We start from the raw sequence: 922,746 nt of genomic DNA, 5'->3' as shown, positions 1-922,746 counted from the left end.
CGCAGCGGTAGCGGTAATCAGCGGTGTTAACTACGGCTCAGGTCAGACGAGCTAAGCAGTCTGACGAATACGGAGGGCGGGGGTAACCCCGCCATTTTTAATGGCAAGGATCAGATATCTTCAGCGTACTCATGATTCATCACCTGGTGATGAAAAAAATGTAAATGATCAGTGCGCAGTGGTGCTGGTCTTGCTCGGAAAAGCTGAATACATCGCTGAGAAGCGTGTTAGTAGCCGTGGTAAAAAAAATAATGCGGAGAATGGCTGATGTGGAATCCTTTCCGGAAAAAAGAAAAATCTCTTCAACAGCCAGCAACCGGACGTGGTTGGTTCAATATTATTCGTGAACCTTTTGCCGGAGCATGGCAAAGAAACCTCGAGATTAATCAAACCACTGTTTTGTCATACTATGCCGTATTTTCATGCATCACGCTCATTGCCAGCGATATATCAAAAATGCCTTCCCGATTATTGAGACGTGATTCACAAGGCGTGTGGCAAGAGCAAGAAAGTGGGCAGATAGCGAAACTGCTTAAAAAACCAAACGCTTTTCAAAACAGAATTCAGTTCTATGAAAACTGGCTCAATTCAAAACTGTGTTACGGAAATACCTACGTTTTAAAAATCCGTAATAATTCTGGCGAAATTATTGAGCTAAGAATTCTTGACCCGAATAAAGTCGTTCCCCTTGTGGCTGAAGATGGATCTGTATTTTACCAAATTAGCCCCGACAATATTTCCGGGTTAGAGACTCAAGTTACCGTTCCGGCGCGTGAGATAATTCACGATCGCTTCAACTGTTTCTTTCACCCATTAGTTGGATTATCACCAATTTACGCATGTGGGCTTGCTGCTATGCAGGGCCATCATATTCAGGAAGGTTCAGCATTCTTCTTCAAAAACGGCGGAAAACCAAGTGGTGTAATCGAGGTGCCGGGTTCGCTCACACCAGAGAACGCAGCAGCAATAAAGACTAACTGGGATACGGGTTATACCGGAGAAAATGCCGGTAAAACCGGGATCCTGAGTAACGGCGCAAAATATAACCCAGTCTCCATGTCTGCTGTAGATGCCCAACTTGTGGAGCAGCAAAAAATGTCGGCTGCTGTTGTGTGTTCAGCTTTTCACATACCAGCCTATAAGGTGGGCGTTGGTGATCCCCCTTCATCGGATAACATCGAGGCGCTGGAGCAACAGTATTATTCCCAATGTCTGCAGGTCCTGATCGAATCGATTGAACTATTGCTCGATGAAACCTTCGACCTCAATGGAAATACGGGTACGGAGTTCGATGTTGGCGCGCTACTTCGGATGGATACTGAACGCCGCATAAAAACCCTTGGCGAAGCGGTTAAAAACACAATCATGTCGCCGAATGAGGCGCGGAAAAAAGAGAATCTTCCACCGGTACCTGGTGGCAACTCACTATATCTTCAGCAGCAGAACTTTAGCCTCGAAGCTTTATCCCGGCGTGACGCTTCTGAAAACCCATTTGCTACTGGATCCCAGCCTACAGAAAGCAATCCAGCTGACACTGGTGGTAAAGCACTTTCAGAGGCTGAAATCTCAGTTACCAAGACGCTGATCAGAGGGATGATAAAACAATGAATGAACGCGAATTATCTTTGGTGAAAGCCATAGGAGATGAGTTAAATTCTGCGATTTCATCTCTTCGTGACGAGTTTTCTAAATCTCTGGAGTTGCATAAAAAATCCTTTAATGAAGCTTTATTGCAAATTAAAAATTCTGTCGACCAACTCCCAATAGAAGAAAAAACTGACCTTGAACAGATGGTGTCTGCCGCGGTTTCCTCTGCGATTTCAGCTATACCGGCGCCTGAATCCCCCGAATTACCCGATATCTCTTTAATGGTTTCTGAGGCTGTATCGAAGTTGCCGACACCAGAAGACGGGAAAAGCATTACAGCGGATGACGTAAAGCCAATGCTTCAGGAAATGGTTAATGCCGCCGTGGCCACTATCCCCAAACCTGAAAACGGAAAGGACTTCGATCCTGACCTGCTTAACTTGGCTGTTGCGGATGCAGTGAACGCGCTTCCGAAACCGACTGACGGCCGTGACGCACTGAATCTCGAAGTTCAACCTTCTATCGACCCATCTAAAAACTATGACCGCGGTATTTTCGCGACACACAACGGCGGCCTGTGGCGTTCATATGAGAAAACGCATGGTATGCGCGGGTGGGAATGTCTTGTTGACGGTGTCTCGGGTATCGAAATCTCTCAGGGCGATCAGCGTCAGTTCACTTTGACAGTTAATCGCGCGAGCGGGAACGCGGATACCAAATCATTTGATGTCCCGCTGATGCTTTACCGTGGTGTCTTCAAGGCTGAGCAAAGCTATCTTGCCGGCGACACGGTTACTTGGGGCGGTTCGCTGTGGCATTGCGATGAACCAACATCAGACAAGCCTGGCGAGGTTGGTTCTAAAGGGTGGACTCTGGCGGCCAAACGCGGTCGGGACGGGAGGGATAAGACGTGATCGAACTCGTAACGCTCGAACAGGCAAAGTTGCATCTTCGCGTCGATGAGGACTACGGGGACGCCGACCTGACATTAAAGATTCAGGGTGGCAGTGCGGCTATCCTGAGTTATATCCAAGGTAGCCGAGATAAGATCATTGATGCACAGGGTGTACTGCTTGAGGGTGAAGAGCTTCGCCGAGTACAAACGGCCATGTTGGTTTTGCTCGGCTATCTCGATCGTAACCGCGGTGGGGAAGAGGAAGAAAAGCTTCAGCAAGGCGAATTGCCATTTGCGGTAACAATGCTGATCTACGATCTTCGCCGCCCGACAATTATTTAGGATAAAAAATGGCATGTGCAGGTTGTGAACGCCGGAAGGCATGGTTAAAAAAGTGGGTGAAAATTGCATATGAACGAGCAACAGGAAAACCACCAGCAACTGATTCAGGAAATGCGCGCGCTGACAACAGCGATAAACCGGCAGGCTGAGACTAACCAATCGCTGTGTGATCTGCTGGTGAAAATTATCAGCGAAGAAAATGAAGGTCTGGAATTATCAGACCACAGCAGTGAACCAGTCACGTATCTTAGCGGTAAGGCCCGGGGGTAAATATGCAAGCCGGAAAATTACGCCACCGCGTGAAGATTCAAACGTCGGTCAATGTTCAGGATCCGGCAACTGGCGGGATTACGCCGGTCTGGCAAGATACGGCGTCTGTATGGGCTGATGTGTATTTTTTATCCGCGCGGGAGTTTATCGCGGCGCAGGCCGGTCAGTCTGAGGTTACGGCCAGGATCACAATCCGATACCGAACTGATGTTTCTGCTAAGAGCCGCTTAATTTTCCGCGGGAAAATTTTCAATATCGAAGGTGTTCTTCCAGATCCCAATAGTGGTCTGGAATATTTCACGCTTCCTTGCTCACAAGGGGTCAATGATGGCTGATGGTATCGACTTCACGCTCGTAGGCATTGATTCTCTTTTAGCGAAAATGGCAACCGTCAGCAGCGATATGAAAAAGAAGGGCGGTCGGTTTGCTCTCCGTAAAGCGGCAAACATCATTGCTGAAAAGGCTAAGATCAACGCCCGTCGAGTCGATGACATTGCCACCGGGCGAAGTATCGCTGACAACATCGCCATCAGGTGGAATGGACGCGTGTTTAAGCGCACCGGTGATCTTGCGTTTCGTATTGGCGTTCTTCATGGCGCCGTTCTCAAAGACCACCCTGATAAAGCCAAAAATGCCCCAACGCCGCACTGGCGCTTACTCGAGTTCGGCACGGAGAATATGCGCGCACAGCCAATCCTGCGCCCGGCGGCGGAAAACAACGTAGCGGAGGTCATTAATACTTTTGCTCGGGAATACGAGGGGGCGTTAGACCGCGCTATTAAAAGAGCAATGCGCGGAGGTGGCCAATCGTGATAGCACCAATATTTCCGGTGTGCGCGGCCAGCGCCGCAGTGACAGCGCTGATCGGGACATCACCCGTCAGGCTTTATCCATTCGGGGAGCATGATGACAGCGTTGTATATCCTTACGTTGTCTGGCAGAACATCGATGGTTCACCGCCGATGTATCTGGATACTGTTCCCGATTTTGATGAATACAAGTTGCAGGTGGACATTTACGGAAACACGGCCAGCGAAGCAGCTGCTGTTGCGCTGGCGCTGCGCAATGCTATCCAGACGCATGCATACATTACCCGGTGGGGATCTCAGGGCCGTGACCCTGAGACAAAGCGCTATCGCTACTCGTTCGATGTGGACTGGATAGTCAAACGTTAAAAACACCGAATCTATAACCCGCCGGCTTATGCCGGTTTTTTTATGCCCGGAGAAAGCCCATGTCTGTAGTGACACAAGGTACACAGTTTTTTGTACTCGCCAACGGTGTCGTAAGCGAAGTTGAATGTATTACTGCGTTTACGCCCGGCGGAAACCCGGCGGATCAAATTGAAGACACCTGTTTGAGTGAGCGTAATACCCGAACCTATAAAAAAGGTTTGCGTACTCCGGCTCAGGCTACGGTGACGCTCAATGCCGATCCGGCAAACACCAGCCATTTGATGCTGCATAACCTGTCAGAATCCGATGATCAGACTGACCTCACATTCGCGGTTGGCTGGTCTGATGGCACCTCTCTTCCAACAGTGGCAACGCCGTCAGATCCCGATGCAGTAGACGGTTTCATTCTTCCTGAAGACCGCACCTGGTTTGTATTTCAGGGGTATGTTGCCGATTTCCCATTCGACTTTCAGGCTAACACCGTTGTAACCACCTCGGCCACGATCCAGCGCTCAGGCGCGTCAGTCTGGGTACCAAAGGTTTCTGGTTCATAAGCTAAAAAACACCGCGGCGCGCGGCAGGCTGCCGCCGCTCATTTCTTTACTCACTACTGAGATGCAGAATATGAAATTGACCCTTGAGTCTTTAAAAGGTGCTGGCGCATTTACCGGCCGCCCAATCGAGAAGGAAATCACCTGGAAGCAGGGCGAGCAAGAACTGACTGCTACCGTATACGTCCGACCGCTGGGGTATTACACCGCAACGTCTGACATTCTTGCTTCGGTAGGGAAACAGGAGGGGGTGGCGGGCCGAATTGCAGCATCGATCTGCGATGAAGATGGCAAGCCAGTATTCACACCTGCAGATATTACCGGTGAGGCGGATCCTGAGCGCGGCGCGCTGGACGGGGCTCTGACTATTGCGCTTCTGGTTGCCATCTCAGAGGTGAACAACCTGGGAAAGACGACGAGCTCAGCGCCGAAAACGAGCTCTGGTGCGAATTAGTCATTAATGGGATCGGTGGTTGCACCATTGCCGAGGCACAGGAAAGGCTGAGCCTCAATGAGTTTCAGGTCTGGGTGAAATACCGAAATAAGTTCGGGAACCTCAACCCGATGATGCGGACTGAGTGGGCCGCCGCGCTGGTGGCCAGCACGCTGGCGAATATCAATCGCAAGAAAGACAGCCCGGCGTTTTCCATCACAGACTTTGCGCCGCACATCAACGAGGCACCGGTCAGCCTGGATGATGCAATGAAAAACTGGAGCTAAAATGGCAAGTAAATCCCTCGGCACGCTAACGATAGACCTGATCGCAAAAGTCGGCGGTTTTGTTGGCGGGCTTAATGATGCAGAGCGTGCTTCTGAAGAGTGGCGTAAAAAAGTTGAGGCATCAGTCAAAGCTGCCGGGGTCGCCGTAGCAGCACTTGGGACGATTGCAGCCAGCGCGGCATTAGCCATCGGCGCCGCCGGTATCTCATTTCTAAAAACAACCGCAGAGCAGGTCACTGAAGTCGACCGGGTTGCAAAAGCTTTAAAGATTTCCACTCAGGAGTTGTTGGCCTGGCAGTATGCCGCTGAGAACGCCGGTCTTGCTGGCGAGAATATGAATGATATTTTCAAAGATATCAGCGACAAAATCGGCGACGCAATAATCAACAAGTCAGGTGACGCTGTTGATGCGCTGGATGCTCTCGGACTCTCAGCAGAAAAACTTGCAAAGGCATCACCAGATAAACAGCTTCTGGCGATCGGTGAGGCGGTTGGAAAAATTGGTACCAATGCCGGAAAGATTACGATCCTCGAAAGCCTGGGTAACGACCTATCAAAACTCCTTCCATTGTTTGATAACAACAATGAAAAACTGAAAGAATTCATCCAGCAGGCAAAGGATTACGGCATCGCGCCCGACCAGGCATCGATTGATGATCTGGTAAAAGTAAATGACGTATTTGAAGACATGGAAGACCAGGTCAGAGGCCTGAAGCTGGAGATAGCTGGAGGGCTGGCTAAAGTCGATATCTCTGGCCTTCAAGAGTCATTTGGTAAATTGCAGGATGTCCTGACTGACCCCAAAATTCTACAGGGCCTGACATCTCTGGTAAGTGGTGTAGTTGAACTGGCAAGCGGTCTGGCAAAGGTGGCCGCCTCAGCCGGTGACCTGATCGACAATTTCAAAGGCAGTAAAGATATCGGTAACTCTCAAAATGAGTCTGTTATTCAGAACCGATTGAAGTGGCTGCAGGAAGCGCGAAAAACATCTGACAGTATCGAGACGATTGTAGAACGAACCATCGGCACCATGCCGGAATCAGCGGATATCGATAAAGAGATATCTGAGCTCACAAAAAGGTTGGATTCCATTAGAAAGGCTGGTGCCGCACTGCCTACCAACCCGGCAGTCGTTGCCCCAATCAGTTCTCAGTTTGTTCTTCCAAAAGGTGGCACAAACGGCAAGGCTACGCCGGATGCTGGCGCCAAAAAACTGGAAAGCGCCTTCAAGTCCACAGAACTGAGTTATCTCCGCCAGATCGCTCTGATCGATACTACTGGTAAAAAAACCACGGAAGTCACTGAAGCGCAAAAGCTCCAGTTCGATCTCGCCAGCGGAAAACTGGTCGGCATTAATGCGGAGCAGCAAAAACGACTTGAGAGCCTGGCCGCAGAAGTGGACCAGCTCGGAAAGCTTAAAAAAGCAAATGAGGAAAACGCCAAGGCAGCCGCCTATGCCGCCGGACTCACAGCTGAAAACCGTAATGCCAAAGCCGCCAATGATATCGATGCTCAGGGCGCTGGCATGGGAGAAAAGGAGCGCGACCGGCTGAAAGAGCTTTTGAGCCTTCAGCGGGACTTTCTCGAAAAACAGGCGGACCTGCAGAAGCAGTATCAGGGCGGTGATATTTCCAAAGACCTTTATGACCAGGAAACATCAGCTCTGGAAAGCGCACTGCAGGAGAGGCTGGAACTTCAAGAAAAGCATTATGAAGATCTGGACGCGTTGCGCGGTGATTGGGTGTCCGGTATCAGTGATGCCTGGCAAAACTTTGCAGACGAAGCAACCAACTACAGTCAGATCGCCGCTGATAATGTCTCATCCTTGCTGGGAAGCGCGACGAGCTCACTTTCTGATGGTCTTTACGACATTATCACCAGCACAGAGTCAGTAGGAGATGCGTTATCTAATATGGCTGTCAGTTTTGGACAGTCAGTCATCAAAGCACTCACAGACATGGCGGCTCAATGGCTGGTTTATCAGGCCGTTCAATTGGCAGTTGGTAAGGCCACTCAGGCTTCTGCTATCCCTGCCATGATCGCCAATGCCCAGGCCACAGCCTTTCAAGCACAGTTGGCCGCATTTGCCTCAACAGCTGCAATTCCTATTGTAGGTCCCGCGCTGGCGCCGGCGGCGGCGGCAACAGCTGCTGCATATTCACAAACACTGGTAGCTGGCGTTTCTGCATCGGCCCTTTCCGGGATGGCTCATGACGGTATTGATGCTGTACCTGAAACCGGGACTTGGTTACTTCAAAAAGGGGAACGCGTCACCACGGCGTCAACCTCGGCGAAACTTGACGCCACGCTCGATCGGGTAAGCAGCCAGTCGTCGGGTAACGCAGTACCGACCATTAATATTCCTACAACCGTTAACGGTGATCTCGACGCCAGAACTCTTCTTGCGCTGAAAGAGACACAGCGCGCCGCTGTTAAAGAGGCATTAGATCAGAGTGCCTATCAAATCGCGACCGGGCGAGGAAACATTGGTAAAGCCGTTGGCACCGGATGGCAAACGAAACGGAGAACAGGCTAATGAGTATCACCACCGATATAAATTATCCGGATGAATATTTGCCAATGCCTGTTCAGGAGGGATACGGGTTACAGCCGATAAGCCCAATCCTGCGCACAGACTTGACGTCTGGCAGAGCCCGTCAGCGGCGTCGTTATACATCAACGCCAACGCAAGCACAGGTGACGTGGCTGTTTTTCGAGGCACAGGCTCAGCTTTTTGAGGCGTGGTTTCGGGACACCATTACTGATGGAGCAGACTGGTTCAATGCAAAACTCAGAACGCCACTGGGCGTTGAAAGTTATGTGTGTCGGTTTGTCGATATTTACGAGGGCCCTATCATCACAGGTGGGAAGTATTGGCAATTTACTGCAACTTTAGAATTGTGGGAAAGGCCTATCCTGGCGCCGGGGTGGGGAGATTTCCCCGATTATGTTATCAACAGCAACATCATCGATATTGCCATGAACCGGGAGTGGCCTGAAGAATGACTATTCTTAACAGGCTTTATGCCTCATCCGGCTCAGAGGTCATAATAGAGACGCTGGAAATACAAGTTGGATCGTTATCTTACTGGCTGACAAAAGGGTGGGAAGATATCACCGTTACGCTGGAAGATGGCACAACAAAAACCTTCGAGGCGTGCGGAATAGATATCGCACTGCCGGCGAGGAATGCCGATGGGACTCAGGATTTAAAGTTTGCTATCAGTAATATCTCTGGTGTTGTATCAACCGCTATACGGCAGGCCCTCAATGACCTCAGCCAGGCGTCTTTAACCTACCGGTGCTATATATCAACAGACCTCACTGCCCCCACAACCATGCCTTACACCATGGTAGTGAAATCTGGTTACTGGACTGCAGTTGAGGTTCAAATCACAGCAGGGTATATGAACGTTCTTGATACCGCATGGCCCCGTTACAGATACACGCTCCCTGATTTCCCCGGACTGCGATACACAAATTAAGGATATTCCATGCTTAATGCAGATAAATACCGTTCAGTAATTTGGCTGAAGGGTGGACGGTCATACCCAAATCTGGACTGTTTCGGCATTGTGAATGAAATCCGCAGAGACCTGGCACTGCCCGAATGGCCTGAGTTTTCCGGTGTAACTAAAGACGATGGCGGATTAGATCGAGAAGCCAGAAACCTAATGAAAAGCCTGAGGGCATGTGAAGCTGCGGAAGGCGTGGGTGTCGCCTGTTTTTCCGGGAGCGTAGTAACTCACGTTGGCATTGTTGTGAATTTAGATGGAGAGCTTCGCGTTGCCGAGTGCAATCCCAAAACCAATGTGACATTTCTTCCATTGAGCCGGTTTAAAAGTCGCTTTGTTAAAGTGGAGTTTTGGGAATGACGATCAGAATTTATCCTTCCCGTTTACCGGGAGAGCCATTGGAATCTCATCAACACAAGGCTATGACCATACACCGGTGGTTCTTATTGAATGTTAAGGGATATGACGCAGATAAAACACAACCGGTGTGTGTTGAAGTTGATGGGATGGCAGTTGCTTCTGGAGAATGGGGCCAGTGGGAAATAGGGCCAGAAAGTGACGTTAGAATTTATCCGATTCCCTATGCAGTAGGTTTTGCAATTGCCAGCCTGGTGATCGCCGTGGCCGCAGCCGCTTATTCAATTTACATGATGAATAATCTGGACACGGCAAGTTCAAGCCCCGCGGCGGGCGACTCCCTGCAATTGAACTCAGCAAAAGCGAACACGGTAAAGCTGGGTGACCCAATCCGTGAAGTGATGGGTAAATACCGGGTTTTTCCTGACTACGTGGTTCAGCCAGTATCAAGATTTGATTCATCTGATCCCGAGGTATTTCGTACAAGTATGTTGCTTTGCATTGGCGTGGGAAATTTTTCTATTCCACAGTCAGGTATTCGGGTTGGATCTACACCGGTGTCCAGTTTTGGTGATGATGTTAGTTATACAATTTATCAACCGGGCGCCAACCTGCTGGCCGATGCGCGTTCAGAAAATTGGTGGTCATCAACAGAAGTTGGCGGAACGTCAAGCGGGTCAGGATTGGACACGAACTCGACCGCACCGGGCAGTGTATACGTTAACTCTGATGCAATGCTATTTGATGGCAACACAATCACGCTGATTGGTGTTAGCAGTAGTGGTGGTGAAGATGACGAAGATCCAAGCATTCCCAGCTCTTGGGTGGAAGGAACTGTTCTAACTGTTGTTGCACCGGATAGCTATGTCATCAGTACATCTGGGGGGTACAGCGTAATCTATGGAGACTTACTTGAACTTGTACCTGTTGTGGGAATGCCAGTTACGCTGACCTACAACGATAATAATTATTCTTTGTTCATTGCTTCTTATACCGAAGCAGTTCCGCCGGTTCCAGGTGTTGGTGGTAGTGCTGCGAGCATAACTGCCAGTTCCGCACCTTCCACCTACGACTTCACGGTCAGCAGTTATACCTTCAACATAACATGGCAGGGAGTGACGTATACGGTAAATCTTGTCACCAATTACGTGAATATGAGCGGGTTGGTAGAGGCCATTACTGATTCACTTACCGGATCTGGACTGGTGGCAGTCGACAATTCAGGAAAAGTCGTAATTCAAGAAGAATCAAGTCCATTTACCGGTGGGACGATAGTCAATTCGACACTACCTGTTGAAGTATTTGGCAGCTCTCCGATTAATGCAGCTGGCATTGCATCAAGTGGCGGCGCTGCTGGAGTCGAGGCCCACATAACGTTGGCATATACTTCATCAACTGGTTCAGCATTCAGTGGACTACCTGTTGGTACCGAACGCCTTTCAATAATGTATGGCGCCGGGCAATTCATCATTACAGCTATTGATGATTCGACGCTCACTGTCGCACGGCTTTCAGTAACCGAGGATGGGTCAACGGTGACAGATAGTTCTTGGCCGGGCTTCAATAGCCGGACGGTCTTGGATGCTTCGGTATCTGGCGAAAATGACGCAGAAAACTGGCTGGGGCCATTCCTTGCTTGTCCGAACGGAGAAACCACCACAACCATCGAGAATAATTTTATTTTTCCTAACGGGCATATCCAATACAAAAACAATGGAGACTCACAATCTCATAATGTTCATGTTGTGGTTCAGTACCGCAATGCGGCTATTGGAGGGTCTTGGAGCCAGGTGTCATATAGTTTTGTCGGAAGGACTGCAAATGGGCATGGTTACACAAAGAGAATAAGCGGTCTTGCAGCGGCTCAATATGAAATAAGGCTCAGGAGAACGACTAAGATCGGAGGTTCTAAAACGGTAAACAATTTGTATTGGCAAGCGCTTCGCTCGCGCCTTTCAAATCGTCCAGCATCTTATTCTGGTGTAACTACCATTGCACTGACGATTCGGACGGGCAACCGGCTGGCAAGCCAGTCCGATAGGCGTATTAATGTGGAGGCAACCCGGCTTTATGAGGGTTATCCATCACGTTCTATTAGTGGTGCGCTGATGCATGTGATGACAAGTTTGGGTATGTCCAATATTGATCTAAGCACGATTGCAAACCTTGAAAGCACGTACTGGACGCCTAGGGCGGAGACGTTTGATTTTGAGGCAAATGATAGCAGCGCATCAGCACTGGATATTCTTCAGAAGATAACAAACGCAGGTATGGGGTATTTTCTTCTTTCTGAAGGTTTGGCATCTGCCGGCCGTGAGGGAGTGAAAGCCTGGACTGGAGTAATCAGTCCACAAGAGACAACAGAGATGTTGCAGACAGCTTTCTCAGCACCTTCCAAGGATGATTATGATGGGGTTGATGTCACTTATATCAATGGAACTACATGGGCTGAGGAGACGGTCCAGTGCCGAACTGCTGGAAATCCTACGCCAAGAAAGGTTGAAAGCTATACGCTTGACGGAGTAATTACCGCAGACAGGGCCTACCGAATCGGCATGAGGCGCCTGATGAAATATCTGAAACAGCGCCTGACGTTCTCCACCAGCACTGAGATGGATGCACTCTGTTACAACTACATGGATCGGCTGGTGCTAACTGACGATATACCAGGAAGTGATACTATCAGTTGCCTTATTGTTTCGTCTTCATTATCAGGTTCAAAGCTGAAGCTATATGTAAGTGAACCATTAGACTGGTCTTTCAGTAATCCTCGAGTGCTGCTGAGATTGCAGGATGGTTCTGCAACACCCTTAATAATACCAACCCGTATTGATGATTACAGTCTAGAAATAACTATCACTGCTTCATTGAATTATGATGAATGGATAATGGACGATCCGGCAGTAGAACCACCTCGTCTGATTTTCTGTTCCTCAGAACGTGTTGGTTATGATGCTTTAGCTACCGATATAGCACCTGCTTCTGATGGCACATGCCAAGTGACTGCTTCTGAATACAGATCTGAATATTACATTTATGACGATGCCGTATACCCTGGCAACGTTGCTTAAAAAAAATCACTTCAAATAACCCGCTTCTGCGGGTTTTTCGTTTATGAGGCCACCAATGACGACGTATAACACCGGCAACCCGCTGGGGTCTTCTGCTCCAAAAGATCTGTACGACAACGCACAAAATTTAGATTTCGCGATGAATAGTATCACCCAAGCTTTATGGGCAGATCGATTTGGTAGGTCACGTAAGACCTGGCATGGAATAGAAAAATTTGCAAATGATGCTATTTCTGCATTTGGTTATATCACGATTGATTCTTTTGAAGACGGAGCAACAATATCCCTTCCTAATCAAGTTCTTCGTTGGAAAAATAACGGAGAATATTATCGCTGGGATGGTGATTATCCAGCTGGGGGAAAAGTAGTGGCGTCCGGATCTACTCCATTAACTACAGGTGGCGTTGGCCTTGGAGCTTGGATAAGTGTAGGAGATGCAGCGTTAAGAGGGGAGCTTGTTAATGCTAGGAGTAATGATTTATATGCTAACCATCAAAGAAGAATTCTGACTAGTTTGCCACTGTTTATTCCTGATAACGATGCAATTCTTCTACAAAATACAGGCACATCTTATATGTATCCGCAGGGGCTATGTGAATATGGAGGCCTTATCTATATTACCTATCCATTTGCGCCAACTCAGACAAGAAACGTTATAGCTGTATATAATAAAAATGGCGTGTATCAGGGATATTACTATGTTGATGCTGGTGGTCCTGGTTACGCACCTGAAGGTATAGTTGTTACAAAAGATTCAGGTTCCTTAAAAATGTATGTTGGACATGTGTCGGGTGTAATCAGAGAGTTTGATTTATCCTCAGCAGATTATGCGCAGGTACTACCATTACTGCGCGATATTGATGTTGGGCTTTATAACCAATTCAGTTACCGAAAAGGTACATGGCTAGTTGAGCAACAGGTCCCAGAAGTTGGTCAATTAATAACCAGAACAGTACTTGCCGTTTTTGACAAAAACTTTCGTAGAGTAAGCACAATAACATTACCTTTTGCTGACTCCGGTTATATTACGGAAGGTACATCTGATTACTCGCCATATTTCAATAAAAGACAAGGTTTTGCTCTTGGAGATGGATTTATAGTTGCTGGTTATGGTGGCTATTTTTCTAATGGTGCTTCTGATGTTGGGTTTAATGAGTTTCAAGGGAGTAAGGTTTTTAATATTGACGGAAGTAAACGTACGGAATCTATTCTTAATCCACAAAGAATGATGGACTTACTTTCTTCAGAAGGTTTCAATGTTACACGTATTGAAAATGAAGGTATAGCAGTGTCTGAGGATGGGAGATCAATATATTCTCTTTACATCCATCAGGAACGTTTAAGTTCTGAATCATACAATTCAGGGATTATTATTTTTGATGAATATTCAAATAGCCCTGATGCTATAGATTTCTCTCCTGCGTCAGAGTGGTTTCGTGCTTACGACATAGATCATGCTAGCATAGGAGTTTTCCCTAGAAGCAAAGGAGGGATAGTTAATCCAGTTACTGGTGAGTACTTCACTAACCTTACTCAAATACTGCAGTATATGCAGAAGTCTAATCAAAAGATGTTCAGCTTTTATACTGGAACAGTATCAATAGTAGATATTTCCGGCAATGCCATTCCAGCATCAACTTTAGTAGAGATATCAAGTGCGAACAATCAGACGTTTATGGTTGAGTATAAATCACCCGAGAATGGTATCTGCTATATAATTGCTACAGCATCATCTGGAGCATTTACATTTCTTCGCCAGCGCCAAGCAGTATGGGCAGCAAATATAACTGTCCAACAAAATGACTCAGGTAATCAGCTCAACCGATTATTGGGTATGTCATATTCTGGTACAAATAGAATTTTGATGCTGGATCAGCAAAGTACATCTCCGGCAAATGGAATGATAATCGGTGGTGGTTCAGGGGTATATAACTCAGCGACTACAATTGATTTTGCAACGAACCCTGATAATACAGCATTGGGTGGAACAGTTAGATTCCGAATTGCAGAATATGGCATGCGTCCTTTCGCAGATAATGCTTATACATTTGGGCAGGCAAATTTCAGGCTGTCGACAATATATGCTGCAACAGGGACTATAAATACTTCTGATGGAAGAATGAAGACGAAAGTTGTTGAGCTTTCTGTAGCTGAGAAGGCTGTAGCCGTCACCCTAAGGTCATTAATTCGACGATTCAAATTAATAGAGTCCGTACAGGAAAAAGGAGATGACGCTCGGTATCACATAGGTATCATCGCTCAGGATGTAAAGGCTGCATTTGAGGCTCAGGGTTTAGTCGCTGAAGAATATGGCATCCTTTGCCATGATGTTTGGGAGGATGAGTACGCTCCTGTCATGGCAACCAGGGACGTGATAAACGAGTCTGGTGAGACAACTCAGGAAGACTATGACACTGGTGAAATCCAATTAATCACAGCGGCTGGTGACCGATACAGTGTGCGTTATGAAGAGTTGCTCTGTTTCATTATTGGCGCAATGTGAATGAATGCTCTGGCATGAGTATTTAAAAATCACTTAAAAAACAATATGTTACTTGGTTTTTCTGTTAAGATTTAAAAAAATGCCTTTTTTGTATTTTTTCGTTAGGATTAAACATAGGTGGTTGGTATTATTGTAAAAATATATTAACCACCTTCAATTATTTGTTTTTATTAAAATAATTAATAATTCACGAAAGAGGTTTTTGGTGAAAAAGTTAACAAATTTGAGTTCTTATTCTGATGAAAATGGCAATGAGATTTTTTTCTCTGGTGAAATATCCAATGGAATTGATATCACATTTCGAGGGAAAAATAACAAACTATACGTCAGTTCAGATTCAAAGATTTCAGAGTTAACTATCAGTTTCGATTGCGATAATGCTGAGTGTCGTATTGGGAAAACCAATGGAAAATTTAGTCTTCGAATTGGTCAGGATTCCAAGGTATTAATTGGTGATGGCGTTACAACTACAGCTCGTTGCTTTGTATGTGCAGTTGAGGGTTCAACGGTCGATATAGGCAATGACTGCATGTTAGCTGTAGGGGTAAGTATCAGAAGTGATGACTCACATCCGATTTTTGATATCTCTTCAGGTGCAAGAATTAACGCTGCAAAAAGTGTCGTAATTGGTAATCACGTTTGGTTTGGTGAAGGCGCAGCCATTCTATCCGGAACATCTATTGGTGATGGTTGTGTTGTTGGGATGAGGGCTGTGGTCAAGGGGAAATTCCCAAACAACTGCGTAATTGCTGGTATGCCTTCTAAAATTATTAGAAAAAACATAGCATGGGAAAGGCCTCACCTCTCACTGAGTGCACCATTTTACAAGCCTGACGCAAGCTCTGTCGAAAAGTCAGATTACTGGAAAGAAACTGAAGAATTAAATCCAGAATTAAAGATAACGAAGCTTTCTATGAGGAATAGAATTCGTATGGCTGCTTCAATAATCATTCGTGGAAAAATTGCGTAAAGTTTGCGGTCGGAGGTATTGGCCATCGTACATATCAGGGACTAAAATAATGAAAAAACTGTTAATTTTAGGTTTTTTGATCTTTGGGCTGTCAGGGTGTGCCACTGTAGGCAACCAGATTACTGACCAACAAGTTTCACAGATCCAAAAAGGCGTCACTACCGAACAAAACCTCATCAATTATTTTGGTAAGCCCTATGCAGTAATAGTGGATGCTGAAGGAAATAAGTCTTTGGTCTGGACATATGCGCAAGCTACAGCCTTTACAGTAGGGCAAGGAAGATCTCTTTCAGTAAAACTGGATAAATCGGGAATTGTTGAAAATTACATCCTAAGCAGTGTGAACTAATCTAATATTCGATGCCTGGTTCAACGCCAGGCTTTGAAAAATTAGCCGCATAAATTTTCTTCCCTTATCAATCAATGCCCTAAAATTTCCTCAGATCATTCAGCTTCACAATCCAAATGCCTCCCGCCTATACTGTATGAATAAACAGTAATCGTGAGGTGATTTATGGGAGGTAAAGATTTAGGTTTCGATGTAGTGCTGCGCGGGCAGGCTCGAGCTCACATCATTCCGGGAACATACGTGTTCTTCCAGCGTCTCAAAGAACACGGTGGCGGATTCTGGCTGGGGCAGGCATACGATGACTGGTTTGGGTTTACTCTTGAGGAGCCAGTGTCACTGAGGCAGGGAATAGAGTACCTGATGTCATTGCGGAGGAACGACTCGCAGTTGGGCGGGTTCCATGATGATGTGGAAGACTTCTTTCTGCGGAGCCCATGAAAATCAATGGGGCATGTATGGGGCATGGCATTTTCACTGAGGTGCATTGTAGTGCAGAGCATAGCCGTAACCAAAAGCATAACTCATTGAAATAACACGTATGCGCATTGACGTGCATACCTAAAGAAAAAGGCTCAATACCGAATATAAGTATTGAGCCTTTTTCTTGTATTGCCTGAAAAACCTTTCCCCAAAACACAATCTAAGTTCCTGATCTAATTGGTAAGTCAGAGACATACCTAAATGGCTAAAATGCTATGAAAAAACAGCAATAACTATTTGTTTATTATAGTAAATGTTATTCGCGCTGGCGCCTACTGGAAGAGCAGCTGCCGGACGATTTGGAAGATGACGAGGAAGACGATCAGTAATCGTCCTCCTGCAATGCAAAAAGCCCGGCCATGAAGATGTGCCGGGCTTTTTATTTAACAGCGTCTGGCTAAATCAGTCAGTGAAAGGGATCACCAGTTGCCCCGGTTTCACTTCAAGGCCTTTCGCCAGTTTTTTAGCCATCGCTTCGCCTTTACTGTGATCGGCGTTCAGCACGTAGGCAGGACGCTGGTCAAAGTAGGTTTTCAGCGAGTTGTTCAGATACGGCATCAGGCCTTTCATCACGCTGTCCATTTTTTCCGGCTTGATGGTGTAATCCACCACCTGCATGTCTTTGAGGAAAATGGCGCTTTTCTCGCGGTCAAACGAAGGATTGGCCTTGAGCGTTAGATGCATATCGGCTTTCTGCGGGCCGAACAGCGAGGAAATATCCACGCTGGCATCGCCGGTCAGTGTCACCACGCCCGGATCAGCGCGGCCAATCTGGCTGCTGAGGTTGGTCAGAACGATTTTCGCATCTACCAGACCCGGCACCCCGAGCTGCTTCTGGAAATTGTTGTTCTTTTGCAGGTAGTCATTTACCTGCTGCTCGCTGATGGTGTATTGCGTGAGCTGGTTACAACCGGTCAGCAGAGTGGCGCACAGCAAAAATGCGGCACCGAGAATTCGTTTTGTCATTCTTCCCTCATTACATGAACACTATTTTGTCAGCATGACCGCTAAACGGCATGGCTCCAATCAGACAACGCTGATTAGCCTAAGTGCTGAGGGCAAAGAAGAAAAGCAAAATGAGCCGGAAGCGGGCTTCCGGCAGTAAGAAAGGATTAGCGGGCGATGCCGGTGAACAGATTGACCTGGGTTTGTTTCGCCATATTGTCCCGGTACGCCTGCACGCGGGATGGCCAGTCGATGCCCTGAACAATGGAAAGCGAACGCAACAACGGCCACAGATGAATATCATCCTCAGACAGTTCGCCGTTGACCGCGTTAGGCTCGACGATCAGTTTGTCGAGGGCGCGCAAATCCTGACTGATTTTTTTCACCAGACCATCGGAGTGTTTCAGATGCTCCTGAAAATCACCGCTGGCTGCCTGCTTTTTATCAGAAAAATACTTACGCGCTTCCGGTGTGGCGAACTCCTCCAGCGGCGCAGCGGCAAAGCGAGGCAGTAACAGACGGCCGGTATATTCAGAGACGTGGCGCAGCCAGGTCGCAATGGCAGCGTTGGTTGCCCCGGTCAGCAGCGGTTTGCGGTCACTTTTATCGATGAAATTCACGATATCCATACTTTCTGGCATGAAACTGCCATCCTGTTTTTGCAGGATCGGCACCATCTTTTTACCCACCATCGAAATCGGGGTTTTCTCGTCGTCGTTAAGCAGGACTTTGATCTCAACGGGAATGTTCTTCAGACCGAAAATCATGCGTGCTTTAACGCAAAAAGGGCAATGTTCGTAAACGTAAAGTTTCATATTTCATAGCTCCTGTTTTCGCCGGCGTTGACCTGTAGGGTGCGTGAAAATAGCCGGATGTAGGTTCGGATTTTATCGATGTGTTAAAACCAGTATGGGTATAGATGGTAGCGAGATCAAACGGCGATACAGTGACCGCCGTTTTAATAAGCAGACTAATTGCCGCTGAGCATCGCCGGTTCGATGCGGCGAAGATTAAATTGCCAGTACAATCCGGTGAGCGTAATGAAGCCGACAACACCAAGTAAAAACCAGGGTAATTCAGGCAGTTCGAGGGCGCGACCGGTGTCATACATCCAGCCTCCGCCGGTATAACCAATGACGCCGCCGAGTGCCAGCCCCAGACGGCTGAAACCCATATAACTGCCGCGTGCGCGGGCGTCGGCCAGTGATGCGCTCAGCGTCTCACGCGCCGGTTCCGCGATGACGGAGCCGATATAGAAGAAGCCGATGAGCAACAACAGCGGGTTGATAGAGGTCACCAGCCCGACCGGCAGCAGGCTGAGCGTCATGATAAGCAGGCCAAACATCAGGCGCTGCTCGAGGCGGAAACGTTTTTCACTCCAGCGTGCAATCGGATAGAGCAAGGTCAGAGAAAGCACGGCTTCGATGGCATACATCCATTTCACCGCTGACGGACTGCCCGCGACGTCGTTTACCGCAATCGGCAGCATCAGCATGACCTGCACGGTTAGCATGTAATAACCGGTGAGCGTCAGCACGTAAGCCAGAAAACGGCGATCGCGCAGAACCCGCATCATGCCTTCACGCATCGGCGTGCGCATCGTGGAAATCCGGTAGGCGGGCAGCAACCAGGCGTTGCAGGCAGCGGCCAGAACAAAGATGGCGGCACCGGCCCAGCAGACGTAGTGGAAATCATATTGCAGCAGCCAGCTGCCGATCAGCGCCCCAATCACCGCACCGGCGCTGTCCTGCATCATCATTAGCGAGAAAAAGCGGCTGCGTTCATGCGGGCGGGTGAGTTTGATGACAAGCGCAGTGCGTGGCGGGTCGAACAGCGTGCCGCCAAGACCGGAGAGAATGCACGAGCAGATTAAAATCCACGGCTGGTCGGCCATTGCCATGGTGGCGAAACCGGCAGCGCGTAACAGCATGCCGGTGATGATCATGGGCTTGGCGCCGAAGCGGTCGGCAATAGCACCGCCAAATATCCCTAATCCCTGTTGCGTTAACTGCCGGACACCCAGCGCCAGACCGACGATCATCGCGGCCCATCCCAGCTGATCAACAAATCGAATCGAGATCAACGGAAAAACCACGAAAAAGCCTAAAATAACCAGCGCGTTGTCTAATAACAGAAAATACTTACCCAAGCTCCGAGCTTGTGATACCAGAGACATGCTTCACCATGAGCGATTATTTGTATCCCGTCCGGCGGATACAGAAAGGGGAAAAGACCGTTCCAGTCTGAACCGGAAACAGGCATTTAGATAGGGCGCTATAGATAATATTTTTTTATCGTCAAGCCGCGTTCTGACTGGCAGAATTAGGCATGTTTTATGGTTTCCTATAAATTCTATTTATCGACCCATGCGGGATGTGGAGGGAAGGGATGTTTGGCTATAAATCTGCCGTGCCTAAGGTACGGCTTACCACTGACCGGATGGTTCTGCGACTGGTGCACGATCGTGATGCGCACCGGCTGGCGGAGTACTATGCGGAGAACCGGGCATTTCTCAAACCTTGGGAGCCGGTCAGGGACGAAAGCCATTGCTATCCTTCAGGTTGGCAGGCACGTCTGAGCTTAATTACCGAAATGCAGAAACAGGGCAGCGCTTATTATTTTATTTTGCTCGATCCTGATGAAAATCGTGTAATGGGCGTGGCGAATTTCAGCAATGTATTACGCGGCTCATTCCACGCCTGTTTCCTCGGTTATTCGCTGGGTCAGGAGTGGCAGGGGCAGGGGCTGATGCTGGAGGCTTTGCAGTCGCTGATCCGTTATATGCAACGTCAGCAAAAAATGCACCGTATTATGGCCAATTACATGCCGCACAATAAACGCAGTGGTCAGTTGCTGGAGCGTCTCGGTTTCGAGCGTGAAGGGTACGCGAAAGACTATTTACTGATCGACGGTAAATGGCAAGATCACGTACTGACTGCGTTAACCTGGCGAGAATGGACACCCCCGTCCCGATAAGGAGAACAAGATGAAACATGAACTCAGTGCCCGGGAGGCCCGTGTGGTGGGCTGTTTGCTGGAAAAACAGCTCACGACGCCAGAGCAATATCCGATGACTCTCAACGGATTGACCACCGCCTGCAACCAGAAAACCAACCGGGAACCGGTGATGGAGCTCAGCGAAAGCGACGTTCAGCAAACGCTGGATTTGCTGCTGCGCAAACACATCATCCGCACCCTGAGCGGTTCGCGCACCATGAAGTACGAGCATCGTTTCTGTAATTCCGAATTCGGTAATCTCAAATTTTCCCCGCAGGAAGTCGCCGTGGTGACCACGTTGCTGCTGCGTGGCGCGCAAACGCCGGGGGAACTGCGTACCCGCACCAACCGTTTGCATGATTTTGCCGACGTCGCCGACGTTGAACAAACCCTCACAAAACTGACCGTCCGCGAAGACGGCCCGTTCTGCGTGCGGCTGGCGCGTGAGCCAGGTAAACGCGAAAGCCGGTTTATGCATCTGTTCAGCGGCGAAGTGAGCAATGTGGCCAGCGCGACCGAAGAGCCGTCCTATGCCACCGTGGCCGAAGAGTCAGGTCTGGCAGCGCGGGTTGAAACGCTGGAGGCTGAAGTTGCTGAGCTGAAACAGCGTCTGGAAAACCTGCTGCAACATCTGGCCGATTAAAAGGAATCTCTCTTGAGTAAACTTCGTTTAGGCGTTATCGGGCTGGGCGGCATCGCGCAAAAAGCCTATCTGCCGGTGCTGAGCCACGCAGATAAATGGACCCTGGTTGGCGGTTTTTCGCCGAATCAGCAAAAAGCACAGGCCGTTTGCGACAGCTATCGTATGGCCTGTTTCTCGCGCATCGACGAACTGGCCAGCCAGTGTGACGCGGTATTTGTTCACAGCAGCACCGCCAGCCATTTCGACGTGGTCGGCCAGTTGCTGGCGCAGGGTGTGCATGTGTACGTCGATAAACCGCTGGCTGCGGAGCTTGATCAGGCCGAACAGTTGGTAGAGCAGGCACGAAAAGCGGGTAAAGCGCTGATGGTCGGCTTCAACCGCCGCTACGCGCCGCTGTATCGCCAGCTCAAAGCGCAGATGCAAAATCCGGCATCCGTGCGTATGGATAAACACCGTACCGACAGCGTCGGGCCAAACGAGCTGCGTTTTACCCTGTTAGATGATTATCTGCACGTGGTCGATACCGCGCTGTGGCTGGCGGGCGGCAATGCGAGTCTTGAAAGCGGGCTGATTCAGGTGAATGAATCGAATCAGATGATTTACGGCGAGCACCATTTTCTGTGCGGTGAAACACTGGTGACGACCTCGATGCACCGTCGCGGCGGCACGTCCCGTGAGAGCGTGCAGGCCGTGACCGATGGCGCGTTCTATCAGCTCGACGACATGCGCGTCTGGCGGGAAGAGCAGCAGGATGTGCTGACTCAGCCACCGGTGCCGGGCTGGCAAAGTACGCTGACGCAGCGCGGTTTTGTCGGTGCGATTGAGCACTTCGTCGATTGCGTGACTAATCAGACCGCACCTGAAACCAGCGGCGAGCAGGCGATTTATGCGCAGGCATTTATCGAGAAACTGCTGGAAAACTGAGTGTTAGCGACAAAATCACGCCTGTTCTGATCGTTACAATATATAACAACTGCCGGTGGCTATTGCATGGCGGATGCGTAGACTATGCGCATCTTCGGGCCATGCTGGTGACTTCTGATGATTAACGTGTTGATTTACAAGTAACACCGGCAAACAAGAAAAGTGACATGAACCTACTTAAATCTTTGGCAGCCGTCAGTTCCATGACGATGTTTTCACGTGTATTAGGCTTTGCGCGCGACGCCATCGTGGCCCGCGTTTTTGGTGCCGGAATGGTGACCGACGCTTTCTTTGTGGCGTTTAAACTGCCCAATTTGCTGCGCCGGATTTTTGCCGAAGGCGCCTTTTCTCAGGCCTTCGTGCCGATCCTTGCCGAATACAAAACCCAGCAGGGCGAAGAGGCCACGCGGACGTTTATCGCCTATGTCTCCGGTTTGCTGACGCTGGTGCTGGCGGTGGTGACCATTCTCGGCATGTTTGCCGCGCCGTGGGTGATTTACATTACTGCGCCCGGTTTTGTCGATTCTCCGGATAAATTCGCGCTGACCAGTTCGCTGCTGCGCATTACGTTCCCTTATATCCTGCTGATTTCTCTGGCTTCGCTGGCCGGGGCGATCCTTAATACCTGGAACCGTTTCTCGATCCCGGCCTTTGCCCCGACGTTCCTTAACGTCAGCATGATCGGTTTTGCGCTGTTCGCAGCACCTTACTTCCATCCGCCGGTGCTCGCGCTGGCCTGGGCAGTGGTCGCCGGTGGCGTCCTGCAACTGGGTTATCAGCTTCCGCATCTGAAAAAAATTGGCATGCTGGTGCTGCCACGTCTGAATTTGAAAGATGCCGGTGTGTGGCGTGTGATGCGTCAGATGGGGCCGGCGATCCTGGGCGTTTCGGTGAGCCAGATTTCTCTTATCATCAACACTATTTTTGCATCGTTTCTGGTCTCAGGTTCAGTGTCCTGGATGTATTACGCCGACCGTCTGATGGAGTTCCCGTCCGGCGTACTGGGCGTGGCGCTGGGCACCATTTTGCTGCCATCGCTGGCGCGCAGTTTCTCCAGCGGAAATCATGCTGAATACAACCGCCTGATGGACTGGGGCCTGCGCCTGTGTTTCCTGCTGGCGCTGCCAAGCTCCGTCGCGCTGGGTATTCTGGCGAAACCACTGACCGTCGCGTTGTTCCAGTATGGTAAATTCAGCGCCTTTGATGCGTCGATGACGCAACGCGCACTGGTGGCGTACTCCGTCGGGCTGATGGGGCTTATCGTGGTAAAAGTACTGGCACCTGGCTTCTATTCGCGTCAGGACATCAAAACGCCGGTGAAGATCGCCATGATTACGCTGCTGATGACCCAGGTCATGAACCTTGCCTTTATCGGGCCGCTGAAACATGCCGGACTTTCGCTCTCTATCGGTCTGGCCGCCTGTCTCAATGCCTCGCTGCTTTACTGGCAGTTGCGTAAACAGGATATCTTCCAGCCGCAGCCGGGCTGGAGAATCTTCCTGATTAAACTGTTTGTCGCGGTTATCGCGATGTCTGCCGCGCTCATTGGCATGATGTGGCTAATGCCCGCGTGGGACGTCGGCGGTATGGCTTATCGTCTGGCTCGTCTGGCGGCCGTAGTGGCTGCTGGCGTGATAGCGTACTTCGCGGTACTCGGCCTGTTAGGTTTTCGCGTGAAAGAGTTTGCGCGACGACTGGATTAACTGGCTGAGATGACAGAAACAGAAAAGGGCGCTTAGCGCCCTTTTTTATTGTCTCTGTTTAATCGCGATTACATACGTTCTACGGTTTCGATACCCAGCGTATCGAGCCCGGTTTTCAGCGTGCGCTGTGTTAACAGAGCCAGCTTCAGGCGGCTGTTGCGGCTGGTTTCGTCTTCTGCATTGAGGATCGGGCAATGTTCGTAGAAGCTCGAGAATAGACCGGCAACGTCGTAAAGATACGCGCACATGGTGTGTGGCGTGCCTTCACGGGCTACGACGGTCAGCACTTCTTCGAACTGCAACAGGCGGGTCGCCAGTGCTGCTTCACGTTCTTCGCGCAGCACAACCGGCTGAGTCAGGCTGTTCACGTCGATGTCGGCACGCTTGAAGATAGACGCCACGCGGGTGTAGGCATATTGCATGTAAGGCGCAGTATTGCCTTCGAACGCCAGCATGTTATCCCAGTCGAAGATGTAGTCGGTGGTGCGGCTTTTCGAGAGATCGGCATATTTGATAGCGCCGATACCGACCGCGTTCACCAGCTTATCCAGCTCTTCGGCATCTTTCAGTTCAGGGTTTTTCTCAGTGATGAGCTTACGTGCGCGATCAATAGCTTCATCCAGCAGATCGGACAGTTTCACCGTGCCGCCTGAACGGGTTTTGAACGGCTTGCCGTCTTTGCCCAACATCATGCCAAACATGTGGTGCTCGAGCGCCACGGAATCGGGGACATATCCGGCTTTACGCGCGATGGTCCACGCCTGCATCAGGTGCTGATGCTGACGGGAGTCGATGTAATACAACACGCGATCGGCGCCCAGCGTTTCATAGCGGTATTTCGCACAGGCGATATCGGTGGTGGTGTAAAGGTAGCCGCCATCCTTTTTACGGATGATAACACCCATCGGATCGCCATCTTTGTTTTTGTATTCATCAAGATACACGACGACTGCGCCTTCGCTGTCCACTGCCAGACCTTTGGCCTGAAGATCGGAAACGATGCCCGGCAGCATGTCGTTGTAGAGGCTTTCACCCATCACGTCGTCTTCGGTCAGCGTCACGTTCAGACGGTTATAAGTCAGCTGGTTCTGCGCCATGGTGACATCCACCAGTTTGCGCCACATCTGACGGCAGTATTCGTCGCCGCCTTGCAGTTTCACCACGTAACCACGGGCACGCAGGGCGAAATCTTCATCTTCGTCGTAGTTTTTCTTGGCCGCGCGATAGAACTCTTCAAGGTCGGCCAGATTCATGTCACCGGCGTTTTCGTTCTGCACTTTTTCGAGATAGGCGATCAGCATACCGAACTGCGTACCCCAGTCACCCACATGGTTCGCGCGGATCACTTTATGGCCGAGGAATTCGTTAGTACGCACCGCCGCATCACCAATGATGGTGGAACGGATATGGCCGACGTGCATCTCTTTTGCCACATTTGGCGCGGAATAGTCGATGACGATGGTCTGTGGCTCAACCGGCGTGATGCCCAGTTTAGGCGCGGTCAGCGCGCTGTCGACGTGCGCACCGACAAAGGCAGGATCAAGGAAAATATTGATAAAACCCGGCCCGGCGATTTCGACTTTATTTGCGATGCCGCTCAGATCCAACAGTTCAACCACTTTCTCTGCCAGTTGTCGTGGTGGCATACCGAGTTTTTTTGCCACTGACATAACACCGTTAGCCTGATAGTCGCCAAACTGTGCTTTGGCGGACTGACGGACTTGCGCTTCGCTGTCGGCAGATGCGCCAGCTGCGATCAGCGCCTGGCTGACTTTTTCTGAAAGAAGTGACTGAATATTCACCGGATTACCTTATGTTTAATCCCCGTCATCCTACGTGCTGCCTCTGCGTTAACTGCCTTGATGCAATCCGAAAGATTGAGGGGAAGAATGTAGTTGTTTACTGATTATCCGCTTTAAGCGGATTAACCGAAAATGATGCGTGTTTATATCATATCAGCCATAGGGAGTCAGTATCGCCGCGCCTTTCAGAGGGTGGAAAACCCGATTCTGCGGCATGTCTCTGGCAACCGGATGAAAGCCTGTGTAAATTACCCGCCCCGGAAGATTTGCAAATTCAAAAGAGTTAGGATGCCCGTCATGAAACATGTGCCTGAGTTACAGGATTTAGTCGATGATCTGCCACGCTTTGTCAGCGTATTGACGGCATTCGCCGCGAAGTTGCAGGTGACTTTGGAAGATTTCCATGCTGACCATATCTCCGTGCGCTGTCATCAAAATACCACGGCGGATCGCTGGCGTGCAGGGCTGGCAAAATGCGGTTCGTTATTAAATGAAACCCAGATCAACGGGCGTCCGATCTGCCTGTTCACGCTCAACGAACCGCTGAAGGTAGGGCCTCTGCAAATCGACTTGGTTGAATTGCCGTATCCGGGTGAGAAGCGATATCCGCATGAGGGCTGGGAACACATCGAGATTGTGTTGCCGGGTGTGGAAGAAGAGCTGTATACCCGTGCACTGGCGCTGATCGCTGATGAGGCGCTGATCATGCCGGGTATCAAACTCAAACAAAGTTCGCCTAAGGGCGAGAACGAACGCCTGCCTAACCCGACGCTGGCGATCACCGATGGGTCGGTGACCATTAAATTCCACCCGCACAGCCTGCGTGAGATAGTCGCCAGCGAAAGGGAACAGGATTAATCTGCCAGTGCCCGAAGGGCGACGTCCATGCGATCCAGCGCTTTTTCCAGCAGCGCACGCTGGCAGCCAAAGTTGATGCGCACAAACTTTGGCTCGCCAAACTCTGCGCCTGAAGTAAACCCGACACCGGCATCCACAAAGAAGCGGTAAGGGTCTGTGACCGGCAGAGCGCTGGCGTCGATCCAGCCGAGGTAGGTGCCTTCCGGCGCAACCATGTTCAAACCCGGCATGGCGTTGATCCGCCGCGTCACCAGCTCGCGGTTATCACGCAGGTATTCGAGCTGCGCGCTCAGCCATTCGTCGCCATCGCGATAGGCTGCGGTTGCAGCGACGAAGGCCAGAATGTTGACGTGCGGAACGATGCCTTTGCTGGTTTCGAGGAATTTACGGCGTAATTGCGGATTCGGGATAATCGCCATCGATGCGCCCAGACCGGCCAGATTGAAGGTTTTTGAAGGCGCAAGAAGCGTGATCGAACGCTGTGCGGCATCTTCATTAAGCGACGCAAAGGGGATGTGTTTAAGGCCGGGATCCAGAATCAGATCGCAGTGGATTTCGTCTGAGCACACCACCAGATTGTGGCGTTTGGCGAACGCCTGTTGTTCCAGCAACTCTTCGCGGCGGTACACCGTGCCACCCGGATTATAAGGATTGCACAGCATTAACAGGCTTTCTCTGCCGTCGAGCTGGCTTTGTGCAGAAGTAAAATCGGCCACCCAGCGTTGTTGCTGTTGTTTTACCGCAATCGCTTTGTACTGGCGTCCTTCAGATTCTGCGGCCTGAATGAACGGTGGGTACATCGGCAAGGGCATCAGGCTGGTCTGCTCTGGTGTGACGTTTGCACGCACGGCGACGTTCAGGCCACAGACCAGGCCGGGCAACCAGACAATCCAGTCGGGTTGGATTTGCCAGTCGTAGCGTTCAGCCATGCGTGCGACCACTAACTCAGTCAGTTCGGGTGGCGTAAAACCGTAACCGAAAACGCCTTCGGCGACGCGCTGTTGTAATTCTTTAATGACCTGCGGCGGTGCGGTGAAATCGGTATCTGCTACCCAAAGCGGAATGACATCCTGATTATGGTATTTATTCCACTTAACGCTATCACTGTGACTGCGGTCTACCCATAAATCAAAATTGAGTGTCATAGTTAGTTTTCCTAAGTAAGCAGTAAGCAATTGGGCGGGGATGCTCATCTGTAAGAGCCTACGCGACATGGCCGGTTACAAACAAGTGTTGTAGCATAATGCCGTTATCAGGAGGGGTCACATGACTAAGTTAGAAGTGTGTTGTTACAGCGTGGATTGTGCGCTTACGGCAGAGCAGGCCGGAGCCGATCGCGTCGAATTGTGCGCGAGTCAGGCCGACGGGGGGATTACACCAAGCTATGGCACCCTCAAACTGGCCAGGGAAAAAGTGACGATCCCGGTGCATCCTATTGTTCGCCCGCGGGGTGGTGACTTTTGCTATAGCCAGAGTGAATTCGACGTGCTGAAAAGCGACGTCGCCTGTATCCGTGATATGGGGTTCCCCGGCGTGGTGGTCGGAATGCTGGATGCGGAAGGGCATATCGATATGCCGCGCATGTGGGAAGTTATGGCGCTGTGCGGCGATATGGCAGTGACGTTCCATCGAGCCTTTGATATGTGCCTTAATCCAAAGGTTGCGCTGGAGCAGTTGACTCAGTTAGGGGTGGCGCGCATTCTGACTTCTGGCCAGCAGCAGAACGCTGAAGTCGGATTACCGATGCTGCGGGAACTGAATCAGCTGACGCGTGGTCCTATCATTATGGCGGGCGCGGGAGTACGCCTCACCAATCTGCAAAAGTTTGTGGATATCGGGCTGACAGAATTACACAGCTCGGCGGGGCGCCAGGTGAAATCTTCTATGCGCTACCGCAAGGCCGGTGTCACCATGAGTTCTGACACAGATTTTGATGAATTCAGTCGTTATTGCGTGGACGGCGATATTGTTGCCGCAATGAAAAGCACATTGCAGTTCGACGATGAAATATCCCGCACGGCGTAATTAAGCCGATTGAATTAAGCCAACAGTTTTATTGGGTCTCACGACCCTTATTGCGTCGCCCTGCGCAAGTACCAAGCCCCGTCATGTTGGCGGGGCTTCTTTTATTTAAAACAATTAGTTAAGTTATCAAGGGGTGCTGGTGGGGTGCTGGGTTAACCAAAAATACTCTATATATAGCTGACAATCTCAAATAATAATCATAAAAAAGCCGGGTTTCCCCGGCCGTTCACGCCTTGCTCTGCATGCTCTCAAAAAGGTCTTTCCCTTTCTTTCGTTGCTTGTCGAGATGGTCCGCCAAATCCTGAATATGGATCATTCTCGGTGATTTTTGACTGTCGCTGGCGCGGAAGGTTGGGACCGGAAACTGACCGAGAGCTGCCTTATTTTCTGCTGTTGATGGTTTCATTCCGAAATAGCGTTCTGCAACGTCAGAGAGCGCGATGGTTGCAGTCTGAAATTCTGCCATCAGTAAAAACATAGTATTCATATTCATCTCCTCACACTGCACCAATAGCTTTTTGGACTACCCGATAACCCCGTTTCCGGGGCTTTTTAATTGGCTCAATCTTCACTGGCGCTACTCGTGGCCGTGGCGGTTCTGGTTCATAAATTCCGGTGCGCATTCGATACTTTTCCCTCATCTTCCACGCGTTCCAGGCTGTCCAGTCGCAACCGTCATCAATCTTCACAGTGGCTTGAATCAGAGTATCGTTGACATCAACCAGTTTCGATTTTGATAGCCTACGTAGCGTTGGCATCAATTAGGAGCCTCCGATTTCAGAGCCTCCATTCGGAGCTTTGCGCGATGGTCACACGCCATGAATGCTGCGCGCGGGATGTAGCGCTTCATTTCCTCAATCAAAAACTCTCCATGTTTTTCACGGCTTTGCTGATTAGCTTCTTTCTCTCGCTGACGGAGAAGAGCAAGGCGAGCCGTAATGCTCCGACGCGTCCCTTTCCATGACGCCAGCGCATGACTTGCGCGGTTACGCCATCCAGAATCATTATCGATAGAAGCCTTCAGTTGGCGTTCGATATCGATGATCGAATCTTCTGCATTAATCAGCGCAGCGAGATGGTCCGCAATGGTAATTAGTTCTTCAAATTTTACGTGTGGATTTTTCATCGTGCTGCCTCCCGTTGAGCAACCTTATAGGCTCGCATCACAGCTGGCGTTCTGCCGGAAATAACGGAGTACAGCAAAAAGAAACCTGTTCGCTTAGCTCTGACATCAGCAGAGAGCAGGGCGGAATCAACAATTCGGTTGTGCTTGCGAAACTCAAACACAGTGCTGGTGATTGTGAGGCTGGCGAGAACGCCGCTTAACTTGTATTCAAATTTCATTCAGCACCTCGGCGCAAATTTCAAAGGCGTTATCTCGCAGGGGCATAATTACCAATAGCGGGTTGCCATAAATGTGTTCGGTCACTGGATCAAGCAATAAAACACAGGGGCCAGTTTTGCCGTAGGGCTTAAATTTCACCGGGCCGAAGTCGCTACCGAACATCAAATACGGGAGTGCCAGTAATTTTGCCGAGAACATTGGCAGTTCATCGCAAGGCTCGGGTTCGTCTGGCAGAAGCTTGTCGAAGTCGGGATATTTCCCTTCAATAACTTCCAGCTCGTTGTGCCCAGCTGGGCGGCCATCATCAAAGTAGTGAGCGGCGACCCACTGATCATTAATAACCATGAATTCCGTGCCCTCGGCATCAGTAGGGATGTCCCCGTGAACCCGGAATACAGCATCAATAACTGTGACAGCGCCGTGCACCATCTTCACCAATGCGCGACCGTCAGTGGCTTGGATGTGTGTTGGGGTGATGTACACCCCTTTCAGATACTCGCGTGGCTCATCATCGGCAGCGACGCAGTGCAGGGCGGCACGAAGAATATCAGTTGGAAAGAACATTATTTAGTCTCCTTAAAAAGGCTTGTTGCTGAGCAATTCGGCATACTGCTTTTTGATTTCTTCGTGCTTTGCTTTCCACTTAGAGATTTCGCGCAGGCGGCTTCTGAGTTTCAGCAGGCGGTTGTAGGTACGGTTGTAGGCCTTCCAATACTGGTTAGTGAGTTCGCCGCGTTTTTCAGCCTTATGGCCGTTAACAATCACTGGCGTTGATGGCTCGTGGGTTGGGATGCAGGCTTTATCAAACGTGCCAGTAACCATGAAATGCACCAGGTTGTTCATGGCCGCACTTTGGCTCAGGAAACGTCGGCGGCGACCGTGACGTGTCACGACATAGACGGGGGATTGCACCGTTTTGAATGACTCATCAATCGCGCGATGTGTTTTAGGTACCAGTTTCATTTTCTATCCTTCTGGGTGTTGTATTTTTCGTGGCTCATCAACTGCCAGCTCAGGCCTTGGTCTTTTGAAAGCAGGCGCCAGCGGCGATTAACTTTCAGTGATAGGTTTCCGGTACCGATGATCCGCGCCGGATGTAGGCGTTGTTTCCGGAACATGCTGAGTACGGAAATCGCCCGGACGTGAACCCACTCAGGAACGCGAATGGCTGTCAGTGTCATCAGCTCACCATCTGCAGGTCTGAGTGCTTCGGATCCTGAAGCGCCTCGGTGACGGCATCGACCATCATTTCTTTGATGAAGTCGTGGCCGCTGGGCGTCAGCGTCCCGCGCACTGAGTCGAACATCGCGGCGTAGGTATCGATGATTGCTTGTTCCCCATCTTTCAGGCCGCGGACCTCATACACCAGACGCTCGATGTGGTTGATCATGATTTGAGAGAGGCTCAGCTCTGATATCTCAACAACCACGGGAAGCTTTTTAGATGGCAGCCTGACAAACGTCTGACTGCCGCCAAAATGGCGCTGACAATATTCTATGTAGGTAAGGGCGATGCGCTGGCGCTCACGCTCAATTCGTTCTTTATTACTCATCGCAAATACTCCTTACTCGCCTTTTGGATGCAGGTTTCCCCGACCGTTAGGCCGTATTTAATTTTCGAGGTAATCAATGGCTATTAATGATGTTTATTCTGTCTTGCTGTTATTAAACTTATCGACACTGTTTTTTAATTGCATAACTCGCGCAGCTATTATCATTAACATCCCTTCGTGTGCACGTTTGTATTCAGCACGTTCGAACAAGCTAAAGTTATTAACTGCGGTAAGCATTGAGTCTATGACATATAACTCGTCACCCACCTCCAGCATGCCGAAATCAACTGGAGTTTGATTAGTCTTTGCCATCAGAGGTACTCCTGTTCTAATTTATTGAGCATTTGGCGAACAGTTTTGATATTTTCAATCACTAAGTGAGTGATGGAGTATTCATCTTGAAAGCTATCATCTGTCTGCAAGTTAAATCGGACTACACGCAATGCGCCTTCTGAAATGTTAAGGTCCATAATGCAGGATCGAATACCATCGAGAAGGCTATCTTTGGTTTCATTGTTCATTTTTGGTTGCCGACTCAGCAGTGATAGAAATAATGTCAATAATCTCTAAGGACAGTGACTTTTCTTCGTCGCTACCGGTAAGAAATTGTGCGGCATCGGCCAGTGCCTTAATTTTTCTCAAGGCATATTCAATATCTATTGATGTTGAGTTAATCATGTTTCACTCCCCCTGCGATGGCAGCACGTCCCGCCAATTCCTGAGCGAATGCAACCAACTGATTCGCTAATGCTTGGTCGTCATGATTTGAAAGAATAACCATCGAGGTATCTAGGATCATTGCTATATCGCTAAGGATGTCTACAAAGTCGATGCCAATGTCTTTTTTAGCTGTCATGGGGAGCCTCTTTATTTGGTAAACGCGCGGCGAGAGATAAAACGTATCGTGGTGCCAACTCACGACGTGCTTCTCGTTCTGAACACGCCACAATGCGAATCATGACTGGCTTTGCGGTGGTGTCGGAACGTTTAACCGATGCAAACAGAAAAACACTTGTGCTAATATCAGCAACAGCCTTAATAACTAATCCGCTGGCGCAGGTTTGTTTTGAGGTTAGGCTCTGGGGGTTAACGGGCGTTGAACCCAGAGCTGAATTAGAGCAAAAATTCATGTTATCCATTATAGTTCTTCCCCTGATAATACTGACAACTTCTCTCCCAGACCATTAACGACAAACTGTGCCAGCAATAATAAAGAGTCGATTTTTAAGTCTTGGTCTGCTTCTGGGTCAATATTTACTTCATCACGCACGGCCTGCAATAGAGTAAAAAGTGAATATATGTCTTTAGAGTATTTTTGTAATAAGGTTTTTATGATTGCTACGTCATTCATTTTTTCACCTTTAATTTAATGAGTTTTAAGTAAACGGAATGTGCTCTCGATATAATCATGCATGGAGGGATTCTCTGCGAGAATGTCCTTTGTTTCTTTGTTCATTTCATTTAAATTTGAAAAGGCGCAAACCAAAATTGCAAAGCAACCGACTTTTTTATACACCCCAATTACAACGCCGCGTTTCGTATGAAATGCTTCATGAGAATATTTGAAATCCTCGTTGGTCTTTCGGAAGTGAGCAAATAATCCCTTGTTATCAACAAGAGGAAATGAATGATACTCACCGGGTGCTACATGTAGAGAAAATGATTCGCATTCGATTAAATTTAAATTTCTCGTAAATTTATTCATTTCAATAACCCGCTGTTTGTCGTTGAAATGAGTATCACCGCTGGAGATTTATAAGTCAACTCCAGCGGTGATATTAATTTATCTCTAGCGGTTATTATTTGAAATTACAGGAGATTTTTGTTGTATTTAAAGAATTATGGGGGGCGTAAGTACAAAAAAACCGGCTCGATGGCCGGTTGTGGTGGAAAATCTCATTAGTTTATAGGAAATGCAGGTCTGTGTTTTTGTGGAAACTCATCGTTATCAACATAGCGAGTAGCTTTGACTATTGCTGATACAAAATGCATTTTCTCAATTTCACTGGGATCAAGAGTGATGGGTTTATGCTCATTGTTGATACTGGAGAACTGATAACTCCCGTCCCTTGTTTTTGTCATAACTTTAATCATGTTATGGCCATCTAGTGTTCTGACAAACACTTCATCCCCAGAATGAACGTGGGTGTTGGGCTCGATCACGACAAATTCACCTGACTGTATACGCGGGTGCATGCTATCGCCTTTCACCTTGAGGCCATAAGCGTCTTTGTCGGCACTATAAATCTGAAGCCAGCCAGCGCGTATCTCAACCATATCAATCATGCCATCGACTCCCAGGATGGCTTCACCTACGACGGGTACCGCCCCAATGCGCGGTTTACCAGCATATTCAAAATCATCTGATTTGAGTGACTTAGCCATTATGGCGATTTCTTCGGCGATTGATGGGCTAAATTCGCCAACAGGAACCTGAAGGATTTTTGCAAAGGCGGCAGCATTACTTGTATTCAGCGCATTGACCCCATTCAGCAACGAAGCAACGGCGCTTTGCCCAACATTTAATTCGTCAGCAATCGCTCCTTGAGAAAGACCCAAGAGTTTCTTTTTCGCTTCATATAGCGCCTTGAGGCGCTGAGCATCGGCGATTTGCTCGGATGTTAGAGGTTTCTTTTTCATTCCATAAAAATATCACCGCAGGGAATATAAATCAACCACCGCAAGTGTTGACTAAATAATCTCTAGCGGTGATACTTGCTTCAAGCTATCAACGGAGTGCAACGATGGAAAAATTAACTCTATCAGCCTTTGTCGGGAAACACGGCCAAGCAAATACGGCGAATTTACTTGGTGTCCGGCAAAGCGCTATCAACAAAGCCCTTAAATATAAGAGAAATATTTTAATTACCCTGCATGAAAACGGCGATATCGAGGCAGAGGAATGGAGGAAATTCCCAAGCCAATTACCAAGGGGAAAATTGCAAAGTGCCTGACTATCACCGGACGGTTATGCCTTCAGTATTCAGTGAGGCAGATGGTGAATGGATTCAAAGCATGCTGAGTGAGTCAGGCCCGGCGGCAAGAGGAAAAATAGCGACAAGGTACGCAGAAGTTTACCAAGTTGCATGGGACAGCGAGCCGATCAGTTTCAAACAGGAAAACAAAGCGCGTCATGAAGCAAATACGCGTCTCAGGGAGTTTGTCCGGAAGTACTCAGCAGCCAGTTCAGGTTTAACAGCTAAGCCGAAACTAGTTGGTGAGTAAGCCCTCCAAGAAAGCCTTTAGATCCCGTACTAGCTAAGTAGTACAAGTGGGGAAGAGGGGAGAAAACTTTCTAGGGGGGTTTGGGGGGTGATCTTTGAAAGAGGGGTGTTAGGGAAGGCCTAGCCAAAGGAAGGGCTCTTTACTTAAAGATGATCACTGTCTTTAGAAAAAGCGACACAGAAGTTTAGATGGCTAGAAGGTTAGCCGAATAACCGGTCAGGGCTTCGGTTCTGGCTAAGCGAAATAATCACTGAGGGGGAAGTATTCGATGAAATTACATTTGAACTCTGAAGCCTCGAAGGGAAGCAAGAAACCGGCGCGTCACACTTTGGCGAGTTATACCGTGCCGGTCCTTGCTGAGGTACAACATGCTTAACATCACTGCGAATTTAGCACAGCAACGTGCGCTCGACATGTTACGACGCGACTGGAAACAGTACAACTCGTTCATGGTTTACAGCCCTACAGGTAGCGGTAAGACTGGGCTAAGTGCGTTCATCACTGACGGGTTCGTCTCACGCGGTATGCGCGTTCTGATGGTCTGCCCGTACACGGTACTCATCACCCAAACAGCCAAACGTTTTGTCGAATATGGGCTACCAGAAGAAGAAATCGGCTTTATCTGGCGTGACCACCCAAACCGCGATCCAAACCGTTTGATTCAGATTGCTTCAGCTCAAACGCTCATCCGGCGCGATTTCCCTGACAACATTGACCTGTTGATTGTCGATGAGGCTCACCTTCGCCAAAAAAAGATGCTTGAGGTTATCAAGTATCTGATTGAGAAAACCAACGTGAAAGTTATCGGTCTGTCGGGCACGCCCTTCGCGCCATTTCTTGGAAAGTATTACCAGCGGCTAATTAAGCCGACCACGATCAAAGAGCTAATGAAAGTTGGCGTGTTGTGTGGTTATGAGTTTTTCGCCCCAACCAAACCTGATTTGACCGGCGTCAAAACCACTCGTTCAGACGAATACGGCAGCGACTTCAAAGATGACGATGTTGCGGAAATCATGTGCGGTTCACAACTGGTGGGCGACATAGTCCGTAACTGGCTGGAGAACGGTAAGGATCTTCCTACCGTCGCTTTTTGCGTCAACGTGGATCATGCCAACTTCGTCACCATCGGATTTAACCAGGCCGGTGTGAATGCAGAGGTAATGGTCGCTGAAACGCCACACGAAGAACGCCAGATGATTATTCATCGCTTTGAGCAGGGCGCTACAAAGATTCTGGTCAGTGTCGGTACTCTCATCGCCGGTTTTGACAGTGACGTGCGCGCCATCATCTATGCCCGACCTACCAAATCAGAAACCCGCTGGTTGCAGACAATTGGGCGCGGCCTGCGAACAGCTCCGGGCAAAGATGCCTGCCTGGTATTCGATCACTCTGGTTCAGTGATCCGCCTCGGGTTCCCCGACAGCATTGAATATGACGAACTGCCATCAAAAAGCGACGGTATGAAAGACGCTGCCGCACAGAAAGCAGCAGAGAAGCTGGAAAAACTCCCGAAAGAATGCACCCAGTGCCACTTCATGAAACCTGCTGGGGTTTACGTTTGCCCTAAATGCGGATTTAAACCATTGGCCGGTGAAGATGTTGAGACGGATACCACTCGCGGTCTGAAGCAGCTGAGCGGTAATAAAAAAGCGCCCACGCTGAAGGAGAAACAATCTTGGTGGTCGCAGATCATTTTCTATCAGCGCCAGCGCGCCATGCAGGGTAAGCCGGTGAGTGATGGCTGGTGCGCTCACACCTTCAAAGACAAATTCGGTACTTGGCCTAAAGGTCTCAGCAGCCATCCAGTGCAGCTGTCACCTGAGGTCAGCAATTACATTCAACACAAACGCATCGCCTTCGCTAAGGGGACCAAAAAGCAGAATGCTCAAGAGGTTCAGCCGGTACTCAAACTATCATGCGCGCCACCGGCCACAGCTGCAGAGAGAACAGCGCAACTTATTAAAATTCGTCAGCAGTTATTAAATCGAAATGTAGGAGAAAATCTTTGAAAACACGTGACGCAGCAATAGGGCAATGGCCGAAGATTCTCGACTACTACGGTTTACCTCCGATCACCGGTAAGCGGCATTTCAAAGGTAAGTGCCCAATCTGCGGGAGTAAGGGTAAATATCGCTGCGATGATATGGAAGGGCGCGGAACGTTCATTTGCACCTGCACTCGCGGCGATGGCTGGAAGCTACTGACGCTGACTCAAAATAAAGATATCAAAGATTTGATGTCTGAAGTCGATGAGATTATCGGCAACATATACGAGTCAGAACAAAAACAGCTGGCGCCGGTGAAAACGGATGTCACTAAAACTCGTGAGCGGGTGATTAATATGTTTTCCCGGATGACATCACTGGCGCGTACAGACGGTGAGAAGTACCTGAACAGCAGGGGGATATTTGAAATGCCGCCTGAGTCAGTTCGTTACTGCGCCTCTCAGAAGGCTGCAAATGGTTCTGCGCATCAGGCTATCTGGTCACTGGCCACAGATGATAAAGCTAATCTTTGCTACCTGCACCGAACGCTACTTGATGGTGATAAGAAAGCCTCCGTACCGGCCTCAAAAAAGCTTACTTCGCTCCAGGAAGAGAATGTCTTGAAGTATGCCGAATCCGTAGCGATCCGGATGTTCCCGCCAGCAACAACGCTTGGCATTGCTGAAGGCATTGAGACGGCGCTCTCCTGCAAAAAAATCTACGGCGTGAATACCTGGTCAGTTATTAACTCAGGTTTCATGTCTAAATTTCGTGTACCTGCTGGCGTCAAACATCTGATTATTTTCGCGGATATGGATCCTCATTCAGCAACTGGTCACGCCGCCGCTTTCGCATGCGCCCACGCTAATCTGGTAGCAAAAAATGACCTCGAAAAGGTCAGTATTCGCTGGCCGGATCAGGGGGATTTCAACGACATGATGCTTACTGGCTGTGAAGTCAGAGAGCAGCCATTCACCAAGAAGGTAGCCGCCTGATGAAACTGGAAAACGCACTGAAGCAGTTCAACCCTAAAAGCCAGACGTTCACCAACGTGCCGCCCGCTACTGCATCGGATTCACTTTCGGGACCAGACCTCGCTGCCAGTATGGGAATGGCCGAGGCAGAGGCTGAATTCGGTATGGGGGCTTTCCTCGGTAAAAACGGCATCAGTCAGGAAGACGGGCTGCGCACTATTGAGCGCCTTGCTGTTTATGCGATGAAAAACGCCGGTAAACATGTCGGTAAAGCAGCTGGCCGCCGGATGGCGCATTGCATGGTGATCCTCGCGAAGATGGCCTATGCCGAGTATTGCCAGTCAGCGGGAAGCACTAACACCTGCAAAGAATGCGCTGGCGCTGGGTTCCAAATGGTGGAACGCGAAGTAGTGAGGTATGCCGGTTATGTTGGAGCTGATGGAGAAGTGAAGATCCCTGAGGTAACCAAAACCCAGACCGTTAGAGAGCTGTGTCGGCCGTGCAACGGGAAGGGGACTATCTCGCAGCGCTGCCGCTGTAATGGTACCGGCCGCGTGCGTGACCTGGAGAAATCAAACCTTCTCGGCGTTCCGGTCGATAAGACTTGTGATCGGTGTGCGGGCAGAGGATACAAACGGACACCCGGCACAACGGCCTATAAAGCGATTGCGGCGCTGCTGCCAGATCTGCATGAAAGGACATGGAACCGTAACTGGCGACCGCTCTATGAGTTGCTGGTGACCAAATGCGAGCAGGAAGAGAACCACGCGGATGCTGTGTTCCACAGAATCACAAGTAGATAGGATGATCGGGGATCTTATAGGGTGATTTGAATATAAGTCTTGCATTTTGTCCGAACTTGGCGTAATTTCTCTAAATCATGGGCGTTTCTGTAGATGACCCCCACAAAAATATTATAAACCTCGCCCATGCGGGGTTTTTTCTTTATGGGTTCCTAGTATTAGGATGATAATTTACCTTAAGTATTGTAAGGGTAAGTTCAGGTGTATAGAATGCGCCCCTCGGCCCTTTAGCTCAGTTGGTTAGAGCTCACGACTCATAATCGTTCGGTCGCTGGTTCAAGTCCAGCAAGGGCCACCAATCAATGCGGGCATCGTATAATGGCTATTACCTCAGCCTTCCAAGCTGATGATGTGGGTTCGATTCCCACTGCCCGCTCCAAACAATGCTTTTCAGTCTGCGAAGATGGGATTACCCGGAGTGATTGGAAAGCACATTCGCATGAGTGTTGGGAATTTCATTGATACGCACTATCGATCCCCAAGCTCTCAGCGCTCAGCCGAATGAACTTTATAACCCGCCGCTTGTGCGGGTTTTTGCTTTCTGCATAACAGACAAGCTGCCTGACGAATTGAGCCGTATCGCGGAACACTCGTGTTGTGAAACAGGCAGCTTTTCGTTGTGATGAAATACATAACCTTAGTGGGCGGGCGTTAACCGCCTGACAAATTCTTAGGGCTGCCAAATTGGCGGCCTTTTTTTATGCCTCAATGACTACGCACCCAACCGGAAATATCAGCCAATAGGGGGCACCCGAAAAGCGGATTCGTCACCGCCTGTGGCTGATGCCAATTTGACGCAGCCAAGACGAGGCTTTATGCAACACGCATTAAACCAACGTGAATTAAAACGCCTACTTAAATATGACCCTGACACCGGTATATTCACAAGACTGATCTCATGGACGAAATATTACCCAGTAGGCTCTATTGCTGGAAGGACAAGTAAAGATGGCTACTTAAGGATCTCAGTCCATAGGGTTGTATATGCCTCTCATCGGCTCGCTTGGTTTTATGTTCACGGAGTATGGCCACTAGGAAATATTGACCATATCGATATGAACAAGAAAAACAACAGAATTGATAATTTAAGAGAGGCGAACCTATTTGAAAATGCCAGGAATAAAGAAAAAACGATCACAAATAAGAGTGGTTATAAAGGCGTAGCAAAAAATACTAAATGCAATACGTGGCGCTCAACAATTACAGCAAACAGAAAAACAATCTACTTGGGATCCTTTAATAATAAAGAGGATGCAGCTATCGCTTACGACAAGGCGGCCATAAGGCTGCATGGGGAGTTTGCGAGGACTAACTTCCCAGTGGGGTGAGGATTATGAAAATGGACCAAAGCTCAGGAAACATCGTCACGCAGTTCTTTGCGTGGTTCGCTGCGATAGCGGCTGCCTGCGGTTTCACCACTCAAGACATGGTTTACATGCTGTTTGGACTTATCGGTGTGATTATTTCCTTTGCGTCGTATGTCAGTGGTCGCCTGGACGCCCGCAAGGCACGAAAAGAAAATGAGAAACGCACCAAAATTGTCAGTGACTATCTTGACGACGCGCGGGCTAAACCAGCTCACGAAAAGCCAGCAGCCGCGAAGGTGATCAGTGAAGCGCTTTCAAAAGCGGAAGGCTGATATGGCTAATTATAAAACGAAGCTCAGTGCAGCAATGTTGGCACTGATCGCTGCGGGCGCTTCTGCACCGACTCTGATGAGCCAGTTTCAAAATGAGAAAGAGGGCACCAGTCTGATTGCTTATGCGGATAAGGGCGGCATCTTGACTATCTGCGGCGGAGTGACCTATGTGAATGGAAAGCCTGTACTCAAAGGCATGAAGCTAACGCGGTCACAGTGCGATGCTATCGACAAAGCAGAGCAAGCCAAAGCGCTGGCGTGGGTTGATAAAAACATTCACGTTCAACTTACTCCTCCCCAGAAAGTCGGTATCGCTTCCTTCTGCCCTTGGAACATCGGCCCGGGGAAATGCTTCCCTTCGACGTTCTACCGCAAAATTAACGCTGGTGATCGCCTCGGAGCATGTGCAGAGATTAAACGCTGGATCTGGGACGGTGGGAAAGATTGCCGTATTCGGTCCAATAATTGCTTCGGGCAAGTTCAACGCCGGGATCAGGAAAGCGAACTGACGTGCTGGGGGCTCGATAAATGACAGTGAAAGCATGGATTGTTGTTGGCGTGGAACTCTTGCTCTCGGCGATGCTGGTTTACATCCTGCTGGGTGAGGTTAATAAACAAAGCGCCCGGGCTGATAAAGCAGCGTCGCTTGCACAACAGCGGCAAGATACGATTAACGACATGCAGGTGCGTCAGCGCGACGTTGCTGCCCTTGATGCGAAATTCACTGGAGAGCTGGCGGATGCGAAATTCACTATTGAAAAGCTGCACGATGATGTTGCTGCTGGCCGTAAGCGGCTGCAACTCAATGCAAGGTGCCCCTCTTCGGACAAAACCCCCGGCACCCCCGGCGTGGATGATGCTGGCACCGCCCGACTTACTGACGCCGCTCAACGGGATTATTTTACCCTCAGAGAGCGGATCGAAATCAGCAACAAGCAATTGAACGGGCTTCAGCAATATATTCGTGAGCAATGTCAAAATTACTAATGATGTTCTCCATATTCGCTTGAAATATGTCTACCTGCCCACATTTGATATGTACGCCAACGTGATGGCGTAATCAAAAAGACAAATAAGGGTACATTATGAAAGATGGCATTTACAAAGTCACATTCGATAGCAACCAAAATGACTATGGATACGGAATCGTTACAGTAAAATCTGGTTCAATTAACGGCGGTGATGAGACCTGCTACTACCAGGGGGTTTTATTTGGAAATAAAGCTGATTTGCGAGTAGTTACGCATAATAAAAGCAACACGTCTGTCTTTGGTCCTATTGATAAGTTCGATTTGGATCTCAGCTTTAACGATATGCCGGGTGGTGCGATTTTCAATGGCTGTGTTAAAAATCAACCGGATATGAAAATTAAAGGGAGTATGCACTTCCTCGACGACATTGTTTAAATAGACAATAGCCGCCTACGGGCGGTTTTTTTATGCCCATCGCAGTGAGTGTTATGTGCGCTCAGTCCAATGTGCAGCAAAGCCATAAGAGGATCCATGTCAAAGCTCAACCTTGAAATTTTCCCTCCATCTACTGCTGATGTGAACTCTGTATTTTCTGAGATTGAACGTAAATATCGATGGAAAGCGGCAACACCGGAAACGGTCGCTGATATGGAGCGTGAAGCTTCTCGACTCATTCGCCGACTGATCACCACGAAAGTGACGTTCGTTAAATAAACTCCGGAGGGGGTATGACAAATCCCGAGGAAAGCGGCCTTGAACGTGATTACTGCGCCGGACAACTTTCTCTTCGTGATTTGGCTGATATTTACGGCATCAGTGAAGGGGCGATAAGAAAGCGCGCCAAAAAACACGGATGGGTACGCACTGAAAAGAAAGGTACGCAAAAAGGTACGCAGGTACGCAAAAGCGGTACGCAAAAAAAAAGTGTGCGTACCACGGAAAAGAGCGCCACTTCTGACGATTCAGAAAAGAACGCAGCGGGGGAAAGTCGGTCCCCTGAAAATACGAAACCGATACGAGGCTCGCGTACCGACCCACCTGTTAACGCCTTCAAGCCCAATAATCAGCTCTCCCTTAAGCACGGCGGCTATGCGCGCCGCCTGTTGCTGACTGATGACGTGATTGAGGACGCCAAGGCGCTGACGCTCGACGACGAACTCTTTCGCCTGCGCGCCAGCAACCTGGTCGCCTCGGAAAATATCGGGCGCTGGAAAACTGAACTTGAAGACGCCAATCCCGACGAGATTAAAGGGCTGTTGGAAAAAATCAGTTCGGCTGACAAAGCCATGATGCGCAATACCGTTCGAATTGAGTCGATAGAGGGCACCACCGCAACAATCCGCAAGGTATTCGCCGACACAAATTATCGCGTGATAGCGGCGGAGAAAGTGGGGCTCGAAGTCGATCGTCTTAAACTCGAACTCGGTGATCCGAATAATGACGCCTCTGGCGGTCTGGATGATTTCTATGCTGACAACCCAACGCCCGTCCCTAAATCCGGCGCTCAGGCCGTTTTGGACAACCAAGGCGAGGAATAAGGTGCTTTACGGTGGCCGCGCTTCGAGTAAGTCGTGGGATGCTGCCGGAATGGCAATTTTTCTCGCGGATAAATACAAACTGCGTTTTCTCTGCACACGTCAGATCCAGAATAAAATCGATGAGTCTGTTTATGCTCTGCTGAAAATTCAGATTGAGCGCTTCGGGCTCCGGCACCGTTTCCGTATCCTCGACAATAAAATCATCAACCGTTTTACCGGTAGTGAATTTATGTTTTACGGGCTGTGGCGCCACGTCAGCGAGATTAAATCTCTGGAGAGCATTGATGTGCTCTGGAACGAAGAGGCCCATGGTATTACCGAGGCTCAGTGGGAGATTCTGGAGCCAACAATCCGTAAAGAGGGGTCTGAATGCTGGTTCATCTTTAACCCAACACTGGTCACGGATTTTGTCTGGCGAAATTTCGTCATTGATCCTCCGGCTGACACCATCGTCAGGAAAATTAATTACGACGAGAACGGCTTCCTGAGCCAAACCATGCAAAACGTCATTGCGGCGGCAAAGAAGCGTGACCCTGAAGTATTTGAACACGTATACCTCGGCGTTCCTCGCACCGATGATGATCAGGCGATCATCAAGCTTTCATGGGTTGAAGCGGCGATAGACGCACATAAAAAACTAGGATTTGCACCGAGCGGCCGTAAGCGTATCGGGTTCGACGTTGCAGACAGCGGCGCGGATAAATGCGCCAACGTCTACCGCCACGGCTCAGTGGCTTACTGGGCTGATGAGTGGAAGGCTAAAGAGGACGAGCTGATGAAAAGCTGCAAACGCACTTATCAGGCCGCAGTCGAACGCGGTGCTGAGATCGTTTACGACTCAATCGGCGTCGGCGCCTCTTCTGGCTCCAAGTTCGCTGAAATAAACGAGGAGCGACAGAAGGAAGATCCGTACAACACTCAGCCCATATCCTTTTCAAAATTTAATGCCGGAGCTGGCGTGCATGAACCGGACGACGAGTATCAGCCGGATATCACGAATCAAGATTTCTTCGCCAATCTCAAGGCTCAGGCTTGGTGGATGGTGGCCGACAGGCTGCGCAACACATACAACGCAGTGACCCACGGTGAGAAATTCCCCGTGGATGAGTTGTTGAGCATTGATGGTGATTGTCCTCATCTCGACAAACTGAAATATGAGCTTTCAACGCCGAAGCGTGATTTTGATAAAAACGGGCGCGTGATGGTAGAAACCAAAAAAGACCTGGCTAAACGTGATGTGCCTTCACCCAACATTGCGGACGCATTCATTATGGCTTTCGCACCTTTAGACAGTTCTTTGGAAGTGTGGGGAAGGTTGGGTCAGTAAATCTTTGGAAATGGCCAGTTCATCTAATTTTTTTGCTATGCAAATGCACCCCCATTTTATGCACCGTTTATGCAACCCGTTTTGACCCCTTCACTCGGCTAAACAGCGATAAATACGCCTTAAGAGGCGACATTTTAATGTGGCTGGTTCTGCCGGGGCGCTTAACAGTCATTATGTTAAAAACTGTTTAATTTCATGAAAAATAGCGAGTAATACATGGCCCGTAAAAATCGCCGCTCTGGCGTACAGAAACCCGTACGCACGGCTGACGGGTACAATAATTTCACGGCTAAACTCGGCGGGCACACCGCCAATATCCAGACCGGCGGCAGCTATCAGCCCGGTTATATATCCCGTAATCGCGTACAGCTCGAATTTGCCTACCGGTCATCGTTTCTGGTGGGCGCCGGCGTAGATGCTATGGCCGATGATATGACCCGCAAGGGCATCAACATCAGCTCAAAGCTAAAGCCCGGGCAGAAGGGGCGGTTTGAAACGTTCTGGGATGATATCGCCGCTTGGGACGAGGTGAACAACACGCTCAAGTGGTCGCGGCTGTACGGCGGCGCGCTGATGGTGGTTCTCATCGAAGGTCAGGACATGAGTACACCACTCAATCTAGACCGCATCAAGGAGGGCCAGTTTAAAGGGCTGATGGTGTTTGACCGCTGGATGGTCAATCCGAGTTATTACGATCTGATCACCGACTACGGCCCGGACTTTGGAAAGCCAAAATTTTATAAAGTGGTCACCAATCAGCAGGGCATTCCACCCTGGAAGATCCACCACTCCCGACTGGTACGCATGGAGGGCGACTCTCTGCCATTCCAGCAAGCGCAGACAGAGAACGGCTGGGGAATGTCAGTGGTTGAACGCATCTTTGAGCGCATTCAGGCCTTTGACACGGCGACCGTAGGCACTACTCAGCTGATCCACAAGGCGCATCTGCGGACCTACAGCATCGAGGGATTACGAAAAATACTGGCGACTGGTGGTGATTTAGAGGCCGGACTAAAGAAGCACATGGATATGATCCGTGAGTTTCAGACGATTGAAGGCATGACCATAATGGATGCCAAAGATAAGTTTGAGACGCACAGCTATTCGTTTGCGGGTATTGCTGACGTCATCCTGCGCTTCGCAGAGCAGGTCTCAGGGGCGACGGGCATTCCATTGGTGCGCCTGTTTGGTCAATCACCCTCAGGATTTAGCACAGGCGACGGTGATCTTGAGAATTACTACAGCCGTGTGAACTCCCTGCAGGAACGGCGCTTGCGTCGTCCGATTCGCTGGTTACTCGATATCTCCTGGCGCTCTCTGTTTGGCGAACCGTTGCCGGAAGATTTCACCTTCGACTTTAACAAGCTCTGGGAAATGTCTGATACCGACAGGGCCACGATGGCCAGCAACGTCACGACCGCACTTGCTACTGCCGTTCGTGATATCGGCATGTCTCCCGCTGCTGCGCTGAGCGACCTGCGCAACATGTCGGATGTGATCGGCATCGGGGGTTCTATCACTGACAAGGATATTGAAGATGCGAAGTCGCAGTGGGAGGAGCCTGAATCTGAAACCGGCGCTGCGCCGTCGTTCAGAAGTTCAGTATCAGAAAAGCCTACTGGGGATAGTCAGCCAAATAAATCAGATAGTAACTGGTTCCTACGATGGTTCCCAGGCAAGCGCTGACACCATCGCCGGACACCTGATCGACTATTCACAGGTTCTGGGCGATTGGTCTGCTCAAGTGGCGCAGAAAATGTTTCTTCAGGTTGAAAGGGAAGAGTGGACTCAGTGGCGTTCGGTGTCGGAGCAAATATCCGAAGGGTTACGCGACGTCATCGGGAGTTCCCCCGTGGGGCAGGTAACGCAGGACATTGTGTACCGGCAAATTCAGCTCATGAAGTCGTTGCCTCTGGAAGCGGCGGACCGTGTTAAAGACATTCAGGATCGCGCCATACAGGCGGTCATTAACGGTGAACGGCCAGACGCGCTCTACGACATGATCATGCAGTCCGGTGATGTCGCTGCCAGCCGGGCAAAGATGATTGCACGCACAGAGATCGGCAGGGCCACTGGCGCTCTGACTCAGGCACGCGCTTTATCTGTCGGGTCTGAGGGGTACTGGTGGCGTATTGAAGGTGCGGGGACGCGCGCTTCTCACAAGAAAATGAAAGATAAGTTTGTGCGCTGGGATAACCCGCCGACGCTCGACGGTATGACCGGCCATGCCGGATGCCTGCCTAACTGCAAGTGCTGGCCGGAGGTTGATATTCCTGCAGCAGGAAAATAGTAAAAATAAGGGTTATCCAGCCTGGTTTACGCGAACTGTAATATCCGTCAATTGTTAACAAAATGTTGTTGCCGAAATGCAGCCCATTTTGTGGATTTGAGGGTCAGTTTCAAGCCTCAGGTAGCGTTCTACGAACGAGTGCCGATCTCGCAGGGCGGTTAATGACCCTTATGTTAAATAGTCCGTTATTCGGGCAAATATCTGTGAACAGTCTGGCCGCCATTAGGTGGCCTTTTTTATGCCCGCAATTGAGCAGGTGACCAATGAAATATTTCTTCACCACCCGCCTGGGAGAAACGCGGTTTCTGCAGGCTGACGGTTCTCTGCTGTGCAAGGACGTGCCGATAGCGCGCACAGGGACGCAAATTTACTTACCCGAAGAGATCGACCTCGAGGCTGACGCGACTGGAACCGTGACCGTTTACCGCCTTGAAGATGAAGTTTTCTCTCCTGAGACCATGGCGAGCTTCGAAGGGGTGGCCGTCACGCTGGGTCATCCGGAAGACGCTGACGGGAATATTGTCTTCGTCAATCCCGGCAATTACGCCGAACTGGCCCAAGGACACATTCAGAACGTGCGGCGTGGCATCGGTGAGAAATCAAACCTCCTGCTGGCAGACGTTCTGGTCAAGCGGCAAGAGGCAATCGACGCCATTAACGCCGGGCTCAGGGATGTGAGCTGCGGTTACGACGCGCTCTATAAACAGCTGGCACCAGGCAAGGGCAAGCAATACCAAATCACTGGAAACCATCTGGCTGTCGGTATCGACAGAGGCCGGGCGGGTTCTCGTTGTGCAATCGGGGATTCTGCCCCATCCATATCTGCGAAAAAGGAGAAGCCTGCAATGTCATGGCTGAAAAAACTGGCTACGGCCATCAAAACGAAAGATGAGGATGCTTTGCAGAAGCTCATCGACGAAGCACCGAACATGCCATCTGATGGTATGGGCTCTATCCCCGGCGTAACCATCAACATGAACACGCCCGCGCAGGCGACATCGCTGCCAGCGGAAAATAAAACCACGGTGGACGATAAGCCTGAACCGGAAAAAACCGGTGATGAAGAGGTCCCCGCGTGGGCTCAGGCGCTCATTGCCCGACTGGATAAGTTGGAAGGTAAAACAACGGATGAAAATCCTGATTTACCGACCACCGATGAAGATATCGAAGAGGACAAAAAGGTCACGGGTGATGCTGCGTACAAGCGCAACATTATCGCTGACGCTGAAATCCTTTCTCCTGGCTTTTCGCCAGTGGGTGATAAAGGCCTGAAACGCCAGGCGCTGAATCATGCCGTACGCACCGGCGACAGCCTGAAAGGTTTCGGGGTATCTGACTTCACTAAAGCGCCGAAAGCTACGGTAGATGCAGTATTTGCCGCTGCCGTGACGCTGAATAAGGCAAAAAACCATATCGCGCCGCTCAGTCAGGGTAAACGAACCGGCGACGGCGCGCGCGGGCCGGTGACCCCTTCTGAACTGAACAAAATCAACGCCGATTTCTGGAAACGCAACCAATAAGGTAACCCCATGGCTGGAAATGCTTATGTAACCCGGATGCCACTTGGCATTTCCGGTGCAGTAACTCGCCTGCAGGATCTGACCGCCGAGCCGGTCATCCTCGATAACGTCAAAGTCTTCGACCAGTTTGGTCTCGCAGGTAAATGGAGCGGCAATAAGTTCGTTCCCCTGGAAGTGGGCGATGACATAGATGACGTGGCTGGCATCCTGATCCGTCCTTACCCAACGCAGTCACAGGCAGATGTTGCCTATCTCGGCGTGAAGTCTGGTGTAACAGGAGATCGTCTTGCTCGTGGCTATATCTGCGTGAGCGTACCGGTAGGACAGGCAACGGCCGCCGTGAAAGGCGCGAAAGTTTATGTGCGCGTCGCGGCCCCGACAGCATCAAGCCCGCTGGGCTCTCTGGTGTTAACGCCTGATGCTACTGCAACCAATACCCCCGAGCTGACACTGGCGAAAGTCATGGGGCCGGGCGACGGCATCGCTGGCGCTGGCAAAGGTCACGTCGAAATCGCTTACAACATCTAAGGAACGTTGAATGTTTACTATTGATAAAGCCACTAAAGACGCCGCTGGCGCGTTCCTCGTTGGCGAACTTGAGCGCCTTGATCAGACGCTTAATCTGCCGCTTGTTTCCTATAAGTGGTCACGCGATATGCCGCTGCGTAGTGATGTGTCGATCGCTGACGAACTTTCATCTTTCACCAACACTGACCTGGCTGCTGCCGGTGGCGTGAATCCGAACGGTAAGAACTGGATCGGTAAAGACTCAACAGCGCTTCCAACTACCAATCTGCTCATCGAGAGAACTGCTCAGCCACTCCTTCTTTGGGGTATGGAAATTGGTTGGACCCTGCCAGAGCTCGCTTCTGCTCAACAGTTGGGTCGCCCGGTCGATGCGCAGAAATACGACGCCATGCAGCTCAAATGGAATATGGACGTGGATGAGCAGGTTTATATCGGTGATGCTGATTTTGGTGTTACGGGGTTACTGAACCTGTCTCAAATTACCCCCGTCGCTGCTGCCGCTGCATGGACGGCGACAACCGATCCGGACGTCATCGTGCAGGACATCAACCTGCTGCTGAGTTCTGCCTGGTTGTCCTCTGGTTATGCGATGTGCCCGCGAAAGGTGGGTATGGCGCCTGAACTGTTCGGCCTGCTGTCCAGCAAGAAAGTGTCGTCTGCGGGGAATATCTCCGTTCTGGAGTACGTGAAGATTAACTGTATCGCGTTCCAGGAGAACGGTGAGCCGCTGGAAATTGTCTCCATGAAGTGGGCGAGCAAACGTGGTTCAGCTGGCGCACATCGCGTCGTCGCTTACACGCAGGATGAGAAATACATTCGCTTCCCGCTGGTGCCGCTGCTGAACACCCAGTTGGAATACCGCGGAATCTTCCAACTGACCACCTATTACGGTCGTGTTGGTCAGGTCGAAACGCCTTACGGCAACACCATCGCATACCTGGACGTTCCGGTAGCTTGATAAGTGCGCGGGGGAAACCCCGCCACTTCTGGAGAAATCAATGAAATATCTCGTATCCACTGCAGCAACGCTCCGCTTTGTTGACGGTTCTCAGGTTGAACTGGTGCCCGGCATTCACAGCTTTAATAAGCAGGTGGCTGAGCACTGGGCGTTTGGTGCCCATGCCAAAGCCGTCAATGATTCCGAAATTGAAAATCTGAACTCTGACGCTGATCTGACTTTGAAGGTTAATGTGCTGGAGGGCGAAATCACCGACCTGAAAGCACAGGTGGCGACCAAAGACGGCGAAATCACCGACCTGAAAGCACAGGTGGCGACCAAAGACGGCGAAATCACCGACCTGAAAGCACAGGTGGCGCTCCTCACTAATGCGCAGGATAGCGCGCTGACGGACGACGGCAAAACCGACGCGGTGCAACCCGATGCTGAAAAGGAGACTGGCAATGCCAAAAAACAGTCTTCTTCCAACAAGTGATCAGTTTCGCGCCGACTTCCCTGAATTCTCTGACAAAACGCGTTATCCAGACCCTTCGGTAAATTTCTATCTCGCGCAGGCTGACAATCTTCTGGATCAGGATCGCTTCGGCGACCAGTTCGTGTATCTCGCTGAGCTATTTACGGCGCATTACACGGAAGTTCGCGGTCGGCGCAGCGCGCAGGCGGCTCTCGGCGGCGTTAATTCGTCCGGCGGCGGCATCCTGACATCAAAATCCGTGGATAAGGTCAGTGCCAGTTATGACGTGTCGGGGATTATCAATCCTGATGCGGGTTTCTGGAACAACACCGATTATGGCCGCGAGTTTTTCTGGTGGTGGGAAATGTCTGGCGCTGGCGGGAGGCAACTCCTATGAAATCGGGGCTGACGGTCAGGGCTGATAATGCAGCGGCTGTTCTGGAGTCGCTTAAAAAACTCAGTGGTATGGATGTGCTGGTTGGCATTCCTGCTGAGAAAGCGACCCGGGAAGATGGTGAAACGCTCAATAACGCCGAGATTGGTTATTTGCAGTCAACGGGGGCAACCGTCCAGCTCGGCGGAACCACCGTTACTCTGCCGCCACGCCCCTTTCTTGATATGGGGATCGAGAACACAAAACAGCGCACGATTGAATACCTGAAATTTGCGGCAACAGCAGCGCTGGAAGGCAATACAGAATCAGCGATGAGGGAGCTCGAGCGCGCGGGGATTGTTGCCAGCGACGGCGCGAAGGCAGTTATCTCTTCTGGCGATCAGCTGCATCCTCTGTCGGAAAAAACCAAAGAACAACGCCGCGCTGAAGGCATTCCCGGTGATAAGCCGCTCTATGCCCACGGCTATCTCCTGCGTTCAATCACCTATGTGGTAAGGAGCCAATAATGCCGCTTCTCGACGTGTCCGACGTGTTGCTGGATCCGGACTTCGTGGACACCACTCTGGTTTGCCATCGCAACGTCCAGACAACTGACGAAGATAACTTTCCGGTGAACACGCCGACTGATATTCCGTTTACAGGCGTCGTGACGGTCGACCGCGCGCTGGAAGCCAAACGCATGGCCGCCGGGCAGAACATCAACGGGGCAATTCTCATCGTGACGTCCTTTCGACTCACCCAAGGGCAACCCGGTCTTGATGCGGATGGTGTGACGTATCGCGGGAGGGAATATCGCGTGACCTTCGTTGACCCTTACACCGCGTACGGTGCCGGTTTTGTTCAGGCTCACTGCGAGCTAATGGACTTTGACGGAGGAACGCCAATTGAGTAACGACTCCCCAGTCGCGGGGTATCTGACGCCCATTGGTGACGTGCCGGCTTATGACCAGGAACTGGAACGTGAGATCAGCCGTTGGATACGTGGGCTGACCGGTCTGGATAAAAATCTGGTTTATCCGCGCTGGACTGACCCGCAAGTCCAGATACCGAAGAACGGCACCACCTGGTGCGCCTTCGGCGTTACTACCGTGCCCGAAGATGCTAATCCGGCCTATGTACAGTCAGATGAAAGAGCCGAACAGTGGTCGCATGAAACCGTCGATATTCTGACGTGTTTTTACGGCCCGCTGGGTATGGCGACCGCTACCCAGTTCAGGGATGGCCTTTTCGTTTCTCAAAATAATGATGAGTTGAAAAGAGTAGGTCTGACATTTAAGCAGTGTGGCCGGGTGCTGAATCTTCCTGAGCTCATCAATAACCAGTGGGTACGTCGATATGACCTGACCGTTCAGTTGCGCAGGAAAGTCACCCGCACCTACGGCATCAAAACCTTCCTTTCGACCCAAGTACAATTTTTCGGAGACTAACCTATGCCTAACGGCTTATCTGTATCACGCGTTGTACGCGTGCAGGTTTCGCTCGCGCTGAGAGCCGCGCAGGGACGAGACTTTGGGGCGTTGCTGATCCTTGGCCCGTCTAACGTCATTCTTGCGCCGGAGGTGATGCGCCTCTACAACGATATCGAAAGCGTGGGCACAGACTTTGGCACTGTCGCTGAGGAATATAAGGCTGCATTACTATATTTCCAACAGTCTCCGCAACCGCTGGACCTGTATATCGGGAAAATGGAACGCCAGGCGACGGCCGCGACGGCAGGGAAGTTAACGGGCGCTGTACTGACTTCAACCGAACAGACCCTGACTAACTTTACCGCTGTGAGCAATGGTGCGATCAAAATCTCGGTGGACGGAACCGTTAAAACAATCACCGCCATTGACCTCTCTGCGGTGACCAATTTAGCGGGCGTTGCTACAGCACTGCAGGCCAAACTTACCGGAACGGTGGTTGCATGGGTGGCTGGATCAAATCAGTTTACGGTGACCTCAGCGACCACTGGCGCAACGTCCAAAATCGGAATTCCGACAGCAGCAGGTACTGGCACCGATATAGCGTCATTGCTGGGCATCAATGCTGCACATAATCCGACTGCAGTAGACGGCCTGGCAGCATCCTCCTCACCGTTACCATCAGTGAACACTGCTCTGAATTACTCAGCAGACTGGTATGGGCTGGTAATTTCAGACCCTGCCATGACGGACCAGGACCATCTCGACGTCTCTTCGCTAATTGGTGCGGCCAGCGACTCACGGATTTACGGTATCACTACAAACGCGGCCGCGGTCCTCGACGCAACGAGCACTACCGACATCGCCAGCAAAGTTAAATCAGCAGGCTATGGGCGCTCATTCGTCCAGTACAGCCAGGTCAACTATGCAGCTGCATCAGCGTTCGGTCGGGCGTTTACCGTGAACTTCCTCGGAAATAACACCACCATCACGCTGAAGTTTAAGCAGGAGCCAGGCATCACCGCCGAGACGGTTACCGCGCAGCAGGCTGATACCCTGCAAGCCAAAAACTGCAACGTTTTCGTCCGCTATGCCAATGACACCGCGATCATTCAGGAGGGTGTTATGGCGAATGGTGACTTCTTTGATGAACGCCACGGACTCGACTGGTTGCAGAATTATGTCCAAAACAACCTCTGGAACCTGCTTTACACCTCGACCACAAAAATCCCACAAACAGAAGCCGGGGTGACACGCCTGCTGACCAATGTTGAACAGTCAATGGACCAGTCTGTGACAAATGGACTGGTTGCGCCTGGCCTCTGGAATGGTGGTTCAATCGGACAACTTAGCCCGGGCGACACGCTGACAAAAGGCTATTACGTTTATGCTGCGCCGCTCTCTACGCAGGCACAGGCGGATCGTGAAGCCCGTAAGGCGCCCGTCATGCAGGTTGCCTGCAAGCTTGCTGGCGCTGTTCATTTTGCTGACGTTTTAATCGACGTCGTTCGCTAAGGATAACAAATGCCAACTTATTCCTTTATTGATGTTTCAGCATCCATGACCGGCCCGACCGGCGTTATTGACCTGGGCTATGGCGCCGCCAATGCAGAGGAAGGGATCACCGTTGCAATGGCCGAAGCGAAGAACACCATGACGGTGGGTGCAGATGGCGAAGTCATGCACAGCCTTCATGCGGGTAAAGCCGGTACTGTTACCGTTACCTTACTAAAAACGTCGCCGGTGAATAAAAAACTGTCTTTAGCTTATAACGCTCAAAGCCAGTCGTCTGCGCTGTGGGGTAACAACGTATTCGTTGTCCGCAACTCCGCATCCGGTGACCTGGTCACCATCCGTTCCGCAGCCTTCCAGAAACAACCCGATTTCGCTAACGCCAAAGATGGCGGCACGGTGGCGTGGGTGTTTGACGGCGGCAAAGTGGATGAACTGTTAGGGGAGTTTTAATCGATGGAATTCGATATCAAAGGCAATACGTATCAGATCCGCAAACTGAGCGTGTTCGACCAGTTCAAAGTGTCCCGTAAGTTGCTGCCGGTTTTGTCCGGCATGCTCTCGGAATTCCAAGCTATCAAGACTCTGGCAGCGAAGAAAGATGCGGTCAGCATCATGGAGAAGGTGCTGCCGAAGATTGCACAGTCACTTTCAGACCTGAGTGAAGACGACGCCAACGCGGTGATCATCCCCTGTCTGACGGTGACCTACCGTAAGCACGCGAAAGGATGGGCGCCGGTATTTCAGGACGGCGTGCTCGCGTTCGACGATATGGACATGTTGGAAATGCTTCAAATCGTCGGTCGCGTGGTGGGCGACTCGCTGGGAAATTTTTTGCGCGAACTCCCTACAGCGCCGACGGACAAGCCACCGGAGGCATAACGCTCAACTCATTACCGGATAATCTGGATTTCATCATGCGCCCGGCCAAGGCCTTTCAGCTCGATATGAAAGACCTGAAGTCGGGCTCTGTTGATCTGTGGGACATCGCTCTGATGAATGATTACCTCCAGATGGAAAACGATAACGAAGCGCGCATAGCGAAATGGAGAGCGGATAACGATGGATGCTGAAACTATTAAGGACTTCCTGATCAGTCTCGGTTTCCAAATCGATGACGCTGGCGCGAATAAGTTCGATTCGGTGATCGTTGGCGTGACGGCCAACGTCTTCAAAATGGCCGCGGTGGTCGAGGGTGCTGCGCTGTCAGTGGTGGCGTTCACTGCGAAGATTGCCAGCGGTCTGGATAATCTCTACTGGGCTTCCCAACGCACCGGCGCAACGGTGCAGGGTATCCAGCAAATCGGCTATGCCGTTTCACAGATGGGCGGGAGTGTTGACGGTGCGCGTTCTTCACTGGAGAGCCTGTCCCGGTTTATGCGCAACAGCCCCGGCGCGGAGAGTTTTTTAAACCGGCTGGGGATCCAGACGCGTGACGCCAAAGGCAACATGCGCGACATGGCCACCGTATTCACCGGCGTCGGTCAGAAGCTCAGCAGCATGCCGTATTACCGCGCTAATCAGTATGCGCAGATGCTGGGCATTGATGAAAATACCCTGCTGGCGATGCGTCGCGGTCTGGGTAATTTCAGCGCGCAATATTCGCAGATGACCAAAGCCATCGGATATAACGCCGATACCGCGGCTGTCAGCGCCAATAAATTCATGACCTCCCTGCACGCGTTCGGGCAAATGGCGGGCATGGCGCGGGATAAGATTGGTTCTAACCTGGCCGAGGGGCTGGCGGGCTCGATCGATAAGCTTCGCAAACAAATTCTCGATAACTTCCCGAAGATAGAAGAAACCATCACGCGGGGCATCAAAGGCCTGCTCTGGCTGGCCGACGTGATTGGGCGGGTAGTATTCCGCTTAATACAGGCCGCGGGTGATATTCGAGAGTGGTGGGGGACGCTTGATAAGGGAACGCAGCAGCTGATTACCACATTTGGGGCCTTGGTGGTTGCATGGCGCCTGCTCAATAGTGCATTCCTCACTTCACCAATCGGCATCATCACTACGCTGATTGGCTCTCTTGTGCTGCTCTACGACGACTATAAATCTTGGAAAGAGGGCAGCAAAAGCCTTATTGACTGGGAAAAATGGCAACCGGGTATTGAAGCCGCTAAAAAGGGATTGGACTGGTTCACAGACAAGCTGAACGACCTCAATACGGGGACGCTCACCTGGAAAGATACCCTCAAAAGTCTTTCAGACTTCATGAAAGGAGACTGGTCGAAGGCCATTACCGAAGCCATTAACTACGTGAATCTCAAGTTCAATGGTTTCTTCGAAGAGTTCGGACGAAAGCTTGCAAACAGCCCTTTCTGGAGGTTGCTGCGAAAAGCTCACATCATGTCTGACAAAGACACTGAAGACATGCAGAACTTCTTCAGTGGGAATGTTGGTGACCCGGGACCGCCTGATCAAGCCAGTCAGCCAGTGCAGTATGCCCAGTCAGTGCGCCGACCGCATGCAACGGAGTCAGGTTCTAAACTGCTCAACTTGTTGGAACCCACCCTTAATAAGCTTGAAGGGCTTTATCAGCTTCCTGCCGGCCTGCTGAAAAGCGTTGCTATCACCGAGTCAGCTGGCAATCCGCTGGCCCAGTCTGGCGCTGGCGCTAAAGGCCTCTTTCAGTTTATGGACCCGACGGCTCGTGACATGGGGCTCAAGGGCAATGACGTCTTCGACCCGGTTAAGTCCGCACAGGCGGCCGCCAAATATCTCAGTCAGCTGATGAAGATGAATGGCGGCGATCTGGAGAAAACCTTGGCTTCGTACAACTGGGGGATCGGTAACGTCCAGAAGCATGGTATGGCGCTGATGCCTCAGGAAACCCGGAACTACGTTCCGAAGGTGCTCAGCAATATGCCAGGCAACCAGACGGTCAGTCAGGAAACCAACATTCATATTCATGGCGTAAGTGATCCAACCCGCGCCGGTATGGAAGTAGCTGACCGGCAAACCGGTGTTAATTCACGCCTCGCGCAGCAGGTATCGAGAGGGCCGCGTTAATGGACGTCCTATCCGTATTATTCAACCAGCGGTCGCGGAAAATTGGCCTGATCATCCCGGATGTGGTGGTTTCTGAAAAGCATCAGGACGCTTTAGAAATCACCGAGCATCCGGTGGAAATTGGCGCGCCTGTCTCCGATCACGCTTATAAACGCCCGTCAGAAGTCACTATGGAAATCGGCTTTTCCGGCGGCGGCTCGCTTCTGGATTTTGCCGACACCTCAGCTCTCGGTATTTCCTTGGGCACCAGCCCAAAGGAGATTTATCAGCAAATTCTCGACCTGCAGGCCAGTCGGGTACCGTTCGATGTGACAACGGGTAAGCGGCAATACAGCAACATGCTGATCCGCGCCATCGATGTGACGACTGACCGGACCAGCGAGAATGTGCTGATGTGCGTGCTCACGCTCCGCGAGGTCATTATCTCTCAGACTGAGAGCATTACTGTGGCGGATAAAGCCGATATGCAGGAAGGCGTCAGCACCGCGTCAATGCAGAACACCGGCACTAAGTCTGCAAAGACCGCAAATAGCTCTCTGCTTTTGACACTGTTTAGCGGCGCGAAGGGGGCGTTTGGATTATGACGATCAGCATCAGCGAAATCCCACTCTCGCCGGACAATCAGCAATTCAATATCAGCCTGGCAGACACCACCTACAAAATGCGTCTGCTCTGGCGTGATGCAGCTGGCTGGATCATGGATATGCAGGACAGCGGCGGTAACCCGATGGTCAGCGGCATTCCCCTGGTAACCAGTGTCGACCTGCTGGCGCAGTATTCCTTTATGGGATTTGGCTTCTCGCTTTACGTGGGATGCGACGACTCCACGCAGGAATACCCGACGAAAATCGACCTGGGAAACGGCAGCCATCTTTATATCGTGCAAAGTTAAGGAATACCCATGAGCCAGAACTGGCAGCGTCACTTCGAAATACAGTTGCTCGATGATAACGGCAAGGGGATCAGCCTGTCGGACTTCAAAGTTACTTTTGACATTGAGTGGTTCAACATCAAGTTCTCCCGCGTGGCCACCGTCAAAATTTACAACCTATCCCAGAACACCAACAGCCGGATCCTCGGTGCTGAGTTTTCGAAGATAAAAATCATCGCCGGTTATGACGGCATTGCTTCGGCAGTAGATGCCAGTCAGGTTGGTAAGCCAACAACCGTCGATTCTTCGCAGGTCGGCCAGACCAACGGCCAGAACTTTGGCGAAATCTATAACGGTGAAATACGCTTCTCGCTGACGGGCCGGGATAACCCGACTGATACGTTTATCATCATTCAGGCTATCGACGGACACCGCGCGCTGATGGGCGCTGTGATGAACACCACGCTGGCAAAAGGTTACACGGTAAAAGACCTTTACGATCTGACCATGTCGCATTTTGCCCCGTTCGGCGTAACAGCCGGGCAGACACCGGAATTCCCGATGACGGTATACCCTCGGGGCCGCTCGATGTATGCGATGGCGCATGACGTCATGGATAACGTAGCTCAGCAGTGCAAGGCAACCTGGCAGATCGTCGATGGTCAGGTGCAGATGGTTGCGAATGATAAATTCATTCATGAAGCCATTGTGCTGAACAGTCAGACGGGCCTGATCGGCATGCCGCAGCAGACGATGGGCGGTGGGGTAAACGTCCGCTGCCTTATAAATCCGAATATTCGAGTTCACGGCCTGATTGAGTTGGATCAGACGTCAGTTTATCGCGCTTCATTGTCGTCGAATGACATTCAGATGTCCGGCGGCCGCATCACTGAGATTAACGACAACGGCAATCTGGTGGTCACCGGCGTTGCCAGTATTCCGCCAGCCAGTATTGCCACTGATGGTGTGTATATTGTTCAGTCGATATCTTATACTGGGGATACGAGAGGGCAGGCCTGGTACATGGATATGATGTGCGTGGCGCGAGGTTCTGCTGACCTTCAAACCAATTCGGCTCTGAACAGGACGTATTGACTGATGAACAAAATTCTATTGGCTTCGCTGGTTTTTCTGCTGCCTGGTTTGTCTTACGCAGATTCCCAGTGTGGGCCATTTTATTTAGGAACCAGCCCGGCAAATGACGGATGGTCCCGCATCAATGGTGATAAGCCAAAAACACAGAAAGTTACTTTTCTGAAGCAAAAAGACGACTACAACAACATCAAAATGGAATGGGTCGTTGAGTCCTCGAAAGACGGCCAGATGTATGGGCTCGAGTACATCAAGCGTAACGGAAAAGCATTCCTCAATGCGCAGATACTTCAAGCGAGTATGGATGCGCCGCGCACGTATGGGACTTTCGACTGCCACAAGACAAGCTAACGGGCTACTGTTTATAAAATTTCACATTTGGATATAATGCTAGGATTGCAGAGTAATCCTATGGTGAAATTAATGGAGTACGTTCCCTTAGATGTGTATGTGAAGCAAAAAACGCGCCCACTCTTATTCGTCTTTGTTGTGTGCGCGATCGGGGCTTTGATGGGTGGCGTTCACCCGGGACTCGTGGTAATAAGCGCTGTGATTGCAGTCGTAATCTTCTCTCATTTAAAAAACAGACATTACCCAAAAGCCTGGAATGAAACTGTGGGTAAAATGGCGCGAGACGCTAGGGAAAAAGACGAGGAAGATTTTAGAGAAACAATATCTCGACACTTGCCGGTATTGGCGCGAAAACGAAACATGCTCATTACTAAAGATGATTATGGTAACGTTATCGTCGATAAGTGGATTAAAGAAAAAGAATATTACATCAGAAAACTCAACTATTTTCCCTGTATCACACCATATTATTCCGGCATGGATGCATTTGATCAGTCTTTGATTTTAGACGGTATGATAAATGAATTCCTTCAAACAAGTGACATTGAGATTATTGACGTTAGCGATATGACGCCGACCGAATATGAACACTATTGTGCTGATATTCTTAGGGAGCAAGGTTGGGAGGCGCGAGTGACTCAAGGGTCAGGTGATCAGGGGGTTGATGTAATTGCTGAAAAAAATGGCATAAGGATTGCGGTCCAGTGCAAAAAGTATTCTTCACCCGTGGGTAATAAGGCCGTGCAAGAAATTACAGCGGGCAAAGGTTTTTATGGTGCAGACTACGGTATGGTAGTGACAAACAACACATACACGGCGTCAGCAAAACAGTTAGCAAACTCGCAATTGATTTTCTTACTTCATCATGACGATTTATATTCAGTTGATGAACTAATAGATGTAAGTAATCAAGTTGCTTAATACAACCCGCTTCGGCGGGTTTTTTTATGGAGTTTTTCCATGCCAATCCCGTCTCCTGATTTAAGCGGCGACCTGTCACAGACACTGAAAGCAATGGGCGAACAGCTCAGCAGTTCTTTGCGCGTCGCCGTTCCGGGCATCATCCAGTCATTTGATCCAGATACAGTGACCTGCACTGTCCAGCCAGCAGTTAACGGTTCGGTACCGGATGAAACAGGTGCTGAATCCGCTGAGGGTCTGACGCTACTAGTTGACCTGCCTGTAATATTTCCGCGCGGTGGGGGAGTGACGCTGACTTTTCCGGTAAAGGCGGGTGATGAATGCCTGGTGATATTTTCCGATCGCTGCATCGATTTCTGGTACCAAAGCGGCGGTACCGGCGATGCAGTTGATCAACGCCAACACGACACCTCAGATGCATTCGTCATCGTAGGTCCGCAGTCGCAGGCGAATAAAATTAGCGGGATCAGCACCAGCGCCGCGCAGCTGCGTACCGATGATGGCGCCGCGTTCATCGAAGTAGCCGCAGGTCATGACATTACCGTGAACACCCCCGGTAAGCTAACCGCCAGCGCGCAGGGTGGTACCGAAGTTACATCCCCGAGTATCATTTTGAATGGCGCTGTGACGATAAACGGATCGCTGAGTCAGGGGATGGGACCGGGCGGCGGTAATGCAACCATGCTGGGGCCGATGACCGTTACCAATGACGTTACTGCTGGCGGTAAGAGCCTGCAAAATCACGTTCACAGCGGTGTACAGACTGGCGGCGGACAGACGGGGAAACCGGTATGAGATATCGACGCGAAGATTCCGACGGCGATTATACGTTTGGCCGGGGCGATAATACGTTTCTGATTAATTCGCCGGAGACAGTGGCGCAGGCTGTCAAAACGCGCTTTCTGCTCTGGCGCGGGCAATGGTTCCTCGACACAACCGCAGGCACTCCCTACATTCAATCCGTTCTCGGCAAGCAGAATCCTGACGTTTACAACCTGGCTATCCGCCAGCACATTCTGCAGACGCAGGGTGTCAGCTCAATTATCTCCTTTGATACGGCCGTAGATAGCAGAACACGGCGCGTTTCCTTTACGGCGACCATAGACACCATCTACGGGGCGACGACTTTCACAAGCGAGGCATAATGCTCAATCTCGACACGCTGGGCTTATCGGCAACGGTAACCGCCCAAGGGATCAGTGCGCCCGATTATCAGACAATCCTCTCGACGGTGAGGGGATATTTTCAGCAGATTTACGGTACCGACGCCTATCTCGAGCCTGACGGAAAAGATGGTCAGATGATTGCCCTGTATGCGCTGGCAATCCACGATGCGAACAATACGGCAATTGCCGTTTACAACTCATTCTCACCGACGACCGGTTTCGGGAATGGGCTCGCCAGCAACGTGAAAATTAATGGCATTGCCCGTGACCCGGCAAATAACTCAACGGTTGACCTGCTGATCACCGGCACTATCGGACTACAGATAACGAACGGTTCCGCGAAGGATGCCAACAACATCATCTGGACGCTTCCGGCATCGGTGGTGATCGGTACCGGCGGAACGGTGATTGTGACCGCGACGTGTGCGATGGCTGGCGCTGTTGCCGCGCTGGCCGGGACGATTACGGGCATCAACACCCCCACGCGCGGGTGGGTATCAGTCACGAACCCGAATGCGGCCACTGTTGGGGCTGCGGCTGAAACGGATGCGGCGCTGCGCATTCGACAGGCGCAGAGCGTGGCGCTTGCCTCGATAACGCCTTTCGATGCGCTGGATGGTGCTATCGCTAATATCTCAGGCGTGACCCGTCACAAGCTCTACGAGAACGATACTGGCGCGGTGGATGCCAACGGCCTGCCAGCGCACTCGATCACCGCGGTTATTGACGGCGGCGATGCAAATGAAATAGCGACCACAATACAGCTGAAAAAAGGGCAGGGTGTCACTCCGAATGGCACCACGCAAATTACCGTGGCTGATAAATACGGGAATCCTCACGTAATTGGGTTCAACCGCCCGGTTCCAGTACCAGTTTATATTGCTATTTCACTTCAGGCCTTTACGGGCTACACCACGCAGATCGGCGAAGATATTAAAACGGCCATTGCTGCGTATATCAATGCGCTGACCATCGGCGATGACGTTCTCTTGAGCCGGGTATATTCACCGGCAAATCTCGGCGTAGTGAGCGGTGGGGAAAGCCGATACTACGACATAACCAATTTGCAGATTGGCAAAAGCGCCGGGGCGGTTGCTGCCGCTAATATCACTATCGGTTACAGCGAGTCAGCAACCTGCGATGTGAATAACATCAGCGTCACGGTGACGTCATGAGCAAATACACCGACCTCATCACCAATTACCACAGCCAGAAGCCGCTATTTGTTAACCACATTGGCCTGATAACCCGGCCACTAACAGACGCGTCGAATGTAATGACATCGCTCATCACGGAATTTGATATTGATGAAGCTGTCGGTGTCCAGTTGGACATCCTCGGTAAGTGGATTGGCAGAACGCGAGTAGTAAGCCAGCCTATATCTGGCATTTATTTTTCCTTTGACATGGATAGTTTGGGATTCGACCAGGGGGTATGGCAAGGACCCTATGACCCTGACGCTGGATTTACGAACTTGAGCGATGACGTTTACCGAATTGTCCTCAAAGCAAAAATTGCGATTAACCACTGGAATGGCACAAACGAAACTCTACCGGCCATACTCAACACCGCGCTGGCCGGTTCTGGCCTGACGATGCAGATCGTAGACAACCAGGACATGACGATCTCGGTTTGGGTATTCCCTGAAACGGACATTACTGATGTGTCGTTGGAGCTGATTGCTGCAATTAAGCAGGGCTACTTAACAGTGAAAGCTGCCGGGGTTTGGGCTGGTGACATTCAGACGCCATCTGTTGAAACCCCTTCCGAAGGAAGCCGGTTTTTCGGCTTCGATTTAAACAATAAATACATCGCCGGCTTTGATGACGGCGCTTGGGAGATAAAACTCTAATGTCTACAAACGATTTCAAACCGTTTGCAACCGGCGCTGGTGCAAACGTAACTAATCAGGCTGACTGGCAAGCGCTGCCTGCTTTACAGTCAGGTTTTCAGGCGGGCAAGGCATCCAGTAGCCAGGTTAACAAAGCCATCAGGCAAGCAAGCTTTATCGCTGCTGCTCTGGCGCAATACGTCTCCGACAAGGCCGGGGTCGATACACTTGATGACGGTAATCTCAGCGGGTTCGTAACAAAGTTTACATCGGCGATCAATAAGCAATCACAACCTCTTGATGCCACATTAACCGCTCTGGCTGGTCTGGCGACTGGAGCGAATAAGTTGCCGTATTTCTCAGGGTTGGAAGTCGCAGCACAAACCGATTTAACTCAGACCGGTCGAGACCTTATTGGGAAAAGCGCTGTATCTGACGTCTTGAGTTATCTTGGGCTTGGAGATGGCACCGGGCGCTTGATTAAAACTACCGTTATCACGTCTTCTCAGACCTTCACAAAAGATCCAAGTATGAAATTTTGCCGTGTGCGAATCGTCGGAGGAGGAGGTGGGGCTGGTGGCGTGCCGTCAACGACCTCTGGCGGGACAGCTAGCATATCTGGAGGGGCAGGGGCGGGTGCCTATGCTGAGGTTGTGTTACCTACAGGATCTGTACCGTCGAGCTTGTCGGTGGTTATCGGAAGCGGTGGCATCTCACAAGCTACAGCAGGTTCTGACGGAAGTGCCAGCTCATTCGGAAGCATCATAACCTGCCCAGGTGGAAAAAAGTCCGCTACTGGAACATTAATAACAACAGCGAGCTCTTTATCAATGGGCGCACCTGCCAGTGACGCTCCGACAATCAATGCAGGAAGCGTCGTATTTGTGACAATCGGAAGCGGCGGTGGTTACGCGATGTCCACAGCTGCTGGAATTACATCGGGGGAAGGGGGGAGTAGTTTTATGGGATCAGGTGGGCCTGCAAGATATGCGGGTTCCGGCTCTCAGGCAGGCGGCGGTCCCGGTGCTGGCGGTTCTGGTGTTGCCATTGGCTCTGCTTCTTCCGCCTTAAATGGCGGTGCGGGTATTGATGGGCGCTGCATTATTGAGGAGTATGCATAATGATTGAAAATTACGCAGTTATAACTAATGACGTTGTCACCAGTATTATTGTGTGGGATGGCATAACAGACTTTGGTGAGAGTGGTTTGGAACTTGTGCCTTTTCAAGATGGATGCATCGTCGGTTCCACTTATGTAGGTGGTGTTTTCACTCTCCCACCAGCGCCAGAAAAAACTCATGAAGAAATGGTCGCAGAAAGTGATAATCAGAAACAGGCACTAATCGCACAAGCTACAGAAATTATCGCGCCAATGGCCGATGCTCAAGCGGGAGGGTATATTGAAGATGCTGATATTCCTGTGCTGCAAGCCTGGCAGAAATACCGTTACGCATTAACAAAAGTTGATACGGGCAAAGCGCCAGATATCTTATGGCCCGCCACACCTACTACATAATTCTCTTCCCTTGCCGATCGGCGGCATGACAGATGAAAAAAAGCCCGCGACAGGCGGGCAATAAACATCAGTTTTTACATTGGAAATTTGTTCGGGTAGAGCGTGATGAGCATAGCGTGGTAATCATTATCCAATCTATAGGATAACTACTCAAAAGTGGCTGTGTTCGCTCAATGGGGAAGTGTTAGAGCGTAAAAAAGCCCTCGCGAACGAAGGCCAGTGAATTATCACTAAATTTAGTTTCGGAACGGGAGTGTTACTCCTTTGTTAACAATAGCTCATAAGTAAAATTTGGCTTAAGTTAAACTAGTTTCGTAGTTAAAAAAAGAGCCCGTTGTCTAGGCGGGCTTTTGTAAGGGTATGAATGGTTTGCCTTTACAGGCTTGCTGCTCTTGTGTCAGCTGAGTTAAGGGTAGTCTGCGGTGCGCTGATTGCCAGATTTAAATAAAAAAAGCCCGAGTTAACGTCGGGCTATCAGAAGGTAGGGGACTCATGGCCTTGGCAGGCTTGCTGATCTTGTGTCAGCTAATTTTAGAGTAGCTTAAATCTGAAAAACAACATAAAACGTCGATAATTAAATCGAAATATTGAGATAGCGAGCATGATGAATTTCATTCTTTGCGCTGGCAGGAGTTTCGATGGAAAGACTAGATTCGACTTTTGAAGAAGCTTGCAGGATCGTTGGAGAATGTTGCTTGATGTTCGCTGAAAGGAGGGAAGAGATAAGCCTTGAACGCTTGGCTTTGTGGCTACAACGTGCTCAAGAAGAGGCGGTTGACACAAATGGTGAGCAACATGATGCTTTACAACTCGCGATAGAACGCCTCAACGGCTGGTAAATTACAGGCACAAAAAACCCGGCTCGGTGGCCGGGTTATTTCGGAGCTAAACAATTCTGGACCTCCAATTTGTCGAGAAATCTAGTTCTCTAAGCAATCGGTAAACGTCACAACATTGCACCCCAAATTTGTTGCAGACATCAGGTACTTTTCTGTTTGCTCGAGTTTTACTTGGCCTAGGGGTTTCGTTTGTAACGACAACGCGATTTTTAATATCTTTCATTGCGTAAGCAATTAAGAATGGATCCTTACCTATTTTTTCAACCTCAAGATCTGACAAATCCTCTGCATAACCATCACTGACAACTTTGTGAAGAATATCTGCGTCAAAATCTTCAGGAAGAATTAGATGTGGTTTGTTCGATTTATGATGAACCCATTTTGCATGTACATCACTATCCCCACCTTGGATTTCATCAATTATCTCACTTGGAACTTTAAGTCTGCCGCTCGTAGCGTGAAATAAAATCCACTCCCAAAACTCAGGAACTCTCATTTGAGGGTAATAGAAGTTGTGTGCATGAATCAGAATGTTAGCATCTAAAAGATATAATTTTTCCCTTTGGTCTGACATTATAGTTCCACCATTCGTGCAACATTCCCAGGGCTAACACCTAGCACCTTCCCTGCTTTTGTTTCGGTTATTACGCCCTCAAGAATAGAGTTTCTAATAACTCTTATAAGTGCGCTTCCAGTTTTGTGGCGTTTCGTCACATAAAAAGTGCCAGATGATTTTTTTTCATCAGCCTTTTTTGCCTTGCTCTGATGCCACATGTCTTTGAAATGAGAGGATATCCTCTCCCATTCGGTGATATTTATCTTCCCGGAGCGCAATAGCCTATATGCTATGAGAGACTGGCTAACATTATAGAATACTGATTTCTCTTGAAGGATTGATGTAAGCTCTTCAAATGTAGATGTCTCATCCACATTTATAGTGGCGAGATCTTCCGCTGGCAATAGAATATTACTCGCAATATCATTACAATATTTCTCTATTTTATGGCTGACACTGGTGTTGCTTATCCCTGTCTCACCAATTAGGATGTGGGCTAATTCATGAAGAAGAGTAAAACTCCAAGCCAATTTGGAGTCATTGTCATTAATGACCACAAAGGGAGCAATATTATCTGCTATAGCGAACCCGCGAAAGTAACTTGTACTTACGGATGAGTGATGGCTTCCAAGATTGCCTATTAGCAATACAAATACACCTTCATTCTCAACCTGTTTTCTCAGGTAGCCCATTGCATCATGTGCTGTTGCGTAGCGCCGAAATTCGGATGTGTTGATATTGAACCGTGACTGTATATATGAAGATGCAGCTTCAATATTTGGCAAATTCTTAAACCGACCAACAAAATCTTTGCTTTCTGCATCATCAGAATCAATGAGTGCTTCACGCACAATGCTTTGTCTAACAAAAATATCCCTTACAATCGCGTCCACATTGCCATTGGTTTCAATCGGCATCGCATCGGGAGCAGTTCTGTAGTCCTCTCCCTTTTTTTGGATTACAGGAGGCTTTGAAAGATAAAAGGTGAGGAGAGGACGATGGTACAACTTGGAAATTTCACCCAATTTTTTACTTGTTGGTTCTTTTTCGCCTGATTCATAGGCGAGCAAAATTGAAGCTCCTGACTGCTTAGAGCTTTTTAGATTTAGCTTTTTGGCCGCATCCTCTAAACTCAAACCAGAGCTTTCTCTTGCCCATTTTATAATCTCAGGATTTGGCTTAGCCATGCTCTCCACCAAGTAAAAAAATTCAAAAATCCGCAATTTCATTGTTCTGCATGCGAGATTCTACGTCAATTCGGTTCTACCTTTTAATCTCTGCAGCTCTCTTACACAAACACTCTAGGCCGCTGGAAAAATTAATGAAACATCATAGTCCTAATCGGCAATAACACAAATACTGTGGATATATCAGGGAAATACCTACAAAAAAATTGTAGGTAAAAAAGGTTCTTATATCAAAATGGGAATAGTGAACAAGGGAACACTGAAATTAGAAAAATTATGGCTGAAACCAATCGTCCGCGCTTTCCCACGTATCCTGCAGCATCACATCAATCACTTCTTTATCATGAGTCGTCCCGCCCATCACCGACATCCCATCACTGCCAGCTCGGCGAACGGTGAACGTTGCGCCTGGGTAATTCCTTTCAAGCCTTTTCTCAAACTCAACTTTGAAAGCCTCGACCGCGCCGGCGGGCAACTGCTTAGTTTTATCGATCAGCAATTCAACGTGCATAAATTTTCCTCATTCAAATGCTACAGCGCGGTGCGTTTTCAAACCAACGAACCTTAAGATAATTGGCTGTAACTCTGTTTTTCAATCCATTCCACAACATGTTTTCTGACGTAAAATGTCGGGTGAGTTTTAACTGGAGCAGGGAATTCTCTGTCACGTTCATACCGATACAGCGTATCCCTCGACCTAATGTGCAGTAGTTTCATAACTTCATCTTTCGAGATAAGCATGGCAACCTCATATCTTCAAACTGGGCTTCCAGTTGATAAGGTATATCCTGCGAAGTCTGTTACTACTGCCTCAAGTTTTGCTCTAATCAGCCGCCAGCCAGTTACCGGCATCATCAAACATCTCCTCAACTATTCCCGCCAGAACTGCCTTCTGTGCTTTGCTGGCGTCCGTGTTGATGCTGCTGAGCGTCACCATCGGTTTCACTTTCACGTCAGCATCAGGGAAGGTGCCATGCACGCGCTTGGTAAGTTCAGCCAGGATCAGCGCGTTAGCGTTCGGCACACCGGCCATGTTTCTTTTGTCGTAAATCAGCTCAACAAACATAAATCACCTCAGTCAATGAAAGTGGAACCAGCGTCTTCAATACCGGCCTCGATGTACCTTACTCTTTTCTGCAGTTCAAAGATGAGGGCCTTGGCTTCGCTGAGGCGAATCATCACCTGCTGGTCGGGATACATTTCAAATTTGGAATCGACAATACCCGTCAGCGTGTCAACGAAAGAAGATTTAAGAATCACAAACTCACCAAAGGCACTATGCGCGGCTTTAAACTCAGTCAACAACCGCATACCCCTGAAACTATCTTGCTCTTTCATGTGATGATCGCTCATGTGAATTAACTGGTTATTCATACAGTATATTTAAATTTTTAACTGATCAACCGATGACTTCAGTTTAAGCGTTTCAAATTTATCATGGAGTGACTGAGGGTATATTTCGCGATATACCTTCCACAGAATATCTAATGACTTATGTCCAGTAACTTGTGCTACCTCCTCCAGGCTAAACCCAGCCTCAAACAATCGGCTGGCACCTTCTCGGCGCAGGTCATGGTAATGAAGATCTTCAACACCCAGTTCTTTTGTGACTTGTCGGAAGGTCTGAGTCAGAGAACGCTCCCTATACGGGAAAACGCAATCATCTTTCTCAGGTTGTCTTTCCAGTATTTCCCAAGCTTGGCCAAGGAGTGGAACAACCATGTGATTGCCTTCTTTTTTCCGTGGGTCTTTCCTGTCACGAACCAGAACAGCCCTGTTCTTCTTATCGACATCAGACCATTGAATGCGTGTAACTTCGCCTATTCTCATACAAGAAAGTACGGAGAACATTAAAATGTCGGCAAAGGGTGCACCTGAATAGGAGGTCAGCGTTTTTTCCTTTAATCGCTCAATGATCATATCCAGCTCAATACCGGTAGGCCGGCGGCTTCGAGTGTTACCTGTACCAATGATCCCCATCTGGCGCATGGTTTCTCTTGCGGTCACATATGCATCGAAATCTACAGAAATATCAAAAAGTGGTTTGGCTGAGCTAAGCGCCTTGCCAATATAATTGATGTCATGCGCCGCAGTAGAGGGTTGAACTGTTGCTCGTCTCATCACTGCGTGGTCGATGTATGAACTGGTGGTTAATTCATTTAAGGGGATTGTAGAAATGTGTGACCGGAGCACCAGGTTGAGTGTTTCTCGTTTTGAACGTCCAAATTTTACATGGGGGTGATCCATGTATTTCTGAATTAATTCGCCGAGGGTAAGAATCTTTTCAAATGGTTTGGTCGATCGGGGTAATCCGTTTTGCTCGATATCAGCAACACGATTGACTCCCCATGCTTTAGCTAAACTTTGCTTGGTGAAAGTCTTCCTCTCACGATGAAGGTAAGCTCCATCTTCTTTAACGCCGACAGTGCAGCGGTAACGCAATTCACCTGAAGCGGTGAGTCTTTTCTCAATACTGTAATAGGCCATCTCAAACTGCCTCAGGGGGTGCTGTAGGGGGTGCCGAGGAGGATAAAATAGCTTAAAACGTCTGTATAATCGACAATAATATACAGTATAAATATACAGTAATCTTGTTAAGTTCTTGTATTTTATTGAAAATTATTTTATTGATTAGCTGCGCAATCCGTCATGTTGGCGGGGCTTTTTTTGTGCGCAGTCTTTTAGCGCCACTCTTTTAGCCGGGGGACGTCATTAACCCCAGGTCAGTAACGCTACGCCAAACATTCCGGCTTTCACCACCAGACACATAATAAAAAGGCCGAAAACGATAAAGGCTCTGTCTACAAGCAAGCGGATCTTTCTGCGCATGATTTTCCCCGCGAAGCTGAAAGCATCGCGATGCTGATGAATAAGTTTGGCCGAATTTATACACGAAAAAGCCGTCATCAATCCATCAATTACGCGCACAAAGCGGAAGTTTTACAAAGGCCTGTAACGCAGAGCGCATTAATGTTAAAAAAGCGCAGTCATTCCGGCGGGTCTATCGCCACTTATGTTGCGGTACGGGCAATCAGGCTACTTCTCGTAAAAGTTTTTAATACGGATGGCGACGTCAATATTGGCCCAATGCAGCTCATTTTCCTGATGCATGCTGCTGGTGCCGTCTTCCCATGTCACGTAGTACGACACATTTCCCTTTTCTGACTCAAACGCATTCATAACAGCACCTTTGATATCACCGGATCTGTGTTTAACGATACTGCCTTTAGGGAATTTCATATCTCCTCCCAAAACGTTAACAACGATCTCTTGCACAACAAACGGATAGCAATAATAAAAGGTTAGACCTTTTTCACTGAAGATGTTGCTGAGGGTGTTACAGAACGTGTAGTCAAATGTCGGAAGAAAACTCCCGCCAGGAGACGGGAGTAAAAGCAGAATTACGGTTTGCGTGCGATAAGCAGTGCGCGGCGCGGTGCCGGGTAGCCTTCGATTGTTTTTGTCGGATCGTTCGGGTCGAGGAATTCGGCCAGCGATTCGCTGGTCATCCAATCGGTGCGGCGCTGTTCCTCCACCGTGGTGACGCTGACGTCCGCGATGCGTACGTCCACAAAGCCACATTTGATCAGCCAGTCCTTTAGCGCATCGGCAGAAGGAATGAAGTAGATATTGCCCATCTGTGCATAACGGTCGCCCGGCACCAGCACCTGCTGGCTGTCACCTTCGACGACCAGAGTTTCCAGCACCAGTTCTCCACCGCTGACCAGCTGATTTTTCAGCTGGTAGAGATGATCCAGCGGCGAACGGCGGTGATACAACACGCCCATAGAAAAGACGGTGTCGAACGCGTTAAGCTCCGGTAACTGCTCGATGCCCAGCGGCAGTAAATGCGCACGCTGATCGCCACCCAGTAATTTACGCACGGCTTCGAACTGGCAGAGGAAGAGCTGCATCGGGTCGATACCGACCACCAGATGCGCGCCTGCGCCAATCATGCGCCACATGTGATACCCGCTGCCGCAGCCGACGTCCAGAATGGTGCGCCCGGTGAGGGGAGAAATATGCGGCAGAACGCGATCCCATTTCCAGTCAGAACGCCATTCGGTATTGATTTCAACGTCGTACAGCGAGAACGGCCCTTTGCGCCAGGGCATCATATTACGCAGCAGGTTTTCGATCCCTTCGCGCTGACCGGCGGGCAGCGGCGTTTCCATATTGGCGGTAACGCTGTGCAACAAATCCAGGCGTTCCGGCTTAATCAGCGGCAGGCGGTCAACCGAGTTAAACCACAATTTAAATTTGCCGTGCAGGGATTCTTTCTGCCACGCGGTCAGCTGAGACGGCAGGGTGTTTAGCCACGGGCTTAACGGGCCTTTGGCGATGACGCGGTAAAAATCACCAAAATCGATCATGCGGGTTCTCCGGCTTTCAGCGCAATCAGTGAGCCGAAGTTAAAGCACTGGAACCAGACTTCCGTGTGCTGGAAACCGGCCTGACGCAGGCGGGTTTTGTGAGTTTCGACCGAGTCGGTCAGCATGACATTTTCTAACATGCTGCGTTTCTGGCTGATTTCCAGTTCGCTGTAGCCGTTGGCGCGCTTGAAATCATGATGCATGTTGAACAGCAATTCGCCGACATCTTTATCTTCGAAGCTGAATTTTTCCGACAGCACCAGCGCAGCGCCCGGGCGCATTCCCTGATAAACCTGATTGAGCAGGCGCTGACGATCGTCAGGCTCAAGGAATTGCAGCGTGAAGTTCAGCACCACCATCGAGGCGTTTTTCAGCTCGATGTCAAGAATATCGGATTCGATGACCGTAACCGGCGTTTCGGCGCGGAAGGCATCAATATGGCGACGGCAGCGTTCCACCATGGCAGGGGAGTTATCGACAGCAATAATTTCGCAGCCCGGTACCTTGATATTGCGCCGCATCGAAAGCGTGGCGGCACCCAGCGAACAACCGAGATCGTAGACATTGGAATCCGGCTGGACGAAACGTTCGGCGAGCATGCCAATCATCGAAATAATGTTGGAATAACCCGGTACGGAACGTTGGATCATATCGGGGAAAACTTCGGCCACGCGTTCATCGAACGTCCAGTCGCCGAGCTTATCTATAGGTGCAGAAAAAAGCGTATCGTGGTTTGCCATAGTGGTGAGTCAGGCCAGAAAAGAGTGTGGGTAAAAAGTGAGGGCAGATTTTAGCAGATACTGGCGCAGGCAGATACCTGCGCACCGGCGTTCACTGCAAACTGCCCGGAAAAATGGCCGAAGTCAGTTGAAGGCGAGGAACTGCGACCACGGCAGATAGATAATATTGACGACCACCATCAGCACCAGCGAAATGTAGGTTGCGGCCATACCGTTGCGACGCCAGGTAAATTCGCGATTTTTCAGACCATAATAGTGGAATAAACGCCCGACAATCAGGAGCAGCCCGCAGGCGTGAACCATCCAGACGGCGGCACCGTTCATTTCCATAAACAGCAGTAATAAACAGCCAATCGGCAGATATTCGACGGCGTTGCCGTGTACGCGGATGGCGGTCTGCAATTCGTAGGATCCGCCGTCGCCGGTGGCAATACGGTATTCCATGCGCAAACGTACAACATCGAAAGAGAGTTTGATCAACAGTATGGCGGCAAGCACGACGTATAACGCGCTAATCATGATGACTTCCTTGGTTATTCCAGGTAATCCGGCGGAATATTTTTCTTCTCCGCTGCCCGGCTATGATAGCGGTCTGACTAAAACCTGTCGTCATGAAAAAGTGAATTTTTTAGAACAGCGTATCCTGCAACGGCCAGTCGGGCTCCGGCTGCACTGACGGCATCTGCTGGCGCAGTTGCTGCCACAGGCTGCGCGCCTGCTGAGGGGCATCGGTGCAATCGGGCGTATGGATGAATAAATACGGCGTAAGCCCTTCAGTTTCCCACGCCTGAAGTTTGTTGATCCACTGCGCGAACAAAGGGCGGTTTGCTTCCAGCTGGTCGCCGCCGATGAAACGGACGATGGGGCGTGAGGCGGTGGCTAATGCGTGCAGCGGCAGAACAGGTTTTTTGCGTTTGGCTTCGAGTACTGCCTCGGTCACTGAGCTCGAATTGTGCACCGGGCGGCTGTCGAGAATGGCACGGTTAACGCCGCGTTGACGTAAACCTTGATTAAGCCAGCGCTCGGCATCGCCTTTGGCAAAGAAATCCCGGTGCCGCACTTCCACACCGTAATCAAAACCGGCGGGCAGGGCATCAAGGAATTGCCACAAACGCTCAAGATGCTGCGGCGCGAAGGTCGCGGGCAGTTGCAACCACAGCTGTCCGATGCGTTCGCCAAGGGGGGCGAGTGTGCGATAAAACGTATCGACATCTTCCTGACAGTTCGCCAGCGCCGCTTTATGGCTGATGGCCGAGGGGAATTTGAAACAGAAACGGAAAGTTTCCGGCGTCATATCGCGCCAGCGCATCACCACTTCCTGTTTTGGCAGGGCATAAAACGTGGTGTTGCCTTCGACACAGTTGAAATACCGCGCGTAATCCGCCAAATCGCGCAGCCCGATGGATGCCCAGGCGCTGTGATGCCATTGCGGTAAACCAATATACATGCCGGTACTCTCCCGTTCTTCCTTATGAAAACGCCGCCCCGGTGGGCGGCGTCTGGATAACAAAAACAATGCCTTGAGGCAGGGTAACGTTACTGTGGCAGAGCGGCAAGCACTTCGGCGGTGGAGCGCACGCGGCTGATGCGAGGGAAAATAAACTGCACGCTGGACTGATGATGCTCGTTGTTGTGCGCGCTGCAGGCATCTTCGGCAATCACCAGCTCGTAGCCGTGTTCCCACGCGTTACGCGCGGTGGACTCTACGCCGATGTTAGTAGAGATACCCGCCAGCACGATGCTTTTAATGCCACGACGGCGCAGCTGGAGATCCAGATCGGTGCCGTAGAACGCGCCCCACTGGCGTTTCACCACCAGTAAATCTTTGTCGGTCACCGCCAGTTGCTCCGGGAATTCCCACCAGCTGGCAGGCAAACCGCCTTCCGGCGCAGCCGCCGGAATATCAACCGGTTGTTTCAGCGCTTCGTCGAAGGAATCGGACCAGCCCACGCGAACCATGACCACCGGTGCGCCCAGTTCACGAAAGCGGTTTGCCAGTTCTGTCGCGTTATCCAGCACCTGCTGCGCGGTGTGGGGGCCACCTGCGAACGGCAGGATCCCTTTCTGTAAATCGATCAGTACCAGTGCGGTGGTTTTAGGGTCAAGTTTCATGGCGTAAAGCTCCCGGTTATCTCATTAATAGCGAAAGGAATAATGAACAGCGTGTACAAAGGGGATTGCGCGAGTCTATGCTAACGCGTGGGTCAATTTGGGGGTAATTTTGTTAAATTATGTGTAGCAGGCAACATGAGTGAATTTCCGCGCCAGCCTTGACGTGTTCGCACTTATCCTGCGAAGGAAATTCCTTTATAATAGCCGCCTTTTTTAGAAGCTTAGATTTAGAACATAAGCAAACCTATTCCGCGCGCCGCAGCGTTTTGCGGGCGGGCGACCAGAGTGAATAACCGTTTCTGTACCTGTGCGCCATGAGGCCGGGTAGTGGGATCAAAAGGATACCGTTATGCGTACTGTATATTGTGGAAAGCTGAATGCGTCCAATGTGGGCCAGGAAGTGACATTGTGTGGCTGGGTTAACCGTCGACGCGATTTGGGTGGTCTGATTTTCATCGATATGCGTGACCGCGAAGGCATCGTGCAGGTTTTCTTCGATCCGGATCAGGCTGACGCCTACAAACTGGCCTCTGAACTGCGCAATGAATTCTGTATCCAGCTGACCGGCACCGTCCGTGCGCGCCCTGAAAGCCAGTTCAATAAAGACATGGCGACCGGTGAAGTGGAAGTGTTCGCCAGCGGTCTGAACATCATCAACCGTTCAGAATCCCTGCCGCTCGACTCCAATCACGTGAACTCCGAAGAAGCGCGTCTGAAATACCGCTATCTGGATCTGCGCCGCCCTGAGATGGCCAATCGCCTGAAAGCGCGCGCAAAAATCACCAGCTTTGTACGCCGTTTCATGGACAGCCATGACTTCCTCGACATCGAAACTCCGATGCTGACTAAAGCCACACCGGAAGGCGCGCGCGATTATCTGGTGCCAAGCCGTGTCCATAAAGGCAAGTTCTACGCGCTGCCACAATCCCCACAGCTGTTCAAACAGCTGCTGATGATGTCCGGTTTCGATCGTTATTATCAGGTAGTCAAATGCTTCCGTGATGAAGATTTACGTGCTGATCGTCAGCCAGAATTTACTCAGATCGATGTTGAAACCTCTTTCATGAGCGCTGAACAAGTGCGTGAAGTGATGGAGAAACTGGCGCGTGAACTGTGGCAGGAAATCAAAGGCGTGGATCTGGGCGATTTCCCGATCATGACCTATGCGGAAGCGATGCGTCGTTTCGGTTCTGACAAACCGGACCTGCGTAACCCGATGGAAATGGTTGACGTTGCGGACCTGATGAAAGACATCGAGTTCAAAGTGTTTGCCGATCCGGCCAACGATCCGAAAGGCCGCGTGGCCGCGTTGCGTGTCCCTGGCGGCGCATCCCTGAGCCGTAAACAAATCGACGAATATGCGAAATTCATCGAAATTTACGGCGCGAAAGGTCTGGCTTACATCAAAGTGAACGAGGTGGCGAAAGGTCTGGAAGGTATCCAGAGCCCGGTTGCTAAGTTCCTGAACGCTGATTTGCTCTCTGCACTGATCGAGCGCACCGCCGCACAAGACGGCGATATGATCTTCTTCGGCGCAGCCAGCGCGAAAATCGTGACTGATGCCATCGGCGCACTGCGTCTGAAAGTTGGCCGCGACCTAAAAATCACGCAAGACGACGTGTGGGCACCGCTGTGGGTAATCGACTTCCCGATGTTTGAAGACACCGACGAAGGCGGCCTGAGTGCGATGCACCATCCGTTCACCGCACCGAAAGAGATGACTGCTGAAGAGTTGGCAGCCAACCCGGTTTCCGCGATCGCCAACGCCTACGACATGGTGATCAACGGTTACGAAGTCGGCGGCGGTTCCGTGCGTATTCACCGCAGCGAAATGCAGCAGACCGTGTTCAGCATTCTGGGCATTAACGAGCACGAACAGCGCGAGAAATTCGGCTTCCTGCTCGACGCCCTGAAGTACGGTACGCCGCCGCACGCTGGACTGGCCTTTGGTCTGGACCGTCTGGTGATGTTGCTGACCGGCACCGACAACATCCGTGACGTCATTGCCTTCCCGAAAACCACCGCAGCGGCCTGTCTGATGACCGAAGCGCCAAGCTTTGCTAATCCGGCGTCGCTGCTGGAGCTGGGTATTGCGGTAGTGGCGAAAAAAGAAGTGACGCCAGACACAAATACAGAGAATAACTAATGAGCGACAAGCGTCCTGAGTCGATACTGTGCGTCATCTACGCCAGAAACACCGGCAGGGTGCTGATGCTACAACGAAAGGATGACCCGAATTTCTGGCAGTCGGTGACCGGCAGTCTGGAAGACGGGGAATCCCCGAAAGACACCACGCAGCGTGAAGTCATGGAAGAGGTCGGTATCGACATCGCAGGTGAAAACCTGACTCTGCAAGACTGCGATCGCTGTGTGGATTTTGAAATATTTGCGCATTTGCGCCATCGCTATGCTCCCGGCGTGACCCGCAACAAAGAACACTGGTTCTGTCTGGCGTTACCCGAGGAGCGTGATGTGGAACTTACCGAGCATCATGCATACCGTTGGCTCGACAAAACCGCAGCGGCAGCGCTGACGGTGTCCCCGAGCAACCAGCAGGCGATTGAAGAATTTGTAAACTATTCGGTCTGTTAAGACTTTAGACTTTTTGGAGATTTGTTATGGCAGGTCACAGTAAGTGGGCCAACACCAAGCACCGCAAAGCGGCGCAAGATTCTAAGCGTGGCAAAATTTTCACCAAAATCATTCGTGAACTGGTGACGGCAGCAAAACTCGGTGGCGGCGATCCGGCGGCTAACCCGCGTCTTCGCGCAGCTATCGATAAAGCGCTGTCTAACAACATGACCCGCGACACCCTGAACCGCGCCGTCGCGCGTGGCGTGGGCGGCGATGATGATACCAACATGGAAACCATCATTTATGAAGGTTACGGTCCTGGTGGTTCAGCAGTCATGGTGGAATGCCTGAGTGACAACCGCAACCGCACCGTGGCTGAAGTGCGTCACGCCTTCAACAAAACCGGGGGTAATTTGGGCACTGACGGTTCCGTTTCTTACCTCTTCTCCAAAAAAGGCGTGATCTCTTTTGCTCCGGGTCTGGATGAAGATGTGGTGATGGAAGCCGCGCTGGAAGCAGGCGCAGAAGATATCGTCTCTTATGACGATGGCGCGATTGACGTGTTCACGGCCTGGGAAAGTCTGGGCGATGTGAAAGACGCGCTGGAAGCGGCCGGTTTCAAAGCCGACTCCGCAGAAGTCACTATGATCCCATCGACCAAAGCCGACATGGATGCAGACACTGCGCCTAAACTGTTGCGCCTGATCGACATGCTGGAAGATTGTGACGATGTACAAGAGGTTTACCACAACGGTGAAATCTCAGACGAGATTGCAGAAACTCTGTGATTTTCGTGCCGCCGGTGGTTTCCACCGGCTGGCTATCCTGTTATCCCGCAGCAGTTTATACTCTCCCCACTTCCTTATAAAAACGACAATACAAGGCGTTGAGCGGCTATGGCTATTATTCTGGGGATCGACCCCGGTTCGCGTATTACCGGCTATGGCATTATCCGCCAGACAGGGCGTCAGCTGAGCTATCTCGGCAGCGGCTGTATCCGCACCGTGGTGGACGATATGCCTGGACGTTTGAAACTGATTTACGCCGGTGTGTCGGAAATCATTACCCAATTTCAGCCTGACTTTTTTGCCATCGAATCTGTATTTATGGCGAAGAACGCCGATTCCGCATTAAAACTCGGCCAGGCGCGCGGTGCGGCGATTGTGGCCGCAGTGAATCAGGATTTACCTGTGTTTGAATATGCCGCACGGCAGGTCAAACAGACCGTTGTGGGCACGGGTGCCGCTGAGAAATCACAGGTTCAGCATATGGTGCGATCGTTGCTGAAATTACCCGCCAATCCGCAGGCGGATGCTGCCGATGCACTGGCGATTGCTATCACACATTGCCACATGAGCCAGAACGCAATCCGTCTGAGTACGGACAAATTACAGATGGCGCGAGGGCGGATGCGATAGACGCCGCAAGTCCATTAGGCTGGATATCCATCCAGCTTTTTTTATGATATAAACATCGCAGTTTTTGACCCGATAAGGAAAATGAACGTGATAGGCAGACTACGAGGCATCATTCTGGAAAAACAGCCCCCTTTGGTGCTGCTGGAAACCAACGGCGTTGGCTATGAAGTGCAGTTGCCAATGACCTGTTTTTACGAATTGCCGGACCTGGGTCAGGAAGCTATCATCTTCACACAGTTTATCGTCCGCGAAGATGCACAACTGCTTTACGGATTTAATGACAAGCAGGAACGAGCGCTGTTTCGCGAGCTGATTAAAGTCAACGGCGTCGGACCAAAACTGGCGCTGGCTATCTTGTCAGGCATGTCGGCGCAGCAGTTTGTCAGTGCGGTGGAAAAGGAAGAAATCACCGCGTTAATTAAGTTACCGGGTGTAGGTAAGAAAACCGCAGAGCGCCTGGTTGTCGAGATGAAAGACCGGTTTAAAGGATTAAACGGTGATCTATTTAACAATCATACTGATATCACGTTACCTGCATCGGCGTCGAAAACAAAAGAATCTGATGCCGAAGGCGAAGCCGTTGCAGCCCTGATTTCACTGGGTTACAAACCACCGGAAGCCAGCCGAATGATCAGCAAAGTTGCCAAACCGGGTGCTGAATCCGAAACGTTGATTAGAGAGGCGCTGCGCGCTGCGCTGTGAGGTAAGAGATGATCGAAGCTGACCGCCTGATTTCGTCCGAAGTCTTCACTACGGAAGAAGAAGTCATTGACCGTGCGATCCGCCCGAAGCTGCTGTCAGAGTATGTCGGCCAGCCGCACGTCCGTTCGCAAATGGAAATCTTTATTCAGGCGGCTAAGCAACGTAAAGATGCGCTCGATCACTTACTGATTTTCGGGCCGCCGGGGCTGGGTAAAACCACGCTCGCCAATATTGTGGCCAATGAAATGGGCGTGAATTTGCGCACCACGTCTGGGCCGGTGCTGGAAAAAGCCGGCGATCTGGCGGCGATGCTAACGAACCTTGAGCCACACGACGTGCTGTTCATTGATGAAATCCATCGTCTGTCCCCGGTAGTCGAAGAGATTCTGTATCCTGCGATGGAAGACTATCAGCTGGATATCATGATCGGCGAAGGGCCTGCCGCGCGTTCCATCAAGCTCGATTTACCTCCGTTTACCCTGATTGGTGCCACTACCCGCGCCGGTTCGCTGACGTCACCGCTACGTGACCGTTTCGGGATCGTGCAGCGTCTTGAGTTCTATCAGGTGGCGGATTTGCAACACATCGTCGGGCGCAGCGCACTGTGTTTGGGGCTGGAGTTGTCAGAAGAGGGCGCACATCAGATTGCCCGCCGTTCGCGCGGTACGCCGCGTATTGCCAACCGTCTGCTGCGCCGTGTGCGCGACTTCGCGGAGGTCAAAGGTGACGGGACGATCAACGGTGACGTTGCCAACGGTGCGCTGGATATGCTTGACGTCGATGCGGAAGGTTTTGATTACATGGACCGCAAACTATTGCTGGCCATCATTGATAAATTTTCCGGCGGGCCGGTAGGTCTGGATAACTTAGCGGCAGCGATTGGTGAAGAACGGGAAACGATTGAAGATGTCATCGAACCTTTCCTTATCCAGCAGGGCTTTATTCAGCGGACGCCGCGTGGCCGCATGGCGACCAATCATGCCTATAAACACTTTGGGCTTTCGCGCGCGGAAGAATAAAACCGGTCGTCAGACAATAGAATTCCCAACGGGCGCTTTTGCGTCCGTTTTGGTTTTTGTAGTTCACAACAAAGTAATCAACACGACCGGACAAATTGCGGTGAAAGACAGGCTCCCACCGCGTCACGGATTACACTACCGCTTTAGGGGGACGCAACTTCGGCACAACTAACTCACCCTTGGCATTGTAATAACGGCTTGGCCAGATTTCCCAGGCCGGAACGCCAATCATTTGCGCGATGATCATTTCGCCTTTAGGCCATCGTCGTGACAGGGTGTTAGAAAGTGTGGAAGAACCCAGTCCGGACTCACGGGAGAGTGCCGTCAACGTTGAACCTTTCTTGCGGATTGCTGCGATGATATCGGCGGGATGCCAGTCTTCTCTGGTATTTATCATAATACGGCCACCTCCGGAGAACAGGGGCGCAGAATAAACAGGAGAGGGGGGAGTGCCTGCCTTGGCTTGTCTTTCATATCACATTGTCCAGTAGATTAGTTGTGTGGCGACCACTGGAGTTGAGAATCTCGCTGGTGGTAGCCCTGACGGGGTTCTCAACACCGGTTCTACTGGATACCGGCCTGACCTAAGTCAGCCCCGCCTGAGCCACCATTGAGATATTGCTTGTTGTTTGTACAGGCAATAGGTGTGCGCAGACTCAGACGTGAAATGCGAGTGCACATTCCATGTCGCCAGTGAACATTCAGGTTGAGAATCCCGGTCGCGGATTTTGCCGCGACAAGGAATTATAGCGTAACGGGTAAACGGTTACCAAGGCCGTGATATCCGGCTCACTAAATTTGCAACGTTAAATGAGCTATTTAGCGTCCTCAGTCTGTCGCTGCACCTGTCGGACACCGCGCCCCATCACACTTCCACGCAAAACCTGAAGCCGGTCACATTTTCATGTTTTAGCGGCTATTACGGCTTGTTTCTGTTAACGATTCGATTGAGAATCACTATCAGAAAGCAGGATTGTTACTGTCTGACAGGCAAAACCTAAACTTCTTGTCTCTTCGCCTAACGCGGAGAGACCGGACGTTTAGGTTTTTTTTTGGCCTGAATTCAGGGGCCGGCCGCCCCGTTAAAAATACCGGCAATGTCGTGCACGACGCCCTTACTCTGATGAGATAACACCATGGAATATAAAACCTTAGCCGAAGAAATTCTCCGCGGTGTCGGCGGAAAAGAGAACGTTAACAGCGTGGTTCATTGCGCTACCCGTTTACGTTTCAAACTAAAAGATACGAATAAGGCCGATGCAGAAGGCCTGAAAAAAAATCCCGGCGTGATCATGGTCGTGGAAAGCGGCGGTCAGTTTCAGGTCGTGATTGGCAATCATGTTGGCGCAGTGTACGAAGCGTTGGTAAAAAGCAGCCCGCTTTCTGAAGACGGTGGAGAAGATTCGGGTGATAAGGGCAGTTTGTTCGCCAGGGCGATTGATATCATCTCCGGTATCTTCACCCCGTTTATCGGCATTATGGCCGCATCGGGTATTCTCAAAGGTTTTCTGGCGCTGTCGCTGGCCTGTGGCTGGCTGGTGCCGGAGAGCGGGACGTACAAAGTCTGGTTTGCTGCCAGCGATGCCATGTTCTATTTCTTCCCATTAGTGATTGGTTTTACTGCCGGTAAAAAATTCGGTGGTAATCCTTTTGTCACGATGATGATCGGCGGTGCGATGGTCCATCCGCTGATGATTGCCGCCTTCGACGCGCAGCAGGCCAGCGCACATAACGAGCATTTCTTCGGTATTCCGCTGGTCTTCATTAACTATGCCTCATCGGTTATCCCGGTGATCCTCGCGGCCTGGGCTTCCAGCTGGCTGGAAAAACGGGCGATGAAAATCCTGCCCGGCGCACTACGTAATTTTATCACCCCGCTGATTTGTCTGATGGTGATTGTCCCGCTGACCTTCCTGGTGATCGGCCCTGTCGCGACGTGGGCCAGCCAGCAGCTGGCGAACGGCTATCAGTTCGTCTATCACATCAGTCCGCTGGTGGCCGGTGGCTTTATGGGCGCGTTGTGGCAGGTCTGTGTGATCTTCGGCCTGCACTGGGGGCTGGTGCCATTGATGATCAACAACTTCAGTATTCTCGGCCATGACACCATGCTGCCACTTTTACTGCCTGCGGTGATGGGGCAGGTTGGCGCAGTCATCGGCGTGATGCTGCGCGTTAAAGACGCCCGTACTAAAGCACTGGCAGGTTCTGCCATCAGCGCCGGGATTTTCGGTATCACCGAACCGGCGGTGTACGGCATCAACCTGCCGCGTCGTCGCCCGTTTATCTTTGGCTGCGTCGGCGGCGCGCTGGGCGGGGCGATCCTCGGGTATTTCCAGACCACCGCCTACTCCTTTGGTTTTGCCAGTATTTTCACGTTCACCCAGGTGATTCCGCCAACCGGCTTTGACCAGAGCGTGACTGCCGCGATTGTCGGCACCGTTGTTGCGCTTCTCTTTGCCGCTCTGACAACCTATTTCTTCAGCATAAAAGAAGAAGCGGCTGAGAAACCCGCCGATGCGAAAGTGGACGCCGAATCGGTACAGGCACCGCGCGGTAAGACGCTGATGGGCAGCCCGATGACCGGCGCGTGCGTGGCGCTCGAAGAGGTCAATGACCCGACGTTTGCCAGCGGTTTGCTGGGTAAAGGCGTGGCTGTCGTGCCAACCCTCGGGCGTGTCGTTTCACCGGTCAACGGCACCATCGCCTCTTTGTTTAAAACGCATCACGCCATCGGAATTGAATCCGAGGACGGCGCGGAAATCCTGATCCACGTCGGCATTGATACGGTGAAGCTCGACGGCAAATTCTTCACGCCGCACGTCGCAGTGGACGCGGTGGTTAAGCAGGGCGATTTGCTGCTCGAGTTCGATATACAGGGCATTACCGACGCTGGCTATGACCTGACGACGCCGGTGCTGATTACCAACAGCGACGATTATCTCGACGTCATTCCGGCCGGTGTCGGGCAGGACGTCAGCGAACAAACGCCTTTATTAACTTTATTACGTTAACGACCAGAGCCAGGAGGTTCATATGAACAAGCAATTCCCAAACGGTTTTTTATGGGGCGGTGCAGTGGCTGCCAATCAGGTAGAAGGCGCATACCTGACAGACGGTAAAGGATTGTCCACGTCAGATCTGCAACCGCAGGGCGTTTTCGGTCCGGTGCAGGAACGTGTTGAAGGCGATTTCGGTGTCAAAGACGTGGCGATCGATTTCTATCACCGTTATCCACAAGACATGAAACTGTTCGCTGAAATGGGCTTTACGGTTCTGCGTACGTCGATTGCCTGGACGCGAATTTTCCCGCAGGGCGATGAAACGCAGCCGAATGAAGCCGGTCTGGCTTTCTACGACAGACTGTTCGATGAAATGGCGAAATACGGTATTACGCCACTGGTGACGCTTTCCCACTACGAAATGCCCTACGGTCTGGTGAAAAAGCACGGTGGCTGGGGCAGCCGCGATACCATCGGGTTCTTTGAAAATTATGCCCGTACAGTGTTCAGCCGCTATAAAGACAAGGTCAAATACTGGCTGACCTTCAATGAAATCAATATGTCGCTGCACGCACCGTTCACCGGTGTCGGCTTGCCGGAAGACAGCAGCAAACAGGAAATCTATCAGGCGATCCACCATCAGCTGGTGGCCAGCGCTAAAGCGGTAAAAGCCTGCCACGAGATAATTCCCGACGCTAAAATCGGCAACATGTTGCTCGGCGGGATGTTATATCCGCTGACCTGCAAACCGGCTGACATGATGGAAACGCTGCAACAAAACCGTGACTGGTTATTCTTTGGCGATGTGCAGGTGCGCGGTGCGTATCCCGCTTATATGCAGCGCTTCTTTAAAGACCGTGGTATGGAAATAAATATCACTGCTGAAGATAAACAGGCGCTGAAGGAAACGGTCGACTTTATTTCTTTCAGTTATTACATGACAGGTTGTGTGACCACCGACGAAGAATTAAATATTAAAGCGCGCGCCAATATATTAAACATGGTGCCGAATCCGCATCTGAAAAGTTCCGAGTGGGGCTGGCAGATTGATCCCGAAGGTTTGCGCTTCCTGATGAATGAATTATATGACCGCTACCAGAAACCGTTATTTATTGTAGAGAACGGTCTGGGTGCCCGCGATAAAGTGGAAGCCGACGGCAGCATCAATGATGATTACCGCATACAGTACATCAACGATCATCTGGTTCAGGTTCGCGAAGCGATTGAAGACGGCGTTGAAGTCATGGGCTACACCAGCTGGGGGCCGATAGACCTGGTCAGCGCATCGAAAGCGGAGTTCTCAAAACGCTACGGCTACATTTACGTCGACCGTGACGATCAGGGCAACGGTACGCTGGAACGTCGCCGTAAGAAAAGCTTCTTTTGGTATACCGATGTTATTAAATCTAACGGTGCTGCCTTAAAATCATAATCCAGTCTTAGTGAAAAATTGGCGGTCTGAAATAACGCAGACCGCCTGTTCAGTCAGTCAATAATAATGCGAATAAATCGCAGGGCTGTCTGTTTCTGTGAGTTGATAAAAGCCAATAAAAATATAATCGCGTTTAAATAAGTAATTTGATGGGAATATAATGATGAAACCCCTTTTGACCTTTGCTGCACCTACAATCAATCCGTCGCATAATCACGGCCCAGTTAATAAGATTCATGTATTAAGACGCGCCGCTCTGACACTTTGTCTGTTCGGTTCAATTATCAGTCCTGCGCTGGCCGAAAATAACTGGAACGGTACCGTGTTGGGGTTTGAAGCGCCGGGCGAGGGAATGCTCGGCGATATGTTGGGTATTCGCCCGATTCTGGAAAACCACGGTTTTCACTATCAGCTCGGTTATCTCAGCGAATCGGCCTACAACGCCGGTGGCGGTTACAATCATGATAAGAAGCTGGCGTATATCGATCAGTTTTCGCTGACGTTTACTCAGGATCTGGAGATGTACACCGGCATTCCTGATGCGGCTATTGAAGGGAACATCGTCAACCGTAACCATAACGATAACCTGACCTCAGAACGGACACAGGATCCACGTGTGGGTTTCAACGATATCGCGCAGGAAAGCTGGGGCGGACAATCGATTACCCGTCTGGGCTGGCTGACCTTTGGACGCAGCTTTGATGACCGTAAGCTGCACTGGCGCATCGGTATGATGAACAAGAATCAGGATTTCGATCAGATAATCCCGTGCGATTTCCAGTTACTCAGCCAGTGCGGCGGTAAATCGGCCAACTCGATGACCTGGTTCAACTGGAATAAACATTACTGGGGCACCACTTTCCAGTACAAACTGACGCCGGAGCTGACGCTCAAAACCGGTATCATGGAGCAAAACCCGGATGCCTCCGATCGTAAATACGCGTGGAGCGGCTCGCTGAAAGGAGCGCGCGGTATCCTGCTGCCGATGGAAGCGGAGCTGAAAACCAAAGTCAACGGCCTGCCGGGGATTTATAATTTCGGGCTGCTGTACACCAACTCGAAGCAGCAGGATCTCTCGGAAGGTAAATCACAGAGCGTGGGCGCGACGGATCCTCAAGGCTACCGTACGCACAGCGACACCTGGTTTATGTACACCGGTTTCAACCAGCAGGTGACCACGCGAGGCGACGATCCAAACCGCGGCATGAGCGTGTCATACAGTCTGGGTCTTGGCGATCAGCGCAGCAACTACATTCACCATACGCAGGCCGCGTCCATGCGCTATCGCGGTCTGTTTGATGCCCGCCCTGACGACTGGCTGGGTTTTGGTGTGACCTACATTAAAATGAGCGATCATTACCGAAAAAATCAGGAAAACCTGAACGACTATTATCAGGTGGATGATTACGGCAATCCGCTGTATACGCCGCTGGCCGGGCATTCGGTAAACGCTGATTTGTACTATCAGATTAAAGTGCGCTCATGGCTCATCTTGCAACCGGATTTGCAGTACTGGCACCGTCCGGGAGGCGTAGCCGAAACTCAGGATGCCTGGGTTACAGGTCTGAAAGCGATTGTCACTTTCTGATATTTTATCTGCTCTCAGACCGCAGCGATCGTCATCACGCTTTTAAGGTGTTGCCTGCAAGGTGAATGACCTGATCTGATAGAATTATCAGGCAGATACGAACGATTACAACAGAATGAACCTGACCTTCTTCGCGGACGGTTGGGTTTTTCTTTTCAGGGAATAAGCATGAAAATCGCCAAAATACTCAATAATAATGTGGTGGTTGTCATAAACGAGCAACAGCGCGAGCAGGTCGTCATGGGCCGCGGGCTGGCGTTTATGAAGAAAGCGGGGGATGAGCTCGATGACAGTAAAATCGAGAAAATCTTCGCCTTACAAAATGACGAACTGGTCGCGCATCTGACTGAACTGCTGTCGCACATTCCGATGGAAGTGATGACCACCTGTGATCTGATTATTTCGCTGGCGCGCAGTCGTCTGGGGAAATTGCAGGAGAATTTGTACATTGCCCTGACCGATCACTGCAACTTTGCCATTGAGCGTCAGAAGCTGGGCGTGCCAATCAGCAATGCGCTGCTGTGGGAAACCCGCCGCTTGTATCCGAAAGAATATGCGCTGGGACTGGAAGCGCTGGACATCATCGACACGCGTCTTGGCGTGCGGCTGCCGGTGGACGAAGCGGGCTTCATTGCGCTGCATCTGGTCAACGCGCAGCTTAACGGCGAAATGCCGGAAGTGGCGCAAATCACCCGCGTCATGCAGGAAATCCTCAATCTGGTGAAATACCAGCTGCGTCTGGAATACGACGAAGAAGCGCTGAGCTATCAGCGGTTTGTTACCCATCTTAAGTTTTTTGCCCAGCGGATGCTCAACCGCACTGTGGTCGCCGACGACGACATGACGCTGCACGTTGCGGTGAAAGATAACTATCCGCAGGCCTGGGCCTGTGCGGAGAAAATCGGCGAATACCTGACCGCGCAGTATCAGCGAGAGCTGACCACCGAAGAGGTGATGTACCTGTCCATCAACATTGAGCGGGTGCGTAAAGAGAGCCAGCCAAAGGCGCCGTCATGACCGCACGGAAACACAAAATTCGTCCTGCGAAATATGAGTGATAACAATTTTTAATTACGTTTTTTTTGCCTCGGTTAGTGAGAAAAGGTAGCATCCTTCGCCGTTATTGCTTGAAAACAGTTCCGGCTTAAAAAAATACAGTGGATAAACCACGTAAACGTCGAGGCTTGCAATCGGTTGCTTGCAGCCTCAGACGTCAGGCGAAGGTCATTTTTTGGAGAACAAGATCGAATGAAGTCTCATAAAAAGTCGGCAGAGGCAAAACGCGCTGCCAAAAGACGCTGGTTGGATTCGCACGACGACGGGTATCACAAAAGTATGGGCAATCGTCAGGTTCAGATGATTGCTATCGGGGGTTCTATCGGCACCGGCTTGTTCCTCGGTGCAGGTGCACGCTTGCAGATGGCCGGTCCGGCACTGGCCATCGTCTACGCAGTGTGCGGTATTTTCTCATTCTTCATCCTGCGTGCGCTTGGCGAACTGGTGTTACACCGTCCGACCAGCGGCAGCTTTGTTTCCTACGCGCGTGAGTTTCTTGGCGAAAAAGCCTCTTACGTGGCCGGTTGGATGTACTTCCTCAACTGGGCGATGACCGGGATTGTCGATATCACCGCAGTGGCTCTGTATATGCACTATTGGGGAACCTTCGGTGATGTTCCGCAATGGATGTTTGCGCTTGGTGCGCTGGCGATTGTCGCAACCATGAATATGATCGGCGTGAAGTGGTTTGCCGAAATGGAGTTCTGGTTTGCGCTGATTAAAGTCGCGGCGATTGCCATTTTCCTGGTGGTCGGCGTGGTGTTTCTCGGCACCGGCAAAGAGCTTGCGGGCAACGCCACCGGTTTGCATCTGATCACCGATAACGGCGGGATATTCCCGCACGGCCTGTTACCTGCGCTGGTGCTTGTGCAGGGCGTGGTCTTTGCCTTCGCGGCGATCGAACTGGTCGGTACTGCGGCGGGCGAAACTAAAGATCCTGAGAAAGTGCTGCCGAAAGCCATTAACAGCGTGATCTGGCGTATCGCCTTGTTCTACGTTGGTTCCGTGGTGTTGTTGGTTCTGTTGCTGCCGTGGAATGCTTATCAGGCGGGTCAGAGTCCGTTCGTGACCTTCTTCAGTAAGCTGGGCGTGCCGTATATCGGGACAATCATGAACATCGTGGTGCTGACTGCCGCACTGTCGAGCCTGAACTCTGGCCTGTACTCCACCGGTCGTATTCTGCGTTCGTTGTCGATGGGCGGATCTGCGCCGAAATTCATGTCGAAGATGAGTGCGCAGCAGGTGCCTTACGCTGGCATTCTGGTGACCGTCGGGATTTACATCATCGGCGTGGTGCTGAACTACTACGTGCCATCGCAGGTATTTGAAATTGTTCTGAACGTCGCATCATTGGGCATCCTCAGTTCATGGGCATTTATCATTGTCTGCCAGATGAAGCTGCGTACTGCTATCAAAGAAGGCCGTGCCAAAGACGTGTCCTTCAAAATGCCGTGGGCACCCGTGACCTCCTGGCTGACGCTGGCGTTCCTGGCCAGCGTGCTGGTACTGATGGCGTTTGACTACCCGAACGGCACCTATACTATCGCGACCATTCCGGTGCTGATCATTCTGCTGGTGCTGGGTTGGATTGGTCTGCGTAAACGCGCGGCTGAAGTTAAAGAAGCTCAGATTGCCCATGAAGATGCGCATCACGACGGCGCAGAAGTGAAGTAATTCTTCCCGTCATATGACGATGAAGACTCAGGGCTGCCGCAAGGCGGCCCTTTTTTATGTTGCGACGTCAGCGTTGCAAAAGTAAATACTCCGAAACTGCCCGGTCTTTCCCCCATTTCTGTGTGAGTTGGCTAGTCTTAGGTCTTTGCAAAGACAAGAGAGACGCATGTTTAGGATCCTGCTACAAATTTTTTCCAGCCCCGAGCAATTTCTTGGGTTGTTCAGCGCCGCTGATATTGAAAATACGCTGGAAGAAGGCGAACGCATTTTAATTGATGAAAACGGTACCGCTTCAGTAAATCCCGCCAATGAGGACATGCAGAAAGACTTCGCCCGTCACGTCAAACGCATGAGCGTGCTGTAATGGCGACGGCGGTCTTCATGGTGTTAATGGTCTGCGGGTACTGGTACACCACCCGCGACATCTCATCGCGTTTCAAACTTAAACGCACCTTCGGCTGGGACGTCTATTTTCTGGTCGCGCTCTACGGCTGCATCTTCGTGTTACAGGGCGTGCTGGTTATTGCGCTGGTCTACATGGCGTTGTGGGGCATTTCCGGGGTGATCAACTGGCTGCCCGCGTTGCCACATTTGCATCAGGACGTGCATTATCACCGCGATTTCATTAACTGGAGTTTCCTCGGCATTCAGGCTCCGGTGGTCATTATGCTGGCGGTGTCGGTGATGCTTTGTCTGGTTCGCACCACCTGGTCAGCCGGCCTGCGGCTCAACACTGCCGGGCGCAGAAAGCTTTATAAGCAGCTGACGCGCGCCAACGGCGTGGAAGGCATTTTGTATCAGTGCATGGAGCAGGGAGACATGGTGTTTATCACGCTCCAGTCGCGCCGCGTCTACATCGGCATGGTCCATACCGCGCGTTGTGAAACGTCGTCATCAGACAACGTGGTGGTGATCCCGATGGTCAGCGGCTATTGCGACAAAGACACCCTGGAGCTGCGCGTTGAGCATAACTACGCCCGCTATTACCGCGATCACGGCATTACGCCGGTGTCGGAACCGGTGAACGTGTTGAATTTCCGCAAGGTGATTTTACTCAGCCAGATTGAGACGCTGTCACTGTTTGACCCGGCCAGCGCATGCGCGTTTGAAAAACTGATCCCGCTTATCGAAGAAGATATGAAGAAGAAAATCGGAGAGACGGACGCCTGACATCAGGCGTCCGGTAAGACGGTCAGGCCAGCGTAAAGCTGAAATCGCTCAGGCCTTCGATGCCGCCGGTGATCACATCACCGCGCTGCACCGCACCCACGCCCGCAGGCGTGCCGGTGTAAATCAAATCACCGGGCTGCAATTCTACCGCCTGTGACAAATAACTGATGACGTCCGCCACCTGCCAAATCTGATCGCTTAAATCGCCGCGCTGCCGCTGCTCACCATTCACATCCAGCCAGATTTTCCCTGTTGCAGGATGACCGGTCTGACTGACCGGCAGCAGCGGACTGGCGGGTGCGGAGGCATCAAACCCTTTGGCGAAATCCCACGGACGGCCCATTTTTTTTGCCTGTGCCTGCAGGTCGCGGCGGGTCAGGTCAACACCTACGGTATAACCCCAGACATGCGACAGCGCATCGGCGACAGCGATATTTTTACCGCCCTGAGCGATGGCCACGACCAACTCGACTTCGTAATGCAAATCTTCAGTCAGGGTCGGATAAGGCACGCTGCCACTGGCCGGAACCACGGCGTCGGCAGGCTTGGAGAAGAAGAACGGCGGCTCGCGATCGGGGTCGTGGCCCATTTCGCGGGCGTGCTCGGAATAGTTGCGGCCTACGCAGTAAACGCGGCGTAAGGGGAAACGTGCACTCTGGCCTTCAACGGCCAGAGAAGGCGTTTTGGGTACGGCAATTACAAATTCGGTCATCGTATTCACTTCACAAAGTTAACGTATTGTTATATTTGCAAAGCGAACATCGGTTGACCAGCAAATTGTTGTTACTGGTCAATGTGAGACGGTCAGGATTTGTAACGCGGCGCCGCCTGGGATTGTAGGAAGTTCGGCAGCATTGCCCCGCGCAGGGCGTCGAAATCATTCCACTGTTTTTCATCATGCAGCGGCGGGATAGTGATTTTTTCTTTGCGATCAAAGCCCAGCAGCGCCGCATCCACCAGCTCACCGACTTCCATCACGCCCGGTACTTCGTCGATATTCTTACCTGAGCGCGCCCAGATTTCAGTGCGCGTCGCGGCAGGCAACACCGCCTGAACGTACAAACCGCGCTCTGCCATCTCAAATTGCAGCGTCTGACTGAACGTCAGGACAAAGGCTTTGGTGGCGGAATAGACGGCCGATTGCAGCTCGGGCGCCAGTGCCATCACAGAAGCGATGTTAATGATCGCGCCTTCTTTGTGTTTCAGCAAACCCTCGAACGCTACGCGGGAGAGGCGGGCAACCGAGGTGACGTTCAGGGTAATCAGATTCTCAATGGCATCGGCGTCGCTGTTCTCAAAACCGCCCGGCAGCGAGGCACCCGCATTATTCACCAGCAAAGAGATTTGCGGATTGGCGCGGATAAAGGTTTCAACTCGCGCCAGATCTTCGCTGCGGGTCAGATCGGCGGGCAGCACGGTGACGTTGACACCGGTTTCTTGCTGCAGGCGTTGCGCCAGAGAATCCAGACGGGCGGCATCGCGCGCGACCAGCACCAGATCGTAACCGCGTTTTGCCAGACGGTCGGCGTAAGTGGCACCGATACCGCTGGATGCGCCGGTGATGAGAGCAACGGAGGAAGCGGAATTTGAATGAGACATGGGCAGAACCTCAAAGTAAAGGGATAGGCTAAGTGGTTTAATAATGAAACCAGATGATTTTTAGCACCAGTGGTTTTATAATGCAACCAGATTATTTAAGCAGGAGGTGCCCTTGAAACGTACCCGTCTGGAAAATACGCCTTGCCCGACCGCCCGGGCGCTGGATTTGATCGGTGACTGGTGGACGCTGCTGATTGTCCGCGACGCAATGCGCGGCATGACGCGTTTCAGTGAGTTTCAGCGCAGCCTCGGTGCGGCGAAAAACATCCTCAGCACGCGGCTGAAAACGCTGGTGGCAGAAGGCATTTTGAAAGTGGAACCGGCCGCCGATGGTTCGGCGTATCAGGATTATGTGCTGACTGAAAAAGGTCTGGCGCTCCAGCCGATCCTCGTGGCATTAGGGCAGTGGGGCAGCGAATATTTGTTCGAAGAAGGCGAGGCCTGCACGCGTCTGATCGACACCCAAAGCCGTCAGCCGCTGCGCAAAATCGAGTTACAGGCGCAGGATGGCCGTATTCTGCAAAGCCGGGACATTACGGCGATCATTCCTGAGGTGTGAGGGGATGTACGTTCATCTGTTTCGTTGCGCCATCCGGTGACGAAAGATGGCGCAGTTTTTGAGAGAATCTTACCGATCGCCCGGTGAGTTCACCAGGGTACTCTGCTCCTGGTCGAGAACTGCCAGACAGGCTTCGCCGCGCCTGCGAATTTTTAGCAAGGCTTTGCGGGTGGCCTGATAATACTGCATCAGCTCACTTTTACTGGCTTCGGGAAAGGGCATGCCGCACAGGAGATCGGCGTCAACATGACCTTTCGCGACGGTCAGCACATCCCCCGGATTTTGCGATAATGCTTTCGCCAGCGCAGTAAGAAGCATCGAGTGCATCTGTGCATCTTTACTTTCTGCCAGTGAATCGGCGACCAGCAACCACTCACGTTTACCTTGCGCGATAGCCTCGCCAATATTGGCACGCTGTTTTGCCGACAGCTGGCTGATAACATCATCGACGCCATCGCGATCAATGGCTTGCAGAATCAGTTCGGGCGTCAGTTTTTGACGATTCAAACGAGAATGCTGTTGTTGCGTCGAAGTATTCTTAAGCCCGCTGATAGCCTGCTCCAGCTGGTCATTACAGGGTTTTCCTGCGGTGCCCAGTTTTTTCAGCGCCGCGTGACTCTGCTTGTAGTAGCGCGCAAGCCAGTTGTCATCTTTGCCACTGAAAGGCATGGTACACACGGTGTTACGGCCTGGGAAATCCGTGTTTTTCTTCGCTGAGATAGCGTCAATGACCGCCGGGGCATTTTTAGGGAGTGCGTTAGCCAGCGCCTCCGCAACCGTCGTGGCGTTTCCGCCCTCAAGTCCTGGCGCCAGTTTAGGCACTAACGCGATCCACTGCGTATCAGCGTTGAGGATCCCTTCACTGAGAGTATTGATCCCTTTTTCATCAAGGCCGCGAATAGTCTCCGCCGCGCCGATTTTATCTATTGAAGCCTGCAAGCTTTGCGGCGTAACGGAAGGTTGTGAAGCGGTGGCGCTGAACGCCACCCATAACAAGAGTCCGGCAAGTTTTTTCATATCCAGTTCCTTTGGAAGAGTTTGCAATGTGAGCCTCAGCAGGGCGGACGCCACTATACGCGATCGTCATCCGTGGAGCGAAGGGCTTCCTTAGCCAGGAGATGAAAGTTTGATCGAAACAGGCATTTAACGCCTCACTTTCTCATGCCAGTAGCGGCTCACCTCTTCCTCGCCATTCAGACTCACCACCATATCCCCGCTGACGATAAAGTGCGTCAGGTCGCTGCGCATCTCCAGCGTGATGACGGCTTCCATCCACCAGCCTTCGCGGCCCATTTTCATGGTCTGTGTCAGCAGATAGCGCGCAGAAAGCGGATCGTCGTTACTGACCTTCAGTTCGCGGCGCAGGTTATGATCCACCGTGGTGTCGATATCATCGAAACGATAGACACCTTCGCCGAACACGCCGCCGACGCCGTGAGTAACGCTGGTCCAGCTATCGGTGAGGAAATCATAGGTGATGTTGCGATCAACGCGACCCGGCGACAGCAGGGTTTGCGGCGTCGGGACGGCGCTTTGAGGTTCGGCAATCGGCCCGGCGATGCTGACCGGCTGAGCACACACCGGCAGAATAAGCTGCGCGCTGTGCAAGTCAACGGTGAGCGTCGCTGCTTCCGCCATGGGCCAGATCATCGGCCAGAACGTGGTGGCCAGCGAAATCCGCATCCGGTTTCCGGCAGCAAAGCGGTGGGCGATGCCGTCCAGTTGCACCGGAACTTTCACCTTTTGACCGGGGATCAGCGGGACCGATTTATCATGACCCTGAAGATGCGACAGGTTCAGCCAGCCGTGGGTGACGCGGTTGACCGAGCCGTCGGGGGCGACGTCGGAAAGACGAACGTAAAGCATCGCAGCAGGTTTATCGCTGCTCAGCTCGACGGTGAACTGCGGGAAACCGAAAATCGTCAGCGGTTCTGCCAGCGGTTCGCCGTCGAAAAACTCGGCCATGCCGTCATCGACGCGCTGATCCGGCGGCATTTCGCCGGGTACGCCTGCGCCCATCCATTCACCGGCCATCAGGCCGTGGTTCTGCGGTGAACACAGGTTGATGACGCCCGCGTCGGCGTCAGGTTGGGTATTCAGCTGGCCGCGCGTCAGCCAGCGGGGGCTGTGATGCACATTGCTGGCGGTACCGCGATCAAATCCAACCCACTCGCCACGACTGACCGGCCGCATGGCCGACGGCGGTTGGCTGTCCTGCAACCAGGTCTGGATCATCGGGCCGTCCATTGCACCGTTGTCTTCGTCTTTCAGCCAGTGATCCCACCAGCGAACCGCTTCCTGCAGGAATCCGATTGCCGGTTCAGGAGTGCCGTCCTGCGGATAGATATGTGCCCACGGGCCAAGAATGGCGCGACGCGGTACCTGTAAATTATCCATCAGACGGAACACGGCGTTACTGTACGCATCCGCCCAGCCACCGATGGCCATCACGGGACATTGAATGGCTGACCAGTCTTCGCATACCGAACCGTGCTGCCAGTAGGCATCGCGCAGCGGATGCTCCATCCACAATGCGGGGAAGAACGGCATATTTTCCAGACGGTTGATCCAGTCTTTATACCAGCTGTCACCCACCAGCGCCGGGTCTGCCGGACGGCTCTGGTACGCCAGCATAATGCCGCCCCACCAAAGGTTATCGTTGAGCAAACAACCGCCTTTGTAGTGAATATCGTCGGCGTAACGGTCATCGGTGGAACAGACGGTGATGACGGCTTTCAGCGCAGGAGGGCGGCGCGCGGCGACCTGCAAACCGTTAAAGCCGCCCCAGGATTTACCCATCATGCCGATGTTGCCGCTGCACCAGCTTTGCTGCGTGATCCAGTCAATCACTTCCAGTGCGTCGTCCTGTTCCTGCAACAGATATTCGTCGGCCAGCAGGCCGTCGGATTCGCCGCTGCCGCGCATGTCTACGCGCAGTACCGCGTAGCCGTTGCCGGCAAAGAAACCATGCATCGGTTCGTCGCGGGTACGGGTGCCGTCGCGTTTGCGGTAAGGAATGTATTCGAGGATCGCCGGAACCGGCTGGCGTGCGGCGTCATCCGGCAGCCAGAGGCGGGCGGCGAGGCGCGTGCCGTCACCGAGCGGGATCCACAGGTGTTCGGTCACGGTGACGGCGTGAGGGAATTGGGTCACGATGCGTTTGGTGCTCATAAGACTCCTGTCGAAGGCAGGGCTGACGCCGCAAGCGGAACGTTGCGCAGGGCGAGTACGTCGTCCAGCCAGCTTGTGCGCATTTCCGGTACGGAGGTCAGCAGTTTTTCGGTATAGCTGTGCATTGGCGCGCGGAAGACTACGTCGGTATCCCCGCTGGCGACCACTTTGCCCTGATACATCACCGCGACCTGATGGGCGATGCGTTTGACTGTACCCAGATCATGAGTGATGAACAGGTAAGACAGCCCCAGTTGTTGCTGCAGTCGCCGCAGCAGATTCAGCACTTCTTCGGCGACCAGCGGATCGAGCGCCGACGTCGCTTCATCGCAGATAATCAGCTCCGGTTGCGCGGCCAGTGCACGTGCGATACACACGCGCTGCTTCTGCCCGCCGGAGAGTTCGCTGGGGCGACGGTCGACCAGCTTCACCGGCAACTCGGTCAGGCGCAGCAACTCTTCCACGCGTTCACGAACCTGCTTTTTGTTCATGCCAAAATAGAAATTAAGCGGGCGGCCGATGATGTCCAGCAATGTCTGGCGGGGGTTCAGCGCCACGTCGGGAAGCTGATAAATCATTTGCATCCGGCGCAGCGTCTCTTTGTCGCGCTTCTGATAATTGTGCGAAAGCGACATGCCGTCGAAATCCGTCGTGCCCTCGGTGTCCGGCAACAGCCCGACCAGCGCGCGCGCCAGCGTGCTTTTTCCACTGCCGGATTCGCCGATGATCGCCAGCGTTTTTCCGCGCGGCAGTTGCAGACTCACGTCATGCACCACGCGCAGACCGTTGTAACCGGTACTGATTTTTTGCATGGACAGCAGCGGCTGGCCGGAGGACGCATGGCCGTCTGCCAGTGGCGTGAGCGCATGTTCGCGTTCGGCCACCAACCTGCGGGTGTATTCCTGCTGCGGATTTTCCAGGATAGTTTGCGTATCACCGGTTTCCACTTCTTTGCCGTGACGCAACACCATAATACGGTCGGCGAGCTGGGCAACCACGGCCAGATCGTGGGTGATGTACAGCGCAGCGGTGTTGAACTCGCGCACCAGTTTGCGCAGCATCACCAGCACTTCAATCTGCGTGGTGACATCCAGCGCGGTCGTGGGTTCGTCCATGATCAGCAAATCAGGCTTGCAGGACATGGCCATCGCGGCCATCGCCCGTTGCAGTTGTCCGCCGGAAAGCTGATGCGGATAGCGTTTGCCGATGTTTTCCGGATCCGGCAAATCCAGCGAGCGGAACAGAGAAATCGCCCACTGGCGGCTCTCTTCTTTGTTCATCAGGCCGTGACGAATCGGGCCCTCGCAGACCTGTTTTCCGATAGTGAGCGCCGGATTAAACGCGGCGGCTGCGCTTTGCGCGACATATGCCACGCGGCGTCCGCGCCATTCCTGTTTAACGCGGGAAGGTTGCGAAACGATGTCGGTGCCGTCGAGAAACACTTCTCCTCCGGCAATCCGGCAGCCCTGACGCGCATAACCCAGCGCCGCCAGTCCGATAGTCGATTTACCGGCACCGGATTCGCCGATAAGCCCCAGTACTTCGCCCGCCGCCAGTTTCAGCGAAATATCCTGCACCAGCGGGGAGCCGTCGAGGGTTTCGATGCGCAGTCCGCGCATCTCCAAAATTGTACGGGTCATGCTTCATCTCCATGCGGCAGGCTGTTGCGTGCCAGCAGCCAGTCGACCACCAGATTAACGCCAATGGTCAGCAGGGCAATTGCCGCCGCCGGATACAGCGGGGCGAACTGGCCGAAGTTAATCGCCTGCGCGTTGTCGCGCACCATGCTGCCCCAGTCGGCATACGGCGGCTGGATGCCCAACCCTAAGAAACTTAAGCCCGCGATAAACAGGAAGGTAAAGCAGAAACGCATCCCGAATTCTGCCAGCAGTGGCGGCAGGGCGTTGGGCAGGATCTCTTTAAACAGCACCCAGCGCAGGCCTTCACCGCGCAGACGAGCCGCTTCCACATATTCCTGACAGACAATTGCCTGCGCCACCAGCCGCGCCAGACGAAACACGCGGGTGGCGTCGAGCAGGGCGATGGTCAGCACCAGCACCGGGATCGAGGTGCCCATCACCGAAAGGACGATCAGGGCGAAAATCAGCACCGGAATTGACATCACGGTATCGACGATGCGCGACAGCACAACGTCCACCCATTTGCCGTAAATCGCGGCGGTAAAGCCGGTGACGATACCAATGATGAAGGAGCTGAAGGTGATGGTCAGCGCGATGGCAATGGTGGTACGTGCGCCAAACAGGATGCGTGAGAGCATATCTCGACCGAGGCTGTCAGTGCCAAACGGCGTGGCGGCAGAAGGCAGCAGCCAGATATCGCCGACCTGTTCGGTTTCGCTATGCGGCGCAAGCCACGGCGCAAATACTGCCGCCAGCAAATTTACCGCAATAATCACAATGCCAATCCAGGCCGACAGCGGGATATTAATGAAATAACGGTTCATGATGTCCCTCTTTTTAGCGCGCATGGCGCAGGCGTGGATTGCACCAGATCGCCAGTAAATCGGCGGTGGTGTTGAGGAAAATATAGGTGCCACCGAACAGCAGGCCACAGGCCTGAACCACCGGCAGATCGCGCTTGGTCACGGCATCGACCATGTACTGACCGATACCCGGATAGACAAACACCACTTCCACCAGGATCACACCGACCACCAGATACGCGAGGTTGAACGCCACAACGTTAATGATCGGTGCGAGGGCGTTGGGCAAGGCGTGTGAGACCACGATGCGCCAGCGCGGAATGCCCTTGAGTACCGCGCTTTCAATGTACGGGCTGGACATCACCGCCGTGACTGAGGCGCGGGTCATGCGCAACATATGCGCCAGCACCACCAGCGTCAGGGTGAGCATCGGCAGGGTGCAGACATACAGCCGGTCGGCCAGGGTCGAAGAACTGTCAACCATCGCCAGACTGGGAAACCAGGTCAGACGGATGGCGAAGGCAATCACCAGAATGTAACCGACGAAAAACTCCGGCACGGAAATGCTGATGAGCGTCAGGGTATTCGCCAGCCGGTCAAAGACCGAACCGCGCCAGATAGCCGAGGCGATGCCTAAACCTACCGCCAGTGGAATGGCGATCACTGCGGCATAACCCGCCAGAAACAGCGTGTTACCCAGACGCGGCAGCAGCTCGTCGCTGATCTGACGTCCGTTGGCCAGCGAATGCCCTAAATCGCCGTGCATAATGCCCGCCAGCCAGTGCAGATAACGCAGCACTGACGGCTCATCTAGCCCCAGTTGCAGGCGCAGCGCCGCCACGGTTTCTGGCGTGGCGCTCTGGCCTAAAATGGCCGTCGCCACGTCACCGGGCAACATTTCGGTGCCGATAAAAATCAGCACCGACACCAGCCACAGCGTGATAATACCGAGCAGCACACGCTGTAAAATCCTCTTCTTCATCATGCCTCCAGCCAGACGCGCTCGGCCAGACGACCACCCATGAAGTTAAACATCGGGTGCGGTTTGATACCGCCAACTTTTTTACTCGCCGCATCGAGATAATCGCCAAACAGCGGGATCATCGCACCGCCGTTGTCACGCACAATACTTTGCAACTCGCCGTAGATTTCGGCACGTTTGCTTTCATCGAGCAGCGAACGCGCCTGAAGGAGCAGGGCGTCGAACTTCTCATCTTTCCAGTGGGTATCGTTCCATTTTGCGGTGGACTGATAGGCGGTAGAGAACATCTGATCCGCCGTCGGACGGCCACCCCAATAGCCCATGCTGAACGGCGCTTTCATCCACACATCGTCCCAGTAACTGTCGGCGGGCTGTCGTTTGATGTTGACCTGAATCCCGCCTTTTTGCGCTTGTCCCTGGAACAGGGCCGCAGCGTCTAACGCCCCGGCAAAGGCGGCATCGGAGGAGGAAAGCTCTATTTTGAGATCCGTCAGACCGGCTTTTTTCAGATAGAACGCTGATTTGTCTGGATCGTAAGCGCGCTGCTCAAGGTTATGATTGAAGAAGCGGTCGGTTTTCGGGATCGGGTGATCGTTACCCAGCGAGCCGTAGCCGCGCAGCACGGTATCGAGGATTTTCTGCCGGTCGATGCCGTATTTTATCGCCATGCGCACGTCGTTGTTGTTGTACGGTGCGACGCTGCAATCCATCAGGAAGGTAAAGTGCTGGCCGCCGGCAGAACGAATGATATTGAGCGCCGGGCTGCGTTTGAGAAAATCGACGGTTTTGAAATCAACACGGTTAATGGCGTGAACCTGCCCGGAAATCAGGGCGTTGGTGCGCGCCGTCGGGTCGTTGATCACCAGCACTTCCACGGCATCGACAAAGGCGCGATCCGGCTTCCAGTAGTTCGGGTTACGTTTGAACAGCGAGCGTACGCCCGGCTCGTACTGATCAAAAATGAAACCGCCGGTGCCAATCGGGTGGGACCAGTCGGTAAAACCGTTCGGTACCACCACCAGATGGTAATCCGCCAGCAGGTAGGGCAGGTCGGCATTGCCACCGTCGAGAGTGATGAGGATCTGGTTGTCACCCTGTTTGGTCAGGCCGGTAATGGGCGCAAGCTGGGTTTTAATGGCACTTTTGGATTTGTCACCGCGGTGCAGGTTGATGGAGTAAAGAATATCGTCGGCGTCCAGCTTCTTACCGTTGTGAAAAGTGACGCCCTCACGGACGGTAAAAATCCACTCTGCTGCACCCGGTTTGGCTTCCCACTTAGAGAACAGTTCCGGCGTGGCCTGGTTATTTTCATCAATTTCGATCAGGCCGTTCATCAGCATATATGCCTGATTTAAGGGCACCCAGTCGCTGAATAATGTCGGGTCAAGCGTATCGCTGGTATTTCCGCCTGACATACCCAGTTTTAATACGCCGCCTTTTTTAGGCTCGGCTGCAAACGCGGAGAAAGGCGATAATCCCCATGCAGTAGTAATACCCACAGCGGAAGCGCTGGTAATAAAGCCGCGTCGGCTAAGTTGTGCATCCTGCATTAATTTCGTCAAAGGGGAATTATTATCTTTCATTATTTTCTCCATGGTGGCGTGCTGAAATTTTATAGGTGCAAGTGAAATATCCCTGGTGTATCAAATGGGCGCAATGGTTTGCCTGCCTGATTTATATCAAAACACTCTGCGTTACTGGCATGAGAATTTATCATGAGGGTATGCGAAAAATGCGCGGCAGAACACCCTGAAAAGCTTTATTTTTCTGGGTAATGAACGTTCGCAAAGGGAAAGGGCCGGTGGAACTGCATACGGTGGTCGGGTTAATTGGTGTGTTTTGTTATCTTCTGGCTTATGCGTTGGTCCAGATGCGCAGACTAGCGGTTGATGCTAATACTTACGCATATCTTAATATTATCGGCGGTGTGTTCGGGCTGTATTCTTTGAGCCATGATTTTAACCTTGCCTCCTGTATTTCGCAGTCATGCTGGCTGTTGTTCACATTAATTGGCATGAATTCTGCGAGAAAGCGCCGTTATCTGGAGAAAAATAAAATACCGCCGATGGATATTTAATTAACACATCAGAGTTTTATTATTTAACGCCTCACCTGCTAAAGGGGAGGCGCTACATTTCATGGCTTTTTCAGCCAGTTAATCACCTTATGCACCACTGGTTTGAGGAATCTGTCCTGCGGCGTAAGCATGTAGCATTTTCCGGCGGCAGTCAGCTTACCGGGATGCGCGGCGACCAGTTGCCCGCTGTTGACGTAATCCTGCACCAGCCCTTCCCAGCCCAGTAAAATGCCATCCCCCAGCACCGCTGACTGCACCAGAAACGGGTAGTTGTTGGCACGCCAGGTGCGGCGGGGCGAGACGTGGCCGATATCCTGCGAGGCAAACCAGTCCCGCCAGCCGGTCCACTCACGTTGCGGGTCGTCCTGAATCAGCAATGTTTGCTCCAGTAAATCTGCCGCGCTGGCCTGTGGGGGAAGGCGGGTGAGGAATTCCGGTGAGCACATGGGATAGCAGACTTCATCGAACAGTGCCTCGACGTGATAGCCTGCAGGGGGTTCGCGCAGGTAGAAAATCGCCAGATCGAATTCTGAGGATTTCAGGTCGGAAAAACTGTCGGAGATTTTCATGCGAATTTGTAAATCCGGCATCAGCTGGCGCAGCGTGGATAGCCGCGACGAAAGCCACAGCCCGCTCATCGCGCTGGTGCAGGCCAGCGTCACCTGCGGCAGGCCGTTCCAGCCCATGACTTCGGCGGTTGACTGCGAAATGTCGCCAAGCAGTTTACGCACCTGTTGTGCATAGATCTCTCCGCGCGGCGTCAGCGTAGTTTTGCGCTGAGCGCGCTGGAATAGTTTACAGCCGAGCATCTCTTCCAGCTGGATAATCTGGCGGCTGATGGCGCTTTGCGTCAGGTTCAGCTCTTCGGCGGCGCGGGAAAAGCTGCAATAGCGCGCCACGCATTCAAACGCCACCAGCGTGTTCAGGGGCGGTAACGGTTCTATCTGCACGATGACAATTTCTCCGGGTGGCGTTTAGCAACTTTCCAGCATTTGTGACGCTAATATTCCCACACGCTGTACCGCGCGCTCGGTTTTGGCAGTCAGGGTCTGGGCGTAATTCATTCGCAGGCAATTACGGTATTTTCCCGACGCGGAGAATATCGAGCCGATGGCGATCTGCACGCTATGTTCTTCCAGCAAGCGATTTAACCGCAGCGTATCGACGCGTTCATCAAGTTCGATCCACAGCAGAAAACCGCCCTGAGGGCGGCTGACGCGTGTACCGCACGGGAAATACTTCATCACCCAGTCGGTCATGGTACACAGGTTGCGCTGGTACTGATTGCGCATACGGCGTAAATGCACCAGGTAATGCCCCTGCTTGATGAAGTCGGCAATAGCAATTTGCGGCAGCGTGGCGGACGCGCCGGTGGTGATGTATTTCATATGGATCGCGCGGTCGTGATAACGCCCCGGCGCAATCCAGCCGACGCGCAGGCCGGGTGCCAGCGTTTTGGAAAACGAACTGCACAGCAGCACGCGACCGTCCTCATCAAATGAGGTAATGGTGGCCGGGCGGGGATACTGATACGCCAGTTCGCCATAAACATCGTCTTCGATAATGGCAATATCGTAGCGCTGTGCCAGACGCAGCAGACCTTTTTTACGCTCATCCGGCATGTTGTAGCCAAGCGGATTGTTGCAGTTGGGCGTCAGCTGAATAGCTTTGATTGGCCACTGTTCCAGCGCCATTTCCAGTGCTTCCAGACTGATGCCCGTGACCGGATCGGTAGGGATTTCCAGCGCTTTCATGCCGAAGCCTTTCAGAGTTTGCATCGCACCGTGAAAACTCGGCGAATCCACCGCCACAATATCGCCATGCTCGCACACCGACCGGATGGCTATCGACAGCGCTTCGTGACAGCCGGTGGTGATCAGAATATTGCTGGCATCCATGTGGCTGCCGCTGTCGATCAGCAGACGGGCAATTTGTTCCCGTAAATCTTCCGAACCGTAGATGCTGTCGTAATGAAACGCGTTGAGATTCTGATGCTGACCAGCGCGACCCATCAGGCGGCTCAGCGGTTTGAGGGTGGGCGCGGTAACGTCCGGCGAGCCGCGACCCAGCTGCACGACGCCTGGCCGGTGTGGCGAAGTGATGAGATCCAGCACCTGTTCCCACTGGGAGATCTCCACCGGGCGCTGCGCAGGGCGACAGCCGGAGGGCAGGGCGGCCTGGAGGCGTGCACCTTTCACAAAATAACCGGATTTTGGGCGAGCTTCGACCAGTTGTTTTTCCTCCAGCACGCGGTAAGCCTGCTGCACCGTACTCACGCTGACGCCGTGTTCACTGCTCAGTACGCGCACCGACGGCAGGCGGATACCGGCGGGATACAAACCTTGCTCGATGCGGTCGCTCAATACGTTTGCCAGATTTTCATAACGGTTCATTATCTTTTTCTCAACTCCTGCGCAAAGAAAACAGTACAGATGCAATCAATCTAACCCTGTATCTGTCATCTAATCCAGATCTGTATGGTTGAAATACTAAAAATCTGAATCTGTAATGTTTTGGCCGTTTATCCGATCCTGTTGTCAGGTCGTTAACAGGGGCAGAATATGAAAAATATCATTGAAGAACGTCAGTTTGCAGCGTGTGAAATTGTTGTTTGTGAACGAGTTATTGCAACAGATACCGTTGCGCCGTTACATACCGTACAGACGCCGGTCAAAAAAGCGGGGCTAGCCGGGCAAGTGTATGCCGCTATTTACAGCTGGAATGAGCGCCGGGTCAGCCGCAAGATTTTGCATTCGCTGAGTACGGATCAGTTGAAGGATATTGGGCTGGCGAAATCGGATATCGACAGGGAGTATCCACGCAGCGTATGGCCGAACTGGCCTAAATGATTTTGCTTCCTCCCCCTTCGCAGGGGGAGGTGCAGTTATGAGCTTTTACTTCACTTGCATCCCCGGCTGTGCGCCGGAATCCGGGCTGAGCAGGAAGATGTCTTTCCCACCAGGACCCGCTGCCATCACCATCCCTTCGGAGATACCAAAACGCATTTTACGCGGTGCAAGGTTTGCGACCATGATGGTCAGGCGGCCTTCCAGCAGTTTTGGATCAGGATACGCAGAGCGAATGCCGGAGAAAATCTGGCGCGTTTCGCCGCCCAAATCGAGTTGCAGCCGCAGCAGTTTGTCCGAACCTTCCACGAAATCAGCGCTTTTAATCAGCGCGATACGCATGTCGACTTTAGCGAAATCATCGAAGGTGATGGTTTCCTGAATCGGGTCATCCGCCAGCGGACCTGTCACTACGGTCGCGTTCGCCGCCGCAATATCTTCTTTTGAGGCATCGACCATCGCTGCCACTTTATCCAGCTCAATGCGGTTAAACAGTGCTTTGAATGGATTGACCTGATGCGACAGCAACGGCTGAGCAATGGAATCCCAGCTCAGTTCGTTGTTAAGGAATGCTTCGGTCCGTTCGGCCAGCGAGGGCAGAACCGGTTTCAGGTAGGTCATCAGCACACGGAACAGGTTTATGCCCATTGAGCAAATCGCCTGCAAGTCAGCGTCGCGGCCATCCTGTTTTGCCACTACCCACGGTGCCTGCTCATCCACATAACGGTTAGCCAGATCGGCCAGCGCCATGATTTCACGGATGGCGCGACCAGACTCGCGGCTGTCGTAGGCCTGCGCGATGCTTTCCGCCGCATCGGTGAAGGTTTTGTACAGCGCTTCGTCAGCCAGCTTATCTGCCAGTTTGCCGTCAAAGCGTTTGGCGATAAAACCGGCATTACGGGACGCCAGATTCACCACTTTGTTGACGATATCGGCATTCACGCGCTGCACGAAATCTTCCAGATTCAGGTCGATATCGTCGATACGCGAAGACAGTTTGGCGGTGTAGTAATAACGCAGGCAGTCCGCATCCAGATGGTTCAGATAGGTGCTGGCCTTGATAAACGTGCCGCGCGATTTAGACATCTTCGCACCGTTAACCGTGACGTAACCATGAACGAACAGATTGGTCGGTTTACGGAAATTACTGCCCTCAAGCATCGCCGGCCAGAACAGGCTGTGGAAATAAACGATGTCTTTACCGATGAAGTGATACAGCTCTGTGGTGGAATCTTTTTTCCAGAACTCGTCGAAGTTCAGATCGCCGCGACGGTCGCACAGGTTTTTGAATGAACCCATGTAGCCGATTGGCGCATCCAGCCAGACGTAGAAAAATTTGCCCGGCGCATCCGGAATTTCGAAACCGAAGTAAGGCGCATCACGGGAGATATCCCACTGTTGCAAGCCGGATTCAAACCATTCCTGCATTTTATTGGCGACCTGCTCCTGCAATGCACCGGAACGGGTCCACGCCTGCAACATGGCGCTAAATTCTGGAAGGTCGAAGAAGTAGTGCTCGGACTCACGCATGACCGGCGTCGCGCCGGACACCACGGATTTCGGCTCGATCAGTTCAGTCGGGCTGTAAGTCGCGCCGCAAACTTCGCAGTTATCGCCGTACTGATCCGGTGATTTACATTTCGGGCAGGTGCCTTTGACGAAGCGGTCAGGCAGGAACATGCCTTTCTCCGGATCGTACAGCTGAGAAATGGTGCGATTCTTGATGAAGCCATTTTCTTTCAGACGACCATAAATCAGCTCGGACAGCTCACGGTTTTCGTCGCTGTGCGTGGAGTGATAGTTGTCGTAGCTAATGCCAAAGCCGGCGAAATCTTTCTGATGCTCCTGGCTCATTTCGGCAATCATCTCTTCCGGCTTAATACCGAGTTGCTGAGCTTTCAGCATGATCGGCGTGCCGTGCGCATCGTCCGCACAGATGAAGTGCACCTCATGGCCGCGCATTCGCTGGAAACGAACCCAGACGTCAGCCTGGATGTGCTCGAGCATGTGACCGAGATGGATGGATCCGTTGGCGTACGGAAGTGCACAGGTTACCAAAATTTTTTTCGCGACTTGAGCCATAGTAAGAGCTTGCTTTCTGTTGTTGAAATCAGGGGGATTGATGTTAACCGAAAGCGCCGCCCCTCGTAAACAAACGGGGGATCTCTGCATGAACCTTCTGTTATGCTATTTAAAGAATAAGTCGTTTAATAAATAGTCTGATAACCAGTTTCAAGGAGCCGGGATGACATCTCAATCCCCACAGCAGACCACCCCCGCGGGGCTGCGCGCACTAGTGACCGGCGTACTGGCCACCTTTCGTCATTCAACCCTGCAAAAAGATCTCAACGCCATTAAGGCATTGCATCATTGCGTGTTAATGGACGACGTTTTACATATCGACCTGACGCTGCCCTTCGCCTGGAAAAGCGGTTTTGAGATTTTGAAAGAGGAAACCAGCGGCGAACTGCTGCGGGTAACCGGTGCATCGGCAATCCAGTGGACCCTGCATCACGACATCGCCACCCTGAAACGAGCCAATGATCAGCCGGGTATTAAAGGGGTGCGCAATATTCTGGCGGTCAGTTCGGGAAAAGGCGGCGTCGGGAAATCGACCACTGCGGTGAATCTGGCACTGGCGCTGGCGGCTGAGGGCGGCAAAGTCGGGATTCTTGATGCGGATATTTACGGACCGTCGGTGCCAAATATGTTGGGTACTGAAGATGAACGACCGACGTCACCGGATGGCGTACACATGTCGCCGATTATGGCGCATGGTCTGGCGACCAACTCGATTGGTTATTTGGTTACTGATGAAAATGCCATGGTCTGGCGTGGTCCGATGGCCAGTAAGGCACTGATGCAGATGTTGCAGGATACGCTGTGGCCGGATCTGGATTATCTGGTGATCGACCTGCCGCCGGGTACCGGTGATATTCAGCTGACGCTCTCGCAAAACATTCCGGTGACCGGGGCGGTGGTTGTGACCACGCCGCAGGACATCGCGTTGCTCGATGCCATGAAAGGGATCGTGATGTTTGAGAAAGTTCATGTGCCGGTGTTGGGCATTATCGAAAACATGAGCATGCACGTGTGTAGCAACTGTGGCCATCACGAACCGATATTTGGTACAGGTGGCGCCCAGCGTCTGGCAGAGAAATATCGCTGTGAGCTGCTGGCGCAATTACCGCTGCACATCTCACTACGGGAAGATTTAGATCGCGGCGAGCCGACGGTCGTTTCGAATCCTGAGAGCGAATTTACAACGATTTATCGTGAACTGGCATCAAAAGTGGCGTCACAACTGTTCTGGAAGGGCGATGCAATTCCGACAGAAATCGCTTTCCGCGCAGTTTAATCTCTCAACTCAGCGATTTATTGCCCGATGTCAGCGATTACACAGCCTTAACGCTGGCATCAGGCAGTGTCTTGAACTTATAATTGCCGCGTTCAAAGCACATATCTGTGTTTGCCTTCCAACTTCCAAATCAGGTCTTTAATTTTATGTCTGACAAATTCCATCAGTGTGTCATCGTAGGTATCGCTGGCGCATCTGCTTCGGGAAAAAGCCTTATCGCCAGTACGTTATACCGTGAACTTCGTGATCAGGTAGGCGATGAGCACATCGGGGTGATCCCCGAAGATTGCTACTATAAAGACCAAAGCCATATGACCATGGAAGAGCGGGTCAAAACCAACTACGACCATCCGAGTGCGATGGATCACAATTTGCTGTTTCAGCACTTACAGGCGCTGAAATCAGGTCAGGCAATTGAACTGCCGAGCTACAGCTTTATTGAACACACCCGGCTTGCCGAAACGGTGACGCTGAAACCGAAAAAAGTCATCATTCTTGAAGGGATCCTGCTGCTGACCGACGTGCGTCTGCGCCAGGAAATGAACTTCTCTATCTTCGTCGATACACCTCTTGATATCTGCCTGATGCGCCGCATGAAGCGTGATGTCAACGAACGTGGCCGTTCGATGGATTCCGTGATGGCGCAGTATCAGAAGACCGTCCGCCCGATGTTCCTGCAATTTATCGAACCTTCCAAACAATACGCAGACATCATTGTGCCGCGTGGCGGAAAAAACCGGATTGCGATTGATATCTTAAAGGCAAAAATCAGCCAGTTTTTCAATTAATCGCCAAGCTGTAGAAAACATACCGGAGAAACGATGAGACTTTGCGATCGAGATATAGAAGCCTGGTTGGACAGTGGCAAATTAGGGATTTCACCGCGTCCGCCCGTTGAACGTATTAACGGTGCTACAGTAGATGTGCGTCTGGGCAATGGCTTTCGCGTATTTCTCGGGCACAACGCCGGTTTTATCGATCTGAGTGGCCCGAAGGACGAAGTCAGCGCCTCTCTCGATAAAGTGATGAGTGATGAAATTGTTTTGCCGGAAGGTGAAGCGTTCTTCCTGCATCCAGGTGAACTGGCGCTTGCCGTGACGTTTGAAACGGTTTCTATACCCGATGATCTGGTCGGCTGGCTGGACGGGCGCTCATCTCTGGCGCGTCTGGGTTTAATGGTTCACGTCACTGCGCACCGCATCGATCCCGGCTGGCAGGGGCGTATCGTGCTGGAATTCTATAATTCCGGCAAATTACCCTTAGCACTTCGTCCCGGCATGCTGATTGGCGCACTCAGTTTCGAGCCGTTATCTGGCCCGGCAGCGCGTCCTTATAACAGCCGTCAGGATGCGAAATATCGCGACCAGCAAAGTGCGGTTGCCAGCCGTATTGATGAAGACTGATACAGCTTTTTTATCTGCAAGCCGGATAAAAACGTGAGGAAGGCATGAGAAGACTACTGACGACACTGGTGATTTTACTGGTGGTTATCATTGCCGGCATGACTTCGCTGGTGTTTCTGATTAACCCGAACGACTTCCGCCAATATATGGTGGAAAGGGTTGAGATGAAAAGCGGCTATCAGCTGGCGATCAACGGCTCACTGCGCTGGCATGTCTGGCCTCAGCTGAGCATTATCGCCGGACAAACTACGCTGACCGCGCCCGGAGCGAAAGCGCCGGTGGTCAGCGCCGAAAACATGCGGCTGGATGTCAAACTCCTGCCGCTGCTTTCTCATCAGCTCGCGGTGAAGCAGGTCCTGCTAAAAAATGCAGTCGTTCGTCTTACGCCGGATAGCGAAGAGAATCAGCCTGACGCTCCTGTCGCGCCTTCCACACCAACGCCTGTTGCGCCGGTAACGCCGACCCTCGAGGCGGGCTGGAAATTTGATATCGATAAATTAAGCGTTGTCGACAGTCTGCTTATCTGGCAACGCGGCAATGATGATGTCATCAACGTTCGCGATATCAATATGCAGATGGAAAAAGATGCCAACCGACAGGCAACTCTTCAGCTTTCCAGCCGCATCAGTCGTAATCAGCGCGATCTCGCTTTCACGATGAAAGCTGAACTGGATATGCAGCATTATCCGCAGGCCTTTGCGGCGAATATTAGCAAGTTTAGCTATCAGCTAAACGGCGCAGATATTCCGGTTAAGGGCGTACAGGGTAACGGTGCAATGCAGGCCAGCTATCAGCGCGATACCGACACTGTCACGCTGAGCCAGCTGGATTTAACCGCCAACGATAATCAGGTCTCTGGCACTGCCTCAGCCACACTCGGAGACAGCACTAATTATCAGCTGGATTTAACCGCTAACAAACTCGACCTTGATGCGCTCAGCGGATGGCAGCCTAAAACCGATGAACAGACAACGGAAAACGCGCCCTCCGTGACATCCGCGCCGGTGATTGCCCGAGATGTTGACGACCAGCCGAACGGGTTGAGCAGTTTGCAGAACTTTAATGCCAGGCTGACGTTGAAAGTCGCTGATTTAACCTATCGTGGTATGAAGATCCAAAATCTGGCGCTGAATGCAGACAATCAGCAGGGTCAGGTTAAGTTATCTACCTTTAGCGGCATTATGGGCAGCGGGAAATTTTCACTGCCCGGTGATATGGACGTGACCGGTAAACAGATTCAGGTGCACCTGATGCCGGATGTGGACAAAATCGAGCTGGGTGATTTGCTGGCGGCCTATGGTCTGCCGAAAGCGCTGACCGGCAGTTTCTCGATGAAAGGCGATGTTAACGGCAAAGGGCTTTCTGCCGCGGATTTCGCACGACGCTGGCAGGGGGAAGGGCAGCTTTCAATGGAGAATGCTCACCTCAATGGCATTAATATTCAGCAGCTTATTCAGCAGGCCGTTGCACGCAGCAGCGACAAGGTGCAGGGGCTCGAGCGCTACGATCACTATAGCCAGATTGATACGCTCAAAGCTGAAGGCAAGCTTGCCGATGGCACACTGACGCTCACTAATCTTCAAGGTCAGTCGCCGATGGTGAATGCGAAAGGGAACGGTAGCATCGACATGGCCGATCAGCAGGTAGATATGAACTTACTGATCCGCGTCACAGGTGGCTGGAAAGGTGACAGCAATCTGATCAATACGCTCAAAACGACTGACATTCCTTTGCGCGTTTACGGTCCGTGGGCGCAGATGGGTTATCAGTTGCAGGTTGATCAGGTGCTGAGGCGCACGCTGGAACAAAGCGCCCGCAGCGCGATTCAAAACTGGATTGATAAGCGTAAAGACAGTAAAGAAAACGAAGATGTGCAGAAGTTTCTGAATAAGTAACGCGTTACCCACGTCTTTCGAATATAAAAAACGGGTGCCTGAATCAGGCACCCGTTTTTTTTAATTCAGCTTCAGACTTCGTAGTCGTTATCCTCAGCTGTTTTGAGAGGAGTAATTTTCACTTTCAAAATACGATGGCTGCTGACATCCAGCGGTTCGAACAGATAGTCGTGAATGGTAATCTGCGCGCCCACCTGTGGGATGCTCTGCGTATGCTCCATCAGCAGCCCGGCGAGCGTGTGGTATTCACGTTTCTCATCAACCGGCAGGGGAATGTACATCACCAAATCCTCAAGCGGCATGTAGCCGTTAGCAATCCAGGTGCCATCTTCCAACTGCTGTATGTCATGGCGCGCATCCGGCGTTTCATCAGATTCAGGCAGGTTACCGGCGATCGTTTCCATGACATCCGTCAGCGTCACGATCCCTTCAACTGAACCGAACTCATCCACCACAAACGCAAAATGCGTTTTCGCCTGACGGAACTGTTCCAGCGCCATCAACAGGGAAAGCTGCTCCGGGAAAATCAGCGGCTGACGGATCAGCGCTTTAAGATCTAACTCATTTTCCAGCAGTTGCTGTTTGAGCAAGTCCACAACGTGCACCACGCCCAACGGTTCGTCAGTCGAACTGTCTTCAGTCACCAGCATGCGGGTGTGCTGATTATTGGCAATTTGCTGCGTCAGCACGTCAACCGGGTCATTCAGTTCAAGATTATCGACATCATGCCGCGAGGTCATGACACTGCTGACGGTGCGCTGCCCGAGCCCGAGAACACGTTCAATCATATGGCGTTCCTGCTGATTGAAAATCGCATCCTCTTCATTAGCGCTGTCAGCGATCATGCTGGAGGAATGGGCATCCAGCTCGGCTTCTTCATGTTTACCACGAAGAACGCGAAGTACCGTTTCTGCAGTACGTTCACGCAATGAACGGCGTGAAGATAAAAAGCGTCGGCGGTTGAACTGTGCCAGCTGGTTCAGTGCTTCGATAATTACCGAGAAACCAATGGCCGCGTACAGATAACCTTTCGGGATCGCATAACCAAAGGCCTCAGCGACCAGACTGAAGCCGATCATCAGCAGGAAACTGAGACACAAAATCACAATCGTCGGGTGTGCATTCACAAAGCGCGTAAGCGGGCGGCTTGCCAGCAACATCAGGCCGATGGCGATACAAACCGCGACCATCATGACGGCTAAATGATCGACCATCCCGACGGCAGTGATGACGGAGTCCAAGGAGAAGACGGCATCCAGAACCACAATTTGCGCGACTACCGCCCAGAATTTGGCTCCCGTATGCTGTTGCGTTTGTTCCTCATCCTTCCCTTCAAGCCGTTCATTCAATTCCATGGTGGCTTTAAAGAGCAGGAACACCCCGCCGGTTAGCATGATCATATCTCTGGCACTGAACGCATGCCCGAGCACAGTAAGCAGGGGGCGAGTGAGCGTAGATAGCCACGAAATACAGGCCAGCAGCAATAAGCGCATCACTAATGCGAGTAAAAGCCCGGTAACACGGGCCTTGTCACGCTGCTGGCGCGGAAGTTTTTCAGCCAAAATGGCGATAAAAATAAGATTGTCTATGCCCAGAACAATTTCGAGTACTACCAGGGTAGCCAGCCCGGCCCAAATCGACGGATCGGCGATCCATTCCATATTGCGTTTTTCACCTTTAGTTACACGGCGGTTGCCGCACGGTGAATAATGGGCGTCAGGCGCGGAAAATTCAAATCTAAAACAGCAGGGTACCTTAAGAAAAGTGGAGCAAAGTAGGCTTAGGGGGACTCGATAAATATGAGTTATCGATCTGATTTGGAAAGCAGCAATTTGTGATGATAAAATCGTCGAACAGGTTCAACATTCCTAAATTTGAGTCTTTAGCTTACCGTTTGGTGCTGCTTACTGGTATCGTAATCACATAGACAGGCTATGTACTTGATGTTCTGAAGTTCGCAGTATGGTTTTCCTAAACGAAACGACAGGGACTATACTCGGTAAAGAAAAATATCGTGCTGGGCAATAAGTTTGTATTTTCAATTTCAGTCTGGTGAACTCATTGTGATTACTCACGTTAACCGACTGGATTTACACACAATAGGTTTCAAGGAGTATCCTTTACAATGTTAAAAGCTGTTATCCCTGTTGCCGGTCTGGGCACACGTATGTTGCCAGCGACGAAAGCAATTCCGAAAGAAATGCTGCCAATCGTCGATAAGCCTCTGATCCAGTACATCGTTAACGAATGTGCTGCGGCGGGCATCAAAGAAATCATTCTGGTTACGCATTCCTCAAAAAATGCCATCGAAAACCACTTCGATACCTCATTTGAATTGGAAAGCATGTTGGAAACACGCGTTAAGCGCCAGCTGCTTGAAGAAGTTCAGTCCATCTGTCCTAAGGGTGTGACGATAATGAACGTGCGTCAGGGGCAGTCAAAAGGCCTGGGTCACGCAGTTCTTTGCGCTAAGCCATTGATTGGCAATTCACCTTTTGCGGTTATTCTGCCTGACGTCCTGATGGATGATTCCACCAGCGATCTGCGCAAGGATAACCTTGCCGCTATGTTGACCCGTTTCAAAGAAACAGGTAACAGCCAGGTTATGGTTGAAGAAGTGCCGGAAGAAGACGTGTCTAAATACGGCGTTGTCGACTGTAATGGGGTTGAAGGTGAACCTGGTAAAAGTACACCAATGACCGCAATCGTTGAAAAACCTGAGCGTAAAGATGCACCGTCTAACCTGGCGGTAGTAGGGCGCTATGTATTCTCCGAAGATATCTGGCCACTGCTGGCAATTACTCCTTATGGTGCAGGCAACGAAATTCAGCTGACAGATGCTATTGCCCTGTTGATGAAGAAGAAAACCGTTGAAGCATTTACCATGACCGGCCGTTCACACGACTGTGGTGACAAACTCGGTTACATGAAAGCCTTTGTTGAGTACGGCGTACGTCATAACTCACAGGGTGATGCTTTTAAAGCGTGGCTGAAAGAGTTTACAGGCGAGTAATAGCGCTCAAGACCTGTATGGAAAGCACCATCTTGATGGTGCTTTTTTATAGCTGAAATTAGTGGTTATGCAATTAATACACCTGCCCAGAATGCCCCCTAGGCAGCTTTATAAATATCGAATGATGCGCAGGAATAATAAATAACCGGTCACCCAGTTTATAAGTAATTATGTTTATTGCATTTAAATCGAATTCATAAATGCCTTGTACGTTATCTAAGCAATGATGTCGTTAAAACATACATTTACCAACGAAAAGATAGGATTAAGGCTGCGTTCTGCGAAGTATTGAGCTAGGCTATATCAGTAATTTTCATGCCGGGCGATGTGTTTAAAAATTATACTCTTGATTGACAATTTTTAAGCGGCTGATCAAGTAATTGTTGTGGAAAGATACGCAGGCTCTCTGATATTGCTTTGAATCATCTACGATGTTATTTCATATAGGCTATTGAATATCTTATATAAAAGCCTGCTGTTGAAATTTTTGTGTTATCAGGACCAGACATCTTCAACGCTTACCATCGTAAATGACGTGTCAGTATCGACGCGCAGCTGGATTTTTAAGATGATTACATGTTGCTATCAAACATAATTAGGTTAAAAATTGCCAGTTGAGTTTTGTGAGACAGCCTTATCGAGATAGTTGCCTGGTGTTGTACATGGTTTAAGGTTTGTTTCAACTAGGTATGTAGGATAAGTGCATTGGTAGCTTGTGAGCCAAGGGCGGTAGCGTGGTTTTTAACCATTTCCGGCTGTACGCAAGCGACAAAGTGGATATGTTTTCCGAAACTATATGGATAACACATTCAGATAAGTTAAGTACATAACCTAAATAAAAAATTTAAAAATTGATTAAAATACTAAATTCTTAAAAAACACCGCTTAGTTAGCGTTATTAATAAAGCTTGAAGTAATTTAAAACATTAATCGATTGAACATGGTGCGGTCATGCAAGAATATATTATAATATTTTTCAGTGCGTTAGCTTCATTATTTGTTGCCCGTAAAATTGCGCGTCGTGTTGGGTTGGTAGACAAACCTAATGCGAGGAAACATCACAATGGGCATATTCCTCTGGTCGGGGGCGTTTCAATATACATATCTATTTGGGTATTGTTTTTCTTGCAGCCTGATTGGTTCCCAAATTTTAGCTATTACATCATTTGTACCAGCTTACTATTACTTGTCGGCGTCCTGGATGATCGTTACGATTTGCCTGTTACACCCCGTATAGCTTTGCAAGCATTTGTGGCCATAGTCATGATGTTTAGTGGATTACATCTTGCTTCACTCGGTGATATTTTTTTGGGCTACCCGGTTGGTTTAGGTATTTTGGGATATGTAGTGACAATATTCGCCGTTATGTGTGCAATTAATGCCTTCAATATGGTGGATGGAATTGACGGATTGCTTGGTGCTTTATCTTGCGTCAGTTTTGCCTCGTTAGGTGTAGCCTTTTCACTACATAGTAACGTTGAACTGGCGCAGTGGTGTATTTGTCTGACAATTGCCTGTATCCCTTACATCCTGCTGAACTTAGGCATCCCGTGGGGACGTAAATTTAAAGTCTTCATGGGGGATGCCGGAAGTACTTTGATTGGATTTACCGTTATCTGGTTAATTATTCTGGCAACGCAGGGGACTACAGCAATCTTACATCCGGTTACTGCACTATGGATCATCGCCGTGCCATTGATGGATATGATCCGTGTGATGGTTGCGAGAGTACGCAGGGGAGACAGCCCTTTTAAACCGGACCGTGAGCATTTACATCATATTCTTTTGAAATACGGTTTCAGGCATTCTACTGCATTGATAATAGTGTTAGCGATATCTATTTCATTTTCGGTAGTGGGTATTTTTGCCGATTATAAAAACTACAATCAGCTTGCTGTTCTGGTTTTCTTTATTCTCTGTTTTGTAGCGTTCGTACTATTCATTAATAAACTTGCCAGAACAGGCGCGCTCAAAGAGAATAATTGCTAAGCCAAAGCTAACCTATTTAAAATAAAGATGTTATTTGTTAAAGAGAGACTATAAATGAAAATTTTAGTTACTGGTGGTGCCGGTTTTATTGGTTCTGCAGTTGTTCGTCATATCATAAATAATACCAATGACAGCATTATCAACGTTGATAAACTCACATACGCTGGGAATCTTGAATCGGTTGAGAAGGTATCTGATAACGAACGCTACACTTTTGTTCAGGCAGATATTTGCGATAAGGTCGCTCTTGATCAGATTTTTGTAACACATCAACCTGATGCGGTAATGCATCTCGCTGCAGAAAGTCACGTTGATCGATCTATCACCGGCCCAGCTGATTTCATCGAGACTAACATCGTAGGGACTTATACCTTGCTTGAGGCCACTCGCGCATATTGGTCGCAGCTGAATCAGGAAAGAAAAGACGTTTTCCGCTTCCATCATATTTCTACCGATGAAGTCTATGGTGATTTACCCCATCCTGATGAGTGGCAAAGCCAGGAGGCACTGCCTCTGTTCACAGAAAAGACGCCTTACGCGCCAAGTAGCCCTTACTCCGCATCTAAAGCCTCAAGCGACCATCTTGTTCGTGCATGGCAGCGTACCTATGGCCTGCCATGTATTGTGACTAACTGTTCAAACAACTACGGTCCATATCACTTTCCTGAAAAACTCATTCCATTAGTCATCCTTAACGCACTGGAAGGCAAAAATCTGCCGATTTACGGTAAGGGCGATCAGATCCGTGACTGGTTGTACGTTGAGGATCATGCGCGCGCGCTTTATACCGTCGTCACCGAGGGTATAATTGGTGAGACCTATAACATCGGTGGACACAATGAGAAGAAAAATATCGACGTAGTGCTGACCATTTGCGATTTGCTTGATGAAATTGTCCCAAAAGGCGTTTCCTATCGCGAACAAATCACTTACGTCGCCGATCGCCCTGGTCATGACCGTCGTTATGCCATTGATGCAGATAAAATTAATCAGGAATTAAACTGGAAGCCACTTGAAACGTTTGAAAGTGGTATTCGTAAAACAGTTCAATGGTATTTAGATAATAAGAAGTGGGTTGATAACATCAAAAGCGGTGCTTATAAATCTTGGGTTGAGCAGAATTATGGAGATCGCAAATAATGGATATTCTTCTGTTTGGCAAAACAGGCCAGGTAGGTTGGGAATTACAGCGCGCTCTGGCTCCTTTAGGAAATGTGATTGCCCTTGACGTGCATTCAAAAGAATACTGCGGTGATTTCAGCAATCCAGAAGGGATAGCTGAAACCGTTCGCCGGATTAAACCTGATGTTATCGTGAATGCTGCTGCACATACCGCAGTTGATAAAGCAGAATCAGAACCTGATTTCGCCCAATTGCTGAATGCGACGAGTGTTGAGGCGATTGCAAAAGAGGCTGCCTTAATCGGTGCATGGTTAGTCCATTATTCTACTGATTACGTGTTCCCAGGCGACGGTGATAAACCCTGGTCAGAAGATGATGCAACCGGACCATTGAATACCTACGGTGAAACCAAGCTTGCCGGTGAAATTGCTGTTCAGAAGCATTGCACTAAGCACCTGATTTTTCGCACAAGCTGGGTATATGCTGGCAAAGGGAATAACTTTGCAAAAACCATGCTTCGTCTTGCAAAAGACCGGGAAGAGCTTTCAATTATCAATGACCAGTTTGGTGCGCCAACCGGTGCTGAACTTCTCGCCGACTGTACCGCGCATGCTATAACAACCGCAATGCGCAAGCCTGAAGTAGCCGGTCTGTATCATCTTGTTGCCTCTGGCATAACGACCTGGTTTGATTTTGCAAATGTGGTCTTCACTGAAGCGCAAAGTGCGGGTTATGAACTCGCGTTAAAGCAAACTCATCCGGTTGCAACGAGCGCATATCCTACGCCCGCCCGACGCCCAAATAATTCACGTCTTGATAATAGTAAGTTTCAACAGACCTTTGATTTAACACTGCCACGCTGGGATGTCGGGGTTAAACGCATGCTCGCTGAATTGTTCACACCTTCGGGTCTGTAATAGTCACTAGTTAAATAATTATTGCCCGTTAAAGGGCAGCGACAAAATTGAGAGCTTAAAATGACCACACGTAAAGGTATTATTCTCGCTGGCGGATCAGGCACGCGCCTGTACCCGGTGACAATGGCAGTCAGTAAACAACTGTTACCTATTTATGATAAGCCGATGATCTATTACCCGATCAGCACCCTTATGCTGGCCGGTATCCGCGATATTCTCATTATCAGTACACCCCAGGACACACCACGTTTTGAGCAACTGCTGGGCGACGGTAGTCAGTGGGGATTAAACCTGCAGTATAAAATTCAAGAAAGCCCTGATGGTCTTGCTCAGGCTTTTGTTATTGGCGAAGAGTTTATTGGTGATGATGATTGTGCACTGGTACTCGGTGACAACATTTTCTACGGGCATGATTTACAGAAACAGTTAGAGGCTGCTGTAGCCAAAGAGTCTGGTGCTACCGTGTTTGCTTATCATGTCCATGATCCGGAACGTTACGGCGTGGTGGAGTTTGATAAAGAAGGTAAAGCTATCTCTCTCGAAGAGAAGCCATTAGAACCAAAAAGCAATTATGCGGTTACGGGGCTTTACTTCTACGATAACAGTGTTGTCAAAATGGCTAAAGGATTGAAGCCATCACCACGTGGAGAATATGAGATCACTGACATAAACAGATTATATCTCGAAGAGGGGCGTTTATCGGTTGCCATGATGGGACGTGGATACGCATGGCTGGATACCGGCACGCATCAGAGTTTAATCGAAGCGAGTAATTTTATTCAGACTATTGAACTTCGTCAGGGGTTAAAAGTTGCGTGCCCTGAAGAGATCGCCTTCCGCAAAGGTTTTATCGATGTAGAACAGGTTAAGAAATTGGCTGCCCCATTAATTAAAAATGATTACGGCAAATATTTGTTGAAGATGATTAAAGGTTATTAAAACTCATGCAAATTATTAAAACTGAAATCCCAGATGTATTGATTTTAGAGCCTAAAGTATTTGGTGATGATCGTGGTTTTTTCTTTGAAAGTTTTAGTCAAACTAAATTCGAAGAGACGGTAGGGCGTAAAATTGAGTTTGTGCAAGATAACCACTCTAAATCAGTTAAGGGTGTACTACGTGGCCTGCACTATCAGATGGAACCCTATGCTCAGGGTAAGCTAGTCCGCTGCGTGGTTGGTGAAGTATTTGATGTTGCTGTCGATATTCGCCAATCTTCGCCAACGTTCGGTAAATGGGTTGGTGTCTTTCTTTCTGCTGAGAACAAAAGGCAGTTATGGATCCCGGAAGGATTTGCCCACGGTTTCTTAGTTGTAAGTAAAGTGGCTGAGTTTGTCTATAAAACGACAAATTACTATGCACCAGACAAAGAGGGGCATGTGATCTGGAATGATCCATTTTTAGGTATAGAATGGCCGAAGATTGGGTGCGAATATGTTCTTTCAGAAAAGGACAAGCTGGCTCCAATGCTGTCTGAACTCATTGGGGGAAATGTAAAATGCTATTAAAAAGAATCAAAGCTAAAATAATATCATTGATCGGTCTTGAGATGAATGCTATCTGTGATTATCTCAAATTTAAAAAATTTTATACTAAAGCTTCAGGCGCATCGAAAGATCAGAAAAAATTAGAGGCCTGGATATTACAAGATAAGCACCGAATCGAGAAAGCATTTACATTACCAAAACCTAAATTTGGTTTTGGTAAAGAAGTCATACCACGTTTAATTGATCATCTTGCTACATACAAGAAAGAATTTTGTGCTGATCAAGTTTATTATATTGGTTTGGGTTCTTTAAAAGCCTACATTAATTATCATTCCGAAAAAAAACAAGAATTACCAATGTTTTTTGTTGAAAATATAAAGAAAATATCAGCTGAAGATTTTGACCATCATGAATGTGACTTGGCCGGTTATAATCAAATATTACCAGCCTATGAAGAGAATACAAGCAAATTCAGTGATATGATTCGTGGCAGGAGAAGTTGTCGTAATTTCAATATAATTAAAAGCAAGGAGATTACTAACGAGCTATTAAATAATATCATCGATTTATCTATTTTGGCACCATCTGTCTGTAATCGGCAACATTGGAGAGTACATTACTTTTCAGGTGAGTTAAAAAATCAGGTTTTAGATTTCCAAAATGGTAATGCTGGATTTCAAGATAATATACCTTATATTGCCGTTGTGACGAGTGATTTAAGGGCATTTTATTCTCATGATGAAAGGAATCAACCGTATACTGATGGGGGGATATTTGCCATGAACCTCATGTATGCAATGCAAAACTTTGGTTTAGCATCGTGCCCCTTAAACTGGTGCAACTCAGCGAGAACTGAAGCGAGATTTAGAAAATTAAAATTAATACCTGACCATGAAGTTATTGTTCTTGTTCTGGCATTTGGCTTTCCTAACCAAAATGCATTATATGCGAAGTCACCAAGATTACCGGTTGATAACTTCTACACAATACATTAACAATCATAAGACCACCTCAAACGTAAAATTGAGGTGGTCGTGAATTAAATAATGAAAAATCAAATTATAAAAAACATATCTGCTAATTTTCTAAATTTATTAATAAGTATATTTATAGGTTTATTATTAACGCCGGTTTTAGTTAAAAAGTTGGGGATGGAAGTTTATGGTATCCTCCCTATTGCGTTATTTTTGACATTTTACATGGGGGTGATTGCTCAGTCATTGACTGCTTCAGTAAATAGATTTCTTATCGAAAAATTTATTTCAAATGAAATTGATGAAGCTAATGTTATATTTAATACTGCCTTCATTCTTATAATTTCTTATGTGATAATACTTGTCGCTTGCTTATTCTATCCAATAGTACATATTGGTGATTTTTTAACAGTACCCAATGGGCATCAGCCAGAAACGATAAATCTATTTCTGTGCGTATTGTTTTCTTTCATGATAGCAATGTTAAGTTCATCTCTGTCTGTGTCCATGTATGCGAAAAATAGAATAGATCTTATGCAAATAGGTAATATTTTGAGGAATATTACTAAAGTGACATCGATACTTGTATTTCTTAAACTCGATTACATAAGTTTAACGTACATAGGATTCTCCATTTTATTTTCAGAACTGATATATCTAGTATATTCAATAATCACATGGCGATTTTTAACACCAGAATTATTATTGAGTAGAAGGTTTTTTAGAAAAAGTAAAGTTAAGGAAATTACTTCATTTAGTGGTTGGGTTTTGTTTGACCAAGTCGGGACAATATTATTTTTAAAAACAGACCTTGTATTAGTTAATACTTTAATGGGTAGTAAGGAAAATGGAGAATATTCAATTGCCACACAATTTAGTGATTTGTTAAGGTCGATGGCAGGACTTGTGGCAAGTAGTCTTGGACCAATGATGGTTATATTGTATGAAAAAAAACAACTTGAACAACTAATTTCTATGACGACAGCATTTGTTAAATTATTGAGTTTAACAATAGCTGTTCCAATCATTTTGTTGTGTGTATTTTCGAAAGAAATATTGACCCTCTGGTTAGGATCTGGATTTACTCATTTATCTCCCTTAGTTTGTTTGGTAACGTTACCCTTAATAATTAACCTTGGAACATTGCCTATTTTGTCTATTAATATAGCAGTCAAGAAAATACAGGTGCCTGCATTAGTTAATATCATATTAGCATTAGTTGGAATAGCACTATCCTTTATATTATTTAAATTAACGGGACTTGGTTACTATGGGATTGCCATTGCATATACATTAACATTGACACTTAAAAACGCAGTTTTCATCCCATGGTATGCTGCCTCAATTATGAATATTCCAAAAAACACTTTTTTCAAGACGCACTTGAATTCATTATTATTTTTATTAATGTTTTATACGATGATTTATTATATAAAATATCTCTCTGAAAAAATTAGTGTTAATTTATTAGTTGAGTTATTTTCTCTTGGTGTTTTAGGAATGTTTTTGACGCTAGTTTTTTATTCGAAAAACGAAAGAAATGTTGTTTTTAAAATGATTAAGCGGAAATGAGAGGAATAGAAATGGCAACTAAAGTAGGTATTATTAATTTTCAATATTCTGATCATAATTATGGTGCTGTTCTTCAAGCAGCAGCTCTCGAAAATTTTTTAAAAGGAAAGTGTATAAGTGCTGAGCATATTGATTACATATCTACACCCGTAATAAAGGCTGGTAACTCAACAGATTTAGTAAAAAACATCATTAAGAGAATTGGTTTAACTACGATACTGAAGCGTTTATTACGTAAGCCTATTATTATTAAACACGTCGTAAATAATAATGCTGTATTTGAAAATTTTCGGAACAAGTGGATCCAAAGAACAAAACGGTTTGATAATTATAATGAACTAATTAACGAAAATTTAAATTATAGTGCTGTTATCGTTGGTAGTGATCAGGTGTGGCGACCAACTATGTATACACGTTTAACTGATTATAAAGTCTATTTTTTGGGATTTATCTCTAAGCCTACAAAAAAAATATCCTATGCTGCAAGTTTTGGTGTGGACATGTGGGAAATCAATGATAAAAAAGTAACTGAAGAAATTAAAGAATATGTTACTGATTTTACAGCCATTTCCGTTAGGGAGAATTCAGGAGTTACAATTTGCATTAAAAATTTTAATAAAGTCGCAATACATGTGCTTGATCCCACTCTTTTAATCGGGAAGTCGTTTTTTGAAGAAATAATAAATGAAGAGGAAATCCAGTCATCACAGTATAACAATGTTGTTTATTATAAGTTAGATATTGATGAGAGATTCAACTCAAATATAGAACGTTTGGGAGTTACTTTGTCTAAAAAAGTAGTTAATATTTATTACAACAGAATAAATGATAGCTACGAATATTATAGTGTTGGTACCTGGTTGAATAATATTAAGACCAGTGATTTAATCATTACCGATTCATTCCATTGTGTATGTTTTTCAATTCTTTTTAATAAAGAATTTATTTGCTGTATAAATGAATCAAGAGGCTTATCTCGCTTAGAAAGCTTATTTGATGCTTTGGGGATTCAGAACCGAATTGTATCGTCGGCAGAGGATTTGTCAAATAAAATAAATAATATTCAACCAATTGATTATGCAATAGTTAATTCAAAGTTAACTGAATTAAGAAAAATATCTGAAAATTTTCTTCTTGACAGTTTAGGCGATATATAATTGGCGGGAAATAGCACTATGGTTAATTTGGATTCGACATTCCCAATAGTTGTAATGACTAGGAATGAGGGTAAAGATCTTATAAACTGCATAAACTCAATATTTGAAACTACTAAGATTGATATAAAAATTTATTTAGTTGATAATAATTCAGATGATCAAGAGCACCTAGCTATCTTAACCAGTCTGAATTTGAGATTTTCGGATAAATTGGAAATTATCAAAAATAAAAAAAATCGTTGGATTCTTGGGCTCAATGATACGCTAAAAAAAGTTCGTAACCTACACTCAAGTCCTTATTTTTTTATTACTGATGGTGATATAGACTTTTCTAACTGTAAGGCTAAACCTTGTTGGTTGAGCTATTTGATAAGTCAGATGGACAGTAACATCGTTGTCGGAAAATTAGGTTTATCTCTTGATTGGAATTATATATCTACTCAGGATGATTTTTTAGAGATACTTGACCAGGAAAGGTCACTATATAACGAGAATAAAAAAATAAATCAATTATATATTGCGCAGGTTGACACAACAGCAACTATATTCAGATGGGATTGGTCTATGGAGTCTTCTGGATGTCTTTATCCTGACCACATGAGATATTTGCGTCCAGAATTATACTCTTGCAGAACAGATAAAGAATTAGTTGTTGAGCATCTTGGATGGTATAAGTATAAAATAAATACACTTCCTCTAAAAACAATAAACAGTAAAGTTATTTGTTTTACCATTGTTGGTGCTGCACTAAAAAAAGAGATAGTCTCTCAAGCATCGATAATAACGAAAGTTTTTAACTGTTTATTTTCTCGACCATGTCAAATATATTGGATCTTGCGTCGTTACTACTTTTTGTGTTTCTACATTATTAAAAAAGGTAGGCGATTATTTGATGGCCAAAAATAAACTTATAGAATTATTTATTAAATTGATTATTCTAATGACTTTCTGTGTCAGAGGCTATAATGTACCTCTTTTCAAATAGCATTGTTTTTTTGTTTTTCCTCGTCCATATCATTTTGCTTGCACTGGCGCTAGCTATTGCCGTGACCTCAGCTAAAAAGGCCGATGATATTGGTGTTGTTATTATTTTTTGTGCCTATTGTTTATTAAATTTTAGTAGGAATGGATATGGTGTTGATGAACCAGTCTATCTTGATGCATATAAAGATTATTTGAAAGATGGTACCTTATATTTCGAATATTCATTCAATTTTATATATTTAGTTTTTTCAAAACTTGATGTTGAACCCGTTTTTTTTAATCATCTGTTCTCGGTGTTATTTATTTTTTTAGCTGTTCTGATGATTAAGAAAAGTGTTAATAAACCATATCAGTCTCTGGGGCTGGTTTTCTTTTTGTTTTTTTCAATTACGCTCGATTTTGTATTTAATGCCTACAGACAAGGTATGGCTTTTTTGTTTATAGCAATTTCTTTGTGTTATTTTTTCCAAAATCATAAAAAGCGAGCAATACTATTCTTTATTATAGGCTTAGGTTTTCACTGGTCTTCGATTGTAGTTGCATTAGCTGTTATTTTACGCAAGTTTCTTTCTTTTAAGAATGCAGTGAGATTGAATATTTTAATTTTCATAATGACTACTATCGCAATGGTAATTCCATTGCATATTATTCCACTTGTAACTTTTATTTTGTCAAAAGTTAGTTTTGTTTCACCTTATATTTTAAAAATCACTGGTTATCTTGACTCACCTATTGCTTATTTCTATGATCTTAATTTTATGGGCCGGTTACCAATGATCGCATCGGTATTGGCGATGTTATCCATATTCTATATTTACAGAAAAGTGATTCCACAATTTTTCTATAAAATAGTAATGCTTTTGATGCTTTATTGCTTGAGCTTCCTAGAGATGTCTTATAGTTTTAGAAACTATTATTGGGTATTGCCATTCCTGCCAATTATAATGGCCAACATTCCTGAGTATTTAAATTCAGCTAAAGGTAAAAAATCAGCTCTAGTGATTGTTTCAGTTCTTCATATGATGTTAGCAATAACAGGCTATTATACTTCAGGTATTATGCCATTAATATTTTTGTGAACAACAAATGATTAAATACATAGTTTAGTTTAGGTTAAAGGGTTTTAACATGCCTATATCAAATGCTAAAAAGAAAGTTGCAATACTATTATCATCTTATAATGGTGAAAACTATATAGGTGAGCAATTAAACTCCTTGCTTAATATAAAATCCCGTTATGAGTTAAATATACATATTCGGGATGATGGGTCAACGGACGGGACACCTATACTTATCAGGGAATTCAAGAGTAATTATTCTACTGTTTTTATCCATCAATGTGAAAATGTTGGAGTCATAAAAAGTTTTCTATGGTTGGTAAGTCATGTGTCAGAATATGACTATTACGCTTTCTGTGATCAAGATGATGTGTGGCAAAGCTTAAAAATCGAAGCAGCAATCGATAAGTTAGAACAACATAGTGAAGATATTCCACTGCTGTATTGTTCAGCCTACGATTACGTTGATCAAGACCTTAATTTTATAGGTAGATTTACATCACTAAGTGATTTTTCTCTAAATAATCTGATGATTGAAAATTGCGCACCTGGCTGCACAATGGTGTTTAATGCCTCATTAAGACGAAAGTTTTTGAGTTTAGATATTCCTAATATTTCTGAACGTATAGTCATGCATGACTGGTTTTTTCTTCTTTTAGGTTTGCATAACGGAAAAGTGATCTATGACAATAATTCTTACTTGCTATACAGACAGCATGCTAATAATGTTGTCGGTAAGAAAAGCGGTTTTTTTGCAATTTTAAATTCAAAAATAAAACAGTTCATCAAGGAAAGTAAAAGACCAAAGCATTTGCTTTGTCAACAAAATGAATTATTGATGATGTGTAGTTCAGATAATACAAAAAGTGAAATGTATCTCTTAACCAGCAAGTTTGTAAATTCCCAGGGAAGTATAGTTTCAAGGATTAAATATGCTCTGACGGGCAATGTTAAACGCGTTAAAAAACTTGATGATTATGTCTTCAAGATACTTTTTGTCTTTGGTTATTATAAATAAAGCTGGTTATTAAATGTTGAATCATATTATAAAAATTCATATTGTTCTCGTTGCTAATACCTTATGGTCTATCTATAACTTCCGCAAAGGGATAATTAAGGACTTTCTAAACAAAGGCTACAAGGTCACAATCATTGGGCCTGATGATAGATATACAGATAAACTTAAAGCGCTAGGTTGTGAGGTCGAGTGCGTTGCTGTTTCATCCCAAGGAAAAAACCCTCTGATAGATCTACTTTTAATTTTTAGGCTCAGAAATATTTACAAAAGAATCAATCCTGATTTTATATTTCATTATACGATAAAACCAAATATTTATGGGTCAATTGCAGCCGGTTTGTCGGGTAATAAATCAATTGCTATCACAACTGGGCTTGGTTATGCTTTTAATAAAAGCTCGGTGTTTACTAAGATGATTTCTAGTCTGTATTCTTTTGCTTTTAAATTCGCAATGGAAGTATGGTTTTTGAATGAAGATGATAAGTCTATTTTTGTAGATAAGAAAATTATTAATATTGAAAAAGCATTTGTCCTTGATGGTGAAGGTGTTGACACAGACTTCTTTTCACCCGTAAGTTGTGAAGTATCGGATAATAGCAAACCTATCACTTTCTTATTAGTTTCCAGAATGCTATGGGATAAAGGTGTGGGTGTATATGTTGAAGCTGCGCGTAAAATTAAGATCGAGTATCCGAATGTAAAATTTCAGTTACTCGGAGCATGCGATGTAGAAAATCCAAGTGCTATATCGCGAGATATAATCGATTCTTGGCATTCTGAAGGCGTAATCGAATACCTAGGTGTGACAAACGATGTGCGAACTAACGTCAGTGAAACTGATTGCATCGTACTTCCTTCTTATTATCGCGAAGGGATCCCCAGAACCTTAATGGAAGCTGCCGCTATGGGTAAACCAATTATTACAACAGACAATGTAGGATGTAGAAATGTTGTCATTGATTGTAAAACCGGTTTTCTATGTGAGGTAAAGAATGCTGATAGTCTTGCTCAAAGTATGCGTAACATAATTAATATGGAACCGGTTGAGCGCCTGGCTATGGGGCTTAAAGGGCGTGAGTATATGATTAGTCGGTTTGATGAAAAAGTTATTATCGCTGACTATCATAATGTGCTTAAGAAATACCTCACCTTTTGATATATGCCCGCTTGGCTAGGCTTTGTTCAGTGCTGTATCACGAGAGCATCTTCCACTATCCATGTTCATTGAACCTGAGTTAACATCAGGTATACATTCTAAGCCGTGCACATGTCGCGGCGACCAAACCTGACAGGAGTATGTAATGTCCAAACAACAGATCGGCGTTGTCGGTATGGCGGTCATGGGCCGTAACCTCGCGCTTAACATCGAAAGCCGTGGTTATTCCGTTTCCATTTTTAACCGTTCTGGCGACAAGACTGATGAAGTCATCGCAGAAAACCCGGGTAAAAATCTTGTACCGCACTACACCGTCGAAGAGTTTGTTGACTCGCTTGAAAAACCACGTCGTATCTTGCTGATGGTGAAAGCCGGTGAAGCAACTGACCAAACCATCGCATCCCTGACTCCGCACCTGGATAAAGGCGACATCCTCATCGATGGCGGCAATACCTATTATAAAGACACTATTCGCCGTAACCGCGAACTGTCCGAGCAGGGCTTTAACTTCATTGGTACCGGTGTATCCGGCGGTGAAGAGGGCGCACTGAAAGGCCCATCCATTATGCCTGGCGGACAGAAACAAGCGTATGCGCTGGTTGCTCCGATTCTTGAAAAAATCGCAGCCCGTGCTGATGATGGCGATGCTTGTGTTGCTTACATCGGTGCAGATGGTGCAGGTCACTACGTTAAGATGGTTCACAATGGCATCGAATACGGTGACATGCAGCTGATTGCTGAAGCCTATTCATTGCTGAAACAGTCTCTGAACCTGAACAACGAAGAGCTGGCGTCCACCTTCGCAGATTGGAACAAAGGCGAGCTGAACAGCTATCTGATCGACATCACCAAAGATATCTTCACCAAGAAAGATGAAGAAGGTAAATATCTGGTAGATGTGATTCTGGATGAAGCAGCGAACAAAGGTACCGGTAAATGGACTAGCCAGAGCTCTTTGGATCTTGGCGAGCCACTGACGCTTATCACCGAGTCTGTCTTTGCCCGTTACCTGTCTTCTTTGAAAGATCAACGTGTCGCAGCATCTAAGGTGCTTTCTGGCCCGGCTGTTAAACCTTTCGAAGGCGATAAAGCAGAGTTCATCGAGAAAGTACGTCGCGCTCTTTATCTGGGCAAAATCGTTTCCTATGCTCAGGGCTTCTCACAGTTGAAAGCGTCTTCTGACGAGAACAACTGGGATCTGAACTACGGCGAAATCGCGAAGATTTTCCGTGCCGGTTGTATCATCCGCGCTCAGTTCCTGCAGAAAATTACCGATGCTTATGCGGAAAATGCATCTATCGCTAACCTGCTGCTGGCTCCGTATTTCAAAAATATTGCTGACGAATATCAGCAAGCGCTGCGTGACGTGGTGTCTTATGCTGTTCAAAACGGTATTCCTACGCCAACCTTCTCCGCTGCTATCAACTACTATGACAGCTACCGTTCAGCAGTTCTGCCAGCTAACCTGATCCAGGCACAGCGTGATTACTTCGGTGCACATACTTACAAACGCACTGACAAAGAAGGCGTATTCCACACCGAATGGTTGGATTAAGTCACTAGCTCTATAAATTAATGATAAGGCCCCTTCTTGAAGGGGTCTTTTTTTCAGAAAACTTTGTTTTTGCTTCTTAACTCATTGATTTTTATGAGTTGTTCTATGTGCAGCCAAATTCGGTGCATTCCTATGAGTTATTTACTGTTTCATACAGGTATTTTGAAGTGAATCTGACTATAATTTATAAGAGCATGTAATTGATAAATGTGAATAAATTCCATTAAGGTAATCATGAATCAAGATATTAATATGATAAAAAGTCAAGGGTCAAAACGCGGTGAGGAAATCGATCTATTAGACATTATTATGCAGCTATGGCGTGGCAAGTGGACAATCGCTCCTTTTGTTGTAGCAGCGATTGTTTTAGCAGTGATTTACTTGTTTGTGACTAAGGAAAAATGGACCTCCGAAGCCATTGTGACCTACCCCGATTCAGGGCAAATTGCTAACTATAGTAATGCAATGAACGTGCTTTACAGTCAGAATCCTTCTAATGCGCCAACGGTTATCGATGTTCAGCAGCGTTTTTTTGGCAGATTTAACTCGGCAATTGTTGCTTTGTCTGAGCAGTTGGATAGTCAGGAAAATCCCGAACAGCTTGTTATTACTCCCGCTGTTAAATCTCAAAATGTTCCTCTTAGGATTAGTTATATAGGCGAGAGTGCAGGTGAAGCGCGCAAAACGCTGACGACATATATTCAACAGATAAATAAACGAACTGTGACAGAGCTTGAAGATGACTTACAAACCAGCGTTGCTTCTAAAATTAAAGATTTGAATGAGAGCCTGCAAAGTCAGGTTAAAGTTGCACAAGAAAGAAAAGCTAAGCGTTTAGAGATACTTAATCAGGCTTTAGTTATTGCTCAACAGTCGAATATAAAAGATACACGCGTCCAGCAAGCTGAGACTCTTTCAGAGGATACGCTGTTCGTTCTGGGCAGCGATGCACTTTCTGCAACCATCAAAAATGAAGCAACGCGTCCCTTGCCTCTTGATGATAACTATTACAAAACGCGTCAGGCGCTTATTGCCATCAGTGCACTAAAGTCTAATCCTGAGTCGACATATGCATTGCGTTACGAAATGAAACCCAATATGCCGATACGTCGTGATAGCCCTAAAAAAGGTCTGATATTAGTTATTGGTGCCTTAATGGGAGCAGTCCTGGGCGCGGGGTTTGTCTTAGGTAGGAATGCGATTAAGCAATATTCCGTTCAGGAATAATAGTTGTCATTAACACTAAACAAAAAGCCGCCAATGCTTACGCAAAGGCGGCTTTTTTATATCTGTCGGTTAGCGTTACTTCTTATGACGCTGACGCAGATTCTCGATCACTGCGCTCAGGTTCAGATCCTGATCCTGCAGCAGTACCAGCAGATGATATACCAAATCTGAGGCTTCGTTTTTCAGTTCAAAGCGGTCATTGACGGTAGCCGCCAGCGCAACTTCTACACCTTCTTCTCCGACTTTCTGCGCAATACGCTTGGTGCCGCTGGCGTAAAGCTTCGCGGTGTAAGAGCTTTCAGGATCGGCTGTTTTGCGCGAGGCCAGAAGTTCTTCGAGCTGATACAGGAACGCCCAGTCGGTTTCGGCAGGATGGAAGCAACTGTTGTTGCCTTTATGGCAGGTCGGGCCGACAGGATTTACCAGTACCAGCAACGTATCGTTATCGCAATCCGGGGTGATGCTGACTACGTTGAGATAGTTTTCAGAGGTTTCACCCTTAGTCCACAAACGTTCTTTAGTGCGTGACCAAAAGGTTACTTTGCCAGAAGATTGTGTGACGTTTAGCGCTTCCTGGTTCATATATCCGAGCATCAGAACTTCGCCGGAAACAGCATGCTGGATAATCGCTGGCATCAGGTTATCGACTTTTACCCAGTCGAGCTGGCTTATTTGTTCACCGGTCAGCAGACTGGTTTTTGATTCTTGATTACTCACAAGCGGATCTCCACGCCATTTTCGGCTAAGTAGCTTTTCAGCTCGCCAATATTAATAATTTGTTTGTGGAACACCGACGCTGCCAGTGCGCCATCAACGCGTGCTTCTGCGAACGCTTCCAGGAAGTGCGGCATGGTGCCTGCTCCGCCGGAGGCGATAAGCGGTACGTGACACACTTCGCGGATCATTTTCAGTTGTTCAAGATCGTAGCCGTTACGCACGCCGTCCTGATTCATCATGTTCAGCACAATTTCTCCGGCGCCGCGCTCCTGCACTTCCTTCACCCAGTCGATGGTTTGCCAGGTGGTGATTTTGGTGCGCGCTTCGTCGCCGGTGAACTGATGCACTTGATAGGTGCCGGTCGCGGCGTCGTGCCAGGTATCAATACCCACGACGATGCACTGTACACCATATCGGTCTGCAAGACGGCTGATAAGCGTCGGGTCGGCCAGTGCAGGGGAGTTGATGGAAATCTTGTCAGCGCCGAACTGCAAAATGCGACCGGCATCTTCCAGCGTTTTAATGCCACCTGCGACACAAAAAGGAATGTCGATGACTTCCGCCACGCGTGACACCCAGCTTTTATCCACTACGCGGCCATCACTGGAGGCGGTGATATCGTAGAACACCAGTTCGTCAGCGCCTTCCTGCGCATAACGCTGCGCTAATGGCACGATGTCGCCGATGATTTCGTGATTGCGGAACTGCACGCCTTTGACTACCTGACCGTCTTTCACATCAAGGCAGGGGATTATCCGTTTTGCCAGCATGAGATTGCCTCCGTCACATTAAATTTGCCATCGAGCAACGCTCGTCCGACGATTACGCCTTCGACGCCGCTGTCTCGCAGCTGCGCGATGTCGTCCAGAGAACCGATACCGCCGGAAGCCTGGAATGCCACTTGCGGATAGCGCGCTGTCACTTCGCGATAAAGTTCAACGTTGGATCCGGCGAGCGTGCCGTCGCGGGAGATATCCGTGCACAGCACGTGTTTAAGGCCAAACGGCAGGTATTGTTCAACAATCTGCTCGAGTGTGGCATTGGAGTTTTCCTGCCAGCCGCTGATGGCGACATTTTTCATGCCGTTCGCATCAATACGCACGTCCAGCGCCAGCACCAGTGCATCCGCGCCAAAACGGCTGAACCAGCCTTGTACGGTTGCCGGATCTTTTACCGCCGTTGAACCCACCACCACGCGAGTGGCGCCGGCGCTTAATAAAGCTTCGACGTCCTGCTCATTGCGGATGCCGCCACCAACCTGAACCGGCACGGATACTCCGGCTAATAACTTTTTCAGCAAAGGGATCTGGCGTGCTGCCGGATCTTTCGCACCGGTCAAATCCACCAGATGTAAAACCTGCGCGCCTTGCTGCTGGTAATCCTGCAAACGTGGCAGAGGATCGTTACCGTAGTCACGCTGCTGACCGTAATCGCCCTGATGCAAACGCACCACGCTGCCTTCGATCAAATCCAAAGCGGGAATAATCATGCTGTTTACATCTCCAGAAAGTTTTTCAGCAACTGCGCGCCCGCGGCACCGGAACGTTCGGGATGAAACTGCACGCCGAAGAAGTTGTCTTTTTGTACGGCGGCGCTGAACGGCTCGCCGTAAAGGGTTTGGGCAACGGTGTTTTTGCATACCGGCATGGCAAATCCGTGGACGAAATAGAAGTAAGCATTTTCATCAATGCCGCGGAATAAATGGCTGTCGGCGTTGGCGATAACCTGATTCCAGCCCATGTGCGGTAATGGCAGACCATGATCCTGCATCCGCATCACCGGTGTCTCGATGATGCCCAGCGTATCGATACCGCCATTTTCTTCGCTGGAGGATGCCAGCAACTGCATACCCAGACAGATGCCGAGCACTGGCTGAGTACAAGCTTTAATCAGCTCAATCAGCTCGCGTTGCTCAAGCTGTTCCATCGCCGCCTGCGCGGTGCCCACGCCCGGTAAAAACAGCTTATCTGCCTGCAATACAATCTCTGCTTCACGGCTCACCGTCGGCTCGTAGCCCAGACGCTGAACCGCATACTTCACGGAAGAGAGGTTGGCGCAGCCGGTATCAAGGATAACGACATTCATCACAGCACTCCTTTAGAGCTCGGCAGGGTGTTGCCATCAACGCGGATCGCCTGGCGTAACGTGCGGCCAAACGCCTTAAACAGGCTTTCTACACGGTGGTGATCGTTCTTACCTTTGGTGCGCAGGTGCAGGGTACAGGCCATCGCGTAAGACAGGGAGCGGAAGAAGTGCTCGACCATCTCGGTGCTCAGATCCCCGACGCGCTGGTAGTTAAACTCGGCTTTATATTCCAGATGCGGACGCCCGGAAATATCCAGTGCGCATCGCGCCAGACATTCATCCATTGGCAGCACAAAGCCGAAACGGCCGATGCCGCGTTTATCGCCCAGCGCTTTGTTCAGGGCTTCGCCCAGCGCCAGCGCGGTATCTTCAACGGTGTGGTGATCGTCGATATACAAATCACCTTTCACTTCGATGTTCATGCGGAAACCGCCGTGGGTGGCAATCTGATCCAGCATGTGGTCGAAGAAACCCACTCCGGTACGGATTTTGCTGTCGCCTTCGCGATCCAGCCAGACATCCACATCGATAGCCGTTTCGCGTGTAACGCGGTTAACTTTAGCGTGACGATCGCGTTTGGTGAGCTGATCGGCAATCGCCCCCCAGTTCAGGGTATCGCGCTGATAACGCAGACCGGCGATGCCCATGTTGGCGGCCAGCTGAACATCGGTATCACGATCGCCGATGACATAACTGTTGGCTGTATCAAGCACGCCACTTTCCAGATAACCCTGTACCAGTTTAGTTTTCGGTTTACGACAGTCGCAATGATCGGCTGGCAGATGCGGGCAGATGAGCACTTCATCAAATACGATGCCCTGCGAGGTCAGGATCTGCATCATCAGGTTGTGCGGCGGATCGAAGGTTTCCTGCGGGAAACTGTCGGTTCCGAGACCGTCCTGATTGGTGATCATCACCAGCTTAAAGCCCGCATTTTGCAGCGACAGCAGGGCAGGGATCACGCCCGGCTCCAGTGCCAGTTTATCCAGACGATCGACCTGGAAATCCTCCGGCGGCTCTGAAATCAGGGTGCCGTCGCGGTCAATAAAAAGCGTTTTCTGCAATATAGGACTCTGGCTCACATGTGCTCCTTGCGGGGGCTGTTCTGTTCAATAAGGGGGGGATTAGCGCCCGGTAACGGTTGCAGGGCGTCAATCACCCGCTGAAGTTCCTGCCGTGTACCGATGGTAATACGTAAGCAGCCGGAAAGCCCCGGTTGCTTGTTCTGATCACGAAGGATAATGCCCTGATCCCAGAGATTTTTAAACACGGCGCTCGAGGCGGTGAAACGCGCGAGCACGTAGTTGGTTTCACTTTGGAAGACCTGTTCCACACAGTCGCATTGGTTCAGTTCGGCCATCAGCCAGGCGCGGTTTTCACTCACTTCAGCCACACGCTGACGCATAATCGCCAGACCTTCCGGGGCCAGTGCCTGTGCCGCGATATCGGCGACCGGTGTGGATAACGGATAAGGTGCAATGACTTTCATTAACAGAGCGATAAGTTCACTGTTTCCGAGGGTGAATCCGCAACGCAGGCCAGCCAGCGCGAACGCTTTTGACAGCGTGCGCAGCACCGCCAGATGCGGATATTCCTGCAACCAGCCGGTGACCGTCGCCTGCGGACAAAACTCTATATAGGCTTCGTCGATGGCCACGATAGCGCGGCCACGCGTCATCTCTAACACGGCGCGAAGCTCTGCCGGATCGATGAGATTCCCGGTCGGATTGTTCGGGCTGCACACATACACCAGCTTCACGCCGTCCAGCGCGGCCTGGATGGCCGGGAGATCCAGCGACCAGTCGGCTTTCGCGGCGACGGTGCGGGCTTGCACACCAATGGTCTCCGCGCTGACGCTGTACATGCCATACGTAGGCGGGCAATAAAGGATAGCGTCTTTGCCTGGTTCGCAGAAAGCGCGGATCAAGAGTTCGATGCCTTCGTCAGCCCCACGGCTGACCAGCACCTGTTCAGGATCGACACCGGCGTAAGCAGCGTAGCGATTAATGACCAGCGCGGGCTGACATTCGGGGTAACGGTTAAACGTCTGCGCGGTGAGTTCGAACTGCGGCGCAATGGCGTATTCGTTGGCGTTCAGCCACACATCGCCGTTGCCACCCAGACGGCGGGCAGACTGATAAGGCGTCAGCTCGCGCACGTTCTGGCGTGCCAGAGCCTGAATGCTCAGCGTATTTTCATCGCTCATAATCCTTGCTCCTTCAGCGCGTTCACCCGCAGCGTCACGGCATTTTTGTGCGCGGTCAGTTGCTCCGCCTGCGCCAGCGTTTCGATAGTCGTGGCCAGACCCAATAAACCTTCGGGCGTTAACTGCTGAACGGTCATCCGTTTCTGGAAATCTGCCAGACCGAGGCTGGAACAGGTGGCCGTGTAACCGTAAGTCGGCAAAACGTGGTTGGTGCCGGAGGCATAATCGCCCGCCGATTCCGGTGACCAGTCGCCGAGGAACACTGAACCGGCGCTGGTGATGCTGTCCACCAGCTGTTCCGGCTCACGGGTTTGCAGGATTAAATGCTCAGGGCCGTAGGCATTACTGATTTCGATACATTGCGCGATATCTTTTGCGACGATCAGACGGCTACTGGCCAGCGCCTGACGGGCAATTTCGCTGCGCGACAGGGTTTGCAGCTGGCGTTCTACCGCTTCGCCAACGGCCTGCGCCATCTTCATGTCAGGCGTCAGTAAAATCACCTGCGAATCCGGGCCATGTTCGGCCTGAGACAGCAAATCAGAGGCCACGAAATCCGGCGTTGCGCCACTGTCGGCGATCACCAGTACTTCGGACGGACCGGCAGGCATATCGATCGCCGCACCATCCAGACTCTGGCTCACCTGACGTTTCGCTTCCGTCACATAAGCATTGCCCGGACCGAAGATTTTCGCCACACGCGGAACGCTCTCGGTGCCAAATGCCAGCGCGGCAATCGCCTGCGCGCCGCCCAGCTGATACACCTCTTCCACGCCACACAGTTGCGCGGCATACAGAATTTCATCAGCAATCGGCGGCGGAGAACACAGCACGACCTTTTGGCACCCGGCGATCCGCGCCGGGGTCGCTAACATTAATACGGTTGATACCAGCGGTGCAGAACCGCCCGGAATATACAAACCTACCGACTGGATCGGTCGGGTCAGCTGCTGGCAACGCACGCCTGGCTGAGTTTCGATATCCACCACCGCCAGCTTCTGCGCCTGATGGAACGTATTAATGTTGCGAACGGCGTGTGCCATCGCCTGTTTCACGTCATCACCTAAACGCGCCGATGCTGCCTCGATCTGTGCCGCAGTCACGCGCAGGTCTTGCACTTCAGTCTTATCAAAGCGGGCGCAAAACTCGCGCAACGCACTGTCACCTTCGCTGCGCACGCGACGCAGGATCTCGCTGACAGATTCGGTAATACGGTCGGATGCCGAAATCGCCGGACGGGTCAGCAGGCTGCGACGCTGTTGTTCGTCGCATTGCTGCCAGTCAATCGGGGTAGTGAACGCGTTTGGCTGCATGGCATTACTCCATCATTTTTTCGATTGGCAGAACCAGAATCGAACTGGCGCCCAGCGCTTTCAGTTTCTCCATGGTTTCCCAGAACAACGTTTCGCTGCTGACCATGTGCATCGCCACGCGCTGCTGATCGCCGGCCAGCGGCAAAATGGTCGGACGTTCAGCGCCCGGCAGCAGGGCAACGATCTCGTCCAGACGCTCACTTGGCGCGTGCAACATAATGTATTTGGATTCGCGCGCCTGAATCACGCCCTGAATACGGGTCATCATTTTGTCGATCAGTTGCTGTTTAGCTTCCGGCATTTCGCCATCGCGCTGGATCAGGCAGGCTTTCGAGCGGTAAATCACTTCAACTTCGCGCAGGCCGTTGGCTTCGAGCGTTGCGCCGGTGGAGACCAGGTCGCAAATGGCATCAGAAAGACCGGCGCGCGGCGCGACTTCTACGGAGCCGTTCAGCAGGCAGGATTTGAAATCAACGCCTTGTTTGTCGAGATATTGCTTGAGCAGGTGAGGATAAGATGTGGCGATACGGGAATTTTGCAGGCTTTGCGGGCCAGTGTATTCAGCATCGAGCGGAGTGGCCAATGACAGGCGGCAACCGCCGAAATCCAGACGACGCAGAGTGAAGTAACGCGGATCTTCACCCTGTGCGCGGCGGGCCAGCAACTCTTCTTCCAGCACGTTCTCACCGATGATACCCAGATCGACCACGCCATCCATGACCAGTCCCGGAATGTCGTCATCACGTACGCGCAAAATATCGATCGGCATGTTTTCTGCGAAAGCGATCAGGCGTTGTTCCTGCAGATTGATTTTAATCCCACAGCGAGCCAGAAGTTCGCGTGACTCGTCGCTCAGGCGACCAGATTTCTGCATTGCTATCCGTAAACGTGTTTTATCCAGCATGATGACCTCAATTTCTTTATTTTCAGTTTTAATATCGTAAATGTTGTGTGCAGAGTTTTTGTACAAATGCTTTTACTTCAATTCGTTGGGACAAAAAAAAGCCCCCGGAAGTCATCTTCCGGGGGCTTTCTCTGCGTTCTGCTCCACTGGAAGATCTAGACAGTCTTCCAGCACCAATCGCCTGCAAGACTAGTCAGGGTGATGGTGATGATGGTGGTTAATCAGAACGTTTGTCATTTTCGTATCTCGTTAAGTTCATTCAGTGCCGCGATGTTTTAACTAAAAACATTCGCCACACAAATCAAATTCGGTTGCCAATAAAACTAAACTATCGGGCGGCTTGAGCGCAACCTTTTTTTCCGATGATGAGTTTTTCTTATCGGCAGGGTCTCTTTCATCGATAAAATGAATGATCTGTTAACAGTCCCGGAGAAAAGCTTACGCATCTATAAGGATGGAAGGGCTAGTATAAAGGGTAGAGATAAAGAGACCGGCAGATGGCGCCCGGCGACCATCGGTCACAGAGCAAAGGGAGTGAGATATGAAGAAGGTTTCGATTATAGGGTTAGGTTGGCTGGGAATGCCTCTGGCGATGGCGCTGGCGGCCAGAGGCTACGACGTGGTGGGCAGCAAAACTACCCCCGATGGCGTGGACGCGGCCAGAATGGTTGGCATCGACTGCTATCCGTTAGTGTTTACCCCTCATATGGAATGCGAGGCAGAAGATCTGGATAAGCTGCTGAACGTCGATGCTCTGATTATTACGTTACCGGCACGCAGAACTGTCGAAGGCAGCGAACTCTATTTTCAGGCGGTACAGCTGCTGACCGACAGCGCGCTGGCGCATAACGTTCCGCGCATCATTTTTACCAGCTCGACCTCCGTCTATGGTGAAAGAGAAGGTACAGTGCGCGAAGGTTCAGCGCTTGAGCCTGTCACCTCCAGCGGCAAAGTGCTTAAAGAGTTGGAAAACTGGTTACACAGCCTGCCGCATACCTCGGTGGATGTCTTACGTTTGGCCGGGCTGGTGGGGGGCGATCGCCATCCGGGGCGTTTCATGGCCGGCAAGACCGACGTGAAGGGCGGACAAAATGGCGTAAACCTGGTGCATCAGGATGATGTGATCGCCGCGATCACCTTATTGCTGAGTCTGCCGAAAGGCGGCCACACCTATAATCTCTGTGCACCGCATCATCCGGCTAAGTCCGAATTCTATCCGGCCCTGGCGCGTCAGATGGGGCTGGAAGCGCCGACGTTTGCTGAAGAAGCGTCAGCATCGAAAGGTAAAACTGTGGACGGCGAGCGCATCTGCAAAGAGCTGGGTTTCGAATATCAATATCCCGATCCGCGGACGATGCCTTTCTAAGCGATGTCGCAACCATTACTCTGCGAGTAATAATATTAAGTTATGACCTGCCGCAATGAGCGGCAGGTTCATTCAATCAGAATTACGCATTGGGTAATGAACAGACAGCTTTTGAATGAAAGTTTTCTTCCTCCATAATCACATCATCAGAGTTAACTTCACTTTCTTTATTTAAAAAACCCTCTTCAATAACCCTTTATTTCGCTGGTTGATTAACTCACTGCGCTGATGGGGTTGTCAGAGATGTTCCTCATGCGTTTTTTTCTCCTGAAAAGGGGAGAAGGCTGCTGTATAGGTAATAAAAATCCTAATCGACATCTTTTTATTTGTGATTATCCGGTATAAACCACTTTTTTAAGTCTAATCACTAAAGTTATTGTGAAGTTTGCCGATAACGAATGAAGGCACACTGCCCGCGTAACATCACATCTGCTTATCAATCTGGTCTGCTCACCGGATGACTTCCCGTACCCCAACACATTTTCTTACACTCATTGTCTTTTTACTTTTCAAATCGTGTAGTTGTTCACGTTTTCAAAACCTTTCGCATCATTTTTAACCAAAATTCCTTAACGCAAATCCCCCACATCCCGCATGCTGACTGGGTTGAGCACGTTTAGCACAATGATCGCACTATCAGAAATTACCAGCACAATTCACTGTTAGGTCTATGCTTAAGTTAGGATTATTCTTATCATTTGGCTTTAGGCGGTCTTTGTACAAAATGATCTCAAAACCCGTCAAAAAAGCAGTCTGGAGGCAGGTTTTTAGATGCTTTTTTACTTTTGCGTTAAAACTGCGCAAATTTTTACGATAAATTGCGCTTTTTAGGATAAAATAAATTTCAATAGTGTGATGTGCGTCACACTTTATTCAAAATTCGTGATCAGTTAGATTGTATGTATAAAGGAAAGAGGGGTAGAGTTGCGTCGTAGTAAGATTATTCCTAATAATGTATGTAAAAGCGTTTCACTGAACGACACGCCATCACAGCAACGGACCCTGCCAGTACACCAAAACTGATATGTTTGAAGATTACTTAGCATTGCAATTGTCACACTTAATTTAGTTTACATCAGGAACAACCTTGTATTGGCGGTGAAGTAAATACCGCGGGATAAATCCATATTTACGACGTGAGATTTATTAATCAGCCAATGATCTAATTGTTTTGATAGTGAAAAAATACTCCCTGACAAGCCGGGTAAAACTCTTGCTGCATGGAATATGTCTATCAATCAGCCACATTAAAAATGTGGCATCGGTAATGGGGTAGAACAGCATGTCCGAATTGCTTAAGCACATATATGATATCAACCTGTCATATTTACTTTTGGCACAGCGTTTGATTAACGACGAAAAAGCCTCCGCGATGTTCCGTTTAGGGATAGATGACGTGATGGCAGATGCTTTAGGTCAACTTACGTTGCCACAAATGGTGAAATTAGCTGAAACGAATCAGCTTCTTTGCCAGTTCCGCTTTGATGACAGTAAGACCATTGAACGCCTGACTCAGGAATCCCGCGTTGACGATTTGCAACAAATCCATACCGGTATCCTGTTGTCGAGCCACCTGCTTAAAGGTCTGGCGGCGAGAGACAGCGGCGCCATGAAGAAAAGGGCGTAGTCATGTCGATTAAGGGCGCAACATGCTAATCAAAGACACGCCAGTTAAACCGGCGGAAAAAAGCATTGTTCAGGAAGCACGTGATATTCAGCTTGCCATGGAGCTGATTTCACTGGGCGCGAGATTGCAGATGCTGGAAAGCGAAACGCAATTAAGCCGTGGCCGTCTGATAAAACTTTATAAAGAATTACGTGGCAGCCCGCCACCGAAGGGCATGTTGCCGTTCTCAACGGACTGGTTCATGACCTGGGAACAAAACATTCACTCTTCGATGTTTTACAACGCATACTCTTTTCTGATGAAGAGCGGGCATTGTAATGGCGTCGAAGCGGTGATCAGTGCCTATCGTTTGTACCTCGAACAGTGCCCTGAACAGCCGGGTGAAGCGCCGATTTTAGCGCTGACCCGCGCCTGGACACTGGTACGTTTTGTCGACAGCGGCATGTTGCAGCTTTCCGCCTGCAACTGTTGTGACGGCTCATTTATTACCCATGCACACCAGCCCCGCCACGGGTTTGTTTGCAGTCTTTGCCAACCCCCATCCCGCGCAGTAAAAAAACGTAAACTTTCCCCGCAGGTTGCCGATATAACATCTCAAGAGCTGGACGAAAAGGTCAAGCGCGCAGTCTGAGATGTCAGGGTCGCAGTAAGAATGCCTGGGCGGTGGTAACACCGCTCCCTATTTATCCCCTCATCTCTTTGCCTTTGTCTGGCACCGTTTATGCAATCGTTTTGCGTTGCATAGATTTCGGCAGGCTCACGGCGATGCGCTTTTCCTCGCCCTAAAACCACATCGAATTAAGGATTCATCGTGCTAGTGATAATAGGTTACATCGTGGTGCTGGGCTCAGTGTTTGGCGGTTTCATGCTCGTCGGCGGGGAACTGGGCGCGTTATACCAACCAGCAGAATTACTGATCATCGGCGGTGCCGGTATCGGTGCCTTCTTCGTCGGTAACAACGGTAAAGCGATTAAATCCACCATGCGCGCGATGCCGCAGCTGTTCCGCGCGTCCAAATACAACAAAGCGTTGTACATGGATTTAATGGCCTTGCTTTACCGCTTATTAGCCAAATCGCGCCAACAGGGGATGCTGTCGCTGGAAAATGACATCGACAATCCTGCAGAAAGTGACATTTTCGCTAATTATCCGCGCATCCTTGCCGATAAACATTTAGTGGAATATCTGACTGACTATTTACGTCTGATGGTCAGCGGCAACATGAATGCGTTTGAGATTGAAGCGCTGATGGATGAAGAGATCGAAGCCCACGAGCACGAAAGTGAAGTGCCGGCCAACAGCCTGGCGCTGGTGGGGGATTCACTTCCGGCGTTCGGTATCGTCGCCGCTGTCATGGGGATCGTCCACACCCTGGCCGCAGCAGACCGTCCGGCGGCAGAGCTTGGCGCACTGATCGCGCATGCGATGGTCGGTACCTTCCTCGGCATTTTGCTGGCGTACGGATTCGTATCTCCACTTGCCAGCCTGCTGCGCCAGAAGAGTGCTGAAAACACAAAAATGATGCAGTGCATCAAAGTGACATTGCTCTCGAGCCTCAACGGCTATGCACCACAAATCGCCGTCGAGTTTGGCCGTAAGACGCTTTACACCACAGAACGCCCTTCCTTTATCGAACTGGAGGAGCACGTTCGCCAGGTTAAATCACCACAGAAACAAGCTGAAGAAGAAAACGTATGAAGCATCAAAGCCATCCCATCGTTGTTGTACGTAAGAAAAAGAGTAAACACGGCGGCGGGCATCACGGCGGTTCATGGAAGATTGCTTACGCTGACTTTATGACGGCGATGATGGCCTTCTTTCTGGTGATGTGGCTGATTTCGATCTCCAGCCCTAAAGAATTGGTGCAGATTGCCGAATACTTCCGTACGCCGCTGGCGGTGGCCATTACCGGCGGCCCGCGCAGCAGCGATGCGACCAGCCCGATCCCAGGCGGCGGGGAAGATCCGACCGTGCAGGACGGCGAAGTGCATAAGATGATCCAGTCGCAGGGCGATGCCCGCGAAATTCGTGAAACCGGCGACCTGAAGAAGTTGCAGGAAAAACTCGAAGAGATGCTGGCCTCGGATCCGCGCTTAAAAGGACTGCGTCCGCATCTGATGATTAACCTGACCGAACAGGGGTTACGCATTCAGATCATCGACAGCAAGAACCGCCCGATGTTCCAGCTGGGCAGTGCCATCGTTGAGCCGTACATGCGCGACATTCTGCGCGCGATTGGCCCTGTTTTGGATGATTTTCCGAACAAAATCAGTCTGGCCGGTCATACCGATGACATGCCTTATGCGCAGGGCGAACGCGGCTACAGCAACTGGGAATTATCGACCGACCGTGCCAATGCGTCACGTCGCGAAATGATCATCGGTGGGCTGAGCGAAGGAAAAGTGCTGCGGGTGATGGGCATGGGATCGACCATGCAGCTCAAAAATCATCCGGCAGGCGACGCGATCAATCGTCGTATCAGTATTTTGGTCCTCAACAAACACGCTGAGGAAGCTATTGAACGGGAAAACAGCGAGGGCGAAGCGATCACTATCAGTGACGCGGGCGAGCTGCAAAGACAAGTCCCAGGCCGCAGTACCGCGCCTGCGCTGGCTCCGAAAGTTCAGGCAACACAAAGTGAGGTTCCGCAAGCTCAGTCAGCGCCGTCCGTGGCACCGACGATGAGTCCGGCACCTGCCGCTGCTGCCCCCGAACCTTCAGCACCAGCAGTGTCATCAGAATCAGCAACAGCGGTAACCACAGTAACCACAACCAGGATTGAGACGCAGGCGCCAGCCACACCATCGGCAGACGCTCAGGCAGCGACGGCAGCTCCGGCTGTCGCAGCAGGCACGGCACCTGCGACCACATCAACAAGCCGCGATTCACAGCAGAGGTGATCACGTGAGCATGGATATAACTGATTTTTATCAGACGTTTTTTGATGAAGCCGACGAGCTGCTGGCGGACATGGAGCAACATCTGTTGTTACTTGATCCCGATGCGCCCGACGTTGAGCAGCTCAACGCGATTTTCCGCGCGGCGCACTCAATTAAAGGTGGAGCAGCGACCTTTGGATTTACGGTTCTGCAGGAAACCACCCATTTACTGGAAAACCTGCTCGACGGTGCGCGACGCGCAGAAATGAGCCTGAGCACCGACATTATCAACCTGTTTTTGGAAACGAAAGATATTATGCAGGAGCAACTGGACGCCTATAAATCTTCGCGGGATCCCGATGCAGACAGTTTCGAATACATCTGTGCGGCCCTGAGACAACTGGCGCTCGACGTGCAGCAAGCGCGTGAACCGGCTGCCGATCTTCACGTTGTCACCGATGAATCTGCACAAACGGCGGCTGCCCCTGCGGCACCTGTCGCAGGCAAAGGCGGGATGCGCGTGCGCTTGTCCGGCCTTAAGCCGCAGGAAGTACCGGTGATGCTTGAAGAACTGGGCAATCTGGGTGACATCCTCGATCCGGTGCAAACCGAAGACAGCGTGGAAGCTACGCTGGTCACTACGGTCACCGAGGACGACATTATCGCGGTACTGTGTTTCGTGCTCGAACCGGAACAAATCAGCTTCACTCAGGCGACGGCTCCGGCTGCCGCTGAGCCAGTTGCCGCCGCGCCCGTCGCTGTCGCAGCACCTGTCGTACCGGCCGCACCGCGTCCGGCGCCGGTATTGACCGCCGTGCCTGACAGCGAACCGCCAAAACCCCGTGCGCCAAAAGCGCCGGAATCAACCAGCATCCGTGTTGCGGTTGAAAAGGTCGATCAACTGATCAACCTCGTCGGCGAACTGGTGATCACTCAGTCGATGCTGGCACAGCGCTCTGACCTGCTGGATCCGGTGGCGCACAGCGACCTGCTTAACAGCATGGGTCAGCTGGAGCGTAATGCCCGCGACCTGCAGGAATCGGTAATGTCGATTCGTATGATGCCGATGGAATACGTTTTCAGCCGCTTCCCGCGTCTGGTACGTGATCTGGCGAGCAAGCTGAATAAGCAAATCGAACTCACATTGCTCGGCAGTTCCACCGAACTGGATAAAAGTCTTATTGAACGCATTATCGATCCGCTGACGCACCTGGTGCGTAACAGTCTCGATCACGGCGTTGAGACTCCGGACGTGCGTATCGCCAATGGCAAACCGGCAACCGGCAACCTGACGCTGTCAGCGGAACATCAGGGCGGCAACATCTGCATCGAAGTGGTTGATGACGGTGCCGGTCTGAACCGCGAACGTATCATTGCCAAAGCGCTGTCGCAGGGCATGAACGTCAGCGAAAGCATGAGCGACGAAGACGTCGGTATGCTGATTTTCGCACCGGGTTTCTCGACGGCGGAGAAAGTCACCGATGTGTCAGGCCGCGGCGTGGGCATGGACGTGGTGAAACGAAACATTCAGGAAATGGGCGGTCACGTCGAAATCCATTCCCAGCAGGGCAAAGGCACTACGATCCGTATCCTGCTGCCACTGACTCTGGCTATCCTCGATGGCATGTCAGTCAAAGTCGGCAAAGAAGTCTTCATTCTGCCATTGAATGCGGTGATGGAATCGTTGCAACCGCTGGCAGAAGATTTACACCCGCTGGCCGGTGGCGAGCGCGTTCTGCAAGTGCGCGGCGAATATCTGCCGCTGGTCGAGTTGTACAACGTGTTTGAGGTTGAAGCCGCGAAGACCGAGGCCACGCAGGGCATTGTGGTGATACTGCAAAGTGCAGGGCGCCGCTACGCCTTACTGGTCGATCAGCTGATTGGTCAGCATCAGGTGGTGGTGAAGAATCTGGAAAGCAACTATCGCAAAGTGCCGGGTATTTCCGCCGCCACCATTCTCGGTGACGGCAGCGTGGCGCTGATTGTGGACGTGTCGGCATTGCAGGCGCTGAACCGTGACAAACGTGCGACGGGCGCATCTGCCGCGTGATGTGATTAAACAATAAAAGCATGCAAAACCTCCGGTGGCTGTCCCGTCAGGTGACGGCCATCGGGCGTAAAAACTCAGGCTGATTTAAGGGTGAATAACATGGCAGGACTTGCAACTGTGGCAAAAATTGCGGGCGAAACGGTAGGACAGGAATTCCTGATCTTTACCCTGGGCGATGAAGAATACGGTATCGATATCCTGAAAGTGCAGGAAATCCGTGGTTACGATCAGGTAACCCGCATTGCGAATACGCCAGCATTCATTAAAGGCGTCACCAACCTGCGCGGCGTGATCGTGCCTATTCTCGACCTGCGTGTGAAGTTCGCGCAGGAAAACGTGATTTACAATGAAAACACCGTCGTTATCGTCCTCAACTTCGTAAACCGCGTGGTCGGAATAGTGGTTGACGGCGTATCCGATGTGCTGTCGCTGACACAAGATCAGATCCTTCCTGCGCCGGAATTTGCGGTGACCATGTCGACCGAATACCTGACCGGGTTAGGGTCACTGGGAGACAGGATGTTGATTTTGGTGGATATTGAGAAGTTACTGAGCAGTGAAGAAATGGCGTTGATTGACTCTGTGAGTAAAATCTAAGAACTGTTTCAGCTGTAAGGTCAAGGTCGTGGGCATCGGCTCATACCGAACCGCTCCTCCCCCTGTGAAGAGGGAGGATGCCGGGTTGTCCTGTCGTTTAGCTGAGCGGGCGAACCTCAAACCCTTTCCGCCATTTCGTTGGCGTCGTCCCAAGGCGTTGCCGGAAGTGATGGCGCAACGTTTCCGGCGATCCAAATCCAGCCTGTTCGGCCACCCGTTCGATACTGAGTCTTCCGTTTTCCAGCAGGGCGCAGGCTTTCTTCAGCCTCACGCTGAGCATCCATTCGCCCGGCGTTGTGCCCGTTGCATCATGAAAACGACGCAAAAAAGTGCGGCGGCTCATACCGGCCTGGGTCGCAAGCTGCTCGATCACCAGCGGCGTATTCAGATGACTGCGTAAATCGTCGAGCAGCGGGGCGAGGGTTTTTGCCTGACGCCGCGGCACAGGCTGGTGGATCAGCTGCGCCTGATTACCTTCGCGCAGCGGCGGTGTCACCATTCTGCGCGCGGTACGGTTGGCGACTTCGATGCCGTAATCCCGGCGGATCAGATGCAGACATAAATCGACACCGGCTGCGCCTCCCGCAGAGGTGATGATGCTGCCTTCATCGACATAAATCATACCGTGTTCTACCTGCACTTTCGGGAACCTCTGCGCCAGAATCTCTGTGCTGTTCCAGTGGGCGGTGGCGCGTTTGCCGTCGAGCAGACCGGCTTCACCCAGCACAAAACTTCCCGCGCAGATCGAGACGATCCTGGTGCCATTTCTATGTGCTTTTTGCAGCGCAGCGATAAGCTTGTCCGGGGCCGGTTCGTGGACACTTCGCCAGCCGGGGATCACAATCGTGCCCGCATTTTCAAGCAGCTCAAGCCCACCATCGACCACCAGTCGTACGCCGCCCTGTGCGCCGAACGAGCCTTCTTCTACCGACGCGACACACAATTCATATAAAGGTTGGCCGGAGACATCGTCGGCGCGACCAAATGCCTCAACCGCAATCCCGAATTCAAACGTACACAGGAATTCGTACGCCAGCAGCACCAGCCGACGGTTTATCGGCGCGGGCGAACGGGCAGAGAGTGGGGACGTAATGTGCATAAAAGGGTTACCGGTAATGTTGGCATGATCTTGACGATACATGGCATCAGGGTGGATTTCCACCGTCGTGCCAATCCTCCATGCTGGCACTCTCTTAACGTTTTGCAGGGATTGAGTATGAAGAACATGTTGGCACTGATGGCGGTATGTCTCGCCGCGCTGATGTCAGGGCTGGAGATCTCCAGCGTGCCGGTGATTTTGCCGGTGCTCGAGCAAGAGATGCACGCCAGTTTCAGGGAGTTACAGTGGATCATGAATGCCTACACGCTGGCCTGCACAACCGTACTGATGGCGACCGGAACGCTGGCGGACAGATACGGGCGCAAACGGGTTTTCATTATTAGCATCATCGCATTCGGGCTGACGTCGCTGATGTGTGGACTGGCAGAAAGCGCATTGTGGCTGATCGTCGGGCGTTTCCTGCAGGGGCTGAGCGGCGGCGCAATGCTGACGTGCCTGATTGCGATACTGTCGTTCCAGTTCCCGCAGGGTAAAGCGCGCAGTCGTGCGTTTGCGGCATGGGGCATCACGTTCGGTTTCGGGCTGGGTTTTGGCCCGATCATCGGCGGGATGCTCGTCGCCTGGTTCAGCTGGCAATGGGTGTTTCTGGTACACGGTTTTATCGCGCTGCTGACGCTGGTTCTGGCGCTGAAAAACGTGGTTGAATCGCGTGACACACAAGCCAGAAAACTCGATCTCGGCGGGCTGGTAACGCTTTCGGCGGCGGTGATGGGCACTACGTATCTCATCACCCAAGGCAGCAGTCTCGGCTGGAGCAGCGTCACCGCGCGTGTGATCCTGCTGGCAACTTTGCTCAGCGCGGCGCTGTTTGTCTGGATTGAAAAACGCCATCCTCATCCGATGTTTGATTTCTCCGTCTTCCGCATCCGGGCATTTTCCGGTGCCCTGATGGGCTCGATAGGCATGAACTTCAGTTTCTGGCCGCTGATAATCTATCTGCCGGTTTATTATCAGAGCGGGCTGGGCTACAGCAGCATGGCAACCGGACTGGCGCTGCTGGCATACACTTTACCCACTCTTCTGATGCCGCCGCTGGGCGAAAAACTGGTGGTAAGGTTTGGGGCGAGGCGGGTGATCCCGCTGGGGTTATTTACGATTGGTGCGGGCTTTATGCTGATGAAATTCGCTGCCGCATACCACATGAGCCTGCTGCCGGGCGCGCTGCTGGCCGGTGCCGCGCTGGGGCTGACCAACACGCCGGTAACCAACACCACGACCGGCTCCGTACCGGGTAACCGGGCGGGGATGGCGTCCGGAATTGATATCAGTGCGAGGCTGATTACGCTTTCGATCAACATCGCGCTGATGGGCAGCTTACTGGTCGCCGGAATTGAAGCAGGGCTTCGGGAGATGATGCCAGGGGTCGGGGATTTAGGCGCGCTGGCGGAGCGCATCGCCGGTGGCGGTGAAGTATCCGGCGTGGCACGACAGGCGCTGGTTGACGGTTTTTCGGGTGTCTTGCTCTACGGCGCTCTGGGCGTATGGGTGTTGGCACTGGCGAGCTGGTTGTTATTTAACTTCAGGCTCAAAAATAAGGTCCAGACGGTGTGTATCAGCCCACACCGGCCAGAAATAGAATAAAACCTCTCCCTGAAACTATCTGTTTCTGCACTGTTCAGTAGGCTATGAAAACACCCCATCCCATCCTTCCCCTGCGAAGGGGAAGGATGGGATGGGGTACAGCTGACGACTCCGCTGTCAAAACCCTTTTTTCATCACCAAATCTAACTGACTGATTTTAAAAGGTGTAATTAACTGGCAAAAAAAGAGGGTTTTTCTCGTCAAACAGAGATAATCTCTTTTCGTTCAGAGTAGTACCTTCAATCTCTAACAGTTCACTGCCGTACAGGCAGCTTAGAAATACAACGAAACCTTCGCTGAAAGACTGCCTTTGTTCACTGCCGTGCAGGCAGCTTAGAAAACCGTAGCAGTATCGCACCCACGACTTTTGAAGTTCACTGCCGTGCAGGCAGCTTTGAATCGCCACGGATAATCTAGACACTTTCGAGCCGTTGATAATACTGGTTTTCATATTCCGCCGGTGGCATCTGATTACTTGAACCATGTCGACGCCTACAGTTATAAAACATTTCGATGTAATCAAAAACATCGCTGCGGGCTTCTTCCCGCGTTCCGTAGATTTTTTTCTTTATCCGTTCGCGTTTCAGTAGCTGGAAAAAGCTTTCCGCAACCGCGTTGTCGTGGCAGTTACCGCGACGACTCATGCTGCCTTCCAGACCGTTTGATTTCAGGAACGACTGCCATTCATGGCTTGTGTATTGACTGCCCTGATCAGAGTGAACCAGTACCTGTTTATGAGGATTACACCGCCATACCGCCATCAGTAATGCGTTCAGGACAATATCTTTTGTCATCCGGGGTTGCATTGACCAGCCGATAACTTTTCGGGAGAACAGATCAACCACCACGGCCAGATACAGCCAGCCTTCATGGGTCCGGATGTAGGTTATGTCCGTCACCCAACGCTCATTCGGTGCGTCCGGATTGAACTGCCGCTGGAGCCTGTTGGGTGCCACGATGCTGGCCTCACCTTTACGTGCCCGTGGGCTCCGGTACCCGGCCTGAGCCTTTATTCCGGCACGCCTCATCAGCCGCCAGACCCGGTTCACTCCGCGCTGTAGCCCGGTATCACGCAGATCGAGATGGATCTTGCGATAACCATAGACACAGCCTGACTCAAGCCAGAATTGTTTGATCTGCCCGGTCAGCATGTGGTCTGCCTGGTGACGTTGTGAATGTGGCTCCTGAAGCCAGACATAAAATCCACTCGGATGAATATCCAGAACCCGGCAGAGCAGACGAACAGGCCAGCCATGGCTATTGTCACGGCTAAAGGCGTACCTCAGTCGGACAGTTTTGCGAAGTACGCCGCTGTAGATTCAATTGGTCAACGCAACAGTCATGTGAAAACATGGGGTTGCGGAGGATTTTTGAATGAGACGGACATTTACAGCAAAGGAAAAAGCATCTGTTTTTGAACTGTGGAAGAACGGAACAGGCTTTAGTGAAATAGCTAATATCCTGGGTTCGAAACCAGGAACAATCTTTACTATGTTAAGAGATACTGGCGGCATAAAACCCAATGAGCGCAAGCGGGCTGTAGCTCACCTGACGCTGTCTGAGCGCGAGGAAATACGAGCCGGTTTGTCAGCCAAAATGAGCATTCGTGCGATAACTACTGCGCTAAATCGTAGTCCTTCGACGATCTCACGTGAAGTTCAGCGTAACCGAGGCAGGCGTTATTACAAAGCTGTTGATGCTAATAACCGGGCCAACAGGATGGCGAAAAGACCAAAACCGTGCTTACTGGATCAGAATTTACCCTTGCGAGAGCTTGTTCTGGAAAAGCTGGAGATGAAGTGGTCTCCTGAGCAAATATCAGGATGGTTAAGGCGAACGAAGCCGCGTCAAAAAACACTGCGAATATCACCTGAGACAATTTATAAAACGCTGTTCTTTCGTAGCCGTGAAGCGCTACACCACCTGAATGTACAGCATCTGCGCCGGTCGCATAGCCTTCGTCATGGCAGACGCCATACCCGCAAAGGTGAAAGAGGTACGATCAACATAGTGAACGGAACGCCAATTCACGAACGCTCCCGGCATATCGATAACAGACGCTCTCTGGGGCACTGGGAAGGCGATTTAGTATCAGGCACAAAAAACTCGCATATAGCCACACTTGTAGACCGAAAATCACGTTATACGATCATCCTTAGACTCAGGGGCAAAGATTCTTTCTCAGTGAATCAGGCTCTTACCGACAAATTCCTGAGCTTGCCGCCTGAACTCCGGCAATCACTGACATGGGACAGAGGAATGGAGCTGGCCAGGCATCTGGAATTTACTGGCAGCACCGGAGTTAAAGTTTACTTCTGCGATCCTCAGAGTCCCTGGCAGCGGGGAACAAACGAGAACACTAATGGGCTAATTAGACAGTACTTTCCCAAAAAGACATGCCTTGCCCAATATACTGAACATGAGCTGGATCAGGTTGCAGCTCAGCTAAACAACAGACCAAGAAAGACACTGAAGTTCAAAACACCGAAAGAGATAATTGAAAGGGGTGTTGCGTTGACAGATTGAATCTACAGCGGCTTTTTTTAGTATGTCTCTCGTCAGTAACCCGCTTCAGTTCTTTCTGAAGTCGCCGGATCTCAGACTGGGCATCGGACTGCATTTTAGTGGTTGATGAATCAGGGCCATACTTTTTTACCCAGGCATAGAGGCTGTGCGTGGTGATATCAAGACGGGTGGTAACGCTAGCGATGGAATGGCCGCGATCAACAACCTGTTTGACCGCTTCAATTTTGAACTCTTCGGGATAACGTTTACTGCTCATGGGCACCTCTCTTTTAAGTCATCTTAAATGACTTTGAGGTGTCGGTTAAACCCGTGGCGATTCATTACGGGGAGAAGCGAAGGGAGATAATAAAAGCCCCGGCTTCCCGGGGATACATTAATCTCGTCCTGGTCTTTCGCTCAGTTTAACAACAACATGACCATTCACTCTTGCTATTGACCCCTTTGCTGGCCACGATGGCATTCTATCTATTTTATTTTTTATTTCTCTCACTGCTGATGGCGCGGTTGCTTTAAAGTGAGCAATCGCATTTGTGCTGTAGAATGCTCTAATCCTTAAGTTGTTACCTCTGTCCCATGAAAAGAAAGACTGACCAAATACATCAGCGTTTCTCTTCCAATTATTTGTAACGTTGTAACCACCATAGAAATAAACAGTATCTTTTCCTTCAGAGAAATCATCAATATTTGAATATATTGAACTCAAAATTCTATTGGCAAGCATCAAATCAGAATTATAAGATATATAATCTGAGTAAAATAATTGACTTGATGAAGCAGACCCGCAAAGCAGAGCAACAGTCGCCAGGCTTATCTTTAAGTAATTAGTCTTTATGAGGGCGAACAAAACTCCAATCGAACCCGCAAACGCGGCACTCATTGAAGTAAGAGTTCTAGGAGGCATATTACTGCCGAATGCTACGTTCATAACAAATGGAGACAACACAATTGCTGGAATGGCAATTAATAAAACATACGGTAGTTTTCTTTTTACTATCAATATCAACGATACGGCAGAGCAGAATCCTGTGATTATATAAGCGTTAAGACCAAAGAATGCAGTTCCACTGAAATATGATGATAATGATATCCAAATGTTAATTATAGTTGTATGCAAAGACTCTTTATTCCACCTAATATTCTGAGACAGATATGAACCTGAAAGATTACCAGTTTTGTGTTGTACGTAATATGATATGAGCTGATAAATAGTTACAGCAATAACCGAAAGAATTAGGAAAGAGATAAAACCAGAAATGGACTGCTTTGAATTTAATCTTTTGTGTATAAGATCAAAAGTGATTGCTATCAGCACGATAGTTATAGCCATTGGGGCCGTAGATTGATAAATGGAAACAGAAGCCACCATGAGCAATGTACAGAGCGCAGAGCTATATGAAAGTATTTTGTAATTATTTTCTCTGAAAATATAAGCGGCAGTCGTAGATGTGAAAAATGAAAGAGCTACCGTATCGCTCTGATTTGCAAAGTCAAGTTGGTAAGCAAATTGTGGCATAGCTATGTACATCATGCATATCAATATGCCATCATTTTTATTTAATCCTAAACTTCTGGTAAATAATGCAGCAGAGGCAGAGAGAAAAATGATGGATATGAGAGAAGTAAAGAATGGGGCGTATGGCTCAGGTAAAATATACTCTCTTAATAGCGAATGACCCCATCTGCCAAGTCCTATTGTCTGATTGAAATTATCCTGAAACTCCTCATCTATTGATAATGTAAAATGAGTAAGTTCGAATCCATATACAGCTATTGAACATAGCAGTGCTGTAATAAAAAAGACACAAAACTCATTTTTATAAAATGTTGGTGTGTTCATTTTCTTTCCTTCAAAATGTATTTTGGTCTTTTTTTAACTTCTATATAAATCCTTCCAATATATTCACCTAACACGCCAATGCCTATTAGTTGAATCCCTCCAAGAAATAATATTGATACTAACAGTGAAGGGTATCCACGAACTGGATTTCCAAAAGCAATGGTATCTATAATCATCCATGCGCCGTAAATGAATGCAAACCCAGCGACAAACAATCCGATATACGTCCACATGCGAAGCGGGAAGGTGGAGAAACTGGTTATTCCCTCAAGAGCAAGGTTCCAGAGTTTCCACCCATTGAATTTGGTGCTGCCTGCTACGCGTTCCGCGCGCGCGTATTCAACAACATCGGAGCGGCCACCAACCCAGCTCAACACACCTTTCATAAACAAGTTTCGTTCTGGCATAAGTTTAATGTTTTCCACTACAGCGCGAGACATCAGGCGAAAATCACCAACATTCTCCTCGATCTGAGGGGTACTGATTTTGTTGTGTAGCTTGTAGAACCACTCTGCTGTCTTACGCTTCAGACGGCCGTCGGTGGAGCGATCAGTGCGCTTTGCCAGAACCATATCAGCGCCTTCCTTCCACCTTTCTATTAGAAGTGGGATAACTTCGATTGGATCTTGCAAATCGACATCAATAGGGATAATCGCCTCACCCGTTGCTCGGTCTAGTCCGGCAAACAAAGCCGGTTCTTTCCCAAAGTTTCTAGTGAAGGAGAGTGGAACCACAAGATTATCAGAAACGGCTAAGGTGTTAATAATCGCTTCCGTGGAATCTTTGCTGCCATCATTGATGAATATTATTTCAACTTCATAGGAGGTGAGGGCTTCAAGACCACGAACTGCTTTATAAAAAATTGGGATCGCATCTTCTTCATTGAAAACAGGAACGACCAGAGATATTTTCATTATTCCTCCCTAAACACGATGAATGTTGAATACAGGAAGCCAATAAATAGGCTTATTGCCGAGAATGCTATCAGTGTTACGAGCGGGTTCAGGTCGACGGCGTCTGCCGTATACCCGCATAGCAGTGCAAGCGCCCCCATAAATCCTACATACATGAAATATCGAAGCGGGGTGTGTTCAGACTGAAAAGTCCATTTTGCATTCACGAAGAAGCTGAATGTGACGGCAACGCAAAACCCGGCAAAGTTGCTGATCATTTGGTCGTGCTTAATGACGTGGTAAACGATAGCGAATGTTATCCAGTGGATGGCTGTGTTTAGTCCGCCAACCATTGCATATTTAACAAAGACTTTTAACATTATGATCTTCTTGAAAAGAGCGATTGCAGGATCCTAACATCTGTTTCGCGGAAGGCAAGGAAGCGTAAAGAAATGTTATGTATTTTTACATATGCATGTTGTCTGGATTAACCGATAGGCTTTTCCTCCCTTGAAATAGACCCGGCAACCCTCCGCTGCGGGCTGGAGTCACTGGCCGACAAGAACGTCTTCATTGAGTTCGGCGAAGCATTCGCAGATGACGAGCTGGTGGCCGAGGGGGTTGTGACGCATATCATTTATGATGCCAGGAATGATGTGTTCGACGACACGCCGTGCATTTAAGACGAAAAAAAACCTCTGCTGGTGGCAGAGGTTCTCTTAACAGAAGGAGCCGCGTATCTTTTACGTATCCTTTTCTGTCTAGATGGTGTCAGCGCTGGGTCTTAACTCCGCTCATAAGTTACTGGTTTTTATGAGCTTGTCCTGCCACTGTCCTATCTGAATTGGTGGGGCTGGGGGGATTTGAACTCCCGGATATACCCTGTATTACTCGCGGATAAACATCCATACTTCCAAAAAACCTTTCCCCAAAACCATTTTTAACTATATGAAGTAAAAGGGAATTATTTAGCACTCACTGGCATTACTTTTACACGAAAAATTAGCTCTATATAATTGATTTTAAGTAATTAAATGCTGTTTTTACATTGCTGCCGGACAGGCAGCTTAGAAATCTGTAGGTTGCACCATGTCCAGCTTGACGAAGTTCACTGCCGTGCAGGCAGCTTAGAAAATTTGGTCTAATATTTCTTGTGGTAATACAACGTTCACTGCCGCCCAGGCAGCCCTTCCCAACACCAGTCAATCGCGCCCAATGCAACTGACTGCAAACGGTAAAAAATTCCCTGGAAGCAATATCCCATTCTCATTATTTACCCATTTTATCTGTATGGGTATCTGGCTAAAGTGTCCCCGCTGCGGCAAAATCCCCAGCCGGGTGTAGGAACCTGGTTGTACTATTCAGCGCATTGCGGTTTGCATGCGCTATCGCTTTGTATCACTCATTATTGCAGTGGATTTTCAAATACTTCTGTAATATATCAATGGTGACTCAGGTGGGGCAGCTCCAGGGCTGATCGACAATTCCAGTACATCGATTCCTACCCCCGCCTGGGTTACCTCCAAAGTGTAGGATCTTAGGAGGCAGCGTAATAAGCTTTTCTGGAAGCCATTTAAATGAATACCAATGAAACATCCGACACAGTTCACGATTCATGGTCAATCACCGACAGCTGCCGCTTAATCGCGAATGCGATGATCAATCCGCAGAACAGCGGGGCGCAGAATATTCTTTCGCTGATGCTACAGCATCAGCTGGAAAACCTGGAAGCGGCGCTGATGCAGCCGGTTCCCGAGCATCGTAAGCATCCTGAAATGCCCGCCGACGATGGCCTGTTCGATTACACCGAACTGGAACCTTCTGAGCTATGCGATCAGTGCATGGCGCTGAATTACGCACTGATGACGCTGCACGACAGAAAGATAAAAGAGATCCTCGCATTTATTCTCTGGGAGCGTTTCGAGATGCTGCGCAGTTCGCTGTATACGACCTGCGAGGAAGCCGCATGAAACAGGACTGGCATCAGGCAGAGAATGTTGATGCCACTGAAATGAAGCGAACAACCCTCACCAAACGCCGTAGTCACAGAACAGGCCCCTCGTTCCAGCGTCAGCGCGCAGTTTAAAGCCTGGGGGGCAAATCGGGCGGCGGCGACAGGCCGACGCCCACGGTTTTGATTTAAACCCTCCACCTAATCCGCAAAATTTTTCGATCCCCATCACATAAAGTTCCCCCCGATCCTGCCGATAACCCTTCCAGATAATTCTCATTTAAAAAGGTACAACATGTTCAACCGTATGAAAGTGGTCACGGGCATCGTGATCTTACTGGTGGTCTTCGGTGCTTTACAGTTGGTATCCGGTGGCCTGTTCTTCAAATCACTGAAGACGGACAAAGACAATTTCACCACGTCGCAACAGATCCGTTTACAGCAGGCGGAATTTAACGCCAGCTGGATCTACTTGCTGCAAACCCGTAACACGCTTAACCGCGCGGGTATTCGTTTTATGCTCGACGCGAACCAGATGGGCAGCGGCGCGACGGTTAAAGAGCTTGTCGACACGGCGACTCAGGATCTGAAAATCGCCGATCAGCACTTTGCCAACTATCAAAAAATTCCGGTAGATGCCAGCCAGAACCCGGCGTTAGCGGCAGAAGCTAAAAAACAATATCAGGTGCTGCATGACGCTCTGGCGGAACTGATTGAGCTGATTGGTCTCGGGCGCATCAATGATTTCTTCGAACAGCCGACGCAGAAGTATCAGGATAACTTCGAAAAAGCGTTCGTGTCCTATATCGACCAAAACGACCATCTTTATGACGAGGCCGTGAAAGTCAGCGAGAACTCCTTCAGCCACGCGTTGTGGATGCTGGGCACCGTACTGATTGTATTGGCGATTATCATCGTTCTGGCGTGGGTCGGCGTGCAGCGCATTTTGATTCATCCGCTGAAAAATATCGTCATTACCATCCGCAAAATCGCGACCGGTGATCTGACGCACGAAATAGTGGTGAAAAGCCGTAATGAAATCGGCCAGCTTGCCGATAGTCTCAAGTACATGCAGGAAGAATTGATTCGTACGGTATCCGGCGTGCGCCATGGCGCAGACGCGATTTACAGCGGCGCGAGCGAAATCTCTGCCGGTAACAGCGATCTCTCTTCCCGTACTGAAGAACAGGCGTCGGCGTTGGAAGAAACCGCCGCCAGCATGGAGCAGCTGACTGCCACTGTGAAACAGAACGCCGAAAACGCCCGTCAGGCCAGCCAGCTGGCACTGAGCGCGTCGGAAACGGCGCTTAAAGGCGGCAAAGTGGTGGCGAACGTGGTCGAAACCATGAACGACATTGCCAGCAGCTCGAAGAAAATCACCGACATTACCGGTGTGATCGACGGCATCGCCTTCCAGACTAACATTCTGGCACTGAATGCCGCGGTGGAAGCCGCGCGTGCCGGTGAACAGGGTCGCGGATTTGCGGTGGTGGCCGGTGAAGTCCGCAGCCTGGCGCAGCGCAGCGCACAGGCAGCAAAAGAAATTAAAGGTCTGATAGACGACTCCGTCAGCCGCATTAATACCGGTTCGGTACTGGCAGAAAGTGCCGGTGAAACCATGAATGACATGGTGAATGCGGTAACCCGCGTCACTGACATCATGGGCGAAATCACCTCGGCATCGGATGAACAAAGCCGCGGGATTGAGCAGGTCGCACAGGCGATTACCGAAATGGATCGGGTGACCCAGCAGAACGCCTCACTGGTTGAAGAATCCGCGTCCGCCTCGGCGGCGCTGGAAGAGCAGGCGAGCCTGCTGACGCAATCGGTGGCGGTGTTTACCTTGAGTCAGTCCGTAACAAACAGCGTGCGCCCGGTAACTTCGTCTTCGTCAAGATTGCCTTTATTGACGCCAAACCTGTCAGGTTCTAAAGCCGGTACAGGTGGCGCGTCTGAGAGCAATCTGACTGAAAACTGGGAAACTTTTTAAGCCACGTACATCGCAATAATTATAAGAAATACTGTGCCGGTCAGGGCCGGCACATAAAGAGGCTACCCATGTTTAAGCACATCCGTGTGTCCACCTGCATGTTTTTACTGTTGTTAGTGTTTTTTGTGATGCAACTGGTTAACAGCGGTTTATCGCTGTACGCCGCCCACACGGATAAAACAAACTTCGAACAGATTTCAAATACGACTCAGCAACGCGATGCGCTGAGCCAGAGTTGGTCATATCTGCTGCAAACCCGTAATACGCTCAACCGCGCGGCAACGCGTCTGGCACTCAAACAGCCACAGGACAACATCACGCAGCTGATGGCCGATGCCAAAGCCAGCCTGAAAAAAGCCGAAGACGCTTATGCGGCATTTTTGGCGCTACCACGCAGAACCGAGAAAGCAGCGGAACTGACGGCGGTGAACAAAGCCAGCTACCAGCAACTGCACGATATGTTGCAATCGCTGAACGATATGCTTTCAGCGGGCGACATGCAGGGCTTCCTTAACGGCCCGGCACAGAAATATCAGGATCAGTTCCAGAAAGACGTCGGCAATTACACCGAGTATGTCGGCGGACGTTTCCAGCAGGCGCAGCAGCAAACGGTCGAGTCTTATCAGAACGTGATGGTAAATACGTCGGTGATTATTGTTCTGCTGGTGCTGTTAACCGTGCTGGCGTTGATCATCACCCGTCGGATCCTGTTTACGCCGCTGACCGTCATGCGCGGGCATTTTGACCGCATCGGCGCGGGCGATATCTCGGCACCGATCGCTGTTGAAGGCCGCTACGAAATCAAAGTCATGCTCGACAGCCTGCAACAGATGCAACAGTCGCTGGCCAACACCGTGCGCACCGTGCGTCATGGTGCAGACACCATGTTTTCCGGCCTGAAAGGTATCGCTGTCGGTAACACAGATTTATCTGCGCGTACTGAACAGCAGGCTTCCGCACTGGAAGAAACCGCCGCCAGCATGGAGCAACTGACCGCGACCGTGAAACAGAATGCGGAAAACGCCCGTCAGGCAACGCAGCTGGCACGCGATGCGTCAAACACCGCGGAGAAGGGCGGCGAACTGACCGGCAACGTGGTGAAAACCATGAATGACATCGCCGGCAGCTCGAAGAAAATCAGTGCCATCACCAGCGTCATCGACGGCATTGCATTCCAAACCAACATTCTGGCGCTGAATGCCGCCGTAGAAGCCGCCCGTGCGGGTGAACAAGGTCGCGGATTTGCCGTAGTCGCCGGTGAAGTGCGGAGTCTGGCGCAGCGCAGCGCGCAGGCTGCGAAAGAGATTAAAGCGCTGATTGATGAATCCGTCAGCCGTGTCAGTCAGGGGTCGGCACTGGTGGAATCCGCCGGTAACACGATGGATGACATCGTGCGCGCCGTGACCCGCGTCACCGACATCATGGGCGAAATCGCCTCGGCGTCGGACGAGCAGAGTCGCGGTATCGAGCAGGTCTCGATTGCCGTCACGCAGATGGATCAGGTAACCCAGCAGAACGCCACGCTGGTTCAGCAGGCCGCGTCTTCCACCCATGCGCTGGAAGTGGAGTCTGAGAATCTGACCCGTGCGGTCTCGGTGTTCCGCTTAGCGACTTCCGATGGCGTGCTACAACCGCGCAACGGTCAGGCCTCCGGCTTTACACCGCGTCAGGTGACACAACCTGCGTTACTCCCTGCGACCGCGCGTGCGGGATCGGCAGATAACTGGGAAACCTTCTGACAGACCGGGTTGCGATGAAGCGTCACAAAAGGTTTAGAAGTACCACCTGTTCGTTACTGGAGCTGCACCATGAATCAACCAGGCTCGCCAATGAGTACTGATAACACCTCGATCATGGCACAGATGATCCAGCGTTTACCGCTGTCAGATATCCATTTCCGTCGGATAAGCGAACTCATCTACCAGCGCGCGGGTATCGTGCTGGCGGACCACAAACGGGAGATGGTCTACAACCGGCTGGTCCGTCGGTTGCGGATCCTCGGGCTGAACGATTTCGGCAGCTATCTGGCCATGCTGGAAAGTGATACCAGCAGCGCGGAGTGGCAGGCGTTTATTAATGCGCTGACCACCAACCTGACGGCATTTTTCCGTGAAGCGCACCACTTCCCGATCCTGGCCGAGCATGCGCGTTCGCGACCGAATAACTACAGCGTCTGGAGCACGGCCGCCTCAACGGGCGAAGAGCCGTACTCCATCGCCATGACCCTGAGCGAAGCGCTGGGGCCGCGGATGGCCAACTGTCGCATCCAGGCCAGCGACATTGATACTCAGGTGCTGGAAAAAGCCACGGCGGGCGTCTATCGCCAGGAAGAATTACGCACGCTCAGTCCGCAGCAGTTGCAGAAGTTCTTTCTTAAAGGCACCGGCCCGCACAGTGGTCTGGTGCGCGCCCGTCCGGAACTGACGCAGATGGTGGCGTTCCAGCAACTAAATTTACTGGCGAACCAGTGGCAGCTGAACGGGCCATTCGATGCAATTTTCTGCCGTAATGTGATGATTTATTTCGATAAAGAAACACAGGAGAAAATTTTACGCCGATTCGTTCCGTTACTTAAGCCGGGTGGCCTGATGTTCGCCGGACACTCTGAAAACTTCAGCCAGATCAGCCGGGAATTTTATTTGCGCGGCCAGACCGTCTATGGCCTCGCCAAGGAGAGGTAATGAATAAAATCAGAGTATTGAGCGTCGATGACTCGGCGTTAATGCGTCAGCTGATGACAGAAATCATTAACAGCCATCCCGATATGGAAATGGTGGCCACCGCGCCGGATCCGCTGGTCGCACGCGATCTGATCAAGAAATTTAACCCGGATGTGCTGACGCTGGATGTCGAAATGCCGCGCATGGACGGGCTGGATTTTCTGGAAAAACTGATGCGTCTGCGCCCGATGCCGGTAGTTATGGTGTCATCGCTGACCGGTAAAGGCTCGGAAATCACGCTACGGGCGCTGGAGCTGGGAGCGATTGATTTCGTGACCAAACCTCAGCTGGGCATCCGCGAAGGGATGCTGGCGTACAGCGAAATGATTGCCGACAAGATCCGCACCGCGTCGAAAGCGCGACTGAACAAAAGCGTCAATCTCGACCAGCCGCGCATGCTCAGTCATACGCCGCTGCTCAGCAGTGAAAAGCTGATCGCGATCGGATCCTCCACCGGCGGCACCGAGGCGATACGCCACGTGTTGCAGCCGCTGCCGCCGACCTGTCCGGCGCTGATGATCACCCAGCACATGCCGCCGGGGTTCACGCGCTCATTTGCCGAACGCCTGAACAAACTGTGTCAGATAACGGTGAAAGAGGCCGAAGACGGCGAGCGCGTTTTACCGGGACACGCTTACATCGCGCCGGGTGACAGGCATATGGAGCTGACGCGTAGTGGTGCTAACTATCAGGTTAAGTTGAACGACGGCCCGGCGGTGAACCGCCATCGTCCGTCGGTTGACGTGTTATTTCGTTCGGTGGCGCAGTTCGCCGGACGCAATGCTGTCGGGGTGATCCTGACAGGAATGGGCAATGACGGCGCCGCCGGCATGCTGGAGATGCATCGCGCAGGGGCGTATACCCTGGCACAAAATGAAGCCAGTTGTGTGGTTTTCGGTATGCCTCGTGAGGCTATCGCCACCGGTGGCGTCAATGAAGTGGTGGATCTCAGCCAAATCAGTCAGCGAATGCTGGCACAAATATCAGCCGGTCAGGCATTACGTATTTAATTTTTCAGCCTTGCGCTGGGTAGCAAACCTTAGGAGTAGATAAAACATGGCCGATCCAAATCTGAGATTCCTGGTAGTAGACGATTTCTCTACCATGCGTCGTATTGTTCGCAACCTGTTGAAAGAGCTGGGCTTCCAGAACGTGGAAGAAGCAGAAGATGGCGTTGATGCGCTGAACAAACTGCGCGCCGGGGGTTTTGACTTCGTGGTATCCGACTGGAACATGCCTAACATGGACGGTCTGGATTTACTCAAAACGATCCGCGCTGATGCCGCACTGGCAAAACTGCCGGTACTGATGGTCACCGCCGAAGCGAAAAAAGAAAACATCGTGGCCGCCGCGCAGGCCGGTGCCAGTGGTTATGTCGTGAAGCCATTTACCGCCGCCACGCTGGAAGAAAAGCTGGGCAAAATCTTCGAAAAACTGGGCATGTAGGAGTACTTATGGCAGAGATACCAATGCCTGCAAATGATGCAGCAACCGCGGGCGATATCATCGCCCGCATTGGGCAACTGACTCGTATGTTACGTGACAGTATGCGTGAACTTGGCCTGGATCAGGCCATTGCTCAGGCGGCTGAAGCGATTCCTGATGCGCGCGATCGTCTCGATTACGTCGTCACCATGACCGCACAGGCGGCCGAACGTGCGCTCAACTGTGTTGAAGCGGCGCAGCCTGTTCAGAACAAACTGGAATCCGGCGCGAAAAAGCTCGATAAGCGTTGGGATGAATGGTTTGAGAATCCGATCGAACTGTCGGATGCACGCGAACTGGTTTCCGATACCCGCGGCTACCTGAAAGAAGTGCCAGAGCACACCGGTTTCACCAACGCACAGTTGATGGAAATCATGATGGCGCAGGACTTCCAGGATCTGACCGGTCAGGTGATCAAACGCATGATGACCGTGGTGCAGGAAATTGAAAATCAGCTGCTGATGGTGCTGATGGAAAACATTCCTGAACAACAGGCCAGAGCGAAACGTGAAAACGACAGCCTGCTCAACGGCCCGCAGCTCGATACCAACGGTGTCGGCGTCGTGGCATCGCAGGAACAGGTCGATGACCTGCTGGATTCATTAGGTTTCTGATGCGTCTGTTTTTCTCCAAAGAACACCTCTTAGTGCCACACTGAGGGGTGTTTTTCTTATCCGCAATTTTCTATAAATACATTCATCAGTTGAATAACCCACTTTTATCCCCGCTGTTCCATCCATCAGACTTAGCCGCTTTTGTCATGCTATCCCTGCGTCATTGAAGCTGCAGCGGCGTTAGCGTCGCTCAATCACCCGAATCACTGACTTTATGTCAGCTCATCGGGATTCTTTCACTCGCTGCCTTGCTGCAACTCCAATGTCTTTGGGAGTTTTGCAAAATTGTGCCCGTCGCTTTTTAAAGCCGGGTAAACCCTGACAGGAACCGCCGGTGGCTGAAGAAAGCGATCTCGAAAAAAGTGAAGCCCCCACGGCGCACCGGTTAGAAAAAGCCCGTGAAGAAGGCCAGATCCCGCGCTCGCGTGAGCTGACCTCGATGCTGATGCTCGGCGGCGGTCTGACGCTGCTGTGGATGTCCGGCGAATCCATGTCGCGTCAGCTCGGCGTGATGATTGCGCAGGGGCTGAATTTCGATCACAACGTCATCGGTAATGACCGGCAGATGTTGCAGCAAATGGCCTCGCTGCTCGGGCGCGCAGTAATGGCGCTGATACCGGTGATCGGCGGGCTGATTTTGATCGCACTCGCCGCGCCGCTGCTGCTGGGCGGGCTGATGTTCAGCGCGAAATCTTTCGAATTTAAGGCCAGCCGCATGGATCCGATTGCCGGGTTCAAGCGGCTGTTTTCCGGTCAGGTGCTGGCGGAGCTGCTGAAGGCGATATTAAAAGCGTCGCTGGTCGGCAGCGTAGCGGGGATGTACCTGTGGCACAAATGGCCGGAGATGCTGCGGCTTATCGCCCAGCCGACCATTCCGGCGCTCGCTGAAGCGCTGCATATGGTGGTTTTTTGCGGGCTGCTGGTCGTCTTCGGGTTAACGCCGATGGTGGCGTTCGACGTGTTCTGGCAAATCTGGAGCAACCTGAAAAAACTGCGTATGAGCAAGCAGGACATCCGCGACGAACATAAAAGTCAGGAAGGTGATCCGCACGTCAAAGGGCGTATCCGCCAGCAGCAACGTGCAATGGCCCGACGCCGCATGATGGCCGATGTGCCGAAGGCCGACGTGATTGTCACCAACCCGACGCATTACGCCGTGGCGCTGCAATACAGTGAAGACAAAATGAGCGCGCCGAAGGTGCTGGCGAAAGGTGCGGGCAACGTGGCGTTGCGCATTAAAGAGCTGGGTGCCGAACACAAAATTCCGATGCTGGAAGCGCCGCCGCTGGCGCGTGCGCTTTACCGGCACAGCGACATTGGTCAGCAAATCCCTGCCGCGCTTTACGCTGCGGTCGCCGAAGTTCTGGCCTGGGTTTATCAGCTGAAACGCTGGAAGCGTGAAGGCGGACTGATCCCTAAAAAACCTCAACATTTACCGGTGCCTGAAGCATTGGATTTTGCAGGAGAGACTGATACCCATGGCTAATCTGGCCGCGATGCTGCGTTTACCCGCCAACTTTAAGTCCGGACAATGGCAGGTGCTGGCTGGCCCTATCCTGATTCTGATGATCCTGTCGATGATGGTGCTGCCGCTGCCGCCGTTCCTGCTCGACTTGCTGTTTACCTTTAATATCGCGCTGTCCATCATGGTGCTGCTGGTGGCGATGTTCACCCAGCGGACCCTGGATTTTGCCGCATTCCCAACCATTCTGCTGTTCTCCACGTTGCTGCGCTTGTCGCTCAACGTGGCCTCGACCCGTGTGATTTTACTGGAAGGTCACACCGGCGGCGCGGCGGCAGGGCGGGTGATCGAAGCCTTCGGCCACTTTCTGGTCGGCGGTAATTTCGCTATCGGTATCGTGGTCTTTATCATCCTCGTCCTGATTAACTTTATGGTTATCACCAAGGGTGCGGGGCGTATCGCCGAAGTGGGCGCGCGTTTCGTGCTCGACGGCATGCCCGGCAAACAGATGGCGATTGACGCCGATCTCAACGCCGGTCTGATTGGTGAAGACGAAGCCAAACAGCGCCGCAGCGACGTGACGCAGGAAGCCGACTTCTACGGTTCGATGGACGGTGCGAGTAAGTTCGTGCGCGGTGACGCCGTCGCCGGTCTGATGATCATGATCATTAACGTTGTCGGCGGCCTGCTGGTCGGCGTTCTGCAACATGACATGGATTTCGGTCACGCGGCGGAAAGCTACACCTTGCTGACCATCGGTGACGGTCTGGTCGCGCAGATCCCCGCGCTGGTGATCTCCACCGCAGCGGGTGTGATAGTGACCCGCGTCGGCACCAATCAGGACGTCGGCGAGCAGATGGTCACCCAGCTGTTCCGCAATCCGCGCGTCATGATGCTCAGCGCCGGTGTGCTCGGATTACTCGGTATGGTGCCGGGCATGCCGAATCTGGTCTTCCTGCTGTTCACTACCGGGTTGCTGGCGCTGGCCTGGTGGATCCGTGGTCAGGAACAAAAAGAACCGGTGGTGAAAGTCGCCGCGCCGGTCGAAGGCGAAAACAAACAGCTGGTGGAAGCCAGCTGGCAGGACGTTCAGCTGGAGGATCCGCTGGGGATGGAAGTCGGTTACCGACTGATCCCGATGGTGGATTTCGCGCAAAACGGCGAACTGCTGGGGCGTATCCGTAGTATCCGTAAGAAATTCGCGCAGGAAATGGGCTATCTGCCGCCGGTTATCCATATCCGCGATAACCTCGAACTGCCGCCTGCGGGCTACCGTATTCTGATGAAAGGCGTCGAAATTGGCACCGGCACGGCGCATCCGGGCCGCTGGATGGCGATCAATCCTGGCAGCGCGATTGGCGAGCTGCCGGGTGAGCCGACGGTCGATCCGGCCTTTGGTCTGGCCGCCGTGTGGATTGAACCGGCGATGCGCGAACAGGCGCAGATTCAGGGCTACACTGTGGTCGAGGCCAGCACCGTGGTGGCAACACACCTCAATCACCTGATAAGCCTCCACGCCCGTGAGCTGTTTGGCCGTCAGGAAACGCAGGAGCTGATGGATCGCGTCGGCAAAGAAATGCCGAAACTGACCGAAGACTTTATACCGGGCGTGATTTCGCTGACCAACATGCACAAAGTGCTGCAAAACCTGCTGTCCGAGCGCGTCTCGATCCGCGACATGCGCACCATTATTGAAACGCTGGCAGAATACGCGCCGACCCAGCCGGATCCGAACGAGCTGACCTCGGTCGTACGCGTGGCCCTGGGCCGTGCGATTACTCAGCAATGGTTCCCTGGCACCGGCGAAGTGCAGGTTATCGGGCTCGATACCGCGCTGGAGCGCCTGCTGTTGCAGGCATTGCAAAGCGGCGGCGGTCTCGAGCCGGGTCTGGCCGATCGTCTGCTGACGCAGTCCGAAGCGGCATTACAGCGTCAGGATATGCTCGGTGCGCCGCCGGTTCTGCTGGTGAACCACGCGCTGCGTCCGCTGTTGTCACGTTTCCTGCGCCGTTCACTGCCGCAGATTGTGGTGATGTCGAATCTGGAAATGAGCGACAGCCGCCAGATCCGCATGACCGCGACCATCGGTGGGGAATAAGAAGATGAAAAAGGCGGCGTTGTGGCTGCTGCTGTGCGTCAGCGGACAAGGACTGGCGGCGTCCGGCTCCTGGTCGGACACACAGCGCGGCGTAACGCTGCAAAACCGTGGCGTGATGGCCTCTTCGGCGGCGCTGGCGGCGGGCGAGAGTTCCCCCGTACGGCAGCGTGCCTCGGCGACCATCACTACTGTCAGCTGGAAATATGAACTGATGGGGCCACGTCCGGCGGGGCTTCAGGTCCAATTGTGTAACACGATGAACCGCTGCGTGGCGCTCGACGGCGACAGCGGCCAGACACGTTCTTTTTACGGTCAGGCGGCCAGTTCGCCGATGCGGCTTATTTATTTCGTGCCTGGCAAAGGGGCGATGAATCCGCCGTTACGCGTTCTCAGCAATCAGGTGATTGTGAATTATCAGTAGGTTTATCCATCAATCCTGTCGCCGTCTCTCCTTTCCCCATCGCCCGCAGGAATCGCTGCTGGGCAATCAAAATCTCTTTCAATGAAACGCAGTGATAGGTCACGCCGTGGCGCTGCGTGACTTGAGCGATAATGTCCGAAAGAGCCGGATAATGCCGGTGGTTCCAGTTGGGGAAAATGTGGTGGGTCAGGTGACGGTTGAGTTCGCCCATCCAGTATGACAGCCAGCGCGGAGAAGGCACCCAGTCGATGGTGGTCGCGAAAACGTGGCGATAGCGGCCGTGTTGGAAATGCCCGTCTTCAGGGACTTCATAAAACGTCCCCATCGCCCAGTGCGAGCCTAAAATCAGCACAACAAAAATCAGCGAAGAGAGCATCTGTCCGGCTAAATAACACCATAGCAGCGTGTCGCCGCCGATACCCTGCTGGCGCAAAATCCAGTAGGGGAGCGCCAGTGCCAGCAGCAGATGCAGCGTTTTGGCCGTCAGAAACAGCCCCCAGCCGCGCATGCCCTGATGGCGCATTTTTGGCTGCACGCGGGTTTTACCAGCGCGGTCGATCCAGTCAAAAAACCAGATGATGCAAGGAAATGTCAGCGCCGCGACAAACGGCCAGTAATATTGCTGCGCCTGCATAAAGCGTTTAATCCGCTGGAAAGGCGTCTGGCGCAGCACGCCGTTTTCCTCGATATCGAGATCGTAACCCTGCACATTCAGGTGCGCGTGATGACATTCCACATGGCGCACCCGCCAGCAGTCGGCGTCCAGCCCCAGCGGAATACAAATCACAAAGTTCAGCGCGCGGTTCGCCCACGCCTGACGGAAAAACGCGTTGTGCGAGGCATCGTGCACGGCATTGATGGCCAGCAACATGGCAGTAAAAATAAACGCAAAATAACCGCAGGCAAAAATGACGGGTTCACCGCTCAACAGGGCTGTGGTGTAAAACAGCCCGCACAGCGCGATCAGGCACAGCAGTTTGCCGATCATCCAGCCATCGGCAAACCGGTGATCGTGACGTTGCAGCAGATACTGATTTGCCGCTTTGGTCAGGTCGCGATGCAGCGCCAGATCGTCGCGTTGCTGATAGGTCGGCGCGGTCATTTCTGACTCCACGGGCCTGAACTTTCGGCTGTGCGCAAATCTTCACCGTTGCCCATTTTGCGCAGAAAATCCTGCTGTTCGCGCAGCAACTGGCGATAGCCGATACAGCGATAATTCAGCCCGTGTTCAGTGGCAAGCGCGGCAATGATCTTCGCCAGCGCCGGATAATGCCGGTGATGCCAGCCCGGAAACAGATGGTGCGTCAGATGCAGGTTGAGCATCCCGAACCATTTTTCCAGCCACAGCGGCGACGGGTGCCAGTCGCAGGCGGTAGCGAAATTATGCTTATACCAGCCCTGCGGCATTTTGCCTGCGGCGGGCGCTTCATAAAATTCCGCCTGCGCCCAGTGTGTCCCCAGCAGCAGAAATACCACGAAGGTGGAGGCGATCATCTGGCTGACCAGATAGCTGGCAATCACCACGCCTGTGCCGATGCCGTGGGCATGGGCGACGAACAGTGGAACGACCAGCACCAGTAATAAATGCAGAAGCTTAAACCCGGCGAAAATCACCCAGCCGCGTCTGCCGGGCAGCGCATCAGTCAGCTTTAAAGGGGTTTTGCCCATTCGGTCCGACCAGTCAAAAATCCACGCGATGTAAGGCAGGGACAGCGCGGCGATCAGTGGCCAGTAGAGATGCTGAAAGCGCATGTGCGGGCGATGTTGCTGGTACGGGCTCTGGCGGAAGATACCGTTTTCCTGCGTATCCAGATCGTAATGTTCGACGTTGGCGTAGCGGTGGTGGAACTCTACGTGGCGGACCCGCCAGTAATCCGGGTCGACACCCAGCGGCAACGTGACCAGACGGCTGATGATTCGGTTGGCGCGCGTGCTGCGTAAAAAGACATTGTGCGAGGCATCGTGATTGACGTTGACGTTCAGCAGCATACCCATCAGCACGAACAGCAGATATCCGCCGAAGAATCCCCAGCCGGTGTGCTGCGTGAGGCAAATGATGTAGCCCGCCACGCACCACAACGACAGTGCGAGGGCTTTCACCAGGCTGACTCCGTCGGCGTAGCGGTGGTCGCCGTGATCTTTCAGATATGCCTGCGCCTGAATGTTCAGCGCGCGGTGAAACGCCTGTTCTCCATCGGGCATAAACAGCGGCATTGCGGGTAATTTACTCACAAGCGGGCACCTGCGCCTGACGGCGTCCGAACCCAAGCGCCAGACTGATGCCGTGGAGGGTGATGAACGGCATCAGCCAGATCCAAAACGTTTCGTGCCAGCTCAGGCCAATCAGGAAAATCGCGGAGAGCGCTACGGTTATCAGCAGCCACGCCGTTACGCCCCATTTGCGGCCTTCGGCGATACCGCCCAGCGCCAGCGTTCCGGCCATCAGTAACAGGAATAATGTAATCTGCGGCCATGTGGTGCCGTGATAGCCGTAACCATATTGCCAGACGTAGCCGACAACCAGTGAGAACAGCAGCATGGCGCCTGTCAGCAGGCTGGCAGTGGCGCAGCGGAACTGCGGTGGTTTGGGCTGATAGCGGAAAGGTAATTTCAGATACTGAAAGAACGGCTGATTGCTGGCCCAGAAGGGATTCTGCGGATGCGGCTGCTTGCCGGAACCGTAGCTGAAATCTTCCTCCGGCAGTCCCGGCCAGAACGTGCCGAACATCTTGTCCCAGAAAATAAAGGTGCCGCCGCAGTTTTTATCCGCATAGAAACGGTCATTCACGTGATGAACACGGTGGTGCGAAGGCGTAACAAAAATCTTTTCGAGGAACCCGAGATTGCCGGTCAGGGCGTTGTGGTTAAACAGCTGCACAGAGTAATGCAATAGCGATACGGCGATAAAAACCGACAGCGGGACACCGACGATCGCCAGCACCATGAAGAACGGAATTGAGGTCAGCGACGAATACCAGGAATTGCGCACGCCGAGCGACAGGTTAAAGTGCTCCCCCTGATGATGCACCACGTGGACCGCCCATAGCGGGCCGAACTTATGGTGCAGACGGTGCAGCCAGTAGAAGCCGAAATCCCAGGCCAGAAGGGCGAAAATCCACACCAGCGGCGCCGGCCAGCTGCTCACCCAGTTCAGGCTGAAATGGGTGACCACCAGCCCGTAACAAAAAATCTCCAGCCCGCGAAACAGCCAAAGCACCACATGCCCGGAGTTAAGATTAAACATGACGTCCCGCCAGTTCACCGGCTCTTTACGCAAGTACTGCAACAGGCAGGCTTCGCCCAGCACGACCGCCAGCATAAAAACGATCGGAATGATTAAATCAACCATGAGCGCTTTCCTTTTGACCGGAACGGGAGACAAACATTAACCGCCAGAGCAGTGCGCCGACGCTGAGCGCCAGGGCTGTGCCGCTGAGCAAATCGACAAACAGATGACGACGTAGTTGCAAAATGGAGAAGGCGATAGCCAGAGACCACAGCACGTAAGCGCAGGTTTTCCACCGGGTGCTGCTGACGGCCCAGACAGCCAGCACCGTCAGCGCCATATGCAGCGAGGGCAAACAGTTCTGGGTCGAATCCACGTCCGCTAATCGGGTAAGCAGCCGCCCGCTAAGGGTATTCTGCGTAAACGCGGGATAAGCCATTGTCGTCGGCCAGAGCATATAGACAACGCCCGCTAACAGCGCGGTAACCATCATCGAATTACGCAACCAGCGCAGCCGGTGAGCCGGGCAGGTCAGATAGGCCAGAGGAATGATCAGAAAGAATGACAGATACAGCCAGATACCGGCCGTGCTGAATGGGATCGCCCGGTCAATGAAGGAGGGCATCAGTATTATACCGGCTTGCTGAAAAGTGTCGGTCAGCTGATACACCACGCCGACGGTGCCCCAGCCAACCAGCATGTGCCACAAACGGTTAACCATGAGCGGCATCCTCCCGGCGCATGATGCGGCGCTTTTTGTGCATAAAATCCGCAGGAATATCGCCCACCTGCAGTGTCCACCGTAGCTGAGAAACATCCACGGCCTGTAGACTGAAATGCCGCTCCAGCTGCGTTTTGCATTCCTCAAGTTCGGCCTGACTGCATTCGCCCTGCAACAACAGCGAGACGCTACCACGCTGCGTCAGCCGGTAATCTGCGGTCAGCGGCAGGGTATTGGCGATAACCCGGTTGCAGACGTCGGCAAAAATCGTCTTTGGCTTCGCGTCATTGCCGGGCAACGCCAGCCCGTCATCGCAGCGGCCTTCGATGCGTTCAAGCGACATCGTGACGCGACCACATCCGCACGGCTGCCCGCGTTTGACCAGCACATCATCCAGCCGATAACGCACGATGGGTTGAGTATGGCGGGTAAAATCGGTAATCACCGGGATGAAACGATTATCGTCGATCCACTCCGGTTCAATGTGAATAAATTCCTCGTTCAGGTGCAGCGTTCCCTGCTCGCAGGTGGCGGCAAGAAAGCCTTCAGTCGCCTGATACACCTCACCGACCTGCGGGAAAACCTGCTCCAGCAGCTGGCGATCCTGAGCCGTTAACACTTCGGCAACCGAGATGACTTTGCTGACATTGAGCCTGAGTTCCTCATTCAGCACCGCCAGCGCTAACTGTCGCAGGACCTGTGCCGGGGCGACAATAATGGTCGGCGTGAACTTTTCCAGCCGCAGCATTTGCGGATGAAAAGAGGAGAATAAATCGAAGAATTCCAGGCTCAGCCAGCGGTTATTGACGCTGTGATAAAGATTATTGTCCGCGCGTAAAAACATCGCGACGCGCTCACCGCGGCGTAATCCCTGTGGCAACATTTTTGCCAGCATACCACCGGCCCAGACCTGCTGTTCGTGCGGGCTGACGACAAAAATTCCGCGCTGTCCCGACGTCCCCGAAGAGAGCCCGACGCTGAATCCTTCAATTTGCGGCGTAAAATACCGGTCACGTTCCGCCCGCTGTGCGCAGGCGAGTAAAGTGTCTTTCTTCAGACCCGCCGTATTCATCTGATCGAAATTTGCCATCATCAGTGCTTTGTTCATTTGCGGCCACTGACTGAACGGCAGCGTGGCACAGGCTGAGAACCACGGACTCTGTGAGAGCGTTTTACGGGCGAACTGACGCAGTTTCTTTTGTTGCCACGCGAGCAGTTTTTCGCGGCTGTGAAACCTGAGCCTGCGGGTGCGCAGATAGTGCCAGAGGGTTTTCAGCGGGATCATAAATCGCCTTCGTGACACAGGTGGATCTTCACGTTGCCACCGAGATGCAGCTGATGCAGGCGGTTAAGAGTCTGGTAATACGCTGCACTGTTGTCCATCACCAGATGCGCCATGCGCGACGGGCCGCGCAGAGATTCATAACTTTTTGGCGACCACGCGGCGTCACTGGCCAGCAGTTCCCAGCCGGAATCAGTGAGCACAAACGCGCCGATATGTCCGGCGGCGTGGCCTGGCAAAGGCACCAGAATAATTTCATCACCGCTGCCCGGAAGTCGGTAGCCGCGCTCAAAAGGTGCGAGTTCAGCGGGCAGGGCGGTTTCTTCAAAAGCCTCCATCCACTGCAAACCGGTTTCGAAATCGTCCGGGATTAACCCCGGCACGAAGGCGTTTCTCAGGGCAGCAAAACCGCGCAGTTTACGCGAGCGGATCCACCCGTCCATGCTGCTTATTGACGGTACACCGCTGAAATCACGCAGCCCGGCGATGTGGTCGCCGTGGAAATGCGAGATAATCAGCGCCGTGATATCGGCGGGCAAAATCCCCTGACTCGCCAGCTGGCGGAACAGCGCATCCTTTGAGTCGAAATGCACCGGCGTGGTGGCGCGGTACAGGCTGAGAATTCCTTTGGTGTAGTGCTCGAAATGATCGGCATAGCCGGTATCCCATAGCCAGCGCTTACCCCTGGCTTCTAACAACCATGCACGGGCAGGAAATTTACACACCCGCCACCCGGCACCTTTTAGCGCCATGCAGCCGGGGTGAAGGCAGTAGCCGACTTCAAAAGCGGTGAGTTTAGCCAAGGTGCAGTCCCTTATTTTGCCGCATTGCCTGAGCCGTCAGCGCGATGCCCTGTTCCATGGAATACACCGGCCGATAATTCAGTTCATTTATCGCACGGGTCTGGCTGAGTGTCATATCAAAATTTACCGCACCTACGCTGTAGCGGGTCAGTAGCGGTTCAATGTGTCGCACTTTCGCCAGCAGCTCCATCCCTGCCGCCACGCCGTAAAGCAGCGGATAAGACACCGGTTTAATGGTGAAGCGGATATTCAGCTGTTCGCGCAACAGCTGATGCAGCATCTCTTTGAGCTGCTCAGGCTGCTGATTGGTAATGTTATAAGCCGCCGCCAGAGGAAGATTCTCTTGTGTCGTTGCCTGCCACATCGCCTCCACCACATTGAGCGTAAACGTCAGATCCAGCAGCGTTTCACCACCGCGCGGCAGGCGCAGCACACCTTTGTTCATGCGGATTTGCCCAATAACGCGGGGGATGATCACCCGGTCATGAGCGCCAAATAAACCGCGTGGCCGTAAAACAGTAAAGCGGGTGGCAGGGAATTGCTGCTGGCGCTGCGTGATGCAGCCTTCGGCCAGGAACTTACTGCGGGCGTAATGATTGGCGAAGCGTTTGGCGCTATAGCTTTCGTCGATATCCGCGTGATGTTTGAAATCAAAATAGATGGCCGGGGTGGAAATATGCACGAAGCGCGGCACACCGGCTTGTCCGGCGGCGAGCGCCAGCCGGTCGGTGACATCCACATTGGTACGCATAAAGGCTGCCGCATTACCCCACGGCGAAGACTTTGCCGCACAATGCCAAACGGCGTCGCATCCCCGCACCAATGAAGTCAATTCTGCCAGGGTGGCATGGTCGAGATCGAAGAAGCGGAAATTCGCCCCTGCGACGCTCAGCAGTTTACCGGTCACCAGATCGCGACCCGCTGCCACCACCTCATGCCCCTGGCTCAGTAGCCATTCAACGGCATTTCGCCCCAGTCCGCTGGTGGATCCCGTGACTAAAATTTTCATGGGAGTAACACCATACCGCCGAGGGTTAATCCGGCCGCAGTGCCCACCAGCGCCACCGGTTTACCCGGCGTAAAGCGTTGATGGGTGATGGCGTAATGCAAAGCGGTAGGAATGGACGCTGACACCTGATTTCCGTGATGCCGGTAGATATCGACCAGCACGTCTTCAGGCACCTTGAGACGACGGCGCATGTGCTCAAGGGAAACCTGACTGGCCTGGTGCGGGACAATGGTGGCGAGATCAGCCATTTCGCAATTTGCCGCCGTCAATAATCTGGCCCAGTACTCTTCGATAAGGGAGGCTGCCAGCCGGAACAGGCGTTTGCCATCCATGTGGAATAAGAAATCTTTGTCGTCGATCCCCGCACGAGGATTACGACGAGTGCCGCCTGCGCGGATGTGGCAAAGGTCAATTCCGGCGGGGTAGGTTTCCATCAGGCAGGAGAGAATGCCGCTGCGGCCGTCTCCCTTTTCTACGATAGCGCATGCCGCGCCGTCACCGAGAATAATCGACGATTCTTCATGCGCCCAGTTGATACCGCGCGAAGCAAGTTCCGCACTGACAATGGCGATGCGCCGATAGGCACCGGTATTAAGTAAGCCCGCCGCGACCTGTAACGCCGAGATAAAGCTGACGCAGCTGGCGTTGACATCAAAGGTGCTGATGCCCTCGCGAAGTGGCGACGCTTTCAGCACGTGCGCCGCACTGTATGGCAGCGCTTGCACTGGAATGGCCGAGGCGAAAATCAGTAAATCGACCGAGTCCGCCGGGATATTGCCGCGGCGCAGTGCGTCGGTGATGGCTTCCGCCGCAAGCTCAACCTGCGAGGCGCGATCGTCACCGTGGAAACGGTGTTCAACGCCCGAACGCTGTTCCACATAACCGGCGGATTTACCGAGACGTATATCCAGCTCTGCCGAGGTGATTTTCAGCGGTGGTAACGCCGCACCCGAGGAGATAATTTTCAGTGGTACCAGCAATGGTGAAACAGGTGAAGTCCTGACAATATCCACATATATCCTTATGCATTTTTTAATTTTTTGTCCGGGGAAAGGGTGCGTCTCACCGGGCGGATGTATTGGATATATTACCTGTTTTAGCAATGCGGGGGGAGTTGAGGACACTTAAAGAGTTGTTTAAGAAATCAAACTGAAGTTCAGGCAGGGACAAACCATGCTGATTTGATCCCTGGCCCGTGTAAGCGGCAGCTCACGATGAAGGGCGGAAGGGATTTATCCTTCTATTCTGCCCATCACCGATGCACCCACCAACCCGCCTTCCGTGAGGAATTTTCCCGGTATTAACAGCGGTGCAGCGTAACGGTGTAATACCCGCTCGCGCAACGCGAGGTCTAATGCCGCGATCAGTTCTGTCGCTGACGCCAGTCCCCCGCCAGCAACAATCTTTGAAGGGCCGAGAATATTCACCAGCAGGGCCAGCGGTTCTGCGACCAGCTGGAGCCAGGCGCGGACGGTGAGCCCGCATGTGCTATCACCCGCCTGCCAGCCGGTGACGATCTCCAGACTCGATGCTTCGCGCTGGTGAAAATGCTGATGCAGCCGTTCCATACCGCGTGCAGCGCCGAGCTTATCGAGACAGCCGGTCTGACCGCAGGCGCATTTCAGGCGCGGAACGAGGTAGGTTTTCCCTTCAATATTCAGTTCCGTGCGGGTGATGGCACCGTGTCCCCACTCGCCGGTGACGCCGCCGTGGCCGCGGACTAACTGGCCGTTGATGACCAGACCGCCACCGACACCGGTGCCGAGAATAATTGCGACGACGATCGGCTGATGTTGCGCATTTCCGGCGTGCGCTTCCGCCAGAGCAAAACAGTCGGCGTCGTTGGCGGCGGTCACCGGACGGTTCAGCGCCGTACTCAAATCTTTTGCCAGCGAGCGGCCAGTGAACGCCGGAATATTGGTTGCCAGCAGTTCACCGGTTTGCGGAGACACCAGCCCGGCGGTGGAAATCGCCAGCGGGGTAGAGGAAGGTAAATCCGCGCCATACAGGGTAATAAAATTTTGCATGGCGGCAACGAACGCATCCCACGAGGCGACGGGCGTCGGAACTTTGCCGCACTCTTCCACCTCGCCTGAAGCCCGGGAAACACCAAATTTAATAAAAGAACCGCCGATATCGGCACAAAAAACCGCAGAGCTCATGAGCGTGTGTCCAGTAAATCTCGCAGTCCGTCGCCCAGTACGTTAAAACCAAGCACGGTCAGCATAATGGCCAGACCGGGGAACAGCGAAAGGTAAATATTGATGCCGAGAAAGTTTCGGCCATCGCTCATCATGGTACCCCATTCCGGCATCGGCGGTTGCACTCCCAGACCGAGAAACGACAAGCTGGCAGCGGCGAGAATAACGGTGCCGGCGGTCAGCGTCGATTGCACGATAATCGGGCCAATGGCGTTGCGCAAAATGTAATGCACGATGATGCGATAGTTCGATAAACCCAGCGCCTGCGCGGCTTCGACATACTCCATTTGCTTTAAACCGAGCGTCAGATTACGGCTCAGGCGCGCATAAACCGGAATGGCAAACAGGGAAATGGCGATCAGCAGATTCACCAGCCCGCCGCCAAGGATACTGACCACCAGAATGGCCAGCACGATGCCCGGAAACGCGAACAGCATATCCATAAACCACATAATAATCATGTCGGTATAGCGTCCCGCCATTCCGGCAATAATCCCCAGCGGAATACCGACGATCATCGCCAGCCCGACGCTGAGCACCACTTCGATAATCGAGATCCGCGCGCCGTAAATCACGCGGGCGAAAATATCGCGGCCATAATCGTCGGTGCCGAACCAGTGGCTGGCATCCGGGGCGAGCAGGGTATCGATGAGATCCTGCGCGTAGGGATCATGACGGGTTATCAGCGGCGCGAAGAGTCCCGCCAGCACGATCAGGCTGACAATAAGCCCGCCGAGCGTCACCGCAGGATGACGCCAGAACCAGCGGAACAACCGCAGCGTGCGCGGTTTGCGACGGGGTAATTGCGTGATAATGGCTGACATTAATCGAACCTTATTTTTGGATTCAGGAAGGCAATCAGTAATTCGCCCAGCAGGTTCATCACCACCACGCCGCAGACCGCCACCAGTGCGACGCCCTGAATGACCGGGTAATCACGATAGCGCACGGAATCCACCAGCAGGCGGCCAATGCCCGGCCAGTTAAAGACCGATTCGGTAACCACCGCGCCGCCAATCAGGCTGCCGAAATTCAATGCGACGATAGTGACAATCGGGATCAGCGCGTTGCGAAAGGCGTGGCTGCAATAGACGGTGGTGGCAGACAGTCCCTTGGCACGTGCGGTGCGGATGTAATCTTCCGAGAGCACATCGAGCATGCTCGATCGCGTCATGCGCGCCATCACCGCCATCGGTAAAACCGCCAGCGTGACCGAGGGCAGAATGTAACTTTTCCACGACGTCGCGCCGAGCAGTGGCAGCCAGCCAAGATTGACCGAGAAGGTGTTCATCGCCATCAGCCCCAGCCAGAAGTTGGCGATGGATGCACCGGCGATCGCCAGTAACATCACGCCAAAATCCGGCCAGCGGTTACGGTAAACCGCGCCTATCATGCCTGCCGGAACACCCACCGCCACCGCCAGAAAATAGGCCAGCACTGCCAGCATCAGCGTATACGGCAGACGTTCGCCGATTTCCTGTGTGACCGGTTGCTGCGACTGCAACGATACGCCGAGATTGCCGTGCAACACGTCACCGGCAAAGTGCAGGTATTGTGTCACTATCGGCTGGTCCAGCCCGAGGCGGACGCGCATGGCATCGACCGCTTCCTGCGTTGCTTCGGGCCCGGCCATCAGACGTGCCGGATCACCGGGCAGCGCGCGGATGGACACAAAAATCAGCATCGATACCCCGATCAGAATGATCGGGAAGGCGATGAGTTTTTTGGCAAGATAGGCTTTCATGGCGCTTTTCCAGTGTAAATGCCGCTGTTATTTTTTCTGTGCATCTTTCACCACAATCTGACCACCCGGGATCATGGTGACGCCAGAAATATTGGTGCCGGTGGCGTACAAATCGTTCTGGTAATAAAGCAACACTTGCGGTGCCTGCTGGTTAATCTCTTTCTGCGCCTCAACATAAATGGCGTTGCGGGCATTTTCATCCAGCGTCGAAGCCGCTTTGTCTAACATTTCATCCAGCTTCGGATCGCTGAAGAAGCCCAGATTGGCACCGCCCGGTGCAAAGCTTTTGCTGTAATACAGCGGACGCAGCTGGAGATCCGCGCCGTTTGCGCCGGATGACCAGGACGCCAGTACCGCGCCGGTGTTATCCGCTTTTTTCCCGGCCTGATCGGCGAAGGCGGCTTTGGTCCACACGCCACTTTCCATGATGCGCACGTCCAGTTTCACGCCGATTTTCGCCCACATACTTTGCAGTACCTGGCCGATGCGCGCGTCCTGCCCCTGCACGGCAATCGACATCGTAAACCCATCGGCCACACCCGCTTCTTTCAGTAATGCTTTGGCTTTGGCCAGATCCAGCGGATACGGGTTCAGCGTTTTGTCATAGCCTGCGGTGACCGGCGCCAGAGGGGAGTTGGCAGGTTGCGCGAAGCCGGACATGATGGCGCGTACCAGCCCGTCGCGGTCGGTGGCATAGTTCAGCGCCTGACGGACACGGACGTCGCTAAGCGGTTTGAGATCGGCATTCAGCGCCACCCAGAAGACCGAGGCTCCCGGACTTTCATGCAGGGCAAACTTCGGATTGTTTTTCAGCACTTTGGCAAATTGTGGTGGCACCGGGTTGATCACGTCGGTTTCACCGGCCTGAAGCGCCATGTTCATGACCGAAGGTTCGGCGCTCCACGTCCATTTGATGTCATCCGGCCCGGCGGCTTTATCGCCCCAGTAGCCCGGATATTTTTGTTCCAACACGAATTCGCCGGTTTTGTACTGCACCATTTTGTAAGGACCGGTGCCGACCGCCTTGCTGTCGAGCGTGCCGGTTTTATCCGCCGCCGGGCTGACCATCAGACAAGCGCCGGTAGTAAGTAAATTCAGGAAGGCCGGGTACGGTTTTTTTAATTTGAAGACGACGGTCGAGTCGTCGGTTTTGGTGACGCTCTCCAGGAAAGTTCGCAGACGTCCGCTGGCCGCCAGACCACGTTTGGTATCGAGGTGGCGGGCAAAGTTGGCGACCACGGCGTCGGCGTTAAACGGGGTGCCATCATGGAAGGTGACGCCGCTGCGCAATTTGAATGTCCACACCAGACCGCTTTCATCGCTGCTCCATGAGGTCGCCAGCGCCGCTTCCGGTTTCAGCTGCGGCGACATGCGCAGCAGGCCTTCGTACATCGGATCCAATACCGTGCCGGTGAAGGTGGCAGTTTGGTTGCCCGGATCCATGCTGCGCGGCGCTTCGTTTTGCATCACGTTCAGCGTGGCGGCGAAAACCGGCAGCGAAAACGCGGCGAGAAGGGCGCTGCTCAGCAACGATAACTGCACGGGACGCCGGATGTAACGGGTAATCTTCATGTTCTGCCCTCTGCGTGGAAATCGGATTAAGTGGCTCTGGTGATGTCAGCCTGATGAATAAAACAGCGGTATTCATTACATGACATTTTTTAACAAATAGTTCATATAAAATACTTATGTCGCGATATTTAGTTTAATTTGTGAACTAATTGGCATTGATATATCCATTTCTTCCGTTTAATGTCAATGCAGATGAACGAAAACTGAGAGCGCCTGAACGAATATGTTAACAATTTTGCAGCGTCAGATATTAGGTGCGATTAATGCGTCAGGCGGTTTAAGCCGGACGGAACTGGCTCAGTTGGTCGGGATGAGCAAAGCGGCAATCGGCGGTGTGGTGCGCGAAATGCTTGAGGCCGGATTCCTGCACGAGGCGGAAACGGTGCAGGGGAACGGACAGGGGCGACCGTCGGTGCGGCTGGTGGTACATCCGGACGGTGCATGGTTTGCCGGTGTCTCGCTGCTGCAAAATCCGGCGCAGATGGTGCTTATCAACCTGCACGGCGAAATCCTCTCGCGCGTCTCTTTTGCGGCAGACTCTGATCCGCAGCGGCTGGCGGAAAATATCGCCAGAGCATTACCGGCGTTGCTTGAACCGCATCCTGAAGCGGCGAAGAAACTGGTCGGGCTGGGCGTGACGTTGTCCGGCCTGATTGACGAACACCAGTCCACTTGCGTGCAGTCGGCGCTGCTCGGCTGGCGTGACGTGCCGCTGGCGAAGCTGATTTCGCAGGCCACCGGCATGGATGTGGCGATTGAAAACGATGCCAAAGCGCTGGCGGTGAGCGAGAAGAGTTTCGGACAGGCGCGGGATCTGAGCAGCTTTACGCTGGTCAGCCACGGCGCAGGGATCGGCAGCGCACACTTTATCGCCGGGCAGCTGCATCGTGGTTTGCACGGCGGTGCCGGGGAAATCGCCCATTGTACGCTGGAGCTCAATGGTTCTCCGTGCCGCTGCGGTAAGCGCGGCTGTCTGGATACGCTGGCCTCACTGAATGCCATCGCGGAAATGGCCAAAGCCGAAGGGCTGGAGGCGACCACCATCGGCGCGCTGGAGCAACAGGCGATGCAGGGGCAGACAGCGGCGATCCGCATTTTGCATCGCGCCGGTTCTGCACTGGGGCTGGCAGTTTCACTTCTCATTCAAATTAACGACCCGGATCTGATCCTCATTGCGCATCAGGACGCGGATTTTTCCGGGCTATTCGGCACCGTGGTACATCAGTCTATCGAAGCCAACGTGCTGCCGGGCAATGCCGGTAAAACGCCGGTTCGCACTTTTACACTAAACGACGACACCTGGGCGCGCGCGGCGGCAAGTATTGCTGCACATCGCTTTCTTGTCGGTCTGAAGCCAGTCTGAGGAATCATCAACATGCGTATAGCGGTCAGCGGTATCCATATTGAATGCAGTACCTACAATCCGGTACTGAACGAAGAGAAAGATTTCACCGTGGTGCGCGACGGGCAGCTTCTGGCCTCGCCGCGTTTTCGTTTTTTACAAGATTATCCGGCGACGTTTTTACCCACTATCCACGCCCGTGCGATTGCCGGAGGGCCCGTTGCCCGCACAACGTACGATAAATTTAAAGCGGAAATGATCGCCGGGCTGGAGGCGCAAAAACCGTTCGATGGCCTGTATCTGGCGATGCACGGCGCAATGTACGTCGAAGGACTGGAAGATGCGGAAGGTGACTGGATCGCCGCTGCGCGTAAAGTCGTCGGGCCGGATTGTCCGATCAGCGTCAGTTACGATCTGCACGGCAATGTCTCGCAGCGGATCATTGACGCCATAGATATGTTTTCCACTTACCGCACCGCGCCGCATATAGATGTCGAAGAAACTATGCGCCGTTCAGTGGCGATGCTGGTGAAACATCTGCAAACCGGTGTGAAGCCAATGCTGCTATGGGTGCCGGTGCCGGTAGTGCTTCCGGGGGAGCGCACCAGCACCGAGGATGAACCTGCAAAAAGTTTGTACGCCTGTCTGCCGGAAATGGACGAGGTGGAAGGCGTGTGGGACAGCTCGCTGATGGTCGGTTACGTGTGGGCGGACGAACCCCGGGCGACGGCTGCGGTGATCATGACCGGCACCGATCGCCCTGCGCTGGAACAGCAGGCGACGCAGCTGGCCCAGGCCTACTGGGACGCGCGTGAGGATTTCGTCTTCGGCTGTGAGACCGATACCGTGGAAGCCTGCGTGCGCAAGGCGATTCACTCTGAAACCCGGCCTGTGGTGCTGGCAGATTCCGGGGATAATCCGACCGGCGGCGGCGTCGGAGACCGCGCGGACGTGCTGGAAGAACTTATCAAACAGTATGCTGAAAATGTGATTGTGGCAGGCATCACCGATGCAGCGGCGACGGATGCGGCCTTTAACGCCGGTGTCGGTTCTCAACTGACGCTGACGCTCGGTGCGTCGCTGGATCACTCCAGCCCGCAGGTGAAAGGCGAGTTTGAGGTCGTCTTCCTGCTCGATGCGCTGACGGCTGCCGATCGTCAGGCGGTGTTACGCACCGGCGGCATTGACGTGGTGGTCTCGGCGCGCCGTCGTCCGTATCACAACATCAGCGACTTCACCGTGCTGCAACTCGATCCGCTCACCGCCGATATTGTGGTAGTAAAATCCGGTTATCTCTCGCCTGAGCTGGCCCCGATTGCCAGCCCGAATCTGATGGCGCTGTCGAACGGCGTGGTCGATCAGTTCGTCGAACGTCTGCCGCGCAACCGTAAGGCGCGCAAAACCTTCCCGTTTGACCGTGATTTCAGCTATGTGCCGCAGGTGCAGTTGTCGGCAAGGAGCAAATAAGATGAGCGAACCGCAAAACCGTCAGCCGGTGCTGAGCGTAAAACATCTCACCACCTCATTTCGCGGTGAAGACGACTGGCTGCCTGTGGTGCGGGATTTGTCGTTTGATGTCTATCCGGGCGAAACCCTGGCAATCGTCGGGGAATCCGGTTCGGGTAAAAGTGTGACGTCGCTGTCGGTGATGCGTCTGCTGAAAGCGCAAAGCAGCAAAATTGAAGGTGAAATCCGGCTGAACCAGCGCAGTTTACTCGGGCTCTCCGATAAGCAAATGCGCGATATTCGCGGCAATGAAATGGCGATGATTTTTCAGGAGCCGATGACGTCGCTGAACCCGACGTTCAGCATCGGCAGACAAATCGCCGAAAGCCTTAAGCGCCACCGGGGGATGTCGTCCGCCGAAGCGCGGGCAGAAACGCTGAAGCTGCTGGAGAAAGTACGCATTCCCAACGCCAGCGCGCGCTTTGATGAATATCCGCACCAGTTTTCCGGCGGTATGCGTCAGCGGGTGATGATTGCCATGGCGCTGGCGCTGAAACCCAAACTGCTGATCGCTGACGAACCGACAACGGCCCTGGATGTGACCATTCAGGGCCAGATTCTGGATTTGATCAAGACGTTACAGGAAGAGGAGGGGATGGCGGTGCTGTTCATCACCCATGATATGGGTGTGGTGGCAGAAATTGCTGACCGCACGCTGGTGATGTATCGCGGTGAAGCAGTGGAAAGCGGCGCGACGGAAGATATTTTTCATCGCCCGCAGCATCCTTACACGCGCGCACTGCTGGCGGCGGTGCCGAAATTAGGGTCGATGCAGGGGCGCGAATGGCCGCTGCGTTTCCCGCAGATCAATCTGCAAACCGGTGAAGCCAGTACGCCAGCGGAAGTCGCGGGGACGGTGGATAATGGCCTGACGCCGTTGCTTTCAGTGAAGAATCTCAGCGCCCGTTTTCCGGTCTACGGCGGTGTGTTCAGCCGCCAGGTCGGGGCGGTGCATGCAGTGGAAAATATCAGCTTTGATTTATTCCAGGGCGAAACGCTCTCGCTGGTCGGCGAATCCGGCTGTGGTAAATCCACCACAGGCCGCGCGGTGACGCGATTACTGAAACCGCACAGTGGCGCAATCGACTTTGACGGATTTGACGTCATGAATTTGGGTAAGCGCGACATTTTGCAAATGCGTCAGCGCATCCAGATGATATTTCAGGATCCGTTTGCCAGCCTGAATCCGCGTATGCGCATCGGTGACGCGCTGATCGAACCGATGCTGCAACACAAACTGCATAACCGCAGAGATGCTAAAGAGAAAGCCGCGTCGCTGTTGCAAAAAGTCGGGTTGTCGCCGGACATGTTACGCCGTTTCCCGCATGAGTTTTCCGGCGGTCAGCGTCAGCGAATCTGCATCGCCCGCGCACTGACGCTCGATCCGAAAGTCATCGTTGCCGATGAGTCGGTGTCCGCGCTGGATGTGTCGGTGAAAGCGCAGGTGGTGAACCTGCTGCTCGATTTGCAGGAAAGCATGAATTTGTCGTATCTGTTTATTTCGCACGATATGGCAGTGGTCGAGCGGGTGAGTCACCGCGTGGCAGTGATGTATCTGGGGGAAATTGTGGAGATCGGCCCGCGCGCGGCGATATTCGATAATCCGCAGCATCCGTACACTCGAAAACTGATGGCCTCAGTGCCGGTGCCTGATCCGTCACGCAGAATGCTCAAGCGTCAGATGCAGGTCGATGAGCTGAAAAGTCCGGTGCGTGAGAACGGCTTTGTACCGCCAGTCAGGCAGTATCAGGAAGTATCATCAGGACATTTTGTACAGGTTTGATAGCAAACTTGAAGGGGAATTTCTGTAGCAGTGACTCAGCGGAAGAGTCAGGAAGATGGTGGTGGGGGAAGGATTCGAACCTTCGAAGTCGATGACGGCAGATTTACAGTCTGCTCCCTTTGGCCGCTCGGGAACCCCACCACAACTTTTGTGGCATTTACTACATACTTCTTGGCCTTAAATCATCATGCGCTACATGGATGATTTCACGTTACAGCGGTTAACGCTGCGAACGGGGCGCATAATACCAAATGAAACGAATGTGTAAAGCGCTGAAAGCGATAATAAAGTTCGTTTGCGGTTTTTTTGTTCTTAACGATGCTTCTCTGCGCGAAAAGCATCGTCAGAAGAGCCTTTTACAGGATAACCGTGCGGTTTCCGTAAACGAATACGCGCTGTGCCAGAACACGATACAGCGCACGGCTGAGCACGTTTTTCTCGACGTCACGACCGGCACGCATCATATCTTCAGCGGTATAGGTGTGATCGACGTTAATCACGTCCTGCATGATGATCGGGCCTTCGTCTAAACTGTCGTTGACGTAGTGCGCCGTGGCACCAATCAGCTTCACGCCACGTTCGTACGCCTGATGATACGGGCGTGCGCCGATAAAGGCCGGAAGAAACGAGTGGTGAATGTTGATGACCTGGTGCGGATAATGCTGCACGAAGCCCGGCGTCAGAACGCGCATGTATTTGGCCAGAACGACGTAATCCGGCTGATACTGGTCAATCTGGGCAATCATCGCGCTGTCATGCTGTTCGCGGGTCAGGCCTTCGTGGCTGACCAGATGGAACGGGATGTCGAAGCGTTCCACCAGCGTCTGCAGTGTGTCGTGGTTACCGATGACGGCGGCGATTTCCACATCTAAACCGCCGTAGACGGCTTTCATCAGCAGGTCGCCAAGGCAATGTGCTTCTTTGGTCACCAGAATGACGATGCGACGACGGCCTGTGCTGTGCAATTCGCGTACGGAACCGGCAGGCAGCGCGCTGTCCAGATCGGCGAGCAGCGTGGTGTCGTTGAAGATCCCTTCGAGTTCGGTACGCATAAAGAAGCGTCCGGTGCGGTGATCCACGAATTCATTGTTCTGCACGATATTCAGTTCGTGCTTGTAGCAAATATTCGTAATTTTGGCGATCAGACCTTTTGCATCAGGGCAAATGGTACGTAATACCTTGGTTTGTACATTCTGTTGCGACATGAGGGTGTGGATCCTGTCCAAGACTGGTAATAACAAATTAACAATGCGATTGAATTATTTACCGCAGCACTTCTTATATTTTTTACCCGATCCGCACGGGCAGGCATCATTGCGGCCTGTCTGCGGTTTGATTCCGTCTATATAGTACCAGCGTTCTTTCAAACGAAGAAATCGCGAACGCTCGTGGATCAGATGAATTTGCTCCTGACCGGCTTCGGTAAAACGCGCGGCGAATTCCACGAATCCTTCATCCTGGTCGCGACCGTCCTGCTGGGAGATCACCTGCAATCCCTGCCAGTGCGTGGTCGCAAAACCTTCCTGTAAACTTTCGCGCCAGTGCTCGGGTTGACAGTCAGGGTGCCAGGTGCTGATCAGATAACTCGCATTTTTCAATGTATAGGCGGTATAGCGGGACCGCATCAGCGCAGACGGTGTCGGTGCCGGTTTATCTCCGGCGATGTATGGCTGGCAGCACTCGTCGAACAAAATGTTGCTGCCGCAAGGGCAAAGTAGGGACACGTAAACTCCTGAATCAGCCTGTCTTGCATATGTTGCACGCAGGTTGCGCTATTGAATGCATCAAAGTGTTATGTTACCTAACATCCTCGTCGTGTGGCAACGCGCTTCCCGGTTCACTCTTATCTACAGATAGCATTAAGGTTTTACATGAGCAGAAAAGTCACCATCGGTCTGGCCCTTGGCTCGGGAGCAGCAAAAGGCTGGGCGCATATCGGCGTGATTAATGCCCTGAAAGATATGGATATCGAGGTGGATGTGGTCGCCGGATGTTCAGTTGGTGCGCTGGTCGGCGCGGCGTATGTGAGCAATCGGTTGCCGGCGATGGAGAGCTGGGTGCGTTCGTTCAGTTATTGGGACGTGCTGCGCCTGGTGGATTTCTCGTGGAAACGCGGGGGATTGCTGCGCGGTGAGCGGGTGTTCAACGCCGTCGGACAGATTATCCGCATCAACGAGATTGAGGCGTGCTCGAAAAAATTCGGCGCCGTGGCAACGAACCTGAGTACCGGCCGCGAGCTGTGGCTGACCAAAGGGGATTTGCATGAAGCCATTCGCGCCTCCTGCAGCATGCCCGGCCTGCTGGCACCGGTCTGGCATAACGGGTACTGGCTGGTGGATGGTGCGGTGGTGAACCCCGTCCCGGTCTCTCTGACCCGTGCCTTAGGGGCTGATATTGTGATAGCGGTCGATCTTCAGCATGACGCGCACCTGATGCAGCAAGATTTACTGACCGTACAACCGACGGGCGAAGCACTCATTACTGAGAAAGACCTGAGCTGGCGTGACAGAATCCGCCAGCGCTTAACCCGCCCGAACGCCCGCAAGCCGAATGTGAGCCCTTCGGCGATGGAAATCATGTCGACTTCCATCCAGGTTTTGGAGAACCGGCTTAAGCGTAATCGTATGGCGGGCGATCCCCCGGACGTGGTTATCCAGCCTTATTGCCCGCAAATCTCGACGCTCGATTTTCATCGCGCAGCGGAGGCGATTGAAGCGGGGCGTCTCGCCGTCGAAAAGCAAAGAGAACAATTGTTACCCCTGATAAAAAACAAGCAGTTCTGAGTGGCTTAATGTGTGTATTGGCGGAATCTGAAAATTCTGACAAGCAAAAACAGGCTTTATGAGCCACTATTAGAATAAGAAAATCTGGGGGCCGTGATGGATAAACCACTTACAAGTAAGCACATACTTATCGTTGAAGACGAAGCCGTTTTCCGATCTGTGCTCGCTGGCTATGTGAGTTCTCTCGGCGCCACCTTCACAGAAGCAGAAAACGGTCTGCAGGCCTTATCTCTGATCGAAGACTTTCCTCCTGATTTGATCCTCTGCGATTTAGCGATGCCCGAAATGGGCGGTATAGAGTTTGTCGAAAACTTGCGGCTGCAGGGGAACAAAATTCCCGTTCTGGTGATTTCTGCCACAGATAAGATGACGGATGTCGCGACGATGCTGCGCCTTGGTGTCGAGGATGTGCTGCTTAAGCCGATAAGCGATCTCCAGCGGTTACGCGACGCGCTGCTGACCTGCCTCTATCCGAAGCTGTTTTCTTCTCAGGCGATGGAGGAAAGTTCGCTGGTGCAGGACTGGGAGGCGTTGTGCCGTAATCCGAATGAAGCGCAACGGCTGCTCAAGGAATTACAACCACCGGTACAGCAAACGCTGGCTAATTGCCGCATTAACTACCGGCAGCTGACGACGACGGATCATCCGGGACTGGTGCTGGATATTGCGGCGCTGTCATCGAAAGATTTGGGTTTCTATTGTCTGGATGTGACCCGCGCTAATGAAAATGGCGTACTGGCTGCGTTATTGCTGCGCGCCATTTTTAACAGCCTGCTGCACGAGCATTTGAGCGACCAGCATCAGCGGTTACCGCAGATGTCGACGCTGCTTAAGCAGGTGAATCATTTATTCAAACAAGCAAACCTGAAAGGCCAGTTTCCGCTTTTACTCGGTTATTATCATGCCGAGCAAAAAAATCTCATCCTGGTCTCGGCAGGTCTGCACGCCAATCTCAATACCGGCATCAATACCATTCAGCTGAGTAACGGCGTACCTCTGGGCACGACAGGAGCCACCTATTCCAATCAGATAAGCCAGCGCTGCGAGGCGTGGCAATGTCAGGTGTGGGGATCGGGTGGGCGTCTGAGATTAATGTTGTCTACTGAGTGAGCACATTTCTTATCGCGTAGAATAATGCCCTAATAATATTGAGCATTTCTTCCGCACGACTTTTCGTCTTCATGATTCATCACATTATTCTAAGACCTATCTTATGCAAAATATGCCATTGCAGAGGCACTTACGTTTGAAACTGGTATAATGCGCCCAGAATTTTAGGTCTCAATTTCACGTAGTCTAAAAATAATGTTTAAAAATATATAATAGGAATTCGCTGATGAAAGTAACAGTTTTTGGTATCGGTTACGTCGGACTTGTTCAGGCGGCGGTTCTTGCTGAAGTCGGGCATGAAGTACTGTGCATCGATGTGGATGCAAAAAAAGTAGAAAATCTGAAAAATGGACAGATACCCATTTTTGAACCGGGTTTAACCCCGTTAGTTAAGCAGAACTATGAAGCAGGGCGTCTGTTGTTCAGCACCGATGCGGCTGAAGGCGTGGCGCATGCAACCGTCCAGTTTATTGCAGTGGGTACACCGCCGGATGAAGATGGCTCCGCAGATCTGAAATACGTGACTGCCGTGGCCCGTACCATCGCTGAACACATGACTGAACCTAAAGTCGTGATTGATAAGTCTACCGTTCCCGTCGGCACGGCGGATAAAGTCCGTGCAGTGATGACCGAAGTGCTGAAAAAGCGCGGTGTGGATATCGATTTCAATGTGGTTTCAAACCCTGAATTCCTTAAAGAAGGGGCTGCTGTCGCCGACTGTATGCGTCCTGAACGCATCGTCATTGGTACCGACAATCCTGACGCTATCGACCCAATCCGTGAACTGTACGAACCCTTCAACCGTAATCACGACCGCATGATCCTGATGGATATCCGCAGCGCAGAGCTGACCAAATACGCGGCGAACTGCATGCTGGCCACCAAAATCAGCTTTATGAATGAGATGTCTAATCTGGCTGAAATGCTGGGTGCAGATATTGAGAAAGTTCGTCAGGGTATCGGCTCAGACTCCCGTATCGGTTATCACTTTATCTATCCAGGCTGCGGCTACGGCGGTTCGTGCTTCCCGAAAGACGTACAGGCGCTGATCCGTACAGCAGAACATATTGGTTATCAGCCGAAATTATTACAGGCCGTTGAACAGGTGAATTATCAGCAAAAATATAAATTGCCGACATTTATTCAGCGTCATTTCGGTGAAGACCTCAAAGGCAAAACCTTTGCGCTGTGGGGCCTTTCATTCAAACCTAATACCGATGACATGCGTGAAGCCTCCAGCCGTGTATTAATGGAGCAACTCTGGGCCGCAGGTGCGAAAATCAAAGCCTACGATCCTGAAGCGATGAATGAAACTCAGCGGATTTACGGTCATCGCGAAGATCTTGAACTGATGGGTACCAAAGAATCCGCATTACAGAACGCCGATGCGCTGATTATTTGTACCGAATGGCAGAATTTCCGCGCGCCAGATTTCGATGTCATCAAAAATGCATTAAAAGAGCCGGTCATCTTTGATGGTCGTAATTTATTCGATCCTGAACGTTTGGAAAAACGCGGGTTTACTTACTACGGCATTGGCCGTGGTGCATCAGTCAATCCGGTTCTGTAAGGAGTATTCATGAAATATCTGGTTACCGGCGCTGCGGGTTTTATTGGTTTTTACGTATCCCAACGTTTGCTGGCGGCAGGTCATACCGTTGTCGGGATTGATAATCTGAATGATTATTACGACGTCAATCTGAAACTTGCGCGTCTGTCGCAGCTCGAAAATAAAGACGGATTTTCGTTCATTAAGCTGGATTTAGCCGATCGCGAGGGTATGGCCGCATTGTTTGCGGAGCAGCGTTTTGACCGTGTTATTCATTTGGCTGCGCAAGCCGGTGTCCGGTATTCCATCGAAAATCCTTTGGCATATGCAGATTCTAATCTCATAGGATTCGTTAATGTTCTGGAAGGGTGTCGTCATAATAAAGTTGGCCACTTGCTTTATGCTTCTTCCAGTTCGGTTTATGGCCTGAACAAGAAACAACCTTTCTCGACGGATGATTCTGTTGATCATCCTGTTTCACTGTATGCCGCGACCAAAAAAGCCAATGAATTAATGGCTCACACTTATTCACATCTTTATAGCCTCCCTACCACCGGATTGCGTTTCTTTACCGTCTACGGTCCGTGGGGGCGTCCTGATATGGCATTGTTTAAATTTACAAAAGCCATTATCGCGGGCCAGAGTATTGATGTTTATAACCGTGGGGAAATGCGTCGCGACTTTACCTATATTGATGATATTGCGGAAGCCATTGTACGTTTACAGGATGTTATTCCGCAGGCGCAGCCGGACTGGACGGTGGAGAATGGTTCACCTGCCAGCAGCTCTGCACCTTACAGTGTTTATAATATTGGTAATAACAGCCCGGTGAAACTGACGGCCTACATCAGTGCGCTTGAGAAGGCGCTGGGGACTGAGGCCAGCAAGAACCTGCTGCCTATGCAGCCTGGTGACGTGCATGAAACCAGTGCTGATACACAGCCGCTTTATGAGGCCATCAACTTTAAGCCTGAAACGACAGTGGAGCAGGGCGTACAAAACTTCGTGGACTGGTATCGCGATTTCTACCATGTATAAACTGGCGTGGTGAACAAAGGCTGCTCAGGCAGCCTTTTTTGTTTCTGATTATTCAGTTAAATCTTATAGTCGTTTATCCATAAATGAAATTTTCATTTATCGACGCAGACGGTCAAGTTCAATTGAAATACCAAAACAAAAAACCCATCGCGATGGATGGGTTTTATCATGACTCATACTTGTGTCAATAAGGGCAATTACAGCAGGAAATCGTCCAGTGATTTGCCTTGCTCTTCGATTGCTTTTTTGATCACAGCCGGAGTACGACCCTGGCCGGTCCAGGTTTTGTTTTCGCCGTTTTCGTCGATGTATTTGTATTTAGCAGGGCGTGCAGCACGTTTAGCTTTACCAGCAGATTTGGTAGCAGCCATCGTTTGCAGCAATTCGTTAGGATCAATACCGTCAGCAATCAGCATTTCACGGTATTGTTGCAGTTTACGGGTGCGTTCTTCAATTTCAGCAGCCGCCTGAGAATCTTCTTCGCGACGTTCGTTAACAACAACTTCTAATTTTTCCAGCATCTCTTCCAGAGTTTCCAGAGTGCATTCTCTTGCTTGCGCACGCAGAGTACGGATGTTGTTCAGAATCTTTAATGCTTCGCTCATTATACTAGTCTCAATTATATGGTGGGGGGCGTTTGTGTAATAATAGATTGCTCTTCCCTGTTCTGCAATAGACAATTTGTATTACTGACTCTAATTTACGCATTTAAAGCAAATATTGATGACGCTGTTAAAATATAGTTGAGTCTGGCGCCGCTATTTACCGGGCGGTTATAACCCTATTTCCAATACATTCCGCAGGTGTATTCTCATGTTGAACTCTGTGCAGTATAACCGTATGCGCGTCCGGGCAATTAAACCTTTAACCTTAGGATCAATTGTAAGGATATGGCCAGGCAGGGCATTAACGCCACAATAAGCCGCATCATTGCTGCCTTTTTAGGACTCCGCTGATCGGTTCTTTAATGTATAGACAAACCAATATCATCCCTAAAATTACATATAACTGCCCGCCACGTAAGGTAATAAGCCGTAACCATAACTCTTACTCTCACACAGGATTATAATTTCTGATTGTAAGTTTCTGTGATTTTCAAAATGTCCGGAATGGTTATTCCGGGATCATATGGATATCCGTAACGCGTTGTTATCAGTGAGAGGGTTTGTGGTACAATCTCAGCCGAAAAATTCCGCCTTCCAATACGTTACGGGGTCGCCGCTTCATGGCTCAGCTTTATTTTTATTATTCGGCTATGAATGCCGGTAAGTCTACGTCTCTGTTGCAGTCTTCATATAATTATCAAGAACGTGGCATGCGCACGCTGGTGTTAACCGCTGAGTTGGATCACCGGTTTGGTGTCGGGAAAGTCAGCTCACGTATCGGGCTGTCGTCGCCTGCAGAGCTTTATAATAATGAGACTGACCTGTTTACTCTTATTGCTCAGGAGAGCGGCCCACAGCGCCTTAACTGCGTTCTGATTGATGAGTGTCAGTTCCTGACGAAGGCGCAGGTGTCGCAGCTCACAGACGTCGTAGATGACCTTGATGTGCCTGTCCTGTGTTATGGATTGCGTACGGACTTCCGTGGTGAGCTTTTTGAGGGCAGTGAATACCTTCTGGCGTGGGCGGATAAATTGGTGGAGTTGAAAACCATCTGTCACTGCGGTCGTAAAGCCAATCGTAACCTCAGGTTGGATGAGAAAGGGCACGCGCTGCACGATGGCGCACAGGTCGTAATAGGCGGAGACGAGAGCTATGTGTCGGTTTGTCGTAAGCATTACAAAGAAGCGATGGCTGCTATCGATGATAACGACGCAATAAAACCTCAGTAAGCCACGTCAAGGTTAGGAAACGCGCCATCCGCGCATGCGACACCCTCAGATTTTAGCGTAAGAGCCCTCCACGTTTTGTGAGACGCAAATAAAAAAACCCGCCAATTGGCGGGTTTTTTGCTTACAGGAAACTCAGCACGTTATTTTTTGCTGGTTTTCTTATCAGCTTTTGGTGCTGGTGCAGCAACTGCAACTGCAACTTCATCAGCAACGTCTTCGTTATATTCGCGGCCGTAGAAGGTATCCATCAGAATTTGTTTCAGCTCAGCAATCAGTGGGTAACGTGGGTTAGCACCGGTACACTGGTCATCAAACGCATCTTCAGACAGTTTGTCTACTTTAGCCAGGAAGTCTGCTTCCTGAACGCCTGCTTCACGGATAGAAGTTGGGATACCCAGATCCGCTTTGATTTCGTCCAACCAGTTCAACAGTTTCTGGATTTTCTGAGCAGTACGGTCACCAGGAGCACCCAGACCTAAATGGTCCGCGATTTCTGCGTAGCGACGACGCGCCTGTGGGCGGTCATACTGACTGAAAGCAGTTTGTTTAGTTGGGTTATCGTTAGCATTGTAACGGATAACGTTGGAAATCAGCATGGCATTGGCCAGACCGTGAGGAATGTGGAACTCTGAACCCAGTTTGTGGGCCATGGAGTGACAGACACCCAGGAAGGCGTTGGCAAACGCGATACCCGCGATAGTTGCCGCATTGTGAACACGTTCGCGAGCCACCGGGTTTTTAGACCCTTCGTGGTAGCTGGCTGGCAGGTTTTCTTTCAGCAATTTCAGAGCCTGAAGCGCCTGACCATCAGAGTATTCATTCGCCAGAACTGAAACGTAAGCTTCCAGTGCGTGAGTTACCGCATCCAGACCACCGAACGCACAGAGTGATTTCGGCATGTTCATGACCAGGTTGGCATCGACGATAGCCATATCCGGAGTCAGAGCATAGTCAGCCAGTGGATATTTTTGACCTGTTGCATCATCGGTCACCACTGCAAACGGAGTCACTTCAGAACCTGTACCGGAAGTGGTGGTGACGGCGATCATTTTCGCTTTCACGCCCATTTTCGGGAATTTGTAGATACGTTTACGGATATCCATAAAGCGCAGCGCCAAATCTTCGAACTGAGTGTTTGGATGTTCGTACAGCACCCACATGATTTTCGCAGCATCCATCGGTGAACCACCACCCAGTGCGATGATCACATCTGGTTTGAAGGAGTTCATCTGCTCAGCACCTTTACGCACAATGCTCAGCGTTGGATCCGCTTCTACTTCGAAGAATACTTCAGTTTCAATACCGTGGCCTTTCAGAACGCTGGTGATCTGGTCTGCGTAGCCGTTGTTGAACAGGTAACGGTCAGTCACGATGAAGGCGCGTTTTGCTCCGTCAGTCGCCACTTCTTCCAGTGCGATTGGCAGTGAGCCACGACGGAAGTAGATAGATTTTGGAAGTTTATGCCACAACATGTTTTCTGCTCGCTTCGCTACAGTTTTCTTGTTGATCAAGTGTTTAGGACCGACGTTTTCAGAGATGGAGTTACCACCCCATGAACCGCAACCCAGCGTCAGAGAAGGGGCAAGTTTGAAGTTATACAGGTCACCGATACCACCCTGTGAAGCAGGGGTGTTGATCAGAATACGTGCAGTCTTCATTTTGTTGCCAAAATAATTAACACGTTCTGGTTGGTTATCCTGGTCTGTATACAGACAAGAGGTATGGCCGATACCGCCCATTTCTACCAGTTTCTCTGCTTTTGCTACCGCATCTTCAAAATCTTTTGCACGGTACATCGCGAGGGTAGGGGACAGTTTTTCATGTGCAAACGGTTCAGATTCGTCAACAACGCTGACTTCGCCGATTAACACTTTAGTATGAGCAGGAACTTTAATGCCGGCCATTTCAGCGATTTTCGCTGCTGGCTGACCCACGATAGCTGCGTTCAGGCCACCGTTTTTAAGGATGATGTCGGAAACCGCCTTCAACTCTTTACCCTGCAGCATGTAACCGCCGTGGGAAGAGAAACGTTCGCGTACTGCGTTGTAGACAGAATCAACCACAATGATGGACTGTTCTGACGCACAGATTACGCCGTTATCGAAGGTTTTTGACATCAGAACCGAAGCAACAACACGTTTGATATCAGCAGTTTCATCAACAACAACAGGAGTGTTACCTGCACCCACGCCGATAGCTGGTTTACCAGAGCTGTAGGCTGCTTTAACCATACCAGGACCACCGGTCGCCAGGATCAGGTTAATGTCTGGGTGATGCATCAACTGGTTAGACAGTTCAACACTTGGTTCGTCAATCCAGCCAATGATGTCTTTCGGCGCACCCGCAGCGATAGCCGCTTGCAGAACGATATCTGCAGCTTTGTTCGTCGCATTTTTAGCACGTGGGTGTGGGGAGAAGATGATGCCGTTACGGGTTTTCAGGCTAATCAGCGCTTTGAAAATCGCAGTGGACGTTGGGTTAGTGGTGGGTACGATACCGCAGATGATGCCGATTGGTTCCGCGATTGTGATGGTACCGAAGGTATCATCCTGACCGAGGATGCCACAGGTTTTTTCATCTTTATAGGCGTTGTAAATATATTCAGAGGCGAAGTGGTTTTTGATCACTTTGTCTTCAACAATACCCATACCGGATTCTTCAACAGCAAGTTTTGCCAGCAGAATTCGGGCATCGGCAGCAGCCAGGGCGGCAGCAGCGAAAATCTTATCTACTTGTTCTTGACTGAAGTTGGCATATTCACGCTGTGCCTTTTTGACACGGGCAACGAGTGCGTTCAGTTCAGCGACATTTGTTACAGCCATAATGCTCTCCTGATAAAGTTAAACTCTTTTAGTAAATAACCTGCCAGAGATGAGTATAGCCTTGCTATCTCGCACCGTGAGAAAGTAATTAATACTATTATTCTCAAGGTGTTGCCTCTGTCTCTTTATTTGCTCAAAGAGCTTTCAGTCGTGTAGCACCTGTAGTAGATAAAAGTCATTTCGTGCCACCTGTGAACGTTTATAACAAAGTTTGTTCGCAAGTACCGGTGAGTGACTATGCGCAAAGCTTACCTATTTGTAGGCAGGAGGAATTTGATCTGGATCACTAAACACCGATGCTGACACCTTTCAGCTGGCTTTTGTTGAGAATAATTATCAAAAAATCTCAAATCGCCTACAAATTAGCAGCCATTTGAGGCAGTGACATTACACTTTTTTAACAAAAGTGTCATTCACTGCTTTTAATTAGAATTCTAGTGATAAATACCATGGAACGACGTGGCGCCTTCATTGCAATTCCAGTACATTAGCGCCCCATCAAGACCTTCATCTACTGGCATTTTGTGCGGAGTTCTGCGTGAGCCAATCTTTATTAGATTTTTCAGGCTATATCAAATTTTTCGTCGGGCTGTTTGCATTGGTGAACCCTGTCGGGATCCTGCCTGTTTTCATTAGCATGACCAGTTATCAGGCTGCGGCTGGCCGTAATAAAACCAATATGACGGCTAACCTGTCGGTTGCCATTATATTGTCGACGGCGTTATTTCTCGGCGATGCCATTCTTCATCTGTTCGGGATCTCAATTGATTCATTCCGAATTGCCGGCGGCATCCTGGTGGTGACGATTGCGATGTCGATGATAAGCGGCAAGCTCGGTGAAGATAAGCAGAACAAACAAGAGAAGTCGGAAACGGCGATCCGTGAAAACGTCGGTGTTGTTCCTTTAGCCTTACCTCTGATGGCAGGGCCGGGGGCGATCAGCTCGACAATCGTCTGGAGCTCTCGCTACAACGGCTGGCAGAACCTGCTCGGCCTGACGCTGGCAATCATGTTTTTCGCGTTCTGTTGTTGGCTTTTGTTCCGTGCCGCACCTTTGCTGGTACGTCTGTTGGGGCAAACCGGCATCAACGTCATTACCCGAATTATGGGTTTGTTGCTCATGTCTCTGGGGATTGAGTTTATTGTCACTGGGATAAAGGCTATTTTCCCCGGCCTGCTCTAATCAATAAGCAGACAAATTATCGCGTAAACGCTGATGTGTTTCCGCGATAATTATTACTTCCTCTTATAATGCAATGCATTAATATAGTGCAGCTAATGGTGTAAATAAGAGCGTTTGCACCCAAATGTAGCGTAAACTCCCGTCTCATACTTCATTTCCCTCCAAGTCTTCATTTCTTATAATAAACTTAGCTATTTTTTTGCTTAATCCTCTCCTTTCCTGCCCGTTTTGCCGTTAATTTATCCACATCATTCTGTAAGGCTTGTGCAGGCCGTATCGAGATGTTATTAGTGTTAACTCAGCAGTTAACAGGGCATTATCCTTGAAATGCGCAGATTGTTAACTGATTGTGTCAGCCGGGTTATTGAGCAAACTGCAATGTGTTTTCGAATCGAAGAACTTGCTGGATGTTAATAAAAATCAGTGGGTTACATACACTTTTTTAGTATTGTTCTTACCGGGCCCCAAAAGCTCTGCAACGTATAAAAGAGAATTACGTAACAAATTTGCAAAATTAATTGGCGCCGGTATCAGGCTTCTGATAATTTTCAAACCGTCTTCACAAATGGAAAATTGTTTAGAGTCATGCTCTAAGTGAGAACGAATCTTGCAAGGCACAGAAAGATTGAAGCAATTTCATTTGTTTTTGGAGAGCGAAGTGTCGCAATACGTAACGCAAAATTATCCTCAGTCGCTTTCTCTTTTCAGGAAGACGGTCTTTGCGTTGCTGGCATTACATAGCCTTGTGTTGAATCTTCCCGTTATGAAAAACAAATCTTCAGTTCTTCTTCTTAATTGATTCCCGCCGTTTGATGATGCCGGGAGGCTTTTGGCATTACGGTTGAAAGCAAAAAAGTTTTATTGAGTGGGAATAGGAATATCAGTATGCGACGGCCTGGTTTATCCCCGGAGTCAATACCGGCGGTGGGCGGGGCGAGTCAAATGGAGGGGATCATCCTTAACGATCTCTGAAACCGCATGGCGCTTAACAGCCTGACGTTTCAACGGCTTCACGCAGTAAGAGGGGACACCATCTTTGGATGGTGACGAAATGGGGGAGTTTCAGAGCAATTCGTTCCTGCTTGTGAAATCCGTTAACCCGGAAAGGGTTTATCTTGCGGCAGAGTCCGCAAGTTCATAATAAAAACTGGAGTTGAATGACAATGACCAACATCACAAAAAAAAATCTGCTGGCTGCCTGCATCATGGCTGCGGTTGGCGCCATATCCATCAATACTGCCTTCGCGGCTAACGTGCCTGCTGGCGTAACGCTGTCAGACAAGCAAGAATTGGTGCGTAATAACGGTTCTGAAGTACAGTCCCTCGACCCGCATAAAGTTGAAGGTGTTCCGGAATCAAACGTTATCCGTGATTTACTGGAAGGCCTGGTTAATACCGACAGCCAAAACGGCAGCGTCATTCCTGGCGTCGCCACCAGCTGGGAAAACAAAGATTTCAAAGTCTGGACTTTCCACCTGCGTCCGGAAGCAAAATGGTCCAACGGCGACCCTGTGACTGCTCAAGATTTCGTGTTCAGCTGGCAGCGCCTGGCTGATCCAAAAACAGCCTCTCCGTATGAAAGCTACCTGCAATACGGCCACATCGAAAACATCGATGACATCATCAGCGGTAAGAAAAGCCCTGATACCCTGGGTGTGAAGGCGATTGATGACCATACCCTGCAAGTGACTCTGACCGAACCGGTCCCGTATTTTGTTAAAATGCTGTCCCACACCGCGATGAAGCCGGTGAATAAAAGCGTTGTTGAGAAATTTGGCGACAAATGGACTCAGCCAGAAAACTACGTCAGCAACGGCGCATACAAACTGAAAGCATGGACCGTCAACGAACGTATCGTGCTGGAGCGTAGCCCGACTTACTGGGACAACGCCAAAACTGTTATCAATCAGGTCACTTACCTGCCAATTTCTTCTGAAGTTACAGACGTTAACCGCTACCGCAGCGGCGAAATCGACATGACATATAACAACATGCCGATCGAACTGTTCCAGAAACTGAAAAAAGAAATCCCTACCGAAGTTCACGTTGACCCGTACCTGTGTACTTACTACTACGAAATCAACAACCAGAAAGCACCGTTCACTGATTCACGCGTACGTGAAGCGCTGAAACTGGGTCTGGATCGCGACATCATCGTGAACAAAGTGAAAGCGCAGGGCGATCTGCCGGCGTACAGCTACACCCCTCCTTACACCGACGGCGCGAAACTGACGCCTCCGGCCTGGTTCAAAGAAACGCAGGATCAGCGCAACACCGAAGCGAAAAAACTGCTGGCTGAAGCGGGTTACACACCAGCTAAACCACTGACCTTCGAACTGCTGTACAACACGTCTGATCTGCATAAGAAACTGGCGATTGCCGCAGCCGCTATCTGGAAGAAAAACCTGGGCGTGGATGTGAAACTGGTCAACCAGGAATGGAAAACCTTCCTGGACAGCCGTCATCAGGGCAACTTCGATGTGGCGCGCGCCGGCTGGTGCTCTGACTACAACGAACCTTCTTCCTTCCTGAACACCATGCTGTCTGACAGCAGCAACAACACCTCTCACTATAAGAGCGCTGCGTTTGATAAAGCGATCGCGGACACTCTGACGGCGAAAACTGACGACGAACGTGCGGGTCTGTATCAGAAAGCTGAAACTCAGCTGGATAAAGATTCTGTGATTGTACCTGTTTATTACTACGTGAACGCGCGTCTGGTGAAACCATACGTTGGCGGTTACACCGGTAAAGATCCACAGGACAACGTCTACGTGAAAGATCTGTACATCATCAAACACTAAACCGTGAAGAAACAGGGCATCCCCGAGCTGCCCTGTTTTTATTTGATGAAGGTAATGCTTATGGCGCTGGCATTCAGCGTCATAGCAAAGAGCCACTACGATGACCCACACACGCGGGTTATCGTGACCAAGCCAAAAACTATCAAGCTGTAGTGACAGGCTTAGAAACAGGTACGGGCAATGTTAAAGTTTATTTTACGCCGCTGTCTGGAAGCGATTCCGACGCTATTCATTCTGATCACCATTTCGTTTTTTATGATGCGTCTCGCACCGGGCAGCCCTTTTACGGGTGAGCGTAATCTTCCACCAGAAGTGATGGCGAACATTGAGGCGAAATACCACCTCAATGACCCAATCTATAAGCAATATTTCAATTATTTAGAACAGCTGGCCAAAGGCGATTTCGGCCCGTCGTTCAAATATAAGGATTACACCGTTAATGATCTGGTCGCGGCTTCTTTCCCGGTTTCGGCGAAATTAGGCCTGGCGGCATTTATCATGGCGATTGTTTTTGGTGTGACGGCGGGGGTTATTGCCGCGCTGAATCAAAACACCAAGTGGGATTACACCGTGATGGGAGTGGCGATGACCGGGGTAGTTATCCCGAGTTTCGTCGTCGCACCGTTACTGGTGCTGATATTTGCCATTACCCTGAAATGGTTGCCGGGCGGCGGCTGGAACGGCGGTGGTGCCAAATATATGATCTTGCCGATGGTCGCGCTTTCACTGGCTTATATCGCCAGCATTGCGCGTATCACCCGTGGTTCAATGATCGAAATCCTGCACTCCAACTTTATCCGCACAGCACGCGCTAAAGGCTTACCGTTGCACCGCATTATTTTGCGCCATGCACTCAAGCCTGCACTGTTGCCGGTCCTGTCTTACATGGGGCCTGCGTTTGTGGGGATTATCACCGGTTCGATGGTTGTCGAGAGCATTTTCGGATTGCCGGGCATCGGCCAGCTGTTTGTTAACGGCGCTTTAAACCGTGACTACTCGCTGGTACTGAGCCTGACTATTTTAGTGGGCGCATTGACCATTTTGTTCAATGCGATCGTTGACGTGCTGTACGCCGTCATCGACCCGAAAATCCGTTATTAATGCCGGAGTACGTCAATGATGTTAAGTAAAAAAAACAGCGACGTTGTCGAGAACTTCACCGAGAAACTGGAAGTTGAAGGCCGCAGTTTGTGGCAGGACGCGCGTCGTCGCTTTATGCATAACCGCGCGGCAGTCACCAGCCTGATCGTTCTGGCCTTTATTGCCCTGTTCGTGGCTTTCGCTCCGCTTTTATCGCAGTTTGCCTACGATGATACCGACTGGAATATGATGTCGGCCGCGCCTGATATGGCTTCACACCACTTCTTCGGGACTGACTCATCAGGCCGTGATTTGCTGGTACGTGTGGCGATCGGCGGGCGTATCTCGCTGATGGTAGGCGTGGCAGCTGCGCTGGTGGCGGTCATCCTCGGTACGCTGTACGGATCGTTGTCCGGCTATCTGGGCGGTAAGATCGACTCGGCTATGATGCGTTTGCTGGAAATCCTCAACTCTTTCCCGTTCATGTTCTTCGTTATCCTGCTGGTGACCTTCTTCGGACAGAACATCCTGTTGATTTTCGTGGCGATAGGCATGGTGTCGTGGCTGGATATGGCGCGTATCGTGCGTGGTCAGACCCTGAGCCTGAAACGCAAAGAATTCATCGAAGCAGCGTTGGTCAGCGGTGTGAGTACGCGCAATATCGTGTTGCGTCACATTGTTCCCAACGTTTTAGGTGTCGTAGTGGTGTATGCGTCACTGCTGGTGCCAAGCATGATCCTGTTCGAATCCTTCCTGAGCTTCTTAGGTTTGGGTACGCAGGAGCCGCTGAGCAGCTGGGGCGCGTTGTTAAGTGACGGCGCCAACTCGATGGAAGTTTCACCTTGGTTACTGCTGTTCCCGGCAGGCTTCCTGGTTGTAACTCTGTTCTGTTTCAATTTTATCGGCGATGGCCTGCGTGATGCCCTCGACCCGAAAGATCGTTAAGGAGTGCAACCATGAGCACCATTGAACAAATTCAAGCCAACGCGGCACCGGTTTCTGCCCTCAAAGGCGAGATGCTGCTGGACGTGAAAGACCTGCGCGTCACTTTCGAGACGCCTGACGGTGATGTGACTGCGGTCAATGATTTGAACTTCGACCTTCGCGCTGGCGAAACCTTAGGGATCGTCGGCGAATCCGGCTCCGGTAAATCCCAGACTGCGTTTGCATTGATGGGCCTGCTGGCGAGCAATGGCCGCATCGGCGGCTCAGCGAAATTCAACGGGCGCGAAATCCTCAATCTGCCGCAAAAGGAGCTGAACAAGCTGCGCGCTGAGCAGATTTCGATGATTTTCCAGGATCCGATGACCTCGCTGAACCCGTACATGCGTGTCGGTGAGCAGCTGATGGAAGTGCTGATGCTGCATAAACACCTCAGCAAACGTGAAGCCTTTGAAGAATCTGTACGTATGCTGGATGCGGTAAAAATGCCTGAAGCCCGCAAACGTATGAAAATGTTTCCCCACGAATTCTCCGGTGGTATGCGCCAGCGTGTGATGATCGCGATGGCACTGCTGTGTCGTCCGAAACTGTTGATCGCCGACGAACCCACCACTGCGCTGGATGTAACCGTTCAGGCACAGATCATGACGCTGCTGAATGAACTGAAAGCTGAGTTCAACACGGCGATCATCATGATCACGCACGATCTGGGCGTTGTTGCCGGAATCTGTGACAAAGTGCTGGTGATGTACGCAGGCCGTACTATGGAATATGGCCGCGCCCGCGACGTGTTCTACGAACCGTGCCATCCGTACTCTATCGGTCTGCTGAACGCTGTTCCGCGTCTTGATGCAGAAGGCGGCGCGATGATGACCATTCCGGGCAATCCGCCAAACCTGTTGCGTCTGCCAAAAGGCTGTCCGTTCCAGCCGCGTTGTCCGCACTCAATGGACATTTGCGCCACAGCGCCACCGCTTGAGCGTTTCGGTGATGGTCGTTTGCGTGCCTGCTATAAGCCGCTGGAGGAACTTGTATGACTGACAATACAATCATGGACAGCTCCGCGATGAACACTCACGCGCCGGAGAAAAAAGTCCTGTTGGAAGTGGCCGATCTCAAAGTCCATTTCGACATTAAAGACGGTAAGCAGTGGTTCTGGCAGCCATCTAAAACGCTGAAAGCCGTGGACGGCGTCACATTGCGTCTTTACGAAGGTGAAACGCTGGGCGTGGTCGGGGAATCCGGCTGTGGTAAGTCGACGTTCGCCCGTGCACTGATCGGTCTGGTGAAAGCCACTGACGGTCGCGTGGCGTGGCTGGGTAAAGACCTGCTGAACATGTCTGATAACGAGTGGCGTAAAACCCGCAGTGATATTCAGATGATTTTCCAGGATCCGCTGGCGTCCCTGAATCCGCGTATGACTATCGGCGAAATCATCGCCGAACCGCTGAAAACCTATAATCCGAATATGCCTCGTTTAGAGGTGAAAGAGAAAGTGAAGGCGATGATGCTGAAGGTCGGGCTGTTGCCTAACCTGATCAACCGTTACCCGCACGAATTCTCGGGCGGTCAGTGCCAGCGTATTGGTATCGCGCGTGCGCTGATCCTTGAGCCTAAGCTGATTATCTGTGACGAACCAGTGTCCGCACTGGATGTGTCGATTCAGGCGCAGGTGGTGAACCTGCTGCAACAGTTGCAGCGCGAAATGGGCTTGTCACTGATCTTCATCGCGCACGATCTGGCAGTGGTAAAACACATCTCCGACCGTGTTCTGGTGATGTATCTCGGTCATGCAGTCGAGCTGGGGACGTATGACGAGGTGTATAACAATCCTCAGCATCCGTACACCCGCGCGCTGATGTCTGCGGTGCCGGTGCCGGACCCGGACAAAGAGCGCAATAAAGTGATTCAGTTGCTGGAAGGGGAGTTACCTTCGCCAATCAATCCGCCTTCCGGCTGCGTGTTCCGTACACGTTGTCCGATTGCCGGACCAGAATGTGCGATCACCCGTCCGCTGCTCGAAGGCAGTTTCCGCCATGCGGTTTCCTGCCTGAAAGTCGATCCGCTCTGAGTCATTTTTGCCTGTCATGAAACATAAAAAAACCTGCCGCTGGCAGGTTTTTTTTCGTGCTGTGTTCAGGTTACTCTTTCCAGAGGATATGGCAGAGCTTGTGATCTTTTTCACGGCACAACAGCACGCGGGCAAAAATATCATTGATCGGCATGTCTTCCGCATCCGCCAGACCAATCACCACTTCCGCGAAGAAGTCAGGGTTCAAATCGAAATCCACATGTTCTACCCAGTCTTCTGCCGGATCATAAAGCTCGGCGCCGCCGCGTTCTTCAAATTGCAGATTGAAGATCAGGATATCCGCCGGATCCAGGTTATCCCCGGCCAGTTCCAGAAAGATATCGTAGGCTTGCTCAAGGGTTTCGTCTTCGGTCAGGCGATTATTCAGGTCCATAGCATTCTCGTTTACAAATGAGTGTATTCAGGCTTTGTCATAGCCGGTACTGCGCGTATTACACCACGCTCAACGCGGCTTTTACAGCAGCGGGCTGAAAAAGTAGAACAAACGTTCCACCAGGCGATGCCAGAAAGGACGTTTCAGCCAGGCCTCGACATCCAGCAGGTGCGAACGTGCGATGTAGTCGTCCTGAACGCGACCGAGATCGGCACCGAATCCGGCATCGTCGATCACCAGTGTGATTTCAAAATTGAGCCACAGGCTGCGCATATCCAGATTCACCGTCCCGACCAGGCTCAGTTGTCCATCCACCAGAATACTTTTGGTGTGCAGCAGGCCGTCTTCGAACTGGTAAATTTTGACACCGGCTTCCAGCAGCTCGTTGAAGAACGCGCGGCTGGCCCAGCCGACCATCATAGAGTCATTTTTAAGGGGCAAAATAATGCTGACATCCACACCGCGCTGTGCGGCGGTACAAATCGCATGAAGCAAATCGTCGCTCGGCACCAGATAAGGCGTGGTCATGACCAGCTGTTCGCGTGCAGAATACGTGGCGGTTAGCAAAGCCTGATGGATCATGTCTTCCGGGAAACCCGGCCCTGACGCGATAACCTGAATCGTATGGCCGCTTTCCTGTTCGAACGGCATTTGATTGGTATCAGGTTCCGGTGGCAGAATGCGTTTACCGGTTTCGATTTCCCAGTCGCAGGAATAAACGATACCCATGGTGGTCGCAACCGGGCCTTCCATGCGCGCCATCAGATCAACCCACTGACCAACCCCCGCATCCTGTTTAAAGAAGCGCGGATCGACCATGTTCATGCTGCCGGTATAAGCGACATAGTTGTCGATTAATACGACTTTACGGTGCTGACGCAGATCCATCCGGCGCAGGAATACACGGAACAAATTGACCTGCAACGCTTCTACCACTTCGATACCGGCATTGCGCATCATCGCCGGATACGGGCTGCGAAAGAACGTGACGCTGCCCGCTGAGTCGAGCATCAGACGGCAATGGATACCACGTCGGGAAGCCGCCATCAGCGATTCGGCAACCTGATCAACCAGACCGCCGGGCTGCCAGATATAAAACACCATCTCAATGTTGCTGCGCGCGAGTTCAATGTCACGCATCATCGCTTTAAGCACATCGTCGCTGGTAGTCAGCAGCTGAAGCTGGTTGCCTTTTACCCCCGCGATGCCCTGACGGCGTTCGCAGAGCTGGAATAAAGAGGCGGCGATTTCACTGGTTTCGGTGGCAAAAATCCGCTGGCAATCTTTCAGATCGTTGAGCCAGCGCGCTGTAGAAGGCCACATCGCTTTTGCACGTTCGGCGCGACGTTTGCCCAGATGAAGTTCACCAAACGACAGATAGGCGATGATGCCGACCAGGGGAATGATATAGATGATCAGCAGCCACGCCATGGCCGAAGGCACGGCACGGCGTTTCATCAAAATGCGCAGAGTGACGCCGGCTATCAGTAACCAGTAACCAAAAACCAGAAATCCGCTGATTACCGTATAGAATGTTGTCATAAAGGCGAAAAATCCTGTTCGCAAGCCATTGGCGTAAGTGTACGTGTTCGGGGAATTCTTTTAACCAACTTTTTCCCACCAATCAATCAGCTACCTCTGATTCTGTTAAAGATTGATAAAAATCCTCAGGGTGCTGATATCAAGGTTAGCTGATTACGGGGGACAAGGTGAGAAACAAGACTTGGATCACAACGTCATCGGCCTATAATGTCCCGGCTAAATTCTTCCGTTCTTATTCTTTCATTATTGAACAGTGACGGCCACCACGGGACACAGGTGTATGAAACGCAGTAAAAATGAAGTCGGTCGCTGGCGTATGTTACGCCAGACTCAGCGCCGGAGAAGCCGCTGGCTGGAAGGTCAGTCGAGACGCTATCGTCACATCTACCGTATTCGTCAAATCCACCACCAACAACATCAACGCCTGTCATTGTATGCCGTGAACTACGAATGGGGTTCATGATTAGCGGGATTTAGGCTGGAAAAGTGCACCACATTTCTTACAGACCAACGTGGAGTTTTTGCGAACTTTGGTGCTGATCTGTTCAGCAACATAACCGCATTCCGGACAGGTAACCTTCGTGGTTTTACTGGTTAGAAACTTCAGTCCGTCGAAGAATGACATAATGCTTACCTCATGGGCAGGGGTAAACATCCTACCACAAAAGCCATGAAAGCATTGTGACGGCTTTGGGGTTATTGCGCCACGACGGTTCAGGTCGTGACGCAGTTCTGTCTCAGAATACGCGTTTAAAGGGTTTCACGGTGACGGCTTTATACACGCCAGCCTCAACATACGGGTCAGCATCAGCCCAGGCTTTCGCGGCTTCCAGCGTTTCAAACTCTACCACCAACAGTGAACCGGTCATGCCCGCCGCACCGGGATCTTCACTGTCGATTGCCGGCGTCGGCCCGCCGATTAACACCCGGCCCAAAGCCTGCAATTTTTGAAGCCTTTCGATATGCGCAGGGCGGGCAGCCGCACGTTTTTCCAGTGAGTCGGATACATCTTCAGAATAAATAACGTAAAGCATGAGCCACCTTTCTTGTGATTTTAATGAGCAATCTTTCGCGATTTGGCGCGGGCAGACTGATGTGCAGAATTACCATAGCTAAACCTGAAGCCCGAAGAAAGTGCTTTGCGCGGGATCAAGTCAGAGGTTATTTGAGAATAGTTGTCATCTCGGTGTTGAATATGATTGCTATTTACATTTAAACTTGCGGCTTCACGGGGAAAAAGAATCATTATGCCGCTAAAAAAGTTTAGGTTTATTCGCAAGGTTTCTTTGCCGGTGGCGCTTTCCGTCGGCTTACATGCTGTAGTTATTGCCGCCGTGCTGTACGTCACGGTCAGTGACGCACTTAAATTGCCAGTGCAGGAACAGAAGGTCATGAGCGTGACGATGGTCAATCCTGCTGACTTTGCGCCGCCTCCGCCACCACCTCAGGCGGAACCGACACCACCGGAACCTGAGCCAGAACCGGAAGTGGTACCTGAGCCGCCACCGCCACCGGAAGCCGTGGTTATCCCGGAACCTCCGAAACCTAAACCGAAGCCGGTCAAAAAGCCGGTGGTGAAGCCGAAGGTGAAACCCGTTGAGCGTCCGGTAGAAAAACCGACGCAAACGGTGCAGACCGCTCCGGTGACCAGTAATCAGCCGGTGACGAAACCGGCCAGCCAGCCGCCAGCGTCGAGCAACACGCAAAGCACCAGCGGCCCGCGTCCGCTTGAGCGCGGCAAACCGTTCTATCCGGCGCGCGCCTTAGCGCTGCGCATTGATGGCCGCGTCCGCGTGCAGTTTGACGTGGACAGCGACGGTCGCGTAGAAAACGTGCGTATTCTCTCGGCAGAGCCGCGCAACATGTTTGAACGTGAAGTGAAACAGGCAATGCGTAAGTGGCGCTACGAACCCAAAGCGGCCAGTAATCTGGTGGTCAATCTGGTGTTCAAAGTGGAAGGCGGTTCTTCCGTCGAATAATCCCCGCAGTGTCTGCAATAAAAAAGGTCGCCCTCTTCAGGCGACCTTTTTCGTTTTCATGCATCACATCGCACAATTAATCCTGCGATACACCTTCTGAATCGACGCTGAAATTACTGCGTCCATCGGGAAGCTGGCGCGATTTGCCTGCTTCATCCACGGCGACATACGTGAAGACCGCTTCAGTGGCTCTGTAACGCTGCCCTATAGGCTCGGAAGAGACTTTCTTGACCCAGACTTCCACATTGATGGTGATGGAGCTGTTGCCGGTACGGATGCAACGTGCGTAGCAGCACACCACGTCACCGACGGCGACCGGTTTAAGGAACGTCATGCCGTCCACGCGAACCGTGACAACGCGACCTTTGGCGATCTCCTTCGCCTGGATAGCGCCGCCCATATCCATCTGCGACATCAGCCATCCGCCGAAGATATCGCCATTCGCATTGGTGTCCGCAGGCATTGCCAGCGTGCGCAGCACCATTTCACCATTCGGTAAGCTATGTTTTTCGTTCATAGAGAGTTGCTTCACAAAGTTCAATGACTTCAAAAATTAAGGCCTTTCAGAGAAAGGCCCGTGCAGGAGATCGCTTATTTTTTTTCTTCATCCGGCATATGCCGGTAAATATATACGCCGCTCAGCAGGGTAAATACCAGCGTCAGCGCGGTCAGGCCGAAGACTTTAAAGTTAACCCAGATATTTTGCGGTAACCAGAACGCGACATAAATATTTGCCAGTCCGCATACCAGGAAAAAGATTGCCCAGCTAACGTTTAGTTTATTCCACACGTGATCCGGCAGCGTCAGCTCTTTACCCAGCATGCGCTGGATCAGCGGTTTTTTCAGTACCAGCTGGCTAATCAGCAATGCACCAGAGAACAGAACGTAAATCACGGTGACTTTCCATTTAATGAACTCGTCATTATGGAAAACCAGCGTCAGGGTGCCAAAAACGGCCACCATCGCGAAGGTGATCAGCGTCATTTTTTCAATTTTGCGGTACATCACCCAGGTGATAATCAGGGCCAGTGCGGTGGCGGCAATCAATGCGCCCGATGCGACAAAAATGTCGTAAAGCTTATACACCACAAAAAAGACAATCAGGGGAAGAAAATCGAGGAGCTGCTTCATACTTCATTCCATGTTTTATGTATGGGATGACTATACCGGAATCATTTCGCGGACAAAAGAAAAGGGCGCCTGAGCGCCCTTTAAAAAAACATATCAATATTACACGCGTAATTTTGTGTAAAGACGGAACAGATAAATCAGTAATAACGCGGAAACCAGGTTGCTCAGCGCGCTGAGGATCACCGCGGCGACATCCGGGGACATCATCGACAGACGGCTTACCACCAGCAACAGCACCATTTTCGCCGCCAGCCAGAACATGATAGCCGGAACAATGAGACGCAGATTAGCGAAGGCCAGCTTGCTACTGACTTTGACGGATTTGAAAACGCCGAGCTTTTCATTCACGCACAATACCGGCGACAGACATGTCGCTACCGCCAGCACGATGCCCGGTACGACGAACAGCGTCAGACCGAGCTGAACCAGCAGGGTGCACAGAAGCATCAGGCCGAACAAACGCGGCATGACAGGTGCGGCTGCGCCGAGTGCACGAAGAGCGCTGGTGCGCATCCCGCCTGAAACCTGTTGCAGCAGAACCAGCATCCCGCCCACCAGCAGTACATTGCCGATCAGCGCAGAGAACGTCGCCGCCGCAGACACCTGAAGTAGCACTTTCTGCTGCTCCGGGGACATGCTCTGTACCAGCTCCTGAATGCTCATGCCGGTATTACTCAGTAAATCGTCGCTACCGGCGCTGAGCAGGCTCAGCTGATCGCTGCCCGGCATAAAAATCTGGTTCAAGATGACGGTAATTAATGCGGTCATGACAGCCAGCAGCAAAATGCTACCTAACTGATTACGCATAAAATTGAAACTGTCACGGTACAACGTACTGGCCGTGATAGGCATGAACGCTCCTTGGCAAAAAGCAAAAATCAATAAGACGGCGATTGTAACCTTTAAATGGGGATCGCCGATAGGTTTGCGCTGACTTCCTGTCAGTTTGCGTGACGAATCGCTGCCTGAGCGCGTTCGAGTTAACTGAAATTTGGAACCGGTAATTTCATCTCCAGCGCAGGCAACCCGTAATGCGCACGGGCGCGGTCGCAGGCAGAATTGCCGACACCGTTCAGACCGGACTGATCGAATTCGCGACAGGGCGAAGGGCGGTTGAGGTAAATGGAACAGGAAACGGACTGGCCGACTTCTCCTTCAAGGGCGATACAGCGCGGCGATTTGCTGTTGGTGCCTTGCATACAGCTTAAAAAGGGAGTGACTTGCTCTGTCAGCGCCTGCGGAACGTCTCCACCTGCAACCTGAGATTCAGCCCAATAAAAAGATACCCGGAAATACGCACAGCATGCGCCACAGGTCATGCAAGGGTTGTTCGTTTCGCTCATCTTGGGAAGTGACCGACTCCTTAACGGCACCAAACCAAAACCACAAGGAATAAGCAAAGTACGCAGCGGCGTTTTTTTAAGCAACAGATATTCGCGGCATTTGAGAAATAAACAAATCCCCTCGTTTTTGATGTAGATCAATTCCTTTGTTTTTATAGATTTAGATCGGATTGAGAAAGATGCATTTTCCCTAAATTTGTTTTAAAGATGTGATCCCGCAATGATCAAACCATACCAAAGAGTAGGTATCATTCGCGCGGTAAATCAATAATCCATACAAAGGGAAGGGACAATGAAAGCAGCATATTGGGCATTGGTCGCGGCAGCGGCATTTCCGGCAGTCGCGAGCGCACATCAGGCAGGGGATGTGATTTTTCGTGTAGGGACCGCCACTGTCCGGCCAACCGAAGGGTCTGACAACGTTCTGGGGCTGGGTTCGTTTGATATTAATAACAATACGCAGATGGGAATGACCCTCGGCTACATGTTCACCGATAACATCGGGATGGAACTGCTGGCGGCCACGCCTTTCCAGCACAAAGTCGGTCTTAAAAGCACCGGGACCATCGCCGAAGTGAAACAGCTGCCACCGTCATTAATGGCGCAGTACTACTTTGGGGATAAGCAAGACAAGCTGCGTCCGTACCTTGGCGTTGGTATTAACTACACCACATTTTACGATACCAATTTCAACCAGACGGGCCGCGATGCCGGGTTGTCTGATCTGAGTGTGAAAGATTCCTGGGGCGTGGCGACGCAGGCCGGTCTTGATTACAACCTCGATGACAACTGGCTGATTAACATGTCGGTGTGGTGGATGGATATCGATACTGAAGTGAAATTCAAAGCCGGTGGCGAGCAGCAAAACATCAACACCCGGATCGACCCATGGGTCTTTATGTTTGGCGTCGGCTATCGTTTCTGATTGTTGGGACAGGCATAAAAAAAGAGGCGCTCCGGCGCCTCTTCGCATTTCTTCAACCGACAGCCCTTACTTAAGGCGCATGTCGTTTTCAATGGAGCGAACACCGGCCACGCCGCGTGTCACTTCAACCGCACGGTTAGCATCCGCCGTTGACGTTACAAAGCCGCTCAGCTGTACGCGACCTTTAAAGGTTTCGACGCTGATTTCGCGTGATGCGATGGTTTTATCCGCCAGCAGGGCTGATTTTACTTTGGTGGTCACGACGGTGTCATCGATATAACCGCCGGTTCCTTCTGATTTTTTTGTTGGCGCACAGGCGGCAACGGCCATAACCACGACGGCTGCCATACAGAATGCGGACAAGGTTTTGAATAGCTTCATAAATAACTCTCCATGCTTTGTTATAAAACCAAAAGAAACGATCTGTTAAAACCAAACGGTAACTCACGCAAGCAATGCGGTCAGAGCCCGAATAATCATAGGCTTGATGAGTGAATTCAGTTTGGTTTATTGATGGCGTTTATACAAATATTTGGAGGGAGAAAAATCGTAAGAAATTAAAAAGAAACAGAACGTGAGCCATTTGACGTCTCACGTTCTGTTTATTGCACTTACGCGCGGGTGGCGGCTTTCATTTCACTGACGAAACGGGAAAGCTGAGCCAGCATTTCGGAAGGCTGATGCAGATTGTTCTCGATGATGCGCACAGTCGCAGAACCTGAAATTGCCCCGGCTGCGCCTGCCGCCAGCGTTTCTTTCACCTGCGAAGGTTCGGAGATCCCAAAGCCCTGCAACGGTGGCGCGGCGTGGTATTCACGCAGCTTATCGACCAGATGATTCAGCGGCGTGAGCGCGCGTTTCTCCGTACCGGTCACACCGGCGCGGGACAGCAGATACGTGTAACCACGGCCATGAGAGGAGATCTCGCGCAGCAAATCGTCTGAAGCATTCGGCGGGCAGATGAAGATCGGCGCGATGCCGTGGCGCAATGCAGCGGCGCGGAACGGCGCGGATTCTTCAAACGGTACATCGGCAACCAGCACGGAATCGACGCCCACTTCTGCGCAGCGCTGATAGAAGGTTTCGATGCCGTTGTGGAACACCAGATTGGCGTACATCAGCAGGCCAATAGGAATGTCCGGGTGCTTTTCACGAATGCGCGCCAGCATGTTGAAGCACTGTGTCGGAGAAACCCCGGCGGCAAACGCGCGCAGGTTGGCGTTCTGAATGACCGGGCCATCAGCCAGCGGATCGGAGAACGGAATGCCCAGTTCCAGTGCGTCGGCACCGGCTTCGATCAGCGTATCAATAATTGACAGGGACAGCTCAACGCCCGGATCGCCCAGCGTGACGAAAGGAACAAACGCGCCTTCTTTCTTGCTTTCCAGACGCTTAAACAATTGCTGATAACGTTCCATTAAATTTCTCCCCGGGCAGTCAGGATGTCATGTACGGTGAAAATATCTTTGTCGCCGCGGCCAGAAAGGTTCACCACCAGAATTTGTTCTTTCTCCGGCGTTTCCTTAATCATTTTCAGCGCATACGCCAGCGCGTGGGAAGATTCCAGTGCCGGAATAATCCCTTCATGGCGGGATAATTCTTTAAAGGCTTCCAGCGCTTCGTCATCGGTAATCGAGACATATTCCGCACGGCCAATGCTGTTGAGATAGGCGTGCTGCGGGCCGACCGACGGGAAATCCAGACCGGCAGAAATGGAATAGGATTCTTCGATCTGGCCCTCGGAGGTCTGCATCATCGGCGCTTTCATGCCGAAATAGATGCCGACGTGACCGTGTTTCAGCGGCGCGCCGTGCTGGCCGGTTTCGATACCCAGACCGCCCGGTTCAACGCCTATCAGTTTCACGCTGGTGTCTTCAATGAAATCTGCAAACATACCGATCGCATTAGAACCACCGCCGACGCAGGCAATCACTGCATCCGGCAGACAGCCTTCGCGTTCCTGCATCTGCACTTTGGTTTCTTCGCCGATCATGCGCTGGAATTCACGCACAATCGTCGGATACGGATGCGGGCCCGCTGCGGTGCCCAGCATGTAGTGGGCGGTTTCATAGCTGCCGGACCAGTCGCGCAGTGCCTCGTTACAGGCATCTTTCAGCGTGGAAGAACCGCTGTGCACCGGGATCACTTCCGCACCCATCAGACGCATACGGAACACGTTTGGTGACTGGCGCTCGATGTCTTTCGCGCCCATATAAATGCGGCATTTCAGGCCGAGCAGGGCGCAGGCGAGGGCAGAGGCAACGCCGTGCTGCCCGGCACCGGTTTCGGCGATGATTTCGGTTTTACCCATGCGTTTGGCCAGTAAAGCCTGACCGAGCACCTGATTGGTTTTATGCGCGCCGCCGTGCAGCAGGTCTTCACGTTTCAGATACAACCTGGTTTTGGTGCCGGCGGTCAGGTTTTTGCATAACGTCAGCGCCGTCGGGCGGCCTGCGTAGTTCTTCAGCAGATCGATAAATTCAGCCTGAAACTCCGGGTCGCGCTGGGCGCTGACAAAAGCTTCTTCCAACTGCGCCAGCGCAGGCATCAGAATTTGCGGGACGTACTGGCCGCCAAATTCGCCGAAGTAGGGATTAAGTAAAGTCATGATATTCCGTCCTGTCTGTCAATTTTTGCGTCATCGCGAAGGCGTTAATACGCCCGCAATGTCTGGAATACGGCGGTAATTTTTTCGGCATCTTTGATGCCCGGCTCGCTTTCAACACCTGAGTTGAAATCCAGCCCTGCGCAACCGAGTTGCGCCGCCTGCACGCAGTTGTCTGCACCCAGACCACCGGCAAGCAGAACGTTACTGAGATCCTGACCTTCCAGCGTGCTCCAGTCGAAACGATGACCGGTACCACCTTTGCCGTTGTCGAGGACGTAGCGATCCACACGATTGAGGTCACGCGCCGGAATACTGTCTTTCACGCTCAGCGCCTTCCAGATCTGCACGCCCGATGGCAGGGCTTCGCGCAGCGTGTCGATATACGCCTGATCTTCATCACCATGTAGCTGTACGGCAGTCAGATTCAGGGTCTGCGCGGTGTGTGCAATTTCTGCAACCGGCTGGTCACGGAACACGCCGACATATTTCAGCGGTGCGCCTTTCTGGACTTCACTGGCCTGATCCTGAGTCACAAAGCGGGGAGAGGCTTCGACAAAAATCAGCCCGCCGTAAATCGCACCGGCTTCATGTGCTGCTTTAGCGTCTTCGGCGCGGGTCAGGCCGCAGACCTTATTATCGCCAAGCAGAACGCGGCGAACCGCGCTGGAAAGATCGTCTTCTGACATCAGCGCACTGCCTATCAGGAAACCATTGGCGAAGCGGCTGAGTTCACGAATCTGTCCGTACGTGTTGATACCGGATTCGCTGATCACCGTTACCCCGTGTGGCACGCGCGGGGCGAGCTGGCGGGTGCGGTCTAAGTCGATGGACAAATCGCGCAGGTCGCGGTTATTGATACCGACCACTTTGGCTTTTAGCTGCACCGCACGATCCAGCTCTTCTTCATTACTGGCTTCAGTCAGCACGCCCATATTCAGGCTGTGTGCCACGGCGGCCAGCTGAATGTATTGCTCGTCGTTGAGCACCGACAGCATCAGCAGAATGGCATCGGCCTGATAAAAACGGGCCAGATGGATCTGATACGGATCGATGATGAAATCTTTGCACAGCACAGGCTGCGTGACTGTTTTGCTGACCAGCGGCAGAAAATCAAAACTGCCCTGGAAATATTTCTCGTCGGTCAGAACGGAGATGGCTGACGCATAGTCTTTATAAACGCTGGCGATTTCTACCGGATCAAAGTTATCGCGGATGGTGCCTTTTGACGGAGACGCTTTTTTGCACTCCAGAATGAAGGCGGTTCTGGCGCCTTGCAGGGCATGGTAGAAACTGCGCTGGCTCTGAGTGATTTCGTTTTGAAAGCTGGCCAGCGGTTGTTGTTCTTTACGCGCCGCGACCCAAATTTCTTTGTCGCGGACAATCTTGTGGAGCACGGTTTCCTGCTGCATCACTTATCCTCTTGCTGCCAATGCCAACACACGCTGGTAGGGTTCACCGCTGCGCATGGTGGCCAATGCCTGTTGTGCGTTTTGTTTTAAATCTTCCTGACCGAAAAGGCGCAATAACATCGCCACATTGACGGCTACCGCGGCTTCATGGGCCGGATCACCTTTACCTTGTAATAAGCGTGCCAGAATGTCACGGTTTTCTTCCGGTTCGCCGCCCAGCAGTGATTCAATAGGATAATTGTCCAGTCCGAAGTCCTGCGGCGTCACTTCATAGGTGGTGATTTTGCCGTCTTTCAGCTCAGCCACCAGCGTTGGCGCGTGGATCGCCACTTCGTCCATTCCGCCGCCGTGAACCACTGCCGCACGCTCATAGCCGAGCGCCCGTAAGGTTTCCGCGATCGGCAGCACCAGCTCCGGGCTGTAAACGCCAATCAGCGCCAGCGGCGGACGTGCCGGGTTGATCAGCGGGCCAAGCACGTTAAACAGCGTGCGGGTTTTTAGCGCCTTACGTACCGGCATCGCGTGGCGAAAACCGGTGTGATACTGCGGCGCGAACAGAAAACAGACGTTCAAATCGTCAAGGGCTGCGCGCGATTCTTCCGCAGGCATATCCAGTCGAATGCCAAATGCTGCCAGCAAATCCGAGGAGCCCGACCGGCTGGAGACGCTGCGGTTGCCGTGTTTCGCTACGCGGGCTCCACAGGCTGCCGCGACAAAGGCGCTGGCGGTAGAAATATTGATGCTGTTGGTGCCGTCGCCGCCGGTGCCGACGATGTCCGCGAACTGGTAATCCGGACGCGGGAACGGCTCGGCGTGGGCCAGTAACGCTTTCGCCGCCCCGGCGATTTCTTGCGGTTGCTCGCCGCGAACTTTCATACTGATTAAGGCTGCCGCTAACTGCGCAGGCTCCAGTTCGCCATTCACAATGGCGGTAAATAACTGCTGGCTTTCTTCCTGCGTCATCGTTTGTGCGCGATACAGATTCTCAAGAATGCCGGGGATAGTTTGCGTATTCATGTCCTTTCTCCTTACGCCAAAGCCCAGGCCAGTGTCTGTTCAAGCAGACGCGCACCCTGTGAGGTTAAAATGGATTCTGGATGGAACTGGAAACCGCAGACGCGATCTTCATCATGACGCACCGCCATCACCATGTCGCCGAAGCGGGCGTTGACCGTCAGCCCGTCGGGGATCTGGCTGCCGACCAGCGAGTGGTAGCGTGCCACCGGCAGCGGGTTGTTCATTCCGGCAAACATGCCTTCATTGTCATGGGTGATTGAAGAGGCTTTACCGTGCAGGATTTCCCCCGCCTGGCCGACAAATCCGCCATAGGTTTCGACAATCGCCTGATGACCCAGACAGATGCCGATAATCGGCAACTGGCCGCGCAGACGTTTCAACAGTTCCGGCATACAGCCTGCTTCCGACGGCGTACCCGGTCCGGGAGACAGCAACAGCACCGGTTTTTCCAGCTGGCTGAGTTTTTCAATAATAACGTCAGCGGGGATCTGATTACGGTAAATCACCACGTTGTGACCGCTGGCGCGCAGCTGATCGACGAGGTTGTAGGTAAAGGAGTCGACGTTGTCGATGAGTAAAATGTCGGCCATCTTAAAATACCTCTTTTGCATTGTGGGCAGTGGCGATGGCACGCAGCACGGCACGGGCTTTATTTCGGGTTTCATCGGCTTCAGCCTGCGGGACGGAATCGAGCACCACGCCGCCGCCTGCCTGCACGGTGGCAATCCCGTCTTCGACGTACGCAGAGCGGATAACAATGCAGGTATCCAAATCGCCGTGAGCGGTGAAGTATCCGACCGCGCCGCCGTAGCTGCCGCGACGGGTTTGCTCAGAGGCGGAAATCAGCTGCATCGCTCGCACTTTCGGTGCACCGGTCAACGTGCCCATATTCATCACTGCCTGATAGGCGTGCAGAACGTCGAGATCGCCACGCAAGGTACCGACAACGCGGGAAACCAAATGCATGACGAAAGAGTAACGGTCAACTTTGGTCAGGTCGGCGACGTAACGGCTGCCCGGCTCGCAGATACGCGCCAGATCGTTTCGCGCTAAATCCACCAGCATCAGATGCTCGGCCAGCTCTTTATGGTCGGTGCGCATTTCAAGCTCGATGCGGCTGTCCAGATCCAAATCCAGTGAACCGTCCGCGCGGCGGCCACGCGGGCGGGTACCGGCAATCGGATAAATTTCGATCTGGCGGTTGGTCGCATCATATTTCAGTGCGCTTTCCGGGGAAGCTCCGAACAGCGTGAAATCGTTGTCCTGCATGAAGAACATGTACGGACTTGGGTTATTGTTTTTCAGCGTTTCGTAGGCCGCCAGCGGAGAAGGGCATGGCAGCGAGAAGCGGCGTGAAGGTACCACCTGGAAAATTTCACCGGCGCGGATCGCGACTTTCATTTTTTCCACCACGGCGCCAAACACTTCATCACTCTGGTTCACGCTCAGCTGCATTTCCGGCACGCTCTGATGTGGAATCGCGTGCGGCGGCAGTTGCAGCTGATGTTGCAGCTGTTCAAGACGGGCATTCAGACGCTGCTTCTCATCCTTCGATGGCGTAAACAGGCTGGCCTGTAAGCGGCAGGTGCGGTTCTGGTGATCGAGCACCAGCAGCGTTTCCGCCAGATAGAAGCAGAAATCCGGGCAGCGCTGGTCGGCGTCCAGTTTCGGCAAATCTTCGAAACCGGCGACCAGGTCATAAGCAAACAGCCCGCCGAGGAACATCGCTTCACGCTCTTCCGCTGGCGATTCCACCGAGGTCAGAATGCTGCGCAGGGCGTCGAACACGGAACGGGAACGCAGGCGCGCATCTTCGTCCTGCATCTGATCAATGGCCGGGAAGGTCAGTTCGCGACCATTCGGGCGGACATCATTTTGAATTTCAGCGGGCAGCGCAGCATCAATCAGCGGCAGTAAAGACGCGCCGTTTGGCGTTAGCGCCTGCAGCGAAACCTGGGAACCCAGCGCGGTGATACGCAGGGCGCTGTCGACAATCAACAGGCTCTTCAGGTTTTCTTTGCTGGTCACTTCAGAGGATTCGAGCAGCAGCGTGGCAGGTCGTGCGCCACACAGCTGATGAAAAATGGCCGTCGGGTCGCCGCGGTAATTTCCCTGCGCGGTCAGCAATTCTAAACGTGGTTTTTGTTGAGTCATTTTGCTTCCTAAATTATCTCGACGTTTTCAAAAGGTTTTTCAAACAGACGGCCATAAAAAAGCCCGCATTATGCGGGCTTCGGAAATCTTGCAGCGTCTGATGACAGCTATGCGTGATTACTCCGCCCGACAAGGGGAAGTGCGCCACCAGCTGAGAACCGCCATCATTTGAATTTTCATCATCAGACACTCTTATTAGTTTGGGAAAGCTATCGTTTTAAAAAACTAAACTTTCTGAATCAGTTTGTCACGTCGTTGTTTAGCCGTTGCTCCGTGAACTTGCGTACTAGTAAACTAGTTCATGGATGTAAAGTCAACCCTCTTTTTACCCTGATTTCACAACTTTAGTGCATACAGATGTTATCGCACGGTTTCAGTGCGTAACGACCAGGTGAAGGTCTTGGGAAGATAGCCCTAACGTGAGCCGTCCTAACGCGTTATGATATGAACTGTATTCAGAAAAGGTTAAATCCCCGACGTGACGATGACTTCACCAACGACAGTTCAAACAACAGTGGCACCCTCAGCAGACGACCAGACCCTCAGCCCGGCTTTTACGATTTACGATCTCCACAGCCACACCACGGCATCGGACGGCTATTTGACGCCGGAAGCACTGGTGTCCCGCGCGGTTGAGATGCGCGTCGGCGTGCTGGCGATCACCGATCACGACAGCACCGAAGGGCTGGCGCGTGCGGCGCAGGCGATTGCCGAAAAGCAGTTACCGCTGGTGCTCATCAACGGCGTTGAGATTTCCACGCTGTGGGAAAACCACGAGATCCACATTGTCGGTCTGGGCATCGACCCACAGCATCCGGCGATGGTGAATCTGCTCAGCACGCAGGCGGATTTACGTCAGCAACGGGCGCAGGAAATGGGGCATCGTCTGGCCAAAGCCCGCATCGAAGGTGCCTGGGAAGGCGCGCTGCGTCTGGCGCAGGGCGGCGCGGTGACGCGTGCGCATTTCGCCCGCTATCTGGTGGAAGTGGGTGCAGCGGACAACATCGCCCAGGTCTTTAAGAAATTTCTCGCCAAGGGCAAGACCGGCTACGTTCCGCCACAGTGGTGTACAATAGAACAAGCGATTGATGCTATTCATCAGTCAGGCGGACAGGCCGTTGTCGCCCATCCGGGGCGTTACGATCTTTCCACCAAGTGGCTGAAACGCTTACTGGCGTATTTTGCGGAGCAGGGCGGTGATGCGATGGAAGTCGCGCAGTGTCAGCAGGCGCCCAATGAGCGTGCGCAGCTGGCGGCCTTTGCACGTGATTATCAGCTGCTGGCCTCGCAGGGATCTGATTTCCATCAGCCCTGTTCGTGGATTGAGCTTGGCCGCAAACTTTGGCTTCCCGCAGGCGTTGAACCGGTATGGCAACACTGGCCGCTTGCGATGACACAGCCTGAAATTGAGCCGGTCTGATGCCTGACCGGAAAGAATAAAGAGCGAGAGGGAACCATGAGTCAATATTTTTATATTCACCCCGAAAATCCGCAGCCACGTCTGATAAGTCAGGCGGTTGAGCTGCTGCGTAAAGGTCAGGTCATTGTCTATCCGACCGATTCCGGTTACGCGCTGGGCTGTCGTCTCGAAGAGAAAAACGCGATGGAGCGCATTTGTCGCATTCGTCAGTTAGACAGCAACCACAATTTCACGCTGGTGTGTCGCGATTTATCCGAACTGTCGACCTACGCCTACGTGGATAACGGCGCATTCCGCCTGATGAAAAACAATACGCCGGGCAACTACACGTTCATCCTGAAGGCGACCAAAGAAGTGCCGCGCCGCCTGATGAGCGAAAAACGTAAAACCATCGGTCTGCGTGTGCCGTCTAACCCGATTGCGATTGCCTTGCTGGAAGCGTTGGGTGAACCGCTGATGTCCACTACGCTGATGCTGCCGGGCAATGATTTTGCGGAATCCGATCCCGAAGATATCAAAGACCATCTGGGCAAACTGGTGGATCTGGTGATTGACGGGGGGTCTATCGGACAGCAGCCCACTACGGTCATCGACCTGACCGAAGCCGCGCCGGAAGTGGTGCGTGAAGGCGCAGGCGATCCGGCACCGTTTCGCTAAGCGCACATCCGTTTGATATTGTGTAAAATATAATCAGCCCGCAAACTGCTTACAGCAGACAAATTGCAGATAATTGTGTATAATGGCGGGCTGACTTTTTGTAAGTCATTGTATTGATAAGTATTGCTGTCTGGCGATGTGTTTTATCTGTGCATGTGTGGCGTAATCCCCATGCAGAAATAAAGTTTCCGCGACAGTATGTTTATCTCCCAAACTGAATTTTGACGGGCAGGCGATGATCAACATCGTGCTGGCCGCTCCCCCCGACGCCTGTGAAGGCGACAAATGAGGCTGCTCAATGAGCGAGAAGTATAATTCCCAGAAACATTCCAGTGACAGATCCAAACCGGCACGTTCACCAGGTGATAAGCCAAAAAGCGGCAGAAATTCCGGTGCAGCGAAAGCCCGTCCTGAACTGTCACGTGCAGAGAAACGCGGCGAAAAGCCACGTTCAGACAAGCCACGTAGTGATAAACCCAACAGCGACAAGCCGCGCAGTGATAAACCGCGTTCAGACAAACCTCGTTCTGATGCAGGTCGCGGCGATTCACGTACTGATTCCCGCATCGAAAAACCAGGCCGTGGTAAAACGCGTCCTGAAACTCCTCGCGGTGAAAAACCTCGTGCTGCAAAACCACGCGCAACCAAGCCGAAAGCCGACACCCTGTTTGATGAAACCGGTGACGACGAAGAAGTGAAGTACCAGAAGCCGAAGAACGCGCTGGACAGCACCGAAGGGCAAAGCGAAAAACTGCAAAAAGTACTGGCACGTGCAGGCCATGGTTCACGTCGTGAAGTGGAAGCGATGATCCAGGCGGGCCGCGTCAGCGTTGACGGTAAAATCTCCACGCTGGGCGACCGCGTTGAAGTTACCGGCGGCACCAAGATCCGTCTCGATGGCCATGTGCTGTCAGTGATGGAGTCTCAGGACACCGTTTGCCGTGTGCTGGCGTACTACAAGCCGGAAGGCGAGTTGTGTACCCGCAGCGATCCGGAAGGCCGTCCTACTGTGTTTGACCGCTTGCCAAAAATGCGCGGTTCACGCTGGATTGCCGTGGGTCGTCTTGACGTTAACACCTCAGGCCTGCTGCTTTTCACCACCGACGGTGAACTGGCAAACCGCCTGATGCACCCCAGCCGTGAAGTTGAGCGTGAATACGCCGTTCGCGTATTCGGCCAGATTGATGATGAAAAGATCAAACAGCTGAGCCGTGGTGTGCAGCTGGAAGACGGTCCGGCGGCGTTCCGCTCGATCAAATTCCAGGGCGGTGAAGGTCTGAACCAGTGGTACAACGTGACCCTGACCGAAGGCCGTAACCGTGAAGTGCGTCGTCTGTGGGAAGCTGTGGGCGTTCAGGTCAGCCGTCTGATCCGCGTCCGTTACGGTGATCTGAATCTGCCAAAAGGCCTGCCTCGCGGCGGTTATAAAGAGCTGGATCTGCCGGACATCAACTACCTGCGTACGCTGGTCGAAATGAACGAAGAAACGGTCAGCAAAATGCCGGTAGAACGCGATCGTCGCCGTGTGAAAGCCAACCAGATCCGTCGCGCCGTTAAGCGCCACACTCAGGTTGCTCCCGCGCGTCGTAACGCTCCGGCCAAAAGAGGCTAATCGCCAGCCTGGCGATACCGTTTCGAATGAGCTGATGAACCGCAGTCAATGACTGCGGTTTTTTTTTGCTCTCAGAAAACGGCCCTTACCAGTCAATTCCCTGTTGCGCCATGATGCCCGCGTCAAAGGCATGCTTCACCGGACGCAGTTCGCTGACGGTGTCCGCCATTTCCAGTAAATCGCGATGACAGCCGCGACCGGTAATGATGACCGTCTGATGTGCCGGACGCGCTTTCAGCGCATCTGCCACATCCTGTAATTCCAGATAGCCGAAACTGACCATGTACGTCAGCTCATCAAGCACAACGAGATCCAACGACGCATCGGCCAGCATGCGCTTTCCATGCTGCCACACGGCCTGACAGGCCTGTGTATCGGTCTCTTTATTCTGGGTTTCCCAGGTAAAACCGGTCGACATCACCTGAAACTCGACGCCGTGCGGTTCAAGCAAATTTTTTTCACCGTTCGGCCATTCGCCTTTGATGAACTGAATCACCGCCGCGCGCATGCCGTGGCCGACCGAACGTGTCACGGTGCCAAAAGCCGCCGTGGTTTTGCCTTTGCCGTTGCCGGTGAAGACAATCAAAATTCCGCGCTGTTCTTTGGCGGCGTCAATGCGTGCATCGACCTGTTCTTTCAGCTTTTGCTGGCGCTGCTTGTGGCGATCTTCGGTCATGAACGGCTCCGTCTTTGGGGTCAGGGCAATCGGCTAAGACTATTCGGCAGGGCCTGCTTTACGGCCTGGCTGGGCATCAAAACTGATCCCCGTTTTGCGGCGGCTGTCATCACCCATAAGATACAAATACAGCGGCATGATATCGGCCGGCGTCTTGAGTTTGTCTTTGTTTTCATCAGGAAACGCCGAAGCACGCATTCCGGTGCGCGTGCCGCCAGGATTGATGCAGTTAACGCGCAGCCCGGTGTGTTTATGCTCTTCGGCCAGCACCTGCATCATACCTTCTGTGGCAAATTTCGAGACTGCGTACGCGCCCCATCCGCTGCGGCCTTCGCGTCCGACGCTTGAGGTGGTGAACACTAGCGACGAACTGGCAGATTTCTGCAACAGCGGCAATAACGCCTGGGTCAACATAAAAGTGGCATTGACGTTCACCTGCATCACGTTTATCCAGTCCTGCAATTTGATGTCGGCCATCGGCGTAATTTCTGTCAGCAGCCCGGCGTTGTGCAACACGCCGTCAAGATGCGGCACCCATTGCGCAATCTGATCGGCAACGCGCTGGCAATCCTGCTGGCTGGCGGTCAGTAAATCCAGGGAATAAATGAAAGCGGGGCGGAGGTTTCGCGCCGCGATTTCCTGCTGCACGCTCGCCAGTTTACTCTCGGTGCGGCCCAGTAAAATCACCTGTGCGCCAAAGCGCGCGTAGGTGAGGGCGGCTTCGCGGCCTATGCCGTCGCCTGCGCCGGTGATCAGAATAATGCGGTTGTTCAGTAAGTCAGATTTCGGATGATAGTGCACGTTCAGTCCTCGTAAACGGATCGGGATGCGGCGGCAAATGGCCGTCGTCACATCACTGGCTCGATAAAACAAAAGGCCGGAAATGGGAGGTGTTGCGCTCAACCATCGCCCGGCATTTCGGCGGAAATGTGGGGTGTTTCTGGTGTGATCACCGGTTATATGCCTGAAATGAACATGAGTTTCAATGATTAACCCAAAAACAGGCAGCTCTTTTGTAACAAAATTGGAACAGATGCGCACCCGTCTTTACCTCTGACTGACAATGACATATTCAAACAAGACGCGGATGCGGGGATTGTCTAGAATGTTCACCTCTTTCTTACCACAGTGAATAGGCAGGTTTTTGTGGATTTACTTTCTCTTTATGGGCTGTTTTTAGCCAAAGTTGTTACCGTGGTGATCGCCATCGGCGCACTGGTGGTGTTAGTCATTGGGCTTCGTCAGCGTAAAGCTCACAGCAAAGGCGAATTACAGCTGATTGATCTCGGCGAGCAATATCGTGAGATGCAGCGTGAAATGCGCTCTGCACGGCTGAACCCGGCGGAGCAAAAACTGCGCAGCAAAGAGTTAAAGAAAAAGGACAAAGCAGAAGCCAAACAGAAGAAATTGCAGGCGAAAACAGGCGCAAGTAAAAGTAAGCCATGCCTGTATGTCCTGGATTTTAAAGGCAGTATGGATGCCCATGAAGTCACGTCTCTGCGCGAAGAAATTTCAGCGGTGCTGGCCGTTGCCACGCCGGAAGACGAAGTGCTGCTGCGCCTGGAAAGTCCGGGCGGGGTGGTACACGGTTACGGTCTGGCAGCATCGCAACTGGTTCGCCTGCGTCAGGGCGGTATACGCCTGACGGTCGCAGTGGATAAAGTGGCCGCCAGCGGGGGCTATATGATGGCCTGTGTGGCTGACCGAATTGTCGCGGCACCGTTTGCTATCATCGGTTCCATCGGCGTGGTGGCGCAGATCCCTAACTTTAACCGGTTGCTGAAAAAGAACGACATTGATATAGAATTGCACACGGCGGGCGAATTTAAACGCACGCTGACCTTGCTCGGTGAAAACACCGACGAAGGCCGTGAAAAATTCCGTGAAGATCTGAACGAAACGCATGTGTTATTCAAAGAGTTTGTGCATCAGAATCGTCCGTCACTGGACATTGATGCGGTGGCCACCGGTGAACACTGGTTTGGTACGCAGGCGCGTGAAAATGGCCTGATTGATGCTGTCGGTACCAGCGATGATTTGCTGATCGCCGAAATGAAAAATCATGAAGTGATTGCGGTGCGTTATGCGCGTCGCAAACGCATGATGGACAGGTTCACCGGCAGCGCGGCAGAAAGTGCTGACCGCCTGTTCCTGCGCTGGTTGCAGCGTAGTCAGAAACCGCTGCTGTAAACGGTAAATGAAGAAAGAAAAAGGGACGTAAGTCCCTTTTTTAATGCCGCTATTTTATCCCTAATACAGAATATTCGTAGCGATGTATTTATCTCAATTTTCGAGATGGTATTTTTCTGAAAAAAGATGTGCCAGATGTTTAAACATATTAAATACGGCCGTTGTTTTTCGGGTCGGTAAACCGTCGTCATCCATGAAGAATTCTCCGCGGAAAACCAGCACATTCCCTTTCTGTTCAACCTCCGTGGCGATCATCCCTTGCATGTAATCTTCATGCTCACGGATAACCTTATTCGCTTCTATCAGTAAAGCTTCGCGACTAATTGCCGATGTATTTTCGTGCATGATATTTACTCCCCACTATAATTCTGACGATATTGTAATCCTGCCGGTGATAAAACCGCAAATCTGCTGGGGTTAATGGTGTCGTCGCTGGTTGGATTTTGAACACCGAGGTAAAAAGTTTGACCATATTGTCCAAATGAGAGATTCGGTGTTAATTAGGTTGCGTGGCGATTTTTATCAGGTAGAGTGTGGGATTTTGTGGCTTCAGGTGGAATGTTTTGTTTACGCTTGGTCATTATTTGACGCAAAAACAGGCACATTCTGCTGAACCCTGTCTGGTTTATCCCTTGCAGAATCAGTGTTTTGAACCTCTGGAAGTCAGTTCGTTCGTCATTTGAAAGAAATGAGTTGACGTTCTGACTCACTGCCGCAATATAAAAAAAGACATGATATTGTGCCGCGGCATAACTAGACAAAAACTTCTTCAGCTGATGAAGAATCATTCAGGTAAAGGTAATTATGGGCAAAGCTCTCGTAATAGTTGAGTCCCCGGCAAAAGCCAAAACGATTAATAAATATTTAGGAAATGACTACGTGGTTAAGTCCAGCGTCGGTCATATCCGTGATTTACCGACCAGTGGATCCGCCGCGAAAAAAACCGCCGTCTCAACCGAAGAAAAGCCAAAGAAAAAAGTAAAAAAGGATGAGAAAACCGCGCTGGTTAATCGCATGGGCGTCGATCCTTACCATGGCTGGGAAGCACAGTACGAAATACTGCCGGGCAAAGAAAAAGTCGTTGCTGAGTTAAAAGCGTTAGCGGAAAAAGCCGACCACATCTATCTCGCAACCGACCTTGACCGCGAAGGAGAGGCGATTGCCTGGCATTTGCGGGAAGTGATTGGCGGTGATGACAAACGTTTTAGTCGCGTGGTGTTTAACGAAATTACCAAGAACGCGATCCAGAACGCCTTTAAAGAACCGGGCGAACTGAATATTGATCGAGTGAATGCTCAGCAGGCGCGTCGCTTTATGGACCGCGTGGTGGGTTACATGGTTTCCCCGTTGCTGTGGAAGAAAATTGCACGAGGCCTTTCCGCTGGCCGCGTTCAGTCTGTGGCGGTGCGTCTGGTCGTTGAGCGCGAAAAAGAAATCAAAGCGTTCGTACCGGAAGAGTACTGGGAACTGCATGCGGACTTGCTGGCGAAGAAAGATACCGCGCTGCAAATGGAAGTCACGCATCACCTCGACAAACCGTTCAAACCGGTTAATAAAGAACAAACCCACGCTGCCGTGTCGTTGCTTGAGAAAGCGCGCTACACAGTGGTTGATCGCGAAGATAAACCGACCAGCAGCAAGCCGGGCGCACCTTTTATTACCTCCACGTTGCAACAGGCGGCCAGCACGCGTCTGAGCTTTGGCGTGAAGAAAACCATGATGATGGCGCAGCGCTTGTACGAAGCCGGTCACATCACCTATATGCGTACCGACTCCACAAACCTGAGTCAGGATGCTGTGGAAATGGTGCGCGGCTATATCGGTGAAAACTTCGGTGATAAATACCTGCCGAAAGCACCGCTGCAATACAGCAACAAAGAAAATTCACAGGAAGCGCACGAAGCGATTCGTCCTTCTGATGTGGCCGTTGTGTCCGAGCAACTGAAAGACATGGAAGCCGACGCACAGCGTTTGTACCAGCTGATCTGGCGTCAGTTTGTGGCCTGTCAGATGACACCGGCGCAGTACGATTCTTCTACGCTGACGGTGAAAGCGGGCGATTACTCGCTGCGCGCCAAAGGCCGTACTCTGCGTTTCGATGGTTGGACGAAAGTCATGCCAGCGCTGCGCAAAGGCGACGAAGACCGCATTCTGCCTGCTATCGAAGTTGGTACCGACCTCGAACTGCAACAGCTGCTACCGACACAGCACTTCACCAAACCGCCTGCGCGATTTAGCGAAGCGTCACTGGTCAAAGAGCTGGAAAAACGGGGTATTGGCCGTCCATCCACTTATGCGTCGATCATTTCGACCATTCAGGATCGCGGATATGTTCACGTTGAGAACCGCCGTTTCTACGCCGAAAAAATGGGTGAAATCGTTACAGATCGTCTGGAGCAAAACTTCCGCGAACTGATGAACTACGACTTCACCGCGCGCATGGAAGACGGTCTCGACCAGGTCGCCAATAACAAAGCTGAGTGGAAAGCCGTGCTTGACGAATTCTTCACTGAATTTAGCAAGCAGCTGGAAACCGCCGAGAAGGATCCGGAAGAAGGCGGTATGCGCCCGAACCAGATGATCCTCACCAGTATTGAGTGCCCGACCTGTGGCCGCCCGATGGGCATCCGCACCGCCAGCACCGGCGTATTCCTTGGCTGTTCCGGCTACGCATTGCCACCTAAAGAGCGCTGCAAAACCACCATTAACCTGATCGCTGATGCCGAAGTGCTCAACGTTCTGGAAGGTGATGAAGCAGAAGCTAACGCGCTGCGTGCTAAACGTCGCTGTGGCAAATGTGGCACCGCGATGGACAGCTACCTGATCGATAACCAGCGCAAGTTGCATGTCTGCGGTAACAACCCGGAATGTGACGGCTATGAAATCGAGCAGGGCGAGTTCCGCATTAAAGGCTACGACGGCCCGATTGTTGAGTGTGAGAAGTGTGGTTCTGAAATGCACCTGAAAATGGGGCGTTTCGGTAAGTACATGGGCTGTACCAACGACGAGTGCAAAAATACCCGTAAAATTCTGCGTAACGGTGACGTTGCACCGCCGAAAGAAGATCCGGTTCCGCTGCCTGAGCTGCCGTGTGAGAAATCAGACGCCTACTTCGTTCTGCGTGATGGCGCTGCCGGCGTATTCCTGGCGGCCAATACTTTCCCTAAATCGCGCGAAACCCGTGCGCCGCTGGTGGAAGAACTGAAGCGCTTTAAAGATCGTCTGCCGGAAAAACTGAGCTATCTGGCCGATGCGCCAGTCGCTGACCCGGAAGGCAACAAATCGATGGTGCGTTTCAGCCGTAAAACCAAGCAGCAGTACGTCTCATCTGAAAAAGACGGTAAAGCCACCGGCTGGACTGCTTTCTTTGTTGACGGCAAATGGGTCGAAGGTAAGAAATAAAATCGGGTCACTCAGTCAACAGCACTTTGTTATTTGATTGTAAAAAACCAGTCCTCCGGGCTGGTTTTTTTATTGCATTAAGATCTATCATCGACAGGTTCTTGGCGAATCTCTTCTCAGGGCAATGCCTCCTGCTGTAATCCTTATGTTATCTGGCTATACAACGTGTTTATTCTTGATATAATTGTTATATAAAATTTATTTTTATTCACAATAGTAATAAGCTAATGCGTCTGCGGCATAACACGGCGCGTTCACAGACTTCGGGCATTCAATAAAAAATCATTTCCAGTCTGTTCAGCCAGCGTGCGAACAGGGATGGTGACAGGGTTTGAAACCAGGGTGGTATGAGATATGAAATTGCAGCAACTGCGCTACATCGTAGAGGTTGTTAATCACAATCTGAACGTCAGTTCGACGGCAGAGGGCCTGTACACGTCGCAGCCAGGGATCAGTAAACAAGTCCGAATGCTGGAAGATGAGCTGGGGATCCAGATTTTCTCCCGCAGCGGCAAACATCTTACCCAGGTGACCCCGGCCGGGCAGGAAATCATCCGTATTGCCCGTGAAGTGCTGTCCAAAGTCGACGCCATTAAGGCCGTGGCCGGTGAGCATACCTACCCGGACAAGGGATCGCTGTATGTGGCGACCACGCACACCCAGGCACGTTACGCCTTACCAAACGTGATTAAAGGCTTTATCGAGCGTTACCCGCGCGTTTCACTGCATATGCATCAGGGCTCGCCGACCCAAATCGCCGAAGCCGTGTCGAAGGGTAATGCCGATTTCGCGATCGCCACCGAAGCGCTGCATCTCTACGACGACCTGATCATGCTGCCGTGCTACCACTGGAATCGCGCCGTGGTGGTTCAGCCGGATCATCCGCTGGCAGGCAAAGAGAAAGTCACCATCGAAGAGCTGGCGGCGTACCCGATTGTCACGTACACCTTCGGTTTCACCGGTCGTTCCGAGCTGGATACCGCGTTTAACCGCGCGGGTCTGACGCCGAAAATTGTCTTTACCGCCACCGACGCCGACGTGATCAAAACCTATGTCCGACTCGGTCTGGGTGTGGGCGTTATCGCCAGCATGGCGGTTGACCCGGTTCAGGATCCCGATCTGGTGACGGTAGATGCGCGCGATATCTTTACCTACAGCACCACCAAAATCGGCTTTCGCCGCAGCACCTTCTTGCGCAGCTACATGTACGATTTCATCCAGCGTTTCGCACCGCACCTGACGCGTGACGTGGTGGATACCGCGATTGCTTTGCGCTCTAACGAAGACATCGAAGAGATGTTCAAAGACATTAAGCTGCCGACCAAATAAATTTCCGGCCAGTTTCTGATGCTGAAAAATCCCGCGACATCGCCTGATGACGCGGGATTTTTTTTGCGTGATGATCCGTTTGAGCTGTTATGAAAATGTTAATAAAAATATGTGTTATCTTTATATATGCACTTATAAGCCAGCGGGTTATTCGTTTTTTACCCAGCTGGTGCTGTGAAGCATAAGGAGAAGCTATGTCGTCCGATATTCGTAACAGAAGTCTGGATAAGCTGGCAGTCCAGGGTAAGGAGTTCCACTACTACAGTCTGCCTCTTGCCGCCAACACGCTGGGTGATATTCAGCGTCTGCCTAAATCCCTTAAGGTCTTACTCGAAAACCTGCTGCGCCACGTAGACGGTGACACTGTCACGGAAAGCGATTTGCACGAGCTGGTGAACTGGCAAAAAACCGGCCATGCCGATCGTGAGATTGCCTATCGTCCGGCGCGCGTGCTGATGCAGGATTTCACCGGGGTACCCGCCGTGGTGGATCTCGCAGCGATGCGCCAGGCGGTCAAACGTCTCGGCGGCAATGTCGAACAGGTGAACCCGCTGTCGCCTGTCGATCTGGTGATCGACCACTCGGTAACCGTTGATGAGTTCGGTGATGAAGACGCGTTTGATGAAAACGTCCGTCTGGAAATGGAGCGTAACAACGAGCGCTATCAGTTCCTGCGCTGGGGTCAGAAAGCCTTTAACCGTTTCCGCGTCGTGCCGCCGGGCACCGGTATTTGTCATCAGGTCAACCTTGAATATCTCGGTCAGACTGTCTGGCATGAAGAACAGAACGGCAAAACCGTGGCGTACCCTGACACGCTGGTCGGTACTGATTCCCACACCACCATGATCAACGGCCTTGGCATTCTGGGCTGGGGTTGCGGTGGTATCGAAGCCGAAGCGGCGATGCTTGGGCAGCCGGTGTCGATGCTGATCCCGGACGTCGTCGGGTTCCGCCTGACCGGTAAACTGCGCGAAGGTATCACCGCCACCGATCTGGTGTTAACGGTCACCCAGATGCTGCGCAAACACGGCGTGGTCGGAAAGTTTGTCGAATTCTACGGTGACGGTCTGGCCGATCTTCCGCTGGCGGATCGCGCGACGATCGCCAATATGTCCCCGGAATTTGGCGCGACCTGCGGTTTCTTCCCGGTTGACGACGTGACGCTGAGCTACATGAAACTCAGTGGCCGCAGCGACGACCAGATCGAACTGGTAAAAGCCTATTCGCAGGTGCAGGGTCTGTGGCGTAACGCCGGTGACGAACCCGTCTTCACCAGTACGCTGGCGCTGGACATGGGCGATGTCGTGCCAAGCCTTGCCGGGCCGAAACGCCCGCAGGACAGGGTGGCGCTGCCGGATGTGCCGAAAGCGTTCAAAGCCGCGACGGAGCTGGAGCTTGGCAATAACAAACCCGGCCACACTGACAAAGAGAGCTTTACCCTCGACGGTCAGCATTACGCGCTGGAAACCGGTGCGGTGGTCATTGCCGCCATCACGTCTTGTACCAACACATCCAACCCCAGCGTGCTGATGGCCGCCGGGCTGCTGGCGAAGAATGCCGCTGAGAAAGGGCTGACCAGTAAACCCTGGGTGAAAACGTCACTGGCGCCGGGTTCGAAAGTGGTGACCGATTATCTCAATGCCGCCGGGCTGATGCCTTATCTGGAAAAACTGCGTTTCAATCTGGTCGGTTACGGTTGTACGACCTGTATCGGTAACTCAGGTCCGTTGCCGGAACCTATTGAATCGGCAATAAAATCCGGTGATTTAACCGTCGGTGCGGTGCTGTCGGGTAACCGTAACTTTGAAGGGCGCATCCATCCGTTGATCAAAACCAACTGGCTGGCCTCGCCGCCGCTGGTGGTGGCTTACGCGCTGGCCGGGAATATGAACATCGATCTTACTACCGATCCGCTCGGCGAAGATCCCGAGGGCAACCCGGTATATCTGAAAGATATCTGGCCGACGGCGGCGGAAATCGCCAATGCGGTCGGGCAGGTGACCACCGAGATGTTCCACAAAGAGTATGCCGAAGTCTTTAACGGCGACGCCAGCTGGCAGGCCATTCAGGTGGAAGGCACGCCGACGTACACCTGGCAGGAAGACTCCACCTACATCCGCCATCCGCCATTCTTCAGTGACATGAAGGCAGAGCCGGATGCGGTGGAAGACATCAAAGATGCCCGCATTCTGGCGATTCTGGCGGACTCGGTGACCACCGACCACATCTCCCCAGCGGGTAACATCAAAATTGAAAGTCCGGCAGGGCTGTACCTGAAAAATCACGGTGTGGAACCGAAAGCGTTCAACTCTTACGGGTCGCGACGCGGTAATCATGAAGTGATGATGCGCGGAACCTTCGCCAACATCCGTATCCGCAACGAAATGGTGCCGGGCGTGGAGGGCGGTTATACCCGCCACATCCCGTCACAGGATCAGCTGGCCATTTACGACGCTGCGATGCGCTATCAGCATGAAAGCGTGCCGACGGCTGTGATCGCCGGCAAAGAGTACGGTTCCGGCTCCAGCCGTGACTGGGCGGCGAAGGGGCCACGTCTGCTGGGTGTTCGCGTGGTGATTGCCGAGTCATTCGAACGTATCCACCGTTCGAACCTGATTGGTATGGGGATTTTGCCACTGGAATTCCCGCAGGGCGTAACGCGTAAAACGCTGAAACTGACCGGCGACGAGCAGATTAGCGTCAGCGGGCTGCAAACGCTGAAACCGGGGCAGGACGTGCCGGTGCATATCGTGTTCGCCGACGGCCATGCAGAAACGGTCAACGCGCGCTGTCGTATCGACACCGGCAACGAGCTGACTTACTTCCAGAACGGCGGCATCTTGCATTACGTCATCCGCAAAATGCTGTGATCCGTTCTTAAACCGTTTTAAGCCATAAAAAAGGGCACCTTCATAAGGTGCCCTTAATATTTGCCGGTCAAAATACCCGACAGCAGAATTACTTGTGGCGCAGATCGTTATCGAGCAGGTGGCCCATTTTGGCTGCCTTGGTCGAAAGATAACGTTCATTTTCAGGATTACGGCCAACCACCAGCGGGACGCGTTCGACGATGTTGATCCCGGCTTCAGTCAGAATTTCGACTTTTTTCGGATTATTGGTCAGCAGGCGAACGGAATCGACGCCGAGCAGTTTGAACATGTCGGCACACAGCGTGAAGTCGCGTTCATCGGCGGCGAAACCGAGCTGATGATTCGCTTCAACGGTGTCATAGCCTTTATCCTGCAATGCGTAAGCGCGGATTTTATTCAGCAAACCGATGTTACGACCTTCCTGACGGTGATACATCAGAATGCCGCGGCCTTCTTCAGCGATATCGTTAAGTGCTGCTTCGAGCTGGAAACCGCAGTCGCAGCGCAGGCTGAACAGGGCATCGCCAGTCAGGCATTCGGAGTGAACACGTGCCAGAACGGGCGTTTCACCGCTGATATCACCAAAAACTAACGCCAGGTGGTCGTGCCCGGTGGCCAATTCTTCAAAACCCACCATCAGGAAATCGCCCCAAGGTGTTGGCAGATTGGCTTCTGCCACCCGTTTCAGCTGCATTTTACGCTCCAAAAAAAACACAAATAGTCTTCATTTACGGTGAGTATTTTACTTATTGATGCGCATCCTACGTCCGGATGCGGTCTCTGGATAGGGAATCGGTGCCTTTCCATCACAACAGGGCACCATTTTGCCACAGTTTGGCTCACATTTTAGCGGGAATATTTGAACGATTACTTCATAAGTTATGAACTATAACAGTAACCTCAACAACCCTGATTTAAGGAATGTTAAGGAATAACAACATTGCTACACTCCATTTCTTTTAAGCATTTTACAAAAAACAGAAAGGACGACTATGTTTGATATCGCCAAACGCACCGCCCTCGGGGCACTTCTTCTGCTTATCATGCCCGCAGCGGTGTGGGTAAGTGGCTGGTTATGGACGCCCGGCGGCAATCCGGCGATTTTACGCCCGCTGTACTGGGTGACCGAGACAGTCAGCCAGCCGTGGGGAATTATCACCACGGTCATCCTGTGCGCCTGGTTTTTGTGGTGTCTGCGTTTTCGTCTCAAAGCCGCAGTGGGGCTGGTGCTGATCATCTCAGCGGCGCTGCTGGTCGGACAATACGTCAAGGATTACATTAAAGGGGAAGTGCGTGAGCCACGGCCTTACGTAGCCTGGCTCGGTAGCGATCATCAGATGAATGTCGAAGAATTTTACGGCCTCAAACGCAAGGCGCGCAGCCAGCAGGTGAAAGATATTCTCGGCGATAACGTGCAGATCCCTCACTGGCTCAATAAAAGCTGGCAGAACGATACCGGCTACGCGTTCCCTTCGGGGCATACGATGTTTGCCGCGAGCTGGGCATTGTTGGGCATCGGGTTGCTGTGGCGTCGTAAACATTACAAGACCGTGACCGCGCTGATGCTCTGGTCGGTTGTCGTGATGGGGAGCCGCCTTATGCTGGGGATGCACTGGCCGCGTGACCTGATGGCCTCGGTTGGGATCAGCTGGATCCTGGTGACGCTTGCCTGCTGGCTGACAGAGCGTTATATCGGACCGCTGACGCCGCCGCCGGAAGAAAATAAAGAAATCGCTGAACGCGAATAATCGCCTCATCTGCTTTCTGATACTTTCCCGAATCAAAGGGGAATCTTTCGGTTCCCCTTTGATTTTACGCGCAACGTCCCCATATCTCTTACATGTCGTTTTCACCGGTTCACGTCGCCGATCGCAAAAGTTGTGCGATCTTCGGACAGTTACTCTTTTAACCCTCGGCAATGTTTCCCAGCTTTGTGCAGAAATGCTAACTTATTAGGTCGGGACGAGAGTTTTTGGCATAATTCATCCGGTACACCCGGCATTACAGGAATGAATGTGAAATATCTGCTGATTTTTTTATTTTTACTGGTCATCGTGGTGATTTCAATCACGCTAGGCGCCCATAACGATCAGACTGTGACCTTCAACTATTTGCTGGCGCAGGGTGACTATCGCGTCTCTACGCTGCTTGCCGTGCTGTTTGCGACCGGTTTCATTCTGGGCTGGGTCATCTGCGGTTTGTTCTATCTTCGCGTACGCCTGTCTCTTGGCCGCGCTCAGCGAAAAATCAAACGTCTGGAACTGCAAATCGAGCCCGTGGCTGTCGTGACGCCGCCTGCAGCATCTTATGATGTCAGCAAGGAATAACCCTTTATGTTAGAGCTGCTGTTTCTGTTGTTGCCCGTTGCGGCCGCCTATGGCTGGTACATGGGGCGCAGAAGTTCTCAGCAGGACAAACAGGAAAATGCTAACCGCCTGTCGCGTGAGTACGTGGCAGGGGTTAACTTTCTGCTTTCCAATCAGCAGGATAAAGCGGTCGACCTGTTCCTCGAAATGTTGAAAGAGGACAGCAGTACGGTCGAAGCGCACCTGACGCTTGGTAACCTGTTCCGCTCCCGTGGTGAGGTCGATCGCGCGATCCGTATCCATCAGTCATTGATGGAAAGCGCCTCGCTGACTTTCGAACAACGCCTGCTTGCCGTACAGCAGCTGGGACGCGATTACATGACCGCCGGTTTTTATGACCGCGCCGAAGACATGTTTAACCAGTTGGTGAAAGAGCAGGATTTCCAGCTTTTCGCACTGGAACAGCTGTTGATTATTCATCAGGCGACCAGCGACTGGCAGAACGCCATCGACGTGGCCGAACGTCTGGTGAAACTGGGTAAAGAAAACCGTCGCAAAGAGATCGCCCATTTCTGGTGCGAACTGGCGCTGCAGGCGATGGTGTCGGATGACTTTGACAAAGCGACAGGATTGCTGAAGAAAGCCGCATCGGCAGACAAACTCTGTGCCCGCGTCTCTATCATGCAGGGTCGCATTCTGATGGCGCAGGGCGAATACCGTAAAGCTGCCGATGCGTTACAGCGGGTGCTGGAGCAGGATAAAGAGATTGTCAGCGAAGCGCTGCCGATGCTGCAAGAGTGCTATCTCAATCTGAAAGATACGCTGGCCTGGGCGGAGTTTCTCAAACGCTGCGTGGATGAAAATACCGGTGCGACCGCTGAGCTGATGCTGGCGGAGATCATCCATCAGGAAGAAGGCCGCGAAGTCGCGCAGAACTATATTAACCGCCAGCTTCAGCGCCATCCGACCATGCGCGTGTTCCATCACCTGATGGATTACCATCTGGCTGATGCAGAAGAGGGGCGTGCGAAAGAAAGTCTGGGGCTGCTGCGGGATATGGTCGGCGAACAGATCCGCACCAAACCGCGTTACCGTTGCCACAAATGCGGCTTTACCGCGCATTCGCTGTACTGGCATTGCCCTTCATGTCGTGGCTGGGCGACTATCAAGCCCATTCGTGGACTCGACGGCCAATAACGTTTCCCGTCATACTTCAAGCTGCAGGTGCGTTGGCTGTTTTCAGTAACCCGAATCACTTACTTCAGTAAGCTCATCGGGTTTCTTCAATTGCCGCTGACCTGCAAATTGAAGTATTTAGGGAAAAGATCTGTCGGGGAAACGCTTCAATTACTTCTTCTTGCTGCTCGCTTTACGCGCGTTGATCAATGTACGTAGCTTCTTGATTTCTTTGGCAGTCAGCGCAGGTTCTGACTCTTCCGCCAGATGCTGATTATCGATGTCGTGCTCGGTCGCTTTGGCGGCTTTTTTACCTTTGTGTGCGCCCGGAGTAAAACTCTCTTCCAGACGGGCAGCCACTTCCGCGCTTAATGAATGTTCAGCTTCGGCGGCAGCATTCTTTATAAGCTCTTTCAGTTCCACCGAAATTTTTACGGTCAGTGTCGTTATCTCACTCATTTTTCTGCCTTTCCTTCGTGTAAAAGTAACAAGCTAAGCCAGCCTTGTGACATCGTCTAGTGCATAACAAAAATTTAATAAAACTGTCACATTAGGTGTAGCTGTGAATTCGGCGTCTTGCCATGTAAAATGCTGGCGGCAGAAATTATGCTTTCCCTTCCTGATTTGAAAATTAACAAGAGGCTGAAGACATGAAGTCAGAAAATAACATTAACAACAACGACTTAAATTCATCACCTATTGTTGTCGCACTTGATTACGCTGATAAATCCTCCGCGCTGGAATTCGCCGATAAAATCGATCCGCGTGATTGCCGTCTGAAAATTGGCAAAGAAATGTTTACCCACTTCGGTCCGCAGATGGTCAAAGATTTGCAGTCACGTGGCTTCGACGTTTTTCTGGACCTGAAATTCCACGATATTCCTAACACCACGGCGCGCGCGGTGGCCGCCGCTGCCGACCTCGGCGTGTGGATGGTGAATGTGCACGCCAGCGGTGGCGCGCGCATGATGACGGCGGCGAAAGAGGCGCTGGTGCCCTTTGGTAAAGATGCACCGCTCCTTATCGCCGTCACCGTGCTGACCAGCATGGAAAGCAGCGATCTGGCCGATCTGGGTATTACGTTATCTCCGGCAGATTACGCCGGGCGTCTGGCGCGTCTGACCAGGGACTGCGGTCTGGATGGCGTCGTGTGTTCCGCTCAGGAAGCGACAGGTTTCAAATCTGCCCTCGGCAGCGCGTTCCAACTGGTGACTCCCGGTATCCGACCTGCTGGCAGTAAAGCCGACGATCAGCGCCGTGTGATGACGCCGCAGGAAGCACTGGCCGCCGGTGTGGATTACATGGTGATTGGCCGTCCGATCACGCAGTCGGCCGATCCGGCGCAGACCTTGCATGACATCCGCGATTCACTGCGTTAAGAAGAGGCTACGATGAGCAACGATAACAACAGTCGTTTAGTTTATTCGACCGACAGCGGCAGAATAGATAAGCCCAAGGCCGCCGTCGTTCGCCCGAAAGGCGACGGCATTGTGCGCATTCAGCGTCAGACCAGTGGCCGTAAAGGCAAAGGCGTCTGTCTGATAACCGGTGTGGATCTGGATGATGCGGTGCTGGAGAAGCTGGCGGCAGAGTTGAAAAAGAAATGCGGCTGTGGCGGTGCGGTGAAAGAGGGAGTGATTGAGATCCAAGGCGACAAGCGCGATCTGCTCAAACAACTGCTCGAAGCGAAAGGCATGAAAGTGAAGCTGGCTGGCGGGTAAAGAAACAAGATGCTGCGCTATTCACAAGCGCAGCGTCTTTTCTGTTTAGTTTTTTCTTATACTTATTTACTAACCTGATGACCCACAATACCACCGACTGCTGCGCCACCTAACGTACCTAATGTACTGCCGTCAGTCAGAACCGCACCACCAAGTGCACCGGCACCGGCACCAATCGCCGTGTTACGGTCACGTTTAGACCAGTTACCACAAGCGGTAACAGACATTGCTAAAGTCAGAACCAGTGCAATACTGGCAACGCGTTTATTTACGAGCATCATAGTTATCTTCCTCAAAGGATTAACGTTCAGCATCATTCATAAGTATAGGTAACCTGCGGCGTTTTCACCGGATTTCACCTTGTAATCCTTCACGCGACTCACGAATTTCTCAGCTGTTCCGAACCTTTATTCATAATTTGTATCATCCGGACGCACTTTTGCATCCGTTGAATAAAAATAGTGAATTTACTATTCATTCACTAGGTGAATAATCTTAATTCACCAGCAGGCTGCGCCCGTGGAGCACAAAAGACTAAAAACCGGCGTTGTTCTCGCCTCACTTCTGTCCGCACGGGCACTTTTGCGTTTGCAGCAGATCTGTACGCACTCTTTAGCGAATTCCCCCATACCTGCGACCTCCTGCCGCCCAGACAATAGATCATCGACAGACGAGGGAACCAACATGCTGAAACAACTGAAAGAGCAGGTACTGGAGGCCAATCTGGCACTGCCTCGCCATAATCTGGTGACCTTTACCTGGGGAAACGTCAGTGCTGTAGACCGCCAGCAGGGGCTGATTGTTATCAAGCCGTCCGGCGTGGAATACGAGCACATGGGCGTGGAGGATATGGTGGTGGTGGAACTGGAGACCGGCAAAGTCGTTGAGGGCAGTAAAAAACCGTCTTCCGATACCGATACTCACCGCGTGCTGTACCTGAATTTTCCCGAAGCGGGTGGGATCGTGCATACGCATTCGCGCCACGCGACTATCTGGGCGCAGGCGGGCATTGATATTCCGGCGTGGGGTACGACGCATGCGGACTATTTCTACGGCAATATTCCCTGTACGCGTCTTATGACCGAAGCGGAAATTGCCGGACGTTACGAATGGGAAACCGGTGAAGTGATTGTTAAAACCTTTGCTGAACGCCACCTGTCACCTGCCGATGTTCCGGCGGTCCTGGTGCATTCTCACGGGCCGTTTACGTGGGGAAAAGATGCAGATAATGCGGTACACAACGCCGTGGTGCTGGAAGAAATCGCCTATATGGGCATTTTCTCCCGTCAGTTAACGCCGCAGTTGCCGGACATGCAGCCGCAGTTGCTCGATAAACACTATCTGCGTAAACATGGGAAGAACGCTTACTACGGACAGTAAATCCTCGCAGGAACAGAGAAAAAGTCAGCCGACCAGGCTGACTTTAATGCCTGAGCCTGAAAGCTCCCGCTGATATTCTTCTGCTAACATCTCATCCGTAATCACGCGACTGAACGCGCTCACCGGCCCCAGCGAATTAAGGTTGATTTGGCCGAATTTTGACGAATCCGTCAGCACGATATTCTCCGCACCTTTCGCGACCACCGCATTGACGATATCTGCCCGCAGCATATCCCGGCCTGTGAATCCGGTAGAAACGGTAAAGCCGTCGACGCCCATAAAGGCTTTGCTGAAGTTCATCTGTTGCAAACACATTTTAGTCAGCGGCCCGACCACGGTCTGGCTGGTTTTCTGGTACATTCCGCCGAGTAAGACCACCTCGCACGGCATACTTTTCAGTAATGACGCCACGTAGCTGCTGACGGTGATCACCGTCAGGTTCTTCTTATCGGAAAGATATTGTGCCAGCAGGGCAATGCTGCTGCCGCTTTCGAAAAAGACAGTTTCGCCGTCACGGATAAGCGACGCTGCGAATTTCGCCAGTTTCTGTTTCTGCGCGAAGTTCGACAACATGCGCGTATCCACATCGTCGGTCTGAATGGCAACGGCAAAACCGTGCGCACGGCGCAGATAATGACGCTGTTCCAGCTGGGTGAGATCGTGACGGATAGTCACTTCCGATACCTGACAAATTTCCGACAGCTCACTGACGCTGATCCGTTGTTTATCGTTCACCCATTGCAAAATAAGTTGCTGTCTGTCGTTCATAATTGCCCGAAAATACGGACGGCCGCAGCCGCCCCGGTAAAGTTAAAATCTGATCTGAACATTAAAGCGTATGTTCAGTGCGGGCGATAATATCATCCTGAGCCTCAGGGGATAAAGCCGTAAAGAACGCAGAGTAACCGGCCACGCGCACCACCAGTTCGCGGTAGTTTTGCGGCTCTTCCCGCGCGTTGAGCAACGTCTCGCGGGAAACGATATTGTACTGAACGTGCCAGCCACGATGCTCCTCAAAGAATGTCCGCAACATCAGCATCAGCGTCTGACGGTCCGTTTCATTTTCCAGCGATGCCGGATTCAGTTTCTGATTCAGCAGCACGCCCCCGAGTATCGCTTCCGTCGGGAGCTTACCCAGAGAGTTAAACACCGCCGTCGGCCCCAGATGATCGGTGCCGGACGCCGGGCTGGCGCCTTCTGCCAGCGGAGTGTACGCTTTTCTGCCGTCCGGCGTGGCCGTTGTGCCCGCCCCAAACGGCACGTTGGCGGAAATCGATGACGTGCCCGCATAATAGGTGCCGCCAATCGGGCCGCGTCCGAAACGGGTGTTGTGATAATTGGCCAACTCGTCGATATAACACTGATAGGCGCGCACCAGCAGTTGATCGACATCGTCATGATCGTTGCCGTATTTTTCTGCACCGTTAATCAAACGCTGACGCAGACGTTCTCCGTCCAGCCCCGCGTAATCAGACGCCAGTGCATCTGCCAGTTCCTTCTGACCAATCGTACCCTGGTCGAATACCAGTTTTTTGACCGCCGCCAGACTGTTGCCCAGATTAGCGATCCCGACCTGCAAACCTGACACCCAGTCGTACTTCGCACCCCCTTGCTTGATGGTTTTACCGCGCTCGATACAATCATCCACCAGCGCCGAACACAGAATATCCTGCGCGTTTTCCTCCAGCACCGTATCGACCACGCACTCAATTTCGATAGATTTCCGCGTGTAATAGCGGATTTGATCATCCCACTGTGCGAAGACCTGTTCGAAATTCTCGAAATTATTTTGCGATAAACCGCGCCCTTGGGGCAGGAAACAGGTGCGACTTTTCGCATCCTGACCCTGTTCCAGGGCCGCCAGCATCACTCGGGCGAAGTTGATGAAACTCATGCCGGTGCAGCGGTAACCCCATTTGCCACCGACTGCCGTTTCGATACAACCGATGGCGGCGTAATCGTAGGCATCTTCTTTATCGACACCCAGTTTGATGAACTCAGGAATGACGATTTCATCGTTGTTGAACGCAGGCAACCCGAAACCACAGCGGATCACCTGCACACAGGCGTCGAGGAAATCGGCGCTCATTCCTGCGTGATAACGCACGCTCAGATTCGGTTGGGTGGAACGCAGCTGCCCGCAGGATTCCAGCACCGCGTAAGAAAGTGGATTCACTGCATCTGCCGCCACGCCGTGATGCAGAATCTGGCCGCCGATGGTGACATTCTGATACAGCGGGCTGCCCGCCGATGCTTTCGAATGCGTGCCGGAGCGGATCTTGTTCACCTCCAGCAATTTTAGCCAACAGCTTTGCAGCAGCTCGATCGCCTGACAACGCTCCAGCGTTTGCCCAAGCTCGACGTCGCGGCGGTAGAACGGATACAAATATTGGTCCATACGCCCGAAGGAAACGGAGTGGCCGTTGGACTCGATCTGCAAAATCAGCTGGATGAAGTAGCACAGTTGTAACGCCTGCCAGAAATTCTTCGGCGGCTGATGGGCGATGATGTCGCAGTTGGCGGCAATAGTCAGCAGTTCGGCGCGACGGCTTTCCCGCGTTTCCGTCTCCGCCATGACCCGCGCCAGCGCGGCAAAGCGGGCAATGTGTTCGCTCACCGCCGCCAGCGTGATATCAATGGCTTTCAGCAATTGCTCTTTGTGCAAGTCCTCCCAGTCGGTCAGGTTAATACGGCTGCGACGCTCATCGACTTTTTGGCGCAATCCCTCCAGCCCCAGTTCCAGCAGCAGGGGGAAATTCACTGCCAGATGGGCGTCGCCGGAGGTCATATTGCCTTCGGCTTTGACGATGCCGCTGTCGAGCAGCGCTTTCTGTTCGTCGGTAAACATGCCATAGCAGCGGTCCTGCACCGTCTGGCCGCGCCACCATGGGCAGATGTCGTGCAGAATTTTTTTATTGGCTTCGCTGACCGCAAAACCCGCGCCCGGACGGTCGGCCAGCGCATCGATTTCGCTCTCGATCCAGCCGACGGTGTATTCAGGGAAAATCGGCGCGGCGCGCACTTCGCTGGCCTGATTGCCGACAATCAGCTCGTCGTGTTTGATCCAGATAGTGCGCTGGCGCAGATGTTCGGCCAGCGCCAGGGCACGGCGTACTGCCAGCGGTTTATCGGCATGTTGCTGATAAACCTGCGTGTAATGCTGTGCGCGTTCGGTACACACCGGCGGTTTGACGATGTGGATCAGCGCTTCTTTGTGCGCGCGGATACGGCTGGCAAGGGTGTTCAGATTCAGCTGGGTCATTATTTTTATCCTCTTAACTGTACACAAAGCCCTTTTCCGGCGGCGTATTCCTGGGCGAACGTCAGCAGATCGGGGTCATTTAACGGCTGGCGTGGCGCCAGATAAGGTTGTCCGAGCAGGACATATTTGTTAATGCCGAGGGTGTGATAGGGCAAAAAGTGAATCGCTTCGCAGCCCGTTTCGTCAGCGGCGAAGTCAACTATCTGGCGGACTGACGCCCGGTCGGCGTTGAAATCAGGGATCAGCGGGACGCGGACGACGAGCTTTTGCCCGGCTGCAGCCAGCCGACGAAAATTATCCAGCACCCGTTTCGCCGACCCGCCGGTCAGGCGGTTGAACGGCGCATCGTCGACATGTTTTAAATCCGCCAGCAGCAAATCCAGCGCACCGAGCGAAGGCTCAATGTACTTCCACGGCACATGCAGACAGCTTTCCACCGCCGTGTGCAAACCTTCCTGACGACAGCGTTGCAGCAGCGTCAGCGCCGTTTGTGGCTGCATAAAAGGCTCACCGCCGGAGAGCGTTACGCCACCGCCGGTGCGTTGATAAAACGGCTTGTCGCGCAGGATTTGCTTCATCAGGGCATCGATATCGGTTTCTTCACCGCACGCGCTCAGCGCACCGGCCGGGCAAACCTGTTCCAGCTGGCATAAATCACTGACCAGAAAGTGTTCACGATGGATCTGAATGCCTCCGTCTGCCAACGTCACTGCGTGGGGAAACGCCTGCGCACAGTGCTGGCAACCGGCGCTGCAAAGGCGGGAATCGAACAGCACATCGGGTCTGGCCGAGCGGCTTTCAGGGTTCTGACACCACGTACAGCTCAGCGAACAGCCTTTGAGAAACACCACCGTGCGGATCCCCGGACCATAATGGGTGGAATAACGTTGCACGTTGAAAATCATACCGACACTCCCGTTGCTGATTTCTTCATTCACAATTTATTGACTTTCATTCGAAAGTGATTTGATAGTGATCAACAAACCCTGCGCTTGCTGGCGTACAATCTGTGAACTTTGCATTCGCTCACAGGTTTCAAGGAGAGAGTTATGGAGTTGTATCTCGATACTGCCGATGTCATTGCGGTTAAACGTCTTTCACGCATTTTGCCGTTGCAGGGTGTGACCACCAATCCGAGCATCGTGGCGAAAGAAGGGAAATCGTTGTGGGATGTGTTGCCTGCGCTGCGTGATGCCCTTGGCGGCACCGGAAAATTATTTGCTCAGGTGATGGCATCCGACGCCGAACAGATGGTTGCTGAAGCGCTGTTGTTGTCGCAGCGGGTTTCTGGTCTGGTGGTAAAAATTCCGGTGACCAGCGAAGGTTTGGCGGCGATTAAAAAGCTGAAAGGCATGAATATTCCGACCCTCGGCACCGCGGTTTATGGCGCAGGTCAGGGTTTATTGTCGGCGCTGGCCGGTGCGGAATATGTTGCACCGTACGTTAACCGTCTGGACGCGCAGGGCGGCGACGGCATTGCGATGGTGAAGGAATTACAGTCGCTGCTCAGCCTGCACGCGCCGCAGTCAAAAGTGCTGGCGGCGAGTTTCAGAACGCCACGTCAGGCGATCGATTGTCTGCTGGCAGGCTGCCAGTCGATCACCTTGCCGGTAGAGATTGCTGAACAGCTGCTTAACACGCCCGCCGTGCAGTCTGCGGTAGAGAAGTTCGATGCCGACTGGCGTCAGGCATTCGGCACGACCACGCTCAGCTGATCTTTCTTTGCTTCCCTTTTACTTTTACCTCCACCCGCACAGGCGACTGTTGCGGGTTTTTTGTTTCTGAGGGTTAAGAATTTTCGTACTAATAATCCTAAAATGTGATTTCGCGCCGAAATTAATTATTGACGCGATAAATTAATAAAACTCCTGATCTAAAAAATAGAAACATCGTTTCATTTTATGATTGGCGTCACTTTTATAAGCCTGAGGAATGGATAACGTAGCGGCATTCGGTAACACGTTACTTTTACATCAGGTGGAAAATATGCACATTAAACGAGCGATAGAAAAAATCCCTGGCGGGATGATGTTAGTTCCTCTCTTCATCGGTGCGCTGTGCCATACGTTTGCACCGGACTCAGGTAAATATTTCGGTTCATTCACTAACGGTCTGATCACCGGCACCGTGCCGATTCTGGCGGTATGGTTCTTCTGCATGGGTGCGTCGATCAAACTGAGCGCGACCGGGACGGTGCTGCGTAAATCCGGCACGCTGGTGGTGACCAAAATTGCCGTGGCGTGGATTGTGGCGGCGGTGGCATCGCGCTTCATGCCGGAAAACGGCGTCGAGTTCGGCTTCTTTGCCGGGCTGTCAGTTCTGGCGCTGGTCGCGTCGATGGACATGACTAACGGCGGGCTGTACGCCTCGGTGATGCAACAATATGGCACCAAAGAAGAGGCGGGCGCTTTCGTGCTGATGTCTCTGGAATCCGGCCCGCTGATGACCATGATTATCCTCGGCACCGCCGGTATTGCCTCTTTTGAACCGCACGTTTTCGTCGGCGCGGTGCTGCCGTTCCTGATCGGTTTTGGCTTAGGGAATCTGGATCCTGAACTGCGTGAATTCTTCAGCAAAGCGGTACAAACGCTGATCCCGTTCTTCGCCTTTGCGCTCGGCAACACCATCAACCTGACGGTTATCGCACAAACCGGCCTGCTGGGTGTGTTGCTGGGCGTTTCAGTGATTATCCTGACCGGTATTCCGTTAATTCTGGCCGATAAATTCATCGGCGGCGGTGACGGTACGGCGGGTATTGCGGCTTCAAGCTCTGCGGGCGCTGCGGTCGCTACTCCGGTACTGATCGCCGAGATGGTGCCACAGTTTAAAGCGGTGGCTCCGGCAGCGACGGCACTGGTCGCCACATCGGTTATCGTCACCTCGATATTAGTGCCGATACTGACTGCGATGTGGTCACGGAGAGTGAAAAACAAGGCAATCAAAGGGAAAGTCGCGATGGATGTGGTGGCGAATATTAAATGATTGTTTTACAGGGGCTGCTGCGCATTACCTTCACGCAGTGCCGCAGCCCCTGGTCTTAAGGCCGCTGCGCTCAGCAAGATTTTTGGTCGCGCTGTATCACCTTTCTAAAGAAAAAGCCGCCGATGCCCGGTCCCGCATCACAACCCCGGTGCTTTCCACATAGACGTCGTCAGATGCCTGTCCACCAGCCCCAGCTGGTCGGCGTACACCGCCTGCCAGTTAGCCTTCTGCGCAAGATACAGTTCATGGTTTGCCGCCACAGGCTGATACTCCCGCTCCCAGCGCACCAGTGCTTCACCCGTTTCGGCGAGGGACGAATATACGCCCGCTGCGACCCCCGCCGCAATCGCGCAGCCTAACGCCGTGGCTTCTTTCACTACCGGCACGTTGACCGGCACGCCGGTGACGTCACTCAAAATCTGACACCACAACTTGCCTTTCGAACCCCCGCCGGAGAACACCAGCGATTTGGCGCGAACGCCGGAGAAGCTGGCGATCATGTCCAGATTGCAGGCCGAAACGATGGCGGCGTTTTCTTCCAGCGCGCGGAACAGCGTCGGTTTGTTGCATTTTTCAGGGTCGATGGAGAGATTGATGAATGACGGTGCGGCGTGATACCAGTTTTTGAAATGCATGGCGTCGGAGAACACTGGCGTAACGCCCCAGGAACCGACCGGTACGCGCGCGGCCATGTCTTCCAGCAGGCTGTAGGTATCGACGCCAAGTCGCTGAGCGAGGGTTTTCTCCTCGGTGCAGAACGCATCGCGGAACCAGCGCATGGTCAGGCCGGTGAAGAAACTAATGGATTCTGCCTGCGCCATACCGGGGATGACGTGCGGATTGACGCGGATATTCATTTCAGGGTCAGTGATCGGCGCGGGCAGATTGACGATTTGCTGCCAGAAGGTGCCGCCGAGCACCGCCGTCTGTCCGGGGCGTACCAGCCCGAGGCCGAGCGTGCCGAGCTGGGCATCGCCGCCGCCCATGCCGACCGGCGTGCCGGCCCGCAGACCGCAGCCTTCCGCCGCGCTGGCGGTGACGTATCCGAGACGCGTCCCGGTTTCTGCCACCGGCGAAAGCATGTCGGCGCGCAGACCGGCCATGTCCAGCAGCTCTGGCCGCCAGTTGCGCGTGGCCAAATCCAGCATGCCGGTGGTGCCCGCATTGGAAGGATCCACGGCCAGCTCGCCGCTGAGCTTATAGGCCAGCCAGTCACTGATCATCGTGACCGTCGCCGCCTGGCGGTAAATATCCGGGCGATGGTGCGCCAGCCACAGCAGACGAGGCATGGCGCTCAGCGCCAGCGTCTGCCCTGAGCATTCATACACTTCGCGCTCAAACTGAAAATCATGGATTTCTTTCAGTTCAGAAACTTCACGGCTGGCGCGGGCATCGACGTTGGCGCAGGCCCAGATCGGTTCACCGGATTTGTCATAAAGGACGATGCCTTCGCGCATGGAACAGGCGGCCACGGCGCGGATGGCGGAGGCGGGGAGGTGCGCTTCGTGCAGCGCCTGGCGGATGCACTGACAGGCCAGCTGCCAGTTTTTTTGCAGATCGAATTCCATCGAGCCGGGCACATCCGGCACGGCCAGATGGATCCACTCGGCCTGTCCGGCGGCGATTTGCTCGCCTTCGAGATTGAAAATCACCGCGCGGACGCTGCCGGTGCCGGCGTCCAGCGCCATTAAATAGCTACGATCGTCGTCAGAGTTCAGGGTTGAGGTCATCGCCAGTTTCTCTCGTGCCGGTTTATCGGGCACCTGTTACCTGACCGCCACACCCCATAAACCCTGCGGGTCAGCCGAGCAGCGCCAGCATGGCTCTTGCTGTGCTCTCTTCAGTAACCAGTGCGTTAATGCGTTTACCTTTCAGCGCCGCGACAATCGCCTCGGCTTTTTCGACGCCGCCCGCCACGCCGAGTACGGTCGGGATACTGGCCAGTTCATCGGGCGCGACGGCGATGAGCTCATCGTGGATCGCCATATTTTCCGCCAGCTCGCCATTGCGCTGCATAAAGAATCCAAGAATGTCGCCGACCGCGCCCTTGCGGCCAAAGAGCAGTTGCTCACCTTCGCTGATGTAACCGGAGCGTAAAATCGTCGCTTCCTGTTTCTGATTCAGCGAACCGATGCCGACGACTGCGATATCGGCGGCGCAGGCCGCGAGCATCACGTCGTGGACGTTACGCTCTTGTCGAAAAATCGCCGCGACGCTGGCCGAAGACGCACGCAACGGTGCCGGAATAATGCTCACACCACAGGCCGCGTCGAGCTGGCCGATGCCGGTCATGTAAGGCCCGACGCCGCCGGACAACGTGACCATGCGGATCTGCTGTGAAGAGATAAAACCGCTCAGGTGTTGAAGCGTACTCATCGCTGTTTCACCAAAACCTACCGCCAGCAGCTGTTCCGGTTTGAGCAACGTCATCAGCATATGCGCCGCGCCAACGCCCAGACGTGCGCTCAGCGAACCGTCGGCCAGCTGCGGCAGCACGCGGATCTGCTGTAAACCAAAACGTTCCAGCAGGGTGTTTTCCAGCGACAAACATCCCTCAAAACGCGAGTTGATTTGCACGCGGATCACGCCCGACTGACGGCCTTTCTCCAGCAGGCGCGATACTTTCAGCCGCGTCAGCCCGAGCCGTTCACCAATCTCATTCTGGGTCAGGCCGTCGTGGTAATAGAACCACGCGGTGCGCGCCAGCAGTTCCTCTTCACCCATGCTGAATTCCAGATGGTTAGTCAAATCGGACAGGTTCGTTTTCTTGCCGTTCTCAGAAGTCATAGTGAACACTTATCAAAATGTAGATCAATTGTTCGTTAACAAAATGTTGTTAACTGTGATGTGTCTGGCAAATCCTGAATGATTGCCGCCTGAATCATATCGCAGAGTATATGAGTTGAACAAACTGTGATCGATGCAAAAGTTTTCCTGCCCGCCGCAGACTAGGTTTATGAACATTGTTAAACAATAAATACATTTGTTCATTTAATGTATCCGGTCTGAGGGTGATGTATGCAGCAGCCAGAACAGGTCTTAGCCTCAACCACGTTGCTGTTACAGGTGAGCGGCCTCAGCAAAAGCTTTTCCGGCGTGGCGGTGCTGAAAGATATCGGTTTCAGTCTCTACGCCGGGGAAGTTCACGCGCTGCTGGGGGGTAACGGGGCGGGGAAATCCACGCTGATGAAAATCATCGCCGGTGTCGAAACCGCTGACTGCGGCGAAATGCAGCTCGGCGGTGCACCGCTGTCGGGGCTAACACCGGCGAAAGCGCATCAGGCGGGCATTTATCTGGTGCCGCAGGAGCCGATGCTGTTTCCGAGCCTGACCGTACGTGAAAATATTCTGTTCCGTTTACCCGCCCGTCAGGCCAGCGAGAAAAAACTGATCGAAACGCTGACCGGCCTGGGCTGCAATCTTCCGCTCGGCGCGCTGGCCGGAACGCTGGAGGTGGCTGATCAGCAGCTGGTGGAAATCCTGCGCGGTCTGATGCGCGACGCACGTTTGTTGATCCTTGATGAACCGACCGCCTCCCTGACGCCCGCCGAATCCGCCCGCCTGTTCACGCAGGTTCGTCATCTCACTGCGAAAGGCGTCGGCGTGGTGTTTATCTCCCACAAGCTGCCGGAAATCCGCGCGATTGCCGACCGGGTCAGCGTGATGCGCGACGGAAAAATTGCCCTCAGCGGCACGCTGGCCGAACTCGATAACGATGCGCTGATCCGCGCCATCACGCCGCATACGCAGGACTTGGCGCTGCCCGCCGAACAAAAGCTGTGGCTGGATTTGCCTGGTCAACGGCGCAATGTCAAAGGGCGTGAACCGGTCTTGCAGGTAGAAAATCTCACCGGTGAAGGCTTCATCGATATTTCATTTAGCGCCCGCGCCGGGGAAATCGTCGGGCTGGCAGGCGTTGTCGGGGCAGGTCGAACCGAACTGGCAGAAACGCTGTACGGCCTGCGCGAGGCAAAAAGCGGTCAGGTGCGTCTGATGCAGCAGGACATCAGCGGGCTGAATACGTTGCAACGCCTGCAAAAGGGGCTGGTGTATCTGCCGGAGGACCGGCAGGCATCCGGCTTGTATCTTGATGCACCGCTAAGCTGGAATACCACCTCGCTGACCTTTAATCGTCAGACCTGGTGGCTCAACCTTAAACGCGAAGCGGCGGTGCTCGAACGTTATCACCGCGCGCTGGGGATTAAGTACCGCGACGGTTCACAAACCGCCCGCACGCTGTCCGGCGGCAATCAGCAGAAGCTGTTGATCGCCAAATGCCTGGAAGCGCAGCCTGCGGTGCTGATCGTCGATGAGCCGACGCGCGGCGTGGACGTCTCAGCCCGCGCCGATATCTATCAGCTGCTACGCAACGTGGTTGAACAGAACGTCGCGGTGATCCTGATTTCTTCCGATCTGGATGAAATTGAGGCGCTGGCCGATCGCGTATTCGTCATGCATCAGGGCGAAATGAGCGGCGAATTGCAGGGCAGCGAGATAAACGTCAACAACATTATGCACATCGCTTTTGGTAACCATCCCCAGACTGCCGCCACCGGAGGATCCTCATGCTAAAGCGGATACAAAACAACCGTGAACTGACCGCGCTGATGGCCATTATCGCGCTGTTTGCGTTGCTCGGCGTGATGGACCGGCAGTCGTTCAGCTTCCAGACGCTGAGCATGATTTTCGGCAGCGCGCAGATCCTGATGCTGCTGGCGATGGGCGCGACGCTGGTCATGCTGACCCGCAATATTGACGTATCAGTAGGATCGATCACCGGCTTGTGCGCTGTCACGCTTGGCGTGTTGCTTAACGGCGGCATGAATCTGGCGCTGGCCTGCGTCATTACGCTGGGGACCGGGCTGCTGGCCGGATTGTTCAACGGCGTACTGGTCGCGTGGTTACGCATTCCGGCGATAGTCGCGACGCTCGGTACGCTCGGGTTATATCGCGGGCTGATGCTGCTGATGACCGGCGGCAAATGGATTGAAGGTTTACCGGCGGGGCTGAAATCGTTGTCCGAGCCGGTATTCCTCGGCATTTCTGCGCTGGGCTGGGGAGTTATCGTACTGCTGGGCGCGATGTTGTGGATGCTCAGCCGCACCGCGTTTGGCCGCAGTTTCTACGCCGTCGGCGACAACTTACAGGGCGCGCGGCAGCTCGGCGTGGCGGTTAACCGCGTGCGCATTCTGGCATTTGGCATTAACGGCATGATGGCGGCGATCGCCGGTATCGTCTTCGCCGCGCAAATCGGCTTTGTGCCCAATCAGACCGGCAGCGGGCTGGAAATGAAAGCCATCGCCGCCTGCGTGCTGGGCGGGATCAGCCTGCTCGGCGGCACCGGTTCGATTCTCGGTGCGGTCCTCGGCGCGTATTTCCTCACCCAAATCGACAGCGTGCTGGTGCTGCTCAGGCTGCCCGCCTGGTGGAACGATTTTATCGCCGGACTGGTGTTGCTGGCGGTGCTGGTATTCGACGGCAGGCTGCGGCAGGCGTTACAGAAAAACCTGCGCCGCCAGAAATACGCCCGCTTCCTCTCTGCCAGTCAGCCCGAACAGAAAAAGCCTGCTGAGCGTAAACCCGGTCAGCAAAAGCATCTCACACGCCGGTTAAGCACCGGCAAAAAAGGCGGGGTGGCGTGATGAAAATTCTTCAACAGTATGGCTGGGAGGCGGCGCTGCTGGCGTTGCTGATACTGGAGATTCTGCTGTTTGGCTTCGCAAATCCGCGAATGCTCGATGCCAATACGTTGTTGTTCAGCACCAGTGATTTCATCACTATCGGCATTGTGGCACTGCCGCTGACGCTGGTGATTGTCAGCGGTGGGATCGACATTTCCTTCGGCTCAACCATCGGCCTGTGCGCCATAGCACTCGGCGTCTTGTGTCAGGCCGGTGTGCCGCTGGCGCTGGCGATAGCTCTCACGCTGGCACTCGGCGCCGCCTGCGGTTTACTTAACGCGGCGCTGATCCTCTATACCGGCGTCAATCCGCTGGTGATAACGCTCGGCACGTTGTACCTGTTCGGTGGCAGCGCCTTGCTGCTCTCCGGGCTGGCGGGCGCGACCGGCTTTGAAGGCATCGGTAATTTCCCGGATGCCTTCACCAATTTTGCCAATCAGGTGGTGCTCGGCCTGCCGATGCCGCTGCTGATTTTCCTCGCCGCGACGCTGTTTTTCTGGCTGCTGATGCACCGCAGTCGCACGGGGCGCAACGTGTTTCTCATCGGCCAGAACGCCCGTGTGGCGCGCTACGGTGCGCTGCCGGTCAGCCGGACAGTCTTTGCGTTGTACGGCATGACCGGGCTGGCGTCGGCGGTAGCGGCAATCCTGATGACCTCTTATTTCGGCTCGGCGCGTTCCGATCTCGGCAATGCGCTGCTGATGCCTGCGATCACTGCCGTGGTGCTCGGTGGCGCGAATATCTACGGCGGTTCGGGTTCCATTCTCGGCACGGCGCTGGCGACGCTGCTGATCGGCTACTTACAACAGGGCCTGCAGATGGTCGGCGTTTCCAGTCAGGTTTCCAGCGCGCTGTCCGGTGCGCTGCTGATTCTGGTGGTAATTGGCCGCTCTGCCAGCCTTAACCGGGGTCTTATCCGCAGTGTTTTCCAGCGTTACCGCCAGCGCTGGTCTGCGTCTTCTCCTTCTTTATTATCCAAATGAACCGGGGTGCAAGATGAAAACGAAAATGCTGAAAACCATGCTGATCGCCAGTGCCGTCAGCCTCGCCTGCCTGAGTGCGCAGGCTGCTGAACGCATCGCCTTTATTCCAAAACTGGTCGGCGTCGGATACTTCACCAGCGGCGGCAACGGGGCGACGGCGGCGGGCAAAGCGTTGGGCGTCGATGTTACCTACGACGGCCCGACCGAACCGAGCGTGTCCGGTCAGGTGCAGATGATCAATAACTTCGTCAATCAGGGCTACAACGCGATTGTCGTTGCAGCCGTTTCACCGGACGGCCTTTGTCCGGCACTGAAACGGGCCATGCAGCGCGGCGTGAAAGTGCTGACCTGGGATTCCGATACCAAGCCGGAGTGCCGCTCGATTTACATCAATCAGGGCACGCCGCAGCAGCTCGGCTCGATGCTGGTGGATATGACCGCCAGTCAGGTTAAAAAAGAGAAAGCCAAAGTCGCATTCTTCTATTCCAGCCCGACAGTGACGGATCAGAACCAGTGGGTAAAAGAGGCGAAATCTAAAATCGCCAAAGAGCATCCGGGATGGGAAATTGTGACCACGCAGTACGGCTATAACGACGCCACCAAATCCCTGCAAACCGCCGAAGGGATCCTGAAATCTTATGGCGACCTGGATGCGATTATCGCGCCGGACGCCAACGCTTTACCGGCAGCGGCGCAGGCGGCGGAAAACCTCAAACGTAAAGACGTGACCATCGTCGGCTTCAGCACGCCAAACGTGATGCGGCCTTACGTCGAACGCGGCACGGTCAAACAGTTCGGCCTGTGGGACGTCGTCAGTCAGGGCAAAATTTCGGTATACGTCGCCGATCAGTTATTGAAAAAAGGTGACCTGAACGTGGGTGACAAACTGGATGTGCCGGACGTCGGGACGGTTGAAGTGGTACCGAACAGCGTGCAGGGCTACCAGTACGAGGCCAAAGGTAACGGCATTGTTCTGCTGCCGGAACGCGTAGTCTTCACCAAAGACAACATCGGTAAATACGATTTCTGACGATAACGGTTTTCGATAAAGGAGACACAAAATGGCAGATTTGGACGATATCAGAGACGGCAAGAATTTCGGCATCGGCACGCCGCATGAGAACCGGGCCTTTTTCCTCAAGGGCAGCGGCCAGCTGGACTGGGGGATGCAATCGCGTCTGGCAAGGATCTTCAATCCGGAGTCAGGCCGTACGGTGATGCTGGCCTTCGATCACGGCTATTTTCAGGGGCCGACCACCGGCCTTGAGCGCATCGACATCAATATTGCGCCGCTGTTTGCGCACACCGACGTGCTGATGTGTACCCGTGGCGTGCTGCGCAGCGTGGTGCCCGCGGCGGTCAATAAGCCGGTGGTGATGCGTGCCTCAGGCGGCAACTCAATCCTGACTGAGCTTTCCAATGAAACGGTGGCGGTCGCCATTGAAGACGCGCTGCGTCTGAACGTCGCGGCAATGGCGGCGCAGGTGTATATCGGCAGCGAATACGAACACCAGTCGATTAAAAACATTATCCAGCTGGTCGATCAGGGGATGCGCTACGGCATGCCGACCATGGCGGTGACGGGCGTCGGCAAAGACATGGCGCGCGATCAACGGTATTTCTCACTGGCCACGCGCATCGCCGCCGAGATGGGGGCGAACATCATCAAAACGTATTTTGTGGATGAAGGTTTCGAACGCATCGCCGCCGGCTGTCCGGTGCCGATCGTTATCGCCGGGGGCAAAAAACTGCCCGAACGCGAGGCGCTGGAAATGTGTTTTAAAGCGCTCGATCAGGGCGCATCGGGCGTCGATATGGGACGCAACATCTTCCAGTCGGAGTCGCCGGTCGCGATGCTCCATGCGGTTAAAGCCGTGGTGCATGAAAATGCCAGCGTGGCGCATGCCTACGAACTGTTTCTGAGCGAGAAGGGGTAAATCATGGAAGTGACACTGGTTGAAATTAATGTCCAGCCGGACAAAATTGACGCGTTTCTGGACGTCTTTCACGCGAATCATCTCGGCGCGGTTCAGGAACCCGGAAATTTGAGGTTCGACGTGTTGCAGGATGCAGACGTGGCAACGCGGTTTTTTATCTATGAAGCCTATGTGGATGAGGCTGCGGTACTGGCGCACAAAAAAACGCCGCACTATCTGGCGTGCGTGGAAGCGTTAGAAGGGATTATATCGCAGGGGAGGAAGAAAACGGTGTTTAAAGGAATATATCCGTAAGCACGGAGTAACCCCTCAGTACTTTACGATAACCCTAAACCCCACTAACGCCATCCGTAATGCAAGGTACCCGTCTGACAGACCGGGTACCTGTACAACTCATGCAACGTCCATCTTCCGTTACATTCCTGTTTCCAGGCTATCTTCCAGTTCCTTGATAAATATCTTTATTATCATTCATTTCTACACTAATCCCCGTATTCTGTGCGCGTATTTTCATCCTCAGTCTTTTCAGATGTGAGGCCAAAATAATCAGTTGATCACGTACGACAACTGGCGTACATTGGAGGGCGTGTGGGGTTTAAAGACATTAAGCGCAGGGTCATTGAGTGTTTACGGGCGGGGGATATTGAGTTTGCTGTCCGGCGCGATGTGGACCTTAAGAATTTATTAAGTACCGGTGATGTGTCTGTGCCGGAGGTCATCAATGTGATTATGCGGGCAGGTGGGGCCGATCACCGGATGAGCCCTCATCATTATGACAGCAGTGTTGATGTACACATTATTACAGTGACCTGCGCAGGCTTACATTGGTATATCAAATGGTATTTCGATGAACCGGCCAGCGTATTTATCAGCGTTCATCATTAAAGGGAAATTATGAAAATCTACAAAGTGGGTGATGAGAAACGGGCGGCGTGCGAGGTGTGTCAGTCTTTTCAGACGGTCAGCTTCCAGCTGCGCGATGTGCCTTTCAGCGATGGTAGCGGGCTGGTGAAGAACGTGGTGGTGGGGGTTTGTAAAACCTGCGACAGCGTGGCATTGCTGCCGTTCCAGTCGGTTCCTGCGGTGAAGAAGCAGCTGGAAACACAACGTAAGGCCGTGGAAAGCCGCGTGCCTGCGCATATGATCGATATCCTCAACCTGGCAAGCGCCAAACTGGGTGCGACGCCGGAATTTATTCCGCTGCTGATGAAATATTATATCCATATGTTGGCGACCCATCCGGTGGCCGCCGTGCAACTGGTGCAGCTTCTCACTTCTGAGCTGGCAACCGGTCTGGCGAATAAACGCCTCTCGCTGAAAGGGCGTGAAATCCACAATGATATTAACGAGCTGAAATCCCTTTCTCAGATTTCCAACACCACGGAACTGCTCAAGGGCGTGGTGCTGGCCATTAACAACGATGTCCTCATCAACCCCGACAAACAGCGTATCGCGCACCTGAAAAGCCTCGTCGCGACGGTGGCGTAAGGCTTACAACACTTTCTCTAAAAACGCCTTCGTCCTTGCATGAACCGGCCGGTCGAGAACCTGTGAAGCGTCGCCGCTTTCAACGACGCGCCCGTCAACCATAAAGACCACCTGATCCGCCACCTGCCGCGCGAAGCCTATCTCATGCGTGACCACCACCAGCGTCACGCCGGACTCCGCCAGTTTCCTGATAACGTCCAGTACTTCACCAACCAGTTCAGGATCCAGCGCCGAGGTCGGTTCATCAAACAACATCACTTTCGGGTTGAGCGCCAGCGCGCGGGCAATAGCGATGCGTTGCTGCTGACCGCCGGAAAGATGGCGTGGCCAGGCAAGTGCTTTTTCGCGCAGGCCAACGGTGTCGAGCAGTTCATAGGCACGGACGATGGCCTGTTTGCGGCTGAGATAGCCGTGAACCACCGGCGCTTCGATGATGTTGTCCAGCACGGTCATGTGCGGGAACAGATTGAAATTCTGGAACACGTAGCCGACGTGTGTGCGCTGTTTGAGAATGGCGCGCTCTTTCAGCTCATACAGCGTGTCACCTTTACGGCGGTAACCAATGTAATCGCCGTCGATCTGGATAAACCCTTCGTCCACGCGTTCAAGATGATTGATGGTGCGCAGCAGGGTTGATTTACCGGAGCCTGACGGGCCGAGAATCACCGTCACCGTGCCAGGCTCGATGTTCAGGCTGACATTATCCAGCGCCTTATGCGCGCCATAATATTTGCTGAGATTGTTGATCTCGATGCGCCCGACGGTGGCGGTATGAGATTTATGGGGGAACAGCTGCTTAACAGGAGTTTCCGCCGGGCGGTTAACGAACAGATCAAAGGCTTCGGACATGATGATTCTCCAGAAAGTGAGCCGTTATGAACGGGCCAGACGCCACTGACGCAGGCGCTGTAACGGCGTCGGCGCAACCTGACGCACGGTGCCGCGTGAGAAATAACGTTCGACGTAATATTGCAGTACCGACAGCACGGTAGTGATCAGCAGATACCAGACAGTCGCGACCATCAGCAGCGGAATGACCTGCTGGGTGCGGTTGTAAATCACCTGCACGGTGTAAAACAGCTCTGGCATCGACAGCACATACACAATCGACGTGCCTTTCGCGAGGCTGATCACTTCATTAAAACCGGTCGGCAGAATCGAGCGCAACGCCTGCGGCAAAATGATGCGAAACGTGCGGCGATAGGCGGGCAAGCCCAGTGCGGCGGCGGCTTCATGCTGGCCGTGTTCGACGCCTAAAATCCCCCCGCGAATGATTTCAGCGGTGTACGCGGATTGCACCAGAGAAAGGCCGAGCACTGCGACGGAAAACTGATCCAGCAAATCCACCGTTGGCGTACTGAAAAACGACAGCGAAGTAAACGGAATGCCGAGCGAGAGGTTGTCGTACAGATAGGAAAAGTTGTAAAGGATGATCAATACCAGCAGCAAGGGCAGCGAGCGGAACAGCCAGATGTAACCCCACGCCAGTGAATTCAGTAAGTAGGATTTCGACAGCCGGGCGAGCGCCAGTGCGGTGCCAAAGATAATACCAAACAGGGTGCCGAGCAGGGTGAGCAGAAGGGTTTTGCCAAGCCCTGACAAAATGACCGGATCAAAAAACCACTGGCGAAATACGCCCCATTCCCAGCGCGGGTTAGTGGCGATGGATTGCACAATCGCCAGCAGGATGAACACCGAAAATACCGCACCGGCCAGCCGCCACGGATAGCGTGCCGGCACCACTTTCAGCGGGGGATGAGTCACGGTCGGAGAAGTGTTTTCGCTCATAGGTTTTGCCTGTTATCTATTGTGCTTTGCACCTAGCTGACGGGAACGTCAGCGGTCAGCGCTTTTTTGAAGGGCAGACGCCCGTCGTACGGTTCTCTGGAATACACTTCCGGGTCGAGCCGCGTATCAAACTGCGGCTGATACCCGTGTGACAGATACAACCCGACCGCTTCCGGCTGGCGGAATCCGGTGGTCAGAAACACCTGACGGTAACCGTAGGCGGCGGCGCGGCGCTCCAGCTCGTGCAGAATCTTCTGCGCCAGCCCCTGACGGCGCAGCCTGCGATCCGTCCAGATGCGTTTGAATTCTGCGGTGTCTTCGTCGTAGCGTTTGTACGCGCCCATCGCGATGGGCGCTCCGTTTCTCAGCAGAACGATAAAAGTGCCGTCGGGCGCAGAAAAGACGCTGTCATCCTCCGGTGGCTGACTGGAAAAAAAGTCACCATAGCGTTCGCGGTATTCACCAAATAATCCTTCGATGACCGGCGCAATCAGCGGATCTTCCGGCACGGTTTGAATAAAAACGTCGTCGCTCATCTTTCAGTCTCCTGATCAGTCGCCCAGTCCCGGCGGATTGATTTCTGAATGGTCGATTTTCTCAACGCTCTCGCCCCAGCGATCCAGCACCTGCAAATACGCGCCGCTGGCAATGGCGCTGTTCAGCGATGCCTGCACGGCATCCACTAAGCCGTTGCCTTTTTTCAGCGTCACGGCAATGTTGGCGGTTTTCGGCCAGCCGCCCGGCACCGTGCCAACCAGCTGCGTTTTGCCGGTCAGCAGGGCTTTATAGGCACCGGTGACGTTTGGCCCGAAGGTGGCGTCGGCGCGACCTGACTGGATAGCCAGCGTGGCGGCGGCATCATCGGTGACATATTGCGGTTTAAACGCGGGCAGGCCTTTCGCCTGATTCTCTTTGTCCCACGCCAGCAGCACGGCTTCCTGATTAGTGCCGGAGCCGACGATAATGCGTTTACCGGCGATATCCGGTGCGGATTTGATCGAGGTGATTTTGCTGCCGGTTTTCACGTAGAAGCCCAGCGTATCTTCGCGATAGGTGGCGAAATCAAATTTGGTTTTGCGGTCTTTGGTCACGGTGATGTTGTAGATAGCGGCGTCGTATTTCCCGGAGGTTACGCCGAGCGGCCAGTCTTCCCACGAGGCCGGCACCACTTTCAGTTTCAGCCCCAGGCCGTCGGCCACCAGACGGGCGATATCCGCCTCGCTGCCGATCACCGTTTTGTTATCGCGGGCATATAACCCGAATGGCGGGGCGCTGCCGAGTACGGCCAGTGCCACCGTCAGCGTGCCCGGTTCGACAAACTTAAAGTTGGCCGGGATTTTCGCCACGGCTTCCGGGCTTTTCGGCGTATTGATCGGAGTTTCATTAGCAACAAGGTCGATACCCGGTGCAGCATGAGCCAGTGTAGAAAGACTTAACAAAGTGGCAATGGCAGTCAGACTAAAGCTACGTTTCATCATTATTTTTTACCCTGCATTCTTATTATGTGTTTATGACATTGAGGTGACGTTTTCACTATTCCCGAGTGTTACAGGGATGTAAAAGAACAAAATTCAATAATCAAATTGAGAAAAAGCAAATACGGGTGGAGGAATATTCCCCATGCAAAAAGCCCGGCATATCCGGGCATGAATGACAGGCTGAAGAGTAATAGGAATTATTTTACGCTTAATTCATGCAGCGCTTTTTCAGCTAACTGCTGGAAATAGTTCGCTGCCGGGAAGATAGCTGATTCATCCGGATTAAATTGGGGATGATGTAGGCCAAATTCGCTGGCCGAGCCGATGCTGACGAACGCGCCGGGGACGTGATGCAGGTAAAACGCAAAGTCTTCGCCGCCCATCTGCGCGGTGGCCACTTCCGCTTTATAACCAAATTCGGCTGCCGCCTGAAGGCTGAATTCTGCCCAGCGTGGCGTATTCACCACGGCTGGTGGCCCGCCAAACCAATGCAGCTCGGCTTTCGCGCCCAGCGCACCGGCAACACCTGAAATCAGCTGGCGGATCCGCCCCGGAATTTGCTCGCGAATATCATCATTATGCGTGCGCACCGTGCCTTCGAGTTCGACGCTCTGGGGCAGAACGTTCCAGGTATTGCCGCCCTCGATGCGGGTCACGCTGACCACCGCCGACTCCTGCGCGGCGACGTTACGGCTGACCAGTGTTTGCAGCGCCGTCACGATGTGGCTGGCGGTGACGATACTGTCGACCCCTTCCTCCGGATGGGCGGCATGCGCGCCTTTGCCGGTGATGGTTATCTGGAAGCGATCGACATTGGCGTAAAACGCGCCGCCTTTGGTGGAAAAGGTACCGACCGGCAGTTCAGGCGCATTGTGCAGCCCAAAAATCGCATCGACGTTTTCCAGTGCACCGGCCTTAATCAGCTGAGATGCTCCGCCAAAACGCTCTTCGGCAGGCTGGAAAAACAGACGCACGCGGCCTTGTAACTGGTCCTCGCGGGCTTTGAGTAAGTATGCCGCACCAAGAATTACAGAGGTATGGAAATCGTGGCCGCAGGCATGCATCACGCCCGGTTGCTGAGAGCTGAAGGGCACGCCGGAGGTTTCTTCGATCGGCAGGGCGTCGATGTCGCCGCGCAGCGCCACCACCGGGCCGTGCGCCGGGCCAATTTCAGCCACTACACCAGTTTTTAAGCCAAGATCTAAAATGCGGATCCCGGCGGCATTCAGCCAGTCGGTAATTTTTTGCGTGGTCACGAATTCCTGATTGGATAATTCAGGATGTTGATGTAATTCGCGGCGATGGGCGATGAGTTGATTTTCTAACGCAGTGGTAGCGGTGTTCGCCCCGGTGCGGATTTCATCGGCAAGTGAAATGCTCATTATAAATAGCCTTTTATGGGTAGAGATTGCAGTCATTTCATCCTAGTCATGAATTGCCGTCTGACTAAATACCCTGTGGCTATAATTTATATCCGCCATAGAGGCATAAATCCCATAGCTAAATATTCACTATAGAAACGTAATTTTATTATTTAGCTTTGCGCTGACTTCGTGGAACTCTTTTTATCATGATGAATGATTGTTACCAGACTTAAGCAGATAAAAGGAATGCCCGACGTGAATTACCGACTGAGCTTATTAGATCAAAGCCCGATAAATGACGGGCAGAGCGCCGCACAGGCATTGGCGGCGACGCTGACATTTGCGCAGACAGCAGAGAGACTGGGGTATCACCGTTTGTGGGTGTCCGAACATCATGACACCGAAAAGCTGGCGGGCAGTTCGCCGGAAGTCCTGATTGCCTGGCTGCTGGCGCAGACATCCCGACTGCGTATCGGCTCCGGTGGTGTGATGCTGCAACATTACAGCCCGTACAAAGTCGCGGAGAATTTCCATTTGCTTTCAGCGCTGGCGCCGGATCGCGTCGATATCGGCATCGGTAAAGCGCCGGGCGGTTTACCGCTTTCCACCAAAGCGCTGCGCGGACATCATTCAGCCGAGAATGCGCCCGGTTTTCCCGCGCAGTTACAACAGCTGACCCATTATCTTACACATCTCGACGACCATCTGGCCGGTGTTGAAGCACGCGCGTTGCCGCATCCGCCGGTTGCGCCCCAGCGTTTTCTGCTCGGCGCCAGCAAAGAAAGCGCCCGTCTGGCAGCCTCGCTCGGCTGGAATTTTGTGTTCGCCGGTTTCATCAATACTTCAGCGGAAGTGATGACTGAATCGGTGCTGGCATTCCACGAATATTCCGCTGGTAAAGGTCAGGCACTGGTCAGCCTGGCGGTGCTCGCCGCTCAAACCCGTGAAGAAGCCGCAGAGCGGGTGGCCGAACAGCATAATTTCCGCGTCACGATTGGCGATAAACACGTTACGGTCGGCACCCGCGAACAGGCGGAAGCCTTTGTGCGGCAGGCGGGTGCCAGGCAGTTCACCATCGACCAACAACAGCTCAGCGTGCTGCACGGTACGCCCGGCGACATTCACGAGCAGCTGCGCGACATTCAGCGCCGTCTGTGCGTCAACGAATTTGTCCTTCACACCCCACTGACAGAGGCCGCCGTGCGTCTGAAGTCCATTGAATTGCTGGCTGGCCAGCTGTAAGGAGATCTCATGAGCCATTCGAAAAGTATCAAACTGGGCCTGATGTTGCACGGTGCAGGCGGCCACATGAATTCATGGCGGCATGAAAAAGCGCCAGCCGATGCGAGCGTTAATTTTCCCTATTTCCGTGATTTAGCGCTGCGCGCAGAAGCCGCCGGTTTTGATTTCCTGTTTGTCGCTGACGGCCTGCACATCAACGAAAAATCGCTGCCGCATTTCCTCAACCGTTTCGAACCGATTGCCTTGCTTTCGGCGCTGGCATCGGCGACGCACAGCATCGGGCTGGCCGGGACGATTTCGACGTCCTACAGCGATCCGTTTACTGTCGCGCGTCAGCTGGCGACGGTCGATAACATCAGTCAGGGGCGCGCGGGCTGGAACGTGGTGACGTCGCCGCTGGCCGGTTCGGCGAAAAACTTCGGTAAAGATCATCCTGAACATGCGCTGCGCTACCAGATTGCTGAGGAATATATCAGCGTGGTGCAGGGGTTGTGGGATTCATGGGAAGACGACGCTTTTGTGCGCGATCGTGAAAGCGGCGTGTTCTTCGATGCGGCCAAGCTGCATAAACTTAATCATCAGGGGCAGTTCTTCTCGGTGGAAGGACCACTGAATATTCAGCGCTCGCCGCAGGGCCAGCCGGTGATTTTCCAGGCTGGCGCGTCGGATGCGGGGATCGCACTGGCGGGAAAATCTGCCGATGCAGTCTTCACCAACGCCCGCACGCTGGAAGAAGCCAAAGAGTACTCGGCCAAATTGCAGGCGCAGGTAGCGAAAAACGGGCGTCATCCGGTGGGAATTTTCCCCGGTATCAGCCCGATTGTCGGCAAAACCGAAGCGGAAGCCGAAGCCAAATATCAGCATTTGCTCTCGCTGCTGTCACTCGATGACGCACTGGCGTATCTCGGCCGCTTCTTCGATCATCACGATTTCAGCCAGTATCCGCCGGATGGTCCGTTCCCCGAGCTGGGCGATTTAGGCCAGAACACTTTCCGTTCAACCACCGACAGCATCAAAAAGCAGGCCAGAGAAGAAAATCTCACGCTGCGCGATGTGGCGTATCAGGCCACGCTGCCACGCGGTGAGTTCTTCGGCACGCCGGAGCAGGTCGCCGACCGGTTAATCCGCTGGGTGGAAGAGGGCGGCGCGAGCGGCTTTATTATCAGCGGGCCGGTGCTGGTCGAAGCGCTCGACGATATTACGCGTCTGGTGCTGCCGGTGCTGGAGGCGCGAGGTTACTGGCATCCTTCAGAGGCACAAACCCTGCGCGAACGGCTGGATATTCCGTTTAAAAGCAACCGCTACAGCGTGCAGGAAAGGCAGCGGGAAGCCGTGAACGAGAAATAGTTACAACATACTGGTTTTCAACAGCCCGCTCCGGGACACCGAGCGGGCTTTTTGCTTCGCAGGGAAGAACGTCCGGGCTTGCCTCGTGAAAAGATTGGGCGTAGGTTTCGCAAAACCCTTTGAAATCTTAGAACGCTTAAGGAAAACACATGAAAGCTCTGGTTCTGGAACAGCAAGACAAAGCCACGCTGGCTGAGGTGAAAGAGATTGCACTGCCTGATATGGCGCAAGGCGATGTGTTAGTCGATATCAGCTGGTCGGGTCTGAACTATAAAGATGCACTGGCGATCACCGGTAAAGGCAAAATCATCCGCCAGTTCCCGATGGTGCCGGGCATTGATTTTGTCGGCCACGTGAGCCGCAGCAATGATCCGCGCTTCTCCGTCGGGCAATCGGTGATCCTCACCGGATGGGGCGTCGGCGAAACTCACTGGGGCGGTCTGGCTGAGCAGGCGTGCGTGAAAGGTGACTGGCTGGTGCCGTTGCCGGAAGGCATGGCGGCGCGTAATGCGATGATCATCGGTACGGCCGGTTTCACCGCGATGTTGTGCGTGATGGCGCTCGAAGAAGCGGGCGTGACGCCGGACAGTGGCACCGTCGTCGTGACCGGTGCCAGCGGCGGCGTGGGCAGCACTGCGGTCGCGCTGCTGCATACCCTTGGTTATAACGTGGCGGCGGTGACCGGGCGTGAATCTACTCATGATTATCTGCGTAAACTCGGTGCCAGCGAAATTCTTTCGCGTGACGATTTTGCCGAAACGCGTCCGCTGGAAAAACAGCTGTGGGCTGGTGCGGTAGATACCGTCGGCGATAACGTGCTGGCGAAGTTGCTGGCACAAACTAATTACGGCGGGTGTGTCGCCGCCTGCGGTCTGGCGGGCGGTTTTAACCTCCCGACGACCGTCATGCCGTTCATCCTGCGCAACGTGCGTTTGCAGGGGGTGGATTCCGTTTCTGTGCCCGCTGAGCGCCGTGCGGCGGTGTGGGAACGCCTGATGAACACCCTGCCGGAAAGCTTCTACCAGCAGGCTGCAACCGAAATCACCCTTGAGCAAACGCCTGCGGTAGCGGCTGATTTTCTCAACAACAAAATTCAGGGCAGAACGCTGGTGAAAATCACCGGTTAAGCTGCTTTTCCCGGCACCCCTGCGGTGCCGGGATTTCTCCTTCGTTCAATTTTCCTTCTGCACTAAAGAATTCCCCGCGACTGACCGATAAATACAGAACGAGATAAAAGAGAATCTGATCCCTTATTTTCCGAATGGCTCATATCGCTTTGCTGTCGCACAACAAATAATTAAACGCATGGGGAAAGTATGGACAATTTTCAGAAAGACATCGATGAGAGAACCAATCTCACGTCATCTAACCGGTTTGAGTTATTGCTGTTCCGTCTGGGCTCTGCGCCTGACGAAGACCAGTCCGAGCTGTTTGGCATCAACGTCTTTAAACTGCGTGAAATCGTACCCATGCCTGCGCTCACCAAAGCGGCGGGGATGGCATCTCCTATGTTGGGCATGGCGAATATCCGCGGCGAAATTATCCCGGTGATTGATCTTCCGGCGGTCGTCGGCTGTGTGCCGAAAACCGGGCTGAACATTTTGCTGGTCACCGAATACGCGCGCAGTACGCAGGCGTTTGCGGTGGAATCGGTGGATGACATTGTGCGTCTCGAGTGGAGCCAGGTGCTGGCGGCTGAATCCGGCGTCAAGAGCCGTAATATCACCAGTATCGCGCGTCTGGACAACGATAAATCCAGCAACCGTCTGGCACTGGTGCTGGACGTCGAACAGATCCTCTACGACATCGTGCCTTCTACCGGCAATGTGGCTATCGATAAGCAAAAGACCCGGGCGTTCACACTGAAACCGGGCGCCGTGGCGATTGTGGCGGAAGATTCGAAAGTGGCGCGTCAGATGCTGGAGAAAGGGCTGGCGATGATGGAAATCCCGGCGCAGATGCACGTCACCGGTCTGGAAGCCTGGAATAAAATTCGCAAAATGGCGGAAGAGTGCAAAGCTGAAGGGCGGCCAATTTCCGATAAAATTTCCTTCGTGCTTACCGATCTGGAAATGCCGGAAATGGACGGCTTTACCCTGACGCTCAATATTAAGCGCGACGAGTTCCTGAAGAATATTCCGGTGATCATTCACTCCTCGCTTTCAGGCAGTGCCAACGAAGATCACGTGCGTAAAGTTGGTGCTGATGGTTACGTTGCCAAGTTCGAAATTAATGAACTGGAAGCGGCTATTCATAAAGCGCTGGATGCGAAGGCGGCGGCGGTGGCGTAACCACGCTTTTCCAAAAGCCCGTTGATAAAATGAAGTCTGCCCGGTGAACGCTGAAAACAGAGTTTCCCGGCAGACGTCGCAACAGGGATATATTATAGGGCGATAAGTGAAATAGTCTGAATAACTGCGCTGTAATATATTATTGATTTGCCGCTGATATCACATGCATAGCGTAATATTTTCGGGGTTAATTTAAATGCGTCGTATTCCCGTGCAATAAAACAGGCCAATTGTAATTAATGTTTTCCTCCCGGCACTTTGTTTACTTTTCGATAAATGCTAATATTTCAGTAATAAAGCTCGCACAATATCGGAAATCGTGATGATGTTTTTCCTGGAAGAAACGCTGATAAATACGCTTGTTGGCATGTGTATCACCTATACGTGCATTTCTGTTCCTTTTTTATTTGTGAAGTTTACCGAGAAAAACAGCCTGCTGGTAAAATGTGGCCTTGGCGTGCTGGTCGGGCTGGCCAGTGCCTATATTTTCAGGGATGGCATCGCCAATCACGTCGCCCTTTTCAGCGTGATCATCTCACCCATTACCTTCGGTTTTATTTTCTTTGGTTATCCGGTTTTAATTTTTGGTATTATTACCAGCACTCTCTTTATCTTCGGTGATACCAGTTATTACGATGTGTTTTCCGTGGTCTATTTTTTGTGTCTGGTCGGGTTTCATCTCACAAAGCGCAGAGGTATGGCGTATGTGATCATTTCTTACTCCATTGCACAAAGCGTAAATTTGTTTTCCCACGTTTCAGCGCTCAGTGAAAGCGGCTACTGGCAGCTGGCGATTGCCAAAACCTCCCTGAGCTTAGTCTTTCTGATGATGCTGTATTTCGCCTTTGGTAAGCTGCTCGACCTTTCAACCAGCCAACACTATTTCAAGAAGGCCTCCGAAACGGATCCTCTTACCGGCGTCAGTAATCGTCGGAGTATTGATCTCTATTTAAAAAAGGTCGAACAGTCTGAGAATACGCAATTTTGTGTATTTATGCTGGATATCGATAATTTCAAATCGATTAATGATAATTTCGGCCATCCTTTCGGTGACACGATAATCAGCACAGTGGCAAAGCTCATTAAGAAGAATATCCGTAGCCATGATTTCGTGGGTAGATACGGCGGAGAAGAGTTTATTATTATCTTAAATTCCAGTCTGGATAATGCGCTGCCGGTGGCCGAGAAAATGCGGGTCATTATTCAGGAACACGTTAGTGAAACTGATTCTCAGGAAAGTGTTTGCGTCACCGTATCCGTTGGCATTGCCGAACATGCTTCCGGCTCACCGGTCAATATTGCCGTCGCTAACGCCGATAGCGCACTTTATAAAGCCAAGACCGGGGGTAAAAACAGGGTCGAAGTGTATTAGGTGGCAGTAAGCAAAGACTAAGCCTGACAAGATTCAGAAGCCGAAAGAGAGACAGTTCATCAAATAAACTGAATCCTTATGTTAAACAATTGATATTTATTCTCATCCCCGCCCGACGTACAGTGATCTCATAAATGCGCGATTTTCTGCACAAGCTGTCTGGTTAATCCGCTCATGGTCACACGAGGTTTGAGGATAATTTCGCTATGAAAAAAATTGGTTTCTTATCATTTGGTCACTGGACGCCGTCTCCCCAGTCAGGCACGCGCTCGGCATCAGATGCCCTGCTGCAATCCATTGATCTTGCTGTGGCGGCAGAAGAACTCGGTGCCGACGGCGCATATTTCCGAGTGCATCACTTTGCCCGCCAGCTGAGCTCTCCGTTTGCGTTGCTCGCGGCCATTGGGGCGAAGACGCGTAGTATTGAGATTGGTACGGGTGTTATCGACATGCGTTATGAAAATCCGCTGTATATGGCTGAAAATGCCAGCGCGGCGGATCTGATTTCCGGTGGTCGCTTACAGCTTGGGATCAGCCGCGGGTCGCCGGAACAGGTAATTGATGGCTGGCGGTATTTTGGATACCAGCCAGCAGAAGGGGAAACCGAGGCCGATATGGCGCGGCGTCATACCGAAGTGCTGCTGGATGTACTGCGTGGGGAAGGATTTGCTAAACCAAACCCTCAGCCCATGTTCCCAAATCCGCCGGGACTTCTGCGCCCTGAGCCGTATTCAGAAGGTTTGCGTGAGCGCATCTGGTGGGGCGCCAGTTCGAACGCCACCGCAGTCTGGGCCGCTAAACTCGGCATGAATCTGCAAAGCTCTACGCTCAAAGATGATGAGACCGGCGAGCCGTTCCATATCCAGCAGGCGCAGCAAATCCGTGCTTACCGGGCTGCGTGGGCAGAAGCGGGCCATCAGCGTACGCCACGAGTTTCTGTCAGCCGCAGCATTTTTGCGCTGATGGACGACCGTGACCGCGCATATTTTGGCGCCAGCAGTCACGACAGCGATAAGGTCGGTTTCATTGATGAGAAAACACGCGCCATTTTTGGACGCAGTTATGCCGCTGATCCGCAGACGTTGATCAAACAACTCCAACAGGATGAAGCCATTGCCGAGGCGGACACTCTGCTGCTGACTGTGCCCAACCAGCTGGGTGTTGATTACAACGTGCACGTCATTGAATCGATTCTCAAACACGTGGCACCGGCCATGGGCTGGCGCGATTAATGCGCTGATGACATCAGAACCTGAAGCCCGCTTATGGCAACGTAAGCGGGCTTTTCTTATTTTGCGACGCTGACAGAAAATCCGCTGAGACGAAGTGGTTATTCTATAATCAGTCAGGAAATTTTTTCTGATGATAAAACGCGCAAAAAGCATGTAAAAATCCGAAGGGAAGGACTATCAAATACATAGGGTGATTCAGATGTGACTGTCGTTGATCCGCGTATAGAGTAGCAATGAGACTATAAAAAAGGAGTGTGAGCATGAGCAGTTCTATTGATGAAGAAGCGAAAGACGCCAAGCCGATTGTAGAAGCAGACAGAGAAGCCGATGTCAGCAAATGTCCTTTCCATACAGGAAACTCGAATAAAGCCTCCGGTGGCGGTACCAGTAACCGCGACTGGTGGCCTAATCAGCTCAGAGTCGACCTGCTAAACCAGCACTCATCCCGCTCAAACCCGTTGGGCGACACCTTCGATTATCGTAAAGAATTCGCTAAATTAGATTACTCCGCACTCAAAGCTGACCTCAAAGGTCTGCTGACCGAATCCCAACCCTGGTGGCCCGCCGACTGGGGCAGCTACATCGGTCTTTTCATCCGCATGGCATGGCACAGCGCCGGTACCTACCGTTCGGTCGACGGTCGCGGTGGCTCGGGGCGTGGTCAGCAGCGTTTCGCGCCTCTTAACTCCTGGCCGGACAACGTCAGCCTCGATAAAGCACGTCGTCTGTTATGGCCGGTAAAGCAAAAATACGGTCAGAAAATTTCGTGGGCCGATCTCTATATCCTCGCGGGTAACGTCGCGCTGGAAAATTCCGGCTTCCGTACTTTTGGCTTTGGCGCCGGTCGCGAAGACGTGTGGGAGCCGGATCTGGACATCAACTGGGGCGACGAAACCGAATGGCTTGAACATCGTCACCCTGAAGAACTGGCAAAATCACCGCTCGGTGCAACGGAGATGGGGCTGATTTACGTCAACCCGGAAGGCCCGAATCACAGTGGCGATCCGGCTTCCGCCGCGCCTGCAATCCGTGCCACCTTTGGCAATATGGGCATGAACGATGAAGAGATTGTCGCGCTCATCGCGGGCGGACATACGCTGGGCAAAACCCACGGCGCAGGCGATGCCAGTCATGTTGGCGTTGATCCGGAAACGGCTCCGATTGAATCTCAAGGTCTGGGCTGGGCAAGCAGCCACGGCACCGGCGTCGGCGCTGATTCCATTACTTCCGGTCTGGAAGTGATCTGGTCGCAGACGCCAACGCAGTGGAGCAATTATTTCTTCGAGAACCTGTTCAAATATGATTGGGTTCAGACGCGCAGCCCGGCAGGTGCGATTCAGTTCGAAGCCACCAACGCACCGGACATCATTCCTGATCCTTTTGATCCGAATAAAAAACGCAAACCAACTATGCTGGTCACCGACCTGACTCTGCGTTTCGATCCTGAATTTGAAAGAATTTCCCGTCGTTTCCACAGCGATCCGCAGGCCTTTAACGAAGCCTTCGCCCGCGCCTGGTACAAACTGACGCACAGGGATATGGGGCCGAAAGCACGTTACATCGGACCGGAAGTGCCAAAAGAAGACTTGATCTGGCAGGATCCGTTGCCGGTCCCGGTGTATCACCCGACGGTTGCCGATATCGCTCAGCTGAAAGAAAAAATTGCCGCGTCCGGTCTCTCGGTCAGTGAGCTGACGTCGGTAGCATGGGCGTCGGCGTCCACGTTCCGCGGTGGTGATAAACGCGGAGGTGCCAACGGTGCGCGTCTGGCGCTGCAACCACAAAGAGGCTGGGAGGTTAACGCCGTCGCTGCCCGTGTGCTACCGACGCTGGAAGCCATTCAGCAGTCATTCGCGAAAGCCTCGCTGGCGGATGTGATTGTGCTGGCTGGCGTAGTCGGTGTTGAAAAGGCGGCGAAAGCCGTTAACGTTGAAATTGAAGTACCGTTCACGGCAGGGCGCGTGGATGCACGTCAGGATCAGACCGATATCGAATCGTTCGAACTGCTGAAACCGCGCGCGGATGGATTCCGCAATTACCGTGGCGATACCGGCAGCACGTCGACTGAAAATCTTCTGATCGACAAAGCACAACAGCTGACGCTTACCGTGCCGGAGTTAACGGTGTTGGTGGGAGGTTTGCGCTCGCTCGGAGCAAACTTCGACGGCGGCCAGCAGGGCGTTTTCACAGATAAAGTGGGTGAACTGAATACTGACTTCTTCGTGAATCTGCTGGATATGCGCACCGAATGGAAAGCTACCGACGAGTCTGGCGAACGGTTTGAAGGGCGCGACCGCGTCAGCGGCGATGTAAAATTCACCGCCACGCGTGCCGATCTGGTCTTTGGTTCCAACGCCGTTCTGCGCGCCAGCGCAGAGGTCTACGCCAGCGGCGACGCCAAAGAGAAGTTCGTGAAAGACTTCGTTGCAGCCTGGACCAGGGTGATGAATCTGGACAGGTTCGATCTCTGATAATTATTGCTCAGCCTTAAACGTTGATAGTGCAACGTCAAAGCCCGCCCGAGGAGACTTGAGCGGGTTTTTTTTATATGCCTATTATTCTTTCATCACCATGACCTTTAAAGGTTTAATGCTCTGACGTCTGGATAAATATTATGCGGAATGTGATAAACCTTGCCGCTTCTCTTTGGCAGAAAGAACGAAGGCATGGGCTGAAGCAGGCTTTCACTTCCTCCGTTTGCCTCATTCACTCAGACATTAGTCAAAATAAGGTTTCAACACTTCTTCAGTCCAATTCATAAAAGCCCTGACTCGTTGCGACAGATTGCGCCGGTGCGCAACGACGAAAGATGCATTCAGCGGCTCGGGCCGCAGAGTGGGAAGGACTTCAACCAACGCGCCAGATTTTATATGGGGTACGAGCGCGGAATACCCTCCCTGAATTAACCCCAAACCCGCCAGTCCTGCTTCATGGTAAGCGGGCACGCTGTTGACCGTCATCGTGCCGGGTAACATCAGTGAACTGTAGCCATTACCGGACGGATATTCCCATCCGTCAGGTTTCGCGCCAAAATTGCGCATGTAATGAACCATCTTGTGTCCCTGATTAAGAAGATCATCAATCGTCTGCGGCACACCGAAGCGTTTCAGATAGCCTGGACTCGCCGCATTGATCATCCGTAATTTTCCCAGCGGTCGGGCAATCAGGGTCTCATCAACAATGGGTCCCAGACGAATTACGCAATCAAATCCTTCCAGAACCAGATCCACACGGCGGTCAGTACTTGAAAGCTCAAGTTCGAATTCCGGGTGAGCATCCAGTAGTTGTGGTAGTGCGGGAATAATGACGCTTTCTGCCAGAATTGCTGGCATATCAACACGTAAACGCCCTCGCAGAGGCATGCCGCCAGATAAAAACATTGACTGCAGTTCGTCTGCTTCCGCCAGCAGGTCTCGTGCACGTGAATAAAAAATGCGGCCATCTTCGGTCAACTGCACGGTCCGGGTGGTGCGGTGCAAAAGCGTAGCGCCTACGTCGTGTTCGAGCTCGCGCACCACGATTGAAGCACGTCCTTTCTGAATACCAAGGCTTTCAGCTGCCTGGGTAAAGCTCTTCATTTCCGCCACGCGCGCAAAAATGATCAGTGCCTCAAGATTTTTCATTGTTCCTCTTTAAGATAACAGTGCGTTAGTTTTTAGGTTATTTATGCCTACTGTAATACTTAATAGACTGTCTTCACACCGCGTTATCCAGCGCAAACACTTACTGAAGGCAATTATCATGACTCAACCCCTTTCAATGCTTAAATCTGTCGTCGTCTATCGGAAATGAAATATAAGCAACTTGGGCGTACAGGCTTGTTTGTTTCAGAATTGTGTCTCGGCACAATGACGTTGGGCGGCAACAAGGATGCTGGCATGTGGTCCTCCATAGGCGCAGTAGAACAGGACGAAGCAAATCAGATTATTGCGCGAGCGCTCACCGCTGGGATTAACTTTGTCGATACCGCCGACATTTATTCCTTCGGCCAGTCTGAACGTATTACAGGCATCGCACTGAGAGAACTCGGTATTGCACGCAACGACATTGTTCTTGCCACAAAAACGGGTGGGGTGATGGGGCCTGGGCCTAACGCACAGGGAGCCTCTCGCGGGCATATTATGGATTCGGTGCAGAAAAGCCTGGAAAGACTCCAGGTCGATCACATTGATTTGTACCAGATTCATGCGAGCGATCCTGTCACGCCCGTTGAGGAAACGCTGCGTGCGCTTGACGATCTCACTCGGCAGGGGCTGGTTCGTTATGTAGGTGTGTCGAACTGGGCCGCAGGTAAGCTCGGTAAAGCACTTGGCCTGAGTGAGGCACGTCATACAACACGTTTTGAGACACTTCAGGCTTATTACTCTATAGCCGGGCGTGATGTGGAACGGGAATTAGTGCCCCTGATCCGCGAGGAAAAAATGGGTCTCCTTGTCTGGTCGCCACTTGCTGGCGGATTACTTTCAGGAAAATACGAACCCGGTTCATCAGCCGAAGGCGACAGCCGCCGCAGTAAATTCGATTTCCCACCCGTCGATCGCGATCACGCAGGGCAATGCGTTGCCGAAATGCGCGCCATTGCACAGGAACACGGCGTATCAGTCAGTCAGATAGCGCTTGCGTGGCTATTGGCCAGACCCTATGTCACCAGCGTCATTATCGGCGTAAAGCGTATCGGGCAGCTCGACGACAACCTCGGCGCACCCGATATCACTCTGACAACAGAGGAACTGGTTCGACTGGATGAGGTAAGCGCTTTGCCGCCTTATTATCCCGGATGGATGATTGAGCATCAGGACGCCGCTCGCCACCAGGCATCTTCCGGTCCCCAAAACTGAATAAGATTAAAACGTTGTAAAACCCACATCCCGCGGCCTGCATGTTCGCCTGCTGAAGTGCATGCGCTGGGATAAACCACGTCTGACAAAAGAGATAAAAAATGAATAAAGGTTATTTAATCGCACATGTCACTGTATCGAACGCTGTTGCTTACGCCGAATATGCGAAGGCTGCCGGAGAAGCAATGCAGGCGTTCAGTCCAAAGGTTATTGCCTGGTCCGGGCAGTATGAAAACCTTGAGGGAGAATCCCACGAAAGGCATGTTGTCTTCGAGTTTGCTTCTTTTGCTGAGGCCAAACGTTTTTATGAGAGTCCTCAATATCAGGCAGCCAGAGCCATACGTGCAGGGGCTGCGACCGGGACTTTTGTGCTGGTTGAAGGAGCAGCTTAATTTTCGGCGTAATGCTTGATAAAAAAGTTAAAACTGCTTTGGCAAGAAGGTCTGTCTGATGTCAGACCTTCTTGCCAGATATGATGTTCCTTGGGAGCATTCAGATTCGCATGTCTGCTTTGTGCCAGGCGCGGACATTTCACGATTCTGCTTATGTGGCCAAAATCGGTATTCCACTACACTTTATAGAATTTATATCAATAGGTAAGATAAAATGAAGGTTAATTGGAGTTTCATTCGGTTACACAGACTCACCGTTCAGTTCATGATGTACTCAGAAATTATCACTGTCAGAGTTCATGAAAAAAATACAGGTAAGGGATTATCAGATGCCGTCTCTATACACACTCAATGACCTACTCGGGTTGCTTGTTTTTTCCCGGAAATATCACTTTCTCCACAATGATCTGGACCGCCTGTTCATTGCATGGGCTGAAGACCAAATCACCGATGGAAATGATTCAGAGACTCTTTTAATTCTCGCTTCACTGGGGCTTGATAACCAACCTGAGCGGACCGAGGTTGAATTATTTATCTCACGGTACATGGCAGAGCAGCGGATAGATCTGCCACCGCTAAAAACAGCAGCATTGGTCTGGATTAAGCTGTTTGTGCGTCAACTTTCCCAGTGTGCGTCCATCCATGATGCAGAACAGAAAATGTATTTTCTGGTGTGTCATTGGCTTGAACCTGACGTAAAGATTTTCGCTGCGGTCGTCGATACCCTGAAATCGCTATACTGGCATCTCTTTGATGAATGGGAGGGACCAGGCACAAGCGAAGCAGCAAGGATGGAGGAGTCAGAATTCTTTGAGCTGATTAATCGTGCGATACTGCCCTATTCCCGTAAAATTGAGGACCCAGATTGGCTGGATCTGCTTGTTCGGTAATTTTTCCCAGCATCCTGAAAGATGCATTTTCTGTGTGCATAATTCCATCAGATTTGACTTCCCTTTCGCATTTTACTTGAGTATATCCAGCAAGAATATCATCGTTCACCCGAGGAACCTTGGCATAAGATCGAACGTGATTTAATAGCCGCTCTGTGCCAAGAGCGGACGTGGATACTTTATTAATATGCACTGCTCAGAAAAGATTCCCTGTTGCCCGGCAAATTTAATCCTTACGTGCATCCTGACTGAGAAGACGTGTGCGGCACACATCCAGAATCTCATCTGCCAGAGCGGAATCATCAGGGCAGGCACGGGACAGCACTAGGGCACCAACAAGATGTGCAATGGTGTCGATGAGTCCAGCACGCGTTCCGCCTTCCCCATTATTTTCATTTCCTAAAACGGCCAGCTGACGTTCAATCCCGGCCGCAAATGTCGCCTTGATTGACTCAGACTGACGGGCTGTATCCGCGCCCAGTGCCGACATCACACAACCTTTTCCCATATCATCGCGATGTTGTCGGGAGAGGTAGTATTGAATGAATTTTTCCCGGTTCACACCTGCCGTACCTTCTGCGGATCGCGTAAAACCGCAGCTCATTGCCTCCGCCATTAGATCAGCCTTAGAGCCAAAGTGCTTGTAGAACCCGCCGTGGGTTAAACCTGCCGCTGACATCAGTTCCGCGACGCCCACACCATCGTAACCGCGCTCACGAAAAAGTTCTGAGGCCGTTTCAACAATGCGGATTCGGTTTTCCCGAACCTGCTCTTTCGACACTTTCATGTTTTTCAATCCTCTAAAAATATAGGGGCAAGTATACATTGATGATGGTCATAATCAAAAAAATTGACTTTAATGATTATGATCATCATCATTAAGTTAATGACTTCAACCACCATTAAGCAGAGGGAATAAACATGACGAACCGACAACTATTTCAACCCTATGATCTTGGGACAATAACCCTTGCCAACCATATCGTGATGGCACCGCTGACGCGTAACCGTGCCGGAGCAGGTCTGGTTCCCGGCGAACTGGCGGCGACCTATTATGCCCAGCGCGCCACCGCAGGATTACTGATTACCGAAGCCACGCAGATCTCAGAACAGGCGCAGGGCTATCAGGATACGCCAGGGATCTATACGCAGGCTCAGATCGATGGCTGGCGCAAAGTGACTGACGCGGTGCATGCCAAAGGTGGGCGCATATTTGTACAGCTGTGGCACGTAGGACGAATTTCGCATGTCGATTTACAACCTGGTGGCGCTGCGCCGGTTGCTCCGTCCGCCATCCGTGCCGAGACAAAGACCTTTGTGAACAACGGATTTGCTGACGTCTCTGAGCCACGTGCGCTGGAGTTGCAGGAAATACCGGGGATTAGCGACGATTTCAGAAAGGCCTCTGCCAACGCCATTGCCGCCGGGTTTGATGGCGTAGAGATCCACGGCGCGAATGGTTATCTGCTGGAACAGTTCCTTAAAGACGGTGCCAATCAGCGTACCGATGAGTACGGCGGCTCTGTCGAGAATCGGGCGCGCCTGCTGTTAGAAGTCACGGCGGCCGTTAAAGAGGAGATTGGTGCTGACCGCACCGGCGTACGCATTTCACCGGTGTCGCCTGCTAATGCGATTTCGTGCAGTGATCCGCAGCCGCAATATGATTACGTCGCTGACCAACTTAGCGCATTAGGTATCGTGTACCTCCATGTGGTTGAAGGCGCGACGGGCGGTCCGCGTGATATATCACCGTTCGATTACGACTCCCTGCGCCGGCGCTTTAAAAACACCTACATCGGTAACAACGGCTATGACCTGCCGCTGGCGACCGCTCAGCTTGAAGAAGGCAAAGCCGATCTGTTCGCGTTCGGTCGCCCGTTCATCGCCAACCCGGATCTGGTCGAAAGGCTGAAGACGGGCGCGCCTCTGGTCTCACTCAATCCTGAAACGCTTTATGGCGGTGGCGCAGCGGGATATACCGATTACCCGTCGCTGACTGAGGCCAGCAAGTAAAGCAGCAGGTGTCACGGTTCTGCCTGCATCGCACATTGCGAATTCTGTTTACACATTAATAAAGAAGATCAACTTATGACTAAAGCTTCAGTTCTCATTACAGGCGCATCCACGGGTATTGGTGCTGTTTACGCTGAACGGTTCGCCCGTCGTGGCCACGATCTGGTTCTGGTTGCACGCGACAAAGCAAGGTTAGAAGCACTTGCTGATCGTCTGCGACAGGAAAATGGCATTTCTGTCGATGTTCTGCCTGCTGACCTCACACAAGCGAGTGATTTAGCCGCAGTCGAAGCTCGCCTGCGTGAAGACGCACAGATTGGCATTCTTATCAATAATGCGGGTATTGCGCAGTCGGGCAGTTTTACAGAGCAGTCACCTGAATCGATAGAAAGTCTTATCGCGCTCAACGTCACCGCCCTGACCAGACTTGCCAGTGCCGTGGCACTACGCTTTGTGCAGGCGGGTGAGGGATCGATCGTCAACATCAGTTCCATCGTCGGACTCGCCCCGGAATTTGCCATGACGGTTTACGGCGCAACCAAAGCCTTTGTCCTTTTCCTGTCTCAGGGAATGAATGTAGAGCTGTCATCTAAGGGCATTTATATCCAGGCGGTGCTTCCTGCCGGCACTTACACGGAAATCTGGGATCGTGCGGGCATCGATATCAGTAACTCGGCAAAATTCATGGAAGTGGGCGAGTTAGTAGATGCCGCGCTGATGGGTTTTGATCGCCGTGAACTCGTTACTATCCCGCCTTTACATAATGCAGCCCGCTGGGACACCCTCGATGCTTCGCGTCAGGCTCTGCTTTCCGACATCAAACAAGATGAAGCCGCAGAGCGATATAAAGCAATTTAGTCAATAAGTCGCACTCTGCAGAACGGTCTTTTGGCTGTTATGCAGAGTGGTAAATCCGACATAAATCCCTTACAGGGTGTCGTCTCATCTTTGATGAGAAACTTAAAACACATCATGAAGGCCTTGTTCAGCAATGACAAAAAAACGTGTAGCACTGGTTACAGGCGCTTCCTCAGGTATCGGCGAAGCGTCCGCCCGTAAACTTTTAGCGGCGGGATATAGGGTATATGGCACCAGCAGGCGTGGCGCTCAGGCGGGAACGCATCCGTTTTCTTTGTTGACGCTTGATGTGACGGACGACGCTTCTGTCGAGGCCGCCATTGATGAGTTGCTGCGCCTGGAGGGGCGGATCGATATTCTGGTGAACAATGCAGGCTTCGGAGTCGCTCCGGCGGCGGCGGAAGAAAGTTCTATCGAGCAGGCCAGGCATATTTTCGACACCAACTTTCTGGGCATCGTCAGGTTGTCGCGGGCAGTGATCCCTCACATGCGCCGTCAGGGCAGTGGGCGCATCATCAATATCGGTTCGATTCTCGGGATCGTTCCGTTGCCGTATGTGGCACTTTATGCAGCCAGTAAGCATGCGGTCGAAGGGTATACGGGAGCACTGGATCATGAACTGCGCACGCAGGGCATCAGAGTGTCTGTCATCGAACCTGCTTACATGAAAACACAGTTCGAAAACAATAATATAGAGCCGGATGCCAGGCTTGAAGAGTATGACCAGATCCGGGCTAAGCTGACGAAGGTGGTGAGCAAGGCAATGGCCGAAGCGGAAAGCCCGGAGGTGGTGGCTGACGTGGTAGTTAAAGCGGCGCAGACTTCACGTCCAAAGGTGCGCTATACGGCGGGAAAGCTGGCAGGAAAATTGAATTTTCTTCTCAGATTCGCGCCTGCATCATTCCTGGATAAGGTGGTGCGCAAGAGTCTTCAGCTTGATGCGAAAGAATAAAAATGAAATTTTCTCAACTGGCTATTCTGACCTCAGTGTTTTTTTTCATACTGGCCACGGTATGGATGTTTTTCCCGGAACAGCTCTTAACTCAATGGGGAATTGAATCTACGAGTGGTACAGGAGTCGTGAGTCGTCGCTCTGCCGCATTTTTTGCGGGAATAGGGGTGATGTGTTTATTCGCCAGACATGCAGAGCCTTCACTGACTCGCTACGCGCTGGCCGCCGGTATCAGCACGATATCTATTATTTTAGCCGTACTGGGCATCGTTGAATGGCGCGAAGGACATGTTAACGGGCAGATCCTTTTCGCCGTGTTTATCGAGCTGTTCCTGGGGATTGCCTTTTTACTCAGCAACAGATCCGCTAAGAAAAACTTTACTGACAAACGCGACAGGGTAAACGACAAATGAAGACTAAGACGATGAAAGCATTTACATTTAAACACTATGGTAAGTCCCCTGAATCAGGATTCGATGACGTCGGTTATCCTGCAATTAATGCTGATGAAATCCTGGTTAAAGTTTACGCGGCTGGTCTGAACCCGGTAGATAACATGATCCCAACCGGAATATTTAAGCCGGTTTTGCATTTTAAGCTTCCCGCCACATTGGGCAGCGACTTGTCCGGGGTTGTTGTTGCCGTGGGGAGTCGTGTGACGCGTTTCACTCCAGGTGACGAAATCTTTGCCAGTATTTTCGACAGGGGAACGGGATCTCTTGCCGAATTTGCAGTGGTGCCTGACAGCGCCGCAGCAATGAAACCCTCAAATCTTGATTTCGTTCAGGCTGCTTCTTTGCCGATGGTGAGCCTTACATCATGGCAAGTGCTGACAGAGCGGGCTAAGTTGCGGCCTGGTCAAAAGGTTTTCATCCCAGCAGGTTCCGGGGGCATTGGCAGTTTTGCTATCCAACTGGCGAAGCACCTTGGCGCAAAGGTGGGAACGACAACGAGTTCAGGCAACGTCGAGTGGGTGAGTCGTCTTGGCGCAGACGAAGTGGTTGATTATAAGAAACAAGAATTTGAAAAGGTGTTGAGCGGCTACGATATTGTTCTCGGCACTGTAAGAGGCGATTTAATTGAAAAATCCACCCAAATTCTTAAGTCTGGGGGAAAGATTGTTTCTCTCATCGGCCCGTTAGATGCCGCGTTCGCCCAAGCGCGGGGATTAAACTTCCTCCTGCGTTTAGTTTTCGGGCTGATGAGCCGCAAGATTATGCGTCTTACGAAAAAACGGGGTCTGAGCTATTCATTTCTTTTTGTCCGTCCTGATGGCGATCACCTTACCCAAATTGGCAAACTCATAGAAGCTGAACAACTCAAGCCTGTGATCGATAAGGTGTTTCCCTTTGCAGAGGCGAAGGAGGCTCTTGCCTATCTTGCTCAGGGACATGCGAAAGGAAAAGTGGTCGTTAAGATGCAGGAGTGATAGCAACTGAATTTTAAATCTGTGAAAGAGGATAATCACCAAGAATAATCTCCGCAAGTTTAACCATATATCACAGCTATTAAGTAGCTAGATTGATGGCTGTGAATATCCGCTTTTCGCTCTCAGCAGACCTTCAGCGTCACGTGTTTGTCTGCTGTGTGCCAGAAGCGGACGTTGAAAATCAGTAACATTGATAACGTGTTAATTAGTTGATCACTAGATAATTTATTAAAAACCTCATATAACTTGACCATAATACCAGCGTTCTCCAGTAAACCATTCTTCCCGGTCCTCACTCCCATAGTATTCGAATGTGATACCCAACTCTTGCACATTCTCAGGTAGAATGAGCCCCCACTCAGCAGCAAGGCTGCGATCTTTGATCAACGCATAAGCATCATTATCAGAACGCCTTTCTGTTATGAAGCTTTGGTAATAGTCTTCTGAACGATACAGACAGACTTCGCTCGTAAACATATCGGGAAGACAAATAACAGTGGTAATCCGGGGGCTATAGTACATATCCGCAGTTGCGGCAATGAGATTCGAACATGCATTAATTAAAGCTTGCGCGCAAGAAGCTTTGGTTTTAACCGTACTATATTTACCCTGAATAAGATTGATCGCCACAGGAATTTTAAAATTCCAGTAATGTTCATCTTCAGGAAAAATAGCACGTTCCGGGTTGCAAAATGTAACAGCCCAACGGTTAAGAGCATTTATGCGCCTGGGAATATTTCTGACTTTGCTTCGATTATCTCTGTTAAGTCGTCTGCTCATGAGTTTTTTCTAATGATCCTTTCAAACGGTTCGCGTTGTAATGCTCTAAGGGCATCATCTACCATAAGGTGTTCAACCTATCGTTACATCCTCTAATTGGTGCTCCTTTAGCGATTGAGATGCTATATGTCCGCTGCTCGCTCATAGCGGGCCATTCACGCACGTAATTCTGCTGCGTGGGGGAAGCGGACATCGTTCTTTGAATGTGTGCTAACCATCAGGAGACATATCTGCTTAAGTATTCCTCCTTTATTACGACGCTGCGATTGTCAAAGTTTATGCTCAATAATACGCCAAGCGGCAGAGTTAACATAGGATGTGTATGGCAGCAATCAAAGCCGTCCACTATGGGTAAAGACCTGCCGCCCAATACTTCCTGTAGAATATCAAAAGGCTGCCGCTCACTTCCTGCATTATCAAAAAGTTCATGTTTTCCTAAAATAATAGCACTGACCTTGTCAAATATACCGTTTATTTTTAGCATTGAAAATGAGCGCTCAACTGTAGCAATATCTTTTAGGCTATCTTCTAGAAATAATATATCGCCGTGCTTTATTTCAGGCATCCATTTGCTGCCCATAATTCCTGAAAGTGTGTTGAGGTTACCCCCTATTACTCGTCCTTCAACACTCCCGGTTCCCAAAAAACGGCACTTGTTCTCATAAAGTATCTTGTCCCTCACTTTCTCAATGCCGTCCCAATTCAATCGCTCATCCGTCCATTCTTTTGGCAAAGTGTAACAATAGGGGACGTTAAAAGGCTCCATTAGTATTTCGCTAAATGAATGATATGTCTCGTCCACTAATGGAGAGAATTCACCAAAAGAAGCAACGAGTGCCGGCCCATAAAATGTAACCAATCCTGTTCTGGCATAAATTCCTGCTAGTAGAGCAGTAGCGTCAGAGTAACCAATGATTATTTTGGGATCCTGAATAAGGGTGTGGTAATCAATATATGGTAAAAGTGAATTGCTGTTGCTTCCACCAATGGTGGACATAATGCAACGTACTTCAGGGTCGCGAATAAGAGCATTGAGCTCATCAGCACGTTCTTTAATGGTACCTGAACGATAAAAGTCTGACTGGCCTGTCAGGTTACCTGCTTTAAGGTGAAATCCTTTATTCACAAGAAAGGTTTTTGCGCGATTAAACCGGTTGGGTGCCGTCACTGTAACGGGAGAGGACGGGGAAAAAAAACCAATCGTATCACCAGTTTTTAAAGGTGGAGCCAGCAGAGTCTGCTTTATAGACATATATTTTCATCCTTAAATTATGGCTTTTTGATCATTCTAAGATCAGAGAGCCTAAAGAGAAAAATCTTAATAATGTTGACGTAAATTGTTCAGGCCATACTCTGTAACACAGATATTTATTGCAAGACAATCGTTTAAAATAAAATAAAGATATCTTATATGTATGTAAAGAAGGCGGATAAAATCAGCATGTTAGCTTTTGTTGGACATGTTGATAGTTGATTACAATGCAAGGTGGTTAGCAAAGAACAAATGCGAGCTTCCGCTCCTCGCTCATAGCTGACTGTCATAGTTTGTCCCCGCCACTAATCTCTGTCTCGTCGCCACACACAAGACAGTTGCTTGCAATTGATGCCGAATATCATTTAATCGATGATTTTGAATTGCGATGATATACCGCTGTTTTCCCCTGTTTTCTGTATGGTTAAATGCTTCGGGTTTTCGAAGTTAACTCAAATTTAAATAGGGGCGCATGGATGGTCTGGAGCAGAGATGAAGCAATTTCGCAAATCAGATCGCGTGCGGGTTCTCATTCGATCCATCGTTGCGCATTCTATACGCGCGGGCTTTCGAGAGGTTCCGCCGGGGTCGACAGTGATCGCCGGTGATGTGGCTATCATTCAGCCCTATGCCGGCGGTAATCCCAGCGGGCATATGACAATGTAAGACGGTACGACCTGGTATTCAGATTTCAGAGAAAACAGCATGTATCCGGGGGGCGGATATCCTGCGGTGCAACCGGCCTACAAATCTTTAGGAAGAACTGATGCGCGTGTTCATAGTGCTCGCCATGTTTTTGTCACCGCGTGTAGCTCCGTCCCAGACGCTAATCAGCAGGCTATAAACCAGGTGAAGAGCTTTTATAGTTTCTATCTTTGTGCCTTTGTGAGCAATTCACCGCCGCCGCTTCAGTCGCCAGAAATGCGCCGTTACGTTGCAGCGGATACGCTGGCCCAGCTCGAAAGAATTAATCAACTCCCGGAGCCTGATTATTTTAACGCCGATTATTTTACGTATAGCCAGGATTACGATCCTGCGTGGATTCGGGCTTTAAAGGTGGGGCCTTCAACTCGTAATCAAATGCCACTTCAGCCCGCACGGTGGCCAGAATATCCGCCAGGCTCCGTCTTGCGAAGGAAACTCAGTTACGGGCAGCACTTAGGCCAGTTCAAGATCTGATATTACGCGCCTCACCTCATTGAGCTGGTCTGCCCGCAGCGGTAATAACGGACGGGGCAGGCAGTTAACATCAGTCAGGCCAAGAAGACCGGCGGCAGCTGATATGACCCTGAAGCTTCCACCGTGCTGACCAAAAAGCGCCCAGAGTGGGCTGAGGCGTTCGTTTTGTGCCCGGACGGCAGTGTGATCGCCCGCCGCCGCCGCTTCCGTGATCTTTTTTGCCACAGCGGGAAATAAGCCGCCACACACCGAATACCAGACCTCACAGCCAGCGATCAGGCCTGTGGCAGCCGAGCTGTCACCGCTGATGCCGATTGTGACGTCTGCAGGTAGCCGGTTGCGCAGATTTCTTACACGGGCAGATGCCGCCTCAGCATCTGCTGGGACGCCCGGAATTTTGATGGAGTGTACGCCGGGCAGCGCTGCAATTTTACCGTGCAGCTCATCCGAGAAGGTAAAATGGGTTGTGCCCGGATTGTCGTAGACACAAAGCGGCACCGATGCGTGACGGGCGACCGTTTCGAAAAGTCCGTATACTTCGTCATCATGCAGCGCCTGGTATGAAACCGGGGGCAGCAGGAGTGCACCGGCACCGGCTGCCTGTGCGTCATCGGCCAGCCGCAGCACCTCATCTGTGCTTACAGCTCCCACACAGACCATCACCGGAATATTTCCTGCATTCTCTACTGCCAGTCGGGCAATCCGCCCACGTTGTTCACGCGTCATATAAGCGTAGCTGCCCGTCGATCCGAGTACGCCAAGGGAATCGACCTTCGCCTCCGTCAGCCTGCGCAGTATTCTCAGAAATCCTTTCTCATCAGGGGAGCCGTCGATAAACGGGGTAAGCGGAAACGCGCTGAGACCTTTAAACATGACTTATCCTCTTTAGTCCGGCTCAAGGCCGGATGGCTGAGCGGCAGGCCGGATGCTGACAGACGGCCTGGAAAAAATGATGCCGGGTGCGCGCTGTCATACTGTTCTCATCAGCGAGTGGCTCTGTGATAGCCATGATTGATACGACATAACACGACGAGAGAGTGCATATCATGTTCCTTAAAATGTACCAGGTTGATGCAGTCTATACCTTGTAGGACTCTGGTTAGCAATGCGTCGCAAAATGATTATGATGCTAAGAGTGACTGCCAGAATTTAACGAGGAGGAACGCAATGCTTCTGGAAAAGCTGAAAGCGCTCGAATGTACCCTTCACGGTGACAAACGCAACGATCGGAAATGGTTGGAACATATACTGCACCCCGAGTTCATTGAAATCACACGTTCAGGGGTGAAAGTTGATCGTGAGGAGACGATAGATTCTCTTACAGGCGAAGAGTGCGTCCCGGCCATTCGTAGCAATGACTTCCGGCTCATCAGCATTAAAGAAGATTTCGCAATACTGCACTACAGAACCTTTAATCCGGATGGTACTTGGGCAGCCCTTCGTTCTTCATGCTGGGCGTGTTCTGATAGCGGGCAGTGGAAGTTGGTTTTTCATCAGGGAACCCCTGAGGCTGGGAGCGTAGAGTAGTGCAAGAATTATGTCCGCTCGGAAAGCATTGTTGCTGGCAGCTTTGTGCCAGGAGCAGACGTTGCTAGCACCTAGGGTGTTAATAAACAGTGGGCAGGTCAGTGAGGACCTTTACGAAGCGCTTTCTTACCTCCTTATATCCGTTGCTTTCATAAAATTTGTGCGCTCTGACTCTTCTTTCACTGCTTGATAGCTCAATCTGAGAACATCTTTTATCAAGGGCGATTCGCTCAGAGGCGAGGAGAAGTTTCTGACCTATCCCCGCCCCACGTGACGACTCATCTATGACCAGTGCTGAGATTAATGCCCATAAGCCATTTTCATGGACAGGCGTGATAAAGTTCACAACAACAACCCCGCAGATTTCTTTATCTAATTCAGCAACTAAAATACTAAGACTGCTATGTACTTCATTAATGCGTAGTTTTAAACTCTCTGAGCTTGTCTGATAGCCCAATTGCAGAAAAAGCTTTTTTAGAGAGGACATATCTTTTAACTCTGCAGCCCTTATTAAGACCATTGCCATTATCTCCTTCAGTACAGTTCAGCAAAAATATTCGAATCTCACTAATCAATAACATTCGCTTCCCTCTGCTATCAGCGGTGGATGGCCAGAATGTTATGAATAACCCAGCACAGAACTGACAGAATCCCCAAGGATAATCAAAACACTTCCGAGCTGCTGTCACTTGGGATGTGCTTTTAGGTTTAATGTTCGCTCCTTGCACATAGAAGCCTGATGAAATTACACTGTCGGTATATTGTTAGTAACTATATCCATTCTATTCTTTTAGTCGCTGAAACTCTCTTTCAGTGGAGTGTGGCAAGCAATATCCATAGGAATTTGCTATAAACAACTTTCCTTTATCATCAATTATTTCACACATACACCGATAAAACTCACCTAACGAGCTTCGGAATGTCTCAGTGCTCGTGGGCTTTACTGAGCAAAAATGAATAGATATTCTCGCATGACAAACCCACTCTCTTGGTATTTTTTGTGCATCCAAAAGATACATTAGCTTGCATGTTTGTTGATCCCGAATCTGTTTGCATAAGTCATGCTGACATAAAGGAGGATTTGAGAGAAGGTTCAATGTGATTGGGTCAGAATATGTTTTTAAAGATAATCCCTTCAACTTTCCTATTGCCCAATAACCATTAATATCATTATTACGGCTATTAAATGAGTTAATAAGGGCGTTCACTATACCCCTCAGTTCTTTTCTCCGTGCCATTATGAAATTTATCTCAAGCTGTTGATGATTGTTTGTACACTATAGCTTGAAACATGTTTTGACAACCACACAGCCACGCGCGCTCTGAAAATACTATGAACTTCCGCTTCTCGCTCATAGCTGCTGTTATCGGCTAATTGCTAATAGCAAAAATTATCGCTATAGGTGGTTTTAAAAGATGTGTTGTAGAGATCTTTGCTGATAGCTCCACCACTTTGACTTGTCGTTAAGCTATGATAAATCAATACATTTTTCTTAAGGGGCATACATGGACATCACCATCTGCAAACCAAACGAATATGATGATTTGGCTGATATTTTTATCGAAATGGAAACCAACTATAACCAAAGACTTTGCCTGTCGAGGAGTGACATGTCCGCTTATCTGAAGGATAAGGTCTTTGCACCCGACTCCAGTACTGAAGTTCACAAAGTGGTTTGCGATGGCGTCATAGTTGCGTTTTCATGTGTTTCAGTGATGTATCCCTCACCACGTTTCAGTGGACAAATGTTTATCAAAGAGCTTTTTGTTTCTGCACCTTTCAGAAGGGCAGGAATTGGCAGAAAGCTGATGGGTTTTATAGCAAGCCGTGCTCAAGAGCGGGGGTGCTTTCAACTCGATTGGTTATCGGTTGCAGCAGATCCATTGGCTCAGAAGTTTTATGAGTCTCTCGGTGCTCAGGTTATCAAGAGCGTTAATTACCATCGGGTTTTTGGTCAAAGATTAGATGAGCTTGCGCGTGGTACCGACTGAAGTATTCAAGTAAAGCTATTCCCCCTTGAGAAACACACAATAATGATAGGTCCGCTTTTCGCTCACAGTAGATCTTCAGTTCTGTCAGATAACCGCTTCGTGCCAGGAGCGGACGTTACCATCGCCACGATATGTTAATAAATGGGCAATAAATTCGGCGGAGCCTGTGGTAATTTGCTCTAAATATTACAAACAAAAGGAATCCTGATGCTAACTGTATGGGGTCGAAAAACGTCTTCGAATGTTCAGGCTTTGATGTGGTGCATTGGAGAAATGGAATTGCGGTATGTCAGGCACGACATAGGGCATAAGTATAAAGGAACTGAGACTGATTTTTTCTATTCACTTAACCCAAACAGGACCATTCCGGTTCTGCAGGATGGCTCTGCTCCGCCTCTGTGGGAGACGGGAGCAATTCTCCGTTATTTGGCTAATCGCTACGGAGCAGAAAGCTTCTGGCCTTCTGATGACACGAAAAAAGCTAACGTTGATAGATGGGCTGAATGGTCAAAAATTAATGTCGCGACGGCTTTTACCGCTCCAGTGTTCTGGCGTGTTGTCCGGACACCGGAGGAAAATCGAGACGAAAATGCAATCAGAGAAGCGATGGTGAATTTAGAGAGAAATCTTTTAATCGCAGAAGCGCAGCTCGAAAAACACAGCTTTCTGGCTGGCGATAATTTCTCTCTGGCCGACATCCAGTTTGGTCATGTGTTATACCGCTATTACGACATAGACGTAGTCCGAGAACCTTTGCCCAGACTACGATCGTATTATGAAAATATCGCCTTGAGACCTGCTTTCCAAGAGCATGTCATCGTATCCTATGAAGATCTGCGCGCTTAGCCCGTCACGGTTTGAGCAGGCAATTGTGCGCCAAAAGCGGAGATTCCTTGCATCATGATGTGTTAATCACTGGGGGTCAGAAAATCTATGAGTTTCTGTATGTCACTTAAACGCAAACGTGATGGCTGGTAAAAGAGTTACTGACGTAGCGGTGAATCATCAATGCTGGCGGGTCATTTGCAGGAGGAACGTTTACTGCTCCAAACCAGACAGGATTAGCCGGGCAGACGGAGCCAGAAATGTAAGCAGGTACGCCCGCAAACATACCCGCTATGGGTCTGTGGACATGGCCTGTAGAAATGGCGAGTAGTCTGGCCGGGGCGCGTCTAATCAAATCTTCCATTTCTGTTAGACCTCTGCACATCGTTTCATCAAGCGTCGGTATACCAGATGCAAATACGTGATGGTGCATAAACAGCAATGACGGAGGACCGCCTGTGTCGCTAAGTTGATTATCCAACCATTCAAGATGGTCAGTTACACTGCCGTAATCCTTATAATCAATCGTCGAATCTAAGCCAATCAGGCGAAGATCGCTTGTGTTATGGATTAAGTGCAAGGCCTCTCCTTGGGCATGGTGCAACCATCTGTTCTCACCCCAAACCGAACGCATAAGACTGCGGTCGTCTGAGTTACCCGGCAGGATCAATGAAGGGTAATTTTGCTGGTTCAGGCGGTCAGCTATCTGTTTATAACCTTCCTGCCAATGCCCATCCGTTAGATCACCTGTAAGTACCAGTACGTCCGGTTGCAGATGCGTAAGCCAATTTAGTACCTGGTCGAACCGAAACAGATGATCATTTTCGGTTGAGGCGTGAATGTCTGAAACCTGCGCTATCAGCATAAAGACCTCATACGATTACTGTGAGGGGAACAAGACCGTGATTTATGGCCATGAATCCGGTTTCGAATTTCATGTTTTTCACCACGATGGCAACAATGGACAGATTAATTAGGATCAGTAATTCAAAAGTTACGGTGAATCAGGCTGGCTGCAAAGGCAGTAGGGAATTCGTAATGAATCGCAAAGTTCAATTCCCACTGCTCAGAGCCAATGTTAGCAGGGATGCGTGAGGTCCGCTCCTCGCTCAAAGCTTCCCGCAATACTGCCAGTCGGTGCGAAAAGAAGACGTCAGATTTTGGACCAATCCAGACTGCCAATAGGGAACGTTTGTGTTAAAAGATGTTTATAGGCAGTTATGTCTGAAACCTGACGGAGCAGTAATGAGAACGCAGAAGCGATGTATGGGATATGTGGCCATAGTGGTTGATGACTATGATCGGGCAATTGAGTATTACACGGAAAAGTTGGGATTTACCCTCGTTGAGGATACACCGCAGCCGGGGAAACGTTGGGTCGTAGTTACGCCTAACCCGGAAAGCGATTGTAATCTTCTTCTTGCACGGGCTTCAAATGAGAGGCAGGAAGATTCTATCGGCAATCAATGCGGCGGCAGGGTATTCCTTTTTCTTCAGACTGATGATTTCTGGCGCGACTACAAATCTATGAAATCAAAAGGCGTTAAATTTTCCGAAGAGCCTCGTGAAGAGGAGTACGGCACAGTGGTTGTATTTGAAGATTTATACGGCAACCGCTGGGATCTTTACCAGAACAATCAAGGCTAAAACTCTCTGCCAGATACGTCCTCCATATCCGGATACGTCCTCCATATGTAGCTGGGATCCTGCAAAGCGCTGTCGTTTAGTTTTTATCGCGAGCAGCAGCGCCTGGATTACCGGTTGGTTATATAGCTTTTTAGAATCAGCCCGGCAGAAAGAATATGCTCAACGGTATAGTCGCGAGCAGCAGCGGGATCGCCCCGCAGGCAGGCGTTTAAAATATGCTCATGTTCATCCTGAAACGTGAGCGTTTCAGACAGTAACCGATGCTGCAAAAGCTCATACCTTTCTATCTGTGCGCGTAATTCATTTATCATTTTCAGCAGGCGCTGATTTTTACACTTGCGGTATAACAGCTCATGAAATTCCCGGTTATATTGTCCCTGTTGTGTGGGTTCGCTGGCGCTGCCAAGAAGTTTGTGAACAAGCTCTGCCCGCGTAAGCGTTTCAGAATCCATGTTTTGAAGACTCTGAAAAATAGCATCACCTTCCAGTAAAGCCCGGAGTTGATAAATTTCGTCAACATCGTGAGCAGTAAGCGTCCTGACGACGGCTCCGCGGTTTCTGTAAACGTCAACTAAGCCTTCCCTCTCAAGCTTCTGAATCGCCTCTCTCAGCGGGATGCGGCTGACAGAAAACTGGCTGGCGAGGTCTCTTTCCACAAGACGATCTCCGTCCCGCAGTGAGCCGTTATTGATTAGATTTTTTAGCTCACTGGCAAGCATATCCGCGGTCGAAAGAAGAACCGAACTCATAAAACCTACTTTACTTGATGATTAAATGGTATACCATTATGCCATCTGTGTAAGCACTTTGACAATGATTTGCGGTAAAAGCCATTAAGAACTGGAGCGGAAAATTTATGGAACACAGTTATTCGTCACATATATGCTGGACAGGAAATCTGGGGAAAGGGACATCAGGCTATCGTTCATACGACCGGACATGGGATATTTCTGTCGCCGGAAAGGAAATAATACATTGTTCTAATGATCCGATACTGGGGGGTGACGCCGGTAAAATGAATCCGGAAGACCTGCTTATATCCTCTCTTTCTGCATGTCACATGCTGTGGTATTTACATCTGGCGTCAGATGCGGGCATCACTGTAATGGATTATGAAGATTCACCGGTAGCAACAGGTGAGGTGTTAAAAAATGGCGCCGGGCGCTTCCTGTCTGCGGTACTCAGGCCAAAAATTACTGTCGTAGCCGGTACTGATATTGATGCTGCAATGGCTATTCACCATGAGATCCATAAAGTGTGCTTTATTGCCAGATCAGTAAACTTCCCTGTGAGCTATGAGCCTGAGTTTATTATCTCTGACGACGCGCATTCTGCAACGGTGTAAAGCTCAGTGCCGAATAACGCCGGTCAGCGGGGCGATAGCTAACAGTGACTTGATCAGCCAAATCTCTGCTTTCGTTCAACGATGAGATTAAACCTCGGGAAGTTACCCGGGGAAAGAGTCAGACAGAAAGTTCAGAATCCTTAATATTAGCTATGGGTCCGAGGATCGCGTTATCAAACTCCCGAACGCTTTCGCCGTTGGCCACTCGTTCTGGCCAGTCATGATTTGCCAGCGCACCTCGACCTAATGCTATGAAATCAGCGCCCATTTCCATCACCTGCAATGCCCGGCATTCATCATGAAGACTACCATTAGCCATAATGGTGAGGTGGGGGGCATATTTACGTCCCAGTTCAATCAGTGAGAGTGAGTTACCGGGGAATGCCGGCTGCCAGGCTTCATACTCGGTCAGATGAAGATAATCGATACCTGATTCGGCGAGCAGCGTAAACACTATCCGTGCATCGTCTTCACCATTAGCCCATTTATGGAAAAAGTCATTTACTTTCCCCTGAGATATTCTGATACCCACTGGGATGGCCTGACCTACACGTTGTCTGACAGATTTAATGACTTCAAGGCTAAGCTGAAGTCGGCCTGCGATATCACCCCCCCAGCAGTCAGTGCGCAGGTTAGTGTAATCCGTGAAGAATTGATCGAGTAAATATCCATTTGCTCCATGGATTTCTATACCATCAAAGCCAGCCTGGAGAACAGCATGTGACGCGGCATCGGCAAAGCTGCGGATAATGCCCTGAATTTCTTCTTCGCCAAGTTCGCGAGGAACAGGATATTCACCTTCCCCGCGATAAAATGTCATCTGATTGCCAACCGGACGAACGGCACTTGGCGCAACGGTTCCTTCACGGAAATAGTTACCCTGTGATAGCGCCCCTGAATGCTGAATTTGAGCAAAAATATGGCCGCCTTGTTGATGAACTGCATCCGTGACTTCACGCCATCCTGCAACTTGTTGCGGGCTGGTTAATCCCGCCTGAAAGGCATAGGTCTGAGACCATTCCTTATCAATATAAATGCCTTCGGATATAACCAGAGCAAATCCACCACGGGCAAAGCCCTCGTAATAAGCCTTCATACGTACGCTTGCGACCCCCTCTTCAGAGGCGGTGACACGAGTCATAGGTGCCACCACGAGACGATTTTTTAGGGTGACGTTACCGATACTGCCGGAAGTGAAAAGGGACAATGTCTTCATGAGTTTTCCTGAAAAATTAAATCATGAATACAATATAATCATTGTTGAACAGGGCATAAACAGGGCGAAATGATAAGGCCGTATAACGTTTGTCGTTATAATTGTGTTTTCTCCTTTTGCTTAATCAACGACGGTTACAATGATTCATTTATCGGGGTCACCATGAATCTTCATGACGTATCGCTGTTTCTCGTAATAACTGAAACACGAAGCCTTACTCAGGCGGCGAAACGACAGGGTATTTCAGCAATGGCAGTTTCGAGACGCCTCGCGTCGCTTGAGCGCGAGCTGGGAACCCGCCTGTTACAGAGAACCACTCGATCTGTTTCATTAACTCAGGAAGGCATGGAATTCATGCCTTATGCGCAGGCACTTATTGAGGCAGAGACGGGAGCCAGGGCACTTTTTTCTCCGTCAACACAAGGGGCCGCAGGATTACTCAGAATCACTGCGCCATCAGGATTCGGGCGCCGAAATATTTTGCCTCTCATTTCTGAGCTACTGGCAGATAATCCAGAGCTAAGTATCGATCTTCAGCTAAGCGAAGATGTGGTTGATATTGTCGGCAGAGGCATTGATGTGGCAATACGTATCGCCCCGTTAAAAGACTCCACACTGATAGCCCGCAAAATTGCTGACAGCCCTCGTGTAATCTGTGCTTCACCCGATTATTTGAAAGTTAATGGCATGCCTACATCGGTAGAGGATTTGAAGAAGCATCATTGCCTGAGATTAAGCAGCGTACCTCAATGGATTTTTGAACGTGGTGGCGACGTCTTCAGGGTCCGTGTTGAGGGACGTTTCATTTCGGATAACGTTGAAGGCGTAAGAGAACTCTGTGCTCAAGGTCTGGGACTTGCCCAACTTACCCGCTGGGATGTCATGAAAGAAATCCGCAAAGGCACACTTGTTGAGATTGAGTTGTCAGATGCCAGACCTCAGGATTTATCTGTCTGGGCTGTTCTGCCAACAACACGCTACCTGCCTCTGCGGGTCAGCACTTTTATTGATAAATTAAAATCATCGCTGACATTACTCGCTACTTCATGAAATGCGACTTTTGTTTTCAATTGTTTAGCCAGCATAACGTCCAGTGGAGTTAAAGGCTGCTTTTCCCCTGATGTCCGCAGCGGACCCATCATGATGTGTTAATCAATGTCGGGCAGGTCAAAGGTCACCAGTTTGTTGTCCTTTTCGTTCAGTTTTGCAAAGATGTATTGCACACGATTTAATTACGCGTTTAGCGGCAGGATCTACGTGTCACGACCCACACTGTGTGCTCCTGCAGCGCTGCGTGTCGACGTCGAACTCTTTCTGCACTGAGGATTGCGATATGAACACCTTTTATCAACTGACGGCCACCAGCCTGAGTGGCCAAATCATCCCGATGGCCGACTACGCTGGCAAGCTGGTTATGGTGGTGAATACCGCCAGCCATTGTGGCTTTACCCCACAATACGCAGGCCTTGAAGCGCTCTACAAGAAGTACGCCGCCCAGGGGCTGGTGGTGCTTGGTTTCCCGTGCAACCAGTTCGGCAAGCAGGAACCCGGCAGTGCCGACGAAATCTCGCAGACCTGTCACATCAACTACGGTGTGAGCTTCCCGATGTTCGGGAAAGTGGAGGTCAACGGCGCTGCAACACACCCGGTATTTCGTTATCTGAAAGACGAATTACCCGGCGTGCTGGGTGGGCGGATCAAGTGGAACTTCACTAAATTCCTGATCGGGCGCGACGGTAAACCGCTCAAGCGTTTTGCACCGATCTCCACCCCGGAGAAAATGGAAGCCGCAATCCGCACTGCACTTGAAATTTAAGTGTTCCTGTAATTCGAATCCTTCACTTTTAGAGACTTTCCTGTAAACGAATGCGGATGTTTAACAGGCTCAGTGGGCAGCTATTTTTTGGTTTTCATCATTAAAAAATCAATCAGCGCTTTGACTCGTTTCGCCTTGCCGGTGCTTTTTAAGTAATCTCACCCTTGCGAGTCAAATAGGGAGTCGGATGCGTAATAAATCGATTGTGATAATGGCGTGGTTAACGCGCCTTATCAGAAAGAGTGGCACAAACTTTAATGCAGCCGGAGAGAGAGGGTCGTTTATGAAAGCCGGGGTTTCTTTATCACTTTTGTTGGCTCTGAGCTGTTCTGTTGTTGCTCAGGAGCGGAAAGTATCTGTTCCACCCGTAAAGCTTATGAATAAAGGCGGCCTGAAATATGAAATTGAGTGATTAACTTACCCACCCGGCAAGCAGGGCGGAAAAAATTAATTCAATCACGCCTTAAAATTGATGCTTACTTGCAAAAACGTCTGAAAACCAGTCCACAAACGCCCGTACAGTGGGGGGAAGATAACGTCGATCAGGATACAAAATAGAGACAGGCTTAGTGACGGTTGCATACTCGGTGAGTATTTCTGTCAGCCTGCCTGAATCAATGTGCGATTCCACTGTTGTTCTCAGAGCATGGAATATCCCCATTCCCGCCAATCCGCATGACAAAAGCACATCTGAATTGTTCACCAACATGGTGCTTCCCGGACGTTGTGAGACAACGTGCCCATCCACGACAAACTTCCATTCCATAACTTCACGACTATTTTCACTGAAAAAGTTAATGGCTTTATGATGCACCAGATCACCTGGCGTCAGCGGAATACCGTATTTATCCAGATAGGAAGGCGTTGCGCAGGTAGCCATCTGAACCTCACCAATACGGCGAGAGATAAAGCTTGAATCAACAAGTTCTCCCAGGCGAATAACACAGTCAATGCCTTCTGAAATCAAATCTGTCAGGCGATCTGACGCGGTGAGTACGATTTCGATTTGAGGGTAGAGAGCCTGAAATTCACGCAAAGAGGGGATGAGAATAGTGTGGGAGAGTGCCAGCGGCGCGCTAATTCGAAGACGCCCATGAGGAGGCTGGTTTGGGGAAACCGTTGCCATCATATCGCCAACATCATTCAGCAACGCTTTAGCGCGTTGATAAACTTCTTCACCTTCAACAGTGACACTCAGGTTACGCGTGGTGCGGTGGAGTAGTTTTACGCCTAAGTCATCTTCGAGCTGCTTTATAAATTTACTGACAGCAGGACGATGCAATTGCAGGGCATCAGCCGCCTTAGTGAAACTCCGCAGCTCCACGACTTGAACAAATGTACTCATTAACTCAAGCAGATTAGAGCGCATCGATTTTATTCCCCAGGGGTTATCCAACGTTTCATGACTGATATTGTGAATTATACCCCAGCCGGATTGTTTCCCCTGCAATAACACTGAAGTCCTTTTCTGTGGCTTTTTCCCCTGACTTCCAGTCTTTATCATTACCGCATCTTATCCGGACAACGTGGACGCAAAAAATGAAAGCATGGTTACTGAAAGATTTTGGCCTTGAAAATCTGCAACTGGAGGAGGTTGATACTCCGACCCCCGGTGCTGGCGAATTATTAGTTAAAGTGGGCGCCGTATCACTAAATTTCAGGGATAAAGCGATTGTTGAGGGTTTTTACGAGCCTGATTTGGTGCCAAAGCCCCTTATTCCTGTTTCTGATGCAGCGGGAACAGTTGTTGCCGTGGGGGACGGTGTTACACGCTTTAGCACCGGTGACAGGGTTAATTCACACCTCTATTCGCGCTGGTTAGAGGGGGAGCCTGCAGCAGACGAACCTTCCTGGTGTATGGGCATGCCGCTGCCGGGTGGTCTGGCTGAATACATGATTATTCATGAGGACAGTGCTGTTAAAGCCCCGGAAAGTATGACGGATGAAGAAGCATCAACACTGCCTATCGCCGCATTAACGGCATGGTATTCCCTGATGGATATTGGCAATCTGCAACCCGGACAAACTGTTTTAGTACAGGGAACCGGTGGTGTCTCTGTGTTTGCTGCACAGATTGCCCATGCGTATGGTGCACGTGTCATTGCGACATCCAGCAGTGATACCAATCTTGAGCGGATAAAGGCGTTAGGTGCTGATGAGGGGATCAACTATAAAAAACACCCTGACTGGGAAAATAAAGTCCTGGAATTAACCGGGGGCAAGGGAGCCGATGTCACGGTGGAAGTTGCCGGAGGTAACGGCATTAACCAGTCTGTTGCCGCGACAAAAGTTGCCGGGACAATTGCTCAGGTCGGATTTCTGACCGGTCAGACATCTCAGCTCGATCTGATGCCGTTGATTTTCCGTCAAACGACGCTTCGTGGTATTGCTGTCGCACCTCGTTCATCTTTTGACCGTATGAACCCGTTCCTGAATAAACATAATATCAAGCCCGTCATTGAACAGGTTTACAGCTTCAACGATGCCGTTGAAGCGTTTAAACACCTTTCCCGTGGCGCATTCGGTAAAATCGTCATCAAGATTGACAGCTGATCACCAAAGTTCGACCTTTCCAAAAATCTGGCAGCTCATGATTGAATGCCAGATTAATTCATTCGTATGGATACAAACGATTTATGTGCTTTCGGTAAAACACTGTTTAAAATCACTCTGAAATGTCCGCTCTTCACGCATACCTTCCCGAAAATGCCAGCCTGCTTATAATACAGGTTTAACCTGGGATATTTCCGTTCTCCAGGCGGATCCGACGAACGAAGAGGGTGGTCAGCCGTTCACACGAAGGAAGTAAGATGCTTTTGCCAAAGTTGAGCTTTACCAAAACCGTATCTCAATCGTCATTTCAGGAATGAGTCGTCCCTTGTTTATTTCTCTCGATGGGCCCAAGGGCGTCGGCAAAACCACCCTGCTGGAGGCCATCACCAAAGTCCTAAGGGCGGACAACAAGAAGGTGATCCGACTTTGCGAGAAAAAAAGCGATCCCTTCAGAAAGGAAACCATGGCCCACGTGAACAGGCTCGCCAGAAATCCCGCTCAGGATTTGGAACTGGAAGTTTGTGAGCGCTTTGCGGATAGCCGCGCCTGGATTTCCCGGCACGTGCTGACTAAACAGCCACCGGACAGCATTATCCTGATGGATCGTTGGTACCCGTCAGAAGCCGCGTTTCGCCGGATGGTGCCATTTGCCGAGATTTTACAGCTTAACATCGAACGAAACGTGCGAATGCCAGACCTGCATGTTGGGGTGGTTACTGCGCCTGATATTTCATGGGCAAGGGCCGCGGCCCGAACGCGCGGGCTGAGCAGTACTGTGATTCATAAGCTGGAAGATCATGTCGCTTGTACAAGCGCGTTCGAGCGAGAAATTACAGATCACGGCTGGTTTTTATGCCGTAATGAAGGAACGATCGAAGACGCAACGATGCAGGTTATTTCTGAGATCTACAAAGTGCTTTGATGCCCCGCAGGCATCCGTTTTGCGGGCAGAGCTAACGCCGTATGCCGTCAGTCATTACGGCAACACCTGCGATAACGTCCCATCGCCAACGAGTATTCCGTCGGCATAAAAACCTAACAGGTTCTCACCTGCCTTATCAAAGCGTTTTTGCCCGCTCAGCCAGTTTTCATCTAGTGTGCGTAGCAGGTTAAATCCAGCAGAGATGCTCTCCACTTTTAACGCCAAAAAACCTTTGTTCTCCGGGGTAATGTTCACGATGATATTATTCATGAGTAGTGCCAATGTATTGGTAAGCGTAAGTATTTCGCATAACCACACCATTCGCTTTCAGAACTTCGTTGCTGTGTGCGAAGGAGGGGGAACATTGATATTCCATGAGACAGTTTTGGAGTGTGACTACATTACCAAATGGTCACTCGTTGTTAATCAGGGCTCGTTGAGCTAAGCTGGAAAAATGACTAAACACATAAATGTAAGTCCCCCAAGGGGGCCATCGGATCACAGTGTCCGTGATCAGGTCGTTGACGCTGCCACAGAGCATTTCGGGCATTTTGGTTATGAAAAAACCACCGTGTCAGAACTGGCTAAATCAATAGGATTTTCAAAATCTTATATCTATAAATTTTTCGATTCCAAGCAGGCGATCGGTGAGGTGATCTGCACTAACCGGCTGGCGATGATCATGGCGATTGTCAATTCAGCGATTGCAGATGCCCCCTCGGCCTCGGAAAAATTGCGGCGTTTATTCAGGGCACTGACTGAAGCTGGCAGTGATTTGTTTTTTCACGATCGCAAACTTTATGACATTGCAGCGGTGGCGGCGCGGGACAAGTGGCCGTCGGCTGAGGCTCATGAAGAGCGTCTGAGAAAACTGATTGAGCAAATCATTGTTGAAGGCCGGCAGGCGGGAGAGTTTGAACGAAAAACGCCGCTGGATGAGGCTGCGCACGCAATATATCTGGTCATGCGGCCTTACATCAGTCCGGTACAGTTGCAATACAATCTGGAAACGGCACCGGCGGCGGCGGCACTTCTCTCCTCACTGATACTGAGAAGTCTGTCCCCCTGAGTAGTGACTATTGACATTATTGGTCACTAGTCTGAGAATGCGGTTACTGTCCTGCTAATTCAATTAAGGGAACCCATGCTCAGGCTTAATCCTGCCACCTTTGCTGTTTGCCTGTTGCCGATTGCCCTTGTGGCCTGCGGCGACTCTTCCGGCATCGACGATCCCCGTAATCAGCCTCCTCTTGTCAGGTCTGCGACCGTGGTGAGTGCTGCCGATGCCTCCCGCGCATTTACCGGCGTTGTTGTCGCCCGGATTCAAAGCGATCTCGGTTTCAGAGTGCAGGGCAAAATCCTTGAACGCCTGGTCGATACCGGCCAGACCGTTAAACGCGGTCAGCCATTGATGCGTCTGGATCCGGTTGACCTGAGTCTGCAGGCACAGGCTCAGCAACAGGCCGTCGCGGCGGCACGGGCCCGTGCAAAACAAACCACTGGTGACGAAGTGCGTTATCGCGGTCTGGTCGCTACAGGCGCAGTGTCGGCATCGGCCTACGATCAGATAAAGGCCGCCGCCGATACGGCCAAAGCGGAACTCAGTGCGGCTCAGGCACAGGCCAATTTGGCAGAAAACGCCACGGGCTACGCCCTGCTGCTGGCTGACGCCGACGGCGTGGTGATGGATACGCTGGCTGAACCCGGTCAGGTTGTCAGTGCCGGGCAGCCGGTGGTGCGGCTTGCCAGAGCAGGGCAACGCGAGGCCATCGTGCAGTTGCCTGAGACGTTACGCCCGGTGGCCGGAAGTGAGGCCGAAGCAACGTTGTACGGTAGCGGTAAACAGGCTGTCCCTGCGAAGCTGCGGCTCCTTTCCGATGCGGCGGATCCGCTAACCCGCACCTTCGAGGCGAGATATGTGCTTGAGGGAACACTGGCGAATGCCCCGCTCGGATCCACCGTCACGCTGCATATTGCAGACGATGAATTACCGGGTCAGGTGATGCAGGTGCCTTTAGCGGCCATCTATGATCCTGGTAAAGGGCCGGGCGTCTGGAGTATTTCGGGTAAGCCCGCCAAAGTGTCATGGCGGCCCGTGCAGGTGCAGGGATTGGGTGACGATGCGGCGAGGGTGACCGGGAGCTTAAAGCCGGGTGAACAGGTGGTCGCTCTCGGGGCGCATTTGCTGCATGACGGTGAGGCTGTACGCATGGCCGAACAAAGCGCTACCAGCGTCGCCGGGAGCCAGCCATGAGCGGGGGGCGATTCAATCTTTCAGCGCTCGCCGTGCGTGAGCGCTCAATCACACTGTTCCTGATTATTCTGATTACCGTGGCCGGTATTCTTTCATTTTTCGAACTTGGACGGGCTGAAGATCCCCCTTTTACCGTCAAGCAGATGACCATCATTTCTGCCTGGCCGGGTGCCACCGCGCAGGAAATGCAGGATCAGGTGGCTGAACCGCTGGAAAAGCGTATGCAGGAGCTCAAGTGGTATGACCGCAGTGAGACCTACACGCGTCCCGGACTGGCTTTTACCATGCTTTCGCTGAAGGACAGCACGCCGCCTTCACAGGTGCAGGAAGAGTTTTATCAGGCACGTAAGAAGCTGGGAGATGAGACCAAAAACCTGCCAGCAGGCGTCATCGGGCCGATGGTCAATGATGAATTCTCCGACGTGACCTTTGCGCTCTTTGCGCTGAAGGCCAAAGGCGAGCCACAGCGACTGCTGGTGCGCGATGCGGAATCGTTGCGCCAGCAAATTCTGCATGTGCCGGGGGTCAAGAAGGTCAATATCATTGGCGAACAGGCCGAACGCATCTTTGTCTCGTTCTCGCATGACCGGCTGGCCACGCTGGGGATTTCGCCTCAGGATATTTTCTCCGCCCTCAACAGCCAGAACGTCCTGACACCCGCCGGTTCGATCGACACCCAGGGGCCGCAGGTCTTTATCCGCCTGGATGGCGCCTTCGACAAACTGGATAAAATCCGCAAAACGCCCGTTGTCGTGCAGGGCAGAACCCTGCAGCTTTCTGACGTGGCAACCGTTGAACGGGGCTACGAAGATCCTGCGACCTTCATGATCCGCAATCAGGGTGAACCGGCATTGCTGCTGGGCATCATTATGCGCGACGGCTGGAACGGTCTGGATTTAGGTAAAGCGCTGGATGCGGAAACGGCCAAAATCAATGAGGGCATGCCGCTGGGCATGACGCTGACCAAGGTCACCGATCAGTCAGTCAACATCAGTTCCGCCGTCGACGAGTTCATGATCAAATTCTTCGTCGCGCTGCTGGTGGTCATGGTGGTGTGCTTCGTCAGTATGGGCTGGCGGGTAGGTGTAGTGGTTGCGGCGGCGGTGCCGCTGACGCTGGCGATTGTGTTTGTGGTGATGGAGGCTTCCGGCAAAAACTTTGACCGTATTACTCTGGGCTCGCTGATCCTGGCGCTCGGGTTGCTGGTCGATGATGCGATCATCGCCATCGAGATGATGGTTGTGAAGATGGAAGAGGGCTACGACCGCATCAAAGCCTCGGCCTATGCCTGGAGTCACACGGCGGCTCCGATGCTGGCAGGCACGTTAGTCACCGCCGTCGGATTCATGCCCAACGGTTTTGCCCAGTCCACTGCCGGTGAGTACACCAGCAACATGTTCTGGATCGTCGGTATTGCCCTGATTGCTTCCTGGATCGTGGCGGTGGTGTTTACGCCGTATCTGGGCGTAAAAATGCTGCCGAAAATCAAAACGGTGGAGGGCGGGCATGCGGCGATTTACAACACCCGTCATTACAACCGCTTTCGCCGGTTACTGACCCGCGTCATCGCGCGCAAATGGATAGTCGCCGGTACCGTTATTGCGCTCTTTACGGTCGCTATACTCGGCATGGGGCTGGTGAAAAAACAGTTTTTCCCTACCTCCGACCGCCCGGAGGTACTGGTTGAAGTGCAGATGCCTTATGGCACCGCGATTGAGCAGACCAGCGCCGCCACGGCGAAAATCGAAGCCTGGCTGAGAAAGCAGAAAGAGGCAAAAATCGTCACGTCCTACATCGGGCAGGGATCGCCGCGTTTTTATCTGGCCATGGCGCCTGAGCTGCCTGACCCGTCGTTTGCGAAAATTGTCGTGCTGACGGACAGTCAGGAGGCCCGCGAGGCGCTCAAGTTCAGTCTACGCGAAGCGGCGGCCAGCGGCCTGGCACCTGAGGCGCGTGTGCGCGTGACTCAACTGGTGTTCGGTCCGTATTCTCCTTATCCGGTGGCCTACCGGGTGATGGGGCCGGATCCCGCCACACTGCGCGAAATTGCAGACAAGGTCGAAAAGGTGATGCAGGCCAGCCCGATGATGAGGACCGTCAACACCGACTGGGGGCCGCGTGTACCGGCGCTGCATTTCACCCTCAATCAGGATCGCCTGCAGGCGGTGGGGCTGACATCGAATGCGGTCGCGCAGCAGCTTCAGTTCCTGCTTTCAGGGGTTCCGATCACCTCTGTGCGTGAAGATATCCGTTCGGTGCAGGTGATGGGGCGCGCGGCGGGAGATATCCGGCTCGACCCGGCAAAAATAGCGGGCTTTACCTTAGTAGGAGCTTCCGGCCAGCGCATTCCGTTATCTCAGATAGGTGAGGTTGAGGTGCAAATGGAAGATCCTGTTTTGCGCCGTCGCGATCGTACGCCGACCATTACCGTGCGGGGGGACATTGCCGAAAACCTGCAGCCGCCGGATGTCTCCACGGCAATCATCAAAGCCTTGCAGCCGGTCATCGATACGCTGCCAGCCGGATACCGCATCGAGCAGGCGGGTTCTATTGAAGAATCCGGAAAAGCCACCCAGGCGATGGCACCGCTGTTCCCGATCATGATCGCCATGACGCTGTTGATTATTATCCTGCAGGTGCGGTCGATGTCAGCGATGGTGATGGTCTTCCTCACCGCGCCGCTGGGGCTTATTGGGGTGGTGCCCACGCTGCTGCTCTTTAACCAGCCGTTTGGCATCAATGCGCTGGTAGGGCTGATTGCGCTGTCGGGGATCCTGATGCGTAACACCCTGATCCTGATAGGGCAGATCCATCACAACGAACAGGAGGGACTGGCGCCATTCCATGCGGTGGTGGAAGCCACGGTGCAGCGAGCCCGGCCAGTGTTGCTGACGGCGATGGCCGCCATTCTGGCGTTTATTCCGCTGACGCACTCGGTGTTCTGGGGAACGCTGGCCTATACCCTGATTGGTGGGACCTTTGGTGGCACCATCATCACGCTGGTGTTCCTGCCGGCAATGTACGCCATCTGGTTCAGGATACGTCCTGACCATTAGCCGCAGAGTGGAAGTTCGACACCGGCCAGACCTGTTTCCGCCGCGAATCAATGAATCGCTTTTGTCGCATCGTCTCCCCACAGATCATTGTCATTAGGTAATGGTCTGTGGTTTTCCCCTATCGACTGAGAAATTAAGGAATCTGAGGATGACGTATACAGGTCAAAAGCGCAGTTGCAGAACATCTTCCTGTCGGAGTGCTCTTGCTCTAAGGGTTAAGAGAGATGCTTTTTTGTCAGTAATTTTTGGTGAGATTTTACTATGAAGACGCAAAGCTATTCGGGGGGCATTGAGACAGGTGACCAGATCTCTGAAAATCCGCCATTAACACGGAAGATTATCGTTTTGCTGGCGGGGCTTTCGGCTATCGGCACCTTATCCACAAATATCATTCTCCCCGCATTTCCGGAAATCGCCGAGCAGTTAGGGGTATCAGCACGTGAACTGGGTCTTACGCTCTCCAGTTTTTTTATCACTTTCGCGCTGGCTCAATTAGTGGTTGGTCCGCTGGCAGACCGCTATGGCCGCAAAAAACTGATATTGGTGGGGTTGTCAATATTCATCGTAGGGACTGTCGTGGGGGGGCTTGCTGGCTCACTTGAAACGCTTATTATCGGACGCGTCATCCAGGCGTTAGGTGTCTGTGCCGCTGCAGTGCTGGCCCGAGCCATTGCACGTGATTTGTTCGATGGTGAAACACTGGCACGTGCACTGTCTCTGACCGTGATCGCCACAGCGGCCGCCCCCGGTTTTTCACCGCTGGTGGGCAGCGTGCTGACCACCACTTTGGGCTGGCGCGCGATCTTCATCCTCGTTGGCCTTGCGGCCTTTGCTGTAGCCATTTTTTATACCGCTACATTGGGAGAAACGCATCCAAATGAAAGGCGTGCTCCAGTTTCAATTCCGGGCGTGATTGTTGCGTATTTTAGGCTGGCAGTGAATGGGAAATTTATTCTTCCGGCACTGTCGGTGAGCCTGCTGATGAGTGGTTTATTTGCCTCCTTCGGTGCCGCACCCGCAATCCTGATAAAGGGCATAGGGTTATCATCATTACAAGTCGGTTTTTACTTTGCTGCCACCGTGTTTGTGGTCTTCGGCGCGGGTATGGCGGCTCCACCACTGGCGCGCCGCTATGGTGCGCAAATCATTACCTCGGCAGGTATCCTTACTGCGTTACTCGGTGGTGGCATGTTGTTGATTGGGTCTGAGTCTCCGGGATTAGGCTGGTATTCCCTGTCGATGGTGATGTACCTCTGGGGGATGGGGCTGGCTAATCCATTAGGAACAGCAATTACAATGGGTCCCTTCGGGAAACAGGCCGGGCTGGCATCCGCTTTGCTCGGATTTTTGACGATGGGGGCGGCGGCAATAACAACCTGGTTGGGTTCAGTTTTGACGTTCTCCGCAGTGACAACGTTGGGTGGCATACAGACAACGGCCTGTATGATCGCGCTGTTACTGTTCCTGTTGCGAGGAAAATCAATGGCTTCGTTATCGCAAAAATAATGCATTCAAATGTGTGTGGGTTCAAGAGTGAACAGTCAGCATTGGTTTGAACGTGACAGCATCTGCGCAGGATTCTCCAACGTAAGGGTCTCCGAGGTTTTCTCAATCCCTTTTAGCAGGTCTTTGAAATGGCAGGCTTTCAGTTCTGTGGCCGACAGATGTCTCATTACCGGCAATAAATGGTTGTTCATGCTGGCAAGCCGATGGGCGGAGTGGTTCTCTGATCATGTTTTGTTGCTTTTATGCCAGTTCAGTGCCACATATTTGAAGGTTTTTCGGATACCGTCCCCTGATATTCAGTGTCCGGACGCACGTTTCAGCAGAAAAAAGTAGCGATATAGTATTTGGTTATTTAACCTTATATATATTAAGGTTATACGAACACGAGACCAGGGAGGTGTACCGTGGTAGCAGTCGATAATATGACAAGTGATATAGAAGACCTTGCGAACAGAATTTCAGACATCATCATGTCGCCCGCCACAATTTCCGGATTAATCAACGGTGCGCTTAACGTTCCGCTCGATATGGGTTATCTCGCGTGGGGATATATGGATACTGATTCCCGCTTTGCACATCAGACACAACGTTTTCGCATGGCTGAAGCAATTCATAATGACATTCTTAATTATAAACATATAACCAATGCCGTAGAGATCATATTTAAAGAATTCGATAAATACGCCTCCTTATCCCAGCAAAATAATGCGTATCGCGGTGTTGTTTCATCGATGGTCGGGCGCTTCATGTCCGCGAAACTTATTGGGATGATCGGGGGAATGAGCGAACGCTCGATAAGAATGTCTGAAAGCCTCGCCATTGAGGCACCGGAAATCTACTGGCTGCTCCGGCCACACGATTATGAGCTCACCTATTTTCTGTTTGAGCCCGCCGTTAAGCCGTTTATTGATGCTGTCCATGTCGGTGCAACACGCGGCCAGCCTGCGTTTGACAAGATTATCGATGCTGTAGGGCGAAAGCTGCATGTTACACAATAAGCGGCTTCACAGAGTGCTGAAAGGCGCGGTGAAAATGGTGTTATTTGCCGTCGCCAGCGGATGGAATTTTTTTGAATCTGTGTTGTTCGTTGGCGGGTTAATCGGATGTCTTATGCTGCCCGTTGCGTGGCCGATGAAATTCGTTTATGCCGCCGTATGGCTGATATTTTTTTACTCTGTGTCAAAAGGTGTCGCCAAATTAGAAGACTCTCGGGAAAGAAGTCGAAACTCAAAACTAAGGAAATGAAATGTCTAATCCGGCTTATTTAGGGTTAACAGGGCTTTGTTGAATAAATCGAACTTTTGGCCGTAGTCAGGATCAGATCACCACACTCCTGATCCTGCAGCGATATCTCCTGGCAAAACAAAAGTTCAAAATCACCAACTGGGCTACCTGCAACAAGGCGCTCATCCTGCCGCGAAGCCGGGCGGTTTACTGGGCGGCGATGTAACGGGTTAAACAATTGTTCGGTGGACACCTTACGCTGCGTGACTACGATGCGCAGGTCGGTGAGGCTATGGTCATGATCCGTGCCTTAAACATAATGACGTGTGCAGGGATGCCAGAAACTGTGCGGATTGCCTGAGGAAGTCAGTGACGGGATGCGCTTTTATCTAAATCCGATTGGTTCAACAAATCAGCTACCGTGTTGAATTCAAATTATACAAAGTTTCGTTCAGATTATGAAAAGCAAAAAGCCCGCTTAAGTTTCCTTAAGCGGGCTTCTCTAATATGGCTCCTCTGACTGGACTCGAACCAGTGACATACGGATTAACAGTCCGCCGTTCTACCGACTGAACTACAGAGGAATCGTGTGAACGGGGCGCATAATATCCAGAGGGCGCCTGGGTGTCAACGCTAAATTCGATAAAATACTCTGACTGCTCAGCATCTAATCAATACGGCTGAAAATCACCATTTTGAGCCTGAAAAAATGTCTTCTCAGGCCGAATTAACAATCACAGCGCTGTCCACGACGTTGCCGTGCCAGCGGGTCTTGCTGATAAAAACGGGTGAAATGGCCATATACCAGCGGAAACCTGTCGGACAGTAATTCTGGCGCACTAAAGAAATATTCGGAAAGCACCGCAAAACACTCGGCGGCATCGGTTGCGGCGTAGGCGTCCATGCTGGCGGCTTCTTCACCGACGGTGTCGATCTCATCTTGCAGGTTCTGCATCGCGGCCTGCAGGTCATGCTCCCAGGCAACTACTTCCCGCAGCGGGATCGGCGGAATACCGGTGACTTCGCCGCCGTTACGCATATCCAGCTTGTGCGCAGCTTCGTGAATGATGAGATTAAAGCCGGAGTTATCAAACGAATCTTCGATATCCTGCCAGTTCAGCACGATAGGGCCCTGATCCCAGCTCTGTCCCGCGTGGATTTGCATACCGGCGTGGATCAACCCGTTCTCGTCCTGCCACGGCGTATCAACCACGAAAGGTGAAGGATAGAGCAGGATTTCATGAAAGCCATCAAGCCACGCCGCGCCCAGTTCCATTACCGGCAGGGCGAACAGCAGTGCGATGCGCGCCTGCATCTGTTCGGTCAGCACGACGCCCTGCAACGGCACCAGCCTTTTTTGTTGCAGCAGCTGGCTGGCGATTTGGATCAGGCGTTGCTGCTCTTCTGCGTTAAGCGAGGACAACAGCGGGATATTCAGCGCGTCATTCCACGCATCTGATTTCTCGATTTTCAGCTCATTTGCTTTCCACGGCCACTTAATCATCATTTTGCTCGCAAAGTGATTACGTAAACTGTCAGTGCATGAGGCTAAAATATTACTCCAAAACAAGTAACTTCAATAAGTTAGCGTCGTGCTGCACGAATTCTGAGTGGATGTTACACATCCGCTGATTTTAAGCAAAATGTGCAGTCATCTAATAAGACATAGCTCACGTTATTCCTATAACCACTTTTCGACAAAATCATTCGCCGCTACCGGCTTGCCGAAAAAGTATCCTTGCAGGAATTCGATCTGGTAAGGCGTCAGGTAATCGACCTGCGCCTGTGTCTCGACGCCCTCGGCGACAATGACCATTTGCAGGCGCTTTGCCAGATCGATCACGTTGTCGACAATGTGCCCGGCCAGCGCGTCGGTGCCGATACGGCCAATGAAACTTTGGTCAATTTTTAAGATATCAATGTGGAATTTTTGCAAATACGTCAGGCTGGAGTGGCCGGTGCCGAAGTCATCCAGCGCAATCAGGACGCCCATCCGGCGCAGCCCGTTGAACAGACTCTGGGTGGTCTCCGTTTGCTCGATAAGCTCGCGCTCGGTGAGCTCAAGCACCAGTTTAATCGGATTGGCTTTGAAGGCATCGATGAAGGCTTTGCAATCGTCCACCAGCGTCAGATCTTTAAAATGGCTGGCGCAGATGTTGAAGCCAAAATGGAAACCTTTCGGCAACTCAGCGGCCAGCGGGCCAAACTGTTCACGCACCTGTTCCATCATGGCGCGGGTCATCGGCACAATCAGGCCGCTTTCTTCAGCCAGGGGGATAAACTGATAGGGCGGGATCAATCCTGACTGCGGATGCTGCCAACGCATCAGCACTTCGCAACCGGTAATCTGATGGTGGGTGCCATCCACCACCGGTTGCAGGTACGGAATGAACTGCTTCTTCTCCATTGCCGCTCTCAGCGCCGTTACTGGCGTCGCAAACCGGCCAAGCAGCTGGTAGATCATAAAGGCGACAAACAGCCCGACCAGCGGGAACAGCACCAGACTGGCGGTGGCGTAATCGAAGATATAGCGCCAGTGATCGCTTTTGCGGATCACCAGCCGCATCTCATACGGATATTGTTTCGACGCCAGCATCATTCGCTCGCCTGCCGGCCAGCCTTCTTCACGATGAATTTTGCCCTGATTATCCATCCACTGATCGCCGATTTTCAGCACCAGATAGGTATGGGTGCTGAGCAGGTTGAGGATGTTATGCAGGAAATAGCCATCGACGCCAATCAGAACGCCGTTGCCATCAACGTCGCGACGATAAGCGATCAGCGGATGATCCGGCGTGACCGCGTTGCCGCTCATCAGCAGCAGTTGCCCGCCTGCGTAGTCGCCCGTTGAAACGTAATCAATGTTATGGCCAAACAGGGAGGTACAGTAAATGGTATCGCCACGATACAGATTAACGGTGCGCACGTTCGGCACTCTGGCGACCTGCCAGCGTAAGGCCTGAATCGTGTCTTCGGTGCAGGGCGTTCCGACGAGATCGTGAACGGCATCCGCAGCGACAGTGGCATTGCTGAGCGTCATATCCACCAGACGCACGGATTGCGCCAGGCTGGCGGCAGTGTCTTTGCGCAGGCCCTGTGAGGTCTGCCATGAAATGGCCAACGTGCCCAGCGCGGCGACCACCAGAAAAGCCAGTATCGACAGACAAAGTCTGAATCGCGGGCGGTATTGCCAGGGTACGGAGAGAGCCAAAGAAGTATCCACCAGTAAGAATTTGTGAAGGCTGACTCTCTTTAATATAACGCATAACGGGTGGAGTCTGCTGGAAAGGTGACGGGATGAAGCGGGAATTTTTTTCGTTATGTGCCTGAAGCCCAAACCGAAAAATCACTTTGTGCGGTTTCAGTTTGCAGGGTCGCCTAAAGTTTGTAGCATAAGCCTTTACGCCTGTCAGACAACAACACCAGGACGACCCCATGCTTCCCCGCCTTAAACTGCTTTTGTGTGCCGCTGCTTTATCCCTTTGCGCGACCGGCTCTGCGCTGGCCGCCGATGCGCCGTCCTACGGGCCGCAGTTGCAGGGTTTTGATTATCCGTTTCCGCTAAAACAGTTCTCCTTTACCTCCCAGGGTGCGCCGTTGCAGATGGGATATCTGGATGTTTCGCCGGTGGGCCGCAAGAACGGCCAGACGGTGGTGCTGATGCACGGTAAAAATTTCTGTGCCGCCACCTGGGGCGACACCATTTCGGCGCTGGCCGGGAAAGGCTATCGTGTGATTGCTCCCGATCAGGTCGGTTTTTGCTCATCGACTAAACCCAGCCATTATCAGTACAGTTTCCAGCAGCTGGCTATCAACACTCATGAACTGCTCAAAAGCCTGAAGATCACCAAAGCGGTGCTTGTCGGCCATTCGACCGGCGGGATGTTAGCGACGCGCTACAGCCTGATGTTCCCGGCGGAGGTGTCGAAGCTGGTGATGGTGAATCCGATAGGGCTGGAAGACTGGAAAGCCAAGGGTGTGCCGTACCGTACCGTCGATCAGTGGTATGACCGCGAGCTGAAAACCTCGGCAGAAAGTATCAAACAGTACGAGCTGAAAACCTACTACGTGAACAAGTGGAAACCGGAATATGACCGCTGGGTGGATATGCTGGCAGGTCTGAACAACGGGCCGGGGCATAAACTGGTGGCGTGGAACTCGGCACTGATTTACGACATGATCTTCACCCAGCCGGTCGTTTACGAATTCAAGAACCTCAGGGTGCCGACCACGCTGATGATCGGCACCGCTGATACCACGGCGATCGGCAGCGACATTGCACCGGCGGCCGTGAAAGCTAAAATCGGCCATTATAATGTGCTGGGCAAACAGGCAGCGAAGCTGATCCCGCATGCGAAGTTGATTGAATTTAAAGGGCTGGGCCATGCGCCGCAGATGGAAGAACCGGAGAAATTTAACGCCGCATTGCTGAAAACCCTGGCGAAATGAGGTTTGCCACACCATGAAAAAAACCGCAGCTTCTGAGGGCTGCGGTTTTTTTTCATCTGCATTTTGTCGTTATCAGTGATTAACGCAGATTATCCGGGAAATTAGCCGGTAACTCGCTGGCTGCGCAGGCGATCACGGTATCGTTATCTGCACCGCAGTCACGGACGAAAGTGATGGTGGCGAATTCGTCGATCACTTCAGTCGGATACGCCGGGCCTGTGTCGCGATAAGCATTCATCAGCGGAATATGGTCGTTCTGGAAGCAAACGGTTTTTTCCGGATTGTTGATCACCCAGCGCGGGAAGAAGATGGTGCCGTGGAAAACGTTATCGCCCAGATTCACAATCAGGCTGACGTCGGTGCCGGTCGGCTCGGTCCACGAAATTTTATACACATCAGATGCCACGCGGACGATGTAGGCTTTCTGGTCTTTCACCCAACGGTTACCCACCAGGCCGCTGTGAATGCGGTAATCCAGAGTTTCGCCGTTTTTCACATAGATTTCATAGTTCCAGCCATTGTCGTAGGTATACACCACATGTTTGCCAACGAAACCGCTCAGGTCATGTTTATCAAAGTTGCTCATGGTCATTCTCCTCAATGTGTTCGGGATGAAACATTTCGTTTCGATGGGAGAATAATACGCCGCAAAAAGTTGATAAAAAAACGCTGATATCCGATAAAAATAATCGGATAAATAGATGTATTATGCGCTGAGTGAACGGCTTTTAGAAAAGGATAAGAGTATGGCGCTGCCAAGAACCACGCTGGAACAATGGGTTGTGCTGCAAACGGTAATTGAGCAGGGGAGTTTTGCACAGGCGGCGACTGCGCTGAACCGGAGTCAGTCATCGGTAAGCTATGCGTTAAGCGGATTGCAGGAGCGCCTCGGCTTGCCGCTGCTGGAAATCACCGGGCGCAAAGCTTTGCTGACCGAGCAAGGGCGCGCGTTGCTGGCGCAGGCGTCGCCGCTGATCTCTGCATTTTTGCAACTGGAACATCGTGCCGCCGGGCTGCGGGGTGGCGTGCGCACTGAGCTGAGTCTGGTGGTCGACAGCGTGTTCCCGAAAGACCGATTATTCCGCGCGTTAAAAGCATTTCAGCAGCAGTTTCCTGACACGCAGGTGCACCTGACGGAAATCCTGCGCGGCGAAAGCATTGAGCAATTAAATGAACGATCAGCGGATTTGTACATCACTACGCTGGCTCCTGAAAATGCCATTCACGGGCGTTTTCTCCTGGACGTGGATTTCGTACCGGTGGCGAAAAGCGATCACCCGCTGTTTCAGTTGCCCGCGCCACTTTCAGCCGAAGATCTGGCGCGCTTCCCGTTGATTTCTGTGGCTGACCGGCGTTCGCAGCGCACGGAGAATCGCGCCACCGGCCAGGCGGCGAACTGGACATTCACCACGGTGGCCGCGGCGATGGAGGCCATTTCGGTCGGTGTCGGGTACGGCTGGCTGCCGCTGGGAAGTATCGAAAAAGTGCTGGAAAGCGGCGTGCTCAGTCGCCTGATGCTGGCGGCGAGAACCGTGCGGCAAACAGCGCTGTATATGGTGACGGATAAAGAATCGCAAAACTTTGATCAGACGATCGGCGCACTTTCACAGTGCATTCTGGCGGAGTGTGAAGTGCTGCCCTGAATTTCAGGGCAGCCACCGTTCATTTTACGGCTTTTTACAGGCAGCGAGGATATCCAGCTGCGGGTCGCGCTCGCTGGTTTGCACGTTCATCGCGCTCAGTACGGTGTGGAACAGGTTATCCTGCGACACATCATTCTTCGCCGCATTCGCTTTCAGGCAAGACATATCGATCCCCTGCGCCTTTGCATAACCGTCGGACAGCCAGAACAGCATCGGCACGTGCGTCTGCTGCGCCGGAGCGACGCTGTACGGCGTACCGTGCAGATACAGACCGTTTTCGCCCAGCGATTCACCGTGGTCGGAAAGATAAATCACCGCCACATTGTACTTATCCTGATACTGCTTCGCCTTTTCAATCACCTGCGATACCACGTAATCGGTGTAGCGCAGGGTATTGTCGTAGGTATTCACCAGCTGTTCCTGCGTGCAGTTTTCGATGTCACTGCGCGGGCAGTCCGGGGTGAACTGACGGAACTCCGGCGGATAGCGTTTTGAATAGGTCGGGCCGTGGCTGCCGATTAAATGCAGGCCGATCAGCGTATTTTTACCGTCGGACTTAATGTCATCGTCGATATTTTGCAGCAACGCCATGTCGTAGCAGGTATCGCCATCGCAATATTTACCGTCTTTTTTGGTGTCGATGATGACGTTCGGCACGCGGTCGCAGACGCCTTTGCAACCTTCGTCATTGTCTTTCCAGAACACCGACACCCCGGCTTTATGCAAAATATCCAGCAGGCCTTCGCTGTTGCGCGCACGGTTGGCGTCATAATTGGTGCGTTTCATGTTGGAGAACATGCAGGGCACCGAAATCGCCGTTGCAGTGCCACAGGAAGTCATGTGGTTGAAGAACACCACGTCCGGCGTAGCCTGAGTGTATTCGTTGGTCGGTTTAGCGTAACCGTTTGATGACTGGTTCTGTGCGCGGGCGGTTTCGCCGATCACCAGGAATACCAGATTCGGTTTCTCACCGGATTTCTGCACCAGTTTTGCATCGTTACCGATGCTCTGGAACGGCATCTTTTTGGTGAAATAGCGATGATTCATATACTGGAACGCGCTGTAGAGATAGTTGGTCGGCACGATTTCCAGATTCAGGGTGCGGTTGTTGCGCCCGACTGAGGCGTAATCTTTGTAGAACACCCCGGCGAGGGAAGCAACGATCGCCAGTGACACGATCATTGAGACCAGCCGCACGCCCAGGCGGCGCAGAGGTGTTTTTTCGTAACTGACCGGTGTGAGGAACAGCAGGACAGCCGGTAATAAGCCGGTGAAGATAAACCACAGCACCACCTGCAAATTAAGATAAGACGTCGCTTCCGCTGATTGCGTCTCCAAAATGTTTTCGATCATCCCGCGATCGAACACCACCTGATAGGTCATCATCGCGAAGCTGGCGATCGCGCTGACCGGCAAAATAATGATGAAGAAGGGTTTAAGCAACGGACGGAAACTGAAAGGGGTGAACACAAAGTTCAGGGCGAAGAAAAGTACCACCGGAATGGTCAGCGCAAACGCCAGGTTATAGGCAGGCAGCGCATGCAAAATGCGATAAAAATGGAGCAAAATTGGCAGGTTGACGACAAAGGTGAAATACAAACTGAGCAACAAAGTCAGCCTAAAGTAGCTGATCTTCGGACATAAATAGCGCAATGAGAACTCCCAAAAAACTGAAGGTTGCTGGCGTTACCGGCGTGAAACCATAACGCCTGTAAATGAATTGTCGTGAATCATAATATTGCTAGCTTAAGAAAGCCTTAATAGAAGTGTCACAAATGATTCACAGCTCTCATTTTTAAGAAAGGTTCAGAAAATAAATAAAATATAGTTGGCTGGGTTTACGCCCCTGAACCCTTATGCTGGGCGGCATAGCAGGAGAGTTGCGTGAAAAGTAATCCGCCTGTTTATAGCTTTCTGAGTGCACCTCCCGACTCATTCTGATCTTCCCGCTGATTAATCCAGATTCGGTTTAATTTACTACTGACGTTTACGGCGTTCGGCTTTTGCACGCAGAGCGGTTGTCAGAAGGATTTTGCGTTGATTTCATCTTCGGCCACAATTGCGGCCAGCAGTATCATTGAACCCGGTGTCATTATCGGCCCGCACGTTGTTGTCGGGCCTTTCTGCTTTATCTCTGCGGGCGTGCGGATCGGAGAAGGCACCGTCATTGCCTCGCACGTCGTCATTAATGGCAATACCACTCTCGGTCGCGAGAACCGAATTGGCATGGGCTCGTCAGTCGGCGAAATCAGTCAGGATTTGAAGTACGACGGTGAACCGGCTCGCCTCGAAATCGGAGACGGAAATGACATTGGCCGTCACTCAACGTTGCACCGTGGCACGGCGCAGGGCGGCAGCGTCACGCGGATTGGCAATCAGAATATCTTTCAGGCAGGGGTGCACATCGGGCATGACTGTCAGGTGGGGGATCACACCACCATGGGCGATCACAGCGGGCTGGCCGGTCACGTCACGCTGGGAGATTATTCTCAGCTCGGCGCACTGTGCGCGGTGCATCAGTTTTGCATCGTCGGTACCGGGTCACGCCTGCTGGACAACACCTGCGTAGTGCAGGACGTTCCGCCTTATGTGCTGGCGAACGGTAACCGCGCGGTTCCGCTGGGGATTAATGAACGTGCGCAAGCCTTTGCCAGGGCAACTGCCGACGAACAGCGGGTGATCCACCATTTGTATGATTTGCTTTATCACCAGCAGGAGCCGGTAGACGTGGTGAAACTGGAGATTGAACGGCTCAGCGTGGAATATCCGATGCTGCGCCAGTTCAATGATTTCTTTACCCGCTCGACGCGGGGCATTATTCGCGGTTGATTCGAAATACGCCCCGCACCGAAACGTCAGGCTTCCAACGCCAGCAGAGCGAAGGTCGCCAGCCAGTGTTCGCCCATGTAATCGCTGTCGAGATGTTCCAGCGCGCTGTGCAGGTGCGCATGCGCCGCATTGCGCAGGCATGTGGCTCGCGGGTCACCGGCGGGTAACGCCGAGGCCAGCGATCGCTGGCACCAGGCGCGGCTGAGGTTCAGCCCGTCCAGATGACCAATTTTGCCGTCGCTGCGGTCAGTGACGGTGGCAGGCGTGAACAGCGTCGCGGGCTGGTTCTGTGCCAGATCCGGCAGGAAATGCCCGAACCACGTCACAAACTCTTCCCCCGGCAGCACGCGACGCATCAGCTCCGCTTCCATCAGCGAGGGTGATAAAAACTCATCACCGCCCGGTTCCCACGCCTGACAATTTTTGTCATCAAGATGCCAGCGCAGCGCCGTTTCTTTAATCAGCTCACTCAAAGACTCATGCTTCACGCAGCGGGCGTAATCAAGCGTCAGCGCCAGTGCAAACGCGGTGTTGAAGTGGCTGCCGACGCGCAGAGGATAGGTCGCCTTTGGCAGAAAAGCGGTAAAGCTTTCTTCGAAGAAGCGGGTCATCGGCGCGAGATTTCTTGCCCAAACAGCGGCCTGCGGTAGCGCCATTTCATGGAGTTGCTGCGTCAGTGCTAAAAACCATGCCCAGCCGTAAGGCCGCTCGAAGCCTGCGTGTTGCGGCTGTTGCAGATAAGCCATTTCACCTGCAACGTTCTCTGCGGTGAAATGTTCACCAACCATCGCAATAATCTTCTCTGCTTGCGGCAGGTCCGGGAATTTATTCAGCAAGCGCAGCAACAGCCAGTAGCCGTGTACGCAGGAGTGCCAGTCATAGCTACCGTAGAAAATCGGATGCAGCTGTCGCGGCGTTTGAGCGTCGGCGGCGCTGCTCATGGCGTGCATAAGTTTATTTGGAAACTCACGCGTTAAATGATTCAGCGCCAGCGAGGCAAAACGTGACGCCATCTCTGGCGTCAGTTGCGTTGTCGTCATCGTCTTTCCTTATCAGAAGCGGAACACAAAGAAGTACATGAACGCCGTATTCACCAGCAACAGCAGCACGCCGGTTTTCCACTGCGCCTTGATCACGCCGTTTTTATCCTGCAATTCGAGCAGAGCGGCGGGGACGATATTGAAGTTTGCCGCCATCGGCGTCATCAGCGTGCCGCAGAAACCGCACAACATACCGATAGCGCCCATGATTGCCGGGTTACCGCCCAGTTGATTAACGATAAGCGGCAGGCCGATACCGGCAGTCATCACCGGGAACGCGGCAAACCCGTTACCCATGATCATGGTAAAGAGCGCCATACCGAAGGTGTACGCCACCACAATCGCCAGCGGGGAGCCAAGAGGGATAATGTTTTTAACCAAATCTGCCACCACGCCGCCGACGCCAGCCATCGCAAACAGCGCACCCAGCGCGGCAAGCATTTGTGGCAGGATTGCCGCCCAGCCGACAGTATCCATCGTCTGTCCACCGGCTTTAATGGCTTTCACCGGCGAATCGCGCAGCATAATCAGTGCGGCAAAAAAGGCCACCAGCGTGCCGATCACCAGAGAAATCAGCGTAACGTTTTTGGCTTCTACGAAAGGCGTGTATTTCAGGGTCAGCGTGCCAATCAGCGTCACAACCGGGATCAGCAGGGCCGGGATAAACAGCTTGTTGCGAAAACGTCGGGCGCCCGCTTCGCGTTTTTCAATCATTTCTGGCTGTTCGCTGTCGGTTTTGCCTTTACCCAGTTTGCCGGTACCGGCAATCACTGCCAGCAGGATCGCCAGACAGCCGGTCACAAAGTGCGGTAACTCGCCGCCAAACAGGAAGGTCACGCCGTAAACGCCCCAGAACAGCGCGTTCACATAACGGCGGGAATTGCTTTTATCGCGCAGATTGAAGAAGGCATAGGCGCAGAACATCAGGCCTGCGAGGATATACACTGACTGAAGGTTGATCATTTCGCCGCGCTCCCGTGTTGGCTGTCAAAACGTTTAGCCAGCGAGCGGTCAAGCAGCCATAAACGGATAAAGTGAATAATCAGCGCCGCGATTGCGGTTGGGATCGCCCATACCGACAGGTGCAGCGGCTCGACGTCGATACCGTACTGCGCGAGGAAACCTTTGATAAGCAGGATGGACTGCACGGCGATAAAGATGTCTTCGCCAAAGAATACCGCCACGTTGTCCGCTGCGGCCGAGTGGGCGCGGATCTTCTGGCGCACATCATTGGGCAAATCACCGTACTTAGTGGTCGCGGCGGCTTCGGCCATCGGGGCGATCAGCGGACGAACCATCTGCGCATGACCGCCCAGCGAGTTCAGCCCCAGCGCAGCGGTCATCTGGCGCAGGAAGAAATAGAGCATCAGAATTCGGCCTGTCGTCGCAACGTGAATTTTGGAGATCAGGTGTTTCGCCTGTTCTCTCAGGCCGTTGCGCTCGAGTAACGCGATAACCGGTAATGTCAGCCAGATAAGCCCCATGTAGCGGTTTTCGGTAAATGCTTTGCCGAATGCACTGATGATTTCAATGGTCTGCATACCTCCGGCCAGTCCGGTCGAAATCCCGGCCACGGTCACCACCAGCAACGGATTAAACCGCAGTGCAAATCCCAGCACGACGATTGGAATACCAATTAACACCCACATATGACTACCCCTGAACGAATGAATACGATGTTGTGTTTTTTGTTTTAAGTGCGGTTCAATGCGAAATACACCGGAAATAACGGTGGGTTATTTCTTATAGCGATTTCGCATAAATAAAACCGAGAGGCGGAAAGTAACAAGCGTTTTGCACGAACGCAAGATGCAAAGGCAGGGGAACCATAGGAAATTATTCTGCACACGGCCCGTTTTGTTATTGGACAAAATAGTCAGCTGGCTGTGAATTATCAGGCAGCGAAATTGACGGGAGAAATGCGGTATTATCAGAATAATTAACCCGACAACACAGCGCGGGTTAATTAAAAATGAGCAGGAGGAAGAGTATGCGCAGTAAGATTATTCGTCGTCTTCATCGCCGTAATATTTCACGCCGAGTTTGATCAGATCCCGTCCTTGCGATTTACGATGCAAATTGCTGTCACGCAGAGAATAGACGCAGCCGCAGTATTCCTGCTGGTAAAAGCGTTCACGCTTACTTATCTCCACCATCCGCGCTGCGCCGCCTTTTTTACGCCAGTTGTAATCCCAGTACACCATGCCAGGATAGGGCGCAGCGGCACGTTCGCCACAGCCGTTAATCTGCTGCATATCTTTCCAGCGCGAAATACCCAGAGAACTGGAAATAGCACTGAAACCCTGTTCCCACGCATAAAGCGCGGTACGCTCGAAACGCATATCAAAACACATGGTGCAGCGGATACCACGCTCAGGTTCATTTTCCATTCCTCGCGCGCGTTCAAACCAATTATCAGTGTCGTAATCTGCATCAATAAACGGAATGCCATGTTGTTCGGCAAACCGCATATTTTCTTCTTTGCGCAGCACATATTCTTTTTGCGGATGAATATTCGGATTGTAGAAGAATATCGTGTATTCGATCCCGGATGCCTGAATAGCTTCCATCACCTCTCCCGAACAGGGCGCACAGCAGGAATGCAGTAACAGCCGGTCATGCCCTTTTGGCAGGGACAGTTTTTCACGAAGTAATTCAGACATCATATTCACCCGGTTTTCAGATTTTCTTTATTCAATACATTACCCAGGATGATAGAAGACCTCGCCGTTGTGTCAAAATTTTCTTAAGCGTTTCCGAACGCACGCCGTTGCGCTGCAAGGTTAGGTGCTATGATAACTGCCACATTGAGGGCGAGGCCCGGGACACGTTGGTTTAAGGATGCAGGCAATGCAAATTATGAGATCGAATCACATTCGCTGGCTCAGTTTGTTGATTGTGATGGGCGGGCTGTTGTTGATTCTTCCTCTTCATTTACTGGCGTGTTTTATCGCCGGTTTTGTGGTGTACGAGCTGGTGAATGCCCTGACGCCACACTTTCAGAAAATCATCAGCGGCGAACGGGCGCGCTGGGTCGTGGTGGCGTTTATTAGCACCGTGGTGGTCAGCTGCTTGATCATCTTTGTTGCAGGCATCGCGGATTTCCTGATGGAAGACATGAAAAACCCGGTGGCGTTTAACGCGATGGTGTCGCGGCTGCTGACCGATGCGCAGAGCCGGTTATCGCCGGTATTACTGCATTATTTACCGGCTAACATCGAAGAGTTACAGCGCACCTTCCTGCAATGGCTGCGTGAGCACATCGTGATGATTCAGACGTTCGGAAAAAATGCCGCACACGTGTTTGTCACCATGCTGATCGGTATGATTCTGGGTGCGATTATTTCACTTCAGCGCCACACTAAGGGCGAACATCATGCGCCGCTGAAAAAAGAGCTGTTGGATAGGGTGAACTTACTGAGCGCTGCGTTCCGTAATGTGGTGTTCGCACAGTTCCAGATTTCGCTTATCAATACCGTGTTGTCGGGCGTATTCCTGTTTGGCATTCTGCCACTGTTTGGCATCCATCTGCCGCTGGCGAAAACGCTGGTCGCGCTGACCTTTGTCTGTGGTCTGCTGCCGGTGGTGGGTAATCTGATTTCCAATACGCTGATTTTCATCGTCGGGCTTTCGCTGTCGCTGTGGGTGGGTGCGCTGGTGCTGGGTTATCTGATAATCATTCATAAAGTGGAATACTTCCTCAATGCCCGCATCGTGGGCAGCCGCATTAAGGCAAAATCCTGGGAAGTGTTGCTGGCAATGGTGGTGTTCGAGGCGGCGTTTGGGATACCGGGCGTGGTTGCGGCACCTATCTATTACGCTTACCTGAAAAGCGAACTGAAAGACGCCGGTTTGATCTAATCCTTTCCACAGCTCTTCTCAAAAAATGGCGCTGCCAGACGGCGGCGCCAGCGTCTGGCTATCGGATTGTCCTGATTTAAAACTCCTGAAAAAAACAGATTCAGGCAAGTAATGGCGAGGATCGTTATATTTGTTCTTCGCCTGAACGCGTCATACTTCTGCGGTGCCTGCCTTTTGCAGTGCGCAAGTATTCCGTCAGCCCTTCAGGAGAAATAAATGACTCTTAACGTTCGTGGTTTCGCTGCACTTTCAGCGGATGCGCCTCTTGCGCCTCATAATTTTGTTCGCCGTGACCCGCGTGATACCGACGTTGTGATCGACATTTTGTACTGCGGCGTGTGCCACTCAGATATCCACCAGGCGCGCAACGAATGGCACCAAAGTATCTATCCGATGGTGCCGGGACACGAAATTATTGGCCGCGTGAAGCAGGTCGGTGCGAAAGTCAGCAACTTTAAAGTCGGCGAGTTTGTCGGTGTCGGTTGTATGGTCGATTCTTGTCAGCACTGTGAGTCCTGCGCGGAAAGCCTGGAACAGTACTGCGAAGAAGGCGCAACCATGACCTATAACAGCTACGATCGTCATGACAACATGATGACCTACGGCGGTTATTCCGAACAAATCGTGGTCGCAGAAAAATTCGTTCTGCACGTTTCCGAAAAACTGGACATTAAATCCGCCGCACCGCTGCTGTGTGCCGGTATCACGACCTTCTCTCCGCTGAAACACTGGAAGGTCGGCAAAGGCCATAAAGTGGCCGTTGTCGGTCTGGGCGGTCTTGGCCATATGGGTCTGAAATTTGCCAAAGCGCTGGGTGCAGACGTGACATTGTTCACCCGCTCGAAAGGCAAAGAGCAGGAAGCTTACCGTCTTGGCGCTGACCACGTAGTGCTGTCTACCGATGAAGAGCAAATGGCGGCCGTGAAAAGCCACTTTGACTTTATTCTCGACACCGTGCCAAACGCACATGACCTGAACCCGTATCTGGATACCCTGAAACGCGATGGTACCCACATTCTGGTCGGTCTGATCGAACCAATCGAACCTGCGCTGCACAGCGGCAAACTGGTGATGGGCCGCAAAACCGTTGCCGGCTCCCTGATTGGCGGTATCGCTGAGACTCAGGAAATGCTGGATTTCTGCGCTGAGCATGGCATCACCTGTGACGTGGAAATGATCGACATGCAGGACATTAACGGCGCTTACGAACGTATGCTGAAAAGCGACGTGAAATACCGCTTTGTTGTTGACATGGCTTCACTGAAAAACGCTTAACCCCCTGATCTTGGTTAAATAGCGACCTAATGCGCCTGCCAGCTCGCGGAGCAATCCTCACCGGCAGGCGCATTGTGGCGAAATTTGAGCATAACTTCTTTCTGTGGCTTCTCGGCTTGTAACGGCAGTGGTATCCTGCTGCCTTTCGCACGGCGAAGGAAAACCAGTGGCTAAGAGTTTTGATGAACTCATCAGAGATATGGATCTGATGATTGAACATGTGGACAGCCTGAAAAGCCTGCCTCCGCGGGCTGCAGAGCCAAGTTCGAGGGCGGCTGAGAAACCGGCATACGACTCCTTTGGCGAGATTTTTGCGCTGAAGGCGGTGATGCGCGCCTTTATCTCGTCCGTCGATACCATTGTAAAAGTGCAAATTGCGAAGAAAGTTGAGCAGGACATCGGTCATCTGGAAAACACCGTGCGATCTATTGGCGGGGGAAGTGCCAATGCCGAAGACGTTGCGCAAATCACCGCTTATGTGCGCAACGCCGTCTCTGAATTAATGGATTAACCGCGCGCGTCATCGCGTCAGCGAACAAATAAATTCTGCAACTTTCTGCCAATAAACGCCGATCACCTTGAGTGACCGGCGTTTTTTTTGGTTGAAAGGGTGAGGTCGGGCGATAGGCGCACGGGCGAAAAGCGTTTATTCTTCGCCTATTATTCATTGCTGGCGTTTCTTATGGCCCAGGACTATCGCTTTTTCGCGGCAACCCGCCGCCGATGTTTTGCCCTTTTGTTTGAACACCGCACCCGCAGCGGCCGACGGATGGAAACATTCTGGATCGCCGCCTCGTTACTGAGCGTCGTGGTATTGTTTTTCGAATCCAGCGCGAGCGATCTCTTTCCCAATACGCCGGACATCCTCTGGCGCTTCGGTTTGCTCGAGCTCGGCTTCACCGCGCTGTTTAGCGTGGAGTACGTGTTACGGGTGTTGTGTTCCCCCCGTAAAACGCATTATCCGGTGAGCTTCTTCGGCATTATCGATCTCTGCACTGTTTTACCGATGTACATCTTATGGATGATGCCGTCACTGGCCGGTGCTACCGATCTGGTGGTTCTGGTGCGATTGCTGAGGGTTCTGCGCGTACTGCGCGTGCTGAAACTCCTGCGCTATATGAATGATGCCGGTATCCTTTGGCGCAGCCTGATGCGCGCGCGGCGCAAGCTGAGCATCTTCTTCGGGTTTGTGGCGATCATTCTTTGCCTGTTCGGCGGGCTGATGTTTGCGGTGGAAGAGGGCAAGGATGGCTTTACGTCGCTGGGCGCGTCGGTGTACTGGGCAGTGGTCACGCTGACCACGGTGGGTTACGGCGATATCACTCCGCATACGGCGACGGGCAGAATGCTGGCTTCTATTCTCATTTTGTTGGGCTATTCCATCATTGCCGTACCGACCGGAATTTTGACGGCTTATATGTCACAAGAGTTGGAAAAGGGGCGGGCGGCCCGTTCTTGTCAGAATTGTCTGCATTCCGGGCATGAATCTGATGCAAAATTTTGTGCGCACTGCGGCGCAGTTCTTGATTCAGATAGATCTCAACCTGTTGATAAATAGACCTATAGTTGCTCAATGATTGTACTGACTGGTTCATAAAAAGACTATTTTTCGGCTTTCCCTCGACATTGCGTTAAAAAGAGTTGCTATTAAATGGCAGTCATGAGTAAATACGTCTCGGCCTGTGGTACAGACCTATTTATGCACGACATCCTGAGTAAAGTTGTTCCAATTTAAAGCGTTATCCATGATAACCCTGCTCTGACGAATTTCCTTCTTAGTGCCTCCATAAGTAACGACTGAAATCCGGCTATAACATGCCCATGGTGGCGAAATTTATTTTTAAAAGGTAATTCTTATGTCAATGATGAAAGGTCAGGTTAAGTGGTTTAACGAGTCTAAAGGCTTTGGCTTCATCACTCCTGCTGACGGCAGCAAAGATGTGTTCGTACACTTCTCCGCTATCCAGGATCAAGGTTTCAAGACCCTGGCTGAAGGCCAGAACGTACAGTTCACTATCGAGAACGGTGCTAAAGGTCCGTCTGCGGCTAACGTTACCGCTATCTAATTTTGCTTCCTCACTGTTTCAGTGATAAAGCAAGATGACAAAAACCCGCTCATGCGGGTTTTTTTACGTCTGTCGTTTGTGCAAAGGGCAAAAAAATGCCCGCAACGTGGCGGGCAAAAATATTTCTTATGACATTCATTACGTACTCCCTCGGGGGTGAGCACGCTGAGATTATAAAAGAAATAACCGTCAGGATTCTGGCGCTAAATAGTTAAGAAATTGAAAATGAGTTTTCCTGCGTTATCTTCGGGTTTTTTACCCGCTTTCACCTCCCACCGTGCTTTTCTCCGGCAGTCTGTACTACAATAAAGACAATTGAAAACCATGGGATAACCTGATGAAAGTTAATGATCTTGTCACAGTAAAAACAGACGGCGGCCCGCGTCGCGAAGGTAAAGTACTTGCTGTAGAAGAGTTTTACGAAGGTGTGATGTATCTGGTCGCGCTGGAAGATTATCCGGCAGGTATCTGGTTCTTCAATGAAGGCGATACTAAAGACGGAACCTTCGTCGTACCGCGAGACAGCGAAGCCTGAATCTCGCCGTAGTTATCACTTCCATAAAAAAAACACCGGAGCCATCGCTGCCGGTGTTTTTTTGTCTGGTGTTCAGTAAAGCGAATTGCCGTCAAAAATCAGAAGGTTTCCCAGTTCTGCTCGGCGTGGGTGCCTTTGTCTGAACGTGCAGCGCCCGGCAGGACGCGTGCAGCGGGTACACGATGTACCGCCGGACGCTGTGCAGTATCAATCTTAAACACTGCAACCGCCTGCGTCAGGCGTGCTGCCTGCTCTTCCAGAGACGCGGCGGCGGCAGAAGCTTCCTGCACCAGCGAGGCATTTTGCTGCGTGACGCCATCCATTTCAGACACCGCCAGGCTAACCTGACTGATCCCCCGGCTTTGCTCATCGGATGCCGAGGCGATTTCGCCCATAATGTCGGTGACATGGCTGACCGCCGTCACAATTTCAGACATCGTGGTGCCTGCATCGCCGACCAGAATGCTGCCTTCGCCAACAAAATCCACCGATTCTTCGATCAGTGATTCGATCTCTTTGGCTGCCTGTGCGCTGCGTTGTGCCAGATTACGCACTTCGCTGGCGACTACCGCAAATCCACGACCCTGCTCACCGGCGCGGGCGGCTTCTACCGCAGCATTCAGCGCCAGAATGTTGGTCTGGAAGGCAATACTGTTGATAACATTGGTGATTTCGGCAATTTTGGTCGAGCTGCGGGAAATGTTTTCCATGGTGCTGACCACGTTGGCGACGATTTCTCCGCCTTTCTGCGCTTTATTCGACGCTGCCGCCGCCAGTTTGCTGGCGTGATGGGCGTTTTCGGAGTTTTGTTTCACCGTAGCGGTGAGCTGCTCCATGCTGGCGGCGGTTTCTTCCAGCGCGGCAGCCTGCTGCTCGGTACGTGAGGAAAGGTCGGTGTTACCAGAGGCTATTTCGGTCGAGCCCTGATAAATCGACACCGCGCCTTCGCGTACGGTCAGCACGGTGCTGGCCAGCGAATGCTGCATGTGATCGACATTGCTGCTTAGCACGCCGATTTCATTCCGTCCGTTGTTCTGCGCAGGTTGTGTGAGATCGCCTTCGGCTATCTTCTGGATACGCACCACCAGACGGTTCAGCGGATTGATGATCACTTTACGCATCACCAGATAGGTGATGAACGTCAGCACCAGTGCCAGAAGGAAAGCGCCGCCCATCAGGGCATAACCCAGCGTGGCATCATGCTGTGCTTTATCGTTGATTTTATTGGCGGTTTCGGTGCGGTAAGCAATCGCAGCCAACAGCGGAATATTATTGGCCAGATCCAGCTCACGCACGGTTTCTGCTTCCTGAGAAATCACTTCCTCAAAATGCGCCTGCTGCGCGGAAGCCATCATCGGTTCCATACCCTGCGTCATGTACGCGACGTAAGATTTTTTCAACGGTTCATCGAGCGCCAGATCGGTGGCATTTTTGCCCGGACGGTTGATGTAAGTATCAAAAGCCGTCTGCGATTGTTTAAGACGGCTGGCGGCGTCGGTGAGGTTCTTTTTGAAGACGTCCTGATCGCCGACGCGCGCGGCCGCAGCCGCCTGAATCAATAACAAACGCGCTGTGCGCAGGTGATTGGAACTGTTCGACAGCGCCAGACGGATTTGCAACTCCTGCGTGGCATTGGATAACGCCGCGTTACTTTGTTTGAGGAAGAAACTGGAGGTGCCGATGGAAACGGCAAACAGGAACAGGATCCCCACCAAAATCTGGCTGATCAGAGTGATGAGGCGAATATTGCTGATAAAAGAGGTTCTGGTATTTAAATTTAAAGGAGTATCCATTTTTTTCCGCTCTGTTAATCCTGTTCACCGGCGGTAGAAAGTCGGTGAGTGACAGCGATATAGGGTCTGCCTGCGGGCAAGTCCTGTCGTGACGAAAACACGCCATATAAGGACATCGGCAAATCAGCGCGGAGATTGAGTTTATATTTGCGACGCGGATCTCATTTCGCAACTTTGTGTAGCTTTCTACAGGCTATGCAAATGCACAGCCTGTAGGAATAGCTGGAAATGGAAGAAAACTATCGGACATAAATACCGTCTGTAAGCTGATCACATAAACGAACAACGTGGTAAATAATGTGTTTGTTCGGTGATTTTATTTTCCGCTTTATATTTCCTTTATAAGACGACACTGTTTTGGTTTTTATTTGCAGCTTGTCCGAAATTTCAATGGTGCCATCACCCGACATCCACATTCTCAGCATCGCCGATTCAGAACGGCTGAGCATGACGGGGCGGATATCCAGTACACCGCTGCTGGCAGGGTTTTGCGCCTGCGGCAGCCGCGGGTGATTCAGCAACTGTTTGAGGGTTTCAGCCTTAATGGATTTCGAGGTGATAATCACGTTCTTGCGAACGAAAACGTATTCGTCAAAATGAATACGTGTGCTGGACATAAAAATAAAAAATAGTGTGTCGGAATATTCAGTAATCAGCGCTCGCAGGCGAGATTTACTGTCCGCATTGGGTTGCATGCAATCTTCATTAATAAACACCACTGACGGATTCAGATTACTGCAACTTTTTTGCAGTTGGTCGAAGTGGCTGACGTAACTGATGTCATGGTCAACGGCGAGAAATTGCTGCAATCCAATACGGGTAAAACGGCAGGGATCTAAGATTATCGTTTGCATAATGAGTCCTCACAGGACGTCCTTGTTCGGCGTAATGATTGGATTCGAACGTAAGAAATCTCAAAAGCACACAGAATGTGCTGACTCTCTTTTTCGCATGAAAAATACGCAGTTTCAAAGTTTTTTTTAGCGTTTAAAGACAGTTAGCGAATTAGATTAATTTGGTTTATGTCAGGATTTACTTTGTGACTGAACAAAAAAACGTGGGAATTAAGACTAATCCTAAAGGATGTAAGGACATAGCAGGAATACTTATTAACAGATGTGTGATTATAACGTCTGGGAATACTTAGCACTGATATGAAGAGGCGCAAAATGCTTCAAAACAATTCACGCATTGTAAACGGCAAGTTAACAGGACGCGATGCAGGCCACCGCGTCCACAAAATTTACCAGTACGACTGCCAGCATTGCGTCAGGCGCACCAGCGCTTCGACATAAAAATAGTCTCCCCAGCTGCAACATTCATCCACGCCTTTACCGCTCGCCATGTGATACACCGAATGCTTAAGCAATCCGTCACAATCTTCCTCATCGCGCACGAGGTAATTGTCGGTCAGGGAATCCATAATGCGCAGCGCCATTTCTTCATAGCAGGCACGCAAATCGTCGGTAGCGGGCAGGGTGGTGGCCAAATCCAGCAACCCGCAGACCGCAATCGCCGCCGCCGAACTGTCGCGCACGGCATCGGTACCGAGCAGGGCTAAATCCCAGTGACACACGTCGTCTTCGGGTAAACGATTGAGGAAGTAATGCGCCAGCCGACGCGACAGTTCGACCTGACTGTCATCGCCAGTGTAGCGATAGCTGAGCAGGAATCCGTAGATCCCCCACGCCTGTCCGCGCGACCAGCAGGAGTCATCGGCGTACCCCTGATGCGTATTGCCGAAACGCGGTTCGCCGGTCACGGTATCCATGTAATACGTGTGGTACGTCGAGGCGTCCGGGCGAACGATATATTTCGCTGCCTGTTCAGCATGTGCGCGGGCGGCTTCGGCAAAACGCGGTTCGCCGGTTTGTTCACTCGCCCAGTACAGCAGCGGGAGGTTCATATTGCAGTCGATGATCATCCGCCCGGCCTGTTCCGGATCCTGCAAATCGCCCCATGCCTGAATGATTTTTGCTTTAGTGTTGAAGCGTTCCATCAGGGCTTCAGCGGCCAGCAGCGCGAAGCCGCGTGCCTGACGGTTGCCGGTCAGTTTATACGCGCTGACGCAGGATAAACTGTAAAGAAAGCCCAAATCATGCGTCGCAGTATCTATGCGATTGGCGATGCGATTACCAAATGATGTCACCTGTTTTTCCGCTGCGTGACGGTAGCGATCGTCGCCGGTCATCTCCCATGCCAGCCACAGCTGACCGGTCCAGAAGCTGGTGGTCCATTCGACGTTGTCGGTCAGTGGATAGTGGCCGTTTTCGCAGGTTTCCGCCGGAAATTTATCGCCAAACTTTTCCACGTTGCGGGAAATCTTACTCAGTACCGTCCGGCGCGCCCGCTGCATTTTTTCGGCAAAGGCAATCCTGTCTAACTGATTCAGTTCGATCGGCAATAAATTCTCTTTCGCGATGTTCATCGTCATAGGTTCTCCCGTTTTCTTTTCAGTAAGAAATTCAATGTTTCAGTGTTTGGCTGGGGTCAGTTCGGTCAGCTCATCCGGCGATTTCTCCGGGGCGGGCGTGCCATCGCGGCGGCTCTGGCAGGCGGATAACGTGAAGGCTGATACCAGCGTGAAGAACAGCGCGATACCGCCCATAATCAGATAGGTGTGTTCAAATCCGATGCGCTGATACAGGTAACCGGCAGGCGGAGCTATCACAATCGAACCGACGTAAATCATCGCCTGATAACCCAGCAGGTACATGGTGGCGTTGACGCGTTTGCTGAAATGCTCGGCGATATATTTGAAGACCGAAATCAGCAGCAGAGAAATTTCCAGCCCGTAAAAGGGTTTGATGATCGAGATAAGCAGCGGGTCATTGGTCAGTCCGGAGGCAATCAGACGAATACCCACCACCGCTCCGACCATCAGCAGACCCTTTTTGGCGCCAAAATAGTTCACCAGGAACGGGATGGCCATCATCATCAGGAATTCAAAACCGGACTGCACAGTGCTCAGATAGCCGTACCACGCGTTGCCTTGCTCTTTGGTTTCAAAGAAGGTGACGAAGTAGCGAGAGAACTGCTGTTCGGCCACAAACATCATCCAGGCGACACCGGCAACGTACAGCGAGAACATCCAGAATTTGCGGTTTTTCAGCAGCAGGATCACATCGCTGAACACGATCTTTTGTTGTGCGATCACGTCGTTATTTTTCAGCTCTTCACTGCCGATTTTAAGCGACAGCAACACGCCCAGCATGACCAGCGACGTTGCGCTGCTCAGGCCGAAGTTCCACGCCGGAGAGAGGTTAAACAGCACGCCAGAGAACGACGCGGCCAGTGCCCAGCCGAGCGATCCCCACATCCGGACCTGCCCGAACTCCATGTGATACAGACGGCTGAAGCGATCGGCGTAGGATTCCGACGCGGCGACACCGGCGTACCAGCCGAGGCTGAGATACAGCGCGCCGACGATAATGCCAATCATCAGATGGCTTTCAAGCAGCGGCTGATAAACAAAGATAAAGAACGGCGCCATCAGCGCGGACACCAGCACGACAAAATAGAGCAGGGATTTGCTCATGCCGATCTTGTCCATAATGTAGCCGTACACCGGCTTCATGATCACCGCGAAAACACCGTTAATGGCAAAGACGGTCCCGATGCTGATGCTGTCCAGCCCGGCCTTTTGTCCCAGCCACAGGGCGTACAGCCCGAAGCTGGAAGACCATGTGAAGAAATACAGGAATATAAAGCTACTCATTTTATAGTAAGCCGATTTACTGGCTGTTTTTATGGCTTTCATAGTGACTCCTGAAAAGATCTGCCGTTATTGACTAAAGAGTGTCAGACCAGCGAAATCTGGTCGCTCTGCCCCTGATATTGCCAGTGCAACCAGTCGCCCTCGTGGGTGATCTCCGGCACGGCCAGCGTGCTGATGTCCTGACTCGCCGAGGCGCATACTGCGCTTATCAGCCAGTGTGAACCCGCGGGGTAAGCGCTTTTAAGCAACGGAATGACGGCGGTTTCGGCGAACATAATGCTGCTGTTGGGGGGCGTCACGACCGTGGAGGCTTCGCGCAATGTCTTGTCATCTGCGCCGACAATCCGGCTGATGCCGTTGCGCGCCGTCACTGTAATCGCCTGCTGACCCGCAGAAATTTCAGCTTTTGTTGTCGGATCCTGGATCACTGCAAAGCCACCTTCGGCGGTATCAAGCGGACGCTGATTTTCCAGATGATGAATACGCAGATGCCAGTCACCGCAGGGAACCAGCCAGGTGCGCACTGAGACGTCCTGCCACGGCAGCCAGCGCGAATAAATGAATGATTCGGTTATCCGCGTTTCCACACAATCGCGACGCCCGCGAAAATACCCGTCACCTTCGCAAAGCATCAGCATCGAGTCGCAACCGGCGTGATTCAGCCCGTAACGGCCACGATCGAGCGTGAAACCGAACTCACTGGAATAGGCGAATTTGGTGTACTTGGCTTCGGTATTGACGAAGTTATTCAGCTCCAGTTGCCCGGAGGTCAGCATCACCACGTGCTGACTTTCGTCGTCGCGCATCAGGATCTGATTCGCGTGAGGAATGCAGTGCGTACGCGCAAGTTCTGGCAGCGGCGCTTCCTCCGCCTGCCAGAAAGCCTCCTCCTGAGGCAGTGCGAGGATCAGAAACAGTTTGCACGCCCAGTAAGGTGAGCCCGGTGCGTTGTAGTCTTCAGCCATCACCAGATTCGGCGTGTGATAGCCAATACTCAGCACACCGTCGCGGTCAAAAATCGGCTGTTTCAGCCAGTGGCGCAGATGGCGCAGGATCAGCCCTTTGATGACGCCCGGCGTAAACACTTTGAGCTGGCTGTACGCCGCCGCACTCCAGAAAGCCGCTTCGGCAAAGCGATAGGTCAGGCTGCGGCCAAACGGCACGGCCTGACCGCCGGCGGAGAACAGGGTGATAAAGTCTTGTGCAAACAGCTCTGCCCGCTGGCGCAGCATATAAGCGCGGGGGGCATCCACATCTGCCATATTTTGCGCGTACAGTAAGCCGTAATAATGGAACGCCATGGAAATGTAATAATCGCGCGGCCTGCCGGGGCCGTCGGAATACCAGCCATCCCCCAGATAATAGGCTTCCATCAGGTCAAAGCGGGTGGCGACGGCGTTGCTGTCCCATGGCAAACCGGACTTCTTGAAGCCCATCTGCACCATGATCGGGAAGAAATTCCAGTTGTTATTGGGGATCACTGCATCGCGCCCCTGATCCAGCCAGTCGGCCAGATTTTGCTGTTCCTGCGGCGTAAAATGCTGCAACAGACGCTTTTCCAGCAGCGCCAGCCCGACGCCAAACGCCGCCATTTCGACGCAGCGCTGATCGAAATCGCGGATTTTTCCCCAGTACTGCGGATGTTCCGGGTCGGTGCCGTGGCGAATAGCATCAAGATAGAAGGGCAGATCGGCGCATTCGCCGCCGCCGGCCAGCAGCGGGAAAATTCCCCACAACATGCGCGACAGCGCTTCCATTTTGGCAATCTCTTTGCCGTAGTGGGTGGTGGAATTCCCAAGGTCGATGCCGCTTTCGCCTTTTTGGGTATAAGGGGACACCGCCGAGAGCAGGTCATTCAACAGATATTGCACGTCATCGCGAGTACGCAGCGGATTATCAGTCTTCACTTTATTTGGCGTCATAAAAGCTCTCCCGGTGAGGTGTTAAGGGACCGGTAATTAAGGTTTTTATAATTTGAAATATTATTTCAATTCTCTGTGTCGCGATTGAAATATAGAGAAATGGAAAATGCTGATTGTTACGGGGCTCACAGAATCATGCGAATTTTTAAATTGTCATGGCGAATTTGGCGGTAAAACGGCTTAAATTATAAAAAACAGACCGAAAATTGTGTTTTGTTGTCATCCGCACTGTCAATGAAAGGAAAGAACGAATGCCGGTATCCGATTATCTGGAACGTATTGCCCTTAATGAACGTCAGGTTTCTTTTAATCGCATGAGCCGCGGCAGCGCCAATTATTTCCACTGGCACCAGTGTCTGGAATTGCTGTTTGTCAGCCGGGGCTACGGCATCGTGATCGTCGATAATCAGCAATACACGTTAAGGCCGGGCAGGCTGTTTGTATTTCCGCCCTTCAAGCTGCACAAAGTGTTTGTCGAAGCGGACGGCAATAATGCCTACGAGCGCACCACTATTCATCTCGACCACCTGCTGCTCGACGGCTGCCTGCAATCTTTCCCGCAGCGCCGCGCCCGTTTCGCGCGGTTATGGGATGCGGATCGTACTGCACACATTTTTGACCTCAGTGATTTCGCACCGCACATTGAAATCATCCTCGAGCAGTTCAATCAGCTTTCCGAACAGCAGACACATCAGTGGGAAGAGATAGCCATGCTGGTATTACAGCTGATGGCGTTTATGCCTGCGCAGGAGGACACGCCGAAAAACATCAGCCGTACGACGGCGTCAAAAGTGATGCAGTGGATTGAAGAAAATTATGAGCAGAAGTTTGCGATGGCCAGCCTCTCGGCGGCGGTGGGACTTTCAGAAAGCTATATTTCGCGGGTGTTCGGGCAGGAAACCGGCGGATCAATTCAGGATTATCTTGCCACCCGCCGGGTGAAGCGTGCCTGCGAATTGCTGCGGACAACTGACCGCCCGGTGGAAAGTATCGGGTTACAATGCGGATTCGCCGACGCGCCGTACTTCATCACCCGTTTCAAAAAGATGATAGGAAAAACGCCGCTGCAATATCGCAAAGCGGCGTTTTCGTTGTTGCAGTGAGACAACTACGCCTTCTGCCAGCTTGCCGGAGAAGCGCCGAGCGGGGAAGCGGGCAGACTCCAGCGCCACGACGTTTTGGTGAGCGACACAGGGGGAAGTAACCGCCAGCCTGCGCCCCAGACGGTGTGTTCCGGTTGCGGCGAAAAGTCATCTTCACCTGCTGCATCAATCACCGGCTGCTGGGTAGCATTATCCACATCGAACGCCGTCAGTTCACGTGCCGTCCGCGCCAGCGATACCCGTGTTTCACTGCCCCGATGGGTAGTAACGCGCTGCGCCAGCCCCTGAATCACCGCCGCCGCCATCAGGTATCCGGTGACGTGATCCAGCGCCTGAACCGGCAGTGGCACCGGTTGATCACTGCCCGATTGCTGCATACCAAACTCTGCAATTCCGCAGCTCATCTGCACCAGACTGTCGAACCCGCGACGTTCGCGCCATGGCCCGTTCCAGCCGTAGGCGTTCAGACAGACATCGACCAGACCAGGCGACAGCGCACGCCGCTGCTCGCTGCCGTAGCCGAGTTTATGCAATGCTCCCGCGCGATACCCGTGAACAATAACGTCAGCCTCGCGCAGCAACGTTTCGAAGCGATGCCGGTCCTGTGGATTGTGCAGATTCAGCCGGGCGCAGTGTTTACCCAGCGTGACGTCCGCTTCCTGGCCCGGCTCGTCCCAGCCAAAGGGATCGATGCGCAGCACGTCCGCGCCCAGCCCCGCCAGAAAACGCGTGGCGACGGGACCGGCGATAATCCGGGTCAGATCCAGAATGCGCACGCCCGCCAGCGGACGCTCCGCTTCTAACGCCCAATGTGGCGGCGCGGCAGGTGCGCAAAGTGAACGCTGAAACAACGGCTCATTTTCCAGCGATTTTCCCTGCACATGGTGCTGCCAGTCGCTGACACTGAACATCTGAGCGGCACAACCTCCCGCCTGGACCACCGCCTGTTCAAGTTCCGCTTTCTTCCACCGGGCAACCCGCGGCGCCAGTTCCTCGCGGCTGTTGGCCTTACCGAGCACCGTTTCGACCACTTTGCGATGCGCAGGCGCGTTGGTGTGCAAACGGATCCATCCGTCGGCGGTGGCGTAATCGCCCGCCAGACTGTCCCAGGCCGGAGGAAGCGCCCAGCCATCGGGTTTCAGGCTGCTTTTACACCAAAGCGATGCCAGCCGCCGGTCCACGGTTACGGCATCCGCGCTGCCGTGCTGAAGGGACAACAAATGTGACAATGCCTGCGCCGCCACTGCGACAGAAGCGGCGATAAGCGGCGTTACCGGATAGTAAGCTGGCAGATTTCCTTCGCCGGTAACAGAAAGCGCAGCGGGCAAGGATTCGACACCGGTCAGCTGTGCGTAAAGTTCGCGGGTTTTTTCCCGGATGATCTCACTGGACATGCTGGAACTCCTGAGTGCGGGGCAACTGTTTTGAGATATTTGTATTTACAAATTTATAACAATTTGAACAGTGTGCGCCAAATAAGGGAGTGAGTAGTTAAGAATTAAGCGGTTTATCCCGGTGCCCGCAACAGAATGCTCCTAAAACACCCGCAATCTACGCACCAAAACAGCGCACTTTAAACGCTTTAAACCGGCGTTTTTGAAAATACCCTCAGCCCCTGACACACGGGGGGTGAGCGGTGTGTGATGTGCTTACTTTTACAAGCAAAATATTAGCTGAATGCATTCAATTTCTTATACTCGGCATGTGAATTTTACGTTAGCCTTAGGGTCGAAATTTTTGAACACCGCGGGGGCGGCGCCCTGAGGCGATGCCCCCAGATTTTTTGCCCAGTACAGGAAACGATTCTGGCATGGAACGAAGAGCATTTATTCAAGCTTCAATGGCATTCGCCGCCTGGTGCGGTGTGCCGGCTATGTCCACACTGTTCACCCGTTCCGCTGAGGCGGCAGAGGCGAATGTGGCTGACGGTGGCGAACTGCCATTTGATTTCAACGCCCTGCAAAAGATGGCGAAGGACTTAGCAGACAAACCTTACGGCGGTGCGCCGCTTCCTTTACCTAAAACGCTGGCCGAGCTGACGCCGCAGGCCTACAACGCCATTCAGTACGATCACGCCCATTCGCTGTGGAACGGTCTTCAGGACCGGCAGCTGGACGTCGAACTGTTCCATGTCGGCATGGGCTTCAAACGCCGTGTGCGCATGTATTCCGTCGATCCGGTTAAACATCTGTCGCGCGAAATCCATTTTCGCCCTGAACTTTTCAACTATCACGATGCTGGCGTAGATACCAAGCAGCTTGAAGGTTTTTCCAACCTCGGGTTCGCCGGTTTCAAGGTCAACAAAGCGCCGGAACTGACGCGTCGTGACGTGGTGTCTTTCCTGGGGGCGAGTTATTTCCGCGCGGTGGACGATACCTATCAGTACGGTCTTTCGGCGCGCGGTGTGGCGGTGGATACCTTTACCGATCAGCCGGAAGAGTTCCCGGATTTCACTGCCTTCTGGTTCGATACGCCGAAACCGGGCGACACCACATTCACGGTCTATGCACTGCTGGACGGCCCGAGTATCACCGGTGCCTACAGGTTCGTGATCCACTGCGAACCGACCCGAGTGGTAATGGAAATCGAAAACCATCTGCATGCCCGTGAAGACATCAAACAGCTGGGCATCTCGCCGATGACCAGCATGTTCAGCTGCGGCACCAGCGAGCGTGGCCGCTGCGACACCATCCATCCGCAAATCCATGACTCCGATCGCCTGCAAATGTGGACCGGCAACGGTGAATGGGTCTGTCGTCCACTGAATAACCCGAAGCGTCTGCAATTTAACGCCTTTGCCGATAACAGCCCGAAAGGGTTTGGCTTGCTGCAACTCGACCACGAGTTCAACAATTATCAGGACGTGATTGGCTGGTACAACAAGCGGCCAAGCCTTTGGGTGGAACCGGTGGGTGACTGGGGGAAGGGCGCCGTTAACCTGATGGAAATCCCGACGACCGGCGAAACGCTGGATAACGTCGTGTGCTTCTGGCAGCCGGAAACCCCGGTCAAAGCCGGTGCAGAGTTCAGCTTCAGCTATAAATTGTTCTGGAGCGGCACGCCGCCGCACCGCAGCCCGCTGGCGAATGTGCTGGCGACCCGTACCGGTATGGGTGGATTCCCGGAAGGCTGGGCACCAGGGGAAAACTATCCGGCGGTCTGGGCGCGTCGTTTTGCCATCGATTTTGTGGGCGGCGAGCTGAAAGCCTTTGCGGATAAAGGCATTGAACCGGTGATTAACGTCTCTCACGGCAAAATCCAGAATATCGAGATTCTGTATGTGCAGCCGTTCGACGGTTACCGGATCCTGTTTGACTGGTATCCGGACAGCGATTCTGTCGCACCGGTTGAGCTGCGTATGTTCCTGCGCTCCGGCCAGACCGCGCTGTCTGAAACCTGGCTGTATCAGTATTTCCCGCCGGCGCCGGAAAACAGAAAGTATATCGACGATCGCACGATGAGATGATCCCCTTTATCCTCCCTGCAACTCGCAGGGTTGTGGGGATTCATCATTCCAGATAACAGAAAGCCCCGATTCGCTCGGGGCTTTTTGCTTTTCTACTGTCTTGTTTATGCAGAAGAACCGGACACAGGATCTGCATGGGGTAAAACAAGAGCACTGCGCTGACTAAGGCGAAGACGGCAATCAGAACGCCTTGACCAGCATGCCTGTTTGCGGCTGTTGCTGAGGATTTCTCAGCGCCGCGTCGAAAGATTTTTCGACTTCTTTCAACTGTTGCAAGAATTCGTGTGGCGAGAACTCGTGTGGTTTGCTGCTCATATAGGCCAGGGCCAGTTCTTTGGCGTTGTAACGTTGAAAGTTATACATGCTGTTCCTCATTCATTTCAGAAGTTAGTAAAGGTGTGGCTAACAGCAAGCTGGCTGACTTAAAACGACGGACCTTTGCTTACGACGTGCTGCCAATGAGGTGCATTTTACGGGAAAGATTGATAAGTGAAAGCCGGTGGTGTTTATGTATTTGATAGTTGAAACCTAACAAAGGCAGTCATATTGGTTGTGAAGTCGAATAGTCTTTTTTGGTGATTAATTCATCAGTAGACTATATTTTTCGTGGGGATAAATCATCCTGATAACAAATAAAATTTCTTTGCAAGTCATGCTGTTAATGTGAATTAAAAGGGTGGGCGAACCGGGCTGACTGCGTTACCTTTGAATGAGTCATTCACATCAACATTGTCTACGAAAAGAGGTTTTTATCATGAGTAAATTTATCTTTTCTTCGCCAGGAAAATACGTTCAGGGAAGCGGTGTGCTGGATGAGTTAGGGGAATATTTACCGGCGCTTGGCGGCAAATCTTTCCTGATTGCTGATGACGTGGTCTGGGGCATTATCGGTGACCGCGTTAAGGCATCACTGAAAAAGGCGCAGGTCGAATTCCACTACGAGCGTTTTAACGGTGAAGCCTCTGCCAGTGAAATTACCCGTCTGGCGGGCATTGCGCGTGAGGCCGGAACGCAAGTGGTGGTCGGTCTCGGTGGCGGTAAAACCCTTGATACCGTGAAAGCCATTGCCGATGAGCTTAAGCAAAACGTGGTGATCGTCCCGACCGTTGCCTCTACCGATGCGCCATGCAGCGCGCTCTCGGTGATTTACACCGATGAAGGTGTGTTCGAATCCTACCGTTTCTACAATAAAAACCCGGATCTGGTGCTGGTTGATACCCACGTCTGCGCGCAGGCACCGGTACGTTTGTTCGCCTCCGGTATCGCCGACGGCCTGGCGACCTTTGTCGAAGCGCAGGCAGTATTGCGTTCCCATTCACATTCAATGGTGGGCGGTGACCCGACCATTGCCGGCATGGCGATTGCCGAAGCCTGTGAAAAAACGCTGCTGACCTACGGCTACAGCGCTTATACCGCCGTCGAGCAAAAACTGGTCACGCCCGCAGTGGAAGCCGTCGTTGAGGCCAACACGTTGCTGTCGGGTCTGGGCTTCGAAAATGCCGGTCTTGCAGGCGCGCATGCGATCCACAACGGTTTTACGGCGATTTCCGGTGATATTCACCACCTGACGCACGGCGAAAAAGTCGCTTATGGCACGCTCACGCAGATGGTGCTGGAACAGCGTCCGGACGAAGAAATCGCGAAGTACGTGCGTTTCTACCGCGCGATCAAAATGCCGACCACGCTGAAAGAGATGCATCTGGAAAACGAAACTTTCGCCAATCTGGTGAAAGTGGGTGCGCTGGCTGGCGGGGAAGGCGATACGCTCGGCAACCTCAATCCCAACCTGTCGCCGGAAGACGTCGCCAGTGCGATTCTGGCCGTGGATGCGTTCAGTAAGTCTGTGAAGTAAGTTTTTCTGTCCTCCCCCCGTGAAGGGGGAGGACGTCAGGTTCATTAAACCCGTTCCATCACCCAGGGCAACACCACAGGCAGCTGCGAGAGCAGATACAGCACCAGCCCGATAAACGCACCGACCAGCGTGCCGTTGATGCGGATAAACTGCAAATCCTTGCCGATGTTCAGCTCTATCTGGCGGGACATATCACGCGGATCCCAGCCTTTGACCGTATCGCTGATGTGGCGGGTGAGGAATGCGGCGAAGTCCGGGGCGACTTTCCCAGCGATGGTTTCCATTTGCAGATTCAGTGATGACCGCAGTTTTTCATCCTGCGCCAGCGCGTTACCCAGCCACTGGCCGGACTCGGTGACTTTGGCCAATACCCGTGAATCCTCGTTTTCTAAATCTTCCTTCAGCCAGTTGCGCATATCGCCCCACAGTTGCAGCACGTAGGCGTTCAGCTTCTCGTCATCTTTCAGATACTGTTTAATTTCTTCGGCTTTCTGCGCGGTCGCCGGATCGTTTTGCAGTTTCCAGATAAAGCTCTGTACCGAGCGGTCAAACCCTTTGCGGAAGGCGTGGGTTTTGTCGTTACCCATATCGTCGAGCACCGAATTCACCGCATTAGATACCATATCCGCGCCGTTGCGCCCCAGCCAGCCGGTCGGCAGCAGCCTGGCAGTCATCGGGTGTTCGCGCTTCATCCAGCTTACGATCTGCGCAGAAATAAACGTCCGGGTGCTGTCTTTGGCCAGCAAAATCTCCAGCTGATCCATTGCCTGATCCAGCAATTCCTGATGGCGGCCATTTTTGGTCAGACTTTCCAGCAGCGTGGCAATCGAGGCCGACAGGTCGATTTTGTCGATCACACGGTATATTGCGCGGCGAATGAGCTGTGCGATGCGCTGGTCATCGGTGACATCCAGAAAGCCACGGATCAACTTCACCGCATATTTGGCGAAACGCTGCGCGTTGTTCGGCGCATTCAGCCAGTCGGTAAGCATCTGCGCCGGGTCATGCTGGCGGATCAGGTTAATGAGGGTGGCGGGTGCGAGGAATTTCTCCTGCACGAAGACCGCCAGATTGTCGGCGATTTTGTCTTTATTCCGGGGGATGATCGCCGTATGCGCTGAAACAAACGGCACCGGCACACGGCGAAAGAGCGCCACGACGGCGAACCAGTCGGCCATTGCGCCAACCATCGCTGCTTCGGAAATGGCTTTAAGCCCTGAAACCCAAAAGTTCGGCGGCAAAAAGAGGGTGATGACAAACAAGGCCGCAGCAATCAGCAGCAGCCCCAGTGCGTTACGTTTACTTCGGCGAAGCTCTTGTTCTTTATCCATTGCCCCAGTGTAGGAAGCGAAAAGCGGGCTGTCAGCTTTTTTTCCGGATGTTACAGTAAGTTGATAAAATGAGAATTATTCTTGATATGACACAAGGTCTCATTAAACTGCCTGCAATCCGTTTTCAGGCATTCACAATGAGAGCATTTCATGGAGTTGTTACGCGTCGTTTTTAAGCAGTATCGCTGGCCGTTTTTAGGCGTCATGTTGCTGAGCCTGCTCAGCGCCGTACTGGGCATTGGCCTGATCGCTTTTATCAATCTCAAACTGATTGAAACGACGAACGCTTCGCTGATGGTGTTACCGCAGTTTCTCGGATTGCTTCTGTTGCTGATGGCGGTCACGCTCGGCTCGCAGCTGGCGCTGACCATTCTCGGGCACCACTTCATCTACCGCCTGCGCGGGCAATTCATCAAACGTATTTTAGATACCGATATTGAACGCATCGAGCAAATCGGCAATGCGCAACTGCTTGCCAGCCTCGGCAGCGATATCCGTAACATCACATTGGCGTTTGTGCGCCTGCCGGAGCTGGTGCAGGGGATTATCCTGACCATCGGCTGTGCAGCGTATCTCGCGTGGCTGTCGCCGGAAATGCTGCTGGTGACGGTCATCTGGCTGGTGATCACCATTGTCGGCGGCTTCAAACTGGTCTCGCACGTCTACAGCCATCTGGCCAAAGTGCGTGATGCGGAAGACAAACTGCAAACTGATTACCAGAAAGTGATCGAAGGGCGTAAAGAGCTGGCGCTCAACCGCGAGCGCGCGCGTCATCTGTTTGATGATGTCTATCGCAAAGACGCTGAAGAGTACCGCCACCATATTATCCGCGCTGATACCTTCCATCTAAGCGCCGTAAACTGGTCGAATATCATGATGCTGGGCGCGATCGGCCTGGTATTCTTTATGGCTAATACGCTCGGGTGGTCGAATACCGACGTCGCCGCGACCTATTCCCTGACGCTGCTGTTCCTTCGCACGCCGATGTTGCAGGCGGTGGGCGCACTGCCGACGTTACTCAGCGCTCAGGTAGCGTTCGGTAAACTGAAAGCCCTGAAGCTTGCTCAATATGATGAAGCCTTTACGCCGCCGTTAGCGCCTGCGCGCTGGCAGACCCTGGAACTGCGCGATTTGGTCTTCAGCTATGAAGGCAAAGAAGAAAGTGCCGGTTTTGGCGTCGGGCCGCTCAATCTGACCATCACGCGCGGTGAACTGGTGTTCCTGATAGGCGGCAACGGTAGTGGTAAATCGACCATGGCGATGCTGCTGACCGGTCTCTATCAGCCGCGTTCCGGGCAAATTCTTCTCGACGGCGTGCCGGTTACGGCGCAGAACGTCGAACAATATCGCCAGATTTTCTCCGCCGTGTTCACGGATTTCCACCTGTTTAGCCAGCTGATGGGCCCGCAGGGCCAGACGCCGGATCCTTTGCTGGTGGAAGACTGGTTGCAACGCCTGAAAATGAAAGAAAAACTCCAGATAAACGGCAACGAAGTGACCAATCTGCAACTCTCCGCCGGGCAGCGTAAACGTGTCGCGCTGTTGCTGGCCGCAGCAGAAGGGCGTGATTTCCTGTTGCTCGATGAATGGGCAGCCGATCAGGATCCGCAGTTTCGCCGTACGTTCTACCGCGAACTTTTACCGCAGCTGCGCGACATGGGCAAAACCGTGCTGGCAATCAGCCACGATGACCACTATTTTGAACACGCCGATCGTCTTTTGGAAATGCGACAGGGTAAACTTAAAGAGCTGCACGGGCAGGATCGCGCTGACGCCAGCCGTGATGCAGTCGCACAAATCGGCCTTTAAGCGCCGTTTTCTGACATAAAGGAAAAGTCATGAACTGGAATGAAGTGATGGTATGGGGCATCAGCGGCGTGGTGTTGGCCGTGTTGATCAGCTTTTTACGTAAAAAGGGCAAAATCGGTCGCCTGCCCGGTATCATCCTGTTCTTAGTGGTCATTATCGGCGGGAATATTTTATGGAACGCTGTGATCAAACCGCGCGTCATGGGGGAAAGCGAAGAGCAGAAAATCGATCAGGCGCTCGCTGAACTGCCGCTGTATGGCACCATCAAAGCGCAGGAGCCGGCGCTGTACGCACAGATCCGCAGCAATATTCTGAAGATGAAAAAAGACGGCAAACCCCAGCAGGAAGCCATTGATACGGTCAAGCCGATGGTGTCCGAACTGCTGTCGAAACGCATTGTTCATGCGCCAGATGCCGCCGTGAATGCGGCCATGCAGGTCAATCTCGAAGAAATGCAAACTCTGCTGGCGCGCAAAGACGGCACCTGCTTTAAGTTTCTCTATCCGCAGGTCAGCGGCGGGGTGAATACGGCAGAAGTGCTGCCACCGGCGCTGTTTAGCAAAGATCTCAGCACCATGAATGATTTACTGCTGGCGACCGGCCCGCAACAGAGTGAGTTTCCTGCTGCGGTTAGCACAGAAAAAGTCATTCTGATGATGGCACCGGTGCGTCAGGCGCTCGGAAACATGTACGGCGACCAGTTGCAGATGTTCAGCGACCTGACTAAGCCGGACGTTGATCGCGAGAAAGTGTGCGAGATTTCCATCAGCCTGTACTCCGGCATTCTGGCCCTTCAGCCAGCGGACTCTGCGGCGATCCTGCGCCAGATGTTAGGCAAACCCAACTGATCCGCACGGACAGTGCGCGTCCGCGGGCTGTCCGCTTAATGAACCCGGCTGACAAACAGATAATCCCTACTACTTTTCCCATTAAGAACAGGTATTCTTAGCCGCAGAGTCAAAAACAATAATTCCCCGAACTTCCGGAACCCTTTTTCTATGCAAAAATTTTTAAGAATGCCGCTGTTACTGGCATTGTTGTCATGTCTGATGATGACGCCCGCGCTGAGTCAGGCTGATGAAGCTACCGGGCAATCGGCGGCGGCTCAGCCGGTCAAAGTGAACGCCAGCACGGCGTTGCCTGCGCTGCAAAAACGTTTGGACCAGCTGAAACAACAGGTCTCGGCGGCCAAAACCGACAAGAAATTCACCGGCCTGAACGACGGCGCGCAAAAGCTTGCCGAAGACGCCGACAAACTGGCCGTGGCGCTGGCACCGCAGCTCGAAGAGGTGCAGGCGCAGCTGGACGTTCTCGGCCCGGCACCGGCGGCAGGCACGCTGACCGAAACCCCTCAGGTGGTCAGCCAGCGTAACAAGCTCAACAACAGCAAGACGCTCCTGACCACGCAGATCGAACAAACCAAAGGCATCGCCACCGGTGCGCGAAACCTGTCTTCCCAGATTTCTGGCATGCGCCGTGATGCGCTGAAGACCCAAATCGCGCTGAACACCGGCAGCGTTCTTGGCGGCAATTTCTGGTCGCCGCTGATTACGCCTAATGATGACGATGCCGCGCGTTTCGATGATTTTGGTTCACAGGTTCATGACGCCTGGACACAGGCGTGGAGCGAAGACTGGCGGGCAGGCACCGGTATTTATCTGTTGCTGGCGCTCGTGATTGGCCTGTTTGGACGCAAGTTGCTGGACCGTCCGATGAACTGGATCCTGCCGCGCTGGTTGCCTCACGGACGTTTTCGCCGCAGCTTCCTCGCGTGTTTCACCACGCTGAGCACCACTTTTACGCTCGGCATCAGCGTGCAGCTTCTGTGTTACATCTTCACGCGGCTGCCCGACACGTCGCAGTGGGTGAATGAGTTTGCCGAACAGCTGGTCGAGCTGACCTATTTCTCCGCTGTGATCGCCGGTCTGGGTATCGCGCTGCTGTCGAACAGCCATCCGTCATGGCGTTTGCCCGGCATTGCAGATCCGCTGGCGAAAACGCTGGGTTCATTCCCGGTCCTGCTGGCGTCCTTTATTTTCCTGTTCGGTATTATCGAACAGCTGAATAATCTGGTCGGCGCGAGCATTGCCGCCACTTTGTTTGGCAACGGCTTAGCGGCGTTGCTGGTGGCGCTGAACTGTCTGATTGCGCCGGTTCGTGTGAACCGGATGCGCCGCAAAATGCGCGCCGACGGCGAGCAGACGGAAGCGCGTTCAACGATCGCCGGACTTATCCATCTGCTGATAAGCCTCACGGCATTCGTCATTCTTATCGCGTTGCTGATTGGTTACATTCCTCTGGCGCGTTTCGTGACCTTCGAACTGCTGTGGATCGGTCTGGTGGTCAGCAGCCTGTATCTGCTGATCCACTTCTGGGTGGATTTATGTGAAAGCGTATTTTCTGACACCACGCACAGCGGCAAAATCCTTAAAAGCACGCTGAGCGTTAACGATCGCCATCTGTCGCTGGCGGCCACGCTGTTCTCGGCAATAGGTAAAACCGCACTGTTGCTGATGGCCGCCGTCGCGCTGCTCAACGGGACTTTCGGGACGACCACGCCGCTGGAATTGCTCAGTAAAATCGTCGACATGTGGGGCGGTAAAGGCCTCGAAAGCCTGAACATTATTCCTGCTCATGCCGTGAATGCCGTGCTGTGTCTGGTGGTGGGCTGGTACGTCCTGCGCTCTGCCAAACGCTGGCTGGATAATGATTTTCTGCCAAAAACCATGATGGATCGCGGGATGCGCGCCTCGCTGGTGACGCTGTTCACCAACGTCGGTTACGTGCTGATCATCATGCTGACGCTGTCGTCGCTGGGTATCGAATGGAACAAACTGGCGTGGATCGTCAGCGCCTTGTCGGTCGGTATCGGTTTTGGCTTGCAGGAAATTGTGAAGAACTTCATCTCCGGCCTGATCCTGCTGACCGAACGTCCGGTAAAAGTGGGCGATTTGATCAGCATCAGCGGTGTGGAAGGGGATATTCGTCGGATCAACGTCCGCGCCACGGAAATTCAGCTCAGTGATAAATCTACGGTCATTGTACCGAACTCGCAGCTCATCTCGCAGAACGTGCGTAACGCCACCATGGGTAACGCGCAGGGCGTCGCGACCATCGTGCTGACCTTCCCGTTGGACATCGATCCTGAACAGGTCCGCACACTGTTACTGGATGCCTACAACCTGCACGAATCCATTCTGGAAAACCCGCCGCCGTCGGTGAGTTTCAAAGAGCTGGGCCCGACCGGCATTGTGTTGAGCGTCACCGGCTACGTCAACAGCCCGCGTATGGTGGGCGGCACGCGCAGTGACTTGTTGTACGAGATTTTGAAAATGCTGCGTGCCGCGGAGATCAGTTTGAGTCAGACGCAGACCATGGTGCTGGAGCAGCCGTTGGCGAAGATCGCAGCGGCTGAGGATGAATCCTAGTTTAACTCTTAAACTGCTTTGCTCCTCCCCCTGCGAAGGGGGAGGCCGGGAGGGAGTATAGCTGGCAATAAATTTGTTAAAGCACACTTAACTTATTGATTTTGCATTAATACCCCACCCCAATCCTCACCGTTATAGGGAAGGGAGCAGAACGAATCAATTTTAATTTGTCTTTGTTTTTTTGTCTTCATGAACGGTCAGGTTATGACCTGAAAAGCCGCCCGCCGTCGCCCCCCGATGCCTATGCATCAAAAGATACACCGCCGGTACCACCAGCATCGACAACAGTGGTGCGCTGAGCATCCCGCCGATCATTGGCGCGGCGATGCGCTGCATCACTTCCGAACCGGTGCCGCCGCCCCACATAATCGGTAATAAACCGGCCATTATGGTCGCAACGGTCATGGCTTTTGGCCTGACGCGCAGCACCGCCCCGTGGTGAATGGCGTCGCACAGTTCAGCTTCCGTCAGTTCGGTTTTGCCTTTCAGCTGGCGCTGCACCGCCTGATTCAGATACAGCACCATAATCACCCCGAATTCCGCCGCTACGCCAGCCAGCGCGATAAAACCTACGGCGGCAGCGACCGACAGATTGTAACTAAGCAGATACAGCAGCCAGACGCCGCCGGTAAGCGCGAAGGGAAGCGTCGCCATGATCAACAACGCGTCCCGCACGCTGCTGAAAGTGACGTACAACAGCACGAAAATGATTGCCAGCGTAAACGGCAGAACAACCTTCAGCTTAGCCGTCGCGCGCTCCAGATACTCAAATTGCCCCGACCAGCTCACCGTCACCCCCTCCGGCAGTTTCACTTGCCGATTGACCGCCTGCTGCATCTCTTCGACGGCGGATTTCAGATCACGGCCTCGCAGATCGACGTAAATCCAGTCCGACAAACGGGCGTTTTCGCTTTTAAGCATCGGCGGACCGTCGGTGATGTTTACCGTCGCCAGCGCCGAGAGCGGCACCTGTGCGCCGGAGGCGGTCAGCACCGGTAAATCGCGCAGCGCCTGCACGTTGTCGCGCAACTCACGCGGATAGCGAAGATTAATCGGATACCGCTCGCGGCCTTGCAATGTTTCTCCGATATTTTCACCCCCCACCAGAGTGGAAACTAACGATTGCAGCTCAGCCACCGTGACACCGTAACGTGCCGCCTGCCGCCGGTTGATATCAATATCGACATAGCGCCCGCCTTCAAGTCGTTCCGCCAGCGCGGAGGTCACGCCCGGCACGGTTTTGACGATGTGCTCAATCTGCTGCGCCACGGCCTCGATTTGTGCGATGTTATTGCCGTTCACCTTGATGCCGACCGGGCTTTTGATGCCGGTCGCCAGCATATCCAGCCGGTTACGGATCGGCGGCACCCAGACGTTGGCGATGCCCGGCAGCTTCACGGCATTATCCAGCTCACTGATAATTTTGTCCGGCGTCATGCCTGGCCGCCACTGGTCGCGCGGTTTAAAGCGGATAGTGGTTTCAATCATGGTCAGCGGAGCGGGATCGGTGGCGCTGTCAGCGCGTCCGGCTTTGCCAAATACGCTGGCAACTTCGGGCACGGTTTTGATCAGGCGGTCGGTTTGCTGTAGCAAGCGCGCGGCTTCGCGGGCGGAAATACCCGGCAGCGTGGACGGCATATACAGCAGATCCCCTTCGTCGAGCGCAGGCATAAATTCGCTCCCAAGCTTTGCCAACGGATACAGCGACACCAGCAGGAACAGGCCGCTGAAGACCAGTGTGGTTTTCGGGCGTTTCAGCACCGCCGAAAGCACTGGCTGATAGGCCGCAATCAGCCAGCGGTTGATTGGGCTGGCGTTTTCATCGGGAATTTTCCCGCGAATGAAATAGCCCATCAGTACCGGCACCAGCGTGATCCCAAGCCCGGCGGAAACCGCCATCGCGTAGGTTTTGGTGAACGCCAGAGGTGAGAACATCCGGCCTTCCTGCGCTTCGAGAGAAAACACCGGAATAAACGACAGCGTGATGATAAGCAAACTGCAAAACAGCGCCGGACCGACTTCCACGGCTGCGCGCTCCGACACTTGCCAGTAATCGGCAGACGTCGGCTTTTGCCCCGGATGGTCGTGCCGCCATTGCTCGAGCACTTTGTGCATATTCTCTATCATCACAATTGCCGCATCGACCATCGCGCCGATGGCAATGGCGATACCGCCCAGCGACATAATATTGGCGCTGACGCCCTGATAGTGCATGACGATGAAGGCGCCGAGAATGCCGAGCGGCAGAGTGATGATCGCCACCAGCGCCGAGCGGAAGTGGAACAGGAACAGCGCGCAAACCACCGCGACTACCGCAAACTCTTCGAGCAATTTATGTGACAACGTCACAATGGCGTTTTCGATCAGCGGCTGGCGGTCGTAGACCGGCACGATTTCTACCCCGGCTGGAAGAGTGCGCGCCAGTGCGTTTAGCCGCAACTTCACTGCTTTGAGCGTTTTCAGCGCATTCTTGCCCGAGCGCATAACGATCACACCACCCGCCACTTCACCTTCACCGTTCAGCTCCGCCACGCCGCGTCGCAGCTCAGGGCCGGTGCGCACGGTGGCAACGTCAGAAAGCAGTACCGGAATGCCGTTGCTGGCCGTCACCACCACGTTATTGAAATCCTCCAAACTTTTCAGATAGCCGGAGGTGCGCACCATATATTCGGCTTCACCCATCTCCAGCAGCGAGCCGCTGCTTTCCTGATTGGCGCTTTGCAACGCCGCCACCAGCTGCTGATGCGTCACGCCACGGGCGCGCATGCGCTGCGGATCGGCGACTACCTGATACTGGCGTACCATGCCGCCGATGCTGGCGACTTCCGACACGTCAGGCACGGTTTTCAGGTCATAGCGTAGCGTCCAGTCCTGCAACGCGCGCAGCTGTTCCAGACTGTGTTTACCGGTTTTATCGACTAACGCGTATTCGTAAATCCAGCCGACGCCGGTGGCATCCGGCCCGAGCGACGCTTTTGCACCGGACGGCAGCGCAGACTGCACCTGGCTGAGGTATTCCAGCACCCGCGAACGTGCCCAGTAAGGATCGGTGCCGTCGTCGAACAGTACGTAAACATAGGCGTCGCCAAACATCGAAAAGCCGCGCACGGTTTTTGCGCCTGGCACGGAGAGTAGCGTGGTGGTGAGTGGATAAGTCACCTGATCTTCAATGATTTGCGGTGCTTTACCGGGATAGCTGACGCGCACAATGACCTGCACGTCGGACAAATCCGGCAGGGCGTCAAGCGGCGCTTTCTGCAATGACCAGATGCCCCAGACCGCCATCATCAGCGCGGCCAGTAAGACCAGCAGCCGGTTGCGCAGCGACCAGCGGATCACGAAAGCAATCATAAATGACCTCCGTGTACAGGCGTATTGTTCCCGGCGGCGGCGGGCTCAGAAGCGGAAGCCGCGGGCAACGCACTGCGCAGGCTGGCTTCGGAGTCAATCAGGAACTGCCCGGAAGTGACGACCCGCTGGCCTTCTTTGAGGCCGGAAAGTACCTCGGTCCATCCGTCACGCGTCGCGCCGGTGCTGATTTCCTGCGGCGTGAAATGCCCGTTGCCGTCGTCGAGTAACACTTTGTTGCGGCTGCCGGTCTGGATCAGCGCTTCCTGTGGAATAGCCAGCACCGGCGTCTGTTGGTCAGCGGCCAGTGTGAGATTGAGATACATGCCGGGGCGCAATTTTCCCTGCGGATTGTCCATCACCACGCGGGCTTTCAGCGTGCGGCTTACCGCATCGACATCCGGCAGAAGCTCACTGACCGTGCCAAGAAAGCGTTCATCTGGCTGGCTTTCTGTTTCGGCGGTGACGTTACTTCCCGCATGAACCTGACTGGCGGCTGACGGCGGATAATCCATCACGATCCACACCTGTTTCAGGCTGGTCAGCTCAAACAGCTGCTGGTTGGCGGTGACCTGTGCGCCTTCACGTACGCTCAGCAGGCTAAGGTAACCGTCTTCGGGCGCGGTAATGTCGATGCGCGTTTGCGGCTGGCCGGTGCGGTCTACGCTTTTCAATACGTCTTCCGGCATAAACTGTAACGCCAGCCGCTGGCGGGCAGCGGCGCTCAGGGCGTGATCGCCGAGCTGGCGCACGGCCAGATATTCCTGCTGCGCGGCAGTCCAGTCGGGGATCCACAGCGTTGCCAGTTTCTGACCTTTTTTCACCTGCTGTTGGCTGGCGGCGACGTACAGTTTTTCCACCAGGCCGCTGGCGCGGGCGGCAACGGTGCGCAGGCTGCGCTCGTCGGCGGTGACCGTTCCGTAAACGTTCAGCGGCGCGGAGATCACGCGACGCTGCACGGCTTCGCTGCGCATGCCCAGATTTTGCTGCTGGCGGGCGCTGACCGTCACGCCACCGTCGTCCGTCACTTCATCGGCGTAACGCGGCATCAGATCCATATCCATAAAGGGTGATTTACCGGGTTTGTCAAAACGTTGATCCGGCGTCATCGGGTCGTACCAGTACAGCACTTTGCGTTCGGCAGGAACGGCGGCGGTGTGTGTCGCAGCAGGCTGGCTGTGACGCCCGAGCCAATAACCGCCGGCGAGGGCAGCTATCACGGCCACGGCCAGCAGACTGTAAGTTTTAGCGGATGTCATCAGTGATTCTCCTGTGGCGCGAGATAGCGCAGGGCAACCCAATAGCGGGCGACGTCCAGTTCGGCATTGCGTTCCGCCAGCTGGCTGTCGAGCAGGCTGCGGCGGGCATCAAGGACATCATTCAGGCTGCTTTTTCCGGCGCGGTACTGTGCCTGAATCACGCTGATGCGCTGTTGTTGCAAGGGTATGACGTCATTTTTTTGCCGCTGCCAAAGGATGCTGGCGGCCTGATACTGCGCGATAAGCGTGGTCAGCTGCGCCTGATGATCGCGCACCAGCTGCGCCAGCCGGTCATTGCTTTCCATCGCCATCGATTGATCGGCGGCATGATCTTTGTCCTGCCGCGAGGCGGTAAACAGTGGCAAATCGACGGTAAACATCACGCCCGCCATATCGTCATAGTCGTCGGCACGGTGCGCGTAATAGACTTCAACGCCGACGTCCGGCAGTGCGGCAATCGCCGATTCGGAGGACTTCGACTGCGCGACTTCCGCTTCGCGTCGCGCCTGAAGAATTTCCGGATGCTGACCGACGCTGTCTGCCTGTTGAACTTCAGGCGGCAGCGCGCTGACCGGTGGAACAGCGCCGTTGATTTCAGGCTGATCAATGCCCGTCAGTTGGCTCAGGCGGGTACGGGCCAGCTGGACATCGCGTTGCGCCTGGGTGAGTTTGTCCTGCATGCCGATGAGGGTCAGGCGGGCGTCGAGTACCGAGGCAGGCAGGGCGCTGCCGCTGCTGACCCCACCGCGCTGCACGCCAATCTGCCGCTGGCTTTCATCCACCAGCTTCTGGATTTGGGAGATATTTTGTTCGCCGATCGCCAGCTCCATCCAGGCCAGCGCTGCGTCCCTTTGCAGGCGGGCACGGATACTTTGGGTCGACGCCGCGATCTGGCGCGATTCAGCACGGAAGGTGTCAGCTTTACGCTCACGCTTACTGCTGCTGACGTAATCCTGCATGATGCCAATGCGCTGCATGGTCATACCTTCGCGGGTAAACCGGCGGTCGTTATTGCCACTGACTGGCAGGTTTTCGATACCAAATTTCAGCTTCGGATCCGGCAACTGCATGGCCGAATCGGCGCGGTTATCCAGAGCGTTAATCTGATGGCGGCTGGCGGAAAGCTCGGCGGAATAATCCTGCGCGGCGACCAGCGCCTGCGGCAGAGAAACGGGTGTGGCAAAGGCGCCGACCGGCATAAAAGCCAGCAGCCAGTGCCACGTCACCCAGGGGTGACGCGGTAAAATGAACATGGTGGATCTCCCGGTCAGCGTGTCAGCGGCGTCAGCGTCTGTAACTGATAAGCGGACTCAGTTTTGACAAAGGTGAACGCCACCGGCGTACCGGCGGGCAGGGAGTTGGCGCTGATTTCCGGCGGCAGACTGAAATTCATGGTCATCGCCGGCCATTTCAGTGCCGGAATGGCGTGATGAGAAATACCGACGCTGCCGGACTGCCATTGGGTAATCACGCCTTCCGATCCAAACGTCTGGGCATCTGGCATTGTCATTGTGGTGTGATCTATTGGGGCAGTATCGGCAAAGGAATAAGAGGAAATAAAGAAAAGACTAATGAGCAAATATTTAAATAAAACATGCATGGGAAATACTCCAACTGTCATTGGAAACTTTCAATGGAAAAGAATGGCCATTATTCTGGCAAATAAATTTCATTTAATGTCGGATGCGGAAAAACACCCGTGACAGCGGGGGCTATTCTCTAAATCGGCAGAACCGGACTTCAGCAGGAGGGGCGGTGACAGGGGGGCGATCCAGTCGGCGGTGGTGACGGCGGTACGCGCATCCACGGTGGTCAGGGCGAGTGTCTGTACGACGGGTAAAGCCAGCAGCGGTAAGGAACTGCCGTCGGACTGGGTTCTTTCCGGTACGCAATGTTTCTCGCACAGCAGCGTCTGGCTCTGCATATGCTCTGTTGAATCAGGCATTTGCATAAATTCATTATGCTGCATCTGCGTATTTTCCACCGGCGGACGCATGTCACACTGATGGCTGGCGAGCGCCAGTTGGGCGTTCAGCATCAGCCAGCATAATGCGAACAGCAACGCACTGGCCCGCTTGCCGGGCAAGCGCAGCGAATGCATAAACTGTGAAATCGCGAAGCGAACTGACATAGCTGAAATATTTTCCGTCGGGAAAGATGCGGATGAGTATATAAGGAATTAAGGCAGGCTGGGAAGCAAAAATAAAATAAAGACGGGATTACATTGTCAGGAAAATTAAAGACAGCGAATAACAGGGGAATATGTTATTCGCTTGTAAAAGTTATTCGGTGATTATTTATAACCAGCCGGACTTTTTCAACTTCCAGTACAACCACACGCAGCCGACAAAGGTCACGCCGAGCGTCGCCGGATACCCCCACCAGTCATCCAGCTCCGGCATGTTTTTAAAGTTCATGCCGTACAGGCTGAAGATCACGGTCGGGATTGCCAGAATTGCCCCCCAGCCCGCCAGCCGCTGCACCACTTCGTTCTGATGCACCGACACCAGCGCCAGATTTACGTGCATGGCGTTGGAGAGCATTTCGCGCATGTCGTCAGTGGTTTTGATCACCTGATTGGCGTGGTCCTGCACATCACGGATATAGGCGCGCAGGCCTTTTGGCACCAGATCTTCGTAATGATGGCTGAGCTGGTTGCAGATATCTTCCATCGGCACGGCGGAGTTGCGCAGGGAAAGCAAATCACGACGCAGGCGATACACCTGCTGCACAGCCTGCTGGTTAAAGGTGTTCTGGAACATCAGCTGTTCAATAGCATCGAACTGCTCGGTGTACTGATGCAGGATTTCCAGATAGTTATCGACGATGGAGTCCAGGATGCAGTAAAGCGCATACGCCGGGCCTTTCGCCAGCATATCCGGGCGTTCTTCGGCGTGATTGCGTACCTGTAAATAGCTCGATGACGCACCGTGACGGATGGTTATCAGGAAGTTTTTACCCAGAAACATGTGCGTTTCGCCGTACTCGATGGTTTCTTTCACCTTCTGTGCGGTGTGCGCGACGATAAACAGCGACTCGCCGTACTGCTCAATTTTGGGCCGCTGATGGGCGGTCAGCGCATCTTCAATCGCCAGGTCATGCAGGCCGAATTCCTCCTGAACGCTGCGCATGTAGCTGTCTTCCGGCTGCCACAGCCCAAGCCAGACAAAGGTATCCGGCTCTTTCAGCACTTCGCTGATGTCCTCAACGGTCACATCCTGCAACCGCTTGCCGTCGCGATAGGCAACGCTATTGATCACTGAATCACAGCTGGGCTTTTTCTCTTCTGTTGCAATGTCGTTCATTATTTCACCCGATTGTTATTCAGGAAAAAATCCCGCTGATAGCAGGATTTTCAGAGTCTGAACAGAATAGCGCAGTCTGGCGAAAATGCGCTGATCGGGAATCTTAAAACAGTATGTCACCCATCGGTCGAGCGGCTGATTTCTTCCCAGGCGTCGATATCGGCACTCATCTGTTGTAATTTCTCGCGGACATACATGACGGCGTCGCTGCCGAGCAACAGGGATGCGGGAGGAGCAGGACTGTCGATAAGCCGCAGGATCGCGCGGGCTGCCTTTTGCGGATCGCCGGGCTGATGGCCGCTGCGTTTTTCTCGTGTTTCGCGGATCGGTCCGAAAAGCGGATCGTAATCGCTGATGCTGCGCGGCGAGCGCACCATAGAACGTCCCGCCCAGTCAGTGCGAAATGAGCCGGGCTGAATAGCCGTTACCGCGATATTAAAGGGCTTGAGTTCTTTGGTCAGGGTTTCGGAAATACCCTGCAAAGCGAATTTACTGCCGCAGTAATAACTGATGCCGGGCATAGTGATAAATCCTCCCATCGACGTCACATTCAAAATATGACCGGCGCGACGTGCGCGGAACACGGGCAGGAAGGCTTTTATGACAGCCACGGCCCCAAACACGTTAACGTCGAACTGATGCAGTACTTCACTCAGCGGCGACTCCTCCATGATGCCTTCGTGGCCGTAACCGGCGTTGTTCACCAGCACATCGACCGGGCCGGTTTCGCGTTCGACGATGTCTGCGAGCGGGGCGATCGCGTCGAAATCTGTGACATCCAGGATCCAGCCGGTACTTCGGCCAGGCACCAGTGCATCAAATTCCTGTTTCGCCTGCTGATTGCGCACAGTGCCCGCGACGCGGTGGCCTGCCTTCAGCGCTTCTTCTGCCAGCGCGCGGCCAAAACCGCTGCTGACACCGGTGATAAAAAATAATTTTGACGGGTTCATGATTTGCTCCTTTTTAACGGGAGTTCAAGAGTAGAGTGTGCGAAGACAAATCCCCAGACCGGTTCTTCTGAGATGTTTGCCTAATCCTATGCATCATCTGTACGGGGATAAAATACAGTGTCACACTTCACCCACATCCCGGTTTATCCATCAGGCAAACAGCACATGACCCTCGCCAGCCAAATGACCACGCTTCTCGACCAGCTGACACCGCATGAGGGCTACAACCTCACGCCGTTGGCGGATGTGCGTTTTCTGCGTTCTAACCGCCCGCTGCTGCGCACGCCTGTGCTTTACGAGCCGGGCATTGTGATTGTGGTGCAGGGCAGTAAACGGGGATTTCTGGGTAATGATGTCTATTTGTATGATGCACAGCATTATCTGATGGTTTCAGTGCCCGTGCCGTTCACTATGGAAACGGATGCCAGTGACGTCGAGCCGATGCTGGCCATTTACATGCGGCTGGATTTTCGCGTTGCAGCCGAGCTGTTACTGCTGCTGGAGGCACAGGGTATGCCGGAAACGGAATCACCACGCAGTATGGTTTCCAGCCCGATGGATGACGCGATGCGCAGCTCTGTTTTCAGATTTTTGCAGGTGATGTCTTCACCCGCAGATGCCGTAATTTTGGGACCGGCGATGGTGCGTGAGGTGTATTACCGCGTTCTGACCGGCCCTCAGGGGAAAACCTTGCGCAGTGCGCTGACGATGCAAGGGCAATTCGGCAAAGTGGCGAAAGCGTTGCGTAAAATGCATGCGCAATTTAATTCGCATCTGGATGTCGGGGGGCTGGCAAAAGAGGCGGGAATGAGTGTGCCAACGTTTCACGCTCATTTCAAAACGGTGACGCAGACCTCGCCGATGCAGTATCTCAAATCCACACGTCTGCATCAGGCCAGATTACTGATGTTGCGCAATGAGCTGACCGCGTCAGCGGCCAGCGCACAGGTAGGTTATGAAAGTGTGTCGCAGTTCAGCCGCGAGTTTAAACGTCTTTTCGGGTTGACGCCGCTGAATGAAATAGCGCGGATGAGGCAAAATTTTAGTCTTCCTGCCCCGGTTACGCCCTCAGATTTCATTTCATCACACTGAACCGTTACGGTGTCACGCCTGACGTCGTCTGTACTTTCACGTCCGGCGTCGCTGCCGGGCCAAACACGGTGTAGGTCGGTAAATCTACGTTCTGATACGGCTCCCAGCCGCCGCCCAGCGCTTTATACAGCGAGACCAGATCGGTGCTGGTTTTCACTTTCGCCTCGGCGGATTGCTGATGCGCCTGTGCCAGTTGGCGCTGGGCGTCGAGCACGTTGATAAAGGTCGAGAGCCCCTGACGATAGCTGTCGCTCGCCAGATCAAATGCTGTCTGCAAGGCTTCAGTGGTCTGATCCAGACCGCTGACCTGATCCTGATCGGTACGGTAGCTGACCAGCGCGTTATCCACGTCCTGCAAGGCGGTGAGCACCGTCTGGCGATAGTTCAGCGCGGCGTTGGCCTGCTGCGCACGTGAGAGATGCACGCTGGACACCAGACGTCCGCCCTGGAAGATCGGCACGGTGACGGAAGGGCCGACGGAGTAAAAATGGCTGCTCCAGTTATCGAGGTAGCTGGCATCGGTGTTGCGCATCCCGAACTGGCCGGTGAGCGAGATGCTCGGGAACAGCTGCGCAACCGACACGCCGATATTGGCCGTCGCGGCGTGCAGATCGGCTTCGGCTTTGCGTACGTCCGGTCGACGGCGCGCCAGCTGCGAGGGCACGCCAACCGGCACGGCGGCGGGCAGGGTGGGCATCGGTTTCGGTGCGGCAAGTTCGCCATCCAGCGAGCCCGGTGTCTGGCCAAGCAATACTGCCAGCCCGTTCATCGCCTGCCGCTCCTGTGCCTGATACTGGGGCAGTTGTGCGCGCAGGGAACCTAACTGGGCACGGGCGTTTTCCACGTCGAGCTGTGGCGAAAGGCCGTTTTGCTGACGGTTTTGCGTCAGGTCCAGCGTCTGCTGCGCGACGTCGATCTGAGTCTGAATCGACGCGGTAATACTTTGCGCACCGCGCAGTTGCAGGTAAGCGCGGGCAACTTCGGCCTCAAGCGACACTAGCGCATCATTACGCTGCTCGATTGACGACTGAGTCTGCGCATTGGCGGCTTCGACCTGACGACGGGTGCCGCCGAACAAATCCAGCTCCCAGCTGGCGTCGAAGCTTCCCTGATACAAATCCACCGGCCTTGTGGCGGTGTCGATAGCGCCTGAGGCTTCAGGGCTGAGATCGTTAAGCTGCGAAGAAGCACCGCTCGAATCCAGAATGCCTTTCAGGCCGAGCTGCTGCCGGGTGACTTTGGCGTTGCCCTGTACCGATGGCAGCCACGCGCCCTTGGCCTGCGTCACCTGTTCGCGCGCACCGGCGATGCGTAACACCGCCTGCTGCAATGAGATATTCCCGGCAATAGCGCGGGTCACCAGACTGTCGAGTTGCGGATCGTTAAATGCTTTCCACCACAGCGGGTTCGGTTCAGAAGGCAGAGCCACAGACGCGCCATCGGCGTCTTTTGGCTTGCTCATATCGTTAAATGCGCCGGGCGTCGCGGTCTGCGGTTTCTGATAGTCCGGGCCAACGGAACAGGCGGTGAGGGCGATCGCCATCAAGGACAGCGTAAAAAATCGGGTCTTCTCTAACTTCCGGGTCGTATTCAACTTAGTGTGCTCCGGCATTACCTTCGCTCTTAACAGGCGAAAGCAGGAAACAAAATGGGATCAAAATAACGGCGACGATGGCGCAATAACCGAACACGTCGATGTAAGCCAGAATGCGCGACTGCGACACCATCTCCTGGTACATCCGCGCGGTGGCCAGCTGCATCGGATCGCCCAGCACATGGGCGAAATCGCGGATGGCGACGGCACTTTTGCTCACGGCCTGATTAAACTGTTCGTTGAGCGGCGACATGTTGTGCACCATATGCGCGCTGTGCGCCTGCGTTCGCTCGGTCACCCCGGCGGTGGCCAGCGAAATGCCAATCGACCCGGCGACATTACGGAACATGGTGAACAGCGCGGCGGCATCGGCATTCATCCGTTGCGGAATGGTGATGAACGCGATAGTGGTCAGCGGCACAAACAGGAACCCGAGGCCGATTGACTGCGCGCTACGGAACAGCACCAGTGTTTCGAAATCGACGTTTGGCGTCAGCCGTGCCGAATAGACGAACGACGCAGCCAGCAGGAAGAACCCGAAGGCAATGATGTAACGCGTCTGCACAATCGGCATCAGTTTCAATACCAGCGGGATCGACAGCACGATGAGTATCGCGCCGGGTGACATCACCAGCCCCGAGAGCGTCGCAGTATAACCCAGCTGTTGCTGCGCCAGTTGCGGGATCACCACCGAACTGCCGTAGAGGATCATCGCCATACCGGCCATCAGCAATCCGGCTACCGCAAAGTTTTTATCTTTCAGACAGCGCAGATCGACCACCGGCTTTTTGGCGTACAGCAGCCAGTAAATTGCCCCGACAATCCCGGTCGCCGCCAGTACCGCGAAAGTGACGATAAAGCCGGATTTAAACCAGTCGTCATCCTCGCCGCGGTCCATCATTACCTGCAAACAGCCCAGCCCCAGCGCAATCAGCCCGATACCGATGTAATCGATGCTCAGTTTGCCTTTGGCCTTACGTTCCCATGGCGGATCTTCCAGCAGCTGATAAATCGCCAGCAGGGCAATAATCCCCACCGGAATGTTGATCAAAAACACCCAGCGCCAGCTGAAATGGTCGGTAATGTAACCGCCGAGCGTCGGGCCAACCACCGGTGCCACGATGATGGCAATCGAAGAGAGACCAAACGCCTTACCGCGATCGGCTGGTTTGAAGTAATCAAGCAGAACCGATTGCTGGATCGGCTGCAAACCGCCGCCGAAGAAGCCCTGCAAAATGCGAAATAAAATCATCTGCCACAGTTCGGTGGCGATCCCGCACAGGAATGAACAGACGGTGAACATCCCGATACAGATCAGGAAGTAAGTTTTACGGCCCATCACGCGGCTGAGGAATGCGGAAATCGGCAATACGATGCCGTTGGCGACTAAGTAGGAGGTCAGTACCCACGTCGATTCATCGTAGCTGGAAGAGAGCGAACCGGCGACGTGCGGCAGCGCTACGTTGACTATCGTGGTGTCCAGAATTTCCATGAACACCGCGATGGTGACAACGGCAGCAACCGCCCAGGGATTGGCCTTGGGTTTCCAGTAACTGCGGTCTTCGGTCATTCGACGGTCACCGTCGGATCAACAGACAGGCCGAGTGGCAGAGGCTGTTTCGGATCCAAACCACTGTCGATAACGATTTTGACCGGTACGCGCTGAACGATTTTCACGTAGTTACCGGTGGCGTTTTCTGCCGGGAAGGCCGAGAAGCGTGAGCCGGTGCCTTGCTGGACGCTGTCAACGTGGCCCTGCAATTTGATATCGGGATACGCATCCACAGTGATTTCGACTTTGTTGCCCGGACGCATGCGCTCAAGCTGAGATTCTTTGAAGTTAGCCGCCACCCAGATGTCTTTAGAAACCACCGAGAACAGCGACGAACCGGCCTGCACCAGTGTGCCGAGCTGCACGTTACGCTTGGTGACGTAGCCGTCGAACGGTGCGCGTACCTGTGCATAAGACAGATTCAGCGTGGCGCTTTCCAGCTGGGCTTTCGCCTGTTCAACCTGTTGCTGACGGGCTTCGACGTTGGTTTCAGCCTGACGAATTTGCAGCTGAACCTGCGCGGCAACCTGCACCTGCGCTTTGGCATTCTCTAAATCCGCAGCGGCAGACCGCACCTGTGCGTTAGAGGAATCGATATTCTGTTGCGTGGTGGCACGCGGATCGACACCGCGCTGACGGCGGAAATCGGCGGTGGCATTCATCAGGCTGGCTTCGGCGCGCGTCTGCTGCGCTTTAGCCTGCGCGAGCTGTGCGGGATATTGCACTTTTGCCAGATCAAACTGTACCTGCGCCTGATGCAGCTGTGCGACGGCCAGCCCGAGCTGCGCCTGCGCCTGATCGCGCTGCGCGGTGGCGTCACGCGGATCAATTTCCACCAGCAGATCGCCTTTTCTGACGAACTGGTTATCTTTCACCGACAGGCTGGTCACGTACCCGGCAATTTTCGGCGCGATGGTAACGGCATCGCCTTCGATAAAGGCATCATCAGTATTGACCTGATCTTTGGTCATCAGCCACCAGACCAGCGCGACAATCAGCATGACCACCACGACAATCCCCAGAATAATCAGCGGTTTTTTACCGGGACCTTTACCTTTAGCTTCGGACTCATCGCTGTCTTTAGGGTCTTTTTCATTGTCGGCGTCTTTGCTGTGTCCTTCTCCCGATTTAATCTGGCTTGAATCATATTCAGTGTTTGCGTCATCCGACGCGGAAGGTTTTGGCTGGTTATCGTTTGTCATAATGCTCTTCTGATTATCGGCGGGGCTGACCGGAACAAGGAAATCTTGTTTTAACCTAGATTGTATTGATGTAAATGCAAGTAAATATAGGTCAACAAACCTTTGCGAGAGCACGAAGATCCAAACCATAGGGAAGCTCCGAAAACAGCAAAAGGATGTATAATGCAGACCTGGTGTGTGTATTTTTCAAATAAAGTTGATTTCTGCTTCAGGAACTTCCTGTGATGACTTCCCAAACTGCTGTACTTCCGCGGGGCAAACTATGAGCCGTCCTGCACCTTCTTATAAAGGTCTGACGCGTATTGCGTCACTGGTGTCGTTGTGCGTGGCGCTGATTCTGGTCTGCGTAAAAGTCTGGGCCTGGGCAGCGACTGGCTCGATCGCGCTGCTCACGTCGGCGGCCGACGGGCTGGTGGACGTGCTGGCGTCGATGGTGACGCTGATTGGCGTGCGCTACGCGCTGCGCCCGGCGGACAAGGGGCACCGTTATGGTCACGGCAAGGCTGAAGCCGTGGCGGCGTTTGTACAGGCACTGCTGCTGGGCGCAGCGGGGCTGGTGCTCGGCGGCGAATCCATCGGACGCATCATTAACCCGCAACCGCTGGCGCAGCTCGGTTTAGGTATTTGGGTCATTATCGGCAGCTCGATTGCCGCTACCGGCCTGGTGCTGATGCAGACTTACGTCGTGAAACGCACCGGCTCGACGGCCATTGCCGCTGACCGTGCGCACTACGTCACGGATGTCGCGGTGAACATTGCGGTGCTGGTGGCGCTGATCCTCGAGCGTCATCTCGGCTGGACCCGTTCGGACTCCATCGGCGCACTGCTGATTTCCTTCTATATGATCTGGAATGCGCGCGGCATGGCGGCGGATGCCCTCAAGCAGTTGCTCGACCGTGAACTGGATATTGTGGATCGCAAACGGGTGAAAGCGGCGGTGCTGAGCGTTGAAGGCGTGCGCGGCGTGCATGATATCCGCACCCGTAACGGCGGCGACCGCGTATTTGTCGAGTTCCACGTTGAAGTTGACGGTGCGTTGTCGGTCGATATCGGCCATGAAATCGGCGATGCCGCTGAAATGGCGGTCAGCAAACTGTTTAAATCCGCCGACGTTACCGCACATCTCGAGCCTGATGGCATCGACGATGACCGGCTGGATAACGTGCTGCTCTGAGTTCTTTTGATTATTTTCTAAAATAAAACCCTGCCGGAACAATGGCGGGTTTTTTTTCGTTATTAAATCGCTTGCAATAAATTCTCATTCTGGTTTTTATGGGGGTGATTTAAAAGTATAAATTAAATGACTGTAAATTTTTTAATACTCCTGAGTCATTAAGTTGATATGCAGGGTTATTTAGCTAAGCTAAATATATTATTAATATAATCTAATCTTCCGGGAGTAGATGTGATTATATGTTGCTGTTATGATTTTTCGTCGTATCACTAACTTGTTTGTATTGGGTTTATTAACCTGACAAGATCGTTAATTAAAATCTATGGATGAAGATTATGGGCATGGAGAAAAAAGCACTCGCGCTTTGCATCACACTGGCAATCTCTAATAGTAGCTTTGCTGCTGAAGAAAATATTTACCAAAATAAAGAAGAAATGACTGCGCGTTGTGCAGACTCAGCCAATGTAAACCAGGCAAATCGTTGTAATCCTGACGACCAAAACGAAGAGTGGATTGCTGCGGGTATTTCAGCTGTTGCGCTGGCCGCAGGTGTTGCGATATACAATAATCATAACGAAAGTGGCGAGCATCACGCTGCAGATAGCATTACGCCAATACCAGACCCTGTTCCTGCTCCGACACCAGACCCAACACCAGACCCAACACCAGACCCGACTCCAGACCCAACACCAGACCCCGTTCCCGATCCCATTCCGGACCCCATCCCGGATCCGGAACCCACAACCATAATTACCACTATCACTGACGACATTAATGGCATCGGTCAGGGTGCCATTGGCGTGCTGATTGAAGGTACCCCAACGGAAACGACTATCAATGCCAACATCACTGCCAAAGACGGCGGGACGGGCATTCAGATAAATGGCGATGACGCGACAGTCACGAACAGCGGCGACTCATTTATTGATGGCGAGGGTTCAACCGGTATTTTTATAAACGGGGGTAATGCGGATGTTACTGCTTCCGGTGATGCCAGCGTTTCTCATGACGGAATTGGTATACGAATTGATGGCAATGATACACGTATTGATTTACACGATGAGGATGGCAATGTTCCGACTCTGGATATCAACAGCGGAGGCCGCTGGGTGGTGCTTAACGGAGACAGTTCGACATTGTCAATTGATAGCATCAATGCGGTGGTCCAGGACGAGAACTCTGCTCTGATTCAGGTCACAGGCGAGGGGGCTTCGTTGTCGCTGAGTGGCGATGTTCTGGTTGAGAATGCGGCGCATGGCATTGATATTCTAGGTAATGACAGCAGTGTCTTGACCAATTCACTCATTACCGTGAAAGATGAGGGATCGCAAGGCATTAATATTGCCGGCATGAATTCCAGTTTTACTAATACCGGGGATATTAATGTAAGCCTCAATAGTACCGGGGTGAAGATAGCGGGTGAACAAGCTAAAGTGTTTGTTGATGGCAATATCAATGTGACTTCTGTTAAGGATAGCAGCGATATATTGCAAGGTGCTACCGGAATTGATATTAGCAGCAACAATGCGCAGGTGAAATTGAATGGTTCAGTGGCGCTTAGCAATCAGGATATTGATACCACAACGACGGCAGTCGCGAGCAGATCTCTGCAAGGCATGGTCATCACTGGTAATAATAACGACGTACAAATTACTGGGGCTGTAGATCTCAATGCTGCCGGAAAATTTAAGTCTGGCTTAGACTGGCAAGGTGTGTTGGTTAGCGGAAGTGATAATAATATTTCTATTACCGACGGTGTGAATGTCAGCCTTGATACTAAAGGCGTGAATAATTCACCGCACATTGTGGGTATCAACGTCGTGGGAGCGAATACTGCCGAAATCAGCGGTACTTCAACTGTCTCCAATCAAAGTAACCGATCAGGCTATACAGAACTGGCCGACATCAGCGCCGGTGGGCGCTTAGTGCTGACTTCTGACTCTTTGGTCAATGTGAATTATGCATTAGTCGGAGCCGGTGTCGTGCCAGAGGCAGGTGTCCTTCAGGCACATGATGCGGGAACCAATATTAATAATCAGGGTGTCATTGACGCTTCCCATGCAGGCTTTGCTGTCATTATGGCGGCGGATAACGGTGCGTCTGTCATTAACAGTGGGACTGTTCTGGCTACCGGGCTGGGAGTGACAGGCTCTAGTGACAAAGCAGCGACTTTGCTGGCGAGAGGGGAAGGGTCTTCGGCTTTAAATAGCGGGACAATAGAAGTTTTATCAAAAGCGTCACCTTCTACTGCCGGTGGTAGCGCTCCGATTTATCCATTGAATGCCTATTATGGCCTCAACTATGCCTTGCTGGCGAATGATGGGGCGTCAGTCACTAACGTTGACGGTGGTGTGATATCAATGGAGGGACGGGCGCTCTTTGGCGTGGCTGCCAGTAAAAATGGTACTGCGATTAATGAGGGCGAAATCCTTTTAGACGGCTTCTTACCTGTTACCGACAGTGAAGGTAACATTACTAGTGAGACCCCCTATATATTAGATAACAAGGCGGCTTACTTCCGCGGGGCCGGATTAGTTGCAGGCAGTGTGAGCGCGGGGTATGGCGATAATGCTACTGCGCTCAATAGCGGCACGGTCAGTATCAATAACTCAGGCTTCGGTATGCTGGCGCTGAAGGGCGGCACGGTAACCAATCAGGGGAATATCAATCTTACCGCTGATGCTGGTGTTGTTAGTGACTCATCGACCAGCCAGTTGATTGGCCTCGGTGCGATGTATGGCGGAAAAGCAATCAATGACACCACCGGTGTCATCAACATCAACACCGATATTGGCCGCGCATTTTACGTCGATTCCGGACAAGGCAGCAGTATTGTCAATAAAGGCACCATCAACTTTATGGGGGCGCCTGACGACGGTTCGCACACGGGCAGCACGCCTACGTTGCAATCTTTGCAAGGTTACACCGTTGGTACCAGTGCAAACGGCTCAGCGGGGCAGTTTAACGGCAGCAATATCGATGTTTCCGGGGTGACGGTGAATACCGGCTTTACCACTGGCACAGCGGCGAAAACTGAAACCTTCGACAATGTCTTCCAGGGCAGCAACATTGCGGGCGCTGAGAACATCCAGTCTGATTCGGTGGTATGGAATGCACAGGGCACACAAGATGCCACTGGCAACGTGGATGTAACCATGACGAAAAATGACTACCGCGACGTGGCTGACGACAGCGTCAGCAGTGTAGCCGGGGCACTGGAAGCCGGTTATTCCAATACGGCGCTTTATCAGTCTCTCAACCTGAAAAGCGCAGCGGAAGTCACTAATGCGATGCGTCAGATTTCTGGCAGTACGGCTACCCGCGCATTTAATGACGCACGGGTGCTGAGTCACCGTTTTGACATGCTGGCGGAAAAAACCGTTGCTGGGGAGAACGGTTTGGGTTTCAACGTGGTCGCCAAAGGCGATCAGCGTGCGGAACTGAGTGGCAACGCACGCTATGACATGCTGGCGCTCAGTCAAACACTGAACCTGAACAACACCCAGTCGCTGAATATGGAGTACGGTATTGCAAGGCTCGACGGCAATGGCGACGTGACTTCTGCGGGTGATAACAGTCTGACCGGCGGCTACAGCCAGTTCTTTGGCCTGAAACACAGCCTGAAATTGGATGAAAATCTGAGCTGGGAAAATGCCCTGCGCTACGATAATCACCAACTGGACAGCAGCCGTTCAATCCGGTATGGCAGCGTGAATGAAGTGGCCAATGCCAGCAATTCACAGCAATACATCGAGATGAAAACCGCACTGACGAAAGGCTATGAACTGCGTGAATCCCTGAAATTCACACCGTCCATTGGTGCCAAACTGCGTCATACCCGCGATGGTAGCTACGGTGAAACCGGTGCGAATGATTACAACCTGAAAATGGATGCGGCCACTGAAACTGCTGTCGATGCTATTGCCGGAATAGAGTTAACGTATATCGGAAAAGACGGTTGGGCGGCGACGGCGAAAGTGGAGGGCGGGCCAAACCTGTCTTATAGCAAAAGCGCGCGCACCGGTTCGGTTCAGGGAGCATCTGGTCAGCAGTTTAGCGTGAATGACGACCAACACGGCGGCGGTATCAATAGTCTGTCGCAGTTGGGGGTCAACTACCGCAATGGCAATAAAGCGCTGGCCGTGGACGCCTTTAACTGGCAGGAAGATGGCATCACCGATCTGGGCATGATGATGAACGTCAAAGTGGATTTCTGATGTAAACCTGTCATAGATGACGTAATTAAAAAAGCGGCACCCGTTCAGAAGGTGCCGCTTTTTATTTTTACCTTGCTCAGTCAGTGCGTCCGCATGCCCGCTGCTGCCATCAGCAGCTTAAAGACCGAAGCGACAGCAAACAGCGCCAGCACGCTGCCCAGCCAGATCATCGCCATCCAGCCGACGCGTTTCCAGAACGGCTGTTTGATGACGGTATCATCGTCCATTTCTCTGATCAGCTTTTTCATTTATCACCTCGCATTCATCAATGATAGCCCTGGTCCGGCGTCACTTTCCCCCGGAAAACGTAGTAGCTCCAGAAGGTGTAGACCAGAATGATAGGGATGATAAACAGCGCGCCGACCAGCATAAAGCCCTGACTCTGCGGCGGCGATGCGGCTTCCCAAATGGAGATCGACGGCGGGATGATGTTTGGCCAGATACTGATCCCAAGGCCGGTATAACCGAGAAATACCAGCGCCAGCGTCAGCAGAAACGGCGTGTGGTGAGCCTGACGGTTTACTGCGCGCAGCATCCACACTGAAACCAGCACCACCAGCACCGGCACCGGCAGGAACCAGAACAGGTTTGGCCGTGTGAACCAGCGGGCGGCGATGTCGCCATGGGTAAGCGGCGTCCAGATGCTGATAATCGCCAGCACCGCCAGCAGGGTGAACAGTAGCGGTTTAACGCGGCTGTGCATATTTTCCTGCAACGCACCTTCAGTTTTCATAATCAGCCAGGTGCAGCCCAGCAGAGCATAAGCGACCACCAGCCCCAGTCCGCAGAACAGATTGAACGGGGTCAGCCAGTCCAGCGCGCCGCCCGCGTAAGCGCGGTTGACCACCGGAATGCCACTTATCACCGCCCCCAGCACCACGCCCTGACAGAACGTCGCCAGCACCGAGCCGCCGATAAATGATTTATCCCACACATGGCGTTTCTCCGCGCTGGCCTTGAAACGAAATTCAAACGCCACGCCGCGAAAGATAAGCCCGAATAACATCAGTGTCAGCGGGATCGCCAGCGCGTCCAGAATCACCGAATAGGCCAGCGGAAATGCGCCGAACAGTCCTGCGCCGCCGAGCACCAGCCAGGTTTCATTTCCGTCCCAGACCGGGGCGACGGTGTTCATCATTACGTCACGCTCATGTTCTTCTTTGACCAGCGGAAACAGCAGGCCGATCCCCAGATCGAAACCGTCCATCACGACGTACATCATTACGCCAAAGACGATAATCAAAAACCAAATCAGCGGCAGATCGATACCCATATCAGACTCCTTTACCTTCATCGTCGAGCGACTCTTTGATGGCCGAGAGCGGACGCGCCGGTGTGCGATGCTGCCCCGGCCCGCCATGTTCGCTGCTTTGCCCTTCATGCGCCTGCGGGCCTTTGCGGATAAGCTTCATCATGTAGACATACCCCACGCCGAATACTGATGAGTAAATCACCACGAACAGCAGCAGGCTGATGCTCATCTGCATCGCTCCGTGATTCGATACGGCATCTTTGGTGCGCAGCAGGCCGTATACCACCCACGGTTGCCGCCCGATTTCTGTGGTAAACCAGCCTGCCAGCAACGCGATAAGCCCTGAAGGCCCCATCCATAAAGCAAAGCGCAGGAAGGCTTTATTCTCATACAAATTGCCGCGCCAGCGCAGATACAGGCTCCACAGCCCCAGCACGATCATCAGCATTCCCAGCCCGGCCATGATGCGGAAGGTGTAGAAGATGATGGTTGAGTTCGGGCGATCTTCTTTCGGGAAGGATTTCAGCGCCGGAATTTGCTGTGACAGACTGTGCGTCAGGATCAGGCTGCCGAGATAAGGTATCTCGAGGGCATAACGGGTTTCCTGGCGATCCATATCCGGATAACCAAACAGGATCAGCGGCGTCGGTTCGCTGTCTTTATTCTCCCAATGACCTTCAATCGCGGCGATCTTAGCGGGCTGATATTTCAGGGTATTAAGCCCGTGCGCGTCGCCAAGAAACGCCTGGATCGGCGAGACAATCAGTGCCATCCACATCGCCATCGACAACATGGTGCGCATCGCCGGTGTATTGCGGCCTTTCAGCAAATGCCAGGCGGCAGACGCGCCGACAAAAAACGCCGAAGACAGGAACGCGGCGGTGGTCATGTGCAGCAGGCGGTAGGGGAAGGACGGGTTGAAAATTACCTTAAACCAGTCGACCGGGATGACCTGATTGTTAACGATTTCATATCCCTGCGGCGTATGCATCCAGCTGTTCGACGCCAGGATCCAGAAGGTGGACATCAGCGTTCCGAGCGCCACCATACAGGTTGCGAAGAAGTGTAACCCTGGACCGACGCGGTTCCAGCCGAAGAGCATGACGCCGAGAAAACCGGCTTCGAGGAAGAAGGCGGTGAGCACTTCATAAGTCAGCAGCGGGCCGGTAATACTGCCGGCGAACGAGGAGAAAAAGCTCCAGTTAGTTCCGAACTGATAGGCCATCACCAGCCCGGAAACCACGCCCATCCCGAAGTTCACGGCAAAAATTTTCGACCAAAAGTGGTAAAGGTCGCGATATTCCTCTTTCCTGGTTTTCAGCCACATCCCCTCGAGTACGGCCAGAAAACTGGCCAGCCCGATGGTGATAGCGGGAAATATAATGTGGAAGGAAACGGTGAAGGCGAACTGTATGCGTGCCAGCTCAAAGGCATCCAGACCAAACATAAAACCTCTTTTTTTGCAGGTGAGCCCTTTAACCAATCATAGGTGGTAGAACCAGGGTGGTTAAAATTTATTCAAAATATGGAGTTTATCGGGGAGGAAATTGAAACATGGAGAGGGTTTGTATAACAGATACAATATGGTGATGGATGTATATAACAGTTCGGATCTCTCCTTCCCCTGCCAAGGGGAGGGTTGGGGTGCGGTATTAATGTAAAATCAACAAATTAAAGTGTGCTTTACCGAATTTAATGGCAGCCATACCTCTTCCCGGCCTGCCCCTTCGCAGGGGAGGCGCAAAGCGCCATAGTTAAAAATGCTGAGAGGGCGCCGCAGGTCGGTGTGAGCCGACGCCCACGATTTGATATTTGAATTTGAAGGCCACTAGTGCTTCGGCTCAGGCAAGGACAACAGTTCTACTCTCTCTATTGCGCTGCGAATTGCGCCAAATTCAATCTCCCCCGGCATATTCCCCATATCCGGCGTGCTCAGACTCCGGTCTATGATCACCGCCAGATCCTCCTCCGTGATCCCCACGGCAAGCTGAGACAGCTGCGTCGGGACGGCGCTTGCCTGTGCGAGTGCAATAGCGGTTTGCAACTCCTCGTCGCTGCGACCTTCCAGCGCCAGCAGGCATAAATTCCCATAGCCGACCAGCAGACCATGCGCGACATGACGGGTCTTGGCGCAGGCGGTGAAACCTTCGTACAAGGCATGTGCCGCGCCGGTGTGTGCGCCGTTACTCATGATTGAGGTGAGTCCTGCATAGAGGAAAATTGCATCGAGAACCTGCTCAAGCGCGTTGTTGGCTTTGCCTTCCTGCACGGCAAAACAGGCGTCGGCGGCGAAGTGTTCGATGAGGGTGTAGCAAAGTTCGCTGTTGGTGCGGGCAACGCCTGCCAGGCCGGTGAGTTGAGTGAGATCGCTGATGGCGCGATATTCGTACCACTTTGCCAGCGTATCGCCGATGCCCGCTGACAACCAATGCAGCGGGGCGGTGGCGAGAAGATCGGCGTCGATCACCGCAGCCGCCGGGCCGCAGGGGAGAGGGAACATATCGCGAAACTGGCCGTCCTGGTGATAACGAAACGTCAGCGACGTGACGGCGGAACAGGTCCCCGCAATGCTCGGCAAAGTGACCACCGGAATATTGCAGGCAACGCCCGCCGCTTTAGTGGCGTCGATGGCTTTGCCACCGCCGGTGGCGATGATTACTTCCACACCCTGCGTGCGGAAAATGTCGGCCAGCCGGTTGATCTCTTCCTGACAACATTCGCCACTGAAAATTTCGCTGCCAAGATAGCTGACCATCTGCTGCTCCAACTGATCGGCGACTTTCGCCTCAACGCTGGCAATTGCGCGTTTGCCGCCGACCAGCATGGCGCGCTGGCCCAAACGTCCGCACATTGCGCCCAGATGCTTAATCGCCCCGCGCCCGCGCAGAACGCTGGCAGGAAATACCAACCGGTGGGTGAACATAATAGCCCTCAGAAAACGCAGTGTTTTAAAAAGTATAGAAGGCGTATTGGGGAACGTGACAAATTCAGCGGCGACGCTGGCGGACGGCGTCGTGGGTTTTGCGCAGGGCATCGCGCGCGCCCGGTAACCGCTGGGCGATGCCGATATAAAGGCAATCGATGATCAACAACTGGCTGGTGCGGCTGGCCATGGCGGCGGCGCGAAAACCCAGCTCGCGCCCGCTGGTCAGCAGCACGACGTCGGCTTTGCGGGCGAGGGGAGAACGTCCCCCAGCCGTGATCGCCAGTGTGCGGGCACCGGCGGATTTCGCCTGCATAAGCGCATCAAGAACGCCGGTGGTTTCGCCGGAGTGCGAAATCGCCAGTGCGACGTCGGCAGAGGTGAGCTGACAGGCGCTGACCAGGCTTTCATCGGTGCTGCCGTACGTCTGGGCGATGACGCCAACGCGGCGCAGCTTTTGGCAGAAATCCTGGGCGACCAGCGCCGATGCGCCTGCGCCGTACACATCGATGCGTCTGGCCTGCGACAGCACACTCACCGCCTTTTCCAGCGTTTCACCGCTGAGCAACTGCGCCGTGGCACTTGCACCTTCCACTTCAAATGCCAGCAGTTTATGCAGGATCTGTTTCGGCGTGTCGTCCTCGCTGATGTCCGCCACCAGCGGATCACCGGCAGGTGCTTTGCGTGGAAGTTCGGCGGCTAATGCCAGCCGCAGCGCGGGATAACCTTCGAAGCCTAAGCGTCGGCTGGCGCGCACCACGGTGGCGGTGCTGGTCGCAGCGCGTCTGGCCAGTTCCGCCACGCCGAGACGGGAGATAGCCGGCGGGTCGCTGATGATAAGGGTGATCACCCGCTGTTCCGCCTGTGAAAAACTCCCCTGTAACGCCGCTAAGCGCGACTGTAAATTCATCACGCTCATCGGCTATTTTTCCAGTTCGCGCAGATGGTCATCTTTGCGCAGCGTCATCAGTGCAAACAGGCTGACGATACAGGTCGCGACCACGTAATACGCCGGAATATCCAGATTGCCGGTTTCCTTAATAAGACCGGTGATAATAAGACCCGCGCAGCCGGAGAATACCGCGTTGGATAGCGAATAGGATAAACCGAGACCGGTATAACGCACGCGGGTCGGGAACATTTCCGCCAGCATCGCCGGGCCGGGTCCGGCAATCATGCCGATGGTTGCCCCGGCGATCAGTACCGCAACGCCTTTCACCAGCAGGCTGCTGTCGGGGTTTTGTAACAGGTGCAACAGCGGGAAGCTGAGGATAATTACCGCCAGCACCGCCGCCATCATCACTTTTTTACGGCCAATTTTGTCGCTCAGCCAGCCGGAAGGGAGGATGGCTATCGCAAAACCGACATTCGCCAATACCGTCGCGACCAGCGCCTGTAAGAACGTGGCGTGCAGCGAGGTTTGCAGATACGAAGGCATCACGACGAGGAAGGTGTAACCCCCCGCCGACCAGCCCATCATGCGGCCAATCCCCAGCGCGATGGCTTTGGCGGTGGCTACGGCAGAGGCTTTCTCCGCGGCGGTTTTTTGCGCTTTCACTTCCGGCTTTTTACTCGCCACAAAACTCGGCGTTTCATCGAGTTTTAGGCGCAGCCACAGCGCGACCAGCCCCATCGGCAGGGCGAGCAGGAACGGAATTCGCCAGCCCCACTCTTTCATCTGCGCGTCTGGCAACGTCTGAACCAGGATCGCCACCAGCCCGACGCCGGTCAGTAAACCTAATGAAACGGTGAACGACTGCCATGCGCCGTAGATCCCGCGCTTGCCCTTCGGAGCGAACTCGGTCATCAGCGAGACCGCACCGCCGAATTCACCTCCGGCGAACAACCCCTGAAACATTCGCATCAGCGTCAGTAAGAGCGGTGCTGCGACGCCGATCTGGGCATACGTCGGCAGCAGGCCAATGATGGCGGTGGCGACGGTCATCAGTAAGACGACGGCGATCAGTGTTGGTTTGCGGCCAATGCGATCGCCAATGCGGCCAAAAATAATCGCCCCAATCGGACGGCAGAAAAACGCCAGCGCGAAGGAGGCGTAAGTGAGCAGTAAGCCGGTCAGGCCGGTCTGGCCCTCCAGCGTAAAGAAATTACCGGCGATAAGCGTCGCCAGATAACCGTACACACCGAATTCGTACCATTCGATAAAGTTGCCGACGGAACCGGCGACAAGTGCCCGACGGGACTGACTGGCGCTGGCTACAGCAGGGGAAGTCTGGCTGGTCATCAATAACCTCAGGTCAAAAGCAAAAAAGGATATGTAAATAATTTTCTAAATTCAGGTGATCATTATGTCAATAATTTTCATATACCGGACAAAATAAAAGCGAAATCTGTGGGGTTGAACCGAATTTAAAGAGGAATGCGCAGGTGAAACAAAACAGGCGATGCCCGGAAGCATCGCCTGTCTGTGGAATAAAAGGGGGAGTGAAAAGGGTCAGAGCGTGTGGATGTCGATCCCATCGCCGATGTTACTTTTCTGGTAATAAGCGCGTGGCACTTCTACCTGATACTGTTTGTCGGCGTAAGCGACTTCCAGAATGAAACGCTCGTTTTCATACGATTCTACCGGGATAAACCCGAAGAATCCTTCCGCCACGCTGATGGTGCGCGAAGACGGAACGGCATAACGGTGAACAATCCTTGCTCTGAGCGGCTGCTGAGTGCCAGTTAACATATTCCATACGCGGTTAACGGGTTGCGACAGCGTGTCAAGCACGTCTGAGGCCAGCGAGTTGAGAACGGACTTCTTCATAGTCATGATGAATACCTCGTTGGTCTATATAACCTAATTCTGATTGTATAGCATGGCTTTTTAACGATTGCATGCGATTTCAAAAACCAAGAGGCTCGCGGTTATCGTGTGGCCTCTTTTCTTTTTAACGATTGAAAACGATTTCGGAGAGTATCAATTTACCGTCGGTTTTTTTGACGGTATTTATTTTTCAGGGTAGTTTTACTCGTCTAATACCGACACCATTTCGGTAACTTTGACGGTATTTATCCTGAGAAATCTCAATGCTCACTGACACAAAATTAAAAAGCCTGAAACCACAGGCCAAGCTGTACAAGGTTTCTGACCGTGACGGCCTGTATGTTGCGGTATCACCGAGAGGTACCGTCAGCTTCAGGTACGACTATAGGATCAACGGTCGCAGAGAGACGCTCACAATCGGAAAGTACGGTGATAAAGGTATATCACTGGCAGAGGCCAGAGAAAAGCTTAATGCTGCGAAAAAGGCTGTGGATGCGGGAGAGTCGCCAGCGGGTAAGAAGAGGGAAGGTAAGTCCCACGCCCGCAATGCCAGCCGGTTCACTGACTACGCAGACCTCTGGTTTAAGCAGTGGGATATCGCTGATTCTACTATGGCTCTGCGATCGGCAACGATGAAAAAACACATCACACCCGTCTACGGGAAAATGCTGCTCAAAGAGATAACCCCCAATATGCTGAGGGAGCATTGCGAAAAAGTCCGGGATGCAGGCGCACCTTCTACAGCACTGCTTATCCGGGACATCGTTGGTAAAGTTTTCAGGTTTGCAAAGGACCGCGGATTTGAGGGAGAGAACCCTGTCGATCGCATACGTGCAGGCAGCATAGCCAAATTCAAACCGCGTGACAGGTCACTAAGTGAAAGGGAAATAGGCAAATTCTTTAACGGCCTGACCCATACTGGTAGCGCACCATCCATTCGTATGCTGCTAAAACTTCTACTGCTGACCATGCTGAGAAAGAATGAAATCCTCTCTGCCAATTGGAGCATGGTGGACTTTGAAAAAAGAACTCTTACGATACCTGCATCCATCATGAAGATGTCACGGGCGCACGTCGTGTACCTGTCAGATCAGGCTTTCGATATTCTGGTGGGGCTGCATTCCATTTACGGTAATGCTGCGTTCATTCACCCTGGAAGATTCAGCGATAACGATCCGCTTTCTCCAGCCGCTCTGAATGCGCTGATTACTAATGCTATTAAAATGATGGGTAGGCATGGGGTAGAGGTTGAGCATTTCACCGTCCACGACCTGCGCCGGACGGCGTCAACGCTACTGCATGAGGCGGGGTTTAATACTGACTGGATAGAGAAGTGTCTGGCGCATGAGCAGCGCGGCGTCCGCGCAGTCTACAACAAAGCAGAATACGCGGAGCAGCGCCGGGACATGTTGCAGCAGTGGGCGGATATGGTGGATGGGTGGATCGAGAAGGAGAAGTGATTTTTTCAAGTCCGGCTCAACTCGCCGTATTTCTTTTCGTAGGTATACAACTTCCAGCGGTCGAGCTGGTACTGCTTTATCTCGGCGTTGAGCCGGTCAACCTCGGCAGCCAGGCGGGAACGTTCTCGATGAGCGCCGCGCACCAGCTGCTTGGTTTCCTCTGGATCCCCGAACCGCACCAGCGCGTGAGCCAGCATGTCCAGTTCGAAACGCTGGTCTGCCGGATGCTGCCAGAACGGTGCAAGTTCGTGGCCGCGATAGCCGCATGCGAGATAGGCGCAGACGTGACCGGCCTTCAGCTTGATGTGGCCACGCTTGTTCACCCATAACAGCCCCCAGCGTTCTGGAAGGTCGTCGAGGCCGATCAAACCCTCAGGGCAAATGTAATACCGGTAGGTACCCATGCCCACCTTCGCGCCGTTGCGGTGTGGCTTCGCACGATCAGCCAGAAAGTCCGACCGGCTCACCTTTGACTCGACAACCACCGAACCGCCGTCGAACCCCCACCGGTACCCGAAAGCGTCGGCACGCTCGCCACCGTACAGACCGCCGACCTCAGTCAATGCCAGCTGACAGCCTGGCCCGTTCCCGCTCGATGGCCGCTTGAGCCACTTCACTGCCAGCGCGTTCAATTCGTTATGTGTCACGCTACATTCTCCTTATCGCTGGCCCAGTCGATGTGCATTACTCCACCAGGCAAAAGGCCGATGTCACTGCGCGGGCACTCGTTCCCCCAGTGGTGCCAGCCTTCGGCATCACCGCGGCTGAACAGCTCAATGCGTGACACGTCACCATAAAGAAGCTCCAGCCGGTGCCGGGCTTCCCATGGCTTTGCGCTGTGCTCGCCGAGCGGCGAGTGGATAACCTGCTTCACGCTGGCGCTGAGCCTTTCCAGACCGGTACCGCGCACGGCGATCAGCAGGTCCTCACTGTTGGCTCGGGTGTAGTTCCCGCCGTTCATGCGTGTCTGCGTGTTCAGCAGATCCATGAAGTCGTAGAAGTCCTGAACCTCACCGGCAGCCAGCGCTTTATTGATGTGCTGCTCCGCCAGCTGGTTCAGCTTCACCCAGGTGAAACCCTTCATCGTTTTGACTTTGAAACCCCACGCTTCGACCAGTTTTACGGCCTCGGCGTTGTGGGTGCTGGTGTACCACATAGCCAGCACTGCGTTCTCAGCGGCAATTGACCAGACCGGCAGGCGCATCAGGTCGGTGAGCGACATGGTGCCGTAGTGGTTTCCGGCGGCACCGTTGCTGATAACGTTGTCGTAGCGCCACGGTGGGTCTGCGTATATCAGTTGGTAGCTCATTATTCTTCCACCTCTATCTCAACGAAAAGTGAATCAGGAATGAACATCGTTATCACGTCGTCCGTATAAAGCGGCGATAGCGGTACACTCTCTGGTTGCAAAGCAAGAAGCATTTCCCTTCCCTGATATTTGATATAACGGATGAAGTACCAGGCGGAAAAAACCTCAACTTTACTGCCTGGCTTCAAGTCTTTGGCTTTGACTTTCTCGAACAGTCGAATTGGCATTACTTAGCCTCCGGTTTAGGGGCGGCGCGGAGCATTTGGCGATAACCTGCACGCATATTCTCATCGTCATCTTCTCCATTAGGCGCAGAATCCCATGCATCTCGCATCTCAGGCGTTAATTCATTCGGAACCAGCTTGTATCCATCCGGCGTGAAATAGTTTGTGATAACGGTCGCCTCTGAGCCTGCCAAAGCTGGGTCAAAGCCATAGACATCTGGTGCGGATTCAACCATCGCTTTATAGACAGCATCCACCTTATTTATTCCAGAAATATTGTGAGCTTTCTGCCCTGCAGCCCATTGAGAAGGGAGGGCGATAACCGGAACCAGCTTCCAACCATCCGGAATTACATTCTCTGTATGGGCTGGCTGTGGGGTGGTGTAGATAACTCGTCTATGGCTTTCGTTATGTTTTCCATATCTGGCATAATCAACGTCATTCCACGACCAAACCTCTTTATCTTCCTCATCAATTGAGTACGTTTCAATTTGGTAAACCGGCTTAGCCTGCTTTGTTGCTAGGGCGATGCGGGCGAGCTGTCTAACTTCGTACATGAAAATTGTTGAGCTATCCGGTTGCTGAGTAATTTGCATCAGCCTTTCTTCGCTTAACTGCTCTAAATCTTTCACGATTGCTTCCCCTTCATCCCAAGCTTCGCTTTCAGCTCAGCCAACTTAGCCAGGTTGCGGCTTTTACCGGCCGCACGGTTGTAATCGAGTAAAGGCTGTTCGGCCTTAGGTTTATCAGCTGGCTCGCTCATATTGGAAAGCCTCCCCGGCCACTACCTTGGCGCGCTTCTCAGCCTTGCGGCAGAAGTCGGCGCGTTCGTCAGACCAGTAAACGTTTTTGCCATGCGCCAGCGCGTTGGCTGCCGCCCAGAGTTTCGCAGCCTCGGCAAAGTCGCCGCGCTGTTCTGCGGCCACTGCTTGTGCTGACAGGTTGATGTAACCGATCGTCATATGTCACATCCCCGCGTGGGCTTCGGCGCGCCGCTGCGCCTTCAGGTGGTTCGGGTTGCGTGCGTTCTTCGCGGACAGTGACGGGTCACGCTCGATCAGCTCAGGGTTTTGCTTGCGCGCATCCAGCCACGCTTCGACTTCTTCCTGATCCCACGCCACGACGCGACTGGTGAGCGGAAAGCGCTTCGGAAAGTCACCGGCTTTTTCTAACTTGTCGATGGCGTACTCAGACAGAGGCACCATGCTCAAGAGTTTGGTTTTACGTACTGCTGCTTTCATAGGTTGATCCTCAAGAGGGGCGGGGCGACTGCCCCGCATGGTGGTTATTGGAATTCAGGACGGAGATCGTTCAGGGTGATGGTGAAGGCTTCGAACAGCTCAGCGCCGAGCTTTTGTTCCCGCTTTTTCAGTTCTTTCTCTACAGCAGCGAACTGGCCGGCAGGGTCTTCACCGCCGAGGTCAAGGCTGTTGATCGCCGCCTCAATGCAGTGGTGACTATCGATGCGCGCATACTTCACTTTCGCGGCGTAAAGCAGTTCTTCGTAAGCGTTTTTGCTGACCAGTGACTGACTTTCTTTCACCTTTTCACCGGCGGTGGCCGCTTCTTCCAGCGTTGCCGCATCCTGAATCAGCGCGGTTAACTCGGCGATCAGCGCAGTGTTTTCTTCCTGCTTCGTTTCCAAGACGCCGTTGATCACGTTGTTCAGGTCAGCAGCTGAACGTGCTGGAGTGACATCGCGCTCAACGCGCGGCATTTCCGTTAACTCATCCGGGGTGTAAACACCAAGAAGAACATCAGGGGCATGTAGACGTGCCCAGCGCTTGGTGCAGAGGTAGGCGAGTTGCTGCTTTGGATCCTGCTCCCACAATGGAGAGTTGCGGACACCGGCCTGAGCCATGCTGATCGTCAGGATGCGAGGCTCATCCTCTCCTTTAATGGTGGCTGAAACGGTCACGGTCAGACCCGGTGACTTATCTGTTTTTCCGTTAACCTTTGACCAGTCGCCGTCCCACTTGTAGTTAATGCGCGTGGTAAGCAGACTGGATGAGGAAACCACAGCGTTAACCAGTTGAGCTTCGTAACCGAGCGCGCCATTAACAACGTGAGTTTTTTGCGCTACTGCGAATGGGTTCATACCCCACTGCGCGGCCTGCATGGTTACGGCCAGGCAATCAGAAGGCTGACCGGCGAGGTGCTTCGGCACTGTCGCGGTACTCTTTGCCATCATTTCGGCAAACTTAACCAGTTGGTTTAGCGCTTCCGGACTGAAGATGGTCGCCGCGGTTCCAGCAGAGATGTCAGCTGGCGCCGAAAGTGTTGAAAGGTTATTGCTCATTGGAACCCGTCCTGTTTTCTTGCCCACGCAGGGCGTTGGATTTTTTCAATACCGCCCCAGGCATTGCTGGTTCGGCACTCATGGAAAGTATTCAGATCACGCCGGTAGAGCCGGTGACCTTCTGCCACGTCTTCTGTATCCAGTTCGAACACGCGCACCGGATACCGGCCGCAGTCGATCGTTTCGCTGACAGCGATGAAGACGAAGAGGGGATATTCATTGAAGGTCTGGTAGAACCCGTCGCGGTACATGGCGTCCTGAACGTGATAGCGGAACTCCTCGATGTGCCGGGCGAACCGGTCCATGTCGGCAACCTTTTTCACGTCAGCGATAACCGGGCGGGCTTTTAGATATTTGTCAGGGCGGCAACGGCACAGCTCGCCGGTTTCATCGTCCTGCCAGTAGAATGAAGACTCGGTGAATCCGTCTGCTTCGAGCAACCAGCGCGCCGGTGGGTAGGCCATTGCGCTACCCTGCATAAGCGACAGTTTCCGGTGCTGTTCAAAATCCATAACCGTTTTGCCACTGTCCTCACAGTCTTTGAGGAACTGCTTTTCGCGCTCTTTTCCGTCGGTGGTGCGCCGGTTAAACTCTGGCGCTTTGATGAACCGTTTGCTGAATTCATCCGGCTCGAGCAGCAGGCAGTGCAGGGCGGTGCCCATGTCCAACGCCTTCAGCTTTTCATCATCGACCGGCGCTGTTTTCTTCCAAGGGAAGATGGCGGGGTTCACCGCCACATCATCGAGCTGTGACTTACTGACGCCAGCACCGCTGTGATATTCTTCGTTTGAAATATCGTGATAAATTCCCGGTTCCATTAATGTTCTTCCCCCATTAAGAAGCGGTAGTCGTATTCTTCTTCTGCCTGTTCCATGCAGATGGCCCACACCAATTCTTCGTAGGCTTCGGAACAGACCGCTTTCGACATTGCAGAAGAGAAGTGCGACAACTGGAGGAAAGGGCTGAGTGCTGCCGAGAAGGTGGCGGGCAACTCTTTAGCCAGTTCAGCCGCCCGATCTTTCAGCATTTCTTCTTTGCGCTCGTCGGCGTAACTCTGTTCCCAGCGGCGTTCCTCTACCTGCTCATGAATCCCGTGTGAGCTCATTTCATTCACCTGTTAGTAATTAATGTTGGTTGCAAAAACTTTCCCTGATGCGATGCCACGGATGCAGAGGATCGCGAATTCTTCAGGAACTCCGGCAGCGACTAAATCAGCAACAGCCTTTTGATTAATCGCGCGTTTATGCTCAACGTTTGCAGCGCGGGCAGCGGCTTCATCAGCGATACGCTTTTGCTCTGCCAATCGAGCCTGTTCAGCCTGCTGGGCTCTTAACTGCTCGGCGGCGATTGCCTGCTGTTTTTCCTGCTCTGCCTTTTCCAGAGCTTCTTTCTTTTCTCGCTCAGCTCTTTGCTGGGCTGCCAGTGCATCAGCTTCACGCTTTGCTGAGGCTTCACGTTCTACTTGAGCCGCCTGATCCGCTTCTCGCTTTACGCGCTCAGCGATTTCTTTTTCCCGTGCGGCTTCCAGATCTTTCTGGCGCTGTGCTTCCTGCTGAATCCGCAGGTTTTCCAGCTCAGCGGCCTCCGCTTCACGCTTGGTCGCCAACTCAAGGGCCTGTTCCAACTTCGAAACCGCCGCGTCTTTAGCGACGGCTGCTTCAGCTGTTAATTCCAGCCAACTCTCATCTATTGCGATGACCTTCACGTCATTGAGGCGGGCCGCGATTTCAGAGGAGTGGTAAGGGGATCCGAACTCATCAACAACCTGTGATGAATTGCGCAGGCATGTGAGCCGGTTTTGCAGGTCAGCGATTCGCTGCTTTTCCGCATTTTCATACTCAGTCAGCGGTCGGCGTACCTCGTCGCGCAGCGTGTCGCATTCATCGACAAAGCGTTTTAGCTCGCCCTCAGCTGGCTTGACGGCTTCCTTCAGGCGTTTCAGGTACTCACGTCCCGGCTTTTCAATTGCCGTTTTACTGCGGCTGACTGACGCCGCCAGAGAAGCTATACGGTCACGACCTTTCTTTGTGCTCAGGTCGGGAACCTCGTTTACTGCTTCACGGATTTCAGCCAGGTATCCGTCCAACCCCATTGGCACGTAAAGAGTCGGCGCCATGTCTTCCGTGATAACAACGGAAGGTAATTGTTTCTCTTCACTCATTGCTGTGTCCTTAGATTTCGCTCGCAATTTTCATTGCTGTTTTGGTGATGTACGCCCATTCCACGCCGCTGCGGAAACTCTCAAAAGCGCGGGTCTGGCCGTTGATGGTGAAAACGTGTTTACCGTTTTGGATCGTGAAACGCATATCAGGCTCCTAATTAGTTACTGTTTTGGTAACTATTCAAGGCATAAAAAGGGTGAGCCGGTGCATCTGGCTCCTTAATTTCCTCAACTTCAGGTTTGAAGGTGAAGGCCAGAAACTGGCGTTCGTCCATCGTCACTGCGATGCTCGAGTCCGGATAGGACATCTCAAGGCGGTAGTCGCAACCGCGACGACGCACGATGAAGATTTCCCCGGTGAGCGTATTGATCAGCTTCATTTACTGTCTCCGGTTGTGGCCTTACCGAAGCCCACGCACGCATGGGCAGCGGTGAGACTACATTGAAGTTCACATACAATTTCCCTTATGAAAGCCGCGTCTGCGGGGGTGTATGTCATCCTGATTTTTAAAGAGCGGGTTACCATTTCGGTAACCGATGGAGGTAATTTAAATGCATATTCGGGGTGTGTCAATCGTTAGCAAGAAATAAAGTTACCAAAAAGGTAATTATTTAAGGTGCGGGAGTATGCCGGAGCTGGCGCCATGATGGAACACGGCGCTGGGTAAGGAGGGGATTACTTGGTGTTTTCGCTCATCACGAAGTCGATGAAGGATTTGATCTTGGCTTTCTCTTCAGCGGGCAGGGCGGCGTACCTGCTGCGGTCATACTGAATCACCGTTTCGTCGTGCGGAGGGATCAGCAGTTCGTAGGCCCGGCGGTTAAATACCGCAGCAATGGCAGCCAGGTTGTTAATAGAAATGCTGGCCTCGCGGTTCAGCAGGCGGTTAACCGTAGACTGGCCGACCTCTGCCTTTTCTGCGACAGCAGCCTGGGACTTCAGCTCTTTATTAGCCTGCATCCACGAAGTCAGGTTCTGTGCAGCAATAATGCCGATCTCCGTGTTGGCGTCCAATGGCTCAGCTTCAGCCGCCATCGCCATGCCGTGATCGGTATCCAGCCAGAACGCCGGACGGCGCGCAGCGGCTTCTATCTTACGTGCAGATGCGCCACCAATATTTTTAGCACTGGCCATCTCCGGCGATGCCATCCAGCGCGATATCAAATTTGCCTGAAAACCTAAAGCTTCCGCCATGCGGATCTGCCTACCGTCAAAGTCTTTCTGAATGATAGTTCTGAGGTTTTCTCTTCTGATGTCGTGGATGCTTTTCATGGCCTGCTTATCGGTTGCAATAACGTATTGATGTTATTTAAACCAAAGTTACCGAAATGGTAAATGCACCATTTTGGTAATGACGCTTGCAGGGAGGCACCTTTTGGGTAATCATTGACCCGATATAGCGATTTAAACGAGGATAAAATGAACGATTTCGACTTCAAAAAGTTCTGGCTAAGCCTGACTCCCGAAAATCGTCTGCAAGTTGCTACCGATGCGGGTACAACGCCGGGATACATAAAATCCCATCTCATTAATAAAAATAAGGTGCCGCGCACTGAGTTGATGAGCAACCTGCATCAGGCTTGCGTTACGGCTGGGGCTGACGTTTCCAAAGAAAAATTCATTGGTCTTTTTTACGAATGATTCAGATTCAGCCTTCACCAGGTTAAGCAAACCTCCTTCGGGAGGTTTTTTTATGCCTGAAAATCAAGGGCGTCTCGCAGGGTGGTAACATAAATCCAAATACGGTTGAACGTTGAGAAAAATAAAGGCATTCTTACTGCATCAAAGACAGTGATATAGGTGAATCGGATGCAAATAATCTCAAGAACGGAGGCCGCAACCCTCGGGCTTACCCGGTATTACACCGGAAAACCATGCAGGCATGGGCATGAGTGCGAGCGCTTCACCAGCAATGGTGTGTGTGCTGATTGTGCTGCTAAGCATTCCACGGCTTACCGGAAACAGATCCAGAAAATCATTAAAGAGGTCCGAGCTGCGAAGACTCTGGGGAATTATCAGGAGGCTCGCTGATGGCCGATTGGATCAAAGTCGAGGTATCGACAAGCCAAAAGATAGAGGTGTTTCTGATTGCTGAAATCCTTGATCTGGATGCCGACAGCGTCATTGGAAAACTTCTGAAACTCTGGTGCTGGGCTGATGCAAACACGATAGATGGTCACGCACGCAGCGTGACAAAAAAGATACTTGACCGTGTCGTATCGTGTGACGGATTTGCGAATGCACTTCTCGATGAACGTGTGAACTGGCTTAAAGAGATGCCAAACGGGGAATTATTCTTCCCAAATTTCGATAGGCACAACGGTTCAGGAGCAAAGAAAAGGGCGCTTGGAGCGGCTCGCAAGGCCAAGCAGCGCGATAACGAGGAGGAAGTAAATGTGTCACGCACACAGCGTGACAAAATTGTGACCAGAGAAGAGAAGAGAAGAGAAGAGATAAAAGAAACAGATCCCCCTGTAGTCCCCCGAGACAAGAAGGCAATCCAAATGCCAAAAGGTTTTTCTCCAAACGAGAAGCACCAGCAGTTGGCAGATGATTTGGGAACCGACCTGAACAGCGAGTTTTTAGCGTTCACTGATTTCCATGTTTCTAAGGGTAGCGTTTTTAAGAACTGGGATGCCGCACTGAATACCTGGCTACGGAATGCGCGCAAATTCGGGCAGCGACAAACTAACGGAGTTCGCAGCACAGGCGTTGTCACCAGCAAGGGTGATTACAACTCGATACCAGAAGGATTCAGAGGATCATGATCATGACCGAAGAAATCAGCAGTTCATCGTTGTTAAGCCGTATGCGCAGACTTATGCCTGCCGGGATTGAACCACGCTTCAAAAGTGCCGACGAGCTGATGCAGTGGCATGCGGAGCAGGGGAAAATAGAATCTGCCAGAGTGAATCGTGAATCAGCTGCTACCAGGCTGACGAATATTCTCGGCCGCTCCGGGATCTGCGAGCTGCATCAGTCCTGCACGTTCGATAACTACCGCGTCGAGTGCGAAGGGCAGAGCAAGGCTCTGGCGGAGGCCAAAGGCTACGCGTCAGGTTTTGGTGTTGGTTTCACAAGCTTCGTATTCAGCGGCGGATACGGCACCGGTAAAAACCATCTGGCCGCAGCCATGGGGAATTATCTGATCGGTAATGGCAAATCAGTTCTGGTTGTGACAATCCCGGAGCTGATGATGCGCATCCGTGAAACGTACGGCGATTCTGAAACGTCTGAGGCGCGACTGATGAAAGATTTGTGTGATGTCGATTTGCTGATCCTCGATGAAGTCGGGGTGCAGCGCGAAAACAGGCATGAGTTCATCGTGCTGAACCAGATTATCGATCGCCGGCTGTCATCGCTTAAGCCTGTGGGTATGCTGACCAACCTCACGAACCACGAAATGAAAACCGTCGTTGGCGAAAGGATTATGGACAGGCTGACGATGGATAATGGCCTGTGGGTTAATTTCAACTGGGGCAGCTATCGTCGCAACGTTAGCCATCTGCGCGCAGTCAAGTGAACCGAAGTGCTGAAATTCCTCAACCAGCACCCCAGAGAATCGATTTAAGGCATTAAAGCCACATAACGAGATGGATTTGAATCCGTAAACGATTGTGGTGCGTTACAGAGCGCTTTAGCGATGGTGCGTTTTGTGAAAGCAAGCGCGTTTTTTATGTTGAATATAGTTACCAAAATGGTAATGTTTACCTTAAAGGTAATTGGAGCGATTTGATGGAAATTAAATACGAATTGGTGGCGTCCTTCGGCGGCGCAGAGCTGCTCACCTTGGGTGGCAAAGTAACCGGCTATCGCATCGGGTACAACCGCACGCTGGGTACATACCATGTGTCTGGTGGAGGTAAAACCCGCAGTGTTCGTCGTCGCTCTCAGGCCGCCAAGCTGGTCGTGAAGATGTTCGAGAAAGCGGTAAGGGGCAACTGATGACCAAGTTATTCGTAGGGATCGACCCAGGCTGCTCTGGCGCCATCGTCGTTATCAGTGAGTCAGGCGAGTACGTCAGCCACCTGAGCATGCCAACTGTGAAGGTCGGGACTAAATCCCGCGTCAACGGCGCGCAGGTCGCAACGTTCCTGCTTCAGTATCGGGGCCTCATTGCTCACGCATATCTGGAACAGGTCGGCGCAATGCCGGGGCAGGGCGTCAGCTCAATGTTCACGTTCGGCCACGCGGCGGGCAACGTCGAAGGGATCCTGCAGGGTATGTTCCTGCCGTACTCCCTCGTTACCCCGCAGGCGTGGAAGAAATCAGCTGGACTCATCGGCAGCGACAAAGACGCGGCGCGCAGCCGGGCGATTCAGCTTTACCCATCACTGCGCGCTCTCGATGCAAAAGCCAAAGGGCAGGCCATTGCCGACGCACTGCTCATCGCCCGCCACGGATTAGGAGTGAAATCCTGATGGACCACTTAGACCACGTCAGCGAAACAGAACAGCAGATTCTGGACATGCGCCTGAAGGCCGTCACCCAGCATTCAACCAGACCATCAGCCAGGTTCTGTGCCGAATGCGGCAACGATATACCGGAAGAACGCCGCGTTGCGCTGCCAGGTGTGCAGCTCTGCGTAGGCTGCAAAGAAGTGCAGGAAATTAAAAACCGTAATCATCGTTAACATTTTGAATGGGATAAATATTATGGAAAATAATGAGTTAACAGAAGTTAAGTCCTCAATACCTTCGCTTGAAGGGCTGCCGCAAGAGGTCATTCAGTATGTGCATGGGCTGGTGGCTGAGAATGTTCGCATGGACAAATTTGTAGATGAGTGCCTACAGGCGGCGTGGGAAGGCGGCTCTCTGGATGGCGGAGAAATTCAAGATATCGGACTCAAGCATGGATTGCTACGTGAAGAGGTTTATTCAGCAGATCAGCACGAGAGCCTCGTAGAAGACCCAAGTAATTTTGAAGATGGAGACTCTGTTTATTTCCGCACTGAAATGACCAACACAGAAGCCACTATGGCCGAGATTGGCGCGAAGCCGATGGATGTCTTAGCGGGCGTTGCAGAAACAATGCTCGTTAAATTCAGCAATGCTGGTGTTTCTCATTGCCCTGAAGCTGTGGGCTGGCGACTGGTTAAACGTCAGGCTGAATCAGAAGCCGCCAATCTGCGCGCTGGGAGGAAGGGGTGAGTGATTCTATTCAAATAACTCTACAGGAGCCAGGCGATGGAGGCATTAAAACAACATACAGCAACGGTTATGTTGAGGTTTTGCCTTATTCGGTTGACGAAAACGGCGATAAGTATGTCGAATTATTCCCTAAAGATATTGCACTTAATTAAGGCGGCATTAAATGACTGATACAACAGATATCAAGGCGCTGATTGACGATGTATGCCTTGCAGCCGCAGGAATTCATAACCTTGGCAGAAGCGTATCCGACGAAAGAGCTCAAGGGGTTATTGATTTCATTCGTTCGAAGCTGGAATCCGCATTTGAAGCAGAACGCCAGCGGGTTGATGTGGCAGAGATTGCAGCAAAGTCATATAAAAATATTGCCGAGGCGGGGGTTAAAGAAATCGCAGAGCCGAACGCGCCGGTTGAGATTGATGCGACAGCCCTGATTGCAGAGCACCGCATCAGCATCCACTTTGACGAACAAAAGCCTAACCTGAACCAGCCATTCGTCATGCGATATGTAAACTGCATTGCAGAGGGGCGCGATGAAGGTAGCTGCGAGCCGCTTGGGTCTGATCCCAAAAGCGCATTGAGGCGGGCGATTTCCCGCGCAGCCCTGGAGCGCAAATTATGATCACTCGATTGGTTCTCCTGTGTGCCGTGTTCTTCTGGCTTCCGCTGTCCTGGTGGCTTGAATTTTATAGCTGACGGATATAAGCGTTACTGGTTTCACTACTCAGGAACTATCTGGATCACGAATTACAATGACCTTTAAGGCTGCCATATTAATCTGGCGATTAACAAAAGGTGTAAAAGCATGAAACTAAGTATTGAACAATTGAAAGCTATACGTGAATTGCGGATAGAATCTGAGGAATCAATGGTAGTAAGGGCGCTCGATGAACTAATCGCCATCCGTGAGCTGAGAGGCGATCAGGTTCCGGTGGTTAATCCTGTACTGCCTTACGCGGACAGCTACCGAGACATGGCGAGACGAGGGGCTGATTCCGTCCCAATATGGGGCGTCATCACCGACCTCGAAAGAAATATCGCCCCACTATTCACCGTCCCGCAAAAATCGGTCGTGTTGGATTTGAATTATTTCGATGAACATTTTGATAGGCTACTTGACGAAAAAGACGATGATATAGAAATAGGTCAACTAGGTGCCCGTAATTACGAAGCATTGCATATTGCTATTCATCAATCTATAAAAGCCGCAATCGAGGCCGCGGGCGGCATCGTGAAGGATGGTGAGTGATATGGCGAGTAATGCGATTTTGCTGGTTAATAAAATTGGCCGCGCCGATGGCGAATGGGGCTGCTTCTGTCCGCACTGCGGCCTACCCATGTTTTTCTCTGAGGATGACATTGACGATGTGCGTGGCAGCCAGTACCAGCACACGCGGGTCATAAATTTCCTAACTGGTGAGCGCTGCGACGGCTGGCTGGATGTTGATAGCGATGCTGGCTATTCGCGCCGACTTTTCGATCAAGGGGCTGAGTGATATGGCTAAGTCCGCAGCAGAGCGCAAAGCCGCGCAGCGTGCCCGCCAGAGTGACGCCGGTTTGCAAAAGGTCGAGGTGGCGCTCGACCGGCAGGAAGTCGATATGCTCCGTGAAAACTGTGCACTCCGCCGACCGCAGCGCGAGCCATACGACATGGACGAGTACATCACCATGCTGATCCGCAAAGACAATGCAGAGTTGCAGGCGCAGCTCACCGAGCAAGCAGGGCGCAAATGCGGGAAGTGCGGCGACGCGTTACCAGGTGATAAGCAGGGCTGTGCGTTCATCGGTGAAGGTGCATGCTGGCAAACAATGGGATGGCATGAGACAAAATTAACGGTGTGACATGTCACGCAGCCTCAAATAGCCAGAATAACCGCCGCTTGGCGGTTTTCTTTTGCGTGTTATGATTACCGTGGAGGTAACTATTATGGCTGAAAAAGGTAAGCTTAACCCGCAAATGGAAATGTTTGCGCAGGAGATGCTGAAGGATCCCCGCAACCAACGACAGGCTGCGATCAATGCTGGCTACTCGGTGAAGACGGCCACGCAAAAAGCTGCTGGCCTCATGAATCTGCCGAAGGTTGTTGCACGCATCGAAGAGCTGATGGAAGCACGTAATAAGCGCCTGCGCATCAGTGCTGACTACGTGCTGCTGCGGTTGGTTGAAATCGACCAGATGGACGTGCTGGACATTATCGAAGATGACGGCGGGCTCAAGCCGATCAGCCAGTGGCCGAAGATATGGCGCACCACGCTCAGCGGTCTGGACATCAACCGGATCCGCATGGCCGGGAAGAATGAAGAGGACGATATCGAATCCACCCTGCAGAAAATCAAATGGCCGGACAAAGTGAAGAACCTCGAGCTGATCGGGAAGCACGTCGATGTCATGGCGTTCAAAGAGCGCATCGAGGTGAGCGGCACCGTAACTATCGCTGACCGTATGGCGAACGCCCGCCGCCGCGTCAAAGAGCAGAGTGAAGATAAATGACTGATGCCGCCGTACTCTCGCCGGAAGAACAGCTGATCGAAGACATTGCCAGTTTCACGCATGACCCGTTGGGATATGCGCATTACGCGTTTCCGTGGGGTGAGCAGGGCACAGAGCTGGCGCACGCAGCGGGCCCGAGGAAATGGCAGGCTGACGCATTCCGCGAGATACGCGACCATCTGCAAAACCCAGCGACACGGCACCAACCGCTGATGATAGCCAGGGCATCCGGGCACGGTATCGGTAAGTCTGCATTCATCTCCATGCTGATGAACTGGGGCATGTCCACCTGCGAGGACTGCAAGGTGGTGGTGACCGCCAACACCGAGAACCAGCTGCGCACCAAGACGTGGCCGGAAATCATCAAATGGTCGAACCTCGCAATCACCAAGCCGTGGTTCACGACGACCGCTACCGCGATGTACAGCAACGACAGCGGCCACGATAAACGCTGGCGCGCTGACGCCATCCCGTGGAGCGAGCACAACACAGAGGCGTTCGCCGGTCTGCACAACGAGCGCAAGCGCATCATCGTCGTATTCGACGAAGCGTCCAACATTGCCGATCTGGTGTGGGAGGTTGCAGAGGGGGCGCTGACCGATGAGGACACAGAAATCATCTGGGTGGCATTCGGGAACCCGACCCGTAACAGCGGACGTTTCCGCGAATGCTTCCGCAAATACAAACACCGCTGGCACTGCGCACAGATTGACAGCCGCACGGTTGAGGGCACAAACAAAGAGCAGCTGCAAAAGTGGGTAGACGACTACGGCGAAGACAGCGACTTCGTGAAAGTTCGTGTGCGTGGCATCTTCCCGGATGTATCAGAAGCTCAGTTCATACCAACAGGCCTGACTGATGCGGCCATGAAACGCCAGTGGACAGCCGCAGAAGTGTCTCACGCCCCGATCATTATCGGCGTAGACCCTGCATACTCCGGCGCGGATGATTTCGTGATTTATATGCGTCAGGGGCTGCACAGCAAATGCCTCGGCACCTACCCGAAAACCACTGACGAGCTGATATCCGCGAAGCGCATCGCCGACTTTGAAGACCAGTACAAGGCTGACCAGGTGTTTATAGACTTCGGTTATGGCACTGGCATTCATTCCATCGGATCAAGCTGGGGCAGAACTTGGCAACTGGTGCCGTTCGGTGGTGGCTCTACAGATCCACAGATGGCGAACAAGCGCGGTGAGATGTACAACAGCTGTAAGTCTTGGCTGAAGATTGGCGGTTCATTGGACGATCAGGAGACGGCTGACGATCTGAGCGCGCCGGAGTACAAAGTCCGTCTCGACGGCAGGATTGTGCTGGAAAATAAAGAGGACATCAAAAAGCGGATAGGGCGATCACCAGGCAAGGCCGATGCTCTGGTGCTGACGTTTGCATTCCCAGTCACCAAAAGGCAGAACCTGCCGGGTGGGGTGGCTGCTAATCAGGTGGCCACAGAATATGACCCATTCAAATAAAAAAATGCCCCCGGCGAAGGAGGCGAAAGACTACACACAGCAATGGGATGTATCACGGTCACAGGTATTACCGGCTGAGCACTGTGGGCACCGGTGCCATCCCATACGGTGCTTATTGGCTACTTCAATGCTCATGCGGTAACACGCTGGTTTACGTCCAGCAACGCTGAGTTCGGTGATCCGGTTCCAGTACCGGACTGCTCCAGCTATCAGACCTTTGCAGGTAACAGGCACTGCCTGCGTTTGCTATCCGAGTTTTCATGAGTGGAACGGGATGTTGAGCATGTCGGACTCAACGGAGATGGCACTGGTAACCTGTAGCGGGTATTTAGTCGCACCCTGCGTTTACAGAGTGGCCCATTCCAGTATGATCAATGCCATTTCCTGTTGGGTGCCGGTTACGCTCCGGCGTCGTTTTTACGACCGTTCTTTAAACTGTGGTTTCATGCTAACTATCGATAATGACGCCTCAATAGTTACCATAAAGGTAACCACACATCTATTAATTGTCAATAAATATTCTAATATGGTTAAATGGTAATTATTTCCTGCGGATGAAAACCATTATGTGCATCGGTAGCTCTCCAAAAACCTCTACACCTCAGGTGCAATCAGCGCCGCAAGCCCAAGACGAAGCCGTTGTGAATGCCACTGACGAAGAGAAGCGCCGCCGCCGTGCAGCTGCTGGTCAGAAGTCCACGATCCTCACGTCTGCGCAGGGTGATACCAGTACGCCAGCCGCCGCCTCAGGCAAAACCCTGTTGGGGGCTTAATCGATGGCTGAAGAATCGCGCAAGCAGTTTTACAACAAACAACTGAGCTCTCTGGAAACAGAGCGCTCCTCGTTTGATACCCACTGGCGCGACCTGTCAGATTTCATTCTGCCGCGCAGCAGCCGATTCCTCACCAGTGATCGTAACAAATCTACCCGCAACACAAAGATTGTTGACCCGACGGCTACGATGGCGAACCGGACATTGTCCAGCGGCATGCTCTCCGGCATCACCAGCCCTACGCGCCCGTGGTTTTCACTCGGCACGCCTGACCCAGAGATGATGGAGTACGGCCCTGTTAAGTATTGGCTCGAGATGGTTCAGAACCGCATGAACGATGTGATGAACAAATCTAACTGGTACCAGTCATTGCCGATCGTCTACGGGCAGTTGGGTACATTCGGCACAACGGCCATGTCCCTGCTGGAAGACGACGAGGATGTGATCCGCACGCATCCATTCCCGATCGGCAGCTACTACCTGTCGAACAGTGACCGCCTGCAGGTCGATACCGTTTACCGCAAATTCTCTATGACGTGCCGTCAAATCGTTCAGCGCTTCGGCTTGGACAACGTCAGTGACAGCGTTAAATCTGCATGGACCAGCCAGCAGTACGAACAGTGGTTCGAAGTAGTTCACGTCGTTGAGCCAAACATGAACCGCGATACCGGCAAGATGGATTCGAAGAACAAGAAGTTCGCATCTGTCTATTACGAGGCCGGTGGTGCAGACAACAAGCTGCTGAGCGAGAAAGGTTTCGACGACATGCCGATCATGGCGCCGCGCTGGGATATCAACGGCGAGGACGTTTACGGCTCGTCCTGTCCGGGCATGATTGCGCTGGGCAGTGTTAAAGCTCTCCAGCTCGAGCAGCGCCGCAAGGCTCAGGCGATCGACAAACTGGTTAACCCGCCGATGGTGGGGCCATCCAGTTTACGCAACCAGCGCGCCAGCCTGCTGCCCGGTGAAATCACTTACGTTGACCAGGTCAGTGGCAGCACATCTTTCCAACCTGCTTACGCCATCAACCCGCGCATCAATGAGCTGGTGGCCGATATTCAGGACACCCGATCCCTCATCAACTCCAGCTACTTCGTTGACCTCTTCATGATGCTGCAAAACGTCAACACCCGCAGCATGCCGGTGGAAGCCGTGGTCGAGATGAAAGAAGAGAAACTGCTGATGCTGGGACCGGTGCTGGAACGCCTGAATGACGAGTTTCTCGACCCGTCTATCGACCGCATCTTCAACATCATGGCGCGCAAAAACATGCTGCCACCGGCACCGCCGGAACTGGCCGGCCAGTCGCTGCGCGTCGAGTACATCTCTGTAATGGCTCAGGCGCAGAAGGCTGTGGGTATTGGCTCAATTGAGCGGTTCGTCGGCTTTGTCGGCGGTCTGGCTCAGGCCAACCCTGCAGCGCTGGACAAACTCAACATCGATCAGGCCATCGACGACTACGGAAACATGGTCGGCGTTCCGGCAACCATCATCGCGACGAGCGATCAGGTGGCTCAGGTGCGAGAAGAGCGAGCCAAACAGCAGCAACAACAGCAGGCGATGCAGACCAGCATGGCGGCAGTGCAGGGCGCGAAGACCCTCAGTGAGACACAGACCGATCAGCCGAGCGCTCTTAGCGCAGTGACCGGGGCGATGCAGCCATGACAGACCTCGAGCCCGAAGAGGTAGAGCGCCTATCAGAGGAAGCGCACAAGAAGTCCATCGAGCTGAAGAAGCGTGACGATCAGGACATCGAAAACATCATGACTACCGAATCAGGCCGCCGCTTCATTTGGTCGCTGCTTGAAGAAACAAAGGTTTTTGCCTCCAGCTTCACCGGGGACAACAACTCAACGAATTTCAATGAAGGCCAGCGCAACGCCGGTTTACGTGTGTTCAGCCGGGTAATGGCTGTCTGCCCGGACATGTGGCTGGTGATGGCTAAAGAAGCGAAAGAGGAAGACAGCAATGCCTAGAATTCAAACCCAGCGTATCGCCCGCTTTGATGGCGGAAACCAAATCGTAGAAGTGGTCGATGAATCCGGCGCTTCTGTTCCTGCACCAACGGCATCGACTGCTGGCGGTGTGAAGCTGGGTGCCACGATTGCGGCAGCTGCTGCTGCGACGGCAACCGCTGATACGGCATCGGTAGCGACTGATGTTGCTGGCCTGCTCGCTGACCACAACGACCTGGTCACCAAATACAACGCATTACTGGCTGACACCGCATTAATTCGTACAGCCCTGAATGCCGTGCTAGCGCAGTTAAAAGCACAAACCATTCCGATTTGATAACGGGGAAAGATAGATGAACTTATTCGAACGTTTGGTGCTGCGCCGCCTGCAATCTGCTGATGCTGGCGCAGAGGCTGGTGGTGCCGGCGGTGGTGAACAACCTGCCGCTGCTGTTGAAACACCCGCCACTGACAAACCTGCTGGTGAGGCTGGTGCAGAAGCCAGTGATAAACCCGGTGCAGAAGCTGAGAAGCCAGCAGCAGGCGACAAAACCCCAGAGCAACAGGCGCAGGAAAAGGAGTTAGCTGACAAAGCCGCGGCGGATAAAGAAGCCAAAGACAAAGCCGACAAGGTGCCTGAAAAGTACGAATTCAAGTCGCCGATAGAAGGCCAAGAGCTTGACGCTGAAATGACTGCTGCCCTCGAGCCTGTAGCCCGTGAACTCGGCCTGAACAACGAGCAGGCTCAGAAGCTGGTTGATATCTACGGCAAAGACATCCTGCCGAAGATTGAAGCGCGCCAGCAGGAGAACTGGGCGAAGCAAACCGAAGCCTGGGCGAACGAAGTCAAGACTGACAAAGAGATCGGTGGTGATGCCTTTGTTGCCAATGTCGGTCTGGCTCAGAAGGCTCTCGATACGTTTGCCCCTGCCGGTCTGCGTGAATATTTGGAAACCACCGGTCTGGGGAATCATCCCGATCTGGTGCGTTGTTTCGTGAAAGTCGGCAAGGCCATGAGTGAAGACTCCATGATCATGCCAAACACTGGTGGCCAGCGTAGTGCGGCCGATGTTCTGTACGGAAATAACTGAGGAAATGACATATGGCTGTTAAAAGCACCACAGCGCTTACGCTGGCCGACTGGGGTAAACGTGTAGACCCTAACGGTAAGATCGACAAAATTACGGAGCTGCTCTCGCAGACGAACGCAGTGTTGCAGGATATGCCATTCGTAGAAGGCAACCTGCCAACTGGGCACCGCACAACTGTGCGTTCTGGCTTGCCAAGCGCCACCTGGCGCTTGCTGAACTATGGCGTACAGCCAAGCAAATCAACCACCGTTCAGATCACCGATGCATGCGGCATGCTGGAAGCCTATTCCGAAGTAGATAAGTCACTGGCAGACCTGAACGGAAACACCGGTGAATTTCGTCTTTCAGAAGATCGTGCGTTCCTCGAAGCCATGAACCAGTCAATGGCTACCACGCTGTTCTATGGCGATACCAGTGTCAACGCCCAGCAGTTCATGGGGCTGTCCTCTCGTTACTCCAGCCTGTCAGCCGGAAATGCTCAGAACATTATCGATGCAGGCGGTACCGGCACTGATAACGCATCAATCTGGTTGGTTGTCTGGGGCGAAAACACCGTTCACGGCATCTTCCCTAAAGGGCAGAAAGCCGGTCTGAGCCATGAAGATAAAGGGCAACAGACCTTGTTCGATGCCAACGGCGGGAAATATGAAGGCTACCGCTCTCACTATAAGTGGGACAACGGCTTATGCCTGCGTGACTGGCGCTATGTGGTGCGCGTGGCAAACATCGACATCAGCGATCTCGAAGCTACAACGCCTATCGACATCGTGAAGTTGATGATCAAAGCATTGCACCGTATTCCAAACCGCGGCATGGGCAAGCCTGTGTTTTACATGAACCGTACTCTGAGCGAATACCTGGACATTCAGTCACTCAACAAAGCCTCTCTGGCCTTGTCCGTGAAAGAAACCGAGGGCGAGTTCTGGACTACGTTCCGTAACGTGCCGATCCGCGAAACCGATGCGCTTCTGGAAACTGAAGCCCGCGTTGTTTAACCGCCGACCTTAACTGATGGGCTGCTGATGTAGCCCACTCATTGGAGAAAGAAAGATGATCCTCGACAAACTGTTGATGTTCTCCGAAGCGCAGGCGGTTACCGCTACAGCTGCTTCAACCGATGTGATCGACCTTAGCCCGCTGAAAGGCACACGCCGCGATATTGGTGTGGGCGAACCGCTGGAGTTCTGGACTAACGTAAACACCACGGCCACCGCCGCCGGTGCTGCTACCGTCAACGTTCAGCTGCAAACCAGTGCCGATAACTCCACCTGGGTAACGCTGTACGACAGCGGTGCTCTGGCTCTGGCGTCACTGGTGGCAGGTAAGCGCGTTCTGTCAGCCAAGGTTCCGCAGGGTGTGCTGAAGTACCTGCGCGTGAACTACGTGGTCGGCACCGGTCCATTAACTGCTGGTGCTTTCACCTCCGGCATTAACCTCGATGTCGATGCGAATACCTTCTACGCGTCTGGCTTCACCGTTAAATAACAGGGGGCAACATGTCAGAAGTTGCACGCTACAGAATCCTGGCTCCTTCATACATCAACAAACAGCTCTTGTTTGAGGGTGATGAAGTGGATTACGAAGGCAAGCCGGGCAGCGCACTGGAGCCGATCAACGACGCGGCGAAAGAAGCGAAGAAGAAGGCCGACAAGAACTATGTTGAGCCGAAGCCGGAAGGTGAAAATCCACCTGCGCCGAAGCCGGAAGGTGACGGTTCTAATCAGGCTGATGTCGATCTGGCTGCTCTGCGCGATGAGTATGAAGCGCTGTTCAGCTCAGCCCCGCATCCGGCCATGAAGGCTGAAACCATGAAGACCAAAATCGCTGAAAAGCGCGCTGAGTTAGGCGTTTAACAGTCACTTCCTGAAGGGGCGAAAGCCCCTTTACTCTCCGGAGCATCGACATGAAACAACCGCAGATGGTCAATCTAAAGCAGGGAACTGACAGCTTTCAAAACGAAGAGGGCAAGACGGTAGAGCGTGATGACTACCCGTGGGGTCTGCGCATCACCCTCAACGATGAAACCCTGAAGAAACTGGGGATCGCGTTGCCTAAAGTCGGTTCTGAAATGCTGCTGTGCGGCAAGGTAAAAGTGCTGTCTACCAGCATGCGCGAAGATGGCGAAGACTCATACAGCAGTGTCGAAATGCAGATCACCGACATCGGCCTGATGGATGAAGCCGCAGAGCCACAGAAAACCGCCGCTGACACGCTTTACGGGAGCAATGAGTAATGGGTTCAGTTATCCAGATTTGCAACATCGCGCTGATGCGCATCGGCAGCTCACGCACCATCAACAGCCTGAGCGAGCAAAGCAAACAGGCTGATGTTTGCAATGTGTTTTACGAATCTGCCCGCGACGCTGTGCTGAGCGACTTCGACTGGAACTTCGCTTCAAAGCGCGTGGTCCTTGCTGATCTGGATACGCCGTCAACCGACTGGCAGTTTGCATACCGGTACCCGACCGACTGCTCCCGCATTATTGAAATCATGACGCCGGGGATTCGTTTCCCTGCGCCTGGCATGCGCGTTGCGTACGAGGTGGGTTCTGACCCGGACGGCACAGGCAAAATAATTTACACCAACCAGCCAGAAGCACAGCTGCTGTACGTCGGGAAAATAACCGACCCGAATATGTTCGACTCTTTGTTTAGTGATGCGTTGAGTTGGCGTTTGGCTGCGGAACTGGCGATGCCTCTGTCTGCCTCCGGGGATCTGGGCAATAAAGCGTTGCAGATGTACAACGCGGTGATCCTGTCTGCTGGCGCTCGGTCGATGAACGAATCAGAAGAACCGCCTGTTCCTGAGTCGGAGTTCACCATAGCGAGGTTGTCATAATGGCTGTCAGCGCAATGCAGGCATCATTTGCCGGTGGTGAGATTTCACCAAATCTTTATGGCCGTGTGGACCTTGAGCGTTACGCCAGTTCACTGCGTCGGTGCCGCAACTTCATGGTGCGCCAGTTCGGTGGGGTTGATAACCGCGCAGGTTTCAGGTTCCTTGGGGAGGCCAAAAACTCATCGCAGAAATGTCGGTTAATTCCTTTCCAGTTCTCTGTAAGCCAGACCTTTGCTCTGGAATTCGGAGCTGGTTATATGCGCGTCTGGGCTAATGGCGCACCGGTCCTCTACACATCAGGCGCCAGCGTTGGTCAGCCGGTTGAAGTAGTGACGCCTTACGCTGAAGCAGACCTGTTTATGCTGAAGTTCACGCAGTCAGCCGACGTAATGACGATCTGCCATGTTGCTTATCCGCCAATGGAAATACGCCGATATGGCAATGAAGACTGGCGCACGGCACCGGTCAGCACAAATGATGGTCCATTTCAGGATGGCAATATCGATGAATCCGTCACCGTGGAATCTTCCGGGGAAACCGGGACTGTTACGCTGACATGTACCTCCGCTATTTTCAGTGCAGAGCAGGTCGGCACCCTATTTTTTATCGAGCAGCGCACCACTGGTGACGTCGCTAAATGGGAGACGGGGCGTGATGTTACTTTGGGTGAGCAGATCCGTTACTCCACCAACTATTACGAATGCACCCGAGCTGGCAAGACCGGCACCGTAGCGCCGACGCACACCGATGGCACACAGTTAGATGGCTGGTATGGAGATGCAAACAGCGTCGAGTGGCTTTATCTGCACAGCGGGAATGGCATTGCCAGAATCACTGCAGTTGCTGGTGATGGCCTGACGGCCACAGCAACCGTTATCAACCGCCTGCCGAAAAGCCTGACCGTCACTCCGAGCTATAAGTGGGCGAAGTTCGCATGGAACAGCGTTGATGGTTATCCATCGACCGTTGTTTATTTCCAGCAACGTTTGATGTTTGCAGCATCAGCGTCATTTCCGCAAACAGTCTGGACCAGCAAGAGCGGCGACTACAAAGACTTCGGAACGTCCGTTCCTTCTGTGGACGACGATGCTATCAGCTACACCTATGCTGGCCGCCAGCTGAATAAAATCCTGCACCTGATCGACGTGGGATCACTGGTCGCGCTCACGTCCGGTGGCGAGTACAAAGTCAACGGCGACCAGACGGGCACGCTCACACCATCGACATTCAATTTCAGCTCTCAGGGGCAGAACGGCGCAAGCGATGTTCCACCAATCGCCATCAGCAACGTTGCGCTGTTCGTGCAGCAGAAGGGAGGAGCTGTGCGGGATCTGGCCTACTCGTTTGACGTTGACGGCTTTCAGGGTTCTGACCTGACTATTCTGGCAAACCATTTGTTTATCGGTCATCAGATTATCGACTGGGCGTTTGCCATCACACCATTCAGCATTGTCTGGTGTATTCGCGACGATGGTCTGCTCATGGGGCTGACGTATCTGCGCGACCAGCAGGTTGTAGCCTGGCACCCGCACCCGGCGACGAACGGATATTACGAGTCGGTGTGCAGCATCAGCGAAGGCAATGAAGATGCCCTTTATGCTGTTGTCCGCCGCGTCATCAACGGCCAGACCAAACGTTATATAGAGCGCTTAGACTCGCGCATTTTTGCTGACATCAGCGACTCTTTCATTGTTGACAGCGGGCTGACCTATGACGGACGCAACACTGACGCATCGCGCACAGTGGTCCTGACAGGCGGCACCGGCGATTGGGATTACCGTACGGATTACACGCTGACGATCAGCGGTGCCAGTTTCTTCAGCGCCGGTAATGTAGGCGATCAGGTTCTGCTGCCATATATCGAGGATGCAACGGATAAAATCCTGAAGCTCCAGATCGTTGCCATTTCCAGCGGTAATGTCGTCACGGTCAGCGCCAACCGTAATGTTCCGGTGCAGTTCCAATCTGTGGCCACAGCCACGTGGAATCTCGCAAAAGCCAATTTCACCGGTCTTAATCACCTCGAAGGGCAAACGGTAAGCATCCTTTCTGACGGGAACGTTGAGCCACAGAAGGTGGTAAGCGCTGGGGCAATCTCACTGGAAACACCGGGCGCTGTTGTCCATGTCGGCCTGCCAATATCAGCCGTGGTCGAAACTTTGGATATCAACTTTTCCGGACAGGAAACCATTCTCGACAAGAAAAAAATCATCAACAAAGCCGACATCATGGTGCAGGACAGCCGCGGCATCTTCGCCGGAACGCCGGGCGGGAAGATGTACGAGTATCCTCAGCGTGAGTTCGAGTTCTACGATGACCCTGTCAGCAACAGAACCGGACTGATCACCGTTGATCTCGAATCTGAGTGGGATAAGTCAGGCCGAGTAATCATTACTCAGTCAGACCCATTGCCACTATCCATTCTGTCGATCATCCCTAAAGTCTCGGTGGGTGGCTGATATGCGCACCGTTCAAATCATTCCGGCTACCGAAGCACATGCGGCAGAAATGCTGCCGTACATCCGCCAGGCGGATATTGATGAGTTCTATGCTGCTGCGCTGATTGAACCTTCAGAGGTATTGCGCCGCTCTATGGCTGCGTCTTCCATCTGCTGGGCAGGGGTTATCGACGGTGAAGTTGTGGGCATCTTTGGTGTATGCCCTGCATCAATGCTGACAGGCTTCGGCGTTCCTTGGCTGGTCGCTACCGATCGGCTGGAGAAAGTGCAGGTAACCTTTCTGCGCCATTGCCGCCCGGTTCTGGCACAAATGCTGGCGCTTTACCCTCGCCTTGAAAACTTCGTTGATGCCCGCAACGCCGCCGCGAAATCCTGGCTGCACTGGCTTGGCTTCACGCTTAACGAAGCGCAACCGTATGGTGCGCTGCAATTACCTTTCCACCATTTCCATTTGAGGGCTGAATAATGTGTGAGCCGACAACAGCAGTTCTGGCTATTACCGCCATCGCGGCGGCGGCATCAGCTGCCAGCGCAGTGAAGCAAGGCAATGACGCCAAGAAGGTGGCGAATGCCAACGCTGATGCGCAGGAGCAGGCTGGGCGTGATGCAATTAACGCCGGTAACTCACAGGCACTTCAGCAGCGCAATCAGGGGCGTCAGGTAGCTGGCCGGCAGGCGGCCGCATTCGGTGCCAACGGCACTGACATGACATCTGGATCAGCGCTGAACACATTCGGGGATACGGCATCAGGCACTGAGCTGGACTCGCTGACCACTATCAACAACGCACAGCGGCAGGCTGCTGGTCTGGACTTCCAAGCCAGCACCAGCCGAGCGCAGGGGAAGATTGATCAGAACGCCGGTTACTCAAAAGCAGGCTCAACAATTTTAAACGCGACGCTGTCAGGATTCTCTGCCTACCAGACCATGGGCGGATTGGGCGCCACAGCAGGATCATCTTCGAATATGTTCTCCAGCGCCGCTAAGCAACCTTATTCCGCAACTGCCCCATTCTCATTCAGGTAAGGTGACGTCATGCCAACAGTACCAGTACCGCAGTACGAACGTCAGAGCGTAGACCGTCAGGGTCCAGTAAACGTTGCCAACATTCAGCAGCGACCTGGCGGACTGGATGCCATTGCTGAATTCGGCAGTAACCTGTCTGGAGTGATCCAAGAGCAAAAACATAAAACAGATTTGGCCTTTGCCCAGAATGCTCTGCTGGATTTCAACAAACAGGCTGATGACCTGATCAATAACCCTCAGACTGGCTTGGTAACAAAGCAGGGTGCGCAGGCGCTGGGGCAGAGTGAGCAGGTGTCTGGGCAACTTTCACAGCTTGCAGATAAAGCATATTCAGCAATTCCAGACGGTCCCGTTAAAGACCAATTTCGCGGTCAGTTTGAACAGGCTGGACAGCAAGTATCGAGCCGTGCAAAAACCTACGAGATCGGCCAGCGCCAGCAGTTTGAAGCAGGTCAGTTTCAGGGGTTGATCAGCAACCTACAGCAGCAGGCCGAAAACAGCTTTGATGACAATCAGGGTTTTATTGATGCAAACCTCATGGCCAGAGATCAGATCATGGCTTACGGGCAAACGCACGGCCAAAGCCCTGAAGAGATTGAAGCCAACTGGGTTAATTTCCGTGATAAGTCATCCAAGGCTGCTTTAACTGCTCAGCTCACAGCAGGCCGATACGACCAATTCATTCAGAAAAATGGCGAACCATCAGATCTTGGGGGCGCTAGCCGCTTCACATCGCATGGCAATTCCTCTCCTGCGCGCGGGTTGAGAAACAACAACCCCGGAAACATTGAGGCAAGTGACGCAAATCCTTGGGAAGGTCAGACCGGTAGTGATGGACGATTTGCCAAGTTCGAAACACCAGAGCATGGGATCCGTGCATTGGGAAAAAACCTGCTTTCATACCAACGGCAGGGCATTAACACCGTCGCAGATGTGGTAAATCGTTGGGCGCCAGCGGCTGATGGTAATGACACGAACAGCTATATCAGTGCTTTGTGCAAAAATCTCGGAGTTGGTGCTAATGACCAGTTAGATATGACCAACCCAAGCACTCTGGCAGCGCTGTGCGCAGGCATTGTTAACCATGAAAATGGTAACCAACCGTACAGTGAAGAACAAATAAATACCGGCGTCAGCGCCGCGCTGGGCTTGTCTGCACTGAACTCATCGAAGCGTCGTACTGGCAATGCTGCGTTTGATGCTGCGAGCCCAACAGCGCAGGGGCAATATCTCCGTCAGGCTCAGGCCATGCAGAACGAGCAGCGCGCACTCTACGCTCAACAAATTGGCTCATCAGTAAAAGACGCCTACTCTGCTTTGGATGAAGGTTTAAGACCAAGCCAGATGCCTACTCAAAACGATTTCATTCAGGCATATGGTCCGTTGAAGGGAACTAAGCAGTGGCAGGATATGCAGGATCAGGTGAGGTATGGCGCTGTGATTGGCGCAGCCAAAGACATGTCACCGTCTGGCCGTCAGGATGTGCTGGAGCGCCTGCGTCCGAACGACCCGAATGAACCCAACTTTGCAGCTAACCAGCAGCGCTGGGACAAAATGCAGTCTAAATTCAAGCAGCTTGATGCCGAGTGGGAAAAGGGTCAGGGCGTAAATCGTTTTAACTCTTCGCTTCAGAATAATTTCCCTCTGGACCCGAATGACAAAAGCAATCAGGCCGCAGCTGATCATTACTTCGACCAGAGCGTAGCGCCTGACTTCAACATCAAGAGCGACGAAAGCCTTAGCCAGGTTGCGAACATCACCACCAAGTCGGGCATCCTGCCAACTCAGATCAAAACAATGCTCACCGCCGGTGCAACATCCAAGGATCCTGCTGTAGTTGTACCGATGGCTAGAATGTACGGCCAGATTTTTGACAACAACCCTGCCGCCGTGACCAATCTGGATAAAGGAGCGATGGCATTTTACGCCAAGGTTTATGCATATGACCGCGCAGGCGTTCCCGCAGATAAAGCGGTTGATATGTCCTATAGCCAGGTGTACGAGCAGGATGATCGCACCAAACAAATGATCAGCACAAAGCAGCGCGATAAAGATTATCTAAAAGGTCGTGAGTCAGCGGCACAAAGTAATATCAGCGCGCTGACATCAGCGACGTCATTCACTCCATCAGCGAGTGACCCGTCACGATCGAATCTTCAATATCAGCGTGACTACCAGACTATTTATGATGCCAACTTTGCGCAGACTGGCGGTGATGCCGGTCAGGCGGAAGCCATGACAAACGCCATGATCAGGAATACGTGGGGTGTGTCATCAGTAAATGGCAGTCCTGAGATCATGAAGTATGCGCCGGAGGCGGTGTATGGCGTTAATAACGGCTCAGGCAATTGGATTCAGGGGCAATGGGGGAATGAGAAAAGAGAATTACTCGATAAATCTTTCGGTGGCGAGCGCGATGACACGGACCTTGTGTTAGTGCCTGACGCTGTTACTCCTCGAGATCAAAGCTACAGCGTGATGGTGCGTCAGAAAAACGCCGAAGGATATGATGATGTGAGGCCATATTATGGCGAAACTGGGATGCCTGTTCGATTCAAGCCAGACCAAAAAACATCCCCTATGTATAAAGCAACAATGGGCTTCCAGCAGCAACGCGTAGAAGCTGCCAAAGAGCAGCGCCAGCAAAGTGAAACAGTAACATCGTCTGGTTTCACCAATGACACAGGTTATCAGCCACCAGATTTCACTAAACCATTCGGCGCAGGTATCGCTAACCAATTGCCATCTAACATCACAGCCGGGGGGAAATGATGCCAACTTACGAGCAAAAACCGGATGAACTTTTGTCTGCTGATGTCAGCCAGATCCCGCAGCCAGAAGACAATAGTTTTTATCAGCAAACACCGTCACTGCTTTCTGCCCTGAACCCATTCACTGAGGATCAGCAGGTGCAGCGTTCTCGCGACGCCGCATTCCGCTTGGACAACTCTCTGGGCAGTTTTATTGCCAGCGCGCCGTTTAGCCAGTTTGATAAGGTCGATGGATATAATCCATTTGATAATAACGCTGCCGACCTTACAGGCTATGAAGACTATGCTGATTCGTTTATCGATGCCGGTTCTCCAGAAGAAACTTTGGCGATAAAACATCGGATCGATACACAAATGCAGGACCGGGCGTTTTTATCTGAGGCTGGCGGTGCTGGCATCATCTCAAGCATGGCTATGGGACTTGTCGACCCGATTAACGTTGCCTCAGTTTTTGTCCCTCTGGGTGCTGTTGAGCGTGGCGGATCTGCAATCAGCACAGCTGCTCGCTTTGCGGCTGCCAATGCTGGTGCTGGGGTAGCCTCCGAGTTGTCGTTAAACGAAACACAGGAGACTCGCACCCTTGGGCAGAGCGCCATGAATGTGGTTGTTGATGCAATGGTGGGCGGGATCCTCGGTGCTGGCGCTCAGGTGCTTGCTGGCGCTGGCGCGCGCGAAGCGGTGAATGCCTCGGTATCTGCCAACTTACGGGGCACCGACGCGCCGCAGAGTATTGGTGCAGCACAGGTATTTAACACCACTCTCGATCAAGAGCAGCTTGCAGGGCTGGGGCTGTTCAATAAAACCCTGAGCATTAACCCAGGCGGGCGCCTGGCACAGTCACCAGCACGATCATCACGCGCCATAAATCAGCAGTTGGCCGAGAACAACTATTTCTTTGCCAAAAATGACGAGGGTCTTGCGACATTTACCGCGGCTGAGACAAAGATAAAACAGTACGACACCATGCTGTATAAGCAGATGGAAAATACGAAAGACGCATATCAGGCATACAGCAAGAACATCCGCACCACCGGTGGTAAACGCATGAACTTCGTCGATTTTAACGAGGCTGTTGGTGCGGCTATGCGGCGTGGTGATCAGAGTGAAATTCCAGAGGTTGCCCAAGCAGCAGCATCCATCAGGCCAATTTTTGAAGCGACAAAAGTTCGCATGCAGGAGTTGGGTATTTTGCCTGAAGACGTCAGTGTTTCAACCGCTCAAAGTTATCTCCCTCGCGTATACAAGTTCGACAAAATCCTCTCTGACCGCACAGAGTTTCGTGGGCGTATAGCGACATGGCTGCGAGGCATCAGCTATGGCGGGGCTGAAAAGGCTACTGCACGTCTGGAGAAAATAAACGCTGGGCTGAATGATGCCGCAGATGCTGCGCCCAAGGCAAAGGCATTGGCCGATGACATCACCGCCTCTAAAGCATGGGCAGGCAGAGAGGCTGAATTAAAAACTGAAATTGCTGCCCGGGATAAAATCATCAAAGAAAGCGATGATGCAGCAGCGGTGACTGCGGCAAAAGCAGAGCGAGACGCCTTCGCCCGCCACAGCGATATTCTGGAGAACACCAAGAAATACCAGTCTGAGCTGCGCGCGCTGAATAAAAAAGTGAAATCAACCGACAGGCTGAACGCCAGCCGCGAGAGGAATCTGAAAAATTCAGAACCTTTAAGCCGCGAAGAAGCAGAGGATGCTGCTGATGAAATAGTAAATAAAATAATCGGTGCGCCATCTGGATTCGTACCGGCTGATGTCATTCCTGAAAAGATCATTGGGCGCGCTGGATTTACAAAGAGCCGCAGCCTTCTCATTCCTGATGAGCGTATCGAGGACTTTCTAGAGTCGGACATCAATCATGTTATGGAAAGCTACCTGCGCCAGATAGGGCCAGAGATTGAGCTTACTGCCCGGTTCGGCAGCAAAGATATGGGTGAGCAAATCAGGCAGGTTTCTGAGGAGTACACTCAGCTTATCCGTGATGCCAAAACGCCTAAAGAACGCGCTAAGCTGGAGAAACAACGTAGTGCAGACCTGCGTGATATCGAAGGGATGCGCGATCGCCTGATAGGGACCTACGGTGCGCCGAGGGATCCGAGAAGCTTCTTTGTGCGTGCAGGTCGCGTGGCTCGTAATGTGAATTTCCTTCGCCTACTCGGCGGCATGACAATATCGGCACTGCCTGACCTTGCGCGCCCGATGATGCAGCATGGCCTGGCTAAATCTTTGCGACCTCTTGGCGTGATGCTCCGTAATATGTCCGCCATTAAAGTGGCCACGAAAGATCTCCGAGAAATGGCCGTAGGTTTGGATTACGTGCTTTCTACCAGAACAAAAGCCATTGCAGACCTTACCGACCCCTACAGCCGGCGGTCAGCTTTAGAGAAAGGTTTGAACTGGGGGACTCAGAAGTTTGGAAACTGGACATTAATGAATCAGTGGAATACAACGCTGAAGTCGTGGTCTGGCTTGGTAGTGCAGTCCCGCATCCTTGATAATGCCCAATTGCTTTCAGCAGGTAAGGAACTGCCACAGAAGGAGATCCGGAAACTGGCTCAGCTCGGCATCGATCAGAGCATGCTTGGGCGTATCGCTGAGCAATATTCAAAGCATGGCGAAGACATGGACGGCCTCCTTACCGGTCATAGCCATCTATGGGATGATCGCGTTGTGCGTGAAGCGTTTCAGGCTGCCGTGTTAAAGGATGTTGACTCGACTATCGTAACGCCAGGCGCGGGGGATACGCCGCTGATGATGAGCACTGAAGCCGGTAAAATAATCATGCAGTTCAAGACCTTTATTTTCGCTTCTCATAACCGTGTACTGGCGTCAGGAATACAGCAGGGGGATGCATCGTTCTATCTGGGTGCGCTCGGTTCTATCGCGCTGGGTGCCATGGTTTACACGATGAAGCAAAACCTGTCGGGGCGTGAGGTAGATTATCGTCCTAACAACCTGGTCAAAGAGGGGCTCGACAGATCAGGGATGTTGGGCTGGTTGTCTGAGCCGGTGAACACCGTCGAGAACATGAGCGGTGGGCGTTTCGGTTTGGGCGCCATGTTCGGTGCGCCGCCGGTATCGCGATTCCAGAGCCGTAATGCGATCGGTGCCTTAATGGGGCCGACGTTTGATATGGCTGGCGACAGTGCGACGATCGCCAACGGTGTGTTGAATGGAGAATTTGACGACAAACAAGTCCATGCAGTGAGAAAAATGATGCCGTATCAAAACTTGCATGTTATTGCACCGGTTCTCAATAAGATTGAGGAGCAGATTAAGTAGTTTTACATGAACTGACGGCAACTATATTGAATAGATTGCCGTCATTAAATACATACTCATATTGTATGACACCACCAAGATTTATAAATGACATTAAAATTTTGTTCTGACATACCGAGTTTTCCGCATTGTAACTAAGTATTTTTTTTGCTTTATCGATATCACTATCATTGTTTTGATATGCATGTTCAAGCGCGTTTCGATTGTATTTCATCTCTGCCGTAATGATGACTCGGGTGTTATCGGCCTTTACATTCGTAATGTACAGATTATCGCCACTCTTAATTGGCAGTTCCTTTTGCACGTTACCTGCCAGTTTTTTAGCTTGAATGCACATGTCTTCTTTTATCAAGTTTGGAGTGCAGGTGTTGGATTGCTCTTTCAGTCCTTGGATAGGGACGACCAAAGGCTTATATTGTTCAAAAGCTGCATTAGCATGCAGCGGCGAAATAATAATTAGCATGGATATTATTTTACTTTTCAATTTAATTCCTCAGAGGTGACTACATGCAAGCGATAGGTTTTATCATATATATGGGGATAGGGCTTGTACAACTGGCTGCGGTGATGGCGGGCCTTGAAAGTTGGTGGGGGATCAACGCATTTTTCTCTTTCATCCTGGCGGCTATTGTTGCTTACATCCCAATTCTTGGATCAGTGGTTGGTATGGCGGGCGCAATGCAAGCCTGGGATTGGGAGTGGTGGCAGGCTGCGGGCTTGTTCTTCGGTGGGTTATTATTAGTGGTAGCTCTCGGAGGAATAACTGCGTTGGCCGAATGGTTTGGAAATAGAAAAATAGCATAAAAAAAGCCCCATCCGTGGGGCTTTTCATTAACGAATTCCTTTGCCGCCTGGGCGAGAGTCCTCTGAGCGTGCCCCGCAGCGTGAACCATCTGATGCGGTGTCGCCATCATGCTGGCAGTTACCGGCAAAGGCTTGCACGGATGTTCCGAGAGAAAGAGTAACCAGAAGCATTGCGAATATTTTTTTCATGTAAAACCTGTGTGTAGTTATAGCCATAAATGTGGCTACTCAAAGTATTCCCTTAAGTGAAACTTTACCAGTGAATAATTGGGTTCAGTTAGTTATCTACAGATACAAGAAACCTCGCGGTGCTTTTAAATCGACCTTTGCTGAGGTTGCCAGCACGGAAATTCGCAGGTTGATATGTCGTCGATAATTAAAGATAATTTAGATGGGATTCCCTAAATGAAGGGATAAAAAAGTGAGGAAAAACCATGTTGGACAATTTAATATTTGCAGCTTTTTTTATACTTTTTTTGATTTTTGGATGGTGGATTTGCAGCAGCATTTTTAAGAGTGGAAAAGCTATCTATTCCTCATGTGCAATTTGGTTCATCTTTGTAGTTTTTGTAGCGTGGTTGAAGGTTAATCAAGGATAGACACAAAAAAGCCCGCGATCGCGGGCTTTATCTTTATGCTGCTGGCAGCTCAACTTTAGAAATTATGGCTAACCTTGTTTCATGGTGATCCGGATCACCCCACAACCAAGTTTCTTGAACGCCAACATCATCTTCAGAGGAAATCTTTCTAATCTCTCCGCTCATCATGTCGTAGGCGTAAACGTACATGTCGAACGCAATGGCATCATACATCCTTGCTTGCCAGAAGGACATGCCGTCGTGAGTCTGGTTCATATCAGAAACGATCACATCATACCGTTCTAATAGATATCCGAAGAAAATCAGCCCAGCCAGCTCATGCAAAACAGAACGATGGTCGCGTTTTAATGAACGCCAAACAAGAATTTGAGTAACAGGCCTGCAACGTAAAACGGCATCGGGCTGGAAGACTACCCGGTTGTAATACGCAACATCTTCACTCACATCGTTGATTAGAGCCAACTCAAAGTGTTCCTGAGAAATCCTATCAGGCATGCGGTTTTCAACACGCACTAAGCGATAACCAGGAGCCAGCATCATACCTTTAACTTCCGACGTGATATCAACGCCATTTGCTAAGGCTGAGTACAGGGCACGGTTATCCTGGCCTTCGTTCAGATGAGCGAATACCTCATTAACCTTTGCGGCATTTACCAGATTTTTTGGCATATGTGCACCCCATATTTATCAAAAGGTAATGGCTGGTTAGCAAGTTGCTCAACCGACATCCGGTTACCTTATTGGTAATTCTACGTGAGAGCGGTAGATTTGCAAACAAAAAAGATTACTCAGAGAATACTCTACAGGCGCCGGGATCCCGACGCCTGATCAGCTTACTGAATCTTCGTAGCCTGCTGGATGTACGCCGCATGGGTAGCGATGTCCAACAATAACTTCTGCTGCTGCGCCAGCATGTACCGCACGATCTCCAGTTCACGATGCGCACCTGACACGTCATGGCCGTTCTCCGCCAGCTCGCGGAGCAGGGCATGCAGCTGAGTCTTTCCTTTATCTGACAGAACCGCTGGCAGGAACTCCGCCGGACCGACGTTCTCGTTGCTGTAGTGATACTGGTTCTGCACCGCCTTCATGATCATCGGCACACACTCGTCGGCAATCCGCTGCGCTGCTTTGCTGGCAGTGGCGCTCTTACCGCGGCGTCCGTCTCGAATGTTCATGGTGCTGGCAGTGGATGTGCCGACCAGATCGGCGAGAACTTCCGGCTGGCGCTGAGAGTATTGCCCAGTCTGGCGGATGGCCGGCAGCACTTCGCTGGTAACCCATTTGCGGAACCGGTAGGGGATAGTGCCGGGTGTCACCGCATCGCGGCAGCGCAGGATCAGGGTATAGAGGCCGGACTCGGAAATAACGCTTTGCGACTGGAAACCGCCTGGGGTGCGTACTGAATACGTACCCTTTTCGTCGGAATCCAATTTGCGCAGAGCAACATCAACGGCCTGTATCCCTAACGCCTTGCACACGTCTTGAGCCACGAAGTATGGGCGAGTGTCTACAGAAACCATTCTGATTTGGCTGGCTGATTCGAAGCTGAAGATAGTGGGTTCGGTTTGAGCTTTCATGATGAGTTTCCTTTGTAGTTGGAAGTCACCACCGCTGAGACCAATCAGGCTGGTGGTGAGCTGAACAGGGTTGGTCTACCGGCTACAAAGGACCCGGCGCTTCCGAGGAAGCCCCCGCCCAGCCCACCATTGAGATGAGGCTGTGCCGCACGAATAAAAAAACACGCTTAGGCGTGTCGTGCGCCTTTGTAGATTTCAGGAGACCAATCCCGGCACCAGATTTTGCTGGTGCGTAAACACTATGGCGCATTATTTGCGGTGTGTAAACTTACCAAAAAGGTAACTATTACACAATATTAATGCGCAATGTTTACCGTCGCTGGATAAGAACGCCGTCTGCACACGACGCTGGCTCGGTAACGATCACATCTCACTACGCGCCTTTTGCAGCAAATACATGAGGTGCGTCTCAATGTCCCGCAACTTCTCCTGGTTGTCGGTGACGTAGTTGAGCAGGGCCTGCAGTTCTGTCATCGCGCCAGAGATGTCGTAGCCCTCTTCGTAGAGCTGGAGCAGCAACCTCTCAATGTTTGACCCGGTTTTTAACGCAGCTACACCTCTTGGCGTGTGGACTTCCTCTGAGTAGGAATCCGTGCACGGATAGTGATATTCATTTTCTCCTCCTGTTTTCATCACTCACACCTCAATAAGTACTGTATATAAAAACAGTATCAAATCATTTCAGTTTTTGCCAGCCCTTTGTGTTTACCAATAAGGTAATCTAGCGATGCGATATAGGTAATTAAAATTCATATAGGGGTTATTAGACGGTAAGATGAGCGGATTACCAACAACGCGGAGCCGCGCCATGACTGTTTCAACTGAGGTTAATCAAGCCGCATACACGGGGAACGGAGTTACTACTGTCTTCCCATACCCATTTCGCATATTGAGTTCATCTAACCTGAGAGTCACACGGATAGATCTTCAGGAAGTTGAGACGGTTTTGACGCTCGGAACTGACTACACGGTCAGTGGTGCTGGTACGTATAACGGTGGAGCAGTGACATTGAATGCACCGTTGCCAAATGGTTACGGGTTTATCATTGAGAGGGATCTTGATGCTGTGCAGGAAACAGACCTGCGTAATCAGGGAACATTTTTTGCAGAGGTACATGAGAATGCTTTCGATTATCTGACCATGCTTATCCAGCAGGCGTTGGGTTGGATCGGTTTAGCATTAAGGCGGCCTAATAGTCGTTCATCATTTTACGATGCTAAGCAATTCAGAATCGCCAGTCTTGCAGATCCTATTAATGCTCAGGATGCAGTGAACAAACAAACGCTAAACAATGCATTAGCAGCGCTGTCTACTGATGGTTCAGGGCAGTTTGTTCTTCAGGTTCTTGCCGATACGTCGTCATTAACGCAGGGTGATGCGAAAATAGGAGTAAAGCAGCCGTTTGCTGGGGCCGTAGATAAAACACAGCACGATAAAAACAGTGAGATTCTTGATGTTTCAGACTTCGGAGCGTTTCCTTTATTAGATGACAATATTCAAAATTTAAACAAAGCATTTGAAGCGTTGCGCACCAAAGGTGGCGGTACTATTCGCATAACAATCCCGGGCGTTTATAAAATAAGCGGCCAGTTAACAATGTATGCGAATACTAAACTGGAGATGAGCGAAGGGGTTATAATTAGACGCAACTACACCGCAAGTACATCGATGTTTAGCTTTGCGCAAGGTCAAGCTAGCAATTCGAGTGTTATAGGTGGAGCATTTGACGGTAACGCACATAACATGGGTGACGCTGCATTTGATATACTTGGCAGCACAGAAAATAATGATTTATTAATATCTGGCGTCACCTTTATGAATGTTTGTGACTTCCACTGCATAGATATTTCAGCATGGAAGAGAGTCGTTATACGTGACTGCCTATTCACTGGCTTTAAACTTGTAGATCCGTCTCGGAACTATTCCGAAGCGATTCAGTTAGATCCAGGGTTACTGAGTGCTGGTTCTTATGTGCAGAGCAATGATTTGCTGGTTGAGAATTGCATTGTGCAGCCAAATTCTGAATCTGGATTAGGAAGTTTTGGCGCATTGATAGGAAACCACGCCACCTCTTACGGGGTGCAAGACAACAATATTCGTATTATTAATTGCAAAGCCGTGGGTTGTCTATTCGCAGGTGTTCGCGTATTTAACTGGAGTAACTGGTTGGTACAGGGGTGCACCTTTATGGATAGCACATCTCGCGGCATCCACGTAACACCACTGCCAAGCAGTGTAAAACCCCAAGGAAGTCGCCATGGGAAAATCATAGGTAACACATTCCTAAGAGTGCGCGCTCCAGTGTTATTTGCTGCTCCCCCCTTCCCGTTTACAGACATTTCAGACATATGGCATGACTACATAGAGATTAGCGATAATTCTATGGAAGTATCTGAACCTTTAGGTTATGCGATAGACGCTCGATGGTGTCGAAATTTAGTTGTGTCAAACAACGTTGGTCGCGGCGGTTTAGGTTTGTTTGGCGGGAGATTTATACAAAAATGCGTTATTAAGGGCAACGTGTGGTCAGATGCAACAAATAACGGGGTGTGGGTTACTGAGGCAGATTCGACAAGTTTTATCGGTACTGGACTGTCAGGCAATGTAATTATATCTGATAACGTGTTTACAAACATTTCCTATAGTGGCGTGCATATAAACGGTAAGTATGACGGTTTTGTTGTTAAGGGAAATGTTATGTTCGGTGTTAGCACTGCCTCAAACACAAGGAGTGGAGTTAATATAGACTCTGCGTCATCTAACGGAATTATCGAGGGTAACAATATACGTAGTAACGGAGCTGCTATTGGCCCAGACCTTGGCATCCGCGTTACCAGTACATGTTCTAATGTGAAGGTTTACAATAATTCAGTATATGGAAATTCTCCTATAAACAACCAAGCGACAGGAGAAAGTGGTGTTAGCCATTTATTCAGCACTGGGTCGCCGAGCACGATTGGGATGGGGGCCCCTATTGGTAGCATTTACACCAGAAAGGATGGAGGAACAGGTAATACACTCTACATAAAAGAGTCAGGTACCGACTCAAATGGTTGGGTGGCAAAATAGGAAGGTAATTTTTATCCGTATGTGAATATTTGTGTATCATGGGGCAACCTACTTCAAAGGGGTTGTCTCATGAACCAAGTTCAAAACTGGATACACAACGCGTTAAGCACGATCGGCAGTTGGATAACCTACCTATGGGCAACAGTGACCGCCGGTACAGCACTACTATCACTTCAAGATTACACCTTCATTATCGGTACCGTCGTCGGTGCCATCTATACCATCCGCACATACCGCATTAATAAGGCTGCCAAGTTGGCGTCTATTGCTGATGAGAAAAGGCGCACAGATTTGTATGCCGATTTTCTCAGGAACTACGACCCCGCTAAACCTCCCGCCGCAATTGAGATAGTCCATGAAGCCCTGCAACGTGCGAGTAACGACGCATGAGTGCCATCAGAAAAGCCGGTAAAGCCGGTGCCGTTTGCTCCGTCATAACCATCATCGCTCTGGTCGTCGCCAGCGGGCAGGTGAGAACCAGTGAACCGGGTCTGGAACTGATCGGTAATGCTGAGTCTTGCCAGCGTGAGCCGTACCGGTGCCCGGCAGATGTCTGGACGGACGGCGTGGGCAACACGCACGGCGTTAAGCCCGGTGTCCGCAAGACTGATGCGCAGATCGCCGCCGACTGGGAGAAGAACATCATCGATGCGGAGAAGTGCGTAAACCGGTACGCCGACGGTGAGAAGCTGAAACAGGGCGCGTTTGATGCTGCTGTCAGCGTGACGTTTAACATCGGCTGTCCGGCGATGCGGAAGTCCACGATGTTCTGGATGTTCAGGCAGGGACGGATAACCGAAGCGTGTAATGAGTTCCCGCGCTGGGTATACGCAGGTGGCAAAGTTCTTCCCGGCCTGGTGACGCGCCGCGATAAGGAGAAGGCATTATGTCTAACGCCGTAAAGTTGATTGTCTGCATTGTCGTGTTGCTGCTGGCGCTGAGCGCGGTTGTCGGCCTTGGCGCCTGGCTGGCCGGTCGGCATTACCAGCCAACCATCGACAACCTGAACGATAAACTGTCGAAGTGTGGCAGCCTGAAGGATCAGGCCAACGCAACCATTCATTCGCAGAACGCTGCAATCACCGCGCTTCAGCAGGCAGCTGTGGTCAGGGAGAAAGCTGCAAAGGATGCTGTGGCCGCCGCGCGCAAATCAGCGAAGGATGATTACGGCAAAGCCAGTGATGTTCTGGCTGAGCGCGTTGATGGTCCTGACGTTTGCGCTGCTGCATCTTCAGTGTTCGACGCTGAGTTAGCGCGGGAGCGTGCGAAATGAAATGGCTGATGATAATGCTGGCCGTCGGCCTGACCGGTTGCTCTGGGCGCGCCGCTGTTTCGGAGCCTGTTTATGTTGAAGTGAAAGTCCCGGTGCAGGTACCATGTGACCCTGGTGCTATCGCCGCGCCAGCCTTCGCAGTTGACCGGTTGCCGATCGGTTCTTCCATAGACAAACAGATGCAGGCTCTTCGTGCTGAACGCCATCAGCGGATCGGATACGAGAAAGAGCTGAATGCCGCCGTTGATTCTTGTCGTACCACCGCAAAGCCGGGTTAACTTCACCCCGGAACGGTATCAATGACGGTATTAAATGATATTGTCTGTATTAAATTTAACAATATCAAAGTCTTAGCATTCGACTATATAACCTAATTCTTATAATTATCTGCGGTTAAGATCCAATGATTTTTAACGCTAAGCTTAGTCAGGTTTTGTAAGCCTTTGGCGGATTTAGAAATTACTCCGCCATTGTTTTGCGTCTTTTGCCGGATTTACGTTCTGCTAGCAATAACGGACAGGAAGGGCACATCGCGTGATCTGCCAGATCGTAGCGCAGACAGCACTGTTTACGGTATTGCGCGCTGTCGGGATCGGCTGGGTTTTCCGGGCGCAGCGGCTGGAACAGCGGATTTTTACCGCCCCGGCGCAGCTCACGGGATTCCATCAACGCCATGCCGTCAGAGATATCCGCGTTCGCCAGCTCCGCCTGCTTCACGCCCCAGCCGACGCGGATTGCCGCGTTACTCCAGTAAATACCCGGCTTGAGACCGGAGAATTCTGCCAGTGCTTCACACACCGGGCGCAAATGCTGCTCGATCATCACATCAAACCGCGCCATTGGCTCGGCGGAGGTCAGCGCTTCGCCTTCACCGTCGAGATATATCTGCGCGGGCAATCCTTCTTCCTGCATGCACAAATAGACGTTTTGGGCGGCGATAGGCAGCTGCCACCCGTGGCGCAGGGAAACGATGACCCAGCTCGGCAAAAGGGTGGCGAAATACCATTGTGACCACATTGAGATCCGCGCACGGCGTTTGTCGCACTGCGCGGCGTCGGCAGCGTTGGCATCCAGATAGCGTTTGAGCACGCTGGCGCAACCTTCGGCCGTGGTCAGATGCGACATCGGCACGGCGTTGGTCACCAGCGGCGTCAGCGGTTTGAAGGTGTCCGCCACCCAACTGACGGGCGTATCGCGGAAACTGTCGAGGAGTCTTTGCATTGTCGATGTCGAATGGGATTCGGCGCTATAAATCATGGAGGTAGAGTAGCGAATATTGAAGCGGAATAGTAATGATTTCGATTTAGATTGCACAAAACACCACACCGCGCACACGGCGGGGCGCAATGGCTATGCCCCGCCGTAAAGCTGAGGCTTACAGCACGTTACTTTGCAATACCCACACTGCCGCCTCGACACGGGATTTAAGTTTCATCTTTTTCAGCAGATGTTTAACGTGCACTTTCACCGTGCTCTCGGTGATGTTCAGCCGACGGGCGATCATCTTGTTCGGCAGACCTTCGGCAATCAGCTTGATGATGTCACGCTCGCGCGGCGTCAATGACTGAATATCCCGGTCGCCGCTTGGACGGCTTTCGCGAAGGCTGGCGGCCAGCACGGGTGTCAGTGCTTCGCTCAGCACCATCTTACCGGCGGCGGCGTTGTGCAGCGCAGTCAGCAAATCTTCCGGCTCCATATCTTTGAGCAAATAACCGTCAGCACCGCGCTTGAGCGCCGTCACGACGTCATCTTCATGATTGGACACGCTGAACACCACCACGCGGCCTGAAAGCGAGGTCTGGCGCATCTTATCCAGTGTATCCAGCCCGTTCATGCCGGGCATGTTCAGATCCAGCAAGATCAGGTCGGGATCGAGCTGTTTCGCCAGTTCGACGCCTTGCTCGCCGTTGCTGGCTTCGCCGATGACTTGCAGGCTGGTGTCGAGTGCTATCAGCTGTTTGACGCCGTTACGCAGCATAGGATGATCGTCAATCAGCAAAATGGTGGAAGGGGTGATGTCGTTCATACTTGCTCCTGGGGATTGATAGGCAGGGCTTCCGGGCGGAAACGCACCACAACTTCAGTGCCGCCGTCCGGGCGCCGGTCAAACCGGCAACTGCCATGTAGGGTACTGGCGCGATCCTGCATGATGATCAGGCCATAATGATTTTGCCGTTCGGCGTTAAGCGCAATGCCCTGACCGTTGTCGCAGATGCGCATAGTGATCGCTCCATCGTCGCAGTGCAGGGAAAGCGAAACCTGCGTTGCCCTGGCGTGTTTGTGCGCATTGTTCAGCGCCTCGCGGGCGATGTGCAGCAGATGTATGCCCTGATTGGCAGGGACGGAACGCGGCGGGATCTGATAATCAAAACCGACCGTCAGTCCCATGCGGCGCGAGAATTCATCTACGGTATGTTGCAGCGCGGCGCGCAGGCCGGGCGTATTGAGCGTCAGGCGGAAGGTGGTCAGCAGTTCACGCAACTGACGGTATGCGGTGCTCAGCTCATCACGCATTTGCTGTAACAGATTCTTGTCATCGTCGGAAAACGATTCGGCGTGCATCTGCAGGCAGGCGACCTGAATCTTCAGGCAAGAAAGCGACTGTGCCAGCGAGTCGTGTAGCTCACGGGCAATGGCCGATCGTTCTTCCATCAGCATAAGTTGCTGCTGATGTTCAGCCTGACGCGCCAGCATCAGCGTACTGGTCAGCTGTTCGAGCAGGGTTGTCACCAGCTGTTGCTGATCGTCGTCAAGATGCTGACCCGGTGGCAGCTGCGCCAGCAGCACGGCGTAGTTCTCGCGCTCATCGCGCAAACTCCAACTCAATGATTCGCCGTTTTCATCCGCGTGTTCCCCGACCTTCGGGCTGACCGGCTGGCGCGGCGATGCGTTGCTAAATTCGTTAAAGACTTCGGCGCTGTTGTTCTCATACAGACGCAGCTGAACCCCGCTTAACGGGGTCAGAGACTGCAACTCTTTCAGCACCGGCTCCATGCGCACTTCCAGCGGTTCGCTGGTGTGCAGCTGGCGGCTGACGCGGTACAGATAATCCAGTACCTGATTTTTTTGTTGCAGGTCGGCGGTTTTTTCCGCCACGCGCTGCGCCAGATTATCCACCATTTCCGCCAGTGCCAGAGACATGCTGTTGAGCGAATCGCCCAGAATATCCATCTCGTTATGCGCATCACCGTTCGCCACGCGTTTACGCTCATAGCGATGGCTGAAATCCCCGGCAGTGATGGCGCTGGCCTGAGACAACAGCCTGCGCCATGGCGTCAGCAGACGGCGGCGCAGGAACCAGATAGTGACGGCGAGCAGCAGCAGGGTGACGGCCACCAGCGCGCGCTGGATCAGTGAAATCTGCTGTAAATGGTTTTCGGTTTTGTGTTCGAGAGTGGCGACCAGTACGTCAAGCTGGCCGACAAACACTGCGACGTTGGCGGAAATATCCTGCGGACGTTTGGCTGCCAGCACCTGATCGCGCAGTGTGGTTTGCCAGTAATTACGCAGTGCCAGAAACTGCGGTTGCAGGTTTTCACGTTCGACCGCCTGCAACAGATCGGCGCTGTTCTGATCGTCTTCCATCTGACGAATGTAAGCGGTGTTTTTACCGCTGAGCGGCACTTCCGACAGCAGCCGGTAACTTTGCATACGCAACGATCCGGCCTTATTGATCGCGTGTGCGTTGCCTTCGATACTGCCCGCCATCCACGCCGCCATGCTCATACCCCCGATGCCCAGCAGGCCGAGCAGCAGCATCAGCAAAGTGATTTGGCTGACCAGCGACAGAGAAGGCAATGCGCGTTTAAGCATGGATCGGGTTTCCGGTGGTGGTGAAAATCGTTAAGTAATTGGTTATATACCGCTTAGTGCTGAACTCGGCACGGTGTAATGGGGGGCATTTTTTATGATCCGGATGACTTTCCCTATACCCCTTTGTGGTTACTCCTTTATTTCCTCCTGCGGGGGAGTCGGGAAGGGAACGTGAGGATTAAGGCATCAACCTGATGAATTATAGTATTTTTTTGGAAAACGGCCCGCTACTCACAAAGGATCCATGATGATTTTAACGCCTTTTTCCACCTGCCGTTGGGTTGATTTGCATCAACATCCCTAAGCGGTGCTCTACCTAGTGTGTGCGACATAACTCAACCATTACAACAATAACGCGCGTCAACTCGAGGTTCTTATGTCACACACATCCGCTTCACCGACGAAAAAACCGTCCCGCCTGTTGCAGGACTGGCGTCCGGAAGACCCGGCATTCTGGGAAAAAACCGGCCACAAAGTCGCCAGCCGAAATCTCTGGATCTCCGTGCCGTGTCTGTTACTGGGTTTCTGCGTCTGGATGCTGTTCAGCCTGGTTTCCGTTAACCTGAACAAAGTCGGTTTTAACTTCACCACCGATCAGCTGTTCATGCTGACTGCGATCCCATCCGTTTCCGGCGCACTGCTGCGCGTGCCTTACTCCTTTATGATCCCGCTGTTTGGCGGACGCCGCTGGACGGCGCTCAGTACCCTGTTCCTGGTTCTGCCTTGTGCATGGCTGGGCTTTGCGGTGCAAGACACCACCACGTCATACAACACGTTTTTGATCATCGCGTTGCTGTGCGGCTTCGGCGGCGCAAACTTTGCTTCCAGCATGTCTAACATCAGCTTCTTCTTCCCGAAAGCGAAGCAAGGTGGCGCGCTCGGCATAAACGGCGGTCTGGGCAATCTGGGCGTCAGCGTGATGCAACTTGTGGCTCCACTGGTGATTTCCCTTGGTGTTTTTGCTGCGTTCAGCGATACACAAACGCTGGCAAATGGCTCAGATATCTGGCTGCAAAACGCTGCGTGGATTTGGGTGCCGTTCCTGGTGATAGGTACTGTTGCTGCCTGGTTTGGTATGAACGATCTGGCGTCGTCTAAAGCGTCGATCCGCCAGCAGTTACCCGTGCTCAAACGCGGTCACCTGTGGATCATGAGCGTGCTGTATCTGGCGACGTTCGGCTCGTTTATCGGCTTCTCCGCGGGTTTCGCGATGCTGACCAAAACCCAGTTCCCTGATATCAACATCATGCAGTACGCCTTCTTCGGCCCGTTCTTTGGGGCACTGGCGCGTTCTGCCGGTGGGATGCTGTCGGACCGTCTGGGTGGCATCCGTGTGACGCTGGTTAACTACATTCTGATGGCGATTTTCGCCGGTCTGCTGTTCCTGACCTTGCCGGTCAACGGTGTGGGCGGTAACTTCCCGGCCTTCTTCGCCGTGTTCATGGTGCTGTTCCTGACAGCCGGTCTGGGCAGTGGTTCGACTTACCAGATGATTGCCGTGATATTCCGTAAACTGACCACCGATCAGGCGAAAGCCCGTGGTGCGACCGACGAAGAAGCCCTGCGTGAAGCCGTGACTGACACCGCTGCGGCGCTTGGTTTTATCTCTTCCATTGGTGCTATCGGCGGGTTCTTCATCCCTAAAGCCTTCGGGACTTCTCTGGCGATGACCGGTTCGCCGGCTGGCGCGATGAAAGTCTTCCTGGTGTTTTACGTGGTATGTGCATTGATCACCTGGCTGGTGTACTGGCGCAAGCTGAACAAAGGCTTTGCGACCAAACGGGTCAAAAACTGACTCGGTGAAAGTGACAGGAATTAACTAAAGGGGCTTCGGCCCCTTTTTGCTGCGCGGAACTTACTCACGCAGAAATCCAGAAAATTGCAGATTCAGCTACTGTGTGTGTTTTCGTTATCTCAGGGTGCCATGCCTGCTTTTTAATATGCGCGTATCGCGTTATAAATTAAGGCGACGACAGACATTTTTGGAGAATGGCGCCTGATGAAAACAGTACACCTGGTTGACCCTGAATTACGTCCTTTACTGGCACTGATGCCCGAACGGATCCTTGAGGCATCGGTTCTGCCTGCGATGCGTGAGGAACGTCAGCGTGCTGCACTGCAAAATCTGTCACAGGATGATGGCCTGGATGTGGCGATCACCGGACATCTTATTGACGGTGCCGAAGGAACTCCCCCGGTGCGGGTGGCAATTATTTCGCCGCGTAATGCCGGGGCAGGCCGGATGGGCATCCTTCATATTCACGGTGGCGGATATGTATTGGGCAGCCCGGAGCAATCGATGCCGCTGACGCGACCGACTGTGGCAGAACAGGGATGTGTGATTGTCTCAGTAGATTACCGACTGGCACCCGAAACGCCTTTCCCCGGTCCGCTGGAAGATTGTTACACCGCGCTGGTTTGGATGGCCGAACATGCCGGGGCGTTAGGGATCGACCCGCAACATATAGGCGTGATGGGTGACAGTGCGGGTGCAGGATTAGCGGCGGCGCTGGCGCTGTTAGCTCGCGATCGCGGCGGACCAAAACTCGCTTTTCAGAATCTGATGTATCCCATGCTTGATGACCGGACGGTAACCGAGCCGGACCCCAATCCGGTGACCGGCGAGTTTGCCTGGACACGGGCAGACAACCAATTTGGCTGGCACGCCTTTCTCGGTATCGAACCCGGCGGCGAAGATGTCTCCTTTTATGCGGCCGCGGCGCGTGCAGAAAATCTCAACGGATTACCCCCTGCGTGGATTGGTGTGGGTTCGATAGATTTATTTCTTGATGAGAATATCGAGTATGCGCGCCGGCTATTACGGGCGGGTGTCCCGGTGGAGTTAAGTGTTTATCCCGGCGGATTCCACGGTTTCAACGGTGATGCGACCGTTGCGCTCGCACGCCGTGCCCGCGAGCAGCGGCAGAATGCGTTATCGTTTTTCAATCCGTTGCGTCAGTGAGGATTCGGCCAGTGAGTTGTCAGGCCAGCGGGTAGAATTCGCTTTTTCAGAGGGAAAGAGCATGGCGGCATCAGGCTCTTATTTTCAATAAAACCGCATTAAAAAACCGGCTCACTGGCCGGTTTGCATTCGCAAAAACATCAGAACATATTTGCGTTAAATATTTTAACGCTAACTCCAGACTAGACCGATGCGCGCAGATAGATACCTAAAACGCTATTTTATTTGAGTTAAGTGTCATAGGACTGATTCAACGTGGAGCATGTTCACCCTCCCGGCATCGCCGCGCCACTGGCAAAAAACCACACCATAAAACCGACTGCGCCTGCCAGTACGATGACCGGCGGTATAAATTTCAATTTCATTTTTTGTTGTCCATTACTGGTCGATAATCGCTGAGCCCTGATACCACGGCCCGCAAAAACCCACCGAGCCATTTGAGATACTGCAATCGTGATAAGAACCGTCTGAGGTTTTGACGGCAGCCTGCCCCTGATACCAGCCGCCGCAGAAGGTGACGCTGCCATTTGAAACGGTGCATTGGTGATACGCGCCATCTTTCATGACCGGCACGGAATCTGACTGTGCCCAACCGGCGCAAAAGGTGACACTTCCGTTAGAAATCGTACAGTTCTGATAATCTGCCTGACTGGCTGCACTCACGGTGATTAATATCGCAAACAACACCTTTTTCATATTATCTCCCTATAAATATGGGGCTTATTATAAATGAGTTGAATGTGTTCTGCGGCAGGGTTTCTGAGTTATCCGCAAAAACAAATGTCTTCAATGTGCGATATCATACGTTATGCATTATTTGGAAACGGCCAGACGAACAAAAATCCGTTCACACTGCATTCCAGATTACTTACCTAACTCAATGAAATAAAAAACTTTGGACATCAAACAGCTCATCTATTTATGTAATCTCGAACGCGAGCGGCATTTTGGCAGGGCGGCGGAAGCCAGTTTTGTCAGTCAGCCCACGCTGTCGATGCGCTTAAAAAACCTCGAGAAAGAACTCGGGCTGAATCTCATCAACCGTGGGAATAACTTTGAAGGTTTCACCGCCGAAGGGCTACGGGTGCTGAGCTGGGCGCGGGAAATCGTGGCGGTGTATGAAGGGCTCAAGCTGGAAGTGGAATCGCTGAAACAGGGCATGAGTGGCACGTTGCGCATCGGCGTGATGCCGCAGTGCAGCGTCTCGCTGGCGCAGCTTATCAAAGCGGTGAGTCTGGTGCATCCGGGGCTGGATTACCGGGTATCTGAAGTGAGCGCCGATCAGCTGATCGAAGCGCTCAGCAGCCATTCGGTGGACGTCGGCATCGGTTTCTTCGAATTCTCTACCCTCAATGAACTGCGCTTCCAGCTGGTTCCGATCGATGACGGCGGCGTTGACGTGGTTTATCACCCGGATCACTTCCCGGAATTGCAAAAGCTCAGTCTGATCTCCGCCGAACAGGCCGTGGCGTTGCCGCTGTGCCTGTCAGAACCGAGCCGCTATTTCCGTCGTTATCTGGATAATTTCTTCCGTCAGGCCGGGCTGGAACTGCATCCGCGCCTGGAAAGTACCTCGATATTTCAGCTGATGCAGGGCGTCTTTGTTGGCATCGGCTGTGCGTTGGTGCCGCGTGGTCATCTGATCGACGAAATGAATCCGGCACTAAAACGTTGTCCGCTGGATATCACGCCGATGAGCCGCCATGCCGCGCTGGTGGTCGCCGAAGCAGGGCGGTCAACACCGCTGGCGCAACACTTCTTCACCGCCGCCGGGCTGTGGTTAGCGCAGAAGCCTATTGAGAAATAAACGCACACTGTTCAGTGCCGATTTATCTCATGAAATCCTATTGATGTAATGGATGTTTGGGCTCAAGCTTTGCGTTATGACTTAAGTAAAATGGATGGAACGACAATGAAAACTTTAAAAACGGTGATTTTAGCCGTGGCGGCGAGCAGTATTTTACTGGCTGGCAGCGCACAGGCATCGAACAATCTGCTCGGGCAACTTCAGCAGGCGGCTAACGAAGGTCTGAACGGCGCGGGCAAAAACACCAACAGCACCGGCACGACCTCTTCGCTGACCTCACTGCTTAGCGGCGGCGACGGCGCACTGACTTCGACCAGTGCCAACAACGTGGCGGGTGTGTTGCAGTACTGCGTGAAAAACAACGTACTTTCCAAAGCCAGCACCGAGAATGTGAAAGACCAGCTGCTGAGCAAACTGGGTATCCAGACCGCTTCCGGCGCGGAAAGCCAGGATTACCAGCAGGGGCTGGGTGGCTTGTTGAAAACCGGTAAAGACCAGAGCGTGGATCTGAATAATCTGGGCAGCGGGTTAACGCAGGTGAAAGAGAAAGTAAAAACCAAAGCATGTGATGTGGTGCTGAAGCAGGCTAAATCGTTTATTTGATTTGGCTGCCATGCATCCCGGCTATGTTTCAGGTATTTCTGCTATTGCCGCAAAATCCTGTCACGTCATAATTTTTGCATCCGACCATACGCAATGTAAAACAGTACACGGACAGCTCCCTCCCCTGCGAAGGGGAGGGCTGGGGTGGGGTATTGATGCCAAATCAATAATTTGACGTTTTCTCCGACAAATTTATGGCGTGTTATACCCCCTCCCGGCCTCCCCCTTCGCAGGGGGAGGAGCAAAGCAAACCTGCTCAGTGCTTTTTTTTATAATGATGGGATGGCGTGTTTAAAAAAGCGAGGGAGATCAACGAGGGAGGTGCTTTCCTCCCTCGTTGGCGGGGCGTTAAGCGATCACTGCCATTGAGAAACCGAAACTGTCTCGGTCAGATTTTAAGCCATTTCAGCAGCAGCCTCTGCAACTACTCCGCGTAGACCTTCTCTTTACTCTCACACAAATCCTCGATCAAACAACTCCCGCACCGCGGCTTACGCGCAATGCAGGTATATCGCCCGTGCAAGATAAGCCAGTGATGGCAATCGAGCATAAATTCCTTCGGGACGACTTTCAGCAATTTCTCTTCGACGTCCTCGACGGTTTTTCCCGGCGCGAACTTTGTCCGGTTGCAGACGCGGTATATGTGCGTGTCGACGGCGATGGTCGGCCAGCCGAAAGCGGTGTTGAGTACCACGTTGGCGGTTTTGCGGCCAACACCCGGCAGGGCTTCCAGCGCAGCGCGGTCTTCCGGGACTTCACCGTTATGCTTTTCCAGCAAAATGCGGCAGGTTTTGATCACGTTCTCGGCTTTCGAGTTGAACAGACCGATGGTCTTGATGTGTTCCTTCACGCCGTCCACGCCGAGCGCCAGAACGCAAGCTGGTGTGTTGGCGACCGGATACAGCTTCGCGGTCGCTTTATTGACGCTGACATCCGTGGCCTGCGCGGAAAGTAGCACCGAAATCAGCAGCTCGAACGGGGTGGTGTACACCAGTTCAGTGGTCGGATGCGGGTTGTTATCCCGCAAACGGCTGAGGATCGCGATGCGTTTTTCCTTATTCATGCACACTTCCTTTTGGCAACGTTTCTTCGGCCGCGACGTGTTGCACGGCTTTCCGCGCTTTCATGCGCTGATCGATCAGGTATTTCGCCGCCAGCAGCAGGCCGAGGCCGATAAAGGCACCCGGTGGCAGCATCGCCAGCAGGAACGGGTTATCCAGATGAATCACTTCGATGCGCAGGACTTTTGCCCACGGACCGAGCAGCAGATCCGCGCCGTTAAATAACACGCCGCTGCCGAGAATTTCACGCATGGAACCGAGCACGAACATCGCACAGGTCGCGCCGAGTCCGGTCATCGCGCCGTCGAGCGCCGCCAGATGCACCGGACTGTTCGCCGCGCAGGCTTCCGCCCGCCCGACCACAATACAGTTGGTTACGATAAGCGGAATGAAGATCCCCAGCGCCTGATACAGGCCGAACGCGTAGGCGTTGATCAGCATTTCGACAGTACTCACCACCGAAGCGATGATCAGCACGTAAATCGGAATACGGATTTCATCGGGGATCCACTTACGGAACGCCGAAATCATGCCGTTGGTGCAGGTCAGTACCAGCGTGGTCGCCAGCCCCAGGCCTAAGGCGTTAGTCGCGGTGGACGTCACGGCCAGCAGCGGGCAAAGCCCCAGCAGCTGCACCAGAGAGGAGTTATTGGTCCACAGACCCTGAACGATTATCTTTTTGGCTTCACTCATCACGGGCTCCACAAGGGGTGAGGTGGGAAAGCTGAGACGGTACCGTCCCGATAAATAACGCTGTCCGCTTAACGGAACGCACCACGGCGCGCGGGGTAATGGTCGCGCCGGTGAATTGATCAAACATACCGCCGTCTTTCTTCACTGCCCAGCGCGCGTCTGCCGCGCCGTTGACGGTCTGATTGGCGAAATGCTTGATCCAGTCGGAAATACGCACTTCAATTTTGTCGCCCAGCCCCGGTGTTTCATGCTGTTCCAGCACGCGGGAACCGTACACTTTGCCGTTGAAATCCGCGGCAACCAGTAACTGAATAGCACCTGAGTAGCCATCCGGTGCAGTGGTTTCTACCACGGCGGCCACCGGCTTACCCGCCTTGCGCGCCAGATACATCCGGTGTGGGGTGGCAGTGCCCAGTGATTCATCGGTGACGTTGTAACATTCATCCTGCAGGTTGTTATCATACACGCTGGCAGGAATGACCTGATCAAACAGCGTCTTTTGCTGTAACAGTGCCTGATGCTCGATAGTCGGCTTGGTCAACAGGTTGACGATGGCGGTCATCCCGGTCATCAGTGCGCCAAAGAAAGCCAGAATCAGGCCGTGGCGTCGCATTGTAGCTAACATAATTCTTCCTCAGCGATGCCCGTAAACGCGCGGCTGCGTGTAGTGATCAATCAACGGTACGGTGATGTTGGCCAGCAGAACGGCAAAGGCCACGCCGTCAGGATAACCGCCGTAAGTGCGGATGAGCCAAATCAGTAAACCAATCAATGCACCGAATATCAGACGGCCTTTCGGCGTCGTCGATGCTGTTACCGGATCGGTCGCGATAAAGAAAGCGCCCAGCATCGCTGCACCAGAGAACAGGCCGACCAGCGGCGAGGAGTAGCTCTCCGGCGCCAGACCCCAGGCGAGCGCGGCGCAGAATGTCAGCATGCCGAGCATCGCCACCGGAATGTGCCAGCTAATGATTTTACGCCACATCAGGAACAGGCCCCCGGCCAGGAACCCGAGGTTGATCCACTGCCAGCCGAGACCGGCCAGCGAGCCGCCAAACAGCGGGGTGGCGAGGATCTGATCGGCAGAATGGCCTGAGCGTAAACCGGTTTTAAACGCATCCAGCGGCGTCGCCTGCGTCACGCCATCGACGTTCATCTGGAGCTGATACGCGCTCAGATCCTGACTGTTGTGACCGGTGAAAATGGTCAGCAGCGTATCGGTAAAACTGACGTGATGATGCTGCAACGCATCCGGTGGCAGCCAGGTGGTCATCTGCACCGGGAAGGAAATCAGCAGCACGACGTAACCGACCATCGCCGGGTTAAACGGATTCTGGCCCAGACCACCGTACAACTGCTTGGCGATGATAATGGCGAAAATGGTGCCGAGCACCACCATCCACCAGGGGCCGAGCGGCGGCAGGCTGACACCCAGCAGTACCGCAGTCAGCAGGGCGCTGTTATCGCCCAGCCGTTTTTTTACCGGTTGTTTGCGCAGCTGCAATACTGCGCCTTCCGCCAGCAGCGCAATGGTGATTGCCAGCGCGAGCTGAACCAGCGTGCCGTAACCGAAGAACCAGACCTGAGCTATCAGGCCGGGAATACACGCCAGAATCACCATCATCATGATGGTGCTGGTGTTCTGGCGGTTATGCGTAAAAGGTGAACTTGCGATCCTGAAGGCCATTTATTCCTCGTTCGACATGGTCTGAGCGGCTTTACGGGCCTTAACTCGGGCGATCGCAGCAGCGACGGCGGCTTTGCGTGGATCGCTTTCTTGTTGTGATGGTTCTTTTTGTTCTGACTCTTCGCCAGCGGCGGATTCCAGCGCGGCGGCCTTTTTGGCTTTCGCACGGGCAATGGCCGCAGCGACGGCGGCTTTACGTTTATCGTCAGCGGAAGGTTCTGCCGGTGACGTTGTCACTGATTTCTCCACGGCGGCTTCTTCACTGACACCCTGCGCGGCAGCCGCTTTTTTGGCTTTCACACGGGCAATAGCGGCGGCCACGGCGGCTTTGCGGTCATCTGCGGCCTCTTCGGGCGCAGCGATATGCAGCTCGCTGTCCGTCGCTTCCACCACCACGCCGGTTCCGGCTTTTTTTGCCTTCATCCGGGCGATGGCAGCAGCGACGGCGGCTTTACGGTCGTCACCGGCGGTCGGGGCAGTTTGCGGCACCGGTTCAGACGCGACCGGAATTTCCTGCTCAGCGGCGGCCTTTTTAGCTTTCGCGCGGGCAATGGCCGCAGCCAGTGCGGCTTTACGCGGATCGGCATCGGCGGATTCTGTCGCCACGTCAGCAACCGGCGCGTCTTCCACCGGCGTTTCATCGAGCTTCACGGCGGCTTTCTGATGTTTCTCTTCACGCGCTAACTTCTCGCGTTCCATACGCGCCTGTTTGGCTTCGAAGCGGGCTTTGGCTTCGGTCGCACGGGCGGTTTCAGTGTCGATGGCGCGGATTTCGGCCTTTTCCTGCCGGTAATATTGCACCAGCGGAATGTTGCTCGGGCAGACATAGGCGCAGGCACCACATTCGATGCAGTCGAACAAATTATGGTTACGGGCTTTCTCGTGTTCCTGACCTTTACTGAACCAGTACAGTTGCTGTGGCAGCAAACCGGCCGGGCAGGCGTCGGCGCACAGGCTACAACGGATGCAGGCTTCTTCCGGCTCAGGCTGACCGAGTTCGGATTCAGACGGGGCCAGCAGGCAGTTGGAAATTTTAACCACCGGCACGTTAAGCGATGGCAGGGTGAAGCCCATCAGAGGCCCGCCCATGATCACCATCTTTTTGTCGCCCTGCGGCTGCAATGCGCCTTCCTGCATCAGATGCGCCACCGGTGTGCCAAGACGCGCCCAGACGTTGCCCGGTTTCGCCATTGCTTCGCCGGTCAGCGTCACCACGCGTTCGATCAGCGGTTCGCCGTCGATAATCGCGCGTTTGATGGCATACACCGTGCCGACGTTTTGCATCAGCACGCCGATAGACGACGAGTGATGGCCTTTCGGCACTTCGAGTCCGGTCAGAATTTTGGTCAGCTGTTTGGCGCCGCCTGAAGGGTATTTGGTCGGCACCACACGCAGTTGGAAGTGCACGCCAGCGGCGAGATCACGCTCCGCGTTGGCTTTGATGGCAGCGTTAAATGCAGCAATGGCTTCCGGCTTATTGTCTTCGATACCGATAAGCACGCGTTCAGGATGCAGCATATGGCACAGAATGCGGGTGCCTTCGAGGATCTGATCCGCATGCTCCTGCATGAGCCGGTCATCGGCGGTGATGTAAGGTTCGCACTCGGCGGCGTTGAGAATAAGCGTGCGGGTAGAGGTCAGTCCGCCCGAGAGTTTGCTGGCGGTCGGGAAGCCCGCGCCGCCGAGACCGGCAATACCGGCCTGACTGATGCGCTGATTCAGCTCATCGGCGGAAAGCGTGCGGTAGTCGGCGATAAATTCGCGCTCGCACCAGGTGTCCTGGCCATCGGCGTCAATCAGTACGCAAAGCTCTTTAAGCCCGGAAGGGTGAGCAGTGATGTGCGGCTCGATGGCAGTGATCACGCCGGAGGTCGGTGAATGCACCGGTACCGTCCGGCCACGGCCTGTGGTCAGCGGCTGACCTTTCAGTACGCGGTCGCCCGCCTGCACGCACAGTTCGCCCTCAGGCCCAAGATGTTGCTGGAGAGGAATGATAAAGCGCTCAGGCAGCGGCACGTTGCGCAGCGGAACGTGGCTTGACTGAGTCTTCATTTCCGGCGGATGGATCCCGCCATCGAAGTCCCAGACTTTGTCTTTTTTGAGCGCGGCAAACAGATTAAACATGTTACTCCGCATGGATGACCTGAACCGGAATGGATTGCATATCCCACTTCCAGTTTGCTGTGGTGGTTTTGATCGGCAGCATTTCGATGCAGTCCGTCGGGCACGGCGCGACGCACAGATCACAGCCGGTACATAAATCGGTCACAACGGTATGCACGGCGCGGGTGGCACCCACGATGGCATCGACCGGGCAGGCCTGAATGCACTTGGTGCAACCGATGCAGTTGCTCTCATCGATGTAGGCAACGCGGCGTACGGGCGCGGCGGCAGCGGCGTCTTCACCCATCGGTTGCGGCTCGACGTTGAGCAGCGTGGCGAGTTTCAGCATTACCGCTTCACCACCCGGCACGCATTTATTGATGCTGTCGCCATTGGCGACGGCTTCGGCGTAAGGCTTACAGCCGGGATAGCCGCATTGCGCGCACTGGCTTTGCGGCAGGATATCGTCAATCTGATCGACAACCGGGTTGCCTTCGACGGCAAAACGGCGCGAGGCGTAGCCCAGCAGCAGGCCAAAAACCAGCGCCAGAGCGGTCAGTGCGGCAATCGCTACCCATAATTCAAACATCAGAATTTCACCAGACCGGTGAAGCCCATAAAGGCCAGTGACATCAGACCGGCGGTGACCAGCGCAATGGACGACCCTTTGAACGGTGCAGGGACGTCAGCGACCACCAGACGCTCACGGATGGCGGCAAACAGCACCATGACCAGTGAGAAGCCAAGCGAGGCGGCGAAGCCGTACAGCGCAGATTCCATAAAGCCGAACTGCTGATTGATGTTCAAAAGCGCCACGCCGAGTACGGCGCAGTTGGTGGTAATGAGCGGCAGGAAGATACCCAGCAGGCGATACAGTGACGGGCTGGTTTTGCGAACCACCATTTCAGTGAACTGCACCACCACAGCGATGACCAGAATGAACGCCATCGTGCGCAGATAGACCAGCTCCAGCGGCATCAGGATGAAGGTGTTGACCATCCACGAGCAGATATTCGACAGGGTGATAACGAACGTGGTCGCCAGCCCCATGCCAATAGCCGATTCGAGCTTCTTGGAAACGCCCATAAAAGGGCACAGGCCAAGAAACTTCACCAGAACGAAGTTATTCACCAGCATGGTGCCAACAAACAGTAATAAGTATGAGGTCATGACAATAGCCCGGACATAATAAACATTAAAACTTCAGGGTTATTCCGTGAAGGTTTCTTTCACCCGCAGTGAGCGCTTAAAATAAGGCACAAACACCGCTGCGGCTAATAGCGGTAACAATAAGTTACGAACAGCCAGATCGTCGGTAATCGGCGAGAAAGCAAAGGCTTTTACCGCCAGTAATACGGTACACAACAACCAGATAATATACATTTTCGGCAAGGCTTTGGCGCGCTTGCAGAATTGCCACAGTACAGCGACGGTAAATAACCCCATCGCCAACGTGGTCACTACGGAGAAATACCATTGCAGGGTAAATGCCTGCGAATTGGTCAGCAAATAATCCCGCGATTCCGGCATAAATAATGCCATGGAAAACAACGCCAGCATTAATACGACGCTCATCAGTGTCACAATCAGATACGCCATCGGAGCCAGTAACCATCCGCCAATACGTTTGTAGCCCGGAATATTCGACATAAAAAACCTTTATTATGCGGGTTTTTCCACCCGGACAGCACAGGGAGTCTTTCCCCACCTTCAAGGCGCAGTAGCTTAACCTGAGAGATAATTTCTCGTTATCGTATTTATGTGATCAATATCCCCTTCATTTCGGAAGGGGATTTGCAATGAATGGCGGATTAACGCACAGGCACCAAAATTTCCGTCGCGACGATCACCACAATCAGGCCAACCAGAACCGGCACGGAAGTACGTTTGACGACTTCAAACGGGGAGATTTTTGCCATACCGGCGACGGCGACGATCACGCCGGAGACCGGTGAAATCGTACGTCCGAGGTTAGAGGCCTGAAGCATCGGGATCACCAGATACTCCGGGTTAATGCCCATTTTTGCCGCCAGTTTCGGGATAAGTTCAACGAAGGCATAGAAGGAGGCGTTACCGGAACCGGTCGTCATGGCGGCCAGCACGGTGATCACCACCAGAACCAGCATCATAATAATGCTGCCGGAACCGAAGTTCTGCGCCAGTCCGATCAGGCTGCTGATGAAGCCGACGGTGCTCAGCCCTTGCGCGAACACGCCTGCCGCGACCAGTAACATCACCACGTTGGCGAAGGCATCCGCCATGCCGCGATAGGCGACGTCCAGACCGGCGAACACGATTTTCCCGCTGCGGTTGCGCACGGTTTCAATCAGTGCGGTAAGCAGCATACAAATCACCAGAATGGTGATGATGTGCAGATTCGGTCCCCATTTGCCGTCGAAAATCAGCACGCCGATGATGGGAGTGAAAGGAAGAATGGCGTAAAACGCGGGCGCGTTGGTTTCCACAACGTCATCTTTATTCGAATCCACGGCACCCACCAGTTCAGAGGTATCGCGTTTATCCAGATAGCGTTGCCAGAAGAAGTGAGCGACGGCCATCGCCACAATGGCGGCGATAGAAATCGGCAGGGTGACTTTAAATGCGAAATCCACCAGCGGCATGTTCGCCGCCTGCGCCGCCAGCACCACGTCGCCGGAGGTCGGAGAAAGAATGATCGCCGCAGGCGACGCACAAATCGCCGCTGCCGCACCGCGGCTGATGCCGACGTTGACCATGATCGGGAACAACGTTGCCATCAGCAGCACGCCCAGCCCGGTCGCTGAGGAGACGGCCAGTGACATCAGGCACGCCAGAATATAGGCCGCGACCATCAGGATATACGGGGAGTTGATCATCCGCAGCGGGCGGGACGCCAGCCTGACCACCACGTCGTTTGCGCCAATATGCGTCATGTAAGCCGCGAAACCGCACAGCATCATGATCATCATGCCGAGATCGCCACCGCGGCTCATCAGCAGAATTTTGACGTACTCGACGATATCCGTCGTATTCCAGCCGGTGCTCTTCGCGCCCTCCGGCAGTACGCTGTGGCCCATCAGCGCGCTTATCACCAGCAACAACAACCCGCCCACCATCAGCACGCCGGTTGGCGAATACCCTTTGATGATGTATCGCCCGACAAACACGGCGACCATCAGCCCGATCAGCAATTCCCACATACACAGACTCCCCGGAAGTTAAATTTGGACAAAGGCGGGCACTGTGAACAATAAATGCGGTGCGTGTTATGACGCCCATCAATGATTGGGATTGAAAGGGGGTGGGGATTTGGGAAATGTGATGGGGGGCTGGCATCAGTACGCGGGCCGCTCCCTCCCCTTCGCAGGGGGAGGAGCAAAGTGCCATCTTTTGCAAAATCTCAAAGTTTCGGGATTTCCCGATAAAACCCAACGCCTATCAGCCTGCCAAACAAGAACGGAATAAATTTCCGCCCGCGCAGCCACGCCTCCATACGGGATGGGGGTTTAGTTCTTTTCTTCTGCCCCGCACGACTGATCATAATCTGCAATGACTGTGTCGCCCACGTCGGAAACGTCCGGCGGCGCTGAATGCGTTTCAGATGCCGCAACGTCAGCGTTCCGGATTTCAGCGGCTGCGTAATAATATTGGCTGTCGCCACCGCGTCCTGAATCGCCAGATTTACGCCCACGCCGCCAATCGGCGACATCGCGTGCGCCGCATCGCCGATGCACAGCAGGCCAGGTTTTGCCCATTCTTTGAGGCGGTCAATGCGGATCACCAGAAGGCGCACGTCGTCCCAGCTGGCGATATCTTCCTGCAAACGCGCACGCCCGAACGGCGAAACCTCGGCCAGCAGATCGATAAATGGCGGAATGCCCTGCGCCTTGAGGGCGTCGAGGCTGTCCTTTGCGATCGAGTAGCCGCACTGCCAGTAATCGCCGCGGTCGATCATGATGAAGTTTTTCTTCGGCCCGCGATGCCCCATTGACCACTCAGGGTCGTCCGGGCGCTTGTTGATTTTCAGCCACAGCACGTCGCGCGGTGCGCCGAAGCGGCGGATTTCCATGCCAGCCTGTTCACGCACAATGGAATTTCGCCCGTCACAGCCGACCACCAGATCTGCATGAAAAGCCTGTTGTTCGCCATCCACCTCAGCCATCACGCCGGTGACCTTGCCGTTATCTTCCTGCAAGGACAACATCTGCGCGTTGTGGATCAGACGGAAATTGGGCAGCACGGCGGCTTTACCGGCAATGAAGTTTAGGAAATCCCACTGCGGCATAAACGCAATGAATTTGCACTGCGTCGGCAGATGGCTGAAATCCGCCAGCGTGGTTTCCTTGCCGTTGATTTCGCCGTAGAGCTTTTCGGCGCGCTGATGCGGCAGTTTCAGAAATTCATCGAGAAAGCCGAGCTGCCAGATAATGTCCAGCGTCGAAGGGTGAATAGTGTCGCCGCGAAAATCACGCAGGAAATCCCGGTGTTTTTCCAGCACCGTCACGTCAATGCCCTTACGTGCCAGCAAATAGCCCAGCATTAAACCCGCCGGGCCGCCGCCCACAATGCAACATGACGCCGCGGCGGACTCAGTATTCGGTGACATAACAACCTGCCTGTCAAAATGAATTCACATGATAACAATTATCATTTGCGCCGATGCGCGTCAATCGACCTGACCTCTCATTACCATTGGCGGAATGCGCCACGCCGGAACAACGCCTGCACGTTTCACGCCCGTTTCGCCGGCAAATTGCACCACGACGATCTTTTCCTTTCACGTCCGTTTTGAATGTAAAACAAGCAATGTGCTAATAAATCATGCGGTTAAACTCTGCGCGCAAAACTGGCAGACAAATTGCAAAGTGGTCCACAGGTTGAGTTGTTGGGCCAATTTTGGCAGATGCGCGGAGACACAGATGCACGGTGAACTGAATTTATTGCACCCGATCGCGCCACAGCAGAGTGACACGCTGGTGCTGGATGCGCTGACCCGGTATGTGGCGCAGTCCGGCACCCGCGTGGGGGAGAAATTACCGCCGGAGCGCGTACTGGCCGAAGGGCTGGCGGTGAGCCGCAACACGGTGCGTGAGGCACTCAAACGCTGGGAAGCACTGGGAATAATCCTGCGTAAAAAGGGCAGCGGAACTTTCCTGCAATCGGAAGTCACTGCCAACGACAGCTTTCTGTCGCTGCGCTTCAAAAATGATTCCGCGACCATGCTGCACGCGCTGGAAGTGCGCCGGATCATCGAATGCGAAGCCTCGGCGCTGGCGGCGGTGCGCGCGACGGAGAGTGATTTGCTGTTCATCGAACATAAGCTGGATGTGATGGAAAAAGTCCACCTGAGCGTCGGCTCCGCCGGTGCCGAGGACTGGCAGTTTCACGCCGCAATTTACACCGCCGCGCACAATCCGCTGCTGTTGCAGATGGTCGGCGGTATCTACGACCTGCTGCATGCCTTTTTCGAATCGCCGCCGGAACAGGCGCTGTTTAGCGATTCGTTCCCGCTGCACCGCACGTTATTTGAAGCCATCGCGCGCCGTGAGCCGGAAACCGCACGCAGGCTGAGCAACGACATTCTGAACATAACTGAACGCGACATGAAGGAAGTGATCAATGCAGCAAGATGATAAAAGCCACCACGATGAATTGTCGGAAAGTACCCGTTTAGTCCACGACGCGCGTCACGACCGCGGGGCGATCTCGCCGCCGATTTACCAGTCGTCACTTTTCAGTTTCACCGATTATGACAGCATGATCGCCCGTTTTCGCGGCGACAGCGACCACGCGCTCTATTCCCGTGTCGATAACCCGACGGTGGTGGAATTGCAGAAAAAGGTGGCGCAGCTGGAGGGCGGCGAAGCCTGTCTGGCGTTCGGCAGCGGCATGGCGGCGATCAGTAACGCCATTCTCAGCGTGGCCGGTCCCGGCGACAAAGTGGTGTGCGTCAATCACGTTTATCCGGATACCTACCGTTTCCTGCGCGGGTTCTGCACCCGTTTTCAGATTGAATCTCAGTTTGTCGACGGCAGTTCGCTGGCCGTTCTGGAAGACGCGATGCAGGGCGCGAAGCTGCTGTATCTCGAAAGCCCGAACAGCTGGGTGATGGGCGAACAAAATCTGCGGGCGATTGCTGAATTAGCGAAAAAATACGGTGTGGTGACGATGATCGACAACAGCTGGGCGTCGCCGATTTTCCAGAAACCGCTGGCGGCGGGTATCGATCTGGTTATCCACTCTGCGTCCAAATACATCAGCGGACACAGCGATGTGGTGGCCGGACTGGTTATCTCCGGCGCTGAACGCATCAGCGCCATCAGCCGTAATATCAGCCCGTTTTTGGGGGGCAAACTTTCTGCCAATGAAGCCTGGCTGCTGCTGCGCGGCCTGCGCACATTGCCGCTGCGGATGCGTCAGCATCATGAAAGCGCACTCCAGCTGGCGCACCGCCTGCAAGGTTATTCGCGCATCACCAGGGTCAATCATCCCGGTTTAGACCCGCTGCCGACGTCGACCCTGACCGGCTACAGCGGCCTGTTTTCCTTCGAACTTGGCGACGGCATCGACATTCCTGCGTTCTGCAACGCGCTTAAGTTATTCCGCATGGGCGTCAGCTGGGGCGGTTTCGAAAGCCTGGTGATGCCGGCGGTCTCCGTGCTCAATCAGGCGGGTGAATTCAATTCGGCGATTGATTTCGGCGTATCGCCGCGGGTGATCCGCATTTCCATCGGCCTGGAAGATACCGAAGATTTGTGGCGCGACCTGAAAAACGCCATTGAAAGCGCCTGTTTCTGAAGATTTTTCTCAAAGACTGTTCCTGTGATCCGACCCTTAGCTCCGTGGAGAATCAAGATTATGCGACACCCGAAACGTCATGTGCTCAGCCTGCTGGCTTTAAGCGTCAGCCTGTTTTCCTGCGCCAGCTTCGCCGCCACCAAACTGACGCTGGTGGAAGTGATCACCAGCCCGGCGCGTACCGAAATGCTGCAAAAAATGCTCACCGCCTACAAAGCGCAACATCCGGACGTTGAGATTGAAGTGGTGTCGCTGCCGTGGGGGCAGGCGTTTGAAAAACTGGGCACCATGATCCAGAGCGGACAATACCCGGACGTGGTGGAAATGCCGGACACCTGGCAGGGGTTGTACGCCAGTAACGGCATGCTGGCGGATCTTGAACCGCGTCTGAAAAGCTGGAACGGCACGCCAGACTTAACCGACAAAACGCTTACCATGGCGCGCTCTTCCGGCGGCACGGCAACGATGGTTCCGTATGGTTTCTACCTGCGGGCAATGTTCTGGAACAAGAAACTCTTCCAGCAGGCCGGGCTTACCGAAGCGCCGAAAACGATGGATGAGTTTATGGCCGATGCCAGGAAAATCAGCGCCCTCGGCAACGGCATCAGCGGCTACTGTATGCGCGGCGGCGTCGGCGGCACCAACGCGTGGATGATGTTTATGGCGGCGATGAACGGCTCGCCGGAGTTCTTCGACAAAGAGGGCAACAGTACGCTGACGCAGCCGGGCGCGATTAAGGGCGCGCAGTTCCTGGTGGACATGTATCAGAAAGGCTATGCGCCGAAAGACAGCGTCAACTGGGGCTTCAATGAAATCGTCTCCAGCTTCTACTCCGGCAAGTGCGCGATGCTCGATCAGGATCCCGATGCATTAATTGCCATCAAAAACAGCATGAATCCGGACGATTTCTCGGTCGCGCCGATGCCGCTCGGGCCGAACGGCAAAGCCTATCCGACCATCGGTTATACCGGCTGGTCAATGTTCAAACAAAGCAAAAATCAGGATCAGGGATGGGATCTGATCTCATTTCTCAGTAACAAAGAGAACAACCTGACGTGGTCGAAATTTGTTGGCACGTTGCCGATTTATAAAGGCGCGGAGCAGGACGCCTATTACCACGCACCGCAGTTTGCGGGCTGGTTTGCCGAGCTGAACAGCCCGGATTACATTCCGCTGACCATGCCGACGCACCTCAAAGGCTGGGGCTATTTCAACTCGGTCATCGTCAAAGACAGTTCGCAGGAAACGTTGCTCGGCCAGAACGACACCGAAAGCATGGTGAAAGACTGGGCGAAGTACCTGACCAAAGAACAAAAAGCGTGGCTGGCCGCGCAGAAGTAAGGTTCAACGGCTCCGGCAACTGCTGCCGGAGCGCAAATTTCCCTTTGTTGGAGACGCGTCATGATGTTGGAAGTTTCACCACCAGACACCGCTGCCGCGCCGCGCTTTCCCCGTTTGCGGGCGCTGCTGGAACCCTGGGTGTACCTCAGCCCGACGCTGGTGCTGATCGCGCTGTTTATTTTTGTTCCGATGGCGATCGGCATTTCCTATGCGTTCCAGAATATTCAGCTGCTTAACCCTTCCGACACCGGCTGGGTCGGGCTGGATAATTTTCGCACCATGTTTGACGACCGGCATTTCTACGCCGCACTGCGTCACACCTTCAACTGGACGCTGACGTCCTTAGTCCTGCAGTTCGCGCTGGGTCTCGGGCTGGCGTTGCTGCTTAACCGCGAATTCGCCGGACGCGGCTGGGTGCAGGCACTGGTGTTTCTGCCGTGGGCAGTACCGGCATTTCTCTCCGGCCTGACCTGGGCGTGGTTGCTCAACCCGGTGATCGGCGTGTTGCCGTACTGGCTGACCGATCTGCACATTATTTCCGAGCCTTACAACATTCTGTCCGACCCGCAACTGGCGCTGTACGGGCCGGTGGTCGCCAACGTCTGGTTCGGCATTCCGTTCTTTGCGATCACCTTGCTGGCGGCGTTGCAGTCGATCCCGAAAGATTTATACGAAGCCGCGGCGATGGACGGTGCATCCGGCTGGCAGCAATTTTGCAAAGTAACGCTGCCGTTTCTGGCACCGATGATTGCTATCACGGTGATGCTGCGCACCATCTGGATCGCCAATTTCGCTGACCTGATTGTGGTGATGACCGACGGCGGTCCGGCGAATTCAACATCGATTCTCTCGAGTTTCATTTTCACGACAGCCTACCGCAAACTCGACTTTGGCTACGCCTCGGCGATGGCGGTCTTCCTGCTGGTGCTGATGACGCTTTACGCGCTGGTTCTTCTGCGCATCCGCCATCAGTTATTGAAATAAAGGAGCGCCACATGAATGCATTGTCATTAGGACTCTGGCTGCGCAAAGGCGGCCACCGGCTGGGGATCCTGTTCTACCTGATCTTCTCACTGTTCCCGATTTACTGGCTGATCAAAATCTCGATCACGCCGGACAAACTGCTCTACAGCGAAGGCGTCAAGATGTGGCCGGGTGAGATGACGCTGGTGCATTTTCAGCGCGTGTTTACCGAAAGCCAGTTTCCGCTGTATTTCTTTAACAGCCTGATTGTCTCATTCGGCACGGCATTTCTGACCACGGTGATTGCCGCCGGTGCGGGTTTTGCGTTTTCCCGCTTCAGCTTTAAAGGCAAAACGGTGATGGCGGCGCTGCTGCTGTTCACCCAGATGTTCCCGCTGGTGATGATCCTCGCGCCGATTTACAAAGTGATGGCACCGCTCGGGCTGACCAACAGCCTGCTGGGGTTAATTCTGATCTACACCGCGTTTAACGTGCCGTTCGCGACCTTTCTTATGCAGTCATTTTTCGACAGCATTCCGAAAGATCTCGAAGAGTCAGCGATGCTGGAAGGGTGCAGCCGTTTTATGGCATTGCGTAAAGTCATCATCCCGCTGACTTTGCCGGGCATGGCCGCCACGCTGGGATTTGTGTTTACCGCGGCGTGGAGCGAACTGTTGTTCTCGCTGATGTTAATCAACAAAAATGACGTGATGACCTTCCCGGTGGGGTTGCTGAGTTTTGTGTCGAAGTTTGCGGTTTCCTGGGGCGACATGATGGCGGCGGCGGTGCTGGCGCTGATCCCTGCCTGTCTGTTCTTTGCGTTTATTCAGCGTTACCTGGTTCAGGGGCTGACTGCCGGTGCGGTAAAAGGATAATTTTATGGCTCAGATTACGATTTCCGATCTCCAAAAACGTTACGACAATGTCGAAGTGCTGCGGCACATCAACCTGACCATCAAAGACGGCGAGTTTGTGGTGCTGGTTGGCCCGTCCGGCTGCGGTAAATCCACCTTACTGCGCACCATCGCCGGACTGGAGCTGGCGACGGCGGGGGACATTCACATCGGTACGCGGCTGATGAATCAGGTTGCGCCGAAAGACCGGGATATCTCGATGGTGTTCCAGAGTTACGCGCTCTATCCGCACATGACAGTGGCGCGCAACATGGGGTTCAGCCTGGAAGTGCAAAAGCGCCCGAAGGCGGAAATCGACGCCGCCGTGAATAAAGCCGCCGACATTCTCGGGCTGACCGCGTTATTGCATCGCCGCCCGAAAGAGCTTTCCGGCGGGCAGCGCCAGCGCGTGGCGATGGGCAGGGCGATTGTGCGCGAACCGCAGGTGTTCCTGTTCGACGAACCGCTCTCCAACCTCGACGCCCAGCTGCGCGGCCAGATGCGTATTGAAATCAAAAGTCTGCATCAGAGAATGCGTAACACGATTGTTTACGTGACCCACGATCAGGTCGAAGCCATGACGCTTGCCGATCGCATTGTGGTGCTCAACCACGGCCTTATCCAACAGGTCGGCACGCCGCTTGAGCTATACGACACGCCCGCCAATAAATTCGTCGCCAGTTTTATCGGTTCGCCATCGATGAACTTTATCGACGGCACGATAGAGATGGGCGATTCCGCCCCGCAGCTGCGTATCAATCCCACCCTGACGCTGCCGGTAGATCCGTCCATTACCGGCCTGCAAAGCGGCGCGAAAGTCATTTACGGCGTTCGCCCCGAGGCGATTGTGCTCTGCACGCCAGACGCGCCCGGCGCGCTGCCGCTGGATGTGACCTTGATTGAACCGACCGGCCTGAGTGAGCTTATTCACGGGACATTGGGGGGTGAAAAACTGAGCGTTTACAGCATGGTGAGATCGGGGGCTGCGCCGGGGGACCGAGTGTGGGTGACGATTGATACCGGAAGGGTGCAGGTGTTTGAGGGGGGGAGTCAGAGGCGGCTGGCGAAACAAGGGGAAAATTGAATTTTTGCAGAGGCCGCTAAAAACTCAAAGACAATTTGGTTTGCTCCCTCCCCTGCGAAGGGGAGGGTTGGGGTGGGGTATTAACAGAACACTTAAGGGGGTGGCGATAAGCCCCCCTTAAGGCCAGTGTGGGTGGCAACCCACGGTTTTGCATGGAAGTTGATTTTCAACAGCAGGCCACTGGGCAGCCCGCCCAATAAAAATTATGCCGGTTTAGCCTCCGCCAGCCTCATCAACCTAACCCCTACGCCTACACCCACCACCAGCATCAAACTAATAAACACCGTGATCCCATTCCACCCGTACGCATGCCAGAAGAATCCCCCCAGCGTACCGGCCACACTCGAACCGGCGTAATAACAGAACAGATACAGAGAGGAAGCTTGTCCTTTCGCACGGCGTGCGCGCCTGCCTATCCAGCCGCTGGCGACGGAGTGGGCGGCGAAGAAGCCGCCGGTGACCAGGATCATCCCGATGAAAATCAGCCAGACCGGCGAAAAGGCAGTGAGCAGAATACCGGCCAGCATGATGATGATTGCGCCGATCAGTACCGGGCCACGGCCATAGACGCCGGTCAGCACGCCCGCTTTCGGCGAACTGTAGGTGCCCATCAGATACACCACTGACAAAATCCCGACGATGGCCTGACTCATGTTGTAGGGCGTGCCGAGCAGGCGATAGCCGATGTAATTAAACATCGTCACGAAGCTGCCCATCAGCAGAAAACCTTCAACGAACAACAAAGGCAGGCCGCTGTCGCGCCAGTGCAGTTTAAAGTTAATGAGCAACTTGCGCGGTTTCAGCGAGCTGGCGCGGAAATGCCGGGAAGGCGGAAGGATTCGCCAGAACATAATGGCCGCCGCCAGCGCGAAGAGGCCGACTACCGCAATCGCGATGCGCCATGAGAAGAAATCGGTCAGCACGCCGCTGACCAGACGCCCGCTCATGCCGCCAATCGAGTTGCCGCTGATGTATAACCCCATCGAGAAGGCCACCACGCTCGGGTGAATTTCTTCGCTCAGATAGGTCATTGCCACCGCCGCAACGCCGCTGAGCGAAAGGCCAATCAGGGCGCGCATGACGAGAATGGCATCCCAGCTTTGCATAAAAGAACAGACCAGCGTACAGCCTGCCGCGAGAAGCAGCGCTACCACCATCACCGATTTCCGCCCGACCGCATCCGAAACCGGCCCGGTAAACAGCAGACCAATAGCCATCAGTCCGGTAGATAACGACAGCGAGAGGCTGCTGGTCGCCGGTGACACGCCGAAATCATGAGACAACACGGGCAGGATCGGCTGTACGCAGTACAGCAGCGCAAAGGTCGCGAGACCCGCTGAGAACAGGGCGAGTGTTACCCGGATAAACTGCGGTGTACCACGTTTGATAAAGGGCGATTTTGGATGAGTGCGGGCGACGGGGGTGTCAGGATTGAGTTCGTCGTCGTTGATCAGACTTTTGTCAAAGGGCGATCCGGATGGTGCAGCGGTATTCCGCTGGGTGGTTTTCACTGTAAATCCTTAACGAAGGTAATAATAAAAACTATTTGAAAATGTATGAAAATTTTAACAGTGGGCTTTATATTGTCTAATATATTAATTTCATGAAAACGATATTTATAAAATATCAATCGGAGTCACACCCGCGCCATGAGCCACATAGAACTGCGTCATCTGCGTTATTTTATTGCCGTCGCTGACGAGCTGCATTTCGGGCGGGCGGCGGAGCGGCTGCACATCTCTCAGCCGCCGCTGAGCCAACAAATACAGGCGCTGGAGGCGCACGTCGGTGCGGCGTTGTTTTATCGCAGTAACCGCACGGTTCGGCTGACGCAGGCGGGCGTGGCATTTCTGCACGAAGCGCGGCAAATTTTGCAGCGGGTAGAAGAAGCCTCAGAGCAGGCCGCGCGGATCCATCGCGGTGAGTCCGGCAATCTGACGCTCGGGCTGACCTCCTCGGCACCGTTTTTACGCCGGGTTTCGCGCACGCTGCACCGTTTCCGCTTAACCTATCCCGACGTGAATATTCGTATTGAACAGCTCAACAGCAAGCAGCAGATCGACCCGCTGCTGGAAGGCAAACTGGATCTGGGAATTATGCGCAACGGCGACCTTCCGCCGCAGCTGGCGCATCAGCTGATATGGTCGGAGCCGCTGATTGCCGTGGTACATAAAGACAATCCGCTAAATGATTTGGCCGCGGGTGAACTGACGTTCCAGCATCTGGCCGATCAGCCGTTCGTGTTTTTCTCCAAAGATGTCGGCACCTCGTTGTACGACGATATCCTCGACCAGCTGAAAGCACAGGGGATCACGCCGTATATCACACAGGAAGTGGGCGAGCCGCTGACCATTATCGGGCTGGTGGCAGCGGGGCTGGGCGTGTCGATTTTACCGGCGTCCTATCTGCGCATTCAGGTCGACGGCGTGAGGTATTTACGCTTCGGGGAAATGCAAGGCACCACAGAACTCTGGCTGGTGAATCACGCCGAAAGGCCGATGACGGCGGCGACCAGGGCGTTTATGGAACTGATGATGGAAGAGGACGGCGTTTGACATAAGATAAAAGCTGCTGTATTTCCAGTCAATTCCGAACGTGTTTTCGCGCAATGTGTGCACCAAATCACATAACGAATCAAATAGTTGACGACATATAGCAAAAACTCCACCATAAGCCTCTAATCTTTATTTTGAAGCGCGAAAATAACAGGAGTTCCTTGAGTGATCCCCGATGGGCAGCCCGGCCATATTGATCAAATCAAACAAACTAACGTCGGTGCTGTGTATCGCCTGATCGATCAGTTTGGTCCCATTTCGCGCATTGAGCTTTCCAAAAAAGCCCAGCTGGCACCTGCCAGTATCACCAAAATTGTCCGTGAACTGATTCAGGCGCACCTGGTGCTGGAAACGGAGTTTCAGGATCCCGGCAGCCGCGGGCGTCCGGCAATCGGTTTAGCGCTCGACACGCAAGCCTGGCACTATCTTTCTGCCCGCATCAGCCTCGGTTCTATCACGCTGGGGTTACGCGATCTGAGCAGTAAACTGGTGGTGGAAGAAGTGTTGCCACTGCCCGAAGAGGCTCCGCAGTCGCTGATGCAGCGCATCATCGTAGAAATCGATCAGTTCTTTATCCGCCATCAGCGCAAACTTGAACGCCTTACGGCCATCGCCATTACCCTGCCGGGGATGATCGACGCGCGGCGCGGCATCGTTCACCGTATGCCGTTTTATCACGATGTGTTCGATATGCCGCTCGGCGATACTCTTTCCGCCCATACGGGCTTGCCGGTATACGTGCAGCATGACATCAGCGCGTGGACGCTGGCGGAAGCCCTGTACGGCGCATCGCGCGGCTGCAAAAACGTGGTGCAAATTGTTATCGATCACAACGTCGGCGCGGGGGTTATTACCAGCGGACGCGTTTTGCACGCCGGCAGCAGCAGCGTGGTGGAAATCGGCCATACGCAGGTCGATCCTTATGGTAAACGCTGTTATTGCGGCAATCACGGCTGTCTGGAAACCGTCGCCAGTACCGACAGCATTCTGGAACTGGTGCGTCAGCGACTGACCGCTTCAGCCCCCGCGAGTTTATTGCACGGGGTATCGCTGACCATCGAAGCGGTGTGTGATGCGGCTAACCGTGGCGACCAGCTGGCGCGTGACGTCATCATCGGCGTGGGGCAGAGCGTCGGGCGGATGTTGGCGATCATGGTCAATCTGTTCAATCCTGAAAAAGTGCTGATCGGTTCGCCGCTTAATTTATCGCAGGATATTCTTCATCCGGCAATAATGTCTTGTATTCAACAGCAATCCCTTCCCGCATATAGCGAAAATATCAAACTCGAATCCACGCAATTTTATAATCAGGGGACTATGCCTGGCGCGGCATTAGTTAAAGACGCGCTGTACAGCGGGTCATTGCTGATAAAACTCTTACAAGGCTAAGTTTCTTATAACGTTAAAAACTGATTTAAAATAAATCGGAATAAGCTTTCTCGCGCTGGTAAACAAAACATTGCGCTAACGCAAACTGCTCGCATCTCGCATCGCCTAGACTTTCCGTCGTTACTTTGTCTCTGGGCGTGTTTTTCCGGAGACTATCTTTCAATAAAACGGAGAGATCCCGGAGCCTGAATTCCATGTTAACGCACTTTTTCGTCACGGGTACGGACGCTCGTGTAGGTAAAACCATTGTCACACGTGCCTTGCTTCAGGCTTTAGCCGCGCAGGATCGCTGCGTTCTGGGCTATAAACCTATCGCGACTGGCAGCCAGGAGCTGGCCGACGGGGTTCGAAATAAAGATGCGGTAACTCTTCAGCAGTCATCTTCTATTGCTTATCCTTTTAAGAAAATAACGCCGCTGGCATTAACAGATGAAGATATTTATGCCAGTGAAATACCGAAAAACGTGTTTGAAATAATGACAGACGGCCTCAATTTTATGCGTGAAGAGGCTGATTCGGTAGTGGTTGAAGGATGTGACGGCTGGAGAACCTTGATTACTCCACATCTTTTATATTCCGACTGGGTACGCCAGCAAAATATGCCGGTAGTGCTGGTTGTCGGTATTCAGGAAGGCTGTGTCAGCCACGCGTTATTAACCGCGCAGGCCATTATTGCCGACGGATTACCGTTGTTAGGCTGGGTGGCAAACCGAATTAATCCATGCCTTGCTCATTATCAGGAGACTATCGAAGCGCTTACCGCGAATATTTCCGCGCCGCTGCTCGGTGAAATTCCTTATCTGCCACGGGCAGAAAGCCGCGATATGGCGAAGTTTATCGATCTCTCCAGTTTTAATCTGAAAACGCTGACCAAAGCCTGATTGGCTGCGTCGCCACGTTCGACACCGATTAAACGGTTCCGGCTTCTTCGCCAGGAGCCGTTTTTTTTGTCTATAATTCAGGATTAGCTTTAATGCATCAATCTGAAGAAAAAAGAGAACATGGCCGTTACGCACTCATCTGAACACTCACCCGTCGTTAAAAATGCTCACCGCCCGCTGATCCTCATCGCCTGCATGTTGTCGATGTTTATGGCCGCCGTAGAAGTGACGATTGTCGCGACCGCGATGCCGACCATTATTGGCGATCTCGGCGGTTTCTCGCTGCTTGGCTGGGTATTTGCAGTCTATTTACTGACGCAGGCGATCACCGTGCCCGTGTATGGCAGGCTGGCGGATTTGTACGGTTGCCGGAAGATGTTTTTCATCGGCACTACGCTGTTTTTGATTGGCTCGGTGCTGTGTGGTTTTGCGCCTTCGCTCGGCTGGATGATCGGTTTTCGCGCCTTGCAGGGTCTGGGTGCCGGGGCAATCACGCCGATTGCCACCACGCTTATCGCCAATGTTTACGGCCCGCAGGAGCGCGCCAAAGCGCAAGGTTATCTGTCAAGCGTGTGGGGCGTTTCGGCGATCGTCGGCCCGCTGATGGGCGCGTTTATCGTTTCGCATTTTCACTGGGCTGTGGTGTTCTGGGTCAACGTGCCGATCGGGCTGGTGGCGATGGGCATTCTGATCAAATACCTGCCGCCGGACGGCCAGCGTAAACAACATCAGCTGGATCTGGCGGGAACCGGATATCTGACGCTTTCAGTGGCCGCGTTGCTGCTGGCGCTGTTGCAGGCCGAAGTGCTCGGTTACTGGGCGCTGGGGCTGATTGCGCTGGCGGTATGCAGCGCGCTGTTGCTTATCCGGCAGGAACGACGGACGCCGGAGCCGCTGTTCCCGCTGGAGCTGTGGCAAAGCAAGGTGATTATCGCCGGGAATATCGGCGGCCTGATTATCGGCGCGACCATGATGGGAATTAGCGCATTTTTGCCGACCTACGTGCAGGGCGTGCTCGGCGGCACGCCGCTTCAGGCGGGAACCACGCTGGCGCTGATGTCCATCGGCTGGCCGCTGGCAAGTATGCTCAGCAGCCGTCTGATGCAGGCGACCTCTTACCGCGCCACCGCGGTGATCGGCGGGATTTTGCTGGTCGGCGGCAGCCTGGCGTTACTGTTGCTTTCACCGACGTCGGGCCTGTGGGTTGCGCGTCTGGCGGCGTTTTCGATTGGTGCGGGAATGGGGCTGTGTAACACCACGTTTATCGTCTCAGTGCAAAACAGCGTCGGCCCTGCGATCCGCGGGATTGCCACGGCATCCACGCTGTTTACGCGGATGCTCGGCTCCGCCATCGGTACTGCATTACTCGGCGCGACGCTTAACCTCAATCTGCAATACCGTTTACCGGAGATTGCCGATCCGGTGCAGCAACTGATGGAGAAAGCCACCCGCAGCGCGATGGGTAATGACCAGCTCGGCGCGCTCACTAACAGCGTGGCGGCCTCGCTGCACTGGGTGTTTGTGGTGTCGGCGGTGATTTCCGTGCTGGCCGTCGCTGCCGGTTTATTGATCCCGGCAGGTGACCGCCCGCACGCAGAACCTCAGAGCGAAAGTTAATTCATGCCTGGCGTTGCGAAAGCCTGAACGCGGCTAACATCAGCGTCAGGCTCAATAATACGGCGACCGACGCCATCGCCATCCCGTCACCCACCGAGCCCTGTTCAAACTGCCGCCAGACAAACACCGACACCGTCTGCACGCCCGCCGGAGAAAGCAGCAGGGAGGTCACCAGTTCGCGCGACGCGACGGCAAATACCATCATCATGGAGGCCAGCAAACTCGGCAGCACCAGCGGCAGCAGGATCAGCCGCAACGTCTGCGCCGCCGATGCGCCGTGAACGCGGGCGGCGGCATCCAGATTGCCGCCAATCTGTTTCAGCGCCGCACTGACGTAGCGCACCGGATAAGGCAGCAGCAGGCAGCAGTAGGCCAGCAGCAAGATCCCCCAGGTGTTGTAAGGCGTGACCGGCCAGAAACTGCGGTTCCACGCCAGAATCAGCCCGACGCCGACCACAATACCCGGCAGAGCGGCGGGCAACAGTGAAAGCCCGTCGATCATGGCCGCGCCGCGAATTTTCCGCATCACCACCAGCCACGACGCCAGAAATCCGGTTGCGCCAGCAATCAGTGCGGTCGCTGACGCCAGACTGAGGCTGGTAGAAAGCGCACTCAGCGCGTCACCGTGGACGTCAAACAGCGCCGCGAAGTGCCGAAGTGTCAGATTGGAAAACGCCAGTCCGCCTGACAGCGTGCCGGAAAATGCCGTTGCCAGCATAGATGCCAGCGGCAGCGCGACGGCAATCAGCGCCACCAGTGAAAACAGCGCCAGCACCGGAAACGTCCAGCCGGACAGCGGCTTTGGTGTGACGTCCGCCGGTTTGCCGGTCAGACTTTCGACATTTTTCCCCGCCAGCACCGCGCGCTGCACGCTGTAAGCGCATAACGCCATCGCCACCAGCACCAGCGAAAGCACCGCCGCGCCCGGCAAATCTATTGGCCAGTCTGCCAGCCGCTGCTCGATACCGGTCGTCAGCATCAGAATACCGCTGCGCGACCCCAGCGCGCCGGGCACGCCGTATTCCTCAATCGACAGCGTAAATGCCAGCAGTAAACTCGACGCCATCGCCGGTAACGCCATTGGCAGGGTGATGCGGATAAAGGCCTGAACTGCGCCCGCGCCGTGGATCCGCGCGACATCCGCCAGCCGACTGCCGCTGGCAGCCATGCTGCGCGAAACCGCGAAATAGACCACCGGGAAAATATTTAGCGTCATCACCGCAATCATGCCCGGCAGCGAGAATAAAAACGCGTTGAGATGTAACCACGGCAAGAGCTGTTGCACATAACCGTTGGTCTGTAACGCCAGCATCCACGACAGCGCGGCGATATACGGCGGCAGCAAAAACGGTACCAGAAACAGCACGTCCCACAGTGCAGCACCCGGCAGCCGGAACAGCCCGCGCAATGCACCGAGTGGCACGCCGATAAGAGCACTGCACAACGCCACGCCCAGCCCGACTTTTAACGTTGTTGCGACCAGAGCCAGCATCTGCGGTTCGGTGAACACACGGGAAAAGGCAGTGAATGGTGCAGAATAATTGCTGGTGTCCAGATGCGGGAAAATCGCCTGCAACACCACAAAGCTGACCGGCACGGCGACCAGCAACAGCAGCGCAAGGCCGGTCACGCCAGGCAGAAAAGCGTTCTTATTCATGATTCGGTTCTCAGAACGGGCTGCACAGCACGTGCGCAGCCCGGCGGGCGGTTATGGCTGGGCGAAGAGTTTAGCGAAACGATCGAGAACGTCTTTGCGTGAGGCGGACGCTTTCGGGTCTTCCGGCAGCAGTTTCAGGGATTTAAACAGCGGACGTTTGGCATCGATGTCCGTGCGGGCAGGCATCAGCCAGGCTTCGGCAACCAGCTGCTGGCCTTCCGGCGACAGGGCGTAATCGATAAAGGCTTTAGCCTCTTTTTGCTGCTGGCTGGATTTAAGGATCATCATCGGGCGCGGGGCGATCACAGTGCCGCTCTGCGGGAAAATCACTTTGACGGATTCACCGTCCTGCATGCTGGCGTATGAGACGTAATCCACCGCGCCGAACACCGCCGCTTTTGCGCCCTGTAACACCGGCGTCAGCGCCTGCGCGTTCGGCCCGGCGATGATCATGCCGTTGGCTTTCAGGTCATCAAACAATTTCCACGCCTGCTGCGCGTGGGCATTCTGCAACCCGATCAGCAGATCCAGTGAGGCGCCGGACAGGGAGGGATCCGGCGTGGTGACTTTGTCCTTGAACTCGGGTTTGGTCAGGTCACCCCAGTCTTTCGGCTCAGACGTCCCGCTTTTGGTGTTCCACACAATCCCCAGCGCGGAAATGCCTTGCGCCACGTAATACGGCGTCTTGAACTGCGCCGGAACCTGCGCCGCGTTCGGGCTCTGATATTCCAGCAACCAGCCGCGCTGTTTGAGATCGGTCGCGGTATCCCATGACGCTGATATCAGCACGTCGGCGCGCGGATTGGCCTGTTCGGCTTCGAGTCGCGCCATCACTTTGCCGGTGGTGGCCTGAAACACATCGACTTTTACGCCGGTCTGTTTTTCATAGCCCGCCGCCAGTTTTTTGGCCAGCGAACCCGGCCCGGCGGTATAAAGCGTCAGCGCCTGTGCGCTGCCCGCTGCCATTGCGAGAGAAAGAGTCATTGCAGTCATTACGCCTGTTTTGGTTCTGGATAGATGTGTGCGAGTCATTGAGTCAATTCCATCAGAGGTTTAGCAACAAAAGGGGAAACAACGGAAGCATCATTCAGGTCAATACGGGCGATCGCGCCCTGATCCATATGCGCAATCTTGTGCGCCAGTGCGCGCGCTTCGTGCCGGTCATGGGTGACGTACACCGCCGTGGTGCCGAGCTGGCGCAACAGCGTCGCCATCTCTTCACACAGGCTTTCGCGCAGATCGCGGTCAAGATTGGAGAGCGGTTCGTCGAACAGCAGAATGCGTGGCTCAGCGACAATCGCCCGCGCCAGCGCCACACGTTGTTGCTGACCACCGGAAAGTTCAGAAGGGCGTCGTGATGCGAAATCTGCCAGCCCGACGCGATCGAGCGCAGCCATCACTTTTTCCTGCAAAAGCGCGCCACGCACTCCGCGCATTTGCAGCGGAAACGCGACATTTTGCCGCACGCTCATGTGCGGCCACAGCGCGTAATCCTGGAAGGCCATGCCGAGATTGCGTCGCTCCGGGGGCAGGCTGAAGGTGCCGCTGGCAACGATTTCGCCGTCGAAGCTGATCTGCCCGGAGGCGGGGTGCAGTAAACCCGCGAGCATTTTCAGCAACGTGCTTTTGCCGCAGCCCGAGGGGCCGAGCAGGGCGAGGATCGTGCCTTTGGGGACAGTCAGATTGACGTGATTGAGTACCGGTGTGCTCCCGAAAAAATGAGACACCTGATGGAGAGCGATAGCGGGAGGAGAAGCAATGCGCGGGGGCGCATTCCCGCCTGTAAAAGCTGGAATGTTCATGACGGTACTATCCTCTTTGGGACTTATTGGTGCAGCTGAGCCTAAAGAGAGTGTGTGACGCAGACATGACAGGTTTGTGAATGTAGAGATTTGACGGTGCAGGCGGGGAACCGGCACCGGATCATCGTATGACTGTTTTATTGCTTATATTGCTGTTCGCCCCACGCCAGCATGCCTGCCAGCAGTGGTTTCAGGATACTTTGCAGTTCACGGGCTTTCTCTTCGTCATAGGCGAATGGCTCGATTTCTTCCATGTAATTCACCTGCGCCAGTTCCAGCTGAACCGCGTGCTGATGGATATCCGGCTGACCATATTCACGGGTGATGTAGCCGCCTTTGAAACGCCCGTTAAGTACGTGGCTAAAGCGCGTCTGTTGCAGGCAAACGCCTTCCACCACGCCGCTTAAACCGGGCGAACAGCTCGCGCCACCGTTGGTACCGAGATTGAGATCCGGCAGTTTGCCATCGAACAGACGCGGGATTTGTGAGGCAATAGAATGTGCATCAAACAGCAGCGCATAGCCGAATGACTGTTTCATCCGCGCAAGTTCTGACGCAATGGTCTGGTGATACGGCTGCCAGATTTGCTCCAGATACTGCTGGCGCTGAACCACGGTCGGCTCCATCCCGGCTTTAAACGTCGGGCGGCCATCAAACAAGGTATCGGGGAACAGGCCGGTCGTCGCAGTAGCGTAGAGCGGGGTATCGTCCGCAGGACGGTTGAGATCAATCACAAAGCGCGAATATTGCCCGACCAGAATGCTGGCCCCGAGCGCACGGGCAAAATCATACAGTTGCGGAATGTGCCAGTCGGTGTCTGAGAGCGGCAGCGCGGCGTCGGTCAGTCCGCTGGCGACCTCCGGCGTCAGGTGCGTTCCGGCGTGCGGAATGCTGATCAGCAACGGGGCACTTCCCCGGACGAAATGTAACGGTTCGGCAATAACAGAATTAGCTGAAAGGCTCATAAACGAACTTCTCCACGCAGGTGACCACGAAAAATAACGGTGCAGGGCAGTTGTCCGCCCAGCCAGTAAACCAGTTCCGCCGGACGCGACAGCGGCCAGTGAATAAAATCGGCGACCTTGCCCGCTTCCAGCGTGCCGTGGGAATCCTGCAACCCCAGCGCCCGTGCGCCATGACAGGTCACACCGGCCAGCGCTTCTTCCGGCGTCAGGCGAAACAGCGTACAGCCCATATTCAGCATTAAGCGCAGGGAAAGCGCCGGAGATGTCCCCGGATTGGCATCGCTGGCCAGCGCCATCGGCACGCCGTGCGTGCGGAAATGTTCCACCGGCGGGCACTGCGTTTCGCGCAGCAAATAATATGCGCCGGGCAGTAACACCGCGACGGTGCCACTGGCGGCCATCGCTTTGGCATCATCTTCGGTGGCGTATTCCAGATGGTCGGCAGACAGCGCGTGATGGCGTGCGGCCAGCGCGCTGCCGTGCAGGGAGGAGAGCTGTTCGGCGTGGAGTTTTACCGGCAGGCCGAGGGATTTTGCGGCATTGAACACACGGTCGACCTGTTCTGGCGAAAACGCCAGATGTTCGCAAAATGCATCCACGGCGTCCGCGAGGTTTTCCTGCGCAATCGCCGGCAGCAGGGTGTCACAAATTAGCTGAATATAATCATCTGGCCGGTCTTTGAATTCAGGCGGCAGCGCATGGGCGGCAAGGCAAGTGGATTTCACCTCGACCGGCAGCATATGGCCGAGCCTGCGGATCACCCGCAGCATTTTAATTTCGCTTTCCACGCTCAGACCGTAGCCTGATTTAATCTCCACGCAGGTGATACCTTCTGCCAGCAGCGGTTGCAGGCGGAATAATGCCTGCGCCAGCAGTTCATCCTCGCTGGCGGCGCGGGTGGCGTTAACCGTCGATAAAATTCCGCCGCCCGCCGCGGCAATCTCCGCATAACTCACGCCGTTCAGTCGCTGTTCAAATTCGGCGCTGCGGTTCCCACCAAACACCAGATGTGTGTGGCAGTCGACCAGCCCCGGCGTGATGATCCCGCCGTCGAATTCATGTTCGATGGCATGCGGGTAATCCGGGCAGTCAGCATCAGGGCCGATCCACAGGATCTGGCCGCCGCTGACGGCAATCGCACCGTTTTCGATCAGGTTGTATTTCCCGTCCCGCATGGTGACCAGTGTGGCGCCGCGCCAGACGCTGTCACATTGCGAGGAGGGTTCAGAAGAGAAATGCGGGGACAGCGTTAAAGGCATGACGGGCTCCGGACAAGGTTGATCTTGTATAGACAACTAAAGTCAACCTAGCGCATAACCCGAAAACCGGCAAGCGAAAAGGGTCTTAACCGTGACTGGTGAAGCGTCCGAACAGCTGATAACGGGAACCGGCGTAGATCAACCGCGCCGACGTAACCACGCGGCTGCCGCTCCAGGTACGGCGGTGGATCAGCAGACAAGGCTCGTGCTCGCTAAGCTGCAACAGTTCGCGTTGCTCGTCGCTGGCGCTGACGGCTTCCACGCGATGCTCACCGGCGGTCAGCGGTGCGATGGTCATCAGATAGGTGTAGGGCGACTGCTTGTTCAGCACTTCTTGCAGATAATCCGGGGCCATTTCCGGATTCACAAAACGCTCTTCGATTTGTACCGGCACATGGTTTTCGTAATGCACGATTTGTGAATAAAACAGGATTTGCCCGAGGGCAACGTCCATCTGCTGCGCCTGTGCGGCATCCGCCAGCCGGGCTTCGCACAGCAGAATTTTGCTGTCGTGCTGATGGCCGCGCGCAGCGATTTCATCGGCGATGTTGTGAACTTCCAGCATCGGCGTATAGGCCTTGGCTTCGGCCACGAAGGTGCCAACACCCTGCATGCGGATCAGAAAACCTTCGCTGGTCAGCTCCCGCAGCGCGCGGTTGATGGTCATGCGGCTGACGCCCAGCTCGTTGGTCAGCTCGCTCTCGGAAGGCACGCGCTGGTGCGGTTTCCACACGCCTGCACGGATCTGGCTGACGATCGCCTGTTTCACGCGCTGATAGATAGGGGCGGGGGTGTCGCTCATTGCGGCTGCCAGTTCGGACAATGTCTGCTGGGACACTCCCTGTTGCGCTGCACCAGAATGAAAAAGTGGTGTCGGCTCCGACATGTCTCGTACCTCGCTCGTTGATCTTGCTGAATTGTTATCCGTTCACAGCCCCGTAGTGTCCCCCACGGGCAGGCAAACGAAAAGAGGACGGCGGAAACAAAAATCAAAAAAATTCCTGTTGCAAGTTTACAGCGCAATCAGGCATATGTATATGTATAGACAAGTTGATTAAAACAGTAGCAGTTGTTTATCAAAAATTGCATTTATGTTTCCCCATGTTGATTCAGGAACGAAGTCATGGCTGCTTATTTTGCTTCACGCGCGTTACTTGCCCACGGCTGGGCGCACGATGTTCGTCTGGAGGTTGATGCTGCCGGAATGCTGACGGCGGTGACGCCGGGTGGCGACCCGCAGGGCTGTATCCCGCTGTCCGGGCCGGTGGTGCCGGGCATGCCGAATCTGCATTCGCACGCTTTTCAGCGGGTGATGGCCGGGCTGGCGGAAGTTGCCGGAAATCCGCAGGACAGCTTCTGGACGTGGCGCGACCTGATGTATCGCATGGTGCAGCGCCTTACGCCTGAGCAGACAGGCGTCATCGCCCGCCAGCTGTATATCGAGATGCTCAAAGGCGGTTATACGCAGGTCGCCGAATTCCACTATCTGCATAACGACATCAGCGGGAAGCCGTATGCCGATCGCGGCGAAATGACCGCACAGCTGAGCGCGGCGGCGGAGCAGGCGGGCATCGGCCTGACGCTGCTGCCGGTGCTGTACAGCTACGCCGGATTTGGCGCGCAGCCCGCGCAGGACGGGCAAAAACGCTTTATTCAGAACGTCGATAGCTATCTGCAACAGCAGGAGGCGATCCGCCAGCAGATTGGCGGAAAACCTTTTCAAAACGCCGGTCTGTGCTTCCATTCACTGCGTGCCGTGACGCTCTCGCAAATGCGCGAGGTGCTGGCGGCGGGCGACAAAAATTCTCCCGTGCATATTCACATCGCCGAACAGCAAAAAGAGGTGAACGATTGCCTCGGCTGGAGCGGCCAGCGGCCCATCACCTGGCTGTATGACAATCTGGATATTGATAGCCGCTGGTGCCTGATCCATGCCACGCACGCCGACCGTTTTGAATTAGCCAGCATGGCGAAAAGCGGCGCGGTAGCGGGATTATGTCCGACCACCGAAGCTAACTTAGGCGACGGTATTTTCCCCGGCGTGGAATATCTCGGGCACAACGGCCGCTGGGGGATTGGTTCCGACAGCCACGTCTCGCTCAACGTAGTGGAAGAACTGCGCTGGTTCGAATACGGCCAGCGTCTGCGCGATCAGCGTCGCAACCGCCTGACGCTGCCGCATCAGAATCAACATTCCGTCGGCGATGTGCTCTATTCCCACGCCTTACAGGGCGGCGCACAGGCATGCGGCGTCGCGACTGGCAAGCTGGCCGCGGGCTATCGTGCCGACTGGCTGGTGCTGGATGGCCGCGATCCCTATCTTGCAGCGGCCAAAAATAGCGAAATTCTTAACCGCTGGTTGTTTGCCGGTCACAGCGGGCAAATCCGCGATGTTTATGTCGGCGGTATCGCGCGCATTGTCGAAGGCCAGCATGAACAGCAACAGGCCGCGGCGGCAGATTTCCTGAAAGTACTGAATCAGCTGGCGGAGGGTGGCGCATGAACGGCTGGCAGCCATTTAGCCTGATGGGGCTGCCGGTCAGCCCGTGGCGCAACGGCGGCGGCGAAACACGCGAAATCATCAGCGTTCCGGCAGGAAGCGCGAATTTTGACTGGCGCGCCAGCATCGCGACCATTGCACAGGACGGCCCGTTCTCGGTTTTCCCCGGCATTGACCGTTCGATAACGTTACTCAGCGGTGAGGGCGTTCATTTGCTGGCTTCGCCGGACATCCGCCATTCCCTCAGCCGTGTTGGGGAACCCTATTCGTTTCGCGGTGAAGAGTCGGTGAGCGCCCGGCTGCACGGCGGTGTCACCACTGATTTCAACATCATGACCCGCCGAACTGCCTGTCGTGCGAAGGTGATTTCTGCCCGCCAAACGCTGGCGGTTTTGCCTGAACACGGCGGCGTGATTTACGTCCTGAGTGGTGACTGGCAACTGCCGGACGGCGCGCAAATCGGGCAGGGCGACGGCTTTTACTGGACGGCAACTCTGGAGATAAACCCGGTTATCGTCAGCACAGAACACCCTGACGGCCTGCTGCTTTGGGCGTCAGTCATTACGGATTAACGGTCGCAAACAACAGCCCGACAGATTTTGTTCGGGTTTACGTTTAGCTTAACTTGTCTATACAGGAATAGATTATGGCTTCTTCATCCCCAGAATTAACCCTTTGCCATCTGCAACCGGGTCAGGTTGATCTACCGACGCTGCGCCAGATTTATCAGGGTAACGTCCGCCTCGAGTTGGCGGAGCACGCGCGGGCAGATGTTCAGGCTTCTCAGGAGACGGTTACGCGCATCGTCGAATCCGGCAAAGTGGTTTATGGCATTAATACCGGCTTCGGCAAACTGGCGCAAACGCGCATTCCGGCGGAAAGGCTGGCTGAATTGCAGCGCAATCTGGTGCTGTCGCACAGCGTCGGCATTGGCAAGGATCTGGCCGATAACGTGGTGCGTCTGGTGATGGCCACCAAAGTGCTGAGCCTCTCGCGCGGGCATTCCGGTATCCGCATTGAAGTGATCGATGCGCTGATCGCCTTATTCAACGCCAGTGTTTATCCGTGTATTCCTGAGAAAGGTTCCGTGGGCGCGTCCGGCGATTTAGCGCCGCTGGCGCATCTTTCCCTGATGCTGATAGGCGAAGGTCAGGTGACGGTTAAGGGGGAGAAAGTGTCAGCGGTGGAAGGACTGAAAACGGTCGGGCTGACACCGTTTGAGCTGGGTCCGAAAGAAGGGCTGGCGCTGCTCAATGGCACGCAGGTCTCAACCTCGCTGGCGCTGTCCGGGTTGTTTGAAGCCGAACGCGTTTTTGCGGCAGGTCTGGTGGCGGGCGCACTGTCGCTGGAAGCCATCAAAGGCTCGGTGAAACCGCTGGATGCACGCATCCATCAGGCTCGCGGTCAGGTGGGGCAAATCGCCGTGGCGGCGGCGGTGTCCGAATTGCTGGCAGGAAGTGACATTGTCACGTCGCATTCCAACTGTGGCCGCGTGCAGGATCCGTATTCCATCCGCTGCGTGCCGCAAGTCATGGGCGCGTGTCTGGATAACCTTCATCACGCCGCCCGTATTTTACGTATCGAAGCCAATGCGGCATCCGATAATCCACTGGTGTTCGCCGAAAACGGCGATGTGATTTCCGGTGGCAATTTCCACGCCGAACCGGTGGCCTTTGCCGCAGATATCCTCGCTCTGGCGATTGCCGAAATCGGCGCGATTTCCGAGCGCCGGATGGCATTGCTGCTTGATACCGGGCTTTCCGGCCTGCCGCCATTCCTGGTCAACGACGGTGGCGTGAACTCCGGCTTTATGATTGCGCAGGTGACCGCCGCCGCGCTGGCCTCTGAGAATAAATCCCTCGCGCATCCGGGCAGCGTGGACAGCCTGCCGACCTCGGCCAACCAGGAAGATCACGTCTCAATGGCGACCTACGCCGCGCGCCGTCTGGGCGACATGTGCTTTAACACCAGCGTCGTGGTGGGCATTGAGGCAATGGCCGCCGCGCAGGGCATTGATTTCCACCGTCCGCTGCAAAGTTCGCCGGTACTGGAAAACGAGCTGAAATCCATCCGCGCCGATGTGCCGTTCCTTGAACATGACCGCCTGATGGCACCGGACGTTGAAATGATGCGCCTGTGGGCCACCCGTGAACGCTGGCCAGCGGCGGTTGAAGCGCTGTTGCCGAGTTTTGCCTGATTCTCCTGACCCGATAAAGGAACCGAAAATGAACGCTCCACAAAAAACTGCCGTTGCCCGCGTTGTTCGTGCCCCGCACGGCACAGAAATCAGTTGCCAGAACTGGCTGATCGAAGCGGCCTACCGCATGCTGCAAAACAATCTCGATCCGGACGTCGCCGAGCGCCCGGACGATCTGGTGGTGTACGGCGGAATAGGCAAAGCGGCGCGCAACTGGCCGGCGTTTGAAGCCATTCTTACCAGCCTGCGCGGGCTTCGCGAAGACGAAACGCTGCTGGTGCAATCCGGCAAACCGGTCGGCGTATTTCGCACTCACACCGACGCGCCGCGGGTGCTGATCGCCAATTCCAATCTGGTGCCTCATTGGGCGAACTGGGAACATTTCCACGAGCTGGATAAAGCCGGGCTGATGATGTACGGCCAGATGACCGCCGGTTCGTGGATTTACATCGGTGCTCAGGGCATCGTGCAGGGCACTTACGAAACCTTCGCTGAAGCGGGGCGTCAGCATTACAACAGCGACCTGCGCGGCAAGTGGATTTTAACCGCAGGTCTGGGCGGCATGGGCGGTGCGCAACCGCTGGCCGGTGTGCTGGCCGGAGCCTGCGTGCTGGCGATTGAATGTCAGGAATCGCGTATTGATTTTCGTATCCGTACCCGGTATCTCGACCATAAAGCGCACAGCATTGATGAAGCGCTGGCGCTGATCGAGAAAGCCTGCGCCGAGAAAAAAGCGATTTCCGTTGGCCTGCTGGGCAATGCGGCCGAGCTGATGCCGCAGTTGGTGGCGCGCGCGAAAGAAGGTGGCCTGCGCCCGGATATCGTCACCGACCAGACTTCTGCGCACGATCCGCTGAACGGCTATCTGCCGGAAGGCTGGAGCGTAGAAAAATGGCAGGCGGCGCGTCAGTCTGACCCGCAGTCAGTTATCAACGCGGCCAAAGCCTCGATGGCCAAACACGTGCTGGCGATGCTCGATTTCCACGCCATGGGTATCCCGACCGTCGATTACGGCAACAATATCCGGCAAGTGGCGAAAGACCAGGGTGTGGCCAACGCTTTTGATTTCCCCGGCTTTGTTCCGGCGTATATCCGTCCGCTCTTTTGCGAAGGTAAAGGCCCGTTCCGCTGGGTGGCACTTTCCGGCGATCCGGAAGATATCTACAAAACCGACGCCAAACTGAAAGAGCTGTTCCCGGATAACGCCAACCTGATCAACTGGCTGGACATGGCGCGCGAACGCATTGCGTTTCAGGGGCTACCGGCGCGTATCTGCTGGCTGGGATTGGGCGAGCGTCATATCGCCGGGCTGGCGTTCAACGAAATGGTGCGCAACGGTGAGCTTAAAGCGCCGGTGGTGATTGGCCGCGACCATCTGGACACCGGCTCCGTTGCCTCTCCCAACCGGGAAACCGAAGCGATGAAAGACGGTTCCGACGCGGTTTCCGACTGGCCGCTGCTCAATGCTTTGCTTAACACCGCAGGCGGCGCGACCTGGGTCAGCCTGCATCACGGCGGCGGCGTCGGTATGGGCTTTTCACAACATGCGGGTATGGTGATTGTGGCAGATGGCACCAAAGAGGCGGATGCCCGTCTGGCGCGCGTGTTGTGGAACGATCCGGCGACCGGCGTAATGCGTCATGCCGATGCCGGCTATGAACAGGCGGCAGCCTGCGCAGAGCGCAACGGGCTGAACTTGCCAATGATCTGATGCGGTTCTGAAAGCCAAAAGCCCGCTTCGCGTTAACCATGAAGCGGGCTTTTTTCCTTTTATCCGGGCGCGTTACGCGATTTAAGAAAGGCTAATCGCCTGAATTAAACCGCAAAACACCCCTTTATTCCCCGATCGGGTCTTACCGATTTCTGGTCTACTGGATAGCATCAGACAGGTGCAAAGCCAAGCAGGCGGGATTCTGAGGGCTGAGGCCGTCCAAAAAAATACCCCTGGAACAATGAACACCCTTCTTCTTTCAGACGCCTGAACTGCTCGTCGGTTTCCACGCCTTCGGCAGTGGTCTGAATAGCCAGACTGCGGCTCATGCCGGTGATGGCGCGGATAATCGCCAGCGCTTCCGGGCTGTCCTGCATATCATTGATAAACGATCGGTCAATTTTGATTTTGTCGAACGGGAACGACCGCAGATAGCTCAGCGATGAATAACCGGTGCCAAAATCATCCAGCGCAATGCGCACGCCCAGTGCCTTAAGTTTACGCAGCGTGCCGACGTTGCCGAGCGTGTTATCCAGTAATACCGATTCGGTGATTTCCACTTCCAGCCTTTCCGGCGCCAGCCCTGACGAGGCCAGTGCGGATTCGACAACCGAGACCAGACCGCTGTTTTTGAACTGGATCGGCGAGAGGTTCACCGCAACGGTCTGGTTCCCCGCCCAGGTGGTCGCTTCGCGGCAGGCTTCATGCAGCGCGAACGATCCCAGACTGTGGATCAGCCCTGTTTCTTCGGCAATGGGAATAAAATCGATCGGCATGATCAGCCCGTTTTGCGGATGGTGCCAGCGCATCAGCGCTTCATAACCGATCACTGCATCATGTTTGGCATCTGTGATCGGCTGATAGTAAAGACGCAGCTGATTACAGGTAATCGCATCGCGTAAATCCAGTTCCACCAGACGGCGTTTGCGCGCGGCGGCGTCCATCTCAATGCGAAAATCTTCATAGCGGTTGCGGCCGTTGCGTTTGGCCTCATACAGCGCCATGTCTGCACAGCGCAGCAGCTGATCCGGCGTGTTGTCCGGTGAATCCGCCAATGCAATGCCGATGCTCAGGCCGACCGACAGCGAATGGCCGTCGACCATCACCGGCGGACGCACGGACTCTATCAGGCGTTTTGAGATCTGATGCGCGGCAGCGATATCTTTCAGACCCGGCAGTACCACGGCGAACTCATCCCCGCCAATGCGCGCCAGCGTATCGTCATCACGCAGCGTCATGCGCAGACGTTTGGCAATCGCGCGCAGCAACTCGTCGCCGACCTGATGGCCGAGCGCATCGTTGACGTTTTTGAAGTTGTCGAGATCCAGACACAGCGTGGCGGTGTGGGTGCGGGTGTAGCTGTCTTGCTGCAAGGCTTCGCTCAGGCGCTGGCTGAACAGAATACGGTTGGGCAGGCTGGTCAGGTTGTCGTGATGCGCCATGTGGTGAATGCGCGCGTGCGCTGCGTGCTGATCGGTCACGTCATCGGCAATCATCATTACGTAGCTGGTTTGTGGATCGTGCCCGCGGATCACCGAACTGGTGGTTTGCAGTGTGCGGTCACCGATGGCAGTCAGCAACTGCTGCTCACTTTTATGCACGCCTTCCGCGCGCAGACATTCGTCTGACTGTTTATTGATAAACGAACTCAGGCCGACGCCCATACAGTCCTGAGGGCGCTTACCAAGCATTTCTTCGCGCGAAATCCCGAGCAGACGCTCAGCCTGACGATTCACCAGCAGAATTTCCCGGGATACCGCATTTTCGACGATCACCGACGAAGGAATATTGGCGATCACGGTATTGAGAAACTGGGTGAGGGCGGAAAGCTGCTCGCTGTTCGATTCGGCCAGATCTTTGGCGTACATCAGCGCCTGTTTGTTTTCACGGCGCTCGGTGACGTCACGGGTTATCTTGGCAAACCCGATGATCTGACCGGCTTCGCGCAGGGCTTCGATGATGACGTGCGCCCAAAAACGCGAGCCGTCTTTGCGCTGACGCCAGCCTTCAGATTCATAACGGCCAGTTTCGCGCGCTGTTTCCAGCCCGTGCTGTGGCCAGCCGCTCTTTTTATCTTCTTCAGTGTAAAAACAGGAGAAATGTTTCCCGACCACTTCCTCAGGCGCATAACCTTTGGCTCGCTGCGCACCGGCATTCCAGTTCGCCACGGTGCCATCGGGTTTCAGCATATAAATTGCGTAATCTTCAACGCGTTGAACCAGCAACCGATACAGTACGTCAGAATCTTCGTTCATTTTAATTTGCCTGCTAGCTGGCCGCCTCTGTGCGGGGTCCTCCCAAATCAGAGTCCGGCTGAATAGTGCGTCTGTTCCCGACGCATTTTTGCTGTGATGTGTGATGAAACGTTAGCATAAGATAATTCTTAGTTCGTCAAATTTTGCTTCTAAGATGCTTAAAATTAAGCGTTTTTAGCAAAAAGATCGGCCTTAAGTTAAATTCCACTTTTGGGTTTAAATAGGCGTAATGGTTATCGGCAGCTGTCTCAGGAGCTTTAATGTGATGGCACAAAAAGCTTAAGGTTTTTGCGCTGAGGAAAGAAGGGGACTGGCGGCCAGAAAAGACTAAGCCGCAACAGAGTGCGGCTATTTATCGGGGAAGTGCTTAGACCGGGTCAGGCGCGGTTTTTATCGGGGGAATAAAAGGGTCCGTCTGCCACTGAATCCCGCAAAATAAGGTCAGAGGTAAACTGATTTTTTTCTGATAAATATCCGCCGTCGAGCATCGAAATAATCTGATTAATGACTTCACTGACCATATCACTCACCGGATCTTTTACGCTGGAGAGTGCGGGAATTAAAAACGGTGCGGTCGGAATATTATCAAACCCGATCACCGAAACCGCATCAGGCACTTTAATTCCGGCATCGCTGAGTTGCTTCATTGCACCGATCGCCATTTCATCGTTACTGACGACGATGGCGCTGAACGAGTGGTCTGCGGCAAGCAGAGCGCTGACAGCCGCCGCGCCGCTGGCCGGTGACCATTTTCCCTGCACAATCAGTGATTCGCGCACGGTCAGACCGGCGGCGATTAACGCGTCTTTGTAGCCAGACAGGCGTTCAATGGCCGTCGGGGAATCCATCGAACCGGTAATAAAAGCAATATCCCGATGACCGCGGGCGATCAGTGCCTGCGTTGCCTGATAACTCGAGCCTTTATGATCGCAATATATGCAGTGGCTCTGATGTTTTCTCAATTTACGGTTCACCACCATCACCGGCTTTTTATATTTATCGATGATCAGATCCATTTCATCGACCGATAAAAAGCGCGGATAAATAATGATCCCGTCGCAGCGTAAATCATGCAAAAACTCGATAGCTTCCTGCTCTTCAGCGGCGCTGTTTTTGCCATCCACCAGAATCAGTTGACGCCCGTTGGCATCGAGTTTCTTGGCCGCCTGTGAGATTAACTCGCTGAAATAATTGCCGTTATACAGCGTATTGGTCACCACCAGCCCGATACACATGGATTTACTGGTCGCCAGATTGCGCGCCAGTAAATTCGGGCGATAGCCGGTTTCTTCAATGGCTCTGAACACCTGATCTTTCGTTTCCTGGCTCACATAGCCTTTCCCGGAAAGCACGCGGGACACCGTGGCTTTGGAGACGCCTGCTCTGGACGCCACTTCCTGCATTGTCGACATCAGGCACACCTGAAAGAGAAAAAATGTTGCGTCATTCTACACATTTCTGCGGATTTTCGCGGATTTCGCCGCGTTAAGCCTGTGCATGGAGATCATCATCACAAAAATGAAACAGGGTTGTGACTTTTTATTGAAGTCGGCGTCAGATCTGCACATTCTCGTATGTAACCGGTTACCTATCGTTTCAGAAACACATTACAAAAGCGCGTTCCGGCCAATTTTCGCAAACAGCATCGTTCATAACCCTATGAATCTGAGAGAGTTACCCTCATGTCTAAGAATTTTGCAGCAATGTCGCAGTCGATTATCAGTGCTATCGGCGGCGCAGGGAACGTCGCGGCGGTTACGCACTGCATGACCCGTCTGCGTTTTGTTCTCAACGACGCCTCCCTGGTTGACGGCGAAAAACTCAAAGCCATCACCGGCGTGATGGGTGTGGTGCGCAATGAGCAACAATGTCAGGTGATCGTCGGCAACAACGTGTCTCACGCCTACGCCGAAGTCCTTAAACTGTTGCCGGAAGGGCTCTCTGGCGCCAGCGGCGCGCCGGTTAAAAGCAAACTTACGTTACGACGCATAGGTGCGGGCATTCTCGACGCGCTGATCGGCACGATGTCCCCGCTGATCCCGGCGATCATCGGCGGTTCAATGGTCAAACTGCTGGCGATGATCCTCGATATGACGGGCGTCTTCGAGAAGGGCGCATCAACGCTGGTGATCCTCAACACCATCGGCGACGGCGCGTTCTTCTTCCTGCCGGTGATGGTCGCGGCCTCGGCGGCGGTCAAATTCAAAACCAATATGTCGCTGGCGATTGCGATCGCCGGGGTACTGCTGCATCCGGCATTTATCGATCTGATGGCCAAAGCCGCGCAGGGGCAAAAAGTTGAGTTCATCGGCATTTCCATTACGGCGGTGAAATATACCTACACCGTTATTCCTGCGCTGTGTATGACGTGGCTGCTGTCCTACATCGAGAAATGGGTTGATCGCATTACGCCGGTAGTGACTAAAAACTTCCTTAAACCGATGCTGATCATGCTGATTGCCGCACCGATCGCGATTGTGATTATTGGCCCGCTGGGCATCTGGATCGGCACCGGGATTTCGGCGGTGGTGTATACCGTTCATAGCTATCTTGGCTGGCTCTCGGTCGCCATCATGGGCGCGGCGTGGCCGCTGCTGGTGATGACCGGCATGCACCGCGTGTTTACGCCAACCATCATTCAGACCATCGCCGAAACCGGCAAAGAGGGCATGGTGATGCCGTCAGAAATTGGTGCGAATCTGTCCCTCGGCGGCTCCTCGCTGGCTGTGGCATGGCGTACTAAAAATCCCGAACTGCGCCAGACCGCTCTGGCCGCCGCGGCTTCGGCGATCATTGCCGGGATTTCAGAACCGGCACTGTACGGCGTCGCGTTGCGCCTTAAACGCCCGCTGATCGCCTGTCTCATCAGCGGATTTATCTGCGGCGGCGTCGCCGGTCTCGGCGGGCTTGCCAGCCATTCGATGGCGTCACCGGGGCTGTTTACCAGCGTGCAGTTCTTCGACCCGTCGAATCCGATGAGCATCGTCTGGGTATTTGGCGTGATGATTCTGGCAATTGTGATTTCCTTCTTCACCACGCTGCTGCTGGGTTTTGAAGATATTCCGGTCGAAACGCCGCAGCCGAAAGAAGACCAGGCAACAGATGCCGCGATTTCCACACCCTTTGCCGCTGCGCAAAGTGCAGTAAAAACACATTGAAGACAGAAGAGGACTTTCTCATGGCAGCATCACCATTCCCTGACGGTTTCTTATGGGGCGGCGCGATTGCCGCCAATCAGGCCGAAGGCGCCAGTTTTGAAGGCGGAAAGGGCCTGACGACGGTGGACATGATACCGCACGGCGCGCACCGTCTGGCGGTGAAAACCGGGCAGGAAAAGCGTTTTCAGCTCAAAGAAGACGAGTTCTACCCGAGCCATCAGGCAATTGATTTTTACCATCGTTATAAAGAAGACATCGCGCTGATGGCCGAAATGGGGTTCACCGTGTTCAGAACCTCGATTGCCTGGAGCCGCCTGTATCCGAACGGTGACGAGGTGACGCCAAACGCGGAGGGTATCGCCTTTTACCGCGACGTCTTTGCCGAATGTAAAAAATACGGCATCGAACCGCTGGTGACCCTGTGCCATTTCGATGTCCCGATGCATCTGGTGGTTGAGTACGGCTCATGGCGCAACCGCAAAATGGTCGAGTTTTTCGCCCGCTATGCGCGCACCTGTTTTGAAGCCTTCGACGGATTAGTGAAGTACTGGCTGACGTTCAATGAAATCAATATCCTGTTGCACAGCCCGTTCTCCGGCGCGGGTCTGGTGTTCGAAGAGGGTGAGGATCAGGAGCAGGTCAAATATCAGGCCGCACATCACGAGCTTGTCGCCAGCGCACTGGCCACCAAAATCGCCCATGAAGTGAACCCTGAAAATCAGGTCGGCTGTATGTTAGCAGGCGGTAATTTTTATCCGCGCACCTGCAAACCGGAAGATGTCTGGGCGGCGTTGCAAAAAGACCGCGAGAATCTGTTTTTCATCGACGTACAGGCACGCGGCGCGTACCCGTCTTATACAAAACGCGTGTTCGCTGAGAAGGGTATCGTCATTGTCAAAGAAGCGGGCGACGACCAGATCCTCAAAAACACCGTCGACTTTGTGTCATTCAGCTATTACGCCTCCCGCTGCGCCTCGGCGGATATGAATGACAACAACAGCAGCGCGGCCAATATCGTTAAATCGCTGAAAAACCCGCACATCGAAGTCAGTGAATGGGGCTGGGGGATCGATCCACTCGGCCTGCGCATCACCATGAATATGATGTATGACCGCTACCAGAAACCGCTGTTCCTGGTTGAAAACGGCCTTGGCGCGAAAGATGAGATTAACGCACAGGGCGAAATCATTGATGATTACCGTATCAGCTACCTGCGCGAACACATCCATGCCATGGGCGAAGCGATCAGGGACGGTATTCCTGTCATCGGCTATACCTCCTGGGGATGCATCGATCTGGTTTCTGCCTCCACCGGCGAAATGAGCAAACGCTACGGCTTTGTTTATGTCGATCGCGACGACAGCGGAAACGGCACGCTGGACAGAAAAAGGAAGCAATCGTTCTGGTGGTATAAAAAGGTCATTGCCAGTAACGGCGGGGATTTGGCGTAAGGAATACAGTGAATAAGCAGGCCGGGGTTATGCCGGTCTGCCTGTTACTATTTCACACTAATTCTGGTCATGCAGTAATGGCTGCAACCGGGAAAACTCATTTTAAAAAGCTCCGCTTTTTTCAGCAGAAAGGCGAGGTTTTTAAACCGCCGTACTCGCCCGCAACTTCAGTCTTCCGGCCATCCGAACGCGTGTGGCGGCGTCTTCGCCGGAACAAATATACTCCACCGCCATTCGTCCCAGTTCGATATACGGCAGCTGTACGCTGGTCAGTTTCGGCGTCATTTGATCGGCGATGCGCTGATCGTCGTATCCGGCCACCAGAATGTCTTGCGGAATGCGCAGATGAAGTTCGGTCAGTGCCTGATAACAGCCCAGGGTCATCCAGTCGCTGGAACAGAAAATAGCATCGGGCGGTTCGGGGAGTTTCATCAGGGCCAGCGTGGCTTGATAAGTTTCGTTCAGCGACCAGTTGGTGGCCATCACCCGTTGTTCATCAAAGGGCATTCCGGCCTGTAACAATGCCTGACGATAGCCTTCGAGGCGCATTTCGCACGCCTCCATCCAGTGATCGCCCATGATGTGGGCGATACGGGTTGCTCCCTGATCAATAAGATGGCGGGTTATCTGCAAAGCGTTGGCGCGGTCGTCAGGCAGGAAGGTGGGCAGTAGCGGGAAAGCGCGGTCGTAAACATTCAGCAGCACGACGGGAAGCTCAGTCTGATGGGCAAAAAATGAAAAATCAATCGCCTGCGTCACCGGCGACGCGATGATAATACCGGCACAGCGACGCTGACTCAGCTGATGGATAATGCGCACCGCCAGCTCCGGATCATCACCGTAATCATAGAGGGTCAGCAGCGTATCGTGGCGCCACGCCGCTTCGCGGGCTTCACTCAGAGCATCGACAAAGGGATCGTAACTCGGCATAGCGTTAATCAGCAGGGCTATCTCCTCATGACCGTTATCGCGATGCGGCGCGGGCATTTTTTTATACCCAAGGGTCAGGGCGGTGCTGATCACCCGCTGACGGGTTTCTTCGCTGAGTTTTATGGAACGTGAGTTGTTTAATATCAGTGAAACCGTCGCCTGGGAAACGCCTGCTTCCCGCGCGATATCACTCATCGTCACTTTGTTTTTCTTCTCCATTTCCCTTTTCCCGTCGCCCATTTTTCTCTTCCTTTGCACTATATCACAGCCCGTATTTTGCCAGACCGCCGCATGCGTTGCTTAAAAAGAGTGTGATCCGAATTGCATAACCTGAACGTGCGATTTGCAGCCAATGCAGATAGATAATAAAAATTAGCTAATAATATTAGTTGTTGCATTTTACCTCTTAAAACGAACAGGAGATCACCATGAAAGAGCAGTGGAGCCAGCAGCAGGCGGCTGAATGGGGAAAACATCAAGGCTGGATTTGCGGATTCAACTATCTGCCGCGCACGGCCGTTAACTGGACGGAACTCTGGCAGAAAGAAACGTTTGACGTGCCGACTATCGATCAGGAGCTCAGCTGGGCGCACGCGGCGGGGTATAACCAGCTGCGTATTAATCTGCCGTTTATTGTCTGGCAGGCGGATCGCGATGGTTTGCTGGCACGCATTGAACAGTTTCTGAGCCTCGCCGATAAACATCAGATAGCAGTCATGTTGACGCTGATGGATGACTGCGGCTTCTCCGGTGATGAGCCTTTCCTCGGGCCGCAAAAAGCGCCGGAACCGGGCAAGCATAACAGTCAGGCGGCAGCCAGTCCGGGGCGCGATGTGGTGTGCAATCGCGACATGTGGCCGGAAGTGGAACGGTATGTACGTGACGTGATCCGCCATTTCCGCACCGATCCGCGCATTTCGATTTGGGATTTGTACAACGAACCGGGGAATCGCGGCACTTTCGCCACCGGGCTGGAAGAAGTGTTGTATGACGAAAAGCTGGAAGTTTTCGCGCTGGAGCTGATGCGCCAGGCGTTTGTGTGGGCTAGGGAGGAAGATCCTGTCGCACCGCTGACCGTCGGTGCATGGCATTTCTCACAGGATCTGGATCAGCCGGAAAGTGAATTTTTCACCCATCCGATAGACGTCGCGGCGGCAGAACTCTCGGACATCATCAGTTTCCACGCCTATGTGGCGACGCCGAAACTGCTTCAGGCGCTGCGTTTCTGGCAAAAATTCAATCGTCCGATGCTGTGCACCGAATGGCTGGCGCGTCATGTAGGCAGCGTTTTCGAAGAGCAACTGCCGCTGTTCTGCGCATTCAACGCCGGTTGCTATCAGTGGGGGCTGGTGCGCGGTAAAACCCAGACCACGCTGCCGTGGCCGGTGGTGCGTAAGGGTAATCATGATTATGCCCATCTCTGGTTCCACGATGTGCTGGATGAGTACGGTATTCCATTCCGTCGTGCCGAAATGGATCTGGTCCGCCGTTTAACACGCATGAAATAATCCTTCTTAACAGGCAGCACAGGGATGTGCGAGGCAATGAATAATGATGATTTCAATGAAAATCCCTTCCAGGGAATTAGGGTCTTATTTTGGTTACGGGTTGGGGCAGTGTTTTAGTTTCGGTTTAGTCGGTTCCTTTATTAACTATTTTTATACCGACGTATTGGGTATTTCCGCGCTGGCGGCGAGTACGATATTTCTTGTCGCCCGCGCCTGACCGCTTTTTTCGCACCGGCGTCTGACGATCACGGGTATTTTATGGCGACGGTGGTGATGATGATTATCGGCCTGTTATCAGGTGAAGTGTTTGAAGAACCGGGCGAAGTGAGCGGAAAACCGTTGGAAGTTTAAGCCGACTGACGTCGGCAGACCCCGGCTGCCGGGGTCTGTGCATTTTTCTAAAACCTGTCCCTGTTTCCCCCCGATTTCATCAGCAGCCATAAAAACCACGGTGCGCCGATCAGTGCGCAGAGCAGTCCGGCGGAAACCGGCCAGGGCCAGGCGATGTTACGACCGAGCCAGTCGGCTGTCACCATCAGCAACCCCCCATACAGTGCCGCGACCAGGCACTGCGAACGGAAATGGAACGCACCGCTGTAGCGCGCCAGCTGCGGTGCGATCAGCCCGACAAAACTCAGCGGGCCGATAAGTAACGTGCCACCCGCCGTCAGCGCCGCCGCGAGCAGTAAAATCAGCATATTGCTGCGCCGCAGCCCGATGCCCAGTGCCCGTGCGGTGGGGTGTCCCAGGCTGAGCAGTTGCACCCAGCGGTGCAGCAGCAACGCCAGCGGGATAAGCACCAGCGCCTGCGCCGCACCCCATAATGCGCGATTTGCCGTGATGCCCGCCGTGGAGCCAGTACTCCAGTTGAGCAGCATCATCGCGCGTGGATCGCCGCTCATCAGCAGCAACATGCTCAGCGCCATGCTCAGGTTGGTGAGACACAGCCCGACCATCACCATGGACTGTGGCTGAAAGCGCGACCGCAGTCCGAATATAAACAGCAGGCACGTCGCCAGTAAACTGCCCGCCAGCGCCGCCGGAAAAAGAGCCGAGAGCGGCTGATTGAGCAGAATGACCATCAGTACCACCATCAGCGAAGCACCGCTGCTGATACCGAGAAGCTCCGGGCTGGCAAGGGGATTGCCGCTCTGGCGCTGGATCAGCACGCCCGCTACCGCCAGCATCGCGCCTGCGCTGAGCGCCCCGAGCATTCGCGGCCAGCGCCATTCCAAAAGCGGCCAGAACGCGGATGCCTCCGGCGACCGGTTGAGGAACAGCGAGACGGCGATGCCGCCGGTGAGGATAAGCACCAGCGCTGTCAGATGTGCCCGTGTCAGCACTCTGGCGGACTGCGCGCCGAAAGGCGAGGGCGTGATCAGCGGATTGCGCTGGCGGAACAACAAAATCAGCATCAGCGGCGCACTGAGTAACCCCGAAAGTGCTCCGGTCGGCAAATCTCCTCCGGCAGGCGAGAGAAACTGCGCCAGCTGATCGACAAGCGTCAGCAACAACGCGCCGCACGGCGGCACAAACAGCAGCTGCAACCGGAACGAGCGAACACCGGTCAGGCGGATAAGCGCTGGCGCGGCCAGTCCGATAAAGCCAATGATCCCGATCTGGCTGGTCACCAGCGCGCTGAGCGCCACGGCGACGGCAAGGGTGGCGATCCTCACTTTCACCACCGGCACGCCCAGCGCACCGGCATTTTGGTCTGAGATCCCGATGAGCATCAGTGGCCTGGCCAGCAGGGCGCTCATCGCTATCAGCGCCAGCACCGGCAGCAGCAAAAACTGCGTCGGCTGCCAGCCGCTCTGGCTGAGGGAACCGGCCTGCCAGCTGAATAAATCGCTAAGATAATCGTGATTGAACAGCACCATCAGCGTGTTGATGGCGTTGCCGTAGAGGCTGATCACCATGCCGGTGAGGATCACTTTCAGCGGATCCAGCCCCTGGCGGGCAATCAGAAAATAGAGCAACAGCGCGGTCAGCGCGGCACCCGCCAGCGCCAGGTTCGTGAGGCCGAACACCAGCAGGCCGGGGAACACAATGATGCTGGCAGACATCGCCAGATTGGCACCGGCGGCAATGCCGAGCGTCGCCGGTTCCGCCAGAGGATTACGCAGGACCTGCTGAAACAGCAGTCCCGCCAGCGCCAGCGCCATTCCGCTAAGGATGCCGATCGCCAGACGCGGCAGAAAACTGTAGTGCATCAGCAGACTGGCCGTGGACCCGGAGTTATGCTGGAGCCGCGAAAGATTACTGAACAGCAAAAACGCGCATATCAGCATCAGCAACAGGGCGAAAAGCCATGGAAACACAGAGCGGGAAGGTTTATGCATGGCGATTACCCTCTCCGGGCGCCGCCGCAATGTGCTGCGCCAGACTGACGGCGGTGGCGAGCCCGCCAAACGGGAAGAAGTGCGAAAGTTCTCGCGCGCGGCCAGCGGCCACCAGCGGCAGTTGCTGCCACAGGCCGTCAGGCTGGCGCAGGCGGGAAACGCGGGTCAGCGTGGTCGGCAACTCGGTGTAAAACAGCCAGTCCGCCTGCAGGGAAAACAACCTCTCGACGCCGACGTTGGCTGTTCCCATCGCGCCCACCGGCAGCGTCCAGGCATTGCGCAATCCGAGCTGCGTGAGGAGCGCATCGGGCAGGCTGTTCGCACCGTAGACCGTGACGAATTTACCGTCCTGACTGCGCACGACGACCAGCACCCGCTGTCCTTCGGCCTGTTTAAGCTGTTGTTTGTATTGCGCGATGGCGTGATTAGCGTGGTTGATAAGCTGCTCAACTTTTGCCGTTACACCGAGTTGTCGCCCCAGACTGCGGTAAAAGGCCAGTAACGTCGGCCAGAGGGGACCGGCGGGCGGATAGACCGGAACCACCTGCACCGGCGCAATGCGGCGCAGGCTGTCCTGAATTGCGGGGGCGAGCATATCGCTCAGGATAAGCGTCGGCCTGAGCGCGGCGATCATCTCGATATTCGGCTCCCAATACGGGCCGATATCCTGAACCGTTGCCGGTAAAACGGGCATGGCGATGCGACGGCGAAAATAGCCGCCGTCGGAGACCGCCAGAGGGAGAATGCCCAGCGACAGCAACGCCTCTGCGGCCAGCCAGTTAATGGCGACGATGCGGTGCGCTGATGCGGTGGCCAGCGCCGCCGGTGCATTGAGCAACGGCAGCGCCAGCAACGCCTTCAGGCAGTTACGACGACTGAGTAACAGACCTGACATCAGAAGCTGTATTTCAGTGAGCCGATGAACGTGCGCTCTTGCCCCGGATAGCAGCTGGTGTCGTCGTCACAGGTGCCGACATAGTCATGATCCAGCAGGTTCTGAATGTTGAATCCCACCGCAACATGCTTATTCACCTGATATTTCGCGCCTGCATCGACCAGTGCAAAGTTTTTCACCGGCACAGTATTGGCGTTATCGCCATACATACTGCCGACATACCGTACACCGGTGCTTAGCATCAAGCCGTCCAGTACGCCCTGATGAAACCCGTAATTCAGCCAGGTTGAGGCCATATGTTTCGGCACGTTGGCCTGCTCGTTACCGCGATCGCCATTATTACTGGCGGTGATTTCGGTTTCTGTATAGGTGTACGACGCCAGCACATCGAGATTTTGCGTCAGTTTCACCGTGCTTTCGGCCTCGATCCCGCGTGAGCGGACTTCACCGGAGGCCACCTGATAACCGGTGATCAGGTTGTTGACAATCTCGTTGGTCAGCACGTTGCTTTTGGTGATATCAAACGCGGCGAGCGTCAGCAGCATGCTGGCGTCCGGCTGATATTTCACCCCGAGTTCATACTGGTGCGCCTTGCTGGGATCGAACGTGCGGTTTTTGCTGTCGGTGCCGCTGTTGGGTACGAACGATTCGGCATAGCTGATGTACGGCGCGAGGCCGTTGTCGGCCAGATAGGTCAGCCCGGCGCGACCGGTCCAGGCGCTTTTATCCAGCCAGCTGGTGCTATCATTCAGATTATTTTGCGTGCGCATACTGATGTCATCGTGGCGACCGCCCAGGGTCAGCAGCCATTTTGGCGTCAGTGAAATCTGATCCTGCATATACAAGCCGAGTTGCGCGGTGGTCTGGTCATTATTGTTCAGGGCGTAGGTCGGATCGGCGATATTCATGCCGTACACCGGATTGTAGATATCCAGAGACGGAGCAACCGCGCCGAAGCGTTTGGCGTTGCCGTCAAGACGGCTGTAATCCAGTCCGGTTAACAGGCGGTGCGTGACGGAGGCGGTAGAGAAATCGGCCTGCAACTGGTTATCGATATTGAACGCGTTCATGTGTTCATCGAAACGAATCGCGTTGCGCGACACCGTGCCCGTGGTGAAATTCACCGAGCCGGGCAGCAGGTTATTCAAAATGGTATCGGTTTGCCCGTAACGCACATTCTGGCGGAACTGGAACATATCGTTGAACTGATGGCTCAGCTCATAGCCCAGGGTAAACTGCTCCTGACGAAAACGGTTGTAGTTGTAATCGCCCAGCAGGGTATCGGTGACCTTTCCGCCCGGTTTGGTCAGTACGGCGATGGTGCCGCCGGAAGTGTCACGCAGATAATCTGCACGCACGGTCAGGCTGGTGTCGGCATCCGGTAACCAGGTAAAAGAGGGCGCGAGGTACACGCGGTTGTCTTCCACATCCGGGCCGTCGCGATACTGAAACTGCGTATCGCTATCGCGGGCAACGCCGATAACGCGATACAGATAATGGCTGTCGTCGTCAATTTTGTCGCTCATATCGAACTGCGCCTGACGGCGGTTGAAATTACCCAGTTCCAGTTCCACATCATGCACGCCCTGTGCGGACGGCAGTTTGCTGACGCGGTTAACGATCCCGCCCGCATCACCCAGCCCAAACAAGGTGGACGATGGCCCGCGCACGATATCAATGCGCTCCAGCGCATAGGGTTCGGTGCGGAAATAGCTGTAACTGTTGTTGAGCTGGCGCAGACCGTCGCGATAATCATTGGTCGTCAGGGCGTTGAATCCGCGGATGTAAATCCAGTCATACCCTTTAGGGTCGACGCCGTAGGTTTCGGTTTTGACGCCCGGCACATAACGCAGCGCTTCAGTGACGCTTTGCACGTTCTGCTGATCCATGCGTTCACGGGTCACGACCGAGACCGACTGTGGTACTTCCAGCAGCGGCGTGTCTGTTTTGGTGGCGGAGCTGGTTTGCTGCGGCACACTGGAATAGGGACTGGATTGCCCGGTGACGGTCAGGGTATCGGCTCCGGCAGGCTGCGGCGCGACCACCACGGTGCCATTTTCGATGCTGTAACCTAAACCGCTGCCGCCTAACAGGCGGGCCAGCGCGGCTTCCAGCGTCATATCGCCCTGCAGGGCGGGCGCGTTTTTATTGGCAACGGCGTCAGGGGCGGCAATCAGCTGAACACCGGCCTGCTGCGACAGCGCATTCAGCGACTTGATCAGCGGCTGTGCCGGAAGGGAGATCTGAAGAGCGGCGGCGTGCGCCAGGGCGAACGGTGAACCGATGCCTAACGCCAGTACGGCAAGGCCAGATTTAACGCGGGCACCCTGATAAAAAGTAAACATGGTCATGCAATTTTCCCCAGAAATAAATCAAATAAGAATCATTATCCTTTCTGAAGACGTGACGGACGCCAAAACCCTGACGTCGTCTTATGAATATTTTTACTTTTTTTTTACCGGGGCCGGTCAGCGCTTCTGGATCTGCGTTTCGCCCCCCTGCGTAGTGATTTTCACCGGCAGCACTTTTGGCAGCGCCTGGGCAAAGCTGTCCGGGCGATGTACGTTGAAACTGCCGCTGACGCGCAGGGCAGCAACGTCCGCGGAGGCCGGGGTGTAAGGCACGTCACCGTAGCGGGAGAACTCAGCCAGTGCCAGATTTAGCGGTGTGTTGTCGAAATTAATGCGCGACTGCCGCCAGCCAGCGACAGCGTCCGGCGCGAGCGATTGCTGACGGGTCAGGTTACCGCGGGCATCGCTGGTCACCCGCTGGGTGGCGCGCAGTACCAGCAGATGCCGGTCATGGCCGTTCATATCCAGCCGCGCCATGGCCCGCCAGCGGAGATTCTCCAGCCAGGCGCGCGGACCAACGCGCACCGCTCCGCTGCTGACCGCCACGTCGATACCCTCACCGCTCATCGATTGCGGGATATAGCGCAAGCTGAACTGGGTGCCCAGCACGGTCACCCGCGACGGGCCGCTCAGCACCACAAACGGCTTATCTTCCAGATGCTGAACCTGAAACCAGACCTGGCCTTTGCTCAGGGTGACTTCGCGCCGCTGCGGGTAATAAACGACCTGCAATTGCGTTTCGGCATCGAGGCTCAGCACGGTGCCGTCGGGCAGGGTGATCTGCTGAGATTCACCGCGGCCTGTATGCAGTTCGGTTGTCATGACCGGTGGCGCGAACATCTGCCACGCTGGCCAGATCAGCACAGCGCACAGTAAGGCGGCCAGACCGGCACTTTGCCAGAAGGCGCGGCGTGGAATTTTTCGCGGCGCAGCAGGCAATGAAGCCCGCAAACGCGACACGTTTTCCTGCGGCAGTTCCCCGACACGCTGCCACAACTGCTGCGTGGACGCATAGTGCGCGGCGTTATCCGCCTGCGCCAGCCACGCGGTAAACTCCCGCTGCTCGCGGGTGGACAATCCGTCCTGCTGCCGGGTCAGCCAGCGTACGGCCTGTTCTTCCGGCGACATTAGCTCGTTAATGGCGCTATTCATCGCGGCCATCCTTATTTTTGTGGCTGGCGTTCCTTCCGCTGTGCTCCTGCTGCCAGAGGTCATTACTGGTCCGGCAGGCCATCATGGCGCGAATAATATGCTTCTCTACCATGTTGGTAGAAATCCCCATCTGGCGGGCGACGTCTTTTTGCGACAGCCCGTCAAAGCGATGCAGGATAAAGGCTTCGCGACATCGCGGCGGCAAGGCTTCTATAGTGTTAGTCATCAGCTCAGTATACTGATTTTCTTCAATTAATTCGTAAGGCTGAAGATAAGAGGGCGCAGCAAAATGCTCAGCATCCGTTTCTTCCGAGGCATCAGTGGATGAAATGTCCGGGCGACGATAGTGATCGACCAGTAAATTTTTAGCGATGCGATACAGCAGACTGCGGTGCGAGCGGACAGGCGCGGTGACCGTCAGCGCCCGGATGAAGGTTTCCTGCGCCATGTCTTCTGCATGTTCACGGTCACGCAACTTCCGGTTTATAAACCGATATAATTCAGTGTAATACTTCTCGAAAGCAGGCACGTGATTCTCTGGGATGGTGGCGGCGATGCCTATATTACGCATAAAATTTCGGGATGTGGATTATTAAATGATAATCATTCGTGATGGGCGGCCTGCGCTATCAACAGCAGGGGATAACGCAGGATTATTGAGGGCGCGTTTACGCCCCTTAGTCTGGTGTGGTCCGTCGTCCACGACCTTGACCTCAAGCCCACCCATTTATCCATCATTTTTCCTTATATCGATTCCACCCATATTTATACTTTTATATTCGTAGCAGCCGCTCGTCTCCTTATGCAATTCTCTGACCCACAAAAGAAAAACACTATTTACCGTCAGGTTGAATATTTAGGGCGTGAGCCCTCTTAAGACTACTTATAAGGAAAAACTATGGCCGTTTTAAACTTCAAGAAAAGCACGCTTTCCGCCGGTCTTTTTCTGGCGCTGACCAGCATCACCACTTTTGCTGCCCACGCGGACCAACTGGCGGATATCAAAAAAGCCGGTGTGGTAAAAGTGGCGACTTTCGATTCCAATCCGCCGTTTGGTTCTGTTGATGCCAAAACTCATGACATCGTCGGTTATGACGTCGATTTTGCTAAAGCCCTGGCGAAAACGCTGGGCGTGAAACTTCAGCTGGTGCCGACCAACCCGGCCAACCGTATTCCGCTGTTGCAGTCCGGTAAAGCGGATCTGATCGTTGCAGATATCACTATCACGCCGGAGCGCGCGAAAGTGGTCGATTTCTCTATTCCTTACTTCGTCACCGGTCAGCAGTTCCTGGTGCCAGCCGGTTCACCGGATAAGCTGGATGCTTACGCCACGGCGCGTATCGGCGCGGTGAAAGGCACCACCGGCGAGCAGGAATTGCATAACCGCTTCCCGCAGTCGCGCGTGCTGTCGTATGACGACATCCCTCTGGCGCTGTCGGCGTTGCGTAACGGTAACGTGCAGGCGATCACCCAGGACAGCACCATTCTGGCCGGATTGCTGGACGGCGCGCCGGACAAAGCCAAGTATAAAGTTTTACCTGAATTGCTGAGCAAAGAAGAGATCGGCGTTGGCGTGAAAAAAGGCGAAACCAGCCTGCTGAAAGTGGTGAATGACGAGCTGCTGAATCTGGAGAAAAACGGGCAGGCGGTGAGTATTTATAACGTCTGGTTCGGTCCGCAGACTAAGTCTCCGCAGCCGCGTCTGTTCAAGATTGAAGCGAAATAAGCGTCACTGACTCAGGGCAGGCACATGCAACAAGACACTTTATCAACCGCAGCGGCGTCTGCGGTTTTTTCACATCCATCGCCTGACAAAACCGTCGCGGTGGAATTCCGGCAGGTCAGCAAAGCCTTTGGTCATCACGAGGTGATCCGCCATGTCGATTTACAGGTCGCGAGCGGGGAAGTGGTGGCGGTCTGCGGGCCTTCCGGCTCCGGAAAATCGACGCTGATCCGCCTCATCAACCAGCTGGAAACCGTCAGCAGCGGGGAAATCCTTATTGATCAGCAGCCCACCCGCAACCTCAGCGGCGCGGCGCTGCGCCAGTTGCGCACGCACATCGGCTTCGTGTTCCAGCAGTTCAACCTTTACGCCCACCTCACTGCGCAGGACAACGTCAGTCTGGCGCTGATCAAAGTGCATGGCTGGAAGAAAAGCGAAGCGCGAGAAAAAGCGCTGGCGCTGCTGACCCGCGTCGGTTTACGCGACAAAGCACTGCATTATCCGGAGCAACTCTCCGGCGGGCAGCAGCAACGCGTGGCGATCGCCAGGGCGCTGGTGACTGATCCGAACATCATTTTGTTTGATGAACCGACGTCGGCGCTCGACCCGGAAATGATCGGCGAAGTGCTGCTGGTGATGCAGGAGCTGGCGAAAAGCGGCATCACGATGATTGTGGTGACGCACGAAATGAGTTTTGCCCGTGAAATCGCTGACCGGGTGATTTTTATGGACGGCGGCGAAATTCTTGAGCAGGCCGCGCCGGAAGAGTTTTTCCTGCGGCCAAAGCATCCGCGTGCGCAGCGGTTCCTGCAAAAGGTGTTGTTCCCGCTACATCCGGAAAAAGAGGCGACGTTATGATTTGGCATCCGGACTGGGCGGGCGTCCTCACCGGGCAGCCGTTGCAGTGGATCATCTCCGGCTTTCTGACCACGCTGTACGTCAGTATTATCGGCAGCGTGCTGGCCACGTTGCTGGTGGTATTGCTGCTGGCGCTGCGGCTGAGCAACTCGCGCGTGGCGCACGGCGGCGTGTCGGTGTTTGTCTCCGTCTTTCGCAATACGCCGCTGCTGGTGCAGCTGTTGTTCTGGTATTTCGCGGCCTACGGCGCACTGCCGCAAACCTGGCGCTTTTACATCGGCGATAACCATCCCTGGGCGGTGTTTCCGGGCAATATCGCATGGCTGACGCCGGAATTTTTGTGCGCGGCCTGGGGGCTGGCGCTGTTTACCGCCGCGTTTCTGGTTGAGGAAGTGCAGGCGGGGCTGAACTCCGTGCCGAAAGGCCAGACGGAGGCAGCAGTCTCGCAGGGCTTCAGCCGGTGGGCGCTGCTACAGTCCATCCTGCTTCCGCAGGCGCTGACCAACGCGTGGCAGCCGATCACCGGCCAGTACCTCAATCTGATGAAGCTCTCCTCGCTGGCGACCGGCATTGGTTTTGCCGAACTGACCTATCAGGTCAGCCAGATAGAAAGCTATAACGCCCATGCGTTCGAAGGGTTTGCGATCGGGACATTGCTGTATCTGGCGCTCGGCCTGATCCTCGGCGCGCTGATGACGCTTTTGGGTCCGAAACGGCCACAGCGGCGGCCGCAGGGCATGTTAACGGAGACGCCAAAAGATGGAATTTGACTGGTCGGTTTTGCAGGATAACTTCACCTACATGCTGTGGGGAAGACTGGCGGACGGCGAACCGGGCGGCGTATTACTGACGCTTATCATGGCCGTCTCGGCGGGTGTGCTGGCGCTGCTGCTGGGCGTGGCGATGGCCGCGCTGGCATGGCGGTTCGGCGGCTGGACGCGCAAAGTGCTGTTTGTGTGGGCGTCGTTTATTCGCGGCATCCCGCTGATTTTTGTCATCTTCTGGCTCTATTTCCTGCTGCCCGTGGTGTTCGGCGGTTCGATCCCAGGCCCCTTAACGGTAATTGTGGCGCTGGCGTGGTTTACCTCGGCGGCGGTGATGCACACCACGCTTTCGGGGCTTGAATCCTTACCCGCCGGGCAAACCGAAGCCGGTATTGCATCGGGGCTTGGCAAAATCAGCGTGCTCATCAATATCCTTTTGCCGCAGGCGTGGCCGAATCTGTTGCCGTCGTATCTGGGATTGTTTATCGCGCTGGTCAAAGATACCTCGCTGGCGTTTATCGTCAACGTGCCGGAGCTGACCACCGTCGCCGGACAGGTAAATAACCGGGTGCAAATTTACCCGGCGGAGATTTTCCTGTTTGTCGGTCTGATGTACTACCTGCTGTGCGCTTCGCTGGCGTATGTGGCGGGAAAAGGGCTAAAGCGCCGCCGTCAGGCTGCGCGCTGATCCCATCACCGGCAGCGAGTTGATCAGCTGCTGCGTCCAGGGATGGGCAGGCCGGTGGAAGACATCATCGACCTGCCCGTGTTCCACCACGCTGCCGTCTTTCATCACCACGACGCGATCGGCCAGATGATGCACCACGCCTAAATCGTGTGAGATAAACAGCAGGGCGGTGCGGTGTTCCGCCTGCATCTCGGCCAGCAAATCCAGCACCTGAGCCTGAATGGAGACATCCAGTGCGCTGACCGGTTCATCGGCCACTAAAAGCGCCGGATTGGGTGCAAAGGCGCGGGCGATGGCGATGCGCTGGCGCTGTCCGCCGGACAAATCACGCGGATAACGCCGCAGGAAACCCGCGCCGAGCTGCACTTCCTCCAGCAGCTGACGGATACGTTTCTGGCGTTCATCGCCATAAACCCCGACGCTGTCCAGACTCTCTCCGATGATTTTTTCCACGTTATAGCGCGGATCGAAGGAACTCAGCGGATCCTGCGCAATCAGCTGGATGCCTTTGCGTTGCAGCCGCCGCTCAGATTCCGGCGTCTGGCTCCAGCGTCGCCCCTGAATAGTGATGGTCCCCGAGCCGGGCTCGACCAGCCCGAGCACCATGCGCGCGACCGTGGTTTTGCCCGAACCCGATTCCCCGACGATCCCCAGCGTTTCTCCCGCCGCAAGCCGCAGGCTGACGTTATTCACCACCGTTTTACCGGCGTACTGTTTGGATAAGTTTATTGCTTCCAGCACCGGCACATCGTGCGAGATATTCTTGGCGGGCAGCGGAATGCCGCGCTGACCGGAAAGGCGCAGTCCGCGCGTGGCGGGGCTGGGTACGGCGGCCAGCAGTTGTTGCGTGTAAGGATGCTCCGGCTCGTTCAGCAGTTTTTCGCCGGTGCCTTCTTCAACCACCTTGCCCTGATGCATCACCAGTATCCGGTCGGCCAGTTGCCCGACAACCGACAAATCATGGCTTATCAGCAGCAGGCTTTCACCTTTGTCGCGCCGCTGTTGCAGCAGATCCAGAATCTGTTTCTGCACGGTCATGTCCAGCGCCGTGGTGGGTTCATCTGCAATCAGTAAACCGGGATTACCGGCCAGCGCGGTGGCGATCAGCACCCGCTGACGCAGCCCGCCGGAGAGCTGATGCGGATAGGTGCTCAGGCGGTTTTGCGCATCGGGAATGCCGACGGATTTGAGCAGCGCGAGGGTCTGTACATTCAGTTTACGCAGGTCGGCGTTGCGGTTGGCGGTCAGTGCGTCGCGCAGCTGCTGACCAATCTGGCGCAGCGGATCGAGTGACACCAGCGCGTCCTGCAACACGTAGCCAATCTGGCTGCCGCGAATTTTGCGCCAGCGGCGCTGGCTGGCGCCGAGCATGCTTTGCCCGTCGATCACAAACCTGTCAGCGGTGATGCGCGCTTTGGCATCCTGCAAACCTAACAAACTGCGCGCGGTGACGGTTTTTCCGGAGCCGGATTCGCCGACAAAGGCGAGGGATTCCCCGCGTTTTAGTTGCAGATTCAGGCCGCTGACTGCCGCTTTCTCGCCGTCCGCCGACGGGAAAAAGATCGAGAGATTACGGATATCGATGAAAAGTTCGCCGCTCATGGTTGTTTCCCTTCAAAAGTAGCCTGCCAGTAACGTCCCAGCGTGTTCACCGAAATGACGGTCAGAGTGATTGCCACGCCCGGCCAGACGCCGATCCACCAGGCATTGCGAAGATAGTTACGCCCTTCGGCCAGCATCAGCCCCCATTCGGCGGTTGGCGGCTGCGGTCCCATGCCGAGAAAACTCAGCCCGGCGGTACCGATAATCGCGGTCCCTAAACCGAGCGTCGCCAGCGCCGGAACATGGGCAATCGCATGAGGCAGAACGTGACGCCAGACCAAAACATGACGTTTGAGGCCCAATGTGCGCGCCTGTTCCACATACCCCGACGACATCACCACGAAGGTCTGCGCCCGCACCACGCGGGTAAATCGCGGTACGGAAGCGACGCCGAGTGCAAAAATCAGATTGGTGGTGCCGGGGCCGGTAAAGGCGATCAGCATCAGGGCCAGCAACAAATCGGGGAAGGCGGAGACGACGTCTGTCGCGCGGCTGATCAGTTCATCCAGCGGCCCTTTCAGCAGACCGGCCAGCAAACCGAGCAGGCTGCCGATGCTCACCGCCACGGCCATCGCCGCGAGGCTTATCAGCAGCGAATAACGGCTGCCGTAAATAATGCGCGCCAGCACGTCGCGCCCCAGCTGGTCGGTGCCCAGCCAGTGTTCAGCGGAGGGCGGCAGCTGCGCATTGACCGGATCGGCATTCAGCGGATCGTAATGGGTAAGCCACGCGGGGAAAATCACCGCCAGCACCACCAGAAAGAGATACAACACCGCCAGCACATAACCGGCGGAATAACGGCGTGTAAACCGCAACGCGGCAATCGTCTGGCTCATGAGTTTTCTTCCCCGTCAGTATCGCGCAGGCGCGGGTCGATGAATAAATAGAGAACGTCCACCAGCGTGCTCAGCACCACGTACACCAGTGCGGAAAAAATAGCCACCGCCAGCACCACCGGTAAATCTTTGCCCAGCACTGCATCGACGGTGATTTTCCCCAGACCGGGGCGGCCAAAGACCTGTTCGGTGATCACCGCGCCGCTGAGCAATCCGCCGATCAGCCAGCCGGTGAGGGTGACCGCAGGCAGCGCTGCGTGGCGCAGGGCATGGCGTAAACGGATGGTGGCGTTGCCCAATCCCCAGGCGCGCAGCGTCAGCACAAAGGGTTCATCGAGTGCGTCTTCCAGCCCGCGTCGCAGAACCTGAGACACCACGGCACCCTGCGATAAACCCAGTGATAATGCCGGCAGCACCAGCGAGGAAAAACTGCGGTCGCCCGCTACCGGGAACCAGCGCAACGTAAAGCTGAAGATAAACAACAGCACGATCCCCAGCCAGAAGGAGGGCGTTGAGGCCAGAACCAGCTCGACAGAACCGGCGACACGCTGCCCCCAGCGACGGTGCGCGGTGGTCACCGCCATCAGCACGGCAAACACCAGGCTGACCACCAGCGCCAGACCGGTAAGTTTGAGCGTCGGCCACAGCTGGGACAGCACCAGTGAACTGACGTCGGTATTGAGCATGTACGAACGACCAAAATCACCGTGGATCACGCGCCATAAATAGTGCAGATATTGCATGTACAGCGGCTGATCCAGCCCCCATTCGGCGCGGATCGCCGCTTCAATCGCTGGTGTTTGTACCTGTTCGCCCATCAGTAAACTGACGATATCACCCGGCGCGAGGTACACGCTGATAAAGGACAGCGTCACCGCCGCCCAGAGCACCAGCGCGCCGCTCAGCAGCCGCCGGAGGATCCGCCATCGCCATGACGGCGCAGTGTCAGGCAGCCGTGGTGAACCAAACGAACTTTCAACCGTCATGGAATAACTCCTTTAGTGCTTGCTCAGCCAGACGTCGTAGGCGTTTTCCGGCATCTGTTTAAACGGACGGAAACCGACCCCGTGAACGTAAGATGCTGCCGCGATCTGGTCTTCCGGTTCATACAACGGGATGGCCAGCGCCTGCTGCAAAATGGCGAAATGCTGCAACTGGCCGTAGAAGGTTTTGCGTTCGGTGTTATCCAGCGTTTGTGACGCGCCTTTTAGCAGCGGAATGATTTCCGGCGCATCGGTGCGGCTGTAGTTGATAGCCCCTCCCGCGTTAACCGGCAGGTAATGATTTTCGATATCGATGCCGTCAGTGTCGGTGTTTGAGTTGGCAATCGAGCCGAATTCCCCGGTTTTACGCACTTCGGTATAAGTGCCGGAATCGACATAACGGATTTTTAAATCGATGCCCAGCCGCTGCCGTGCCTGCGCCTGCAAGGCCTGCAACAGCACATCGCGCTGATCGCGTACCGTCGCCTGCGCCTGAATAATCTCGATGGACAGCGGCTTGCCGTCTTTAGTCCGGATGCCGTCCGCGCCTTTGGTTTTCCAGCCCGATTCATCCAGCAACTGGTTGGCGAGCGTCGGATTGTTGCCGTATTTATTGACCAGACTGGCGTCATACAGCGGGTCAACCGGTGAAGTAATGCCCCAGACGCGGGTACGTTCACCGCGATAAATTGATTGCAGGATTGGCGAAATATCCAGCCCCTGCAAAATCGCCTGACGGACTTTCACTTCCTGCGTCGGGCCATATTTCACGTTAAGAAACAGCGAGTAGGGCGTGCCGGTATTCAGGGCATGCTGATAGGAAAAATCAGCGTTGTCTTTGAATTCACCGGCGTCATTGCCGGACACGCCTTCAATCACATCCACCTGACCGGAAAGCAGCGCGCCGGTGCGCACCGAGGATTCCGGCAGGAAGCGGTAGGTTACGCCTTCGAGATAGGCCGGACCCTGATGTCTGGCATTGGCCGACGCCCAGTGGTAATCCGGGTTGCGCACATATTCAATCTGCTGGCCTTTTTCGTAGCGTTTGAGAATGAACGGGCCGGTACCGGCGAGATCCGTACCGCCCGCTTTGAGCTGCGGCGAGGTCCAGGAAGACGGCGAAATTAGCTTCAGGCCAGCGGCGAAGGAGAGAAACGGGCTGTAAACCTGTTTGAGCGTAATGCTGACAGTGTGTTCGTCTGGTGTGGCGACGCTCTCAATGCGGCCCGCCAGCGCGCAGATACTGGAACCCGCGCAGTAAGCCGGATCCTTCGCATGACGGAAGTTTTCCGCCACGGCATTGGCGTTGAGCTTCTCGCCGTTAGAGAATTTCACGTCATCACGCAGGGTGAAGGTATAGGTTTTGCCATCTTCGGAGACCGAATAACCGGTCGCCAGCCACGGGATATAACCGCCGTCGGGCTTGCGCGCTAACAGGGATTCATAGGCGACGCGCAGGATAAGCTCGGCTTTCGACTGGCCGTTAAGCTGCGGGTTGAGCGTATTGGGTTCGGTTTCCACGCCCCAGGTGAGCGTTCCGCCGGACTGCGGTTGTTCAGCGGCGTACAGCGACTGGCTGGAGGACATGACTAACAGCGTTAAAGCAGAAAGAGAGGCGACGGAGACTTTCATATTTTTCCCATTAAGGTAATAAGCCAGACAATTTTCGAATATATAAAACGAATAAAATTCACGGTCCTGTTATGTGGAAGGGTGATTCCCGTAATGATTATTAAAGGTGCGTTGCCAGTATGTAAAATCACAATATTTGCTTACCAGAGAAAATAAATGACTTAGGCGTTTATTCCTCCGCGCTTATTCCTTTTTAGAGAAACTAAATGCTTTTTTCTTCGTGGCTTTACTGCGCCTGACCTCTATTTTTAACGCAAACGTTGTTCATCCAATTCAGCTTCAAATTAAGCCTAAAATTAAGGAATTCCATTGACTATTACCTCTCGCAGTCGCCTGAAAACGCTGGTCGGGGCAGGGAGCGTGGTGTACGCCTCCAACGACGAAGACCGCCGGACCGGCATTACCCGCGCCATCGCCCTGGCTAAAATCGCTGAAAAAGAGAAGATCACCGGGTTGTTCACCGCCGATTTATTGCAGGCCGATCCTGACGGGCTTTCCGGTTCAACCGGCAGTCAGGATCCGCTCATCACACTGGCGGCGCTGAGCCAGGTCACCTCGCACATCGGGCTGATTGCCACGGTCTCCACCACGTTTCAGCACCCGTATAATCTTGCGAGGCTGATCGGCACGCTCGATCACGTCAGCGGTGGTCGCGCGGGCTGGAACGCGGTGACGTCCTCTGTTGGCGAAGAGAACTTTGGTGAAATCACCTTACCCGCACCCGAAGTGCGCTACGCCCGCGCGACAGAATTCATTGAGGTCATCAACGCTTTATTTGACGCCAACCAGCCGGACGCGGTACGTCGCAATAAAAGCGGCTCGGTCAGCATCGATCCACGTAAGTTGCACCCGATCGACTATCACGGTGATTTCTTCCGCGTACAGGGGCCGCTGAACGTTCCGCCACCGCCGCAGCACCGTCCGGTGCAGTTTCAGGCCGGGCAATCCGAAGAAGGGCTGAAGCTGGGCGCGAGACTGGCCGAAGTGATTTACACCTCGCAGCCGACGCTCGACGACGCAAAAAGTTTTGTTGAACGTGTGCATCATCACGCCGATGCCTTTGGCCGCCGTGAAAACCGGCCACTTATCATGAACTCATTCCATTCGATCATCGGCGAAAGCCCGTCTGATGTGGCGCGGCGTCTTTTCGAGAAGCACGAGCGGATCGATTATGAGCAGGGACGTCTCAAAGTTGCCGACATGCTGGGCGGAGAGATTGACCTGCGTGATTTCGCTCTCGATCAGCCAATCCCGCTGCGGTTGCTGCCCGACATTGAGCAGGTCAACAGGCGGCGCGGACGTGCGGAAATCTTCAAGCGTTTCGCCCTGCAGGGTCTGACGCTGCGGGAGTTAATCATTCAGGCACAGGAAACCGGCCACTGGTTCACCGCCGGAACTCCGGAGACGCTGGCCGACGCCATCGAGGAACGCTACCGCGCAGGCGTGCTGGATGTCATTTCACTGCACGGGCTGGGGCAGCCGGACCAGGAGGATTTGCTGATAAACGGGTTATTGCCGGAGTTGAGGAAAAGAGGGCTGATTGATACGGAGTATGGAGGCGGGGATTTTAGGGGAAATCTTGGTCTGGCGCAGAAGCCGCTGCTGTAACGGCTTTTAAAGTTTGACCGGGAATGTTTCGGTTTATCAATTGCAGTGATCGCTTAACTCCCTGCGCGGTCCCTTCTCTCGGTCCTGAAGCCTCTGGTCTTCAGGCCGCTCCGTTCAACAGGATTTTTTGATCGCGCCATCTCAGGATTTTAAAAAAACTAAAAGAAAGTTTGCACAACGTATTTGGTTTTTTTGAAATGATCCGAGTGGGTGAAGTTGTGACCAAAAAAGCGCTGGCCGCGTTCAAAAATCACGCCGGAGGAAGAGGTGGAAAACCGCGCATTTTTTTGCGCGGGTTGTAACCCGACCGGAGGGCACCGCGCAGCGGCGGGATTTTGCGGCAATAGCAGAAATACCTGAAACATAGCCGGGATGCATGGCACATGTTTTAAAGAGCCCGGGATTCTCAAGGGGGGTGGCGATAGACCACCCTTGAGGCCGGTTTGGGCGGCAGCCCAAGGTCTTGAAATTGAAATTGAATTGAAACTTAAGCCAGAGCGGCTTCAGCTGCAAACTGATTCTCCGGCTCCCTCAACCCCAAATTCTCCCTCAACGTTTCCCCTTCATATTCAGTACGATACAGCCCACGCTGCTGGAGCAGTGGAATGACAGTTTCCACGAAATCATCAAACGCCGTCGGCGTCCCCCCGCGAACGATAAAGCCATCTGTCGCCCCCGAGGTGAACCAGTGTTCCAGCCCGTCGGCGATATCTTCGGCAGTACCGAAGAACGTCGGGCGCGGGGTAGCGGCTTCCAGTGCGGCCTGACGCAGCGTCAGCCCGCGTTCGAGAGCATTGCGTTTGATTTCATCGGTGGTGCTGCGGAAACTGTTTTGGCCGAGATCGCCGATGTCCGGGAACGGCGCATCCGGGTCGTGCTGGCTGAAATCGTAATGCTCAAAGTAGCGGCCAAGATAGTCGAGCGCGCTTTTCAGCGTTACCAGCTGCGCCGTTTCCTGATACTGACGTTCGGCATCCGTGACGGTGTCACCAATAATCACGCTGATGCCCTGAAACACACGGATATCCCCGGCATCGCGGCCATTTTCCACCAACTGACGGCGGACATCATCGCGGAACTCACGTGCCAGTTCGGGGGTTTCCTGACGGGTATAGATCGCGTCGGCGGCTTCGGCGGCAAAGGCTTTGCCCTGATCGGATGCTCCGGCCTGAAACACCACCGGACGCCCCTGCGGTGACCGGCCAACGTTCAGCGGACCCTGCACCGAGAAGTATTTTCCGTGGTGATTGAGCGTGTGCAATTTATCCGCCGCAAAAAATTCGCCGCTGGCTTTGTCACGCACGAACGCATCTTTCTCCCACGAATCCCACAAGCCTTTCACCACGCTGACATATTCGCTGGCGATGCGATAGCGCTCGTCGTGTTCAGGGTGTTTATCGCGCGAGAAGTTTTTGGCGGAGCCTTCCAGGGGAGAAGTCACCACGTTCCAGCCCGCACGGCCGCCGCTCAGGTGATCAAGGCTGGCGAACTGGCGTGCAACGGTAAACGGCTCGCTGTAAGAGGTGGAAAGCGTCGCCACCAGCCCGATTTTTTGGGTGACTAACGACAGCGCCGACAGCAGGGTGATCGGTTCAAAACGGTTGAGAAAATGCGGAATGGATTTCTCTGTAATAAACAGCCCATCGGCGACAAATAAGAAATCAAACTTTGCCTGTTCGGCTTTTTGCGCTAATTGCTGACAGAACTGAATATTTATACTGGCGTCGGCCACGGCGTCAGGGTGTCGCCATGCGGACATATTTCCTGATGCGCCCTGAATAATCGCGCCCAGACGGATGTACTGTTTATAGCTCATGTTTTTTCCTTATTTATAATTCATTTCCGGCGCTATGCCAGCGCACGTAATTCATTGAGGGAGCGAACAGCGGGCTTATTTTCCTGCACGTCGAACGCATGCTGATCGAGTATTTTTCGCAGATACACCAGTTCGACGCCCAGCGGATTGGTTGCGGTGTGGAACGGCTCGTAGCCGCGCCGCTGATAGAGACTCGTTAGCCACGGGTGCTCGATTGCCGTCGCCAGATAGACGGCCGGGGATTTCAGCGTATCGCGCAAAAATGTTTCTTCCACGTAGCGGATAATCTCGCGGCCATAGCCTTGCCCTTTGGCATGTTCGGCGACAGCAAACCAGTGGACGAAAGGCCAGGGCGCCAGATGATTTTTTGCCGGTGTCCACTGAAAACGGGTGGTCAACGTGGCGGTCAGCCCGGCGTCAGTTTCCAGCACATAGGTGGTTTCGCTGCGGATAACTTCGCGCACGTCTTCAACGCTGGCGCGGGTGATGGTGAAATGAATATTGTGCTCGAGCAGCGGCGCATATGCCTTTTGCAGCAGGCTGTGCAAGGGAGCGGCGTCAGACTCATTGGCAAGACGAATTCGATGGCTCATCTTCAGCTCCTCATGCCAGCGCAACGCTGGTCGTGGCTAACAATTCCAGTGATCGCAGGCGTGCCTGAGGTTGCGCCAGTGGCGTATCAATCACAAATTCTTCGATACCGTACTGCGCCTGCAGGGCTTCCAGTTGACGATGAACGTCTTCACCGGTGCCATGCAGCACGGCGGATTTACGCTCTTCAATCTCATGGGAAGCCGCTTTCGACTGGCGGGTATACAACTCGGCCTGCTCCAGGCTGCCGACGTTAACGCTCTGTCCGTCGCTGCCGGTCACGCGGTATCGCTGGCTGTTGTCCACCAGACTCGCTGCTTTGGCGGCGGTTTCGGCGACGATCACCGGTACAGCGAGCAGGGCGCGCTTACCGTTGCTGTCGTGGGAATAAGCGGAAAGGGCGCGGGAAATATCGCGTTCATCCGCATTGAGATGGGCAGCAAACACAAAGTTCCAGCCGAGGCTCGCCGCCAGACGGGCGCTTTGCTCGCTGGCACCTAACAGAAAACGCGAAGCCGTCTGCGGCGGTTGCGGCGTTGCTGACAGCCGGTCATCACCCTGGCCGCGAGCCGGTACGGAAAGCCAGTCATCCAGCTGGCGCAGCTGGCGGGCGAAGTCGCCTTTGCGGGCGGGATCGACAGCGTATTGCAGTGCGTTGGTGGAGAGCGGTAAACCGCCTGGCGCTTTACCGATACCGAGATCGACGCGTCCCGGCGCAAGCGACGCCAGCTGATTAAAGTTTTCGGCGACTTTGAACGGGCTGTAGTGTTGCAACATTACCCCGCCCGATCCGACCCTCAGCCGCCGGGTGTGTGCAAGGATCCACGCGATGACTATCTCAGGTGATGAAATTGCCAGCTTGTCGGTATTGTGATGCTCTGCCAGCCAGAAACGGTGATAGCCCCAGTGCTCAGCTTTCTGCGCCAGTTCCAGCGTTCGCCGCAGCGCCCCGGCGGCATCTTCATGATCGTCTTGCGGACTTTTTTCCAGCAAACTCAAACGGTATCCCATCGTTATCCCTTTTTTTGACACACTCTGTTAACAAGGATTATTGAAGTCAGGGAGGGAGGATGTAAAAGAACAATAGTAGCTATTCAAGTGCAGGAAATGAGATTGGGGGTAGGCGTTTGCTCATCCCACTGCAAAGGGGAGGCCGGGAGGGTATTACCAACGACTCAGAATATTACCGAATTTTGCAGCGATAAAACTCAGAAGCAAAAACAGGCGTAATAAAGAAAGCAACGCTCGCGACTTTATTAACACTCAATAAAATAATGAGAACGATAAGTGACTCACACTTTATACCGCTTTTATCGTGAAGATATAATTTCTGTGCAAAGCAATAAGACGTTTTTCTTATGAATACTTTTTTAAATTTATAGTTTTACCTTGAAATTATCCACTCCGTCATCTACTACTTAGTTGGAGCCTGAACTCGTTGTTTATCGACGTGTTTATTGCTTAACAGGGTTATTATTAACAGGCGTTGGGCTAGCCGATATTCGTTTTTTTTACTGGATAAATTTTAATCAGAGGCTTAAATGAAAAAACATCATGCATTGCTGGCTGTGGCTTTGACGGCGTTTCTCTCTACCAGCGCATTTTCTGCTCAACTGATGAAAAAAGTTGATTTTGAAAAAGTGGAATCTCAGTATACAAAAGTGGGTTCTATTACCACATCGAATAAAACGTCGCAATCTGGTGCTCTCGAAGATCTCTCTAAAAAAGCCGATAAAGAAGGCGGCGACGTCTTCGTATTAACCTCCGGCAATACCAATAATAAAATCCACGGCACCGCTGACGTTTATAAGAAAAAGTAATTCTTTATTCCAGAACTCACGCTCGACAAGATGCCCATTTAACGATGGGCATTTTATTTTTTTGGATTTTTATTGCAAATACCTCACGTCATTTCAGCTTTTCTCGCTTGGGTGTTGTCAGCACTACCCCCTATTTTGATTCAATCGCCAGTGCGCCGCACGATACTCATCACATTCCCATTTTGATCCCACATTTCTCCAGATCTCCGTAGGATTTTCATCGTTTATTCCTACAATATTCCCCGTACTTTGATGTTACGGAAACGTTAACTGACGAGGCGATAAATGAACACTTCATCTGAACAGTATCTCAGCGCGCTGGGCGCAAATCAGACGTTGTCACCGGCACAGCTTGATGAGCTGGAGACTAAAGGTTACGTGGTTATTCATGATGTTATCGATAAAGACTGGCTGGAAGATATGCGCGCCGCGTTTGATTCGCTGGTGGAAAAAGAGGGCGATAATCTGGCGGTGGAACATCATCAGGAAGCCACGGCGACCCGTATCGCAAACATGATCAACAAGGGAACTGTGTGGGAAAAGGCATGGGCGCATCCGCTGATCCTTTCCGTATGTCGCCATATCTTTCAGGGGCCGTTCAAAGTTTCCAGCCTGAATGGCCGGGAAGCGTTGCACCACGGCGGGCATCAGCCTCTTCATGCCGACTGGAAAAAGCCGCGCCCGGATTTCCCTAAGGTGCATCTGGTGAACGCCATTATCGCGATTGACGATTTGAGCGCCGCCAACGGTGCGCCGCGCATTATTCCCGGTACGCATCACCGCCCGGAGCTGCCGGAGGACGTGCTGGCCGACTGCGGTTTGCCGCATCCCGATGAGGTGATCTTCGAAGCGCCGGCGGGCAGCGTGATGATCTATAACGCGCATGCCTGGCACGGCGGCACCAATAACAATGCGGGAACCCGCCGACGTGTGCTGCACAGTTTGTATATCGACCGCGAGGATATGCAGCAGCAGGATCAGCGTAAATGGCTAAGGCCTGAAACCGCCAGCCGCCTGACGCCAGCGCAAAAATGGCTGCTCGACGTGCTCTGAATTCCCTTCCATGTGAAGCCTGACCTGACGGTCGGGCTTTTTTATTTTCGCAATTTGCGCGCGGTCACAGACTCCTGATCCCGCATAACATCGATGTTGTTACGGGTATGTTATGGTAAACGGAAATCCCCGGAGGCCACGATGCTGACAGACGTGATAGAGACACTTTTCCGCTCGGTTTCGGGCAGCGGGTCACTGGTGATCCGGTTTCCGGATAACTCACAACCGCCGCCGGAGCTGGCCTGCGTGGTGAGTTTTCCGCGAATAGAATTTGTGGTCGAAGGCGAAGTGCATGACCGCAACGTCACGGCGGATAAAGGACTGCTGAGGCAGGGCGATGCAATATATATTCCCGGCGGGAAGTGGAATCTGACCGTCTGGGATAAGCCAGCGGTATTGCTGAGCATTCTTTTTAGCAAGGAAAAACTCGGTTTCAGCCTGCAATTCTGGGATGGCAAAGTGTTCACTGGCACCGATAAACAGAGCGTGCCACGTCTTGGGCCGCGCGTCGGGTCATTTTTGCTTCAGGCGATGAATGAAGTCGTCTCAATCCCGGAAGATCAGCAAACCGCTCGCTGCGTAATGGCCGGGTTGCTTAGTCATTGTCTGGAACAGCTGTCCAACCGCGCACAGGTGCTGACCCGCAGCGGTGCTCTGTTTGAGGTGGTGAAAAGGTACATTGATGAAAATGCGTCACTGCCGCTGACGCGTGAAAATGTCGCGAAGCGATTTCACATCACGCCGAATTATCTCTCTCACTTGTTCAGAAAATCCGGCGATATTGGCTTCAGCGAATATCTCAATCACGTCCGCCTGGAGCGCGCGAAGCTGCTGCTCAAAGGCTATGAGCTGAAAATCAAAGAAGTCGCGACTCACTGCGGATTTGTCGACAGCAACTATTTCTGTCGTGTGTTTCGCAAAAGTACGGCGCGATCCCCTTCGCAGTACCGCAGCCAGTGGCTGAGTCAGCTGCCATAGCGCACTATTTTTTGCTCAGCGTTATTCCTTCCGACGGCAACGGCAATGCGGTTTTGTAGCGCACCTGCTTGAGAGCAAAGCTGGAACGAATATTAGAGACGCCACGGATCTTAGTCAGGTGATCCAAAATAAAATGTTCCAGTGCGCGGATATCCGGCACTAAAACCCGCAGAAGATAATCCGCATCGCCGGTCATCAGATAACATTCCATCACTTCCGGGCGATCGCCGATCGCTTTTTCAAACACGCTCAGCGCATCCTCCACCTGTTTCTCCAGACTGACCTGAATGAACACGTTCACATGCAGGCCAAGTACCGCGGGCTCTAACAGCGTGACCTGCTTGCGGATCACGCCCAGCTCTTCCATGGCTTTCACCCGGTTGAAACACGGCGTCGGTGAGAGATTAACGGAGCGCGCAAGGTCAGCGTTTGTGATCCGCGAATTCTCCTGCATGGAATTAAGGATGGCGACGTCGGTCCGGTCGAGTTTTTTCATCAGGGTAAATTATCCTTAAACATTTAAATCGGCAGATAAAGTGACTCATAAAACAGGCTAACACTACGCTAATAGGAGAAACTACCCCGTTAAATCCAGATAAAATTACCACATAACATTTCGCAGTGGAGAAACGATTGTGGGAACTGAGGGGAAATCTTTGACGGCGTCGGCGCAGGATCAAAAAAGCGTGAAACTGAAGGGCATTTTGCTGCTGATTGGGGCGATTGTCGTCTGGGGCGCAAACTGGCCGGTGATGAAATCAGGTCTTTCGCATGTCTCGCCGATCTGGCTTTCTTCACTGCGGTTCGCCACCGGCGGGCTTTGCCTATTCGCACTTCAGGCGCTGACCGGTAAGTTACGCTTTCCGCCGCGCAAGGACTGGCCGCTGGTGGTCAGCGTCGGGTTATTGCAGATGATGACGTTTACCGTGCTCGGCGCGATTGCGATGACCGAAGTCCCGGCGGGCCGCTCGGCGGTGCTGGCTTACACCACGCCGCTGTGGGTGACGCCGATCGCCGTGCTGTTTTTCCGGGAAAAACTGTCACGCCGCCAGCTGACCGGCACGCTGCTCGGCGGTGCAGGCGTCGTGGTTTTGTTCAATCCCTTCACCTTTAACTGGAGCGATCATGCGCTGGTGCTGGCTAACCTGATGCTGCTGACCGCATCGTTCACCTGGGCGATGTGCATTTTGCACCTGCGACACCACAAGGGTGTGTGCAGCGCCTACCAGCTGGCACCGTGGCAGATGTTGCTGGCCAGCGTGCCGCTTATCGTGATGGCGCGCGTTGTTGAAGGGCCGTACGACGGCGACAGTTCGGCGTCGTTGGTCGAAACGTTGTTATTCATGGGGCCGTTCGCTACCGCGTTTTGTTTTGTGGCGGTGAACGCCGCCAGCATGTGGCTGTCGAGTACCAGCATGTCCACCGCGATGCTCGGTGTGCCGGTCATCGGCCTGCTGATGTCGGTGGTGTTCCTCGGTGAACATCTGACGCTAACGCTGGCGGCAGGGTTGTTAATTATTTCGTCAGGCATTTTGATTGTGACGATGAAATCCCCGAAGCGCAGGGCAGGACGCGATAAAGTCAGCGGTAAAACCGTCGTGGCAGGAGAAAACATTTAAATCATATTGTCACGTTCCGGTATTATTACTTGTTTATGCTGCTTTTTTCCCAGCGTTATCTCGGAGTGACAAATGCATCAATTGGTATTGTTAGTTTCTTTGTTTTGTATGGTCAGTTCGGCATTTGCCAGCCCGGATCCGGCGACATCTCTGGCCTCGGCGATGAATCAGCGAATGCAGGTGATGAAAGATGTGGCGGGTTACAAATCCGCACATCACTTACCGGTTGAGGATTTGGTTCGCGAGCAGAAAGTGCTGGCCGCCGCGCAGGCAGAGGCAGGCGAGGCGGGGGTGGATCCTCAGTCCGTTGCACCGTTTATTCAGGCGCAGATGGATGCGGCGAAAGCCATTCAGTACCGTTATCTGGCCGACTGGCTTTCCCGCCCTGAACCGGACTGGAAACCGGCAAATCTTGAAGACGTCAGAGCGCGGATTTCGCAATACGATAACGTCATTCTCAAAACTATCAGTGAGCAGTTAAAGTCCGGTGGATTCAGCGACGGTGAGCGGGCGCAGTTATTGAGCCTGCTTAACGCGCCGCAGCTGAGCGGGGCTGACAAGCAGCGCCTGGTCGATTCACTGGCGCTGATTAAACCGAAATTACCCGGTCAGTAAGTTCTTGCGGTGACCGTGCGCGCGCGCTTCGCCGGTGCAGTAATTACGATCAGGCATCCCAAAATCAGCCCGATGCCGATCCAGCCCATCACCGGCAACCTTTCACCGACGATCATCACAGCGAGCAACGCTGCGACGGCTGGTTCCAGCAGGGTAAGGGTGGTGGCGAGACTGGCGGGAATGCGCGCCAGCCCGTAGCCGTAACAGACATAGCCGATAAACATCGGGATCAGCGCCATGTAAATGCCGACGGCGGCGTTCGTCATTGATGCCAGCAATGGCGCGCCGGTGGCAAACAGCACCGGCATCAGCAAGATCCCGCCGAGCCCGAAGGTGGCGCCCATCGCCGTGCGGGAGGGAATGTCGCGCTGCATGAGATGACGTGCCGCCCAGGAATAGAGGGCGTAGGTCAGTCCGGCGAGCAGGCCGAGGGCGATGCCGATAATGACGTCCGATTGCTGCGCGGTTGACGCGTGGTTGGCGTTTTCCGCCACGCACAACAGCACCATTCCGATGACACCCACCGCCGCGCCGGTCATCCAGCGACGTGTGAGCCGTTGTCCGTCGAGACAATATTCGATGAGTGCTGAAAGCAGCGGGGCGGATCCGATGGATATGACCGTGCCGACCGTCACGCCCGCAAGATGCATGGAGGCGTAAAACGCCAGCGGATAAATGCCCACCGCCAGCGCCCCGGTCAGCAACATCCCGCCGTTCTGGCGCAGACTGACGCGGCTTCTGATAATGCCCCGCAGAGCGATCAGCGCCTGTAACAACCCGCCGACGCCCATTGCCACCGCGCCGATGGCAACCGGGCTGACCTCTGGCGCAAACGTCGCTGCCGTACCCGTGGTTCCCCACAATAATGCGGCGATCAATACGCCGCCTGTGCCTGACATGCGGTCTCGCTGATTCATCCTTCGAACGCCTCCATCATCCCGGCGGCCATCGCCTTCGCCTGCCGGACGCATTCGCCGTTGCCTTCCAGCCCGGCGCGGGACATCGCCCCTTCTAGCAGGAAGGAAAAGTGACGTGCCATCCGCTGCGCTTTTGCTTCGTCACCGTCCATCATGGTCAGAAGGTGAGTTGTCAGGATCGATTCGACCTGTTCTTTATGCCCGCGCACCGCGACTCTGCCCGGCGCACCGGCTGGCAACTCCGCCGCAGCGTTGAGTAATCCGCACCCGCGAAAACCGCGCTCATAGGCAAATTCTGCGTGATCTTCGTAGGCCAGAAATACCGCCATCACACCTTCTTTGGGCGTCGAGGCCTGTTGCACACGGCGGGCATACAGCGCGAGCCATTCGTCGTGGCGGATCTCAAGATATGTCGCCACCAGTTCGGCTTTCGATTCAAAATTGTTATAGAGGCTTTTCTTAGCCACGCCGGCTTTTTTCACAATGGCATCGATGCCCGTTGCGGCGATGCCATCGTTATAAAACAGCACGCTGGCCGCGCCGAGCAGACGATCGCGTGCGCTTTGGGCCGGGGATTCAGGTAATGACATGGCGGTGTTTTTCCTGTGCAAATCAGCAAGTAGGTAGACCAGTCTACCTACTATTAAAAAAGGATGAAAGAGGACGGTGAGGTGGGTTAACCGTGCCTTTACTGTGGGAAAGCGCCATAATCCGCTAAAAGCCGTTTCGGGACAGCGGGTTGACGCTGTCTGGCAGAGCAAAATGTCGTTAACTTTGAGAAGGAGTAAATCATGCTTCATGAGTGGCTGAATGCCTTACACGTTATTGCCGGGGTGTTATGGATTGGCGGGATGATGGGGATGGCAATGGTTTTTGCGGTCAGCGGGAAATCCGCTGCGAATGACGCCAGCCGTGCGGCGTTGCTCGATTATGTCCGCAAATGGAATCGCTGCGTCACCAGCCCGGCGATGCTCCTGTTGTGGATTGCCGGGATTTGGATGATTGTCAGCTATGGCAAATTCCCGCACGCGTGGCTGTTGATCAAAATGGTCGTCGTGGTGCTGCTTTCCGCCATTCACGGGATGCTGTCCGGCGAACTTCGCCGCCGCGCAACCGGCCAGCCAACCAAGGATTTCGCCATTTTGCGCAAAGCTTCCGGAATTATTGTCGCCGCCGTGGTGGTGATTGTGGTGCTGGCGGTGATCAGACCGTTCTAAATCACGCATCCGATTTCTATAAAACAAAAATCCACGCTCAGTCGTGGATTTTTTTTCGCATCAATTTCGTAACAATCACTAAACATTTTCAGCTTAACCTGATGGCGGGCCTGTGAGAAACTCACAATGATTGCGCAAACATTACAATTTGACACCCGAAACCAGTGGGCAATGCTTTGAATAACAATACTAAAATAGAAAATAACCGACTCCGTTCCGCCACGCTTGAAGATGTGGCCAAAGAAGCCGGGCTTTCACCGATGACGGTGAGCCGGGCGCTGAACAACCCGAAAGTGGTGCGACCGGCGACCATCGCCCGCGTGATGGACGCGGTGAAGATAACCGGGTACATCCCTAACATGCTGGCCGGAGGCCTCGCGACCCGCCGCACCAAGCTTATCGCGGTGGTGGTGCCACAGATTAACAACAATATGTTTGTCGATACCGTGCAGGCGATCGGCGATGCGCTGGCGCTGCGCGGTTATCACATGCTGTTGTGCATCGTCGGCTATGAGCCTGAAGATGAGACAGATATTGTCGCCACGCTGCTCTCGCGCCGCCCGGATGGCATCGTGCTGACCGGTATTCATCACACTTCTGAACTGAAAAGAATCATCCTCAACGCCAATATTCCTGTGGTCGAAATCTGGGATTTGACTCCCACGCCTGTCGACATGCTGATCGGTTTTTCACACGAAAAAGTCGGCAACGCTGTCGGAGAATATTTCCTCGACAAAGGTTTCACCCGCTTTGGTTTTATCTGCGCATCAGACCGCCGCGCGGTGGTAAGAAAAAATGGTGCGATTGCCGTATTACGCGGGCGTCCGGAGCATGAGATCGAAGAGCTGATGGTGTCGCGTCCGGCGAATATGGAAGTCGGGCGTAGCGCGCTGCGGCAGATGATGGCGGGGGACAAACGTTTCGACGCGATCATTTGCAGCTCCGACACGCTGGCGCAGGGCGTTATCATGGAAGCGGAAGCACAGGGGCTGCGGGTACCGCAGGATGTGTCGGTCATGGGATTTGCTGACCTGAACTTTGCGGCGCATAACCGCCCGGCGATCACCACGGTGAGCGTGGATAAATGGGGCATAGGTATCCGCGCGGCGGGGATGCTGGCGGATAAGATCGAGGGAAAGGCGGTGGGCGAACCGGTAGTGGATATAGGGTATTCGTTGGTAATTAGGGAATCGGCGTAAGGGGAGGGGGTGCCACGCAAAACCGGGTACTGCTTTGCTCCTCCCCCTGCCAGGGGGGAGGCTGGGATGGGGTATTGCTGGCGATAAAGTTGTCAGAGCATAATTTAACGTGTGGATTTGACGTTAATACCCACCCCAACTCTCCTCTTCGCAGGGGGAGGAGTAAAAAGCTCGGTTTCTGCGCGAGAGACCCGGTGTTCACCGTGATTGAGAAACCGAAATTTACTCAAAAAATTATATTTAAGAATTTCCTCTCTAATTTCACTTAATAATCTCATTCACTCTGAATGTTAGAAAATGTTAGCTAACAATATCATCAACAAATAACAAAACATTCCGTCGTGAAATTATATTTCTCGAGGTGAGTGATTAAGATTGCAAAAGGAATTTTTGATAATCAATGCTATTAAATCTAAATAATCTGTAATCAATTATGTTATTTAAATAATTGTTTTATATAGGTAATTTATCGATCAGACGATCCCCTATTATTGTCACCGCATAAACGTTATGGAAATAAACGTTTATTTTTGATGTTGCAGTGATATTATAAATTTGTACCTAAATAACAATAATATCCAACCCAAACTTAACATCAGGCATGTGAGAGTCGTCATTCTATGCTCCTTCAAAAGAAAACTACCCGTCGCAAGTTCTTACTTGGGTCGCTGATGGCATTGCCCGTCGGGACCATCATGATGAAAGGGCTGTCAGCAGCAGAAGCGGCTGAAATGGCTGCCCCGGATTTACTCGATTATAAACCCGTCTTTTTCAGCGCAGAGGAATGGCAGTTTATTATGGCCGCCGCCGATCGCCTGATCCCCGCCGGGGGCAAAGGCAAAGCGCCAGGTGCGCTGGAAACCAATGTGCCTATCTTTATCGATCAGCAAATGCATGGCGATTTCGGTGAAGAAATCTATATGCAGGGGCCGTTCAACGTGCATGCGCCTGCCACCATGGGCTATCAGATCCCCTTCCGGCCGCAGCAAATCTACAAAACCGGTATTCGCCTGGCGAACAGCTGGTGCCAGCAACATCATCAGAAAGCCTTCCATGAACTCGCCGAACAGGACAAAGACCAGGTTCTGACGCAATTGCAGAAAAACGATATCCACTTTGCCGATCTGGGCGAAGAGAGTCTCGTTGCCTCGCAATTTTTCGGTGAACTGCTTTCAGACACCAAACATGGTTACCTCGCCGACCCGATCTACGGCGGTAACAAAGGGATGAAAGCGTGGATTGCCATCGGGTTCCCCGGCGCGCGCGCCAGTTTCACCGAATGGGTGAAACAGCACAACGTGCCTTATCCGCTGGGGCCTGTGAGCCTGCAAGGCGCGCGTGCCTGAGGGCCGCGTCTTATTACCTTTTCTGATGAATGACAGGATTAAAGATGGCACAAATAACAAAACCTGAAGTCGACGTCGTCGTTGTCGGCCTCGGCTGGGCGGGCTCGCTGATGAGCATCGAGCTGGCAATGGCCGGGCTGACCGTGCGTGCGTTGGAACGCGGCGGCGATCGTGGCTATGAAGAATTTGCTTACCCGAAACCGGCGGATGAATACGCCTACGCCGTGCGTAACAAAGTGATGGCCACTCCGGCGCAGGCTGCGGTGACCGTGCGGTATAACATGAGCGAAACCGCGCTGCCGACCCGTAAATGGGGCGCGTTTGCGCCGGGTACGGGCGTCGGCGGTTCCGGTCTGCACTGGACCGCAGTGTTAATTCGCCCGACGCCGACCGATTTAAAACTCAAAACCTATGCGGACGAAGCTTATAAGCCGGGCATTTTGCAGGAAGACATGCGGATCATGGATTTCCCGTTCACCTGGGATGAAATCGAGCCGTATTACACCAAGTTTGAGCACATCTGCGGGCAGTCCGGCAAAACCGGTAACCTGCGCGGACAGATTATGGAAGGCGGCGATCCGTTTGAAGGGCCGCGCTCCGAGCCTTATCCATTGCCTGCGCTGGAAGATACCCTCAACAGCAGCATGTTCGCCGAAGTCACCAAAAAGATGGGCTATCACCCGTTCCCGAACCCGTCGGCCTGCGTCTCCCGTGCATGGACCAATCCGTACGGCAACCAGATAGCACCCTGTAACTACTGCGGGTATTGCAGTAAATACCCGTGCCTGAACTACTCGAAAGCCTCGCCGCAGACCGCCGTGATGGACGCGCTGAAGCGCATGGATAACTTCTCCTACGAAGTCCACGCCAACGTGATGAAAGTCGAGCTGCATGATGACAAGAAAACCGCCAAAGGCGTGATCTACATTGATGCGCAGGGCAACGAATGCTTCCAGCCGGCAAAAATCGTGGTGCTGAGCAGCTTCCAGTTCTGCAACGTACGCCTGATGCTGCTGTCCGGCATCGGCAAGCCTTACAACCCGATCACCGAAGAAGGTGTGGTGGGCCGTAACTACGCGTTCCTGAGCAACGGCGGCTCCACGCTGTTCTTCAAAGATAAAAACTTCAACCCGTTCGCCACCGCGGGCGCGACCGGCCAGATGTTCAACGACATTTCACCGGGCAACTTCGACGGAGCATCACTCGGCTTTATCGGCGGCGCGAAAATTCACAGTTCTCAGGCGACCGGCACGCCAATCAGCACGTCGCTGCCAAAAGGTACGCCTGCGTGGGGTACCGGCTGGAAAGAGGGCATGGAAGAGTGGTACGGCCATTCGATGAAGATCAGTATCACCACCACCTGCCAGTCTTATCGCGATATCTATCTCGATCTCGATCCGAACTACAAAGATGAGTATGGCTATCCGCTGCTGCGCATGACCTTCGACTGGAAACAGAACGAGCTGAAGCTGCAACAGTATCTGAAGGGCATCGTGAGCAATATCACCAAAGAGCTGAACCCGGACAGCTACAGCGAAAGCTTCTTGCCGATGGATGCGCACTTTGACCTGACCAAATACGTCTCGACGCACAACGTCGGCGGCGCGGTGATGGGCGATAACCCGAAAACCTCTGCGCTGAACAAGTTCCTGCAAAGCTGGGATGTGCATAACGTGTTTGTGCCGGGCGGCAACGCGTTCCCGCAAAACTTCCAGGCTAATCCGACGGATACCATCGGCGCGATCACCCTGATGGCGGCGCAGGCGATTAAAGATCAGTATCTGAAAAACCCCGGCCCACTGGTGCAGGCATAAGCGGAGATGAACTCAATGAAACTTAAGCGTTTATTTATCGCAAACGCCTTGCTGCTGGGTGCCGGTTTGATGGCCAATGCACAAGCTGAAACGACGTCCCCTGACAACGCGGCTTTGATTAAACACGGCGAATATGTCGCGCGTCTGGGCGACTGCGGTGCCTGTCATACCGTTGCCGGAAAACCGGCGTTCTCCGGCGGGCTGGCCATTAACTCGAATCTCGGCACCATTTATTCGACCAATATCACGCCGGATAAAAACCACGGTATTGGCAACTATACCGAACAGCAGTTCTCCGACGCGGTGCGTAAAGGCGTTCTGCCCGATGGCACACGTCTGTACCCGGCGATGCCGTATCCTGATTACGCCAAAATCAACGATCAGGATATGCACGCGCTTTACGTTTACTTTATGCAGGGCGTGAAAGCGAGTACCGAACAGCCGCCGGAAACGGATCTGAGCTTCCCGTTCAGCCAGCGCTGGGGTATGCGGTTCTGGAACTGGGCTTTCGCTTCCGATAAACCTTTCCAGCCGATTGGCGGGGCAACGGCGCAGGTCAACCGTGGCGCGTATCTGGTGGAAAGCCTTGGGCACTGCGGCAGTTGCCACACGCCGCGCGGCTTTGGGATGAACGAAAAAGCGCTCGACAGCAGCGACTCCGATTTCCTCGCGGGCGGCAGCCTGAATAACTGGGATGTCCCGTCGCTGCGCGGCGTGGCGCACTGGAATCAGCAGGAAATCGTCGATTATCTCGGTAAAGGGCGCAACGACAAAGCGGCGGTCGGCGGTGAAATGACGTCAGTGGTCGAGAACAGTACGGCGCACATGACCGATGACGATCTCAACGCCATTGCAGCGTACCTGAAGTTCCTCGGCGGCAATCCGCCGGTACCGGCAGCGGATACGCAGAAGGCCAGCGCAACCGAAGCCAAACTGACGGCAGCGAAGAACCTCAGCGAAGGCGAGCGTCTGTATCTGGATAACTGCGGTGCCTGCCACTTTGTGACCGGCAAGGGCGCACCGGGCGTGTTCCCGCAACTGGATCAGGCGACGATTGTTAATGCGCAGGATCCGACCGGGCTTATCCATACGATCCTCGCCGGTGCGCAGCAGCCTTCCACGGCGCGTGCGCCGTCGACGCTGGTCATGCCGGGCTTTGCCGCGCGGCTGACCGATGAAGAAGCCGCGCAGCTCGCGACCTTCATCCGTCAGGGCTGGAGCAACAACGCTCCGGCGGTGTCGGCCAAAGACGTGAGCGAAGTGCGCAAAACACTGGCGCACTGATGCTCATCATGTCGGTGATGTAGTGTGAAACGGCCTCCCCAAAAAGGAGGCCGTTTTCTCAGGTTTTTGATGATGGGTGCTTTGTTACACTCTGGCACAATGCAGTCTGTCCGGCACAGACTAAAATAGGGTTTTAACACCCGCTGAGCTGTTGATTTCACGATGAAATGGTTAACCAAAAATGCTGTCTTGTTCTCTGTTAAAACCTGTATTGCGGCATTTTTAGCTTTATATATCGCGCTGGAGCTCAATCTCGATAAACCGGCGTGGTCGATGGTCTCGGTGTATGTCATCTCACAGCTCTATTCCGCGTCTACGCTTTCCAAAGCGACATACCGCTTTCTCGGCACCGTGCTGGGTGGGCTGTTTATCTTTCTGGTCTATCCGTTTACCGTCACTGACCCCATATTGTTCAGCCTCAGCGTGTCGCTTTGGGTGGCGTTCTGCCTGTATCTTTCCTTGCACGACCGCACGCCGAAAGGCTATGTGTTTATGCTGGCTGGATACAGCGCAGCAATCATGGGGTTTGCGGATGTCGATACGCCGCTGTCGATCACCTATACGGTGATTTCCCGCGTGGAAGAAATCACCGTCGCCATTTTGTGCAGTACGCTGATCCACATGCTGGTGTTCCCGGTCAAGATGCGCAATCTGCTGGAGAACAGCGTCAGCAACTGGTACGGCAGCGCAAAAAAACTCTGCAACGAGTTGCTGACCGTCGAAGCGAAAGAACCGTCCCCGGAGCGCGAACACATTCTGGTGCAGATGGCGAATTATCCGGTCAATGTCGAAGCATTGATCACCCACTGCGTGTTTGAAGGGGATTCGGCGCGCAGACTGATCCGTCTGGTGTCGGCGCAGTATCAGCATCTGTCGTATCTGATCCCGACGCTGACCGCCATCGAAAAACGCCTCAGCCTGCTGGCCGAACAGGGCATCGCGTTCCCGGATTTTGTGTCAGAGACCTTCAGTCAGTTTCTGCTGTGGCTCAACAGCCCGGAGCAGAGCGGCAATGCGCAGGCAATTCAGGAGGAAATCCGCGTCTCGCAGGAGCGCATCAAAACGCTGTATAACCGCGGTGAGATGAGTGCCGAAGAAGGGTTGTTGCTCATCGGCCTGCTGGAACGTTTACAGAATTTCATTCAGATCGCGGAATCTTATTTCGGGGTGAGTGAAAGAGTCAGTCAGGTGGGTAATGACAAAAAAGCTGGCAAGCTTAAGCTGTTCAGGCGTCATAAAGATGAAGGGATGATCCTGCTTTCCGCCTTCAGCGCCTTTGTCGCGACCATGGTCGGCTGCATCTTCTGGATTGGTACCGGCTGGCGCGACGGCGCATCCGCACCGATGATGGCGGCGGTCATCTGTTCGTTCTTCGCCTCTCTCGACAGCCCGATTGCTTCGATCCACGTCTTCTTAAAAGGCGTGCTGATTGCCATCGTTATCAGCTTTATCTACGCCGCGGTGTTTATCCCGATGGCGGAAACATTTGAAGCGCTGGTCATCTGCCTCGCGCCCGGTTTGCTGGCATTGGGGCTGGTGATTGCCAGACCTTCCACCAACTTTATCGGGCTGATTATTGCCACGCAGATCCCCGGTTTTATCGGCATGAGCCATGATTTTAAACCTGACCTGCTGGTTATCGTGAATGCGTCGATTTCGACGCTTGTCGGCATTGTGATTGCGCTGCTGACCACCGCGTTAATTCGCAATAAACGTCCGTCGTGGACTGCCAAACGCGCGCTGCGTAAGGGCATCAAAGAACTGCTGCAATTCACCAACGAGATTAAAATCAATGCGTCCTCGCTGCTGTCGCGCCAGCAATACGTCGCCAGCATGCTGGATAAAGTGAATATTATTCTGCCGCGAAACAAAATCGATCCTATTCCCAACGTCGCGCTGGGTGGCAACTTAATTACTGAGATCTGGCTTGGTGTGAATTGCTACGATTTCTATGCCCGCCATCAGGATATTTTACGCAGCCACACCTTCGAGGCCGACGGTCTGATGTATGAAATTAATACCTACCTGAAGTCACGGCTGAAGAATATTTATGTCGGCCCGCCGCAAACATTATTAAACGAGTTAAACCGGTCGCTTATCGAACTGGAAAAACTCTGCCGCGCCGATATCCAATTGTTCGCGCCATTATTCTATCTGTTTAATATCCGCATGGCGCTATATCCGACACAGAGATGGCCTGCGGGGGATGTTGGCGTAAGCGCTGCATAAAAAAATCCACGCTTTTGCGTGGATTTTCGTTTCTGACAGGTTGTGTTGCCGATCAGAACATCATGACCATCCACGGGTAGGCGATAAGCATCATGCCGCCGAGGAAGATGGCACCGAAGATGGTGCCCAGACGCCAGTAGTCTTTGGTCGGGAGGTAACCACTGCCGTAGTAAATCGGGCTCGGGCCGGTACCGTACGGGGTGATGATCCCCATTACGCCCAGCGAAGTCACCATCATCAGGCAGTAAACCGGCATGTTGATGCCCGGGATGGCCGCTGCGATAGTCAGCATCGCCGGTAACAGGGCGGTGGTGTGCGCGGTGGTACTGGCGAACAGGTAGTGCAGCAGGAAGAAGGCAATCAGCAACATCACTGCCGCGACTTGCGGGTCGAAACCATCGAGCAACTGCCCACCTTCTTTACCCAGCCAGGCGATAAAGCCAACGCGTGCCAGACCGTCTGCCAGTGCAACCAGCGTCGCAAACCATGCGAAGGTGTTCCAGGCCGGTTTGTTGCTGATAATGTCGTTCCAGTTCAGCACGCCGGTCCACAGCATCAGAACCACCACCAGCAACGCGGCCAGCGCCGGTTCAATCCAGGCGGCGGCAAAAATCCACATAAGCAGCGCTGAACAAACGAAGATCAGCAGCAGGATTTCGTTGCGCGACAGCTTGCCCAGTTTTTCCAGCTCACTTTTGGCCCAGCGCGGCACTTCATCGTTAATCTTCACTTCCGGCGGATAGAACCAATAAGCCAGCAACGGCATGGTGAGGATCAGCAGGACGCCAAGCGGCAGGAAGGCGAGGAACCACATGCCCCACGAGATTTCAAAACCGGTGATGCTTTTAACCAGCGCCAGTGCAAGCAGGTTCGGTGCCAGCGCCGAGAGGAACATCGAGCTGGTGATACAGGCTGCGGTGATCGCCACCCACATCAGATAGGAACCGATTTTACGTGCGCTGGGGTCGTTAGGCTTGGAGCCATACAGCGGCGGCAGGTTAGCGATAATCGGATAGATAGTCCCGCCGCTTCGTGCCGTGTTGGAAGGCGTGAAGGGCGCGAGCAGCAGATCGGCGAAAGTGATGGCGTAGCCGAGCGTCAGACTGCGACGGCCAAGGTATTTCACCAGAATCAGTGCCAGACGGCGGCCAAACTGTGTTTTGTCATATCCGGCGGCAAACATAAATGCGCCGAAAATCAGCCACACCGTTGAGTTACCAAATCCGCTGACCGCCCATTTAAACGCCTCACCGGCCATTTTAAATTTCGGGTCGGCGACTTCAGCTGGGCTGAACAGCAGCCATTGGCTGAACAGGGCGATGACCACCACGCCGGTCAGGCCGATCACCGCACCCGGTAACGGCTCGAAAATCAGACCGACAATCACCCCGACGAAGATGGCAAAGAAGTGCCACGCATAAGGATTTAACCCCGACGGCACCGGTGTCAGCAGCAAAATCACCGCCACCAGCACCGGAAGGAACAGCATGATCAAACGTTTCTTTAGCCCCGCAGAGGCAGGAGCGGCCTTCGCGGGATCATTCAAAGCGGATGTGGGTTTCATAGTTTTTTCTGCCCGTTATTAAAAGTGAGCCTTACGCCCGGATCTTTATGTTGACGTTATCTGGAACTTTTTGTTTTAAACTGCTGCGGTAGATATTTCACGATGACATCTGAAATAGATTAATTTCTCTCGTGAATAGGCTGACGTATTACTAAAAGATAAGGAGGTATACCACGGCGGATATTATCCTTCCCCGGTCTCATTCCCATTTAAGGCATTAACACTACTTTGTGTGTGGTTATATTTTTGACCAAAATTCCTGCTTTATGAAATGTAGAGTAAATTTCTGCAAAAGCCAAATTGAGGGCATAACCTGCTGATTTTGTTCGGAGGAATTCCCATGTTAATCAAAAGTTGATTTTTGTCAACTCATGGTTAACAATTGGAGGGATATTTGCGTCAATGCTGAGTAATTAAACAACTCCTGTCCATCAGATGTTTATAAAGACACTGTCTCTTCTATTAAAGAAAGCAATTTAAATTTATCACCTGCACCGGATAACTTAATTTAGCGGTAAGTCATTCGCCCACGAAAAAAATCAAAGCGTTTACATTTTGGAGTCGATCACAATGAATAAGCTCACCCCGGTTCTTAATCCACTTACCTTGCCCAACGGCGCGGTGCTGAAAAACCGCCTGCTGATGGCACCGATGACCACCTGTACCGGCTTTTATGACGGCACGGTGACCAGTGAACTGGTGGAATATTACCGCGACCGCGCTGGCAGCATCGGCACAATCATCGTTGAGTGTTGCTTCATTGACCGCATGGGCCCGGCCTTTCCCGGTGCGATTGCTATCGACAGTGACAACAAAATCCCTGGCCTGAAAAAAATCGCCGATGCCATTAAATCCAAAGGCTCGAAAGCGGTTTTGCAGATCTATCACGGCGGCCGCATGGTCGAGCCGGAACTGATTGGCGGCAGAACGCCGGTGGCGCCAAGTGCGCTGGCGGCACCGCGTGAAGGCGCGACCACGCCGAAAGAGCTGAGCGGCGAAGAAGTCGAAGTGATGATCACCAAATTTGGTGACGCAGTGAACCGTGCGATTAAAGCCGGATTTGATGGCGTGGAAATTCACGGCGCAAACACTTACCTTATTCAGCAGTTCTACTCGCCAAACTCTAACCAGCGCACCGACAAATGGGGCGGCGACCGCGAGAAGCGCACAACTTTCCCGATGGAAGTTCTCGAGATCACCCACAAAATGGCGGATCGCTTTGCCGACGACCATTTCATTATCGGTTACCGTTTCTCGCCGGAAGAGCTGGAAGTTCCCGGCATTCGCTTTGATGACACCATGTACTTGCTGGAAAAACTCGCCGCACGCGGGCTGGACTACGTGCATTTCTCGGTCGGGCAGCTGCTGCGTCCTTCTATTGTCGATACGACTGACCCGACGCCGCTTATCACTAAATTCCGCGCGATGCGTTCTGAAACCCTGGCGAAAGTACCGGTGATCGGCGTGGGTGGCGTGGTCAATAAAGCCGATGCCGAGAAAGCGCTGGAGTACGGCTTTGATCTGGTGGCTGTGGGTAAAGCGTGCATCGCCTATCCGGACTGGGCCGATCGCATCATTAATAACGACCATCTGGAACTGTTCATCGACAGCAACAAACGCGAAGAACTGAATATTCCGGAGCCGCTGTGGCGCTTCTCACTGGTTGACGCCATGATCCGCGACACCAGCACCACTGGCCGTAAATACAAAGCCGGGGTGTATCAGGAGAAAGTCGAAGCCGAAGCGCTGAAACTGAAAATCAGCGTGACGCTCGATACCGACCGTATCACTGATATTTCTCTGGTGAAGGATGACACGCTCGACGTCGATTTCACCACCACCTTCGAACAGCTGCGTTCGCGCATTCTGGTCGCCAACAGCCCGCACGTTGATGCCATCACCGGCGCGACCACGCAGAGTGAGGCGCTGAAGAAAGCGGTGTCACGCGCGCTGACCACCTCGAGCAAAGAGCACGTCATCGAAGAAGGCGGTAATCCGCAGGCACCGCAAAATTACGATGTGGTGATCGTCGGCAGCGGCGGCGCAGGGCTGGCAGCGGCAATTCAGGCGCATGACGAAGGCGCTCACGTCGTCATCATCGAGAAAATGCCGACCATTGGCGGTAATACCATTAAAGCCTCGGTAGGGATGAACGCGGCCGAAACCCGTTTCCAGAAAATCAAAGGTATCGAAGACAGTAAAGAGCTGTTCTACGAAGAAACATTGAAAGGCGGCAAGTTCAAAAACAACCCGGAACTGCTGCGCGAGTTTGTTGAACTGGCCCCTGAGGCCATTGAATGGCTGGCGGCGAAAGAGATTGAGCTGAACGACATCACCATCACTGGCGGCATGAGCATCGACCGCACGCATCGCCCGGAAGACCGGTCTGCAGTGGGCGGCTTCCTGATCAGCGGCCTGGTGAAAAACGTCAACAAACGCGATATCGAAGTGCTGCTCGAAACTTCCGTCGCTGAGATTTTGTATGAGAATGGCGCAGTGACCGGCGTCAAAGTGGTCGATGAGTACAACGACAGCCGCATTCTGAATGCTAAAAGTGTCATCGTCGCTACCGGCGGTTTCAGTGCTAATCGCGAGATGGTGGTGAAATATCGCCCTGAGCTGGACGGTTTTGTCACGACCAACCACAAGGGCGCGACCGGCAGCGGTATCGCCATGCTGCAAAAAATCGGCGCGGATACCGTCGATATGGGCGAGATCCAAATCCACCCGACCGTTGAGCAGACGACCTCCTATCTGATTTCAGAGTCCATTCGCGGCGGCGGGGCAATTCTGGTGAGTCAGGCGGGCAAGCGTTTCTACAACGAGATGGAGACCCGCGACAAAGTCTCCGCAGAGATCATTGCGCTACCGGAGAAAAGCGCGTGGGTGATTTTCGATGAGCAGGTTCGTGCCAACAACAAAGCGGCGGATGAGTATATCGCCAAAGGATTTGTGCTCAGCGCCCCGACGCCGGAAGAGCTGGCGGTGAAGCTGAACATGAACCCGGTCGCGCTGACCGAGACGCTGGAGCGCTATAACCTGTTTGTGGTGGAGAAGAAAGACGAAGATTTCGGTCGTACGACGGCGCTGCGTCACCCGCTCAATAAGGGGCCATTCTTCGCCATCCGTATCGCGCCGGGCGTGCACCACACCATGGGTGGCGTGGTGATTAATACCGACACCGCCGTGCTGGATGCGCAGAAACAGCCGATCACCGGTGCATGGGCGGCAGGTGAAGTGGCGGGCGGCATCCACGGTGCTAACCGCATCGGCGGTAACGCCGTGGCCGATATCATCATCTTTGGTATTCTGGCAGGACGTAACGCGGCAGCACTGGCTAAACGCTGAGGTCTTAAGACTTTAGATTGAAATAAAAATCCACGCGCCGGCGTGGATTTTTTTTTGCTGCCGCACAAACAAAAACGTCCGCCACAGTGGGCGGACGTTTTCAGTCATTCAGAGCGCTAACGGCTGAGGATTAACGGTAAACCAGACCGACGATCGAAGCGGAAAGCAGGCTGACCAGCGTTGCGCCGACCAGCAGGCGGAACGCAGCACGGGCGACCATGTTGCCCTGAACTTCTTCGATACTTTTTACCGCACCGGCAATAATCCCGACGGTAGAAATGTTGGCAAAAGACACCAGGAAGACGGACAGGATTGCCACGGTGCGCGGCTCGAGGTGTGCGATCAGGTCTTTCATCTGCAACATCGCCACGAATTCGTTGGCGACGATTTTGGTGCCCATGATGCTGCCTGCGGTCAGGGAATCATGGCTCACGATGCCGGTTAACCAGGCGATCGGGTAGAACAGGTAGCCGATGATGTCCTGGAAGCTTTTACCAAAACCGCCCATGAAGATGGCATTGATCATCGCCAGCAGGGCGTTGAAGCCGACCAGCATCGCCGCCACGATCATCGCCATTTTGAAACCGGCCATGATGTACTCACCCAGCATTTCTACGAAGCTGTGTTTCGGTACATTGAGCTTAGGCATTTCATTATCCGCTTCGTCGGAATACGGGTTTACCACCTGCAATACGGCAAAGGTAGAAAGCATATTCAGAATAAGCGAGAGCATCACATAACGCGGTTCCAGCAGGGTCATGTAAGAACCCACAATTGACATGGAAACGGTGGAGATTGCGGTTGCGGATAATGTATACATGCGGCGTTCATTCAAGTGCGGAACAATATCTTTAATCGCGATAAAGTTTTCAGATTGCCCGACCAATAAAGAACTCACGGCATTAAAGGATTCCAGTCGCGGCATTCCGTTAATTTTAGATAAGAGATAACCGATCCCTTTAATCATTAATGGCAAAATACGCAGGTGCTGGAGAATACCAATCAGCGCAGAAATAAAGATGATTGGACATAATACGAATAAGAAGAAACTGAACTGGTTATCATTTACCAGACCACCAAACACGAAGTCGGTACCGACGCGTGCGTAGCTCATCAGATTGGTGAACACGCCGGAGAGGCCGGAGATCAGGTAGACGCCTGCCTGGCTGTAAAGCAGAACCCAGGCCAGTACGATTTCGATCACCAAAATTTGCACGACGTAGCGCAGTTTAACGCCGCGTTTGTTGTAGCTAATCAACCAGCCAATGCCGAATATCATTATAAGGCTAAGTAAAAAATGCAATATATTTGACGTCATGGAGGATCCAAATGATGTGAGTGGTGTTTTAAGCGCGAACTATAACAGCAACCTCACAAAACTCATCTGCTTTTTTCATTGCGTTGCGCACAGGTAATCGATTGCGTTCAAAAAAGAAACAATCAGAGTCGGCTATTTTAAATAACGCACCGAAGTGGTGAGAATTTTATTAGTTCGCACTGATTTGGTGAACGGAATTATATTATGCAGTGCATTTCTGAATGCATTACTGTGTCCGGTATCACCTGCAACCTTCGCAAAACCCTCGCGGAAAATATGTTTACACAAGGACATTTTGTTAACGCTGAGATCCGCATCCAAGCGGTTTTGGATATTCAACAGGCGCCATGTTGCCTCATGCGTATAATTGATAACTGTATGATAAAAATAGAAATAACACCGATGGCATAGCGGCAGGGGATCCGGCTGTGCTAGGGTGATTTTTTGTCTTATATTGACCTGCTCATAAATCAAAACCTGCCAATAATGAAAATCTGTCAAAAATGAAAAAAAATCACGATTTAGCCGTTATGCATTGGGGAACGTACCGCGTCACCACCGAAGACGGCGCGTTAACCGCCGTGGCGCCAGTGGAATGGGATCGCAATCCGTCTGAAATCGGCCAGTCACTGGTCGGTGCCGTGGATGGCAGCAGCCGCGTTCGCCGTCCCGCTGTGCGGTTGGGATATTTACAGCACGGCAGCGCGTCGCGCGAAGGTCGCGGCAAAGAGCCTTTTGTAGAAGTGAGCTGGGACACCGCCTTGTCGCTGGTCGCCGGGGAGCTGAAGCGGGTGAAAGACACCCACGGCAACGCCGCGTTTTATGCCGGTTCCTACGGCTGGTCGAGTGCCGGACGTTTTCACCACGCGCAGAGCCAGCTGCACCGTTTCTTTAATCAGTTCGGCGGCTACAGCGGCAGCACCAACACTTACAGTCTGGCCGCCGCTGAGCGGTTACTACCGCACATTATCGGCGACCTCGATGTTCTGCAAAAGCAACACACCCACTGGTCAGTACTGGCGGAGAAGTGCGAGCTGTTTGTTGCCTTTGGCGGGCTGCCGCTGCGCAATGCGCAGGTCAACGGCGGCGGCGCGAACGATCATTCCCTGAAGTACTGGCTGCAAAAAATGGAGCAGACCGGCACTCGCTTCATCAACGTCAGCCCGGTGAAGAACGATCTTTCGGGAGTACAATCCGCCGAATGGTTATCCCTCAAGCCGGGCAGCGATACCGCGTTGTTGCTGGCGTTGAGCTATGTGCTGATTGACGAGTCGCGCTATGACGCAGATTTCGTGGCCAGCCACACCGAAGGGTTTGAAACGTTCCGTGATTATCTGACCGGGCAGAACGACGGCAGGCCAAAAACGCCTGAGTGGGCCGAACCGCTGACCGGCGTAGGCGCGGAGGAGATCCGGGGGCTTGCCCGTGAGATGTCGCAAAAACGCACCATGATCAACATTGCCTGGTCATTGCAGCGCGCAAGGCAGGGTGAACAGACGTTCTGGGCGACGGTGGCGCTGGCGGCTTTGCTGGGGCAAATCGGCACTGCCGGTGGCGGGCTGGGGTTCGCCTACGCCTCGACCAATCTGGCGGGATCGGACCGCCGTACCTTCTCCGGCCCGCGTTTGCCGATGGGGCAAAATGCGGTGAAACAACCGATCCCCGTCGCGCGGCTGGCTGACATGTTGCTTAATCCGGGCGCGCCTTATCAGTTCGACGGCAGTCACTGTCATTATCCCGATATCCGGCTGGTCTACTGGGCGGGCGGCAATGCGTTTCACCATCATCAGGATTTAAACCGGCTGACGCAGGCATGGCGTAAACCCGACACCGTGGTAGTTCACGAACAATACTGGACCGCGCAGGCTAAATTCGCCGACATCGTGCTGCCGGTGACAACGTCACTTGAGCGCGATGACATTGGCAGTTCCAGCAATGACGGTTTTATGATTGCGATGCGTCAGCATATTACGCCGGTGGATGAGGCGCAGAGCGACTTTGCGATTTTCTGCGGGCTGGCGCAGAAGCTGGGTTTTGGCGAGACGTTCAGTGAAGGGCGCGATCCGATGGCCTGGCTGCGCCATATCTATGAGATTTCTACTCCGCGGGCGCAGGCCGACGGCATCGAACTGCCTGATTTTGATGATTTCTGGCAGCAGGGCAAGCTGGAATATGCGCGACCGGATGCGCCGCAAATCTTCCTTAAAGCGTTCCGTGATGACCCGGTGGGTTCGCCTCTGACCACGCCGTCCGGCAAAATTGAGCTGTTTTCGCAGACCGTGGCCGACTTTGATTATGAAGAATGTCCGGGACATCCTTTCTGGTACGAACCTGAGGCCAAGGTACAGCAGGAGATCAGCTCGCGCTGGCCGTTGCATCTGCTTTCCAGCCAGCCCCGTACGCGGCTGCACAGTCAGTACGATCAGGGTACGGTCAGCCGTCGCACAAAGATACAAGGCCGCGAACCGCTGTGGCTGCATCCGCAGGACGCCGCGCCGCGCGGGATCTCCGAAGGCAGCATCGTGAGGGTGTTTAACGATCGCGGGGCGATTCTTGCAGGTGTGCATCTGAGTGAAGACCTGCGTCCGGGGGTGGTGCAGATGTCGACGGGTGCATGGTATGACCCGCAGGATCCGGCACTGCCGGATTCTCTGGATAAACACGGTAACCCGAACGTACTGACTGAAGATCGCGGCAGCTCGCGGCTGGGTCAGGGGTGCAGCGCGCAAAGTTGCTGGATAGACATTGAACGCTGGGATGCGCCACTTCCCGACGTCACCGCTTTCCAGCCACCGGCGTTTGTGAATGCCGGTGAGGGTCCGCAGAACAATTAGAAGACCTGCCTCCTCTGGCATTTCTTTGCACGATGCCAGAGGAGTTTGCTCATACAGCAGGTCAGCCCTTCAGTTCCCACGCCTTCACCGCAGTCTTCATTTCCAGCCCCTTAATGATGGCGCGTGAATCCAAGGCACCGGGCACAGTCTGCGTCTCCTGAGGTTAGCCAAAAGTCTCAGTCACGGCTTTGATAAAGCTGCGAATTTTCACTGTCTGCCGTAAACCCGCCGCCGTGAGCACGTGCATCGGTCGCGAAGGACACGTGTAATCGGGCAGTATTTGCACCAAACGCCCGGCGTTGATTTCTTCCCGCAATACGTCTTCCGGCCCCTGCGTCACGCCATAACCTCTGATGGCTGCGTGCAACAGCGCCCGCCAGTCATTCGCCCGAAAACGGCCTTCAGGGCGCACTTCCTGCGTTTTTCCCTCTTTAGTGAACAGCCAGCGGCAGGGCGACTGTGGTGACCAGATCCCATAAACCAGACAGGAATGCTGCGCCAGACAGGCGGGTGTAACCGGCGTGCCATTCTGCGCAAGATACTCCGGCGAGGCGCAGGCAATCAGCCGGTATGGCCGAAGCGGATATGCAATCAGCGGGCCGTCGTGCAGTTCACCGATGCGAAGGATCACTTCATAGCCTTCCTCGACAGGATCGACCATGCGATCGCTCAGCGTCAGCTCCACCTGCGTGCCGGGATAGTTATCCAAATATTGTGTAATGAACGGCGCCAGCATGGATGCACCAAAGGTCACCGGCGCATTGACGCGAATAATGCCTGATGGCGTGGCTTTCATCTCCAGCGCGATGGCATCAGCCGCCTCAGCCTCGGCAAGCACGATTTTACAGCGTTCATAGTAGCTGCTGCCGATGTCCGTCAGATGCTGGCGGCGGGTCGTGCGGTTCAGCAGCGCTGTGCCCAGCCGCGATTCCAGCCGGGCGATATGTTTCGCGACCATCTGCGGGGATATGCGTAACGCCTCTGCCGCCGCCGCGAAGGATCCCAGTTCGGCGGCTCTGACGAAAACGTTCATGCTGGTGAGACGATCCACGATTCGCTCCTTTTTGTTGTTTGTCTGTGCTGATGGCGAGTATTTATCAACGCAGGGTGTCGAATTATTCTTAACCTTCTGACAGACAATTGAAAGGTGAGAATCATGAAAATAGGCATCATCGGTGCTGGATTTGTAGGACGAGCGGTGGCGAAACAGGCGATCAAGGCCGGACATCAGGTCATGTTGAGTAATTCCCGCGGGCCGCAGACGCTGTTCAGCCTGAAGCCAATGATTGGCTGTGAGACCGGCACCGCCACGGAGGCTGCCATCTTTGGCGAAATTGTGATTATCGCCGTCCCTCTGACCGCCATCGGGCAACTGCCTGTTGCGGAACTTGCCGGAAAAGCAGTCATCGACGCCGTCAATTATTATCCTGAACGCGACGGGCAGGTGGCGGAACTCGATCAGCAGACGACGACCACCAGCGAATATCTGGCCGGTTTTCTGCCGCAGTCGAAAATCACCAAAGCCTTCAATGCTATTCAGATGACCGATCTCGAAACCGACGGCCTGCCCGCCGGAGACCCCGAACGCCGTGCATTGCCGTTGGCCGGTGACGATAAGGCAACCAAACAGATCATCATCAGTCTTTACGATGCGTTTGGTTTTGACGCGGTGGATGCAGGCGCACTGTCAGAAGGCTGGCGCTTCCAGCGCGCAATGCCGAGTTATTGCGTGCAGATGACGAAGGCGGAGCTGGAGGGGGGTCTGGCGCAGGCGCGTCGGCCTGCACCCGTGGCAAATTAGCTGGCCACATTTCCTGTTGCTTAATAATGGCTAAGTAATCAATAAAATCTTTGATGGCAAAGGGCGGTTCAGCTGTAATGTTTTTGAAAGTCATGCCAAATAACAGGATGAAACGGTGAGCAATCAGACAGCTGAACCCCTTCATAATGTATTAATCGTATTTGTTATTTTTTCAGATCGACTTAAATAAAAAATCCACGCTCTCACGTGGATTTTTTATTCCTGCCTGAAATCCGGTTTATTTAATTTCAGTCACAAAGTTTTCGCGGCTGCGACGTACTTTCTTCAGGTTTACCAGCCAGTCACCTTCGGTGGCGCGATAACCCAGCGGGAGCATCACCACGCTGCGTAAGTTCTTCGATTTCAAATCGAGGATTTCATCCACCGCCGCCGGATCAAAACCTTCCATGGGTGTGGCATCCACTTCTTCGAACGCTGCTGCAATCAGCGCGGCGCCAAGGCCGATATACGCCTGACGGGCAGCGGCCTGATAATTTGCTTCGGTTCCGCGATCGGCGACGATACCCAACAGCATCTGACGATAGTTTTCCCAGCCTTCGTTTTTAAAACCACGCACGTCGTTGGTCAGATCAAACATCATATTGACGCGGTCAGCGGTGATGTCGTCCCATGCAGCAAAGACCAGCAGGTGTGAACAGTCGGTCACCTGCGCCTGATCCCAGGACACTGTTCTGATTTTTGCGCGGACGTCAGGATTGGTTACTACAAAGAGTTCGAACGGCTGGAGCCCGCTCGACGTCGGTGCGAGACGCACGGCTTCTACGATACGTTCGAGTTTTTCAGCTGACACGGTTTTCGTTGCATCGAATTTTTTGGTCGCGTAACGCCATGCCAGTCTTTCGTTTAAGGTCGTCATCTTGTTTTCCTGAAGGAGTAAGTGTGAAGCGGTGCGCTTGCCTTTTGGGGATCATTTTTATCAATAGCGGGGGATGATCGCATGATCTTTGGGGGGAGGTTTTGTGAATTTGAGCCCTGCACTGTGCGCGTCCCGGCTCCCCCATGGCAGCCGCAGCCTAAAGAATTTCCCTATAATGAAACGCTTTTGGTGGTCTGAAATGCAACATCACCGACGTTGCATTTCTCTTTCTTCACTTATTTCTTCTTATTGAGCATCGATTTTAAATCGGCAAACGGATTATAGGTTGCTGCATCAACATCGTTTTGCGCGTCTTCTCCGGCCACAACCGTTGAGCCGTAAAGATCGGCTTCGGTGTACTTCGAGTGCTCATGGTCATGACAATACAGACACAATAACTCCCAGTTACTGCCATCTTCCGGATTATTGGTATGGTCGTGATCGATATGGTGAACCGTTAATTCGCGCAGATTGGAATAAACAAATTCCCGCGTGCAGCGTCCGCATACCCATGGATAGATTTTGAGCGCTTTTTCACGATAGCCGCTTTCCAGACGCGTATAGTTTTTTGGGATCAATGCCATGACGATGTTACCTGTAACAAAGTGATAATTTTACGAAAGTGAACCAATATATCCCGTAATGGGGCCGAAGGAGAAATGAAAGAGGGGGCAGAGAGGGACTTTTTATGGCGCGGTAAAAAGAAAAATCCACGCCGTGGCGTGGATTTTTAATCAACATTCAGGTCTGTGTGAAGCGAATCTTAACTCAGACGTTGAACAGGAAGTTCATCACGTCGCCATCTTTCACAACGTACTCTTTGCCTTCTGAACGCATTTTGCCAGCTTCTTTCGCGCCTTGCTCACCTTTGTAGGTGATGAAGTCTTCGAACGCGATGGTTTGTGCGCGGATGAAGCCTTTTTCGAAGTCGGTGTGGATTTTACCCGCTGCCTGTGGCGCGGTGGCGCCGACAGGGATGGTCCATGCGCGGACTTCTTTCACGCCAGCGGTGAAGTAAGTTTGCAGGTTCAGCAGCTCATAACCGGCGCGGATCACGCGGTTCAGGCCCGGCTCTTCTAAGCCCAGTTCCTGCATGAATTCTTCGCGGTCAGCGTCATCGAGTTCGGCGATGTCAGATTCCACGGCGGCACAGACGGCAACGACGACGGAACCTTCGGCTTCGGCGATTTTACGCACGATGTCGAGGTACGGGTTGTTCTCGAAACCGTCTTCGTTGACGTTGGCGATGTACATGGTGGGTTTCAGCGTCAGGAAGCTCAGGTAGCGGATGGCCGCTTTGTCTTCTTCGGTCAGATCCAGCGCGCGCAGCATGCCTGCTTCGGAAAGCTGTGGCAGACATTTTTCCAGCGCAGCCAGTTCGGCTTTCGCATCTTTGTCGCCGCCTTTGGCTTTCTTCTGTACGCGATGGATCGCGCGTTCGCAGGTGTCGAGGTCGGACAGCGCCAGTTCGGTGTTGATAACGTCGATGTCATCAGCCGGATCCACTTTGTTGTTTACGTGAATGATGTTGTCGTTCTCGAAACAGCGCACAACGTGGCCGATGGCTTCGGTTTCGCGGATGTTGGTCAGGAACTGATTGCCCAGGCCTTCACCTTTGGATGCGCCTTTTACCAGACCGGCGATATCCACGAATTCCATGGTAGTTGGCAGGATACGCTGTGGTTTTACAATCTCGGCCAGCTGGTCGAGACGCGGATCGGGCATTGGCACGACGCCGGTGTTAGGTTCGATGGTGCAGAACGGGAAGTTTGCTGCTTCGATACCCGCTTTGGTCAGCGCATTGAACAGAGTGGATTTACCGACGTTCGGCAGGCCGACGATACCGCATTTGAATCCCATGTTTTTCTCACCTTAATATCTTAGTTATCAGGTAATTAAAGTTAATTGCCTGATGTAATGACCATATTACGCCGCATTATACACGGAATAGTGATTTTTCTCGAACCGCTTGTGATGTGGTGGGCAAAACGTCATGGATTAAACCTTGCCTCGCTTTGCTCATTTTTAGATACTTGTCACAATTTTTTAACTGACTGGAAATGAACCGGATGTTTTATGTTTAGCCCGCGTGGTCTGAAGTTGTCGGAAGTGAAGAATGAAACGCTGGCGGGATTTGTGGTGGCGGTGTCGATGATCCCGGAAGCGGTCGGGTTCTCGCTGGTGGCCGGACTGTCGCCGATTGTCGGTCTGCACACGGCGTTTATTATCGGGCTGGTGACGGCGCTGTTTGGCGGGAAACCGGGAATGGTGTCCGGCGCGGCGGGGTCTATTGTTGTGGTTCTGATGAGCCTGGCGGCGCAGCACGGCATGGGATACGTGCTGTGGGCGACGATTTTCGCCGGTGTGATTCAGATTTTGATCGGCGTGTTCCGGCTCGGGAAGTTTATCCGGCTGGTGCCGCTGCCTGCAGTTCACGGGTTTGTCAACGGGCTGGCGATTGTGATTATGCTGGCGCAGCTGCATATGATCGCCGGGCAGGGTCCGCTGATGTATGGGCTGGTGCTGCTGGCAATTGCCGTCGTCGTGCTGTTCCCGAAACTGACCAAAATCATTCCCGCGTCTCTGGCGGCGCTGATTGTGGTGTCGGCGGTGGCGATTGGTTTTAACCTGCATACGCTGCGGGTCGGCGATCTGGCGGATATCTCCGGTGCATTGCCGCACTTCAGTTTGCCGGTAGTGCCGTTTAGTCTGGAAATGCTGAAAGTTGTGCTGCCGTATGCGGTGGTGATCGCGCTGGTCGGCCTGATTGAATCGCTGCTGACCATGACGGTGCTCGATGAAATGGGCGGCCATAAAGGCAACGGTAACCGTGAAAGCATCGCGCAGGGCGCGGGCAATACGATTTGCGGGCTGTTCGGCTGCTTCGCCGGTTGCGCGATGATTGGTCAGTCGATCATCAATTTCACCTCTGGCGGGCGCGGGCGTATTTCCGGCATCGTCGGCGCGATTTTACTGATCCTGTTCGTGGTAAGTCTGTCCGGTTACATCGGTTTGCTGCCGGTGGCGGCACTGGCGGGGATCATGCTGGTGGTTTGCTACAACACCTTCGAATGGAGCTCGCTGCGTCGTTTTCGTCGTATGCCGAAAGCCGATGCGCTGGTGATGGTGATTGTCACGGTGATCACTATATTCACCGATCTGGCGGTCGCGGTGATAAGCGGCGTAATTATCTCGGCGCTGGTTTTTGCCTGGCAGCAGGCGCGTATCCGCATTCGTGAGCACAAAACCAAAGGCGATCTGACGGTCTATAAGCTGGAAGGGCCGCTATTCTTTGGTTCGGCGGCGTCGTTCTCGGAACTTTTTGAGCCGAAAAACGATCCGCAAAACGTGGTGCTGGATTTTGCCGGTACGAGGGTGATGGATTCGAGCGGCGTGGAGGCGATTGATAAGCTGACGGCGCGGTATATCGAGGCCGGGAAAACCATCCGACTGCGGCATCTGAGCAACGACTGCGTGAGCCTGCTGAAAAAAGCCGGACCGTTCTGTTCGCATGAACTGGATGACCCTGAGTATTACGTCGCAGAAGATACTCTCTGACATGCAAAAGGTGCCGCCTACAGTCGCACCTTATTTATCAATTTAACATTCATTATTAAGTGATTGCTTGTATCTTATTTTAACCACGATATGTATTTTACCTGTCTTGTTACTTTCAATAAATTTATTTATTCACTAGGGTTAATTATGTATGGACATTTATTTATATAATTAATATGTTTAAATTTTCTAATGGTATTGAATATAATGATTAAACTGGTTGTTGATATAGAAATAGAGTACATGCTTTTTACTATGAAACATTCCTCTTCCGGATACTGTGTAGGCTTTTGCTTAAAATGGTTGGGGGATATTTTAAATAAAAATAAACCTGGCTATCCAAAGGGTGTTTTTTTTGTCGATGTAAACGATAAAGCTGAACTTATCAAGCTGATGGAACGCGCCAGAAAAAAACATGACTCTTATGAAACCAATCGTCAGATCTATGGAAGTAGGGTTGGCAACCCAGCCGCACAAGTTGAGTTTTTTTCAAAATATAATGACTATAAACAGAGGGATCTGGAGAAAAAAAGTGGGCAGGCAGGACTGTTTTATAAGTATTCTGACGTTATAAATGGGGATATTACCGGCCTAAGCCGCTATCCGATCGCATCTTTGCCTAAACAAGGTGTCATGCTAACCTTTGCTTTTAACCATGAAGGAGTTCAGGCATCTCATGCTGTCGCCGCAGTCAGAGTGAGTGAGGAGATATGTTATTTCTTCGATCCAAACAATGGCGTGTATGAAATCATCGACAGAAATCCAGAATTTGAAATAGGTTCTTTAATTTCCCGAGTTTATGGGTCTCACCGAATCCAACAACAAGTCGTTGTCAGTCAGTCACGTGTATGGTGATTCAATAAAAAGCTGCCGCATAAAAACGGCACCTTTTTTCATTGCGTCAATCAGTCATTACACCAGAACAAACATCCCGTATGGGTGGATTTGCAGGAAGAAATTATCGCCTGCGGTTGGTTGCAGTTGCGTGGCGTTGACCTGCAACAGCAGCGATTGTCCGTGCCAGTCCACCGTCACTTCATACTGCGGCCCCATATAGGCGACATGGGTGATCACACAGCGCTGGCTGTCTTCACCCTGTAGCCCGAGAGTGATCGCTTCCGGGCGTACGCCGACCGTACATTGCTGCATTCCCGGCGCGAACGCCGCGGGTTTCGGGATGTGGTAGCCGAAAATTTCCACCGTGTCGCGGTGCAAATCCGCCGGGAAGACGTTGGCGTCGCCCATAAAACTCGCCATAAAGCGCGAGGCAGGCTGGCGGTACAGCTCCTGCGGTGCGCCAATCTGCATGATTTTGCCCTTGTTCATCACCAGCACCGTGTCGGAGACCGCAAAGGCTTCGCTCTGATCGTGCGTGACATACAAAGAAGTAATGTTGAACTGCTGTTGCAGCTCGCGGATTTTTTCGCGCATGCTGCGGCGCAGGTTGGCATCGAGGTTACTCAGCGGTTCGTCGAACAGCAACACTTTCGGTTTGAGGATCAGCGCACGGGCTAGCGCCACGCGCTGCTGCTGCCCGCCGGAAATCTGATCGACGTAGCGGTCTTCAAACCCGTCCAGATCGACCAGCGACAAGGCTTCACGCACGCGGTCGCGGATCTCGGCTTTCGGGCGTCCGAGCATTTTCAGGCCGTAACCGATGTTTTCCCCAAGCGACATATGCGGGAACAGGGCGTAGGACTGAAACACCATGCAGATATCACGCTGCTGAATGGAACGGTCGGTGACATCTTCGCCGTCGATGAAAATGCGGCCTTCTGACGGTTTTTCCAACCCGGCGACCATGCGTAAAACCGTGGTTTTACCGCAGCCGGACGGGCCAAGCAGGGTGACCATTTTACCTTTTGGGATCGCCAGATTCAGGCCTTCCAGTACGGTATTGGTGCCGAAACGTTTGGCGACGTTTTTCAGTTCAACAAAACTTTGCGTGGTTTGTGCCGGTGCCGGTTTAACCGGGTGTTCAGTGGTCATGGTCATGTCAAAGCTCTCCAGAATTATTGGCCGGTTTTGGCTTTTGAGCGGGAAATACGCGCTTCGCCAACCAGATAGTCAAAGATGAAAATGATCGCCAGCATGACGACGATGAGGATCGAACCGTAAGCAATCGCCACGCCGTATTCGCCGTCTTCCACGCGGTTGAGGATGTAGGCAGTGGCGACGCGGGTATCCGGCGTGACCAGAAATACGATGGCGCTGACGGTAGTGATAGCGCGCACGAAGCTGTAAATCAGCGCCGAGAGAATGGCCGGTCGCAGCAGCGGCAGCAGGATGTACATCACCGTGCGCATCGATCCGGCACGCAGGCTGAGCGAGGCTTCATCCAGCGATTTATCCAGCTGCCCGAGCCCGGCGATACCGGCGCGGATGCCCACCGGCACGTTACGCATCACCATCGAAATAATGACAATCGCCGCGGTGCCGGTCAGGTAAACCGGCGCACTGTTAAAGGCCAGAATGTAGGAGATCCCGGCGACCGTGCCCGGCACCGCGAAGCACAGCATGGTACTGAACTCGATGGTTTTTTTGCCACGGAACTGCTGGCGTACCACGATGTAGGCAATCAGCAGGCCAAACAACGCGGTGATCGGCGCGGCGATTCCCGCATACAGCAGGGTGTCGAGCAGCGACGGCCATGCGCCATCTGAGAAGCCCTGACCAAACAATTTGGTGAAGTTGGCGAAGGTCAGCGTGTAATCCACGCCCCAGTTGACGGTGAAGCTGCCGTAGAAAATGCTGCCGTAAAGCAGGGCGTTGAATGCCACCCACACCGCCAGCAGTGCGGTGACGCCCCACACCAGCGTCACCGGCAGCGGCTGAACGTCGCCGCGTGACGTTTTACCGGAAATGGTGACGTAGGAACGTTTGCCGATCCACATGTACTGCACGCAGAACACCAGCAAGGAAAACACCAGCAGGATCACGCCGAGCGTACTGGCAGCCTGATAATCCAGCTGCGCGCCGGTGATGTAGAAATAAATCTGCGTGGCGAGCACGTCGAAGTTGCCACCGAGCACCAGCGGGTTACTGAAATCCGCCAGCGACTGGACAATGACGATGAGAAAAGCGTTGGCCAGTGCCGGTTTGAGCAGCGGCAAAAACACGCGGTGGAAGGTCTGCCAGCGGCTGGCGCGCAGGGTGTACGACGCTTCTTCCAGCGACGGATGAATGGTTTTGATTGCGCCGTCGAGGATCATAAACGCCATCGGCGTGAACGCCAGAACCTGCGCCAGCCAGATGCCGGTAAATCCATACAGCCAGTTAGTGTTGGTCAGCCCGAACCAGTCCGCCATGAACTCGGTGAGATAACCGGAGCGGCCCATCATCAGCGTCACGCCGAGGCCAACGATAAACGGCGGGGTGACGATCGGCAGAATCGAGAAGATACGGCCAATCACCGCTGACCGTTTGGCGATGCGCGTGGTGTAAATAGCCAGCACCAGCCCGAAGAAAGTACAGCCGATACCGACGGCCACCGAGAGCAGGAACGAGTTCCAAATCACCTGCAAAATATGCGACTGGCCAAGCACTGCCATAAATGCCAGCGGCGCGAAATCACCGGTGTCGTTGGTGAACATCGGAATGAAAATCGCAATGCTCGGATAAATGATGAAGACGGCGATCAGCGCGATAATGCAGATGAGCGAGCCGAGTACGAAGCGGTCGCCGCCCAGCCATTCAAGTCGTGAAAGCGCCAGCGAGCAAATCGCGCCCAGCGCAATAAACATCAAAATGCTGCCGTAGCCCAGCCCGCGCCCAATCAAGGTGGCGCTGACAATCATAAACAGCGCGCAGAACACCGACCAGGCGGCATCAAACTGATGACGGCGACGGGCTTCCAGCCGCTGTGCGTAACGCGGGCGGAACAGCAGAGCCATCGGCAAGATCAGCCACATCAGGCTGAGGTTCAGCCCGGACCAGCCGTAGGCGGCAAGGATTTCATCCGACGTGGATTCGAGCAGACCGTAGTCCAGGCTCCACGACGGCAGCAGCACAAAGGCCGCCAGAATCAGCCCCAGCCAGCCGAAAACCGGGTCGCGGCGTCGGGTGTCAGGCAGCGTTAAAGAATGAGACATAACGTCCCCTTATTAAGAGAGAAAAGGTGTTGGCGATAAATAATTTTTTGCCCCTCCCCGTAGCCGGGGAGGGGGCTGAATCCTATCAATGTGTTACGTGGGCTTTTATTGTGTCTCTTTGCCCATCTTCACTTCGTTGACCCATTTGGTGATCAGTTCTTTACGCATATCGGACGCGCCGTACTTGTCCATATCGTAATTGATCAGTTTCAGGTCGCTCATTTTCAGCGAGTTCGGGGAGGTTTCTGCGGTGGTGTTGGTCAGGATCTGATAGGACTGGCCTTTCTTCCACGCCAGTTCTTGTGCCTCTTTGGACAACGCCCAGTCGACAAACAGTTTTGCGTTATCCAGATTGCGTGCACCTTTCAGAATACTGACGCCGCCGATTTCATAGCCTGAGCCTTCGCACGGGGAGATCAGTTTCAGCGGTGCGCCGCTCTCTTTTTCCTGAGCGTAATCATGCAGGAAGCCAATGCCGATGGCGGTTTCGCCGCGTGCAGCATTACGGGCCGGGGCGATGCCGGATTTGGTGTATTGGGAAATGTTGGTGTTGAGCTTTTTCAGGTAATCGAAAGCCTGATCTTCGCCCCACAGCTGCGCAAAGGTGGCCAGCGCGGTGTAGGCGGTGCCGGAACTCTGCGGATCGGCAATCTGAATCTCGCCCTTGTAGACAGGGTTGGTCAGATCCTTCCAGCATTTCGGTTCGGGCAGGTTTTTCTCTTTCAGACGGTTGGTGTTGACGCCGACGCCCAGAATGCCGATATACACGGCGGAGGAGTAGTTACCTTTACGCTTGGCCGGATCCTTGAAATTCGGCATGATTTGCGCAAGGTTAGGGGAAATGTATGCCTGCAACAGATCCATCTCACCCGCCTGCGACTGCGGATCTAAGGTGCCGCCATACCAAACGTCAGCCTGCGGGTTTTTCTTCTCCGCTTCTACTTTCGCCAGCGTGCTGCCGGAGCCGTTGCGGATAAAGGAGGTTTTGACGTCATACTTTTCGCCAAAGGCTTTGGTTTCTTCTTCACACATGGCGTTGGTGGCGGAGCAATACACCACCAGGCGGCCTTTGGCCTGGGCGGCACCGGTGAATGCGGTCATGGCAATGGCCGCGGCGAGGAGGGAGTAGGTGAGTTTAGATTTCATGGTGTTTACCTTTTTCTTGTTATGTTGCAGGACAGAGAACCTTGTCAGTTGTCCGGCGGAGCGGACTGTAATTCGCGTTTGCTGATCCCGGCCATCATCATGGGCATCAGCAGCAGCCCGACGCATGCCGAAGCCATCGTCAGTACGGCAAAAAATCCCCACCAGCCGTAGTGTTGCATCACCACTGCCAGTGGCCACCCGGCCAGCGCCGCGCCGAGGTAGGCGAACAGGCCGAGGAATCCGGTCACCGTGCCCGCCGCGTCTTTATGTGAATATTCCGTGGCCGCAAGACCTATCAGCATTTGCGGGCCGAAAACAAAAAATCCGATGCTGAAGAAACTCAGCGCCAGCAGCCCGAAGTGATGAACCGGCGCCAGCCACAGGGCGGTGACGGTTAGAAACAGCCCCAGAGAAAACAATAAAATCATCGGTGCGCGCTGCCCGCGAAACAGCAGGTCAGAGCCCCAGCCGGCGAACAACGCGCCTAGCAAGCCGCCGAGTTCGAAAAGTGACAGTGTCGCGTTTGCACTGAGCAAATTGACGCCGTGGTTCTCCGCCAGCCAGATATTGCCCCAGTCGTTGAGCGCGATGCGGATCAGGTACACCAGCACGTATGAGACGCCGAGCAGCCAGAGGGTGCGGTTCTGCAAAATCGTCTCGCGCAAAATCTGCATCATGCCCATTGGCGGGCTTTGCTGTTCCTGGCGGAGCTCCAGCGGATCACGCCGCCATTCGCCTACGGTCGGTAAGCCTTCCTGCTGCGGTGTGCCGCATAGCTGGCGACACAACCACAATCCGAGAACAATGCCCACCGCACCCGGTACCAGCAACGCCGCCTGCCAGCCCCAGGTGGCCGCCAGTAATCCTGACAGCAGCGGAACCGCCGCACTGCCAATGTTGATCGACGTATTCCAGCAGCCCCACCAGAACCCGCGTTCATTGCGTGAATACCAGTGCGTCAGCAATCTGGCGCACGGCGGCCATCCCCAGCCCTGAAAAAATCCGTTCAGCGTCCACACAATCAGCAGTGCAGTCAGCGAATGGCAGAAGGCGAACAGGATATTCAGCACGCCGGTCATCAGTAACCCGACGCCCATAAACCAGCGGGCTCCGGTACGGTCGCTGTAGATCCCTGAGATAAATTTTGAGCCGCCGTAGGCCAGATAAAACAGCGTGCCGAGCAGGCCGATATCGCCTTTGGTCAGCCCCAGTTCCAGCTGCATCACCGGCATCGCAAAGGTCACGCTCCGACGGGTGAGATAGAACGCGGCGTAACCGATAACCATCGACAGCAATAAATGCACGCGCCAGTAACGGTAGTTTTTATCCACATCAGTGGCGGATAACGGCGTTGCGGTCATGGTGTTCTCCAACGTATTGAGGCGAGTGTAGGCGGGTGTTTTGTCGGGCGGATGAGACAAGGTTTTAGATGACTAGGAATTATTCCTAGTCAGGGCGGTGTTCTTTGCAAATTTGTGGGCAACTTAACAATTATGCGCGTACCGGCCTGCTGGCTGAGCACCCATTCGCCGCCGAGCGCCCGGACCCGTTCTTCAATTCCGCGCAGCCCGAAACCTTCCTGCACCGGCTGAGTGAAGCCGATGCCGTTGTCGCAGACGTCCAGTACCAGCATAGGGTGTTGTTCGGTCAGGCTGACGCGTACCTCGGTGGCTCCGGCATGCTTGTTGATGTTGTTGAGCAACTCCTGCACCAGCCGGTAGAGCGTGAAAATCAGAGTATCGTCGGTAGGCACGCCCGGCAGCCGGTAATCCAGCTGAAAATCGATGCCCTGCTGCGCGAAGGCAAATTCACTGGCCAGATGATGCAGGGCTTTATCGAGCGCCATTTCATCCAGCACCGGCGGGCGGAGCTGGCGCAACAGTTGCCGCGTGGTGTGGTGAATACGCTGGGAAAGTTCGCCGATCTGCTTTGCGGCCGCGTGCGTGGCCTCACCGTGCGGGCTGCGGTCGACCAGCATCGCCTGGATCTGTATCGCCGTGATGTTCTGGCCGATTTCATCGTGCAGCTCGCGGGCAATTTCCTTGCGAACGGCCTCTTCGGTATGCACCAGCCGTTCGGTCAGCTGGCGTCGGGTGTGGAGTTCCTGCTCCAGCTGCAACCGGTAGCGATTGAGATGCGATGCCAGCTGTTGCTGACGGCTGATGGCGATCCCAAGTCCAATGCCGAGCAGCGCCTGCGTCGAGAGAAACAGTTCCAGCTCCAGCAGATCGTGAAAAGCGCCACTCATCTGGCGCGTGACGGTGATCATCAGGCTGCCCAGTACCGCCGCCAGCACGCCGCCTTGCCAGCCAAAGGCATAGGCCATCACCACGTTAGGCAGGAATACCAGAATGATCAGCAGCCTTTCCACTTCGGGTGCCAGCGTCATTTGCAGACAGACGGCGAGGGCGAAGAACAGCGAGCACCAGATCAGTAACGAGGTGCGCAGCGGTGGATCGGGGATCTCCTGCGCCAGCAGGTTTTGCAGATGTTGCTGCTTGAGGTATTCGTAAATCAGATAGATGAAAGGCGTCAGCAGAATACCGCCGGTGAACGAGGCGAGCAGCGTCTGGCTCAGCGGCGAACTCAGCCACAGGCCTGGCATAGCCATCTGTAACAGGCTGTTGCCTGCCACGGCACCGAGCAAAAGTAGAAGCCGTTGCCAGTAGAGGGTAAATCGTCGCCAGAAATGCTGCACCAGCGCGGCGGGGATCAGGCTGAGGAACGGCGAAAGCAAAATAATCCAGTGCGTCTGCAACTGTTCACTGTGCAGCCAGACTGCAATGCCGAGCTCCGACGCCAGCATCGCCGGCCAGTAACGGCGCGAAAGCAGCGTCATCAGCGCCAGGCGTAAGCCCTGCGGCAGAAGCAACATCGCCTGCTGACCGTTTTGCGTGAGGTAAAAACTGATCGACCACAGCGCCAGCCAGCACAGGCTGTAAAAAATGGCGAGAAACAGCGTCAGGCCAAATCTGCGCATCAGGCGAGCAGGTTATGCTGGATGGCGAAATGCACCAGTTCGATAGTGGTTTCGCACTGGAGTTTTCCGAGGATATTGGCACGGTGGACGTGAACGGTTTTATGGCTGAGTTCGAGCTGTTCGGCGATGGCCTTTACGCTCAGCCCGTTGACCAGTAAGTCGAAAATCTCGCGTTCGCGCGGCGTCAGCGCCTGAAGCGCTTTCGGCGTTTGCTGGCTCTGGCGCAGCGCCAGCAGGGCATCTGAACAGAGATAACGGCCACCGGCGTGAACCGTGCGCACTGCCTGCACCAGTTCTTCAGGACCGCAACGCTTGGTGAGATAGCCGCCGGCACCGGCGTCCAGCGCGCTTTGCACGAAGGCCGTGGTGTCGTAAATACTCAGAATAATGGCACGAAAATCAGGCCGCTGATGGCGTATGCGCGAAAGCAGACTCAGTCCGCTTTCGTCGGGCATGGCGATATCCATCACTGCCACGTCAATGTTCATTTTCAGCAGCGACGACCACGCGTTCGCCGCCGAGGCGTACTGGCCGACAATCTGAATATCGGGCTCAAGGCCGAGCAGCTGGGCAAAACCGGAGCGAACCACTACGTGGTCATCAATCAAAGCAACGTTAATCATTAGGCGTAACTGAATGTAAATGAGATTCGCATAATGCTCATGAATAGTTGCGATTGGCAACAAGGAGCTCAGGAATTGCAGGGCAGGTAACGGAATTTTAGTTACGGCAGGGGGCGGCGGGAAGAAAAGGGCGCGAAGACTCTCCGCGCCCTGTCAGAAAGCGTTACAGCTCGGCTTTGAAGCTATGCAGGCGGCGCATAGTTTTTTCCAGGCCTTCTTTCATCAACAGCTCCGTGCAGCGCAGCGCTTCATCGATCGCATCATCAATCAGCTTTTGCTCATTGGCCGGTGGTTTACCCAGTACGAATCCCACCACTTTGCTCTTATCGCCCGGATGACCGATGCCGATCCGCAGACGGTAGAAGTTCGGGTTATTGCCGAATTTGCTCTGAATATCTTTCAGACCATTGTGGCCGCCGTTACCGCCGCCGAGTTTGATTTTCGCCAGCCCCGGAGGAATATCCAGCTCGTCGTGGGCGACCAGAATTTCTTCCGGTTCAATGCGATAGAACTGTGCCATCGCCAGCACCGCTTTGCCGCTGAGGTTCATAAAGGTGGTCGGCACCAGCAGACGAACGTCCTCACCTGCCAGAGACAGCCGTGCTGTATAACCGAAAAACTTACTTTCTTCTTTCAACTGCTGATTGTGCTGACGGGCGAGGAGGTTGACATACCAGGCACCCGCATTGTGACGGGTTTGGGCATATTCGGCACCGGGATTGGCCAGCCCGACAATTAATTTAATGCTGCTCACGGTTTTCGCTTCTTTATCTGGTGAGGTTTAGGCGCACAGTTTACCTGCGTGTCAGTGCCATGCCAAATAAAGGGCGGGGGAAAAACCGCTGATAGCGTCGAAAATGAATAATGCCAACAGATAACTATTCACCCTGCGAACGTATATGTCTGGAAAACGTAAAGTTTTGTCACTCATTGTTCGTTGAATGTGATCGTTGCCGCAAAGTGAACCGGTTGGGACGTCTATAGTTAAGGCAGGAAAAGACAAGACAGCAATGATGCTAAATGAACGCTATCTGGAGGTGACATATGAAACGTAAAACCGCAACAAGACTGGGCAATGCCCTGATGGGTCTCGGTTTGCTCACAATGGTCGGTGGCGTTGGTTATTCCATTTTAAATCAACTGCCTGAGCTCGGACTGCCGCAGTTCCTGGCGCACGGCGCGATTGGCAGCATCTTTATTGGTGCGATTTTATGGCTGGCCGGTGCGAGAGTCGGTGGACGCGAACGTGTAGCAGATCGCTACTGGTGGGTACGTCATTACGACTCACGTTGCAGTAAGTCTCATCGCCATTCCTGATGTAGCCTGAAGGCTGGACATAAAAAAACCGTTGTCGCTCACGCCACAACGGTTTTTTGCATTTCTGATGAATCAAAACATTTAAAACAAAACGCCCCTGAAAACAGGGGCGTGATGATTAATGCTCGAACATCGCAGAAATGGATTCTTCGTTACTGATGCGGCGGATAGCCTCGGCCAGCATACCTGACAGCGTCAGGGTACGGACTTTCTTCAGCGCACGAATTTCAGCGGAGAGCGGGATGGTGTCGCATACGATCACTTCGTCGATGACGGAGTTACGGATGTTTTCCACTGCATTGCCGGAGAAGATCGGGTGAGTTGCATAGGCGAATACGCGTTTTGCACCGCGTTCTTTCAGTGCTTCAGCCGCTTTACACAGCGTGCCACCGGTATCAATCATGTCATCAACCAGAACGCAATCACGGCCAGCGACGTCACCGATGATGTGCATCACCTGAGAAACGTTTGCGCGTGGGCGACGTTTATCAATGATGGCCATGTCGGTATCGTTGAGCAGTTTAGCGACGGCACGGGCGCGGACAACGCCACCGATGTCCGGAGAAACCACGATTGGGTTTTCCAGGTTCTGTTGCAGCATGTCTTCGAGCAGGATTGGGCTGCCGAATACGTTGTCTACAGGGACATCGAAGAAGCCCTGAATTTGCTCTGCGTGGAGATCCACGGTCAGAACGCGGTCAACGCCAACGCTGGAGAGGAAATCAGCCACCACTTTCGCGGTGATAGGGACACGGGCTGAACGAACCCGGCGATCCTGACGTGCGTAGCCGAAGTAAGGAATAACGGCGGTGATACGACCGGCGGATGCGCGGCGTAAGGCATCAACCATCACGACCAGTTCCATCAGGTTATCGTTAGTAGGCGCGCAGGTGGACTGGATAATGAAAATATCTCCGCCACGTACATTTTCGTTGATTTGCACACTTACTTCACCGTCACTGAAACGACTGACGGCGGCGTCACCAAGGCTGGTGTATAAACGGTTGGCAATACGTTGTGCTAGTTCCGGGGTGGCGTTACCAGCAAAAAGCTTCATATCAGGCACGAGAAGAACCTCAGGCTTGCGTCCAGGGAAGACATTGGCTTTTGGCACCACCGGGCGGTGAGCGGTACCAAAGCATTATGCTCACGAGAAAAAACTTACCCGTCATACTTCGAGCCGCAGATTCGTTGGCTGCTCTCATTCACCCAAATCACTTACATGAGCAAGCTCGTTGGGAGTCATTCGATTGCCGCCTTCCTGCAACTCGAATTATTTAGGGTAATAAATCTTGAATCTTAAAACAAAACTCGGTGTGAATAAGTTGTAGCAATTAGCTGGCAAAGAACAGACACAAAACGACTGTGACGCTCTACGCTTTGCCCGCATCCCTCAACCAGGTTTCACGAAAACGGTGCAAGGGCGAGATGTTAACGCCTTTCGCGACAAAACCCCGCATCCACGATGGGGCTTTGTCTAAAACGTGACGGGCAGCAGATTCGGTGTCGAATTCGGCAAACACACAAGCCCCTGTCCCAGTCAGTCTTGACGGCGCGTATTCTAACAGCCAAGAAAGTAGCTGTTCAACCTCGTAAAATCGTTTTCTCGCAATCGGTTCGCAATCATTTGCGTAAGGCGTGTTCAAAAGCACATTAACAGTGCGTTTTGGTGTATTTCTGGTCAGTTCAGGATCGCCGAAAATCACCGGGGTCGGAATACTCACGCCGGGGTGGGCAATCAGAAACCATTTTTCCGGCGGTTCTACCGGGTGCAAAATCTCGCCGACGCCTTCAGCAAAGGCCGCATGACCTGTCACAAAAACGGGCACATCGGCACCGAGGCGGATACCCAGCTGCGCCAGTTCGGTATCAGAATAGCCACAATTCCATAACGTATTGAGCGCGATGAGCACGGTCGCTGCGTTGGACGAACCGCCACCCAGACCGCCGCCCATCGGGATACGTTTTTGCAGAGAAATCTCCGCACCCAGAGAGACGCCCGCGTGTGACTGCAACAGACGCGCGGCGCGGATAACCAGATTCTCGTCATCCGCCACGCCGTCCGTTGGCGTGGTCAGCACGATCGCGCTGTCATCACGTACGGTAAAACTCAGGCTGTCGCCGTAATCCACAAACTGAAACAGCGTCTGCAAGTCGTGATAGCCGTTCGGGCGCTGCCCGGTGATATAGAGGAACAAATTGAGTTTAGCCGGAGACGGCCACAATTGCTGCGTCATCTCAGTTAAGCGTCCAGTTATCCATTTTCAGCTTGATGCGTTGTTCGCCCTGCGTCATTTCCAGACGCTGCGGCAGGGAAGGTTTGGCATCGTCGTCGTAGCTTTGATAAACCACGGTGCCCGGTTTGCCGTTCTGCGTGAACTTGACCTGAGACAGGCGGTACTGGCTGTCGAGGGTGAAATCGGTGCCATCACCCGGCAGGCCGAGCATCCACAAACGCAGATTATCCAGCGGGATCGACATACCGGTCAGCTTCTGGATCATGTCGTCTGGATTGTCGCTGGTGTAATGCTTGCCTTCATTATTGGTCAACTGCGCCACGCCGCTTTGTACTTTTAGCTCCATTTCGGTGCTGCCGAGCGGGTTAGTCAGCAGTAAACGGTAGCTGTCGCGGGAATATTGTTGCCAGAAAAAGCGGGCATAGACTTTCTGTTTATCAGAAAGATAAGCAAAAGAGCCGCGGGTCTGATAGTGGTCAAGCTGTTTGACCTGAGCTTCGTGTTCACGCCATTGCGCCGACGTCGGGCTGGTCGCCGGGCCTTTGGGCGTATTAAAAGAACACGCGGCAAGCACTAAGCTTGCAAGAGGGAGAAGGCGAACAAAATGGGTTTTACGCATTGGCATAACAGATTAAATCCTTTGTGCGATGGCGAAATGTTGTTTTGGTTAACAAAATGACTCGATAAACCAAAAGGTGCCAGGACAAATTCGGCGTGCGCTAGTTTAGCACAGCCAACGCATCGGGTGTTCTCAACCCTGTGCTGATGATCGGTGATACACCTGTTTTGGGACAATGCTGAGGGGAATACCCTCTACGCGGGGGGTAATCGAAGGGCTAAAGGACGTCACCCTGACCTTGTTTCAAGGTCAGGGTGACGTGAAATAATATTTATGATTTTAAAATGAAAAAAAATGTTTCTTATCTGTTTTATTCATTTTCAGTACAAGCCAGCTATCACCCAGTCTGGGGTACACGGCACTCATATATTCATTAATGAAATCTGAAAAATCATTTTTTCTTTGAAATGTAAATTCACCTTTATTAGAATCAAAGAAACGAATGGCGTCACGGTCGTTGGTCAGTGAATAGCCCATTGCATGTACACCCAATACGCCATTAATAATAATGAGTCCATATAAGGGGGCAGTTTGAGAACCTATCGCCTCCTTAAAAAGGGATGTAGTGAATGCGCTATCAATGTTTCCGGTGAAAAAATTTGTTTTAGAACTGGCTAAATTAAGATTGCGTTTATGCCCCCACTTCTTAACTTGTTCAGCAATGACCGTATTGTAGAGTCGTATGTTATTTTTAGCGAAAGCACTGCCAGAACTGAGAATCAGCTTGTCATTATCGTCAAAATAGAGATTGTCCGTTTGCGAGAGAAGAGACTTTTTCAGTTCTTTCACATGCCACTTTTGCCAGCGTGATACTCTCGATTGTACTTTCTTTTTCTCAAAGTAATCTCCACTCAATTTATATTTACTTGTCGCATATAACCATGCGAGAGCCAGAGAAAAACAACACCCATCATCGTGTTTTTTTAATTTTTTATGACCTGCAATATAATCCTCTTGATCAAATGACATTGTTTTTAACATGCTTACTCTTCTTTTTTCTCTTGTATGGGATAATGAAAAGAATATTGCCATGGGGCAAGGTAAGTAGCAGCTGAAACGATCTACATGATATATTTAATAACTCTACATATTGAGTGTTGATAATTAATGTCTTTCTTGTAATGGAGAAAGTTTATTTTTGTTGTGGGTAAAAGGTCAGAAATAAAAATCAATGAGATAACTGGTTTTTTTACATTTCTGCCCCGTTCGTCGCTGGGATTCTTCTGGCAGGGTGCTGCAAACGCAAAGATCAGAAAAGCAGAACCAAATCCACATCAGGATTTAACCGATGATGCTGTACGCCTTTTATTGATCTCGCGCATCTTGTAGAATGCGCAGCAGACGTAAACCCATACTATTATAAAGTATAAACCGATAACCGCTCCCTATATGACCCTGCTTGCATTAGGTATCAACCACAAAACGGCCCCGGTGTCTCTGCGGGAACGGGTAACCTTTTCACCCGAGACACTCGATCAGGCGCTCTCCAGTCTGCTCCAGCAACCGCTGGTGCAGGGCGGCGTGGTGTTGTCTACGTGCAACCGCACTGAGCTGTACCTCAGCGTCGAACAGCAAGGCAATCTGCAGGATCAGTTAGTGAAATGGTTGTGCGACTATCATCATCTTAGCGAAGATGAAGTGCGCAAAAGCTTGTACTGGCATCACGGGAATGAAGCCGTCAGCCATCTGATGCGCGTCGCCAGCGGGCTGGATTCCCTGGTGCTTGGCGAGCCGCAAATTCTCGGGCAGGTCAAAAAGGCCTTTGCCGAATCTCAAAATGGTCAGGCGGTTTCCGGTGAACTGGAGCGTCTGTTCCAGAAGTCCTTCTCCGTCGCAAAACGTGTGCGTACTGAAACTGATATTGGTGCCAGTGCCGTTTCTGTTGCGTTTGCCGCCTGTACGCTGGCGCGTCAGATTTTCGAATCCCTTTCAGAAGTGAGCGTGTTGCTGGTCGGTGCGGGTGAAACCATCGAGCTGGTCGCGCGCCATCTGCATCAGCATAACGTCCGCCATATGATGATTGCCAACCGTACCCGCGAACGTGCGCAGGCGCTGGCAACTGAAGTCAATGCGGAAGTCATCAGCCTGCAGGATATCGATTCCCGTCTGGCCGAAGCTGACATCATTATTAGTTCGACTGCCAGCCCGCTGCCGATTATTGGTAAAGGCATGGTGGAACGCGCATTGAAAGCCCGCCGTAACCAGCCAATGCTGATGGTGGATATTGCCGTTCCGCGCGATATCGAGCCCGAAGTCGGCAAACTGGCCAACGCCTATCTGTATAGCGTTGATGACCTGCACAGCATCATTCAAAACAATCTTGCCCAACGCAAAGCTGCCGCTATCCAGGCAGAAACTATCGTTGAGCAGGAGAGCTCCAACTTCATGGCCTGGCTGCGTTCGCAGGGAGCCGTTGAAATTATTCGTGATTATCGCTCGCGTGCTGATATTATTCGCGCCGACGCAGAAGCCAAAGCGATCGCAGCGATTGCGCAGGGCGCTGACGTCCAGGCGGTGATCCATGAATTAGCCCACAAATTGACAAACCGCCTTATTCACGCGCCAACCCGTTCTCTGCAACAGGCAGCCAGCGACGGTGATGTGGAGCGTTTGCAAATTTTACGCGACAGCCTCGGGCTGGGTCAGCAATAGTTCCTCCTTTTCTCACAGGGTTAAACACCACGCATGAAGCCTTCTATTGTTGCCAAACTGGAAGCGTTACAAGAGCGCCACGAAGAAGTGCAGGCGATGCTCGGCGACGCCAGCGTTATTGCCGATCAGGACAAATTTCGCGGTCTTTCCCGCGAGTACTCCCAGTTAACCGCCGTTTCTGAGTGTTTTCTGGCCTGGCGTCAGGCGCAGGAAGATTTAGAAACCGCCGAAATGATGCTCGACGATCCCGAGATGCGCGAAATGGCGCAGGACGAAATCAAAGACTGCAAAGCCACCATCGAAGAGCTCGAAGAAAAATTACAGCTTCTCCTGTTGCCGAAAGATCCTGATGACGAGCGCGGCTGTTTTCTTGAAATCCGTGCCGGAACCGGTGGCGATGAAGCGGCGATTTTTGCCGGTGATTTATTCCGCATGTACAGCCGTTACGCTGAAATGCGTCGCTGGCGCGTGGAAATCGTGAGCGCCAGCGAAGGCGAACACGGTGGTTATAAAGAAGTGATTGCCAAAGTGATCGGCGAGGGCGCTTACGGCCAGTTCAAATTTGAGTCGGGCGGACACCGCGTTCAGCGCGTGCCTGAAACCGAATCTCAGGGGCGTATTCATACATCCGCCTGTACCGTGGCGGTAATGCCAGAAATCCCTGAAGCCGAAATGCCGGAAATCAACGCCGGTGATTTGCGCATTGATACCTTCCGTTCTTCCGGGGCGGGCGGTCAGCACGTTAACACCACCGACTCCGCGATCCGTATTACGCACATTCCCACCGGTATCGTGGTGGAATGTCAGGACGAGCGTTCACAGCACAAAAACAAAGCCAAAGCGTTGTCCGTGCTGGGCGCGCGTATCCGTGCCGCCGAAGTGGCTAAACGCCATGCAGAAGAGGCTTCAACGCGGCGGAACCTGCTGGGCACCGGTGACCGTTCTGACCGTAACCGTACCTATAACTTCCCGCAGGGCCGTGTTACCGATCACCGTATCAACCTGACGATTTACCGTCTGGACGAAGTGATGGAAGGCAAACTGGATGCACTTATCCAGCCGATCGTGCAGGAATATCAGGCCGATCAGCTCGCTGCGTTGTCTGAGCAGGACTAATGGATTTTCAGCACTGGCTGCGTGACGCTACCGCGCGTCTGGCCGGGGGCGAAAGCCCGAAGCGTGATGCGGAAATCTTGCTCGGCTTTGTGACTGGCCGGGCAAGAACTTTCATAATGGCGTTTGGTGAAACAGCGCTTTCGGCTGAGCAACTTCAACAGCTCGGGACTCTGCTGGCACGCCGCGAGCGGGGGGAGCCGGTTGCCTATCTGACCGGCGAGCGCGAATTCTGGTCGCTACCGCTCTCGGTTTCCCCCGCCACGTTGATTCCCCGCCCTGATACCGAATGTCTTGTGGAACAGGCGCTTGCACGCTTGCCACAAGGACCGGTTCGGGTACTGGATTTAGGCACCGGCACCGGCGCGATTGCTTTGGCGATTGCCAGCGAGCGTCCGGACTGCCAGATAACAGGTATTGATCTGCAACCCGCAGCAGTCAGCCTGGCGCAACATAATGCGCAAAAGCTCGCCATCCCCAACGCACGTTTCCTGCAAGGCAGCTGGTTCACACCGGTGGCCGGTGAAAACTTCGCGCTTATCGCCAGTAATCCGCCGTATATTGACGCCGCCGATCCCCATCTGGCTCAGGGTGACGTACGTTTTGAACCGGCGAGTGCGCTGGTTGCCGATAATGCCGGTCTGGCTGATCTGGCTCATATTATTCTCAACGCACCGGCGTATCTTCAGCAGGGCGGCTGGCTGTTACTCGAACACGGCTGGCAGCAGGCGGATGACGTTCAGGCGCTGATGCGTGACGCCGGTTATCAGCAGGTATCGACCGTAAAAGATTACGGCGACAACGATCGCGTAACGCTCGGGCAATGGGCGTAGCCATCTAACCCTATAATAATTCGAAATATCCGAGGAAGCGGGCAATGACCTACGTCTGGATAAAAAATCTGCATTTGCTCACTATTACGCTGAGTATTACGCTGTTTGTTTTACGTTTTTTCTGGAAATGGGCGGGTTCTGCTATGATGCAGAAACGCTGGGTGAAGGTCGTGCCGCACGTGGTGGACACGTTGCTGTTATTAAGCGGTATCTCGCTTATCTTCATCACACACTTTTATCCGTTCAGCCCACAGGGAACCTGGCTGACCGAAAAGCTTTTCGGCGTTATTATCTACATCGCGTTAGGTTTTGTAGCCCTGAGCAAGCGCCCCGTTAGCCAGAAAACACGCTGGCTGGCCTTTATTCTGGCCCTGGCTTGTCTCTATCTGGTTCTCAAACTGGCGCTGACGAAAATGCCGCTGCTATTGGGATAACTATGAGTACCCTTGCTGATTTCGAATTTAACACTGCCCGTCTCAGTGCCGGAGTGATCAAAGTGACAGAGTCCGTGCGCTTTGATTTCAATGCGGAAGATGTCCGCCGTCAGTTGCAACTGCTGGTTGATGAAGCGCGCCGTGCCGTGCCTGAAGATCTCGATCAGGATCAGCAGCTCGAAGTCCTGATTGAACTGTTTTACCGCACCTGGGGATTCGGCGGCGCGGGCGGTGTGTATCGCCTGTCCGATGCTATCTGGATCGATAAAGTGTTGGCCTCTAAGCAGGGCACACCGGTCTCGCTGGGTGTGATTTTTCTGCACATTGCGCACGAACTTGACTTACCACTGATGCCGGTCATATTCCCCACGCAGCTGATCCTGCGCGCAGACTGGCTGGATGAAGAGATGTGGTTGCTCAATCCTATCAACGGCGACACCCTTAACGAGCATATGCTCAGCGTCTGGCTCAAGGGCAATCTCGGCATCACGGCAGAAATCGAAGACGACGATCTGGAAGAAGCGGAAAACACCGTGATCGTGCGTAAAATGCTCGATACGCTAAAAGCAGCGCTGATGGAAGAAAGACAGTTTGAACTGGCGCTGCGGGCAAGTGAAACCGTGTTGCAGTTTGATCCGGAAGACCCTTACGAAATCCGCGATCGTGGCCTGATTTACGTGCAGCTCGATTGCAACCAGGTGGCGGTGTCAGATCTTAATTATTTTGTTGAACAGTGCCCGGAAGACCCGATTTCAGAAGTGATCAAAGTGCAGATCCATGCGATTGAACACAAGCACGTGACGCTGCATTAATTTATTATTACCTTACGTTATCATCTGACGAGTATCGAAAAGCGCCTCTGAAGGCGGTCGCAGATGAAGGATTTATCACTAAAAAGGCCAAAGCATGAAACATAAAGTGGTTAGCATTCAGGACATCAACGTCGCCAACGATCTGCCGTTTGTGTTGTTCGGTGGGATGAACGTACTCGAATCGCGCGAAATGGCGATGCGCGTGTGCGAACACTACGTCACCGTGACGCAGAAACTGGGCATTCCTTACGTTTTCAAGGCGTCTTTCGATAAAGCCAACCGCTCATCGATTCATTCTTACCGTGGTCCGGGTCTCGACGAAGGCATGAAGATTTTCCAGGAGCTGAAGCAGGCTTTCGGCGTGAAAATCATCACCGACGTTCACGAATCCTGGCAGGCGCAGCCGGTCTCTGAAGTGGTTGACGTTATCCAGCTGCCTGCGTTTCTGGCGCGTCAGACTGACTTAGTGGAAGCGATGGCGAAAACCGGCGCAGTCATTAACGTGAAAAAACCACAGTTCGTCAGCCCTGGTCAGATGGGTAACATCGTCGATAAATTCAAAGAAGGCGGCAACGATCAGGTCATTCTGTGCGATCGTGGCAGCAACTTCGGTTATGACAATCTGGTTGTCGACATGCTGGGCATGAACGTGATGATCAATGCCACAGGCGGTCATCCGGTCATCTTCGACGTGACCCACGCCCTGCAAACCCGCGACCCGTTTGGCGCAGCGTCCGGCGGCCGTCGTGCTCAGGTTGCTGAGCTGGCGCGTGCGGGTATGGCGGTCGGTATCGCCGGTCTGTTTATCGAAGCGCATGAAGATCCGGCTAACGCGAAATGCGACGGCCCGTCCGCACTGCCTTTAGAGAAACTGGAACCTTTCCTGGTTCAGATGAAAGCCATCGACGATCTGGTGAAAAGCTTCCCGGCACTCGATACCAGCAAATAATCTGGCGGTATCGGAATGAACAAAGGCGACCACTGTGGTCGCCTTTGTTGTTTACGGGCTTCGGTTAATTTACGGGATTCACGTAAAGTGCTTCCTCCAGCTTGCCGTAGAAACTCAGTTTGCCTTCGATCGGCTGCATTCTGGCGCGGGCCAGGGTTTTCAGCGGCTGGAAGGGAATTTCAGCGATGCGAACTTCGGTACCTTCCGTCAGGTTGTCGATGAAGTTGCGTAATGCATTCACGCCACCGGCATCCAGCACCGCCACGCGATCCCACAGTAAAACGATCACTTTCTTGCCTGAGCTGCGTGACTGTAATTCGCTGAAGATACGTTCGGCGGCGGCGAAGAACAGCGGGCCGTTGATACGCATGACCAGCATATTGTCCGGCGTCTCGACCGGGACTTCCGTCAGGCGGGTGAGTTTAGCGATACGCCGCATAAACAGCAGCGAGGCCATCACAATACCGGCGGTGATAGCGATCACCATGTCGAACAGCACGGTGAGGCTCATGCAGGTCAGCATCACCAAAATGTCGTCTTTTGGTGCGCGGCGCAGCAAATCCACCACTTTATGGGCTTCGCTCATGTTCCACGCGACCATCAGCAGCAATGCGGCCATCGCCGCCAGCGGCAGCCAGGAAAGCCACGGCGCGAGCACCAGCAGGGCGAGGATCACCAGTAGTGAGTGAATGATGGCGGAAACCGGTGAGGTTGCCCCCGCGCGGACGTTCGCCGCCGAGCGGGCAATGGCTGCCGTCGCGGTGATACCCCCAAAGAACGGGCTGACGATATTACCGATACCCTGACCGATCAGTTCACTGTCCGAGTGGTGCTTTTTACCGGTCATTCCATCGAGTACCACGGCGCACAGCAGCGATTCAATCGCGCCAAGAATGGCCATCGAAAAGGCTGCCGGTAATAATGCCTGTACCAGCGACCAGCTCAGGCCACTGCCCTGATTCCAGGGGAGCGTGAACTGCGGCAGGATCGCCGGAATGCCGTTGCCCTGTGAACCATCAGGCAGAAGATAATGAAAACGCGAACCAATGGTGGCGACCGGATGTCCGGCCTGCATGAAAATTGCCATCACCGCGCAGCCCGCCAGCAAAGCCGGAAGATGCCCCGGTACGCGCAGCCCCAGTTTCGGCCAGAAGATCAGCACGCCGAGCGTCACGATACCTATGGCCGCATCGCCGAAATCCAGCGTCGGCATGGCCATCACCAGCGCCGCGACTTTACTCAGATAGTGCTCCGGCACCGTCGCCATTGTCAGCCCGAAGAAGTCTTTGAATTGCATGGTACCGATAGTGATGGCAATCCCCGAGGTGAAACCGAGCGTCACCGGCAGCGGAATGTATTCAATAAGACGGCCAAAGCGCGCCAGCCCCATCAGCAGGAGAATGAAACCGGACATCAGCGTCGCCAGTAATAAACCGGAGAGGCCAAACTGTTGTGAGACCGGGAAGAGGATCACCACAAACGCGGCGGTCGGTCCGGAAACGCTAAAGCGAGAACCGCCGCAAATAGCGATCACAATCCCTGCTATCGCTGACGTATAAAGCCCGTATTGCGGCGGAACACCGCTGGCAATGGCCAGCGCCATGGCGAGTGGGATCGCGATGATCCCGACAGTGACACCGGCAATGGCATCTTTGAGGAGACGTGGGAGAGAGTATTTTTCATGGAAACAGGCATCAATCAGAGCACTGAACAGCCTGACACGGCGACTTCCTGAGGTATTCATACGGCGTAAACCACCTGACGAAAAAGGATTGAAAAGAACACGGGTCATCCATTACCCGAAAGCGCTAGCTTACGCCGATCATCCCGACGTCATCTAGATGTAAATCAAGGAGTGGCAAGGCTCTGGCCTGTAACCTGTGCGCCAGTTTAATTCCCTGCAATGTGACACGTCCCGCTATATTTAACTGTCGGGAACAATCAAGGCGTTGATCATCTATATTTAAGTTAAAACCCGTAATTTGGAGAGAAAAGCGTGAGGGGACGCATTTATCTATGCCGGATATATTATCGCTCAATAGCTTGTATGCGGATATTTGCGTTACGTATGCCACGCTGTCGATCATCTTTTTTGTCCTGAGTCGCAGCGAACCCTTCACCTTTAAAGGAGCGCACTGGAAACGCATCGTCTTCGGCGTAGTGGCGGGATTTACTGCCCTGTATTTGCGTAACAACCGACTGGTACTGGTCGACGACTTATCCTTCAGCTTCGAAATGCTGCCGATGATTTTAGTGACCTTTTTTGGTGGCTGGCTTAGCGGGCTGTGCAGTTTTATTGTGGCGTTTTTATTCAGCGGCATGTTCACCCTCAATAATCTGTTTATCGCCATTATTCTTTGTACGCTGTTCACTTTCCGCGTCTGGCAAAGACGTAAACACCGCGAACTGTATATCACCATTATTTTGGTCGGTATTTTCCGCCTGGCACTGGTATCGGGTATTCATGGGATCGACGTTCCCTGGTCAGAACTGATTTTTTATCAGGTCATTGCCGCCGGTTGCATGATCCTCTGTTATCACGCGCTGAATTATAAAGAGATGTACATGAGCAAAGTCTTCACCATTCGCGTGAAGGCCGCGACCGATGAACTGACACAAATCAACAATCGCGCCAGCATCGATTACTGGCTGGCGCAGCGGCAGATCCAGCGCGAAGCCTGCGGGCTGATCCTGCTGGACATCGATAACTTCAAGCACGTGAACGACACGCTCGGGCATCTGGCCGGAGACCGGGTGTTGATAGAGGTAGGGCGTTTATTACGGCATCTGACGCGCAATGATGATTTTGCAGGGCGCTACGGCGGCGAAGAGTTTCTGGTGATGACCTCGAATTACGATCCCGATACGCTGCTGGCGATTGCCGAACGTATCCGCAAAGAAGTCGAGGATTGCCTGATTATTCTTGAGGATGGCAGGGAACTAAAGGTGACGGTGTCACTGGGTGTTTCGCTGTATCTGCCGGGAATGATTATCCGTAAATCGCTGAAACTTGCTGATTTGTCTCTGTACGAGGCCAAAAGGCATGGGAAGAATCGCGTCGTCGGCAGTTCTATTCTGACCCTGGCCGCACTGGGTGATAAACGTCCGCCTTCCCGATACCCCTGAGAATGAAAAAGAAAAGGAGCCGGTCACCGGCCCCTTTTTACTGCTGTGCGTACGTGACTTCCGTGCGCGTTACTTCTGCGTGCCTTCCTCAATTTTTGGCGGAGAGGTCAGGTCTGCGGCTTTTCGCATTTTTGCGACGTCCTTCGCGGTGACCGTCGCCGCCGCCGGATTGCCAAACTGCTGGCTGACGTAGTTACTCAGTATGGCAATCTGCTCGTCGTCCAGCTGGTTAGCGAAAGATGGCATCATGACTTCACCTTTCTCCATGTGGCGCTGAACGCCATTCAGGATAACCGACACCTGATTGCGGTTGTCGTAAGACCCGGTGCTGGAATGGTTGAACAGTGACGGATAGGCGTGGAACCCTTCGCCAATTCCTTCCCCGCCTTTGCCGTGACACGCGGCGCAGCTGGCGTTAAACAACGCCGCGGCGGATTTATCCATCGACAGACCCTGTGCGCGCACCGGATACACATCCTGATTTTTCTGGCCCCATTCATCGCGCGGTTTAGTTTGCTTATCATCACTCACTGCCGGAACGGACCGGATGTAGGTGGCGATGGCATTCAGATCGCTGTCGGATAAATGCTGGAGACTGTGCTCAATGGCTTCACCCATCGCACCGGAAGCCGAGGCTTTCCCGGCGACAAACCCGGTTTTCAGGTAAGTCACCAGCTCTTCCTGCGACCAGTTACCGATACCGGCATTTTTATCCGGGGTGATGTTAAACGCCACCCAGGATCCTAAATCACCGCCGGAAAAGGCGTTGTCGGTATCCATGCCCATGGTCAGCGTGCGAGGTGTGTGGCAGGTGCCGCAGTGCTCAAGTGCTTCGACCAGATACGCGCCACGGTTCCATTCGGCGGATTTCGACGGATCGTTTTTCAGCTCACCTTTGTCGAAGTTAAACCATTTCCAGACGCGCATGCCCCAGCGCTGGTTGAATGGAAACGACAAATCAGTCTGCGGTCCGGCAGAATGTACCGCCGGTTGCGACATCAGATAGGCTTTGATCGCCAGCACGTCTTCGCGTTTCATTTTGGTAAATGAGTCATACGGCATTGCCGGATAGAGCTGCTGACCCTCTTTACCCACGCCTTCGCGCACAGCCCGCACAAATTCATCGTCCGTCCAGTTGCCGATCCCAAACTCTTTATCGGATGAAATATTTGTGCCGTAAATCACCCCGAAAGGGGACGCCAGCGGATAGCCGCCGCCAAATTTTGCGGTTTTATCCGCACCCGGCGCGGTATGGCAGGCGGTACAGTCACCGGCGATCGCCAGATATTCACCACGTTTAATTAGCGCGGCATTCTCTGGCGTATCCGCTGCCCAGACGCTGGTCGCCACCATTAATGGCAACATCGCCAGCATGAAATTCATTTTCATTGCTCAATCCTCAGAAAATCAGGCCAGGCTTTTCAGCACCGTATCCGCCATGCGTAAGGCCAGCGCCGTACCGGACAGCGTGGAGTTCACCGTCGAGGCCGACGGCATGATGCCGGTACCGGCGATAAACAGGTTCGGATGATCGTGGGTGCGACAGTCGCCATCCACCACCGAATCCTTCGGGTCGCTGCCCATAATCATGGTGCCGGTGATGTGCTGGTTGTTGTCGTACACGCCACGCTTGCTGTACACCACGTCGGTGCCGCCCATTTCTTTGACAATCTTCTGGAAGTCGAGCATCGACTGGTCATAGCCGCGATGAACGTATTCCGGGAATTTGTAATACACCTCAAGACGCGGAATACCCCATTCGTCTTTTTCGGTTTTGCTTAAGACGACGCGGTTTTCCGGCTCCGGCAGCATTTCCAGCAGACATTTGAGCTGAATAAACCGCTCAGACTGAAAAGTCAGTTTGTCGTTCAGTGCTTTGCCGTAATAGCCCTGGCGTACCAGACGCTCAGTCAGATATCGCACCGGTGAGGTGTTGGCCACATCGATGCGCAGTGCGGAACGTTCGCCACGGAATTCACCGTCGCGCAGATTGTTGATACTGCCCGGACGCATCGGGCCGCGGCCAAAATACACCGGCTCATCGGCGTAGAACTCAACCGAGGTCCCCGGATGATCCATCAGGTTTCGTCCCACCATGCCGGAGCTGTTGGCGATACCGTTCGGGTATTTTTCGCTGGTAGACATCAGCAGCAGTTTCGGGCTTTCGATACCGTTGGCGGTCAGCACGAACCGTTTACCGGTGACTTTGTGCATCACTTTGTCGGCATCGAGATAATGCACGGCGACGATTTCGCCACTGTCATTGGCTTCAATTTTGCAAACCACGGCGTTGGCGATGACGCGCACACCGGCCTCGATAGCTTTACGGGCGGAGATACCGCCGTGGTATTGCGCATCAATCGGGCACACCGGCATACAGTTATTGTTACCGCAGCAGGCGGGACGGCCATCGTAAGGAATGCTGTTGCGCGCCTGCGGGCCAATACCCAGCACATAACCCAGTTTGGCGATGCGTTTACTGATGCGGTCAAAGCCGTAAGGCAGCGGGATACCCGGCAACGGATAGGGCTGCGAACGCGGGGAATCCAGCGCATCATCACCGGAAACGCCCATCTGGATTTCGGCTTCGGTGTAATAAGGTTCGAGATCCTCATAGCTGATCGGCCAGTCGCGACCTATGCCGTACAGGGTTTTAATCTTCATGTCGTTCGGCAGCAGGCGAAACGCTTGTCCGGCCCAGTGCCAGGTGGTGCCGCCGACGCCGCGCAGATATTGCGCCGCGTACAAATCCGGGCCTTTCTGGATCAGATAGTTATTATCTTTTGGCTGGAATTTCGGCTGCGGAGCCCAGGGTTTCGGCGGGTACGGCTCGGTGAAATCGCCTTTCAGCGGCGACTGGCGGAACAGTTCCACCGCTTCATCGCGTTTAATGACTGGCCCTGAATCGAGCATCAGCACGGACACACCGGCTTTGACCATTTTCAGCGCCGCCAGGGAACCGGCAATACCGGCACCGATGACGACAACGTCTGCGTTCAGTGCATCAGCCATGAGCGTTTACCTCCAGAGTGTTTTGTGGCGCGGCGGCAGGTTTGTGGATCCAGAAATTCGGCTCGCCCGGCGCATAGCTTGGAGGCAGCAGGTTATTTTTCAGCAGCTGATAGCTGACGATATTTTCGAATCCGATGCATTGCTGACTGCCCGGCTGGCCGACCACGCCGAGATACCAGCCGCTGACCAGTTGCTGATACAGCTGCGCCATTTCAGCCGGTTGCTGTGCTAACAGCTGATGCAGGGAGTCGCCGGTCACGTCACCGTGTTCAGAAAAGAGTGCCAAAAGGGCATCGAGCTGGGTGTCGAGTTTGGCATGATGCAGCCAGCCGTAGAGTGCCTGCGCGAGATGGGGTTCCAGCGCATCCATACCGGTCAGCTGTCTGGAGAGCCGCATAAAGCTGTCGGGCATAGTCACGGCTGAGGCCAGCGGCGGTGCGGCATGAGCCAGTGTGGCAAACACGCCACCGCCCAGCAGGTGACTGCCGATCCCGGCGGCCAGCACGCCCGCAGTGCCGAGAACCATCCGGCGACGAGAGAGATTGATCATTGTGTCTTTTCCATAAAACGGCCACGGGCGTGGCCATTAATCAAACTGTTTCGGGTGTGGTTATTTCAGAACGCTGGCGGCTTTCTCAGAAGACTGATTATCGATCTCCTGCTTCGGTGTGCTGACGCCGACGGCGCCGACCACTTCGCCGTTAAGCGTCAGCGGGAAGCCGCCGCCGAGCGCGACCGCGTGAGGGATCGCCAGAACCGTGGTTTCGCCGCCCTGCAAACGTTGCATGAACTTCAGCGAAGGGGCGTGATAGAGGGCGGACGTGCGGGCTTTGCCAATTGACGCCTCAACGCAACCGGCCGGAGAACCGTCCAGGCGCTGGAAGGCCATTAATGAACCAGATGCATCAACAACGGCCACGCAGCCGGTGCTGTGCTGTTCCGCCAGCGTCGATTTAACGCTGTCGATGACTTTTGCGGCTTGCGCATTATCCAGCTGAGGATGATCGGCAGCAAATGCCGGGGTGGCGGAAAAAAGAAGTGTGGCGGCACAAACTAACGCGCGCGAAGCGTTTTTTTTAACAGACATAGACTCATCCCTTGCATCAGTAGCAACAACATTGCTTTGAAAAAAAAGTATATTTAAATCATCAGGTTTTAAAACAATAACGGTAACTAGCCGGACGCTTAAGCACGTTCTTAAAGCCAAATTAGCCACAACATTATTGTTTTATGTTTCGTGGATGTTAATTCAATTAACAAAGCAGAAGAAGTGACGGTTGCGGCGGGTGACTAATCAAAAACAGGAATTTCAGCGGATAAAATGCGCAAATCGGGCTGGCAGGCCTTATGGAATAAGGATTGAACATTTTGTGCGAATACGTACCAATTGATCCGTTGTGATGAATGGAATGTGATCGAGTTAACAAAAAAGCCTTCCGGTCGGAAGGCTTTGTGTGGTGTGAAGGGGATTATTTTGTCGGTTGCCAGCTACTGCGGCATTCGTCGCGGCGGAAGTTCAGCACGCGGCTGCGGTTAGAAATCAGTTTCACGTTGTAGCCCTGAAAATACAGGCAGAAGTTTTTCTTCCACGGGCCGTCCGGCAGTTCCACCAATAAACGCCCGGCACCCAGCGACGTCAGCTGACCGCTGGCGCGCAGTGTGCCGACGCCCATCAGCAGCTTGTCGCCTTCGATATCAAACGCGGCTTTTGATTCCGGGTGATACCAGCGCCCCTGAACCATTTTCAGGCAGTTATTAGGTTCTACCGGCGTGAAATAACGCGGGGCATGGCCGATTTCGCCTTTAATGGCTTTACCGTCCCAGCGCAGACGCATCGGCATATGCGCCGACAGCGTAATGGCCTCACCGGCATCTTCGCCCTCATACAGGTTATCTGCGGAACCCAGATAGCTGGCCGTGCCGTTGCTGACTTTCAGCCAGTAGGGTTCAGCGGTGCTGGCGTAAAGGCCATCCGGCAGGGCGTAGCTGCGTGGCGCAAGCGGGGTGGCCAGCAGCGCCGACATCACCTCAAGCGCATGGGTGTACGCCGTGGTGTCTTCGCGGTTAGAGACCAGCGCGACCCCGATGTCCAGTTCCGGATGCAGCAGGAAGTAGGTTTTGTAACCGGCGTGCGAACCGCCGTGGCCGTAAACAGTATGTTCACCGATTTGCGTTGAGGTGGTACCCAGCCCGTATGCGGAAGGAATATCGCCGTGCAGATAACGCGTTTGCGTCAGGGTTTTCAGCACGCCCGCGCCGGGGCCAGTATTGCTGAGCAGGCTTTGCAGCCAGACGGAAAGCGACCGCACGCTGCCGGTCAGGCTGCCGGACGCCGAAAGATGAAGACCGGCGACGGCGGTTTTCCAGCCGGTCACATCCTGCCAGTAACCGGGTGCCAGGTTGGGCACGATGTCGAACCAGGTTTCCGGCGCGTGGAAAGCGATGTCCAGCGGACGCGCGATGTGCTGTTGAAGCAGGTCTTCAAACAAAATACCTTTTTGTTTCAGGATCTCTTCCACCAGCCGGTATCCGGTATTGCTATAAGAAATCTCAGTGCCCGCCGGGAAATTCAGCGCGCCGTCTTGTGCCAGAAACGCCATGATATCCCCGGCGTCGCTGACGTTGTGGACCGACACACCGAGCAGCGAGAGCGTTTCGCGCACGTCCGGCAAACCGCCGGTCATGTCCAGCGCCTGGCCGACAGTCACCTGTGACATCGGCGCTTTTAGCTGCGGTAAATGCTGGCCCAGCGTATCGCTCAGCGTAAGGCCGGCGTCGCTGCGCAGTAACGCCAGCGTGGCGAAAATGTGCTTGGTGACTGAGGCGTAGCGCACCACGGAATCGATGCTGAAGGGTTCGGCGGTGGTCAGATTCGCCAACCCGCCGGTGGCGCTGCTGCGCAGGGTTTTACTGTCGAAAAGGGTGATGGCGCCGCCCGGTTCGCCGGGTTGATTCCAGCTGCCGGTAATGCGTTTTGCCGCTGCCTCAGCCGCCTGCCACTGTAATGCAGACTGTGCGGTGGATGTCATAAACGTCTCCCAATACTGTCAGTCAGTGAATACTTTTCAATGTGCCCGAATGAAACGTTCAGCCGGTTCATTCGGGCTCTTCAAGACTGAGACTCAACGATCGTAATTCTGCTGTATGCGGATGGCTGACGTTGCCCATCCGTAAATCGTCCGCGCTCAGAAGCTCGACCATTTCACCACCAATCATCACGCCAATGCTGGTGCAAAGATGCGTTACGACCGCCAGATTGTGGCTGACCAGAATATAGGTCAGTTTGCGTCGCTCGCGGAGATCACTCAGAAGGTTGAGGATCTCGGCCTGTACCGAGACGTCGAGGGCGGAAGTCGGTTCATCAAGCAGTAAAATCTCGGGTTCTGAAATCATCGCCCGCGCAATCGCCACGCGCTGACGCTGCCCGCCCGACAGCTGATGCGGAAAACGAAAGCGTACAGCCTGCGGCAATCCCACTTCGACCAGCGCTTCGGCAATACGTTTTTCGATGTTAAGAAAACCATGCACGATCAGCGGTTCGCTGAGGATACGGTCGATAGTCTGGCGCGGATGCAGCGAGCCGTAGGGGTCCTGAAATACCATCTGCACGCGGCGGAAAAAGCGTTTCTGACGCACCGGCATCTGATCTTCACCCCCGATCACCATTTCTCCTGACCATGACTGATTCAGCCCCGCCAGCGCGCGCAAAATAGTGGATTTTCCCGAGCCGCTTTCGCCGACGATGCCGAAACAGCCGCCCGGCGGGACGCTGAAGCTCACGCCTTTGACGACTTCGGTATCATCGAACGCAATGCGCAAATTATTGAGAATAATCTTGCTGTTATCGAAAAATTCGCTGTTAAACGTAGAGTGTTCTGTCATGAGGTTTTCCATGCTTCATCACGCACCAGCACAGGCAGTCTGTCGCGGGGATGTTTCAGCGACGGCAGGCATTCCAGCAACCCGCGCGTGTAAGGATGCTGTGCTTTCAGCAAGTCTCCGGCCTGTAACGTTTCGACAATCCGCCCGGCGTACATTACCGCCACGCGATCGCAGAATTTCGACACCAGCGGCAGGTCGTGGCTGATCAGAATCAGCCCCATGCCACGGCTGGAAACCAGATCGTCAAGCAGACGTAAAATCTCGGCCTGCACGGTGGCATCCAGCGCGCTGGTGGGTTCATCGGCAATCATCAGCTCCGGATCGGGCGCCAGCATCATGGCTATCATCACGCGCTGGCCCATACCGCCGGACACTTCATGGGCATAACGCTGCGCAACTTTATGCGGGTCTCGAATGCGCACCTGATCGAGCAGTTCGATGGCGGCGTTCATCGCCTGTTTTTTTGTACCGCCTTTGTGCGTCTGCCACGCTTCCGCGACCTGTTTACCCACCGGCATCACTGGATTGAGGGAATATTTCGGGTCCTGCAAAATAAACCCGACGCGTTTGCCACGGATCTGGCGCATCTGTTTTTCACTGGCGTTGCGCAGATCGATACCGTCAAACGACAGCGTTTCGGCGCGGCACTTGGCGCTCGAAGGCAGCAGATTCATCAGGCAGCGTGCGGTCAGAGATTTACCTGAACCGCTTTCGCCCACGATGCCAAATTTCTCTTTACCCAGCGACAGCGAGACACCGCGTACGGCATCAAAACTGCCACTGTTGGTTTTGAATGTGATGTGCAGATCTTTGATATCAACCAGCATCATTGCTCCTTAGGATCGAGGACGTCACGCAGTCCGTCGCCGAGGAAGTTGAACGCCAGAGACGTCACGAAAATCGCAATTGCCGGAATTAACGGCACCCACCACTCGCTGAACAGAAAACGGCGTGCGGTGGCAATCATCGCCCCCCATTCCGGTGACGGCGGCTGTGCACCCATACCGAGAAAACCCAGGCTGGCGGCGGTGATAATGATCGAACTCATGTCGAGCGTGATACGCACCACCAGGCTTGGCACGCAGAGCGGCATAATATGACGCAGCACGATGCGGGCGGAGGTTGCGCCGGTCAGACGGCAGGCGGCGATATAATCGGTGCCGCGTACCTGCATGGTTTCGGCGCGCGCCAGACGGGCGTACGGCGGCCAGGCGGTGAGGGCGATCGCCAGAATGGCGCTTTCGATGCCCGGACGCAGTGCGGCGACAAACGCCAGCGCCAGAATCAGACGCGGGAAGGCGAGGAAGATGTCGGTCACGCGCATCAGCAGGCGATCCACCCATCCGCCTGCATAACCGGCTACGCAGCCTATCAGCAGACCGAGCGGGGCCACGATCGCCACGACGATAATCACCATGCCCAGCGTGATGCGACCGCCATACAAAATGCGGCTCAGCGTATCGCGGCCAAGTTCATCGGTGCCCAGCCAGTGCAGGGAGGAAGGTTTGGCTAAACGGTGCGCCAAATCCTGGGCGCCAGGATCGTAAGGCGTCAGCCACGGCGCGCAAATCGACACCAGCAGAACGACCAGCACGGTGAACAGGCCGGTTACGGCCAATGGATTTTTGCGCAGACCGAGCCAGATGCGGTAACGGCGTCCCCACACGGCCTGCGTGCGGGTAAGCGGCGTATCCGCCAGCAGCCAGGCGCGGCTTCCGGCGCGGGGTGGCGAGGTAACAGGAATTGAAGTCATTTTACGCGGGGATCCAATAGTCGGTAGAGAAGGTCGGCCAGCAGGTTAAGCAGCACGTAAATCGCGCCAATCAGCAGCGTGGAGCCGATCACCGGGTTCATATCCGCATTCATCAGCGAGACGGTGAGATATTGTCCGAGACCCGGCCAGGAAAAGACGTTTTCGGTGACCACGGCGCCTTCCAGCAAACCGGCATACGTCAGCGCCAGTACGGTGATGAGCTGCACGCCGACGGTCGGAAAGGCGTGTTTCCAGATAACCCGTTGCGCCGATAAACCCTTGGCGCGGGCGGTGATCACATATTCGCCGCTCAGCGCATTGAGCATAAAGGTGCGGGTCATGCGGGTGATGTAGGCCATGCTGAAATACGCCAGGATTAGCACCGGCTGCGCCATGTGTGCCAGCGCATCCCAGAATGCCCCCATGTCACCGGCGATCAGTGAATCCACCGTTAACAGCCCGGTGACCTGCGGGATCATGTCCTGATAGATGATGTCCTGACGCCCCGGCCCCGGCGCAATACCCAGCGCAGAGTAGAAAATCAGCAGGCTGAGCAAGGCCAACACAAACACCGGCAGCGAATGACCTGCCAGACACACCACGCGGATGGTCTGGTCAATCCAGCTTCCCTGACGCGTTGCCGCCCAGACACCCAGCGGAATGCCGACCACGGCCGCAATAATGATGGCAGCGGTCGCCAGCTCCAGCGTGGCGGGGAAGAACCGGGCGATATCGGTGGTGACCAGATTGGAGGTCAGGGCGGAACGGCCTAAGTCACCGTGAAACACCTGACTGAGGTAGTGGAAGAACTGCAACCAGAGGGGCTGATCCAGCCCCATTTCGTGACGAACCCGTTCAACGACTGCCTGCGGGGCGTTATCGCCAACCGCAGCCAGAACCGGATCTGTCGGCATGACGCGACCGATAAAAAACGTCACTACCGACAGACCAAACAAAGTAAGACAAACGCTGATGCAGGTACTCAGATAGCCTTTGAGTCTCTTGCTCACGCTTTAACAACCTTCTCGTAAGGGCTGGTGCTCATTACAGTCAATACCACACCGGAAATCACGTTACGGCAGGCGGCGGTCATGGTCGGTTGCAGCATGATGATAAACGGGCTGTTTTCCATATGCTTGGTCTGCAGCTCTTCGTAAAGTTTGATACGAGTGGCCGGATCCGACTCTTTCAGGGCTTTGGTGCTGAGATCGGAAATGCTTTTATCCTGCCAGCTGCAACGCCACGCCAGCGTACGGCTCTTAGCGGCATCGGTGTTATCCGGATTGCTGCAAAACGCTTCGGCGTTGGAGTTCGGGTCGAAGTAATCCGCGCCCCATTGGGTCAGAGCCAGCTGTTGTTGACGCGCACGCATCTTGGTCAGCACCTGACGGCTTTCCGCAGCCAGCAAGGTCACTTTTATCCCGACTTCGGCGAGGTTGGACTGCAATGCCTGCACGATGTCGGAAGAGGGTGACGCGGAATAGTGATCGAGCGTGATTTCGAAGCCATTAGGGAAACCGGCTTCGGCCAGCAGCGCTTTGGCTTTGGCGACGTCACGTTTGTACATGATGGTGTTCACCGCCGCCGGGAAACCTTCAGGCAGGAAACTCTGATGGATTTTGTGGGTCAGCGGCACGATATGCTGCTGAATATTCTCGTAATCAACCGCCCACTTCAGTGCCTGCCAGACCTGCGGTTTGGCCAGATTCGGGTGCGCAGTATTGGCGGAAAGCATGTAGGTTCCGGCGATGCCTTTACGCACCAGCGTGAAGTTTTTGTCGTTCATCAGCGGACGCAGCTGCTCGGTGGTCAGGTTGCGTGCGATGTCGATATCGCCTTTTTGCAGCATCAGCAGCTGTGCGGAAGGATCGATGATGTGACGCATAATGATGCGCTGGATGTTGCCGGCGTGCGGGTTATTTTTGTTGCTCTCAAGGATGACGGATTCGCTGACTTTCCAGTCGCGCAGCTTAAAGGCACCAGAACCGGCGCTGTTTTTCTTCAGCCAGGCGTTGCCCAAATCTTCACCTGCCTGATTCGCCAGACACGCGGATTTCTGCACGATGCTGCCAACGTTGGCAGTCAGGCAATACAGCAGGAATGATTCTGAGGCGGGTTCGGCGGTAGTGATCACCAGCGTTTCCGCGTCCGGCGCCGTGATCATTTTCTCAACGTTATCTTTGGTGTAACCAAACTGGTTGATGATGTACGCAGGGCTTTTATCCAGTTTCACCACGCGTTGCAGCGAGAACGCGGCATCTTCGGCGGTCAGCGGTTTGCCGTCAGCCCATTTGGCTTTCGGATCCAGCTTGAAGGTAAAGGTTTTTTTATCGTCGGAAGCGGTCCATGACAGGGCCAGATCGCCTTCGATTTCATCAGGGGAGGCCAGCTTAGGTTTCACCAGTTGCTGATACATATTGCCGGTTATTTCACTGCCTACGGACTCGAAACTTTCATGCGGATCAAGGCTGGTTATGATGTCGAGCTGGATGGCCATCACCAGAATTGACGCTGGCGTGGCAGCAAAGACCGAATCAAATTTCAGGTAAGACAGTGCAGGTATTGCGGAAAAACCGGTAACGAATTGACGCCTGGTAACCATAACAACTCCCATAGTGTTGATATATAAAAGTAAAATTAAGTATTACGTGGGCAAACCCTTGACTTCACCGCGGGCAACTGGCTTAAATGAAAAACCGTTGCTTTGCATGTTTCGAGTTTTCATATCGAAAAATCTAATGTGAACGACAACGGCTCTGTTCATCTTTAGTGCAACATGGAACCGGTGATGCACCTCATGCGAGCAAATCTCCGTTGTCTTTGTCACGCTCAATCAAAGGTAGACCTTTTTTATGAATAACGTAGCGCACGGAACTGAAGAGTTAATGCCGGTTTTTGATGGACATAACGACGTTTTGCTGCAACTTTGGACAGAACATCGTCAAAATCCGGAGCACGCATTCCTTCAGGGCCCGGCCAGCGGACAAATGGATCTGCCTCGCTGCCGAGAAGCAGGCTTTGCCGGCGGGCTTTTCGCCGCCTGGGTGCCGACTCCTGACGTTGATCTTGCAAAGACCGCGCCAGATCGTTCAGTCGATTCCCAATTCTTACTGGAAGGTACTCAAAAACATCCTGATTTTTCCCCGACGCCATCTTTCGATTTTGCGCGCGATGTCACGTTTGGCATGATGGCGTTCCTGCTGCGTATCGAAGAAAAGTCGCAGGGAAAAGTAAAAATCTGCCGCACGGCGCGTGATATTCGTCACTCGATAGATAACCATGCATTAGCTGTGGTTATGCATATTGAAGGAGCGGAAGCGATTGATGCCGATCTCTATAATCTCGATGTGCTGTACAGCATGGGATTACGATCTCTCGGACCAGTGTGGAGCCGTCCGAATATCTTCGGACACGGTGTACCGTTCAAATATCAGACCTCGCCGGATATCGGACCAGGCCTGACAGACGCCGGTATCCGTCTGGTGAAAGCCTGTAATGCGAAACACATCATGATCGATCTGTCGCATCTGAACGAAAAAGGGTTCTGGCAGGTCGCCGAACTGAGCGATGCGCCGCTGGTGGCCAGTCATTCCAATGCCTTCAGCATCTGTCCGCAGTCGCGTAACCTCACCGACAAACAGCTGGGCGCGATCAAAGAGAGCAAAGGCTTTGTCGGCCTGAACTTTGCTGTACCGTTCCTGCGTGAAGATGGTAAGAGAAGCGACGACACGGGTACTGACATCATGGTGCGCCACGTGGATTATCTGGTGGAACACCTGGGTGAAGACGGTGTGGGCTTTGGTTCAGATTTCGATGGTGCGTCAATGGCGCCGTTTATGGCTGACGTGCGTGGATTGCCGGTGCTGGTGGATGCATTGAGAAAGGCAGGGTACGGGCAGGCGTTGCTAGAGAAGATTTGCTACAAGAACTGGGTGAACGTTCTGGAAAGAACCTGGGGCGAATAAACCGGGTATGAGATCTGATGTCAGACTTTGAGTTACAAATAAAAAAGGCAGCCGTCAGTGGCTGCCTTTTTGTTGGGCTGTTTTGCGTCAGACTTATTTGAAGAAGTCTGCGCTCACGGTCAGGTTGCCACCGCTTTTGTTCTGCCACTGGCGGGTAATGTGGTAGAACTTGGCGCCTTTGGCAGCGGCACGGTTCGCCACTTCCTGCGACACATCCGTGGTGCTGTTGAAGTGCCCGGTGAAGGTCGCAGAGTCAAACGGAACCATCTGTGCGGCGGTCACGTCATTCACTTCCTGAATTTTTGCACCGTTAGTTGCAGTGACAGTGTAACGCTTACCGGTGGATGACTGCGTCTCGAAGAAACGGCCAACGTCACGGCTTGGGCTGCCTGAGGAAGCCACGCCAGGAATTTCAACTTTCTTCGCGGCTGCACCACCGGCGGCCAGTGCGGCTTTACCGGCTTCGGAATCCGCAGGGATAGCGTCCGGATCCTGCACTACGCGTTTCGGTGCATCTTTTTTGTAGATAAACGCGGTGATGTACTGGTTGCCGCCGCTGTTGGCATCAATCTGGCGCACGATGAAGAAGGAGTAAGCCCCTTTATCTTTCGCTGCTTTGGTGATGGCATCATTGACGTCTGGCTGGCTGCGGTAGAATCCGCTGACCGTGACGGTATCAAAAGGCTCAAGCTGATAAGCAACGTCTTTAGGCAGCTCGACCACGCCGTTGATCACACGATAATTTGGGTCTTTGCTCACTTCTGGCGCATCTTTTTTATAGATATCTGCAACGACGCGCCAGTTACCGCTATTGTTAGTGGTGTTGGTGTCCTGAATGTAGAAATAGTCAGCGCCGAGTGTATCAGCGCGACGTGATACGGCATCAGCCGCATCGCCAAGCGTGTTAAAACGCCCGGAAATAACAATGCGATCAAAGGGTTTGATGGCTGCTGCTTTCTGCGGGCTAATTTCCTGCGCGGCATGTGCAGCAGACAGCGCAGAAACAGAAAACAGGGCCGATACGATGATCGTTTTTGTCAGCTTCATAAAAAATCCTTTCACCTTGCGCAGTAATGTTGAAACGTGCTGAATTCTTGATGTGTAACAGGTTAGCGGCCGATTATTGCATGTAACAATACCGAGTGTCTCAGTAATTTATGGCAGTAATGCAGGCGTCAGCGCCATTACACCGTTCTTTTTTTGCTGACCCTAAGTTATATAAGTTTGAGGAATAATCCAAGTAGTGAAATAAATGTTAATTATTCACTATTTTCTAACTTTTATGCCCGCTGCCAGCGGCTCAGGGGGAAAAGGACAGAGTGAAAGATCGGGTGTTCGCCGCCTGATGAAGTGGATCAAAGGCGTATTTCTCAGGGTTTGCAGCAGGTTTGCGGTCCATATCAATTTTTTTATTATTAATTAACCGACTATCACTGCGATACGTAGATTATTGATTAGATATTCAGTAGGTTATAACCAGCCTGAAAAAACACGTTCCGGCGTTCTGTATAAGCCGGCAGGCGGGTAATTGAAATGTTATGACGATGACACAAATCATCAATGAAAAGGGTGAAGGGAATACTATGCGTATTGGTGTACCAAGAGAGCGGTTGACCAATGAAGCCCGAGTTGCAGCCACGCCGAAAACGGTGGAACAGCTGCTCAAACTCGGCTTTACGGTCGCTATCGAACAAGGTGCCGGGAAGTTAGCCAGCTTTGAGGACGCCGCTTACGAACAAGCGGGCGCGTCCGTGGTGAGCGGCGAGGAAGTCTGGCATTCAGATATCGTGTTGAAGGTGAATGCACCTGAAAACGATGAAATCGATAAATTACAGGCAGGCACCACGCTGGTCAGCTTTATCTGGCCTGCACAGAATCCTGAACTGATTCAGAAGCTGGCTGACCGTCAGGTTACGGCAATGGCAATGGATTCCGTGCCGCGCATTTCCCGCGCACAATCTCTGGATGCCCTGAGCTCAATGGCTAACATCGCCGGTTACCGTGCGATTGTCGAAGCCGCTCACGAATTCGGCCGCTTCTTTACCGGGCAAATCACCGCCGCAGGTAAAGTGCCACCGGCAAAAGTCATGATTATCGGCGCCGGCGTGGCGGGTCTTGCGGCTATCGGCGCAGCCGGCAGCCTCGGTGCTATCGTGCGTGCTTTTGATACCCGACCTGAAGTGAAAGAGCAGGTTCAGAGCATGGGCGCGGAGTTCCTTGAACTGGACTTCGAAGAGGAAGCAGGCAGCGGCGACGGTTATGCCAAAGTCATGTCCGAAGCCTTCATCAAAGCGGAAATGGCGCTGTTTGCTGCTCAGGCCGAAGAAGTGGATATCATCGTAACCACCGCGCTGATCCCTGGCCGTCCGGCACCGAAACTCATCACCAAAGAAATGGTCGCGTCCATGAAACCGGGCAGCGTGATCGTCGATCTGGCGGCGCAAACCGGCGGTAACTGCGAACTGACCGTGGCAGATAAAATCACCACCACTGACAACGGCGTGAAAATCATCGGGTATACCGATCTCCCAAGCCGTCTGCCGACGCAGTCCTCTCAGCTTTACGGCACCAACCTGGTTAACCTGCTGAAACTGCTGTGCAAAGAGAAAAACGGCGAAATCGAGATCGACTTCGAAGACACCGTGGTTCGTGGTGTCACCGTGGTGAAAGCCGGTGAGGTTACCTGGCCTGCGCCACCGATTCAGGTGTCTGCGCAACCTCAGGCTGCCAAAGCGGCTGAACCAGTTGCAAAAGCCGAAGCCAAACCTGCGTCGCCGTGGACCAAATTCATCATCATGGCCGTGGCCATTGTGCTGTTTGGCTGGCTGGCAAATGTGGCGCCGAAAGAGTTCCTGTCCCACTTCACGGTCTTCGCGCTCTCCTGCGTGGTCGGTTACTACGTGGTCTGGAATGTCAGCCATGCACTGCATACCCCACTGATGTCGGTCACGAACGCCATTTCCGGGATCATCGTAGTGGGTGCGGTATTGCAGATTGGTCACGGTGGCTGGGTTAGCTTCCTGTCCTTTATTGCGGTATTGATCGCCAGTATCAATATTTTCGGCGGATTCACCGTCACTCAGCGCATGCTGAAGATGTTTCGTAAGAATTAAGGGGTAGCATATGTCTGGGGGTTTAGTTACAGCAGCATATATTGTTGCCGCTATTCTGTTTATTTGCAGCCTTGCGGGGCTCTCTAAACATGAAACGTCTAAGCAGGGGAACATCTTCGGTGTGACCGGGATGGCGATCGCGTTAATTGCGACCATCCTTGGCCCTGACTCCGGTAACGTCGGCTGGATCATCGTTGCGATGGTGATCGGTGGCGCAATTGGTGTTTATCTGGCGCGTAAAGTCGAAATGACCGAAATGCCGGAACTGGTGGCGATCCTGCACAGCTTCGTGGGTCTGGCGGCGGTTCTGGTCGGCTTCAACAGCTACCTCGATCACGGTGCAGTGCCGATGGAAGGTGTGATGGAAAACATCCATCTGACCGAAGTCTTCCTGGGTATCTTCATCGGTGCGGTGACTTTCACCGGTTCGATTGTGGCCTTTGGCAAACTCCGCGGGATTATCTCTTCCAAACCGCTGGCATTGCCACATCGTCATAAACTGAATCTGGCGGCGCTGGTGGTGTCATTCCTGCTGATGGTGACGTTCGTTCGTACCGAAAGCGTGGGTCTGCAAGTCTTCGCACTTTTGATAATGACCATTATCGCGCTGGGCTTCGGCTGGCATCTGGTGTCTTCTATCGGCGGTGCGGACATGCCGGTGGTGGTATCGATGCTGAACTCGTATTCCGGTTGGGCAGCAGCGGCGGCAGGCTTTATGCTCAGCAACGACCTGCTGATCGTCACCGGTGCGCTGGTCGGTTCTTCCGGTGCGATCCTGTCTTACATCATGTGTAAAGCGATGAACCGATCGTTTATCAGCGTGATTGCAGGCGGGTTCGGTACTGACGGTTCTTCGACCGGTAATGCGGAAGAGATGGGCGAGTATCACGAAGTGAGCGCGGAAGACGTGGCAGACATGCTTAAAAACGCCAGTTCTGTGATCATCACGCCTGGTTACGGTATGGCGGTAGCGCAGGCTCAGTATCCGGTTCACGACATCACGGCTAAACTTCGTGCCAAAGGGATCAAAGTGCGTTTCGGGATTCACCCTGTTGCAGGGCGTTTGCCGGGCCACATGAACGTCTTGCTGGCGGAAGCGAAGGTGCCTTATGACATCGTGCTGGAGATGGACGAAATCAACGGTGACTTCACAGATACCGACGTCGTGCTGGTTATCGGTGCCAATGACACCGTGAACCCGGCAGCGCTGGAAGATCCACGCAGCCCAATCGCTGGTATGCCGGTGCTGGAAGTGTGGAAGGCGCAGAACGTGATTGTGTTCAAACGTTCGATGAATACGGGTTATGCAGGTGTACAGAACCCGCTGTTCTTCAAAGACAACACGCAGATGCTGTTTGGTGATGCGAAAGAAAGCGTAGAGAAAATCCTGCGCGCGCTGTAATACATTCAGCATTGATTTGAAAAGAGAAAGGCCAGTCAATCGACTGGCCTTTATTTATTTCGTAAGAATTAAGGTTTAGGAATTCAGACGTTATTCGTCGTCATCCTCTTCATCATCGTCTTGCGTAATCGGGCATTCAAAATCGTCCGGCTTGATGGCCAGCAAATCGCATTTCAGATGGTCGATCACCTGTTCGGTGGTATTGCCGAGGAACGCCGCGGATAATCCGGTACGGCCAATCGCGCCTAATACCACTACACCGGCCTGCAGATGTTCAGCCAGATCCGGGATCACTTCTTCCGGCAGGCCCTTTTCCACGTGCGTGAATTTCTCATCAATTTGGAATTTCTGTCGCAATGCTTTCATGGCAATCAGGTGCTGACCACGAATTGCGTCGTTATAGACGCTGGGGTCGAAGTCCGGCAGCTCGATGGCAATATTAATTGGCGTAACCGGATACGCACCGACCAGATGCACTTCAGTCTGATTGACGTGAGAGGCCAGATCGATGGTTTCTTTTACCAGTTTGATGTTCAGCGGATCGTGATAGGGCTCTTCGCTGGAAAGGTTAACTGCAACAACGGCTTTACCGCCTTCAGGCCACGGCTGGTCTTTGACCATCCACACCGGGCAAGGACATTTGCGCAGTAAATTCCAGTCGGTAGGGGTGAAGATCACGGATTCAAGACGGTCGTGCTGATGAGCCATTTTTAGGAGCAGATCGTGACCAGTTGCAATGACTTCCTGAATAATCGCTTCGAAAGGTTTGTTGTGCCAGACCACTTTCACTTCAATCTGGATACCTGCTTCGATGTAGTACTTACACTGCTCTTTAATCCATTCAGCCCGTTCATTGATCACACTCTGTCGCATGCTGGTCCGTTCATCAGGCGACAGCATGGTGGTCATCTCATAGGAGAAATCATAAATAGACAGGAAAGCTTTGATTCGGCCACCGTTACGTTGCACCAGATAAACGGCGCGACGCAAAGCAGGTTGATCATCCTGATTGGGGTCTATAGCAACGAGTAAATTTTGATACTTAGCCATGGGGACTCCTTAACACCTGTGAGAGAACAGCGTTCACTGTATTAAGTACAGAGTAAACCAAGATTAAGCAATCGGACAGAGGAGAAATTGAGTCGGATCAACAAATTATTCGTTGCTGAGCCGACTCAAAATTTAACGATGTGGACTATCAGGCAGATACCGCAACAGACTGGCCGGCTAATTGAGAAAGCATGGCATGATTCTCAATAGTAATGTACTTGCCTTTTACGCTCAGCATTTCTGATTTCTGGAAACGGCCAAGCAGACGGCTGATGGTTTCCACGGTCAGACCGAGGTAGTTACCGATGTCGCCACGGGTCATCGTCAGGCGGAATTCGCGCTGAGAGAAACCACGTTCTGCGAAACGACGGGAGAGGTTATAGATAAACGCCGCCAGTCTTTCTTCCGCATTTTTCTTCGACAACAACAGGATCATATCCTGGTCGCCTTTGATCTCGCCGCTCATCAGTCGCATCATTTGCTGGCGCAGATTAGGCATTTTACCGGAGAGATCGTCGAGCGTCTCAAAAGGGATTTCACAGACCATGGAGGTTTCCAGCGCCTGTGCGAAGCTTGGATGTTGCAGACCGCCAATCGCATCAAAGCCGACTAAATCGCCCGCCAGATGGAAACCTGTGATCTGTTCATCACCCTGTTCGGTGATGGTGTAGCTTTTGATGGTCCCGGAACGGATAGCGTAAAGGGATTTCAATTCATCGCCGGCTTTGAACAATGCCTGACCTTTTTGGATCGGCTTTTTCCTTTCGATGATGTTGTCGAGCTGATCGAGTTCGTGCTCGTTCAGCGTGAAAGGAATGCAAAGCTGGCTAATGCTACAGTCCTGACAATGGATCGCACAGCCACCAGATTGGATACGTCGAATAATACGCTTTTCCGGGATCATAAGAGTCACTCAGGCAATATTGATATGGGTCAATTTTAACATCTTTTGCAGCGAGTGATAAGTAGCTTAATGGCGCGAAAAGAGCGAAATGTTTAAAAAGCACGATTTTTAATGGTTTTTTTTTCCAATTATTTTGATCTGCACGAGGTATTTAGACGAATTGAGAATCAATGAGATTTAGATATGGGTCAATTTATTCGTAAAAAATATATAAAAATTTTAACGAATACATTGGGTGAATCAATTTATCGTGGCTGAGGATATTCTTGGCGTCGGTTTTTGATTGACCAAATGCAAAAACGCTGCAATTGCAGCGTTGATTTGTCTCATCAAATTATCTTGCGAAATTACACGTCGCCTTCATTATCTTTTTCTACCGCTTCGTGAAGGCGATCCAGCATATCCGGGAAGGCCGACTGCACGCGGCTCCAGCTCGGGATAAAGGGCTTTTCACTCGGCGTATCGACAAAAGCCTGACCCGCTTCAATGATTGCGCCCGAGAACAGCTCTACCGCGGATTCCTCGCTATGGCGATCGAACGACAATCCGTTCATGCGCGCATCATTCTCGAATCCATCGATCATATCCAGCGCATTGCGATAGTAGGTGGCTTTCAGAATGCGGAAAGATTCGCTGGTAATGTTGACGCCCAAAATCGCCATTTTACGGTACAGCGCTTTGGTGATGTCGATACTCATGCGCTGCAGGCCATTGGTGGCGTCATCTTCTGACATCGGCTGGTGCTTATGGTCGTAATTATCGGCGATATCCACCTGACAGATACGGCGGGTGGCGGTGTTGCGGTGAAGTTCCGAAAGGACGCCGATTTCCAGACCCCAGTCGCTCGGAATCCGCAGATCATTCAGGACGTGGGTACGCATGGCGAATTCCCCGGACAGCGGATAACGGAAAGTACGCAGATACTCGAGGAAATCGGAGTGGCCGTAGACGATTTGCAGGGATTTGAGCAGCGGGAAGACCAGCAGACGGCCCACGCGGCCGTTGAATTTCCCATCTGCCACGCGGGCATAATAGCCTTTACAGAAATCGTAATGGAAATTGGGATTGGCGACAGGATACATAAGGCGCGCCAGCATATCGCGGCTATAGGTGACAATGTCACAATCATGTAAGCCCACGACGGACGTGCGCCGCGAGGCCAGCGTGTAGCCGACACAGAACCAGACGTTACGGCCTTTGCCCGGTTCCATCGGTGAGAGATTTTCTTTTTTTAGCTCTTCATCCAGCGCTTTGAGGCGCGGGCCGTCATTCCATAAAATACGGTGACGCTGCGGCAGGCGGGAGAAAAACTCACGAGCAAATAAAAACTGATCGCGGTCAGCACGATCCAAACCAATAACAATTTCTTCCAGATAGGGGACTTTTGTCAGTTCATCGACAATTTTTGTCAGCGCCGGACCTTCAAGTTCTGAAAAAAGCGAAGGTAATATTAATCCCATTGAGCGTCGGCCCGAAAACACCTGCAAATCGTATTCCAGTTCTTCAACTTTACGGTTAGTCAAATTATGGAAATTAGTAATGACACCATCCTGATAAAAATCACTCATGCGGTATTCTCCAATTTTAGAATTGATAAAATTATTGGGAACAAACAACAGCTAAAGTATTTCTCTTCTCAATCATTTTTGAATTTCCCGTGCCGGGAGCGTAATAAAATGGTCCAGTCCCTGAACCCAGCCGTGCGGGCCAAACTCCGAGGTGCGAAATACCTGTGAAGCGTGGTGACGGCTCAGCGGCATCGCATGATCGTGATGGCCTTTGATGACCACGGCGTGATCGACCGCTTCCAGCATTGATATATCATTCGGCCCATCGCCGAGCCCGAGAGTGATGACCGGCTTACCGCGCTGGCGCTGGTATTCGGCTGCTAACCACTGCACCGCCGGACCTTTTCCCGCATCGACTCCCATCACATGCCAGAAACGACCACCGCGGGTCAGCGCCAGACCTTCGCGGGTCAGGCATTTTTTAAAATGGCTAAAGTCCAGATCGTTGCCAAACCAGATCAGCGGCTCAGAGGCTTCACGTTGCATCGCCAGTGCTGCATCCGGCTCAGACAGTCCCGTCCAGATGGCGACCTGTTTGGGCGTGACGTCGCCAAAACCGCGAAACTCAAAATCATACCGATGCCGCAACTCCTCAAGCGTATGGCGGATATCGGCGTAGCGTGCGCCAGGCACCGGGCTTTCAGGCCTCCAGCTGGCCGGGAAGTGGATCATGGCGCCGTTTTCGGCAATAAAAGGGAGATGCGTTAACTGTAAAGCAGACTGCAAGGCCGCCACTTCTGCGGATGTTTTGCTGGTGGTCAGAATCAACGGGATCTGCGCGGTGGCAAGCCGGTCCAGCCAGGGCTGCGCGGGTTGCCAGCTGTAATCGTGGTGGTCAAGCAGCGAACCATCCAGGTCAGTGAAAATAATTAAGGGATCATCAAGGTACGGCATTCTTTCTCCTCAATTGTGTGGCAGAACAGAGCCTCATTGATGTAAATGACTTTCTGCTCCAGCAGCTAAGTATAGATTCAAAAATGCCATTTATTGCCGCAGCGCACATTTCAGGAATTTTTACCGGCGACGACGTGGCTTTACCCGGCGGTAAAATATCGGGATAATTTGCCGCAGTTCCACTGCGGTTTAGATGTCATCCTTTACTATTGCGCACCTTTTCTTGCCCGGCTTCGGGCATTCAGACGAGTCTTTCTTCATGTCTTTATCACCGGTTTTACTGCGTCACGCTCTGTTGCTGTCCGCCGTCAGTTTGTTATCCGCCTGCGATGGCGCGTCTTCCGTCGAGGACAGCGCGCTGGTCATCGAAGGCAACACCATGGGCACGTTCTATAGAGTCAGCATTGCGGGGGTCGATAAAAACCGGGAAGCGGCGCTGCGCGGGCAAATCGAGGCACAGCTCAAAGAAGACGATCACCAGTTGTCGACGTACAAAGACGATTCGGTGCTCTCGCGTTTTAACCAGTATCAGGGCAACGTGCCGCAGCCGATAAGCGCCGGGATGGCGGATGCCATTGTCACCTCGATGCGCATCGGGACATTAACCAGCGGCGCGATGGATATCACCGTCGGCCCGTTGGTCAATCTGTGGGGATTTGGCCCGGATAAGCAGCCGGTGAAAACCCCGACGCGGGAACAGATCGCCGCGGCACGTGAGCGGATTGGCTTGCAGCATCTGAAAGTGATTCAGCAGAGTGACGGGCAGTACCTGCAAAAAGATTTGCCGGGAATGTATGTCGATCTCTCGACGGTCGGCGAAGGCTATGCGACCGATCATCTGGCGCGGCTGGTCGAAGGCAATGGCATCAGCAATTATCTGGTGTCGGTGGGCGGTGCCGTGGTGTCACGCGGCCATAACGCCAGGGGTAAACCCTGGCAGGTGGCGATTCAAAAACCGACTGACAAAGAGACGGCCGTGCAGGCAATTGTGGATTTGCAGGGCATGGGCATCAGCACGTCCGGCAGTTATCGCAACTATTACGAGCTAAACGGCAAACGCCTCTCGCATATTATCGATCCGGCGACAGGCGAGCCTGTCACTCACAAACTGGTGTCCGCGACCGTGATTGCGCCGACTGCGCTGGAAGCTGACGGCTGGGATACGGGTCTGATGGTGTTAGGAACGCACAAAGCGCTGGCGCTGGCGGAGCAGCAACATCTGGCGGTGTATCTGATCACCAAAGAGGGCGACAGTTTTAAAAGCTATATGTCGCCGCAGTTCAAAGCCTATCTCAAAGACCCGGAATAATGTGGTTCACAGAGGGTTATTCAGCGTCTCGCTGAGGAAATCCAGAAAGACCCGCAACGCCGGAGACTGGCCTTTGTGGCTGGCATACAACGCTGAAACCGAAGAGGGCGGCGTATGCCACTCCGGCAGAAGATGTTGCAGTTCACCTTGCGCGATCCGCTGCGCGCAGGCGATTTCAGGCAGTAGCGCGATACCCAGCCCATCGGCGGCCGCCTGACACAACACCAGCAAATTATTACTCACCATGCGCGGCGTCAGCGTTATTCTGCGCGGGCCTTCCTGCGGATGCATCAGTTCCCATTGCTCCCCGGCCCAGGGCGTTTTGCGCACCAGCGTGGGCAGTGCGCTCAGTTGTTCCACGGACGGTGGTGACGGCAGGGCGGCGATAAAGGCCGGGCTGGCGACAAGCACGTAGCGCAATGTGCCGAGCGGTTTGCGATGCAGGCCAGAATCCTCCAGTGGCTCGTTGTGCGAGCGGATCATGACGTCGAAGTTCTCCTCCAGTAGATCTACCGCGCGATTGATCGCCAGAAGCTCGAGCGTAATCTCCGGGTAACGCGTCAGAAATGTCTTCATCAACGGCGCTATCACCGTTTCAGCCATCATCACCGGTGCGGAAATTCGCAACAGCCCGCGCGGGCTATGCTGCAAATCATCAATCACTTGCTGTGCGCACTGCGCCTGTTCCAGCAGTTTCTGACATTCAGCCGCGTACCGTTCGCCTACGAGGGTGACGGAAAAGTGCCGCGACGTGCGCTGCAACAGACGCACACCGAGGCGCGATTCCAGCGCCTCCACGCGGCGGCTGAGCAGGGATTTCGATACACCCAGCGCGCGCCCGGCGGCAGTAAAACCCTGATGTTTTACCACGGCGGCGAAAAGCGCCATATCATTGAGATTGTCCTGCATGTCGATGCTTCCGCTTGAGTATTGTTGCTAATTTGCAACGATGCGTTGTGATATCAGGTATTTTGGATTATTACCACAACGATTACCCTGTGCTCATTCTTATTAAGAGATGAAAACAGAGGCCCTTATGAAAATTTTACACCTTGATTCCAGCCCGTTTACTGAAGGCTCCGTATCCCGCGAACTTTCCGCCACGATTGTCGCCGAACTTTGTGCCCGCCATCATGACGCTGTAGTGACTTACCGCGATCTTGGCACCACGCCGCCGCCGCATCTTTCCGCCGCCGCCATGAGCATGCTGCATAATTCCCAGGAAGAAGTGATGACGCCGGCGTTAGTGGCCGAGCTGGACGGCATTTATCAGTCGATTGAAGAGTTGACCGCCTGCGACGTGCTGGTGATTGGCGCGCCGATGTACAACCACTCTATCCCCAGCAATCTCAAAGCGTGGCTGGATCAGGTGTGCCAGAAAGGACTGACGTTCCGTTATACGCCGCAGGGCGTGGTGGGGCTGATCCCCGGAAAAACGGTATATATCGCTTCCACGCGCGGCGGGGTGTACAGCACGCCGGAAGGCAAGCTGCATGATTTTCAGGAGCCGTATCTGGCGTCGATTCTGGAACTGATGGGCGTGGCAGATTGCCACGTCATCCGCGCTGAAGGCGTTAGCCGTCAGGCGATTGGCCGCGAGAAAGGGCTGGCGGAAGGGCGTGAAACGCTGCTTCAGATCCTCAATGCCTGAAGCAGCGCGGCGATGTCGTTTATTGATTAATGTTTCGCAGTGCTGATCAATTCAAACAGCACCACGGTTCGCGAGGTGCACACATATTCGCGGCCAAAATCGAAGTTATGTTCGTTCACGTCATCGGGCTGGAAGGTATCGAGAATATGCCGCCAGCTCTCACCGTGTGCCACCGACGGCAGGGTGAACATGACGTCTTTGTGCGAGGCGTTAAACAGTAGCAGCACGGTGCTCAGCGATCCCTGACGCAGCAAGCCGGTTGGCTGTGCGCGGCCATCGAGCAGCATGGCGATGCATTTCGCGTGCGGATCGCTCCACGCGGCATCAGTCATTTCCGGCCCCTGCGGCTGGAACCAGCTCACATCCTTCACGCCGAGCTTTTCATGGACCGCACCGGTGAGAAATCGTCCGCGATGCAAAATCGGAAAACGTTTACGCAGGGCGATCAGCCGGTAAGTAAACAGCAGCAGCGATTTGCCTTTATCGCCAACGTTCCAGTTCACCCAGGCAATGTCGGTATCCTGACAATACGCATTATTGTTACCTTCCTGCGAGCGGGCGAATTCATCCCCGGCCAGCAGCATCGGCGTACCCTGCGAAAACAGCAGCGTTGCCAGCATGTTGCGCATCTGCCGCAGGCGCAGCTCATTTATTTCCGCATCGTCAGTCGGGCCTTCGACGCCGTAGTTGGCTGAAATATTGTTATCGCTGCCGTCCTTGCCGTTTTCCCCGTTGGCGCTGTTGTGCTTTTTCTCATAAGAAACCCAGTCATTGAGGGTGAAACCGTCGTGTGCGGTGATGAAGTTCACCGAGGCGTAAGGCTTGCGTCCACGGTGATTAAAGATGTCCGCTGAACCGGAAAGCCGCGTGGCAAATTGCGCCAGCTGGCCTTCGTCCCCGCGCCAAAATTTACGCACTGTGTCACGGAAGCGGTCATTCCACTCCATCCAGCCCGGCGGAAACCCGCCAACCTGATAGCCGCCGGGGCCGCAATCCCAGGGTTCGGCGATCAGTTTGCACTGGCTGAGGATCGGATCCTGACGGCAGGTATCAAGGAACCCGCAGCCTTCGTCGAATCCGTAGCTTTCGCGCCCGAGAATGGTCGCCAGATCAAAGCGGAAACCATCCACCTGCATTTCCGTCGCCCAGTAGCGCAACGAATCCGTCACCATCTGCAACACCCGCGGATGGCTGAGGTTGAGCGTATTGCCGGTACCGGTATCATTGATGTAATAGCGTTTATTATCGGGCATCAGCCGGTAATAACTGGCGTTGTCGATCCCTTTGAACGACAGCGTTGGGCCGAGCTCATTGCCTTCCGCCGTATGGTTATAGACCACATCGAGGATCACCTCGATACCGGCGGCGTGGAAGGTGGCGATCATCTGCTTGAATTCGTTCACGGTGTGCGTCGCCATATACTGCGGATGCGGCGCGAAGAAGCTCAGCGTGTTATAGCCCCAGAAATTATGCAGCCCTTTATCCTGCAGATGCCGGTCATCGGTAAACGCGTGGATCGGCATCAGTTCGACGGAGGTCACGCCGAGCGAGCGGATATATTCAACGATGTGTGGCGTGCTCATGCCGGAAAACGTGCCGCGCAGATGCTCCGGCACTGCCGGATGACGCATGGTGTAGCCGCGCAAATGCGTTTCGTAGATCAGCGTTTTTTCCCACGGGATATGCTTTTTGCGCGAACGCGCCCAGGAAAAGGCCGGGTCGATCACGCGGCACTTGGGCAGAAAAGGCGCGCTGTCTGTGTTATCGATATGCAAATCCTTCTTGGCGCTTTGCATGTCATAGGCAAACAGAGCGTCGTCCCATTTCAGGTCGCCGACGATTTGCTTGGCGTACGGATCAAGCAGCAGCTTGGCCGGATTAAACCGGTGTCCGTCGTGTGGCGCGTAAGGGCCGTGTACGCGATAGGCATACAACAGGCCTGGGCGGGCATCCGGCAGATAGCCGTGCCAGACCTCATCAGTGTATTCCGGCAGTTCGATCACGTCGTACTGTTCGCCTTCGTCGTTAAACAGACACAGTTCGACTTTGGTGGCATTCGCGGAAAACAGCGCGAAGTTCACGCCCAGACCGTCCCACGTCGCGCCGAGCGGTACCGGTAAACCTTCGCGCACGCGGGTAGTGTGGCCCGAATCGAAACTGCGAACGATTTCGCCGTCGCTGTAAGGATGCATGATGCGCACACCAAGTTCGTCAACAGCGATGTTGACCTGGGAATTGGAGGGGACAGTGCGGACTTCATCAGTACTGGCTGTGGGTTGGGTCACTTTGCTGGATCGGGCTTTTGCCATTCGTTTCACACTCCTGAGCAGGTCAATCAGAATAAATCCTGAGAAAGAATTGAGCGAAAAAGATCCGCGGCTCATGGGGCCGCTTGTCCGTTGCTATCAAATCAGTGTAGTTGCAGTTCCGGCTTTTCCCCTGCCAGGGGCCAATTAACCGGCGAATAACGCTTTTTTTACATGACTAAAAAGAGGCATCTAACCGCGTATATCGAAAAATCAGTGGGGAGAAAATATTCCTGATTGATGCCTTTTTGCATATCACCAAAAAGCACACATTTCCCTCTTACTCGTTGATATTGAAGAATACGTTTCTCACGAAAATTTATGATGCAGTGTGATTTTCTCTTTTGAAATCAGGCTCCGATACTGGCCACAGAGAAAGCAGCAGCGAGCGATGAGACAACGAATCTTGCCACACGCCGTCATCTGCTTTCCGACATTCACTTACATCTTTTTTCGGAGTCACGATTTATGAGCACTACCAAACAAAAATATATGGTTTCCGCAGCATGGGAAAATGCTGACGATGTCTGGTCATCTTCCTGTTCAATTGACGTATTTAATATGACGGATACCGACCTGGAATCAGGCAAAGTTGAATTTACGCTTGATAACTCTCAGAGCGCTTCCGCCAACATCAACTTCCAATTCGAAACCTGGAGCAGCCCGATTAAAGGCACGCTGATTGACGATTGCAGCGTGATCCCGGCGGGCGGCAAAGGCACTTTTGCCATTATGGTCGGCAACAACACCGGCGTGAGCATCGGTAATCTGCCGCGCGGCTTCAAAGTCAACGGCGAAGTGGCCGATCAGGTAGCCGATACTCAGGCACCGACCATACCTTCTGCTGTGAAAGTGGTGGCGAGCGGGGCGGTGACCCTGACCTTAGGCTGGACGGCATCTACCGATAACGTGATGGTGGGCGGTTACGAAGTCACGTATACCAACACCAAAACTAATGTCGTCAAAACTCAAAAAACTACCACCACCTCGGTGACTCTGGTCGGGCTGACGGCGGAAACGGCCTACAGCGTTCAGGTACGTGCTTACGATATGGCCAGTAATTTCTCGGCAAAATCCCCGGCGCTGAATGTCACCACAGACAAAACCTTGCCGGATTCCGGTGATTACAGCTTCAACCACGCGCCGTTTATGGATTTCACCGGCTGGCCGACGCCGCGTCCGAGCGTGTTCGGTAAAGAGTCCGGTCTGAAAGCCTATACCTTGGGCTTCATTACATCTGCCGATATGAATGCCGGTAACGGCGCACCGAACTACCGTCCTTGCTGGGGTGGTCTGGTGAGTATCACTGATGCGAACGTTGGCGACTACGGCGCAGAGTTTACCGGTGATGCAACGGTGTCAGATTACGGTAAAGCAGATATCGCGGCGTTCCGCGCGGCGGGTGGCGATGTGGCGATTTCTTTCGGCGGGGCGAACTCCAACTTCCTCGAAGAGCACATCACTGACGTGGGTGAGCTGGCTGCGCTGTATCAGGGCGTGCTGGATAACTACGGCGTGAACCATATCGACTTCGATATCGAAGGCGGCGCGTTACAGCAGACTGAAATGCTTAGCCGTTTGCTGGCGACCATGGCGGTAGTGCAAAAAAACAATCCGTCACTGCAAATCGCCTTCACGCTGCCGGTTGCTGGGCAAACGTCTGACGATTCCCAGGGCCTGACTTCCTTCGGGATTGATTTTGTGCGCATGGTGCATGACGCAGGGATTTCACCGGCATTGTTCAACGCCATGTCGATGGACTTCGGCGACGTGGCGCCACCGCCGGACATGTATACCGGTGTGGAGATGTCGATGCTGGCGATGCATCGTCAGATCAAAACCGTTTTCACCGAGTGGTCAGATGCCAAACTCTGGCGTCGTATTGGTGTGACGCCGATGTTTGGTATCAACGACACCGGCCCGAGTTTTACTACCGAGCATATGAAAAAACTGATCGACCTGGCGAAGAAATACAATTTCGGCACCATCTCCGGCTGGGATGCGACCCGCGATTACAATCAGGGTCTGGAAATGTGTCACACCAGCGATCACAACAACCTCTATCAATGTACTTATGAAGGCACCGAGTCTTACGCCTACAGCAAGATTATCGCGACTTATCAACATAAGGCGGTGTAATCCGCTGTCAGAAATACTTTTTAGTTATTTAATCCGTACTGTTTAAATTCGCCGGTGTGAACCCTCACACCGGCATTTTTCGTCTGCATCATTCTGCAAAGTTTAACTTCTGTACTTAGTGGCGGCATTCACAGATATTCTTTCTGACCCGCTGCAATCAGGGCGGGCGCTGAAAGTATTTGCCGTCTTTTATGAAACAGGAGCCCCCATGACTATCGCGTTGCTAAGCCATGTCCCGCTGGACGCTGGCTATCCTGAACGTTTTGCCGCCGCCGGATTTACCCTCCATTTCGCCACCACGCCAGGGCAGCGCGCCACGCTTTCCTGCGAACTTGCACAGCAAATTCAGGCCGTGTTAACCATCGGCAGTATTGGCCTGAGCGATGCAGAAATGGCAACGATGCCGCAGCTGGAAATCATCTGTGCGCAGGGCGTGGGGTATGAACATATTGACGTCGCGGCGGCAAAATCGCGCGGTATTCACGTCACCCACGGACCGGGCACCAATAATTCCTCTGTCGCGGACCACACGCTGGCGCTGATGCTGGCCATTACCCGCCGCATTCCTCAGTTTGACCAGGCGGTTCGCGGCGGTGAGTGGAATAAAGCGCGCTGGAATGTCCCCGGCATGGCGGGCAAAAAGCTCGGTGTCGTAGGGCTTGGCAACATCGGCGCGCTGATTGCCCGTCGCGCGGCGGGCGGATTTGATATGGCAATTGGTTATCACAACCGTAAGCCGCAGGCGGATACGGCTTACACCTATTTCCACAGCGTGACCGAACTGGCCGCCTGGGCGGATTATCTGGTGGTCGCCACGCCGGGGGGCAAAAATACTGTCCGGCTGGTGGATGCAGCCGTGTTGCGCGCACTGGGTGCTGAAGGATTTTTAATTAACATTGCGCGCGGCAGCGTGGTGGATACAGACGCGCTGACAGCCAGCCTGCAAAGTCATGAAATCGCCGGTGCCGCGCTGGACGTGGTGGACGGCGAACCGCAGGTGCCGCCTGTGTTGCTGACGCTGGATAATCTGGTGATCACGCCGCATGTGGCAGGGCGCTCGCCGGAGTCGGTCGAAAATATGCTGGCGCTGGTGCTGGATAACCTCAGCGCGCATTTCTCCGCCAGACCGGTGCTGACGCCGGTGCCGGAGTAAATCTGAAACCGCTGTCACTCTCTATAGTCGGAAAAAGCATAAGTAACCGCTTTTTCTTATTTGTCTGGCATACCCGCAGGCCGTAACAATAGGGTTTTAGAACAGACAGGGGCGACGGCGGTGAATTTTCAACAACTCAAAATTATCAGGGAATCAGCGCGATGCAATTATAACCTGACCGAAGTATCGAACATGTTGTTCACTTCGCAGTCAGGCGTCAGCCGCCACATCCGCGAGCTGGAAGACGAGCTGGGCGTCGAGATTTTTATCCGTCGCGGCAAACGTTTGCTGGGGCTGACCGAGCCGGGTAAAGAGTTACTGGCCGTTGCTGAGCGAATTCTCAACGAAGCCCAGAACATCCGTCGTCTGGCGGACGTCTTCTCCAAAGAGGACGCGGGCGTACTGACCATCGCCACCACGCATACTCAGGCGCGTTACAGCCTGCCGAAAGTCATCAAAGCCTTCCGCGCCATCTACCCTGGCGTCCGGCTGGAGCTGCATCAGGGCTCTCCAAACGAAGTGCTGGCGATGTTGCTCAGCGGGCAGGCGGATGTTGCTATCGCCAGCGAGAAGCTGATGAACGACACCTCTGTCGCCGCGTTTCCGTATTACCGCTGGCACCACGCCATCGTGGTCCCGCAGGGGCATCCGCTGACGTTGCAGCATCCAGTCACGTTGCAACATCTCAGCGAACAACCGCTGATTACCTATCGTCAGGGCATTACTGGCCGTTCGCGGCTGGACGAAGCCTTCAGTCGTGCCGCACTCAGCCCGGATATCGTGCTCAGCGCGCAGGATTCTGACGTGATCAAAACCTACGTCGAACTCGGTTTAGGCGTCGGTATTCTCGCTGACAAAGCTTACGAAGCCGCCCGCGACACCGGTCTTCAGCTCATTAATGCCGAACATTTATTCGAAGCCAACACCGTCTGGCTGGGTCTGAAAAGGGCGCAGTTGCAGCGTAACTATGTCTGGCGATTTATCGAATTATGTAATCCGGGGTTATCAGTGAATGATATTAAGGAGAAGGTGTTTGCGTCGGGGCAGGAGAGTGAGACGGTAATTGACTACCAGATCTGATCGTGCGGGGCCGCGCAATGGGCGGCTTTTAACTTCAACTTCACGGTCAAAACCTTGGGCTGCCGCCCAAACCGGCCTTAAGAGGCGCCTGTCGCCGCGCCTCTTAAGAATCTCTATGCAAACGGGCTATGTTTCAGAAACTCCGGTTATTGCCGCAAAATCCCGCCGCTGTGCGGTTCCCCTCCGGTCGGGTTACAACCCGCACAAAAAAAAAGCCGGTTCTAAACCGGCTTTTCACTCACATCAATAATCCCAGGGTTCGCTAAGCAGCAGGCCTGGCAATCACATTGCGATTTTCCATCCGTACTTCCGCAATCGCTACATCAATGATGTCACTCTGACGGTAGGCCACTTCGCCCTTAATCAGAACGGTGCCGGTATCCGCGCTGCATACCAGTTCGTCGCGCACGCTGTGCAGGAACGGAGCAGGGATGAAGGCGACGGCGCCGATATCTTGCAGGCGGACACGCAGGCCGCCACGGGTGACATCGATGATTTCGGCGCTGAACTTAACGTCAGTGCCGACTTTATCTTCCAGATAACGTGCATACAGCCAGTCACCGACGTCGCGCTCGGCCATACGGTTGGCGCGGCGGCGTTCGGCCAGCTGAACGGTCATCTCATCCTGCGGTTTTTCTGCAGACTGGTTGAGGATCATCGCTTTCAGCAAACGGTGATTCACCATGTCGCCGTATTTACGGATCGGCGAAGTCCAGGTTGCATACGCTTCCAGACCCAGACCGAAATGCGGCCCCGGCGAGGTGCTGATTTCTGCGAAAGTCTGGGAACGGCGAATGCGGCTGTCGAGGAACTGCGTTGGCAATGCGTCAAGCTTGCGGCGCAGTGCGCAGAAGCCCGGCAGAGTCAGCAACTCTTCGGCGTTGGCTTCCACATCGTTGGCCTGCAGTATGGTAACCGCGTTCTCAACCAGCAACGGATCAAAACCGGTATGCACGTTATAGACGCCGAAACCGAGGCTGTCGCGCAGGGCGAGAGCGGCACACACGTTGGCGGCGATCATCGATTCTTCTACGATACGGTTAGCGATACGGCGGTGCTCGGCGACAATCTCCAGCACGTTGCCTTTCTCACCCAGCACGAAGCGGTAATCAGGACGATCTTTAAACACCAGCGCGTTTTCTGTACGCCATGCACTGCGCACGTCACAGACGCGTTTCAGCAGGCGAATTTGGTCGGCAATCACATCGCTGGCAGGCTGCCATTCGCTTTTCTCATCCGCTTCAAGCCAGTCAGAGACATTGTCGTAGGCCAGCTTGGCTTTGGATTCAATGGTCGCGGCGAAGAAACGAATGTCGCTGCCCAGTGCGCCATCGGTGCCCAGCGTGACGGAACACGCCAGAACCGGACGGCTGACGTCCGGCCACAGGGAACAGATGTCGTCGGACAATTCGCGCGGCAGCATCGGGATATTAAAGCCCGGCAAATAGTTGGTGAATGCGCGTTTTTTTGCCGTGTTGTCGAGGTCGCTGCCTTCGGCGACGTACGCCGTCGGGTCAGCAATCGCGATGGTCATTTGCAGGGTGCCGTCGCCGTTGTCTTTCACAAACAGCGCGTCATCCATGTCCTGCGTACTGCCGCTGTCGATAGTGACAAAGGGCAGGGCCGTCAGATCTTCGCGGGTCAGACCTTCATCGCGCAGCTCGGCTATTTCAGATTTTGGCGCTTCACGTTCCAGATTGTGACGTGCCAGGGTGACCCACCACGGCGCGAGATCGTCGGTGCCGGTGGTGATCCACTCGGTGATTTCAGCCTGGAAGCTGTGATCGCCTTCTTTCAGCGGATGACGGCGCATTTCGGCCACACACCAGTCGCCATCGCTCACTTCGTGATTGATGTTGCGCATTACGCGACACTGAATGGCATCGCGTAATAAAGGATGATCGGGAATGATGGAAAGACGGTCGTCTTTCTTGGTCACGCGGCCCACAAAACGGCTGAGAAAAGGTTCAACCAGGGTTTCCGGCTGGACGACTTCACGCTCTTTTTCGGTTTGCAGGGAGGCGATCACTCGGTCCCCGTGCATGACTTTTTTCATGTACGGAGGCGGAATGAAATAGCTTTTTTGGCCGTCTACTTCAAGAAAGCCAAAGCCTTTCTCAGTGCCTTTCACGATGCCTTCGACACGTGGAGTCTGAGAGTGAAGTTGCTGTTTTAGCTGCGCGAGCAGCGGGTTATCTTGAAACATATCGTCCAGGGAATTGGGGGTTAATGTGGCTCGATTAGCGGCAGACAGTTTTACGCGATCTGACCCCGTCGGGCAAGCTCTTATCCCCCTTTCGCCTCATAACCCTGAAGCGAAAGGGGGGATTTACGGCATGCCTCGCAAAACGGTTCAGGCGATACGTTGCAGATCGACCGTTTGCTCACAGCGACGGATGGTAACCGGAACGGCTTTCGAGGTCGGGGTGTGGGTCTGGTCGCCAAAGCTGGACATCGGCACCAGCGGGTTTGTCTCAGGATAATAGGCCGCCAGATTGCCGCGCGGAATATCGTAGCTCACCAGTTTGAATCCACTGACTTTGCGCTCTACGCCGTCGTTCCATAGCGTTTCGATTTCCACCAGTTCGCCGTCTTTCAGCCCTAAATCAGCCAGATCCTGAGGGTGAATAAACAGCACTTCACGCTGGCCGTACACGCCGCGATAGCGGTCATCCAGACCATAAATTGTGGTGTTGTACTGATCATGCGAACGCAACGTTTGCAGGGTAAACGGCGCATTTTGATCGCCCATCGGGATCAACACTTCCGGTAACGGAGCAGCGCTGAAATTGGCTTTGCCGCTTAAGGTATTGAAGTTCAGCTCCGCCGCCGCATTGCCCAGATAGAAACCGCCTTTGATGTCGCAGCGTGCATTAAAGTCCTGGAAACCAGGAATGGTCGCTTCGATATGGTCGCGGATCAGGTTGTAGTCATCCGCAAGGGCCATCCAGTCGAGGTATTTGTCGCCAAGCACCGCATCGGCGATACCGCAGACAATCGCGGTTTCGGAACGCTGCTCTTTCGACAACGGAATTCCCACGCCTTCGGACGCGTGAACCATGCTGAAGGAATCTTCGACGGTGATGAACTGCGAGCCGGTGGCCTGCATATCCAGCTCGGTGCGGCCCAGCGTTGGCAGGATCAGCGCTTCGTGACCCGGCGTCAGATGGCTGCGGTTCAGTTTAGTACTGATTTGCACCGACAGATCCAGATTGCTCAGCGCCTGAAGGGTACGCGGTGTATCCGGTGCTGCCGCAGCCAGATTCCCGCCGAGGCAGATCAGCACTTTGGCGTCGCCACGCAGCATTGCCTCCAGCGCTTCCACAGTGTTATGGCCCGGCGTGCGCGGCGGCGTGAAGTGATAGTGTTTTTCCATCGCATCCAGCAGGGCTTTCGGCGCTTTTTCGTCGATCCCCATGGTACGGTTGCCCTGCACGTTACTGTGACCACGTACCGGACACAAACCGGCACCCGGTTTGCCAAGCTGGCCGAACAGTAATTGCAGGTTGGTGATTTCGCGCACGGTCGGCACGGAATGTTTGTGTTGGGTAATGCCCATCGCCCAGGTACAAATCACGCGTTCGGCATACATATAGATAGCCGCGGCTTCGCGCAGATCCTGTTCACTCAGGCCGGACTGTTCGGTGATTTTTTCCCAGCTGGTGGCATCGACTATCGCCAGATAGTCGTCCACGCCAACGCAGTTCTGCGCAATAAATTCATCATCGAACAGGGAAGGCTGGCCGGAGGCGATGCGTTCGCGGTGAATCTGCAACAGCGCTTTGACGATCCCGCGCACGGCGGCCATATCGCCCCCCAGATTCGGCTGATAGTACGCAGAGCTGATGCGACCGGCTTTCGGCGTGACGACTTCCAGCGGTTTTTGTGGATCGGCGAAACGTTCTAAACCACGTTCACGCAGCGTGTTGAAGCTGACCACTTTCGCGCCGCGATCGGCGGCGTGACGCAGGCTGTGCAGCATACGCGGGTGGTTGGTGCCGGGGTTCTGGCCGAAGACAAAAATCGCGTCGGCCTTTTCAAAATCATCCAGACGGATGGTGCCTTTACCGACGCCAATGCTTTGTTTGAGGCCGACGCCGCTCGCTTCGTGGCACATGTTGGAGCAGTCAGGAAAATTGTTGGTACCGAACATGCGGCCAAACACCTGATAAAGGTAGGAGGCTTCGTTACTGGCGCGACCGGAGGTGTAGAAATCCGCCTGATCCGGGCTTTCCAGACCTTTCAGATGGCTGGCGATCAGCGAAAAAGCCGCGTCCCAGCTGATGGGTTCATAGTGATCGGTGGTGCGGTTATAACGCATCGGGTGGGTGAGGCGTCCCTGATATTCGAGGAAGTAATCGCTCTGTTCGCGAAGTTTGCTGACGCTGTGCTGCGCGAAGAATTCAGGCTCGACCGCTTTGCGCGTTGCTTCCCAGCTGACGGCTTTCGCGCCGTTTTCACAGAAGCTAAACGTACTGTGGTTGTCATCGCCCCAGGCGCAGCCCGGACAGTCAAAACCGCGACCTTTGTTAACACGCATCAGGTTGCGCAGGTTGGAAAGGACTTTCTTACTGTCGAAGACGAAACGGGTGGTAGATTCCAATGCACCCCAGCCACCGGCCGCGCCGTGGTAGGGTTTAATCTCAGTTTTGAATTTCATAATTATGCTTCGCAGGTGGTTTTTATCTGGTCTGTAAACAACCGGATCGACGAATTGTTAATCCGATTGTTAATTTTATGTCACAAGTTTAGGAGGGTGATGGGATTACGTCTAATCGAATGCCGTGATGGTGTGATAGAAGCTGTCTATCGCGAGGGTTTATCGGGGCATAATGCAAATTTTCCGCGACAGGCGGGCGTTTAAAGTCAATTTCAATGGTTTCAAAAACAGCATCTTGCGATAACGAAAACTGATTACGTCAGTCACTGCCTGTTTTGGCGTTAAAGCATCCAACTTGTAACCGAATCGTTTCATTATGAAATGCTTAGCAAAAGACTAAGGGTTTTTCTGAACGCCGTTTTCAGGCACCCTATGCCGCAGATCTCGATCTATGACTTTTTTGTATGATTATTTGTATAGATGCTGAGCGGATTTATGTTCAGGTCAATGCGGCATGTTTAAGGAAGATTCAGTGAAACGTAGTGTAATAAGTGTTTTATCTTGTGTGTTGTTGTTCTCTGCGGGCAGTGCGAGCGCTGTTGCGCCACTGGATTTCCCGGTTGTTCCCCCGAGCATTGATGCCGCGTCTTTTGTCCTGATGGATTACGCCAGCGGTGATGTGCTGGCAGCAGGGAACCCGGATGACCGTCGTAACCCGGCCAGCCTGACCAAACTGATGACCGGCTACGTGATTGACCGCGCACTGGATCAGAAGAAAATCACGATGAACGACATTGTGACCGTGCCGCAGGAAGCGTGGGTCGCTGGTAATAAAAGTCTGGAAGGTTCTTCGCTGATGTTCCTCAAGCCGGGCGATCGCGTTTCGGTACGCGATTTGATCCGCGGCATTATCATTACCTCCGGTAATGACGCCTGTGTTGCCATGGCGAATTATGTGGCCGGCAGCCAGGACAGCTTCGTGGGTATGATGAACAAATACGTCGTGAGCATGGGGCTGACCAATACCCATTTCGAAACTGTACACGGTCTGGATGCGCCGGGTCAGTACACAACTTCTTATGATCTCGCCAAACTTTCCCGCGCGATTATCGGTGGTGAACCTGAGGAATATCACATGTATAGCGAGAAATCGCTGACGTATGACAACATCACTCAGCAAAACCGTAACGGCCTGCTGTGGGATAAAAACCTGCAGGTCGATGGCCTGAAAACCGGTCACACCGAAAGTGCAGGTTTCAACATTATTGCTTCGGCCACGCAGGGCGATCGTCGTTTGATTGCGGTGGTCATGGGCGGGAAAAGTTCGAAAGGGCGTGAAGACCAGGCGCGTAAATTGCTGACCTGGGGCTTCCGTGAGTACACCAGCAAGCAAATCTTCAAAGCCAATCAGACTGTTTCCAGCGAGCACGTCTGGTTTGGGGCTAACGATCAGGTGAAAGTCGGTTCACTGAGCGATGTGTTCATCAGCGTTCCGCAGGCCGATGCCGATAAGCTGAAAGCCCAGTACGTGCTGACCAATCCGCAGGTCGAAGCACCGCTTAACAAAGGTCAGGAGCTCGGCAACATCAATATCGTGGATAACGGTAAAGTGATCAAAACTGTTCCACTGGTGGCGCTGGAAGACGTCGCGCAGGGCGGGATCATCAGCCGAGCGATTGATTATGTGAAGCTGAAGATTTAAAACCATTTAAATAATAGTTTTTCAGGAAATCCCTGGTGACCTCACCGGGGATTTTTTTGCCTGTTATCTGGCGTCATTCATATCGCCAGAATTATTTTGACTGGAATCGTAATAATTATGTTGAATTAAATGTGATTATTATTCATCGATTTGATGAGATTTAATTAAAAATATTATATTTCTATGGATCTGCGAGGTAGCGAAGGATAAATAAAGATATCTGTGACCCAGGTCGTAATTAAGAACTCGCTTTACATTTTTATTTTCAGTAATATTTCCAGCTTGCAATAACCATAAAATGTGTAAATGGGAATGCTTTTGATATTAAACTAAAGCTTAGCATGAATATTAATTGGTGGTAATTTAGGTTTTTATATAAAAGGAGTTATATTATGTCTGATACTCAAGAGCAAGAAAATATCATAACCGATCTCATTATTGAATATGCGAAGGATCAATCTCCGGAAACTCTAAGTGATTTAAAAGATAATTTTGATACATTTGTGGAGTCTAAGCTCGGAACTTCTGATGTAAATGCCAGTAAAGTAGATGCGGCTTCAAAATTTGCTACATCTACCTTCGCCGCGGTGGCAGAAAACAGTCGGGTAGCTTCATTAGACGCTCAAATTGCTGCAATGGATGCCAGTGGTGGACGAGGGAGTGCAGCATACATCGCCTTAGAAGCCGAAAGAAATGCAGCCGCCACTGCTGCTGCTGGGCATCGGGCTGATGCGGCTAAATATAATGATAGATACAATCTGCTTGATGGAAAACCGGTAAGGGCTGCTCAGGGCCTCTCTACGGCGTTGGGGGCCGCAGGGAAGGGTGAATATGCTTACGATCTGTATCAGTTATATAAAAAGGATCCGCAAGCAGCTGGAAAACAAGCATTTAAAGACCTCTCGGTAACATTGGCTACTGAGACTTATGGTACGCATGTGGGGATTACAGTGGGTGTAGGAATAGACCTTATCTACCGCGGCCACCCAGAATTAAATGCTTATAATGCATTAGTAGAGGGAGGGGTGATTGATAAATATGGGTACCGCATTCCGGGACGTACACCAAGTTTAGATGATGCCAAAAATGAACTCAGTCCCATTATTTTCGATTTAGACGGTGATGGTATCGAAACCTTAAGTAAACAACAGGGTATCTATTTTGATCATGACGGGAATTTTTTTGAAGAAAGTACCGGTTGGGTTGGTGCAGATGACGGACTTTTAGTCAGGGATATTAATGGGGACGGTCTGATCGATTCAGGTGCGGAATTGTTTGGTAATAACACCAGGCTTAAAAACGGTCATCTGGCGACTAACGGGTATGACGCGCTTAAGGATCTGGATGATAATAAAAATGGTCAATTAGATTCAGGAGATGCTATCTGGCAGCAATTACGTGTCTGGCAAGATGAGAACAGTAATGGACATGTTGATAGTGGAGAATTAACCGCGTTAGATCAATTAAATATAAAGACTATTGCAACGAAATATAGTTCGTCCACTTTTGTGGATGAGAACGGTAATGCTCACAGGCAAACAAGTACAATAACATTTAATGATAGTACTACAGCCGCTTCATCTGATGTGTGGTTCGACACAAACACTGCGGACACACGATACAGCGGTGAGTATGTTCTTACTGAAGAAATACTTGGCATGCCTTTCCTGAAAGGTTCAGGGAATATGGTCAATTTGCATATTGCCATGAGCCGAAATGATAAGCTTAAAACACTTGTTGAGCAATTTATTGCTAATCCCCTTGATGCGAGTAAAAGCAATCTGTTAGAGGATATTCTCTTCAACTGGGCTGGCGTGGAGAATGTTAGTCCTACTCTTCGTGGTGATGAATTTGACGCACGGAAAGTGGCTTTTCTTGAGGTCATTACCGGAGATATTCTCTCTACAGATAATTTGAATGGTTTGCCAAATAGAATAGCTATGCTTCAAAAAGAGTATCAGGAGTATTATGATTTCTCTTTAGCCCGGTTAATGATTCAGACTGCTTATCAGGATGAATTTAATCTGGTAACTATCGAATATAAAGATGATAAAATATCATTAAATATTGATGCCTTTACTCAGTATCTTGCTCAAGAAGAAAAGACAGATGTCATTCACTTTTATGATGTCAGCTATACTTTCTTAAACCTGCTTACTTATACTACTGACTTCAAAAATGAAGTGGAGCAAGTCAGTCTTTCATTTTCTAAATATAGAAGAGGCACGAGTGGAGATGAATTGCTGATTAATGACGGAAATAAATCAGAGGTTTATTTATTTTATGTCGGGCACGGGCAGGATAAAATTCATTCATATAACAATAAACAGTACGGGGATGTTATTCGTTTTGTGGGCTCAATGGCAACATCTGCGAATTTCGATAGATCGGGTAACGACCTCATTATTAACGCTTATGGCACAGAAGATTGCGTGACATTAACTGATTATTTTATTGAAAGTAGTTCTTCCACAAGTAATTACCGCACCAGCAGTTTTGTGTTTGACGACGCTACGCTGACGGTGGGAGATCTGGCGGCAAGGGGTATGACGTATACAGGCACCGAGGCAAATGACACATACTCTGGTTGGTATGGCGTAGACCGGATGACTGGCGGTGCCGGAAACGACAGCCTGAGCGGTGGAGGAGGCAATGATATTTTAGAGGGAGGAGTGGGTAACGACAGTCTCAGTGGCGGTAGTGGTACTGATATCCTGGAAGGCGGTGCGGGTAACGACTACCTAAATGGCGGCGGAGACAGTGATACTTACCTTTTCGCAGCGGGGCACGGCCAGGATACGATGTACGATTTTTCTACCATGAAAGAAAGCGATTTTCTTCGTTTTTCGGGTGCGAAGTCAGATTCGGCAATATTTGAACGTGATGGTAATGACCTGATTATCAAAGCCTATGGCACCGAAGACAGCGTGAGATTGAGTTATTATTTCATGGACGACGACAGGCAAAGCAGTGTCTTTCGCTACAGCCAATTCATTTTTGATGACGTGACACTGACTGCAGACGACCTGGCCACAACAGGTGTGATCTCAACTGGGACTGAAGGTATAGATAGTCTATTAGGTTGGTATGGCGCAGACAGAATGACGGGTGGCGCTGGTAACGATAGTCTTAGTGGCGGTAGTGGCACTGATATCCTGGAAGGCGGTGCGGGTAACGACTACCTAAATGGCGGCGGAGCCAGTGATACTTACCTTTTCGCAGCGGGGCACGGCCAGGATACGATGTACGATTTTTCTACCAAGAAAGAAAGCAATTTTCTTCGTTTTACGGGTGCAAAGTCAGATTCGGCAATATTTGAACGTGATGGTAATGACCTGATTATCAAAGCATACGGTACTGAAGATAGCGTGAGATTGAGTTACTATTTTCACGACGACAGGCAAAGCAGTGACTTTCGCTACAGCCAATTCATTTTTGATGACGTGACACTGACTGCAGACGACCTGGCCACATCAGGTGTTATCTCAACTGGGAATGAAGGTGCAGATAGGCTGTCAGGCTGGTATGGCGCAGACCGCCTTATAGGCGGCGCAGGTAACGACAGTCTTAGTGGCGGAAGTGGTACTGATGTTTTAGACGGCGGCGCAGGAGATGACACCTTAAACGGAGGCAGCGGCCAGGACACTTATCTGTTTTCTAACGGCCATGGAAAAGATCAAGTTAAGGATTCAGCGCTCAAATCAGAAAGCCCGGATATCCTGCAGTTCAATGACGCTACATTTAGCGATCTTTGGTTCTCCAAAAAGAACGCTAACCTGATGATTAACGAAAAAAATTCCGAAGACTCTGTTGAACTGATGAACTGGTTTTCGGCTACTGATTACAAAAACAAAGTTATTCACACGGCTGACGGTTATGATTTGACGAGCATACAAGTTCAAGAATTAATAGAAGCGATGAGTACTTTCTCTGCCACACATAGTAACCTGACGTTAGTGGAGCAACAGACAGAATTTATGCAGTCTTTTAATACTTCTTCGTACTTGTCATCTGACGCTATCAATAAGTAATAAACTCACTCCCTCTCAGGGATAATAAATGTTTGCTGAGAGGGAGTTTTTATTTACTACAGAACGGAATCGGTGTTCAGAAAACCTTGGAAGAAAAATCCGTTTTCACTTCGCTTTCAATATAAGTATTCAGGCCCCAGCCGGAGCGCGCCAGTTCTTTCATTTTCTCAAGATGTTCCGGGCCGGGATGGCGGATGTCGTATAAATACACGTGGTTATTCTTAAAGCGGACTTTGATCGAGTTGGCATCTATCTGGAAGCTGACAACCTGTGAATCACCGCTTTTGTTGGTGTAATTTTCCATGCTGCATCCTGTGAGCTAAGCCTGATATCGGGCGACATCCTCTATTAACCACGTTCAGCGGTTTCGCACAGGGCGGAAGTTCACAGTTTGCGCAACGCACGGAAAACTAACAGAACAATACGCCCATGAGGTGAGTCCACATGGGCGACGGACGTTACAGGTTTTCAGTCACGATTTTTGCGGCGGCGGCTAAGACGTCCTTACGGGCTTTGGCATCCTGCTGCGGCTGGGTGAAATAGGTCACCAAAATCAGCGGTGCGTGATTATCAGGCCAGACAACGGCGATATCATTGGTCGTACCGTAATCACCGCTGCCGGTTTTATCCCCGACGGTCCAGGAAGCCGGCAGACCGGCACGGATGCTGGCAGCACCGGTGGTGTTACCTTTCAGCCATGCCACCAGCTGCGCGCGCTGCGGTTCGGCCAGCGCATCACCCAGCGCCAGTTTACGCAGGCTTTGCGCCATCGCCAGAGGCGACGTGGTGTCACGCTTGTCGCCCGGAATTGCGGTGTTGAGCGTCGGTTCTGTACGGTCAAGGCGGAATGTCTCATCGCCGATCGAGCGCGCAAACTGGGTCACTTTCGCCGGCCCACCAAGTTGCGCGATAAGCTTGTTCATCGCCACGTTGTCACTGTATTCAATGGCTGCTGCGCCGAGTTCGCCAAGCGTCATACCGGTATCGAGATGTTTTTCAGTAATCGGGTTGTAGTTCACCAGATCTGACTTTTTGATATCCACATGCTTATTCAGCAGGTTTTTATCTTGCTCACTGGCTTTCAGTACGCCCGATGCCGCCATCACTTTACTCGTACTGCACATGGCGAAACGCTCTTCGCCACGGTAAACGGTCTGTGAGTTATCAGCGGTATTGATCATCGCCACGCCCAGACGGCCACCGGTGCTTTTTTCCAAATCAGCCAGTTTTTGCTGCACGGCTTTGGCCTGTTCAGGCGTCTGAGCCCATAGCGGGGCGCTGGAAAATAATAAAGGCATCAGGGCCACGGTCAGCAGCGCTTTATGACGAAATGTATTATTGAACATAGAAATCCTTATCTGTTGTATTGCGGAGACCGGCAATATCCTTGTTTGGCAGATTATTGACAAGCGAGAATAATTTCGCGCAGGATAAAGAAAAACTTATGGATAAGTCATTATGCGGACATCTCTGCCTCTCAATGCGCTGCGGGCTTTTGAAGCGTCAGCCCGACACCTTAACTTCACCCGCGCCGCGCTTGAGCTGAGCGTCACGCAGGCGGCGGTCAGCCAGCAAGTGCGTTTACTGGAAGATCGGCTGGGCACGGCGCTGTTTAAACGATTGCCGCGCGGGCTGGAGCTGACCGATGAAGCACTGGTGCTGTTGCCAGTTCTGACTGAGGCGTTCAGCCAGATCCAGACCGTGCTCAAGCGCTTTGAAGGCGGATATTTCCATGAAGTACTGACCATTGCGGTGGTCGGCACCTTCGCAGTCGGCTGGTTGTTGCCAAGACTGAAGGCGTTTCGTGAGCAACATCCTTTTATCGAACTGAAAATCCTCACCAATAATAACGTGGTCAATCTGGCCTCTGAAGGCCTGGATTTCGCCATCCGTTTTGGCACAGGCACCTGGGCGGCGACCGATAACCGGCTGCTGTTCGACGCGCCGCACACCGTTTTATGCTCTCCGGAAATCGCCCGCCGTCTGACCAATCCCGAATCACTGACCAAAGAAATACTATTGCGTTCATACCGTCCTGATGAATGGGATAAGTGGATGACTGCGGCCGGGCTGGCCCCGTGGCGGGCGACGGGCGCGGTGTTTGATTCCTCGCGTCTGATGGTGGAAGCCGCCATGCAGGCTGAAGGCGTGGCGCTGGTGCCGGTATCGATGTTTGCCCGCGAGCTGGAAAGTGGAAATCTGGTACGGCCTTTTGCGACTGAAATCACGCTCGGTAGCTACTGGCTGACGCGGCTCAAATCCAAACGCATGTCGTCCGCGATGCAGGTGTTCGACGACTGGATTAGCAGGGAGTTGCCGTTGTTATCAGAGCGATAAATGGGGCAAAGGAAAAGGCACCAGCAGGGGAACCGGTGCCGAAAAGCAGGATTATTTCAGCAGGAAAGAGTGATCAAACGTGCCGCTCACGTTGAGCGCGACAGGCAATAACCCCTGAGCGTGATAGAAATCCGCTGTCTGTTGTTGCTGTATTTCGGTCGCTGAGTCGATAGCCTGCCAGTAGGATTTGCGGCGTTCAAACGACAGCTTCGCCGCATCGAGCGGGAAACCGATAATCTTCGCCAGCTTTACGCTGTACGCATCCAGATTCTTATACGCCCAGATCTGGGCGTCGCTCAGACGCTGGAGATAGTCGGCAATCGCCTGACGTTTGCCCTGATCTTTCAGCGCGGTATCCGTCGCCGCGAGGAAGCTGTTACCGGACCACAGGCCGCGTCCGTTGACCAGCACCCGCAGATGATCCTGCGTCTGGGCGAAGGCGGTGTAGGGCTCCCACGTCGCCCAGACATCCACAGAGCCTTGCGTCAGCGCCAGCTTGGCATCGCTCGGCGGCAGAAAGCGGAAGGTGACATCTTTGGCAGTCAGCCCGGCAGATGCCAGCGCCTTCAGTGCCACGAAATGCCCGATAGATCCGCGGTTGGTGGCGATACTTTTGCCTTTCAGATCGGCCGCCGTTTTAATCGGACTGTCGGGCTTGACCAGCAGCGCGGTGCCGTAGGCATCTGATTTATCCACCGCGATAGCTTTCACCTGCGCTCCGGCAGCCTCGGCAAACAACAGGGGGGCATCTCCGATAATCCCGACATCCACCGCCTGCGCGTTCAGCGCTTCTGCCAGCGGTGCAGCGGCGGGGAATTCCGACCATTCAATCTTGTACGGCAAATTATCCAGTTTGCCCGCCGCTTCCAGCTGTGCGCGCATATTCCCTTTTTGATCCGCCACGCGCAGTGTCACAGTTTCGGCAAATGCCGCAGATATACTGGCGATCAGTGACACCGCCAGCAGCATATTTTTCACATTCACTCGCATTGCAATTCCTCAGACCAGACTGGTACGGGCAGGTTGACGACTGGCCTGACGGGCAGCGATTTTTTTCTTCGTCAGCGGGATCAGATGCTTGCCGTATTCGACAGCATCATTAAGCGGATCAAAGCCACGGATCAGGAACGTGGTAATGCCCAGATCGTAATACTTGAGTAGCGCCTCGGAGACCTGTTCAGGGGTCCCAACCAGCGCCGTTGAGTTAGATCCGCCGCCGATCAGCCCCGCGATACCGGTCCACAGGCAACTGTCGAGCCGGTCACCTTTTGCCACCGCATTTAGCAACCGCTGCGCCCCGACACTTTGCGGTTTGGCCGCCAGCACCTGACCGCTTTTCTCCTGCTGCGCTTTGGCTTTTGCCAGGATCTCATCGGCCTTCGCCCACGCCTCTTCCTCGGTGTTACCGAGAACAGGGCGGAATGAAATGCTGAAATTTATCTCCCGCTGATGCGCCGCCGCCGAGGCTTTCACCGCAGCGACGGTTTCCGCGGCGCTTGCCAGCGGTTCGCCCCACAGCGCAAAGACATCGGCATGTTTACCTGCCACGCGGATGGCATCTTCAGAGGAGCCACCAAAGAACACCGGCAAACGTTGCTGATAAGGTTTGATGGCCGAAAAGGCATTCTCTGCCTGATAGAATTCGCCCTGATGGTCGAAGCCTTTTTCCGAGTACCAGCTTTTTTTCAGCACATCGATATATTCATCCGTACGCTGATAGCGGCCAGACTTAGGTTCGAAATCGCCGTCACGGCGCTGTTCTGCATCGCTTCCGCCGCTGATGATATGCACGGCGACGCGGCCATCCAGAAGGTGATCGAGCGTGGCGAGCTTGCGGGCCGCCAGTGTGGGGGCAACAAAACCAGGGCGGTGCGCCAGCAGGAAGTGAATGCGGGAAGTGTTTGCTCCGGCATGGGCAGTCACCAGAAAGGCGTCCGGCTGATCCGAAGCGTAGGCCACCAGAATGCGGTCAAAACCCGCGTCTTCGTGGGCTTTGGCGAAATCGGCGATGTATTGCTTATCAAAAATCGGACCGGCAGGCGGGATGATTTCAGATGCCAGACGGTGGCCGATCATCCCGATAAATTGCACGCTCATGAGCTGTCTCTCCTTGGGTCAGAGGCCAGCGGAGGGAGGCTGCGCTGGCAGGAGTTATCACCATAAACGGGTTACTACTATGTTAGAAATTCATTATATCGATAAGCTAATATTAAAATTGCGCATTAAAGATGGGTATCCTCACGTTTGCGATACTCAACGATTATCATTATCATCCCCACATTAAAAATCCCTCCCTGAGGTACTATGCCTAAGTTCATTCCTTCGTTGCTGATCTCCTGCATGCTGCTCGCCGGTGCCGTGCAGGCCAAAACGGTGACAGATATTTCTCAGCGCACGGTTGAGGTTCCAGAAAATCCACAGCGCATTGTCGTCGGCGAAAGCCGGATGTTATATACGCTGGCGCTGGTTCAGGACGGAAACCCTGCGCAGCATGTGGTGGGGTGGCCGGGGGACATGGCGTCGCTGGATGCGCAGAGCTGGGCGATGTATCTGAAAGCTTTTCCTGACATCGGCAAGATCCCGCTGCTTGGGCAGAACAATTACACGCAGATGAACGTCGAGAAGGTTATCGCGCTGAAGCCAGATCTGGTGATTTTGCCCATTTACGCTAAAAAGCAGGACGATCACGATGTGATGCAAGAAGCGCTGACCAAAGCGGGGATCCCGGTGATCTACGTCGATCTGCGCGTCGATCAATTGCATAACACGATCCCCAGCGTGAAGCTGTTAGGCGATGTGCTTAACCATCCCGAAAAAGCGGCGCGTTTTATCACCTTCTATCAGCAGCATATGAACCGCGTACAGGAACGTATTGCCGCGTATCAGGGAAAGAAGCCTACGGTGATGTTGCAGTTACATCTTGGGCGTCGTGAAGCCTGTTGTACCACGGTGTCTCACGGTAATCTGGCGGATCTGCTGGCCTTTGCGGGTGGCGATAACATCGCTAAAGGCGCGTTTAAAAGCGTGTATGGCGATCTCAACCCGGAAGCGGTGATCGTCGCCAACCCCGATGTGTATATCACCACCGGTATGGCGGGGCCCGAAGGCAAGCGAGTGTCGAATCTGATGCTGGGCCCGCAGGTCACGCAGGAAGAAGCCGCGCAGAGTTTCCGTCAGGTGATGGATCAGCAACCGGTGCTTTCCACACTGAAAGCGGTGCGGGAAGGGCGCGCGTACAGCGTCTGGCATAACTTCTACCTCAGCCCGTATCATCTGGTGGACGTAGAAGTGTTTGCGAAAGCGATGTATCCGCAGCTGTTCAAGGATGTCGATCCGCAACAAACCATGAAAGATCTTTATCAACAGTTCCTGCCGGTGCCGTTCAGCGGGACTTACTGGAGTAAGTTACCTGCAAAGTAACGGGTGAAGAATAGTGTAAAACGAATAACGAATAACGAATAACGAAAACCGGCACATTTCTGTGCCGGCTCTGATCCACGTCTTAAACTTCTGTTTCTTCGTCTGTCAGAAATCTACGGCTGCTGAGAGCACCACATTGCGCGGTTCGCCTTCGATCACGCGTAAATTTCCTGCGCTTGAGGAGTAATACTCTTTGTCGAACAGATTATTTACGTTGAGCTTAATCTGGGTATGTTTGCCCAGCAGTTGGTTATCCCAGGCGACAAACGCATCGGCCACGGTGTAATCCGGCAAAGTGAAGCTGTTTTCCGGGTCACCCGCACGCGTACCGACGTAACGCGCACCGCCGCCTACGCGGAAATCGCCCGGCACCACTGACCAGCGCATGGTATGGCTGAGATAAAGGCTGCCCATATTGGTTGGCGCATTCACCAGACGGTTACCGACATTGGCAGAATTCACGTCATCTTCGGTGATTTCTGTTTTGTCGTAACTGTAGTTGGCGGTCAGATCCCAGTCTTTGGCTATTTCCCCGTTAAGCTCCAGCTCCGCACCCGTCGAGCGTGCTTTAGGAATATTGCGGGTTACGCCGTTAATGAATACCGACATGTCTTCTTCATCAATGCGATACACCGCCAGCGTGGCATCCAGACGCGGTGAAATCTGCCATTTTGTGCCGACTTCATAGGTGGTGCCGCTTTCCGGGGAGGCCACGTTGCCGTTGTCATCCACATCGGTGGAAGGCGTAAAGGATTTACTGTAGTTGGCGTAGAACGAGAGGTCATCCGTGAGTTTGTACACCACGCCCACCTGCGGAAGAAATTTGTCGTCGGTATCATCCAGACTTTGGGTGGGATTCACGAAACCGGACGTCTGCTTCTGGTTGTAATGCTGATAACGCCCGCCGACTACGCCGATCCATTTGTCGGTCAGATGAATACTGTCTTTCAGGTAGACCGATTTGTTATACAGCGTATTGCGCAAATTGCTGTTGCTGTCGGAATAAGTGCTGCTGTTAGTAATGGGTTCAACGCCATAGACCGGATCGTACATGTTAAACGTGCTGAAGGTTTTGCCACGATACGAGTACTGCTTGTAGGTTTCGTTTTTCTCGTAATCGACGCCAATCAGCAAGTCATTCATCATTCCGAAGATTTCCTGATTGCCGATCCAGTCCCATGACGTATAGCTGGTCTGATGGTTGAATCCGCGATTTGCATCCGCACGGCGGGTCACGGCGCCCGTTTCGGTATTCACTGCGGTGGCACGGACTTCATTGCTGTCATAACGGCGTTGCTGCCAGGCGTAGGTCAGCCGCGTTTTCCAGTCTTCATTCAGCTGATATTCCCACGTAGTATTAAGGCGTTTGGTTTTTCCCCAGGCGTGGTTAGCCAGTTCGTCGAGACGGCGGTTATAAGGAATATCCAGTGGTTTGCCGTTGGAAAATACTGTCCCGCGATCGTAAGGAATATCGTATTTGTATTCCTGATAACTGATGTTAAAACTGGCTTTTTCACCGAACCAGCTCAGCGAGGGCGCGAGCAGGGTGTGTGAGTCGCTGCCAAAGTTGCGCCAGTAATCTTCATACTGGCGCTCGGCTATCATGCGAAATGCGAAACCATTGCCAAGCGGACCGGTTACGTCGAGAGTTCCTGCTCCGCCACCAAATCCGCCGGTACGACCACTGACGCGGGTATTCCACTCATACTGCGGTTTTTTGGTGATCATGTTGATCACGCCGCCGGGGTTTTGGATCCCATACAGCAGTGAAGCCGATCCTTTCAGCACTTCGATATGATCGATAGTCGAATCAAATCCAAGCCCCTGATTGCTGCGCACGCCATCAATCAGAATCGACCCGTCACTGTTCGCCCCAAACCCGCGCTTAACGAAACCATCTTCCGTTCCGCCCAGCGTATTTCCCTGTGTCACGCCGCTGACAAACTTCATCGCGTCATCCAGAGATGTCACGTCGTAATCCTGAATCATCGACTGCGTGACCACGCTGACCGACTGCGGCGTTTCATTGAGCGGGGTATCGCTTTTGCTGGCAGTCGAACTCTGCGTTGCGCTGTAATCGGTGGTATCCAGCGCATAGGCTTGCGCGTTCACGGTAATGGAGTCTTCAGACGGCTGCGTCGCCGCAAGGAGAGGCGAGCAGTGGAGAATAGCGACAGCAACGACGGATTTTTTAAATCCACCGACAAGAGCCCCGCGCGGGGCATGGTTGAAAGACATGTGAGTGATTCCCTGAAATAAAATACAACCAAGTAAATACAAATGATAACGGTTTGCATTCTAATTGGCAGGTTTACGAAAGGGAACAAAAAAGGGTGATGACAATAATTACAATTATGGGTGGCTTCACTGGCCACTACTTCAAAACCGTGGGTTGCCACCCACACTGGCCCAAAGGACGCGTAAACGCGCGCCCTCTGGACTCCCGCGTTTTTTCAAACGTGTGCCATGCATCCCGGCCACGTTTCAGGCACTTCCGTTATTGCCGCAAAATCCCACCGCTGCGCGGTGCCCTCCGGTCGGGTTCAACCCGCGCAGTAAGGCCGCGCGGTTTTCCACCTCTTCCTCCTTTTCGCCTCATTTGAGGGTAAGGTCCGCAACGATCTTACCCGGTGGATGGCCGGTACGGTTGCGCTCAATCGCTAGGGGCAAATCGCCGAGACTAATCACCTCTGCAATTGTTGAACGCAATGTGCCTGCGGCGACCTGCTGAGCAATTGAGGCCAGGCGTGCAGTGTCCGGCTTGTTAGACAAAAAGACGCCACGGCGGCCTAGCGGTGCGCGAGCGATTACGTCCGGAGCAGCAATGCTTACCAAAAGTCCGCCTGGTGCCAGCAGGTCCCAGCACTGATCCAGTACCACGCCGCCGACCAGATCGACCACCAGGTCGAACTGACCCGTAAGATGTTCCAGGGTTTGCTGGCGATAATCTGTAACATCATCGGCACCCAGAGTTCGCACATGGTGAAGGCTCGTGGTCGATGCCGTAGCATGGACAGTTGCACCGGCCATCTTCGCGAACTGAACCGCAAAGCCACCCACACCGCCAGCCGCGCCCTGAATCAACACTCGCTTTCCAGACAGATCGAAATCCGCTGCCTGAATGACATGCCAGGCCGTCATTGCAGCTACAGGAATGGCGGCAGCCTGGACGTCGGACAGCCCTGCCGGCGTCAGGACGAGCTTCTCGGCATCAATGACCAGAAAGTCGGTGTAGGCTCCGACGCCACCGAGGGCCGCCATAACACGATCCCCTGGCTTCACGTTCGTGACGTCGTGGCCAGTTCGAATCACGACGCCAGCCATTTCAATGCCAAGCGTCGCAGGCAGGGTCAGCTTGAAGCGCTCGCGCAGGTGGCCTTCACGGATTTTCCAGTCGATGCCGTTTACCGCGGCGGCCTTGATCGATACCAATACCTCGCCCGGGCCCGGCTCGGGTGAGGAAACGTGATCAACCTTGAGAGCTTCAGGTCCGCCGTAAGCGTGCAGCCTTAAGGCACGGCCCTTGGCCTGCTGTTCGTTAGTATTGCCCCTGTCAGGGGTTGGTGAATGGTTCATACCTGTCTCCTCCTGGCGAGACGCCGCCGCTGAGGGCGGTCCCGCTATCGCGTGCCGTTTTTCTCAAATGATGGCGCAACGTCGCGTCATCATTGCATTGCCACCCCATCCCTACGTCTTAGGGAATAAGCTGCTGATTTCGTGCCCATCGTGTGATCGCATCGCGCGCTGTCGGAGCGGGTCCGAAGAAGTCCTCGTGCCTGGAGATGTCCGAGACATAGAGCCCCGTTCTGAAGAACAGGAACATCTGGATCAGATCATACCCGAGTTCGGAAAACAGCTTGACCGGCCGTGCGGCCACCCGAATCATCCACCAGGGAATGATCTGGATCTTCAGACGTTTATTGATGACATCAGAGATGATATCGGCCAGCTCCTGCTGGTTCTTAGGACCGTCGCTCCAGCCAACATCGATCGTCTGGTTGACGATTTCGGCGCCAGGATAGATCGCCGCCTTCGTAAGATAGGAGGCAAGGTCATCCGTCAGCACGTAGGACCACCTTGTGGTCTTGTCGCCCATCCCCTGGAATTTCCCATCTTTCACGGCCTTTGCGATAAAGTCTGTGCTCTGGTCGAGAAACGAGGGTGCCCGGACAAAGACGTATGGCACGCCGGACTTTTTGATCAGATCTTCAGCCACTTTCTTGGCGTGGAAATGAGGCACAGCGGACGCGGCTTCGCAACTCACGATGCTGAGAAAAACAAATCTGCTCACTTTCGCCCGCGCGGCGGCCTCGATGAGGTTTTTGTTGCCCTGAAAGTCGGTATCGAGGCTGCCCTTCATGTAACTGTTTGCCGAGCTGACGACGACGTCAACGCCCTCCAATGCACGATCCAGCGACGCCGGATCCATCATATCGCCGCGAACCCATTCGATGTCGGCGTCCCCACCTGAGGGGGCGCCCTTTCGCGACATGGCAACGACGGCCGCGCTTTTCTCAAGCGCGAGGTTGTGCAGAATCTTTGCGCCGAGGAAACCTGTTGCGCCGACGACCAGGACTTTCTTTCTCGCCGGCGTGAGGGTATCCGCGACGGTCGCAAGTTGCGGTGATTGAGCCATTATCTAATATCCTTTCATGAGCGGGTAGGGTTCAGAGGTTGAGGGCAGGGTAGTCGGTATAGCCCTCTGCTGTGCCGCCGTAGTATGTTTTGTGGTCCGCAGCGTTCATCCCGGCGTTCGTTTTAAGTCGCGCGACGAAGTCAGGATTGGCCAGGACTAGCTGACCATAGGCTTCCAGATCGGCCAGTCCCGACGCCACATCGATGCCAATCTGCTCACGCGGACGACCAGGGCGATTGACGATCAATGATTGATGCCAGAGCTGGCGGATATCAGTGAGCAGCGCTTCGTTGCCCTGGTGCATGATGTGCAGATAGGCAAGACCGAGCTTGTCGAGTTCGGCAACGAGGTAACGATAGAGCTCCGACCCTTCCGAACCTTCATCAATTCCCCATATCGTCGTACCGGGAGACAGGCGGATCGCAGTGCGGTCCGCGCCGATTTCCTCGGCAATCGCTGAGGCCACTTCGATGGCAAAGCGGGCACGGTTCTCGATAGAGCCGCCATACTCGTCCGTGCGCGTGTTGGCGCTTGGCGCGAAGAACTGTTGGACGAGATAAGCGTTAGCGCCATGAATCTCGATACCATCAGCACCGGCTTCAATCGCAGAGCGCGCCGCATTGCGGAAATCGGCGACGGTCTGGCGCACCTCTTCGGTTGTCAACGCGCGCGGTGTGGGGATGTCCTGCATCCCTGCCATGGTAAACATACCCGCACCCGGCGCGATTGCGGAGGGTGCCACGCCCTGGCGATGGTGCGGAGTGTTGTCGGGGTGGTTCATGCGCCCGGCATGCATGAGCTGGATGAAGATTTTTCCGCCCTTGTCGTGGACGGCAGATGTGATCTTCCGCCAGCCGGCGACATGTTCGGGTGCATAGATGCCCGGTGTCATCAGGTAGCCCTGGCCGTCATCGGAGGGCTGGGTGCCTTCAGTCACGATCAGGCCGAGGCTGGCGCGCTGTTCATAATATTCGGTGGATAGCTCCCCGGGTGTCCCGTCGAAGGCAGCCCGGCTGCGGGTCATGGGTGCCATGACAAGTCGGTTGGTCAGTGTGTAGCGTCCTACATGGACAGGTGCGAATACTGGATTCATTTGAGTTCTCCATACGTTGACGTCTCTATCCACTATCCATCATTCCGATTTCGGGATAAATACCCTATAGTTGAAATCAGTATTCCATATGTGGGGCAATAAGATGGACCATTTGAATGACATGGCGCTGTTCGTGGAGGTCGCGAGGGTCAGGAGTTTTCGAAGGGCCGCGGAGGCACTGGGCATTCCTAACTCCACCCTGTCACGCCGGATCAGTGAGTTGGAAAAGGCGATTGGTTTGAGGCTCCTGCATCGCACAACGCGCAAGATCGAGCTGACCGAGGCGGGCCAGCTTTACTATGCGCGAAGCAAACATATCGTCGACGAGGCACGGCTGGTGCATGAGCAGCTCGGCGAGATGCTTGAGCAGCCGGGCGGGATCTTGCGGGTTTCTCTGCCTGTCGATTTCGCCACACTTTATCTCGCACCGATCCTCGTCGATTTCGCCGGACACTATCCCGGCATCACGTTCGAATTCGACCTGACTCCGCGGCGTGTCGATATGGTGACCGAACCGTTCGATGTAGCGATCCGCATGGGCAAACTGGAAGAGTCGGGTTTGATCGCTCGCCTTATCGGTCGGCACTCGCGCCAACTCTATGCGTCTCCCGGTTATATCGAAGCGTCAGGCAAACCTGCTACACCTGAGGATCTGGCGGCACATGAATGCATCTGCATGACAAGGGTATCGACCTGGAATTTGCATCAACGGATAAACAAGGTAGATGCCGAGGTGGGCGTTCTTGGCAGATTCACGCTTAACAGTGTCGGGATGATCCGCACTCTCGCCATAAAAAGTCAGGGAATCGCACTGCTTCCCGAGAAGATTGTTGCAGATGATTTGGCTGCCGGCAGGCTCATGCGCGTTCTTCCTGAGTGGAAAGGCCCGGACGTCAGCATTTATGCCGTGACAGAAACGCGTCTTACGCCGGCCAAAACCCAACGCTTTATTGAATTTCTGTCTTCAAAACTAATGGAAACCTGAGGAGCTATTATTGAGGTCCACCTGTAAAACGGAAAAACTCACTACCCTAAGACTGCATTTTGTATAGACCATTTCAATACTCGACAGTAAGTGATGGTGGGAAGTGGACCTCATTTGACTCGTTATCGAACACTATGAGTTGGAACGTTTAAGTATAAATATGACTGGCGTTTCCTGCGTGACTTTAGATCCGCTTCTCGCTCTCAGCAGACCTTCAGCGTCACGTGTTTGTCTGCTTCGTGCCAACAGCGAACTTTGCAAACATCACTGTTTTACTAAGAAGGTAACGGGTCATAATATGTGGACTTCATTGACTGCGTTCCATCAACTCAAGCGTCTGACCATCGGGGCTTTGTAAATATATTACTCTGGTTCCCTGCATGGGTCCTGACAAGACTGTCTGAGGTTTCCCTGGCGTCTTCCAGCCATAGTCCGATACTTTGCTCAAGAGCGTATCAAGATCCTCGACTATAAACGCAAGGTGAGCGTAGCCTGGGATGTAGGGTGCTGAAGGCTCTTCTGGCTGTTCAATGTTATTGTATTGCAGTAATTCAATTTTAATACCAGCCAGTTCAAGCAAAGCCATTCGTACATCAGCTCCCCTTGCGCCTGTCACTTCATCAATAATAGGTCCAGACATTTTCCCTTCGCGTAATAACTCCCCTCCAAGAATATGAGTCCAGAAAAATAATGAGTCTTCAATATTTTTAACTGAAAAACCGACGTGATTAACACTTAAGATCATGAGATTACCTGCTGGGTTTTGAAAAGGGAGATCAAAGAGGAAGGCGCTTTCCTCCCTCTTTGGCGGTTTCGGCGCAGCGCGTTAAGTGATCACTGCAATTAAGAAACCGAAACTTTCTCGGTCAGCGGTGAAAAGCCGCATATCTCACTCTACCGTCGAATACTTAACATAATGATTCGAGCAGTTAAAATGCGCTACATATCCCAGCTTCCCATTCGGGCCTTTGGCACTGAAAGGAATGTGGTAAGTGCCTTTATCTTCCTTCGCATCATCACTGATGAAGCTCAACACCGGGACCGACGTGCCCATATTGTCTTTGTCGTTGCCCCAGTTAGGGATACGGTTTTCCATGTAGTCACGGGTGACGGTATCTATCGCATCGCTCTTGGTTATCTGCGCACAGGCGCCTTCGGTTGAACGTTGCATCCACCAGGGGTAGATGTAGACCGAGCCCAGCATCACCACCATCATCAGGAAAATGAATGAAATAATTCCGATCAAAACGACTTTACTCATAGTGCTTGCTACTCCTGAAAATCTTCGCAAAATCATAGCCTGCGCAGAATATTCAATGTTATTTAACGATAAGAAAGCGCGTATGTTACGCCAGTTGGTCAGCAGAGGTTAAGTACTATCAGCCGTTCTGTTGCATTCGGTTACAGAAGCCAGTCCCGCAGGAAACTCAGCGGTGTTAGCCTTTTACCACAATCATTATTTGCACAAGGAGTCACACATGAGTCAGCAATCCGAACTTAAACAGCCGGTCGTCGCCGTACTGGGCCTCGGCGCGATGGGGCATGCCTTTGCCGCAAACCTGATCAAAAAAGGGTTTACCACCCGCGTCTGGAACCGTACGACCTCCCGCGGAGATGATCTTGTCAGCGCCGGGGCGACGCGTGGCACGACACCGCGGGAAACCGTTGAAGGTGCCGATGTGGTGATCACTATGCTGTCCGATGGCAAAACGTCGCTGGAAGTTTATCAGGGGGATAACGGTTTGCTGGCGGGGCTGAAACAAGGCGGGATCATCGCGCAGATGGGGACGCTGGGTGTCGAAGCGACCGAAAGCCTGATCGCCCTGATCAAAGCGCAGCGCCCGGATGTGGTGTTCTTCGATGCGCCAGTGTCCGGCACGAAAGCGCCGGCTGAGCAGGCGCAGATTGTGGTTCTGGCCAGCGGCGATCGGGAAGCGGGTGCTGCCGTGGAAACGGTATTTGCGGCGATCTCCAAAGCGACTAAATGGCTGGGTGAGGCAGGGCGCGCGTCCAGGATGAAACTCGTGGTAAACGCCTGGCTGATTGCCATGATGGAAGGCATCGCCGAAACCACGCAGCTGGCTGAAGAACTCGGTTTCACCACAGATGACCTGTGGAGCGTGCTCGAAGGCGGACCGCTGGCGGCACCTTATATTAAAGGCAAAATGGAGATGTTCAAAAGCGGCGATTATACACCACAGATGCAGCTGACGTGGGCGCTGAAGGATATCAACCTGGCGCTGGAAGCGGGAAGTAAACTGGAGCTGCCGGTGATGAAACGCATCAGCGAAACCTGGCAGGGCGCGGTGGGTGCCGGTTATGGCGATCAGGATCTGGCCGTGGTGTACCGTTACCTCGGCGATGAACAATCTTAATTACCCCAAATCCTCCGCTGAATGTGATGACTGGCGAATGACAGATCATCACATTCATTACTCGTCACTTGTCATTCATCACCTGTCATTCATAACTTCGTAGTATAAATCAGAGCATCTGGCTATTGGTTATCCGTTCGGGGGCTGTGATAGCGTCGGGATAAGAACACCTCTTTTCATTCATAGCGGAGTGAGCGATGAGCCAGCCTTCCACCAATATCCCATTAATCGACTTCAGCCAGTTTTCAGCGTCGCCGCAACAGCGCGAAGCCTGAATGTGATGACTGGCGAATGACAGATCATCACATTCATTACTCGTCACTTGTCATTCATCACCTGTCATTCATAACTTCGTAGTATAAATCAGAGCATCTGGCTATTGGTTATCCGTTCGGGGGCTGTGATAGCGTCGGGATAAGAACACCTCTTTTCATTCATAGCGGAGTGAGCGATGAGCCAGCCTTCCACCAATATCCCATTAATCGACTTCAGCCAGTTTTCAGCGTCGCCGCAACAGCGCGAAGCGTTTCTGTCCGAGTTGCGTTACGCCGCACGCGAGATCGGCTTCTTCTATCTGAAAAATCACGGCATTGATAAAACCTTACTGAGCGATGTGCAGAATGCATCGCGCCAGTTCTTTGCCTTGCCGGAGGAAGAAAAACTGGCCGTGGCGATGATCAACTCATCCCATTTTCGCGGTTACAACCGCGCGGCCTCAGAAATTACGCGCGGTCAGCCTGACTGGCGTGAACAATTTGATCTCGGGGCTGAGCGGGCGAAACTACCAATAGATGACAACACCCCCGCGTGGGCCAGATTGCAGGGGCCAAATCAGTGGCCGGAGGCGTTACCGGAGCTACGGCCATTGTTGCTGCGCTGGCAGCGCGAGATGACCGCCATGTCGTTGCGCCTGCTGCGTGCGTTTGCACTGGCGCTGAAACTGCCGGAAGAGGCGTTTGATCCGCTGTATGGCGAAAAGCCCAATGAACATATCAAACTGATCCGCTATCCAGGACGGCCTGAAGGTGAGGGGAATCAGGGCGTCGGGGCGCACAAAGATTCCGGTTTCCTCAGTTTCTTGTTGCAGGACGAACAGCGCGGATTACAGGTTGAAGTGGAAAAGGACCAGTGGGTGGAAGCGTTGCCTGTGCCGGATACGCTGGTGGTGAATATCGGTGAGTTGCTGGAGCTGGCGACCAACGGTTATCTGCGTGCCACCGTTCACCGCGTGGTATCTCCGCCTGCGGCCGGTGAGCGCCTGTCGCTGGCATTTTTCCTCGGCGCGCAACTCGACGCCGTGGTGCCGCTGTTCCCGTTACCGCCGGAGCTTGCGAAAGAAGCGCGGGGCGAGGCCAGCGATCCGCTGAATCCGCTGTTCCGCGATGTCGGTTTCAATTATCTGAAAGGGCGGCTGCGCTCACATCCTGACGTGGCGCAGCGTTATTATGCGGACGTCACGCGTTGATCAGTTTTGTGGTGAGTTAGCGGTATCGATACTGACCACCGCCGACATCCCAGGTCGCAGACGATCGCTTTGCGGCTGATTCGGTTCCAGCTCAATGCGCACCGCAATTCGTTGTGAGATTTTAGTGAAGTTACCGGTGGCATTATCAGCTTTCAGCACGCTGAATTCAGAACCTGCTGCCGGAGAAATTCGCACCACGTGGCCTTTGAAAGCGCGATCGTCGAGGGCATCGACCGTAAACGTTGCCGGTGTGCCGACGTTCATTTTCGCCAGTTGGCGCTCTTTGAAGTTGGCCGTCACCCAGACGATTTTTGGCGTGATGGACGTCATCTGCGTGCCTGCCGTCACATACTGCCCCATGCGGGCGCTGACCTCGCCGAGTTGTCCGTCGGAGGGCGCGACAATTCGCGTATGTTGCAGATTAATTTGTGCGACCTCAACCTTCGCCTGCGCGGCCTTTAAGGCTGCGGCCAGCGACGCTTTATTGGCATCCACCAGAGCCAGATCCTGACGGGCGATATTCACCGAGGCCCGCGCTTTGGCCACGTTGGCTTTGGCCGTCAGCAAGGCGGCGTGTAATTCATCCCCGATGGTTTTCGACACTAGACCCTTTGCCAGCAAGGAACTGTTACGGCCAGTATCGAGCGAGGCTTTACTTTCGGCGGCCTGCGCACTTTGCAGTTCTGCTTCGGCAAGTTGCAGGCTGGCGGCGCTGGACGCACGATTTTGCTCAAAGTTTTGCAGTGTCACCTGCTGCTGTGCGGCAGCGGCTTGTGCCTGTAACAATTCCTGGCGGTAAGTGCTGTCGTCGATCAGAAACAGCACGTCACCTTTTTTTACCGGCATAAAATCCTGTACTTTGACGTCGGTGATGTATCCCGATACCTGGGGGCTAAGCAGGGTGACATTGCCACGTACGTAGGCGTTATCGGTTGACTCCACCTGCGAATTAAACGGAAATAACTGCCAGCTGTATAAAACCAACATCACGCCGACCACACCCAGGCAAAGCACCACTATGATTGACGGATAACGAAATAGATTTTTCATCACTTTTCCTGCATTACTCTTTTAGTTCGATGATTGAAACGAATGACTTACGCAACAGCCTCAGCGGCTTCGCGCTTTTTGGTCTGGATCCGTCCGACAATAATGTGCGCGCAAAGGACGGCAAAGCAGCCCAGCGACATATAAAACACCACCATGAAAACATCGTTGTACGCCAGTAATCCCGCCTGTTGTGTCACTTTCAGACTCAGTTGCGCAACCGCCTCGGCATTTAGCTGAGTGCTATCGTTTAATACCGGTTTCAGCAAATGGCTGTACTGAGCGAGCCGCTCAACCACCAGCGGATTTTGCAGCGAAATCCCTTCGACCAGTACACTCGAGTGAAACTTCTCACGCAAAATTTGAATTGTCCCGAGGAACGCGCCGCCGACCTGCGCGCCGACATTTTGGGTTGAGAGAAACACCAGCACAAAACTGATGATCTGGCTCTGGCCGTATTGCAGAGCGCGGATAAATCCGAGCCACAGGGAGGTGGGCAGAAATATTGCGCCACCAAAGGCAACCATTCCCTGCGTCAGGTAAAACTGCTCGGGGCGCGTATCCACGGTTGAATGCGCGTCCATCCAAGCCGCCACGGCAATCAGCGCGATAGAGAATAAATGGATGTAAACAATCCGATTGGCTTTATGAATAATGCTGACGAACACCAGACCGGCGAAGGTCGCGGCCAGAATGATGCAAAACAAGGTAATCAGCTGCTCGTTGAGCAATCCAACCAGATTCAGAAAGCCCACCATGCCGGTGGTTTGCTCAGAGAGCAGCATTCGCACGAACAGCATTGAACCCGTAAACAGCAGCATTTCCGGAGTCATCAGCCAGCGTAAGTCAATAATCGGATTCTTGCGGCGCAACTCGACCATAAATGACAGCGTCAGCGCGATAATCCCGACGACCAGAACTTCACCAATCCAGTCCTTTTCCTGCCACCAGTAGTAGCGGCCCATGGTCAGCACGATCGACATACAGGCCACTGCAGTGGCGATCAGCGGGTAACTTATCCAGTCGGTTCGCTCGAAAACTTTCACGCGTGGTGGATGAGTCAGCGGCAATATCCAGATGATGGCCAGACAGATCAGCGACAGACCGGATTCCAGCATCGTCAGCTGGTGCCAGTGCCCGAGATCTAACAGGTGCGGCGAAATGATGCGAGAAATCGGCAACGAAATCTGGCTACCTGCCAGTCCGAAGCACAATCCTGCCGTCAGCTTTTTCGCCGGCGGGAAAATCTCGAACATATAGAACAACGCCAGCGGCCCAAGCGATGCCATCGCAAAACCCATGACTGCGCGAACCGCCACGGCGGTCTGAAAATCATGGGTAAACATTTGCGCCATGGAGGCGACGGCAAAAAACAGCAGGCCGTATTCCCCGAAGCGACGAAATCCAAACTGGGTACGGATTTTATACAGCAGGATCGTACCGGTCACGCTGGTGGCGGTATACGCGGCAATCAGCCAGTAGCTTTCTACGTTAGAAATTCCAAGCGATCCCTGGATCCCCGGCAGGTTTGATCCCACCAGATTGATCCCCAGCCCTTGCGTCATACCAATAATCAACGACGCCATGACGTAAACACCGATACGTAATCGCGGGTAACGGGAGAGCCAGGTATTCACCTGAACGGCAAACGGGTGATGCGTTGAGGGAGGAACCGATCCGGCTTCGGTTGCTGGCGCGGGGGGCTCTTTTACGGTTGATGCATCCCGTGTTGTTAATTCACCGGCATCCTGCCGGACATCTGAATCAGAACGCGTCGTCATCGTTATGCCTTATAAGTCATTACCCAACTAGCTTGTAGCTTGCTACATAATGTAGTGAGGCATTTCAAATGTGTCTAGTTCAATTATTCATATCAGTGATGTTTACAAACGCAAATAGGGAATAATCAATCAATTACAACGGTGACTATTGCAGGAATGAAAGGGGGGATAAGGAGAAAAAATCGCCACTCAAAGTGCGGCGATATTGGCAGTGATGGCGGCAAGAACGCCACGGGCAACGGCAATGTTTTCTTCCGGGATGCCTTCCATCACACGGATCAATATGTCGTCGGTCATGCTGCGCACCTGATTCGCCAGATCGTTACCGGCTTCGGTCAGCACAATATCTTTGGACCGACGGTCGTTTTCACCGGGGCAACGCTCCAACAGTCCAAGCTGTGCGAGGCTGTCAAACAGGCGGATCGCGGTCGGGTGTTCGACTTCCAGCAAGGCGGTAAGTTCTCCCTGCGGAAGACGGCCATTGGCCGCTTCCAGATGCAACAGAACCTGACCACGGGCAAGTGTCAGCCCGATGGTTTTGAAACGGGCATCGCAGTAAGTCCGTAACTGACGGCCAATATGGATGGTTTCCGGGAGGAAGCGCAGGGTAGGCGAAGCGGCCTCCGGTCGGCGGCGTAATGTAGTCAAAGGATCCTCGAAGATGGTGCTTTTGATGGCGTCAGGTTAGCACGGTATGTGATATTTGCCACAAAAGTGAGGCCGCTGTTAACATTTTGAGACAACCGGAAGTCACTTTCTGGCAGTGAAGAGCCAGACAGCCCGGCGCTATTTTGGGGTGAGAATATCCACGTGAGAGATGTTGCTTTTCATGATCAGCTTGCGCAGGAACGGCGAGGTCAAAATGGCGGCTTTTACGATTTTGCTGAACAATTTAAATCGCAGCTTCAGCGTGTTTTTGTGATAAGCGCGGTTTGGATGACTCATGTTGTCGTTGAAGATCTTGCTAAGGATTTCCGCGCTGTCGAAGGCGTAACTGATACCTTCCAGCGAGCTGGCGCTGATGAATCCGGCGGCCTCGCCGATCAGGAAAGCGTTATCTTGGCCACAGCGGAAATCGCTCATCTTCGACGGGCACAGCACGATGCATTTTTCGGTCTTCACCACATCGCCAAAAGTGAAGGAATAGGGCAGAAGACGTGTTTTTAGATTTTCAAAATGCTGATTGCCATTCTTCATCGGGAAGGCGCCGCCGACAATAAAGTACCCGTCTTTGGACATACTCCAGGCGTAACAATCGGTGATGGTATTATCGAAAATACAAGAGTAGAACGGCACCGGATGTTTATCGGTAAACCATTGCTGAATACTCAGATATTTACGGATTTCATGTTCAGGATACAACATTCGCCTGACCATGGAGTTTGCGCCGTCCGCGCCGACCACGTATTTCGCTGTCGCCAGATGATGAACGCCTTCATCGGTGAACTGGATTTGATATCCGTCGTCCTGGCGGATGATTTTGCGGCACAGGCTGTCATGGCGCACATCAACGTTCGCGGGGATCAGTGTTTTAAGCCACAAATCGAAACGGTGGCGGTTGATATTGACGTAAGTCCGCTGGTAATTTCTAATCAGGCTGGTTTGTAAATCGTAAGTTTTGACGCTGAAAATTTGCGGATCGGCCAGCACGGAGGTAGGCAGATTCACGCCGAAACGCACAAAAGATCGTTGTGCATCGGTCGCCAGCAGGCCACCGCAGGGTTTCTGAAAACCGTCTTCGCCGCATTCCTGCTTTTTATCGAGAGCCAGAATTCTGAGGTCAGGATTCAGTAATCTGGCAAGCGTTGCGCCCGCAGGGCCCAGACCAATAATCGCAATATCGTAGTCCATCTGTGAATCCATCTTCCCTGACAAAGGCGAGAGTATAGTCTGTATTGAGAGACTACGAGAAGATGTAATTTACAGAATAAGAAAACCCTTAACTCATCAATATTCTGGAGAAAATAGCATGCAACCTGTCGTTAATATGATCACGCTGGGCGTTAAGGATTTAGCCATCGCCACCGAGTTTTATCAGAATGGATTAGGATTTCCGAAAGTGGTGATTGATTCAGACAGCGTCAGCTTCTTTGAGCTGGCGGGCGCATGGTTGTCTTTATTCCCGTGGGATGAGCTGGCTAAGGACGCGCAGGTCAGTGCTCAGGGGGAAGGTTTCCGCGGCATGGCTCTGGCGCAAACTGTTGCCAGTGAAGCAAAAGTGGACGCGATTCTTAAACAGGCGGTGAAAGCGGGCGGGACGCTGATCAAACCAGGCCAGAAAGTATTCTGGGGCGGATATTCTGGCTACTTCGCCGATCCGGACGGACATCTTTGGGAAATCGCCTATAACCCGTTTATGAAAATCGGGCCACAGGAAGCGTAATAAGGTTCCTCCCCGGATAATGATACCGGGGAGGGTTTGCTTACGGCAGGGCTATAATCCATTCCTTCAACTGAGCGGTGCGATCCTTCGTTCGCTGTATCAGGCAGGCCATTTGATCGGTATTACGCTGCGCGCCAGCCTGATTAATTAAATACCAAGCATCGCATTCTTTATCGCGAAAACGCACCCATTGCCGCTGCGCTTCCACAAACCTGGTTTTTAGCGCCGGGTAATCTAAATATTCATCTTTCGGCTGTGACATTTTCTTAATCAACTGCTGATAGGAAACGTTCAATTGGTGATCGGTCAGCTCAAACACGGCCTGCGCGCGCGTGTCTTCGCACATTGGCGAGAGATCGTCTTTCGGGCAGTCCTCAGCCAGTGCGATAACCGGTGAGAATAGCAATCCGGCGGCAATCAGCAGGGGGCAAAAACGGATATTCACGGGCATGGGCAGATGACTCTTTCATAAAAGTTGAGATATCAGGACTTTACTGAAATGCGATCTCTCCCGCAACTGCGGTACTCACGTAATTGATAGGAAGACCGGCGCAGAGCATGGGGGCAATCTTCATTATTAGTTACAACATACAGTTAATTTGCTTTAAAAAAACAGACGTCTGGAAGTCGGATAAACACCGCCAGACGACGGTGTCTTCTTATAATGTCTGGCAGGAAAAGGGGGCTTATAATCCGCGTTTTTCCATTAACACCGCCAGATCAACCAGACGGTTTGAGAATCCCCATTCGTTGTCATACCAGGCCAGAATCTTCACCAGTTTTCCGCCAATAACTAACGTAGAAAGGCCGTCGATAATGGACGAGCGTGGATCACCACGATAATCACTCGAGACAAGGGGTTCATCGCTGTAGCCCAGAATGCCTTTCAGCGGGCCGGCCTCCGCCGCCTGTCGGAATGCCGCGTTGATTTCTTCAACCGTGGCTTCACGTTTCAAATTCACAGTCAGGTCGACGATAGAAACCACGGGTACCGGCACACGCAGGGAATAACCGGTCATGCGTCCGGCAAGTTCAGGGATGACTTTCCCGATGGCTTTCGCCGCTCCGCTGGAATACGGAACAATCGACACTGCCGCTGCACGGGCGCCGCGCAAATCTTTTTCCGGCTGGTCATGCAATGCCTGGCTATTGGTATAAGCATGGGTGGTGTTCATCAGGCCATGTTCAATCCCGAAGGTTTGATGAAGAACCTGCGCGGCCGGTGCTAAACCGTTTGTTGTGCAACTGCCGTTACTCACCACTTTATGTTTGGCGGGATCATACTGGTCATCATTCACACCCAGCACGATGGTGATATCGTCATCTTTCCCCGGCGCGGAAATAATTACGCGTTTCGCACCGCCGTGAGTGATATGGACTTCAGCCTTAGCTTTATCCGTGAAGAAACCGGTGGCTTCGATAACGATATCGACGCCGGTACTGCTCCAGGGAATAGCGGCCGGATCTCTTTCAGAGAATACGCGGATGCTTTTGCCATCGACCAAAAGCTGGCCTTCACCTGCTTCGACGGTGGCGTTCAGCGTGCCGGAAAGGGAATCATATTTAAGAAGATGGGCGAGAGTTTTACTGTCAGTGAGATCATTGATCGCCACCACCTGAAAGTCATCGCGACCGAGAGCAGCGCGCAGGACGTTTCGTCCGATTCTGCCGAATCCGTTAATACCAACTTTGACCATGATGCACTCCTTAGTTAGCGGAACTGCATTCAATGTAGTCTTTAGCTGGTGTGGCGTAAATGACAAGAAAGAATCAATTTACGCCAACATGCGCGAGCAGAAACGTTCACGGTATTCAGTAGGGGTGAGTTGCAAATTACGCTCGAAAACGCGGCGCAGATTCAGGCCAGTACCAAAGCCTGTCATGACCGCGATTTGTTCAACGCCGAGAGTAGTTTGTTCAAGCCGCTGTCTGGCCGCATTCAGACGGACTTCCTCGACATACTTCGCCGGTGTCATTCCGGTTTCACGAGTAAAGACGCGGGTGAAATTGCGCGGACTCATCGCGACATGCTCTGCTAGTTGTTCCACTGAAAGGTCTGCCGTGATGTTATCGGGCAGCCAGATCTGAAGGTCTCGGATCGGTCCTTCTGCCGCCTGATTTAACAGATAGCGGCTGAACTGCGCCTGACTGCCGGGCCTGCGCAGGAACATCACTAAATCCTGTGCCACGTCGCGGGCAAGATTGAAACCATGGTCGTCCTCAACCAAGGCGAGCGTGAGATCAAACCCTGAACTGACACCGCCGGAGGTCCAGACGGACCCGTCCTGAACGTAGATCGGGCCGCGTTCGACCAGGATTTGTGGAAATTCTGATTGCAGCGTATCGAGTAAACGCCAGTGTGTGGTGGCATGCCGTCCGTCGAGCAGGCCAGTTTCCGCCAGGAGCATTGCACCGCCGCAAATGGAAACAATGCGGCCAGCATGGGGCGCAGCCTTTTTTATCCACTGTACTACGTCTGAGCCTTCTTCTTTGGTCAGGCCTTTACCAGTGATAAGAATGGTATCGCGTGGAGTGTTTGGATCGAGATCGCACAAGCGGTGGTCAGCCAGCAGGTTCAGCCCGGACGCGCCGTGAACGACACGGTGCTGTTGCGTCGTGGCCAGGGTAACCTGATAAGCTGGCGTGCGGGCGTCCTTAGACATCAGGCGATTTGCCTGCATGAGGATATCGGCGATACCAGCCGCTTCGAACAACATGCCCCCGTCGGGGACGATAATCAAAAATGTATGCATGGCGTTAAAGGTACGTTTTGTACGAAATAAGTCAAGAGGAGGTGCGAAAGATGAATGAAGGAGCAGGGCGCGGCAATCCTAAACCTCTGAGGATTCGTATTTTTAAAAGAGGTTAAGTAGGCAAAAACACCAATTAATACATGACCTTCAGAGACGATAACGGTATCTTGTTTTCGCCAATAATCCTTAATTTTATTCCTGGTAATACATGAATTCATTACTCAAAAATCCATCTCGTTTTTGCATGATTCTGATGCTGATGATTTTGGCTGGCTGTTCCAGCAAACCCCATTATAAAAAATACGATTCGCACGCCTTTGACGACGAAATCGAAGATGCTGCTGATAAATACAAAGTCGACCGGAAACTGGTGAAAGCCATCATTCAGGTTGAATCCAGTTACAATCCGAAAGCCGTCAGTCCTTCAAACGCCATTGGTCTGATGCAGCTGAAAGCCTCAACCAGCGGTTGTGATGCATACCGATATAAAGGTAAACGCGGTTGCCCGGACAACAGCGATTTATATGATCCGGAAACCAATATTGATTTAGGAACGGCTTATATCAGCGCGTTGCAGCATCAGCAACTAAACTGGATCAACAATCCGGTGACGCGTCGTTACGCCACCGAAGTTGCTTATGCCAACGGTGCCGGTGCCTTGCTTCGGACATTTTCCAGCAATCGCCAGACAGCCATCAGCATGATTAATCAGTTGTCGCCCGAAGCGTTTCACTGGCACGTCCGCCAGTATCATCCGGCAGCTCAGGCTCCGAGATATATGGCAAAAGTCGAAAAGGTCTATGCTGGTTTATAGTGCAAAACACTCACAGCGGAGAGTTCGCTACGTAAATTCTGCAGCATTATGGTACTGATGAAATCTCAGAATTCACGTAGCGCGATCAATTTCAACCCCGTTTTATTAGCGAGAAAGGTCGTTTTCAATGCCGGATAATATGTTCACGGATTTTCCAGACGAGGCATCCAACAGACAAGCCGAAACCTTTGAAATGTTATTAACTCAGCCGGGTGTGCGTATCGAGAGAATCATTTCCACCGGACAATCGAGCCCACCTGATTTTTGGTACTGCCAGCCACAAAGCGAGTGGGTGTTAGTGCTGCAAGGTTCAGCAGGTCTGCGGCTGAAAGATGAAACCGAAGCGCGGGTCATGAAAGCCGGTGACTTCGTGAATATTCCTGCATTCTGTAAACACCGTGTGGAATGGACAGACGCTAAAGAAACCACGGTCTGGCTGGCTGTGCATTACGGTGAAGAAAGGACTAAAGATGAGGCAGGGAAGTTGGATTAAGTAAGTCAGGATTGGCGGTGCGTAATTAGATATCGTATTTAACATAATATACATTATACGCACTTTGATTGTAGCAGCTAAATTGAAATGTCCGGATCTGGCTATTTTCAAATGTCCGTTTTATTGTCGTGGTTCCAGGTGTTTTATCCGCTGAGGACACGACTGATGACGGCACACGGTTCGGAGTTTTTCACGATGAATGAAGTTAACCGCCTCAAGATTTTGCAGGATGTCATTGATAACAGGCTGACCACACGTCTGGCCGCGCTGCGACTTAATATCACGGACCGTCACTGCCGTCGTCTTCTCGAACGTTACCGGCAGTCAGGTCCGCTTTCGGTCGCCAATCGCCGCCGTGGCATGCGCGGTAATCATCAGCTTCAGCCCGGGATCGCAGAACTTGCGCTGTCCATCATTCGTGAACGCTACGCGGATTTTGGACCTACGCTGGCTTGCGAGAAGCTGGCCGAACAGCACGATCTTGTCCTTGCTAAAGAGACTGTCCGCAGGCTCATGACCCAGTCAGGATTATGGATCCCACGGAAGCTTCGGGCGCCTAAAATTCATCAGCCCCGTTATCGGCGGGCCTGCACCGGTGAACTGGTTCAGATTGATGGTTGTGATCATCACTGGTTCGAGGATCGCGCTCCCGCCTGCACGCTGCTGGTCTACGTCGATGACGCAACCAGCCGGCTGATGATGCTCAGCTTTGTCCACAGCGAGTCCACGTTCAGCTATTTCAATGCCACCCGCGCCTATCTTGAACGCCATGGACGCCCGCTGGCGTTTTACAGCGATAAGGCCAGCGTTTTTCGCATAAATAACCCGCACGCTCACGGCGGTTCTGGCCAGACTCAGTTCGGTCGCGCTTTGGAGAGTCTCAACATCACGGGGATTTGTGCCAACAGCAGCCAGGCTAAGGGCCGCGTTGAACGCGCACATCTTACGTTGCAGGATCGTCTGGTAAAGGAGCTGCGTTTGAGGAATATCAGCACACCGGAGGACGCCAATGCCTTTGCCGATGAATATATGGCCGACTACAACCGGCGTTTTGCCAAACCGCCGCGCCATGACTTTGACGTTCACCGGCCGCTGGAACGAGAGGATGATCTGGATGCTATCTTCACATGGCGCGAACCGCGCCGCATCTCAAAAAGCCTGACATTACAATATGATAAGGTATTGTATTTACTTGAGGATAATGAACTCAGTCGCCGTTTTCAGGGAAAATACGCAGAGGTCTGGCAATATCCGAATGGCACGATTGAGCTGCGTGCAAACGGGACTTCCCTGCCCTTTACCACTTATGACCGGCTGGGAGACATTGATCAGGGAGCCATCGTGGACAACAAGCGGCTGGGCCGGACGCTGCAGATGATAAAACTGGTGCAGGAACAGCGGGACAACACGCGCTCGCAGGCGCTGCCGCGTCAGGATGGAGAAGCACCGAGAAGAAAAAAATCACCGGGCAAGAAGTCTCAGCGCTCGCTGAATCAGGGCGATATATTGGACGCGCTCACACAATTACAAACGCAGTCAGAATCCATCTTTGGCAAACCTGGCTAAACCAGACGGTGCTTTATCAGACGGACATTTTAACTTAGCCAAAAGGCGGACATTTAAAACCAGCCTAAACATTGATTATGGTAACTAAACCGGGATATTCGCTTTACTGTCGCTACTACAGTTATTGTGTTGAAATGTGCTCTCAGATTCTCTCAAACGATTTGTCTTTTGGAAATGCAGGAACATTTATGAAAAACATCACTTTTTATCGCCGTTTTGAAACCGACATCCTTGCCGGTCGTAAAACAATTACCCTGCGTGAAGCCAGCGATGCAGATTTTGTTGCGGGAGACCAGGTACGGGTCAGTCGTTATGAAGATGATGTCTATTTCTGCAATATTGAAGTGACTGGCGTGACGCCGGTGCAGTTTGACGATCTCAACGATACCCACGCGGTACAAGAAAATATGACATTACCGGAACTGAATCATGTCATCAGCGAAATTTATCCGGGGCTGAAAGAACTGTTTATGATTGAGTTTCGCCTGATTTAACTGCCATAAAGCGCGCCGCTTCAACATTGGCGCGCCCTTTTCTTCTTCAGCCCTGCCAGCGCGAATTGCGAATAATCGAACAAAAATTCCCTTTGATAAACGCCGGTTCTTTATCTGCAATCACGTCTGCTTTGACGTTACCGAACGTCGTTTGCGGTTTGTTTTTGATGCCGTCATAAAATGCCTGAATAATATCTTCTTTAAACGCCGCCGTTCGCGGATGTGCATCAACCACAGCTTCACGTACATCATCCTGATATACCTGATAATTTAGCCCCAGCACATCCATTTCTACACCTGCTGTCACCAGTGCAATCACCGGATCCATAAACTCGGGAATTCCAGGTGTGGTGTGTAACGCGATCGCCGTCCAGACTTTATCCATATCCCCGGCGCTGACGCCGTATTGCTGCATAAATTCCCGTGCGGCATTGGCGCCGTCAACTTCGAAATGTTTATCGCAGCTGCAATTTTCATGCGTCAGCCCCATGTCGTGAAACATACAGCCAATATAAAGCAGTTCGTGATCGACCTTCAGTTCACGTTGCTGCCCGGCCAATGCCGCCCAGTAATACACGCGGCTGGAATGATGAAACAATAAATCTGATTCGGTATCGCGAACTAATTCGGTCGCTTCGCGGGCCATTTTGCTGTCGGGAATGCGGATGCCCTGTATGTTAAGACTCATGATAGTTCTCCTGTCGGGTTGATTAAAACCAGCTTAAGCCGCAGGATGAATGTCATCAATCGACGTAATATTACGATTTAAGACATTGCGTTGTTCTGCGACAGGAAATCTATTCATGCTTAAACACATTGTGATTCTGGCCGTGCCTGGCGTGCAGTTGCTCGACGTTTCCGGTCCGCTGGATGTCTTTGCCGAAGCTAATCAGCAGCGAGGTCGTGAAGTTTATAAACTCAGCGTGATGGCGATGACCGATCCTATTATTACATCCTCGTCCGGCACCCGCCTGCTGGCTGATTTAACGCTGGCCGCCCCGCTTCCCGCCAATCTGGACACTTTTCTGGTGGCCGGTGCACCAGCGCTTACTCCCTTTATCCATGACGAAATGTTAAAGGAACAAATCTGTCGTTGGAGTCATCACGCACAACGCTTTGGTTCCGTTTGCAGCGGCGCATTGCTGCTTGCCGCCGCGGGACTGCTGGATAACCGGCGTGTCACTACCCACTGGTCGGTGGCTGAAAAAATGAGTCTGGATTATCCGCAGGTTTTCGTAGAAGCTGAAGCGATTTTTATTGCCGACGGTGAACTGCGCACCGCTGCGGGCGTGACCTCCGGGCTGGATTTAGCGCTACATATGGTGGAGGAAGATCTTGGCCGGGAAACTGCATTGGATGTGGCTGCGCAGCTGGTGATGTTCTTTAAACGCCCCGGCGGCCAGCTTCAGTTTAGCCGTCACGGACAAGCCTCGCTGAGTGGTCGTTCTGCGTTACAGGATGTGCAACGCTGGGTGCTAAATTCCCTCGAAAAGCCGCATAACGTGCAAAGTTTTGCAATGCATATGGGGCTGAGCGCCCGACACGTCACACGCTTATTCAATCAGGAATTAAACCAGTCACCGGCGCAATGGCTGGAACAACAACGGGTTTTTCATGCCCGGCAGTTGCTGGAAACCGGCGGCCTGGCGATAAAGCAAATCGCCGCACAATGCGGGTTTTCCAGCGTGGATATTCTTCGAAGAGCCTTTTTACGGCAGTTAAACGTGACACCGTCACAGTATCAAAAACAGTTCTCCTGACAGATAATAGTGCGTCAAATCAGGCTTCTTTCGCCACCTGTGCCCGGCGAAAACAATCCGGATGATGGGTATTGATAAGCCCGGTGGCTTCCATCCACGCATACACTATCGTCGGGCCGACAAACTTAAAACCGCGCTTTTTCAGATCTTTCGATATACGTTCAGACAGCGCATCTTTGGTTGGAACCGGCCCCTGATGTTGGATAGCTTTACCGCCGATTTGCGCCCAAATCCACTCACCGAAATCTTCCCCCGCCTGTTGCATGGCCAGATACATTTTCGCGTTGTTAATCACCGCCATTATCTTGCTGCGAGAACGGATAATATCGGCGTTTTTCACCAGCCTTTCGATGTCTTCTTCGGTAAATTCGGCGACTTTCTGTGGTTCGAAATTGCAAAACGCCAGGCGTAGCGCATCCCGCTTTTTCAGCACAATGCGCCAGGATAACCCTGCCTGAAAGCCATCGAGCATGAGTTTTTCCCACAGCGCGCGGCTCTCTCGTACGGGTTTACCCCATTCTGTATCGTGGTAATTGATCATTAGGGTGTCCTGAAGGTTCCAGGGGCAACGGATGAGATCATCAGTCATGACAGGGCTCGGGGGAAAGGGTTTGAGGTAGTCTACCCGACCGGGTTTGTTAAAAACAAATTAAGACCGTGGGTTGCGTCCCGTACTGGCATTAAGGTCAAAACCTTGGGCTTGCCGCCCAAACAGGCCCAAAGGACGCGTAAACGCAGCCCCTTGGCCCTGCTAAACAATGATGACATTACAAAAGTTAAAGTGTGCACTTTTTTTAATCTTACCCTAAACTGTATGTTGTAACTAATTGGAGGCGGTATGGCAGATTATGATTTAATTGCTCGAATGAACGGTTGTTTCAATGAGCTGGAAATGGCGTTGCACGACCTCGGGAACTTTCTGAGTAAGCTGGAATTATTGCAGGCGCGGGTATTTGCATTGCCGGAAATCGCCAAAGGCGAGGAGCTTAATCCTGCCGATAAAATCGCGGTGACCCCTTATATCGGCGAAGCCGCACAGGAGATGGCGTTGCAGCATTTTCAGCGGCTGTTCATTCATCATAATAACGAGAATATCAGCAGTAAATCCGCTGTCCGCCTGCCCGGCGTGCTGTGCTATGCCGTTGATGCCGCTGAACATCAGTCTGCCCTGCTGCTCATCGAAGAAGTGAATAAACTGAAAGCTGAACTCGAGCACATTGTTACCGTGGAATCAGGTCTTGCCCGCGAGCAGCGCTTCGAGTTTGTCCATACCCATTTGCGCGGCCTGATTACGCTTAACGCCTACCGCTCGGTTACTTTCCTCAACGATCCTGATTCGGTGCGGTTTGGATGGGCGAACAAGCACATTATCAAGAACGTCAGCCGGGGCGAAGTGCTGGCGATGCTCGAAAAAAGCCTCAACGCTGGCCGGGCGGTCTCACCGTATACCCGCGAGCAGTGGATGGAAAACATTAACCGGGAAATGATTGATGTTAAACGATTACCGGAGCATGCCGCGCTGAAGTTTAAACGCCCTGTGAAGGTACAGCCAATCGCCCGAGTGTGGTATCGCAACAGTCAGAAACAGGTGCAGCACCCCTGCCCGCTGCCGCTGATCGCGCTGTGCCAGAAAATGCCGATGATGCAGGTCCCAAAGTTAGGTGAACTGCCAGATTACGATGTAACCGCCATCAAACATAAATACAAGCCGCAGTCTCAGCCGCTGAGTTTGTTGATTAAACGGCTGCATTTATATACCGATTATCCTCTGTGATATGCCGCTACAAATGAAAAAAGGCCCGGCAAGCCGGACCTCTTAAGGGGAGTGACATCAGAAGGACATTACCCCTTCATGCTGCCGACCATGGCTTCCGGGCGAACCCATTCGTCGAACTGTGCTTCGGTCAGGTAACCGAGTTTTAGCGCCGACGCCTTCAGAGTCAGCCCTTCTTTATGGGCTTTCTTGGCGATTTCGGCCGCTTTATCGTAACCGATGTGCGTATTCAGCGCCGTCACCAGCATCAGCGATTCGTTCAGCAGCTGCGTGATGCGGTCACGATTCGGTTCGATGCCCACGGCACAGTGCTCGTTGAAACCGCGCAAACCATCAGCCAGCAGGCGGACGGATTGCAGGAAGTTGTGGATCACCAGCGGACGGAACACGTTCAGCTCGAAATTGCCGGAAGCGCCGCCGATATTGACCGCAACGTCATTTCCCAGCACCTGCGCGCAGAGCATAGTCATGGCTTCACACTGCGTAGGATTGACTTTACCTGGCATGATCGAACTGCCCGGCTCGTTCTCAGGGATGGAGATCTCGCCGATGCCGCAGCGTGGGCCCGAAGATAACCAGCGGACGTCGTTGGCGATTTTCATCAGTGACGCGGCCAACCCCTTCAGTGCACCGTGCCCATGTACCAGCGCATCGCAGGTGGCCAGCGCTTCAAATTTATTGGGTGACGTGACGAACGGCTGCTTCGTCAGTTCGGCCAGTGCTTTAGCCACGCGCACCGCGTATTCGGGATGTGTATTCAGCCCCGTCCCTACCGCCGTGCCGCCCAGCGCCAGCTCCGCGATGTGCGGAATACTGTTTTCAATATGCTTAACGCTGTGCGCCAGCATCGCCACCCAACCAGAGATCTCCTGGCCAAGCGTCAGCGGCGTCGCGTCCTGCAAATGCGTACGGCCAATTTTAACGATATCGCGATACGCTTCGGCTTTCGCTTCCAGCGTCTTGTGAAGAACCTTCAGCTCTGGCAGCAGCGTTTCACGCAGCTCCAGAACGGCGGCGACGTGCATCGCAGTCGGGAAAACGTCATTAGAACTCTGACTCTTATTCACGTCATCATTCGGATGCACTTTCCGCGCTTCTCCGCGCTCACCGCCAAGGATTTCACTCGCCCGGTTGGCCAGCACTTCGTTCATGTTCATGTTGGTCTGGGTACCGGAACCGGTTTGCCAGATCGAAAGCGGAAATTCAGTCGGATGTTTACCGGCCAGCACTTCATCGGCGGCAGCAATAATGGCATCGCCCCGTTCGGCGGGCAGCAATCCCAGATCCATATTGACGCTGGCGGCCGCACGCTTGGTCAGGGCCAGCGCGTGGATCAGCGCCGGAGGCATTTTTTCGGAGGAAATACGAAAGTGTTCAAGCGAACGTTGCGTCTGTGCGCCCCAAAGCTTATCTGCCGGAACATCGATAGGCCCCATTGAGTCTTTTTCAATGCGAGTCGCTGTCATTGTTGTCTCCTTAGATACTTATTTTCGAATGAGTGTCAGGTTTTTGCAGGGTTTTCAAAAGCCGTTGGCGCTTACAGGCTTTCATCAGCGGCCAGTCGAGTATAGTGACATATAAGGCTAACGTATCACTGCGCCCGCTGTAAATGAGAAGAATTGTCATTCACCGCACTTTTTGACCCTTCGCAGTTGTAAAGGCCGCGCCGTCATTGTTTACTAGCGGGTAGAATTTTCCATTCAGGATGAAGCAATGCAAAAGATGCATAACGGTGTACAAAATTACGCCTGGGGCAGTAAAGACGCGCTGACCGAACTTTATGGTATTACGGATCCGCAAGGTCGTCCGATGGCAGAACTTTGGATGGGCGCTCACCCGAAAAGCAGTTCGCAGGTGGAGAATGCCGCCGGTGAGAAAATTTCACTGCGCGAGCAAATCAGCGCCAATCTTGACGAGCAGTTAGGTAAAAAAGTCGCCAAACGTTTTGGTGAGTTGCCTTTCCTGTTCAAAGTATTGTGTGCCGATCAGCCGCTGTCCATTCAGGTTCACCCAAGTAAAGGCGCTGCCGAACTGGGTTACGCCAAGGAGAACGCCAATGGCATTCCTCTTGATGCCGCTGAACGTAACTACAAAGATCCCAATCACAAGCCGGAACTGGTTTATGCCCTGACGCCATTCCAGGCAATGAACGGTTTCCGCGAACTGCGTGAGATTGTTTCTTTATTGCAGCCGGTTGCCGGTGCGCATGCGCTGATTGCAAGCTTCCTCTCTTATCCTGATGTCGATCACCTGCGTACGCTGTTTGCCGGCTTACTGAGTCTGGAAGGCGAAGACAAATCTCGCGCGCTGGACGTGCTGAAATCCGTGCTGAGCAATCAGCACGGCGAGCCCTGGGACACCATTCGCAGTATTTCTGAATTTTATCCTGAGGATACCGGCCTCTTCTCTCCGCTGTTGCTGAACGTCATCACGCTGCAACCGGGCGAAGGCATGTTCCTGTATGCGGAAACCCCGCATGCGTATCTGAAAGGCGTGTCGCTGGAAGTGATGGCGAACTCCGATAACGTTCTGCGCGCCGGTCTGACGCCGAAATACATCGATATCCCGGAACTGCTGGCGAATCTGAAGTTCAACGCCAAACCGGCCAGCGAGTTGCTGACCACGCCGGTGGAGAAAGGCGCGGAGCTCAACTTCCCGATCCCGGTCGAAGATTTTGCGTTCTCGGTTCACAGCCTGTCTGCGGAACCGCAAACGCTGGAGCAGAACAGCGCCGCCATCGTCTTCTGTATTGAAGGCCAGAGCGTGCTGGTGAAAGGCGATGAAACGCTGGTGCTCAATCCGGGCGAATCCGGTTATCTGTCTGCCAGCGAGTCGCCCGTTACGGTCAGCGGTAACGGACGCATTGCACGGGTGTTCAATATCCTCAGTAAATGATCAATTAGTTAAACAAATTGAGGCTAATGGCCTCAATTTGATGAATTATTTACTGATTGAGCTACACTCAGGGGACTATTAACGCCGCAAGGCGTTTTTTGTTTTCGAGACATTTCATAAGGATAAACAGAGATATGAAGAAGTCGTTAGTCGCTGTAAGCGTCATTGTGGTCCTTGGCGCAGCCTGGACAGGCGTCTCGTGGTACACGGGTAAACTCATTGAGCAGCATATGGATGAGGAAGTCGCCGCAGCCAACACCCAGTTGCAGACTGCCTTCCCGAAAGCCGGTCTGAAAGTCAGCTATCAGGATTATCATCGCGGGCTGTTCAGCAGCAAACTGCGCATCGTTCTGCAACCTGACGCCGCTGCGGCTACCGCGGGTACCAGCGCTCTGAAAACTGGCGATGAAATCGCGTTTATCGAAACCATCGATCACGGCCCTTTCCCTGCGGCTCAGCTGAAGAAATTCAACCTGATCCCAAGCATGGCGTCGGTGCATTCAGAACTGCAAAACACGCCAACGCTGAAACCACTGTTTGACGTGACCAAAGGCCGTTCGCTCATCACCGCAGACAGCCGTGTGTCCTACAGCGGCGCAAGTTCTTCGGCTATCGACATCATTCCGGTGACTTACCAGAAAGAAGACAGCCAGCTGCAATTCTCCGGCGGTACGGTGAATGTGGATGTAGATAAAGAACTGACGGCGATGAAGCTGAAAAGTAACATCGACAGCGTAGCGATCACGTCTAAAAACCAGTGGGGCCAGCTTGAGAAAGTGACGCTTAGCGGTTTTGACATGGACAGCGATACCCAACAGGGTAAATTCCAGGTCGGCGTGGGCGATCAAAACCTGAACGTGAAACAGATCCTGGTTAACGTTGACGGTAAAGACGCCGTCTCGTTGGAAAACTTCAAGCTGGTGAGCAAATTCTCTGAGAACGGCAATAACATTGGCGGCCAGCAGGATTACACCCTTGATGCACTGAAAATTCAGGGTGCTGATTTCGGTTCTGCAAAACTATCCCTGAAGCTGGATAAGCTGGACGGTGCGGCTTTGAAACAGTTTGCTGATAACTACAACCAGCAATCGCGCGCCCTGCTGATGCAGCAAGGTGAACTGGATCCGCAGGTGTATCAGCAACAAGCTGCTGACCTGGTGCTGGCAAACCTGCCATTACTGCTTAAAGGTAACCCGAGCATCAGCATTGCTCCGCTGAGCTGGAAAAACAGCAAAGGCGAAAGTACCTTCAACCTGCAGCTGGATCTGAAAGATCCGTCCGCAACGCCTGCACAAACTCAGGACCAGATGCTGTCTCAGCTGGTCAGCAAGATCGACGCTAAACTGTCCATCCCGCTGCCAATGGCGACTGAGGTCACCACGCAGGTCGCGAAACTGGAAGGTTACACCGGCGACGATGCCACCAAACTGGCACAGCAGCAGGTTCAGGGTATCGCAGCCATGGGCCAGATGTTTAAACTGACCACGGTCAAAGATGACACCATCTCCAGCAGCTTCAGCTATGCCGACAATCAGGTTGATCTGAACGGTCAGAAAATGACGTTGCAGGAATTTGCCGGTCTGTTTGGCATCTTCGGCGGTTCTGTTGCTCAGCCACAGACAGAAGCCCCGGCGCCTCTGGCACCGCCGGTTGCGCCGGTTGCACCGGTTCCGGCTCAGTAACTGACGCAACGCTGTTAAAAGGCGTTCTGCGCTGCAAATGAAAGAGGGGGATCATCCGATCCCCCTCTTTTTTATTTCATTTATACGTCTTATTTAAAGTCAGCGTAAGGTGTTAAAGGCTGCGGAGGGATATCCAGATCGCCCTGCCATCCGCCCAGCGAATATCGGGCGTAAAGCAGATAGTGACTCGGCGTGTAATCTTTCGCCTGCTGAATGTCCACGCCTGCCCCGACCGTCCAGTGCGAACTCACCCTTCTTTCCAGCAGCGCCTGCACGGTATAACCGAAACCAGAACCGCTGCTGCCAGAATCAACCGCCGTTTTATCCGTTTCATTGTTCATCACCGTATCTGCCACCAGACTTTGGATCGGATAACGCGTCTGATCGCGGGTGGAGGAACGCGACCAGGAGACCGAACCGCCCAGCTGCCATGACCAGTTTTCGGTGCGCTGACGATAATTCACCGGTACCGCCAGAGAAAAATATTGCTGCGGGCTGTAATAACCGCCCTGTCCCAGCGTATAGCCGCTGAGATCTTTCTGGTAATGCCAGACCATCGAACTCAGGCCGACGGTCGCCCGCCGGTTATCTTCATTGATGACTTTGTAGTAATAGCCGCCCATCAGCCTTTCGCGGGTGTTATCCGCCACGTTCTCGCCGGTCAACTGATGCGCGCTGAGATCGGCCCACACGCCGTTGGCCTCACCCTGATCGTAACTCAGGCCGAGACTGGCACCGGTTGCGCGAACGCCACCCCAGGGGGTATTCGTGCCGGGGTCTTTCGCACCGGCAAAAGACAGTAATGAGCTGGAAATCGGTCGGCGTGAAACGGTGGTCGTCCAGCCGATTTGATGCCAGTCACCGCTGTACGCCAGCCCGCCGACCCAGTCCACTACTTCAAATCCGAGCGGCGTGGTGCCTAAATCCCCTTTCCATGTTTCGTTTTCCCAGCCTGCTGCCAGGCTCAGGCCGTTAGCATTCTGGCTGCGGTAACGGCGGCATTCAGATCTGATGTCGCCACAGGTACCGAAGCTTTCATCATAATTGCCGTTCTGACCGTCAAACGTGCCCGCATCCATCCGCACCCAGTCGGCGCGCAGGAATCCGCGTCCCTGATAGACCGGCATATCCGCCTGGAACATCATGGTGTTGGCCGTCAGATCGGATTTTCCCGGCGTGCCGCTTGATGTCCAGGAATCGTTATCCACCGTGAAATTCACATCCTGCTGACGGTATAAGTCATGGGCATCGGCGCGTATCCCGCGTTTCAACCAGTCGTCCGCGGCGTTATTACGGGTCAGACGGGTATAGCCGTCGTTGTCTCGCGGCACGCTGTCGGTTATCCCGCTGGCCACCATCGCCTGCCCGTAATCCTGACGCGCGAGATCCGGCTGACCGAGCTGCTGCTCGACGTTCGCCGCATTGCGGTAAATCAGCGCCTTGTCCTGACCGGCCGGTTGCGAACGTGCAGATATCTTCAGTGGCTGTAATAACGCATAGGCTTTGGTCGTTTCACCGACGTCCAGCCAGGCGGTGGCGATGCGGCGTTGCTGATTAAAGCTGAGGCTTTCAGCGGAAAGATTTGCCTGCTGCAAGCGCTGTTTCGCCAGCGCCGTATTGCCCGATGCCAGTGCGGTATCAATGCCGGTGAACGTTTTATCGAGCCCGATACGCTGCGCCATTTCGCGCATATTGGCGTCCCACGTCGTTTCCGGCAGGGTGTGTAAATGGCGTAAAGCGGCATCGTCGCGATCTGAACCGGAGAGATACAGCGCATAAGCGTAGACCTGCTGCGGATCCGCCGGCTTCTTAGCAGCCAGATGTGCAAACGCCGCGTCGGCTTTCGCCGGTTCCCCCGCTTCGCGCAGCGCATTGGCGTAATGGTAAGTGCTCCAGACATCATCAGGATTGAGTTTCAATACCTCAGCATATCGGTTGGCCGCCTGATGCCACTGGCGCTCCGACACATATTTCTCTGCCTGCGCGGTCAGCATATCGCTTTGCAAACTCTTCTGACGATCGCTGAGTCTGGCTCGTGACGTCGCAGACAGGGTATTGAGATAATCGAGCGCCTTTTGCGGTGACTGACGCTGATAGATATTCACCAGCCCGCGCTCGGCGCTGCCGTTGTTGGGTTCGAGAGACAGTGCGCGGCGGTATGCCTGTTCGGCGAGCGGGTCGTTTTTGCGCATTACAGCGACGTCACCGAGGCCAATCTGCGCCCAGGGATCGCGGGTATCGGTACGTTGTGCCTGTTTATAGGCAGCCTCTGCCTGCTCAGGCTGCCCGGCTTTCAGTGCTTTATCACCCTGCTCGATGTTGAGCCAGTAACTGTTGGTCTGGATCAGACTGTTCCATTTGTCGGCGTTGTAGCCATTCTGTTCGGCAGCTTTGGCACGCTGAAACATCGCGAGCGCCTGCTGACGGTTACCCGAGCGGGAATACGCCAGCCCCATTGCGCCCAGAACTTCGGCGTCATTCGGTTGTTCCTGCAAGGCTTGCCTGAGCGGCGCAATCGCCGCCGTCGAACCGCCTTTCTCTATCTGCGCCAGCCCTTTGACGCGCGCCTGATAATGAGGATCTGCCAGCAGGGCCTGCTGACGCTGCAGTTCCTGCTGGGCAGCAATCACCTGCGGGCCGGTATCAAAGGTGGCGATAAACTGCTGCAACGCATCGACGCTGGCATTGCCGACCGGCTGCGCCTTGATGCGCGCCAGCCAGAGATCCGCCGCCGGTGATCGCCCTTCATTGGTGGTGGCTACCTGTTTGACCAGACCGACCGCCTGGGCATTGTCTCCGGCATCAAAGGCCATTTGAGCCAGTTGCAGGCGCAGCTGAACATCACCGGGATACTGATTATTCAGTGTCTGAAGCTGCGCTTGCGCACGGGCTTTCTGCCCCGGAAGACGCGCGACTAACTGCCAGTATTCCACCGCTAAATCCAGCGTCGGCGGTTGCCCCTGAAACAGCGTGTCGTACTGCGCTTTGGCTTCATCGAGACGTCCGGCCGTTGCCAGTAAACGCGTCTGTTGCAGTTTTTGCTGCATTTCCGGTGAGGCGATGTGCAGGCTCAGTTGCGCCTGACGGTATTCGGCAGAGCCCGGCGCAACCTGCTGAATTTTCTCCAGCTGCTGTTTCGCCTGTGCCTGATTCCCTTCGCGCAGGAAAAGACGCAAACGGGCGGAAAGTACCTGCGGATTTTGCGGATCCATCAGTTCGAGTCGGAACAGCGACTGACGCACCAGATCTTCCTGATGGCTGGCCTCGCCGACCCGCACCTGTTCCAGCAACCATTGCTCTGGCGACACTACCGGCGCAGCGCCCGCCGGGGTGTGCAAAAGCAACAGCCCCAGTGTCAGGGCCAGTCGGTTAAAGGTGAGCGGCGTATTACGACAAGTTTTCACGCGCTTATTCCTGATCGTCTTCATGCAGGCGACGACGACTTAACGTACGCAGACCGGTCCACAGCAGAATAGCCGCCAGAATCACCACGATCACTGCCATAAAGGCCAGTAAAACCGGATGGGTGGCCAGCGCATTCCAGACGCGCTCCCACCACGGCAGATGCCCGACGTAATAGGTATCGCCGACCCGCAGGCTGCTGGTACCGGAATCACGCACTACCGCCACGGAGCCATAAATCAGCGCGCGCTGTTTGGTATCCTGCAATGACGTGTTCAGCATGTCGAAGCCCTGCTGACCGTTTGCCATCAGGGCCACCACGCTGCGCTGATCGAAATACGGCGACTGCAAACCGACGACAGCAGCAATAGGCCCCTGCGCGGTAATTTGCGCGCTGGCATCGACGCGGGCGTCGCTGGCCGGAGCGGTATTATCCGGCAACGGCGTCTGGCGGATTGGCGTATTGATTGCATCCCGTGCGGCGTTAATCAGCAGGTTGGCTTTCTTGTCATCCCGCATACTGTCATCACGTAAATCGGCAGGCAATGCGCCGATCACCAGCAAATCGGCATCGGTCGTTTTAGCTTTCGCTGCATCTTCCGTAAGGCCGACACCCAGCGCCGGATAACCGGTCAGCGCGCCGATATTCCCCATTGCATTCAGCAACGTGGTCAGCTGCACCGGCTGCGGCTGTGGCTGAACGACTACCAGCGTCTGGGACAAATCCGCCATCCGGCTGAACGGGAAACCGGCGTTGGCGAATGCGCGCAGATCCGGCATCGCCATGAAGTGACGGTAACCGGAGAAATCAATGGTCGAGCTGTCGTCGATCACCACATGATTGGGCACTGTCGTATAGGTTTCGCAGCGACCTTCCGTACCGCTCGCCAGCAGCGAGGTGTAATCAAAATCAAAACGCATCTGGTTTACCGCGCCGAGTTTCAGCGCCGGAATATTCAGGTCTTTGCTGCCATCGAACAGCCCCTGCAACAGTGACAGATGCAACAATTGTGAATCTTCATCGTGACCGGTTTTGAGGGTCAGATCCTGCATAAACTGGTTATTCAGGCTGATGCTCAACCGCGAGGTGTTTTTCAGCTGCGGCGAGGTGTAGCGGTACTTAAGCCGCATATCAATGCCTGAACTGCTGATGAGGAACAGATCCGGCGGCAAATTAATATTCAGGGTGATCGGGTTAGGCTGAATTCCGTCCGACTGTAACTGTTCGGCGTACTGTTTCAATTCCCCGAAATTCATCGGGCGGTCGGTACGCACCCAGTTTGGCGCATCGTAAGGCTGACGAGCCTGAATCTGTTCGACTTTATCCACGCCCACGGTCTGCCCGCGGAACAGGATATTCCCCTGCGCAATCCCTTTCACGGCGGTCAGCAAATCCTGATCGTCGCGACCGAGAACCAGCAGCATTTTAACGTACGGATTATCCGGATGACTCATCATCTCCACTACCGGTCCTTTCACCGGCGGCAGATCTTTGAGGAAATCCGGGCGCTTATCGTTGGTGGCGAAAATCACCCCGTGGCTGTCCGGCAACTGGTTATACAGTGCAGGGAACGACTGACCGCGCCACTGCGCTTTGGTGCCGAACCATGATGCCAGAATGGCCGCCGCCTGTTGTTGCGTGGCATCAGGGGACGCCGCAAAGACCATCGGCAGATCCAGCGGACGGCTGTCACGCGCATCGAAGAACGGCACCGGGAAATGCGCCAGATCGTTACTCAGCGGCAGCTTCTGGTATTGCAGGCTGAGCGAACTGCCCTTGCCGAGCTCCAGCCACAGCGTGCTGTTGGCCGGGTTCTCACAGACGTTTTGATAATGGCCAATGAACTCCAGACGGATGCGGTTGAAGTCGGTGACGTAGCGCGGATCAATCGTCATTTGCAGGTGGTTTTTCTTACCAAGCTGGTCTTTATCGATGACTTCCACGCCCATCAGCTGGTCGTTGAGATACACCTTGAGGTGCGACTGTACCGGGATAAGCGACGGCGACGGCGTGAATTCCAGATTCAGCGTGGCCTGCGTCACCACTTCATCACTGCGCACACCGAACTCAATCTGCCCGTTGGGCTGAATGCCGCGCAAGGTAATCGCGCCTGGCGTCGGCGCCACATCTGCAAACGGCAACGTCAGGCTGCGCACCGGTGCGCCGGGGATAATCATCGGATTGACCGCAGGCGCAACCATCGGCAACGCTACCTGAGGTGCGCTTGTGTCCGCCTGAGGTGCGATGGCCGCAGCCTGCTCACTAAACGCGGGCGCCACAGAACCCAAAGCCAGCGTCATCAGCGCGGAGGCCACTAAAGTCGTCAAAGGAAGTCTTTTCATTATTTTGTCATCATCAGGGTTGATTCATCAGGCTGAACGGACAGCGGCGGATTACGTGGGGCGAAAGACAATAGCCAGCTGCCAACCGACTGGGTTTTGGCGGCCAGCGGACGGTAGCGTTGCGGGGCGATATCCAGCATGCGCAAATAACCGCGAATACCCAGCCCCAGCACTTCGCGCAGACTTTCCATTGGCTTGTCTTCCGGGAAACTGTCCTCACGCAATACCCAGCTGTCTGCCCGGGCAAACGTACATTGAATGAAATCGATGTGTTGTTGTGTGGTTAACGGTTGCAACTGCATGCCCATGCTTTTGCCAAACACGCGGCTGACCTGAACCGGGAAAGCATATTCCTGTAAACCACGATGCAGAATTAAAGTGACATTGTCACCGGCATTAAAATAGCTGGCACTGTCGGTTTCCAGCCCGACGCCGTTGTCGGAGTAGTCCTGAACGGTACACACATACAGGTGGCCGTCCGGGCGCAGTAAGGATGCGGGCATTTTGGCTTCGACGCGGTGGGCCTGACGCACCTGCTTGGACTCAAACGCCACAGCAATCGCGCCGCCCAGAATAATCATGTTGTAAATCACCCACGCCATGCTCACCAGCACAGTCAGCACTTCATCTGCCTGGCCGTAAATCATGCGATAAATACCGAAGAACAGCCCGGCCAGATTGAGAAGCATCAGCACCTGATAAGGCCGGCTGATTTTCCAGTCCACGTAAGCATGCTTATTCAGCCCCCCTTTGGCGGTGACGTTAAAGGTACCGGCATGAGGATTAAACAGCGCCACGGTCGTCGGCCTGGCGATATACCAGGCCAGCACCGTTTCATAGATTTCATTCCAGAAGGAGTGACGGTATTTCCCCTGCACGCGGGAGTTCGTCAGGCTGGCGTGGATCATATGCGGCAGCACGTACAGCGCGATAGCAAAGGCCGGCGCGTATATCACGTAGGCATGCATCAGCAGAAACGCCAGCGGCGCGGTGAGGAAGATAAGACGAGGAATACCGGCCAAAAAGTGCATCATGGCGTTGGCATAACACAGCCGCTGCGCCAGTTTCAGCCCCTTACCGAACAGCGGATTATCCAGACGGAAGATCTGCACCATACCGCGCGCCCAGCGGATCCGCTGACTGACGTGCGCCGCCAGGCTTTCTGTCGCCAACCCGGCCGCCTGTGGAATGCGGATATACGCCGAACTGTAACCGTGGCGATGCATTCGCAGCGAAGTGTGCGCATCCTCGGTCACCGTTTCTACCGCAATGCCGCCGATCTCATTGAGCACATCGCGACGCAGCACTGCACAGGAACCGCAAAAGAAGCTGGCGTCCCAAAGATCGTTGCCGTCCTGCACCAGCCCGTAAAACAGCTCACCTTCATTGGGCGTGCGACGCATGCGCCCGAGGTTACGTTCAAACGGATCCGGCGAGAAGAAGTGATGCGGCGTTTGCAACATGCTGAGTTTTTTGTCTTTGAAGAACCAGCCGACGGTCAGTTGCAGGAAAGAACGTGTCGGCACGTGGTCGCAGTCAAAAATCGCCACCAGCTCACCCTTCGCCTGTTTCAGGGCATGATTGATATTCCCCGCTTTGGCATGCTCGTGGGTTTCGCGGGCGATGTATTTAATTCCAATCTCATGGGCGAAATCGGCAAACTCCTGCCGGTTGCCGTCATCAAGCAGATAAATTGTCAGCTTGTCCCGAGGCCAGTCCAACCCCAGTGCGGCATACAGCGTCGGTTTCACTACGCTGAGATCTTCGTTATAAGTGGGGATCATCAGGTCAACGGTGGGCCACGTCGAGACATCCACCGGCATTGGCACAGGTTTACGGTTCAGCGGCCAGATGGTCTGGATGTAACCGAGCACCAGCACCGTCCATGAATAGGTTTCAGCGAACAACAGCAACAAGCCGCAGGTCAGACTCAGAGGATCGTCCCAGTTGAGGGTCGAGGTATAGCGCCACCACAGATAGCGGCAGGAAATGGTCAGCGACAAAACGATCATCATCAGCGCCGGAAAACGGCCGGGAATGCGGCGGATAAGCATCGCGATGCTCCACAGCAGCACCACAAAAACAAACTGCGCCGTGTAGCCGAACGGCTGTGAAATACAAAACATCGCCAGAACCAGCGCCACAATACCGGCCAGCAGCATCAGCACTCGTTTCACCGCGCGATTGAGCGTACTCACACGGCGGATGACGCGAGCCTCCAGCGGATTCTGTTCCACTTTAACCGGCAGCGCTTCCAGCCAGCCATAGACTTTGTCACGCAACTGCTGCGGCCAGCGCACGTAGGTAAAACGTTCACGCACACCGTTGGAGGGAAGGATGATCAGCAGCCACAGGCTTTGCAGCACATAGCGCAACGGGTCAGCGAACTTCGGGTGTTCGGCAGAAATCTGCGGATACCAGCGCGTGCGTTGTGAATTCACGCGCTGCCATGACGGAGATTCAAAACGCAAGAATAACCAGCCCAAGGCAACGCAAAACACCATGACGGCGGCAGCGCTGCGTGATGCGTGATGGCTGCGGTACTGACGATAACGCGCCTGCAATCCTGATATCACCGGTGGCAACAGCAACAGGTTCAGCAGGCGGCTCATACTCTGGCGCTCCGCGGATCGTTTTTGCTGCGCAGATGCAGTAAGCACCAGTTCGCCAGCGTATTTAATTCGCGGCTGATTTTGCTGTTCGCATTCCACTCGCCCACCGGCTGTTTGGCCGCAAGGGATTCGGCCATCGCTTCGTCACGGTGCAAAATCGTCGGAATCAGTGGCGCGAGTGTCTCCTGCCACAACAGCAAAATATCCTGTTGTAACTGGCTTGAGGTGATGAATTGATTGACCAGATAGCGGCCATTTTTTGGCAGCGACTGCTGGTGCAAACGGACGTGCGACTGCGTGTCCGCGTGCAGCAAAATCAGCGTACTGTCAGCCACCGATTGTGCGGGGAGTGGATCCGAAGACGGGGAGTCGATGAGGATCCAATCATAGACACCGGTATTCTTAAGCTGTGTGATGGCCCGTGACCAGTCGAAATCAGCCACCCGATCGCCTGAAGGCGAAACGTGGCCGTAAGGCAAAAAATCAAGATGGGAGTGATAACGCATGGCCGCGGCGTGCCATGGCTCGCCAGCATGATGAGCAGACTGCCACCCGCGCCCCTCGTCAAAGGGCATACCAAAATGCAAACGCAACATATTCTCCGGTGAGAAGTCGATCACCAGAACTTTTTCATTCAACTTCGCAAGAGCCCAGGCCAGTGCGGCGGTGACAGACGTCGTGCCGCTCCCCCCGCGAAAACCCTGTAACGCGATAACTGCCATACTTATTTTTTCTCCGCGTCGGGTGGGGAACGTTCGTCAAATTTTGCCAGCTCTGCGAGCAACGGCCAGCGTGACATCAGCTGCGGAATTTTCTCTTTACGGGCTATATCGACATAATTTAATTCTGATACAGAAAAAAGGTGACTCAGTGCAAAGAAATCATCGTCTTTACCCGGTTCGGATTCGTCTGAGTCTATAATATTGGCGTTCATTCTTTCCCCTTCCTGCATTCACTCAAAAACTCACACCCTTCTCCGGCCAGAATTCAGCGACCCTTTAGGCTTTTTAGTATCAAACATTATTGTGAAGATTTATGATTATTTAATGTAGCAATGATAGAATTTATTATACTCACATTTATCAACGTGTCCCAAGTGGGTTTCCATCGAAAACGAATATAAGCAGATTAACTCTATGGCACTCTCCTTTTCATTGGGCATGAAGCAATTCTGGAATGGATTAGCGGAAATGCAAAATCGGGGTCTTTACTGGGTCAATGCGGACAGCCAGGAGGCCGCGTATCGGTTGTGCGGGCAAGTTATTGAGGCACAGCAAGGCATTGCACGAGTGAATATTCTTTTTTCGGAACACAATTTAGTTTGCAATGATCCGCAAAAAAGACTTGCTGAAGATGATGTTCTTTTAACCTCTTTGAAAGAAACGCCTAAACAGATTGCTTATTATCAGCTGACCAATGGAAAGAAACCCTTTCTGGCATTGCCGGCAGATATTAACCGTTTACGTCATACGCAATCCTCATTGATGATTTTATTGCTCCCTGCCAGTTCATGGCTCACGTTAAACGATAAACAACTTACCCGTTGGGTACGTGAAATCAGCGATACCACTGATAACAAAAACAGCACCTGTCTTATTCTCTGCTATGGCGCGGGTATTAATGCGATTAAAACCCAGCTGCATTTATACCATCGCCAAATATGTGGGTTAGCCGAACTTAAAACAGATGTGGAACCCAATCAGTGGGGCGTGTCGTGGTGGCATGACAATGTGGTGTCAGAAGCCAATACTCTTTACCCGCTGAGCGCGCGCAAAACCGGCTGGGAAATTCTGAAAAATACCCCGGCGTCAGTGGCTGAACAAACCGGTGATGACCAGTGGATGTTACTGGCTGAACGCTCCGTGCTGGAAGGCGCCCCCTCGCTTTCCGAACGCTGGTTTTTGTTTGAGGATAACGCAGCGCTGGCAGAAAGGGCGGCGCATGCCCGTGCCGCAACGGTTATATTTGCCCTGGCCGGAAACGATGAGGTGGAAGTTATGGCGCGGCAGATCCATCGCCTGCGCATGCAGCGCGGTAACGGTTTGAAAATCGTTATTCGCGAAATGAACTCCTCGCTGCGTTATGTCGATCAACGTTTGTTGCAGGCCTGCGGGGCAAACCTGGTGGTTCCACACGCAGCGCGCCTTTCCAACTTTCTGACTTTGCTCGACGATCTGCAAAACCTCAGCTTCACCCGCCATGTTCCGGAAGATATTGAGGTGCTGCTCGACAGCCGTTTACCCACGCACCAAAAAGGCTATCTGCCACTGCCGGTATTTTGCAGCGTGATGAAAGATATCTGGACGCACGCCTCTCTTGCCACCGAATCACGCGGGATCCTTATCTCCCTGCGACCGGCCATCGGCATCAGCCCGCAGCAGGCGGTAACACTGTGTTCTTTGCGCCGCGACGGGGATATCCTGACCGTCACGGAAAAACATCTTTATCTGTTCCTGTCCAATTGCCTGGTCAGTGATGTCGACAGCGTGCTGGCATTTCTCTTCAATCTGCCGGTTAAAGACGTTTTTACCAGCCAGACCTTCTGGAGTCAGGAACTGGATATCCAGTCCGAGGTCCGCCGTCTTGCCGCCAAACCGCCGATGCCGCAGCCGGTTCTGCCAGCCGAAGCTTATACCGCTCACAAAATCGAACCGCTGAAACGCGCCCCGGTGCATCAGCCCGTTCCCATTACGCTGGCCATCAGTGATGCGCCCGCGATAAAGACACCGGAACTCTGACATGAATATCAGCGACATCATTGAGATTTTTATCCTGGCGGCGATCCTTTTTATCCCGCTGGGTTATGCGCTGCGCAGCCGTGTGCCGCGCTGGAAAAACCAGCTGGCTGCACGTTTTTTCAAACCGCGCTATTTAACACCCATCACCATCAGCATGGTCAATAAGCACCGCCAGCGCGCCGCGCAGGCAGAAGCGTCTCCTGCTACAGGGAAATCCAAAACGTCACTATGAAAGCATCACAACCTTCTGCACCGCGTTTGCGGGTCTGGCAATCCTGGCGCGGCCTCGGCGCCTGGAACTACTATTTTTTGCTCAAATTTGTACTGCTTTGGCAGGGTTATCTGAATTTTGATGCGCTAAGTAACCTGATTTTCGCCGCCGTGCTGTTATTCCCGCTGCCTTCCTTACGAGTGCACCGCTGGCGTCAGTGGATTGCCCTGCCATTCGGGCTGGCATTGTTGTATCACGACACCTGGCTGCCGGGCTGGCGCTCGATTGTCAGTCAGGGTGCGGACGTTACCGGTTTCAGTATGGGCTATTTGCTGGAGCTGGCTGATCGCTTCATCAACTGGCAGTGGATCGGCGTCGGTTTCGCCCTGCTGGTGGGGTATCTGTTCGTCTCACAGTGGATCCGCCTGACGACCTTCACCGTCGCCGCGCTGCTGTGGGTGAATTTGAGCTTCCTCGTCACCCCGTTTTTCGCATCAAAGCCGGTAACGGCAGCAGTGCAACCGACGGTAACTGCACAGCCCGTTGCCGCGTCCGGCACGGACAATAAGGTCAACGGCCCGCCGACGGATGCCAATCTCAGCGCCTATTTAGAGCAGTTCTACCAGAACGAAAGCCGCCGGACGGTGCGTTTCCCGGACGCCCTGCCTGCTGACGCGCAGCCGTTTGATCTGCTGGTGATAAATATCTGTTCACTGGCCTGGGCGGATCTGGACGCGGTTAATCTTTCCACTTCTCCGCTGTGGTCGCGTTTTGATTATGTGTTCAGCAATTTCAACTCGGCGACCGCCTACAGTGGCCCGGCGTCCATCCGCCTGCTGCGCGCCAGCTGTGGCCAGCCATCGCATCACAATTTGTATCAGTCCGCCGGACAGCAATGCTATCTGTTCGACGATCTGGCGCGTCTGGGCTTCACTTCCCAGCTGGCAATGGATCACACCGGCGAGTTCGGTAACTACATCGGCAACCTGCGCGACGACGCCGACATGAAATCCCCGCTGATGTCGCAGGCAGGTCTCGGCCATGAGCTGACCTCTTTTGACGGTTCGCCTATCTTCAACGACGGGCAGTTATTCACCCGCTGGCTGGAGAATCAGGAAAAAGCCGGTACCGCGCGCACTGCGACGTTCTTCAACCTGATCCCTTTACATGACGGCAACCGTTACGTCGGCAGCAACAAAAGCGCCGACTACCGCAGCCGTGCCACAACCCTGCTCAACAATCTGAATACCTTTATGGATCAGCTGGAAAAATCAGGCCGTAAAGTGATGCTGGTGGTGGTTCCGGAGCACGGCGCGGCGCTGGTTGGCGATAAAATGCAGATTTCCGGCCTGCGCGACATCCCAAGCCCTGGCATCACGCACATTCCGGTCGGCGTGAAATTCTTTGGCATGCAGGCGCCGCACAGTGCCTCACCGATGAAGATCGACGCGCCAAGCAGCTATCTGGCCATCGCCGAAATGGTGTCCCGCGCCGTGGACGGCAAAGTCTTTACCAGCCCGTCAATGGACTGGAAAACCTTCAGCGCCAACCTGCCGCAGACACCGCTGGTTTCAGAAAATGAAAACGCCGTGGTGATGGAATATCAGGGGAAAGTCTACATCCGGTTGAATGGCGGAGGCTGGGTACCGTATCCGAGTTGAATGTGCGGGATGGCGCTGCACAATCGGCGTAATGAGCACAGTGGTGAGGAAAGCCCGGTCAGACGACCGGGCTTTGTACATTAGGAGGTAACATTACTTAACCTTGCGGGCGTTGTCTGCTTTCCATTCTTCGTATGTCGCTTCAAGGATCCACAGACAGGTTGCTCCTTTGTCTGTTTCCAGCAGGGCCAGACGGGTTCGTTGGTAATAATCTTCAACCATAGTGTCACTGGTGTATAGCTCAACGGGAACGCCACAGACGATGTCGGTCCCAATCATATGGGGCCATGTTTTTGCGTCGATGGTGCCGAGTGCGTCCAGAACGCCCGTGGTGTTCTTTGGCAACGCCATAGAAAGTGCATCTTCGAGACCAGCGGCCTGCTTAACGTCCGCCGTGGCCGCAAGTTCCGGGACCTTCGCAAGCCAGGCTTTTTCGCCCGACTCGACGCCCTTCAGGGTGGCTGGCCAGTCTGCAAGATTTCCACCCGCCCAGACCAGACATGGGAACAGGCTCAGAAGTAGGAGCCGCCTCATCGCACGACCTCAACCGTCCTCAGCTCCACCACTTCCAGGTGGTTCCGCTTTTCCCCGTACTGAGATTTGACGTCGTACATGATCGGCCCCACGCTGACAACCGTCACGCCTTCCATTACGGCGCAGAAATATTCAGTTTCCTGACCGGCGTCATTGATTCGATAAAACTTCACTTCTGCTGATTGGAGCTTCTGCCCGGAGGTCACAGCCTTGTACAGATAGGGACTGGAAGCGTCGATCTCCTTGTCAAAACTGTAGGGGGAATGTTCGCGGGTGGCGGTGGGTTTGCCTGTTGCGTTGTCTGTGGGGAGAGTGACGCCGTGATTCAGGCCGAGGATCTCGATACTGCCTTCACGGCCCGTAACGTCGACAGAGCCGCGAATATCCGCGCCGCCGTCGTCTTTGAGCCATAGATAAGCTGGAATAGCCATAGTTTTAAACTCCATTTTAAAGAGAGAGCCAGCGCGAAACATGCTGGCTAACCTGCCGCTTTCGCAGTGGAATTAAATTATCCCTAAGTCAAATTGGCGTCAATTTTTGTACAGCCTGAAAATTCGGTAACGGGGAGGTTATTGATTTAAATAAACAAAGGCCGGAATAATCCGGCCTTTGTTGTATAAAATTTTGACTACACGTTATTTCGATAAAACCTAAACAATCGAGTTAAAGGTCAATAACGGCTAAAATCTGATTTGCGCCCGGCACTGCGGGCGCATTTGTCTTCTCACCGCTACAAATCGGACAAGACCTGCCGCAGGTTGATTTCTCCCGCATCCGCATCATCAAGATCCAACACACCTTCCAGATCGTCGAGATGCTCCTGCATGATTTCCGCCGCCTGCACGGTGTCTCCCGCTTCCAGCGCGTTAATGATCGCTTCGTGTTCATCGCACTGGCAGGAAGGCACTTCGTTACGCTGATAAAGCGCAACGATAAGCGAACTGCGCACCATCAGATTCGACAGGATTTCACTCAGCACGCTATTGCCACAAATCTCACCGAGGATCAGATGAAACTCGCTGAGCTCACGCACGATGGCGCGGCGGTCTTCTGAAGCGGTGGCAACACGTTCGTTACGCATATGACTACTGATCCGCTGACGATGAGTGCGCATGACGTCTGGTGTAATGCTCTCAACAATTGCCCGCTCGATGGCGCGGCGGGCGATAAACACTTCGCGGGCTTCTTTTGCGGTAGGCTGAGACACCATCGCGCCGCGGTTGGGTTCGATGGTCACAATGCGCTGCATGGCCAGACGCTGAAGCGCCACCTGAACGTGGTTGCGATTTGCCCCCAGCGCGTCAACCAGCTGAGACTCCACCAGACGTGTTCCGGGGCGCAGCCTTTGCTGAGCGATGGCTTTCGATAAAATTTCGGCGATTCGCTGAACTTCCAGCTGTTTAGCAGTGGTGGTGTTAGTGCTCATGGAATGCGATATAACCTCTTATGCCGGTCTTTACATCAACGCTTTATTTGCGCCTAAATTAGCACTCTTTAGGGAGGATTTCAGTCGTAAATCATGCACAGGATTGTTACAAAGCCCGCACATATCTCTCACCAAACTTATCGTTGAGACATATCAAAACACTGCCTCCCCGATTTTGCGGGAAGACAGTGTCAGAACGGAGGGAAATGAATACGAGAGTTAAAGGGTGACTGCATCTCTGACCGGCGTATCTCCGCCGCGTAACTCCCACTGTTTGCCGGTGCTTGACGGCGTTTGCAGTACGGCGACCACCACCAGCGCCACATCCTCACGGGTCACTTCACCTCTGCCGGCATGTTCGTTTAAGGTGACCAGCCCGGTGGCGGCATCATCGGTTAACGGCCCAGGACGGATGATCGTCCAGTCCAGCCCGCTTTTGCGCAGTTCGATATCGGCATCGCGTTTGGCTTCAACATAGGCTTTCCAGACCGGGTCGGTATCCGGCTTTAGCGGATCATCCACACCTATCGCTGAAATCTGCACATAACGGCGTATCCCTGCCAGCTGCGCAGCCTGCGCAAGAAGGACAGAGCCCGCGTAATCGACGGTATGTTTGCGTTCAGCTGTAGAACCACCTCCGGCGCCGGCGGCAAACACAACGGCATCTGCGCCTTTAAGCCCGTTCGCCAGTTCTTGCGCGCTGGCATTTTCGATATCTACAAGCACAGGGTCTGCACCCAGCGCTTCCATCTGCGATAACTGTTCAGGTTTACGCACGATGCCGATTGCTTCCAGCCCCTGCGCCCGCAAATGTTTAATGATCAGTTTGCCTATCTGACCGTGTGCTCCCACGATTGCAACTTTAGTCATTACGCCTCCTGACGTTTTTCATTCCAGTTTATTTCCCTTTAACTGTAGCACATCGAATTTGACGCTTTGTAAGCGAGCGGAGCCGCCACTATGACTTCTTTCGCCGGTGCTTTGGCACTTTTGAGTTTAAAAAACGCCATTGATTTGCGCGTGCGCCCCATAGGCTGCAATAAACTCCCCGGCGATCGCCACGGCGATTTCTGCCGGAAGTTTTCCACGCACGTCGGGCAACCCAATCGGACAACGCATGCGGATCAGTTGCTCTGCTGAAATCCCTTTACCGGATAAACGATAGTCGAAGCGTTTTCGCTTGGTTTCGGAGCCGATCAGGCCGAAGTAGCGAAAATCGCCGCGTTTGAGGATCCGCTCGCTCAGTGCAAAATCCAGCTGATGATCGTGAGTCAGAACCATGAAATAGCTGCCCGCGGGCATCTGCGCCACCGTGCCTTCAGGTTCTTCATCTACGATGCAGGTAATCTGTGCATCGACCTGCGCGGGGAATTCGCTGGCGCGGGCATCCACCCAGGTGATGCGGCACGGCAGTGTGCTGAGAATATTCACCAGCGCCCTGCCGACGTGGCCTGCGCCGTACACCACCACCTGCGGTTGCGGATGTCCCAGCGGTTCAAGCAGCACCGAAGCCATTCCGCCGCAGCACTGTCCAAGTCGTGCACCCAGCGAAAAGCGTTCAAAACGGCTGTTCTGTTCGCCCTTTTGCAGCATCTCGCGGGCAATCGCCGTGACCTGAAATTCCAGATTGCCGCCGCCCAGCGTGTAAAAAAGCTGGTCAGCGGTGATCAGCATTTTGCATCCCGCATCCCGCGGCGTCGAACCCTGCTGATCGACCAGCGTTGCTACTACGCAGGGTTCGCCACGGGTTTGCAGATCGTGTAAACGGGTCACCCAGTCATCAGTACGCATGAGAAACTCCGTTAGCTGACCATTTTATCAACGATATTCGTGACAACGTCACCTGAAAATCGCAGCTGATTCACACCGCTGAGCACCCGTTCAGGCGTGGCAGGCGCATCGATGTGCGGGTGGACGCGATAATCGGCAAGACTGGCCACTGCGTCTTTGATTGCGCACCAGACCGAAACGCCGAGCATAAACGGCGGTTCCCCGACGGCTTTGGAATGGAACACCGTGTCTTCCGGGTTCTTGCGATTCTCGACCAGCTTCACGCGCAGGTCCTGCGGAATGTCACCGATTGCCGGAATTTTGTAAGCCGCCGGACCGCTGGTCATCAGCCGCCCTTTATCATTCCACACCAGTTCTTCGGTGGTCAGCCAGCCCATGCCTTGCACGAATCCGCCCTCAACCTGCCCGATATCAATGGCCGGATTCAGCGAATCTCCGACATCGTGCAGGATATCGGCGCGCAGCAGTTTGTATTCACCGGTCAGCGTATCCACCAGGACTTCGGCGCAGGCCGCCCCGTAGGAGAAGTAATAGAACGGATGCCCGGCCGCTTTGCTGCGATCGTAGAAAATTTTCGGCGTTTTGTAATAGCCGGTGCTGGAAAGCGGCACCTGATTGAGCCAGCACTGAGTGGCGACCTGCTCAAAACTGAAATACAGATCTTTCACTCTTACCTGACCGTTGCTGAATTTCACGTCAGTTTCAGCCCCATCGTGGACGCGCATCAGCATCTCCACCATCCGCCCTTTGATAATTTCAGCAGCATTTTGCGCGGCTTTGCCGTTGAGATCGGCACCCGATGACGCGGCGGTCGGCGAGGTATTCGGCACTTTGCCGGTGTCGGTGGCGGTTATCTGGATACGGCTGATATCCACCTGAAAGACCTCGGCGACAACCTGTGCCACTTTGGTATTCAGCCCCTGACCCATTTCGGTGCCGCCGTGGTTGAGCTGGATACTGCCGTCGGTGTAGACCAGCACCAGCGCCCCGGCCTGGTTAAGAAAGCTGGCGGTGAATGAGATGCCGAATTTCACCGGCGTCAGCGCCAGACCTTTCTTCAGATACGGATTTACACGATTAAATTCAGTGACAGCGTCACGTCTGGCGGCGTATTCCGCACTCTCTTCCAGCTGCTGCGTCATTTCCTGCAACAGGTTTTGCCCGATGGGCTGATGATAATGTGTGACGTTGCGGGTTTCCTGTCCGTAGTAGTTGTTCTTGCGTACTGTCAGCGGATCTAACGCCAGCTCGCGGGCAATGTGATCGACGATATGCTCGATCGCCACAATCCCCTGTGGGCCGCCAAATCCGCGGTAAGCGGTGTTCGACGCCATATTGGTTTTACAACGATAGCCGGTGATCATCGCATCACCGAGGTAATAGGCGTTGTCGGAATGGAACATAGCGCGATCGACGATAGAACCGGACAAATCCAGCGAATAGCCACAGTTGGCGGCCAGTTTGATGTCGATGCCGTGGATCACGCCGTCGTCATCAAAACCCACATCGTAGCTGACGTGAAACGGATGGCGTTTACCGGTGATCAGCATGTCGTCCTGCCGCGCCAGCCGCATTTTCGCCGGACGTCCGGTGAGATGTGCCGCCAGCGCTGCCAGACAGGCCGTGCCCGCCGCCTGGGTTTCTTTACCGCCAAACCCACCGCCCATGCGGCGCATATCCACCACCACTTTGTGCATGGGCAAACCCAGCACCGACGCGACCAGCTTTTGCACTTCGGTCGGGTGCTGCGTCGAGCTGTACACCAGCATCGCGCCGTCTTCACCAGGCATCACCGAGGCAATCTGCGTTTCCAGATAAAAGTGCTCCTGACCACCGATTTCCAGCTCGCCCTGCAAACGATGTTTCGCTGAGGCCAGCGCCATCTGCGCGTCGCCGCGTTTATGCTGATGGGGTTCCTCGACGTAATGTTCAAGCGACAGCGCCTGTTTAATGGTCAGCACAGCATCACGCACCTGATACTCCACTTTCGCCAGCGCGACGGCGGCGCGGGCAGCCTCCATCGACGTGGCAGCAACCACCAGCACTATCTGCCCCACGTACTCCACGCGGCCCAGAGCCATCAGCGGATCGCCATGGGTCAGAGGTGCGATATCCAGATTGCCCGGCACATCTTCTGCCGTCATCACCCGCACCACGCCGGGCACGGCATAACAAGGTTCGGTATCGATATGCACAATATCGGCGTGTGCATGCGGGCTGAGCAGCGGCACAAGATGTAACTGATTGGGAAATTCCAGACGATCATCCACGTATACGGCCTCGCCGCTGACGTGTTTATCGGCGCTTTCGTGACGCTGACTTTTTCCGACACCGCTTTGTAAACCGGCGCGGAACAGCGCTTCCATCTGCTGTTGCGAAAGTTCAGGTTTGGATTCAGACATAGTGAGTTACCCGCATCAGCGTTTCAGGAGAGGTCATTTCGATGTGACAGCGGCGCAGCAGATTTTTTGCCACCTGTATGCGGTATTCGCGGCTGGCACGAAAATCGCTGATCGGCGTGAAATCCCGTTCCAGCGCCTGACACGCACGCTCAATTGTCGCGGTCTGCCACGGCTGACCGAGAAGTTGTGCCTCACAGCCGGACGCACGCTTCGCCACTTCCGCCATTCCGCCAAAAGCAATACTGGCATGGATGACCACGCCGTTTTCCACTTCGATATGCAGCGCGGCGCACACCGCTGAAATATCGTCTTCAAGCCGTTTCGAGACTTTATACACCCGCAGCTGACGCGCCGCTGAGGTCGAACGCGGAATGCGGATTTGCTCGATCAACTCACCAGGCTGCAAAGCCGTTTTGCGGTAACCGAGGAAAAACTGATCCAGCGGCAATTCGCGTTGCTGCGAGCCAAGCCGCAGCAGCAGCGTAGCACCCAGTGCCAGCAAGACCGGGCCGCCGTCACCGACAGGCGACGCATTGGCAATATTTCCACCGAATGTGCCCTGATTGCGGATCTGCTCCGATGCAAAGCGTTCGAGCAGATGGCCGAATTCGGGAAACTCTTCGCGCAGCACCGGCAAACACTGGCTGAGGGTGGCCGCTGCGCCAATATGAATAGCCTGACCGGTCAGCGTAATCTCTTTGAGGGCATCGATATGGCTGAGGGAAATCAGTTTCGGCAGCCGCTGGAAGCGTTGTGTGACCTCCAGCGCCAGGTCGGTGCCGCCAGCCACCAGACGCGCATCCGGCTCTGCGCAAAATAACTGCGCCAGCTGTTCGATATCAGTCGGTTCTTCACTGGCAGACATCGCGCGCAGTTTTTGCAGCGTATTCAGCGCATCCGCATCAAACTGATCGGCCTGCGGCTGCTGGCAGATGTCTTTCGCCGCCGCCATGATCGGGCGATAGCCGGTGCAGCGACAAAGATTGCCGGAAAGCGCCTGCTGCGTGTGTTCAACATCAAATACCTGGCGTTGATTTTCCAGCGCAACTTTTTTTTCTAAAGCGAACAACGACATGACAAATCCCGGCGTGCAAAAACCGCACTGCGAGGCGTGATTTTCCACCATCGCCTGCTGGACGTGATGCAGTTCGCCGCGATGTTTCAAATCTTCCACGGTGATCAGCTGTTTTCCATGGACCGCAGGCATAAACGTCAGGCAGGCGTTGACCGTGCGGTAGTTGAGCGCATCGCCTTGCGGTTCAGCCAGCACTACCGTGCACGCGCCGCAATCACCGGATGCACAACCTTCCTTGGTGCCGCAGCGACCAGCGTTCTGCCGCAGGTACTGCAATACCGTGGTATCGGCCGGAAGACTGTTTTCGGTGTGGATCCTGCCGTTCATTAAAAATTGGATCATGCGCCTTCTCCCTTTTTACAGCCGTTCAAAATCAGCGTGGTGACTTCTGCAATGATGTGCTCGCGCGCTGCGTTATCGCCTTCAAAATCTCCGTACATATGCTTCACCTGCACCGCAAAATCCGCGTAATACTGCGTCACCGCCCAGATGTGCATGATGAACAGTCGCGCATCCAGCGGACGGATTTTCTGCTGGGCGATCCATCCCTGGATCAGGTTTTCCTTGCCGGTAATGTTCGCCGTCGCCTGCGGCCAGTATTTGTGCAAATAGTGCCCGCCGCCCAGCACCTCGCTGGTGAAAATGCGCGAAAGCTCAGGCTGGTCAAAGGAGAAGTTCAGCTTGTTGCGGATATACCGGCTAAGCACCGCGTCCGGTTCGCTGAGTGTCGGGTCGAACTGGATGATGTCACCCCAGACTTTCAGCACCTTTTGCAGCAGCTCTTCGTACAATTCCTCTTTACCGGCGATGTAGTAATGCAGCTGAGCTTTCTTAAGTCCGGCCCGCCGGGCGATGGCCTGCGTGGTCGCCCCCTGAAAGCCCTTTTCACTGAATTCCGCAATCGCTGCCGCGTGAATATTTTCCAGCGTACGCTCGCGTGCCAGGCGGATTTTGCCGCCCGATTCGTTATTCATCATGAACGTTCCCTCGCGTAGGCCAGTTCGCCGTCGATGTAGGTGCAGAACACGTTGCGGTCGTCACCAAGGGTCATCAGCACAAACAATTTTTCGGCCAGCGTTTCGCTGTTAGCGGCGCGCAGTTTTTGCAGTGCGCTGACGCCCGGCTCGAGCACCACGAAATCCGCCTCTTTACCGGCATTGAAATTCCCGATTTTGTCATCGAGGTGCAGCGCCCGCGCGCCGCCGAGCGTGGCGTGATAAAACGCTTCAAAGGCGGATAAGCGGTAACGTTGCAGTTGCCCGACCTTATAAGCTTCCGACAGCGTTTCCAGCATGTTGAAGGTGGTGCCTGCGCCGACGTCAGTGCCCATACCGACGCGGATCTGTTTCTCCCAGGATTTCTGCAAATTGAACAGGCCGCTGCCAAGAAACAGGTTGGAGGTCGGGCAGAAGGCGATGGTGGAATCGGTGTCGTGCAGGCAATCCCACTCGCTGTCATCCAGATGCAGACAGTGCGCAAACACGCAACGTTCACCGGTCAGGCCGTACTGATGGTAGACATCCAGATAGTGCTGATGCGCCGGGTGCATCTCCTTCACCCAGGACAGCTCCGCGACGTTTTCGCTGAGATGGGTATGCAGATAAACGTCCGGGAATTCCTCTTTCAGGAGGCGGACTTTTTGCAGCAACTCTGGTGAGGATGTCGGCGCAAAGCGCGGCGTCAGCGCGTAACTCAACCGCTGACGGTTGTGCCAGCGCGCGATGAGCTCACGCGTATCAGCTTCGCTCTGTTCCGGCGTTTCCAGCAGCCCGTCGGGAGCGTTTTTATCCATCATCACTTTGCCCGCCACCAGCCGCATGTTGATGTCGGACGCTTCTTTAAACAGCGCATCGACCGACTGCGGGTGCACGGTGCCGAAGACCAGCGCGGTGGTGGTGCCGTTAAGTAATAACTGTTCGATGAAGAATTTCGACATGCGCCTGGCGTAATCCGCGCAGTGATATTGCTGTTCAGTGGGGAACGTGTAGCGCTGCAGCCATTCGAGCAATTGCTCGCCGTAAGCACCGATCATTTCGGTTTGCGGATAGTGGATATGGGTATCGACAAAGCCCGGTACGATAAGCTTATCGCGATAATCATCTATTTCCAGACCGGCAGTCTGCCGCGCCTGCGCCAGCTTCCCCTCGCCTTCCCGCCCGTCGCCCAGCCAGACGATATGCCCGCCGCTCAGCAGCATCAGTCCGTCTTCGATATAGCGCACCTGCGCCTCGAGTTCGTGCGGATTTAACACCGGTTCACGGATATCAAAGAAGTTTCCGCGAACCGCACGGGTGATGATTTGACTCATGGCATAGCCCTTTTCTGCAACATTCTGATTGATGACTGATAACAGAACATTTGCAAAGCTTATGCCAAATCTGACCAATCGGTCAGACCGTTTGGATGTTTTTACGGCGGGGAGTTTTACTTCAGCAATACCTCGTACTGCGGATTGAATTCATCGAAGATGGGCAACGCGGCGGCGCCGAGTGCGGCGGTGTCACTGCCGGACATCCCCAGGCGGATACGCGCGTTCTGCGGATAACGGCTGCGCACCGAGTTGTAGAGCGGCGTCAGGCGCTGAATCAGCTTCTCCACCAGCGGTTTCGGCATGGTGCCGCCGATGATCACGCACTGCGCGTCGAACACACATTCCATGATATTGATGGCCTGACAGGCGGGTTCAACGGCAGTATCCAGCCATTGACCGAAGCGTTTTTCATCAACATTCAGAAGGTCTTCCGGCATCGCTGAAGCCGGATCCAGGCCGCAAGCTTCGTAAGCCGCCTGCAAAGAAAGGTAACGTTCGAGGCAACCTTTGTTGCCGCAATAGCATTCGCGACCGCCCGGTTGCACCACAATGTGGCCGACCTCGCCCGCATTGTGTGCATGACCGGTGTAAATTCGACCGTCTGTGAAGATGCCTGCGCCCAGACCGGTGCCGATATACAAATAGACAAAGGACGATAATTGCTTGGCCACGCCGTGAAAACGCTCGCCGATGGCTGCCACGGTGGCATCATTTTCAAGGGTCACGGGCCAGCCCGTTGCCGCGCTCAAATGGGCTTCGATATCAACGTCGTCCCAACCGTGCAGCGTGGTCGGGCCTTGTGAGGAAATCCCCTCCACGCCGAACGGTCCCGGCATCACCACGCCTATGCCCAACATTTTCCGCCAGTCAATTTTTACCTGTTGGCGCATTTCTTGCAGTACCTGATCAATCAGAGCCAGCGTGGGCTCTGGCTGCGGTTTCTGTACCCGGATCAGACTGCGAAAGCGGACCGTTCCGGTGAGATCGACCAGCACAATCAGCAGCGACTGATGATCAAGATGGATGCCGATGGAATAGGCGCTGTCAGGATTGAGTGTCAGTGGCGTTGCTGGTTGACCACGTCCGCCCGCGCGGCGCGGCAGGTGGGAGGAGAGGATCCCCGCCTGTTCGAGCTCGGTGGCGATGTTAGACACGGTTTGTGGCGTGAGCGACGTCAGCCGGGCAATTTCGGCGCGGGTCAGCTCACCGTTGAGGCGAATAGCTTCAATCACGACCCGACGATTGTGAGCACGGGCGTGCTCAAGATTGGTACCCGACGTTGTAATCACATCCCTCTCCACGGTGAAGACCTTGCGGGCAGTATGCGGAGAGTGATTACAGCAATCAAATTGATTTTATAAATATCAGTATATGAATTTGACGGTGTCATCACAGCTTTGAATGTTATTGGCATGTTAATAATAATCGCCAGTCACTATTCACTTGCAGACGTTTTTGAGATTCACCTTCAGACCCAGTAGCACAATCCGGCAGGGACGCAGGGACTGGCAGAAATATGCCTTCCCATTTTTTTTAGCCGATTAAAGCAATCAAATTGATTTAATAAATTTAACCCTGTTTCGGAGAATGACGATGAGCCTGCGACTTACCCCAGCGGCGACCCTGTGCGCCCTTTCTGCCCTTACTTTCGGTTATTCGGCCAGCGTTTTGGCGGACACCACCCTCAGCGCCTTGTTTATGACTCAGGCGGCGTACAGCGAAGCGGATATCCGCGCGATGACTGCTGATTTCACCAGGCTGCATCCGGACATCAAAGTGAATCTGGAGTTTGTGCCGTACGAAGCGTTGCACGACAAAATCGTCGCAGCACGCGGTGCCGGTGACAAAGGGTATGACGTGGTACTGTTCGATGCTATCTGGCCTGCCGAATTCAACAAATATGGCCTGTTGCAGGACGTCACTGCGCGTATTCCTGCAGAGGAAAGCAACAAGATCTTCGACGGTGCCATTTCTACCGTGACCTACAAAGATAAACGCTGGGGTATGCCGTGGATCCTCGACACCAAATATCTCTATTACAACAAAGCCATGCTGGCAAAAGCCGGGATCACGACGCCACCGGCAACCTGGGCTGATGTTGAGAAGCAGTCGGCTATCCTGAAAGAAAAAGGCATCGTCAAGTATCCGCTGGTGTGGAGCTGGTCGCAGTCTGAAGCGCTGCTGTGCGACTACACCACGCTCGTCTCCGCCTTCAAAGGCGATTTCTATAAAGACGGAAAGCTTAACTTCACGAATTCCGGCGCCATGAAAGCCATCAACTACATGAAAGAGACGCTGGATAAAGGGCTGACCAACCCGAACTCTCGCGAGTATCTGGAAGAGGATGTGCGTAAATCCTTCTCCAACGGCGATGCGGCGTTCGCGCTGAACTGGACGTACATGTACAACATGGCCAATGACCCGAAACAGAGCAAAGTGGCGGGTGACGTTGGCGTAGTTCCGGCTCCGGGGGGTGAAGCGGGCGGCGCATCCGGCGTCAACGGTTCGATGGGGCTGGGCATCGCCAAAGCCAGTGCGCATCCGGATCAGGCGTGGGAATTTATCAGCTACATGACTTCCCAGCCGGTGCAGAACAAATACGCCAAACTGAGCCTGCCAATCTGGAAATCCTCTTATGACGATCCGGCCGTGCAGAAAGATCAGGAACAGCTGATCGCCGCCGCTAAAACGTCGCTAAATGTGATGTTGTCGCGTCCGGTGACGGCGGATTACTCCCGTTTGTCGAACATTTTGCAGCAAAACATTCAGGCGGTATTGCAGGGGAAAACCCCGGCGCAAGACGGTATGGAAGCCGCAACCAAAGCCGCCGACCGTTTACGTTAATTGCTTTAAACCATACTCTTAAGCCAACACTACAGCCCGTCATCTCCTCATGATGACGGGCCGGGAATCAAGCATGCTTACATTACCGCAACGTGAACGTCGTCAGGCCTGGGTGCTCCTCGCGCCGATGCTGCTGATGATGTTCCTGCTGACCGCCTGGCCGCTGGCCCGCACGCTGTGGCTCAGCTTTACCGACGCCGGACTTATCGGTGACGGCTCTGCGCCCAACTGGGTGGGCAGCGACAACTTTCTTTACGCACTGACCGATCCGGATTTTCGCGCAGCACTCTGGCGCACGCTCTATTTCACCGTGGTCTCAGTGATCATTGAAGGCTTTATCGGTGTGCTGGTTGCCCTGCTGCTTAATCAGCAGTTTTGGGGGCGCAGCGCCCTGCGCGTCCTGGTGATTTTGCCGTGGGCGCTGCCGACTATCGTCAACGCCACCATGTGGCGGCTGAATTTCAATCCCGATTACGGCAGCATCAACGCCCTGCTCACGCAGCTTGGCCTGATCGACACTTACCGCAGCTGGCTCGGTGACCCGTCATCGGCCATTAACGCCGTGATGTTCGCGGATATCTGGAAGAACTATCCGCTGATCACCCTGCTGGTGCTGGCGGCGTTGCAGACGATACCGGAGGATTTGTTTGAAGCAGCGCGTCTGGACGGCGCATCCGCGTTCAGGCGTTTTCGTAAAATCACTTTACCGGCCATTGCCGCACCGCTGGCAGTGGCGCTGATTCTGCGCACCATTGACGCGTTTAAAATCTTCGACATCATTTATGTCATGACCCGCGGCGGCCCGCTCGACAGCACCAAAACCGTCAGTTTCTTTGTCTATCAGGAATCCTTCAGTTATCTGCGCGCAGGCAGCGGTGCCGCTTACGCGATACTCATGACGCTGATTTGTGCCCTGCTCATTTTGATTTACATGGTGATGCTGCTGCGTCAGCGCCGTTCAGGGAGCGTCGAATGAAACAGAAAATCCGGCTTATTCTGCGCTATCTCGCCGCGCTGGTTCTGGCCGCGTCGATCCTTGCGCCACTGGTGTGGATGTTCCTGATGAGCGTCAGCTCGGCGGCCGATCTGACCCGCATTCCGCTGGAATGGCTGCCGCGCCACTGGGATTTCAGCCGTTACGCCAGCCTGCTGACTTTGCAGACCGGGCAGCCAGGCGCGCTGTTCTTACACGCGCTCGGCAACAGCCTGCTGGTCGCCTGCGGTGCAACGCTCATCTCCCTGCTGCTGGCCATTCCGGCGGCGTACAGTTTCTCGCGCTATCCTGGCCGTGACGGCTGGTTGTTCGGCAGTCTGGCGATTTACATGGTGCCGCCGGTGGCGTTCGTTCTGCCGCTGTACTTCATCCTGCAACAGCTTTCGCTGCTCAATACGCATCTCGGGCTGATTCTGGTGTATTGCTCGATGATCCTGCCGTTTCTGACATGGATGCTGAAAAACCAGTTCGACGCCCTGCCGATTGACATCGAACAGGCGGCACGCCTCGACGGGCTGCGTTACTGGCAGGTGCTGCTGCGCATTACGCTGCCGCTGGCGAAACCGGCGCTCGGTGCTTCGGCGATGTTTGGCTGGCTGCTGGCGTGGGATGAATTCTTCTACGCGCTGCTGTTTACCAACAACATCGACGCCCAGACGTTGCCGGTCACCATCGCCGGTTTCACCGCCGGGCGCGCCACCGATGACGGGCTGATTGCCGCCGTCGGCATTCTTGCGGCCATTCCGCCGCTCTTTATTGCACTCTGGCTGCAAAAAACACTGGTCAGCGGGTTAACCGCTGGCGGCAGCAAGGGGTAAGCCCATGGGAAACGTGACAAGAATGAAGAAACCTGACTCATCCGCCACGCTGTTCGTGGTCGGTAATATCAACGTGGATCTGATCATGAGCACGCTGCACGAGTGGCCGAAAAAAGGCACCGAAGCGATGCTCGACAGCAGTTCGCTGCGCCCCGGAGGATCCGCCGGTAACTGTGCACTGGCGCTGGCGGCGCTCGATACGCCGCACCGTCTGGTCGCCAATCTGGGTAACGATCAGTTCACCGGCTGGCTGGCGGGTTTGTTTCCAGAAAGCGCGCCCGGCTGGCCAACCGCCGATTGCGAAACCTCGCTGACCTTCGGCGTGACGCATCCGGATCATGAACGCACATTCTTTAGCAATCAGGGGCATATCGTTCGCCTTTCGATGCAGGACGTGCTCGGACAGTTACCGCAAACCGCACAGCCCGGCGACTGGGTACTGCTCTGCGGCACCTGGCTGTGTACCGCGCTGTACGCGGACTATCCGCAGCTGCTGTCCACGCTTAAACAGCGCGGTTATCACGTCGCCGTCGACAGTGGCTGGCCGCCGCAGGACTGGAGCGACGCGCTGCGCGAAGAGGCGGCAAACTGGCTGCCGTTCTGCGATGCACTGCTGCTCAATGAAGTCGAAACGCTCGGGTTGGCAGATGCCGTCACGCTCGACGCCGCCGCTCACCGCCTGCTTTCGCAGATGGCAGACGGTGCCTTTTGTGTTGCAAAATGTGGGCCTGAAGGTGCGCGTTTGTGGTCAGCCGCGCTGACCCTGCATCAGCACGCCGAACCGGTGGACGTCGTCGATACCATCGGTGCCGGAGACAGTTTTAATGCCGGATTTTTATCCGCGCTGATTTATGGCCTGCCGCCTGCCACGGCGCTGCAATGGGGAGTGCGCGTCGCCGGTTGTGCGATCAGCAGTTCCCCGCGCCGTTACCCTGACTGGCAATCGCTTTTTGGCCTTGTGGAGAAACTCTAAATGGCTCTGGTAGAACTGGTAAAAGTCGCCAAACGTTATGGCAAAGTGCAGGTATTGAAACCGCTGGATCTGACCATTCCTGACGGCAGTTTCACCGTACTGGTCGGCCCGTCCGGGTGTGGGAAATCGACGCTGCTGCGCCTGCTGGCCGGTCTGGAGTCCCTTTCGGACGGCGACATTCTGCTCGATAAACAGCAGATTAATAATTTCGACCCCGCCGATCGTGACATCGCAATGGTATTTCAAAGCTATGCGCTTTATCCGCACCTGACCGTGGCCGAGAATATGGCGTTCCATATGCAGGTAAAAAAAGTGCCGAAAGCCGAACAGCAGGCGAAAGTTCAGCAGGCGGCGAAAGTGCTGGGCATTGACCATCTGCTGAAACGCTTACCGAAAGATCTGTCCGGCGGCCAGCGTCAGCGCGTGGCGATGGGTCGCGCGCTGGTGCGTAATCCAAAAGTGTTTCTGTTCGATGAACCGCTCTCCAATCTCGACGCACAATTGCGTATGGAGCTGCGCGCCGAAATCAAATCGCTGCATCAGCAGTTTCGCACCACCACGGTGTATGTGACGCACGATCAGGTAGAGGCGATGACGCTGGCGGACAATATCGTGGTGATGAAAGACGGGTTTATCGTGCAACAGGGTGATCCGCTGTCCATTTACGATAAACCGGTAAACACCTTCGTGGCACGGTTCATTGGCTCTCCGCCGATGAACTTACTCAGCGGCGTGTTCCAGAGCATCGATGGAAAGCCGGGTGTCACCTGCGAACAGTTGTGGTTCGCGCTGCCGCAGAAATGGGCATTGCAGGCGCGGCATTGCGAAGGACTGCCGGTCACGCTCGGCCTGCGCCCGCACGATCTCCGTCCGGTGCAACACAGCGCCCAGCCCGCCGCGACGCTGCGCCTGCTGGAAGTCACCGGCGAAAGCAGCCTGCTGCACATCGACTGGAGCGGCTTCCCGCTGCACGTTCAGTTTGCCGGTCGGGCGCGCGTCAGCGCCGATCAGCCGCTGTATCTCGAAGCCAACAGCGACGCCATTCATCTGTTTGATGCCACTACGGGGGAACGGCTGGCGGAGGAGTGATTTTTAAACGCCTTCCTTATGCGGGGAAGGCGTTTCTGTCATTGACGCCTCACCCCGATGCGCTATGCTCAGACTTTGCCTGATTAATTAGCGCGCTTACCTTCTATGAGCTTGTTCCCCATCAAAAAATTCTCGCTGCCTCCGGGTTCCGCGCTGCCGCTGCTGGTCGCAGGGGCATTCTTCATGGAAAATCTCGATGCAACGGTGATCGTCACGGCACTGCCGCAAATGGCGAAAGACTTCGGCGTGCATCCGGTAGACATGAACATCGGCGTCTCGGCTTATATTCTGACGCTCACGGTGTTTATTCCCGCCAGCGGCTGGATTGCTAACCGCTTTGGCACGCGCAATATCTTCTCGCTGGCGATTGTTCTTTTCACCCTCGCCTCCATTTTGTGCTCCGCCAGCGTCAGCCTCGGAACCTTTACCGCAGCGCGCATGTTGCAGGGCTTTGCCGGTGCACTGATGGTGCCCGTCGGGCGTTTGGTGGTGCTGAAAAATACCCAAAAATCGGATTTGATCCGCGCGATAGCCACCATTACCTGGCCCGGTCTGGTCGCCCCGATCCTCGGACCGCCGCTCGGCGGTTTTATTACCACTTATGCCTCGTGGCACTGGATATTTATCCTCAACGTTCCTTTAGGGATGGTGGCGCTGCTGTTCGCCCGCAGGCTGATCCCGCAGGCACCGGGGCAAAAAGGCGTGCCGTTTGACGTCACCGGTTTTGTACTCACCGGCATGGCCTGTCTGGGGCTGATCTTCGGGCTGGATAAATTCAACGAAGGTCAGATCGACTGGAAACCCGTCGTGATGGTCGGTGGCGCACTGATTGCGGGTGCGCTGGCGGTATGGCATTCAAAGCGCACGGCACATCCTTTGCTGCCGCTGGTGGCGCTGAAAATCAGAAGTTACGCTGTCACGATTTACGGTGGTTCACTGTTTCGTATCGCCATCGGTGCCCTGCCATTCCTGCTGCCGCTGATGTTCCAGCTGGGTTACGGCATGAGCGCCTTTGATGCGGGTTTGCTGGTGCTTTCAGTATTTGCCGGAAATCTGGCGATGAAGCCTTTTACTTCAGCGATTTTGCACCGCTTCCGCTTTAAGTCGATTATGCTGGTTAACGGCCTGCTAAATTCGGCGACGATTTTTGCCTGCGCCCTGTTAACGCCCGAAGTGCCCGCTGCGCTGACGTTGTTACTGCTGTTCGCCAGCGGCATGACCCGGTCGATGCAGTTCACGGCGCTCAATACGCTGGCATTTTCTCAGGTTCCCGGTGAGCAGATGGGCGGCGCCAACACGCTGTTTAACACCGCACAACAGTTGTCCACCGGCCTCGGCATTGCTATTGGTGCGCTCTCGCTGCGCATTGCCGGACACTTTTTACCCGCCAGCGACCCGCTGCAGGTGGGGACGTTCCACATTGCTTTCATCATTATCGGTGTGTTTTCGCTGGCAGGCACGCTCGACAGCCTGACGCTGGATAAGAAAGCGGGTGATGAACTGCGACAGAAAAAAGAATCTGTACCCCAACCGGCTACGTCGGATAAATAAAGGCGCAGCCAGACTGAAATTCAGTATCCGAAAAATGGAGAAATACCATGGAATACCGCTTATTAGGCCACTCCGGCCTGAAAGTTTCAGTTCTCAGCCTCGGCACCATGACCTTTGGTGGACAAGGGAAATTCGCCAAAACCGGCCAGACTGACGTCGAAACCGCACAACGCCAGATCGGGCTGTGTCTCGACGCAGGCATCAACCTGTTCGACACCGCCGACGTCTATTCAGGCGGTGAATCTGAAGTCATTCTTGGCAAAGCGCTGGGCGGCAAACGTATCGACGTGCTGATCGCCAGTAAGGCCCGCTTCCCGATGGGCGATGGCCCGAACGATCGCGGCTCATCGCGTCATCACATCCTGCGCGCCTGCGAAGCCAGCCTGAAGCGTCTGAACACTGACTATCTTGATTTGTATCAGCTGCATCAGTGGGATGGCCAGACGCCGCTGGAAGAAACACTGCGCGCGCTCGATGACTTAGTCAGCAGCGGTAAAGTGCGTTACGTGGGTGTCTCGAACTTTTCCGCGTGGCATGTAATGAAAACGCTGGGCGTCGCGCAAGCCAGCCATTATATCCGCCCGGTCAGCCAGCAAATCCATTACACCCTGCAGGCGCGCGAAGCCGAATACGAATTACTGCCTGCGGCGCAGGATCAGGGCCTGGGCACGCTGGTCTGGAGCCCGCTGGCCGGTGGATTGCTCTCCGGCAAATATCGTCGCAATCAGGCCGCGCCAGAAGGCACCCGCCATCTGGCCGACTGGGGCGAGCCGCCGGTGCGTGATGAAAATGCGTTGTACGACGTGGTGGATGTGCTGGTAGACATCGCCGAAACCCGTGGCGTCTCTGCGGCGCAAATCGCGCTGGCGTGGCTGATTGCACGACCGCAGGTGACGTCGGTGATCGTCGGCGCACGCAACGATACCCAGTTACAAGACAATCTGAAGGCGGCTGACATCACGCTCACAACAGAAGAGACTGAAAAACTCAATGCTGTCAGCCAGTTGCCGTTACTGTATCCTTACTGGCATCAGGCACAGACAGCGTCAGACCGCCTCTCTGCGGCGGATTTATCGCTGATCGCGCCTTATCTGCAAAAGTAATGCAATAAAATGATACCAACGCAGACCGGCTTACCCTGCCGGTCTCGTTATTTTTGTGTTAATACTGACAGCGTCTTTTTGTGTGCCACAGGCGCACTTTGCTTAAAACAGAGGAATACCGGGATGATTATTTTTGTTACCGGCGCCACCGCCGGATTTGGTGCAGAAATCGCACGTAAGTTTGTCAAAGAAGGTCATAAAGTCATTGCCACCGGCCGCCGCAAAGAGCGTCTGGATGATCTGAAAACCGAACTGGGAGACGCGTTGTACCCTGTCGAACTGGACGTCACTAATCGCGCATCTATTCAGGATGCCATCGACAGCCTGCCTGCAGAATGGCGCAACATCGACGTGCTGGTGAACAATGCCGGTCTGGCGCTCGGTCTGGAAAAGGCCGACAAAGCATCGCTGGAAGACTGGGATAAAATGATCGACACCAATACCAAAGGTCTGGTGTACATGACCCGCGCCGTTCTGCCGGGCATGGTTGAACGCAATATCGGTCACGTGATCAACATCGGCTCCACCGCCGGTAACTGGCCGTACGCGGGCGGCAATGTGTACGGTGCCACCAAAGCGTTCGTGCGTCAGTTCAGCCTGAACCTGCGCACCGACCTGCACGGCACCCACGTGCGTGTCACCAACATTGAGCCGGGCCTGTGTGGCGGCACTGAATTCTCCAGCGTGCGCTTTAAAGGTGACGATGAGAAAGTCAGCAAAACCTACGACAACACCAACCCGCTGACCGCCGCAGACGTCGCCGAATCCGTCTTCTGGGTTTCAACGCTGCCTGCGCACGTCAACATCAACAGTATTGAAATGATGCCCGTCAGCCAGTCCCTCGCTGGTTTGCAGGTGCATCGCGAAGAGTAATCTTGCTTCCTTAATGCAATGAAAAATAAAAAAGCAGCTTCGGCTGCTTTTTTTATTTCTCCGGTACGGCCATAAACAAAAAAGGCGCGGCAAACCTGCCCGCGCCCTTCCACTCACTGATTACGAATTACGCGCTCAGCCAGCCCAGTTTGATTACAAACAAAATCGACAGCACGATCAGCGCGGAATTCAGCTCACGCCAGCGGCCGCTCAGCAATTTGCACAGTGTCCAGGTGATGAAACCGAACGCGATGCCGTTAGCAATGGAATACGTGAATGGCATGGTCAGCGCAGTCACGGTGACCGGGGCGGCGACAGTGATGTCTTTCCAGTCAATCTCCGCCAGACCTGACGTCATCAATACCGCAATGAACAGCAGCGCTGGTGCAGTGGCGAAAGCCGGTACGCTACCGGCCAGCGGGGCGAAGAACAGGCTCAGCAGGAACAGAATGGCAACCACAATCGCCGTCAGCCCTGTACGTCCACCGGCGCTCACGCCCGCAGCTGATTCGATATAACTGGTCGTGGTTGACGTCCCGAGTAAAGAACCGAACAGCGCAGCGGCACTGTCAGCCACCAGCGCACGACCCATTTTCGGGATGTTGCCGTCTTCGTCCGACAGCCCTGCGCGTTTGGTGACACCAATCAGGGTACCGGAGTTATCAAACACATCCACAAACAGGAATGCGAAGATAACGCTTATCAGCGACACGTTGAATGCGCCTTTGATATCGAGCTGCATAAAGGTTGGTGCGATAGACGGCGGCATCGACATGATCCCACCAAATGCGGAATAACCCAGCGCGATAGCCAGTACGGTTACGGCCAATACGCCGATAAGCACGGCACCGGTGACTCTGCGCGCTTCAAGTACCACGATCAGAATAAAGCCCAGCATGGCGAACAGCGGACCCGGTTTGGTCAGATCGCCCAAACCTACCAGCGTGGCCGGATTTGCAATTACGATACCGGCGTTTTCCAGCGCAATAAGCGCCAGGAATAAACCGATACCCGCGGCAATCGCCGAGCGCAACGGCAGCGGGATACTGCGGATGATCCACTCACGGATTTTAAAGATAGATAACGCGAAGAAAATACAGGCGGAAAGGAACACCGCACCTAACGCGATCTGCCACGTATAACCCATGTGCAAAACGACGGTGTAGGTGAAAAAGGCGTTTAATCCCATGCCCGGCGCCAGCGCGATCGGGTAGTTTGCAATGAAGCCCATCAGTGCGGAACCGATTGCGGCAGCAAGACATGTCGCGACAAAAACGGAACCTTTATCCATACCCGTCGCGCCCAAAATAGACGGGTTAACGAACAGAATATATGCCATTGCTAAAAATGTAGTCAGTCCTGCCACAATCTCCGTGCGCACGTTAGTGCGGTGAGCTTTTAACTTAAATATTTTTTCTAACATGAGAAGAAATCTCTTGGTCGCGTGATCACTTTTCATCTGGCGATCAAATAGCGCACGCTTGTTATTAGTATTGTTTTTCAAAACACGCCCGCGCGCCCGCAGTGAGGGATGCCACAATTCGCCCCACTGCCTGTACTGATAGCGGAACACGAGCTAAAAACGTGTTTTGACGAACCCTGTCATTGCCACTTTGTACGTTAAACAACCTGAGGACATTGTTTTACAAAGGGGCATCGCACAATCTAGGAAAAATGAGTGATGCAGTCCATAATAGATATCTCACTTATTCACTGCATAAATTAGTACACCTATGTCACCCTTCTCCCGTTTTTCGCAATATTTTACGGAAGTTGCCCGAACAGGAAGTTTGCGCAAAGCGGCCGAAGTGCTGCACGTCTCGGCTTCGGCTATCAACCGGCAGATTTTGCAGGCGGAACAAACGCTGGAAACACCGCTGTTTGAGCGTCTACCGACCGGGCTGAAGCTGACCTCGGCGGGTGAAATTCTGTTCGATGACATTCGTCGCTGGCGAAAAGAATTTTCCCGTACCCGTGAAAGATTCGATGAGATCCAGGGATTACGCCGCGGACACGTCACCATCTCGATGATTGCCGCGCTCAGCGAAGGCATGGTGGCGGAGCTGATTGCCGAAGTGGGCAAAGAACATCCCTATCTCACATTTGATATCCGCATCGAAGACAGCCGCAATATCAGCGAGCAGGTCAGTTCGGCAGAAGTGGATTTCGGTTTGCTGCTCGATCCGGTCGAACACACCGGGCTGGAAGTGCGCGCCTTTGCGGAATTGCCGATTGGCATCGCGATGCCGGTCGGGCACGAGCTGTCGCGGCAGGTGTCGTTGTCATTCAGTGATATCGCGGCTTACCGGCAGATCATTCCGTCGGAACCGCTGATGGTCAACGCCCGCGCCAAACTGCTGTATAACCGTTATCAGTTGCTGGAAACGCCGTCGATCGTCTGCAATGACGTACGGATGATGCGTGAACTGATCCGTAAAGGCGCCGGTGTCGGCGTACTCAGCCTGCTGGATGTCTTACCTGATTTGCAAGAAAAGCGGCTGGCATTTGTCCCCTTGCAGGGCCGCACGGCGAAACCGCTGACGCTGGCATTGTGCGTCGCTCCGCGCCGTCAGTTGTCACGCGCAGCGCAGATAGTCATTCAGAAAGTGATCGTGATGATGGAACGTTTATCGCAATAATTTATCGCATTAAGCCGCTTTCCAGCCGGAAATGATGATAAGCATGCCGGCCAGTGCTACGCAGGCACCGATCCAGTCGGTAGTGCTGAGTTTTACGCCATCGACAAAGCGCAGCCACAACATGGCGGTCATCACATAAACCCCACCGTAAGCCGCATACACCCGCCCGCTGGCCGCCGGATGCAGCGTCAGCAGCCAGACAAACGCCGCCAGACTCAGCGCCGCAGGCAACAGCAGCAATGCGCTGCCCCCTTTGCGCAGCCAGAGATAAGGCAGAAAGCAGCCGATGATTTCCGCCAGCGCAGTCGCAAAGAACAGTAAAGACGTTTTGAGCATGATCATTTTCAGGTTTAGAGTCCGAGGTTCAATAAGAAATCAACCAGTTTCCTGTCAGAGGATGACGTCAATCAGCGGGATGTTATACTTGATATATTCGCCTGAGCGATGTGTAAATTATAAGGATGAGCTAATGAATACAACGTTTATGTCCCGACTGACCCGCAGCGTATTGCCGGTCGCCCTGCTGGTCATGACCGCAGCCTGGCAAGCGCCAGCAATGGCCGCCACCAACTGCGCGGGCGGGACCTGTGTTTTTGGCGGTAGCGGCAATGACGCCATGAGCAACGAAGAAGCACGCCAGAGCAAAGAGCAATGGAATGAAACCCAACGCCTGCGCGCATTGAAAAATCAGCGTGCAGAAAAAGATTATTCCAAGTACGACAACTCGGTTGATCTGCGTGATAAATGCAACGCCAGCCAGAACGTTAATGCGTATTGGGAAGAGAATACTGAGCGTTGCCTCGACCGCCGTACAGGCCGTCAGTTACTTGCGCCGTAATCTGCTAAACTCATTAATACTGTGATTTTCATAAAAGGAATGAATGATGAAAAAGACACTATTAGCCGGACTTGCCGTTGTGATGCTGGCTCCGCTCGTCGCCCAGGCTTCCTGTGATACTGTAAAAGCGGATATCACCCAGAAAATCGTCGCTAACGGTTTGCCGGAGTCAGGTTTCAAACTGGATATTGTGCCAAACGATCAGGCAGATCAGGCCGGTGGACAAGTCGTCGGGCATTGCGGTAATGATAGCCAGAAGATCATCTATACAAAGACCGCTGGCGCAGGGGATGAGAGCAATTCCAGCCCTAAAACCGGGACGAGTCAAGACAGTAATTAATTGTACAGATGCCGCTGTACGGGCGGCGTAAATCTGACCGAGAATATTTCGGTTTCTCACGTGCAGTGATCACTTAATTCACCCCGCCGAAACCGCCAAAGAGGGAGGAAAACGCCTCCCTCTTTGATCTCCCACGCTTTTCCAAACACGCGCTATCGCGAAAACGATGGGCGTGTTCTGTGACTCCCGCGTGTGGCGCAAAACCCTGCCATCCCATCATTATTAAAAAAGGCACTGAGCAGGTTTGCTTTGCTCCTCCCCTTGCGAAGGGGGAGGCCGGGAGGGGATATGGCTGGCAATAAACTTATTAAAGCACGCTTTAACTTATTGATTTGGAATCAATACCCCACCCCAACCCTCCCCTTCGCAGGGGAGGGAGCGGCCCGAGTACAGCTGTGGGTGGCAACCCACGACCTTGACCTTGAATTTAAAACAATCCCACTCATTCCCCGCCTGGCACCTGCTAAGCCGATTCCCTCTCCACCAACCCCGGTGCCACAATAATATTCTGCGCTTCCAGATTCTGCCCGCCAATCCTCATCATTAACCGTCGGGCAGCCGCATATCCAATTTCCCTCGCCGAATTCGCGATCGAGGTGAGCGGCGGTTCGGTCAGTGCGGATTCCGGCGCATCTTCCATGCCGATTAATGCGACTTTTTGTTGGAAGAAGTTGTCTACCGCGCCACCGCCGACCTGCGTGCCGGTGCGCATGACGCCGAAATAGGCACCCATCGCGACGGAGGCTTTATGGCACACGATGGCGCTGATTTTCGGGTAATGCGTTAACAACGCTTCTGCCGCATCGGCGGCACATTTCTGCGGGTAATCACACTCGATAATCCATTCGCTGCGAAACGGCAGGCCGTATTGCAAAAGCGTGGCACAGAAGCCGCCGAGACGTTCGGCGCGGGTTAATGAATTACTCAGCCCGCCGAGGTAGGCTATCTGCTTATGGCCGCGTTTGATCAGATATTCCGTGGCCATTTTTGCGGCCAGCATGTTATCCGGGCGCACGACGTCAACGCCTTCGATGCCGCCTGAACGCGCCGCACAAATCAGCGGGACGCCCTGCTCTTCGGCTTTTTCCTTCAGTCCGGCTATCGAATTCACCCCACCAGCGATCACAATGCCGTCAACACCGTGCGTCAGCAGCGTGTCGAAACAGCGTTCCAACCCTTTGCCCGTCGGGCCGCTTTGCAGCAGGAACAACACTTTACCCTGTGCTTCAAACATCTCACTCAGACCGGCGGTCATTTCGGCATAAAAGGGTTCGCAGATATCGCGAACAATCAGCCCGACCACGCCGGACTCGCCGCCGCGCAGCGTACTCGCCTGACGGTTGCGCACAAAACCCAGCTCATCCACGGCACGGTTAACCCGCTCAGACGTGGTTTGTGAAATACGGCCTTTGCCGCTCAGCACCAGGGACACCGTGGTGACGGAAACCCCCGCGTGCTGTGCAACGTCAATAATCGTTATTTTTTTATGGCTCATCGGACGTTATCGTTCATTTCAAACTCCGTTTAACGGGTTGCTTCCCGCCCGCTTTATTCCAGATTGCAAATAATAAGCGTGGTCAAATAGTTATACCGAATTTGGACATTTTAGTAAAACGTTAAACCTGATTAAAACCCCTTGAAACTGGCGATGTTTAAATATTGTGATATGTGGCACGTATTATTTAGGTAAAACGTTTTATCTTAGCCGCCGTCAACACACAGCCAACACTACATCTTTCAGGGAGCAGTTATGCCTGCCAATAAAAAACAAAAAGTCACACTTTGGGAATTCTTCCAAAGCCTGGGTAAAACCTTCATGCTGCCCGTCGCCCTGTTGTCGTTTTGCGGCATCATGTTGGGTATCGGCAGTTCGTTAAGCAGCCACGACGTGATTACGCTGTTGCCTGCATTGGGCAATCCTGTCCTCCAGCTGATTTTCGTCTGGATGAGCAAAGTCGGTTCGTTCGCGTTCAGCTTCCTGCCGGTGATGTTCGCCATCGCAATCCCGCTGGGTATGGCGCGTGAAAACAAAGGCGTTGCAGCGTTTTCCGGCTTTGTCGGTTTTGCGGTACTGAATCTGGCGATTAACTTCTATCTGACCGCCAACGGCACCCTGCCGACAGTGGACCCGCTGGTTCTCAAAGCCAACAACATCCAGATGATCCTCGGCATTCAGTCCATCGACACCGGTATTCTGGGCGCGGTGATCGTCGGTATCATCGTCTACATTCTGCATGAGCGCTACAACACCATCCGTCTGCCGGATGCGCTGGCATTCTTCGGCGGCACACGCTTCGTGCCGATCGTTACCACCGTGGTACTCGGTTTAGTCGGCTTGCTGATCCCACTGATCTGGCCGTTCTTCGCGGCAGGCATCAACGGTCTGGGCCGTATGATCCAGGGTGCGGGTGTCTTCGGGCCGATGATTTTCGGTTCCGGTGAACGACTGCTGCTGCCTTTTGGCCTGCATCACATTCTGGTAGCGCTGATTCGCTTCACCGAAGCCGGCGGAACGATGGATGTCTGTGGCCGTGAAGTGAGCGGCGCGCTGACCATCTTCCAGGCGCAACTTTCCTGCTCGACCACCCACGGCTTCTCTGAAAGTGCCACGCAGTTCTTGTCTCAGGGTAAAATGCCTGCCTTCCTCGGCGGCTTGCCGGGTGCGGCTCTGGCGATGTACCACTGCGCGAAACCTGAAAACCGTCATAAAATTAAAGGCCTGCTGATTTCCGGCGTCGTGGCCTGTGTCGTCGGCGGAACCACGGAACCTATCGAATTCCTGTTCCTGTTCGTCGCACCGGTTCTGTATGTCATCCATGCCATTCTGACCGGTCTGGGCTTCACCATTATGTCGGTACTTGGCGTCACCATCGGCAATACCGACGGTAACATCATCGATTTCGTGGTGTTCGGTATCCTTCACGGTACGGCGACCAAATGGTATCTGGTTCCGGTTGTGGCGGCGATTTGGTTCGTGGCGTACTACGCTATCTTCCGCTTCTCTATTATGCGCTTTAACATTAAAACGCCTGGACGGGAATCTGACACGATGCCCAACGCCGCGCCGGTGCCTTCTTCCAGCAAATCCGGTTATAACGTACCCGTCATTCTGAGCGCGCTGGGCGGTGCCGGGAATATCGTTTCTCTGGATAACTGTATCACCCGTCTGCGTCTGTCCGTTGCAGATATGACGCTGGTCGATGATGCCACTCTGAAAGCTAACCGTGCGATTGGCGTGGTTCATCTCAACGACCACAATCTGCAAGTCGTGATCGGGCCGCAGGTACAATCGGTGAAAGATGAGCTGGATTACCTGATCCGTGAAGCGGCCAGCCAGACCGCGCCGGAACCAGTGACGGCGTAAACACTGAACCGCAGGGCGACTTTGTGTCGCCCTTTTCTGCTTTCTTCAGGGAGTGAAAAAAATGTCCTCAGCTACTTTTGATTTCTCCACCGTCGTGGACCGCCACGGCAGCTGGTGTACGCAGTGGGATTACGTCGCCGACCGTTTTGGCAGCGCAGACTTACTGCCATTTACCATTTCCGACATGGATTTTGCCGCTGCGCCCTGCATCCTCGACGCGCTGCACAAGCGTTTGCAACACGGTGTGCTCGGCTACAGCCGCTGGCATCATGATGATTTCCTCGGCGCTATCGCCCACTGGTATCAACAGCGTTTTGACAGCAAGATTGATCGTGACATGGTGGTTTACGGCCCTTCGGTGATTTACATGGTGGCGCAACTGATCCGCCAGTGGAGTCAGCCGGGCGACGGTGTTGTCACGTTTACCCCCGCCTACGACGCTTTTTTCAAAGTGGTCGAAGGTAATCATCGCCAGATGCTTAACAGCCCGCTGATTAAAAATGGCAATCACTGGGCGCTGGATGCAAAACAGCTGGAAAGCCTGCTGGCGCAGCCGGGCTGCTCTCTGCTGCTGATGTGCAGCCCGCACAATCCAACCGGCAAAGTCTGGACGCGTGAAGAACTGACGCTGATCGCACAACTGTGCAAACGTCATAATGTGCGGGTGATAAGCGATGAAATCCACATGGATATGGTCTGGGGCGATAACCACCATACACCGTGGAATGAAGTGGCGCGCGGCGAATGGGCACTGCTGACCTCCGGCTCAAAAAGCTTCAATATTCCTGCGCTGACCGGCGCTTATGGGCTTATCAGCCACAAAGCGCAGCGCGATGCGTATCTTCATCAGCTCAAAGCCTGCGACGGCTTATCTTCTCCGGCGGTGCTGGCTATCCACGCCCATGTGGCGGCCTATCAGGCGGGTGAGCCGTGGCTGGACGCATTGCGCGATTATTTGCAGGGCAATCTGCGTTACGTCGCGGTCGAGCTTAATGCCGCTTTCCCGCAGCTGAACTGGCAGCCCCCGCAGTCAACCTACCTGGCGTGGATCGATCTGCGCCCGCTGGGTATCGACGACAAACAGCTGCAAAAAGAGCTGATCGAACAGCAAAAAGTGGCGATTATGCCGGGATATACGTACGGCGCTGAAGGCGAAGGCTTCCTGCGCCTCAACGTCGGTTGCCCGCGTTCGAAAGTCGAGTCCGGCGTTCAGGCGCTGATTCGGGCGATAAAGGCAGTAAAATAAACCCCGCTTTGCTCCTTCCTTGCGCAAAGGAAGGAGCTCCCTCTATCGTTGCGCAACAAAAGCCAGCTATAATACCCCGCACATTTCAATAATAATGAGTGCACCCCATGATCGATACCCGCCTTCCCCTGACTGATATCCACCGCCACCTTGATGGCAACATTCGCGCTCAAACCATTCTCGATTTAGGCCGCCAGTTCAACCTGACCCTGCCTGCCAATGAAATTGAAGCCCTGCGCCCGCACGTTCAGGTCATGCACGCTGAACCGGATCTGGTGAGCTTCCTGCAAAAACTGGACTGGGGCGTGAAAGTGCTGGGCGATATCGATGCCTGCCGTCGCGTGGCGAAAGAGAACGTCGAAGACGCCGCGAAAGCCGGTCTGCACTATACCGAGCTGCGTTTCTCGCCATACTACATGGCAATGAACCACAAACTGCCGGTTGCAGGCGTGGTTGAAGCGGTGATTGAAGGGATCCGCGAAGGCCAGAAAAATCACGATATCGATGTGCGTCTTATCGGCATTCTGAGCCGTACTTTTGGCGAAGACGCCTGTGTGCAGGAGCTGGAAGGTTTACTGGCGCACCGCGACGGCATTACCGCACTGGATCTGGCCGGTGACGAACTCGGTTTCCCTGGCAGCCTGTTCCTCAGCCACTTTAACCGTGCGCGCGACGCCGGCTGGCGTATCACCGTTCACGCGGGCGAAGCGGCAGGTCCGGAAAGCATCTGGCAGGCCATTCGCGAGCTGGGCGCAGAACGTATCGGCCACGGCGTGAAAGCCGCGCAGGATCCTGAGCTGATGGATTTCCTGGCGAAGCATCAGATTGGTATCGAATCCTGCCTGACCTCCAACATTCAGACCAGCACCGTCGCGTCATTCGAGCAGCATCCGCTGGCAGTGTTCCTGCGCCACGGCGTTCTGGCCTCGATCAATACCGATGACCCGGCGGTTCAGGGCATTGAGATCGCCAACGAATACAACGTGGCTGCACCCGCCGCTGGCCTGACCCAAAACGAAATCCGCAAAGCACAGGAAAATGGCTTGACCATGGCCTTCCTGACCGAAGCTGAAAAACAGGCGATCCGCGACAAAGTGACCGCTTAACGGTTTATGACGCAATAAAAAAGGGCGAGATGTATTCTCGCCCTTTTCTTTTCTGACAGCGGGTTACGCTGACTTCACTTCTTCTTTCTTCACCTGCAACGCTGCTTCTTCCCGCGCCACACGCTTAGCGTAACGCGACGCCAGCACCGCACAGACCATCAGCTGTATCTGGTGGAAAATCATCAGCGGTAACACCATCGCGCCGACGGCAGCCGCCGGGAACAGAACGTTCGCCATCGGGATCCCGTTCGCCAGACTTTTCTTCGAACCGCAGAAGACAATGGTGATTTCATCTTTGGTGTTGAAACCAAACAGCCGCGCCACAAAAGTATTGATGATAAGCACGATGGTCAGCAGCACAATCGAACAGCCCAGCACCGCCAGAAGCTGCCAGCCGTCGATCTGGTGCCAGATGCCTTCCACTACTGCGGCGCTGAACGCCACATATACCACCAGCAGAATCGAAGAACGGTCAGTGACGTTGACGATTTTCTTGTGGCGCTGCACCCAGCCGCCGATCAGCGGACGACACAGATGCCCGATGATAAACGGCACCATCAGTTGCAGAACGATGGAGCCGATAGCGTGCAGCGTGTCAGTGGTGCCACCCTGCGTGTGCATCAGCAGGCCGACCAGCACCGGCGAAAGGAAAACGCCGAGGATGCTGGAGGCCGACGCACTGCAAATCGCCGCCGGAATATTGCCGCCCGCAACTGACGTATAGGCGATTGCCGACTGCACGGTGGCAGGCAGCGCACAAAGATACAGAAAGCCGTAGTACAGCGTCGGCGTCAGGATCCCAACCGGCACCAGCCATTTCATGCCCAGCCCCAGCAGCGGGAACAGCGCGAACGTGCTGAGAAAGACCACCACGTGCAAACGCCAGTGGCTGATCCCCGCCATAATCGCTTCACGCGACAGCTTCGCGCCGTGCATAAAGAACAGCAGCGCGATAGCAAAGGTGGTCAGATGCTCGAAGACCGTCTTGTAAATCCCTTCACAGGGAAAGAACGACGCAAGCACCACCACGCAGACCAGAATCAGCAAAAACTTATCAATCTTTAACCAGGACATGAACCTTCCTTGCCATATAAACAGGTAGTGTAAAAAGTCGCGCGGCGACTTATTTTTTGACGTCAAGCGTCGCGCGCTGTTCTGAAGACTGCATACCCAGCTCGATCATTTCCATCACGCGGATAGCATCGGCCGCCGGAACCGGGTTATCGCCCTGTCCGTTAATCGCATCGCGCACTCCGGCATAATAAGCAGGATAGTTTCCCGGCAGCGTCAGCAGCGTTTTTTCTGCCAGCACGCCGTCGTGGCTGAGCGTCACGACACCATCACGCATGTCGTAACCCCAGTCGGCCTGCGGCAAACGTTCACCGGCTTTCAGGCGATCTTCCTGCGGGTCCAGCCCGAATTTCACGTAGCTGCCCTTTTCGCCCTGCACGATAAACCGCGCCGTCTCCGCCACGGCATACACGGTGCTGTGCAGCACGACGCGACGGCGCGGATAGGTCAGCACGGCATTGAAGTAATCCACCGCTTTGCCGCCGGGGCGCAACACCGCGAGATCGGCCTGCAAGGTGTCCGGCGTACCGAAGAGCTGCAACGCCTGATCAAGCAGATGCGACCCTAAGTCGTACCAGATACCGCTGCCCTGCGCCGCGCTCTCACGCCAGCGTTCCAGCACCTGCGGTTTGTAGCGATCGTAATGGGATTCGAAATAGACGATATCGCCCAGCGACCCTTCGTTGATCAGCGTTTTAACGGTCAGGAAATCGGAGTCCCAGCGGCGGTTGTGGAACACCGAAAGAACTTTGCCTTTCGCCTGAGCCAGCGCGTCCAGTTCGCGGGCTTCTTCCAGCGTCACGGTGAAAGGTTTATCAACGATGACGTGTTTACCTGCTTCCAGCGCCAGTTTAGCCAGCGGGAAATGGGTGGTGTTAGGTGTAGGAATGACAACCAAATCGATGGAAGGATCGGCAAATATTTTCTCAGGCGAATCGACAACAGTGACGTTCGGCCAGTCCGCATGAACTTTACCGGCATCGCTGCTGGACACTGCCGCCAGCTCGAGTCCCGGCGTACCGTCTATCAAAGGTGAATGGAAGGTTTTACTGGCAAAGCCATAACCGATGAGGCCAACTCGGAGGGATTGGGTCATGATGATTTCCTGTGATTTTAACGGTCTTGCCCGTTAGGACGCTATTGGTTTGATTTGACACTAGCTGAGGGAGTGGGACAAGGGAAAAAATCGAATTATATTTTTGCAGATGCCGCTGGAACGATGGACATGTTCTGTCACCTCCGCGTGTGGCGCAAAACCCTGCCGATTCGTTCAGCTGAATTTTTGATCGCACCATCTCGCCTTTTTTAAAATGATCCTGAGCCGGGGAAGTTGTGACCTAAAAAGCCTGTGGCCGCGTTCAAAAATCACGCCGAGGAAGAGGTGGAAAACCGCCCTCGCAAGCGGTCTCCTGCAAAAAAACTTCATGCTTAACAGAGCCTAAAAATGGTATGCAATCGCATTATCCGCCGGCGCTTTATACGGTTTAGCAGGATAATTAATCTCCACGCTGCGGCGACGAAAATCACTCGGGCTCACTCCAACCCGCTTGCGGAATACCCGCGAGAAATACAGCTGATCGTCATAGCCGACGACACGGCCAATGGTCGCAATCGATTCCTGCGTGGTTTGTAATAACAGTTTGGCGCGGATGACGCGCTGATCTTCACGCCAGCGGAGAATATTGATCCCAACCTGTTCCCGGAATAAATGCGCCAGACGCGAGGGCGACAGGCAGACGTGGCGGGCAACCTCATCAATACGCAACTCCCCGGCGAGATTGCCGGTAATGAACTGACAGGCTTCGATGACGCGCGGATCCATGATTTTTTGCGGGCTCTGCGGGTCTTCTTCCATGGCGCGCAGCAACAGACGCTCCAGCAGGTTCATCCCTAATTCTTCGCAGAAACGACGGCCTGACTTTTGCGTTTGCTCGATGTTGGCAAACAGACGGTCGAATTCCAACAGCAGCGTATTATTGGGTAGCGAAAGACGCCCCACGTCGCGGGTTTTCGTATGCCATTCCAGCCAGTCGGCCCAATAGGCGCGCGGGCGGAAATACACCCACCGGTGATACCAGCAATCGCTGTTTGCCGAACGGCTGTAAAGATGACGTGCTTTAGGCGGGAACAGTAACAGGTCGCCGGGATTGCAGTAAAACGTATCCTCGCCGTCAAACACTTTGCCCTGACCTTTCACCGTCAGGTTGAGGATAAACCCTTTCATGCCACCCGGACGATCAATGGCGAAATCCAGCGGTCCGTCAGCAAGGATCGGTGTCATTCCGGCGACCAGATAGGCATTGAAACTGTAACCCGGTAACAGCGGATTTTGCTGTTGATCCTGAATCATGCGGTGGTACATCGAACCTCCTGAAACATCACGTGGCTATGGACTTTTCACTATTCTAACCCTCAGTGAAAACGTTGCCAGCAAACGTTACAAAATTGTGAACAACCACGCGCTTTTACGGCATCTAACCTGTCAAAGCGTTAAATGCCGTGTGAAAGCGTTATCACCAAACAGGGTCAAACCGTCTTTTTAGCTTTCTGTTTGTACCGGTCGAAGATAACCGCCGCCAGCAGGATCAAGCCACGCACCACGTATTGGGAGAACGGAGAAATGTTCAGCAGGTTCATGGCATTTTCAACTGTACCCAAAATCAGGATGCCGGAAACCACGTAGGAAATTTTGCCGATACCGCCCTTCAGTGACACGCCGCCCAGCACGCAGGCGGAAATGACAATCAGCTCAAAGCCCAGCGACGTCATCGGCTGGCCGCTGGTCATGCGCGATGCAAGGATGATCCCCGCCGCCGCCGACACCAGCCCGGACAGCATAAAGATGATGATTTTGGTACGCACCACCGGCACACCGGCCAGACGCGCCGCATCTTCGTTACCGCCGATCGCCAGCGTGTTGCGCCCGAAAGTGGTTTTATTGAGCAGCAGCCCGAAAATGATCAGGCAGCCGACCGTCAGCCAGATCGGCGCAGGCAGGCCGAACCAGTTAGCATAGCCGAGGGCGAAGAAACGCTCGTCCTCGATGCCCACCGCTTTACCGTCGGAAATGATGTACGCCAGACCGCGCACAATCTGCATGGTGGCCAGGGTGGTGATCAGCGCATTGATTTTCAGACGGGCAATCACGAAACCGTTGAGTAAACCGGTCAACATCCCCAACACCAAACCGGCACCCACGCCAATCCACAGGCTTTCGGTCATGTTAATGACCACCGCCGTGGTGACGCCCGCGCAGGCAATGACTGAGGCGACGGACAAGTCAAAATCACCGGATGCCAGACAGAAAAGCATCCCGCAGGCGACCATCCCGGACATTGAAATTGCCAGCCCCAGACCTTTCATGTTGATGAAAGAACTGAAGTTTGGCACGAAAATACTGCAGGCAATAAACAGCACGGCGAATACCACTAACATGCCGTAACTGTCCCAGATACGCATCAGCCCCTGTCCGCCGCGCGAAGCTGCTGAAGGTTGATCCGGTTTGGCGGAATTGGTTGTCATACTGGACATAATATTGTGCTCCTCAGTCAGGCAGCGTCAGGGGCAGAAGTCAGGTCCGGAGTTCGCAACATCGCGAGCCCCAGCGCTTTTTCTTCGGTGGCTTCATCATGGGACAGTTCGCCGGAGACAGCGCCTTCGCGCATCACGACAATTCTGTCCGCCAGACCCAGCACTTCCGGTAAATCACTGGACGCAAACAGCACCGCAATGCCTTGTTTTGCCAGAGAGTAAATCACGTTGTAGATTTCATGCTTGGCGCCAACGTCGATCCCGCGCGTCGGTTCATCGAGCAAAATGACTTTCATGTCTTCCGACAACCAGCGGCCAAGAATGGCTTTTTGCTGATTACCGCCGGAGAGATTCATGATCAGTTGCTGATCGCTGGGTGTTTTGATGTTCAGCGCCTCAATGTGCTTGCGCGCATTTTTGGCTTCCCACGGGTTATTGATCAGGCACCCGGCAAATACCGATTTACGGCGGGCGCTGATATTGATGTTATCGCGAACCGAGTGCACAGGAATGATGCCGTCAGCCTTGCGGTCTTCCGGGCAAAGCATGATGCCCTGCCGGATAGCATCCGCCGGTTTGCGGATGTTCATCACAGTGCCGTCGAGTCTGAGCGTGCCGCCGGTAATGCGCGTGCCGCCAAATAATCCTTTCATCAGCTCGCTGCGCCCTGCACCCACCAGCCCGAACAGACCGACGATTTCCCCCTGACGCACCGTCAGGCTGATTGGCGTTCTCACGCCCGGTGCTTTCACGTTTTCCAGCGACAAGCGGACGTCACCGTGCGGACGCGGCGAATAACCGTAAATATCATCCAGATTACGGCCCACCATTGCCTGCACCAGTTTGCTGTTATCCACCTGGGTCATATCGTCAAACGTGCGCACATAACGGCCATCTTTGAATACCGTGACAGCGTCACTTAATGCGAAAATTTCTTCCATGCGGTGCGAGACATATAAAATCACCCGCCCTTCAGCGCGCAGCTCACGGATAACCCGGAACAGCTGCTCGATTTCACGGGCAGACAGCGAGCTGGTCGGTTCGTCAAAGGCAATGATTTTGGCATTGCGCGCCAGCGCTTTGGCGATTTCCACCATCTGCCACTGGCCGATGGAGAGGTATTTAAGCGGCGTATCCGGGTTGATATCAAGACCCAGATGCTCAAGCTGAATTTGGGCCTCATAGCGCAGGAGTTTACGGTTCACAAAACCGTGTTTGCTCGGCAGTTGTCCCAGATAGATGTTTTCTGCCACCGTCATTTCCGGCACCAGATGCAATTCCTGATAGATGATCGCCACGCCCGCATCGAGTGCGTCGGTCGTTTTAGTGAAACTAACCGGCTGGCCTTTTATATGGATAACGCCCTGCGAGGGCTGATAGTTTCCGCTGAGGATCTTTAACAGCGTAGATTTTCCCGCGCCATTTTCGCCCATCAGTGCATGGATTTGCCCGGCATAACAATTGAACGAAATCCCGTCGAGCGCCTTCACGCCGGGGAAAACTTTGCCAATGTCATGGAATTCCAGATACGGCATGGCCGCATCAAACTCCGTCAGCGACGGTTTCAGCAAAGGCGTCTTGTTTAAAGATTGCTGAGTCATAGTGGCTACCTGGAAGATAAGTGAAAGGGGTCAGACTCGCTGCTGCACCACAGAAAACAGTCGAATGTCTTAACTGTCGTCCGTGGTGCAGCAACTCAATTCAGATCAGGCAAAAATCACATTAAGCCTTTCTTCTTGAGCTCTTCTTTGAAGTTGTCGCGGGTGATCAGCACCACGTCAGTCACTTCGGTGAATTTTGGTGGTTCAACGCCTTTGGTAACCCATTCATTCAGCATCTGGATACTTTTATAACCGTGGATATCCGGGCTGGGTAACAGGGAACCGTAGAAACCGGTTTGCGCGCTTTTTGACAGCTCATTCACCGCATCCACACCGTTGATGCCAATGCCGATCACGTTAGCCGCTTTAAAGCCCTGACCTTCCGTTGCACGCACGCCACCGAGCACGGTGTTATCGTTCATGCCGATGATCAGCCAGTTTTTCACTTCAGGATGTTGCACTAACAGCGAGTTACCGGCATCGAGTGCGCCAGGAATATCGTTAGATTTAGTCGGCACTTTGTAGATTTGTTTTTCCGGGAAACCGGCGGCTTTCAGCGCGTCCATTGAACCGGAAGTGCGGCGACGTGCGGTATCCAGCTCATCGGCGGTGATGGCCATCACGCCGGTTTCAGCCGGTTTCCAGCCGCGTTTTTGCATTTCTTTGTACAGTTCCTGCCCCTGACGTTCGCCGATTTTAGTCGCCGCCATCATCACTAACGGCACTTCTTCCATCGGTTTGCCTTTGGCATTCACAAACTGATCATCAACCTGAATGACTTTCATGTCATAGCTGCGGGCTTTGGCCATGATGGCCGGCCCCAGACGTGGGTCCGGCGTACAGATAACAAAACCTTTCGCACCGTTAGCCGCCAGGCTGTCGATCGCGTTCAATGTTTTTTCGCCATCCGGCACGGCGATTTTAATCACCTCGAAGTTCATGTCCTTACCGGCTTTGTCCGCGAACCGCCATTCAGTCTGGAACCAAGGCTCCTCTGGTTGCTTAACCAGGAAGCCCAGCTTAGGGTTCTCAGCTGCCATAGCTGAATGTGACATAACGGCAGCTAATCCTACCGCCGCTAACGCCTTAGTGAATTTATGCATGATGTTCTCCGACCTTTTATTGTTGTTTCTCGTGATTCCGGCTTTAAACCTGATGATTTGCCGTTCGCGTGAAAACGTTATCAGTAGCGTAAAGAGACAAAGTGAGAGTGCGGCGGTGCCCTGTATACAGACGATCCACGCCACCACCTCTTGTAAGACGCGTTAAGTTTTAGCCGTAAATTAGTCACGGAAGATAGAGCGCTATCACACGCCGGGAAAACAGCAGGTTTGTGCATACATATAGCGAATTTAGCCAAGCATTAACTTTTGACCAACCTCACAGAAACATCATGAGGAGCAGATTTGTGCATACTTCCAGCTAACGCCTCCTCACTCCTGCTTTTACATCCTCCTACTGTTAGAGCAATTCGATTCGCCGCCGTAATGACTACGGCACACCTGAAGGAGTAATAAAGAATGACGCAAGGTGCGATTGCTCTTGGTCTGGATTTTGGCAGCGATTCTGTCCGTGCACTGGCCGTGGATTGTCAGACCGGTGCTGAGATGGAAACTGACGTGGTGTATTACCCGCGCTGGAATGAAGGCCGCTATTGTGACGCGGCTATTAACCAGTTCCGTCATCATCCGCGCGACTATATAGAAGCGATGGAACAGGCGATTAAAAACGTTGTGGCTCGCCTCGGGCCTGAACGCAGCCAGCGCGTGGTGGGGATCGGTGTAGATTCCACCGGTTCAACGCCTGCGCCGGTGGATAAGGACGGCAACGTTCTGGCACTCCTGCCGCAGTTCGCCGAAAACCCGAACGCGATGTTTGTGTTGTGGAAAGACCACACGTCGATAGAAGAAGCCGAAGAGATCAACCGCCTGTGCCGCAGCGGCGATTTTCCCGACTACTCCCGCTATATCGGCGGCGTCTACTCTTCCGAATGGTTCTGGGCAAAAATCCTGCACGTTTCCCGCGAAGACAGTTCTGTGCGTGACGCAGCAGCTTCCTGGGTGGAGCTGTGCGACTGGGTGCCCGCCCTGCTTTCCGGCACCACCGCGCCGGATAAAGTCGTACGTGGCCGTTGCAGCGCAGGACACAAAATGCTCTGGCATCCGTCATGGGGCGGCCTGCCACCGAAAGCGTTCTTCGCGGCGCTCGATCCGCTACTGGTCGAAAATCTGCCCTATCCGTTATTTACCGAAACCGTTACCGCCGAGCAGGCTGTCGGCACCCTGACCGCTGACTGGGCTGAGCGTCTCGGCTTACCGGCCAGCGTCGTACTGTCCGGCGGCGCGTTCGATTGCCACATGGGCGCAGTCGGTGCCGGTGCGCAGCCTTATACGTTGGTTAAAGTCATCGGTACATCGACCTGCGATATTCTTATCGCCGATAAAGAGCGCGTGAACGACCGCGCAATTGCGGGCATTTGTGGACAAGTGGAAGGCAGCGTGGTGCCGGACATGATCGGGATGGAAGCCGGACAATCAGCCTTTGGCGACATGTACGCCTGGTTCAGTCGCCTGCTCAGCTGGCCGCTGGTACAGGCCGCGAAAGCACATCCTGAACTGCAACCCCAACTGACTGCTTTGCAAAAAAATCTGCTGCCGGAACTGACCGCTGCGTGGGCCGCCAATCCGAAACTGGATCACCTGCCGCTGGTGCTCGACTGGTTCAATGGACGTCGTACACCTTTCGCCAATCAGCGCCTGAAAGGGGTGATCACTGACATCAATCTGGGTACCGAAGCACCGGAGCTGTTCGGAGGCTTTATCGCCGCGACGGCATTCGGCGCACGCGCCATCATGGAGTGCTTCGAGCAGCAGGATATCCCGGTGGAAAACGTTCTCACACTCGGCGGTATTGCACGTAAATCGCCGGTCATCATGCAGGTGTGCGCCGACGCCATGAACCGCCCGCTGCAAATCGTTGCTTCCGATCAATGCTGCGCGCTGGGTGCGGCCATCTTTGCCGCCGTTGCCGCCGGTGAATTCACAGACGTACCGGCTGCCCAGGAAAAAATGGCCTGCAGCATTGAGCGCACGTTGCTGCCGGACCCGCAGCGCGTCGAGCAATACCAGCGTCTGTACGAACGTTATCAAGCCTGGTGTGCCACCACTGAACCGCTGTTTGCAGCGAAAACGGCGCATTAATCCCTCTTTCTCTATCCCGACAATGACATTCAGGAGTAACAAATGGACGCGTTTAAACATCTCGAAGTGTGGTTCGCTATTGGCAGTCAGCATCTTTACGGGCCGGAAACGTTACGTCAGGTAAAAGAAAATGCCGAAAAGGTCGTGAATGGCCTGAACTCGGAAGCCGGACTGCCGATCAAGCTGGTGCTAAAACCGCTGGTCACCACCCCGGATGAAATCACCGCGCTGTGCCGCGAAGCCAACTATCACAATCCGTGCGTGGGCATCATCACCTGGCTGCATACTTTCTCCCCGGCAAAAATGTGGATTGCTGGCCTGAGCATCCTGCATAAACCACTGTTGCAGTTCCATACACAGTTCAACGCCGAAGTGCCGTGGGAAACCATGGACATGGACTTTATGAACCTGAACCAGACCGCCCACGGTGGCCGTGAGTTTGGTTTCATTGGCGCACGTATGCGTCAGCAGCATTCCGTGGTCGCCGGTCACTGGCAGGATGGCGAATCCCATCGCCGCATCGCGCAGTGGATGCGGGTATCTGCGGCGAAAAATGAAAGTCAGCATCTGAAAGTAGCGCGTTTTGGCGATAACATGCGTGAAGTGGCGGTCACCGAAGGTGATAAAGTCGCGGCGCAGATCCAGTTCGGGTACACCGTCAGCGCGTACGGTATCGGCGATCTGGTCAGCGTGATCAACGAAGTCAGCAAAGGCGACATCGATACGCTGGTGGAAGAGTACGAAGCGACTTACCGTCTGACGGACACCGTGAAGCTCAACGGCGAACGTCGTGAAAACCTGTTAGATGCGGCGAAGATCGAACTGGGCATGACCCGTTTCCTCGAACAAGGCAAATTTGGTGCTTTTACCACCAACTTCGAAGACCTGCACGGCATGAAGCAGTTGCCGGGGCTGGCGGTACAGCGTCTGATGCAAAAAGGCTACGGCTTTGGCGGCGAAGGCGACTGGAAAACCTCCGCTCTGCTGCGCATCATGAAAGTGATGGCCAGCGGCCTGAAAGGCGGCACGTCGTTCATGGAGGATTACACTTACAACTTTAAGCCGGGCAACGATCTGGTGGTCGGTTCGCACATGCTGGAAGTGTGTCCGTCGATTGCCAAAGAAGAAAAACCTTTGCTGGATGCTCAGTATCTCGGCATAGGCGGCAAAGCAGATCCGGCGCGTCTGATCTTCTCTACCCCGGCAGGCCCTGCGGTTAACGCCAGCGTCATCGACATGGGCGACCGTTTCCGCCTGCTGGTGAATCTGGTGGATACCGTCGAACAACCGCACCCGCTGCCAAAACTGCCTGTCGCCCGCGCTATTTGGAAAGCCCAGCCCTCTCTGGCGACCGCAGCAGAAGCCTGGATCCTCGGCGGCGGCGCGCACCATACGGTGTTCTCGCAGGCATTGGATATCGACGCACTGCGGTTATATGCAGAGGTGACGGGGATTGAATTGCTGGTGATTGATAACGATACGACGCTGGCGGACTTTAAGAATCAGATCCGGTGGAATGAAGTCTACTATAAGCTTTGCGCTCGGTGACGCAGGAGGCCGCTGCAATGGCGGCCTTTATAAATGACCGGGAATTTTTCGGTGTCTTACGAGAATGTTTCGGTTTCTTAATTGCAGTGTTCTAAAGGGCCTTTCGCGCCGAAACCGAGCAAAGGGGGAGGAGCAAACCTGCTCAGTGCATTTTTTTAATGATGGTGAAATGGCTTTTTAATAATGATGAGATGGCGCGATCAAAAAATCCTGCCGAACGGAGCGGCTTCTGCAACAAGAAACCGAAACATTTTCAGTCATGTAAAAAGGCCGCCAGTGCGCGGCCCCCGCACAAACTTTACGCAAATAACTGATCATAGACATGCTGCAAATGCCGCCCCATCCGCGCTTTCGCGCCCGCCCCGTCACGCGCCAGAATGGCGTCAAGAATCCCCTGATGGTCCGCATTCATCTCACGCGCAAAATCCACTTCGGTGTAATGGCTTTCGAGTCGCATGAACCGGCGTGACTGACGTTTATCCCACAGGTATCCCATCATGTCGTGCAGCACTTCGTTGCCGGTCATTTCACTGATCATCAGGTGGAAACGACGGTCGGCTTCGAGAAATGCATCGTTATTGGTATTCAGCTCATTAAGCTCGCGGGCAATTTCTTTAAGCTTTGCGCGCTGATCGTCTGTGCCATTGATAGCCGCAAGTTCAGCGGTCATGGCCTCATAAATCTGCCGCGCTTTCACCAGCGATTGCAGGCTGAATTCTTCTTCAGCAGGTGGGGCGTGAACCACAGGAGAACCGTCGGGGAGCGGATTACTCACATACACACCGTTGCCGGTGCGGATTTCCACCCAGCCGGTAATCTCCAGCGCAATCAGTGCTTCACGAATCGACGACCGGCTGACGCCTAATTGCTTAGAGAGATCCCGCTCGGAAGGGATCATCGCGCCCGGCGCAAATTGTCCGGTATTAATGCAGTTAATCAGGACATTAGAAATCTGGCGATACAGCCGTTCCACTTTCAGTGTTGGTAATTCCATTGTTCTCTCCGCGCTGGTGCTGAATCCCAGATCTGTTATCGCGATCACATTAATGATCGGGTTGATGCTGAATCATATAGCGGTCTGGTGGCCTGACCAGCAGACCACCAGACCATGCCGTGTCCTAAGATTGAACTTATCAGCGGTCATGCGTCAACTGTATTGGTAAACATCAGCAAAAAAATTTAAGGAAAACAGATGGAACAGACATGGCGTTGGTACGGCCCGAAAGACCCGGTATCGCTAGATGATGTGCGTCAGGCTGGCGCAACCGGTGTGGTCACCGCCCTGCACCACATTCCAAACGGTGAAGTGTGGCCGGTTGAAGAAATCAAAAAGCGTCAGGCTGAACTTGCAGCCAAGGGGCTGACGTGGTCGGTGGTGGAAAGTATTCCGGTGCATGAAGAAATCAAAACCCGCAGCGGCAACGTTGAGCAACATATCGCCAACTATCAGCAATCTATCCGTAATCTGGCGTCCTGTGGCATCGATACCGTCTGCTACAACTTCATGCCGGTTCTTGACTGGACGCGCACCGATCTGGGTTATCTGCTGCCGGATGGCTCCCGCGCGCTGCGGTTTGACCACATCGCGTTTGCCGCTTTCGAATTACATCTTCTGCAACGCGAAGGCGCCAAAGCGGATTACAGCGCCGAAGAACAGAAGCTGGCCGCTGAGTATTTCGCGGCGATGACGCAGGAAGAGAAAAATACGCTGGTTGCTAACATCATTGCCGGTTTACCGGGTGCGGAAGAAGGCTATACGCTGGAGCAGTTCCGCGCACGTCTGGCGACCTACGACGGCATCGACAAGGCCAGATTGCGCGAAAACATGGCGCACTTCCTGCGCAGCATTGTGCCGGTGGCCGAGCAGTGCGGATTGAGTCTGGCGGTTCACCCGGATGATCCTCCCCGCCCTATTCTCGGCCTGCCGCGTATTGTTTCCACCATCGAAGACATGCAATGGCTGAAAGACACCGTTGACAGCATCCATAACGGTTTCTGCTTCTGCACCGGTTCTTACGGCGTGCGCGAAGATAATGATTTGGTGAAGATGATGACCACCTTCGCCGACCGTGTTCACTTCATTCATCTGCGCGCCACCCAGCGTGAAGCAGTACCGGGCAGCTTCCACGAGGCAGATCATCTGGATGGTGATGTGGATATGGTCGCGGTGATCAAAGCCATCCTGACCGAAGAACAAACCCGCCGGAAGGCTGGCAATCTGCGGGCTATCCCGATGCGTCCGGATCACGGACATCAGATGTTGGATGACCTGAATAAGAAGACCAATCCGGGTTATTCCGCCATTGGACGGTTGCGTGGGCTGGCGGAGTTGCGGGGTGTTGAACGGGCATTGAAGCAGAGCTTCTTCACGGAGTGATCCTGCGAGGCCGCACACCGGGCCTGCGATGCTTCCTGATGGCCTTTCTGACATTGAAAGGCCATCAGTCTCAACAGGAAAACGTTTTTAGAAATTCAGACCCGCGTCATTGCCGTACTGCGGCTGGGCGGTCAGCGGCGGCGCGACCGTCAGGGTTATCCAGTTTGACGTCACTTTCTGCGATTTACTGTCCTCCACCGTCACCGATAAGCGATAGCTGTTAGTCGCCCCCGGCGAGTCATCCCACTGCGGCACGATCACGCTCCAGCCATCGGCGTTACGGTTATTGGCAGGCGGCGTCAGACTCAGCGCCTGCGTATCGCCCTGCCAGCTCAGCGCCACCACCGTGTTCAGCGCGCGCAGCTGTAATTTCAGCGGCACGGTTTCGCCAGGCTGTAATGTCCACGGCGGCGTGGCGAGGAAGACCGACAACGTTTTGCGCTGTTTGAACTCCATCACCGGCATATTGTTACGATCCACCATATCCATCCGGCTGCCACGCAACGAGCGCGCCGCTGCAACATTTCGCGTCGACAGCTGTTGATCCAGCGGAACCCCGAGGCGGTAATTCAGCGTCAGTTTCACCAAATCCTGATTGTCACCGTCCTGCCCTGCCTGATGCTCCGCCATCACCGTCACCAGCGGTACCGGTGTATAGTTCAGTCCAAAGGATACTGCTGACGGATTACTCTGCCGCGTGCCGTTGCCGAACAAATCCACCTGATTTCCGAAGTACTGCTCGTAGCTCAGCGAGGCACCGATCTGGCGGTAAAATGGCAGATAGCCTTTGGTAGTAATGTCGTAACCGCGCGCCTGACGACGCAACTGCGCGGACGAGCTGCTGTCTGCTTTGTAGGATGAAAACGGATGATAGTAGTTAGTGGAGAAGCGCAGATAATCTGACCACGCCTCTGCGCCGAGACTGCCACGCGTGAGCTGATGGTCAAAATCGTTATCGATAAAGGCGTTGTAGCCGAGCATCCACGCGCCGGTGTTGATCCGCTGACCGACGCCGAAATTCCCCACCGTGGCATCGCTCGCGCTCTGCAAACCTATCTGGCTGTACACCAGATTATTTTCGGAATTGTACAGCGGGCTGAAAAGCTGACCTGAGCTGCCGTCAAGATTATGGCCGGTGACATCCAGCGTCGTGCTGACGGTACCGAGCGGCGACAGCAAACTGCTGGTTTCCTTTTGCACCAGCTTGGCTGCCTGACTCAGCGCGATGTTTTCCGCCTGCAGGCGTAACGGGTCATCGCTGTCTGCGGTGGTGGTGCCGAGCTCTTTCAGCGTGGTCGCCAGCTGAGTTTCCGTGGCGGTCGGGCCGGTTTTGTTTTTGATGTACTGACTGCCAAGGTTGGGCAATGCCGCAGGTTTTTCGACCGCGCCGGTGTTAAACGCAGACTGCTCATCACTGGCAGGAAGGAAACCGGAAAGATCATAACGGAGGTCGGAAACCGGGGAGTGGTTTTCAGCGGATCCTGCCGTCAGCGCAGATGCGCTTACAGCATAAAAAGCAGATCCCCCGGCGACAAGCACAGAGAGGCAGGAGGGTCCCGCGTAACGCTTCAATAAATTTCTAAAAAAATCTGTGACGTTTGTCATGCCTTACACATTTTGCCAGTGAACAGTGATCTTACCTGACAGGCAGCATATTTCAACCTTCAGGCCACGAAACGCCACACAGCAATGCCCCGCCCTCTCTTTTATGTTTTTTATGACGCCTTTTTTTCCTCATTAATTATGCGGATAAAATGTAAACAAACATCGAAATACTGGCTAAAATTACAACATAAAAAACCATTCACACACATTTCATAACATTTTTAACATCCATTCCATTTATCTTTACAGAGAGTTTTCACTTATCCTTAGCAGGTTAACGATTATCACAACGCCACCCGACTGCTTTTGCAGCGCGTTGTTGATTGCACCATTTACCGCCCTCTATAGCGTTATGCATAACAAACAGGGAAAACAAATGAGCAAAAAAACCTTGCCCGGCGTGACCCGCCGGCAAATTCTCTCGTTCACGGCAGCCTCAGCAGTACTCGGCGCGGCCAAGGCCGCAAACGCGGTAACGCTCAAAGGTACGCCCGTGTGGAGCCCCTTCGACGCCAGCCCGCCTCCTCAAATAGACCACGACGGCTGGGCGTTCTTCACCGACGCCGAAGCCGCGGCCATGGAAGCCATTGTTGACCGTCTGGTACCCGCCGACGATCTCAGCGTTGGCGGCAAAGATGCCGGATGTGCGGTGTTTATTGACCGCCAGCTGGCCGGTTTTTACGGCACTTACGCCCGCCTCTACATGGAAGGCCCTTTCCAGGACGGCACGCCGGAACAAGGCGATCAGTCGCCCCTCGTTCCCCAGCAGCGCTACCGCCTCGGTCTGGCGGCGCTGGATAAATATGCTCAGTCGCAACATCAGAAAGTGTTCAAAGATCTGCCCGGCAACCAGCAGGATGAAATTTTGTCCGGTCTGGAAAGCGGAAAAATTGCTCTCGATGGGATCGATTCCAAATTGTTCTTCGCCATTGCGCTGAAAAACACCATGGAAGGATTCTTTGCGGATCCGATTTATGGCGGTAACCGCAACATGGTGTCGTGGAAAATGCTGGGCTTCCCCGGTGCACGCTACGACTACCGTGAATATGTCGGCAAACATAACCAGAAACTCGATCTGGAACCGCTGAGTATTTCAGGCGGCGACGCGTGGAAAATGAAGAGCTAAGGGCAGAACACTATTATGGCAAAGAAATTACCTAAAACTGATGTCGTGGTGATCGGACTCGGCTGGGCCGGATCCATCATCGCCAATGAACTGTGCGACGAAGGCCTGAACGTGGTGGCCATTGAACGTGGTCCGTGGCGCGATACCGCACGCGATTTTAACGTCGCCACCGTGACCGATGAACTGCGCTATAACTCGCGTCAGGAACTGATGTTACGTACGCGCCAGAACACCATCACCATCCGCAACAATCCGGCGCAAACCGCCCTGCCTATGCGTGAATGGGGATCATTCCATCCCGGCAACGGCACCGGCGGCGCGGGTAACCACTGGGCGGGGATTACGTTCCGCTTCCAGCCCGATGAATTCCGCCTGAAAAGCCATCTGACCGAGCGCTACGGCGCGAAAGCCATTCCTGAAGAGCTGGTGCTGCAGGACTGGGGCACCGACTGGGAAGAGATGGAGCCACATTATGCGTCGTTCGAGCGCATCGCCGGAGTGTCCGGGAAAGCCAGCAACGTCAATGGCGAACATCACGAAGGCGGCAATCCGTACGAAGGCATGCGTTCGATTGAATATCCGACCCGCCCGATGGATCAACCCTATGGCCCGACGCTGTTCGCCGAAGCCGCGCGCAACATGGGTTATAAAGCTTTCCCGGTACCCTCTTCGCTGATTTCCGAGCCCTACACCAACCCGCTCGGCGTGAAAATGGGGCCCTGCACCTACTGCGGTTTCTGCACCAACTACGGCTGTGCCAACTATTCTAAAGCCAGCGCCATCACCACCGTGTTACCGGCACTCATCCGCAAAGAGAATTTCGAAGCGCGCACCAACTGTGAAGTCATGCAGGTACTGACCGATTCCACCGGTAAACGCGCCACCGGCGTGGTTTACATCGACTCCTCCGGCGACGAGTGGGAACAACCGGCGGATCTGGTGATTGTCAGTGCCTTCACCTTCGAAAACGTGCGCCTGATGCTGCTTTCCGGCATCGGTAAGCCTTACGATCCGGTCAGCCTTTCCGGCACTACAGGGCGTAACTACGCCTATCAGACCGCCAATGGCGTGCAGCTGTTCTTCGATGACAAAAACTTCAACCCGTTCATCGGCGCAGGTGCGGTCGGGATGGGCATCGACGACTTCAACAACGATAACTTCGATCACAGCGGTTTAGGTTTCTTCGGCGGCGGCAGCATCCGCGTTACGCCAATCGGCGGCGCGCCTATCGGCTATCGCCCTGTGCCACCGGGCACGCCGAAATGGGGATCCGAGTGGAAAAAAGCCACGGTCGCCAACTATCTCAGCTCGATGTCGATAGGTTGCGAGGCCAGCAGCTACACCACCAAAACCAACTATCTTTCACTCGATCCAAACTACAAAGATCGTCTTGGCCGCCCGCTGTTACGCGTCACTTTCGATTTCCCTGAGAACGACCTGAAAATGGCCGCATATTGCACCGGTAAAGTCGCCGAGATCGCCAAAGCGATGAATCCACGTCAGCTGGTCGCGAACCCGATGAAAGGCCACTGGAACGGCACGCCTTATCAGTCTTCCCATGTGGTCGGCGGATTTGTGATGGGCGCGGATCCGTCCACCAGTTCGGTGAACAAACACCTGCAAGTCTGGGACGTGCCCAACCTGTTTGTGGTCGGCGCTTCCGCCTTCCCGCAAAATCCGGGTTACAACCCGACCGGCACCGTCGGCGCGCTGGCGTTTAAAGCCGCTCACGCGATCCGTAATTACTACCTGAAAAAGCCGGGAGAGATGATTGCATGAAAAACTTAACCTCATTCTCACTCGGATTACTGGCGCTGAGCGTGTCAGGTCTGGCGCACGCGGCAGGCGACGGCTCTTTTGAACAGGTTGAACGTGGCCGCTATCTGGCAACCGTCGGTGACTGCGCGGCCTGTCACACGGCCTCCACGCCGGACGCCAAACCCTTCGCCGGTGGCGTGCCTATCGAAACGCCGTTTGGTCGTTTAGTGGGTGCGAACATCACGCCGGATGCGGAAACCGGTATCGGTAAATGGAGCTTTGACGACTTCCAGCGCGCCATGTCTGAAGGCATCGGCCACGGCGGCAAACGTCTGTACGGCGCGATGCCGTTTACCGCGTACACCAAAGTGACCCGTGATGATAACGCTGCCATCTGGGCGTATCTGCAAACCCTGCAACCGGTGCATCACGAAGTTGAAACCAACCAGCTGCCGTTCCCGTTCAATGTGCGTACCAGCCTGATGGGCTGGAACTGGCTGAACTTCAACAAAGGCGAATTCAAACCGCAGATGGATAAATCCGCAGAATGGAATCGCGGCGCGTACATCGTTGAAGGTCTGGGACACTGCGGCACCTGTCACACACCGAAAAACATGATCGGCGGTGACAAAGACAGCGAGTTCCTGCAGGGTGCCGTGGTCGAAAACTGGGTCGCGCCGGATATCACCAGCAATAAACACACCGGTATCGGCAACTGGACGCAGGAAGATCTGATGCAATATCTCAAAACCGGTGTAAACCGCTTTGATATCGCCTCCGGCCCGATGGCGGAAGAAGTGACCAATTCGTCGCAGCACTGGACGGATGCGGATCTGAAAGCCGTCGCGGTGTATCTCAAAGACAGCGGCCATGACAGCGGCAACCGTGCGCCGGAGCCGGTGAAAACCAACGACAGCGCCATGACTGCCGGCAAACATATCTACGCCGACCGTTGTTCTGCGTGCCACACACCCGACGGCAAAGGTCAGGAAGGATTATTCCCGCGCCTGGCGGATTCTGCTCTGATCAACCAGACCAACGCGACATCCCTTATTCACGTGGTTCTGGCGGGCAGTCGTCCGGTCGCCACCGATACCAAACCGACAGCGCCTTCTATGCCGTCGTTTGATGCCGGAATGAGTGACGAGGACGTGGCAAACGTGCTGACCTATATCCGTAACAGCTGGGGAAATGCCGCTGCGCCGGTGTCTGCGTCAGACGTGAAAGATGTGCGGGCTGATCTGAAGAAATAGAAAGTGTTGTATTCCAAATGACAAAGGCCGCTTTCGCGGCCTTTCTTTTTGTCACTCATTTTATCAATTAACTGTTACAGAGTATTTTCTCAATGCTGAGACGGCATCTGCATTATCTGCACCATTAAATGATCATTATTCTGGCAGAGTTGTACCAGATGTTTACACTCGACTTTAATCGCCGTCAGCTGATCGTCCGTCAGGGAATACGGTAGCGTAATATCGATATTGTACATGCCCTGCTGTTCTGCCAGTTCTATCAGACGGACGATATTGGTTTCATCGCTGACCTGTGTGGACACCACCTGAAGTGCCAGCGCCCGCAGAGACTCTTGTTTCGATTTATCTTTTTGAGAGCGGGATTTCAACACCATACCGAAAAACGGCATCACACCATAAATGGCGTCAACGAAACTCCATTTCTTTTTGCAGGATGCGGACAAATATTCCATATAGTCAAAGGATGCTTTCTGACTGCGCGCATCGGGTACCAGGCGGTTTTCATTCATCCCCTCTTCCTCTTCCTGGTCAGGGTCTAGCCATTGAACGTCTGAGTTGAACGTGCGAAGGTGTGCTCGGATTTATTCCGAAAATCAATGCATATAGACACAATTATTCCTCTGTATAATGGCATAGTTCACCGATACTTTTCCAGTCGGTTCAGGCGCTTTCATTGTGTGACTGTAGTAGGCTGAGAGCACGAACACCAAAAATTCAGATTTTGTCGCCAGAATCCCCCGAATTGTGGATTTCATGCCGCAAGAGTCATTACGTCCCATAGCGTCCGCAGCGCGCTCACGCTATGCTAACCACCGGATTTTTAACAGCAGCAAGCCAATGAATAAAATCGTTTTTGTAGAAGATGATGCTGAAGTCGGCAACCTGATTGCCGCCTATTTGGGCAAACATGATATCGACGTGCTGGTTGAACCTCGCGGCGATACGGCCCAGGCAAGAATAGAGAAAGAAAAACCCGATCTGGTGCTGCTGGATATCATGCTGCCCGGCAAAGATGGCATGACGCTATGCCGTGATTTGCGCCCGGTATTTCCCGGCCCGATTGTCCTGCTGACTTCGCTCGACAGCGACATGAACCATATCCTCTCTCTGGAAATGGGCGCCAGCGATTACATCCTGAAAACCACGCCGCCTGCTGTTTTACTGGCGCGACTGCGGCTGCACCTGCGACAGAATCCGTCGCAATCTACGCAAAGCGAACAACCGGTTCAGACACTGACCAGCGGCAACGCCCTGCACTTCGGTCAGCTGTGTATTGATCCGGTCAATCGCCAGGTGACGCTGGTAGATGAAACCATTGTGTTGTCGACCTCTGACTTTGATTTGTTGTGGGAGCTGGCAACGCACGCCGGGCGCATTATGGATCGCGAAGCCCTGCTGAAAAACCTGCGCGGCGTGAGCTACGACGGACTGGATCGCAGCATCGACGTGGCAATTTCCCGCCTGCGCCGTAAGCTCTATGACAACACCCTGGAACCTTTCCGTATCAAAACGGTGCGCAACAAAGGCTATCTGTTTGCCCCGAACGCCTGGGAGTCACTGACGGAATGAGAAAGCTTTTCGTCCAGTTCTTTCTGTTATTGCTGGTCTGTTTTATGGTCATGGCGATGCTCGTCGGGCTGGTGTACAAAGTCACCGCCGAGCGCACTGGCCGTCAGTCCATGAATGACCTCATGAAAAGCTCGCTGTACCTGATGCGCAGCGAACTCAGGGAAATCCCGATCAAAGACTGGAATAAGACCATCAATACGCTGGATCTTAACCTGTCATTCAAACTGCACATCGAACCGCTCGGCAAACGCAAACTCAGCCCTGAACTCGATAAACGCCTCAAAGACGGCGAAATCATTGCCCTCGATGATGAATACACCTTTATTCAGCGCGTACCGCGCAGCCATTACGTCCTGGTGGTCGGCCCGATCCCCTATCTTTTCTATATGCACGAGATGCGGCTGCTGGATCTCGCGTTACTGATGATCATCGGGCTGTCGCTGGCGCTGCCGGTCTTTCTGTGGATGCGCCCGCACTGGCAGGATTTGCTGCGCCTGGAAAACTCGGCGCTGCGTCTGGGCAACGGACATCTGGATGAACGGGTGAATTTTGATTCCGCCTCGAGCCTTACGCGGGTCGGTGTAGCGTTCAACCAGATGGCGGACAACATCAGCACGCTGATCGCCAGTAAAAAACAGCTTATCGACGGCATCGCCCACGAACTTCGTACCCCGCTGGTGCGCCTGCGTTACCGTCTGGCGATCAGCGAAAACCTGCCCGAATCCGAACAAAACGCCATTAATCGTGATATTGGCCAGCTTGAAGCACTGATCGACGAACTGCTGACCTACGCGCGTCTCGATCGCCCCCAGGTCGCGCTGCATCTCGAAAAAGTGAATCTGGCCGACTGGCTGGAAGACAAAGTGGACGATTTCCGGCTCATAAACACCGAACGCACCATCGCGTACGACGCACCGCAAAACATCGATTTCGGCGGTGTGGATTTGCGCCTGATGGAGCGCGTGCTGGATAACTTAGTCAACAACGGCCTGCGCTATTCGCAGGAAACGTTGCGCATCAGCCTGTGGCTGGACGGCGAAATCGCCTGTTTGCAGGTTGAAGACGACGGGCCGGGCATTCCGCCGCAAGAGCGTTTGCGCATCTTCGAGCCGTTTGTGCGTCTTGATCCAAGCCGTGACCGCGCCACCGGCGGCTGCGGGCTGGGGCTGGCCATCGTCCATTCTATTGCCGTCGCCTATCAGGGCCGCGTCGCCGTCGATAGCAGCCCGCTGGGCGGTGCCAGCATGCGTTTCAGCTGGCCGGTAAAACCGACTTTCAATCTGGCTGTAGAACAGTCCGACCAACACCATGAAGGGAGCTAATAATGACCATCGCGTATAAAAAATTGCACGACACCTTCGCCCGTTTATCCCGTTTCGGCCATTTATCTGCGATTGCCGGCTGGGATGCTGCGGCCATGATGCCGCCACAGGGCGGGCAGGCACGTTCAGAAGCCCTCGCGGAACTGAGCGTGTTGACGCATCAGATACTCACGGCGAAGCAAGTGGGTGAATGGCTGGAACAGGCCAGCGGCGAGCAGCTTAACGACGTGGAACAGGCAAACCTGCGCGAAATGCGTCGTCATTACCAGCAGGCGGCTCTGCTGCCTGAAAGCCTGGTGCAGGCAAAATCGCTGGCCGGTGCCCGCTGCGAGCAAGCCTGGCGCATTCAGCGCAAATCCAATGACTGGGAAGGTTTTGCGGAAAACCTGAAAGAAGTGGTGAAACTCAGCCGTGAAGAGGCGCAGTTCCGCGCCGACGCCGCCGGTATCAGCCGTTACGACGCCCTTCTCGATTTGTACGAACCGGGCATGACATCGCAGAAACTCGACACGCTGTTTGGCGATCTCAAAACCTGGCTGCCGGATTTATTGCAGACCGTGGTCGAGAAGCAGAAAACAGAAAGCCGCATTGCACCGCAAGGTCCGTTTGACATTGAGAAACAGCGTCAGCTCGGCCTGAAAGTGATGGGTCGTCTTGGCTTTAATTTCGACGCTGGTCGTCTGGACGTCAGTGCCCACCCGTTCTGCGGCGGCGTGCCTCAGGATGTGCGCATTACCACACGCTATAACGAAGAAGAATTTCTCAGCGCCATGATGGGTGTCATTCATGAAACCGGTCATGCGCGTTACGAGCAAAACCTGCCAAAAGAGTGGCTGGGTCAGCCGGTTTCTAACGCGCGTTCCATGGGCGTTCATGAATCCCAGAGCCTGCTGTTTGAAATGCAGCTCGGCTGCAGCGAACCTTTCCTTCAATCAGTCTATCCGCTGGTTATTGAGCAATTCGGTCAGCGTCCGGGTCTGGATGAAAGTAACTTCATGAAGCTGAACCAGCGCGTCCAGCCGGGCTTTATTCGTGTCGATGCGGATGAACTTAGCTATCCGGCTCACGTGATTCTGCGTTACGAGATTGAAAAAGCGCTGATGGAAGGCGAAATTGAAGTCGATGATATTCCGGGCTTGTGGAACAGCAAAATGAAGGAATATCTGGGCATCGATACCGTTGGAAATTACCGCGACGGCTGTATGCAGGATATCCACTGGACCGACGGCGGCTTTGGCTACTTCCCGACTTACACACTCGGCGCGATGTATGCCGCGCAGCTGTTCCAGTGCGCCAATAAAGCGATCCCGACCTTGCAGGATGATATCGCCCGCGGCGACCTGACGGCGTTGTTCCAGTGGTTGCAGCAGAATATCTGGCAGCACGGGAGCCGGTTTACCACTGACCAGTTGATGAAGAATGCGACCGGTGAGACGTTAAATCCAGAATACTTTAGAGCTCATTTGGAAAATCGATACCTGTAATCCGTTCAGCAGGATTTTTTGATCGCGCCATCTCACCCTTATTAAAAAAGGCACTCAGCAGGTTTGCTTGGCTCCTCCCCCTGCGAAGGGGGAGGCCGGGTGGGGGTATGGCTGGCAATAAACTGGTTAGAACACTTTAACCTTTTGATTTAACGTTAATACCCCACGCCAACCCTCCCCTTCGCAGGGGAGGAAACGGCCCGAGTAGTGTTTTACGCGGGCACCGCCTGGCGGCGAGCCCAAGGTCTTGACCTTAAAGTCGAACTCCAAAGATAACACCTTGTTGTCATTGAATTCCCCCTTGTACATTCCGTTACACGCCGAAACCAATCACTCACGGACAACCTCATTCCTCGCGCCTATTATTCTTTCACCGGCCCCGCAGTGGGGCAGACACATAAACTAAAAATTCTTGAGGAATGACACATGAAAAAAGTATTAGCTCTGGTTGTAGCCGCTGCAATGGGCCTGTCTTCTGTCGCTTTCGCTGCTGAAACGACTGCAACTCCAGCGCCAGCTGCATCTGCAACGACTACTACTGCTGCTCCTGCTGCTAAACACGTCACCAAACACAAGACTCATAAGAAAGTAGCTCAGAAAGCTCAGGCTGCTAAAAAACACAAAAAACACGCTAAGAAAGCAGCACCGGTAGCTCAGAAAGCTCAGGCTGCTAAAAAACACGTGAAACACGCTAAGAAAGCGGCTCCGGTAGCTCAGAAAGCTCAGGCTGCTAAAAAACACGTAAAACATGCTAATAAAGCTGCTCCGGCTGCAAAAGCCACCCCGGCAGCATAAGACGTACTAAGAAGTCTTTTTGAGCGTATCCACTCACCATTATCAAGACTGATGATTTAACACCCGGTTCGCCGGGTGTTTTTTTCTCCGGTTTCTATCTTGAGGTACTGATGGAAGATGCTGCGCCGCTACCTGTTCGAAATCACCCTGTGCTCTCTGATCCTGTGCGGTCTGATCACCCTGTTCTTCTACTTCTGAAGTTTTGAAGCCCGCTGAGATAACGCTCGTTATCTGCTAAAAAGATTGAGTTTTCAGACAAATATATCCATCTCCAAAGATAACCGTATATAATCGTTCCATAATAACGGGTTTACGGGTTCTCCCTGTTTTCAAGGTCAGAATGTTATGCGCATCGCATTACCTTTGTTTTTGTGCTTTTTCTGTTTTACCGCCAGTTCCCTCGCCCATGCTGATTCCCCGGATGATGCAGACGACGACGCACCTTCCATCTCTGTAAAAGAAAAAACCGCCCTGTTTTTTGGTCACGATCAGCGCCAGCCTGTTTTGAATTCATCGCACTGGCCGTGGCAGGCTATCGGGCAAATTGAAACTGCCAGTGGTAATTTATGTACCGCTACCCTGATTTCCAAACATCTGGCCTTAACCGCCGGCCACTGCGTTCTCGCGCCGCCGGGAAATATCGATAAAGTCGTCGCCCTGCGTTTTATTTCTCATAATCAGAAGTGGCGTTATCAAATTACTTCGCTGCAAACGCTGGTTGACCCTGCATTAGGCAAGAAGCTGAAAGCCGATGGTGAGGGGTGGATTGTGCCGCCAAAAGCTGCATCATATGACTTTGCGCTGATCCGTCTGACTGACGAAAAACTGGCATTACCGATTAAGCCGCTGCCTTTGTGGGAAGGATCGCATGACGATCTCACCGCCGTTCTTAAAAAGGAAGGCCGGAAAGTAACCCAGGCGGGATACCCGGAAGATCATCTGGATGATTTGTATGTGCATCAGGATTGTCTGATCACCGGCTGGGCGCAACCGGGGGTGTTATCACACCGTTGCGACACGCTGCCGGGCGACAGCGGTTCCCCGTTACTGCTTAAAAATGCGGACGGCTGGTCTCTGGTGGCGATTCAAAGTTCAGCCCCCGCGGCGCAGGACAGATATCTGGCCGACAACCGCGCGCTGGCCGTTCCTGCGATTCGCGATGCGCTGAGTACACTCTCTTCCGGCGCGATCGTTGCGAGCACACCGGCAACGCCTGCGACTCAGTAAACCTCAGGGTTCACCACATCCCAGACACAAAAAAACCGCCTCAGGCGGTTTTTTTATGCGTCTCTACACCAGCTGTTCCATGGTCTGCGAAATCCTTTTATCCGAAATCGGATACGGCGTCCCCAGTTGCTGGGCAAAATAGCTTACGCGTAGCTCTTCGATCATCCAGCGCACTTCCTTCACGTCTTCACTTTGCTGACGCACCGGAGGCAGTTTATTCAGCCACTGCTGCCACTGTTTCTGGATGCTTTCTACTTTCAACATTTGCGCGCGGTCACGGTGTGGATCCATCGCCAGTTTATCCATCCGGCGCTCGATAGCGTGGAGATATCGCAATGTATCAGGCAGACGTTTCCAGCCGTTTTGCGTAACAAAACCACGGTAAATCAGACCTGACATCTGCGATTTAATATCAGAAAGCGCCAGCGCCATGGTGATATCAATCCGCCCTTTCAGCCGTTTATTGATGTTGAAAACGGTGGTCAGGATCTGTTCGACCTGAATGGCAATTTGCACCACGGCGTCGTTGAGATTAGCGCGCACATGCTCGTGCAGTTTTGCGAAATCTTCTTCACGCCAGACTAAGCCACCGGATTCAGCGATGAGTTTATCGATACCGCATGAGATACAGTCGTCAATCAAATCAAGCACTTTGCCGTACGGGTTAAAGTACAAACCGAGCTTGGCTTTGTTGGGCAGTTTGTCGTGCAGATATTTAATCGGCGAGGGAATATTCAGCAGCAGTAAACGTCGCATCCCGCCCCACATGGCCTGTTGCTGCTCAAGTTCACTGTCAAACAAGCGGATGGCGATACTGTCTTTTTCATCGACAATTGCCGGATAGGCCTTCACTTCATAGCCACCGCGCTTTTGTTCGTAGCGCTCAGGTAACGTACCAAAACTCCAGACGTGCAGGTCACGCTGCTCGATGCCGTCATCCGCGACGGCGGAAAGCGTCTGCTGCACCTGCTCTTTCAGGCCGGATTTTAGCGCCGTCAGGTCTTTGCCTTCACGCAGCGTTTTGTTTTTGTCATCAACAATGCGGAACGTCATTTTAAGATGATCGGGTACCTGATCCAGTTGCCAGTCTTCACGTGACAACGTCACGCCGCTCATCTTACGCAATTCTCTTTCCATCGCATCCAGCAATGGCATTTCGAACGGTTTGATGCGCCCCATCAGCGCATCCGCGTAGTTTGGCGCGGGAACAAAGTTACGGCGTAACGGCTTAGGCAGTGATTTAATCAGCGCCATAATCAGCTCGCGGCGAATACCGGGGATCTGCCAGTCGAACCCTTCTTCGCTCACCTGATTAAGCAGCGGCAGCGGGATATGCACGGTTACGCCGTCGGCGTCGGTGCCCGGCTCAAACTGGTATGTGACGCGCAGTTTGATGTTGCCCTGATGCCAGAAGTTGGGGTAATCATGCGCGCTGATGTTGCCCGCCCCCTCTTTGATCAGCATGCTTTTTTCGAAGTTCAGGCTGTCCTGCGGCTGCGTTTTCCACCAGGTATCGAAGTGGCGACCCGAAACGACGTCCGAGCCGACGCGCTGTTCGTAGAACAGGAACAGCGTTTCTTCGTCCACCAGAATATCGCGTCGGCGGGATTTGTGTTCCAGCTCCTCGACTTCACTGCGTAAACGCAGGTTGGCGCGAAAGAATGCGTGACGCGTTTGCCAGTCACCTTCCACCAGTGCATGACGGATAAACAGCTCGCGCGACACGACCGGATCGATGGTGCCATAGTTAACGCTGCGCGCCGCGACAATCGGCAGGCCGTACAGCGTGACTTTTTCGGTCGCCATCACCGCGCCCTGCGCTTTTTCCCAGTGCGGTTCGCTGTAACTGCTTTTCGCCAGATGCTGCGCCAGCGGTTCGATCCATTCCGGTTCGATACGCGCGGCGATACGCCCCCACAGGCGGCTGGTTTCCACCAGTTCGGCGACCATCACCCATTTTGGCGGTTTCTTAAATAAACCGGAGCCAGGGAACACCGCGAAGCGGGCATTACGGGCGCCGGTATATTCCTGTTTATCCGCGTCTTTCTGGCCAATGTGCGACAGCAAACCGGTCAGCAGCGCGCAGTGAACACTGCGATAATCCGCCGGTTCACTGTTGATCCGCAGGCCGAGTTCTTTCACTACCTGACGCAGCTGGGTGTAGATATCCTGCCATTCGCGCACGCGCAGATAGTTAAGAAAATCGCTGCGGCAGAGCTTGCGAAATTGCGCCGAGCTCAGTTCTTTTTGCTGTTCTTTCAGGTAGTTCCACAAATTCACGAACGCCTGGAAGTCAGAGTCTTTATCGGCAAAGCGGCGATGTTTCTCATCGGACGCCTGCTGTTTGTCCATCGGACGCTCGCGCGGATCCTGAATCGACAACGCCGAAGTAATGATCATGACTTCGCGTACGCAGCCGTTTTTCTGCGCTTCCAGCACCATGCGTGCCAGACGTGGATCCACCGGCAACTGGGCCAGCTGGCGGCCAAGTGGCGTCAGAGAATAGCGGCCATCCACGGCGTTATTGATAGCGTTCAGCTCTTCGAGCAGACGTACGCCGTCCTGAATATTGCGTTTATCTGGCGCTTCGACGAACGGGAACGCGGCGATATCGCCCAGCCCCAGTGACGTCATCTGTAAAATGACAGACGCCAGATTCGTGCGCAGAATTTCCGGATCGGTAAATTCAGGGCGCGAAAGGAAATCCATCTCTGAATAAAGACGGATACAGATCCCTTCAGAAACACGGCCGCAACGGCCTTTACGCTGGTTGGCGGAAGCCTGAGATACCGGCTCGATCGGCAGGCGCTGCACTTTGGTGCGGAAGCTGTACCGGCTGATGCGGGCGGTGCCGGGATCGATGACGTATTTGATGCCCGGCACCGTCAGTGAGGTTTCTGCCACGTTGGTCGCCAGCACGATACGGCGGCCAGAATGCGACTGGAACACACGGTTCTGCTCGCTGTTCGACAATCGGGCATACAGCGGCAGGATCTCCGTGTGCGGCAATGCCAGACGGTTCAGCGCATCGGCGGTATCACGGATTTCGCGCTCACCGCTCATGAAAATCAGGATATCGCCCATACTTTCGCGGCCAAGCTCATCGACTGCGTCAAAAATCGCCTGTAGCTGGTCACGGTCTGTGTCATCGGCGTCATCGACAATCGGGCGATAACGCACGTCGACCGGATATGTGCGGCCCGATACTTCAATGATCGGCGCGTTGTTGAAATGGCGCGAGAAGCGCTGCGGATCGATGGTCGCCGACGTAATGATGACTTTCAGATCCGGGCGTTTTGGCAACAGCTGGCGCAGATAACCGAGGATAAAATCGATGTTCAGACTACGTTCATGCGCTTCATCGATGATCAGCGTGTCGTACTGCATCAGCATGCGATCCTGCTGAATTTCAGCCAGCAGAATACCGTCAGTCATCAGCTTAACCAGCGTATTCTCGCTGACCTGATCGTTAAAGCGGACCTTATAGCCAACGGTGTTACCCATTGTGGTATCGAGCTCATCGGCAATACGGTTGGCAACGGTACGCGCTGCCAGACGACGCGGCTGCGTATGGCCGATCACGCCTTTGATACCGCGCCCTAATTCCATACAGATTTTTGGGATCTGCGTGGTTTTACCCGAGCCGGTTTCACCCGCAACGATCACGACCTGATGGTCACGGATGGCGTTGAAGATGTCTTCTTTCTTTTGACTGACCGGCAAATTTTCCGGATAGCTGATTTTTGGTCGTGACGCTTCACGTGAGCTGACTTTTTTACGGCTTTCGTCGATTGCAGCCTGAATTTCTGCGCTGAGCGCATCAGTCGCCTGAGGATTAGCGTTGTCATTAAAGGTCTTTTTGGCACCCTGCAAACGACGTTGCAGACGTTGCCGGTCACGTAGCATCAGCCCGTCTAACTGCGCTGATAATGCCGCGAGCGGTGATTTCACGTTCGATATTCCTTGTTGCAAGTCAGACGACCCGCTGTCGATAAAGTGGGGGACGGCTGAATTTGAAATGATTTGAGGCGGGTTAACGCGTGCCTGTTTGCAGATATGTTATCACAAGCTGTTGAGGATGAAGAAAACTCGAATTTTTTAGCCTTTTTTATCTTGTTCAAAAAAATCGATGAAGGGTCTCTAAATATTGCGCTATCACTGCATAAGCTTTGTGAATAAAGTAAGTTCCATTCCGGGGGCGGACTGGTTATAACCTTCCGCATCCCTATGTATCACACAGTTAAGGAACTCTCTCATGAGCAAAGTACTCGTCCTGAAATCAAGCATTCTGGCTAACTTCTCTCAGTCTAACCAACTGGCTGATTACCTTGTCGCCCAGTATCAGGCTGCTAACAGCGGTTCTACCGTAACTGTTCGTGACCTGGCTGCTGACCCGATCCCGGTACTTGACGGTGAACTGGTTGGCGCGCTGCGTCCTTCCGATGCTCCGCTGTCACCACGTCAGGAAGAAGCGCTGGCGCTGTCCAACACCCTGATCGACGAACTGCAGGCGCATGACGTGATCGTTATCGCGGCACCAATGTACAACTTCAACATCCCGACTCAGCTGAAAACCTACTTTGACCTGGTGGCCCGTGCTGGCGTGACGTTCAAATACACCGAGAAAGGCCCTGAAGGTCTGGTGAAAGGTAAACGCGTAATCGTGCTGACCAGCCGTGGTGGTATCCATAAAGACACCCCAAGCGATCTGGTTGCGCCATACCTGTCTCTGTTCCTGGGCTTCCTGGGCATGAGCGACGTTGAATTCGTTTACGCAGAAGGCATCGCGTACGGTCCTGAAGTGGCGACCAAAGCACAGACTGATGCGAAAGCGGCTATCGACGCGGCAATCAAAGAACTGGCTGCTGCCTGATTTTCACAATCAGCGCGCGGTCTACTCTCTTTAAAATCTGTGTCTGAAACCCGCTCTGATGTTGTTGTGAAAACCCTCTTGCGCGCTGAAAAGCGCGCTTTTTTTTATGTTTTTTCTGACCAGTCAGCCCATCACTTCTGCAACCACTTTCCGTTAATCCCGCGCACCCATTCGCCCTTTCCGGCTCTGGCGACCAGCTTTTGCCCGGCGAGTTTGGCGACATCGTCGGTGGTGACCTGATTATCCTGCGCGACCTGCTGATACTGCTGTTTGCGTGCATCGTTGATGCGCGTGGCAAACTCGATGCTTTGTGCATCCTGCTTCACCGGCGCCAGATAGCCGGACAGCGTTTCGCCCACCAGCCCCTGCTGTTTCGCTTCGCCGAGCGTCAGCGCGAACGCCTGACCACAAAGCAGCAAGCCGGTGGTCAGTAACGTGAGGCTGATTCGTTTAATAAAGGCTCTGGACATATGCGCTCCTAGAACAGGTCGTTCTGGTTTTTCAGCAGATTCTCGACGTCTTTATCCACTTTGATGTGGATCTCGTGCTCGATTTTGACGTTCATGTTGATGGTGATTGGCTCTTTCGGCGCAGCCAGTTCGATACGCGGCACGCAGCCGCTGAGCATCATGATGCTCAGCGCCAGGCTCGGGCCGATAAGTCGCAATTTCATTGTTCCTTCCTCAAGGTTTTTTCCTCTTTCTGCCCGATCGCAGCGGGGCTTTTCGATAGCGAATTGGCCGGCAAAGCGATCTGCTGCTGCAACCATTCCTGAAGATTGTCACCAAAGCGCAAGCTGCGCCAAAGCTGATAGATATTTTCCTGATGGCTGTAGTTAAGCACGATCTCACGCTTTTCTTTGTCGCCACCGCGGCTGTTATCGGTGTAATTCACACCGTCTACTTTCGCCGCCATGGTCAGTTCGCCGAGATTATCCAGGCTTACCTGCGCCTCAGAGCGGCTGATTTCCAGATAGCGCAACAGACCAATCACCAGCCCGTTGGCGAAATTACCGCTCGCCATCGCATCGGCGAATTGCTGGTCGAGGCGCAGCGTGAGGCCGCCGTCGTTCTTGATCCAGCCGTTGTGAATAATCCATTTAGGATTATCGACATACAGCGGCAGTTCGCCGTAGATAAGGCCCGACATCGCCAGTTGCTTGGGTTTCAGCGCGGTAAACAATTCGCTGAGATTGATTTTTTCCAGCTTAAGCACCGCCGCATCATGCTGCGGCATCCGCAACGCCGAAAGACTGAGGTGCCCGCGCAGCGCGTCTACGCCCAGATTGCTCAGCGTCAGCGGCTGCGACTCACTCCAGGGATAATGGCCCTGCAAATCCGCCGTAATATTGTTCATGGTGATGAGATTATTCACTTCGCCAATACGCAGCGTAACCGGTTGTTTGACGCCCAGTTGCCAGACAGCGTCTTTCAGGCGGTATGGCAGGCTGAAATCCAGCCCCCTGAGATCGCCATCTTTCAGCCACATGCCGCCATTTTTTACCACCCAGTGACCACCGGCGATAAAGCCCTGACCGCGCGCGGCGGAGAATGCCGACTGGGCGTAGAAAGACCCTTCACGTAATCTGATGTTGAAATCCGGCGTCAGCAGCGTCTGGAAGGCAGTCAGCTGCTGTTTCGGCCACCAGCCTTCACCGCGTAAACGCTCGCCGTCCCAGCGGCCTGTAAGGCGGATCGGGCCGATCGGTTTCGCATCCAGCGATCCGCGCATATTGAAATGTGACGGTGTATCGCCGCTAAGCTGTAATGTCAGGGTCGCGGGCGGCAGATAACCACCGTTATCAAATGCGATTTTTTTGGCAACCAGTTTGATGTCGCCTTTAAATACCGTCGGCAGGTCCGGATACTGCTTTTTGAAACGCTCCGGAACCGGTCGCTGCCAGACAAAGGGCTGTTCGAGCGTCAGGCGCGGCGCCTCCACATCGACGATGCCGTAATGCAGGCGGGCAAATCCGGTGGACAGGCTGTTCACGCTTATCACGTTATCATGCCACTGGCCCTTGCCGGACATATCCCAGCGCCCACTGAGCGGCGGCAGATGGCCGTTGCCCCAGTAGTTGAAATCCCAGCGTCCGGCGTCCGGCCAGAAGGCCTGCGCTTTGCCGTTCAGATGTAAATCAAATTTGCCCCAGTAACTGTGCCGGGCTTTGAGGATCGCCTGCAACGGCCCGCTTACGCCCTGCGCCGACACTTTCACGCCCGCCAGCGGCCAGCGTGCGTCCGTGATGGTGAGACTCGTCATCGGTTTTCCCCATGCACGCAGCAGGGATCCGCTTTTCAGCGCCAGCGTCGGGTTCAGCACCGAGCCGCTGAGCACGCCGGGCAGCGATGCGCTCAGCGACGTCGCCTGCAAATTTGCCTGACCGGTCAGCCGGAAATCCAGATTACTGTCGAGCAGCCCGATGCGCCCCGGCCCCATCGTCAGTACGACGTTGGCTTTGCCATTGTGCCCCTGGGTCAGCACGTTCAGGCGCGCGGTGATATCGGTTTGATCAAAAGTCTTCGTCCAGTCGCTGAGCGTGATATTCACGCCGCCCGCCAGCGGTTGTGCGGCATAGGGCCACCGCCACTGGCCTTGGGCAATCTGCAACGACTGGCCATTCAGCTTCCACGGCAACATTGCAAGCGGCTGTTCGCTGCCCTTTTCGGTCAACGTCAGCACCCCTTGCGTCGCCTGCCAGCTCAGCTGAATATCGAGCGGATTGGGCACCTGCGCAGTTTGCATTTCGGCATGCAGTTCGCCGGATTCAGGCAGACGGTCGAACGTGGCGGGAAGCAACAGTTTGCCACTCAGGGTGATCGGCTGTTCACTGCCCGGCGGCGTGAGGCTGAAAGTGTGAATCGCCAGCGTGCGGTTACCCTCGAGGATGGCATTGAGTGTCAGAGATTCACCGGTAAAGGAAAGATGTTGAACGCCATCGGTGTTATCAAGATGCAATTTACCGGCGTAGCGCTGCCACGGTGTGACAGAGAAATGGGCGATATTGACGCGACCGGCTGGGATCATTTTCTGAATATCGGCCAGCGAAAGCGCGGCGGATGGATTCTCACCAGACGGCAGTTTGGACAGGCAGGCGGTATCGACGGTCAGCGTATCGAGGTCTAATGCCCAACGCCCGGACGCGTTGCTCAGACGCGCATCTTTCGCGTCAGCCAGCGTGCAGTCACCGGCGACATAACGCAGCCCCGGCAGTTGCAGCGTGCCATTGGACCAGTGCGGGGAACCTTTCAGCACAAGCTGAGTCCCTTCTGGCAGCCAGTGGCCGGCGACGGACGGTAACCAGCGCGGCACAGTTTTCCATAACACCCACATCAGCAGTACCAGAATCACCACTATACTCAGGATCACCTGTACGCTTTTCTTAAGTCCGTTCCGCATGACGTGCCTTGTCTTATTCTTCGCTAAGTGTCTAACTGCCCGCAAGATATCATAATTAGCCTAACAACTGATGGTTGAAAAGCCAGTATCCAAAACGCAAATAGCACAGGATAAATTGTCTGCCACCCCGCGCTCTGCTAGTTTGGTGGCATATTGCGAATTGTTTCTGAAACGGTTTATTCCTTAGAAAACATCAGGAAACAGTGTCGCCAGAGATTCAAACTCACTGCGGAGAAACACCATGAAAGTGGCTGTCTACAGTACTAAAAATTACGACCGGAAATATCTGGAACTGGTGAATGAGCATTATGGCTATGAACTGGAGTTCTTTGATTTTCTGCTGACGCCGCAAACGGCGAAAACTGCCATCGGCGCGGATGCGGTATGCATTTTCGTTAATGATGAGGGTTCGCGCGAAGTGTTGCAGGAGCTGGCGGCACTGGGCGTGAAGACGCTGGCACTGCGCTGTGCGGGCTTTAACAACGTTGATCTGGAAGCAGCAAAATCCCTGGGCATTTCCGTGGTGCGCGTACCGGCCTATTCACCGGAAGCCGTCGCCGAGCACGCTGTCGGTATGATGCTGTGCCTGAACCGCCACATTCACCGCGCCTATCAGCGTACCCGCGAAGCCAACTTCTCACTGGAAGGGCTGATCGGATTCAACATGTACCAGCGCACCGCCGGAATTATTGGTACCGGTAAAATTGGCGTGGCCACCATGCGCATCCTGAAAGGCTTTGGTATGCGAATTCTGGCTTACGATCCGTACCCAAGCCCGCTGGCGCTTGAGCTCGGCGCAGAATATGTCGATCTCGACACGCTGTATGCCGAATCTGACGTCATCTCCCTGCACTGCCCGCTGACACCGGAAAACCATCATCTGCTGAATGCGCAGTCCTTCGCCAAAATGAAAGACGGCGTGATGATCGTCAACACCAGCCGTGGCGCACTGCTGGATGCCACCGCCGCCATTGATGCGCTGAAAAAGCAAAAAATCGGCGCGCTGGGAATGGACGTGTACGAGAACGAGCGCGATCTGTTCTTCGAAGATAACTCCAACGAAGTGATCCTCGATGACGTCTTCCGCCGTCTGTCTTCCTGTCACAACGTCCTGTTTACCGGCCACCAGGCGTTCCTGACCAGTGACGCGCTGACCAGTATTTCCGAGACCACGCTGATGAATATTGATCAGCTGTCAAAAGGCGTGACGTGCCCGAATATCCTGACGGCGTAAGCCGTTTCATGCAGGTCAAAAGGCTCACTCCGGTGAGCCTTTTTCATGATCAAAGTCTAGAGGCTCAGCACCCTGCTGATCTCCGTCCCGTAGCCATTGATCGTCAGCACATCCCCTTCGAGCGTGACCGTCGCAAATGGCAGGCTGTTTTCACCATCGACCATGCCTTTCAGGGTAATAAAGTCGGTGTTCTCCACGCGATCGTAACCCCCGCGATGATCGTGCCCGGCAAAATAGGCGCGAACCTGATAACGGCACAGCAGCTCCACCAGCGTTTCGCAATTCCACAGATTATGGCTGTTGACCGGCGTCAGCGGATAATGGCCAAAGACCAGCACCGTTTCACCCTGCGCTTTCGCCTGTTTCAGATGCTGCTCAATCCACTCCAGTTGCCTGCGCCCTACCGCGCCATTCCACGGCTGCGCCTGCGACTGCTGGCATTCGGTGAGTTCATCAAGCATAAATTCTGCCAGCTGACGGTCGTCGCCGTTGGCGTGATTGCAGTACAGGCTGACGTCGTTGCCGTCGATCACCAGAAAGCGGTAGCCCGGCAGGCTGAATTGATAATAACTTTTCGGCAAACCGAGCGCCGGGGTCTGCGCGGCCAGATGGTGTGAAATCACCTGCGCATCGTGATTGCCGATCAGCACCGCATGAGGATGGCGCAGCGCCTCGTAACTTCCGATGACCGGATCAAAGCTGCGCCAGTCGCGATCCACCAGATCGCCCAGCGTTACCACGAAATCGAGTTTTACATCATTAAGCTCGGTGATAGCGGTGGCCAGCTTATTCAGGCTGTTGCGGTAGTGGCGATCTTTCTCAGCATCGACGTCCGCATACTGCGGATCGGCAATCAGACCGAACCGCAACCGATGGCCGGAGATCATCTCATTAAAGACTTCCGGCGGCTGGTAAAACGCGCTCACTTTCCCCAGCGCCTCTTGCTGCTCTGCTGATAAAACCGGGGAAGACGGAATTACGGTCATAACGTGCTCCTGTCGGGCGGATTAACGAATGCCTGCCCGCATAAAGGATTGAACAAACTGACGCTGGAACACCAAAAATAACAGCAACAGCGGCATGACGGTCATCAGGGTTGCCGCGCTTATCAGCGCCCACTGTACGCCCTGTTCAGGCGCAGAAAACAGCTGAAGCCCGACCGTAATTGGCCGCACTTTAACCGAATCTGTGATGACCAGCGGCCAGAGGAAATCGTTCCAGTGGAAGCTTATCGACACCAGCGCAAACGCCACGTAAATCGGCTTCGCCAGCGGAATATAGATTTTTCGCAAAATATAGAAACGACTGGCCCCTTCGACGATCGCGGCTTCTTCCAGCACCAGCGGAATACTTTTGAACGTCTGGCGCAGCATAAATATGGCAAACGCCGAGGCGAAATACGGCAACGCGATCCCGAGCAGGCTGTCGCGCAAGCCGAGCGCACCGATGGTTTTGTAGTTATTGAGGATCAGCACGTCGGGACTAATCATCAGCTGTAACAAAATCAGTGCGAAAATAACGCCGCCGCCTTTCATTTTGAAACGCACCAACGCGTACGCCGCCAGCGTGGCCAGCACCATCTGGCAGACAACGATCATCAGCACCAGCAATGTCGTGTTAAGGAAATACCGGGCGAACGGTGCGGCGTGCCAAGCGTTGATGAAGTTTTGCGTCGTCAGCGGCGCCAGCAGCGAAAAACTGCCCTGCTCAGAGGCGGGATGAATTGCCACCCAGATAGCCACCAGAATGGGTAAAAACCACAGCAACGCTGCCAGCCAGGTGACCAGGTTCAGGCACATTTTATAAAAATTGGTCTGCTTCACTGATAGTGCGCCCTTTTATCCATCAGATTGAATTTAATCAGCGCGATCGACGCCAGAATCACCAGCAACACAACCGTCATCGCCGAGGCATACGGCAAATCCCAGTAACTGAAGGCGGTGCGGTAGATGTAAAACAGCAGCAGGCTGGTGCTGTTGTTCGGCCCGCCGTTGGTCATGGCGATCACCTGATCGACAATCCGAAACGCGTTCATCGAGGCGTTGATCAAAATAAACAGCGTGGTCGGCATCAGCAGCGGCCACTGCACGCGGCGAAAGAAAAAGCGGCGTGATGCCCCTTCGATTTCGGCGGCTTCGCTAAGGCGCGGATCGATTTGCTGGAGCGCGGCAAGATAAAAAATCATGAAAAACCCGGCTTCACGCCATACCGATACCGCCATCAGGCTGTAAAGCGCGGTATCCGGCTGCCCCAGCCAGTTAACGGCGGGCAGCGAAAACAGCGCCAGCAGTTTGTTCAGCAAGCCCAACTGCGGTGTGTAGAAAAACAGCCACAGATTGGCGATCGCCACCATCGGCAACAATGAAGGAATAAAAAATGCCGCGCGGGTGATGGCATTGCCGCGCAGACGGCGGTTAACCGCCAGCGCCATCAGCAGTGCCAACATGACCGACAGCGGAATGGTGATTGCGGCGTACAACAGGTTGTTGCGCAGCGAGAGCAAAAACGTGTCGTCATCGAGTAAGGCGCGGTAGTTATCCAGCCCGACAAACTGCGCCGGATGTCCGTTGCGCGCGGCGCTGAATACGCTTTCCCAAATCGTCGCCAGCGCCGGGTAATGGGTGAACAGCAGCAGAAAGCAGAGCGCCGGTAGCAACAACAGATAGCCATACAGCTGCAAAGACAACCCGCGTGTGCGGGGTGCCGGTGCGACAGAGTGCAACGTGCTCATGTCGTTCCTTATTGATACGGTTTCAGCAAGCGGTCGGCCTGTTTCTGCGCAGAACTCAGCGCCTCTGCCGGGGTTTTCGCCTGAGTGACGGCGGCTTCTATCGCGTGGTTCATCAGTTCCTGAATCTGCACACTGTTGTACGTCGATAACTCAGGCTGGGAATATTTCAGCTGCTCGCGGGCGACCAGCGCCTGCGGCACCTTTTTCACGTAATCCTGCATGACCTGGGTTTCCCAGGCGGCGGGCGACGTCGCGACATAACCGGTCGCGATGCTCCAGCGCGCAGCCTGCTCAGGCGCGGACACCCAGCGGATAAATTCCATCGCCGCTTTCTGCTGTTCCGGCGTGGTGTTTTTGAAGACGTACAGGTTACCGCCGCCGGTCGGGCTGCCGCGCTGAGTTTTCTCCGGCAGCATCGCTACGCCGAACGGGAATTTAGCGTTGTCGCGCACGGTGGTCAGGTTACCGGTGGTGGTCACCATCATGGCGGTTTTACCGTCGATGAAATCCTGCGGCGTGGTGCCCCAGGCTATCGCGCCTTTTGGCGACACGCCCTCTTTTTGCGCCAGATCGGTCAGCCACTGCAAAGCCTCGACGTTGGCGGGCGTGTCGAACGTCACTGCCGTGCCTTTGCCGTTATCCAGATGGCTGCCGTTGGTGGCGGCGATCCCCTGGAAGTTCCAGTAGCCGTTTGGCGTGGAGGGGATCTCGATGCCCCACTGTTTAACATCGCTGCCATCGCGCACCACCAGCTTCTTGCCAAAATCGACCACCTGCTGCCAGTTGGCTGGCGGCGTGTCACCGTTCAGACCGGCTTTCTCAAATGCCTGTTTGTTCCAGTACAAAACCACCGTCGAACGCTGGAACGGAATGCTCCACACCTGATCCTGAATGTGGCGGATGAATGCCGGATAGAAACTGTCGATCCACTTTTTGCCGTCGGCATCGTTCGCCAGGCTGCTGACCGGCACAATGGCACCCGCGTCAATCAGGGAATAAGCTTCGATGTCGCCGATCACCGCGATCTGCGGGGCGTTGCCGCCGCGAAAGGCGGTCAGCGCTTTCGTCACGGTGGTGGCGTAATCACCGGTGTAGACCGGCTGAATGCTGATGTCCGGATGCGTTTTCTGGAAATCTTCCACCAGCGTATCCACCGTGTGGCTGATTTTTCCGCCAACGGCAATCGGGTAATACATTTGCAGTTTGACCGGATCGGCCGCGAAGGCTGAGGTGCCGGTAATCAACAGCAAAGCAGTAGCAAGGCGTGAGAAGCGATGAGCAGGTGACATGGTTTTCCCTTTGGCATTCATAGTGTGTGAAGTCATAAAAGTGAATAAAATCAAAATATAAAATCAGATGGCAACGCGTGTTTGCGAAGGCAAACACGCGTGCTCAGCGTGATAACAGCGCTTGCCGTCCGCACTGAAGAAAAAATACTGGGCGCCGGTCGCCCATTGCAGCCCGACAATCTGGCCTTCGGCAAAGCGTTTCATCCCCGCCACTTTCACGGTGAGCGGCTCGGGGTATCCGGCTAACGCGCAGACCACCAGCGTGTCAGCGCCCATGTATTCGTGGCTGACAACCTGTGCCGTAAGACCGGCATGTGCGGCGTCAGTCAGCTGAATATCCTCTGCACGCAGCCCGAGGCTGATAGCCCCTTCGTCGAGATTTTCCACCACCGGGACCGGCATATTGGCGAGATAATGATGTGAACCGCGACGCACCAGCGGCAAGATATTCATCGGCGGCGCGCCTATGAATTGGGCGGCGAAAATGCTGTTCGGGTTGTTATAGAGGTTGTCCGGCGTGTCGTGCTGTTCGATGTGGCCATCGTTAAGCAGAATAATCTTATCGGCCATGCTCATGGCTTCGGTCTGATCGTGAGTGACGTACACCATCGTCAGGCCGAGCTTTTTTTGAATCGCGCGGATTTCACGGCGCATGCTCTGGCGCAGTTTGGCGTCGAGGTTGGACAGCGGCTCATCCATCAGGCACAGCTTGTTATTGGCGATCACCGCACGTCCCAGTGCCACGCGCTGTTGCTGGCCGCCGGAAAGTTGCGCGGGCAGCCGGTCAAGCAGCTGCTCCAGCTCCATCAGCTTACTGACTTCGGCTAACCGCGTGGCGAACTGACGTTTATCCTCGCCGCGTGCCCGCAGCCCGAACAGCAGATTTTCGCGCACGCTCATGTGCGGAAAGAGTGCGTAAGACTGAAAGACCATCGACAGTTTGCGTTCTGACGGCGTGAGCGCCGTGACATCTTCCTGACGAAATAAAATCGCGCCGCTGTCAGCGGATTCCAGCCCGGCGATGGTGCGTAACATGGTGGATTTACCGCAACCAGAAGGCCCCAGCAATGCAATAAACTCCCCCTCTTCCACATCAAAACTGATGTCGTCGAGGGCGACCTTATTTCCCCAGGATTTCTGAATGTGACGCAGTGATAAATAGCTCATGCCCGTAATGATTCTCTCTGACCGGTGATGGGCATAACCTAACGGGGCAAAATGACGGTTTTATGATGAGGAGATGACGGCAGGAAGACAGCCAGAATTCGAGGCCGGAAAACGCCCGATGCTGCGCTTTCCGGCCCCGCGCTAAAGGTTAATCATTGTCTGAGGACATAGGTTATCTGATATCGGCCAGAACCGACGTCTGCGGCGAATCCCCCAGCGCTATGGATAAAATCTGCCCCGTCGGTTTCGGATACGCTTTCTGCCGCCAGTAATGAAATGGTGGCCGTCGCATTCGGCGGAATAGTCACATCCAGCCTCACGGTTTTTTGCTGCACATTTTCGGCGACGACTCGCCATTGCACACAGATTTCTCCGTATACCGAGTGGTAACCGGCTTTCACCCAACTCACACCCCCGCCGATAAGCGGTTGGATGATCGCGTGTTTGAAGCCCGGCCGATCTTCATCTGTTTCAATCCCGGCCACTACCCGGTAAAGCCATTCCCCCACCGCGCCATAGGCATAATGGTTGAAGGAATTCATGTCCGCGCTCCACATCGAACCGTCCGGTTTGATGCCGTCCCAGTGTTCCCAGATGGTGGTCGCCCCCGCTTTGACCTGATACAACCATGACGGAAAATCGTCTTTTAAAAGCAGTTCCCAGGCTTCTTTCGCCCGCCCGTTCTGACTCAGCGCATGGCAAAAATACGGCGTTCCGACGAAGCCGGTGACCAGATGGCCGCCCTGTTCTTCTAAGAGCTCAACCAACGTGTCCGTGGTTCTCTGGCGGAATGCGTCAGGCACCAGATTAAAATAAAGCGCCAGAATATGAGCGGTTTGCGTTCTCGCCGCCAGCCGTCCGGTCGGCGTGAAAAACTCATCCTGAAAACGGCGGACAATGGCGTGATGCAGCGCGAGATATCTTTCGTGATCGACCCGCAGGTTTAGCACTTTTGCCGCCTTAGCAAACAGCAGCGTGGACCAGGCGTAATAGGCCGTACAGGTGAGATCGTCAGGCGTCGCGCCAAAGTAGCTGCCCTCTTTGGCATCCAGCGCCACCCAGTCGCCGAACTGCAACCGGTAACGCCAGAGGTTATTTTCGGCATGCGCCTGCATGAAATCGATCCAGCCTTTCATACTGTCATATTGATTTTCCAGCACCCGCGTGTCGCCGTACATCAGATACATCGTCCACGGGTTGATCACCGCCGCATCCGCCCACGCCGATGCGGAGTGCGTCCCGCCGCCGGACAGCAGACGATCATTCTCGCAGTGGCCGTCGAGAATATCCGGGATCACATGCGGAACACCGCCCTCCGGTGTCTGGTCACAGCGCAAATCAGTCAGCCATTTGGCAAAGAAATTACGCGTCTGCATCAGGTAGCTGGCGGTCCGGCAGAAGATCTGCGCATCACCCGTCCAGCCCAGACGCTCGTCGCGCTGCGGGCAGTCGGTCGGCACATCGACAAAGTTACCTTTCAGCCCCCAGAGAATATTGTGGTGCAGCTGGTTAAGATCCTGATTCGAACAACTGAAATGGCCTGTCTGCTCCATGGCGGAATGCAGCACGATGGCGGTGAAATTGTCCAGAGCCACCTCTCCCGGATATTCTTCGATTTTCACGTAGCGAAAGCCCTGCCAGGTGAAATGCGGATGATAAATTTCCTCGCTATCGCCTTTGAGCGTATATTCCACCCGCTGTTTGGCCGAGCGTAAATTATCCAGATAGACATTGCCTGCGGCATCGAACACTTCGAAGTGGCGTAATATCACTTTATCGCCTGCGCGCCCGGATACTCTAAACTCCACCCAGCCACTTAAATTCTGCCCGAAATCGATCACCCGTTCGCCTTGCGGAGTCATGATGATTTCTTTCGTCGCCAGTAATTCTCTCTGGCGGACTTTACAACTTCCCTGCGCAGTCAGCGTTTTTTTATCGTAATCAACAATATTTACCGGTCGCCATGACGTGGACGGATAATTTTTATTATTCCAGCCACTCATTTCTTTTCTGGCATCATAAATTTCGCCGTCATAAATTTCGGAGAAAATAATGGGTGAGCTTTCACCTTTCCAGTCCTGGTCGGAGTGTATGCTCTTTTTCGTGCCGTCGTTATAGAGAATTTCTAACTGACATATCAGCGCGGTCTGGTCGCCATAATAATTACGGTGACGGGTAAATCCCATATCACCTTTGAACCAGCCCGCACCAAGAATGGCGCCCATGACATTCTCACCGCTTTGCAGCAAACCGGTCAGATCATAGGTCTGATAAAGTAAATGATGATGATAACTGGTCCATCCCGGCGTCAGTTCATCGTTACCGACTTTTTCCCCATTCAAATAAAATTCATATAACCCCAGCGCACTGACATGTAATACGGCAAAGGCGACATTCCCGGCATTGTCGATTACGAAACTTTTTCTCAGTGATGTGGTGGCTGAACTATTTTTGTCTGCGGGTGTTTCAGCAGAAATAAATTCCGCCTGCCAACCTGCGTTCAGTAAACCCGTGATGAAGGTTGCAGCCTGACTCCACTCGCTGGTTTCACCGTGATTATCCTGAACCTGTACACGGACGAAATAACGCATTGAGGGCAATAATGCTATTTCACCAATATCCACGTTATTCGATATTTCACTGTTGACTTTTCCGCTGTCAAAAATAATGGCGTTAAAATATTCATTCTGCGCTATTTGCAACCAATACGAGACTTGTTTCACGTTCCTGTTATCACTTTCAATTTCCCAGCCAATCACCGGCATGCGATCCACACCGTGTAATACCGGTTCCAGATCCAGGGTTAATTTTGCAATGGACAGCATAATTCGTCACTCCTTAATTACGGCACATTAATGAAGGTTCAGAGGTGTTGTGATGAGATTTTTTCTGCGGACATTCCCGGAGAAATATAATGATTCTTTTCAATATAATTTTCAGATTCACTTTTGAATTCATTGCGCTGTTTGCCGTGAAAACACAACCAGCCAATGAAAAGACCTAACGCGACGACAGTGGATAAAATTGAATAGAGCGCGACAGGTCCGGCATCGAGTAATAATGGCGTCACAAACGCCAGCAGCCCGCAGGACAATCTGGAGATTGCCACAATGACGCCCTGTGCAGTGGATCTCAGCATGGTCGGGAAGGATTCCTGCGACCAGACCTTCATGATGCCCTCAAAGGCCAGTCCGCTGCCTAATGCAGTAAAGAACAGGCAGCAGAACCAGGATAGCGGCGAGAAGTTGAAAATAACCGGCAGGAAAAAACCTCCGGCAAAGCAGAATGCGCCGACAATGAAGGTCGGGATCCGCTTAGGCGTATCGACGAAGCGCATGAAGATTATCCCGGCAATCACGCCTACCGGTAAGGTCAGCAGATTCCACAAGGAGTTTTTCTCAACGCTGATGCCGACCACGTTGACCGCGACGTAGGTGCCGAACTGCCCGCCGGTATTGGCCGCCAGATTAGTGAACATGTAGAAAGTACACAGCGAGACAAAGGGCAGCAGATATTTGCCTTTAACCAAATCCCGGTACGCCACTTTCTGCGCACGAACGGTGGTCAGCCCTTTCTTATACTCATTTCGGGCAGTGAGCCACATCGGTGATTCCGGGATAGTGCAGCGCAGTGCCAGCAAAATCACCGCCACGGCGCAGACGTGCAGATACATCACCTGTCCGCCAATATGCCCCCAACCGCCGACCACGGCGGAGACGGCCATGGTCATCACGATACCGAGAAACCACAGCAGATTAGAAAGACCGATAATTTTCCCGCGGTTCTTATCCGTGGCAGCTTCAGAAATGGTCGCCAGGGATACCGGCAGATCTGCGCCGGTGGCCAGACCGACCAAAACAGTGCCCGTTAACAGTATCGGAAATTGATGACCGAAGGCTAACAGCAGCGTGCCGATAATAATCATGATCATGGTCGCAATAAACACGGTACGGCGTCCGTAGCAATCCCCCATCCTGCCACCGAATAATGCGCCGAGTGCAATACATAAGGTTAATATTCCGGAGAGGACGCCTATTTCAAAGGCAGTGGTGCCGATCGCTTTTTGATATATTACCAGTGCGGTGCCGTTTGAAACGATGGCGGCTGAATCAATATAAGACGCCATCCCTGATACCACACCCACGTACCAGGGATTGGGTTGTTTGATTATAGACATGGTGATTCCTTTAGAAGTTATTGTGAACATTAATACTTCATCTTTTTAATCCCTGTGACTTATTTTCATCTTTTATTATTGCAATCAGATCACGCTATTACTCACTCGTGCACGCTCCTGAGAGGGCGTTCGGGAGAATTGTTTTTTATAGGCTTCGGTCAGCCTGGCGTGATGAGTAAATCCGCACATCAGCGCAATTTCACCAATGGAATAATCGGTGGTGCGCAATAATTCCTGTGTTTTAAGCAACCGGTAGCGTAACTGGAATTTTTCCGGCGTATATCCGGTGGTCTGTTTAATAAAGCGAAACATAGTTCGTTTGGTGATACCGCTGGTTTCGCATAATCCCTGCCAGCTGATAGCGCAGTGATAATTTTCAAGGAGATGATTTATCAGGTACCGCTTGCCGCTTTCCACCCTGCCGGTCTTTTCTTCTTTCGTCGTCGCGCAGCGATAAAGTAAACTGATAATCGCCAGCAGCGCTGACTCGGTAGAAGAAAAATAATCCGCATCGTAGTCCGTAACGTTTTTATTATTGACCACTCCGGCCAGCCTGATAATTTTCTCTAATTCATTTTCATTCAGTGCAAGACGTTTGTTTTTCGGTGGCAATGTGCGCTGCCTTATCCCCTCTTTTAGGATGTCTATATTTTGGATGAAATGAAAATTTCGCGTGCGGTGCAGCAGTATATTAATAACAGATAATTCATTCGCTGATTCATAGCAGTGAATATCGCAGGAAGAAACCAGAAAGAAATCACCCTGACAGATAAACTGCACCTGATCGTTAATAATATGAAATCCGCTGCCGTGCCGGACAATGACCAGTTCATCAAATTCGTGCCCGTGGACATCCTCCATCATCTGATGGTGCATATCAAATAAGCTGAACGCATGATCGTCTGAAAGAAAGAAATCATCGACGCGTAATATCTTCATCTCTTCACCGTTAATTGTGAAATGGCGTATCCCTTAATATCTCACGCATATTATAAACGATAATTTCCGATGTAATGATTAGACCGTAATAATGATGACAAGTCTATATAGCGCGCTGGCACTGGGGCGTAAACAACAGTGATATAAGTTTTATTTTCGACAATCGACCTGGGTTCAGAGCCGGATAACATTGTTACCGGAGGTGATAAATCGCACGAAGAGAGGGGTTAACGCCTCACCCTATTCACCCTATTACCTATTCACGCTATAATAGGCAGGCAAACGACGCATTAGTTAGATGAATCTATCGACAAAAAGAATGCGGATGGAATATTTCTCAGGAGAGAAGATGAAAAATGCACTGTTTATTCTGGCTACGGCCATGACGCTGGGCGCATGCAGCATGAATCAGAACACCGCGGTTAAACAAACCGACTTACAGCATCATCGTTTTGAGCTGCTGAGCGTTGACGGCCAGACCGTTCCCGCGGCGCAGGGGCGCATTCCGGAGATTGAGTTCGGGGAGAAAATGCACGTTTCCGGCAAGATGTGTAATAACTTCTTTGGACAGGGCGAACTGCAAAACAGCGTGCTGACCGTGAAAGGCCTGGCCTCGACCCGCATGCTGTGCAGCGACGAAAATCTCAATAAATGGGATCAGGTGATCGGTGAAGTGCTCAACAATGGCGCAGCCTTAAACTTGCAGGATCATAAACTGACCCTGACTCAGGGTAAACATACGCTGGTATACCGCCTTAAAGACCGGATGTAATCACCCGTTTCACCTGCAAAAACGCCAAACCTGAGTTTGGCGTTTATCCCGCAGTGCAGCGGCCTTGCATCAATGCCGTTTCGGAACACTGGCGGCCATTCGACATGGAGCACATCCCAACGCGGCTGCCATCAAGCTGCGGCGCAAGTCGCAATTGCCCGCCCGCCATCGAACAGGCTGCATAAGCCGGACTGTCCATATTCACGGTACGCGCGCTGACGTTCACGCTGTTGCCTTTTTGTGGAACATCAGCCGAATCTTCATGGCTGCTGCATGCGGCTAACACCAGCACGCCGGTGGCCAGTAACACGCGAAACGCAGTGATCATCTGTCCTGCTCCTGAAAAGTAGGGTTGTAGCGGGGAATTTTTTAGAACGGTCATCATATCCGACGTTTTTCGTCTGCGTCGAGTCCTCCTGCGAAAGAACATCAACTTTTTCCTAAAAAACGGGCTTTTGTTCATAAACCGAAACACTTTTCTTTCCCGTGTCGGCCAAATCATTCACATGACTAATAAAAACCCATGCACACAATCAGGATAAATTGATTATTCCGCCCTCTGCTAAGCTTTTATTATTCTTGCCAGCATAACCAAAAGTTTGCTGGCCTGTTTTTGTGAGCAAGCAAAGGGTATTCCATGATCACCACTGACGGTAATAACGCAGTCGCTTCCGTGGCTTATCGCACTAACGAAGTGATTGCTATCTACCCGATCACTCCGAGTTCTACCATGGCCGAAATCGCAGGCGCATGGTCAGGCGAAGGGAAGAAAAACTTATGGGGCGACGTCCCGACGGTAATGGAAATGCAGTCGGAAGCCGGTGCGATTTCCACCGTCCACGGCGCATTGCAAACCGGCGCGCTGTCGACCTCTTTTACTTCGTCGCAGGGTCTGCTGCTGATGATCCCGGTGCTGTACAAACTGGCTGGTCAGCTGACGCCGTTTGTGCTCCACGTTGCTGCCCGTACCGTCGCCACGCATGCGCTGTCAATTTTTGGCGATCATTCCGACGTCATGGCCGTACGCCAGACCGGTTGCGCCCTGCTCTCTGCCGCCAGCGTGCAGGAAGCGCAGGATTTCGCGCTGATTTCGCAGGTCGCCAGCCTTAACAGCCGCGTGCCGTTTATCCATTTCTTTGACGGTTTCCGCACCTCGCACGAGATCAATAAAATCGCGCCGCTGAGTGACGACACACTCCAGCAGATGCTGCCTCAGGCGCAAATTGACGCCCACCGCGCCCGCGCACTGTCGCCCGATCATCCGGTCATTCGCGGCACGTCCGCCAATCCGGACACCTACTTCCAGTCGCGCGAAGCCACCAACCCGTATTACAACGCCACCTGCCAGCACGTCATCGACGCCATGAGTGCTTTTGCCGCCCTCACAGGCCGTGAATATAAGCCATTCGAATTCGTCGGTGATCCGCAGGCCGAGCGCGTGATTGTACTGATGGGATCTGGCATCGGCACCGCCGAAGAAGTCATCGAAACCCTGAACGCGCGCGGCGAAAAAGTCGGCGTGCTGAAAGTGCGTCTTTATCGTCCGTTCAGCGCCGAACATCTGCTAGCCGTGCTGCCGCAGAGTGTCAAAAGCATCGCGGTGCTCGATCGCACCAAAGAACCAGGCGCACTGGCGGAACCGCTGTATCTCGACGTAATGACCGCGCTGGCGGAAGCCTATTCACGCGGCGAACGCGATTCGCTGCCAAAAGTGATCGGCGGACGCTACGGATTATCCTCGAAAGAATTCGGCCCCGACTGCGTGCTTTCAGTGTTTCGCGAACTGGCGCTCAGTCAGCCGCGCCCGCGCTTTACCGTTGGCATCTATGACGACGTGACCGGTCTTTCATTGCCGGTGGTTGAAGAAGAGTTGCCAGAACGCGCCTCGCTGGAAGCCCTGTTCTACGGGCTGGGCAGCGACGGTTCCGTCTCGGCGACCAAGAACAATATCAAGATAATCGGCAACAGCACGCCGATGTACGCGCAGGGATATTTCGTTTACGACTCCAAAAAGGCCGGCGGCCTGACGGTATCGCACCTGCGCGTCAGCGAAAACCCGATCAAATCCGCCTATCTGGTTACACAGGCTCATTTCGTTGCCTGTCATCAGTGGCAGTTTATCGATCTTTATCAGATGGCCGAACGCCTGCGCCACGGCGGGATCTTCCTGCTTAACACGCCGTTCAGCGCCGCAGAAGTCTGGGCGAGACTGCCGCTGGAAGTTCAGGCTGCGCTGCATCAGCGCGAAGCGCGTTTTTACGTCATCAACGCTGCGAAAATTGCCCGCGAATGCCGCCTCGGCGCGCGTATCAATACCGTTATGCAGATGGCCTTTTTCCACCTGACCAACATTCTGCCAGGTGATGAAGCGCTGAAAGAATTGCAGGGCGCGATTGCCCGCAGCTACAGCAGCAAAGGCGAAGACGTGGTTACCCGCAACTGGATGGCGCTCGCCGCGACGCTGGAACAGCTGGTTGCCGTGCCGCTGGAACCAATCCCGGAAAATCCGCATAAACGTCCGCCGATTGTCTCCGATGCCGCCCCGGATTTCGTCAAAACCGTGACTGCCGCGATGCTGGCAGGGCTTGGCGACGCGCTGCCGGTTTCCGCTTTCCCGCCGGACGGCACCTGGCCGACCGGCACCACGCAGTGGGAGAAACGCAATATTGCCGAGGAAGTGCCGATCTGGAAGCCGGATTTGTGTACTCAGTGCAACCACTGCGTCGCCGCCTGTCCGCATTCCGCGATCCGCGCCAAAGTGGTTCAGCCGCAGGAAATGGAAAACGCGCCGTCAGCATTGCAGTCGCTGGACGTGAAATCCCGCGATATGCGTGGTCAGAAATACGTGCTTCAGGTCGCACCGGAAGACTGCACCGGCTGTAATTTGTGCGTCGAAGTTTGTCCGGCGAAAGATCGTCAGGATCCGTCAATCAAAGCCATTAACATGGCTGACCGCATTGATCATCTGGAAGAAGAGCGCGCCAACTACGATTTCTTCCTCAAGCTGCCTGAAATTGATAAAACCACGTTGGAACGCATCGATATCCGCACCTCGCAGCTGATCACCCCGCTGTTCGAGTATTCCGGCGCCTGCTCCGGCTGCGGCGAGACACCTTACATTAAGCTTATTACCCAGCTGTACGGCGACCGTTTGCTGATTGCCAACGCCACCGGCTGTTCCTCGATTTACGGCGGTAATCTGCCGTCAACGCCGTACACCACCAACGCCGAAGGCCGTGGCCCGGCATGGGCAAACTCGCTGTTTGAAGACAATGCCGAGTTCGGTCTGGGCTTTCGCCTGACGGTCGATCAGCACCGTCGCCGCGTATTGCGTCTGGTGGCGTCATTGGAAGAACATATTCCGGCTGAATTGCTGGGCGGCCTGCGCGACGACACCGTCACGCCGGAAGTGAAACGCGAGCATGTCACCGCGCTGCGCAAAATTCTGGCGGACATCGATACCCCTGACGCCCGTCAGCTGGCGACCGACGCCGATCACTTAGTGGATAAATCCATCTGGCTGATTGGCGGTGACGGCTGGGCTTACGACATCGGCTTCGGCGGTCTGGATCACGTTCTCAGTCTGACTGAAAACGTCAACGTGCTGGTGCTGGATACCCAGTGTTATTCCAACACCGGCGGTCAGCAGTCGAAAGCCACCCCGCTCGGCGCGGTGACGAAATTCGCCGAACAGGGCAAGCGAAAATCGCGCAAAGATCTGGGCGTCAGCATGATGATGTATGGTCATGTTTACGTCGCACAGATTTCGCTCGGCGCGCAGCTGAACCAGACGGTAAAAGCCATACAGGAAGCCGAGGCCTATCCGGGGCCGTCGCTGATTATCGCGTACAGCCCGTGCGAGGAGCACGGCTATGACCTGGCGCTCAGCCATGATCAGATGAAACAGCTGACCACTACAGGATTCTGGCCGCTGTACCGGTTTGATCCGCGTCGCGCAGATGAAGGTAAACCGGCACTGGCACTGGATTCCCGTCCACCGGGCGCAGGGCTGACGGATACGCTCAACAACGAACAGCGTTTCCGCCGGCTCAATGCCCAGCAGCCGGAAGTCGCTACCGCGTTATATGCGGCGGCAGAGAAAGAGCTGAAACAAAAATATGAGTTTTTGGCCATGCTGGCGGGGAAAAGTGCTGACTAAGGTCAGCTTTTAAATCAACGTCAAGGTCAAAGTCGTGGGCGCCGGCCCACACCGGGTTAAGGGGCGTAAACGCGCCCCTTAACAATCCTGCGTTTATTTTAAAAAGCGCTATCGCGGGAATGATGGACCTGTTCTGCGGCTAAGGAGGGTGGCGCAAAACCCTGCCGCTACGCGGTACCTTCTCTCGGTGCTGGAGCCTAAGGTCTCCAGCCCGCTCCGTTTTGCAGGATTTATTGATCGCGCCATCTCACCATTTTTAAAGACAAGACAGACCCAAGTCATTTTCAATTTTTACTTGGCTGTTTTCTCTTTTCTATTTTCTATTTTTATATTGTTTTTATTTTCTTTTTTCGTACTGAGTCGGTGAGGTTGTGACCTAAAAAGTGTCTGGCCGCGTTCGAAAATCGCGCCGTAGCGAGAGGTGAAAAACCGCGCGTCTTTGTGCGCGGGTTGTAACCCGAGCGAAGGGCACCGCGGAGCGGCGTGATTTTGCGGCAATAGCGGTAATACCTGAAACATAGCCAGGATGCATGGCACGTGTTTTTAAAAACGCGGGAGTCCAGAGGGCGCGCGTTTACGCGTCCTTTGGGCCGGTGTGGGTGGCAACCCACGGTGTTGAACTTGAAGTTCAAGTTCAAGTTGAGGTTGAATTACCCCCCCGATCCAAGCCGATGCTTATGCCCCTTCATCAAACTCAATGACGCTGAATAAGCTTCCCCCTCATCCCCCGCCATGATCGCTTCGTAAATCCTTTTATGCTCGTTCAGACACATTCCGCCTTCCTTTGAAGAGAATTCGAAAAACCATTTGAAAATGGTGGTCAGCACATTGCCGAACGGGACGTAAAAACAATTGCCGGAGGAGATGAAAATCATCCTGTGAAACTGGGTATCGATGTCCACCCACGCCTGTGCGTCGAAATTCTCCGCGACGTGACACATCTGGCGATAGATCCGCGAGAGCTCGATCCGCTGTTCTTTGCTGGCGTTGACGGCAGCAAGCGCGGTGGCATGCGGTTCGATGGCTTTGCGAAATTCAAGAAACTGATGATAAATCTCTTCGGTCGCTTCCATGCCCTGCATCCACTCCAGCAGTTGCGGGTCGAGCATATTCCATTGCGGACGTTCTTTTACGCGCGTGCCGATTTTCGGGCGGGATTCCAGCAGACCTTTCGACGTGAGCAGTTTCAGCGCTTCGCGCAAGGCCGTGCGGCTGACGCCAAACTGCTCGCCGAGCTCGATTTCACTCGGCAAAATGGCACCGCAGGCCAGTTCGCCGGAGAGAATTTTGCGGGCGATATCGCGGGCAATATGGGTATTAAGGCCGCGCGTCATACCTGCGGCGGTTTCAAACTGCATCGTCATGCTATTCCCTTTTTATGTGCAGATTGCCGACAGCATAGTTCAGGCGGCGAAGCGCTGCATGCGTCCGCCGCGATGAAACTCACGAACTGTGCGCTATGGCGCCATCTGGCCGCCGTTGACGTCCAATATCTGACCGGTGATATAGCCGCTGCACGCGTGTGAGGCGAAAAACAGGAAGCTCGGTGCCAGCTCTTCGCTGGTACCAAAGCGGCCCATGGCAATACTTCCGGCGATTTTCTCGCGCACTTCCGGGCTTTTGTCCGCGTGGAAAACCGTGTCGATGGTGCCCGGAGAAACCACGTTGAAGCGGATATTGTCTTTGGTGAACTCCTTCACCCAGTTACGGTGTACGTTGTGCAGCCAGGCTTTCGAGGCCGCGTACAAACTCGCGCCCGGCCCGCCGCCTTCACGCCCGGCGATGGAACCGGTGCTGATAACCGACGTCGTTTTACCACTCTGCCTGGCAGAATGACGCAAATGCGGGATGGCAAATTTGGTGACCATCAGCGCCGAACGGGCGTTGAGATCCATCACATGATCGTAAAATTCGTCGTCAATGCTTTCCAGCCCCTGACGCCCGCCGAGGCCCCCGGCGTTGTTGATCAGCACGTCGATACCACCAAAGCGTTCAACGAAGTTCGCCACCAACGCCTCGCATTCGGCAGATTTCGTGACGTCAGCGCCGAAGAACGCGACTTCACCGCCATTTTTGGCGATTTCCGCCGCCAATTGTTCGAGGCTGGCGTCGTGACGGTGACCGTTAATGCCCACTTTCGCGCCTGCCGCCGCGAAGGCTTTTGCTGCCGCCAGACCAATACCTTTCGTTGAACCGGTAATCAAAACTCGCTGGCCTTTCAGATCGTTAAACATGCGTGCTCCTTCAGTTTTCAGGGATGTTCAGAGGTAAAACAGATTGCCACGCCGCGCTGAACGCATTTTCCGCTGTCGGCGCGGCGCGGTTATTGATGTGGACGTTCAGCGTCCGGTTTTCCGTGAAGAGAATGTTGATTTCTGTTTGCAGATCGTCGTGGCTTACCACGCTGACGCTGGTGACGTCGCCCCGCGCATTGAGTGAAGTTTCGGTGGCTTCATCGAAATACCCGTGTGTTTCAAACACGCTGGCGAAAATGGCATGAGTGCCGTGAGTACGCAGTATCAGCGCCGGTTCATGGCGGAGGTTGAAATGCGGATCGCTGGCGCCGGTGCGGGCGACGATCAGTTCGCCGCCTTCGGGAAAGGCGCTGACCATCGTCCTGTAGCCATCGCCGTCCAGCCAGCTGAATAACGCCGAATCTCCCGCCGCCACCGTGCCACGTGCACAGTCCCAAAGGTGCTGATAACCGTGACTGTCTCCGAGCGGTTTCAGGACTTTGGCGACATCAAGCTCCACGTCGCTGCGCACGAACTGACCGAGGTGATGCAGACAATAATCGTAACGATGCGGCTGCTGGCTGGTCAGGCGGAATACATCCACGATAAGTGGCGACCCAAATTCGGGTAAATCCAACATCAGCACGGTGCGCTGTTGCAGCACGCCGGGATAATAGCCGTTGAGCCGCGCACTCATGGCTTGTCCGGACGGACTGTCCGTGACGAAGAAGTGCCTTTCGCCCCAACGTTTCTCGGCCTCCAGACTTTGCCCGCCATGCTGACTTTGCTCATCAACCACCACGGTGTTGTGCGCAACGGTCTGTTTGCAGTAGCTGTTGTTTTCGGGAATGTAGCGCCCGCCAAACTTTGGTTCGACATTCACCCAGCGGCCAAAACCGTAATCGCGTAAAAATTCACGGCCACGGTTGAACAGGCTGAGGTGCAGGCCGTCGAAGTGCCCGTGATTGAGCGCCGAATGCAGGCGCGGAATGCTGCCGTGCTGGCCGTACCACATCAGCGCCATGTCCTGATTTGCGCTGCGCAATATCCCGAGGCCGCCCTGCGCACCTTCCGGCCCGTCGCGCAGTTCGACGCTTCCCCAGTCGACGTTTTGCGCTGGCGCACTTTGCAACGCCGCGGATAATTCCAGCGCAGCCGGGCTGACCCAGACAGTCTGTTGTTGCTGCGCGACGGCGATCCACTGCGGGTTATGCAGATAACGGTGATAGCACACGCTGGCGGCGATGACTGCGCCGTCATCGCGGATATTAATGGTTTTGGAGGAGTCGTTGAGCGCTGGCCAGGTTCCGTCGGGGAAGGCAGTCTGCATCAGCGCTTCGCAGGTTTTGCGGATGATTTGATCACGGAACTGATAAATCTGTAATTCCGGCTGACGTCGTTCAATCGCCTCACTCAGCAACAGCAAAGGTCGCAGCGCAAAGCGGTGATAATACGGCCCTTCGATGTAGTAACCGTCCGGTGAAAACAGCTGGCTGAGCTGGGCAAAAAATCCGCCGCTTTCACTGTCGCCCTTCACGCCATATAACGCTTTTTCAACCAATGATAAATCGCCGAGCACATAACCGCTGATGGCTGCCGCCGCCACCGACCAGATGCCGTGATTGTGCACGATATCGAAATCTTTGCTGTGGCGGTTCAGCGCGTCGTCGGCCATCACCCGGAACAGATTATCGGCTATATGGGTGCATTGTTCCTGACTGAGCGAGGGGATCAGGCAGTGATAGCCTTCGACGGCGTACAACCAAAACATATTTTCGTTGAGCGTCTGATGGAAAAGCCGTCCCGGCGCGTTGCTGTCTTTGCTGGTAGCGCTGCCTAGCGAAGGGAAAATGTCGGCGTAACCGGTCAGCAGCGCCAGCGCGAAATCGCGGTAGCGCGTCTCGCCGGTGATCAGGAATAACCTTCCGGCCAGATTGATATAAAGGTAGTTTTGCTTGTGCTGTGTATGCTCGGGTCCTCCCGCTTCACCGTGGCATGGAATGCGCTGCGGCTGCGCCATAAAGCGTTCCAGCGAAACGATTTGCCCGCGCAGCGCCGCGCCCAGCAGGGAATCCTCCTCCCTCTGCCCGCGCAGTTTTTCGGCCTCAGAAACGGAAATCAGCAACGGCTGCCAGTGACTCATTTTCCGCTCTCCTGTGGCTGAGGCGCGACATAGCCGGTCGCAAACGACGGCAGCGATATCAGCCAGGTCTCCCGCTCGGCTTCCATCACCGCGCCGCGCGTCACGTCTTCATGATAGCCACCGGCCATTTTTTTACGTTTATCCGCAGGCGGCACTGTGAAAGTCGCACTGCGGATCTTTTGCTGGTAGCGCGGCTGGCCGGTGGAATTATCCGCCCAGGACAGCAGCGGCAACGGGCGAACGCGGATCTGGTCGATGGATTTGTAAGGCCACGCCACGGTCGGATCGGTGAAGCGCGCCATGAAATCCAGCGAGGTCAGCAGACTGCCGCCCTGCGGCGTTTTGTAGTGCCAAAGGTCAATACCATTTTTCTGCGCCAGCACCGCCATCATGCTGATCGCCTGCAAATTGAAATAGCTGTAATGAAAGGATCGGGTGCGCGCCAGTTCGGCAGGCTGCGTGCCATCGGGTTTGAGCTGCACGTCGAGCTTACTTTTCATCAGCGTTGCCATATCGCGGATCACGGCTTTATCACCGAGATACCACGCGATGCCCGACACCTGCGTCACGTACCAGTTGCCGTGATTATTCTCGGTGCGCCCTTCCTTCCTGGCAATTTTGCTGCCCTGCAGCCATTGCAGATATTCTGACATCCACGCACGGAGTTGCTGTTCGTCGTTGTCGCTCCACGCGGGATTGCCGCGCAGTAACATCAGTGAATCCACAATGCGCGTGGAGAAATAGCGGCCATCGAGTACACCGGCGTTGCGCCCCGGTGAAATTCCCGGCACACCCTGCGCAAAATTCAGATTCGGGTTCATGCGCGTTTCAGGCGTGATAAACCAGGCGCGCAGCAGGCTGGCGGCTTTATCGGCATATTTCTGTTCACCGGAGAAATACCAGGCCAGCGTCAGGTTCTGCACCCGTGCGGTGAAATCCGCCAGCCTTACGCCGTCGCTTTGATCGTTTTTACTGGCCGGATTGACGTGCCCGTCCTTGCGGATCCACGGCAGACCATCAGGTTTGCTGTCGTCAGGCCACCAGTAAGCGCTCAGGCTGAGATAATCGTGCTTCGACCCGCTTGGCGGGGTCATGCCTTTGTCGGTCACGCTGAGATTGGGTTTGTTTAGCGCCGAATCCGCCGCGGCCAGCAGATGACGGTACGCGTCTGAGGTCTGTGGTGCAGCCGTGTTGTCGTGCAGTTGCTGACGCACCACTTCCATTTGAACAGTATTAAGAAATGCCGGTTCAGCGGCGAATGCTCCTGCGCCGCCAGACATCATAATTAACGCTGCAACAAGCTGTTTTACCCCAACGGGACGGTACTTAAATAACCTCATGCGCTCTCCGGTGACAACGTTTTCGTTCGCTTTAGTACTACTAATAAAGCAATGAATGTTGATAAGCGCCAGTCGGAATTGGCTGAAAAAGCCACAGATAGCCCAGCAAGTGACCGACTTCACAAATCGATAACAAACTAAGCATTTCTTATTTGTCTGACTTTTAATTCCATTACTCTCTTCTACGCTTGCTCAATACATAACCAAAAACACCTCACCTACAAATGAGAGAGTAACGACAATGGATATCAATGTTCTGGTCATGATCGGTTACTTCGTCTTAATGATTGCTATCAGTTATGCCTTCAAAAAGATGGCGTCCGGCTCCTCGAGCCACTATTTTCGCGGCGGCGGGCGAATGCTCTGGTGGATGGTTGGCGCAACCGCGTTCATGATCCAGTTCAGCGCATGGACGTTCACCGGTGCCGCCGGGCAGGCCTACCGCTACGGTTTCAATGTGGTTAGCGTGTTCGCCGGTAACGTCTTCGGCTATCTCATCGCCTGGTGGTGGTTCGCCACGCGTTTTCGTCAGCTGCGGGTCGATACGGCCACTGAGGCCATCAACCACCGCTTTGGCAAAGGCAACGAACAGTTTTTTACCTGGATGATAATTCCGCTCAGCATCCTGAGCGCCGGTGTATGGCTGAACAGTCTGGCGGTGTTTGCCAGCGCGGTGTTCAAGCACGACATTACGCTCACACTGTGGGTCACCGGCGTGGTGGTGCTGGTGATTTCATTACTCAGTGGCGCATGGGGCGTGGTGGCGAGCGATTTTGTTCAGACGCTGGTGGTGGCGATTATTTCAATCGCCTGCGCGGTGGTGGCGCTGTTTAAAGTCGGCGGACCGGTCAAACTGGTCACTGAGTTCCCTTCCGGCTTCTTTACCGGGCCGGACGTCGGGCCGCATTACATCTCGCTGCTGGTGGCCTGCTTCCTGTTCTTCTTCATCAAGAACGTGCAAAGCATCAATAATCTTCAGGATTCCTACCGTTTTCTGAATGCCAAAGACAGTTTCAATGCCAAAAAAGCGGCGCTGTTCGCGCTGGTGCTGATGTTTGTCGGTACGCTTATCTGGTTCATCCCGCCGTGGGCGGTCGCCGTTCTGTATCCGGACGCCGCCACCGCTCACCCTGAGTTAGGCAAAAACGCCACCGATGCGGTGTATCTGATTTTTGCCGAACGCGCCATGCCACTTGGTACCGTTGGCCTGCTGATGGCCGGACTGTTTGCAGCAACGATGTCCTCCATGGATTGTGCGCTGAACCGTAACTCGGGGATTTTTGTGCGCAGCTTCTGGACGCCGGTCGTCAACCGTAACGGCGCGCGCAGCGACAAGTATCAGTTGCGCGTCGGGCAAATAGCCTGCGTGGTGAACGGTGTGCTGGTGATCCTGGTCGCGCAGTACATGCATACGATGCAGACCGTGAGCCTTTTCGATCTGATGATGAAAGTCGGCACGCTGATGCAGGCGCCGATTGTCGTGCCGCTGTTCCTTGGCGTGTTTATCCGTAAAACGCCGGACTGGGCGGGTTGGGCCACCGTCCTGTTCGGGCTGGGCGTATCGTACGTTGTCGCCAACGTCTTTACCGCACCGGACGTTGCACGCGCGCTGGGGATCACACTTACCGCACGTGAGCTGCTGGACGTGGCGATCATGTGGAATATCTTCTCACATATGGTGTTCACCGGCGGGTTCTTCTGCCTGACAAGTCTGTTCTACCGTGAAGCGAATACCGCGCGCGAGGCACAGCGCAAACAGTTCTTCATCGATATGGAAACGCCGGTCTATGCCGACAACGAACAGGATGAGTTCGACCGGCTGCAACGCGATAAAATTGGCCGTATTTCGATGTACATGGGTGCCGGTTTACTGTTGATGGTGCTGGTCCCTAACCCGCTCTGGGGACGGATCCTGTTCCTGCTGTGCGCCCTGTCGATTCTCATTTTCGGCTGGGTATTACACCGCAGCGCAGAAAAAGGCATGACCGCAGCGAAAGCCGAAAAAGCCGCAGCGGCGGATAAAGTGAAAATCGCGACGTCGCAGCGGTAATCACCGGCGTTAAGAAAACGATGCAGGACTTTGCGTGGCGAAGTTCTGCATTTTTTTTACAACAAGCAAAAAAACCCGCTTTTCAGCGGGTTTAGATGTCGGAAAAAACAGACAAAAAGCGATATTACTTCGGAAGCTCCGTCACCTGCTTAACTTCAGTTTTACTGATTTGCTGTTTCACACCATTAGCATCGGTATATTCCAACAGGCCGGTTTCGGCTTCTTTTGGTTTACCGTCGCTGATGATGGTTCGCGCATCATTCGTCTGAATGGCATAGCTGGTACGGGTGCAGCCTGACAACGCTGCGACACTGATTAATGCGGCTAGTGGCAGAATCAATTTCCTGTTCATCGTTCTCTCCTTTGTCAAAATGATTGGATAAATTAGTTATCCAACTCGCTCATGTTTTTAACCTGATCGCGGTTAATTTGCTCTGTTTGACCAGTCTCTGCATTTTTGTACGACACCAGACCGGTATCGTCATCCACCTGAGGTTTACCGTCCGTTACGATGGTTTTTCCGTCCGTCGTTTTTATTGCCTGATTCGAGGCACAGCCTGCAACAAACAGTATTGAGACAGCTGCCAGTGATGCGGCAATAAGGTTTTTCCTTTTCATATCATCCCTCCTGAATTAGGGTTTTTTCTTAACAATGAGTCTATTAACTATAGTCAGGAATTTCACATTCATCTGAGATTCGGACAAATGGAAGTTTTTTGGTGATTTTATGTCCACAAAAAACCCTGATTTACGCAAAAATCTACCTGACAGCAGGCAGCAAAATCCGTACCCTACTGCGCATAGACACTGGCGGCCTGCGCGCCGCGATTTTGCGAAAGAGAAATTTGTGACCAGTCCAATTCAGAAAGAAAAATACAACATCGATAAGCTTCAGAAACGCCTGCGTCGTGACGTCGGTAAAGCCATTGCTGACTTTGGCATGATCGAGGAAGGTGATCGCATAATGGTGTGCCTGTCGGGCGGTAAAGACAGTTACACCATGCTGGAAATTTTGCGCAATCTGCAAAAAAGTGCACCGGTGAACTTCTCACTGATTGCCGTTAACCTGGATCAGAAGCAACCGGGTTTCCCGGCGCATATTCTGCCAGCGTATCTGGAAGAGCTGGGTGTGGAATACCAGATAGTGACCGAAGATACTTACGCTATCGTGAAAGATAAAATTCCCGAAGGCAAAACCACCTGCTCCTTATGTTCACGTCTGCGCCGCGGGATTTTGTACCGCACCGCGACTGAACTGGGCTGTACTAAGATTGCACTTGGCCATCACCGCGATGACATCCTGCAAACGCTGTTCCTCAATATGTTCTACGGCGGCAAACTGAAAGGTATGCCACCAAAACTGATGAGCGACGACGGCAAACACATCGTGATCCGCCCGCTGGCGTACTGCCGCGAAAAAGACATCGAGCGTTTTGCGATTGCACGCGAATACCCGATCATCCCTTGTAACCTGTGCGGTTCACAGCCAAACCTGCAACGTCAGGTGATCGGCGACATGCTGAAAGACTGGGACAAAAAATATCCGGGCCGTATCGAAACTATGTTCAGTGCGATGCAAAATGTGGTGCCTTCACACCTCAATGATATGAATCTCTTCGATTTTAAAGGGATCCAGCACGGTGGCGAAGTGGTAGACGGTGGGGATCTGGCGTTCGATCGTGAAGAGATTCCTATGCAACCGGTCGGCTGGCAGCCGGAAGACGATGAAACCGTCGCCCCGGTTGAGCGCCTGAACGTGCTGGAAATTAAATAACCTTTCGCGAACGCGCCGTTAAGAAATGAAAGCCCGCCTCTGATGCGGGCTTTTTACTTTCAGGACAGAAAAACCGTGTCAGTCCAGTTGTAGTTGGTCATTACCAGTTTTACCGGCAGGCTGACTGAGCCGAACGGTTGTTGCCGTTTTTCGCGAAAGAATGCCCGCAGCGGTTCAGATATAAATTCAGCGCTGTAACGCAGCAGCGTGCTATGCCAGAAGATTTGCGGAATGGCGGCATCAGGGTAGCGGTCTTTGATTTTTCCCGCCCATTTTGTCGCCAGCAGATGCTCCACCAGGGACTGCCTGACGCGCAAACTTTCCCCGTCAGGAATACCGGCCAGCAGCAGCTGATTGGGCAGTGCGACAAGTTGCAACTCGCTGATTTGCATCACATGACCGGCGCAGTGCTGTTGGAAAATATCCGCCAGCCCGGCGAGATCGTCAGCGTCTTCAGGCCGGTCGTACAGCGCCTGTGTGATCGCAAAGAACGTAAAATGCATGCCGTCGGTCGGCGCGATGTCCGCCAGCGGATCGCCCTGCGCAGCGGTGGTTAAATCAGACAGCAGCCCGGCCATCGCTGCCCCCGCGCGGTTTCCGCTGGTGATGGCTAGTTTGGTCGGGTGGTAGAAGGGTTCAGTTCTGACTGCACCGGTTTCTCCATGCGCATTCCATAATTCCAGCGTCCTTTCGGTCGTACTTTCATACGCCTGATGAATCATTTCTCCGGTGTGCAAAACAGACTCCTGATCGTAAGTTTTGAGATCCGCGTGGCACAAATCCACACAGACCGGGCTGATAGCACAGAAACCTCAAAAAGATTGAGCCAAATCAACATTAGCAGCGCTGAATCGGTGCACTATCCATTCCGCAGGTGAATGCAACGTCAAGCGATGGGCGTTGTGCTCCATATTGTCTTATTTCCAAATTTTTAGAATTAATGCATAGCACTTTTTGATTCGAACGACGCCGGTCTTCTGACCGGCTTTTTTTTGGTTTTTTTTCGCAGGTTCCCTGCCCTACAGCCAGCGGCTTTTCTTCAGCCACCACGCAACGCCGCCCACCAGCACCACCAGCGATACACAGAAAATTCCAAATCCCAGATGTGACGAGTTGCCGGGAATACCGCCGAGATTGACGCCGAACAGGCCAGTCAGAAACGTTGTCGGCAGAAATACCATCGCCAGCATCGACATGGTATAGGTGCGGCGGTTGAGGGAATCGGCCATCAGTGAGCTGATTTCATCGGAAAGCACCGCCGTACGGGCAATACTGCCGTCCAGATCGTCGAGTCCACGCCCTAAGCGATCCGAGATTTCCTGCATCAGACGACGTTCGTCATCGTTCATCCACGGCAAACGCTCGCTGGAAAGACGCGAAAATACGTCGCGTTGTGGTGCCATGTAACGACGCAGGACGATCAGCTGTTTACGCAGTAACGCCATCTGGCCGCGCTCCGGCACCTGCTGTTCCATCAGGTCATCTTCAATATCAATGATTTTGTCGTGCAGATCTTCGATAAAATCGCTGGTGTGATCGGTCAGCGCATCGCACATTTCCACCAGCCAGCTGCCGGTACTCTTCGGCCCGCTGCCCTGCTGCATGTCGTTAATCATCTCTTCCATCGAGAAGACTTTGCGATGGCGCGTTGAAACGATCATTTTATCAGTGAGATACACACGAATAGTCACCAACTGGTCCGGGCGTGAATCCGCATTGAGATTGATGCTGCGCAGTGTGATCAGCGTGCCTTCACCCATGCGGATAACTTTCGGGCGCACGCTGTCACCGGCCAGCGCCTCGCGCACCGTGTCCGGTAATACAGGCGTGTTGGTGATCCATTTTTCGCTTTCCGGGCGGGTGTAATCCAGATGCAGCCAGCAAGGTTTTTCGTCCGTCGCGACGCATGCTTTGTTGATGTCGGTGACGCCGCCGTGACCGTCCAGCTGGAAGGCATAGACGGCATCGGCTACCTGTAGTTCTTTTCCCTTAATGACTTCCACGACGTTCCTCGCTTTATAATTCGTTCATTCTTTTCAGTTTAGCGTTAAGCCCTTGAAGTTCAAAAACTCAACCGCGCTGCAATCTGCCCACTTTAATACGCCAGACCGATGATGCCATATTTTTGAGGTAGTTTTTGCGTGTCAGGATGTGGCGGGTTTCTCCATTTCGGCCAGTTCCGGCATCACGCTGCGCATAACGTCGAAGAATTTCCGCAGCCTCGCCGGATAATACGTCGCGTAGGGATAAACCAGATAGACCGGCAGCGGCAAGGCGTTCCAGCCGGGTAATACACGCTGTAAACGCCCTTCCTTAATGTCATCTTTTACCACCCACGCCGACACAATCGCCGCCCCCAAACCGGAAAGCGCAGCTTTGCGAATGGCATACAAGCTGTCCGTTGCCATGCGCGGCGAGATGGCGCAGCTTTCGGTGCGGTCGTCGCTGTCATGGCGCAGTGTCACTTCATTGCGGTAATAGGTACTGAACGCCACCCAGGGTAATTGCCCCAGTTCGTTCACCTGCGTCACCGGATGTTGCTGCAAAAGTTGCGGCGTCGCCACCACAATGCGGGGGACTTCAGCCAGCAGGATCGCCACCATGGAGGGATCCGCCGCGTTACCCACCTGAATCGCACAGTCGATGTCTTCCGAGAGAAAATCCGGTGTGCGGTCGTTGAGCATCCAGTCCACCGTCACGTTCGGGTAACGTTGCAGATATCGCGTCAGCGGTTCGATCATTTGATCCTGCCCGAAGGCGTGCGGTGCGCGCACGCGCAACGTGCCGACCGGCTCATCGCCCGCCCCGCGCAGCTGATCTTCCAGCGCGGACCACTGATCCAGCAAAAGTTTCGCCTGCTGATAACAACGTTCGCCATCGTCGGTGAGCTTCATCGCATGAGTGGTTCGCAGAATCAGTTTTGCGCCCAATAAGCGTTCGAGCGACTGCAACCGGCGGCTGACGGTGGGCTGGCTGGTACTGAGCTGCACGGCAGCGGCTGAGAGGCTGCCGCTTTCTACGATGCGAATGAACGTTTGCATCAAATCTATGCGGTCGATACCGCTGGTAAGAGGTGTATTCATACGTCCTGCGTATAACAGTTTTACCTTTGTGCAGGCTACCACTCATGACCATTCAGGTGAAGAATGTTTTCCAGACAACCCAATTCACTCAGGAATACATCATGTCAGACCTCACTCAAACCTCCCCGGCTGAACCCGCACCGACGATTTCCGGCAAAATCATCTTCACTCTTGCTGCGGGCGCCGGTCTGAGCGTGGCATCTATCTATTACAGCCAGCCGATGCTGGGAATTATGGGCAGCCATCTGCACGCCAGCACCGCGTCGGTGGGGCTAATCCCGACGCTGACGCAGGCCGGTTATGCGCTGGGGATTTTGTTTCTGATCCCGCTGGGTGACCGTTACGACCGCCGCACTATCATCTTGCTCAAAAGCATTCTGCTGGCCGCCGCGCTGCTGCTGTGCGGATTTGTGCCCGGCATTCACGGGCTGCTGGCGGCGAGCCTGATCACCGGCATCGGTGCGACGATGGCGCAGGATATCGTTCCGGCTTCAGCACATCTTGCACCGGTAGCGCAGCGCGGTAAAACGGTGGGAACGGTGATGACCGGATTGCTGGTGGGTATCCTGCTGTCCCGCGTGGTCAGCGGCTTTGTGGCGGAATACTTTGGCTGGCGGGTGATGTATCAGCTGGCCGCAGTCAGCGTCGCGCTGATTGGTTGTGCGCTATGGCGCGTACTCCCGCGTTTTGCGCCTGCGACCGGTATCAGCTATGCCGCGCTGATGCATTCTATGTTCGGCCTGTGGAAACACTATAAAACGCTGCGGCGTGCAGCGCTGGCGCAGGGTTTGCTCTCCATCGCGTTCAGCGCATTCTGGTCAACATTGGCAATTATGCTTAACGATACATATCACCTTGGGAGTGCTGTTGCAGGGGCATTTGGTCTGGCGGGAGCAGCCGGTGCGCTGGCGGCACCAATGGCCGGGGCATTGGCAGATAAAAAAGGACCGGCGTACGTGACACAACTCGGTGCCGGGCTGGTGATGGTCTCTTTCGCCGCAATGTTCCTGCTGCCGTTGTTATCGCCTCATGCTCAGCTGGCATTGATTGTGCTCAGCGCTATCGGTTTCGATTTAGGTATTCAGGCAACGCTGGTGGCACATCAGACGCTGGTTTATGGCCTTGAGCCCGCAGCGCGTGGGCGTCTGAATGCCCTGCTGTTCACTGTGGTGTTTATCGGCATGTCTGTGGGCGCGGCACTGGGCAGTAAAGCGTTGGAATCCGGTGGCTGGGCAGGCGTAGTGCTTCTTGCAACGGTGGCCGCCGCCGCCGCGCTGATGGTGCGACTGGTCAGCCGCAACGGTTAATCTCCATCTACTCTCCATCGAAAGAAAAAGCGCCTTTTCGGGGCGCTTTTTTTTTAAGAGTGCAGACTCAGAAATCAGTGCTTAAGAATGTACATTTCCTGGCTATACGCAACGTCTTCCGGATTTTCAATCGGATAGCCCTTCACCCAAGGCTTGATCAGACGCCCGTTGGTGTACTGATAAATAGGCGCGATCGGGGCCTGTTCAGCGATGATTTGCTCGGCTTTGTTGTAGTCGTTGTTACGCTGCGCGTCGTTGGTTTCGCGGCTGGCGTCTGCAATGGCTTTGTCGTAATCAGCGTTGCTAAATTTGCTGATGTTGCTGTTATGCGTGGAGGTCAGCAGCGACAGAAACGTTGAGGCTTCATTGTAATCACCGACCCATGAGGCGCGGATCACATCGAAATTACCGGTGTTACGGCTGTCGATATACGTTTTCCATTCCTGATTTACCAGCTTCACATCCGCTCCCAGCGTCTTTTTCCACATCGAGGCGACGGCGATGGCAATTTTCTGGTGACTTTCGGACGTATTGTACAACAGTGTCAGATGCAGGGGTTTGGACGGGCCATAACCGGCTGCCGCCAGCAGGCCTTTTGCCTGCGCATTCAGCTCTTCCTGTGAATATTGCTGCATTTCACTTTTGACCGGTTTCCAGCCATTCGTCACGTCAGGCGTAAAATGCCAGGCCGGTTTTTCACCGGTGCCCAGCACTTTATCGCTGATCACCGCACGATCGATACTCATCGACAGCGCCAGACGCACGCGGGCATCGTCGGTCGGCGCCCGGCGGGTGTTAAAAGCGTAATAATAGGTACCAAGCTGATACGGCGTGTAGACCTGCCCCGGAATATCGTGCATCAGTTTTTTGTACTGATCTTTCGGGAAAGACTCGGTGATGTCGATGTCATCCGCCAGATAGCGTTTAGTGGCGTTGGACTCTTTGTTGATCGGCACAAACGTCACTTTGGTCAGCACCGTGCGGGCGTGATCCCAGTAATGCGGATTGGGTTCCAGCACCAGTTTTTCATTCACCACGCGCTCTTTGAGGACGTACGCCCCGTTGCCGACCAGATTGCCGGGTTTGGTCCAGTCTTCGCCGTATTTTTCCACCGTGGCTTTATGCACCGGGAAAAGGCTGAAGTTGGCCAGCAGGCTGACAAAATACGGGACTGGTTTGTCGAGCGTGACGCGCAGCTGCGTCGGGCTGACGGCGGTGACGCCCAGTTTATCCACCGGCATTTTCCCGGCAATAATCGCGTCCGCGTTCTGGATCCCGGCAAGTCCGGCGAACCACGCACCGCTTGATAACCCTTTCGGATCCACCAGACGTTGCCAGCTGTAGACGAAATCTTGTGCAGTCACCGGATCGCCATTTGACCATTTAGCGTCTTTGCGCAGCGTGAAGAGGTAAACCTGATTGTTCTGGTTCTGCCAGCTTTCGGCGACGCCCGGAATGCTTTTACCCTGGGCGTCCTGATTGACCAGCCCTTCAAACAAATCACGCGCTACCTGCGCTTCCGGCAGGCCAATGACTTTGACGGGATCCAGTGAGGCTGGCTCGTCCTTGATATGGCGAACGATTTCCTGTTTAGCGGCCAGGTGGGTACCGGCGGGAACTTGTGCGGCGTTGGTCTGACCGAGGCTCAGTGCGACCAGCGCAGCACAGACGGAGTATGAGAGAAGCGGAAACGATTTTCCCTGCGGCATGAATTTCTCCTGACATTCATAAAAACTATGAGCAATGAAGGAGTTGTATCATTTCTTCAATTCATACCCTATAAGAATTCGCTTCAGTTTTGCCTCCGCGCACAAAACTGCGACATCCGCCGTAAAATCAGGCCGAACCGGCCACGTCGATCCCACCACAGTGAAACTTCATCGGCGGCTCAACATCCTGCGCCAGCCACGTCGGACCATCGAGATCGATAAACTTCGCACCCGCGGTGAGCGGTAACGCAGCACGCACAGCCCGCGAAGTGCATAACATGCAACCCAGCATAATGCCGAAACCCAGCTCATGAGCCTCATGCGCCAGTCGCAGTGCGCCAGTCAGCCCGCCAGTTTTATCCAGTTTGATGTTTACCATCTCGTAGCGGCCTTTCAGCGCGGGTAAACCTTCCACCGTATGGCAGCTTTCATCGGCGCAGATCGGCAACGGATGGATAAAGTTCTCCAGCGCGGAATCCTCCCCGGCCGGCAGCGGCTGTTCGAGCATCAGAATGTCGAGATCTGCCAGCAACTGACAGCGTTCTGCCAGACCGTCGCTTTGCCAGGCTTCGTTGGCATCCACGATCAATGACGCATTTGGCACGGCGGCGCGGATTGCCACCAGACGCTCTGCAATCAGCCGGTCATCAAGTTTGATTTTCAGCAACGTCGCGCCTTTTTTCTGCAACGCCAGCGCCACGTCGGCCATCTCTTCCGGCGTGCCGATGCTGACAGTTTGCGCCATGCTGATCGACGCCAGAGGTTCTGTGCCGGTGAGCTGCCACAAATTCAGTCCGCTGGTCTGGGTTTCAAGATTCCACAGCGCAGAATCCAGCGCATTACGCGCGGCACCGGCGGGCAATAAATGTTGCAACTGTTCGCGACTCGCGCCCTGCTCAATTGCGGTGACCACGCTGGCGATTTGCGCCATGACCGACGCTTCACTTTCGTCATAGCGTGGGTACGGCGTACATTCGCCCACCCCGCGAATACCATTTTCTTCGATCTCTACCGCCACCACACGCGCTTCGGTGCGGCTGCCGCGTGAGATAACAAAGGCGGTGTGCAGCGGCCAGGCTTCCGGATAAAAGCGAACACTTCTCATAGAGGCTCCCTTAATTGATCAATGCCCGACGGCATACATTCAATGTATACAACTATTTAGCAAATAATCTATATCCAACCTACAAATGTTACCCTAAACTGAAAGCCGTTTGACTCCAATGGACACAGGAAATCATTATGACCCAAACCGTTAAATTTCAAAGCAACCCGGTCACCGTTGCTGGCAAAATCCCACAAAAAGGCGACGTCGCCAAGCCTTTCACTCTGGTCGCCAAAGACCTTTCTGATGTGAGCCTGAGCAGCTTCGTGGGCAAGCGTAAAGTCCTGAACATTTTCCCAAGCATCGATACCGGCGTTTGTGCGGCATCCGTGCGTAAATTCAACCAGCTGGCAGGCGAAATCGACAACACTGTGGTGCTGTGCATTTCCGCAGACCTGCCGTTCGCGCAGTCCCGCTTTTGCGGCGCGGAAGGCCTGACCCACGTGATCACGCTCTCCACCCTGCGCGGCGGTGATTTCAAATCTGAGTACGGCGTGGCTATCGCTGAAGGCCCGCTGTCCGGCCTGACCGCGCGCGCAGTGGTTGTTCTGGATGGTCAGGACAACGTGCTGTACAGCGAGCTGGTGGAGGAAATTACCACCGAACCAGACTATGAATCTGCACTGGCTGTATTAAAGTAATAAGCATGCAATAAAAAAACGCACCGACATTCTATTTTCGGTGCGTTTTTATTTTAACTAACCCGCCATTACCTCATTGCAATATCGGAAAATAGCGAACTCCTTCTTTAAATAGTTACGCTAAAGGTAACATAGGTACTGCATTGCCCATGGTTGTGGCCTGGGTAAATAGTTTAGGTTTTGCAAACCACGGCACGCCATAATATGTCACATTCGCCCCAGCCATTGATCCTTGAAAATTAGACGAAACCACGCCAGATGGAAAAGCATAAACACTGCGATTCATATAATTAGCCAGGCTTTGGGCATTACTGTTTGCACCGGCCTGGGAACCGCCACAGGCGGTAATAAAGAGCGCGCTATCGCTGTCCCTCAGTTTGTTGACCAAAATATTCTGGGTAAAGGTTGCGAACTCTTCGACAGAAGCCGGTTTGTCGATCCACTGACCCGGATTAGACGTACTTTCAACGGCGTAAGAGAGTAGCCCTTTATCTCCATTTCCATGTGCATTAATAACTCTGACTGACTGATTGTTATATCTAACCGGCGCAGAAATACGATAGCTGGCCCCAGAATAGAATCTGACATTCTGCACCCTTGCCTGGAATACCCGGCCCTTCGAGAAGGCTTGCATTAATTTCCACGATAATTTATGACCGCCAAACATCAGTGCCGGGAATAACCCTAAAACAAACGATGCGCCGGTAAAAACCCCACTGGCGAGTGATAGTTTTTGCGAGAGTTCCTCATCCTCAACAGCGGCAGCAGCGACGCCTAATGCACTGCCCGTTGTGCCCAATATGCCAGAGGTAATGGCGATTCCGGCCAGCAGGAGTGCCGCCCCGCCTAACAGCGCCAACACCCCAAGCCCAAGGAAGAGCACCGAAAACACCAACCCCATCGCGGCGAATAAAATGGCAACATCACGACCATGTCCTGAAGGGTCTGAGAACGTAATCGGATCGCCGCCACAATAACTATAAGGGTTGATTCCCCCCTCGCCAAAGGGACTCATCGAATCGTACTGCATGAAACGCATGAGAAGTGGATCATAGGATCGTGTTCCATTACCTAAATGATATAACTCAGTAAGATCATCATATTTTTCTCCGGCAAAACGTACCGGATCATAAGCAGGGATGGATGCACTATTTAACAGATGCCCATAAGGTGTATAGGTAAGTGCGGTAACATTATCCGTATTTTGACTATTTAATTCCGCGTAGACGGAGCCAAGACGGTCGCTTAACATTAATGTTTGTTCTTTCGTATAAGTACCAGAACTGCCACTAAGAAGATTAATAACCTCTGTGCCGACAGGACTTTTAATATAGGCAGCAATATCCTGACGACGAGCACCAGGTGATTGTTTTCTGTCTGATACGTCAAAAACACCATTGCTATAATGATAAGAACTTGAACGAGAGGGAGTTTCGGGACTGCTGATACTCAATGCTGAACTTTGCATATTCCCGCTGCTGTTGTAACCTAAATCGATAATATTACTGGAGAAGTTGGATCTAATGAGATTATTGAATGTATCATATTGATATTCTGCGGCGTCCACATTCCCCGTTTTTTTCTTAATGACGTTACCACTGGCGTCATAAGTAAGTAGCACAGGACTATTGGGATTATTTCCACTCAGAGAAACAGATGTCAGCTCAAAAGGGTTTTTCCCTGCGTAGGAATAGCTGGTCTGACTAATATACCCAGAGAGTCTCTCTCTGGCACTGCTGGACGTCATATTATCAAATTTATCATACTGATAATCGAACCGACTCACCTCTTTTGCATTGAGATCCAGAGGATAATGGGTCGATGACTCTTCTATTGCTGCGCTGATTAACCGGCCAAGGTAATCGAACTTGAAGTTTGTTATATTTCTTTTATCCGGCTTAACAAAAAACTCTTTGCTTATTGTTTTTCCAGCACCATTGAATTTTTCAGAATTGTTTGAGATAAGATTCCCAGCCTCATCGTAATAACACTTTTCTGACATTCTTAATTTATAGTCATAAAGAAGTTGCATACTGTACTTCACCACCTTCCCATCAGTGTTAATCAACCGATACTTGATGATAGAAGGGTAATTCCCTGCAAGGTATGACACCTCTATTTCGAGGTCGATTTCATTATCATGCCCTGCTGAAATCATTGCCAAACGCCCCTTCTCATCGTAACGGTAATGGGTTGTCTGAGTAGGCTGCTCTGCTAAAGATTTAGTGTTCGAGATTAACCGGCCACAATGGGTATAAGAAAAGATATTATTGCTACTCTCCTTCCCAAGTTCATCGGAAATCTCTTCAGAAATAAGCCTTAGTTGATTATCATAGCCAAGCGTGCGAATGAATTCACGTAAACCTACCTTATGAGTTTCTTCGATAAGTTTTACTGTATTTTTATCATAAGTATAACGATAACTTTCCTTATTATCCGGCATCGCTATATTAGCCGGGAGCAGGTCTAACTCAGGGATATACTCATAGTTAATAACCTCTCCGTTAGGCGTGATTTTCTCATAGGCAGTCGTGCAGTTATCCTGATATTTATAGCGAGTGACGAACTTGTCTTTCTGCGACGGATTGCGGTCCTGCTTGACCATTCGCCCTAAAGAATCATAGTCCTGATAACCGACCGATATGTCATCGATAGTAATTTCTGTCAATTTACTTTCCTGACTACTTGCCCAATACTGCATTTTCAGCGTGCGGCCAGTGCCCTCCTCCCCACTTTCCATTTTTAATATTGGCCGGTCGAAAAAATCATATTCATAATTTTCAGTGAGCGTGGAACCACTGATATAATCATTGGATGAAATTTTATTGACCCGATGAAAAGCATCATAATAATAATTTTTCTGTGATACTTTTGTTTTACCGTCTTTATTGTACTCTATAGAACTTAAAGGAAGCCCATTCCTACGGTCATATTCATTCTCTTCATAACAGTAACGAAAACTATTCCCAGGCAATTTTGTGTATTCAGTGAGTACGGAATCTCCGATATTAAATCGGCTAAAATTGACGGAGTCATCATTGTTTCTCACCTCACGCACATTACCTAATGCATCATAAAGATGACTCCTGGTAAGTGTCAGGCCTCCGAGTTTATTATTTAACATAGGTACGTCATAGTCATAATGTACTTCTGATAATAACTGCGAACGGGTGTTGAAATTAGAAATGTGTACGACTTTTCCGTCTACAACCTGTTTAACCACATTCCCTAATGCGTCGTAGGTTTCAGCCACCGCGCTCGCTGCCGGAGCCTGAGTGGTTTTTGTGAAAAAATTTGTTATTGGATCAAAAGCATAAATGTAATTTGTTGTGCTTTCATAGGGGGTTCCTTTGGCTCTGGTTGTAGATTCAATACGGCCAACATTATCGTAAGTAAGGGTGGTCATCACACCCAATGCATCCGTCATACAAACTGGCCACCCGGTGCGGGTCATGGCGGTCTCTGAATAAACTAATTGCTTGCCGTCCGCCCCTGTTTGCGTTGTGGTTAGTGTAAATTCATTACCGTCAGTACTCAGCGAATAATCATAGCGAGTGGTAATACCGGGCTGACCATTTAAAATCAATTTTGTCGTTTTTAACATACCTCGATTGAAAGGGTTCACCTCTTCCATACCATAGTAAGTTTTAGTCGTTTCTTTAGAGCTATCGCTCCAGTGCATGGAAATTATTTTTCTTTCCGTCTCACTGTTCTCCACGACATAGTCATACCCCGCTTTGACTTGCAAAGCGAGATAGGTATAGGTATTTTCAATCGAATCTACCGACATATCATTCTGATATTTATTACAAGAATGCAGATAGCGGACAAATCCATTTTTATCTTTTGGGCATTTACCTGTCACACCGGCTGCGGGATAATAGATATAATCCATTGAAATCCCACCACTATCGGTACTGGTTTCGATATTACCGTACTGATCATAGGTAAACGAAGAGCTTTCACTTCTGATATGGCTATCTTCGCTGTCTTTCTCAAAATAATCTTTTTTGATAGAAACAGGAAGTTTATAAGTGGCAGGAAGTGATGAATACTTAGCGGAAGTGTTTCCTTGATAAATATATTTAGTTGTTATGGTTTGAGCTAAGACGGGGGCAACGACACGGGACGCGCTCACTTCCTCTTTGATAACACGATGGTATTTATCATAGGTGAATTTGTTTTTATACTCTTCCAGATTATCTATCCATAATGTTTCTTGCGCACAATAGGTATAATCCGCCGGGCAAGCATAAATATTATCGATGGCATTTTTATCCCAGGCCGTTACGCCATTATTCCCAAGAAAATTATTCGACCAAATACTCTCACCATAACTGTATTTGTACTCTTCGGTACTGATTTGTCCAGTCACAGGGGAAACCATGGTGAACTGGTATGAACTCACGGCGGGGAATGAACCGACAGGTGAGCCTAGCGGTGCTGTAAGTGGGATATCATAGTTTATGATTTCAGTTGCTGGCCCAAAGAAATTACTTTCGACCTTTGTGATTAACCTGAAATAATTCCCCTGCTGGTAAGTGAATGTTAATATATTGGTGCTTTTGTTTGATACAGCGAGACAATATTCGATAGAATTACTGGCCGACTCTTTTACTGTTAAAATCAACTTACAGGCTAAATTACTGATATTTTTGAAGGTTTCTATCGTGACATTATACCTTGAATTGAGACCTGTACGAGAAACAAGCAACAATTCCTCCCCAAGTTCATCAATAATTCTTTTGACAAACGGGGACGGGGATACAGATTCTCTAAACGTATACTCAATATTTAGTTTATAACCATCCTCTTGAATTATTTCTGTTACATAAATAAATCTGTCATCTGACGTGACGGATTTTAATATCTCTGTTGAACCATCTTTATAGGATATTTTATAACCCTTTTCCGGGCTTGGTAATTTAGTCAGGATGAAGTTTTTCAGATCAACCGTCTCGACAAGGTAAGTCCCATTTTTTTCAATAAGATCGATAATTCTCCCGTCTCTCAACAACAGTTTCATACGATCGTTATCTTTAAAAAACTTACTTAACCCCAGAGACCAGCCCGCACCGAATCCTTCATTTCTGCTGGAAAAATGATTATGTTTTAACACAAGATCCAGCGATGGCCCTCTGCGACGATTTCCGGTGATCCTGGCGACAGGTATCGCGTAATTAAAACTTCCGGTACGCGGGTCAACAGTGCCCCGGCGGAAACTGGAGAAGGACAGAGCATCAGACTGGCTAAATTCCTGTCCGTCGCTTACACCTAGTAATGCGCTTTTATTTGATGCCGTAACATGACTGGTTTCTTTTTCTGCAGACATCATTGATGTTGATGACGTATCCATAATAAATTCCTTTTAATGAATAAAGTGGTTGTGACAATTGATATGCCATCAATTACTTTATAGAGAAATTTTATAGTCGCGATAAGTTCGATATCGTCTGTCAACCACACAACATACTGTTTATATTGCGATGAATTACGCACGGCACTTCTGTGGGTTAATAAAAAGGCAAAAAACCTGCGTAAAAACTTTACGTAGATTTGTTGCCCGATGACTACGTGTGAGATCTTTGGTGCGTCAGACGCTGTTGCAACGCAGACCCGCCAGCGTCTGGGCGTTCAGTTGAAAATTCGTAAGTTCGGTGAGGCCTGGGAAGCAAGGCGCACCAGGTAATGTCATCTGCGCACTCACCACTCTAAATTCGCCACTTACCCTGCCTTCCTCTATCACCTGCTTAACCAACCTGTGTCCGTCAGAGCGTTAGCTGGGTGTAGTGCTGATCTTTGGTATCGATCAAATACAGCCGTATGCGCTCAAACCGCATTAAGCAACGACTGGTCAGGACCAATGACTGCCGCATGTTGCGCATCACCAACAAGTAGTATCCATTTTTGGATATATGATTAAAAGATGATTATAGGTATGATGCATTCACTGAGTTGATGTAAACAAAATCTTGTTTATCCATTTTTATAAATATCTTAATAAAGAAGAGCACTATGATTTATTTTTTGAGCTCACGTAACTCTTTATCCTGGCGAAGGGATGCCTGAAATTAATGTTCATAAACGCGCCTCCTGTTCATAGGGGTGTTGTTACTACAGAGAGTCTCACGATACATCCATCGACCATATTTTGAAATTTTAATCTAACGTTGACATTATGATATGAAAACAAATAAATACTTCAAATATGCAAAGATGGTTGTTTGTATTTTATTGAGTTTCTCTGCCTATGCGCATGATGAACTCTCGTTACCTACTTTGGGTGGCGATGATGTTTTATCGGATAAAACAGAAGTGAAATCGCCCTCAACATTAGGTAAAAAAAACGATCAAGGTTTAGAGAATCGGTCTGCACAAGTTCTAATGAATGAAGCTCAGCAAAACTTCCAGAATTTGACGGTTGAAGGTGCAACGAGTCAGCTATACCAATATGGTAAAAGTACAGCGACCAGTGCGGCGCAATCGAAAGTGGAAGAATTGTTGTCACCCTATGGGCATGTAAAAACCAATTTAACCCTTAATGATGGCAGCCTTGATGGTTCATCATTGGATTACTTAATCCCCTGGTATGCGGGTGAAAGCACATTATTATTTAATCAATTCTCCACGCACAGTAAAGATGGCCGAAACATTGCCAATCTGGGTGCAGGGCTGAGATATAATATCAACAAAGATTGGCTGGTGGGTATTAACTCATTCTATGATTACGATATCAGTCGTGGTCATCGTCGCGGAAGTTTGGGGACAGAAGTCTGGACTAACTATTTGAAGTTCAGCGGCAATTATTATATGCCCCTTTCCGGGTGGAAAAAGTCGAAGGATTTTGCGAATTATGAAGAACGTCCGGCAGCAGGTTGGGATATGCGTCTGCAGACCTATCTGCCTTCATATCCGCAATTGGGTTCCTCACTGGTATATGAACAATATTATGGTGATGAGGTTGCACTGTTTGGTACTGATGATTTGCAGGAAGACCCTTCAGCAGTAACGATAGGTGTGGATTACACCCCGGTACCGTTGATCACCATGGGAGTGGGCTATAAAAAAGGCAACACTGACAGCACTGAACTGACTGCTGATATTGCCCTGGATTACCACATCGGTGTGCCGATAGCTAAGCAGTTGGATCCGTCGGCAGTCAGTGCAATGCGTACGCTGGCCGGGAGTCGCATGGACTTCGTTGACCGCAACAATGACATTGTTCTTGAGTACCGCGAAGTCAAAGATTTGGATATTGATACTTATCTCAAGCCGACCGGGACCGCGCAGCCGTGTATTATTTCCGACCAGCCGGATCTTGCCGAAGCTTATGAAGGTTGCCACTGGACATTGAATGCTGATATCAAATCCCACCGCAAAATCACATCAGCACAGTGGGTGCCGATCGGCGGATTCTCAGCAGAATCTACGCTGGGGTTACCGGCGTTATCGCCACAAAATAATATCGGGTCAGGAAAGGATAATCATTGGACACTCACTTTCCCCGCCTGGGTTAATGCTACTACGAGCAATGCAAATCAGTATCAATTAGCCGTAACGATTACCGATGATAAAGGCAACACCAAACAGTCAAATCTCGTGAAAATTAAAGTTGTGGAAGCGCCAGTAAATTATCAATTATTGATTAGCAACTCACCAGATAATGACAAGGCAATTAAACAAACTGCCAACGGTAAGAATTCTGTTGAGCTGGCGGCAACAGGGACTAAAGTTTCAGGCCTGCAAGGTGAAACTACGCCACTGCCTGCGGAAAGTACCAATATGAAATTCCATATTTATTCCGCTTCAGATAAAAACCAGGAGCACGAAGTCACAATTCATAATTCGCAAAGTGAATGTGATAAGACAACTGGCTGTATTTACTATGTTAAATCGCCGAACCAGGGGAATACCTCTATTGCCAGTACGTTACCCGGCATATTTACCGCCATTGCAACGCCGGCAGATGACGATACTAAAAAGACAAATTCTGTGCACATCGATTTTAGCAAAGGAAATAAAGATATTGTAACGGCCATTGTCGACGTACAGAATCCGAATTTGAACTTGACTGAAATCAAGGATAATAAATTACTGCCAGGCCATGAATATCAATTTAGGGCAGCATATGACAGTAATGGAAACGGTAAATGGGACACCTCTGATCGTGAGAATCTTTCGGACGAAAATTCCACGCCTATTGTTTCACTCATAAATTATAAGTGGGTGTTCGAGGGAGTGAACGACCAGGTAGAAAAAGGCGGTTATGCCAACCAAGATACCAATAACCACAACCTGAAAATTCCTGTAGAAAATGCTCAAGCCACGCAAGTATTTGCGTCAGCAGGCAATAGCGGAATTCAGGGATATCAATTAAAAGTCGATTTTGAAGCATCAGAAGCCGGTTTGAAAGTAATGAATGGCTCAGGCAACTCATAAATCTGACAGTCAATGACATGATTCAAATTAACATAAACTTACTGAGTGATAACTGATATGAAAACCTTCAAAAAAACACTTCTCGCCAGCCTGTTATTTGTAGGCTGTTCACATCTCGCGATGGCAGAAATGACAGAGTCCGCCGGGCAATTGATCGGTACGGTTCCGGTATTAAAAGGAACAGGCAGCAGTCCTGCCGACCACAGCGTCTCTTTCTCTAACGACCATAAAAGTGGTTCTACCGAAGCGATGTCGCCAGGCGATAAAATCACCCTTAATTATAATTTCAGTGATTCTGAAGGGGATGTGGATAACAGTAAAACCACCATCAAGTGGTACACCACCAGTGACGGTAAAGGCGGTGATAAAAAAGCCTTAGATAATGATGCCCAAGACAGTTATACCCTGCAGGCATCCGATGCCGGTCGTTACTTGGGAGCAGAGATAACCGAACAAACTTCAACGGGGACACCGGCGAAAGGCCAGGTCATTACCATTGCTGATGTCAGTACCAATGATGCGACCGATGGTATTCCAACCGGTCCGGTAGTCGGCGGTACGGTTGGCGTGATGATCGTCGATTCCGCATCACCTACTGTTAACCTCATTGGTAAGGAAGATAGTCAGTTACTGGTTGGTCATACCTATCAGTTTAAAGCCTGGTATGACGCTAATAACAACAACGTTTGGGACGCTGGCGAAATTGAAGCAACGAATAACTACAGCTACAAATGGGTCTTTGATGGCACCAGTGCCACTACCGGTACAGCGGGCGGTTATGCGGTTACTTCAACGAATAATAAAGATCTGTCTATCCCTGCAACCAATGCTCTGGCGAAAAATGTCTTTGCGGCGGCCGGTGCAGACGGTGTTCAGGGTTACAGTCTGAAAGTTGACTTCACACCACTGCTGAAAAGTGTAAATAAATAAACAGGTGATTCAGTCGTTAATACCCTTTAATCGTAGTTAAAAATAAAAGTTGGGCATTCCGGTGCTCAACTTTCATATCCTCTTCGAAATAAAGGATGGAGCATGATTAAAAAATTAATTAAACACTCTTTCTTCATCCTTTTAATCGCAATGTCTTTGAATACATCTTTTGCAGCGCCATTCACCGGAGGTGCAGATTCCAATCTGACCGGGGCCGCAGGTACGCTTATCGGCACGGTTCCTTCTGTCTCGAATGCTTCGGGGGAAACCGGTAAAATCGATTTTATAAAAAATGATAAACACGATCCCAGCCGCCAGTTATACGTGGGCGATAACGTAACTCTGTCGTGGAATTTAATCGACAGTGAAGGTGATGCCGATGACTCAGTGTCTTCTGTTGTCTGGCGTTGCGATCATCCGCAAAAAGGGCAGCGTATTTTGGCAACCGGTGTGGACAGTTACACCATTACCTCGAAGGATCTGGGTTGTTTTATCGGCATCAGTCTGCAACCCCAAACGTTAACCGGTGACCCACGTGAAAACGATCTTCTGACGATAGACGACATCAGTAGTTACTATCAGGATGACAATATTGTTGATGGCCCTGTTGCTTTTAATCCGCATGCTATCACTATCACCGAATACACCGTGGCTCCCGGCACCACACAAAGTAAGACTGTAGAGGCCGATCTCATTTTGCATACTGGCTGGAATGGCGCCAAATTACAGTTGGAAACTGACAATGTTGCCTCTGAGGTGACCTGGAAAAGCAGTAATGAGGAGATTGCGACCGTTTCATCCAGCGGTCTGGTGACGTTCAAAGCAAAAGGCGCAGTGACTTTCACGGTCAGTAATGGGGAAGCCACTAACAGGATTACGTTCAATCCCGACCTTTTCTATGTTTTCAGTACGGTAGAACGTACCTGGTATGAAGCTTCTGACTGGTGTGCGGAACAAGGATACAGCATGCCAGCAATCGGTCAGCTGTCGGCCGGGGCTAATAAAAGGGAGATACCTTTTGCTGCTTTGTGGCAGGAATGGGGGAATGTTTCGGTAGAAGGAGCCAACGTTGCCGGGTATTTTTTCTGGTCTGGTACTGAATGGTCTCCCGGCTCGCTTCACGCGGATTATATGGATATCTCTGACGGTTACATTACGACAAACGGCAAATCATCCAAAAACGGTGCCGTGTGTCTGGTTCCTTAAGGACGGGCATTCCATGGGGCTTTTATCCCATGGAATGCAAAGATTACAGAACTTGCGTCACGATATCACTCTTCGCTGCTGTCAGATTTTTTGCTGCTTAAGCCATATTCCCGCAATTTATTGGCAATCGCCGTGTGCGAGACGCCCAGACGTTTTGCCAGTTTTCGCGTACTTGGATAAGTCCGGTAAAGACGGGTCAGCACCGAGCGTTCGAAGCGCTTGCTGATGTCGTCGAGCGAACCGTTCAGCGCTTCCTCACCAATCGTCACTTCCGCATCAAAGTCCGGCAACACGATATCCTGCGGGCGCAGTTCGCCGCCTTCAAGCTGCGTAAGCGCGCGATAAATTGCGTTTTTCAGCTGACGGACGTTGCCCGGCCAGCCGTAGTGCGTCAGATAATTTGCCAGTTGCGAAGAGAGTTTCGGGCGCGGCATCCCCTGCTCGTCAGAGAAACGCGCCACAAACAGCTCGGTGAGCGGCATGACGTCAGCCGGCCTGTCGCGCAGCGGCGGCAGCGTCAAACTGAGTACGTTCAGACGGTAGTAAAGGTCTTCACGGAATTCACCGCGCTGAACCAGTTCCACCAGATTCTTCTGCGTGGCGCACATCACGCGTACGTCCACTTTCACCTCATGCTCTTCACCCACGCGGCGGAATGTACCGTCGTTAAGAAAGCGCAGCAGTTTGATCTGCATTCTCGGTGACATTTCACCGATTTCATCAAGCAGCACTGAGCCGCCGTTGGCCTGTTCGAAGAAGCCTTTTTTGCCTTCAACCGCGTTCGGATAGGCACCGGCGGCATAGCCGAACAGCTCGCTTTCTACCACGTCATCCGGCAGTGACGCACAGTTCAGACCGAGGAACGGCTTTTTGCCGCGTGCGCTGCGCAGATGGCAGGCATGCGCCAGCAAATCTTTACCGGTGCCGGTATCGCCGACAATCAGCAATGGCGCATCCAGCATCGCCAGTTTGCGCGCCTGATCCACAACCTGACGCATTTTGCCGCTTACCGCGACAATGTGATTGAATTCGCTGTCATCATTGACAGTCAGATCCTGCAACTGACGCCCCATGCGCGCAGCGGACTTCAGCATGATCACGGCACCCGCCATCACGCCAGTGCGCTCTTCGTCATCCATGTGGATCGGGGTCAGGTCCATCAGGAAATCCTGACTGCGGATCACCACACGTTCGCTGTGCGGCTGTGTGCTTTCATTTTCCAGCCAGCGCGTGACGTTGTAACCGGGGATCAGGTTTGCGGCGTTGTAAGTATGAATTTTGTCTTCATCGAGTTCGAACAGCGCCATCGCCGCCGGGTTGGCCTGCTCGATTTTACCTTTCATATCAATGGAAAACACCGGTTCCGGCATGGACACCAGCAAAGCACGCAGTGCGCGATGCTCACGCTCAGAAGGCATGAACGGCACGGTGCGGACGTCAGTCACGCCGTCGATGCGGCGGATCTCCGCCATCAGGGCGCGAAAAGTATCGAAATCCAGTTGGGAAAAGTTCAGGTAAATACGGCCAATCGAGGCAATCTCGATGCCGCGCAAATCAATACTGCGTAAAACCAGTAAATCGAGGAGTTCACGGGTAAGACCCAGGCGGTCTTCGCAAAAAACTTCCAGACGCATCAGTGTTGACCTTTTTCTGCCGGTGCGGAAATCGCTGAGTGGCATAATACTCTTTCGTGTACAGCGTAAGAAGAGACTGTCACGAAAAGTTGACAAAATAATTGTACAACTCAATCCGGATTGTCACAAAGTTTGGGCATGTTTTTTGCCGGAAAAACTCGGTTTGCTGCCTTTTTCAGCAACGCACCGGTTTTCGCCATCCGCGCCTTTATCTGCTACTATCGCCCTTCTGATTTCATCGCCAAATGGTTCCCGACTATGAAGTTTGTCTCCTTTAATATCAACGGATTGCGCGCCCGCCCGCATCAACTCGCGGCAATTATCGAACAGCACCAGCCTGACGTCATTGGTTTACAGGAAACCAAAGTTCATGACGACATGTTCCCGCTGGAAGATGTAAGCCAGTACGGCTACCACGTCTTCTACCACGGCCAGAAAGGCCATTACGGCGTTGCCATGCTGACGAAGCAGGAACCGGTCGCTGTACGCCGTGGTTTCCCTGGCGATGACGAAGAGTCTCAGCGCCGCATCATCATGGCCGATATCGAAACGCCGCAGGGCATTCTGACCGTCATCAACGGCTACTTCCCGCAGGGCGAAAGCCGCGACCATCCGACCAAATTCCCGGCTAAAGAGAAGTTCTACCGTGATTTGCAGGATTATCTGAACACCAGCCTGTCGGTGAATAATCCGGTTGTTGTTATGGGCGACGTAAATATCAGCCCGACCGATCTCGACATCGGTATTGGTGAAGATAGCCGCAAACGCTGGCTGCGCACCGGCAAATGCTCCTTCCTGCCGGAAGAGCGTGAGTGGATGGAACGCCTGAAAGGCTGGGGATTGATTGACACTTTCCGCGCTGCAAATCCGGACACCGCGGATAAATATTCATGGTTCGACTACCGCTCACGCGGTTTTGACGAAAACCGTGGTCTGCGTATCGATCTGATCATGGCAAGCACGCCGCTGGCGTCACGCTGTATTGAAACCGGTATTGATTACGATATCCGTGGTATGGAAAAACCGTCTGACCACGCGCCAATCTGGGCGACGTTTGACCTGAAATAATGCCAGTGAAAACGATCGACGTGGTGGCCGCACTGATTGAGCGCAACGGCGAACTGCTGCTCGCACGCCGTGATGCCTCAAGCGATCAGGCCGGTTTGTGGGAGTTCCCCGGCGGGAAAGTCGAAGCCGGTGAAAGCCAGCAGGCCGCACTGGTGCGGGAGTTGCAGGAAGAGATGGGGATTACGGCGACGGTAGAAGAGTTCGTCGCGACCAGCCAACTGCAACAACCTCAGCGTCTGATCCGTCTGCACGGGTGGCGCGTAAGCAGCTTCAGCGGCGTGATTAGGTTACAGTGTCACTCTGAAATCCGCTGGGTATCACCTGCTGACGTGATGTCATTTGAACTGGCACCGGCAGATATTCCGCTCATCGACCAATATCTGAAACGATTTTCCGGCTGACGGATAAATCGAATAAAAAAGGCGCGGACTGATTTCAGTACCGCGCCTTTTTTGTCTGTGTACAGGGCTTACTTCTTCAGCACTTCCCACTTCAGTTCGTTGGTGCCGACCACGTTGGGATCGCGCACGCATTGCAGTACTACGCTGTCGGCGGTAACGACCGCGCCCTCGCTGTAGCTCTGGTTATTATAAACGCAGCAGTTGTGGCAGGTCGGCGCCGCGTTGTTGTTATTGTTACCACTGTTTTCCCAGATTTGCGGCGGCAGCGGCACGACAACGTCTGCACCGTTATTAAAACCGGTGCGGTTTGCCATTGCCGGTGTCGTCAGTAAAGCAGAGCCGGTCAGTAAAACCATCAGCACTTTTTTGAGATTATTCATCACTGTTTGCTTCCTTTCCTTTGGTGCTCGCTTTGCGGCGTTTAGGGGCGCTTTTGCCTTTCGCCGCAGCGCCCGCCGGTTTGGAAGGCAGGCTGCGAAATGCTGAAGACACCCGATTCGTTTTGGCCTGCATAATGAGATTCTGCAACGTCGCGACCAGCGGTTGCATGAAATCTTGATAACGGCAGTTCTTTTCGCTGATACGCGTCAGGGTCGATTCCCAGTCGGCGGTCATGTCAGGACGCCCGGCGATGTCCGGCAACGAGTGAATAAGCGCCCGGCCTGTATCACTGGAATGTATGTAGCGTCCTTTCTTGTACAAAAACTCCCGACGAAACAGCAGCTCGATAATCCCGGCGCGTGTTGCTTCCGTGCCCAGCCCGTCGGTGGCGCGCAGTATTTTCTTCAGCGCTTTATCCTGCACAAATCGCGCAATCCCGGTCATGGCGGAAAGCAGTGTCGCATCGGTGAAAGGCCGCGGGGGCTGCGTCTGACGCTCCACCACTTCACCGCGCTCACAGAGTAATTCATCGCCCTTCGCCACCACCGGCAGCGGCGTGCCTTCATTCTCTTCATCCCGCTCTTTGCTGCCCAGCAGCGTCCGCCAGCCCGCCTCGGCCAGAAAACGCGCCTTGGCGATAAACTTGCCCCCGGCGATATCCAGATCGATAACACATTTGCGGTAAACCGCGTCCGGGCAGAACTGCATCAGATACTGACGTGCCACCAGGCCATAAATCTTTTGTTCATTATCGGTCAGATTCACTTTGCTGCTGCGTGCAGTCGGAATGATCGCGTGGTGGGCATCGACCTTCTTATCGTCCCAGCAGCGGTTACGAATATCCGTGTCCATCGCCGCCTGCGGCATCAGATCAGGCTGATGAACGCCGATGGCGTTGAGCACTGCATGACGCCCCGCAAAGTGCTCCTCAGGAAGGTATCGGCTGTCGGAGCGCGGATACGTAATCAATTTGTGCGTTTCGTACAATTTCTGGCAAATATCCAGAATCTGCTGCGCACTCAGACCGAACGCTTTCGAGCCTTCGATCTGTAAGGTGGAGAGTGAAAACGGCAGCGGCGCGATGTCATTTTCACGTTTGTCATTATAGCCGGTGACGATCGCCGGCTGGCCGCCGATCCGCGCCACCACGTGATCGGCCAGCGGACGGTGCAGTAAACGCCCTTCTTCGTCCTGATAAGGTTCGCAGGATTCGCTCGGCTGCCACAGCGCCACAAAACGCTCGTCGGCGGGCGTCACGATGTGCGCCTTCACTTCGAAGAAATCTTTAGGCACGAAGTTTTCGATATCTTCATCACGGCGCACCACCAGCCCGAGCACCGGCGTCTGCACGCGGCCAACGGAAAGCACCCCGTTGTAACCGGCATTGCGGCCAAGAATTGTGTAAGCGCGGGTCATATTGATGCCGTACAGCCAGTCGGCGCGGGCGCGGGCCAGCGCCGATACACACAGCGGAATGAAATCGCGGTTATCACGCAGACGGTCGATCGCCCGTTCCACCGCCTGCGGGTTGAGATCGTTAATCAGACAACGTTGGGTGGCGTGGCGTTTTTCCGGCGTAAGCTCCAGATAATCCAGCACTTCATCCACCAGCAACTGCCCTTCGCGATCCGGGTCACCGGCGTGAACTACCTGCGAGGCTTCCTGTAATAAGCGTTTGATGACGTTGAGCTGTTTGGCGACAGAGGAACGCGGCTGAAGCTGCCATTTTTCAGGAATGATCGGCAGATCGGCCAGCGACCAGCGCGCATAGCGGCTGTCGTAGGCGTCCGGCTGAGCCTGTTCGAGTAAGTGGCCGACGCACCAGGTGACCACCTGATCGTTACCACAGGCAATGTAACCGTCGCCGCGACGGTGAGGTTTAGGCAGAACGTCCGCAATCGCGCGGGCAAGGCTGGGTTTTTCGGCAATGAACAGGCGCATTAAACGGCACCCGTCAGCGGCGCAGCGCCGGTCAGTGTGATCGCCACTCCCATTTTCATCGTCCCATCCTTCATTAACTACGTCCTCATCATAAAGATGGTGGCTATGTTAGCCGCTGGCGGCAGAATTAGTAAGACGAAGAGAGACATCTGAGAACGCGGTCGCTCATTAAGCCAGCAAAAAACCGGTTTAATCAGAAAACGCTGAGTCAAACCGGCAATTGCCAGAGCTTGTGCTTTTAGAAATGTGACACGAATGGCGTGCTGTCGACCGGAATAATTTGCAGACTCGCTTTCAGCTGAGGCGTACCGAGATACAGGAAACCGACGATTTTATCGTTCTCGCCGCATTTGAATGCGCGGCGAACGTCCGGGTGATCGGTCCACGCACCGCTGCGCCAGATTCCGTTGAATCCCTGCGCCAGCGCGGCCATTTGCATCGCCTGCACGGCACAACCGGCGGACAGCAACTGTTCCCACTGCGGGACTTTCGCGCTCTCTTTGCAGGCGGCAATCACTGTGATAATTTGCGGCGCGCGAAGCGGTGCCTGCGTGGCTTTCTCGATGGCCTTTTCGTCGGCGCCGTGTTTGATGGCAGCAGCGCGCAACAGCTCGCTAAACCGTACCAGACCGTCGTTTTCTGCAATCACAAAACGCCACGGCTGTAAGGCCCCGTGATCCGGCGCGCGTAGCCCGGCATTAATAATATTTTGCAACGCCTGGCCGGACGGCGCAGGCGCTGCCAGACGGGAAGCAGAACGGCGGTTAAGTAATAAATCTAAAGCATCCATTGAAATCTCCTGAGCAGAACTGAGAATAATTGCTATTAACCTTACGTTAACATAGGCTCCCCGCCATTTTCCAACTGCCTTTGGGCTTTCGGAGAATGACGCACCGCCAAATTCTGAAATGATTTAAAGCTGACTTTTTTCCGGCGGGTCATTAGGATAGCGATACTTTTCCCGTCTTGTTGGAGAGACCATGCGCACATTGTGGCGAATTATCGCCGGTTTTTTTAAGTGGACCTGGCGTCTTCTTAATTTCGTCCGAGAATTTATTCTCAACGTATTTCTTATAGTGATCATTTTGGCCGGTGTTGGCATCTGGTACGCCGTGCAGGATAAACCTGTTGATGCTACCAAAGGCGCGTTGCTGGTTGACCTCAGCGGTTCCGTGGTCGATAAGCCTTCGGTCAATAATAAAGTGCGCCAGTGGGGGCGCGAACTGCTGGGCACCTCGAGCAGCCGTTTGCAGGAAAACGCCCTATTTGATCTGGTCGATACCATTCGTGCCGCTAAAGATGACAAAAACATCACCGGTATGGTGTTGCAACTGACTGATTTCACCGGCACCGATCAGGCGTCGATGCAATACATTGGCAAGGCGCTGCGTGAATTCCGTGATGCGGGCAAACCGATTTACGCTATTGATGACAGCTACAACCAGTCGCAATACTACCTGGCCAGCTACGCCAACAAGATCTACCTCTCGCCGCAGGGCGCAGTCGATCTGCACGGTTTTGCCACCAATAATCTTTACTACAAAACGTTGCTGGATAAGCTGAAAGTCACCACCAATATCTTCCGCGTCGGGACGTACAAATCCGCCGTGGAGCCGTTGATTCGTGACGATATGTCCCCGGCGGCCCGTGAAGCAGACAGCCGCTGGGTCGGCGGATTGTGGACCAATTATCTGAACACCGTTTCCGCCAACCGTCAGATCACGCCAGAGCAACTGTTCCCTGGTGCAGCAGGCGTTCTGGCCGGTATGCAGGCCACCGGCGGCGATATGGCGCAGTACGCGCTGAAAGCCAAACTGGTGGATTCGCTGGCGTCCCGTACCGAAGCGGAAAACGATATGGTGAAAGCGTTTGGCTGGAATAAAACCACCAAAGACTTCAACTACACCAGCATCTACGATTATTCGCCAAAACCAAAACCGGACAATAACGATCCGCAAATCGCGGTGATCTTCGCGACCGGCGCGATCAACGACGGTGAAGAGCAACCGGGCGCGGTGGGCGGCGATACCACCGCACAGCAAATTCGCGAAGCCCGTCTGGATCCGAAAGTGAAAGCGATTGTGTTCCGTGTTAACAGCCCTGGCGGCAGCGTCAGTGCCTCCGAGGTGATCCGCTCTGAACTTGCCGCTGCGAAAGCCGCCGGTAAACCGGTAGTGGTTTCGATGGGTGGCATGGCGGCTTCAGGCGGTTACTGGATTTCCACACCAGCCAACTACATCATCGCCAGCCCGAGCACACTGACCGGTTCCATCGGTATCTTTGGGGTGATCAACACGTACCAGAACACGCTGGATTACGCTGGTGTGCATACTGATGGCGTGGCGACCTCCCCGCTGGCGGATATCGCGTCGACCAAAGCGTTGCCGCCGGAGTTCTCGCAGATGATGCAGCTGAACATCGAGAACGGGTATAAAACTTTCCTCGGTTTGGTAGCAGATTCGCGCCACAAAACGCCTGAGCAGATAGACCAGATCGCACAGGGTCATGTCTGGATTGGTTCAGACGCCAAAGCCAACGGACTGGTGGATGAGCTGGGTGATTTCGATGACGCAGTGAAGAAAGCCGCTGAGCTGGCGAAACTGCCAAAATGGCAACTGAACTGGTACGTCAGCGAACCAAGCCTGAGCGATTTGGTGTTCTCGCAGGTGAGCGCCTCCGTTCACGCCATGCTGCCTGCCGTGGTTCAGGCTTATCTGCCTGCGCCGGTAAGCAAAATGGCGATGGAACTGAAATCTCAGGCTGATCTGTTCAATAACATGAACGATCCGCAAAACCGTTATGCGCTTTGTCTGACCTGCGGTGATGTGAAATAACGTTCATTTAAACCGCTAACAGCCAGCCCGGAGCCTCTCAGAGAGCCTCCGGGCTTTTTTATGGTGGGACACAGGCGGCGAAATCTTTATACTCAGCGCAGTTGCTTTCATCTTTCTGAATAAGAACATCTTCGATGACTAAAAAATCTATTTACGTCGCCTACACCGGCGGCACCATCGGTATGCAGCGCTCCGAACAGGGTTACATTCCGGTTTCCGGGCACCTGCAGCGCCAGCTGGCGCTGATGCCTGAATTCCATCGCCCGGAAATGCCTGAATTCACCATTCAGGAATACGCACCGCTGATGGATTCTTCCGACATGACGCCGGAAGACTGGCAGCATATTGCCGACGATATTCAGGCGCATTACGAAGATTACGACGGTTTCGTCATCCTGCACGGCACCGACACTATGGCGTTTACCGCATCCGCGCTGTCGTTCATGCTGGAAAATCTGAGCAAGCCGGTAATTGTGACAGGGTCACAAATTCCCCTTGAGGCGTTGCGTTCCGACGGTCAAATTAACCTGCTCAATTCGCTGTACATCGCGGCTAACCATCCGGTCAACGAAGTCACCCTGTTCTTCAACAATCGGCTTTATCGCGGCAACCGCAGCACCAAAGCGCACGCCGACGGTTTCGACGCGTTCGCCTCGCCGAATCTGACGCCGCTGCTGGAAGCCGGGATCCACATCCGCCGCCTGTCCACGCCATCGCTGCCGGTCGATCCTGCCGCCAGACTCATCGTGCATAACATCACTCCACAGCCGATTGGCGTGGTAACGATTTATCCGGGGATTTCCGCCGAAGTGGTACAGAACTTCCTGATGCAGCCGGTGAAAGCGCTGATCCTGCGCTCTTATGGCGTCGGCAATGCTCCGCAAAAAGGGGATTTGCTGAAAGTGCTGAAAGACGCGTCTGAGCGTGGCATTGTGGTGGTAAACCTGACGCAATGTATTTCAGGGCGCGTGAACATGGGCGGATACGCCACCGGCAACGCGCTGGCGCATTCGGGCGTGATCAGCGGGTTTGATATGACCGTCGAGGCGGCGCTGACGAAGCTGCATTATCTGCTCAGCCAGTCGCATACGCCGGAAGAAATCCGCGAACTGATGCAGCAAAACCTGCGCGGCGAGCTCACCGAATAAGGGTCAATATGAAATCTGCATTGTTGCTGGTCGATCTGCAAAATGATTTTTGTCAGGGCGGCGCGTTAGCCGTCGCTGAGGGTGACGCCACGATTACGATCGCCAACCAAATGATGGCGTGGTGTAAGAAAAAGGATGTCGCCGTTGTGGCGTCACAGGACTGGCACCCCGCCAAACATCGCAGCTTTGCGGCGAATTCCCATACCGAAGCCTGGACAGTCGGCGAGCTGAACGGTCTGCCGCAGGTTTGGTGGCCGGTGCATTGTGTGCAGAATGAACCCGGCGCTGAGTTTCATCCGGCGCTGGAAATAAAGCGTCTGGATTTCGTCGTGCAAAAAGGCACGAATATGGACATCGACAGCTACAGCGCGTTTTATGACAACGGGCATCTTGCCGCCACCATGCTCAATGACTGGTTGAAAGCAGCAAAGATTTCCCATCTTTATGTCATGGGTCTCGCTACGGATTACTGCGTGAAATTCACCGTGCTCGACGCCCTGGCGCAGGGATATAAAGTCACCCTGCTCACCGACGGCTGCCGTGGCGTGAACCTGGAACCGCAGGACAGTGATGAAGCCATTAAGGCGATGCAACTGGCGGGCGCGAAAGTGAGTACCTCAGCGGCGGTGTTGGGGTAAATCATCCTGATTTTTGATATTAAAAAAAGGCGCTATTGAGCGCCTTTTTCATAAGCAAGGAAAAGCTAAAATCACTCCGGTCTTAGCCGGATCACTGTCTCTTGCGCAAACTGCTGCTTCAGTTCCTGCTTACTTTTGGTGACGATTTGTCCGTCGGTGCCGATACTCATATGTTGAGCATCGACGTTATGGCGCGACTGATAGAGCATCACCGCCTGCAGGCTATGATCTTTTTGTTCCGGGGTCAGTGCGACGCCATCGGGCCATTTCCCCAGTTCTACCGCCAGTGCCAGACGCGCATAGATTTCCGGCGTCATCACGTCAATGAGTTGGTTAATTTCCATCTTCTACCCCTTGCTTGCAGCAATTATTCAAGATGTTTTGAATAATTGCTGAATCGATTTTGTCGGTAAAATTACGCATTATGACCGTAGCATTTAACCTGACGTTTTATTGCCATTTTCGCCATCGATAAAACTCATCGATGCGGAATTCACGCAGTAACGCTCGCCGGTCGGCTGAGGGCCATCAGGAAAAACGTGCCCCAGATGCGCTTCGCAATTTGAACAACGTATTTCTACGCGCTCCATGCCATGGGTGTTATCCGTCAAATATTTAATCGCATCATGATGCACTGGCTGGTAAAAGCTGGGCCAGCCGCATCCGGAATCGTATTTGGTATCTGAATAAAACAACGGTGCGTTACAGACCAGGCAGTGGTAAATGCCGTCGCGTCTGTTATGCAACAGTTTGCCAGTGTACGGAGGTTCAGTACCGTGTTCCTGGGTCACATAATGTTGAATTTCAGTAAGTTGTTCGAGTGAGGAAGACAATTTAGGTTCATTGCTCATAATTTTCGTTCTCTGACGAATAGAAAAATCAACTAAAATAACAGTTTATAATAACAAAAAATTAACAACGGATCTGCCTGTTTTGTCCTAAACTGTAGGGCATCAGCGTTAGCCAGCTCCAACTTGTGATGGCGATCACACTCCTAATGTTTCAACCCTTTAAATTCTATTTATCGCCCCCATCTGGTTGTGAGCCGATTTAAAAAACGGAACGTGCAATTTGCGAGCAAAAGTAGGTCCTCGCTTTGACTTACAGCAATAATTGACACGATTCCGCTTGACGCTCAGCAAGGTTTTTGTAATTTTACAACCAACCTTTTATTCACTAAAAAAATAGCTGGTGGAATATATGACTATCAAAGTAGGTATCAACGGTTTTGGCCGTATCGGTCGCATTGTTTTCCGTGCTGCTCAGGAACGTTCTGACATCGAGATCGTAGCAATCAACGATCTGTTAGACGCAGAATACATGGCATACATGTTGAAGTACGACTCAACTCATGGTCGTTTCAACGGTACCGTAGAAGTGAAAGACGGTCACCTGGTTGTTAACGGCAAAACCATCCGTGTTACCGCTGAGCGTGATCCAGCTAACCTGAAATGGAATGAAGTTAACGTTGATGTTGTTGCTGAAGCAACTGGCCTGTTCCTGGACGACGCGACTGCACGTAAGCACATCACTGCTGGCGCTAAGAAAGTTGTTCTGACTGGTCCATCTAAAGATGACACCCCTATGTTCGTTATGGGCGTGAACCATAAAGAATACGCTGGCCAGGAAATCGTTTCTAACGCTTCTTGCACCACTAACTGCCTGGCACCACTGGCAAAAGTTATCAACGACAACTTCGGTATCGTTGAAGCGCTGATGACCACTGTTCATGCGACCACCGCTACTCAGAAAACTGTCGATGGCCCGTCTCACAAAGACTGGCGCGGCGGCCGCGGCGCATCTCAGAACATCATCCCTTCTTCTACCGGTGCTGCTAAAGCAGTTGGTAAAGTAATCCCAGCTCTGAACGGTAAACTGACTGGTATGGCGTTCCGCGTTCCTACCCCTAACGTTTCCGTTGTTGACCTGACTGCACGTCTGGAAAAACCAGCAAGCTACAAAGAAATCTGCGCAGCAATCAAAGCAGCTTCTGAAGAAGGCGACCTGAAAGGCGTTCTGGGTTACACCGAAGAAGACGTCGTATCTACCGACTTCAACGGCGAAAAACTGACTTCCGTATTTGATGCGAAAGCAGGTATCGCTCTGAACGACCACTTTGTGAAACTGGTTTCCTGGTACGACAACGAAACTGGCTACTCAAACAAAGTATTGGATCTGATTTCTCACATTTCCAAGTAATTGGCAATGTTGATGAACTGATTAAAGGGCGACGCGAGTCGCCCTTTTGCTTTCTGTCGGATGCACTTTTCTATCAGGCACATGAGTGCGATCAATCTTAAAGCTTTGGTTCATCTGTAGTCTTGGTTCTTATCATCGTAATTATTTATCTACCCGATATAAAATCAACAGGACACCAGATAATGATCGAGCAACTCCTCTCCCTACCCGTTGTAAACCAAATCTCTACCACCATCAGCCAGCGTCAAAAAGATGAACTTCCGGTTATTGTGGTTTCCCACCCGAAAGTCCGTGCAGCCGTTGCCTTACAGGGCGCGCATCTGCTGGCATGGCAACCGGAAGGCCAAGAACCTGTTTTGTGGATGAGCAGCGCCAGCGCGTTCAAAGAAGGCGTGGCAATCCGTGGCGGTATCCCAATTTGCTGGCCGTGGTTTGGTCCTGCCGGTAAACCTTCGCATGGTTTTGCACGTAACATGCCGTGGGAACTGACCGATCACAAAGAAAACGATCAGGGCGTGGTATTAACGCTGACGCTGAAAAGCTCAGAAGAAACACTGGCACTCTGGCCGCATGATTTCACGCTGACCGCACGCTTTACACTGGGTGAAACCTGCCATATTGAGCTGGAATCCACCGGTGACTTCGAGGCGAACAGCGCCCTGCACACTTATTTCAAAATCGGCGATATCGCAGATGTCAGCATCAAAGGCCTGGGCGGCAGCTTCATCGATAAAGTGGATGGCGCAAAAACCAAGCAGGAAACCGGGGATCTGACGTTCTCCGGCCAGACTGACCGCATTTACACCCAGCCGCAGGCGACCAGCGAAATCATCGATCCGGTTCTGAAACGTACGCTGGTGATAGTTCATGAGAATAACGCAGACGTAGTGGCGTGGAATCCTGGCGCGCAACTGTCTGTCAGCATGGCGGATATGCCGGATGACGGCTATAAGACCATGGTCTGTGTAGAAACCGCACAAGTCTCCCATACGCATACTTCAACGCATGCTGCGCCTGCACGCCTCGCGGTGACGTTCTCACTGCGTAAGTAATACATCGCGTAGGCATACTTAGTTTGCTTCATGCAGACATGACAAAGGGGCCTGATGGCCCCTTTTCTTATCTTTGCGACGGTAAATGTAACCGGATCGACCCATCAAGGTGCGTCAAAGCGCGTTGCCCCTTCCCGTCCATATCTCATTGCCCTGCAGATGTGCAAATGGGGCGAAGCGCCCCATTAATGTGCATTTTACGCACCCACTCTGTGCCTGTCGGATTAGAACGTGTAAGTCACGCCCGTCCAGACTACGGCGGAATAAGATTTATCCACCATCGGGCTATCTTTCACTTCATCCGCTAAACGAATGTAACGGCCAGTGAAGAATGCCTGCCATTCCTTTGTGAAGTTATAACGCGCAGAAAGTTCCGCGTACGGGCTGAAGCTGTCATCAGCGGTATAGCTACTCAGGCCGCTGCGGCGAGATTCGCCTTTGCTGACGCCGTAGTAGTAATCGTTTTGATTGCTGCTGCTCCACATCACACCAAAGCCCGGCACCAGTGCCCAGTTATCTTCACGGATCGGATACAGATAAGCCGCATCTGCGACCAGACCGTTACTGTTGTTCAGCACATCACCGTTGAAGGTCGCGCGCAGCGTACCCCAGTCTTCAATATGCGAGTACGCCAGACCACCCATCAGGGTGCCACGACGTTTGTTCAGTTGTTTCATCTGATGGTCATCAGAATCATCGGGATCGTAACCGAATGGAATATAGGACGCCGTCGCGCTAAATTTGTTGTGGTCATCCTTCCACAGGTAGTAACCCGCAGTCAGCGATTTGAAGTAGAAATCATCGCTCTCGTAAGAGATAACCGGCACCGGATAAACTTTGTTGTCATAACCACGGTACGGGTTGACGTCGCCCAGCGCGGATGCGCCAAGTGACCATGTCCCTGCCACAGCCGCATGACTGAAAAGCACTGCCGCGCCCACGATGGACAGTGTTTTAAGGTTTGGAGTTTTCATTGTCTTAATTCCATTAAGTAAAAAATCTTGGCTAGTGTAAATGAAGAGTAAACGTTGCGCTTAGCATTTACAGTTTTTCGGATTCCTTTACACAGGCATCGTCGGTAAAACCGGTGCGATCGCATAATTTATCTGCAAAATATGAAATAAAAATGACTAAAGAAAACACTTTCTGGCCGGAGGGCACGTCCTGTAAGGCTTTTCCGACCGTTTGTGAGAAGTGAGTCATTGATATGACTTAAAAAACGCCAGAAGCAGAGAGGAAATTTTTGTAATGCCAAACTACGCTTATAAATAGATGAAAGACTTAGCCTGAACCGGTTGCCCGCTCCACCGATTTAAGACAGTTTTTAGTCAGTCGCAACTGTCGGTATCCAAGGGGTTCTGCAAGTTGGCATAAGGGTTGCTGTATTCAGGTGGGATCTTTCTTCCGGGAGCGCCGAATGAAATGCTCTCAATTACCTGTGCTTTACCCAAGTCATGTGGTCGCCGCTTAACTCGCTACGGCTCAGGTACGAAGGGTAAAATAACGAAGGACGGGCATCGTATGAACATATTTGACCACTATCGCCAGCGCTATGAGGCTGCCAAGGACGAAGAGTTCACACTGCAGGAATTTCTTACCATTGCTCGGCAAGATCGCAGTGCATATGTCAATGCGGCGGAACGTCTGTTGATGGCAATCGGTGAACCAGTGATGGTAGACACCGCGCTTGAGCCACGCCTGTCGCGTTTATTCTCGAACCGTGTTGTTGCACGCTACCCTGCATTTGAAGAATTTTACGGTATGGAAGAGGCAATCGAACAGATCGTCTCTTACCTCAAACATGCCGCGCAGGGCCTGGAAGAAAAGAAACAAATCCTTTATTTACTGGGCCCGGTGGGTGGCGGTAAATCGTCACTGGCCGAACGGCTGAAATCCCTGATGCAACGCGTACCGATTTATGTGCTGAGCGCCAACGGCGACCGCAGCCCGGTAAACGATCATCCGCTCTGCCTGTTTAATCCGCAGGAAGATGCGCACATTCTTGAAAAAGAATACAACATTCCCCCGCGTTACCTCGGCACCATCATGTCGCCGTGGGCCGCGAAACGCTTGCATGAATTTGGTGGCGATATCACCAAATTCAAAGTCGTGAAAGTCTGGCCGTCGATTCTCGAACAAATCGCTATCGCCAAAACCGAGCCGGGTGATGAGAACAACCAGGACATTTCCGCGCTGGTCGGGAAAGTGGATATCCGTAAGCTGGAAAACCACGCGCAAAACGATCCTGATGCCTACGGTTATTCTGGCGCTCTCTGCCGCGCGAACCAGGGTGTCATGGAATTCGTTGAGATGTTCAAAGCGCCTATCAAAGTGCTGCACCCGTTACTGACCGCCACACAGGAAGGTAACTACAACGGTACTGAAGGGATCTCCGCCCTGCCGTTCAACGGCATTATTCTGGCTCACTCCAACGAATCTGAGTGGGTGACGTTCCGTAACAACAAGAACAACGAAGCTTTCCTCGACCGCGTGTACATCGTTAAGGTGCCTTACTGCCTGCGCGTGTCGGAAGAGATGAAAATCTACGACAAACTGCTCAGCAACAGTGAGCTTTCTCATGCCCCTTGCGCGCCGGGAACGCTGGAAACGCTGGCCCGCTTCTCGATTCTCTCGCGTCTGAAAACGCCGGAGAACTCCAGCAGCTATTCCAAAATGCGGGTGTACGACGGTGAAAGCCTGAAAGATACCGATCCTAAAGCCAAGTCCTATCAGGAATACCGCGACTATGCGGGCGTGGATGAAGGCATGAACGGGCTCTCGACGCGTTTTGCCTTTAAGATTTTGTCCCGCGTCTTCAACTTCGACCATGTGGAAGTCGCCGCCAACCCGGTTCATCTGTTCTACGTTCTGGAACAGCAGATCGAGCGCGAGCAGTTCCCGCAGGACATCGCTGAAAAATATCTTGAGCACCTGAAAGGCTATCTGATCCCGAAATATGCTGAATTTATCGGCAAAGAGATCCAGACAGCTTATCTGGAATCCTATTCAGAATACGGGCAGAACATTTTCGACCGTTATGTAACGTACGCTGACTTTTGGATCCAGGATCAGGAATACCGTGATCCGGATACCGGCCAGCTGTTCGACCGTGAATCACTGAATGCTGAGCTTGAGAAAATCGAAAAACCGGCCGGGATCAGTAATCCAAAAGATTTCCGTAATGAGATAGTCAACTTCGTGCTGCGTGCCCGCGCCAACAACAGCGGCCGTAACCCCAACTGGACCAGTTACGAAAAACTGCGCACGGTCATTGAGAAAAAAATGTTCTCAAATACCGAAGAATTACTGCCAGTTATCTCGTTTAACGCCAAGACGTCGACTGATGAACAGAAGAAACATGATGATTTTGTCGACAGAATGATGGAGAAAGGATATACACGCAAACAGGTTCGCCTGCTTTGTGAATGGTATCTGCGCGTGAGAAAATCCTCTTAACCGGGGATTGTTGGCAACGCCGTTTGGGGGAAATATGACGTATTTTATTGACCGTCGGCTTAATGGCAAAAACAAAAGCGCGGTGAACCGCCAGCGCTTTTTGCGACGCTATAAGTCGCAAATCAAACAGTCGATTGCCGAAGCCATCAACAAGCGTTCGGTTACCGACGTCGATAGCGGGGAGTCCGTCTCGATCCCCAATTCGGATATCAATGAACCCATGTTCCATCAGGGTCGCGGTGGCTTACGCCACCGTGTTCACCCCGGCAATGACCACTTTGTGCAGAATGACCGTATCGAAAGACCGCAAGGGGGCGGCGGCGGCGGCAGTGGCCAGGGCGATGCCAGTCAGGAGGGAGAAGGCGAGGATGAGTTCTCCTTCCAGATCTCCAAAGACGAATATCTGGATCTGCTGTTTGAAGATCTGGCGCTGCCTAATCTGAAGAAAAATCAGCATAAGCAGCTGACCGAATTCAAAACCCACCGCTCCGGCTACACCTCCAACGGCGTACCGGCCAATATCAGTGTGGTGCGCTCTTTGCAAAATTCGCTGGCACGCCGGACGGCGATGACCGCGGGTAAAAAACGAGAGCTGCGTGAGCTGGAATCAACGCTTTCTGAAGTTGAAATCAGCGAACCGGCCCAATTATTGGAAGAAGAACGGCTGCGTAAAGAGATCGCCGAATTGCGGGCGAAAATCGCCAAAACGCCATTTATCGATACCTTTGATTTACGTTATCGCAATTACGAACGTCGCGCTGAGCCTTCAAGCCAGGCGGTGATGTTCTGTCTGATGGATGTGTCGGGTTCGATGGATCAGGCAACCAAAGACATGGCCAAACGTTTTTACATTCTGCTCTATCTGTTCCTGAGCCGGACGTACAAAAACGTCGATGTGGTCTACATCCGTCACCACACACAAGCCAAAGAAGTGGACGAACAGGAGTTCTTCTACTCACAGGAAACCGGCGGCACCATCGTTTCAAGCGCACTGAAGCTGATGGATGAAGTCATCCAGGAACGTTACGACCCGGCGCAGTGGAATATTTACGCTGCGCAGGCCTCCGATGGCGACAACTGGGCTGACGACTCCCCTCTCTGCCACCAGCTTTTGGCACAGAAGATCCTGCCAATGGTGCGTTATTACAGCTATATCGAAATCACCCGCCGCGCCCACCAGACGCTGTGGCGTGAATACGAAGTGTTGCAGCAGAAATTCGGTAATTTCGCCATGCAACATATTCGTGAACAGGAAGATATTTATCCGGTGTTCAGGGAGCTGTTTCATAAGCAGGTTCAGGATCACTAATCTTTAGTCATTAAAAACAGCCGGTTAATTCACTTTTACCGGCTGTTTCCCTTCGCTTTTGAGTGCACATCCCCTTTCAATTGGATCAATGACTTACTAATCGTTTTGGGGAAGAATTTCTTTCCTTGCTTCTAAGTTCGTACATTCCGCATGACGCAGCATTAGAATGAGTGAAATAAATTAACCAATTGATTTATAAATAAAAATGCCACCATTCATGCGTATCTTCATTACCAAAAACTTGCGTTTGTAACTGCATGAATTTGTGAGGGATGAATTTAGTTTTGCAGAAGTGTTTTATTTAACTAAAAGAAACATTACTGTATGCATAACCAGTTAAATCGTTTGGAGTGATTTTATGTTTGTTGAGCTGATTTACGACAAAAGAAATATGGCCGGTGTGCCGAACGCCAACGCGCTGATCCTGGCTGAACTTACCAAGCGCGTGCATAGCACCTTCCCTAATGCTGAGGTGAAGGTTAAACCGATGGTGACGCTCAGCAGCATCAACACGGACGCCAGCAAGGCGCAGAAGGCTGTTCTGGCGGGCATAGTTGAAGAGATGTTTGATGATGCCGGTAACTGGCTCGGTGTGGAATAAGGAGGATTTATGCGTGTTGAATTGCTGATCGATAAAACTAAGCAGCTTCCCGCCGGCGCGGTCGAGGCCTTCAAAGCTGAGTTTGAGAAAAGGCTTGAAAGGAATTACCCAGGGGCAACGTTCTGCGTTCGCAGAGCTGGTAGTGATGGGATGTCGGTGATGGGCGGGACGACTCATGATAAAGAAGTGATTGATGTGATGTTGCAGGACACGTGGGAAAGCGCGGATGACTGGTTTCAGCCCTAAGATAGCACTATAAATTTACCCTCCATCATAGAGTTGAGAACAACTGAGGATAAAACCAGCATTTGAGGAATCAACAATCCGATCTATTATTACGCCAAAGTAATATGTATTAATCAATCCTATCTTTTCAATACTTTGGCGTTGAGTAAACGGAGTTGCATTATGGCGGCAGAAAATGGAAAAACTAAATTAAAATCACTTAGAGTTGGTTTTTATACCAGCTCAGAAAATTTGCGAACAAATAACAAAGGTACGGTTGCCGCGGCGTTCCAAGTCTTATTCAACCAATGTGCTTCGCAAATGGGTAATGCTCATTTTGCTGAGTTTGCGGGACGTGACTTAAAGATACAATTCCTTGATAGGGATTTGGAAAACGGCTCGTATTTCGGTTTCATATCAAGAAGAAGAAAGAGTGCCAACTTGGCATACATCACTGATGAAAAGTGGCTTGAGGTCAAAATACCATTTGTGGGAAACCAGTCACTTTCAGAAAGGACTTTCTTCCTTTACTACCCTCAGCAAGATTTTTTAGTGCTTTCTTTAAATCATCTTGGCCCTAGACATAGCGATCTTGCATTTTTGCTGTTTAGCAATAGTCAACATGCCACGCCAATCTCATTTGAAGCAATTTGGAAAGAAGAGAGCATCAAGGAACTTTTAGAAACTGGGAGCAGTCTGAGAAGTTGCGAAATTTCAATCGCCATCCCTAGGAATTTCAATGCTGCGAATTATAACTTGAGCGGAATGTTTGCTAATCAGGTAATCAACATGGTTAGTGGATCTAGTTCTAGCCATCTGACTATCTCACTAAGAGGGCATTCACCTTTAAAGAAAAAATCGACAGAATGGTTAAAGGGTGATGTCAAAGCCAGTTTGAAAGAGCTACTTGAAAAGTTTCCTTCTGGAGAAGGTAGTTTAGAGTTCGAAAAAGTAGACGTCGTTGCCCAAGGCGATCGTAAAAAGAAGAATCTCGTTGATCAAGTTCTAACTGTAAAGAAATCAGTTATCATTCAAAATGATGGGTATCCAAGTGATTCAGATGTTAAAATATCACTTATCCAGGCAAAAATTGAAAACGACAATTACCTGAGACAGTACTACTTGACTAAAGAAAGTTGATAGGAAAAAATTATGAGTCAGCTAACGAAATTTATGATAAAAGCAACAATTGCCGTTGTCATGACGTTTGCTGGGAAAAAATATTTATATCAGCTCGACCACAATCAAATCATCTCGGCAGCAGGCGTTTTATCAACGATTACTGGTATTCTCTTCGGCTTTATACTGGCAACTATTACTGTGCTTAGCAGTTTTGATAGTAGTAAAGGATTGATTGGAGCATTGAAGCAAAATGGTGTTCTTAAAGGCATTATTGGAGGTTTTTTCTCCACCGGAACAACTTTAATCACAGCCTGCCTACTGGCGTTGATTTCAATGTTTGCTCCTGCGAATTTTTACTTCGCGCTCGATTATTACTCGCTACTACTTGCATTATCATTTGTGATTATATCGATGATTACCTTTTTCTGGGATTGGAAATCATTCTCTATAATAATCAAGTTTCTCTGATGCATTGTTGTGATAGATAGCCCGGCCACAGAGCCGGGTTTTTTGTGCCTGTAATCTGGCAAAATCACCGCCCTGCGCTATTCTCAAACCAGCTGACACAAGATCAGCAAGCCTGCCAAGGCAAAAGATATCCTAACCCTTGAATCGGCCCGCACACACAGCGGGCTTTTTTTTGGCCTGCTTTTGGTTAAAACAGAATGTTCCTAAGCGCAAGAGCTGTATTCATTGATTATTATTAGTTCATCTGTAGTCATCTACAGATACGGAACGGAAACAACCTTGGAAACTTTATCCCTTATGCCCGCCTCCCTTGGTGGGCTTTTTTTTTGCTTATGGAATGGCAGTACTAAAAATTTTGTCTATTCTCTGAAATGGGCGATATGACTACCGTCCTCAAGTGCAAGTAATGTTGATAGCTTCGTTACTTTGCCCGACGTTAACTCGGGCTTTTTTACTCCCTAACACTCCCCATTGAGCGAACACAGCCACTTATGGATAGTTATCCTATAGATTGGATAATCATTACCACGCTATGCTCATCACGTTCTACCCGAACAAATTTCCAATGTAAAAACTGATGTTTATTGCCCGCCTGTCGCGGGCTTTTTTTTATGAGCTCTTTATCAGTAAATCTACTGCATGCCTATATCTGTTCTTGTATTGCAGATGGGTCACTTCATGATGTTGTCTTTCAAGATATGTAATGATGCTCTCAACACTTACTACTTTTCCCTGCTCAAGCACAGCCAACACTGCATCGCCAATCTCTCTTCTGACTAATAAATTCTCTTCTTCAGTTTGCATATCAACCTCAAGTAGTTTTTCACTGAGATTAGCACACAGATTTGCATAAACCTTCAAATGCACGGCGTATCATCGAACACGTCGTTCCTGGCATCGTAGATGATATGCGTCACCACCCCCTCGATCACCAGCTCGTCATCAGTGAATGCTTCGCCGAACTCAATAAAGACGTTCTTGTCGGCCAAAGACTCCAGCCCGCGGCGCAGGATTGTTACCAGCCTCCACACATCCATTTCTCCGTTGATTTGTGCCAGCAGCAGATTACCGTCGACCGGTTTAATTGCCGGGTCTATCAGCAGCATCGTGCCGGAGTTGATATGCTTCCCATGGTACCGCTCTGCGATGTACAGGCGAGATGCCGGGCCGGTACAGTTACAGACTTTGTTCAGGTCGATTCGCGATTCAACGTAATCGCTTGCAGGTGATGGAAATCCCATAGTCCCTCCTTACTTTACGTAGCCCATGTTTTTCAGAAAATAGCGCTTACTCTCGCCCTCTTGATCCGAATAGTCCCTGAAGAACCCCTGATAGTGCGTAATCCATTCATTGGCTTCACGTAATGACCAGAAGTGGTTTACCTTCGCCAATTCGGCAACAAAACGCTCCGTTGTGACAACTTGTCCTTTCTTGGGATCCTGCATGACGCTTCGAATGAACGCGCCTTTGATGTCGGAATATTTGGGCATAAACACCTCACAAAATACTGTTCATGCATACAGTATAATCATGAGTAACATGCGGAGGAAAGTCCGATCAGCGACATTTCTTTTATGCCGCTGATCGGCAAGGGAAGAAATTTATGTGGTGGTTTCTATTGCTACATCTGTTTTATGTTCAACTTTTGATGCTGGCATTTCCATACGGACATCGATCCATGAGTTGGCCGGCACATCCATTGGGATTCCGGGTATCAGATCAATATCTCCGCTTTCTTCGTTCAGTTTATAGCGCTTTTTGAAGAGCTTAATGGTCAGGGTGCCGTCCTCTGCTTGCTCACCTTCGACAATGGCCAGATCCCCATTGCCCGCAGGGTCAGCAGGTGCCTTAAGATGCCAGCTGTCTTCTGCAAAACCCATGCTTCCTGTGAGCGAGTACACGCCGACTGCAGTCCTTTTGATTTCTATACCGCGCGCCTCACTATTGGCGACGCCATCACCGCACCATTCGAAAGAATCCTCGGCGATGTCAGGGCGTAGACATGCAGACTGTGACTGAACAACACGGGCGACCGGCGACGCCGCAGAAAGAACACCATTCGAGGCTTTGGTGGTGTTTTTATTATCGTAAAGCATTCTTGCTGACGTCGGCGTCCCATCGGCAATAAGACCGCCGCTTATGTAGACATTACCTGCATCAAAGTGTGGGATGCTGATATAGGCAAAAATACCCCCCGTGCGGATCCAGATGCCCGGAGATGTCCCGTTGATTCTCCCTGATATATTCGCTTCATTTCGGAAAGGAACCATCCCCTTCGGCGAAAGCAAGCTTATCATTGCTGGACTTGTATCCAGGTTAAACGCGGCGTGTGAACCCTGGAGACCTAAACCAAAAGCCCCGGAACCCATAACATTTCCAGCGCCCTCTCCTATATCTGCAAATGCAGCGCTTTTCAATGAGCTCCATGCAGGACCGGTATAGGTTGATCCATCAGGCAGCGTCACTGTGACCGGGCCTGTCCCGCTAAATACTTGCTGCCAGTTAGCTTTGTCGAGATTCAATCCGCGAATTGCTTTGGCAACGTCTGCTGCTACCTGAGCGGTGATACCAACCAGTGTCGCATTCGGCACTGCTGTCCATGCGTTACCGGAGGCGGTCGGTCCACCATATGGGGTAATTAACGTTAATGATATTGCTGATGCTGTTGCTTTGACCCCAAGCGTATAGGTCACTCCCCCGACAATAACCACAATGAAGTCGTTTGCTTTTAAGTCGGTGGTAAACGCGGTTCCGGTCCCTGTCACGGTTACGGAGTTATTGGTTAGTGTGAGAGTTCCTGCTGACATGTTTGCTCCAGGTATAAAAAAACCCGCCGAAGCGGGTCTGTACGTGGTGAGTGATATTCAATTTGGTGGAAAAGTTAGAAATAATCTGTCGCCCAAAGGAAAGGTAATGGCCTATTTGCATAGCCTACAACCTGTTGATTAGGATTAGATGAGTCACCGCCGTTTATAAAGCTCGTCGGCCTACCGAAAAATGATGCTCCACTACGTGCCATGCCAAGGTGAAGCCAGTTCTGTGAAGCCAGTTGTCCACCTATCTTCATAATAGGGACCATAGGCTGCTGCGATTGGTTAGCCGCACTGAATGTGGTACCTGTTCCATTTGAGGCCGGGGTATTAATGTTTCCCCGATACATCATCGGTGTTTCGGCACTGGTAAAACTAATCCCTCCATCAATTCCCCGCACAGCAATCCCCCAGGCAGGAACCGCCGGTGTTTTAATGGAAAATACGCAAATCTTAATGGCGATATTGATTCCAGATTGATTATTTGCGCTGCTGTATCCTTTGAGTGTGCGGCTTGCCTCGTCGTATATCATCCCTATATTCGGATGATCCCAGTAACAAAATACAGTGGAATTAGCACCCACTGGAAGGGTTAGGTTTCCGGTGAATGACCCATTGTATGAGTAGGTAAGAAACAAACCTGAATTGCTGTCTACGACGTAAGGGAAAGAGCCACCAGCAGCCACGGCGAAGCCGAAGCCACCCTGATTGACCTCCCCCGGATACACACAATAGATGTTGACCAACTTTGGACGATCAGCAGAGCTACTGGCAAAGCTAGGACTCTGTAGGTTAGTTGTCAGATTTAGCGTAGCCGTCACTGTCTTGGCGTTATTGTCTACGCTTATCACCAATGATTTAAACTCCATTGTCGGCGATGTTGATGTTTTAATTATCGCGACTACATTGTCCGGAATGGCAACCAACTGTGAGCCAGCAGGACATTTGGCGGAAAAATTACCTGATGAAGTGTTCACATTACCCATGCTGGCACCTATCGAGAGACTTCCGATCCACGTTAATGGCCGACTGATCGACATGTCGTAACTTTTGGCTCCGGCCACTGCGATTCCGAATGGCATCAGCTTAAATCCCCCACTTTAACTTTCCAGTTTCCGGCGCTGTCATAGACACGTAATCCACGGCCATCGAGCGTGATGCTCCCCTGCCCTGCGGTCGCCGATTTAAACGTAAAGCCGGTGTTCTTGTCGAGGTTCCAACCGGTACCGGAAGATGAATAATTATTGGACTGAATGAAGTTACCAATCTTCGCGTTCGTTATCGTTCCATCCTGGATAAACGCGTCACTGATGAACACCTGCCCATTGATTACCGCAAACGGTGAATACTGCGTCGAGCCGGACCCGCTCATTAAAACAAACTGGTTCGCGTTAAAACCAACACGCGTAACAACCGGCTGGCCAGCCTGCGCCAGAACAGCGATCGACATTCCGGCGTTGTACATCACACCACCAATCCGCACGCCTGTTTTCAGTGTGTAAATGGCTGATGCTCCACTGGCATCAACAACCGCCGTCAGCTTATCTTCGAGTGCCGCCGTCACGTCCCCGATTTGAGCCTGCACTTGAGTACTTAAATCAGCCAGTCCCTGATCGACTTCAGCAATGGTGGTTTTAACCGTCAGAATGTCAGCGCGCACCTCCCCGTTCTGAGCGAACTGGTGATCTACGGTCGAGTTGAGGTTTAAGGCATTCTGAAGGATGGCGTCGATGTTGGTTTCAATGTCACCCGTCAGCCGGTCTCCATCAGCAGAACTAAGGAAATCATCCGCGATATCGCCGAGGTAATCGTCGGCATTATCGTTAACCATGCCTCTGATCCACTCGGTATACCCTGACTCATTCCCGGTCTTATCCACCAACTGAGCGCGGTACCAGAAGACCTGACCAGCCCTTAATCCCAGTTGCGTATAAATTGCCTGTGGATATGGGACATCTGACAGTAATAGCGGGTTCGACTGATCGGAGTTCGGCGTGTACTGGATTTCTGTTTTCAGCGTGTCAGAGGTATTTTCTGAGAAGCCCCAATTCAGCTGAATCCCCCAGTTGATGCCGGTGGCCGTGAAGCCGACAGGCTTCGGCGGGTTACCCTCTTTACCCGTCAGGGTAATTTCAAGAGAGTATCCCCATCCGCTGGATATTTCCGCTGCATTGATAGCTCGCACACGCACCAGATAGCGGCCAGCGTAGATGCCTGGCACTTCGAATGACGTGGTAGAACTGCGCGGCACGTTTACCCAATTGCCGTCGTTGCGCCGCCATTGAGCCTCATACGCGATAGCGTTCGCCGTCGTATCCCATGTGGCCCGCATTGTCTGAACGTTGATGCCCTGATTGACGACAGAGTAAGAGCTGATCTGGATATTGGCGGGTGCAAACTGACTACCCGGCGGGATAACGCTGATTGGCCGCTGATCGATTACTGCACCAGTGTCGATACGTGCAAATTTATCCGGATCATGTAAAACACCGGTGATGCTGTAAGTGCCATCGTCATTCTCAGCCGTAGTCGTAATTCGGTATTGCTGAGCGTACAGATCGGAAGACTCAACAACCCAAACGCTCTCAGCTTCAGGTATCTGGGAATAGGATGTGCTGACGGTGACTATATTGCCGTTAACGGCCTGAATCGTTCGGCTCTGGGAAATACCGGTCGGTAAGTTCAGCTGCAACCTGTCGCCAGCCTTTGCATCTGGTGCCCTGTCCAAGGTAACAACACGCCCCGATACGGAACTGATTCGCCCGCCTGCCACCCTGCCGGACAAGTTTTCATCCGCAACAGAGATGACATAGCCGGGCAGAGGAATATCACCATCAAGCCCTACAGAGAAGTTCACGACACGATCGCTGTTATTGGTGAGGATGCCCCAGCGACCCTTTCGGTTTGCTTCTGACTGCCTGGTACAGCCAATGGCGGTTACTTCGAGCTGGTTGAAAACCTTATAACGGGTGACTAATGCCTGCTCAAAGACTGGCTCCATCGCGTCTGCATAAGCATTATCAGGATCTGACCATGAAACGAGCGCAGAGGTATAACGCGTTTTTGACGTGCTGCTTGAGTAAGTAAAGAGCCCATCAACAACGTTAGCGTTCGTGAAATTGTAATCCACGTCACGCGGCATATCCGCAAGGGCAAAAATCTGATCTCCGCCCCAGTATGTCATCCCCCTGAATATGGCTGCGAAATCTCTCAGTACCGTGTAAGCATCGTTTCTGTTCTGCACGTAGACGTTGCATAAATAGCGTGGTTCCGTGCCCGCACCGCCTTTGCCATCAGGGACCATCTGATCGCAATACTGAGCAACCTGATAGAGAGTCCATTTGTCGATATTGGCAGCCGTTAGGCGATCACCCAATCCAAACCGATCGGATACAACGATGTCATAAAATATCCACGCTGGATTATCAGTCCACGCCCACTTGAAATTCCCCTGCCAGGTGCCTGAATAGGTTCGAGTGATAGGGTCGTAATTATCAGGCACCCGGACGACGCGCATTTTTGCATCTACTGCAACCTGCGGAATTGATCCGTTGAACTGACTGGAGTCAAACTCGATATACAGCAGCGCGGTGTTGGGATAACGAAGCTTGGCGTCGATCACTTCGGTATAACTTTGCAGCGTCATCGTATCGCCGATTTTGGCGCTGTTGGCGTCCTGAGTTATCTTACGCAGGCGCAGCGTCCATGTACTACCTGATTGGGGTAAATCAATGCGGTGGCTTCGCTCATAACCAGTGGTGGTTTTACCGGTTACAGAGGTGTTTACAACGGTTTGCCACGTGCCACCATCTGTCTGTAAATCTATGGCGTAGTTGATGCTATAACCAACCAGATCCCCATTATCTTGCTGTCTGAAAAGTGACGGCCATTTGATGCGAAGCCTGACGGCGGACAGTTGAGAGTTAGAGAATGTTCGCGTCCAAGCGGTAGCGCTGCTGACTTCAGTACCGACATTGATTTCATTATTGGCGCCAGGCAGCCCCTGAATATAAGTTTGAGCCTGGGTGCCAGGGCGAAACTCCCACGCCACGCCGCTAAAGTTACTGGAACCGTCGGTATTGAGTAGAGCTGTTCCATCTAAATAAATGTTCTGACCAGTTAAATCTCCAGCCCATTCACCTTCGCCAAGGGCAATTAAGACTTTTGCTTTCGCAATTGACTGAAGGTCATCGGGTTGTTCTACAGGCGTACGGGATGAAGAGCTGCCGCCTTTGCGGCCTCTGATTGCGGTAGCTGTTGCCATATTGAGCCCATAAAAAAAGGCCACCGAATAGTGACCTTAAAGGAATTGGAGGGATTTACTGCTGATCTTCAACGTAAATGCCCGCTGATATGATCGCCCCACCCACACGACGGCGGCCATAACCAAGAGGAACCGGATAACCCTGTGAGGCAGTGTTCGTCACCCCACCGAACGCGTAGGAAGCTTGGTTAGCTGAGTCTTGTTTACTGGCGAGGCCGGAAGCTTGGGGGGATAACAACTGAATCACCCCGCCCAAAGCCATTGATGCCCCCATTGCATACAGGAATGGCGACGCTGCAGCTAATGGCGTGAACGACGCTACAAACGCCGCCGCTATGAGAACCGCACCAAGTATGGTTTGAAATAGCCCGGCTTTTTTACTTCCGATAATTATAGGAACTATTCTAATAACCTCCCCCGTCACCGGATAACCTAAGTCATCTTCTCCTATATTTTCTTTTCCACGAAATACAGCGTAGGTAATTCCTCTTGCTTTACTGCTATTGAGGTAACGTTCGAAATCATTAATCGTACAGCACAGTGCTTTAATTGCTTCTTTGGTTGTTTTAACTGCTCGCAGATGTCTCTTCCCAAATATTTTACCTAAAGAACCACCTAATAAAATTTGAGTCATCTCTTCGTTCATTTTTTCACCAAAAAAAAGCCACCCTAAGGTGGCCTATATTTTATATTGTTCGTTAAAGAGTAGAAGGCTTTATGTCCAAATTTCCACTACCATCAGTAAAAATCCTAACTACTTTTGACTGATTAGATTTCAAAACGACAGTGCGCTCTTGCCTTTCTTTTCCCATAGAACAGAATCCTGAACCATCAAATGCGGTTCCTATCTCATATTCGCCGGGAGGCAGGTATAAAGTCGCTTTCTCGGAAGTGTTGAGTAATGCCGCCTTATCACCATTTACAAATACAGATGCGTAGCAGGCACTCCCTGTTATTCCACTATCTCGAATAACTGTCAGCTTCGTATCCCCATTATGTGGTGATTGATATTTCAACACTCTCTGAGACGGCGCAGCATCAGCCTTGTTGACAGGAACAGGACTAGTGGAGCACCCCACCAAAACAAACGCGCCTATCGCTATTAAAAGTTTTCTCATTTTCTTCCCTCTGGGTTAATGAGGAAATGATAGCAATAGAAAATAGTAAGGCAATGTTTAATCTAAATCAGCAAAGCTAAATAAATTTTTGTGCCGGACAATTTTCATCGTCCTTTCACGCCAATAACCGCCATAAGGCACCCGCTGACTGAGCATGCCGTACATGTGGTGAAGAAGCATATTCCCCTCGAGTAAAATCCCCGCATGGTTCCACTTATCCGACTGCACCTGCATGATCACCATGTCCCCCGGCATCGGGTCTCCTGAGAATTCCCTGAATCCGCATTCGTGCCAGCATTCCTGATAGAAGTTGTCCAGATACTGACTTTCCCACCACGGATAATCAACGCGGTAATCCTTCAGCTCTAACCCGTGCGTTTGCCGGTAATAGCTCATCACCAGCCCCCAGCAGTCACTATGGCCCAGCACAAACGGGCGTTCAATCAACGGAAGGTCACCGCGTGGCTGGATAGTGCGAAGATCCCCCTCTGGCCAGCTCACAATATGCCAGGGTATTTCAGTGGCATCACACTGCGCTTTATCCAGCTCGCTCGGCTGCGTGGTCGCGTCCGGGTGGCTGTGGACAATGGCGATAACAGCTCCCCAGTCCTCAGCGCCAGCATAGCCCTCAGGATCGAGATGAAAATGTTCCGTTGGTTCTGGGGCCATATTACGGCAGGGGAAATACTTTATGACACGTGACTTCTGCGCCAGCACGCCGCAGCATTCCCGCGGATACTCGGCCTCGGCATGAGCCATAATCTCATCGATAATCTTCTGTTTCATGATCATGTCCTAAGTAAAGATGTGCCAGGGAAACCGCCGAAGGAAAGCTCGTTGTTTTCCCCGAACCGGAGTTTGCAGCCTGTGAGGTTACCGCTACATACGTCCAGTGACGGATCGCTAACCGGTTTGTTGAATTTGTCAAAATAGCGGGTACCGGCATAATCGCAGCCGTCACCTGAACGGTATTTACCGCGAATACACCAGGTGCAGAGGGAATGCAGCTGGCGTGTGGGGATCTGTAATCCCTGTAAATCCATCGGGCTGCTGAGGGTGAATTCGACCTGAAGCTTTGTCTCTACGCTTTTACTGTCGATGTAATAAACCTTAAGCTTTTCCTGTGTCGGATCCGCCGATGTATTACCCTCCGGGAAGTTTCGCGCATCGAGATACTTTGCCAGCGTGTCATGGATAGAAACTTTGGCCTGAAGCATGTCGTCGTAAGCCAGACATAGGGCGGTGATAGAGCCGTCAAGATTGGCAACGGTAAGTTTCGGCTGTGCGCTGCTCCCGGTAGTTGAGGACTCAATCCCCTCTATCTGGCAAGGCCATGCCGCATACTCTATACCCTGCCACCAGATAGATTTCGCCGGAAGTTTCGACTCATCATAGGTCGGAACGCCCCCTACATATTCAATACCAGTGATGTAGCGCGTTCCCCACGGCTGGCTTGCCGCCGGTAATGCAATTGAACTCGCAGAACCGAACGAGAGGTTCGCCGTGTCTCCGTTTGAGTAAGTTATTTTTACTCCTGAAGCACCGTTGGCAGGAATTAATGCGGTTGCTGCAGGACGGTTTGCCACAGCAGTTAGAGTTGGCATGTAACTAGTGGGTCTGTCAGATAATTCTATTTGCGCTCCCCACAATTCTATCCCACTTATTCCATCACCAGTCCACGCTGAATTCCTAGCACTGGTTAATGTAGGGACTAACCCGAAAGCGAGTAATTTACTGGCTGAAGCATTGCCAGTTACAGGAACAACAGCTGAGCAATAATACCATCCACCACCAATAGGGAAGATAGTCACATCTAACCCGCTGGGGTTGTAAGTTGTACCATTGGTTAAATCAAAATTTATGAAGGCTCCGCTAATACCTGTCGCGCCAGCTGACCAAGTAAATTGCAGATAATTGTATCCAGATGACTTAGCAAACACTGACAGAGCATATTTCTCATCCTGAGAAACTGCTCCCTGAATGCTTTGATTTCTAGACCTTGATGATGACCCACTGCTAAGAGGAACCATCTTCGAACTAGTTAAAGAGCTATCTGGGGCCACACCTCCATAAATTACATTAACGCTCGTTCCTGACCAGACTGCATTATTTAGAGCTGAACTTTGTAGGAGCCTATTTGATGAGGCTGGTTCAGGATCTGTCCTTCCCTCACTACCCTGATATTCAAGCGGCCACTGATTCGCGGCGGCCTGGTATATTTTCCCATCCTGACCGATATAACTGGCAGCGCCAGCACGGGTGAAGGTGACCCGACTATCCAATACCGGTTTATTCAAACGGATCGGACTGACCGGGTTTGTCGCTTCGATTTCCGCTTCGGTGTGTGGGATGTTGTAGGAATGAAACCGGAGAATATCTCCAACACCGAACGCCGTGCCATCGACTTCAAAAAGCCGGACTTTGTTGCCCGGCTCGAGTTTCTGATAATCGCTGTTAATGCTCATGGTTTAAACGCCTGTTCGAAAGTGGCATCGAGGTTGAATTTGTCCGCACCGAGCGCCGTGGGTTTATAAGTGTCGCAGCGGAACATGCCCAATGGTTCGAGCGGCGGTTTCCAAAGGAATGCCGCTGTCCCCTGATGCGCATCCAGAAACGTTTTAATCGCACCGATGTAATTTTCATTACCGGTGAAACTAAGCGTCCACTTTTGACTTTTGGTGTTTAAACCATCGCCAGCAACCTGCATATATCCGTCGCCGAACTGCACCTTCCTGGTTCGAAATGTAGTATCGGCTTCGGCATTTAAGCGTGGGCACCACGTGAATGTTTGAATAGCCATGATCACCTGCTGTTTTTCATTGCGTTCCAGATGTCGCCGCCCGGTCGCAAATCCTTCGCCTTGTTCTGCTGGTATAACTGGTTTACATAGTTGGCGATCTGCGTGCCGAACTGTTCCCAGCCGCCCGAGGATTCCGTACTGGCATTGCCGCTGCTGTCTATCGTGATGTAAACCTGCGGCGCGCCGCCTGAACCTGAGCCGCCTGAACCCAGCGCCCTGACACCCAATGAGCCATCTGCAGCGCGAGTCAGTGGCATGATCGCTTCTGGCCCCGCTTCACCAAATACGCCCGCACCTTTCGCAAAGGCGAACATAGTGGGTGAGCTGTATACCCCGTTACTGAAAGAGCTCAGGGATGGAGAGTCGTAAACGCCGCCTTTCGCATTGAACGAGAGATTGCTGTAAGAACCTGAGGAAAATGCATTTGAGGAGGATGCCGCGGCACCGCCGCCAAAGTAACTGGCCGCGCCACCTGCAATCGTACCCAAAAGCCCTCCCCACGCTGAACTGCCACTGCTTCCGCCCATCAGGCTCACCGCCGCCATCTGGAGCGCCACTTTCTCGATGACCTGCAGAACAGAAACGCCCCATGACTTCCAGCTGACTTTGTTGCCTTCGAGCATGGAGGTCACATTTGAGAAGGCGCTATCCATCGTGGCTTTAACACCATCGGAAACAGTGCCGGACACGTTACTGATTTCTTCCAGCCAGTTGCTGTAACCCCGAGAAGCGCCGGACATCCAGTCAGCTTCAGCTGCCGCCGTTGCCTTATACTTATTGTCCAGTTCTGTCAGTGCAGCGTTGCGCGCTGAGATAGCAGCTGCGCCCTGGTCGGTTTTGGCGAATACCCGGTTAACCTGCTGCGTTTCATCAAACCGAGAGCGCTGACGGTCACTGAGGCCAGCCGTCTCCGTCGTCAGCGCGGTTTCGTCCCGGTATTTTCTGGCGGCGTCAGTGAGGTCTTTCAGCGCGTCGGCCTGCTCACGCTGCTTTCTGACGGTTTCATCCGCTTTCTGATTCCACTTCGCCAGTTCTTCAGATGATTCGCGGATCGCCTTGATTTGCGCTTCCGTCCATTTGGTACCGGTTTGGTGAGACGCAGCATAAAGTTCGGAGGCCTTTTCACCCTCAGTCGCTCTGACCCTTTGCACCTCAATGGCCACACTCAGATCGGCCATCTTTCGGGTGTACTGCTCTGCCTGCGCCGCGGCTTCCCGCTCGGCTTTGTTCTGCTCTTTGGTTGCGGCACTCGCGCCTTTTTTGGCGTCCGATAACCGCTGGGTGTTGTTGTATTCGTCTTCTAAGGCTTTGGTGTACTGGATGGAGTACGTGGCATTTTCAGCACCAGTTTTCCCCATTTTCTCCAGATCAAACTGCGCCTGCTTGCGTACTTTCGCCAGACCGGTCAGGCCTGCGAGTTCAGCCTGCTGCTGCCTCTGCTGCAGGCTCTGCTGATCCTTGGTTGATACGTCCGCCTGCGGCACGCGCATCGGCGAATTGACCAGACCGGCACGGGACTGAAGCAGCGTATTACCAAGGGAGAGAAGGCGGTTAAATTCAGTGTGCTGGCCGTTCATCATCAACAGGGACTGATAAGCGGTATTTTGCTCGGCGGCCTGCTGCCGAATTAATTCAATGCGGCGGTATTCCAAACCAGCCAAAACAGACTGAATTTCGTCAGACTTTGATTGCATCTGATTAAGACGTTCTTGCTCAACCGCAAGCTTTGCTGTTACAGCTGTTACCGAACTAATTAAATCGGCATCTTTAACATAGCCACTATATGAAGGGTTATTACGCGCCTCATTTAATGTATTTATGTCGCCTTGAAGAGATTTAACTTTCTTACTCTGTTCCTCAATGAGTCTATTTTGTTCAGCAAAAGCAGATTGTGCTTTAGGGATATTATCTGATGCATCGGTTAAGCCCATTGATTTGGTTTTTTGCCTAATATCTTCAATAGCCTTACCGTATTCTTGGGCCTCTCTTCTCGCCTGTTCATTTTGCTGCGATGTATAAAGCCATGCAGCGCCGATCCCTAAAACAATACCCGGTATTCCTCCAACCGCGCCTAAAAGGCCACTCCCGAGACGAGCACCTATCGATGAAATTGAGTTGAGACGGGTCTGCGCTGCCTCGCGGGCAGCCATATTTCTTGTTAGTTGAGCTTGTGCAGCCGTTAATCTTCTCTCTGCTGCGGCTTGCTGGTCAGCGCTTAAGGCTGCTGCCTTAGCTTGCTGAGCTCGGTAAACTGTTGCACGGGCGCGGGCAGTGGAAATCTGCGTGCCGCGAACCTGTGCAGCAGCCAGAGCAACTTCAGCCCGCTGCGCCGCGATCATTTGCGTGGTGGCTGTACCGACGCCTGACGCCATGTTGCCAAAGAAGCGCGCCGCGCCAATACCCACCAGAACGCCGAGAGTAGAGGCGACCTGATCCATGTTGTTCGCGAGACCGTCCAGCAGACCGCTCAGCGAAGCGGTGACGCCGGTTGCCTGATTCTGCGCGCCAACCCATGCCTGAAAGGCGTTTTCAACTTTCGTTACTGACCCGCTGACAGACGCCGGGAGGCTGGCAAACTCGCCACGTAATGTGCCGAGCTGGCTGATGAGCGCGGGCACTACTTTGTCGATCGTGAGCTGGCCCTGATCGGCCATCGCCTTTAAATCTTTTCGGGCTACGCCCATGCCCGCCGCCAGCGCGCGGATCACACGATCGCCCGCCTCGTTCACGGCGTTGAATTCTTCGCCGCGCAGAACGCCCTGCGCTAACGCCTGGCTGAACTGTGTAATGACAGAGCTGCTTTCTTCCGCACTTGCCCCGGACAGCTTTAACCCGGTCGAAACTGACTCGGTGATTTTCAAAACATCCTGCGAGGAATACCCGAATTCCCGCATCGAGGCAGCGGAACGGGCAAACAGGCTGGCGTTATCCCCAAAGGCCGTGCCGGTCACCTGGCTAATGGCCATCAGCGCTTTTTGGTTATTGCTGAAATCTTCTGTCGATTGAGATGCCTGTTTTAAACGGGCATTAACCTGATTCCATTCGTCGGCAAGATTGATCAGGTGGCCGGTGGCGAATGCACCGGCGAAAATCCCCGCCATATCTTTGGCAGTATCACTGATGCCCGATAACTGGCCGTTAAGGTCGGCGATTGCGCGCTGGCTTTGACGCGATGCGGACTCTGCCCTGCGGCTTCCCTGCTCCATCGTTCTGTAATAGTTTTCACCCATACGCGAGGCGCGGGCTATTTCACTTTGAAACGACGTGGAATTAGCAGAGATTTTAATAATTAGTTCGCGCAGCGTTGCCATATTTCACCCATAAAAAAACCCGCCGGAGCGGGTGTTAATCTGCAAGCTTGCCGAGGAATCCTTCGAGGCCGTTTTCTTCTGTTTCCACTTCGTCCACCTGCCACTGAAGCAGGGCATCATCAAGACTGACCTTGCCGCCCTGAGCGTTGAATACGGCGGCGGTGATTTGTGCGGCATGCAGATCGGCGCGCCGGTCCCCGATCGGGCTGATGCGGTCAAACTCCATCCACAACTTCAGCTCACTGGCAGGAAGTGTATTTTTCAGCTCATGCAACGTGCGCCCCAGCCTGAGCGCCAGCGTCATTAAGAAGAAGGTGCCGGGCTCTCTGACTTTTTTTCAGCGGCTTCCGCCGTGGTGCTAAGTTCCAGCGCCTGCTTAAGCAAACGGGAATGCACCGGACCGTAAATCTTTTCGACCTGCGCCCGATCTTCCTCTTTGAAGACTGGCTGGTCGTTCTCGTCTAAAAGCACATCGATAAAGAGAATGACGTCGGCCTGCATGTTGCGGTGAACGGTCTGCGCCGGTGTCATTTTTACCGGCTCCTGACCTTCCGGCACTTCGGGGCTGATGACCTGTTGCCATTCAATCCATCCCTTAGAGGAGGGCTCGCGGATCGTCACTGCTGCATCACCCCATTCAGGAACGGTCACAACTTTCTTACGAAAACCCGACAGCGGCGCCAGCGCCAGCGTGCGAAGTGATACGGCTGATTTAACTTTGCTCATTAATTTCCCCGGTAAGTTTCAGGTAATAAAAAAAAGCGGCCGAAGCCGCTTAGGTTGTTGCCGGACGGATACGCTCAGGCTTGCCCTTGATGCGCAGCGTGTACGACGCGGTGACCAAGCTGGACGTCGATGCACTCCATGAGCTCTGGCGAACTTCGCAGAGATAGGCAAAGCCGTTGCCTGACGGGAAAACGACTTTAATCGCGCGGATCTCGTCGTTTTCGTATGCCGTTTGCAGGGCTTCCTGCGCGGCTTCGCTGCCAGCCCAGTTGCGGGACAGCGTCATTTCAGCGGGGGCCGCCAGACCGTTCGTCTGTTCCTGTTCGGTTGAGCACAGCGTGGTGACGTCAATATCTGACTTCTGACCCCCGGTGAAGCTGATTTCCTTCATGGCGCATTGGGCATCAATCCAGGTAGCGCCAACGGGATTTGGTAAAGTCGCCGGGGCACTGGAAATACTGACGGTGGTTCCCTGCGTTTTTTCGTACTTACTGACCATGTGATGATCTCCAGACATAAAAAAACCGCCCGGAGGCGGCTGATTGGGGTGAGTGAAACTATTCCCAGATTTGAACTTCGATCGTCGCCCGGTATAAGCCGGTGTCAGATTCGTAACCTTTGGTACCCATGAGGGAGGTTGGCATTAAAGGCTTGAGCGCTTCTTTGGCCTGAGCCCGGATAGCCGTTGCCTCGTCTATCGTTGTGGCATAAACGTCAATCTGAACGGAGTTCGACGACGCCCCGGACTGCCCGCACATGACGTCATCCTCATTATCTGACGGCAGGCTGAACACCAGCCACGGCGCAACGGTGCCTTGTGGCGCGACATAGGGAAAAACTTTACCGGTGCACAGCCCGCCGATCAGAGGGTAAATATCGGCTTCGGTCATTTTGACAATACCTCATCAATGGCCTTGTTCAGCTCATCAAACCCCGCCTGTGCCGCCAGTTCCTGATTGGTATCGTAGGCAGGGCGAACGAAGGGGTTTGCGGGCATCTTTGACGTGCCGAGCTCGATGAAGCGCCAGTAAAAGGCGTTATTACGGCTGGCTCCCTTCGTTGTGTTATCGCTGTTCGTTCCGTTGGGATTGGTACCGCGAATATGAACACCGGCCACCGCTTCACCCGGCCCCGACTTACGGCTCACCACGACAATGTTGCGTGCCAGCTTCCCGGTGCGTTTCGGCGCGCCTTCTTCTACAGCGTCACGGATCACTTCAGCGCCAGCCCGCGCGGCCTGATTGAGTACCTTTTTGGTTTCAGCTTTGCTCAGAACGGCCAAATCTTCCGCCAAGTTAAGAAGGTCGCTAAAATCCAGATTGGCTCCGATCATTGCTTTATCCCCTTCTCACAAAGAATCTCAAGACGCGTGCCATTTTCGCCGCTGAGCACTGATTTCACATCGTAAACTTCATTGCTGCCGGTAGGTGGAAGATGAACAATCCGCCAAGCTGCCGTCGGCACCGCATCAGGATATTTCCTGATCCAAATGCGCGTGGTGGTACCAGCTACTTCAGCGCCTGAATCCAATAATTCCCGACCAGAGATATCAGAGATATCCGCACGCACGGATTTGACATCAACCCAGCCGGTACTGGGCTGCCCTGACGGCAAACGCCCTTCTCCGGGCTTTTGCAGCATAATGCGGTTCCGCATTCTCCCCGATTTCATAGGCCGTATATCCGATAGGGTTGAAGAAGCGCTTCGACAGCAAAATCAAAGGTGCTCGTGGTATTGCCCACGTTTACCGCTTCGCGGTTCTCATACCAATGCGCAATGAGAAGGAGCATGGCTGTTTCAATATCCTCCCCATAAAGCAAGGCGTCAGGGTCCAGTAAATATGCTGGATCAGCTTCTTCGTAATACATTTTGCGGCGGGTATAGTTCTCGACATATCGGACAGCAGCCTTAATGCGAACATCGAACCAATCATCATCTTCAGTGAATTCCTGCTCAATATTGCAGTGATGCTTTGCCTTATCGATTGTCAGCATAATTCCGCCCTATTTTTTCTTTGTTTTTAGCTCTGGCTCTGGCTCTGGCTCTGGCTCTGGCTCTGGCTCTGGCTCTGGCAGATTATTTTCTTCGCCATCCGGCACCAAGCCAGATGACGGAAGATTTACCTGCACTTCAACTGCATACCCCTTAGCGACCAGTTCACGCCCATGCTGTTCATTGGTTTCAAAGGTTTCCTGCTCTACCACAACGTTGCTGTTGTGATAAATCGGCTTAATTGCGATTAATTTCATTGTGATCACCACAAATAAAAGCGGCCATGCGGCCGCTTATGAGATGAAAGCAGATTAGGTGGTTGGGACACCTGAGAAGGAACCATAAATGAAGGCTTCCGGGCGTTTAACTGCCAGCGCCAGACGCTCTTCGCAACGGATCGAAATCATGTTCTTTTCGAAATCGTCGGCGTTCTCGGTGCTGATCACCACGTTGGCGTCTTCACGGTCGAACAACTGAGCGGCGGCATTAAAGGCACCCGTCAGGAATTTACCCTGGAAGGCGGCAGTTTCTGTGGCCACGACCGGCAAGCCCCACAATGTAGGACCCGTCAGAGCTGAAGGGTTCGCCAGAATGTAGCGGCCCAGCGTGTCTTTGGTCAGTTCGATTTTAGCCCAGTCGATAAAGTGCAGGACATGGCCGGATGCAGGGAAGCGCGCCAGCTGTGCCTGCAACATTGCCAGACGCAGATCATCGATGCCGTTCTGCTGCTCTACCGAAAATGCCGGATCGAACGCAGAGGCTTGAGGCACGATGCCGTGAAGGTGTACGCCGGTACCGTCGCCGAACAGAATTTCCTGCTCTTCAACATATTTCAGGCCGTAACGCATTTCTGCATCAATCGTTGATTGCAGCTGCGCAAAGTCATCGAGGATCTGTTTCGATGCTTTGAACATGTGTGCAATGGTGGTGACCGGGGTGATTTTTGTGGCGAATTCAATGCCGCTGTAAGGCTTGGTGGTTCCTTCAGCAACAACCTTCGCCGCGTTGGTGAAACCGGTCTGCTGCACCCAGAAAATCGCCGGGGCGCCGGTACGGCCCGGAGCAATCAGATCGCGGATGAACAAACGCTGTTTCGGCGCAGTATCGATGCCTGGTAAACGCTGAGGCTCGACAACGCCGTCGGCAACATCCGTGGACAGCAACGCCGCATTCACAGGAATGTTTACACGCTTGCCGCCTTCAACGCTCGCCGCAAAGTTCTTCAGCGCTTCTGAGCTGATCACCACTTTACCCACGGTCTCGGCAACCTTAGCGGCATTGTTCAGAGGCATTTGCGCGACGTGCTGCTCCAACTCACCCAGCGCCGATTTAAGAGTTTTTTCAGCTTCGCGCAGAGCATTGAACTCAGACGCCATCTGGTCTACTGCGGCTTTGGTTTCTGCAGAGAGCGTGCCGGATTTACGTGCCTCAGTCAGCGCCTCTTCAGCTTTGGCGCTGAATTTACCGTTGGCTTCTTCAATGCTAGCGGTTACTTTTTTCAGGATTTCATTTACTTCGGACATGGTGTTTCCTTATTTGCCGAACGCGGCCAGCGCGTTTTCAAGTTGTTTGAGGTCTTCAGGGTTTGGTGAGTCGGTAGCGCTCGGCTTACCTTGTTGATTGTCAGTAGCGCCCGGCGTACTGGCAGATAAAGATTTGAGAAGTTTTCTGCGTTCTGAGCGCGGCGTATTGGCCTTGGCAAGCAGCGCGTCGAGTTTTCGCAGCGCTGCTGCAGGGCTTTCGTCTCCATCGGAGATTTCATCCGCCGACAAAAGCCGGTCAGCTAAACCTTTCTCGACCGCATCGTTGCCGCCGATATATGTTTCGTTGTCCATCATTCCTGACACCGTTTCGGCATCAAGCCCGCTGCGGGCGGAATAAATATCCTGCATTGCCCGGTCGAAGGGCTCCATATCCTGAGCCGCGCGCGCGAGGTCAAGCCGGTTTCCAACCACGACGACCCAGCAATTGTGGATCATGAGAAACGCGCCGCGACCAATCTGCACCTCGTCACCGGCCATGGCGATAATCGATGCTGCAGAAGCGGCGATGCCCAGCACCTTTACGGTGACTTTGCCGCTGTATTCTCGGAGTTGGTTATAGATTGCCAGCCCTTCGAACATGTCACCGCCCGGCGAGTTGATGCTCACCGTGACGTCTTCCCCGTTCATTGAGCGAAGAGCGCCAGCAATTCGGTTAGCGGTAACACCCTCCCCCCAGTAATCAGAACCAATGACATCGAAAATAGAGATCGTGTTGTCGTTGCTGTTGGCAGCCTTAATGCCACCGTCCCAGCGATCCAAAGCGGCCGGTGATAGTTCACTGGTGACTTTCGCGCACGGGCGCCCCTCCGGCGCTGCCGGAAGATTCTTTAATGACATGGGTTGGCTCCTAAGCCGCCTTTTTCAGCGGGGAATGTTCGAAAGAAATATCGGGGAACAGTTGGTTATGGAGCTCGAGCAGTGCGTTCGCTCTGGCTGCCTGGTTGTTTTGGCGTAAATCTTCAAGCGCGGTGAGGTTCAGCTGCACGGTGTAAATGTCGCCGCCCGGGATCGGAGGCAGATTTTCCAGCCGGCGGACGTCGTTGCGGCTCATCCAGCCATTCTGCAAGGCGGTAGTGTAATAAGCCGCGCGCCCGGCGCTGTCAGCGCGGAGTAAACCTTCCACAGAGAATTCGGCAAAATAATCTTCATCATTACCCAGCAAGCAGCGCGCTATCTCCTGCTCGATATTGACCAGCAGCGGGCGCAGCGTGTTAGTCAGAAATAAAAGGTTCATGCCTTCGACGCTGGATGCCCAGCTGCTTTGCTTGGTCATATGCCCGACCATAAACGGCGGGATCCGGAACCAGCGGCAGATTTCTTCAATACTGAAGGAGCGGCTCTCCAGCATCTGCGCTGCCTCGGGGTTCATCGTTACACCCTGATAGGTCATGTCGCCTTCAAGCACCATGACCTTACCGGCATTCTTTGAACCTACAAACGTGTTCAAGTTTTGCTTTAAACGCGCTCTCTGTTCTGGGTTTATATCGCTCTTAGCGCTGATGAACCCTGAGTTCTGTATGCCGTTTTCAAAGATTTTCGCGGCAGATTCTTCAACCGCCATGGCCGAACCAATAACATCCCGCCCAGCCATCATCGGCATCATGCCGCAGACACCGTCCAGGCCGAACCCGCGAATGTGCATCATGTTTTTCACGGGGATATCACGCTTACCGTTTTTATCGGTATAGGTGTACTGCAGCTGCCCGTTATCGAGGCGCTTAACGACCATGTTTTGAGGAAGAAGCGGGTTAAGACCAACAACCTTTTGCCCGATCATCAGCTTTTCGATGAAGGCATTACCCCGCATACAGATACTGGCTACGAGCATCAGCATGAATCTGGACGGCGTCATTTCTCCATTGGGCTGTTTACAGAGCACTTTATAGGCCGGATGATCGGTGGCCAGAGCGCGCGAACCGTCCTTTTCCCGCTTATAGACTTTCAGTGGCAACGTTGAGACTGATTCGCTTAGCAACCGCGCGCAGGCCCAGACAGCTGACAGCATGATCGCCTTATCGACGGTCACCGTTTTACCGCTGCTGCTGGTACCCATCCATTCCTGCCAAAACGTGCCGGTGGTCAAACTGATAGGTACACCGAGCCAATTTAAAAGGGCGCTCTTTACGCGCCCCGGTTGTTTTTTGGATTTCATCAGACACCTATCATTATCGGATCTTCGAAGAAGTCGGTTAAGTCCTGCTTATCATCACCACCGTTGACGAGTAACCGGCTTTTGGCGGTGAACAGCGCCACCGGCCCATCGATTTTATTTTCCGGCGTTGATTTATTCGGGAACACGTTGTCGTTTTTGTCAGGCTTAACGGTGACGTTTGACATCATCCACGTCATTACCGGGTTGCCGTCGTGGTGGATCTTGCTGCCGTAGACGTCGGCCTGAACTGACTTCATGGATTCAGACAGGTTTTTTACCGTCTGGGCAACTTCGACCAGCGGTAATCCCTCTTCGGCCAGCGCCAGGCTAAACTGGGTTGCACTCCACGGGTCGAAGGCTATTTCTTTCAGGCTTTCACCTTTCACCCAGGCTTCTACCTCGGCTTTGATATAGCCGTGATCGATAACGTCTCCATCGGTTAAATCCAGATATCCGGCATCCGCCCATTTCCGGTAAAGCTCAGAAATATGCTTCGGCGCGGTTTCCAGTCGTCCTTCGGGGAGCCAGAATTTCGACTTGGTGTGGGTGTGACCATTAGGTGCAAGCCACGTTTTAACCGCGGCGCAGATGTCTATCTTGTTGGCTAAGTCGATGCCAACCCAAAGCGGCCAGTTAACCAGTTCTTCATCCGGGGCAATGTCGCCGCACTTATCCCAGCGGTCCATGTCCATCCAGGCGCTTTCCGCCGTCACCCAGATATTGAGGTGCTTGGTGAAAAAGTTCGGGCGAGCGGCGACCTGTTCTTTCGCTTTTTTCGCCAGGCGACGCATGTCGTCCCAGCGCTTACAGATCCCCAGCCCCGGATTTGCCTTCGGCCAGTTCTTTTCATCAAACGGGTCGTCGTCTTCATCCAGTGTGTAAATGACAGCAAAGTAAGTGTCGTCATCTACCACACCGCGCAACACCTTTATGGCGTAGTCGCGCTGCTCAAAGCAGATCCCCTCTTTGTTTGAACCTGCTGTTGTGATGGCAAAAAGCAAAGACTGCAGACGGGCACCGGTGGCCGTTTCCAGCACGTCCCAGACATCACGTGTGCGGTGAGCGTGGAGCTCATCGACGATCCCGCAATGGATATTCAGACCGTCGAGGTTGTTCGCATCGCTGGAAAGTGGCTCAAACTTGGAGGCGGAGCGCTCCTGGTGAATGTTGAGTTTTACATGACCGAACAAACGGCCCAGCGAACGAGGTGCTTTCTTGATCATGTTCTTTGCATCATCAAAAACGATGCGTGCCTGGTCGCGTGTGGTTGCCGCTGAATAGACTTCTGCGCCGCCCTCGCCGTCCGCGCCGGTCATGTACAGGCCGATGCCCGAAGAGAGCGTAGACTTGGCGTTTTTGCGCGCCACCTCGTTGTAAGCAGTGCGAAAACGGCGAACCATGATCGCGTCGCCGTCATCGTCAAACATCTGTTCACCGGTCATTTCGTCGATCAGAGGGATCACGAACCCGAACAGGTTTATGAGAATGAAGATGTCCCAGGCCATTAACTCTATCGGCTTGCCTGCCAGTGCACCTTTTACGTGTGGGACGAAGTTATAGAAATCGAGGATGTGCTGTGCGCGATCCTCGCTGAAGTAGACGCCGCGTTCCGGCCCATGCTCTAAATCGTTAAGGAATCGTTGGCACGAAAGCCGCACCAGTTCGCCAGCAACAATCTCGCCGGATAGCACGCGCTCGGCGTACTGGATACCATCCGAAACCGTTGCCATTCATCATTTGCGCTTTTTCAAAAATTCTTCGAGTGGGTCGGCTTCCCCTTTACCTTCGCTGCTGACTTTACTGCGAGCGGCGGGGGTCATGCCGAATTCAGACATCATTGCCCGCAAACGTTTCCAGGCATCGGACATCATCGCAACCTGCGGATGGGCTTTTACTAACGTTTCACCCTGCATGTTCGTTACGTTGTAAGTCTCTCCAACTTGGTCGATCACATCGCGATGTTTTCGCCATTCAACATACGCGCCGATGAGAAGTTCCAGCGCCATGCCATCAAGCTTGGTGATCACACTGGAGCAATCCAACTCTTCCCCGATCCGTTTGAACCAGTACTTTTCCTGCTTGTTAAAATGCTTCGGAATTGGGGGGACCCCAGAAGGAGGTTTTGGCTCTGCCTTGTTCAAGGCCCGTTTCGATGGGTTACCCTTGACCAAACGTAGAGCCGTCGGGGTTCTCGGCGGTCCAGACATGATTGAAAACTCCAATTAATCGATCCTCAGGGGACCCCTAAAAAAGATTTGTAACCTGCGGGCGTGCGACAAAAACTTAGGCGGCGGTTCGGCAGGGCCTGGGCTCTGAACTTTTTGCCCGCCCCTCCCCAGCAAATGAGAATAGATATCATCCGAGCCGGTCGCGCCCAGTTTTCTTTCGGTGGCACGGCCAGCACAGGCTCTCAAGGTTGGCTGGGTCATCTGTCCCGCCTTTTGCCTTTGCAAGAATGTGGTCGACTGTTGTCGCGGGTACTGGCTTGCCCTGTCGTTTATGTTCCTGGCACAGGTGCTTATCTCTCGCAAGGATGAGAGGACGAAGCTTGTCCCAGTTGGCACCATAACCGCGCTCCTGTCTGGTCTTACCCTGCTGATGGTTCTCCCATCCGGTATTGATGTGCTCAGGGCAGTAGCCAGAACGGTCAATGGTAGTGTGACGACACCCATGCTTGCGGCATGCGCGTGGTATGCGAGGAGGCATAGGCTCTTTTATTCCGTCTCACGCTGATCGAGGTCAATGATGATAGGGTTCTCTGCCTGCTGTTCTTTGAGGTAAAAGCTGGCAGTGATATATGGCAACTCATTCGGCTTGGTGCTGATGTTGGTATCGACCTGCTGTTCAAGCAATTCGCCATCAACAGCCAGGCCATAACCAAAGAACTCCTTTCCCTTATAAAGCTTTGCTAACTGAATATGCTTCTTCATGTTGCCTCACTTGTGTCTGAACCAGCTGGCGCCGGTGCGCTCGAATCGTTTGAACACCGTGTTCACCTGCTGCCCGTGCTGCAGCCGGTCGCGGAAGAACGTCAGAGCCGTATAGTTGAACAGGCCCATGTCGCTATCACCGACGGTCATCGCCTTGCGGTAATGCACATCGCTCACGTTGTCCGACCAGTAACGCAGCATCTTCGTAATGAACGCGATCACCACGTCACGATTGCCACCCAGCAAGCCAGCATTCAGCAGCGTGTGGTTCGCATTGCTGCGCATGAATGACTGAAGGAAAGCAGCCGGGTGATGGTTGCGCATCCACGGACAGTCAACCTTCTCCGGTTCATCACCGGTGTAGAGATAAGCGCCCATGTTGTCGAATGGATTGTTGAGCATCTCCACGTCGGTACCATCGACACAAAAAACCCGACGCGTGGTCGGGTTCCGGTGGAGGTATTGAAGGATGCTTACCCATCGTTGCCAGTAAGGTGAGAGGCTGGTTTCAACCCTGATGTGCTGCACTGTGTCGCTGTCTGCAACATCGAAGCAGTCATGCAGAATCACCAGCTTCTTACCGCGCATTGAGTCAATCAGCGGTCGCAGTTCTTCATAGTCAGGCTTCCACACCTCACCGCGCTGTGGGTCAGGCTGCCCGGTGAAGTAGGTGGTAATGATCACGTCTTCACCTGCTGCCGGTTTGTATGGCACGAACCGGTCACTGTCTCGGTTCGCCTCATAGATTGGCCGGTTGCGGGTGATCATCACTGAACGGTCAGGCCCGGCAACAGTGGACTGAACCACCTGATGCTCGTCAGCAGACCAGAACAGGCCAGCGCTGTTCGTCACGTCGCTATATCGGAATGACGTAAGGCCAGCGTTATAAATTCGTTCGGACAGGTTCGGATGTTCCCAGCCCCACTTACCGAACACCGGATCCATACCGCCGACAACATCGAGACAGATGCGCTTGAAGTACAGCATGCAGCCGCGCGCGTGTGACCAGGCGGTGATCTCGCTGTCCTGATAAATCTTGATGGTGTCGTTAAGTTTGGTGCCGGTTGCAAAGTCCTGAAAGATGTACATCAGGTGCGGCTCATGGCTGGCGACGTATGGTTGATGCCAGCCTTCAACCAGCGGGTAAGTGTCGTCGTCAAAAAGAAAGATATGATCGCAACCTTCCAGCAACTCGAAGCACTTATTCTTTGCCGCGGCGATACCCACGTTCCGCGCGAACCGGTAGGTTGCCTCTGGTACCGGCTTATCACTCGCATCATCAACAACGATGATTTCAGCGCCAGCAGGTGCCAGACGTTTTATTTCCGCCAGCGTCTTACTGAACACGTCATAGCGGTTGTGTGTGGTGATCCCGATACCAATCTTTGTCATGTTAAATGCGCCGTGTAATCGCAGGGATTCGGCTTCCCGAACCGGTAAAGATGAAACAGGTAGATGCCGCGCGCTATTGCCAGCTTACCGCCAGCCGCACGCACTGCAGCGCAGAACTGTTTGTCGAAATAGATGGATCGCTGCTGAAACTTAATTTTCTGCCAGAGAGAAACGCGAAATAGCATCAGCATTCCGGCTACAACTTCTGGCGCGGGTAGCTCCACCAGTTCGCCCCAGTGACGGCTTTCAAGTTCTTCGGCAATCTGCAGGTGAACTCGAATATCCGGTTCATCGCTGAGTTGACCGCCATGCGTCTGGTATGGAGATCGGAGCCGGTTAGTCATGCATCCGATCACATCGAACGCGGGATCAGCGCCAGCTATGTCGGCAATTTGTTTTTGCTGCTGGGGCGTAAGGAACATCGTGTCAGCGTCACGAATGCAAATCCAGGCATTATCAGGAAGAAGTGATATAGTTTCGTTTAACCCGCCGCCTATATCACCAGACCTGAATGGAGTTGAATAGAAAACTCGAGACACTTTGCCCCCATAAAAAAACCGCCTGTAGGCGGTTCAGCTCATTTAGAGTTGTGAAAAATATCTATCATTTCTTCAAAAGAAAAAGTAACCGTAAGTGGTGAAAGTTTGGCCTTTTCAATTGCTGCAGAAGTAACAGAGTTAATGAATTGAATATTGGATAAAATAATCTCTTCGCATTTTCTCTCTAACTCGCGCCATTCCTCCTCAAAAGACTTTCTAGAAATCTCAGGAATAGATCTGTAATAGTAGCGAAAGAGCTCACTTGCCATAAAGTAGTCAGGCCATGCACCCTTGTAATCACTCACGAGATCCTTATAGATTTCGTGTTTGAATTCCCCCATAACCAAACATTCAGCTTTGGCGCCGCTAAGTAAATTAATTACTCGATGTCCAAGATTTTCGTTTATCTCGCTTAAATTCAGGAAGTTTGGATGAGGTTTCCTTTCGCAATAAGAATCCGGACCATTTGATTCACAGGAGATAAGAATACTTTGGCTAGACTGACCGAGAATCCAACCTGTTAGCCAGTGGCCAGCTTCATGCGAAGCATTGTTCCTAATAATTTCTTTCTTCATTGAATGATCTCCTGAGTGATGAGTCGCGATTATAAACGACTTCTTTTTATTAGTAGTTATCACTCTTGGATTTCAATTTCAGTTTACCCTGCATCGTTTCTGGGCTTCAGCCGCATAGCCCTGAAGGTATTGGATCACTTGGTCGTCTTTGATTGTGCTGGCTCGGAGATCGAGAACAGCCCGTCCACCAGCGCCAGAGAGTTCGACTTGTGCTGCATCGCCCACGCCGCCGGTTCCGGTAGTGCTGTTCCCGACAAGCTCGCAGGTGGCAAGGTTTGCTGCCGCGATCCGCACCCGGCGAGTGCCAGCAGCGACATCAGCGCGCAGCCTGTCATTATTGGCCTGTTCATCGGCTAATTCCTTCGTGTGTTTGGCATCCAGCGCCGCCAGTGCGGTTTGTGCCGCTTCGGTGCGCTTCTTCTGGTTGGTCAGGTCAATCACTGCCTGATCACTGAATTTCTTCAGCTCCGCTGTGTGGGTCGCTTTCAACTTTGACACGTCAGCGTCCCAGCGCAGCCCCTCAATCCACCAGACCAGCGCGGCGGCCAGTAATATGGCAACAGCCGATTTCCAGTAAGCCTTAAGCACAGCAGCGAACAATGATGTTTCCACGTCGTGCCTCTCAGATGCCCAGCGCTTTCTGGGCAATTGCCAGACGAGCCTGCCGATCGGCCAGACCATTTACGCCACCGTTGATTCGTTTGGTCAGCCCCACAAAGTCGCCTGAGTCGGCAAAGCTGTTGCAGTTGTTTGCCTTCCAGAACCAGCCCGCCGACCGCGCCGCATATTCCGGCTGATGCAACAGATCTGGACTTCCGATCAAATCAAGACCCAGCGCGCGGCCACAGGCCAGGTAGTTATCGAGGAACGTGATCTGTTTCAGGCCACGACCATGGAATTTATAACCGTCTCCAGCGGCTTTGTTACCGAACCTGCCTGCATAGACGAGGTTAGCAATAGCCTTCTGCCTTTCCATTGGCACATACGGCTCACCGGCTTGCCGTCCGAGTTGTTGACGCTGAGAATCTGTGAGCCGTTTTCCGAAGATTTTTAGACCTTCAACGGAATAGTCGAAAGACTCCCACAGCTTCTTAAAGCCGCCAGACTCATGTCCCACCTGCGCAATGAATGCCGCCTGGCGCGCTGGAGTTGAAATATCGAATTCAGCCATCGTGGACACCACATGCGGATACCAGCGCGCGGCTAAGTCGGCGCTCAGGGAAGCCGCCTTGGTAAATTGGTCTTTTGTCATTGTGGATGTCTCAGCGCGCTGAATAGTTTGGCGACGTTGCCACCGGTTCGGTATACAGCAACGCAGATGATCGCGTTGATTGCGAAAGCCGCCCAGTGGGTGCTGGTGTAGTGATCGAACATGAATCGGAGCGGTACCGTCGCATATGCCAGGATCAGCAGGTATGCCAGCCATGAAGCCCACGTCCGATGGGTAGCGCCCTTCTTACGGAAGAAGCTGAGGCGAATGACAACCAGGCTGCAAAGCACTACGTTGCCAATCACCAGCGGGTCATTTATTACCACTGTTCCCCCTCCACCGATCAATCAGTGATGTTGGGTTTTTCGCTCTGTTGCTCGCAAAGGTCAGCAGCTGAACTGCTATTGCTGCAAGGATTAACGCGCCCAGAGCATCCAATGGTTTATCGCTGTATCCGAGCCATGAAGATAATTTCGAACCCGTCACGCCAGCCCCGAAAAGCCCCACCATGAAGGACACACAGAAATAAGAGGCCCGGCGAAGAAGAGTAAGGTCAGTGGCTGAGGTGACATAGAACATAGCGCCAGCAAAGGAACCGAAAACTACGCCATAGTCCAGACCGCTAACCCATCCGAATATACTGACGCCTGTAAGTGCCACAGTGACACCAGCGCCAGACAATGGATCAGACATTGATAAACCCCTTATCGCTGTTGCTGTCCTCACAACCGAATTGAGGGCATAAAAAAAGGCCGCCCATTTGGCAGCCCTAGAAATGACAAAGCCCCGGCGAGTGCCGAGGCTTGATATCAGGTATAATTTTCCATCATTGGGATAAATCTAGCCAGATTCGGCAACTTTTGCAACGTCTAAATCACTGGGTAACCTTTTTAAATTCCGACTCTGCTGCCGACTCCTCAATGAAGCATTTAGTGATCAGCTTTTCGTAAAATGGTTTCCAGCTGTTGTTCCACGTTCTCTCCGGCAGGTCAGGAAGCAAGGCTTTCACGGCGCGGTGCGCTACTGACGCTGGCAGGCGGGAATAACCAACACCATGACAGCGCGGGCATTCCTTTTCTACCGGCAGCCCCATCAGAATCGACTTCTCCCGATCGACTACTTTTCCGGTCCCGTTACAACGGCATCGGCTCGATATAACACCCTTTCCTTTGCACGGCTGGCAAATGACATCAACTATCTCTTCGCCTTCCGTTTTGGACTTCATTTCATCGCGGTAAAGCAGGCCTAAATTGCCCGGCAAAGCCTCAAGATATTCGCGGCGGTCAATTGCCAACTGATTTATAAAGGTTCTCTTCTCTTTCAAAAACCCGGTACCGGAACAGCACGGACAATCAGACGTGGCCGCTGCCGACCGGGCATAATCTTCAAACGCCATTGTGGCCATAATTCGGAGACACTGGGCCATGCGGCGCCCGGCGACCTTCCCGATATGCTTCGGCGCGTGTTGTTTGGCGTACTGAGTAAGCATGCCGATCGCTATCGCACGGTCCTGATCGCTGATCCCTGCTTTTGCCAGGAACAAGCGCAGCCCGAATTCAGCGCCGCTCTGCGTCATGCCCAGCGCCGCCATAATGTCAGTGATATTCAGCGCATCACTCGCGGTAGCGCGGGAACTGTCGCTGATTGACAGGCCTTTCGGAGAAAAATGCTTCAAAATCGTTTCAAGGTTCATGCTGTCTCCACACTTATTTTGCTTTGCCGGTAGCGATAACACCCATCGCCAGCGCGCGGTCTAATGTCGTCAGTAACAGGTGTTCCTGTGTACCGTGTTCTTTTTCCCAATCCTGGGTATTCGCATGAAGTGAGTCGTGACACCGTCTGCACAGCGGGATCACGAACAGGTCATGCGCTTTTGTCGCCATTCCACCAAATCCGTTGCCGGTGATGTGGTGCGGATCATCAGACCCGTTACCACAGGCACAACATGGCTGGCGCTTTACCCACTGTGTGTATTTCGTGTTCTCGTACCGGCGGCGCTTCGGGCGCAGTAAGAATGACTCCGGCGTCTCCGGATCGATTGCCAGCGCCAGCACAGGTTTGATGTTGCTCACCAGCGCCTCACGCGGTTCTTTCTCATACGGGTTGGTGTCGGATTCTTTCATCTGGGTGCCAGGTGCACGGTATTTCACGCCAAGAGCCTCGCAAATTATTTCCTCCGGCAACTGTGCCGCCAGCCCCTTACTCGTTGCCCACCAGCACAGTTCCGGCAAGGTCAGGCGGTGGCCGTCTGGCAGACGAGACCGCGCGCGGATTGCTTCTGTCACGAATTCAGTGACGTTCGCCAGCGCAGCGGCGTCCAGTTTGGCTGATTCTTTGTCCCGGTATTCATTATCGTGAGACCAGCACAGGGAAACAGTGCCGCGCGCCCGGCGAACCTGCACCAGCTCATGATGATGATATAGGCCGCCGAAGTCGGTGCACTGACAACCGCGGTTACGCTTAACCCAAAGCTTCAGCGCATCCCAGCCACCAGCCAGACCAATCACGCGCTCTGACGAAAGAAAGGGCGCGAGACGCGGATCACGCGATAACGGCTGAGCCTCTACCGGTACCAGACCATCCGCCGTGCCGCGCAGCTCCGCTGGCTCGTCGGTGATCAGCAGACGTTTACCGCTGAAGTGCTGCAGCATGTCCGCCGGCGGCCGCAACAGCACGATCCCCAAATCCCTCTGTGGGTATGGCTTCAATAATGCTCTCACGCCGCGTTCTCCTGTTTCTGTTTCAAATATCCTGCCCACAGCCCGGCAACCCATTCAACACCCTTTGCCGTGAAGCGAGCCTGCCGGAATGCATGCTGGTTCTGCTGGCTTGTGCCGGTCTTCACTTCAAAGCGATCGGCTTCTAAGTGAATGGCCTTTGGAGTCAGCTGGCCTTCAAGCCGGTAAACAATCCCTTTATCTAACAGGAATAGGCGGAATTCCGGTTCTTTGGCATGCAGCAATTTACAGACTGCGCGGAAGCCCATTGAACCTTTCGCCATAACGTACTGATCGACAAACTCCACTTTCGGGGCCGCCAGCGCCAGCCGTGATTCTAAGGCTTGGTTTTCTTCTGCCAGATCTGCTGCGAGGCGCAGTGCTTCTGGAAGTGACTGCGGCACCTGGCTTTTCGTTTCGAGCTCCTGCCAGCGGTCAACCACAACGGCGGTAAACTCCGGCGACAACCGGGCGACCAGCACCAGAGAATCACGTTTATTGAACCAGTATTCCTGATATTCCTGACCGTTCTGCTCATGCAGATAGGGGGTGTGCGCCAACGGCGCGCTTAATATTCCACCAACTGCAAGCCGTTCAGCCGAGCGCTTAACATCGCTGTGCTTGCTCTGCACCAGCTCAGCAATTTCACGGCTCGACATGGTTACCACTTTTCCTGACAGCAAACTGTTCGACATAAATACCCCACACGTTAAACCGGCTGCACACCGGCAGGTTTGAAATCAGTGATTGTTAATTCAGCTCTTCCCAGCTTTGTTACAGGTCCCCACTCAGCAGATATCCGTTTAATTTGGCTATCGTCTACCCACACGCCCGCGTGTGTCAGGCTGTCGAACAGCGCTTTGAAGAAATTATCCAGGTCGCGCTTTGCACGGTTCGGCGGGTACAGGATGACCGTGATCTGCACATCCTGCTGTAATGGCTGAGGGCGGCGGCGCAGCTGCTCATACACCGCACCAATGGCGTTTGACCGGTAGATTCTCCCGCGTTCGCTGATCTTTGCGCCCTTACCGGGTGAGCGCCAATAACCGTTCATGCTCGGCGGGAATGGCAGGATCAGTTGCATCATGAATTCTCCGCGTCTGTGTAGGTGTCACGGGTGACGGCGGCGACTGGAATACCGGCGGCTATACTCATGTTGGCGATTTCCATGCTGATTTTTGCCAGTTTTCCTTCGGCGTTTTTAATACGGTTTCGGGTGTTGAGCTCTTCACGTTTCAGCTTTTCAAGGCCGGTGCGGTGATCGGTGATTTCACCGCGCAGCTGACGCAATTCCCAATCCAGTTTTGTTTCCTGTTTTGCAATGGAGAGAACGTGATCGAATGCATCGAGCACGGCGCCACAGCGGCGACATGTGACTTTTCGCTCGAACTCAGATACCAGTACACCACCGTGCATGCAGCGCGGGACTGCCTGATCTGATTCAACAAAATTACGCATGTCCTTTATGTCTGCATTGCTGTCGAATCGCTTCGTGAAGGCCAGAACGTTTTCGCTGTCGTCTTTCGGTTCATCAATCATCGCTATACCTCCATCTGTAGTTGCATGTTGAAGCGATCCCGGACTTCGCAATATTCCAGCGTCCCGGTGCTGTTGAAGGATTCAATGCGCTCAGCAAGCACATAAGCGCGGGTTTCTTTCGACTGAGGCGAATAGGTTCCTTTCCATGCGCTATCAATTCCGATATTGCGCGCTACGTTTGTGCTGTCTGCGGACGCGAGAGGAAGTCGGGTGAAGATGTCCTTATTCAGCATGCGAAGGCCGTGCAGTTTAGTGATAGGTCGGCTATGAGCATCCACAACGTGACGGATAATGTCTTTCATGCGGGCCACGGCTTTGAGTGGTGATTTGACGTCATACTCGCCACAGCTGCCGATCGCCACCCGTGGGTACTCATGGCAAAGCCGGATAAAGCGGTCTTCACTTTCATTCATGTGCCAGACGGGGCAGCCGACGAACTTACCGTGTGGCCACTCAGCCAGCAGAGCATCATTCTCAGCGGCACCGCCGTCGATAACATCAGGGATAACTGCGAAATCCAACCCAGGGTGATTCTTCCAGCGTTCAACAAAGTCGTAATAATCAGACCAGTCGATTTTGTTCTTCCCTGCTTTTTTCCAAATTGAGAACGCACCATTGTCCAATGCGAATGACTGGCAGATTTCCGAGGCCAATCCTATCTGGCTGGAATTGGCAAAAGAGATAAACGCATGTCCAGCTGACCATGCTTTCATCGCGCAGGTATCCGGGGTAATGGGTCCGCCGTGATAGTGGATCATCAATTCACCTCTCCAGCTTTGAGCAGGCTATTCAGCACAGCATCGGCATGATCAAGCGCACTATCGTGATCCGACGGGCAAAGCTCGCCAGTAGGTGATGCAGCCTTGAGATAGCTGCGATAGGCATCAAGCCAGATTTTCTGAAGTTCGTTCACGCTGCCACCTCCTGCAGGTACTCAGCGCCAGCAGTGATCAGCGCTTCACGCGAAACGGTGGTGAATTGCCCGCGCGGTTTGATAAATGGGCGCCAGATAACGAGCATGCTGCCCTTGCTGTTGCCGTTCTTGCCTGGCTTGCCGGTACCGGCATTGATGAAGGACAGGCGACCATCAGTGATAAAGCGGATTTCGTCGGCGGTAGTCAGCGCCAGCGAGAACCAACCTGTTGAGGTATCGGCTGGCAGAAGCATCACTACCGGTTGGTGCTGGGCGCGGCACTGCTCGGCGGCTTTCTCAACCCACGGGGTGATCGCGCTGTATGGCGGGTTACACCAGATGGCGCCGTAACTCTCCCAATCGGCAACCAGCGCATCATCGGCTTCAGTCAGGTACCGGGCGCATAGCGTGTTCTGGTGGTCGGCGGCGGCGTCCAGATAGAAACCAAACTCCAGATCCAGCGCGGTGAAGACTTCAACCGGCGTCTGCCAGCGGTCTTTGTGCTCGATCGGGGTGGTGCTTGCGAATTCAGATGTCATAGCGCCTCCGGTTTAGGGGCGGCGGGTAGTGGCATCCAGTGGGTAGGTTTCCATGATGCACCCGGAATTATCCACCCAGAAATCTGAGATTCAGGACTTCCAGGAACGAAAGTTGCCCATTTTGAAGTCCAGTTTCTCCCAAAAAAGCACCCTACAAGCACGGCAGTCTTTACATCAGGCATCCGCTCGCTGCACTTAATCCAGCCATCCTGCTCTGTATGGGATTCTTGCGATTGGATTTCTCCTTCGTAACGGATGACGCGATTGATAAGTCGCTGCACCCAGCGTTCCGCCTGAAAATTAAACTCCTCTTTCGATTCCGGCAATGCCACTCCCATTATCGTTAAGGCGCGGTCAAGATTTTCCGGTAGAAACTCATTTGCCACGGCCTTTCCCTGCTCTGTATGGGCTGGTTGTGGGGTGGTGTCTAACGTTGAAAGATAAACGTGGTCTTTGTTAACACAGTCGCAGTAGCGAGGGTCACCGCCTGCTTCAGCGCAGCACTGGGCATGGTTAGGTTTTTTCGGTGACGGCTTGGCTGGTGTTGCTTGCTTTGCCGCTAGGGCTATGCGGGCGAGTGCCTCAATTTCTGGTTTGGATGATTCGTGTATAAGTTCCATCAGCCTTTCTTCGCTGAACTGCTCTAAATCGCTATTCATACCTGTCCCCTTCCCTGACGTACTGCCCACAAATTACGTTCAAACTCAGCATTGATTTCAGCCGGGGTTTTCACTGTTGCTGATGGAACTACCAGGCTGTACTTGCGCGGATTGGTCAACGTATGAATCAGATGCACGTTAGGACGCTTTCTCAATGCGATGATTGCGCCGTGCACTGCTGTCTTGTGCGGCGTAACGCCTGTTCTGGCGGTGATCTGGGCTTCAATCTGTGCCGATGTACGCGGGGTGTTATCGCGTTGTAGCTCTTCGAGAACTAACTCTGGGTATGATTTCATGCTGCTTTCACTCCCTGCTGGCGCTGTGCGCACTCTTTCCAAATCTGGTTCCAGCGTGGCTGTGAATAAGCTGGCCCCATGTTTCTAACGTTCGCTCTGTCCGCTTCTACACGGACCATTTTCTCCAGCTCACTCGGCTTTTTCGTTGCCCCGACGCCAGAAGTAAAACGGCGGTATGCTGCGTCGCGTTCAGCAGAATCGACAGTGGAGTCATTTCCTGTTGCGGTGGCTTCGCTTGAACAAGCTGGGCGGCCAGCGGCGTCCCATGCTTTGGCTGCCAGCAGGTTGGAAGAGAACTTTTCGGAAGAGAAAATCTTTGCAGGGTTCAGTCCGCGCGCATACTTCGTGCCGAGCCAGCTGGCAACAAGGTGATCTACAACCACCAGCATTTCAGCCTTGGTCGCGGTAGCGTTACGCAGACGGGCGCGGATGTGTTGCAGGTTGCCGTCTGAGGTTTCGAACTTCACGCTGGTCAGGTTCGACAGGTGCTGAATGATTTCAGTGGCTTCTCTCGTCAAACGTTCAGAAATAAATTCCTCCCCGTCTGTCGGCGCAGCCGGCGGACAAGAGGGTTTTATGATCTGTTTGTTTTGATCTGTGTAGTGATCTGTATAGAGAAAAGAATCGGCGATATTGCCGTTTCTAAGATTCGGCGATTCTGCCGTTTCCATTTGGCTTTTTTGACGTTTGGATTCGGCGATATCGCCATTCCCATTCGGCAATACTGCCGTTTCCAGTACTGGCGGGAAGATTTTGGTGATTAGCGCATCGCCGTCTACCCGATAATGCTTCTTCGGGGTACCGTTAACTTTGCGTTTTGCTTCCAGAATGACGCCCGGTAAGTACTTGGTGATCAGCTTGTCCACGGCCTTACGAACCTGATCAGGTTTAACGCCACGAATCTCTGCAGCCAACTCTTCATGCGTCTTGTAGAACCAGCCATTTTCCTGAGAAGACGGCTTGCCTGACCAGAAGACCAGCTGATTCAAAATAGCGCCCAGCAGGTGCGCCTGCGGGTCACCGAAGACAAAGTCCAGATACGGTGCAGGGATCGTGATGCAATTACCCTGCCCTGACATGGCCTGAACGATTTCAAATATCCGGCTCATCAATCAACCTCTCAAACCGCGATCGGAACAACTCAACCGGCTGTGCGCACTCATGCGGGTAATCTGCGCGCATGAAGATGACTCTGCCGCCCGATCGGTCGAAGCCCACGACGTGTACCACAACGCCCCGCCAATCCTTGTAATGCCGGTCCAGCTTTTGGATTTCTTCAGACATGCGCTCACCTTCCGGCTGTTTTCACAGACGTAACCTACCCACCAAGCGGCGAACTGGTAGTTGCACGGGATCCAGCGGTTGCCTATCATCACTTCGTACGAAAGAGAGCCAGCGGTGCCGCCAGTTGCAACACAGCGGATTTGCGGAACTCCAGCTTTTATGAGTAAACTGTTCATGCGTTGATTACTCCACACTGTTTAGTTAATGCACCCGACGCCTCAAGCTGCACACTTGGGGCGTCAACCTTTCCGGATTTACTTCTTTTGCTGAATAGCGCCAAAACAGCCCTAACCTCTGCATCACGCGCGGCCAGATGGCGTGAATGGAGCGTCAGGATTTGCTTCGCTTCCTGAGCATCAATGTTTCCATCTTCCAGCGCTTCCTGCATGAACATGTCCACATGCCCGCGATGTGCCGCCGTACGCATGCTTTTGCTGAAAAGCTCTACTTGGTCGAGCTCGTCCAATTGCGGGATGTCCACATACAGACCGCCGCGGCGCTGTGCAAAATGTTCAGCCAGGCAACTGGTGCCGCTGATGTCTTCCATCGCTTCCAGCTCAACCACTTCAAAGAAGCGACAGCCGTTCTTTTCGTACAGATTGTTGTTGAATTGCGTTTCAGTCATGCCCAAAGCGCCAGCCATTGCCGCCCGACCACCGGGGAATGCTTTGCACATCGCTTTTACTGTTGATTTCAGGTCTACCATTTCGCTTTTCCTTCGGTAGTTATGGTTGAGCGCCAGCGGTGCTAGCCTTTTCGTACATGGAAGGGACGTACTTAATTTTCCCCTTCGTAATTCTTTCAACTTTCATCGCCTGTTTTTCCGGGATAACGTTGCCCCACTGACAAACGGCACTATGAGAAATATCCAATGCGCTTGCTGTCTTCGAAGTTCCGCCAAAATGCTTGAGAACATCACTTTTAAACATGCTTCCTCCACCCATAAAGTAAGTATGCTTACATCGTATATTCACAGAATACTTACGTCAACTAAATGTAAGATAGCTAACATTGAAAATGACGGGAGGTTTTGATGAATACCGTGGGAAGCCGTGTAAAATTTAGGCGGCGTCAGTTGAAAATGACTCAAAAGGATGTGGCTGAATATGTGGGCGTCTCCGCCTCGGCTGTGACCCAATGGGAAAACGACGCCACCGTACCATCAAGCGAAAGCCTGCTGAAATTATCCACTGTTCTTCAGTCTTCGCCTGACTGGCTGTTGAAGGGGCAAGGTGAAATCGACGATCCAAGCAGGATAAATGCCGGACGTTCTAAAAGTGTTCCGCTCATATCTTGGGTTCAGGCCGGGGCATGGACTGACGTGATCAGCGAGAAGTTGACTGCCAGCAATACAGAATGGATAGAGACAACTGCGAGGGTTTCAGATAACTCGTTTGCCCTCAAGGTAAAGGGGGCATCTATGACCTCAACAGGTGCCTTGAGCATTCCCGATGGTTCCATAGTTATTGTGGATCCTGAATTTGGGTTCATCGATGAGGCCAACGGCCGCATTGTGGTGGCGCAAGTTGATGGAAGCAGCCAGGCAACTATTAAGAAACTGGAAATAGATGGCCCAAATCACTACCTAATGCCACTTAATCCAGAATTCAAACCTATTTTAATTGATAGCAGCTGCAAGTTGGTTGGTGTCGTGAAACAGATCATCATCGATTTCCACTAAGCATACCTATCTTATAAGGCCCGCCATGCGCGGGCTTTTTTGTGTCCAAAATTTAAATGTAAGTTAACTTAACTTTTTTATTGACACCAAATGTAAGTTTGCTAATACTGACTCACATCAGGAACACAACGATAAGAGCACTGGTTGTTGAGCGTCTCACTAACAATCAACCTTCTGAACCACAGAATCAGTGCTCTTAACGTTGTGCCAAGCATCCGGTGATGGCAGGGCTCCTTACCCTGTTGCGGGTTCAACTCCCGCCGCCCGACCAGATCGACGTGGAACTCGATAATTGCTGTGTGTAGTTGTCTTTCGGCGGTGGCATGACTCTTCAACCTACCCAAGGGGGAGCGAAGATAATGTTCTGATCATGACCACCGCCACTTTTTTCGCAGACATAGACAAGGGTTCGCTGGCCCCACCAGCACACCCAGTGCATAACCGGTGGCCCTTTTCTATGTCTGAGTAAATCGAATTTATTGCCATCACTGGCAAGGGATTCAATCAAGCCAAAAACGGTGTGCAGCCTATTTTTTTTAAACGTGTGGAGTAATTTTATGACCTGGTTAACCACTTTTTCAGGCGAGCATTTGGATTTCTCAAATCCTAATCTACTTGCCTTCAATATCACCGACATCGCGCAGGGGCTATCCCACGAATGCCGCTTTGCCGGGCAGATTTCAGACTTCTACAGCGTGGCGCAGCATTCTGTTCTGTGCAGTCTGATTGTTCCGCCACAGTACCAGCGCGAGGCCCTGTTGCATGACGCTACTGAAGCATACATGAAGGACATCCCAGCCCCGCTGAAGCGCATGCTGCCTGACTATGCACGCGTCAAGCGCCAGATTGATTCCCTGATCCGCGAAAAATACGAACTCCCGCGGGAGATGAGCGCCATCGTCAAAACGGCTGACCTGATCATGCTGGCGACCGAACGTCGGGATCTGGAGGTCGATGCCGATAATTTCTGGCCGATTCTGGAAGGCATCATGCCGACCGACATTCTTATCACACCTCTCAACCCAGTAAAGGCCAGAGCTTTGTTTATGCGCCGCTGGGAAAAGCTGATGTTCTGAGCAGGGGAGCATCCATGAAAGATAAAAAATATTGCTACCGATACGTTGACGGAAACGATAGCAGCGGAAGGCCAATCATCATGCTGCGCGAGCGCGTCGTCATCCGCGAAACCGACAAAACTTTTTGGCACTGTTACGACTATCCGCATATGACTACGGTGCAGTTGGCGCAGTTAGAATCCCGTGCGAAAAACGGTATCAAACGCTGTTTGAAAGGTGCTGAGCGTTCAAGCTATCACCTTACCAAGGAAGAGGCTCTACGCGCCTTTGTATACCGCAAGCGATATCAGCTCGAGCGCATGGCCCTGACGATGGAAACCGCAAAATTGTGCCTGGATGGGTTGCAAGCGGGTGGTTACATAACCGAAGGCTGGCGGCCAGAAACTGTGAAACCTCCGGTAGGTAGCGTTTATGTGGCAGCGGAAGAACTCGGGCCGGTTGCAGCATCGTTTAGTTGGGGAGAATGGTGATGAATGAGATAACCCAACATCAGATCGGCCTGCTGCAGCATGCACTGGGCATCAACGAGAATCGCCGGGAACCATACCGTAATTATTTCCTCGCCTGCGGTGGTCACAGTGACAATGCTGATCTGGAATCTCTGGTTTCTGCTGGTCTGATGACATCCCGCGCCGCGCCGTCCTTCTGTGCTGATGGTGATGTGGTTTACCACGTCACGGATGCTGGTCGCGAGATGGCAATTTCCGCACTGCCAGCGCCAAAGAAACGCACCCGATACCAAGAATATCTGGCAGCTGATTATGGCCACTCGTTTGCTGAGTGGCTGGGTATTGATGTGCCGAAAATTGAATACGGTTCGTGGTATCCGAACGACGGGAAATTCCGCATGGTTTCCCGTCGCGCTTCCGGTGAATGGTGTAATACCCAGAAAGAAGCCAAGGCCAGTTACAAACAGGCGCTCAACACCAGCAAATCTTATCGGGAGGCGGTATGACTGAGGCAACTAGCAAGCCAATCCTCGATATGTGCTGCGGATCCCGGATGTTCTGGCTCGATAAGCAGGATGAGCGCGCTGTATTCAGCGATGTGCGGAGCGAAAATCACACGCTATGCGATGGCCGCCAGTTGCTTATCATCCCGGACGTGATCGCAGACTTCCGCCACCTGCCGTTTGCAGATAACAGTTTCGCCCAGGTTGTATTCGATCCCCCGCACCTCGAACGCGCTGGCGTGAATGGATGGATGCGAAAGAAGTACGGCGCGCTGGACAAAGCAACGTGGCGTGAAGACATCGCCGCCGGTTTCCGCGAAGCGTTCAGAGTGTTGCGGCCACACGGCACGCTCGTTTTCAAATGGAACGAAACGCAGATCCCAGTTGCTCAAGTTATCGCGCTGACCGACCAGAAGCCGACTATTTGGCAGCGAACCGGGAAAGCCGACAAAACTCACTGGATCCTGTTTTTGAAGGAGGATGTATGACCGACAAACCCGTGGTTAGAACAACAACAGGCGCTATCGTTACGCTCACTATTGAAATTGGCGGTCTGGGTTCCTGGGGGCCGGACTGCCAAATTTCTCAGGTATACCGGCAGGCTCTTCGAGAAGCAGAAAACAGGCTGGCAAAAGCTTTTAAAGCTGATCGGAGTATTAGGATCATAGGTGTGCCGAATGTTCGTTCTATTACTACAGATACGGCGGTTAAATGATGGCCCCGAACTGACTAAAGCAGAGGTTTCTGTATTGGAAATACTGGAGGGGTTTTGAACAGGCCTATTACAAAATTAAAGCAGAGAGGAAATCATGAAAAATTTAACCAACGAACGTCTGAAGGAAATTATCGCGCATCGCTCCCCTTCTCTGCGCTGGGGAGAAGCTGAAGCCATGGCAAGCGAACTTTTGGTTTTGCGACCGGGTGAAGCGCCAGCCGTTACGCCTGACTCTGCTCCATCATTTATTTTGGATTTAATGGCCCAGATCCGCGCCGCAAAATCACCAGAGGAAGTCCGCGCCATTAAAGCAAAGGTCTGCGCCGCTGATCTGGATGTTGCTGTGGAAACGTTCGACAAGGCAATCGAGAAGCTTTCAAATCTGTAAGCCAGTGTGCAGCCGGCTATAACTAACGTGTGGAGAAAAAGCGTATGGGCCAACTCGTACCCTTGATGGAATGGGCATCCAGTCCGAAAGGGTTTAAATATCCACCAGCACCAGCAACACTTCACCGGTATGCAAAAACCGGACAGATCATCCCTGCCCCGATCAAACAAGGCAGTAAATGGATAGTCGATGAAGACGCGAAGTATGTTGGTGTCATTGCAAAAGCGGAGATCCCGAGTCACCTTCCCGCTTCTGTCAGAGCTTTACTGGAGAAAACGATTAATGGCAGCCAGACCCCGTACGCATAAAGTCAACATCCCAAACCTGTACTGCAAGTTAGACCGCAGGACGAGCAAGGTTTACTGGCAATACCGGCATCCAATTACCGGTAAATTTATTGGCTTCGGCACTGATGGGGATACTGCGCGAGAAGCCGCAATCGCTGCAAATAATATGATTACGGAACAGCAGTCGAAACAGATCAACTTTTTGATTGATATGACATTTAAAAACACCACGTCTAAAGATGCAGGCATGAGGGTGTCAGAATGGGCTGATAAATATTTATCAATTCAGGAGGAAAGGGTTTTACACGGGGAAATTAAACCAACAACACTGAAAAATAGAAAATCATGTGTTTTAGTCCTTGCACGAAGATTACCCAATGTTCGCCTAAATAATTTGGATACAAAATCCCTGGCCGCGATCATGGATGAATATAAGGCCTCAGGTAAACCTCGAATGGCCCAAATACTTAGGGCTGTATGGGGTGATATGTTTAAAGAGGCGCAGCATGCCGGGGAAGTGGAGCCAGGTTTCAACCCAGCAATGGCGACCAGAATTCCTCGAGCTAAAGTTGTCCGTGCACGACTCAGCTTTGATGAATGGAAGGCTGCATTTGAAGCAGCAGAAAAACTACAGCCATATATTCAAAACTCAATGCTACTCGCCCTGGTCAGTGGCCAGCGTAGGACAGACATTTCGAACATGAAATTTTCTGACGTCTGGGATGGTCACCTGCACATCACTCAATCAAAAACAGGCACCAGGCTCGCGCTGCCGATCAGCCTATTTTTACCCGAACTGAACATGACTCTTGGGGATGTTATCAAACGATGTAGGGATCGGGTCGTCAGCAAATACATTATTCATCACACACGGTCGCATGGTTCTGCTGCACCTGGTGATCCTGTTGGGGGTAACGGATTGAGCCGCGTGTTTATGGAAGCTCGTAATATGTCCGGACTGAAATTCCCCAGAGGAACAACGCCCCCGTCATTCCATGAACAAAGGTCTCTTGCCGAGCGGCTATACAGCGCGCACGGAATCGACACTCAAACGTTACTGGGTCACAAATCAGCATCGATGACTGAAAAATACCATGATGACCGTGGTGCTAATTGGATCACTTTGGCTATATGACCGCATATCACGCTGGTTGAAAAACTGGGCAAGATTCCCCACGCCGGAGGGGATTTTTTAAAATTCATTTTGGAGAGGAGTTTTGGAGGGATTTTGGGGAGGATTTTTTACGTCTTAAAATCAGTTGGTTGCAGCTTCGCAATCTGCTTCATAAGCAAACTGAAAAAGGGTGAAATTGAGATAAATAAAAAGCCGGCAAATAAATCTGCCGGCTTTTTTAATACGGAAACTTCAGCGCATTTCCTTTCCCTTTAGCGGGAAATTACATGCCGTAAACCAGATTCACAGAAGTGACGGTATCGGTTTTATCCGGCGCACTGGCGGGTGGCTTGGTGTTGTACGTGACGTCGTAAGCGACTTTCAAAGAGAAGTGGCTGTTGATCGCAACGGTCAGCGCGGTTTCTGAGTTCAGCGTGGTTTCATCGTTCGCTAACACGGAAACGCCCTGAGTGAATTTCGCGGTATCGCTTATTTGATAACCATAAGTACCGGAACCGTAAGCCAATGCACGGGTGGAGTTACCGCCCTGCTGGAACTCATCATGACGTACACCCGGACCGGCTTCCAGATTCAGCGTATGAACCGGACCGCTCCAAATCTGACGACCGTAACCGACAGTGGCCACATCGCGCGCGCGGTAACCATTGTAACGGTCACTCAGCCAGCTGGCCTGACCGAACAGATAGTTGGCGTTATCGATATTGTAACGGGTACGGGCACCGGCCTGATACTTCTCGGATGAACGCACACCGGAAGAGGACGTGTTACGCGCAGAACCCCACAGGCTGTTCGCCGTGTTGGTACCAAACCAGGTCATCGTGGTATCGGCATTCAGCGTGGAGTTGCTGGTGTTACCGGTTTGTGCACTGTAACCCGCCTGAACATTCCCCACGAACGGCTTTTTCGCCTGAGCAGGGTCATCTAACGCGGTGAAAATAGTGGTGTCTGCAAGGCTTGAGATACTGAACAGCGAGGCACCGCAGACAACGGCACACACTGGTAAATGACGTACAACCCGAAAAAACATTTTGCTTCCCCAATATGACTTAAGGCAAATAACGATATTGAACTACACGATTAATGCCATTAATTAGGATCCGTTAATCAAGCCTGGCAACTCCGTTTCGATGGCACATACCTACATACAAATTTTTTACCGCAACAAATATAACGCACTCAGGCCACGATATCTTAATAAAGCGACCTTTTTAGACAGTTCCTAATCACTTAAATTATTTGCAAAACTTCCTGCAATAAAAAAACGCAATCATTACGTTTTGTTGCGTTGATTTTTCATTTCAACGCAGTTTCATCATGAAAGCGGTGTGATAGCAAATCATGTGGCCTGATCACCAGCTCCCCGGCAGACTTCACCTGAGAAACCAAGACCCGGCAGCGAACAGATTTCCGCCGAACGCGCTGCGCAATCTTGTCCTTTTGAGCGATGCGGGGTAGTTTTGTTCTGATAACATCTTATTTTTGCCTCGGGTTCCTCGAAGGCAGCCTTCAGGAGGAGTGGTCAATGGCTTTACAACAAGAGATTATTCAGGCTCTGCACGTTAAACCGCAAATCGATGCCGCGCAGGAAGTGCGTGTCAGCGTCGATTTTCTCAAAAGTTATCTGCTGGCCCATCCCTTTATTAAATCTTTGGTACTCGGCATCAGCGGCGGGCAGGATTCTACTCTTACCGGCAAACTTTGCCAAACGGCAATTAGTGAATTACGTGCACAAACGGCTGACGACAGCTATCAGTTCATCGCGGTGCGCCTGCCCTATGGCGTGCAGGCCGATGAATCCGATTGCAAGGATGCGATTACCTTTATCCAGCCGGATCAGGTTCTGACCGTCAATATTAAAAATGCCGTGCTGGCGAGTGAAGCGACGCTGCGTGAAATCGGTATCGAACTGAGCGATTTCATTAAGGGCAACGAAAAAGCCCGCGAGCGCATGAAAGCGCAGTACAGCATTGCAGGCATGAAAAAAGGCGTGGTGGTCGGCACCGATCACGCGGCAGAAGCGGTCACCGGCTTCTTCACCAAATACGGCGACGGCGGCACGGACATCAACCCAATTTTCCGTCTGAACAAACGTCAGGGAAAAGCGTTGCTGAAAGAACTCGGTTGCCCCGAGCATTTATATACCAAAGCGCCGACGGCGGATTTAGAAGAAAACCGCCCTGCCTTGCCGGATGAAGTGGCGCTGGGCGTGACCTACGAACTGATCGACGATTATCTGGAAGGCAAGACTATCGACGAGGCATCCGCGAAAATCATCGAAGGTTGGTATCTGCGCACGGAGCATAAACGCCAGCCGCCGGTCACGGTGTTTGACGATTTTTGGAAGAAAAAATAACGCATCCGGAACAATGACTTTACGGACACTCCCTGAGTGTCCGTGTTCTTGTCCACTCTGGTTCACATCCCCCGTTCGCCTGATCGTCACAAGAACCTTCCCATTCATTAACTAAATCATTACCCTTAGCGTCCCTTCGGATGACTGACAGTGATGTTTTCAATGCAAAAATTCCTTTTTCTGTTGCTGAGCATGGTATTGCTTGGCCCGCTGGGTATTGATTTATACCTGCCCGCCATCCCGGCGATTGCCCTCGGCCTCAACAGCTCAGAGGGGGTGATCCAGTCCTCGATTTCCTTATTCATTCTGGTGATGGGGCTGGGACAGCTGGTGGCCGGCCCGCTGGTGGATAAATTCGGTCGACGCCCGATCGCCATTATCGGCGTGGTGGTGTACCTGGCGGGTGCAATCATTGCCGCCACGTCCGTTGCGCCGTGGATGTTCCTGCTCTCGCGCGTGGTTCAGGGGCTGGCGGTGTGCTGTACGTCGGTCGTTATTTTCAGCGGCGTGCGCGATCGCATGAGCGGTAACGATGCCGCCCGCGCCTACGGTTTTCTTAACGGTACGCTCAATATCATTCCGGCGCTGGCCCCGCTGATCGGCGGCCTTATCGCCCAGTACTATGGCTGGCGTGCGCCGTTCTGGGCACTCAGCGGTTATACCGTGGCGATTTTGTTACTGGTTATTTTCAAACTGCCGGAAACCCGCCCGGCGGATACTCAAACTAATACCGGCCTGCCGTTTCGTCAGTACGCCCGTATTTTGTCGGACTCGCGCTTTATCACGTTTGCGCTGGTGAATGCCGGTGCGATGGGTATGGCGCTGACCTATGTCTCGTTGGCGCCGACGGTGCTGATGAATGTCGCAGGACTCACTCCGCTGGAGTTTTCCATCGTCTTCGGCGCAAATGGCTTCTGGATCATGGCGGTGAGTTTTGTTGCCAACCGCATTATCCGTAAGGTCGGACGTCCGGTGTGTTTAAAAACGGGCGGCATTTTGATGTTCATCGGCTGTGCCGGGTTGATTGCCGGGATCACGCTGGTACCACCGGCGGAACAAACAGCGACCTGGTTATACATGCTGCCGGTCGCCAGTGCCTGCGCCGGTCTGGCTTTCCTGATGGGTCCGGCGACCAGCTATGCGCTTGAGCCGTTCTCCAGTGAAGCAGGTGTCGCCTCTGCGCTGGTCGGTTCGGTGCAGATGGCTGGCGGTGCGCTGCTCGGATTTATTGCGATGGCGCTGCCGTTACAGCCAAAGCTGAGCGTGGCGCTGGTCATGCTGGCGGGAGGATGTCTGGCGATGCTGGCACGTCGCGCCAGCAAAAAATCGACGGGCCGTCTGACCCGTCTGGAGAAGTAAGGCTTCTAGGCTGTAGTTACCGGTACGCGGGGCGCGAGCGCACTCAGCAGCTCATACCCCAGCGTACCGCACGCTGCAGCCACATCATCCACCGGCAGATTTTTCCCCCACAGTTCAACCGGTGTTCCAATCTGCGCCTGCGGACAGGGTGTTAAGTCTACTGCCAGCATGTCCATCGATACCGTCCCGACCGTCACCGTGCGCACACCATCCACCCACACCGGCGTACCGGACGGCGCATGGCGCGGATACCCGTCCGCATAGCCGCACGCCACCACGCCAATGCGCTGAGGCTGCAATGCCGTATACCGCGCGCCATAGCCCACGCGGTCGCCCGGATGCAGGTGCTGAATGCCGATGAGCTCGCTGCTAAGCGTCATCACCGGTTGCAGGCCGGTAGTGGCAATATCCTGCCACTGCCCGCTCGGCGACGCGCCGTAAAGAATAATCCCAGGCCGAACCCAGTCGTGATGTGTAGACGGATGCCAGAGCGTCGCGGCGGAGTTCGCCAGGGAGCGCGGCCCGCTGATGCCCTCTCCCGCTTGCGTGATCACCGCCACCTGGGTATCCACGCCTTCCGTGCTGTCAGCCGTGGCGAAGTGGCTCATCAGGGTGATTTCGCCCACCTGCTTCAGCGCATGCAGCTGTTGCCAGATTTCTCTGATGCGCTCAGGAGCAAAGCCTAACCGGTTCATCCCGCTGTTCACTTTCAGGTAGATATTCACCGGCTGGCTGAGCTGAGCTTCTGCCAGCGCGGCAATTTGCCAGTCGCTGTGCACCGATGTTGTCAGGCGATAACGGTCAACCGCCGTTAAATCGCTGGCGCTGAAAAAACCTTCCAGCAGAAGAATGGGTCCTTCCCAGCCCGCTTCGCGCAGCAAAATCGCTTCTTTAAAATCGAGTAATGCAAAACCATCAGCGCCGGACAAATGTTTCCAGATACGCGAAATACCGTGGCCGTAGCCGTTGGCTTTCACCACCGCCCAGACTTTACTGTTCGGGGCAAAACGGCGGATAACGTCCAGATTATGAGATAACGCAGAGAGAGATAACGTGGCAGAAATCGGGCGAGGCATACCAGCTCCGGCAGTAAATAAAGTGGCGCCTGCACCGTACGGCACAGGCGTGAATTAACAGCAGCTTCAGCCCACCGGATGCATTTTATGCGGGCCTGCCGGATGAGCGATAAAGCCGGGACTGTAGCGCTCTACCGAAAGGTCGTCGGACGGGATCGCTGGCGTCACGCCGGACATAATATCAGCCAGCAGTTGCCCGGAGCCGCAGGCCATCGTCCAGCCCAGCGTGCCGTGGCCGGTATTGAGGAACAGGTTCTTGATACGCGTACGGCCTACGATCGGCGTGCCGTCCGGAGTCATCGGACGCAGTCCGGTCCAGAAAGTCGCCTGCTCCACGTTACCGCCGTTCGGGTAAAGATCTCTCACCACCATTTCCAGCGTCTCACGACGTGCCTGCGCCAGCTTAAGATTAAAGCCGACGATTTCCGCCATCCCACCCACGCGAATGCGATCGTCAAAGCGGGTAATGGCTATTTTGTAAGTTTCATCGAGTACGGTAGACACCGGCGCAGACGCCGGATCGGTAATCGGGATGGTCAGCGAGTAACCTTTCAGCGGATACACCGGAATCGACACCAGATCAGCCAGCAGCGCAGTGGAATATGAACCGAACGCCACCACGTAAGCATCGGCTTTCTTCACTTCATCACCACACTGGACACCGGTGATCTCACCGTTTTCCACCAGCAGCTTGTCCACCGTGCGGTTGAATTCAAACACCACGCCCGCCTGCCGGGCCATTTCGGCCAGCTTGCGGGTAAACATCTGGCAGTCGCCGGTTTCATCATTGGGCAAACGCAGACCACCGGTCAGTTTGTGCGCGACCTGCGCCAGCGCCGGTTCGGCGTTCGCCAGCTGGCTGGATTCCAGCAGCTGATAAGGCACACCAGCATCTTCCAGCACGGCGATGTCCTTCGCGGCGCTTTCAAACTGCTGAGCGGTGCGAAACAATTGCAGCGTACCGCCCTGGCGTCCTTCGTACTGAATGCCCGTGTCTTCGCGCAGCGCTTTCATACAATCGCGGCTGTATTCCGCCAGACGTACCATGCGGCCCTTGTTGGTCTGATAATGGTTCATGTCGCAGTTGCGCAGCATCTGCCACATCCATTTGAGCTGGAACTGCGTGCCGTCGAGGCGGATGGCCAGCGGCGCGTGTTTCTGAAACATCCATTTAACTGCTTTGACCGGAACGCCGGGCGCTGCCCAGGGTGCCGCGTAGCCCGGTGAGATCTGCCCCGCATTGCCCGCGCTGGTTTCTTCAGCCGGGCCCGACTGACGGTCTACAACCGTCACCTGATGACCCGCTTTGGCCAGATACCATGCACTGGCGACACCGACCACACCACTGCCTAAAATCACTACGCGCATATCGACTCCACTCCACGCCCAAACAAAGCATAATATTCTGATGACAGGAAATTAACCTGACTGCCAAAAATCGCCAACACAGGCGTTCATAACCGTGAGTTATTTCACAATTATTTATCGTTCATTGCCGGTTTTTTTTCAATAGGGACAAATAAATAACGATATCGCGCAACATTATCACTATGCACAAAGAAATTTATGGTTTTATGACAGCAGTGACAGCATTGCTTTCACTGAGCTTTATGGCCGTCAGGTTGTGTTTTATAACGGGCATTTATTCTTGTATACAAGTCATTTTGCGGAATATATCACTGCAAACATGAGTCGCAGTAATATTCCCTCATCATAAGAAGAAACTGCACAGACCCTGCCTGTGGCCGTTTATAAACCCTTTAAAAATGCCGCCTGCATCACATTTCGCTCAATGACTCAAAAATTCACCTACACTTTTACCGGTTCCCGTATAACCCCTTTCCATCCCGCCATAAGAGGACGATGAGTGAATAATTCAAACTTTCTGAAACTTAAAGATGGTACGCACCTGTTTTACAAAGACTGGGGAAGTGGTCAGCCAGTGGTATTCAGCCACGGCTGGCCGCTGACGTCCGACGCCTTCGAAGACCAGATGCTGTTTCTGGCCAACAACGGTTATCGCGTAATCGCTGCTGACCGCCGCGGGCATGGCCGTTCCTCGCAGCCGTGGGACGGCAATACTATGGATCAATACGGTGATGATCTGGCCGAACTGACCGCCTATCTTGATCTGAAGGACGCGATTCACGTCGGACACTCTACCGGCGGCGGCGAAGTCGCCCGTTACATTGGCCGCCACGGCACCTCGCGCGTCGCCAAAGCGGTGCTGATTGGCGCGGTTCCGCCTATTATGATCAAAACCGACTTCAACCCGGACGGCCTGCCGCTGTCGGTATTTGACGGTATTCGCGACGGCGTGAAGAACGACCGTTCACAGTTCTTCCGCGATCTGACGCAAGCATTCTACGGTTTCAACCGACCGGGAGCGAAAGTGTCTGAAGGCCTGATAGAGAGTTTCTGGCTGCAAGGCATGCAGGGGTCGATCAAATCATTGTATGACTGCGTGAAAGCCTTTTCTGAAACCGACCAGCGTGAAGACCTGAAGAAGATGACCATTCCGACGCTGGTGATTTATGGAGATGATGACCAGATTGTACCGCCGGTGTCTTCCAGTAAAGCGGCGCTAAAACTGCTGCCGCAGGGCACTGAGAAAGTGTATCCGGGCGCATCGCATGGCCTGTGCAGTACGCATAAAGATGAAATTAACCAAGATCTGCTGGCCTTTATCCGCAGCTGAATTCCCTGCTCTTTTAAGAAATACACCAGCCCTGCCTCGCAGGGTTTTTTGTTACTGCCCCTGCGCAATTGACAGCGTGCAGGCGTGAGGATATAGATTGAGGCAGGAACGGATTTCAGGTCTTTATCAGGCAGCAAAACCAGATTGAGCTACGATTACTACTGGACGTGCGAAATCTTAAGAAAAGGTTGTGAATCAAACACTCTGTAGCGTCCATAACTGAATGAGGGTGCGGCTTATGACGACAGTGACCCAAAAGAAAAATACTGAGGACAAACGCCTTAGCGATGGACCGGACTGGACGTTTGATTTGTTACAAACCTATCTCGCTGAGATCGACCGGGTGGCGAAGTCTTACCGGCTGGACACTTATCCTCATCAAATCGAAATCATCACCTCCGAACAGATGATGGATGCCTACTCCAGTATCGGTATGCCCATCAATTACACGCACTGGTCGTTCGGCAAAAAATTCATCGAAACCGAACAACTGTACAAACACGGCCAGCAAGGCCTGGCGTATGAAATCGTCATCAACTCCAATCCCTGTATCGCCTATCTGATGGAAGAAAACACCATCACGATGCAGGCACTGGTGATGGCCCATGCCTGCTACGGGCATAACTCTTTCTTTAAAAATAACTACCTGTTTAAAAGCTGGACCGACGCCAGTTCGATTGTCGATTATCTGTTGTTCGCTAAACGCTATATCAGCGAATGCGAAGAGCGTTACGGCACCGATGAAGTGGAACGGCTGCTTGATTCCTGCCATGCGCTGATGAATTACGGCGTAGATCGCTATAAACGTCCGCAGAAGATCTCTTTACAGGAAGAGCTGGCGCGGCAGAAAAGCCGTGAAGAATATCTGCAAAGTCAGGTGAACACGCTGTGGAAAACCTTGCCGCGTAAAGACGCCATCGATGCGCCGGAACAGGCACGCCGCTTCCCTTCCGAGCCGCAGGAAAACCTGCTGTACTTCATGGAAAAGAATGCCCCGTTGCTCGAACCCTGGCAGCGCGAGATTTTGCGCATCGTGCGTAAAATCAGTCAGTATTTCTATCCGCAAAAACAGACCCAGGTGATGAACGAAGGCTGGGCAACGTTCTGGCACTACACCATCCTTAATCATCTGTATGACGAAGGAAAAGTCTCCGACCGCTTTATTCTGGAATTCCTGCACAGCCACACCAATGTGGTGTTCCAGCCGCCCTACAACAGCCCGTATTACAGCGGAATCAACCCTTACGCGCTGGGCTTTGCGATGTTCCAGGACATTAAACGTATTTGTCAGGAACCTACAGAGGAAGATCACTACTGGTTCCCGGACATCGCCGGATCGGACTGGCTGACCACGTTGCATTTCGCGATGCGTGATTTCAAAGATGAAAGTTTCATCAGCCAGTTCCTGTCGCCGAAAGTGATGCGCGATTTCCGCCTGTTTACCGTGCTCGATGACGACCATAATAACTATCTGGAAATCGCCGCGATCCATAATGAAGAAGGCTATCGGGCAATCCGTCAGGAACTGTCGGCGCAGTACAATCTGAGCAATCACGAACCCAACATTCAGGTGTGGAACGTCGATTTGCGCGGCGACCGTTCACTGACGCTGCGCTACATCCCGCAGGATCGTGCGCCGCTGGATAAAAGCCGCCGGGAAGTGATGAAGCACGTTCACCGTCTGTGGGGCTTTGATGTATTTATCGAGCAACTCAATGAGGACGGCAGTGTCGAGCTGCTGGAACGCTGCCCGCCGCGCCCTGCGCCATTATGATTGACGTGGATTTCAGGCATTAAAAAAGGGCGCTTAGCGCCCTTTTCTCATTTCAGCCGACCGGTTACTTTTTTTGGTCGGTCAGATCGCCGGGCATGGTGCCCTGCATGCTGTGCCAAATCTCACCGCTCTGACGGCCATAAGTGCGCACACAATCGACAATCTGCTCATAACTTTTCTCGTGGCAGATATCTGACAATTTCTTGTAGAACGCGATCGCCAGTTTACGGGCTTCAGGATTAGAGAAGTAATAGCGTCCGACACGCTGATACAACCCGCGCAGACCGTTGATGATCAGCCCATAAATCGGGTTGCCGGAGGCAAAGGCCAGACCGCGGAAAATATCGTAATCGAGCAGCATAAAAGCTTCGGCGTTGTCTTGTACCTCGGTGGCCGTCGCGAGCACTTTCTGCGTTTCATCCGGATTGGTACGCATCGCTTTGCGGATGAAAATCGTCGCGATATTGGTACGTACGGACAGCAGATTGTCGATCAACTGCGGTACGCTGTCGTGATCAAGGCGTGCCAGCGTTTCCAAAATATTGAGGCCGGAGGTTTCCCAAAAGTTGTTCACTTTCGTCGGCTTACCGTGCTGAATGGTCAGCCAGCCGTCACGGGAAAGGCGCTGTAATACTTCACGTAAGGTAGTACGGGTTACCCCAATGAGTTCTGAAAGTTCTCTTTCTGCCGGTAAAATTGAACCGGGCGGGAACCGACTGTTCCAGATACTTTCGATGATATACTCTTCGGCAAAACCGGCAGGACTTTGTGCCTTAATAACCATGTGTTTGTCGTTCCGTTTGGGGCATTTATTGGGGATAAAGTTACGCTCATCATACCAGATGAAAATCGCGGGTTATAGCGCCCAGGCGGAACCAATGTCGAAACTGTGCAGGGGTTGGCATAATTTCAAATTTTTGAACAACTTAATGCGGTCAATAATCCGGTAACGGCAATAATGAGAATTACGTCACACGTTTATCCATTTGAAAGATAAGAGATAATAACAGGAGTCTTTGGGGAATATGGAAACTACGTTCACGCGCGCATTTGTAAAAAACTTTCTGGGGCAATCGCCTAACTGGTACAAAATCACCATTCTGGCGTTTCTGGTCATCAATCCGCTGGTATTCTTTCTGGTCAGCCCCTTTCTGGCAGGCTGGATGCTGGTGGTGGAATTCATTTTCACGCTGGGCATGGCGCTGAAATGCTACCCGCTACAGCCGGGTGGTTTGTTGGCCATCGAAGCGGTGATCACCGGCATGACCAGCGCGGAGCGTATCCGCGAGGAGATTTCCGCCAATCTGGAAGTGATCTTATTGCTGATTTTCATGGTCGCTGGCATCTACTTCATGAAGCAGCTCCTGCTGTATGTGTTCACCAAACTGCTGCTGAATTTGCGCAATAAAATCGCCCTCTCGCTGGCGTTTTGTTTCGCTGCTGCGTTTTTGTCCGCCTTCCTCGATGCCCTGACGGTGATCGCCGTGGTGATCAGCGTTTCCGTCGGTTTCTATTCTATCTACCACAAGGTCGCCTCAAATCAGAGCGAAAGCACTGACGTCAACGACGACAGCGCCTTCACCGGCAATCAGCAGCACCAGGCGATCCTCGAGCAGTTCCGCGCCTTTCTACGCAGCCTGATGATGCATGCGGGCGTTGGCACGGCGCTGGGCGGCGTGATGACCATGGTCGGTGAACCGCAGAACCTGATCATCGCCAAAAGCGCAGGCTGGCAGTTCGCCGATTTCCTGATCCGCATGTCGCCGGTCAGCGTGCCGGTGTTTATCTGCGGCTTTATCGTCTGCGCGATGGTCGAACGTTTCCGCTGGTTTGGTTATGGTGCACAGTTGCCGCAGCCGGTATTTGAGGTGCTGAAAAAGTTCGATCAGAAAAACAGTGAAAACAGTACGCGACAGGAACGAATCAAGCTTGGCGTTCAGGCGCTGATTGGCGTCTGGCTGATTGTGGCGCTGGCGTTCCATCTGGCAGAAGTTGGCCTGATTGGTCTTTCAGTGATCATCTTCGCCACCGCGTTCTGCGGCGTGACCGATGAGCACGCCATCGGCAAAGCCTTTCAGGAATCCCTGCCGTTTACCGCCCTGCTGACCGTCTTCTTCGCCGTGGTCGCCGTGATCATCGAGCAGCATCTGTTCACGCCGATCATCCACTTCGTGTTGCAGTCCGCGCCCTCACATCAGCTGTCGTTGTTCTATCTCTTCAACGGCCTGCTCTCGTCAGTCTCGGATAACGTCTTCGTCGGTACGGTATATATCAACGAGGCCAGGGCGGCGCTGGAAAGTGGTGCCATCAGTCTCAAACAGTTTGAGTTGCTGGCGGTGGCTATCAATACCGGCACAAATTTGCCGTCGGTTGCGACACCCAACGGGCAGGCAGCCTTCCTGTTCCTGCTGACCTCCGCGCTTGCACCGCTGATTCGTTTGTCTTACGGACGGATGGTGTGGATGGCGCTGCCTTATACGGTGGTGATGACGCTGGTCGGCCTGCTGTGTGTGCAGTTCCTGCTACCGGATATGACACAGTGGTACACCGATATGGGCTGGATTGCGCTGGGCTGATGTGAAAGATGAAACACCGGTAATTTCCAAAACGGTTGTCTTCTGAGAAATTAGCGAAATTAAAGTGGAATAGTCCGTTTTAACGCAATTATTTACCTAATTTTTATTTGTACAGGCTGGCAGCGTGAGGCAATTGGTTTACACTGCGTCTCAGTAGCTAACTGCAGGGAAAAATTACTATGTTGCAATATCTTAACCGCTGCTCACAGGGACGCGGTGCCTGGCTTCTGATGGCACTTACCGCGCTTATCCTCGAGCTGGTTGCGTTGTATTTCCAACACGTGATGTTACTTAAGCCGTGTGTCATGTGTATCTATGAGCGTTGTGCCTTACTGGGTATTTTGGGTGCAGGGCTGGTGGGGGCAATTGCACCTGCGACCTGGTTGCGTTATGCCGGTATCTTAATCTGGCTGTACAGCGCTTACGAAGGGATCCGCCTGTCATGGGAACACACCATGATCCAGCTGCACCCCTCTCCGTTTGCGACCTGTGATTTCGCCGCACGTTTCCCAACCTGGCTGCCTCTGGACAAATGGTTCCCTGGCATGTTCGTTGCCAGCGGTGACTGTGCAGAGAAACAGTGGGAATTCCTGACCCTCGGCATGCCGCAGTGGCTGGTCGTGGTGTTCAGCGTCTTCATGGTGATCGGTGTGCTGGTCCTGCTGGCTCAGTTCGTGAAACCGAAACGCCGCGATCTGTTTGGCCGCTGATTCAGAAATCTTTATCACTAAGCGCCTGCGGGCGCTTTTTTTATTTCTGAATTTTCAGAAACAGCCAGATACCCGCCACAATCTGCCAGCCGGTAATGGTGTAAACCGACATTCGTTCAATGATGCCCACCGGCAAGACGTCCAGCGATATGGTGAACATGCTGACCAGCCCGACGACGCCCAGCATCAGGCTGAGCCACGAAAACTCACGCCATCCTGCGCTGTTACGCTTCATCCATGCCGCAGACAGCAAGCACAGGTTTCCGCCCGCTATCGCCATCACCGCACCGGTCTGATGCAGTGTCACTCCGCCCGTTCCGCCGCCGCTGTGAAACAGCGCAATCATCACACCGCCCACTGCATGCAACAATCCGGACAGCAGAAAAAGCGAACGCCCTGGTTCGTGAAAAACAGGACGCATCAGCCAGCAGCCGATAAAAAACAGAATGCCTTCCATCGCAAACCCGCTGTTCATCAGAATATGCAACGGTGAACAAATATCACGGCCATCGGCGGTCATCCCGCACGATGCAATACCTAAATCGCTGATGTAGTTTTGACGATAAGAGTAGTCAGGCGTATGCCATGCCAGCGCGCTGATTTTCTCCGCCAGCAAATATTGCACTCCGCCCAGAGTGAAACACAGCGCGCCCCCTTTTTGCCAACCTGAGAGTGTTCGCATCCAAAATTGTCCTTTCAAAGGTGTGCTGTGATTCTAGCGGAAGTTCTCAGGCATGCCCGCAGGCACAAAAAAAAGCGTCCAGTTAGCGCTCAGTTTTCCTGAACGCTAACGGACGCCTTTTTGATAACTTTGATCAGCCTTCCGTGGGGTGAAACCCTGTGGAATAAATAATGCAGCTTATATGCCAACTCACTGCGGATTTGTGAATCCTTTATTTCTCAGTGCTTTGGCTACAACCTGCAATATCACAGTTTTGCTTGTTGCACTCTTTATCGACATTTTCTCAACATTATCCCTGCCAGAGTGCAGCGGGGAGAAAAATTCAGCGCAGATAAAGAGTGCCACGTGGGTAAAGCGTGCATTACTGTCAAAATTACTCTTTGGTAATCGAATCAAGATACAGCTGGCTACCTGCCACGTTCTGGCTTGCGCCCTTGACGTTATCCCGAATCGCCACCAGCAATTTACTCTGAAGCGCCACTACAAACGGTGAACTGCGTTGCAACTCGCGCTGTAAGTCTGCATAGAGTGCTTTTCGTTTGGTGGGGTCGGACTCAGCCGCTGCCGCACGCGTTTGTTTGCTTATCTCCGGGATTACCCACTGAATGCGCTGCGCCAGGGTTTTCGGCCCGTTTGGCACGTTATACGCAAAGGTGCTGGCGTTGGTATTAGGATCAAGATAATCCGCGCCCCAGTAGGTGAAGATCGACTGGAATTTATGTGCGCGCATACGGGTCAGTACGTCGCTTTCCACCAGCGGGTGCACCACTAAGTTAATATCTGCTTTCGCAAAGCTGGCCTGTAGCGCCTGCGCAATATCGGAGTACGGTGGCTGATTGATAACAATCAAATCGATCTTTGTACCCGGCGCGATACCGCCTTTACTGAGGATTTCCTTCGCTTTATTCACGTCATATTTGAATGGCTGATCGTCAATCGCCCCCGCCAGACCGTCAGGCAGGAACGTCTGATGAATGCCGTATTGCCCTTTCAGCAGTTCGGTCGAAATCCCCTGATAATCCACCAGCCAGCGCGCCGCTTCCCACAGTGCAGGATTCGCCAGCGCAGGTTGCGTCGTGTCGCCGACGTTAAACGCCAGATAGAACACCTTGGCCGCCGGGAACTGGGCAACGTGTACACCCTTCTCTTTTTGCAGCGAGCTGAACTGATCGGCACCTAAATCGTAGGCCACATCTGCATCGCCATTAAGCACCAGCAGACGCCGCGTGGAGGGGTCGCCGACGTTTTTAAACAGCACGTTTTCCAGCTTCGCCAGCGGTTTAGCATTCGGATTACGTTTGAAAATCAGCGCTTCATGCGGCACATAGTTACGCACTTCAAACGCGCCGCTGCCCGCCGAACGGGAACGCAGCCAGCTGTTGCCGAAATCATCCTGCTCGGCATGCTCTTTGAGCAGCTTGCTGTCGACAATGCCCGCTACCGGCGCAGACAAAATGCTCAGTACCAGACCGCTGCCGATGTCCGCTGGCCAGTTAAGCTGCACTTTATCGTCGCTTAGTTTTTTCAAATTGCCGTCGACGTTTTCCGGCGTCCAGCCCAGTTCACCGAGAATAAACGACGGGCTTTTATTGAGTTTCACCACGCGGGTAAACGAATAAATCACATCGTCGGCGGTAACCGGATTGCCGCTGGCAAATTTCTGTCCGCTTTTTAAAGTGAAGATCAGGCTATGCCCGTCCGGCCCCGGTTGCCAGCTGGCAGCGGCATCAGGATCGAGCTGGTCAGGATGCTGACGATTCGATTGCACCAGTTGCTGATAAAGGTTCACCAGATTTCCGGAACTGACGGTTTCAAAACTTTCCGCCGGATCCAGGCTGATAATCCCTTCAAGGGAACCGGCCACCACCAGCGTATCCGGCGGCGTCGCCGCATCCACACGGGTTACCGCCATCATGAGCAGAAATAACAGGGAAGGAACACGTACTTTCATTGAGGTCGATCTCCACAGGTGAAAAGACAGTTTTTCCGAGTGTAGAGGTGCAACGCCAAGGCCAGAACAATGAAATAAAGCTTTGTATTTTAATAAATTAGATTAAGGAATAAAGGGCAGGATTTATCGTTAAAAAGGGGAAGATGGCGCAATCGCGCCTTCCCCTCTCACGAGGGGAAGGCCGGGATGGGGAGGAGAAAACAGAGCGGTTTAGCTCAACACATGCCCTTTCGCCATATGCACCGCACGATCGCACATGTGATCAATCACATCCGCATCATGGCTCACCAGCAGCATGGTCAGATCGCCACCCGCTTTCAGGTCATTGAGCAGATTGAGGATTTCTGCCTGCACTGACATATCCAGCGCAGAGGTCGGTTCATCGAGCAGCAGCAGTTTGGGCTTTAGCAGCAACGCGCGGACAATCGCCACGCGCTGACGCTGCCCGCCCGAGAGCTGATGCGGATAGCGGTTCATCAGCGCCGGATCCAACCCGACCTGCCGGAAACCTTCGGCAATTTTCTGTTCGATATCCTGCTCTTTGATGATTTTCAGCGGCTCTGCCAGCGTGCGCAGCAGCCTGTGCTTCGGGTGCAGCGACGCATACGGATCCTGAAACACCATCTGCACGTCACGGCGCAGGCTGCCGGTGAACGGTTTGCCGGGTTTGACATCGTTCCCGAGCAAATTCAGGCTGCCCTCCCACTGACCGTTAAGACCGGCCAGCACCCACAAAAGCGAAGATTTCCCACAGCCCGACGGACCGACCAGGCCAAAGCATTCGCCCTTATTGATGGTCAGATTGACGTTATGTACCACGGTGCGGACTTCATGCCCCATCCGGTGTGACACGCTGAGCTGATGCAGTTGCGCGATAGCTTCACTCATGGCGAGGCTCCTTTGTCAGTGAAGCCAGAAGCTCACGATCCAGCACCGGCAGACGTTCGCCGTGGGTAAACTTACTCGGGCGGCACGACCACAGCGTATGGGTATAGGGATGCGTGGCGTGCGCCAGCTGATCTGCCGGAAGTTCATCCAGCAGTTCACCTTTGTACATCACCAGCACGCGCTCGCAGTAATGTGCCACCTGCTGTAAATCGTGGCTGATGAGAATCAGCCCCATATTGCGTTGCTCCACCAGACGTTCGATCAGCCCGAGCACCTGCTCGCGCATGTCGAAATCCAGCGCTGAGGTCGGTTCATCGGCTATCAGCCACTGAGGATCGTTGATAAGCGCAATCGCCAGCATTACACGCTGCCCCATCCCGCCGGACAGCTGATGCGGATATTGCTGTTGCAAAAACGCCGGATTTGGCAAACCGACGGCGTTAAGCATATCGGTCACTTTTTCCTGACGCTCTTTGCGCCCGAGGCGCGTGTGCAGGCGTAGCGGTTCTTCCACCTGCTTGCCGATTTTCTGCGTCGGGTTCAGCGCGTGTTTTGGATCCTGCATCACCATGGAGACACGATTACCGCGCAGACGGCTCCACTCGCGCTCTTTCAGGGTCGTCAGGTCGTTATCGCCCAGCGTCAGTTGCGTCGCGCGCATCTGGCACGGGTGCGGCAGAAGCCCCATCAGGGCGCGGGCGGTCAGCGATTTACCCGAACCAGATTCCCCCACCAGCGCCACGCGTTCCTGTCCGACGTTGAGTGACAGCGACTTCACCAGCTCCAGCGGGCGGTCGCCCGGCAGATAGATGGTCAGGTCTTTGGCAATCAGCCGGTCGGTTTGCAGCGTTTTTTGATGGTTCTGCTGTTGATGGAAAGATTGCGTATCAGTTGCCATGTCGTGGATCCATTTTGTCACGCAGGCCATCGCCCAGCAGGTTGAAAGCCAGGCTGGCGAACAGAATCGCCCCGCCCGGTGCAGCGGCGACCCACCACTGATCGAAAATCACTTTACTGCCTTCTGCAACCATCGAGCCCCATTCGGCGGTCGGTGGCTGAATGCCCATGCCGAGGAAGCCCAGACCGGCAGAGGCCAGAATGATGCCGCCGAGGCTGAGCGCCGCGCGCACCACGGCGCTTGGCAGGCACAGCGGCAGAATGTGGCCGAACATCAGACGAAAACCGCCGATGCCCTGCATCCGCGCCGCCGCCAGATAGTCACTGCGGCGCAGCGCCAGCGTTTCCGCCCGCGCCTGACGCGCAAATGGCGGCCAGCTGGTGAAAGCCAGCGCCAGTGCACCGTTCATCAGGCCAGGACCGAGGATCGCGACTAACGCCAGCGCCATCACCAGACTTGGCAATGACATCACAATATCCGTCAGGCGCATCACAATACGCTCGTACCAGCCGCCGATATACCCGGCGCTGATGCCGATCAGCATGCCGACCGGAATGGTCAGGATCAGAATCAGCGACACCAGCAGCAGCGTTGGGCGCGCGCCATACACCACACGGGAAAGCAGGTCGCGGCCAAAGCCGTCGGTGCCCAACCAGTGAGCATGCGAAGGCGGCAGCAGGCGCATTTCGATGTGCTGGATATTAGGATCAAACGGTGCCAGCCAGGGTGCCAGCAGCGCGGTCAGCACCAGAATCGCCACCAGCACCGTGCCGATGGAGAGTGCGGTAATGCGCCGCGCAGGCTTCCAGACGCGGGTCTCGTGTTCGGCCTCAACCTGCGTCGGTTGTTCAGGGATCATTTGTGTCATATGCAGGCCACTAGCGGGTTCGCGGATCGAGCAAATAAGTAAGGGCGTCAGCCAGCGCGTTCAGCAGCACAAAACAGGTGCCGATCAGCAGCGTAGCGCCAAGAATTGCCGGGGTATCCGCGGCGAACAGAGCGGTGGTCAGATAGCGCCCGACGCCCGGCCAGGCAAAGACCGTTTCAGTCAGTACGGCGCCTTCGAGCAGGCTGGCGTAGGAGAGCGTCAGCACGGTAATCAGTGTCCCCAGCACGTTCGGGAAGACGTGACACAGCAGCACGCGTACCCTGCCCGCGCCTTTCGACCGGGCCAGAATCACGTACTCTTTGTTCATTTCGCCGAGCATGGAGGCGCGCAGCAAACGCGTAATTCCCGCCATTGACAGCATCGCCAGCACCGTGACCGGCAGCCACAGGTGGCTGATGGCGTTGTAGAACATCTCGCGGTCACCCGACAGCCAGGTGTCGATCAGCACAAAACCGGTGCGCGGCGTCATGGTGTACATGTACAAATCGTCGAGACGCCCCGGCCCGCCCGCCCAATGCAGTACGGCGTAAAACAGTAACAGGCCGAGCAGGCTCAGCCAGAAGATCGGCACAGAATATCCGAGCAGGGAAACCAGCCGCGCGATGTTATCCAGCCAGCTGCCCGGCTTCCATACCGCCAGCAAGGCCAACAAGATGCCCATGCTGCCGCCGAGCAAAATCGCACAGGTCGCCAGTTCCACCGTTGCCGGGAAGGTGCGCATCAGATCGCTGGCCACCGGCTGCGCAGTAATACGGGAAATACCCATATCGCCGTGCGCGAGGTGATCAAGATAACGGGCGAACTGCACCGGCACTGACTGATCGAGCCCTAAATCACGGCGCACCTGGGCATAAGTGGCTTCGCTGGCGTGATCGCCTGCGACCTGCAACGTCGGGTCGATCGGCGCCAGATGAGAAAGAGTAAAGGTGAACGCCAGCAGGCCGAGTAACGTCAACGCCAGCGAAATTACGCCGGTCAGCAGACGGCCTGACCAGCGCCAACCCTGCCGGACGAATCCGGCGGGTGTTGAACTGTCCGTCATTACTTAGTGACCTTGCTGTAGAAAACCATGTCAGGGTTGATGCCCTGCACGTACCCTTTGACGTTGTCACGCACGGCGATCAGGCTCTTAGCCTGCAGACCGATGACGAACGGTGAATTCTTCTGCACTTCCAGCTGCAACTGACGATAATCCGCCACGCGTTTGGCCTGGTCCGGTTCCGCAATCGCGGCCAGCGTCAGTTTGTTCAGAGCAGGAATTGACCAGTTTGCACGCCACGCCAGCGTTTTACTGCCGTCTTCCGGGTTGAACGCAAATGCCGAGGCGTTAGTGTTCGGGTCAAAGTAATCCGGTCCCCATGAGGACATGTACGCATCGTAGTCGTGAGATTTGATTTTGGTGGAGATCTGCTGGCTTAAGCCCGGATCCAGTTTCACCGTCACGCCGCCCTGCGCGAAGCTGGCCTGCAAGGCCTGCGCAATGTCCAGATACGGCGGCTGATTAGACGTTGATAGCGTAAAGCTGACGTTAGTCAGACCGGCCTTCGCCAGAATCGCTTTGGCTTTCGCCGGGTCATAGGTATAAGGCGTGTCATTGAGCGCGCCGAGGTAACCTTCCGGCAGGAATGACTGATGCACCTGGAACTGATTTTTCATCAGATCATGAGCAATGTGGTTGTAATCGAACAGGTAACGCGCGGCTTCCCAGAAAGCAGGGTTTCCCAGTGCCGGAGAGGCTTTGGCGTTGAACTGCATGAAATACAGCGACGCATAAGGGATCGCCAGCGGTTTCACGCCTTTCTTGCCTTCGAGCGCGGCCATCTGGTCAGAACCGAGGTTACGCGCCATATCGGCATCACCCTGCTCGATCAGCAGACGGCGGGCAGCCGGGTCCGGCACGTTTTTAATCAGAATAGTTTTCAGCTTCGGCGCGCCTTCCGGCGACGTCGGGTTAGCGGTCAGAATCACCACTTCATGCGGAATGTAGTTGCGGATCTGGTACGGGCCGGAACCGGCTGAATGGTTGCTCAGCCACTGGTGGCCAAGGTCATCACCGGCGGCATTGGCTTTCACCAGTTTGCTGTCGACGATGGAAGAGACCGGTGCAGACAGCAGGCTCAGCACGAACGACGGGCTGACGTCTGCGGTCCAGCTGATTTTAACGTGCTGGTCATCGATTTTGGTCAGGAAAGTGTCGACGTTTTTGTCGTTCCAGCCCAGCTGCGTCAGGATAAATGACGGTTCGAGGTTCAGCTTCACCACGCGCGACAGTGAGAAGATCACGTCGTCGGCGGTCAGCGGGTTGCCGCTGGCAAAGGTCGCTTTCGGTGAGAGCGTAAACGTCAGGCTGCGGTTGTCTTTCGCCGCTTCCCATGAGGTCGCCAGCGTCGGTTTCAGATCGATCGGATTATTCGCATCAGACTGCACCAGACGCTGATAAAGATTGTTGAAAGCCTGAACCGTCGTCAGCTCAAAACCCTGAGCCGGGTCGAAGCTGGACGTATCATCAATAGACTGTGCGATAACCAGCGTGTCAGGCGGTGTGGCAGCCTGAACAGAGAAAGTAGCCGCAATAGCCGTAAACAGGACGGACGGTAATAAAGCTTTCATCAAGACAGACTCTCCAAAGTAGCGAAATTGCTAAAATTTTATCGAGTGTAAAGTTTCTTCAAGCTACCAGAAAGTCTGATAAATACTATCGTTATGCTAATTTTGCATAACGTTATCTGATTGGTTATTAAAGCGCCGGAATGCGGGCTGGCGGGGCATTGTTACTGTACAAAGTGGTGTTCCTCCCCTTGCTGAGAGGAAGGTCGGGAGGAGTATTACAGACCACTTTTCAGTTGCCATTGATACCCGCCCCAACCCGCCCCTTTGCAGGAGAGGGAGTTTCAATCAGAAGTCGTAGGTGGCGGAAAGCTTGAACTCACGCGGGTCGCCCTGCGTCAGATAGCCGCCGGTTGCCGATGCCCAATACTTCTCGTTGGTGACGTTTTCCAGATTGGCGCGCCAGGTCAGCGTGCTCTGGCCGACTGGCATCGCGTAACGCATGCCGAGATCCAGACGCGTCCAGCCATCCACTTTCAGCTTATTGGCTTCGTCCGCGTACTGCGAACCGGAACGGATCACTTTGCCCGTTGCCGTCACACCGCTGCCGCCCGGAATATCCCACTCCCCACCGACCACCCACTGATAACGCGGAACGCCAACAGCGTCATTGCCGTCATAAGTACCGCTCTGGGTTTTCGTCATTTCAGGATCCATCCACGTCACACTGCTGTTGACGCGAACGCCCAGCACCGGCTCACCAAACACGTTCAGCTCGACGCCGCGGTTACGCACTTCGCCGTAGTTGCCGTAGGTGTAACCGTCGCCGGTAGCGCGGTACATGCCGATCGGTTTTTTGATTTCGTACAGCGCCAGCGATCCTGCCACGCGCCCAAAGTCGGCTTTCACGCCCACTTCATTTTGCTTCGAGGTTTCGATGCCAGAGACCTGACCGCCATTGGAGACAATCGCGCCGTTGTAGGTCGTTCCGGAGGTTTCACCGGCCTGCAACGCTTCGATGTGGTTGGCGTAGAAGGAATAATGTTCCCACGGCTTCACCACCAGGCCGAACGCCGGGGTGACTTTCATTTCGTCGAACGAGGTATTTTCAGAACCGTCATAGTTATAGTTTTTCACTTCAACATTCTGACGGCGCAGACCGGCGATAAATTGCAGACGGTCGTCGAGCACGGAGAGGGTGTCTGACAGCGAAACGCCGTAAGAACGGGTGCGGTTGCGCACCAGCGGATCGCTCATATCGCCGCCGCTGTAGAGATTGGTCAGCGGCTCGCTGTAATCCACCGGATTGTAAATGTTGGTTTTGATCGACGCCGCGGTCATGGTGTACGCGGTTTTGTATTTGCGGTACAGCGAGGACATACCGAGGTTCACGTTGTGGCTGACAACGCCAGTGTCGAATTTGCCACGAACGCCCGCCTGCGACGAGAAGCTGTCGGCAAAATACGGCACCGACATGCGGCTCATCGTGGCGTTACCGTCGTTATCCTGCAACGTCGGCGAACTGTATTTGCCGAATTCATGCGTATGGTTGGCACCGGCGGCGGCGTAAACGGTCCAGTTATCGGCCACGTCATACTCGCCCTTCAGCATGCCGAATTCGTTTTCCATATCGGTCGAGGCGTACTGCTGACCGTAGTTGCCGGTCGCCGACGGCGCATCAGGGATTTTGGTGGCTTTCCCCAGATACACCACCGGGCGTCCGCCGTGCACGCTGGTTTTGCTCATGCCAAAATCAAGGGATGAACGCAAGCGTTCGCCGCGATAATCCAGCCCGACAGAGCCGAGCGTCAGGCGACGTTTTTCATCATCAATGGCGCTTTCCCCTTCACGGTGAACGGCATTGACGCGCACCCCCCATTGATTGTTATCACCAAAACGACGGCCAACGTCCACGGCACCGCCAACCTGAGAAACCGACGTGTAATCCACCGACACGCGGTTAATCGCTGTGTCAGTCGCACGTTTCGGTTCGATATTAACGTTACCGCCAACGCCGGTTCCGCCCGGCGGCACGCCGTTAAGGAAGGCGCTGGAACCTTTAAGCAACTCCACGCGATCGGCAAATTCCGTTGGCAACAGCTGACGCGGCAGCACGCCGTACAATCCGCCGTAAGAGATATCATCGCCTGACAATTCGAAACCGCGAATAACAAACGTCTCAGAATAGTTGCCATAGCCGTAACCGGTTTGCACGGCGGCGTCGTTGTTAAGCACATCACCCAGTGTACGGGTTTGCTGATCCTGCATCAGTTTGTCGGTGAAGCTGACCACGTTGAACGGAACGTTCATCGCGTCCTGCTCGCCCAGGATCCCTAAACGTGCGCCGTTGGCGATTTGGCCGTCGAGATACGCAGGCACTGCGTCATTGCCACCGGGCGTGAAGGTTTGCGGTGTTGCGCTGACAGTAATGGTATCGCCGTCTTTTGCCGGAGTGGTCTGAGGCGTGGCGGCGAGCGCGGGGAGCGCCAACATTCCCAGTGCGGCCGAAATCACTGCCGGTAGCCTCTTTCTTTTGAAAACCGGCGGACGCGTTGAAACGGGAGAGTGAAAAACTTCACTTTCAGTGTGCATGAGAGTTCCCTGAAAAAGTTCAAATGGTAATAGTAATAATTATCAAAACGATTTGAATTATGCGGATCAGAATACCAATTGCAACAGACTTTTCTGCAATAAAAGCAAGGTAAACAGGATGTTAATGGGGGTATTCGTTCGGAAGTATAAATCGTCGCAAAACGCTGTCGGGTAACAGGCTGAATTCAGGGGAATAAATGTGGCAGAACGGGAGACTGGCCGCTAAGCAGAACGCGCAGCCAGTTAACAGAGAGGATAATTTTAGCTCAGGCCGGGAACTTCGAAACCGGGAGAAACAGAAAGCAGCATCCGCACCTGCTTAACCAGCTCGCTCATGCAGTCATCGCGCATCCCGTAACTTTCCAGCTCTTTTTCGAGAGCAAACAGGTACTGCGCGTTAGTGCCGAGCGGTCCGCTGGCCTGTGCGATCAGCGGCGCGATAATCTGATAATCAGTATCGGCTTCGTACTGTGGATGCGAAGGATCCATAATGAACACCAGCGCGGTGACTTTACGCCCGTCGTCGAGATCCAGTTCGCACCACGTCGGGCGATAGCAGCCGGTCAGCATTTCGCGCTTCCACAGCAGCTCAAGCTCTTCGTGCAACTTATCTTCCGGCAGGCGGAAAGCCAGACCAGTGGTTTGTCCGCCGTCGCGCAGTGCCAGCATACGACCAGGCTGCGCGTGTGTACCGCGTCCTGAGGTCAGACGAAGACAGAAAGCACGGTGGTAACCGCGCAGAGTCGCAGGCCGGGCCTCTTCAGAGTCGAAGACCGGGTTCCACATCAGCGAACCGTAACCAAAAATCCACACGGGACTGTTGTCAGGGCGTCGCGCCAGCGTGCAATCGAGTGAGGCGGCGCGTTGTTCGGAGGTTAATAACATCGATTCGTCGATGCTGCCGAATGCTGTTTTACAATCTGCGTTTCGCAGAAAATCTCGAGTTAACATTCATTCCCTCCTTTAATACGACGTACTTTTGAACATGCCATGCTGTTGACGCTGTGTTCTCCGTTATCGCGATGAGTGATTAGGTGTGCAGGTGTAGCGTTGGATAGGGTCTGGGAATTTTCGTATACCCCTGCTCTTTGAAACCTTATTCGTTTCTCTCGTTGCAATCAAGGTTGAGAGCGATCACAAAACGAAAATAAAGTGATTATTTTATGAACATTGCGTGAATGTTGAATTTTAAGGGGGGTAATTGAGAAAAATGGAGGAAAACGGTGTGTCATTCGGGTTAACCACGCAATGGTCGCGACGGGCGTCAGTTCACGCCCGTCACGATTGCTTAAGACTTTTTAGGGTGCCACTTGTCGTCATCCCCTTTGCTATAACTGTGTTTTACCGCCGCCCAGGCCACTTTATGCGCGGTTTCCTCGCGGGTGTCGTCGCCCTGCCGGTCTTTAGCTTTGGCATATTCATCCCACGCGCTGTTGAAGGCTTCTTTATAGATATCCTGTGCATGGACAGGCAGCACGTTGCGGACAGATTCAGGCAACGCAGAACGATTTTCGTAAGGCATCCCCGGCTCCTTTTACAAGATGTTATGGGTGAACAGTAAGTCTGGCTGCTACCCTCAAAGGATCAAGTCAGAATTGTCCCGTTCTTACGCTTAATCGAAACAAAAACAGCGTAATTCGCCTCCATTGTTATGTGGGTATGAGGTTAATTTACATAAATTGACGCACAATCACCATAAGACAAATAGTTATAATTAAGATATTGAAATAAAGCGACTTTAATTTTTAACAATCAACATTAACTGCAAGTTAAAACCCTAATAAATAGCATTGGCTGCTGACAAATGGTGAACATAGCGTGTTTTTATCGTTAAGACTGATAAATTCCTGTTAATAGATTAATTTATCTACTATACTTAACAGGTTACACCATTACGCACCCGTGCGTTTTTACTGATAACCGGCGGACAGGCGGTTGTTTTTTTTCGCGGATCTGGCTTTGCTGGTTCGTGCATGCTTATAAGGAGAAAAATCATCATGGTGTCGTCTCAGGAACATCCAAAAATCAAAACCCGCCATCAGGAATATTCCCTGATTTTTCCCATTGCCGCACTGATCGTCCTCGTCATGTGGGGCAACAGCAGTAATTTCGCTTCCGTCGTCGGTATCAATTTAATCGCGCTGGTGGGTATCCTCGCCAGTGCCTTCAGCGTTGTCCGTCATGCGGACGTGCTGGCACACCGTCTCGGCGAACCTTACGGCTCGCTCATCCTCAGCCTTTCAGTGGTCATCCTCGAAGTCAGTCTGATTTCGGCCCTGATGGCGACGGGCGATGCCGCACCCGCGCTGATGCGTGACACTCTCTTCTCGATCATTATGATCGTCACTGCCGGTCTGGTAGGCGTTGCCCTGCTGCTCGGTGGCCGTAAATTTGCGACACAGTATGTGAATCTTGGTGGTATCAAGCAGTACCTGATGGCGATTTTCCCGCTGGCTGTCATCGTACTTGTCCTGCCTGCGGCGCTGCCCGGCGGTAACTTTACCACCACGCAGGCGCTGTTTGTGGCCGTGATTTCCGCTGCAATGTACGGCGTCTTCCTGCTGATCCAGACCAAGACGCACCAGAGCCTGTTCATCTACGAGCATGAAGACGAAGACGAAGAAAGCGGCCACGGAAAGCCCTCTTCGAAAAGTAATCTGACGCACACCCTGTGGCTTATCGTGCATCTGGTGCTGGTTATTGCGGTAACCAAGTTCAACGCCAACCCGCTGGAAAGCCTGCTGACCGAGCTGAATGCGCCCGCACAGTTCACCGGTTTCCTGGTTGCACTGTTGATTTTGTCTCCTGAAGGTTTAGGTGCGCTGAGAGCCGTACTGAAGAATCAGGTACAGCGTGCCATGAATTTATTCTTCGGCTCAGTGCTGGCGACGATTTCACTGACCGTTCCGGCGGTAACCGTGATTGCCACCCTGACCGGACAGGACCTGATTTTTGGCCTCGACCCGGCCAACATCGTGGTGATGCTGTCGGTGCTGATTCTGTGCCAAATCTCGTTCTCGACTGGCCGTACTAATGTACTGAACGGTACCGCCCATCTGGCCTTATTCTGTGCGTATATGATGATTATTATGCTTTAAATTAAGCGCATCACATTTATAAAAGCCCTAACAAGAAAGGCCGCTCATCACGAGCGGCCTTTTTATTGCAATCAGTTTGAGTTAATTACGAGTAGGCATTCAGCGTTTTCTGACACAGCTCAGAGCGCACGCAGTCCTGTTTATCAAACTTAATGATGCCGACCATCTCGTCTTCTTCGAAGCGGGATAATGCATCGCTGAGACCCGATACTACGCCACGCGGTAAATCGCACTGGGTAATATCACCGTTAACAATAACCGTCACATTTTCACCGAGACGGGTCAGGAACATTTTCATCTGACTGGCGGTGACATTCTGGGCTTCATCCAGAATAACCACGGCATTTTCGAAAGTACGTCCACGCATGTAGGCGAAAGGCGCAATTTCCACTTTCCCAATTTCCGGCCGCAAACAATATTGCAGGAATGAAGAACCCAGGCGACGTAATAAAATGTCGTAGACCGGACGGAAATAAGGCGCAAACTTCTCAGATATATCGCCTGGCAGGAAACCGAGATCTTCATCGGCCTGCAATACCGGACGTGTCACAATAATCCTGTCGATTTCTTTGTGAATTAATGCCTCTGCCGCTTTCGCAGCGCTGATAAATGTTTTGCCGCAACCCGCTTCACCGGTGGCAAAAATTAACTGCTTATTCTCTATGGCTGATAAGTAATGACCCTGAGCTTCGGTACGTGCTTCGATGACAGAGTGGTCGCGGGTATCCCGTGCCATTCCAATCGATTCCAAACCGCCCATCTGTACTAATGATGTCACAGATTCTTCCTCGCGCTGGCGGTGACTGCGTGAGTCGCTACGAATGACTCGTTTTGCTTCACGGCGAGCTTTGATCACTGCTTTCTGTCTTCCCATAGTGGCACCTTACAGTTTGATTCACTTAACGCTAAGGCGGTTGCCCGCACGGTTATGTTTCACTCACAAATGAGGTTTTGGTCTCCTTTTAGACCAATTGAAGCCAATGAATAACGTGAAGAGGAAAATCGACCGGAGTGATAATAAAATAATCGCCCGGCTGTTTTCTTTTCACGTGGAGGCATTGTCACGCGTTTCGATATTAACGTCGAAAATGACAAACCGCTGACCCGAACAATCACGTTGCCAGAATTAAAGCCAGTGCATTTCGCCGAAGTGTTTAAGAGCCTCCCGGATTTAGGAGAAGAAGAGTCAGTTAAAGAACAGGGTTGTTGTATGGATGGGGACGTCTTTGTAAAAAGATAAGAATAAACTGAAAATGAGGTGGTAAATAATAAAGTGTCGGAAGCTTTGCCCTCGTTTGCATTTATGCGACAACAACGAGTGAATGTGTGAAGCCTGTTATTTTCGTTCACCAGCCCAAACAAGGACTTTACCATTCGCGCTCCCCGCAGTATTAGTTCTTCAAATATTCATTACGGCGCCTGCCGTTCACGTTGAAAAACTACCTGTCTATGATTTCAGTATAATGACAGCTGAAATAATTGCGTTACCAAAATGTAAAAAAATTTGTAGCCGCCGTCAACAGGATCTTGAGGATCTTTTCAGGATCCTCTTTAGGATTATTTTTTAACCGCCAACTTATCGCATAGCGTGAAGCAGGCTACCGAGCCGCTGACGGCGAAAAGTATTGGAATTAAGAAGTCGTGATCGACCCGCGTAAATTCCATGATCAGCACTACCGCTGTGAGCGGCATTTTCATCGACGACGCCAGAAACGCTGCGGCACCGATAATCGCAAATGCTCCCAGCGACGTGCCCGGCCAAAAGAGGTTCCACACCGCGCCCAGTATGCAGGCCAGCAGCGCACCGTTCGACAGCCCCGGCGTCAGCAACCCACCCTGTGCGCCTGCCCGCAGCGTGCTCCAGGTGATCACCAGCTTGCCGAGCAGCACTGTCGCCGCGAGCGCCACGGTGATCTGATTATCAAAACTCAGCTGTGCGGGCCCCTTTCCGTTGCCCAGCAGCTGCGGTAACCAGCCAGCCAGAATGCCGATAAAAGCAAAATTCAGCAGATTATAGATAATCAACCGGGCATCGCGTGGTGCATCCGCCTTCGCTTTGTTGGTCATGCGCGTAAACCAATATGCCGCGATACCAAACACCGGCCCCATCACCACCGACCAGACCAGCAGCGACGGCGTAGTAGTAAGCTGCATCAGGTGGTACTGCGATTCGTTACCCAACCCGATCCACGCCACCAGCGCGGCAATTGAGGACGTCGCAATCGCTGGCAACAGCAGCTGCCAGCTGAACGCTCCGAGTAGCACTTCGAGCACAAACACCGCGCCCCCGAGCGGAACGTTATACACCGCGGCCAGCCCTGCGCCCGCCCCGCAGGCAATCATTATCTGCGTTTCGCGCACCGTCAGGCTGAACCGTCGCGTCAGCCAGCTGGCAGACACCGCGCCAATTTCGCGTGGCGCAACTTCCCGCCCGAGCGGTGACCCGAGCGCCACCGTAATGATTTGCAGCAAAGCATGAATAGTGGTGCTGAAAACGGGCATATGCGGTTTATCAGATTTCACCGCCGCCGCGATGCTGACCAGCGGTTTTGCAAACCGGTACAGCGCCCACCAGCCCGTCCCCGCGATAGCGCCGCAAATCACCAGCACTGCCAGCCGCCGCGACCTCGTGGCATCACTGACGCCCTGCAAAAAGCTTTCACTGCTGATGATGAAATCCGGGCTATAGCCGAACGCGAGGTGCTGGATAAAATGCAGGAGCAGCGCCAGCATCATGCCACCCAGCCCGGCCAGAATGCCGGTGCACAATGTCACTACCGTCAGCCGCCATAACGGGCTGGATAGTCCGGGATCCTTCAATTCTGTCATGTCACGATTTCACTGATTCTGTTGTTGATGAGTAAACAGATTACACAAAGAGAGTTAAACCGTGGTTCATCGGGAGGGATTTTTATCTCAAGAGCGAAGATTTTTCTGTTCGTACTTTGCGTGGCGCTACCCCTTTCTTGCGTAGCATTGCGCATTTATTACGTCACTCAATGTAGGTTGCCGACAAACTCTGGAAAACGTAGCGCGATATCATCAATCCGCGCTGTGCGTTTACGGGATGAAGCGTAATGTCATCTTCGCTTTTAACGGAACAATCCCTATACAGCGCAGAACAACTCTGTTAATTTATGCACCGAAGCACAGTGCAGTAGTGCTTCGGTGCCCAACCTTGAAACCAGGATGGGTTCATCAGATGAACGATATGCTCAGGATCAGCAGCTTTCGCGATCAGTGGCTGGAAGACTTTTTTCATTTCGCCACACCACATCGGAAAATCCCGTGGGTGCTTGCGGGTGTTCTGGAAAGAAAGCTGGATATGATTAATGCTGCGATGGATTACCGGGATTTACTCTGGCCCCCCGGCAACCGTTATGAAGAATTAGCGCCGCCGCTCAAGGGCTTTTCGTCAATACGGGTGAATGACCAGTATCGCCTCATTTTTTACTGGCGTGAAGGTAAGGCACATGGCTTATTTCTGGATCCTCACGTTTACAGAAACCATCGATAACGACAGGCATTATCGTTGCAATGTTAATGAAGGCAGACCAGAAGGAAAGTCGTATGGATGTGACAACACGTAAGCCCGCAACCGTCGGGGATATTTTGCAGTATGAATACCTTGAACCAACCGGTCTGAGAATTAATGACCTGGCCGTCATGCTGAATGTACACCGCAATACCATCAGCGCACTGGTCAACAATAACCGCAAGCTGACCATTGATATCGCTTTCCGGCTGGCAAAAGCCTTTGAGACGTCCGTTGAATTTTGGCTGAACCTGCAAAAAAATGTCGATATCTGGGAAGTGCAAAATAATTCGCGTTTAATGGCTGATATCAGCCATGTTGTCACCCTGAAAACCTTTCTTGAGCAGCCTGAAAGCCATCCCTAGCTAACAGTATCGTCATCGCGGGCGGGGCCGGGCCTTACGCCTCAATCAACCCCTGCCCCAGATAATGATTTTGATCTTTCACCCCCGGCAGCGTGAAGAAGAAACCGCCGCCGACCGGGCGGATATACTCTTCCAGCGGTTCGCCGTTCAGGCGTTTTTGCACGGTCAGAAAACCTTTTTCCAGATCGTGCTGGAAGCAGACAAACAGCAGCCCCATTTCCAGTTGACCGGAATTGGTGACGCCCAGCGAATAGCTGTAGCCGCGACGGAGCATCAGGTTGTCGTCGGTTTCTTTGGTGCGCGGGTTCGCTAAGCGAATATGCGCATCCAGCGGGATCACCTTGCCTTCCGGGTCTTTGGTGTAATCGGGCACGTCGTGCTCTTTTTCCATACCCAGAGGCGCGCCGGTAGCTTTGTGACGGCCAAAGATGGTCTGCTGCTCCTGCAACGGCGTGCGGTCCCAGAATTCGACGTGGAAAGGAATAATGCGCGTGGCCTGATAGCTGCCGCCGACCGTCCACGCGGGTTCGCCCTGATCGGCAGTCACCCAGATGGCTTTATCCATCAGTTGCTTGTCTTTGCTGTCGGGGTTCGCTGTACCGTCTTTGAAGCCCAACAGGTTGATCGGCGTTTCTTTGCCCTGACTGCGCGCGGCGTGGGACGAAATGAAGCCGTCGCGACGCCAGCGCACGCTGAGCAAATCCGGCGTGTACTTGATGATGTCGCGCAATGCGTGAACCACGGTATCGCTGTTATTGGCGCAGATCTGCAACAGCAGATCGCCGTGGCAAAGCTTCGCATCAAGGGAGTCGTTGGGGAAACGCGCCATGCGCTGTAACTTCAGCGGCTTATGCGGCGCGAGACCGAAACGTTCGTCAAACAACGAATCACCGGCGGAGAGCGTCATGGTCAGATTGTCAGGATAAATCTCAGCGCCCATGACACCGGAATCCATCGGCGGAAATTTCGGATCCACAGAAGGCGCAGTGCCACCGGTGGTCAGGAAGCTGAAACGGGTATCGAGCAGACGGAACAGACGCTCCAGATCGGCTTTGGTCGTCGCCAGCACGTCAAAAGCCACCAGCATCATCGCGGCCTGTTGTGGCGTCAGAATACCGGCCTGATGCTCACCGTAATAGGGTTGCTTGCCCCAGCGTTCATCGGGGGAAACGGTTCCGGGGGTATATTCTTCTTTAGCACCAGGTGTTTTCTCGGCCTGCGCACCGGCTGCGCCGCCCAGGGCAAATGCCCCGCCTAACAATCCCACGCCTTTTAACAAACGGCGGCGGGAAGAAGAAGCCACGTCTTGCGCACCCGACTTATTATCGTTTTTATTGCTCATTGCTGAAATCCCAAAATCAAAAGCCAAAGCTTGCGCGGTTGGCCCCTTCCCCTCTCAGGAGGGGAAGGCTGGGATGAGGCGTGGGTAAAAACCCCTCCCAACCTCCCGCTTCACTGAGGAGGGCGTTAAGATTAATCCAGACCCAATACACCACGCAGTTTGGCTAAATCTTCTGCCAACGTTGTGATCGGCCCTTTCATTGCATTGCGGTCTGCATCGGACAGTTTTTCGTAGTTCTCGTAACCGTCTTTTGTTTTGTATTTGTCGAGCAACGTATCGACGGTTTTGAAGTTCGCGTCGATTTTATCCAGCAGCGGCTTGTCAGCTTTTTCCAACAGCGGACGCAGCAGGTTCACGATTTTCTGTGCGCCGTCGAGATTGGCACGAAAATCCCACAGATCAGTGCGGCTGTAACGGTCTTCTTCACCGCTGATTTTGCTGGAGGCCACTTCTTCGATGAGCCCGGCAGCGCCGCCGACCACTTTGCTTGGCGGGAAGGTCAGATCGGTGATGCGTTTTTGCAGATCCACGGTGTCGTCATACAGTTTGTCAGCAAACTGCTCGGTGCCTTTGGTGGTTTTGTCGGCGAAGAGGATTTTCTCCAGACGGTGGAAACCGGTGAAATTCGGGTCTTCGGCTTTCTTCTCGAAATCGTCTTCACGGGCGTCGATGCTGCCGTCCAAATCGGAGAACAGTTCAGCAATCGGCTCAATGCGCTCGTAGTAAACGCGGGTTGAAGCGTACAGGGATTGGGCTTTTTTCAGGTCACCCTTTTTGATCGCATCAGTAAAGGCTTTGGTATGCGAAACCAGTTCGCCAACCTGTTGCGTCACATAGACTTTATATTCGGCAATCGGGCCGACCAGCGCCATTGCGTCAGGCTTGGTTGCTGTCGCTGCGCCTTCTGCGGTCACGGTCAGTTTCCCTTTTGGATTGCTCAGCAAGCCGCAGGTCATGTCGTATTCGCCGGGTTCCAGATTGGCAGTCATTTTCTGGGTGAAGCCCGGCGCGATATTTTCGCGCTCTTCCACCACCATCACGCCTTTCAGAATTTCCCACTCCAGCCCTTTCTGACTGGCGTTGTGTACCACAAACTGCGTTTTACCGGCCGGCACAGTCAGCGCCATCGGGTCACACTGTTTATCGTTGACGGTAATTTTAACCTGACGAACATCAGCAGCCAGCACGTTGGCGCTCAGCGCAAACGCTGGCAGGGACAACAGTGCAATCTGTAAAGCTTTACGGCGAAACAGCGGGGATGAATATGACATGTACAACTCCATGACAAACTGTGTGAAGAGAAAATTAACGTAAAATCAGCGTTGTGGTTTTTGCCCGGCAGAAGCCGGCGCGGCCACGGGCGATTTGCCGTGTGGCATAAAGAACAGGAACAGCGCCGGGATCAGATACAGGAAATACACCGAGACTTCACTGACGGTCGGGGCCTCCTGATAGCCGAACATACCTTCCAGCAGGGTGCCAAATAATGAATGCGTGGAGAGCGTGCCGCTCAGATCAAAAGCGATATCCTGCATACCGTTCCACAGACCCGCTTCGTGGAAGGCGCGGATCGCGCCTGCTGCCAGACCGGCGGCGACGAACAAAATAAACAGGCTGGTCCATTTGAAGAACTTCGCCAGATGCAGTTTCACGCCGCCGTAATAGATAAGGAAACCGAGCACGATTGCCGCGCCTAAGCCCAGCAGCGCACCGATTGGCGCTTCAATTCCGACATCCTGCTGAAACGCGGCCAGCAGGAAAAACACCGATTCCAGCCCTTCGCGCGCCACGGCAAAGAACACCATTGCCACCAGCGCCCAGCCCTGCCCGCGGCTGGAGTTCAGCGCATTATCGATAGCGCCTTCCAGATGCACTTTGATTGAACGCGACACTTTGCGCATCCAGAACACCATGTAAGTCAGAATGCAGACCGCAATCACGGCTACGATGCCCTCGAACAGCTCCTGCTGCTTCTGCGGAAATTCACCGGTGGTTTCATTGATAAAAACACCCAGCGCCAGACACAAGGCCGCCGCGACGATAACGCCAATCCAGACCACGCCAAGCCACTGCCCGCGCTGCGTACGTTTCAGATAACTGGCGATCAGGCTGACGATCAGCGCGGCTTCAAGCCCTTCGCGGAACATGATAAGAAACGGAACGAACATAGCGGAACTCCCGTAAAACAATGAACCTACAGATTGTGCAAGCATTCTGTAAAGATAAGTAAAATCGAAACGATAGTGATTATCATTCTTGGCCAAAGAATTACAAGAGGCGGCACGCTGTTTTTTGAGCACTAAAGGGGAAATGAGCACGAAAAAATATTGCCGGTTGTTTCAGAGAAAAAGACAGGCAGGAAAGGAATTGATAACGGAGCCCTGAGGCTCCGTTAAAACTACAGTGATTTCAACGTGTCACGATGAAATCAGATAGTGTTGTATTCTGCTTCAGCCGTATTGAAGCGTTCTTCTACCGCCTTTGACGGTTTGCTTCCCATCAGGCTGACAATCCAGATAGCCAGGGAGGCGAAGAGGAATCCAGGAATGATTTCATACAGTTCGGCCCAGCCGTACTGTTTCCACAAAATCACCGTCGCCGCGCCAACGATCATCCCGGCCAGCGCGCCGTTACGGGTCATGCGTTTCCACATCACCGAGATCAGGATAACCGGTCCGAACGCTGCACCAAAGCCCGCCCACGCATAGCTTACTAAGCCCAAAACGCGGTTTTCAGGGTTTGCCGCCAGCGCAATCGCCACCAGCGCCACGACCAGCACCATCGCGCGACCAATCCACACCAGCTCACGCTGGCTGGCGCCTTTGCGTAGGAACGCTTTGTACAAGTCTTCGGTGATCGCGCTGGAACACACCAGCAGCTGGCAGCTCAGAGTACTCATCACCGCCGCCAGAATCGCCGACAGCAGAATACCGGCGATCCACGGGTTGAACAGCAACTTCGCCAGCTCGATAAACACGCGCTCGCCGTTCTGAGTCACATTACCCGCTTCGCCCGGATTATTGCTGAAGTACGCAATACCGAAGAAGCCCACTGCGATGGTGCCCGCCAGACACAGGATCATCCACGTCATGCTAATGCGACGTGCGCTGCGAATGGTGCGATGTGAATCCGCCGCCATAAAGCGCGCCAGAATGTGCGGCTGGCCAAAATAGCCCAGACCCCAGCCCAGCAGCGACAGGATCGCCACCAGATTCATGTTCTTGAACATGTCGGTGTATTCAGGGTTTTTAGCGTTAATCACCATCATTGAGGTATCAATACCGCCGACCGCGAGGATGACGATCACCGGCGTGAGGATCAGCGCAAAAATCATCAGGCTGGCCTGTACGGTATCGGTCCAGCTCACCGCGAGGAAACCACCGATAAAGGTATAAATGATGGTTGCCGCCGCACCCGCCCAAAGAGCCGTCTGGTAGGTCATGCCGAAGGTGCTTTCAAACAGGCGGGCACCGGCCACGATGCCTGAGGCGCAGTAAATGGTGAAGAACACCAGGATGACGATCGCTGAGATAATTCGCAGCAGTTTGCTCGAATCTTCAAAGCGGTGGGTGAAATAATCCGGCAGGGTCAGCGCATTGTTGTTGGCTTCGGTGTGAACGCGTAAACGCCCTGCCACCAGCTTCCAGTTCAGATACGCGCCGATGGTCAGGCCGATGGCGATCCAGCTTTCGGAAATACCGGAAATGAATATCGCTCCTGGTAAGCCCATCAGCAGCCAGCCGCTCATGTCAGAAGCACCGGCGGAAAGCGCAGTCACTACGCTGCCTAAACTGCGCCCCCCGAGAATATAGTCATCAAAGTTTTTGGTCCGTAAATACGCGATGAGGCCGATCAAAATCATCCCGAAAATATAAACACAAAACGTCACCAGCATTGGTGTGTTCATTGTCATGTCCGTCTCCACTTCTTGTTATTGGTCTTATTTATCTGCGATGCATATTCAATGCAGGCCGGCACCTGTCTGTCCTGACGCCCTTTTGTTGAAAGGCGTTCAAAATCATGCCGGGGCGAGATGATGGCTGAAACCCGCGAAGGATGCAGCATGACTCTCCATATTTTTTCTTTATACAGGCGGTTAATAGGGTTTTTATTCAAATTTCTTGTCGGGCGGATACTGGTTTAGCAAAAGGGTGAATTCAAGAGTTTTAACAATCCAGATACACAAAGTTTACTCCGCATCACACTTATCTTGTCGAAGGGTTGCACGTTGCAAACCTAAAGGTTGTACCCGACACGCCCTCAGCGAATCTGCCGTTCACCTCGGCTACCACGGCGAAATACGGTTCTTCAAATGTTAAAAATGCCAGCCAAATCACATCGGGCACACTTCCTGCATTAACAGGGTTGCACAAGGTTGCAACATAGAAGATATTGCTTGCCATAAACATAATGAAATCACCTGAACCTTTTTATATGGAGTGTTTGCGCATGGGTATGACGACGATGGGCGTGAAGCTGGACGAAGGCACACGCGAACGGCTGAAAGTGGCGGCACAGCAGATTGACCGAACACCGCACTGGCTGATTAAGCAGGCGATATTTTCCTATCTGGAACGTCTGGAAAGTGGTGATGCGCTGCCGGAAATCCCGGCGCTGAACGGCACTGCGCCTGAAAGCGCTGACGAATACACCGCACCGCTGCTACAGGAATCACATCAGCCCTTCCTGGATTTCGCCGAGCAAATTCAGCCGCAGTCCGTCAGCCGTTCTGCCATCACTGCCGCCTATCGCCGTCCGGAGCCGGAAGCGGTTTCCATGCTGCTCGAACAGGCTCGTTTACCCGCGCCGTTGAATGACGCCGCGCAAAAGCTCGCCGCCGACATTGCGACTAAGCTGCGTAACCAGAAGAGTGCAAATGGCCGCGCCGGGATGGTGCAAAGCCTGTTGCAGGAGTTCTCACTTTCCTCGCAGGAAGGCGTGGCGCTGATGTGTCTGGCCGAAGCGCTGCTGCGTATTCCCGACAAACCCACGCGCGATGCGTTAATCCGCGACAAAATCAGCAACGGCAACTGGCATTCGCACCTGGGTCGCAGCCCGTCGCTGTTCGTCAACGCCGCGACCTGGGGTTTGCTGTTTACCGGCAAACTGGTGGCGACGCACAACGAAGCCAGCCTGTCGAAATCGCTGAGCCGCATTATCGGTAAAGGCGGCGAACCGCTGATCCGCAAAGGCGTGGACATGGCGATGCGCCTGATGGGCGAGCAGTTTGTTACCGGCGAAACCATTGCCGAAGCGCTGGCTAACGCCCGCAAGCACGAAGAAAAAGGGTTCCGCTACTCCTACGACATGCTGGGTGAAGCGGCACTGACCGAGAAAGACGCGCAGGCGTATTTGCAGTCTTATCAGCAGGCTATCAACGCCATCGGTAAAGCCTCGAACGGTCGCGGCATCTATGAAGGACCGGGGATTTCCATCAAACTTTCCGCCCTACATCCGCGTTACAGCCGGGCGCAGTATGAGCGCGTAATGGAAGAACTTTATCCGCGCCTGCTGTCACTCACTTTGCTGGCGCGCAGCTATGACATCGGCATTAATATTGATGCTGAAGAAGCCGATCGTCTGGAAATTTCCCTCGATCTGCTGGAAAAACTTTGCTTTGAGCCGGAACTGGCAGGCTGGAACGGTATCGGCTTCGTCATTCAGGCGTATCAGAAACGCTGCCCGATGGTGATCGATTACCTGACCAATCTGGCACAGCGCAGCCGTCGTCGTTTGATGATCCGTCTGGTGAAAGGCGCGTACTGGGACAGCGAAATCAAACGCGCGCAGGTCGAAGGGCTGGAAGATTATCCGGTCTACACCCGCAAGGTTTACACCGACGTTTCCTATCTGGCCTGTGCCCGCAAACTGCTGGCGGTGCCGAACCTGATCTATCCGCAATTCGCTACCCACAACGCCCACACCGTGGCAGCGATTTATCAGCTGGCGGGCAACAACTATTATCCGGGTCAGTATGAATTCCAGTGCTTGCACGGCATGGGGGAACCGCTGTACGAGCAGGTTGTCGGGAAAATTGCCGAAGGCAAACTGAACCGCCCTTGCCGCATCTATGCCCCGGTCGGAACGCACGAAACGCTGCTGGCGTATCTGGTGCGACGTCTGCTTGAAAACGGCGCGAACACTTCCTTCGTGAACCGCATCGCCGACGCTACACTGCCAATTGCAGAGCTGGTCGCCGATCCTGTGCTGGCAGTTGAAGCGTTGGCCGCCAGCGAAGGACAGGTCGGATTGCCGCACCCGCGCATCGCCTTGCCACGTAATCTGTACGGCAGCAAACGCGTGAACTCCGCCGGTCTGGACATGTCAAGCGAACATCGCCTGGCTTCCCTTTCCAGCGCCCTGTTGCAAAGCGCCAGCCATCCAATCACCGCGCAACCGATGATTGATGCGCCCACGGACGACGGCGAATTCCTGCCGGTCGTCAACCCGTCTGAAAATACCGACATCGTCGGCCACGTGCGCGAAGCGACAGAAGCGGAAATCAGCCGCGCGCTGGACGCGTCCGCCGCTGCCGGCGCCATCTGGTTTGCGACGCCTCCCGAAGAGCGCGCCGCAATCTTGCAACGCGCAGCAGAATTGATGGAAGCGCAGTTGCAAAGTCTGCTTGGCGTGCTGGTGCGCGAAGCCGGAAAAACCTTTAATAACGCCATCGCCGAAGTGCGCGAAGCGGTCGATTTCCTGCATTATTATGCCGGGCAGATCCGCGAAGACTTCACCAATGACACCCACCGTCCACTCGGGCCGGTGGTGTGCATCAGCCCGTGGAACTTCCCGCTGGCGATCTTCACCGGTCAGATTGCTGCTGCACTCGCAGCCGGTAACAGCGTGCTGGCCAAACCTGCCGAACAGACGCCGCTTATCGCCGCGCTGGCCGTCGGTATTTTGCATGAAGCGGGTGTTCCGGCGGGCGTTCTGCAACTTTTGCCGGGCAAAGGCGAAACCGTCGGTTCGCAGCTGGTGAATGACGAACGCGTTCGCGGCGTACTGTTCACCGGTTCCACTGACGTAGCGGGTATTTTGCAACGTAACATTGCAGGAAGGCTGGATCCGCAGGGGCGTCCTACGCCGCTCATCGCTGAAACCGGCGGTCTGAACGCGATGATCGTGGATTCTTCTGCGCTGACCGAACAGGTGGTGATGGACGTGGTGGCTTCGGCGTTCGACAGCGCCGGTCAGCGTTGTTCCGCCCTGCGCGTGCTGTGTATTCAGGATGACGTCGCCGACCACACCTTGCAGATGTTGCGCGGTGCCATGGCCGAATGCCGGATGGGCAACCCGGAACGTCTCTCTACGGACATCGGGCCGGTTATTGACAGTGAGGCCAAAGAAGGTATTGAGAAACACATCGACGCCATGCGCGCCAAAGGCCGCACGGTATATCAGGCAACACAAACTTTCGCAGCCGACCAGAGCGAATGGGCACGCGGGACGTTCGTTAAACCCACGCTGATTGAACTCGACAGCTTCGATGAAATGAAGAAAGAGATTTTCGGCCCGGTGCTGCACGTGGTGCGTTACGCCCGTCAGGATCTGGATAAGCTGATCGGTCAGATTAATGCCGCCGGCTACGGCCTGACGCTGGGGATCCACACCCGTATCGACGAAACCATTCACCGCGTCACGCAGCAGGCGCACGTTGGCAACATGTACGTGAACCGCAATATGGTCGGCGCGGTGGTCGGCGTCCAACCGTTCGGCGGCGAAGGCCTGTCCGGCACGGGCCCGAAAGCAGGCGGTCCGCTGTACTTATACCGCCTGCTGAGCAGCCGTCCGCAATTCGCCGTTCAGCAGACCCTGTTGCGTCAGGATCGCGAACTGCCGCTGGATGCCTCGGTGCGCGAAGCACTGCTGGCACCGCACCGCGCCCTGCAACAATGGGCCACCGGGCAGAAGCAAAGTGCAGCCTTCATTGAGGTCTGCAAACGATTCGCAGAAAGCAGCCAGGGTGGCACCTTGCGCACTTTGCCGGGGCCGACCGGCGAGCGCAACACATACGCCCTGCTGCCGCGCGAACGCGTCCTGGCATTGGCCGACAATCAGGACGATGCGCTGACTCAGCTCGCCGCCGTCACCGCGACCGGTTGCCGCATTCTGTGGCCGGAAACACCGTTGCAGCGCGAGTTGTTCAATCAGCTGCCGAAAGCCGTGCAGGATCGCGTGGACTTCGCCAAAGACTGGCACAACGATGCGCCGGTTTTCGATGCGGTGATTTATCACGGTGACGCCGATCAGTTGCGTGAACTCTGCCAGCTTATCGCCAACCGCCCTGGCCCGATTGTCTCCGTACAAGGGTTCGCCCGCGGCGAAGACAATATCCTGCTCGAACGTCTGCTTCACGAGCGCTCTTTGAGCGTGAATACCGCGGCGGCAGGGGGAAATGCGAGTTTGATGACCATCGGCTGAATTTCTTACGTCCGTAGGCTGCCGCAATGGCAGCTTTGCCCCTCCTCTTCGTAGGGGAGGAGCAAACCGAGTATTGCCTTACATAGCATTGATCGCGTTCAAAAATGTTGAAAACCGTCACTACGCCCCGTGCACTCCATTCTTTGTCATAAATCCGTCATCCTCCTGATCTACCCTCCCAGTAACAAAATAACTCAAACTGTGTGTTTTTATTTCTGACGCTTCATCAAAAGGAGTTTTGACAATGCAACAACCTGTATCTCTGATCGCTCGCGCCATCGCCGCCTCTTTACTGCTTTCCGCCTCTGCAGGAGCATTTGCTGCTGAAGATAACGCCTTGTCCGATCGCGCCGCTAAAGGTGTGATAACTGAACAAGGTGGCGCTCGCCGTCTGAGCGGTGACCAGACAGCCGCGCTGAAAGCATCGCTCTCTGACAAAACGGTTAAGAACGTGATCCTGCTGATCGGCGATGGTATGGGTGATTCCGAAATTACCTCCGCGCGAAATTATGCAGAAGGCGCGGGCGGCTATTTCAAAGGCATCGACGCCCTGCCGCTGACCGGCCAATACACGCATTATTCTCTTGATAAAAAAACGCAAAAACCTAACTACGTTACCGATTCCGCTGCGTCCGCTACCGCCTGGACCACCGGCGTGAAAAGCTATAACGGCGCAATCGGCGTGGATGTGAACGGTAAAGATCACCAGACAATCCTCGAAATCGCCAAAGCGGCGGGGAAAGCCACCGGCAACGTTTCTACCGCAGAGTTACAGGATGCAACGCCCGCTGCACAAATCGCGCACGTGACGTCGCGTAAATGCTACGGCCCGGAAGAAACCTCAGAGAAATGTGCCACCAATGCGCTGGAAAACGGCGGACGCGGCTCAATCACCGAACAGTTGCTGCACGCCCGCGCCGATGTCACGCTCGGCGGCGGCAGAAAATCATTCAGCCAGCTGGCGAAAAGCGGCGAGTTCACGGGGAAATCTCTGAAAGATCAGGCGCTGGCGCAGGGTTATGAGTGGATCGAAAACGCCGACAAGCTCGCTGCTATTACCCAGGCCGGTCAGCAAAAACCGCTGCTGGGTCTGTTCTCCGAAGGCAACATGCCGGTGCGCTGGCAGGGTCCGAAAGCCTCTTATCACGGCAACATTGATAAACCCGCCGTCACCTGTGAAGCCAACCCGCAGCGCACCGCGGATATCCCGACGCTGGCCGTAATGACAGAAAAAGCCATCGACCTGCTGAAGACCAATGAAAAAGGCTTCTTCCTGCAGGTGGAAGGCGCATCAATTGATAAGCAGGATCACGCTGCTAATCCATGCGGACAGTTCGGTGAAACGGTCGACCTGGATGAAGCGGTTCAGAAAGCGCTGGAGTTCGCCCGCAAAGACGGCAACACGCTGGTGATTGTCACCGCCGACCATGCACATTCCAGCCAAATCATCGAAGCCGACGCCAAAGCTCCCGGCCTGACGCAGACGCTGACCACCAAAGATGGCGCACCAATGACCATCAGTTACGGTAACTCAGAGGATGACTCCCAGGGCCACACCGGAACCCAGTTGCGGATTGCAGCGTTTGGGCCACACGCGGCGAATGTGGTGGGTCTGACAGATCAGACTGATCTTTTCTTTACGATGAAAGGGGCAATGGGGATCGAATAGTTTTTAGTGCAGCGGGCGGCTATAAGGCGGCTGTTTGTCTCTGACCGAGAATATTTACGGGTTTGCTTTGCTCCTCCCCCTGCGAAGGGGGAGGCCGGGAGGGGGTATAACACGCCATGAATTTGCCGGAGAAAACGTGAACTTATTGATTTGGCATCATACCCCACCCCAACCCTCTCCTTCGCAGGGGAGGGATCTGTCTGTGTACTGTTTTACGTAGCCCGTGGGTAGCAACACTCGACCTTGAATTTGATTTTGATTTTTTAACCGCCCCCCTCCCCCAATGCCCATAATTTGCGCCTTATCAGCTGCTTAAGCTTCAGCGCCGCCTGAGATACCGGCTGGTCGCGCCTGTTCAGCAAAATCACCTCAAAGGGTAACGGCTCGATGACCTCACAAATTTTCAGCTGATCGACATACCGCTGGGCGGTAAACGTATCGACCACCCCGACGCCGCCGCCGGCCAGCACCATGTCGGCGATGACAGAGTAGGTTTTGATGTGCAATGAAGACTGCGGCGTCAGGCCGTTTTCGCGCAAGACGCGGTTAAGTACCAGACCCAGCGGATCCTGCTGCTGTAGCATCATCAGATCATTTTCACATAGCCACGCCAGCGATACCGGCCCTTCAACCTCGGAATCCTTCGGCAACAGCGCGACCATGTTGCCTTGATAGATGGACTCCGAAACCAGCTCCTGCGTGGCAGGCTCGCCGAAGGCCAGTGCGAAATCCATTTTGTATTGCAGCAAATCCTGACTCAGCGTGTTGAAGTGTCCGGTCACCAGTTCGACGCTGCCGCCGGGGGTCTGACGGCGGAAATCTACCAGCACCGGCGCCATCACGCTGTGACCCAGGGCGTGAGCAGAACCGATGCGCACATGCTGACCTTCGCCCTGACGCAGCTGCTCCGCCAGCGCACCGATCGCCTGAATATGGCTGAACAACGCCTCGACTTCCGGCATCAACCTGCGCCCTTCCGGCGTCACGATCAACCCCTGCGGCGTACGGTCAAACAGCGTGAACCCCAGCTGCTGCTCGGCGTGATTCAGAACGCGGCTGACGTTCGGTTGCGACACATTCAGCAAGCGCGCCGCGCCGCTGACGCTGCCCGCCTGCAAAACCGCCTGAAACACTTCAATGTGACGTAAGCGCATGTGTTGCCTTATTTCTGAGTCGTTGCCAGATAGGAAAATGCACTCAGCAGGCTGATGATATTGGCCACGTTCGGGCTGTGATAGCCGACGGTGACGGCATCCAGCCGCTCGACGCCAGGGATCAGGCAGAACAAATCGGCCAGCACCGGCCTGGCGGTCATCAGTTCGAGATGATACGGCGGGCTGAATCTTCCGGCGGTGATCGGTGCGGGTTTGCTGACCGCCAGCGTGGCGTGTTTACGGATTTTCGCGCGGGCGATTGCCGGGCTGTCGGATTCGGCAGCGTTGGCGGAAATCGCGCGTTTGACGCAGACGTACTGAGATTCAGGATAATGGCGACGGATCCAGGTTTCGAGATGATCATCGCCGGTCACCAGCCATAGCGGGACGTTCAGCTCGGCACCGGCGGCCGCGTACAAATCGCTTTCGCCCACTACGTTACCGTTGAGTTTGACGCGGTAGAAAGCGCGGCCATTAATGGTATGCGCCAGCACGCCATTTTCACCCGCGGCAGTGTGGAAACCGACGAACATCAGGCCGTCGTACTGCTGTTGCTGCAAACCTTCAACCATCGAGAGGCCGCGCGGTTTTCCCTGCACCAGACGGGCGCGCGGATCGATTTTGTCGGCGCGCAGGTTTTGCATCATCGCATGGCTGTCGGCTACCGTGACTTCCGTCGCGCCACCGGCGAACGCGCCGTCAATCGCCGCGTTCACTTCCTGTTCCATCAGTGCCCGCGCGGCATCGTAATCGGCATTGCCGGGGCTGCATTGTTCAGGACGCATCACGCCCGCAATACCTTCGATGTCAGCAGAGATAAAAATTTTCATGATTCGTTCCCTTTTAAATTGGCAAGGCTGTCAAGGACTTCACTCAGCCCCAGCCGGAAATGTCCGTCGAAGCCGCAGACGGTTTCGGCGCTGAGCATCGCGTCAATGACCGCGTGCTCGGTGGCGTCCGCGGCCAGCGCCAGTAAAGGCTCGAGCTTGTCATCGGTCAACGTGACACCGTCACGCTGCGTGGAGAATGCCAGCGCGATATCGCCGGAACCATGCCCCCAGTAGCTGCCCAGACGCCCGATCCCGGCACCGGCGCGTTTGGCAATGCGGCCTAGCTGGCGACTGTCGAGATAACGATCGCAGGCCAAAATGATGATGACTGAACCGGCATCGACCTGCGGCGCGATATTTGGCAACACTTCGGCGATAGCATCACCGGCGCGCACGCCGTCGAGCGTAAGTTCAGAGAGTTTACCGAAGTTCGCCAGCACCAGTATGCCGAGCGTGGCATTGAGTTCTTCGCACCAGCGCGACGCCGTGCCGATACCGCCTTTCAGACCGAAGCTGCTCATGCCGCGCCCTGCTCCCACGCTGCCACGGGTGAAGGTGCTTGTCGCGCCGTCGAGTGCGGTGAGTGCATCATCTTCGCTCACCGCCATGGCCTGAATATCGTTGAGCCAGAAGTCGTTACATTCGAGGATCAGCGGGTTGATGGTGGCATCGGGGCGACCCATCTGCGGGAACTGCTGACAGCTGCGTTTTATCATCGCGTTGAACAACGCACCGGTGGCGAAGGTGTTACTGAGCAGAATCGGGGTTTGCAGCTCGCCCAACTCCATCACCTGAATCAGCCCCATCGGTTTGGCAAAGCCGTTGAGCACCGCTACGCCGCACGGTAAAGGCTGCTGATAGAGATTATCGCCGGGCGGCACGACAGCAGTAACGCCGGTCTGGACGTCCCCCGCCGCCAGCGTGCTGTGGCCGACGGTGACACCGGTGACGTCCGTTATTGCGTTAGTCGCCCCGCACGGAAAGCGCGGGCGAAAGATCTGACGCGTCGTGCGCCAGCGTTGTAGCAGCGCGGCCAGTGCCTGCTGCGTAAATTCATCGGGTTCTGGGTATTGCGGATGCATCTCTCTTCCATTTCAGCGAGTTAAGTCATCAGGCTATTTCTTCAGTTTAGGATCCAACGTGTCGCGCAGCGCGTCGCCAAGTAAATTAAATGCCAAAACCGTGAGGAATATCGCCAGCCCCGGAAAAACACTGACGTTCCATTTGCCCGCCATCATCATATTACGGCTCATTGCCAGAATGTTGCCCCACTCAGGGACGTCCGGTTCCGGGCCGAGACCGATAAAACTCAGGCTGGCGGCGGTCAGAATACTGGTGCCGATGCGCATGGTGAAATAGACGATCACGTTCGACAATGTGCCCGGCAGGATGTGGCGCAATATCACCACGCGGTCCGGCGCGCCGACACAACGCACGGCCTCCACGTAGGCACTTTGTTTGATGGAAAGCGTTGCGGCGCGCACGATGCGGGCGAACACTGGCACGCTGAACACGGCGACGGCGATAATCACGTTGTTCAGACCGGGGCCGAGGATCGCCACCACCGCAATCGCCAGCAACATGCCGGGAAATGCGAACAATACGTCTGAACCGCGCATGATCAACATATCCAGCCATTTGCCGTAATAGCCCGCCAGCAGACCAAGCAGCACACCGGCAATCATACCGAGCGTGACCGAAAAAATACCGACGTACAAAGAAATCCGTGCGCCAAAGATGATGCGGCTGAGCACGTCACGGCCTAAGTCATCGGTGCCAAACCAGTGTTCTGCCGTCGGGCCGACGCCGAGCGCCATCCAGTCAGGCGTCATTGGGTCATAAGGCGCCAGCCAGGGTGCGAACACCGCCACCAGAACCAGCAGCAGAATAAAACCGCCGGAAACCAGCGCCATCGGGTGGCGCAAAAACGTGTGGAAAAAGTCATACCACGGCGAACGGATATCGTCGTTGTGCGCGGCAACCGCAGCCGGTTGGGTTTCTCCCAGTGGAGAGACGGGGTCGGTCATGTGCAGCTCCTAGCGCAGGCGGATAGCCGGATTGACGACGGCATAAAGCATGTCAACCAGCAGATTAATCAGAATAAATTCGAACACGAACAGCATCACAAGTGCCTGAATCACCGGCTGATCCTGCGTCTTGATCGACTCGATCAACAACCAGCCCAGCCCCGGCCAGCTGAACACGCTTTCGACAATAATCGAACCGCCAAGCAGGAAGCCAAACTGCAGGCCCAGCATGGTGATGATGGGGATCAGCGCGTTGCGCATGATGTGTTTCCAGGTCACCAGCCGGGCGCGTAATCCTTTGGCTTTGGCGGTGCGCACATAGTCTTCCTGCGCGACGTCGAGAAACGCCGAGCGGGTAAAGCGCGCCATTACGGCCGCTACCGAGGAACCGAGGGTGATCGCTGGCAAAATGATGTCGGTCGGCTGATTGAATCCACTGACCGCAAACAGCCCGAACGGCATGGCGACAAACTGAATCAACAGCAGTCCGAGCCAGAACGGCGGCATGGAAATTCCGCCGACCGCCATGCTCATCAGCGTCCAGTCCTGCCATTTTCCGCGTTTGAGCGCCGACACGACGCCAATCACCAGCCCCAGCACCACCGACCAGGCGAAACCGGCCAGCGCCAGCAAAAGCGTCGGCATAAATCCACTTTCGATCACGCCTGATACCGGCTGACGCGTGCGATAAGTCGTCCCCAGATCGCCATGCACCATGCCATTGAGCCAGTGCCAGTACTGCGCGGGCAGCGGATCGTTAAGGCCAAGCAGTTCCCGCGCTGACTCAACCGCCTCAATCGGCGCATCCTGTCCGGCGTAAATACGCGCAGGGTCACCCGGCAGCAGCTTGATAAAGCCAAAGACCAGCAAAGAGACCACCAGTAAAACCGGGATCATCTCCAGTATCCGGCGGATAAAATAGGTCAGCATAGATGTGTTTCCCTGAACCTGAATATTAATGACGGTGTGCTCCTCCCCCTAAGCTGAAGGAGGAAGCAGACCGGAACACGCGTTGGTTTTGCCCTTTGCTCCTCCCCCTTCGCAGGGGGGGAGCCGACCAAAATCTGCTTAACCTCCGGGAGCAAAAAATTATTTAAACTGTGCCTGATTAAAAATCAGCGATCCGTCCGCCAGCATGTAGACACCGGTCAGGTCTTTGCTCTTACCGACCAGGTTATCCGGCACACCCAGGAAGGCGACCGGGGCATCGGCCCACAGCAGTTTCTGTGCATCGGCATAAGCGGCTTTACGTTTTTCGATATCAGCCGTTTGCAGACCGGCGGTAATGGCCGCATCGACCTGTTTGTTGCTGTAGTAGGAAACGTTGTAAGCCGACGGGATCCAGGATTCGGTCGCAAACAGCGGACGCAGCGCCCAGTCGGCGTCGCCGGTGGAGGCTGACCATGCGCCATAGTACATTTCGACTTTGGCATCAGCCGGTTTCGGCGTGCTCCACAGACGCTGGTTGAGCGTACCGGAATCCATCGGCACCAGTTTGACGCGCACGCCGATCAACGACAGCTGCTGTTTCAGGAATTGCGCGCTGCGGATGCGGTCGGTTTTGTTCGAGCTCCACATTTCCACGTCGAAGCCCTTCTCGTATCCGGCTTCTTTCATCAGCTCTTTCGCTTTGGCAATGTTGTAGCTGTAATCCGGCGTGGATTGCTTCTGGTAGAACTGAACGTTTTTCGGCAGTGGCGACGTGGAAGGTGAACCCATCCCGGCGAAACCGACTTTCAGCCACAGATTGCGATCCACGGCGTAGTTGATCGCCTGTCGGACACGCACGTCTGAGAACTCTTTTTTCTGGGTGTTAAAGGCGATGTAATACAGATAGATGCCCGGATTTTGCGAAATATCCAGCTTAGGATCGCTCTTCACGGTATCAACCAGATCAGACGGCAGCGGATAAACCGCTTCTACGCCGCCGGATTTCAGTTTCGCGACCTGTGTGGAATCTTCCGGCGTCGGGTACAGCGTCACAGAATCGACTTTCGGCCAGCCTTTCTGCCAGTAGTTGTCGAACTTCACCAGCCTGACGTCTTTGCCCTGCTGCCATTCGACAAACTTGAACGGACCGGTACCGACCGGATGTACGCTCAGATCCTGCTCGTTCGGATACTGTTTTAACGAGGCCGGGCTGTGCATGACCGCAGAAGGGTGCGCCAGCGTGTTGATCATCGCGCCGAACGGTTTGTTCAGAGTGATTTTGACCTGATACGGCGTCAGCACGTCCACGGATTTGATCATGCTGAACAGCGAATTACGCTTGAGTTTATTGGCCGGATTGGCCAGACGGTCGAGGTTGATTTTTACCGCCGCGGCGTTGAACGGCGTGCCGTCCTGGAAAGTCACATCGTGGCGCAGATTGATGGTGAATTCAGTCGCGTCGGCATTGCTGGTGTAATCGGTCGCCAGCACCGGTATCACCGCCATTTTGCTGTCGAACTGGAATAAGCGTTCAAAGATGCCGCTCTGAATGGAATAACTCAGGGTATCGGTGGTGTCGTGCGGGTCGAAACCGGTCACATCGGCATACATGGAAATGCGCAGGTCTTTGGCCTGTGCCGAAGCGGCGAAACAGAGCGCCAGACCGGCCGCGATAAGGCTTTTACGTAGTAACGTCGAGTGCATAGTATTCCCCTGTGTATTCAAATAATTAACGTAGTGATAAATGACCTAGACAGACACCCAGTGGTGCGGAGCGACCTGACTGTATTTGATTTTTTCTATCTGTACCCCGACCGGATGCACCGGCGATTTCACTTCCGCATCGTCGAAATTACGTAACACACGGCGGGCAGGATCCGCGACCGGCACGGAGCTGAGCAGGCGTCGGGTATAAGGATGCTGCGGGTTGCTGAACACCGAATCTCGCGGGCCAATTTCCACGATCTGCCCGCTGTACATCACCGCCACGCGGTTGGCGATACGTTCCACCACCGCCATGTCGTGCGAGATAAACAGCCACGCGACGCCGGTATCGCGCTGTAAATCCATCATCAGATTCACCACCTGCGCCTGAACCGATACATCCAGCGCGGAAACTGCTTCGTCGGCGATAATGACCTGCGGCTGCAATGCCATCGCACGCGCAATCGCAATGCGCTGGCGCTGACCGCCGGAGAATTCGTGGGGATAACGGCGGGCAAAGGACGGATCCAATCCGACACTTTTCAGCAGCTGGTTAACGGTCGGCGTGGCGTCGGCCAGCGACTTTTTCAGGCCGTGAAGTAATAACGGTTCGGCAATGGAAAAACCGACGGTTAGTCGCGGATTCAGCGAAGCATAGGGATCCTGAAACACCATCTGGATCTGACGGCGCACTCCCTGAAAAGGCGTATCGCGCATCAGCGTAATTTCTTTGCCTTTCAGGTGAATGCTTTCGGATTCGCTGCCGACCAGCCGCAAAATCGCCCGGCCAGTGGTGGATTTGCCACAACCGCTCTCGCCTACCAGCGCCAGCGTTTCTCCCGGCCAGATGGAAAAATCGATCTGCTCGACGGCATGAACTTCTTTGGTGATGCGGGAAAGCACGCCGGAGCGGATCGGGTAACAAACCCGCAGCCCGCGTACGTCGAGCAGCGGAGGTGCATCGTAATTCGCGGTCTTTTGATCGTCATCAGGCAACAAAATGTGAGCTTTATCACCTGCAACCGATTGCTTTTCTGCGCCATTTTTTGGCGTCATGGCGGCACCGGCCTGAGTGCTCAGCAGCGGGAAACGGCGCGGCCACTTCAGCCCCTGCATATCGCCCAGTTTCGGTACTGCCGCCAGCAATGCGCGGGTATAAGGATGCTGCGCGTGGGCAAAAATATCGGTCACGCTGCCCTGTTCCACCACCTTGCCCTGATACATCACCACCACGCGGTCGGCGATTTCCGCTACTACACCCATATCGTGCGTGATAAACAGCACTGACATGTCGGTGCCCTTTTGCAGATCACGCAGGATTTGCAGAATGCGCGCCTGCACCGTGACGTCCAGCGCAGTGGTCGGCTCGTCGGCGATTAACAGCGCCGGGTCGCAGGCCAGCGCCTGCGCTATCATCACACGCTGACGCATCCCGCCGGAAAGCTCGTGCGGATAACATTTAAGAATGCGTTCGACGTCCGGAATGCGCACCTGTATCAGCAGTTCGCGGGCTTTGATCAACGCATTGGCTTTGGTCGCCATGCCGTGATCGAGCAGCCCTTCGGTGAGCTGATCGCCTACGCGCAGCACCGGATTGAGGGAGGTCATCGGCTCCTGAAAAATCATCGACATTTCCTGGCCGCGCAGTTTGCGACGCGCCTCTGCCGACAGCGAATTCAGCGTATGCCGTGCGCCGTTGCGACCGAAGAAATCAATACTGCCCGCATCGATGTGTGCGGAATCGGGCAGCAATCCCATCACGCTCAGTGACGTAACGGACTTGCCGGAGCCGCTTTCCCCGACCACCGCCACCACTTCACCTTTATTAATAGAGAAGGAAACGCCTTTCAGCGCCTGAGTTTTGCCCTGCCGCCCGGAGAACGTCACCGATAAATCGTTAATCTGTAAGATGGGTACGGGCTCATTCATCAAAAAGCGTCTCCTTTATTGAGGTCAGTAATGTGTGATTTGGGCGATTACACCCAGACTTCGCCGTGCTCATAGCGCAACGCGGGTTCAGCGTCCTGCGCCAGCCAGATCGGGCCATCGAGGTCGACACGTTCCGCCTGCACTGCCACCGGCAATGCCGCTTCCATCGCAATCGACGAACCGAGCATGCAGCCGACCATAATGCGCAGACCGAGCCGTCTCGCTTCGGCGGTCATCGCCAGCGCTTCGGTCAGTCCGCCGCACTTATCGAGCTTGATGTTGATCATCTCGTAGCGGTCAGTCAGCCCGGCGATATCGGCGCGTTCATGACAGCTTTCATCAGCGCAGACAGGAACAGGATGCAAACAACGCACCAGGTCTTTGTCATTCCCGGCGGGAAGCGGTTGTTCGATCATCGCCACGTTGAATTCGTGCAGCGCGTGAAACAGGCTTTCGAGATCCAGTCCGAGCCAGGATTCGTTGGCATCGACCACCAGCGTTGCACGCGGCGCGGCAGCGCGGATCGCCGCCACTTTCTCAATAATCTGGTCACGGTTAAGTTTGATTTTCAGCAGTTTTGCCCCGCCCGCTACCGCCACTTCTGCTGCCTTCGCCATGTTTTCCAGCGAATCCAGACTGAGCGTTTCTGCGGTAATAACGGACACCGGCGCTGACATATCAAGCAGTTGCCACACAGTCTTGCCCTGTTTTGCCGCATCGAGATGCCACATTGCACAATCGAGGGCATTGCGCGCCGAACCGATCGGTAAGGCCAGTTGCAGCGCGTCGCGGTTCATACCGGCCTCCACCTGCGGGCGGATCAGTTCGAGCTGTTCGCACACACTTTCCGGCGATTCCTGATAATGCGCGGTCGGCGTACATTCGCCGGTCGCCGTAAACTCGCCGTCGGTCAGGGTCACGCGCACCACCGTCACGGCGGTGCGCGTGCCGCGTGAAATCGCAAAAGGCCTCGCCAGCGGCAGTTCGACGGCGCCGAAACTCATCTGCATCATCAGCCGTTGTCCTTGATCCATTGCGCGATGTTTTTAATGCCAAAACGCACCGGGTCGGTGGCGGGCACGCCGAACTCTTCGCTGATTTGTGCCAGCGCCGCTTTGGCTTCTTCTTCACTCACGCCAGAGGTATTGAGGGAGAAACCGGCGATTTTAACGTCGGGGCTGGTCAGGCTGGCCGCGGCCAGATTGGTATCGAGGCACTGGCGCAGCGTCGGCATAAACTGATGCGGCAGATGGCGCATATGCGGGCGGCCAAGCTCATGACACATCACCAGTAAATGCGCCTGCGCGCCGTGGATCAGGCCCATGCTGACACCGGCGAAAGACGGATGGTAAAGCGAGCCCTGGCCTTCGATGATGTCCCAGTGGTCGTCGTCGTTGGCAGGCGCGAGCAGCTCCACCGCGCCGGAGATAAAGTCGGCAATCACCGCATCAATCGCAATACCCGCACCGGCGACCAGCACGCCGGTCTGGCCGGTAGCGCGAAAATCAGCTTTGAGATCCAGATCCGTCATGGCCGCTTCCAGCGCCAGCGAGGTATACATTTTACCGACCGAGCAGTCGGTGCCGACGGTCAGAATGCGTTTGCCGCTGCGCTTAATGCCGGTACCGGTATCGAGCTCCGGGCGCATATGACGCACGTCGAACAGTTGCACGTTGTGTTCGGCGGCCAGTTCAACCAGCTCAGGGATATCATTCAGCCCCTGATGCAACCCGTTGGCCACATTCAGCCCGGCGCGGATGGCGGTTTTGATGGAATCGATCCAGTGCTTTGGCAGTTTGCCGCCTGAATTGGCGGTGCCCAGCACCATGGTTTTTGCGCCCTGCGCTTTCGCCGTTGGAATATCCAGATCTGGTAAGCCGAGTGAGACAGAGTCCGTCGCCAGACGAATCTGCCCGACGCAAGATTCAGGGCGCCAGACGTAAATCCCGCGCGCCGTTTTGGCTGCCAGCGGATCCATTACATCGCCGAGGAATAACAGGTACGGCATCGGTATTTGCTGCATGTCAGTTTCTCCGTAAAGGTTTTTTAGAATGCGTTGTTGTAATGCGTACGCAGACTATTCCATGCGAAGTTCCGGCTGACGAATACTTGTTTAATGAGGGGGTATAACCTGAGGCTATAGGTTTAGTTTATTGAATTTATTGTGGTTATTTGAGGAGTGTAGACAGGAGGCACGGACGGCAGAGGGCTGAATAACAGGCATAAAAAAAGGCAGAGCCAATGAACTCTGCCTTTGCGATTACCTTTTTCAGACACAGAATGGGGTAATAATTTCGTACACTAACTTAGAAGCGGTAAGTCAGCGCTACAGCAACAATGTCGTCAGAGCTCACGCCCAGTTTGTTGTTGTCGTCGATCTGGTTGATCATGTAGTCAACATAGGTGTACATGTTTTTGTTGAAGTAGTAAGTCGCGCCGATTTCGAAGTATTTAACCAGGTCAGCATCGCCCACGCCTTCAACATCTTTCGCTTTGGACTGCACGTAACCGATTGACGGACGCAGACCATTTTCGAACTGGTACTGTGCAACTAACTCATAACCCTGAGTTTTGTTAGCGAAGCCGCCCGGGATTGACGCCAGGTTGCGGGTTTCGTTATACATTGCAGAGAGATAAATCTGGTTTGCATCATATTTCAGAGCTGTTGCCCATGCTGACGCTTTGTCGCCGCCGCCGATAGCGGAGTTGGCTTGTGCGTTAGTACGGTCAGAAGAAGAACCTGCGATAACCGCACCGATGCCGGAACCTGCGATATCTTCATAATCGATGGATGCGCCGTAACCGTCGCCGTTCGCTTTGTTTGAAGCGCGGCCGTCGTTTTCGTTTTTACCCTGATACTGCAAGGCAACGTTCAGACCAGTGACCAGACCGAAGAAGTCCTGGTTACGGTAAGTGGCCAGACCGTTAGAACGGCCAACCATGAAGTTATCGGAGTTAGCGGTATCACCACCAAACTCTGGCAGCATATCGGTGAAGCCCAGTGCGTCATACACAACACCGTAGTTGCGGCCGTAATCGATAGAACCGAAATCTTTCACTTTCAGACCCGCAAAGCCCAGACGGGTTTTATTGCCCAGGTCGCCCTGAGATTCAGCGTGGTTAGCCTGAATGTTGTATTCCCACTGGCCATAACCGGTCAGTGTGTCGTTAATTTGAGTTTCGCCTTTGAAGCCCAGACGTGCATAGGTGTAATCGCCGTCAGAACCGGTGTCATCGGAGAAATAATGCTTGGCAGTCACGCGACCGTAGAGGTCCAGTTTATTACCGTCTTTATTATAAATCTCGGCTGCATTTGCGGTAGAACCCACTGCAATTAAAGAGACCGCTAAGGCCAGCACACTGCGCTTCATCATTATTTAAATTTCCTTGATTTTTTTATAAAGGATTTCTCATGTCCGCTTTCTTTTATATGACGGGAATATAGGACTATGAGTATTTGTACATGTTTTTAAATGCGTCTGTCTGTAAAACGACTTGAACCTTAACACTGCGCACAAAAAGTTAAAATGGAAAAGTTCGGCGTTCTGAGTCTTTTTTGCGTAAAGAGATGTAACGTAATGTTTCAATCATAAGCCGCTAAACCACTGATTATATGCGGTTTTCGCATAACGTTTTGCACCAATATGATGCAACGCTTTAGTTTGGTGCAAAATGCGTTGCGATTTGTAAAGTAGTTGCAAGCCAGATCACCATTCTCCAACGATTATTTCCGTTAACAATCGTTAAGGAATTATCTGAAAAATGCCCCTCTGTTGCCTTTTAATAGTGCATAGCAGGGTAATTATTTTCATGTTAACTTCCTTATCTAATAAATAGAAAAAGCGGTCATAAGATTTTTGTACTACGCAATTTCATTGCTCTTAGGATTTTTAATAAAGCTACTGATTAAAATAAAGGCAGATTAAAGATAAATATAATTACGCAGGTGATTAAATTGAACGAAATTGGACTTTTCCTTTCGCCCGAGTTGCGCTTTTTTTATTCAAAACGGGCTTTGGTTAAACAGGAAGAATTAAAAGAGAGATAACTTTTGCAGGGAGACTGACAGATTTAGGGCGTGTTTTTAACTTCTGAATGACTGCTGATACTCAAATTCACTCCTCCCCTTTGAAGGGGAGGAGTGAAAGCATTAGCGGAACTGCGCGGCGTGAAGCTGAGCGTATCGGCCCTGAAGGGAGAGCAAAGTGTCATGCGTACCCTGCTCGACAATTCCTTCTTTATCGACCACAACAATGCGGTCGGCATTCTGGATGGTGGCCAGGCGGTGGGCGATCACCAGCGTGGTTCTTCCTTCAGAGAGCTCCGCCAGCGATTGCTGGATAGCCTGCTCGGTGGCGGTATCGAGCGCGGACGTCGCTTCATCGAGGATAAGGATCGGCGGATTCTTCAGGAAGATGCGCGCGATAGACAGCCGTTGCTTCTGACCACCTGAAAGTTTCACGCCGCGTTCGCCAATCACCGTGTCCATGCCCAGCGGTAAACCGTCGATCACATCATCTAATCGTGCGCGGCTGGCGGCGAGGCGGATTTCCTCTTCGCTGGCACCCAGTTTGCCATAAGCAATGTTTTCACGAATGGTGCCACCAAACAGGAACACGTCCTGCTGCACGATCCCGATGTTATGGCGCAGCGAGGTTTGCGTCATATCCCGGATATCAATGCCGTCAATGGTGATACTGCCGCTGTCTAACTCGTAAAAGCGCGGCAGCAGCGAGCACAGCGTAGTTTTCCCCGCACCCGATGGGCCGACAAACGCCAGCGTTTCGCCTGCATTAATAGAAAGCGTGATCCCGTTGAGGATTTTGCCGGCAGGCGTGTAGCCAAACACCACGTTGTCGTAGTGAATGTCGCCATGCAGATGGCTGACGATCTGTGCGCCGGGACGATCCACGATATCCGGCGCGGTGTCGATAAGTTGTGTAAAGCGTTTAAAACCGGCAATCCCTTTCGGATAGCTTTCCAGCACCGAGCTGATTTTCGCCACCGGGCGGAAGAACACTTCCACCAGCAGCAGGAATCCGACAAATCCGCCGTAGGTCAGCTGGTCGTTTATCACATACCAGGTCCCGGCGATCATGACGATTATCTGCACCAGGCGGGTACTGAGATAACTCAGCGTCAGGCTGGCGGTCATGATTTTATAGGCCTTCAGCTTCGTGATGCGGTAGTTGTCGTTATCCGACGCAAACAGCTTTTGTTCATGTTCCTCGTTGGCAAACGCCTTGACCACGCGAATACCGCCGATGCTTTCTTCTATACGTGCGTTGAAATTACCGACCATCCCGAACAAACGCCGCCAGGTGTCAGTCATTTGCGCGCCATAACGGCTAACCATCCAGGTCATTGCCGGAACAATAATGATGGTCATCAGCGCCAGCTGCACATGCACGGTCGCCATCAGAATGAACGCGCCAATAAAGGTCATCACCGCGATAAACACATCTTCCGGACCGTGATGCGCTATCTCCCCCACTTCCTCCAGATCTTTGGTGACGTGAGTGATGATATGGCCGGTTTTGGTGTTGTCGTAATAGCGGAAAGACAGTTTCTGTAAATGGCTGAACGCCTGACGCCGCATGTCAGTTTCAATCCCGACGCCCAGCGCATGCCCCCAATAGTTCACAATCGCCATTAATAAGGTGTTGATGATATAAATCAGCAGCAAGCCGACGGTCGCACCGATGATCAGCACCCAGTCGTGGGCAGGAAGCAGCTTATCAATGAAGGTTTTGATCGCCATCGGAAAGCCCAGTTCCAGCAGCCCGGCCAGAATGGCGCAGCCGAAATCGAGGAAGAACAGCTTTTTATAAGGAACGTAATAAGAGAAGAAACGGCGGAGCATCAGGCATCCTCATAGAAACGGCCCGGAGGCGGGCAAGTCCGTCAGTCTAAATGAAAATAGTTATCGATAAAGATAATTTTAGACCTGCCCGCCGGATACCATTTCTATTGCGGTTTTCACAGAAGCTTGCGTACTCCGTTAAAAATGACACCAAATGCCGCATTTAGCGCCTGCCATGCGATCTCTTCAGTGATCGCCTCGTAGGTGGTCAGCACAGCCACGAAGGTCGATTTTTGCGATGCCAGCAAAGACTCGTATTCCCCCGAGCGAAAGCTGCCTTTACCCTTTTCAATCTCCCATGTCAGTTGCAGCAACGCCTCAATTTGCGGCACTGCGCCCTTGGCGACCGTATTCCAGTTCGCGCCCAGTGAATTTTTCGCTGCATTAATGGCGCTGTCACGTAAATCAAAAATATCACTCATCACATTTACCCCTGATTAGTTTGCGTAATGCCTGAACCGTTTTTTAATACCAGCTGATAAGTCAGCATTGCCTGTAAAATGACTGAGACCTGTTTTCGCTGAATACTGATATACGCCGGTGAGTCCTGCACGGAACAATGCTGCCGTTTGTATTTAATCTGATAGAAGATATTTCGCAGGCCAAACATCTGCTGGTCTATCGCCGGATTGTTATTTAGCAATTTGGTGCGGGATTCAATCAGTGATAAATCCGTTTCTGCCGAATTAAAAAACTGACTGTCGGTTTCTGAAGGTGGGGAAATGAGCGAAAGCGACTGCCCCGCCATCACAGGCGCAGCGTTGCAGGCTGCGACCGGCGAGACAGTTTTGACGTCTTCCGCCATAGCCTTCGCATACCATGTCACAAACTGCTGATCGGCTTTTATCTGAAAGGCTGTGATTTGATTATCGAGCGTCTGATCATACTTATGCGTTGAGCATCCGCTTAATATGACCACGACGATAAATATCGTGAGGTTAAGCTTAAACAGTGATTTCAAAATGCCTCTCCTGTGACCCATTCCGGTGGCGGGAATTATTCTATTGCCCGTGCCATCAAAAACTAGCCACAAGAGATGACCGGCGCAACCGGCCGGTTAATCATTTTTTTCTCACAGGCGTGGTCATTTTTATTATTGAGAGTAAAAGCTGAAATGATATTTAATTTATCTGCTGGCTATTCTGCCAGCGTGTACCGTTATCATTAATAACCTCATATTCCATCACTCCTGACAGATTTTTATCCGCCGGGATGTCCACCCGCAAACTGGAAAGCGGTTCCACCATGACCCCCGCTAACTCCGTCGCCCCTGACTTCAACGATGAAATCGTCATATGCCACGGCGTCGGGTTTTGGATCAACAGCTTATTGCCGGTTGCCTCCTTCCCGATACTGAACTGCAATTTCTGTGCATCACTTTCCTTCAGTTCACCGATGTTTTCCGGCCTGACAAACACTTTCATGCGGATTTTTAAGGGCAGCACGACCTTTTTCTCGCCTTTATTCCGCGTTTCGGTATTTGGCGGAATTTGGTAGATATTCAGCCAAAATACGCTTTCGCGATCCTGCGGCAGGTTTCCGGCTGAAACCAATAACAGGCGAATGTTGCGGATCTCCGCCGGTTTCATTTTGAACACCGGCGGGTTGATCACGATCGGCGTGTGGACCTTATCCGGATTCACCGTCGGGTCACCGTTATCCGTCCAGACCTGTACCACTACCGGTTCTTTCTCGGAATTCACTAATGACAGTGATTCCGCGATGTTGCCCGAGTTGAACACCACGCGGGTCTTTTCCGCATTAACCACCGCGCTGGCGTGAAACGATGTGCAACAGAGCATAATGCCCGCCGCAACGGTGATTTTATTGAAAACTGACCACCACTTGTAACTGTGCATTGACGCTCCCCGCCGTAACTGTTTCGCCGCTGATTGCCTCCAGAGAGGCTGTAAAATTTCCGGTGTAGGTTGTGATACCGTCCGTTGAATCGCCCTGACTGGTGGTCAGATCTTTATAGGCGTACCAACCGCCGGTATTGCCTGTAGCAGGCGTAGTGCTTGTCAGCAGATTCAATGCCGTGCCACTTTCATCGTATATTTTGATACCTACTCCCGAGGCCACGCCACTGCTGCCATAGTTGGTATCGAGTAAATGCGTCAATCCACCGTTACTTGTTACTAATCCCAGATTTGTAGCCGCCGTGACAGCTGTTGACTGATTGACCAGAAAACCCATGGCAACATTTGCAGAAGAAGTTGCTGATGACGAACTGATACTGGAAACAGCAGCGTCTTCACATTGCAAACTTATAGAAAAAGTTTGTTCACTTGTTGCACCTGATTTAAGAGAGGATGCTGAGATTGAGGGTAGTGATACAACCGATGGATAATCTTTGACTGAGCAAACGGCACCGCGAACAAATCTGACATTGTTATACATACCATATGCACCGGGCCAATAAGGAGCAATCCCCTCGTAATAACTCAGTGAATCAGCGCCTTCAGTGACATTGTTTGACACTCCTGTCCCTTTAAAAGCGATATACCCATTTGGCTGAGAATATCCTACTGAATCTGAGGTTCCGCTATAGACATAATAAGAGGTAGAGTCTATTCTAAACAATTCAATTGTCACACCACTGAAAGCACTGGCTGGCACATAAATATAAGTACTATCCTGAACCCAATCATCTGTAGTTAATTTTCTCGACTTCCAATATCTTGAGTAAAATTCGCCCGTAGTGGTATTTGTTAATCTGTAGGCGACATTTTTCGCAACACTATAATAGCTCCCTTCAACCTCGTCAGCCGTATATTGCCCGGTATAGGCATTATCACCGTTTGTCGCGTACATTTCATAAATAGAATCAGCATCGCTAAGAAGACAACGGAAAAGAATTTGATTCTGCGTATAAGCGACCCTTGCTGAACCCTGGATAAAACTTGCCGTTGAGCTCGCAAGTAGCGTACCTGAAGGCATAAAATTCGAACTCGTACTTATTTGCACGACGGAAGGCAGTCCCAAATTTCCATTGCATGTATCACATGCTCCCTCCCAACTTTTCGCTGTGTAACCTTCTTCAATAAGAGAAGTGGTCAGATAACCCGTCCCATCAACCCGCTGACAGGTTGCCTCTGAAATGCCTGGTAATAAACACCCCAGAAAGGTCAGCGAAAAGAGTGATTTTTTCATTATGTCCGTCCCCCTATAAATACCAATAAAATAGTTTTTTTGAAAAAATCAAATACGCCTTAAATTAAACATGCTTTTTATTCCACAATTAATTTTCACATGGCAACGTTAATTGGACAAAGTCATTATTATCACCAGCAGGCAACTGATAATTAATCCGACACTGCTCTGCATTCGTTTTACCCCATGAAACAAACAGCACGCCTGAACGCGCGTTGATACGTGCGTAAATTTGCCCCGCCTGGCCAACCATACCAATATTCTTGCCGTCTTTATCGGTGACATCAGCACCCATAGGGATCATTTGATCAACTTTGAGTGTGGTATTGATCAATACCTGCTGGCCTTTTATTGTGTCGAATTCAACTTGCACAATTGCACCGGAATACGGCACCACCTGCTTGCTGCCTCCCTGAATATCCACTCTAGAGTTCAATCCCTTAGGATCTAAACTCACGGTGTTATAACGGTACGGAGATAATGACGGCAAAATTGCGTAACCAAAGCTGTCGATTTTCGCCCCCATGCCATTTTTAATTTCCGCACCTTTTGCGCCCTTGGCCTTAATTAATGCAAAGGTGTCGCTGACATACGGGCCATAGGTCACGCCGCCGGGATGGATCAGCAAGGTGCCGGATGTACCGAGTCCGAATTGTTTATAATCCGTGCCTTGCGAATAGGAACCCCGGAATGCGCCTTTTGACGTGGTCTGTTGCAGTGACCCCCCCCAGGTCATTTCATTCCCGCTGTCCTGGTAATTCTCTACGCCGCTGTATAAGGAATACGATACGTTGCTTTTTTCACCAACGGAGCCAGAAAGGCTGGTGGTTGCAGACTCTGACGTTTTATTTTTCGCCAGATTAAATGCAACGTTAGACCGTGAATCCGTCCAGTCCAGCGGCATAGAGAACCCGATGGAGACCGTGTTCTCGGTATATTTCTGACGGTTATCGCTATCATCCACGTCGCTGTAGTAATTGCTGCGGGTGCTATAGCTGGTCCGTTGTCTGCCCACGTTGATGTTGTAGCTGATCTTTTTGAAGCTATTGCTGTAACCCAACTGCATCTGAGTAATTCGGGAATTATTGCTGTAGTAGTCCGACGTACTTGCGTTAAGCGATAATGAACCGAAAGTATCGAAGCTTTGCGCGATTGTCGCACTGAACTGATTTTTCTGGTTTAGCGTGTCCGAATAATAGGTTGTCGTATTATCAGCCGCACGCCTTACACCCAGTACATCCTGCAGATCACGAAAGCCTTTGGTCGAATACCGATACGCGGCCAGTGTCAGGTTGGTACCCGTGGTAAAGGTTTTACTGTAGCTCGCTTCCGCCCGCCAGCCGGACTGCGTTTTGTTTTTTTCTGCAACGGCGTGAGAATAGGTGGTGTTGAGCCCGACAGCGCCGAACTGCGTCGCCATTACGCCACCAAGCAGATAGGCCTCGTAGTCTTTTGCCAGACGTACGCCTGCGTTACCGGTAAACCGGTTGCTGAGACCGCGCTGAACCACCCCCTCTAAAAATTCATTATCGACGTTGTAATAGTTACGCACCCGGCCCAACGCCAATTCGTAATTCCACATACCCGGACGAATGGAGTCCGGCACGGCTGAGTAAGGAACGGTAAACGTCGATGTTTGTCCATTGGCCTCAATAACAGACACCTGTAAATCACCCTGTCCGCGAGTATTGTTCAAATCGTCAATAACGAAAGGGCCCGGAGACACGACGGTTTCATAAATGGTTTTGCCGAGCTGGCTGACGACCACACGCGCAGTAGTCGTGGCGACACCGCGAACCTCTGGCGCATAACCCCGTTTCCCCTGCGGCATCATTCTCGTGTCGCTGGCAAGTTTCACACCATTAAAAGAGAGGCTGCCAAACAGGCTGCTATTGGTGTAACTGTCACCCACGGTGACCAATGAATTAATAAAAGGCAGCGGACGCTGCGCGTTAGTGCGCACGCTTGTCCATTTTTGTTTAGTCCGCCCGTCAGTATCGCTGTAAGTGAAGTTGGACTGATTTCTTAATTGCCACAGGCCAATATTGGTGCCGCTGTTCAAGCCGCTCCACAAGTTTTTAGTGGTATAGCCTCCCGTGTTCCTGGTTTCATAATAGTTAGTGTTGTGCTTAAAAAATAAGCCCAACCCACCACTGTCCCATTGCGAAACGGGAATATAGCCGCGCGGTTGACGGTAAAGCGAAGCTTGAGGAATTAACAATTTTAATTTCAGCGTGGATTGTTCAAATTCCCAAGAAGACTCTTTAGAAAGCGCTGAAAAACTCACACACCGATCACCCACTGGCAGCAGGGAAACAGCATCAGCTTTTAACTGAATACGTTTAATATCATCAGCATTCAGGCAAGGCTGTGCTGAATCATCTTCCGTTATTCGGGTGAACGAAATCTTCGTATTTTCTTTAATTAACTTATTATTGACATAGAGATCGACCTGGTAATTCCCGGCTTCGACGTTGACGACTTTTTCGTTCAATTTTTCAAAGTTAATTGCCACACCCGAACCTTCAAGAAGGCTGGGGTCGAAATAGAACTCCTCTGCGGCAGATACCGTATTAAAGCTAGATAAAATACATAACGTCAGAAGTGAGAGTGAGGCAATATGCGTATTCTTATGGGTTGATTTGATACTCATGATTAACTCTCGCTCCTTGGTCATTAATATATTCAATTACTGCGATGGCATTTTGTTTTAACTTAAGGTTCTTAAAATCCACATGACCTTGAGAAAAAGGTACAAGCATATCCGCTGGCTGTGAATAAACGTGGTCTTCCTGCTTAATCTTGACGCTGGCAATGGACACGTAAAAAGGCGAGCCATTTTTCATCAATAATTTTGTCCCCCCAGAATACGTGGAAGAGGTGATCTTTATATCCTCCCCCAGATGATTAATTCTGTTTGCGATGGAAACAGGCCGGTAAAATAACTTCACCCGGTTTTTCAGCATTACGAGCATTTTGTTTTTATTTTGACTCTCTGCTCCGCCCGCGTTAATGGGTGGAATTTGCAGAAAGTTAAAATAAAAAATGGATTCTCTGTCCTGAGGTAAATTCTTACCCCCTGTGAAAGTAATTCTTAAAACCTGCCCGCTGTCTGGCGCAATTTTAAACAGCGCCGGCGATGCGATAAACGGTGCTTTCGCGGTGACCGGTGTGGAGTTTGCATCCGCCTCTGCAATCCAGGTTTGGACAGCGTAAGGGAATATATCTTTATTCGTAAATTCAACATTGACTGATGAGCTGTCAGCAGGATATATAATCCGATTCCCCATCATGGTCACGCTTGAGAAAGCGACGGCGGGCAATCCCAGTAATATCGTCAGTGCGATACCCAGTAAATAAATAATGGTGTTTTTTCCAGAATGCATTGTTTGTTCTCTTATCACTTATTCTGCAATGTCATTTAGGCAGACATTATTATTCAAATAAAAAGATGGCAGACAACCTGCCATCTTTTATATCAGAGGGATGGCTTATAGGTAACTCACCGCATACTCAACGGAACCTGCGACGGTGCCCGCCGTTGCTGCATCGGTAGCATAATACTGAACAAAGAAGGTTGCGCTGGACGCTGTATCAGTCTCTGCAAGGGAAAGTTCGCCTTTGGTGCTGGTCCAGGTTGAACTTAAATCAATGGCAGAACCATCAGTGTCAAGCAATTGCAAGTTAACATTGGTCGCAGTGCCTGTATTTGTAAGGGTTCCTTGATTGGCGGTATCCACCAGATTACCCGAGAACACAGTATTAATAGTGGTCGCAGTAGTCGCAGCAGTACAGCCCGATAATGCGATGTCAAAAGAGGTCTTTCCTGCAACACTGCCTGCTGTTGTTAACGCGCTTGCAGCTGCCGTCGGCATTAAGACAACCGGAGCAGAATCGCTGTTTACGGTCACTTCACAGGTTTGATCAGAGACTTCACCTTGGAAAGAAATGGTGTTATCAGATACAGCTGATGCCGACATTGAATAACCCGCTACCAGCAAACCTAAAGCCACCAAACTTTTCTTATTCATGCGTTGTTTCTCCATTAGATTAATTTCCTTCTGACGCAACCCACCTTGAACTGCTTGCCAGAGGTGATAATCATAAAGTCACGACAAGATTCAGCAAACAAATCTACATAAAACGCATAAATTAGTGTTTTATTCCAAAAAATATGTAATAGACATCTATTTCATAAAGGAATTGATGTAAAACCGCTTTTATCACAGGGAAATAATCTGCAATTCTCATTAACATCCTGAAAACATATTTCAAACTTACACTTTCTTAACTAGGAATATTCTCAGGTTAATTAAACATGCAAAGACAAATTCTGACTTTTATATCTATAACCGGTTAGCCAATAAACATTCTGCGGATTATTTATTCAAAGCATTTTAATAGTTAAACGATAAAACGTTTCAAGGCTAATATTAGCGTCATGACTCTGTAAATATTGATATAGAACAATAATCTGCTCTCATCGTAATCTACCGTTTTTGCATACTTTTACTTTCCAGCCCCAAAAGCTAAATCCCCCTTTGATCTCCTTTCCGCCTTCAGCGATACTGTTTAAATACACAGCTCATTGGCTTTGTGACAGATAAAAGGGAACATCATGGGAGCATTTACAGGTTTTACGCAGGCAGGTCTCACCTTTTTGCAGGAGCTGCGGCAGAACAACGACAAAGAGTGGTTTGAAGAGCATAGAGATATCTATCAGCAGCATCTGCTGGAGCCGATGCGCAAGCTGGTGGAGGATCTCAGCCAGGATATGGTGGTGATTGATGACCTGTTTGAAGTGCGCCCGGCAATAGGTAAGACGATATCCAGAATGCACCGGGATACGCGCTTTTCTAACGACAAGTCGATTTACCGCTGTAACCTCTGGCTGACGTTCAAGCGTTCGCGTAAGAACTGGACCGATGCACCGACCTACTTCTTTGAGTTCGGCCAGGACTGGTGGCGTTACGGGCTGGGTTATTACAGCGCATCAAAGACTACGATGGATTTGTTCCGCCAGCAGCTGCTGCATAAGCCGGAGGAATTTTTGCAGATGGCGAAATGTATCGAACCGAATTTCACCATTGAAGGTGACAGCTATAAACGCCCTCTGGTGAAAGAGCAGGATCCGGCGCTGGCGGCCTGGTACAACAAGAAGTCTTTTGCGCTGATCAGTTCTCATATGGATATGGAACCACTGTTCTCGAATGAGCTGGTGGGGATTTTAAGCAAAGATTTTCATCGCATCGCGCCGCTGTATCACATGCTGATGAAGATTGAAGGAATGAAGAAAAATCAGCTGGCGCTGGGCGAGTAAGCATAAAAGGGGCGAATTCGCCCCTGTTTGTTTATCTCAGGAGCGGATTTTACCGATATCTACCGGCTTACCGTATAGCCAGCCTTGCGCGATAATCTTAGGGTAATGCGCCAGTAAGAAATCTGCCTGATGCTGTTCTTCTATGCCCTCAACGATGATCTTTGAACCAGTCTGCGCGAGCATCTCCAGCATCATTTTGAGCATACGGAAACTCACCGATTCGATACTAATCGCATCGGTGAATATCTTGTCGATCTTGATAATGTCGAAAGAGATTTTGCTCAGGTAATCCAGATTGGAATAACCGGTACCAAAATCATCCAGCGCAATGCGGTAACCGTATTCTCTGAGTCGCACCAGCGCATCTTTAAGAAGCCGATGATCCGCCGTTGAACGCTCGGTTATCTCTAATACAATCTGCCTGCGGTCAAATCCGCCTTTGTCGATCTCCTCCTCCAGAAAGACTTTGAATTCTGGATCCGTTACATCCGCCGTGGTGATATTAATGCTCACGAACAGCGCTTTATTTTCGCGCAGCAGCGGTGACATTTCCCGCAAGGTACGGGCGACGACGGAACGGGTCAATGCTTTGATCTGATTAGTGGATTCGGCAAGTCTGATGAACACGTCTGGTGGAATATTATCGCCATTAATATCTTTCCAGCGGGCTAAGGCTTCGTAACCGATTACCTTACCCGTTTTTATTTCCACAAACGGCTGATAGTTAACACAGATATCATCACAGCTGATGGCCGTTTTAAGTTTATTCTGTAAGGAACGGTTATTTCTGAGATATTGCAGAACGGCAAAGGTGAAAATAGCGCCGGCCAGTAACCCGGCCAGCGTGATGAATACGACGGCAGTGGCAGAAAGCGAGAAAAGTCCGATCTGCGTATTCCTGGCCATCACGCAGATATCATACTTTTTGCTGCACTCTGAAAACTGCGCCTGATGCCACCAGGAAAGTCGTCCCGGCTCGCTCACATCTTTCACCAGCCCGGATGTTTCCCCGAACAACCTGAATATGTGGTCCCGCTGGTGGTTTATCATCACCGCGCCGAACCCGTCATACGGCACATAGATGTCACGAAACGCCGCAGGGGTAGGAAAGAGTAAAACGTTTTTAGATTCCATCATGTCAGCGGTGATGCGAGGATCAACAATACCGCTGAACGATGTCCAGATCCGCTGCCCGTAACGGGTCACCGCATCGGGAATTGACATGGTCACCGGTTCCGGTAAACGTCCGCGCATGGCGGTGCATTTTAGCTGACGGTCTTTGGTGTAGCCGATATCGGAAATAAACACCGAGGTAAACGAAAGGTAACGGATCTCATCGAGAAACCTGTCACTGCAGGCTTCAAACCGTATAGCATTGACATTACTGACAATGTTATGGGATTCGTTAGCGACTTCCAGACCGCGCGCCATAATGTGCCGGGCATAAGAAGCCAGATCGTCGCGATCATAAGCAGCCACCACCAGATGCGTAACGCCGAGCGTCACCGCCATCATCAGCAAGGTACTGAGCAGAAATAATAAAGGTCGGCCAAAAGGGTTTGCGGGCTTCATGGTGCACCTGAAAGAAATATGTTGATGCCGTATTTTTATAAAGAGACCGGCGGATATTCGCCAAATTTGCACCCTGCCAGCGCCATTAACTGACTGAACGCCACATTATTATTGATTTTCAGCTTATCCATAATAGCGTGTTTCATCCGGCTGATGCGGCGATAATCGGTTTTCTTTTTATCCGCAATATTAGTGATGCTCATCTGCTGGCTAAACATGATCAGCACTTCCCACTCGTAATCGCTCAGCATTTCAAAATCGTAATGACGTTTTCTGTCCTCATAAAAGAGTACGCTGACCATACTTTCCGCATTCAGTATCTGGGCAGCAGAAGCACGGCAGCCCTCGACACCCAATTGTTTCATATAGATAGCATCGGCATTGCTTTGAATGAGTAAGGCAGGAATTTCGATTTCAGTGTGAAGAATAATATCGATAGCAGGAAATTGCGCTTTGAGTTTTCTTAAGAAATCCAGACCTTCAATAATAGAAGTACTGGCGTCATAGACTTCACTGAAAACCACATCAAGCTTTCTTAATTCAAGCAATGATTTAAGAGAAACAAAATTATAAAGCGTACCCTCAATAATAATATCGCCCTCCTCTCTCAGGATCTGGGTCATTGTTTCGTTGACCATCGAAAGGGGTTCCATAATTGCCACTTTCTCTCTTCTCTTCCACGCCATTCTTTATTCCTTACTTTGATTAAATCCTCGGTTTATTTTATCAACTTAATTTGGGATTTTTGATTTAGGAATATATTTTAAGATTAGGTCAAACATTATGAAAAAACCAGAGGAAGGGATGAATACTTCAAGTAATGTCAGATATTTGTATTATTTCAGAATAAAAAACTACCAGGATCCTGACAAAACAAAACTTAAACAATGTTTTAATAGCGTAGTAACTAGGAATAATCTCATCTAAATTAAACCGGAGTGGTTTTTTTCAATTGCCAATGGATCATTTAAGAGAGCCTGAGAAGCCATCATATTTGCTAAAGCACACTTCAACTTTTTATTTGACCTTAATACCTCACCCCTTCGCAGGGGAGGGAGCAGTCCGAGTCGTGTTTAACATAGCCCGTCTGCATGGCACGTGTTTTAAGAGCCTGGGATTCTTAAGGGGGGCGGCGATAAGCCCCCTTTAAGGCCAGTTTGGGTGGCAACCCAAGGTTTTGATCTTGAAGTTGTAGCTGAAACTACCCCGCCGTCGCCCGCATCGCCTCCGCCACATAGATCTCCCGTAATTTCCCCGTCACTGGCCCCGGCACCCCGCCTCCAATGACTTTTCCATTCAGGGAAATGACCGGCCATATAAACGTCGTCGCCGAGCTGATAAACACTTCCCGCGCATTCATCGCCTCCTCCAGCGTGAACGGACGTTCCTCAAGCCGGATGTCGTGCTGCTTCGCCAGCGCCAGTAGCGCCTGACGAGTGATCCCGTGCAGGATGTGCGTGCTCAGCGGACGGGTGATCAGCGTGCCTTCCGCATCAACAATCCAGGCATTGCTTGAACTGGCTTCGGTAATAAGTCCGTTTTCGACCAGCAAGGCATCATCGGCGTCGTGACGGTGTGCGTACTCTTTGGCCAGACAAGGTGCCAGCAGGCCGACGGTTTTGATATCGCGGCGCTGCCAGCGGATATCTTCCACGGAAACCATGCGGATACCGGTTTTCGATTTTGGGTGATCAATCAACGGCCTTGCCTGCGTAAACATCAGAAACGTCGGTTCAACACTCTCACCCGGAAAATCAAAATCGCGATCGCCGCTGTTTCCCCGGCTGATTTGCAGGTAAATCGCGCCTTCCTGAAGGCTGTTCTCGGCGATGAGCCGGTTTTGCAGGGCTTCGATATCTTCTGGCTGGCAAGGCAGTCGCAGGTTCAGCGCCTGACAGGAACGTGATAAACGCGCCAGATGCGCGGCGTTATCCAGCAGACGGCCATTGAGTACGGCGCTGACTTCATACACCGCATCCGCAAATAAGAAACCGCGATCAAATACCGACACCTTCGCATCCTGCTCGGCAATAAACTCCCCGTTGAGGTATACCGTTCTGGTCATGTCATTTTCCTGGCAAAAGTGGAATGGGATTTTTATTAGCAGATATCTTTATAACAGAGGATAAATTGCGTGAATACTGAACGACGGACGTTGACCCAACGCAGGTTTCCCGCACGGCGGGCATAAAAAAACGCTCCGGAGAGCGTTTTCATTGTGCGTTGTCAGGCTCAGAGCAGGCCTTTCTTCTTTTTGTTGCGGATGACCAGCCAGCTGATCAACCCCATTACCGCACCCATAAATATAAACCAGATGCCCAGCAACAGCTGCGGCGCCATTTCGCCCGCCGGCGTATCAGGGCTGCCGACGATCAGGCCGTGGAGTGTGGCAACGACGCCGATTACCAGCAAAATCATGCTGTTGCGTAATAAACGACGGGCTACGGTCATTGGTTGTCTTGGAGTGGCCATCAGTGCGTCCTTGAGCAATAAAATAAAGATAAGGGCGCATCATAGCGCCCTTCTTTTTTATGTCAAAACAGACAGATCACAATCCGCGATGTCAATCAGCGACGATTACGCACCAGCTGATAGCGGCGGGTGAGATATTCCACCGGTGCGCTCCAGATATGCACTAAGCGGCAGAACGGGAACAGCAGGAATAATGTCATGCCGAGCACCAGATGGACGCGGAAAATAAACGCCACACCGTCCAGATGTTCGGCTGCACCGCCGTGGAAGGTAACAACGGACTGCGCCCAGCCAACCAGTTTCATCATTTCGCTGCCGTCCATGTGCTGCGCGGAGAACGGAATGGTGCCGAGCCCCAGCGCACACTGGATGACCAGCAGCGCGATAATCATAATGTCACCGAAGCTTGAGGTGGAACGCACACGTTCGTTGCTCAGACGACGCCACAGCAGCATTGCGCCACCAATCAGCGTCATCACACCGCAAGCGCCGCCCGCCCACATTGCCATTTGCTGTTTCACCGGTACCGGCAGGAAGGATTCGTACATCCAGTGCGGGGTCAGCATCCCGAAGGCGTGACCAGCAATAATGCCGAGAATACCGACGTGGAACAGCGGTGATGCGATGCGCAGGATCTTTTTCTCCAGAATCTGGCTGGAACCGGCGCGCCAGCTGTACTGGCCGTAGTCATATCGCAACCAGCTGCCGACCAGAAAGACCGTGCCACACAGGTACGGATAAATGTTGAAGAAAAAGTTGTTGAGGAAGTCAGTCATTTGCGTGGTTCCCCCGCAGGTGTGTCGTCAAGGTTCAGATACTGTGGCGCAACCTCACCGGCGAAGTGTTTCTGGCGCGCAGCTTCTTCACCACTCGCACAACTTTGTTCGCCGAGGAACTTGATTTGCTCCTCTTCCCACACCGCATCCAGCGCGGCGGGAGTGTCATCGCGCGCTTCCTGTTTGATGCCTTCACGCACTGACTCAGTGACAATGTCACTTCCAGACAGCGCCAGCAGCAAATCAAACAGTTCGGCGTAATGGCTGTCGCGTTCCTGTAAACGGGCGCTGAGCAACGCAAGGATCGGCGCAATATCGCGCAGGCCGTCGCGCGCCAGCTGTTCGTCACGGGTGGTCAGATACTCCAGATAAAGCGGCAGGTAATCCGGCAGCTCGCGGCTGTCGATTTCCAGACCGGCTTCACGGTACTGCTCCATCAAATCCACCATAGCCTGCCCGCGGTCGCGGGATTCGCCGTGAACATGTTCGAACAGCAGAAGCGAGGTGGCGCGGCCGCGATCGAACATCGCGGTGTACGCCGACTGGGCATCCAGCAAATCTTTCTGGCAGAAAGTCGTGATGTAAAGCGCCAGACTCAGGCGCTGTGCGGCATTCAGTTCCGAAGATTCGGTCACCGCTTCGAGCAACTCGATCTGATGTTCCCAAAGGTCTTCAGACGGGTAATCCAGCAGTAATCCGATGAGTCGTAAGCTGTTCATTAGCTTTTCCTTTCGGTTTTCGCGCCGATGTCGATGGCATCAATGCGCTTGCTGTTAAACAGGTTGAATTTAGTGTCGCTGCCATGGCAACCGTCGCCGAAGCTGAAACCACAGCCTTTGGCTTCCGGGAAGGCTTCGCGTGCCTGTTCACGGTGGCTGGAAGGCACCACGAAACGGTCTTCGTAGTTAGCAATCGCCAGATAACGATACATTTCCTGCGCCTGTGCCTGAGATAAGCCGACCTGCTCGAGCGCGCTGGTATCCAGCACGCCATCCACCGTTTCGGCACGTTTGAAATGACGCATGGCCAGCATACGTTTCAGCGCGCGCAGCACCGGTGCGGTGTCGCCTGCGGTCAGCAGGTTCGCCAGGTATTCCACCGGAATACGCAGGCTTTCGACGTCCGGCAGCACGCCGCTGTGCGGCAATGCGCCTGCGTCGGCGGCAGACTGAATCGGAGACAGCGGCGGTACGTACCAGACCATCGGCAGCGTGCGGTATTCCGGGTGCAGCGGCAGCGCCAGTTTCCATTCGATCGCCATTTTATAGACCGGCGACTGACGGGCAGCGTCCATCACTGACAGCGGAATGCCGTCAATTTCGGCCTGTGCGATTACGTCCGGATCGTTCGGATCAAGGAAGATACTCATCTGGCTTTCATACAGATCTTTGTCGTTTTCGACAGAAGCTGCTTCGGCGATACGGTCGGCGTCATACAGCACCACGCCGAGGTAGCGAATGCGACCGACGCAGGTTTCGGAACAGACCGTTGGCTGGCCAGCTTCGATGCGCGGATAGCAGAAAATACATTTTTCTGATTTGCCGCTCTTCCAGTTGAAGTAGATTTTTTTGTACGGACAACCGGTCAGGCACATGCGCCATCCGCGGCATTTATCCTGATCGATCAGCACGATGCCGTCTTCGCCGCGTTTGTAGATAGCGCCGCTCGGACAGGTCGCCACGCATGCCGGATTCAGGCAGTGTTCACACAAACGCGGCAGGTACGCCATAAAGGTGTTTTCGAACTCGCCGTACATCTCTTTTTGCATGTTGGCGAAGTTCTGATCGGCAGAGCGCTTACTAAACTCAGTACCCAGATCGTCTTCCCAGTTCGGACCGCCGACAATTTTCTTCATGCGTTTGCCGGTCAGCAACGAGCGCGGACGTGCGACAGGCTGATGTTTACCGTCTTTGGCGGTATGCAGATGCTGATAGTCAAAATCAAACGGCTCGTAGTAATCATCGATTTCCGGCATATGCGGGTTGGCGAAGATTTTGTGCAGCAGATTAGCTTTGTTACCCATACGCGGCTGCAACTTGCCGTTGATTTTACGGATCCAGCCGCCTTTCCATTTTTCCTGATTTTCCCAGTCGTGCGGATAACCCAGACCCGGTTTTGTTTCGACGTTGTTGAACCACGCGTACTCCATCCCTTCGCGGCTGGTCCAGACGTTTTTACAGGTCACTGAACAGGTGTGGCAGCCAATGCATTTGTCGAGATTCAGCACCATGCCGACTTGTGAGCGAATTTTCATTTGGCTTTCTCCTGTGCTTTTTTAGGGAGGACTGCGGCCTGCACGAAGTCGTTGCCTTCATCATCTAACCAGTCGATGCGGTTCATTTTGCGCACAATCACGAACTCGTCGCGGTTTGAGCCGACGGTGCCGTAGTAGTTGAAGCCGTAAGACAGCTGCGCGTAGCCGCCGATCATATGGGTCGGTTTCGGGCATACGCGGGTGACGGAGTTGTGGATCCCACCGCGCTGTTGGGTGATTTCAGAACCCGGAATGTTCACAATGCGTTCCTGCGCGTGGTACATCATGGTCATCCCCGCCGGTACGCGCTGGCTGACGACCGCACGGGCACTCAGCGAACCGTTGGCGTTGAAGGCTTCGATCCAGTCGTTGTCTTCGATGCCCAGTTTTGTCGCATCGTCTTCACTCAGCCAGACAATCGGACCGCCGCGACCTAAGGTCAGCATCAGCAGATTGTCGCTGTAAGTGGAGTGAATGCCCCATTTCTGGTGCGGCGTCAGGAAGTTCAGCGCCATCTCCGGGTTACCGTTTGGTTTGGCGTTTAGCAGCGGTTGCGCGGCACGGGTGTCGATTGGCGGACGGTAAACCAGCAGGCTTTCACCGAAGGCACGCATCCACGCATGATCCTGATACAGCTGCTGACGGCCAGACAGTGTGCGCCACGGGATCAGCTCATGAACGTTGGTGTAACAGGCGTTGTAGGACACGTGCTCATCTTCCAGACCTGACCATGTCGGGCTGGAGATGATTTTGCGCGGCTGAGCCTGAATATCGCGGAAGCGAATTTTCTCGTCTTCTTTATTCAGTGCCAGATGCGTGTGGTCGCGGCCCGTGTTGGCGCTCAGCGCCGCCCAGGCTTTGACGGCCACCTGACCGTTGGTTTCCGGTGCCAGCGTCAGAATGACTTCGGCAGCGTCAATCGCCGTTTCAATGCAAGGACGCCCGATGGCCGCGCCGTCCAGCTTGGTGTAGTTCAGCTTTTTAAGCAGATCGACTTCGCTGTCGGTGTTCCAGTTGATCCCTTTACCGCCATTACCCAGTTTTTCGAGCAACGGTCCTACGGAAGTGAAGCGCTCATAGGTGTTCGGATAATCACGCTCGACAACCATCAGATGCGGAGCAGTGCGGCCCGGAATCAGGTCACACTCGCCTTTTTTCCAGTCTTCCACACCGAACGGCTGCGCCAGTTCTGCGGCGGAATCGTGCTGGATTGGCAGCGTGACGAGGTCAGTTTCCACGCCGAGATGGCCGACGCAGACGCGGGAGAACTCTTTGGCGATGCCTTTGTAGATTTCCCAGTCGCTTTTGGAATCCCACGCCGGATCAACGGCGGCGGAAAGCGGATGAATAAACGGATGCATATCCGACGTATTCATGTCGTCTTTTTCATACCAGGTTGCGGTCGGCAGAACGATGTCGGAATACAGACAGGTGCTGGACATACGGAAATCAAGCGTTACCACCAGATCCAGTTTGCCTTCGCCGCCCTGCGCCTGCCATTCGACTTCCTCCGGCATCACGCCGCCCTGCACGCCTAAATCTTCTCCCTGAATACCGTGTTCGGTACCCAGCAGATATTTGAGCATGTACTCGTGGCCTTTACCGGACGAGCCCAGCAGGTTAGAACGCCATACGAACAGGTTGCGCGGGAAATTCTGCGGATTGTCCGGTTGCTCGGCGGCGAAACGCACGCTGCCGTCTTTCAGTGCCGCGACGGTGAAATCAGCCGGAGACTGCCCGGCGGCTTTCGCCTGCTCTGCGATATGCAGCGGGTTGACGTTTAGCTGTGGCGCAGACGGCAGCCAGCCCATGCGCTCGGCGCGGACGTTGTAATCGATCATACTGCCGGTAAATTTGGATTTATCCGCTAACGGCGACAGCAGTTCCTGCGGCGCAACGGTTTCGTAACGCCACTGGCTGGAGTGGTTGTAGAAGAACGAGGTGCTGTTCATCTGACGCGGCGGACGCTGCCAGTCGAGACCGAAGGCCAGAGGTTGCCAGCCGGTTTGCGGACGCAGTTTTTCCTGACCGACGTAGTGGGCCCAGCCGCCGCCGCTCTGACCGACGCAGCCGCAGAAGACCAGCATGTTGATAAGGCCACGGTAGTTCATGTCGAGGTGATACCAGTGGTTCATCCCGGCACCCACGATGATCATTGAACGACCGTGAGTTTTGTTAGCGTTATCGGCAAATTCGTGAGCAATGCGCTCGATGTTTTGCTGTGATACGCCGGTGATTTTTTCGGCCCAGGCTGGCGTATAGGCTTTGATTTCGTCAAAGCCTTGCGCGCAGTTTTCATCGTTCAGACCACGTTCAATCCCGTAGTTCGCCAGCGTCAGATCATAGACGCTCGCCACCAGACCGGTGCTGCCGTCGGCCAGCTGCAGGCGTTTCACCGGCAGTTTGTGCATCAGAATTTCTTCCAGCGCTACGCTGTTGAAATGCTCACTGACCGCGCCGCCAAAGTACGGATAACCGACGTTCACGACATCATCATGGTTACCCAGCAGGCTCAGCTGCAGGCTGACCTCTTTGTGTTCTTTACCCTCGCGGGATTCGAGATTCCACTGACCTTTCTCACCCCAGCGGTAACCGATCGAGCCCAGCGGCGACACCAGTTCACCGGTATTTTCATCAAAGGCGATGGTTTTCCACTGCGGATTATTTTCCTGACCGAGGTTATCCACCAGATCGGATGCGCGCAGCATGCGGCCTGCGGCGAAGGAGCCATCTTCGCGCGGTTCGAGCATGACCAGCATCGGCATGTCGGTGTAGCGGCGCACGTAGTCAGTGAAGTACTGGCTTGGATTGTCGATATGGAAATTTTTAAGGATCACATGACCCATGGCCAGCGCCAGCGCGCTGTCGGTGCCCTGTTTCGGTGCCAGCCACTGATCGCAAATCTTGGCGATTTCTGCGTAATCGGGGGTGATCGCTACCGTTTTGGTGCCTTTGTAACGGACTTCAGTGAAGAAGTGGGCGTCTGGCGTACGGGTCTGCGGAACGTTGGAACCCCAGGCGATAATATAAGAAGAATTGTACCAGTCAGCGGATTCAGGCACGTCCGTCTGCTCGCCCCAGGTTTGCGGAGAGGCCGGTGGCAAATCGCAATACCAGTCGTAGAAGCTCAGACATACGCCGCCGATAAGCGACAGATAGCGCGCGCCGGATGCATAAGACACCATCGACATCGCCGGGATTGGCGAGAAGCCGATAATACGGTCCGGGCCGAAGGTTTTAGCGGTATACACGTTAGATGCCGCGATCAGTTCATTCACTTCCTGCCAGCTGGAACGCACGAAACCGCCGCGTCCGCGAGCGGCTTTATATTCTTTGGCTTTTTCAGGCTGGCTGACGATTGAACCCCAGGCATCCACCGGATCACTGTAGGTCAGTTTGGCTTCGCGCCACAGCTGGATGAGCTTTTTGCGCATCAGCGGATATTTCAGACGGTTGGCGCTGTAGAGATACCAGGAGTAGCTGGCACCGCGCGGGCAGCCGCGTGGCTCATGGTTTGGCAGATCCGGACGGGTGCGCGGGTAGTCAGTCTGCTGGGTTTCCCAGGTGACCAGACCGTTTTTGACGTAAATCTTCCAGCTGCATGAACCGGTGCAGTTCACACCGTGCGTGGAACGGACCACTTTATCGTGCTGCCAGCGGCTACGGTAGCCGTCTTCCCAGTCACGGTTGGTATTCAGCGTCTGGCCGTGGCCATCAGCGAAGGGTTCAGCTAGCTGTTTGAAATAGCGAAACCGGTCAAGAAACTTGCTCATCCGGGAATCTCCTGTGCAAAGGCCTGTGGCGCTTTGTCGTTATGTGAATGGCGGGGAATTCAATTACATTGCTCACGTTGGCCTCAGGGTATTCACGCGCGTGATGAGCCCCTTTGATTGCGATCAAGTGAGCGCCGTCGTATAAAAATTCACATAACGGTGATTACCCCCAAAGAGGTATTTGAAAAAACACACGTAACCCGCTGATTTATTTTATGAAAATATCTGTATCTGGGATTTTTATCGCCGGAGAGGCAAAGGGTGGAAAATGAGGGGTATTACAAACGCCAGCCGGTCTGCGTCACAGAAACCGGCAGGCATTATGGGTAATCAAATGAAGTCTTTGGCTTTACTGAGCAATGCGGCTTTGGTGATAACACCCAGCAGACGCCGGGATTGTGCGTTTTCCAGCACCGGCAAACGTTCCAGCGGCGAGTTGCTGAACATTGCCCACGCCTGCTCGTAGCTGGCCTGCTGGAACAGCGTGGTGAACTCCTGTTCGATAAACGCATCAATCGGATCATCAGATTTCAGGCTGCCGTCGATAATACCGCTCGCCAGCACGTTGGTCGGTACCACGCCGAGGAACCGCTCTTCCCGGTCCACCACATAGACGTAGCGCGTGCGCTGCTTCAGCCCTTCGCTGACCACTTCAGATAATGAGGCGTCGACGTACATTTTCGAGCAAGGGGTCACCAGCGAAGCAACGGTGCTGTATTCGAATTCATTCTTCGCTAGGAAGCGGGCGTTGTGGCGCGTCAGCACCGGGTAAGTGCCGCCCTCTTTCAGGCGCGAAGCAACGACGTAAGAAATCGCGGTTGCCAGCATCAGCGGGAACAGCAGAGAGCTGTTGAGCGTCATTTCGAACGCCATCATGATCGACATCAGCGGTGCGTGGCTGGTCGCCGCGAGCAGTGCGCTCATGCCGATGGCTGCGTACAACCCGACCGGTCCGGGATCGAACCCCAGCCATTGCAGGCAGGTACACACCAGCGCCCCGCCCGCTGCGCCAATCAGCAGCGACGGCGTAAACAGCCCGCCAACGGCGCCGGAGCCTATCGTTATCGCCGTGGCGACAATTTTTAAAATCAGCAAGACCAGCAGCGACGTCTGCAAATCTCCGTTATTTAAAATCAGATCGATGACTTCAAAACCGTTACCCAGCACCAGCGGCGAAATCATCGCCACCAGCCCGACCCCCAGCCCGCCCAGACCTAGCCGCAGCGCCGGATGCGAGATGGGTTTCATCCACTGACGGACTTTATCGATCGAGGAGATAAACAGCGGCCCGAGGATCCCGGTCGCTGCGCCGATGATCAGTACGGTGATGATCGCGCCAAATGACGGACTAAAGGTTGCCGAAGAATAGAGATACAACGGCGCATAGCCGGTCAGCGAGCGAACGGTAAGCACGGCAACGGATGCCGAAATAAATAACGGTATCAATCGCTGGACAGCGGTCACGCCAAAGGCGATTTCTGCCACAAACAGCGCACCGGCAAACGGCGCGTGATACACCGCTGCCAGCCCGCCCGCCGCGGCCATCGCGATAATATCGGACTGATGGACGCCTTTAAAACGCGAAAAGCGCCCGAGCAGGCTGCCGCTTAGCGCCGACAGCTGCACCATCGCGCCTTCACGCCCGATCGACCCGCCGCTGGCGATGCTGGCGAGCGACGACAGACCGCGCAGCACCGTGCTGACCACCGGAATCCCCGGCAGCCGCTGGTCGATCACATCAAGATAATCGGGCATTTTGCCGTGCTTTTCTTCATGCCGCAGCGCCCACAGCAAAATGAAACCGGCAATAATGCCGCCCGCCGTGGTGATGAGCGGCCAGACCAGTCTCGGATATTCATTAAAGGCTTTGGTGATATCGCTGCCATCGGCGAACATCAGGCCGTTGATACCGGAAATCGCACCGCGAAAGGCGATCGTCACCAGTGCGGCGACAATCCCGGTGGGAATGGCGATCAGCAGGTTTACCCAGTCACCCTTTTGCAGGGAATCGAATGCTTTCAGGCCCATCAGGTTCTCTTAGTGGAAAAGGTGCTGGCAGGGAGAATAGCATTTTGGCGGGCGTTTCTCATGCCCGTGACCAGCGGTGAGGCGCAAGAATACGGTCAGGCAGGAAGTAATTTTTGCAAAAACGAAGATGCACTCTATGCTTCGTGAGCAACAGGTACATTCAAAGGAATTAATATGGTGGTTAAAGGTCTTTCCAAGGGGTTTTTTCTTACGATTTTACTGATCGTAACGTTGGCTTTTTTTGATGTTTTGCAACCTTACTATTCATCCGTTTTGTGGGCGATTATTCTGGCCGTGATTTTCAATCCAATGAAAAACCGGCTGAAACAGTATGTTGGCGATCGTAACGGTCTGGTCTCGTTGCTGACGGTGCTGATCATCTGTCTGATCGTCTTCACGCCACTGGCGATCATTGTTTCCTCGCTGGCGATTGAGTTCAACGCGGTCTACACCAAGTTGCAGGGGAATGAAACGCAGCTGCCGATGATTCTGGCGGATGTGATTCATCATCTTCCGCGCTGGGCGCGTCACTTCCTTTCCGACCATGATCTGGACAGCACCACTGAAATCCAGAAGAAACTGTCAGACGTGGCACTTCAGGGTAGCCAGTATCTGGCGGGCAGCGTGTTCGTGATCGGTAAGAGCACCTTCGGGTTTGCTCTGGGTTTCGTCATCATGCTGTACATTTTGTTCTTCCTTATCAAAGACGGCGCATATCTGGTGAACCTGATTCTGGCCGCGCTGCCACTGTCGAGCTACGTGAAGCATCACCTGTTTATGAAGTTTGCTGCCGTGGCGCGTGCGACGGTCAAAGGCACGGTGGTAGTAGCGATCGTTCAGGGTGCGCTCGGCGGTATTGCGTTTTACATCGCCGGTCTCGAAGGAAGCTTACTTTGGGGCGCGCTGATGGCGTTTCTGTCGATCATCCCGGCAGTGGGCTCAGCCATTATCTGGGTGCCAGCGGCGATTTATTTCTTTGCCTCCGGCATGTTGTGGAAAGGCGTTTTCATCGTGGTGTTCTTCGTGGTGATTATCGGCCTGGTGGATAATATTCTGCGTCCGCTGCTGGTCGGCAAAGATACCAAAATGCCGGATTATCTGATTCTTATCAGTACGCTTGGTGGGATGGAAGTCTACGGCATTAACGGATTTGTCATCGGTCCTCTGATTGCGGCGCTGTTTATCGCCTGCTGGAATATTCTGTCCGGGCGCGATCACCGCGATAATATTGATGAGATTGACGAAGACTTTATCGAAGAAGGGAAAAATCATCCGGGCGCCTGATAGCGCCCGGTGGTGATTTCATAATGAGCGGCTTAATCCCCGCTCATTTTTTTTGCCTGTGGCCAGCCTACACTGCCGCACGCTCCTCACACCACTGTTCGAAGAGTTCCGGGTTCAGCGGTCGGGAGTAGAAATACCCCTGCACTTCATCGCATCCCAGCCCGCGCAAAATATCCACCGTTTCTTCGTTTTCGACCCCTTCCGCCAGCACTTCATAATCCAGCTGTTTGAGTAAACGGATGACGTTTCTGACGATCACCAGACTGCCGTGATCGGTAGAAATGGTGCCGACAATCGAACGGTCGAGTTTAATGGTATCCATCGGGATTTTACGCAGGACGTTAATGTTGCTGTAACCCGAGCCGAAATCATCCAGAGAAATACGGAATCCGCGCAGCTTGAGCATTTCAAGCCCTTCCAGCGCATCGGGGCTTTCGAGCATTTTCTCGGTTTCCAGACACTCCACGCTGAGTAAAGAAGGCGACAGCGTATGGCTGAGCATTTTCTCTTCCAGCGCGTCGGCAAAACCGGGGCGGGAAAAATCACTGGCCGCCAGATTTATTGAGACCGGAACCTGAAAGTTTTTATCGCACCACAGGCTTATCTGCCTGATGGCATGTTCGATAACCCAGTCGGTCAGTTCGCTCATCAGGCTGGTTCTTTGCACCAGCGGAATAAACTGGCCGGGCATGATTTCGCCCAGCAACGGATGCTTCCAGCGGATCAGCGCCTCTGCACCGGTCACGCTGCCGGTGGTCAGGGAGATTTTCGGCTGATAGACCAGATACAGGCCGCTGCCCTCGTGAAGCGCCTTGCGCAGTTCGGACAGCAGCTGAAAATCATTTCTCTTTTTGTTGTCGATCTCGGCATCGTACGTCATAAAGCGCTTTTTCTGACTGATCGCCTCATGCAAGGCACTCACCGCGCGGCGCAGAATTTCGGCAGGGGTCAGTTCGTGGGAATACGCACCAGAATCGCCAATGTGAATATCCAGATTAAGCGGGATCTGGCTGTTGAGGCTGGCCTGCGTGCCTTTCAGGGTGTCGGCGATAGCCTCAAGTGTGGTGGACTCGCTGTCTTTGAGCAGGAAGGCGAAGCGTCCGACCGCCACCGCGTATAACAATCCATCCAGATTAAGTTTGGCTTTCAGCTTGAGCGCCATATCCTGCAACAGGCTTTCCACCGCGCCCATCCCCAGAGACCGCGCAACCTCATAGGCAAAAGCGATATCGATGCAGTCGATAATCACCAGCGTGTTGTCCGGACCGCTCAGGTAGGACATATCGCGCAGCAGTCGCTGACGGTTGGGCAACAGCGTCACAATATCGACATACCCGACGGCGTGCCAGGTTTCCAAAAACACCGAAACCAGATCGGCGATTTTCTCGAAGGTTTCGATATCTTCCGCTGAGAATTCGCGCGCCTGATTGTCCAGAAGACACAGCGTTCCGACGATCACCCCTTCACGGGTTCTGAGCGGGCAACCGCCGTAGAAACGGATAAACGGCGCTTCATGCACCAGCCGGTAGTGCCTGAACATATCATCCTGCAAGGTATCGTTGCAGATCAGGGTTTGTTCGCTGCGCACGGTATGCGCACAAAAGGCATCGGTCAGGCTGGTTTCGGTAAACGGCACGTTTTGGGCGGATTTAACAAACTGTTTTTCGTCATCAAGGACGGAGACAAAACACATCGGCACGTTGAGTAAGCGACAGGCGAGAAAGGTGTACTTTCGCAGCGTATCGTCACGGCCTCTGTCATCTGCTTTAAGAGCATCGATCGCCGCATGCCTTTTTGCTTCATTGTTACTTAGATTGGTCAGCATGGTTACACTCTTAAAATCAGAAAATTTTCTAATAATATTCTTATACCTTTTTTACATCGTATTCGACCCGTTCAGTATCGAAGCGCTATTACAGGTATAAAAGCCCTTAATTTTATTTAATTCAGCGGGGAAACTGTTAAGAAAGGTAAAACTCTGCGCCTGAAACAGGCGTCTGGCAAGGTTAACCAATAACGATAAAATAACAAAGAAAATGCTAAAAAACTCACATTTCGCGCGTTGCGAGGCGTTGTCCTCATGCATCTCATGGATTATCTGTTTTAGTCTGTGCTAGCCTGCTGGGAGAAATCTGCCGTGACGGGCGAATACATTCCGCAGGCTGGCACGCAGACTCTTCCAGATTTTATTTAACCAATTGATTAACTATCAGATTATCTGAACATCACAGACAGTCGTTGAACCGGGCGAAGAATTAACGAGCGGGTAACACTTCTCTATCTGTAGGAGCTACACAAATGAAAAACATTATTTTAAGCATGATCGCGAAGATCTCCCGGATGGAAGCAGACGCCAAGCAACTCACCGCGCAGGTGGAGGCCCAGTCCCTTCTTCTTAGTGCACTGTTTTTAACCGTGGGTAAAAACGGCGGTCCGCAGGAAATTATCGAGAGCGTGAATAAAGCCATTAACTCAGTGCTCGATTCAGACGATGATTCCATGAAATCGGATGCGACACTTTTATTCGAGCAATTTCAGTCGATTATTTCGACCACACGGTTAATCGATCAGGCTGATCCGGAACTGAATGCCGATACCCTGAACGCAATAAACGGCAAAGGCCCGGACGCTGTGGCAGAATCATAACAACAAGTTAACAAACGCCGGACGAGTTTGGGCCCTGCCTTCGGAAAAGTCCTGTAATGCTGTCTGAAAAGTGCAATGACGGAAATTCCCGACTACGCTTTAAGTCTGCAAACAAAGGAGAATACGATGTCATCACAAGATTATGATAAAGACCTGAACAAAGACGCAAACCGTCTGGCCGATAAAGTTGAAAACAAAGCCAATGAATTTGCCGGTGAAGCGCAGAAACAGTTTGGCAGCTTTGTTGACTCACCTAAGCATCAGATTGAAGGCGCTGCCCGTAAGTTCTCCGGACAGGCAAGCGAAGCCCTCTCGGGCGTGGCTGACAAGGTAAAAGAAAACCCACTGTCTGGCCTTATCGCCGCAGGTGCCATTGGTGTTGTGCTGGGCTTGTTGCTTGGCCGTAAGTAACAAATCTTTTAAGGATCGGGTGACCGGTCCTTAGAAACAAAAATCCGGAACTCATGGTTCCGGATTTTTTTTGGAATTTTTTGACTGACGCAGAGGGAATTACTTCGCCCAGCTTGGTTTATTTAAAATGTGATCCTGCCAGTCTTCCACGTCATCTTCACGAACGGCGATGTAACGCACGGAAATCTGCGCAGTGTGCATCGCAGATTTAGAGGCTTTGTTCAGCAGCGGATGCCACGGGAACAGCGGTTTGCCTTCGCCAATCAGACGATAGGCACAGGTCGGTGGCAGCCAGTCGAAAGTGGTCAGGTTTTCGCGGGTCAGTTTGATGCAGTCTTCTTCGAGCGTAAAACGACGCTCGTAGTTGCGGCACTGACAGGATTTGATATTCAGCTGGTTGCAGGCAACGTTGGTGAAATAGATTTCTTCGGTATCTTCATCAATCAGCTTGTGCAGGCAACATTGTCCGCAACCGTCGCACAATGCTTCCCATTCTTCGTTGGTCATTTCAGGCAGCGTCTTTTCCTGCCAAAAAGCGGGTTCAGTCATAGTGTGCATCCGGTAGAAGTAAAATGAGGGTGCTTATATAGACGCTTTGGCCGTCAGATGCAAGCAAAGCCGCCGGAAAGCAGTTCCGGCGAAGAGGGACTTTGTTTTAAATCACTCACAGACGCGGCTCAGATCACCCGCGTAGTGACTTGCTTATCATTAAGTGTAGCTAAGATTTCATCTCCCGCGTTTAACGGGCCAACGCCGTGCGGTGTGCCAGTAAGAATGATGTCGCCGGCGCGCAGGGTGAAAAAGCGGCTCATGTAAGCAATCAGCGGCACAATTGGCGTCAGCATGTCGCGGGTATTACCTTCCTGGCGGATTTCGCCATTGATCAGTAAGCGCAGCCCGGTCTGCTGCGCATCACCAAATTCACTCACGGGAATAAAACCACTGACCGGACAGGACCCATCGAAACCTTTGGCCTTTTCCCACGGCTGACCGGCAGCTTTGAACTGCGTCTGTAAATCGCGCAGCGTCAGATCCAGCGCCAGTCCGTATCCGGCAATCGCATTGGCGACGCGGTCTTCTGTCGCATGTTTCAATGGCGTGCCGATAAGCACCGCCAGTTCCACTTCGTGATGTACCGAACCGAGACCCGTGGGCAATGCGATGGGCTGACGGATATCGCACAGCGCCGTTTCCGGTTTGATAAAAATAACCGGCTCGGCAGAAACCTGACTCCCCATCTCTTTAATGTGATCGGCGTAGTTATTGCCGACGCACACCACCTTGTTTACCGGAAAATCCAGTAAAGCGCCCTGCCAGTCTCTGTGTTGGTACATAACGCGACTCCTTAGTAGAAAGTCCTTAACCGCTGAACGGATTATGCGGCGCAGGTGCCAGCGGTGCGGACGGCGTTGCAGGTGCTGGTGCTGCTGGCGTTAATTCGCCAGACATTGCCGGAGCCTGTCCCTGTGCGGCCATAATGCCGTCAGCCATCATACCGATGCTCAGTGCGAAATAGGTTGAGCGATTCCAGTGCATGATTGTGCGGAAATTGTCGTAAACCAGGAACGCTCGCCCCTGCACGTCATCTGGCGTGATAATCCACGCACGGGTCGCCGTCGAGGCCAGCGGGCTGCCATCTGCCTGAGTCACCCCCTGTTGCTGCCAGTAGCTGGCGGGGTGCATCTGGTTATTTTTCAGGCCTGCCTGAGCGGCATCAAAGTTAGCCGGAAGTTTAACTTCCTGACCCCAGCCCTGATTGCCTTTCCAGCCTTCTTTAGATAAGTAATTTGCCGTTGAGGCAAACACGTCGTCGGTGTTTTTCCAGATATCGATTTTGCCGTCGCCGTTGCCATCAGCGCCGTAGTTAAGATAGGAACTCGGCATGAACTGCGATTGTCCCATCGCGCCCGCCCACGAGCCTTTCATCATATCGCTGGAAGCATGGCCGGAATCGACGATTTTAAGCGCGGACATAAACTCTTTGGTGAAGAAAGCTTCGCGGCGGCCTTCGAAGGCCAGCGTCGCCAGCGCCGAGAACACATCCTCTTTCCCCTGAATTTTACCGAAGCTGCTTTCCATACCCCACAGGGCGACGATGTACTGCGGCTGCACACCATAACGATCGCTCGCCTTTTGCAGGGCAGGCAGGTTGTTGCGGTACTGTTCCTGGCCGGCTTTTATTTTCCACTCAGGCAGAACGCGGGTCAGATAATCGTCAAGGGTGATTTTCTTTTCGAGCTGATTGCGGTCGGAACTGATGACGCGATCGACGAAATGGATATTAGCGAAGGTGCTGTCAATGGTCTGCTGGCTGATGCCCTGCGCACGCGCCTGAGCCTTAAGCTGTTCTACGTATGCCGGAAACTCTGCCGGATCCCTGCCCTGTTCGGCCAGAGAGGTTTTCGCGGGCGCAGCAGTAGGTGCTGTAGCAGGTGCCTGGGCAGCAGCGGCTGGCGGTGTTGCGGGTTGCCCGGAGGTTGCTTTCTGTGCTGCGCAACCGCTGAGGATAATCAGGGGCGTTAAGACTGCCAGTGCCGACAATTTCATCAAACTCTTCCTTTTGACATTCAAAAAATGATTCATCGCTGTAACCTTAGATACTACAACGATGAATGCAAGTTAAGACGTCTGAAAGTTCGGGAATTGGCGAAACAAATGTCAGGAACGCGTTATTTATTGCTGTCACTCAGGTGAGTGTTCAATAAACTTTCAACCGGCGGTGGAACTTGCAGATAATAACCCTGATCTTCGAGTGCCTGTCGTACTTTGGCAATATCGGCCGTGGCTAATTTTTCGCGGGTGGCCAGATTTAGCATCATTGAAAACTGTGGCACGCCAAAACCTTTGAGTAATTCTTCAGGCACGCGAGCGAAATCGTCTTTTTTTTCTACATAAAGATATGTCTGGTCACGTTTAGTACTTCGATAGATCGCACAATACATTTTTTTAACTCTATTAAATTGAAACGGTGGCTTGCCTAGATATAACTGTAACTATACCATGCTTAACGTACATCGGAATATCGCCCCCCGAGTGGTATTCCGGGGATTTAGAGTTGCAAAGACTGAGTCAGGATAGATGTCACAATCGCCAATAGAACTAAAAGGCAGCAGTTTTACCTTATCGGTTGTTCATTTACACAGTTCACAACCTGAGGTTATTTATCAGGCATTACAGGAAAAAGTGGAGCAAGCGCCCGCCTTTTTGAAAAATGCCCCTGTTGTTATCAACGTTGCCTCACTGAGTGGTGAAGCAAACTGGAAAGACATTCAACAGGCTGTCGCTTCTGCAGGCTTTCGCGTTGTTGGCATCAGTGGTTGCAAAGACGAAAAGCAAAAACGCGCACTTTCCCGCACCGGTCTCCCGTTGCTGAGTGAAGGCCGTGCACAGCGTATCGCCGCAGAGCCGCCTGTTCCAGTCGTGCCCGACAATGCCCCGGCCAAAACCCGCATTGTCAGTACTCCGGTCAGATCCGGACAACAAATTTACGCCCGTAACAGCGACCTCATTGTGACGAGCAGCGTCAGCGCAGGTGCGGAACTGATTGCCGATGGCAACATCCACATCTACGGCATGATGCGAGGAAGAGCGCTGGCCGGTGCCGCCGGTGATGCAAATTGTCAGATTTTTTGCACACACCTCGGCGCAGAGTTAGTCTCTATCGCAGGGCAATACTGGTTGAGTGACCAAATCCCGGCCGATTATCTCGGTCAGGCCGCGCGCCTCAGCCTGATAAATAACGTGTTAACCATACAACCTTTAAACTAAGCCCTTTTGACAAGGAATCCATTCATGGCACGCATCATAGTTGTTACATCGGGTAAAGGGGGCGTTGGCAAGACCACTTCAAGCGCGGCCATCGCTACCGGTTTAGCTCAAAAAGGCAAGAAAACTGTTGTTATCGATTTCGATATTGGTTTACGTAACCTCGACCTGATCATGGGCTGTGAACGCCGTGTGGTCTACGATTTCGTTAACGTGATCCAGGGTGATGCCACGCTGAATCAGGCTCTTATCAAAGATAAGCGCACCGATAACCTGTTTATTCTTCCGGCTTCGCAAACGCGTGACAAAGACGCGCTGACCCACGAAGGCGTTGAAAAAATTCTTAATGATTTAAACGAAATGCAGTTCGACTTCGTGGTGTGTGATTCCCCTGCGGGTATCGAAACCGGCGCGCTGATGGCTCTGTATTTTGCCGATGAAGCGATCATCACCACTAACCCGGAAGTCTCTTCCGTTCGTGACTCCGACCGCATCTTGGGCATTTTGTCTTCAAAATCTCGTCGTGCGGAGAAAGGCTTAGAGCCTATCAAAGAACATCTGCTTCTCACTCGCTATAATCCGGGCCGTGTAAGCCGTGGCGATATGCTGAGCATGGAAGACGTGCTGGAAATCCTGCGTATTCCACTGCTGGGCGTGATCCCTGAAGACCAGTCAGTACTGCGTGCGTCCAACCAGGGCGAGCCGGTGATCCTGGATCAGGAATCCGATGCGGGTAAAGCGTACGATGACACCGTCAGCCGTTTGCTTGGTGAAGAACGTGCGTTCCGTTTTATTGAGGAAGAGAAGAAGAGTTTCCTGAAACGCCTTTTTGGGGGATAAACCATGGCCTTGTTAGATTTCTTTCTGTCCCGTAAAAAGCCGACAGCCAATATAGCCAAGGAACGGCTACAGATCATCGTAGCAGAGCGACGCCGGGGGGACAGCGAGCCCTCCTACTTGCCAGACCTGAAGCGCGACATTTTAGCGGTGATCTGTAAGTATATTAAGATTGACCCTGAAATGTTGCAGGTTCAATTCGAGCAAAAAGGTGACGATATCTCCGTACTGGAGCTGAACGTCACCCTGCCGGAATCGGAAGAAACGCCTAAATGACAGCAGTTGAATTGCCTGTTTTGATGGTTTTTCTGCCAAAATAGTGCCCCCTTGTTTTTCAGGGGGGCTACTTAAAAGTAACTCGTTTAATTTTTACACTGTATAAAAGCCCACTGTTTAAATAGCCAGTTTTTAATTTTTATCTCTCTCTTTTCTTTTTTCCTGCAAAATTCTGATTAAGACTCCTCCCATTTAGCCTTGTCTTCATTCGCTTTAGTGTGGCCTCATGCCTTTTACTCGTCATGTCATTACGGATTATTAAAACGACGGCTGGAATAAAATCTAGACATAAAAAAAGAGCGGAAATAATTCCGCTCTTAATATCTCTTCACTGAATTTAATATCCCTTAAGGGACGTCGAATCAGTAATCTTTCAGTATTTCTGCCAGCCTTTCCGCTAACAGTTTACCGCGCCAGCCACTGATTAATTCTGGCTGAGATTCCTTGTTCTTTAACTTCCAGTGGCTACTGAGCAATTGGTTAATCTGGCGGCGTGAAGCCAGCAATTCGACGCTCAGTCCGCTCTCTTCGCTCACCGTCTGAATCAGCGCTTTAATGTCTTTGAAGACTTTGCGATAGCCCGCCTGGTCGATCAGATTGAGGATAGGTGCAGGAAGTTCAGACTCATCGAGCGCATTGGATTCTTCTACTAACGCCAGCAGCGTGCGGCCATGATAACGAATCTCCGGGCCGCTCAGGCCAAGGGATTCGAGCTCACCCAGCGAACCAGGCTGATAACGCGCGACCTGCCAAAGGTTTTCTTCACGCACAACAAAATTCACTGCCAGGTCACGCTGACGCGCCTGATTAAGGCGCCACGCGGCCAGCAGCTTCAGGCAGCCCAGCTGACGCGGACGCAGCTGGAAAGCATTGGTGATTTCGAGATAAGCCATTTCCGGTTGCAGCACTTCTTTGCGGCGGCGGCACAGAGCCAGACACTCATCCAGCGCGGCGTCCATCCACCCTGCTTCTTCGGTTTCTTTCATCAGCTGATCGGCAAGCGGCAACAAGTACCAGACGTCTGCGGCAGCGTACACGCACTGCTTTTCGCTCAGGGGACGGGCAATCCAGTCGGTACGCGATTCACTTTTATCCAGCTCCACGCCGGTCGTTTCCGCCACCAGACGCGCAAAACCACAAGACAGCGGACGACCGCTGAACGCGGCCAGAATCTGCGTATCAATCAGCGGCGTGGGCATCACGCCAAACGCGTTGAGGAAAACTTCCAGATCTTCGCTGCCCGCATGCAGGAATTTCACCACATCAGGATTGGTCAGCAGATCGATAAAGGGTTGCCAGGCGGTGATCGGCAAAGGGTCAATCAGCGTCAGCTTTTCGCCGTCAAATAACTGGATCAGGCCCAGTTGCGGGTAATAGGTGCGAGTGCGGACAAACTCGGTATCCAGCGCAATTTTACTGTGCGCTTTGGCCTGAAGGCAAACCTGCTCCAGTGCGTCATTGGTAGTAATCAACTGATAATTCAAATCTTAATTCTCTTAATCATAACTGCGTTATAACGTGACAACGCCGGACAATGCCGGCGTTGGGAGTCTGACCACGACTGAACAGCGCGCTAACCGTTATGCAGCGTCCTGTTTGGGATCGGCTTTCGGTTTTGCCTGTTCATCGCGAAGTTCGCGCCGGAGGATTTTTCCAACGTTAGACTTCGGTAACTCGTCGCGGAACTCGACTATCTTCGGGACTTTGTAGCCGGTTAATAACCGGCGGCAATGTGCCAGGAGTTCTTCGCTGGTCAGTGACGGGTCTTTCTTCACCACGCAAATTTTGACGATTTCACCCGACGCGTCATTCGGTACGCCAATAGCAGCGACCTCAAGAACCTTGTCATGTTGTGAAACCACCTCTTCAATTTCGTTAGGGTAGACGTTGAAACCGGAAACCAGAATCATGTCTTTTTTACGGTCAACAATCCGTATGAAACCCTGCTCGTCCACTGTAACGATATCGCCCGTCGATAACCAGCCATCTTTTAGCACCTCATCGGTGGCCGATGGCCGTTGCCAGTAGCCCAGCATCACCTGCGGGCCACGTACCAGCAGCTCGCCCGGCTCGCCTGTGGCGACATCCTGACCGTTATCATCCACCAGCCGTATTTCCGTCGACGGCACCGGTAATCCAATGCTACCGCTGTAATGCTTCAGATCGTACGGATTGCCGGCCACCAGCGGTGAACACTCGGTCAGACCGTAACCTTCCAGCAAATGTTTACCGGTGAGTTTTTCCCATTTATCCGCCACCGATTTCTGCACCGACATCCCACCGCCCACCGAGAGACGCAACGTTGAGAAATCCAGCTCGCGGAAATCTTCGTTATTGAGCAGCGCATTGAACAATGTATTCACGCCACTGATAGCGGTAAATGGATACTTCGACAGCTCTTTCACCATGCCCGGCACATCGCGCGGATTAGTGATAAGCAAACTGCGCCCCCCCATCTCGAGGAACAGCAGACAGTTCACGGTCAGCGCGAAGATGTGATACAGCGGGAGCGCCGTCACCACCAGTTCATGCCCCGGTCGCAGCAGCGGCGCGTAGGCGGCTTTCGCCTGCTCCAGATTCGCCTGCATATTGCGATGAGTCAGCATCGCGCCTTTCGCCACGCCGGTCGTGCCGCCGGTGTATTGCAAGAACGCCAGATCGTCATTAATAACATCAGGTTTGATGTATTGCAGGCGACGTCCACGCTGCAGGGCCGTGCGAAAAGAAATTGCGTTGGGCAGATGGTATTTTGGCACCAGCCGTTTGACATATTTGACGACAAAATTCACCAGCGTGCCTTTGGCCGCCGAGAGCTGATCGCCCATGCGGGTCAGGATCACGTGCTTTATCTGCGTTTTGTACACCACTTTTTCCAGCGTATGGGCAAAGTTGGAGACAATCACAATGGCGCTTGCGCCGCTGTCATTAAGCTGATGTTCAAGCTCCCGCGGCGTATACAACGGATTGACGTTAACCACTACCATACCGGCGCGCAGAACACCAAACAGCGCAATTGGGTATTGCAGCAAGTTAGGCATCATCAGTGCTACACGATCACCTTTCTGCAAACCCAGTTCGTTTTGCAGATAGGCGGCAAAGGCACGGCTGCGCTCTTCGAGTTTCCGAAAAGTCATCACCTCGCCCATGTTGATGAAAGCCGGGCTGTCGGCATAACGCAACGTGGCGTTCTCAAACATTTCGACCAGCGAGCTGTAGCGGTCGGGGTCGATGTTCTCAGGAACATCTGCCGGATAACGTTTTAGCCAAACCTTTTCCAAGGTATCACTCCTGAATTTGTTACCGTCTCAATTCGATATGCGACGAGTTTTATCACGTCTTTAACAATATTTTAACTCAGCTTACCAGTTGCGTTTTAAACAATGTCGAGGTTGAGAGGCGGGTCACTATTTACCTGCCATCCGTGGCAAAAAAAGAAAAAGGCGGCAATTAAGCCGCCTTAACAACGATCTCATCCGTCTGTTATTTCTTCGGTGGCGGCACAACAGGTTGCGCACCGTGGGCAGGAGGTGGCGTCCCATGCGGCGGAGATCCGCCACGCTGGGGTTTCCCACCGTGAGGCGGTCTATTCGGTGACGACGCTCTCCACCCGTGCGGGCCCCATGTCATACCAGCCGGGCCCGAACCCCGGCCCAAATCCTCGCCCCCAGGAATCATAAGGGCCTCCATAGCCCCAGCCCCACGGCCCCATCGGCTGCGGCGGCATGACGACCTGCTGCTGGATCCGCCAGCGTTTATAGCTGTTGACGTTCACCGTCACGAAATCATACGACGTCTCGCCAATCTTACCTTTCTCAACGCCGGTAATCGGCCCGACCACGGTGACCAACTGGTTGCGGTAATCGACCGGATCCACAAACCCGTTGATGTAGGCCAGAATGCGCCCGCGTGATGCTGCGCCTAAAATCGGTCGCGCACTGTCATCAAGAAGAACGGTGGCAATTTCGAGGCGGGTTTTGTTTTGCAAATTAGTGATGGAAACTACTTTGCCGCCAAAACGCGACTCCTGCCCGACGTACAGATTCGGCGCGCCCTGCACCGCTTGTAAATTCATCTGCGGCGTGGCCGTCGTGCCACGAATTTCATCGGGAACGGTGACACACCCGGATACAATCAGCACGCTCAGTGCGACTGCACTCAACGCCAGTTTTTTACCTTGTATAGCTGAGAACTGCTGAACTGTGGACCACTTACGCATTGCAATGACTCCTGTGCATACTCTCAACTCTGACCGCTGTTTTAGGGACAAGTTGCCGTCATTCCCGGCCGGGCAGCTTTTTCCACGTCACTTCATTACGCAGATAGGTGGGTTCAGCGTCTTGCGGATCCACGCGAACGCCGTTTTCCCAGAGCTGGAGCGCCAGCGGCAGCATGTCTTCCGCCTGCGGCAGTAACATTTTGCCATCAAATAATTCTGCAACAGAAGATTCACCCAACAAATGTGGATAGGTTTCCCAGCCGGTACCAACGGTGGCAAACCGCCCCGACAACTCTGCTGCATGCACCAGAAGCTGTTCCGGCTTGATCACTTTTTCCGTGCCTTCGCCGTGCCAGACTCCCTGCGTATCGCGGCTGAATTCGCCCCAGTACACTTCACCCATACGGGCATCAATGGCGGCCAGCACGTGTTCTGCGCCAGTCTGGCGATACGCGCCCTGCGCCATGGTTTGCAAGGTCGAGACGGGGAGCAACGGCAATTCTGCTCCAAACGCCAGCCCCTGAGCCACGCCAATGCCGATACGCACGCCGGTAAAGCTGCCCGGCCCACGGCCAAAAGCCAGTGCGTCCAGCTGACTGAGCGTCAGCCCGGCTTCGGCGAGGATCTGCTGCACCAGCGGCAAAATACGCTGCGTATGCTCGCGGGCGCAAAGTTCAAAATGAGCGAGCGTTTCGCCCTGATTGTAAATCGCAACCGAACAGGCTTCTGTCGCCGTATCAATTGCTAAAATTCGTGTGGACATGCCAAACCTCAGGCGGGGGATTGAATGAGTTAAACCCTTTTTTGCGCGGCGGATCCTAGCATAAACAACGGGCTATTTCTGCTCTTCAACGTTTTGTAAAAAACGGATCGCTTGCGCCAAATCACGTGTGCGCGGTGCGGGTGGCAGGCTGTTGAGGAAAACTTCGCCATACGGACGCATCACCAGCCGGTTGTCGCAAATCACCATCACGCCGCGATCGTCGGTATCACGGATCAACCGGCCGACGCCCTGCTTGAGCGTGATCACCGCATCGGGTAATTGTACTTCATTGAACGGATCGCCGCCGCGCAGGCGACAATCCTCAATACGCGCTTTCAACAACGGGTCGTCCGGCGAGGTGAACGGCAATTTATCAATGATGACACACGACAGCGCATCACCGCGTACATCGACACCTTCCCAGAAGCTGCTGGTGGCAACCAGCAACGCATTGCCGGCTTCAACAAACTGCGCCAGCAGCTGGCCTTTACTGGTTTCGCCCTGCAACAGCACCGGCAAGGTCAGCGTCGCGCGGAACTCTTCAGCCAGCTCACGCATCATCTGGTTCGACGTACACAGGAAGAAACAGCGGCCTTTATTGGCTTCGATCAGCGGACGCAACATCCGGGCCAGCTGTTTCGAAATACCGCGAACATTGGTCTCAGGCAGAAAGCGCGGCACGCACAACATGGCCTGCGTGGCGTAATCAAACGGGCTGGGGAGCAGCAGGGTTTCGGCGTCATCCAGTCCCAGACGGTCGGTAAAATGATGCAGCTGATCGTTCACCGAAAGCGTCGCGGAGGTAAAAATCCATGCGCCCGGTTTTTCTTTCATCATGTCACTGAATTTATCGGTGACTGACAGCGGCGTCAGAGCCAGCACGAAGTTACGCGAGTTGCATTCATACCAGTAGCTGTAGCCGGGAATCGAGACGTCTTTCAGGCGCTTAAGACGGTTGCGGTACAGCGTGGCGCGCTCGAAGGCGGCATCCAGCAAAGCTGAACGGCCAAGCGACAGTTTGACCACGTCGTAGCAAAGCTCCAGTGCATCATCGAGCAGTAACAGCGCGCGCTGGATCGCTGTCTGGCTGAGCACGTCACGCAGATTGCCACGAAAACCGGGCTCGCCGAGCGCCAGACGGAAATCCATCGTGCTCTGGCTCAGGCGGTCGGCACTTTTCTGCAACTGCACGGAGTCACGCACTTCGGTGCGGTAAGCGATGTTGATATCTTTCGCCATGTCCAGCAGCTGGCGGCTGGTGAGCTGCTGGCCAAAATACTGGCTGGCGATATCGGGGATCTGATGAGCTTCATCGAAAATCATCACGTCGGCCTGCGGGATCAGTTCACCAAAGCCGCTCTCTTTGACCACCATATCGGCCATAAACAGATGATGGTTGACCACCACGACGTCAGCATCCATCGCCTTACGGCGGGCTTTGACCACGAAGCACTCTTTGTACAGCGGGCAGTCGCTGCCGAGGCAATTGTCGTTGGTGCTGGTGACCAGCGGCCAGACAAAGCTGTCTTCCGGCACCACGTTGCAGGTGCTGATATCGCCCTCTTCCGTGTTGCTCGACCAGTGACGAAGATGCGCCAGCTCGCTCAGTGCCTGACTGGCGAGATCGCCGCCAGACAGCGACTGCTGTTCAAGACGTTCCAGACACAGATAGTTTGAGCGCCCTTTCAGCAGCGCCAGACGCCCTTTGAATTTCAGCGCGGCGGCGACTTTAGGCAGGTCGCGGGAATAGAGCTGATCCTGTAAGTTTTTAGAGCCGGTGGAGATGATGACTTTTTTGCCCGAGCGCAATGCCGGGGCGAGATAAGCGTAGGTTTTGCCGGTGCCCGTACCGGCTTCCACCACCAGCCCCTGCTTTTCGCTGATGGCTTTGCTGACGGCCTGCGCCATCAGACGCTGAGGTTCACGGGGTTTAAAACCTTCAATTTTCTGCGCTAAGGCGCCGTCTGTTGCAAAATCGTCTGTCACGCTGTCTCTCTACCTGTACGGATCAGCAGTGATTATGCCAATCCCTTGCCTTCACTACCACCGCCATCTGCCAATCCAACGCATTCAGCCTTTGTGATACCCTTACAACCATCAATAAAAAGTGACTAACCGGAGCACACAAATTATGACTATCGAAAGGATCCGACCTGAGCCACGCATGTCCGATGTGGTCATCCACAACGACACGATTTATTACACCGCCGTACCGGAAAACCTGGATGCGAATGCGAAAGATCAGACAGCGGAAACGCTGGCGATCATCGATGCGGTACTGACCGAAGCCGGTTCAGATAAAAGCAAAATCCTCGATGCCACGCTGTTTCTGGTACACAAAGAAGATTTTCCGGCCATGAATGAAGCGTGGGACGCGTGGGTTTCTCCAGGCAATGCACCGGTGCGCTGCACAGTGCAGGCCAATCTGATGAACCCGAAATATAAGATTGAAATCAAAATCATCGCCGCACGTTAAGGGCTGACATCAGACATAAAAAAACCTCCCGCGGGAGGTTTTTTATTTGACGGTTGCAAATCAGTTCGCTGCACCTGATACGGCTTCTTTGGCCAGCTCAGTAATCCGTGCGTAATCGCCGCTTTCCAGCGCGTCCGCAGGCACCAGCCATGAACCGCCGATACACAACACGCTTTTCAGCGCCAGATAGTCACGGTAGTTCTTCGGTGTGATCCCGCCGGTCGGGCAGAAACGCACTTGCGGGAACGGCCCTGCGATCGCCTGCAACGCTTTCACGCCGCCGTTGGCTTCCGCCGGGAAGAATTTGAACTCGCGCAGGCCGGCATCCAGACCCATCATCAGTTCAGACACGGTGCAGATCCCCGGAATAAGCGGGATGGAACCGGCATTGGCCGCTTTTAGCAGCGCGTCGGTCAGGCCCGGGCTGATGGCAAACTGCGCACCGGCTTCAGTGACGTCGGCCAGTTGCTGTGGATTCAGTACGGTACCGGCACCAATGATCGCTTCAGGCACTTCTTTCGCAATGGCACGGATAGCGTCCATCGCACACGCAGTACGCAAGGTGACTTCCAGTACACGCACGCCGCCGGCAACCAGTGCCTTCGCCAGCGGAACCGCGTGTTCCAGCTTATTGATCACAATCACAGGAACAACCGGCCCTGAGGTCAGAATTTGTTCCGCGCTTGTTTTCCAGTTTTTCATCTTGTTCTCCGTTCATGCCCGCAGGCATCGTTGTGATTGATGGCGCGCCCCTGCCACAGGGTCCGGCAAATGAAACTTTGCCGGAAACCGACCACACCCGATTGGACAATACTACTATTCCTAACTGCTAAAAGCCTTGATGTGACATAAAAAAACGCTGCATGAGCAGCGTTTTTCTGATGAAGCCTAGTTACTCGAACTCGTTCCATGAACGGCCGTCGCGGGTGATCATCGCCACAGACGCCACCGGACCCCATGTCCCGGACTGGTACGGTTTTGGTGCTTCGCTTTCCGCCGCCCACGCGTTCATGATGGAGTCGACCCATTTCCAGGCTTCTTCCACTTCATCACGACGGACGAACAGTGCCTGGATCCCACGCATGGTTTCCAGCAGCAGACGCTCGTAAGCATCGGCGATGTGCTGCTCGTTGAAGGTTTCGGTGAAGCTCAAGTCCAGCTTGGTGGTTTGCAGACGGTGTTTGTGTTCAAGACCCGGTACTTTGTTCAGCACTTCGATCTCGATACCTTCATCCGGTTGCAGACGAATGGTCAGCTTGTTTTGCGGCAACTGCTGGTAAGAATCACGGAACAGGTTCAGTGCAGGGTTTTTGAAATACACCACGACTTCAGAACATTTGCTCGGCAGACGTTTACCGGTACGCAGGTAGAACGGCACGCCCGCCCACTGCCAGTTATCGATATCTACGCGAATAGAAACGAAGGTTTCCGTGGTACTGGATTTTTTTGCACCCTCTTCTTCCAGATAGCCAGGGACTTTTTTGCCCTGCACAAAACCGGCGGTGTACTGACCGCGCACGGTATTTTCGCGCACGTTGGACTGGTCGATGCGGCGCAGAGAGCGCAGCACTTTCACTTTTTCGTCACGGATGCGGTCAGTGCTCAGATCAGCCGGTGGAGACATGGCGATCATGGTCAGGATTTGCAGCAAGTGGTTCTGGATCATATCGCGCATCTGACCCGCTTCATCGAAGTAACCCCAACGGCCTTCGATACCCACTTCTTCCGCCACGGTGATTTGCACGTGATCGATGGTACGGTTGTCCCAGTTACTGGCGAACAGGTTGTTGGCGAAACGCAGCGCCAGCAGGTTCAGAACCGTTTCTTTACCCAGATAGTGGTCGATACGGTAAACCTGAGACTCGGCGAAGTATTCCGCAACCTGATCATTGATAACCTGAGAAGATTCGAGGGAATGGCCCAGCGGTTTTTCCATCACGACGCGCGCAGGTTCTTTATTCAGCCCTGCTTCACCCAGACCCCGGCAGATCGCCCCGAAGTGGCTTGGCGCAATGGCAAAATAGTTAATGGTGGCGCGATTTTTCTGGTCGAGCATCTTGCCCAACACTTTAAAATGCTTCAGATCGTTGACATCAAGGTTACAGAAATCAAGACGGGCACTGAGTTTTTCCCACAGTTCCGGATCAATTTTTTCTTTCATGAAGGTGGTCAGCGCTTCTTTGACAACTTCGGTATAGGCCGCTTTGTCCCATTCCGCACGTCCGACGCCGATGATTTTGGTGTCAGGGTGAATGTGACCTGCTTTCTCTAACTGATACAGGGAAGGCAACAGTTTACGGCGCGCAAGATCGCCTTTCGCACCGAAAATAACCAGGTCACACGCCTGGGCTGTCTGGGTTACCGCCATGTTCTTCTCCTTAATGCAGGAATACCTTTCATAGTTCGGGCTGCCAATGCTTAAGCTGCAAGCCGAATATCGCGGGTACATATTGTAATTTTATTTCAGCAACAATGTACTCTGATTGCCTGTAAGCCGTAAACCTTGATCTGACTGCGTGATAAGTCTCCGGAAAACCGTCTTTTTATCATAACTCTCTGGGATGCCGACAAAACACACCACATCCTGTAATTTTATGACAAAACCGAATGGAATTTACCATACTGAAAGTTAGACCTCGGTCAAACTCTGACAAAAAAAGCCGTTATTTCGCCTGACTGACGCTGCCAACGGGATAATGCGCGTAGTATATTTTCATCAAACAGACATGATTTCCTCTTTTCAAAGAAATCGTCGAAACCTATGAGTGGCATGCTTATGAATACGTTGGAAAAAATCCAGACCCATCTCGACATTCTGAGCAAATCAGAACGAAAAGTGGCCGAAGTTATCCTGGCATCACCAAACATAGCTATCCACTCCAGTATCGCCACTCTCGCCCGCATGGCCGATGTCAGCGAACCTACTGTAAACCGTTTTTGCCGTCGCCTCGACACAAAAGGGTTTCCAGATTTTAAATTGCATCTGGCCCAAAGTCTGGCAAACGGCACGCCTTACGTGAACCGTAACGTTGACGAAGGTGACAGCGTCAGCGCCTATACCAGTAAAATCTTCGAATCGGCCATGGCCAGCCTTGATCAGGTGAAGAACACCCTCGATATTGCCGCCATCAACCGCGCCGTTGATTTACTCACTCAGGCCAAAAAGATTTCTTTCTTTGGGCTGGGCGCTTCCGCCGCCGTGGCGCATGATGCCATGAACAAATTCTTCCGCTTCAACATCCCGGTGGTGTATTTCGACGACATCGTCATGCAACGTATGAGCTGCATGAATTCCAGTGAAGGCGACGTCGTGGTGCTGATTTCCCACACCGGGCGCACCAAAAATCTGGTCGAACTGGCGCAGCTGGCTCGTGAAAACGACGCCACTGTCATCGCCATCACCTCTTTTAATACACCGCTGGCGCACGAAGCAACGCTGGCGCTGTTACTGGATGTTCCGGAAGACACCGACGTTTACATGCCGATGGTATCTCGCATTGCCCAGCTCACGCTTATCGACGTACTGGCCACCGGTTTTACGCTGCGCCGGGGTACAAAATTCAGAGATAACCTGAAGCGCGTCAAAGAAGCGTTGAAAGAATCGCGCTTTGATAAAGGGACAGTCGTCTCTGTGCAGCCTGAATAAACCAATATCTCAGTAACAAGTTGCAGATTTAATAGGGAGTCTGGCCGGAAATCTTCGCGCAATGTGCGCAGGTTAAACGTCAGACACGAGGTCAGCGGGTCACACAGGTGAAACCCTTTTGTATTACAATTACACCTCAACCCAATGTGGACTCGCTGTTTTTTGCAGTAAAGGCACCAGTTAACGAACGGAGTAAGCATGTCCAGAAGACTCAGAAGAACGAAGATCGTTACCACACTCGGTCCCGCCACCGACCGCGATAATAACCTTGAAAAGATCATTGCTGCCGGCGCCAACGTCGTACGCATGAACTTCTCACACGGCACCGCTGAAGACCACATTTTGCGCGCCAACAAAGTGCGTGAAATCGCCGCCCGCCTTGGCCGCCACGTGGCAATTCTTGGCGATCTGCAAGGCCCGAAAATCCGCGTATCCACCTTTAAGGAAGGCAAAGTCTTCCTCAATATCGGTGACAAATTCCTGCTCGATGCCAACATGAGCAAAGGCGAAGGCGACAAAGAAAAAGTCGGCATCGACTACAAAGGTCTGCCCGCTGACGTTGTGCCGGGCGATATCCTGCTGCTCGACGATGGTCGCGTACAGCTGAAAGTGCTTGAAGTTCAGGGCATGAAAGTCTTCACAGAAGTGACCGTTGGCGGCCCGCTGTCCAACAATAAAGGCATCAACAAGCTGGGCGGCGGTCTTTCCGCGGAAGCCCTGACTGAGAAAGATAAAGCAGACATTATTACTGCGGCCAAAATGGACGTAGATTTCCTGGCAGTTTCTTTCCCACGCACCGGCGAAGACCTTAACTATGCACGCCGTCTGGCGCGTGCAGCAGGCTGTAACGCACAGATTGTCTCGAAAGTAGAACGTGCAGAAGCCGTGGCCAGTGATGCGGCGATGGATGACATCATTCTGGCGTCTGACGTCGTCATGGTCGCCCGCGGTGATTTAGGGGTAGAAATCGGTGACCCGGAACTGGTGGGTATTCAGAAGAAACTGATCCGCCGTGCCCGTCAGCTGAACCGTGCGGTGATAACCGCCACGCAGATGATGGAATCGATGATAACCAACCCGATGCCAACCCGTGCGGAAGTCATGGATGTGGCGAACGCCGTGCTTGACGGCACGGATGCGGTGATGCTTTCTGCCGAAACCGCCGCCGGTCAGTATCCGTCAGAAACGGTTGCCGCGATGGCACGCGTTTGTCTGGGTGCGGAAAAGATCCCAAGCATCAATGTGTCCAAACACCGCCTGGACGTTGAATTCGATAACACCGAAGAAGCCATCGCTATGTCCGCCATGTATGCGGCCAACCACCTGAAAGGCGTGACGGCGATAATCTCCATGACCGAATCCGGGCGCACTGCGCTGATGCTTTCCCGCATCAGCTCCGGTTTGCCTATCTTCGCCATGTCCCGTCATGAGCACACGCTGAACCTGACCGCTATCTACCGTGGCGTCACGCCAGTGTTCTTCGACAGTCATAACGACGGCGTGGCGGCGGCGCAGGACGCAGTGAACCTGCTGCGTGATAAAGGTTATCTGCTTTCCGGCGATCTGGTGATCATCACTCAGGGTGACGTTATGAGCACCATCGGTACGACAAATACCAGCCGCGTCTTACGTGTTGAATAAATGAAAGTGTAATAAGATATTTATTTCAAGCCCACAGCGATGTGGGCTTTTTTATTTACACTGAAAATCATTTTCTCGCCCTGTTATTTATAAGGTCATAGACAGCCTCATATTGATCATTATTTTGCCATTCTGCTGTCATATTTTTAAGATTTTGTTCCCCTCTCGCTTCACCTGCGTAAAATACCCCTTTCCTTTCTGCGCCTAAATATAACTTTTTACCGTCTCAGGCCGCACTTTAAACGCATTAAAATGAATAAGAAATACAGATTACTCTGGTGTGATTATAAATAATTTAAATACTTTCAGCCTTTTTGTGTGATGCGCGTCACATAAAATCATGAAATCCGCGTGGATGTGATAAATGTTCAATGCCAACGTTGAATGATAATGATTTGCATTTATAATGATTCCCATTCGTTAAATCCTTGTATAAATCCGCACTAAGGAAATCACACAAGAGAAACCACTTTAAATTTACGTTAATACACACATAAAAATACATACCTGACAGGCATGGCCATAAGCCCTGCCCGATAACGCATACGTTCAAAACATGATCCCTGGAAAATCCGGGCGGACGCCCCACGCCCGCAGCGGAATAACCGCCACATAACAAGGTGCCAAACATGAGCCAGATAAATAATTGGGAACTGATGCAAACCTCTGCCATTTCCCCTGCCGGAATAAGCAAAAATGAGGGCTTTATTTTCAATCAAAACAGCACATCGGAATGGCAGGCGCACATTGAGCAAGGCATTGAATTAATTAAATCTCACATTAACCATACGGAAAAACCTTTTTCCGGCGTGTCCCCGGCGGAATTAGCGGAACAATTTCGCCATATTGATTTGACCAAACCTTTAGCCGGAACGCGGCTGGCGCTGGAAGAACTGGATGATTTATATCTGCAACATGCGGTCTATTTTCATCACCCAAAATATCTCGCTCACCTCAACTGCCCGACCGTGGTGCCCTCACAGCTGGCAGAGCTGTTTATCAGCGCGATTAACTCCTCAGTGGATACCTGGGATCAGAGCGCAGGCGGCACGTTGATTGAACAAAAGGTGATTGACTGGACGCTGGCACGCATCGGGTTTGGCGCGCAGTCGGACGGCATTTTCACCAGCGGCGGCACCCAGTCTAACCTGATGGCGATGCTGCTGGCACGCGACAGCCACTGCAAACGTACCCGCCCGCAGCACAGTATTAAATATCAGGGCCTGCCGCCGGAAGCCAACCGCTGGCGTATTTTCAGCTCACAGGTCAGCCACTTCAGCATTCAGAAATCCGCCGCCCTGCTCGGCCTGGGCTATGACGCCGTGGTACCGGTGGCCTGCGACAGCGCATTTCGCATGGACATCGGCGCGCTTAAAACCGAAATCGACCGCTGCCACGCAGAAGGCCTGATCCCGATTGCGATTGTCGCCACCGCCGGCACCACCGACTTCGGCAGTATCGATCCCCTTCATGAGATCGCCGAAATCTGCCGCAAGGAGAAAATCTGGATGCACGCCGACGCTGCTTACGGCTGTGGTTTGCTGGTTTCTCCTCAGCACCGCCAGCGCATTGACGGCATTCATCTGGCGGATTCCGTCACCGTTGATTATCACAAATCCTTCTTCCAGCCGGTGAGTTGCAGCGCATTTCTGGTTAACGACCACAGCCATCTGGAGCACGTGACGCATCACGCAGAATACCTCAATCCGCTCAGCGCCAAGCTCGAAGGAACGCCTAATCTGGTCAACAAAAGCATTCAGACCACCAAACGTTTTGATGCCCTGAAGATGTGGCTGACGCTGCGCGTGATGGGTCAGCAGGCGCTGGGCGAGTCTTTCGATGTGCTACTCGAACGCGCCACACAAACCCATCAGATGATGGAGAACAACCCGAATATTGACGTCCTTCACAAGCCAGAACTCAGCACGCTGGTGTTCCGCTTTGTGCCGCGCATGTCGATGAGCCATGAACAAATTGACGCCATCAATGCCGACATCCGCAAAGCAATTTTCCGTGACGGCAGCGCCGTGATAGCAGGCACCAAAGTTCATCAGCGCCAGTACCTGAAATTCACCTTACTGAATCCGATGACCACCACGGAAGACATCGCCGACGTACTCGGTCTCATCACGCATTACGGCAAAGAACTGACTGCTGCCGCGCTGAGCGCCGCTAAAAACCGGTAACAGGAGTTGCACCATGAACATCAACCCGACCCAACAGACTTACGATTTTATCGCCATCGGCATTGGCCCGTTTAACCTCGGTCTGGCCTGTCTGACCGAGCCGGTCAAAGCGCTGAACGGCCTGTTTTTAGATCAAAATGACGGCTTCGACTGGCACACCGGCATGATGCTGGAAAGCGCCCATTTGCAGACGCCGTTCATGGCCGATTTAGTGACGCTGGCCGATCCGACCAGCCCTTATAGCTTCCTGAATTACCTGAAGCAGCAAGGCAAACTCTACTCTTTCTACATTCGTGAAAACTTCTTCATGATGCGCAAAGAGTTCAACCAGTACTGCCAGTGGGCGTGCGAACAACTGACCAGCCTGCAATTTTCCACACGCGTGGAGCTGGTGACCTGGGATGCCGCACAGGAATGCTATCTGGTGCAGGCGCGTTCGACTAAAAGCGGCGACAAGCAAATTTATCGCGCTAAACGTCTGGTGCTCGGCACCGGCCCTTCGCCGTGGGTACCCGCCTGCGCCCGTGACGCCGGAAGCAACGTGCATCACTCCTCGGCGTACCTGCCAAACAAAGAACAGGTACAAAATTCCAAATCGATCACGGTGGTCGGCAGCGGCCAGAGCGCGGCTGAGATTTACTACGACCTGCTCTCTGATATCGATAAGTACGATTATCAGCTGACGTGGGTGACGCGCGCGCCGCGCTTCTACCCGCTGGAATACAGCAAACTGACGCTGGAAATGACCTCGCCGGAATACATCGACTACTTCCACGATCTGCCGATGAGCAAACGCGACCAGCTGAACCGCGAGCAGAAGGGCTTGTATAAAGGCATTAACGCCAGCCTGATTAACGATATCTACGATCTGATGTACACCAAGCGTCTCGACGGGCCGCTTAAGGTCGATATGTATACCCATTCAGAGCTGACCGCCCTGACCCGCAATCGCAGCGGTCAGCTCGAGATGAGCCTGTTGCATCACGAACAACAGCAGGAATATCGCCACAAAACCGAATCGGTGATCCTCGCCACCGGCTACAGCTATCAGCCGCCGCAGTTTATCGAAGGGATTTATAACCGCATTCAGTGGGACGACGCCGGACGCTACGCCGTTAACCGCAACTACAGCATTGATGCTCACAATCAGATCTTCGTACAAAACGCCGAGCTTCACACCCACGGCTTCGTCACGCCGGATCTGGGCATGGCGTGCTATCGCAACAGCTCGATCATCCGCGAAATGCTTGGCAAAGAAGTTTACACAGTGGAGAAATCCATCGCGTTCCAGACGTTCTGCGCCCGTAGCCTGGCCGACCAATAACGGAGAAATCACCCATGTTTGATATGACTCCCGCATCCGTTTTCTCCTGCCCGCGCGAGGCCGGACTCCTGACGCTGCGCCCGCTTAATCTGGCGAAAGACGCCGCCGTGCTGCACGGCTGGATGACGCAGCCCTACGCCAGTTTCTGGGGAATGCAGAACAGCAGCGTCGGCGAAGTGGATGCGTTTTATCGCGACCTTACCGCCGGTAAACCGCACGCGGCGCTGATGGGCGAAATCGACGGCCAGCCGCGTTTTCTGATCGAATGCTATCCCGTACAGGACGATCCGCTGCATGAACATTACGACGTGCAGCCGGGCGATATCGGCATGCATATTCTGCTCGCACCGGCAAACCCGCCGGTCGCCGGTTTCAGCTGGCAGGTGTTTTCCGCCGTAATGGAATACCTGTTCAGTCTGCCCGACGTGAAACGAGTGGTCGTTGAACCGGATGTCCGCAACGAGAAGATCCACAAACTGAATAAACGCGCCGGTTTCCGCTATCAGAAACAGGTGCAACTGACACACAAAACTGCATGGCTGGCGTTCTGCCAGCACGAAGATTTTTTGCAGGCCAGCCAGAAGGAACACGCCACCATGACGACCTCAACACTGCAATCCGGCCAGCACTTACAGCCTGAAATCTGGGCGAAAGCCAACGCCCTGTTACTGCGTAAATGCCTGTCCGAGCTGACTCATGAACGCCTGCTCGAACCGAAAGCGTTACAGTCCAGCGGCACCTGGACTGACTATCAGCTGGCGGTTCCGGCATCAGAAGTCGAGTACCGTTTCCGCGCGCGCCAGCTTCCGCTTAACGACTGGATGATCGATCTGGACAGCATTCAGCGTCTGGACAATTTAACCGGGCAGCCGCTCGATGCGCTGAAATTCATTATTGAATTCGCCGAACAAATTGGCATTTCACAAGCCATGCTGCCGACTTATATGGAAGAAATCAGCAGCACGCTCTACAGCAGCGCGTATAAGCTGGCGAACAATCACATCACTGCCAAACAGCTGACGGAGGCGGATTTCCAGACAGTGGAAACCAGCATGACCGAAGGCCATCCGAGCTTTATCGCCAACAACGGTCGCATCGGTTTTGACGCCGGTGACTACGTGCGTTACGCACCGGAAGCGGCGAATCCGCTGAAATTAGTGTGGGTGGCGGTACATCATGACAAAGCCCATTTCGCCACCACCGAAGGTTTGCCGTACGAAAAACTTATCGCCGAAGAACTGGGCGATGCGCAGATTTGTGCCTTCACACAGAAGCTGGTGGATATCGGCGTCGACCCGAAAAACTATTACTTCATGCCGGTACATCCCTGGCAGTGGCAGAACAAACTTCTGACGGTATTCGCCCCGGACATCGCCCGTCAGTTCCTGATTTATCTCGGCGAAGGCGAAGATCAGTATCTGGCGCAGCAGTCGATCCGCACCTTCTTTAATGCCAGCCAGCCCACGCACCGTTACGTGAAAACTGCACTGTCGATTCTGAATATGGGCTTTATGCGCGGGCTCTCTCCGTACTACATGGCGACCACGCCGGGCATCAACGAATGGCTGGCAGAGCTGGTGGAAAACGATTCCTATCTGCAATCCACCGGTTTTAAGATTTTGCAGGAAGTCGCGTCGCTCGGGTATCACAACCATTACTTCGAAGAGGCGATCAAAGGCGACAGCGCTTACAAGAAAATGTTTGCCGCACTGTGGCGTGAAAATCCCGTGGCTCAGCTGCAACCCAATCAGCGCCTGATGACCATGGCTGCGCTGCTGCATACCGATAAACACGGCGATGCGCTGATTGTGGAGATGATTAAATCCTCCGGTCTGGCGACCGGCGACTGGCTGAAGCGTTACATGCACGCCTACCTCAGCCCGCTGCTGCACTGCTTCTATCAGTATGATCTGGTGTTTATGCCGCACGGCGAAAACCTGATCCTGCGCTTTGAAAACAATATTCCGGTAAACGCATTCATGAAGGATATTGCCGAAGAGATCGCAGTGATGAACCCTGACGCCAGGCTGCCGGAAAAAGCCAAACGTCTGGCGGTGGATGTGCCTGAAGAACTGAAGATCCTGTCGATCTTCACCGATGTCTTCGCCGGCGTATTCCGCTTTATCGCCCGTATTCTGGAAGAGCACGGCGACTATCCAGCAGGACAGTTCTGGGGCGTGGCGGCGGAAGTCGTGCGCGATTACCAGCTGCAATACCCGGAGCTGGCGGAGAAGTTTGCGCGCTATGACATGTTCGCCGCGGAGTTCACGCACTCTTGCCTCAATCGTCTGCAGCTGGCAAATAACCAGCAGATGATCAACCTGGCGGATCCGGCACAAAACCTGAAATTCGCCGGGACGCTGGAGAACCCGATCGCGGCCTACGCCAACCGATATTAAGCAGACTTTTAATCCTGTGCGTTTTTTTAGCGCGGCCTGAGAGGGTCGCGCTTTTCTGATTTTGAGTGATGGAGAATTCTCGTTATGTCGTCCGTTTCTGAACCGGCCTCACGGCTGAGTTATCGCCAGTGGCTGTTCCCGCTGTCACTGGTATTATTCGAATTCGCCACCTACATCGCCCACGATATGATCCAGCCGGGCATGTTGCAGGTGATCAGCGATTTCAGCGCCAGCGCCGACTGGGTGTCGACCTCGCTGACCGCCTATCTGTGCGGCGGTATCTTACTGCAATGGCTGCTCGGTCCGCTGTCCGATCGCCTCGGGCGGCGACCGGTTTTGCTTACTGGCGTGGCCTTTTTCACCCTCACCTGTTTTCTGACCGTCTTCACACAAAGCATCGAGCAATTCATTTTAATGCGTTTCCTGCAAGGGATGAGCCTGTGCTTTATCGGCGCAGTCGGGTACGCCGCTATTCAGGAAGCATTCAATGAAACGCTGAGCGTCAAACTGATGGCGCTGATGGCCAACATCACGCTGATCGCCCCGCTGCTCGGGCCGCTGGCCGGTGCCGTCTTCATCCATTACGCGCCGTGGAAAGCCATGTTTGCGCTGTTCTCGCTGATTTCTGCGCTGGCGTTCTGGGGATTGTGGCGCAGCATGCCGGAAACCGCGACAGGCCGCGATGGCCGCTTTTCGATGCGCAGATTGCTGACGGATTACCGCGAAGTACTGACCAATCAGGGCGTCGTCACCGGCTCGCTGTCCATCGGGCTGGTCACCCTGCCGCTGCTGGCGTGGGTGGCGCAGTCACCGGTGTTACTGATTCAGGACGCAGGCATGTCACCGCTGCGCTACGGCTGGTTGCAGGTGCCGGTGTTTACCGGGCTGATTATCGGCAATATCGTACTCAGCAAACTCACCGGAAAAGTGAACATCCGCACGCCAATCTGGCTGGGTATCGTTCCGATCACGCTGGGGCTGGCGATCGCCGCAGGTTCGGCGCTGTTTATGGTTGATGCATGGGAAGGGATAATCGGCGGGCTGAGCCTGTACGCGCTGGGCACCGGGCTGGTGAATGCCGGGCTATACCGCCTGACGCTGTTCTCAAGTCCGACAGGCAAAGGCACCGTCGCGGCGGCACTCGGGCTTATCACCATTGTGGTATTCGCCGTAGGGATCGAAGTGGCGAAGCAGCTGTACTTTGCGTGGGGTAACAGCATCTTTATGCTGGCGGGACTTATTTCCGGGCTGACCGGTGCGCTGATGATTACGGCGTTTATGAAAAGGCCCCAAAAAGCCTGATCGCGTTTTCTGCACGCTTTTCTGAAAACATAAAGGCTGAGGTTTTACACTCAGCCTTTTTCGTTATGCCCGTCGCAACTATTTTTTCGGGAACAACTCTTTGCGCGCGTAGGGTTCCGTCTCCCCCGGCTTACGGGTTTTGAGCAGCTTGAGGATCCAGGTGTATTGCTCAGGGTTTGGCCCGACCAATATTTCCACCTCTTCATTCATGCGGCGTGCAATGGTGACATCATCGGCAGTCGCCAGATCGTCCATCGGCGGACGCACAAAGATATCCAGACGCTGTTCATGGCCGTTATACACCGGGAACAGAGGCACAATTGCGGCACGGCAGACTTTCATCAGACGCCCGACCGCCGGAAGCGTGGCTTTGTAGGTGGCGAAAAAATCCACGAACTCGCTGTGTTCCGCGCCATGATCCTGATCCGGCAAATAGTAGCCCCAGTAACCCTGACGCACAGAACTGATGAACGGCTTGATGCCGTCGTTGCGCGCATGCAACCGTCCGCCAAAACGACGGCGCACGGTGTTCCATAAATAATCGGTCAGCGGATTTTTCTGGTTGTGGAACATCGCCGCCATCGGCTGACCACTGGCGGCCATCAGCATCGCCGGGATATCTACGGCCCAGCCGTGGGGAACCAGAAAAATCACGTTTTTGCCGTCGGCCTGCATCTGATCGATAATTTCTTTGCCGTGCCAGTGCACGCGTTCCATGATTTTCTCTGGATTGCGCAGCGCCAGCTCGGCCATCATCACCATCGACTGCGGCGCACAGGCAAACATTTCATCGATGATGTGTTCGCGCTCGGCTTCCGGCGTTTCAGGCAGGCAGTACAACAGATTGATTTGCGCACGACGACGCGCGCCTTTGGCGAATTTCCCGGCCAAACGGCCAAGACTGCCTAAAATAGGATCGCGCACTTTGGCAGGCACGTAAGCCATCCCCGCCATCGCACCAACGCCCAGCCAGACGCCCCAGTAACGCGGATGGTAAAAGGCTTTCTGAAATTGCGGAATAAATTCTGCGGTCGAACGTTTTTCTTTTTCTGGCTGCATGCTCAGGCTCTTATGACAAATTCTGGCTTAATGATAAGTGCAGTGATTTATTTTGCAATAAATCACTGCACATCAGCATTTAGCCGGGATGTATATTCCTGAACAATCAGTCCAGCTTCAGTTGCGGAACGACCTGGCGAACGGTGGCCAGATACGTACTGCGATCTTTACCGGTCAGCCCTTCGGTGCGAGGCAATTTGGCGGTCAGAGGGTTGACGGCCAGCTGGTTGATCCACATTTCAAAGTGCAAATGCGGACCGGTAGAACGTCCGGTGTTGCCGGAAAGCGCAATGCGGTCGCCGCGTTTGACTTTCTGACCCGGCTTCACCAGCAACTTACGCAGGTGCATATAACGTGTCATGTACTGACGACCATGACGGATAGCCACGTAGTTACCTGCTGCTCCGCCATTTTTGGCAATCACCACTTCGCCATCACCGACCGCCAGCACTGGCGTACCGACCGGCACGGCGAAATCGACGCCACGATGCGGCGCGATACGACCCGTTACCGGGTTAAGACGACGTGGATTGAAGTTAGAGGAAACACGGTACTGTTTTCCGGTAGGGAAGCGCAGGAAGCCTTTGGCCAGCCCGCTGCCGGTACGGTCATAAAACTTACCGTCTTCGGCACGCACGGCATAATAATCTTTGCCGCCGGTACGCATACGCACCGCCTGCAGTTCGCTTTGCTCATTCTTGCCGTCCAGCACTTCGTGAGACATCAGGACGGCGAAGTCATCACCTTTCTGCAATTTACGGAAATCGAGCTGCCACTGCAGCGCTTTGATAACGGCGCTGACTTCAGCACTGCTCAGCCCGGCAGCTCTGGCGCTGGTGACAAAACTGCCATTCAGCGTGCCCTTGATTACCGAGTCTTTCCATTCCCCTTGCAGGGTTTGTAACGAGGACTTAAAGGTGTTGCCTGAACGGTCAAAGGTATAGGTTTCGCGACGGGATTTCTCCCATGTCAGACGTTGTAAATCGCCCGCATCATTGAGCGTCCACGAGATTTGCTGCCCGATTTTCAGGTTACGCAAATCACGGTTCGCGTCAGACAATGCCGCGATTTCCGACATATCAATGCCGTACTGATTCAGGATGCTGCTGAGGGTATCGCCGGTGGAGACCACATACTCATGCACACCGGCTTCGTTGACGATTTTATCGTCCAGATCATCTTGCGGGATGTCATCGTCGGCAGGTGCGGTTTGATCGATAGGCTCACTGGCTTCAGGAAGCAGCGAACGTAACTGTTCGTGATCGAGGGCAATGCTTTTGACAATCGGTCGGGTATCTGAGAGGTCATTGTCCGGGTGATAGGCTAACGGTTTCCAGACGGCCACAGCCAGTGTGACGACGGTAAGCGACCCCAGCATGATGCGGTGGGGCCGTGGAAGGTTGCTATACGCCAGAGCGATAGATCGGGCTATCAGCTGCACTTAATTCTGTCCTTTTAGCTTACTTCAGGCAGCTCAGGTATTGGTTCGTCAGCTGTGACAGGAAGTTCACGTAGCTGTCCGCGCCCAATGCAATGCCGCTCCCCAGCGGATCCAATGTGCCCATACGCACTGTTGTTCCCTGGGCAACAGCCGTGATGACGGCTGGCCTGAATTGTGGCTCAGCAAAAACGCATGTCGCTTTTTGCTCAACCAACTGAGTTCGAATGAGATGTAAACGCTGTGCGCCGGGCTGTATTTCGGGATTGATCGTAAAGTGACCAAGTGGCGAAAGGCCGAAGTGTTTTTCAAAGTAGCCATAAGCATCGTGAAAAACAAAATATCCCTTACCCTGCACAGGCTGCAGCATATTACCAATATTTTTGTCAGTTTTTGTCAGGCTTTCCTCAAAACGTGACAAGTTTGCATCTAATTGTTGCTTCTTCTGCGGCATGAGTTCGAGAAGTTTGTTGTGGATCACAATCGCGGTCTCACGAGCGATCTCCGGCGACAGCCAGACATGCATATTGTACTGGCCGTGACTGTGTTCATCCTCGTCATGCCCTTCGCCGTGATTGTGGTCATGCTCGTCCTCGTCGGAGCCTTTCATCAACAGCGGTTTGACCGCCGCCAGCGTGGCAATTTCTACCTGACGATTGGGCGACAGCTGCGCCGCAGACTTGGTCATGAAGGCTTCCATTTCCGGCCCGACCCACACCACCAGATCCGCACTGCGAATGCGCTGGATGTCAGAAGGACGCAGCGCAAAATCGTGTGGCGAGGCGCCATCCGGCAGTAAGATTTCCGTTGGCGTCACACCTTCCGCGATGGCTGAAGCGATAAAACCGAGTGGACGGACAGACGCCAGCACGGCGGCCTGCGCGCTGAAAGCCGCACCGGCACTCAGGATGGCGGCTGCCAGGAACAACCGTTTAACGCTTTTTTTCTGTATCATGCGGGGTGAACTCATCTTCATGTTGGGGGAAAACTGGTTATTTTTCGCGAAACGCAATATTATAACATCCGATTTGTTCTGCAAGACCCAATGACATGCCCACATTAGCGACACTTAAAAATATTTCGGTAACTTTCGGTTCCCGCCGCGTGTTGTCCAACATCTCGCTGGCTTTGCAACCGGGAAAAATACTCACCCTCCTCGGCCCGAACGGCGCGGGGAAATCGACATTAGTGCGCGTCGTGCTTGGCCTGATTGCGCCCTCCGAAGGCACGATGAACTGCGAACCCGGCTTACGCATCGGCTACGTTCCGCAAAAAATTCATCTTGATCCCACCATGCCACTGACCGTCAGCCGCTTTATGCGCCTGAAACCCGGTGTCAAAAAATCCGACATTCTGCCCGCGCTTAAACGCGTTCAGGCTGCGCATCTGCTGGATCAGCCTATGCAAAAATTGTCCGGTGGTGAGAATCAGCGCGTCCTGCTGGCGCGGGCATTAATGAACAGCCCGCAGTTACTGGTGCTTGATGAACCGACTCAGGGCGTGGACGTCAACGGGCAGCTGGCGCTGTATAACCTGATCGACAGCCTGCGCTGCGAGCTGGGTTGCGCGGTGCTGATGGTGTCACATGACCTGCATCTGGTGATGGCGAAAACCGACGAAGTGCTGTGCCTCAATCAGCACATCTGCTGTTCCGGTTCACCGGAAGTGGTCTCCACCCATCCCGAATTTATCGCTATGTTTGGCAACCGCGGCGCGGAGCAGCTGGCAATTTATCGCCACAATCACAACCATCGTCACGATTTGAAGGGAAAAGTCATTTTGCGCAACAGCGGAGGTCGTGACGCATGATCGCTCTATTATTACCGGGCTGGCTGGCCGGTGTTTTACTGGCGATCGCCGCCGGTCCGCTGGGCTCTTTTGTGGTCTGGCGCAGAATGTCTTATTTCGGTGATACGCTGGCGCACGCGTCATTGCTCGGCGTGGCATTTGGCCTGTTGCTGAATGTGAATCCGTTTTATACCGTGATCGCCGTGACCCTGCTGCTGGCAGTGGTACTGGTCGCGCTGGAACGTAAACCGCATCTGGCCGTCGATACTTTGCTCGGCATCATGGCGCACAGCGCGCTGTCGCTCGGTCTGGTGGTGGTCAGCCTGATGTCCGGTGTACGCGTTGATCTGATGGCGTATCTGTTCGGCGATCTGCTGTCGGTCACCTATAGCGATATCTGGATGATTGGCATTGGCGTCGCCGTCGTGATTGCGGTTCTCTGCTGGCAATGGCGTTCGCTGCTGTCCATGACCATCAGCCCTGAGCTGGCACACGTCGATGGCGTTAATCTGCAACGTTCGCGGGTGATCCTGATGCTGGTCACGGCCCTGACCATCGGGCTGGCGATGAAATTTGTCGGCGCACTGATCATCACCTCCCTGCTGATTATTCCTGCGGCCACCGCCCGCCGCTTTGCTAAGACGCCGGAGCAGATGGCGTCTTTCGCAGTGGTTATCGGGATGGTGGCGGTCACGGCGGGCCTGACGTTTTCAGCGTTTTACGACACGCCCGCTGGCCCCTCAGTCGTGCTCTCGGCCGCCGTGCTGTTTATGTTAAGCCTCGGCAAAAAACAGATCGCCTGACCTCAACGTCAGAAACAAAAACGGACGCCACTGAGCGTCCGTTTTTGTTGGTACGGCCAGGTTTACGTTTCCTGATCCTGTTCCTGCATAGCCTCACGCCTCGCCTGCCGCCAGTGCATCACCGGCGACACGGTCAGCCCGTGAACAACCACACTGGCGACAATCACCGTAAACGCAATATTGGTCATGTAACCGGCTTCCGCGCCCTGCAACCCGTGCGTATACGCGTAGGCGATGTAGTTCATGCTGCCGATCCCTCGGATCCCAAACCAGCCAATCATCAGCCGTCGTCCGCGCGGTACGCGCATCCCAAAGGTGGTGATGTACACCGAGAGCGGACGGATCACGATAAACAGTAACGCGGCGAAAACTAATCCCATCGGTTCCCAGTGCTCGGCCAGCGTGATACCCAGCACCATCACAATCCCGGCGGCGAACAGCCGTTCAATGGTGTCACCAAAGGAGAGCGCATCCCCGACCATCAGCCCGATAGAGTTGGTTGGCCTCTCCGCCGACATGGAATGGCGCGTATGCGGATTTACCATCCCTTCTGCCGGCGGCGGTCGGGTGCCTTCGGTGAGATCGTCCGGCGGATTCAGTGTCACGACTCGCACCTCGGCACTGCGCAAACCGACGCCCGCCGCAAACGCGGCCAGGAACCCGGAGGCATCCAGACTTTGGGCAGCGGCGTAGCTCAGCGCAATCAGCGCCAGCGCCAGAAAATCACTGGGGGCGACTGAACGCTGACGGCTGTGAAAACGTGTGGCACTTAGCCCGACCAGCCGCCCCATGGCATAACCAATCGCCAGACCGCCCAGCAAGGCCCAGACGACATCGCGCCACGCCCAGTCCCAGATGGCCGCCGATGACAGGCCGTCGTGTGCGGTAAACAACATCAGCGCCAGCATCAAAATCGGCAGCGCGGAACCGTCGTTCATGCCCGCTTCGCTTGAGAGCGCTACGCGCAATCCGTCGTCATCATTAGCGTCATTGACCGCAATCATACTGGCCAGTACCGGATCTGTCGGCGCGATAATCGCCCCCAGCGCCAGCGCTAACGGCCAGGATATCCCCGCCAGATAATGCGCCAGTGCGGTCACACTCAGCACCGTCAGCAACATCGCCGGGAACGCCAGTAAGGCACCCACACGCCAGCTCTGCGAGCGAAACGGCAATCTGAGTTTAAGGCCGGTAATAAAGAGCGATGCGGCCATCGCGATTTCGGTGAACCGCGCGGTCAGCGTCGAGTACTCAACCAGATCCACGTGCAGCAGATTCAGCACCCACGGCCCGCAGACAATCCCTGCAGCCAGATACAGTCCAAAGGTGGTCACAGGCGCGCGCGAAATCCAGCCTGATGCCAATGACATAATTAACAGCAGTCCGCCGACTGCCGCCGTCCATCCTAAAAATCCCATGTAAGCTCCCTGAAAAATAACATCTTTTAAGCGTAGTACATCGGAGCCAACCGGCATGGCCGGGCACAAAAGGCGCGGCACAAGCCGTTATCGTGCGCTAATATTGATGCCTGACTTATGCAAAAAGGTTCATCAAAAATGATTAAATACAGCGTGTTATACCCAAATATCGAAAACGGAACCTTTGATCACGATTACTATCGCAATGTGCATTTACCGCTGATCAAAGAGAAGATGGGGGAATTTTGCCACTCCTACGCCATCGATAAAATTCAGGACAATGCCCCGGCGGACACGCCTTTTGTCGCGGCCTGCCATATCTATTGCCACTCAATGGAAGACTTCGAGAAAGGCATGCGAGATCACGCAGCAGAGTTTGTGGCTGACGTGGCGAACTTTACCAATATCGAACCCGTTAAAATGATTTTCGATGTAGTTGTGTGATTTTCTGTTCATTCTGTGAAATATAAAAAAAGCCATTTCCGTATTCAGTTACGGATAATGGCCTTTTTCACTGAGACTTGGAGGATGTGTTGTGTCGTTTTGTTTGCACTAAACGATCAATTTGATTTTGTTAGTAATTTTTTAATCGACGTACTTGGTTCCCGCTTAATCGTGTGCAAAAACTCCTGAGCTTTATCATTAGCCGCATATTCCGCACTGACACCGAAATCCTGCACCATCGCCCATTTTTCGAACATGGCCTCATCACATTCACGCATAAACCACAGCATTCTTACCGCCGTCACCGCCACCTGTGGAATTTGGGTCACCGTACCGTTTATCCACTTATTTAAGGTGCTCCGTGGCAGTCCCAGCAGAATGCATAACGCGGGCTGATCGATACCGAGTCTCTGAACGTAGTCCAGAAACTCATTTGCGTTATCTGCCATTGCCTTACCTCCTGTTTTCTAAAACCACACGCATTGTACAGGAATCTCATAGAGATTTCAGCCTGTCGCTATTCGCTACGAAAACTTTTGAATACGATTCATTTCGACACTGGATTTCGTGTCCACTAGCTACAAATAAGCGCGCTAAGTGAAACAATTTCATGTAGCGGTATAAGCTTACGTTTCTTGACATAAGTCAAACATGCAGTGGATGTGTGAAGCAAGTCACATTCACCGTATGTATGATTTATGAAAAGAGACAATTAAAGCGTTCTGTGAGCGCGTTAATACGTCGCTAACAGATACTTATTTCAATGTGGGAAAAAACTCATGAAAGCACAGCTTACAGAACGTAACACTCAGATCATTGCAGCTTACATCGCGGGCAACACCAACAAAATCGAACTGGCTCATTATTTCGGTGTGTCGGCTTCGACAATCCGACGTGTACTGGCAGGTTTTGCAATGGCTGTGGCTATGGTTCCACTGGCTCAGGCGAGTTTGCTTGATGATGTTAACAATGGCATTAGCTTTCAGGAATTCACGGCAAAATGGGAAAGCATGACGTTAAGTCAGCAGCAAACTGAACGTGCACTTCTGCGTGCTGCGGGTGAAGAGAATATTTTACAAGACCTTAGGGACAATGTTGCTATACATGCACCCGATGCTATCCCTCAAGCTACACCACAATTATCACCGCAGGCGATCCCACAGGCCATCCCGCAAGCTACGCCGCAGTTGACGCCGGTCGCGCCTGTTCAGACGGCACAACTGACGCCGCAGGCCATCCCACAAGCTACGCCGCAGTTAACGCCGGTCGCGCCTGTTCAGACTACGCAACTGACGCCGCAGGCAATCCCGCAAGCTACGCCACAGTTAACGCCGGTCGCGCCTGTTCAGACTACGCAACTGACGCCGCAGGCAATCCCGCAAGCCACGCCGCAGTTAACGCCGGTCGCGCCTGTTCAGACTACGCAACTGACGCCGCAGGCAATCCCGCAAGCTACGCCGCAGTTAACGCCGGTCGCGCCTGTTCAGACGGCACAAGCCACGCCGCAGGCTGCGCCACACGCTACACCGGAGAAAATCCCCTCCAGGGAGCCAGTTCATCCGGACGGTCAGCATTTTACTTCTGAACCACAGGCTCATTTAGATGGCAAACACAATGTTGAAATCAACCCTGGCCACGCCAATCCTGAAGGCACCCCTGTTGATAACAGAGCCATAGCACAACGCCAACTCACAGCGGATAAATACATTTCTGCCAGCCGACAAACCGTAGCGGAAACTACCGCAACCCCTGCCCAACAACCTGTTATCCCTCAGCAGGTTCGTTCAGCTTATTACGACAAACAGATCACCGCGCTTAATGCAGAAGCTGAGCAGAACCACGCTGAAGTATTAGCAGAGTCTCATAGCCGCGCAGTGGGCGATGCGCAGACGCTGAGCCAGGCCAATGACTACACTAATAAGAGATTCTCTGATCTGAAATCTCAGGTTGATGACAACAAGGATCAGGCTAACGCAGGTACCGCTTCTGCTCTGGCCGCTACCGGTATCCCACAGGTAGAGGCAGGGTCTGATTTCATGGTCGGCGCAGGCGCCGGGACTTATGGTAATCAGTCCGCCATCGCCGTTGGTGTATCGGGACACCTGACGGCAAAGACGGTCACCAAACTGGCGGTTTCCGGCGATACGAACAACGGTTTTGGTGCATCTGCCGGCATTGGCTGGAACTTCTGATTGTTCATGCGGCTGGCTCAGTCCGGGCTGGCCGCCTTTAATGTGAGAAATGACTATGACTAAATTTTTCGTACTGACCGCCGTTATTTTGCTTGCCGGGTGTTCATCTCAGGCTTCAAGAATGGCCGATTGTCAGGCTCAGGGTGTGTCTCGCGATGCATGTTATATCGCTGAACAAAACCGTCAGGCCAGTATCACCGCTGCAGCAGAAAAACAGGCGATGGAAAATGCCGCTAAACAGTATGCACAGGCGACGTCTAAGGTCGTTAAAGTCCGCATCGCCGGTGTCGCGTTGAAAATCTATCCTGCCGATAAGCAGTGCTATGTCGATGGCGTAGCTGCCGCGATGACCGAAGATAACGTCGATGCGACCACCTATAAGCAGGGTTTCTACGATGTTATCCATTACAAGCGCACCCACAAAATTGTGTTGCTCAATAAAGGACAGATTATCGGGCGAGCCAAAGGATGAAGAGACAGCATTCTGACCAGTTCCGTCACCTTCCCCCTGACCAGCAATACGCCTGTCTGCTGATGCTCAGACGGCTCGAAGAAACGCAGTTACCGGCAGGCGTGAACTGTCTGGCTTTTTCGGTGGTCATGCAAAATGGTCATATGGCGACACTCAGTAAATTCGATGTAAAACCGGATGAAATCTCTGTGGTCGTGAGCTGGGATAAAGACCGTCAGCTCGCACAAGCACTTCCGCTATGAACAGCAATGAAACACGCAGTTAATTGTCCTGACAGGTCTTTAGATTTTATACAGCACGCCCGACGTTCTACCGGCGTGCTTTTTTTGCATCCGTTAAAAGTGTCGCTTTGCAGGCAACATTATTGACGTGAGAAGTGAGTCGGTCATACTGCATTCGAAAATTGCCCTGATGAACGGTGCCCACTACATTCATCTTCAAACGCGGTGGAAAGCATTATGTTTTCACTCAAGAAACCTTTTCCTTATCTCAAGTGACAACTGATGAAAACCACAAAGACTTTAACTCAAGGCCAACTGAAAAAAGTGCGCAGGCGGGAACGTCTGGCGGCGATGACGCCGGGTGAACGTAAAGCGAATGATAAGTACAGAGCGGAGAGTAAAGCGCAGGCAAAAGCGCAGAAGACCTCCCCTGTCGCCAACGCCCCCTCTTTAGCCCCGCAAGATGTGCAGGAATCAAATCCGGGAGTTATCCCTGGAGACATTCCAAACCATTATCAGGGAAAACCTGCTGTTCATCTGACTGGCGAGGCCGACCGTCAGACTCTCGCCTATCGCCCCCTCATCGCAGTGCAAAAACTTCAGGGCTCCTCCGCTCAGGATGAGGAAAAAATACCCGAAGCCTACCACTACAAGCCACGCAAAGTTCGTGCAGGTGCCGAGGGGAATTTTGACCGTTATTGGAACGACGCTGTAAAGAAGAAGCTTAATCCTTACGTGTACGTTGAAGAAATCACTGCACGCCGTAAAGCAGAAAAATTAACCGAACAAGCGAAACTGGCTGCTGATTAAAAATCACAGGTTCTGTACCTCGATACCGACTCCCAGGATTCTCTGCTTCAGAGGATCCTATCTGCATTTCATCCCCATCAACTCTCGCCAGTCACTACACTTTCAATACCCATTGCCCTAATTAATTGATGAGTCTGTTCAAAAATTTGCGTTTGTAACCCGGGCGTCATGCGCGGAGGATGGAATCTCTTGCTCATCACGGCGCAGACCACCGCGCAGGAGTCAATGTGGGATTTCTCAACGAATTTTTCTCGCGCATTTTTGGCAGTACATCGGTCGAAAAAGCGCAACGAACACCACCACATGAGGAGTTGAAAATGGCAAAAGTACTGGTTCTCTATCATTCCATGTATGGTCATATTGAAACGATGGCGCAAAGCATTGCCGAAGGTGCCCGCAGCGTTCCCGGCGTTGAAGTAACGGTAAAACGCGTGCCGGAAACCATGCCAGAGGAAGCTTTTAAAGCGGCTGGCGGTAAAACCGGACAAACAGCGGACATTGCATCACCGGGCGAACTCGCCGATTACGATGCCATTATTCTCGGTACCCCAACCCGCTTTGGTAACATGACCGGGCAAATGCGTAATTTCCTCGACCAGACCGGTGGACTGTGGGCGAAAGGTGCGCTGGCCGGTAAAGTCGCCAGTGTATTTACCTCAACAGGTACAGGCGGCGGCCAGGAGATGACCATCACCTCCACCTGGACCACTCTTGCCCATCACGGGATGATCATCGTTCCTATCGGTTACACCACGCCGGAACTGTTTGATATCTCGCAGGTTCGCGGTGGCACGCCTTACGGTGCATCAACCATCGCCGGTGGCGACGGTTCGCGTCAGCCAAGCGCTGAAGAGCTGCGGATCGCCGTGCATCAGGGTAAACATGTCGCGACCATTACCCGCAAGCTGGTGAGTTAGTCTTCCCGAAAGCAGAAGGCGTAGAACTTGCGCCTTAAATGCCCTTCACTTATGAATCCATCGTGGCGATCACATCACCGCGATGGATTTTGCATTCATGACAAGATTTCCCCGTAACGCAGAGGCACTGACGCCGGGCTATGCAGAACGAAAAAAAACGGCCCTTTCGGACCGTTTTGTATCAGATGCAAAATACACGGTTGAGATCTTTAACCCCGCGACGCGATGATATTTTCCGCAACGTTACGAGGTGCCTCAGCGTAGTGGTTGAACTCCATGCTATAGGTTGCACGACCCTGCGACATGGAGCGTAATACGGTGGAATAACCGAACATCTCAGAGAGCGGCACTTCGGCTTTGATGATTTTCCCGCCGCCGCCCGCAATCTCGTCCATGCCCTGCACCGTGCCGCGACGGGAGGATAAATCGCCCATCACGCCACCGGCGTACTCTTCCGGAGTTTCCACTTCCACTTTCATCATCGGCTCAAGAATAACCGGATCCGCCTGTCTGGCCGCTTCTTTGAATCCAAAGATGGCCGCCATTTTGAACGCCATTTCCGAAGAATCGACCTCATGGTACGAGCCGAAGGTCAGCGTGACTTTCACATCCACCACCGGATACCCGGCCAGAATGCCGTTGTTCAGGGCTTCCGTGACGCCTTTCTCGACGGCCGGAATAAACTCACGCGGCACCACGCCGCCCTTAGTGGCATCGGCGAACTGGAAACCCGTCCCTGCCGGTAACGGTTCAAGCGTAAAGACCACATGGCCGTACTGCCCTTTACCGCCGGACTGACGCACAAACTTGCCGTCCACATCTTTGACCGTTTTACGCACCGTCTCCCGGTACGTGACCTGCGGTTTACCGATGTTGGCCTCCACGCCGAACTCGCGTTTCATGCGGTCAACAATGATTTCCAGATGCAACTCACCCATCCCGGAAATGATCGTCTGGCCGGACTCTTCGTCAGTCCGGATTCGGAACGACGGATCCTCTGACGCCAGCCTGGAGAGCGCAATGCCCATCCGTTCCTGATCGGCTTTGGTCTTCGGCTCGATGGCCTGCGAAATCACCGGATCTGGAAACTCCATGCGCACCAGCGTGATGATGTCGGTCGGATCGCATAACGTTTCACCGGTGGTGACATCCTTCAGACCGACGCACGCCGCAATATCACCGGCGCGGATTTCGTCGATTTCAATCCTGTCATTAGCGTGCATCTGCACAATACGGCCAATGCGTTCTTTTTTACCGCGAACCGGGTTGTAAACACTGTCGCCTTTTTTCAGCACGCCGGAATACACACGTACAAACGTCAGCTGACCGACATACGGATCCGTCATCAGTTTGAACGCCAGCGCCGAGAACTTCTCGCTGTCGTCTGAATGGCGGAAAATTTCGTTGCCGTCTTCATCAGTCCCTGCGATCGGCGGAATATCCAGCGGTGAAGGCATCAGTTCGACCACGGCGTCGAGCATGCGCTGCACGCCTTTATTCTTGAATGCGCTGCCGCACAGCATCGGCTGGATTTCGCCGGCGATAGTGCGAATACGCAGACCCTCGGTGATTTCATCCTCGGTCAGCGCGCCTTCTTCGAGATATTTATCCATCAGCGCATCCGTCGCTTCGGCGGCGGCCGAAACCATTTTTTCGCGCCACTCTTCTGCCTGCGCCTGCAACTCTGCCGGGATCGGCGCGTAGCTGAACGTCATGCCCTGAGTTGCGTCATCCCACAAGATGGCGCGCATTTTGCGCAGATCGACCACGCCGGTGAAATGCTCCTCGCTGCCGATCGGGATAACAATCGGGACAGGATTGGCTTTCAGGCGATCAACCATCATCTGGCGCACCCGGAAGAAATCTGCGCCCTGACGGTCCATTTTGTTGACGAAGGCCAGACGCGGCACTTTGTATTTATTCGCCTGACGCCAGACGGTTTCAGACTGCGGCTGCACGCCGCCGACCGCGTCATACACCATCACGGCACCGTCGAGTACGCGCATGGAACGTTCCACCTCAATGGTGAAATCCACGTGCCCCGGCGTGTCGATAATGTTGATGCGATGTTCATCAAACGAATGATCCATTCCGCGCCAAAAACAGGTCACAGCCGCCGACGTAATGGTGATGCCGCGTTCCTGTTCCTGAGCCATCCAGTCCGTGGTCGCACCGCCGTCATGCACTTCGCCCAGCTTATGGTTCATGCCGGTATAAAAAAGAATACGCTCGGTGGTCGTGGTTTTACCTGCGTCGATGTGTGCTGAGATACCGATATTGCGGTAGCGCTCGATTGGCGTTTTGCGAGCCATATAACGTCCTTACTGGTTGATGGCTAAGTTGGCGGGGAGTGTTTTCACGGCCCGTCACAAAGTTCTGGGTTGTCGATCATAAGTAATAAAATTCTTAACACGGAGAGTATACTACAATTGTACGAGTATATTCGTACAATAAGTTTTTTCTATCGATGAAATCGGTGGGACGTCGTCACGTTGTACAGTGAAGGAGGGATACGTTATATTGCGCGGCCGCCGATAAATGCACATTCATGAGGATAAGCCAATGATAGCCAACCACCCTGAGCGCGAGCAGATCCGCCTCGAAAATGTGCTGACGGCGCTGGGAAATCCGCTGCGCCTGGCAGTCGTTCGCACGCTGGCCAAAGGCGGTGAACATCCCTGCGGCACCCTGTTGCAGGGTTTATCGAAATCGACGCTCACGCATCACTGGCGTGTGCTGCGTGACAGTGGCGTTATCTGGCAACGTCCGGACGGGCGCGCGAATTTACTCTCTTTGCGCCGCGACGATCTCGACGCCCGCTTCCCCGGCCTGCTTGATTCCCTGCTGAACGCCATCGAATCCGACGGCATCACGCTGGAATCCACACAGAAGCATATCTCCGAGCAACACCTTTAGTTTCCGCTAAGCTGCGATTTCACCAGCTGACAGAACGTATTGATTATAGACGATGCGTGGCTGTCCACCCTGCGGGCGAGATACAGCGGCGCGCTAAGCTGCGTGCTCGCTGCCAGCGGCAGGAAGACCACGCCGTCGCCGCCCAGCCGGGTCATAGATTCCGGCACAATCGAAATCCCCAGCCCCGCACCGACCAGGCTCAGACACGACGTCAGGCGCGGCGCTTCCTGCACAATGTGCGGGCTGAATCCGGCGCGGACATACGCGGCGAGTATCGCATCGTACAGCCCTTGCCCCGCCCGTCGCCGGTATAACACAAATGGCTCGTTGCTGAGATCCTCCAGCTTCAAGGGCTGCTCAGCCGGTTGTGATGCCAGCCGGTGTCCGGCAGGCACCGCCACCCACATCGGCTCTTCCAGCACTTTTTCCATCACTAATTCAGGCTTGTCTTTTACGCGCATTCGCACAAACGCGACGTCCAGCTGCCCGGCGACGACCGCCGCCAGTAATTCCCCGCTGCCACTTTCCTCAAGCTGAGTACTGACCGAAGGGTAAATCTCACGATAGCGCCGCAGCAGCGCAGGCACGAAGGTATGCAGCGCGGCGGAGCTGGTGAAACCGATGCGGATCCGCCCCTGTTCGCCCAGTGCGGCACGCTGCATGGCGGCACTTAGCTGCCCGGCGCGCGCCAGCACCGCACGGGCTTCGTGCAGCAGCACTTCTCCGGCTTCGGTCGGGATCACCCCGCGTGGCAGACGCTGTAACAGCGGCACGCCGAAATCCTGCTCCAGACTCTGCAAAAGGCGGGTAAGTGGCGGTTGCTGGATAAACAACAGTTCGGCGGCGCGGGTAATACTTCCGGCTTCCACCACCGTCACGAAAGCGTTGAGACGTTTCAGTTCAATCATTGCCATACCTTCCGGGTATCTTTCATTACTATTATAGGCATTAGACATCATGGCATGTCGGCGCGCATCATCCATATGAAATTTATGCCTTTGGCGTGTCTGGATACTATTGTAGGGAGAGTGGGAAAAATGGCTGATGTCACGCAGGAAAAAATAATGCTCGATACCGATAATGACACCGCGCCGCAACCCGATTGCGGACAACTGTTTATGGGATTTTTTGTGCTCGGACTGACCGGTTTTGGCGGCGTACTGCCGATGGCGCGCCACATGCTGGTGGATAAACGACGCTGGCTGACGGCAGATCAGTTCACCGAATTACTCGGGCTCTGCCAGTTTTTGCCAGGCGGCAACATCATCAACTTGTCGGTGGCGTTAGGGATGGAGTTTCGCGGGCTTCGCGGCGCGCTGTCGGCCATTCTCGGGCTGATCCTCGCCCCGACCCTTTGCGTGGTACTGCTCGGTCTGGTGTATGCCCGCTATCAGAATGAACCTCTGGTGGAACATCTGTTTGCTGGCATGGCAGCGGCGGCGGCCGGTTTACTGCTTTCGACCGGCATTAAAATGCTTAGCCCGCTGCGGGGAAAATGGCTGCAACTGGCGCTGGTCGCCGCGGGCATCATCGCCATCGCTCTGTTTCGCCTGCCGATGTTGCCAGTCATGCTGGTGCTGGCGCCGGTGAGTATTTTCATCTGCGCAAAAGGGAAATTCTGATGACGGTTTTATTCTCTCTTGCCCTGTTATTCACCGAACTTTCCCTGCTGGCCTTTGGTGGCGGCAATACGATTTTGCCCGAAATGCAGCGCGCCGTGGTCGATGTGCATCACTGGATGAGCGCGCAGGAGTTCAGCGCGCTGTTTGCGCTGGCACAGGCGGCACCCGGCCCGAATATGATGATCGTACCGCTGATTGGCTGGCAGGTGGCCGGATGGTCAGGATTGCTGGTCTCCTCGCTGGCGAAGTTCGGTCCGTCTTCCATTGTGACGCTGATCGTCATGGGTGGCTGGAAACGCTACAAAGACCGCCCGTGGCGGCAGGTTGTCCAGCGCGGGCTGGTGCCGGTCACCGTCGGGCTGGTGGTGTCGAGCGGACTGCTGATCGCCGAAGCCTCCGCTACCACGGCTGTCATGGGCGGCATCATCATTTTGTGTACCCTGCTGGCAATGAATAAGCGCATCCATCCGCTGTGGGTACTGGCGGCAGGCGCGGTGCTGGGGCTGCTGTTGGGGTAGATATTGGAATAGATGTTTGAGTAACAAAAAAGGCTGCCGTTTGGCAGCCTGAATCATTCGAACTGGATAACTTAAGAACAGAACACGCGTGCTTCACGTGGGGTATAGATCCCGAACGTCACCAGACCCAGAAGACCGTTAACAAAAGTCTGTTGAGTTTCAACGCGAACGACTTTATCTGCGCCACCGCAGACTTTCGCAGCATCAATGGATTTCTTCTGACCAATACCGCTGACGAAGAAGTGATGCGTGGTCACTTGCTTAGGCGCGGTGGCAATACCCTGACCCATGTTGAAAGTTTGCTGTGCACAGCCGGATAACAGTACGGCAACTGCCGCTGCAAAAATAACTTTTTTCATGACAATCCCTTATAGAAGACCCCAATGGCCATTAAGAACCCGTTTCAACCTGCCGGTACGATTTTTTTATAAAAACCAATAACACCGGCTGGCTAATTTTGGTTATCGGAGATTTTACTGAAATATTTAAGGGAAAGAAGTAAATCATCGCAAATATTGTGGATTTTTAATTGCGAACCCGATCGCAGCATTCATCCGACAAATAGAGTATTGATCAGATATTGAGTATCTATATATATCAATCATTAAGGATGATAATGAACATTAAACCTCTTAGCCTCGCCGTTTCCGCCCTTCTGCTTTCAGCAACTGCCTCTGCCGATAACACTCAGCCCGAACTCAGCCAGCGTGAAGTGACGCTGCTGACCGTCGATGGCCTGCAGTTTAAAGATCTTAATCATTCCGGAAAACTGGAACCCTACGAGGACTGGCGGCTGACGCCACAAGAGCGCGCAGCAGATCTGGTCAAACGTATGACACTGGAAGAAAAAGCGGGTGTGATGATGCATGGCTCAGCACCGACGGCAAACAGCCCGATCGGCGCAGGCACGCATTATGATATGGCGGCTGCGAGAAAGATGATCGAAGGTGCCAAAGTCAACAGCCTGATTACCCGGCTGTCGGCGGAAGATCCGGCGGTGATGGCAGAAGAAAACAACAAACTCCAGCAAATCGCCGAAACCTCGCGGCTTGGCATCCCGGTCACCATCAGCAGCGATCCGCGTAACTCGTTCGAATATCTGATTGGCGCCAGCACCTCTTCCGGCAAATTCACCCAATGGCCGGAAACGCTGGGGCTGGCCGCGATCGGCAATGAGAAAGTCACACGCCGTTATGCCGATATCGTCCGTCAGGAATATCTGGCCGTGGGGATCCGCGAAGCGCTTTCACCGCAGGCGGATCTGGCGACCGAACCCCGCTGGGCACGCATCAGCGGTACTTTCGGCGAAGACCCGACCCGCGTTCATCATATGGTGCGCGGCTACGTCGAAGGGATGCAAAATGGCGCGGACGGCCTGAATTCTGGCAGCATCATTTCGGTCGTCAAACACTGGGTCGGCTACGGCGCGGCTGAAAATGGTTTCGACAGCCACAATGTCTACGGCAAAAACGCCGTGTTTCCCGGCAATAATCTCAAAGAGCACATTTATCCGTTTACCGGCGCGTTTGAAGCTAACGTCGCCAGCGTCATGCCCACGTACTCGATCCTAAAAAATGTCTCCATCGAAGGTAAACCGCTGGAACAGGCAGGCGCAGGCTTCAGCCATCAGCTTCTGACCGATATTTTGCGCGGGCAATATGGCTTCAAAGGCGTGATCCTCAGCGACTGGCTGATCACCAGCACCTGCGATGACGTCTGCACCCACGGCACGCCGGAAGGTAAAGAGCCGGTACCAGGCGGGATGTCATGGGGAGTCGAAAATCTGACGCCGCAGCAGCGATTCGTCAAAGCGGTCAAAGCCGGTGTCGATCAGTTTGGCGGTGTGACCGACTCGCAGTTGCTGGTCAGCGCGGTGAAAGAAAAACAGTTGACTGAAGAACGCCTCAACGAATCGGTGATACGCATTCTTGAGCAAAAATTCCAGACCGGCCTGTTTGAAAATCCGTACGTCGATGTGCAGAAAGCGGTACAAACCGTTGGCCGCGCGGACTGGCAGAAAGAAGCCGATGCCGCACAGGGGCATTCGCTGGTGCTGCTGCAAAATACCGGCGATCTGTTACCGCTGAAAAAGGGCCAGAAAATCTGGCTGTACGGTATTGCACCGAAAGCCGCCGAGGCCGCCGGATTTACCGTGGTAGATTCACCGGAGAAAGCCGACGTGGCGCTCATCCGCGCGCAAACCCCTTATGAAAAACTGCATCAGGCGTGGTTCTTTGGTAAGCGTCATCACGAGGGCTCGCTGGAGTTTACCGGCGATAATGCCGATTATCAGGCCATCGTTAACGCCAGCAAACATGTGCCAACGGTAGTGACGGTGTATCTGGATCGCCCGGCGATTCTGAGCAATGTGAAGGATAAAGCCAGAGCCATCGTGGGGAATTTTGGCGTCAGCGACGCCGTGCTGTTTACCCGCCTCACCAGCGGGGAAGCCTTTACCGGCAAACTGCCATTCGAACTGCCGTCGTCGATGGAAGCGGTGCTAAAACAACAGCCTGATATGCCGCACGACAGCGAATCTCCGCTGTTTGATATTGGTTTTGGGCTGGCGCGCTGATCCCTTCAATTTCTGCGCCGTCACGGCTTTCGTCGTGGCGGCGTATCTTCTGGCAATGACCTGCACCGCCATTAAACACCCTGTTCGCTGATAATATCGCCCGGCCATTCCCTCCATTCCGCTCAAACAAAAACCACAAAACCCATGAATTTCATGCGGATAAAATGTCGCCACTTCACACTTTTTGAATAAAGTTCACTTGAATTTGTAAAATAATAATGATAACAATTATCATTAAGTTTAACATTCGTCTCGTTTTCGTAAATACCCTGCCTCTTTCTGGCCGGGCTTTCGTGCGGAACGTGGTTGGCTTCCGGGTTTATTTACACACGCATCAATTAATTACTCGAATAATGATCGGGTTATTTATAGGGATTATTACTATGTTGTTGGCTTTTCCCCTCAAACGCTCGGTGCTTTTGTGCGCCATGGCCGTGGCCCTTCCGGCCTCCTCGCTGGCCGCAGAAGATACAGTGGTTATCAAGGCATCACAGGCTGATACCGCTGATGCACCGACGCAGGGTTACAGTGCAAAAACGTCGAAAAGCGCGACTAAAACCGACCAGCCGCTGATCACCACCGGTCAGGCCGTTTCGGTCGTAACCCGTCAGCAGATGACGGATCAGAATGCGACGACAGTCAACGCAGCACTGAACTATACGCCAGGCGTATTCACTAACTTTGCCGGCGGCGCGACGCGTTATGACACGATCTCCCTGCGTGGTTTCCACGGCGGTGACGTCAACAACACTTTCCTTGATGGCCTGCGTATTTTGAGCGATGGCGCGAGCTATAACTCCATTCAGGTTGATCCTTGGTTCCTCGAACGTATTGATGTGGTAAAAGGCCCGTCTTCAGCCCTCTACGGCCAGAGTATTCCCGGCGGCGTCGTGGTTGAAACCACCAAGCGTCCGCAGTTCGCTGAAGAAGGTCATTTCCAGCTTTCCGGCGGCACGCAAAATACCAAAGGTGGCGCGTTCGATTACACCAATGCCATCAACGACCAGTGGGCATTTCGCCTGACCGGTATGACCCGCAGCAGCGATACCCAGTATGACCATCAGCGCGAAGAGCGTTATGCGATTTCCCCTCAGCTGATGTGGCAGCCGGATGAAAACACCTCGCTGTTGCTGCGCGCCTATCTGCAAAAAGATCCGTCCGGCGGTTATCACGCCGCCGTGCCTGCCGACGGCAGCCTGTACGGACAGAAACTGAGCCGTGGTTTCTTCGACGGTGAAACGGATCGCAACCAGTTCAAACGCTGGGAGCAGATCTACAGCTACGAATTCCAGCACGCGTTTAACGACGTCTGGTCATTCCGCCAGAACGCTAACTACACTCACTCCAATACCGAACTGGATCAGGTGTATCAGGCGGGCTGGAACGCAGATCGCACGCTGATGAACCGTTATTATTCCGGCGAGAAATCCTCTCTGGATACTTTCGCGATTGATAACCAGCTTGAAGCCGATTTCGCCACCGGCGAACTGGCGCACAAAGTGGTGCTGGGCTTTGACTATTCTCACTTCGTCAACGATCTGAAGTCTGACGGCGCCACTGCCGGTACGCTGAACCCGTACACCGGCGTTGGCATCGATACCCTCGATTATTACAGCCACACCCGCGGCAAAAACCGTTACGAGCAGATGGGCACGTATCTGCAGGACGAAATGAACTGGAACAAGTGGTTCCTGACCTTGTCAGGCCGCTACGATACGCTGAAAACCGACAGTCGCAGCTACGAAAGCATCTATGGCACCGACAGCCACAGCGAGCGTAAAGACAGCCACTTCAACAGCCGCGCTTCCCTGTTGTATGCATTTGATAACGGGATCTCTCCTTACGTCAGCTACAGTCAGGCGATGACGCCATCTGCCCTGCCGGGTGCCGACGGCACGTTGCTCAAACCGATGCAAAGTGAGCAATACGAAGCCGGGATCAAATACCAGCCGGTCGGTACGTCCGACATGTACACCGCAGCACTGTATGATCTGACGCAGGACGACGTGGGTAACCGCGTAGTGGTCGGCAGCTATTACGAGCCAGCGGGTAAAATCCGTTCGCAGGGTCTGGAGCTGGAAGCCAAGAAACAGGTCACCGAGCGCTTCAACGTGATGGCCGGTTATACCTACAACAAAGTCCGTATCCGCGATGCCAGCCAGAACAACGGCAACACGCCATACGTCACGCCAAAACAAATGGCTTCCATCTGGGGTCAGTATAAAACGCCGGTCGGTGTGGATCTGGGGGCGGGGGTGCGTTACATCGGTACACAGTGGGCGGATAACGAGAACACGCGCCACATGCCTTCCGCCACGCTGGTGGATGCTTCACTGCGTATGAATCTGGTGCAGTTCAACCCGCAGTTGAAAGGTGCCTACGTGCAGCTGAACGCCAACAACCTGTTCGATAAGAAATATGTCGCAGCCTGTTATGGCACCAGCTATTGCTACTGGGGTCAGGAACGTACCGTGGTCGCAACCGTGGGTTACGATTTCTGATAGCTGAAGTTATTGATTGTTTTCCCTCCCCCTGCACAGGGGGAGTTGGATCAGACCGACATTAGACGCTTTACAGACCGCCGGCAAATTTCACAGACTTAATACAGACTCCCCCTACCCGAAGTCGCCCTCCCTGACTGATCGACGCTCTCCACACCCTCAACCTCGGCACGTGGACAGAAGCGCATAAAGCGTTATTTAAACATGGAGGTATTATTAAGAATCAATGAAGTGTATGGCTGAAGAATTTGAGCGAATTAATCCAACCTGAACAATGTTGTCGCAAAGGATCAATACGGTCAGTATGGCGGCTGCCTGACACAATAATAAATAAGGGATTTTAATGTTGCGAAAATCAACTCTGATGGCTTTACCTTTGCTAACAACGGCGGTTTTCCTGCTGACAGGATGTCCCCCGGCAC

At 53.0% G+C, this 922,746-nt stretch carries 854 protein-coding genes, 4 tRNA genes, 9 pseudogenes and 2 other annotated features (2 of these 869 only partly in view); of the genes and pseudogenes, 425 read left to right on the top strand and 442 right to left on the bottom strand.

Translation table 11 applies throughout. The annotated features are described in order from the left end of the window. The 20 genes from I2123_RS15715 to I2123_RS15625 form a co-directional block, all read left to right on the top strand. A protein-coding gene (locus tag I2123_RS15715; protein ID WP_213050965.1) for a phage major capsid protein crosses the window boundary here: on the top strand, positions 1–55 show its end. It extends 1,883 nt beyond the left edge of the window; the window shows 55 of its 1,938 coding nt (coding positions 1,884–1,938); its start codon lies beyond the left edge, outside the window; its stop codon occupies positions 53–55. Between the two features lie 212 nt (positions 56–267). After that, positions 268–1,608: a phage portal protein gene (locus I2123_RS25535; RefSeq protein ID WP_244879839.1), complete on the top strand. Its 1,341-nt coding sequence runs from the start codon at positions 268–270 to the stop codon at positions 1,606–1,608. Beyond that, complete coding sequence (locus I2123_RS25530) at positions 1,605–2,501, top strand: phage gp6-like head-tail connector protein (protein WP_244879838.1); 897 nt, start codon at positions 1,605–1,607, stop codon at positions 2,499–2,501. The genes I2123_RS25535 and I2123_RS25530 overlap by 4 nt, the downstream gene beginning before the upstream one ends. Next, entirely contained in the window at positions 2,498–2,824 is a 327-nt protein-coding gene (locus tag I2123_RS15705; RefSeq protein ID WP_213050964.1) for a head-tail connector protein, read from the top strand. The genes I2123_RS25530 and I2123_RS15705 overlap by 4 nt, the downstream gene beginning before the upstream one ends. Before the next feature lie 69 nt (positions 2,825–2,893). Next, the gene (locus I2123_RS15700; RefSeq protein WP_213050963.1) at positions 2,894–3,094 is read left to right on the top strand and encodes a hypothetical protein; all 201 of its coding nucleotides are present in this window, start codon (positions 2,894–2,896) and stop codon (positions 3,092–3,094) included. Between the two features lie 2 nt (positions 3,095–3,096). Next, positions 3,097–3,429 carry a phage head closure protein gene (locus I2123_RS15695; protein WP_213050962.1) on the top strand — a complete coding sequence of 111 codons (333 nt, stop codon included), beginning with the start codon at positions 3,097–3,099 and terminating at the stop codon, positions 3,427–3,429. Next, positions 3,422–3,907, top strand: a complete 486-nt coding sequence (locus tag I2123_RS15690; RefSeq protein WP_213050961.1) for an HK97-gp10 family putative phage morphogenesis protein — start codon at positions 3,422–3,424, stop codon at positions 3,905–3,907. The genes I2123_RS15695 and I2123_RS15690 overlap by 8 nt, the downstream gene beginning before the upstream one ends. Further along, complete coding sequence (gene gp17 / locus I2123_RS15685; protein WP_213050960.1) at positions 3,904–4,269, top strand: tail completion protein gp17; 366 nt, start codon at positions 3,904–3,906, stop codon at positions 4,267–4,269. Before I2123_RS15690 ends, gp17 (I2123_RS15685) begins: the two co-directional genes overlap by 4 nt. A gap of 59 nt (positions 4,270–4,328) precedes the next feature. Further along, complete coding sequence (locus I2123_RS15680; protein WP_213050959.1) at positions 4,329–4,823, top strand: phage tail tube protein; 495 nt, start codon at positions 4,329–4,331, stop codon at positions 4,821–4,823. A gap of 70 nt (positions 4,824–4,893) precedes the next feature. Continuing rightward, entirely contained in the window at positions 4,894–5,274 is a 381-nt protein-coding gene (locus tag I2123_RS15675; protein ID WP_213050958.1) for a phage tail assembly chaperone family protein, TAC, read from the top strand. A gap of 2 nt (positions 5,275–5,276) precedes the next feature. Next, positions 5,277–5,540, top strand: a complete 264-nt coding sequence (locus I2123_RS25800) for a phage tail assembly protein T (protein WP_213052537.1) — start codon at positions 5,277–5,279, stop codon at positions 5,538–5,540. A 1-nt stretch (position 5,541) separates the two neighbouring features. After that, positions 5,542–8,076: a phage tail tape measure protein gene (locus I2123_RS15665; protein WP_213050957.1), complete on the top strand. Its 2,535-nt coding sequence runs from the start codon at positions 5,542–5,544 to the stop codon at positions 8,074–8,076. Continuing rightward, a complete protein-coding gene (locus tag I2123_RS15660; protein ID WP_213050956.1) occupies positions 8,076–8,546 on the top strand; it encodes a hypothetical protein in 471 nt (156 codons plus the stop codon). The genes I2123_RS15665 and I2123_RS15660 overlap by 1 nt, the downstream gene beginning before the upstream one ends. Beyond that, entirely contained in the window at positions 8,543–9,025 is a 483-nt protein-coding gene (locus I2123_RS15655) for a DUF1833 family protein (RefSeq protein ID WP_213050955.1), read from the top strand. Before I2123_RS15660 ends, I2123_RS15655 begins: the two co-directional genes overlap by 4 nt. Before the next feature lie 9 nt (positions 9,026–9,034). Beyond that, a complete protein-coding gene (locus tag I2123_RS15650; protein ID WP_213050954.1) occupies positions 9,035–9,415 on the top strand; it encodes a nitrite transporter in 381 nt (126 codons plus the stop codon). Then, a complete protein-coding gene (locus I2123_RS15645) occupies positions 9,412–12,483 on the top strand; it encodes a host specificity factor TipJ family phage tail protein (RefSeq protein ID WP_213050953.1) in 3,072 nt (1,023 codons plus the stop codon). Before I2123_RS15650 ends, I2123_RS15645 begins: the two co-directional genes overlap by 4 nt. Before the next feature lie 55 nt (positions 12,484–12,538). Next, the gene (locus I2123_RS15640; protein ID WP_213050952.1) at positions 12,539–14,986 is read left to right on the top strand and encodes a tail fiber/spike domain-containing protein; all 2,448 of its coding nucleotides are present in this window, start codon (positions 12,539–12,541) and stop codon (positions 14,984–14,986) included. Positions 14,987–15,191: 205 nt separating this feature from the next. Continuing rightward, complete coding sequence (locus tag I2123_RS15635) at positions 15,192–15,956, top strand: acyltransferase (RefSeq protein ID WP_213050951.1); 765 nt, start codon at positions 15,192–15,194, stop codon at positions 15,954–15,956. A 49-nt stretch (positions 15,957–16,005) separates the two neighbouring features. Continuing rightward, positions 16,006–16,305 (top strand): hypothetical protein, encoded by a 300-nt coding sequence (locus tag I2123_RS15630; RefSeq protein WP_213050950.1) that lies wholly within the window; start codon positions 16,006–16,008, stop codon positions 16,303–16,305. Positions 16,306–16,470: 165 nt separating this feature from the next. Continuing rightward, the gene (locus I2123_RS15625; RefSeq protein ID WP_213050949.1) at positions 16,471–16,743 is read left to right on the top strand and encodes a hypothetical protein; all 273 of its coding nucleotides are present in this window, start codon (positions 16,471–16,473) and stop codon (positions 16,741–16,743) included. A 444-nt stretch (positions 16,744–17,187) separates the two neighbouring features. On the opposite strand, the gene I2123_RS15620 is transcribed toward I2123_RS15625, so the two are convergent. The 3 genes from I2123_RS15620 to mdtH form a co-directional block, all read right to left on the bottom strand. Continuing rightward, positions 17,188–17,751 (bottom strand): lipoprotein, encoded by a 564-nt coding sequence (locus I2123_RS15620; protein ID WP_112164442.1) that lies wholly within the window; start codon positions 17,749–17,751, stop codon positions 17,188–17,190. A 146-nt stretch (positions 17,752–17,897) separates the two neighbouring features. After that, a complete protein-coding gene (gene grxB / locus I2123_RS15615; RefSeq protein ID WP_112164441.1) occupies positions 17,898–18,545 on the bottom strand; it encodes a glutaredoxin 2 in 648 nt (215 codons plus the stop codon). Positions 18,546–18,700: 155 nt separating this feature from the next. Next, positions 18,701–19,906, bottom strand: a complete 1,206-nt coding sequence (gene mdtH / locus I2123_RS15610; RefSeq protein WP_112164440.1) for a multidrug efflux MFS transporter MdtH — start codon at positions 19,904–19,906, stop codon at positions 18,701–18,703. Positions 19,907–20,118: 212 nt separating this feature from the next. Here mdtH and rimJ point away from each other — a divergent pair, with 212 nt between their 5' ends. The 4 genes from rimJ to murJ all read left to right on the top strand — a co-directional run bounded on the left by rimJ (position 20,119) and on the right by murJ (position 23,997). Continuing rightward, entirely contained in the window at positions 20,119–20,706 is a 588-nt protein-coding gene (rimJ, locus tag I2123_RS15605) for a ribosomal protein S5-alanine N-acetyltransferase (protein ID WP_112164439.1), read from the top strand. A 10-nt stretch (positions 20,707–20,716) separates the two neighbouring features. Continuing rightward, entirely contained in the window at positions 20,717–21,370 is a 654-nt protein-coding gene (locus I2123_RS15600; RefSeq protein ID WP_213050948.1) for a DUF480 domain-containing protein, read from the top strand. A gap of 12 nt (positions 21,371–21,382) precedes the next feature. After that, a complete protein-coding gene (locus I2123_RS15595; RefSeq protein ID WP_213050947.1) occupies positions 21,383–22,294 on the top strand; it encodes a Gfo/Idh/MocA family protein in 912 nt (303 codons plus the stop codon). Positions 22,295–22,461: 167 nt separating this feature from the next. Continuing rightward, positions 22,462–23,997 (top strand): murein biosynthesis integral membrane protein MurJ, encoded by a 1,536-nt coding sequence (gene murJ, locus I2123_RS15590; RefSeq protein WP_112164436.1) that lies wholly within the window; start codon positions 22,462–22,464, stop codon positions 23,995–23,997. Positions 23,998–24,065: 68 nt separating this feature from the next. Here the strand turns inward: murJ and argS are convergent, their stop codons facing one another. After that, complete coding sequence (argS, locus tag I2123_RS15585; RefSeq protein ID WP_112164435.1) at positions 24,066–25,799, bottom strand: arginine--tRNA ligase; 1,734 nt, start codon at positions 25,797–25,799, stop codon at positions 24,066–24,068. Positions 25,800–26,096: 297 nt separating this feature from the next. Here argS and I2123_RS15580 point away from each other — a divergent pair, with 297 nt between their 5' ends. Continuing rightward, complete coding sequence (locus I2123_RS15580) at positions 26,097–26,657, top strand: VOC family protein (RefSeq protein ID WP_413534823.1); 561 nt, start codon at positions 26,097–26,099, stop codon at positions 26,655–26,657. Here the strand turns inward: I2123_RS15580 and I2123_RS15575 are convergent. Then, complete coding sequence (locus tag I2123_RS15575; RefSeq protein ID WP_213050945.1) at positions 26,654–27,802, bottom strand: MalY/PatB family protein; 1,149 nt, start codon at positions 27,800–27,802, stop codon at positions 26,654–26,656. The genes I2123_RS15580 and I2123_RS15575 overlap by 4 nt on opposite strands. A gap of 121 nt (positions 27,803–27,923) precedes the next feature. Between I2123_RS15575 and cutC the strand changes: the two genes are divergently transcribed. Continuing rightward, positions 27,924–28,682 (top strand): copper homeostasis protein CutC, encoded by a 759-nt coding sequence (cutC, locus tag I2123_RS15570; RefSeq protein ID WP_213050944.1) that lies wholly within the window; start codon positions 27,924–27,926, stop codon positions 28,680–28,682. 226 nt (positions 28,683–28,908) lie between these two features. On the opposite strand, the gene I2123_RS15565 is transcribed toward cutC, so the two are convergent. The 15 genes from I2123_RS15565 to I2123_RS15495 form a co-directional block, all read right to left on the bottom strand. Next, positions 28,909–29,169, bottom strand: a complete 261-nt coding sequence (locus I2123_RS15565) for a pyocin activator PrtN family protein (protein WP_213050943.1) — start codon at positions 29,167–29,169, stop codon at positions 28,909–28,911. A gap of 270 nt (positions 29,170–29,439) precedes the next feature. After that, on the bottom strand, positions 29,440–29,808 hold the full coding sequence (locus I2123_RS15560; protein ID WP_213050942.1) for a hypothetical protein: 369 nt from the start codon (positions 29,806–29,808) through the stop codon (positions 29,440–29,442). Continuing rightward, positions 29,805–30,026, bottom strand: coding sequence for a hypothetical protein (locus I2123_RS15555; RefSeq protein WP_213050941.1), 222 nt, complete (start codon positions 30,024–30,026; stop codon positions 29,805–29,807). The genes I2123_RS15560 and I2123_RS15555 overlap by 4 nt, the downstream gene beginning before the upstream one ends. After that, entirely contained in the window at positions 30,016–30,591 is a 576-nt protein-coding gene (locus I2123_RS15550; protein ID WP_213050940.1) for a hypothetical protein, read from the bottom strand. Before I2123_RS15550 ends, I2123_RS15555 begins: the two co-directional genes overlap by 11 nt. A 12-nt stretch (positions 30,592–30,603) precedes the next feature. Further along, positions 30,604–30,990 carry a hypothetical protein gene (locus I2123_RS15545; protein WP_213050939.1) on the bottom strand — a complete coding sequence of 129 codons (387 nt, stop codon included), beginning with the start codon at positions 30,988–30,990 and terminating at the stop codon, positions 30,604–30,606. Beyond that, positions 30,987–31,208 carry a ParE family toxin-like protein gene (locus I2123_RS15540; RefSeq protein WP_213050938.1) on the bottom strand — a complete coding sequence of 74 codons (222 nt, stop codon included), beginning with the start codon at positions 31,206–31,208 and terminating at the stop codon, positions 30,987–30,989. The genes I2123_RS15545 and I2123_RS15540 overlap by 4 nt, the downstream gene beginning before the upstream one ends. Beyond that, on the bottom strand, positions 31,208–31,579 hold the full coding sequence (locus I2123_RS15535) for a hypothetical protein (protein ID WP_213050936.1): 372 nt from the start codon (positions 31,577–31,579) through the stop codon (positions 31,208–31,210). The genes I2123_RS15540 and I2123_RS15535 overlap by 1 nt, the downstream gene beginning before the upstream one ends. A 93-nt stretch (positions 31,580–31,672) precedes the next feature. Further along, positions 31,673–31,891, bottom strand: coding sequence for a hypothetical protein (locus I2123_RS15530; protein WP_213050935.1), 219 nt, complete (start codon positions 31,889–31,891; stop codon positions 31,673–31,675). Continuing rightward, positions 31,891–32,100, bottom strand: a complete 210-nt coding sequence (locus I2123_RS15525; RefSeq protein WP_213050934.1) for a hypothetical protein — start codon at positions 32,098–32,100, stop codon at positions 31,891–31,893. The genes I2123_RS15530 and I2123_RS15525 overlap by 1 nt, the downstream gene beginning before the upstream one ends. Further along, on the bottom strand, positions 32,090–32,257 hold the full coding sequence (locus I2123_RS15520; protein ID WP_213050933.1) for a hypothetical protein: 168 nt from the start codon (positions 32,255–32,257) through the stop codon (positions 32,090–32,092). Before I2123_RS15520 ends, I2123_RS15525 begins: the two co-directional genes overlap by 11 nt. Beyond that, positions 32,250–32,435, bottom strand: coding sequence for a hypothetical protein (locus I2123_RS15515; RefSeq protein WP_213050932.1), 186 nt, complete (start codon positions 32,433–32,435; stop codon positions 32,250–32,252). The genes I2123_RS15520 and I2123_RS15515 overlap by 8 nt, the downstream gene beginning before the upstream one ends. Beyond that, the gene (locus I2123_RS15510) at positions 32,425–32,718 is read right to left on the bottom strand and encodes a host cell division inhibitor Icd-like protein (RefSeq protein ID WP_244879836.1); all 294 of its coding nucleotides are present in this window, start codon (positions 32,716–32,718) and stop codon (positions 32,425–32,427) included. Before I2123_RS15510 ends, I2123_RS15515 begins: the two co-directional genes overlap by 11 nt. After that, complete coding sequence (locus I2123_RS15505; protein ID WP_213050931.1) at positions 32,718–32,930, bottom strand: hypothetical protein; 213 nt, start codon at positions 32,928–32,930, stop codon at positions 32,718–32,720. The genes I2123_RS15510 and I2123_RS15505 overlap by 1 nt, the downstream gene beginning before the upstream one ends. A gap of 15 nt (positions 32,931–32,945) precedes the next feature. Continuing rightward, positions 32,946–33,284 (bottom strand): hypothetical protein, encoded by a 339-nt coding sequence (locus tag I2123_RS15500; RefSeq protein ID WP_213050930.1) that lies wholly within the window; start codon positions 33,282–33,284, stop codon positions 32,946–32,948. A 194-nt stretch (positions 33,285–33,478) separates the two neighbouring features. Then, positions 33,479–34,219 (bottom strand): S24 family peptidase, encoded by a 741-nt coding sequence (locus I2123_RS15495; RefSeq protein WP_213050929.1) that lies wholly within the window; start codon positions 34,217–34,219, stop codon positions 33,479–33,481. Between the two features lie 104 nt (positions 34,220–34,323). Here I2123_RS15495 and I2123_RS15490 point away from each other — a divergent pair, with 104 nt between their 5' ends. The 42 genes from I2123_RS15490 (at position 34,324) to I2123_RS15285 (ending at position 64,705) form a co-directional block, all read left to right on the top strand. Further along, a complete protein-coding gene (locus I2123_RS15490; protein ID WP_213050928.1) occupies positions 34,324–34,533 on the top strand; it encodes a Cro/CI family transcriptional regulator in 210 nt (69 codons plus the stop codon). Next, positions 34,526–34,804 (top strand): hypothetical protein, encoded by a 279-nt coding sequence (locus I2123_RS15485; protein ID WP_244879835.1) that lies wholly within the window; start codon positions 34,526–34,528, stop codon positions 34,802–34,804. The genes I2123_RS15490 and I2123_RS15485 overlap by 8 nt, the downstream gene beginning before the upstream one ends. 368 nt (positions 34,805–35,172) lie before the next feature. Beyond that, the gene (locus I2123_RS15480) at positions 35,173–36,813 is read left to right on the top strand and encodes a DEAD/DEAH box helicase (protein ID WP_213050927.1); all 1,641 of its coding nucleotides are present in this window, start codon (positions 35,173–35,175) and stop codon (positions 36,811–36,813) included. Next, positions 36,810–37,784 (top strand): DUF7146 domain-containing protein, encoded by a 975-nt coding sequence (locus tag I2123_RS15475; protein WP_213050926.1) that lies wholly within the window; start codon positions 36,810–36,812, stop codon positions 37,782–37,784. Before I2123_RS15480 ends, I2123_RS15475 begins: the two co-directional genes overlap by 4 nt. Next, entirely contained in the window at positions 37,784–38,566 is a 783-nt protein-coding gene (locus I2123_RS15470; RefSeq protein WP_213050925.1) for an antitermination protein Q, read from the top strand. The genes I2123_RS15475 and I2123_RS15470 overlap by 1 nt, the downstream gene beginning before the upstream one ends. A gap of 221 nt (positions 38,567–38,787) precedes the next feature. After that, positions 38,788–38,864 (top strand) — tRNA-Ile (locus I2123_RS15465). A 6-nt stretch (positions 38,865–38,870) separates the two neighbouring features. Further along, a tRNA-Gly gene (locus tag I2123_RS15460) sits at positions 38,871–38,945 on the top strand. A 397-nt stretch (positions 38,946–39,342) separates the two neighbouring features. After that, positions 39,343–39,894: an AP2/ERF family transcription factor gene (locus I2123_RS15455; RefSeq protein ID WP_213050924.1), complete on the top strand. Its 552-nt coding sequence runs from the start codon at positions 39,343–39,345 to the stop codon at positions 39,892–39,894. Between the two features lie 11 nt (positions 39,895–39,905). Then, positions 39,906–40,205 (top strand): hypothetical protein, encoded by a 300-nt coding sequence (locus I2123_RS15450; RefSeq protein ID WP_244879834.1) that lies wholly within the window; start codon positions 39,906–39,908, stop codon positions 40,203–40,205. Position 40,206: 1 nt separating this feature from the next. Further along, entirely contained in the window at positions 40,207–40,737 is a 531-nt protein-coding gene (locus I2123_RS15445; protein WP_213050922.1) for a lysozyme, read from the top strand. Beyond that, positions 40,734–41,192, top strand: a complete 459-nt coding sequence (locus I2123_RS25670) for a lysis protein (protein ID WP_213050921.1) — start codon at positions 40,734–40,736, stop codon at positions 41,190–41,192. Before I2123_RS15445 ends, I2123_RS25670 begins: the two co-directional genes overlap by 4 nt. A 98-nt stretch (positions 41,193–41,290) precedes the next feature. Further along, entirely contained in the window at positions 41,291–41,611 is a 321-nt protein-coding gene (locus I2123_RS15435) for a GrlR family regulatory protein (protein ID WP_056779025.1), read from the top strand. Positions 41,612–41,707: 96 nt separating this feature from the next. After that, on the top strand, positions 41,708–41,890 hold the full coding sequence (locus tag I2123_RS15430; RefSeq protein ID WP_213050920.1) for a hypothetical protein: 183 nt from the start codon (positions 41,708–41,710) through the stop codon (positions 41,888–41,890). A 14-nt stretch (positions 41,891–41,904) separates the two neighbouring features. Then, a complete protein-coding gene (locus I2123_RS15425) occupies positions 41,905–42,714 on the top strand; it encodes a hypothetical protein (RefSeq protein ID WP_244879833.1) in 810 nt (269 codons plus the stop codon). Beyond that, positions 42,644–44,041 (top strand): PBSX family phage terminase large subunit, encoded by a 1,398-nt coding sequence (locus tag I2123_RS15420; RefSeq protein ID WP_420834338.1) that lies wholly within the window; start codon positions 42,644–42,646, stop codon positions 44,039–44,041. The genes I2123_RS15425 and I2123_RS15420 overlap by 71 nt, the downstream gene beginning before the upstream one ends. A 216-nt stretch (positions 44,042–44,257) precedes the next feature. Further along, positions 44,258–45,727, top strand: coding sequence for a DUF1073 domain-containing protein (locus tag I2123_RS15415; protein WP_213050918.1), 1,470 nt, complete (start codon positions 44,258–44,260; stop codon positions 45,725–45,727). Positions 45,728–45,797: 70 nt separating this feature from the next. Beyond that, on the top strand, positions 45,798–46,331 hold the full coding sequence (locus tag I2123_RS15410) for a phage head morphogenesis protein (RefSeq protein ID WP_213050917.1): 534 nt from the start codon (positions 45,798–45,800) through the stop codon (positions 46,329–46,331). Positions 46,332–46,594: 263 nt separating this feature from the next. Beyond that, positions 46,595–47,851, top strand: coding sequence for a DUF2213 domain-containing protein (locus tag I2123_RS15405; RefSeq protein WP_213050916.1), 1,257 nt, complete (start codon positions 46,595–46,597; stop codon positions 47,849–47,851). Positions 47,852–47,860: 9 nt separating this feature from the next. After that, the gene (locus I2123_RS15400) at positions 47,861–48,379 is read left to right on the top strand and encodes a structural cement protein Gp24 (protein ID WP_213050915.1); all 519 of its coding nucleotides are present in this window, start codon (positions 47,861–47,863) and stop codon (positions 48,377–48,379) included. Between the two features lie 10 nt (positions 48,380–48,389). Beyond that, entirely contained in the window at positions 48,390–49,337 is a 948-nt protein-coding gene (locus I2123_RS15395) for a DUF2184 domain-containing protein (protein ID WP_213050914.1), read from the top strand. A gap of 40 nt (positions 49,338–49,377) precedes the next feature. Next, positions 49,378–49,812, top strand: coding sequence for an STY1053 family phage-associated protein (locus I2123_RS15390; protein ID WP_213050913.1), 435 nt, complete (start codon positions 49,378–49,380; stop codon positions 49,810–49,812). Then, positions 49,781–50,188, top strand: a complete 408-nt coding sequence (locus tag I2123_RS15385; protein WP_056779048.1) for a DUF4054 domain-containing protein — start codon at positions 49,781–49,783, stop codon at positions 50,186–50,188. The genes I2123_RS15390 and I2123_RS15385 overlap by 32 nt, the downstream gene beginning before the upstream one ends. Further along, the gene (locus I2123_RS15380; RefSeq protein ID WP_213050912.1) at positions 50,185–50,691 is read left to right on the top strand and encodes a hypothetical protein; all 507 of its coding nucleotides are present in this window, start codon (positions 50,185–50,187) and stop codon (positions 50,689–50,691) included. Before I2123_RS15385 ends, I2123_RS15380 begins: the two co-directional genes overlap by 4 nt. Then, positions 50,691–51,077, top strand: a complete 387-nt coding sequence (locus I2123_RS15375; protein WP_056779054.1) for a hypothetical protein — start codon at positions 50,691–50,693, stop codon at positions 51,075–51,077. Before I2123_RS15380 ends, I2123_RS15375 begins: the two co-directional genes overlap by 1 nt. Further along, a complete protein-coding gene (locus I2123_RS15370) occupies positions 51,070–51,612 on the top strand; it encodes a phage neck terminator protein (RefSeq protein ID WP_213050911.1) in 543 nt (180 codons plus the stop codon). The genes I2123_RS15375 and I2123_RS15370 overlap by 8 nt, the downstream gene beginning before the upstream one ends. A 3-nt stretch (positions 51,613–51,615) precedes the next feature. After that, positions 51,616–53,106: a DUF3383 domain-containing protein gene (locus I2123_RS15365; RefSeq protein WP_213050910.1), complete on the top strand. Its 1,491-nt coding sequence runs from the start codon at positions 51,616–51,618 to the stop codon at positions 53,104–53,106. 9 nt (positions 53,107–53,115) lie between these two features. After that, the gene (locus I2123_RS15360; RefSeq protein ID WP_056779060.1) at positions 53,116–53,556 is read left to right on the top strand and encodes a DUF3277 family protein; all 441 of its coding nucleotides are present in this window, start codon (positions 53,116–53,118) and stop codon (positions 53,554–53,556) included. Between the two features lie 3 nt (positions 53,557–53,559). Continuing rightward, a complete protein-coding gene (locus tag I2123_RS15355) occupies positions 53,560–53,985 on the top strand; it encodes a phage tail assembly chaperone (RefSeq protein ID WP_213050909.1) in 426 nt (141 codons plus the stop codon). A 35-nt stretch (positions 53,986–54,020) separates the two neighbouring features. Further along, positions 54,021–54,176: a DUF6889 family protein gene (locus tag I2123_RS15350; RefSeq protein WP_213050908.1), complete on the top strand. Its 156-nt coding sequence runs from the start codon at positions 54,021–54,023 to the stop codon at positions 54,174–54,176. After that, positions 54,166–56,118, top strand: a complete 1,953-nt coding sequence (locus I2123_RS15345) for a transglycosylase SLT domain-containing protein (RefSeq protein WP_213050907.1) — start codon at positions 54,166–54,168, stop codon at positions 56,116–56,118. The genes I2123_RS15350 and I2123_RS15345 overlap by 11 nt, the downstream gene beginning before the upstream one ends. Then, the gene (locus I2123_RS15340; protein WP_213050906.1) at positions 56,118–56,702 is read left to right on the top strand and encodes a phage baseplate protein; all 585 of its coding nucleotides are present in this window, start codon (positions 56,118–56,120) and stop codon (positions 56,700–56,702) included. Before I2123_RS15345 ends, I2123_RS15340 begins: the two co-directional genes overlap by 1 nt. Positions 56,703–56,704: 2 nt before the next feature. Continuing rightward, on the top strand, positions 56,705–57,010 hold the full coding sequence (locus tag I2123_RS15335; protein WP_213052534.1) for a phage baseplate plug family protein: 306 nt from the start codon (positions 56,705–56,707) through the stop codon (positions 57,008–57,010). A gap of 9 nt (positions 57,011–57,019) precedes the next feature. Next, complete coding sequence (locus I2123_RS15330; protein ID WP_213050905.1) at positions 57,020–58,084, top strand: hypothetical protein; 1,065 nt, start codon at positions 57,020–57,022, stop codon at positions 58,082–58,084. 3 nt (positions 58,085–58,087) lie between these two features. Next, entirely contained in the window at positions 58,088–58,432 is a 345-nt protein-coding gene (locus tag I2123_RS15325) for a hypothetical protein (protein WP_213050904.1), read from the top strand. A 60-nt stretch (positions 58,433–58,492) separates the two neighbouring features. After that, positions 58,493–59,353 (top strand): restriction endonuclease, encoded by an 861-nt coding sequence (locus tag I2123_RS15320; protein WP_213050903.1) that lies wholly within the window; start codon positions 58,493–58,495, stop codon positions 59,351–59,353. 39 nt (positions 59,354–59,392) lie between these two features. Further along, entirely contained in the window at positions 59,393–60,148 is a 756-nt protein-coding gene (locus tag I2123_RS15315) for a Gp138 family membrane-puncturing spike protein (protein ID WP_213050902.1), read from the top strand. Continuing rightward, positions 60,145–60,498 (top strand): contractile injection system sheath initiator, encoded by a 354-nt coding sequence (locus I2123_RS15310; RefSeq protein WP_213050901.1) that lies wholly within the window; start codon positions 60,145–60,147, stop codon positions 60,496–60,498. The genes I2123_RS15315 and I2123_RS15310 overlap by 4 nt, the downstream gene beginning before the upstream one ends. Further along, positions 60,495–61,694 (top strand): baseplate J/gp47 family protein, encoded by a 1,200-nt coding sequence (locus I2123_RS15305; RefSeq protein WP_213052533.1) that lies wholly within the window; start codon positions 60,495–60,497, stop codon positions 61,692–61,694. The genes I2123_RS15310 and I2123_RS15305 overlap by 4 nt, the downstream gene beginning before the upstream one ends. Beyond that, positions 61,691–62,371 carry a DUF2612 domain-containing protein gene (locus tag I2123_RS15300; protein WP_213050900.1) on the top strand — a complete coding sequence of 227 codons (681 nt, stop codon included), beginning with the start codon at positions 61,691–61,693 and terminating at the stop codon, positions 62,369–62,371. The genes I2123_RS15305 and I2123_RS15300 overlap by 4 nt, the downstream gene beginning before the upstream one ends. Then, positions 62,371–63,471: a glycine-rich domain-containing protein gene (locus I2123_RS15295; RefSeq protein ID WP_213050899.1), complete on the top strand. Its 1,101-nt coding sequence runs from the start codon at positions 62,371–62,373 to the stop codon at positions 63,469–63,471. The genes I2123_RS15300 and I2123_RS15295 overlap by 1 nt, the downstream gene beginning before the upstream one ends. Beyond that, complete coding sequence (locus tag I2123_RS15290; protein ID WP_213050898.1) at positions 63,471–63,866, top strand: tail fiber assembly protein; 396 nt, start codon at positions 63,471–63,473, stop codon at positions 63,864–63,866. Before I2123_RS15295 ends, I2123_RS15290 begins: the two co-directional genes overlap by 1 nt. Positions 63,867–64,504: 638 nt before the next feature. Continuing rightward, positions 64,505–64,705 (top strand): hypothetical protein, encoded by a 201-nt coding sequence (locus tag I2123_RS15285; protein ID WP_213050897.1) that lies wholly within the window; start codon positions 64,505–64,507, stop codon positions 64,703–64,705. Between the two features lie 46 nt (positions 64,706–64,751). On the opposite strand, the gene I2123_RS15280 is transcribed toward I2123_RS15285, so the two are convergent. The 12 genes from I2123_RS15280 to I2123_RS15225 form a co-directional block, all read right to left on the bottom strand. After that, positions 64,752–65,279 carry a DUF4411 family protein gene (locus I2123_RS15280; RefSeq protein ID WP_213050896.1) on the bottom strand — a complete coding sequence of 176 codons (528 nt, stop codon included), beginning with the start codon at positions 65,277–65,279 and terminating at the stop codon, positions 64,752–64,754. Next, the gene (locus I2123_RS15275) at positions 65,279–66,448 is read right to left on the bottom strand and encodes an ImmA/IrrE family metallo-endopeptidase (RefSeq protein ID WP_213050895.1); all 1,170 of its coding nucleotides are present in this window, start codon (positions 66,446–66,448) and stop codon (positions 65,279–65,281) included. The genes I2123_RS15280 and I2123_RS15275 overlap by 1 nt, the downstream gene beginning before the upstream one ends. Before the next feature lie 274 nt (positions 66,449–66,722). Beyond that, on the bottom strand, positions 66,723–66,959 hold the full coding sequence (locus I2123_RS15270) for a DinI-like family protein (RefSeq protein WP_213050894.1): 237 nt from the start codon (positions 66,957–66,959) through the stop codon (positions 66,723–66,725). A gap of 312 nt (positions 66,960–67,271) precedes the next feature. Beyond that, positions 67,272–67,514 (bottom strand): DinI-like family protein, encoded by a 243-nt coding sequence (locus I2123_RS15265; protein ID WP_213050893.1) that lies wholly within the window; start codon positions 67,512–67,514, stop codon positions 67,272–67,274. An 8-nt stretch (positions 67,515–67,522) separates the two neighbouring features. Next, positions 67,523–67,786: a hypothetical protein gene (locus I2123_RS15260; RefSeq protein WP_213050892.1), complete on the bottom strand. Its 264-nt coding sequence runs from the start codon at positions 67,784–67,786 to the stop codon at positions 67,523–67,525. A gap of 45 nt (positions 67,787–67,831) precedes the next feature. Further along, positions 67,832–68,935 (bottom strand): site-specific integrase, encoded by a 1,104-nt coding sequence (locus tag I2123_RS15255; protein WP_213050891.1) that lies wholly within the window; start codon positions 68,933–68,935, stop codon positions 67,832–67,834. A gap of 549 nt (positions 68,936–69,484) precedes the next feature. Beyond that, positions 69,485–69,688, bottom strand: a complete 204-nt coding sequence (locus I2123_RS15250; protein WP_112164430.1) for a hypothetical protein — start codon at positions 69,686–69,688, stop codon at positions 69,485–69,487. 161 nt (positions 69,689–69,849) lie between these two features. After that, positions 69,850–70,821 (bottom strand): tRNA 5-methoxyuridine(34)/uridine 5-oxyacetic acid(34) synthase CmoB, encoded by a 972-nt coding sequence (gene cmoB, locus I2123_RS15245; protein ID WP_213050890.1) that lies wholly within the window; start codon positions 70,819–70,821, stop codon positions 69,850–69,852. Then, a complete protein-coding gene (cmoA, locus tag I2123_RS15240; protein WP_112164428.1) occupies positions 70,818–71,561 on the bottom strand; it encodes a carboxy-S-adenosyl-L-methionine synthase CmoA in 744 nt (247 codons plus the stop codon). Before cmoA ends, cmoB begins: the two co-directional genes overlap by 4 nt. Positions 71,562–71,684: 123 nt before the next feature. Further along, positions 71,685–72,080 (bottom strand): MAPEG family protein, encoded by a 396-nt coding sequence (locus I2123_RS15235; protein WP_112164427.1) that lies wholly within the window; start codon positions 72,078–72,080, stop codon positions 71,685–71,687. A gap of 109 nt (positions 72,081–72,189) precedes the next feature. Then, the gene (locus tag I2123_RS15230) at positions 72,190–73,008 is read right to left on the bottom strand and encodes a DUF72 domain-containing protein (RefSeq protein WP_213050889.1); all 819 of its coding nucleotides are present in this window, start codon (positions 73,006–73,008) and stop codon (positions 72,190–72,192) included. 89 nt (positions 73,009–73,097) lie between these two features. Then, positions 73,098–73,673, bottom strand: a complete 576-nt coding sequence (locus I2123_RS15225) for a hydrolase (RefSeq protein WP_112164425.1) — start codon at positions 73,671–73,673, stop codon at positions 73,098–73,100. 349 nt (positions 73,674–74,022) lie between these two features. Between I2123_RS15225 and aspS the strand changes: the two genes are divergently transcribed. From aspS to ruvB, 6 genes are all read left to right on the top strand, one after another. Continuing rightward, positions 74,023–75,819 (top strand): aspartate--tRNA ligase, encoded by a 1,797-nt coding sequence (aspS, locus tag I2123_RS15220; protein ID WP_112164424.1) that lies wholly within the window; start codon positions 74,023–74,025, stop codon positions 75,817–75,819. After that, a complete protein-coding gene (gene nudB, locus I2123_RS15215; RefSeq protein WP_112164423.1) occupies positions 75,819–76,265 on the top strand; it encodes a dihydroneopterin triphosphate diphosphatase in 447 nt (148 codons plus the stop codon). The genes aspS and nudB overlap by 1 nt, the downstream gene beginning before the upstream one ends. Before the next feature lie 26 nt (positions 76,266–76,291). Next, complete coding sequence (locus tag I2123_RS15210) at positions 76,292–77,035, top strand: YebC/PmpR family DNA-binding transcriptional regulator (protein ID WP_112164422.1); 744 nt, start codon at positions 76,292–76,294, stop codon at positions 77,033–77,035. A 108-nt stretch (positions 77,036–77,143) separates the two neighbouring features. Continuing rightward, on the top strand, positions 77,144–77,665 hold the full coding sequence (ruvC, locus tag I2123_RS15205) for a crossover junction endodeoxyribonuclease RuvC (RefSeq protein WP_056769506.1): 522 nt from the start codon (positions 77,144–77,146) through the stop codon (positions 77,663–77,665). A gap of 87 nt (positions 77,666–77,752) precedes the next feature. Then, a complete protein-coding gene (gene ruvA, locus I2123_RS15200) occupies positions 77,753–78,367 on the top strand; it encodes a Holliday junction branch migration protein RuvA (RefSeq protein ID WP_112164510.1) in 615 nt (204 codons plus the stop codon). 8 nt (positions 78,368–78,375) lie between these two features. Next, positions 78,376–79,386: a Holliday junction branch migration DNA helicase RuvB gene (gene ruvB / locus I2123_RS15195; RefSeq protein WP_112164421.1), complete on the top strand. Its 1,011-nt coding sequence runs from the start codon at positions 78,376–78,378 to the stop codon at positions 79,384–79,386. 130 nt (positions 79,387–79,516) lie between these two features. Here ruvB and I2123_RS15190 read toward each other — a convergent pair whose 3' ends face one another. Next, positions 79,517–79,783 (bottom strand): helix-turn-helix domain-containing protein, encoded by a 267-nt coding sequence (locus tag I2123_RS15190; protein ID WP_213050888.1) that lies wholly within the window; start codon positions 79,781–79,783, stop codon positions 79,517–79,519. Positions 79,784–80,522: 739 nt separating this feature from the next. Between I2123_RS15190 and bglF the strand changes: the two genes are divergently transcribed. The 7 genes from bglF (at position 80,523) to I2123_RS15150 (ending at position 89,305) form a co-directional block, all read left to right on the top strand. Beyond that, the gene (gene bglF, locus I2123_RS15180) at positions 80,523–82,397 is read left to right on the top strand and encodes a PTS beta-glucoside transporter subunit IIABC (RefSeq protein ID WP_112164419.1); all 1,875 of its coding nucleotides are present in this window, start codon (positions 80,523–80,525) and stop codon (positions 82,395–82,397) included. A gap of 22 nt (positions 82,398–82,419) precedes the next feature. Next, complete coding sequence (locus tag I2123_RS15175) at positions 82,420–83,817, top strand: glycoside hydrolase family 1 protein (RefSeq protein ID WP_112164418.1); 1,398 nt, start codon at positions 82,420–82,422, stop codon at positions 83,815–83,817. A 232-nt stretch (positions 83,818–84,049) separates the two neighbouring features. Next, positions 84,050–85,405: a carbohydrate porin gene (locus I2123_RS15170; protein WP_420834352.1), complete on the top strand. Its 1,356-nt coding sequence runs from the start codon at positions 84,050–84,052 to the stop codon at positions 85,403–85,405. 168 nt (positions 85,406–85,573) lie between these two features. After that, positions 85,574–86,422 (top strand): transcriptional antiterminator BglG, encoded by an 849-nt coding sequence (gene bglG, locus I2123_RS15165; RefSeq protein ID WP_213050887.1) that lies wholly within the window; start codon positions 85,574–85,576, stop codon positions 86,420–86,422. 231 nt (positions 86,423–86,653) lie between these two features. Next, a complete protein-coding gene (gene ansP, locus I2123_RS15160) occupies positions 86,654–88,135 on the top strand; it encodes an L-asparagine permease (RefSeq protein ID WP_112164416.1) in 1,482 nt (493 codons plus the stop codon). A gap of 166 nt (positions 88,136–88,301) precedes the next feature. Further along, a complete protein-coding gene (locus tag I2123_RS15155; RefSeq protein ID WP_112164415.1) occupies positions 88,302–88,499 on the top strand; it encodes a hypothetical protein in 198 nt (65 codons plus the stop codon). Further along, positions 88,499–89,305 carry a hypothetical protein gene (locus I2123_RS15150; RefSeq protein WP_112164414.1) on the top strand — a complete coding sequence of 269 codons (807 nt, stop codon included), beginning with the start codon at positions 88,499–88,501 and terminating at the stop codon, positions 89,303–89,305. Before I2123_RS15155 ends, I2123_RS15150 begins: the two co-directional genes overlap by 1 nt. 22 nt (positions 89,306–89,327) lie before the next feature. On the opposite strand, the gene I2123_RS15145 is transcribed toward I2123_RS15150, so the two are convergent. Continuing rightward, a complete protein-coding gene (locus tag I2123_RS15145) occupies positions 89,328–90,017 on the bottom strand; it encodes a fumarylacetoacetate hydrolase family protein (RefSeq protein WP_112164413.1) in 690 nt (229 codons plus the stop codon). Between the two features lie 92 nt (positions 90,018–90,109). After that, positions 90,110–90,904 (bottom strand): SDR family NAD(P)-dependent oxidoreductase, encoded by a 795-nt coding sequence (locus I2123_RS15140; RefSeq protein ID WP_112164412.1) that lies wholly within the window; start codon positions 90,902–90,904, stop codon positions 90,110–90,112. Between the two features lie 112 nt (positions 90,905–91,016). Between I2123_RS15140 and I2123_RS15135 the strand changes: the two genes are divergently transcribed. Continuing rightward, positions 91,017–91,463 (top strand): winged helix-turn-helix transcriptional regulator, encoded by a 447-nt coding sequence (locus tag I2123_RS15135; protein ID WP_213050886.1) that lies wholly within the window; start codon positions 91,017–91,019, stop codon positions 91,461–91,463. A 69-nt stretch (positions 91,464–91,532) separates the two neighbouring features. On the opposite strand, the gene I2123_RS15130 is transcribed toward I2123_RS15135, so the two are convergent. From I2123_RS15130 to I2123_RS15105, 6 genes are all read right to left on the bottom strand, one after another. Further along, complete coding sequence (locus I2123_RS15130) at positions 91,533–92,480, bottom strand: hypothetical protein (protein ID WP_213050885.1); 948 nt, start codon at positions 92,478–92,480, stop codon at positions 91,533–91,535. 126 nt (positions 92,481–92,606) lie between these two features. Next, entirely contained in the window at positions 92,607–94,634 is a 2,028-nt protein-coding gene (locus tag I2123_RS15125; RefSeq protein ID WP_213050884.1) for a CocE/NonD family hydrolase, read from the bottom strand. After that, on the bottom strand, positions 94,631–96,274 hold the full coding sequence (locus I2123_RS15120) for an ABC transporter ATP-binding protein (protein WP_213050883.1): 1,644 nt from the start codon (positions 96,272–96,274) through the stop codon (positions 94,631–94,633). The genes I2123_RS15125 and I2123_RS15120 overlap by 4 nt, the downstream gene beginning before the upstream one ends. Then, on the bottom strand, positions 96,271–97,098 hold the full coding sequence (locus tag I2123_RS15115; protein WP_213050882.1) for an ABC transporter permease: 828 nt from the start codon (positions 97,096–97,098) through the stop codon (positions 96,271–96,273). Before I2123_RS15115 ends, I2123_RS15120 begins: the two co-directional genes overlap by 4 nt. Before the next feature lie 13 nt (positions 97,099–97,111). Then, entirely contained in the window at positions 97,112–98,059 is a 948-nt protein-coding gene (locus tag I2123_RS15110) for an ABC transporter permease (protein ID WP_112164407.1), read from the bottom strand. Continuing rightward, positions 98,059–99,642, bottom strand: a complete 1,584-nt coding sequence (locus I2123_RS15105; protein ID WP_112164406.1) for an ABC transporter substrate-binding protein — start codon at positions 99,640–99,642, stop codon at positions 98,059–98,061. The genes I2123_RS15110 and I2123_RS15105 overlap by 1 nt, the downstream gene beginning before the upstream one ends. 218 nt (positions 99,643–99,860) lie before the next feature. On the opposite strand from I2123_RS15105, the gene I2123_RS15100 reads away from it, so the two are divergent. After that, positions 99,861–100,136, top strand: a complete 276-nt coding sequence (locus tag I2123_RS15100) for a CBU_0592 family membrane protein (protein ID WP_112164507.1) — start codon at positions 99,861–99,863, stop codon at positions 100,134–100,136. 59 nt (positions 100,137–100,195) lie between these two features. Here I2123_RS15100 and I2123_RS15095 read toward each other — a convergent pair whose 3' ends face one another. Together I2123_RS15095 and I2123_RS15090 are read right to left on the bottom strand one after the other, a co-directional pair. Next, positions 100,196–101,086 carry a LysR substrate-binding domain-containing protein gene (locus I2123_RS15095; protein ID WP_112164405.1) on the bottom strand — a complete coding sequence of 297 codons (891 nt, stop codon included), beginning with the start codon at positions 101,084–101,086 and terminating at the stop codon, positions 100,196–100,198. Positions 101,087–101,110: 24 nt separating this feature from the next. Beyond that, the gene (locus tag I2123_RS15090) at positions 101,111–102,529 is read right to left on the bottom strand and encodes an aminotransferase-like domain-containing protein (protein WP_112164404.1); all 1,419 of its coding nucleotides are present in this window, start codon (positions 102,527–102,529) and stop codon (positions 101,111–101,113) included. A gap of 168 nt (positions 102,530–102,697) precedes the next feature. On the opposite strand from I2123_RS15090, the gene I2123_RS15085 reads away from it, so the two are divergent. Then, on the top strand, positions 102,698–102,985 hold the full coding sequence (locus tag I2123_RS15085) for a DUF1127 domain-containing protein (protein WP_112164403.1): 288 nt from the start codon (positions 102,698–102,700) through the stop codon (positions 102,983–102,985). A 45-nt stretch (positions 102,986–103,030) separates the two neighbouring features. On the opposite strand, the gene metG is transcribed toward I2123_RS15085, so the two are convergent. Further along, positions 103,031–105,064: a methionine--tRNA ligase gene (gene metG, locus I2123_RS15080; protein ID WP_112164402.1), complete on the bottom strand. Its 2,034-nt coding sequence runs from the start codon at positions 105,062–105,064 to the stop codon at positions 103,031–103,033. 163 nt (positions 105,065–105,227) lie between these two features. Here metG and apbC point away from each other — a divergent pair, with 163 nt between their 5' ends. The 4 genes from apbC to asmA all read left to right on the top strand — a co-directional run bounded on the left by apbC (position 105,228) and on the right by asmA (position 109,638). Next, positions 105,228–106,340 carry an iron-sulfur cluster carrier protein ApbC gene (gene apbC / locus I2123_RS15075; protein ID WP_213050881.1) on the top strand — a complete coding sequence of 371 codons (1,113 nt, stop codon included), beginning with the start codon at positions 105,228–105,230 and terminating at the stop codon, positions 106,338–106,340. A 146-nt stretch (positions 106,341–106,486) separates the two neighbouring features. Continuing rightward, positions 106,487–107,128: a uridine kinase gene (udk, locus tag I2123_RS15070; RefSeq protein WP_056769536.1), complete on the top strand. Its 642-nt coding sequence runs from the start codon at positions 106,487–106,489 to the stop codon at positions 107,126–107,128. A 33-nt stretch (positions 107,129–107,161) separates the two neighbouring features. Next, the gene (dcd, locus tag I2123_RS15065) at positions 107,162–107,743 is read left to right on the top strand and encodes a dCTP deaminase (protein WP_056769537.1); all 582 of its coding nucleotides are present in this window, start codon (positions 107,162–107,164) and stop codon (positions 107,741–107,743) included. A 44-nt stretch (positions 107,744–107,787) separates the two neighbouring features. After that, positions 107,788–109,638 (top strand): outer membrane assembly protein AsmA, encoded by a 1,851-nt coding sequence (gene asmA / locus I2123_RS15060; protein ID WP_213050880.1) that lies wholly within the window; start codon positions 107,788–107,790, stop codon positions 109,636–109,638. A 71-nt stretch (positions 109,639–109,709) separates the two neighbouring features. Here asmA and I2123_RS15055 read toward each other — a convergent pair whose 3' ends face one another. Then, entirely contained in the window at positions 109,710–111,299 is a 1,590-nt protein-coding gene (locus I2123_RS15055) for a TerC family protein (protein WP_112164399.1), read from the bottom strand. 464 nt (positions 111,300–111,763) lie between these two features. On the opposite strand from I2123_RS15055, the gene galU reads away from it, so the two are divergent. From galU to wzzB, 15 genes are all read left to right on the top strand, one after another. After that, on the top strand, positions 111,764–112,651 hold the full coding sequence (gene galU / locus I2123_RS15050) for a UTP--glucose-1-phosphate uridylyltransferase GalU (RefSeq protein WP_112164398.1): 888 nt from the start codon (positions 111,764–111,766) through the stop codon (positions 112,649–112,651). 951 nt (positions 112,652–113,602) lie between these two features. Then, complete coding sequence (gene wecA, locus I2123_RS15045; RefSeq protein WP_213050879.1) at positions 113,603–114,640, top strand: UDP-N-acetylglucosamine--undecaprenyl-phosphate N-acetylglucosaminephosphotransferase; 1,038 nt, start codon at positions 113,603–113,605, stop codon at positions 114,638–114,640. Between the two features lie 54 nt (positions 114,641–114,694). Beyond that, positions 114,695–115,780 carry a dTDP-glucose 4,6-dehydratase gene (rfbB, locus tag I2123_RS15040; RefSeq protein WP_213050878.1) on the top strand — a complete coding sequence of 362 codons (1,086 nt, stop codon included), beginning with the start codon at positions 114,695–114,697 and terminating at the stop codon, positions 115,778–115,780. Then, positions 115,780–116,679 (top strand): dTDP-4-dehydrorhamnose reductase, encoded by a 900-nt coding sequence (gene rfbD / locus I2123_RS15035; protein ID WP_213050877.1) that lies wholly within the window; start codon positions 115,780–115,782, stop codon positions 116,677–116,679. Before rfbB ends, rfbD begins: the two co-directional genes overlap by 1 nt. Before the next feature lie 60 nt (positions 116,680–116,739). After that, positions 116,740–117,618: a glucose-1-phosphate thymidylyltransferase RfbA gene (gene rfbA / locus I2123_RS15030; protein WP_112164394.1), complete on the top strand. Its 879-nt coding sequence runs from the start codon at positions 116,740–116,742 to the stop codon at positions 117,616–117,618. A 5-nt stretch (positions 117,619–117,623) separates the two neighbouring features. Continuing rightward, entirely contained in the window at positions 117,624–118,187 is a 564-nt protein-coding gene (gene rfbC, locus I2123_RS15025; RefSeq protein ID WP_213050876.1) for a dTDP-4-dehydrorhamnose 3,5-epimerase, read from the top strand. Further along, positions 118,178–119,161: a nitroreductase family protein gene (locus I2123_RS15020; protein WP_213050875.1), complete on the top strand. Its 984-nt coding sequence runs from the start codon at positions 118,178–118,180 to the stop codon at positions 119,159–119,161. Before rfbC ends, I2123_RS15020 begins: the two co-directional genes overlap by 10 nt. Before the next feature lie 51 nt (positions 119,162–119,212). After that, entirely contained in the window at positions 119,213–120,712 is a 1,500-nt protein-coding gene (locus I2123_RS15015) for an oligosaccharide flippase family protein (RefSeq protein ID WP_213050874.1), read from the top strand. Between the two features lie 11 nt (positions 120,713–120,723). Next, positions 120,724–121,869 (top strand): polysaccharide pyruvyl transferase family protein, encoded by a 1,146-nt coding sequence (locus I2123_RS15010; protein WP_213050873.1) that lies wholly within the window; start codon positions 120,724–120,726, stop codon positions 121,867–121,869. A gap of 18 nt (positions 121,870–121,887) precedes the next feature. Then, positions 121,888–122,775, top strand: coding sequence for a glycosyltransferase family A protein (locus I2123_RS15005; RefSeq protein ID WP_213050872.1), 888 nt, complete (start codon positions 121,888–121,890; stop codon positions 122,773–122,775). 59 nt (positions 122,776–122,834) lie between these two features. Further along, positions 122,835–123,932, top strand: coding sequence for an EpsG family protein (locus I2123_RS15000; RefSeq protein ID WP_213050871.1), 1,098 nt, complete (start codon positions 122,835–122,837; stop codon positions 123,930–123,932). A 49-nt stretch (positions 123,933–123,981) separates the two neighbouring features. Then, entirely contained in the window at positions 123,982–124,929 is a 948-nt protein-coding gene (locus I2123_RS14995; protein ID WP_244879831.1) for a glycosyltransferase, read from the top strand. 13 nt (positions 124,930–124,942) lie between these two features. Further along, positions 124,943–126,085 carry a glycosyltransferase family 4 protein gene (locus I2123_RS14990; RefSeq protein ID WP_244879830.1) on the top strand — a complete coding sequence of 381 codons (1,143 nt, stop codon included), beginning with the start codon at positions 124,943–124,945 and terminating at the stop codon, positions 126,083–126,085. Positions 126,086–126,230: 145 nt separating this feature from the next. Next, a complete protein-coding gene (gene gndA, locus I2123_RS14985; protein ID WP_213050870.1) occupies positions 126,231–127,640 on the top strand; it encodes an NADP-dependent phosphogluconate dehydrogenase in 1,410 nt (469 codons plus the stop codon). A gap of 234 nt (positions 127,641–127,874) precedes the next feature. Next, the gene (gene wzzB, locus I2123_RS14980; protein WP_213050869.1) at positions 127,875–128,867 is read left to right on the top strand and encodes an LPS O-antigen chain length determinant protein WzzB; all 993 of its coding nucleotides are present in this window, start codon (positions 127,875–127,877) and stop codon (positions 128,865–128,867) included. 75 nt (positions 128,868–128,942) lie between these two features. Here wzzB and hisIE read toward each other — a convergent pair whose 3' ends face one another. From hisIE to hisG, 8 genes are read right to left on the bottom strand one after another with little or no spacing between them, the layout of a single operon-like run. Beyond that, the gene (gene hisIE, locus I2123_RS14975) at positions 128,943–129,557 is read right to left on the bottom strand and encodes a bifunctional phosphoribosyl-AMP cyclohydrolase/phosphoribosyl-ATP diphosphatase HisIE (protein ID WP_112164506.1); all 615 of its coding nucleotides are present in this window, start codon (positions 129,555–129,557) and stop codon (positions 128,943–128,945) included. Between the two features lie 23 nt (positions 129,558–129,580). Continuing rightward, entirely contained in the window at positions 129,581–130,354 is a 774-nt protein-coding gene (gene hisF / locus I2123_RS14970) for an imidazole glycerol phosphate synthase subunit HisF (RefSeq protein ID WP_112164383.1), read from the bottom strand. Further along, positions 130,336–131,073, bottom strand: coding sequence for a 1-(5-phosphoribosyl)-5-[(5-phosphoribosylamino)methylideneamino]imidazole-4-carboxamide isomerase (gene hisA, locus I2123_RS14965; RefSeq protein WP_213050868.1), 738 nt, complete (start codon positions 131,071–131,073; stop codon positions 130,336–130,338). The genes hisF and hisA overlap by 19 nt, the downstream gene beginning before the upstream one ends. A 5-nt stretch (positions 131,074–131,078) precedes the next feature. Continuing rightward, a complete protein-coding gene (hisH, locus tag I2123_RS14960) occupies positions 131,079–131,669 on the bottom strand; it encodes an imidazole glycerol phosphate synthase subunit HisH (protein WP_112164381.1) in 591 nt (196 codons plus the stop codon). Beyond that, positions 131,669–132,736: a bifunctional histidinol-phosphatase/imidazoleglycerol-phosphate dehydratase HisB gene (hisB, locus tag I2123_RS14955; protein ID WP_213052529.1), complete on the bottom strand. Its 1,068-nt coding sequence runs from the start codon at positions 132,734–132,736 to the stop codon at positions 131,669–131,671. Before hisB ends, hisH begins: the two co-directional genes overlap by 1 nt. 11 nt (positions 132,737–132,747) lie before the next feature. Next, positions 132,748–133,875 carry a histidinol-phosphate transaminase gene (gene hisC, locus I2123_RS14950; RefSeq protein ID WP_213050867.1) on the bottom strand — a complete coding sequence of 376 codons (1,128 nt, stop codon included), beginning with the start codon at positions 133,873–133,875 and terminating at the stop codon, positions 132,748–132,750. After that, complete coding sequence (gene hisD / locus I2123_RS14945; RefSeq protein WP_112164379.1) at positions 133,872–135,188, bottom strand: histidinol dehydrogenase; 1,317 nt, start codon at positions 135,186–135,188, stop codon at positions 133,872–133,874. Before hisD ends, hisC begins: the two co-directional genes overlap by 4 nt. Before the next feature lie 4 nt (positions 135,189–135,192). Then, on the bottom strand, positions 135,193–136,092 hold the full coding sequence (gene hisG / locus I2123_RS14940) for an ATP phosphoribosyltransferase (RefSeq protein ID WP_056769589.1): 900 nt from the start codon (positions 136,090–136,092) through the stop codon (positions 135,193–135,195). A 92-nt stretch (positions 136,093–136,184) separates the two neighbouring features. Beyond that, positions 136,185–136,306, bottom strand: a sequence feature (His leader region). A gap of 327 nt (positions 136,307–136,633) precedes the next feature. Between hisG and I2123_RS14935 the strand changes: the two genes are divergently transcribed. From I2123_RS14935 to cheW, 7 genes are all read left to right on the top strand, one after another. Continuing rightward, on the top strand, positions 136,634–137,458 hold the full coding sequence (locus I2123_RS14935) for an SDR family oxidoreductase (RefSeq protein ID WP_213050866.1): 825 nt from the start codon (positions 136,634–136,636) through the stop codon (positions 137,456–137,458). Between the two features lie 1,282 nt (positions 137,459–138,740). Continuing rightward, positions 138,741–139,085: a flagellar transcriptional regulator FlhD gene (gene flhD / locus I2123_RS14930; RefSeq protein ID WP_056769592.1), complete on the top strand. Its 345-nt coding sequence runs from the start codon at positions 138,741–138,743 to the stop codon at positions 139,083–139,085. Positions 139,086–139,107: 22 nt separating this feature from the next. Continuing rightward, on the top strand, positions 139,108–139,716 hold the full coding sequence (flhC, locus tag I2123_RS14925) for a flagellar transcriptional regulator FlhC (protein WP_112164377.1): 609 nt from the start codon (positions 139,108–139,110) through the stop codon (positions 139,714–139,716). A 180-nt stretch (positions 139,717–139,896) separates the two neighbouring features. Beyond that, positions 139,897–140,784 carry a flagellar motor stator protein MotA gene (gene motA, locus I2123_RS14920; protein ID WP_112164376.1) on the top strand — a complete coding sequence of 296 codons (888 nt, stop codon included), beginning with the start codon at positions 139,897–139,899 and terminating at the stop codon, positions 140,782–140,784. Continuing rightward, entirely contained in the window at positions 140,781–141,986 is a 1,206-nt protein-coding gene (motB, locus tag I2123_RS14915; RefSeq protein WP_213050865.1) for a flagellar motor protein MotB, read from the top strand. The genes motA and motB overlap by 4 nt, the downstream gene beginning before the upstream one ends. Before the next feature lie 4 nt (positions 141,987–141,990). Further along, positions 141,991–144,015, top strand: a complete 2,025-nt coding sequence (gene cheA, locus I2123_RS14910) for a chemotaxis protein CheA (RefSeq protein ID WP_112164374.1) — start codon at positions 141,991–141,993, stop codon at positions 144,013–144,015. A gap of 99 nt (positions 144,016–144,114) precedes the next feature. Continuing rightward, positions 144,115–144,612, top strand: a complete 498-nt coding sequence (gene cheW / locus I2123_RS14905) for a chemotaxis protein CheW (RefSeq protein WP_213050864.1) — start codon at positions 144,115–144,117, stop codon at positions 144,610–144,612. Positions 144,613–144,709: 97 nt separating this feature from the next. Here the strand turns inward: cheW and ftrA are convergent, their stop codons facing one another. Beyond that, complete coding sequence (ftrA, locus tag I2123_RS14900; RefSeq protein WP_213052528.1) at positions 144,710–145,711, bottom strand: transcriptional regulator FtrA; 1,002 nt, start codon at positions 145,709–145,711, stop codon at positions 144,710–144,712. A gap of 117 nt (positions 145,712–145,828) precedes the next feature. On the opposite strand from ftrA, the gene I2123_RS14895 reads away from it, so the two are divergent. After that, a complete protein-coding gene (locus tag I2123_RS14895; RefSeq protein WP_213050863.1) occupies positions 145,829–147,313 on the top strand; it encodes an MFS transporter in 1,485 nt (494 codons plus the stop codon). A gap of 413 nt (positions 147,314–147,726) precedes the next feature. Here I2123_RS14895 and I2123_RS14890 read toward each other — a convergent pair. Next, positions 147,727–148,620 (bottom strand): annotated as a pseudogene (locus I2123_RS14890) (IS3 family transposase); the annotation flags it as partial. 67 nt (positions 148,621–148,687) lie between these two features. On the opposite strand from I2123_RS14890, the gene I2123_RS14885 reads away from it, so the two are divergent. Beyond that, positions 148,688–149,839, top strand: coding sequence for an IS30 family transposase (locus I2123_RS14885; protein ID WP_213050862.1), 1,152 nt, complete (start codon positions 148,688–148,690; stop codon positions 149,837–149,839). A gap of 7 nt (positions 149,840–149,846) precedes the next feature. Here the strand turns inward: I2123_RS14885 and I2123_RS14880 are convergent. The 4 genes and pseudogenes from I2123_RS14880 to I2123_RS14865 all read right to left on the bottom strand — a co-directional run. Then, positions 149,847–150,095, bottom strand: a pseudogene (locus I2123_RS14880) (transposase); the annotation flags it as partial. Positions 150,096–150,212: 117 nt separating this feature from the next. After that, positions 150,213–151,676 carry a glucosyltransferase domain-containing protein gene (locus I2123_RS14875; protein WP_213050861.1) on the bottom strand — a complete coding sequence of 488 codons (1,464 nt, stop codon included), beginning with the start codon at positions 151,674–151,676 and terminating at the stop codon, positions 150,213–150,215. Next, positions 151,673–152,590, bottom strand: coding sequence for a glycosyltransferase family 2 protein (locus I2123_RS14870; protein ID WP_213050860.1), 918 nt, complete (start codon positions 152,588–152,590; stop codon positions 151,673–151,675). The genes I2123_RS14875 and I2123_RS14870 overlap by 4 nt, the downstream gene beginning before the upstream one ends. Further along, positions 152,590–152,949, bottom strand: a complete 360-nt coding sequence (locus I2123_RS14865; RefSeq protein WP_213050859.1) for a GtrA family protein — start codon at positions 152,947–152,949, stop codon at positions 152,590–152,592. The genes I2123_RS14870 and I2123_RS14865 overlap by 1 nt, the downstream gene beginning before the upstream one ends. A gap of 1,197 nt (positions 152,950–154,146) precedes the next feature. On the opposite strand from I2123_RS14865, the gene I2123_RS25510 reads away from it, so the two are divergent. The 10 genes from I2123_RS25510 to I2123_RS14815 all read left to right on the top strand — a co-directional run bounded on the left by I2123_RS25510 (position 154,147) and on the right by I2123_RS14815 (position 165,310). Beyond that, a complete protein-coding gene (locus tag I2123_RS25510) occupies positions 154,147–154,539 on the top strand; it encodes a hypothetical protein (protein ID WP_244207736.1) in 393 nt (130 codons plus the stop codon). 276 nt (positions 154,540–154,815) lie between these two features. Beyond that, positions 154,816–156,510, top strand: coding sequence for a methyl-accepting chemotaxis protein (locus I2123_RS14855; protein WP_112164371.1), 1,695 nt, complete (start codon positions 154,816–154,818; stop codon positions 156,508–156,510). A 68-nt stretch (positions 156,511–156,578) separates the two neighbouring features. Beyond that, a complete protein-coding gene (locus I2123_RS14850) occupies positions 156,579–158,249 on the top strand; it encodes a methyl-accepting chemotaxis protein (RefSeq protein WP_213050858.1) in 1,671 nt (556 codons plus the stop codon). Positions 158,250–158,318: 69 nt separating this feature from the next. Further along, positions 158,319–159,191, top strand: a complete 873-nt coding sequence (gene cheR / locus I2123_RS14845) for a protein-glutamate O-methyltransferase CheR (RefSeq protein WP_112164369.1) — start codon at positions 158,319–158,321, stop codon at positions 159,189–159,191. Next, complete coding sequence (locus I2123_RS14840) at positions 159,191–160,240, top strand: protein-glutamate methylesterase/protein-glutamine glutaminase (RefSeq protein ID WP_112164368.1); 1,050 nt, start codon at positions 159,191–159,193, stop codon at positions 160,238–160,240. Before cheR ends, I2123_RS14840 begins: the two co-directional genes overlap by 1 nt. A 46-nt stretch (positions 160,241–160,286) precedes the next feature. After that, a complete protein-coding gene (cheY, locus tag I2123_RS14835; protein WP_056769710.1) occupies positions 160,287–160,676 on the top strand; it encodes a chemotaxis response regulator CheY in 390 nt (129 codons plus the stop codon). An 8-nt stretch (positions 160,677–160,684) separates the two neighbouring features. Next, positions 160,685–161,329, top strand: a complete 645-nt coding sequence (cheZ, locus tag I2123_RS14830) for a protein phosphatase CheZ (protein ID WP_112164367.1) — start codon at positions 160,685–160,687, stop codon at positions 161,327–161,329. Between the two features lie 334 nt (positions 161,330–161,663). After that, entirely contained in the window at positions 161,664–162,815 is a 1,152-nt protein-coding gene (flhB, locus tag I2123_RS14825) for a flagellar biosynthesis protein FlhB (protein WP_112164366.1), read from the top strand. Then, complete coding sequence (gene flhA, locus I2123_RS14820; protein WP_213050857.1) at positions 162,808–164,889, top strand: flagellar biosynthesis protein FlhA; 2,082 nt, start codon at positions 162,808–162,810, stop codon at positions 164,887–164,889. The genes flhB and flhA overlap by 8 nt, the downstream gene beginning before the upstream one ends. A gap of 4 nt (positions 164,890–164,893) precedes the next feature. Beyond that, positions 164,894–165,310, top strand: a complete 417-nt coding sequence (locus I2123_RS14815; RefSeq protein WP_213050856.1) for a flagellar protein FlhE — start codon at positions 164,894–164,896, stop codon at positions 165,308–165,310. Here the strand turns inward: I2123_RS14815 and I2123_RS14810 are convergent. From I2123_RS14810 to I2123_RS14755, 12 genes are all read right to left on the bottom strand, one after another. Beyond that, positions 165,279–166,412 carry a fatty acid desaturase family protein gene (locus I2123_RS14810; protein ID WP_213050855.1) on the bottom strand — a complete coding sequence of 378 codons (1,134 nt, stop codon included), beginning with the start codon at positions 166,410–166,412 and terminating at the stop codon, positions 165,279–165,281. The two genes, I2123_RS14815 and I2123_RS14810, sit on opposite strands and share 32 nt — an antisense overlap. After that, the gene (locus I2123_RS14805) at positions 166,409–167,524 is read right to left on the bottom strand and encodes a fatty acid desaturase family protein (protein ID WP_112164502.1); all 1,116 of its coding nucleotides are present in this window, start codon (positions 167,522–167,524) and stop codon (positions 166,409–166,411) included. The genes I2123_RS14810 and I2123_RS14805 overlap by 4 nt, the downstream gene beginning before the upstream one ends. Before the next feature lie 10 nt (positions 167,525–167,534). Further along, on the bottom strand, positions 167,535–168,659 hold the full coding sequence (locus I2123_RS14800) for a sterol desaturase family protein (protein ID WP_213050854.1): 1,125 nt from the start codon (positions 168,657–168,659) through the stop codon (positions 167,535–167,537). Beyond that, positions 168,652–169,266 carry a phosphatase PAP2 family protein gene (locus tag I2123_RS14795; protein WP_213050853.1) on the bottom strand — a complete coding sequence of 205 codons (615 nt, stop codon included), beginning with the start codon at positions 169,264–169,266 and terminating at the stop codon, positions 168,652–168,654. The genes I2123_RS14800 and I2123_RS14795 overlap by 8 nt, the downstream gene beginning before the upstream one ends. Next, on the bottom strand, positions 169,250–170,542 hold the full coding sequence (locus tag I2123_RS14790) for a F390 synthetase-related protein (RefSeq protein WP_213050852.1): 1,293 nt from the start codon (positions 170,540–170,542) through the stop codon (positions 169,250–169,252). The genes I2123_RS14795 and I2123_RS14790 overlap by 17 nt, the downstream gene beginning before the upstream one ends. Then, on the bottom strand, positions 170,539–171,342 hold the full coding sequence (locus I2123_RS14785; RefSeq protein ID WP_213050851.1) for an MBL fold metallo-hydrolase: 804 nt from the start codon (positions 171,340–171,342) through the stop codon (positions 170,539–170,541). Before I2123_RS14785 ends, I2123_RS14790 begins: the two co-directional genes overlap by 4 nt. Further along, the gene (locus I2123_RS14780) at positions 171,335–172,351 is read right to left on the bottom strand and encodes an NAD-dependent epimerase/dehydratase family protein (protein ID WP_112164358.1); all 1,017 of its coding nucleotides are present in this window, start codon (positions 172,349–172,351) and stop codon (positions 171,335–171,337) included. The genes I2123_RS14785 and I2123_RS14780 overlap by 8 nt, the downstream gene beginning before the upstream one ends. Then, positions 172,348–173,358, bottom strand: a complete 1,011-nt coding sequence (locus tag I2123_RS14775) for a 3-oxoacyl-[acyl-carrier-protein] synthase III C-terminal domain-containing protein (RefSeq protein WP_244879923.1) — start codon at positions 173,356–173,358, stop codon at positions 172,348–172,350. Before I2123_RS14775 ends, I2123_RS14780 begins: the two co-directional genes overlap by 4 nt. A 225-nt stretch (positions 173,359–173,583) precedes the next feature. Further along, on the bottom strand, positions 173,584–174,513 hold the full coding sequence (locus I2123_RS14770; protein ID WP_213050850.1) for an ROK family protein: 930 nt from the start codon (positions 174,511–174,513) through the stop codon (positions 173,584–173,586). Next, complete coding sequence (locus tag I2123_RS14765; RefSeq protein WP_112164356.1) at positions 174,510–175,376, bottom strand: ABC transporter permease; 867 nt, start codon at positions 175,374–175,376, stop codon at positions 174,510–174,512. The genes I2123_RS14770 and I2123_RS14765 overlap by 4 nt, the downstream gene beginning before the upstream one ends. Then, positions 175,376–176,296 (bottom strand): ABC transporter permease, encoded by a 921-nt coding sequence (locus I2123_RS14760; protein ID WP_112164355.1) that lies wholly within the window; start codon positions 176,294–176,296, stop codon positions 175,376–175,378. Before I2123_RS14760 ends, I2123_RS14765 begins: the two co-directional genes overlap by 1 nt. 27 nt (positions 176,297–176,323) lie before the next feature. After that, on the bottom strand, positions 176,324–177,868 hold the full coding sequence (locus tag I2123_RS14755) for an ABC transporter substrate-binding protein (protein ID WP_213050849.1): 1,545 nt from the start codon (positions 177,866–177,868) through the stop codon (positions 176,324–176,326). 223 nt (positions 177,869–178,091) lie between these two features. Between I2123_RS14755 and I2123_RS14750 the strand changes: the two genes are divergently transcribed. Genes I2123_RS14750 through I2123_RS14740 form a run of 3 tightly spaced genes read left to right on the top strand, consistent with a single transcriptional unit; the run spans position 178,092 to position 182,499 of the window. Further along, positions 178,092–179,231 (top strand): ROK family transcriptional regulator, encoded by a 1,140-nt coding sequence (locus tag I2123_RS14750; RefSeq protein WP_213050848.1) that lies wholly within the window; start codon positions 178,092–178,094, stop codon positions 179,229–179,231. A gap of 12 nt (positions 179,232–179,243) precedes the next feature. Further along, positions 179,244–180,677: a M81 family metallopeptidase gene (locus I2123_RS14745; RefSeq protein WP_213050847.1), complete on the top strand. Its 1,434-nt coding sequence runs from the start codon at positions 179,244–179,246 to the stop codon at positions 180,675–180,677. Between the two features lies 1 nt (position 180,678). Further along, positions 180,679–182,499, top strand: a complete 1,821-nt coding sequence (locus I2123_RS14740; RefSeq protein ID WP_213050846.1) for an ABC transporter ATP-binding protein — start codon at positions 180,679–180,681, stop codon at positions 182,497–182,499. A 56-nt stretch (positions 182,500–182,555) separates the two neighbouring features. Here I2123_RS14740 and I2123_RS14735 read toward each other — a convergent pair. From I2123_RS14735 to I2123_RS14725, 3 genes are all read right to left on the bottom strand, one after another. After that, positions 182,556–182,640, bottom strand: a tRNA-Tyr gene (locus I2123_RS14735). A 215-nt stretch (positions 182,641–182,855) separates the two neighbouring features. Next, complete coding sequence (gene purU, locus I2123_RS14730) at positions 182,856–183,704, bottom strand: formyltetrahydrofolate deformylase (protein WP_112164351.1); 849 nt, start codon at positions 183,702–183,704, stop codon at positions 182,856–182,858. 54 nt (positions 183,705–183,758) lie between these two features. Continuing rightward, positions 183,759–184,223 carry a YchJ family protein gene (locus I2123_RS14725; protein ID WP_213050845.1) on the bottom strand — a complete coding sequence of 155 codons (465 nt, stop codon included), beginning with the start codon at positions 184,221–184,223 and terminating at the stop codon, positions 183,759–183,761. A gap of 147 nt (positions 184,224–184,370) precedes the next feature. Here I2123_RS14725 and rssA point away from each other — a divergent pair, with 147 nt between their 5' ends. The 4 genes from rssA to I2123_RS14705 all read left to right on the top strand — a co-directional run bounded on the left by rssA (position 184,371) and on the right by I2123_RS14705 (position 188,979). Then, complete coding sequence (gene rssA, locus I2123_RS14720) at positions 184,371–185,282, top strand: patatin-like phospholipase RssA (protein WP_213050844.1); 912 nt, start codon at positions 184,371–184,373, stop codon at positions 185,280–185,282. Positions 185,283–185,378: 96 nt separating this feature from the next. Then, on the top strand, positions 185,379–186,392 hold the full coding sequence (gene rssB / locus I2123_RS14715; protein ID WP_213050843.1) for a two-component system response regulator RssB: 1,014 nt from the start codon (positions 185,379–185,381) through the stop codon (positions 186,390–186,392). Between the two features lie 226 nt (positions 186,393–186,618). Further along, positions 186,619–187,962, top strand: a complete 1,344-nt coding sequence (locus I2123_RS14710; RefSeq protein WP_112164347.1) for a UDP-glucose dehydrogenase family protein — start codon at positions 186,619–186,621, stop codon at positions 187,960–187,962. Between the two features lie 9 nt (positions 187,963–187,971). Then, the gene (locus I2123_RS14705; RefSeq protein WP_213050842.1) at positions 187,972–188,979 is read left to right on the top strand and encodes an NAD-dependent epimerase; all 1,008 of its coding nucleotides are present in this window, start codon (positions 187,972–187,974) and stop codon (positions 188,977–188,979) included. A 197-nt stretch (positions 188,980–189,176) separates the two neighbouring features. Here the strand turns inward: I2123_RS14705 and hns are convergent, their stop codons facing one another. Continuing rightward, entirely contained in the window at positions 189,177–189,584 is a 408-nt protein-coding gene (gene hns / locus I2123_RS14700; RefSeq protein ID WP_056780802.1) for a histone-like nucleoid-structuring protein H-NS, read from the bottom strand. A gap of 620 nt (positions 189,585–190,204) precedes the next feature. Here hns and I2123_RS14695 point away from each other — a divergent pair. After that, positions 190,205–190,813, top strand: coding sequence for a thymidine kinase (locus I2123_RS14695; RefSeq protein ID WP_213050841.1), 609 nt, complete (start codon positions 190,205–190,207; stop codon positions 190,811–190,813). 140 nt (positions 190,814–190,953) lie between these two features. Here I2123_RS14695 and adhE read toward each other — a convergent pair whose 3' ends face one another. Beyond that, positions 190,954–193,635 (bottom strand): bifunctional acetaldehyde-CoA/alcohol dehydrogenase, encoded by a 2,682-nt coding sequence (gene adhE / locus I2123_RS14690; protein WP_213050840.1) that lies wholly within the window; start codon positions 193,633–193,635, stop codon positions 190,954–190,956. A gap of 538 nt (positions 193,636–194,173) precedes the next feature. Between adhE and I2123_RS14685 the strand changes: the two genes are divergently transcribed. From I2123_RS14685 to oppF, 6 genes are all read left to right on the top strand, one after another. Then, complete coding sequence (locus I2123_RS14685; protein ID WP_112165637.1) at positions 194,174–194,818, top strand: YchE family NAAT transporter; 645 nt, start codon at positions 194,174–194,176, stop codon at positions 194,816–194,818. Between the two features lie 1,163 nt (positions 194,819–195,981). Beyond that, positions 195,982–197,622, top strand: a complete 1,641-nt coding sequence (oppA, locus tag I2123_RS14680) for an oligopeptide ABC transporter substrate-binding protein OppA (RefSeq protein WP_112165639.1) — start codon at positions 195,982–195,984, stop codon at positions 197,620–197,622. Positions 197,623–197,802: 180 nt separating this feature from the next. Further along, positions 197,803–198,723 (top strand): oligopeptide ABC transporter permease OppB, encoded by a 921-nt coding sequence (gene oppB / locus I2123_RS14675; protein WP_112165640.1) that lies wholly within the window; start codon positions 197,803–197,805, stop codon positions 198,721–198,723. Positions 198,724–198,738: 15 nt separating this feature from the next. Beyond that, positions 198,739–199,647 carry an oligopeptide ABC transporter permease OppC gene (gene oppC, locus I2123_RS14670; RefSeq protein WP_112165642.1) on the top strand — a complete coding sequence of 303 codons (909 nt, stop codon included), beginning with the start codon at positions 198,739–198,741 and terminating at the stop codon, positions 199,645–199,647. Between the two features lie 71 nt (positions 199,648–199,718). Next, positions 199,719–200,681 (top strand): ABC transporter ATP-binding protein, encoded by a 963-nt coding sequence (oppD, locus tag I2123_RS14665; protein WP_244207746.1) that lies wholly within the window; start codon positions 199,719–199,721, stop codon positions 200,679–200,681. Between the two features lie 29 nt (positions 200,682–200,710). Continuing rightward, on the top strand, positions 200,711–201,715 hold the full coding sequence (gene oppF / locus I2123_RS14660) for a murein tripeptide/oligopeptide ABC transporter ATP binding protein OppF (protein WP_056781023.1): 1,005 nt from the start codon (positions 200,711–200,713) through the stop codon (positions 201,713–201,715). Between the two features lie 70 nt (positions 201,716–201,785). Here the strand turns inward: oppF and I2123_RS14655 are convergent, their stop codons facing one another. Both I2123_RS14655 and cls read right to left on the bottom strand, forming a co-directional pair. Further along, positions 201,786–202,109, bottom strand: a complete 324-nt coding sequence (locus I2123_RS14655) for an HI1450 family dsDNA-mimic protein (RefSeq protein ID WP_112165646.1) — start codon at positions 202,107–202,109, stop codon at positions 201,786–201,788. Positions 202,110–202,190: 81 nt separating this feature from the next. Beyond that, positions 202,191–203,651 carry a cardiolipin synthase gene (gene cls, locus I2123_RS14650; protein WP_112165648.1) on the bottom strand — a complete coding sequence of 487 codons (1,461 nt, stop codon included), beginning with the start codon at positions 203,649–203,651 and terminating at the stop codon, positions 202,191–202,193. A gap of 280 nt (positions 203,652–203,931) precedes the next feature. Between cls and I2123_RS14645 the strand changes: the two genes are divergently transcribed. Then, the gene (locus tag I2123_RS14645) at positions 203,932–204,114 is read left to right on the top strand and encodes a YciY family protein (RefSeq protein ID WP_056780770.1); all 183 of its coding nucleotides are present in this window, start codon (positions 203,932–203,934) and stop codon (positions 204,112–204,114) included. On the opposite strand, the gene I2123_RS25505 is transcribed toward I2123_RS14645, so the two are convergent. Both I2123_RS25505 and I2123_RS14640 read right to left on the bottom strand, forming a co-directional pair. Then, positions 204,115–204,276, bottom strand: a complete 162-nt coding sequence (locus I2123_RS25505) for a YnfU family zinc-binding protein (RefSeq protein ID WP_217204059.1) — start codon at positions 204,274–204,276, stop codon at positions 204,115–204,117. A gap of 112 nt (positions 204,277–204,388) precedes the next feature. Next, on the bottom strand, positions 204,389–204,685 hold the full coding sequence (locus I2123_RS14640; protein ID WP_213050839.1) for a YciI family protein: 297 nt from the start codon (positions 204,683–204,685) through the stop codon (positions 204,389–204,391). 213 nt (positions 204,686–204,898) lie between these two features. On the opposite strand from I2123_RS14640, the gene I2123_RS14635 reads away from it, so the two are divergent. Further along, positions 204,899–205,630, top strand: a complete 732-nt coding sequence (locus I2123_RS14635) for an energy transducer TonB (protein WP_112165653.1) — start codon at positions 204,899–204,901, stop codon at positions 205,628–205,630. 76 nt (positions 205,631–205,706) lie between these two features. On the opposite strand, the gene yciA is transcribed toward I2123_RS14635, so the two are convergent. The 4 genes from yciA to I2123_RS14615 all read right to left on the bottom strand — a co-directional run bounded on the left by yciA (position 205,707) and on the right by I2123_RS14615 (position 208,104). After that, a complete protein-coding gene (gene yciA / locus I2123_RS14630; protein WP_112165655.1) occupies positions 205,707–206,147 on the bottom strand; it encodes an acyl-CoA thioester hydrolase YciA in 441 nt (146 codons plus the stop codon). Between the two features lie 74 nt (positions 206,148–206,221). Beyond that, positions 206,222–206,761, bottom strand: a complete 540-nt coding sequence (locus I2123_RS14625; RefSeq protein WP_112165657.1) for a septation protein A — start codon at positions 206,759–206,761, stop codon at positions 206,222–206,224. A 99-nt stretch (positions 206,762–206,860) separates the two neighbouring features. Next, on the bottom strand, positions 206,861–207,613 hold the full coding sequence (locus I2123_RS14620) for a YciC family protein (protein ID WP_112165659.1): 753 nt from the start codon (positions 207,611–207,613) through the stop codon (positions 206,861–206,863). 128 nt (positions 207,614–207,741) lie between these two features. After that, the gene (locus tag I2123_RS14615) at positions 207,742–208,104 is read right to left on the bottom strand and encodes a YkgJ family cysteine cluster protein (RefSeq protein WP_213050838.1); all 363 of its coding nucleotides are present in this window, start codon (positions 208,102–208,104) and stop codon (positions 207,742–207,744) included. Positions 208,105–208,396: 292 nt separating this feature from the next. On the opposite strand from I2123_RS14615, the gene ompW reads away from it, so the two are divergent. Then, positions 208,397–209,029 carry an outer membrane protein OmpW gene (gene ompW, locus I2123_RS14610; RefSeq protein WP_112165663.1) on the top strand — a complete coding sequence of 211 codons (633 nt, stop codon included), beginning with the start codon at positions 208,397–208,399 and terminating at the stop codon, positions 209,027–209,029. Positions 209,030–209,095: 66 nt separating this feature from the next. Here ompW and I2123_RS14605 read toward each other — a convergent pair whose 3' ends face one another. The 6 genes and pseudogenes from I2123_RS14605 to I2123_RS14575 all read right to left on the bottom strand — a co-directional run bounded on the left by I2123_RS14605 (position 209,096) and on the right by I2123_RS14575 (position 216,217). Continuing rightward, positions 209,096–209,410, bottom strand: a complete 315-nt coding sequence (locus I2123_RS14605) for a BON domain-containing protein (protein WP_056780743.1) — start codon at positions 209,408–209,410, stop codon at positions 209,096–209,098. A gap of 230 nt (positions 209,411–209,640) precedes the next feature. After that, positions 209,641–210,447: a tryptophan synthase subunit alpha gene (gene trpA / locus I2123_RS14600; RefSeq protein WP_213050837.1), complete on the bottom strand. Its 807-nt coding sequence runs from the start codon at positions 210,445–210,447 to the stop codon at positions 209,641–209,643. Continuing rightward, the gene (trpB, locus tag I2123_RS14595; protein ID WP_213052526.1) at positions 210,447–211,640 is read right to left on the bottom strand and encodes a tryptophan synthase subunit beta; all 1,194 of its coding nucleotides are present in this window, start codon (positions 211,638–211,640) and stop codon (positions 210,447–210,449) included. Before trpB ends, trpA begins: the two co-directional genes overlap by 1 nt. A gap of 41 nt (positions 211,641–211,681) precedes the next feature. Beyond that, complete coding sequence (trpCF, locus tag I2123_RS14590) at positions 211,682–213,046, bottom strand: bifunctional indole-3-glycerol-phosphate synthase TrpC/phosphoribosylanthranilate isomerase TrpF (RefSeq protein ID WP_112165668.1); 1,365 nt, start codon at positions 213,044–213,046, stop codon at positions 211,682–211,684. 3 nt (positions 213,047–213,049) lie between these two features. Next, positions 213,050–214,653, bottom strand: a pseudogene (gene trpD / locus I2123_RS25500) (bifunctional anthranilate synthase glutamate amidotransferase component TrpG/anthranilate phosphoribosyltransferase TrpD). A 1-nt stretch (position 214,654) separates the two neighbouring features. Next, positions 214,655–216,217, bottom strand: coding sequence for an anthranilate synthase component 1 (locus I2123_RS14575; RefSeq protein WP_213050835.1), 1,563 nt, complete (start codon positions 216,215–216,217; stop codon positions 214,655–214,657). Positions 216,218–216,270: 53 nt separating this feature from the next. Then, positions 216,271–216,373 (bottom strand) — a sequence feature (Trp leader region). A gap of 328 nt (positions 216,374–216,701) precedes the next feature. Between I2123_RS14575 and rnm the strand changes: the two genes are divergently transcribed. From rnm to rluB, 3 genes are all read left to right on the top strand, one after another. Further along, complete coding sequence (gene rnm / locus I2123_RS14570) at positions 216,702–217,637, top strand: RNase RNM (protein ID WP_244879829.1); 936 nt, start codon at positions 216,702–216,704, stop codon at positions 217,635–217,637. A 36-nt stretch (positions 217,638–217,673) separates the two neighbouring features. Continuing rightward, on the top strand, positions 217,674–218,294 hold the full coding sequence (locus I2123_RS14565) for an L-threonylcarbamoyladenylate synthase (RefSeq protein WP_112165675.1): 621 nt from the start codon (positions 217,674–217,676) through the stop codon (positions 218,292–218,294). 694 nt (positions 218,295–218,988) lie between these two features. Continuing rightward, on the top strand, positions 218,989–219,906 hold the full coding sequence (gene rluB / locus I2123_RS14560) for a 23S rRNA pseudouridine(2605) synthase RluB (protein ID WP_244207745.1): 918 nt from the start codon (positions 218,989–218,991) through the stop codon (positions 219,904–219,906). Between the two features lie 85 nt (positions 219,907–219,991). On the opposite strand, the gene cobO is transcribed toward rluB, so the two are convergent. Both cobO and I2123_RS14550 read right to left on the bottom strand, forming a co-directional pair. Further along, a complete protein-coding gene (gene cobO / locus I2123_RS14555; protein ID WP_213050834.1) occupies positions 219,992–220,582 on the bottom strand; it encodes a cob(I)yrinic acid a,c-diamide adenosyltransferase in 591 nt (196 codons plus the stop codon). Positions 220,583–220,621: 39 nt separating this feature from the next. Further along, positions 220,622–221,383 (bottom strand): YciK family oxidoreductase, encoded by a 762-nt coding sequence (locus I2123_RS14550; protein ID WP_213052523.1) that lies wholly within the window; start codon positions 221,381–221,383, stop codon positions 220,622–220,624. 345 nt (positions 221,384–221,728) lie between these two features. Between I2123_RS14550 and sohB the strand changes: the two genes are divergently transcribed. Next, positions 221,729–222,772 carry a protease SohB gene (sohB, locus tag I2123_RS14545; RefSeq protein WP_112165683.1) on the top strand — a complete coding sequence of 348 codons (1,044 nt, stop codon included), beginning with the start codon at positions 221,729–221,731 and terminating at the stop codon, positions 222,770–222,772. 93 nt (positions 222,773–222,865) lie between these two features. Here the strand turns inward: sohB and I2123_RS14540 are convergent, their stop codons facing one another. Beyond that, positions 222,866–223,117 carry a YciN family protein gene (locus I2123_RS14540; protein ID WP_056780695.1) on the bottom strand — a complete coding sequence of 84 codons (252 nt, stop codon included), beginning with the start codon at positions 223,115–223,117 and terminating at the stop codon, positions 222,866–222,868. Between the two features lie 459 nt (positions 223,118–223,576). Between I2123_RS14540 and topA the strand changes: the two genes are divergently transcribed. The 3 genes from topA (at position 223,577) to acnA (ending at position 230,373) form a co-directional block, all read left to right on the top strand. After that, complete coding sequence (gene topA / locus I2123_RS14535; protein WP_213050833.1) at positions 223,577–226,174, top strand: type I DNA topoisomerase; 2,598 nt, start codon at positions 223,577–223,579, stop codon at positions 226,172–226,174. A gap of 354 nt (positions 226,175–226,528) precedes the next feature. Next, positions 226,529–227,503 (top strand): HTH-type transcriptional regulator CysB, encoded by a 975-nt coding sequence (gene cysB, locus I2123_RS14530; protein WP_056780687.1) that lies wholly within the window; start codon positions 226,529–226,531, stop codon positions 227,501–227,503. A 194-nt stretch (positions 227,504–227,697) separates the two neighbouring features. Further along, positions 227,698–230,373, top strand: a complete 2,676-nt coding sequence (gene acnA, locus I2123_RS14525) for an aconitate hydratase AcnA (RefSeq protein WP_213050832.1) — start codon at positions 227,698–227,700, stop codon at positions 230,371–230,373. An 88-nt stretch (positions 230,374–230,461) separates the two neighbouring features. Here the strand turns inward: acnA and ribA are convergent, their stop codons facing one another. Then, positions 230,462–231,067 (bottom strand): GTP cyclohydrolase II, encoded by a 606-nt coding sequence (gene ribA / locus I2123_RS14520; RefSeq protein ID WP_056780679.1) that lies wholly within the window; start codon positions 231,065–231,067, stop codon positions 230,462–230,464. Between the two features lie 298 nt (positions 231,068–231,365). Between ribA and pgpB the strand changes: the two genes are divergently transcribed. The 3 genes from pgpB to lapB all read left to right on the top strand — a co-directional run bounded on the left by pgpB (position 231,366) and on the right by lapB (position 233,876). Further along, the gene (gene pgpB / locus I2123_RS14515; protein ID WP_112165691.1) at positions 231,366–232,121 is read left to right on the top strand and encodes a phosphatidylglycerophosphatase B; all 756 of its coding nucleotides are present in this window, start codon (positions 231,366–231,368) and stop codon (positions 232,119–232,121) included. Between the two features lie 267 nt (positions 232,122–232,388). After that, complete coding sequence (locus tag I2123_RS14510; protein ID WP_056781019.1) at positions 232,389–232,700, top strand: LapA family protein; 312 nt, start codon at positions 232,389–232,391, stop codon at positions 232,698–232,700. Positions 232,701–232,706: 6 nt separating this feature from the next. Further along, a complete protein-coding gene (gene lapB, locus I2123_RS14505) occupies positions 232,707–233,876 on the top strand; it encodes a lipopolysaccharide assembly protein LapB (protein ID WP_112165693.1) in 1,170 nt (389 codons plus the stop codon). 150 nt (positions 233,877–234,026) lie between these two features. Here lapB and I2123_RS14500 read toward each other — a convergent pair whose 3' ends face one another. After that, entirely contained in the window at positions 234,027–234,314 is a 288-nt protein-coding gene (locus I2123_RS14500) for a hypothetical protein (protein ID WP_112165695.1), read from the bottom strand. 191 nt (positions 234,315–234,505) lie between these two features. Between I2123_RS14500 and pyrF the strand changes: the two genes are divergently transcribed. Further along, positions 234,506–235,234: an orotidine-5'-phosphate decarboxylase gene (gene pyrF, locus I2123_RS14495; protein ID WP_213050831.1), complete on the top strand. Its 729-nt coding sequence runs from the start codon at positions 234,506–234,508 to the stop codon at positions 235,232–235,234. Between the two features lie 12 nt (positions 235,235–235,246). Continuing rightward, positions 235,247–235,576, top strand: a complete 330-nt coding sequence (yciH, locus tag I2123_RS14490) for a stress response translation initiation inhibitor YciH (protein ID WP_213050830.1) — start codon at positions 235,247–235,249, stop codon at positions 235,574–235,576. Positions 235,577–235,638: 62 nt separating this feature from the next. Here yciH and osmB read toward each other — a convergent pair whose 3' ends face one another. Next, positions 235,639–235,857: an osmotically-inducible lipoprotein OsmB gene (gene osmB, locus I2123_RS14485; RefSeq protein WP_056780657.1), complete on the bottom strand. Its 219-nt coding sequence runs from the start codon at positions 235,855–235,857 to the stop codon at positions 235,639–235,641. A gap of 403 nt (positions 235,858–236,260) precedes the next feature. Between osmB and araD the strand changes: the two genes are divergently transcribed. Beyond that, on the top strand, positions 236,261–236,956 hold the full coding sequence (gene araD / locus I2123_RS14480; RefSeq protein WP_213050829.1) for an L-ribulose-5-phosphate 4-epimerase: 696 nt from the start codon (positions 236,261–236,263) through the stop codon (positions 236,954–236,956). A 24-nt stretch (positions 236,957–236,980) separates the two neighbouring features. Here the strand turns inward: araD and I2123_RS14475 are convergent, their stop codons facing one another. The 3 genes from I2123_RS14475 to I2123_RS14465 form a co-directional block, all read right to left on the bottom strand. Further along, positions 236,981–237,724 carry a DeoR/GlpR family DNA-binding transcription regulator gene (locus I2123_RS14475; RefSeq protein WP_213050828.1) on the bottom strand — a complete coding sequence of 248 codons (744 nt, stop codon included), beginning with the start codon at positions 237,722–237,724 and terminating at the stop codon, positions 236,981–236,983. Positions 237,725–237,785: 61 nt separating this feature from the next. Then, positions 237,786–240,218 carry a formate C-acetyltransferase/glycerol dehydratase family glycyl radical enzyme gene (locus I2123_RS14470; protein ID WP_213050827.1) on the bottom strand — a complete coding sequence of 811 codons (2,433 nt, stop codon included), beginning with the start codon at positions 240,216–240,218 and terminating at the stop codon, positions 237,786–237,788. Between the two features lie 5 nt (positions 240,219–240,223). Further along, positions 240,224–241,123 (bottom strand): glycyl-radical enzyme activating protein, encoded by a 900-nt coding sequence (locus tag I2123_RS14465; RefSeq protein ID WP_213050826.1) that lies wholly within the window; start codon positions 241,121–241,123, stop codon positions 240,224–240,226. 144 nt (positions 241,124–241,267) lie between these two features. Here I2123_RS14465 and fsa point away from each other — a divergent pair, with 144 nt between their 5' ends. Both fsa and kdgT read left to right on the top strand, forming a co-directional pair. Next, positions 241,268–241,933, top strand: a complete 666-nt coding sequence (gene fsa / locus I2123_RS14460) for a fructose-6-phosphate aldolase (RefSeq protein ID WP_213050825.1) — start codon at positions 241,268–241,270, stop codon at positions 241,931–241,933. Positions 241,934–242,204: 271 nt separating this feature from the next. Further along, positions 242,205–243,200 (top strand): 2-keto-3-deoxygluconate transporter, encoded by a 996-nt coding sequence (gene kdgT, locus I2123_RS14455; protein ID WP_112165778.1) that lies wholly within the window; start codon positions 242,205–242,207, stop codon positions 243,198–243,200. 137 nt (positions 243,201–243,337) lie between these two features. On the opposite strand, the gene lsrK is transcribed toward kdgT, so the two are convergent. Both lsrK and lsrR read right to left on the bottom strand, forming a co-directional pair. Then, a complete protein-coding gene (gene lsrK, locus I2123_RS14450) occupies positions 243,338–244,930 on the bottom strand; it encodes an autoinducer-2 kinase (RefSeq protein WP_213052522.1) in 1,593 nt (530 codons plus the stop codon). A gap of 70 nt (positions 244,931–245,000) precedes the next feature. Next, positions 245,001–245,987 (bottom strand): transcriptional regulator LsrR, encoded by a 987-nt coding sequence (lsrR, locus tag I2123_RS14445; protein WP_112165711.1) that lies wholly within the window; start codon positions 245,985–245,987, stop codon positions 245,001–245,003. Between the two features lie 231 nt (positions 245,988–246,218). On the opposite strand from lsrR, the gene lsrA reads away from it, so the two are divergent. The 8 genes from lsrA to I2123_RS14405 all read left to right on the top strand — a co-directional run bounded on the left by lsrA (position 246,219) and on the right by I2123_RS14405 (position 253,289). After that, positions 246,219–247,772, top strand: coding sequence for an autoinducer 2 ABC transporter ATP-binding protein LsrA (gene lsrA, locus I2123_RS14440; protein WP_213050824.1), 1,554 nt, complete (start codon positions 246,219–246,221; stop codon positions 247,770–247,772). After that, positions 247,766–248,842 carry an autoinducer 2 ABC transporter permease LsrC gene (lsrC, locus tag I2123_RS14435; protein ID WP_112165716.1) on the top strand — a complete coding sequence of 359 codons (1,077 nt, stop codon included), beginning with the start codon at positions 247,766–247,768 and terminating at the stop codon, positions 248,840–248,842. The genes lsrA and lsrC overlap by 7 nt, the downstream gene beginning before the upstream one ends. Continuing rightward, on the top strand, positions 248,842–249,864 hold the full coding sequence (gene lsrD / locus I2123_RS14430) for an autoinducer 2 ABC transporter permease LsrD (protein ID WP_213050823.1): 1,023 nt from the start codon (positions 248,842–248,844) through the stop codon (positions 249,862–249,864). Before lsrC ends, lsrD begins: the two co-directional genes overlap by 1 nt. A 13-nt stretch (positions 249,865–249,877) precedes the next feature. Then, positions 249,878–250,894: an autoinducer 2 ABC transporter substrate-binding protein LsrB gene (gene lsrB, locus I2123_RS14425; RefSeq protein WP_213050822.1), complete on the top strand. Its 1,017-nt coding sequence runs from the start codon at positions 249,878–249,880 to the stop codon at positions 250,892–250,894. A gap of 31 nt (positions 250,895–250,925) precedes the next feature. After that, positions 250,926–251,801 (top strand): 3-hydroxy-5-phosphonooxypentane-2,4-dione thiolase, encoded by an 876-nt coding sequence (gene lsrF, locus I2123_RS14420; RefSeq protein ID WP_213050821.1) that lies wholly within the window; start codon positions 250,926–250,928, stop codon positions 251,799–251,801. A gap of 3 nt (positions 251,802–251,804) precedes the next feature. Continuing rightward, a complete protein-coding gene (gene lsrG / locus I2123_RS14415; RefSeq protein ID WP_213050820.1) occupies positions 251,805–252,095 on the top strand; it encodes a (4S)-4-hydroxy-5-phosphonooxypentane-2,3-dione isomerase in 291 nt (96 codons plus the stop codon). A gap of 294 nt (positions 252,096–252,389) precedes the next feature. Continuing rightward, entirely contained in the window at positions 252,390–252,686 is a 297-nt protein-coding gene (locus I2123_RS14410; protein ID WP_112165725.1) for a hypothetical protein, read from the top strand. A gap of 9 nt (positions 252,687–252,695) precedes the next feature. After that, positions 252,696–253,289 (top strand): hypothetical protein, encoded by a 594-nt coding sequence (locus tag I2123_RS14405; RefSeq protein WP_112165727.1) that lies wholly within the window; start codon positions 252,696–252,698, stop codon positions 253,287–253,289. Between the two features lie 3 nt (positions 253,290–253,292). On the opposite strand, the gene I2123_RS14400 is transcribed toward I2123_RS14405, so the two are convergent. The 5 genes from I2123_RS14400 to I2123_RS14380 form a co-directional block, all read right to left on the bottom strand. After that, positions 253,293–254,138, bottom strand: a complete 846-nt coding sequence (locus I2123_RS14400) for an amino acid ABC transporter ATP-binding protein (RefSeq protein WP_244879828.1) — start codon at positions 254,136–254,138, stop codon at positions 253,293–253,295. Positions 254,139–254,162: 24 nt separating this feature from the next. Further along, positions 254,163–255,077 carry an amino acid ABC transporter permease gene (locus I2123_RS14395; RefSeq protein WP_112165729.1) on the bottom strand — a complete coding sequence of 305 codons (915 nt, stop codon included), beginning with the start codon at positions 255,075–255,077 and terminating at the stop codon, positions 254,163–254,165. Positions 255,078–255,109: 32 nt separating this feature from the next. Further along, positions 255,110–255,613 (bottom strand): GNAT family N-acetyltransferase, encoded by a 504-nt coding sequence (locus I2123_RS14390; protein ID WP_112165730.1) that lies wholly within the window; start codon positions 255,611–255,613, stop codon positions 255,110–255,112. A gap of 15 nt (positions 255,614–255,628) precedes the next feature. Then, entirely contained in the window at positions 255,629–256,552 is a 924-nt protein-coding gene (locus I2123_RS14385; protein ID WP_414060256.1) for an ABC transporter substrate-binding protein, read from the bottom strand. A gap of 200 nt (positions 256,553–256,752) precedes the next feature. Further along, complete coding sequence (locus I2123_RS14380; protein WP_213050819.1) at positions 256,753–257,937, bottom strand: M20 peptidase aminoacylase family protein; 1,185 nt, start codon at positions 257,935–257,937, stop codon at positions 256,753–256,755. A gap of 237 nt (positions 257,938–258,174) precedes the next feature. Here I2123_RS14380 and I2123_RS14375 point away from each other — a divergent pair, with 237 nt between their 5' ends. The 7 genes from I2123_RS14375 (at position 258,175) to katG (ending at position 267,874) form a co-directional block, all read left to right on the top strand. Then, the gene (locus I2123_RS14375; RefSeq protein ID WP_112165736.1) at positions 258,175–259,161 is read left to right on the top strand and encodes an MsnO8 family LLM class oxidoreductase; all 987 of its coding nucleotides are present in this window, start codon (positions 258,175–258,177) and stop codon (positions 259,159–259,161) included. 9 nt (positions 259,162–259,170) lie between these two features. Beyond that, complete coding sequence (locus tag I2123_RS14370; protein ID WP_112165738.1) at positions 259,171–260,508, top strand: LLM class flavin-dependent oxidoreductase; 1,338 nt, start codon at positions 259,171–259,173, stop codon at positions 260,506–260,508. A 149-nt stretch (positions 260,509–260,657) separates the two neighbouring features. Further along, complete coding sequence (gene acuI, locus I2123_RS14365; protein ID WP_112165740.1) at positions 260,658–261,635, top strand: acrylyl-CoA reductase (NADPH); 978 nt, start codon at positions 260,658–260,660, stop codon at positions 261,633–261,635. 189 nt (positions 261,636–261,824) lie between these two features. Then, positions 261,825–262,799 (top strand): chemotaxis protein, encoded by a 975-nt coding sequence (locus I2123_RS14360; protein WP_112165742.1) that lies wholly within the window; start codon positions 261,825–261,827, stop codon positions 262,797–262,799. 457 nt (positions 262,800–263,256) lie between these two features. Continuing rightward, entirely contained in the window at positions 263,257–264,171 is a 915-nt protein-coding gene (locus I2123_RS14355; protein WP_168990324.1) for a GGDEF domain-containing protein, read from the top strand. Between the two features lie 206 nt (positions 264,172–264,377). Next, positions 264,378–265,403 (top strand): LLM class flavin-dependent oxidoreductase, encoded by a 1,026-nt coding sequence (locus tag I2123_RS14350; protein ID WP_112165746.1) that lies wholly within the window; start codon positions 264,378–264,380, stop codon positions 265,401–265,403. Positions 265,404–265,663: 260 nt separating this feature from the next. Further along, positions 265,664–267,874, top strand: a complete 2,211-nt coding sequence (gene katG / locus I2123_RS14345) for a catalase/peroxidase HPI (protein ID WP_112165748.1) — start codon at positions 265,664–265,666, stop codon at positions 267,872–267,874. A 246-nt stretch (positions 267,875–268,120) separates the two neighbouring features. On the opposite strand, the gene I2123_RS14340 is transcribed toward katG, so the two are convergent. Next, the gene (locus tag I2123_RS14340) at positions 268,121–269,026 is read right to left on the bottom strand and encodes a LysR family transcriptional regulator (protein ID WP_213050818.1); all 906 of its coding nucleotides are present in this window, start codon (positions 269,024–269,026) and stop codon (positions 268,121–268,123) included. 165 nt (positions 269,027–269,191) lie between these two features. Here I2123_RS14340 and I2123_RS14335 point away from each other — a divergent pair, with 165 nt between their 5' ends. The 3 genes from I2123_RS14335 to I2123_RS14325 all read left to right on the top strand — a co-directional run bounded on the left by I2123_RS14335 (position 269,192) and on the right by I2123_RS14325 (position 271,523). After that, positions 269,192–270,241, top strand: a complete 1,050-nt coding sequence (locus tag I2123_RS14335) for an aldo/keto reductase (protein WP_213050817.1) — start codon at positions 269,192–269,194, stop codon at positions 270,239–270,241. A gap of 101 nt (positions 270,242–270,342) precedes the next feature. Then, on the top strand, positions 270,343–270,633 hold the full coding sequence (locus I2123_RS14330; protein WP_112165754.1) for a DUF1330 domain-containing protein: 291 nt from the start codon (positions 270,343–270,345) through the stop codon (positions 270,631–270,633). A 329-nt stretch (positions 270,634–270,962) separates the two neighbouring features. Further along, positions 270,963–271,523: a hypothetical protein gene (locus I2123_RS14325; protein WP_213050816.1), complete on the top strand. Its 561-nt coding sequence runs from the start codon at positions 270,963–270,965 to the stop codon at positions 271,521–271,523. Between the two features lie 226 nt (positions 271,524–271,749). Here the strand turns inward: I2123_RS14325 and I2123_RS14320 are convergent, their stop codons facing one another. Next, positions 271,750–272,310 carry a TetR/AcrR family transcriptional regulator gene (locus I2123_RS14320; RefSeq protein ID WP_213050815.1) on the bottom strand — a complete coding sequence of 187 codons (561 nt, stop codon included), beginning with the start codon at positions 272,308–272,310 and terminating at the stop codon, positions 271,750–271,752. 134 nt (positions 272,311–272,444) lie between these two features. On the opposite strand from I2123_RS14320, the gene I2123_RS14315 reads away from it, so the two are divergent. The 5 genes from I2123_RS14315 (at position 272,445) to I2123_RS14295 (ending at position 276,775) form a co-directional block, all read left to right on the top strand. After that, on the top strand, positions 272,445–273,536 hold the full coding sequence (locus tag I2123_RS14315) for an alkene reductase (RefSeq protein ID WP_213050814.1): 1,092 nt from the start codon (positions 272,445–272,447) through the stop codon (positions 273,534–273,536). Positions 273,537–273,611: 75 nt separating this feature from the next. Beyond that, positions 273,612–274,394, top strand: a complete 783-nt coding sequence (locus I2123_RS14310; protein ID WP_213050813.1) for an SDR family NAD(P)-dependent oxidoreductase — start codon at positions 273,612–273,614, stop codon at positions 274,392–274,394. A 133-nt stretch (positions 274,395–274,527) separates the two neighbouring features. Continuing rightward, complete coding sequence (locus tag I2123_RS14305; RefSeq protein ID WP_213050812.1) at positions 274,528–275,346, top strand: oxidoreductase; 819 nt, start codon at positions 274,528–274,530, stop codon at positions 275,344–275,346. A gap of 2 nt (positions 275,347–275,348) precedes the next feature. Further along, entirely contained in the window at positions 275,349–275,759 is a 411-nt protein-coding gene (locus tag I2123_RS14300) for a hypothetical protein (RefSeq protein WP_213050811.1), read from the top strand. Continuing rightward, on the top strand, positions 275,756–276,775 hold the full coding sequence (locus I2123_RS14295; RefSeq protein WP_213050810.1) for an NADP-dependent oxidoreductase: 1,020 nt from the start codon (positions 275,756–275,758) through the stop codon (positions 276,773–276,775). The genes I2123_RS14300 and I2123_RS14295 overlap by 4 nt, the downstream gene beginning before the upstream one ends. A 237-nt stretch (positions 276,776–277,012) precedes the next feature. On the opposite strand, the gene I2123_RS14290 is transcribed toward I2123_RS14295, so the two are convergent. Both I2123_RS14290 and I2123_RS14285 read right to left on the bottom strand, forming a co-directional pair. Beyond that, positions 277,013–277,555, bottom strand: a complete 543-nt coding sequence (locus I2123_RS14290) for a DUF3916 domain-containing protein (RefSeq protein WP_213050809.1) — start codon at positions 277,553–277,555, stop codon at positions 277,013–277,015. A 217-nt stretch (positions 277,556–277,772) separates the two neighbouring features. Further along, complete coding sequence (locus I2123_RS14285) at positions 277,773–278,807, bottom strand: S66 family peptidase (protein WP_213050808.1); 1,035 nt, start codon at positions 278,805–278,807, stop codon at positions 277,773–277,775. Between the two features lie 476 nt (positions 278,808–279,283). On the opposite strand from I2123_RS14285, the pseudogene I2123_RS25715 reads away from it, so the two are divergent. Together I2123_RS25715 and I2123_RS25495 are read left to right on the top strand one after the other, a co-directional pair. Next, positions 279,284–279,574 (top strand): annotated as a pseudogene (locus I2123_RS25715) (hypothetical protein). A gap of 82 nt (positions 279,575–279,656) precedes the next feature. After that, entirely contained in the window at positions 279,657–279,986 is a 330-nt protein-coding gene (locus I2123_RS25495; protein ID WP_420834337.1) for a DUF3828 domain-containing protein, read from the top strand. Here I2123_RS25495 and I2123_RS14275 read toward each other — a convergent pair. After that, a complete protein-coding gene (locus I2123_RS14275) occupies positions 279,966–280,859 on the bottom strand; it encodes a dihydrodipicolinate synthase family protein (RefSeq protein WP_213050807.1) in 894 nt (297 codons plus the stop codon). The genes I2123_RS25495 and I2123_RS14275 overlap by 21 nt on opposite strands. 294 nt (positions 280,860–281,153) lie before the next feature. Here I2123_RS14275 and I2123_RS14270 point away from each other — a divergent pair, with 294 nt between their 5' ends. Beyond that, a complete protein-coding gene (locus tag I2123_RS14270; protein WP_112165763.1) occupies positions 281,154–281,513 on the top strand; it encodes a nuclear transport factor 2 family protein in 360 nt (119 codons plus the stop codon). Positions 281,514–281,592: 79 nt separating this feature from the next. Here the strand turns inward: I2123_RS14270 and I2123_RS14265 are convergent, their stop codons facing one another. Continuing rightward, positions 281,593–282,033, bottom strand: a complete 441-nt coding sequence (locus I2123_RS14265; protein WP_213052521.1) for a GNAT family N-acetyltransferase — start codon at positions 282,031–282,033, stop codon at positions 281,593–281,595. 986 nt (positions 282,034–283,019) lie between these two features. Here I2123_RS14265 and I2123_RS14260 point away from each other — a divergent pair. Together I2123_RS14260 and I2123_RS14255 are read left to right on the top strand one after the other, a co-directional pair. Beyond that, a complete protein-coding gene (locus I2123_RS14260; protein WP_213050806.1) occupies positions 283,020–283,505 on the top strand; it encodes a GNAT family N-acetyltransferase in 486 nt (161 codons plus the stop codon). Positions 283,506–283,712: 207 nt separating this feature from the next. Continuing rightward, positions 283,713–284,351 carry a glutathione S-transferase family protein gene (locus tag I2123_RS14255; RefSeq protein WP_213050805.1) on the top strand — a complete coding sequence of 213 codons (639 nt, stop codon included), beginning with the start codon at positions 283,713–283,715 and terminating at the stop codon, positions 284,349–284,351. 106 nt (positions 284,352–284,457) lie between these two features. Here the strand turns inward: I2123_RS14255 and I2123_RS14250 are convergent, their stop codons facing one another. Continuing rightward, complete coding sequence (locus tag I2123_RS14250; protein ID WP_213050804.1) at positions 284,458–285,195, bottom strand: metallophosphoesterase; 738 nt, start codon at positions 285,193–285,195, stop codon at positions 284,458–284,460. 380 nt (positions 285,196–285,575) lie between these two features. On the opposite strand from I2123_RS14250, the gene I2123_RS14245 reads away from it, so the two are divergent. Then, positions 285,576–285,977: a VOC family protein gene (locus I2123_RS14245; RefSeq protein WP_213050803.1), complete on the top strand. Its 402-nt coding sequence runs from the start codon at positions 285,576–285,578 to the stop codon at positions 285,975–285,977. Positions 285,978–286,084: 107 nt separating this feature from the next. On the opposite strand, the gene I2123_RS14240 is transcribed toward I2123_RS14245, so the two are convergent. After that, positions 286,085–286,726 (bottom strand): GntR family transcriptional regulator, encoded by a 642-nt coding sequence (locus I2123_RS14240; RefSeq protein WP_213050802.1) that lies wholly within the window; start codon positions 286,724–286,726, stop codon positions 286,085–286,087. 107 nt (positions 286,727–286,833) lie between these two features. Here I2123_RS14240 and I2123_RS14235 point away from each other — a divergent pair, with 107 nt between their 5' ends. After that, positions 286,834–287,322 (top strand): OsmC family protein, encoded by a 489-nt coding sequence (locus I2123_RS14235; RefSeq protein WP_213050801.1) that lies wholly within the window; start codon positions 286,834–286,836, stop codon positions 287,320–287,322. A gap of 118 nt (positions 287,323–287,440) precedes the next feature. Here the strand turns inward: I2123_RS14235 and I2123_RS14230 are convergent, their stop codons facing one another. Continuing rightward, positions 287,441–288,538 (bottom strand): NADH:flavin oxidoreductase, encoded by a 1,098-nt coding sequence (locus I2123_RS14230; protein ID WP_213050800.1) that lies wholly within the window; start codon positions 288,536–288,538, stop codon positions 287,441–287,443. Between the two features lie 162 nt (positions 288,539–288,700). Here I2123_RS14230 and I2123_RS14225 point away from each other — a divergent pair, with 162 nt between their 5' ends. The 3 genes from I2123_RS14225 (at position 288,701) to I2123_RS25490 (ending at position 290,766) form a co-directional block, all read left to right on the top strand. Further along, positions 288,701–289,588: a LysR family transcriptional regulator gene (locus I2123_RS14225; RefSeq protein ID WP_213050799.1), complete on the top strand. Its 888-nt coding sequence runs from the start codon at positions 288,701–288,703 to the stop codon at positions 289,586–289,588. Positions 289,589–289,871: 283 nt separating this feature from the next. Then, the gene (locus tag I2123_RS14220) at positions 289,872–290,354 is read left to right on the top strand and encodes a glutathione peroxidase (RefSeq protein WP_213050798.1); all 483 of its coding nucleotides are present in this window, start codon (positions 289,872–289,874) and stop codon (positions 290,352–290,354) included. A gap of 187 nt (positions 290,355–290,541) precedes the next feature. Further along, on the top strand, positions 290,542–290,766 hold the full coding sequence (locus I2123_RS25490) for a hypothetical protein (RefSeq protein WP_244879826.1): 225 nt from the start codon (positions 290,542–290,544) through the stop codon (positions 290,764–290,766). 51 nt (positions 290,767–290,817) lie between these two features. Here the strand turns inward: I2123_RS25490 and I2123_RS14210 are convergent, their stop codons facing one another. After that, positions 290,818–291,723 (bottom strand): LysR family transcriptional regulator, encoded by a 906-nt coding sequence (locus I2123_RS14210; RefSeq protein ID WP_213052520.1) that lies wholly within the window; start codon positions 291,721–291,723, stop codon positions 290,818–290,820. Between the two features lie 170 nt (positions 291,724–291,893). Between I2123_RS14210 and I2123_RS14205 the strand changes: the two genes are divergently transcribed. Together I2123_RS14205 and I2123_RS14200 are read left to right on the top strand one after the other, a co-directional pair. Next, complete coding sequence (locus tag I2123_RS14205) at positions 291,894–292,907, top strand: zinc-dependent alcohol dehydrogenase family protein (RefSeq protein WP_213050797.1); 1,014 nt, start codon at positions 291,894–291,896, stop codon at positions 292,905–292,907. Between the two features lie 313 nt (positions 292,908–293,220). Then, positions 293,221–293,829, top strand: a complete 609-nt coding sequence (locus tag I2123_RS14200) for a dTMP kinase (RefSeq protein ID WP_213050796.1) — start codon at positions 293,221–293,223, stop codon at positions 293,827–293,829. Positions 293,830–293,883: 54 nt separating this feature from the next. Here the strand turns inward: I2123_RS14200 and I2123_RS14195 are convergent, their stop codons facing one another. Next, entirely contained in the window at positions 293,884–294,099 is a 216-nt protein-coding gene (locus I2123_RS14195) for a hypothetical protein (protein WP_213050795.1), read from the bottom strand. Between the two features lie 184 nt (positions 294,100–294,283). Here I2123_RS14195 and I2123_RS14190 point away from each other — a divergent pair, with 184 nt between their 5' ends. From I2123_RS14190 to I2123_RS14175, 4 genes are all read left to right on the top strand, one after another. Next, a complete protein-coding gene (locus I2123_RS14190) occupies positions 294,284–294,898 on the top strand; it encodes a TetR/AcrR family transcriptional regulator (protein ID WP_213050794.1) in 615 nt (204 codons plus the stop codon). Positions 294,899–294,973: 75 nt separating this feature from the next. Continuing rightward, positions 294,974–296,083, top strand: a complete 1,110-nt coding sequence (locus I2123_RS14185) for an efflux RND transporter periplasmic adaptor subunit (protein ID WP_213050793.1) — start codon at positions 294,974–294,976, stop codon at positions 296,081–296,083. Then, positions 296,080–299,139 carry an efflux RND transporter permease subunit gene (locus I2123_RS14180; RefSeq protein WP_213050792.1) on the top strand — a complete coding sequence of 1,020 codons (3,060 nt, stop codon included), beginning with the start codon at positions 296,080–296,082 and terminating at the stop codon, positions 299,137–299,139. Before I2123_RS14185 ends, I2123_RS14180 begins: the two co-directional genes overlap by 4 nt. A 261-nt stretch (positions 299,140–299,400) precedes the next feature. Then, on the top strand, positions 299,401–300,645 hold the full coding sequence (locus I2123_RS14175; protein WP_213050791.1) for a multidrug effflux MFS transporter: 1,245 nt from the start codon (positions 299,401–299,403) through the stop codon (positions 300,643–300,645). A 98-nt stretch (positions 300,646–300,743) separates the two neighbouring features. Here the strand turns inward: I2123_RS14175 and I2123_RS25485 are convergent. After that, a pseudogene (locus I2123_RS25485) lies at positions 300,744–300,920 on the bottom strand (integrase); the annotation flags it as partial. A gap of 129 nt (positions 300,921–301,049) precedes the next feature. On the opposite strand from I2123_RS25485, the gene I2123_RS14170 reads away from it, so the two are divergent. Together I2123_RS14170 and I2123_RS25480 are read left to right on the top strand one after the other, a co-directional pair. After that, on the top strand, positions 301,050–301,643 hold the full coding sequence (locus tag I2123_RS14170) for a hypothetical protein (protein ID WP_213050790.1): 594 nt from the start codon (positions 301,050–301,052) through the stop codon (positions 301,641–301,643). A gap of 452 nt (positions 301,644–302,095) precedes the next feature. Further along, positions 302,096–302,230: pseudogene (locus I2123_RS25480) on the top strand (IS5/IS1182 family transposase); the annotation flags it as partial. A 147-nt stretch (positions 302,231–302,377) separates the two neighbouring features. Here the strand turns inward: I2123_RS25480 and I2123_RS14165 are convergent. From I2123_RS14165 to I2123_RS14155, 3 genes are all read right to left on the bottom strand, one after another. After that, a tRNA-Asn gene (locus I2123_RS14165) sits at positions 302,378–302,453 on the bottom strand. A gap of 143 nt (positions 302,454–302,596) precedes the next feature. Continuing rightward, the gene (mtfA, locus tag I2123_RS14160; protein ID WP_112165063.1) at positions 302,597–303,373 is read right to left on the bottom strand and encodes a DgsA anti-repressor MtfA; all 777 of its coding nucleotides are present in this window, start codon (positions 303,371–303,373) and stop codon (positions 302,597–302,599) included. A 177-nt stretch (positions 303,374–303,550) separates the two neighbouring features. After that, positions 303,551–305,080 carry an EAL domain-containing protein gene (locus I2123_RS14155; RefSeq protein WP_136627577.1) on the bottom strand — a complete coding sequence of 510 codons (1,530 nt, stop codon included), beginning with the start codon at positions 305,078–305,080 and terminating at the stop codon, positions 303,551–303,553. A 224-nt stretch (positions 305,081–305,304) separates the two neighbouring features. Here I2123_RS14155 and I2123_RS14150 point away from each other — a divergent pair, with 224 nt between their 5' ends. After that, entirely contained in the window at positions 305,305–306,318 is a 1,014-nt protein-coding gene (locus I2123_RS14150; protein WP_213050789.1) for an alpha/beta fold hydrolase, read from the top strand. Positions 306,319–306,397: 79 nt separating this feature from the next. On the opposite strand, the gene I2123_RS14145 is transcribed toward I2123_RS14150, so the two are convergent. Then, entirely contained in the window at positions 306,398–306,904 is a 507-nt protein-coding gene (locus I2123_RS14145; protein ID WP_213050788.1) for a phenolic acid decarboxylase, read from the bottom strand. A gap of 160 nt (positions 306,905–307,064) precedes the next feature. Here I2123_RS14145 and I2123_RS14140 point away from each other — a divergent pair, with 160 nt between their 5' ends. Beyond that, positions 307,065–307,961 carry a LysR family transcriptional regulator gene (locus I2123_RS14140; protein WP_112165056.1) on the top strand — a complete coding sequence of 299 codons (897 nt, stop codon included), beginning with the start codon at positions 307,065–307,067 and terminating at the stop codon, positions 307,959–307,961. 24 nt (positions 307,962–307,985) lie between these two features. On the opposite strand, the gene I2123_RS14135 is transcribed toward I2123_RS14140, so the two are convergent. After that, a complete protein-coding gene (locus tag I2123_RS14135) occupies positions 307,986–309,614 on the bottom strand; it encodes a phosphoethanolamine transferase (protein WP_213050787.1) in 1,629 nt (542 codons plus the stop codon). 384 nt (positions 309,615–309,998) lie between these two features. On the opposite strand from I2123_RS14135, the gene lpxA reads away from it, so the two are divergent. After that, positions 309,999–310,790: an acyl-ACP--UDP-N-acetylglucosamine O-acyltransferase gene (lpxA, locus tag I2123_RS14130; RefSeq protein WP_213050786.1), complete on the top strand. Its 792-nt coding sequence runs from the start codon at positions 309,999–310,001 to the stop codon at positions 310,788–310,790. Between the two features lie 26 nt (positions 310,791–310,816). Here lpxA and I2123_RS14125 read toward each other — a convergent pair whose 3' ends face one another. The 4 genes from I2123_RS14125 to I2123_RS14110 all read right to left on the bottom strand — a co-directional run bounded on the left by I2123_RS14125 (position 310,817) and on the right by I2123_RS14110 (position 314,493). Next, entirely contained in the window at positions 310,817–311,830 is a 1,014-nt protein-coding gene (locus I2123_RS14125; protein ID WP_213050785.1) for a DUF2891 domain-containing protein, read from the bottom strand. Between the two features lie 12 nt (positions 311,831–311,842). Next, on the bottom strand, positions 311,843–312,790 hold the full coding sequence (locus tag I2123_RS14120) for a DUF979 domain-containing protein (RefSeq protein WP_413534808.1): 948 nt from the start codon (positions 312,788–312,790) through the stop codon (positions 311,843–311,845). Continuing rightward, positions 312,790–313,479, bottom strand: a complete 690-nt coding sequence (locus I2123_RS14115; protein ID WP_112165047.1) for a DUF969 domain-containing protein — start codon at positions 313,477–313,479, stop codon at positions 312,790–312,792. The genes I2123_RS14120 and I2123_RS14115 overlap by 1 nt, the downstream gene beginning before the upstream one ends. A 354-nt stretch (positions 313,480–313,833) precedes the next feature. After that, entirely contained in the window at positions 313,834–314,493 is a 660-nt protein-coding gene (locus I2123_RS14110; RefSeq protein WP_213050784.1) for an epoxyqueuosine reductase QueH, read from the bottom strand. A gap of 187 nt (positions 314,494–314,680) precedes the next feature. Here I2123_RS14110 and I2123_RS14105 point away from each other — a divergent pair, with 187 nt between their 5' ends. The 6 genes from I2123_RS14105 (at position 314,681) to dsrB (ending at position 319,567) form a co-directional block, all read left to right on the top strand. Continuing rightward, positions 314,681–315,691: an AI-2E family transporter gene (locus tag I2123_RS14105; protein WP_112165045.1), complete on the top strand. Its 1,011-nt coding sequence runs from the start codon at positions 314,681–314,683 to the stop codon at positions 315,689–315,691. Between the two features lie 216 nt (positions 315,692–315,907). Continuing rightward, on the top strand, positions 315,908–316,966 hold the full coding sequence (locus I2123_RS14100; protein ID WP_112165043.1) for an NAD(P)-dependent alcohol dehydrogenase: 1,059 nt from the start codon (positions 315,908–315,910) through the stop codon (positions 316,964–316,966). A gap of 166 nt (positions 316,967–317,132) precedes the next feature. Next, positions 317,133–317,477 carry a hypothetical protein gene (locus I2123_RS14095; protein WP_112165041.1) on the top strand — a complete coding sequence of 115 codons (345 nt, stop codon included), beginning with the start codon at positions 317,133–317,135 and terminating at the stop codon, positions 317,475–317,477. Positions 317,478–317,735: 258 nt separating this feature from the next. Next, positions 317,736–318,524 (top strand): ion transporter, encoded by a 789-nt coding sequence (locus I2123_RS14090; RefSeq protein ID WP_244207835.1) that lies wholly within the window; start codon positions 317,736–317,738, stop codon positions 318,522–318,524. Between the two features lie 298 nt (positions 318,525–318,822). Continuing rightward, a complete protein-coding gene (gene cspE, locus I2123_RS14085; RefSeq protein ID WP_013575246.1) occupies positions 318,823–319,032 on the top strand; it encodes a transcription antiterminator/RNA stability regulator CspE in 210 nt (69 codons plus the stop codon). A 337-nt stretch (positions 319,033–319,369) separates the two neighbouring features. Further along, positions 319,370–319,567: a protein DsrB gene (dsrB, locus tag I2123_RS14080; RefSeq protein WP_112165037.1), complete on the top strand. Its 198-nt coding sequence runs from the start codon at positions 319,370–319,372 to the stop codon at positions 319,565–319,567. A 98-nt stretch (positions 319,568–319,665) separates the two neighbouring features. Here dsrB and I2123_RS14075 read toward each other — a convergent pair whose 3' ends face one another. From I2123_RS14075 to I2123_RS14055, 5 genes are all read right to left on the bottom strand, one after another. Further along, positions 319,666–321,360 carry a methyl-accepting chemotaxis protein gene (locus tag I2123_RS14075; RefSeq protein ID WP_213050783.1) on the bottom strand — a complete coding sequence of 565 codons (1,695 nt, stop codon included), beginning with the start codon at positions 321,358–321,360 and terminating at the stop codon, positions 319,666–319,668. Positions 321,361–321,599: 239 nt separating this feature from the next. After that, a complete protein-coding gene (gene rcsA, locus I2123_RS14070; protein WP_213050782.1) occupies positions 321,600–322,214 on the bottom strand; it encodes a transcriptional regulator RcsA in 615 nt (204 codons plus the stop codon). A gap of 389 nt (positions 322,215–322,603) precedes the next feature. Continuing rightward, positions 322,604–323,794 carry a glycoside hydrolase family 88 protein gene (locus I2123_RS14065; protein ID WP_213050781.1) on the bottom strand — a complete coding sequence of 397 codons (1,191 nt, stop codon included), beginning with the start codon at positions 323,792–323,794 and terminating at the stop codon, positions 322,604–322,606. Between the two features lie 39 nt (positions 323,795–323,833). Further along, the gene (locus I2123_RS14060; protein ID WP_213050780.1) at positions 323,834–325,120 is read right to left on the bottom strand and encodes an oligosaccharide MFS transporter; all 1,287 of its coding nucleotides are present in this window, start codon (positions 325,118–325,120) and stop codon (positions 323,834–323,836) included. A gap of 41 nt (positions 325,121–325,161) precedes the next feature. Further along, positions 325,162–327,000 (bottom strand): DUF2264 domain-containing protein, encoded by a 1,839-nt coding sequence (locus tag I2123_RS14055; RefSeq protein WP_213050779.1) that lies wholly within the window; start codon positions 326,998–327,000, stop codon positions 325,162–325,164. 251 nt (positions 327,001–327,251) lie between these two features. Here I2123_RS14055 and I2123_RS14050 point away from each other — a divergent pair, with 251 nt between their 5' ends. Beyond that, a complete protein-coding gene (locus I2123_RS14050) occupies positions 327,252–328,103 on the top strand; it encodes an AraC family transcriptional regulator (protein WP_112165026.1) in 852 nt (283 codons plus the stop codon). 5 nt (positions 328,104–328,108) lie between these two features. On the opposite strand, the gene I2123_RS14045 is transcribed toward I2123_RS14050, so the two are convergent. Further along, positions 328,109–329,497 carry a CoA transferase gene (locus tag I2123_RS14045; RefSeq protein ID WP_213050778.1) on the bottom strand — a complete coding sequence of 463 codons (1,389 nt, stop codon included), beginning with the start codon at positions 329,495–329,497 and terminating at the stop codon, positions 328,109–328,111. Between the two features lie 416 nt (positions 329,498–329,913). On the opposite strand from I2123_RS14045, the gene I2123_RS14040 reads away from it, so the two are divergent. Next, positions 329,914–331,569 carry a glucan biosynthesis protein D gene (locus I2123_RS14040; RefSeq protein WP_112165022.1) on the top strand — a complete coding sequence of 552 codons (1,656 nt, stop codon included), beginning with the start codon at positions 329,914–329,916 and terminating at the stop codon, positions 331,567–331,569. Positions 331,570–331,749: 180 nt separating this feature from the next. Here the strand turns inward: I2123_RS14040 and I2123_RS14035 are convergent, their stop codons facing one another. Then, on the bottom strand, positions 331,750–331,932 hold the full coding sequence (locus tag I2123_RS14035; RefSeq protein WP_112165020.1) for a hypothetical protein: 183 nt from the start codon (positions 331,930–331,932) through the stop codon (positions 331,750–331,752). A 391-nt stretch (positions 331,933–332,323) separates the two neighbouring features. On the opposite strand from I2123_RS14035, the gene I2123_RS14030 reads away from it, so the two are divergent. Beyond that, on the top strand, positions 332,324–333,421 hold the full coding sequence (locus I2123_RS14030; RefSeq protein ID WP_213050777.1) for a glycerol dehydrogenase: 1,098 nt from the start codon (positions 332,324–332,326) through the stop codon (positions 333,419–333,421). 44 nt (positions 333,422–333,465) lie between these two features. On the opposite strand, the gene I2123_RS14025 is transcribed toward I2123_RS14030, so the two are convergent. Next, positions 333,466–334,752 carry a DUF445 domain-containing protein gene (locus I2123_RS14025; RefSeq protein ID WP_213050776.1) on the bottom strand — a complete coding sequence of 429 codons (1,287 nt, stop codon included), beginning with the start codon at positions 334,750–334,752 and terminating at the stop codon, positions 333,466–333,468. A gap of 150 nt (positions 334,753–334,902) precedes the next feature. Between I2123_RS14025 and I2123_RS14020 the strand changes: the two genes are divergently transcribed. From I2123_RS14020 to I2123_RS14010, 3 genes are all read left to right on the top strand, one after another. Then, complete coding sequence (locus tag I2123_RS14020; protein WP_213050775.1) at positions 334,903–336,561, top strand: multidrug ABC transporter permease/ATP-binding protein; 1,659 nt, start codon at positions 334,903–334,905, stop codon at positions 336,559–336,561. A gap of 29 nt (positions 336,562–336,590) precedes the next feature. Further along, positions 336,591–337,409 carry a DUF2905 domain-containing protein gene (locus I2123_RS14015; RefSeq protein ID WP_213050774.1) on the top strand — a complete coding sequence of 273 codons (819 nt, stop codon included), beginning with the start codon at positions 336,591–336,593 and terminating at the stop codon, positions 337,407–337,409. A gap of 150 nt (positions 337,410–337,559) precedes the next feature. Then, positions 337,560–339,989, top strand: a complete 2,430-nt coding sequence (locus I2123_RS14010) for a DUF3772 domain-containing protein (protein WP_213050773.1) — start codon at positions 337,560–337,562, stop codon at positions 339,987–339,989. A 162-nt stretch (positions 339,990–340,151) separates the two neighbouring features. Here I2123_RS14010 and I2123_RS14005 read toward each other — a convergent pair whose 3' ends face one another. The 7 genes from I2123_RS14005 to I2123_RS13975 form a co-directional block, all read right to left on the bottom strand. Then, positions 340,152–343,340, bottom strand: coding sequence for an efflux RND transporter permease subunit (locus tag I2123_RS14005; RefSeq protein WP_213050772.1), 3,189 nt, complete (start codon positions 343,338–343,340; stop codon positions 340,152–340,154). Further along, on the bottom strand, positions 343,337–344,596 hold the full coding sequence (locus I2123_RS14000) for an efflux RND transporter periplasmic adaptor subunit (RefSeq protein ID WP_213050771.1): 1,260 nt from the start codon (positions 344,594–344,596) through the stop codon (positions 343,337–343,339). Before I2123_RS14000 ends, I2123_RS14005 begins: the two co-directional genes overlap by 4 nt. Further along, the gene (locus I2123_RS13995; protein ID WP_213050770.1) at positions 344,596–345,849 is read right to left on the bottom strand and encodes a TolC family protein; all 1,254 of its coding nucleotides are present in this window, start codon (positions 345,847–345,849) and stop codon (positions 344,596–344,598) included. The genes I2123_RS14000 and I2123_RS13995 overlap by 1 nt, the downstream gene beginning before the upstream one ends. 14 nt (positions 345,850–345,863) lie before the next feature. Next, a complete protein-coding gene (locus I2123_RS13990; RefSeq protein ID WP_244879825.1) occupies positions 345,864–346,106 on the bottom strand; it encodes a copper-binding protein in 243 nt (80 codons plus the stop codon). 159 nt (positions 346,107–346,265) lie between these two features. Continuing rightward, positions 346,266–346,727, bottom strand: a complete 462-nt coding sequence (locus I2123_RS13985; RefSeq protein ID WP_244879824.1) for a hypothetical protein — start codon at positions 346,725–346,727, stop codon at positions 346,266–346,268. A gap of 166 nt (positions 346,728–346,893) precedes the next feature. Beyond that, entirely contained in the window at positions 346,894–347,901 is a 1,008-nt protein-coding gene (gene corA / locus I2123_RS13980; protein ID WP_213050768.1) for a magnesium/cobalt transporter CorA, read from the bottom strand. Positions 347,902–348,017: 116 nt separating this feature from the next. Further along, positions 348,018–348,851 carry an oxidoreductase gene (locus tag I2123_RS13975; RefSeq protein WP_213050767.1) on the bottom strand — a complete coding sequence of 278 codons (834 nt, stop codon included), beginning with the start codon at positions 348,849–348,851 and terminating at the stop codon, positions 348,018–348,020. A gap of 165 nt (positions 348,852–349,016) precedes the next feature. Here I2123_RS13975 and I2123_RS13970 point away from each other — a divergent pair, with 165 nt between their 5' ends. Next, positions 349,017–349,943: an AraC family transcriptional regulator gene (locus tag I2123_RS13970; RefSeq protein ID WP_244879823.1), complete on the top strand. Its 927-nt coding sequence runs from the start codon at positions 349,017–349,019 to the stop codon at positions 349,941–349,943. 4 nt (positions 349,944–349,947) lie between these two features. Here I2123_RS13970 and I2123_RS13965 read toward each other — a convergent pair whose 3' ends face one another. Genes I2123_RS13965 through I2123_RS13955 form a run of 3 tightly spaced genes read right to left on the bottom strand, consistent with a single transcriptional unit; the run spans position 349,948 to position 354,291 of the window. Continuing rightward, positions 349,948–351,486, bottom strand: coding sequence for an efflux transporter outer membrane subunit (locus tag I2123_RS13965; RefSeq protein ID WP_244879822.1), 1,539 nt, complete (start codon positions 351,484–351,486; stop codon positions 349,948–349,950). Positions 351,487–351,538: 52 nt separating this feature from the next. Continuing rightward, complete coding sequence (locus tag I2123_RS13960) at positions 351,539–353,107, bottom strand: DHA2 family efflux MFS transporter permease subunit (protein WP_112169449.1); 1,569 nt, start codon at positions 353,105–353,107, stop codon at positions 351,539–351,541. Then, a complete protein-coding gene (locus I2123_RS13955; protein WP_112169450.1) occupies positions 353,104–354,291 on the bottom strand; it encodes an HlyD family secretion protein in 1,188 nt (395 codons plus the stop codon). The genes I2123_RS13960 and I2123_RS13955 overlap by 4 nt, the downstream gene beginning before the upstream one ends. Positions 354,292–354,553: 262 nt before the next feature. On the opposite strand from I2123_RS13955, the gene I2123_RS13950 reads away from it, so the two are divergent. Both I2123_RS13950 and I2123_RS13945 read left to right on the top strand, forming a co-directional pair. After that, the gene (locus I2123_RS13950; protein ID WP_112169452.1) at positions 354,554–355,465 is read left to right on the top strand and encodes a cation diffusion facilitator family transporter; all 912 of its coding nucleotides are present in this window, start codon (positions 354,554–354,556) and stop codon (positions 355,463–355,465) included. Between the two features lie 335 nt (positions 355,466–355,800). Beyond that, positions 355,801–359,682: a hypothetical protein gene (locus I2123_RS13945; protein ID WP_213050765.1), complete on the top strand. Its 3,882-nt coding sequence runs from the start codon at positions 355,801–355,803 to the stop codon at positions 359,680–359,682. Positions 359,683–359,762: 80 nt separating this feature from the next. On the opposite strand, the gene I2123_RS13940 is transcribed toward I2123_RS13945, so the two are convergent. From I2123_RS13940 to I2123_RS13910, 7 genes are all read right to left on the bottom strand, one after another. Continuing rightward, complete coding sequence (locus I2123_RS13940; RefSeq protein WP_112169456.1) at positions 359,763–359,930, bottom strand: DUF2474 domain-containing protein; 168 nt, start codon at positions 359,928–359,930, stop codon at positions 359,763–359,765. Positions 359,931–359,947: 17 nt separating this feature from the next. Then, the gene (cydB, locus tag I2123_RS13935) at positions 359,948–360,955 is read right to left on the bottom strand and encodes a cytochrome d ubiquinol oxidase subunit II (protein WP_213050764.1); all 1,008 of its coding nucleotides are present in this window, start codon (positions 360,953–360,955) and stop codon (positions 359,948–359,950) included. A 1-nt stretch (position 360,956) separates the two neighbouring features. Then, positions 360,957–362,381, bottom strand: coding sequence for a cytochrome ubiquinol oxidase subunit I (locus tag I2123_RS13930; protein WP_213050763.1), 1,425 nt, complete (start codon positions 362,379–362,381; stop codon positions 360,957–360,959). A gap of 381 nt (positions 362,382–362,762) precedes the next feature. Next, entirely contained in the window at positions 362,763–363,857 is a 1,095-nt protein-coding gene (locus I2123_RS13925) for an iron-containing alcohol dehydrogenase family protein (protein ID WP_112169472.1), read from the bottom strand. A gap of 64 nt (positions 363,858–363,921) precedes the next feature. Further along, entirely contained in the window at positions 363,922–364,776 is an 855-nt protein-coding gene (locus tag I2123_RS13920; protein ID WP_213050762.1) for a MurR/RpiR family transcriptional regulator, read from the bottom strand. 3 nt (positions 364,777–364,779) lie between these two features. Next, the gene (locus I2123_RS13915) at positions 364,780–366,099 is read right to left on the bottom strand and encodes an MFS transporter (protein WP_112169476.1); all 1,320 of its coding nucleotides are present in this window, start codon (positions 366,097–366,099) and stop codon (positions 364,780–364,782) included. A gap of 210 nt (positions 366,100–366,309) precedes the next feature. Continuing rightward, positions 366,310–366,633 carry a hypothetical protein gene (locus I2123_RS13910; RefSeq protein ID WP_112169478.1) on the bottom strand — a complete coding sequence of 108 codons (324 nt, stop codon included), beginning with the start codon at positions 366,631–366,633 and terminating at the stop codon, positions 366,310–366,312. A 257-nt stretch (positions 366,634–366,890) separates the two neighbouring features. Between I2123_RS13910 and I2123_RS13905 the strand changes: the two genes are divergently transcribed. Further along, entirely contained in the window at positions 366,891–368,087 is a 1,197-nt protein-coding gene (locus tag I2123_RS13905; protein WP_213050761.1) for a tyrosine-type recombinase/integrase, read from the top strand. A 5-nt stretch (positions 368,088–368,092) separates the two neighbouring features. Here I2123_RS13905 and I2123_RS13900 read toward each other — a convergent pair whose 3' ends face one another. From I2123_RS13900 to I2123_RS13845, 14 genes are all read right to left on the bottom strand, one after another. Next, positions 368,093–368,734: an adenylosuccinate synthase gene (locus I2123_RS13900; RefSeq protein ID WP_213050760.1), complete on the bottom strand. Its 642-nt coding sequence runs from the start codon at positions 368,732–368,734 to the stop codon at positions 368,093–368,095. Continuing rightward, the gene (locus tag I2123_RS13895; protein ID WP_213050759.1) at positions 368,731–369,396 is read right to left on the bottom strand and encodes an MT-A70 family methyltransferase; all 666 of its coding nucleotides are present in this window, start codon (positions 369,394–369,396) and stop codon (positions 368,731–368,733) included. Before I2123_RS13895 ends, I2123_RS13900 begins: the two co-directional genes overlap by 4 nt. Next, on the bottom strand, positions 369,396–369,623 hold the full coding sequence (locus I2123_RS13890) for a hypothetical protein (protein WP_213050758.1): 228 nt from the start codon (positions 369,621–369,623) through the stop codon (positions 369,396–369,398). Before I2123_RS13890 ends, I2123_RS13895 begins: the two co-directional genes overlap by 1 nt. Continuing rightward, positions 369,623–370,252, bottom strand: a complete 630-nt coding sequence (locus tag I2123_RS13885; RefSeq protein ID WP_213050757.1) for a hypothetical protein — start codon at positions 370,250–370,252, stop codon at positions 369,623–369,625. The genes I2123_RS13890 and I2123_RS13885 overlap by 1 nt, the downstream gene beginning before the upstream one ends. Beyond that, the gene (locus I2123_RS25665; protein WP_274388811.1) at positions 370,249–370,383 is read right to left on the bottom strand and encodes a hypothetical protein; all 135 of its coding nucleotides are present in this window, start codon (positions 370,381–370,383) and stop codon (positions 370,249–370,251) included. The genes I2123_RS13885 and I2123_RS25665 overlap by 4 nt, the downstream gene beginning before the upstream one ends. Next, a complete protein-coding gene (locus tag I2123_RS13880; protein WP_213050756.1) occupies positions 370,367–370,582 on the bottom strand; it encodes an ANR family transcriptional regulator in 216 nt (71 codons plus the stop codon). Before I2123_RS13880 ends, I2123_RS25665 begins: the two co-directional genes overlap by 17 nt. Before the next feature lie 3 nt (positions 370,583–370,585). Further along, positions 370,586–370,861: a helix-turn-helix transcriptional regulator gene (locus tag I2123_RS13875; protein WP_213050755.1), complete on the bottom strand. Its 276-nt coding sequence runs from the start codon at positions 370,859–370,861 to the stop codon at positions 370,586–370,588. Between the two features lie 44 nt (positions 370,862–370,905). Beyond that, positions 370,906–371,919 carry a RecT family recombinase gene (locus I2123_RS13870; RefSeq protein WP_213050754.1) on the bottom strand — a complete coding sequence of 338 codons (1,014 nt, stop codon included), beginning with the start codon at positions 371,917–371,919 and terminating at the stop codon, positions 370,906–370,908. Beyond that, positions 371,916–372,737 (bottom strand): PD-(D/E)XK nuclease-like domain-containing protein, encoded by an 822-nt coding sequence (locus tag I2123_RS13865; protein ID WP_213050753.1) that lies wholly within the window; start codon positions 372,735–372,737, stop codon positions 371,916–371,918. Before I2123_RS13865 ends, I2123_RS13870 begins: the two co-directional genes overlap by 4 nt. Then, the gene (gamL, locus tag I2123_RS13860; RefSeq protein WP_213050752.1) at positions 372,737–373,024 is read right to left on the bottom strand and encodes a host nuclease inhibitor GamL; all 288 of its coding nucleotides are present in this window, start codon (positions 373,022–373,024) and stop codon (positions 372,737–372,739) included. Before gamL ends, I2123_RS13865 begins: the two co-directional genes overlap by 1 nt. A 12-nt stretch (positions 373,025–373,036) precedes the next feature. Then, on the bottom strand, positions 373,037–374,080 hold the full coding sequence (locus I2123_RS13855; RefSeq protein ID WP_213050751.1) for a hypothetical protein: 1,044 nt from the start codon (positions 374,078–374,080) through the stop codon (positions 373,037–373,039). 10 nt (positions 374,081–374,090) lie between these two features. Beyond that, the gene (locus I2123_RS25660; RefSeq protein ID WP_274611810.1) at positions 374,091–374,225 is read right to left on the bottom strand and encodes a hypothetical protein; all 135 of its coding nucleotides are present in this window, start codon (positions 374,223–374,225) and stop codon (positions 374,091–374,093) included. 13 nt (positions 374,226–374,238) lie between these two features. Continuing rightward, positions 374,239–374,460 carry a hypothetical protein gene (locus tag I2123_RS13850; protein WP_213050750.1) on the bottom strand — a complete coding sequence of 74 codons (222 nt, stop codon included), beginning with the start codon at positions 374,458–374,460 and terminating at the stop codon, positions 374,239–374,241. Between the two features lie 296 nt (positions 374,461–374,756). After that, the gene (locus I2123_RS13845) at positions 374,757–375,353 is read right to left on the bottom strand and encodes a helix-turn-helix domain-containing protein (protein ID WP_213050749.1); all 597 of its coding nucleotides are present in this window, start codon (positions 375,351–375,353) and stop codon (positions 374,757–374,759) included. Between the two features lie 147 nt (positions 375,354–375,500). On the opposite strand from I2123_RS13845, the gene I2123_RS13840 reads away from it, so the two are divergent. The 29 genes from I2123_RS13840 (at position 375,501) to I2123_RS13700 (ending at position 399,395) form a co-directional block, all read left to right on the top strand. Then, complete coding sequence (locus tag I2123_RS13840) at positions 375,501–375,722, top strand: hypothetical protein (protein WP_213050748.1); 222 nt, start codon at positions 375,501–375,503, stop codon at positions 375,720–375,722. Positions 375,723–376,111: 389 nt separating this feature from the next. Continuing rightward, a complete protein-coding gene (locus I2123_RS13835; RefSeq protein WP_213050747.1) occupies positions 376,112–376,849 on the top strand; it encodes a hypothetical protein in 738 nt (245 codons plus the stop codon). A gap of 2 nt (positions 376,850–376,851) precedes the next feature. Then, the gene (locus I2123_RS13830; RefSeq protein ID WP_213050746.1) at positions 376,852–377,604 is read left to right on the top strand and encodes an ATP-binding protein; all 753 of its coding nucleotides are present in this window, start codon (positions 376,852–376,854) and stop codon (positions 377,602–377,604) included. A 212-nt stretch (positions 377,605–377,816) separates the two neighbouring features. Then, positions 377,817–378,026, top strand: a complete 210-nt coding sequence (locus tag I2123_RS13825) for a hypothetical protein (RefSeq protein WP_213050745.1) — start codon at positions 377,817–377,819, stop codon at positions 378,024–378,026. Further along, positions 378,026–378,502, top strand: a complete 477-nt coding sequence (locus I2123_RS13820; RefSeq protein WP_213050744.1) for a RuvC family protein — start codon at positions 378,026–378,028, stop codon at positions 378,500–378,502. Before I2123_RS13825 ends, I2123_RS13820 begins: the two co-directional genes overlap by 1 nt. Further along, positions 378,502–378,714, top strand: coding sequence for a TraR/DksA C4-type zinc finger protein (locus I2123_RS13815; protein ID WP_213050743.1), 213 nt, complete (start codon positions 378,502–378,504; stop codon positions 378,712–378,714). The genes I2123_RS13820 and I2123_RS13815 overlap by 1 nt, the downstream gene beginning before the upstream one ends. Positions 378,715–378,736: 22 nt before the next feature. After that, on the top strand, positions 378,737–379,231 hold the full coding sequence (locus tag I2123_RS13810; protein ID WP_213050742.1) for a hypothetical protein: 495 nt from the start codon (positions 378,737–378,739) through the stop codon (positions 379,229–379,231). After that, complete coding sequence (locus I2123_RS13805) at positions 379,228–379,383, top strand: hypothetical protein (RefSeq protein ID WP_213050741.1); 156 nt, start codon at positions 379,228–379,230, stop codon at positions 379,381–379,383. The genes I2123_RS13810 and I2123_RS13805 overlap by 4 nt, the downstream gene beginning before the upstream one ends. An 11-nt stretch (positions 379,384–379,394) precedes the next feature. Then, the gene (locus I2123_RS13800) at positions 379,395–379,853 is read left to right on the top strand and encodes a hypothetical protein (RefSeq protein ID WP_213050740.1); all 459 of its coding nucleotides are present in this window, start codon (positions 379,395–379,397) and stop codon (positions 379,851–379,853) included. Positions 379,854–380,036: 183 nt separating this feature from the next. Beyond that, positions 380,037–380,480, top strand: coding sequence for a hypothetical protein (locus I2123_RS25475; protein WP_244879821.1), 444 nt, complete (start codon positions 380,037–380,039; stop codon positions 380,478–380,480). Between the two features lies 1 nt (position 380,481). After that, entirely contained in the window at positions 380,482–380,727 is a 246-nt protein-coding gene (locus tag I2123_RS13790) for a hypothetical protein (RefSeq protein WP_213050739.1), read from the top strand. A 1-nt stretch (position 380,728) separates the two neighbouring features. Further along, positions 380,729–381,073, top strand: coding sequence for a hypothetical protein (locus I2123_RS13785; RefSeq protein ID WP_213050738.1), 345 nt, complete (start codon positions 380,729–380,731; stop codon positions 381,071–381,073). Between the two features lie 85 nt (positions 381,074–381,158). Continuing rightward, positions 381,159–381,722: a terminase small subunit gene (locus tag I2123_RS13780; RefSeq protein WP_244879820.1), complete on the top strand. Its 564-nt coding sequence runs from the start codon at positions 381,159–381,161 to the stop codon at positions 381,720–381,722. Then, entirely contained in the window at positions 381,719–383,194 is a 1,476-nt protein-coding gene (locus I2123_RS13775) for a terminase (RefSeq protein WP_213050737.1), read from the top strand. Before I2123_RS13780 ends, I2123_RS13775 begins: the two co-directional genes overlap by 4 nt. Positions 383,195–383,760: 566 nt before the next feature. Then, positions 383,761–383,967 (top strand): hypothetical protein, encoded by a 207-nt coding sequence (locus tag I2123_RS13770; RefSeq protein ID WP_213050736.1) that lies wholly within the window; start codon positions 383,761–383,763, stop codon positions 383,965–383,967. A gap of 3 nt (positions 383,968–383,970) precedes the next feature. Then, positions 383,971–385,632, top strand: a complete 1,662-nt coding sequence (locus tag I2123_RS13765; RefSeq protein WP_213050735.1) for a portal protein — start codon at positions 383,971–383,973, stop codon at positions 385,630–385,632. After that, positions 385,629–385,943: a Bbp19 family protein gene (locus I2123_RS13760; RefSeq protein WP_213050734.1), complete on the top strand. Its 315-nt coding sequence runs from the start codon at positions 385,629–385,631 to the stop codon at positions 385,941–385,943. Before I2123_RS13765 ends, I2123_RS13760 begins: the two co-directional genes overlap by 4 nt. Continuing rightward, positions 385,936–386,259 (top strand): phenylalanyl-tRNA synthetase subunit beta, encoded by a 324-nt coding sequence (locus I2123_RS13755; RefSeq protein ID WP_213050733.1) that lies wholly within the window; start codon positions 385,936–385,938, stop codon positions 386,257–386,259. Before I2123_RS13760 ends, I2123_RS13755 begins: the two co-directional genes overlap by 8 nt. Before the next feature lie 16 nt (positions 386,260–386,275). Then, complete coding sequence (locus I2123_RS13750; RefSeq protein WP_213050732.1) at positions 386,276–387,013, top strand: peptidase; 738 nt, start codon at positions 386,276–386,278, stop codon at positions 387,011–387,013. A gap of 11 nt (positions 387,014–387,024) precedes the next feature. Next, positions 387,025–388,008, top strand: a complete 984-nt coding sequence (locus tag I2123_RS13745; protein ID WP_213050731.1) for a major capsid protein — start codon at positions 387,025–387,027, stop codon at positions 388,006–388,008. Positions 388,009–388,063: 55 nt separating this feature from the next. Then, on the top strand, positions 388,064–388,498 hold the full coding sequence (locus I2123_RS13740; RefSeq protein WP_213050730.1) for a Bbp16 family capsid cement protein: 435 nt from the start codon (positions 388,064–388,066) through the stop codon (positions 388,496–388,498). 11 nt (positions 388,499–388,509) lie between these two features. Next, positions 388,510–388,866 (top strand): hypothetical protein, encoded by a 357-nt coding sequence (locus I2123_RS13735; RefSeq protein WP_213050729.1) that lies wholly within the window; start codon positions 388,510–388,512, stop codon positions 388,864–388,866. 50 nt (positions 388,867–388,916) lie between these two features. Further along, complete coding sequence (gene gp10 / locus I2123_RS13730; RefSeq protein ID WP_238485174.1) at positions 388,917–389,246, top strand: capsid staple protein; 330 nt, start codon at positions 388,917–388,919, stop codon at positions 389,244–389,246. Further along, positions 389,246–389,851, top strand: coding sequence for a phage connector family protein (locus tag I2123_RS13725; RefSeq protein WP_213050728.1), 606 nt, complete (start codon positions 389,246–389,248; stop codon positions 389,849–389,851). The genes gp10 and I2123_RS13725 overlap by 1 nt, the downstream gene beginning before the upstream one ends. Then, positions 389,851–392,310, top strand: coding sequence for a phage tail protein (locus I2123_RS13720; protein WP_213050727.1), 2,460 nt, complete (start codon positions 389,851–389,853; stop codon positions 392,308–392,310). Before I2123_RS13725 ends, I2123_RS13720 begins: the two co-directional genes overlap by 1 nt. A 1-nt stretch (position 392,311) precedes the next feature. Continuing rightward, on the top strand, positions 392,312–392,776 hold the full coding sequence (locus I2123_RS13715; protein ID WP_213050726.1) for a hypothetical protein: 465 nt from the start codon (positions 392,312–392,314) through the stop codon (positions 392,774–392,776). Beyond that, positions 392,776–393,336 carry a hypothetical protein gene (locus tag I2123_RS13710; RefSeq protein ID WP_244879819.1) on the top strand — a complete coding sequence of 187 codons (561 nt, stop codon included), beginning with the start codon at positions 392,776–392,778 and terminating at the stop codon, positions 393,334–393,336. The genes I2123_RS13715 and I2123_RS13710 overlap by 1 nt, the downstream gene beginning before the upstream one ends. Positions 393,337–393,345: 9 nt before the next feature. Continuing rightward, positions 393,346–396,108, top strand: a complete 2,763-nt coding sequence (locus I2123_RS13705) for a hypothetical protein (protein ID WP_213050725.1) — start codon at positions 393,346–393,348, stop codon at positions 396,106–396,108. Then, positions 396,108–399,395 (top strand): hypothetical protein, encoded by a 3,288-nt coding sequence (locus I2123_RS13700; protein WP_213052516.1) that lies wholly within the window; start codon positions 396,108–396,110, stop codon positions 399,393–399,395. Before I2123_RS13705 ends, I2123_RS13700 begins: the two co-directional genes overlap by 1 nt. On the opposite strand, the gene I2123_RS13695 is transcribed toward I2123_RS13700, so the two are convergent. Continuing rightward, positions 399,388–399,879, bottom strand: a complete 492-nt coding sequence (locus I2123_RS13695) for a hypothetical protein (RefSeq protein ID WP_213050724.1) — start codon at positions 399,877–399,879, stop codon at positions 399,388–399,390. The two genes, I2123_RS13700 and I2123_RS13695, sit on opposite strands and share 8 nt — an antisense overlap. Positions 399,880–399,902: 23 nt before the next feature. On the opposite strand from I2123_RS13695, the gene I2123_RS13690 reads away from it, so the two are divergent. After that, positions 399,903–400,199, top strand: a complete 297-nt coding sequence (locus I2123_RS13690) for a hypothetical protein (RefSeq protein ID WP_213050723.1) — start codon at positions 399,903–399,905, stop codon at positions 400,197–400,199. A 632-nt stretch (positions 400,200–400,831) separates the two neighbouring features. On the opposite strand, the gene I2123_RS13685 is transcribed toward I2123_RS13690, so the two are convergent. From I2123_RS13685 to I2123_RS13670, 3 genes are all read right to left on the bottom strand, one after another. Further along, complete coding sequence (locus I2123_RS13685) at positions 400,832–401,467, bottom strand: hypothetical protein (protein WP_213050722.1); 636 nt, start codon at positions 401,465–401,467, stop codon at positions 400,832–400,834. 164 nt (positions 401,468–401,631) lie between these two features. After that, positions 401,632–402,321 carry a BRO-N domain-containing protein gene (locus I2123_RS13680; RefSeq protein ID WP_213050721.1) on the bottom strand — a complete coding sequence of 230 codons (690 nt, stop codon included), beginning with the start codon at positions 402,319–402,321 and terminating at the stop codon, positions 401,632–401,634. 420 nt (positions 402,322–402,741) lie between these two features. Further along, positions 402,742–403,011: a hypothetical protein gene (locus I2123_RS13670; protein WP_213050719.1), complete on the bottom strand. Its 270-nt coding sequence runs from the start codon at positions 403,009–403,011 to the stop codon at positions 402,742–402,744. A 175-nt stretch (positions 403,012–403,186) separates the two neighbouring features. Between I2123_RS13670 and I2123_RS13665 the strand changes: the two genes are divergently transcribed. From I2123_RS13665 to I2123_RS13645, 5 genes are all read left to right on the top strand, one after another. Then, entirely contained in the window at positions 403,187–405,448 is a 2,262-nt protein-coding gene (locus I2123_RS13665) for a right-handed parallel beta-helix repeat-containing protein (protein ID WP_213050718.1), read from the top strand. A gap of 69 nt (positions 405,449–405,517) precedes the next feature. Continuing rightward, the gene (locus tag I2123_RS13660) at positions 405,518–405,838 is read left to right on the top strand and encodes a hypothetical protein (protein WP_244879818.1); all 321 of its coding nucleotides are present in this window, start codon (positions 405,518–405,520) and stop codon (positions 405,836–405,838) included. Next, positions 405,835–406,350: a lysozyme gene (locus I2123_RS13655; protein ID WP_213050717.1), complete on the top strand. Its 516-nt coding sequence runs from the start codon at positions 405,835–405,837 to the stop codon at positions 406,348–406,350. Before I2123_RS13660 ends, I2123_RS13655 begins: the two co-directional genes overlap by 4 nt. Further along, positions 406,335–406,721 carry a hypothetical protein gene (locus tag I2123_RS13650; protein ID WP_213050716.1) on the top strand — a complete coding sequence of 129 codons (387 nt, stop codon included), beginning with the start codon at positions 406,335–406,337 and terminating at the stop codon, positions 406,719–406,721. Before I2123_RS13655 ends, I2123_RS13650 begins: the two co-directional genes overlap by 16 nt. 8 nt (positions 406,722–406,729) lie before the next feature. Further along, entirely contained in the window at positions 406,730–406,999 is a 270-nt protein-coding gene (locus I2123_RS13645) for a hypothetical protein (protein ID WP_244879817.1), read from the top strand. A 181-nt stretch (positions 407,000–407,180) separates the two neighbouring features. On the opposite strand, the gene fhuF is transcribed toward I2123_RS13645, so the two are convergent. From fhuF to narX, 3 genes are all read right to left on the bottom strand, one after another. Continuing rightward, entirely contained in the window at positions 407,181–408,035 is an 855-nt protein-coding gene (fhuF, locus tag I2123_RS13640; protein ID WP_244207832.1) for a siderophore-iron reductase FhuF, read from the bottom strand. Between the two features lie 61 nt (positions 408,036–408,096). Next, positions 408,097–408,747, bottom strand: coding sequence for a two-component system response regulator NarL (gene narL / locus I2123_RS13635; protein ID WP_112169481.1), 651 nt, complete (start codon positions 408,745–408,747; stop codon positions 408,097–408,099). Continuing rightward, positions 408,744–410,534: a nitrate/nitrite two-component system sensor histidine kinase NarX gene (gene narX, locus I2123_RS13630; protein WP_213050714.1), complete on the bottom strand. Its 1,791-nt coding sequence runs from the start codon at positions 410,532–410,534 to the stop codon at positions 408,744–408,746. Before narX ends, narL begins: the two co-directional genes overlap by 4 nt. Before the next feature lie 376 nt (positions 410,535–410,910). On the opposite strand from narX, the gene I2123_RS13625 reads away from it, so the two are divergent. Together I2123_RS13625 and I2123_RS13620 are read left to right on the top strand one after the other, a co-directional pair. After that, a complete protein-coding gene (locus I2123_RS13625; RefSeq protein WP_112169485.1) occupies positions 410,911–412,329 on the top strand; it encodes a NarK family nitrate/nitrite MFS transporter in 1,419 nt (472 codons plus the stop codon). 204 nt (positions 412,330–412,533) lie between these two features. Continuing rightward, positions 412,534–413,496: an alpha/beta hydrolase gene (locus I2123_RS13620; protein WP_213050713.1), complete on the top strand. Its 963-nt coding sequence runs from the start codon at positions 412,534–412,536 to the stop codon at positions 413,494–413,496. Between the two features lie 266 nt (positions 413,497–413,762). Here the strand turns inward: I2123_RS13620 and I2123_RS13615 are convergent, their stop codons facing one another. Both I2123_RS13615 and I2123_RS13610 read right to left on the bottom strand, forming a co-directional pair. Further along, on the bottom strand, positions 413,763–413,861 hold the full coding sequence (locus I2123_RS13615) for a YoaK family small membrane protein (protein WP_136627600.1): 99 nt from the start codon (positions 413,859–413,861) through the stop codon (positions 413,763–413,765). A 13-nt stretch (positions 413,862–413,874) separates the two neighbouring features. Beyond that, positions 413,875–414,192, bottom strand: a complete 318-nt coding sequence (locus tag I2123_RS13610) for a hypothetical protein (RefSeq protein WP_112169489.1) — start codon at positions 414,190–414,192, stop codon at positions 413,875–413,877. Between the two features lie 199 nt (positions 414,193–414,391). Between I2123_RS13610 and I2123_RS13605 the strand changes: the two genes are divergently transcribed. Next, a complete protein-coding gene (locus tag I2123_RS13605; protein WP_213050712.1) occupies positions 414,392–415,303 on the top strand; it encodes a LysR family transcriptional regulator in 912 nt (303 codons plus the stop codon). Between the two features lie 105 nt (positions 415,304–415,408). Beyond that, entirely contained in the window at positions 415,409–415,906 is a 498-nt protein-coding gene (locus I2123_RS13600) for a YjjA family protein (protein ID WP_213050711.1), read from the top strand. 424 nt (positions 415,907–416,330) lie between these two features. On the opposite strand, the gene nth is transcribed toward I2123_RS13600, so the two are convergent. From nth to I2123_RS13550, 10 genes are all read right to left on the bottom strand, one after another. Continuing rightward, on the bottom strand, positions 416,331–416,969 hold the full coding sequence (gene nth / locus I2123_RS13595) for an endonuclease III (protein ID WP_213050710.1): 639 nt from the start codon (positions 416,967–416,969) through the stop codon (positions 416,331–416,333). After that, a complete protein-coding gene (locus tag I2123_RS13590; RefSeq protein WP_112167623.1) occupies positions 416,962–417,660 on the bottom strand; it encodes an electron transport complex subunit E in 699 nt (232 codons plus the stop codon). Before I2123_RS13590 ends, nth begins: the two co-directional genes overlap by 8 nt. Then, the gene (gene rsxG / locus I2123_RS13585; protein ID WP_112167624.1) at positions 417,653–418,285 is read right to left on the bottom strand and encodes an electron transport complex subunit RsxG; all 633 of its coding nucleotides are present in this window, start codon (positions 418,283–418,285) and stop codon (positions 417,653–417,655) included. The genes I2123_RS13590 and rsxG overlap by 8 nt, the downstream gene beginning before the upstream one ends. A gap of 9 nt (positions 418,286–418,294) precedes the next feature. Next, positions 418,295–419,347 carry an electron transport complex subunit RsxD gene (gene rsxD / locus I2123_RS13580; RefSeq protein WP_213050709.1) on the bottom strand — a complete coding sequence of 351 codons (1,053 nt, stop codon included), beginning with the start codon at positions 419,345–419,347 and terminating at the stop codon, positions 418,295–418,297. Beyond that, positions 419,348–421,471, bottom strand: a complete 2,124-nt coding sequence (rsxC, locus tag I2123_RS13575; protein WP_213050708.1) for an electron transport complex subunit RsxC — start codon at positions 421,469–421,471, stop codon at positions 419,348–419,350. It lies immediately after the preceding gene. A 1-nt stretch (position 421,472) separates the two neighbouring features. Further along, positions 421,473–422,039, bottom strand: a complete 567-nt coding sequence (rsxB, locus tag I2123_RS13570) for an electron transport complex subunit RsxB (protein WP_112167627.1) — start codon at positions 422,037–422,039, stop codon at positions 421,473–421,475. Next, the gene (gene rsxA / locus I2123_RS13565; protein ID WP_112167628.1) at positions 422,039–422,620 is read right to left on the bottom strand and encodes an electron transport complex subunit RsxA; all 582 of its coding nucleotides are present in this window, start codon (positions 422,618–422,620) and stop codon (positions 422,039–422,041) included. Before rsxA ends, rsxB begins: the two co-directional genes overlap by 1 nt. Before the next feature lie 39 nt (positions 422,621–422,659). Further along, complete coding sequence (locus I2123_RS13560; RefSeq protein WP_112167629.1) at positions 422,660–423,100, bottom strand: DUF2569 domain-containing protein; 441 nt, start codon at positions 423,098–423,100, stop codon at positions 422,660–422,662. A 161-nt stretch (positions 423,101–423,261) separates the two neighbouring features. Next, positions 423,262–424,629, bottom strand: coding sequence for an anaerobic C4-dicarboxylate transporter DcuC (dcuC, locus tag I2123_RS13555; protein ID WP_112167630.1), 1,368 nt, complete (start codon positions 424,627–424,629; stop codon positions 423,262–423,264). A gap of 200 nt (positions 424,630–424,829) precedes the next feature. After that, on the bottom strand, positions 424,830–426,035 hold the full coding sequence (locus I2123_RS13550; RefSeq protein WP_213050707.1) for an FAD-dependent oxidoreductase: 1,206 nt from the start codon (positions 426,033–426,035) through the stop codon (positions 424,830–424,832). Positions 426,036–426,348: 313 nt separating this feature from the next. Between I2123_RS13550 and I2123_RS13545 the strand changes: the two genes are divergently transcribed. From I2123_RS13545 to I2123_RS13520, 6 genes are read left to right on the top strand one after another with little or no spacing between them, the layout of a single operon-like run. Continuing rightward, positions 426,349–427,062, top strand: a complete 714-nt coding sequence (locus I2123_RS13545; RefSeq protein WP_112167632.1) for a FadR/GntR family transcriptional regulator — start codon at positions 426,349–426,351, stop codon at positions 427,060–427,062. Next, positions 427,049–428,227 (top strand): aminotransferase class I/II-fold pyridoxal phosphate-dependent enzyme, encoded by a 1,179-nt coding sequence (locus tag I2123_RS13540; protein WP_213050706.1) that lies wholly within the window; start codon positions 427,049–427,051, stop codon positions 428,225–428,227. Before I2123_RS13545 ends, I2123_RS13540 begins: the two co-directional genes overlap by 14 nt. 60 nt (positions 428,228–428,287) lie before the next feature. Then, positions 428,288–429,568: an ABC transporter substrate-binding protein gene (locus I2123_RS13535; RefSeq protein WP_213050705.1), complete on the top strand. Its 1,281-nt coding sequence runs from the start codon at positions 428,288–428,290 to the stop codon at positions 429,566–429,568. Positions 429,569–429,628: 60 nt separating this feature from the next. Further along, complete coding sequence (locus I2123_RS13530) at positions 429,629–430,552, top strand: carbohydrate ABC transporter permease (RefSeq protein WP_112167635.1); 924 nt, start codon at positions 429,629–429,631, stop codon at positions 430,550–430,552. Between the two features lie 11 nt (positions 430,553–430,563). Then, positions 430,564–431,406 carry a carbohydrate ABC transporter permease gene (locus I2123_RS13525; RefSeq protein WP_112167636.1) on the top strand — a complete coding sequence of 281 codons (843 nt, stop codon included), beginning with the start codon at positions 430,564–430,566 and terminating at the stop codon, positions 431,404–431,406. Between the two features lie 4 nt (positions 431,407–431,410). Then, a complete protein-coding gene (locus I2123_RS13520) occupies positions 431,411–432,508 on the top strand; it encodes an ABC transporter ATP-binding protein (protein ID WP_112167637.1) in 1,098 nt (365 codons plus the stop codon). A 203-nt stretch (positions 432,509–432,711) separates the two neighbouring features. On the opposite strand, the gene I2123_RS13515 is transcribed toward I2123_RS13520, so the two are convergent. After that, positions 432,712–433,959: an MFS transporter gene (locus I2123_RS13515; protein WP_244207845.1), complete on the bottom strand. Its 1,248-nt coding sequence runs from the start codon at positions 433,957–433,959 to the stop codon at positions 432,712–432,714. 198 nt (positions 433,960–434,157) lie between these two features. Between I2123_RS13515 and I2123_RS13510 the strand changes: the two genes are divergently transcribed. From I2123_RS13510 to I2123_RS13495, 4 genes are all read left to right on the top strand, one after another. Continuing rightward, positions 434,158–435,063 carry a LysR family transcriptional regulator gene (locus I2123_RS13510; protein ID WP_213050703.1) on the top strand — a complete coding sequence of 302 codons (906 nt, stop codon included), beginning with the start codon at positions 434,158–434,160 and terminating at the stop codon, positions 435,061–435,063. A gap of 165 nt (positions 435,064–435,228) precedes the next feature. Next, positions 435,229–436,452: a sugar metabolism global transcriptional regulator Mlc gene (mlc, locus tag I2123_RS13505; protein ID WP_112167640.1), complete on the top strand. Its 1,224-nt coding sequence runs from the start codon at positions 435,229–435,231 to the stop codon at positions 436,450–436,452. Between the two features lie 194 nt (positions 436,453–436,646). Next, a complete protein-coding gene (gene bioD / locus I2123_RS13500) occupies positions 436,647–437,333 on the top strand; it encodes a dethiobiotin synthase (RefSeq protein WP_112167641.1) in 687 nt (228 codons plus the stop codon). A 120-nt stretch (positions 437,334–437,453) separates the two neighbouring features. After that, positions 437,454–438,950, top strand: coding sequence for an MDR family MFS transporter (locus tag I2123_RS13495; RefSeq protein WP_213050702.1), 1,497 nt, complete (start codon positions 437,454–437,456; stop codon positions 438,948–438,950). A gap of 1 nt (position 438,951) precedes the next feature. Here the strand turns inward: I2123_RS13495 and I2123_RS13490 are convergent, their stop codons facing one another. The 6 genes from I2123_RS13490 to hutC form a co-directional block, all read right to left on the bottom strand. After that, the gene (locus tag I2123_RS13490) at positions 438,952–440,607 is read right to left on the bottom strand and encodes an ABC transporter permease (RefSeq protein WP_213050701.1); all 1,656 of its coding nucleotides are present in this window, start codon (positions 440,605–440,607) and stop codon (positions 438,952–438,954) included. Between the two features lie 51 nt (positions 440,608–440,658). Continuing rightward, positions 440,659–441,639 (bottom strand): ABC transporter substrate-binding protein, encoded by a 981-nt coding sequence (locus I2123_RS13485; RefSeq protein WP_112167644.1) that lies wholly within the window; start codon positions 441,637–441,639, stop codon positions 440,659–440,661. Beyond that, positions 441,636–442,409 carry an ABC transporter ATP-binding protein gene (locus I2123_RS13480; RefSeq protein ID WP_213050700.1) on the bottom strand — a complete coding sequence of 258 codons (774 nt, stop codon included), beginning with the start codon at positions 442,407–442,409 and terminating at the stop codon, positions 441,636–441,638. The genes I2123_RS13485 and I2123_RS13480 overlap by 4 nt, the downstream gene beginning before the upstream one ends. 137 nt (positions 442,410–442,546) lie before the next feature. Next, positions 442,547–443,374, bottom strand: coding sequence for an N-formylglutamate deformylase (hutG, locus tag I2123_RS13475; protein ID WP_213050699.1), 828 nt, complete (start codon positions 443,372–443,374; stop codon positions 442,547–442,549). Continuing rightward, positions 443,371–444,633, bottom strand: a complete 1,263-nt coding sequence (hutI, locus tag I2123_RS13470; RefSeq protein ID WP_112167647.1) for an imidazolonepropionase — start codon at positions 444,631–444,633, stop codon at positions 443,371–443,373. The genes hutG and hutI overlap by 4 nt, the downstream gene beginning before the upstream one ends. 85 nt (positions 444,634–444,718) lie before the next feature. After that, positions 444,719–445,519, bottom strand: a complete 801-nt coding sequence (gene hutC / locus I2123_RS13465) for a histidine utilization repressor (protein ID WP_112167648.1) — start codon at positions 445,517–445,519, stop codon at positions 444,719–444,721. A 237-nt stretch (positions 445,520–445,756) separates the two neighbouring features. Between hutC and I2123_RS13460 the strand changes: the two genes are divergently transcribed. The 4 genes from I2123_RS13460 to hutU all read left to right on the top strand — a co-directional run bounded on the left by I2123_RS13460 (position 445,757) and on the right by hutU (position 451,041). After that, on the top strand, positions 445,757–447,136 hold the full coding sequence (locus I2123_RS13460) for a formimidoylglutamate deiminase (protein ID WP_213050698.1): 1,380 nt from the start codon (positions 445,757–445,759) through the stop codon (positions 447,134–447,136). Continuing rightward, positions 447,133–447,705, top strand: coding sequence for a HutD/Ves family protein (locus tag I2123_RS13455; protein WP_213050697.1), 573 nt, complete (start codon positions 447,133–447,135; stop codon positions 447,703–447,705). The genes I2123_RS13460 and I2123_RS13455 overlap by 4 nt, the downstream gene beginning before the upstream one ends. A 74-nt stretch (positions 447,706–447,779) precedes the next feature. Continuing rightward, the gene (gene hutH, locus I2123_RS13450) at positions 447,780–449,330 is read left to right on the top strand and encodes a histidine ammonia-lyase (protein ID WP_213050696.1); all 1,551 of its coding nucleotides are present in this window, start codon (positions 447,780–447,782) and stop codon (positions 449,328–449,330) included. A 28-nt stretch (positions 449,331–449,358) separates the two neighbouring features. After that, positions 449,359–451,041, top strand: coding sequence for a urocanate hydratase (gene hutU, locus I2123_RS13445; RefSeq protein WP_112167652.1), 1,683 nt, complete (start codon positions 449,359–449,361; stop codon positions 451,039–451,041). Positions 451,042–451,211: 170 nt separating this feature from the next. Here the strand turns inward: hutU and I2123_RS13440 are convergent, their stop codons facing one another. Beyond that, the gene (locus I2123_RS13440) at positions 451,212–453,296 is read right to left on the bottom strand and encodes a sensor domain-containing protein (protein ID WP_213050695.1); all 2,085 of its coding nucleotides are present in this window, start codon (positions 453,294–453,296) and stop codon (positions 451,212–451,214) included. Between the two features lie 377 nt (positions 453,297–453,673). Further along, a complete protein-coding gene (locus tag I2123_RS13435) occupies positions 453,674–454,708 on the bottom strand; it encodes a LacI family DNA-binding transcriptional regulator (protein ID WP_213050694.1) in 1,035 nt (344 codons plus the stop codon). 270 nt (positions 454,709–454,978) lie between these two features. On the opposite strand from I2123_RS13435, the gene ascF reads away from it, so the two are divergent. Beyond that, positions 454,979–456,454 carry a PTS cellobiose/arbutin/salicin transporter subunit IIBC gene (gene ascF / locus I2123_RS13430; RefSeq protein ID WP_213050693.1) on the top strand — a complete coding sequence of 492 codons (1,476 nt, stop codon included), beginning with the start codon at positions 454,979–454,981 and terminating at the stop codon, positions 456,452–456,454. Positions 456,455–456,474: 20 nt separating this feature from the next. Continuing rightward, positions 456,475–457,905 carry a 6-phospho-beta-glucosidase gene (locus I2123_RS13425; protein WP_213050692.1) on the top strand — a complete coding sequence of 477 codons (1,431 nt, stop codon included), beginning with the start codon at positions 456,475–456,477 and terminating at the stop codon, positions 457,903–457,905. A gap of 141 nt (positions 457,906–458,046) precedes the next feature. On the opposite strand, the gene I2123_RS13420 is transcribed toward I2123_RS13425, so the two are convergent. After that, positions 458,047–459,054 carry a LacI family DNA-binding transcriptional regulator gene (locus I2123_RS13420; protein WP_213052514.1) on the bottom strand — a complete coding sequence of 336 codons (1,008 nt, stop codon included), beginning with the start codon at positions 459,052–459,054 and terminating at the stop codon, positions 458,047–458,049. 209 nt (positions 459,055–459,263) lie between these two features. Between I2123_RS13420 and I2123_RS13415 the strand changes: the two genes are divergently transcribed. Continuing rightward, positions 459,264–460,343 (top strand): glycoside hydrolase 5 family protein, encoded by a 1,080-nt coding sequence (locus I2123_RS13415; RefSeq protein WP_213050691.1) that lies wholly within the window; start codon positions 459,264–459,266, stop codon positions 460,341–460,343. Positions 460,344–460,386: 43 nt separating this feature from the next. Beyond that, positions 460,387–460,554, top strand: a pseudogene (locus tag I2123_RS13410) (MFS transporter); the annotation flags it as partial. Positions 460,555–460,741: 187 nt separating this feature from the next. Here the strand turns inward: I2123_RS13410 and fhuB are convergent. From fhuB to I2123_RS13385, 5 genes are all read right to left on the bottom strand, one after another. After that, positions 460,742–462,685 carry a Fe(3+)-hydroxamate ABC transporter permease FhuB gene (gene fhuB / locus I2123_RS13405; RefSeq protein ID WP_213050690.1) on the bottom strand — a complete coding sequence of 648 codons (1,944 nt, stop codon included), beginning with the start codon at positions 462,683–462,685 and terminating at the stop codon, positions 460,742–460,744. Next, a complete protein-coding gene (locus I2123_RS13400) occupies positions 462,678–463,580 on the bottom strand; it encodes an ABC transporter substrate-binding protein (RefSeq protein WP_213050689.1) in 903 nt (300 codons plus the stop codon). Before I2123_RS13400 ends, fhuB begins: the two co-directional genes overlap by 8 nt. After that, a complete protein-coding gene (locus I2123_RS13395; protein ID WP_213050688.1) occupies positions 463,580–465,931 on the bottom strand; it encodes a TonB-dependent siderophore receptor in 2,352 nt (783 codons plus the stop codon). The genes I2123_RS13400 and I2123_RS13395 overlap by 1 nt, the downstream gene beginning before the upstream one ends. Positions 465,932–466,048: 117 nt before the next feature. Beyond that, entirely contained in the window at positions 466,049–467,083 is a 1,035-nt protein-coding gene (locus I2123_RS13390; protein WP_213050687.1) for a FecR family protein, read from the bottom strand. Beyond that, complete coding sequence (locus tag I2123_RS13385; protein ID WP_244207844.1) at positions 467,076–467,654, bottom strand: RNA polymerase sigma factor; 579 nt, start codon at positions 467,652–467,654, stop codon at positions 467,076–467,078. The genes I2123_RS13390 and I2123_RS13385 overlap by 8 nt, the downstream gene beginning before the upstream one ends. Positions 467,655–467,981: 327 nt before the next feature. Here I2123_RS13385 and I2123_RS13380 point away from each other — a divergent pair, with 327 nt between their 5' ends. The 4 genes from I2123_RS13380 to I2123_RS13365 are packed head-to-tail and all read left to right on the top strand — an operon-like array spanning position 467,982 to position 471,116. After that, positions 467,982–468,809, top strand: a complete 828-nt coding sequence (locus tag I2123_RS13380) for an ABC transporter substrate-binding protein (RefSeq protein ID WP_213050686.1) — start codon at positions 467,982–467,984, stop codon at positions 468,807–468,809. 24 nt (positions 468,810–468,833) lie between these two features. Beyond that, positions 468,834–469,664 (top strand): amino acid ABC transporter ATP-binding protein, encoded by an 831-nt coding sequence (locus I2123_RS13375; protein WP_244879816.1) that lies wholly within the window; start codon positions 468,834–468,836, stop codon positions 469,662–469,664. After that, positions 469,661–470,434, top strand: a complete 774-nt coding sequence (locus tag I2123_RS13370; RefSeq protein ID WP_112167662.1) for an amino acid ABC transporter permease — start codon at positions 469,661–469,663, stop codon at positions 470,432–470,434. The genes I2123_RS13375 and I2123_RS13370 overlap by 4 nt, the downstream gene beginning before the upstream one ends. Beyond that, positions 470,424–471,116 carry an amino acid ABC transporter permease gene (locus I2123_RS13365; RefSeq protein WP_112167663.1) on the top strand — a complete coding sequence of 231 codons (693 nt, stop codon included), beginning with the start codon at positions 470,424–470,426 and terminating at the stop codon, positions 471,114–471,116. Before I2123_RS13370 ends, I2123_RS13365 begins: the two co-directional genes overlap by 11 nt. Here the strand turns inward: I2123_RS13365 and I2123_RS13360 are convergent. Genes I2123_RS13360 through I2123_RS13345 form a run of 4 tightly spaced genes read right to left on the bottom strand, consistent with a single transcriptional unit; the run spans position 471,087 to position 476,169 of the window. Continuing rightward, positions 471,087–472,718 carry a dipeptide ABC transporter ATP-binding protein gene (locus tag I2123_RS13360; RefSeq protein ID WP_213050685.1) on the bottom strand — a complete coding sequence of 544 codons (1,632 nt, stop codon included), beginning with the start codon at positions 472,716–472,718 and terminating at the stop codon, positions 471,087–471,089. The two genes, I2123_RS13365 and I2123_RS13360, sit on opposite strands and share 30 nt — an antisense overlap. Then, a complete protein-coding gene (locus tag I2123_RS13355; protein WP_112167665.1) occupies positions 472,715–473,554 on the bottom strand; it encodes an ABC transporter permease in 840 nt (279 codons plus the stop codon). The genes I2123_RS13360 and I2123_RS13355 overlap by 4 nt, the downstream gene beginning before the upstream one ends. Then, the gene (locus tag I2123_RS13350; RefSeq protein ID WP_112167666.1) at positions 473,551–474,540 is read right to left on the bottom strand and encodes an ABC transporter permease; all 990 of its coding nucleotides are present in this window, start codon (positions 474,538–474,540) and stop codon (positions 473,551–473,553) included. Before I2123_RS13350 ends, I2123_RS13355 begins: the two co-directional genes overlap by 4 nt. A 12-nt stretch (positions 474,541–474,552) precedes the next feature. Next, complete coding sequence (locus I2123_RS13345) at positions 474,553–476,169, bottom strand: ABC transporter substrate-binding protein (protein WP_213050684.1); 1,617 nt, start codon at positions 476,167–476,169, stop codon at positions 474,553–474,555. A 309-nt stretch (positions 476,170–476,478) separates the two neighbouring features. Here I2123_RS13345 and I2123_RS13340 point away from each other — a divergent pair, with 309 nt between their 5' ends. Further along, a complete protein-coding gene (locus tag I2123_RS13340; RefSeq protein WP_213050683.1) occupies positions 476,479–477,777 on the top strand; it encodes an NtaA/DmoA family FMN-dependent monooxygenase in 1,299 nt (432 codons plus the stop codon). Between the two features lie 487 nt (positions 477,778–478,264). Here I2123_RS13340 and I2123_RS13335 read toward each other — a convergent pair whose 3' ends face one another. Genes I2123_RS13335 through I2123_RS13325 form a run of 3 tightly spaced genes read right to left on the bottom strand, consistent with a single transcriptional unit; the run spans position 478,265 to position 481,195 of the window. After that, positions 478,265–479,593, bottom strand: a complete 1,329-nt coding sequence (locus tag I2123_RS13335; RefSeq protein WP_213050682.1) for an LLM class flavin-dependent oxidoreductase — start codon at positions 479,591–479,593, stop codon at positions 478,265–478,267. A 32-nt stretch (positions 479,594–479,625) separates the two neighbouring features. Next, positions 479,626–480,186 carry a GNAT family N-acetyltransferase gene (locus I2123_RS13330; protein ID WP_112167671.1) on the bottom strand — a complete coding sequence of 187 codons (561 nt, stop codon included), beginning with the start codon at positions 480,184–480,186 and terminating at the stop codon, positions 479,626–479,628. 10 nt (positions 480,187–480,196) lie between these two features. Further along, complete coding sequence (locus I2123_RS13325; protein ID WP_112167672.1) at positions 480,197–481,195, bottom strand: LLM class flavin-dependent oxidoreductase; 999 nt, start codon at positions 481,193–481,195, stop codon at positions 480,197–480,199. 530 nt (positions 481,196–481,725) lie between these two features. Here I2123_RS13325 and yahO point away from each other — a divergent pair. From yahO to I2123_RS13310, 3 genes are all read left to right on the top strand, one after another. Continuing rightward, on the top strand, positions 481,726–482,004 hold the full coding sequence (gene yahO / locus I2123_RS13320; protein WP_112167673.1) for a DUF1471 family periplasmic protein YahO: 279 nt from the start codon (positions 481,726–481,728) through the stop codon (positions 482,002–482,004). Positions 482,005–482,289: 285 nt separating this feature from the next. After that, on the top strand, positions 482,290–483,057 hold the full coding sequence (locus I2123_RS13315) for a phytanoyl-CoA dioxygenase family protein (protein ID WP_112167674.1): 768 nt from the start codon (positions 482,290–482,292) through the stop codon (positions 483,055–483,057). Positions 483,058–483,198: 141 nt separating this feature from the next. Continuing rightward, positions 483,199–484,035 (top strand): AraC family transcriptional regulator, encoded by an 837-nt coding sequence (locus I2123_RS13310; protein WP_213050681.1) that lies wholly within the window; start codon positions 483,199–483,201, stop codon positions 484,033–484,035. Between the two features lie 4 nt (positions 484,036–484,039). On the opposite strand, the gene I2123_RS13305 is transcribed toward I2123_RS13310, so the two are convergent. Next, a complete protein-coding gene (locus I2123_RS13305; protein ID WP_112167676.1) occupies positions 484,040–484,531 on the bottom strand; it encodes an Lrp/AsnC family transcriptional regulator in 492 nt (163 codons plus the stop codon). Between the two features lie 190 nt (positions 484,532–484,721). Between I2123_RS13305 and I2123_RS13300 the strand changes: the two genes are divergently transcribed. Together I2123_RS13300 and I2123_RS13295 are read left to right on the top strand one after the other, a co-directional pair. After that, positions 484,722–485,654 (top strand): DMT family transporter, encoded by a 933-nt coding sequence (locus I2123_RS13300; protein ID WP_244879815.1) that lies wholly within the window; start codon positions 484,722–484,724, stop codon positions 485,652–485,654. A 72-nt stretch (positions 485,655–485,726) separates the two neighbouring features. After that, complete coding sequence (locus I2123_RS13295) at positions 485,727–486,269, top strand: chorismate mutase (protein WP_112167678.1); 543 nt, start codon at positions 485,727–485,729, stop codon at positions 486,267–486,269. Here the strand turns inward: I2123_RS13295 and I2123_RS13290 are convergent. Together I2123_RS13290 and I2123_RS13285 are read right to left on the bottom strand one after the other, a co-directional pair. Beyond that, positions 486,263–487,186 (bottom strand): DMT family transporter, encoded by a 924-nt coding sequence (locus I2123_RS13290; protein ID WP_244879814.1) that lies wholly within the window; start codon positions 487,184–487,186, stop codon positions 486,263–486,265. The genes I2123_RS13295 and I2123_RS13290 overlap by 7 nt on opposite strands. Continuing rightward, positions 487,183–487,776 (bottom strand): TetR/AcrR family transcriptional regulator, encoded by a 594-nt coding sequence (locus I2123_RS13285; protein WP_213050680.1) that lies wholly within the window; start codon positions 487,774–487,776, stop codon positions 487,183–487,185. The genes I2123_RS13290 and I2123_RS13285 overlap by 4 nt, the downstream gene beginning before the upstream one ends. A gap of 201 nt (positions 487,777–487,977) precedes the next feature. On the opposite strand from I2123_RS13285, the gene I2123_RS13280 reads away from it, so the two are divergent. From I2123_RS13280 to I2123_RS13255, 6 genes are all read left to right on the top strand, one after another. After that, positions 487,978–488,403, top strand: a complete 426-nt coding sequence (locus I2123_RS13280; RefSeq protein WP_213050679.1) for a CopD family protein — start codon at positions 487,978–487,980, stop codon at positions 488,401–488,403. A gap of 176 nt (positions 488,404–488,579) precedes the next feature. Continuing rightward, positions 488,580–489,602: a LacI family DNA-binding transcriptional regulator gene (locus I2123_RS13275; RefSeq protein WP_244207793.1), complete on the top strand. Its 1,023-nt coding sequence runs from the start codon at positions 488,580–488,582 to the stop codon at positions 489,600–489,602. A 620-nt stretch (positions 489,603–490,222) separates the two neighbouring features. Beyond that, positions 490,223–490,948 (top strand): gluconate 2-dehydrogenase subunit 3 family protein, encoded by a 726-nt coding sequence (locus tag I2123_RS13270; RefSeq protein WP_213050678.1) that lies wholly within the window; start codon positions 490,223–490,225, stop codon positions 490,946–490,948. Positions 490,949–490,992: 44 nt separating this feature from the next. Continuing rightward, positions 490,993–492,762: a GMC family oxidoreductase gene (locus I2123_RS13265; protein WP_112167682.1), complete on the top strand. Its 1,770-nt coding sequence runs from the start codon at positions 490,993–490,995 to the stop codon at positions 492,760–492,762. Positions 492,763–492,777: 15 nt separating this feature from the next. Then, positions 492,778–494,046: a c-type cytochrome gene (locus I2123_RS13260; protein WP_420834336.1), complete on the top strand. Its 1,269-nt coding sequence runs from the start codon at positions 492,778–492,780 to the stop codon at positions 494,044–494,046. 162 nt (positions 494,047–494,208) lie between these two features. Beyond that, on the top strand, positions 494,209–496,275 hold the full coding sequence (locus I2123_RS13255; protein ID WP_213050676.1) for an FUSC family protein: 2,067 nt from the start codon (positions 494,209–494,211) through the stop codon (positions 496,273–496,275). A 52-nt stretch (positions 496,276–496,327) separates the two neighbouring features. Here the strand turns inward: I2123_RS13255 and I2123_RS13250 are convergent, their stop codons facing one another. Next, positions 496,328–497,839 carry an anion permease gene (locus I2123_RS13250; RefSeq protein WP_112167685.1) on the bottom strand — a complete coding sequence of 504 codons (1,512 nt, stop codon included), beginning with the start codon at positions 497,837–497,839 and terminating at the stop codon, positions 496,328–496,330. Between the two features lie 570 nt (positions 497,840–498,409). Between I2123_RS13250 and I2123_RS13245 the strand changes: the two genes are divergently transcribed. After that, positions 498,410–501,187: a flavocytochrome c gene (locus tag I2123_RS13245; RefSeq protein WP_112167686.1), complete on the top strand. Its 2,778-nt coding sequence runs from the start codon at positions 498,410–498,412 to the stop codon at positions 501,185–501,187. Positions 501,188–501,317: 130 nt separating this feature from the next. On the opposite strand, the gene I2123_RS13240 is transcribed toward I2123_RS13245, so the two are convergent. Further along, positions 501,318–502,466 (bottom strand): NupC/NupG family nucleoside CNT transporter, encoded by a 1,149-nt coding sequence (locus tag I2123_RS13240; protein WP_274611809.1) that lies wholly within the window; start codon positions 502,464–502,466, stop codon positions 501,318–501,320. A gap of 542 nt (positions 502,467–503,008) precedes the next feature. Between I2123_RS13240 and I2123_RS13235 the strand changes: the two genes are divergently transcribed. Next, positions 503,009–505,339, top strand: a complete 2,331-nt coding sequence (locus tag I2123_RS13235) for a molybdopterin-dependent oxidoreductase (protein ID WP_213050674.1) — start codon at positions 503,009–503,011, stop codon at positions 505,337–505,339. Positions 505,340–505,502: 163 nt separating this feature from the next. Here I2123_RS13235 and I2123_RS13230 read toward each other — a convergent pair whose 3' ends face one another. Next, positions 505,503–506,390, bottom strand: a complete 888-nt coding sequence (locus I2123_RS13230) for a LysR family transcriptional regulator (RefSeq protein WP_112167690.1) — start codon at positions 506,388–506,390, stop codon at positions 505,503–505,505. Between the two features lie 105 nt (positions 506,391–506,495). On the opposite strand from I2123_RS13230, the gene I2123_RS13225 reads away from it, so the two are divergent. Next, on the top strand, positions 506,496–507,140 hold the full coding sequence (locus tag I2123_RS13225) for an NADPH-dependent F420 reductase (RefSeq protein ID WP_213050673.1): 645 nt from the start codon (positions 506,496–506,498) through the stop codon (positions 507,138–507,140). A gap of 238 nt (positions 507,141–507,378) precedes the next feature. Here I2123_RS13225 and I2123_RS13220 read toward each other — a convergent pair whose 3' ends face one another. The 3 genes from I2123_RS13220 to ychF all read right to left on the bottom strand — a co-directional run bounded on the left by I2123_RS13220 (position 507,379) and on the right by ychF (position 509,877). Then, positions 507,379–508,017 (bottom strand): nitroreductase family protein, encoded by a 639-nt coding sequence (locus tag I2123_RS13220; protein ID WP_112167692.1) that lies wholly within the window; start codon positions 508,015–508,017, stop codon positions 507,379–507,381. Between the two features lie 236 nt (positions 508,018–508,253). Continuing rightward, positions 508,254–508,601, bottom strand: a complete 348-nt coding sequence (yajD, locus tag I2123_RS13215) for an HNH nuclease YajD (RefSeq protein WP_112167693.1) — start codon at positions 508,599–508,601, stop codon at positions 508,254–508,256. Positions 508,602–508,785: 184 nt separating this feature from the next. Next, complete coding sequence (gene ychF / locus I2123_RS13210) at positions 508,786–509,877, bottom strand: redox-regulated ATPase YchF (RefSeq protein WP_112167694.1); 1,092 nt, start codon at positions 509,875–509,877, stop codon at positions 508,786–508,788. 216 nt (positions 509,878–510,093) lie between these two features. On the opposite strand from ychF, the gene I2123_RS13205 reads away from it, so the two are divergent. Both I2123_RS13205 and I2123_RS13200 read left to right on the top strand, forming a co-directional pair. Then, positions 510,094–511,575 (top strand): SulP family inorganic anion transporter, encoded by a 1,482-nt coding sequence (locus I2123_RS13205; RefSeq protein ID WP_213050672.1) that lies wholly within the window; start codon positions 510,094–510,096, stop codon positions 511,573–511,575. Positions 511,576–511,782: 207 nt separating this feature from the next. Beyond that, positions 511,783–512,430, top strand: coding sequence for a YopT-type cysteine protease domain-containing protein (locus tag I2123_RS13200; protein WP_213050671.1), 648 nt, complete (start codon positions 511,783–511,785; stop codon positions 512,428–512,430). A 57-nt stretch (positions 512,431–512,487) separates the two neighbouring features. On the opposite strand, the gene fbpC is transcribed toward I2123_RS13200, so the two are convergent. The 7 genes from fbpC to pth all read right to left on the bottom strand — a co-directional run bounded on the left by fbpC (position 512,488) and on the right by pth (position 521,169). Continuing rightward, a complete protein-coding gene (gene fbpC, locus I2123_RS13195; protein ID WP_213052511.1) occupies positions 512,488–513,564 on the bottom strand; it encodes a ferric ABC transporter ATP-binding protein in 1,077 nt (358 codons plus the stop codon). 23 nt (positions 513,565–513,587) lie between these two features. Further along, entirely contained in the window at positions 513,588–515,666 is a 2,079-nt protein-coding gene (locus tag I2123_RS13190) for an ABC transporter permease (protein ID WP_213050670.1), read from the bottom strand. Between the two features lie 105 nt (positions 515,667–515,771). After that, a complete protein-coding gene (locus I2123_RS13185; RefSeq protein ID WP_112167697.1) occupies positions 515,772–516,812 on the bottom strand; it encodes an ABC transporter substrate-binding protein in 1,041 nt (346 codons plus the stop codon). 44 nt (positions 516,813–516,856) lie between these two features. Further along, positions 516,857–518,173 carry an MFS transporter family glucose-6-phosphate receptor UhpC gene (gene uhpC / locus I2123_RS13180; RefSeq protein ID WP_112167698.1) on the bottom strand — a complete coding sequence of 439 codons (1,317 nt, stop codon included), beginning with the start codon at positions 518,171–518,173 and terminating at the stop codon, positions 516,857–516,859. A gap of 89 nt (positions 518,174–518,262) precedes the next feature. Next, the gene (locus I2123_RS13175; RefSeq protein ID WP_213050669.1) at positions 518,263–519,792 is read right to left on the bottom strand and encodes an MASE1 domain-containing sensor histidine kinase; all 1,530 of its coding nucleotides are present in this window, start codon (positions 519,790–519,792) and stop codon (positions 518,263–518,265) included. Then, complete coding sequence (locus I2123_RS13170) at positions 519,792–520,415, bottom strand: response regulator transcription factor (protein WP_112167700.1); 624 nt, start codon at positions 520,413–520,415, stop codon at positions 519,792–519,794. Before I2123_RS13170 ends, I2123_RS13175 begins: the two co-directional genes overlap by 1 nt. Positions 520,416–520,578: 163 nt before the next feature. Continuing rightward, complete coding sequence (gene pth, locus I2123_RS13165) at positions 520,579–521,169, bottom strand: aminoacyl-tRNA hydrolase (RefSeq protein WP_213050668.1); 591 nt, start codon at positions 521,167–521,169, stop codon at positions 520,579–520,581. A 290-nt stretch (positions 521,170–521,459) separates the two neighbouring features. Between pth and ychH the strand changes: the two genes are divergently transcribed. Continuing rightward, positions 521,460–521,732 (top strand): stress-induced protein YchH, encoded by a 273-nt coding sequence (gene ychH, locus I2123_RS13160; RefSeq protein WP_112167702.1) that lies wholly within the window; start codon positions 521,460–521,462, stop codon positions 521,730–521,732. 118 nt (positions 521,733–521,850) lie between these two features. Here the strand turns inward: ychH and prs are convergent, their stop codons facing one another. The 4 genes from prs to I2123_RS13140 form a co-directional block, all read right to left on the bottom strand. Continuing rightward, complete coding sequence (gene prs, locus I2123_RS13155) at positions 521,851–522,798, bottom strand: ribose-phosphate diphosphokinase (RefSeq protein WP_104921955.1); 948 nt, start codon at positions 522,796–522,798, stop codon at positions 521,851–521,853. Positions 522,799–523,105: 307 nt separating this feature from the next. Then, complete coding sequence (ispE, locus tag I2123_RS13150; protein ID WP_112167703.1) at positions 523,106–523,969, bottom strand: 4-(cytidine 5'-diphospho)-2-C-methyl-D-erythritol kinase; 864 nt, start codon at positions 523,967–523,969, stop codon at positions 523,106–523,108. Between the two features lies 1 nt (position 523,970). After that, entirely contained in the window at positions 523,971–524,594 is a 624-nt protein-coding gene (gene lolB / locus I2123_RS13145; RefSeq protein ID WP_112167704.1) for a lipoprotein insertase outer membrane protein LolB, read from the bottom strand. Between the two features lie 273 nt (positions 524,595–524,867). After that, positions 524,868–525,569, bottom strand: a complete 702-nt coding sequence (locus tag I2123_RS13140) for a YopT-type cysteine protease domain-containing protein (RefSeq protein ID WP_213050667.1) — start codon at positions 525,567–525,569, stop codon at positions 524,868–524,870. A gap of 408 nt (positions 525,570–525,977) precedes the next feature. Between I2123_RS13140 and hemA the strand changes: the two genes are divergently transcribed. The 6 genes from hemA to kdsA all read left to right on the top strand — a co-directional run bounded on the left by hemA (position 525,978) and on the right by kdsA (position 531,381). Further along, positions 525,978–527,240, top strand: coding sequence for a glutamyl-tRNA reductase (gene hemA, locus I2123_RS13135; RefSeq protein WP_112167706.1), 1,263 nt, complete (start codon positions 525,978–525,980; stop codon positions 527,238–527,240). A 33-nt stretch (positions 527,241–527,273) separates the two neighbouring features. After that, complete coding sequence (gene prfA, locus I2123_RS13130) at positions 527,274–528,356, top strand: peptide chain release factor 1 (RefSeq protein ID WP_112167707.1); 1,083 nt, start codon at positions 527,274–527,276, stop codon at positions 528,354–528,356. Continuing rightward, on the top strand, positions 528,356–529,186 hold the full coding sequence (gene prmC, locus I2123_RS13125) for a peptide chain release factor N(5)-glutamine methyltransferase (RefSeq protein ID WP_213050666.1): 831 nt from the start codon (positions 528,356–528,358) through the stop codon (positions 529,184–529,186). The genes prfA and prmC overlap by 1 nt, the downstream gene beginning before the upstream one ends. A 44-nt stretch (positions 529,187–529,230) precedes the next feature. Next, positions 529,231–529,620, top strand: a complete 390-nt coding sequence (locus I2123_RS13120) for a SirB2 family protein (protein WP_112167709.1) — start codon at positions 529,231–529,233, stop codon at positions 529,618–529,620. 2 nt (positions 529,621–529,622) lie between these two features. Then, entirely contained in the window at positions 529,623–530,432 is an 810-nt protein-coding gene (gene sirB1 / locus I2123_RS13115) for an invasion regulator SirB1 (protein ID WP_112167710.1), read from the top strand. Between the two features lie 94 nt (positions 530,433–530,526). Beyond that, positions 530,527–531,381, top strand: coding sequence for a 3-deoxy-8-phosphooctulonate synthase (gene kdsA / locus I2123_RS13110; RefSeq protein WP_112167711.1), 855 nt, complete (start codon positions 530,527–530,529; stop codon positions 531,379–531,381). Positions 531,382–531,445: 64 nt separating this feature from the next. Here kdsA and dauA read toward each other — a convergent pair whose 3' ends face one another. Next, positions 531,446–533,125: a C4-dicarboxylic acid transporter DauA gene (gene dauA / locus I2123_RS13105; RefSeq protein WP_213050665.1), complete on the bottom strand. Its 1,680-nt coding sequence runs from the start codon at positions 533,123–533,125 to the stop codon at positions 531,446–531,448. Between the two features lie 272 nt (positions 533,126–533,397). Between dauA and I2123_RS13100 the strand changes: the two genes are divergently transcribed. Next, positions 533,398–534,507: a GGDEF domain-containing protein gene (locus tag I2123_RS13100; protein ID WP_213050664.1), complete on the top strand. Its 1,110-nt coding sequence runs from the start codon at positions 533,398–533,400 to the stop codon at positions 534,505–534,507. A 69-nt stretch (positions 534,508–534,576) separates the two neighbouring features. Here the strand turns inward: I2123_RS13100 and I2123_RS13095 are convergent, their stop codons facing one another. From I2123_RS13095 to I2123_RS13050, 10 genes are all read right to left on the bottom strand, one after another. After that, positions 534,577–535,896, bottom strand: coding sequence for a c-type cytochrome (locus tag I2123_RS13095; protein ID WP_213050663.1), 1,320 nt, complete (start codon positions 535,894–535,896; stop codon positions 534,577–534,579). An 18-nt stretch (positions 535,897–535,914) separates the two neighbouring features. Next, entirely contained in the window at positions 535,915–537,519 is a 1,605-nt protein-coding gene (locus I2123_RS13090; RefSeq protein WP_213050662.1) for a GMC family oxidoreductase, read from the bottom strand. Further along, complete coding sequence (locus I2123_RS13085) at positions 537,512–538,069, bottom strand: sugar dehydrogenase complex small subunit (RefSeq protein WP_112167716.1); 558 nt, start codon at positions 538,067–538,069, stop codon at positions 537,512–537,514. The genes I2123_RS13090 and I2123_RS13085 overlap by 8 nt, the downstream gene beginning before the upstream one ends. A 60-nt stretch (positions 538,070–538,129) precedes the next feature. Further along, complete coding sequence (locus I2123_RS13080; RefSeq protein ID WP_213050661.1) at positions 538,130–538,606, bottom strand: GlcG/HbpS family heme-binding protein; 477 nt, start codon at positions 538,604–538,606, stop codon at positions 538,130–538,132. A 382-nt stretch (positions 538,607–538,988) separates the two neighbouring features. Beyond that, positions 538,989–540,548, bottom strand: coding sequence for a serine hydrolase domain-containing protein (locus I2123_RS13075; protein WP_213050660.1), 1,560 nt, complete (start codon positions 540,546–540,548; stop codon positions 538,989–538,991). Positions 540,549–540,615: 67 nt separating this feature from the next. Continuing rightward, positions 540,616–541,401 carry an ABC transporter ATP-binding protein gene (locus I2123_RS13070; protein ID WP_213050659.1) on the bottom strand — a complete coding sequence of 262 codons (786 nt, stop codon included), beginning with the start codon at positions 541,399–541,401 and terminating at the stop codon, positions 540,616–540,618. Then, entirely contained in the window at positions 541,398–542,228 is an 831-nt protein-coding gene (locus I2123_RS13065) for an ABC transporter ATP-binding protein (protein ID WP_112167720.1), read from the bottom strand. Before I2123_RS13065 ends, I2123_RS13070 begins: the two co-directional genes overlap by 4 nt. After that, a complete protein-coding gene (locus tag I2123_RS13060) occupies positions 542,228–543,154 on the bottom strand; it encodes an ABC transporter permease (RefSeq protein ID WP_112167721.1) in 927 nt (308 codons plus the stop codon). Before I2123_RS13060 ends, I2123_RS13065 begins: the two co-directional genes overlap by 1 nt. Further along, on the bottom strand, positions 543,151–544,164 hold the full coding sequence (locus I2123_RS13055; protein ID WP_112167722.1) for an ABC transporter permease: 1,014 nt from the start codon (positions 544,162–544,164) through the stop codon (positions 543,151–543,153). The genes I2123_RS13060 and I2123_RS13055 overlap by 4 nt, the downstream gene beginning before the upstream one ends. Next, entirely contained in the window at positions 544,161–545,756 is a 1,596-nt protein-coding gene (locus I2123_RS13050) for an ABC transporter substrate-binding protein (protein WP_213050658.1), read from the bottom strand. Before I2123_RS13050 ends, I2123_RS13055 begins: the two co-directional genes overlap by 4 nt. Positions 545,757–546,006: 250 nt before the next feature. Between I2123_RS13050 and I2123_RS13045 the strand changes: the two genes are divergently transcribed. Next, entirely contained in the window at positions 546,007–547,119 is a 1,113-nt protein-coding gene (locus I2123_RS13045; RefSeq protein WP_213050657.1) for a dipeptidase, read from the top strand. Positions 547,120–547,212: 93 nt separating this feature from the next. On the opposite strand, the gene ydgH is transcribed toward I2123_RS13045, so the two are convergent. Then, complete coding sequence (gene ydgH / locus I2123_RS13040) at positions 547,213–548,166, bottom strand: DUF1471 family protein YdgH (RefSeq protein WP_112167725.1); 954 nt, start codon at positions 548,164–548,166, stop codon at positions 547,213–547,215. 536 nt (positions 548,167–548,702) lie between these two features. Here ydgH and pntA point away from each other — a divergent pair. Next, positions 548,703–550,232, top strand: a complete 1,530-nt coding sequence (gene pntA, locus I2123_RS13035) for a Re/Si-specific NAD(P)(+) transhydrogenase subunit alpha (RefSeq protein WP_112167726.1) — start codon at positions 548,703–548,705, stop codon at positions 550,230–550,232. A gap of 10 nt (positions 550,233–550,242) precedes the next feature. Beyond that, a complete protein-coding gene (gene pntB / locus I2123_RS13030; protein WP_213050656.1) occupies positions 550,243–551,634 on the top strand; it encodes a Re/Si-specific NAD(P)(+) transhydrogenase subunit beta in 1,392 nt (463 codons plus the stop codon). A gap of 90 nt (positions 551,635–551,724) precedes the next feature. On the opposite strand, the gene uspE is transcribed toward pntB, so the two are convergent. From uspE to I2123_RS13010, 4 genes are all read right to left on the bottom strand, one after another. Next, positions 551,725–552,684: a universal stress protein UspE gene (gene uspE / locus I2123_RS13025; RefSeq protein WP_112167728.1), complete on the bottom strand. Its 960-nt coding sequence runs from the start codon at positions 552,682–552,684 to the stop codon at positions 551,725–551,727. A 148-nt stretch (positions 552,685–552,832) separates the two neighbouring features. Beyond that, positions 552,833–553,588, bottom strand: a complete 756-nt coding sequence (gene fnr / locus I2123_RS13020) for a fumarate/nitrate reduction transcriptional regulator Fnr (protein ID WP_112167729.1) — start codon at positions 553,586–553,588, stop codon at positions 552,833–552,835. 347 nt (positions 553,589–553,935) lie between these two features. Further along, on the bottom strand, positions 553,936–555,156 hold the full coding sequence (locus tag I2123_RS13015) for a glycosyltransferase family protein (RefSeq protein WP_056770652.1): 1,221 nt from the start codon (positions 555,154–555,156) through the stop codon (positions 553,936–553,938). 72 nt (positions 555,157–555,228) lie between these two features. Continuing rightward, positions 555,229–556,050 carry a mannosyl-3-phosphoglycerate phosphatase-related protein gene (locus I2123_RS13010; RefSeq protein ID WP_213050655.1) on the bottom strand — a complete coding sequence of 274 codons (822 nt, stop codon included), beginning with the start codon at positions 556,048–556,050 and terminating at the stop codon, positions 555,229–555,231. Positions 556,051–556,309: 259 nt separating this feature from the next. Between I2123_RS13010 and apbE the strand changes: the two genes are divergently transcribed. Continuing rightward, complete coding sequence (gene apbE / locus I2123_RS13005; RefSeq protein ID WP_213050654.1) at positions 556,310–557,359, top strand: FAD:protein FMN transferase ApbE; 1,050 nt, start codon at positions 556,310–556,312, stop codon at positions 557,357–557,359. 6 nt (positions 557,360–557,365) lie between these two features. On the opposite strand, the gene I2123_RS13000 is transcribed toward apbE, so the two are convergent. After that, complete coding sequence (locus I2123_RS13000) at positions 557,366–558,268, bottom strand: LysR substrate-binding domain-containing protein (RefSeq protein WP_213050653.1); 903 nt, start codon at positions 558,266–558,268, stop codon at positions 557,366–557,368. A gap of 127 nt (positions 558,269–558,395) precedes the next feature. Between I2123_RS13000 and I2123_RS12995 the strand changes: the two genes are divergently transcribed. Continuing rightward, positions 558,396–559,010 carry an FMN-dependent NADH-azoreductase gene (locus I2123_RS12995; RefSeq protein ID WP_112167732.1) on the top strand — a complete coding sequence of 205 codons (615 nt, stop codon included), beginning with the start codon at positions 558,396–558,398 and terminating at the stop codon, positions 559,008–559,010. 26 nt (positions 559,011–559,036) lie between these two features. Here I2123_RS12995 and glgX read toward each other — a convergent pair whose 3' ends face one another. Beyond that, positions 559,037–561,319: a glycogen debranching protein GlgX gene (glgX, locus tag I2123_RS12990; protein ID WP_213050652.1), complete on the bottom strand. Its 2,283-nt coding sequence runs from the start codon at positions 561,317–561,319 to the stop codon at positions 559,037–559,039. Positions 561,320–561,784: 465 nt separating this feature from the next. Here glgX and I2123_RS12985 point away from each other — a divergent pair, with 465 nt between their 5' ends. From I2123_RS12985 to cbl, 3 genes are all read left to right on the top strand, one after another. Continuing rightward, positions 561,785–563,455 carry a fibronectin type III domain-containing protein gene (locus I2123_RS12985; protein WP_213050651.1) on the top strand — a complete coding sequence of 557 codons (1,671 nt, stop codon included), beginning with the start codon at positions 561,785–561,787 and terminating at the stop codon, positions 563,453–563,455. A 208-nt stretch (positions 563,456–563,663) separates the two neighbouring features. Further along, entirely contained in the window at positions 563,664–564,608 is a 945-nt protein-coding gene (locus I2123_RS12980; protein ID WP_112167735.1) for a 2-hydroxyacid dehydrogenase, read from the top strand. 120 nt (positions 564,609–564,728) lie between these two features. After that, on the top strand, positions 564,729–565,688 hold the full coding sequence (cbl, locus tag I2123_RS12975; RefSeq protein ID WP_112167736.1) for an HTH-type transcriptional regulator Cbl: 960 nt from the start codon (positions 564,729–564,731) through the stop codon (positions 565,686–565,688). A 262-nt stretch (positions 565,689–565,950) separates the two neighbouring features. Here the strand turns inward: cbl and I2123_RS12970 are convergent, their stop codons facing one another. Together I2123_RS12970 and I2123_RS12965 are read right to left on the bottom strand one after the other, a co-directional pair. After that, positions 565,951–567,894 carry an exoribonuclease II gene (locus I2123_RS12970; RefSeq protein ID WP_213050650.1) on the bottom strand — a complete coding sequence of 648 codons (1,944 nt, stop codon included), beginning with the start codon at positions 567,892–567,894 and terminating at the stop codon, positions 565,951–565,953. Positions 567,895–568,041: 147 nt separating this feature from the next. Continuing rightward, the gene (locus I2123_RS12965) at positions 568,042–570,348 is read right to left on the bottom strand and encodes an FdhF/YdeP family oxidoreductase (protein ID WP_213050649.1); all 2,307 of its coding nucleotides are present in this window, start codon (positions 570,346–570,348) and stop codon (positions 568,042–568,044) included. A gap of 472 nt (positions 570,349–570,820) precedes the next feature. On the opposite strand from I2123_RS12965, the gene I2123_RS12960 reads away from it, so the two are divergent. Continuing rightward, entirely contained in the window at positions 570,821–571,990 is a 1,170-nt protein-coding gene (locus tag I2123_RS12960) for a serine hydrolase (protein ID WP_213050648.1), read from the top strand. A 392-nt stretch (positions 571,991–572,382) separates the two neighbouring features. Further along, positions 572,383–576,021 (top strand): calcium-binding protein, encoded by a 3,639-nt coding sequence (locus tag I2123_RS25470; protein ID WP_244879813.1) that lies wholly within the window; start codon positions 572,383–572,385, stop codon positions 576,019–576,021. Between the two features lie 76 nt (positions 576,022–576,097). On the opposite strand, the gene I2123_RS12940 is transcribed toward I2123_RS25470, so the two are convergent. Together I2123_RS12940 and bla are read right to left on the bottom strand one after the other, a co-directional pair. After that, the gene (locus I2123_RS12940; protein WP_213050647.1) at positions 576,098–576,325 is read right to left on the bottom strand and encodes a hypothetical protein; all 228 of its coding nucleotides are present in this window, start codon (positions 576,323–576,325) and stop codon (positions 576,098–576,100) included. A gap of 154 nt (positions 576,326–576,479) precedes the next feature. Beyond that, entirely contained in the window at positions 576,480–577,367 is an 888-nt protein-coding gene (bla, locus tag I2123_RS12935) for a class A beta-lactamase (RefSeq protein WP_112167742.1), read from the bottom strand. 112 nt (positions 577,368–577,479) lie between these two features. Here bla and I2123_RS12930 point away from each other — a divergent pair, with 112 nt between their 5' ends. Beyond that, complete coding sequence (locus I2123_RS12930) at positions 577,480–578,358, top strand: LysR family transcriptional regulator (RefSeq protein ID WP_213050646.1); 879 nt, start codon at positions 577,480–577,482, stop codon at positions 578,356–578,358. Between the two features lie 51 nt (positions 578,359–578,409). Here the strand turns inward: I2123_RS12930 and I2123_RS12925 are convergent, their stop codons facing one another. Continuing rightward, complete coding sequence (locus I2123_RS12925; RefSeq protein ID WP_213050645.1) at positions 578,410–579,348, bottom strand: ABC transporter substrate-binding protein; 939 nt, start codon at positions 579,346–579,348, stop codon at positions 578,410–578,412. A gap of 9 nt (positions 579,349–579,357) precedes the next feature. Further along, positions 579,358–580,455, bottom strand: coding sequence for an LLM class flavin-dependent oxidoreductase (locus tag I2123_RS12920; RefSeq protein WP_213050644.1), 1,098 nt, complete (start codon positions 580,453–580,455; stop codon positions 579,358–579,360). 207 nt (positions 580,456–580,662) lie between these two features. On the opposite strand from I2123_RS12920, the gene I2123_RS12915 reads away from it, so the two are divergent. Further along, entirely contained in the window at positions 580,663–581,778 is a 1,116-nt protein-coding gene (locus I2123_RS12915) for an ABC transporter substrate-binding protein (RefSeq protein WP_213050643.1), read from the top strand. Between the two features lie 105 nt (positions 581,779–581,883). On the opposite strand, the gene I2123_RS12910 is transcribed toward I2123_RS12915, so the two are convergent. The 4 genes from I2123_RS12910 to I2123_RS12895 all read right to left on the bottom strand — a co-directional run bounded on the left by I2123_RS12910 (position 581,884) and on the right by I2123_RS12895 (position 587,507). Further along, a complete protein-coding gene (locus I2123_RS12910; protein ID WP_213050642.1) occupies positions 581,884–584,016 on the bottom strand; it encodes a TonB-dependent siderophore receptor in 2,133 nt (710 codons plus the stop codon). 357 nt (positions 584,017–584,373) lie between these two features. Further along, entirely contained in the window at positions 584,374–585,354 is a 981-nt protein-coding gene (locus I2123_RS12905) for an NADP-dependent oxidoreductase (protein WP_213050641.1), read from the bottom strand. 118 nt (positions 585,355–585,472) lie between these two features. Beyond that, entirely contained in the window at positions 585,473–586,414 is a 942-nt protein-coding gene (locus I2123_RS12900; protein WP_213050640.1) for an SDR family oxidoreductase, read from the bottom strand. 31 nt (positions 586,415–586,445) lie between these two features. After that, positions 586,446–587,507, bottom strand: a complete 1,062-nt coding sequence (locus tag I2123_RS12895; RefSeq protein WP_213050639.1) for an alkene reductase — start codon at positions 587,505–587,507, stop codon at positions 586,446–586,448. Positions 587,508–587,610: 103 nt separating this feature from the next. Between I2123_RS12895 and I2123_RS12890 the strand changes: the two genes are divergently transcribed. Beyond that, entirely contained in the window at positions 587,611–588,492 is an 882-nt protein-coding gene (locus I2123_RS12890) for a LysR family transcriptional regulator (protein WP_213050638.1), read from the top strand. A 307-nt stretch (positions 588,493–588,799) separates the two neighbouring features. On the opposite strand, the gene I2123_RS12885 is transcribed toward I2123_RS12890, so the two are convergent. Continuing rightward, on the bottom strand, positions 588,800–589,237 hold the full coding sequence (locus I2123_RS12885; RefSeq protein WP_120162492.1) for a VOC family protein: 438 nt from the start codon (positions 589,235–589,237) through the stop codon (positions 588,800–588,802). 144 nt (positions 589,238–589,381) lie between these two features. Beyond that, a complete protein-coding gene (locus I2123_RS12880) occupies positions 589,382–589,753 on the bottom strand; it encodes a YebF family protein (protein ID WP_112167759.1) in 372 nt (123 codons plus the stop codon). Between the two features lie 217 nt (positions 589,754–589,970). On the opposite strand from I2123_RS12880, the gene I2123_RS12875 reads away from it, so the two are divergent. Together I2123_RS12875 and I2123_RS12870 are read left to right on the top strand one after the other, a co-directional pair. Next, complete coding sequence (locus tag I2123_RS12875) at positions 589,971–590,867, top strand: NAD(P)-dependent oxidoreductase (RefSeq protein ID WP_213050637.1); 897 nt, start codon at positions 589,971–589,973, stop codon at positions 590,865–590,867. 451 nt (positions 590,868–591,318) lie between these two features. Beyond that, positions 591,319–592,332: an isopenicillin N synthase family dioxygenase gene (locus tag I2123_RS12870; RefSeq protein ID WP_213050636.1), complete on the top strand. Its 1,014-nt coding sequence runs from the start codon at positions 591,319–591,321 to the stop codon at positions 592,330–592,332. Here the strand turns inward: I2123_RS12870 and I2123_RS12865 are convergent, their stop codons facing one another. From I2123_RS12865 to I2123_RS12850, 4 genes are all read right to left on the bottom strand, one after another. Next, positions 592,333–593,382, bottom strand: coding sequence for an HlyD family secretion protein (locus I2123_RS12865; protein ID WP_213050635.1), 1,050 nt, complete (start codon positions 593,380–593,382; stop codon positions 592,333–592,335). 47 nt (positions 593,383–593,429) lie between these two features. Next, positions 593,430–595,160, bottom strand: a complete 1,731-nt coding sequence (locus I2123_RS12860; RefSeq protein WP_213050634.1) for an MFS transporter — start codon at positions 595,158–595,160, stop codon at positions 593,430–593,432. A 189-nt stretch (positions 595,161–595,349) separates the two neighbouring features. Continuing rightward, the gene (locus tag I2123_RS12855) at positions 595,350–595,808 is read right to left on the bottom strand and encodes a MarR family winged helix-turn-helix transcriptional regulator (protein ID WP_112167764.1); all 459 of its coding nucleotides are present in this window, start codon (positions 595,806–595,808) and stop codon (positions 595,350–595,352) included. 138 nt (positions 595,809–595,946) lie between these two features. Further along, complete coding sequence (locus tag I2123_RS12850; protein WP_213050633.1) at positions 595,947–597,011, bottom strand: FAD-binding protein; 1,065 nt, start codon at positions 597,009–597,011, stop codon at positions 595,947–595,949. A gap of 118 nt (positions 597,012–597,129) precedes the next feature. On the opposite strand from I2123_RS12850, the gene I2123_RS12845 reads away from it, so the two are divergent. Beyond that, positions 597,130–597,543 carry a VOC family protein gene (locus I2123_RS12845; protein ID WP_213050632.1) on the top strand — a complete coding sequence of 138 codons (414 nt, stop codon included), beginning with the start codon at positions 597,130–597,132 and terminating at the stop codon, positions 597,541–597,543. 40 nt (positions 597,544–597,583) lie between these two features. Here the strand turns inward: I2123_RS12845 and I2123_RS12840 are convergent, their stop codons facing one another. From I2123_RS12840 to I2123_RS12830, 3 genes are all read right to left on the bottom strand, one after another. After that, a complete protein-coding gene (locus I2123_RS12840; RefSeq protein WP_213050631.1) occupies positions 597,584–597,994 on the bottom strand; it encodes a lysozyme inhibitor LprI family protein in 411 nt (136 codons plus the stop codon). 235 nt (positions 597,995–598,229) lie between these two features. Next, on the bottom strand, positions 598,230–599,240 hold the full coding sequence (gap, locus tag I2123_RS12835) for a type I glyceraldehyde-3-phosphate dehydrogenase (protein ID WP_213050630.1): 1,011 nt from the start codon (positions 599,238–599,240) through the stop codon (positions 598,230–598,232). A gap of 78 nt (positions 599,241–599,318) precedes the next feature. After that, positions 599,319–600,296 carry a GlxA family transcriptional regulator gene (locus I2123_RS12830; RefSeq protein ID WP_213050629.1) on the bottom strand — a complete coding sequence of 326 codons (978 nt, stop codon included), beginning with the start codon at positions 600,294–600,296 and terminating at the stop codon, positions 599,319–599,321. A 208-nt stretch (positions 600,297–600,504) separates the two neighbouring features. Here I2123_RS12830 and I2123_RS12825 point away from each other — a divergent pair, with 208 nt between their 5' ends. The 4 genes from I2123_RS12825 (at position 600,505) to yqfB (ending at position 603,663) form a co-directional block, all read left to right on the top strand. Beyond that, complete coding sequence (locus I2123_RS12825) at positions 600,505–601,110, top strand: transglycosylase SLT domain-containing protein (protein WP_213050628.1); 606 nt, start codon at positions 600,505–600,507, stop codon at positions 601,108–601,110. Between the two features lie 193 nt (positions 601,111–601,303). Next, entirely contained in the window at positions 601,304–601,603 is a 300-nt protein-coding gene (locus I2123_RS12820; protein WP_338053216.1) for a cupin domain-containing protein, read from the top strand. Between the two features lie 165 nt (positions 601,604–601,768). Beyond that, positions 601,769–603,169 carry an ISNCY family transposase gene (locus I2123_RS12815; RefSeq protein ID WP_213050626.1) on the top strand — a complete coding sequence of 467 codons (1,401 nt, stop codon included), beginning with the start codon at positions 601,769–601,771 and terminating at the stop codon, positions 603,167–603,169. Positions 603,170–603,357: 188 nt separating this feature from the next. Next, complete coding sequence (gene yqfB, locus I2123_RS12810; RefSeq protein WP_213050625.1) at positions 603,358–603,663, top strand: N(4)-acetylcytidine aminohydrolase; 306 nt, start codon at positions 603,358–603,360, stop codon at positions 603,661–603,663. 46 nt (positions 603,664–603,709) lie between these two features. On the opposite strand, the gene I2123_RS12805 is transcribed toward yqfB, so the two are convergent. Next, positions 603,710–604,351 carry an HD domain-containing protein gene (locus tag I2123_RS12805; RefSeq protein ID WP_213050624.1) on the bottom strand — a complete coding sequence of 214 codons (642 nt, stop codon included), beginning with the start codon at positions 604,349–604,351 and terminating at the stop codon, positions 603,710–603,712. Between the two features lie 115 nt (positions 604,352–604,466). Between I2123_RS12805 and I2123_RS12800 the strand changes: the two genes are divergently transcribed. Then, positions 604,467–605,423 carry a GlxA family transcriptional regulator gene (locus I2123_RS12800; RefSeq protein ID WP_213050623.1) on the top strand — a complete coding sequence of 319 codons (957 nt, stop codon included), beginning with the start codon at positions 604,467–604,469 and terminating at the stop codon, positions 605,421–605,423. 19 nt (positions 605,424–605,442) lie between these two features. On the opposite strand, the gene I2123_RS12795 is transcribed toward I2123_RS12800, so the two are convergent. Then, positions 605,443–606,012: a DNA-3-methyladenine glycosylase I gene (locus I2123_RS12795; protein ID WP_213050622.1), complete on the bottom strand. Its 570-nt coding sequence runs from the start codon at positions 606,010–606,012 to the stop codon at positions 605,443–605,445. A 249-nt stretch (positions 606,013–606,261) separates the two neighbouring features. Between I2123_RS12795 and tus the strand changes: the two genes are divergently transcribed. Beyond that, complete coding sequence (tus, locus tag I2123_RS12790) at positions 606,262–607,197, top strand: DNA replication terminus site-binding protein (RefSeq protein WP_213050621.1); 936 nt, start codon at positions 606,262–606,264, stop codon at positions 607,195–607,197. A 68-nt stretch (positions 607,198–607,265) separates the two neighbouring features. Here tus and fumC read toward each other — a convergent pair whose 3' ends face one another. Then, entirely contained in the window at positions 607,266–608,663 is a 1,398-nt protein-coding gene (fumC, locus tag I2123_RS12785) for a class II fumarate hydratase (protein WP_112167776.1), read from the bottom strand. 247 nt (positions 608,664–608,910) lie between these two features. Between fumC and manA the strand changes: the two genes are divergently transcribed. After that, complete coding sequence (gene manA / locus I2123_RS12780; protein WP_213050620.1) at positions 608,911–610,092, top strand: mannose-6-phosphate isomerase; 1,182 nt, start codon at positions 608,911–608,913, stop codon at positions 610,090–610,092. Between the two features lie 134 nt (positions 610,093–610,226). After that, entirely contained in the window at positions 610,227–611,774 is a 1,548-nt protein-coding gene (locus I2123_RS12775) for a YdgA family protein (protein ID WP_213050619.1), read from the top strand. Positions 611,775–611,863: 89 nt separating this feature from the next. Here I2123_RS12775 and I2123_RS12770 read toward each other — a convergent pair whose 3' ends face one another. The 5 genes from I2123_RS12770 to bcsR are packed head-to-tail and all read right to left on the bottom strand — an operon-like array spanning position 611,864 to position 621,065. After that, positions 611,864–615,202, bottom strand: a complete 3,339-nt coding sequence (locus I2123_RS12770; RefSeq protein WP_213050618.1) for a cellulose synthase subunit BcsC-related outer membrane protein — start codon at positions 615,200–615,202, stop codon at positions 611,864–611,866. Further along, complete coding sequence (bcsB, locus tag I2123_RS12765; RefSeq protein ID WP_213050617.1) at positions 615,183–617,519, bottom strand: cellulose biosynthesis cyclic di-GMP-binding regulatory protein BcsB; 2,337 nt, start codon at positions 617,517–617,519, stop codon at positions 615,183–615,185. The genes I2123_RS12770 and bcsB overlap by 20 nt, the downstream gene beginning before the upstream one ends. Further along, on the bottom strand, positions 617,519–620,131 hold the full coding sequence (bcsA, locus tag I2123_RS12760) for a UDP-forming cellulose synthase catalytic subunit (RefSeq protein ID WP_213050616.1): 2,613 nt from the start codon (positions 620,129–620,131) through the stop codon (positions 617,519–617,521). The genes bcsB and bcsA overlap by 1 nt, the downstream gene beginning before the upstream one ends. After that, complete coding sequence (gene bcsQ / locus I2123_RS12755; RefSeq protein WP_213050615.1) at positions 620,128–620,853, bottom strand: cellulose biosynthesis protein BcsQ; 726 nt, start codon at positions 620,851–620,853, stop codon at positions 620,128–620,130. The genes bcsA and bcsQ overlap by 4 nt, the downstream gene beginning before the upstream one ends. Before the next feature lie 2 nt (positions 620,854–620,855). Further along, a complete protein-coding gene (gene bcsR, locus I2123_RS12750; RefSeq protein WP_112167783.1) occupies positions 620,856–621,065 on the bottom strand; it encodes a cellulose biosynthesis protein BcsR in 210 nt (69 codons plus the stop codon). A 202-nt stretch (positions 621,066–621,267) separates the two neighbouring features. Here bcsR and bcsE point away from each other — a divergent pair, with 202 nt between their 5' ends. The 3 genes from bcsE to bcsG are packed head-to-tail and all read left to right on the top strand — an operon-like array spanning position 621,268 to position 624,741. Then, positions 621,268–622,869, top strand: a complete 1,602-nt coding sequence (gene bcsE, locus I2123_RS12745) for a cellulose biosynthesis protein BcsE (RefSeq protein WP_213050614.1) — start codon at positions 621,268–621,270, stop codon at positions 622,867–622,869. A 1-nt stretch (position 622,870) separates the two neighbouring features. Beyond that, entirely contained in the window at positions 622,871–623,101 is a 231-nt protein-coding gene (gene bcsF / locus I2123_RS12740; RefSeq protein ID WP_112167785.1) for a cellulose biosynthesis protein BcsF, read from the top strand. Then, complete coding sequence (gene bcsG / locus I2123_RS12735) at positions 623,098–624,741, top strand: cellulose biosynthesis protein BcsG (protein ID WP_112167786.1); 1,644 nt, start codon at positions 623,098–623,100, stop codon at positions 624,739–624,741. Before bcsF ends, bcsG begins: the two co-directional genes overlap by 4 nt. A gap of 93 nt (positions 624,742–624,834) precedes the next feature. On the opposite strand, the gene I2123_RS12730 is transcribed toward bcsG, so the two are convergent. The 10 genes from I2123_RS12730 to I2123_RS12685 form a co-directional block, all read right to left on the bottom strand. After that, complete coding sequence (locus tag I2123_RS12730) at positions 624,835–625,275, bottom strand: hypothetical protein (protein WP_213050613.1); 441 nt, start codon at positions 625,273–625,275, stop codon at positions 624,835–624,837. Continuing rightward, positions 625,272–625,706, bottom strand: coding sequence for a type VI secretion system tube protein TssD (gene tssD / locus I2123_RS12725; protein ID WP_213050612.1), 435 nt, complete (start codon positions 625,704–625,706; stop codon positions 625,272–625,274). Before tssD ends, I2123_RS12730 begins: the two co-directional genes overlap by 4 nt. A gap of 299 nt (positions 625,707–626,005) precedes the next feature. Then, positions 626,006–626,701: a GntR family transcriptional regulator gene (locus tag I2123_RS12720; protein ID WP_112167788.1), complete on the bottom strand. Its 696-nt coding sequence runs from the start codon at positions 626,699–626,701 to the stop codon at positions 626,006–626,008. 219 nt (positions 626,702–626,920) lie between these two features. Beyond that, positions 626,921–627,571 (bottom strand): NAD(P)H-binding protein, encoded by a 651-nt coding sequence (locus I2123_RS12715; RefSeq protein ID WP_112167789.1) that lies wholly within the window; start codon positions 627,569–627,571, stop codon positions 626,921–626,923. Positions 627,572–627,697: 126 nt separating this feature from the next. Beyond that, the gene (gene xdhC, locus I2123_RS12710; protein WP_213050611.1) at positions 627,698–628,492 is read right to left on the bottom strand and encodes a xanthine dehydrogenase accessory protein XdhC; all 795 of its coding nucleotides are present in this window, start codon (positions 628,490–628,492) and stop codon (positions 627,698–627,700) included. Positions 628,493–628,503: 11 nt separating this feature from the next. Further along, positions 628,504–630,894: a xanthine dehydrogenase molybdopterin binding subunit gene (gene xdhB / locus I2123_RS12705; protein ID WP_213050610.1), complete on the bottom strand. Its 2,391-nt coding sequence runs from the start codon at positions 630,892–630,894 to the stop codon at positions 628,504–628,506. Beyond that, a complete protein-coding gene (gene xdhA, locus I2123_RS12700; protein ID WP_213050609.1) occupies positions 630,887–632,311 on the bottom strand; it encodes a xanthine dehydrogenase small subunit in 1,425 nt (474 codons plus the stop codon). The genes xdhB and xdhA overlap by 8 nt, the downstream gene beginning before the upstream one ends. Next, a complete protein-coding gene (locus tag I2123_RS12695; protein ID WP_112167793.1) occupies positions 632,308–632,946 on the bottom strand; it encodes a TetR family transcriptional regulator C-terminal domain-containing protein in 639 nt (212 codons plus the stop codon). The genes xdhA and I2123_RS12695 overlap by 4 nt, the downstream gene beginning before the upstream one ends. Then, on the bottom strand, positions 632,943–634,277 hold the full coding sequence (gene guaD, locus I2123_RS12690) for a guanine deaminase (protein ID WP_213050608.1): 1,335 nt from the start codon (positions 634,275–634,277) through the stop codon (positions 632,943–632,945). The genes I2123_RS12695 and guaD overlap by 4 nt, the downstream gene beginning before the upstream one ends. 116 nt (positions 634,278–634,393) lie before the next feature. Then, the gene (locus I2123_RS12685) at positions 634,394–635,566 is read right to left on the bottom strand and encodes an ROK family transcriptional regulator (protein WP_208640470.1); all 1,173 of its coding nucleotides are present in this window, start codon (positions 635,564–635,566) and stop codon (positions 634,394–634,396) included. A gap of 307 nt (positions 635,567–635,873) precedes the next feature. Between I2123_RS12685 and I2123_RS12680 the strand changes: the two genes are divergently transcribed. The 8 genes from I2123_RS12680 to ydfG all read left to right on the top strand — a co-directional run bounded on the left by I2123_RS12680 (position 635,874) and on the right by ydfG (position 644,525). Then, positions 635,874–637,124: an extracellular solute-binding protein gene (locus tag I2123_RS12680; protein ID WP_112167796.1), complete on the top strand. Its 1,251-nt coding sequence runs from the start codon at positions 635,874–635,876 to the stop codon at positions 637,122–637,124. A 73-nt stretch (positions 637,125–637,197) separates the two neighbouring features. Further along, positions 637,198–638,100: a carbohydrate ABC transporter permease gene (locus I2123_RS12675; protein WP_213050607.1), complete on the top strand. Its 903-nt coding sequence runs from the start codon at positions 637,198–637,200 to the stop codon at positions 638,098–638,100. Further along, complete coding sequence (locus I2123_RS12670) at positions 638,097–638,936, top strand: carbohydrate ABC transporter permease (RefSeq protein ID WP_112167798.1); 840 nt, start codon at positions 638,097–638,099, stop codon at positions 638,934–638,936. The genes I2123_RS12675 and I2123_RS12670 overlap by 4 nt, the downstream gene beginning before the upstream one ends. Before the next feature lie 4 nt (positions 638,937–638,940). Then, positions 638,941–639,909 (top strand): carbohydrate kinase family protein, encoded by a 969-nt coding sequence (locus tag I2123_RS12665; protein ID WP_420834335.1) that lies wholly within the window; start codon positions 638,941–638,943, stop codon positions 639,907–639,909. Further along, on the top strand, positions 639,910–640,998 hold the full coding sequence (locus tag I2123_RS12660; RefSeq protein WP_112167800.1) for an ABC transporter ATP-binding protein: 1,089 nt from the start codon (positions 639,910–639,912) through the stop codon (positions 640,996–640,998). Positions 640,999–641,103: 105 nt separating this feature from the next. Then, a complete protein-coding gene (locus I2123_RS12655) occupies positions 641,104–642,549 on the top strand; it encodes an MFS transporter (protein ID WP_213050606.1) in 1,446 nt (481 codons plus the stop codon). Positions 642,550–642,596: 47 nt separating this feature from the next. Further along, entirely contained in the window at positions 642,597–643,652 is a 1,056-nt protein-coding gene (locus I2123_RS12650) for an aldo/keto reductase (protein ID WP_213050605.1), read from the top strand. Between the two features lie 123 nt (positions 643,653–643,775). Next, positions 643,776–644,525, top strand: a complete 750-nt coding sequence (gene ydfG / locus I2123_RS12645) for a bifunctional NADP-dependent 3-hydroxy acid dehydrogenase/3-hydroxypropionate dehydrogenase YdfG (protein ID WP_213050604.1) — start codon at positions 643,776–643,778, stop codon at positions 644,523–644,525. Between the two features lie 127 nt (positions 644,526–644,652). Here the strand turns inward: ydfG and I2123_RS12640 are convergent, their stop codons facing one another. Then, positions 644,653–645,948 carry an NCS2 family permease gene (locus tag I2123_RS12640; RefSeq protein WP_112167804.1) on the bottom strand — a complete coding sequence of 432 codons (1,296 nt, stop codon included), beginning with the start codon at positions 645,946–645,948 and terminating at the stop codon, positions 644,653–644,655. Positions 645,949–646,258: 310 nt separating this feature from the next. On the opposite strand from I2123_RS12640, the gene I2123_RS12635 reads away from it, so the two are divergent. After that, positions 646,259–647,164: a LysR family transcriptional regulator gene (locus I2123_RS12635; protein ID WP_112167805.1), complete on the top strand. Its 906-nt coding sequence runs from the start codon at positions 646,259–646,261 to the stop codon at positions 647,162–647,164. A 9-nt stretch (positions 647,165–647,173) separates the two neighbouring features. Here the strand turns inward: I2123_RS12635 and I2123_RS12630 are convergent, their stop codons facing one another. Then, positions 647,174–647,500, bottom strand: coding sequence for a YnfA family protein (locus I2123_RS12630; RefSeq protein WP_112167806.1), 327 nt, complete (start codon positions 647,498–647,500; stop codon positions 647,174–647,176). Positions 647,501–647,633: 133 nt separating this feature from the next. Between I2123_RS12630 and I2123_RS12625 the strand changes: the two genes are divergently transcribed. Continuing rightward, positions 647,634–648,002, top strand: a complete 369-nt coding sequence (locus I2123_RS12625) for a DUF1283 family protein (RefSeq protein WP_213050603.1) — start codon at positions 647,634–647,636, stop codon at positions 648,000–648,002. Positions 648,003–648,048: 46 nt separating this feature from the next. Next, entirely contained in the window at positions 648,049–648,342 is a 294-nt protein-coding gene (locus I2123_RS12620) for a DUF1161 domain-containing protein (RefSeq protein WP_112167808.1), read from the top strand. A 463-nt stretch (positions 648,343–648,805) separates the two neighbouring features. Here the strand turns inward: I2123_RS12620 and malI are convergent, their stop codons facing one another. Beyond that, positions 648,806–649,837, bottom strand: coding sequence for a Mal regulon transcriptional regulator MalI (gene malI / locus I2123_RS12615; protein ID WP_213050602.1), 1,032 nt, complete (start codon positions 649,835–649,837; stop codon positions 648,806–648,808). 255 nt (positions 649,838–650,092) lie between these two features. On the opposite strand from malI, the gene malX reads away from it, so the two are divergent. From malX to add, 3 genes are all read left to right on the top strand, one after another. Beyond that, positions 650,093–651,706, top strand: coding sequence for a maltose/glucose-specific PTS transporter subunit IIBC (malX, locus tag I2123_RS12610; RefSeq protein WP_213050601.1), 1,614 nt, complete (start codon positions 650,093–650,095; stop codon positions 651,704–651,706). Positions 651,707–651,767: 61 nt separating this feature from the next. Next, positions 651,768–652,952 carry a MalY/PatB family protein gene (locus I2123_RS12605; RefSeq protein ID WP_213050600.1) on the top strand — a complete coding sequence of 395 codons (1,185 nt, stop codon included), beginning with the start codon at positions 651,768–651,770 and terminating at the stop codon, positions 652,950–652,952. 107 nt (positions 652,953–653,059) lie between these two features. Next, positions 653,060–654,058 (top strand): adenosine deaminase, encoded by a 999-nt coding sequence (gene add / locus I2123_RS12600; RefSeq protein WP_120078292.1) that lies wholly within the window; start codon positions 653,060–653,062, stop codon positions 654,056–654,058. A gap of 63 nt (positions 654,059–654,121) precedes the next feature. Here the strand turns inward: add and I2123_RS12595 are convergent, their stop codons facing one another. The 6 genes from I2123_RS12595 to I2123_RS12570 form a co-directional block, all read right to left on the bottom strand. Then, a complete protein-coding gene (locus I2123_RS12595; protein WP_120078290.1) occupies positions 654,122–655,132 on the bottom strand; it encodes a bile acid:sodium symporter family protein in 1,011 nt (336 codons plus the stop codon). Positions 655,133–655,181: 49 nt separating this feature from the next. Continuing rightward, a complete protein-coding gene (locus tag I2123_RS12590; protein WP_213050599.1) occupies positions 655,182–656,225 on the bottom strand; it encodes an oxidoreductase in 1,044 nt (347 codons plus the stop codon). A gap of 342 nt (positions 656,226–656,567) precedes the next feature. Next, complete coding sequence (araC, locus tag I2123_RS12585; RefSeq protein WP_120078288.1) at positions 656,568–657,491, bottom strand: arabinose operon transcriptional regulator AraC; 924 nt, start codon at positions 657,489–657,491, stop codon at positions 656,568–656,570. Positions 657,492–657,655: 164 nt separating this feature from the next. Then, a complete protein-coding gene (gene araH / locus I2123_RS12580; RefSeq protein WP_120078287.1) occupies positions 657,656–658,660 on the bottom strand; it encodes an L-arabinose ABC transporter permease AraH in 1,005 nt (334 codons plus the stop codon). A gap of 17 nt (positions 658,661–658,677) precedes the next feature. Then, the gene (gene araG, locus I2123_RS12575; RefSeq protein ID WP_120078285.1) at positions 658,678–660,261 is read right to left on the bottom strand and encodes an L-arabinose ABC transporter ATP-binding protein AraG; all 1,584 of its coding nucleotides are present in this window, start codon (positions 660,259–660,261) and stop codon (positions 658,678–658,680) included. A 116-nt stretch (positions 660,262–660,377) separates the two neighbouring features. Further along, entirely contained in the window at positions 660,378–661,364 is a 987-nt protein-coding gene (locus I2123_RS12570; protein ID WP_120078283.1) for an arabinose ABC transporter substrate-binding protein, read from the bottom strand. 417 nt (positions 661,365–661,781) lie between these two features. Here I2123_RS12570 and I2123_RS12565 point away from each other — a divergent pair, with 417 nt between their 5' ends. Both I2123_RS12565 and araA read left to right on the top strand, forming a co-directional pair. Further along, on the top strand, positions 661,782–663,461 hold the full coding sequence (locus I2123_RS12565) for a ribulokinase (protein ID WP_213050598.1): 1,680 nt from the start codon (positions 661,782–661,784) through the stop codon (positions 663,459–663,461). 42 nt (positions 663,462–663,503) lie between these two features. Beyond that, on the top strand, positions 663,504–665,009 hold the full coding sequence (gene araA, locus I2123_RS12560) for an L-arabinose isomerase (RefSeq protein ID WP_120078281.1): 1,506 nt from the start codon (positions 663,504–663,506) through the stop codon (positions 665,007–665,009). A 298-nt stretch (positions 665,010–665,307) separates the two neighbouring features. Here araA and I2123_RS12555 read toward each other — a convergent pair whose 3' ends face one another. Beyond that, positions 665,308–666,003: a FadR/GntR family transcriptional regulator gene (locus I2123_RS12555; protein WP_213050597.1), complete on the bottom strand. Its 696-nt coding sequence runs from the start codon at positions 666,001–666,003 to the stop codon at positions 665,308–665,310. Between the two features lie 198 nt (positions 666,004–666,201). Here I2123_RS12555 and uxuA point away from each other — a divergent pair, with 198 nt between their 5' ends. After that, positions 666,202–667,386: a mannonate dehydratase gene (gene uxuA, locus I2123_RS12550; RefSeq protein WP_213050596.1), complete on the top strand. Its 1,185-nt coding sequence runs from the start codon at positions 666,202–666,204 to the stop codon at positions 667,384–667,386. An 87-nt stretch (positions 667,387–667,473) separates the two neighbouring features. Here the strand turns inward: uxuA and I2123_RS12545 are convergent, their stop codons facing one another. Then, positions 667,474–668,991, bottom strand: coding sequence for a YchO/YchP family invasin (locus I2123_RS12545; protein WP_213050595.1), 1,518 nt, complete (start codon positions 668,989–668,991; stop codon positions 667,474–667,476). A 376-nt stretch (positions 668,992–669,367) separates the two neighbouring features. On the opposite strand from I2123_RS12545, the gene I2123_RS12540 reads away from it, so the two are divergent. From I2123_RS12540 to I2123_RS12530, 3 genes are read left to right on the top strand one after another with little or no spacing between them, the layout of a single operon-like run. Then, on the top strand, positions 669,368–670,117 hold the full coding sequence (locus tag I2123_RS12540) for a gluconate 2-dehydrogenase subunit 3 family protein (RefSeq protein ID WP_120078274.1): 750 nt from the start codon (positions 669,368–669,370) through the stop codon (positions 670,115–670,117). A 15-nt stretch (positions 670,118–670,132) separates the two neighbouring features. Beyond that, the gene (locus tag I2123_RS12535) at positions 670,133–671,896 is read left to right on the top strand and encodes a GMC family oxidoreductase (RefSeq protein WP_120078272.1); all 1,764 of its coding nucleotides are present in this window, start codon (positions 670,133–670,135) and stop codon (positions 671,894–671,896) included. Continuing rightward, on the top strand, positions 671,893–673,128 hold the full coding sequence (locus I2123_RS12530) for a cytochrome c (RefSeq protein WP_213050594.1): 1,236 nt from the start codon (positions 671,893–671,895) through the stop codon (positions 673,126–673,128). Before I2123_RS12535 ends, I2123_RS12530 begins: the two co-directional genes overlap by 4 nt. Positions 673,129–673,217: 89 nt before the next feature. Here the strand turns inward: I2123_RS12530 and I2123_RS12525 are convergent, their stop codons facing one another. Next, positions 673,218–673,637 carry a hypothetical protein gene (locus tag I2123_RS12525; RefSeq protein ID WP_213050593.1) on the bottom strand — a complete coding sequence of 140 codons (420 nt, stop codon included), beginning with the start codon at positions 673,635–673,637 and terminating at the stop codon, positions 673,218–673,220. A 328-nt stretch (positions 673,638–673,965) separates the two neighbouring features. Here I2123_RS12525 and rstA point away from each other — a divergent pair, with 328 nt between their 5' ends. The 6 genes from rstA (at position 673,966) to I2123_RS12500 (ending at position 679,525) form a co-directional block, all read left to right on the top strand. Next, positions 673,966–674,697 carry a two-component system response regulator RstA gene (gene rstA / locus I2123_RS12520; RefSeq protein ID WP_120078267.1) on the top strand — a complete coding sequence of 244 codons (732 nt, stop codon included), beginning with the start codon at positions 673,966–673,968 and terminating at the stop codon, positions 674,695–674,697. Then, positions 674,694–676,019, top strand: a complete 1,326-nt coding sequence (gene rstB, locus I2123_RS12515) for a two-component system sensor histidine kinase RstB (protein ID WP_213050592.1) — start codon at positions 674,694–674,696, stop codon at positions 676,017–676,019. Before rstA ends, rstB begins: the two co-directional genes overlap by 4 nt. 2 nt (positions 676,020–676,021) lie before the next feature. Next, positions 676,022–677,503 carry a carboxypeptidase M32 gene (locus tag I2123_RS12510; RefSeq protein WP_213050591.1) on the top strand — a complete coding sequence of 494 codons (1,482 nt, stop codon included), beginning with the start codon at positions 676,022–676,024 and terminating at the stop codon, positions 677,501–677,503. Positions 677,504–677,929: 426 nt separating this feature from the next. Beyond that, positions 677,930–678,298: an acid resistance repetitive basic protein Asr gene (gene asr, locus I2123_RS12505; protein ID WP_213050590.1), complete on the top strand. Its 369-nt coding sequence runs from the start codon at positions 677,930–677,932 to the stop codon at positions 678,296–678,298. 117 nt (positions 678,299–678,415) lie between these two features. Then, positions 678,416–678,496 carry a small membrane protein YdgU gene (ydgU, locus tag I2123_RS25870; RefSeq protein ID WP_455567028.1) on the top strand — a complete coding sequence of 27 codons (81 nt, stop codon included), beginning with the start codon at positions 678,416–678,418 and terminating at the stop codon, positions 678,494–678,496. Positions 678,497–678,643: 147 nt separating this feature from the next. Further along, positions 678,644–679,525, top strand: a complete 882-nt coding sequence (locus I2123_RS12500; protein WP_213050589.1) for a trypsin-like serine peptidase — start codon at positions 678,644–678,646, stop codon at positions 679,523–679,525. Positions 679,526–679,588: 63 nt separating this feature from the next. Here the strand turns inward: I2123_RS12500 and hrpA are convergent, their stop codons facing one another. Next, entirely contained in the window at positions 679,589–683,476 is a 3,888-nt protein-coding gene (gene hrpA / locus I2123_RS12495) for an ATP-dependent RNA helicase HrpA (RefSeq protein WP_213050588.1), read from the bottom strand. Between the two features lie 304 nt (positions 683,477–683,780). Here hrpA and I2123_RS12490 point away from each other — a divergent pair, with 304 nt between their 5' ends. Next, positions 683,781–684,398: an FMN-dependent NADH-azoreductase gene (locus I2123_RS12490; RefSeq protein WP_056770427.1), complete on the top strand. Its 618-nt coding sequence runs from the start codon at positions 683,781–683,783 to the stop codon at positions 684,396–684,398. A gap of 131 nt (positions 684,399–684,529) precedes the next feature. Here the strand turns inward: I2123_RS12490 and I2123_RS12485 are convergent, their stop codons facing one another. The 3 genes from I2123_RS12485 to I2123_RS12475 are packed head-to-tail and all read right to left on the bottom strand — an operon-like array spanning position 684,530 to position 687,797. After that, positions 684,530–684,868, bottom strand: coding sequence for a YdbL family probable chaperone protein (locus I2123_RS12485; RefSeq protein WP_112167980.1), 339 nt, complete (start codon positions 684,866–684,868; stop codon positions 684,530–684,532). An 8-nt stretch (positions 684,869–684,876) separates the two neighbouring features. Further along, a complete protein-coding gene (locus I2123_RS12480; protein WP_112167981.1) occupies positions 684,877–685,071 on the bottom strand; it encodes a YnbE family lipoprotein in 195 nt (64 codons plus the stop codon). Next, positions 685,068–687,797: a YdbH family protein gene (locus tag I2123_RS12475; RefSeq protein ID WP_213050587.1), complete on the bottom strand. Its 2,730-nt coding sequence runs from the start codon at positions 687,795–687,797 to the stop codon at positions 685,068–685,070. The genes I2123_RS12480 and I2123_RS12475 overlap by 4 nt, the downstream gene beginning before the upstream one ends. A gap of 241 nt (positions 687,798–688,038) precedes the next feature. Here I2123_RS12475 and I2123_RS12470 point away from each other — a divergent pair, with 241 nt between their 5' ends. Then, positions 688,039–689,031, top strand: coding sequence for a 2-hydroxyacid dehydrogenase (locus I2123_RS12470; protein ID WP_213050586.1), 993 nt, complete (start codon positions 688,039–688,041; stop codon positions 689,029–689,031). A 56-nt stretch (positions 689,032–689,087) separates the two neighbouring features. Here I2123_RS12470 and I2123_RS12465 read toward each other — a convergent pair whose 3' ends face one another. From I2123_RS12465 to I2123_RS12430, 8 genes are all read right to left on the bottom strand, one after another. Beyond that, the gene (locus tag I2123_RS12465) at positions 689,088–690,017 is read right to left on the bottom strand and encodes a metallophosphoesterase (protein WP_213050585.1); all 930 of its coding nucleotides are present in this window, start codon (positions 690,015–690,017) and stop codon (positions 689,088–689,090) included. Between the two features lie 21 nt (positions 690,018–690,038). Further along, entirely contained in the window at positions 690,039–690,830 is a 792-nt protein-coding gene (locus tag I2123_RS12460) for a carbohydrate ABC transporter permease (protein WP_213052508.1), read from the bottom strand. A 20-nt stretch (positions 690,831–690,850) separates the two neighbouring features. After that, positions 690,851–691,762, bottom strand: coding sequence for a carbohydrate ABC transporter permease (locus I2123_RS12455; RefSeq protein ID WP_112167985.1), 912 nt, complete (start codon positions 691,760–691,762; stop codon positions 690,851–690,853). Positions 691,763–691,770: 8 nt separating this feature from the next. Beyond that, complete coding sequence (locus tag I2123_RS12450; protein ID WP_213050584.1) at positions 691,771–693,051, bottom strand: ABC transporter substrate-binding protein; 1,281 nt, start codon at positions 693,049–693,051, stop codon at positions 691,771–691,773. A 63-nt stretch (positions 693,052–693,114) separates the two neighbouring features. Beyond that, on the bottom strand, positions 693,115–694,218 hold the full coding sequence (locus I2123_RS12445) for an ABC transporter ATP-binding protein (protein WP_213050583.1): 1,104 nt from the start codon (positions 694,216–694,218) through the stop codon (positions 693,115–693,117). A gap of 152 nt (positions 694,219–694,370) precedes the next feature. Continuing rightward, the gene (locus I2123_RS12440; protein ID WP_213050582.1) at positions 694,371–697,043 is read right to left on the bottom strand and encodes an alpha-L-rhamnosidase; all 2,673 of its coding nucleotides are present in this window, start codon (positions 697,041–697,043) and stop codon (positions 694,371–694,373) included. 38 nt (positions 697,044–697,081) lie between these two features. Further along, the gene (locus I2123_RS12435; RefSeq protein WP_213050581.1) at positions 697,082–698,395 is read right to left on the bottom strand and encodes an MFS transporter; all 1,314 of its coding nucleotides are present in this window, start codon (positions 698,393–698,395) and stop codon (positions 697,082–697,084) included. A gap of 84 nt (positions 698,396–698,479) precedes the next feature. Beyond that, positions 698,480–699,334, bottom strand: coding sequence for a helix-turn-helix domain-containing protein (locus tag I2123_RS12430; protein WP_213050580.1), 855 nt, complete (start codon positions 699,332–699,334; stop codon positions 698,480–698,482). Between the two features lie 349 nt (positions 699,335–699,683). Between I2123_RS12430 and hslJ the strand changes: the two genes are divergently transcribed. After that, complete coding sequence (gene hslJ / locus I2123_RS12425; protein ID WP_213050579.1) at positions 699,684–700,106, top strand: heat shock protein HslJ; 423 nt, start codon at positions 699,684–699,686, stop codon at positions 700,104–700,106. Between the two features lie 43 nt (positions 700,107–700,149). On the opposite strand, the gene I2123_RS12420 is transcribed toward hslJ, so the two are convergent. Next, a complete protein-coding gene (locus tag I2123_RS12420) occupies positions 700,150–700,434 on the bottom strand; it encodes a putative hemolysin (protein ID WP_112167992.1) in 285 nt (94 codons plus the stop codon). Positions 700,435–700,743: 309 nt separating this feature from the next. Between I2123_RS12420 and nifJ the strand changes: the two genes are divergently transcribed. After that, positions 700,744–704,265, top strand: a complete 3,522-nt coding sequence (gene nifJ, locus I2123_RS12415) for a pyruvate:ferredoxin (flavodoxin) oxidoreductase (protein ID WP_213050578.1) — start codon at positions 700,744–700,746, stop codon at positions 704,263–704,265. A gap of 650 nt (positions 704,266–704,915) precedes the next feature. Here nifJ and I2123_RS12410 read toward each other — a convergent pair. From I2123_RS12410 to I2123_RS12395, 4 genes are all read right to left on the bottom strand, one after another. Continuing rightward, entirely contained in the window at positions 704,916–705,629 is a 714-nt protein-coding gene (locus tag I2123_RS12410; RefSeq protein WP_112167994.1) for a FadR/GntR family transcriptional regulator, read from the bottom strand. A gap of 93 nt (positions 705,630–705,722) precedes the next feature. Further along, positions 705,723–706,499: an SDR family NAD(P)-dependent oxidoreductase gene (locus I2123_RS12405; protein WP_213050577.1), complete on the bottom strand. Its 777-nt coding sequence runs from the start codon at positions 706,497–706,499 to the stop codon at positions 705,723–705,725. A 10-nt stretch (positions 706,500–706,509) separates the two neighbouring features. Further along, positions 706,510–708,642 carry a heparinase II/III domain-containing protein gene (locus I2123_RS12400; RefSeq protein WP_213050576.1) on the bottom strand — a complete coding sequence of 711 codons (2,133 nt, stop codon included), beginning with the start codon at positions 708,640–708,642 and terminating at the stop codon, positions 706,510–706,512. Continuing rightward, positions 708,639–709,982, bottom strand: coding sequence for an alginate lyase family protein (locus I2123_RS12395; protein WP_213050575.1), 1,344 nt, complete (start codon positions 709,980–709,982; stop codon positions 708,639–708,641). The genes I2123_RS12400 and I2123_RS12395 overlap by 4 nt, the downstream gene beginning before the upstream one ends. A gap of 241 nt (positions 709,983–710,223) precedes the next feature. Between I2123_RS12395 and I2123_RS12390 the strand changes: the two genes are divergently transcribed. After that, positions 710,224–712,032, top strand: a complete 1,809-nt coding sequence (locus tag I2123_RS12390; protein ID WP_213050574.1) for a sodium:solute symporter family transporter — start codon at positions 710,224–710,226, stop codon at positions 712,030–712,032. Between the two features lie 124 nt (positions 712,033–712,156). On the opposite strand, the gene I2123_RS12385 is transcribed toward I2123_RS12390, so the two are convergent. Both I2123_RS12385 and I2123_RS12380 read right to left on the bottom strand, forming a co-directional pair. Beyond that, positions 712,157–712,384, bottom strand: a complete 228-nt coding sequence (locus tag I2123_RS12385; protein ID WP_056770375.1) for a YgdI/YgdR family lipoprotein — start codon at positions 712,382–712,384, stop codon at positions 712,157–712,159. Positions 712,385–712,416: 32 nt separating this feature from the next. Beyond that, on the bottom strand, positions 712,417–712,650 hold the full coding sequence (locus tag I2123_RS12380) for a YgdI/YgdR family lipoprotein (RefSeq protein ID WP_112167999.1): 234 nt from the start codon (positions 712,648–712,650) through the stop codon (positions 712,417–712,419). Between the two features lie 229 nt (positions 712,651–712,879). Here I2123_RS12380 and ttcA point away from each other — a divergent pair, with 229 nt between their 5' ends. After that, entirely contained in the window at positions 712,880–713,806 is a 927-nt protein-coding gene (ttcA, locus tag I2123_RS12375; protein ID WP_213050573.1) for a tRNA 2-thiocytidine(32) synthetase TtcA, read from the top strand. 59 nt (positions 713,807–713,865) lie between these two features. Here ttcA and I2123_RS12370 read toward each other — a convergent pair whose 3' ends face one another. The 3 genes from I2123_RS12370 to I2123_RS12360 form a co-directional block, all read right to left on the bottom strand. Then, positions 713,866–714,543 (bottom strand): hypothetical protein, encoded by a 678-nt coding sequence (locus I2123_RS12370; RefSeq protein ID WP_112168000.1) that lies wholly within the window; start codon positions 714,541–714,543, stop codon positions 713,866–713,868. Positions 714,544–714,825: 282 nt separating this feature from the next. Then, positions 714,826–715,809, bottom strand: coding sequence for a zinc transporter ZntB (gene zntB / locus I2123_RS12365; RefSeq protein WP_112168001.1), 984 nt, complete (start codon positions 715,807–715,809; stop codon positions 714,826–714,828). A 141-nt stretch (positions 715,810–715,950) separates the two neighbouring features. Next, positions 715,951–716,889 (bottom strand): LysR family transcriptional regulator, encoded by a 939-nt coding sequence (locus I2123_RS12360; protein ID WP_112168002.1) that lies wholly within the window; start codon positions 716,887–716,889, stop codon positions 715,951–715,953. A gap of 101 nt (positions 716,890–716,990) precedes the next feature. Between I2123_RS12360 and I2123_RS12355 the strand changes: the two genes are divergently transcribed. Then, the gene (locus I2123_RS12355; RefSeq protein ID WP_213050572.1) at positions 716,991–718,196 is read left to right on the top strand and encodes an MFS transporter; all 1,206 of its coding nucleotides are present in this window, start codon (positions 716,991–716,993) and stop codon (positions 718,194–718,196) included. A 74-nt stretch (positions 718,197–718,270) separates the two neighbouring features. On the opposite strand, the gene I2123_RS12350 is transcribed toward I2123_RS12355, so the two are convergent. Together I2123_RS12350 and ycjG are read right to left on the bottom strand one after the other, a co-directional pair. After that, entirely contained in the window at positions 718,271–719,905 is a 1,635-nt protein-coding gene (locus I2123_RS12350; RefSeq protein ID WP_213050571.1) for an ABC transporter substrate-binding protein, read from the bottom strand. A gap of 127 nt (positions 719,906–720,032) precedes the next feature. Beyond that, complete coding sequence (gene ycjG, locus I2123_RS12345) at positions 720,033–721,010, bottom strand: L-Ala-D/L-Glu epimerase (RefSeq protein ID WP_213050570.1); 978 nt, start codon at positions 721,008–721,010, stop codon at positions 720,033–720,035. A gap of 137 nt (positions 721,011–721,147) precedes the next feature. On the opposite strand from ycjG, the gene tpx reads away from it, so the two are divergent. Next, entirely contained in the window at positions 721,148–721,651 is a 504-nt protein-coding gene (gene tpx, locus I2123_RS12340; RefSeq protein WP_112168006.1) for a thiol peroxidase, read from the top strand. A 115-nt stretch (positions 721,652–721,766) separates the two neighbouring features. Here the strand turns inward: tpx and I2123_RS12335 are convergent, their stop codons facing one another. Next, positions 721,767–727,007 (bottom strand): RHS repeat-associated core domain-containing protein, encoded by a 5,241-nt coding sequence (locus I2123_RS12335; RefSeq protein WP_213050569.1) that lies wholly within the window; start codon positions 727,005–727,007, stop codon positions 721,767–721,769. 827 nt (positions 727,008–727,834) lie between these two features. Between I2123_RS12335 and I2123_RS12330 the strand changes: the two genes are divergently transcribed. From I2123_RS12330 to I2123_RS12320, 3 genes are all read left to right on the top strand, one after another. After that, a complete protein-coding gene (locus tag I2123_RS12330; RefSeq protein ID WP_213050568.1) occupies positions 727,835–730,090 on the top strand; it encodes an inverse autotransporter beta domain-containing protein in 2,256 nt (751 codons plus the stop codon). A 57-nt stretch (positions 730,091–730,147) separates the two neighbouring features. Further along, positions 730,148–731,020 (top strand): SinI family autotransporter-associated protein, encoded by an 873-nt coding sequence (locus tag I2123_RS12325; RefSeq protein WP_213050567.1) that lies wholly within the window; start codon positions 730,148–730,150, stop codon positions 731,018–731,020. Between the two features lie 102 nt (positions 731,021–731,122). Further along, positions 731,123–732,226: an Ig-like domain-containing protein gene (locus I2123_RS12320; protein WP_213050566.1), complete on the top strand. Its 1,104-nt coding sequence runs from the start codon at positions 731,123–731,125 to the stop codon at positions 732,224–732,226. Positions 732,227–732,291: 65 nt separating this feature from the next. On the opposite strand, the gene tyrR is transcribed toward I2123_RS12320, so the two are convergent. Beyond that, entirely contained in the window at positions 732,292–733,860 is a 1,569-nt protein-coding gene (tyrR, locus tag I2123_RS12315; protein ID WP_112168041.1) for a transcriptional regulator TyrR, read from the bottom strand. 258 nt (positions 733,861–734,118) lie between these two features. Here tyrR and xthA point away from each other — a divergent pair, with 258 nt between their 5' ends. Both xthA and I2123_RS12305 read left to right on the top strand, forming a co-directional pair. Continuing rightward, on the top strand, positions 734,119–734,928 hold the full coding sequence (gene xthA / locus I2123_RS12310) for an exodeoxyribonuclease III (protein WP_112168042.1): 810 nt from the start codon (positions 734,119–734,121) through the stop codon (positions 734,926–734,928). Continuing rightward, positions 734,928–735,329 (top strand): pyrimidine (deoxy)nucleoside triphosphate diphosphatase, encoded by a 402-nt coding sequence (locus I2123_RS12305; RefSeq protein ID WP_274611808.1) that lies wholly within the window; start codon positions 734,928–734,930, stop codon positions 735,327–735,329. Before xthA ends, I2123_RS12305 begins: the two co-directional genes overlap by 1 nt. Positions 735,330–735,397: 68 nt before the next feature. Here I2123_RS12305 and I2123_RS12300 read toward each other — a convergent pair whose 3' ends face one another. The 3 genes from I2123_RS12300 to I2123_RS12290 all read right to left on the bottom strand — a co-directional run bounded on the left by I2123_RS12300 (position 735,398) and on the right by I2123_RS12290 (position 738,441). Next, positions 735,398–735,709, bottom strand: a complete 312-nt coding sequence (locus I2123_RS12300) for a DUF1496 domain-containing protein (protein WP_112168013.1) — start codon at positions 735,707–735,709, stop codon at positions 735,398–735,400. Continuing rightward, positions 735,702–737,651 (bottom strand): DNA topoisomerase III, encoded by a 1,950-nt coding sequence (locus tag I2123_RS12295; protein ID WP_112168014.1) that lies wholly within the window; start codon positions 737,649–737,651, stop codon positions 735,702–735,704. The genes I2123_RS12300 and I2123_RS12295 overlap by 8 nt, the downstream gene beginning before the upstream one ends. Positions 737,652–737,889: 238 nt before the next feature. Beyond that, positions 737,890–738,441, bottom strand: a complete 552-nt coding sequence (locus tag I2123_RS12290) for an NAD(P)H nitroreductase (RefSeq protein ID WP_213050564.1) — start codon at positions 738,439–738,441, stop codon at positions 737,890–737,892. Between the two features lie 190 nt (positions 738,442–738,631). Between I2123_RS12290 and sppA the strand changes: the two genes are divergently transcribed. From sppA to pncA, 3 genes are all read left to right on the top strand, one after another. After that, entirely contained in the window at positions 738,632–740,485 is a 1,854-nt protein-coding gene (gene sppA, locus I2123_RS12285) for a signal peptide peptidase SppA (protein WP_112168016.1), read from the top strand. A 134-nt stretch (positions 740,486–740,619) separates the two neighbouring features. Then, the gene (gene ansA / locus I2123_RS12280) at positions 740,620–741,633 is read left to right on the top strand and encodes an asparaginase (protein ID WP_112168017.1); all 1,014 of its coding nucleotides are present in this window, start codon (positions 740,620–740,622) and stop codon (positions 741,631–741,633) included. An 8-nt stretch (positions 741,634–741,641) separates the two neighbouring features. Then, entirely contained in the window at positions 741,642–742,271 is a 630-nt protein-coding gene (pncA, locus tag I2123_RS12275) for a bifunctional nicotinamidase/pyrazinamidase (RefSeq protein WP_213050563.1), read from the top strand. 71 nt (positions 742,272–742,342) lie between these two features. On the opposite strand, the gene I2123_RS12270 is transcribed toward pncA, so the two are convergent. Both I2123_RS12270 and msrB read right to left on the bottom strand, forming a co-directional pair. Next, on the bottom strand, positions 742,343–742,615 hold the full coding sequence (locus tag I2123_RS12270) for a YeaC family protein (protein ID WP_112168019.1): 273 nt from the start codon (positions 742,613–742,615) through the stop codon (positions 742,343–742,345). A 93-nt stretch (positions 742,616–742,708) separates the two neighbouring features. Continuing rightward, positions 742,709–743,122 (bottom strand): peptide-methionine (R)-S-oxide reductase MsrB, encoded by a 414-nt coding sequence (gene msrB / locus I2123_RS12265; protein ID WP_112168020.1) that lies wholly within the window; start codon positions 743,120–743,122, stop codon positions 742,709–742,711. 349 nt (positions 743,123–743,471) lie between these two features. Between msrB and gapA the strand changes: the two genes are divergently transcribed. Together gapA and I2123_RS12255 are read left to right on the top strand one after the other, a co-directional pair. Then, on the top strand, positions 743,472–744,470 hold the full coding sequence (gapA, locus tag I2123_RS12260; RefSeq protein WP_213050562.1) for a glyceraldehyde-3-phosphate dehydrogenase: 999 nt from the start codon (positions 743,472–743,474) through the stop codon (positions 744,468–744,470). Positions 744,471–744,652: 182 nt separating this feature from the next. Beyond that, the gene (locus I2123_RS12255; RefSeq protein ID WP_213050561.1) at positions 744,653–745,522 is read left to right on the top strand and encodes a D-hexose-6-phosphate mutarotase; all 870 of its coding nucleotides are present in this window, start codon (positions 744,653–744,655) and stop codon (positions 745,520–745,522) included. 224 nt (positions 745,523–745,746) lie between these two features. Here I2123_RS12255 and I2123_RS12250 read toward each other — a convergent pair whose 3' ends face one another. Then, the gene (locus I2123_RS12250) at positions 745,747–746,496 is read right to left on the bottom strand and encodes a MipA/OmpV family protein (RefSeq protein ID WP_112168023.1); all 750 of its coding nucleotides are present in this window, start codon (positions 746,494–746,496) and stop codon (positions 745,747–745,749) included. Between the two features lie 547 nt (positions 746,497–747,043). Between I2123_RS12250 and yeaG the strand changes: the two genes are divergently transcribed. The 6 genes from yeaG (at position 747,044) to I2123_RS12220 (ending at position 752,703) form a co-directional block, all read left to right on the top strand. Beyond that, positions 747,044–748,978, top strand: a complete 1,935-nt coding sequence (yeaG, locus tag I2123_RS12245; protein WP_112168024.1) for a protein kinase YeaG — start codon at positions 747,044–747,046, stop codon at positions 748,976–748,978. Positions 748,979–749,012: 34 nt separating this feature from the next. Beyond that, entirely contained in the window at positions 749,013–750,287 is a 1,275-nt protein-coding gene (locus I2123_RS12240; protein WP_213050560.1) for a YeaH/YhbH family protein, read from the top strand. 358 nt (positions 750,288–750,645) lie between these two features. Then, a complete protein-coding gene (locus tag I2123_RS12235; protein ID WP_213050559.1) occupies positions 750,646–750,888 on the top strand; it encodes a DinI-like family protein in 243 nt (80 codons plus the stop codon). A gap of 9 nt (positions 750,889–750,897) precedes the next feature. Then, positions 750,898–751,134 (top strand): DinI-like family protein, encoded by a 237-nt coding sequence (locus tag I2123_RS12230; RefSeq protein WP_213050558.1) that lies wholly within the window; start codon positions 750,898–750,900, stop codon positions 751,132–751,134. A gap of 162 nt (positions 751,135–751,296) precedes the next feature. Beyond that, complete coding sequence (locus tag I2123_RS12225) at positions 751,297–752,253, top strand: hypothetical protein (RefSeq protein ID WP_213050557.1); 957 nt, start codon at positions 751,297–751,299, stop codon at positions 752,251–752,253. 12 nt (positions 752,254–752,265) lie between these two features. After that, positions 752,266–752,703 carry a hypothetical protein gene (locus I2123_RS12220; RefSeq protein WP_213050556.1) on the top strand — a complete coding sequence of 146 codons (438 nt, stop codon included), beginning with the start codon at positions 752,266–752,268 and terminating at the stop codon, positions 752,701–752,703. Positions 752,704–753,312: 609 nt separating this feature from the next. On the opposite strand, the gene I2123_RS12215 is transcribed toward I2123_RS12220, so the two are convergent. The 49 genes and pseudogenes from I2123_RS12215 to I2123_RS11975 all read right to left on the bottom strand — a co-directional run bounded on the left by I2123_RS12215 (position 753,313) and on the right by I2123_RS11975 (position 788,942). Beyond that, a complete protein-coding gene (locus tag I2123_RS12215; protein WP_213050555.1) occupies positions 753,313–753,507 on the bottom strand; it encodes a hypothetical protein in 195 nt (64 codons plus the stop codon). Between the two features lie 53 nt (positions 753,508–753,560). Further along, positions 753,561–753,944, bottom strand: a complete 384-nt coding sequence (locus I2123_RS12210) for a S24/S26 family peptidase (RefSeq protein ID WP_112166115.1) — start codon at positions 753,942–753,944, stop codon at positions 753,561–753,563. Positions 753,945–753,953: 9 nt separating this feature from the next. After that, positions 753,954–754,193 (bottom strand): hypothetical protein, encoded by a 240-nt coding sequence (locus I2123_RS12205; protein WP_213050554.1) that lies wholly within the window; start codon positions 754,191–754,193, stop codon positions 753,954–753,956. A gap of 111 nt (positions 754,194–754,304) precedes the next feature. Then, positions 754,305–755,510: a phage tail fiber protein gene (locus tag I2123_RS25465; RefSeq protein ID WP_244879811.1), complete on the bottom strand. Its 1,206-nt coding sequence runs from the start codon at positions 755,508–755,510 to the stop codon at positions 754,305–754,307. 74 nt (positions 755,511–755,584) lie between these two features. After that, a complete protein-coding gene (locus I2123_RS12195; RefSeq protein ID WP_213050553.1) occupies positions 755,585–756,595 on the bottom strand; it encodes a DUF6453 family protein in 1,011 nt (336 codons plus the stop codon). Then, positions 756,595–759,777 carry a TipJ family phage tail tip protein gene (locus I2123_RS12190; RefSeq protein WP_213050552.1) on the bottom strand — a complete coding sequence of 1,061 codons (3,183 nt, stop codon included), beginning with the start codon at positions 759,775–759,777 and terminating at the stop codon, positions 756,595–756,597. The genes I2123_RS12195 and I2123_RS12190 overlap by 1 nt, the downstream gene beginning before the upstream one ends. Positions 759,778–759,832: 55 nt before the next feature. Next, positions 759,833–760,423 (bottom strand): tail assembly protein, encoded by a 591-nt coding sequence (locus I2123_RS12185; RefSeq protein WP_213050551.1) that lies wholly within the window; start codon positions 760,421–760,423, stop codon positions 759,833–759,835. A gap of 52 nt (positions 760,424–760,475) precedes the next feature. Beyond that, positions 760,476–760,895 carry a hypothetical protein gene (locus I2123_RS12180; protein ID WP_213050550.1) on the bottom strand — a complete coding sequence of 140 codons (420 nt, stop codon included), beginning with the start codon at positions 760,893–760,895 and terminating at the stop codon, positions 760,476–760,478. 57 nt (positions 760,896–760,952) lie between these two features. Then, entirely contained in the window at positions 760,953–761,681 is a 729-nt protein-coding gene (locus I2123_RS12175) for a C40 family peptidase (protein WP_213050549.1), read from the bottom strand. Positions 761,682–761,683: 2 nt separating this feature from the next. After that, positions 761,684–762,286: pseudogene (locus I2123_RS12170) on the bottom strand (phage minor tail protein L); the annotation flags it as partial. A 237-nt stretch (positions 762,287–762,523) separates the two neighbouring features. Then, positions 762,524–763,360: pseudogene (locus I2123_RS25795) on the bottom strand (phage head spike fiber domain-containing protein); the annotation flags it as partial. Next, positions 763,357–763,695 (bottom strand): phage tail protein, encoded by a 339-nt coding sequence (locus I2123_RS12160; protein WP_213050548.1) that lies wholly within the window; start codon positions 763,693–763,695, stop codon positions 763,357–763,359. The pseudogene I2123_RS25795 and the gene I2123_RS12160, both read right to left, overlap by 4 nt. 2 nt (positions 763,696–763,697) lie before the next feature. Then, positions 763,698–767,006 (bottom strand): phage tail tape measure protein, encoded by a 3,309-nt coding sequence (locus I2123_RS12155; protein ID WP_213050547.1) that lies wholly within the window; start codon positions 767,004–767,006, stop codon positions 763,698–763,700. A 34-nt stretch (positions 767,007–767,040) separates the two neighbouring features. Next, positions 767,041–767,310 carry a phage tail assembly protein T gene (locus tag I2123_RS12150; protein WP_136376758.1) on the bottom strand — a complete coding sequence of 90 codons (270 nt, stop codon included), beginning with the start codon at positions 767,308–767,310 and terminating at the stop codon, positions 767,041–767,043. Next, positions 767,310–767,732: a phage tail assembly chaperone gene (locus I2123_RS12145; RefSeq protein WP_213050546.1), complete on the bottom strand. Its 423-nt coding sequence runs from the start codon at positions 767,730–767,732 to the stop codon at positions 767,310–767,312. The genes I2123_RS12150 and I2123_RS12145 overlap by 1 nt, the downstream gene beginning before the upstream one ends. Positions 767,733–767,781: 49 nt before the next feature. Then, positions 767,782–768,231: a phage tail tube protein gene (locus I2123_RS12140; protein ID WP_213052506.1), complete on the bottom strand. Its 450-nt coding sequence runs from the start codon at positions 768,229–768,231 to the stop codon at positions 767,782–767,784. A gap of 58 nt (positions 768,232–768,289) precedes the next feature. Beyond that, positions 768,290–768,622: a tail completion protein gp17 gene (gene gp17 / locus I2123_RS12135; protein ID WP_213050545.1), complete on the bottom strand. Its 333-nt coding sequence runs from the start codon at positions 768,620–768,622 to the stop codon at positions 768,290–768,292. Next, positions 768,619–769,065 carry an HK97-gp10 family putative phage morphogenesis protein gene (locus I2123_RS12130; protein WP_056769658.1) on the bottom strand — a complete coding sequence of 149 codons (447 nt, stop codon included), beginning with the start codon at positions 769,063–769,065 and terminating at the stop codon, positions 768,619–768,621. The genes gp17 (I2123_RS12135) and I2123_RS12130 overlap by 4 nt, the downstream gene beginning before the upstream one ends. Further along, positions 769,062–769,388 carry a phage head closure protein gene (locus tag I2123_RS12125; RefSeq protein WP_274611826.1) on the bottom strand — a complete coding sequence of 109 codons (327 nt, stop codon included), beginning with the start codon at positions 769,386–769,388 and terminating at the stop codon, positions 769,062–769,064. The genes I2123_RS12130 and I2123_RS12125 overlap by 4 nt, the downstream gene beginning before the upstream one ends. 11 nt (positions 769,389–769,399) lie before the next feature. Continuing rightward, a complete protein-coding gene (locus tag I2123_RS12120) occupies positions 769,400–769,726 on the bottom strand; it encodes a head-tail connector protein (RefSeq protein ID WP_213050543.1) in 327 nt (108 codons plus the stop codon). Between the two features lie 9 nt (positions 769,727–769,735). Then, on the bottom strand, positions 769,736–769,981 hold the full coding sequence (locus I2123_RS12115; RefSeq protein WP_213050542.1) for a DUF7210 family protein: 246 nt from the start codon (positions 769,979–769,981) through the stop codon (positions 769,736–769,738). 54 nt (positions 769,982–770,035) lie between these two features. Next, the gene (locus I2123_RS12110; protein WP_056769654.1) at positions 770,036–771,247 is read right to left on the bottom strand and encodes a phage major capsid protein; all 1,212 of its coding nucleotides are present in this window, start codon (positions 771,245–771,247) and stop codon (positions 770,036–770,038) included. 9 nt (positions 771,248–771,256) lie between these two features. Then, positions 771,257–772,105, bottom strand: coding sequence for a head maturation protease, ClpP-related (locus tag I2123_RS12105; RefSeq protein ID WP_056769652.1), 849 nt, complete (start codon positions 772,103–772,105; stop codon positions 771,257–771,259). A 10-nt stretch (positions 772,106–772,115) separates the two neighbouring features. Beyond that, positions 772,116–773,420, bottom strand: a complete 1,305-nt coding sequence (locus tag I2123_RS12100; protein WP_056769650.1) for a phage portal protein — start codon at positions 773,418–773,420, stop codon at positions 772,116–772,118. Then, positions 773,420–775,150, bottom strand: coding sequence for a terminase large subunit (locus tag I2123_RS12095; protein ID WP_213050541.1), 1,731 nt, complete (start codon positions 775,148–775,150; stop codon positions 773,420–773,422). Before I2123_RS12095 ends, I2123_RS12100 begins: the two co-directional genes overlap by 1 nt. A 3-nt stretch (positions 775,151–775,153) precedes the next feature. Further along, on the bottom strand, positions 775,154–775,627 hold the full coding sequence (locus I2123_RS12090) for a phage terminase small subunit P27 family (RefSeq protein WP_056771850.1): 474 nt from the start codon (positions 775,625–775,627) through the stop codon (positions 775,154–775,156). 148 nt (positions 775,628–775,775) lie between these two features. Then, positions 775,776–776,126, bottom strand: coding sequence for an HNH endonuclease (locus I2123_RS12085; protein ID WP_122096098.1), 351 nt, complete (start codon positions 776,124–776,126; stop codon positions 775,776–775,778). Positions 776,127–776,134: 8 nt separating this feature from the next. Next, on the bottom strand, positions 776,135–776,350 hold the full coding sequence (locus tag I2123_RS12080) for a hypothetical protein (RefSeq protein ID WP_213050540.1): 216 nt from the start codon (positions 776,348–776,350) through the stop codon (positions 776,135–776,137). A gap of 6 nt (positions 776,351–776,356) precedes the next feature. After that, positions 776,357–777,742, bottom strand: a complete 1,386-nt coding sequence (locus tag I2123_RS12075; protein ID WP_213050539.1) for a glycosyltransferase family 2 protein — start codon at positions 777,740–777,742, stop codon at positions 776,357–776,359. Next, the gene (locus I2123_RS12070; protein ID WP_213050538.1) at positions 777,739–778,281 is read right to left on the bottom strand and encodes a hypothetical protein; all 543 of its coding nucleotides are present in this window, start codon (positions 778,279–778,281) and stop codon (positions 777,739–777,741) included. Before I2123_RS12070 ends, I2123_RS12075 begins: the two co-directional genes overlap by 4 nt. Positions 778,282–778,319: 38 nt before the next feature. Next, positions 778,320–778,856, bottom strand: coding sequence for a hypothetical protein (locus I2123_RS12065; protein ID WP_213050537.1), 537 nt, complete (start codon positions 778,854–778,856; stop codon positions 778,320–778,322). Between the two features lie 78 nt (positions 778,857–778,934). Further along, positions 778,935–779,468 (bottom strand): lysis system i-spanin subunit Rz, encoded by a 534-nt coding sequence (locus I2123_RS12060; protein ID WP_244879809.1) that lies wholly within the window; start codon positions 779,466–779,468, stop codon positions 778,935–778,937. Between the two features lie 10 nt (positions 779,469–779,478). Beyond that, on the bottom strand, positions 779,479–780,108 hold the full coding sequence (locus I2123_RS12055; protein WP_213050535.1) for a glycoside hydrolase family 19 protein: 630 nt from the start codon (positions 780,106–780,108) through the stop codon (positions 779,479–779,481). Beyond that, a complete protein-coding gene (locus I2123_RS12050) occupies positions 780,105–780,392 on the bottom strand; it encodes a phage holin family protein (protein WP_056769639.1) in 288 nt (95 codons plus the stop codon). The genes I2123_RS12055 and I2123_RS12050 overlap by 4 nt, the downstream gene beginning before the upstream one ends. Further along, positions 780,379–780,759 (bottom strand): phage holin family protein, encoded by a 381-nt coding sequence (locus I2123_RS12045; RefSeq protein WP_213050534.1) that lies wholly within the window; start codon positions 780,757–780,759, stop codon positions 780,379–780,381. The genes I2123_RS12050 and I2123_RS12045 overlap by 14 nt, the downstream gene beginning before the upstream one ends. 181 nt (positions 780,760–780,940) lie before the next feature. Next, a complete protein-coding gene (locus I2123_RS12040) occupies positions 780,941–781,759 on the bottom strand; it encodes an antitermination protein (RefSeq protein WP_213050533.1) in 819 nt (272 codons plus the stop codon). 13 nt (positions 781,760–781,772) lie between these two features. Continuing rightward, entirely contained in the window at positions 781,773–782,786 is a 1,014-nt protein-coding gene (locus tag I2123_RS12035; RefSeq protein ID WP_213050532.1) for a DUF968 domain-containing protein, read from the bottom strand. After that, positions 782,783–783,478 carry a phage antirepressor KilAC domain-containing protein gene (locus I2123_RS12030; RefSeq protein WP_213050531.1) on the bottom strand — a complete coding sequence of 232 codons (696 nt, stop codon included), beginning with the start codon at positions 783,476–783,478 and terminating at the stop codon, positions 782,783–782,785. The genes I2123_RS12035 and I2123_RS12030 overlap by 4 nt, the downstream gene beginning before the upstream one ends. Before the next feature lie 14 nt (positions 783,479–783,492). Beyond that, positions 783,493–783,867, bottom strand: coding sequence for a RusA family crossover junction endodeoxyribonuclease (locus tag I2123_RS12025; RefSeq protein ID WP_213052505.1), 375 nt, complete (start codon positions 783,865–783,867; stop codon positions 783,493–783,495). Then, positions 783,867–784,322 (bottom strand): hypothetical protein, encoded by a 456-nt coding sequence (locus tag I2123_RS12020; protein ID WP_213050530.1) that lies wholly within the window; start codon positions 784,320–784,322, stop codon positions 783,867–783,869. The genes I2123_RS12025 and I2123_RS12020 overlap by 1 nt, the downstream gene beginning before the upstream one ends. 2 nt (positions 784,323–784,324) lie before the next feature. Next, entirely contained in the window at positions 784,325–785,080 is a 756-nt protein-coding gene (locus I2123_RS12015) for a hypothetical protein (protein WP_213050529.1), read from the bottom strand. Next, on the bottom strand, positions 785,080–785,235 hold the full coding sequence (locus I2123_RS12010; protein WP_213050528.1) for a hypothetical protein: 156 nt from the start codon (positions 785,233–785,235) through the stop codon (positions 785,080–785,082). Before I2123_RS12010 ends, I2123_RS12015 begins: the two co-directional genes overlap by 1 nt. Continuing rightward, on the bottom strand, positions 785,232–785,774 hold the full coding sequence (locus I2123_RS12005; protein ID WP_213050527.1) for a phage N-6-adenine-methyltransferase: 543 nt from the start codon (positions 785,772–785,774) through the stop codon (positions 785,232–785,234). Before I2123_RS12005 ends, I2123_RS12010 begins: the two co-directional genes overlap by 4 nt. Further along, positions 785,771–786,433: a DUF551 domain-containing protein gene (locus I2123_RS25790; protein ID WP_420834334.1), complete on the bottom strand. Its 663-nt coding sequence runs from the start codon at positions 786,431–786,433 to the stop codon at positions 785,771–785,773. The genes I2123_RS12005 and I2123_RS25790 overlap by 4 nt, the downstream gene beginning before the upstream one ends. Beyond that, positions 786,430–786,729 carry a hypothetical protein gene (locus I2123_RS11995; protein ID WP_213050526.1) on the bottom strand — a complete coding sequence of 100 codons (300 nt, stop codon included), beginning with the start codon at positions 786,727–786,729 and terminating at the stop codon, positions 786,430–786,432. Before I2123_RS11995 ends, I2123_RS25790 begins: the two co-directional genes overlap by 4 nt. Next, positions 786,726–787,838: a conserved phage C-terminal domain-containing protein gene (locus I2123_RS11990; RefSeq protein ID WP_213050525.1), complete on the bottom strand. Its 1,113-nt coding sequence runs from the start codon at positions 787,836–787,838 to the stop codon at positions 786,726–786,728. Before I2123_RS11990 ends, I2123_RS11995 begins: the two co-directional genes overlap by 4 nt. Next, on the bottom strand, positions 787,822–788,013 hold the full coding sequence (locus I2123_RS11985) for a DUF4222 domain-containing protein (protein ID WP_213050524.1): 192 nt from the start codon (positions 788,011–788,013) through the stop codon (positions 787,822–787,824). The genes I2123_RS11990 and I2123_RS11985 overlap by 17 nt, the downstream gene beginning before the upstream one ends. A gap of 172 nt (positions 788,014–788,185) precedes the next feature. Beyond that, positions 788,186–788,719, bottom strand: a complete 534-nt coding sequence (locus I2123_RS11980; RefSeq protein WP_213050523.1) for a YmfL family putative regulatory protein — start codon at positions 788,717–788,719, stop codon at positions 788,186–788,188. Between the two features lie 19 nt (positions 788,720–788,738). Further along, positions 788,739–788,942: a Cro/CI family transcriptional regulator gene (locus tag I2123_RS11975; protein ID WP_213050522.1), complete on the bottom strand. Its 204-nt coding sequence runs from the start codon at positions 788,940–788,942 to the stop codon at positions 788,739–788,741. A gap of 104 nt (positions 788,943–789,046) precedes the next feature. Between I2123_RS11975 and I2123_RS11970 the strand changes: the two genes are divergently transcribed. The 9 genes from I2123_RS11970 (at position 789,047) to I2123_RS11930 (ending at position 794,247) form a co-directional block, all read left to right on the top strand. Then, the gene (locus I2123_RS11970) at positions 789,047–789,694 is read left to right on the top strand and encodes a LexA family protein (protein ID WP_213050521.1); all 648 of its coding nucleotides are present in this window, start codon (positions 789,047–789,049) and stop codon (positions 789,692–789,694) included. A gap of 557 nt (positions 789,695–790,251) precedes the next feature. Further along, positions 790,252–790,770, top strand: coding sequence for an HD family hydrolase (locus tag I2123_RS11965; protein ID WP_213050520.1), 519 nt, complete (start codon positions 790,252–790,254; stop codon positions 790,768–790,770). Between the two features lie 14 nt (positions 790,771–790,784). Next, a complete protein-coding gene (locus I2123_RS11960) occupies positions 790,785–791,240 on the top strand; it encodes a hypothetical protein (protein ID WP_213050519.1) in 456 nt (151 codons plus the stop codon). Continuing rightward, positions 791,240–791,725, top strand: coding sequence for a hypothetical protein (locus I2123_RS11955; protein WP_213050518.1), 486 nt, complete (start codon positions 791,240–791,242; stop codon positions 791,723–791,725). Before I2123_RS11960 ends, I2123_RS11955 begins: the two co-directional genes overlap by 1 nt. Continuing rightward, positions 791,722–792,210, top strand: a complete 489-nt coding sequence (locus I2123_RS11950) for a class I SAM-dependent methyltransferase (RefSeq protein WP_213050517.1) — start codon at positions 791,722–791,724, stop codon at positions 792,208–792,210. The genes I2123_RS11955 and I2123_RS11950 overlap by 4 nt, the downstream gene beginning before the upstream one ends. Next, positions 792,207–792,437, top strand: a complete 231-nt coding sequence (locus tag I2123_RS11945; protein ID WP_213050516.1) for a hypothetical protein — start codon at positions 792,207–792,209, stop codon at positions 792,435–792,437. Before I2123_RS11950 ends, I2123_RS11945 begins: the two co-directional genes overlap by 4 nt. 94 nt (positions 792,438–792,531) lie before the next feature. Then, the gene (locus I2123_RS11940; protein WP_213052592.1) at positions 792,532–792,825 is read left to right on the top strand and encodes a hypothetical protein; all 294 of its coding nucleotides are present in this window, start codon (positions 792,532–792,534) and stop codon (positions 792,823–792,825) included. Positions 792,826–792,869: 44 nt separating this feature from the next. Next, positions 792,870–793,133, top strand: coding sequence for an excisionase (locus I2123_RS11935; RefSeq protein ID WP_213050515.1), 264 nt, complete (start codon positions 792,870–792,872; stop codon positions 793,131–793,133). Continuing rightward, positions 793,108–794,247, top strand: a complete 1,140-nt coding sequence (locus I2123_RS11930; RefSeq protein WP_213050514.1) for a phage integrase Arm DNA-binding domain-containing protein — start codon at positions 793,108–793,110, stop codon at positions 794,245–794,247. Before I2123_RS11935 ends, I2123_RS11930 begins: the two co-directional genes overlap by 26 nt. Before the next feature lie 262 nt (positions 794,248–794,509). Here I2123_RS11930 and I2123_RS11925 read toward each other — a convergent pair whose 3' ends face one another. After that, positions 794,510–795,274 (bottom strand): DUF481 domain-containing protein, encoded by a 765-nt coding sequence (locus I2123_RS11925; protein WP_112168026.1) that lies wholly within the window; start codon positions 795,272–795,274, stop codon positions 794,510–794,512. Between the two features lie 495 nt (positions 795,275–795,769). Here I2123_RS11925 and nadE point away from each other — a divergent pair, with 495 nt between their 5' ends. Next, positions 795,770–796,600 carry an ammonia-dependent NAD(+) synthetase gene (nadE, locus tag I2123_RS11920; RefSeq protein WP_213050513.1) on the top strand — a complete coding sequence of 277 codons (831 nt, stop codon included), beginning with the start codon at positions 795,770–795,772 and terminating at the stop codon, positions 796,598–796,600. A 162-nt stretch (positions 796,601–796,762) separates the two neighbouring features. Further along, the gene (locus I2123_RS11915; RefSeq protein WP_120078257.1) at positions 796,763–797,959 is read left to right on the top strand and encodes a multidrug effflux MFS transporter; all 1,197 of its coding nucleotides are present in this window, start codon (positions 796,763–796,765) and stop codon (positions 797,957–797,959) included. A 5-nt stretch (positions 797,960–797,964) separates the two neighbouring features. Here the strand turns inward: I2123_RS11915 and dadX are convergent, their stop codons facing one another. Next, positions 797,965–799,035 carry a catabolic alanine racemase DadX gene (gene dadX, locus I2123_RS11910; RefSeq protein ID WP_112168028.1) on the bottom strand — a complete coding sequence of 357 codons (1,071 nt, stop codon included), beginning with the start codon at positions 799,033–799,035 and terminating at the stop codon, positions 797,965–797,967. Between the two features lie 66 nt (positions 799,036–799,101). After that, positions 799,102–800,403: a D-amino acid dehydrogenase gene (locus I2123_RS11905; protein ID WP_213050512.1), complete on the bottom strand. Its 1,302-nt coding sequence runs from the start codon at positions 800,401–800,403 to the stop codon at positions 799,102–799,104. 499 nt (positions 800,404–800,902) lie between these two features. On the opposite strand from I2123_RS11905, the gene I2123_RS11900 reads away from it, so the two are divergent. Both I2123_RS11900 and I2123_RS11895 read left to right on the top strand, forming a co-directional pair. Beyond that, positions 800,903–801,733 carry an alpha/beta fold hydrolase gene (locus tag I2123_RS11900; protein ID WP_213050511.1) on the top strand — a complete coding sequence of 277 codons (831 nt, stop codon included), beginning with the start codon at positions 800,903–800,905 and terminating at the stop codon, positions 801,731–801,733. 238 nt (positions 801,734–801,971) lie between these two features. Beyond that, positions 801,972–803,507, top strand: a complete 1,536-nt coding sequence (locus I2123_RS11895) for a SpoVR family protein (RefSeq protein ID WP_112168031.1) — start codon at positions 801,972–801,974, stop codon at positions 803,505–803,507. Between the two features lie 64 nt (positions 803,508–803,571). Here I2123_RS11895 and fadR read toward each other — a convergent pair whose 3' ends face one another. Continuing rightward, complete coding sequence (fadR, locus tag I2123_RS11890) at positions 803,572–804,291, bottom strand: fatty acid metabolism transcriptional regulator FadR (protein ID WP_213050510.1); 720 nt, start codon at positions 804,289–804,291, stop codon at positions 803,572–803,574. Positions 804,292–804,532: 241 nt separating this feature from the next. On the opposite strand from fadR, the gene nhaB reads away from it, so the two are divergent. After that, complete coding sequence (gene nhaB, locus I2123_RS11885; protein ID WP_213050509.1) at positions 804,533–806,083, top strand: sodium/proton antiporter NhaB; 1,551 nt, start codon at positions 804,533–804,535, stop codon at positions 806,081–806,083. 179 nt (positions 806,084–806,262) lie between these two features. Next, positions 806,263–806,793 carry a disulfide bond formation protein DsbB gene (gene dsbB / locus I2123_RS11880; RefSeq protein WP_112168034.1) on the top strand — a complete coding sequence of 177 codons (531 nt, stop codon included), beginning with the start codon at positions 806,263–806,265 and terminating at the stop codon, positions 806,791–806,793. 40 nt (positions 806,794–806,833) lie between these two features. Here the strand turns inward: dsbB and I2123_RS11875 are convergent, their stop codons facing one another. From I2123_RS11875 to chaB, 10 genes are all read right to left on the bottom strand, one after another. After that, entirely contained in the window at positions 806,834–807,475 is a 642-nt protein-coding gene (locus I2123_RS11875) for a DUF998 domain-containing protein (RefSeq protein ID WP_213050508.1), read from the bottom strand. 373 nt (positions 807,476–807,848) lie between these two features. Then, positions 807,849–809,426: an ABC transporter substrate-binding protein gene (locus I2123_RS11870; protein WP_112168036.1), complete on the bottom strand. Its 1,578-nt coding sequence runs from the start codon at positions 809,424–809,426 to the stop codon at positions 807,849–807,851. Positions 809,427–809,636: 210 nt separating this feature from the next. After that, on the bottom strand, positions 809,637–810,314 hold the full coding sequence (locus tag I2123_RS11865) for an ABC transporter ATP-binding protein (protein WP_112168037.1): 678 nt from the start codon (positions 810,312–810,314) through the stop codon (positions 809,637–809,639). Continuing rightward, positions 810,307–811,212, bottom strand: coding sequence for an ABC transporter ATP-binding protein (locus I2123_RS11860; protein ID WP_244879808.1), 906 nt, complete (start codon positions 811,210–811,212; stop codon positions 810,307–810,309). Before I2123_RS11860 ends, I2123_RS11865 begins: the two co-directional genes overlap by 8 nt. Continuing rightward, complete coding sequence (locus tag I2123_RS11855) at positions 811,202–812,080, bottom strand: ABC transporter permease (protein ID WP_244879807.1); 879 nt, start codon at positions 812,078–812,080, stop codon at positions 811,202–811,204. The genes I2123_RS11860 and I2123_RS11855 overlap by 11 nt, the downstream gene beginning before the upstream one ends. A 10-nt stretch (positions 812,081–812,090) precedes the next feature. Continuing rightward, positions 812,091–813,143 (bottom strand): ABC transporter permease, encoded by a 1,053-nt coding sequence (locus I2123_RS11850; protein WP_213050507.1) that lies wholly within the window; start codon positions 813,141–813,143, stop codon positions 812,091–812,093. After that, the gene (locus I2123_RS11845; protein ID WP_213050506.1) at positions 813,143–814,711 is read right to left on the bottom strand and encodes an ABC transporter substrate-binding protein; all 1,569 of its coding nucleotides are present in this window, start codon (positions 814,709–814,711) and stop codon (positions 813,143–813,145) included. Before I2123_RS11845 ends, I2123_RS11850 begins: the two co-directional genes overlap by 1 nt. Before the next feature lie 285 nt (positions 814,712–814,996). After that, positions 814,997–817,240 carry a TonB-dependent receptor gene (locus tag I2123_RS11840; RefSeq protein ID WP_213050505.1) on the bottom strand — a complete coding sequence of 748 codons (2,244 nt, stop codon included), beginning with the start codon at positions 817,238–817,240 and terminating at the stop codon, positions 814,997–814,999. A 261-nt stretch (positions 817,241–817,501) separates the two neighbouring features. Continuing rightward, positions 817,502–818,191 carry a gamma-glutamylcyclotransferase gene (locus I2123_RS11835; protein WP_213050504.1) on the bottom strand — a complete coding sequence of 230 codons (690 nt, stop codon included), beginning with the start codon at positions 818,189–818,191 and terminating at the stop codon, positions 817,502–817,504. Between the two features lie 337 nt (positions 818,192–818,528). Next, positions 818,529–818,762 (bottom strand): putative cation transport regulator ChaB, encoded by a 234-nt coding sequence (gene chaB / locus I2123_RS11830; protein ID WP_112168915.1) that lies wholly within the window; start codon positions 818,760–818,762, stop codon positions 818,529–818,531. Between the two features lie 475 nt (positions 818,763–819,237). On the opposite strand from chaB, the gene chaA reads away from it, so the two are divergent. Further along, entirely contained in the window at positions 819,238–820,338 is a 1,101-nt protein-coding gene (gene chaA, locus I2123_RS11825; protein ID WP_112168916.1) for a sodium-potassium/proton antiporter ChaA, read from the top strand. A gap of 85 nt (positions 820,339–820,423) precedes the next feature. Here the strand turns inward: chaA and phoH are convergent, their stop codons facing one another. Both phoH and I2123_RS11815 read right to left on the bottom strand, forming a co-directional pair. Next, positions 820,424–821,212, bottom strand: a complete 789-nt coding sequence (phoH, locus tag I2123_RS11820; protein WP_112168917.1) for a phosphate starvation-inducible protein PhoH — start codon at positions 821,210–821,212, stop codon at positions 820,424–820,426. Between the two features lie 683 nt (positions 821,213–821,895). Further along, positions 821,896–823,167 (bottom strand): chloride channel protein, encoded by a 1,272-nt coding sequence (locus I2123_RS11815; protein ID WP_213050503.1) that lies wholly within the window; start codon positions 823,165–823,167, stop codon positions 821,896–821,898. Between the two features lie 373 nt (positions 823,168–823,540). Between I2123_RS11815 and I2123_RS11810 the strand changes: the two genes are divergently transcribed. Both I2123_RS11810 and I2123_RS11805 read left to right on the top strand, forming a co-directional pair. Beyond that, entirely contained in the window at positions 823,541–823,855 is a 315-nt protein-coding gene (locus I2123_RS11810) for a type II toxin-antitoxin system RelE/ParE family toxin (RefSeq protein WP_213050502.1), read from the top strand. 53 nt (positions 823,856–823,908) lie between these two features. Next, the gene (locus I2123_RS11805; protein WP_112168921.1) at positions 823,909–824,238 is read left to right on the top strand and encodes a HigA family addiction module antitoxin; all 330 of its coding nucleotides are present in this window, start codon (positions 823,909–823,911) and stop codon (positions 824,236–824,238) included. 34 nt (positions 824,239–824,272) lie between these two features. Here I2123_RS11805 and efeB read toward each other — a convergent pair whose 3' ends face one another. The 4 genes from efeB to putP form a co-directional block, all read right to left on the bottom strand. Further along, positions 824,273–825,580 carry an iron uptake transporter deferrochelatase/peroxidase subunit gene (efeB, locus tag I2123_RS11800; RefSeq protein ID WP_213050501.1) on the bottom strand — a complete coding sequence of 436 codons (1,308 nt, stop codon included), beginning with the start codon at positions 825,578–825,580 and terminating at the stop codon, positions 824,273–824,275. A gap of 131 nt (positions 825,581–825,711) precedes the next feature. Next, positions 825,712–826,851: an iron uptake system protein EfeO gene (gene efeO / locus I2123_RS11795; protein WP_213050500.1), complete on the bottom strand. Its 1,140-nt coding sequence runs from the start codon at positions 826,849–826,851 to the stop codon at positions 825,712–825,714. 45 nt (positions 826,852–826,896) lie between these two features. Then, the gene (gene efeU / locus I2123_RS11790) at positions 826,897–827,748 is read right to left on the bottom strand and encodes an iron uptake transporter permease EfeU (RefSeq protein ID WP_213050499.1); all 852 of its coding nucleotides are present in this window, start codon (positions 827,746–827,748) and stop codon (positions 826,897–826,899) included. A 260-nt stretch (positions 827,749–828,008) separates the two neighbouring features. Continuing rightward, positions 828,009–829,493, bottom strand: coding sequence for a sodium/proline symporter PutP (gene putP, locus I2123_RS11785; protein WP_213050498.1), 1,485 nt, complete (start codon positions 829,491–829,493; stop codon positions 828,009–828,011). Positions 829,494–830,029: 536 nt separating this feature from the next. On the opposite strand from putP, the gene putA reads away from it, so the two are divergent. Next, positions 830,030–834,004 (top strand): trifunctional transcriptional regulator/proline dehydrogenase/L-glutamate gamma-semialdehyde dehydrogenase, encoded by a 3,975-nt coding sequence (gene putA / locus I2123_RS11780; RefSeq protein ID WP_213050497.1) that lies wholly within the window; start codon positions 830,030–830,032, stop codon positions 834,002–834,004. Positions 834,005–834,248: 244 nt separating this feature from the next. Beyond that, on the top strand, positions 834,249–835,673 hold the full coding sequence (gene phoA / locus I2123_RS11775; protein WP_213050496.1) for an alkaline phosphatase: 1,425 nt from the start codon (positions 834,249–834,251) through the stop codon (positions 835,671–835,673). Positions 835,674–835,936: 263 nt separating this feature from the next. On the opposite strand, the gene I2123_RS11770 is transcribed toward phoA, so the two are convergent. The 18 genes from I2123_RS11770 to I2123_RS11685 all read right to left on the bottom strand — a co-directional run bounded on the left by I2123_RS11770 (position 835,937) and on the right by I2123_RS11685 (position 857,294). Beyond that, on the bottom strand, positions 835,937–836,827 hold the full coding sequence (locus I2123_RS11770) for a LysR family transcriptional regulator (RefSeq protein WP_112168927.1): 891 nt from the start codon (positions 836,825–836,827) through the stop codon (positions 835,937–835,939). Between the two features lie 8 nt (positions 836,828–836,835). Next, on the bottom strand, positions 836,836–837,657 hold the full coding sequence (locus tag I2123_RS11765) for a M55 family metallopeptidase (protein WP_213050495.1): 822 nt from the start codon (positions 837,655–837,657) through the stop codon (positions 836,836–836,838). Next, positions 837,654–838,739 (bottom strand): P1 family peptidase, encoded by a 1,086-nt coding sequence (locus I2123_RS11760; RefSeq protein WP_213050494.1) that lies wholly within the window; start codon positions 838,737–838,739, stop codon positions 837,654–837,656. The genes I2123_RS11765 and I2123_RS11760 overlap by 4 nt, the downstream gene beginning before the upstream one ends. A gap of 33 nt (positions 838,740–838,772) precedes the next feature. Further along, positions 838,773–839,684 carry an ABC transporter permease subunit gene (locus tag I2123_RS11755; protein WP_213050493.1) on the bottom strand — a complete coding sequence of 304 codons (912 nt, stop codon included), beginning with the start codon at positions 839,682–839,684 and terminating at the stop codon, positions 838,773–838,775. Between the two features lie 9 nt (positions 839,685–839,693). Beyond that, positions 839,694–840,614 carry an ABC transporter permease subunit gene (locus I2123_RS11750; protein ID WP_112168931.1) on the bottom strand — a complete coding sequence of 307 codons (921 nt, stop codon included), beginning with the start codon at positions 840,612–840,614 and terminating at the stop codon, positions 839,694–839,696. A 159-nt stretch (positions 840,615–840,773) separates the two neighbouring features. After that, positions 840,774–842,318 carry a glutathione ABC transporter substrate-binding protein gene (locus tag I2123_RS11745; RefSeq protein WP_112168932.1) on the bottom strand — a complete coding sequence of 515 codons (1,545 nt, stop codon included), beginning with the start codon at positions 842,316–842,318 and terminating at the stop codon, positions 840,774–840,776. Positions 842,319–842,363: 45 nt separating this feature from the next. Then, on the bottom strand, positions 842,364–844,247 hold the full coding sequence (locus I2123_RS11740; protein WP_112168933.1) for an ABC transporter ATP-binding protein: 1,884 nt from the start codon (positions 844,245–844,247) through the stop codon (positions 842,364–842,366). Between the two features lie 47 nt (positions 844,248–844,294). Beyond that, positions 844,295–845,260, bottom strand: coding sequence for an N-acetyl-D-Glu racemase DgcA (gene dgcA / locus I2123_RS11735; RefSeq protein WP_213050492.1), 966 nt, complete (start codon positions 845,258–845,260; stop codon positions 844,295–844,297). Continuing rightward, positions 845,260–846,270: an N-acetyltransferase DgcN gene (dgcN, locus tag I2123_RS11730; protein ID WP_112168935.1), complete on the bottom strand. Its 1,011-nt coding sequence runs from the start codon at positions 846,268–846,270 to the stop codon at positions 845,260–845,262. The genes dgcA and dgcN overlap by 1 nt, the downstream gene beginning before the upstream one ends. Before the next feature lie 283 nt (positions 846,271–846,553). Next, complete coding sequence (locus I2123_RS11725) at positions 846,554–847,621, bottom strand: porin (protein WP_112168936.1); 1,068 nt, start codon at positions 847,619–847,621, stop codon at positions 846,554–846,556. Between the two features lie 776 nt (positions 847,622–848,397). Beyond that, entirely contained in the window at positions 848,398–850,110 is a 1,713-nt protein-coding gene (locus tag I2123_RS11720) for an ABC transporter ATP-binding protein (RefSeq protein WP_213050491.1), read from the bottom strand. Positions 850,111–850,226: 116 nt separating this feature from the next. After that, positions 850,227–850,532, bottom strand: coding sequence for a hypothetical protein (locus tag I2123_RS11715; protein ID WP_213050490.1), 306 nt, complete (start codon positions 850,530–850,532; stop codon positions 850,227–850,229). A gap of 5 nt (positions 850,533–850,537) precedes the next feature. Next, positions 850,538–851,071 carry a hypothetical protein gene (locus tag I2123_RS11710; protein WP_244879805.1) on the bottom strand — a complete coding sequence of 178 codons (534 nt, stop codon included), beginning with the start codon at positions 851,069–851,071 and terminating at the stop codon, positions 850,538–850,540. Positions 851,072–851,231: 160 nt separating this feature from the next. Next, positions 851,232–851,969, bottom strand: coding sequence for a fimbria/pilus periplasmic chaperone (locus I2123_RS11705; protein WP_213050488.1), 738 nt, complete (start codon positions 851,967–851,969; stop codon positions 851,232–851,234). Next, positions 851,935–853,263, bottom strand: a complete 1,329-nt coding sequence (stbD, locus tag I2123_RS11700) for a fimbrial usher protein StbD (protein ID WP_213050487.1) — start codon at positions 853,261–853,263, stop codon at positions 851,935–851,937. The genes I2123_RS11705 and stbD overlap by 35 nt, the downstream gene beginning before the upstream one ends. An 88-nt stretch (positions 853,264–853,351) precedes the next feature. Beyond that, positions 853,352–855,916: a fimbrial outer membrane usher protein gene (locus I2123_RS11695; protein WP_213050486.1), complete on the bottom strand. Its 2,565-nt coding sequence runs from the start codon at positions 855,914–855,916 to the stop codon at positions 853,352–853,354. Beyond that, positions 855,894–856,649, bottom strand: a complete 756-nt coding sequence (locus I2123_RS11690) for a fimbria/pilus periplasmic chaperone (protein ID WP_213050485.1) — start codon at positions 856,647–856,649, stop codon at positions 855,894–855,896. The genes I2123_RS11695 and I2123_RS11690 overlap by 23 nt, the downstream gene beginning before the upstream one ends. Positions 856,650–856,754: 105 nt before the next feature. Beyond that, complete coding sequence (locus I2123_RS11685) at positions 856,755–857,294, bottom strand: fimbrial protein (protein ID WP_213052502.1); 540 nt, start codon at positions 857,292–857,294, stop codon at positions 856,755–856,757. A 584-nt stretch (positions 857,295–857,878) separates the two neighbouring features. Here I2123_RS11685 and I2123_RS11680 point away from each other — a divergent pair. Further along, complete coding sequence (locus tag I2123_RS11680) at positions 857,879–858,583, top strand: DUF2461 domain-containing protein (RefSeq protein ID WP_213052501.1); 705 nt, start codon at positions 857,879–857,881, stop codon at positions 858,581–858,583. 36 nt (positions 858,584–858,619) lie between these two features. Here the strand turns inward: I2123_RS11680 and I2123_RS11675 are convergent, their stop codons facing one another. The 9 genes from I2123_RS11675 to I2123_RS11635 form a co-directional block, all read right to left on the bottom strand. Then, positions 858,620–860,155 carry an EAL domain-containing protein gene (locus tag I2123_RS11675; protein ID WP_213050484.1) on the bottom strand — a complete coding sequence of 512 codons (1,536 nt, stop codon included), beginning with the start codon at positions 860,153–860,155 and terminating at the stop codon, positions 858,620–858,622. Positions 860,156–860,190: 35 nt separating this feature from the next. Further along, a complete protein-coding gene (locus tag I2123_RS11670; RefSeq protein WP_213050483.1) occupies positions 860,191–860,841 on the bottom strand; it encodes a response regulator transcription factor in 651 nt (216 codons plus the stop codon). 515 nt (positions 860,842–861,356) lie between these two features. Then, positions 861,357–862,220, bottom strand: a complete 864-nt coding sequence (locus I2123_RS11665; RefSeq protein WP_213050482.1) for a D-amino-acid transaminase — start codon at positions 862,218–862,220, stop codon at positions 861,357–861,359. A 167-nt stretch (positions 862,221–862,387) separates the two neighbouring features. After that, positions 862,388–862,627, bottom strand: a complete 240-nt coding sequence (locus tag I2123_RS11660) for a hypothetical protein (RefSeq protein ID WP_112168948.1) — start codon at positions 862,625–862,627, stop codon at positions 862,388–862,390. A gap of 95 nt (positions 862,628–862,722) precedes the next feature. Further along, positions 862,723–863,403 (bottom strand): respiratory nitrate reductase subunit gamma, encoded by a 681-nt coding sequence (gene narI / locus I2123_RS11655; RefSeq protein WP_112168949.1) that lies wholly within the window; start codon positions 863,401–863,403, stop codon positions 862,723–862,725. After that, positions 863,400–864,122 carry a nitrate reductase molybdenum cofactor assembly chaperone gene (narJ, locus tag I2123_RS11650; RefSeq protein WP_213050481.1) on the bottom strand — a complete coding sequence of 241 codons (723 nt, stop codon included), beginning with the start codon at positions 864,120–864,122 and terminating at the stop codon, positions 863,400–863,402. Before narJ ends, narI begins: the two co-directional genes overlap by 4 nt. Next, the gene (gene narH / locus I2123_RS11645) at positions 864,122–865,657 is read right to left on the bottom strand and encodes a nitrate reductase subunit beta (RefSeq protein ID WP_112168951.1); all 1,536 of its coding nucleotides are present in this window, start codon (positions 865,655–865,657) and stop codon (positions 864,122–864,124) included. Before narH ends, narJ begins: the two co-directional genes overlap by 1 nt. After that, a complete protein-coding gene (locus I2123_RS11640) occupies positions 865,654–869,430 on the bottom strand; it encodes a nitrate reductase subunit alpha (protein ID WP_112168952.1) in 3,777 nt (1,258 codons plus the stop codon). The genes narH and I2123_RS11640 overlap by 4 nt, the downstream gene beginning before the upstream one ends. Positions 869,431–869,760: 330 nt before the next feature. Further along, positions 869,761–871,458, bottom strand: a complete 1,698-nt coding sequence (locus I2123_RS11635; protein WP_213050480.1) for a chloride channel protein — start codon at positions 871,456–871,458, stop codon at positions 869,761–869,763. 174 nt (positions 871,459–871,632) lie between these two features. Between I2123_RS11635 and I2123_RS11630 the strand changes: the two genes are divergently transcribed. Further along, complete coding sequence (locus I2123_RS11630) at positions 871,633–872,742, top strand: AI-2E family transporter (RefSeq protein ID WP_112168953.1); 1,110 nt, start codon at positions 871,633–871,635, stop codon at positions 872,740–872,742. Between the two features lie 67 nt (positions 872,743–872,809). On the opposite strand, the gene I2123_RS11625 is transcribed toward I2123_RS11630, so the two are convergent. Then, entirely contained in the window at positions 872,810–874,567 is a 1,758-nt protein-coding gene (locus I2123_RS11625) for a sensor domain-containing phosphodiesterase (protein WP_112168954.1), read from the bottom strand. 473 nt (positions 874,568–875,040) lie between these two features. On the opposite strand from I2123_RS11625, the gene iraP reads away from it, so the two are divergent. Further along, complete coding sequence (gene iraP, locus I2123_RS11620; RefSeq protein ID WP_112168955.1) at positions 875,041–875,388, top strand: anti-adapter protein IraP; 348 nt, start codon at positions 875,041–875,043, stop codon at positions 875,386–875,388. 126 nt (positions 875,389–875,514) lie between these two features. After that, complete coding sequence (locus I2123_RS11615; protein WP_213050479.1) at positions 875,515–875,799, top strand: ElaB/YgaM/YqjD family protein; 285 nt, start codon at positions 875,515–875,517, stop codon at positions 875,797–875,799. Between the two features lie 99 nt (positions 875,800–875,898). On the opposite strand, the gene I2123_RS11610 is transcribed toward I2123_RS11615, so the two are convergent. The 4 genes from I2123_RS11610 to I2123_RS11595 all read right to left on the bottom strand — a co-directional run bounded on the left by I2123_RS11610 (position 875,899) and on the right by I2123_RS11595 (position 878,741). Next, entirely contained in the window at positions 875,899–876,348 is a 450-nt protein-coding gene (locus I2123_RS11610; protein ID WP_112168957.1) for a YcgN family cysteine cluster protein, read from the bottom strand. 128 nt (positions 876,349–876,476) lie between these two features. After that, positions 876,477–877,133, bottom strand: a complete 657-nt coding sequence (locus I2123_RS11605; protein WP_213050478.1) for a fumarylacetoacetate hydrolase family protein — start codon at positions 877,131–877,133, stop codon at positions 876,477–876,479. Between the two features lie 25 nt (positions 877,134–877,158). Next, the gene (locus tag I2123_RS11600) at positions 877,159–878,346 is read right to left on the bottom strand and encodes a lytic murein transglycosylase (protein WP_112168959.1); all 1,188 of its coding nucleotides are present in this window, start codon (positions 878,344–878,346) and stop codon (positions 877,159–877,161) included. Between the two features lie 122 nt (positions 878,347–878,468). After that, positions 878,469–878,741: a YcgL domain-containing protein gene (locus I2123_RS11595; protein ID WP_213050477.1), complete on the bottom strand. Its 273-nt coding sequence runs from the start codon at positions 878,739–878,741 to the stop codon at positions 878,469–878,471. 136 nt (positions 878,742–878,877) lie between these two features. On the opposite strand from I2123_RS11595, the gene minC reads away from it, so the two are divergent. The 3 genes from minC to minE are packed head-to-tail and all read left to right on the top strand — an operon-like array spanning position 878,878 to position 880,677. Next, entirely contained in the window at positions 878,878–879,567 is a 690-nt protein-coding gene (gene minC, locus I2123_RS11590; protein WP_112168961.1) for a septum site-determining protein MinC, read from the top strand. Positions 879,568–879,591: 24 nt separating this feature from the next. Further along, positions 879,592–880,404, top strand: a complete 813-nt coding sequence (gene minD / locus I2123_RS11585; RefSeq protein ID WP_056770068.1) for a septum site-determining protein MinD — start codon at positions 879,592–879,594, stop codon at positions 880,402–880,404. Between the two features lie 3 nt (positions 880,405–880,407). Then, positions 880,408–880,677: a cell division topological specificity factor MinE gene (gene minE, locus I2123_RS11580; RefSeq protein ID WP_056770062.1), complete on the top strand. Its 270-nt coding sequence runs from the start codon at positions 880,408–880,410 to the stop codon at positions 880,675–880,677. 362 nt (positions 880,678–881,039) lie between these two features. Here minE and rnd read toward each other — a convergent pair whose 3' ends face one another. From rnd to I2123_RS11555, 5 genes are all read right to left on the bottom strand, one after another. Further along, positions 881,040–882,161: a ribonuclease D gene (gene rnd, locus I2123_RS11575; RefSeq protein ID WP_213050476.1), complete on the bottom strand. Its 1,122-nt coding sequence runs from the start codon at positions 882,159–882,161 to the stop codon at positions 881,040–881,042. A gap of 96 nt (positions 882,162–882,257) precedes the next feature. After that, a complete protein-coding gene (gene fadD / locus I2123_RS11570) occupies positions 882,258–883,955 on the bottom strand; it encodes a long-chain-fatty-acid--CoA ligase FadD (protein ID WP_112168963.1) in 1,698 nt (565 codons plus the stop codon). 305 nt (positions 883,956–884,260) lie between these two features. Next, positions 884,261–884,893 carry a Slp family lipoprotein gene (locus I2123_RS11565; RefSeq protein ID WP_213050475.1) on the bottom strand — a complete coding sequence of 211 codons (633 nt, stop codon included), beginning with the start codon at positions 884,891–884,893 and terminating at the stop codon, positions 884,261–884,263. 58 nt (positions 884,894–884,951) lie between these two features. Next, positions 884,952–885,656 carry a tRNA (adenosine(37)-N6)-threonylcarbamoyltransferase complex dimerization subunit type 1 TsaB gene (gene tsaB, locus I2123_RS11560; protein WP_213050474.1) on the bottom strand — a complete coding sequence of 235 codons (705 nt, stop codon included), beginning with the start codon at positions 885,654–885,656 and terminating at the stop codon, positions 884,952–884,954. Between the two features lie 72 nt (positions 885,657–885,728). Further along, the gene (locus I2123_RS11555) at positions 885,729–887,642 is read right to left on the bottom strand and encodes a DNA repair helicase YoaA (protein ID WP_112168966.1); all 1,914 of its coding nucleotides are present in this window, start codon (positions 887,640–887,642) and stop codon (positions 885,729–885,731) included. Between the two features lie 145 nt (positions 887,643–887,787). Between I2123_RS11555 and I2123_RS11550 the strand changes: the two genes are divergently transcribed. Further along, positions 887,788–888,132, top strand: a complete 345-nt coding sequence (locus I2123_RS11550) for a RidA family protein (RefSeq protein ID WP_101080008.1) — start codon at positions 887,788–887,790, stop codon at positions 888,130–888,132. Positions 888,133–888,192: 60 nt separating this feature from the next. Here I2123_RS11550 and I2123_RS11545 read toward each other — a convergent pair whose 3' ends face one another. Together I2123_RS11545 and zwf are read right to left on the bottom strand one after the other, a co-directional pair. Continuing rightward, a complete protein-coding gene (locus I2123_RS11545) occupies positions 888,193–888,834 on the bottom strand; it encodes a bifunctional 4-hydroxy-2-oxoglutarate aldolase/2-dehydro-3-deoxy-phosphogluconate aldolase (RefSeq protein ID WP_213050473.1) in 642 nt (213 codons plus the stop codon). Between the two features lie 190 nt (positions 888,835–889,024). Continuing rightward, on the bottom strand, positions 889,025–890,500 hold the full coding sequence (gene zwf / locus I2123_RS11540; protein ID WP_112168046.1) for a glucose-6-phosphate dehydrogenase: 1,476 nt from the start codon (positions 890,498–890,500) through the stop codon (positions 889,025–889,027). Between the two features lie 408 nt (positions 890,501–890,908). Here zwf and I2123_RS11535 point away from each other — a divergent pair, with 408 nt between their 5' ends. From I2123_RS11535 to I2123_RS11510, 6 genes are all read left to right on the top strand, one after another. After that, positions 890,909–891,778: a MurR/RpiR family transcriptional regulator gene (locus I2123_RS11535; RefSeq protein ID WP_112168159.1), complete on the top strand. Its 870-nt coding sequence runs from the start codon at positions 890,909–890,911 to the stop codon at positions 891,776–891,778. Positions 891,779–891,976: 198 nt separating this feature from the next. Beyond that, positions 891,977–893,419, top strand: a complete 1,443-nt coding sequence (gene pyk, locus I2123_RS11530) for a pyruvate kinase (protein WP_112168047.1) — start codon at positions 891,977–891,979, stop codon at positions 893,417–893,419. 629 nt (positions 893,420–894,048) lie between these two features. Further along, the gene (locus I2123_RS11525) at positions 894,049–895,605 is read left to right on the top strand and encodes a pyridoxal phosphate-dependent decarboxylase family protein (protein ID WP_244879803.1); all 1,557 of its coding nucleotides are present in this window, start codon (positions 894,049–894,051) and stop codon (positions 895,603–895,605) included. 13 nt (positions 895,606–895,618) lie between these two features. Beyond that, entirely contained in the window at positions 895,619–896,929 is a 1,311-nt protein-coding gene (locus I2123_RS11520) for a lysine N(6)-hydroxylase/L-ornithine N(5)-oxygenase family protein (RefSeq protein ID WP_213050472.1), read from the top strand. Positions 896,930–896,952: 23 nt separating this feature from the next. Then, positions 896,953–899,328 carry a GNAT family N-acetyltransferase gene (locus I2123_RS11515; RefSeq protein WP_213052499.1) on the top strand — a complete coding sequence of 792 codons (2,376 nt, stop codon included), beginning with the start codon at positions 896,953–896,955 and terminating at the stop codon, positions 899,326–899,328. Positions 899,329–899,412: 84 nt separating this feature from the next. Continuing rightward, positions 899,413–900,630 (top strand): MFS transporter, encoded by a 1,218-nt coding sequence (locus I2123_RS11510; RefSeq protein ID WP_213050471.1) that lies wholly within the window; start codon positions 899,413–899,415, stop codon positions 900,628–900,630. 78 nt (positions 900,631–900,708) lie between these two features. Here the strand turns inward: I2123_RS11510 and lpxM are convergent, their stop codons facing one another. The 3 genes from lpxM to znuA form a co-directional block, all read right to left on the bottom strand. Then, positions 900,709–901,689 (bottom strand): lauroyl-Kdo(2)-lipid IV(A) myristoyltransferase, encoded by a 981-nt coding sequence (gene lpxM, locus I2123_RS11505; RefSeq protein ID WP_213050470.1) that lies wholly within the window; start codon positions 901,687–901,689, stop codon positions 900,709–900,711. A 106-nt stretch (positions 901,690–901,795) separates the two neighbouring features. Next, positions 901,796–903,130, bottom strand: coding sequence for a murein DD-endopeptidase MepM (gene mepM / locus I2123_RS11500; protein WP_112168052.1), 1,335 nt, complete (start codon positions 903,128–903,130; stop codon positions 901,796–901,798). 19 nt (positions 903,131–903,149) lie between these two features. Next, positions 903,150–904,082 (bottom strand): zinc ABC transporter substrate-binding protein ZnuA, encoded by a 933-nt coding sequence (gene znuA / locus I2123_RS11495; protein WP_213050469.1) that lies wholly within the window; start codon positions 904,080–904,082, stop codon positions 903,150–903,152. A gap of 95 nt (positions 904,083–904,177) precedes the next feature. On the opposite strand from znuA, the gene znuC reads away from it, so the two are divergent. Then, complete coding sequence (gene znuC / locus I2123_RS11490) at positions 904,178–904,936, top strand: zinc ABC transporter ATP-binding protein ZnuC (RefSeq protein WP_213050468.1); 759 nt, start codon at positions 904,178–904,180, stop codon at positions 904,934–904,936. Continuing rightward, positions 904,933–905,718 (top strand): zinc ABC transporter permease subunit ZnuB, encoded by a 786-nt coding sequence (gene znuB / locus I2123_RS11485; RefSeq protein WP_112168055.1) that lies wholly within the window; start codon positions 904,933–904,935, stop codon positions 905,716–905,718. The genes znuC and znuB overlap by 4 nt, the downstream gene beginning before the upstream one ends. A gap of 62 nt (positions 905,719–905,780) precedes the next feature. On the opposite strand, the gene I2123_RS11480 is transcribed toward znuB, so the two are convergent. Beyond that, positions 905,781–907,136, bottom strand: a complete 1,356-nt coding sequence (locus I2123_RS11480) for a cation:proton antiporter (protein ID WP_112168056.1) — start codon at positions 907,134–907,136, stop codon at positions 905,781–905,783. 138 nt (positions 907,137–907,274) lie between these two features. On the opposite strand from I2123_RS11480, the gene I2123_RS11475 reads away from it, so the two are divergent. Further along, a complete protein-coding gene (locus I2123_RS11475; protein WP_213050467.1) occupies positions 907,275–907,580 on the top strand; it encodes an EthD family reductase in 306 nt (101 codons plus the stop codon). Between the two features lie 116 nt (positions 907,581–907,696). Here I2123_RS11475 and I2123_RS11470 read toward each other — a convergent pair whose 3' ends face one another. Further along, positions 907,697–908,029, bottom strand: a complete 333-nt coding sequence (locus I2123_RS11470) for a hypothetical protein (RefSeq protein ID WP_112168058.1) — start codon at positions 908,027–908,029, stop codon at positions 907,697–907,699. A gap of 330 nt (positions 908,030–908,359) precedes the next feature. Between I2123_RS11470 and I2123_RS11465 the strand changes: the two genes are divergently transcribed. From I2123_RS11465 to wrbA, 5 genes are all read left to right on the top strand, one after another. Next, the gene (locus I2123_RS11465) at positions 908,360–909,772 is read left to right on the top strand and encodes a YadA C-terminal domain-containing protein (protein WP_244879802.1); all 1,413 of its coding nucleotides are present in this window, start codon (positions 908,360–908,362) and stop codon (positions 909,770–909,772) included. Between the two features lie 55 nt (positions 909,773–909,827). Beyond that, positions 909,828–910,244 carry a hypothetical protein gene (locus I2123_RS11460; protein ID WP_213050466.1) on the top strand — a complete coding sequence of 139 codons (417 nt, stop codon included), beginning with the start codon at positions 909,828–909,830 and terminating at the stop codon, positions 910,242–910,244. After that, positions 910,241–910,486, top strand: a complete 246-nt coding sequence (locus I2123_RS11455; RefSeq protein WP_213050465.1) for a hypothetical protein — start codon at positions 910,241–910,243, stop codon at positions 910,484–910,486. The genes I2123_RS11460 and I2123_RS11455 overlap by 4 nt, the downstream gene beginning before the upstream one ends. A gap of 261 nt (positions 910,487–910,747) precedes the next feature. Then, positions 910,748–911,275, top strand: a complete 528-nt coding sequence (locus I2123_RS11450) for a hypothetical protein (protein WP_213050464.1) — start codon at positions 910,748–910,750, stop codon at positions 911,273–911,275. Between the two features lie 317 nt (positions 911,276–911,592). Next, complete coding sequence (gene wrbA / locus I2123_RS11445) at positions 911,593–912,192, top strand: NAD(P)H:quinone oxidoreductase (protein ID WP_213050463.1); 600 nt, start codon at positions 911,593–911,595, stop codon at positions 912,190–912,192. A 209-nt stretch (positions 912,193–912,401) separates the two neighbouring features. Here wrbA and fusA read toward each other — a convergent pair whose 3' ends face one another. Beyond that, entirely contained in the window at positions 912,402–914,504 is a 2,103-nt protein-coding gene (gene fusA, locus I2123_RS11440; protein ID WP_112168063.1) for an elongation factor G, read from the bottom strand. A 250-nt stretch (positions 914,505–914,754) separates the two neighbouring features. Between fusA and I2123_RS11435 the strand changes: the two genes are divergently transcribed. Continuing rightward, positions 914,755–915,108, top strand: coding sequence for an ArsR/SmtB family transcription factor (locus I2123_RS11435; protein ID WP_056769964.1), 354 nt, complete (start codon positions 914,755–914,757; stop codon positions 915,106–915,108). Here I2123_RS11435 and I2123_RS11430 read toward each other — a convergent pair. Next, positions 915,105–916,022, bottom strand: coding sequence for a LysR family transcriptional regulator (locus I2123_RS11430; protein ID WP_213050462.1), 918 nt, complete (start codon positions 916,020–916,022; stop codon positions 915,105–915,107). The genes I2123_RS11435 and I2123_RS11430 overlap by 4 nt on opposite strands. A gap of 150 nt (positions 916,023–916,172) precedes the next feature. On the opposite strand from I2123_RS11430, the gene I2123_RS11425 reads away from it, so the two are divergent. Then, a complete protein-coding gene (locus I2123_RS11425; protein ID WP_244207734.1) occupies positions 916,173–916,730 on the top strand; it encodes a chromate transporter in 558 nt (185 codons plus the stop codon). Beyond that, a complete protein-coding gene (locus I2123_RS11420) occupies positions 916,730–917,248 on the top strand; it encodes a chromate transporter (protein WP_112168065.1) in 519 nt (172 codons plus the stop codon). The genes I2123_RS11425 and I2123_RS11420 overlap by 1 nt, the downstream gene beginning before the upstream one ends. A gap of 71 nt (positions 917,249–917,319) precedes the next feature. Here the strand turns inward: I2123_RS11420 and I2123_RS11415 are convergent, their stop codons facing one another. After that, the gene (locus tag I2123_RS11415; protein WP_112168066.1) at positions 917,320–917,607 is read right to left on the bottom strand and encodes a Bor family protein; all 288 of its coding nucleotides are present in this window, start codon (positions 917,605–917,607) and stop codon (positions 917,320–917,322) included. A gap of 257 nt (positions 917,608–917,864) precedes the next feature. Between I2123_RS11415 and I2123_RS11410 the strand changes: the two genes are divergently transcribed. The 3 genes from I2123_RS11410 to I2123_RS11400 form a co-directional block, all read left to right on the top strand. Next, complete coding sequence (locus tag I2123_RS11410; RefSeq protein WP_213050461.1) at positions 917,865–919,823, top strand: glycoside hydrolase family 3 protein; 1,959 nt, start codon at positions 917,865–917,867, stop codon at positions 919,821–919,823. Positions 919,824–920,206: 383 nt separating this feature from the next. Beyond that, a complete protein-coding gene (locus I2123_RS11405) occupies positions 920,207–922,324 on the top strand; it encodes a TonB-dependent siderophore receptor (RefSeq protein ID WP_213050460.1) in 2,118 nt (705 codons plus the stop codon). Between the two features lie 343 nt (positions 922,325–922,667). Further along, positions 922,668–922,746, top strand: partial view of a hypothetical protein gene (locus tag I2123_RS11400; RefSeq protein WP_112168069.1) — the 5' end (the start) only. Its footprint extends 575 nt past the window's final position; only the first 79 of its 654 coding nucleotides appear in the window; the start codon lies at positions 922,668–922,670; its stop codon lies beyond the right edge, outside the window.

This window comes from Rahnella inusitata, from assembly GCF_018288855.1.
Taxonomy (GTDB): Bacteria; Pseudomonadota; Gammaproteobacteria; order Enterobacterales; family Enterobacteriaceae; genus Rahnella; species Rahnella inusitata.
This window is presented reverse-complemented; position numbering and strand designations above follow the sequence as displayed.

Coding starts and splice junctions, on each gene's coding strand:
- I2123_RS25535 (WP_244879839.1), top strand. CDS start 268: ATGTGGAATCCTTTCCGGAAAAAAGAAAAATCTCTTCAACAGCCAGCA.
- I2123_RS25530 (WP_244879838.1), top strand. CDS start 1,605: ATGAATGAACGCGAATTATCTTTGGTGAAAGCCATAGGAGATGAGTTA.
- I2123_RS15700 (WP_213050963.1), top strand. CDS start 2,894: ATGAACGAGCAACAGGAAAACCACCAGCAACTGATTCAGGAAATGCGC.
- I2123_RS15695 (WP_213050962.1), top strand. CDS start 3,097: ATGCAAGCCGGAAAATTACGCCACCGCGTGAAGATTCAAACGTCGGTC.
- I2123_RS15690 (WP_213050961.1), top strand. CDS start 3,422: ATGGCTGATGGTATCGACTTCACGCTCGTAGGCATTGATTCTCTTTTA.
- I2123_RS15680 (WP_213050959.1), top strand. CDS start 4,329: ATGTCTGTAGTGACACAAGGTACACAGTTTTTTGTACTCGCCAACGGT.
- I2123_RS15675 (WP_213050958.1), top strand. CDS start 4,894: ATGAAATTGACCCTTGAGTCTTTAAAAGGTGCTGGCGCATTTACCGGC.
- I2123_RS15665 (WP_213050957.1), top strand. CDS start 5,542: ATGGCAAGTAAATCCCTCGGCACGCTAACGATAGACCTGATCGCAAAA.
- I2123_RS15660 (WP_213050956.1), top strand. CDS start 8,076: ATGAGTATCACCACCGATATAAATTATCCGGATGAATATTTGCCAATG.
- I2123_RS15655 (WP_213050955.1), top strand. CDS start 8,543: ATGACTATTCTTAACAGGCTTTATGCCTCATCCGGCTCAGAGGTCATA.
- I2123_RS15650 (WP_213050954.1), top strand. CDS start 9,035: ATGCTTAATGCAGATAAATACCGTTCAGTAATTTGGCTGAAGGGTGGA.
- I2123_RS15645 (WP_213050953.1), top strand. CDS start 9,412: ATGACGATCAGAATTTATCCTTCCCGTTTACCGGGAGAGCCATTGGAA.
- I2123_RS15640 (WP_213050952.1), top strand. CDS start 12,539: ATGACGACGTATAACACCGGCAACCCGCTGGGGTCTTCTGCTCCAAAA.
- I2123_RS15630 (WP_213050950.1), top strand. CDS start 16,006: ATGAAAAAACTGTTAATTTTAGGTTTTTTGATCTTTGGGCTGTCAGGG.
- I2123_RS15625 (WP_213050949.1), top strand. CDS start 16,471: ATGGGAGGTAAAGATTTAGGTTTCGATGTAGTGCTGCGCGGGCAGGCT.
- I2123_RS15620 (WP_112164442.1), bottom strand. CDS start 17,751: ATGACAAAACGAATTCTCGGTGCCGCATTTTTGCTGTGCGCCACTCTG.
- grxB (WP_112164441.1), bottom strand. CDS start 18,545: ATGAAACTTTACGTTTACGAACATTGCCCTTTTTGCGTTAAAGCACGC.
- mdtH (WP_112164440.1), bottom strand. CDS start 19,906: ATGTCTCTGGTATCACAAGCTCGGAGCTTGGGTAAGTATTTTCTGTTA.
- rimJ (WP_112164439.1), top strand. CDS start 20,119: ATGTTTGGCTATAAATCTGCCGTGCCTAAGGTACGGCTTACCACTGAC.
- I2123_RS15600 (WP_213050948.1), top strand. CDS start 20,717: ATGAAACATGAACTCAGTGCCCGGGAGGCCCGTGTGGTGGGCTGTTTG.
- murJ (WP_112164436.1), top strand. CDS start 22,462: ATGAACCTACTTAAATCTTTGGCAGCCGTCAGTTCCATGACGATGTTT.
- I2123_RS15580 (WP_413534823.1), top strand. CDS start 26,097: ATGAAACATGTGCCTGAGTTACAGGATTTAGTCGATGATCTGCCACGC.
- I2123_RS15575 (WP_213050945.1), bottom strand. CDS start 27,802: ATGACACTCAATTTTGATTTATGGGTAGACCGCAGTCACAGTGATAGC.
- cutC (WP_213050944.1), top strand. CDS start 27,924: ATGACTAAGTTAGAAGTGTGTTGTTACAGCGTGGATTGTGCGCTTACG.
- I2123_RS15565 (WP_213050943.1), bottom strand. CDS start 29,169: ATGAATACTATGTTTTTACTGATGGCAGAATTTCAGACTGCAACCATC.
- I2123_RS15560 (WP_213050942.1), bottom strand. CDS start 29,808: ATGAAAAATCCACACGTAAAATTTGAAGAACTAATTACCATTGCGGAC.
- I2123_RS15555 (WP_213050941.1), bottom strand. CDS start 30,026: ATGAAATTTGAATACAAGTTAAGCGGCGTTCTCGCCAGCCTCACAATC.
- I2123_RS15550 (WP_213050940.1), bottom strand. CDS start 30,591: ATGTTCTTTCCAACTGATATTCTTCGTGCCGCCCTGCACTGCGTCGCT.
- I2123_RS15545 (WP_213050939.1), bottom strand. CDS start 30,990: ATGAAACTGGTACCTAAAACACATCGCGCGATTGATGAGTCATTCAAA.
- I2123_RS15540 (WP_213050938.1), bottom strand. CDS start 31,208: ATGACACTGACAGCCATTCGCGTTCCTGAGTGGGTTCACGTCCGGGCG.
- I2123_RS15535 (WP_213050936.1), bottom strand. CDS start 31,579: ATGAGTAATAAAGAACGAATTGAGCGTGAGCGCCAGCGCATCGCCCTT.
- I2123_RS15530 (WP_213050935.1), bottom strand. CDS start 31,891: ATGGCAAAGACTAATCAAACTCCAGTTGATTTCGGCATGCTGGAGGTG.
- I2123_RS15525 (WP_213050934.1), bottom strand. CDS start 32,100: ATGAACAATGAAACCAAAGATAGCCTTCTCGATGGTATTCGATCCTGC.
- I2123_RS15520 (WP_213050933.1), bottom strand. CDS start 32,257: ATGATTAACTCAACATCAATAGATATTGAATATGCCTTGAGAAAAATT.
- I2123_RS15515 (WP_213050932.1), bottom strand. CDS start 32,435: ATGACAGCTAAAAAAGACATTGGCATCGACTTTGTAGACATCCTTAGC.
- I2123_RS15510 (WP_244879836.1), bottom strand. CDS start 32,718: ATGGATAACATGAATTTTTGCTCTAATTCAGCTCTGGGTTCAACGCCC.
- I2123_RS15505 (WP_213050931.1), bottom strand. CDS start 32,930: ATGAATGACGTAGCAATCATAAAAACCTTATTACAAAAATACTCTAAA.
- I2123_RS15500 (WP_213050930.1), bottom strand. CDS start 33,284: ATGAATAAATTTACGAGAAATTTAAATTTAATCGAATGCGAATCATTT.
- I2123_RS15495 (WP_213050929.1), bottom strand. CDS start 34,219: ATGAAAAAGAAACCTCTAACATCCGAGCAAATCGCCGATGCTCAGCGC.
- I2123_RS15490 (WP_213050928.1), top strand. CDS start 34,324: ATGGAAAAATTAACTCTATCAGCCTTTGTCGGGAAACACGGCCAAGCA.
- I2123_RS15480 (WP_213050927.1), top strand. CDS start 35,173: ATGCTTAACATCACTGCGAATTTAGCACAGCAACGTGCGCTCGACATG.
- I2123_RS15470 (WP_213050925.1), top strand. CDS start 37,784: ATGAAACTGGAAAACGCACTGAAGCAGTTCAACCCTAAAAGCCAGACG.
- I2123_RS15450 (WP_244879834.1), top strand. CDS start 39,906: ATGGACCAAAGCTCAGGAAACATCGTCACGCAGTTCTTTGCGTGGTTC.
- I2123_RS15445 (WP_213050922.1), top strand. CDS start 40,207: ATGGCTAATTATAAAACGAAGCTCAGTGCAGCAATGTTGGCACTGATC.
- I2123_RS25670 (WP_213050921.1), top strand. CDS start 40,734: ATGACAGTGAAAGCATGGATTGTTGTTGGCGTGGAACTCTTGCTCTCG.
- I2123_RS15435 (WP_056779025.1), top strand. CDS start 41,291: ATGAAAGATGGCATTTACAAAGTCACATTCGATAGCAACCAAAATGAC.
- I2123_RS15430 (WP_213050920.1), top strand. CDS start 41,708: ATGTCAAAGCTCAACCTTGAAATTTTCCCTCCATCTACTGCTGATGTG.
- I2123_RS15425 (WP_244879833.1), top strand. CDS start 41,905: ATGACAAATCCCGAGGAAAGCGGCCTTGAACGTGATTACTGCGCCGGA.
- I2123_RS15420 (WP_420834338.1), top strand. CDS start 42,644: ATGCTGACAACCCAACGCCCGTCCCTAAATCCGGCGCTCAGGCCGTTT.
- I2123_RS15415 (WP_213050918.1), top strand. CDS start 44,258: ATGGCCCGTAAAAATCGCCGCTCTGGCGTACAGAAACCCGTACGCACG.
- I2123_RS15410 (WP_213050917.1), top strand. CDS start 45,798: ATGTTTCTTCAGGTTGAAAGGGAAGAGTGGACTCAGTGGCGTTCGGTG.
- I2123_RS15405 (WP_213050916.1), top strand. CDS start 46,595: ATGAAATATTTCTTCACCACCCGCCTGGGAGAAACGCGGTTTCTGCAG.
- I2123_RS15400 (WP_213050915.1), top strand. CDS start 47,861: ATGGCTGGAAATGCTTATGTAACCCGGATGCCACTTGGCATTTCCGGT.
- I2123_RS15395 (WP_213050914.1), top strand. CDS start 48,390: ATGTTTACTATTGATAAAGCCACTAAAGACGCCGCTGGCGCGTTCCTC.
- I2123_RS15390 (WP_213050913.1), top strand. CDS start 49,378: ATGAAATATCTCGTATCCACTGCAGCAACGCTCCGCTTTGTTGACGGT.
- I2123_RS15385 (WP_056779048.1), top strand. CDS start 49,781: ATGCCAAAAAACAGTCTTCTTCCAACAAGTGATCAGTTTCGCGCCGAC.
- I2123_RS15380 (WP_213050912.1), top strand. CDS start 50,185: ATGAAATCGGGGCTGACGGTCAGGGCTGATAATGCAGCGGCTGTTCTG.
- I2123_RS15375 (WP_056779054.1), top strand. CDS start 50,691: ATGCCGCTTCTCGACGTGTCCGACGTGTTGCTGGATCCGGACTTCGTG.
- I2123_RS15365 (WP_213050910.1), top strand. CDS start 51,616: ATGCCTAACGGCTTATCTGTATCACGCGTTGTACGCGTGCAGGTTTCG.
- I2123_RS15360 (WP_056779060.1), top strand. CDS start 53,116: ATGCCAACTTATTCCTTTATTGATGTTTCAGCATCCATGACCGGCCCG.
- I2123_RS15355 (WP_213050909.1), top strand. CDS start 53,560: ATGGAATTCGATATCAAAGGCAATACGTATCAGATCCGCAAACTGAGC.
- I2123_RS15350 (WP_213050908.1), top strand. CDS start 54,021: ATGCGCCCGGCCAAGGCCTTTCAGCTCGATATGAAAGACCTGAAGTCG.
- I2123_RS15345 (WP_213050907.1), top strand. CDS start 54,166: ATGGATGCTGAAACTATTAAGGACTTCCTGATCAGTCTCGGTTTCCAA.
- I2123_RS15340 (WP_213050906.1), top strand. CDS start 56,118: ATGGACGTCCTATCCGTATTATTCAACCAGCGGTCGCGGAAAATTGGC.
- I2123_RS15330 (WP_213050905.1), top strand. CDS start 57,020: ATGAGCCAGAACTGGCAGCGTCACTTCGAAATACAGTTGCTCGATGAT.
- I2123_RS15325 (WP_213050904.1), top strand. CDS start 58,088: ATGAACAAAATTCTATTGGCTTCGCTGGTTTTTCTGCTGCCTGGTTTG.
- I2123_RS15320 (WP_213050903.1), top strand. CDS start 58,493: ATGGTGAAATTAATGGAGTACGTTCCCTTAGATGTGTATGTGAAGCAA.
- I2123_RS15315 (WP_213050902.1), top strand. CDS start 59,393: ATGCCAATCCCGTCTCCTGATTTAAGCGGCGACCTGTCACAGACACTG.
- I2123_RS15310 (WP_213050901.1), top strand. CDS start 60,145: ATGAGATATCGACGCGAAGATTCCGACGGCGATTATACGTTTGGCCGG.
- I2123_RS15300 (WP_213050900.1), top strand. CDS start 61,691: ATGAGCAAATACACCGACCTCATCACCAATTACCACAGCCAGAAGCCG.
- I2123_RS15295 (WP_213050899.1), top strand. CDS start 62,371: ATGTCTACAAACGATTTCAAACCGTTTGCAACCGGCGCTGGTGCAAAC.
- I2123_RS15290 (WP_213050898.1), top strand. CDS start 63,471: ATGATTGAAAATTACGCAGTTATAACTAATGACGTTGTCACCAGTATT.
- I2123_RS15285 (WP_213050897.1), top strand. CDS start 64,505: ATGGAAAGACTAGATTCGACTTTTGAAGAAGCTTGCAGGATCGTTGGA.
- I2123_RS15280 (WP_213050896.1), bottom strand. CDS start 65,279: ATGTCAGACCAAAGGGAAAAATTATATCTTTTAGATGCTAACATTCTG.
- I2123_RS15275 (WP_213050895.1), bottom strand. CDS start 66,448: ATGGCTAAGCCAAATCCTGAGATTATAAAATGGGCAAGAGAAAGCTCT.
- I2123_RS15270 (WP_213050894.1), bottom strand. CDS start 66,959: ATGCACGTTGAATTGCTGATCGATAAAACTAAGCAGTTGCCCGCCGGC.
- I2123_RS15265 (WP_213050893.1), bottom strand. CDS start 67,514: ATGTTTGTTGAGCTGATTTACGACAAAAGAAACATGGCCGGTGTGCCG.
- I2123_RS15260 (WP_213050892.1), bottom strand. CDS start 67,786: ATGAAAGAGCAAGATAGTTTCAGGGGTATGCGGTTGTTGACTGAGTTT.
- I2123_RS15255 (WP_213050891.1), bottom strand. CDS start 68,935: ATGGCCTATTACAGTATTGAGAAAAGACTCACCGCTTCAGGTGAATTG.
- I2123_RS15250 (WP_112164430.1), bottom strand. CDS start 69,688: ATGAAATTCCCTAAAGGCAGTATCGTTAAACACAGATCCGGTGATATC.
- cmoB (WP_213050890.1), bottom strand. CDS start 70,821: ATGATCGATTTTGGTGATTTTTACCGCGTCATCGCCAAAGGCCCGTTA.
- cmoA (WP_112164428.1), bottom strand. CDS start 71,561: ATGGCAAACCACGATACGCTTTTTTCTGCACCTATAGATAAGCTCGGC.
- I2123_RS15235 (WP_112164427.1), bottom strand. CDS start 72,080: ATGATTAGCGCGTTATACGTCGTGCTTGCCGCCATACTGTTGATCAAA.
- I2123_RS15230 (WP_213050889.1), bottom strand. CDS start 73,008: ATGTATATTGGTTTACCGCAATGGCATCACAGCGCCTGGGCATCCATC.
- I2123_RS15225 (WP_112164425.1), bottom strand. CDS start 73,673: ATGAAACTTGACCCTAAAACCACCGCACTGGTACTGATCGATTTACAG.
- aspS (WP_112164424.1), top strand. CDS start 74,023: ATGCGTACTGTATATTGTGGAAAGCTGAATGCGTCCAATGTGGGCCAG.
- nudB (WP_112164423.1), top strand. CDS start 75,819: ATGAGCGACAAGCGTCCTGAGTCGATACTGTGCGTCATCTACGCCAGA.
- I2123_RS15210 (WP_112164422.1), top strand. CDS start 76,292: ATGGCAGGTCACAGTAAGTGGGCCAACACCAAGCACCGCAAAGCGGCG.
- ruvC (WP_056769506.1), top strand. CDS start 77,144: ATGGCTATTATTCTGGGGATCGACCCCGGTTCGCGTATTACCGGCTAT.
- ruvB (WP_112164421.1), top strand. CDS start 78,376: ATGATCGAAGCTGACCGCCTGATTTCGTCCGAAGTCTTCACTACGGAA.
- I2123_RS15190 (WP_213050888.1), bottom strand. CDS start 79,783: ATGATAAATACCAGAGAAGACTGGCATCCCGCCGATATCATCGCAGCA.
- bglF (WP_112164419.1), top strand. CDS start 80,523: ATGGAATATAAAACCTTAGCCGAAGAAATTCTCCGCGGTGTCGGCGGA.
- I2123_RS15175 (WP_112164418.1), top strand. CDS start 82,420: ATGAACAAGCAATTCCCAAACGGTTTTTTATGGGGCGGTGCAGTGGCT.
- bglG (WP_213050887.1), top strand. CDS start 85,574: ATGAAAATCGCCAAAATACTCAATAATAATGTGGTGGTTGTCATAAAC.
- ansP (WP_112164416.1), top strand. CDS start 86,654: ATGAAGTCTCATAAAAAGTCGGCAGAGGCAAAACGCGCTGCCAAAAGA.
- I2123_RS15155 (WP_112164415.1), top strand. CDS start 88,302: ATGTTTAGGATCCTGCTACAAATTTTTTCCAGCCCCGAGCAATTTCTT.
- I2123_RS15150 (WP_112164414.1), top strand. CDS start 88,499: ATGGCGACGGCGGTCTTCATGGTGTTAATGGTCTGCGGGTACTGGTAC.
- I2123_RS15145 (WP_112164413.1), bottom strand. CDS start 90,017: ATGACCGAATTTGTAATTGCCGTACCCAAAACGCCTTCTCTGGCCGTT.
- I2123_RS15140 (WP_112164412.1), bottom strand. CDS start 90,904: ATGTCTCATTCAAATTCCGCTTCCTCCGTTGCTCTCATCACCGGCGCA.
- I2123_RS15130 (WP_213050885.1), bottom strand. CDS start 92,480: ATGAAAAAACTTGCCGGACTCTTGTTATGGGTGGCGTTCAGCGCCACC.
- I2123_RS15125 (WP_213050884.1), bottom strand. CDS start 94,634: ATGAGCACCAAACGCATCGTGACCCAATTCCCTCACGCCGTCACCGTG.
- I2123_RS15120 (WP_213050883.1), bottom strand. CDS start 96,274: ATGACCCGTACAATTTTGGAGATGCGCGGACTGCGCATCGAAACCCTC.
- I2123_RS15115 (WP_213050882.1), bottom strand. CDS start 97,098: ATGAACCGTTATTTCATTAATATCCCGCTGTCGGCCTGGATTGGCATT.
- I2123_RS15110 (WP_112164407.1), bottom strand. CDS start 98,059: ATGAAGAAGAGGATTTTACAGCGTGTGCTGCTCGGTATTATCACGCTG.
- I2123_RS15105 (WP_112164406.1), bottom strand. CDS start 99,642: ATGAAAGATAATAATTCCCCTTTGACGAAATTAATGCAGGATGCACAA.
- I2123_RS15090 (WP_112164404.1), bottom strand. CDS start 102,529: ATGAACCGTTATGAAAATCTGGCAAACGTATTGAGCGACCGCATCGAG.
- I2123_RS15085 (WP_112164403.1), top strand. CDS start 102,698: ATGAAAAATATCATTGAAGAACGTCAGTTTGCAGCGTGTGAAATTGTT.
- metG (WP_112164402.1), bottom strand. CDS start 105,064: ATGGCTCAAGTCGCGAAAAAAATTTTGGTAACCTGTGCACTTCCGTAC.
- apbC (WP_213050881.1), top strand. CDS start 105,228: ATGACATCTCAATCCCCACAGCAGACCACCCCCGCGGGGCTGCGCGCA.
- udk (WP_056769536.1), top strand. CDS start 106,487: ATGTCTGACAAATTCCATCAGTGTGTCATCGTAGGTATCGCTGGCGCA.
- dcd (WP_056769537.1), top strand. CDS start 107,162: ATGAGACTTTGCGATCGAGATATAGAAGCCTGGTTGGACAGTGGCAAA.
- asmA (WP_213050880.1), top strand. CDS start 107,788: ATGAGAAGACTACTGACGACACTGGTGATTTTACTGGTGGTTATCATT.
- I2123_RS15055 (WP_112164399.1), bottom strand. CDS start 111,299: ATGGAATGGATCGCCGATCCGTCGATTTGGGCCGGGCTGGCTACCCTG.
- galU (WP_112164398.1), top strand. CDS start 111,764: ATGTTAAAAGCTGTTATCCCTGTTGCCGGTCTGGGCACACGTATGTTG.
- wecA (WP_213050879.1), top strand. CDS start 113,603: ATGCAAGAATATATTATAATATTTTTCAGTGCGTTAGCTTCATTATTT.
- rfbB (WP_213050878.1), top strand. CDS start 114,695: ATGAAAATTTTAGTTACTGGTGGTGCCGGTTTTATTGGTTCTGCAGTT.
- rfbD (WP_213050877.1), top strand. CDS start 115,780: ATGGATATTCTTCTGTTTGGCAAAACAGGCCAGGTAGGTTGGGAATTA.
- rfbA (WP_112164394.1), top strand. CDS start 116,740: ATGACCACACGTAAAGGTATTATTCTCGCTGGCGGATCAGGCACGCGC.
- rfbC (WP_213050876.1), top strand. CDS start 117,624: ATGCAAATTATTAAAACTGAAATCCCAGATGTATTGATTTTAGAGCCT.
- I2123_RS15020 (WP_213050875.1), top strand. CDS start 118,178: ATGCTATTAAAAAGAATCAAAGCTAAAATAATATCATTGATCGGTCTT.
- I2123_RS15015 (WP_213050874.1), top strand. CDS start 119,213: ATGAAAAATCAAATTATAAAAAACATATCTGCTAATTTTCTAAATTTA.
- I2123_RS15010 (WP_213050873.1), top strand. CDS start 120,724: ATGGCAACTAAAGTAGGTATTATTAATTTTCAATATTCTGATCATAAT.
- I2123_RS15005 (WP_213050872.1), top strand. CDS start 121,888: ATGGTTAATTTGGATTCGACATTCCCAATAGTTGTAATGACTAGGAAT.
- I2123_RS15000 (WP_213050871.1), top strand. CDS start 122,835: ATGTACCTCTTTTCAAATAGCATTGTTTTTTTGTTTTTCCTCGTCCAT.
- I2123_RS14995 (WP_244879831.1), top strand. CDS start 123,982: ATGCCTATATCAAATGCTAAAAAGAAAGTTGCAATACTATTATCATCT.
- I2123_RS14990 (WP_244879830.1), top strand. CDS start 124,943: ATGTTGAATCATATTATAAAAATTCATATTGTTCTCGTTGCTAATACC.
- gndA (WP_213050870.1), top strand. CDS start 126,231: ATGTCCAAACAACAGATCGGCGTTGTCGGTATGGCGGTCATGGGCCGT.
- wzzB (WP_213050869.1), top strand. CDS start 127,875: ATGAATCAAGATATTAATATGATAAAAAGTCAAGGGTCAAAACGCGGT.
- hisF (WP_112164383.1), bottom strand. CDS start 130,354: ATGCTGGCAAAACGGATAATCCCCTGCCTTGATGTGAAAGACGGTCAG.
- hisA (WP_213050868.1), bottom strand. CDS start 131,073: ATGATTATTCCCGCTTTGGATTTGATCGAAGGCAGCGTGGTGCGTTTG.
- hisH (WP_112164381.1), bottom strand. CDS start 131,669: ATGAATGTCGTTATCCTTGATACCGGCTGCGCCAACCTCTCTTCCGTG.
- hisC (WP_213050867.1), bottom strand. CDS start 133,875: ATGAGCGATGAAAATACGCTGAGCATTCAGGCTCTGGCACGCCAGAAC.
- hisD (WP_112164379.1), bottom strand. CDS start 135,188: ATGCAGCCAAACGCGTTCACTACCCCGATTGACTGGCAGCAATGCGAC.
- hisG (WP_056769589.1), bottom strand. CDS start 136,092: ATGCTGGATAAAACACGTTTACGGATAGCAATGCAGAAATCTGGTCGC.
- I2123_RS14935 (WP_213050866.1), top strand. CDS start 136,634: ATGAAGAAGGTTTCGATTATAGGGTTAGGTTGGCTGGGAATGCCTCTG.
- flhD (WP_056769592.1), top strand. CDS start 138,741: ATGTCCGAATTGCTTAAGCACATATATGATATCAACCTGTCATATTTA.
- flhC (WP_112164377.1), top strand. CDS start 139,108: ATGCTAATCAAAGACACGCCAGTTAAACCGGCGGAAAAAAGCATTGTT.
- motB (WP_213050865.1), top strand. CDS start 140,781: ATGAAGCATCAAAGCCATCCCATCGTTGTTGTACGTAAGAAAAAGAGT.
- cheW (WP_213050864.1), top strand. CDS start 144,115: ATGGCAGGACTTGCAACTGTGGCAAAAATTGCGGGCGAAACGGTAGGA.
- ftrA (WP_213052528.1), bottom strand. CDS start 145,711: ATGCACATTACGTCCCCACTCTCTGCCCGTTCGCCCGCGCCGATAAAC.
- I2123_RS14895 (WP_213050863.1), top strand. CDS start 145,829: ATGAAGAACATGTTGGCACTGATGGCGGTATGTCTCGCCGCGCTGATG.
- I2123_RS14885 (WP_213050862.1), top strand. CDS start 148,688: ATGAGACGGACATTTACAGCAAAGGAAAAAGCATCTGTTTTTGAACTG.
- I2123_RS14875 (WP_213050861.1), bottom strand. CDS start 151,676: ATGAACACACCAACATTTTATAAAAATGAGTTTTGTGTCTTTTTTATT.
- I2123_RS14870 (WP_213050860.1), bottom strand. CDS start 152,590: ATGAAAATATCTCTGGTCGTTCCTGTTTTCAATGAAGAAGATGCGATC.
- I2123_RS14865 (WP_213050859.1), bottom strand. CDS start 152,949: ATGTTAAAAGTCTTTGTTAAATATGCAATGGTTGGCGGACTAAACACA.
- I2123_RS25510 (WP_244207736.1), top strand. CDS start 154,147: ATGAATACCAATGAAACATCCGACACAGTTCACGATTCATGGTCAATC.
- I2123_RS14855 (WP_112164371.1), top strand. CDS start 154,816: ATGTTCAACCGTATGAAAGTGGTCACGGGCATCGTGATCTTACTGGTG.
- I2123_RS14850 (WP_213050858.1), top strand. CDS start 156,579: ATGTTTAAGCACATCCGTGTGTCCACCTGCATGTTTTTACTGTTGTTA.
- cheR (WP_112164369.1), top strand. CDS start 158,319: ATGAATCAACCAGGCTCGCCAATGAGTACTGATAACACCTCGATCATG.
- I2123_RS14840 (WP_112164368.1), top strand. CDS start 159,191: ATGAATAAAATCAGAGTATTGAGCGTCGATGACTCGGCGTTAATGCGT.
- cheY (WP_056769710.1), top strand. CDS start 160,287: ATGGCCGATCCAAATCTGAGATTCCTGGTAGTAGACGATTTCTCTACC.
- cheZ (WP_112164367.1), top strand. CDS start 160,685: ATGGCAGAGATACCAATGCCTGCAAATGATGCAGCAACCGCGGGCGAT.
- flhA (WP_213050857.1), top strand. CDS start 162,808: ATGGCTAATCTGGCCGCGATGCTGCGTTTACCCGCCAACTTTAAGTCC.
- I2123_RS14815 (WP_213050856.1), top strand. CDS start 164,894: ATGAAAAAGGCGGCGTTGTGGCTGCTGCTGTGCGTCAGCGGACAAGGA.
- I2123_RS14810 (WP_213050855.1), bottom strand. CDS start 166,412: ATGACCGCGCCGACCTATCAGCAACGCGACGATCTGGCGCTGCATCGC.
- I2123_RS14805 (WP_112164502.1), bottom strand. CDS start 167,524: ATGCCGCTGTTTATGCCCGATGGAGAACAGGCGTTTCACCGCGCGCTG.
- I2123_RS14800 (WP_213050854.1), bottom strand. CDS start 168,659: ATGGTTGATTTAATCATTCCGATCGTTTTTATGCTGGCGGTCGTGCTG.
- I2123_RS14795 (WP_213050853.1), bottom strand. CDS start 169,266: ATGCCGCTCATGGTTAACCGTTTGTGGCACATGCTGGTTGGCTGGGGC.
- I2123_RS14790 (WP_213050852.1), bottom strand. CDS start 170,542: ATGATCCCGCTGAAAACCCTCTGGCACTATCTGCGCACCCGCAGGCTC.
- I2123_RS14780 (WP_112164358.1), bottom strand. CDS start 172,351: ATGAAAATTTTAGTCACGGGATCCACCAGCGGACTGGGGCGAAATGCC.
- I2123_RS14770 (WP_213050850.1), bottom strand. CDS start 174,513: ATGAGCTCTGCGGTTTTTTGTGCCGATATCGGCGGTTCTTTTATTAAA.
- I2123_RS14765 (WP_112164356.1), bottom strand. CDS start 175,376: ATGTCAGCCATTATCACGCAATTACCCCGTCGCAAACCGCGCACGCTG.
- I2123_RS14760 (WP_112164355.1), bottom strand. CDS start 176,296: ATGAAAGCCTATCTTGCCAAAAAACTCATCGCCTTCCCGATCATTCTG.
- I2123_RS14755 (WP_213050849.1), bottom strand. CDS start 177,868: ATGAAGATTACCCGTTACATCCGGCGTCCCGTGCAGTTATCGTTGCTG.
- I2123_RS14750 (WP_213050848.1), top strand. CDS start 178,092: ATGTTAACAATTTTGCAGCGTCAGATATTAGGTGCGATTAATGCGTCA.
- I2123_RS14745 (WP_213050847.1), top strand. CDS start 179,244: ATGCGTATAGCGGTCAGCGGTATCCATATTGAATGCAGTACCTACAAT.
- I2123_RS14740 (WP_213050846.1), top strand. CDS start 180,679: ATGAGCGAACCGCAAAACCGTCAGCCGGTGCTGAGCGTAAAACATCTC.
- purU (WP_112164351.1), bottom strand. CDS start 183,704: ATGTCGCAACAGAATGTACAAACCAAGGTATTACGTACCATTTGCCCT.
- rssA (WP_213050844.1), top strand. CDS start 184,371: ATGAGCAGAAAAGTCACCATCGGTCTGGCCCTTGGCTCGGGAGCAGCA.
- rssB (WP_213050843.1), top strand. CDS start 185,379: ATGGATAAACCACTTACAAGTAAGCACATACTTATCGTTGAAGACGAA.
- I2123_RS14710 (WP_112164347.1), top strand. CDS start 186,619: ATGAAAGTAACAGTTTTTGGTATCGGTTACGTCGGACTTGTTCAGGCG.
- I2123_RS14705 (WP_213050842.1), top strand. CDS start 187,972: ATGAAATATCTGGTTACCGGCGCTGCGGGTTTTATTGGTTTTTACGTA.
- hns (WP_056780802.1), bottom strand. CDS start 189,584: ATGAGCGAAGCATTAAAGATTCTGAACAACATCCGTACTCTGCGTGCG.
- I2123_RS14695 (WP_213050841.1), top strand. CDS start 190,205: ATGGCTCAGCTTTATTTTTATTATTCGGCTATGAATGCCGGTAAGTCT.
- adhE (WP_213050840.1), bottom strand. CDS start 193,635: ATGGCTGTAACAAATGTCGCTGAACTGAACGCACTCGTTGCCCGTGTC.
- oppA (WP_112165639.1), top strand. CDS start 195,982: ATGACCAACATCACAAAAAAAAATCTGCTGGCTGCCTGCATCATGGCT.
- oppB (WP_112165640.1), top strand. CDS start 197,803: ATGTTAAAGTTTATTTTACGCCGCTGTCTGGAAGCGATTCCGACGCTA.
- oppC (WP_112165642.1), top strand. CDS start 198,739: ATGATGTTAAGTAAAAAAAACAGCGACGTTGTCGAGAACTTCACCGAG.
- oppD (WP_244207746.1), top strand. CDS start 199,719: ATGCTGCTGGACGTGAAAGACCTGCGCGTCACTTTCGAGACGCCTGAC.
- oppF (WP_056781023.1), top strand. CDS start 200,711: ATGAACACTCACGCGCCGGAGAAAAAAGTCCTGTTGGAAGTGGCCGAT.
- I2123_RS14655 (WP_112165646.1), bottom strand. CDS start 202,109: ATGGACCTGAATAATCGCCTGACCGAAGACGAAACCCTTGAGCAAGCC.
- cls (WP_112165648.1), bottom strand. CDS start 203,651: ATGACAACATTCTATACGGTAATCAGCGGATTTCTGGTTTTTGGTTAC.
- I2123_RS14645 (WP_056780770.1), top strand. CDS start 203,932: ATGAAACGCAGTAAAAATGAAGTCGGTCGCTGGCGTATGTTACGCCAG.
- I2123_RS25505 (WP_217204059.1), bottom strand. CDS start 204,276: ATGTCATTCTTCGACGGACTGAAGTTTCTAACCAGTAAAACCACGAAG.
- I2123_RS14640 (WP_213050839.1), bottom strand. CDS start 204,685: ATGCTTTACGTTATTTATTCTGAAGATGTATCCGACTCACTGGAAAAA.
- I2123_RS14635 (WP_112165653.1), top strand. CDS start 204,899: ATGCCGCTAAAAAAGTTTAGGTTTATTCGCAAGGTTTCTTTGCCGGTG.
- yciA (WP_112165655.1), bottom strand. CDS start 206,147: ATGAACGAAAAACATAGCTTACCGAATGGTGAAATGGTGCTGCGCACG.
- I2123_RS14625 (WP_112165657.1), bottom strand. CDS start 206,761: ATGAAGCAGCTCCTCGATTTTCTTCCCCTGATTGTCTTTTTTGTGGTG.
- I2123_RS14620 (WP_112165659.1), bottom strand. CDS start 207,613: ATGCCTATCACGGCCAGTACGTTGTACCGTGACAGTTTCAATTTTATG.
- I2123_RS14615 (WP_213050838.1), bottom strand. CDS start 208,104: ATGAGCGAAACGAACAACCCTTGCATGACCTGTGGCGCATGCTGTGCG.
- ompW (WP_112165663.1), top strand. CDS start 208,397: ATGAAAGCAGCATATTGGGCATTGGTCGCGGCAGCGGCATTTCCGGCA.
- I2123_RS14605 (WP_056780743.1), bottom strand. CDS start 209,410: ATGAAGCTATTCAAAACCTTGTCCGCATTCTGTATGGCAGCCGTCGTG.
- trpA (WP_213050837.1), bottom strand. CDS start 210,447: ATGGAACGTTATCAGCAATTGTTTAAGCGTCTGGAAAGCAAGAAAGAA.
- trpCF (WP_112165668.1), bottom strand. CDS start 213,046: ATGCAGCAGGAAACCGTGCTCCACAAGATTGTCCGCGACAAAGAAATT.
- I2123_RS14575 (WP_213050835.1), bottom strand. CDS start 216,217: ATGACTCAACAAAAACCACGTTTAGAATTGCTGACCGCGCAGGGAAAT.
- rnm (WP_244879829.1), top strand. CDS start 216,702: ATGACTTCACCAACGACAGTTCAAACAACAGTGGCACCCTCAGCAGAC.
- I2123_RS14565 (WP_112165675.1), top strand. CDS start 217,674: ATGAGTCAATATTTTTATATTCACCCCGAAAATCCGCAGCCACGTCTG.
- cobO (WP_213050834.1), bottom strand. CDS start 220,582: ATGACCGAAGATCGCCACAAGCAGCGCCAGCAAAAGCTGAAAGAACAG.
- I2123_RS14540 (WP_056780695.1), bottom strand. CDS start 223,117: ATGCACGAAAATACATCGGCAATTAGTCGCGAAGCTTTACTGATAGAA.
- topA (WP_213050833.1), top strand. CDS start 223,577: ATGGGCAAAGCTCTCGTAATAGTTGAGTCCCCGGCAAAAGCCAAAACG.
- cysB (WP_056780687.1), top strand. CDS start 226,529: ATGAAATTGCAGCAACTGCGCTACATCGTAGAGGTTGTTAATCACAAT.
- acnA (WP_213050832.1), top strand. CDS start 227,698: ATGTCGTCCGATATTCGTAACAGAAGTCTGGATAAGCTGGCAGTCCAG.
- ribA (WP_056780679.1), bottom strand. CDS start 231,067: ATGCAGCTGAAACGGGTGGCAGAAGCCAATCTGCCAACACCTTGGGGC.
- pgpB (WP_112165691.1), top strand. CDS start 231,366: ATGTTTGATATCGCCAAACGCACCGCCCTCGGGGCACTTCTTCTGCTT.
- lapB (WP_112165693.1), top strand. CDS start 232,707: ATGTTAGAGCTGCTGTTTCTGTTGTTGCCCGTTGCGGCCGCCTATGGC.
- I2123_RS14500 (WP_112165695.1), bottom strand. CDS start 234,314: ATGAGTGAGATAACGACACTGACCGTAAAAATTTCGGTGGAACTGAAA.
- pyrF (WP_213050831.1), top strand. CDS start 234,506: ATGAAGTCAGAAAATAACATTAACAACAACGACTTAAATTCATCACCT.
- yciH (WP_213050830.1), top strand. CDS start 235,247: ATGAGCAACGATAACAACAGTCGTTTAGTTTATTCGACCGACAGCGGC.
- osmB (WP_056780657.1), bottom strand. CDS start 235,857: ATGATGCTCGTAAATAAACGCGTTGCCAGTATTGCACTGGTTCTGACT.
- araD (WP_213050829.1), top strand. CDS start 236,261: ATGCTGAAACAACTGAAAGAGCAGGTACTGGAGGCCAATCTGGCACTG.
- I2123_RS14475 (WP_213050828.1), bottom strand. CDS start 237,724: ATGAACGACAGACAGCAACTTATTTTGCAATGGGTGAACGATAAACAA.
- I2123_RS14470 (WP_213050827.1), bottom strand. CDS start 240,218: ATGACCCAGCTGAATCTGAACACCCTTGCCAGCCGTATCCGCGCGCAC.
- I2123_RS14465 (WP_213050826.1), bottom strand. CDS start 241,123: ATGATTTTCAACGTGCAACGTTATTCCACCCATTATGGTCCGGGGATC.
- fsa (WP_213050825.1), top strand. CDS start 241,268: ATGGAGTTGTATCTCGATACTGCCGATGTCATTGCGGTTAAACGTCTT.
- kdgT (WP_112165778.1), top strand. CDS start 242,205: ATGCACATTAAACGAGCGATAGAAAAAATCCCTGGCGGGATGATGTTA.
- lsrK (WP_213052522.1), bottom strand. CDS start 244,930: ATGACCTCAACCCTGAACTCTGACGACGATCGTAGCTATTTAATGGCG.
- lsrR (WP_112165711.1), bottom strand. CDS start 245,987: ATGACTTCTGAGAACGGCAAGAAAACGAACCTGTCCGATTTGACTAAC.
- lsrA (WP_213050824.1), top strand. CDS start 246,219: ATGCAGCAGCCAGAACAGGTCTTAGCCTCAACCACGTTGCTGTTACAG.
- lsrC (WP_112165716.1), top strand. CDS start 247,766: ATGCTAAAGCGGATACAAAACAACCGTGAACTGACCGCGCTGATGGCC.
- lsrD (WP_213050823.1), top strand. CDS start 248,842: ATGAAAATTCTTCAACAGTATGGCTGGGAGGCGGCGCTGCTGGCGTTG.
- lsrB (WP_213050822.1), top strand. CDS start 249,878: ATGAAAACGAAAATGCTGAAAACCATGCTGATCGCCAGTGCCGTCAGC.
- lsrF (WP_213050821.1), top strand. CDS start 250,926: ATGGCAGATTTGGACGATATCAGAGACGGCAAGAATTTCGGCATCGGC.
- lsrG (WP_213050820.1), top strand. CDS start 251,805: ATGGAAGTGACACTGGTTGAAATTAATGTCCAGCCGGACAAAATTGAC.
- I2123_RS14405 (WP_112165727.1), top strand. CDS start 252,696: ATGAAAATCTACAAAGTGGGTGATGAGAAACGGGCGGCGTGCGAGGTG.
- I2123_RS14400 (WP_244879828.1), bottom strand. CDS start 254,138: ATGTCCGAAGCCTTTGATCTGTTCGTTAACCGCCCGGCGGAAACTCCT.
- I2123_RS14395 (WP_112165729.1), bottom strand. CDS start 255,077: ATGAGCGAAAACACTTCTCCGACCGTGACTCATCCCCCGCTGAAAGTG.
- I2123_RS14390 (WP_112165730.1), bottom strand. CDS start 255,613: ATGAGCGACGACGTTTTTATTCAAACCGTGCCGGAAGATCCGCTGATT.
- I2123_RS14385 (WP_414060256.1), bottom strand. CDS start 256,552: ATGAAACGTAGCTTTAGTCTGACTGCCATTGCCACTTTGTTAAGTCTT.
- I2123_RS14380 (WP_213050819.1), bottom strand. CDS start 257,937: ATGAGCATTTCACTTGCCGATGAAATCCGCACCGGGGCGAACACCGCT.
- I2123_RS14370 (WP_112165738.1), top strand. CDS start 259,171: ATGAGCCATTCGAAAAGTATCAAACTGGGCCTGATGTTGCACGGTGCA.
- acuI (WP_112165740.1), top strand. CDS start 260,658: ATGAAAGCTCTGGTTCTGGAACAGCAAGACAAAGCCACGCTGGCTGAG.
- I2123_RS14360 (WP_112165742.1), top strand. CDS start 261,825: ATGGACAATTTTCAGAAAGACATCGATGAGAGAACCAATCTCACGTCA.
- I2123_RS14350 (WP_112165746.1), top strand. CDS start 264,378: ATGAAAAAAATTGGTTTCTTATCATTTGGTCACTGGACGCCGTCTCCC.
- katG (WP_112165748.1), top strand. CDS start 265,664: ATGAGCAGTTCTATTGATGAAGAAGCGAAAGACGCCAAGCCGATTGTA.
- I2123_RS14340 (WP_213050818.1), bottom strand. CDS start 269,026: ATGAAAAATCTTGAGGCACTGATCATTTTTGCGCGCGTGGCGGAAATG.
- I2123_RS14335 (WP_213050817.1), top strand. CDS start 269,192: ATGAAATATAAGCAACTTGGGCGTACAGGCTTGTTTGTTTCAGAATTG.
- I2123_RS14330 (WP_112165754.1), top strand. CDS start 270,343: ATGAATAAAGGTTATTTAATCGCACATGTCACTGTATCGAACGCTGTT.
- I2123_RS14325 (WP_213050816.1), top strand. CDS start 270,963: ATGCCGTCTCTATACACACTCAATGACCTACTCGGGTTGCTTGTTTTT.
- I2123_RS14320 (WP_213050815.1), bottom strand. CDS start 272,310: ATGAAAGTGTCGAAAGAGCAGGTTCGGGAAAACCGAATCCGCATTGTT.
- I2123_RS14315 (WP_213050814.1), top strand. CDS start 272,445: ATGACGAACCGACAACTATTTCAACCCTATGATCTTGGGACAATAACC.
- I2123_RS14310 (WP_213050813.1), top strand. CDS start 273,612: ATGACTAAAGCTTCAGTTCTCATTACAGGCGCATCCACGGGTATTGGT.
- I2123_RS14305 (WP_213050812.1), top strand. CDS start 274,528: ATGACAAAAAAACGTGTAGCACTGGTTACAGGCGCTTCCTCAGGTATC.
- I2123_RS14300 (WP_213050811.1), top strand. CDS start 275,349: ATGAAATTTTCTCAACTGGCTATTCTGACCTCAGTGTTTTTTTTCATA.
- I2123_RS14295 (WP_213050810.1), top strand. CDS start 275,756: ATGAAGACTAAGACGATGAAAGCATTTACATTTAAACACTATGGTAAG.
- I2123_RS14290 (WP_213050809.1), bottom strand. CDS start 277,555: ATGAGCAGACGACTTAACAGAGATAATCGAAGCAAAGTCAGAAATATT.
- I2123_RS14285 (WP_213050808.1), bottom strand. CDS start 278,807: ATGTCTATAAAGCAGACTCTGCTGGCTCCACCTTTAAAAACTGGTGAT.
- I2123_RS14275 (WP_213050807.1), bottom strand. CDS start 280,859: ATGTTTAAAGGTCTCAGCGCGTTTCCGCTTACCCCGTTTATCGACGGC.
- I2123_RS14270 (WP_112165763.1), top strand. CDS start 281,154: ATGCTTCTGGAAAAGCTGAAAGCGCTCGAATGTACCCTTCACGGTGAC.
- I2123_RS14265 (WP_213052521.1), bottom strand. CDS start 282,033: ATGGTCTTAATAAGGGCTGCAGAGTTAAAAGATATGTCCTCTCTAAAA.
- I2123_RS14260 (WP_213050806.1), top strand. CDS start 283,020: ATGGACATCACCATCTGCAAACCAAACGAATATGATGATTTGGCTGAT.
- I2123_RS14255 (WP_213050805.1), top strand. CDS start 283,713: ATGCTAACTGTATGGGGTCGAAAAACGTCTTCGAATGTTCAGGCTTTG.
- I2123_RS14250 (WP_213050804.1), bottom strand. CDS start 285,195: ATGCTGATAGCGCAGGTTTCAGACATTCACGCCTCAACCGAAAATGAT.
- I2123_RS14245 (WP_213050803.1), top strand. CDS start 285,576: ATGAGAACGCAGAAGCGATGTATGGGATATGTGGCCATAGTGGTTGAT.
- I2123_RS14240 (WP_213050802.1), bottom strand. CDS start 286,726: ATGAGTTCGGTTCTTCTTTCGACCGCGGATATGCTTGCCAGTGAGCTA.
- I2123_RS14235 (WP_213050801.1), top strand. CDS start 286,834: ATGGAACACAGTTATTCGTCACATATATGCTGGACAGGAAATCTGGGG.
- I2123_RS14230 (WP_213050800.1), bottom strand. CDS start 288,538: ATGAAGACATTGTCCCTTTTCACTTCCGGCAGTATCGGTAACGTCACC.
- I2123_RS14225 (WP_213050799.1), top strand. CDS start 288,701: ATGAATCTTCATGACGTATCGCTGTTTCTCGTAATAACTGAAACACGA.
- I2123_RS14220 (WP_213050798.1), top strand. CDS start 289,872: ATGAACACCTTTTATCAACTGACGGCCACCAGCCTGAGTGGCCAAATC.
- I2123_RS25490 (WP_244879826.1), top strand. CDS start 290,542: ATGCGTAATAAATCGATTGTGATAATGGCGTGGTTAACGCGCCTTATC.
- I2123_RS14210 (WP_213052520.1), bottom strand. CDS start 291,723: ATGCGCTCTAATCTGCTTGAGTTAATGAGTACATTTGTTCAAGTCGTG.
- I2123_RS14205 (WP_213050797.1), top strand. CDS start 291,894: ATGAAAGCATGGTTACTGAAAGATTTTGGCCTTGAAAATCTGCAACTG.
- I2123_RS14200 (WP_213050796.1), top strand. CDS start 293,221: ATGAGTCGTCCCTTGTTTATTTCTCTCGATGGGCCCAAGGGCGTCGGC.
- I2123_RS14195 (WP_213050795.1), bottom strand. CDS start 294,099: ATGAATAATATCATCGTGAACATTACCCCGGAGAACAAAGGTTTTTTG.
- I2123_RS14190 (WP_213050794.1), top strand. CDS start 294,284: ATGACTAAACACATAAATGTAAGTCCCCCAAGGGGGCCATCGGATCAC.
- I2123_RS14185 (WP_213050793.1), top strand. CDS start 294,974: ATGCTCAGGCTTAATCCTGCCACCTTTGCTGTTTGCCTGTTGCCGATT.
- I2123_RS14180 (WP_213050792.1), top strand. CDS start 296,080: ATGAGCGGGGGGCGATTCAATCTTTCAGCGCTCGCCGTGCGTGAGCGC.
- I2123_RS14175 (WP_213050791.1), top strand. CDS start 299,401: ATGAAGACGCAAAGCTATTCGGGGGGCATTGAGACAGGTGACCAGATC.
- mtfA (WP_112165063.1), bottom strand. CDS start 303,373: ATGATTAAGTGGCCGTGGAAAGCAAATGAGCTGAAAATCGAGAAATCA.
- I2123_RS14150 (WP_213050789.1), top strand. CDS start 305,305: ATGCTTCCCCGCCTTAAACTGCTTTTGTGTGCCGCTGCTTTATCCCTT.
- I2123_RS14145 (WP_213050788.1), bottom strand. CDS start 306,904: ATGAGCAACTTTGATAAACATGACCTGAGCGGTTTCGTTGGCAAACAT.
- I2123_RS14140 (WP_112165056.1), top strand. CDS start 307,065: ATGGCGCTGCCAAGAACCACGCTGGAACAATGGGTTGTGCTGCAAACG.
- I2123_RS14125 (WP_213050785.1), bottom strand. CDS start 311,830: ATGACGACAACGCAACTGACGCCAGAGATGGCGTCACGTTTTGCCTCG.
- I2123_RS14115 (WP_112165047.1), bottom strand. CDS start 313,479: ATGTGGGTGTTAATTGGTATTCCAATCGTCGTGCTGGGATTTGCACTG.
- I2123_RS14110 (WP_213050784.1), bottom strand. CDS start 314,493: ATGTCTGAATTACTTCGTGAAAAACTGTCCCTGCCAAAAGGGCATGAC.
- I2123_RS14105 (WP_112165045.1), top strand. CDS start 314,681: ATGCAAATTATGAGATCGAATCACATTCGCTGGCTCAGTTTGTTGATT.
- I2123_RS14100 (WP_112165043.1), top strand. CDS start 315,908: ATGACTCTTAACGTTCGTGGTTTCGCTGCACTTTCAGCGGATGCGCCT.
- I2123_RS14090 (WP_244207835.1), top strand. CDS start 317,736: ATGGAAACATTCTGGATCGCCGCCTCGTTACTGAGCGTCGTGGTATTG.
- cspE (WP_013575246.1), top strand. CDS start 318,823: ATGTCAATGATGAAAGGTCAGGTTAAGTGGTTTAACGAGTCTAAAGGC.
- dsrB (WP_112165037.1), top strand. CDS start 319,370: ATGAAAGTTAATGATCTTGTCACAGTAAAAACAGACGGCGGCCCGCGT.
- I2123_RS14075 (WP_213050783.1), bottom strand. CDS start 321,360: ATGGATACTCCTTTAAATTTAAATACCAGAACCTCTTTTATCAGCAAT.
- rcsA (WP_213050782.1), bottom strand. CDS start 322,214: ATGCAAACGATAATCTTAGATCCCTGCCGTTTTACCCGTATTGGATTG.
- I2123_RS14065 (WP_213050781.1), bottom strand. CDS start 323,794: ATGACGATGAACATCGCGAAAGAGAATTTATTGCCGATCGAACTGAAT.
- I2123_RS14060 (WP_213050780.1), bottom strand. CDS start 325,120: ATGAAAGCCATAAAAACAGCCAGTAAATCGGCTTACTATAAAATGAGT.
- I2123_RS14055 (WP_213050779.1), bottom strand. CDS start 327,000: ATGACGCCAAATAAAGTGAAGACTGATAATCCGCTGCGTACTCGCGAT.
- I2123_RS14050 (WP_112165026.1), top strand. CDS start 327,252: ATGCCGGTATCCGATTATCTGGAACGTATTGCCCTTAATGAACGTCAG.
- I2123_RS14045 (WP_213050778.1), bottom strand. CDS start 329,497: ATGTCCAGTGAGATCATCCGGGAAAAAACCCGCGAACTTTACGCACAG.
- I2123_RS14040 (WP_112165022.1), top strand. CDS start 329,914: ATGGAACGAAGAGCATTTATTCAAGCTTCAATGGCATTCGCCGCCTGG.
- I2123_RS14035 (WP_112165020.1), bottom strand. CDS start 331,932: ATGTATAACTTTCAACGTTACAACGCCAAAGAACTGGCCCTGGCCTAT.
- I2123_RS14030 (WP_213050777.1), top strand. CDS start 332,324: ATGAGTAAATTTATCTTTTCTTCGCCAGGAAAATACGTTCAGGGAAGC.
- I2123_RS14025 (WP_213050776.1), bottom strand. CDS start 334,752: ATGGATAAAGAACAAGAGCTTCGCCGAAGTAAACGTAACGCACTGGGG.
- I2123_RS14020 (WP_213050775.1), top strand. CDS start 334,903: ATGGAGTTGTTACGCGTCGTTTTTAAGCAGTATCGCTGGCCGTTTTTA.
- I2123_RS14015 (WP_213050774.1), top strand. CDS start 336,591: ATGAACTGGAATGAAGTGATGGTATGGGGCATCAGCGGCGTGGTGTTG.
- I2123_RS14010 (WP_213050773.1), top strand. CDS start 337,560: ATGCAAAAATTTTTAAGAATGCCGCTGTTACTGGCATTGTTGTCATGT.
- I2123_RS14005 (WP_213050772.1), bottom strand. CDS start 343,340: ATGATTGCTTTCGTGATCCGCTGGTCGCTGCGCAACCGGCTGCTGGTC.
- I2123_RS14000 (WP_213050771.1), bottom strand. CDS start 344,596: ATGACATCCGCTAAAACTTACAGTCTGCTGGCCGTGGCCGTGATAGCT.
- I2123_RS13995 (WP_213050770.1), bottom strand. CDS start 345,849: ATGTTCATTTTACCGCGTCACCCCTGGGTGACGTGGCACTGGCTGCTG.
- I2123_RS13990 (WP_244879825.1), bottom strand. CDS start 346,106: ATGACAATGCCAGATGCCCAGACGTTTGGATCGGAAGGCGTGATTACC.
- I2123_RS13985 (WP_244879824.1), bottom strand. CDS start 346,727: ATGTCAGTTCGCTTCGCGATTTCACAGTTTATGCATTCGCTGCGCTTG.
- corA (WP_213050768.1), bottom strand. CDS start 347,901: ATGAACGACATTGCAACAGAAGAGAAAAAGCCCAGCTGTGATTCAGTG.
- I2123_RS13975 (WP_213050767.1), bottom strand. CDS start 348,851: ATGAACCCGTCAAAATTATTTTTTATCACCGGTGTCAGCAGCGGTTTT.
- I2123_RS13970 (WP_244879823.1), top strand. CDS start 349,017: ATGACCCTCGCCAGCCAAATGACCACGCTTCTCGACCAGCTGACACCG.
- I2123_RS13965 (WP_244879822.1), bottom strand. CDS start 351,486: ATGGCGATCGCCCTCACCGCCTGTTCCGTTGGCCCGGACTATCAGAAA.
- I2123_RS13960 (WP_112169449.1), bottom strand. CDS start 353,107: ATGACCGAAGACCGCAGTTACTGGAAACCCAAGGCCAATCCCTGGGCG.
- I2123_RS13955 (WP_112169450.1), bottom strand. CDS start 354,291: ATGACAAACGATAACCAGCCAAAACCTTCCGCGTCGGATGACGCAAAC.
- I2123_RS13950 (WP_112169452.1), top strand. CDS start 354,554: ATGAGCCGTCCTGCACCTTCTTATAAAGGTCTGACGCGTATTGCGTCA.
- I2123_RS13945 (WP_213050765.1), top strand. CDS start 355,801: ATGGGCATGGAGAAAAAAGCACTCGCGCTTTGCATCACACTGGCAATC.
- I2123_RS13940 (WP_112169456.1), bottom strand. CDS start 359,930: ATGAAAAAGCTGATCAGAGAAATGGACGATGATACCGTCATCAAACAG.
- cydB (WP_213050764.1), bottom strand. CDS start 360,955: ATGGGTATCGATCTGCCGCTGATTTGGTTTTTGATTATCGTCTTTGGC.
- I2123_RS13930 (WP_213050763.1), bottom strand. CDS start 362,381: ATGTTTGGTCTGGATGCCTTTGAGCTGGCACGCATACAGTTCGCCTTC.
- I2123_RS13925 (WP_112169472.1), bottom strand. CDS start 363,857: ATGTTCACCCACCGGTTGGTATTTCCTGCCAGCGTTCTGCGCGGGCGC.
- I2123_RS13920 (WP_213050762.1), bottom strand. CDS start 364,776: ATGAGCGTGATGAATTTACAGTCGCGCTTAGCGGCGTTACAGGGGAGT.
- I2123_RS13915 (WP_112169476.1), bottom strand. CDS start 366,099: ATGACCAGCCAGACTTCCCCTGCTGTAGCCAGCGCCAGTCAGTCCCGT.
- I2123_RS13910 (WP_112169478.1), bottom strand. CDS start 366,633: ATGACTATGAAGAAGTCCGTTCTCAACTCGCTGGCCTCAGACGTGCTT.
- I2123_RS13905 (WP_213050761.1), top strand. CDS start 366,891: ATGCTCACTGACACAAAATTAAAAAGCCTGAAACCACAGGCCAAGCTG.
- I2123_RS13895 (WP_213050759.1), bottom strand. CDS start 369,396: ATGAGCTACCAACTGATATACGCAGACCCACCGTGGCGCTACGACAAC.
- I2123_RS13890 (WP_213050758.1), bottom strand. CDS start 369,623: ATGCCAATTCGACTGTTCGAGAAAGTCAAAGCCAAAGACTTGAAGCCA.
- I2123_RS25665 (WP_274388811.1), bottom strand. CDS start 370,383: ATGAGCGAGCCAGCTGATAAACCTAAGGCCGAACAGCCTTTACTCGAT.
- I2123_RS13880 (WP_213050756.1), bottom strand. CDS start 370,582: ATGACGATCGGTTACATCAACCTGTCAGCACAAGCAGTGGCCGCAGAA.
- I2123_RS13875 (WP_213050755.1), bottom strand. CDS start 370,861: ATGAAAGCAGCAGTACGTAAAACCAAACTCTTGAGCATGGTGCCTCTG.
- I2123_RS13870 (WP_213050754.1), bottom strand. CDS start 371,919: ATGAGCAATAACCTTTCAACACTTTCGGCGCCAGCTGACATCTCTGCT.
- I2123_RS13865 (WP_213050753.1), bottom strand. CDS start 372,737: ATGGAACCGGGAATTTATCACGATATTTCAAACGAAGAATATCACAGC.
- gamL (WP_213050752.1), bottom strand. CDS start 373,024: ATGAGCTCACACGGGATTCATGAGCAGGTAGAGGAACGCCGCTGGGAA.
- I2123_RS13855 (WP_213050751.1), bottom strand. CDS start 374,080: ATGAGTGAAGAGAAACAATTACCTTCCGTTGTTATCACGGAAGACATG.
- I2123_RS25660 (WP_274611810.1), bottom strand. CDS start 374,225: ATGCGTTTCACGATCCAAAACGGTAAACACGTTTTCACCATCAACGGC.
- I2123_RS13850 (WP_213050750.1), bottom strand. CDS start 374,460: ATGAAGCTGATCAATACGCTCACCGGGGAAATCTTCATCGTGCGTCGT.
- I2123_RS13845 (WP_213050749.1), bottom strand. CDS start 375,353: ATGAAAAGCATCCACGACATCAGAAGAGAAAACCTCAGAACTATCATT.
- I2123_RS13840 (WP_213050748.1), top strand. CDS start 375,501: ATGAACGATTTCGACTTCAAAAAGTTCTGGCTAAGCCTGACTCCCGAA.
- I2123_RS13835 (WP_213050747.1), top strand. CDS start 376,112: ATGGCCGATTGGATCAAAGTCGAGGTATCGACAAGCCAAAAGATAGAG.
- I2123_RS13830 (WP_213050746.1), top strand. CDS start 376,852: ATGACCGAAGAAATCAGCAGTTCATCGTTGTTAAGCCGTATGCGCAGA.
- I2123_RS13825 (WP_213050745.1), top strand. CDS start 377,817: ATGGAAATTAAATACGAATTGGTGGCGTCCTTCGGCGGCGCAGAGCTG.
- I2123_RS13820 (WP_213050744.1), top strand. CDS start 378,026: ATGACCAAGTTATTCGTAGGGATCGACCCAGGCTGCTCTGGCGCCATC.
- I2123_RS13815 (WP_213050743.1), top strand. CDS start 378,502: ATGGACCACTTAGACCACGTCAGCGAAACAGAACAGCAGATTCTGGAC.
- I2123_RS13810 (WP_213050742.1), top strand. CDS start 378,737: ATGGAAAATAATGAGTTAACAGAAGTTAAGTCCTCAATACCTTCGCTT.
- I2123_RS13800 (WP_213050740.1), top strand. CDS start 379,395: ATGACTGATACAACAGATATCAAGGCGCTGATTGACGATGTATGCCTT.
- I2123_RS25475 (WP_244879821.1), top strand. CDS start 380,037: ATGAAACTAAGTATTGAACAATTGAAAGCTATACGTGAATTGCGGATA.
- I2123_RS13790 (WP_213050739.1), top strand. CDS start 380,482: ATGGCGAGTAATGCGATTTTGCTGGTTAATAAAATTGGCCGCGCCGAT.
- I2123_RS13785 (WP_213050738.1), top strand. CDS start 380,729: ATGGCTAAGTCCGCAGCAGAGCGCAAAGCCGCGCAGCGTGCCCGCCAG.
- I2123_RS13780 (WP_244879820.1), top strand. CDS start 381,159: ATGGCTGAAAAAGGTAAGCTTAACCCGCAAATGGAAATGTTTGCGCAG.
- I2123_RS13775 (WP_213050737.1), top strand. CDS start 381,719: ATGACTGATGCCGCCGTACTCTCGCCGGAAGAACAGCTGATCGAAGAC.
- I2123_RS13770 (WP_213050736.1), top strand. CDS start 383,761: ATGTGCATCGGTAGCTCTCCAAAAACCTCTACACCTCAGGTGCAATCA.
- I2123_RS13765 (WP_213050735.1), top strand. CDS start 383,971: ATGGCTGAAGAATCGCGCAAGCAGTTTTACAACAAACAACTGAGCTCT.
- I2123_RS13760 (WP_213050734.1), top strand. CDS start 385,629: ATGACAGACCTCGAGCCCGAAGAGGTAGAGCGCCTATCAGAGGAAGCG.
- I2123_RS13755 (WP_213050733.1), top strand. CDS start 385,936: ATGCCTAGAATTCAAACCCAGCGTATCGCCCGCTTTGATGGCGGAAAC.
- I2123_RS13750 (WP_213050732.1), top strand. CDS start 386,276: ATGAACTTATTCGAACGTTTGGTGCTGCGCCGCCTGCAATCTGCTGAT.
- I2123_RS13745 (WP_213050731.1), top strand. CDS start 387,025: ATGGCTGTTAAAAGCACCACAGCGCTTACGCTGGCCGACTGGGGTAAA.
- I2123_RS13740 (WP_213050730.1), top strand. CDS start 388,064: ATGATCCTCGACAAACTGTTGATGTTCTCCGAAGCGCAGGCGGTTACC.
- I2123_RS13735 (WP_213050729.1), top strand. CDS start 388,510: ATGTCAGAAGTTGCACGCTACAGAATCCTGGCTCCTTCATACATCAAC.
- gp10 (WP_238485174.1), top strand. CDS start 388,917: ATGAAACAACCGCAGATGGTCAATCTAAAGCAGGGAACTGACAGCTTT.
- I2123_RS13725 (WP_213050728.1), top strand. CDS start 389,246: ATGGGTTCAGTTATCCAGATTTGCAACATCGCGCTGATGCGCATCGGC.
- I2123_RS13720 (WP_213050727.1), top strand. CDS start 389,851: ATGGCTGTCAGCGCAATGCAGGCATCATTTGCCGGTGGTGAGATTTCA.
- I2123_RS13715 (WP_213050726.1), top strand. CDS start 392,312: ATGCGCACCGTTCAAATCATTCCGGCTACCGAAGCACATGCGGCAGAA.
- I2123_RS13710 (WP_244879819.1), top strand. CDS start 392,776: ATGTGTGAGCCGACAACAGCAGTTCTGGCTATTACCGCCATCGCGGCG.
- I2123_RS13705 (WP_213050725.1), top strand. CDS start 393,346: ATGCCAACAGTACCAGTACCGCAGTACGAACGTCAGAGCGTAGACCGT.
- I2123_RS13700 (WP_213052516.1), top strand. CDS start 396,108: ATGCCAACTTACGAGCAAAAACCGGATGAACTTTTGTCTGCTGATGTC.
- I2123_RS13690 (WP_213050723.1), top strand. CDS start 399,903: ATGCAAGCGATAGGTTTTATCATATATATGGGGATAGGGCTTGTACAA.
- I2123_RS13685 (WP_213050722.1), bottom strand. CDS start 401,467: ATGCCAAAAAATCTGGTAAATGCCGCAAAGGTTAATGAGGTATTCGCT.
- I2123_RS13680 (WP_213050721.1), bottom strand. CDS start 402,321: ATGGTTTCTGTAGACACTCGCCCATACTTCGTGGCTCAAGACGTGTGC.
- I2123_RS13670 (WP_213050719.1), bottom strand. CDS start 403,011: ATGAAAACAGGAGGAGAAAATGAATATCACTATCCGTGCACGGATTCC.
- I2123_RS13665 (WP_213050718.1), top strand. CDS start 403,187: ATGACTGTTTCAACTGAGGTTAATCAAGCCGCATACACGGGGAACGGA.
- I2123_RS13660 (WP_244879818.1), top strand. CDS start 405,518: ATGAACCAAGTTCAAAACTGGATACACAACGCGTTAAGCACGATCGGC.
- I2123_RS13655 (WP_213050717.1), top strand. CDS start 405,835: ATGAGTGCCATCAGAAAAGCCGGTAAAGCCGGTGCCGTTTGCTCCGTC.
- I2123_RS13650 (WP_213050716.1), top strand. CDS start 406,335: ATGTCTAACGCCGTAAAGTTGATTGTCTGCATTGTCGTGTTGCTGCTG.
- I2123_RS13645 (WP_244879817.1), top strand. CDS start 406,730: ATGATAATGCTGGCCGTCGGCCTGACCGGTTGCTCTGGGCGCGCCGCT.
- narL (WP_112169481.1), bottom strand. CDS start 408,747: ATGAACGACATCACCCCTTCCACCATTTTGCTGATTGACGATCATCCT.
- narX (WP_213050714.1), bottom strand. CDS start 410,534: ATGCTTAAACGCGCATTGCCTTCTCTGTCGCTGGTCAGCCAAATCACT.
- I2123_RS13625 (WP_112169485.1), top strand. CDS start 410,911: ATGTCACACACATCCGCTTCACCGACGAAAAAACCGTCCCGCCTGTTG.
- I2123_RS13620 (WP_213050713.1), top strand. CDS start 412,534: ATGAAAACAGTACACCTGGTTGACCCTGAATTACGTCCTTTACTGGCA.
- I2123_RS13615 (WP_136627600.1), bottom strand. CDS start 413,861: ATGAAATTGAAATTTATACCGCCGGTCATCGTACTGGCAGGCGCAGTC.
- I2123_RS13610 (WP_112169489.1), bottom strand. CDS start 414,192: ATGAAAAAGGTGTTGTTTGCGATATTAATCACCGTGAGTGCAGCCAGT.
- I2123_RS13600 (WP_213050711.1), top strand. CDS start 415,409: ATGAAAACTTTAAAAACGGTGATTTTAGCCGTGGCGGCGAGCAGTATT.
- nth (WP_213050710.1), bottom strand. CDS start 416,969: ATGAATAAGGAAAAACGCATCGCGATCCTCAGCCGTTTGCGGGATAAC.
- I2123_RS13590 (WP_112167623.1), bottom strand. CDS start 417,660: ATGAGTGAAGCCAAAAAGATAATCGTTCAGGGTCTGTGGACCAATAAC.
- rsxG (WP_112167624.1), bottom strand. CDS start 418,285: ATGTTAGCTACAATGCGACGCCACGGCCTGATTCTGGCTTTCTTTGGC.
- rsxD (WP_213050709.1), bottom strand. CDS start 419,347: ATGGCCTTCAGGATCGCAAGTTCACCTTTTACGCATAACCGCCAGAAC.
- rsxC (WP_213050708.1), bottom strand. CDS start 421,471: ATGTTTAATCTGTTTGCCGCGCTCAAAAAAGACAAAGTCTGGGACTTC.
- rsxB (WP_112167627.1), bottom strand. CDS start 422,039: ATGTTTGAATTATGGGTAGCGATTGCCGCACTGACCGCTCTGGCGCTG.
- rsxA (WP_112167628.1), bottom strand. CDS start 422,620: ATGACCTCATACTTATTACTGTTTGTTGGCACCATGCTGGTGAATAAC.
- I2123_RS13560 (WP_112167629.1), bottom strand. CDS start 423,100: ATGTCGAATATTCCGGGCTACAAACGTATTGGCGGATGGTTACTGGCT.
- dcuC (WP_112167630.1), bottom strand. CDS start 424,629: ATGTGGGAATTGCTGATCGGGCTGATGGTCGCCGTGTTTGTCGGGCGA.
- I2123_RS13550 (WP_213050707.1), bottom strand. CDS start 426,035: ATGTCACCGAATACTGAGTCCGCCGCGGCGTCATGTTGCATTGTGGGC.
- I2123_RS13545 (WP_112167632.1), top strand. CDS start 426,349: ATGCACGGTGAACTGAATTTATTGCACCCGATCGCGCCACAGCAGAGT.
- I2123_RS13540 (WP_213050706.1), top strand. CDS start 427,049: ATGCAGCAAGATGATAAAAGCCACCACGATGAATTGTCGGAAAGTACC.
- I2123_RS13535 (WP_213050705.1), top strand. CDS start 428,288: ATGCGACACCCGAAACGTCATGTGCTCAGCCTGCTGGCTTTAAGCGTC.
- I2123_RS13530 (WP_112167635.1), top strand. CDS start 429,629: ATGATGTTGGAAGTTTCACCACCAGACACCGCTGCCGCGCCGCGCTTT.
- I2123_RS13525 (WP_112167636.1), top strand. CDS start 430,564: ATGAATGCATTGTCATTAGGACTCTGGCTGCGCAAAGGCGGCCACCGG.
- I2123_RS13520 (WP_112167637.1), top strand. CDS start 431,411: ATGGCTCAGATTACGATTTCCGATCTCCAAAAACGTTACGACAATGTC.
- I2123_RS13510 (WP_213050703.1), top strand. CDS start 434,158: ATGAGCCACATAGAACTGCGTCATCTGCGTTATTTTATTGCCGTCGCT.
- bioD (WP_112167641.1), top strand. CDS start 436,647: ATGTTAACGCACTTTTTCGTCACGGGTACGGACGCTCGTGTAGGTAAA.
- I2123_RS13495 (WP_213050702.1), top strand. CDS start 437,454: ATGGCCGTTACGCACTCATCTGAACACTCACCCGTCGTTAAAAATGCT.
- I2123_RS13490 (WP_213050701.1), bottom strand. CDS start 440,607: ATGAATAAGAACGCTTTTCTGCCTGGCGTGACCGGCCTTGCGCTGCTG.
- I2123_RS13485 (WP_112167644.1), bottom strand. CDS start 441,639: ATGACTCGCACACATCTATCCAGAACCAAAACAGGCGTAATGACTGCA.
- I2123_RS13480 (WP_213050700.1), bottom strand. CDS start 442,409: ATGAACATTCCAGCTTTTACAGGCGGGAATGCGCCCCCGCGCATTGCT.
- hutG (WP_213050699.1), bottom strand. CDS start 443,374: ATGAGCCTTTCAGCTAATTCTGTTATTGCCGAACCGTTACATTTCGTC.
- hutI (WP_112167647.1), bottom strand. CDS start 444,633: ATGCCTTTAACGCTGTCCCCGCATTTCTCTTCTGAACCCTCCTCGCAA.
- hutC (WP_112167648.1), bottom strand. CDS start 445,519: ATGTCGGAGCCGACACCACTTTTTCATTCTGGTGCAGCGCAACAGGGA.
- I2123_RS13460 (WP_213050698.1), top strand. CDS start 445,757: ATGGCTGCTTATTTTGCTTCACGCGCGTTACTTGCCCACGGCTGGGCG.
- I2123_RS13455 (WP_213050697.1), top strand. CDS start 447,133: ATGAACGGCTGGCAGCCATTTAGCCTGATGGGGCTGCCGGTCAGCCCG.
- hutH (WP_213050696.1), top strand. CDS start 447,780: ATGGCTTCTTCATCCCCAGAATTAACCCTTTGCCATCTGCAACCGGGT.
- hutU (WP_112167652.1), top strand. CDS start 449,359: ATGAACGCTCCACAAAAAACTGCCGTTGCCCGCGTTGTTCGTGCCCCG.
- I2123_RS13440 (WP_213050695.1), bottom strand. CDS start 453,296: ATGAACGAAGATTCTGACGTACTGTATCGGTTGCTGGTTCAACGCGTT.
- I2123_RS13435 (WP_213050694.1), bottom strand. CDS start 454,708: ATGTCGACAATGCAGGAAGTGGCGTCCAGAGCAGGCGTCTCCAAAGCC.
- ascF (WP_213050693.1), top strand. CDS start 454,979: ATGTCTAAGAATTTTGCAGCAATGTCGCAGTCGATTATCAGTGCTATC.
- I2123_RS13425 (WP_213050692.1), top strand. CDS start 456,475: ATGGCAGCATCACCATTCCCTGACGGTTTCTTATGGGGCGGCGCGATT.
- I2123_RS13420 (WP_213052514.1), bottom strand. CDS start 459,054: ATGGAGAAGAAAAACAAAGTGACGATGAGTGATATCGCGCGGGAAGCA.
- I2123_RS13415 (WP_213050691.1), top strand. CDS start 459,264: ATGAAAGAGCAGTGGAGCCAGCAGCAGGCGGCTGAATGGGGAAAACAT.
- fhuB (WP_213050690.1), bottom strand. CDS start 462,685: ATGCATAAACCTTCCCGCTCTGTGTTTCCATGGCTTTTCGCCCTGTTG.
- I2123_RS13400 (WP_213050689.1), bottom strand. CDS start 463,580: ATGTCAGGTCTGTTACTCAGTCGTCGTAACTGCCTGAAGGCGTTGCTG.
- I2123_RS13395 (WP_213050688.1), bottom strand. CDS start 465,931: ATGACCATGTTTACTTTTTATCAGGGTGCCCGCGTTAAATCTGGCCTT.
- I2123_RS13390 (WP_213050687.1), bottom strand. CDS start 467,083: ATGAATAGCGCCATTAACGAGCTAATGTCGCCGGAAGAACAGGCCGTA.
- I2123_RS13385 (WP_244207844.1), bottom strand. CDS start 467,654: ATGCGTAATATAGGCATCGCCGCCACCATCCCAGAGAATCACGTGCCT.
- I2123_RS13380 (WP_213050686.1), top strand. CDS start 467,982: ATGGCCGTTTTAAACTTCAAGAAAAGCACGCTTTCCGCCGGTCTTTTT.
- I2123_RS13375 (WP_244879816.1), top strand. CDS start 468,834: ATGCAACAAGACACTTTATCAACCGCAGCGGCGTCTGCGGTTTTTTCA.
- I2123_RS13370 (WP_112167662.1), top strand. CDS start 469,661: ATGATTTGGCATCCGGACTGGGCGGGCGTCCTCACCGGGCAGCCGTTG.
- I2123_RS13365 (WP_112167663.1), top strand. CDS start 470,424: ATGGAATTTGACTGGTCGGTTTTGCAGGATAACTTCACCTACATGCTG.
- I2123_RS13360 (WP_213050685.1), bottom strand. CDS start 472,718: ATGAGCGGCGAACTTTTCATCGATATCCGTAATCTCTCGATCTTTTTC.
- I2123_RS13355 (WP_112167665.1), bottom strand. CDS start 473,554: ATGAGCCAGACGATTGCCGCGTTGCGGTTTACACGCCGTTATTCCGCC.
- I2123_RS13350 (WP_112167666.1), bottom strand. CDS start 474,540: ATGACGGTTGAAAGTTCGTTTGGTTCACCACGGCTGCCTGACACTGCG.
- I2123_RS13345 (WP_213050684.1), bottom strand. CDS start 476,169: ATGAAAGTCTCCGTCGCCTCTCTTTCTGCTTTAACGCTGTTAGTCATG.
- I2123_RS13335 (WP_213050682.1), bottom strand. CDS start 479,593: ATGAGCTATAAACAGTACATCCGTCTGGGCGCGATTATTCAGGGCGCA.
- I2123_RS13330 (WP_112167671.1), bottom strand. CDS start 480,186: ATGAGCCATCGAATTCGTCTTGCCAATGAGTCTGACGCCGCTCCCTTG.
- I2123_RS13325 (WP_112167672.1), bottom strand. CDS start 481,195: ATGGGATACCGTTTGAGTTTGCTGGAAAAAAGTCCGCAAGACGATCAT.
- yahO (WP_112167673.1), top strand. CDS start 481,726: ATGAAAAAACATCATGCATTGCTGGCTGTGGCTTTGACGGCGTTTCTC.
- I2123_RS13315 (WP_112167674.1), top strand. CDS start 482,290: ATGAACACTTCATCTGAACAGTATCTCAGCGCGCTGGGCGCAAATCAG.
- I2123_RS13310 (WP_213050681.1), top strand. CDS start 483,199: ATGCTGACAGACGTGATAGAGACACTTTTCCGCTCGGTTTCGGGCAGC.
- I2123_RS13305 (WP_112167676.1), bottom strand. CDS start 484,531: ATGAAAAAACTCGACCGGACCGACGTCGCCATCCTTAATTCCATGCAG.
- I2123_RS13295 (WP_112167678.1), top strand. CDS start 485,727: ATGCATCAATTGGTATTGTTAGTTTCTTTGTTTTGTATGGTCAGTTCG.
- I2123_RS13290 (WP_244879814.1), bottom strand. CDS start 487,186: ATGAATCAGCGAGACCGCATGTCAGGCACAGGCGGCGTATTGATCGCC.
- I2123_RS13285 (WP_213050680.1), bottom strand. CDS start 487,776: ATGTCATTACCTGAATCCCCGGCCCAAAGCGCACGCGATCGTCTGCTC.
- I2123_RS13280 (WP_213050679.1), top strand. CDS start 487,978: ATGCTTCATGAGTGGCTGAATGCCTTACACGTTATTGCCGGGGTGTTA.
- I2123_RS13270 (WP_213050678.1), top strand. CDS start 490,223: ATGCTCCTTCAAAAGAAAACTACCCGTCGCAAGTTCTTACTTGGGTCG.
- I2123_RS13265 (WP_112167682.1), top strand. CDS start 490,993: ATGGCACAAATAACAAAACCTGAAGTCGACGTCGTCGTTGTCGGCCTC.
- I2123_RS13260 (WP_420834336.1), top strand. CDS start 492,778: ATGAAACTTAAGCGTTTATTTATCGCAAACGCCTTGCTGCTGGGTGCC.
- I2123_RS13255 (WP_213050676.1), top strand. CDS start 494,209: ATGAAATGGTTAACCAAAAATGCTGTCTTGTTCTCTGTTAAAACCTGT.
- I2123_RS13250 (WP_112167685.1), bottom strand. CDS start 497,839: ATGAAACCCACATCCGCTTTGAATGATCCCGCGAAGGCCGCTCCTGCC.
- I2123_RS13245 (WP_112167686.1), top strand. CDS start 498,410: ATGAATAAGCTCACCCCGGTTCTTAATCCACTTACCTTGCCCAACGGC.
- I2123_RS13240 (WP_274611809.1), bottom strand. CDS start 502,466: ATGATATTCGGCATTGGCTGGTTGATTAGCTACAACAAACGCGGCGTT.
- I2123_RS13235 (WP_213050674.1), top strand. CDS start 503,009: ATGAAAAAAAATCACGATTTAGCCGTTATGCATTGGGGAACGTACCGC.
- I2123_RS13225 (WP_213050673.1), top strand. CDS start 506,496: ATGAAAATAGGCATCATCGGTGCTGGATTTGTAGGACGAGCGGTGGCG.
- I2123_RS13220 (WP_112167692.1), bottom strand. CDS start 508,017: ATGACGACCTTAAACGAAAGACTGGCATGGCGTTACGCGACCAAAAAA.
- yajD (WP_112167693.1), bottom strand. CDS start 508,601: ATGGCATTGATCCCAAAAAACTATACGCGTCTGGAAAGCGGCTATCGT.
- ychF (WP_112167694.1), bottom strand. CDS start 509,877: ATGGGATTCAAATGCGGTATCGTCGGCCTGCCGAACGTCGGTAAATCC.
- I2123_RS13205 (WP_213050672.1), top strand. CDS start 510,094: ATGTTTAGCCCGCGTGGTCTGAAGTTGTCGGAAGTGAAGAATGAAACG.
- I2123_RS13200 (WP_213050671.1), top strand. CDS start 511,783: ATGATTAAACTGGTTGTTGATATAGAAATAGAGTACATGCTTTTTACT.
- fbpC (WP_213052511.1), bottom strand. CDS start 513,564: ATGACCACTGAACACCCGGTTAAACCGGCACCGGCACAAACCACGCAA.
- I2123_RS13190 (WP_213050670.1), bottom strand. CDS start 515,666: ATGTCTCATTCTTTAACGCTGCCTGACACCCGACGCCGCGACCCGGTT.
- I2123_RS13185 (WP_112167697.1), bottom strand. CDS start 516,812: ATGAAATCTAAACTCACCTACTCCCTCCTCGCCGCGGCCATTGCCATG.
- uhpC (WP_112167698.1), bottom strand. CDS start 518,173: ATGACCGCAACGCCGTTATCCGCCACTGATGTGGATAAAAACTACCGT.
- I2123_RS13175 (WP_213050669.1), bottom strand. CDS start 519,792: ATGCGCAGATTTGGCCTGACGCTGTTTCTCGCCATTTTTTACAGCCTG.
- I2123_RS13170 (WP_112167700.1), bottom strand. CDS start 520,415: ATGATTAACGTTGCTTTGATTGATGACCACGTAGTGGTTCGCTCCGGT.
- ychH (WP_112167702.1), top strand. CDS start 521,460: ATGAAACGTAAAACCGCAACAAGACTGGGCAATGCCCTGATGGGTCTC.
- ispE (WP_112167703.1), bottom strand. CDS start 523,969: ATGACGCAGCAATTGTGGCCGTCTCCGGCTAAACTCAATTTGTTCCTC.
- lolB (WP_112167704.1), bottom strand. CDS start 524,594: ATGCCAATGCGTAAAACCCATTTTGTTCGCCTTCTCCCTCTTGCAAGC.
- I2123_RS13140 (WP_213050667.1), bottom strand. CDS start 525,569: ATGTTAAAAACAATGTCATTTGATCAAGAGGATTATATTGCAGGTCAT.
- hemA (WP_112167706.1), top strand. CDS start 525,978: ATGACCCTGCTTGCATTAGGTATCAACCACAAAACGGCCCCGGTGTCT.
- prfA (WP_112167707.1), top strand. CDS start 527,274: ATGAAGCCTTCTATTGTTGCCAAACTGGAAGCGTTACAAGAGCGCCAC.
- prmC (WP_213050666.1), top strand. CDS start 528,356: ATGGATTTTCAGCACTGGCTGCGTGACGCTACCGCGCGTCTGGCCGGG.
- I2123_RS13120 (WP_112167709.1), top strand. CDS start 529,231: ATGACCTACGTCTGGATAAAAAATCTGCATTTGCTCACTATTACGCTG.
- sirB1 (WP_112167710.1), top strand. CDS start 529,623: ATGAGTACCCTTGCTGATTTCGAATTTAACACTGCCCGTCTCAGTGCC.
- kdsA (WP_112167711.1), top strand. CDS start 530,527: ATGAAACATAAAGTGGTTAGCATTCAGGACATCAACGTCGCCAACGAT.
- dauA (WP_213050665.1), bottom strand. CDS start 533,125: ATGAATACCTCAGGAAGTCGCCGTGTCAGGCTGTTCAGTGCTCTGATT.
- I2123_RS13100 (WP_213050664.1), top strand. CDS start 533,398: ATGCCGGATATATTATCGCTCAATAGCTTGTATGCGGATATTTGCGTT.
- I2123_RS13095 (WP_213050663.1), bottom strand. CDS start 535,896: ATGAAAATGAATTTCATGCTGGCGATGTTGCCATTAATGGTGGCGACC.
- I2123_RS13090 (WP_213050662.1), bottom strand. CDS start 537,519: ATGGCTGATGCACTGAACGCAGACGTTGTCGTCATCGGTGCCGGTATT.
- I2123_RS13085 (WP_112167716.1), bottom strand. CDS start 538,069: ATGATCAATCTCTCTCGTCGCCGGATGGTTCTCGGCACTGCGGGCGTG.
- I2123_RS13080 (WP_213050661.1), bottom strand. CDS start 538,606: ATGTCTGTTAAAAAAAACGCTTCGCGCGCGTTAGTTTGTGCCGCCACA.
- I2123_RS13075 (WP_213050660.1), bottom strand. CDS start 540,548: ATGACATCCACCGCACAGTCTGCATTACAGTGGCAGGCGGCTGAGGCA.
- I2123_RS13070 (WP_213050659.1), bottom strand. CDS start 541,401: ATGACAGAACACTCTACGTTTAACAGCGAATTTTTCGATAACAGCAAG.
- I2123_RS13065 (WP_112167720.1), bottom strand. CDS start 542,228: ATGCTGGTTGATATCAAAGATCTGCACATCACATTCAAAACCAACAGT.
- I2123_RS13060 (WP_112167721.1), bottom strand. CDS start 543,154: ATGACTTCAATTCCTGTTACCTCGCCACCCCGCGCCGGAAGCCGCGCC.
- I2123_RS13050 (WP_213050658.1), bottom strand. CDS start 545,756: ATGGTTACCAGGCGTCAATTCGTTACCGGTTTTTCCGCAATACCTGCA.
- I2123_RS13045 (WP_213050657.1), top strand. CDS start 546,007: ATGAATAACGTAGCGCACGGAACTGAAGAGTTAATGCCGGTTTTTGAT.
- ydgH (WP_112167725.1), bottom strand. CDS start 548,166: ATGAAGCTGACAAAAACGATCATCGTATCGGCCCTGTTTTCTGTTTCT.
- pntA (WP_112167726.1), top strand. CDS start 548,703: ATGCGTATTGGTGTACCAAGAGAGCGGTTGACCAATGAAGCCCGAGTT.
- pntB (WP_213050656.1), top strand. CDS start 550,243: ATGTCTGGGGGTTTAGTTACAGCAGCATATATTGTTGCCGCTATTCTG.
- uspE (WP_112167728.1), bottom strand. CDS start 552,684: ATGGCTAAGTATCAAAATTTACTCGTTGCTATAGACCCCAATCAGGAT.
- fnr (WP_112167729.1), bottom strand. CDS start 553,588: ATGATCCCGGAAAAGCGTATTATTCGACGTATCCAATCTGGTGGCTGT.
- I2123_RS13015 (WP_056770652.1), bottom strand. CDS start 555,156: ATGAGTGATTTTTATCAGGATGGTGTCATTACTAATTTCCATAATTTG.
- I2123_RS13010 (WP_213050655.1), bottom strand. CDS start 556,050: ATGCCGTACCTTGATGATCCCTTAATTATTTTCACTGACCTGGATGGT.
- apbE (WP_213050654.1), top strand. CDS start 556,310: ATGTCTTTATCACCGGTTTTACTGCGTCACGCTCTGTTGCTGTCCGCC.
- I2123_RS13000 (WP_213050653.1), bottom strand. CDS start 558,268: ATGCAGGACAATCTCAATGATATGGCGCTTTTCGCCGCCGTGGTAAAA.
- I2123_RS12995 (WP_112167732.1), top strand. CDS start 558,396: ATGAAAATTTTACACCTTGATTCCAGCCCGTTTACTGAAGGCTCCGTA.
- glgX (WP_213050652.1), bottom strand. CDS start 561,319: ATGGCAAAAGCCCGATCCAGCAAAGTGACCCAACCCACAGCCAGTACT.
- I2123_RS12985 (WP_213050651.1), top strand. CDS start 561,785: ATGAGCACTACCAAACAAAAATATATGGTTTCCGCAGCATGGGAAAAT.
- I2123_RS12980 (WP_112167735.1), top strand. CDS start 563,664: ATGACTATCGCGTTGCTAAGCCATGTCCCGCTGGACGCTGGCTATCCT.
- I2123_RS12970 (WP_213050650.1), bottom strand. CDS start 567,894: ATGTTTCAAGATAACCCGCTGCTCGCGCAGCTAAAACAGCAACTTCAC.
- I2123_RS12965 (WP_213050649.1), bottom strand. CDS start 570,348: ATGAAATTCAAAACTGAGATTAAACCCTACCACGGCGCGGCCGGTGGC.
- I2123_RS25470 (WP_244879813.1), top strand. CDS start 572,383: ATGTCTGATACTCAAGAGCAAGAAAATATCATAACCGATCTCATTATT.
- I2123_RS12940 (WP_213050647.1), bottom strand. CDS start 576,325: ATGGAAAATTACACCAACAAAAGCGGTGATTCACAGGTTGTCAGCTTC.
- bla (WP_112167742.1), bottom strand. CDS start 577,367: ATGTTCAATAATACATTTCGTCATAAAGCGCTGCTGACCGTGGCCCTG.
- I2123_RS12930 (WP_213050646.1), top strand. CDS start 577,480: ATGCGGACATCTCTGCCTCTCAATGCGCTGCGGGCTTTTGAAGCGTCA.
- I2123_RS12925 (WP_213050645.1), bottom strand. CDS start 579,348: ATGCGAGTGAATGTGAAAAATATGCTGCTGGCGGTGTCACTGATCGCC.
- I2123_RS12920 (WP_213050644.1), bottom strand. CDS start 580,455: ATGAGCGTGCAATTTATCGGGATGATCGGCCACCGTCTGGCATCTGAA.
- I2123_RS12915 (WP_213050643.1), top strand. CDS start 580,663: ATGCCTAAGTTCATTCCTTCGTTGCTGATCTCCTGCATGCTGCTCGCC.
- I2123_RS12910 (WP_213050642.1), bottom strand. CDS start 584,016: ATGTCTTTCAACCATGCCCCGCGCGGGGCTCTTGTCGGTGGATTTAAA.
- I2123_RS12905 (WP_213050641.1), bottom strand. CDS start 585,354: ATGAACCATTCACCAACCCCTGACAGGGGCAATACTAACGAACAGCAG.
- I2123_RS12900 (WP_213050640.1), bottom strand. CDS start 586,414: ATGGCTCAATCACCGCAACTTGCGACCGTCGCGGATACCCTCACGCCG.
- I2123_RS12895 (WP_213050639.1), bottom strand. CDS start 587,507: ATGAATCCAGTATTCGCACCTGTCCATGTAGGACGCTACACACTGACC.
- I2123_RS12890 (WP_213050638.1), top strand. CDS start 587,611: ATGGACCATTTGAATGACATGGCGCTGTTCGTGGAGGTCGCGAGGGTC.
- I2123_RS12885 (WP_120162492.1), bottom strand. CDS start 589,237: ATGATCTTAAGTGTTAATCACGTCGGTTTTTCAGTTAAAAATATTGAA.
- I2123_RS12880 (WP_112167759.1), bottom strand. CDS start 589,753: ATGAGTAAAGTCGTTTTGATCGGAATTATTTCATTCATTTTCCTGATG.
- I2123_RS12875 (WP_213050637.1), top strand. CDS start 589,971: ATGAGTCAGCAATCCGAACTTAAACAGCCGGTCGTCGCCGTACTGGGC.
- I2123_RS12870 (WP_213050636.1), top strand. CDS start 591,319: ATGAGCCAGCCTTCCACCAATATCCCATTAATCGACTTCAGCCAGTTT.
- I2123_RS12865 (WP_213050635.1), bottom strand. CDS start 593,382: ATGAAAAATCTATTTCGTTATCCGTCAATCATAGTGGTGCTTTGCCTG.
- I2123_RS12860 (WP_213050634.1), bottom strand. CDS start 595,160: ATGACGACGCGTTCTGATTCAGATGTCCGGCAGGATGCCGGTGAATTA.
- I2123_RS12850 (WP_213050633.1), bottom strand. CDS start 597,011: ATGGACTACGATATTGCGATTATTGGTCTGGGCCCTGCGGGCGCAACG.
- I2123_RS12845 (WP_213050632.1), top strand. CDS start 597,130: ATGCAACCTGTCGTTAATATGATCACGCTGGGCGTTAAGGATTTAGCC.
- I2123_RS12840 (WP_213050631.1), bottom strand. CDS start 597,994: ATGCCCGTGAATATCCGTTTTTGCCCCCTGCTGATTGCCGCCGGATTG.
- gap (WP_213050630.1), bottom strand. CDS start 599,240: ATGGTCAAAGTTGGTATTAACGGATTCGGCAGAATCGGACGAAACGTC.
- I2123_RS12830 (WP_213050629.1), bottom strand. CDS start 600,296: ATGCATACATTTTTGATTATCGTCCCCGACGGGGGCATGTTGTTCGAA.
- I2123_RS12825 (WP_213050628.1), top strand. CDS start 600,505: ATGAATTCATTACTCAAAAATCCATCTCGTTTTTGCATGATTCTGATG.
- I2123_RS12820 (WP_338053216.1), top strand. CDS start 601,304: ATGTTATTAACTCAGCCGGGTGTGCGTATCGAGAGAATCATTTCCACC.
- I2123_RS12815 (WP_213050626.1), top strand. CDS start 601,769: ATGACGGCACACGGTTCGGAGTTTTTCACGATGAATGAAGTTAACCGC.
- yqfB (WP_213050625.1), top strand. CDS start 603,358: ATGAAAAACATCACTTTTTATCGCCGTTTTGAAACCGACATCCTTGCC.
- I2123_RS12805 (WP_213050624.1), bottom strand. CDS start 604,351: ATGAGTCTTAACATACAGGGCATCCGCATTCCCGACAGCAAAATGGCC.
- I2123_RS12800 (WP_213050623.1), top strand. CDS start 604,467: ATGCTTAAACACATTGTGATTCTGGCCGTGCCTGGCGTGCAGTTGCTC.
- I2123_RS12795 (WP_213050622.1), bottom strand. CDS start 606,012: ATGACTGATGATCTCATCCGTTGCCCCTGGAACCTTCAGGACACCCTA.
- tus (WP_213050621.1), top strand. CDS start 606,262: ATGGCAGATTATGATTTAATTGCTCGAATGAACGGTTGTTTCAATGAG.
- fumC (WP_112167776.1), bottom strand. CDS start 608,663: ATGACAGCGACTCGCATTGAAAAAGACTCAATGGGGCCTATCGATGTT.
- manA (WP_213050620.1), top strand. CDS start 608,911: ATGCAAAAGATGCATAACGGTGTACAAAATTACGCCTGGGGCAGTAAA.
- I2123_RS12775 (WP_213050619.1), top strand. CDS start 610,227: ATGAAGAAGTCGTTAGTCGCTGTAAGCGTCATTGTGGTCCTTGGCGCA.
- I2123_RS12770 (WP_213050618.1), bottom strand. CDS start 615,202: ATGAAGACGATCAGGAATAAGCGCGTGAAAACTTGTCGTAATACGCCG.
- bcsB (WP_213050617.1), bottom strand. CDS start 617,519: ATGAAAAGACTTCCTTTGACGACTTTAGTGGCCTCCGCGCTGATGACG.
- bcsA (WP_213050616.1), bottom strand. CDS start 620,131: ATGAGCCGCCTGCTGAACCTGTTGCTGTTGCCACCGGTGATATCAGGA.
- bcsQ (WP_213050615.1), bottom strand. CDS start 620,853: ATGGCAGTTATCGCGTTACAGGGTTTTCGCGGGGGGAGCGGCACGACG.
- bcsR (WP_112167783.1), bottom strand. CDS start 621,065: ATGAACGCCAATATTATAGACTCAGACGAATCCGAACCGGGTAAAGAC.
- bcsE (WP_213050614.1), top strand. CDS start 621,268: ATGGCACTCTCCTTTTCATTGGGCATGAAGCAATTCTGGAATGGATTA.
- bcsF (WP_112167785.1), top strand. CDS start 622,871: ATGAATATCAGCGACATCATTGAGATTTTTATCCTGGCGGCGATCCTT.
- bcsG (WP_112167786.1), top strand. CDS start 623,098: ATGAAAGCATCACAACCTTCTGCACCGCGTTTGCGGGTCTGGCAATCC.
- I2123_RS12730 (WP_213050613.1), bottom strand. CDS start 625,275: ATGAGGCGGCTCCTACTTCTGAGCCTGTTCCCATGTCTGGTCTGGGCG.
- tssD (WP_213050612.1), bottom strand. CDS start 625,706: ATGGCTATTCCAGCTTATCTATGGCTCAAAGACGACGGCGGCGCGGAT.
- I2123_RS12720 (WP_112167788.1), bottom strand. CDS start 626,701: ATGAGCACTAACACCACCACTGCTAAACAGCTGGAAGTTCAGCGAATC.
- I2123_RS12715 (WP_112167789.1), bottom strand. CDS start 627,571: ATGACTAAAGTTGCAATCGTGGGAGCACACGGTCAGATAGGCAAACTG.
- xdhC (WP_213050611.1), bottom strand. CDS start 628,492: ATGCGTACTGATGACTGGGTGACCCGTTTACACGATCTGCAAACCCGT.
- xdhB (WP_213050610.1), bottom strand. CDS start 630,894: ATGTCTGAATCCAAACCTGAACTTTCGCAACAGCAGATGGAAGCGCTG.
- xdhA (WP_213050609.1), bottom strand. CDS start 632,311: ATGATCCAATTTTTAATGAACGGCAGGATCCACACCGAAAACAGTCTT.
- I2123_RS12695 (WP_112167793.1), bottom strand. CDS start 632,946: ATGATGAATAACGAATCGGGCGGCAAAATCCGCCTGGCACGCGAGCGT.
- guaD (WP_213050608.1), bottom strand. CDS start 634,277: ATGAGTCAAATCATCACCCGTGCGGTTCGCGGAAACTTCTTTGATATC.
- I2123_RS12680 (WP_112167796.1), top strand. CDS start 635,874: ATGAGCCTGCGACTTACCCCAGCGGCGACCCTGTGCGCCCTTTCTGCC.
- I2123_RS12675 (WP_213050607.1), top strand. CDS start 637,198: ATGCTTACATTACCGCAACGTGAACGTCGTCAGGCCTGGGTGCTCCTC.
- I2123_RS12670 (WP_112167798.1), top strand. CDS start 638,097: ATGAAACAGAAAATCCGGCTTATTCTGCGCTATCTCGCCGCGCTGGTT.
- I2123_RS12665 (WP_420834335.1), top strand. CDS start 638,941: ATGGGAAACGTGACAAGAATGAAGAAACCTGACTCATCCGCCACGCTG.
- I2123_RS12660 (WP_112167800.1), top strand. CDS start 639,910: ATGGCTCTGGTAGAACTGGTAAAAGTCGCCAAACGTTATGGCAAAGTG.
- I2123_RS12655 (WP_213050606.1), top strand. CDS start 641,104: ATGAGCTTGTTCCCCATCAAAAAATTCTCGCTGCCTCCGGGTTCCGCG.
- I2123_RS12650 (WP_213050605.1), top strand. CDS start 642,597: ATGGAATACCGCTTATTAGGCCACTCCGGCCTGAAAGTTTCAGTTCTC.
- ydfG (WP_213050604.1), top strand. CDS start 643,776: ATGATTATTTTTGTTACCGGCGCCACCGCCGGATTTGGTGCAGAAATC.
- I2123_RS12640 (WP_112167804.1), bottom strand. CDS start 645,948: ATGTTAGAAAAAATATTTAAGTTAAAAGCTCACCGCACTAACGTGCGC.
- I2123_RS12635 (WP_112167805.1), top strand. CDS start 646,259: ATGTCACCCTTCTCCCGTTTTTCGCAATATTTTACGGAAGTTGCCCGA.
- I2123_RS12630 (WP_112167806.1), bottom strand. CDS start 647,500: ATGCTCAAAACGTCTTTACTGTTCTTTGCGACTGCGCTGGCGGAAATC.
- I2123_RS12625 (WP_213050603.1), top strand. CDS start 647,634: ATGAATACAACGTTTATGTCCCGACTGACCCGCAGCGTATTGCCGGTC.
- I2123_RS12620 (WP_112167808.1), top strand. CDS start 648,049: ATGAAAAAGACACTATTAGCCGGACTTGCCGTTGTGATGCTGGCTCCG.
- malI (WP_213050602.1), bottom strand. CDS start 649,837: ATGAGCCATAAAAAAATAACGATTATTGACGTTGCACAGCACGCGGGG.
- malX (WP_213050601.1), top strand. CDS start 650,093: ATGCCTGCCAATAAAAAACAAAAAGTCACACTTTGGGAATTCTTCCAA.
- I2123_RS12605 (WP_213050600.1), top strand. CDS start 651,768: ATGTCCTCAGCTACTTTTGATTTCTCCACCGTCGTGGACCGCCACGGC.
- add (WP_120078292.1), top strand. CDS start 653,060: ATGATCGATACCCGCCTTCCCCTGACTGATATCCACCGCCACCTTGAT.
- I2123_RS12595 (WP_120078290.1), bottom strand. CDS start 655,132: ATGTCCTGGTTAAAGATTGATAAGTTTTTGCTGATTCTGGTCTGCGTG.
- I2123_RS12590 (WP_213050599.1), bottom strand. CDS start 656,225: ATGACCCAATCCCTCCGAGTTGGCCTCATCGGTTATGGCTTTGCCAGT.
- araC (WP_120078288.1), bottom strand. CDS start 657,491: ATGTACCACCGCATGATTCAGGATCAACAGCAAAATCCGCTGTTACCG.
- araH (WP_120078287.1), bottom strand. CDS start 658,660: ATGTCCAGTATGACAACCAATTCCGCCAAACCGGATCAACCTTCAGCA.
- araG (WP_120078285.1), bottom strand. CDS start 660,261: ATGACTCAGCAATCTTTAAACAAGACGCCTTTGCTGAAACCGTCGCTG.
- I2123_RS12570 (WP_120078283.1), bottom strand. CDS start 661,364: ATGCATAAATTCACTAAGGCGTTAGCGGCGGTAGGATTAGCTGCCGTT.
- I2123_RS12565 (WP_213050598.1), top strand. CDS start 661,782: ATGACGCAAGGTGCGATTGCTCTTGGTCTGGATTTTGGCAGCGATTCT.
- araA (WP_120078281.1), top strand. CDS start 663,504: ATGGACGCGTTTAAACATCTCGAAGTGTGGTTCGCTATTGGCAGTCAG.
- I2123_RS12555 (WP_213050597.1), bottom strand. CDS start 666,003: ATGGAATTACCAACACTGAAAGTGGAACGGCTGTATCGCCAGATTTCT.
- uxuA (WP_213050596.1), top strand. CDS start 666,202: ATGGAACAGACATGGCGTTGGTACGGCCCGAAAGACCCGGTATCGCTA.
- I2123_RS12545 (WP_213050595.1), bottom strand. CDS start 668,991: ATGACAAACGTCACAGATTTTTTTAGAAATTTATTGAAGCGTTACGCG.
- I2123_RS12540 (WP_120078274.1), top strand. CDS start 669,368: ATGAGCAAAAAAACCTTGCCCGGCGTGACCCGCCGGCAAATTCTCTCG.
- I2123_RS12535 (WP_120078272.1), top strand. CDS start 670,133: ATGGCAAAGAAATTACCTAAAACTGATGTCGTGGTGATCGGACTCGGC.
- I2123_RS12530 (WP_213050594.1), top strand. CDS start 671,893: ATGAAAAACTTAACCTCATTCTCACTCGGATTACTGGCGCTGAGCGTG.
- I2123_RS12525 (WP_213050593.1), bottom strand. CDS start 673,637: ATGAATGAAAACCGCCTGGTACCCGATGCGCGCAGTCAGAAAGCATCC.
- rstA (WP_120078267.1), top strand. CDS start 673,966: ATGAATAAAATCGTTTTTGTAGAAGATGATGCTGAAGTCGGCAACCTG.
- rstB (WP_213050592.1), top strand. CDS start 674,694: ATGAGAAAGCTTTTCGTCCAGTTCTTTCTGTTATTGCTGGTCTGTTTT.
- I2123_RS12510 (WP_213050591.1), top strand. CDS start 676,022: ATGACCATCGCGTATAAAAAATTGCACGACACCTTCGCCCGTTTATCC.
- asr (WP_213050590.1), top strand. CDS start 677,930: ATGAAAAAAGTATTAGCTCTGGTTGTAGCCGCTGCAATGGGCCTGTCT.
- ydgU (WP_455567028.1), top strand. CDS start 678,416: ATGCTGCGCCGCTACCTGTTCGAAATCACCCTGTGCTCTCTGATCCTG.
- I2123_RS12500 (WP_213050589.1), top strand. CDS start 678,644: ATGCGCATCGCATTACCTTTGTTTTTGTGCTTTTTCTGTTTTACCGCC.
- I2123_RS12490 (WP_056770427.1), top strand. CDS start 683,781: ATGAGCAAAGTACTCGTCCTGAAATCAAGCATTCTGGCTAACTTCTCT.
- I2123_RS12485 (WP_112167980.1), bottom strand. CDS start 684,868: ATGTCCAGAGCCTTTATTAAACGAATCAGCCTCACGTTACTGACCACC.
- I2123_RS12480 (WP_112167981.1), bottom strand. CDS start 685,071: ATGAAATTGCGACTTATCGGCCCGAGCCTGGCGCTGAGCATCATGATG.
- I2123_RS12475 (WP_213050587.1), bottom strand. CDS start 687,797: ATGCGGAACGGACTTAAGAAAAGCGTACAGGTGATCCTGAGTATAGTG.
- I2123_RS12470 (WP_213050586.1), top strand. CDS start 688,039: ATGAAAGTGGCTGTCTACAGTACTAAAAATTACGACCGGAAATATCTG.
- I2123_RS12465 (WP_213050585.1), bottom strand. CDS start 690,017: ATGACCGTAATTCCGTCTTCCCCGGTTTTATCAGCAGAGCAGCAAGAG.
- I2123_RS12460 (WP_213052508.1), bottom strand. CDS start 690,830: ATGTGCCTGAACCTGGTCACCTGGCTGGCAGCGTTGCTGTGGTTTTTA.
- I2123_RS12455 (WP_112167985.1), bottom strand. CDS start 691,762: ATGAGCACGTTGCACTCTGTCGCACCGGCACCCCGCACACGCGGGTTG.
- I2123_RS12450 (WP_213050584.1), bottom strand. CDS start 693,051: ATGTCACCTGCTCATCGCTTCTCACGCCTTGCTACTGCTTTGCTGTTG.
- I2123_RS12445 (WP_213050583.1), bottom strand. CDS start 694,218: ATGAGCTATTTATCACTGCGTCACATTCAGAAATCCTGGGGAAATAAG.
- I2123_RS12440 (WP_213050582.1), bottom strand. CDS start 697,043: ATGCTGTCCATTGCAAAATTAACCCTGGATCTGGAACCGGTATTACAC.
- I2123_RS12435 (WP_213050581.1), bottom strand. CDS start 698,395: ATGTCTATAATCAAACAACCCAATCCCTGGTACGTGGGTGTGGTATCA.
- I2123_RS12430 (WP_213050580.1), bottom strand. CDS start 699,334: ATGAAGATATTACGCGTCGATGATTTCTTTCTTTCAGACGATCATGCG.
- hslJ (WP_213050579.1), top strand. CDS start 699,684: ATGAAAAATGCACTGTTTATTCTGGCTACGGCCATGACGCTGGGCGCA.
- I2123_RS12420 (WP_112167992.1), bottom strand. CDS start 700,434: ATGATCACTGCGTTTCGCGTGTTACTGGCCACCGGCGTGCTGGTGTTA.
- nifJ (WP_213050578.1), top strand. CDS start 700,744: ATGATCACCACTGACGGTAATAACGCAGTCGCTTCCGTGGCTTATCGC.
- I2123_RS12410 (WP_112167994.1), bottom strand. CDS start 705,629: ATGACGATGCAGTTTGAAACCGCCGCAGGTATGACGCGCGGCCTTAAT.
- I2123_RS12405 (WP_213050577.1), bottom strand. CDS start 706,499: ATGTTTAACGATCTGAAAGGCCAGCGAGTTTTGATTACCGGTTCAACG.
- I2123_RS12400 (WP_213050576.1), bottom strand. CDS start 708,642: ATGAGTCACTGGCAGCCGTTGCTGATTTCCGTTTCTGAGGCCGAAAAA.
- I2123_RS12395 (WP_213050575.1), bottom strand. CDS start 709,982: ATGAGGTTATTTAAGTACCGTCCCGTTGGGGTAAAACAGCTTGTTGCA.
- I2123_RS12390 (WP_213050574.1), top strand. CDS start 710,224: ATGGATATCAATGTTCTGGTCATGATCGGTTACTTCGTCTTAATGATT.
- I2123_RS12385 (WP_056770375.1), bottom strand. CDS start 712,384: ATGAACAGGAAATTGATTCTGCCACTAGCCGCATTAATCAGTGTCGCA.
- I2123_RS12380 (WP_112167999.1), bottom strand. CDS start 712,650: ATGAAAAGGAAAAACCTTATTGCCGCATCACTGGCAGCTGTCTCAATA.
- I2123_RS12360 (WP_112168002.1), bottom strand. CDS start 716,889: ATGAATACACCTCTTACCAGCGGTATCGACCGCATAGATTTGATGCAA.
- I2123_RS12355 (WP_213050572.1), top strand. CDS start 716,991: ATGTCAGACCTCACTCAAACCTCCCCGGCTGAACCCGCACCGACGATT.
- I2123_RS12350 (WP_213050571.1), bottom strand. CDS start 719,905: ATGCCGCAGGGAAAATCGTTTCCGCTTCTCTCATACTCCGTCTGTGCT.
- ycjG (WP_213050570.1), bottom strand. CDS start 721,010: ATGAGAAGTGTTCGCTTTTATCCGGAAGCCTGGCCGCTGCACACCGCC.
- tpx (WP_112168006.1), top strand. CDS start 721,148: ATGACCCAAACCGTTAAATTTCAAAGCAACCCGGTCACCGTTGCTGGC.
- I2123_RS12335 (WP_213050569.1), bottom strand. CDS start 727,007: ATGGATACGTCATCAACATCAATGATGTCTGCAGAAAAAGAAACCAGT.
- I2123_RS12330 (WP_213050568.1), top strand. CDS start 727,835: ATGAAAACAAATAAATACTTCAAATATGCAAAGATGGTTGTTTGTATT.
- I2123_RS12325 (WP_213050567.1), top strand. CDS start 730,148: ATGAAAACCTTCAAAAAAACACTTCTCGCCAGCCTGTTATTTGTAGGC.
- I2123_RS12320 (WP_213050566.1), top strand. CDS start 731,123: ATGATTAAAAAATTAATTAAACACTCTTTCTTCATCCTTTTAATCGCA.
- tyrR (WP_112168041.1), bottom strand. CDS start 733,860: ATGCGTCTGGAAGTTTTTTGCGAAGACCGCCTGGGTCTTACCCGTGAA.
- xthA (WP_112168042.1), top strand. CDS start 734,119: ATGAAGTTTGTCTCCTTTAATATCAACGGATTGCGCGCCCGCCCGCAT.
- I2123_RS12305 (WP_274611808.1), top strand. CDS start 734,928: ATGCCAGTGAAAACGATCGACGTGGTGGCCGCACTGATTGAGCGCAAC.
- I2123_RS12300 (WP_112168013.1), bottom strand. CDS start 735,709: ATGAATAATCTCAAAAAAGTGCTGATGGTTTTACTGACCGGCTCTGCT.
- I2123_RS12295 (WP_112168014.1), bottom strand. CDS start 737,651: ATGCGCCTGTTCATTGCCGAAAAACCCAGCCTTGCCCGCGCGATTGCG.
- I2123_RS12290 (WP_213050564.1), bottom strand. CDS start 738,441: ATGGATGCTTTAGATTTATTACTTAACCGCCGTTCTGCTTCCCGTCTG.
- sppA (WP_112168016.1), top strand. CDS start 738,632: ATGCGCACATTGTGGCGAATTATCGCCGGTTTTTTTAAGTGGACCTGG.
- ansA (WP_112168017.1), top strand. CDS start 740,620: ATGACTAAAAAATCTATTTACGTCGCCTACACCGGCGGCACCATCGGT.
- pncA (WP_213050563.1), top strand. CDS start 741,642: ATGAAATCTGCATTGTTGCTGGTCGATCTGCAAAATGATTTTTGTCAG.
- I2123_RS12270 (WP_112168019.1), bottom strand. CDS start 742,615: ATGGAAATTAACCAACTCATTGACGTGATGACGCCGGAAATCTATGCG.
- msrB (WP_112168020.1), bottom strand. CDS start 743,122: ATGAGCAATGAACCTAAATTGTCTTCCTCACTCGAACAACTTACTGAA.
- gapA (WP_213050562.1), top strand. CDS start 743,472: ATGACTATCAAAGTAGGTATCAACGGTTTTGGCCGTATCGGTCGCATT.
- I2123_RS12255 (WP_213050561.1), top strand. CDS start 744,653: ATGATCGAGCAACTCCTCTCCCTACCCGTTGTAAACCAAATCTCTACC.
- I2123_RS12250 (WP_112168023.1), bottom strand. CDS start 746,496: ATGAAAACTCCAAACCTTAAAACACTGTCCATCGTGGGCGCGGCAGTG.
- yeaG (WP_112168024.1), top strand. CDS start 747,044: ATGAACATATTTGACCACTATCGCCAGCGCTATGAGGCTGCCAAGGAC.
- I2123_RS12240 (WP_213050560.1), top strand. CDS start 749,013: ATGACGTATTTTATTGACCGTCGGCTTAATGGCAAAAACAAAAGCGCG.
- I2123_RS12235 (WP_213050559.1), top strand. CDS start 750,646: ATGTTTGTTGAGCTGATTTACGACAAAAGAAATATGGCCGGTGTGCCG.
- I2123_RS12230 (WP_213050558.1), top strand. CDS start 750,898: ATGCGTGTTGAATTGCTGATCGATAAAACTAAGCAGCTTCCCGCCGGC.
- I2123_RS12225 (WP_213050557.1), top strand. CDS start 751,297: ATGGCGGCAGAAAATGGAAAAACTAAATTAAAATCACTTAGAGTTGGT.
- I2123_RS12220 (WP_213050556.1), top strand. CDS start 752,266: ATGAGTCAGCTAACGAAATTTATGATAAAAGCAACAATTGCCGTTGTC.
- I2123_RS12215 (WP_213050555.1), bottom strand. CDS start 753,507: ATGCAAACTGAAGAAGAGAATTTATTAGTCAGAAGAGAGATTGGCGAT.
- I2123_RS12210 (WP_112166115.1), bottom strand. CDS start 753,944: ATGGGATTTCCATCACCTGCAAGCGATTACGTTGAATCGCGAATCGAC.
- I2123_RS12205 (WP_213050554.1), bottom strand. CDS start 754,193: ATGCCCAAATATTCCGACATCAAAGGCGCGTTCATTCGAAGCGTCATG.
- I2123_RS25465 (WP_244879811.1), bottom strand. CDS start 755,510: ATGTCAGCAGGAACTCTCACACTAACCAATAACTCCGTAACCGTGACA.
- I2123_RS12195 (WP_213050553.1), bottom strand. CDS start 756,595: ATGCCATTCGGAATCGCAGTGGCCGGAGCCAAAAGTTACGACATGTCG.
- I2123_RS12190 (WP_213050552.1), bottom strand. CDS start 759,777: ATGGCAACAGCTACCGCAATCAGAGGCCGCAAAGGCGGCAGCTCTTCA.
- I2123_RS12185 (WP_213050551.1), bottom strand. CDS start 760,423: ATGAACGAAGAGATGACTCAAATTTTATTAGGTGGTTCTTTAGGTAAA.
- I2123_RS12180 (WP_213050550.1), bottom strand. CDS start 760,895: ATGAGAAAACTTTTAATAGCGATAGGCGCGTTTGTTTTGGTGGGGTGC.
- I2123_RS12175 (WP_213050549.1), bottom strand. CDS start 761,681: ATGAAACAGAAGATTATCGATGAGATTATGGCTCATGCCGAGGCCGAG.
- I2123_RS12160 (WP_213050548.1), bottom strand. CDS start 763,695: ATGGCTATTCAAACATTCACGTGGTGCCCACGCTTAAATGCCGAAGCC.
- I2123_RS12155 (WP_213050547.1), bottom strand. CDS start 767,006: ATGGCAACGCTGCGCGAACTAATTATTAAAATCTCTGCTAATTCCACG.
- I2123_RS12150 (WP_136376758.1), bottom strand. CDS start 767,310: ATGACGCTGGCGCTCAGGCTGGGGCGCACGTTGCATGAGCTGAAAAAT.
- I2123_RS12145 (WP_213050546.1), bottom strand. CDS start 767,732: ATGAGCAAAGTTAAATCAGCCGTATCACTTCGCACGCTGGCGCTGGCG.
- I2123_RS12140 (WP_213052506.1), bottom strand. CDS start 768,231: ATGGTCAGTAAGTACGAAAAAACGCAGGGAACCACCGTCAGTATTTCC.
- gp17 (WP_213050545.1), bottom strand. CDS start 768,622: ATGACCGAAGCCGATATTTACCCTCTGATCGGCGGGCTGTGCACCGGT.
- I2123_RS12130 (WP_056769658.1), bottom strand. CDS start 769,065: ATGATCGGAGCCAATCTGGATTTTAGCGACCTTCTTAACTTGGCGGAA.
- I2123_RS12125 (WP_274611826.1), bottom strand. CDS start 769,388: ATGCGGAACCGCATTATGCTGCAAAAGCCCGGAGAAGGGCGTTTGCCG.
- I2123_RS12120 (WP_213050543.1), bottom strand. CDS start 769,726: ATGCTGACAATCGATAAGGCAAAGCATCACTGCAATATTGAGCAGGAA.
- I2123_RS12115 (WP_213050542.1), bottom strand. CDS start 769,981: ATGAAATTAATCGCAATTAAGCCGATTTATCACAACAGCAACGTTGTG.
- I2123_RS12110 (WP_056769654.1), bottom strand. CDS start 771,247: ATGTCCGAAGTAAATGAAATCCTGAAAAAAGTAACCGCTAGCATTGAA.
- I2123_RS12105 (WP_056769652.1), bottom strand. CDS start 772,105: ATGTCATTAAAGAATCTTCCGGCAGCGCCGGAGGGGCGCCCGTGCGCG.
- I2123_RS12100 (WP_056769650.1), bottom strand. CDS start 773,420: ATGAAATCCAAAAAACAACCGGGGCGCGTAAAGAGCGCCCTTTTAAAT.
- I2123_RS12095 (WP_213050541.1), bottom strand. CDS start 775,150: ATGGCAACGGTTTCGGATGGTATCCAGTACGCCGAGCGCGTGCTATCC.
- I2123_RS12090 (WP_056771850.1), bottom strand. CDS start 775,627: ATGTCTGGACCGCCGAGAACCCCGACGGCTCTACGTTTGGTCAAGGGT.
- I2123_RS12085 (WP_122096098.1), bottom strand. CDS start 776,126: ATGCCTCCTCGCATACCACGCGCATGCCGCAAGCATGGGTGTCGTCAC.
- I2123_RS12080 (WP_213050540.1), bottom strand. CDS start 776,350: ATGAAGAAGCATATTCAGTTAGCAAAGCTTTATAAGGGAAAGGAGTTC.
- I2123_RS12075 (WP_213050539.1), bottom strand. CDS start 777,742: ATGACAAAGATTGGTATCGGGATCACCACACACAACCGCTATGACGTG.
- I2123_RS12065 (WP_213050537.1), bottom strand. CDS start 778,856: ATGAAGAAAGAAATTATTAGGAACAATGCTTCGCATGAAGCTGGCCAC.
- I2123_RS12055 (WP_213050535.1), bottom strand. CDS start 780,108: ATGACAAAAGACCAATTTACCAAGGCGGCTTCCCTGAGCGCCGACTTA.
- I2123_RS12045 (WP_213050534.1), bottom strand. CDS start 780,759: ATGTCTGATCCATTGTCTGGCGCTGGTGTCACTGTGGCACTTACAGGC.
- I2123_RS12040 (WP_213050533.1), bottom strand. CDS start 781,759: ATGAACCTTGAAACGATTTTGAAGCATTTTTCTCCGAAAGGCCTGTCA.
- I2123_RS12030 (WP_213050531.1), bottom strand. CDS start 783,478: ATGTCGAACAGTTTGCTGTCAGGAAAAGTGGTAACCATGTCGAGCCGT.
- I2123_RS12025 (WP_213052505.1), bottom strand. CDS start 783,867: ATGCAACTGATCCTGCCATTCCCGCCGAGCATGAACGGTTATTGGCGC.
- I2123_RS12020 (WP_213050530.1), bottom strand. CDS start 784,322: ATGATTGATGAACCGAAAGACGACAGCGAAAACGTTCTGGCCTTCACG.
- I2123_RS12015 (WP_213050529.1), bottom strand. CDS start 785,080: ATGATCCACTATCACGGCGGACCCATTACCCCGGATACCTGCGCGATG.
- I2123_RS12005 (WP_213050527.1), bottom strand. CDS start 785,774: ATGACATCTGAATTCGCAAGCACCACCCCGATCGAGCACAAAGACCGC.
- I2123_RS25790 (WP_420834334.1), bottom strand. CDS start 786,433: ATGAATAGCGATTTAGAGCAGTTCAGCGAAGAAAGGCTGATGGAACTT.
- I2123_RS11995 (WP_213050526.1), bottom strand. CDS start 786,729: ATGAAATCATACCCAGAGTTAGTTCTCGAAGAGCTACAACGCGATAAC.
- I2123_RS11990 (WP_213050525.1), bottom strand. CDS start 787,838: ATGAGCCGGATATTTGAAATCGTTCAGGCCATGTCAGGGCAGGGTAAT.
- I2123_RS11985 (WP_213050524.1), bottom strand. CDS start 788,013: ATGTCTGAAGAAATCCAAAAGCTGGACCGGCATTACAAGGATTGGCGG.
- I2123_RS11980 (WP_213050523.1), bottom strand. CDS start 788,719: ATGGTAGACCTGAAATCAACAGTAAAAGCGATGTGCAAAGCATTCCCC.
- I2123_RS11975 (WP_213050522.1), bottom strand. CDS start 788,942: ATGTTTAAAAGTGATGTTCTCAAGCATTTTGGCGGAACTTCGAAGACA.
- I2123_RS11970 (WP_213050521.1), top strand. CDS start 789,047: ATGAATACCGTGGGAAGCCGTGTAAAATTTAGGCGGCGTCAGTTGAAA.
- I2123_RS11965 (WP_213050520.1), top strand. CDS start 790,252: ATGACCTGGTTAACCACTTTTTCAGGCGAGCATTTGGATTTCTCAAAT.
- I2123_RS11960 (WP_213050519.1), top strand. CDS start 790,785: ATGAAAGATAAAAAATATTGCTACCGATACGTTGACGGAAACGATAGC.
- I2123_RS11955 (WP_213050518.1), top strand. CDS start 791,240: ATGAATGAGATAACCCAACATCAGATCGGCCTGCTGCAGCATGCACTG.
- I2123_RS11950 (WP_213050517.1), top strand. CDS start 791,722: ATGACTGAGGCAACTAGCAAGCCAATCCTCGATATGTGCTGCGGATCC.
- I2123_RS11945 (WP_213050516.1), top strand. CDS start 792,207: ATGACCGACAAACCCGTGGTTAGAACAACAACAGGCGCTATCGTTACG.
- I2123_RS11940 (WP_213052592.1), top strand. CDS start 792,532: ATGAAAAATTTAACCAACGAACGTCTGAAGGAAATTATCGCGCATCGC.
- I2123_RS11935 (WP_213050515.1), top strand. CDS start 792,870: ATGGGCCAACTCGTACCCTTGATGGAATGGGCATCCAGTCCGAAAGGG.
- I2123_RS11930 (WP_213050514.1), top strand. CDS start 793,108: ATGGCAGCCAGACCCCGTACGCATAAAGTCAACATCCCAAACCTGTAC.
- I2123_RS11925 (WP_112168026.1), bottom strand. CDS start 795,274: ATGTTTTTTCGGGTTGTACGTCATTTACCAGTGTGTGCCGTTGTCTGC.
- nadE (WP_213050513.1), top strand. CDS start 795,770: ATGGCTTTACAACAAGAGATTATTCAGGCTCTGCACGTTAAACCGCAA.
- I2123_RS11915 (WP_120078257.1), top strand. CDS start 796,763: ATGCAAAAATTCCTTTTTCTGTTGCTGAGCATGGTATTGCTTGGCCCG.
- dadX (WP_112168028.1), bottom strand. CDS start 799,035: ATGCCTCGCCCGATTTCTGCCACGTTATCTCTCTCTGCGTTATCTCAT.
- I2123_RS11905 (WP_213050512.1), bottom strand. CDS start 800,403: ATGCGCGTAGTGATTTTAGGCAGTGGTGTGGTCGGTGTCGCCAGTGCA.
- I2123_RS11895 (WP_112168031.1), top strand. CDS start 801,972: ATGACGACAGTGACCCAAAAGAAAAATACTGAGGACAAACGCCTTAGC.
- fadR (WP_213050510.1), bottom strand. CDS start 804,291: ATGGTTATTAAGGCACAAAGTCCTGCCGGTTTTGCCGAAGAGTATATC.
- nhaB (WP_213050509.1), top strand. CDS start 804,533: ATGGAAACTACGTTCACGCGCGCATTTGTAAAAAACTTTCTGGGGCAA.
- dsbB (WP_112168034.1), top strand. CDS start 806,263: ATGTTGCAATATCTTAACCGCTGCTCACAGGGACGCGGTGCCTGGCTT.
- I2123_RS11875 (WP_213050508.1), bottom strand. CDS start 807,475: ATGCGAACACTCTCAGGTTGGCAAAAAGGGGGCGCGCTGTGTTTCACT.
- I2123_RS11870 (WP_112168036.1), bottom strand. CDS start 809,426: ATGAAAGTACGTGTTCCTTCCCTGTTATTTCTGCTCATGATGGCGGTA.
- I2123_RS11865 (WP_112168037.1), bottom strand. CDS start 810,314: ATGAGTGAAGCTATCGCGCAACTGCATCAGCTCAGCGTGTCACACCGG.
- I2123_RS11860 (WP_244879808.1), bottom strand. CDS start 811,212: ATGGCAACTGATACGCAATCTTTCCATCAACAGCAGAACCATCAAAAA.
- I2123_RS11855 (WP_244879807.1), bottom strand. CDS start 812,080: ATGACACAAATGATCCCTGAACAACCGACGCAGGTTGAGGCCGAACAC.
- I2123_RS11850 (WP_213050507.1), bottom strand. CDS start 813,143: ATGACGGACAGTTCAACACCCGCCGGATTCGTCCGGCAGGGTTGGCGC.
- I2123_RS11845 (WP_213050506.1), bottom strand. CDS start 814,711: ATGAAAGCTTTATTACCGTCCGTCCTGTTTACGGCTATTGCGGCTACT.
- I2123_RS11840 (WP_213050505.1), bottom strand. CDS start 817,240: ATGCACACTGAAAGTGAAGTTTTTCACTCTCCCGTTTCAACGCGTCCG.
- I2123_RS11835 (WP_213050504.1), bottom strand. CDS start 818,191: ATGTTAACTCGAGATTTTCTGCGAAACGCAGATTGTAAAACAGCATTC.
- chaB (WP_112168915.1), bottom strand. CDS start 818,762: ATGCCTTACGAAAATCGTTCTGCGTTGCCTGAATCTGTCCGCAACGTG.
- chaA (WP_112168916.1), top strand. CDS start 819,238: ATGGTGTCGTCTCAGGAACATCCAAAAATCAAAACCCGCCATCAGGAA.
- phoH (WP_112168917.1), bottom strand. CDS start 821,212: ATGGGAAGACAGAAAGCAGTGATCAAAGCTCGCCGTGAAGCAAAACGA.
- I2123_RS11815 (WP_213050503.1), bottom strand. CDS start 823,167: ATGACAGAATTGAAGGATCCCGGACTATCCAGCCCGTTATGGCGGCTG.
- I2123_RS11810 (WP_213050502.1), top strand. CDS start 823,541: ATGAACGATATGCTCAGGATCAGCAGCTTTCGCGATCAGTGGCTGGAA.
- I2123_RS11805 (WP_112168921.1), top strand. CDS start 823,909: ATGGATGTGACAACACGTAAGCCCGCAACCGTCGGGGATATTTTGCAG.
- efeB (WP_213050501.1), bottom strand. CDS start 825,580: ATGAGCAATAAAAACGATAATAAGTCGGGTGCGCAAGACGTGGCTTCT.
- efeO (WP_213050500.1), bottom strand. CDS start 826,851: ATGTCATATTCATCCCCGCTGTTTCGCCGTAAAGCTTTACAGATTGCA.
- efeU (WP_213050499.1), bottom strand. CDS start 827,748: ATGTTCGTTCCGTTTCTTATCATGTTCCGCGAAGGGCTTGAAGCCGCG.
- putP (WP_213050498.1), bottom strand. CDS start 829,493: ATGACAATGAACACACCAATGCTGGTGACGTTTTGTGTTTATATTTTC.
- putA (WP_213050497.1), top strand. CDS start 830,030: ATGGGTATGACGACGATGGGCGTGAAGCTGGACGAAGGCACACGCGAA.
- phoA (WP_213050496.1), top strand. CDS start 834,249: ATGCAACAACCTGTATCTCTGATCGCTCGCGCCATCGCCGCCTCTTTA.
- I2123_RS11770 (WP_112168927.1), bottom strand. CDS start 836,827: ATGCGCTTACGTCACATTGAAGTGTTTCAGGCGGTTTTGCAGGCGGGC.
- I2123_RS11765 (WP_213050495.1), bottom strand. CDS start 837,657: ATGAAAATTTTTATCTCTGCTGACATCGAAGGTATTGCGGGCGTGATG.
- I2123_RS11760 (WP_213050494.1), bottom strand. CDS start 838,739: ATGCATCCGCAATACCCAGAACCCGATGAATTTACGCAGCAGGCACTG.
- I2123_RS11755 (WP_213050493.1), bottom strand. CDS start 839,684: ATGACCGACCCCGTCTCTCCACTGGGAGAAACCCAACCGGCTGCGGTT.
- I2123_RS11750 (WP_112168931.1), bottom strand. CDS start 840,614: ATGCTGACCTATTTTATCCGCCGGATACTGGAGATGATCCCGGTTTTA.
- I2123_RS11745 (WP_112168932.1), bottom strand. CDS start 842,318: ATGCACTCGACGTTACTACGTAAAAGCCTTATCGCGGCCGGTCTGGCG.
- I2123_RS11740 (WP_112168933.1), bottom strand. CDS start 844,247: ATGAATGAGCCCGTACCCATCTTACAGATTAACGATTTATCGGTGACG.
- dgcA (WP_213050492.1), bottom strand. CDS start 845,260: ATGATGCAGATGAGTTTCGGCGCCGTCGAACTGCCGCTGGCGAGGCCT.
- dgcN (WP_112168935.1), bottom strand. CDS start 846,270: ATGCAGCAAATACCGATGCCGTACCTGTTATTCCTCGGCGATGTAATG.
- I2123_RS11725 (WP_112168936.1), bottom strand. CDS start 847,621: ATGATGAAGCGCAGTGTGCTGGCCTTAGCGGTCTCTTTAATTGCAGTG.
- I2123_RS11720 (WP_213050491.1), bottom strand. CDS start 850,110: ATGCTCCGCCGTTTCTTCTCTTATTACGTTCCTTATAAAAAGCTGTTC.
- I2123_RS11715 (WP_213050490.1), bottom strand. CDS start 850,532: ATGAGTGATATTTTTGATTTACGTGACAGCGCCATTAATGCAGCGAAA.
- I2123_RS11705 (WP_213050488.1), bottom strand. CDS start 851,969: ATGCACAGTTACAAGTGGTGGTCAGTTTTCAATAAAATCACCGTTGCG.
- stbD (WP_213050487.1), bottom strand. CDS start 853,263: ATGAAAAAATCACTCTTTTCGCTGACCTTTCTGGGGTGTTTATTACCA.
- I2123_RS11695 (WP_213050486.1), bottom strand. CDS start 855,916: ATGAGTATCAAATCAACCCATAAGAATACGCATATTGCCTCACTCTCA.
- I2123_RS11690 (WP_213050485.1), bottom strand. CDS start 856,649: ATGCATTCTGGAAAAAACACCATTATTTATTTACTGGGTATCGCACTG.
- I2123_RS11685 (WP_213052502.1), bottom strand. CDS start 857,294: ATGAATAAGAAAAGTTTGGTGGCTTTAGGTTTGCTGGTAGCGGGTTAT.
- I2123_RS11675 (WP_213050484.1), bottom strand. CDS start 860,155: ATGAAGCCCGCAAACCCTTTTGGCCGACCTTTATTATTTCTGCTCAGT.
- I2123_RS11670 (WP_213050483.1), bottom strand. CDS start 860,841: ATGGCGTGGAAGAGAAGAGAGAAAGTGGCAATTATGGAACCCCTTTCG.
- I2123_RS11665 (WP_213050482.1), bottom strand. CDS start 862,220: ATGACCAGAACGGTATACCTCAACGGGGAGTTTATTGCCGAGCAGGAT.
- I2123_RS11660 (WP_112168948.1), bottom strand. CDS start 862,627: ATGGCCACTCCAAGACAACCAATGACCGTAGCCCGTCGTTTATTACGC.
- narI (WP_112168949.1), bottom strand. CDS start 863,403: ATGACTGACTTCCTCAACAACTTTTTCTTCAACATTTATCCGTACCTG.
- narJ (WP_213050481.1), bottom strand. CDS start 864,122: ATGAACAGCTTACGACTCATCGGATTACTGCTGGATTACCCGTCTGAA.
- narH (WP_112168951.1), bottom strand. CDS start 865,657: ATGAAAATTCGCTCACAAGTCGGCATGGTGCTGAATCTCGACAAATGC.
- I2123_RS11640 (WP_112168952.1), bottom strand. CDS start 869,430: ATGAGCAAGTTTCTTGACCGGTTTCGCTATTTCAAACAGCTAGCTGAA.
- I2123_RS11635 (WP_213050480.1), bottom strand. CDS start 871,458: ATGGGCCTGAAAGCATTCGATTCCCTGCAAAAGGGTGACTGGGTAAAC.
- I2123_RS11630 (WP_112168953.1), top strand. CDS start 871,633: ATGGTGGTTAAAGGTCTTTCCAAGGGGTTTTTTCTTACGATTTTACTG.
- I2123_RS11625 (WP_112168954.1), bottom strand. CDS start 874,567: ATGCTGACCAATCTAAGTAACAATGAAGCAAAAAGGCATGCGGCGATC.
- iraP (WP_112168955.1), top strand. CDS start 875,041: ATGAAAAACATTATTTTAAGCATGATCGCGAAGATCTCCCGGATGGAA.
- I2123_RS11615 (WP_213050479.1), top strand. CDS start 875,515: ATGTCATCACAAGATTATGATAAAGACCTGAACAAAGACGCAAACCGT.
- I2123_RS11610 (WP_112168957.1), bottom strand. CDS start 876,348: ATGACTGAACCCGCTTTTTGGCAGGAAAAGACGCTGCCTGAAATGACC.
- I2123_RS11605 (WP_213050478.1), bottom strand. CDS start 877,133: ATGTACCAACACAGAGACTGGCAGGGCGCTTTACTGGATTTTCCGGTA.
- I2123_RS11600 (WP_112168959.1), bottom strand. CDS start 878,346: ATGAAATTGTCGGCACTGGCAGTCTTAACGCCCCTGATTATCCTCAGC.
- I2123_RS11595 (WP_213050477.1), bottom strand. CDS start 878,741: ATGTATTGTGCGATCTATCGAAGTACTAAACGTGACCAGACATATCTT.
- minC (WP_112168961.1), top strand. CDS start 878,878: ATGTCACAATCGCCAATAGAACTAAAAGGCAGCAGTTTTACCTTATCG.
- minD (WP_056770068.1), top strand. CDS start 879,592: ATGGCACGCATCATAGTTGTTACATCGGGTAAAGGGGGCGTTGGCAAG.
- minE (WP_056770062.1), top strand. CDS start 880,408: ATGGCCTTGTTAGATTTCTTTCTGTCCCGTAAAAAGCCGACAGCCAAT.
- I2123_RS11565 (WP_213050475.1), bottom strand. CDS start 884,893: ATGCGTAAGTGGTCCACAGTTCAGCAGTTCTCAGCTATACAAGGTAAA.
- tsaB (WP_213050474.1), bottom strand. CDS start 885,656: ATGTCCACACGAATTTTAGCAATTGATACGGCGACAGAAGCCTGTTCG.
- I2123_RS11550 (WP_101080008.1), top strand. CDS start 887,788: ATGACTATCGAAAGGATCCGACCTGAGCCACGCATGTCCGATGTGGTC.
- I2123_RS11545 (WP_213050473.1), bottom strand. CDS start 888,834: ATGAAAAACTGGAAAACAAGCGCGGAACAAATTCTGACCTCAGGGCCG.
- zwf (WP_112168046.1), bottom strand. CDS start 890,500: ATGGCGGTAACCCAGACAGCCCAGGCGTGTGACCTGGTTATTTTCGGT.
- I2123_RS11535 (WP_112168159.1), top strand. CDS start 890,909: ATGAATACGTTGGAAAAAATCCAGACCCATCTCGACATTCTGAGCAAA.
- pyk (WP_112168047.1), top strand. CDS start 891,977: ATGTCCAGAAGACTCAGAAGAACGAAGATCGTTACCACACTCGGTCCC.
- I2123_RS11525 (WP_244879803.1), top strand. CDS start 894,049: ATGAGCCAGATAAATAATTGGGAACTGATGCAAACCTCTGCCATTTCC.
- I2123_RS11520 (WP_213050472.1), top strand. CDS start 895,619: ATGAACATCAACCCGACCCAACAGACTTACGATTTTATCGCCATCGGC.
- I2123_RS11515 (WP_213052499.1), top strand. CDS start 896,953: ATGACTCCCGCATCCGTTTTCTCCTGCCCGCGCGAGGCCGGACTCCTG.
- I2123_RS11510 (WP_213050471.1), top strand. CDS start 899,413: ATGTCGTCCGTTTCTGAACCGGCCTCACGGCTGAGTTATCGCCAGTGG.
- lpxM (WP_213050470.1), bottom strand. CDS start 901,689: ATGCAGCCAGAAAAAGAAAAACGTTCGACCGCAGAATTTATTCCGCAA.
- znuA (WP_213050469.1), bottom strand. CDS start 904,082: ATGATACAGAAAAAAAGCGTTAAACGGTTGTTCCTGGCAGCCGCCATC.
- znuC (WP_213050468.1), top strand. CDS start 904,178: ATGCCCACATTAGCGACACTTAAAAATATTTCGGTAACTTTCGGTTCC.
- znuB (WP_112168055.1), top strand. CDS start 904,933: ATGATCGCTCTATTATTACCGGGCTGGCTGGCCGGTGTTTTACTGGCG.
- I2123_RS11480 (WP_112168056.1), bottom strand. CDS start 907,136: ATGGGATTTTTAGGATGGACGGCGGCAGTCGGCGGACTGCTGTTAATT.
- I2123_RS11475 (WP_213050467.1), top strand. CDS start 907,275: ATGATTAAATACAGCGTGTTATACCCAAATATCGAAAACGGAACCTTT.
- I2123_RS11470 (WP_112168058.1), bottom strand. CDS start 908,029: ATGGCAGATAACGCAAATGAGTTTCTGGACTACGTTCAGAGACTCGGT.
- I2123_RS11465 (WP_244879802.1), top strand. CDS start 908,360: ATGAAAGCACAGCTTACAGAACGTAACACTCAGATCATTGCAGCTTAC.
- I2123_RS11460 (WP_213050466.1), top strand. CDS start 909,828: ATGACTAAATTTTTCGTACTGACCGCCGTTATTTTGCTTGCCGGGTGT.
- I2123_RS11455 (WP_213050465.1), top strand. CDS start 910,241: ATGAAGAGACAGCATTCTGACCAGTTCCGTCACCTTCCCCCTGACCAG.
- I2123_RS11450 (WP_213050464.1), top strand. CDS start 910,748: ATGAAAACCACAAAGACTTTAACTCAAGGCCAACTGAAAAAAGTGCGC.
- wrbA (WP_213050463.1), top strand. CDS start 911,593: ATGGCAAAAGTACTGGTTCTCTATCATTCCATGTATGGTCATATTGAA.
- fusA (WP_112168063.1), bottom strand. CDS start 914,504: ATGGCTCGCAAAACGCCAATCGAGCGCTACCGCAATATCGGTATCTCA.
- I2123_RS11435 (WP_056769964.1), top strand. CDS start 914,755: ATGATAGCCAACCACCCTGAGCGCGAGCAGATCCGCCTCGAAAATGTG.
- I2123_RS11430 (WP_213050462.1), bottom strand. CDS start 916,022: ATGGCAATGATTGAACTGAAACGTCTCAACGCTTTCGTGACGGTGGTG.
- I2123_RS11425 (WP_244207734.1), top strand. CDS start 916,173: ATGCTCGATACCGATAATGACACCGCGCCGCAACCCGATTGCGGACAA.
- I2123_RS11420 (WP_112168065.1), top strand. CDS start 916,730: ATGACGGTTTTATTCTCTCTTGCCCTGTTATTCACCGAACTTTCCCTG.
- I2123_RS11415 (WP_112168066.1), bottom strand. CDS start 917,607: ATGAAAAAAGTTATTTTTGCAGCGGCAGTTGCCGTACTGTTATCCGGC.
- I2123_RS11410 (WP_213050461.1), top strand. CDS start 917,865: ATGAACATTAAACCTCTTAGCCTCGCCGTTTCCGCCCTTCTGCTTTCA.
- I2123_RS11405 (WP_213050460.1), top strand. CDS start 920,207: ATGTTGTTGGCTTTTCCCCTCAAACGCTCGGTGCTTTTGTGCGCCATG.